The organism is Chlorobiota bacterium, from assembly GCA_016710285.1.
Taxonomy (GTDB): domain Bacteria; phylum Bacteroidota; class Ignavibacteria; order OLB7; family OLB7; genus OLB7.
Genome location: JADJXR010000001.1, coordinates 3,174,558 through 4,097,303, shown reverse-complemented (window position 1 = coordinate 4,097,303; position 922,746 = coordinate 3,174,558). Strand labels below are relative to the sequence as shown.

At 57.0% G+C, this 922,746-nt stretch carries 736 protein-coding genes, 11 tRNA genes, 2 other RNA genes and 11 pseudogenes (2 of these 760 running past the window's edge); 333 read left to right on the top strand and 427 right to left on the bottom strand.

Annotated elements, in window-relative coordinates; all coding sequences use genetic code 11:
• On the top strand, positions 1–1,527 hold the 3' portion of the coding sequence (locus tag IPM61_15385; protein MBK8912693.1) for a tetratricopeptide repeat protein. It extends 84 nt beyond the left edge of the window; the window shows 1,527 of its 1,611 coding nt (coding positions 85–1,611); its start codon lies beyond the left edge, outside the window; its stop codon occupies positions 1,525–1,527.
• 42 nt (positions 1,528–1,569) lie between these two features.
• Here the strand turns inward: IPM61_15385 and IPM61_15380 are convergent, their stop codons facing one another.
• Complete coding sequence (locus tag IPM61_15380) at positions 1,570–2,361, bottom strand: 5-deoxy-glucuronate isomerase (GenBank protein MBK8912692.1); 792 nt, start codon at positions 2,359–2,361, stop codon at positions 1,570–1,572.
• A 171-nt stretch (positions 2,362–2,532) separates the two neighbouring features.
• Between IPM61_15380 and IPM61_15375 the strand changes: the two genes are divergently transcribed.
• On the top strand, positions 2,533–3,096 hold the full coding sequence (locus IPM61_15375; GenBank protein MBK8912691.1) for a dCTP deaminase: 564 nt from the start codon (positions 2,533–2,535) through the stop codon (positions 3,094–3,096).
• 25 nt (positions 3,097–3,121) lie between these two features.
• Positions 3,122–5,110, top strand: coding sequence for a DNA primase (locus IPM61_15370; GenBank protein MBK8912690.1), 1,989 nt, complete (start codon positions 3,122–3,124; stop codon positions 5,108–5,110).
• A gap of 55 nt (positions 5,111–5,165) precedes the next feature.
• Here IPM61_15370 and IPM61_15365 read toward each other — a convergent pair whose 3' ends face one another.
• Positions 5,166–5,672: a LytR C-terminal domain-containing protein gene (locus IPM61_15365; GenBank protein ID MBK8912689.1), complete on the bottom strand. Its 507-nt coding sequence runs from the start codon at positions 5,670–5,672 to the stop codon at positions 5,166–5,168.
• A 65-nt stretch (positions 5,673–5,737) separates the two neighbouring features.
• A complete protein-coding gene (locus IPM61_15360) occupies positions 5,738–6,700 on the bottom strand; it encodes a hypothetical protein (protein MBK8912688.1) in 963 nt (320 codons plus the stop codon).
• A gap of 249 nt (positions 6,701–6,949) precedes the next feature.
• On the opposite strand from IPM61_15360, the gene htpG reads away from it, so the two are divergent.
• Together htpG and IPM61_15350 are read left to right on the top strand one after the other, a co-directional pair.
• A complete protein-coding gene (htpG, locus tag IPM61_15355; protein ID MBK8912687.1) occupies positions 6,950–8,890 on the top strand; it encodes a molecular chaperone HtpG in 1,941 nt (646 codons plus the stop codon).
• 101 nt (positions 8,891–8,991) lie between these two features.
• A complete protein-coding gene (locus tag IPM61_15350; protein ID MBK8912686.1) occupies positions 8,992–9,309 on the top strand; it encodes a cupin domain-containing protein in 318 nt (105 codons plus the stop codon).
• Positions 9,310–9,346: 37 nt separating this feature from the next.
• Here IPM61_15350 and IPM61_15345 read toward each other — a convergent pair whose 3' ends face one another.
• The 5 genes from IPM61_15345 to IPM61_15325 are packed head-to-tail and all read right to left on the bottom strand — an operon-like array spanning position 9,347 to position 14,309.
• Positions 9,347–10,435, bottom strand: a complete 1,089-nt coding sequence (locus IPM61_15345; GenBank protein MBK8912685.1) for an MCE family protein — start codon at positions 10,433–10,435, stop codon at positions 9,347–9,349.
• 39 nt (positions 10,436–10,474) lie between these two features.
• Positions 10,475–11,200, bottom strand: coding sequence for an ATP-binding cassette domain-containing protein (locus tag IPM61_15340; protein MBK8912684.1), 726 nt, complete (start codon positions 11,198–11,200; stop codon positions 10,475–10,477).
• A 20-nt stretch (positions 11,201–11,220) separates the two neighbouring features.
• A complete protein-coding gene (dcm, locus tag IPM61_15335; protein ID MBK8912683.1) occupies positions 11,221–12,492 on the bottom strand; it encodes a DNA (cytosine-5-)-methyltransferase in 1,272 nt (423 codons plus the stop codon).
• A 2-nt stretch (positions 12,493–12,494) separates the two neighbouring features.
• Positions 12,495–13,517 (bottom strand): hypothetical protein, encoded by a 1,023-nt coding sequence (locus IPM61_15330; protein MBK8912682.1) that lies wholly within the window; start codon positions 13,515–13,517, stop codon positions 12,495–12,497.
• A 21-nt stretch (positions 13,518–13,538) separates the two neighbouring features.
• On the bottom strand, positions 13,539–14,309 hold the full coding sequence (locus IPM61_15325) for an ABC transporter permease (protein MBK8912681.1): 771 nt from the start codon (positions 14,307–14,309) through the stop codon (positions 13,539–13,541).
• 259 nt (positions 14,310–14,568) lie between these two features.
• On the opposite strand from IPM61_15325, the gene IPM61_15320 reads away from it, so the two are divergent.
• The 5 genes from IPM61_15320 to IPM61_15300 are packed head-to-tail and all read left to right on the top strand — an operon-like array spanning position 14,569 to position 19,453.
• Entirely contained in the window at positions 14,569–15,912 is a 1,344-nt protein-coding gene (locus IPM61_15320; protein ID MBK8912680.1) for an aminotransferase class V-fold PLP-dependent enzyme, read from the top strand.
• Positions 15,909–16,493 (top strand): 5-formyltetrahydrofolate cyclo-ligase, encoded by a 585-nt coding sequence (locus IPM61_15315; GenBank protein MBK8912679.1) that lies wholly within the window; start codon positions 15,909–15,911, stop codon positions 16,491–16,493. The genes IPM61_15320 and IPM61_15315 overlap by 4 nt, the downstream gene beginning before the upstream one ends.
• Positions 16,463–18,064, top strand: coding sequence for an anthranilate synthase component I family protein (locus IPM61_15310; GenBank protein ID MBK8912678.1), 1,602 nt, complete (start codon positions 16,463–16,465; stop codon positions 18,062–18,064). Before IPM61_15315 ends, IPM61_15310 begins: the two co-directional genes overlap by 31 nt.
• Positions 18,061–18,633 (top strand): aminodeoxychorismate/anthranilate synthase component II, encoded by a 573-nt coding sequence (locus IPM61_15305; protein MBK8912677.1) that lies wholly within the window; start codon positions 18,061–18,063, stop codon positions 18,631–18,633. Before IPM61_15310 ends, IPM61_15305 begins: the two co-directional genes overlap by 4 nt.
• Positions 18,623–19,453 carry an aminotransferase class IV gene (locus tag IPM61_15300; GenBank protein MBK8912676.1) on the top strand — a complete coding sequence of 277 codons (831 nt, stop codon included), beginning with the start codon at positions 18,623–18,625 and terminating at the stop codon, positions 19,451–19,453. The genes IPM61_15305 and IPM61_15300 overlap by 11 nt, the downstream gene beginning before the upstream one ends.
• Before the next feature lie 11 nt (positions 19,454–19,464).
• Here the strand turns inward: IPM61_15300 and IPM61_15295 are convergent, their stop codons facing one another.
• The 3 genes from IPM61_15295 to bshA form a co-directional block, all read right to left on the bottom strand.
• Positions 19,465–21,717, bottom strand: coding sequence for a T9SS type A sorting domain-containing protein (locus IPM61_15295; protein MBK8912675.1), 2,253 nt, complete (start codon positions 21,715–21,717; stop codon positions 19,465–19,467).
• Positions 21,718–21,825: 108 nt separating this feature from the next.
• The gene (locus IPM61_15290) at positions 21,826–22,629 is read right to left on the bottom strand and encodes an inositol monophosphatase (GenBank protein ID MBK8912674.1); all 804 of its coding nucleotides are present in this window, start codon (positions 22,627–22,629) and stop codon (positions 21,826–21,828) included.
• A 2-nt stretch (positions 22,630–22,631) separates the two neighbouring features.
• Complete coding sequence (gene bshA, locus IPM61_15285) at positions 22,632–23,765, bottom strand: N-acetyl-alpha-D-glucosaminyl L-malate synthase BshA (protein MBK8912673.1); 1,134 nt, start codon at positions 23,763–23,765, stop codon at positions 22,632–22,634.
• A gap of 121 nt (positions 23,766–23,886) precedes the next feature.
• Here bshA and IPM61_15280 point away from each other — a divergent pair, with 121 nt between their 5' ends.
• The 5 genes from IPM61_15280 to IPM61_15260 all read left to right on the top strand — a co-directional run bounded on the left by IPM61_15280 (position 23,887) and on the right by IPM61_15260 (position 27,014).
• Positions 23,887–24,540 carry a leucyl/phenylalanyl-tRNA--protein transferase gene (locus IPM61_15280; protein ID MBK8912672.1) on the top strand — a complete coding sequence of 218 codons (654 nt, stop codon included), beginning with the start codon at positions 23,887–23,889 and terminating at the stop codon, positions 24,538–24,540.
• 1 nt (position 24,541) lies between these two features.
• Positions 24,542–25,093, top strand: coding sequence for a hypothetical protein (locus IPM61_15275; protein MBK8912671.1), 552 nt, complete (start codon positions 24,542–24,544; stop codon positions 25,091–25,093).
• 33 nt (positions 25,094–25,126) lie between these two features.
• Positions 25,127–25,906, top strand: a complete 780-nt coding sequence (locus IPM61_15270; protein MBK8912670.1) for an MtnX-like HAD-IB family phosphatase — start codon at positions 25,127–25,129, stop codon at positions 25,904–25,906.
• A 72-nt stretch (positions 25,907–25,978) separates the two neighbouring features.
• Positions 25,979–26,206, top strand: coding sequence for an exodeoxyribonuclease VII small subunit (xseB, locus tag IPM61_15265; protein MBK8912669.1), 228 nt, complete (start codon positions 25,979–25,981; stop codon positions 26,204–26,206).
• 142 nt (positions 26,207–26,348) lie between these two features.
• On the top strand, positions 26,349–27,014 hold the full coding sequence (locus IPM61_15260; GenBank protein ID MBK8912668.1) for a hypothetical protein: 666 nt from the start codon (positions 26,349–26,351) through the stop codon (positions 27,012–27,014).
• A 151-nt stretch (positions 27,015–27,165) separates the two neighbouring features.
• Here the strand turns inward: IPM61_15260 and IPM61_15255 are convergent.
• A tRNA-Thr gene (locus tag IPM61_15255) sits at positions 27,166–27,238 on the bottom strand.
• A 618-nt stretch (positions 27,239–27,856) separates the two neighbouring features.
• Between IPM61_15255 and IPM61_15250 the strand changes: the two genes are divergently transcribed.
• The 4 genes from IPM61_15250 (at position 27,857) to IPM61_15235 (ending at position 29,885) form a co-directional block, all read left to right on the top strand.
• Complete coding sequence (locus tag IPM61_15250; GenBank protein ID MBK8912667.1) at positions 27,857–28,009, top strand: helix-hairpin-helix domain-containing protein; 153 nt, start codon at positions 27,857–27,859, stop codon at positions 28,007–28,009.
• Positions 28,010–28,013: 4 nt separating this feature from the next.
• On the top strand, positions 28,014–28,568 hold the full coding sequence (gene rsmD, locus IPM61_15245; protein ID MBK8912666.1) for a 16S rRNA (guanine(966)-N(2))-methyltransferase RsmD: 555 nt from the start codon (positions 28,014–28,016) through the stop codon (positions 28,566–28,568).
• Between the two features lie 28 nt (positions 28,569–28,596).
• Positions 28,597–29,097, top strand: a complete 501-nt coding sequence (gene coaD, locus IPM61_15240) for a pantetheine-phosphate adenylyltransferase (GenBank protein MBK8912665.1) — start codon at positions 28,597–28,599, stop codon at positions 29,095–29,097.
• Between the two features lie 62 nt (positions 29,098–29,159).
• Positions 29,160–29,885: a ribonuclease H-like domain-containing protein gene (locus IPM61_15235; GenBank protein ID MBK8912664.1), complete on the top strand. Its 726-nt coding sequence runs from the start codon at positions 29,160–29,162 to the stop codon at positions 29,883–29,885.
• Between the two features lie 45 nt (positions 29,886–29,930).
• On the opposite strand, the gene IPM61_15230 is transcribed toward IPM61_15235, so the two are convergent.
• A complete protein-coding gene (locus IPM61_15230; GenBank protein ID MBK8912663.1) occupies positions 29,931–31,598 on the bottom strand; it encodes a phosphodiester glycosidase family protein in 1,668 nt (555 codons plus the stop codon).
• Positions 31,599–31,733: 135 nt separating this feature from the next.
• The gene (locus IPM61_15225) at positions 31,734–32,156 is read right to left on the bottom strand and encodes a hypothetical protein (GenBank protein MBK8912662.1); all 423 of its coding nucleotides are present in this window, start codon (positions 32,154–32,156) and stop codon (positions 31,734–31,736) included.
• A 387-nt stretch (positions 32,157–32,543) separates the two neighbouring features.
• Here IPM61_15225 and IPM61_15220 point away from each other — a divergent pair, with 387 nt between their 5' ends.
• Entirely contained in the window at positions 32,544–33,041 is a 498-nt protein-coding gene (locus tag IPM61_15220; protein MBK8912661.1) for a hypothetical protein, read from the top strand.
• A 349-nt stretch (positions 33,042–33,390) separates the two neighbouring features.
• Here the strand turns inward: IPM61_15220 and IPM61_15215 are convergent, their stop codons facing one another.
• From IPM61_15215 to IPM61_15180, 8 genes are all read right to left on the bottom strand, one after another.
• Positions 33,391–33,684: a polyhydroxyalkanoic acid system family protein gene (locus IPM61_15215; protein MBK8912660.1), complete on the bottom strand. Its 294-nt coding sequence runs from the start codon at positions 33,682–33,684 to the stop codon at positions 33,391–33,393.
• 53 nt (positions 33,685–33,737) lie between these two features.
• Positions 33,738–35,729, bottom strand: coding sequence for an ABC-F family ATP-binding cassette domain-containing protein (locus IPM61_15210; protein MBK8912659.1), 1,992 nt, complete (start codon positions 35,727–35,729; stop codon positions 33,738–33,740).
• 332 nt (positions 35,730–36,061) lie between these two features.
• Positions 36,062–36,817: a glycosyltransferase family 2 protein gene (locus IPM61_15205; GenBank protein ID MBK8912658.1), complete on the bottom strand. Its 756-nt coding sequence runs from the start codon at positions 36,815–36,817 to the stop codon at positions 36,062–36,064.
• Positions 36,818–36,832: 15 nt separating this feature from the next.
• On the bottom strand, positions 36,833–37,540 hold the full coding sequence (locus IPM61_15200; protein ID MBK8912657.1) for an ABC transporter ATP-binding protein: 708 nt from the start codon (positions 37,538–37,540) through the stop codon (positions 36,833–36,835).
• A 63-nt stretch (positions 37,541–37,603) separates the two neighbouring features.
• Complete coding sequence (locus IPM61_15195) at positions 37,604–38,371, bottom strand: ABC transporter ATP-binding protein (protein MBK8912656.1); 768 nt, start codon at positions 38,369–38,371, stop codon at positions 37,604–37,606.
• A gap of 69 nt (positions 38,372–38,440) precedes the next feature.
• Positions 38,441–39,436 carry a branched-chain amino acid ABC transporter permease gene (locus tag IPM61_15190; protein ID MBK8912655.1) on the bottom strand — a complete coding sequence of 332 codons (996 nt, stop codon included), beginning with the start codon at positions 39,434–39,436 and terminating at the stop codon, positions 38,441–38,443.
• Positions 39,433–40,341, bottom strand: a complete 909-nt coding sequence (locus IPM61_15185; GenBank protein MBK8912654.1) for a branched-chain amino acid ABC transporter permease — start codon at positions 40,339–40,341, stop codon at positions 39,433–39,435. Before IPM61_15185 ends, IPM61_15190 begins: the two co-directional genes overlap by 4 nt.
• Positions 40,342–40,451: 110 nt before the next feature.
• Positions 40,452–41,618, bottom strand: a complete 1,167-nt coding sequence (locus tag IPM61_15180) for an ABC transporter substrate-binding protein (GenBank protein ID MBK8912653.1) — start codon at positions 41,616–41,618, stop codon at positions 40,452–40,454.
• A gap of 245 nt (positions 41,619–41,863) precedes the next feature.
• On the opposite strand from IPM61_15180, the gene IPM61_15175 reads away from it, so the two are divergent.
• The 4 genes from IPM61_15175 to IPM61_15160 all read left to right on the top strand — a co-directional run bounded on the left by IPM61_15175 (position 41,864) and on the right by IPM61_15160 (position 46,443).
• On the top strand, positions 41,864–43,816 hold the full coding sequence (locus tag IPM61_15175; protein MBK8912652.1) for a hypothetical protein: 1,953 nt from the start codon (positions 41,864–41,866) through the stop codon (positions 43,814–43,816).
• Positions 43,817–43,833: 17 nt separating this feature from the next.
• Positions 43,834–44,835, top strand: a complete 1,002-nt coding sequence (gene obgE / locus IPM61_15170; GenBank protein MBK8912651.1) for a GTPase ObgE — start codon at positions 43,834–43,836, stop codon at positions 44,833–44,835.
• On the top strand, positions 44,811–45,842 hold the full coding sequence (locus tag IPM61_15165; GenBank protein MBK8912650.1) for an iron ABC transporter permease: 1,032 nt from the start codon (positions 44,811–44,813) through the stop codon (positions 45,840–45,842). Before obgE ends, IPM61_15165 begins: the two co-directional genes overlap by 25 nt.
• A gap of 337 nt (positions 45,843–46,179) precedes the next feature.
• Positions 46,180–46,443, top strand: a complete 264-nt coding sequence (locus IPM61_15160) for a DUF3098 domain-containing protein (GenBank protein MBK8912649.1) — start codon at positions 46,180–46,182, stop codon at positions 46,441–46,443.
• 72 nt (positions 46,444–46,515) lie between these two features.
• Here IPM61_15160 and IPM61_15155 read toward each other — a convergent pair whose 3' ends face one another.
• Together IPM61_15155 and IPM61_15150 are read right to left on the bottom strand one after the other, a co-directional pair.
• A complete protein-coding gene (locus tag IPM61_15155) occupies positions 46,516–47,775 on the bottom strand; it encodes an imidazolonepropionase (protein ID MBK8912648.1) in 1,260 nt (419 codons plus the stop codon).
• A complete protein-coding gene (locus IPM61_15150; protein ID MBK8912647.1) occupies positions 47,762–48,703 on the bottom strand; it encodes a sugar kinase in 942 nt (313 codons plus the stop codon). Before IPM61_15150 ends, IPM61_15155 begins: the two co-directional genes overlap by 14 nt.
• Before the next feature lie 288 nt (positions 48,704–48,991).
• On the opposite strand from IPM61_15150, the gene IPM61_15145 reads away from it, so the two are divergent.
• From IPM61_15145 to IPM61_15090, 12 genes are all read left to right on the top strand, one after another.
• Positions 48,992–49,858, top strand: a complete 867-nt coding sequence (locus IPM61_15145; protein ID MBK8912646.1) for a hypothetical protein — start codon at positions 48,992–48,994, stop codon at positions 49,856–49,858.
• Positions 49,855–50,136 carry a hypothetical protein gene (locus tag IPM61_15140; GenBank protein MBK8912645.1) on the top strand — a complete coding sequence of 94 codons (282 nt, stop codon included), beginning with the start codon at positions 49,855–49,857 and terminating at the stop codon, positions 50,134–50,136. Before IPM61_15145 ends, IPM61_15140 begins: the two co-directional genes overlap by 4 nt.
• A gap of 56 nt (positions 50,137–50,192) precedes the next feature.
• Positions 50,193–50,963 (top strand): hypothetical protein, encoded by a 771-nt coding sequence (locus IPM61_15135; GenBank protein MBK8912644.1) that lies wholly within the window; start codon positions 50,193–50,195, stop codon positions 50,961–50,963.
• Positions 50,963–51,835, top strand: coding sequence for a cytochrome c oxidase subunit II (gene coxB / locus IPM61_15130; protein ID MBK8912643.1), 873 nt, complete (start codon positions 50,963–50,965; stop codon positions 51,833–51,835). The genes IPM61_15135 and coxB overlap by 1 nt, the downstream gene beginning before the upstream one ends.
• Positions 51,832–53,421 (top strand): cbb3-type cytochrome c oxidase subunit I, encoded by a 1,590-nt coding sequence (locus IPM61_15125; GenBank protein ID MBK8912642.1) that lies wholly within the window; start codon positions 51,832–51,834, stop codon positions 53,419–53,421. Before coxB ends, IPM61_15125 begins: the two co-directional genes overlap by 4 nt.
• A gap of 730 nt (positions 53,422–54,151) precedes the next feature.
• On the top strand, positions 54,152–55,198 hold the full coding sequence (locus IPM61_15120; GenBank protein MBK8912641.1) for a heme A synthase: 1,047 nt from the start codon (positions 54,152–54,154) through the stop codon (positions 55,196–55,198).
• Positions 55,195–56,103 carry a protoheme IX farnesyltransferase gene (gene cyoE / locus IPM61_15115; GenBank protein ID MBK8912640.1) on the top strand — a complete coding sequence of 303 codons (909 nt, stop codon included), beginning with the start codon at positions 55,195–55,197 and terminating at the stop codon, positions 56,101–56,103. Before IPM61_15120 ends, cyoE begins: the two co-directional genes overlap by 4 nt.
• A 15-nt stretch (positions 56,104–56,118) precedes the next feature.
• Positions 56,119–56,667 (top strand): cytochrome c oxidase subunit 3, encoded by a 549-nt coding sequence (locus IPM61_15110; protein ID MBK8912639.1) that lies wholly within the window; start codon positions 56,119–56,121, stop codon positions 56,665–56,667.
• A gap of 37 nt (positions 56,668–56,704) precedes the next feature.
• Positions 56,705–57,388 carry an SCO family protein gene (locus IPM61_15105; protein ID MBK8912638.1) on the top strand — a complete coding sequence of 228 codons (684 nt, stop codon included), beginning with the start codon at positions 56,705–56,707 and terminating at the stop codon, positions 57,386–57,388.
• Positions 57,385–57,822, top strand: coding sequence for a DUF420 domain-containing protein (locus IPM61_15100; protein MBK8912637.1), 438 nt, complete (start codon positions 57,385–57,387; stop codon positions 57,820–57,822). Before IPM61_15105 ends, IPM61_15100 begins: the two co-directional genes overlap by 4 nt.
• 138 nt (positions 57,823–57,960) lie before the next feature.
• The gene (locus tag IPM61_15095) at positions 57,961–58,896 is read left to right on the top strand and encodes a PorV/PorQ family protein (GenBank protein MBK8912636.1); all 936 of its coding nucleotides are present in this window, start codon (positions 57,961–57,963) and stop codon (positions 58,894–58,896) included.
• Between the two features lie 9 nt (positions 58,897–58,905).
• Positions 58,906–59,067: a hypothetical protein gene (locus tag IPM61_15090; protein ID MBK8912635.1), complete on the top strand. Its 162-nt coding sequence runs from the start codon at positions 58,906–58,908 to the stop codon at positions 59,065–59,067.
• A 295-nt stretch (positions 59,068–59,362) separates the two neighbouring features.
• Here IPM61_15090 and recA read toward each other — a convergent pair whose 3' ends face one another.
• The 8 genes from recA to IPM61_15050 form a co-directional block, all read right to left on the bottom strand.
• Complete coding sequence (gene recA, locus IPM61_15085; GenBank protein ID MBK8912634.1) at positions 59,363–60,454, bottom strand: recombinase RecA; 1,092 nt, start codon at positions 60,452–60,454, stop codon at positions 59,363–59,365.
• Positions 60,455–60,770: 316 nt separating this feature from the next.
• A complete protein-coding gene (locus IPM61_15080) occupies positions 60,771–62,132 on the bottom strand; it encodes an oligosaccharide flippase family protein (GenBank protein ID MBK8912633.1) in 1,362 nt (453 codons plus the stop codon).
• A 26-nt stretch (positions 62,133–62,158) separates the two neighbouring features.
• Positions 62,159–64,171 (bottom strand): alginate lyase family protein, encoded by a 2,013-nt coding sequence (locus IPM61_15075; protein ID MBK8912632.1) that lies wholly within the window; start codon positions 64,169–64,171, stop codon positions 62,159–62,161.
• A complete protein-coding gene (locus tag IPM61_15070; protein ID MBK8912631.1) occupies positions 64,132–64,647 on the bottom strand; it encodes a hypothetical protein in 516 nt (171 codons plus the stop codon). Before IPM61_15070 ends, IPM61_15075 begins: the two co-directional genes overlap by 40 nt.
• A 24-nt stretch (positions 64,648–64,671) precedes the next feature.
• Positions 64,672–65,286 (bottom strand): hypothetical protein, encoded by a 615-nt coding sequence (locus tag IPM61_15065; GenBank protein MBK8912630.1) that lies wholly within the window; start codon positions 65,284–65,286, stop codon positions 64,672–64,674.
• 19 nt (positions 65,287–65,305) lie between these two features.
• On the bottom strand, positions 65,306–65,923 hold the full coding sequence (locus tag IPM61_15060; protein ID MBK8912629.1) for a sulfite oxidase-like oxidoreductase: 618 nt from the start codon (positions 65,921–65,923) through the stop codon (positions 65,306–65,308).
• Positions 65,924–65,952: 29 nt separating this feature from the next.
• Positions 65,953–66,435, bottom strand: a complete 483-nt coding sequence (locus IPM61_15055; protein MBK8912628.1) for a tetratricopeptide repeat protein — start codon at positions 66,433–66,435, stop codon at positions 65,953–65,955.
• Between the two features lie 97 nt (positions 66,436–66,532).
• A complete protein-coding gene (locus IPM61_15050) occupies positions 66,533–68,818 on the bottom strand; it encodes a hypothetical protein (GenBank protein MBK8912627.1) in 2,286 nt (761 codons plus the stop codon).
• Positions 68,819–68,840: 22 nt separating this feature from the next.
• Between IPM61_15050 and tsaD the strand changes: the two genes are divergently transcribed.
• The 3 genes from tsaD (at position 68,841) to IPM61_15035 (ending at position 72,009) form a co-directional block, all read left to right on the top strand.
• Complete coding sequence (tsaD, locus tag IPM61_15045) at positions 68,841–69,881, top strand: tRNA (adenosine(37)-N6)-threonylcarbamoyltransferase complex transferase subunit TsaD (GenBank protein MBK8912626.1); 1,041 nt, start codon at positions 68,841–68,843, stop codon at positions 69,879–69,881.
• A gap of 70 nt (positions 69,882–69,951) precedes the next feature.
• The gene (locus IPM61_15040; protein MBK8912625.1) at positions 69,952–71,250 is read left to right on the top strand and encodes an RsmB/NOP family class I SAM-dependent RNA methyltransferase; all 1,299 of its coding nucleotides are present in this window, start codon (positions 69,952–69,954) and stop codon (positions 71,248–71,250) included.
• Between the two features lie 138 nt (positions 71,251–71,388).
• Entirely contained in the window at positions 71,389–72,009 is a 621-nt protein-coding gene (locus tag IPM61_15035) for a hypothetical protein (GenBank protein MBK8912624.1), read from the top strand.
• 155 nt (positions 72,010–72,164) lie between these two features.
• Here the strand turns inward: IPM61_15035 and IPM61_15030 are convergent, their stop codons facing one another.
• Entirely contained in the window at positions 72,165–73,124 is a 960-nt protein-coding gene (locus tag IPM61_15030; GenBank protein MBK8912623.1) for an OmpA family protein, read from the bottom strand.
• Positions 73,125–74,540: 1,416 nt separating this feature from the next.
• Positions 74,541–75,317: a hypothetical protein gene (locus IPM61_15025; GenBank protein MBK8912622.1), complete on the bottom strand. Its 777-nt coding sequence runs from the start codon at positions 75,315–75,317 to the stop codon at positions 74,541–74,543.
• 80 nt (positions 75,318–75,397) lie between these two features.
• Here IPM61_15025 and IPM61_15020 point away from each other — a divergent pair, with 80 nt between their 5' ends.
• The 12 genes from IPM61_15020 to IPM61_14965 all read left to right on the top strand — a co-directional run bounded on the left by IPM61_15020 (position 75,398) and on the right by IPM61_14965 (position 93,830).
• The gene (locus tag IPM61_15020; GenBank protein ID MBK8912621.1) at positions 75,398–75,559 is read left to right on the top strand and encodes a hypothetical protein; all 162 of its coding nucleotides are present in this window, start codon (positions 75,398–75,400) and stop codon (positions 75,557–75,559) included.
• A gap of 168 nt (positions 75,560–75,727) precedes the next feature.
• Positions 75,728–76,258: a hypothetical protein gene (locus IPM61_15015; GenBank protein ID MBK8912620.1), complete on the top strand. Its 531-nt coding sequence runs from the start codon at positions 75,728–75,730 to the stop codon at positions 76,256–76,258.
• A gap of 77 nt (positions 76,259–76,335) precedes the next feature.
• Positions 76,336–77,757, top strand: a complete 1,422-nt coding sequence (locus IPM61_15010) for an FAD-dependent thymidylate synthase (protein MBK8912619.1) — start codon at positions 76,336–76,338, stop codon at positions 77,755–77,757.
• Positions 77,694–79,469 (top strand): lamin tail domain-containing protein, encoded by a 1,776-nt coding sequence (locus IPM61_15005; protein MBK8912618.1) that lies wholly within the window; start codon positions 77,694–77,696, stop codon positions 79,467–79,469. The genes IPM61_15010 and IPM61_15005 overlap by 64 nt, the downstream gene beginning before the upstream one ends.
• 103 nt (positions 79,470–79,572) lie before the next feature.
• On the top strand, positions 79,573–81,684 hold the full coding sequence (locus IPM61_15000) for a tetratricopeptide repeat protein (protein MBK8912617.1): 2,112 nt from the start codon (positions 79,573–79,575) through the stop codon (positions 81,682–81,684).
• A gap of 107 nt (positions 81,685–81,791) precedes the next feature.
• Positions 81,792–82,580 (top strand): dihydroorotate dehydrogenase electron transfer subunit, encoded by a 789-nt coding sequence (locus IPM61_14995; GenBank protein ID MBK8912616.1) that lies wholly within the window; start codon positions 81,792–81,794, stop codon positions 82,578–82,580.
• Between the two features lie 8 nt (positions 82,581–82,588).
• The gene (locus IPM61_14990; protein MBK8912615.1) at positions 82,589–83,533 is read left to right on the top strand and encodes a dihydroorotate dehydrogenase; all 945 of its coding nucleotides are present in this window, start codon (positions 82,589–82,591) and stop codon (positions 83,531–83,533) included.
• A 456-nt stretch (positions 83,534–83,989) separates the two neighbouring features.
• Entirely contained in the window at positions 83,990–86,341 is a 2,352-nt protein-coding gene (locus IPM61_14985; protein MBK8912614.1) for a UvrD-helicase domain-containing protein, read from the top strand.
• Between the two features lie 553 nt (positions 86,342–86,894).
• Positions 86,895–88,769: a hypothetical protein gene (locus tag IPM61_14980; GenBank protein ID MBK8912613.1), complete on the top strand. Its 1,875-nt coding sequence runs from the start codon at positions 86,895–86,897 to the stop codon at positions 88,767–88,769.
• Positions 88,770–88,818: 49 nt separating this feature from the next.
• Positions 88,819–90,699 (top strand): hypothetical protein, encoded by a 1,881-nt coding sequence (locus IPM61_14975; protein MBK8912612.1) that lies wholly within the window; start codon positions 88,819–88,821, stop codon positions 90,697–90,699.
• Between the two features lie 216 nt (positions 90,700–90,915).
• Entirely contained in the window at positions 90,916–92,232 is a 1,317-nt protein-coding gene (locus IPM61_14970; GenBank protein MBK8912611.1) for a hypothetical protein, read from the top strand.
• 188 nt (positions 92,233–92,420) lie between these two features.
• Positions 92,421–93,830: an OmpA family protein gene (locus IPM61_14965; protein MBK8912610.1), complete on the top strand. Its 1,410-nt coding sequence runs from the start codon at positions 92,421–92,423 to the stop codon at positions 93,828–93,830.
• A gap of 130 nt (positions 93,831–93,960) precedes the next feature.
• Here the strand turns inward: IPM61_14965 and IPM61_14960 are convergent, their stop codons facing one another.
• Both IPM61_14960 and IPM61_14955 read right to left on the bottom strand, forming a co-directional pair.
• The gene (locus IPM61_14960; protein MBK8912609.1) at positions 93,961–96,402 is read right to left on the bottom strand and encodes a T9SS type A sorting domain-containing protein; all 2,442 of its coding nucleotides are present in this window, start codon (positions 96,400–96,402) and stop codon (positions 93,961–93,963) included.
• Positions 96,403–96,536: 134 nt separating this feature from the next.
• Positions 96,537–97,592, bottom strand: coding sequence for a PorV/PorQ family protein (locus tag IPM61_14955; GenBank protein MBK8912608.1), 1,056 nt, complete (start codon positions 97,590–97,592; stop codon positions 96,537–96,539).
• 161 nt (positions 97,593–97,753) lie between these two features.
• Between IPM61_14955 and IPM61_14950 the strand changes: the two genes are divergently transcribed.
• The 6 genes from IPM61_14950 (at position 97,754) to IPM61_14925 (ending at position 101,923) form a co-directional block, all read left to right on the top strand.
• Positions 97,754–97,826 (top strand) — tRNA-Gly (locus IPM61_14950).
• A gap of 250 nt (positions 97,827–98,076) precedes the next feature.
• The gene (locus tag IPM61_14945; protein ID MBK8912607.1) at positions 98,077–99,087 is read left to right on the top strand and encodes an NAD-dependent isocitrate dehydrogenase; all 1,011 of its coding nucleotides are present in this window, start codon (positions 98,077–98,079) and stop codon (positions 99,085–99,087) included.
• Positions 99,062–99,760: a DUF4149 domain-containing protein gene (locus IPM61_14940; protein ID MBK8912606.1), complete on the top strand. Its 699-nt coding sequence runs from the start codon at positions 99,062–99,064 to the stop codon at positions 99,758–99,760. The genes IPM61_14945 and IPM61_14940 overlap by 26 nt, the downstream gene beginning before the upstream one ends.
• A 91-nt stretch (positions 99,761–99,851) precedes the next feature.
• Positions 99,852–99,940, top strand: a tRNA-Ser gene (locus IPM61_14935).
• Between the two features lie 100 nt (positions 99,941–100,040).
• Positions 100,041–101,243, top strand: a complete 1,203-nt coding sequence (locus IPM61_14930) for a hypothetical protein (GenBank protein ID MBK8912605.1) — start codon at positions 100,041–100,043, stop codon at positions 101,241–101,243.
• 44 nt (positions 101,244–101,287) lie between these two features.
• Complete coding sequence (locus tag IPM61_14925; GenBank protein MBK8912604.1) at positions 101,288–101,923, top strand: hypothetical protein; 636 nt, start codon at positions 101,288–101,290, stop codon at positions 101,921–101,923.
• Between the two features lie 100 nt (positions 101,924–102,023).
• On the opposite strand, the gene hemF is transcribed toward IPM61_14925, so the two are convergent.
• A complete protein-coding gene (hemF, locus tag IPM61_14920) occupies positions 102,024–102,935 on the bottom strand; it encodes an oxygen-dependent coproporphyrinogen oxidase (GenBank protein ID MBK8912603.1) in 912 nt (303 codons plus the stop codon).
• 178 nt (positions 102,936–103,113) lie between these two features.
• Here hemF and ypdA point away from each other — a divergent pair, with 178 nt between their 5' ends.
• The 10 genes from ypdA (at position 103,114) to IPM61_14870 (ending at position 122,924) form a co-directional block, all read left to right on the top strand.
• Positions 103,114–104,115 carry a YpdA family putative bacillithiol disulfide reductase gene (gene ypdA, locus IPM61_14915; protein ID MBK8912602.1) on the top strand — a complete coding sequence of 334 codons (1,002 nt, stop codon included), beginning with the start codon at positions 103,114–103,116 and terminating at the stop codon, positions 104,113–104,115.
• Between the two features lie 172 nt (positions 104,116–104,287).
• Positions 104,288–106,021, top strand: coding sequence for an SLBB domain-containing protein (locus tag IPM61_14910; GenBank protein MBK8912601.1), 1,734 nt, complete (start codon positions 104,288–104,290; stop codon positions 106,019–106,021).
• A gap of 51 nt (positions 106,022–106,072) precedes the next feature.
• The gene (locus tag IPM61_14905) at positions 106,073–107,296 is read left to right on the top strand and encodes a hypothetical protein (protein MBK8912600.1); all 1,224 of its coding nucleotides are present in this window, start codon (positions 106,073–106,075) and stop codon (positions 107,294–107,296) included.
• A 215-nt stretch (positions 107,297–107,511) separates the two neighbouring features.
• Positions 107,512–108,501, top strand: a complete 990-nt coding sequence (locus IPM61_14900; GenBank protein ID MBK8912599.1) for a glycosyltransferase family 4 protein — start codon at positions 107,512–107,514, stop codon at positions 108,499–108,501.
• Between the two features lie 11 nt (positions 108,502–108,512).
• Positions 108,513–109,904 (top strand): O-antigen ligase family protein, encoded by a 1,392-nt coding sequence (locus IPM61_14895; GenBank protein ID MBK8912598.1) that lies wholly within the window; start codon positions 108,513–108,515, stop codon positions 109,902–109,904.
• Between the two features lie 66 nt (positions 109,905–109,970).
• Complete coding sequence (locus tag IPM61_14890; GenBank protein ID MBK8912597.1) at positions 109,971–115,913, top strand: hypothetical protein; 5,943 nt, start codon at positions 109,971–109,973, stop codon at positions 115,911–115,913.
• A gap of 818 nt (positions 115,914–116,731) precedes the next feature.
• On the top strand, positions 116,732–118,357 hold the full coding sequence (locus IPM61_14885; protein MBK8912596.1) for an SAM-dependent DNA methyltransferase: 1,626 nt from the start codon (positions 116,732–116,734) through the stop codon (positions 118,355–118,357).
• Positions 118,354–119,589 carry a restriction endonuclease subunit S gene (locus IPM61_14880; protein MBK8912595.1) on the top strand — a complete coding sequence of 412 codons (1,236 nt, stop codon included), beginning with the start codon at positions 118,354–118,356 and terminating at the stop codon, positions 119,587–119,589. The genes IPM61_14885 and IPM61_14880 overlap by 4 nt, the downstream gene beginning before the upstream one ends.
• A gap of 3 nt (positions 119,590–119,592) precedes the next feature.
• Positions 119,593–119,730: a hypothetical protein gene (locus tag IPM61_14875; GenBank protein MBK8912594.1), complete on the top strand. Its 138-nt coding sequence runs from the start codon at positions 119,593–119,595 to the stop codon at positions 119,728–119,730.
• Positions 119,727–122,924: a type I restriction endonuclease subunit R gene (locus IPM61_14870; protein ID MBK8912593.1), complete on the top strand. Its 3,198-nt coding sequence runs from the start codon at positions 119,727–119,729 to the stop codon at positions 122,922–122,924. Before IPM61_14875 ends, IPM61_14870 begins: the two co-directional genes overlap by 4 nt.
• Before the next feature lie 776 nt (positions 122,925–123,700).
• Here the strand turns inward: IPM61_14870 and IPM61_14865 are convergent.
• The 3 genes from IPM61_14865 to IPM61_14855 form a co-directional block, all read right to left on the bottom strand.
• Positions 123,701–124,048, bottom strand: coding sequence for a hypothetical protein (locus IPM61_14865; protein MBK8912592.1), 348 nt, complete (start codon positions 124,046–124,048; stop codon positions 123,701–123,703).
• 184 nt (positions 124,049–124,232) lie between these two features.
• The gene (locus IPM61_14860; GenBank protein ID MBK8912591.1) at positions 124,233–125,150 is read right to left on the bottom strand and encodes a TonB-dependent receptor; all 918 of its coding nucleotides are present in this window, start codon (positions 125,148–125,150) and stop codon (positions 124,233–124,235) included.
• Positions 125,080–127,032, bottom strand: coding sequence for a TonB-dependent receptor (locus IPM61_14855; GenBank protein ID MBK8912590.1), 1,953 nt, complete (start codon positions 127,030–127,032; stop codon positions 125,080–125,082). Before IPM61_14855 ends, IPM61_14860 begins: the two co-directional genes overlap by 71 nt.
• A 195-nt stretch (positions 127,033–127,227) precedes the next feature.
• Between IPM61_14855 and IPM61_14850 the strand changes: the two genes are divergently transcribed.
• From IPM61_14850 to IPM61_14840, 3 genes are all read left to right on the top strand, one after another.
• Positions 127,228–129,354 (top strand): tetratricopeptide repeat protein, encoded by a 2,127-nt coding sequence (locus tag IPM61_14850; protein ID MBK8912589.1) that lies wholly within the window; start codon positions 127,228–127,230, stop codon positions 129,352–129,354.
• Positions 129,351–131,636: a tetratricopeptide repeat protein gene (locus tag IPM61_14845; protein MBK8912588.1), complete on the top strand. Its 2,286-nt coding sequence runs from the start codon at positions 129,351–129,353 to the stop codon at positions 131,634–131,636. The genes IPM61_14850 and IPM61_14845 overlap by 4 nt, the downstream gene beginning before the upstream one ends.
• 70 nt (positions 131,637–131,706) lie before the next feature.
• Positions 131,707–134,088, top strand: a complete 2,382-nt coding sequence (locus IPM61_14840; protein MBK8912587.1) for a tetratricopeptide repeat protein — start codon at positions 131,707–131,709, stop codon at positions 134,086–134,088.
• 34 nt (positions 134,089–134,122) lie between these two features.
• Here the strand turns inward: IPM61_14840 and IPM61_14835 are convergent, their stop codons facing one another.
• Positions 134,123–134,299 carry a hypothetical protein gene (locus IPM61_14835; GenBank protein MBK8912586.1) on the bottom strand — a complete coding sequence of 59 codons (177 nt, stop codon included), beginning with the start codon at positions 134,297–134,299 and terminating at the stop codon, positions 134,123–134,125.
• A gap of 41 nt (positions 134,300–134,340) precedes the next feature.
• Here IPM61_14835 and IPM61_14830 point away from each other — a divergent pair, with 41 nt between their 5' ends.
• The 3 genes from IPM61_14830 to IPM61_14820 all read left to right on the top strand — a co-directional run bounded on the left by IPM61_14830 (position 134,341) and on the right by IPM61_14820 (position 136,343).
• The gene (locus IPM61_14830; protein MBK8912585.1) at positions 134,341–134,730 is read left to right on the top strand and encodes a PQQ-like beta-propeller repeat protein; all 390 of its coding nucleotides are present in this window, start codon (positions 134,341–134,343) and stop codon (positions 134,728–134,730) included.
• A gap of 253 nt (positions 134,731–134,983) precedes the next feature.
• The gene (locus IPM61_14825; GenBank protein MBK8912584.1) at positions 134,984–136,141 is read left to right on the top strand and encodes an ankyrin repeat domain-containing protein; all 1,158 of its coding nucleotides are present in this window, start codon (positions 134,984–134,986) and stop codon (positions 136,139–136,141) included.
• On the top strand, positions 136,113–136,343 hold the full coding sequence (locus IPM61_14820; GenBank protein ID MBK8912583.1) for an ankyrin repeat domain-containing protein: 231 nt from the start codon (positions 136,113–136,115) through the stop codon (positions 136,341–136,343). The genes IPM61_14825 and IPM61_14820 overlap by 29 nt, the downstream gene beginning before the upstream one ends.
• Positions 136,344–136,704: 361 nt before the next feature.
• Here IPM61_14820 and IPM61_14815 read toward each other — a convergent pair whose 3' ends face one another.
• Positions 136,705–138,291: a VWA domain-containing protein gene (locus IPM61_14815; GenBank protein MBK8912582.1), complete on the bottom strand. Its 1,587-nt coding sequence runs from the start codon at positions 138,289–138,291 to the stop codon at positions 136,705–136,707.
• Between the two features lie 260 nt (positions 138,292–138,551).
• Between IPM61_14815 and IPM61_14810 the strand changes: the two genes are divergently transcribed.
• From IPM61_14810 to IPM61_14785, 6 genes and pseudogenes are all read left to right on the top strand, one after another.
• On the top strand, positions 138,552–139,091 hold the full coding sequence (locus IPM61_14810) for a hypothetical protein (GenBank protein MBK8912581.1): 540 nt from the start codon (positions 138,552–138,554) through the stop codon (positions 139,089–139,091).
• A gap of 308 nt (positions 139,092–139,399) precedes the next feature.
• Positions 139,400–139,741 carry a hypothetical protein gene (locus IPM61_14805; GenBank protein MBK8912580.1) on the top strand — a complete coding sequence of 114 codons (342 nt, stop codon included), beginning with the start codon at positions 139,400–139,402 and terminating at the stop codon, positions 139,739–139,741.
• Entirely contained in the window at positions 139,741–139,965 is a 225-nt protein-coding gene (locus IPM61_14800; protein MBK8912579.1) for a hypothetical protein, read from the top strand. Before IPM61_14805 ends, IPM61_14800 begins: the two co-directional genes overlap by 1 nt.
• A 64-nt stretch (positions 139,966–140,029) precedes the next feature.
• Positions 140,030–140,587 (top strand): hypothetical protein, encoded by a 558-nt coding sequence (locus tag IPM61_14795; protein MBK8912578.1) that lies wholly within the window; start codon positions 140,030–140,032, stop codon positions 140,585–140,587.
• A gap of 387 nt (positions 140,588–140,974) precedes the next feature.
• A pseudogene (locus IPM61_14790) lies at positions 140,975–141,418 on the top strand (restriction endonuclease subunit S).
• Between the two features lie 39 nt (positions 141,419–141,457).
• Positions 141,458–142,064, top strand: a pseudogene (locus IPM61_14785) (restriction endonuclease subunit S).
• A gap of 295 nt (positions 142,065–142,359) precedes the next feature.
• Here IPM61_14785 and IPM61_14780 read toward each other — a convergent pair.
• The 6 genes and pseudogenes from IPM61_14780 to IPM61_14755 form a co-directional block, all read right to left on the bottom strand.
• Positions 142,360–142,980, bottom strand: a pseudogene (locus tag IPM61_14780) (2,3-diphosphoglycerate-dependent phosphoglycerate mutase).
• A 21-nt stretch (positions 142,981–143,001) separates the two neighbouring features.
• The gene (locus IPM61_14775) at positions 143,002–143,856 is read right to left on the bottom strand and encodes a hypothetical protein (GenBank protein ID MBK8912577.1); all 855 of its coding nucleotides are present in this window, start codon (positions 143,854–143,856) and stop codon (positions 143,002–143,004) included.
• A 36-nt stretch (positions 143,857–143,892) separates the two neighbouring features.
• On the bottom strand, positions 143,893–145,143 hold the full coding sequence (locus IPM61_14770; GenBank protein MBK8912576.1) for an acetate kinase: 1,251 nt from the start codon (positions 145,141–145,143) through the stop codon (positions 143,893–143,895).
• Between the two features lie 178 nt (positions 145,144–145,321).
• Positions 145,322–145,824, bottom strand: a pseudogene (locus IPM61_14765) (NADH-quinone oxidoreductase subunit I).
• Between the two features lie 88 nt (positions 145,825–145,912).
• Positions 145,913–146,958 (bottom strand): annotated as a pseudogene (gene nuoH / locus IPM61_14760) (NADH-quinone oxidoreductase subunit NuoH).
• A 75-nt stretch (positions 146,959–147,033) separates the two neighbouring features.
• Positions 147,034–148,750 (bottom strand): annotated as a pseudogene (locus tag IPM61_14755) (molybdopterin-dependent oxidoreductase).
• A 350-nt stretch (positions 148,751–149,100) separates the two neighbouring features.
• On the opposite strand from IPM61_14755, the gene IPM61_14750 reads away from it, so the two are divergent.
• Positions 149,101–150,285, top strand: coding sequence for a hypothetical protein (locus tag IPM61_14750; GenBank protein MBK8912575.1), 1,185 nt, complete (start codon positions 149,101–149,103; stop codon positions 150,283–150,285).
• A gap of 222 nt (positions 150,286–150,507) precedes the next feature.
• The gene (locus tag IPM61_14745; protein ID MBK8912574.1) at positions 150,508–151,845 is read left to right on the top strand and encodes an MFS transporter; all 1,338 of its coding nucleotides are present in this window, start codon (positions 150,508–150,510) and stop codon (positions 151,843–151,845) included.
• Between the two features lie 75 nt (positions 151,846–151,920).
• On the opposite strand, the gene IPM61_14740 is transcribed toward IPM61_14745, so the two are convergent.
• Positions 151,921–153,237 carry a hypothetical protein gene (locus IPM61_14740; protein ID MBK8912573.1) on the bottom strand — a complete coding sequence of 439 codons (1,317 nt, stop codon included), beginning with the start codon at positions 153,235–153,237 and terminating at the stop codon, positions 151,921–151,923.
• 223 nt (positions 153,238–153,460) lie between these two features.
• Here IPM61_14740 and IPM61_14735 point away from each other — a divergent pair, with 223 nt between their 5' ends.
• The 4 genes from IPM61_14735 to IPM61_14720 all read left to right on the top strand — a co-directional run bounded on the left by IPM61_14735 (position 153,461) and on the right by IPM61_14720 (position 159,951).
• Positions 153,461–154,156: a TetR/AcrR family transcriptional regulator gene (locus IPM61_14735; GenBank protein MBK8912572.1), complete on the top strand. Its 696-nt coding sequence runs from the start codon at positions 153,461–153,463 to the stop codon at positions 154,154–154,156.
• A gap of 96 nt (positions 154,157–154,252) precedes the next feature.
• Positions 154,253–155,614: a TolC family protein gene (locus IPM61_14730; GenBank protein MBK8912571.1), complete on the top strand. Its 1,362-nt coding sequence runs from the start codon at positions 154,253–154,255 to the stop codon at positions 155,612–155,614.
• A gap of 84 nt (positions 155,615–155,698) precedes the next feature.
• A complete protein-coding gene (locus IPM61_14725; protein ID MBK8912570.1) occupies positions 155,699–156,760 on the top strand; it encodes an efflux RND transporter periplasmic adaptor subunit in 1,062 nt (353 codons plus the stop codon).
• Positions 156,761–156,801: 41 nt separating this feature from the next.
• On the top strand, positions 156,802–159,951 hold the full coding sequence (locus tag IPM61_14720) for an efflux RND transporter permease subunit (protein MBK8912569.1): 3,150 nt from the start codon (positions 156,802–156,804) through the stop codon (positions 159,949–159,951).
• A gap of 82 nt (positions 159,952–160,033) precedes the next feature.
• On the opposite strand, the gene IPM61_14715 is transcribed toward IPM61_14720, so the two are convergent.
• Complete coding sequence (locus IPM61_14715) at positions 160,034–160,768, bottom strand: hypothetical protein (GenBank protein MBK8912568.1); 735 nt, start codon at positions 160,766–160,768, stop codon at positions 160,034–160,036.
• Positions 160,769–161,252: 484 nt separating this feature from the next.
• The gene (locus IPM61_14710) at positions 161,253–162,500 is read right to left on the bottom strand and encodes an FAD-dependent oxidoreductase (protein MBK8912567.1); all 1,248 of its coding nucleotides are present in this window, start codon (positions 162,498–162,500) and stop codon (positions 161,253–161,255) included.
• A gap of 339 nt (positions 162,501–162,839) precedes the next feature.
• On the opposite strand from IPM61_14710, the gene IPM61_14705 reads away from it, so the two are divergent.
• Both IPM61_14705 and IPM61_14700 read left to right on the top strand, forming a co-directional pair.
• Positions 162,840–165,467 carry a hypothetical protein gene (locus IPM61_14705; GenBank protein ID MBK8912566.1) on the top strand — a complete coding sequence of 876 codons (2,628 nt, stop codon included), beginning with the start codon at positions 162,840–162,842 and terminating at the stop codon, positions 165,465–165,467.
• 288 nt (positions 165,468–165,755) lie between these two features.
• Positions 165,756–165,944: a hypothetical protein gene (locus IPM61_14700; GenBank protein MBK8912565.1), complete on the top strand. Its 189-nt coding sequence runs from the start codon at positions 165,756–165,758 to the stop codon at positions 165,942–165,944.
• A 3-nt stretch (positions 165,945–165,947) separates the two neighbouring features.
• Here the strand turns inward: IPM61_14700 and IPM61_14695 are convergent, their stop codons facing one another.
• The 3 genes from IPM61_14695 to IPM61_14685 form a co-directional block, all read right to left on the bottom strand.
• Positions 165,948–167,210: a hypothetical protein gene (locus IPM61_14695; GenBank protein ID MBK8912564.1), complete on the bottom strand. Its 1,263-nt coding sequence runs from the start codon at positions 167,208–167,210 to the stop codon at positions 165,948–165,950.
• A 172-nt stretch (positions 167,211–167,382) separates the two neighbouring features.
• Complete coding sequence (locus IPM61_14690) at positions 167,383–167,892, bottom strand: ester cyclase (GenBank protein ID MBK8912563.1); 510 nt, start codon at positions 167,890–167,892, stop codon at positions 167,383–167,385.
• 132 nt (positions 167,893–168,024) lie between these two features.
• A complete protein-coding gene (locus IPM61_14685) occupies positions 168,025–170,433 on the bottom strand; it encodes a sodium-translocating pyrophosphatase (protein MBK8912562.1) in 2,409 nt (802 codons plus the stop codon).
• Positions 170,434–170,811: 378 nt separating this feature from the next.
• Here IPM61_14685 and IPM61_14680 point away from each other — a divergent pair, with 378 nt between their 5' ends.
• Positions 170,812–171,276 (top strand): DinB family protein, encoded by a 465-nt coding sequence (locus IPM61_14680; GenBank protein ID MBK8912561.1) that lies wholly within the window; start codon positions 170,812–170,814, stop codon positions 171,274–171,276.
• Position 171,277: 1 nt separating this feature from the next.
• Here the strand turns inward: IPM61_14680 and IPM61_14675 are convergent, their stop codons facing one another.
• A complete protein-coding gene (locus IPM61_14675) occupies positions 171,278–173,338 on the bottom strand; it encodes an NAD(+) synthase (protein MBK8912560.1) in 2,061 nt (686 codons plus the stop codon).
• Between the two features lie 214 nt (positions 173,339–173,552).
• On the opposite strand from IPM61_14675, the gene IPM61_14670 reads away from it, so the two are divergent.
• The 3 genes from IPM61_14670 (at position 173,553) to ahcY (ending at position 177,074) form a co-directional block, all read left to right on the top strand.
• Positions 173,553–174,527, top strand: coding sequence for an NTP transferase domain-containing protein (locus tag IPM61_14670; protein ID MBK8912559.1), 975 nt, complete (start codon positions 173,553–173,555; stop codon positions 174,525–174,527).
• Positions 174,528–174,576: 49 nt separating this feature from the next.
• Positions 174,577–175,734: a methionine adenosyltransferase gene (locus IPM61_14665; GenBank protein MBK8912558.1), complete on the top strand. Its 1,158-nt coding sequence runs from the start codon at positions 174,577–174,579 to the stop codon at positions 175,732–175,734.
• Positions 175,735–175,796: 62 nt separating this feature from the next.
• Complete coding sequence (ahcY, locus tag IPM61_14660) at positions 175,797–177,074, top strand: adenosylhomocysteinase (GenBank protein ID MBK8912557.1); 1,278 nt, start codon at positions 175,797–175,799, stop codon at positions 177,072–177,074.
• A 398-nt stretch (positions 177,075–177,472) separates the two neighbouring features.
• On the opposite strand, the gene IPM61_14655 is transcribed toward ahcY, so the two are convergent.
• Positions 177,473–177,718: a hypothetical protein gene (locus tag IPM61_14655; protein MBK8912556.1), complete on the bottom strand. Its 246-nt coding sequence runs from the start codon at positions 177,716–177,718 to the stop codon at positions 177,473–177,475.
• Between the two features lie 78 nt (positions 177,719–177,796).
• Between IPM61_14655 and IPM61_14650 the strand changes: the two genes are divergently transcribed.
• Positions 177,797–178,837, top strand: a complete 1,041-nt coding sequence (locus tag IPM61_14650) for a cation transporter (protein ID MBK8912555.1) — start codon at positions 177,797–177,799, stop codon at positions 178,835–178,837.
• Between the two features lie 374 nt (positions 178,838–179,211).
• Positions 179,212–180,042, top strand: coding sequence for a hypothetical protein (locus tag IPM61_14645; GenBank protein MBK8912554.1), 831 nt, complete (start codon positions 179,212–179,214; stop codon positions 180,040–180,042).
• A gap of 36 nt (positions 180,043–180,078) precedes the next feature.
• Here the strand turns inward: IPM61_14645 and IPM61_14640 are convergent, their stop codons facing one another.
• The 3 genes from IPM61_14640 to IPM61_14630 form a co-directional block, all read right to left on the bottom strand.
• Complete coding sequence (locus tag IPM61_14640) at positions 180,079–180,795, bottom strand: Crp/Fnr family transcriptional regulator (protein MBK8912553.1); 717 nt, start codon at positions 180,793–180,795, stop codon at positions 180,079–180,081.
• A 181-nt stretch (positions 180,796–180,976) separates the two neighbouring features.
• Positions 180,977–182,311, bottom strand: a complete 1,335-nt coding sequence (gene glnA, locus IPM61_14635) for a type I glutamate--ammonia ligase (protein MBK8912552.1) — start codon at positions 182,309–182,311, stop codon at positions 180,977–180,979.
• A gap of 73 nt (positions 182,312–182,384) precedes the next feature.
• Positions 182,385–182,909, bottom strand: a complete 525-nt coding sequence (locus IPM61_14630; GenBank protein ID MBK8912551.1) for an Lrp/AsnC family transcriptional regulator — start codon at positions 182,907–182,909, stop codon at positions 182,385–182,387.
• A 77-nt stretch (positions 182,910–182,986) separates the two neighbouring features.
• On the opposite strand from IPM61_14630, the gene IPM61_14625 reads away from it, so the two are divergent.
• On the top strand, positions 182,987–184,285 hold the full coding sequence (locus tag IPM61_14625) for an adenylosuccinate lyase (GenBank protein ID MBK8912550.1): 1,299 nt from the start codon (positions 182,987–182,989) through the stop codon (positions 184,283–184,285).
• Between the two features lie 123 nt (positions 184,286–184,408).
• On the opposite strand, the gene IPM61_14620 is transcribed toward IPM61_14625, so the two are convergent.
• A complete protein-coding gene (locus IPM61_14620; protein ID MBK8912549.1) occupies positions 184,409–185,308 on the bottom strand; it encodes a PD40 domain-containing protein in 900 nt (299 codons plus the stop codon).
• 156 nt (positions 185,309–185,464) lie between these two features.
• On the opposite strand from IPM61_14620, the gene IPM61_14615 reads away from it, so the two are divergent.
• Positions 185,465–187,171 carry a right-handed parallel beta-helix repeat-containing protein gene (locus tag IPM61_14615; protein ID MBK8912548.1) on the top strand — a complete coding sequence of 569 codons (1,707 nt, stop codon included), beginning with the start codon at positions 185,465–185,467 and terminating at the stop codon, positions 187,169–187,171.
• A 206-nt stretch (positions 187,172–187,377) separates the two neighbouring features.
• Here the strand turns inward: IPM61_14615 and IPM61_14610 are convergent, their stop codons facing one another.
• The 3 genes from IPM61_14610 to IPM61_14600 all read right to left on the bottom strand — a co-directional run bounded on the left by IPM61_14610 (position 187,378) and on the right by IPM61_14600 (position 189,997).
• Entirely contained in the window at positions 187,378–187,878 is a 501-nt protein-coding gene (locus IPM61_14610; GenBank protein ID MBK8912547.1) for a hypothetical protein, read from the bottom strand.
• Positions 187,879–187,881: 3 nt separating this feature from the next.
• A complete protein-coding gene (locus tag IPM61_14605) occupies positions 187,882–188,904 on the bottom strand; it encodes a dipeptide ABC transporter ATP-binding protein (GenBank protein ID MBK8912546.1) in 1,023 nt (340 codons plus the stop codon).
• A 169-nt stretch (positions 188,905–189,073) separates the two neighbouring features.
• Positions 189,074–189,997, bottom strand: a complete 924-nt coding sequence (locus IPM61_14600; protein MBK8912545.1) for an RsmE family RNA methyltransferase — start codon at positions 189,995–189,997, stop codon at positions 189,074–189,076.
• A gap of 237 nt (positions 189,998–190,234) precedes the next feature.
• Here IPM61_14600 and IPM61_14595 point away from each other — a divergent pair, with 237 nt between their 5' ends.
• The 10 genes from IPM61_14595 to IPM61_14550 all read left to right on the top strand — a co-directional run bounded on the left by IPM61_14595 (position 190,235) and on the right by IPM61_14550 (position 203,120).
• Positions 190,235–190,816 carry an RNA polymerase sigma factor gene (locus tag IPM61_14595; GenBank protein MBK8912544.1) on the top strand — a complete coding sequence of 194 codons (582 nt, stop codon included), beginning with the start codon at positions 190,235–190,237 and terminating at the stop codon, positions 190,814–190,816.
• A 107-nt stretch (positions 190,817–190,923) separates the two neighbouring features.
• Positions 190,924–192,468, top strand: coding sequence for a hypothetical protein (locus tag IPM61_14590; GenBank protein ID MBK8912543.1), 1,545 nt, complete (start codon positions 190,924–190,926; stop codon positions 192,466–192,468).
• Between the two features lie 56 nt (positions 192,469–192,524).
• The gene (locus tag IPM61_14585; protein MBK8912542.1) at positions 192,525–193,235 is read left to right on the top strand and encodes a hypothetical protein; all 711 of its coding nucleotides are present in this window, start codon (positions 192,525–192,527) and stop codon (positions 193,233–193,235) included.
• Between the two features lie 38 nt (positions 193,236–193,273).
• On the top strand, positions 193,274–195,637 hold the full coding sequence (locus IPM61_14580; GenBank protein ID MBK8912541.1) for a T9SS type A sorting domain-containing protein: 2,364 nt from the start codon (positions 193,274–193,276) through the stop codon (positions 195,635–195,637).
• A gap of 201 nt (positions 195,638–195,838) precedes the next feature.
• The gene (locus IPM61_14575) at positions 195,839–196,630 is read left to right on the top strand and encodes a response regulator transcription factor (protein MBK8912540.1); all 792 of its coding nucleotides are present in this window, start codon (positions 195,839–195,841) and stop codon (positions 196,628–196,630) included.
• Positions 196,631–196,657: 27 nt separating this feature from the next.
• Positions 196,658–198,454 (top strand): tetratricopeptide repeat protein, encoded by a 1,797-nt coding sequence (locus IPM61_14570; GenBank protein MBK8912539.1) that lies wholly within the window; start codon positions 196,658–196,660, stop codon positions 198,452–198,454.
• 7 nt (positions 198,455–198,461) lie between these two features.
• Complete coding sequence (locus tag IPM61_14565; protein MBK8912538.1) at positions 198,462–200,264, top strand: tetratricopeptide repeat protein; 1,803 nt, start codon at positions 198,462–198,464, stop codon at positions 200,262–200,264.
• Positions 200,265–200,333: 69 nt separating this feature from the next.
• On the top strand, positions 200,334–201,203 hold the full coding sequence (locus tag IPM61_14560; protein MBK8912537.1) for a UbiA family prenyltransferase: 870 nt from the start codon (positions 200,334–200,336) through the stop codon (positions 201,201–201,203).
• A gap of 58 nt (positions 201,204–201,261) precedes the next feature.
• On the top strand, positions 201,262–202,266 hold the full coding sequence (aroF, locus tag IPM61_14555) for a 3-deoxy-7-phosphoheptulonate synthase (GenBank protein MBK8912536.1): 1,005 nt from the start codon (positions 201,262–201,264) through the stop codon (positions 202,264–202,266).
• Positions 202,263–203,120, top strand: a complete 858-nt coding sequence (locus IPM61_14550) for an ABC transporter substrate-binding protein (protein ID MBK8912535.1) — start codon at positions 202,263–202,265, stop codon at positions 203,118–203,120. The genes aroF and IPM61_14550 overlap by 4 nt, the downstream gene beginning before the upstream one ends.
• 130 nt (positions 203,121–203,250) lie before the next feature.
• Here the strand turns inward: IPM61_14550 and IPM61_14545 are convergent, their stop codons facing one another.
• From IPM61_14545 to IPM61_14475, 15 genes are all read right to left on the bottom strand, one after another.
• Positions 203,251–204,342: a DUF1175 family protein gene (locus IPM61_14545; GenBank protein ID MBK8912534.1), complete on the bottom strand. Its 1,092-nt coding sequence runs from the start codon at positions 204,340–204,342 to the stop codon at positions 203,251–203,253.
• A gap of 42 nt (positions 204,343–204,384) precedes the next feature.
• Entirely contained in the window at positions 204,385–206,433 is a 2,049-nt protein-coding gene (locus IPM61_14540) for a hypothetical protein (GenBank protein MBK8912533.1), read from the bottom strand.
• A 222-nt stretch (positions 206,434–206,655) separates the two neighbouring features.
• Positions 206,656–207,090 (bottom strand): nuclear transport factor 2 family protein, encoded by a 435-nt coding sequence (locus IPM61_14535; protein MBK8912532.1) that lies wholly within the window; start codon positions 207,088–207,090, stop codon positions 206,656–206,658.
• 99 nt (positions 207,091–207,189) lie between these two features.
• Entirely contained in the window at positions 207,190–207,789 is a 600-nt protein-coding gene (locus IPM61_14530) for a C40 family peptidase (protein MBK8912531.1), read from the bottom strand.
• Entirely contained in the window at positions 207,756–208,193 is a 438-nt protein-coding gene (locus IPM61_14525) for a MerC domain-containing protein (protein MBK8912530.1), read from the bottom strand. The genes IPM61_14530 and IPM61_14525 overlap by 34 nt, the downstream gene beginning before the upstream one ends.
• 24 nt (positions 208,194–208,217) lie before the next feature.
• Positions 208,218–208,661 carry a transcriptional repressor gene (locus IPM61_14520; GenBank protein ID MBK8912529.1) on the bottom strand — a complete coding sequence of 148 codons (444 nt, stop codon included), beginning with the start codon at positions 208,659–208,661 and terminating at the stop codon, positions 208,218–208,220.
• A 140-nt stretch (positions 208,662–208,801) separates the two neighbouring features.
• Positions 208,802–210,229, bottom strand: coding sequence for an Asp-tRNA(Asn)/Glu-tRNA(Gln) amidotransferase subunit GatA (gatA, locus tag IPM61_14515; GenBank protein ID MBK8912528.1), 1,428 nt, complete (start codon positions 210,227–210,229; stop codon positions 208,802–208,804).
• A complete protein-coding gene (gene tatA, locus IPM61_14510) occupies positions 210,226–210,654 on the bottom strand; it encodes a twin-arginine translocase TatA/TatE family subunit (GenBank protein MBK8912527.1) in 429 nt (142 codons plus the stop codon). The genes gatA and tatA overlap by 4 nt, the downstream gene beginning before the upstream one ends.
• 67 nt (positions 210,655–210,721) lie before the next feature.
• On the bottom strand, positions 210,722–210,982 hold the full coding sequence (locus tag IPM61_14505; protein ID MBK8912526.1) for a twin-arginine translocase TatA/TatE family subunit: 261 nt from the start codon (positions 210,980–210,982) through the stop codon (positions 210,722–210,724).
• Positions 210,983–211,177: 195 nt separating this feature from the next.
• The gene (pssA, locus tag IPM61_14500) at positions 211,178–211,954 is read right to left on the bottom strand and encodes a CDP-diacylglycerol--serine O-phosphatidyltransferase (GenBank protein ID MBK8912525.1); all 777 of its coding nucleotides are present in this window, start codon (positions 211,952–211,954) and stop codon (positions 211,178–211,180) included.
• Between the two features lie 166 nt (positions 211,955–212,120).
• Positions 212,121–212,777, bottom strand: coding sequence for a phosphatidylserine decarboxylase family protein (locus tag IPM61_14495; GenBank protein MBK8912524.1), 657 nt, complete (start codon positions 212,775–212,777; stop codon positions 212,121–212,123).
• Positions 212,774–214,141: a 30S ribosomal protein S12 methylthiotransferase RimO gene (rimO, locus tag IPM61_14490; GenBank protein ID MBK8912523.1), complete on the bottom strand. Its 1,368-nt coding sequence runs from the start codon at positions 214,139–214,141 to the stop codon at positions 212,774–212,776. The genes IPM61_14495 and rimO overlap by 4 nt, the downstream gene beginning before the upstream one ends.
• A gap of 25 nt (positions 214,142–214,166) precedes the next feature.
• Positions 214,167–214,766 carry an N-6 DNA methylase gene (locus tag IPM61_14485; protein ID MBK8912522.1) on the bottom strand — a complete coding sequence of 200 codons (600 nt, stop codon included), beginning with the start codon at positions 214,764–214,766 and terminating at the stop codon, positions 214,167–214,169.
• Positions 214,763–215,317: a hypothetical protein gene (locus IPM61_14480; protein MBK8912521.1), complete on the bottom strand. Its 555-nt coding sequence runs from the start codon at positions 215,315–215,317 to the stop codon at positions 214,763–214,765. Before IPM61_14480 ends, IPM61_14485 begins: the two co-directional genes overlap by 4 nt.
• An 8-nt stretch (positions 215,318–215,325) precedes the next feature.
• Entirely contained in the window at positions 215,326–215,916 is a 591-nt protein-coding gene (locus IPM61_14475; GenBank protein MBK8912520.1) for a hypothetical protein, read from the bottom strand.
• A 194-nt stretch (positions 215,917–216,110) separates the two neighbouring features.
• Here IPM61_14475 and IPM61_14470 point away from each other — a divergent pair, with 194 nt between their 5' ends.
• The 7 genes from IPM61_14470 to IPM61_14440 all read left to right on the top strand — a co-directional run bounded on the left by IPM61_14470 (position 216,111) and on the right by IPM61_14440 (position 223,064).
• On the top strand, positions 216,111–217,067 hold the full coding sequence (locus tag IPM61_14470; GenBank protein ID MBK8912519.1) for a tyrosine recombinase XerC: 957 nt from the start codon (positions 216,111–216,113) through the stop codon (positions 217,065–217,067).
• Positions 217,067–217,960, top strand: a complete 894-nt coding sequence (locus IPM61_14465; protein MBK8912518.1) for a hypothetical protein — start codon at positions 217,067–217,069, stop codon at positions 217,958–217,960. The genes IPM61_14470 and IPM61_14465 overlap by 1 nt, the downstream gene beginning before the upstream one ends.
• Positions 217,961–218,006: 46 nt before the next feature.
• On the top strand, positions 218,007–218,345 hold the full coding sequence (raiA, locus tag IPM61_14460) for a ribosome-associated translation inhibitor RaiA (GenBank protein MBK8912517.1): 339 nt from the start codon (positions 218,007–218,009) through the stop codon (positions 218,343–218,345).
• Between the two features lie 181 nt (positions 218,346–218,526).
• Positions 218,527–219,552, top strand: coding sequence for an HPr kinase/phosphorylase (locus tag IPM61_14455; GenBank protein MBK8912516.1), 1,026 nt, complete (start codon positions 218,527–218,529; stop codon positions 219,550–219,552).
• Between the two features lie 637 nt (positions 219,553–220,189).
• Positions 220,190–220,843: an RNA polymerase sigma factor gene (locus IPM61_14450; GenBank protein ID MBK8912515.1), complete on the top strand. Its 654-nt coding sequence runs from the start codon at positions 220,190–220,192 to the stop codon at positions 220,841–220,843.
• A 72-nt stretch (positions 220,844–220,915) separates the two neighbouring features.
• On the top strand, positions 220,916–221,374 hold the full coding sequence (locus IPM61_14445) for a hypothetical protein (protein ID MBK8912514.1): 459 nt from the start codon (positions 220,916–220,918) through the stop codon (positions 221,372–221,374).
• 97 nt (positions 221,375–221,471) lie between these two features.
• Positions 221,472–223,064 (top strand): glycosyltransferase family 39 protein, encoded by a 1,593-nt coding sequence (locus tag IPM61_14440; GenBank protein MBK8912513.1) that lies wholly within the window; start codon positions 221,472–221,474, stop codon positions 223,062–223,064.
• A gap of 29 nt (positions 223,065–223,093) precedes the next feature.
• Here the strand turns inward: IPM61_14440 and IPM61_14435 are convergent, their stop codons facing one another.
• The 3 genes from IPM61_14435 to IPM61_14425 all read right to left on the bottom strand — a co-directional run bounded on the left by IPM61_14435 (position 223,094) and on the right by IPM61_14425 (position 225,435).
• The gene (locus IPM61_14435) at positions 223,094–223,603 is read right to left on the bottom strand and encodes a hypothetical protein (GenBank protein MBK8912512.1); all 510 of its coding nucleotides are present in this window, start codon (positions 223,601–223,603) and stop codon (positions 223,094–223,096) included.
• Positions 223,604–223,704: 101 nt separating this feature from the next.
• Positions 223,705–224,820, bottom strand: coding sequence for an alanine dehydrogenase (gene ald / locus IPM61_14430; GenBank protein MBK8912511.1), 1,116 nt, complete (start codon positions 224,818–224,820; stop codon positions 223,705–223,707).
• A 168-nt stretch (positions 224,821–224,988) separates the two neighbouring features.
• Complete coding sequence (locus IPM61_14425; GenBank protein MBK8912510.1) at positions 224,989–225,435, bottom strand: BrxA/BrxB family bacilliredoxin; 447 nt, start codon at positions 225,433–225,435, stop codon at positions 224,989–224,991.
• Positions 225,436–225,764: 329 nt separating this feature from the next.
• Between IPM61_14425 and ppk1 the strand changes: the two are divergent.
• The 18 genes and pseudogenes from ppk1 (at position 225,765) to IPM61_14335 (ending at position 246,819) form a co-directional block, all read left to right on the top strand.
• A pseudogene (gene ppk1, locus IPM61_14420) lies at positions 225,765–228,043 on the top strand (polyphosphate kinase 1).
• Positions 228,044–228,070: 27 nt separating this feature from the next.
• Entirely contained in the window at positions 228,071–228,487 is a 417-nt protein-coding gene (locus IPM61_14415; GenBank protein MBK8912509.1) for a DedA family protein, read from the top strand.
• Between the two features lie 191 nt (positions 228,488–228,678).
• Positions 228,679–229,722 carry a fumarylacetoacetate hydrolase family protein gene (locus IPM61_14410; GenBank protein ID MBK8912508.1) on the top strand — a complete coding sequence of 348 codons (1,044 nt, stop codon included), beginning with the start codon at positions 228,679–228,681 and terminating at the stop codon, positions 229,720–229,722.
• Between the two features lie 163 nt (positions 229,723–229,885).
• Positions 229,886–233,836: a choice-of-anchor D domain-containing protein gene (locus tag IPM61_14405; GenBank protein MBK8912507.1), complete on the top strand. Its 3,951-nt coding sequence runs from the start codon at positions 229,886–229,888 to the stop codon at positions 233,834–233,836.
• Positions 233,796–234,692 carry a carbon-nitrogen hydrolase family protein gene (locus IPM61_14400; GenBank protein ID MBK8912506.1) on the top strand — a complete coding sequence of 299 codons (897 nt, stop codon included), beginning with the start codon at positions 233,796–233,798 and terminating at the stop codon, positions 234,690–234,692. Before IPM61_14405 ends, IPM61_14400 begins: the two co-directional genes overlap by 41 nt.
• A 63-nt stretch (positions 234,693–234,755) precedes the next feature.
• Positions 234,756–235,751: a site-specific DNA-methyltransferase gene (locus IPM61_14395; protein ID MBK8912505.1), complete on the top strand. Its 996-nt coding sequence runs from the start codon at positions 234,756–234,758 to the stop codon at positions 235,749–235,751.
• Position 235,752: 1 nt separating this feature from the next.
• A complete protein-coding gene (locus tag IPM61_14390) occupies positions 235,753–236,415 on the top strand; it encodes a hypothetical protein (protein ID MBK8912504.1) in 663 nt (220 codons plus the stop codon).
• Positions 236,416–236,444: 29 nt separating this feature from the next.
• Positions 236,445–237,719 carry a sugar ABC transporter substrate-binding protein gene (locus tag IPM61_14385; protein MBK8912503.1) on the top strand — a complete coding sequence of 425 codons (1,275 nt, stop codon included), beginning with the start codon at positions 236,445–236,447 and terminating at the stop codon, positions 237,717–237,719.
• A gap of 16 nt (positions 237,720–237,735) precedes the next feature.
• A complete protein-coding gene (locus tag IPM61_14380) occupies positions 237,736–238,629 on the top strand; it encodes a sugar ABC transporter permease (GenBank protein ID MBK8912502.1) in 894 nt (297 codons plus the stop codon).
• Between the two features lie 28 nt (positions 238,630–238,657).
• Positions 238,658–239,491 carry a carbohydrate ABC transporter permease gene (locus IPM61_14375; protein MBK8912501.1) on the top strand — a complete coding sequence of 278 codons (834 nt, stop codon included), beginning with the start codon at positions 238,658–238,660 and terminating at the stop codon, positions 239,489–239,491.
• A 108-nt stretch (positions 239,492–239,599) separates the two neighbouring features.
• Positions 239,600–240,661 carry an NAD(P)-dependent oxidoreductase gene (locus tag IPM61_14370; GenBank protein MBK8912500.1) on the top strand — a complete coding sequence of 354 codons (1,062 nt, stop codon included), beginning with the start codon at positions 239,600–239,602 and terminating at the stop codon, positions 240,659–240,661.
• A 175-nt stretch (positions 240,662–240,836) separates the two neighbouring features.
• Positions 240,837–241,208: a winged helix-turn-helix domain-containing protein gene (locus tag IPM61_14365; protein ID MBK8912499.1), complete on the top strand. Its 372-nt coding sequence runs from the start codon at positions 240,837–240,839 to the stop codon at positions 241,206–241,208.
• Positions 241,209–241,266: 58 nt separating this feature from the next.
• Positions 241,267–241,725 carry an IS630 family transposase gene (locus tag IPM61_14360; protein MBK8912498.1) on the top strand — a complete coding sequence of 153 codons (459 nt, stop codon included), beginning with the start codon at positions 241,267–241,269 and terminating at the stop codon, positions 241,723–241,725.
• Positions 241,726–241,875: 150 nt separating this feature from the next.
• The gene (locus IPM61_14355; protein ID MBK8912497.1) at positions 241,876–242,118 is read left to right on the top strand and encodes a MoaD/ThiS family protein; all 243 of its coding nucleotides are present in this window, start codon (positions 241,876–241,878) and stop codon (positions 242,116–242,118) included.
• Between the two features lie 5 nt (positions 242,119–242,123).
• Positions 242,124–242,549, top strand: a complete 426-nt coding sequence (locus IPM61_14350; GenBank protein ID MBK8912496.1) for a molybdenum cofactor biosynthesis protein MoaE — start codon at positions 242,124–242,126, stop codon at positions 242,547–242,549.
• Positions 242,550–242,552: 3 nt separating this feature from the next.
• Positions 242,553–243,881, top strand: a complete 1,329-nt coding sequence (locus IPM61_14345; protein MBK8912495.1) for a DUF5103 domain-containing protein — start codon at positions 242,553–242,555, stop codon at positions 243,879–243,881.
• Between the two features lie 522 nt (positions 243,882–244,403).
• Positions 244,404–245,390, top strand: a complete 987-nt coding sequence (locus IPM61_14340; GenBank protein MBK8912494.1) for a Gfo/Idh/MocA family oxidoreductase — start codon at positions 244,404–244,406, stop codon at positions 245,388–245,390.
• 7 nt (positions 245,391–245,397) lie between these two features.
• Positions 245,398–246,819, top strand: coding sequence for an HD domain-containing protein (locus IPM61_14335; GenBank protein MBK8912493.1), 1,422 nt, complete (start codon positions 245,398–245,400; stop codon positions 246,817–246,819).
• On the opposite strand, the gene IPM61_14330 is transcribed toward IPM61_14335, so the two are convergent.
• The 4 genes from IPM61_14330 to IPM61_14315 all read right to left on the bottom strand — a co-directional run bounded on the left by IPM61_14330 (position 246,806) and on the right by IPM61_14315 (position 251,060).
• Positions 246,806–247,552 carry a hypothetical protein gene (locus IPM61_14330; protein MBK8912492.1) on the bottom strand — a complete coding sequence of 249 codons (747 nt, stop codon included), beginning with the start codon at positions 247,550–247,552 and terminating at the stop codon, positions 246,806–246,808. The two genes, IPM61_14335 and IPM61_14330, sit on opposite strands and share 14 nt — an antisense overlap.
• A 282-nt stretch (positions 247,553–247,834) precedes the next feature.
• On the bottom strand, positions 247,835–248,860 hold the full coding sequence (locus tag IPM61_14325) for an ABC transporter ATP-binding protein (GenBank protein MBK8912491.1): 1,026 nt from the start codon (positions 248,858–248,860) through the stop codon (positions 247,835–247,837).
• Between the two features lie 82 nt (positions 248,861–248,942).
• Complete coding sequence (locus IPM61_14320) at positions 248,943–250,079, bottom strand: ABC transporter permease (GenBank protein MBK8912490.1); 1,137 nt, start codon at positions 250,077–250,079, stop codon at positions 248,943–248,945.
• 39 nt (positions 250,080–250,118) lie between these two features.
• Positions 250,119–251,060, bottom strand: coding sequence for an ABC transporter permease (locus IPM61_14315; protein MBK8912489.1), 942 nt, complete (start codon positions 251,058–251,060; stop codon positions 250,119–250,121).
• A 185-nt stretch (positions 251,061–251,245) separates the two neighbouring features.
• Here IPM61_14315 and crtI point away from each other — a divergent pair, with 185 nt between their 5' ends.
• Together crtI and IPM61_14305 are read left to right on the top strand one after the other, a co-directional pair.
• On the top strand, positions 251,246–252,718 hold the full coding sequence (gene crtI / locus IPM61_14310) for a phytoene desaturase (GenBank protein MBK8912488.1): 1,473 nt from the start codon (positions 251,246–251,248) through the stop codon (positions 252,716–252,718).
• Positions 252,719–252,819: 101 nt separating this feature from the next.
• Complete coding sequence (locus IPM61_14305; protein ID MBK8912487.1) at positions 252,820–253,461, top strand: LEA type 2 family protein; 642 nt, start codon at positions 252,820–252,822, stop codon at positions 253,459–253,461.
• An 85-nt stretch (positions 253,462–253,546) separates the two neighbouring features.
• On the opposite strand, the gene IPM61_14300 is transcribed toward IPM61_14305, so the two are convergent.
• The 5 genes from IPM61_14300 to IPM61_14280 form a co-directional block, all read right to left on the bottom strand.
• Entirely contained in the window at positions 253,547–254,764 is a 1,218-nt protein-coding gene (locus tag IPM61_14300) for a hypothetical protein (GenBank protein MBK8912486.1), read from the bottom strand.
• A 30-nt stretch (positions 254,765–254,794) separates the two neighbouring features.
• Positions 254,795–255,820, bottom strand: coding sequence for an IS630 family transposase (locus IPM61_14295; protein ID MBK8912485.1), 1,026 nt, complete (start codon positions 255,818–255,820; stop codon positions 254,795–254,797).
• Positions 255,821–256,195: 375 nt separating this feature from the next.
• Positions 256,196–258,355: a peptidyl-prolyl cis-trans isomerase gene (locus IPM61_14290; protein MBK8912484.1), complete on the bottom strand. Its 2,160-nt coding sequence runs from the start codon at positions 258,353–258,355 to the stop codon at positions 256,196–256,198.
• 181 nt (positions 258,356–258,536) lie between these two features.
• Positions 258,537–259,577, bottom strand: coding sequence for an ATP-binding protein (locus IPM61_14285; GenBank protein ID MBK8912483.1), 1,041 nt, complete (start codon positions 259,575–259,577; stop codon positions 258,537–258,539).
• A gap of 47 nt (positions 259,578–259,624) precedes the next feature.
• Positions 259,625–260,320 (bottom strand): response regulator transcription factor, encoded by a 696-nt coding sequence (locus IPM61_14280; GenBank protein ID MBK8912482.1) that lies wholly within the window; start codon positions 260,318–260,320, stop codon positions 259,625–259,627.
• A gap of 374 nt (positions 260,321–260,694) precedes the next feature.
• On the opposite strand from IPM61_14280, the gene IPM61_14275 reads away from it, so the two are divergent.
• From IPM61_14275 to IPM61_14235, 9 genes are all read left to right on the top strand, one after another.
• Complete coding sequence (locus IPM61_14275; protein MBK8912481.1) at positions 260,695–260,889, top strand: AtpZ/AtpI family protein; 195 nt, start codon at positions 260,695–260,697, stop codon at positions 260,887–260,889.
• 42 nt (positions 260,890–260,931) lie between these two features.
• A complete protein-coding gene (locus IPM61_14270) occupies positions 260,932–261,390 on the top strand; it encodes a hypothetical protein (GenBank protein MBK8912480.1) in 459 nt (152 codons plus the stop codon).
• A 242-nt stretch (positions 261,391–261,632) separates the two neighbouring features.
• Positions 261,633–262,514, top strand: a complete 882-nt coding sequence (atpB, locus tag IPM61_14265) for a F0F1 ATP synthase subunit A (protein ID MBK8912479.1) — start codon at positions 261,633–261,635, stop codon at positions 262,512–262,514.
• A 166-nt stretch (positions 262,515–262,680) separates the two neighbouring features.
• Positions 262,681–262,908, top strand: coding sequence for an ATP synthase F0 subunit C (locus IPM61_14260; GenBank protein ID MBK8912478.1), 228 nt, complete (start codon positions 262,681–262,683; stop codon positions 262,906–262,908).
• 84 nt (positions 262,909–262,992) lie between these two features.
• A complete protein-coding gene (atpF, locus tag IPM61_14255; protein MBK8912477.1) occupies positions 262,993–263,490 on the top strand; it encodes a F0F1 ATP synthase subunit B in 498 nt (165 codons plus the stop codon).
• A 29-nt stretch (positions 263,491–263,519) separates the two neighbouring features.
• Positions 263,520–264,068 (top strand): ATP synthase F1 subunit delta, encoded by a 549-nt coding sequence (gene atpH / locus IPM61_14250; protein MBK8912476.1) that lies wholly within the window; start codon positions 263,520–263,522, stop codon positions 264,066–264,068.
• Between the two features lie 117 nt (positions 264,069–264,185).
• Positions 264,186–265,733 carry a F0F1 ATP synthase subunit alpha gene (locus tag IPM61_14245; GenBank protein ID MBK8912475.1) on the top strand — a complete coding sequence of 516 codons (1,548 nt, stop codon included), beginning with the start codon at positions 264,186–264,188 and terminating at the stop codon, positions 265,731–265,733.
• A gap of 57 nt (positions 265,734–265,790) precedes the next feature.
• Positions 265,791–266,669, top strand: coding sequence for an ATP synthase F1 subunit gamma (atpG, locus tag IPM61_14240; GenBank protein MBK8912474.1), 879 nt, complete (start codon positions 265,791–265,793; stop codon positions 266,667–266,669).
• A 102-nt stretch (positions 266,670–266,771) separates the two neighbouring features.
• Positions 266,772–267,953, top strand: a complete 1,182-nt coding sequence (locus tag IPM61_14235; GenBank protein ID MBK8912473.1) for an MFS transporter — start codon at positions 266,772–266,774, stop codon at positions 267,951–267,953.
• A gap of 130 nt (positions 267,954–268,083) precedes the next feature.
• Here IPM61_14235 and IPM61_14230 read toward each other — a convergent pair whose 3' ends face one another.
• The gene (locus IPM61_14230) at positions 268,084–269,028 is read right to left on the bottom strand and encodes an ABC transporter substrate-binding protein (protein MBK8912472.1); all 945 of its coding nucleotides are present in this window, start codon (positions 269,026–269,028) and stop codon (positions 268,084–268,086) included.
• 62 nt (positions 269,029–269,090) lie between these two features.
• On the opposite strand from IPM61_14230, the gene IPM61_14225 reads away from it, so the two are divergent.
• From IPM61_14225 to IPM61_14205, 5 genes are all read left to right on the top strand, one after another.
• Positions 269,091–269,534 carry a GatB/YqeY domain-containing protein gene (locus IPM61_14225; protein ID MBK8912471.1) on the top strand — a complete coding sequence of 148 codons (444 nt, stop codon included), beginning with the start codon at positions 269,091–269,093 and terminating at the stop codon, positions 269,532–269,534.
• Between the two features lie 22 nt (positions 269,535–269,556).
• Complete coding sequence (locus IPM61_14220) at positions 269,557–271,899, top strand: endonuclease MutS2 (GenBank protein MBK8912470.1); 2,343 nt, start codon at positions 269,557–269,559, stop codon at positions 271,897–271,899.
• A gap of 88 nt (positions 271,900–271,987) precedes the next feature.
• Positions 271,988–273,424 (top strand): acetyl-CoA carboxylase biotin carboxylase subunit, encoded by a 1,437-nt coding sequence (locus IPM61_14215; GenBank protein MBK8912469.1) that lies wholly within the window; start codon positions 271,988–271,990, stop codon positions 273,422–273,424.
• Between the two features lie 810 nt (positions 273,425–274,234).
• Entirely contained in the window at positions 274,235–275,629 is a 1,395-nt protein-coding gene (locus tag IPM61_14210; GenBank protein MBK8912468.1) for a HAMP domain-containing protein, read from the top strand.
• 28 nt (positions 275,630–275,657) lie between these two features.
• Positions 275,658–276,986 carry a sigma-54-dependent Fis family transcriptional regulator gene (locus IPM61_14205; GenBank protein MBK8912467.1) on the top strand — a complete coding sequence of 443 codons (1,329 nt, stop codon included), beginning with the start codon at positions 275,658–275,660 and terminating at the stop codon, positions 276,984–276,986.
• A gap of 9 nt (positions 276,987–276,995) precedes the next feature.
• On the opposite strand, the gene IPM61_14200 is transcribed toward IPM61_14205, so the two are convergent.
• Complete coding sequence (locus IPM61_14200; GenBank protein ID MBK8912466.1) at positions 276,996–277,823, bottom strand: glutamate racemase; 828 nt, start codon at positions 277,821–277,823, stop codon at positions 276,996–276,998.
• On the bottom strand, positions 277,823–278,434 hold the full coding sequence (locus tag IPM61_14195) for a hypothetical protein (protein MBK8912465.1): 612 nt from the start codon (positions 278,432–278,434) through the stop codon (positions 277,823–277,825). Before IPM61_14195 ends, IPM61_14200 begins: the two co-directional genes overlap by 1 nt.
• Positions 278,435–278,846: 412 nt before the next feature.
• Between IPM61_14195 and IPM61_14190 the strand changes: the two genes are divergently transcribed.
• The gene (locus IPM61_14190; GenBank protein ID MBK8912464.1) at positions 278,847–280,499 is read left to right on the top strand and encodes a 30S ribosomal protein S1; all 1,653 of its coding nucleotides are present in this window, start codon (positions 278,847–278,849) and stop codon (positions 280,497–280,499) included.
• Positions 280,500–280,519: 20 nt separating this feature from the next.
• A tRNA-Leu gene (locus IPM61_14185) sits at positions 280,520–280,605 on the top strand.
• Positions 280,606–280,699: 94 nt separating this feature from the next.
• On the opposite strand, the gene IPM61_14180 is transcribed toward IPM61_14185, so the two are convergent.
• Both IPM61_14180 and IPM61_14175 read right to left on the bottom strand, forming a co-directional pair.
• Positions 280,700–282,232: a DUF1501 domain-containing protein gene (locus IPM61_14180; protein ID MBK8912463.1), complete on the bottom strand. Its 1,533-nt coding sequence runs from the start codon at positions 282,230–282,232 to the stop codon at positions 280,700–280,702.
• Between the two features lie 35 nt (positions 282,233–282,267).
• Positions 282,268–283,845 carry a DUF1800 domain-containing protein gene (locus IPM61_14175; protein ID MBK8912462.1) on the bottom strand — a complete coding sequence of 526 codons (1,578 nt, stop codon included), beginning with the start codon at positions 283,843–283,845 and terminating at the stop codon, positions 282,268–282,270.
• A gap of 244 nt (positions 283,846–284,089) precedes the next feature.
• Between IPM61_14175 and IPM61_14170 the strand changes: the two genes are divergently transcribed.
• From IPM61_14170 to lpxA, 7 genes are all read left to right on the top strand, one after another.
• Entirely contained in the window at positions 284,090–284,929 is an 840-nt protein-coding gene (locus tag IPM61_14170; protein ID MBK8912461.1) for an isoprenyl transferase, read from the top strand.
• Positions 284,930–284,934: 5 nt separating this feature from the next.
• Positions 284,935–287,313 (top strand): outer membrane protein assembly factor BamA, encoded by a 2,379-nt coding sequence (gene bamA / locus IPM61_14165; GenBank protein ID MBK8912460.1) that lies wholly within the window; start codon positions 284,935–284,937, stop codon positions 287,311–287,313.
• A gap of 68 nt (positions 287,314–287,381) precedes the next feature.
• Positions 287,382–287,924, top strand: a complete 543-nt coding sequence (locus IPM61_14160; protein MBK8912459.1) for an OmpH family outer membrane protein — start codon at positions 287,382–287,384, stop codon at positions 287,922–287,924.
• Positions 287,925–287,937: 13 nt separating this feature from the next.
• Positions 287,938–288,600 carry an OmpH family outer membrane protein gene (locus IPM61_14155; GenBank protein MBK8912458.1) on the top strand — a complete coding sequence of 221 codons (663 nt, stop codon included), beginning with the start codon at positions 287,938–287,940 and terminating at the stop codon, positions 288,598–288,600.
• Between the two features lie 12 nt (positions 288,601–288,612).
• Positions 288,613–289,659, top strand: coding sequence for a UDP-3-O-(3-hydroxymyristoyl)glucosamine N-acyltransferase (gene lpxD, locus IPM61_14150; protein ID MBK8912457.1), 1,047 nt, complete (start codon positions 288,613–288,615; stop codon positions 289,657–289,659).
• A gap of 21 nt (positions 289,660–289,680) precedes the next feature.
• Positions 289,681–291,075, top strand: a complete 1,395-nt coding sequence (locus IPM61_14145; GenBank protein ID MBK8912456.1) for a bifunctional UDP-3-O-[3-hydroxymyristoyl] N-acetylglucosamine deacetylase/3-hydroxyacyl-ACP dehydratase — start codon at positions 289,681–289,683, stop codon at positions 291,073–291,075.
• Between the two features lie 5 nt (positions 291,076–291,080).
• The gene (lpxA, locus tag IPM61_14140; GenBank protein MBK8912455.1) at positions 291,081–291,875 is read left to right on the top strand and encodes an acyl-ACP--UDP-N-acetylglucosamine O-acyltransferase; all 795 of its coding nucleotides are present in this window, start codon (positions 291,081–291,083) and stop codon (positions 291,873–291,875) included.
• Positions 291,876–291,880: 5 nt separating this feature from the next.
• On the opposite strand, the gene IPM61_14135 is transcribed toward lpxA, so the two are convergent.
• Positions 291,881–292,507 carry a bifunctional (p)ppGpp synthetase/guanosine-3',5'-bis(diphosphate) 3'-pyrophosphohydrolase gene (locus IPM61_14135; protein ID MBK8912454.1) on the bottom strand — a complete coding sequence of 209 codons (627 nt, stop codon included), beginning with the start codon at positions 292,505–292,507 and terminating at the stop codon, positions 291,881–291,883.
• Positions 292,504–294,195 carry an acyl--CoA ligase gene (locus IPM61_14130; protein MBK8912453.1) on the bottom strand — a complete coding sequence of 564 codons (1,692 nt, stop codon included), beginning with the start codon at positions 294,193–294,195 and terminating at the stop codon, positions 292,504–292,506. Before IPM61_14130 ends, IPM61_14135 begins: the two co-directional genes overlap by 4 nt.
• A 49-nt stretch (positions 294,196–294,244) precedes the next feature.
• Here IPM61_14130 and meaB point away from each other — a divergent pair, with 49 nt between their 5' ends.
• The 4 genes from meaB (at position 294,245) to IPM61_14110 (ending at position 297,888) form a co-directional block, all read left to right on the top strand.
• On the top strand, positions 294,245–295,210 hold the full coding sequence (meaB, locus tag IPM61_14125; GenBank protein ID MBK8912452.1) for a methylmalonyl Co-A mutase-associated GTPase MeaB: 966 nt from the start codon (positions 294,245–294,247) through the stop codon (positions 295,208–295,210).
• Between the two features lie 80 nt (positions 295,211–295,290).
• Entirely contained in the window at positions 295,291–295,878 is a 588-nt protein-coding gene (locus IPM61_14120) for a VOC family protein (protein MBK8912451.1), read from the top strand.
• Positions 295,879–295,899: 21 nt separating this feature from the next.
• Positions 295,900–297,378, top strand: a complete 1,479-nt coding sequence (locus IPM61_14115; GenBank protein MBK8912450.1) for an FAD-binding oxidoreductase — start codon at positions 295,900–295,902, stop codon at positions 297,376–297,378.
• Between the two features lie 39 nt (positions 297,379–297,417).
• Complete coding sequence (locus IPM61_14110; protein MBK8912449.1) at positions 297,418–297,888, top strand: MOSC domain-containing protein; 471 nt, start codon at positions 297,418–297,420, stop codon at positions 297,886–297,888.
• 117 nt (positions 297,889–298,005) lie between these two features.
• Here the strand turns inward: IPM61_14110 and IPM61_14105 are convergent, their stop codons facing one another.
• The 7 genes from IPM61_14105 to IPM61_14075 all read right to left on the bottom strand — a co-directional run bounded on the left by IPM61_14105 (position 298,006) and on the right by IPM61_14075 (position 306,214).
• Positions 298,006–298,611: a sigma-70 family RNA polymerase sigma factor gene (locus IPM61_14105; protein ID MBK8912448.1), complete on the bottom strand. Its 606-nt coding sequence runs from the start codon at positions 298,609–298,611 to the stop codon at positions 298,006–298,008.
• 55 nt (positions 298,612–298,666) lie between these two features.
• Positions 298,667–299,080: an ester cyclase gene (locus IPM61_14100; GenBank protein MBK8912447.1), complete on the bottom strand. Its 414-nt coding sequence runs from the start codon at positions 299,078–299,080 to the stop codon at positions 298,667–298,669.
• Positions 299,081–299,221: 141 nt separating this feature from the next.
• Positions 299,222–301,321: an ATP-binding protein gene (locus tag IPM61_14095; GenBank protein MBK8912446.1), complete on the bottom strand. Its 2,100-nt coding sequence runs from the start codon at positions 301,319–301,321 to the stop codon at positions 299,222–299,224.
• Between the two features lie 125 nt (positions 301,322–301,446).
• Complete coding sequence (locus IPM61_14090) at positions 301,447–302,010, bottom strand: HupE/UreJ family protein (GenBank protein ID MBK8912445.1); 564 nt, start codon at positions 302,008–302,010, stop codon at positions 301,447–301,449.
• A gap of 21 nt (positions 302,011–302,031) precedes the next feature.
• Positions 302,032–302,520 (bottom strand): hypothetical protein, encoded by a 489-nt coding sequence (locus tag IPM61_14085; protein MBK8912444.1) that lies wholly within the window; start codon positions 302,518–302,520, stop codon positions 302,032–302,034.
• A 36-nt stretch (positions 302,521–302,556) separates the two neighbouring features.
• Positions 302,557–303,912, bottom strand: coding sequence for a tetratricopeptide repeat protein (locus tag IPM61_14080; protein ID MBK8912443.1), 1,356 nt, complete (start codon positions 303,910–303,912; stop codon positions 302,557–302,559).
• A 217-nt stretch (positions 303,913–304,129) separates the two neighbouring features.
• Positions 304,130–306,214: a DUF4331 family protein gene (locus tag IPM61_14075; protein MBK8912442.1), complete on the bottom strand. Its 2,085-nt coding sequence runs from the start codon at positions 306,212–306,214 to the stop codon at positions 304,130–304,132.
• Between the two features lie 455 nt (positions 306,215–306,669).
• Here IPM61_14075 and IPM61_14070 point away from each other — a divergent pair, with 455 nt between their 5' ends.
• Positions 306,670–311,217, top strand: coding sequence for a choice-of-anchor D domain-containing protein (locus tag IPM61_14070; GenBank protein MBK8912441.1), 4,548 nt, complete (start codon positions 306,670–306,672; stop codon positions 311,215–311,217).
• Positions 311,196–313,286, top strand: coding sequence for an OmpA family protein (locus tag IPM61_14065; protein MBK8912440.1), 2,091 nt, complete (start codon positions 311,196–311,198; stop codon positions 313,284–313,286). The genes IPM61_14070 and IPM61_14065 overlap by 22 nt, the downstream gene beginning before the upstream one ends.
• A gap of 306 nt (positions 313,287–313,592) precedes the next feature.
• Here the strand turns inward: IPM61_14065 and IPM61_14060 are convergent, their stop codons facing one another.
• Both IPM61_14060 and IPM61_14055 read right to left on the bottom strand, forming a co-directional pair.
• Positions 313,593–314,597, bottom strand: coding sequence for a hypothetical protein (locus IPM61_14060; protein ID MBK8912439.1), 1,005 nt, complete (start codon positions 314,595–314,597; stop codon positions 313,593–313,595).
• A gap of 438 nt (positions 314,598–315,035) precedes the next feature.
• Positions 315,036–316,115 carry an aminotransferase class I/II-fold pyridoxal phosphate-dependent enzyme gene (locus IPM61_14055; protein ID MBK8912438.1) on the bottom strand — a complete coding sequence of 360 codons (1,080 nt, stop codon included), beginning with the start codon at positions 316,113–316,115 and terminating at the stop codon, positions 315,036–315,038.
• Between the two features lie 292 nt (positions 316,116–316,407).
• On the opposite strand from IPM61_14055, the gene IPM61_14050 reads away from it, so the two are divergent.
• Positions 316,408–317,175 (top strand): 2-phosphosulfolactate phosphatase, encoded by a 768-nt coding sequence (locus tag IPM61_14050; GenBank protein ID MBK8912437.1) that lies wholly within the window; start codon positions 316,408–316,410, stop codon positions 317,173–317,175.
• Positions 317,176–317,861: 686 nt separating this feature from the next.
• Positions 317,862–320,155, top strand: a pseudogene (locus tag IPM61_14045) (DNA translocase FtsK).
• A gap of 63 nt (positions 320,156–320,218) precedes the next feature.
• On the opposite strand, the gene IPM61_14040 reads toward IPM61_14045, so the two are convergent.
• The 9 genes from IPM61_14040 to IPM61_14000 all read right to left on the bottom strand — a co-directional run bounded on the left by IPM61_14040 (position 320,219) and on the right by IPM61_14000 (position 330,358).
• Positions 320,219–320,848, bottom strand: a complete 630-nt coding sequence (locus IPM61_14040) for a hypothetical protein (protein ID MBK8912436.1) — start codon at positions 320,846–320,848, stop codon at positions 320,219–320,221.
• 69 nt (positions 320,849–320,917) lie between these two features.
• Complete coding sequence (locus IPM61_14035) at positions 320,918–321,457, bottom strand: transcriptional repressor (GenBank protein ID MBK8912435.1); 540 nt, start codon at positions 321,455–321,457, stop codon at positions 320,918–320,920.
• 2 nt (positions 321,458–321,459) lie between these two features.
• Positions 321,460–323,895: a cytochrome c biogenesis protein CcsA gene (gene ccsA, locus IPM61_14030; GenBank protein ID MBK8912434.1), complete on the bottom strand. Its 2,436-nt coding sequence runs from the start codon at positions 323,893–323,895 to the stop codon at positions 321,460–321,462.
• Between the two features lie 25 nt (positions 323,896–323,920).
• Complete coding sequence (locus IPM61_14025) at positions 323,921–324,277, bottom strand: hypothetical protein (protein ID MBK8912433.1); 357 nt, start codon at positions 324,275–324,277, stop codon at positions 323,921–323,923.
• Between the two features lie 79 nt (positions 324,278–324,356).
• Positions 324,357–324,740, bottom strand: a complete 384-nt coding sequence (locus tag IPM61_14020) for a cytochrome c maturation protein CcmE (protein MBK8912432.1) — start codon at positions 324,738–324,740, stop codon at positions 324,357–324,359.
• Positions 324,741–324,910: 170 nt separating this feature from the next.
• Positions 324,911–326,014: a cytochrome c biogenesis protein CcsA gene (ccsA, locus tag IPM61_14015; protein MBK8912431.1), complete on the bottom strand. Its 1,104-nt coding sequence runs from the start codon at positions 326,012–326,014 to the stop codon at positions 324,911–324,913.
• Positions 326,015–326,032: 18 nt separating this feature from the next.
• Complete coding sequence (locus tag IPM61_14010) at positions 326,033–326,722, bottom strand: heme exporter protein CcmB (protein MBK8912430.1); 690 nt, start codon at positions 326,720–326,722, stop codon at positions 326,033–326,035.
• Positions 326,723–326,944: 222 nt separating this feature from the next.
• The gene (locus tag IPM61_14005; protein ID MBK8912429.1) at positions 326,945–328,939 is read right to left on the bottom strand and encodes a T9SS type A sorting domain-containing protein; all 1,995 of its coding nucleotides are present in this window, start codon (positions 328,937–328,939) and stop codon (positions 326,945–326,947) included.
• Positions 328,940–329,200: 261 nt separating this feature from the next.
• Positions 329,201–330,358: a glycosyltransferase family 4 protein gene (locus tag IPM61_14000; GenBank protein MBK8912428.1), complete on the bottom strand. Its 1,158-nt coding sequence runs from the start codon at positions 330,356–330,358 to the stop codon at positions 329,201–329,203.
• Positions 330,359–330,424: 66 nt separating this feature from the next.
• On the opposite strand from IPM61_14000, the gene IPM61_13995 reads away from it, so the two are divergent.
• Both IPM61_13995 and IPM61_13990 read left to right on the top strand, forming a co-directional pair.
• A complete protein-coding gene (locus IPM61_13995; GenBank protein MBK8912427.1) occupies positions 330,425–331,957 on the top strand; it encodes an amidophosphoribosyltransferase in 1,533 nt (510 codons plus the stop codon).
• Positions 331,958–332,002: 45 nt separating this feature from the next.
• The gene (locus IPM61_13990) at positions 332,003–332,674 is read left to right on the top strand and encodes a LysE family transporter (GenBank protein ID MBK8912426.1); all 672 of its coding nucleotides are present in this window, start codon (positions 332,003–332,005) and stop codon (positions 332,672–332,674) included.
• Positions 332,675–332,719: 45 nt separating this feature from the next.
• On the opposite strand, the gene nadC is transcribed toward IPM61_13990, so the two are convergent.
• Complete coding sequence (nadC, locus tag IPM61_13985; protein MBK8912425.1) at positions 332,720–333,592, bottom strand: carboxylating nicotinate-nucleotide diphosphorylase; 873 nt, start codon at positions 333,590–333,592, stop codon at positions 332,720–332,722.
• An 82-nt stretch (positions 333,593–333,674) separates the two neighbouring features.
• Here nadC and IPM61_13980 point away from each other — a divergent pair, with 82 nt between their 5' ends.
• Complete coding sequence (locus IPM61_13980; GenBank protein MBK8912424.1) at positions 333,675–335,198, top strand: hypothetical protein; 1,524 nt, start codon at positions 333,675–333,677, stop codon at positions 335,196–335,198.
• A 9-nt stretch (positions 335,199–335,207) separates the two neighbouring features.
• Here IPM61_13980 and ruvB read toward each other — a convergent pair whose 3' ends face one another.
• From ruvB to IPM61_13955, 5 genes are all read right to left on the bottom strand, one after another.
• A complete protein-coding gene (ruvB, locus tag IPM61_13975) occupies positions 335,208–336,248 on the bottom strand; it encodes a Holliday junction branch migration DNA helicase RuvB (protein MBK8912423.1) in 1,041 nt (346 codons plus the stop codon).
• Positions 336,249–336,398: 150 nt separating this feature from the next.
• The gene (locus tag IPM61_13970; GenBank protein MBK8912422.1) at positions 336,399–337,007 is read right to left on the bottom strand and encodes a bifunctional nuclease family protein; all 609 of its coding nucleotides are present in this window, start codon (positions 337,005–337,007) and stop codon (positions 336,399–336,401) included.
• A 70-nt stretch (positions 337,008–337,077) separates the two neighbouring features.
• Positions 337,078–338,052: an electron transfer flavoprotein subunit alpha/FixB family protein gene (locus IPM61_13965; protein MBK8912421.1), complete on the bottom strand. Its 975-nt coding sequence runs from the start codon at positions 338,050–338,052 to the stop codon at positions 337,078–337,080.
• Between the two features lie 42 nt (positions 338,053–338,094).
• Positions 338,095–338,835 carry an electron transfer flavoprotein subunit beta/FixA family protein gene (locus IPM61_13960; protein MBK8912420.1) on the bottom strand — a complete coding sequence of 247 codons (741 nt, stop codon included), beginning with the start codon at positions 338,833–338,835 and terminating at the stop codon, positions 338,095–338,097.
• A gap of 330 nt (positions 338,836–339,165) precedes the next feature.
• Positions 339,166–342,054, bottom strand: coding sequence for a hypothetical protein (locus tag IPM61_13955; GenBank protein MBK8912419.1), 2,889 nt, complete (start codon positions 342,052–342,054; stop codon positions 339,166–339,168).
• A gap of 110 nt (positions 342,055–342,164) precedes the next feature.
• On the opposite strand from IPM61_13955, the gene IPM61_13950 reads away from it, so the two are divergent.
• The 4 genes from IPM61_13950 (at position 342,165) to ssrA (ending at position 348,741) form a co-directional block, all read left to right on the top strand.
• Entirely contained in the window at positions 342,165–342,710 is a 546-nt protein-coding gene (locus IPM61_13950; protein MBK8912418.1) for a flavin reductase, read from the top strand.
• A complete protein-coding gene (gene dacB, locus IPM61_13945; protein ID MBK8912417.1) occupies positions 342,707–344,254 on the top strand; it encodes a D-alanyl-D-alanine carboxypeptidase/D-alanyl-D-alanine-endopeptidase in 1,548 nt (515 codons plus the stop codon). Before IPM61_13950 ends, dacB begins: the two co-directional genes overlap by 4 nt.
• A gap of 266 nt (positions 344,255–344,520) precedes the next feature.
• Positions 344,521–348,069 carry a hypothetical protein gene (locus IPM61_13940; protein MBK8912416.1) on the top strand — a complete coding sequence of 1,183 codons (3,549 nt, stop codon included), beginning with the start codon at positions 344,521–344,523 and terminating at the stop codon, positions 348,067–348,069.
• Between the two features lie 298 nt (positions 348,070–348,367).
• Positions 348,368–348,741, top strand: a transfer-messenger RNA (tmRNA) gene (gene ssrA, locus IPM61_13935).
• 79 nt (positions 348,742–348,820) lie between these two features.
• Here the strand turns inward: ssrA and IPM61_13930 are convergent.
• A complete protein-coding gene (locus IPM61_13930; protein ID MBK8912415.1) occupies positions 348,821–351,574 on the bottom strand; it encodes a T9SS type A sorting domain-containing protein in 2,754 nt (917 codons plus the stop codon).
• Positions 351,575–351,831: 257 nt separating this feature from the next.
• On the opposite strand from IPM61_13930, the gene IPM61_13925 reads away from it, so the two are divergent.
• The 4 genes from IPM61_13925 (at position 351,832) to thrS (ending at position 355,247) form a co-directional block, all read left to right on the top strand.
• A tRNA-Phe gene (locus IPM61_13925) sits at positions 351,832–351,904 on the top strand.
• Between the two features lie 13 nt (positions 351,905–351,917).
• Positions 351,918–351,991: transfer RNA gene (locus tag IPM61_13920), tRNA-Pro, on the top strand.
• Between the two features lie 99 nt (positions 351,992–352,090).
• A complete protein-coding gene (locus tag IPM61_13915) occupies positions 352,091–353,050 on the top strand; it encodes an LD-carboxypeptidase (protein MBK8912414.1) in 960 nt (319 codons plus the stop codon).
• A gap of 181 nt (positions 353,051–353,231) precedes the next feature.
• Positions 353,232–355,247, top strand: coding sequence for a threonine--tRNA ligase (gene thrS / locus IPM61_13910; GenBank protein ID MBK8912413.1), 2,016 nt, complete (start codon positions 353,232–353,234; stop codon positions 355,245–355,247).
• A 340-nt stretch (positions 355,248–355,587) separates the two neighbouring features.
• On the opposite strand, the gene IPM61_13905 is transcribed toward thrS, so the two are convergent.
• Genes IPM61_13905 through IPM61_13890 form a run of 4 tightly spaced genes read right to left on the bottom strand, consistent with a single transcriptional unit; the run spans position 355,588 to position 360,334 of the window.
• Complete coding sequence (locus IPM61_13905; protein MBK8912412.1) at positions 355,588–356,964, bottom strand: dipeptidase; 1,377 nt, start codon at positions 356,962–356,964, stop codon at positions 355,588–355,590.
• 51 nt (positions 356,965–357,015) lie between these two features.
• Positions 357,016–358,365, bottom strand: coding sequence for a ribosome biogenesis GTPase Der (gene der, locus IPM61_13900; GenBank protein MBK8912411.1), 1,350 nt, complete (start codon positions 358,363–358,365; stop codon positions 357,016–357,018).
• Positions 358,362–359,828 carry a hypothetical protein gene (locus IPM61_13895; GenBank protein MBK8912410.1) on the bottom strand — a complete coding sequence of 489 codons (1,467 nt, stop codon included), beginning with the start codon at positions 359,826–359,828 and terminating at the stop codon, positions 358,362–358,364. Before IPM61_13895 ends, der begins: the two co-directional genes overlap by 4 nt.
• Positions 359,825–360,334: an HIT domain-containing protein gene (locus tag IPM61_13890; protein MBK8912409.1), complete on the bottom strand. Its 510-nt coding sequence runs from the start codon at positions 360,332–360,334 to the stop codon at positions 359,825–359,827. The genes IPM61_13895 and IPM61_13890 overlap by 4 nt, the downstream gene beginning before the upstream one ends.
• 274 nt (positions 360,335–360,608) lie before the next feature.
• Here IPM61_13890 and nuoF point away from each other — a divergent pair, with 274 nt between their 5' ends.
• Positions 360,609–361,955 carry an NADH-quinone oxidoreductase subunit NuoF gene (gene nuoF / locus IPM61_13885; protein ID MBK8912408.1) on the top strand — a complete coding sequence of 449 codons (1,347 nt, stop codon included), beginning with the start codon at positions 360,609–360,611 and terminating at the stop codon, positions 361,953–361,955.
• Positions 361,956–362,163: 208 nt separating this feature from the next.
• On the opposite strand, the gene IPM61_13880 is transcribed toward nuoF, so the two are convergent.
• Positions 362,164–362,880, bottom strand: coding sequence for a DUF4199 domain-containing protein (locus IPM61_13880; GenBank protein ID MBK8912407.1), 717 nt, complete (start codon positions 362,878–362,880; stop codon positions 362,164–362,166).
• Between the two features lie 633 nt (positions 362,881–363,513).
• On the opposite strand from IPM61_13880, the gene IPM61_13875 reads away from it, so the two are divergent.
• Positions 363,514–366,291, top strand: coding sequence for a LysM peptidoglycan-binding domain-containing protein (locus IPM61_13875; GenBank protein ID MBK8912406.1), 2,778 nt, complete (start codon positions 363,514–363,516; stop codon positions 366,289–366,291).
• Between the two features lie 165 nt (positions 366,292–366,456).
• Here IPM61_13875 and IPM61_13870 read toward each other — a convergent pair whose 3' ends face one another.
• From IPM61_13870 to IPM61_13835, 8 genes are all read right to left on the bottom strand, one after another.
• Entirely contained in the window at positions 366,457–366,642 is a 186-nt protein-coding gene (locus IPM61_13870; protein ID MBK8912405.1) for a hypothetical protein, read from the bottom strand.
• A gap of 252 nt (positions 366,643–366,894) precedes the next feature.
• Positions 366,895–367,278, bottom strand: coding sequence for a cytidine deaminase (locus IPM61_13865; protein ID MBK8912404.1), 384 nt, complete (start codon positions 367,276–367,278; stop codon positions 366,895–366,897).
• Positions 367,279–367,363: 85 nt separating this feature from the next.
• On the bottom strand, positions 367,364–367,711 hold the full coding sequence (locus IPM61_13860) for a DUF3291 domain-containing protein (GenBank protein ID MBK8912403.1): 348 nt from the start codon (positions 367,709–367,711) through the stop codon (positions 367,364–367,366).
• Positions 367,712–367,793: 82 nt separating this feature from the next.
• Positions 367,794–369,416 carry an L-aspartate oxidase gene (gene nadB / locus IPM61_13855; protein MBK8912402.1) on the bottom strand — a complete coding sequence of 541 codons (1,623 nt, stop codon included), beginning with the start codon at positions 369,414–369,416 and terminating at the stop codon, positions 367,794–367,796.
• A gap of 103 nt (positions 369,417–369,519) precedes the next feature.
• A complete protein-coding gene (locus tag IPM61_13850) occupies positions 369,520–370,800 on the bottom strand; it encodes a replication-associated recombination protein A (protein ID MBK8912401.1) in 1,281 nt (426 codons plus the stop codon).
• A gap of 47 nt (positions 370,801–370,847) precedes the next feature.
• A complete protein-coding gene (locus IPM61_13845; GenBank protein MBK8912400.1) occupies positions 370,848–371,990 on the bottom strand; it encodes an SPOR domain-containing protein in 1,143 nt (380 codons plus the stop codon).
• Between the two features lie 59 nt (positions 371,991–372,049).
• Positions 372,050–373,477, bottom strand: a complete 1,428-nt coding sequence (gene miaB, locus IPM61_13840; GenBank protein MBK8912399.1) for a tRNA (N6-isopentenyl adenosine(37)-C2)-methylthiotransferase MiaB — start codon at positions 373,475–373,477, stop codon at positions 372,050–372,052.
• A 110-nt stretch (positions 373,478–373,587) separates the two neighbouring features.
• Entirely contained in the window at positions 373,588–374,370 is a 783-nt protein-coding gene (locus IPM61_13835) for a dephospho-CoA kinase (protein ID MBK8912398.1), read from the bottom strand.
• A 121-nt stretch (positions 374,371–374,491) separates the two neighbouring features.
• On the opposite strand from IPM61_13835, the gene IPM61_13830 reads away from it, so the two are divergent.
• The 4 genes from IPM61_13830 to IPM61_13815 all read left to right on the top strand — a co-directional run bounded on the left by IPM61_13830 (position 374,492) and on the right by IPM61_13815 (position 380,446).
• Positions 374,492–375,664 carry an aminotransferase class V-fold PLP-dependent enzyme gene (locus IPM61_13830; protein ID MBK8912397.1) on the top strand — a complete coding sequence of 391 codons (1,173 nt, stop codon included), beginning with the start codon at positions 374,492–374,494 and terminating at the stop codon, positions 375,662–375,664.
• Positions 375,665–375,856: 192 nt separating this feature from the next.
• Positions 375,857–377,320 (top strand): DUF1800 domain-containing protein, encoded by a 1,464-nt coding sequence (locus IPM61_13825; GenBank protein ID MBK8912396.1) that lies wholly within the window; start codon positions 375,857–375,859, stop codon positions 377,318–377,320.
• 22 nt (positions 377,321–377,342) lie between these two features.
• Entirely contained in the window at positions 377,343–378,671 is a 1,329-nt protein-coding gene (locus IPM61_13820) for a DUF1501 domain-containing protein (protein MBK8912395.1), read from the top strand.
• Between the two features lie 434 nt (positions 378,672–379,105).
• Positions 379,106–380,446: a homogentisate 1,2-dioxygenase gene (locus IPM61_13815; GenBank protein ID MBK8912394.1), complete on the top strand. Its 1,341-nt coding sequence runs from the start codon at positions 379,106–379,108 to the stop codon at positions 380,444–380,446.
• Positions 380,447–380,549: 103 nt separating this feature from the next.
• On the opposite strand, the gene IPM61_13810 is transcribed toward IPM61_13815, so the two are convergent.
• Positions 380,550–381,470, bottom strand: a complete 921-nt coding sequence (locus IPM61_13810; GenBank protein MBK8912393.1) for a pirin family protein — start codon at positions 381,468–381,470, stop codon at positions 380,550–380,552.
• A 194-nt stretch (positions 381,471–381,664) separates the two neighbouring features.
• Here IPM61_13810 and IPM61_13805 point away from each other — a divergent pair, with 194 nt between their 5' ends.
• Entirely contained in the window at positions 381,665–383,182 is a 1,518-nt protein-coding gene (locus IPM61_13805; protein MBK8912392.1) for an aldehyde dehydrogenase family protein, read from the top strand.
• Between the two features lie 538 nt (positions 383,183–383,720).
• Here the strand turns inward: IPM61_13805 and folE are convergent.
• From folE to larE, 4 genes are all read right to left on the bottom strand, one after another.
• A complete protein-coding gene (gene folE, locus IPM61_13800) occupies positions 383,721–384,407 on the bottom strand; it encodes a GTP cyclohydrolase I FolE (protein MBK8912391.1) in 687 nt (228 codons plus the stop codon).
• Positions 384,404–384,871, bottom strand: a complete 468-nt coding sequence (locus tag IPM61_13795; GenBank protein MBK8912390.1) for a 6-carboxytetrahydropterin synthase — start codon at positions 384,869–384,871, stop codon at positions 384,404–384,406. Before IPM61_13795 ends, folE begins: the two co-directional genes overlap by 4 nt.
• An 80-nt stretch (positions 384,872–384,951) precedes the next feature.
• Positions 384,952–385,752 (bottom strand): nickel pincer cofactor biosynthesis protein LarB, encoded by an 801-nt coding sequence (gene larB / locus IPM61_13790; protein ID MBK8912389.1) that lies wholly within the window; start codon positions 385,750–385,752, stop codon positions 384,952–384,954.
• On the bottom strand, positions 385,749–386,579 hold the full coding sequence (larE, locus tag IPM61_13785; GenBank protein ID MBK8912388.1) for an ATP-dependent sacrificial sulfur transferase LarE: 831 nt from the start codon (positions 386,577–386,579) through the stop codon (positions 385,749–385,751). Before larE ends, larB begins: the two co-directional genes overlap by 4 nt.
• 199 nt (positions 386,580–386,778) lie before the next feature.
• On the opposite strand from larE, the gene IPM61_13780 reads away from it, so the two are divergent.
• The 3 genes from IPM61_13780 to IPM61_13770 are packed head-to-tail and all read left to right on the top strand — an operon-like array spanning position 386,779 to position 388,967.
• On the top strand, positions 386,779–387,651 hold the full coding sequence (locus IPM61_13780) for a prolipoprotein diacylglyceryl transferase (GenBank protein ID MBK8912387.1): 873 nt from the start codon (positions 386,779–386,781) through the stop codon (positions 387,649–387,651).
• Between the two features lie 58 nt (positions 387,652–387,709).
• Entirely contained in the window at positions 387,710–387,958 is a 249-nt protein-coding gene (locus tag IPM61_13775; protein ID MBK8912386.1) for a glutaredoxin family protein, read from the top strand.
• Between the two features lie 16 nt (positions 387,959–387,974).
• A complete protein-coding gene (locus IPM61_13770) occupies positions 387,975–388,967 on the top strand; it encodes an ABC transporter substrate-binding protein (protein MBK8912385.1) in 993 nt (330 codons plus the stop codon).
• 55 nt (positions 388,968–389,022) lie between these two features.
• Here the strand turns inward: IPM61_13770 and IPM61_13765 are convergent, their stop codons facing one another.
• The 4 genes from IPM61_13765 to IPM61_13750 all read right to left on the bottom strand — a co-directional run bounded on the left by IPM61_13765 (position 389,023) and on the right by IPM61_13750 (position 393,673).
• On the bottom strand, positions 389,023–389,967 hold the full coding sequence (locus tag IPM61_13765; GenBank protein ID MBK8912384.1) for a GNAT family N-acetyltransferase: 945 nt from the start codon (positions 389,965–389,967) through the stop codon (positions 389,023–389,025).
• Between the two features lie 161 nt (positions 389,968–390,128).
• Complete coding sequence (locus IPM61_13760; GenBank protein ID MBK8912383.1) at positions 390,129–390,449, bottom strand: hypothetical protein; 321 nt, start codon at positions 390,447–390,449, stop codon at positions 390,129–390,131.
• A gap of 134 nt (positions 390,450–390,583) precedes the next feature.
• Positions 390,584–392,422, bottom strand: coding sequence for a tetratricopeptide repeat protein (locus tag IPM61_13755; protein MBK8912382.1), 1,839 nt, complete (start codon positions 392,420–392,422; stop codon positions 390,584–390,586).
• 54 nt (positions 392,423–392,476) lie between these two features.
• A complete protein-coding gene (locus IPM61_13750; protein ID MBK8912381.1) occupies positions 392,477–393,673 on the bottom strand; it encodes an aminopeptidase P family protein in 1,197 nt (398 codons plus the stop codon).
• A 188-nt stretch (positions 393,674–393,861) separates the two neighbouring features.
• On the opposite strand from IPM61_13750, the gene IPM61_13745 reads away from it, so the two are divergent.
• The 3 genes from IPM61_13745 to pdxA all read left to right on the top strand — a co-directional run bounded on the left by IPM61_13745 (position 393,862) and on the right by pdxA (position 396,449).
• Positions 393,862–394,326: a universal stress protein gene (locus IPM61_13745; GenBank protein MBK8912380.1), complete on the top strand. Its 465-nt coding sequence runs from the start codon at positions 393,862–393,864 to the stop codon at positions 394,324–394,326.
• Between the two features lie 99 nt (positions 394,327–394,425).
• Positions 394,426–395,478 carry a class 1 fructose-bisphosphatase gene (gene fbp / locus IPM61_13740; protein MBK8912379.1) on the top strand — a complete coding sequence of 351 codons (1,053 nt, stop codon included), beginning with the start codon at positions 394,426–394,428 and terminating at the stop codon, positions 395,476–395,478.
• Positions 395,479–395,492: 14 nt separating this feature from the next.
• Positions 395,493–396,449 (top strand): 4-hydroxythreonine-4-phosphate dehydrogenase PdxA, encoded by a 957-nt coding sequence (gene pdxA, locus IPM61_13735; protein MBK8912378.1) that lies wholly within the window; start codon positions 395,493–395,495, stop codon positions 396,447–396,449.
• A 76-nt stretch (positions 396,450–396,525) separates the two neighbouring features.
• On the opposite strand, the gene IPM61_13730 is transcribed toward pdxA, so the two are convergent.
• The gene (locus tag IPM61_13730) at positions 396,526–398,574 is read right to left on the bottom strand and encodes an insulinase family protein (GenBank protein ID MBK8912377.1); all 2,049 of its coding nucleotides are present in this window, start codon (positions 398,572–398,574) and stop codon (positions 396,526–396,528) included.
• Between the two features lie 213 nt (positions 398,575–398,787).
• Positions 398,788–400,152, bottom strand: coding sequence for an insulinase family protein (locus IPM61_13725; protein ID MBK8912376.1), 1,365 nt, complete (start codon positions 400,150–400,152; stop codon positions 398,788–398,790).
• 163 nt (positions 400,153–400,315) lie between these two features.
• Here IPM61_13725 and IPM61_13720 point away from each other — a divergent pair, with 163 nt between their 5' ends.
• The gene (locus IPM61_13720) at positions 400,316–401,008 is read left to right on the top strand and encodes an rRNA pseudouridine synthase (protein MBK8912375.1); all 693 of its coding nucleotides are present in this window, start codon (positions 400,316–400,318) and stop codon (positions 401,006–401,008) included.
• 142 nt (positions 401,009–401,150) lie between these two features.
• Here the strand turns inward: IPM61_13720 and IPM61_13715 are convergent, their stop codons facing one another.
• The 5 genes from IPM61_13715 to IPM61_13695 all read right to left on the bottom strand — a co-directional run bounded on the left by IPM61_13715 (position 401,151) and on the right by IPM61_13695 (position 407,149).
• Complete coding sequence (locus tag IPM61_13715) at positions 401,151–402,443, bottom strand: dihydroorotase (protein ID MBK8912374.1); 1,293 nt, start codon at positions 402,441–402,443, stop codon at positions 401,151–401,153.
• A 63-nt stretch (positions 402,444–402,506) separates the two neighbouring features.
• Positions 402,507–403,577, bottom strand: coding sequence for a glucose-1-phosphate thymidylyltransferase (locus tag IPM61_13710; protein ID MBK8912373.1), 1,071 nt, complete (start codon positions 403,575–403,577; stop codon positions 402,507–402,509).
• A gap of 167 nt (positions 403,578–403,744) precedes the next feature.
• The gene (gene floA / locus IPM61_13705; GenBank protein MBK8912372.1) at positions 403,745–404,749 is read right to left on the bottom strand and encodes a flotillin-like protein FloA; all 1,005 of its coding nucleotides are present in this window, start codon (positions 404,747–404,749) and stop codon (positions 403,745–403,747) included.
• Between the two features lie 103 nt (positions 404,750–404,852).
• Entirely contained in the window at positions 404,853–406,106 is a 1,254-nt protein-coding gene (locus IPM61_13700) for a carboxylate-amine ligase (protein ID MBK8912371.1), read from the bottom strand.
• Positions 406,107–406,135: 29 nt separating this feature from the next.
• Positions 406,136–407,149 carry a hypothetical protein gene (locus IPM61_13695; protein MBK8912370.1) on the bottom strand — a complete coding sequence of 338 codons (1,014 nt, stop codon included), beginning with the start codon at positions 407,147–407,149 and terminating at the stop codon, positions 406,136–406,138.
• A gap of 246 nt (positions 407,150–407,395) precedes the next feature.
• On the opposite strand from IPM61_13695, the gene IPM61_13690 reads away from it, so the two are divergent.
• The 3 genes from IPM61_13690 to IPM61_13680 all read left to right on the top strand — a co-directional run bounded on the left by IPM61_13690 (position 407,396) and on the right by IPM61_13680 (position 410,402).
• The gene (locus IPM61_13690) at positions 407,396–407,893 is read left to right on the top strand and encodes a YajQ family cyclic di-GMP-binding protein (GenBank protein ID MBK8912369.1); all 498 of its coding nucleotides are present in this window, start codon (positions 407,396–407,398) and stop codon (positions 407,891–407,893) included.
• A 27-nt stretch (positions 407,894–407,920) separates the two neighbouring features.
• Positions 407,921–409,144 carry an N-acetylmuramoyl-L-alanine amidase gene (locus IPM61_13685; GenBank protein ID MBK8912368.1) on the top strand — a complete coding sequence of 408 codons (1,224 nt, stop codon included), beginning with the start codon at positions 407,921–407,923 and terminating at the stop codon, positions 409,142–409,144.
• An 88-nt stretch (positions 409,145–409,232) separates the two neighbouring features.
• Positions 409,233–410,402: an ATP-binding protein gene (locus tag IPM61_13680; GenBank protein ID MBK8912367.1), complete on the top strand. Its 1,170-nt coding sequence runs from the start codon at positions 409,233–409,235 to the stop codon at positions 410,400–410,402.
• Between the two features lie 381 nt (positions 410,403–410,783).
• Here IPM61_13680 and blaOXA read toward each other — a convergent pair whose 3' ends face one another.
• The 8 genes from blaOXA to IPM61_13640 form a co-directional block, all read right to left on the bottom strand.
• The gene (gene blaOXA, locus IPM61_13675; GenBank protein ID MBK8912366.1) at positions 410,784–411,668 is read right to left on the bottom strand and encodes a class D beta-lactamase; all 885 of its coding nucleotides are present in this window, start codon (positions 411,666–411,668) and stop codon (positions 410,784–410,786) included.
• Between the two features lie 654 nt (positions 411,669–412,322).
• On the bottom strand, positions 412,323–413,672 hold the full coding sequence (locus IPM61_13670; GenBank protein ID MBK8912365.1) for a T9SS type A sorting domain-containing protein: 1,350 nt from the start codon (positions 413,670–413,672) through the stop codon (positions 412,323–412,325).
• A gap of 413 nt (positions 413,673–414,085) precedes the next feature.
• Entirely contained in the window at positions 414,086–415,585 is a 1,500-nt protein-coding gene (locus IPM61_13665; GenBank protein MBK8912364.1) for a flotillin family protein, read from the bottom strand.
• 61 nt (positions 415,586–415,646) lie between these two features.
• Positions 415,647–416,162, bottom strand: a complete 516-nt coding sequence (locus IPM61_13660) for an NfeD family protein (GenBank protein MBK8912363.1) — start codon at positions 416,160–416,162, stop codon at positions 415,647–415,649.
• Between the two features lie 40 nt (positions 416,163–416,202).
• A complete protein-coding gene (locus IPM61_13655) occupies positions 416,203–416,835 on the bottom strand; it encodes a hypothetical protein (protein MBK8912362.1) in 633 nt (210 codons plus the stop codon).
• Positions 416,836–416,910: 75 nt separating this feature from the next.
• Positions 416,911–417,342 carry a CopD family protein gene (locus IPM61_13650; GenBank protein ID MBK8912361.1) on the bottom strand — a complete coding sequence of 144 codons (432 nt, stop codon included), beginning with the start codon at positions 417,340–417,342 and terminating at the stop codon, positions 416,911–416,913.
• 181 nt (positions 417,343–417,523) lie between these two features.
• A complete protein-coding gene (locus IPM61_13645; protein MBK8912360.1) occupies positions 417,524–418,261 on the bottom strand; it encodes a DUF1573 domain-containing protein in 738 nt (245 codons plus the stop codon).
• A gap of 98 nt (positions 418,262–418,359) precedes the next feature.
• A complete protein-coding gene (locus tag IPM61_13640; protein MBK8912359.1) occupies positions 418,360–418,779 on the bottom strand; it encodes a YjbQ family protein in 420 nt (139 codons plus the stop codon).
• 227 nt (positions 418,780–419,006) lie between these two features.
• On the opposite strand from IPM61_13640, the gene IPM61_13635 reads away from it, so the two are divergent.
• The 3 genes from IPM61_13635 (at position 419,007) to rsgA (ending at position 421,037) form a co-directional block, all read left to right on the top strand.
• Complete coding sequence (locus IPM61_13635; protein MBK8912358.1) at positions 419,007–419,471, top strand: GyrI-like domain-containing protein; 465 nt, start codon at positions 419,007–419,009, stop codon at positions 419,469–419,471.
• Between the two features lie 207 nt (positions 419,472–419,678).
• Positions 419,679–419,846 (top strand): hypothetical protein, encoded by a 168-nt coding sequence (locus IPM61_13630; GenBank protein ID MBK8912357.1) that lies wholly within the window; start codon positions 419,679–419,681, stop codon positions 419,844–419,846.
• 78 nt (positions 419,847–419,924) lie between these two features.
• The gene (gene rsgA / locus IPM61_13625; GenBank protein ID MBK8912356.1) at positions 419,925–421,037 is read left to right on the top strand and encodes a ribosome small subunit-dependent GTPase A; all 1,113 of its coding nucleotides are present in this window, start codon (positions 419,925–419,927) and stop codon (positions 421,035–421,037) included.
• Positions 421,038–421,124: 87 nt separating this feature from the next.
• On the opposite strand, the gene IPM61_13620 is transcribed toward rsgA, so the two are convergent.
• Positions 421,125–422,819, bottom strand: a complete 1,695-nt coding sequence (locus tag IPM61_13620) for a short-chain dehydrogenase (protein MBK8912355.1) — start codon at positions 422,817–422,819, stop codon at positions 421,125–421,127.
• A 268-nt stretch (positions 422,820–423,087) separates the two neighbouring features.
• Between IPM61_13620 and IPM61_13615 the strand changes: the two genes are divergently transcribed.
• Both IPM61_13615 and IPM61_13610 read left to right on the top strand, forming a co-directional pair.
• Positions 423,088–423,951, top strand: coding sequence for a hypothetical protein (locus tag IPM61_13615; protein ID MBK8912354.1), 864 nt, complete (start codon positions 423,088–423,090; stop codon positions 423,949–423,951).
• On the top strand, positions 423,948–424,517 hold the full coding sequence (locus IPM61_13610; GenBank protein ID MBK8912353.1) for a hypothetical protein: 570 nt from the start codon (positions 423,948–423,950) through the stop codon (positions 424,515–424,517). The genes IPM61_13615 and IPM61_13610 overlap by 4 nt, the downstream gene beginning before the upstream one ends.
• Before the next feature lie 157 nt (positions 424,518–424,674).
• Here the strand turns inward: IPM61_13610 and hutH are convergent, their stop codons facing one another.
• From hutH to IPM61_13580, 6 genes are all read right to left on the bottom strand, one after another.
• A complete protein-coding gene (hutH, locus tag IPM61_13605; protein MBK8912352.1) occupies positions 424,675–426,213 on the bottom strand; it encodes a histidine ammonia-lyase in 1,539 nt (512 codons plus the stop codon).
• A 60-nt stretch (positions 426,214–426,273) separates the two neighbouring features.
• Positions 426,274–427,041, bottom strand: coding sequence for a triose-phosphate isomerase (locus IPM61_13600; protein ID MBK8912351.1), 768 nt, complete (start codon positions 427,039–427,041; stop codon positions 426,274–426,276).
• Between the two features lie 61 nt (positions 427,042–427,102).
• On the bottom strand, positions 427,103–427,663 hold the full coding sequence (locus tag IPM61_13595) for a thioredoxin family protein (protein MBK8912350.1): 561 nt from the start codon (positions 427,661–427,663) through the stop codon (positions 427,103–427,105).
• 84 nt (positions 427,664–427,747) lie between these two features.
• On the bottom strand, positions 427,748–430,087 hold the full coding sequence (locus IPM61_13590) for a hypothetical protein (protein MBK8912349.1): 2,340 nt from the start codon (positions 430,085–430,087) through the stop codon (positions 427,748–427,750).
• Positions 430,084–430,239, bottom strand: a complete 156-nt coding sequence (locus tag IPM61_13585; protein MBK8912348.1) for a hypothetical protein — start codon at positions 430,237–430,239, stop codon at positions 430,084–430,086. Before IPM61_13585 ends, IPM61_13590 begins: the two co-directional genes overlap by 4 nt.
• A 105-nt stretch (positions 430,240–430,344) precedes the next feature.
• A complete protein-coding gene (locus IPM61_13580) occupies positions 430,345–430,836 on the bottom strand; it encodes an NUDIX hydrolase (protein ID MBK8912347.1) in 492 nt (163 codons plus the stop codon).
• A 1,062-nt stretch (positions 430,837–431,898) separates the two neighbouring features.
• On the opposite strand from IPM61_13580, the gene IPM61_13575 reads away from it, so the two are divergent.
• Positions 431,899–433,218: a glycosyltransferase gene (locus IPM61_13575; GenBank protein MBK8912346.1), complete on the top strand. Its 1,320-nt coding sequence runs from the start codon at positions 431,899–431,901 to the stop codon at positions 433,216–433,218.
• Between the two features lie 82 nt (positions 433,219–433,300).
• Here the strand turns inward: IPM61_13575 and IPM61_13570 are convergent, their stop codons facing one another.
• The 17 genes from IPM61_13570 to IPM61_13490 form a co-directional block, all read right to left on the bottom strand.
• Positions 433,301–433,918: a T9SS type A sorting domain-containing protein gene (locus IPM61_13570; protein MBK8912345.1), complete on the bottom strand. Its 618-nt coding sequence runs from the start codon at positions 433,916–433,918 to the stop codon at positions 433,301–433,303.
• The gene (locus IPM61_13565) at positions 433,887–434,954 is read right to left on the bottom strand and encodes a hypothetical protein (GenBank protein ID MBK8912344.1); all 1,068 of its coding nucleotides are present in this window, start codon (positions 434,952–434,954) and stop codon (positions 433,887–433,889) included. The genes IPM61_13570 and IPM61_13565 overlap by 32 nt, the downstream gene beginning before the upstream one ends.
• A gap of 49 nt (positions 434,955–435,003) precedes the next feature.
• On the bottom strand, positions 435,004–436,647 hold the full coding sequence (locus IPM61_13560) for a T9SS C-terminal target domain-containing protein (GenBank protein ID MBK8912343.1): 1,644 nt from the start codon (positions 436,645–436,647) through the stop codon (positions 435,004–435,006).
• Between the two features lie 238 nt (positions 436,648–436,885).
• Entirely contained in the window at positions 436,886–438,529 is a 1,644-nt protein-coding gene (locus IPM61_13555; GenBank protein ID MBK8912342.1) for a T9SS C-terminal target domain-containing protein, read from the bottom strand.
• Between the two features lie 43 nt (positions 438,530–438,572).
• Positions 438,573–440,372, bottom strand: a complete 1,800-nt coding sequence (locus IPM61_13550; protein MBK8912341.1) for a T9SS C-terminal target domain-containing protein — start codon at positions 440,370–440,372, stop codon at positions 438,573–438,575.
• A gap of 107 nt (positions 440,373–440,479) precedes the next feature.
• Positions 440,480–442,132, bottom strand: coding sequence for a T9SS C-terminal target domain-containing protein (locus tag IPM61_13545; GenBank protein ID MBK8912340.1), 1,653 nt, complete (start codon positions 442,130–442,132; stop codon positions 440,480–440,482).
• Positions 442,133–442,181: 49 nt separating this feature from the next.
• On the bottom strand, positions 442,182–443,807 hold the full coding sequence (locus IPM61_13540) for a T9SS type A sorting domain-containing protein (GenBank protein MBK8912339.1): 1,626 nt from the start codon (positions 443,805–443,807) through the stop codon (positions 442,182–442,184).
• Between the two features lie 49 nt (positions 443,808–443,856).
• The gene (locus tag IPM61_13535) at positions 443,857–447,060 is read right to left on the bottom strand and encodes a hypothetical protein (protein MBK8912338.1); all 3,204 of its coding nucleotides are present in this window, start codon (positions 447,058–447,060) and stop codon (positions 443,857–443,859) included.
• A 43-nt stretch (positions 447,061–447,103) separates the two neighbouring features.
• Complete coding sequence (locus IPM61_13530) at positions 447,104–448,753, bottom strand: T9SS C-terminal target domain-containing protein (GenBank protein ID MBK8912337.1); 1,650 nt, start codon at positions 448,751–448,753, stop codon at positions 447,104–447,106.
• Positions 448,754–448,796: 43 nt separating this feature from the next.
• Positions 448,797–450,413, bottom strand: a complete 1,617-nt coding sequence (locus tag IPM61_13525; GenBank protein ID MBK8912336.1) for a T9SS type A sorting domain-containing protein — start codon at positions 450,411–450,413, stop codon at positions 448,797–448,799.
• A gap of 49 nt (positions 450,414–450,462) precedes the next feature.
• Positions 450,463–452,139 (bottom strand): T9SS type A sorting domain-containing protein, encoded by a 1,677-nt coding sequence (locus IPM61_13520; GenBank protein ID MBK8912335.1) that lies wholly within the window; start codon positions 452,137–452,139, stop codon positions 450,463–450,465.
• 311 nt (positions 452,140–452,450) lie between these two features.
• Entirely contained in the window at positions 452,451–454,370 is a 1,920-nt protein-coding gene (locus IPM61_13515) for an OmpA family protein (protein MBK8912334.1), read from the bottom strand.
• Positions 454,371–454,938: 568 nt separating this feature from the next.
• Positions 454,939–458,286 carry a hypothetical protein gene (locus tag IPM61_13510; protein ID MBK8912333.1) on the bottom strand — a complete coding sequence of 1,116 codons (3,348 nt, stop codon included), beginning with the start codon at positions 458,284–458,286 and terminating at the stop codon, positions 454,939–454,941.
• Positions 458,287–458,312: 26 nt separating this feature from the next.
• Complete coding sequence (locus IPM61_13505; GenBank protein ID MBK8912332.1) at positions 458,313–459,002, bottom strand: hypothetical protein; 690 nt, start codon at positions 459,000–459,002, stop codon at positions 458,313–458,315.
• A 196-nt stretch (positions 459,003–459,198) separates the two neighbouring features.
• A complete protein-coding gene (locus IPM61_13500) occupies positions 459,199–459,948 on the bottom strand; it encodes a hypothetical protein (GenBank protein ID MBK8912331.1) in 750 nt (249 codons plus the stop codon).
• 426 nt (positions 459,949–460,374) lie between these two features.
• Positions 460,375–460,974, bottom strand: a complete 600-nt coding sequence (locus IPM61_13495; GenBank protein MBK8912330.1) for a hypothetical protein — start codon at positions 460,972–460,974, stop codon at positions 460,375–460,377.
• A gap of 974 nt (positions 460,975–461,948) precedes the next feature.
• Positions 461,949–464,582, bottom strand: a complete 2,634-nt coding sequence (locus IPM61_13490; protein ID MBK8912329.1) for a hypothetical protein — start codon at positions 464,580–464,582, stop codon at positions 461,949–461,951.
• 161 nt (positions 464,583–464,743) lie between these two features.
• Between IPM61_13490 and IPM61_13485 the strand changes: the two genes are divergently transcribed.
• Positions 464,744–465,514, top strand: coding sequence for an SDR family oxidoreductase (locus IPM61_13485; protein ID MBK8912328.1), 771 nt, complete (start codon positions 464,744–464,746; stop codon positions 465,512–465,514).
• An 83-nt stretch (positions 465,515–465,597) separates the two neighbouring features.
• Here IPM61_13485 and IPM61_13480 read toward each other — a convergent pair whose 3' ends face one another.
• Together IPM61_13480 and IPM61_13475 are read right to left on the bottom strand one after the other, a co-directional pair.
• Entirely contained in the window at positions 465,598–466,797 is a 1,200-nt protein-coding gene (locus IPM61_13480) for a hypothetical protein (protein ID MBK8912327.1), read from the bottom strand.
• 360 nt (positions 466,798–467,157) lie between these two features.
• Entirely contained in the window at positions 467,158–469,227 is a 2,070-nt protein-coding gene (locus tag IPM61_13475; protein ID MBK8912326.1) for an excinuclease ABC subunit C, read from the bottom strand.
• 103 nt (positions 469,228–469,330) lie between these two features.
• Here IPM61_13475 and IPM61_13470 point away from each other — a divergent pair, with 103 nt between their 5' ends.
• The 4 genes from IPM61_13470 to IPM61_13455 all read left to right on the top strand — a co-directional run bounded on the left by IPM61_13470 (position 469,331) and on the right by IPM61_13455 (position 471,209).
• Complete coding sequence (locus tag IPM61_13470; GenBank protein ID MBK8912325.1) at positions 469,331–469,516, top strand: addiction module toxin RelE; 186 nt, start codon at positions 469,331–469,333, stop codon at positions 469,514–469,516.
• Positions 469,509–470,009: a helix-turn-helix domain-containing protein gene (locus tag IPM61_13465; GenBank protein ID MBK8912324.1), complete on the top strand. Its 501-nt coding sequence runs from the start codon at positions 469,509–469,511 to the stop codon at positions 470,007–470,009. Before IPM61_13470 ends, IPM61_13465 begins: the two co-directional genes overlap by 8 nt.
• A complete protein-coding gene (locus IPM61_13460; protein MBK8912323.1) occupies positions 469,984–470,475 on the top strand; it encodes a hypothetical protein in 492 nt (163 codons plus the stop codon). Before IPM61_13465 ends, IPM61_13460 begins: the two co-directional genes overlap by 26 nt.
• A 95-nt stretch (positions 470,476–470,570) precedes the next feature.
• Complete coding sequence (locus IPM61_13455; GenBank protein MBK8912322.1) at positions 470,571–471,209, top strand: hypothetical protein; 639 nt, start codon at positions 470,571–470,573, stop codon at positions 471,207–471,209.
• Between the two features lie 1,015 nt (positions 471,210–472,224).
• Here IPM61_13455 and IPM61_13450 read toward each other — a convergent pair.
• Positions 472,225–472,298: transfer RNA gene (locus IPM61_13450), tRNA-Val, on the bottom strand.
• A 215-nt stretch (positions 472,299–472,513) separates the two neighbouring features.
• Here IPM61_13450 and IPM61_13445 point away from each other — a divergent pair.
• Positions 472,514–472,966, top strand: coding sequence for a hypothetical protein (locus tag IPM61_13445; GenBank protein MBK8912321.1), 453 nt, complete (start codon positions 472,514–472,516; stop codon positions 472,964–472,966).
• A 918-nt stretch (positions 472,967–473,884) separates the two neighbouring features.
• Here IPM61_13445 and IPM61_13440 read toward each other — a convergent pair.
• The 16 genes from IPM61_13440 to IPM61_13365 form a co-directional block, all read right to left on the bottom strand.
• Entirely contained in the window at positions 473,885–474,364 is a 480-nt protein-coding gene (locus tag IPM61_13440) for a hypothetical protein (protein MBK8912320.1), read from the bottom strand.
• A complete protein-coding gene (locus IPM61_13435; GenBank protein ID MBK8912319.1) occupies positions 474,364–475,239 on the bottom strand; it encodes a hypothetical protein in 876 nt (291 codons plus the stop codon). The genes IPM61_13440 and IPM61_13435 overlap by 1 nt, the downstream gene beginning before the upstream one ends.
• A gap of 37 nt (positions 475,240–475,276) precedes the next feature.
• The gene (locus tag IPM61_13430; protein MBK8912318.1) at positions 475,277–475,699 is read right to left on the bottom strand and encodes an ATP-binding protein; all 423 of its coding nucleotides are present in this window, start codon (positions 475,697–475,699) and stop codon (positions 475,277–475,279) included.
• A gap of 16 nt (positions 475,700–475,715) precedes the next feature.
• Positions 475,716–477,674, bottom strand: a complete 1,959-nt coding sequence (locus IPM61_13425; protein MBK8912317.1) for a hypothetical protein — start codon at positions 477,672–477,674, stop codon at positions 475,716–475,718.
• Positions 477,655–479,052, bottom strand: a complete 1,398-nt coding sequence (locus tag IPM61_13420) for an aspartate kinase (protein MBK8912316.1) — start codon at positions 479,050–479,052, stop codon at positions 477,655–477,657. Before IPM61_13420 ends, IPM61_13425 begins: the two co-directional genes overlap by 20 nt.
• Before the next feature lie 39 nt (positions 479,053–479,091).
• On the bottom strand, positions 479,092–479,343 hold the full coding sequence (locus tag IPM61_13415) for a hypothetical protein (GenBank protein ID MBK8912315.1): 252 nt from the start codon (positions 479,341–479,343) through the stop codon (positions 479,092–479,094).
• Positions 479,344–479,435: 92 nt separating this feature from the next.
• Positions 479,436–481,625 (bottom strand): methionine--tRNA ligase, encoded by a 2,190-nt coding sequence (gene metG, locus IPM61_13410; GenBank protein ID MBK8912314.1) that lies wholly within the window; start codon positions 481,623–481,625, stop codon positions 479,436–479,438.
• A 44-nt stretch (positions 481,626–481,669) separates the two neighbouring features.
• Positions 481,670–483,031, bottom strand: coding sequence for an HlyC/CorC family transporter (locus tag IPM61_13405; GenBank protein ID MBK8912313.1), 1,362 nt, complete (start codon positions 483,029–483,031; stop codon positions 481,670–481,672).
• A gap of 194 nt (positions 483,032–483,225) precedes the next feature.
• Positions 483,226–483,301: transfer RNA gene (locus IPM61_13400), tRNA-Lys, on the bottom strand.
• A gap of 113 nt (positions 483,302–483,414) precedes the next feature.
• Complete coding sequence (locus tag IPM61_13395; protein ID MBK8912312.1) at positions 483,415–484,764, bottom strand: UDP-glucose/GDP-mannose dehydrogenase family protein; 1,350 nt, start codon at positions 484,762–484,764, stop codon at positions 483,415–483,417.
• A 38-nt stretch (positions 484,765–484,802) separates the two neighbouring features.
• Positions 484,803–485,531 (bottom strand): DUF1361 domain-containing protein, encoded by a 729-nt coding sequence (locus tag IPM61_13390; protein ID MBK8912311.1) that lies wholly within the window; start codon positions 485,529–485,531, stop codon positions 484,803–484,805.
• 15 nt (positions 485,532–485,546) lie between these two features.
• Positions 485,547–487,046 (bottom strand): nickel pincer cofactor biosynthesis protein LarC, encoded by a 1,500-nt coding sequence (larC, locus tag IPM61_13385; GenBank protein ID MBK8912310.1) that lies wholly within the window; start codon positions 487,044–487,046, stop codon positions 485,547–485,549.
• A 48-nt stretch (positions 487,047–487,094) separates the two neighbouring features.
• The gene (locus IPM61_13380) at positions 487,095–488,405 is read right to left on the bottom strand and encodes a glycosyltransferase (protein ID MBK8912309.1); all 1,311 of its coding nucleotides are present in this window, start codon (positions 488,403–488,405) and stop codon (positions 487,095–487,097) included.
• A gap of 147 nt (positions 488,406–488,552) precedes the next feature.
• The gene (locus IPM61_13375; GenBank protein MBK8912308.1) at positions 488,553–490,391 is read right to left on the bottom strand and encodes a homocysteine S-methyltransferase family protein; all 1,839 of its coding nucleotides are present in this window, start codon (positions 490,389–490,391) and stop codon (positions 488,553–488,555) included.
• A gap of 164 nt (positions 490,392–490,555) precedes the next feature.
• Positions 490,556–491,260 carry a hypothetical protein gene (locus IPM61_13370; GenBank protein ID MBK8912307.1) on the bottom strand — a complete coding sequence of 235 codons (705 nt, stop codon included), beginning with the start codon at positions 491,258–491,260 and terminating at the stop codon, positions 490,556–490,558.
• On the bottom strand, positions 491,257–491,868 hold the full coding sequence (locus IPM61_13365) for a sigma-70 family RNA polymerase sigma factor (GenBank protein ID MBK8912306.1): 612 nt from the start codon (positions 491,866–491,868) through the stop codon (positions 491,257–491,259). Before IPM61_13365 ends, IPM61_13370 begins: the two co-directional genes overlap by 4 nt.
• Before the next feature lie 136 nt (positions 491,869–492,004).
• Here IPM61_13365 and IPM61_13360 point away from each other — a divergent pair, with 136 nt between their 5' ends.
• Positions 492,005–495,397, top strand: coding sequence for a choice-of-anchor D domain-containing protein (locus tag IPM61_13360; protein ID MBK8912305.1), 3,393 nt, complete (start codon positions 492,005–492,007; stop codon positions 495,395–495,397).
• Between the two features lie 128 nt (positions 495,398–495,525).
• Here IPM61_13360 and IPM61_13355 read toward each other — a convergent pair whose 3' ends face one another.
• Both IPM61_13355 and IPM61_13350 read right to left on the bottom strand, forming a co-directional pair.
• On the bottom strand, positions 495,526–496,218 hold the full coding sequence (locus IPM61_13355; protein ID MBK8912304.1) for a hypothetical protein: 693 nt from the start codon (positions 496,216–496,218) through the stop codon (positions 495,526–495,528).
• A 272-nt stretch (positions 496,219–496,490) separates the two neighbouring features.
• Complete coding sequence (locus IPM61_13350) at positions 496,491–496,766, bottom strand: hypothetical protein (protein MBK8912303.1); 276 nt, start codon at positions 496,764–496,766, stop codon at positions 496,491–496,493.
• On the opposite strand from IPM61_13350, the gene IPM61_13345 reads away from it, so the two are divergent.
• Genes IPM61_13345 through IPM61_13335 form a run of 3 tightly spaced genes read left to right on the top strand, consistent with a single transcriptional unit; the run spans position 496,665 to position 500,269 of the window.
• Positions 496,665–496,991, top strand: a complete 327-nt coding sequence (locus IPM61_13345; GenBank protein ID MBK8912302.1) for a hypothetical protein — start codon at positions 496,665–496,667, stop codon at positions 496,989–496,991. The genes IPM61_13350 and IPM61_13345 overlap by 102 nt on opposite strands.
• Before the next feature lie 15 nt (positions 496,992–497,006).
• Positions 497,007–498,131, top strand: coding sequence for a bifunctional diaminohydroxyphosphoribosylaminopyrimidine deaminase/5-amino-6-(5-phosphoribosylamino)uracil reductase RibD (gene ribD, locus IPM61_13340; GenBank protein MBK8912301.1), 1,125 nt, complete (start codon positions 497,007–497,009; stop codon positions 498,129–498,131).
• A 53-nt stretch (positions 498,132–498,184) separates the two neighbouring features.
• Positions 498,185–500,269: a CHASE2 domain-containing protein gene (locus IPM61_13335; GenBank protein ID MBK8912300.1), complete on the top strand. Its 2,085-nt coding sequence runs from the start codon at positions 498,185–498,187 to the stop codon at positions 500,267–500,269.
• Here the strand turns inward: IPM61_13335 and IPM61_13330 are convergent.
• Entirely contained in the window at positions 500,254–501,456 is a 1,203-nt protein-coding gene (locus IPM61_13330) for a restriction endonuclease (GenBank protein MBK8912299.1), read from the bottom strand. The genes IPM61_13335 and IPM61_13330 overlap by 16 nt on opposite strands.
• A 58-nt stretch (positions 501,457–501,514) precedes the next feature.
• Between IPM61_13330 and IPM61_13325 the strand changes: the two genes are divergently transcribed.
• Entirely contained in the window at positions 501,515–503,434 is a 1,920-nt protein-coding gene (locus IPM61_13325; protein MBK8912298.1) for a VWA domain-containing protein, read from the top strand.
• A gap of 14 nt (positions 503,435–503,448) precedes the next feature.
• Here IPM61_13325 and IPM61_13320 read toward each other — a convergent pair whose 3' ends face one another.
• Entirely contained in the window at positions 503,449–504,366 is a 918-nt protein-coding gene (locus IPM61_13320; GenBank protein ID MBK8912297.1) for a PIG-L family deacetylase, read from the bottom strand.
• A 21-nt stretch (positions 504,367–504,387) separates the two neighbouring features.
• A complete protein-coding gene (locus IPM61_13315) occupies positions 504,388–505,983 on the bottom strand; it encodes a long-chain-fatty-acid--CoA ligase (protein MBK8912296.1) in 1,596 nt (531 codons plus the stop codon).
• A gap of 97 nt (positions 505,984–506,080) precedes the next feature.
• Between IPM61_13315 and rlmD the strand changes: the two genes are divergently transcribed.
• A complete protein-coding gene (gene rlmD / locus IPM61_13310) occupies positions 506,081–507,520 on the top strand; it encodes a 23S rRNA (uracil(1939)-C(5))-methyltransferase RlmD (GenBank protein ID MBK8912295.1) in 1,440 nt (479 codons plus the stop codon).
• A gap of 278 nt (positions 507,521–507,798) precedes the next feature.
• Here rlmD and IPM61_13305 read toward each other — a convergent pair whose 3' ends face one another.
• From IPM61_13305 to IPM61_13285, 5 genes are all read right to left on the bottom strand, one after another.
• On the bottom strand, positions 507,799–509,010 hold the full coding sequence (locus tag IPM61_13305) for an acetyl-CoA C-acyltransferase (protein MBK8912294.1): 1,212 nt from the start codon (positions 509,008–509,010) through the stop codon (positions 507,799–507,801).
• A 71-nt stretch (positions 509,011–509,081) separates the two neighbouring features.
• Positions 509,082–509,837: a 3-hydroxybutyryl-CoA dehydrogenase gene (locus IPM61_13300; GenBank protein MBK8912293.1), complete on the bottom strand. Its 756-nt coding sequence runs from the start codon at positions 509,835–509,837 to the stop codon at positions 509,082–509,084.
• 153 nt (positions 509,838–509,990) lie between these two features.
• Positions 509,991–510,287, bottom strand: coding sequence for a DUF3276 family protein (locus IPM61_13295; protein MBK8912292.1), 297 nt, complete (start codon positions 510,285–510,287; stop codon positions 509,991–509,993).
• A gap of 63 nt (positions 510,288–510,350) precedes the next feature.
• Positions 510,351–512,648, bottom strand: coding sequence for a hypothetical protein (locus IPM61_13290; protein ID MBK8912291.1), 2,298 nt, complete (start codon positions 512,646–512,648; stop codon positions 510,351–510,353).
• Positions 512,649–512,786: 138 nt separating this feature from the next.
• Positions 512,787–513,251 carry a 6,7-dimethyl-8-ribityllumazine synthase gene (locus IPM61_13285; GenBank protein ID MBK8912290.1) on the bottom strand — a complete coding sequence of 155 codons (465 nt, stop codon included), beginning with the start codon at positions 513,249–513,251 and terminating at the stop codon, positions 512,787–512,789.
• Between the two features lie 88 nt (positions 513,252–513,339).
• Between IPM61_13285 and IPM61_13280 the strand changes: the two genes are divergently transcribed.
• Positions 513,340–514,101 carry a DUF547 domain-containing protein gene (locus tag IPM61_13280; GenBank protein ID MBK8912289.1) on the top strand — a complete coding sequence of 254 codons (762 nt, stop codon included), beginning with the start codon at positions 513,340–513,342 and terminating at the stop codon, positions 514,099–514,101.
• An 83-nt stretch (positions 514,102–514,184) separates the two neighbouring features.
• On the opposite strand, the gene IPM61_13275 is transcribed toward IPM61_13280, so the two are convergent.
• From IPM61_13275 to IPM61_13155, 25 genes and pseudogenes are all read right to left on the bottom strand, one after another.
• Positions 514,185–514,595, bottom strand: a complete 411-nt coding sequence (locus tag IPM61_13275; GenBank protein ID MBK8912288.1) for a hypothetical protein — start codon at positions 514,593–514,595, stop codon at positions 514,185–514,187.
• A complete protein-coding gene (locus tag IPM61_13270) occupies positions 514,592–516,082 on the bottom strand; it encodes an FAD-binding oxidoreductase (GenBank protein ID MBK8912287.1) in 1,491 nt (496 codons plus the stop codon). The genes IPM61_13275 and IPM61_13270 overlap by 4 nt, the downstream gene beginning before the upstream one ends.
• Positions 516,083–516,092: 10 nt before the next feature.
• Complete coding sequence (locus IPM61_13265) at positions 516,093–516,836, bottom strand: SDR family NAD(P)-dependent oxidoreductase (protein ID MBK8912286.1); 744 nt, start codon at positions 516,834–516,836, stop codon at positions 516,093–516,095.
• A 111-nt stretch (positions 516,837–516,947) separates the two neighbouring features.
• The gene (locus tag IPM61_13260) at positions 516,948–518,093 is read right to left on the bottom strand and encodes a cystathionine gamma-synthase (protein MBK8912285.1); all 1,146 of its coding nucleotides are present in this window, start codon (positions 518,091–518,093) and stop codon (positions 516,948–516,950) included.
• 61 nt (positions 518,094–518,154) lie between these two features.
• A complete protein-coding gene (locus tag IPM61_13255; GenBank protein MBK8912284.1) occupies positions 518,155–518,418 on the bottom strand; it encodes a hypothetical protein in 264 nt (87 codons plus the stop codon).
• Positions 518,387–519,460 (bottom strand): extracellular solute-binding protein, encoded by a 1,074-nt coding sequence (locus IPM61_13250; GenBank protein MBK8912283.1) that lies wholly within the window; start codon positions 519,458–519,460, stop codon positions 518,387–518,389. Before IPM61_13250 ends, IPM61_13255 begins: the two co-directional genes overlap by 32 nt.
• Before the next feature lie 4 nt (positions 519,461–519,464).
• Positions 519,465–519,983, bottom strand: coding sequence for an SLBB domain-containing protein (locus tag IPM61_13245; protein MBK8912282.1), 519 nt, complete (start codon positions 519,981–519,983; stop codon positions 519,465–519,467).
• 98 nt (positions 519,984–520,081) lie between these two features.
• A pseudogene (gene secA, locus IPM61_13240) lies at positions 520,082–523,244 on the bottom strand (preprotein translocase subunit SecA).
• A gap of 183 nt (positions 523,245–523,427) precedes the next feature.
• On the bottom strand, positions 523,428–524,156 hold the full coding sequence (locus IPM61_13235; protein MBK8912281.1) for an EI24 domain-containing protein: 729 nt from the start codon (positions 524,154–524,156) through the stop codon (positions 523,428–523,430).
• Between the two features lie 125 nt (positions 524,157–524,281).
• Positions 524,282–525,634 carry a T9SS type A sorting domain-containing protein gene (locus tag IPM61_13230; GenBank protein ID MBK8912280.1) on the bottom strand — a complete coding sequence of 451 codons (1,353 nt, stop codon included), beginning with the start codon at positions 525,632–525,634 and terminating at the stop codon, positions 524,282–524,284.
• 296 nt (positions 525,635–525,930) lie between these two features.
• A complete protein-coding gene (locus IPM61_13225; GenBank protein MBK8912279.1) occupies positions 525,931–527,835 on the bottom strand; it encodes an ABC transporter ATP-binding protein in 1,905 nt (634 codons plus the stop codon).
• Between the two features lie 93 nt (positions 527,836–527,928).
• Complete coding sequence (gene dnaJ, locus IPM61_13220; protein ID MBK8912278.1) at positions 527,929–529,086, bottom strand: molecular chaperone DnaJ; 1,158 nt, start codon at positions 529,084–529,086, stop codon at positions 527,929–527,931.
• 72 nt (positions 529,087–529,158) lie between these two features.
• Positions 529,159–529,689, bottom strand: coding sequence for a nucleotide exchange factor GrpE (locus IPM61_13215; protein ID MBK8912277.1), 531 nt, complete (start codon positions 529,687–529,689; stop codon positions 529,159–529,161).
• Between the two features lie 59 nt (positions 529,690–529,748).
• Positions 529,749–530,822, bottom strand: coding sequence for a heat-inducible transcription repressor HrcA (gene hrcA / locus IPM61_13210; GenBank protein MBK8912276.1), 1,074 nt, complete (start codon positions 530,820–530,822; stop codon positions 529,749–529,751).
• A gap of 370 nt (positions 530,823–531,192) precedes the next feature.
• Positions 531,193–532,623, bottom strand: coding sequence for an NADH-quinone oxidoreductase subunit N (locus IPM61_13205; protein ID MBK8912275.1), 1,431 nt, complete (start codon positions 532,621–532,623; stop codon positions 531,193–531,195).
• Complete coding sequence (locus IPM61_13200) at positions 532,620–533,897, bottom strand: sodium:proton antiporter (GenBank protein MBK8912274.1); 1,278 nt, start codon at positions 533,895–533,897, stop codon at positions 532,620–532,622. The genes IPM61_13205 and IPM61_13200 overlap by 4 nt, the downstream gene beginning before the upstream one ends.
• A gap of 12 nt (positions 533,898–533,909) precedes the next feature.
• On the bottom strand, positions 533,910–535,616 hold the full coding sequence (locus IPM61_13195) for an NADH-quinone oxidoreductase subunit M (GenBank protein MBK8912273.1): 1,707 nt from the start codon (positions 535,614–535,616) through the stop codon (positions 533,910–533,912).
• 21 nt (positions 535,617–535,637) lie between these two features.
• Positions 535,638–537,590 (bottom strand): NADH-quinone oxidoreductase subunit L, encoded by a 1,953-nt coding sequence (gene nuoL / locus IPM61_13190; protein ID MBK8912272.1) that lies wholly within the window; start codon positions 537,588–537,590, stop codon positions 535,638–535,640.
• 78 nt (positions 537,591–537,668) lie between these two features.
• The gene (locus IPM61_13185) at positions 537,669–538,265 is read right to left on the bottom strand and encodes a Uma2 family endonuclease (protein ID MBK8912271.1); all 597 of its coding nucleotides are present in this window, start codon (positions 538,263–538,265) and stop codon (positions 537,669–537,671) included.
• Positions 538,266–538,787 carry a Uma2 family endonuclease gene (locus tag IPM61_13180; GenBank protein MBK8912270.1) on the bottom strand — a complete coding sequence of 174 codons (522 nt, stop codon included), beginning with the start codon at positions 538,785–538,787 and terminating at the stop codon, positions 538,266–538,268.
• Positions 538,788–538,860: 73 nt separating this feature from the next.
• Complete coding sequence (locus IPM61_13175) at positions 538,861–539,457, bottom strand: Uma2 family endonuclease (protein ID MBK8912269.1); 597 nt, start codon at positions 539,455–539,457, stop codon at positions 538,861–538,863.
• A gap of 23 nt (positions 539,458–539,480) precedes the next feature.
• The gene (locus IPM61_13170; protein MBK8912268.1) at positions 539,481–540,383 is read right to left on the bottom strand and encodes a class II glutamine amidotransferase; all 903 of its coding nucleotides are present in this window, start codon (positions 540,381–540,383) and stop codon (positions 539,481–539,483) included.
• Positions 540,384–540,494: 111 nt separating this feature from the next.
• Positions 540,495–541,169 carry a lipoyl(octanoyl) transferase LipB gene (gene lipB / locus IPM61_13165; GenBank protein ID MBK8912267.1) on the bottom strand — a complete coding sequence of 225 codons (675 nt, stop codon included), beginning with the start codon at positions 541,167–541,169 and terminating at the stop codon, positions 540,495–540,497.
• Between the two features lie 69 nt (positions 541,170–541,238).
• Positions 541,239–542,642: a dihydrolipoyl dehydrogenase gene (lpdA, locus tag IPM61_13160; protein MBK8912266.1), complete on the bottom strand. Its 1,404-nt coding sequence runs from the start codon at positions 542,640–542,642 to the stop codon at positions 541,239–541,241.
• A 270-nt stretch (positions 542,643–542,912) separates the two neighbouring features.
• Complete coding sequence (locus tag IPM61_13155; protein ID MBK8912265.1) at positions 542,913–543,572, bottom strand: tetratricopeptide repeat protein; 660 nt, start codon at positions 543,570–543,572, stop codon at positions 542,913–542,915.
• Positions 543,573–543,774: 202 nt separating this feature from the next.
• Here IPM61_13155 and IPM61_13150 point away from each other — a divergent pair, with 202 nt between their 5' ends.
• A complete protein-coding gene (locus IPM61_13150; protein MBK8912264.1) occupies positions 543,775–544,830 on the top strand; it encodes a hypothetical protein in 1,056 nt (351 codons plus the stop codon).
• A gap of 7 nt (positions 544,831–544,837) precedes the next feature.
• Positions 544,838–545,956 (top strand): AI-2E family transporter, encoded by a 1,119-nt coding sequence (locus tag IPM61_13145; GenBank protein ID MBK8912263.1) that lies wholly within the window; start codon positions 544,838–544,840, stop codon positions 545,954–545,956.
• Between the two features lie 17 nt (positions 545,957–545,973).
• Here the strand turns inward: IPM61_13145 and IPM61_13140 are convergent, their stop codons facing one another.
• The 3 genes from IPM61_13140 to IPM61_13130 form a co-directional block, all read right to left on the bottom strand.
• Positions 545,974–546,309, bottom strand: a complete 336-nt coding sequence (locus tag IPM61_13140; GenBank protein MBK8912262.1) for a divalent-cation tolerance protein CutA — start codon at positions 546,307–546,309, stop codon at positions 545,974–545,976.
• 120 nt (positions 546,310–546,429) lie between these two features.
• Entirely contained in the window at positions 546,430–546,609 is a 180-nt protein-coding gene (rpmF, locus tag IPM61_13135) for a 50S ribosomal protein L32 (protein MBK8912261.1), read from the bottom strand.
• Positions 546,610–546,674: 65 nt separating this feature from the next.
• Positions 546,675–547,220 carry a DUF177 domain-containing protein gene (locus tag IPM61_13130; protein MBK8912260.1) on the bottom strand — a complete coding sequence of 182 codons (546 nt, stop codon included), beginning with the start codon at positions 547,218–547,220 and terminating at the stop codon, positions 546,675–546,677.
• Between the two features lie 360 nt (positions 547,221–547,580).
• Here IPM61_13130 and IPM61_13125 point away from each other — a divergent pair, with 360 nt between their 5' ends.
• The gene (locus tag IPM61_13125) at positions 547,581–548,963 is read left to right on the top strand and encodes a hypothetical protein (protein ID MBK8912259.1); all 1,383 of its coding nucleotides are present in this window, start codon (positions 547,581–547,583) and stop codon (positions 548,961–548,963) included.
• Positions 548,964–549,119: 156 nt separating this feature from the next.
• Here IPM61_13125 and IPM61_13120 read toward each other — a convergent pair whose 3' ends face one another.
• From IPM61_13120 to IPM61_13075, 10 genes are all read right to left on the bottom strand, one after another.
• Positions 549,120–553,559, bottom strand: coding sequence for a S8 family serine peptidase (locus tag IPM61_13120; protein MBK8912258.1), 4,440 nt, complete (start codon positions 553,557–553,559; stop codon positions 549,120–549,122).
• A gap of 28 nt (positions 553,560–553,587) precedes the next feature.
• On the bottom strand, positions 553,588–554,367 hold the full coding sequence (locus tag IPM61_13115; GenBank protein MBK8912257.1) for an MBL fold metallo-hydrolase: 780 nt from the start codon (positions 554,365–554,367) through the stop codon (positions 553,588–553,590).
• Positions 554,368–554,444: 77 nt separating this feature from the next.
• Positions 554,445–555,236 carry a 1-(5-phosphoribosyl)-5-((5-phosphoribosylamino)methylideneamino)imidazole-4-carboxamide isomerase gene (locus IPM61_13110; protein MBK8912256.1) on the bottom strand — a complete coding sequence of 264 codons (792 nt, stop codon included), beginning with the start codon at positions 555,234–555,236 and terminating at the stop codon, positions 554,445–554,447.
• 21 nt (positions 555,237–555,257) lie between these two features.
• Positions 555,258–556,235 (bottom strand): DNA cytosine methyltransferase, encoded by a 978-nt coding sequence (locus IPM61_13105; protein MBK8912255.1) that lies wholly within the window; start codon positions 556,233–556,235, stop codon positions 555,258–555,260.
• Positions 556,236–556,614: 379 nt separating this feature from the next.
• On the bottom strand, positions 556,615–557,469 hold the full coding sequence (locus IPM61_13100) for a hypothetical protein (protein ID MBK8912254.1): 855 nt from the start codon (positions 557,467–557,469) through the stop codon (positions 556,615–556,617).
• Positions 557,466–561,065, bottom strand: coding sequence for a chromosome segregation protein SMC (smc, locus tag IPM61_13095; GenBank protein MBK8912253.1), 3,600 nt, complete (start codon positions 561,063–561,065; stop codon positions 557,466–557,468). The genes IPM61_13100 and smc overlap by 4 nt, the downstream gene beginning before the upstream one ends.
• A 1,683-nt stretch (positions 561,066–562,748) precedes the next feature.
• Positions 562,749–562,967: a hypothetical protein gene (locus IPM61_13090; protein ID MBK8912252.1), complete on the bottom strand. Its 219-nt coding sequence runs from the start codon at positions 562,965–562,967 to the stop codon at positions 562,749–562,751.
• Positions 562,968–562,975: 8 nt separating this feature from the next.
• The gene (gene pyk, locus IPM61_13085) at positions 562,976–564,448 is read right to left on the bottom strand and encodes a pyruvate kinase (protein ID MBK8912251.1); all 1,473 of its coding nucleotides are present in this window, start codon (positions 564,446–564,448) and stop codon (positions 562,976–562,978) included.
• 28 nt (positions 564,449–564,476) lie between these two features.
• Positions 564,477–565,727, bottom strand: coding sequence for an amidohydrolase family protein (locus IPM61_13080; protein MBK8912250.1), 1,251 nt, complete (start codon positions 565,725–565,727; stop codon positions 564,477–564,479).
• Positions 565,724–566,518: a class I SAM-dependent methyltransferase gene (locus IPM61_13075; GenBank protein ID MBK8912249.1), complete on the bottom strand. Its 795-nt coding sequence runs from the start codon at positions 566,516–566,518 to the stop codon at positions 565,724–565,726. The genes IPM61_13080 and IPM61_13075 overlap by 4 nt, the downstream gene beginning before the upstream one ends.
• 244 nt (positions 566,519–566,762) lie before the next feature.
• On the opposite strand from IPM61_13075, the gene eno reads away from it, so the two are divergent.
• The 5 genes from eno to IPM61_13050 all read left to right on the top strand — a co-directional run bounded on the left by eno (position 566,763) and on the right by IPM61_13050 (position 573,835).
• The gene (eno, locus tag IPM61_13070; GenBank protein MBK8912248.1) at positions 566,763–568,052 is read left to right on the top strand and encodes a phosphopyruvate hydratase; all 1,290 of its coding nucleotides are present in this window, start codon (positions 566,763–566,765) and stop codon (positions 568,050–568,052) included.
• Between the two features lie 128 nt (positions 568,053–568,180).
• Positions 568,181–569,584: a phosphoglucomutase/phosphomannomutase family protein gene (locus IPM61_13065; protein MBK8912247.1), complete on the top strand. Its 1,404-nt coding sequence runs from the start codon at positions 568,181–568,183 to the stop codon at positions 569,582–569,584.
• Positions 569,584–570,927, top strand: a complete 1,344-nt coding sequence (locus IPM61_13060; GenBank protein ID MBK8912246.1) for a DUF4921 family protein — start codon at positions 569,584–569,586, stop codon at positions 570,925–570,927. The genes IPM61_13065 and IPM61_13060 overlap by 1 nt, the downstream gene beginning before the upstream one ends.
• A gap of 5 nt (positions 570,928–570,932) precedes the next feature.
• Positions 570,933–572,018: a glycosyltransferase family 9 protein gene (locus tag IPM61_13055; protein ID MBK8912245.1), complete on the top strand. Its 1,086-nt coding sequence runs from the start codon at positions 570,933–570,935 to the stop codon at positions 572,016–572,018.
• Positions 572,015–573,835: an ABC transporter ATP-binding protein gene (locus IPM61_13050; GenBank protein ID MBK8912244.1), complete on the top strand. Its 1,821-nt coding sequence runs from the start codon at positions 572,015–572,017 to the stop codon at positions 573,833–573,835. The genes IPM61_13055 and IPM61_13050 overlap by 4 nt, the downstream gene beginning before the upstream one ends.
• A gap of 274 nt (positions 573,836–574,109) precedes the next feature.
• Here IPM61_13050 and IPM61_13045 read toward each other — a convergent pair whose 3' ends face one another.
• Complete coding sequence (locus IPM61_13045) at positions 574,110–575,216, bottom strand: glycosyltransferase (protein ID MBK8912243.1); 1,107 nt, start codon at positions 575,214–575,216, stop codon at positions 574,110–574,112.
• A gap of 70 nt (positions 575,217–575,286) precedes the next feature.
• On the opposite strand from IPM61_13045, the gene IPM61_13040 reads away from it, so the two are divergent.
• Both IPM61_13040 and IPM61_13035 read left to right on the top strand, forming a co-directional pair.
• A complete protein-coding gene (locus IPM61_13040; GenBank protein MBK8912242.1) occupies positions 575,287–576,606 on the top strand; it encodes an ABC transporter permease in 1,320 nt (439 codons plus the stop codon).
• 96 nt (positions 576,607–576,702) lie between these two features.
• Positions 576,703–577,065 carry an STAS domain-containing protein gene (locus IPM61_13035; GenBank protein MBK8912241.1) on the top strand — a complete coding sequence of 121 codons (363 nt, stop codon included), beginning with the start codon at positions 576,703–576,705 and terminating at the stop codon, positions 577,063–577,065.
• A gap of 40 nt (positions 577,066–577,105) precedes the next feature.
• Here IPM61_13035 and IPM61_13030 read toward each other — a convergent pair whose 3' ends face one another.
• Positions 577,106–578,098, bottom strand: coding sequence for an NAD(P)-dependent glycerol-3-phosphate dehydrogenase (locus tag IPM61_13030; protein MBK8912240.1), 993 nt, complete (start codon positions 578,096–578,098; stop codon positions 577,106–577,108).
• A 6-nt stretch (positions 578,099–578,104) separates the two neighbouring features.
• Positions 578,105–578,776 (bottom strand): glycerol-3-phosphate 1-O-acyltransferase PlsY, encoded by a 672-nt coding sequence (gene plsY / locus IPM61_13025; GenBank protein ID MBK8912239.1) that lies wholly within the window; start codon positions 578,774–578,776, stop codon positions 578,105–578,107.
• Positions 578,777–578,879: 103 nt separating this feature from the next.
• On the opposite strand from plsY, the gene IPM61_13020 reads away from it, so the two are divergent.
• Together IPM61_13020 and IPM61_13015 are read left to right on the top strand one after the other, a co-directional pair.
• Positions 578,880–579,065, top strand: coding sequence for a hypothetical protein (locus IPM61_13020; protein MBK8912238.1), 186 nt, complete (start codon positions 578,880–578,882; stop codon positions 579,063–579,065).
• Positions 579,066–579,135: 70 nt separating this feature from the next.
• On the top strand, positions 579,136–580,479 hold the full coding sequence (locus IPM61_13015; GenBank protein ID MBK8912237.1) for an AAA family ATPase: 1,344 nt from the start codon (positions 579,136–579,138) through the stop codon (positions 580,477–580,479).
• A gap of 336 nt (positions 580,480–580,815) precedes the next feature.
• Here IPM61_13015 and IPM61_13010 read toward each other — a convergent pair whose 3' ends face one another.
• From IPM61_13010 to IPM61_13000, 3 genes are all read right to left on the bottom strand, one after another.
• Positions 580,816–582,549, bottom strand: a complete 1,734-nt coding sequence (locus IPM61_13010) for a BamA/TamA family outer membrane protein (GenBank protein MBK8912236.1) — start codon at positions 582,547–582,549, stop codon at positions 580,816–580,818.
• A gap of 125 nt (positions 582,550–582,674) precedes the next feature.
• Positions 582,675–583,286, bottom strand: coding sequence for a YigZ family protein (locus tag IPM61_13005; GenBank protein MBK8912235.1), 612 nt, complete (start codon positions 583,284–583,286; stop codon positions 582,675–582,677).
• 48 nt (positions 583,287–583,334) lie between these two features.
• Positions 583,335–587,030, bottom strand: a complete 3,696-nt coding sequence (locus tag IPM61_13000) for a hypothetical protein (protein ID MBK8912234.1) — start codon at positions 587,028–587,030, stop codon at positions 583,335–583,337.
• Positions 587,031–587,277: 247 nt separating this feature from the next.
• On the opposite strand from IPM61_13000, the gene IPM61_12995 reads away from it, so the two are divergent.
• From IPM61_12995 to IPM61_12985, 3 genes are read left to right on the top strand one after another with little or no spacing between them, the layout of a single operon-like run.
• Positions 587,278–588,780, top strand: a complete 1,503-nt coding sequence (locus tag IPM61_12995; GenBank protein ID MBK8912233.1) for a VWA domain-containing protein — start codon at positions 587,278–587,280, stop codon at positions 588,778–588,780.
• A 6-nt stretch (positions 588,781–588,786) separates the two neighbouring features.
• The gene (locus IPM61_12990) at positions 588,787–589,617 is read left to right on the top strand and encodes a hypothetical protein (GenBank protein MBK8912232.1); all 831 of its coding nucleotides are present in this window, start codon (positions 588,787–588,789) and stop codon (positions 589,615–589,617) included.
• The gene (locus IPM61_12985) at positions 589,614–590,873 is read left to right on the top strand and encodes a hypothetical protein (GenBank protein ID MBK8912231.1); all 1,260 of its coding nucleotides are present in this window, start codon (positions 589,614–589,616) and stop codon (positions 590,871–590,873) included. The genes IPM61_12990 and IPM61_12985 overlap by 4 nt, the downstream gene beginning before the upstream one ends.
• 61 nt (positions 590,874–590,934) lie before the next feature.
• Here IPM61_12985 and lptC read toward each other — a convergent pair whose 3' ends face one another.
• The 10 genes from lptC to IPM61_12935 all read right to left on the bottom strand — a co-directional run bounded on the left by lptC (position 590,935) and on the right by IPM61_12935 (position 599,564).
• Positions 590,935–591,543 carry an LPS export ABC transporter periplasmic protein LptC gene (gene lptC / locus IPM61_12980; GenBank protein MBK8912230.1) on the bottom strand — a complete coding sequence of 203 codons (609 nt, stop codon included), beginning with the start codon at positions 591,541–591,543 and terminating at the stop codon, positions 590,935–590,937.
• Between the two features lie 30 nt (positions 591,544–591,573).
• Positions 591,574–592,536 (bottom strand): KpsF/GutQ family sugar-phosphate isomerase, encoded by a 963-nt coding sequence (locus tag IPM61_12975; protein MBK8912229.1) that lies wholly within the window; start codon positions 592,534–592,536, stop codon positions 591,574–591,576.
• Positions 592,537–592,637: 101 nt separating this feature from the next.
• Positions 592,638–593,444: a 3-deoxy-8-phosphooctulonate synthase gene (kdsA, locus tag IPM61_12970; protein ID MBK8912228.1), complete on the bottom strand. Its 807-nt coding sequence runs from the start codon at positions 593,442–593,444 to the stop codon at positions 592,638–592,640.
• A 145-nt stretch (positions 593,445–593,589) separates the two neighbouring features.
• A complete protein-coding gene (locus tag IPM61_12965) occupies positions 593,590–594,036 on the bottom strand; it encodes a DUF494 family protein (GenBank protein MBK8912227.1) in 447 nt (148 codons plus the stop codon).
• Between the two features lie 66 nt (positions 594,037–594,102).
• A complete protein-coding gene (gene ybeY, locus IPM61_12960) occupies positions 594,103–594,576 on the bottom strand; it encodes an rRNA maturation RNase YbeY (protein ID MBK8912226.1) in 474 nt (157 codons plus the stop codon).
• Positions 594,577–594,588: 12 nt separating this feature from the next.
• On the bottom strand, positions 594,589–595,011 hold the full coding sequence (locus IPM61_12955; protein ID MBK8912225.1) for a hypothetical protein: 423 nt from the start codon (positions 595,009–595,011) through the stop codon (positions 594,589–594,591).
• A 195-nt stretch (positions 595,012–595,206) separates the two neighbouring features.
• Positions 595,207–596,043 (bottom strand): hypothetical protein, encoded by an 837-nt coding sequence (locus IPM61_12950; protein ID MBK8912224.1) that lies wholly within the window; start codon positions 596,041–596,043, stop codon positions 595,207–595,209.
• A gap of 73 nt (positions 596,044–596,116) precedes the next feature.
• Positions 596,117–597,271: a hypothetical protein gene (locus IPM61_12945; protein ID MBK8912223.1), complete on the bottom strand. Its 1,155-nt coding sequence runs from the start codon at positions 597,269–597,271 to the stop codon at positions 596,117–596,119.
• Positions 597,272–598,398: 1,127 nt separating this feature from the next.
• The gene (locus IPM61_12940; GenBank protein ID MBK8912222.1) at positions 598,399–599,121 is read right to left on the bottom strand and encodes a hypothetical protein; all 723 of its coding nucleotides are present in this window, start codon (positions 599,119–599,121) and stop codon (positions 598,399–598,401) included.
• A gap of 278 nt (positions 599,122–599,399) precedes the next feature.
• Entirely contained in the window at positions 599,400–599,564 is a 165-nt protein-coding gene (locus IPM61_12935) for a hypothetical protein (protein MBK8912221.1), read from the bottom strand.
• Between the two features lie 297 nt (positions 599,565–599,861).
• On the opposite strand from IPM61_12935, the gene IPM61_12930 reads away from it, so the two are divergent.
• Positions 599,862–600,680, top strand: coding sequence for a M23 family metallopeptidase (locus IPM61_12930; protein MBK8912220.1), 819 nt, complete (start codon positions 599,862–599,864; stop codon positions 600,678–600,680).
• Between the two features lie 476 nt (positions 600,681–601,156).
• The gene (gene purH, locus IPM61_12925; GenBank protein ID MBK8912219.1) at positions 601,157–602,716 is read left to right on the top strand and encodes a bifunctional phosphoribosylaminoimidazolecarboxamide formyltransferase/IMP cyclohydrolase; all 1,560 of its coding nucleotides are present in this window, start codon (positions 601,157–601,159) and stop codon (positions 602,714–602,716) included.
• A gap of 9 nt (positions 602,717–602,725) precedes the next feature.
• Here purH and IPM61_12920 read toward each other — a convergent pair whose 3' ends face one another.
• The 8 genes from IPM61_12920 to IPM61_12885 all read right to left on the bottom strand — a co-directional run bounded on the left by IPM61_12920 (position 602,726) and on the right by IPM61_12885 (position 616,288).
• Positions 602,726–608,347 (bottom strand): choice-of-anchor D domain-containing protein, encoded by a 5,622-nt coding sequence (locus IPM61_12920; GenBank protein MBK8912218.1) that lies wholly within the window; start codon positions 608,345–608,347, stop codon positions 602,726–602,728.
• Between the two features lie 144 nt (positions 608,348–608,491).
• A complete protein-coding gene (locus IPM61_12915; GenBank protein MBK8912217.1) occupies positions 608,492–610,618 on the bottom strand; it encodes an OmpA family protein in 2,127 nt (708 codons plus the stop codon).
• Complete coding sequence (locus tag IPM61_12910; GenBank protein ID MBK8912216.1) at positions 610,615–611,448, bottom strand: hypothetical protein; 834 nt, start codon at positions 611,446–611,448, stop codon at positions 610,615–610,617. Before IPM61_12910 ends, IPM61_12915 begins: the two co-directional genes overlap by 4 nt.
• A gap of 36 nt (positions 611,449–611,484) precedes the next feature.
• Positions 611,485–612,135 carry an RNA polymerase sigma factor gene (locus IPM61_12905; GenBank protein ID MBK8912215.1) on the bottom strand — a complete coding sequence of 217 codons (651 nt, stop codon included), beginning with the start codon at positions 612,133–612,135 and terminating at the stop codon, positions 611,485–611,487.
• Between the two features lie 1,229 nt (positions 612,136–613,364).
• A complete protein-coding gene (locus IPM61_12900) occupies positions 613,365–613,820 on the bottom strand; it encodes a hypothetical protein (GenBank protein MBK8912214.1) in 456 nt (151 codons plus the stop codon).
• Between the two features lie 324 nt (positions 613,821–614,144).
• The gene (gene rlmB / locus IPM61_12895; GenBank protein MBK8912213.1) at positions 614,145–614,891 is read right to left on the bottom strand and encodes a 23S rRNA (guanosine(2251)-2'-O)-methyltransferase RlmB; all 747 of its coding nucleotides are present in this window, start codon (positions 614,889–614,891) and stop codon (positions 614,145–614,147) included.
• Positions 614,892–615,051: 160 nt separating this feature from the next.
• Entirely contained in the window at positions 615,052–615,699 is a 648-nt protein-coding gene (locus IPM61_12890; protein ID MBK8912212.1) for a ribonuclease HII, read from the bottom strand.
• Positions 615,700–615,745: 46 nt separating this feature from the next.
• The gene (locus tag IPM61_12885) at positions 615,746–616,288 is read right to left on the bottom strand and encodes an exonuclease domain-containing protein (GenBank protein MBK8912211.1); all 543 of its coding nucleotides are present in this window, start codon (positions 616,286–616,288) and stop codon (positions 615,746–615,748) included.
• Between the two features lie 139 nt (positions 616,289–616,427).
• On the opposite strand from IPM61_12885, the gene IPM61_12880 reads away from it, so the two are divergent.
• Entirely contained in the window at positions 616,428–616,967 is a 540-nt protein-coding gene (locus IPM61_12880) for a hypothetical protein (GenBank protein ID MBK8912210.1), read from the top strand.
• A 132-nt stretch (positions 616,968–617,099) separates the two neighbouring features.
• Here the strand turns inward: IPM61_12880 and IPM61_12875 are convergent, their stop codons facing one another.
• The gene (locus tag IPM61_12875; GenBank protein MBK8912209.1) at positions 617,100–617,897 is read right to left on the bottom strand and encodes a hypothetical protein; all 798 of its coding nucleotides are present in this window, start codon (positions 617,895–617,897) and stop codon (positions 617,100–617,102) included.
• A gap of 316 nt (positions 617,898–618,213) precedes the next feature.
• Here IPM61_12875 and IPM61_12870 point away from each other — a divergent pair, with 316 nt between their 5' ends.
• A complete protein-coding gene (locus IPM61_12870; GenBank protein ID MBK8912208.1) occupies positions 618,214–621,513 on the top strand; it encodes an isoleucine--tRNA ligase in 3,300 nt (1,099 codons plus the stop codon).
• Positions 621,514–621,521: 8 nt separating this feature from the next.
• Here IPM61_12870 and IPM61_12865 read toward each other — a convergent pair whose 3' ends face one another.
• Positions 621,522–621,764 carry a hypothetical protein gene (locus IPM61_12865; protein MBK8912207.1) on the bottom strand — a complete coding sequence of 81 codons (243 nt, stop codon included), beginning with the start codon at positions 621,762–621,764 and terminating at the stop codon, positions 621,522–621,524.
• A 20-nt stretch (positions 621,765–621,784) separates the two neighbouring features.
• Here IPM61_12865 and IPM61_12860 point away from each other — a divergent pair, with 20 nt between their 5' ends.
• From IPM61_12860 to IPM61_12850, 3 genes are all read left to right on the top strand, one after another.
• Complete coding sequence (locus tag IPM61_12860) at positions 621,785–622,183, top strand: hypothetical protein (protein ID MBK8912206.1); 399 nt, start codon at positions 621,785–621,787, stop codon at positions 622,181–622,183.
• Entirely contained in the window at positions 622,173–622,706 is a 534-nt protein-coding gene (locus IPM61_12855; GenBank protein ID MBK8912205.1) for a hypothetical protein, read from the top strand. The genes IPM61_12860 and IPM61_12855 overlap by 11 nt, the downstream gene beginning before the upstream one ends.
• Before the next feature lie 147 nt (positions 622,707–622,853).
• Positions 622,854–623,522 carry a signal peptidase II gene (locus IPM61_12850; protein ID MBK8912204.1) on the top strand — a complete coding sequence of 223 codons (669 nt, stop codon included), beginning with the start codon at positions 622,854–622,856 and terminating at the stop codon, positions 623,520–623,522.
• 95 nt (positions 623,523–623,617) lie between these two features.
• On the opposite strand, the gene nuoD is transcribed toward IPM61_12850, so the two are convergent.
• From nuoD to IPM61_12820, 6 genes are all read right to left on the bottom strand, one after another.
• Positions 623,618–624,898: an NADH dehydrogenase (quinone) subunit D gene (gene nuoD / locus IPM61_12845; GenBank protein ID MBK8912203.1), complete on the bottom strand. Its 1,281-nt coding sequence runs from the start codon at positions 624,896–624,898 to the stop codon at positions 623,618–623,620.
• Positions 624,899–624,937: 39 nt separating this feature from the next.
• On the bottom strand, positions 624,938–625,480 hold the full coding sequence (locus tag IPM61_12840) for an NADH-quinone oxidoreductase subunit C (protein MBK8912202.1): 543 nt from the start codon (positions 625,478–625,480) through the stop codon (positions 624,938–624,940).
• 31 nt (positions 625,481–625,511) lie between these two features.
• Positions 625,512–626,393, bottom strand: coding sequence for a hypothetical protein (locus IPM61_12835; GenBank protein MBK8912201.1), 882 nt, complete (start codon positions 626,391–626,393; stop codon positions 625,512–625,514).
• A 109-nt stretch (positions 626,394–626,502) separates the two neighbouring features.
• Positions 626,503–628,050, bottom strand: a complete 1,548-nt coding sequence (locus IPM61_12830) for a glycosyltransferase family 39 protein (GenBank protein ID MBK8912200.1) — start codon at positions 628,048–628,050, stop codon at positions 626,503–626,505.
• 40 nt (positions 628,051–628,090) lie between these two features.
• Complete coding sequence (locus tag IPM61_12825; protein MBK8912199.1) at positions 628,091–628,696, bottom strand: rhomboid family intramembrane serine protease; 606 nt, start codon at positions 628,694–628,696, stop codon at positions 628,091–628,093.
• Positions 628,697–629,366: 670 nt separating this feature from the next.
• Positions 629,367–631,595, bottom strand: coding sequence for an AAA family ATPase (locus tag IPM61_12820; GenBank protein ID MBK8912198.1), 2,229 nt, complete (start codon positions 631,593–631,595; stop codon positions 629,367–629,369).
• Between the two features lie 243 nt (positions 631,596–631,838).
• On the opposite strand from IPM61_12820, the gene IPM61_12815 reads away from it, so the two are divergent.
• Positions 631,839–632,732 carry a hypothetical protein gene (locus IPM61_12815; protein MBK8912197.1) on the top strand — a complete coding sequence of 298 codons (894 nt, stop codon included), beginning with the start codon at positions 631,839–631,841 and terminating at the stop codon, positions 632,730–632,732.
• Between the two features lie 138 nt (positions 632,733–632,870).
• Positions 632,871–633,506 (top strand): TlpA family protein disulfide reductase, encoded by a 636-nt coding sequence (locus tag IPM61_12810; protein MBK8912196.1) that lies wholly within the window; start codon positions 632,871–632,873, stop codon positions 633,504–633,506.
• Positions 633,507–633,674: 168 nt separating this feature from the next.
• Here IPM61_12810 and IPM61_12805 read toward each other — a convergent pair whose 3' ends face one another.
• From IPM61_12805 to IPM61_12755, 11 genes are all read right to left on the bottom strand, one after another.
• Positions 633,675–636,557, bottom strand: coding sequence for a T9SS type A sorting domain-containing protein (locus IPM61_12805; protein MBK8912195.1), 2,883 nt, complete (start codon positions 636,555–636,557; stop codon positions 633,675–633,677).
• A gap of 393 nt (positions 636,558–636,950) precedes the next feature.
• On the bottom strand, positions 636,951–639,854 hold the full coding sequence (locus IPM61_12800) for an IgGFc-binding protein (GenBank protein MBK8912194.1): 2,904 nt from the start codon (positions 639,852–639,854) through the stop codon (positions 636,951–636,953).
• A 256-nt stretch (positions 639,855–640,110) separates the two neighbouring features.
• On the bottom strand, positions 640,111–642,078 hold the full coding sequence (locus IPM61_12795; GenBank protein MBK8912193.1) for a hypothetical protein: 1,968 nt from the start codon (positions 642,076–642,078) through the stop codon (positions 640,111–640,113).
• Positions 642,075–642,272, bottom strand: coding sequence for a hypothetical protein (locus tag IPM61_12790; GenBank protein ID MBK8912192.1), 198 nt, complete (start codon positions 642,270–642,272; stop codon positions 642,075–642,077). The genes IPM61_12795 and IPM61_12790 overlap by 4 nt, the downstream gene beginning before the upstream one ends.
• Positions 642,273–642,346: 74 nt before the next feature.
• On the bottom strand, positions 642,347–642,640 hold the full coding sequence (locus IPM61_12785; protein ID MBK8912191.1) for a DNA-directed RNA polymerase subunit omega: 294 nt from the start codon (positions 642,638–642,640) through the stop codon (positions 642,347–642,349).
• Between the two features lie 114 nt (positions 642,641–642,754).
• A complete protein-coding gene (gene gmk / locus IPM61_12780; GenBank protein ID MBK8912190.1) occupies positions 642,755–643,309 on the bottom strand; it encodes a guanylate kinase in 555 nt (184 codons plus the stop codon).
• Positions 643,306–644,172, bottom strand: coding sequence for a YicC family protein (locus IPM61_12775; GenBank protein MBK8912189.1), 867 nt, complete (start codon positions 644,170–644,172; stop codon positions 643,306–643,308). Before IPM61_12775 ends, gmk begins: the two co-directional genes overlap by 4 nt.
• A 152-nt stretch (positions 644,173–644,324) precedes the next feature.
• Entirely contained in the window at positions 644,325–645,206 is an 882-nt protein-coding gene (locus IPM61_12770; GenBank protein MBK8912188.1) for a hypothetical protein, read from the bottom strand.
• Between the two features lie 192 nt (positions 645,207–645,398).
• The gene (locus IPM61_12765; protein ID MBK8912187.1) at positions 645,399–647,690 is read right to left on the bottom strand and encodes a T9SS type A sorting domain-containing protein; all 2,292 of its coding nucleotides are present in this window, start codon (positions 647,688–647,690) and stop codon (positions 645,399–645,401) included.
• A gap of 114 nt (positions 647,691–647,804) precedes the next feature.
• Positions 647,805–649,904 (bottom strand): hypothetical protein, encoded by a 2,100-nt coding sequence (locus tag IPM61_12760; protein MBK8912186.1) that lies wholly within the window; start codon positions 649,902–649,904, stop codon positions 647,805–647,807.
• Positions 649,905–649,955: 51 nt separating this feature from the next.
• Positions 649,956–651,185 (bottom strand): PQQ-like beta-propeller repeat protein, encoded by a 1,230-nt coding sequence (locus IPM61_12755; protein MBK8912185.1) that lies wholly within the window; start codon positions 651,183–651,185, stop codon positions 649,956–649,958.
• A gap of 230 nt (positions 651,186–651,415) precedes the next feature.
• On the opposite strand from IPM61_12755, the gene lexA reads away from it, so the two are divergent.
• Both lexA and IPM61_12745 read left to right on the top strand, forming a co-directional pair.
• Positions 651,416–652,051 carry a repressor LexA gene (gene lexA / locus IPM61_12750; protein MBK8912184.1) on the top strand — a complete coding sequence of 212 codons (636 nt, stop codon included), beginning with the start codon at positions 651,416–651,418 and terminating at the stop codon, positions 652,049–652,051.
• A gap of 1 nt (position 652,052) precedes the next feature.
• The gene (locus IPM61_12745; protein ID MBK8912183.1) at positions 652,053–652,715 is read left to right on the top strand and encodes an SOS response-associated peptidase; all 663 of its coding nucleotides are present in this window, start codon (positions 652,053–652,055) and stop codon (positions 652,713–652,715) included.
• 57 nt (positions 652,716–652,772) lie between these two features.
• Here IPM61_12745 and IPM61_12740 read toward each other — a convergent pair whose 3' ends face one another.
• Together IPM61_12740 and IPM61_12735 are read right to left on the bottom strand one after the other, a co-directional pair.
• Positions 652,773–655,751 (bottom strand): carbohydrate binding domain-containing protein, encoded by a 2,979-nt coding sequence (locus IPM61_12740; protein MBK8912182.1) that lies wholly within the window; start codon positions 655,749–655,751, stop codon positions 652,773–652,775.
• 141 nt (positions 655,752–655,892) lie between these two features.
• Positions 655,893–656,999 carry a mechanosensitive ion channel family protein gene (locus tag IPM61_12735; protein MBK8912181.1) on the bottom strand — a complete coding sequence of 369 codons (1,107 nt, stop codon included), beginning with the start codon at positions 656,997–656,999 and terminating at the stop codon, positions 655,893–655,895.
• Positions 657,000–657,121: 122 nt separating this feature from the next.
• On the opposite strand from IPM61_12735, the gene IPM61_12730 reads away from it, so the two are divergent.
• Positions 657,122–658,255, top strand: a complete 1,134-nt coding sequence (locus tag IPM61_12730; protein ID MBK8912180.1) for an FAD-binding oxidoreductase — start codon at positions 657,122–657,124, stop codon at positions 658,253–658,255.
• 59 nt (positions 658,256–658,314) lie between these two features.
• Here the strand turns inward: IPM61_12730 and rnr are convergent, their stop codons facing one another.
• A complete protein-coding gene (gene rnr / locus IPM61_12725) occupies positions 658,315–660,570 on the bottom strand; it encodes a ribonuclease R (protein MBK8912179.1) in 2,256 nt (751 codons plus the stop codon).
• Positions 660,571–660,776: 206 nt separating this feature from the next.
• On the opposite strand from rnr, the gene IPM61_12720 reads away from it, so the two are divergent.
• The gene (locus IPM61_12720) at positions 660,777–661,586 is read left to right on the top strand and encodes a hypothetical protein (GenBank protein ID MBK8912178.1); all 810 of its coding nucleotides are present in this window, start codon (positions 660,777–660,779) and stop codon (positions 661,584–661,586) included.
• A gap of 12 nt (positions 661,587–661,598) precedes the next feature.
• Complete coding sequence (bshB1, locus tag IPM61_12715) at positions 661,599–662,360, top strand: bacillithiol biosynthesis deacetylase BshB1 (protein ID MBK8912177.1); 762 nt, start codon at positions 661,599–661,601, stop codon at positions 662,358–662,360.
• 48 nt (positions 662,361–662,408) lie between these two features.
• Here the strand turns inward: bshB1 and IPM61_12710 are convergent, their stop codons facing one another.
• Entirely contained in the window at positions 662,409–663,224 is an 816-nt protein-coding gene (locus IPM61_12710; GenBank protein MBK8912176.1) for a metallophosphoesterase, read from the bottom strand.
• A gap of 111 nt (positions 663,225–663,335) precedes the next feature.
• Positions 663,336–663,848 (bottom strand): Spy/CpxP family protein refolding chaperone, encoded by a 513-nt coding sequence (locus IPM61_12705; protein ID MBK8912175.1) that lies wholly within the window; start codon positions 663,846–663,848, stop codon positions 663,336–663,338.
• Positions 663,849–664,108: 260 nt separating this feature from the next.
• Between IPM61_12705 and IPM61_12700 the strand changes: the two genes are divergently transcribed.
• Positions 664,109–665,662: an NAD(P)/FAD-dependent oxidoreductase gene (locus tag IPM61_12700; GenBank protein MBK8912174.1), complete on the top strand. Its 1,554-nt coding sequence runs from the start codon at positions 664,109–664,111 to the stop codon at positions 665,660–665,662.
• Between the two features lie 60 nt (positions 665,663–665,722).
• On the opposite strand, the gene paaJ is transcribed toward IPM61_12700, so the two are convergent.
• From paaJ to IPM61_12655, 9 genes are all read right to left on the bottom strand, one after another.
• Positions 665,723–666,205, bottom strand: a complete 483-nt coding sequence (gene paaJ / locus IPM61_12695; GenBank protein MBK8912173.1) for a phenylacetate-CoA oxygenase subunit PaaJ — start codon at positions 666,203–666,205, stop codon at positions 665,723–665,725.
• A gap of 3 nt (positions 666,206–666,208) precedes the next feature.
• Positions 666,209–666,976 carry a phenylacetate-CoA oxygenase subunit PaaC gene (paaC, locus tag IPM61_12690; GenBank protein MBK8912172.1) on the bottom strand — a complete coding sequence of 256 codons (768 nt, stop codon included), beginning with the start codon at positions 666,974–666,976 and terminating at the stop codon, positions 666,209–666,211.
• Positions 666,973–667,374, bottom strand: coding sequence for a 1,2-phenylacetyl-CoA epoxidase subunit B (locus tag IPM61_12685; protein MBK8912171.1), 402 nt, complete (start codon positions 667,372–667,374; stop codon positions 666,973–666,975). The genes paaC and IPM61_12685 overlap by 4 nt, the downstream gene beginning before the upstream one ends.
• Before the next feature lie 126 nt (positions 667,375–667,500).
• Entirely contained in the window at positions 667,501–668,487 is a 987-nt protein-coding gene (paaA, locus tag IPM61_12680) for a 1,2-phenylacetyl-CoA epoxidase subunit A (protein ID MBK8912170.1), read from the bottom strand.
• Between the two features lie 226 nt (positions 668,488–668,713).
• Positions 668,714–669,673 (bottom strand): GTP-binding protein, encoded by a 960-nt coding sequence (locus tag IPM61_12675; protein MBK8912169.1) that lies wholly within the window; start codon positions 669,671–669,673, stop codon positions 668,714–668,716.
• A gap of 190 nt (positions 669,674–669,863) precedes the next feature.
• Positions 669,864–671,243 carry a magnesium transporter gene (gene mgtE, locus IPM61_12670; protein MBK8912168.1) on the bottom strand — a complete coding sequence of 460 codons (1,380 nt, stop codon included), beginning with the start codon at positions 671,241–671,243 and terminating at the stop codon, positions 669,864–669,866.
• A 169-nt stretch (positions 671,244–671,412) separates the two neighbouring features.
• Positions 671,413–671,982 (bottom strand): Hsp20/alpha crystallin family protein, encoded by a 570-nt coding sequence (locus IPM61_12665; protein MBK8912167.1) that lies wholly within the window; start codon positions 671,980–671,982, stop codon positions 671,413–671,415.
• Positions 671,983–672,110: 128 nt separating this feature from the next.
• The gene (locus tag IPM61_12660) at positions 672,111–672,905 is read right to left on the bottom strand and encodes a universal stress protein (GenBank protein MBK8912166.1); all 795 of its coding nucleotides are present in this window, start codon (positions 672,903–672,905) and stop codon (positions 672,111–672,113) included.
• Between the two features lie 21 nt (positions 672,906–672,926).
• Complete coding sequence (locus tag IPM61_12655; GenBank protein MBK8912165.1) at positions 672,927–673,838, bottom strand: universal stress protein; 912 nt, start codon at positions 673,836–673,838, stop codon at positions 672,927–672,929.
• A gap of 150 nt (positions 673,839–673,988) precedes the next feature.
• Here IPM61_12655 and IPM61_12650 point away from each other — a divergent pair, with 150 nt between their 5' ends.
• Genes IPM61_12650 through IPM61_12635 form a run of 4 tightly spaced genes read left to right on the top strand, consistent with a single transcriptional unit; the run spans position 673,989 to position 678,335 of the window.
• Positions 673,989–675,428, top strand: coding sequence for an FAD-binding protein (locus tag IPM61_12650; protein ID MBK8912164.1), 1,440 nt, complete (start codon positions 673,989–673,991; stop codon positions 675,426–675,428).
• Complete coding sequence (locus IPM61_12645) at positions 675,425–676,369, top strand: FAD-binding oxidoreductase (protein MBK8912163.1); 945 nt, start codon at positions 675,425–675,427, stop codon at positions 676,367–676,369. Before IPM61_12650 ends, IPM61_12645 begins: the two co-directional genes overlap by 4 nt.
• A 44-nt stretch (positions 676,370–676,413) precedes the next feature.
• On the top strand, positions 676,414–677,082 hold the full coding sequence (locus IPM61_12640) for a thiopurine S-methyltransferase (GenBank protein MBK8912162.1): 669 nt from the start codon (positions 676,414–676,416) through the stop codon (positions 677,080–677,082).
• The gene (locus IPM61_12635) at positions 677,079–678,335 is read left to right on the top strand and encodes a (Fe-S)-binding protein (GenBank protein ID MBK8912161.1); all 1,257 of its coding nucleotides are present in this window, start codon (positions 677,079–677,081) and stop codon (positions 678,333–678,335) included. The genes IPM61_12640 and IPM61_12635 overlap by 4 nt, the downstream gene beginning before the upstream one ends.
• Before the next feature lie 51 nt (positions 678,336–678,386).
• Here the strand turns inward: IPM61_12635 and IPM61_12630 are convergent, their stop codons facing one another.
• The 14 genes from IPM61_12630 to IPM61_12565 form a co-directional block, all read right to left on the bottom strand.
• Positions 678,387–679,571 carry an ATP-grasp domain-containing protein gene (locus tag IPM61_12630; GenBank protein MBK8912160.1) on the bottom strand — a complete coding sequence of 395 codons (1,185 nt, stop codon included), beginning with the start codon at positions 679,569–679,571 and terminating at the stop codon, positions 678,387–678,389.
• Positions 679,572–679,713: 142 nt separating this feature from the next.
• Positions 679,714–680,865, bottom strand: a complete 1,152-nt coding sequence (locus IPM61_12625) for a hypothetical protein (protein MBK8912159.1) — start codon at positions 680,863–680,865, stop codon at positions 679,714–679,716.
• A gap of 123 nt (positions 680,866–680,988) precedes the next feature.
• Positions 680,989–682,437 (bottom strand): glycogen synthase GlgA, encoded by a 1,449-nt coding sequence (glgA, locus tag IPM61_12620; GenBank protein MBK8912158.1) that lies wholly within the window; start codon positions 682,435–682,437, stop codon positions 680,989–680,991.
• A 132-nt stretch (positions 682,438–682,569) separates the two neighbouring features.
• The gene (locus IPM61_12615; protein ID MBK8912157.1) at positions 682,570–682,929 is read right to left on the bottom strand and encodes an MmcQ/YjbR family DNA-binding protein; all 360 of its coding nucleotides are present in this window, start codon (positions 682,927–682,929) and stop codon (positions 682,570–682,572) included.
• A gap of 26 nt (positions 682,930–682,955) precedes the next feature.
• Positions 682,956–683,663, bottom strand: a complete 708-nt coding sequence (locus IPM61_12610; GenBank protein MBK8912156.1) for a (d)CMP kinase — start codon at positions 683,661–683,663, stop codon at positions 682,956–682,958.
• 49 nt (positions 683,664–683,712) lie between these two features.
• Positions 683,713–684,282, bottom strand: coding sequence for a heme-binding domain-containing protein (locus IPM61_12605; protein MBK8912155.1), 570 nt, complete (start codon positions 684,280–684,282; stop codon positions 683,713–683,715).
• 125 nt (positions 684,283–684,407) lie between these two features.
• Positions 684,408–685,325: a metal ABC transporter permease gene (locus tag IPM61_12600; GenBank protein MBK8912154.1), complete on the bottom strand. Its 918-nt coding sequence runs from the start codon at positions 685,323–685,325 to the stop codon at positions 684,408–684,410.
• 186 nt (positions 685,326–685,511) lie between these two features.
• On the bottom strand, positions 685,512–686,324 hold the full coding sequence (locus tag IPM61_12595; protein ID MBK8912153.1) for a transporter: 813 nt from the start codon (positions 686,322–686,324) through the stop codon (positions 685,512–685,514).
• 10 nt (positions 686,325–686,334) lie between these two features.
• Entirely contained in the window at positions 686,335–687,630 is a 1,296-nt protein-coding gene (locus IPM61_12590) for a metal ABC transporter permease (protein ID MBK8912152.1), read from the bottom strand.
• Positions 687,627–688,400 carry an ABC transporter ATP-binding protein gene (locus tag IPM61_12585; GenBank protein ID MBK8912151.1) on the bottom strand — a complete coding sequence of 258 codons (774 nt, stop codon included), beginning with the start codon at positions 688,398–688,400 and terminating at the stop codon, positions 687,627–687,629. The genes IPM61_12590 and IPM61_12585 overlap by 4 nt, the downstream gene beginning before the upstream one ends.
• Positions 688,401–688,488: 88 nt before the next feature.
• Positions 688,489–689,412, bottom strand: coding sequence for a zinc ABC transporter substrate-binding protein (locus IPM61_12580; protein MBK8912150.1), 924 nt, complete (start codon positions 689,410–689,412; stop codon positions 688,489–688,491).
• A 48-nt stretch (positions 689,413–689,460) separates the two neighbouring features.
• Positions 689,461–689,931, bottom strand: a complete 471-nt coding sequence (locus tag IPM61_12575; protein ID MBK8912149.1) for a hypothetical protein — start codon at positions 689,929–689,931, stop codon at positions 689,461–689,463.
• Complete coding sequence (locus IPM61_12570) at positions 689,928–690,632, bottom strand: metal-dependent transcriptional regulator (protein ID MBK8912148.1); 705 nt, start codon at positions 690,630–690,632, stop codon at positions 689,928–689,930. The genes IPM61_12575 and IPM61_12570 overlap by 4 nt, the downstream gene beginning before the upstream one ends.
• A gap of 451 nt (positions 690,633–691,083) precedes the next feature.
• Entirely contained in the window at positions 691,084–691,683 is a 600-nt protein-coding gene (locus IPM61_12565; protein ID MBK8912147.1) for a peptidylprolyl isomerase, read from the bottom strand.
• Between the two features lie 108 nt (positions 691,684–691,791).
• Here IPM61_12565 and IPM61_12560 point away from each other — a divergent pair, with 108 nt between their 5' ends.
• Positions 691,792–692,496, top strand: coding sequence for a pseudouridylate synthase (locus IPM61_12560; GenBank protein ID MBK8912146.1), 705 nt, complete (start codon positions 691,792–691,794; stop codon positions 692,494–692,496).
• On the opposite strand, the gene tsaA is transcribed toward IPM61_12560, so the two are convergent.
• From tsaA to IPM61_12540, 4 genes are all read right to left on the bottom strand, one after another.
• Positions 692,478–693,296, bottom strand: a complete 819-nt coding sequence (tsaA, locus tag IPM61_12555; protein ID MBK8912145.1) for a tRNA (N6-threonylcarbamoyladenosine(37)-N6)-methyltransferase TrmO — start codon at positions 693,294–693,296, stop codon at positions 692,478–692,480. The genes IPM61_12560 and tsaA overlap by 19 nt on opposite strands.
• Positions 693,297–693,299: 3 nt before the next feature.
• Positions 693,300–694,019, bottom strand: a complete 720-nt coding sequence (locus IPM61_12550) for a hypothetical protein (GenBank protein MBK8912144.1) — start codon at positions 694,017–694,019, stop codon at positions 693,300–693,302.
• Between the two features lie 95 nt (positions 694,020–694,114).
• Positions 694,115–695,491: a sigma-54-dependent Fis family transcriptional regulator gene (locus IPM61_12545; GenBank protein ID MBK8912143.1), complete on the bottom strand. Its 1,377-nt coding sequence runs from the start codon at positions 695,489–695,491 to the stop codon at positions 694,115–694,117.
• Positions 695,492–695,526: 35 nt separating this feature from the next.
• On the bottom strand, positions 695,527–697,752 hold the full coding sequence (locus tag IPM61_12540) for an FdhF/YdeP family oxidoreductase (protein MBK8912142.1): 2,226 nt from the start codon (positions 697,750–697,752) through the stop codon (positions 695,527–695,529).
• Positions 697,753–697,877: 125 nt separating this feature from the next.
• On the opposite strand from IPM61_12540, the gene IPM61_12535 reads away from it, so the two are divergent.
• Both IPM61_12535 and IPM61_12530 read left to right on the top strand, forming a co-directional pair.
• Positions 697,878–699,524 carry a hypothetical protein gene (locus IPM61_12535; protein ID MBK8912141.1) on the top strand — a complete coding sequence of 549 codons (1,647 nt, stop codon included), beginning with the start codon at positions 697,878–697,880 and terminating at the stop codon, positions 699,522–699,524.
• Between the two features lie 96 nt (positions 699,525–699,620).
• Positions 699,621–700,157: a GAF domain-containing protein gene (locus IPM61_12530; protein MBK8912140.1), complete on the top strand. Its 537-nt coding sequence runs from the start codon at positions 699,621–699,623 to the stop codon at positions 700,155–700,157.
• A gap of 76 nt (positions 700,158–700,233) precedes the next feature.
• Here IPM61_12530 and IPM61_12525 read toward each other — a convergent pair whose 3' ends face one another.
• Entirely contained in the window at positions 700,234–702,105 is a 1,872-nt protein-coding gene (locus tag IPM61_12525) for a DUF262 domain-containing protein (protein ID MBK8912139.1), read from the bottom strand.
• An 823-nt stretch (positions 702,106–702,928) separates the two neighbouring features.
• Here IPM61_12525 and IPM61_12520 point away from each other — a divergent pair.
• Together IPM61_12520 and IPM61_12515 are read left to right on the top strand one after the other, a co-directional pair.
• Positions 702,929–704,671 carry an ABC transporter ATP-binding protein gene (locus IPM61_12520; protein ID MBK8912138.1) on the top strand — a complete coding sequence of 581 codons (1,743 nt, stop codon included), beginning with the start codon at positions 702,929–702,931 and terminating at the stop codon, positions 704,669–704,671.
• Positions 704,668–706,443: an ABC transporter ATP-binding protein gene (locus IPM61_12515; GenBank protein ID MBK8912137.1), complete on the top strand. Its 1,776-nt coding sequence runs from the start codon at positions 704,668–704,670 to the stop codon at positions 706,441–706,443. Before IPM61_12520 ends, IPM61_12515 begins: the two co-directional genes overlap by 4 nt.
• Positions 706,444–706,546: 103 nt before the next feature.
• Here IPM61_12515 and IPM61_12510 read toward each other — a convergent pair whose 3' ends face one another.
• Complete coding sequence (locus tag IPM61_12510; protein MBK8912136.1) at positions 706,547–707,872, bottom strand: hypothetical protein; 1,326 nt, start codon at positions 707,870–707,872, stop codon at positions 706,547–706,549.
• 948 nt (positions 707,873–708,820) lie between these two features.
• On the opposite strand from IPM61_12510, the gene IPM61_12505 reads away from it, so the two are divergent.
• On the top strand, positions 708,821–709,147 hold the full coding sequence (locus IPM61_12505; GenBank protein ID MBK8912135.1) for a hypothetical protein: 327 nt from the start codon (positions 708,821–708,823) through the stop codon (positions 709,145–709,147).
• A 60-nt stretch (positions 709,148–709,207) separates the two neighbouring features.
• On the opposite strand, the gene IPM61_12500 is transcribed toward IPM61_12505, so the two are convergent.
• From IPM61_12500 to IPM61_12485, 4 genes are all read right to left on the bottom strand, one after another.
• Complete coding sequence (locus IPM61_12500; protein ID MBK8912134.1) at positions 709,208–711,724, bottom strand: hypothetical protein; 2,517 nt, start codon at positions 711,722–711,724, stop codon at positions 709,208–709,210.
• 83 nt (positions 711,725–711,807) lie between these two features.
• Positions 711,808–712,656: a hypothetical protein gene (locus tag IPM61_12495; protein ID MBK8912133.1), complete on the bottom strand. Its 849-nt coding sequence runs from the start codon at positions 712,654–712,656 to the stop codon at positions 711,808–711,810.
• Between the two features lie 257 nt (positions 712,657–712,913).
• The gene (locus IPM61_12490) at positions 712,914–713,276 is read right to left on the bottom strand and encodes a T9SS type A sorting domain-containing protein (protein ID MBK8912132.1); all 363 of its coding nucleotides are present in this window, start codon (positions 713,274–713,276) and stop codon (positions 712,914–712,916) included.
• A 462-nt stretch (positions 713,277–713,738) separates the two neighbouring features.
• The gene (locus tag IPM61_12485; GenBank protein ID MBK8912131.1) at positions 713,739–714,647 is read right to left on the bottom strand and encodes a tetratricopeptide repeat protein; all 909 of its coding nucleotides are present in this window, start codon (positions 714,645–714,647) and stop codon (positions 713,739–713,741) included.
• Positions 714,648–714,685: 38 nt separating this feature from the next.
• Between IPM61_12485 and IPM61_12480 the strand changes: the two genes are divergently transcribed.
• Positions 714,686–714,988 carry a hypothetical protein gene (locus tag IPM61_12480; protein MBK8912130.1) on the top strand — a complete coding sequence of 101 codons (303 nt, stop codon included), beginning with the start codon at positions 714,686–714,688 and terminating at the stop codon, positions 714,986–714,988.
• A 283-nt stretch (positions 714,989–715,271) separates the two neighbouring features.
• On the opposite strand, the gene IPM61_12475 is transcribed toward IPM61_12480, so the two are convergent.
• From IPM61_12475 to IPM61_12460, 4 genes are all read right to left on the bottom strand, one after another.
• Entirely contained in the window at positions 715,272–715,727 is a 456-nt protein-coding gene (locus IPM61_12475) for a T9SS type A sorting domain-containing protein (GenBank protein ID MBK8912129.1), read from the bottom strand.
• A gap of 79 nt (positions 715,728–715,806) precedes the next feature.
• Positions 715,807–716,523: a hypothetical protein gene (locus IPM61_12470; GenBank protein MBK8912128.1), complete on the bottom strand. Its 717-nt coding sequence runs from the start codon at positions 716,521–716,523 to the stop codon at positions 715,807–715,809.
• Between the two features lie 210 nt (positions 716,524–716,733).
• Positions 716,734–718,077: a helix-turn-helix domain-containing protein gene (locus IPM61_12465; GenBank protein ID MBK8912127.1), complete on the bottom strand. Its 1,344-nt coding sequence runs from the start codon at positions 718,075–718,077 to the stop codon at positions 716,734–716,736.
• Between the two features lie 205 nt (positions 718,078–718,282).
• Positions 718,283–719,707, bottom strand: coding sequence for a glycine--tRNA ligase (locus IPM61_12460; protein ID MBK8912126.1), 1,425 nt, complete (start codon positions 719,705–719,707; stop codon positions 718,283–718,285).
• 168 nt (positions 719,708–719,875) lie between these two features.
• Between IPM61_12460 and IPM61_12455 the strand changes: the two genes are divergently transcribed.
• The 3 genes from IPM61_12455 to rpe are packed head-to-tail and all read left to right on the top strand — an operon-like array spanning position 719,876 to position 723,158.
• Positions 719,876–721,987 (top strand): AAA family ATPase, encoded by a 2,112-nt coding sequence (locus IPM61_12455; protein MBK8912125.1) that lies wholly within the window; start codon positions 719,876–719,878, stop codon positions 721,985–721,987.
• A gap of 5 nt (positions 721,988–721,992) precedes the next feature.
• The gene (locus IPM61_12450; GenBank protein MBK8912124.1) at positions 721,993–722,454 is read left to right on the top strand and encodes a hypothetical protein; all 462 of its coding nucleotides are present in this window, start codon (positions 721,993–721,995) and stop codon (positions 722,452–722,454) included.
• A gap of 29 nt (positions 722,455–722,483) precedes the next feature.
• On the top strand, positions 722,484–723,158 hold the full coding sequence (gene rpe / locus IPM61_12445) for a ribulose-phosphate 3-epimerase (protein ID MBK8912123.1): 675 nt from the start codon (positions 722,484–722,486) through the stop codon (positions 723,156–723,158).
• A gap of 79 nt (positions 723,159–723,237) precedes the next feature.
• Here rpe and IPM61_12440 read toward each other — a convergent pair whose 3' ends face one another.
• The 7 genes from IPM61_12440 to IPM61_12410 form a co-directional block, all read right to left on the bottom strand.
• Entirely contained in the window at positions 723,238–723,522 is a 285-nt protein-coding gene (locus IPM61_12440) for a hypothetical protein (protein ID MBK8912122.1), read from the bottom strand.
• 229 nt (positions 723,523–723,751) lie between these two features.
• A complete protein-coding gene (locus IPM61_12435; protein MBK8912121.1) occupies positions 723,752–725,911 on the bottom strand; it encodes a T9SS type A sorting domain-containing protein in 2,160 nt (719 codons plus the stop codon).
• Positions 725,912–725,967: 56 nt separating this feature from the next.
• A complete protein-coding gene (locus IPM61_12430) occupies positions 725,968–726,816 on the bottom strand; it encodes a choice-of-anchor D domain-containing protein (protein MBK8912120.1) in 849 nt (282 codons plus the stop codon).
• Between the two features lie 241 nt (positions 726,817–727,057).
• Positions 727,058–727,840 (bottom strand): hypothetical protein, encoded by a 783-nt coding sequence (locus tag IPM61_12425; GenBank protein ID MBK8912119.1) that lies wholly within the window; start codon positions 727,838–727,840, stop codon positions 727,058–727,060.
• A 135-nt stretch (positions 727,841–727,975) separates the two neighbouring features.
• Positions 727,976–729,388, bottom strand: a complete 1,413-nt coding sequence (locus IPM61_12420; GenBank protein MBK8912118.1) for a Glu/Leu/Phe/Val dehydrogenase — start codon at positions 729,386–729,388, stop codon at positions 727,976–727,978.
• Between the two features lie 186 nt (positions 729,389–729,574).
• Entirely contained in the window at positions 729,575–730,699 is a 1,125-nt protein-coding gene (gene hppD, locus IPM61_12415; protein ID MBK8912117.1) for a 4-hydroxyphenylpyruvate dioxygenase, read from the bottom strand.
• Between the two features lie 93 nt (positions 730,700–730,792).
• A complete protein-coding gene (locus IPM61_12410) occupies positions 730,793–731,893 on the bottom strand; it encodes a histidinol-phosphate transaminase (GenBank protein MBK8912116.1) in 1,101 nt (366 codons plus the stop codon).
• A gap of 278 nt (positions 731,894–732,171) precedes the next feature.
• Here IPM61_12410 and IPM61_12405 point away from each other — a divergent pair, with 278 nt between their 5' ends.
• Positions 732,172–732,540, top strand: a complete 369-nt coding sequence (locus tag IPM61_12405; GenBank protein ID MBK8912115.1) for a KTSC domain-containing protein — start codon at positions 732,172–732,174, stop codon at positions 732,538–732,540.
• Positions 732,541–732,643: 103 nt separating this feature from the next.
• Positions 732,644–733,882: a 4-hydroxy-3-methylbut-2-enyl diphosphate reductase gene (locus tag IPM61_12400; protein ID MBK8912114.1), complete on the top strand. Its 1,239-nt coding sequence runs from the start codon at positions 732,644–732,646 to the stop codon at positions 733,880–733,882.
• A gap of 380 nt (positions 733,883–734,262) precedes the next feature.
• Here IPM61_12400 and IPM61_12395 read toward each other — a convergent pair whose 3' ends face one another.
• From IPM61_12395 to polX, 7 genes are read right to left on the bottom strand one after another with little or no spacing between them, the layout of a single operon-like run.
• Positions 734,263–734,973, bottom strand: a complete 711-nt coding sequence (locus IPM61_12395; protein ID MBK8912113.1) for a type III pantothenate kinase — start codon at positions 734,971–734,973, stop codon at positions 734,263–734,265.
• 31 nt (positions 734,974–735,004) lie between these two features.
• Positions 735,005–735,919, bottom strand: a complete 915-nt coding sequence (locus IPM61_12390; protein MBK8912112.1) for a glutaminyl-peptide cyclotransferase — start codon at positions 735,917–735,919, stop codon at positions 735,005–735,007.
• A 35-nt stretch (positions 735,920–735,954) separates the two neighbouring features.
• Positions 735,955–736,881 carry a TraB/GumN family protein gene (locus tag IPM61_12385; GenBank protein MBK8912111.1) on the bottom strand — a complete coding sequence of 309 codons (927 nt, stop codon included), beginning with the start codon at positions 736,879–736,881 and terminating at the stop codon, positions 735,955–735,957.
• Positions 736,878–737,672 carry a 1-acyl-sn-glycerol-3-phosphate acyltransferase gene (locus IPM61_12380; GenBank protein MBK8912110.1) on the bottom strand — a complete coding sequence of 265 codons (795 nt, stop codon included), beginning with the start codon at positions 737,670–737,672 and terminating at the stop codon, positions 736,878–736,880. Before IPM61_12380 ends, IPM61_12385 begins: the two co-directional genes overlap by 4 nt.
• Before the next feature lie 11 nt (positions 737,673–737,683).
• Complete coding sequence (locus IPM61_12375) at positions 737,684–738,490, bottom strand: RluA family pseudouridine synthase (protein MBK8912109.1); 807 nt, start codon at positions 738,488–738,490, stop codon at positions 737,684–737,686.
• A complete protein-coding gene (gene folD, locus IPM61_12370; GenBank protein ID MBK8912108.1) occupies positions 738,490–739,377 on the bottom strand; it encodes a bifunctional methylenetetrahydrofolate dehydrogenase/methenyltetrahydrofolate cyclohydrolase FolD in 888 nt (295 codons plus the stop codon). Before folD ends, IPM61_12375 begins: the two co-directional genes overlap by 1 nt.
• Positions 739,378–739,432: 55 nt before the next feature.
• Positions 739,433–741,163 carry a DNA polymerase/3'-5' exonuclease PolX gene (polX, locus tag IPM61_12365; GenBank protein ID MBK8912107.1) on the bottom strand — a complete coding sequence of 577 codons (1,731 nt, stop codon included), beginning with the start codon at positions 741,161–741,163 and terminating at the stop codon, positions 739,433–739,435.
• A 266-nt stretch (positions 741,164–741,429) separates the two neighbouring features.
• Here polX and IPM61_12360 point away from each other — a divergent pair, with 266 nt between their 5' ends.
• The 6 genes from IPM61_12360 to IPM61_12335 all read left to right on the top strand — a co-directional run bounded on the left by IPM61_12360 (position 741,430) and on the right by IPM61_12335 (position 748,276).
• Entirely contained in the window at positions 741,430–742,596 is a 1,167-nt protein-coding gene (locus IPM61_12360) for an acyl-CoA dehydrogenase family protein (protein MBK8912106.1), read from the top strand.
• Position 742,597: 1 nt separating this feature from the next.
• Entirely contained in the window at positions 742,598–743,050 is a 453-nt protein-coding gene (gene dut / locus IPM61_12355) for a dUTP diphosphatase (GenBank protein MBK8912105.1), read from the top strand.
• 66 nt (positions 743,051–743,116) lie between these two features.
• The gene (locus IPM61_12350; protein MBK8912104.1) at positions 743,117–744,451 is read left to right on the top strand and encodes an AI-2E family transporter; all 1,335 of its coding nucleotides are present in this window, start codon (positions 743,117–743,119) and stop codon (positions 744,449–744,451) included.
• Positions 744,452–744,519: 68 nt separating this feature from the next.
• Positions 744,520–746,298 (top strand): hypothetical protein, encoded by a 1,779-nt coding sequence (locus tag IPM61_12345; protein ID MBK8912103.1) that lies wholly within the window; start codon positions 744,520–744,522, stop codon positions 746,296–746,298.
• Between the two features lie 21 nt (positions 746,299–746,319).
• Positions 746,320–746,778 carry a thioredoxin-dependent thiol peroxidase gene (gene bcp / locus IPM61_12340; protein MBK8912102.1) on the top strand — a complete coding sequence of 153 codons (459 nt, stop codon included), beginning with the start codon at positions 746,320–746,322 and terminating at the stop codon, positions 746,776–746,778.
• The gene (locus tag IPM61_12335) at positions 746,762–748,276 is read left to right on the top strand and encodes a TatD family hydrolase (GenBank protein MBK8912101.1); all 1,515 of its coding nucleotides are present in this window, start codon (positions 746,762–746,764) and stop codon (positions 748,274–748,276) included. The genes bcp and IPM61_12335 overlap by 17 nt, the downstream gene beginning before the upstream one ends.
• Positions 748,277–748,997: 721 nt before the next feature.
• Here the strand turns inward: IPM61_12335 and IPM61_12330 are convergent.
• The 5 genes from IPM61_12330 to IPM61_12310 form a co-directional block, all read right to left on the bottom strand.
• Entirely contained in the window at positions 748,998–751,019 is a 2,022-nt protein-coding gene (locus tag IPM61_12330; GenBank protein ID MBK8912100.1) for a radical SAM protein, read from the bottom strand.
• 35 nt (positions 751,020–751,054) lie between these two features.
• Positions 751,055–752,131, bottom strand: a complete 1,077-nt coding sequence (locus IPM61_12325; protein MBK8912099.1) for a hypothetical protein — start codon at positions 752,129–752,131, stop codon at positions 751,055–751,057.
• A gap of 82 nt (positions 752,132–752,213) precedes the next feature.
• A complete protein-coding gene (locus IPM61_12320) occupies positions 752,214–752,825 on the bottom strand; it encodes a UbiX family flavin prenyltransferase (protein MBK8912098.1) in 612 nt (203 codons plus the stop codon).
• Positions 752,826–752,904: 79 nt separating this feature from the next.
• On the bottom strand, positions 752,905–753,600 hold the full coding sequence (gene ubiE / locus IPM61_12315) for a bifunctional demethylmenaquinone methyltransferase/2-methoxy-6-polyprenyl-1,4-benzoquinol methylase UbiE (GenBank protein MBK8912097.1): 696 nt from the start codon (positions 753,598–753,600) through the stop codon (positions 752,905–752,907).
• Between the two features lie 119 nt (positions 753,601–753,719).
• The gene (locus IPM61_12310; GenBank protein ID MBK8912096.1) at positions 753,720–755,816 is read right to left on the bottom strand and encodes a VWA domain-containing protein; all 2,097 of its coding nucleotides are present in this window, start codon (positions 755,814–755,816) and stop codon (positions 753,720–753,722) included.
• A gap of 113 nt (positions 755,817–755,929) precedes the next feature.
• Here IPM61_12310 and IPM61_12305 point away from each other — a divergent pair, with 113 nt between their 5' ends.
• The 3 genes from IPM61_12305 to IPM61_12295 all read left to right on the top strand — a co-directional run bounded on the left by IPM61_12305 (position 755,930) and on the right by IPM61_12295 (position 760,397).
• Positions 755,930–756,352, top strand: coding sequence for a YjbQ family protein (locus IPM61_12305; GenBank protein ID MBK8912095.1), 423 nt, complete (start codon positions 755,930–755,932; stop codon positions 756,350–756,352).
• 112 nt (positions 756,353–756,464) lie between these two features.
• Positions 756,465–759,377 (top strand): DNA polymerase I, encoded by a 2,913-nt coding sequence (gene polA, locus IPM61_12300; GenBank protein ID MBK8912094.1) that lies wholly within the window; start codon positions 756,465–756,467, stop codon positions 759,375–759,377.
• A 42-nt stretch (positions 759,378–759,419) separates the two neighbouring features.
• On the top strand, positions 759,420–760,397 hold the full coding sequence (locus IPM61_12295) for a metallophosphoesterase (protein MBK8912093.1): 978 nt from the start codon (positions 759,420–759,422) through the stop codon (positions 760,395–760,397).
• 11 nt (positions 760,398–760,408) lie between these two features.
• Here the strand turns inward: IPM61_12295 and IPM61_12290 are convergent, their stop codons facing one another.
• Together IPM61_12290 and IPM61_12285 are read right to left on the bottom strand one after the other, a co-directional pair.
• Positions 760,409–761,071 carry a fumarylacetoacetate hydrolase family protein gene (locus IPM61_12290; protein MBK8912092.1) on the bottom strand — a complete coding sequence of 221 codons (663 nt, stop codon included), beginning with the start codon at positions 761,069–761,071 and terminating at the stop codon, positions 760,409–760,411.
• Between the two features lie 135 nt (positions 761,072–761,206).
• Entirely contained in the window at positions 761,207–762,094 is an 888-nt protein-coding gene (locus IPM61_12285; protein MBK8912091.1) for a hypothetical protein, read from the bottom strand.
• A gap of 136 nt (positions 762,095–762,230) precedes the next feature.
• Here IPM61_12285 and IPM61_12280 point away from each other — a divergent pair, with 136 nt between their 5' ends.
• The 4 genes from IPM61_12280 (at position 762,231) to IPM61_12265 (ending at position 765,753) form a co-directional block, all read left to right on the top strand.
• The gene (locus IPM61_12280; protein ID MBK8912090.1) at positions 762,231–762,542 is read left to right on the top strand and encodes an integration host factor subunit beta; all 312 of its coding nucleotides are present in this window, start codon (positions 762,231–762,233) and stop codon (positions 762,540–762,542) included.
• Entirely contained in the window at positions 762,532–763,353 is an 822-nt protein-coding gene (locus IPM61_12275; protein MBK8912089.1) for a tetratricopeptide repeat protein, read from the top strand. Before IPM61_12280 ends, IPM61_12275 begins: the two co-directional genes overlap by 11 nt.
• 475 nt (positions 763,354–763,828) lie before the next feature.
• Positions 763,829–765,013, top strand: coding sequence for an acetylornithine transaminase (locus tag IPM61_12270; protein MBK8912088.1), 1,185 nt, complete (start codon positions 763,829–763,831; stop codon positions 765,011–765,013).
• Between the two features lie 155 nt (positions 765,014–765,168).
• Positions 765,169–765,753 carry a hypothetical protein gene (locus IPM61_12265; GenBank protein MBK8912087.1) on the top strand — a complete coding sequence of 195 codons (585 nt, stop codon included), beginning with the start codon at positions 765,169–765,171 and terminating at the stop codon, positions 765,751–765,753.
• A gap of 63 nt (positions 765,754–765,816) precedes the next feature.
• Here the strand turns inward: IPM61_12265 and IPM61_12260 are convergent, their stop codons facing one another.
• Together IPM61_12260 and IPM61_12255 are read right to left on the bottom strand one after the other, a co-directional pair.
• Positions 765,817–766,479: a diphthine--ammonia ligase gene (locus IPM61_12260; protein MBK8912086.1), complete on the bottom strand. Its 663-nt coding sequence runs from the start codon at positions 766,477–766,479 to the stop codon at positions 765,817–765,819.
• Entirely contained in the window at positions 766,476–766,727 is a 252-nt protein-coding gene (locus IPM61_12255) for a hypothetical protein (protein ID MBK8912085.1), read from the bottom strand. Before IPM61_12255 ends, IPM61_12260 begins: the two co-directional genes overlap by 4 nt.
• Before the next feature lie 559 nt (positions 766,728–767,286).
• Between IPM61_12255 and IPM61_12250 the strand changes: the two genes are divergently transcribed.
• The 4 genes from IPM61_12250 to IPM61_12235 are packed head-to-tail and all read left to right on the top strand — an operon-like array spanning position 767,287 to position 771,890.
• On the top strand, positions 767,287–768,210 hold the full coding sequence (locus IPM61_12250; GenBank protein MBK8912084.1) for a lytic murein transglycosylase: 924 nt from the start codon (positions 767,287–767,289) through the stop codon (positions 768,208–768,210).
• Positions 768,211–770,226: a M1 family metallopeptidase gene (locus tag IPM61_12245; protein MBK8912083.1), complete on the top strand. Its 2,016-nt coding sequence runs from the start codon at positions 768,211–768,213 to the stop codon at positions 770,224–770,226.
• A 43-nt stretch (positions 770,227–770,269) separates the two neighbouring features.
• Positions 770,270–770,983 carry a deoxyribose-phosphate aldolase gene (gene deoC / locus IPM61_12240; protein MBK8912082.1) on the top strand — a complete coding sequence of 238 codons (714 nt, stop codon included), beginning with the start codon at positions 770,270–770,272 and terminating at the stop codon, positions 770,981–770,983.
• 10 nt (positions 770,984–770,993) lie between these two features.
• Positions 770,994–771,890, top strand: a complete 897-nt coding sequence (locus IPM61_12235; protein ID MBK8912081.1) for a DUF1460 domain-containing protein — start codon at positions 770,994–770,996, stop codon at positions 771,888–771,890.
• Between the two features lie 112 nt (positions 771,891–772,002).
• On the opposite strand, the gene IPM61_12230 is transcribed toward IPM61_12235, so the two are convergent.
• The 4 genes from IPM61_12230 to IPM61_12215 form a co-directional block, all read right to left on the bottom strand.
• The gene (locus tag IPM61_12230; protein ID MBK8912080.1) at positions 772,003–772,854 is read right to left on the bottom strand and encodes a 3-hydroxybutyryl-CoA dehydrogenase; all 852 of its coding nucleotides are present in this window, start codon (positions 772,852–772,854) and stop codon (positions 772,003–772,005) included.
• A 12-nt stretch (positions 772,855–772,866) separates the two neighbouring features.
• The gene (locus IPM61_12225) at positions 772,867–773,430 is read right to left on the bottom strand and encodes a Uma2 family endonuclease (GenBank protein MBK8912079.1); all 564 of its coding nucleotides are present in this window, start codon (positions 773,428–773,430) and stop codon (positions 772,867–772,869) included.
• Positions 773,431–773,511: 81 nt separating this feature from the next.
• Positions 773,512–774,297, bottom strand: coding sequence for an enoyl-CoA hydratase/isomerase family protein (locus tag IPM61_12220; GenBank protein ID MBK8912078.1), 786 nt, complete (start codon positions 774,295–774,297; stop codon positions 773,512–773,514).
• Between the two features lie 123 nt (positions 774,298–774,420).
• Complete coding sequence (locus IPM61_12215; GenBank protein MBK8912077.1) at positions 774,421–775,194, bottom strand: enoyl-CoA hydratase/isomerase family protein; 774 nt, start codon at positions 775,192–775,194, stop codon at positions 774,421–774,423.
• 304 nt (positions 775,195–775,498) lie between these two features.
• Here IPM61_12215 and IPM61_12210 point away from each other — a divergent pair.
• From IPM61_12210 to gcvH, 5 genes are all read left to right on the top strand, one after another.
• Positions 775,499–775,569 (top strand) — tRNA-Cys (locus IPM61_12210).
• Positions 775,570–775,596: 27 nt separating this feature from the next.
• Positions 775,597–776,160 (top strand): elongation factor P, encoded by a 564-nt coding sequence (gene efp, locus IPM61_12205; GenBank protein ID MBK8912076.1) that lies wholly within the window; start codon positions 775,597–775,599, stop codon positions 776,158–776,160.
• 52 nt (positions 776,161–776,212) lie between these two features.
• On the top strand, positions 776,213–776,728 hold the full coding sequence (gene accB, locus IPM61_12200; GenBank protein ID MBK8912075.1) for an acetyl-CoA carboxylase biotin carboxyl carrier protein: 516 nt from the start codon (positions 776,213–776,215) through the stop codon (positions 776,726–776,728).
• Positions 776,728–778,086 (top strand): acetyl-CoA carboxylase biotin carboxylase subunit, encoded by a 1,359-nt coding sequence (gene accC, locus IPM61_12195; GenBank protein ID MBK8912074.1) that lies wholly within the window; start codon positions 776,728–776,730, stop codon positions 778,084–778,086. Before accB ends, accC begins: the two co-directional genes overlap by 1 nt.
• A gap of 50 nt (positions 778,087–778,136) precedes the next feature.
• Positions 778,137–778,520 (top strand): glycine cleavage system protein GcvH, encoded by a 384-nt coding sequence (gene gcvH, locus IPM61_12190; GenBank protein ID MBK8912073.1) that lies wholly within the window; start codon positions 778,137–778,139, stop codon positions 778,518–778,520.
• A 248-nt stretch (positions 778,521–778,768) separates the two neighbouring features.
• Here the strand turns inward: gcvH and IPM61_12185 are convergent, their stop codons facing one another.
• The 4 genes from IPM61_12185 to IPM61_12170 form a co-directional block, all read right to left on the bottom strand.
• The gene (locus tag IPM61_12185) at positions 778,769–779,251 is read right to left on the bottom strand and encodes a hypothetical protein (GenBank protein ID MBK8912072.1); all 483 of its coding nucleotides are present in this window, start codon (positions 779,249–779,251) and stop codon (positions 778,769–778,771) included.
• Between the two features lie 16 nt (positions 779,252–779,267).
• Positions 779,268–780,596, bottom strand: coding sequence for a hypothetical protein (locus IPM61_12180; GenBank protein ID MBK8912071.1), 1,329 nt, complete (start codon positions 780,594–780,596; stop codon positions 779,268–779,270).
• Between the two features lie 789 nt (positions 780,597–781,385).
• Positions 781,386–783,326 (bottom strand): DNA mismatch repair endonuclease MutL, encoded by a 1,941-nt coding sequence (gene mutL / locus IPM61_12175; protein ID MBK8912070.1) that lies wholly within the window; start codon positions 783,324–783,326, stop codon positions 781,386–781,388.
• Positions 783,327–783,612: 286 nt separating this feature from the next.
• A complete protein-coding gene (locus IPM61_12170) occupies positions 783,613–784,677 on the bottom strand; it encodes a hypothetical protein (protein MBK8912069.1) in 1,065 nt (354 codons plus the stop codon).
• 100 nt (positions 784,678–784,777) lie between these two features.
• Here IPM61_12170 and IPM61_12165 point away from each other — a divergent pair, with 100 nt between their 5' ends.
• On the top strand, positions 784,778–785,908 hold the full coding sequence (locus IPM61_12165; protein MBK8912068.1) for a glycosyltransferase: 1,131 nt from the start codon (positions 784,778–784,780) through the stop codon (positions 785,906–785,908).
• Between the two features lie 401 nt (positions 785,909–786,309).
• Here the strand turns inward: IPM61_12165 and IPM61_12160 are convergent, their stop codons facing one another.
• The 6 genes from IPM61_12160 to rplM all read right to left on the bottom strand — a co-directional run bounded on the left by IPM61_12160 (position 786,310) and on the right by rplM (position 791,602).
• Positions 786,310–787,053: an alpha/beta fold hydrolase gene (locus IPM61_12160; protein MBK8912067.1), complete on the bottom strand. Its 744-nt coding sequence runs from the start codon at positions 787,051–787,053 to the stop codon at positions 786,310–786,312.
• 63 nt (positions 787,054–787,116) lie between these two features.
• A complete protein-coding gene (gene lysA / locus IPM61_12155) occupies positions 787,117–788,409 on the bottom strand; it encodes a diaminopimelate decarboxylase (protein ID MBK8912066.1) in 1,293 nt (430 codons plus the stop codon).
• 191 nt (positions 788,410–788,600) lie between these two features.
• Positions 788,601–789,425 carry an elongation factor Ts gene (locus IPM61_12150; protein ID MBK8912065.1) on the bottom strand — a complete coding sequence of 275 codons (825 nt, stop codon included), beginning with the start codon at positions 789,423–789,425 and terminating at the stop codon, positions 788,601–788,603.
• Between the two features lie 154 nt (positions 789,426–789,579).
• A complete protein-coding gene (rpsB, locus tag IPM61_12145) occupies positions 789,580–790,512 on the bottom strand; it encodes a 30S ribosomal protein S2 (protein MBK8912064.1) in 933 nt (310 codons plus the stop codon).
• Between the two features lie 251 nt (positions 790,513–790,763).
• On the bottom strand, positions 790,764–791,150 hold the full coding sequence (gene rpsI / locus IPM61_12140; GenBank protein MBK8912063.1) for a 30S ribosomal protein S9: 387 nt from the start codon (positions 791,148–791,150) through the stop codon (positions 790,764–790,766).
• A gap of 17 nt (positions 791,151–791,167) precedes the next feature.
• Positions 791,168–791,602, bottom strand: coding sequence for a 50S ribosomal protein L13 (rplM, locus tag IPM61_12135; protein ID MBK8912062.1), 435 nt, complete (start codon positions 791,600–791,602; stop codon positions 791,168–791,170).
• Positions 791,603–791,916: 314 nt separating this feature from the next.
• Between rplM and tilS the strand changes: the two genes are divergently transcribed.
• The 4 genes from tilS (at position 791,917) to IPM61_12115 (ending at position 798,260) form a co-directional block, all read left to right on the top strand.
• Positions 791,917–794,682 carry a tRNA lysidine(34) synthetase TilS gene (tilS, locus tag IPM61_12130; protein ID MBK8912061.1) on the top strand — a complete coding sequence of 922 codons (2,766 nt, stop codon included), beginning with the start codon at positions 791,917–791,919 and terminating at the stop codon, positions 794,680–794,682.
• On the top strand, positions 794,675–795,313 hold the full coding sequence (hpt, locus tag IPM61_12125; protein MBK8912060.1) for a hypoxanthine phosphoribosyltransferase: 639 nt from the start codon (positions 794,675–794,677) through the stop codon (positions 795,311–795,313). The genes tilS and hpt overlap by 8 nt, the downstream gene beginning before the upstream one ends.
• A 132-nt stretch (positions 795,314–795,445) precedes the next feature.
• Complete coding sequence (ftsH, locus tag IPM61_12120) at positions 795,446–797,395, top strand: ATP-dependent zinc metalloprotease FtsH (protein ID MBK8912059.1); 1,950 nt, start codon at positions 795,446–795,448, stop codon at positions 797,393–797,395.
• Positions 797,396–797,579: 184 nt separating this feature from the next.
• Positions 797,580–798,260: a dolichol kinase gene (locus IPM61_12115; protein MBK8912058.1), complete on the top strand. Its 681-nt coding sequence runs from the start codon at positions 797,580–797,582 to the stop codon at positions 798,258–798,260.
• Positions 798,261–798,379: 119 nt separating this feature from the next.
• Here the strand turns inward: IPM61_12115 and IPM61_12110 are convergent, their stop codons facing one another.
• Together IPM61_12110 and IPM61_12105 are read right to left on the bottom strand one after the other, a co-directional pair.
• Positions 798,380–798,886, bottom strand: a complete 507-nt coding sequence (locus IPM61_12110) for an NADH-quinone oxidoreductase subunit B (GenBank protein ID MBK8912057.1) — start codon at positions 798,884–798,886, stop codon at positions 798,380–798,382.
• On the bottom strand, positions 798,877–799,233 hold the full coding sequence (locus IPM61_12105; GenBank protein ID MBK8912056.1) for an NADH-quinone oxidoreductase subunit A: 357 nt from the start codon (positions 799,231–799,233) through the stop codon (positions 798,877–798,879). Before IPM61_12105 ends, IPM61_12110 begins: the two co-directional genes overlap by 10 nt.
• Before the next feature lie 192 nt (positions 799,234–799,425).
• Between IPM61_12105 and thpR the strand changes: the two genes are divergently transcribed.
• Positions 799,426–800,019, top strand: a complete 594-nt coding sequence (thpR, locus tag IPM61_12100) for an RNA 2',3'-cyclic phosphodiesterase (protein MBK8912055.1) — start codon at positions 799,426–799,428, stop codon at positions 800,017–800,019.
• A gap of 30 nt (positions 800,020–800,049) precedes the next feature.
• Here the strand turns inward: thpR and IPM61_12095 are convergent, their stop codons facing one another.
• Positions 800,050–800,685 carry a sigma-70 family RNA polymerase sigma factor gene (locus IPM61_12095; protein ID MBK8912054.1) on the bottom strand — a complete coding sequence of 212 codons (636 nt, stop codon included), beginning with the start codon at positions 800,683–800,685 and terminating at the stop codon, positions 800,050–800,052.
• Between the two features lie 231 nt (positions 800,686–800,916).
• On the opposite strand from IPM61_12095, the gene IPM61_12090 reads away from it, so the two are divergent.
• From IPM61_12090 to IPM61_12045, 10 genes and pseudogenes are all read left to right on the top strand, one after another.
• Entirely contained in the window at positions 800,917–801,492 is a 576-nt protein-coding gene (locus IPM61_12090) for an FKBP-type peptidyl-prolyl cis-trans isomerase (protein MBK8912053.1), read from the top strand.
• A gap of 67 nt (positions 801,493–801,559) precedes the next feature.
• A complete protein-coding gene (locus IPM61_12085; GenBank protein MBK8912052.1) occupies positions 801,560–802,249 on the top strand; it encodes a DUF4230 domain-containing protein in 690 nt (229 codons plus the stop codon).
• A gap of 58 nt (positions 802,250–802,307) precedes the next feature.
• Positions 802,308–803,039: a DUF3891 family protein gene (locus IPM61_12080; GenBank protein ID MBK8912051.1), complete on the top strand. Its 732-nt coding sequence runs from the start codon at positions 802,308–802,310 to the stop codon at positions 803,037–803,039.
• A complete protein-coding gene (locus IPM61_12075; protein MBK8912050.1) occupies positions 803,032–803,685 on the top strand; it encodes a thiamine diphosphokinase in 654 nt (217 codons plus the stop codon). Before IPM61_12080 ends, IPM61_12075 begins: the two co-directional genes overlap by 8 nt.
• A gap of 524 nt (positions 803,686–804,209) precedes the next feature.
• On the top strand, positions 804,210–805,046 hold the full coding sequence (locus IPM61_12070) for a hypothetical protein (GenBank protein ID MBK8912049.1): 837 nt from the start codon (positions 804,210–804,212) through the stop codon (positions 805,044–805,046).
• A gap of 84 nt (positions 805,047–805,130) precedes the next feature.
• Positions 805,131–805,940, top strand: coding sequence for a hypothetical protein (locus tag IPM61_12065; protein ID MBK8912048.1), 810 nt, complete (start codon positions 805,131–805,133; stop codon positions 805,938–805,940).
• A gap of 73 nt (positions 805,941–806,013) precedes the next feature.
• Positions 806,014–806,430 carry a hypothetical protein gene (locus IPM61_12060; GenBank protein ID MBK8912047.1) on the top strand — a complete coding sequence of 139 codons (417 nt, stop codon included), beginning with the start codon at positions 806,014–806,016 and terminating at the stop codon, positions 806,428–806,430.
• A gap of 906 nt (positions 806,431–807,336) precedes the next feature.
• A complete protein-coding gene (locus IPM61_12055) occupies positions 807,337–807,798 on the top strand; it encodes a hypothetical protein (GenBank protein ID MBK8912046.1) in 462 nt (153 codons plus the stop codon).
• Between the two features lie 102 nt (positions 807,799–807,900).
• Positions 807,901–809,064 (top strand): aminotransferase class V-fold PLP-dependent enzyme, encoded by a 1,164-nt coding sequence (locus tag IPM61_12050; protein MBK8912045.1) that lies wholly within the window; start codon positions 807,901–807,903, stop codon positions 809,062–809,064.
• A gap of 13 nt (positions 809,065–809,077) precedes the next feature.
• Positions 809,078–810,366 (top strand): annotated as a pseudogene (locus tag IPM61_12045) (restriction endonuclease subunit S).
• A gap of 302 nt (positions 810,367–810,668) precedes the next feature.
• On the opposite strand, the gene IPM61_12040 reads toward IPM61_12045, so the two are convergent.
• Positions 810,669–811,412, bottom strand: coding sequence for an NAD-dependent deacylase (locus tag IPM61_12040; protein ID MBK8912044.1), 744 nt, complete (start codon positions 811,410–811,412; stop codon positions 810,669–810,671).
• 1,176 nt (positions 811,413–812,588) lie between these two features.
• Here IPM61_12040 and IPM61_12035 point away from each other — a divergent pair.
• From IPM61_12035 to IPM61_11995, 9 genes are all read left to right on the top strand, one after another.
• Positions 812,589–813,416 carry a glycosyltransferase gene (locus IPM61_12035; GenBank protein ID MBK8912043.1) on the top strand — a complete coding sequence of 276 codons (828 nt, stop codon included), beginning with the start codon at positions 812,589–812,591 and terminating at the stop codon, positions 813,414–813,416.
• Positions 813,417–813,770: 354 nt separating this feature from the next.
• Positions 813,771–814,262 carry a hypothetical protein gene (locus IPM61_12030; protein ID MBK8912042.1) on the top strand — a complete coding sequence of 164 codons (492 nt, stop codon included), beginning with the start codon at positions 813,771–813,773 and terminating at the stop codon, positions 814,260–814,262.
• Positions 814,263–814,386: 124 nt separating this feature from the next.
• Positions 814,387–815,199, top strand: coding sequence for a thermonuclease family protein (locus IPM61_12025; GenBank protein MBK8912041.1), 813 nt, complete (start codon positions 814,387–814,389; stop codon positions 815,197–815,199).
• 332 nt (positions 815,200–815,531) lie between these two features.
• The gene (gene sucC, locus IPM61_12020) at positions 815,532–817,064 is read left to right on the top strand and encodes an ADP-forming succinate--CoA ligase subunit beta (GenBank protein MBK8912040.1); all 1,533 of its coding nucleotides are present in this window, start codon (positions 815,532–815,534) and stop codon (positions 817,062–817,064) included.
• A gap of 174 nt (positions 817,065–817,238) precedes the next feature.
• Positions 817,239–818,120, top strand: a complete 882-nt coding sequence (locus IPM61_12015; GenBank protein MBK8912039.1) for a DUF2236 domain-containing protein — start codon at positions 817,239–817,241, stop codon at positions 818,118–818,120.
• A 645-nt stretch (positions 818,121–818,765) separates the two neighbouring features.
• Positions 818,766–820,001, top strand: coding sequence for a hypothetical protein (locus tag IPM61_12010; protein ID MBK8912038.1), 1,236 nt, complete (start codon positions 818,766–818,768; stop codon positions 819,999–820,001).
• Between the two features lie 117 nt (positions 820,002–820,118).
• A complete protein-coding gene (locus IPM61_12005; protein ID MBK8912037.1) occupies positions 820,119–821,612 on the top strand; it encodes an amidohydrolase in 1,494 nt (497 codons plus the stop codon).
• A 173-nt stretch (positions 821,613–821,785) separates the two neighbouring features.
• The gene (locus IPM61_12000) at positions 821,786–822,184 is read left to right on the top strand and encodes a DUF309 domain-containing protein (GenBank protein ID MBK8912036.1); all 399 of its coding nucleotides are present in this window, start codon (positions 821,786–821,788) and stop codon (positions 822,182–822,184) included.
• A 35-nt stretch (positions 822,185–822,219) separates the two neighbouring features.
• The gene (locus IPM61_11995; GenBank protein MBK8912035.1) at positions 822,220–822,567 is read left to right on the top strand and encodes a 4Fe-4S dicluster domain-containing protein; all 348 of its coding nucleotides are present in this window, start codon (positions 822,220–822,222) and stop codon (positions 822,565–822,567) included.
• Between the two features lie 115 nt (positions 822,568–822,682).
• On the opposite strand, the gene IPM61_11990 is transcribed toward IPM61_11995, so the two are convergent.
• The 10 genes from IPM61_11990 to IPM61_11945 all read right to left on the bottom strand — a co-directional run bounded on the left by IPM61_11990 (position 822,683) and on the right by IPM61_11945 (position 833,583).
• Positions 822,683–824,398 (bottom strand): sodium:solute symporter, encoded by a 1,716-nt coding sequence (locus IPM61_11990; GenBank protein MBK8912034.1) that lies wholly within the window; start codon positions 824,396–824,398, stop codon positions 822,683–822,685.
• A 282-nt stretch (positions 824,399–824,680) separates the two neighbouring features.
• Positions 824,681–824,824 (bottom strand): hypothetical protein, encoded by a 144-nt coding sequence (locus tag IPM61_11985; protein ID MBK8912033.1) that lies wholly within the window; start codon positions 824,822–824,824, stop codon positions 824,681–824,683.
• Between the two features lie 212 nt (positions 824,825–825,036).
• Entirely contained in the window at positions 825,037–825,837 is an 801-nt protein-coding gene (locus IPM61_11980; protein ID MBK8912032.1) for a hypothetical protein, read from the bottom strand.
• The gene (locus IPM61_11975) at positions 825,834–826,490 is read right to left on the bottom strand and encodes an RNA polymerase sigma factor (protein ID MBK8912031.1); all 657 of its coding nucleotides are present in this window, start codon (positions 826,488–826,490) and stop codon (positions 825,834–825,836) included. The genes IPM61_11980 and IPM61_11975 overlap by 4 nt, the downstream gene beginning before the upstream one ends.
• Positions 826,491–826,631: 141 nt before the next feature.
• On the bottom strand, positions 826,632–827,606 hold the full coding sequence (locus IPM61_11970) for a formimidoylglutamase (protein MBK8912030.1): 975 nt from the start codon (positions 827,604–827,606) through the stop codon (positions 826,632–826,634).
• A gap of 39 nt (positions 827,607–827,645) precedes the next feature.
• Positions 827,646–827,900 (bottom strand): SemiSWEET transporter, encoded by a 255-nt coding sequence (locus tag IPM61_11965; GenBank protein ID MBK8912029.1) that lies wholly within the window; start codon positions 827,898–827,900, stop codon positions 827,646–827,648.
• Between the two features lie 192 nt (positions 827,901–828,092).
• Complete coding sequence (locus tag IPM61_11960) at positions 828,093–828,785, bottom strand: putative N-acetylmannosamine-6-phosphate 2-epimerase (protein MBK8912028.1); 693 nt, start codon at positions 828,783–828,785, stop codon at positions 828,093–828,095.
• Positions 828,786–828,787: 2 nt separating this feature from the next.
• On the bottom strand, positions 828,788–829,597 hold the full coding sequence (locus IPM61_11955; GenBank protein MBK8912027.1) for an SDR family oxidoreductase: 810 nt from the start codon (positions 829,595–829,597) through the stop codon (positions 828,788–828,790).
• Positions 829,598–830,166: 569 nt separating this feature from the next.
• A complete protein-coding gene (locus tag IPM61_11950) occupies positions 830,167–831,525 on the bottom strand; it encodes an LptF/LptG family permease (GenBank protein ID MBK8912026.1) in 1,359 nt (452 codons plus the stop codon).
• Between the two features lie 63 nt (positions 831,526–831,588).
• On the bottom strand, positions 831,589–833,583 hold the full coding sequence (locus IPM61_11945; protein ID MBK8912025.1) for a hypothetical protein: 1,995 nt from the start codon (positions 833,581–833,583) through the stop codon (positions 831,589–831,591).
• Between the two features lie 124 nt (positions 833,584–833,707).
• Between IPM61_11945 and rsfS the strand changes: the two genes are divergently transcribed.
• From rsfS to IPM61_11925, 4 genes are all read left to right on the top strand, one after another.
• A complete protein-coding gene (gene rsfS / locus IPM61_11940) occupies positions 833,708–834,127 on the top strand; it encodes a ribosome silencing factor (GenBank protein ID MBK8912024.1) in 420 nt (139 codons plus the stop codon).
• Between the two features lie 78 nt (positions 834,128–834,205).
• Positions 834,206–834,982: a hypothetical protein gene (locus IPM61_11935; protein MBK8912023.1), complete on the top strand. Its 777-nt coding sequence runs from the start codon at positions 834,206–834,208 to the stop codon at positions 834,980–834,982.
• Positions 834,983–835,080: 98 nt separating this feature from the next.
• Positions 835,081–835,154, top strand: a tRNA-Arg gene (locus IPM61_11930).
• A gap of 178 nt (positions 835,155–835,332) precedes the next feature.
• Positions 835,333–836,139 carry a biotin--[acetyl-CoA-carboxylase] ligase gene (locus IPM61_11925; GenBank protein ID MBK8912022.1) on the top strand — a complete coding sequence of 269 codons (807 nt, stop codon included), beginning with the start codon at positions 835,333–835,335 and terminating at the stop codon, positions 836,137–836,139.
• Positions 836,140–836,169: 30 nt separating this feature from the next.
• Here IPM61_11925 and IPM61_11920 read toward each other — a convergent pair whose 3' ends face one another.
• From IPM61_11920 to IPM61_11890, 7 genes are all read right to left on the bottom strand, one after another.
• On the bottom strand, positions 836,170–836,880 hold the full coding sequence (locus IPM61_11920) for an FtsW/RodA/SpoVE family cell cycle protein (GenBank protein ID MBK8912021.1): 711 nt from the start codon (positions 836,878–836,880) through the stop codon (positions 836,170–836,172).
• Positions 836,804–837,928 (bottom strand): hypothetical protein, encoded by a 1,125-nt coding sequence (locus IPM61_11915; protein MBK8912020.1) that lies wholly within the window; start codon positions 837,926–837,928, stop codon positions 836,804–836,806. The genes IPM61_11920 and IPM61_11915 overlap by 77 nt, the downstream gene beginning before the upstream one ends.
• Positions 837,929–837,984: 56 nt before the next feature.
• Entirely contained in the window at positions 837,985–839,514 is a 1,530-nt protein-coding gene (locus IPM61_11910; GenBank protein MBK8912019.1) for a hypothetical protein, read from the bottom strand.
• 31 nt (positions 839,515–839,545) lie between these two features.
• The gene (locus tag IPM61_11905) at positions 839,546–840,178 is read right to left on the bottom strand and encodes a hypothetical protein (protein ID MBK8912018.1); all 633 of its coding nucleotides are present in this window, start codon (positions 840,176–840,178) and stop codon (positions 839,546–839,548) included.
• On the bottom strand, positions 840,175–840,999 hold the full coding sequence (locus IPM61_11900) for a hypothetical protein (GenBank protein MBK8912017.1): 825 nt from the start codon (positions 840,997–840,999) through the stop codon (positions 840,175–840,177). Before IPM61_11900 ends, IPM61_11905 begins: the two co-directional genes overlap by 4 nt.
• 111 nt (positions 841,000–841,110) lie before the next feature.
• On the bottom strand, positions 841,111–843,729 hold the full coding sequence (locus IPM61_11895) for an LPS-assembly protein LptD (protein MBK8912016.1): 2,619 nt from the start codon (positions 843,727–843,729) through the stop codon (positions 841,111–841,113).
• 86 nt (positions 843,730–843,815) lie between these two features.
• The gene (locus tag IPM61_11890; GenBank protein ID MBK8912015.1) at positions 843,816–844,622 is read right to left on the bottom strand and encodes a DUF4292 domain-containing protein; all 807 of its coding nucleotides are present in this window, start codon (positions 844,620–844,622) and stop codon (positions 843,816–843,818) included.
• A gap of 245 nt (positions 844,623–844,867) precedes the next feature.
• Here IPM61_11890 and IPM61_11885 point away from each other — a divergent pair, with 245 nt between their 5' ends.
• Entirely contained in the window at positions 844,868–845,527 is a 660-nt protein-coding gene (locus IPM61_11885; protein ID MBK8912014.1) for an RraA family protein, read from the top strand.
• Positions 845,514–846,518 (top strand): tRNA glutamyl-Q(34) synthetase GluQRS, encoded by a 1,005-nt coding sequence (gene gluQRS / locus IPM61_11880; protein MBK8912013.1) that lies wholly within the window; start codon positions 845,514–845,516, stop codon positions 846,516–846,518. Before IPM61_11885 ends, gluQRS begins: the two co-directional genes overlap by 14 nt.
• Before the next feature lie 12 nt (positions 846,519–846,530).
• On the opposite strand, the gene IPM61_11875 is transcribed toward gluQRS, so the two are convergent.
• A complete protein-coding gene (locus tag IPM61_11875; GenBank protein ID MBK8912012.1) occupies positions 846,531–847,499 on the bottom strand; it encodes a PASTA domain-containing protein in 969 nt (322 codons plus the stop codon).
• A 317-nt stretch (positions 847,500–847,816) separates the two neighbouring features.
• Here IPM61_11875 and IPM61_11870 point away from each other — a divergent pair, with 317 nt between their 5' ends.
• Positions 847,817–848,479, top strand: coding sequence for an ATP-binding protein (locus tag IPM61_11870; GenBank protein MBK8912011.1), 663 nt, complete (start codon positions 847,817–847,819; stop codon positions 848,477–848,479).
• On the opposite strand, the gene IPM61_11865 is transcribed toward IPM61_11870, so the two are convergent.
• Entirely contained in the window at positions 848,442–849,308 is an 867-nt protein-coding gene (locus IPM61_11865) for a sulfite exporter TauE/SafE family protein (protein MBK8912010.1), read from the bottom strand. The genes IPM61_11870 and IPM61_11865 overlap by 38 nt on opposite strands.
• A 202-nt stretch (positions 849,309–849,510) precedes the next feature.
• The gene (locus IPM61_11860) at positions 849,511–850,332 is read right to left on the bottom strand and encodes a hypothetical protein (GenBank protein MBK8912009.1); all 822 of its coding nucleotides are present in this window, start codon (positions 850,330–850,332) and stop codon (positions 849,511–849,513) included.
• 252 nt (positions 850,333–850,584) lie between these two features.
• Between IPM61_11860 and IPM61_11855 the strand changes: the two genes are divergently transcribed.
• From IPM61_11855 to IPM61_11845, 3 genes are all read left to right on the top strand, one after another.
• Positions 850,585–851,172: a DUF3109 family protein gene (locus tag IPM61_11855; protein MBK8912008.1), complete on the top strand. Its 588-nt coding sequence runs from the start codon at positions 850,585–850,587 to the stop codon at positions 851,170–851,172.
• 213 nt (positions 851,173–851,385) lie between these two features.
• A complete protein-coding gene (gene rpoN, locus IPM61_11850) occupies positions 851,386–853,296 on the top strand; it encodes an RNA polymerase factor sigma-54 (GenBank protein MBK8912007.1) in 1,911 nt (636 codons plus the stop codon).
• 236 nt (positions 853,297–853,532) lie between these two features.
• Positions 853,533–854,597: an NYN domain-containing protein gene (locus IPM61_11845; GenBank protein MBK8912006.1), complete on the top strand. Its 1,065-nt coding sequence runs from the start codon at positions 853,533–853,535 to the stop codon at positions 854,595–854,597.
• A gap of 102 nt (positions 854,598–854,699) precedes the next feature.
• On the opposite strand, the gene IPM61_11840 is transcribed toward IPM61_11845, so the two are convergent.
• The 6 genes from IPM61_11840 to IPM61_11815 all read right to left on the bottom strand — a co-directional run bounded on the left by IPM61_11840 (position 854,700) and on the right by IPM61_11815 (position 865,067).
• Positions 854,700–855,314, bottom strand: coding sequence for a pirin family protein (locus IPM61_11840; GenBank protein MBK8912005.1), 615 nt, complete (start codon positions 855,312–855,314; stop codon positions 854,700–854,702).
• Positions 855,315–857,885 carry a type I DNA topoisomerase gene (gene topA / locus IPM61_11835; protein ID MBK8912004.1) on the bottom strand — a complete coding sequence of 857 codons (2,571 nt, stop codon included), beginning with the start codon at positions 857,883–857,885 and terminating at the stop codon, positions 855,315–855,317.
• Positions 857,886–857,903: 18 nt separating this feature from the next.
• A complete protein-coding gene (locus IPM61_11830) occupies positions 857,904–859,292 on the bottom strand; it encodes a DUF1446 domain-containing protein (protein ID MBK8912003.1) in 1,389 nt (462 codons plus the stop codon).
• A gap of 389 nt (positions 859,293–859,681) precedes the next feature.
• Complete coding sequence (locus IPM61_11825) at positions 859,682–861,535, bottom strand: exo-alpha-sialidase (GenBank protein MBK8912002.1); 1,854 nt, start codon at positions 861,533–861,535, stop codon at positions 859,682–859,684.
• A gap of 152 nt (positions 861,536–861,687) precedes the next feature.
• Positions 861,688–863,316, bottom strand: a complete 1,629-nt coding sequence (pruA, locus tag IPM61_11820) for an L-glutamate gamma-semialdehyde dehydrogenase (GenBank protein ID MBK8912001.1) — start codon at positions 863,314–863,316, stop codon at positions 861,688–861,690.
• Between the two features lie 242 nt (positions 863,317–863,558).
• A complete protein-coding gene (locus tag IPM61_11815) occupies positions 863,559–865,067 on the bottom strand; it encodes a hypothetical protein (GenBank protein MBK8912000.1) in 1,509 nt (502 codons plus the stop codon).
• A 223-nt stretch (positions 865,068–865,290) separates the two neighbouring features.
• Between IPM61_11815 and glgA (IPM61_11810) the strand changes: the two genes are divergently transcribed.
• The 8 genes from glgA (IPM61_11810) to IPM61_11775 all read left to right on the top strand — a co-directional run bounded on the left by glgA (IPM61_11810) (position 865,291) and on the right by IPM61_11775 (position 877,503).
• The gene (gene glgA, locus IPM61_11810) at positions 865,291–866,760 is read left to right on the top strand and encodes a glycogen synthase GlgA (GenBank protein MBK8911999.1); all 1,470 of its coding nucleotides are present in this window, start codon (positions 865,291–865,293) and stop codon (positions 866,758–866,760) included.
• A gap of 112 nt (positions 866,761–866,872) precedes the next feature.
• Positions 866,873–868,171 carry a hypothetical protein gene (locus tag IPM61_11805; protein ID MBK8911998.1) on the top strand — a complete coding sequence of 433 codons (1,299 nt, stop codon included), beginning with the start codon at positions 866,873–866,875 and terminating at the stop codon, positions 868,169–868,171.
• A complete protein-coding gene (locus IPM61_11800) occupies positions 868,168–869,427 on the top strand; it encodes a hypothetical protein (GenBank protein ID MBK8911997.1) in 1,260 nt (419 codons plus the stop codon). Before IPM61_11805 ends, IPM61_11800 begins: the two co-directional genes overlap by 4 nt.
• A 33-nt stretch (positions 869,428–869,460) precedes the next feature.
• Entirely contained in the window at positions 869,461–869,964 is a 504-nt protein-coding gene (locus IPM61_11795; protein MBK8911996.1) for a 2-C-methyl-D-erythritol 2,4-cyclodiphosphate synthase, read from the top strand.
• Between the two features lie 93 nt (positions 869,965–870,057).
• Positions 870,058–872,325 carry a PAS domain-containing protein gene (locus IPM61_11790; GenBank protein ID MBK8911995.1) on the top strand — a complete coding sequence of 756 codons (2,268 nt, stop codon included), beginning with the start codon at positions 870,058–870,060 and terminating at the stop codon, positions 872,323–872,325.
• Positions 872,322–873,638, top strand: coding sequence for an AAA family ATPase (locus IPM61_11785; protein MBK8911994.1), 1,317 nt, complete (start codon positions 872,322–872,324; stop codon positions 873,636–873,638). Before IPM61_11790 ends, IPM61_11785 begins: the two co-directional genes overlap by 4 nt.
• Positions 873,639–873,819: 181 nt before the next feature.
• Positions 873,820–874,926, top strand: coding sequence for a tetratricopeptide repeat protein (locus tag IPM61_11780; protein ID MBK8911993.1), 1,107 nt, complete (start codon positions 873,820–873,822; stop codon positions 874,924–874,926).
• Between the two features lie 165 nt (positions 874,927–875,091).
• Positions 875,092–877,503 (top strand): hypothetical protein, encoded by a 2,412-nt coding sequence (locus IPM61_11775; protein MBK8911992.1) that lies wholly within the window; start codon positions 875,092–875,094, stop codon positions 877,501–877,503.
• Positions 877,504–877,536: 33 nt separating this feature from the next.
• On the opposite strand, the gene IPM61_11770 is transcribed toward IPM61_11775, so the two are convergent.
• Both IPM61_11770 and recJ read right to left on the bottom strand, forming a co-directional pair.
• Positions 877,537–878,286, bottom strand: coding sequence for a YebC/PmpR family DNA-binding transcriptional regulator (locus IPM61_11770; GenBank protein ID MBK8911991.1), 750 nt, complete (start codon positions 878,284–878,286; stop codon positions 877,537–877,539).
• 122 nt (positions 878,287–878,408) lie between these two features.
• Positions 878,409–880,175, bottom strand: a complete 1,767-nt coding sequence (gene recJ / locus IPM61_11765) for a single-stranded-DNA-specific exonuclease RecJ (GenBank protein MBK8911990.1) — start codon at positions 880,173–880,175, stop codon at positions 878,409–878,411.
• 153 nt (positions 880,176–880,328) lie between these two features.
• Here recJ and IPM61_11760 point away from each other — a divergent pair, with 153 nt between their 5' ends.
• From IPM61_11760 to IPM61_11750, 3 genes are all read left to right on the top strand, one after another.
• Complete coding sequence (locus IPM61_11760; protein ID MBK8911989.1) at positions 880,329–880,586, top strand: DUF1232 domain-containing protein; 258 nt, start codon at positions 880,329–880,331, stop codon at positions 880,584–880,586.
• A 70-nt stretch (positions 880,587–880,656) separates the two neighbouring features.
• On the top strand, positions 880,657–880,947 hold the full coding sequence (locus IPM61_11755; protein MBK8911988.1) for a hypothetical protein: 291 nt from the start codon (positions 880,657–880,659) through the stop codon (positions 880,945–880,947).
• Positions 880,916–881,779, top strand: coding sequence for an MBL fold metallo-hydrolase (locus tag IPM61_11750; GenBank protein MBK8911987.1), 864 nt, complete (start codon positions 880,916–880,918; stop codon positions 881,777–881,779). The genes IPM61_11755 and IPM61_11750 overlap by 32 nt, the downstream gene beginning before the upstream one ends.
• Positions 881,780–881,839: 60 nt before the next feature.
• On the opposite strand, the gene IPM61_11745 is transcribed toward IPM61_11750, so the two are convergent.
• The 3 genes from IPM61_11745 to IPM61_11735 form a co-directional block, all read right to left on the bottom strand.
• Positions 881,840–883,243 carry a cytochrome b N-terminal domain-containing protein gene (locus IPM61_11745; protein ID MBK8911986.1) on the bottom strand — a complete coding sequence of 468 codons (1,404 nt, stop codon included), beginning with the start codon at positions 883,241–883,243 and terminating at the stop codon, positions 881,840–881,842.
• A 39-nt stretch (positions 883,244–883,282) separates the two neighbouring features.
• Entirely contained in the window at positions 883,283–883,714 is a 432-nt protein-coding gene (locus tag IPM61_11740; GenBank protein MBK8911985.1) for a Rieske (2Fe-2S) protein, read from the bottom strand.
• 61 nt (positions 883,715–883,775) lie between these two features.
• Complete coding sequence (locus tag IPM61_11735) at positions 883,776–885,893, bottom strand: hypothetical protein (protein ID MBK8911984.1); 2,118 nt, start codon at positions 885,891–885,893, stop codon at positions 883,776–883,778.
• Positions 885,894–886,176: 283 nt separating this feature from the next.
• Here IPM61_11735 and IPM61_11730 point away from each other — a divergent pair, with 283 nt between their 5' ends.
• From IPM61_11730 to IPM61_11710, 5 genes are all read left to right on the top strand, one after another.
• Complete coding sequence (locus tag IPM61_11730; GenBank protein ID MBK8911983.1) at positions 886,177–888,267, top strand: OmpA family protein; 2,091 nt, start codon at positions 886,177–886,179, stop codon at positions 888,265–888,267.
• 136 nt (positions 888,268–888,403) lie between these two features.
• Positions 888,404–888,769, top strand: coding sequence for a hypothetical protein (locus IPM61_11725; GenBank protein ID MBK8911982.1), 366 nt, complete (start codon positions 888,404–888,406; stop codon positions 888,767–888,769).
• Between the two features lie 217 nt (positions 888,770–888,986).
• Entirely contained in the window at positions 888,987–889,763 is a 777-nt protein-coding gene (locus IPM61_11720; protein MBK8911981.1) for a hypothetical protein, read from the top strand.
• Between the two features lie 7 nt (positions 889,764–889,770).
• On the top strand, positions 889,771–890,802 hold the full coding sequence (locus IPM61_11715) for a c-type cytochrome (GenBank protein ID MBK8911980.1): 1,032 nt from the start codon (positions 889,771–889,773) through the stop codon (positions 890,800–890,802).
• 126 nt (positions 890,803–890,928) lie between these two features.
• A complete protein-coding gene (locus IPM61_11710) occupies positions 890,929–891,825 on the top strand; it encodes a hypothetical protein (protein MBK8911979.1) in 897 nt (298 codons plus the stop codon).
• A gap of 6 nt (positions 891,826–891,831) precedes the next feature.
• On the opposite strand, the pseudogene IPM61_11705 reads toward IPM61_11710, so the two are convergent.
• A pseudogene (locus IPM61_11705) lies at positions 891,832–893,029 on the bottom strand (aminotransferase class I/II-fold pyridoxal phosphate-dependent enzyme).
• The gene (locus tag IPM61_11700; protein ID MBK8911978.1) at positions 893,022–893,450 is read right to left on the bottom strand and encodes an OsmC family protein; all 429 of its coding nucleotides are present in this window, start codon (positions 893,448–893,450) and stop codon (positions 893,022–893,024) included. The pseudogene IPM61_11705 and the gene IPM61_11700 overlap by 8 nt, the downstream one beginning before the upstream one ends.
• A gap of 193 nt (positions 893,451–893,643) precedes the next feature.
• On the opposite strand from IPM61_11700, the gene mrdA reads away from it, so the two are divergent.
• Positions 893,644–895,533: a penicillin-binding protein 2 gene (mrdA, locus tag IPM61_11695; GenBank protein ID MBK8911977.1), complete on the top strand. Its 1,890-nt coding sequence runs from the start codon at positions 893,644–893,646 to the stop codon at positions 895,531–895,533.
• Between the two features lie 340 nt (positions 895,534–895,873).
• Here mrdA and IPM61_11690 read toward each other — a convergent pair whose 3' ends face one another.
• From IPM61_11690 to IPM61_11660, 7 genes are all read right to left on the bottom strand, one after another.
• Entirely contained in the window at positions 895,874–896,674 is an 801-nt protein-coding gene (locus IPM61_11690) for a site-specific DNA-methyltransferase (GenBank protein MBK8911976.1), read from the bottom strand.
• Positions 896,675–896,772: 98 nt separating this feature from the next.
• Complete coding sequence (gene surE, locus IPM61_11685; GenBank protein ID MBK8911975.1) at positions 896,773–897,549, bottom strand: 5'/3'-nucleotidase SurE; 777 nt, start codon at positions 897,547–897,549, stop codon at positions 896,773–896,775.
• 101 nt (positions 897,550–897,650) lie between these two features.
• Positions 897,651–899,042: an RIP metalloprotease RseP gene (rseP, locus tag IPM61_11680; protein MBK8911974.1), complete on the bottom strand. Its 1,392-nt coding sequence runs from the start codon at positions 899,040–899,042 to the stop codon at positions 897,651–897,653.
• 24 nt (positions 899,043–899,066) lie between these two features.
• Positions 899,067–900,227 (bottom strand): 1-deoxy-D-xylulose-5-phosphate reductoisomerase, encoded by a 1,161-nt coding sequence (locus IPM61_11675; GenBank protein MBK8911973.1) that lies wholly within the window; start codon positions 900,225–900,227, stop codon positions 899,067–899,069.
• A gap of 23 nt (positions 900,228–900,250) precedes the next feature.
• Entirely contained in the window at positions 900,251–903,457 is a 3,207-nt protein-coding gene (locus IPM61_11670; GenBank protein ID MBK8911972.1) for an Rne/Rng family ribonuclease, read from the bottom strand.
• A gap of 434 nt (positions 903,458–903,891) precedes the next feature.
• Positions 903,892–903,991: signal recognition particle sRNA small type (gene ffs, locus IPM61_11665), an RNA gene on the bottom strand.
• 165 nt (positions 903,992–904,156) lie between these two features.
• Positions 904,157–904,456, bottom strand: coding sequence for a hypothetical protein (locus IPM61_11660; protein MBK8911971.1), 300 nt, complete (start codon positions 904,454–904,456; stop codon positions 904,157–904,159).
• Between the two features lie 552 nt (positions 904,457–905,008).
• Between IPM61_11660 and IPM61_11655 the strand changes: the two genes are divergently transcribed.
• On the top strand, positions 905,009–905,815 hold the full coding sequence (locus tag IPM61_11655) for a hypothetical protein (GenBank protein MBK8911970.1): 807 nt from the start codon (positions 905,009–905,011) through the stop codon (positions 905,813–905,815).
• Positions 905,816–905,881: 66 nt separating this feature from the next.
• Positions 905,882–906,706, top strand: coding sequence for a hypothetical protein (locus IPM61_11650; GenBank protein ID MBK8911969.1), 825 nt, complete (start codon positions 905,882–905,884; stop codon positions 906,704–906,706).
• A 315-nt stretch (positions 906,707–907,021) separates the two neighbouring features.
• Here IPM61_11650 and IPM61_11645 read toward each other — a convergent pair.
• Together IPM61_11645 and IPM61_11640 are read right to left on the bottom strand one after the other, a co-directional pair.
• Positions 907,022–907,093 (bottom strand) — tRNA-Lys (locus tag IPM61_11645).
• A gap of 65 nt (positions 907,094–907,158) precedes the next feature.
• Positions 907,159–909,132, bottom strand: coding sequence for a 1-deoxy-D-xylulose-5-phosphate synthase (locus tag IPM61_11640; protein MBK8911968.1), 1,974 nt, complete (start codon positions 909,130–909,132; stop codon positions 907,159–907,161).
• Positions 909,133–909,546: 414 nt separating this feature from the next.
• On the opposite strand from IPM61_11640, the gene IPM61_11635 reads away from it, so the two are divergent.
• Complete coding sequence (locus IPM61_11635; protein MBK8911967.1) at positions 909,547–910,578, top strand: T9SS type A sorting domain-containing protein; 1,032 nt, start codon at positions 909,547–909,549, stop codon at positions 910,576–910,578.
• A 189-nt stretch (positions 910,579–910,767) separates the two neighbouring features.
• Here IPM61_11635 and IPM61_11630 read toward each other — a convergent pair whose 3' ends face one another.
• From IPM61_11630 to IPM61_11590, 9 genes are all read right to left on the bottom strand, one after another.
• Positions 910,768–911,571 carry a hypothetical protein gene (locus tag IPM61_11630; GenBank protein ID MBK8911966.1) on the bottom strand — a complete coding sequence of 268 codons (804 nt, stop codon included), beginning with the start codon at positions 911,569–911,571 and terminating at the stop codon, positions 910,768–910,770.
• A 26-nt stretch (positions 911,572–911,597) separates the two neighbouring features.
• On the bottom strand, positions 911,598–912,383 hold the full coding sequence (locus tag IPM61_11625; GenBank protein ID MBK8911965.1) for a hypothetical protein: 786 nt from the start codon (positions 912,381–912,383) through the stop codon (positions 911,598–911,600).
• Positions 912,384–912,497: 114 nt separating this feature from the next.
• Positions 912,498–913,325 carry a hypothetical protein gene (locus IPM61_11620; protein ID MBK8911964.1) on the bottom strand — a complete coding sequence of 276 codons (828 nt, stop codon included), beginning with the start codon at positions 913,323–913,325 and terminating at the stop codon, positions 912,498–912,500.
• Positions 913,326–913,523: 198 nt separating this feature from the next.
• The gene (locus tag IPM61_11615) at positions 913,524–914,333 is read right to left on the bottom strand and encodes a PorT family protein (GenBank protein ID MBK8911963.1); all 810 of its coding nucleotides are present in this window, start codon (positions 914,331–914,333) and stop codon (positions 913,524–913,526) included.
• 152 nt (positions 914,334–914,485) lie between these two features.
• Positions 914,486–918,532 (bottom strand): choice-of-anchor D domain-containing protein, encoded by a 4,047-nt coding sequence (locus IPM61_11610; protein MBK8911962.1) that lies wholly within the window; start codon positions 918,530–918,532, stop codon positions 914,486–914,488.
• A 315-nt stretch (positions 918,533–918,847) separates the two neighbouring features.
• Positions 918,848–920,362, bottom strand: a complete 1,515-nt coding sequence (locus IPM61_11605) for a B12-binding domain-containing radical SAM protein (GenBank protein MBK8911961.1) — start codon at positions 920,360–920,362, stop codon at positions 918,848–918,850.
• A gap of 49 nt (positions 920,363–920,411) precedes the next feature.
• The gene (locus IPM61_11600) at positions 920,412–921,335 is read right to left on the bottom strand and encodes a hypothetical protein (GenBank protein ID MBK8911960.1); all 924 of its coding nucleotides are present in this window, start codon (positions 921,333–921,335) and stop codon (positions 920,412–920,414) included.
• A gap of 42 nt (positions 921,336–921,377) precedes the next feature.
• Positions 921,378–921,857: a radical SAM protein gene (locus tag IPM61_11595; protein ID MBK8911959.1), complete on the bottom strand. Its 480-nt coding sequence runs from the start codon at positions 921,855–921,857 to the stop codon at positions 921,378–921,380.
• Positions 921,858–922,122: 265 nt separating this feature from the next.
• On the bottom strand, positions 922,123–922,746 hold the end of the coding sequence (locus IPM61_11590) for a hypothetical protein (protein ID MBK8911958.1). It continues 2,946 nt past the right edge of the window; only the last 624 of its 3,570 coding nucleotides appear in the window; its start codon lies off the right edge, out of view; the stop codon is at positions 922,123–922,125.

Sequence of the window (922,746 nt, the reverse complement as noted above, 5' to 3'; positions counted from 1 at the left end):
CGGAAGATTCTGCCACGGGAGCCGGCGCGTGGGGCGTTGCCGCCGGAGCGTGGGCGAATTGAATATCACTTTTTGCGCGGCTCGGTTTTCCAGATGCAGGGGGAGTTTCAGCGGGCGATTGGCGAGTTCCAACGGGTGCTTCGGGTGGACACGGCCAACGGCCCGGCCAATGCGGCAATCGCCCGATGCTGGCAGCGGCTTCGCCGTGCCGACAGCGCGTTGCCTTACGCCGCCGCAGCGGTGCGGGCAACCCCCGAACACCTTCCTTCGCGCCAGCAGTATGCCGAGTTGTTGGCAACGGCTGGGCTGTTCGATTCCGCCGTGGCGCAGTGCCGGTTTATCATCCTTCGGAAGCCATACGATGCCAACGCCCATTACATGATTGCCATGATTCTGCAGGGGCGGGACCCGGCAGAGGCCATCAGCCATTTTGAGTTCCTTCGCCGAACCACCGAGGATGATTACGACCTGCTGCTGAACCTTGCCGAACTCTACATCAACACCGCCCAATTTGCCAATGCCGCATCCACCTTGCGGGACGCGGTGGAGCTTTCGCCAAACGACCCCGATGTCTATTCCTTGTTGGTTGATGCCTACGGGCGAGATTCCGCATGGAGCAAGATTCCAGAGGTTATCGAGCTAGCCGCAAACCGCATTGGCGACAGTGCTTCGGTGGAGGAATTTTTTCTGGATCACCTGACTGACTTTCTTGATGATGCCCAGCTTCCGATAAGCCCCCAACAACGCCAGTACGGCGCGCAGCTTGCCACCATTGCCGCCAATCGCTCGGTCTCCTGGCGAATGAGTCTGTACGCCGGTATCGCCCTTCATGCCGCCGACCCCGCCGCGTTGCGTGCCGATACGCTGGCCAAGCAGGGGTTGTCAAACCGCGAATGCACTCAGCAGGAGTGGGAGTCGGTTGCCGAGGAGTGGAGCAGCCAGCAGGCCGAACCGTTGCGCGCCTTGCAAGTGCTGCTTCCATCGGGATGGAGATTGCGGAGCATTCCGGCTATCCCGCTAACGCTGGGCAAGTTGTACGGCGAACTCCACCGGCCCGACAGTGCCGAATGGTACACCCGTTTGGCGATTGCGGCCTTCCCGGGCGATGCCGAAGGGTGGGCGCAGCTTGGCGAACTTCTTGAACAGCAAGGGCGGCATACCGAGGCCTGTGCGGCATGGGATCAAGTGCTGCGCCGTGAGCATGACGACCTTGTGACGCTTTGCCGCTACGCCGTTTCGCTTGCCGACCGCTCCGCCCGGCTTGACGACGCGCTTCGTATGGCCCAGCTTGCGCTGCGGCTGAACGATTCCCTTTCCATCTGCCACGATGCCGTTGGCTGGACCCTTCTGAAGATGGGGGAGCCACAGCAGGCCTTGCCCTACCTTGAACGTGCGGCAGAGAACGGGCCGCCGTCGCCGGAGATATTCCGGCATCTTGCCGAAGCCTACGAATCGCTTGGCAATCCCGACAAAGCCCGCGCAGCATGGGAACAAGCCGGGGGAAGGAAAACAATGGGGAAACGGTGAAAGCGGCTTCCGTTACTCACTCGGATTACTCACTCTGCTGGCTCACTTCAGCCCCGTCTCCATCAAAAATTCTGGTTGGACGTTTACGCCGCCAACTTTCCGCCACGTGTGGTCCTGCAGCGAGCAGAGAAGCCAGGCAAAGTTGATCGGGAAGCCCGGAGCCGCCACATTTGGGTGATAGCCTTTCACAATCACCACCGCGTCATCTTCATACACCGGCGTGATAACCTCCGGCTCGGCAAGGCTGGTGTAGATGTACTGCGTGCCAAAACCCGGGCGCGGCATGTCGAAGAAAAGGTAGAGTTCCTCCTGCGTGGCAGCGTGTTCGTGCGGGGGCCAGCTTGTCCAGTTTCCGGGGTTGGACATGGTGACGCCGGTCAGGAGCTTCGCCCCCTGGACGTTCTCGGCAATCACCTTGTGGATTTCGCGGTAAAACGGCTCGGCACCAACTTTCAGATACATCCCTTCCTGCTGCCGTGCTTCCTGGTGCTTCACGAATTGAGCCGGGTACTCAAGCTCGGTTGGTGCGCTTCCTTCCATAATGTCAATCGCGCTATCGGTGGCCACGGTGAAGGCGGCTCCACGCGGAACGTACACGCCATCGAACCGTGCGACGGCGAATGTTTGGTCCCCCACGGTCACGGTTCCTTCGCCATGCAGCACCAGCAGTGTGGTCTCGCGCCCGGGGTTCTGGGCCGTGATTGTTGGGACCTCATGGTCAAGGATGATGCGCCCGGCGGAGATGAATTTGAAATCGGTGGTCTCGGGTGAGATGACGATGTTCCGCCCTTTCATGGCGGCGGTGTTGCGAACAACCCAGGGATGCTGTGGCATGGCTATCGGCATGGTTAGCGATGGTTGATGATTGATTGCTGAATCGTTTCCGGCAAAGATACGCACGCGCTTCACCCGCGCCGCGATGATGCCCAGCCGCGGTGGGTGGATAGATGCCTTGAATCTGCTATCTTGCCCCCCAATTCCAACAAACAACCAAGCCAAACAACCGTGATCCTGACCGACACCGAAATTTTGCACGCCATTGATACTGGCGACATCGTTATCCAGCCCTATCGCCGTGAGTATTTGGGAACCAACAGCTACGATGTCCATTTGGGCGAGTGGCTTGCCACCTACGACGACGAGGAGCTGGATGCACGCCGCCACAACCAGATCACCACCTTCCGAATTCCAGAGGAAGGGTTTGTGCTGCGTCCGGAGCGGTTCTATCTGGGGGTGACGGTGGAGTACACCGAATCGCACAAGCACGTCCCGTTTCTGGAGGGGAAAAGCTCCATTGGGCGGCTTGGGATTGACATCCACGCCACAGCGGGGAAGGGGGATGTGGGGTTCTGCAACCACTGGACCTTGGAGATTTCCGTGAAGCAGCCGATCCGCGTCTATGCCGGAATGCCGATTGGCCAGCTGATCTACTTTGAAGTGAAAGGGGAAGTGGAGGTCCCCTACAACGTGAAAGGGACCGCCAAATACAACGCCCGCACCGACAAACCGGTGGAGAGCATGATGTGGAAGAATTTTGAGGAGAAGTTGATGATGGAGTTGGAACGGTAGCAGATTCTGATCCCGACAGTTCATCATGTCCAGCATCCCCAACGAAATCGTTGAACGGGTCCGTTCGGAGGCGAACATCGTTGATGTTATCAGCGATTATGTTCGCCTTCGTCGCACCGGGAAAAACTGGACCGGGCTGTGCCCGTTCCACGACGACAAACGCCCGTCGTTTGCGGTGGAGCCAGTCCGCGGAATCTACAAGTGCTTCTCCTGCGGGAAAGGGGGGAACGTCTTCACGTTCCTGACCGAGAAAAACGGGTGGACCTTCCCCGAAGCGGTTCGCCACCTGGCGGCGCAACTGAACATCGAAATCCCCGAGGACCGCGCCGACCGCGAACAATACACCGAGAACGAACGCCTTGCCGCCGCAATCCGCGAGGCCGCACGGTTCTACTTCCGCACCCTCCGTTCCGATGCTGGCCTTCCTGCCCAAGCCTACTTCAAAGGGCGCGGCTTTACCGATGAAACCATCCTCCGTTTCGGCTTGGGCTACGCCCCCGATGAGTGGGAAGCATTGCTGAAACGCCTTACCGAGCAAGGATTCACCAATCAGGAGTTGGAGAAGGCGGGGCTGATACTGAAACGCGAGGGCCGCGCCGGCTGGTACGATCGCTTCCGTGGTCGCACCATGTTTCCAATTTTTGGGGCAACCGGGCGGGTGGTCGGTTTTGGGGCGCGGCGAATGAAGGAGGACCCCGACCAACCCAAATACATCAACACCCCCGAGACCTCCATCTACCAAAAAAGCCGCGTGCTGTACGGGCTGTTCCAGGCCAAGGACGCTATCCGGCGCCGGGGGCTGGCGTTGTTTGTTGAGGGATATGCCGATGTGATCTCGCTTCACCAAGCCGGGGTGGATACCGCAATCGCCACCTGCGGAACGGCGATGACGCCGGACCACGCCGAGCTTATCGCCCGATACACCAACCGCGTGGTGCTGATTTTCGACAGCGACCGCGCCGGCGAGGCCGCAACCGAGCGGGGCATTGACGTGCTGCTGCGCCAGGGGCTGGATGTTTCGGTGATGCGCCTGCCAAACGGCGAGGACCCCGACACGTTCGTGCAGAAATTTGGCGCGAAGGAGTTCGAGGGGCGCGTGGCTTCCAGTGTCTCCTTCTTGGAGTTCCGCGCACGTGCCATGAAGAACGCCGGGGACTTCGACGCGCCCGAACGGAAGGCCGATGCGATTCGGCATATCGTTGGCGCAATCGCCCTGATTCCCGACACCCTGAAGCGGGAACTCTACGTCCAGAAATTAGCGGCCGATTACCACCTGCCGGAAACGCTTCTTTCCCAAGAATTAGCGCGGGCGGTTGGAACCCAAACGGCGCGCCGCCCCCGTCCGATTCCCGCAGCCAACCCAACGCCGCCGCTGCCCGAATCCACCCCAGACGCAGCGGCAGCGGACGGCCCACCGGAACCCGCGACTTCAGCTTCTTCCCAGCAAGGTGCGGCATCGGCTGCGCCCGCCCCGGCTTCCCCCGCGTTGCGCCAGGCGATCACCCAATCGGAGTTGCCGCCGGAGGAGTTCGGGCTGCTGAAGGTGCTGGTGCGTGGCGATCAGCAATTATTGGAGCACGTCTTTGCCCACATTGATCCCGATGACTTCACCCACCACGTCACCCGCGAGCTTGTTGGGGTGATCCTGGCCCACTACGTCAACCAGCGGTCCTTTGTGCTGGATGACTTGCTGATGGAGGAAATGAACCCCGAGCTGCGCGACCTTGTGACGCTGCTGGCCATTGAGCGCGAAACAATCAGCACCCACTGGAGCCGATGGGACCCGGAACTGCGCGAACCGAACTACTGGAAGATCGCCCGCGACTGCTTGGTCCGAATCGCAAAAGCCAGCGAGCGACGGCAGTTCCAAACTATTCAGGAGGAGTTGTTGAAGCTGGAGAACGACCCAACATTGCAGGAAGAAGAACGGGAGGAGAAGAAGATGATGTACTTCCAGCGGATTCGCGAGCTGAACGATTGGCACCGGAATTTATCGGCGTTGCAGGAAGGGTAGCAGGGGATAGCAGAGTGAGGGGGGGGAGGCCGCCGTGCGGTTCGGGTGGTGGGGATTATTTCATTGGGCGCAAACTCAGGTAATCCTCCCCGATGATGACCGTGGCCCGCAGGTACAGGCTGCTGTCAATCTCCGTCTCGATCCGTTCCGGGGGGATGCCAAGCGCGTAGGCAATTTTCCGTGCCGACACAGGGTCGCCGATTCGGTCAATCACTTTTGAGTATCGCTCCAGCGTTTTTTCGGTTCCATACTCCGGAACATCGAACTTCCGGGCGCGCAAGAACTCGGTGAATTTCACGGCAACTCCATTCACCCCGCAAGCGTTCACCACGTTGACTTGGATATGCTCCCCGGCCTTCACGTACATATCGGTGCGTTCCACCTGCGAATCCACTTTGGGGCGGATGACGTTCCGTTCCAGCAAGGCATATCCCAGCACCAGCACCAGCAGTGTTGCCGGAACAATCGCCAGCAGATACCGCCCCTTGCGGCGGCCCGGTGTGGAGCTTGCTGCGGGGGGGGCGGTGCGGTCGCGTAAACGTCGTGGGGCTTGTTGATTCATCTCCAATCGTTCTGTCGAATCTCTGTTTTGATCTCTATTCAGTGGCGCGTTCTGTGGGGATGGCCTTACCGCAATCGCTCCACCCCTGCGGCGTAGATCGAATCCAACTCTTGGAATTGAACCCCGGGCAACCGCTGGCGCAAAAACTCCGACTCGGAATCCCAGAAACTCCGCATTGCGCGGGCACCGTTGGCACGCTCCAACGCCAGCAACGCCAACGCCGCCGGGGCAAACAACCGCACATCCTCCTCCACGGTGATGGTGTCCCCCTGCAAGTCTTTGCGGGCAGTTCGGTATTCCTCCAACTGCTGCTGCGCCGCCTCCAGATAGAACCCCGCCTGCCGGTTGTTCATGCTTCGGAACGCGCCGTCCGCAAACGCCAAAACGTCGCTGACGTAGCTTCGCGCAGCTGCGTGCGAGGTGAAGACCGGCCACAGAAGATCGTGCATCAGCACCCCTTTCCCCTGAACGTGCGGAAGCGGTGGCGCGAACTTCGGCGCGCCACGGTCGGCACGGAGGATCAGGCGCACGGGGCCTGAATCGCCCGAGCAGATCAGCATCCCGCGCGCGGCAACGTCGTCGTTCCCGCCGGAGTAGAGTTCGGCAACGATGTCGGGGTGGCGGTCGCCGGTGGCATCAAGGGTGGAAAGGGTCATCATCCAGAACGCGCTGTCGGACATGGCTTGCGCCCAATGCCGGGTCTTCGGGTCCTGCCGGAAAACCTGGATCAGGTCCGCCCGCGCCCCGTTCGGAATCATCGCACGGTCGGCAAGGCTGGTGACGATCTGCTCCGGCTGGTGGTCGCCATCAAGGTCCAGCGCAAACGTGGTGTCAAGCTGCCGCCCGGCCGGGAAATTTGGCAGATGGAAGATGGTGTCGGGGGGCGTTGCTATGGGCATGGGCGCGGGGTCGCGAGCGGGGGGATCATCGCCCCCGCAACCGCCCAGCATCAGCGCGCCGGCAACAACCGTGGCGGCAAACAAACAGCCCAGATAGTTCAGATAGCCAAACAAGAACATTCGATTCAACAACGGTTGCACGGCAACAGTGGCAGGAGTTCAAAGGAACCCAAAGGTAGGGAGGAAACCGCTTGCGCCAAGCCAGTTGCCGTTGCCGGTATCGTAAATGGTTTTTTCGGGGGAGGCCTTCCGCCGTTGCTCCGTGCTATTTTTGCGCGTTGCCGCCGTGGGTTGCACGCCCGTGGGCAATGCACCGCCGCGCAACGCACACGCACAGACTTTTAGCTTGCTACTATCCACTCAATCAATCAAAGAATTATGCAGGAACGAATGGAATTTCAGACCGAGGCCAGACAGCTTCTGGACCTGATGATCCACTCAGTCTATTCAAACAAGGACATCGTCCTTCGCGAATTGATCAGCAACAGCTCCGATGCCCTGGACAAACTCCGCATCGAATCGCTCCAGAACGAGGAGCTTCGGGGGGAATGGAGCGACCCCGCCATCCGTATCGAGTTCGACAACGAAGCCCGCACCGTTAGCATCACCGACAACGGCATTGGGATGAACCGCCAGGAAATCGTGACGAACATCGGCACGATTGCCCGCAGCGGAACCCGCGAATTTTTGACGATGCTGAAATCAAAATCGGAAGGGGGGGAAGCGGTCAGCGCGGACCTGATCGGCCAGTTCGGCGTTGGCTTCTACTCCACCTTTATGATTGCCGACCGCGTCACGCTGCTGACGCGCCGCGCCGGCGAATCATCGGCATGGCAATGGGAATCCACCGGCGACGGAACCTACACGATTCAGGAAGCCGAACGCACCGGCCACGGAACCACCGTCACGCTTCACCTGAAGCCGGTGGACCACGAAGATGCCATGAACGATTATGCCGACGAATGGACTATTCGGAGCATCATCAAGAAGTACAGCGATTTCGTCAGCTACCCCATCCAGCTCCGCACCGAAAAGCCCGCCACCGACGATGATAAAAACAACAACGCGGCACTGGTAACCGAGCGTGGGACGGTCATTCGCCAGGAGACGATCAACTCCATGAAGGCCCTCTGGACCCGCCCGGCAAGCGAAATTCAGCAAACCGAGTACAACGAATTCTACAAGCATATCGGCCACGATTGGAGCGACCCACTTCGCGCAATCCATTTCCGCGCCGAAGGGACGTTTGAGTATTTCGCGCTTCTGTTTATCCCGTCGCGTGCGCCGATGGACCTGTTCACACGCGAGGGGGTTCACGGGCTGAATCTGTACGTGAAGCGGGTGTTCATTATGGAAGATGCCAAGGACCTGTTGCCCACCTACCTGCGGTTCGTGAAAGGCGTGGTGGATTCCGAGGACCTTCCGCTGAACATCAGCCGCGAAATCCTTCAGCAAAACCGCCAAATCCAGCTGATGCGGAAGCGGATCACCAAAAAAGTGCTGGACACTTTGGGCGAGCTTCGCGACAGCGACGGCGAGAAATACAAGGCTTTTTGGAGTGAGTTCGGCAGCGTATTGAAGGAGGGGGTCTATCAGGATGAGGAGAACCGCGAGCAGTTGCTGGGATTGGGGATGTTCAACACCACCAACGGGGAAGGGGTGGCCACGCTGAGTGAGTATATCGAAAGGATGAAGGAGGGGCAGGAAGCAATCTGGTATATCACCGGCGAAAATCTTAGCGTGCTGCGGAACTCGCCCCACCTTGAGGCCTTCCGCGACCGTGGGCACGAGGTGATCCTTCTTAGCGATGCCATTGATGCAATCTGGACCGGAATGGTGGAGGAGTTCAAAGGGAAGAAATTCCAATCCATCACCCGTGGCGACGTTGATTTGGGAAGTGGCGAGGAGAAAAAGGAGCAGGAAAAAGAGCGGAAGGAGAAAACCGAGGAATTTGGGGCGTTGCTTGGGGCAATCAAGGAGCGGCTGCACGATGATGTGAAGGAGGTTCGCATCAGCAACCGGCTCCGTTCATCGGCCGCCTGCCTTGTTGCCGACGAACATGACATGACCCCGCAAATGGAAAAAATCATGCGGGCAATGGGCCAGGAGCCGCCACGCAGCAAGCGAATTATGGAGGTGAACCCGGACCACCCGGTGCTTGGGAAGCTGTTGGCAATGCAATCGGACAACGTAAGCGACCCACAACTGGGGGATTACATTGACCTGCTGTATGGCCAGGCAATTCTTGCTGAGGGGGGCGAGCTGCCGGATCCCGCACGATTCAGCCGCCTTGTTGCCAATTTGATGGTGAAATCCTAACAGAAAAAAATGCCGTCCCGAATTTTTTTCGGGGCGGCATTTTTTTAGCGGCGTTTTTTTTAGCGGCGTTTTTTTATCAGGCACAACAACCCTTTCCAGCAATGTTCCTACCGAATTACCGCAAGCTCATCCGTTTCAGCGATGAGAAAATGGTGAAAATAAACTTGTTCGAATCGCACCGGATGTTCGCCGATCTTTATTGCCTGCGCCGCGGGCAGTCGCAAAAAGTTCACAGCCATGCCGACAACGATAAGGTCTATTTCGTGCTGGAAGGGGAGTGCGTTTGCACCCTGGGCCAGGAGGAACGCCTGTTGGTTGCGGGCGAATCGTGCGCTGCCCCGGCTGGGGTTCCGCACGGTGTCCGCAACGATTCCGAAACCGAAGCGGTGCTGCTGGTGATGATGGCTCCGCATCCGTAAATCGCTGGCACAACAGAAACCGCGTCCCAGCCCAGCATCACCGCCGCGACTGTTGCTGCTGCCGTAGCAATTCTGCTTCACGCTCCTTCAGCAGTTGCTCCTGCCGTTGCAATTCTTGCAGCCGAATTTCTATCAATTTATTCTGCAATTCGGTTGTTTTTATCTCATCTTCCCCGCCAGAGAAAAGCCCACCCACCAACCAACTGCTCCGCAGACCGCGCATATTTATTCCAAATTCCTTGGCGGCAAAGCTGGCGGAATTTGCAGTAACGCTCAAATTCCCAACCAATGTTTCCAGCGAGTCATATAAGGAGCGGTCGTAGAGCAATGCCCCAAAGGTTCCTTTCCCTTGTCCAATGTCTGTCACCAGCTTCTGCGTTTCCAGCGTGATATTATCAACATTTTTTGTGGCTTTATTGAGCGTGGTGCTCATCTCGTTGAATTGCCTTCCTGTCTCCGCAAACAATTTTTCTGCTTCGGCTGAAATACCCACCAGGTTATTATACGCGGCTTCATCGGTCAGCAATTTCCCCAAGGTCCCTTCCCCTTTGCGGAATCGGAGGAGCAGGGTATCAATGGAGCCGGTGATATTTTGGGCATTCTTAACAATGCTGCGGGCTTCGTCAACAATGGCAAGATAGTTGGTGGGGGGGATGGATGGGATGTAGTCGCCATCGCGGACCAGCGGGGCGGAATTATCGGCCATGGTTAAGGTGATAAGTTTATCACCAATCAGCCCTTGTTGGTCAATCGTGGCGTAGGTTGAGGTTCGAATGTAATCGTGGTAATCTCCATCAAGCACCATGTCAATTCGCACGAACGTTGCCGTATCCATTTTTAGCTGCACCCTATTCACCACCCCAATTTTAATTCCGTTCAGCATCACCAATGCTCCAGATTTCAGGCCTTCCACCGATTTAAATCGGGTATAGACCGCGAACGTATCGGAGAACATTTTCTGTTTATCGCCGATGACAAACACCCCAAGAACAAGGATAGCCAACCCAATCATTGAGAAAATGCCTGCACGAACAAGGCGTTTTGTTTTGTCCTTCCCTGTCACCATCACTGGGGCTTGCCCGGTGTGGCTCTGTTGCTGCGTGGATTGAGCGTTATGGCTGTTCATGGTTATGATTGGCTTAGTGATGGTTCGTCGGTAGCGTGGTTAGTCAAGTGAGAAAAATGTTTGCAGAAACTCGTGATTGGAATGCTTTGCTTCTTCCAAAGCCCCCTCGAACGCAATTACTCCACCTTCAATGTAGGCAACATTATCGGAAACGATTTTCAAGCAATAGGGATCATGGGTGACAACTATTCCGGTAATTTTTAGGTTGTCGCGAAGGTGCAAAATAAGCTCGGAAATTTCGCGAGTGGTTTGGGGGTCAAGCCCGGTTGTTGGCTCGTCGTACAGCAGGCATTCCGGCTCGGTGATAATTGTTCGTGCCACCCCAATGCGCTTGCGTTGCCCGCCGCTAAGCTCGCTTGGCATGGTGTTGAGTTTTTCCGGCAAACCAACTTGCTCCAAATAATGGGCAACACGATCCTTGATTTCACTCCAGGAGAGTTCTTTTTTTGTGCGTTGCAGCGGGAATGCAAGGTTTTCGCCCACGGTCATCGAATCATACAACGCACCGCTCTGGAAAACGTAGCCAACTTTTTTGCGAATTTCTTCCAGCACCTTCGGCTTCGCGCCAACAACCTCGATAGTATCCACAAGAATGCTCCCGCGGTCGGGTTCAATTAATCCGACGATGCTTTTCAGCAACACGCTTTTTCCGGTGCCGGAGCGACCAACCACCGTGGTGGTGGTGCTACGCTTCACCGTCAGGTTAATCCCGCACGCCGGAGCAACAGCCCCAAAACTTTTATGTAGATCGGTAATCCGGATCATTATGATGATTGATAAAGCATTTAATCGCTGAAAAGGGAAATCGTATTGTTTTGAAAATAATTAGAAAAAAGCTGCTCAATCACAGGGACGCTAACAGCATTACCTATTTGCCGATAGGCGTACGTGTCGTTTGGATGCAATGTGAAAGAATCGGGGAAGCCTTGTAATCGTGCACATTCTCTTGGAGTTAGCCTTCGCAGGCGATGATTATGATAAACGCCGAGTTTGTGAGAGTCGGAGGCGGTCAGCGTGATTGATATGCTATCGGGATCAAGAAATTTAAACACCTCGAATGACATATTCCCGCAAACAGGGTTATATCTACCATTCTCTTCTCTCAAGTACCCTTTATCTAACAATCCATCAATTACGTCGTGAATATCAGGTTTGGTGTAAAAATGCTGGATTTGCTCAAGTGTCAAGGCTTTACCATCCTGGTGCGTACCAAAAATATGCCGCCTGCGGTTAGAGATCAATAGGTTCATAAAATTGATTTCTTGGATATTACAAGCACCTTTAATCCCTATGTCCCATGAATGGATAGAGTTCCCGTGCCGAGTATCAATTAACCGAACGCCGTTTAGTTTTTTTAGATTTCCTCCAACAATTTGGCTCAACTTAGCAGTGAACCATGGCGAGCAGTCGTACTTGCTGTCTGGATTATCCTCCAGTATGTCTCTCACAACCGAAACGGCTTTGTTGTTGAACAGATCTAACGATTGCGAGTATGCAATAAAGCTGTGCGAATCACTTGATCCTACGTCGCTTGGTAAAGTGATTTTAGGCTTTGCATCTAAGGATGCTACAATGTAAATCCGCACTCTGTTTTGAGGGATTCCGTAATTGCTTGAATTCAAAAGACGAAACTCTATTCTATACCCGATATCCTCAAGAGAACGAATGATTGTGCGGAACGTTCTACCATTATCATGGGTTGTAAGCCCACGCACATTCTCAAGAAAGCAGAGTTTAGGTCGGTATTTTTTTAGTAGCCTTTCAATTTCAAAGAATAACGTTCCTCTGGTATCTGCAAATCCTAACTGCTTGCCGGCATAAGAAAATGATTGGCAAGGGAAGCCGGCAAGCAGAACATCGAATGCTTCTACTTCTTCAATGTCTTTGACATCAGTGTAAGAGTTCTCTTGAAAATTTGATGAGTATGTTTCACAGGCATATTTGTCAACCTCAGAGGATTTAACACACACTGATGAGATGCCCCGCTTTTGCAACGCTTGCTGAAAGCCCAACCGTATTCCACCGATACCTGAGAAAAGATCAACGAATTTTATCATCGCTATTTGGAAGATAGGTTTGTAGAGATGAAGTCACGTAAATCACGCAAGCCCGATTCCGAAAAATTTACAACGATGTCACTGTACCGAATAATGGTGTTGATGGCATTCCTACGTTGAAAATTCCCAGACCCATCAACAACGTATCCAACCTTGTGCCCCTTCCTATGAAGTAACTCTATCCTCGATTTTGCCAGAGCAGCTTTCCTTTCGATGACAGAATTGGTCGTCACCTGAAAACTGATTTCAATGGCAATGCAGGAACGGGTATCCAAATTCATAAACACGATGTCGAAGGAAGTCAAATTGCTGCTGTTGTGTGAGATGCCTTCAATGGTATGGCCTTTGTAGATGATATTATCGGGCAACCCTTGCTGAAGAACGCTTTTTGCATATTGCTCGCAGCTATGGCCAAGATCATTCGACGTAGAGCCGCCCGTGATACGGCTTACGTATAAATACCGCTGTTTGACAAATTCATCAATCACGCTTGGCTTCCCGAGCATCTGCCCAACTGAGCATTTTTCGATAAGCTCAGCGGGGAGTTCCGCATTCTTAATGGTTGATGATCCCCATAGCAATAGCATTGAGACATCCACCATCTCCTTATTGAATTCGTGAGGCCGATGCAACACCGATTTATCAACCTTTAGCGCGGCATTACTCCAATTCTTTTTTCCGCTGCCGAATGTGTGAATGTAGGTTTTGCCATCCCAAGCATATTCCATGCTTCCCGTGGGGAACAGAGTGTCAAAATCTTTGGCAAACCTTTGAAGCCGCTCCCCTCCAATATCTGTAAGCACCATCAAATGTTTAAGGAAAACATTTGGCGATAATGAGCTGAAATCCGTAACCACCTTTTGCCAAGCTGTTGGCGATTTATCCGAGCATTTCAGCACACTAATAAATTTATCCTGGGTTTGCAATAGCAATGGAAGCATGCTGATGTCCGATGCCGTTGAAGTCAGATGCTCCGGCCAGTACAAGCAAGCGGTTCTTTCGATTTCTTCAACTGTGGTCTTCATTCTTGGCATTTTCTCCCTCCGCTAAAACGGATCCGGGAAGTAGGTGATAATCAGCTTCACCATAATCATATCAATCACCAGTATCCAGAAGGAGGAGAGCACCACTGCGCCGGTGGTGGCTTTGCCAACGCCTTCGGTGCCGCCCCCAACATGGAAGCCTTTGTAGCAACCGATCATCGCAATGGCAAACCCGAAAAATGCGGTCTTGAACACCCCTGGCATTACATCGGTGAAATAGAGGGAGTCAATCACCTGGCTGTAGTAGTATTCCGTTGTTGCCCCGGTGGCAATATACTCGGCAATGTAGCTGCCAAAAATGCCGATGAAATCGGCGCACAGCGTCAGCAGCGGCATCAGGATCACAAGGGCGATAACCCGGGGGATCACTAAATAACGGTACGGGTTGATCCCCGAACACTCCATCGCTTCAATCTGCTCGGTTACTTTCATCGAGCCAAGCTCGGCTGCAATGCCCGAGGCAACGCGCCCGGCAACCACCAACGCGGTGATAACCGGCGCCAACTCAATCGTTAGCGAGCGGGTCACCAGCGCGGGGATAAACGCCGTTGCGCCAAACCGCACCATTGTTGGCCGGGCTTGCATGGCAAGAATCAGCCCCATGATGAAGTTGATAACCAACGTTAGCGGAAGCGATAACGCCCCTAATTCATCAATATGCCGAACGATCTGGCGGAATTCGTAGGGGGGAACGAAGATGCCGCGAAAAAATTTCCCGATAAATAAGGCGTGGCTTCCTATTTCGGCAAGCGCGTGGCGGGTTCGTGTTAGCACTGTTCGTACCCCGTGTTCTCGGTTGCTGCAAGCATTGATGATGCCCTGGTTCTTGGTAACAAAGGCAAGCTACGAAGAGAGCCGGAGCGAATCCAAACTTCAACCACGGCCCGAAGCGTGAACATCCGTACAGCTGTGCTGCGGGTTTGGGCGTTGGGTGTAAATTCGCTTGGCCAGTTCGCCCCAGCCCTTCCGGTTGGGCAATCGGCGAACCCCGTTGGCCTTTCCTTTCCTACGCAACTATTTTGGTGGAGGCTCCATGAGCAAGTTCGATGACATCCGATGTCAGTTCCCAATCACCAGCCAGTGCTTTACCTCGCCCGAGGGAATCGAGCGGGCCATTATCTATCTGGATCACGGCGCAAGCACCCACCCACCAACCCGGGTGCTGGATACCTACCGCGAATTTCTGGAGAAATACTACGCCAATATCCACCGCGGCAACCACTACCTTTCGCAGAAGGCCTCGGCCTTGTTTGATGCTGTTAGCGAGACGATCCTTCAATTCCTGGGGGCGGACCCTTCCACCAACGAAGTGGTGTTCACCACCAACACAACCACCGCGCTGGATCTTGCCGGATACCTGATGAGCCAAACCGAAGGGGCCACGCTGGTTTCCTCGATGGAGCATCACTCCAACGACCTTCCCCACCGCCGGCATGGCCCGGTCCACCGCGTTGAGGTGCTTCCCGATGGGTCACTGGATTACAACGATCTGGAGTCGAAACTGAAAAATAACCGGATCAAGTTGGTGGCAATCACCGGCGCAAGCAACGTGACCGGGTTCATGCCCGACATCTACGGGATTGCACGATTGGCCCACCAGCACGGCGCGAAAATCTTGGTGGATGCGGCCCAGCTGCTGGCGCATCACGCAATCGCCATGCGCCCCGATGACCACCCCGAACATATTGACTTCCTTGCCGCCGCCGGCCACAAGGCCTATGCCCCGTTTGGCGCGGCGTTTCTTGTTGCCAATCGCTCGGCGTTCAACGCTGCAACCCCATATATCCCTGGCGGCGGAACGGTGAAGTTCGTTACCGATACCGACGTCGTCTGGGCCGACGGAATGGAACGCCACCTGAGCGGAACCCCAAACATTGCCGGGGTGATTGCCCTGGGCGAGGCGATTCGGTGGCTGGGGGAGATTGGGATGGATTGGGTTCGCCAGCATGAGCTTGAAATCCTGAAGCCGATTGAGCAGAAGCTCCGCGCAATCCCCGGCGTGACGGTGTTGGGCGATATTCCCGCCGAGAAAAAACTTGGGGTGCTGCCGTTCAACATCCCGGGAATCCATCACGACGTGGTCTCGACGGTGCTGAACAACAACTACGGGATCGCCACCCGCAATGGATGTTTTTGCGCCCACCCATACCTGACCCGCTTGCTTGGCTGCACCGATGCCGAAGGCGTTCGCCAGAAAGTTGCTGCGGGGGAACCGGCCCAGCTTCCGGGCGCGGTCCGCGCAACCATCGGCATCTTCAATTCAATGGATGATCTTGAGAAATTGGTGGATGCTGTTGCCCAGATCGTTGCGGAAAAGGACCGCTACGCCGCAAGCATCAACCCAGAATCGGCCGCGTGCCTTGAGGCAATGATATGAACCGCAAGCCCGCCACCAGCAAGGATGAACTCCGGCAGATTGCCCACCAACGGCGCGGCTTGCTAAGCCTTGAGGATCGCACCGCCGCAAGCCTTGAAATCTGCCGCAGCATGATTGATCTGGACCAGTTTCTGGACGCTCGCGGGCTGCATGTGTATCTGCCCATTGGAAACGAGGTGGATATCCGGCCGATTATCAATCTGGCGTGGGAAATGGGGAAGCAGGTTGGGCTGATGCGCGTGATGGACGACGGAGGAAGCGAGCAGTGGCAGATACTCCCTTCCACCCATTATCGCACCACAAAGCTGGGAATTCTGGAGCCAACCGATGCCGCGCCGTTCGATATGGAACAGTGTGACTTGGTGATTGCCCCGCTGCTTGCTGCCGACCTGAACTGCAACCGATTGGGCTACGGCAAAGGCTACTACGACCAGTTCCTTACTCAATTTCCCCGCCCCGCAATTGGGGTGGCGTTCGACATCCAAATCTTCGACCAGCTCCCCACCGATGACCGCGACATCCGCCTGGACAGCGTGCTGACGGAAAAGCGGTGGATACAACGGGCAGAGAATGGGAAGTAGCGGGGAAGAAGGTGGGGAAAGAGTGCGCAAAATTCACCTACCGCGCCGCAGGCAACGATGACATTCAGACGAGACCTTCAACCGACCCGCAATCAATCCCTGTGATCGCTCCTTCCTGTTCTGATTTTCTGCGCGTTGCGCGCCCTGGCTTGCGGGTTCCGTTGGCCATGCAAATTCCCGCTGGTGGGGCATCACCTTTTGCGGTCTATCAGGCGTTTCGGAAGAAGGGAAGGGGGGCGTTGTTGGAGACTGGCCGGGGGATGGGGCGTTCGGTGGTTGCGGTGGATATTGCAGGGGAGTGGACCTTTGCCGCAACCGATTCCGGCGACCCGTTCGGCCAGCTTCGCCAGCTTTGTTCGGACAATCCAATCGCCCCGAACCCGCTGCTTCGGCGGTTCGGCGGCGGGCTGATTGGGTGGTTCAGCTACGACCTGTGCCGCGTCATCGAGCGCATCCCCACCCTTGCTGCCGACGATCTTCAGCTCCCCCTGTGCTACTTCCAGTTAGTGGATTCTTTCATCGAGTTCGACCACCAGCGCGGGGTGCTGACCCTTGCCACGCTTCCGGTTCTTCACGATGGCGACATGGCCGCGCAGTACCGCCAGATGGAAGCGCGATTGCAGGAGATGATGGAGGTCCTTTCCACGCTTCCCCCGCCCGAAGCCGATACCCCACCCGACACCACCCACGCCGACCCGCTTGCCTTTGCGCCAACGGTAACGCCAGATCAATTTGCCGCGACCGTCCGCCGCACGCGGGAGTACATTTTCGCCGGGGATATTTTCCAGGCTAATCTGAGCGTCCGGTTCCAGCGGGCGTTTGGGACCGATCCGCTGCTGCTGTATCGGCAGTTGCGGAAGATCAATCCATCTCCATTTATGGCCTTTATCGAAGGGGGCGATTGCGCCGTGGTGAGTGCTTCCCCCGAGCTGCTGCTGCGCGCCAGCGGACCAACGATTGAGACACGACCGATTGCCGGAACCCGACGGCGCGGGGCCACGGAAGCCGAGGACCAGGAAAAGATTGCCGAGCTGCTTGCCAACGAAAAAGAACGCGCCGAACACCTGATGCTGGTGGACCTTGAGCGGAACGACATTGGCCGCGTTGCCCGCTACGGCACGGTCCAGGTGAACGAGCTGATGACCGTTGAAAAGTACTCCCACGTTATCCATATCGTCTCGAACGTATGCGGGGAATTGCGCGAAGGGATGGACACGCTGGATGCGCTCCGTGCCTGCTTCCCCGGGGGGACGATTACCGGCGCGCCGAAGGTCCGATCCATGGAGATTATCGAGGAGCTTGAGCCAACGCGGCGCGGAATCTACACCGGCTCAATCGGCTGGCTGGGGTGGAATGGGGATGCCGAATTCAACATCGCCATCCGGACGCTGCTGGTGAAGAATGGCGTTGCCTACTTGCAGGCCGGTGCGGGGATCGTGGCCGACTCCGTCCCCGAACATGAGTACCGCGAATCGCTCCGCAAGGCCCAAGCCGCAATGAACGCGGTGGAGTCCGCGCTGGCCCAGGAGGAAAAGGAGAAGGGGAGAGAGAAGGAGGTGGCGGCGGGATGATTTTTGTGTTGGATAACTACGATTCGTTCACCTTCAACTTGGTGCAGTATCTGGGCGAGCTTGGTGCCGATCCGGTGGTTGCCCGCAACGACCAGATCAGCGTTCGGCAGGTGCTGGAAATGGAGCCCAGCCACATCGTGCTATCCCCGGGCCCCTGCACCCCGAACGATGCCGGAATTTTGCTGGAGCTGATTGCCGCCGCTGCCGGAGCGGTCCCAATCCTGGGCGTTTGTTTGGGGCACCAGGCGATTGGGCAGGCCTTTGGGGGGAAGGTGGTTCGGGCGGCAAAGGTGATGCACGGGAAAACCGCCATGATCCACCACGACGGGACCGGCGTGCATTCGGGGCTGCCCTCGCCATTTCGGGCCATGCGGTATCACTCGCTGATCCTTGCCGATGGCACCATTCCCGATGAGCTTCGCGTGACGGCATGGACCCCGGAAGGGGAGGTGATGGGGGTGGAGCATCGGCAGCTTCCGGTGGTTGGGGTGCAGTATCACCCGGAATCCATTATGACCGATCACGGTCGCGACATCCTCCGCAATTTCTTAGGCCACGATGCTGGTTAATCTGAACGGTCAACTTCTTCCGCAGCAGCAGGCGGTGGTTTCACTGCTGGATCGCGGCTTCCAGTTTGGCGATGGGTTGTTCGAGACGATGCGGAGCTATCGGGGAAGGGTGCATCTGCTGGGGCGGCATCTGAAGCGGTTGCGGGCTGGGGCCGGGGTGTTGGGGATACCGCTGCCGGAAGATGCGGAGTTGGCGTTGCGGATTGCCGCCACCATCGCCGCAAACAATCTTCCCGATTGCGCACTCCGGCTGACGGTGACGCGGGGTGTTTCGGAGAACTTGTTCGACATCCGCGACGACGCAGTGCCCACCATCGCCATCCAACTCAGGCCGTTATTGCATTCTGACGGTCATCCAGAAACGATCATCACCGTAGCCGCCGACCCGAATGTTGGGGGTGGGGGAACGATGAAATCGCTGAACTACCTGCGGTCGGTCCAGGCCGTGCGGAAGATTCGCGAGGCGGGGGCGCGTGAAGGGGTGCTGGTGCGGGAGGATGGAGCCGTGTTGGAGGGGAGCGTCAGCAACATTTTCATGGTGACAGGGGGCAAGGTGGTAACGCCGCCGATCTGGCTGGGAATCCTCCCGGGGATCACCCGCCAGCGGGTGATGGAGCTTGCCGAAGAACTGCGCATCCCCGCCGAAGAACGCGCCTTTACCATCGCCGAACTGCGCCGTGCCGACGAAGTGTTTTTCACCAACTCCGTGCGGGGAATTGTGGCGGTTGGGGAGCTTGACGGAGTTCAGATACCAAGCACCGCCATCACCCTGCGCCTGTCGGCAAGCTACAGCAACGATGTCGGGATGCAGGGGGCGTAGAAGGGGGGGGATCAGCGGGTGATAACTATCCGCTCTGTTCGTGAATTCCCACCTGCTTGGAATTGCACCAAATAGACTCCGCTGGCAAACTTGGAAGCGTCTATCGTGGCTTCAGCAATTGTTCGCGACCCGGTTAATTCTAACATTGTGGATAAATCTGCCACCTGCCTTCCGTATAAATCGAAAACACGTAGTGATAGGTGATCGGTCGGAACGCTGTACAGCCCATAAATTGTGATTGTAGCAGCACCTAACCTTAAAGGGTTAGGGATGATATTGATAAATAAATAAGGGTTCTCATTTGATCCGCGAGTGTATTGCTTGGGATGAAATGAACGTTGCAAACAGGCGTTTGAACCAACCAAGAGCAATGTTGTGTCCCCAGGGAGAAGTTTTAAATCATAAAAAACAATATTGGAGTCTTCAGTCCTTGGGGGGTATGGATATTCCCTTACCCAACTTTTCCCTCCATCGTTAGTCACCATCAATAGCGAGGGAAGCCCGTAGGCAAATCCAAGAGAATCGCTAAAAAAACGTACCCCCATAAATCCGCCTTGTGAAACGGAGTTTGAATCCCACGTAATCCCTCCATCTGTTGTTTTATAGATAGACCCAAATGTTGATGCAATAAATCCGCGAGCCGAATCTTGGAAATACATCTTTTGGAAGGAGCCAAAACCTTGTTTTTTATACTCGAGGAGAGTAACCCAAGAATTCCCTCCATCAGTAGATTTAAACACCCGTTCTTTTGTTGATGCGTATGCTATTAATGGAGTTGTTAAGACGATATCGGCTGCATACTGAACATCTGGTAAAACCGAGCTTTGCCAAGTTCCACCACCATCGGTCGTTCTCCACGTAGTATTGTAGTTGATAATCAATCCTGTATCTGGATTGATAAAGCTGACTGCGGAAATGGAACGATCAGTTTTGATAGGAATATTTTTCACTAAGGACCAAGAAATCCCATGGTTCGTTGATTTAAACAACCCTTCACCGGTTGCCATGAAGCCATGCTGAGGGGTGACAAATTCAATTTCGTTAATGGAATGTGTGTTGTCTGCAGAATATTTCATTCTCCACATAGTATTGTCAGTTGTATAAGCTGCCACGCCGCTTATGCTAGATGTTCCTATAATCGTTCCATTATCCGCAGGGGATATGCCAATTGTGGTGCAATCATAAATTCCTACAAACTCGCGTATCGTGCGCCCATATTTGGGGTGAATTCTGACATTGAGGTATGAAAGGGTATCCCATACCATCCCTCCGTCACGTGTTTTCATGATGATGGAGTTGTCGCCAACAATAACTCCGTGCGCACTATCATAAAAATCCAAATCATATATGGCGCAGAACTGCGTTATCGGCACCCCATTATAACCGTCTCGGGACCATGAGGAGGCTGTGTCGTTGGTTACGGCCAATTTTTTGCCGTTGAAATATAGCCCGCCAAACCATGCTTTGTTTTGGGTAATCAACTGAACCTTTTCAACAAAGTCTATGTACTTCGGCACGCTATTTTTACGTGCCCAAGTTTTTCCTCCATCCATTGTGTAAAATGCTTGGGCTTTGGAGGTGATCAACAACCCATGCAATGAATCAAGAAAGGAAATACCCGCAAATGCTTCTAATTCTGAAAATGGTAAAGGCTTCCAAGAAGTCCCATTGTTTTCTGAGAGTAGAGCAGTGCCTTTATTACCAACAACGAACCAACGATTAGGGGAAGCAAACGCAACGTCAGTGAAGGAAATAGCAAAAGAATTAGAAATATTTGGGTCGCCACTATTCCATGTAAGACCTCCATCTGTGGTGAGCAGGATGGTTTTTTGATCCCCAACAGCAAGGCCCACTAACGATTCTTTTAAAAAAGATATGCGCCGTAGTAATACACTGGTGGGGGAGGGTATAATCTTCCAAGAATATCCCCCATCGGTGGTTCTGGCAATTGTTCCGCTATCGCCAACAGCCACCCCAATTTGTGATGTGGCAAAATCAACGCTGTGTAAACTCTTTTTTGTTGGGATGACGTTTCGTATCCACGTGCTGCCATCATCAAATGAACAAAATATTCTTCCAAATTCTCCAACCGAGACTATCGTTCCGTTCGGTAGATAATCTACACCATGCAAGGACTCTCCGACTTGTTCCCATTGAGCATTGAGTGTGATAGGAGAAAGGACAGCGAATAGCAGATAGATATACCATGCTTTTTTGATAAAAAAAGTATGAGCGAATGGCGAATTGTGGTAGGTGCTATTCATGGCTTGAGGCTTGTGTGAGGTTCTTCGGCTATCCAATCATTATAAACGTAATGAAAATGAGCGTTCCGCAATGCCCGATGCTGCTTTCGTAATCCTTCCGTACGCCAATTACTGCTGCAGCACCTCCAACATCTCCCTTTCAATCACTCCGTTGGTTGCCAATAGGCGGTCGGTGGTTAGAAGGCCCTGGGCGTTGTTGGGGCCGTAGGAGCGGACCGCGCCGCCGGCTTCGTGGACCATTAATGCTCCGGCGGCAATATCCCACTCGTTCAGTTTCACTTCCCAAAAACCATCGAAGCGTCCGGCGGCAACGTAGGCCAAATCGAGCGCGGCGGACCCAAGCCGCCGCACCGGAATTCCACGCCGAACAAATGCCGCAAAGCTATCAATGCAGCCAAAAGGATTCTCGGCAACGTTGTACGGGAACCCCGTTACCAGCACGGACCCCACCAGCCCGGGCGTTTCCGTAACCCGCAGCCGCTTGCCGTTCAGGAACGCGCCGGCCCCGCTTGTTGCGGTGAACAATTCCCCAACGCTCGGGTTGGCGATTACCCCAACCAGCGGGCAGTGGTTGGCAACCGCCGCAATGGAAACACACCAGATTGGAATCCCGTGCGCGTAGTTGACGGTTCCATCAATCGGGTCCACCACCCACGTAAGCTCTGTTAAATCGCGATCGCCCCCGGTCTCCTCCCCAAGAAATTTTGCATCGGGCAGGTGGCCCCGAATCACATGCTGGATCAGCTTCTCGCTGGCGATATCCATCTCGGTGACAAGGTCGTGCGCCCCGCCAGGTTTCAGCCGCACGTCCATGTCGGTGCCGAAACGGGAGGCAAGAAGCTGCGCGGCACTGTTGGCCGCTTCGGTGGCAACCTCCAACAGTTTTGGAAGATCAATCTGGCTGGGTTCCATGGCTATTTCCCTCCCCGAAGCACGCGTTCGTAGTAGGCCTCATACTTAGCCACGATGTCCATCGCGTCGAAGTTGTTCACGGCGCGTTCGCGTGCGGCGGTGCTGAACTGGGCATATTTTTTGGGATGGGAAAGCAGGTCAATGGCGTAGCGTGCCATCCGGTCGGTGTCGCCGATTTCGCAGATGTAGCCTGTGGTCCCGTGAAGGTTCAGTTCCGGCAATCCACCAACCGAGCTTGTCAGGGCCGGCAGCCCGCAGGCCATTGCCTCCAACGCCGAAAGCCCAAAACTTTCCGATTGGCTGGGCATCAGGAACAGGTCGCTGGCGGAAAAGATTTCCACAAGGGCAAGCTGTTTTCCTAAAAACAGGACATCGTCGCAGATGCCAAGCTCGCGGCACATCCGTTCGGCTTCGGCGCGTTCGGGGCCGTCGCCAACCATAATCAGTTTGCTGGGAACCGTTTTGCGGATTTGATCGAACGTCCGGATCACATCCATCACCCGTTTCACCGGGCGGAAGGTGCTTACGTGGACCAGGACCTTCTCGCCGTTTGGTGCCCATTGCTGGCGCAGCCGGCTTCCGTCCTGGCGTTGCCACTCGTTGATATTCACGAAGTTCGGGATCACCTCAATCGGAACATCCAGATTGAAATTGGTGAGCGTCTTCTCGCGCAGGAATCGGCTAACGGTGGTGATGCCATCCGATTTATCAATCGAGAAACGGACCAGCGGAAGCATGGTGGGGTCAAGGCCAATCAACGTGATGTCGGTCCCATGCAGGGTGGTGATGATTTTGATGTCGCGGCCTTGCTCGTTCAAAATCAGCTTTGCCATGTAGGCACTGCTGGCATGGGGGATTGCGTAGTGGACGTGCAGGATGTCAAGGTCGTCGTACAGCACCACATCCACCATCTTGCTGGTCAGCGAAAGTGAGTAAAGGTCAACCTCGAACAACGGGTAATCGGGCAACTCAACTTCATGGAAGTAGATATTCTGCATGAAGCCATTTAACCGGAAGGGGAGTGCGTAGCTGATGAAGTGGACGTTATGGCCGCGTGCGGCCAACTCTTTTCCAAGCTCGGTGGCCACCACGCCGCTTCCGCCGTAGGTAGGGTAACAGGTAATGCCTATGTTCATGGCGATGAAGTTACAACAATGGGCCGAAGAACCTCCTTCACTATCCATTAACGGAATGTTGTCGGGGGGAAGGTTTCCGATTTCCCTCTATCTTGCGGCCAATCAACAACCAAGTACCTGCATGGCGACCATTGATTTCATTGATCCCTACCTTGCTGGCGATGACGGGCTTGTGGCGATCGGTGGCGAGTTCACCACCGAGAATTTGCTGAAGGCGTACCGCATGGGGGTGTTCCCCTGGCCCACCGATGAGGACTCAATTTATTGGGTCTCGCCGATTGAGCGGGGGGTGATGTTCCTGAACGAACTCCATATCCCACGAAGCCTTCGCAAGGACCGCGAACGGACGGCGTTCACCTTCACGATTGACCGCGATTTCCCGAGCGTTATTGCTGCGTGCGCGGCGGTGCCCCGCCAGGGCCAATCGGGAACGTGGATTATTGACTCGATGGTTCACGCCTACTGCCAGCTCCATGAATTGGGATACGCCCACAGCGTCGAGGTTTGGGATGGCGATGAGTTGGTTGGTGGGTTGTACGGCGTGGAGATTGATGGGGTCTATGCCGGCGAAAGTATGTTCCACCGGCGCACCAACGCCAGCAAGTTCGCCCTGCTTCACATGATGGACCACCTGCGCGAACGCGGGGCCCAGTGGATTGATATCCAGATGGTGACACCACACATGGCAATTCTTGGAGGAAAGGCAATCCCCCGCAAGGAGTTTTTGGATATGCTTTCCGCTGCCCAATCGCCCGAACGGAAGCTGTTTGGGTAAGATGCGATTCATCCCCCTGTTGGTGGCCTTCCTTTTCGGTTCATGGTTCTTGGCTCCATTGCTTCCGGCGCAGACGGTTGCAGCAACGGATGCTGCAGAGGCAATGCCCATGTGGTTTCGGCTTGGGCTGGCTTCCATGAAGGCCGTCGAGCCGCTGTACGGCTTTGACCTTGGGTTCACCGTCAACTACATGCACGGCCATTTGCTTTCGGCGCGGGTGATGCAAGGGACCGCGCTTGCTTCCAGCAACCTTCGGCTTCCCGACCGCCCGGGCGATAACCTTCTGGATGCCAGCCTGTTGTATGGCATCATCACCCGCGATGAGATTGGCTACGCGGCAATGCTTGCTGGCGTTGGCGTGGCGCAAGGCCAGGTCCTGCAAACCGCACGCAGCGTGCAAACCTTCAGCACCGTTACCTTCCCGATTGAAGGGCAGATTGGAATCACCCCGCTGCCGCACGTGGGGCTTGGCATCAGCTTCCTGTACTCCATCAACTCCCAAAAAAGTTTTTACGGCTTCTCGCTGGCGTTGCAAGTGGGAAGGGTGCAATAACTGCGTGGCATCGCTCCAACTTCTTGATAACGCTTGAACACCAACGTCCCCACCTTCCCCGAACTGAATGCTCCGCCGGACGGTTCGGCGGCCGAGCGGTTATTCCGCGCCCACATCTTCTGCGATTTCGACGGAACCATCAGCCACGCGGACATCGGTTGGGAGCTGTTCCAACGGTTCGGAACGCAGGAGCCACACCACACGATGCTGGTGGAAGGGGCGTTGCCAATCGGCGAGTACTGGAAGCGGGTGGCCGCCAGCCTGCACGCCCCTTTCACGATGGAGATGCTGGATTCCTTTTTGGCAACGGTTGCTATTGATCCCGATATCCATCCGCTTCTTTTGATTGCCAAGCAGCAGGAAATCCCTTTCACGATTGTCAGCGATGGCTTCGATCTCTATATCCAGCGTTTTCTGGAGCGGCATGGAATCGGCGGGGTGGAACTTTTTTGCAACCGTGCGGAGTTGACCCCCGAGGGAAGGATGAGCGTAAGGTTCCCGCACGCCACCGAGGGGTGCAACTGCCCGTCGGCGGTTTGCAAGCGGAACGTTCTGCTTGGCTTGGCCCATCCCGATGCCCGGATCATCTACATCGGCGACGGCATCAGCGATTGCTGCCCCGCCGAACACGCCGACATCATTTTTGCGAAAGGGAAGTTGGCGGCGTTTTGCAACGCCAACCGGCTTCCCCACTACCCGTTTCGGAGCCTTGCGGAGGTGGTTGTGCAGATCACCAAACTGCTGGCACGCCGCCGCCTTCGCCCCCGGCACCAGGCCGCGTTGAAGCGGAAAAGTGCTTGGGAAGGTGAGTAGGTCCAGCGGGAACAACGCGGCGTGGTAACGCCAAATTTTTCGGTGCGTATAAGCCTTCGCGCAACTTCTACCATGGCAAAAAAACAACGTTCGTTCGAAGAATCTTTGGAGCGATTAGCCCAGATTGTGGATGCTTTGGAAAGCGAAACCACCCCATTGTCGGAGGCCATGAAGCTCTATGAGGAAGGGATCACCGTGGCGCAGTACTGCCGCCAGGAATTGCAGTCGGCAGAGTTGAAAGTGGAGGAGCTTAAGGAGCGGATGGAGGGGGGAATCACCATTCAGCCGTTCGATGAGTGATCCCAACGGCGAATGGTTCCCGAAAAAATCTCTCACATTCTTTGCTTGGATACAGCCCCTATCTTTGCAACCCTTGCTTGAAGTGACAGCCCATTATAGCAGATACATCTAACCGTTCACGAAACCAAAAGGAGTGACAACCATGATTCGCAACACCTACAAGGCCATGCTGACGCTGGCCATCGCTGCACTGACGATCGTTGGCTGCGGCAAAGAGAACGTTACCGACCTGAGCGACGCTTGGACAAAAGCAGCAACCGACTTCACCACGAAGTTGAACGAGTTCAAGACCCAGCATGCAGCGCTGGCCACAGCGTTCGAGACGATGAAGGCTTCGGCCAACCCGGCCGACACCGCAATGGCCGAGACCCGCGCCAAGATGGACCAGATGATGAAGGATCACGAAGCAGCAGTGAAAGAGATCGAGACCAAGCTGGCCGAGTCGCAAACCAAGATGGCCGAAGTGGTGAAAGCCGGCAAGCGCGCCGACGTTGAGACCGCCTGGAAAGCCGCCGAAGCCGACTACGCCGCCTGGAACACCAAGCTGGACGAGCTGATGAAGCAACACAGCGAGCTGGAAGCCACCATGAAAGCCGCCCCAGCCGCAGCCACCACCGCCCCAGCAACTGGCGACACCGCCGCTGCCAAGAAAGAAGGGGGAATGATGGAGGAAGCAGGGAAGAAAGTTGACGCTGCCGCTGCCAAAGTCGAAGGCGCAGTGAACGACGCTGCCAAGAAGGTTGAAGGCGCGATGAAGGACGCCAAGAAAGAAGTTGAGGGTGCCCTGAAGCCAAACACCAATAAGTAATTGTTGGCCTGGCAACAGCCAGCAAAAAGAACGAACGCCCGGACTCTGCAAGATGAGGTCGGGCGTTTCTTTTTCACCAGGCCGCAAGGCCGTTTGCGAAAAAAACAAAGGGGATACCACAAGTGTGATATCCCCTTTTCTGTTTCTGCCGAGCCCGCGACGGGAATCGAACCTGCAACCTTCTGATTACAAATCAGATGCTCTGCCAGTTGAGCTACACGGGCGTTGAAGGGGTGCAAATATAGCGCATCGGAAACCCCAACCAACGGCGTTTTGCGTGCGGTTACATTTTTCAAAACTGCGCCCGCACCACGCACACCCGCTGGCACTTCTTTCGCTTGAAATCTTGCGATTCCTATTGTTCCCAACACTGCAAGTTCTATTTTGCCGCCGTTCTGTGCACGTATCATCATTCATTCGGAACCCCGTGATATTGCCGGGGGAAGGAGGTTGTTCCTGTGGGCTTCCGTTCTCGTATCGCCTCATGGTTATCATTAACCCAAACGGATGTTACTGTTGCTTTGGTGGTTGCTGGTGGTGCGTTGGCCGGGTGGGTCTATTCCACATTCTTCGACGGGCGGGACCCCGTGCGTACGCGGCACGACATTGCCGCGCTGATCCAGCGGCACGACTCCATCCAAGCAACCTACCGCGCCGGCCAGCTTCGCCAAGCCCTTGCCCACGACAGCGCAACCGGCGACAGCCTTGCCCAATGGGAGCCGCTAAGCGATGATGACCTTGCCGCCGATTCCGCTGCCAAAGCCGCTTCCAAACGCTCCAACGGAAAGAAGCAGCCTCCGTCCGGCCCGATCAATATCAACACCGCCTCCAAGCCCGAACTGATGCGGCTTCCGGGGGTGGGGGAAAAAACTGCCGAGGCAATTATCGCCTACCGGGGTGCGCGGAAGTTCACTTCCCCAGCCGACATCATGAACGTGAAAGGCATTGGCCCAAAGAAATACGAGAAGATGCGCCCGTTCCTAAAAGCACAATAAGCCGATGAGGATTATCGCCGGAACACTTCGTGGCCGCCAGCTGCGAAGCATTGATAGCCCAGGCCTGCGCCCAACTACCGACCGCGTGCGGGAGTCAATCTTCAACATCCTGAACTCACGCATCACCTTCGGCGGGATGATGGTGCTGGACCTGTTTGCCGGAACCGGCGCGCTGGGAATCGAGGCGTTAAGCCGTGGCGCGGCCCATTGCCATTTTGTGGAGATGAACGGGCGGGCCGCCAACACAATCCAGCAAAACCTTATCGAGCTTGGATTGCGCGAGTGCGGAACGGTTCTGCAACGCGACGCGCTTCGCCATATCGTGGGGACCGAGCAGGAGTACGACCTGGTGTTTGCGGACCCTCCGTACGCAGCCACCATCTTCGACCGCCTTGTCCACGACCTGTTCGCGCTTGGGCGGATTCGGGATGGCGGGCTGCTGGTGCTGGAGCATTCCGGGTTCATGCAAGGCCGCAGCACCGACGTTGCCTTGCTGGAAACCACGCGCCATTTTGGCGACACCGGAATCTCCATCTATCGGAAAAAAGAAGATCATTGAAAGAAGTCTTGAAGGAAACAAACCACGCATGGAACGAACCGCGGTCTATCCCGGAACCTTTGACCCCATTACCAACGGGCATATTGACATCATCGAGCGTGCGGCGCAGATGTTCGACGTAGTGGTGGTTGCCCTGGCGGTGAACAGTGCCAAAAAAACGTTGTTCACCGAGCAGGAGCGGTTTGCCCTTGCCGAGCAATCGCTATCACGGTTCCCGAACGTGCGGGTGATGCGGTGCAGCGGGCTGATTGTGGAGTTCGCCCAGCAGCAAGGGGCGATTGCCATTGTCCGCGGGCTGCGTGCCGTCAGTGATTTTGAGTACGAGCTGCAAATGGCCCTGATGAACCGAAAAATGACCCCGGAAATCAACACCATCTTCCTGATGCCACACGAGCGGTACACCTACTTGAACTCCTCGATTATCCGCGAGCTTGCCCGCTACGGATCTCCAACCGTTCGCGAATTTGTCCCCGCCGTCGTGGCCGATGCCTTGGTGGAGAAGGTGGGGGGGGCGGGGATTGGTGGGTAGCAAAGTTTCCCTCTCTTTCTTTCTCAATCAATCAGCCAACAACCAACAATCAACAACGCCCAATGCCATATTTAGTGTTTGATATCGAGACGGCGGCCCTGCCGTTCGATTCGCTGGCGGATTCCCAGCAGGAGCTGATCTTGCGCGGCACCGATGGAAACCAGGAGCAGGAAGCCGAGCGGAAACGCCAGATGAGTTTGAACCCGTTCACGGCGCAAGTGGCGGCAATCGGGATGCTCTATGCCGAGGACCTTTCGGCCACCGAGCCGAAAACCATGATCTTCTCCAACAGTGCCACCCCTCCCGAAAACGATCATCTTCCCGATGGTTCCATCTGGCGTTGTATGCCGGAGGCAGAGTTGCTGGAAGCGTGGTGGCATCGTTTCGAGCGGGCTTCCGAACGGGTGGTGCTTGTCACCTTCAACGGGCGCAGTTTCGATTGCCCGTTCCTGATGCTTCGTTCGGCGGTGCTGCGCGTCCGGCCCAGCCGAAATTTAATGGCCGGAACGCGCTGGAACTTTGAGGGGCATATTGATCTGCAAGCAGAGTTAGCGTTCAAGGAGTTCGAGAGGGCAGGGCCAACCAAGCGGTGGAACTTCGATTTTTACTGCAAGGCGTTCGGCATCACTTCCCCAAAAGAAGAAGGGATTACCGGAAACGACGTTGCCCGCTTATTCACCGAAGGGAAGCATCAAACAATCGCGGAATATTGCATGAGGGATGTCCGCGCAACGTGGGAGGTGTTCAAGGTCTGGAAGGAATTTATTGACGGCATCCCATCGCGCTGATGGGGTGCGATTAGTGGAAGGGTGGGGATTGCTATCCGGGTGAGCTTACTCACCCGTTGGCTGCAATGCCCGCCCTTTTTTCTTGGTGGCTTGTGGCGATTTTGTTTTTACGATCACCAGTGCGTTGCTGACCCTTCGCGACGAGGGCTTGCTCCCCTGGCGGCTGACGGTCTCGCCATCAATCACCATCGAGGTGGACCCACCGCCGTCGAAGTTCATGGCTTGGTAGGCCCCTTGCTCCACCATGAATCGCGCAAGCTCCGAGAGGTTCATCCCCACGGTTCCGGCCTCCTTGCTTCCGCTGTTAATGGCCACAAGGATCAGCGTATCTCCACCGCGGGTTGCCCCCACGGCGGTGCGTGCAAGCGACCCCTGGACAAACCGCACAGCCTTCGATCCCTCCGTTTCATATTCCGGGTCCGCCACGCCATCGCGAACAAGCCGAGGGGTTCCGGTAAGAAGGTCCCGCACGTTTTTTTGCGGCGTTGGCGAAATCTGAAAGATCAATTTCACCGTGTCCCCTTCTTGGATTGCCGTAAAATACTCCGCCGCCAGCCCCAGCGACACCACAAATCCGTTCTCGGGAATTTCCACCGACCCGGTGTCCACCGCCACAACGTGCAACCGCATGGTGTCGCCAACGGAGGGGGAGGGGAGCGGGTCCCGCTTGCGTCGCGGTTTCAGCGGCTCTAGGGCGATTTTCAGCATTGGATGCTCGCGGTCCTCGCGCAATTTTGCTGCGCGCCACGCGGCAACGATTCCGGCGGTGTCAATCAGCGGAATCTCGGTCTCATCGCCACTTTCGGGGGCCACTTGGTTGGCCAGCACTTCGGCAATAATCGCGCTGTCGGTTCGGCGGCTTCCTCGCGGGATGGAGTCGCCGTAGTAGCGGTTGTACAGGATCAGCCCATCTTCCCCGCCGCGTGCGTTCACCGCAGCAATGGGGGATTGGCGATACTTCCACAGAAGCTGGCCGGTTAGCCGAACGCGGTCAAATCCAATCGTCCCATCCTCGTAGATCAGCAACGAGGACCACGCCTTGTAGCCCAGCGTCTCGATCACTTCACCATTGGTGATGGTGGGGCCGATGGGGGAGTTGTAGGTGGCTTTCCAGAAGCTGGCGTTGGTGGCGGCAATCACGGTATCCTCCAGCAAGCTGTCGGCCATTTCAAAAATGTCCGCCGCTTTTTGCAGGCCGTCGAACCGCTCGTGGGCTTTGATTGTTCGCAGCCGTGCGTTTGCGCTCAGCGCGGCTTTCACAACGTGGGCAATGTGGCCGCCGGAGGTCCGCATCCATTGGTAGGTGACCCCATCGGCAAGCTGCTCAACCACGATGGAGTCGGCAGCCACGGAGCGGAGTTTCGGCGCGGCTGGGGTTGCTGCTGCGGCGGAGCGGCGTTTCCGTTTTGGCCCGTAGTTTTTCCGTTTCCCCGTTCCTCCTTTTCCCTTCACGGATTTCTTCCGTGTCTGTGCTTTCCCAGTCGCCCCTTTTTTCCGTTTTGTTGGTTTCTGGGCCGTGGTGGTCCCGCCCGAGCGTCGTTCTTGAACCGGTGGCGCGGGCGCGATTCCCCCAAGCCCGGCCAGCATGGAAGCGTTGGCAGCGTCCGGTTCGTTGCTGTTGGAAATGATGCGATGGGGGAGTATCCCGTGGTGGGCTTCGGCAAACGCGCTATTGGCCCCGTGCATTCCAATCGCCAGCATCCAGAGTGCCAAAAGTAGAAAGGAAATTGGGCAAGCGCGAACCATCATCGGCAAGGGAAGGGAGTAGGAGGGTTGAATGGTAACGGGTGACAATACAAGAATCGGCACGCCAGCAACTTGGCGGAAATGCCGGGCCGTCAGGAAGGATTACTCTTCCTCGAACGACTTCGGTTCCCAGCCTTCCCCCTCGCAGGGGAGGTAGCGTTCGTTGACGTGTTCGTCAAGTTTGGTGCAATGCAAGCCGTCGGGATTGAAGAATCGGCAGCTGGAGCAGAGCGTTTCTTCGATGATCTGGCGGCTGGACTGGCGGAAGTGGTTGTATTGGACCTGGGCCGGGAAGATCACGAAGCCATAAATGGAGGCGATGGTGATCCACCACCATTCGCTGTAATCCACGTGGTCGTACAGCAGCACCGCCGCGCCGATGGTGATAACCAGCCGGAGCATGGAATACCAGATGATCGAGCCGAAGGTCGGGCGGTCGCTGGCTCCCCGTTTGCCGGGAAGCTCGGGCCGATCCTCGGTTGGATCAATGTGAAATGGGCGGTATGAAGCTCCTTTACGAATCACTGCGTCGGCCTGCGTTAAGGGAAATCCACCGCGATTGAACCGCCATGCAAGCTGCGAACGTGGTCATGGCTGCTGGTTCAATTGCTTCAACGTTGGGCGATATTACGGCATCCGTCCCTTTCGGGCAAGGGTGGAAGCGGGGGGAATGACGATTTTCTTTCGGTAACTCGTGTTCATGCCCCAGAAATTTTACCATTACCCCCCCTGCACGCCGTTGCGACGCTTCCGCCGGGCGGTTGTTCCGCGGGCGCGACGCTTGCCAATTCTGCGACACCGATGCATTTTTGCGCAGCGTTAAACGTTCCTATCTGCGCAGGTTCCCAGCCAACCGATGCCTGCGCAAACGCTTCTCAGCCTCTCCAAAACTAAGCAACAACGAATAAGACCATGAAGACACTGCTTCTTGCACTGGCCGCGCTGCTTCTGACCAGCACGGCAACGCTTGCACAAACAACCGAGCCAACGGTAATCGCAATTTTCCCCTTCAAAAATTTATCGGGCGAGGTGATCTACGACGACCTCTCCTGGCCATTTTCTGACTCGCTCCACCACTACCTTTCAACCAAGCCCGAGTCGGGAACCAAGTTCACGCTGGTCTCGATGGATGATGTCCGTGACCAAATGCTTGCCAACAACGTGGACGTAAAAAGCCCCAGCTATGAGACCGACGTCTGGGCGGTGGCCCAGGCACTTGGCGCAAGAAAAGTGGTGTGGGGAACCTACTTCGTGAAGTATGAAACCGCCAACCTTGAAGCCAAAGTGGTTGACTGCAAAACCTTGATGCACGACCAGGTGAACATGGCCAAGAAGATCCGCCCGAAGTATCCCGAAGCCTTAACCCAAGTCACCACCGTCGGCGATAAAATCTTGCCGGCAATGAACTAACGGAAGCGGAACGCCAATCCGCGACCGCCACATCGCAGAAATAACCGCGGGCACTCCTTCGGCCAGATGCTGGAGAGGGAGTGCCCGATTTTTTTTCTGATTCGTTTTGGATATTTCTTCCCCTCGCTCCGTCAGCTGCGGAGGTTGAGTGGGGACTTGCTCTGATCCTGACGCGCCCCCCTGCTTCGCCCTGACGGGCTACGCGTCCCTCCAATGCTGGGGGGAAATGGTTTCTAGAAAGATTCGTTGTTTTCCGTTGTTCGGGTCATCCTCTGCCAGCTCCTCCCCCAGCATTGAGGGAGGCGGGGAGGGGGCGACTGCGGTGGCGGCATAGTAGGTTCTTGCCAGGCTACATCCCTCCCTTTCCGGTTCCCACTCTTGTGTCCAGCTGCCGGCTGATCTCCCGCTCGATGGTGCTTTTCATCGGGGAAAGGAGCAGGCCCAGGTTGACTTCGATCACAATCAGGTTCTCCGAAACTTTGATGCGGCCATCTGCGCCGGAGCTTCGGATCACCATCTCATCGCCGTACCAGTCGCAGTTGGCGTTCAGGCGTGCTTTCATCTGGCGCGCAATGCCATCCACCGAGCGTTTGGCGGACTCCTTGCCAAGCGTGTGGTGGCGTTCTATTCTGATGTCGGGCATGGTGTTGGTTCGGTTCTGCGGTTGCTAATCTCGTCATCCCCCGGGGGCAAACTCTACCCAAGCTCACTTTCCACTTTTTCAAGTTCGCTGGCGGTGCGTTCCCACGTGGCGTACAGGTCGCTAAGTTTCCGGTTTGCTTCGGCAAGCCGGGCCTGCAGGTCCCGCAGCTTGGTGGGGTCGCCGTAGATTTCGGGCGATACCAACTGGTCCTCGCAACGGGTTTTTTCCTGCTCGGTGCTGGCAATGTCCAGCTCCGTTTTCTCGATCTTCTTTTTCAAATCTTTGGTGGCCGCGTACCGGCGGTTCCGTGCCTCGGCTTCCAGCCGTTTTTGCTCCTTGCGGTCGCCAACTGGGGCCGGTGTTGCTGCTGCCGTTCCCTTTGTTGGCTCCGGTTGCTTTGCGGTGCTTTTGCGGAACACATCGTCAATGCTTCCGGTTTGCCGCCGCCGCAAGTAGTCCTCGATTCCCCCCAGCATCTCCTTTGTTTTTCGCTGGCGGAACTCCACGCATTTCCCCACAATCCCGTTCAGGAAGTCGCGATCGTGCGAGACCAGGATGATGGAGCCATCGAAGTTTATCAAGGCTTCCTTCAGCACTTTTTTGCTGGCCATATCCAAGTGGTTCGTTGGCTCGTCGAACACCAGCAGGTTCACCGGTTCCAGCAACAGCTTCGCCAACGCCAGCCGTGACTTCTCGCCGCCGGAAAGCACGCCAACGTACTTGAAGACATCATCGCCGTGGAACAGGAACGCCCCAAGCAGTGTCCGCAGCTTCAGGCGGATGTCGCCGGTGGCAACCTCGTCCAGGGTTTGCAGCACGGTTTTGCGCGGGTCCAGGTCCTCGGCCTGGTGCTGGGCAAAGTAGCCAATGCTGACGTTGTGCCCCAGCAGGCGTTCCCCTTGTTGGTACGATTCAATCCCGGCAACAATCCGGCTCATGGTGGATTTCCCTTCGCCGTTGCGCCCCAGGAATGCAATTTTTTCCCCCCGCTCAATCGCGAAATCCACGTTGTCCAGAACGTGGTTATCGCCGTACCATTTCCCCAATCCTTGAAGCTCAACCACCACACGCCCGCTGCGTGGGGCGGGGGGGAATCGGAAGTGAACCGACTCTTCGTCGCTTTCGGGGGGCTCAATCCTCTCCAATTTCTCCAATGCCTTCACCCGCGACTGGACTTGCGCCGCTTTGGAGGCCTTGTACCGGAACCGCTCGATGAACTCCTCCGTCTCCTCAATCATCTTCTTCTGATTCTCGTAGGCGGCTTGCTGCTGTTCGCGGCGGGCATCCCGTTCGGTACGGTAGCGGCTGTAGTTGCCGGCGTACACCGTAAGCCGCCGCATCGAAAGCTCGAACGTTCGGTTGGTGATGGCATCCAGGAATGCGCGGTCGTGGGAGATAAGAAGGATTGCGCCCTGGTAATTCTGCAAGAAATTTTCCAGCCACGTCAGCGACTCGATATCCAAGTGGTTGGTTGGTTCGTCCAGCATCAGCAAATCGGGCTGGCGCAGCAGAAGTTTTGCAAGCTCAATCCGCATCTGCCACCCGCCGCTGAACGTGGTGCAGGGGCGGTCGAAATCTTTCACCTCGAACCCCAGCCCCATCAAAATTTTCTCCACCTCACCCTCCAGCGCAAAGCCGTTCATCGCCTCGAACCGGTGCTGAAGTTCGCCCAGGTCGTCAAGCAAGGATTGATATTCCGGGGTGCCGGCTTCGTCGGCGCGGCGGGCAACTTCTTCGGTGGTCTCCATGATCTCCTGCTCCAGCTCCTTCGCCTCGCTGAACGCCTTCATCACCTCATCGCGGACGCTGGAATCGCTTAGGACCACACCTTCTTGCGGCAGGTGGGCAACAACGGCATGGCGGCTGGTTTGCACCTGGCCCGATTCCGGCGCTTGCAGCCGCATTAAAATTTTCATCAGGGTAGATTTCCCCGCTCCGTTGGCCCCAACCAATCCAACCCGGTCGCCCGGGCGAATCATGAAGGTGACATCGCGGAAAAGATACTCCCCGCCAAACTGGACGCTAACGACGTTGGTTGCAATCATGCCGCGAAAATACAAACGGGAGAAGAGCGGGGAAGGGAAGGGGATGTTTGGAGATGCAAAAGAACTGGGCAGGCTGAGTGAGTCGGGATTGATAAGGGGAGTTTAGCCTGCCAAGCCGCCGAAGGCTAAAGACCTTCGGCTACCGCTGTTGGCGGTTACACAGCCCGGGTAGCGGCAGGTCTTTAGCCTGCCAAGCTGGGCGGGCTGGATGAGTCGGGATTGATAACAGGTCTTTAGCCTGCCAAGTGAGGGATGACGCCGAAGGCTAAAGACCTTCGGCTACCGGCAAGCCGCAGGAATTTGGGGTGCTCTGAACCCCGCCCGTGCCACCGCTATTTTTTACGAAGGCTGTACCGCGCTATCGTGTAAAGGATTTTCCACCCGGCTTTGATTGTCCCGCTTAGCGTCCCGGTAATTTTCGAGACACCGATGCGGCGGCGGTAGCGGACCGGAATTTCGGTGGAGCGGATCCCAAGCCGCGTGGCTTTTATCTGCATTTCGATGGTCCAGCCGTAGTTCGTGTCGCGCATGGCAATGCGGCGGAGCGCGTCGGCGCGGATTGCCCGGAAGGGGCCAAGGTCGCTGAACCGCGCCCCCCACAGCAGCCGCATCAGCCGCGTCGCCAGCCAGTTCCCGAACAACGCTTGCGGCAGCATCGCCCCTTTTTCCCGCTGGCCCAACGCCCGCGAACCGATCACCATTTCGTATCCCCCCTGCGTCAGTTGCTCCACCAGTTGGGTTATCTCTTCGGGGTGGTCGCTGTAATCGGCATCAATAAACACGATGATGTCGTAGTTCCGTGCCAGCACATAGGCCACGCCAGTTAAGCAGGCGCTGCCGTAGCCACGGCGCGGCTCGTTCAACACCGTTGCCCCGGCGGCGGCGGCAATGGATGCGGTGTTGTCGGTGGAGTTGTTGTTCACCACCACGATTTCATCAACCAAGGCTTCGGGGATATCTTCAAGCACTCGCAGGATCGAGCGGTCCTCGTTAAATGCGGGAATCACCACCGCAATGCGGTGCTCCCCTTTTACTGCGCGGATATGCGAAAGATTATAATGCTGGGTGGATGTTGATGATTGCAGCATGATGCGGGTGATTATTTACATGCCCAAGTAGGCTTTCTGCACTTCTTCGTTTTGTGCCAGGTCGCGGGCATTTCCTTCAAGAATAATTTCTCCAGTTTCCAGAACGTAGGCGTAGTTCGCAACGTTCAACGCCATGGTGGCGTTCTGCTCCACCAGCAGCATCGTTGTTCCCAGGTCGCGATTGATCTCAACAATTTTCTCGAAAATTAATTTCACCAGCAGCGGGGCAATTCCCAGCGACGGCTCGTCCAGTAGCAGAAGGGAGGGTTTGGACATCAGCGCGCGCGCAATCGCAAGCATCTGCTGTTCGCCACCGCTCAGCGTTCCGCCTGCCTGTTTTAATCGCTCTTTTAATCGGGGGAAAACGTTGAAGCAGTAATCCATATCCTCCAGAATCGCCTTGCTGTCGTTGCGGAGATATGCGCCCATTTTTAGATTTTCCAGAACGGTTAATTCCGGGAAAATCATCCGCCCTTCCGGCGATTGGCTGATTCCCAACGAGACGATGTGGTGCGGCGGGGTGGAGGTGATCTCCTTCCCCTTAAAGGTGATTTTCCCCGACGAAGATTTCACCAAGCCGGAAATTGTCCGCAACGTGGTTGTTTTTCCGGCTCCGTTCGCGCCGATAAGCGTCACGATGGACCGCTCGGGAACCGTGAACGTTATCCCTTTAATGGCCGAAATTGCGCCGTAGTTTACCTGAAGCTGTTCAACCTGAAGCACGATGGGTACTGGATAAATGGATACTGGGTAACGTGTGAGAAATTAGATGTGAAAAAAATAGAGTTAATGGGCAGCTTCGCCCAAATAAGCCTCGATGACTTTGGGATTTGACTTCACTTCTTCTGGAGTTCCAACCGCAATTTTTTGGCCATAATCCAGCACGGTGATTTTTTCGCAAATTCCCATCACCACTTTCATGTCATGCTCAATCAGAATAATTGCGATGTTGAAGGTGTCGCGGATGTAGCGAATTAATTTCATCAGCTCCTGTTTTTCGGTGGGGTTCATTCCCGCCGCAGGCTCATCCAACAGCAGCAATTTCGGTTTGCTGGCAAGTGCGCGGATAATTTCCAGGCGGCGTTGGTCCCCGTAATTGAGGTTTTTCGCCATTTCATTCCGCGTATCCAACATTCCGAACATATCCAGCAGGTGGTCAATCTGCTTGTGGTACTCCGCTTCTTCGCGCTGGTACGCCCCGAACTGCATCACCGAGGCAAACAATCCGGCTTTTGCGTTGTTGTTAAACGCCACGCGGATATTATCGCTAACGGTCATCCCGCCGAACAACCGGATATTTTGGAATGTTCGGGCAATTCCTACGTTCGCAATCTGGTAGGGCTTTAGCGGAACGATGTCGCGCCCGTTAAAACTGATTCCCCCTTCGGTGGGGTCATACACTCCGGTGATTAAATTAAACACCGTTGTTTTCCCCGCGCCGTTCGGGCCGATAATTCCCGAAAGGGAACCTTGCTCGAACGTCTCGGTTAAGTTCCCAACCGCTGTTAATCCGCCAAACCGGATTGTGACGTTATTGAGTGAAAGAAGCGACATTGCAAAAGCGTTGAAAAGTAGTTGGTTGCCAGCGTGCGGTATCCATTTTCTCCATTAGCCGATTTCCCGTCATGGGCTTCCAAGTTTCACTTCTTTTTTTATCAGCTTTTTAAGGCTTATCCCTCCGAACAATCCTTGCGGTCGGGTAAGCATCAGGATAATGAGGACAAGGGAGTAGATGGACATTCGGAAGCTGTCGAATTTTACGTCGAACAGCTCGAAGCCGCGCAAAAATTCCGGGACGTAGGTAAGCAGCGCGGCGGCAAACAGCACGCCGTAGGTGGACCCCATTCCACCAAGAATCACCATCACGATAATTTCTACCGATTTCAAAAAGTCAAAATCGGCTGGGCGGATAAGCTCGTTGTAATGGCCGTACAATCCGCCGGCAACGCCAGCAAAAAACGCGCCGATCACAAACGCCTCCACTTTATACCGTGTGGTGTTTACCCCCATTGCTTCGGCAGCAATTTCGTCATCGCGGACCGCAAGGAATCCTTGCCCGTAGGTTGATCTTGTTAATTGCTGAATAAAAAACACCACGATTGCCACAATGAAAAACACCCAGAAAAACGTGGTGTAGCGTGGGATGTTCGCAATCCCCAGCGAGCCACCAAGCGAGGGGATGTTCTGGATAATGACGCGGATAATTTCCCCGAACCCCAGCGTCACGATTGCCAGATAATCCCCTTTTAGCCGGAGCGAAGGAATTCCAACAAGTATTCCAACCAACGCGGAAATAATTCCACCGAACAGCAAGCCCATAAACAATGTGGCATCTTGCATCCCGGTTCCGGCAACTTCGCCGAACATTCCCGGGGCGATCATGGTGGTGAAAATCGCCGCGCCATACGCCCCGATTGACATAAACCCGGCGTGGCCCAGTGAGAATTGTCCGGTGAATCCGTTAATCAGGTTCAGCGATGCGGCAAGGATCATGTTGATCCCGATGTTCATCACAATTCGCTGGTCGTACGGGTTGATGGTCTCGGCCCATGCCGAAAGCCCGAACGCAACAACGATGCTGCAGAAAAGGAAGAAATAAGGGCGGGCAATCTTGCTCATACTTTCTCAACGCCTCCTTTCCCCAACAGGCCGGATGGTTTGAAGATCAGGATCAGGATCAGGATGCCGAAGACGATGGCATCGCGGAAGGTGGGGCTGATGTAGCCTGCGGTCATCGTCTCGGCAGTGCCGATAAAGAAGGACCCGAACACCGCGCCAGGGACGTTTCCAATCCCCCCAAGCACCGCCGCAACAAAGGCTTTCAGCCCCGGAAGCACCCCCATCAGCGGGTTGATTTTGGGGTAGCTCATGGCATAGAGCGTTGCCCCCGCGCCGGCCAATGCCGAACCAAGAAAGAAGGTGAAGGAGATCACACGGTTGGTGTTGATTCCCATCAGCGAGGCCGCGCCCAGGTTCATGGAGACGGCGCGCATTGCGGTTCCGATTTTTGTGTTCATCACAATCACCCGCAGCAGCAGCATCAGCCCGATTGCCACAACGAAGACAATCACTTGGTCGCTTCCCAACGATAATCCGCTGCCGGAGAAGACCGCGGAACGCTCCACCAAGGTCGGGTAGGTTTTGTAATCGGCACCGAAGACGAAATCAATCTGGCCGGTGTATTCCAGAAAAAGGGAGACACCGATGGCGGTGATAAGCACCGTCAGTTTGGGGCGGTTCCGCAAGGGGCGATAGGCAAGGAACTCAATCACCACCCCAAGCAGGCCGCAGCCCAGCATTGCGGCCACCAGCACGGCAATCGCCGTCAGGTATCCGGTGCCAAGTGCTTCCGAAAGGAAGGGATAGACAAAGAAGCCGATGTAGGCCCCCACCATGAAGACATCGCCATGGGCGAAGTTGATGAAACGGAGCACCCCGTAGATCATGGTGTAGCCCAGGGCGATCAACGCATAAATTGCGCCCAACGACAGACCATTGATGACCTGTTGTAGAAATTCTTCCATTGAAAAAGCGTTGTGAAGGGAGAGGCAGGAAGGAAAAAAAAGCGGGCCGTGCCGTGAGCGTGCTGGTGTGAGCTTTGCTTCTGGTGCGACCCGCTTCTTATCAAAATTGTTTAGGGATTGATGGTTGAGTAGTAGCTGTACTTCCCATCTTTAATCTGCAACACCACTGCTGGTTTGTTGGCGTTGTGTTGCGGGTCAATGGTGATTTTTCCGGTAACGCCTGGGTAGTCCTTCAAGGTGGCCAACCCTTTGGCAATGGTTTCGGCATCGGCCTTCCCGGAATCCTTAATGATCTTGGCGATGATGTTCATGGCATCGTACCCCAGTGCCGACATCGCGCCGGGAACCTCGTTATACTTTGCCTTGAACCGCTTGATGAACTCCAACACCACCGCGCTGGTGTCTTGCTCGGAGTAGTGGTTGCTGAAGAACGAGCCTTCCAACGCTTCTTTTGCCGCGCCTTGCGTCAGCACGGGGCTGTCCCAGCCGTCGCCGCCAAGCAGTGGGGCCTTGATCCCAAGCTCGCGGGCTTGCTGGGCAATCAGGCTTACTTCGGTGTAGTATCCCGGAACAAAAATTGCTTCTGGATTCTTTGCTTTAATCGCCGTCAGCTGCGCCTTGAAGTCGGTTTGGCCCCCTTCGTAGGCTTGTTCTTCAACGATTGTCCCGCCGTTTTTGGTGAAGGTCTCGGTGAAGTTTTTGGCAAGGCCAACGGAGTAATCGTTGGCGTTGTCTTTTAGGATGGCGATGTTCTTTGCCTTCAGGTTTTCGCTGGCGAACTTGGCCATTACCGTCCCCTGGAACGGATCAATGAAGCAAATCCGATAGACGTAGTTCAGGGTCTTTCCATCCTTATCCAGGGTGACGTTGGTGTTGGTGCTTGCTGGGGAGATCAGCGTGACTTTGGCGCGTTCGGCAATTGGGGCGGCGGCCATGGATCGGCTGCTGGCAACCTCGCCAATCACCGCAACCACTTGATCCTTGCTGACAAGTTTTTCCATGGCGGTCTTGGTGGGGGGCGTTTGCGATTGGGTGTCCTCGGTAATCAGTTCCAGCTTCTTCCCAAGCAGCCCGCCGGCGTTGTTGATCTCCTCAATCGCCAGCTTGATGCCGTCATCAACTTGCTGGCCGAATGTTGCCTCCTTGCCGGTCATCGAAGCGATTTGGCCAATCTTGATGGTTGCGGATTCTTCCGGTTTGTCGCCACCGGTTTTGGTGCATCCGGCAAGCGTAAACAAAGCGATTGCCGCTGCCGTTGTAAGCAGGCGAAGGTTCATAAGAGCAGCTGTTGGTAAGGTTCAGATGTTGTTAAACTGGGGAGGCCAAGAACTGGATTCCCGCCAAAGGCGCGGCAATAGTACCACAACTTCAGGGTATGTTCCAAACATCCATGGTGGTTGGTTCAAGATCAAAGAAGTGGCCAAGGGGAACACTGCTGGATCGCTGTGTGGCAACGAAAATTCTCCGCGAATAGATTCTTCGCTATGGATCACCCACCCCAAATTCGTACTTTCGTGCCGCCATGTTCGAGCGCGAAATCAATCAGACAATCCAAACCCTTGCTGCGGAGGTCCTCCGCGAGCAGACCTTCGTTCCGCTGCTATCCATCGTCGAGGACGAACGTATCCCCTGGCGTTTCAAGCCATTTTTTACCACCGAGGTGCAATGGTGGCTTCATAACGAAGCCCTTTCCCGCGCCACCAATAAACGCTTTGATTACAGCCATCCAGAGCTGACCTCGCTGCTAAGCTACCTTGAGCAAGTGCAGTTCCGCCATGCGCGGTTCGAGCGCGATGACTTCCTGGTGGTGCTGGACAGCGCGGTGAAGCTGACCTACAACTACATCTGCCGCCCGCAAACCACCCTGAAATGGTACATCTTCCGGGGCGAACCAGTGAAGCCCCTGCGCGAGGTGATGCTCCGCTTTGGGGCCTTTGGCGATTATGAGTATTTCAGCACCGTCTTTGCCGAATGGGTGGAACGGAAACAGAGCGAGCGGACAACGTTCGATGCCATTAGCTCCACCGAATTCGAGCGGGTGATTCGCCGAATTGACGACCAGATATTGCTTAGCTGCACGGTGGAGGACCTGCTGGAGCTGATGTCGCCGTTCTTCGAGTTTATCAGCACCGACCCCGATCTTGGGGTCCCGATTGACGCGCTGGTGATCTTCTTCGACGACAAGAATATCAAGAAACTGGTGGACCATTTGGAGGCCTACCGAAGCCGAGGCCGCACCCACATCCTGCGCGATGAATTCGTTGCCGTTCTGGACGAACTGCTGACCGCCAGCGAAGGGGAGCCGGAGGCCGATTTCTCCACCGTCTATCAGAACGATGAGCTGGACGCGGTGGTCCGCCAGCACCTTACCGGCGATCAGGCCGCTGCGGATTTGGCTGCCGCGCCGGCCCAAGCCCCTTCGCCAGCAACCCCAGCCGATTTGGGGACTCCTTCCGCCGCCCCCGAGCTTCCTTCGGAGCCTCCGGCCAGCGTTCCGCCGCAATCAATCCAACCCGCAGTGGCGATTGAAGAGGCGCAAGAGGAGATGCTTGGCCAAGAAGAAATAGAAGGGGAGGAGGAGTTGGAGGAGGCCGATTTTGAGGGGGGATTGCCCACCGATCTGAACCTTGCCGATCTGCGCCACCACTTGGGCGCGTTCCAAGAAACAAGCATGGCAGCATCAACCGGAAACCTGCCAGCCGCAGAGGCTCCAGCTGAAGAGATACGCAAGCCCGCAGCTTCAGCGGAAGGCTCAGTTATCCAAGAAGATGAGGATGACGATCCCTGGCCCTGGGAATCGCCCGAATCGCCAGCGGAGGACACCGCCGCCAATATCGCTGCAATCGAAGAAGAGGAGGAAGTGGACGAAGTGATTGATGATGTGGAGATTGATGAAATTGACGAAGTGGAAATCGGCGAAATAGACATTGATGCGGCAGAAGATGATGGGGCAGAAGATGATGGAGCAGATGGCGAACTGGCCAACCAAACCCAGCCCGCCGCTCCGGACGACGAGGACGATGACGACGACGATGAGTGGCTGATGGAAATCCACCAGCATATTTCTGCATCGGCTTCGCAGGCGGCAACTTCGCAGGCGGCGGCACCAGTTGCGGCGCAGGCAACGGCTGCTGCTCCCGAGCCAACGGTGAGCTTGGCTGCCGAGCCAGCTCCGGCATCTTCCGTTGCACCCCCGCAGCCAGTTCAACCGGCGGCGGCACCGGGGATGAGCGACGTCCGGACCTTCATTGATGCGATGCTGGAGCGGAAGGTTATCAAGAAAGTGTTCCAGCGGAACCGGAGTGAGTACGAATCGGTGCTGGACAAACTCAACAGCGCGCAGAACTGGAAGATTGCCAGCCAGATTCTTGACGAACTGTTTGTTCGCAACAGCGTTGACCCGTACTCGCGCACGGCCATTCGCTTCACCGATAGCGTCTATGGACGGTATCTTTCCACCAACAATCGCTCCTAAGCAACAACAACGCAACCGTGTTTATAGATTCCGCAGAAATTCTTGTTCGCGCCGGTGCCGGGGGGAATGGAGCCGTCAGCTTCCGCCGCGAAAAATTTGTTCCGAAAGGGGGACCCGATGGTGGCGATGGTGGCGATGGCGGCGACGTCCTTCTGATTGCCACCGCCCAACTTTCCACGCTGATGGACTTCCGCTACCGCCATGAGTACGCCGCCGAGCGTGGCCAGCATGGCGGCGGCGCGCTGAAAACCGGAAAGCGTGGCAAGCCAATCGAGCTTCGCATCCCCGTTGGAACGCTGGTGTACGATGCCGACACCGATGAGCAGATCGCCGACATGAAAACCGACGGCGAACGATTGGTGGTGGCCCGCCACGGGCGGGGGGGGAAGGGAAATCACAACTACGCCACCAGCACCAACCAGACCCCGCGCTTTGCCGAGAAAGGGCGCGCCGGGGAGGAGCGGAACATCCGCCTTGAGCTGAAGTTGCTGGCCGATGTTGGCTTGGTTGGCTTCCCGAACGCCGGCAAATCCACGTTGATCTCCACCATCAGCGCGGCCCGCCCAAAAATTGCCGACTACCCGTTCACCACGCTGATCCCGAACATCGGCATTGTTCGGGTGGATGTTGGCGCGTCGTTCGCCGTTGCCGACATCCCAGGATTGATCGAGGGGGCCAGCGAGGGGAAGGGATTGGGGCACCAATTCCTTCGCCATGTTGAGCGTTCCGGGGTGCTTTGCTTCTTGCTGGATGGGCTAAGCCCCGACCCCGCCGAAGACTACCGGACCTTGCAGCAGGAGCTTGCCAAGTTCAACCCTGAGATGCTGGAGAAACGGCGGATCATCTGCATCACCAAAATTGACGCCATGCCGCTGGAGCGCATTGATGAGCTTGCAAAACTCAGCATCGGCGGAATGCGCCCGCGGCTGATTTCGGCAGTTGCCGGAATCGGGGTCCCAGAACTGATCCGTGCCATGCACACGGAGTTGATGCAGTGGCGCCAGCACCAGGACCAGTAACGCGCCTTCGGTATCGGCGCACCACGCGGTGGCGTGTGGCACGGCTGCTGGCCGCAATGGGGGGAATCCTGATTCTGCTTGCCGGGGTCGCCCTTTGCATTGGCCCGGGGACGTTCGCAATCGGCAGCGTGTTGGGGGAGGAAAGCACCACCATCATTTTTTCACTTCGGCTTCCAAGAATCGTTTTGGCGGTTGCCGTTGGCGGGGCGTTGTCGGCCACCGGCGTGCTGTTCCAAGCAATGCTGCGGAACCCCCTGGCCGAGCCGTACATGCTTGGAGTCTCGAACGGATGCGCTGTTGGCGCGATGCTTGGCTACGCCATTGGCTCCAGCATGATCACCGTCCCGCTCCTCTCGTTCGCGGGGGGCGCGTTGGTGGTGGTGGCGGTTTTGTGGATCAGCAAGGGAGGGGGGTATGGGGACCGTTCGGAGGGGCTGCTGCTTGGCGGGGTGATGGTTGCGGCAATCGGCGCGGCGCTGATCTTCCTGCTGCTTGGCTTCCTGGGCGATTCGATGCGAACCGCAATCCAGTGGATGATGGGAAACCTTGCCAGCGCGTCGGCCCAGATCGGCTACGGGTCGGGATTGCTGTGGGTGCTGGTGCTGGGGGCATCGCTTGTTGGCGGGAACATCCTGAATGCCATCTCGCTGGGGGATGATGAGGCCGCAGCATTGGGCGTTCCGGTGGACCGCGCCCGCACAGTCCTCTATCTGCTCGGTTCGCTCACGGTGGGGCTAACGGTCTCCTTCTGCGGAGCAATTGGGTTTGTGGGATTGGTTGCCCCCCACATCATGCGGCGCATCGTTGGCCCCGACCACCGGATGCTGCTTCCGGCCTCGGTGGTGGGGGGGGGAATCTTCCTGCTTCTGTGCGACACGGCGGCCCGCTCGCTGATGGGCTTTGCCGGCAACGTTGGCTCCGAACTTCCGGTTGGTGCCGTCACCGCGCTGGTTGGCGCGCCGATTTTTATCACCATGCTTCGCAACGCACACCGCCGGCTGGGGTGAGTATGCGATGAGAGGAGGAAGGGATTTTGCAGCGATTTCTAGAAACTTCTTGCGCTCCCCCCGCCGGATGTTGTATGTTGCAGCCCAAGAGCTGAACATTCGCCATCCCCTGGTGGGTGTGCCAAGACGCTCTTAGTCGGTCTGTCTCCATGACCGGCTTTTTTTTTTGTGGGTAGGGCTGTATGTTTGCGCCCAATCAAAGAACAACAACAGGCATCGCTCTCTCACTCTGGAAGTCAGAACAAGAATTATGGCAAAGCAAGAAGCACCAGTCCGTAGAACAGCAACACAGCGCGTGCGCCCCGGGGTCCGAACCGCAGAACCCAAAGGCCCCAGCATGGTTTGGGGATTCTCCTTTGGCCGAACAAACCTGATCCTTCTGCTTGCTGGGGTTGCGGTGATTGTGGTGGGATACCTTCTGATGGGAACCGCCATTACCGATGGCGACCCGGCAATGAACGATGGCATCTGGAATAACGCCAACGCCGTGACGATTGCCCCGATTTTGCTGACGATCGGCTACGGCATCATCATCCCGTTTGCAATCCTCTACCGTGGAAAGAAGCAGGAAGAAGCCACGCCGCAAGAGCAGGCAGCATAAACGGAAATCCCAAAAATGTCAACAAGCCGGAAGCAGATGCGCTGCTTCCGGCTTGTTCGTTGTTTGCTTGATTTACGCGGCGTGAATCTGCCCCGCTTTCACCACCATCCCCACCTGGTTCACCCCGTAATGATAGACGATGTCGGGGTAATCCGGGACGTTGAAGATTGCCAAATCCGCCATCTTCCCAACCTCAACCGAGCCGATCTGATCGGACCGCCGGACCGCTGCCGCGCCGTTCAGCGTGGCGGCGGTGATCGCTTCCTCCACCGTCATCTTCATCCCCATGCAGGCAAGCGCAAGCGTCATCTGCATATTCTCGCTCATGTTCGACCCCGGGTTGCAGTCGGTGGCCAGCGCGACGGCCATTCCGGCGGCAATCATCTTCCGCGCCGGAGCAAAAGGGAGGCCAAGATAGAAGGCTGTTCCCGGCAGCAACGTGGCCACAACCCCGGCCTGGCGCATCTGCACGATCCCTTCCTCCGAGATCATCAGCAAGTGGTCCGCCGATGCCGCGCCAACCCGCGCCGCCATTTCCGCGCCGCCAAAACTGGAAAGCTCGTCGGCATGGACTTTCAGCTTCATCCCCTGCTTGGTTGCGGCGCGGTAGATCTGCTCCGATTCCTCCACCGTGAAATATCCCGTGTCGCTGAACACGTCGCAGAACTCCGCCAGCCCTGCGCCCACCACTTCGGGGATCATCTCCTCGGCAACAATTCGGACGTATTCTTCGCGGCTTGCTTTGTGCTCCGGCGGGATTGCGTGCGCCCCCAAAAATGTTGGGATCAGCGTTGCCGGAACTTCGTTCGCGGCTTGGCGAATGGCTTGCAGCAGTTTCAGTTCGTTCTCGGTGTCCAGCCCGTAGCCGCTTTTGGCCTCGATGGTGGTGGTTCCGTGACGGAAGGCGTTCCAGATACGCGGAAGGCTTTCGGCCACCAGGCTTTCCACCGTGGCGTGGCGGACCGACCGCATCGAGCTAAGAATCCCGCCGCCGGCTTCGGCAATCTCCTGGTAGGTTGCCCCACGCAGCCGCATGGCGAACTCGTTGGCGCGGTTCCCCGCAAACACGATATGGGTGTGGGAATCCACAAACCCGGGAAGGATGGTTTTGCCGGTGCAATCAATCCGTTCGGTATCGGGGAAGTTTGCGGCTTCGGTTGGGCCAACCCATACAATCCGCTCCCCATCAACGGCAATGGCTCCGTTGCGGATCACTCCAATCTGGCCCATCGCCTTACCCGCACGGTGTGGGACCGGGATCGCCGCGCCTTCTTCCCAGCCGTCCGGGGCCGCAACCGTCACCAGCGTTGTGATCTTCTCAAACAGCAGCATCGTCAAGCTCCACTTCGTCTAAATCGAACTCAGCAATGGCGCGGAATGCCGCCGCCCGCTGCTGAATTTCCTCGTTGGAAAGGTCCTTGATGGCATCCAGCGAAAATTGCTGGACGCAGAAGCTGGCCATTGCGCTGCCGTAAATCACGGCGCGGCGCAGCGTTGCTTCGGTGATTGCCCCGGCTCGTGCCAAGTAGCCGATAAACCCTCCGGCAAAGGTGTCCCCGGCCCCGGTTGGGTCGTACAATTCTTCCAGCGGATAGGCCGGCGCGCTGAACATCTCGTTCTCGATAAACAGCAACGCGCCATGCTCCCCTTTTTTGATAATCAGCACCCGCGGCCCCATCTCCATGATGATTCGTGCGGAGCGGATCAGGTTGGGGTGGTGGCTAAGCAGGCGGGCTTCGCTGTCGTTGATGATAAGGCAATCCACCCGCGCCAGCACTTTTTTCACTTCCTCCAACGCCCCTTCAATCCAGAAATTCATGGTGTCGCAGACGATGAACTTTGGGGCGCGCATCTGGTCCAGGACCTTCCCTTGCAGCGTAGGGTCGAAGTTTCCCAAACAGACAAACTCCGCATCGCGCAAGGCTTCGGGGATCACGGGGTCGAAGTCCAGCAGCACGTTCAGTTGCGTCTCAAGGGTGTCGCGCTGGTTCAGGTCGTAGTGGTAGCGTCCGCTCCACCGGAAGGTTTTCCCCCCTTCTTTCACCACCACTCCGGAGGTGTCAACCCCGCGTGATTGAAGGAACGCAAGGGCTTCTGGCGAGAAGTCATCGCCAACGATCCCGACGACCCCAATCGGCTGGGTGAAGTAGCTGGCGGAAGTGGCGATATACGTTGCCGACCCCCCAAGCGCGTCATCAGCGCGTCCGAATGGAGTTTCGATGGAGTCGTAGGCAAGCGTTCCGATAACGCAAAGATTCATGGTTGCTCTGCTGTGTGAAGGATAAAGAAGTTGTGCGTTCTGCGCGCCATGCGTGCGGGTGTCGCGGGCGGCGGCAGCTTCGGGTGGGGGGGGAAGCAAGGCATAGTGTGGGCGGCATTGTTCCCCGGCACCCCGCCAAAGCGCGGCGCAAAAGTACACCGTGGAAACATCCCCTTCCAAACCGTTTGGCCCGTTTCGGCGGCGGCGTAACGGATCGGTGCAACGTTCGCTGGCGGTTTTCCCTAATTTCTTGCCGCGTTCCCAGCCAAAGGATCATTCTACCTGCCGATGAGCTTCCCACAATCTGCCCAATGCCTTTTTGCCCTTCTTCTCCCATTGCTGTTGCTTGCCTGCAACGGCCAGAACGATGCGCCGCAGCCAGCAAACCAAAGCAATGGATCCGCAGGGGGGAGCAATCCTGCAACGGCCTATCGTGAGGTTCGGGTGGAGAATGGGGGGAGCGTTGCCGGGCGGGTGCTGTATCGCGGAAGCCCCCCGAATCTTCCCGAGTTTGAACCCACGGCAGACCAGGAATCGTGCGGCGGGGCCAAGCTGAACCAGCGGCTGAAGATTGGCCCCGGCGGCGGCGTTGCCGAAGCAATCGTCTATCTGGAAAACGTCCCGCAGGGGAAACCGATGGGGGAGCTGCGGGGTGGGGGAACCAGCATCACTCAAGTTGGCTGCACGTATCAGCCGCACGTTCTGGTGGTCCCGGTTGGTGCGGCGGTGGCGGTGCGGAACGATGATGAGCTTCCCCACAACGTTCGCGCCGAACGCGATGCCAACGGCGCGATGGTCCTGAATCGCACGCAGCCGCGAAGCGGAGTTACCGACACTTTGCGCGCCCAAGCCCCGGGGCTTATCGCCGTCACCTGCGATTATCACCCCTGGATGAGCGCGTACATTCTTGGCGTGCAACACCCTTACTACGCCATCACCGACAGCAACGGAGCGTTCTCCATTGCCGACGTTCCGCCAGGAACCTACACGCTCCGCCTGTGGCACAACGGGGTGATGCAACGCCCAAAACGGGACACGGAAGGAAGGCTGGTTGGCTACCGATACGACAAACCCACCGAGCTTCAGCAGCGGGTGGCCGTGGAACCCGGGAAAAACGCAGAAGCAACCTTTACGTTGCCGGAGGTGAAGCCGTGAGCGGGCATCGCTGGATTGTGGCTTTGTTCGTTGTGCTGCTCGTTTCGCTGGCGGTGGTTCCGGCAACGCTCCATGCCTGCCCGGGCTGCGGTGCCGATGCTGCCGCTTCCAGCCCGGGGTTGGCCAACGGGTTCGCCTACGCCACGTTGGCGTTGATTGCGGTTCCGGCGATTGCTGCGGTTGCCGTCTGGGGCGCGATTCGCCGCGTGCTCCGTTCGGCGCAGCGGGCCACGGGCGAACGCACCGTTACATCATTCCATGACCCAAGTCAGCATTGATTTCCCCTCAATCCAGCTAATTAGGTTCCGCAAACCCGAACACGCAAACCGATCCAATGCTCAACCGATCTGCAACACTTACCTCGGTGCTTCTGCTTGCGGCAATCGCTGCCGGATGCGGCGGCGAATCCACCGAGAAGAAAACGCCCGACGCACCACTGCTGAAGTTCGACCCCGCCACCGCCGGGACCATCTCCGGCACGGTGATCTTCCAAGGAACCCCGCCGCCGCCAACCCCTGCCGACATGGGGGCCGACGAAGCCTGCCACACAAGCCAGCCCCAGGACCCACGGCTAACCGATGATGTTGTGGTGAACGGCGGGAAGCTGGCCAACGCCTTCATCTACATCAGCGAAGGGGTGAGCGGAAGGTATCAGCCCGCGGCAGATTCGGTGGTGCTGAACCAGCACGGCTGCCGCTACGACCCGCACGTGTTTGGGATTATGGTGGGGCAGAAACTTGTCATCAAAAACAGCGACCCCACGCTCCACAACGTCCATTCCATGGGGTCCAAAAACAAGCAGTTCAACCTTGCGCAGTATGGCACCGACCGCGGCAAGGTCCAGACGGATATCAAGGAGTTCGACCACGAGGAGATCATGGTCCCGGTCTCCTGCGATGTCCACGGCTGGATGCGCTCCTACGCTGGCGTGCTGAACCACCCCTTCTACGCCGTTAGCGGCAGCGATGGGAGCTTCAGTTTTAAGGCCCCGCCAGGAACCTACACCCTTACCGCGTGGCACGAACGCTTGGGGAAACAGACGGCCCAAGTAACCATCGCCAGCGGCGAATCCAAACCGGTATCGTTCACCTTTACGATGCACTGATGCACCGCAGGAATCCCGCGCAGTTACGCTTGCTTCTGGCCACCGTGGTGCTGTTGGTTGCGGCCCGGGCCACGCTTCTGGCCCAAAGCGGCGCCGCCGGGTTCAACTGGTGGTTCCCCCCGCAATCGTCAACGTCGGCGGGGGAGATTGATGCGGAGTTCATGCTGATTTTTTGGATCACCGCGGCTGCCTTCGTGGCGGTGATGATTGCGCTGGCGGTGGTTCTTTGGCGGTTCCGTTACCGCGAAGGGCGGGTTCCATCATCCGTTGCAAGCAATGTTCGGTTGGAGCTTATTTGGGGGGGAATTCTGCTGGTGATCCTGCTTCTGCTTGCGGCCAACAGCCAGTCGGTTTGGGGGGGATTGAAAGCAAAGCCGCAGAATCCCGACTTGGTGGTTCAGGTTCGCCCGCGCCAGTTCCAATGGGATGTCCGGTATGCCGGGCGCGATAAGTTGTTCGGCACGCCAGATGATATCACGGCCATTAACCAAATCTCCGTCCCGGTAGGGAAGCAAGTGTTGGTCCGATTGCAGGCCCAGGATGTGATCCACAGCTTCTTCGTTCCCGAATTCCGCATCAAGCAAGACGCTGTTCCCGGGATAGAAACCAACTTCTGGTTCCGCGCCACGCGGCTTGGGAAGATGGAGATTGCTTGCGCCGAACTGTGCGGATTGGGGCATGGGGTGATGCGCGGAATCCTGACGGTGATGCCTGCCGACAGCTTCGATATTTGGTACTCCAAAAAAATGGAGGAGAAGCAGAAACAGCAGCGGGGGAAGGTTGCGGCGATCGCCCCGCCGGGAATCGTTCTGCCGGGAATTGCCCCGACGGAAGCTCCCCGCGCCAAACGCCAGAGCGGGAGGCCGGCATGAGCCAACTGTTCTCCACTGATTCCGTGGCGATTGCCAAGCGGTATCTCCTTTTCTCGTTCACGTTTTTGTTTATCGGCGGGTGGCTGGCGTTGCTGATGCGGTGGCAGCTTGGATACCCGGGGGAATCGGTGCCGGCGGTGTTCGGCGCGGGGCTGCTTCCGCAGGGGATGGTCCCCGATGGCGTGATCCTTCCCGACACCTACAACGGGCTGATGACCATGCACGCCACGTTCATGGTCTATTTTGCGGTGCTGCCGGTGCTGGTTGGTTTTTTCGGGAACCTTGTGGTCCCGTTGCAGATCGGTGCCCAGCGTTCGGCGTTCCCCCGGCTGAACTCCGTCGCCTTCTGGCTGATGATCCCCGCCGGGGCGATGATGATTGCTGGTTTTTTTGTGGAAGGTGGGCCGGCATCGGCGGGGTGGACGGCGTATCCGCCGCTGTCGGTGCTTGCTGCGTTCACCGGGTCGGGGTTCGGGATGAACCTTTGGATAACGGCCCTGCTGCTGCTGGGGGTCTCGCTCATTCTTGGGGCCATTAACCTTGCCGCCACGGTGATTCTGCACCGCAGGCCGGGGATGGAGTTCTTCCAGATGCCCCTTTCCACGTGGGCGTTGTTCACCACTGCGCTGCTGGTGCTGGTGGCCATTCCGGTTCTGGCGGTTGCCCTCGGGATGTTGCTGAGCGACCGCGTTGCCGGCACAACGTTTTTCATCCCTGAGGGCCTCTATCTTTCCGGCAAACCGATGAACAATCCCGGGGGGGGCCAGCCGTTGTTGTGGCAGCATCTGTTCTGGTTCTTTGGCCACCCAGTGGTCTATATTTTGGTGCTGCCGGCAATGGGAATTGTCTCCGATTTGCTGGCGGTGTTTTCCGGCAAGCGGGTGTTCAATTACCGTGGGATGGTCTATTCAACATGGGCGTTGGCGGGGCTTGGCTGCTTGGTGTGGGGCCACCATATGTTCCAATCGGGAATGAACCCGATGCTTGGCACCACCTTCATGGTGGCCACCATGGTGATTGCGGTCCCATCGGGCCTGAAGACGCTGAATTGGATTGGGACGCTGTGGGGTGGGAACATCCGTTTCACCGTGCCGATGATGTGCGCGTTGGCGTTTGTTTCCCTGTTCATCATTGGTGGGCTTTCCGGCATTTTCATGGCCTCAAGCTCGGTGGATGCGTACATCCACGACACCTACTTTATCGTGGCCCATTTCCATTACGTGCTGATTGGTGGGACGCTGTTCGCAACGTTTGGCGGGATTGCCTACTGGTTCCCAAAACTTTACGGGCGGACCATGAACACAACGCTTGGATATGCCCATTTTTGGCTGACGTTCATCTTCTTCAACTGCACGTTTTTCCCGATGCATATCCTGGGGATTGGCGGCCATCCCCGCAGGATTTTCGACCCAACGGCGTATGATTTTTTGCGAGGCCTGCAGCCGATCAACGTCTTTATTACGTGGAGCGCGGTGATGCTGGGATTGTCGCAACTGCTGTTCGTTGCCAACTGGGTCTGGAGCCGGAAACGGGGCGGGCTGGTAGAATATCGTGATAGCACCCCCGAGGTAGCGGCAGGTCTTTAGCCTGCCCAGTATCTACCGGCGCGGTAGCGATCTCGGGGTAGCGGCTCCGATCTTTATCGGGGCCCAGATAGCCAGCGCGATTAAGTTGGAGCCGAGTTCAGATATCGCCGAAGGCTAAAGACCTTCGGCTACCGGTGCGGTAGCGATCTCGGGGTAGCGGCTCCGACCTCCGTCGGGATTGATAACAGGTCTTTAGCCAGCCGCCGAAGGCTAAAGACCTTCGGCTACCGATGCGGTAGCGATCTCGGGGTAGCGGCTCCGACCTCCGTCGGGATTGATAACAGGTCTTTAGCCTGCCAGCCGCCGAAGGCTAAAGACCTTCGGCTACCGATGCGGTAGCGATCTCGGGGTAGCGGCAGGTCTTTAGCCTGCCCAGTATCTACCGGTGCGGTAGCGATCTCATAGCCAGCGCGATTAAGTTGGAGCCGAGTTCAGATATCGCCGAAGGCTAAAGACCTTCGGCTACCGGTGCGGTAGCGATCTCGGGGTAGCGGCAGGTCTTTAGCCTGCCCAGTATCTACCGGTGCGGTAGCGATCTCATAGCCAGCGCGATTAAGTTGGAGCCGAGTTCAGATATCGCCGAAGGCTAAAGACCTTCGGCTACCGGTGCGGTAGCGATCTCGGGGTAGCGGCTCCGACCTCCGTCGGGATTGATAACAGGTCTTTAGCCTGCCAGCCGCCGAAGGCTAAAGACCTTCGGCTACCTTATTCCTGATTACTGACAACCAACATGAAACGCCTTACGCTTGCTGGGTTTGCCCGCTTCTTAGTGGTTTGGATTGTGCTGCTGATACTCTTCGGCGGCCAAGTGAAAAGCACGAACTCTGGGCTGTCGGTTCCCGATTGGCCGAACACCTACGGCCATTTTATGTTCAGCTTCCCGTGGGACCAGATGGTGGGCGGGATTTTCTGGGAACACTCCCACCGGATGATCGCTTCGCTTGCCGGGATTTTTACGTTTGTGCTAACGTGGTGGGTGCTTCGGGTGGAGAAGCGGAAATGGGTGCGGAGCGTTGCAATCTGGAGTTCGGTGGCGGTGCTGGTGCAGGGGGTGCTGGGGGGGATGACCGTCTGGTTCAACCTTCCCGCGTGGATCTCAAGCTCGCACGGAACCCTGGCCCAGATCTATCTGTGCCTTGTCCTGACGATTGCCGTTGCCGCCGGACGGCAATGGAACAACGGGGAAAACCGCGCCAGCGATGGCCCCGGCATTGGGCTGCGTGGCGTGGTGCTGGCAACCACCATCACCATCTTCTGCCAGCTTATTCTTGGCGCGGTGATGCGCCACTCCGAAGCCGGGCTTGTGATCCCCGACATCCCCACGATGTTCGGCAGCTGGATTCCACCATTAACCGAGGAGCGTTTGGCCTTTGCCAACCAAGAGTTATGGAAGATGAATCTGATGTATAAGATTGGCTTGCAGGAGGTGACGATGGGCCAGATAGTGATCCACCTGCTCCATCGGCTTGGCGCGGTGGCGGTGACGGCAATGGCAATCTGGACCTTTATGAAGGTGCGTCGCCAGCAGCCCGATAACCGTATGTTTACCCGCCCAGCGGCGGCACTGCTGTGGCTTGTGGGAATCCAAGCAACGCTGGGAATTTTAACGATCCTTACCGAGAAGCAGCCGGAGATCACCACGCTTCATGTGGTGACCGGGGCCGTAACGTTGGCCGCCAGTTACTGGCTGACGCTGCGTGTGCGCCACGGGCTGGCCGCCCCAAGCAATCAACCAACAACGATGACCCTGCACGCCAAAGAAGGAGTAGCGGCATGACCGAATCAGGAAGCCGCGCCATTGCCGCAGAGCGCAGCCAATGGCGGGCGCGCATCGGCGATTTGTTCGAGCTAACCAAGCCGCGGCTGACACTGCTGAATGTGATGGCAACGCTGGCCGGTTTTTACGTTGCCGCCACCTCACCCCTTGATGGATGGCTGCTGTTCCACACCCTTGCCGGGACGTTCCTTGTTGGCGGCGGGTGCGGGGCCTTGAATATGTACGCCGAACGCCAGCACGACCACCGGATGAAACGCACCGCCATGCGCCCGCTTCCGTCGGGGCGGGTTACTCCGTTGGAGTCGTTGGTGGTTGGGGTGGTGATGTCTGTTGCCGGGGTGCTGTACCTTGCTCTTGCCGTCAATCTGCTGACGGGGGTGCTGGGGCTGGCCACGCTGATCTCCTACCTGTTTTTCTACACCCCGCTGAAACGTCTTTCCACGCTGAACACGATTGTGGGGGCAATCCCCGGCGGAATCCCGCCAATGATGGGGTGGACCGCCGTCACCAACAGCCTGGACCCCGGGGCCTGGGTGCTGTTCGCCATTCTCTTCTTCTGGCAGATGCCCCACTTCCTTGCGCTGGCATGGATGTACCGCAAGGATTACGAGCAGGCCGGCTACAAAATGCTGACCGTGCTGGACCCCGACGGCATCAGCACCACGCGGCAAATCTTGATGTACTCCGCCGCGCTCCTTCCGGTAAGCCTTATCCCAACAATGTTTGGGATTGCCGGAAAGATCTATTTCTGGGGGGCGTTGTTTCTTGGGCTGGCCTTCATCATCCTAAGCCTTCGCCTTCTGTTCGACCGCCAAAACATCAACGCCCGCTGGGTGTTCCATTACTCCCTGATCTATCTGCCACTGCTTCTGCTGACGATGGCGTTGGACAGGGGAAGCGTGTAGCCCGCACACAAACCCATGCCAACCATCCTTCATGCTCGCGTTGGTGTTGCCCTGATGATCGGGGCTTCCGCAGCTCTGTTCGCGGGGGGGCTGGCGGCGTTTTTTGTGCTGTGGGGCAGCCGCCAAGTGGATGCCACGTTGCCACCCCTTCCGGTTGGGATGTCGCTGATTTCCACGGTGGCGATTGGACTTGCGGCCTTCTGCTGCTGGTTCGCAAGCCGACTGCTTGCATCGGGGCAGCGGGGGAATGCTGCCAACGGGGTGTACGTCGCGCTGCTCTGCACCGGGGCGTTTGTTGGCGTGCAGCTTGCCGAGCGTTTCGGCGAATCTTCCGGCATGCTGCCCCCAAGCGCGAACGTGCTGCACGCGCTGTTCGGGTTCCTTACGTTGCTCCATCTGCTCCATGCAATTCTTGCGCTGGTGATGCTGGGCCGGCTGGGGCTGCAAAGCTGGAACGGAAGGTTGGAAACGGAGGGAAGGGGGATGCTGGATGGAACCACCAATTGGATGCTCTATCTGCTTGCCGTCTGGCTGGTGCTGATGCTGCTGATGTTCGTCGTCTAACCTCCATCATCTACTGGATCATCAAACCGTTGTTCGTATGTCAACTTCAACTGCTTCACCTTCTCCCTTGCGTCGTGGCGGCATCAACCCGCGGACGCTGATACTGTTTGCGCTGGCCGGCGTGGTCCTGTGCGGCGGCGCATGGCTGGCCCTGGGGCTTGCCAACCGGGGCGGCTCCGAATCGCCCAACACCAACGGCCAGGCCCCGCGATTGAGTGACTACGGCGTTGTCCCCAACCTTTCGCTGACCGAACGAAGCGGACAGCAGCTAAGCCTTGATGAATTGAAAGGGGAGGTCTGGGTTGCCAACTTCATCTTCACCCGTTGCGAAGGGAGCTGCCTGGCAATGTCAACCAAGATGCAGGAGCTTCAGAATGCGTTGCAGCAGGTGGAGGGGGTTCGCTTAGTCTCGTTCACGGTGGACCCGGAGAACGACACGCCGGAGAAGCTCACATCGTTTGCGGAAAAGTACCAAGCCGATGGCCGCAAGTGGCTGTTCCTGCGTGGCTCGGAATCGGCAATTCAGCAGATGGCGAAGGAGACGTTCAAGCTGCCGTTTATGGACGGGACCGACCCGAAGGAGCCAATCATCCATTCATCGCGGTTTGTGTTGATGGACCAACAGATGCACATCCGTGGATACTACGGCAACAACGATCCCGACGTTCTGAAGAAGCTGATTGCCGACATCATGGTCCTAAAAGACACAGGTGCCGAATGACCTTCGACGTTATGATGCTCCCTGCCGTGAACGCCACGTTGAACGGGATTGCCACCATGCTGCTGGTGGCGGGGTTCATCCTGATTAAGCAGGGGAATCGCAAGGCCCACCGTGCGGCGATGCTCAGCGCGTTCGCCACGTCGGTGCTCTTCTTGGTCAGCTACGTGGCGTATCACTCGCTTCGTGGCGGAATGAACACGCCGTTTGGCGGTCAGGGGGGGATTCGCACCCTTTACTTCATCATTCTGTTTTCGCATATCGCGTTGGCGGCGGTGGTTCCGGTGTTGGCAATCATCACGCTTCGGCGCGGGCTTGCCGCCAAGTACGACCGCCACCGGCGGATTGCCCGCATCACCCTCCCAATCTGGTTGTACGTCTCGGTGACGGGGGTGCTGGTGTATCTGATGCTCTACCAGTGGTATCCGGCGCGGTAGCCGCCGCATCCGGGCGTGTCCCGCAATCGCTGGCTTGACAAGGCCCCATTGGTTCAGCTACTTTGCGTCCGTGGCAGAAGTCCGCTGTATATTCGCCACAGTTCAAGCCCACATATTCCGTAGATCAAACCGATCATCATGCGCGTTCTTTCGCTTCTCTTCCTTCTGGTTTTCACTTCAGCCGCGTTTGGCCAGCGTGCGTACGTCTATGACTTCCTCCGGAACGAGTCCTCGGCACGGGCTGCGGCGATGGGGGGGGCGTTTATCACCATCGGGGGGGATGTCTCCGGGATGTTCTACAACCCCGCACTGCTGAACACCATTGACTCATCGCAGGTCTCGCTCACCTTCCACAAACACTTGTTGGACATGAACAGCGGCTACGCAACGTTCGCCACCGGGGTGGAAAACGTTGGGCAGATTGGCGTTGGGATCAACTACAACAGCTACGGCTCCTTCAACCGGACCGACCGCAACGGGCAATCCGACGGCACAACATTTGGCGCAAGCGACATCGCTTTCACGGTCGCTTGGGGAAGCACGCTGGGTGAAGGATTCTCGGCAGGAATTGCCGGCAATTTCATCAGCACCACGATTGACTACGCAGGCTCCAGCGCGCTGGCGATTGATGGCGGAGTGCTGTATCAGGACACCGCATCGCGGTTCCAGGCCGGGGTGTCGCTGCTTCATGTTGGCGGGCAAGTCTCGTCGTTCGGGGAAACAAGCGAGGATCTGCCAACCGATCTTCGGCTGGGGATTTCGCACCGCTTGCGTGGGCTTCCGCTCCTGATCGCCCTGAACTTCACCCGCTTGCTCGATCCGCAGGAGAATTTTTTCGACCGTTTCGCTTCCTTCTCCGTTGGTGGTGAGTTCCGCCTCTCGAATCCCTTGCGGCTGCGTTTGGGCTACAACAACCAGGTCCGCTCCGACGTTGCGTTTGGGTCGTCAAAAGGGCTGGGGGGCTTGTCGGCAGGGGTTGGAATTTTGGTGAAAGAATATCGGTTCGATTACGCCTTCAACAGCCTTTCGCGGCTTGGGGCGCAGCACCGCATCACCCTAAACGCCGCATTCTAAGCCCTGCCCATGCGCTGGTTCCTTTCGCTTCCCCTGCATTTCCAGATTGCTGCTGCCGGCGTGGCGGTGCTGTTTGTGGCATTGGCCATAAAGAAGATGCTGAAGCTCCTGTTCCTGCTGATTATTCTGGTGGTGGTAATCGCGCTGGTCTATCCGCTGTTTAATTATTGAGGGTGGGGGGGGAACCCGTCGTTGAACGGGTTCAATTCAATCGTGGCGGCCAGCCTTTCTGGGGGGGGATTATTCTGGTGGTGCCGTATCTCTTCACCACGCCACACCAAAACCATGATGAAAAAACAGATGCAAAAATAATCGCCGCCACGACGGCTGTGAACGTCGTGGCGGCGGTTTCCTTTGTTGGCCTGTGTGTGTTGCCTTGCTTGTGGTGCGCGCAGGGCGTTGCTTCGGCCTTTGTGTTGTGGTGTGGGGTGAACTATTTCATGGGAGTTGGGCCTGTGTTCCGCGGTTAGTTCACCGATTGCTTCCGGCTTGCTTTTACCGGCGCGCCTTCGGCTTCCCCAGCGGGATTGCTGCTGTTGCCGTTGCGGGTGGCAACCGGAACCGGAATCCCCATCTTCTCACGCACCTGGCGGTCCAATGCCGAGGCCAACGCAGGGTCATCATTCAGAAGTTTTTTCAAGCCGTCGCGACCTTGGACCCGTTCCTCGCCAAGCGTGAACCACGATCCGCTTTTCTGAATCAGCCCTTCATTGATTGCCATATCCAGCATGTCGCCAATCTTGGAGATACCTTCGTTGAACATGATGTCGAACTCCACTTCCTTGAACGGAGGGGCCACCTTGTTTTTGATGACTTTCACCCGAACGCGGCTGCCGATGATGTCGGTCCCATCTTTCAAAATCTCCTTGCGGCGGATGTCCATCCGGACCGAGGCGTAGAACTTCAGGGCGTTGCCGCCAGTGGTGGTTTCTGGGTTGCCATACACCACGCCGATTTTGTTGCGAAGCTGGTTGGTGAACATCACCACCGAGTTCGAGCGGCCAATCGCTGCGTTCAGTTTCCGCATCGCTTGCGACATCAATCGGGCTTGCGATCCCATCTGCGCATCCCCCATCTCTCCCTCAATTTCTACGCGTGGGGTCAATGCCGCAACGGAGTCAACCACGATAACATCCAGCGCGCCGGAGCGCACCAGCGTTTCCACAATCTCCAGGGCCTGCTCCCCATACTCTGGCTGCGCCAGCAGAAGGTTGTTGACGTCCACGCCAAGCCGTGCGGCGTAGTTTACGTCCAGCGCGTGCTCGGTATCCACAAATGCGGCCATTCCGCCGCGCTTTTGCGCTTCGGCGATCACGTGCAAGCAGATGGTGGTTTTCCCCGACGATTCCGGGCCGAAAATCTCGATGATACGCCCACGCGGAACGCCCCCAATCCCAATGGCCGTATCCAGCGAAAGGGAGCCGGTGGAGATTGCTTCAACAGGAACGACCGCATGGTCGCTCAGCTTCATGATGGAGCCTTTGCCATATTGCTTCTCGATGGCATCCATTGCCGTTTCAAGAGCTTTCTTCCGTGCGTCGAGTGATGCGTCAGCCATGATCGTTTCCCAGGTTAGTTGTGTATGAAATGAAGGTTTCTGTATCGCAGTTTTCCCGTCAGTTATCGGTCAAGTAGGCGAGGTGTTCAAATGATGACTGGCACGAAAATAGGGTGTTGGATTGAAAGAACAAAGCAGTTTTTGTGCCGAGCAAAATTTTTTTTTCAGCGTGGGGGAAGCCACCACCGCAACGCCGCCGAACCCCAAGTTTTTTGCCGAATCTGCCGGCCATTGAAGAACGGCCAACAATCTACGCCCAGCGGTCCCAGAAACGTGCTCAGTGGGGAAGGGATGGAGTGCTCGCGCTCGCACGCTCTCAGGCTTTTCGCATCGCAGCAAGGCGGCGGCGCACGGCGGGGCCAAAACTGCGGGACCGGCGAATCACCGAGCCGAAGGTGAACGGGATGTAGCGGTTCATCCGTTGGACCAGGAAGAGCGCGGTGACGGCGGTTCCCAGCAGCACCGCAATCCCCATCCCGGTTTCGTAGAAAAAGTAGGTCAGCAGAACGCCCGCCACCACCATCACGAACGTCCCGATCAGGGTGCCGCGGAACAGGTCGCGGGTGTGGCCCATCCCCAGCAGCACCACCGAGGGGACAATCACAAACGGCGCAAAAAATCCGGACCCCATCAACCACTGAAACACCGGGATGGAGTTCTCCTTGTTCGGCAGGATAATCGGGACCACAACGTTTGCGAAAGCAATCAGCAGAAGCGACATTGGGACGATCAGGACAACAAGGGCGGCGGTGGCAAGCTCGGCAATCTCCCTGACAGATTCCACCCGTTCCTGGGCATACGCGCGCGAGGTTGCCGGAACCAGCAGCAACTGCGCCGCGTCGCGGATGGACTCAAAGAACCGGTAGAAAATTTTTGCGGCGTTATAGACCCCTGCGGCAATGTGCCCGCGCACCGATGTGACAATCACCGCATCCCCTTGCTGCTGGATAATCGTCAGGATTCCGGTTCCCCCCTGGTGGATTCCCAACGCCAGCACGCGGCGCATCGAGTCGGCAAGGCGGGTTGTGGTGGGGATCATCCATTTCCACGTGAAGGCAAGCCCGGCAAGGGAGCTGGCGATGAAGGCGTACAGGTTGTAGTCAATCAACACCATCGAGTCGGTCAGGTGGCCGTTGATTCCGCCAAGCACCATCAAGGCGATTACCCCGCCGAAGTAGGCCAAGTCAACAAGAAAAATCTGGATGATCCGGTACTCCACCTGCAGCACCCGAATGGTGATGTTCCGCAGTGCCGTGCTAATCACCAGCAGCCCAATGGTCCCGAACGCTTCAACCGCCGCATTGCTTTTCAGCACGCTGGCAATCGGCCCGGCACCGAACGTGATGCCGTAGCCCAGGGCAACCATGAAGCCAAGATAGAGAAGGGAAGAAGCGGTGACGATGGGGCGGGAGATGGTGTGTTCTTCGGCGCAGAGCTTTACCATTGGCTGAAGGATGAAGAAATCCCCCAAAAGGCTTAGGCCCAGAAACAGAGCTTGGAACACCGTCCACACCCCCCATTGATCGGCGGTGAAGATTTTCAGCGGAACAAGAATCAGCACCACGCCATAGACCATTTGCAGGCTTTTGTCGGCAGCCGCCCAGAGTGCCAAACGCTGCGGCGAGCGTGCGGAGCGTTCCAGTGGTTCATCGGGCAGCTGCGGGCTGTTCTCGGCCATGAAGAAAATCGGCAGGAATAGGAGAATTAGGAGACGTGAGGTTGTTTCCGAACGCGCCAAAGATAGCGCAATCGCGTTGGCGCGGATGTGTCGAAACTCATCACCAACCACCACGCCGGTTCCGCCACTCCGTAGCTTGGCGAGTACCAGCCGGGGACGATGGTAAACGGGTGGCTGCACTCCAACTCCACGGCTTCCCCCTTGTCGGTTTCGGCTCCGTTCATCGTTGCCCGCGTTGGCCCTGCCTGCGTGACCGATAGGCTCCCCGGCAGCGTGAACCGAACCTGAACGTGATGCCCGCCGCCGCCAAGAATCTCATCCTCCACCGATAACACTTCCCCCCGAAGTTCCCACCGCCGCCGCACGGTGATGCTTCCCGAGGGAAGCGTCCGGTAGGCGTGGTGTTCCGCCACAAGGGTTGCCCCGTTGCTGCTGGTTTCCCAGTCAACAATCTTCACGTTGGTGTTGTCCTGTTTCACCCGCCAAAGCCCGTCGAACGGGGCGATTTCTGTTTGGTCAATCATCGGGGCGTTGTGGGCGCGGGTGCTGCGAAGCTGGTTGCGGCGTTCGGGGTCCCGGGTGTAGCAGAAGGTCCCGGGGTCAATCACTATCCCGCCGCCAGCGGTGTGAAGCGTGAACGATAGAGTGTCGTTGTTTCCGTGCAAGCCAATCGGGCCAACGTCGGCAACAACGTGAAGCCATTGGTTCCGCAGCACCGCAAACCCGCCGTCGGGGTACAGGCGCGATTCTTCGCGGGGGCGCGATTCCAACGCATCGTAGATGTCTTTCCCCGCATCCCCCGTCAGCATTGCGGCTTCCAAACTGAAATGGCCCGCGCGCTGTTTGTACTCACCCCGCTGGAAGATCACCGCCGCCAACGCCAGCAACCCACGATGGTCGTACAGCGGCTGTGGCTCCGTTAGCCGAAGGATCACTCCATCATCCGAATCTCCAAACTGCGGGACCGTTCCGGTGGGGGGAAGGTAATCGCACATAAACTCCACCATGCGCTCAATCTTCCGCCGCGCTGGTTCCGGGAATGGGTCGCCCGCACGCTGGCACAGAAGCAAGGCAATCAGGTACATCTCCAACACTAACCGGTGGTAGCCAATCGAGCGTTCATAATGAACTCCATCATCCATCACCTGCGCCGATAATTGCTCAATCATCCATTTCCGCCCGTCGGCAAACCAGCGTTTCCCGTCGGGGTGGGTGTGGAGCAACGCGCCAATGGCCAGCAGCCCAAAACAGTTGGAGAGGTAGTGGTTGGTAAGATTGAAGAAGTATTCAAGATTATGGGAAAGGTGGTCCCCATGTTCCCACACCATCAGCAGATAATTCTTCCACCAGTCGCTGCCAATGGACGGCGCGCCGGCAAACAGTGAGTAGCCGCACGCCAGCCAAAACCCGCGAATGGCCACCTCCATCGGCATGGCCCAATTCACCCCTTGGTCCCGCGGGTTCTGCCGCTGCCAGTCGGAAACGATCCGTTGGAATTCGTTGGCCCAGCGTTCATCGCCGCTTGTGCGGTGGGCGTTCCCCAGCCACGCAATCCAGTACATCCGGCTAAGCTCCCACGGGTATTTCACATCCGCGCCGTCGCCATCCATGAAGCGGATGCGGGCGAAGTAAGCGAGCGGCCAGCGCGCTTGGCTTCCGTAATCGCGGTGCCAATCGTAGCCACCGCCGGGCGCGGCAATCTGGCAACCCAGCAGAAGGATATTCCCCGCAGCGAATCGCTCCGCATCGCCAAGAAAATTGGCGGAAGCGGGAATGCCCGCCAGCGTTGCGCCGGTGGCCGCCACAAACGGAAGCCGTGGCACCGCCGCCAAATGGAAATCGGCAACGAAGGTTTCGGGCGTGCGGAAAAAAGTGAATTGGCGTTGGAACGATTCAAGGCTGGGGGAAGGGTGCTGCTGGCGTGCGTACCGCCGCCGCCGCACGGCTTGGCGGAACACCTGGACGATATGCCCCACGCCATGCCGCCGCGCCGAAGCAATCAAGAATTTGATTCGTCGAACCAGGTTCTGATAAGCCATACATCGGTTGGTGCGTTGCGGGTTAGGCGGAACTGGGCGCGGCCATCAATCCGGAAGGTTTCGCTGGCTTGCAGGATGATCTTCATGGTGTAGGCACGCGTGACGGTAAGCCGGACCGAGTCGCCATCCTGCGAGATGAAGTCGTTCCACTGGATGTCAATCTGGTCGGCACTGTGGAACAGATTCCACGCAATCCGCATCTCCTCATCGCGGTTGAAAGCCACCTCGGCAGCGCGGTCGGGGTTGTAGTAGCGGAATTGGAAATCGGGGTGAAGCAGGCTTCCATAAATCAACGTGTCGCCGTAGGTGAACGCGTACTGGACGTTCTGGAATACGCCGGCCACCGTCCGCTGGTCCCCAAGCGTGGAGGAAAGGTTGGAAAGCCCCGGCTCCAGCTTCGGCGCAAACGGGTTGGTGCAGCTTGCCAACAAGGCAAACAACAGCAGCGCGGGGAAGATGATTGCTGGAACTCTCAATCGGATTTGTCGGTTGCTGGACCCTTAGTTGCTGAACCGTGCTTTTATCACCGACCAACTTGTTTTCCCGGGAAGGGCAATGTCGCGCCAGCTGGTGATTGCCCATTCGTTCAGGCGCGACAATCGCAAGGTAAGTTGCAATTCCCCTTCGGCAAGTTGCTCAACGGAACCGCGGGTGTGGGGGAATCGCGCAAGGTAGCTTGCGGTGAACTGGATGGAGTCGCCAATCGGAAGTTCCGTGATCTCCGATGGAGTAAAAATCACCGAGCAAGAAACGTCCGGCTGAAGCTCGCCCACAATCGTGCGGAAATATTTTTCTTCCTGGTCAATGGACCAATCGGAAAACAGGGTGGGTGCGGTTGCCGCCCCCTGGGCCGATGGAAGAAAGCGGAAGGAGGGAAGCCCGCCGCCGCGTGCGGAGTCGCTGAAGCAACGCCGGTAATCGCTGGGGTTGGAGAATCGCAGGGCGTTCTCAAGGTTCCGCAAAACCAGCGTTGGCGCGGTTGGTGGCTCGAAGTTGGACCCTGCGCTGGTTGGCGGTTCGGGGTCGCGGGTGGAGAACAGCCCACAGCCGCAGAAAAAAATGCCGAACGCCAAAAGGGGTAAGCGATAGGACCGGAATGTGGCAATGCGTAGCATAGGTGTTGGGGGGCGGTGACTACTCCCAGTAGCGTTCTTCGTTCCAGGGGTTTGCGCTGTTGCTGTAGCCGTTCTGCTCCCAAAAGCCAGGCTGATCGTTCTCAAGGAAATCCAGTGCGTGGATCCATTTTGCCCCTTTCCACGCGTACCGTTTTGGGGTGAATATCCGCACCGGTCCGCCATGCTCCGGCGGAAGCGGTTGGCCGTTGAACGTGTGGGCAATCATCACATCTTCATCAAGCATCCACCGAAGCGGCAGGTTGGTGGTGTAGCCGCCGTAGGCACGTTGCAGAACGAACGCCGCGCTTGGCTGGACAAGGTGGCGGATGGAGTCGTACAGGTCGCGGAACATCACCCCCGTCCATTCATCATCGAACCGTGACCAGTGGGTGACGCAGTGGAAATCCGCAACAAGGGTGGTTTGCGGAAGCGCCATGAACTCATCCCAACTCCAAGATTTGCTTTGGCTTACCGCCCCGCCAATCCGCAACTGCCACGCATCGGTCCCGATGATTGGCGTTGGGCCGTAGGTCATCACCGGGAACTTTGCGGTAAGCAGCTGCCCCGGGGGAAGTTTCGCCAAGCCGTAGCCATTGGCGGCAGCGGCTTCGTCCGGTTTGGAACTGAACAGTGGCATGGTGCGGAATGGTTAGCAGAGTTACGGGATTAGTTCATCCAAGCAATCAACCGCTCGGAGGCTTGCAATGCTGGCTTGTAGTCGGGCTGGTGCGCCAGCGATTTCTGATACTCGCGCAAGGCCTCCTGGAACTCCCCGGTTCGCTCATACACCCTTCCCAAATTGTTGTGCGGGTAGTGGCGCGATTCGTACCGTTCGGCTGTTGTGGCCAGCTTCAGCCACGGGATTGCTTCCTCGTAGCGGCGCAGGGTGATAAGGTAGGAACCGATGTCGTTGTAAGGATTGCCGAAATCTGGGTCCAGCCCGATTGCCGTCTTGCATTCCTCAATCGCCTCCTCCAACTGGCCGCGATAACTCAGCGACCAGCCCAGATACGTATGCCCCTCGGCAGTGGGGTAAATCTCCACCGAACGGCGGCAGAACTCCACCGCCTCGTCAATGCGGCCCCCCATCAGTGCGTTGTATCCTAACTTCCAGTAGCGTTCAGCTTCTTGAAGGAGTGAAGATGTCATGGTTGTTCAGTGCTTATGTGATTCAGGAACGGAGCCAAGTTTACGGAACGCTTCTGCGACGAACAAGAGGGCGGAGCAACTTTTTCATCACCCCCGATTACATCATCCCGCTTCGTTTCCGCAGCAGCCACTCCAGCGAAAACGCCGCAAGCGCAGCAATCAGGAAATAGAGATGATTCCAGAGTTGGTGGTCCACACGGTGCTCGATGGAGCGGGGCGCAAACCCTTTGTGGGAAAGAATATCGGCAACCAATTCCCCGGCCTGGCGCGAGGTGTAGAAACGCCCTCCGGTCCGCTTGGCAAGGGTCCGGAGAAGCTCGGCATTCATGGAGGTTTGCAGAAGCTCCAACCCAACTTCGCCAACGGTGAATCTTCCGGCATCGGTCCCAATTTCCTTGCTTCCAACGGTGGCCCGCCCGGTGAATGAGTAATCCCCGGCGGGAAGGTTGCTCAGGGTTCCTTCGTACCGCCCGCTTCCGGTTCCGGCAAGGGTTAGCGGGAAGGACCGCCCGCCGCCACCAACAACGTTCACCGTCACCTCGGCCTCGTTGATTGGCGCGTAGCTGTCGTCATATACCTGCCCCAGCAGCCGAACCGGTTCGCCAAGATTGTACAGCGGCTTGCTGGCCACAATCTTCACCTGCTTCTGCTCCTGGTGGGTGGCAAGCCAGCGGAGCGAGCCGTTGATGAAATCCCCCAACACGTTTGCCCCTTGCTGGCCGCGAACCTCGCGCTGGCCGTCGGCAAGAAGTTGCCAGCGGTACAGGCCGTAGCCGGAAACAAACATCGAGCGGGATTTGCCCAGCCGGCGCGTCACCACCAGCGGCTCGCCAAGTTGCGCGTTTCCCAGCCGCGTGGTGGCCAGCACCTCCGCCTCCGGCTTAGGTTGCACGGCGGTTTCGGTGGTGAAAATTGGCGGAAGCGCTTCCCACGCCTGCAGGTTTGTGCCGCGCAGAATCGCGCTGTTTCTCCCTTGCTCGGTCAGCGTGGGAAGGATTTGCAGCTCGGTGGAACGGCCAACCCCCAGCGTCACCGGAAGGAACGATTCCAGCGACTTCAATCCATTGATCTCCACCCGCGAGCCCATCACCACCAACAGCGGAAGTTCGCCGCTGGCAAGCGCGGCGCGGATGGTTGCCACGTCCGCCGGCGCGGTTTCGCGGGTGGGGAAGTCCACCAGCAGCAACGCCTCGGCCTGGCGGAACGCCCCGGGGTCCAGCTTCCCCTCCAGAAATTCCCCCCGCTCTTTCTGGACGTAGCTCCGCACCTCGATGTTCTTGTCTTCGGCCAGCAGGCGTTTCAGGAAGGCCACGTCGGGGTTGGGGCCGCCGGCAATCAGCACGTAGTTCCGCTTGTTGGATTTCACTTTCACAAACGTGCTGCGGCTGTTGTTGCGGGCGGTTAGCTCGGCGTTGGCAGCGGCGGCATCAACGGTGGCGGTCAGCTTGGCGGTGCCTGGGGTGCGTGGGCGGTAGGTGAAGGTTGTGGTGTAATCGTTGGTTCCGTTGGTGGCCGCTATCTGCTGGGTTCCCACCACTCCGGCATCGTCGCGCAGCGTCACGCTAATCGCCCCCTCCGGCATTCCCGACGAGCGGACCCGAACCTCCACCGGAAGCTCGGCATCCACGTACGCGATTTCGTTGGTGAACACCTGCTGGACCGAAACATCACGCGGCTCAACCGAATCCCCCACCCCCACGGCAAACACCGGAACGCCCAGGCTTTGCGCTTCCTGGATTGGGTTTGGGCCGGCGTTGTAGCGGCCATCGGTCAGCAGAAGAATGGCGCGAAGGTTGGTTTGGCGAAGCGTGTCGGAGGCTGCCGAAAACACCGCCGCCAACCGCGACTCGGGGCCAACCGCACGAACCCGCGAAAGGGAATCAAAAAGGAGCGGGTGGATGGAGTCGGAAATGGAAACCACCGATGCCCGCCCGGCAAGCTCGGAAGAACGGACCACCGTTTCGGCAATGCTTCGCGCCTCGTTGATCCGTGCGGAGTCCAGCCCGGCAAGGGCCATGCTTTCGGAGTTGTCAATGGCCACCATCAACGTTGGCTGCTGGGCCGTGACCGTCAGCATGGAAAGCACCGGCTGGAACAGCGCAAACAGCAGCAGCCCCACACCGATGGTCCGCAGGGCAATAAGGGTCCAGCGGCGGAGCGGCGTAACCGGGGGAAGCGTGCTGCGGTAGGTGTACACCGCCACCCCCGCCGCCGCAAGAATAATGGCCAGAACAACCCAGGGGCTGGCGGCCAATCCGATGTTGAAGTCGTTCATAAACGGGGCAAAGGTATCGGTTCGGGGGAAGCTGTTCAACAACCAAACGCCGGCACGGTTCGGAAGATTGCACACCGTAGCAAGTTGGCGGATTGCTTGGCCTTCCAAGTTCCGTTTATTGCCGCCACTTATGGTCCGGACCTTGCTTGCCCTCGAATCCTCCTGCGACGAGACCTCCGCCGCCGTTGTCCGCAACGGCGTTGTGGAGTCGTTGGTGATTGCTTCCCAAAAAGAACACTCGGCATGGGGCGGGGTGATGCCGGAGCTTGCCTCCCGTTCGCACGTGCGGGCAATCGCCCCAACCATTGCCGAAGCACTCCGCAAGGCCGGGGCAACCGCCGCCGAACTGAGTGCCGTTGCCGTCACCACCGAACCCGGGCTGATTGGTTCGCTGCTGGTTGGGGTGAACGTTGCCAAAGGAATGGCGGTGGCGTTGGGGATTCCCCTGATTAGCGTTCATCACATCGAGGCGCACCTGCTTTCGGTGCTGCTTGATAACCCCGATGCCGAATTCCCGTGGCTTTCGCTGGTGGTGTCTGGCGGGCACACACTGCTGTACGTGGTGCACGCGCCAGGCAACTACCAGCTGATTGGCTCCACCCGCGACGACGCTGCTGGCGAGGCATTCGACAAAGGGGCGAAGATGCTTGGGCTTGGCTATCCAGGCGGTCCGCTTGTGGACCAGCACGCCCGGCAGGGGGATCGCAACGCCCACAAATTCCCGCGCGGGCTTCTTTCACCCGACACTCACGACTTCAGTTTCAGCGGGCTGAAAACTTCGCTCCGCTACTTCCTTCGCGACCATTTCCCGGGCGCGCCGCCAACCGGCCAACCTCTTGCCGATCTGTGCGCATCCTACCAAGAAGCGATTGTTGAAACGCTGGTGGAAAAAACGATGCGTGCGGCAAAGGTCCATGGCACCAAGCGGATATCGGTGGTTGGGGGCGTTTCGGCAAACAGCCGATTGAAGGAGAGGATGGAGCAGGAGTGCGGCAGCCGCGGCTTCACCAACTACACCATCAAGCCGATTCATGGGACCGACAACGCGGCCATGATTGGCGTTGCCGGGTGGCAGAAATTTCTTGCCGAAGATTTCAGCCCACTTTCCATCACCGCGCGTGCCTCCACCATCCGTGCCGACCGCCACGGAGCCTTGCGGGTCAAGGGGTAGCCGCCCGCGCCGGAAGCATTGCTTCTAACCAGTCCCATCGTTCCGATTCCCATTCTGAATCCTTCTTGCCATGTCCCCAGTTTCCCTGATTGGCCATTGCCGCGAGTTGTTGGAGTCCGTTCTTTCCACCCCGCGCCGCCCTGCCGATAAAACCATCAGCCAATTCTTCCGCGACCGCCGCTACTTGGGTGCGCGGGACCGCGGATTCATCTCCGACGTAGTCTATTCCACGCTCCGTGGGGTGCTGCGGGTGCGGGCGTTGTGCGCCGGGGTGCTGGAGCGGAAATCGCCGGACCGCGAGGCGCGAATCCAACTTGCGGCGGCGTTGCTCGGGAACCCAAGCCACCAACTTTCCATTGCCGACATCCGCGACGGCGCACGGCTGACGAACGAGCAGGTGGCGGAAATTCAGCAGAGCATGGAAACGGCCACCGCGAAGATTGGCGCGATGGAGGAGCCAGAACGTTCGGCAGTGGAGTTTGGTTTGCCGGAGTGGTTCGCATTCAGGATGCTGCAACAGTTCGGCCAGGAAGGGGGGCGCAAGGTGATGGAATCGCTGAACCAACAGGCACCGATTACGCTGCGGTGCAACCGCTTGAAAGGGGAGCGCGATGCGTTGCGCCAGCTGCTTGCCAAGCAGGGGATCCCTTCCACCCCGGGCATGTATTCCCCCGACGCGTTGCTGCTGGAACGGCGGATGAACGCGAACGCGATACCGGAATTCAAAGAGGGATGGTTCGAGCTGCAAGACGAGGGGAGCCAGATGCTTTCGGTGCTGCTGGATCCGCGCCCGAACTGGCAGGTGTTCGATGCCTGCGCCGGGGCGGGGGGGAAGACGCTTCACCTTGCAGCAATTATGAAAGGCCGCGGCACGGTGGTTGCCCACGACGTAAACAACCGACGATTGGAGGAGATACGCCCGCGGCTTCGCCGAAACAACGCGCAGAACGTGCGGGTGATGGAACACCGTGCATTCCTGTTCCGGCGCGAGGAGCTTCGCGGCACCTTCAACGCCGTGGTGATTGACGCGCCATGCAGCGGAACCGGAACGCTGCGCCGCAACCCGGGGGCGCGGTTGATGTTGGAGGAAAGCATGGTGGAACGGGTGGCGCAACTGCAAGCCGAAATCCTTGATGAGTACAGCGAGCTTGTTGCCCCGAACGGCCTGCTGATGTACGCCACCTGCTCGCTGCTTCGCGAAGAAAACCAGGCACAGGTGGAGGAGTTTCTGCGGCGGCGGAATGGCTGGGAGCTTCAAGCCATCAACGCGCCGCAGGGGATGCTGGATTCCGATGGATATTTCTGCGTGATTCCCGACCGCCACGGAACCGATGGATTCTTTGCGGCGGTGCTGAAACGGGTGCGGTAAATTTTTTTTCGATCCCTGAATTTTTTTTGGGAACCAAGCCAATGCTGCCGTCACTAAGCCGCCAGTTGGCCAACATTTGCACACAGTTCCCGAAACCAGAAAACATCAACAACAGAAAATACAGGGAGAGAGACCACAATGAAGACCAGAATCCTCGCACTCGCCGCACTGTGCCTGACCTTAACCGCCGGAATCGTGGGCTGTTCGGATCCCGCCGAACCAAGCGATGCCACTGATGATCTCTACATGGTGTACAGTGCTGATGAAGCAGACCTGACCGATTTCTCCGAAGTTCCCACCCCCGATGCCGTGCTTGCCGGAACAGCATTTTCAAAACCAGAAGCCGGTGGCCCACGTGAGTTCGGGCGGCTGATCCCACGCGCTTGGCATCACATCGTCAAGAAATTGGACCTGACCGATGAGCAAAAAGAAGCGATTAAGCACTGCTTCCAAGCCTACCGCGAATGCGCCCAAGCCGACCGCGAAACCTACCGCGCCGCACGCACCGCACGCTTCATGGCCTTGAAGGAAGCTATCGCGCCAATCAAAGCCGCGTACGACTCGGGAAGCATCACCAAAGAAGAAGCCAAAGCACACATTGAGCCGCTCCTTGCCGACTACCGCGAAGATGTGAAGGCCTTGAACGAAATTCTCCGGAACCAACTGATTGAATGCCTTGCCGCGCTTCGCGAATGCGTTGGCAGCAATCTTACGCCGGAGCAATTAGCGATTTGGATGGAGTTGACCAGCGAAGGGTAATCAACGAATAGAGAGAGAAAAAACGAGAGAGAGAGAACAGAGAGAGCCGAAGGAGCGATCAAACAAAACGGTGTCCATCATGCAAGTGGTGGACACCGTTTGTTGTTTCTGCGCGGGTGAGTGGGTGAGTGATGTGAGTCGGCGCGGGGGCGTATCTATCCACCCCTTTTTTCCCTTCGCGTCTGCTCCACCACGACGGTCACTCCTCGGGATAAAATTCGCCCTTCGGGAAGTTGGTTGGGGAATCGTGAGGTTTCGGCACCGGCACCGATTGTGGTGATGGTCGCGCTGCCGATGCCGCGCTGGCTCAGGAATTGGCGAAGCAGCCCGGCAACATAGTCGGCCCGCTCGCGGGAGAGCTGCTGGTTTGCACGGTCGTCGCCGATGCGGTCCGTGTAGCCGGTGATGGTGATTGCCGCGCCGGGGCGGATGCGGTCGGAAAGCTCGCGCAGCAATCGCTCATGTTCGCTGTTCCCCTGGGCCAAGCGGTAGTCGAACCCAACAAGCGTTTGGGTGATCCGTTCCGCTTTACCACTGCGAACGTTGTCGGTTTCTATCACCGTGGTGTCGCGCCGCATCTTCAGCGCGATGGTGTCGCTTGCGGTGGCGGTTTGCCCCGCCGAATCCACCACTGTAAGCAGCGCGGTGATGTCCCCCAGGGTGCTGTCAATCCGCTGATCCTGGATCTGCCACGCAAAATCTTTGCTGATGCCCGCCGTGCTGTCGTCGCTGCTGAAGCTGGCAATGGTGGCCCCGGCTTGCATCACTTCCACCCGCCAGCCAAGCACTCCCGCCTCCGCCTTCCACGTTGGCGAAAGGCTGATGCGTGGCGGGTTGAAATCCCGCACCAACTGTTCGGTGGTCAGCGATGCCGTCAGCATGGGGCTGGCCGAAGCCGCCGTCACTTTCCGGAGTTCGGCCTGCTGGTCGCTTGCCGCGTTGGCGGACGATGCGGGCGCGGCGGCTGTCTTCACCTCAATCCTGCGCAAGGGGATGCCCCAAACTGAGGTCAGATATTCTCGAATTTTTTTCCCCCGTTCCTGGCCAATGTCTGCGGTTCCGCCGGGGGGAATCATGCCAACCAACGCAAGCTGAGATGTTGGGTCGTTTCTCATCCGAAGCCCTATCAGGTTCAGCCCTTGCTGGTGCAGCTCCAGCGCGCCCTTGCTGGTCAGCGAGTAAATCGTGAAGGTGTCGGCTTCGGACTTTGATAGCTGCTGGTATCGGCTTGGGAGCGCGGTTTCTGCCGAGTCAAAAAAAAGGGCAGCAAGGAAGGGCGTTGTGGTTCGCTGGATCACCTCGCGCACGTTAATCCAAGCCTGCGGCGATGGCCTTCCAGCTTCGTCCATTCCCGAAATGGTGATGGCCGCTTGCAATGCCGGCGGTGGGGTGGGCGTTGGCGGCAGGGTGTCGGGCGGTTGCGGCGCGGGGACGCTGGGGGTGTCGGCGGCTGGAGCGGGGCTAAGATCAAACAGCAGTGCCAACCCTGCCGATCCGCTGATGCCGTACCACCCCATCTCCTGGACCCCTGATAGCAACTCGGCACGGGCGGCAAGTTCGGGCTGAAGCCGCATCCGCCGGGCAAAGGGGATATCGGCAGCCACACGAACCACCGGCCCGAACCCGAACGCGTTGGGGGTAAGCTGCTGGCCTTGTGCCATGCTCCGTTGCCGCTCGCCATTGCTGAAACTCCGGTCGGCTGGGGCAATGATGTTGTCGGTCTGCCGGAAAGTTCCGCCCAAGCGGTAGCTGAACGCAGGACCAGCCGAAAGAAGCAATCCACGCATTGGCTGATAATCGGCAAGAAGATCAATCGCCAGCCGTGTGGCGGTTGCCGTCACGCGGTACTCACGCTCAAGCTCAATAACCTGCTGCGCCACCGTGTCGAACAGGCGTTGGTCCTCCAACGGCGGGGTGGAGTAGATCGCTTCGGTGCGGGACCAGCTTCCGCGTGCGGTGATGGAGAAGGGGGCGGCAGTGTCGCGGCGGTAGGATGCTGCAATGCCGAACATCACCGAACTCAGCGTTGCACCGTTGAACACCCCGCACCCGGGCGACCCTGCAAACACCTGGAACTCCCCGGTCTGCGCGCCAATCGAATAGGAACCGAAGGGGCCAAGCAGGAAGGTGGGATGGTGGTTAGCCGTGTCGGGCCGGTTCTGCGCCAGCAGCAACGGGGATGCCACACCTCCCAACGCCACAACTGCAAGTGCCACAATGGCAGCCACCAGCCGCCGTGGGCCGTGGAGTTTTGGGGAACGGGAGCGCGCAGGAGAAGCGGAAGCGATCACGGTTGCTGAAGGCACGGGAAGAACGAAGATTTCGCGAAGATACAGTTTCCCCCTGCTTGCCACAGCAGAAACATTGCCACAATGGCAGGACAACAAACAAAAGGGGTGGCAAAATCTTGCCACCCCTTTCAACAGGTGCGTGTGTGATTCCTTTTATCCAATCATCGGCATCGTTGCTGTGGGTTGTTCATCGGTTCTGTTCCACACGCTTGTTCTTCTTCCGGCTCTCTTCCTGTTGGATTAGCCGTTGCTTCCGGTGCTGCCGTCGCCATTCCCTCCCACAAGTCTGTGCCACTCTTCCAACTGCTCCTCTGTCAGGTGCGACTTGATGCACTCCTCCAACGCTTGGCGGCATTCGCGAACGGCGGCGGTGTAGGCCTCGTTCAATCCGTTCATGTCGGCGCGGAATTGTTCGCGGAGGGCTTTCAATTGCTGGCGTGCTTCTTCTGGTGTCAGTGTGCCATCGGCCACTTGTTGCTTCAGTTCGGCAACGGCTGCGCGGGCTTCGGCAATAAGGTCGGCGCGGGCTTGGCGGTAGCGTGTGGTTGCTGCGTCGAAGCATTCTTTGAATGCCGTGAAGCAATCGCGAATCAACTGGGCTTGGTCATCGGTCAGATCAAGCTGCGAAAGGATCCGTTGGTAGTAGTGGACGATGTGGCCATACCGGCGTTCCCCTGGGTTTGGCCGATCGTGGCGGACGCTGTCGCGGTGATGTTTGCCGGTGTCGTGCCGGTCTTTTAGCGTGTCGCGCCCGCCGTGGCCGCGCCCGTCGTGGCCGCGTCCGCCGCCGGCGGGATCGTCCGGACCAACAAGGTTGATGGGGGTGTCGTCGCTGGTGATGTCAATCGCCTCAACTTCTTGCATTGCTGCAAGGAAGTCACTGCTTTCCGAATGGAGTTTCAGAACCGACTCACTGGTTGAATCGGTTGGTTCGGTAGTGGCCGAGTCGTTGCAACTGACCAAGCCGATGGTGAGAGCAACCGCCCCCACAAACGAGAGGATATGTGTACGAGCCATTGGCAATCCTGTGAAATGGTGGCCGGTGTTCTGGTTGCTTGCGGGCCTTCCCGTGCGCAGCAGTACCGACCGGTTTTGTTATGCTGGTTGAAGATAGCTGGCGGGCAATGGCGGCGCGAAGCTCCTGTCAGGAAGGTGGTACCCGCTTGCGCCGTGCGGTGCCGCATCTGCTACTCACAATTCTTGATCCAGCAATCAGCGCGGTGGTAACGGGGGGGCAGGGGATGGGGGTGGCAGGGTGATGGAGTAACGATAGGGCGATGCCAACCGAGCAGCCACGAAGCCGCCGCACGAGGTGGTTACAGAAAAATTTGCTGTATCAACCCTTTGGCCAGTTGTTTGCTTCCCCGCGAACTTCCTACTTTGGCGGTGGAAATCAACAACTCATCAACGAACAAATGCTCAAAACCATGACCATTGTACGCGCAGCGGTGCTTGCAGCGTTGTTTCTGTTCACTTGCCACTCCGGTTTGTTGGCGCAGTCGGACACTGCCATGCCGGTAAGCCAGACCGTGGGAGCCTCTGGCAGCACTGCCAAGTATGGAATCGGTGGAAACATCGGGTTGCTTTCCGGAGCGGGGCTTTCGGGGCAGATCTACCTGATGCCGAAGCTCTCAATCCAACCCACCTTTTTTGTGATCACCCTGGGTGATTATTTCCATTTCAACATGGGGGCCGAGGCGCAGTATCATTTCAGCCGCAGCGACGGCGGCGGCGTGTACGGGCTTGTTGGCGCGGGATACTATCACTCCACCACTACCGACACCACAAAGCCCGGAAATCGCGTGGCCAATCCGTTCCGTTTTGGGCTTGGGCTTGGGTATGAATGGTTCGTTTCGCGGAGCTTTGCTTTCTCCATTGCTGGGGCCATTCATTACTTCCCATACACCTCCCAATTCTTGCCGTTGCCGGAGTTCGGGATGTACTATTACTTCAACTAATTCGGCCACGATGGCCTTGCCAGCAAGGCAGGGAAGAAGCATCAACCAACGTACCCACAACCATCAATCGTTTTTAGATGACCGTAACCCAAGTTGCAATTCGCCCAACCGAAGCATCGAACGCCGCTGGCCGCCCGGCACTAACGCCCGAGCTGCTTGCGGCAAGCGGGGCGCGCTACTCCCGCAGCAACGATGGCCTGCAGGCGATCCTTGCAAAAATTGACCCAAACAACCTGGATAAGTCGGTTGATAGCATCTTCAAGATGATAGATTACGGCCACCAATCCATTGCCGATATGGCCCCGGTGGCGATGTTCATTGACGGCGTTTCGATGCACCTGGCCTACTACGTCTGGACCCTTGTCCCGACGGCGGGGGGGCAGGAATCAAGCACGCGCTACATCCGGCTGGCGGCCGACGCGCTTCCGCCGGCGGCGAAGTTCGGCATTGCCGATGCCCACGCGGCGGAGTGGCAAGGCCTGATGGAACGGAGCTTCCAGGCCTACACCGAGGCGTTGGAAATCTGGGAATCGGTTGCTTCGGCCAATCCCTCCGTCACCCGAATCCCACGCGCCCTTCTTGATGACCCCTCCCCAAAAGCGCAGAAAACTGTGGCGCGAATGCGGCGGAACTACGCCTTCGACCGCGCCAGATATTTCCTTCCGGTGGCGGCGGAAACCAACATGATGCTGATACTTTCGGCGCGTGGCTGGGTGACGCTTTGCCAATCGCTTCTGTCGCACCCGTTGCCGGAGGCGGTTGAGCTGGGGGAGATGATCCGGGCCGAGCTTGAGATTGCCGCGCCGCGGATGCTTCGCCATGCAACCCCAAAGCCATCGTTTGCGCAGGGGATTCGGCGGGAGTTCCAGCAACTGCAGCACGCAGCCGCAGCGAACCCACCCCGTTGTTTGGCGGACGATGCCCAGCAGGTGGACCACCCCGCCACCGCGCATCTTTCGCTGATGGTTCCCCCGGGCGTGGAGGAAGCGATGTTGGCCCAGGACCTTGAGGGGCATGATAACCGCTACTCCTACATCGGCGAGCGATTGCGGCGGATTGCCGTGCGGTTCGCTTGGGATGCGGTGGCAATGGCGGAAATTCGTGATCTTAATCGCCACCGCACCGGCACAAAGTTCATCCCGCTTCGCCCCGTTGGGTTTTACGCCGCGCTGGACCAGTGGCCCGCTGAGGTTGGGGAGGTGGAGGCGTTCCGGCGATTGCAGCAGCTATCAGTGGTTGGAAAGCAGGCCGCGTGGAAAGCGCACCAACTGATTCTGGCAGGGGAGCAGAGCCATCCATACTGGACGCTGTTGGGGACGCAATATCCGTTCGAGCACACCACCACTGCCGACAAGTTTATCTACGAAGCCGAGCTTCGGACCGGAACCGGGGCGCATTACCGATATGCACGCCATCTTCACGAGGCATTAGAACTATGGTATCAACACTATCCCGCAACAAAGGACCTGATCTTGGAAGGGAGTGCCGAACCCGAGTAAGTTCCAGGGGATTGCGCTGGTCGGCGGCCTGCCGTTGCGCCACCCTTGTTCTGCTTGGCGCGGTGGTTCTTTCCCCGAAGGCGTTTGCCCAGGTGGCGATTACCGAAGTGATGTACGCCCCGAACGCGCCCGAGCCAGAATGGATAGAGCTGTACAACCCGGGGTCAGCCGCAGTGGACCTGACCGACTGGACCCTGCACGACGCGACCGCTGCACGCCCCCGGTTCCCATCGTTCTTGCTTGCGGGTGGCGGCTTCGTGGTGGTGACAAAGGATAGTTCGGCACTGCGAACTGCGCGCCCGGGGAGTTATCCGATCCTTCAAATCTCCCTTCCGGCTTTCAACAACGATGGCGATGAGGTGATCCTGCGGGACACAAGCGGGGCGGCGATAGATTCCCTCCATTACCTCAGCACATGGGGCGGCGGACAGGGGCGTTCGTTGGAACGGAAGGATGCCAGCAGCCCAGCCACCAGCGCGGCTTCGTGGGAAAGCGCGACCGAGGTGGCGGGGGCAACCCCTGGCCGGAAAAACTCCATCTCCCTGCCGGACCTTAATCTCTCCGTCGTCTCCGCACGATTCGATCCGGCGACGGCAGCGGTGGTTGCCCAGATTGCCAACAGCGGAAGGGGAACGGTATCGGCGGGGGAGGCCCGGCTGCTCTACTTGGGGCAAGGCACGCCACCCGAGGAACTTGCCAGGCAATCGTTGGGAACGATGAATGCCGGAGCCAGCCAGACGCTGACCTTGCAATGGACCCGAACCCTAACCGAGCAAGGGGAGACGGGAGCGGTGGAGGTGGCGCTTCCCGGCGATGAGCGAAGCAGCGACAACGTGCAGCTGTTCATTGCCCGCCTTGCTCCGTTGGATACCGGGCTACAGATCACCGAGGTGATGAACGACCCGCTGACCATTGACGGAACCACAACGGCGGAATATGTTGAGCTGTTCAACCCGCTGGACCGGCCCGTTTCCGTGGCCAACTGGAAGCTGTTCGATGCCACCGCAAAAGCGGTCGCGACCCTTCCCAGCACGGCTCCCGACGTTGCGCCGCACCGCTATTTGGTGATTGCTTCCGACACAACCATCTACCACGCATTCCCATTCTTGAGGGACTCCAGCAACGTGGTGGTAATCGGCAAACAGAGTTTCGGCCTGAACCTTGATGCCGACCAAGTGGTGGTTCGGAACGCTGGCGGCGCAACCGTGGACAGCATTTTTTACTGGAGCGATTGGTGGGGTCCGGATGTGCAAGGGACCCGCGGAATTTCGCTGGAGCGGATATCCGTCACCGGACCATCAACGGCAAAAAGCAATTGGGGGGGATCGGTGAATCGGGATGGGGGGACCCCGGGGCGTGAGAATTCGCGCGCAATTCCGGTGGAGGTTTCCACGGCCACCTTGACGGCGTTCCCGGCGACAATCTCCCCCGACGGCGATGGCCGGGATGATTTCACGCGGATATCGTTCCGGCTTCCGGTGGCAACTGCGCGCATCGTTCTGCAGGTATATGACCGTGCAGGGCGGCCAATGGTGCGGATTGCCAACAACGAGACTTCCCCACCCAATGGTGAGATCACGTGGGACGGCTACGGCCAGGACCGGCTGCCGCTTCCCTTTGGGGTGTATGTGGTTCGCCTTGATGCGTACAACGCTTCCGGCGGAACCACGGCCACGGCGCAAACCACAGTGGTTGTTGCGAAAAAATTGTGATCCCGTCACTTCCGCAGCCAGCCGCGCCGTGCTGGAACCGCGCCGGCACCATGCCAGCAAAACTCACTTGACGGCGGCATTCTGGTTCGATAACTTGGCATCTATGAAATCAATTCGCGCTTTGACGCTTTGGGCAGTGGCCGTGGGGCTTGGTGGCGTTCTTGCTGCTTGCCAGCCATTCCGCAACTTCACCACCTACTATAACCTGTTCTACAACATGGAACGGATTATGGGAGAGGTGGAGGATGAGCTGCTGTATATCCGCGAGCAGAAGACCCCCGAGCCTTCCTACGTTATTCCATACGACGACCAATCCCTTACTGGGCTGCGGGTGTTCAACCACCTGGACCGCCGGACGATGACCCCCGAGGAGACCCGCGCCAATAAAATCAAGCTGGACTCCATCCTGCTGAAGGGGAGCAAGCTGCTGGTGCGGAGTGCCAAAAGCGATTACGTCCCCGATGCCATTTACTACATCGGCAAGGCGTATTTCTACGAGCGGGATTGGTACCTGTCGCAGAAAAAATGCGAGGAGCTTATCAACAACTATCCCCAAAGCGATTGGTACCCCGACGCACATTTGCTGCTGGCAATGAACCAGATGCAGCAGGGGAATTTGGAGGCTGCCGAGCCAACCATCAGCAAGTGCATTGACGTTGCCTGGGGGCGGAAACGCGCCGATGTTTTGTCCGAAGCCTTCCGGCTGAACGCGGATCTGTACGTCGGGACCGGGGATTTCCAGAAGGCCCTGAAGCCGTACCAACGGGCAATGCTCCTTTCCACCGATGGCGAAGAACTTGCGCGGTGGCAGTACGAGATGGGCTTACTGCATTTCCGCAATGCCAACTTTGAGCAGGCGTTGATTGAGTTCGGCAAGGTGGATGACTATTCCCCCGATCTTCTCACCGAGTTCCAAACCGGGCTGCAACGCGCCGTCACGCTTCGGACGCTTGGCCGCTACGAGGAAGCCAAACAGCAGCTTGATGAATTGAACGATGATGACAACTACGAACCGTGGCTTGCCCTTGTGCAGCTGGAACGGCTGAACCTTGCCGCCGACCAACCTGGCGGGGAAGAACTGAGCGACAGCACTATCAAGGTGATTGACTCGCTGGCAAAAGGGAAAAACTTTGCCACCTACGGGATTTACGAACGGGGAATGCGGGCATTCCGCGCCGGGGATTACAAGGAAGCGCACACAAACTTTGTGCGGGTGCAATCGGTGAAGGCTCCGTTCCAACGGCGTGCGCAGCGGTACGCGCAGATACTGGGCGATTACGTGGAAAGCAACAATAAGCTGATGAAGTTTATGATGCGCCCGCCCGACAATTTCAGCGAGCGGGATCGCGCCATTGCTGCCGATGCTTACTACACCGTTGCCCGCGTTTTCTCCGCGCTGAACAAGCCCGACTCCATCGAATATTTCTACAATAAATCAAGCGAGTGGGCGCCCGATGGAAGCATCGAGGCCGCGCGCGCCATGTACGCCCGCTCGATGGTTGGCCGCAGCAAGGGGCGCACCGCCTTCAGCGATTCCTTGCTGCAGGTGCTGGCAAGCAATTACGCCACCACCGAGTACGGAACCGATGCCCGCACGCGGCTTGGCTACACCGACTACTCCCGCCAGGACACCGCCCGCGACATCTACGCTTCCGGCGTTAGCAACATGAAAGTGGGGGATAACGGGAAGGCACTGATGCAGTTCGAGCGGGTGATCCACCAGTTCCCAACCTCGGAGTACGCGCCGCGGGCCTACTACGGCATTGGGTTGATCTACGAAACAAAGCTCTTCAATCTGGACAGCGCGTTGGCGTACTATGCCAAGATCATGGAGCTTTATCCCGGGACCGAGCAAGCAATCGCGGTGAAGCCGATGGTGGAGGCCGCATTGATGCAACGGAGCCGCCCCGCAGGCACGCCACAGGAGGAAGGGAGCGCCCCCCCCGATGGCGGGCTGATTCCGCTAAATCAAGAATCCGCCGCACCGGCTTCCGTCCCTGAATCCACAACCAACGAAGTGGCCGCCCCGGTGGATCCCAACAACCCGGCGTTGGTGGACCCCAATAATCCGCGCAGCTTGCAGCTTCCCCCAAACGGCATGATTCCTCCGTCCGATATGCGGGCAAGATTCCCAACGAAGGTGCGCGAAATTCGTAACCCAATGGACATTGCGCCCCCGCAAGATTCCACACAAAAGCCAGAGAAGAAACCGTAAACAAAACAACCAGAAGGGCGCGCCGCCGCCACGCTGGCGGCTTCGACAATTTGTCGCTAAGGCTTCGGTGTGGTGGGAGGGGTGCCTTTTGTAGTTTTGCCCACGCCATGTACCAACAGCACGTCCCAATCACACGCTCGCAGCAGGTTGCCCAGAACGTTTATGTTCTTGAGTTCCAATCGGAAGCGATCGCTGCCCAGGCGATTCCCGGGCAGTTCCTCAACATCCGTCCAAGCCGTTTTAATGATCCTTTCCTCCGCCGTGCCTACAGCATCCATCGGGTGATGGGCGACCGGTTGGAGATTATCTACAACGTTGTGGGGAAAGGCTCGGCACTGTTTGCCGAAGCGAAGGTGGGGGAGATGATGGATATTCTGGGACCCCTTGGAACCCCGTTCCATCTGGAAGGTGAGTATTCCCGTGCGGTGCTGGTTTCCGGCGGCGTTGGCATTGCGCCGATGCCCTTCTTAAGCGATTGGCTGCTGAAGCAAGGGAAGCACGTGGTGAATATCTACGGCGCACGCACCGCCGCAATGATTGCCGCCGATGGCCGCCTTCATAACCCCCGCTACGCCACCGACGACGGCACGCTGGGCCACCACGGAAACGTTGTGGGGCTGCTGGAACGCTACCTTGCCGAGGAAGGAACCGAAGGGCTTCGCGCCTTTGCTTGCGGGCCGAACAAGATGCTGATGGCCCTGGGAGATTTCTGCCAGCTTCGCGGGCTTCCGCTGGAGGTGTCGTTGGAGTGCCAGATGGCGTGCGGGATCGGAATCTGCCAGGGGTGCCCGGTGGAGATGGCAACCGGGGACCGGAAGTACACGCTGGTTTGCACGCATGGCCCCAACTACAACTACAACGACATCCGGCTGGAGTCAATCCCAGCGGTTCATTGATCCAAGCGATGACAGAACTACAGATACGCAACGTTCGATTCAAGAACCCTGTGCTGACGGCCTCGGGAACGTTTGGATATGGGCTTGAGTGCCCCGATCTGTTCGACGTCGCGCAGCTTGGCGGGGTGGTCACCAAAAGCATCAGCCGCAAACCGCGCGACGGCAACCCCCCGCAGCGAATCGCCGAAACCTCCAGCGGTGGAATGCTGAACTCCATCGGCCTGGCAAACGTTGGGGTGGATGTTTTCCTGGACCAAAAACTCCCCGCACTGCTTCAGCGTGGCGCAACCGTGATCGTCAACATCGCCGCAAGCTCGGTGGAAGAATATTGCTACGTGCTGGAGCGTTGCGAATCGCACGAAGGGATTGCTGGCTACGAGATCAACGTCAGCTGCCCGAACGTGAAAGATGGCGGGCTAAGTTTTGGAACGAACTGCCCTGCGGTGGCGCAAATCACCCGCGAGCTTCGCCGCCGCACCGACCGATTTCTTGCCATGAAGCTGACCCCGAACGTCACCTCGATTGGTGAGTTTGCACGCGCCTGCGAGGCCGAAGGGGCCGATGCCGTCAGCTGCGTCAACACCTTCCTCGGGATGGATATTGACATCCGCACCCGCCGCCCAAAAATTGCGACGATTACCGGCGGCTACAGCGGCCCCGCAATCTTGCCGATGGCCCTGGCAAAGGTTCACGAAGTCCGCAAGGCAGTGAAAATTCCCATCATCGGAATCGGCGGAATTATGACCGCCGAGGATGCCCTCAAATTCTTGGTGGTGGGGGCATCGCTGGTCCAGCTTGGCACCGTCCTGTTTGTGGATCCAATGGCCGCAACCACTGTGGTGAAAGGGATTGAAGACTACATGACGGAGAACGGATTCAAGGCTATCAACGACCTTATCGGCTCGCTTGATGTCACCATGCAGCCAAGCCTTGTGGCTGCGGGGTGGAGCTGAGAGTAAGTCACCGAAGAGGAGCTAAGTCACCGAAGGCTAAAGACCTTCGGCTACCTTTGGCTTGCAGCCAAGCCTTGTGGCTGCGGGGTGGAGCTGAGAGTAAGTCACCGAAGAGGAGCTAAGTCACCGAAGGCTAAAGACCTTCGGCTACCTTTGGCTTGCAGCCAAGCCTTGTGGCTGCGGGGTGGAGCTGAGAGTAAGTCACCGAAGGCTAAAGACCTTCGGCTACCTTTGGCTTGCAGCCAAGCCTTGTGGCTGCGGGGTGGAGCTGAGAGTAAGTCACCGAAGAGGAGCTAAGTCACCGAAGGCTAAAGACCTTCGGCTACCTTTTATCAATCCCGACGGAGGTCGGGACGGCTACCTTTCCATTGTGACGCGTGTGTGGGGGGAAATCCTTGCGTGCCGAATGCCTTCCAGCAACCTACATCTTCCGTAACCCAATAACCGATTCCCAGCTTGGTCATTCGCCGCGTTGATCCGAACGAAACCCGCATTATCACCGTGGAGGAACGGAAGCCCGCCGTTCCCTTTGGCGATTTTTTGAAGCAGCTGAACACGGTTCAGCGCGAAGCCGTCACCAGCGTTGAGGGGCCCAGCTTGATTGTTGCCGGTGCCGGTTCGGGGAAGACCCGCGTGCTGACGTTCCGCGTGGCCTACTTGCTGTCGCAGGGGGTGAACGCGCGGAATATCCTGGCACTGACGTTCACCAACAAAGCGGCTGCCGAGATGAAGGAGCGGATTGGCACGTTGGTGGAGGAATCGCAAGCCCGCCCGCTTTGGATGGGGACCTTCCACTCCATTTTTAGCCGCATCCTTCGCCGCGAAGCCGAGCGGCTGAACTACACCAGCAGCTTCACCATCTACGACACCGACGACTCCGTCTCGGTGGTGCGCGCCGCAATGGCCGAGCACGGAATCTCCACCCAAGATTTCTCCCCGAAGATGTTCCTGTCGCGCATCTCCTCCGCCAAAAATTCCCTTGTCCGTCCGCAAGCATATCTGCGCAACGCGTTTGATTACATCGAGCAGAAAGTCGGGCCGGTGTATGAGTCGTACGAGGCCAAGTTGCGCGGAAGCAACGCCATGGACTTCGATGACCTGCTGGTGAAAACCATTGAGCTGTTCGAGCGTTACCCCGAGGTGTTGGCGCGGTATCAGGAGCAGTTCCAGTACATCCTGATTGATGAGTATCAGGACACCAACCGTGCGCAGTACGTGGTGGTGAAACTGCTGGCTGCGCGCCACGGCAACATCTGCGTGGTGGGGGACGATGCCCAGTCCATCTACCGCTTCCGGGGGGCCGACATCCGCAACATTTTGGATTTCGAGCGGGACTACCCGAACCACCGCATCTTCCGGCTGGAGCAGAACTACCGCTCCACCAAAAACATCCTGACCGCCGCCGACGATGTTATCAAGAACAACCGGAATCAAATCCGCAAAACCTTGTGGACCGAGAACGACATCGGCGAAAAACTGCGGGTGGTGACGCTGCGCGATGAGCGGGAAGAAGGGGAGGAGATTATGAAGCTGGTCCAGCGCGAAGCACGGCGCGGGCGGACCCTGAACGACATTGCGGTGCTGTACCGAACCAACTCCCAATCCCTTTCGATTGAGGACGCGTTGCGCCGCGCAAACATCCCGTACGGGCTTGTTGGCGGGGTGGCTTTTTACCGGCGGAAGGAGGTGAAGGACGCGCTTTCCTACATGCGCCTTCTGGTGAACGACCGCGACGACGAGGCGTTCCTTCGCGCAGTGAACACGCCGGCGCGTGGGGTTGGCGAGGTGACGATCAAGCGGCTGCGGAGCTTTGCGGCGGCCAAAGAACGCTCGATGATGGAGGTTGCCCGCAATCCCAAAGCGGTTCCCGATCTTACCCCACGGGTGGGGAACATCCTTTCCAAATTTGTTGAGCTGATTGATGCCCGCCGCAAGACCCTATCGGACATCCCGTTGGCCGAATCGGTGCGGATGCTGCTAAGCGAAAGCGGCTTGCTGCAAAGCTACCGCGACGAAGGCACGCCGGAAGCAATTGCCCGCTGGGACAACGTGCAGCGGATCCTGTCGCACATTGCCGAGTACATCGCCGACAATCCCGAAGCCACGCTCGATCAATACTTGCAAGACATCTCCCTGATGTCCGAAGCCGACAGCTACGACGCGCTTGCCGAGCGGGTGACGCTGATGACGATCCACTCGGCAAAGGGGCTGGAGTTCGGTGTGGTGGTGGTGGTGGGAATGGAAGAGGGGTTGTTCCCAATCGGCAACGCTGCGCAAAACCAGGATGAGTTGGAGGAGGAGCGGCGGCTATTCTATGTGGCCGTCACCCGAGCAAAGGAGCATTTGATTCTTACCAACTGCGAGCGGCGGTATCGGTTCGGCGAGTTAAGCTACCCAACCCCTTCGCGATTTCTGAACGAGATTCGGGCGGAGGTGTTGGAATTCAACGCCACCGCGCCATCGCGCCCAACCGTGTTGGGGGCATCATCGGGGAGCAGTGGGGGAAGCTATCCCCGGCAATCGCAGCAATCCCGCCCGCCGGTGGCCAAACCCGCCGAACGCCCGGCGCATCGGGAGTACGACCAAACTTTCCCCGAACAGAGTGGCGATGACCTGGATAGTGGCGATGATTTCTCGCAAATGCCGAAGGAGATTCGCGTGGGGAGCGTGGTGGTGCATCCGCAGTTTGGGCGGGGGAAAGTGATGCTGGTGGTGGGGAGCGGGGACCGCACAAAGCTGACGGTGCGGTTCGATTCGGTGGGGCAAAAACAGCTGATGTTGAAATTTTCTCACCTGCGGGTGCTGTAGCCTGTGACGCGGCGGCGTGGTGATTCGTTATGGATATGAAAGGCAGTAGGCACTGGCCTCTATTGGTTGAAATGGCTGATCAATCCCGGCCCGAAAGGGTCGGGATTGTTCGGTAAAAATCCCGCCAAGTCGTGGGAACATTCACACGGGGTTAAATTTTTCTTGTTTTGTGGGGTATGGTCAGCGTATTATCGCCCCATTCAACGGAAGAAAGGTGCTGAAAGTGTGAGTGATCGCCGCTGCAAGGGGCGGTGGATTACCAGCCTTTTTTATCTTTGCCATCCGTTGCTGCGCGTTCAGAGGTCGTTCTTTCCTACATCAACGCTTATGTCCTAACCGAACCGGCTGCACCCATTCCCGTTGAACATAACCAAAGCAATGCCGCGCAGCCGGCAACAGAGAGAAGGCATACAGCCGCGCCCACAAGAGAATGATCTTGGGTCACAGCGCACTCTGCATCTACATCTTCCCTAAGCAAAACCGTTACTCGTTGCACAACGCACGTACGCGCTGATCGTTCACTTTTCTTCCTCTCACAAAGGAATCATACGCTATGTCCAAAGGTGGTGCTGGTAAGGTCTATTTCGTACTCTACCTTGCCGTCATTCTTGAGCTTCTTATCATCTTCATCGAACGCGATGAGGCTGAAGAGAATCTTCGCAAGCAACAGCAAGAAGCTATCCAGATCGTCCAAACAATCCTTTCGCAGTTGCAAACTGGCAGCGGAGCCAGCGGCATCACTGTCAACCCAAAGGATCAGATTGTTCTGGATCCCGACAACGCCAAAAATGTTCGCAATTACGAAGCGAAAGTCTCGGTCGGTGATCCGAAGGCGGTGTTTGAGTATAACGGCAAAAAGGTCAAAGGGGATGATATTCCAAAGCTGGAGTACATCGTCTCGCACATCGCCGATGAAACAAAGCCGGAAGAAGAATTAGGGGCCGACACTGCTGACCTGCTTGGGGATCCAGGAACCGTCTTCTTCAAAGCCGAATTAGGCATGGATGTGGAGGGCTACACCACCCCACGGCAAACCTTCGGGGGAAGCATCCCAGCCCCGGGCGATGTCCCATACTTCACGCTGAACGAAACCCGAACCCAAGAAGAAATTGCCAAAGGGAACCGGGTGAAGGTGTTCAATATCAGCTTCCAACCCAACCAGGGGAAGGGGTGGTATCGCCTGCGGCTCTTCTCAAAAACCAACAAAATTGTCGGCATCACAAACCCGAATCCGGGTGACTACGACACCGTCCGAATCGGCACAGTGAAGCTGACGGTGAAGCAGCTGAAAAACGTCCGCAAGGCATTGACAAAGCAGAAAAGTGGAGCAGGCGAGGCTGTGAACCTGGACGATGTGTTGAGCCTTATTGATGACCTTCTCACCCCAGGAAAAACCGACAAGATGGGGGGGAATATCTCCTACAATTCGTTCAACGTTCTTGTAAAACAACCCCCGGCAGTAAAACCTTCGGATCCCGTTGCAAGCTGGGAGGTTGGCCGCGACACGGTGTACTGGTACGCTGGCGCGCCACTGCGATTGCGGGTGAAGTTAGGTCCAAAGGAGGGGTCACGCGATGTCCCATTGGCAACCCTAACCACCATTGATGAAACGAACAATCGTTTCGAGGCCGAGTTCACCGGGCTGCAAGAAGGGATGAACATCATTACGGCCCAAGCCAGAAACTCCGCCGGCCAAACGGCGGTTGACGAGCGGAAAGTAATTGTCCAACGCCCAGAGCTTAAAACGCCGCGCTATCGTGGATCGAAAGCGGTGGTGGGGAACAAATACAACCCCACCAGCGAGTGGAAAAGCACCGATATCCCACCAAGCGATTACCAAACGGTGGTGACCATGGATGGCCGCCAAGTCTTCGACCAGTCGGGGACGAACTTCAAACCGGCAGAGCTGCCGAACGAACTGATTGTTGGCGATGCTGTTCGGGACATCAAGACCATCGTCTATTGGAAGCCGGGTGGAACTGCCGACCGCAGCAAGTGGGTCCCATTGCTCAGCACCGATCCTGCGGTTGATGCACCGGTTAAGCCAGGAGCGGTCACCAAGGAGTACCCAGCTCCGGAGCAAGAGGGAATCGGCGACTTCACCTTTGTGCTGACACCAACCCGTTTTAACGAGACCTTCTCTCCGTTGATCTTCAAGCAGAAAACCGGGGCCGGTGCTGCCGATTTTAGCGACATTGATGATGCCGAACTCTCTTGCGAAGAGTGCGAAGCCTTTGGGGTTAGCGGGCGGCTTTCCAAGGTTGATGGCGTGAACTGGAGCCTGATTATTGACGTTGACAAGAAAAAAGTGAAGCCAACAATCAACGGCCATAAGTTCGAGTTTGCTGTGATCCTAAAAGGACGGAAAAAACCAAGTGCTGACGGCGCAGGGGTTGCCTTCGTGACCTTTACCATCGGGAAACGCTAACCTACCGTCATCGCGAAAAACATAACACAAGCATTAATAGATGAAGATTATGTCAATCCAAGTCGCTTGGTGGAAGAACATTGCTGCGATTGCCACAATCGCCCTAACTGCCCAAGCAGTGACGCAGCCGGTACACGCGCAGGATGAGAAGGAGCGGACACGCCTTGATCGTAAAATCGCGAACCTGATCCCTTCGCTTGATGATATCGTCTGGGCAAACGTTCGTATTTGGCAGGTACGGGACGAACTGCTAACCCGCATTAAAAAAGGCTTGGAATCCGAAGATGCTGCCGACCGAAAACGATTGGAGGATATCGGCGCAAACATTGCCCCCGAGCCTTTGGCCGATTTCCCCGCCACCGCGCTCTCCATTGCGCGGCGGCCAACGGTTCGGACCATTGACCAGTTCAGAAATGAGATAGCAAAACGCTACTCCATTGATAAGGAGGACGTGGACGAAACCGAAGCCGGAAACGCCTTCGGCATTGCCAACGGAATCATCGCTGCCGAAAAATCCCGGCCGGACGAATACTACATCGTCACTTCGCGGATTGAAGAAGGGGTGCAGCCCCGCATCATCGCCTTGCTTGGCATGAAGCGCGACATCGCCACCGCTTCGATCAACATCAAAATGGTGAAAGGTGGAAGCGAGGTCTATAACTGGCTAACGGCCAACCGCACCGACACCACCATCTATGCCGAGATGAAGCAGGCAGTGACGGAGCCAGGCTCGGCGTTGGTAAAGAACATGACCAACGAGATGCGCGATCTCTCCAAGCTAAATTTTACCAGCCGAACCAAAGCCCGCGCCAGCTACCTTGATGAAGGGAAATACCCATATATCTTAACCAGCATCACCGAAGGCCGCCCGCTCCGTGCCGAACCGAAAGAAACCGCGCCGGATGACTCCACCGGTGGTGAAGAAGATGGCGGCGGACTGTTTGGGGCCGGGGGTGATGATGGCGGATTGTTTGGTGAACCCACCGCCAATGAAAACAAAGTTGACGGCGCAAAAGTTGCCATTGCTGGGGAGTACCCGTACGAAGTAGGAGTGGGGAACGACGTGGTGGTGAGCTTCCGCAAGTTCAAGCTGGACGACGCGAAAAAAGTGATCCCCGAAACAGATTGGGGGGTGGAGCTTCGCAACAACCTTGATGAGCTGAACTACCCTTCGATTTGGGGCGGGCGCATGACCCTTAACGCCATGCTGGAGAATGTCAAGTTGGGGGTTGTGCTTCCCACGCTTCGCTTCGGCGAAACCGGCGACACCTCCTACGCCACCAGCGGCTTTGGCAACAACAACCAGAAAATACTTGGCGGGATTGGCGCGGCCTTCAGCGGCGATTTTGCCTTCCCGATCATGGACAACTCCGGGTTGTTCAACGTCTTTGCCACCTACACCTTCAGCGAGCAAGACCTTGATGACATCCGCCCACGAAAACTGATCCGCCAGGGGGGGATTTTTGTTGAAGACCCGAACAACCGTGGCGAGCGTGCGTGGCTTGTTCGCTATGCCGCCCAAACCTACTACAGCTTCGGGTTCTTCCTGGATGATAACGCGCAGTTCTTGTTCCGGCTGAAGTTGGGGGCAACCCTCTACGGCATGGATGAGTTCGCACGGCAGAACGACACCACCTCCATCATTAGCGAAAAAGAGGAGATGGTGTTTGCCAAAACCGAGGACGAGACAAAAGCCGGTGTCTCCGGGAAATTAGAGTTTATGCGGAGCGGAACCCGTATTCCGTTTGGGGCTAGTATCCAGTACTTCGACCAATCAATCTTGGGGAACATCTGGATTCAGTTCTTCCCATCGCAACGTTGGGACCTTAAGGTGGAAGGGAAACTTGCCGCAGCCGTTCTGCGCGATCCTTATCCCTGGGAGAACAAAACGATTTTTGCGCCATCGGTGACGGTGAAATATCACTTCTAACCAACGGCCATCCGAACCTTCTACAACGCACACGTTCCATTTATCAGCCATAGAATGCGAAAGCTGTTGAGACTTGCGGTCCCCGTGGGGGCTGCTCTGATCGCCGCAGGACTGTTGCTTCCAACCGCACGTTTGGTTGCACAGCCGCCCACAACCTCGGATCTTCGGGAAAGTGTTGAGGATATGACGCGATTGGATCCGGACCTTGAAAAGTACATGCCACGCTGGAAAATTTTGGAGGCGAATCTGAAGATTACGCTGGCAGCAATTTTCCGTGGCAACGGTTATTCCGTTACTGAAGGGGATTCCATGATCGTCGTGGCCAGCTTTGTGCAGCCGGGCCGCCCGCAAGAATTGCTGATGATTCGTGTTGGCGACTCCTCGAAAAATGCCGTAATCAGCGGAACCCGTAAGCTCCAAAGCGATTTAGGCGATGGGCTGTATCGCGAACTGCTGCTGCGCAACTATGCCCATGCAGTTATCGAGCCAGCACGCCCGATTACTTCCAAAGACCCTGAGCGCGTTCCCGACGTGATGAATCCGGTGAACTCACGCCAGTTCATCGCCGTCTCGGCATTCCGGCAAACCGTTCAGCTTGGAACCACCGGTGCCCGCATTGAGCATATGCTGGGGAATGATGAAATCGGCTATCACTTCTGGTCATCCGGCCAGGGGAAAGCCACGCTGAAATATCCGATCATCGAGCTGGACAACGGCGAGCTTCGCTCGAAAGGTGTCCCCGACATTCTGACGGTGATGCTGGGCGCTGGCTACCGGCTAAAATTTGGCGGACCTGATGATTCCTTCCTAAGCGGCACCATCCCCGCACGATTGCTCAACGGATCGTTAGGGGGCAAGGCCATCGCTCGCGTTGATTACCGTCCGCCGGCCTTCTGGTTGTCGGAAAACTCCATCTTTGGAATGTCGCTCAACACCGAAGTCCCCTTTGGGAAGCTGGAGCAGCGCGGGTTCGATCCTGATAAGTCGGTGGTGTGGTTCGCCGAGCCAATCACCAAACGCGGCTCGCTTCCCGACACCGGCAAGGCTGCATACTTCTTGCGGAATGTTGTGCAGGGATCGGTATTCTGGGAGACGTGGTTAAATAACTACGAGCACTTCTTCCGGTTCAGCATTGGCATGAGCTACCAAGATTATGCTCGTGGATATTTAGGGTTTATTGATGGTGCAGGGAAGTTCGTGGCACACACCAAGAAGAATCCTTCGCAGTTTACATCGGAGGCGACGGTGGTGAACTATGAGAATGGGACCATTATCCACCCAACGACCTTCGAAGATTGGGCGTTGTTCAAAATTGATTACTTGAATCAATCCGGTTTTCCGTTTGGCCTAAGCGCGCAGCTTGCCAACCAAAACCTGATGATTGCCGGGTTTATCCCGCTGGTTCCAAATTGGCTTTTTATCGAAGCTAAATACAGCACCCCCATACTGCGCGAAGAACCAGCCCCCTGGGAACAACGGCACTTCTTTATGATCTCGCCGATCCTACGCTTCAAGATTGACATGGGGAACTAACCCCAACGGTTCCTAACCGTTGTTCCCCCTGTTGTTCCCTGTGGCGTTACCCACAGCGGGCCTATGGTGTCTCTGCCAGTAAGCCATCCGCCACCGTGCGGCTGGTTAATGGCAGAGACACGTTGGTTTTGGATGGAATCGCACCGGCCTTAGTCAGGGGCGATGATGAATAGCCGAAGCAGCGCACGATGACCACTCCCCCACGACTTGTTGAATCAATCCACGACAGCATGAACAGTGCCCCCATTCTTTTGCCTTTGCGGCAACCCTTGCTGCGGCGTACGCTCTGCTTCCTGGCGGTGGCATTTGCTGTGATGCTTTTGGCGGTAGGGGAAGGGATCGCCCAGGGGAAGAAGAGCGATGGCGGCGGCAGCCCGGAAATCCTTGAATCCACCACCGTGATGACCCTTGACAGCAGCTTGCGGGTGGCGATTCGGAATATTGATATCACCAAGTTTCCCTTTGTCAGCATCGTGTTCGATGTCTTCGACCGCCAGTACCGGTTTGTGGATAGTTTGCGGAAATCGGACATCGTTATCACGGAAAATGGTGCCCAGCAGGAGGTCACTTCGCTTTCGCTTATCACCAACCAAAACCGTGTTCCCGTTGACTTCGTCTTCCTGATTGACCACACCGGAAGCATGGGGGATAAAATTGACGCGGTCAAACAGAACATTGATGAGTTCACCACACGCCTTGCCGCAAAAGGGATTGATTACCGCCTGGGCCTGGTGGTGTTCGACGACAACGTCAACGACCGCTACTGGCTGACCGACAACATCAACGAGTTCAAGGGGTGGGTCAGCAAGCTGAAAGCCGAAGGGGGAGGGGACGAGCCGGAAAATGCCCTGGAGGCATTGCGTGCCGCCACAGGGATGAACTTCCGCTCCAGCGCAAACCGCTGTGCAATCTTGATTACGGATGCTTCCTATCATGCTTATGGAAGCGGCAGAACCATGTACAACGCACGCACCATCAGCACAATCCTCAATCGGTTTGAGATTCGGGCGTTCTGCATCACCTCGCCAGCGGTGGAGGGATACTCCGAAATTGCCGAGCGCACCGGGGGGCAATTGTTCGACATCCGCCAGCCGTTCAGCCAGGTGCTCAACCAGTTTGCCAACACCATGACCTCGCTCTACACGGCCACCTATCGCTCCCGCGCAGATTATATCCCTGATTCCATCCGTGTGGAGATTCGCCTGCCGAACCAGAAGGTCACGGTCAAGAAAAGTTTTGCGGTGCTGGAAGTTGGGCGGAAGTTGGTGCTGGACAACATCCGGTTTGCCACCAACAAGTACTCCATCGAGGCGGCTTCGATGCCGGAGCTGGATTACTTGGTAAGCCTGATGAAAGCCCGCCCAACAATGCGGCTGAAAATTGAGGGCCACACCGATGATGCCGGCGACCATTTCTTCAACATGAAGCTGAGCAACCTCAGGGCCGAATCGGTGCGCAACTACATGGTCCGCAAGGGGATCGAGCCGAAGCGGCTGTTCACCGTGGGCTACGGCGAAACCCGCCCAACCGCCACCAACGAAACCGAGGAAGGTCGCCACCTTAATCGCCGGACAGAGTTCATCATCTTGCAGAAATAAGACTTGGCAAAGGCGGTGGGCTGATACCAAAAATTTGAACGGATAAAAAAGAAGGGAACCGGAGTAATCACGGTTCCCTTCTTTTGTTGATATCACCCCTGCGGCGTGCAGGGGTGGCGTTGCTGTGTGTTTATCGCAGCACCATCAGCGGCAATGTTTGCACCCCAGTGCTTCCCGAAATCCGCAGAAGATATTGCCCGCTGGGGAGCGATTCCAGGTTGATGGAAAGCGTGAAGTTGCCGGCATCCCTCACTGCAAGGCCCTGCGCCAGCTGCGTGCTGCCAAGCAGGTCCACCACTTCAACGGTCAACTCCTCCGGGCGATCAAGAGCAAGGAACAACTGGGCCTGCCCGGTGATAACCGGGTTGGCTCCAAGCCGTGCATAATTCCGCCCGATGCCTGTGGAAGGAACCGCCGTCGGGACCGGCGTGGGATGCACTTCCCACCGCGCAGCTCTGTTTCCGGTTCCGGCGATGTACAGATTCTTTCCATCGCCATCCATCACCACCCATCCGCCAATTTCGTTGAAGGCTGCGGTCGAGTCGCGCAGCAGGGTGAAGCTGTTTCCGCCCGTTGCGGAGAACTGCACGGTTGCCCCTTTGCCGACGGCGAACGCCGTATCGGAACCAAACCAGTAAACGCTGCGATCCAGAGGACGTGGTGCGCCGGTCATTGCCCCAACGCTCCATGCTCCGGTTCCGGTTTTTGTGGCAATGTCCCATTGCTGATAGTCTTGCGTGGGATCGGGAAGAATGGCTTTGTAGGTGACATCGCCGGTGGCAATTCCTGGCAGTGCCACCAAGCCCAGCGGTTGGTCGCGGTTGGGATTGTACGAGCGTTCTTTTGTCCAATCGGCCCCGCCGTTGCTGGTGCTGTACAGCCCATCGCCGGAAGCCGCCACGCCAACTGCCGAATCATACATGGCGATGTCGTGGAAGGGGAGCCCAGAGTTGCGAGACGTGAAATTCCGCCCGCCATCGTTCGAGGCCACCAGGCCAAAGATGCTGCCGATAAACCCCCACGCCCCTTCGGCGGAGGTCTCCGGGTCGGTATCGGAGACGAACTGCATCACTGCCGAAGCCTCGGTCCCCTCAAGCTCGGGGATGCGTTGGCCACGGAACCAGGTTTTGCCGCGGTCAACGGTTTCCAGCATCCCCAAATAGTTCTCGGCATCATATGTGGTGAACGTTGCCAGCGCGAAGGCGTGGGCGTTGGAAGTGTCCACAAATGCGATGTCCCAAATCGCGCTGACATCGCCAGGTATCCCGCCCGTTAATCCGGCATCGGTCCAGGTCCGCCCGGTGTCGGTGCTGAACAGCAGGCTACGGTAGTCGCGGCCAATCAGCACGGTCCCGCGGTTTGCCGCCACTGCGCGGGGGAATGCCCCGGCTCCGTTCCGTTTCCACGTGTGGCCCGCATCGGTGGAGGAAGCGAACAGCGAGAAACTGCTGGCGATGTAGTAGTGGGTGGAGTCCAACGCGTAGAACTGCGTTTGCCCGTACGGGTGCGCCCATTGCTTCCACGTCATCCCGCCGTCGGTGGTGATGCCGTTTGCGGCCACGCCAAGCGTCGGCGTGATGAAACGGAAAGTCCCATAATCCAGCCAATCGGGCGAGGGGATGGAGTCCCAATTCGCGCCACCATTGGTTGAGCGGAGTTGATAGTAGTTCGTGGTGGTGTTCGGCTGGCGCGAGGCAAAGCTGTACAACACCTCAGGGCTAAGAAAACGGATGTCGGTTGGCAAGCTGGAGAGTGGGGGGACTTGATCGGTAAGGGGAAGGAGTCTTGCCGAGAGGGTCTTCCCGTTTTTCAGGTCCAGCTTCAGCAAGTAGTAGAAGTTGGTGAGCTGGTTATTGAAGCGTCCGTAGGCGTTGGTGATCACCAGCGCGGTGGTGGAATCGCCCATTGCCCCAAGCCCCCACCATTCGTTCGCAAAGATTGGCGAAAGCCCATTAGGGGTTGGCAGCTCCCCAAAGAATGTGGAATCCTCCAACCGGTCGGAGATGGTGATGACGGAGTCGGCAAATTTCCAGACGTTTCCTCCGTTCAGCGTGAAGGCAAGGCGGGTGGGGCCAACGGGGTAGATCTCGCCGGTTCCGCCGTCAATTTCGTGGGCGCGGTACAGCACCACCATGGATTGTTGATTGAAGACCTGCGCAGCAACCACCCGGTAATTTTTGGAAGCGTCCTTGAACGTTGGGCGAATCGGGACCCAGTTTGTACCGCCGTCGGTGGTGGTGAATCCGCTGGGGCTGAAGCCGAAGGTCGCATCCAGCATTTTGTGCGGGACCGGAACGGGGTTGGCAAGCCGTGTCCAGGTTTGGCCGCCGTTGGTGGTTCCATATTTCTGGTCGTAGTATCCCACTTGTGGGGAGCTGAAGAAGATGGACTGGGGCTCCTCAAGGTCGTTATCGAACCCGCTGGATTGATTCAGGTTCATCATCGCCCAACGCCCGCTGGTGTCGGTTTGTGGGCGTGGTGCTTGCGCTTGCAGCTGGGTTGCCCAGCCAAGCATCAACAGAGGGATCAGCCGGACGGTGAACGCCCGAAGGTAGGTTGAAGTATGGTGCATATCGGAAGCGGGTTAATTGACGTTTATGGAGTTATCGCAGCAATCGCCTGTAAGATAACGATGCGCCAGCATCAAAGGTGAGTAATGGTTGATGCTGGCGTGGGAAGATATGCCGCACAGGCAGTGTGCCGATTTCAATGTTCTTCGGAAAGGGGGTCCGTGGGGCGGAGGTAGCGTTCTTCCTCAAGGGTCAGCATCAGCGAGATACGGTGGGTTGCTCCAAACCCGCTAAGCTCCGTTCCGGCGTTGGTGAAGGCGTAGTCAATGTTCAGCTTCGGCAATCGGATCCCCGCGCCGATGCTCAGCTGCTCAACATGATTGAATCCCCCCCGCAGGTAGAAGCTGTTGTTGAACGAGTACTCCAACCCAACATTCGCGTCAAGGCTGGCGATTCCCAGATCGGCTTGCGCGGTTTCGTGGCGGCCCTCAAAGCGGAAGGTTCCGTCCACCACTGGCATCACCGTGTGGTTGTCGTGGAGCTTCAGCAGGTACGCCCCGCCGATCCGCAGGGCCGGAACGATAAACTCTTGATTCCCCGTGTCCCATGTCAGGATTGATTTTGTGGCATCGGCAAGGACCGCCCCAACGGTTAGCCCGTCGGTTGGTTTGTAGCTGGCACTAAGGTCAAACCCCAATCCCCAGGCGGTGTTGTCCAGCACGGCGCGGTGCAAGACTTTCAGGCTTCCCCCCACGGAAAGTTTTTCATCAATCTTGCGCGAGTAGGAGCCAAAGAACGCCCAATCGGACGCGCTGCCGTACTTGATTTTGGTTTCATCAAGCCGATCCTCTTCATCAATCACTCCGTTGCCGTTTTGGTCAATCAGCGCGCCGCGTGTGTCCTTGATGTCATCGCCGTAGCCAATGCGGAACGCGCTGAGGGCCACGGTCTGGTTGAAGGCGATGGGAAGGGTTGCGGCGGCGTAATCGTAGTTGGAAAGCCCGCCAAACCGTGATTCGTGGAAGATGGCGATCTGCGGATACTTCACCAGCGACAAGGCTGCGGGGTTGAAGTATCCAGCGGTGACGTCGTCGGAAAATCCTGTGCCCGCCCCACCCAGTGCTGCCGAGCGTGCGCCAACGCCAAGCGATAGAAATTCGCTGGCATACTTGGCATTGGCAAACCCTTGCCCAAACGCCGATTGCTGCATTGCCGCCGCCAACAGAAGAGCCGTCCAAAGATAGTTTCGCATGAATCTGACTATGTGTGAGGTTTCGATGAATGTGCCGGAATCGGGAGCCGTTGCCCCAGCAATATGCATCTGTTTGACGGAAGGAATATGTGGAGTTGTAAACCACACTTGCAATCCCCTTTTCCATGCCTTATTTTCGCACTCCCTTTAAGAACGGCAGCGCGGGAATAGCTCAGTTGGTAGAGCACAACCTTGCCAAGGTTGGGGTCGCGAGTTCGAGTCTCGTTTCCCGCTCAGGTATCAAACTCCCTTCACGTTTTGCGTGATGGGAGTTTCTCTTTTCGGAAAGATTTGGGAACGAACGCTGCACGCCGGAACCGGATTCGGTAATATATGGCAAGAACTGCGGCAGGTCATCGTTTGCTGTGCGGAACTGTTGGTAAGTTCGCCTGCGGATTCCTCCCATGTACGGAATTCCCCCGATCGGAAGCTCGCTCCGTCGGTGCTCTCTCTCTCCACGTTCACATAATGCCTGCATAACCTTATGACCCGTGTTGTTGTTATCCCCGGTGACGGTATTGGCCCCAGCATCACCGAAGCTACCATCCAGATCATTGAGGCCACCGGTGTTCCCATTCAATGGGTTGAAGCATCGGCAGGGCTTGGGGCGTTTCAATCTTTTGGCGACCCGCTTCCGGCAGCCACTGTGGAGCTAATTCGCGACGTGAAAGTGGGGCTGAAGGGACCGCTGACAACTCCGGTCGGCAGCGGCTTCCGCAGCGTGAACGTGGCGTTGCGGAAGGAGTTCGACCTGTATATCAACCTCCGTCCAGCCAAAAGTTTCAAGGGCGTTAGCAGCCGCTACAGCGATATTGACCTTGTGCTGTTTCGGGAAAACACCGAAGGGATGTACTCCGGCGTTGAGCATTACATTGATGCCAAGCGGAGCGCCGCCGAATCTATCTCCATCGTCACTCGCGAAGGCTGCCGCCGGATTATTCGGGCGGCGTTCAACTACGCCGTGGAGCATGGGCGGAAGAAGGTGACGATTGTTCATAAAGCCAACATCCTGAAGTTTACATCGGGAACGTTTTTGGAAGTGGGGAAGGAAGTTGCTGCGGAGTTCCCGCAGATTGCCTGCGATGACAAAATCGTGGACAACATGGCGATGCAGCTGGTGATAAACCCCAACCAGTTCGATGTGATGGTGGCCACCAACTTGTTCGGCGACATCCTTTCGGACCTGATTAGCGGGCTGGTTGGTGGATTGGGGCTGGCACCAGGCGCGAACATCGGCCACGAGGTTGCGGTCTTCGAAGCGGTGCACGGCTCGGCACCGGATATTGCCGGCAAAAACCTTGCAAACCCCGGCGCGTTGCTTCTTGCCGGCGCGATGCTGCTGCGGCATATCGGCCACGGGGAAGCCGCCGCACGGATTGAGCAAGCCCTTGCCGATGTTATTGCCGAAGGGCGTTTCGTTACTTCCGATCTGAACAAAGAATCGGGCGTTGGCACAACCGAAATGACCCGTGCAATCATCGAACGGCTACGGTAACTTCCCCGCAATCCACGTTGATGAAGCGATGAAATATCTGCTGAATATCTTGATGATCCTTGCCCTGGGCATTTGGCTGGGAAGCATCCTGTTTTTTGGAATTGGTGTGGCAAGCGTCCTGTTCGCCCCGGGAATGCTGGACGGACGCACCCAAGCCGGCGCGGTCAACAGCGCGATCTTGGCACGGCTTGGCGTGATAGAGGTTGTGTGCGGCGTGATTGTGCTGTCGGGCGCGTTGTATATGGCCATCCGAGGGAGGAAGGTGCTGAACTGGATTGTCCTGTTTTGCTCGGTGGTGATGCTGGCCACGGCCAGCTACAACACCTTCCATTTCTTCCCAACCATTGACGCGCTGCGGGTAAGCATTGGCGATTTCGATGTGGTGGCAAGCGAGAAGGAACCCCTTCGCCAGGAGTTCAACGCACAGCACCAGCAGTTCTCGTTGCTGGTAAGAGGGGAGTTCGCCGTTGGGGTGCTTGTCTTGATGTTGCACGTTACCACGTTGGTCTCGATGGCTGCCTCCTCGTCCGGCCATATGCAGCGGAAGGCGCAACCAAAAAAGGAAGGCACGGTTCAGGCGAAAGCAGGGGAGCCGCAACCGCAGCCCGCTTCTTTGCCAAAGCAACCCCAAGCCGAGCCGCAATCCAGTAAACAACTTGAATCCATAGAATAACCCCAACGAATGTTGCGTTGCCGAATCGTTCGGCAGTATATTTGCGCCCCATTCTTGCTGGCTGGGCCAGCAGCAACCAGCGGACGTTACCGGAAAGGTGCAGGAGTGGTTGAACTGGAACGCCTGGAAAGCGTTTGTACGGCGCAAACCGTACCGAGGGTTCGAATCCCTCCCTTTCCGCTGAACACACAAGCGCGGTGATGTCCGAACGTCGCCGCGCTTCTTTTTTTTCGATGCTTCCTTGATAGAGCATCCGCCCACAGCCATCTTCTGCCGGCCTATGATACTCTGCCTCTTTGAAGATCAGCACGTCAAGAACCTCTATCCCCTTGCCCTGACCCACCATCCAGCAATGCTGCTGGTTGGCGCGGGGACGTTGCACCAGCGCGCCCAATCCCTGCTTGCCGTTTCTGCGGTGACGTGGGCGGGAAGGCCGCTGATAGAGAAGGTGCTGCAAAGCCGCGGCCACACCATTCAACAACCCACCGCTGCCACCGATACCCTTTATCTAAACGGAAGGCTTCGCTGGCGAAACGATCTGCCAACCTTGTTGCCAGCCGCTGGCGAATCGGAGTGGGTGATGACCAACGGCACGGCCATTCTTGCCGCCCGTACTTCCCAGATTGCTTCGGAAACTTTGCTCAGCTCAACGCCGGAGCAATGGCAAGGGCTTGGGCTTTCGGTCCTCCAAACCGATGAACTGAAACTTTACAACTACCTGTGGGAGCTGATTGAAGACAACGAGCGGATGCTGGCCGAGGATGCCGCACGGCTATCCCCAACCGAGCTTCCGGCTGCAATCGGCGCGCACGTGGTGAACCCGGGGAACATCATCGCTGGGACCGGGTGCAGCATCAAGCCCGGGGTGGTGTTGGATGCCAGCCGCGGGCCAATCATCCTGGGGAACAACGTGGAGGTTATGGCGAACGCCGTGGTTGTTGGACCCTGCTTCATTGGGGACCACAGCACAATCAAAATCGGCGCGAAGATTTATGAGAAGACCTCGATTGGAGCTTGGTGCAAAGTTGGGGGGGAGGTGGAAGGCTCGATCATCCTGGGCTTCAGCAATAAGCAGCACGATGGCTTTTTGGGGCACAGCTACTTGGGCCAATGGGTAAACTTGGGGGCCGACACCAACACCTCGGACCTGAAAAACAACTACGGCCAAGTCCGCGTCACCTTTCCGTGGGGCCAAGCCAACAGCGGGACAATGTTTTTGGGATCGTTGATTGGCGACCACAGTAAAGCCGGGATCAACACCATGCTGAACACGGGGACCGTGATTGGCGTTGGGGCAAACGTGTTTGGCGGAGGGTTCCCGCCGAAGTCCATCCCATCGTTTGCTTGGGGGGGAAGCGATGGGTTCGTGGAGTACGACCGGGACAAGGCAATCCAAACAGCCCGCACGGTGATGCTGCGCCGCAAAATAACCATGACCGATGCCGAGGAAAAACTGCTGCGGTCCATTGGATATCACGGCTGATCGTGGGCAAGTAATCCTTCATGTACCATATCATCATAATCACAATGAACACCAATCTTCGCATACTCACTGTTGGGCTGCTTGCTGCGCTGCTTGCCGCTTGTGGCAGCAATCGCACAGCCGTCAAAGGCTACGACGATGCGATGCTGAACGGCCACCGCATCTTTGTGGTGACACCGCTGCCGGAGCAGGTCACCATGAACAACCCCGATCAGTTTGCCGCCGCACGTGGCGTTGCTGGCGCAACCGCGCGCGAAATGCTGGGGAATGAGTTCCGCACAATGCTGGTCCCAGCAATGAACCAACGGCTGGACTCCAACACCACCTTCAGCTACTCCGAGGAACCGATTGGAAGCATGGTGGCCATCAACGCCGCCAGCGATTTCACCAATGCCGGCCCAACAAGCTGGGAGAACATCACCCGCGCCGCACGCGAAGGGAATATTGATTACATGGTGGTGCTTCGTGCCATCACGATCAACAACACCGTTGGCGGCGAAAGCGGAAGGGGGGATGAGGCGGTGTCGGGGCAGTTCCTTCTGCTTGACCCCAAAAACAAAAGGGTGATGACCGCCGGCGAATTCGATATCGAAGTGAAGGACCCGCGCAAGATTGAAACAACATGGCAGATGGTTGCCGCCGACCTCGCCAAACAGATGCCGTTTTGGGTGAGGGAGTAAGCTGAAAGTCGAATAGATAGAAACCGCAGCGGGCATAGGATTGAGACAATGAAAAAACTCAATCACTGCGCCCGCTGCGGCCATGGTTGTTGTTCAGCGATTACTCCCAGCTGCGCGGGTTCCGCAGCCACTCCATCAGCGTGCGTTCGTTGTCGGTGGTTTCCATCGGGGCGTTGTAGTCGAAGTTGACCACGGGGGGAAGGCTCATTAGGATGCTCTCGATCCTCCCGTTGGTTTCCAAGCCGAACAGCGTCCCGCGGTCGTACACCAAATTGAACTCCACATACCGCCCGCGCCGCAGCAGTTGGAATTTCTTCTCACGCTCGGTGAACGGTGTCTCCTTCCGGCGTTGAACAATCGGCAAGTAGGCATCCAAGAAGGCATCCCCCATCGCTTGCTGGAATTTGAAAAGCTCCGCCAACTCCTCCGGCGTGCCGCGCAGGTAATCGTAGAACATCCCGCCAATCCCACGCGCTTCCCCGCGGTGGCGGATGTAGAAATACTCATCGCACCACTGCTTGAATTTGTGGTAGCGGTCCTTGCCGAACGGATCCGCCGCTTGCCGCAGCACCGCATGGAAATGCCGCGCATCTTCCTCGTTGGCAACGTAGGGGGTAAGGTCAATTCCCCCCCCAAACCACGCATCGCTATCGCCGGAAACGAAGTAGCGGAAGTTGGCGTGGATTGTTGGAACGTGAGGGTTCACCGGATGAATCACCAGCGAAATCCCCGTGGCAAAAAATGTTGGTTCGGAAACCTTCATCTTTTCGGCAAGCGCTTCCGGCAGCTTCCCAAACACGGTGGAGACATTCACCCCACCTTTTTCAAACACTGCTCCGTTGGCAATCGCCCGCGACCGCCCGCCGCCGCCGCCGGGGCGTTCCCAATGGTCCTCAACAAAGCTGGCCGTTCCATCTTCGCGTTCCAGTGCTTGGCAAATGCGGTCCTGCAGCGCGGCAACGTAGGCTGCCATTGGTTCCTTCAGCTGCAAGCAAAATGCTGGTTGGGTCATGGTTCAGAACTGATTCAGAAATGGTCAATGGATAATCGGTTGCCACCGGCATGGGGCGGGCACGGCCAATATACTTTTGCCGCAACATCGCCGCGCCAACAACTCCCCGCCAAAAAACATTCTGGGACAACTCCAACGTTCATCCCGCCTGGTTCCACACGTAATTTTGCCCCTGCGGATGAAGTCTGAGCTGCATGATATCATCATCATCGGTGCCGGTCCCACGGGTCTGGCGTGCGCGTTGCATGCCGAATCGCTGGGGCTGCGCTATCTGGTGATGGAAAAAGGGACGGTGGCGAACACCATCGTTGGCTATCCAACCTTCATGACCTTTTTCTCCACCCCTGACTTGTTGGAGTTAGGGGATATGCCCTTTACTTCCCCCAACTTCCGCCCCTCGCGGATTGAAGCAATCCAGTACTACCGTGGCGTGGTTCGCAATCGGGGGCTGAAAATTTTGCAGGGGGCAAGCGTTGCCGGGGTGCAACGCCGGATGGGTGGCGGGTTTGTTGTGCAGACTTCGGCGGGCCTGTTCGAGTCGCGGTTTGTGGTGCTGGCCACCGGGTATTTCGACACAACGAACCGGCTGAACATCCCCGGCGAGGAATTGCCGCACGTGCACCATTATTACAAGGAACCGTTTGAATTTTTTGGCAAGCAGGTTGTGGTGGTGGGGGGAAGAAACTCGGCAGTGGAAACGGCGCTCGACCTTTATCGCCATGGCGCATCGGTGACGATGGTGTACCGGCAGGGGGAGATAGGGCGCGGGGTGAAATACTGGATCCGGCCCGACATTGAACACCGCTTGGCCAATGGGCAGATCACGATGCTCTGGAACAGCCACCTTACCCAGATCACTCCAACCGAGGTCACCGCCCAGAACAACATCAGCGGCGAAACCCAAACGCTACCGTGCGACGCACTGTTTGCCATGATTGGCCACCGGCCCGATGAAGGGCTGTTCCGGGCCTGCGGCATTGCCTACGATCTTGAGACACTGGTTCCGTTGTTTAACCCAGCAACGTTCGAGAGTAACGTGCCGGGCCTCTATTTGGCAGGGTCGGTGGTGTGCGGCTGCCGAACATGGGAGGTCTTTATCGAGAACGGAAGGAACCACGCCCAGGTGGCGATTGCCCACATTGCAGAGTGCTTGCGGGAATCTGCAACGCATGGGCAATGATTTTGGCACTTGTGTGGAAGCTGCTTCGGCGTATGTTGCGCCCGCTCTTCTTCCAAAAACACGGAAACAATCCCTCGGCCATATCGCTTCTGTTGCTACTTCTGCTCCGCACGCTTCTTTCCCATTCCTGGGTGTTTCTGCGCAACTATGGAGCCCTGCCCGTGGGGGATATTTGAACATTCGCGTTTTCCCTTTTGCTCATATCAGAGGAGGAACAGTCCTGAAAAAATTATCGTTGCTATCGAATCGGCCACAGCTGCCCACATGGTTTGTGGTGGGGTGTGTTGTGGCCCTGTGGTTTGGCGTGGCCGCGTACGTCCATGCTCAACCTTCAACCGGCGAAGAGCCGCGGGGGATTGGAACAACCGGCCAATCAACCCCTTACGACACCAGCCTTACCCGCGAGCTAAGCCAGCGGAGCCTTGAATCAAGCGTGCTGCTGGAACGCCCCATTGATCCGGCGTTGTACCAGCTTGGTCCGAACGATCAACTCACCATCATGCTCACCGTCTCCAAGCCGATTCAATATGAGGTGGTGGTTGCCCCCGACGGCAAGCTGATTATTCCTGGGGTGGGTGCAATTGATGTCCGCAACCGCTCGCTTGCCGAATCGGAAACGCTGATCCAACAAGCGGTTGCGCGGGTTTATCGCGACCCCTTGGTGGCGGTGTCGCTTCGGCGGATGCGGCAATTCAAAGTGTCGGTGATTGGGGCCGTGCGGCGCACCGGAATGGTGGTTGCCACCCCAGCAACGCGCGTGTCGGAAATTATTGATTTAGCCGGGGGGGCAAGCACTCGTGCCTCCAAGCGGAATGTGGAAATCATTCGCAACGGCAACATTATTCCTGTTGATCTTATGCCCTTCTACGCCTACGGCGATTTGCCATCAAATCCCACCGTAAGAGGGGGGGATGTGGTAAAAGTTGGGGTTCAGGATCAGCATAATATTATCATCATCAGTGGCGGTGTGCAGCGGCCCGGGGAGTTTACGTGGAATAAAGGGGATTCAGTCTCAACGCTGATCCGTTACGCCTTCGGCTTCACGGTGGATGCCCGGCAAGACTCCATTGAAGTTGTGAAGGTGGATGAAGTTGGGAATATCCGGGAACGTCTGTTCCTGAATGCCACGCCCGATGGCCAAATCGTGGGCGACCTTCCGTTAGAAATTGGGGATCAAGTGTTCGTTCGCCAGAAAAAAAACTATTTCGTTCCCAGCCGAGTGGTGGTGTGGGGCGAGGTGAAATATCCGGGATATTATTCCATCGAACCCCATTCAACGCGATTGCGCGAGGTGATTCAGCGGGCCGGTGGCTTTACGCGAGAGGCCTCCCTGGCCGATGCCGTCCTGATTCGCCGTCGCCTGATTGAGCAGGACCCAGAATATGGCCGCATCGCCCAGATTGACCCCGACCAACGCACTCCCCAAGAAACCGAGTATTTCCGCGTGAAGAACCGGGAGCTTCAACGCCCAGGGATTTTAACGGTGGATTTTAATAAGCTGATGAACAACGATGAATCGGAAAATTTGGCTCTTCAGCATGATGATTCGATTTTCGTTCCGCTAGTTCGTGGATTTGTGAAGGTCAGCGGAAAAGTCAAAAACCCGGGGAATATCTCCTACACTCCTAACTATAAATTTCGTGATTACATCCAACTTGCCGGCGGCTACGGCTGGAACGCCGATGAAGGGGAGGAGAAAGTGATTAAAGGGAGAACAGGGGAAACCTTCCTTGCCGATAATGAAGAAGATTACACCATCGAGTCGGGGGATGCAATTTTTATTCCTGAAAAAACGGAAGGGGAATTCTGGAAAGGATTCGCGACAGCCGTCACCATTGTTGCTCAGGTTGCCACCATTATTGCCGTGGTCGTAGGGTTGTTGAATAGCAATAACAATAGCAATTAATAAGGCTATTAAAAAAGTAACGTGAACCATAACCGCCAATCCTCAATAGGGATGAATCCAATTGACTCTCTCCCTCCGGTAGTAAATCTGCGCGATTATTTCGGGGTGATACTCCGCCACCGTACCTTGCTGCTGTCAATTATCATCACCGGTATTGTTCTTGCAATTATCTATTCTTTGATTATGCCCAGAACGTTTACCTCCAGTGCCGTTCTGTTACCCCCGGAAAAATCAGAAGGGATGTCCTTAAGTAGCTTGGTTCTTGGTGGCAGCTCGGGATTTGACTTCCCATCACTTGGCCAGAATTCATCGGCTGAAGTGTTTGTGAAAATGTTGACCAGCCGGTCAGTGGCCGATAGCTTAATCACCCGTTTTAATCTGCTGCAACGCTACGAGCTTGATTCCTCGGAACGCCCTTTGGCGATTGAACAAGTTTTAGGTGGGCTTGAGGCCGAAGCCGATAAGCAAGGGGTGATAACAGTCTCATACAGCGAAAAAACTTCATTTTTATCAAGCGAAGAAGAACGGCGGGAAACAGCAACTTTTGTTGCTACGATCGTCAACAGTGCTGTTGATATTCTGGACAAACTAAATCAGCAAAAAAGCGTTACCCGTGCCCGAAGTTCAAGAATGTTTTTGGAAAAGATGAAAGAGGTAAAGCGGAAAGAAATGGATTCCGCGCAGCGTGCTATGCAGGCGTTTCAAGAGCAGAATAAGGCGATTGCTTTGGATAAGCAATTAGATGCCGCGCTTACCTCGGTAATCGAAACCCAAACCATGATTCAAAAAGCAAAAATGGAGCTTATCCGCGCCGAGTCCGATTTGAATTCGGACCAACGGACAGTGCAGGGGTTGCGGGCCCAATTGGCGCAATTGCAACGCCAACAACAAAGCGTGGAAGCGGGCAACAGCGGCATTGATGCGCTTGGAATACCATTCAAAAATGTGCCGGAGCTTGCCCGGCAATACGCCACTTTGAAATTAAATCTTGAAGTTTCATCCCAGGTGTATATGCTGTTGGAGTCGCAGTATAACCAAGAACAAATTCAAGAAGCGCGGGAGTTGCCTACCGTTGCGGTTCTGGACCAAGCTGCCGTCCCGCTGCGCCCTTCGGCTCCGCGCAAAACAATATTTGTTAGCATTACGGGGATTCTATTGATTGTTTTTTCTGTAATTGGAGTGTACATCTATGATGGATTGCAGCGTGGCATTTATTCGGCGCAGCCGGTACGCGTTGCCGAACACCCGCAGCCATCCGTGGAAGATCATAAATAATTATGCCGATAACCCCTTCCAGCAAACCATACGCGGATCCGCCGCTACAAGTCCTAGTAATTGATAAAGTGTCAGTGCTTCATTCGGTGCGGTGGCGGCATTACCTTTCTGCACAGCAAGCCAATATTGCGCTGACCCTTCTTGCGCCAAAGTCTTGGATTGAAAATAGTTGCCTTGTTCATTATCAATCTCCTGAATCTGATCCGTTCCCCGTTGTGCTAGGAAGCGTTGTGGGGAAAGGGCAGGCGCAACGCGGGATGTATGTGGCGGGCTTGATTCGTGCGTTCCGCCGCTCGCGTCCAGAAGTTATTGTGATGATGGAGGAAGGGTTCTCCTTCTTTGCTGTGCAAGTTCTTCTGGTGCGTTGGGCGCTTGCTCCTGGCGTGCCAATCGTCTTTTACAATAACCATATCGCTTCTTTTTCCAATTTCTCCTACCGGCTTGGGCCGCTGTATAGCCTGCTATCACGATTGCTGATCCCGCGGATGACCGCTGCGTTCTGCATCAACAGCAAAGCCGTTGCAGCACTGAAGGAACTTGGATTCCGCGGCCCGATTGTCGAGCAATTTTACGGGGTGAACGAAACCCTGTTTGTGGGGATCAGCAAACATGATGCCCGAAAAAAACTCCATCTACATAATGATGACATCATTTTTCTGTTTGCCGGAAGATTGGTGGAGTTAAAAGGCGTTCAGGATCTTATCGAAGCGTTTGCGCAATTATGCCACCAACGTCCCGGGCAGCGGCTACGGCTGTTAATTGTGGGAAGGGGGGATTATGAATCGGCTTTACGCCAGCAAGTGCAGTCGCTCCATCTTTCTGGCGTGGAATTTCGTGATGTGGTTCCGCAGGAAGAAATGCCTTCCTACATCGCCGCTTCCGACGCAATGGTGCTTCCCAGCCGGACCGAAATTGATGAACAGTTCGGACGCGTAAACGTTGAGGCCATGCTGATGGAAACGCCAATCATCGCCAGCAATAGCGGGGGAATTCCGGAGGTGATTGGGGATGCAGGGTATATTTTTCAGGCAGGTGATGTGGGCGATCTGCTGGCCACGATGAACCGATTTCTGGATAATCCAACAACAGCCCAACAACAGGGAAAACGCGGAAAAGAACGCGCCATGCGCCGATTTAGCATGGCGGCCTTTGCCACTGCTGTGGTCCAGATGCTGGAGCAGGTAACAAGCCGCCGCTTACGATAACGCTATCTACCTTGCCATTAAAACAGACGATACTGCGCCAACCGATTGCGCCACTGTGGCCGCCGCTTCAGCGGTGGCTGTTCCATGCTGGTGACCCTTGCGGCCTTGCGGTTATATTTTTATCGGTATTTATCCTTCACTACGAAACCCGCCCCGATAACTTCTCACCTCTTTTGCTCCCCATTTTTAATCCGATTATCGGGGGAAGGTTTGGCTTGTTAGATATTCTGATGCTTGCCATCCCATTTTTTGCCATTATTCGGCGGCTAATGCGTGGGCATCTGACTGTTTACCGCAGCCCGCTCTCAAGGCCGGTGCTGACGTTCGGAATCTTTTGCGGAATCATTCCCATGGTGCGGATGTTTGTTGTTGAACAAGCATTCCGTTTTTCGTGGGAGGTGTTTGCGGTGCCTTTAACGGTGTTCTGCTTTTTTATGTGGTTGATAGTATTCGAGCCGGATGACCTTTACCTTATGGCCTGGATATTGATGATTGGCGGGTTCTATAAATCTTTTGAAGCAGGCGTGATTTATCTGAACGTTGGCGTTCTTTGGGGCTTGCTTACCGGATGGGGGGATGCCATGATCCTTGCGCTGATGGTTGTGGGGACCATTGCTGCTTATGCCGTTAAGCCGGCGGACGATTCTTTTTACCGGCGGATCCGTAGCACCCTGCTTGTCACCCTTCCGTTCACCGGAATTATGTTCATGATGTGCCTTCGCCGCAGCTATCTTATCGGAGTGTTCATTGCCATTGGTGTGGTGATGATTGCCATGAACCGCCGCGAACGGCAGGCAGCCAAAAAGGTTGTGGTTGCCACCCTGGTGCTGTTTATGGTTGGGGTGGTGGGAATTGGAGTGGATAGCTTTGTGGCAAGAATTTCCGGCATTGCTGAACCCGGGAAAGAAGGGTCGTCGGCCTACCGCGCCATTGAGGTCTATAACCTTTCCGCGATGCTGATGGAAAACCCGTGGTACGGCTATCGGTATGGCGAGAAAATTAAGAACCACACGATCCTGGAATATGAAAACATCAGCCAGCTTGTCCCCCATAACGCCTACCTCTACGTCTGGCTGCGGGGCGGAATTGTTGGGTTGATCGCTTGGATTTGGATCCTTTCGGCAATGGTTGCCATGCACCGCCGGACCGTGAAGGCTGCCACCCAACCGTTCCACCGGTTCGTTGCCTTGTGGCTTTATTCCAGCACGGTTATCCTGATATTCTCTGGGCTGTTTACCCCGGTGTTTGCCGAACGGCTGCAACAACTTTACCCCTTCATCATGGTGATGACCTCCTACTTGCCCGGCGCCTGGAAGCCCCGCCGATTCCTTTCCGGCAATCATGGCAATCACACTGTTCGGCTTGGCTTGCCCGTCAGCAATGCTACCGCCGCAGGGTCTTGACTTCCCTGTTGCCAATATCCGATCTTCGGGCCGACCTGGTTCCCAAAATGCTTGAATGCTTCAATCATGGCTCAACTATCCTTGCGTCCCCTTTGCTTCCTTCTCCTGCTCTTGATTGGAGGGCTTGGCAACCGTGGCATTGCCCAGCAGCAACCAGCCCCGGCTTCCGTCCGGTTGCTCCGCGCTGATGATGGAGGTGTCACCCTGCAAATGGCGAACCTTACGGCCACCGTTCTGGCGAATGGAACCAACGTGGGGATTGCCCACAACGCCCTTGCAAACGCTTTCCCGGGCGATAGCAGCCGGCTGCCGGCCGTGCGTGCCACCATCGCAATCCCGTTCGATGCCGTGGACCTGCAGGTTCTTCCCGATCCCCCCAGCCGCCGCGATACCCTTCTTCTTCCAGCCCCGTTGCCCTTCCTGAAACCGCAATCCCAGCGTGCACGGCTTGGCCAGCCATACGTGCGGCGTGGGGTGCGAATGGTGGAGGTGATCCTGCACCCGCTCAGCACCGAGGGGAACCGCCTGATTGTTGAGCCAAGCCTTACCGTTGCCGTCCGCTGGCGCAGGGCCGGGGGCTACGGAAAAGAAGGAGCGGGGGAATACCGCGAGAACCCCGACTACGAACAGACCTTGCAGCAAACCTTGCTCAACTACCAGCAAGCCAAACGCTGGCGCGGTGCCGAACCGAAGCAAGGCGCGGCGCTGCAAGCCGCCGTAACGATTACCGGCGGAATGGGGGAGGCAATGGTCCTGCAAACCCCAACCGATGGGTGGTACTCCATCACCGGAGCCGAAATTTCTGCAGCTGGTGGCGGGGCGATTATCGGCAAAAACATTGCGGATCTTCGGCTGGCCAACCGCACCACAAGCATCCCGATGTTCGTGGACGACGCGGGAAACGATGGTCGTTTCGACCCCAACGACCGGATTGAATTCACCGCACGCCGCAACCAATCCCCAGAAGGTTTCTACTTCGACGAAACCACCGACACCAACGCCTACGTGCTTCGGTGGAATGGTGGCGGGGCCGCCCAGCCGCGCATCCAAACCATCAGCCCCTCCGCCACCGATGATCAGCTTCAGTTCGTTGACTCCACACTCCATTTTGAGGAGGATAACGAATACTTTGGGGGGATGAAGGTCAACGGGATTGATGTACTGACCCTTCACGTCAACGAGCGTGTGCAGAACGAGCGGTGGTACTGGACCGATGTCACCTACACCAACAACGGAGGGGCGGTGGAGCTTCCGTTCACCTGCTATCCATACTACGAGCACAACGGGCGTTTCACCTTCAGCATCCGCCTTGCCGGAATCAACTTCACCGACCACCCCTTGAAGTTTGTGCTGAATGGATACGCCACCGTTGGCGACACCGTCCTGACCAACGACACCGGCGATGTCACCTTCCGATTCTCCATCCCTTCCAGCTACCTGTTCAACGGGCGAAACACGTTGCGGATCGAGCCGGGGGCTCCTTCGGGAAGCGTTCCCAACTCGGTGAAGATTGACTATTTCGAGATCAGCGGAAAGTGGTTGCCAACGTCATCCGGGGGGAGCGCGCGCGTGGTGATTCCCGAGTCGGGGAAGCCGCTGCGCGTGGTGGTGGGTGGGTTCAAGAACCGGCCAACCGTGGCCGCTTCGGCAAAGGGAAGGGCCGCAATCACCAACGCACAGCGTGGGGTCCTGTTCCGCTTTACCTCCCGCCATTTCCCGGTTCCAGAGCGCGTAAACCCGCAGTGGCACGCCGAGTATGGCGACACTGTTTTGGGCGCGGGCGCGTGGGAGTCCGGCATCCACATTGCCGAGATTGATGCCAACAGCGGCGCAGTCCTTCGCCGGTCGTGGTTCCAGACGTTCGACTTGGGGAAGTCCAAAGCGGAGTATCAGCGCGCCATTGAGTTTTTGGGGAGTGCCAGCAATGGGAACTTCATTGTTGCCGGTTTTTCCAACGGTGGCGGCTACAGCTACGAGTTCCCCAACGACCTCCGCGCTGCGTTCAAAGCCTTAGGAAGCCGCAGCATTGATAACTACGACATGACCAACACCGGTTGGTCCTTTGTTGCCATTAAGGGAAATCCCGCATCGGCCCAGGAGCTGATGAAAACGGATTTCGACAACAACAGGGGCATTACTTTCAACGCCTTCTTCCCAATGCCGGAAAACAGCACCTTCCCGGGGCTGACGTGGCAAGCAACCGCCACGCTTGTTGGGGAAGCGGGGGAGGAATTCATCTTCGACAGCCCCGCAACGCCGCTGCTCCGTTGGCACCCGAAGGATGAACTGGTTGCCGAAACCAACCAGGCCGATATGCTGATTATCACCCACAAAGCCTTCCGCCAGGCCAGCGAGGAGCTTGCCAACTACCGCCGCCAACGGAACGGGCTGAATGTGCGCGTGGTGGATGTGGAGACGGTGTATGATGAGTTCAACGACGGCATAAAATCGGGCTATGCGCTCCGCCGGTTCCTCCATTACGCCAGCCAATCGTGGGCGCAGCCGAAGCCACTCTACGTCCTGCTGGTGGGGGATGCCTCCTGGGACCCGATGTTCAAGGCCGCCAACTCCACCATGATTGACTACGTGCCAAGCCTGGGCGTTCCCGTTAGCGATTACCTGCTGACGGTGAAAATCGGCGACACCTCACAAGCCTCCGATTATTACATCGGGCGTTTCCCCGTGCGAACTGCTGCCGAGGCCAGCAACATGGTGCGGAAGATTGTCGAGTACGAAAATCTTCCCCCCGATGCCTGGAACAAACGCTTTGTTTTCTTGGCCGGCGGCGGCGATGCCTTGCAACGCAGCACCTTCAAGGATCTTCACGAGGAGATTGCCACCACGTTTGTTCTTGCCCCAGAATTCTGCGGCGATACCGGAATGGTGGTGCGGACCTCACCCGATGATCGCCTGGTCTATCCCGACGATCTTGATGCCGATTGGGCACGCTCGGAAATCAACGAAGGGACCTTGTGGGTGACCTTCAGCGGCCACGGCGCGGTGGATATCTTCGACCTCAATTTTGGATACCCCGAGGACCTTAACATTGGCAATCGCTACTTTGTTCTAACCACCTACTCCTGCCAAACCGGGGCCTATGCCGAGCCTGGCTTGGTCAACCGGAACGAGCGGTTCGTCACCTCGCACACGGGCGCGGTGGCGGCAATCGGCGGGACCAGCTACAGCTACACCGACGTTGACAGAATCCTGAAACAAGGCTTTGTTGCCCATATCGCCGCGCAGCACCAGCGGACCATTGGCCAAATCCTGACCGATACCAAGTGGGGAATGTTCACCAGCCTTGTTGGCGACGTGACCGACTTCTGGTACTTCGCCAACGTCCCCGCGCGCAACCACTTGCTGATGTACTGCCTTCTTGGCGACCCCGCCATGCAGGTTGCCGCACGCAACACCCCCGAGCTGGCGGTGCGCGAGCGGAGCAACATCGCCACCATCACCAACCTAAGCGACCGCACGCCAACCATTGGCGACACGGCGGTGCAGGTGCGGGTGCGGTTGTGGGATTTTGGGCTGCCGGTTCAGCCAACCGGCAACCCTGATTCGGCAGTGACGGTGGTGGCCACCATTGTGGATCGCGTGGGGAACGAGCAACGGGCAACGCTCCCGTTGGATGGCATTTGCTACTTCACCGATGCCATGCTCACCTTGCCAATCAGCGGCAAGCCCGGGGAGTACACCATCCGGATTGAGATTGACCCCGAACGGAAGTTCGCCGATTCCTACCGCGACGACAACGTGCTGACGCTTCGGCTGCGGATTCGCGGAAGCCAACCGCTGCCGATCGAGCCGCTTCCCTACGGGCGCGTTGCCAATGCCGACACGGTGGTGATCCGGCTGCTGAATCCCCCAAGCGGACCCGGCGCAATCATTGCTGTGGACACCACGCCGCTGTTCCAAACTCCATTCACCAACAGCGATGTTGGAACGATGCAGCTTGAGGAACTAACCACAACGTGGACCTTCAGCATCCCGCAAAGCCACCGCGGCGCGACCACGTACTGGTGGCGGGCGTACTCATCGGTGGGGGACACGGCGGCGGCGGCACTCTTCCCGTTGGTTGAGTCGTTCACGCTGCAAGCCGATGGCGGCCCCGATGGAAAAGAGGAGTTCGTGCTTCGCGGAAAACATCAACTTCAGGAAGCACAGATTGCCAGCGTGGCGGTGGACGAACGGGGAATCGGGCCGGCGCTTCTTCCCGTCCCCATCAAGCTCTATTCCATGGGGCAGCTGTTCATCGAGGGAAGCACCCGCATCCCCGACACCAAAATTGTGGAGATGAGGATTGGGGAAAACCCGGGCATTGACTACGCGCCGCTGCCGCTGGATGGCGTCCATGTTCTGGTGCTTCCCCCGAACGACATCACCCCAAAAGCCAAGCGGGTGTACGATTTCAACACCGACCGCCAGGCGTTCCGCAACTTCCGCGACTTCGTCCGCGACACGGTTCAGGCGGGGGAGTTGGTGCTGGTTGTTTTTGGCCACCAGCTGTACGACAAGGCGGTGGAGCAGGGGGAGAGCGACTTCCTTCGCGAGGCGTTGCTGATGCTGGGAAGCCGCGTGGCCGGGCGGTTTTTGAACGAAGAATCGTACGCCATGATTGGCGGAAAAGGGATACCCGCCGAACGTTTCCGCGAGGTGTGGAGCAACGCCGACTCGCTTCGGAAAGCCGGGGTGAAACCGCCCTACCGCCTGACCCTGCTCGACACGTTGGTGCTGATCCCTCGCGGAAGCGTGACCTTCCCAACCGTTGGCCCCGCCACCGCGTGGAAATCGGCAAGGGTGGATGTTGCCGGTCCCCCGGTGCAGACGGTGATCTACGGCCTGCGCCGCGATGGCCGCCGCGACACGCTTCTCCGTTCCAGCCAATCCCTGATTGATCTTTCCGGGGTGGACGTTGCGACCTATCCTCGGCTGGAGGCTTCGTCCAGTTTCGGCCAGGATAGCGCGCAGCGGCTTCGCTCCATCGCCATTGCGTTCGATCCCTCGCCGGAGTTGGCAATCACTCCATCCACGTTCCGGATTGCTCCCGACTCGGTCCTGCAAGGGTTCCCTGCGGTTGCCAACGCAAGCGTTGTGAACTTGTCGCGGGTCTATCCGGCGCGGGACGTTCCGGTGCTGCTGTGGCGGCAGTTGGAAAGCGGGACGGCAATGGAAGATTCCCTTTGGATTGGCGCGCTGGCTCCGTTGGATTCGGCAGCGATGGGGCTGCGGATTGGCACCGAAAAATTGAAGAAGGAGCAGCAGTTCACCGCCATTGTGAACCCCAGCGATCTCCCCGCCGAGCCATACTCGCAGAACAACGTGCAGGGGGGAAGCCTGCGCATCGGCATTGACTCCACGCGGCCCGATCTGGTAATCTATGCCGACCGCAACCGCTTGATGGATGGCGACATCGTCCGCCCGATTCCGGAGTTCGAGGTGCGGATGCTGGATAACTCCATCTTGAAGCTGGACAGCGTGGTTTCGGTGGTGATCTATCTGGACATTGATAAGATTGACGCACGCCAAGCTGGCGCACGCTGGGAGACGTTTGCCAAAACCGGCGACAACCATCGGGCAAGCCTTTTCTACACTCCGCCAGCCAAACTTGCCCCGGGCGAGCACTCCATGAAAGTGGTGCTGACCGACGCAACCGGAAACAAGCAGGAGGGGGACATCATCATTTTCTACGTGGAGCAGAACTTGACCGTGCGCCACGTTGCCAACCTTCCGAACCCGTTTGCCGGCAAGACGACGTTCACCTTTATGGTGGGTGGAGAGAATCCGCCGACCGAAGGGGAGATTGGGGTGTTCACCGTTGGGGGGCGGAAGATCAAGACGATCCAGATTGACCCGGCCACGCTGAAAACCGGCTTCAACAAAGTGGAGTGGGACGGCTTAGATGCCGACGGCGACCGCCTTGCCAACGGGGTCTATTACTACCGCGTCCGCATCGGCGACGGAACCGCCACCCAAGAGGTTATCGAGAAGTTGGTGGTGATGCGGTAGCCACCCCGTTTTTCGCGCTGGCTCCATGCGTTGCTCCCCCTCTTGGGAGGGGGCTGGGGGGTGGGTTGGGGACACCGGCGAAACCGCTGCTACTCTCCAAATCTCAGGATCAGCAGATATCAGAATCATCGGATTCTGGGAGCAACAGCAATCACCGCTGTTTGCGTCTTTGCCCCGAACCCACTCCGCCCTATCGGGCACCCCTCCGAGGAGGGGGACTACTTGCGAGGGTTCGGAGGAAACTCGGGTGGACTTGCGCCTTGTTTTGCGTGTTGGCCCCATGCGCGGCTCCCCCTCTTGGGAGGGGGCTGGGGGGTAGCCGAAGGTCTTTAGCCTTCGGCGCCTGCTCAGGATCAGCAGATATCAGAATCATCGGATTCTGGGAACAACAGCAATCACCGCTGTTTGCGTCTTCGCCCCGAACCCACCCCGCCCTATCGGGCACCCCTCCGAGGAGGGGGACTACTTGCGAGGGTTCGGAGGAAACTCGGGTGGACTTGCGCCTTGTTTTGCGTGCTGGCCCCATGCGTTGCTCCCCCTCTTGGGAGGGGGCTGGGGGGTAGCCGAAGGTCTTTAGCCTTCGGCGTCTGCTCAGGATCAGCAGATATCAGAATCATCGGATTCTGGGAGCAACAGCAATCACCGCTGTTTGTGTCTTCGCCCCGAACCCACCCCGCCCTGTCGGGCACCCCTCCGTGGGAGGGGGACTACTTGTGAGGGGTCGGAGGAACCACTCACCTCGCTATATTTACGCCAACTGTGACGGAAGCCCAGATCATAACCCGCCACAACCTCCTAACGCTACTCCCGATTCTTCTATGCACTGGATTGCCTCTTCCGAAAAAGACACCAACACTGCCACCCTGGAAAAACGCTTGTGGGACGCTGCCGACCAGTTCCGCGCGAACTCCGGACTGAAATCCCAAGAATACTCCGGCCCCATCCTTGGCCTAATCTTCCTCCGCTTTGCCGAAGCACGCTTTGCGCCAAAACACCAAGAACTGCAAGCCGCCCCCAAAAGCCCACGGCGCGGCGACCAATCGCAAAACCCCCAAGCCTACCATTCCGCTGGCATACTCTATCTAAGCCCACAGGCACGCTACCAGCACTTGCTGGAACTTCCCGAAGGAGCCGACATTGGCACAGCGGTCAACGCCGCCATGCGCCAGATTGAACAACACAACCCACAACTTGCCGGGGTCCTCCCAAAAACCTACAACCTCTTCACCAGCAGGTTGCTGAAAGAACTCCTGAAAAAAATCTCCGAAATCCCCGCCACCGTTGATTACGATGCCTTCGGGCGCATCTACGAATATTTCCTGGGCGAATTCGCACGCACCGAAGGGCAAAAAGGGGGCGAGTTCTACACCCCAAGCACCATCGTCCGGTTGCTGACCGAGGTGATCGAGCCGTTCCACGGAAAAATCCTTGATCCCGCTTGCGGTGCCGGTGGGATGTTCGTCCAATCCGCACGCTTCGTTGCCGAACACCAGAAAAACCCAGGCCGCGAACTTGCCATTTTCGGCGTTGAAAAAACCGACGAAACCGGGCGCCTTTGCCGCATGAACCTTGCCATCCATGGCCTGGAAGGGGACATCCGCCACGGCGGCAACATCAACAGCTACTACGACGACCCCCACATCGCCACCAACCAGTTCGATTTCATCCTGGCCAACCCACCCTTCAACGTCAACGCCGTGGACAAGGAGCGGCTGAAGGATGTGGTTGGCGCGGGCCGGCGATACCCCTTCGGGTTGCCCCGCACCGATAACGCCAACTACCTCTGGATCCAACTCTTCTACTCCGCGCTGAACCCCAACGGGCGCGCCGGATTCGTGATGGCAAACTCCGCATCCGATGCCCGCGCCTCCGAGCAAGACCTTCGCCAGCAGTTGGTCCAATCGTGCGGGGTGGATGTGATGGTTGCCGTTGGCCCCAATATGTTCTACACCGTCACCCTTCCCTGCACCCTTTGGTTCCTTGATAAAAGGAAAGCCCAAACCTTGCGAGCCGATACCGTCCTGTTCATTGATGCCCGCCATATCTACCGCCAAGTGGACCGCGCTCACCGCGATTGGACCCCGGGGCAAATCGGGTTTATTGCCAACATCGTCCGGCTGTACCGTGGCGAAGCCCTGGACCTGACGCTTGGCGGGGCCGAAGCCGAAGCCAAGCTGAAGGAGGTGTTCGGCAAACGCCCAGCCTATGCCGACGTTCCCGGCCTTTGCAAAGCCGCAACCATTGCCCAGATAGAAGCCCAAGGCTGGTCCCTGAACCCCGGCCGCTACGTGGGCGTTGCCCCAGGCGAAGAACTAACCGATGAAGACTTTACCGAACAACTGGAAACCCTGAACGAAGAACTGGAAACCCTGAACGCACAAGCCCGAACGTTGGAAGAAACCATTGCCGCCAACGTCGCAATGCTCCTGCAACCCAAAGCATGAACCAACCACACACTTCCACCATGACAAAAAAACGCAATACCCCAACTGCTGATAGTGCTAAAAATGGGAAGGGGGGAGGAGAGAATGGAATAACAATGGCTTGGCAAACAATATTGCTTGGTAATGTGTTGACTTTTCAGCGCGGTTTTGATATCACAAAAAATGAGCAATCAGATGGCCCATTTCCTGTTATTTCATCATCTGGAGCAAAATCTTCACACACAAATTTTAAGGTTCGTGGTCCAGGTGTCATTATTGGCCGTAAAGGATCGCTTGGTACAGTTTTCTTCTCAGATGGGGATTATTGGCCACACAGCACAACTCTTTATGTCAAGGATTTCCATGGGAATGATCCAAAATTTGCGTATTACTTCCTTCAAACGATGGACTTTAAACGCCTTGATGTGGGAGCATCAAATCCGTCGCTTAACCGCAACCATATACACCCGATTCCTGTTCTATGGCCCCCTCTCCCCACACAAAAGCGGATTGCCGGAATCCTTTCAGCCTACGACGACTTGATTGAGAACTGCCAGCGGCGGATCAGCATCTTGGAGAACATGGCGCGTGGGCTTTATCGGGAGTGGTTCGTGCATTTTCGCTTCCCAGGCCACGAGGGCCACCCCCGCGTCAACTCCCCACTGGGGGAGATTCCGGAGGGGTGGGAGGTAAGGGCTTTTTCTGCAATTGCCCATTATATCAATGGGTATGCTTTCAAGCCTCGTGATTGGAGTGCTGATGGATTACCTATTATCAAGATCAAAGAGTTAAAGGCGGGGATAACTGCTGATACGCCACGTAATTCTGGAGAGGGAATCCCAGAGAAGTATCGAATTAGCGATGGCTGTGTACTTTTTTCATGGTCGGCTGATCTTGATACCTATTTATGGGCGGGCGGGCAAGGATTGCTTAACCAGCACTTGTTTAATGTTGTGCCGTTTGATGCTATTTCTCTCTCATATTGCTTCCATGCCTTGAAAGAATCCATGCCTCAGTTTCGCGCATTAAGCATTGGTGCCACTATGCACCACATTAAGCGTTCTGCATTGGATCAAGTTTTTCTTGCGCTACCGCCTAAACAAATGCGCAAATCTTTTGAAGCTCTTGTAGAGCCAGTGCACTTGCAAATCATTAATCTGACAAAACATATCCAAACCCTTCGTCGCACGCGGAACGTATTGTTGCCGCGGTTGTTGTCGGGGCAAATAGAGGTGGGGGAGGGGGAGGAGTAGCCAATGGCGAAGAGTATTCCATTGCCTTCCCAAACAACCCAGAACAGCCGCTTGCAACGGCTTGGCCCAATGCCGCAATTGTTCAGCACGCTGCTGGGCAACGTCTTTGCTACCAACATCCAACCAAGCAACGCCATATGAGATCACGCCCCTACACCGAGGACCAACTGGTTGAGCAGCCGGCGATTGCAATGTTTGGCGCGCTGGGGTGGCGCACCATTTCGGCACGGCAGGAAACGCTGGGCCCGGGCGGCACGTTGGGGCGCGAAACAAAAGGGGAGGTGGTGCTGGCCGGGCGGCTTCGCGCCGCGCTGGAGCGGTTCAACCCAACCATTCCCCCAGAAGGAATTGCCGCCGCCATCGAGCAGCTAACCCGCGACCGCTCGGCAATGAGCCTTGAGGCCGCCAACCGCGAAATCTACGAGATGCTGAAGCACGGGGTGGAGGTCTCGGTCCCGAACCACGAAGAAGGGGGCCAGCGGAACGAGCGGCTTCGCGTGGTGGATTGGGAGGACCCGGCCCAGAACGACTTCCTGCTGGTAAGCCAGCTGACGATTGTTGGAAGCCTTTATCCCTGCCGCCCCGACCTTGTTGGCTTTGTCAACGGCCTTCCGTTTGTGGTGGCCGAACTGAAGAACGTCGGCGTTCCGGCCCGCACCGCCTTCGACGACAACCTTACCCACTACAAGGCGCAGATCCCCGCGCTGTTTTGGTACAACGCCTTCCTGATTGCCAGCAACGGAACCGACAGCCGCATCGGCTCGCTTACGGCCAAGTGGGAACATTGGCGGGAGTGGAAACGGGCCGAGCGGGAGGACGAACCGCGGCGTGTGTCGCTGGAGGTGTTGCTGCGCGGCGTTTGCGCGCCCAAGCGGCTGCTTGATTTGGTGGAGAACTTCACCCTGTTCAGCCAGCACAAGGCGGGGCTGGCAAAGATCATCGCCCAGAACCACCAATACCTTGGGGTGAACAACGCCATTGCCTCGATGCTGGCGGCGCGCCAGCTTGGCCACGAGCGCGGGGGGGTGTTTTGGCAAACGCCGGGGAGCGGCAAAAGTTTTTCGATGGTCTTCTTTGCCCAGAAAGTGCTTCGGAAGCAGGCCGGCAATTGGACCTTTGTGATCGTCACGGACCGCAAGGAGCTGGACGAGCAGATTGCCACAACCTTCAAAGCGGTTGGGGCGGTAAGCCAAAGCGAGGGGGAGCAGTGCCACGCCGCAAGCGGGGCGCATTTGCGGGAGCTTCTGCGGGGGAACCACCGGTACATTTTCACGTTGGTCCAGAAGTTCCAAACGCCCGAGCTGCTGTGCGACCGCGCCGACGTGATGGTGCTTACCGACGAAGCCCACCGCAGCCAGTACGCCACGCTTGCGCTGAACATGCGCGCCGCGCTCCCCAGGGCAATGTTCTTTGCCTTCACCGGAACCCCGTTGATTGCTGGCGAGGAGCAAACGCGCGAGGTGTTCGGCGACTACGTTTCCATCTACGATTTCCAGCAATCGGTCCAGGACGGCGCGACGGTTCCGCTGTACTACCAGAACCGCACGCCGGAGCTTCAGCTTACCAATCCCAACCTGAACGAGGATGTGTACCGCGTGATTGAGGAAGCCGGGCTGGATGCCGAGCAGGAGGCGAAGCTGGAGCGGGTGCTGGGGAAGCAGTATCACCTTATCACCCGCGACGACCGCCTGCAGGCGATTGCCAGCGACATCGTCCGGCACTTTTTGGGGCGCGGCTTCATCGGCAAGGCAATGGTGATCTCCATTGACAAAGCCACCACGCTCCGGATGTTCAACAAAGTGAGGGAATGCTGGAACCAGGAGAAGGAGCGAACGGAAAGGGAGTTGGGGCGGCTAATCTACCAGCCGCAGAACGCCGGAACCCGGCAGCCACCGGAACAGGATGAGCGGGTGAAAGAATTGAAGCAGCGGCTGGACCTGCTGGCCACAACCGACATGGCGGTGGTGGTTTCGCCCGGGCAGAATGAAATCGCGCAGATGCAGGCGTTGGGGCTGGATATTGAACCGCACCGCAGGCGGATGAACGAATCGCAGCCGGGCTTGGATGAACGGTTCAAGGACACCGCCGACCCCTTGCGGCTTGTGTTCGTTTGCGCCATGTGGCTAACCGGGTTTGATGTTCCCAGCTGCTCGACCCTGTACCTGGACAAGCCGATGCGGAACCACACGCTAATCCAAACAATGGCGCGCGCCAACCGGGTGTTCCCGGACAAGCACAGCGGAACCATTGTTGACTACGCCAACGTGTTTGCTTCGTTGGAACAGGCAATGGCCATTTACGGCCCCGGCGGTGGGACCGGAAGCGAGCCACCCGCCCGCGACAAGCAGGAGCTGGTGATGGAGCTTCGTGCGGCGATTGCTGGGGCCGCCAGGTTCTGCGCGCACCATGGCGTGCAGCTTGATGAGATTGTGGCGTTGGGGAACGGAAGCCCTGAGCGGTTATCGAGCGTTGGCGATGGGGTGAACGCGCTGATTGCCCCGGACGACGTCCGGAGCGATTTTTTTGCGCACGAGCAGAACGTCCGCAAGCTCTACGATGCGGTGAAGCCGGACCCGATTGTGGTGGAGTTTGCGGGCCATGTGGCGTTGTTGCGCACGTTGGCCGATGCCATCCGCGCCCATCTGAACCCAAACCCGCCCGATATTTCGGCAGTGATGGAGCGGCTGAACATTGTGCTTGATAACTCCATCATCGGCCATGAAATCCGCGAACAGGGGCCGGCCCCGCTGAATATTTCGAACATCAATTTCGAGGCGTTGGCGAAGCGATTTGGGGAGTCCAAGCAGAAGAACATTGATCTTGAAAGGCTGAAGGCGGCCATTCGTGCGAAGCTAGAGCGGATGATGGAGGTAAACCCCACCCGCACTGACTTTACCGAGAAGTTCAAGGAACTGATTGAAAGCTACAACAACGGCAGCCGCAGCATTGAGGGATTGTTCGAGGAGTTGCTGAAGTTCAGCAACAGCCTAAACACCGAGCAAGAACGCCACGTGCGCGAAGCGATGACCGAGGAGGAGTTGGCGATGTTTGACATCCTAACCCGCCCGGCCCCCGCGCTAACCGCGAAGGAGCGAACCGCAGTGAAGCAAGTGGCCCGCGAGCTGCTTGCGCGGCTGAAGGACCTGCTGGTGCTGAATTGGCGGCAGAAGCAGCAAGCGCGGGCAGAGATGGCCAACACCATCCAAAAGATGCTGGATGACGGGCTGCCGCCAGCCTACACGCCGGAGCTGTACAACACAAAATGCACTGCGGTGTTCGAGCATATCTACGAACGCTACCCAGAGCGGGGCGCAGGAATATATGCAGCAATGTGACCAAGCATAGGCCCTTGCCTTGCGCCTTGTTTTGCGCGCTGGCTCCCTGCGCCGCTCCCCCTTTTGGGGGTGGGGGGGGGGGTTGGGGATCAAGCGGTGTTCCCTCCGCCGGGTAGCCGAAGGTCTTTAGCCTTCGGCGCCTGCTCCGTCGGGATTGATAAAAGGTCTTTAGCCTTCGGCGTGTGCTTCCCCGCATTTCAGGATCAGAAGTTTCCCGGGTCATCACACCCCCTCGCCGGTCGCTGCTTGCCCCGAACCCACCCCGCCCTATCGGGCACCCCTCCGAGGGAGGGGGACTGTTGCGTGAGGGTCCGGAGGAAAACCGAGCGGTGCTTCCCCCGCCGGGTAGCCGTCCCGACCTCCGTCGGGATTGATAAAAGGTCTTTAGCCTTCGGCGTGTGCTTCCCCGCATTTCAGGATCAGAAGTTTCCCGGATCATCACACCCCCTCGCTGGTCGCTGCTTGCCCCGAACCCACCCCGCCCTATCGGGCACCCCTCCGAGGGAGGGGGACTGTTGCGTGATGGTTCGGAGGAAAACCGAGCGGTGCTTTTCTGCCGGGTAGCCGAAGGTCTTTAGCCTTCGGCGTGTGCTTCCCCGCATTTCAGGATCAGAAGTTTCCCGGATCATCACACCCCCTCGCTGGTCGCTGCTTGCCCCCGACCCCGCCCCTATCAGGACCCCCTCCGTGGGAGGGGGACTGTTGCGTGAGGGTTCGGAAAAAAACAAAAAGAGCCGCCCCGATTTGCCGGGGCGGCTCTTTTCATGGGACTGGCCTTACGCGCTTAGTGGTTTTCCGATCAGGAGTTCGCTGTGTTGCAGGAACACCCGCAGCATTCGCGGGGTGGTGTGCGCTGGGTTGTAGAACACCCGCACGGTGGCTGTGCGCTCAAGCGCGCTGTAGTTCTGGTAGCTGACCCCCGTCACCCCTTCCAGCGAGTGGAGCTGGTAGCAGAATTCCACCAATCGCTCCTCACTTTGGACCTGTTGAAGCTGCATCGTCAGCTGGTGGCTGGTGCCGATGTACCGGTCGGCAAACGGGAGCAACGCCTGGTTCGTGAAATATCCAACGGCCGCTGCCAGCAGCAAGCAAGCAATGCGAACGGCAAAACGATTCTTGTTCATGGTCATCATCTCCATCATCTCTCTCTTGTTCCCCTTTCCGTATCCGCTTCCGTTTGGAGCGGTCTCGCAAAAGGTGCGGGTTCGTCACCGTTGCGCGGCGGCGGGTTGAATTGCCGCCACGGGTATTCTGTGGACCCCGCCATGATGGAGTTGGTTACGCCCCCGCTGTTGGGCTATCGGCTTGCTAAAATTTCACCTCCATTCCAACGCGCACATTCCTGCGGTTCGAGTATCGAGCAGGGTTGTTGGGGTAGGGGTCAAGCGGGGCTTGCAGGTCCGGGTAGATTGGGTCGTTCCACCCAAGCGGAGTTGGGTCGCCATGCTCCCAAGCGCGCCCGGTTGCGGGGTTGATGATCTCGCTGTTCAAAACGTCCAGAAGATTCTCCACCTCAACCGATACCGTCAGCCGCGCCGTTCCAATCTGGAAGAACTTCCGCGCCTTCAGGTTAATCCACCATTTCAGCTGGGCAATCGCGCTGTAGTAGGTGATGCCGTCGCTGCTGTACACCGGACGCCCGTTGGCCAGCGTGTCGCCGGTGAAGAGTGCCGGGGTGTACCGCTTCCCCGATCCGATGTTGAGATCGGCCGACAGCTGGCTGTTCCCAAGCCACGCAATCCCAAACGGAGCGTCGGCAGGCGCGGCGTTGAAGATTGCGAACGCCCGCCCCTGCAGCGGCTTGTCCCACGGCATGTAATCCTCCCGAAGCGTCTCCTCGCTTCCCCCCAACGCCGCGTTGAACGGATTCTCGCTGCGGCTTTTTCCGGTGGTGAGCGAGTAGGTAAGGTTCGCCCCCCCGGTGAACCATCTTCCAATCCGTTTCTCATACTCCAACTCCAGCCCCCGATTCCGCGCGTAGTCGCCGTTGGCGTAGGTGGTGAAGGAACGCCCGGCGTAGCGGGGATCGCTGTAGGCGACGCTGCGCCGCTGGATGTAGTCGAACTTGTCGTTGTAGAACACCTTCACCGTCAGCGCGTCGTCCTCCGTCAGCTGGTTCTTGATCCCAAGCTCGTAGCTGATGGTGGTCTCCGGCTCAAGGTCTGGGTTGCCGTAGGTTTGGTAGCTGCTGCTGGCCTGCTGCGGGTCCAGCTTGGCATACACCAACTGCGGGCGGCCACTTGGTGAAATGGCCGTAGCTGAAAAAAAGCATCTGGGCGTTGGTGATTGGGTGGGAAACCCCAAGCCGTGGCGAGATTCGGCTTTTCATCCGGCGGCCAAACAACCCAACCGTGTGGTCCAGATAATCGGCGGCGGTTTGGCTGGTGATGGTTGGCAGGAGTTGTTGTTCGATTGCGTCGTCGGCAAGCGCGCCCGGGAACCAGAAATCGTACCGCAGGCCAACGTTCAACACCAGCCCCTTGAACTGCACGGCATCTTGCACGTACATCGCCCCCACCGCCGGGTTCACGTGGTAGATGTCGTTGTTCAGCCCCAACGGACCAAGCCACGGTTTGTAGATGTCGGCAAGCTGCATCTCCTGAAGGTGAAGTTCCGCCCCGGCCTTCAGGGTGTTCGTCTCGCTTGGCACGTGCGTCAGCTCCGCCTTGATTCCCCAATCGTCAATGAAATGGTCGTGCCAGATTTCGCCGTTGCCGGTGTCGTAAAATCCATCGCCGGGGATCATGCCCAGCCGGTTGGTGTCGCCGGTTTCGTAGTATTCCGCCGGCACGCCGGGGATGTCCTGCGGCTCGGTGTAATCGGGGTAATCCAGCCCGTTTCCGTCGGCCAGCAGCCGCGCAAAGTAGCGGCTAAGCGTCACTTCGTAGAGCGTTGATGCCGAAACCGTGTGCTGGAATCCAAACGTGTGGATCAGGTTAAGGTTGTTGTAGCTGATTGCCCCGTTCGGGTTGTTCTGGAATCGGTATTGGTAGCCTGGCTCGGGGTCCACATACTCCAAATTGGTCTGCAACGTCCGGCTGTTTTGGCTGACGCTTCCCGAGCCGTTGAAGGAGTAGGTCAGCTTGATTTCTGGCGAGGCATTCCAAGCAAATTTCGCCAAGCCGTTCAGGGTGTTGTTGGGCCGCAGCGTGAACAGGGGGGAAGGGAAAAGCGATGAACGCAGATCCGTTGGGCGCGCCGCTTCCGGGGCGATGCCATCGGTCCACGCGCCGTAGGCATTCAGGAAAAAGGTGATGGGGGAAGCGTTCTGGGTCAGCGCGGCGGTTCCCGGGATTGGGCCCCCCAGCGAAAACTCGGCAACATCGGTGGCGAAGGTTTGGCCAACATCGCCGTTTTGGGGGCTGCGCGTGTGCAGCAGGTAGCCGCGCCGGAAGCTCCCGCTTCCGCTGTAGGTTCTTCCCCCTTCTTTTGTCCGCACCTTCACGATTCCGCTGGTTGCCTGGCCATACTCGGCATTGAACCCTCCGGTGATGATCTCCACCTCCTCAATCGCCGCCGCCGAAAGCTGCAACCCGAAGCCTGTTCCGGCAAGGGGGTCCTGGGCCGTAACGCCGTCAATCAGGTATCCGGCCTCGTAGCTTCGCCCGCCCCGGATATGGATTTCGTCGTTGGCCACCACCACGCCGGGCTGCTGCGTCACCACATCGGTGATATCCTTCACCACCGAAGCCTCCACCTGCTCCCGCCCAATCCTTCGGACGCTTTGTGTTTGCTCAACATCAATCAGCGGGCGTTCCCCAATCACGGTGATCTCTTTGCCCAGGGTGAGTGAGGTTTCGGTGAGTTTGAAATCAAGGGTGAGTTCCTGGTTGGGGTCCACCCGAACTCCATTCCGTTGGATTTTCACATATCCAATCAGCGACACCTCAAGGGTGTACGTTCCCGGGGCAACGTTCTTGATCTGGTAGTTTCCGTCCCGCTTTGCGATTGCGCCGTAGTAGGTCCCCACCACGCGCACCGTCACCGAGCCAAGCGGGCGCCCGTTGGCCGCGTCGGTAATCCGCCCGGCAATGGATCCGGTTTGGGACCAGAGAGCCGTTGGGAGAAGGGTTCCAAGCAGAACGAGAAGAAGGCGAGAAGGGAGCATAGATGGTTGGAAAAGGAAGAATCGTGCCGACGTTCCCCAGCAAGATAACGCAGAACCGCGCCAAGCTCAAGCATCAGCGGGAAACATCACGAAAGTGCAAAACGGTGGCCGGCATCCGTTCCCCACCTCGCCGCCATTTGCGAACTTGCAGGTGCCGAACGTGCGCTTCCTGCATACTCTCTCCAACTCAACGAAATGAACGAAGAAACAACCCTCACAACCCTCCGCGCCACCGTTGCCGCAGCGGCCACCGAAACCGAGCGCGCCGGTGCGTTGAACCAACTTGCCGAAGCATTAGATCGGCATGGAGAATATGCCGAAAGCCTTGCCGCTGCCAAGGAAGCTCAAAGCCTTGCCAAAGAATCAGGGGATGGAGCTGCCGAGGCGGAGGCATTGCGGCTGCAAGGGGGCGTTCATTATCGCAAGGGTGATTACCGCACGGCGTTGTTGGTGTTGGAACAATCGCTGGAACTGTATGAAGGGCTTGGTAATCGTGCCGACATTGCCCGTGCCACCAGCAACATCGGGAGTGTGTGCTGGAACCTCTCGGATTATCCGAGAGCGTTGGAGTATTTCACTCGTGCTTGTGCTGCGTTTGAAGAACTTGGCGATCGTGCTGGTGTTGCCAGTGTCACCAACAGCATCGGGAGTGTACACTGGAATCTTTCGGAGTACCCGAAGGCGTTGGAGTATTACAGCCGCGCACTTGTTCTGCATGAAGAACTTGGCAATCGTGCCGGTATTGCCTTTGCCACTGGGAACATCGGAAGTGTGTACTCAAGGCTCGCGGAGTATCCCGAAGCATTGGAGCACCACAGTCGTGCGCTTGCTCTGTTTGAAGAGCTTGGCGATCACCCGGGTACGGCTCGCGCTGCTAACAACATCGGACTTCTGTACAACTCCCTTTCGGAGTACCCGAAGGCCTTGGAGTATTTCAGCCGAGCACTTGCCTTGCATGAAGAGCTTGGTGATCGTTCCGGTGTTGCTAGTGCCACCGTGAACATTGGGAACGTGTATTCCTCCCTCTCGGATTACGCGAAAGCATTGGAGTATTACCGCCGTGCGCTTGCCTTGCGTGAAGAACTTGGTCAGCGTTCCGGTGTTGCCAGTGTCACCGTGAACATTGGGAACGTGTATTCCTCCCTCTTGGACTATGCGAAGGCATTGGAGTACTACTTCGATGGGCTTGCCTTGCATGAAGAGGTTGGGAATCGCGTCGGCATTGCTAATGCTGCCGGGAACATTGGCAATGCGTACCAGAACCTTTCGGAGTACCCGAAGGCATTGGAGTGTTTCACCCGTGCGCTTTCCATGTACGAAGAGCTTGGCGAACGCTTTGGTGTTGCTGGCATCACCGGAAATCTTGGCTCACTGTACTCCCAAACAACATTCGCTGGCTACAACCCCGCCAAAGCTGAGGAATTACTCCAGCAAGCAATCACCCTTGGCGAAGAGCTGGGAACAAGAGAGCAGCTTTATGAAGCCCACAAAGATTTAGCCACCCTCTACGAACAAGAAGGCCGTTTCGAGGAAGCCCTCACCCACTTCAAAAAATTCCACGAACTCTACCAGGAAGTCCAGAGTGAGGAAGCCAAGAAGAAGGCAATCCAGGTAGAGCAACAACGGCAGATTGCGGAGATGGAAAAACGCACGGCTGCCGAGCGTGCCGATGCCGAGGCCACCAAGCGAGTCCTCCACAACATCCTTCCACCAACCATCGCCGAACGTGTTGTTCGGGGCGAGGAACATATCGCCGAATCGTTCGAGTCGGTGACGGTGTTGTTTGCCGACATCGTTGGATTTACGGTGCTCTCGCAAGGGGTCACGCCACGGGAGTTGGTGACGGGGTTGGACGTGCTGTTCAGCCAGTTCGACGAGTTGGCGGAGAAGTATGGGTTGGAGAAGATCAAGACGATTGGGGATGCGTACATGGCGGTGTCAGGATTGCCAGAGAGCCGCGAGGACCACGCAGAATCAGCGGCGCGAATGGCAATGGAGTTGGTGGAGGTTGTAGCAGGCTTCAGCGGACTTGGCGATGGAGTTCGGCTGCAAGTACGGATCGGCTTGCACAGCGGGGAGGTGGTGGCAGGGATCATCGGAAAGAAGAAATTCGCATACGACCTGTGGGGCGACGCAGTAAACACCGCGAGCCGAATGGAAAGCCACGGGGAGGCAGGGAAGATTCACGTGAGTGAGGAATTTGCCGAGGAGCTTCGGCGGCGCGGGGGCGAACTCCCCATCACCTTGGAAGAACGTGGCGAACTAACCATCAAAGGGAAGGGAACGCTTCGGACCTATTTTCTCAATCAAGTAATTCCATGAATCCAGAGACAACCCTGACAGACCTCCGTGCTGCCGTAGCCGCAGCCGCCACACCCGCCGAGCGCGCCGGTGCGTTGAACCAGCTTGCGCAGGAGTTAGCGCAGCAAAGCCATTACGCCGAGAGCCTTGCTGTTGCCGAGGAAGCTCAGGCAGCAGCCAAACAAGCGGGGGAATTGGCCGCCGAGGCCGCAGCACTACGCCAGCAAGGGGTGGTGCATTGGCGGAGGGGTGAGTACCGCACGGCGTTGCCATTGCTGGAGGAATCGCTGAAGCTGTATGAAGAGCTTGGCCAGCATTCCGGCGTTGCCGCTGCTACCACAAGCATCGGGAATACGCACTTGCGGCTTTCGGAGTACCCGAAGGCATTGGAGTATTACCACCGTGCGATTGCTTTGTACGAAGAACTTGGCGAGCAATCAGGCATTGCCAGCGTCACCGTCAACATTGGGAATGTCTATATGGACCTTTCGAAATACCCGAAGGCGTTGGAGTATTACCGCCGTGGGCTTGCCTTGCATGAAGAACTTGGCGACCGTTTCAATGCAGCAATTGCCACCCGGAACATCGGGAATGCTTACTCTGATCTTTCGGAATACCCGAAGGCGTTGGAGTATTACCACCGCGCACTTGCTATGTATGAAGAGATTGGATATCGTGCTGGTGTGGCTGGTGTTATCGGAAACATCGGAAATGTGTGCCTGCGCACAGCGGAGTACCCGAAAGCGTTGGAGTATTACCACCGTGGCCTTGCTGTGCATGAAGAGATTGATGACCGTGCCGGTGTTGCACGCGCAACAGGAAGCATCGGAACCGTGTACCGAAACCTCTCGGAATACCCGAAGGCCCTAGAGTATTACACCCGTGCGCTTGCCTTGCTTGAAGCGATTGGCGAGCGTTTGGAAATTGCCAACATCACCGTCAACATCGGGAATGTTTATGCTTCCATCTCCGACTACCCGAAAGCGTTGGAGTATTACAGCCATGGGCTTGCCTTGCATGAAGAGCTGGGGAACTGTGTTGGCATTGCTAATGCCACCGGAAACATTGGGCTTGTGTACTACTCCCTGTTGGACTACCCAAAGGCGTTGGAGTATTCCATCCGCGCGCTTGCCTTGCATGAAGAAATTGGGAATCGTGCCGGTGTTGCTAACATCACCGGGAACATTGGGAGCTTGTATCTCTCCCTGTTGGATTACCCAAAGGCGTTGGAGCATTACGCCCGTGCGATTGCCTTGCATGAAGAGCTTGGCATCCGCTCCGGCGTTGCCAGTGCCATCAGCGGTCTTGGGAACGTGCACCGGAAACTTTTGGAGTATCCGAAAGCCCTGGAGCATTACACCCGTGCGCTTGCCTTGCAGGAAGAAATTGGCGATCGTTTGAGTGCTGCTGGGATCATTGGAAATCTTGGCTCGCTCTATTCCCAACAAGCATTCACCGAGTACAACCCTGCTAAAGCCGAAGAACTCCTCTGCCAAGCAATTGCCCTGGGCGAGGAGCTAGGAACAAAAGGCTATGATGCCCACAAATCCTTATCCGAACTCTACGAGCAAGAAGGCCGCTTCGAAGAAGCCGTCACCCACTTCAAGAAATTCCAAGAACTCTACCAGGAAGTCCAGAGTGAGGAAGCGAAGAAGAAGGCAATCCAAGTAGAGCAGCAACGGCAGATTGCGGAGATGGAGAAACGTACCGCTGCTGAACGCGCCGATGCCGAAGCCACCAAGCGGGTTCTTCACAACATTCTCCCTCCAACCATCGCCCAACGTGTTGTTCGGGGCGAGGAACATATCGCCGAATCGTTCGAGTCGGTGACGGTGCTGTTTGCGGATATTGTTGGCTTCACGGTGCTCTCGCAACGGATCACGCCACAGGAGTTGGTGACGGGGTTGGATCTGTTGTTCAGCCAGTTCGACGAGTTGGCGGAGAAGTATGGGTTGGAGAAGATCAAGACGATTGGCGATGCGTATATGGCGGTGGCGGGCTTGCCAGAAAGCCGTGAGGATCACGCAGAATCAGCGGCGCGAATGGCAATGGAGTTGGTGGAGGTTGTAGCAGGCTTCAGCGGACTTGGCGATGGAGTTCGGCTGCAAGTACGGATCGGCTTGCACAGCGGGGAGGTGGTGGCAGGAATCATCGGAAAGAAGAAGTTCGCATACGACCTGTGGGGCGACGCAGTAAACACCGCCAGCCGAATGGAAAGCCACGGGGAGGCGGGAAAGATTCACGTGAGTGAGGAGTTTGCGGAAGAGCTTCGGCGGCGCGGGGCGAACTCCCCATCACATTAGAAGAACGTGGCGAGCTGAACATCAAAGGGAAAGGAACCCTTCGGACCTATTTTCTCAATCAAGTAATTCCATGAATCCAGAGACAACCCTTACCGACTTGCGCGCCGCCGTGACCGCAGCAACCACACCCGCCGAGCGTGCCAATGCGCTGAACCAACTTGCCAAAGAATTAGCGCAGCAAAGCCAATATGCCGAGAGCCTTGCCGCTGCCCAGGAAGCCGAGGCAGCAGCCAAGCAAGTGGGTGATGGGGCTGCCAAGGCAGATGCGTTGCGACTGCAAGGGGTCGCTCATTATCGAAAGGGTGATTACCCCACGGCATTGCCATTGCTGGAGGAATCGCTGAAGCTGTATGAAGAGCTTGGGGATCGTTCCGGTGTTGCCGCTGCCACCAACAACATCGGGAATGTGTACCTCGTACTCTCGCAGAACCTGAAGGCGTTGGAGTATTACAGCCATGCGCTTTCCCTGCATGAAGAGCTTGGTGAGCGTTCCGGTGTTGCCCGTGTTACTGGGAACATCGGACTTGTGTACCAGAACCTTTCGGAGTACCCAAAAGCGTTGGAGTATTACAGCCATGCGCTTTCCCTGCATGAAGAGCTTGGCGAGCGTTCCGATGTTGCCCGTGTCGCTGGGAACATCGGGGATGTGTGCCGGAACCTTTCGGAGTACTCAAAAGCGTTGGAGTATTACAGCCGTGCGCTCGTCTTGCATGAAGAGCTTGGTGAACGCTCTGGTATTGCCCGTGCCAGCGTGAACATCGGGGCTGTGTACGCGAACCTTTCGGAGTACTCGAAAGCGTTGGAGCATTTCGTTCGTGTTCTTTCCCTGCATGAAGAGCTTGGCGATCGTTCCGGTGTTGCCACTGTCACCGGGAACATCGGGAATGTGTACTTGAGCCTTTCGGAGTACGCAAAAGCGTTAGAGTATTACAGCCATGCTCTGGCCGTACACGAAGAGCTTGGGGATCGTTCCGGTGTTGCCCGTGTCACCAGCAACATCGGGAGTGTGTATGCGAACCTTTCGGAGTACCCAAAGGCCTTGGAGTATGACAGCCGTGCGCTTGCCTTGCATGAAGAGCTTGGCGATCGTTCCGGTGTTGCCCGTATTACCAGCAACATCGGGAGTGTGTACGCGAACCTTTCGGAATACCCAAAGGCGTTGGAGTATGACAGCCGTGCGCTTGCCTTGCATGAAGAGCTTGGGGAACGTTCCGGTGTGGCCACTGTCACCGGGAACATCGGGAATGTGTACGAGTCCCTCTCGGAGTACTCGAAAGCGTTGGAGTATTACACCCGTGCGCTTGCCCTGCATGAAGAGCTTGGGGATCGTTCCGGTGTTGCCCGTGTCACCAACAACATCGGGAGTGTGTACGTGCATCTCTCGGAGTACCCGAAAGCGTTGGAGTGTCTCAGCCGTGCGCTTACCTTGCAGGAAGAGCTTGGTGAGCGTTCCGGTACTGCTATTGTCACTGGAAGCATCGGCTCGCTCTACTCCCAAAAAGACTTCGCCGAGTACAACCCTACCAAGGCCGAAGAACTTCTGCAGCAGGCAATCGCCCTCAACGAAGAGCTTGGAATCAAGCAGAATCTGTATAAATGCCAACAATCCTTAGCCGAACTCTACGAGCAAGAAGACCGTTTCGAGGAAGCACTCACCCACTTCAAAAAATTCCACGAGGTGAAAGAGGAAGTCCACAGTGAAGAAGCGAAGAAGAAAGCCATCCAAGTAGAGCAACAACGGCAGATTGCGGAGATGGAGAAACGCACTGCCGCCGAGCGTGCTCGCGCCAAAGCCACCGAGGAGCTTCTCCACAAAACACTCCCGCCAAGCATCGCTGATCGGATGATCTCCGGCGAACGCCAAATCGCCGACCGCTTCGACTCCGCCAGCATCCTCTTCGCCGATGTCGTCGGCTTCACTCCAATGACTGCTCGGATGCCAGCAAGTGCAGTCTTGGAGTTCATGAACTTCGTCTTCGCGCACTTCGATGCCATTGCTGCGAAGCACGGTTGCGAGCGAATCAAAACGATTGGCGATGGCTACATGGCGGCGTGCGGCGCGCCGATTGAGTGCGCGGACCACGCAGAGCGAATTGCCAGAATGGCGATAGAGATGCTGGAAGATGTGGCACTGCCGGAAAGCATCACCGAGCATCTGCCACCAAACACAGAGTTTGAAATCAGGATCGGCCTGCACACAGGGAGCATCACCGGCGGAGTAATCGGCACGGGGAAGTTGGCGTACGACATCTACGGCGACACAGTAAACACCGCGAGCCGGATGGAGAGCCACGGGGAGGCGGGGAAGATTCACGTGAGTGAGGAATTTGCGGAAGAGCTTCGGCGCGGGGGAGTCGTTGCTTCCTCAATGACCTTGCTGGAACGCGGGATGATGGAGGTGAAAGGGAAGGGGGCGATGCGCACCTATTTCCTTTCAACAGAAAAATCCTAACTACTTTTGCGCCTGCAATCCAATCAAACTCCCTTCAATGAAACTGACCTTCCTTCTTCTTGCTGCGCTGCTGCTGGCTCCATGCTGTGTTGCGGTTTCGCAGCCGTTCAACATGGCGCAGCAGCAGATTGCCGTTGAACGCCGTGCCAATCTGTTCCAGTATGGTGCGGATTACCGATGGCTCCTCGATGTACATGAAGCTGAAATCCATGCATTTCTCCCGCGCCCACCATTGACAGCAGTGCCTTGTACGTGGCAACCGACAATGGAGTGATCGTGGCGTTTGCAGATATGGCCGCGAGCGTTGTTGGCAAGGCCGACGGCGCGGTGAACGGCGCGCCCGCCATTCATTCCGGAACCTTGTACGCCGGCAGCAGCGACGGCACGCTCTACGCCTTTACTCTGGATTCCCACCAGCTTGCATGGAAGTTCAAGGGGGGCGCGGCGTTCACCACAACGCCGCTTGCGGTGGAGGGGCTGGTTGTTGCCGGTTGCGATGATGGATTCATCTACGCCATTGATCCCAACGGAAACTCCGGAACCCTGAAATGGAAATATCAGCTTGCCGGAAAACCAACCTCACCAGCCTGGAAAGATGGTGTGGTCTATGTGAGAATGAGCAGCCGCCACCTACGCCATTGATGCCACCACCGGCACGCTGATATGGAAAACCGATGGCTGGGGAGGGCAAATCGTGCTGGGGAAATGGCAGGTGTTTGCCGCCGGAACCACCGGCCTGGCAATGCTGAACAACCTGAGCGGCGGGCGCGTCTGGCAGTTCCGGAAACTGGGCCAGGAGCGTCCACATCTCCGCAAGCGATGGCCTTGTGGTGGCCAGCACCAGCACCGGAACGGTGTTCGGGCCTGAATCGGAGGAAGGACAAAGCGTTGGCAAATGGATGGCCTTCAAAGGCTTCTTTCCCCCGCCGCGCTTTGCCAGGATGTTGGCTATCTGGTGGATTTCAACTGGAACGTCGTGGCCTTCAGCTTGGCCGATGGAACAAAATTGTGGGAACAGGAAGCGGGATTCGGATATGGTGGAATGGGAACGCCCGCATTGCTGAAAGGGACCTTGTACGTTGCCACCCCCGAAAAAGTGGTGATGATCTCTTCGGCAGAGCTTGGGGATGCGATGGCCGCCGACACCACCAACAGTGCCCCCATTCCCGACCTGCAAGCCAACGACCCCAATGCCCCCCTGTTCGATGCCGCCAAGCAGGGGAACCTTGAACGGGTCCGCCAGCTGTTGGATAGCGGAACGCCCGTTGACACCACCAACGAGTTCGGCGAAACCGCGCTGATGGCTGCGGGCTGGACCGGAAATGTGGAGGTTGTTGGGCTGCTGCTGGAACGGGGTGCCCAGGTCAACAAACGGGATGTCCACGGTGTCACCCCGCTGATGCACGCGGCGTGGGAGGGGCAAACGTCGGTGGTGAAACTTCTGCTGGACCGGGGCGGGCGGGTGAACGATGCCGATACCTCGGGGCGAACGGCCATTGCCCATGCGGCATGGGAAGGGGAGGATGAAACCATGCAGCTTCTGCTGGAAAACGGAGCCAACCCCGACATCCCCGATAACAACAACGTCACCCCGCTGATGCACGCGGCAATCGAGGGGCACAGCGGCGCGGTGCAACTGCTGTTGCAGGCAAAAGCGGGAACGGCGGCGGTCTCCGCTGGGGGGAAAAGCGCGATGGGGTACGCGATTGATTACGGCCAGTTGGAGATCGTCCGGCTGCTGCACGCGGCTGGCGCAACGCTCCCCGCCCCCGACTCGCTTGGCATCACCCCGGTGATGATGCAAGCCGCCCAGGGGAACACCACGATGCTGGGGCTGCTGATTGAATTTGGCGCAAACCCAAACGCACGCGCCAACGACGGCGAAACGGCCTTGCACAAAGCCGTGCTGCAGGAGCAGTTTGAAGTTGTTCCGATGCTTCTGGCACAACGGGCCGATGTCAACGCTGCATCAACTGCCGGGGAAACGCCGCTCCTCTATGCCTGCTACCGCGCCAACCCCGACCTTGTGGCAACGCTCCTTGCTGCCGGGTAATGCCAACCATAGCGATAACGACGGGTTCACGCCCCTGATGTTCGCGGCGCAAACACCATGCTTGGAATGCGTGAAGCTGCTGCTGGCAAAGAAACCCAATCTGAAAAAGAAGAACGTGTTTGACGACACCGCCCTTTCCATCGCCACAAAAAATGGCGCAACGGAGATTGTGGCTCTGCTGAAAAAAGCGGGCGCGAAATAGAAACGGCACAAAACCAAACCGGCTGCCGCCAATGGAACAATTGGCAGCAGCCGGATGGCTTGATAAGCAGAGTAGGCCTCTACGCTAAACAAGACTCCACAAGCCGGTGGAATGTCGCACGCCGAAAAAATATTTTTTGGAAGGGGTGATTCATCCACGCTGGGTGCTGGGCCGGGCCAACGCTCATCTGCGGAACGCGGGGGCCTTCCGCGCCCCGCAGTGAACGTTATCCAACAGGCTTACCGTTGGCGCGGGGCCTGTTTTTCGTTGCTTCGGTTCTGGTGAACTTCCGCATCCTTCTTGGCGATGTTGTCCGCCAGCTTCTCCAGCATCTTGATCTCCGTTGTTAGCCCTGCATCCATCAGCTGCACGTTCTGCGAGCGAGGCCAGCGTTTTGGCGCGGTTGACCGCTTGGGCGCCTGATCCCGCTTCCTTCGGCGAACAACGTGCAGCCGTCGCGCAGGCCAAAGTAGATGTTCGTCAGTGCCGTTGCCAGCTTGATTCCGTCGTGGGTGAAGTACTGCGCCCCAGGCTCCAATTTCGCCTGGCCGTTGTGGCGAACTTCCTGCTCCTCGCGGTGCTTCTCCCCGCCAACGTCGGTAAAGCTCAATGCCCCCGTGGCAAGCAGGTCGCCATTGTTAAAGCTGAGGGTTCCGTTGTCTTCCCGCTCGTACCGGAGCACAATCGCGCCACGGTTGGAGGAAAGGAACACCGTCGGGACATGAAGCATTGCGTCGCGGTCGCCAGGCTTCCAGGTTGGCAGGCCGTAGACGGCTTTCAGTTTCAGCCCGGCTGGCGTTTTGATGGTGACGTTCAGGTCGTAGACCAGCGGCGTTACCAAGTAATCGAACTCCGTATCGAACACCTTCGCAATCTTTTCCGGGGTTTCCAGATAGAAGAAATTTCCGCCGCGAAGCTGTGAGATGTGATAGATCAGCGTGTGGCCAAAATCAACGCCAACGCCAAAGGCTGTTAGGCCAATCCCTTCGGTGGCATACCGCTGGGTAAGCGTGCGGAAGCTGGCGGAATCGGTTCGGCCCGCGTTCGGCATCGCGTCGGTAAACAGGAACAGCCGCTTCGATGCGCCGTCGCGTGCGGGAAGCCGCGAAAGCTCCGCGAACCCAAGCTGCAATCCTGTCTCGATATTCGTTCCGCCGTCGGGGGTGATTCCATCAATCAGCTTCTGCACGGCGGCTTTGTCCCCAACCCGGGTTGCCGGAAGGATCACCTGGGCCGCATCGTCGAATTGGATGATGGCAAGCTCGTCGTTGGCGGTCAACTGTTCCACCAGCTTGTGCAATGCCTTCTTCACCGATTCCATGCTTTCCCCCTCCATCGAGCCGCTTCGGTCAATCACCACCGCCAGCTGCAAGTTCTGGCGGCGGAACTCCTCGGCCTTGATGTTGGAGTTCATTCCCAAATGGAGGAACAGCGCGTTGGTGCGGTCGTCGGCGGCGGGGGCAAAGCCGTAGCCAAGCGATAAGCAGAGCTTAGCGTTGCACTCCCCTGATGGAGTTGGGATGTCGTGTTCGCTGTACAGCCCTTCGGGGGAGAAGTCAATGAAGTTGGGGACGTGCCCTTGCTCAATCAGCCGCCGAGCGTAGCCGATGTCCTTTGCGCCGCCAATGGTTGCCCCCAACGCGCCGGACATCATCCGTGGCGAGGCGAACCCCGGGGCCATGCTTCCCCCCAAGCCGCTTCCGCTCACGGTCTTCAGCGAAGGTGGCGCGGGGGCGGCAACCTCGAACGAACTGTTCGTCCGAACCCGAACATCCATATCTAACGGATTGGAGGCCGCGCGCCCACTATCCACCGATGTGCTGCCGGATTCATCTTGGGCGAACGCTGGAAGGGTGGCAAAAAGAAAAAGCAGAGGGGCAAGCCCGTGGGCCAGTATGCGAGCCAACGTGGCGGCGGCCCGGCTGTGCGTGGTGTGGATAAAGGTCATGGCGATTTTTTATGAAAGCGTTGTTGAACTGCGTGATTGCGCTTGGCTGCGGCAAGCCAGTTAAACTCACCCGTTGGTTTGGCAACTGATCGGGCCGCTGCCGTGTTGAATCTTTTTTCTTGGGAAACGATTGCCGGAGTGGCAACCAGCGTGAGGACGGAGGATATGTAGCTCTGTAACACCCCCGCCCGATTGGCTTGCCGAACGCCCCGCACCGACGTAGTTTGCCACGGTCGGTTGCATGAATCCACTTTAACCGTATGGCTCGACTTCTCTGCTTCATCGTCTGCTTCATCGCACTCTTTTTTGCCAGCGTGGCGTTGCTGCCGGCGCAAACCGGCGGCATCACCGTCACCCCCCCGGAACTCTATCCTGGATGGAATGAGCTGACCATCACCGCCCCGGGCGGGGTCCAGGAAATCACCTCGGTCATCACGCCGAACGTGGAGTTGGAAGGGGGGGGGATGTACTCCTGCCAGAACGAAGTCCGGCTGAAGGTGCTGGTCAACACGGCCAGCGAAACGGTGACCGTGAACCTGAACGTCCGGGATTGCCGTGGGAATGTGGCGGCCTTCCCGATGCGGCTGAACACCACGTGGAATCTGGATACCATCCGGTTCGGAAGAATTGAGATGGGGAAGACCGGCTGCCAGCTGTTCCGGAATCTCCTTGAATGGAATCGTTGGAATTGGCGGATCGGTGACGCTCGATTCGGTGACGACCCCCCTCCGCAACGTCCGCATCAAGCTCCCAACGCGGCTTCCGCTGAACATCCCGCGCGGGTCGGAATTCAAGTATGAAGTCTGCTTCGAGTCGGACGAACCGGGGCTGTATCAGTTTCCGGTGATCACGTGGATTCGCCGCCCGTTCCCCAGCGGCGGTTGGGGAACATATCCCGTTGCCGACACCGGAGTGGTGCGTGTGATGGAGCCGAATCGCATCCCCGACGAAGTGAAAGATTGGCTTCCCGACCCGCCGTTGCAGGAATACCCACCACCTTCCGTTCGGTTGCGGTGCCGAACGCCATCATCCCCAAAAAGGGAAATTCTTTCTTGGCAGCTACGACCTTCTTGGCTTGGTCGGCGGCTATTCTTTTAGCGATAACTTCATGCTGCTTGCCGGCGGCGCGCTGCCGCTGCCAGATGATTGGGGCGGGGTCCGCGGCGATGCCTTTGGGGCCTACTCCATTGGGGCAAAAGGAAGCTGGGAAGTTGCCGACAAACTGAACGTTGCGGCCGGCTACCAGGTTGGGCGCAGCGTGCTGGATAAGGAGGCCACGCCGGAGTTGGAGTCCAGCATATTTTTCCACGCCCCCTACGCTGCAATCAGCTACGGGGACGACAGCAGCCGGGTCTCGGCAACGTTGGGGTATGTCTTCAAACGGCATCACACCTTTATTCAGCTTCCCAGCGGCGATTTTTTGAGGAGTACGATCGCGACGCGCCGGTAGTGGCCGTTGGCGGGGATTACCAGTTTGCCCGTGGGTGGAAAGTTGCCGGGGAAGCGGCCTACATGAAAACGCTTGGTGTGGTTCCGATTATCGGGACGGTGCGGTATTTCGGCCAGACCTACGCCATTGATGCCGGGGTGGGATATGTGGGGATCACCACCGAAGGAACCGAGGCCCCGGCGATTCCCCTTGCCCCAATTCTTTCGGCGGTCTTTGTGTTTTGAAACGGAACTCTCTAACCTTCACCGTGTCCTTGATGCACACAAATAGATGAGTACACAACACCAGATGAAACATCAACTTCTGATTCTGCTTGGCGGCATTGGGTTGCTGCTTGGCCTTCCGCTTTGTGCGGTTGCTGGGTTATCCGAGCCTGTAAGCAGCCTTGACGAAAGCCCGATTGTTGAAGATTTTGGGTTCGTCCGGGCCGAGTTCTCCGCCGATGCTATCGAGCGGATGGGGGGATCCGAGGCAACGTCGCGGGTGGTTGGATACCGCCCTGCCGACACCAACTACCACAATAAAGCAGTGCTGATTGTCAGGATGAGCAGCTCTGGCAACATCGTTTTGATGAACCTGCTGCTTGATCTATCCTTAACCCAGGACACGGCCCAGTATTGGTACGCAGCGCGGCTGACGAAAGCCTTCTTCAACAGCACGTTGGATGAGGATGCGGTGGAGCCTTTCCATCCGTTGCTTGCGCAAATTGCGTATCCCCGCTTGCTGCGGATGCGGTTGCCACAGGAGAAGCCGGAGCACTCCCCGATTTCCCGACCTCGGATTACACGACGTTCATCGGACGGCAACGGATTTTTGCGCGAACCTACGGCGCGGTCTCCATGGTGATGGAGATGACCACCGTGGAGGAACTCCCAATGACCTCCATCCTCCTGCAACGCGCCTCGTGATGGGGGCAACGTGATCTCCATTCGTTGGCCCCGTGCGCGGCTCCCCCTCTTGGGAGGGGGCTGGGGGGTGGGTTGGGGACACCCGCGAACCAAACGTCCATTCCCGAATCTCAGGATCAGCAAGCCTCGGTGACGAGCGGAAAACCGCCACCCGTTCGGTGGTGCCCCCGAACCCACCCCGCCCTGTCGGGCACCCCTCCGTTGGAGGGGACGCTTCGGGGATTCGGAGAAAACCTGTCAACCCATACCCAGAAACCGATGAACTACATCGAACAAATGGTCGCCGAGCTTTGCCCGCGGGGGTGGAGTTTCGGGAGTTGGGGAGATATGCCAAATTCAGACAGGAAAGCTGAATGCGAATAAGGCTGTACCGAATGGAGCATACCCATTTTTTACTTGCTCCAAGGATGTCTCAAGAATTGATAGCTACAGGTGGGATACAGAAGCACTTTTACTTGCTGGGAATGGTTATCTGGGAGATGTCAAACATTACTGTGGGAAATTTGATGCCTATCAACGAACGTATGTATTGACAGGTTTTAGTTCGGAAATTTCTCCAAGGTTCTTGTATTTCATACTCTCAAATGGTTTTACTGAGTGGGCAGAAAAACATCAAAAGAAGGCTCAGTGCCATACATTGTTTTGTCTGTGGTTCAATCATTTCCGCATCCCCCTCCCCCCGCTCCCCATCCAACAGGAAATCGTGCGGGTGTTGGATACGTTCAGCCAGCTTGTGCGTGAGCTTCAGGCGAACCTGCAGGCGGAGCTTGTGGCGCGGCGGAAGCAGTATCAGTATTACCGTGACCAGTTGCTCAGTTTTGAGGGGCGTAAGGATGTGAGGTGGGGGACGTTGGGGGAGATTGGCAACTTCATCCGCGGTTCTGGTATCCAAAAGTCGGACTTTACTGATTCCGGTTCAGGGTGTATTCACTACGGCCAAATTCACACGCACTATGGTACGTGGGCGAAGGAAGTGATATCGTTTATCAACCCAGAATTTGCCGCACGATTGCGAAAGGCTCAGGCTGGTGATCTCGTGATTGCGACGACAAGCGAGGACGACAAAGCTGTGGCCAAAGCGGTTGCTTGGCTGGGTGATGAGGCTGTGGCCGTGAGCACAGATGCGTACATTTTCCGGCACACAATCAACCCTAAGTATGTATCCTATTTTTTTCAAACAGAGCTTTTCCAGTCGCAAAAGAAGCCACACATCACTGGAATAAAGTGCGTCGGATTTCTGGGGAGAGTTTGTCAAGATCCGCATCCCGATTCCTTCTTTAGAAGTTCAAGAAGAGATCGTCACCATCCCTGGACAAATTCGACGCGTTGGTGAATGACCTTGCATCGGCTTGCCAGCAGAGATCGCCGCCCGCCAGAAGCAATACGAATACTACCGCGACCGGCTGTTGACATTTCCGGGGGCAGGGTGAGTGCGTTGGCCCCGTGCGCGGCTCCCCCTCTTGGGAGGGGGCGGGGGGGTGGGTTGGGGACACACGCGAACCAAACGTCCATTCCCGAATCTCAGGATCAGCAAGCCTCGGTGACGAGCGGAAAACCGCCACCCGTTCGGTGGTCTTTGAACCCACCCCGCCCTGTCGGGCACCCCTCCGTTGGAGGGGAACGTTTCGGGAATTTTTGGATGGGGCCGCCCCAACCTCCGTCGGGATTGATAAAAGGGTAGCCGCCCCAACCTCCGTCGGGATTGGCAGGCTACAACTCCCGTTTTCCCACTACCGCAAGGGTTCCGTCTCCCTCAATTTCCATCTGGTAGGCAATCGGCACTCCGGTTGGGATGTTCAGCTCCAGGATAGATTCGTTCGTGTGGTTGTCCAGCGTGTAGATCAGCGAACGGAGGAGTTCCCGTGGGCAACAACAAGAACGTTCAGGCCATTCAGCAGGTCGGGAACGATGTGGGCTTGGTAGTAGGGCATCACCCGTTTCATGCAAAGCCCAAGCTCTCGGCTTCCGCGCCTGGGGGGGGATGTTGAAGCTGCGCCGCCAGATGTGCACTTGCTCATCGCCATATTTGGCGGCGGTTTCCGCTTTGTTCAGCCCTTGTAAATCGCCGTAGTGGCGTTCGTTCAAGGCTTGGTCTCCGGGTGAGCTGAAGGCTCTGCATTCCGGCGGCTTCCAGCGCGATGGTGGCCGTGTTGATTGCCCGCATCAGCCGCGAGGTATATACCCGGTCAATCGTCATCCCGCGAAGTTTCTCCCGGCTTGGCGTGCTTCCTCGCGCCCGGCATCGCTAAGGTCAATATCCACCCATCCGGTGAAACGATTCTCCAAGTTCCATTGCGATTGGCCGTGGCGCAGTAAAATCAGAGTGGGCATATCTGTGAATCTGGTTGAGTGTTAGTTGGTTGGTTGATCGGTTCCGTTGGTTGGTTCGGCTGGCGGCGGGGTTGGGGGCGGGCCGGCTGGCTGGCCATCGGGGAGATATTTCAGCGCGGGCATATCCTGGACCATGCCGTGGTAGAACAGGTAGCGGTAGAGTGTGTTCAGGGCGGGAAGGTCCTCCTGGCGCAAGCCGTACCGAACGTCCCCACGCAGATACCGCTCGTGGAAACGCCCGGCCAATGTTGGGTTCGCGCTTTGTGCTGCGGCATCGGGAATGGCCAGCCCCGCTTGCTCCGCCGCCGCAGCAAACTCCTGAAGCTGGGCATCGCTCAGTTTCCCAACTCGTCCCCAGGCAACAAGGTAGGGGAGGAATGCCTCGGCCATATCCTCCCACTCGTCGGAAAGGTCAAACATTGCGCGGATGCCGCTTCCATCAAACACTGCGTCGTCGCCGGCAAGCAGTGCGGCATCGGCGGCGGCAAGCATTTGCGGAACGCTGGCATCGGCAGGAAGGGTGATAAGCCGTGGGGCGATGTCATGCTTTTCCAGCAGAACAATCCGCGCCACCAATGCCGCAAACCCGTGCGGCTGTTTCACCGCAATGGTGTTGATGCTGGTCAATCCTTGGTTGAATATCAGCTTCAGCATCCCCGCAAACCCTCCGGTCATTATCCCGAACTGCGGAACCAGCGCGTAATCCACAAGGCCCAGCGAGCTTGCATATTCCAACGGTGAGGTTATCACAACGTCGGCGGTGTCGGCAAGCAGCATCTCCTCGGGTTCGGTGGTTGGCCGCAGCGTCCAGCCTTGCTGCTGCAAGGCGGCAACAACCGGCTGCAGCGCGAACTGCGGGGAATAAGCAACGATCATGGATGTTCGATAAATCAGTGAGTGTGACGTTGTTGGCTACCAGCTTGGGACTTCAATCCCCCGCACAAGCCGGACCGTGTCGCGGGCAATCAGCAATTCTTCGTCGGTCGGGATAACGTAGGCGTGAATCCGTGAGTTCGCGGCGCTGATGCGTGCCTCGGTTCCGCTTCCCAGGCTGTTGTTCCGTTCCTGGTCCAGATGCAGCCCGAACCATTCCATCTGCTGGCAAACCCGCTGGCGGATGGTTGCGGAGTTCTCACCAATCCCGCCGGTAAAAACGATTGCATCCGCGCCATTCATCTCCGCCAAATATGCGCCAATATACTTCCGGATTCGGTGGACGAAGATCTGCACGGCAAGGTGGGCGCGGCGGTCGTTGTTCTCCTGCTCCTCGGCCAAAAGGTCGCGCATGTCGTTCGTCAAGCCGCTGATTCCCAGCAGCCCCGATTGCTTGTTGAGCAGCGTGTCCATTTGGGCGATGGTGAAGCCTTCTTTCTCCATCAAATATTCAATCACCGCCGGGTCCACGTCGCCGCTGCGGGTTCCCATCACCAAGCCTTCCAGCGGGGTTAATCCCATCGAAGTATCAACCGAGCGTCCGCCGTGGATTGCCGCTGCCGAACATCCATTTCCCAAATGGAGCGTGATGATGTTGATCTGCTCCTTTGGCAGTTGCAGCAGCTTCCGGTAGCGATAGGCAACGTAGCGGTGCGAGGTCCCATGGAACCCGTACCGGCGCACGCGGTGGCGGCGGTAGAACTGGTAGGGAATGGCATACAGGAACGATTCCTCCGGCATGGAGTGATGGAACGCTGTGTCGAACACCGCCGATTGCGGAATCCCAGCCCCAAAAATCTCCGTGACGGCCGCAATCCCCCGAAGGTTGTCGGGGTTGTGAAGCGGGGCAAGGTCAATGCATTCCTCAATGCCGTCAATCACCTCCGGCGAGATCAGCGTGGATGCGGTGAAGTTTTCGCCGCCATGCACCACCCGGTGGCCCACGGCGTGGATGTCGGCAAGGGAGTTGACCTGTGGGATGTCGGCATCGTCGCTTACCAGCCACCGCACGGCGATATCAATGGCGGCGCGGTGGTCCCGCACCGGTTGCGCGCTGCGGGTCACGCGGCCCGCTCCGTTCTCGAACCGAAGCAACCCCTGCGAGCCGATCCGCTCGATGGTCCCTTTGGCGATGCGGTGGTCGCTGTCGGTCGCCATTTTTTCTGGGTCGGTATCAATCACCTGGAACTTCAGCGATGACGAACCGGCGTTCAGCACCAAAACGTTCATTGTTCAGAAATGGGGAAGCTGATGGAAATTGAGTGACGAAAGAACAGGGTGGGGGGGGAAGCCCTGGGCAATCCAAACAAAGAACCCCGACGCATCGGGGTTCTTTGTTGTGTTCTTTTTCTTGCCGGGGGTGTTGCTTCTGCTGGAATGCCGGAACACACACGCCCCGCCACCGGCGTTAGCGATACTGCCGCAGGAACTCTAGCCGCTCCTGAAGTTGCGACACCGGCATCAGCAACCGGTCCTTCCCGAAGATGGCATCCTCAACGTTGGTGAATACCAGCTCGTAATCTTTGGACATCACGATGGCTTCCTCTGGGCAGACTTCCTCGCAGTAGCCGCAGTAGATGCAGCGGAGCATGTTGATCTCGAACTTGGTGGGATACCGCTCCTTCTCGCGGGTGGTCTCGCCGGCTTGGACCTCGATGGCAATTGCCGGGCAAACCCGCGAGCATAGCCCGCAAGCAACGCACCGTTCGCCATTTTCTTCTTCCACCAGCACCGGGCGGCCGCGGTAGCTTCCGGCGGGGGTGAAGCGTTCTTCGGGATACTCCGGGTGAACTTCGGCGTGAACACTTGCTTGAAGGTCAGCGTCAAGCCGCGAGCGATTTCCGGGAGGTAAAGTTTCTCCCAAAAGCTCAAATCCTTGACCTTTTTTGCCTGGACGCTTTTCGTTGGCATGGTATCTGTTCTGTGAGTTAGTTCGATTCTTGGATCCGCGTGCAACCCTTGCCGGCATTGGCGGCGTGGGCGGCGGGTGTTGGGTTGATTACGACTTCATTGCTTGGAGGACCACTGCGGTGGCAACAACGTTCAGCAGTGCTATCGGGAACATCACTTTCCAGCCAAGATTCATCAGCTGGTCGTAGCGGAAGCGGGGGATGGACCAACGAACCCAGATGAAGACCGTTACCAGCATGAAGGTCTTAAAGGAGAACGCGCCGAACTGGAGCAACGCCCGCAGCCCTTCGTTTTGCTGGAAGAAGGCAACGGCGCGTTGTAGCCGCCAAAGAAGATCGTGGTCATCAATGCCGACATCAGGATGACGTTGCCGTACTCCCCCAGGAAGAACAATCCGAACCGCAGCCCAGAGTATTCCGTGTGGAAGCCGCCAACCAGTTCTGGCTCGGCCTCGGCCAAGTCAAACGGTGCGCGGTTGGTTTCGGCGAAGGCGGCAACCAGGAAGATCAGGAATCCAATCGGCTGCACGAAGATGTTCCATTTGGGAAGGAATCCGAACCAATAGCCAGACTGCTGGACCACGATGTCGCTGATATTTAGCGACCCCATCACCAGCATCATTCCAATCAGCGAAAGCCCCATAGAAAGTTCGTAGCTGATCATCTGAGCCGAGGACCGCAAGCCCCCCAGCAGCGAGTACTTGTTGTTCGACGACCACCCCGCAATGGTGATTCCATAGACCCCAAGCGAGGACAAGGCCAGCAGCAGAAGAATGCCAACATTCAGGCCGGGAGCGATGGTGGGATCAATCACTTTGCCGGCAATGGTAAACGGCCCCGCAAAGGGGATCACGCACCAGAGCGCGATGGCAACGGTGATGGTGATGATCGGGGCCAAAAAATGGAACCCCTGGTGCGCTTGCTTCGGGACGATGTTCTCCTTCTTCACCAACTTCAGCACGTCGGCGAACGATTGCAGGGACCCGCGCCACCCCACACGGTTGGGGCCAACGCGTTTCTGGACCCACGCCGATAGCTTCCGTTCGTACAGCACCACGTAGGCCGCGCCGATCAGAAAGACGTGGAGAACAACAAGGATTTTAGCGACAAGGATGCCGATGTCAAGCAATTCCATGAGAGGGAAGGTTGGTCGAAAAAGAACGGTTTGTGGATCGTCGGTTGATCGTTCGTTGGCCGCCGAAGGGCGTTGTTACTCCATCACCTGTGGGCGATAGTCGTGCGGTTTATACTGAACGCCGGGAGCCGTTGGGCGGTCGCCACGTCCAAGTTCAATTCCCATGTAGGTGTCCAATGCTTCGTAGTTCATCTGGCGGAAGCTGGGGAGCTTTGCGCTCATCTCCTCAAAAATATCTTCGGCCCAGCGGTAGTCCCATTGCGCCCCCATTTGCCGGGCGATTGATTGGATGCTTTGCCACGCAGGGCGTGCATCGCGGCGTGCGCCTTGGGTCCAGCGGTCGTTGTCGGCGCCGAACTTGTCCAGCCGTGACATCTTCATCCCCATGATCCGCTCGTTCTCCTTTGTCACCACGGCTGGGGTGAAGTGCTGCACCAATCCGGTGGCGTTGATAAAGGTTCCTTCCTTTTCGGCGTAGGTGGACGTTGGCAGAACAACATCGGCCAGCTTCGCGATTTGGGTGTGGTTCCATGCGTGAACCACCAGCAGTTCCAAATGCGCCAGGGCCTCAACCACGTTATCTTTCAGGATCAGCGATTGGTCCAGCACGTACAACGCTTTGATGGACCCGCGGCGGATTTCCTCCACTAACCGATCCACCCCAATCGCCCCTTTTCCAGGAACAATCCCAACCTCCACCGCGCCGCGAGTGTTCGGGGTGCGGTCGGCAGTGCGGAGCATGGTGTCGGCAAAATCGGGATCGCTGTGGCGCACAAAATCAACGTTCTGGGTCCCGATCACTTCCCGAGCGAATCGGTTCAGCACGTAATTTTCTTCGTTGGTGGCGTAGGGGGAGCCAATCACCGCAACGTGGTCCGGTTTGATCTTCCGCAGGCGTTCGGCCACCGCCGCAAACGCATCGGCCCAGGAGGCCGGGGCTTGCGTTCCATCCCGTTTCACCATTGGTTGCTCCACCCGTGCGGTGTTCACGTAGCGGTATTCGCCAACGCGCCCGGCATCGCACATCCAGTAGGTGTTGACCTTCATGTTGGTGCGTGGCTCAAGCCGTAAAATCTCATTGTTCCGAACGCCAACGTCAATGTTGCACCCGCGCGAGCATCCAGGGCAGATTGAGGGATTGAACGACATATCCCACACCCGCGCCTTGAACCGGAAATCGCGCGAGGTCAGCGCGCCAACCGGGCAGATGTCAATCACGTTCATGGAGTACGGGTTGTCCAGCTGGGTGCCGGGGAAAGTCTCGATGGAGACGTGATCCCCCCGTTGCACAAAGGTCAGCACCGGCTGCTGGGCAACCTCATCGCTAAAGCGGATGCAGCGGGAGCAGCTGATGCAGCGTTCGCCGTCGAACATCACCTCTGGTAAAGCTCCACCCGTTTATCTTTATGGACTTTCAGCTCACAAACCGGCTTTCGCCGCGCCCGTGGGTGAATGCGTAATCTTGCAGCTTGCACTGCCCGGCTTCGTCGCAGATTGGGCAATCCAGCGGGTGGTTAATCAGCAAGAACTCCATAATCGCCTCGCGTGCTTTTATCACGCGGGCGTTGTTGGTGTGGACAACCTGGCCGTCGGCAACGGCGGTGGCGCAGGCAATGGCCAGCTTGGGGTTTTTCTCCACTTCAACAAGGCACATCCGGCAGTTGCCGCTAACCGATAATGCCGGATGCCAGCAGAAGTGGGGGATATCAATGCCGTTGTCGGTTGCGGCTTCGATGATCGTTTTCCCGGGAGCGCACTCAATGGCCTTGCCGTCTATGGTAATTGTTGGCATGGGGAAGTAGTTGCGTGTGAGAGAGAGAAGCGGACAAGAGATGTCGGTTGATTGATGCAGCGGATGCCCTTGCGGCAAGGAAAAGAACGGTTGAGTTCACCATGTTGGAAAGAGGTTCCTGCTGCCGAAGAAGATGCCGCTGCTTGGTAATCGCGGGGCAAAGGTACAACGAACCGGAAAAAAACCGAAACGGTGGAGAAGAGTGGGCGATGTGTCAGTTCGTACTGGTGAAACGGGGTGAGGAAAGGGCCAACAACCAAGCCACTTCCTCAGCGTTGGGGAAGGCCACGGTATCCAAATTTCGGCAGGGTGAGGTTCCGCGATGGGAACTGTTGTAAATTGCGAGCCAGATGACCCGTTGCAGTACTCGATACCGGCTGTTTGGCCAGCTCCGTTCGCACACAAGAAGCCACGCATCAAGCCACCACGCTGCTGGCTTGATGCTGTTGGTTCTGCTGCTATTTGCCGCACCTTCCGCGCACGCTGCCATTACCGAATGGACGTTGGTCAACCCAATGCTTGCCCAACGGACCACCACTTCGCTAACCCGCTACTACACCGAGGTGAAGCCCCACAAGACGTGGGTTCGCTACATCACCCGCAACAGCAGCCGTGCCGAGTTCCGTTTGCGGAGCGCGACCACCCAGAACGACACCTTGGGCCAGTTGATCTCGCTATCGCTGGGGCAGTTCCGCATCAGCTCCACCAACGAACTCCGCATCGCGCTTGGGGATGACCTCTACGCCTCGCTTCTCCAATCCCGCAACGACCCCATGGCGGTGAAGGAAGCCCTGTTCATCGGCGACCAGTTCACCCATGATGACTGGATCAGCAGCTCCACCGGCATACTCTCGCTGGACCGCCTTGACTACCGCGTTGCCCCGTCGCTTGGGGCATTTGTTGAGATAGGATCGCCGGAATCGAACCAATCATGGTGGAACGATGGCAGCTTGCGTGTGGGGATCGCTTCGCCGGAATGGGAGTTTGCCCTTCTTACTCCATTTGCATCGGGGGGAAGCGCGGTGGGACCGCTGCGCGAACGCCGTGTGGCACCGGGGTGGGGGGCCGCGGGAATGGTTCGGCTGCAAAACTTCACCGGACGGGCGCGGTTTACCGGCCTTAGCGATGTGGCCTTGCGATCCACCCAAACAATTGCTTCGGCCTACGTCCACAGCCTTTCGTTGCAGGGGGCGTTCGGCTTCCCGTTCCAGACGGCAGCGGGGGAGATGCGCCTGAGCGTTGGGGTCGGCTATGAAGAATATGCCCAAGCCTGCAGCGACCAGCACGCCCAAGTGGTGCAAGGTGAGCGGGTGCGGCGGCTTTCACCCGTTGCGGATCTTGATTGGGTGCTGCCAAGCGAGAATCTGCGGCTGAGCGTTGGGGTGGCCGATCTTTCGCTGCGTGGCAGTTTTACCGCACGGCTTACCAACTCCTTCTATTTCCAGGTTCGCGCCGTCAGCAACAACACCTTCCGCCAGCCCCAGCCGTTCGAGCATCCCTTCACGCTCTTCCTAAGCCCAATGATTAAGTGGTGAGTGTGGGGACCGGGGCAGTTGGGGTTACTCGCCAACGGCGGTAGCCGCCCCGACCTCCGTCGGGGTTAGTAAAAGGTCTTTAGCCTTCGGTGTCATCTTCGGCCTTCGGCCTCTGGGCAGGCTAAAGACCTGTTATCAATCCCGACGGAGGTCGGGGCCGCTACCTCTTCCCTGAACCCTTCGTTACCTGACGGGAATTTTTGCTTCCGCTAAGTTTGCTGCATGACCGCGCCACAGCATCCCCCCGCCGCAATTCCGCCAACTCAGCCCCCCGCCACCCCCGACGAATCTTCCGCCGAACCGTATCCCGATTATCCCCATTTCGCAACCAACTATCGGTTGGGGATTGCCAATGGGGTGCTGTTCAACACGGGGCTGTCGTTCTTTCACTCCCGCACCATCATTCCCGATTTCCTGAACCGGCTTGGCGCGCCAAGCATCGTGATTGCCGCCACGTCGTTGTTCGAAACCATTGGGTGGCATTTGCCGCAGTTCCTTGCTTCGCGGTATGTGGTCCACCGCCCGCTGAAGCTACCGCTGTACCGGATGGCCGCCATTGTTCGGATGATCTGTGTTGGCGTGGCAATCGCTGCTCCGTTGCTGTATGACTTCCTTCCCTCACCATGGGTGCTCACCATTTTTGTTTTGGGATTTGGCGCGTTTGCGTTGGCCGGGGGATTTGCCGGGTTGGTGTTCATGGAGCTTGTGGCCAAAACCTGCCCGCCGCAGAAACGGGGAAGCTATTTCAGCTGGCGAGCAATTTTGGGGAATATCACCGCTGCAATTCTTGGCGTGGCGGTGGTTGGGCCAATCATTGGCGCAATCGCGTTCCCTTACCAGTACATGACGCTGTTTGTGATTGGGGCGGTGGTGATTGGCGTAAGTTTCTACGTGTTTGCGTTGCAGAAGGAACCCCCCACCCGCGACCTTCCGCCAAAGCGTTCCATGCGCCAGCATATCGGCCACGCTCGCGGCATTTTCAGCAAGGACCACACGTTCCGGAATCTGGTGATCCTGCGCGGGGTGCTGATGGTGTGGCTTGCCGGAACCCCGTTCTACTTCCTGTTCGCGCGCGAACGCTTCGGATTCCATGATGCCGAAATTGGCTGGTGCATCGCTGCCGAGCTTGGCGGCTCCATTCTGGCGAATATGCTTTGGGGGTATATCTCCAACCGGATCGGCAACCGGATTCTGCTGGTGATTGCCGCCACGCTTGCCACGCTGCTTTCCATCACCTTGCTTCTGTTCGATGCTGGATTTCTGCCGTGGTGGCTCTTCTTTGGGGTGTTTGCCGCAAGCGCGTCGGCGGAGTCGAGCGCGGGAACCGGGGGGATTAACTACGCGCTGGAGATTGTGCCGGAAGGGGAGCGGCCAACGTTCGTTGGGGCGATGAACACCTTGCTGGCGTTTGCCTGCGGCGTGGCAGTGGTGGTTGGCGGCTTGCGCGACGTTATCGGCTACAGCGGGTTGTTCGGGTTCACCACGGCAATCGGCGTTATCGCGTTGGCGCTTGCGGTCCAACTGAAAGAACCACGCAAAACAGCGTTGGCCACGCGGTAGGATTCGAAGGTAGGATTGCTGCCCCCACCACACGGCCAGCAAAAAAGGTGAGATAAGAACCCGCCGCCGCGCGTGCTACATCGGCTGCGACAGCCGCACCACAAATTCAGGAGCCTCAAAAACATCCGTCCGCCACGATGCGCCAATCCGGAAGCTGCCGGTTGGCGAGCCTAGATAGATGCCCGGGGAAAACTTGAATGCCGCCACCTCGCCGGGGAAATCGGAGAGCAATCCCGATTCCGCTGGGGCCGTGCTAACCGCCGCAACGTTGTTCTCAACAATCAGCCGCAGCCAGGGGGCAATCCCCACCAGCAGATCGGTTTGCAGCAGGATCATCCGGTTCCCGGCGTAGTGGTTTTGCGGGTATCCCGGGACCGTGCCGATTCCGCCGATGGTGAAGGTCCGCTGCGGCGGGGCGTTCCCGCTTGCGCTTCCGATTCGGACCCGCCCGGCGGCAAACAGATAGTTCTCCACCAGCGTTCCTTTCACCCGCGCATCCACCACCAGAAGTTGGAAATCGCTTTCCCCAACGCCTATCTCGAACTCACTTTCCACGCCAATCTGGGGATCGCCCCAGGTGCGCCATGTTGTGTAATCGGCAAGCAGCCGGAACGCCAGCGTTGCCATCACCCCGTTGCGAACGGGGGGATTCTCGGCAAACGGCTGCTCCGGACCGATAAGGGACCACCCTGCTTCCCGTTGCAGGCTTCGGTAATTGTCCCACCGATACTCCGCTTGCAGCCCAAGCCGGGGGGAAAGGAACTGCTGCAGGCTTGCCGAAAAACCGTTGCGGTTGAAGTAGTCGCGGGTGTCAATTCCGGCAAGCAGGCTGTGCAGGCTGTTTTCGCTGGCGGGCATTTTCCACGCGTCGCGGGTGTCGGTGATGACGTGGCCTTCCAGGCGTAGGCGCGTTGGTGCTTCGCGCAGCCCCCAATCTTTTGCGACCCCGCCATACACCTGCCAGTAGTGGGACCCGAACCCGTAGCCAAACCCGAAATATCCCTGCGTCCGCTCCTTCCGGAACTGCTTTGCCGGCAAATCTCCACCAAGCCCCAGATAGACCCCATCGGCACGGTCGTAGCTGATGAACTGGAAGGCATCCTGCTGTGCAAGAAAATTGGGAGCGGGGAAGGGGCTGAAAAACTGGGGGATGCGTTGGATGGAAAATCGCCCTTTCGCCCCCGTTCCTTCGTTGGCGTTTCTTCTGAGCGGGTCGTTTTTCATGGCATCCCACAGGTCATCATCCATCCAGACTAACGAGTCGGCAGCGGCTTGGGCGGTGGAGTCTTGGGCGGTAGAATCCTGAGCTGCCGCTGCCATTGTGCAAAGGGTGAAAGCCGCAAGAAGGGACCAAAACAGCATGGCGGAACAAGGGAGAAGTGGTTTGGGCACGAAGTTGAGAGGGAGGAAAATAGAGCCTTCAATCGAATCTGGGGCTGAAATTCATCACATACCGCATTTTACCACCATGACCCACGACACCTGTTTACAACTTTTGAGTTGCGCAGGCAGACTCATCGGGATTATGTTCGCACCCGTCGTTCTGATAAGTGACTGGCCAGTCACTTATCGAATCTCAAGTTTCGATAGCTATTGAATCACACTGACGGTAACGATGGACCATGATGAACAACGGCGGATTCCCCGCCGAGAACGTGAGCGGATGATGAGGCGGCAGGACATCCTGCAAGCTGCCCGCGCGGTGTTTGCCCGCAAAGGTTTTGGCGCGGCCAAACTGGAGGATGTTGCCGAGCGTGCCGAGTTCGGAAAAGGGACGCTCTACAACTACTTCACCAACAAGGAAGCCTTGTTCCACAGCGTGTTGGATGACGCTTTCCAACAGATCGTCCGCATTGCCGACGAATCGTTTCGGGCTGGCGGTTCGTTCAACCAGCAAATCGAGCGGTTTGTGCGGGGGCAGTTGGAATACTTTTTCCGCAATCCGGAAAGCCTGTACCTGATGATGCGGGAATCGCACCACTTGCAGGAGCGAAACCCACTGATGCAGTTGATGCCGCAACTTCTCACCATCCTCTCCGAAGCGGTCGCCGCCGAACAGAAAAGGGGGAAGGTGATTGAGTTTGCAAAGCCGATGGAGCTTGCGGCAATCTTGGTTAGCCTTCTGCTTGGGCAGTTCAACAGCCGGGTGTACAGCAGAATCTGTGGGCATTCAGCCGTAAACCCAACCACCGACCAGCTGGACCTGAACGCCTTGTTCGACACCCTGTTCACCAAGGATGTTGATGCCGAGATTGAGGCCGCCTCGAAGCTGATCCTCACCATCTATTTCCGTGGCATCAACACCCAGTAGCCCGCAACCTCACGATCATCACATTTGCCAGATAGGCCACAAAGCCAGAAAGAGAGAGAGAGAGCAATGAAGAGAGCGCACCAAACCACAACCGCAATGCAACGCACCGTTGCCACACTGCTTCTGCTGCTTGGCGTTGCAGCCGAAGCCGCTGCCCAAACGCCGAAGGTTCTGACCATGGAGCAAGCGATTGCCACCGCCATGCAGAACAACCGCGATCTGAAAATTTCGCGGCTGGAGATCGAGAACGCCGATGCCCGCGTGGATGAGGCTTACAGCAACGCCTATCCATCGGTGGGGCTGAACGGGCGATACACCTACAACATCGCCAAGCCAGTCTTCTACATCCCGGGCCAGGATGGCATTGTTCGCCCGATTGAGATCGGGTCCGACAACAGCTTGCAGGCCGACATCACCGTAAACCAAGTGGTCTATAACCAAGCCGCGTTCGATGCACCGAGCACCGCGAAAGTCTATTCGCAGATTTCGCGCCAGCAGCTTCGCGCAAAGGCCAGCGACGTTATCCTGAGCGTGAAGCGTGCCTACTACGCGGCAATGCTTGCCAAAGAATATCTGGCCGTTAGCGAACAGTTGTTGGCGAACTCGGAGGAGACGTTCAAGAACGCGCAGACACTCTACAAAGCCGGGCTCCGTGCGGAGTTCGATGCCATCCGTGCCGAGGTGCAAGTGGCCAACCAGAAGCCCGCCGTTGTTCAGGCTCGCGACAATTTCAACCAAGCGTTGGACGGGCTGAAGCTCGCAATGGGAATCCCAGAGACCGAGCAGATTGACGTTGCCGAACGGGTTGCCCGGCCCGCATCGCTTAGCCGGATTGAGCCGCAAGTGGAGGAAGCCAAGAAGCTGTTGGAGGAGTACAACCCCCAGCTGAAGGCATTGACACTGAACGATGAAGTCAACAGCCAGCTGATTGACATCCATCGGAGCGATTACCTTCCAACCGTTGCTTTCTTTGGAACCTACCAGTACAGTGCGCAAGCCGATAAGCTGGGCGATTTGGACTTCCAGCCAACGGCTTACGTGGGCTTGAACCTGAGCCTGAACCTGTACAACGGTGGCAAAACAAAAGCCCAGGAAGAGCAGGCACGGGTGGAGAAGGAGAAATCGAAACTTCAGCTTGAGAACGCCCGCAACGGGCTTCGGACCCAGATTGAAACCGTCCTGCGCCGCATTGATTTTGCGCGCCAACGGATTGCCGCAACCGAGCGGGTGATTGAGCAAGCCGACAAAGGCTACAAAATTGCCCAAGCCAGCTACAAAGCCGGAACCGGAACTCAGCTTCAGATTAACGATGCCGACATCGCAATGGCCCAATCCAAGTGGAACCAGATGACGGCCATCAACGACTACAACGTGGCGATTGCCGAACTGGAAGCACTCCTTGGGCAACGCTACCAACTCAGCGACGACGGAACCGACGTCAAGTACAGCCAAAACTGACGCACAACCAACAACGCCAAACGGCGCACCATAGCATAACCCATCAACTGTTTTTACAGCAACCGAGAGAGAGAGAAGAACACCATGAAACGAGTCATCACTATCGTCGTGACATCGCTAATTATTAGCCTGTTGGGCTATGGCGGCTACTCGCTGCTGATGAGCAACAAGGCCCAAAGCGAAGCCAAAGCAAAAAGCGTCACCGTAAAGCCGTTTGCCGTTGCGGTGGCAACCGTCGGTTCCCAAGAACTATCAAGCGACCTGTCGCTAGTCGGGACCATGATCGCCAGCCGCGAAGTCAATATCGCCAGCGAGATTATGGGGCGGGTCCGTTCGGTGAACATGGAACTTGGGCAGGCCAAAGGCGCCGGTAGCCTTCTTATCACCATTGATGACGAGCTGAAGCGGACCGCGCTGGAGCAAGCCAAAATCAGCTTGGAGAAAGCAAAGAAGGAGTACGAGCGTGTGCAGATGGTCCAAGTAGAAAACGCCCTACCGGACCAAACGCTGGACAACGCCAAGTGGGCCGTGCAGCTTGCCGAAACCCAAGTGGCCGCTGCCGAACGCCAGGTTCGCGATGCCCGCATCAGCGCGCCGATTTCCGGCACTGTCACCGCCAAAATGGTGGAGGTCGGCTCGATGGTGCAACCTGGCCAAGTGCTTGGGACCATTGTTGACCTTGCCAACTTAAAATTGCGGATCAACGTGCCGGAGAAAGATGTCTTCAGCCTGAAGGTTGGGGACCCCGTGGAGATCACTACCGAAGTCTATCCCGGAGTAACGTTGGAAGGGCGAATCAAAGCGATTATCGGCAAGGCGGATGAGGCCCACACCTATCCGGTGGAAATCACCATCCCGAACAACCGCACCCACCCGCTGAAAGCCGGGATGTTTGGCCGCGCCAGCTTCACCTCGCTTCCAAAACGGACCAGCATGGTAATCCCACGTGCAGCGGTGATTGGCAGTGTGAAGAACGCCCAAGTCTATGTGGTCAATGGCACCACCGTCCGCCTACGCAATGTTGTCCTGGGTGAAGAAATCGGAACCAATGTTGAGGTGCTGTCGGGATTGAAAGAAGGGGAGCAAGTGGTCAGCACCGGGCAAAACAACCTGCGCGATTCGATGCAGGTGGAAGTGATGAAATAATCTCCCCACCAATCCCCACAACGAAAGGAGAGAGAGAGAACATGACACTAACAGAACTTGCAATAAAACGGCCCACCTTCGTGGTGGTGATCTTTACAGTGCTTGGGGTGCTGGGCTTGCTCAGTTTCGCCCAGCTGAAGTACGAGCTACTTCCCAAAATGTCCAACCCGTTTGTGACCATCACCACGGTCTATCCGGGGGCGGCACCAAGCGAGGTGGAGACCGCAGTAAGCAAACCGGTCGAGGATGCCATCAGCGGGCTTGATAAAATCAAATCGGTCCGGACCACCTCGCTTGAGGGGGTTTCGATCATCACGATTGAGTTCGACCAAACCGCCGATGTCAACTTTGCTTTGCAGGATGCACAGCGGAAGGTCAACGAGATTGTTGCGCGATTCCCTGACGACGTAAAAGCTCCGGTGCTAAGCAAATTCGCCTTGGATGAAATCCCGATACTTCGCATGAGCGCAACCAGCACCATGCCGGAGCGGGAGTTCTACCAAGAGATGAAGGAGCGGATTAAGCCGCGGTTGTCGAAAGTTGCTGGCGTTGGCCAGATCACTCTGGTTGGTGGCGAGGAACGTGAAATCCAAATAAATGTTGATGCCGATAAACTGCAGACCTACGGCCTTTCCATCATGCAGGTCACGCAAGCGATTAAGGCCGGAAACCTTGATTTCCCAACCGGAAAAATTGAGGACACCGACGGCCAGTATGTTGTTCGGGTGGCGGGGAAGTTTGGCTCGATTGAAGAAATTCGCGAGCTGATTGTTGGCCGTTCGCGCTCCGGTGGCGACATCAAACTTGGTGACATTGCCGAGGTTGCCGACGGCACCAAGGAAGCCACCACCATCAGCCGATTGAACGGAAAAACCAGCATCGGCGTGCTGATCCAAAAGCAGATTGATGCCAATGCCGTGGAGGTCAGTAAGCACGTGCGCAAGGAGCTTGCGGCAATCCAGCACGACTACAAAGCCATGGGGGTGAACTTCCTGATTGCCCAGGACGGTTCCACCTTCACGATTGATGCCGCCAATGCCGTCGAGTTCGACCTGATGTTGGCCATCCTTCTTGTTGCGGTGGTGATGCTTGTCTTCTTGCACAGCATTCGCAACTCCTTCATCGTGTTGGTGGCGATTCCGGCATCGTTTGTTGCCACCTTCATTGTGATGTGGGCGTTTGGGTTCAGCTTGAATCTGATGACCCTGCTTGGCTTGTCGTTGGTGGTGGGTATCCTGGTGGACGATTCGATTGTGGTGTTGGAGAATATCTATCGCCACCTTGAAATGGGGCAGGATAGCCGAACCGCAGCCTTGAACGGGCGAAACGAGATCGGCTTCACCGCGCTTTCCATCACCCTTGTTGACGTTGTGGTGTTCCTTCCGCTGTCGCTCCTGTCGGGGCTTATCGGGAACATCATGCGCGAGTTTGCAATCGTGGTGGTGGCCGCAACGTTGATGAGCTTGTTCGTCTCGTTCACCGTCACCCCGGTGCTGGCAAGCCGTATCAGCAAGGTGCAGCATCTGACGAAAGGGACGCTGATGGGGCGGTTCGGGCTGTTGTTCGAGGCCCTGTACGAGCGGTTCCGCGATTGGTACTCGCGGGTTCTTGCGTGGTCCATCGCCAAAGTCTGGCATGGGTTGGCGGTGTTAGGAATCGTTGTGCTCCTGTTGTTTTCGGTGATGGGGCTTGGTGCTGGTGGGTTCCTTGGGTTCGAGTTCATCACGCAATCCGACCGCGGTGAGTTCACGGTAACGGTGGAGACTCCGCCGGGCAATTCGCTGGATGCAACCAACCAAACCACCATGCAGGTGGAACGATTCATCATGGCAATGCCCGAGGTGAAAACTGCGTACAGCAACGTTGGCGTTTCCAGCGAAGGATTGCTGGGGCAGTCGTCGAATAATTCATCGGAGATCAACGTTGCCTTGGTTCCAAAAATGGAACGAACCAGAAGCACCGATGAGGTTGGCGAGGCGATTAAGGCCTACGCACTTTCCATCCCGGGGGTGAAAGTCCGCGTGAACCCGATTGGTATCTTCGGTACTGCCAACCAGACACCAATCCAGATCATTATCTCCGGCCAAAACCTTGATAGCGTCACCGCCACAGCCCACCATATGGCCAACGTGCTGCGGAAGATTTCTGGAACCGCCGACGTTCGTTTGTCGGTGGAGGAAGGGAAGCCGGAAACGCAGGTGAAGATTGATCGCGAGAAAATGGCCGCGCTTGGCCTGACGATTGCCGAAGTTGGCGGGGCGTTGCGGGTTGCGCTCAATGGCGATAACGATGCACGCTTCCGTGTGGGAACCGATGAGTTCGACATCAACATCCGCCTTGATGAGTTCGACCGCGCACGCACCAGCGATGTGGAGAACATCACTTTTGTGAACCGCCGTGGCGAGCAAGTGATGCTGAAGCAATTTGCCGAAGTTGAGCAATCAACCGGCCCAACGAAGCTGCAACGGAAGGACCGCAACAGCGCGGTGACGATCTTCGCGCAGGTGGCAGGGCGGCCATCGGGAACCATCGGAGCGGAGTTCCAGAAGGCCATTGCCAACTACCCCTTCCCAACCGGCGTCACCCTTAGCTACGATGGCGACTTGCGTAACCAGCAAGACTCCTTCGGGAACATGGGGATCGCCTTCATGGTTGGCATCTTGTTCATGTACCTGATTATGGTCGCGCTCTACAACTCCTACCTCTATCCGTTCGTGGTGCTCTTCTCGATTCCGTTGGCACTGATCGGAGCGTTCTGGGCACTGGCGTTGTCGGGGCGAAGCATGAGCATCTTCTCGATGCTTGGAATCATCATGTTGATTGGCCTTGTTGGGAAGAACGCAATCCTGCTTGTTGACTTCACCAACAAAGCCCGCGAGGAAGGGAAGAGCATCAAGGAAGCATTGATGGAAGCAGGGAAGGAGCGGCTTCGCCCAATCCTGATGACCACGCTGACGATGATCTTCGGTATGCTCCCGATCGCACTCTCCACCGCTGCCGGTGCCGAGTGGAAATCGGGGTTGGCGTGGGCACTGGTTGGCGGCCTTACCAGCTCGATGTTCCTGACGCTGATTGTGGTTCCGGTGATCTACTGGGGGTTTGCGGGAATCCAAAGCCGGCTGCGCGCCCGCAAAGCACGCCGCCAGCAACGGAAGCAAGCCAAGCTGAAACCAGGGCTGGAAGCAGCGTAGCAAGGGGAAGCCTTTCGCAAAAACAGAAACGCAAGAAGTGGATGCTTCTTGCGTTTCTGGTTTTTGGCGGCTAAGAGTCGAGTTATTCAACTCTTGGTGCTATAGTGCTGTTTTTTTCGGATGATGGCTGAGCGGTAGAAGAATTCCCAACAATGCCTATTGCTTTTGTTGAAGAATTAAAAAAGTAATGGAGAATTGACCCGTCATTATTTTGCGAGTCAATCATGGATGGTGTCTCGCACGTGCTGCTTATTACGCCAGAGCAATCGCTTGAAATACTACAACTGCTTTCTCCAGTAATGGTGTTTATAAAGGATAATTCCCATGAATAGCGTTCATTGCTGCACTGCGAAGATGTTACCTCAGCGCGAAATGGACCACTTCCTGGAATCCCCCATTCCCGATCAGGCGGAGCCGATACTGACCCATCCCAAACAGCCCCGCGTACACGGCCATCACACGTACCATTCACCACATAGTCATAGTTGCCGTCTCCATTTGAATCAATAAACAGCATAAAGCCATTTTTTAGCTTACTGCTTGGCGGGCACTCAGGGCCTAGTACCATTAATGGAGCTAATGGCTTCAAGGCAGCAAATACTGTGTTCGGAATACCTACTGCTAGAGCAATAATTGCTGCCACAACGAACGATTTTGCCTTTAACATGACTGTTCCTCCAAAATGAGTTGGTAAGATGCACTCCTTTATGCAAAGGAGTACTTTTTTCAGGCAGCAAAATATCTTTTGCTTTTGAAATAACGATTCTTCATAATTGCTTTTTTTATAAGCACGCCGCCAGCAACGGAAGCAAGCCAAGCTGAAACCAGGGCTGGAAGCAGCGTAGCAAGGGGAAGCCTTTCTCAAAAACAGAAACGCAAGAAGTGGATGCTTCTTGCGTTTCTGGTTTTTGATTGAACCTGCTACTTGGACTCCCACATTCCCCGCGAACACTCCCGAAGCGTTCCCCTCCAACGGAGGGGTGCCCGATAGGGCGGGGTGGGTTCGGGGAAACGATCGAACACGCGCCGTTTCCCGTTGGTCACCGAAGCCTGCTGATCCTGTTGATTTGGAAATGGTGGTTTGGTGCGGAGGTCTCCCCAACCCACCCCCCGCCCCCTCCCAAGAGGGGGAGCCGCCCGCAAGGCCGCGCACAGAGGCCGAGGCAGGGAAGAGGGACGCCGAAGGCTAAAGACCTTTTATCAATCCCGACGGAGGTCGGGACGGCTACCCGTACCTTCGGCTACCCGTATCACTCGGCTCCGAGAAAAGTCGGGACCGAGTGATACGGGTAGCGGCCCTTCTAAAACCGGCTCAAATCCCTTCCGAACACCCAGGCTTTGAACCAATCGAACAGCACCAGCACTTTGTTTTTTAGGCTGACCAAGCGCGTGATGTAGGCCGAACGCCAGAAGATGTACGTTGCAATCCCGCGCCACCGCAGTTTGGCTTTGGGGATGTCGGCAAGGGCACGGTTGTCGCCAATGTAGGCCAGCATTCCCAGGTTGTTGAAGGCAAATTCCCGCACCGTTTTCCCACGCGCCGAACGGTTCAGCGCAGTGGCAAGATATTTCCCTTGCTGCATCGCCACTTGGGCGGTTTGCGGAAGCGACGCGGCCGCTGGCGTGGCGCAATCGCCGATTGCATACACCCCCGCGCGGCTTGGGATGCGCAGAAATTCATCGGTAAGAATCCGCCCCGTGCGCTCCTTTGCGAACGGCAGATTCTGCACGAACCCAGCCGGCGCAAACCCCGTGGACCAGACAATCACCTCGGCCTCAATCGTTGTGCCGTCTTCAAGGATCAATCGCCCGGCTTCCACCTGCTTCACTTTTGCCTGGAATCGGACTTCAATCCCTTCGTTTTGGAAGCGTCGTGCGGTGTAATCGCGCAGGCCTTGGTCAAAGGAGTTCAGCAGCGATTTCCCTCCCTCAACCAACGTGATCGTCACCTGGCCTTTAAGATGCGGGTACAATCGGCCAAGCTCTTCATCAAAAAGGTCGCCCAACTCTGCGGCGAATTCCACCCCCGTGGGTCCGCCGCCAACCACCACAAAGTGGAGCAGCCGGCGGCGTTCTTCCGGGGTGATGCCTGGAACGTCGGCACGTTCCAGGCACCAGGTCACCCGCTCGCGGATGTTGCGGGCATCGGTAAGCTCCTTCAGGAACATGGCGTGTTCTTTCACCCCGGGGATTCCGTAGGTGTTGTTCCATGCCCCCACGGAGATCACCAGTTGGTCGTAAGTGATGGAGAATTCGGCGGTTTTATCCACGGTGCGGCAGCGCAGGGTGCGCAGTTCGGTGTCAAGCCCGATTGCTTCGGCCTGCACAAACTCAATCCCTTTTCGGGTGCGGCGCACTGGCTCGATGATGCTTCGGAACTCAATCTTTCCGGCGGTGGTGCTGGGGAGAAGGGGGGTGAACAGGAAGTGGTTGCGCGGGCTGATGATGGTGATGCGGTGGTGGCGCAGGTCAATCCGTTTCACAATGCTGATTGCGCCGAACCCTGCTCCAAGAATCACAAGGTGTTGTTTCGGTTGCTGTGCGTTCATGGCTTTACTTCATGTGGGCGTTTGGTTGCCCGGTGGTCCCCTGGTGCGTGTGTGCGTTTGCTTGCTGCTTCGGCCTAACTTACCGCATGGTTTCGCGCCAAGATGCTTCGGAGTGTGCGGGCTTTTCTGCCAAGTGCCCGCCCTCCGTTGCCCCGTTTGCTGCCAGTGAACTTGCCCGCTTTTGAGTCCATTTTTTCTCCACCCCTTTACACTTCTTCCCCCTTTATCTTTCCCCTTTTTGACTTTACCCTGTATCTTTGCGCCCTTGCCGGAAGCGCGCTGCGTTTCCGCCCCAACACGACTAACGATCGGCCTATCTACCTAACTCGATTACGCTTCGTGAGAACGATTCTTCTTGCAATTCTTGGCCTGTGCATGGCTGCGGGCATCGCTTCGGCGCAACTGCCGGAGGGGTTCCTTGCTGCCCCGGCAAATCCCGACAACTCGCTTCTTCAGGCATTGCTTGGCTCCCCAACCCGCACGCTGGTCCCGCTGAACGGGGCTTGGCAGTTCAGCGAGGACGGGGGGGATGAGTGGGGGAACGTCACCATCCCCAGCAGCTATCTCTATCCCGGGGAGGTCTCCTTCAAACGCACCTTCCAGATTCCGGCGCAGATGCTGAAAAACTACCGCTGGAAGTTGGTCTGTTTGGGGGTCCAGTACCAGGCGACCATCACCATCAACGGCCAGTTTGTGGCGCAGCATGAGACCGGGATGCCCTTCTCGATCATGGTTCCCGATGAGGTGAAGCTGGCTGCGAACAACACCATCCAGATAGATGTCAGCAACGAGCTTGGCTACACCAGCACGGTTCCCGGGCGGAAGCTCTTTTTGGGAAGCCGCACCTACGGCGGGATTTTCCGCGATGTGGTGCTGGTGGGGGTCCCGCGTGTGTGGGTTGACGATGCCCGTTTCCACACCACGCTTAGCGGCGGCAATGGCGTGGCCAAGTTCCGCGTGCGGGTGGTTAGCGGAACAATCCGTGGGATGAACCTTACCAGCACCTCCGACAGCCTTCCCACCACCATCACCCTTCCCGATGACAAAGCGGAGTTTGAGTTAGGGGTGGTGCTTCGCAGCCCTTCCGGCAACGACACGATTCCGCCAACCGAAGTGGGCCGCGGCGCGCAGGCGTTCACGCTGGAAACAAAGCGGACCGCAGTGGTTGATCTTCCCATCACCGTCAACAACCCCGCGCTTTGGGCCCCGGGCGCGCCAAACCTGTACGATGCCGTGGTGCAGATCCGCTACAAAGGGGTGGTGGTGGATGAGCAAAACCTAAAGGTTGGGTTCAGAACAATTGAAAGCCGGGGAGCGCAGCTGCTTCTGAACGGCCAGCCGATTCCAGTAAAAGGAATCGGCTACTTGGAAGATGTGAAGGGGAATGGAGCCTCGCTGAGCTACGAGCAGATGCGGCGCGACATGCAGTCCATCAAGGATATGGGGGTGAACTTGGTTCGGTTCCCCGATGGAGTTCCCCACCCGTACTTGCTGGCGTTGTGTGATGAGTTCGGCATTATGGCGATGATTGACGCCCCAAGCGGAACGCCGCCGTCGTCGCTGTTCAGCAACGAAAGCTACCGCAAGCGCGTGGTGGATCGGATGCGGTTTGCCATTGAGCAAGGGGGGAAGTACAACTGCGTGGTGGCTTGGGGATTGAACGCCACAATCCCCGACGGAGACGAAGGGGCCATTGGCTTGGTTCGCGACCTCCGCAAAGTGGTGGATTCGCTGGACCATCGGTTGCTCAGTTTTTCGGCATCGGGGTGGGCAACCGCAGAGCTTCGGAAGCTGTGCGATCTTCCAGGGATCAACGCGTTCGATGTTGAGATTTCGCAGCTGACCCAGAAAGTGAAATTGGTGCTGGGGGAGCTGAATAAGGAACGCCCGCTTCTGCTGCTGGCCTACGGGAAGTTCGTCCAGCTTGGAAACCACGGCGGCTACAGCGACCCGATCTCCATTGAAGCGCAGGCAAAATATATCAGCGACATCTACGGGTTGATTGGGCAATCGGGGCTGGGGGGGGGCATCTACTGGGCCTACAACGATTACCGCACCGACCGCCCACTGCTGACCCCAAACAACGATGAGCAATATCTGGCAACCTGCGGCCTGTACGGGCTGGACCGCGATCTGCGGCAAGGGGCGCTGATGCTGACGGCGTTGTACACGGACCAAAAAACGCCCGACGTTCCGATTGGGGAGTATGTGGCTCCGTCAACAATCCCTTTCATTGTGGCGGGGTTCATTTGCGCAATTCTGTTTTTGCTGCTTATCAACAGCTCGCGCCGGTTCCGGGAGAACGTCTTCCGCGCATTGCTTCGCCCGTACAACTTCTTTGCCGACATCCGCGACCAGCGGATTCTTAGCAGCTTCCAAACAACGGTGTTGGGCCTGGTGATCGCCGTCACCTTTGCGGTGATTGCAAGCTCGCTTTGCTACTACTACCGGATGGATGAAGGCTTCGACGTTGTGCTGACGGCAATCATCACCAGCGATTCGCTGAAGGAATTCCTGAATTGGATTATCTGGCGCCCGGTGGTTGCCATCGTCTCCTTCACCCTCTTTTTCTTCCTGCTTCTGCTGCTGGTTGCGGTGCTGATTCGGGTGTGCGCGGCGTTTGTCCGGAACCGCATCTTCTTCAGCGATGCCTACATCATCGCCATTTGGGGCGCGCTTCCGGTGCTGCTGCTGATTCCGGTGGCAATGGTGCTCTATCGGTTGTTGGAGGCTCCCGGCGCGGGGATCATCGCTTTCACCGTGATGGTTGGCGTGCTGGTGTGGATGCTGTACCGCGTGCTGCGCGGCGCGGCGGTGGTTTACGACGTTCGCCCGCTGAAGGTGTATGGATACGCGATTGGGGGAATCGCGCTGCTGCTGCTGGTGCTGGTGGTAAGCAGTGGCGAAGCTGGGGCAACGCTGAGCTATTTGCAAGAAGGGATAAGCGGGTTGTACAGCGGGGGATAAAAGCGGCGCTGGCATCTACCTACAATGTTGGCGTTGAAGCCAGGCAGTAGATAAGCCAAGCAATGGGAAAACGCCACCGTTGAACAATCAGTTTAGTGGTGGCGTTTTTGTTTGACGGTTCGCCCTAAAATGTGGCTCCAATTCCACAGCGGAGCGTGCCGACTCGCAACGCGGCTGTTGAACCTTCGCCCACCGCAAACCGTTCGGTTCCGTTATTTGGTCGGTGCGGCCATTAATGATGGTGGCGCAATGCAATGATAGCAGTGCGCAAACAAGGTAGCAACAGTGATGAAGGAAATGAAGCTGCATTGGAAAATTTCTCCAGTTTTCAACTGTGGAGTTTCCTCAATAATTATGCCAGAAAGAAATTCACGCAAGGGCACACCGGGCGAACGCAAAGGGCGCGAGGAAGCCCGATTCAATCGGGGAGGTTACGGGGTTGGGCAGGCTGTGGTGATTGTCGGCATTTTGAAATGAGCACTAGTTACACTGACCTTGTTTTAGTAATTCTTTTTCAGCAATCCAGAGTTGTAGTTGTTTCTCAGTAAGGCTTACGAGACCCAACGCACTCAGCTTTACCCCTACGATGCCAGCAAAAACGGCTTTTGCCCGTTGGCATGAAGCACCATTCAAGCCACTAATGGAGTAATCACCACGGATAAGGAATGTGGGGCGGGCATAAGAGACAAAAGATTTCGAAAGGATATCAACTTCGATTTGTGGAAAACCAGCAGAGAATTCGGCTGATAATGCGCCTACTGCTCCTGAACTCACAGTATCAGTAGTGGCGGACCATTGCCCTGCTATTCCTTCCGCATGAAGTTGGGATCCATCATAACTGAATCCGGTTTCACTATCAAAAGTAAATGTTGAAGAAACATTTGCATGGCCACCTAATGGGATTTGTGAAGTTACAGCCCACTCTAATCGCACATTTAACGAAGCTGGAATTGGGCCGATTAAAAAAGGAAATTTTAGGAGGGTAACAGGAACTTTAACTCCTAAATCTGAACTTTTTTTGACTTCCATACCAACAGTTAATTTTCCTGCCACATTCTTGTTCTTGTAATCTATATTGTTAATGGTTCCATTTGCGAATGTCATTTCACTTTGCGATGTCAGCTGCTCAATCGTGCCTTTTATATTAAAAGTGGTTCCAACGCCTATCCCCGATTTCTCATGTATTTTACAAGAAACATCAGCTTTGTCTTCTATAAAGCTCATGGTTATTTCATAACTGTAGCTTCCTAATTCAAACTTGTGCGTAAACCCACCGTTTGGATATGTAGACTTGGCCATCGGATGCTCGATACCATCCACAATTAATAATGGCGTGATTGCGCTATCAAATACTGGGGTATAAGACCAACCTATTTTCCCACTTTTAATCGCATCCGTTAAATAAGCCTCTTCTGTCTCAACGATAACTTCGTTTCCAGAAGTAGTAACCTTCACAACTCGCCGAATAGTTTGTCCGTGAACTACAATAATGTCGCCCTGCTGAAGCGAAGCAGCCAGGGGGGATGTCTTTTGAAAGTGGTACAGATACTGGGCTGTGTCAAGAGATAGGATATTCCCAAGCATTGTGCTATCGAAATACACAACATTATCCTGCCAAACAACATCAAAGGTTCGCGAGGAAGCTGGTGGTTTGTCACTTGGCGATGCGGGGTCGCTTCCACAACCTGTGAGAAGGAAGAGGTAGAGTAATGCGATGCCGATATAGCTGAAATGGTGTGCCATAACGATTAACTAGGATTGAAGGAGCATAGGCTATGTAGCGGAGCTGCCTCTATAGTGATGGAACGTGGTCTGCAGCAGAGGAGGTCTTCAAGAAACGGTGACAAGTTAGTTCTGTTCAAGAATAGAACAAAGTACTATTTCCCTGCGCTGCCAAAATGCTTTCTACCCAAGCTCACTCTGCCAATAATTGCTCTTTCACTCCAAGCAGGTCAATCTCGTTCCATGATTCGGCAAACTTTCCATGTTCAATGCGGTGAATTACGATCCCTGAAATTTTTACGCGCTTGTTCGTTGCGGGTATTCCCATCAACTCTCCTTTGTGAGTTGCTTCGGCAAGGAAACGGAAGCAGACGTAGTCTTCTTGGGCGATAATATGGGTGATGGTGAATTGAATATCGGGGAATACATGTCGGTAGGCGTTGACGTAATACATGGCTCCCTCAATCCCCGTGGGCTGATCGGCAAATGTCGGGTTCCCATCGGTCCAGTCGCTTGCAAAAATGTCGGCAACAATCTCCTTGTTCCGATTTTTGTTCCATCCTTCCAGAATCCACCTGCGGGCAAGTTCTTTGTTGTGGTCAATGTTCTGTTGTGTGCTGGTTTGAGCGTTGTTCATGGTGTCCACCATCGGTTGTTGGTTGCATGAGAGTAACAGGAACATTGTCCCCACAATACTACGCATGGTTGGTAATTGCTGGCTGAACATTGTTTTTCCCTCCTGTCGGTGTTACATATGCCACACTACGAAAAAGCCGCCTCAACCAGATTGGCTGAGGCGGCTTTGCGAAGTTGCAGTGGCGCGTATGTGCGCCGGTTAGGTGTTTTGCGTTTGGATCCGCATTCCGTAGAAGCTCTTCCAAACGAAGAACGCGCTGATGACGAAGAAGACCGCCGCCAGATATTTCACCGTGTTTGCGCTGTTGGCCGACATGCTTACGGCAAGCTCCACCGCCAACAATCCGAACAGCGTCGCGAACTTGATAACCGGGTTCAACGCCACCGACGAAGTATCCTTGAACGGATCGCCAACGGTGTCGCCAACAACGGTTGCGTCGTGCAGTGGCGTTCCTTTGGCTTTCAGCTCGGTTTCCACCACCTTCTTGGCGTTGTCCCATGCGCCGCCGGCGTTCGCCATGAAAATGGCTTGGAACAGGCCGAACAACGCCGTGGAAACCAAGTAGCCGATAAAGAAGTATGGCTCGAAGAACGCAAACGCCAACGTGCCGAAGAACACGCCCAGGAAGATGTTGAACATCCCTTTCTGTGCGTACTGCGTGCAGATTTCCACCACTTTCTTGGAATCCTCAACCGATGCCTTCTCCACCCCTTCAAGGCGGATGTTCTGCTTGATGAACTCCACCGCACGATACGCGCCGGTGGTAACTGCTTGCATCGAGGCTCCGGTGAACCAGTAGATCATTGCGCCGCCGGCAATCAAGCCCAGGAAGAAGGGAGGATGGAGGAGGGAGAGGTTTTCCAGCCCAGTGGTCAAGCCACCGGTCAGGGCCACGATAATCGAGAAGATCATGGTGGTTGCCCCCACAACAGCGGTTCCAATCAGCACCGGCTTGGCCGTTGCTTTGAAGGTGTTCCCCGCGCCGTCGTTTTCTTCCAAGTACTCCTTTGCTTTCTCGAAGTTCGGATCGAACCCGAAGTCGCGCTTGATTTCGGCATTGATATTCGGCATCGTTTCAATCACCGAAAGCTCAAACACCGATTGGGCGTTGTCGGTAACGGGTCCGTAGCTGTCCACGGCAATCGTCACCGGGCCCATGCCCAAGAATCCGAACGCCACCAAACCGAAGGCGAACACCGCCGGGGCCAACATCATTCCGCCAGCGGCGGGATTGGCCGGGCTTACTGCCGGGATGCTCATGCTTACCCAGTAGGCAATGCCCATCAGGAAGATCACGGCGATTCCCAACCAGTAGCTGCTGAAGTTGCCAGCAACCAAGCCGGAAAGGATGTTCAACGATGCCCCACCTTCCTTGCTGGAGGTGACGACCTCATGGACGTGGCGCGACTCCGTGCTGGTGAAGACTTTCACCAACTCCGGGATAATCGCGCCAGCAAGCGTTCCGCAGGTGATAACCGTGGAAAGCTGCCACCAGAGCGAAGTGTTGCCCCCCAGGTCGGGGATCACGAAGTAGGAAACGATGTAGGTAAGCACCACCGAGACGATGGAGGTAAGCCACACCAGGTTGGTGAGCGGCTTCTCGAAATTCATCTTATCGGCGTTGCGGTATTTGGCTTTTGCGGCGGCTTCGTTCAGGAAGTAGCTCAGTGCCGAAGCAATCACCATCACGATACGCATCACGAAGATCCAGACAAGCAATTGGACCTGGATTGTGGGGTCCTTCACCGCAAGCAGGATGAAGGAGATCAAGGCAACGCCGGTCACGCCGTACGTCTCAAATCCGTCGGCCGACGGGCCGACCGAGTCGCCAGCGTTGTCGCCGGTGCAGTCGGCAATCACGCCTGGGTTACGGGCATCGTCCTCTTTGATTTTGAAGACGATCTTCATCAAGTCCGAACCGATGTCGGCAATTTTGGTGAAGATACCGCCGGCAATACGCAACGCCGCCGCGCCAAGCGACTCGCCAATGGCGAAGCCGATGAAGCAGGACCCAGCATACTCACCCGGGACAAACAGCAAGATTCCCAACATCAGCAGAAGCTCCACCGAGATCAGAAGCATGCCGATGCTCATTCCGGCTTTCAGCGGGATCGCGTAGGTTGGGAACGGTTTCCCACCCAAGCTGGCGAAGGCCGTGCGGGAGTTGGCGAACGTGTTCATGCGGATGCCGAACCACGCCACCGAGTAGCTTCCGCCAATGCCGATAAGGCTAAACAGCAGGATGATAAACACCCGCTCGATGGGGAAGTGGAGCAGCGCGCCGAAATACACGGCAATGATTGCCCCGATAAACACCCACAAGATCATGATGAACTTCCCCTGCGTTACCAGGTAGGTTTTGCAGGTTTCGTAGATCAGCTCGGAGACCTCTAGCATCGCCTTGTGGACCGGAAGATTCCGAACCTGCGAGAAGATGGAAAGGCCAAACAGCAAGCCGAGCACGCTGACCAGCAATCCCCCCATCAGAAGGGTGTGGCCATCAACGCCCATGAACGTCACGGCATCCAGGGCGGGGAGTTGAAGGTTAGCTTCGCCACCTGGCTTGTGTTCTTGCGCCAGCAGTGGCATTGCCGAAAATGCCGTCATCGCCAGCGCGATCAAGGGGATCATGCGGGCCAACAACGGTCGCCCTGCCGAAGCCTGGCGTTGGTTGGATTGTTCGTTTGCAGCAACGAATCGCATCGTCATTTCTGCGGTTAATGATAAGGAAAGGTCTATACGGGTGCGCCCCGTATTCCGTTAATTGTGTGCTACGTTCTGGAAATTTGCCAGGCCCGAATGCCACCCATTGCGGAACGGGCTGGCCTGACAAGCGGCGAAGATACACCCGCCAGACCAATTGAGGAACAGTTTTAACAAGGAAAGACCGCATTTTTATTGATTGGAATAGCAGGCGGCTGCGTTGGAATGGCAGAAAAAAGCCAAACACGGCACCCATCTATCAACATCACATACTCAACTTCCATGATTGAACAACTGATCGAAACGTGGCAGATCAACAACCGGATCAACCGCTATCTGCTGGAAGCAATCCCCGCCGAAGCCCTGCCGGACAAAGCCGGTGGGAAGGGAAGAAGCGTGGGTGAGCAGTTCGCGCATCTCCATAAAACCCGCCTGATGTGGCTGAAGGTGGCCGCGCCGGAACTGCTGGCCAGCCAGCCAACCCTTGAAGAGGAGGCATCCGGGAACCCGGCGGCACTTGCCGAAGCCCTTGAAGCCTCGGCCCACGCAATCTCCGAAATGGTCCGCACGGCGTTGGAGTTGGGGAAGAATGTGAAGGGGTTCAAGCCGCATCCAACCGCATTTATCGGCTATCTGATTGCCCACGAATCGCACCATCGCGGGCAAATCGCCCTTACCCTGAAAACCAACGGCCACCCGCTGGATAAAAAAACTTCCTACGGGATGTGGGAGTGGGGCGTGCGGTAAATCATCCGGCGGGCGGCAGGGCATCGCGCAATTCTTGCAGCCAGACCTCGGCCTGGCTGTCGCTGGGTGCGCGCCAGTCGCCGCGCGGGGAAAGCGATCCGCCGCTGCCAACTTTGGGGCCATTCGGCACGCAGGAGCGTTTGAACTGGCTGATCTTGAAGAAGCGGAACAGAAAGACCTCAAGCCATTTCTGAATTGCGGGAAGGTCGTACTGGTTTCGCTTCTCCACCGGCAGATCGTCCGGCCAGGAACCGCGTTCGGCATTGCCCCAAGCATGGCTGCTTAAAAACGCCACCTTGCTTGGCCGGAAGCCGTAGCGGGTGATGAAATAGAGGTTGAAATCTTGAAGCTCGTATGGGCCAACCACCTGCTGGGTGCTTTGGGTTGGACGCCCGGCATCGGCTGCGGAAGCGGGGATAAGTTCCGGCGAAATCTCCGTGTCGAGAATGGAGCGAAGCACCCCGCTGGTCTCCGCACCGAACTGGTTGGTGTTGGCAACCCAGCGGATCAGATATTGGATAAGCGTCTTCGGCAGCGAAGCGTTGACGTTGTAGTGGGACATGTGATCCCCCACGCCGTAGGTGCACCACCCCAATGCCAGCTCCGACAAATCGCCGGTCCCCAGCACCAGCGCGTTGTGGAAGTTCGCAAGCCGGAACAGGTGCGAGGTCCGCTCCCCGGCCTGCACATTCTCGAACGTGACATCATACACCGGCTGGCCATCAACAAACGGGTGGCCGATGTCGCGGAGCATTTGCAGGGAGGAGGGGCGGATGTCAAGCTCCGATGCCGTCACCCCCAGCGAGCGCATCAAGGCCCAGGCGTTGTTGTAGGTGTGGTCGCTGGTGGCAAAGCCGGGCATGGTAAACGCCAGGATGTTTGTTCGCGGAAGGCCCAAGCGGTCCATTGTTCGGGCCGCCACAATCAGGGCGTGGGTGGAGTCCAATCCCCCCGAAACCCCAATCACCAGCTTGTTGATTCCCGAGGAAGCCAACCGCTGCTGCAGCCCGTGGACTTGGATGTTGTACGTCTCGAAGCAGCGTTCGTCCCGTTCGGCAGCGTTGTTCGGGACGTAGGGGAAACGCTCCACTCCGCGCCGAAGCGGGACCTCATGGTCTGGCATGGCAAGCTCAAAATCAACCCGCCGGAACTTCCGCAACCGCTCTTGGTTATCGTGAACGGCATCGCCAAAGCTGGTAAGCCGCATTCGGTCCTGGGCCAATCGCTCAAGATCAATGTCGGCAAGGATCACCTGCGGGGTGCTGGCAAACCGTTCCGATTCCGCCAGCAGCTCGCCGTTCTCATACACCATCGCATGGCCATCCCAAGCAAGGTCCGTGGTGGATTCCCCAAGCCCCGCAGCGGTGTACAAATATGCCGCCACACACTTCCCCGATTGCGCCGCGCACAACCCGTGCCGGTATGCCCCTTTCCCAATCGTGATATTGCTGGCCGAAAGATTGCAGAGGACCGTCCCCCCGGCCAGCGCGGCAAGGGTGCTGGGCGGGGTGGGGGACCAGACGTCTTCGCACAGTTCGGCATGGAGCAGAAGGTTGGGGACGTTGGTCGCGTTCAGCAGAATATCCGTCCCGAACGGAACGCGCTGGCCAAGCGGTGTGGCTTCCGTAAACAGCGAATCCCGCGCGGCAGAAAACTGGCGCTTCTCGTAAAACTCCCGGTAGTTCGGCAGGTACGATTTTGGATAAACGGCAAGGATTGCACCGTTGTGAATGGCCACCGCGCAGTTGAACAACCGCCCTTCCATCCGCAGCGGCGCGCCAACCATCAGGACCGGGGCAAGGGTTTGGCTGGCGGCAACAATCGTCCCCAACTGTGCCAGCACCGCATCAAGCAGCGCGTCTTGCTGGAACAGGTCGTCGTTGCTGTAGGCACTGATTCCAAGCTCGGGGAACAGCACCAGCCTGGCACCGCTGTCGGCTGCTTGTTGCGCAAGCGGCAGCATCTGCTGCACGTTAAAAACGGGATCGGCAACGCGCAACCGGGGCACGCAGACCGCGGCCCGAACAAAGCCGTGGCGATAGATGGAGTTGAAAGGAAGCATAAAAAATCTTGAGCGTCGAGTGTGGGAATGCCGGGGCCATCCGTTTGGCAGCGCGGCGTGGCATCCCTCTCCAGTTTCTTCCGCCCCGGCGCGTGGTTTCCGCTGGATTCCGGGGCGTTGCTAACACCAACTTACGTTTTCCGCCCCGTAACCCCGCCCCCCAAACGTGCCGCATTTGGTAAGTTGCGCGGTCATCAGCCATGAACCTGCCCTCATGCGTGCGATTATTCCCGTAGCTGGCGTTGGTAGCCGCCTTCGTCCACACACCTATACGCTCCCGAAAGTCCTGCTGAACGTTGCCGGGAAGCCAATCCTTGGCCATATCCTTGACCGGCTTATTGCCGAAGGGATCAGCGCCGCCTCCATTGTTGTTGGATACTTGGGGGAGATGGTGGAGGAGTATGTTCGGAAGAACTATCAGCTTGATGTTGAATTCATTGAGCAGCCGGAGCTGTTGGGGCTTGGGCACTCCATCTATTTAACGCGCCATACCTTCACCAGCGAACCGCTGCTGATTATCCTGGGCGACACAATCTTCCAGGTTGCGCTTGGTCCCGTGATTGCGGGGCAGGAATCGTCGCTTGGGGTGAAATGGGTGGAGGATCCGCGCCGGTTCGGCGTGGTGGAAACCGCCGACGGGCGGATAACACGGCTGGTGGAGAAACCCCAGAACCCGGCAACCAACCTTGCCCTTGTTGGGCTTTACTACATCGCCAACCCTGCGCTCCTTTCCGAATGCTTGGGCCAGCTTGTGGAGGGGAACCCCGGCAAGCAAGGGGAGTATCAGCTGACCGACGCTTTGCAGATGATGATTGACCGTGGCGAACCGTTCACCACATTCCCGGTGGAGGGTTGGTACGACTGCGGCAAGCCGGAGACTTTGCTGGCAACCAACCGGCACTTGCTGCAACAGCAATCAAGCGTGGTGGCGTTGGAGGGGTGCATCATCAACCCACCGGTGCATATCGCCCCGGGGGCGCAGGTGCGCAACTCCATCATCGGGCCGTTTGCCACCGTTGCCGAAGGGGCAATGGTGAGCAACGCAATGATTGAAAATTCCATTATTGGGGAGAACGCAACAGTGGAGGGGGTGGCGCTGGCCGATTCCATTATCGGGCCGGAAGCAGAGGTGAAAGGGGAGCCGCGCCGGGTGAACATCGGCGCAAGCTCCGAACTGAATCTTGGCTAAGATTCAGTTCCAGCAACCGCAATCGAACACACATCTATAACCGTTCAACATGTCCTATCTCTTCACATCCGAGTCGGTCAGCGAGGGGCATCCCGACAAAGTCTCCGACCAAATTTCCGACGGCATCCTTGATGCAATCCTGAAAGAAGACCCGGCCGCCCGCGTGGCGTGCGAAACGTTCGTCACCACCGGCTTGGTGGTGATCGGGGGGGAGATCACCACCACCACCTACGTGGATTTTGCCGAGGTGGCGCGGAAGGTCATCCGCGAGATTGGCTACACCCGCCCCGAACTGCGGTTCGATGCCGATTCCTGCGGGGTGCTGAACGCGGTGCACGCCCAATCGCCCGACATTGCCAGCGGGGTGAATCCCGGCGGGGCCGGCGACCAGGGGATGATGTTCGGCTACGCCACCGACGAAACCCCGGAGCTTATGCCAATGCCGCTGATGTTCGCCCACCGAATTGTTCAGCAGCTTGCAAAGGTCCGCAAGATGAAGAACAGCCCCATGCCCTACCTTCGCCCCGACAGCAAAAGCCAAGTCACCATCGAGTACGACGAGCAAAACCGTCCGGTCCGCGTTGACACGATTGTTGTCTCCACCCAGCACGACAAGTTCAAAAGCAAGAAGGAGATGCAGGCGCGGATCAAGGCCGACCTGATCGAGCACGTTCTTCCAAAAGCGATTCCTGCGGGGATGCTGAATGCTGCGGTGAAGTATCACATCAACCCAACCGGGGTGTTCGAGATTGGCGGCCCACACGGCGACACCGGCCTTACCGGGCGGAAGATCATCGTTGACACCTACGGCGGAAAAGCCCCGCACGGCGGCGGCGCGTTCAGCGGAAAGGACCCCACAAAGGTGGACCGCTCGGCAGCCTACGCCGCACGTCACATCGCCAAGAACATTGTGGCGGCTGGGTTAGCAAAGGAGTGCACCATCCAGGTGGCGTATGCGATTGGCGTTGCCAAGCCCGTTTCGCTTCGGGTTGACACGCATGGCACCGGGCAGATCGGCGATGCTGCGCTGGCGGCAATCGTGCAGAAGAACGTTGATATGACCCCGCAAGGAATTATCGAGCGGTTGCAGCTGCGCCGCCCAATCTACCGCGACACCGCCGCCTACGGCCACTTCGGACGCAAGGGCGATGGATTCACGTGGGAGAAATTAGACCTTGTCGAGACGCTGAAAAACGGCGTGAAATAAGGGCCAACAACAGCAAACAATCTCCAGCAAGCAATCTCAATCAAACATCATAAACTCAGACAATGGATCACAAGGAAGGAATGTACAAGGTTCGCGACCTGGCACTTGCCGACGAAGGGCGCAAACTGATTGAATGGGCCGAAAGCCGGATGCCGGTGATGATGGCCTTGCGCGCAAAGTACGCCGAAACGCAACCGCTGAAGGGATACCGCATTGCCGGCTGCCTGCACGTCACCAAGGAGACGGCGGTGCTGGTCCGGACGCTGGCCGCTGCCGGTGCCGAGGTCTCATGGTCCGGCTGCAACCCCCTTTCCACCCACGATGCGGTGGCCGCCGCGCTTGCCGATGAAGGGATCAAAATCTACGCTTGGCACGGCCTTAGCGTCGAGGATTTCTACTGGTGCATTGACCAGACGCTTCTCATCAACCCGAACCTGACACTGGACGACGGGGCGGACCTGATCTTCACGGTCCACAACAAATATCCCGACATGGTTCCGACGATTATTGGGGGAACCGAGGAGACCACCACCGGCGTTCACCGCCTGCGTGCAATGGCCGACGACGGCGCGTTGAAGTACCCGGTGATTGCCGTCAACGATGCCGAAACCAAGTGGGATTTCGACAATGTTTACGGGACCGGACAATCAACTCTGGATGGCATCATCCGCGCAACATCGGTGATGCTGGCCGGGAAGAACTTTGTGGTGGCGGGCTACGGCCACTGCGGAAAAGGGGTGGCGCTTCGTGCAAAGGGGATGGGGGCAAACGTCATCGTCACCGAGGTGAAGCCGACCGCCGCCTTGAAGGCAACATTGGAAGGAATGCGGGTGATGGAAATGGACGAGGCCGCCAAAATTGGCGACGTGTTCGTCACCGCAACGGGGATCAAGGACGTGATCGTCAAACGCCATTTCGAGTCCATGAAAGATGGCGCGATCGTCTGCAACACCGGCCACTACGATTGCGAGATCAACATCACCGACCTTGAATCCATTGCCAACGGCAAACGGGAAATCCGCAACAGCAACGAGGAGTACGTCACCAACGATGGCCGCCGTATCTACCTGCTGGCGCAAGGCCGTTTGGTGAACCTTGCCGCCGCCGAAGGGCATCCGTCCGAGGTGATGGATATGTCATTCGCCAACCAGTTCATGTCGCAAATCCGCCTTGCCGAGATGCACAAAAACGGCGAGCAGTGGGAGAACAAAGTTTACGACATCCCCGCCGAGCAGGATCAAGAGATTGCACGGTTGAAGCTGGGAACCATGAGCATCGGCCTGGACGAGCTTACGCCGGAGCAGATCGAGTACATGGACAACTACGCCGCCGGAACCTAATCCGCCGGGCTATCAGCTTCGATGAACAGGTAGCGGCAGGTCTTTAGCCTGCCCAGTCTTTAGCCTGCCCAGTCTTTAGCCTGCCCAGTCGTTCATCAGGACTAGACACCGAAGGCTAAAGACCTTCGGCTACCGGGTGATGGGGTAGCGGCCCCGACCTCCGTCGGGATTGATAACAGGTCTTTAGCCTGCCCAGTCGTTCATCAGGACTAGACACCGAAGGCTAAAGACCTTCGGCTACCGGGTGATGGGGTAGCGGCCCCGACCTCCGTCGGGATTGATAACAGGTCTTTAGCCTGCCGAGTCTTTAGCCTGCCATCGAAGCCTTGAGGTGAAAAAAAAAACGGCGCGGCAAAACTGCCGCGCCGTTTTTTCATTGTTCGTGCATCATCGTTGGATTAGGTCAGCCGCTTGCCGCTGCTTAGCATCTTGTTGAAGATGAACTTGTAGAGAAGGTAGATTGCCCCGCCAACAAGCACAGCATAAATGGCCCACGAAAGGAGCGTCCAAGCAAGGCCTAACACCATAAACAAGAGTTTGATAGCGACGTAGCCAACAACAATGGCTAAGACGATGGCCAGAATCTGTTTACCCGACATGATGAACTCCGGTGTATGTTTGGTTAAAGAGTTGGTTTCGTTCACGCAGAATGCTTCGTTGATGCTTCGAGGCCTCTGGTAAGTGGGCATCGGCTACGCCCAAGATAAGCACAAGTTTCGCACATGGTCAACCATCAACACGATCAAGAAAAAAATGACGACCAGCCACAACTGCAACGGATTCGGTTGCGGGCTGCGTGGCTATCGTTCGGGATTGGCATCCTGATGCTGCTGATGAAGATGGGGGGCTATCTGGTGACAAACTCCGCCGCTGTGCTCTCCGATGCGTTGGAGTCGGTGGTGCACGTGATTGCCACGGGGATCGCGCTCTACAGCACGGTTCTGATCGCCCGCCCCGCGGACCATCGCCACCCGTATGGATATGGCAAAATGGAGTACTTCTCGGCCGGGGCAGAAGGGGCGTTGATTGTTGCTGCGGCAATCGCCATTTGCTACGAAGCCACGCTGGACCTTATCCGTGGCAGCCACCTGAAAGATATTGACGTTGGCGTTTGGATTGTGGCCGCTGCGGGTGCAATCAACCTGCTGCTGGGGTATTACCTGATCCGCACCGGGAAACGCACCCGCTCGCTGGTTCTTGAAGCCGACGGCAAGCACGTCCTGACCGATAGCTTCACCTCAATCGGCGTGCTGGTTGGATTGCTGCTGGTGAAGTTGACTGGGGTGGTAATTCTGGACCCATTGTTCGCCATTGCCGTGGCGTTGAACATCCTGTACACCGGCTACCAGTTGGTTCGCCAGGCATTGGATGGATTGATGAACACGGTGGATACTGAGACGCTGGAGCGGACCGTGGCCGCCGTCAACAAAGCCCGCCGCCCAGAGATGATTGATATGCACCGGCTGCGGTCGTGGCGCGCGGGGGAGCGGCGGTTCATTGATTTCCATCTGACGCTCCCATACTACCTGCCGCTCCGCGCAACGCACGACCTGCAAGATGTCCTTATCAAAACCGTTGCTGCCGAGTTCCATAACCAAGCGGAGTTGCTGCTGCATCTGGACCCCTGCAATAACGCGTTGTGCCGTTTCTGCACCGTCGCCAACTGCGAAGTCCGCCACAACCCTTTTGCCGAAAACAACCCCTTCACCATCGCCGGAGCAGTGGATATTCCGGTGTATCAAAGGAAGGGGGGAAGCCAGTGAGTATTGAGGGGTGAAGGGTGTAGCTTGGGGGCATGATCGAACCCCCATGCCACTACCCCCTCCAGACAAAACTCACCCCAATCCGTACCAAATTCCTCGCCCCGCCCCTTTGAATTCATCAATCTCTGCAACCATCACCAGCAACTCTGGCGTTATCTTGATGGAGTCGGTGTGGATCATGCCGGAAAAGATACCGGATTATACCGGATTAACCGGTGGAACGTGGTTGCCGATTCATTGGCTGATTGAGGAAAGGGGCGCGGCTTCGCTTCTGGCCTGGGGAGGGGGAGGACCCAAAACAATATCGGGCAGGTTTTTACGCCGTTGCCGGGCGATTGCCCCAACACAACTGCATCAATAACTCAAACAATTCAATGGATTTTTTCTCGCTCCATATCGTGGTGATGATGATGCTGGCAGGGCTGGGGGAAATGCCCCTGGAGAGCCTAACGTTCAATGATTTCACCGCCGTGGATGGCATTGCGTTGCGCCCCACTTCCATTGCCGAGCTGAAAATCCAAGCGCATTATCACCGCTTGGTGGCTCAGCTTCCAAAGAATCCGCAAGCCACGTTGGACCAGATTGAAGGACCGCACCGCAAGCTGCTGGCCTTGCGCTACTATCTGAACCGGCAAGGGAGTTTGAAAAGTGAGTGGACCTGGACCCGTTCCCAGTTTGAGCGGTTCAAACGGAGCGGTTCGTACCGCAAAGCGATTGCAGAAGTGGAGCGGGTGAAAGCAATGTTTGCCCAGCTGAACCCCGGCTATACGTTGGGAACAACGCTGGAGGCGCGCCCGCTGGAGGACCAGGTGAGCAGCTGGAACACGGTGCCTTCGGTGGAACGTGCGGCAAGCGCGCTGTACCGCCAACTGATGCGTGCCGCGTTGGATAGCAATCTTAACATCCCGCCCGACTCCGCCGATCTGCAAGCCTTCCGCCAGCAACTCCAGGATGCTGCGCTGGAAGGCGTTCCAACGGTTGCTGTGCCGGGGATGTCGCAGCACGGGCAGTTGCGGGCGTTCGACTTTGTGGTGAAGCAGGGGGGGGCGATTGTTGCGGGGACCAATGCCGGCGCGGTGCGTTCGCGGTGGGATGCGCCGGGTTGGACAAAAAAACTTCAGGAAGCGATTCGGGCAGCAAGCAGCAGTTTTTCCGGCCCGCTGCGCTCGCCGTATGAACCCTGGCATTACACCTACAACCGGTAAGCCCGCAGGGTTTGATTGCAGCGTGTTGGCAGCGGGCTAATCGTACAGGTTTGCCGCCCGCAGCAATGCTTGTTGGTCAATAATCCGAATCTTCCGCCCCACAAAATCAATGCTCCCTTCCTGGCGGAATTCGCTTAAAATTCGGATGGTGGATTCCGTTGCCGAGCCGATGATGTTGGCAAGCTCTTCGCGCGTTACCACCACGTTCAGCGTTTGATTATCGGACTTTAGGCCGTAGGTGTCTTTCAGCAGAAGCAACGCTTCGGCAAGCCGTTCTTTTGCCGGCTTCTGCGCCATGTCAACAATCCGTTCTTCGGCGTGGCGAAGCTCCTCCGAAAGAAGTTTCAGCACGCGCATCGAAAATTCCTGGTTTGTTGTCAGCAGCGAAAGGAATGCCGATTTGGGGATGTAGCAAAGGGTCGAATCCTCCATCGGCACCGCGAAGGCGGAGTAGGGTTCGCTGCTAAGAAGAGAACGGTAGCCAATCAAATCCCCAGCTTTCGCCAAGCGGACAATCTGCTCCTTATCATCCTTCCCATGCTTGTACAGCTTCACTTTTCCCCGGTGCAAGCAATACAGCCCGCTTGGATTATCCCCCGCGAAGAAAATAATCTGGCCCTTGCGGTAATGCTTGCAGACTTTGACCTCGGCAATGGACTCCACCTGGTTTGGTGTCAGGTCGGAGAAGATCGAAAGACCTTTGGCAATGCATTGGTCACATTCGGGAATGGGAGTTCTGGCAGGTTTCAGCATGGCGCATCACTGAGTTTGTGTTCAACCGAAGACAGCGCTTTCCGGTGGGATTGCCACCCTGATGCTTTGTGTAGGCAGTGTGAAAATAACAAACAAAGGCCGGCAATCGCTGCCAGCCTTTGTTTGTGTTTGTGCAATCTTGAGGAATCGTTGGAAATCCTGCTTTCCCTCGGGTCTTTTCTTAGTGGACCTCAAGGTAGCGGTCCAGCTCCCACTGCGAAACCGCAATCCGGTACTGATCCCATTCCTGCATCTTCGCTGCGTAGAATTTGTTGAAGGTGAACTCACCCAACGCACCACGGACCACGTCGTTGGCGGCCAATTCGTCCAGAGCCTCCTTCAGCGTGGCGGCCACCGAGCCGATTCCCCGCTCGTGTGCTTCCTCGGCGGTCATCTCAAAGATGTCATCTTCCACGGGGGCTGGCGGGGTCATCTTCTTTTCAACGCCATCAAGCCCGGCGGCAAGCAGCACGGCGAAGGCTAAGTATGGGTTTGCTGCTGGGTCTGGGCAGCGGATTTCCACGCGAACGGCTTTCTCGCGGCCCGGGGTGTAGCGCGGCACACGGATCAGAACCGAGCGGTTTTTTTGGCCCCAAGCCACGTTCACCGGTGCTTCGTAGCCAACCACCAATCGCTTGTAGCTGTTGATGGTGGGGTTGATAATGGCGTTCAATGCCTTGATGTGGTGCAGCTGCCCCGCAATGAAGTTCTGCGCGAAATCGCTCAGTGAGTAAATGCCATCGGCATCGAACATCATGTTTTTCCCTTCGGCGGTGAAAAGCGATTGATGGACGTGCATCCCCGACCCGTTGATCCCGGTAATCGGTTTTGGCATGAAGGTGGCGTGCAGCCCGTGGCGTTGGGCAATGGACTTGAAGGCATACCGCAACGTCACCGAAGCGTCGGCACCGGCAAGCGCGTCGCAGTAGCGGAAGTCAATCTCATGCTGGCCAATCGCAACCTCGTGGTGCAGTGCCTCAACGTCAATGCCGAACTCCTGCAGCGACATCGTCATCTCCTGGCGAATCTCGGCGGCGGCATCGGTGGTTTGGTCGAAATACCCCCCTTCGTCGTGGGGAAGTGCCGTCAATTTCCCGTTCTCCTTCTTGAACAGGAAGAACTCCAACTCCGGCCCAACGTTGAACACATATCCCATCTGCTTTGCCCGCTCAAGCTGGCGTTTCAGGATATAGCGCGGGTCCCCCTCGAACGGCGAACCATCCGGCATGAACACGTCGCAGATGATGCGGGCAAGGGTTCCGCTGGGGGAGTTCTTGGTCCATGGAATCACGGCGAACGTGTCCAGGTCCAGCTTCAGGAACATGTCGCTTTCATGGATTCGGGTGAATCCCTCAATCGAGCTTCCGTCGAACCAGACGTTGTTGTCAATGGCTTCTTCCAACTTCCAAACGGGGATTGTCACCGCTTTCAGCACGCCAACAATATCGGTGAACTGAAGGTTCACAAACTGCACGTTGCGCTCGTGTGCTAATTCCAACACTTGCTGTTTGGTCATTCCCATTGTGTGTAATGCTCCGTTGATTGGGTTTGAATTTGTATTGTCACAGGAACCGTCTTCCATCCTTTCTCTATGTTTGTGCCGGCTTCGTGCCCCGCTCGCGCCGCCCTTCGCTTACCACCTCGTCGGCGTGGATAAGCGGCATGGCAAGCCCCTCCTTGTGGGTGGAAAGCACCAAACTGGTGCGGGTTTTCACCACCCCCGACCACCGCTGAATCTCGGCCAACAACGCCTCGAGCGTTGCGGTGTTCTTGGTGCGAATCTTGATAAGGTGGCTTCCGTCGCCGGTGATTGCGTGGCACTCCATAATCTCCTCGTGCGCCACTGCCTTTGCCAAAAATTTGGGGTAGTGGGTGCTGGAATCCACCCGAACCTCGATGAACGCGGTGATGTCAAGCGCCAGATACTGCGGGTCCAACTGGGCATGGAAACCACGAATCACCCCGCGGTCTTCCAGCTTCCGCAGCCGCTCGGCAACTGCAGGGGAGGATAACCCAACTTGCTCGGCCAACGCCCCTTGGCTAATCCGCCCGTTCGTTTGAAGGATGCGAAGCAGCTCAAGGTCTATGCCGTCAAGATCAGTGGAAAGGCGCATTGGCTTTGATTAGTTAAGCAGGTGCGCAAACATACAAAAGAAATTAAGGCAGCAACGGTAGTCAACAAGAAAAAAATATGATTGAACGTTACACGCGCCCGCAGATGGGCGCAATCTGGCAGGACCAAAACAAGTACACCATCTGGTTGGAGATTGAAACCCTTGCGGTGGAAGCCCAAGCCGAAATGGGAATCATCCCCACCGAAGCCGCCCAAGCCATTCGCGAACGGGGTGCGTTCGACGTTGCGCGGGTGCTGGAAATCGAAGAGACCACCAAGCACGACGTGATCGCCTTCCTGACGAACGTGGCTGAGTATGTTGGCGAGCCATCCCGCTACGTCCACCTGGGGATGACCAGCAGCGACGTGCTGGACACCTGCCTTGCTGTGCAACTGAAGCAAGCGGGGGAGATCATCCTTGCCGACCTTGAGGCCCTGCGCGATGTGCTGGCCCGCCGCGCAAAGGAATTCAAATACACCATGACGATCGGTCGCTCGCACGGGATCCATGCCGAGCCGACCACCTTCGGGCTGAAGCTGGCATTGTGGCACCAGGAAACCGTGCGGAATATCGAGCGGATGAAGCGGGCGATTGAGGTGATTGCCTACGGCCAAATCTCCGGCGCGGTGGGAACCTTCGAGCATCTTAGCCCGCAGGTGGAGGAATACGTCTGCCAACGGCTGGGGCTGAAAGCGGACCCCGTAACAACCCAGGTAATCCAACGCGACCGCCATGCCGAATACATGGCCACCCTGGGGGTGATTGCCGCAACGCTGGAGCAGTTCGCAACCGAAATCCGCCACTTGCAACGGACCGAGGTGCTGGAGGCCGAGGAGTACTTCTCCGCAGGGCAGAAAGGGAGCTCCGCAATGCCGCACAAACGGAACCCGATTATCAGCGAGCGGATTTGCGGAATGGCGCGGATTATCCGCGCAAACGCCCTTGCCGCAATGGAAAATGTTGCGCTGTGGCACGAGCGCGACATCAGCCACTCCTCGGTGGAGCGGGTGATCTGCCCCGACAGCACCATCGCCCTTGATTACATCCTGGACAAAATGACCTCCATGATGGACCGCCTGCTGGTCTATCCCGAAACCATGATGAAAAATTTGGAGATCACCAGCGGGCTTCACTTCTCGCAAACGATCTTGTTGGAGTTGGCCAAGCGGGGCATCAGCCGCGAAGATGCCTACCGGATGGTCCAACGGAACGCCATGGAGGTGTGGCAAACCCGCGAGCCGTTCGCCCAGGTCCTGAAACGGGATGCCGAGCTGACCGCGCTCCTTCCCCCCGAGGAGATTGACAGCCTGTGCGATCTCCAAAAATCTATCCGAAACGTTGACCACATCTTCCAGCGGTGCGGGCTGGGGGAGTAGAAACTTGCGGCGATGGAGCAGATGTGAGTGAGGTGGCGTGGGAGGGGGGGGCCTGAGGCAAGGGTGAGTAGGGAGTGAGGAAGTTGGAGCAGCGATACGGGGCGGGCCAGAATCGGGGCGCGCTTACTTCTCCAACGGGAAGGCGTACAGGTCGTAGCCATCGCAGCCCCCGCCGCGGTTGCTGGCAAGGTAGAGTTTCCCCAAGATCACGTACGGGGTGAAATCATCAGCTTCGGAATTATAAGGGGCATCCAGGGCTTCGCGCTTGGTTGCCCCTTTTTTTTGTTGGAACAGGTCAAGCCCGTGGTCGGCGGTTCTGGAGGCGAAGTACAAGGTTCCGGTGCTGGGGTCCACGAACGGAGAAAGCTCGTCGTTCGGCGAATTCACCACCGGGCCGGCATTGCGCGGTTCCCCCCACGTTCCGCCGGGTTGGCGTTCGGCCACGTACAGGTCATATCCCCCAATCCCTCCGGGGCGGTTGGAAGCAAACCAAAGTTGCTGGCCGTCGGCGGTGACGAAGGGCTGGCTTTCCCACATCGTGGAGTTGATGATGGGGCCAAGATTGATCACCGCCGCCGCGTCCCCTTCGGTGACGGCGTACAGGTCGCAGCCGCCGATTCCTGCCGGGCGGTCGCACCCGCAGAAGTAAGCGATAATTCCAAACGGGTCCCCTTGTGGTGCCCATGCGATGGTGGCTTCCTCGCGCCCTTCCGCGCCGGGGGCAAGCTGGTACAGAAAGGCTTCGTCCCACCGCTCGGACAACCGCATCGAGGAAAAAAGATGCGCCGGGCGGGAATCGGCAAACTGCTGGCGCAGCCCTCCGGTGCCGGGGATGTCGCGGTTGCTGGTGAAGATGATCGTTCCACTATCCTGCAGCACCGGCGCGTAGTCGTCGAATGGTGAGTTGATCTCCGGCCCAAGATTGCCAAACGCCGAAACGCTTGTGCAACGGCTGGAGCCGCAACCGGAAAGGGGAACAAGGAGCGGGATGCTCAGGAGAAAGAGCGCGAACAGGAGCTTCATCGGCGGCAAAGATGAAGTTTTTTTTTGACTGGCGCGAAATCAATCGGTGAATCATGCCCGATTCGTCAGAGCTTAACATTACTTTGAAGCCAATCTCAACCCGCAGAAGGGGAAGGGGGGAAACCAATCTCAACGCTTGAAACAAACCACATGAACATGATGAGGAGACTATCCATTCCACTGCTACTGCTGGCGCTGTTTCCATCCATGCTTTTTGCGCGAACAATCCATGTTAGCCCAAACGGAAGCGATGGTGGCGACGGCAGTTCGGGGCAACCGTTCCAAACGATCATGAAAGCCTTGGAGGAAGCTGCCGACGACGACGTGATTGAGCTACGCACCGGAACGTATCAAAGCAACGAACTTCGCATCACCCAGAACAACCTCACCATCCGCTCGGCCAGTGGCCAATGGGCCAAAATTGTTGCCCCCGTGGATGTTGAAGATATTGGCTCCTGCATCTGGTACCGCGAACCAGAGGTGACGGGGGGAAGGCTGGAGCGGTTGGAGATTGTTGGGGGATACTACTACGGCGTGAAATTTGAAACCAACTGGGACTTCACCGACGACAACGGCGTGCAGCTTCAGCTGTCACAACGGCGCGGGGTGAAAGGGGTGACGATCATCGGTTGCAAAATCCACGACACCGGGCGCGATTGCATCAAACTCACCCCGGGCTGCGCGGACATCTCCATCCTTTCCTGCGAGATTTACCGCAGCGGAGTTGGTCCGGCCAACGACCCCACCAACCCCGACCCGTACTCGCACAACGCCGAAGGGATTGATAACGTGAACGCCGCGCGGATGGTGGTCCGCAACTGCTACTTCCACGACATCTCAACCACTGGGATTTATGCCAAAGGGGGAGCAACCGATTGCTTGATTGAGCAAAACCTGATTGTCAACACCGGCGACGGTGGGATTTTTTTGGGGTTCGATACCGATCTGGAGTTCTTCGACACCATCCAAAACCCCAACCACTACGATTGCATCAGGGGGATGGCACGGAACAACATCATTGTGAACACCGGCGGCGCGGGAATCGGTTTTTGGGGAGCAAAGGATTGCCAAGCAATCAACAACACCGTCATCACCGCAAGCACGAATTTCCACGCGCCGCTGTTCATCAACCATAACTCCATGTACTACGGCGAGGAACCCGAACCAAGCGTGGAGATGCCGTGCGAAGGAATCGTGGTGAAGAACAACATCTTTGTTGACAACACCGGAACCGGAGACGAAGATTACACGGCGATTATCCGCCCAATGGGGTTGGTGGGGACCAACGACTTCAGCAACAACTGCTATTTCAAAGCTGGGAAGGCTGCGCAATTCGATATCGCCGGCGATGCTGCCGTGAATTTCAGCGAGTGGAGGGCATTCGTGAAAGGGGAGGCGATGAGCATGGAAGCGGATCCGCAGCTGAACAACCAGCACCATCTGAACGCCGGAAGCCCTTGCATTGACAAAGGAGCAAGCACCACCGGGACAACCAACGATTATGATGGAAACCCACGCAGCAGCGCGGTGGATATCGGTGCCGACGAGCATGGCGGGCCGGCACTGGCAACCCCACCAGAAGGGAACACCGTTGGAACCGGGCTGAATGGAGCAACCAGCGGCGTTGCCCAGGAGCCTCGACCCGCAGCAGTTCGCGTTGTTCGCGGGGAAGGGGGGATGTTCCTGATTGAGCTACCCCGGGTGTCCCGAAATCAACCAGCCGCACTGTTTGCGATCGGCGGCCAGCGGGTGGCTTCGTTTATGCCAGAATCGGAGGTCCTAACCGTGGACCTTGCGTCCCAACCAGACGGCATCTACCTGCTGCAACTTGCCAGCGAAACGGTGGCGTTGGTGAAGCTGTGAGGCTTGTTGTGGTAGCGGCCCCGACTGAGTCGGGGCCGAGTTTTTTTGAGGAGAGAGACACCGAAGGCTAAAGACCTTTTATCAATCCCGACGGAGGTCAGGGCGGCTACCAGTGCGGTGGCGGCTCTGATTCTGTCGGGGCTGTCTCTTTTTGGGGAAGGAGTGAGGGCGAAAACGGAAGGCTGGAAACTCCCTGCATCCCCTTGTCACCGCATCAACACCATGCGCCCCCAGTCGGGTTCGGCAAGGGAGCTTGTGGACAGGGAGTAGAAGAAGAAACCGGAGGAAAGCCCGTTGGCATTGAACACGACGCTGTGCAGGCCGGCGGCTTGCTCCTCATCCACCAACACGCTGATCTGGTTGTAGAACGCATCATACACCTTCAGCGTGACACGCTCGGTGCGGGCAATGGAGTAGCTGATGGTGGTCGTCTCCCGAAATGGATTGGGGGCGTTCGGTGCAAGAAAATGCCGCATCCCAGCAACGGCTCCTCCCAGAGTGTCGGCAGCCTGTTTTGCAGCCACTGGGCCTGCTGGTGCCTCGGCAGGGAGGAGCGTTGATTCGCCAATCGCTGCCTCAACGATTTTCATCGGGATTCGGCACTCGGCGGCGTGGCTCCCAACCGATCCGGGCATCACCTGCGCGGATACTCCACCAAACAGAGCAAAGAATACTCCAGCCGTAAGTATCAGGTTCCGCTTTCTCATTGGTTAGCCCTCCGCTGTTGCCCCGGCCGGGGCGTTGGTTGTTGGCACGCTTTCTGGATAGAGCAGGCAGCGGACGTGATGCCCCTTCCCGTCATCCCCTAATTTGGGGTGAGCTACTTTGCATTCCGGCATTGCTTTTGGGCAGCGCGGGTGGAAGTGGCAGCCGCTGGGAAGGTTCGCCGGGCTTGGCACGTCGCCGGTTAGGATAATCCGGTTTGGCTTGCGGCGCGGGTCCGGCATCGGAACTGCCGACATCAAGGCTTGGGTGTACGGGTGCTTCGGGTTGGTGTACAACTCCTGCGAGGTGGCAAGCTCCACAATCTCCCCCAAATACATCACCGCAACACGGTCGCTGATATGCTCCACCACCGAAAGGTTGTGGGCAACGAACAGGTAGGTCAGCCCAAAATCGCGCTGCAAATCTTCCAGAAGGTTGATGACCTGCGACTGGATGGAAACATCAAGTGCCGAAACCGGCTCGTCGCAGACGATAAATTTTGGCTGGACCGACAAAGCGCGTGCAATCCCAATCCGCTGCCGCTGCCCGCCGCTGAACTCATGCGGGTAACGCCGCGCATATTCCGGACGAAGCCCAACAACGTTCAGCAATTCCTCCACCCGCTCTTGTATTTCGGCTTGGCTGCTGCGCAGGCCGTGGAACTTGATGATCTCTGCCAGCATCCCCCCAACGGTGATGCGCGGGTTCAGCGATGAATACGGGTCCTGGAAGATGATCTGCATCTGGCGGCGCAGCGTCCGCATCTCGCTGGTCTCCATCTTCGTCACCTCGCGCCCTTCAAACTTGACCGACCCGGACGTCGGCTCAATCAGCCGCAGGATGGAACGGCCAACGGTTGTTTTTCCGCAACCAGATTCCCCCACAAGCCCCAGCGTCTCCCCTCGCTGGATTGTCAGCGAGATGTCGTTGACGGCCTTAACAAAGCCAACGGTCTTGCTGAGCAACCCCCGTTTGATTGGGAAGTATTTCTTCAAGTTCTGGATTTCAAGAAGCGTGTTGTTTTCCATTGGAGACTATCAGTTGGAGAGTATCAGTGGAGAGTGTTCGGTTGGAATATGTCTGCCGGGAGAAGGAGATTTGGCCAGTAATCGTTTTGTTGGTTGGTCGCCACTGTTGCTTGAACAATCCCGCCCGCGCCCGGCGCTGAAGCAGCGCGTTGCCGCCTGCTAAATGGGTTCAACTACGGTGCTCCAGCAGTTGATGCCCGGCAATGGCTGCGGCGGCAATGGCTGCGGTTTCGGCACGCAATCGCGCCGGACCAAGCGTGGCCACCAGTGCGCCCGCGGCTTCGGCTTCGGCAACTTCTGCTTCGGTGAATCCTCCTTCGGGACCAATCAGGAGCATTGTTCGGTTTCCGCCGTGCTGTTGCAGGGCTTGGTTCAAAGTCTGCTGCCCGACCCTTTGCTCGTGGCAAAGAATCAATGGATCCGTGCTGTGCCGAAGCGCTTGCACCAGCGTTGTTGGCTGATGGAGCAGCGGAAGGTAGCTCCGTTGCGATTGCTTCAGCGCGGCCACCGCCACCCGCAGCAATCGTTCGCGGTGCAGATGCCCTTCCGAGCGTTGGGTCCTGATTGGCAGAAGCTCCCGCACCCCAAGCTCAACCGATTTTTCCACCAGCCATTCCACGCGGCTGCGGTCATCTATCATCCCGAAGCCAAGGGCAATATACGGCCAGCCCGCGTCGCTCTCCAACAAGTTGTTGAGGCATCGCAGCAGTGGTCCCGATTTCTCCCACGCCACAACCTCCGCCTCAATCTTTCTCCCCTTGCCATCCAGCAGTATTGCCCGGTCCCCAACCGCCAGCCGCAATGCTCGGGCGTGGCGTGCCTCATCGGCTTCCAAGCGGATAGCTCCATCGGCGTGGGGGATTGGCCCGGCGTACCAAAGTGCCGGTATCGAGGAAGAAAAATGATGCTCCATGAAGGCTATGATGTTTGCAGATTGCGGGCGCGCCCAGCTCCGCTGCATGATACGATTCTGTTCCGATTGGCCCGCTTCACGCCTTCTCCAATTTTGGGGGATGCGAAGCCGCTTGCGGCGGAGCAGGGAGCGCGGCGGAAGCAGTGCGATGCCCGATGGGGCGATGGAGACGGCACTCATTGCGCCGATCCCTTTCTTTATTTTTTTTGCGAGTTACTAACAAATCGGCCAATTCCTGTGTTAGAAGTATGTAGGCATTGTGGTACTTCGGCAAGCCGCAGGGAAAGGGGGGATGGATTCTGGAGGGTGTGCGGGTTGTGCCGGATGTAAATGGCGATTTTTTGCTGAATCAACCGTTTTCCAACATCACGTGATGTCTGCGGTCCTTCTTCTTCTCCCTTCTGCGCAATCAAACCAGTGACCCTTACCGATGTGTTCATAGGGCGATCATCTCAGCCGCGTCAACTTGATGACGACGAGCTGATGCTGCGCGTGCGCAACGGAGATGAACTTGCGTTCAGAACCTTGTACGACCGCTACAAGAATCAAATCTTTTGGTTCTGCTACCGGACGTTGAAGGACCGCGACACGGCCAAAGATGCCGTGCAAGAGGTCTTTATCCGCATCTACCGGATGCGCGATAAATATGTGCCGGGGACAAATTTTACGGGTTGGATCCATTCAATGGCGCGAAATCAATGCTTAAACATCCACCGCACCCAGAAGGATACCGAGCCGTTCGACGAGCTTCAGGACTACGCCATCCAGATGGCCAACGAACGCTCCGACACCGCTTTGCAGGATCACCTTGCCTACGAAGTTGCCCAGCTTCCCGAAATCTACCGCGAAGCATTGGTGCTGCGGGAATATGAGGGGCGGTCCTACCAAGAAATTGTCGAGATAACAGGGCTGTCGCTTTCGGCGGTGAAGTTTAGAATTTTCAAGGCCCGCGACCTGCTGCGGGAACGCCTGGCCAAACGGCTGGATGAGTTCGATTAAAAATCCAGACCTGTAAAAAACGCCCTGCTGAGTTGTTGCTACGAACAGTAGGGGAATCAACAAGCAACCGACAACGCTAACGATAAAGACGACGGACACTTTTCACAATGAATACCAACGACATTCAGGAGCTGTTTGAAGGGACGCTGAGCGATGAGCAGATGGCCGAGGCGCTCCACGTCCTTTCCGTCAGTCCCGAACGGCGCACCGCGTTCCGCCAGCACATGGCCTTGCGTGATGCAATCGAGAAAGACCGCCTGACCAATGGCCTGCGCCCCGAGGAGGACGCTGCCATTTGGGGGGCTATCGCGGGGGGAAGCGGGATTGTTGCCAACCCGGTTGCCCGCCCCTTCCTGGGCGGTTGGATGCGCCGCGGCATCGCCCTGGCCACCGCCGGAGTGGTTGGGTACATTTTGGGGTCCACCCAGTTCGGCAACCTGTTCGGCGGCGGTGATGCTGCCGGAAGCCAGCAGGGGGGAAGCGTTGAAGCCGTTTCCACCATCGCCCCGGCAACGTCATTGGATTTGCAAACAACCACCCTGCAAGCGGCGGTTCTGCAAGCAGTGGTTGACAAGGCAGGCTCCGCTCCGAATCTTTCAGCGTCCGCTGTCTCCGCTTCGGCATCTGAGCCGAGGGTGATCTACCGCGACCGCATCATCCGCGTTCCGGTTCCGGTTGCCAGCGGTGGAACCTCCAATTCGCCGCGCCTTGCCGCTGCCGATGGGCTGCGGAACAGCGCAACGGCAAGCGAGCAAAACAATACCAGTGCCAATAGCATCAGTACCAACAACAACGCGGAGAAGAGCGTAGCCGAAAATGGCCAATCGCTTACCGCTCCGCCGTTCAATCTTTCCACCAGCCTTCTGGCGACCCAGAACGGAACCAGCAATGGCCAGACGTTGGGGAGCAATCTTGGAAATACTCTTGCCAGCAATCGTGGAAGCGACCGGAACGGAACCAACGCCTCCACACTGCTGAGCAATGGAGCCGCGCCAAACAGCACCGCTCCTTCCTCCAAGCCCGACAACGTGAACAACAACTCCGGGAAAGGTGCGGCTCCGGTCGCCACCTCGCCAACTGCCGACCCCACACGGGCGAACGGCTTGGAGTTGATTTACAGCGAGCGGCTTGGGCTGCTGGCTCCAACACCGCAAGGGATCACCAACCCTGACCGTGAGTTCAGCAACCGGAGCATCGGCGCGATATACCGCTTTGGCGAAGGGGAGTTCGGTTTGGGGGCGCGGATGGTGTATGGGACCCTGGCCTCGGTCAGCTTGCAGAAAGTGGGGGAGAATATCACCGGCGGAAACGACTACGGGCCGGTGCTGAATGCCAGCAAGAAATTGTGGGTGGAGGCTGTTGGGAATTATCGGATTCCACTTTCGGAAAAAATGGCCTTGAATTTTGAAGGCTCGTTCGGGACCAACTCCACCAGCACGTTGTACGGGGCCGATGCCTTTGTGGTGTGGTACTTCACCAACACCATTGGCGCACAGCTTGGAGCCGGCGTGGCCAGCTACAGCTACGACCTCCGCGAGGAACGCCGCAAGCTGATTGAGGGAAGCCTGAACGATGGTGTGGTCTCCACCGCCAGCGATACCTACCGGGGCACGCTGATCCAGGGTCGCTACGGGCTGTTCTTCCGGTTCTGAAATCGGATGGAAACGGACGTTACTTCAGCAAACAACACAACTACGGAATAGATACCATGAGGACGAAAAGAAGCATAGGGGTGATATGGTTTGCGGCGCTTCTGCTGGCAACAGCCATCAGCGCGTGCAGCATCACCGAGCCAGAAGGCCCAACAACCGTTGCGGAGTTTTCGTGGCCCACAACCCCGAACCTGTCAATGACCTACAAGAAGGAATCCAAAAACCCACAGTTGGGGAGCGTGGATACTTCCGAGGAACACTTGACCGTGCAACGTTCGCAGGCCCAGTTCAAGGGGAACACCATGTTCGAGCTGTACGACACCGTTTCCGCCGCAGCGGCCCGCACGCGGTTCCTTGCTTTGAACGACACGCTGATCGTGTATGATAATCTTGGATGCCAGTACGCGCTGGTTGGCGCGATGGAAAAAGGGAGGGAGTGGTACTCCCCACGCCGTGGTTTTGCGGACGACAAGCCGTCGTGGCACGCAAAAATTATTGAACGCTACGACTTCAAACGGGTGGAAGGAAAAACCTACAACAACGTGATTGCCGTTCGATATACCGAAGTTGACAGCAACAAAGTCGAGACAGGAAAAGGGGTGTGGGTGCGGCTGTTTGCCGAAGGGGTGGGGGTGGTCCAGGAGGTGAGTTATTCCTATCCCATTTCATCGGGCGGTCCGGCGCAGCCCGGGGAAGAAACCAACTTCGACTTGCTTCGCCAGGAAGCCCGCCGCGTGCTGATCCAAACCGACGCAGTCCAGAACTAACGCCGACGATACTCCTCCTTTTACACGGACAAGAACCGATGAACGCACGAACCATACCAGCATTTCTCCTCCTTCTTGGCATTGCCCTTCTGCTGCCGCTGCTTCCCGCTTCGGCACAGATTGGCACGGCTGATGGAATGGTGAGTAGCCAGCAAGGAACGGAGTACTTCGTCTCGTTCCCGCAAAACGGCGATGAGCAGCGGAAGCCATCCCCACGGTTTTTGGGGCTGTGGATCACCTCCCAGGTCCCAACCACCGGAACCATCGAAATTCCAAATGGCCAAACCGACTGGACGGTGAAATCCTTCACCACCAAGCCCGGCGAGCTTACCATGATCGAGCTTCCGGCTTCGCTGGAGCAGATCATCAGCGAAGAAATTGTTCGCGGCGGGGTGCGCATCCTTTCGCGGGATCCGATCTCCGTCTATGCCTACCACTCCCGTTATCTTTCGGCTGCGGCCTATCCGGCGGTTCCGGTTAATCTGTGGGGGCGGCGGTACCTTCCTCTCTCGCTTCCGGCTGCCGATGGGGCCTATAACTCCGCCCGCACCAGCCAAATCCAGATTGTTGCCGCCTTCGATGGAACCCTTGTCACCATCCGCCCAAGCGTCCGGTTATACACCAAAGCTGCTGGCGAGGAAGTCCAAGTTGTGCTGAAAAAAGGGGAGACGTATCTGTTCCAAGCCTTCAAAGATCAAAGCGTTGAAGGGAATGGCGATTTAAGCGGGACGGAGATCACCTCCAATTTCCCAATCGGCGTGGTGACTGGCCACGTGCGTGCGCCAATCACTGTTTCCGGCAGCTTTAACTCGGTGCAAGATTACGCCAGCCACCAAGCGGCAATGATCCTGCCCGATTCCCTGTGGGGTCAGGAATACTACTCTGCGCCGATGAATGGAGTTGGCCGCTTCCGTGCGATTGCTTCCTCCTACAACACCCAAATCACCGTCACGTGGTGCAAGCCGGATGGATCGGTTGATCGCCAGGAAACGGTGACGCTGAACCGTGGCGAGCTGTTCGACACTCGCGGCACAGCGATCAATGGAGCCAGCTACTGGAGCGCGACCCGGCCAATTCTGGTGATGCAACATCAAACGGGTGGGGGCTACTCCAACCCGTTGGCCAACGCCCCGGCAATGGTTCCGCTAACCGCAGCCGACCAGTTCACCACCCAGGCAACGATTGCTGCGCCGGCCGAGCTTCGTGGCGAGCGATTCCAGCAAGCGCAGCTAACGGTGCTGGCCAAAGGAAATGGGGGGAACCCGTTCGGCGATCTTCAGCTTGATGGTGTGGCGATTGGCAGCATGGCGGGCATCACCCCCCGCCGAATTGGCCAAACGCCATGCTGGTACGCCACGATTCCGGTGGCTTCCGGGGGGCATCTGCTATCAGCCGTTAATGGAGTCACCTTCACCGGAACGCTCCGCTCCGGCTCCGCCAGCGATGGCCTAACCTACACGATCCCCACGTGGGTTCCGCAAGTTGGCCCCGACACCGACGCGCCATTTGTGAAGGATCAAGCATCCGGCACAAAAGGTGAATTCCAGCTTGACATCAGCGACCGCACGCAAGGATATTTCAGCGGAGTGAACGATGTCCGGCTGCTGAATAGTCCGGGTTGGAAGCGCGTTCAATACTCCGCGCCGCTAACCATGGACGACGACGCAACCGCATTCTTCAAATCCACCAGCGACCCCAGCGGGCCGTTGAGCATCCAGATGTGCGATAACGTCGGGAACTGCAAGGTGATAGAGCTTCCAGGCGTTTGCTTCAAGACCGCAAGCCTTGACCGCAACGCCGTGGCAATTGAAACTTCGCAGGGGAAATCGGCCACCGAAAGGCTGAATGTTTCCTCCAATATCTGCGGCGATGAAGCTCACGTTGAATTCCTTGGCTTTGTTGGCGGCGATGCCGGCCAGTACCTTGCCGCGTCGCTGAATGGCGGTGGCGCAACCACGGCAACAATTGCGGCAAACAGGGCAATCCCGCTGGCAATCACCGTTGTGGGAAATCCCAGCAAAGGGAACTACTCCACCACGCTGCGGCTGAAAGCCGACGACTCAACGTTGGCGATTCCCATTACGCTGGAGGTTTCCGGTCCATCGGGCGTTGATTTTGCGGAGGCTTCGGAACAGCAGCGCGTGGTGTTGGCCCCGAATCCGTTTACCACCAGCACCTTCTTGCTTGCCGACCGCCCGCTTGGGAGCAACGCCACGTTGATGGTGAGCGATCATCTTGGCCGCCTGATTCGCAGCTTCCAACCGGACCAGCTTGCTGGAAAAACCAGAGTTGAGTGGGACGGAACCAGCAACGATGGCTCCCCAAGCGCAAGCGGAATGTACCTTCTGACCATCAACGACGGACGTTCCCGAACGGTCCGAAGCGTTCTGCTGCTTCGCTAACAATCCCCACTATGTGACTTCCCGCACCAGCGGAAGTTGGCACGGTAGATCAACGAGCAAGGCCCTGATATTCAGGGCCTTGTTCGTTGATAGAACCTACGTGGAAATTTAAGAGTGAACAGCCCCGCTGAGTTATCCCTTGTTGGCTTGTTGTATCTTCCGCCGTTTTTCAACTGACCATCAACACAAAGAATGTTGCTTATGGAACCGCTTCGCGCATTGATTGTGGACGATGAAACCCTGGGCCGCGAGACCCTGAAGCAATTCCTGGGCCGGTATTGCCCAGAAGAAATCCAAGTGGTTGCGATGGCTGCCTCGGCCGAGGAGGCCCGTTGGGGGGTAAGCCAGCACGAGCCAGACGTGGTGTTTCTCGATGTGGAAATGCCCCGCGAAAATGGCTTCGATTTCCTCCGTTCCATTCCCGAGCGTGAGTTTGCCGTGGTGTTCGTCACCGCCTACGACCACTACGCGCTTCGTGCAATCCGCGCCAGCGCAACCGATTATTTGCTGAAGCCGATTGACATTGACGAGCTGCAAGAGGCCGTGCGGAAATTGGTGGAGCAGCAGAACGCCCGCGCCGCCCGCCAGGCCGGATACAACGCCCGGCTTCGCGCCGTGCTGGAGAACACCAGCGATAATCGCCAAAAACTTGCCCGCCTGATTGTCCCCTCGCTCCACGGATTTAGCGTGATTGCAGTGGACGACATCCTCCACTGCAAAGCCGAAAACAACTACACCAGCATCCACCTGCGCACCGGCGAAAACGTGCTGGCCTGCAAGCCATTGAAGGAATATGATGAGCTTCTGGATGGTTCGGAATTCTTCCGGGTTCATAAATCATTCTTGGTGAACCTTCAGCACGTGCGGGGCTTTGTGCGAAGCGACTTGGGAGGGGGAACGGTGATGCTGACCGGAGGAATCTCCGTGGAGGTTTCCCGCCGCAGGAAGGATCAGCTTATTCAGAAGCTGCAAGAGTTTGGATTGTCGGCGTAGAAATTCAATAGAGAAACCCCATCATCCGTGCCAACCAAAAACACCATGCCCGGCACACGACGGTATCACTTTGATGATGCGGAGGAAGCCGAACACCGCCGCCAGATTGAGGAGTTACTGGAGCGTGCCCACGCCGCCGACACACTCCCCGAGGCGATCCCACTCCTTACCGAAGCCGCCGCAATTGCAACCGCCCATGCCGATCTTCTGGCCCGCGCACTTTGCCACGCTGCTGCGGCTCGGGTCCTCCATTCCCACGGGCGCACCGGCGATGCCTTGCAGGAAGCGGAGGCCGAAATTGCCCTGCGCCGCCAGCTTCCGAACCCAATCTTGCTGGCGCGTGCTATCCATTTTTTGGGGGAGTGCCATGCCGACACAGGGGATTTCGAAGCCGCGCTTCGCCAGCACCTTACCGCGCTCCGCATTTTCACCGAGGCGAACGACCAACCAGAGCTTGCGAAACTCTACAACGACATCGGCGTGGTGTATCACAAGCTGGTTGAGTACCCGCAAGCCTTGAAATATTACTGGCTATCGCACGGGATTGCCCAGCAGATTGGCGATGCCGAAGCCACCGGCCGCGCGTTGGGGAACATCGGAATTGTGCAGGCGCGATTGCAGCAGTTCGACCAAGCGTTGGAAACCTACCAGCAGGCCCTGCAGCTGCGCGCCAGCGTGAACGATGACCGCGGGGTTGCCGTTGTGCTGGGAAGCATCGGCAATGTTTATGCGATGCAAGGGGAGGCCAATACCGCGCTAGAGTTCTACGGGCGTTCGCTTGCCAAGCGTGACCCTGAAAAGGATCAGCGCGGCGTTGCAATCTTGCAGCGGAACATTGCCGCAATGCTGCGGCACTTGGGGCGGCTTCAGGAAGCGGTGGAGCATTGCGCCATTGCAATCCAGCTTGCCGAATCGCTCAACTCCCGCGATCTCCTCTCCCAATTCCACGAAGAGTTTGCCCTGATCTACGAAGCCATGGGGGATTTCCAGCAGGCACTGAACCACCACAAACATTACGCCGAGCATTATTCCGCCATGCTGAACATCGGCACGCAACGCTCGGTGGCGGAGCTACAAGCGAAGTACGACGTGGAACGCGCCACTGCCGAGCGCGAGCAGTTCCGGCGGCGGATGTTGGAGTGGGAACACACGGCGTTCCGCGCACAGGTGAACCCGCACTTTCTGTTCAACGCGTTGAACTCGATCCAGTACTTTCTGGTAAGCCACGACAGCGAGAGCGCGAACCGGTACTTAAGCCGTTTTGCCCGGTTGATGCGATTGGCGTTGGAGAACAGCCGGAGCGCGTTGATTTCGTTGAAGAGTGAGTTGGAGTGTGTTGGGTTATACATGGCGTTGGAGCAATTGCGATTTGGGGAGCGGTTGGGATACTCGGTGGAGGTATCGGAGGAGATAGATGAGGAGGAGGTGCAGGTTCCTCCGATGATCGTGCAGCCATATTTGGAGAACGCGATCTGGCACGGATTGCTCCCGCGTGACTCCGGCGGAAGCATCCTGCTTCGCGTGGCAATGGGGGGGGAGGAAGGGGATAGCGTGCTGTTTGTGATTGACGATAACGGCGTTGGGCGCGCAGCTTCCGGCAAGGGGGCAAAGGAACGGAACGCGCCGGAAGCAAAGGCGCACCGCTCCAGCGGGATGAAGATGATTGAGGAGCGATTAGAGCTGATCCAACAAGCAACCAACAGGCCCTGCCGGGTCAGCATTGCCGATAAATACGACCAGGAGGGAAACCCGCTGGGAACCCGTGTGGAAATCCAAATCCCCTCCACGCTCACGTTAGACCGCATAACCAACTACTCACCGTAGCAACCCGATGGAAGGATCATCAACCAAAGGATCATCAACCGCCAGGGGCGACCAGAGCAAGCCGCAGGGGAAGCCGCAGGCATCGCACCCGCTTCCGGTGTTTTACAGCAAGCAGGCCGGGGCATTGGCGCGGCTATTCCGGCAGCAGGGCGGTTTGGATGAAGCCAGCTTGGCAACGGTCGCCACCATTCGCGAACGCTCGCGGATGCGCGGGGACCAGCTTGCCGTTGCCGAAACGCACCGCTGCGCGGGGCTGATCCATTCGCGCAATGGCAAGCTGACCACCGCCGTTGCCGAGTTCCAAAAAGCGGTGGAGTTGATGGAGCCGCTGGAAAACCAAACCCCACGTACCCATGCCGTGCGGGAGCTTGGGGTTGCGCTGATGAACTTGGGGAACTACGCTTCGGCATTGCAGCAACTGCTGCGGGCGTTGGAGCTTCGGCAGCAGCATGGCGGCGAGGAGCTTCTAAGAATCTACAACGACCTGGGGGTAATCCACCACAAAATGCATGAGTACGAGCGGGCCTTGCAGTTCTACCGCCTTGCCCATGCCGAGGCCGAGCGGGGAAGCGACTTGCAGCGTGTTGCCGGGGTGCTGGGAAATATCGCCGCGATTTACAGCCGCCTGGAGCGGTACGACGAAGCCCTTTCCACCCACCAACAAGCCCTAACGATTCGGCAGGAGCTGCGGGACCAGTTGGGGATTGCCCAATCGTTTGGCAACATGGGGGTCCTGTATGCCTTGCAAGGGGATGGCGAAACCGCATTGGATTTCTACATGAGGTCGCTGGAGCTTCGCGAGAAATTGGGGGAGAAGCTCGGCACCGCAACGATCCTTCGGAACATCGGCTCGGTCCACCGTGGAAATGGGGATTACCCGTTGGCGTTGGAGTATTGCAACCGCGCAATTCACATTGCCCAGCAGGCCGAGGCCGGCGATTTACTCTATCAATTCCACCAAGAAATCTCCCTGATCTACGAAGCCATGGAGGATTTCCAGCAGGCACTGGAGCATCACAAAAAATTTGTGGAATACTACTCCGCAACGCTCAACAGCGAGAAACGAAGGGCCGTGGCGGAGCTACAAGCGAAGTACGACGTGGAACGCGCCACCGCCGAGCGCGAGCAGTTCCGGCGGCGGATGTTGGAATGGGAACACACAGCGTTCCGCGCACAGGTGAACCCGCACTTTCTGTTCAACGCGTTGAACTCGATCCAGTACTTTCTGGTAAGTCACGACAGCGAGAGCGCGAACCGGTACTTAAGCCGCTTTGCCCGGTTGATGCGATTGGCGTTGGAGAACAGCCGGAGCGCGTTGATTTCGTTGAAGAGTGAGTTGGAGTGCGTAGGGTTATACATGGCGTTGGAGCAGTTGCGATTTGGGGAGCGGTTGGGATATTCGGTGGAGGTATCGGAGGAGATAGATGAGGAGGAGGTGCAGGTTCCTCCGATGATCGTGCAGCCATATTTGGAGAATGCGATCTGGCACGGATTGCTCCCGCGTGACTCCGGTGGGGACGTGGCAATCAAGGTGGAGCGGCGCGGCGGCGACGCAATCGCACTGACGATTACCGACAACGGCATTGGAAGGGAGCAGGCCAAGCAGCAGAAACAGCGGGGCGACGGAAACAACGAACGCCACCGCTCCAGCGGGATGAAGATGATCGAGGAACGGCTGGAGCTTCTGCAGCAAACCACCGGCCAGCAATGCAGCGTGCGGATTATTGACCGCTACGCCCCCGATGCTTCCCCCGCCGGAACCCAAGTGGAGATCATCATCCCAACAACGCTGACGCTGCAGGAAGAGTAGAAAAAATCTCCCCTCCATTCTTACACACTGTCTCCCACTCTGGTCCCCGTGCTACCATAATTTCGCGGCATGGAAGTTGTCCAGCGTATCGTCACATTTGGGCGGATGATCAAGTTCAGCCACAGCGTTTTCGCGCTGCCGTTTGCGCTTGTCAGCGGGCTGATTGCATGGGCCACGCAGCCCGTCACCATCACCCCGGTGGACATCCTGCTGCTGCTTGTCTGCATGGTAAGCGCGCGCACCGCCGCCATGGGCTTCAATCGCCTTGCCGACCGCGACATTGACGCGGTGAACCCACGCACCCACAACCGCGAAATCCCCGCCGGCAAAATCTCCGTGAAGGAAGCACGGCTGTTCACGGCAGTTGCGGTTGCGGTGTTCGTTGCCGCATCGTTCGGGGTGAACACGTTGTGCGGCTTCCTTTCAATCCCCCTTCTTGGATTGCTTCTTGGATACTCCCTCACCAAGCGTTTCACCCTTGCCGTTCATTTCATTCTTGGGCTTTGCTTGGGGGCTGCCCCGGTGGGCGTCTGGTTCTCCCTGACCGGCGCGTTTGCCTGGCCGCCAATCCTTCTGTGCATCGGGGTCGCGCTTTGGACCGCCGGTTTCGACATCTACTATTCCTGCCAGGACGAAGCGTTCGACCGCGCAAACAATCTTCAATCTATCCCGGCCCGGCTTGGCGCAATGCCTGCTATCCGCTTGGTTCGCGTTGTTCATGCGGCGGCGGTGGCGTGCTTTGTGATGTTCGGCGTTACGGCTGGGGTGGGGGCGTTGTTTTACGTTGGCATTGCCGGGGTTGCGGCGATTCTGGCGTGGGAAGCGTGGCTTCTTCGCAACGGAGACCTCACAAAAATTGACCTTGCGTTCTTCAATTTGAACGGTTACGTCAGCGTCCTGTTCGCCGTTGCTGTGCTGGTGGATGTGCTGCTGAGGTAGATGCGGAAATCGGCGGCGGCGCAACGCAGCCACCCACAACTCTTGGAAACGACCATTTATGAAATCCATTCTTTTCTCCGCAACAGCCACCCCGCTGCAGATTGCTGCGGTCCGGCGCGCGTTGGTTTCGGCCGGGGCCGCCGGGGTGACGGTGCTTGAGGGGGACCGCACCATGTTCATCGTCAGCGACCCCTCGGACGATGTCCACCTTGACGACTACCGCGCCTTTCCGGGGGTGGATGGTGTGCAGCAGGCCAGCGACAAAAACGAGCGCGTGGCCCATGCCGCCCCCGCCATGAACCTTGAGTCCGGCGTGGAAGGGCTTACAGTGATTGCCGGCCCCTGCGGAATCGAGACGGAGGAGCAGATTGCCACGGTCTATGAGTATCTGGCCAACGAAGGGCTGCGGTTTGTGCGGGGCGGAGCCTACAAGCCGCGCACCTCGCCCCACGATTTCCAGGGGAAAGGGAAGAACGGATTGGCCATTGCCAGCGACGTTGCCCGCGATTACGGGCTGCAGTTGGTCAGCGAAGTTGTGGACCCGCGTGATGTTGAGTTCGCCGCCCAGCACGTTGCCATGATCCAGATTGGAACCCGCTCGATGCAAAATTTTCCACTGCTGAAGGAAGCTGGCGCAAGCCGCCTTCCGGTCCTGCTGAAGCGGGGAATGTCGGCCACGGTGGAGGAATGGATTGGCGCTGGCGAACATCTTCTGGTTGCCGGCGCGCCGGTGGTGGTGTTTTGCGAACGTGGGATCCGCACCTTCGAGTCAATCACCCGCAACACGTTGGATGTGCTTGGCGCGGCGGCCCTGAAGGAGCGGACGAAGATGCCGGTAATCGTTGACCCAAGCCATGCCGCTGGCCGCCGCAGCCTTGTGGTCCAGGGCGCGCTTGCCGGAATTGCTGCGGGGCTGGATGGAATGATTGTGGAGGTCCACAACGACCCCGCTTCGGCACGCAGCGACGCTTCGCAGGCCCTCCTTCTTTCCGATTTTTCCCGCCTGCTTCGCCTAACCCGCAACATCCGCGAAGCCCTTATCATTGATTCCTACAGCCTGTGACCACAACCACCGAGCTACGCCTTGCCTACAGCCCCGATGCCGACGATGCGTTCATGTTCCGCGCAGCAATCGAAGGGCTGATTGATACCGAAGGGCTGCGATTCCTTCCCGTCACCAGCGACACCCAGCAGCTGAACGATATGGCCGACCGTGGCCAGGTTGATATCTCGGCAGTGTCCGTTGCGGCCTATCCTTACTTTGCCGACCGCTTTGTGATGTTCGGCCATGGCGGCTCGGTTGGGGTTGGATATGGCCCGGTGATTGTTGCCCAGCAGCCGTTCCCGCTGGACGCGCTCGATTCCAAACTGATTGCCACCCCGGGGGCGCGAACCACCGCCCACCTTATCACCCGCCTGATTGCCCCAAACGCCCGCATGACCACGGTCCCAATCACCCCGTACGAGGCGATCTTCGAGGCAGTAACCGCTTGCGGGGTTGGCGCGGGAATCATCATCCACGAGGGGCGGCTGACCTACCAGCAGCACGGCCTTCATAAAATTGTTGACCTGGGAGAATGGTGGATGGGCCAGACCGGGCTGCCGTTGCCGTTGGGGGCAAACGTGATTCGCCGCGCAGTGGGGGCTGGGGTGATTGAGCGGGCAAGCCGCGTGCTGCAACGCTCCATCCGTTGGGCGCTGGACCACCGCAGCCAGATGATCGAATTCCTTATCACCCACATCCACCGCCCCGATGAGGTTGCCACGCCGGAGCTGCTGGATCGCTATCTGGCCATGTACGCCAACGAAGAAACCCACCAGTACTCCCCCGAATCGCGCCGCGCCGTTCAAGAAATTTTTGACCGAGGATTCCAAGCCGGATTGCTCCCGATGCAAGCCGTGGCGGAGTTCGTGTGATGAAAAGAGGTAGCGGCCCCGACCTCCGTCGGGATTGATAACAGGTCTTTAGCCTGCCGAGTGGGGGATGACGCCGAAGGCTAAAGACCTTCGGCTACCGGTGTGAGTGATGGAGCCGAAGGCTGAACCATCACATCAGAATCCGCCAGCGGTAAAACCCGAGGAAGTAGGGGTTCCCCTCAATCGGATGCCAGCGGGGATTGGGATGCTGGCGAAGCTGCCCCAGCGAAAGTTTCTTGACGATGCCGGGGTTGGTTCCATCCGGCCCGGTGTGGTAGATGGTCATCCCGTTTCCCAGCCATACCATCGTGTGGTAGGGCCAATCGCTTTCGGTGTCGTTCAGGTAGAAAAGCACATCGCCTGGAAGCGCGTCGGAAGCAGCACGCCCAACGAACGCCAGCGAATTATCCTTCAATCGCGCAGCTTCGGCGAACTCCGAAAACTCCGCCAGCACCCCGCGTTGCTGATGCTGCGTTGGCGCGGCGGATGCCTGCCGAACAATCCCTTCCTCACGCCGCCCGGCGCGGAACACCTTGGTCCCCACAAACGGCACGTTCGGGTAGTTGTATTTCCGCACATCGGGAATGGAGGGGTCGCGAAGGTAGCGGCGGCTGGCAAGCCAGGCGTTGTCGTGGCGTTTCAGTGCCTCGCGGTAGCAGTAGCGAAGCAGCCCGGCGCAGTCGCGGTCGTGCCAGCGGTCGTCAAGGTGGGTTAGCTGCCCGGCGGCAATCATGGTGAACCAGCGGCGGAACGACTCGCGGTCGCTTTGGCTGGAAAGGTCCATCACGTCGGGGTAGCCGTTGCGGTTCGCGTCGGCAAGGGAGGGGGTAAGATGGAGTTTGGCTTCGATTGGTGCCGGCACGCCGTAGATGTTTACCCGCACCACAACATCCCCCGTTTGGAACTGCGCCACCAGCCGGTACCGCAGCGAATCCCCCATCGGTATCACTTTCACCAACTCCTTCCCCTCAACAATCTTCACCGTTGGCGCGTGCGGAAGCACCCCAACATTCAGCGAATTCCCGAATCGCGAGATCAGCCGGATTTCCAACATTGCCGACGAAGCTCCATCGGCATTCAGGACCGGCGGGGTGATGGTGACGTCGTAATCGTGGACGCTGGCATCCAGTTTTTGGTAGCCCCAGATTCCCGCCACCACCGCTATCGCGCCGGCAATTAATCCAATCAGTGCCCGTTTTGTGGCTGCCGTTGTTGAACTCATCGTTGCTCCATGGGGGAAGGTGTCAGCTGCAAAAAAATGGAGTTACCGTTTGGCCACTAACCGTGCTTGGCCAACGCGCAACCCATCCTCCGTTTTGAACTTCCATTCCAGCCGTTGGTACAGCGAAAGCGCGTTGCTTAGCGGGTTCAGCCGTTCGGCAATCTCCTCCGGGGCGTAGCGGTCGGTGCGGAGCAAGTGCCCGCGCAGATAGGCCGCAGCATTCACCGCGAACGAGTCAACGGCGATCTGCCCAACGATGTACTCACCCTGGGCAGCCGCGCCGGACCAGGTGCGCGCAAACACCGGAGCCGCACGTTGCAGAAGGTCCGGAGTGGTGGAAACCAACAGGATGCGGCCATCAATCACCGCAAAACTTGGCTGAAATTTCCGGGCAAGAAGAAGGCTGTCGTCCGTCACCGTGTCGCGGGCAAGGAACAGGCGGTTCTTGCCCGCGCCCAGCGGCTCCTGGCGATAGCTCAGCGAGGTGATTCGGCCAAAGAAGATGCCAAGCGTGGAGTCGAACCGGGCCGGGGCGTTGCGCAGCGGCACGGCAATCAGGGTGTTGAATCCGGTGTTGGAGTAGTTGAATTGCTCGCGCAGATAATCCAACCCAAAATATCCCACGGCTGCGGTCCCGCTTAGGTAGGGGATAATCTGCTTGCCAACGTTGATGTTGCTAAGGCGTGCCAGCGAGTCGAGCGGATTTTTCCCGACCGAGCGAACATCCACAATGTATTTCCAGAGTTTCTCGCTTGTTTCCCCGCTGACCATCGCGCTTCCAATTGCCCCGGGGACTTGGCCCATTGCCGCAAACGTTCCCGATTCCGACGCTGGTTCGTTGATCGGTTTCCCAAGCGCCCGGGCCACGATTGCAAGCCGCCGCGCCGATTGCCGGTCCGTGCCGATCATGTCGAAATAGCGGGTTGGATTGAACCACGCAAACATCACATCCCGTTCCCCAGACTGGTCCACCGCAAGGTAGTGCTGGTTGAACAGGGGGTCGTTTCCCAACGAGGCGGTGCGGTCGTTGCCGAAGGTGCGTAACGCCCGCGAGATCAGCGCGGAGTCGGTGGCCACAACGAAGTATCCTTCCGGAGTGGCGTATGCCAGCGACTTCCCGGTTTTGCGGTTCATCACCGAACTCACCGTCACCCCCGCAACGTCCCACCGCTTCACTCCAAAATCTCCACCAAGTGCCTCGAATATCTTCATCATCGTCTCGGCCACGGTGACGTTCTTATCCTTGAAGGCTGCGATCAGGTAATCGTTGCCGTAGCGGCCAAGCAGAAGGTTGTCGCGGAACATCATCTCCGGCGAGAAATATTGGCCCATGAATCCGAACTCATCGGTAAGCCGATTGCGGAGCGCGGAGATGGTCCGAAGAATCGGCAACGCCCAGACATCGCCAGGGACGGGGGAGCCATCCAGCGTTTTCACGAATTTCGATTCGCCGAAATGCTCAATCACATCGTCGGCATTGGGGAGGGCAACAAAGTAATCGGGATCGCGAGGGAAGAAGCAGGTGATTTCGGAAGATTTGCTCAGCGAGTAATCGGCGGCGTTGCGGCTTTGCTCGTTGAAGCTGGCCACCAGATCGGCATCGGCAACCGAAAGCAGAAGGCTGGTCATCCGGTATCCGCCCAGCGGGATGTGGGCGGCGGGGTCGGCATCAAGGGCTTTGTAGAGTGAGTCGAGCCAGGCCTTCGATTTTGGCGTTCCAAGTTTGGTTGCCGTGGCGATTGCCACCTCGAACTGGTCCGGAGTAAGCCGCGATTGGTTGCGGCGCAGCACCGCCAACACCCCTTCTTTGTCGGGGAGTTCCCGAAGTTTATACAGGGCAACTTCGCGCACGGCATCGGACTCGCCGGAGCCAATCAGATCGCCAAGCGTTTTCAGTTTGCGGGGATCGTTCAGCGTGGCGTAGTCGGCACCGGCGCGTGCGCGTGCAGCGGCCTCGAACCGCGACATCCAGCTTGCCCCCTCAACGACGGGGCTGGTGTCATCGGGGTCGAAATCCACCACAATATAGAGGGCCAGCAGCGAGGCACTGCCAAGCAGCACACCGAAGAAAATCAGAAGAAAGCGACGCATGGAGGTTCGTTCAGACGTTATTCATGGGACCGGCTCAAAAATGGGAAAAAAAGGTTGAACGATGGGCGGGGAATTCGGCAATCAGAAGAATTTATACCATGGCGACTGCCGCCGGCTGCCAGTGGGTGAGCCAAGTTCACAAAAAAACCACTGGGCATTCCTGCATCGGAATGCCCAGTGGTGCATCAGAAACGAATGAAAAAACGGGGGCGCGGCTGCGTGCTATTCCCCCATGGAGATATGACCCAACTGCCCCAACAGCCCTAAGCCATCGGAGTAGTTATGGCCTTCGATTGCCTGGCCTTCTTCATTGAATGTCCAAACTTCGCAAACATCCAGAGTGAACGGTTTTCCGGTGGGAGGGAAGGGACCCAATGCTCCATCTTGGTTGCCAACGGCGCGGAATTGGGCCACCACGGTATTCCCCATTTCCACGTACTGGGCATCTTCAATTCGCACATTTGAGGCCATTGCAAAGTGCTGCCCCAACCAGCCCTGGAATTCCTCTCGTGAATCTGTCTTTTGGTTTCTGCCGTGGTCGGTAAAAGTCGCATTTGCTGCCAGCAGCGAAGCCGAGTCGGCAAGCCGCATTTCCGAAAAAGCTTGATGAGCCTTCTTTAAGTTTTCAACTGCGTTTCCCATGGTGCGTGTCTCCATTCGGTTTTGTGATTTAAGGTTGCACTTGCCACTACGGGAAGCCGAAGGATCTAGATGTTGAGGCCGAGATGGAGATTGAACATCAAGATCAAAAAAACGCTACGGCAACACCCGCCGGACCGAGACGAACCGCTTCCGGTAGTACTCTTCGGCAAGGCTGTTGATCGTCACGCCGATGGAGGTGCTGGCGTGAATAAACATGTTGTCGGCAATGTAGATTCCAACGTGGGAGACGCCACTTCCCGACGTGTTGAAAAAGACCAAATCGCCCGCCTCCGCATCCCGAAGGCTGATTGCTTCGCCAACCGTGGCCTGGCTTGCGGAGTTCCGAGGAAGTTGCTGCGGAAGTTTCTGGGAAAGTTTCTGGGGAAGGGTGGAGAACAGAGTGCAAACAAAGCCGGAGCAATCAACCCCGCTGCGGGTGGTTCCGGCGTAGCGGTAGGGGGTGCCAATCCACGATTCAGCTTCTTGCAACAGCAATCGGCGTTCCTCTGGAAGGTCTGGTTGGGCGTAGGTTCGGCGCAATGTTTCCCGCTCGGTTGCGGTTGTGCCCGCGCCACTTTTGGCCACCACGGTTCGCTCCACACGGGTTGCTGGGCAGCCGCCAAACAGGAACGAGCAGCAAAGAAGCGCAGGGAGCAGAAGGCGGGTTGCGCGTTCTGTGGTTAGTGGGCGTGATCGTGTTCGCAGCGTTCGCACGCTTTGCAAAGCCGGTTGTTGATGTAGTAGCTGGTGGCAATCATCATCGCCCCAAAGCCAGCAATGTATGGGTGGAGCGTTTCGGCAAGCTCACTGTGGGATTCGTGCCCAAAAAAGTTGAACAGCAGAACCACCACCCCCGACGTAAGCAGTACAATCGGGTTGATCTTTTGATGCAGGCGGTAGGAGGTCCCAAGCGTGATTGCCCCCAGCACCACCGAGATTCCAATCATTGCAAGCTCGAACCATCCGCTTGCCAAAAATCCCAGTCCCAACGTTGGCAACACGCCAAGCAAGAACGGCATTGCCATGCAATGAATGGCGCAGATGGTGCTGGCCGACAACCCAAGCCGGCCAAGAAGTTGCGAAGTGCGCGATGCGGTATGTGCGTGCGTATGGGCCATTGGTGAAGCAGGTGGGGGCGTTGATTATGGAGTTTCGGTGTTCGGTTCTTGGCAATCGGGGCAGGTCCCGAAAAATTGCAGCGAGTGGCGAATGTTGCTGAAGCCGGTGGACTGCTCAAGCGTGCGCTCCAGCCGCGAAAGCTGGCATTGCTCCAGCGGGCTTGCGCTGCCACACACCGAACAGACAATGCTGTGGTGGTGGTGCTTCGAGCGGATGGCATACCGCCACCCTTCTTTCATCCTCTCAACCCGCATGATAAGGTGGCAACGCTCCAGCGTCTCCAACGTTCGATAGACCGTCACCAGGTCAATCGCTACTCCGGTGGTGCTTAACGCTTCATCAATCTGCGCAGCGGAAAGGGGAGTGGTGGAAGATTGCAACGCCAGATAGACGCTTCGCCGCGCACCGGTGCTTCGCAAGCCTTGCGAGCGGAGAAGGTCGTCCAGATCATCACAGCGGGATTTCATCAGCGGCAAAAGTAATGCAGGTGCAAGCCATTTGCAAGAGTTCTTGTTGTGATTGCTTGTGTCGGGGGGGGATTAGCCTTCAACATCATCCCCATGTACCACGCGGCCCCGATTCATCGGGGCCGCTACACCTTTAACTCTTACCCGATCGCCCGCTCGACCCACGCAGCGCCGGCGAACATTTTGGCTTCTTGGAAATGCGGAGCCATGAACTGCGCGCCGATTGGCAAACCGGAATCGTCCGTTCCAATGGGGAAGGAGATTGCGGGAACCCCGGTCAAGTTTGCGGCGGCGGTGAAGATGTCGCTCAGATACATTGAAATCGGGTCGCTGGTCTTCTCGCCAAGCCGGAACGCTGGCGTTGGAGTGGTGGGGGCAAGGATCAGGTCAACCTGCGCAAATGCTTGGGCCATGTCGCGGTGGAGCAATCGGCGGACCTGCTGGGCTTTGCGGTAGTAGGCATCGTAGAAACCGCTGGAAAGGACGAACGTGCCAAGCATAATCCGCCGCTTCACTTCGGTCCCGAAACCTTCGGTGCGGCTTAGCTCATACATCTCCTCCAACGTCTCGGCATTGGGCGAGCGGTATCCGTAGCGTGCGCCGTCGAACCGGGCAAGGTTGGAGCTTGCCTCGGCAGTGGCGATGACGTAGTAGCAAGGGATGGTGTACTTCGTGTGGGGAAGGCTGATCTCCACAATCTCCGCTCCGCCCTCTTCCAGCCGTGCGCGTAGCTCGCTCATTCGGCGCACCACGGCTTCGTCCATTCCATCAATAAAATATTCGCTTGGCAGGCCAATCTTCATTCCGCGAACGTCGGCATAGTCCAGCCCTTCGGTGTAGCTGCCAACGGCTTCTTGGCTTGAGGTGGTGTCGTTCGGATCGTGGCCGGCAATCACTTCGGTGATGAGCGCGGCATCGTGAACATTCCGCGCAAAAGGGCTTATCTGGTCCAGCGACGACGCAAACGCCACCAGCCCGTAGCGGCTGACGCGGCCGTAGGTGGGCTTCACCCCAACAACCCCCAAAAACGCTGCCGGCTGGCGGACCGATCCACCCGTTTCTGAACCAAGCGAGCAATGGGCCATTCCTGCGGCCACGGCAATCCCCGATCCGCCGGAAGAACCGCCCGGGACGCGGCTGGAATCCAGCGGGTGGAATGCCGGGCCAAAAAAGGATGTCTCGTTCGATGAGCCCATCGCGAACTCATCCATGTTCGTTTTGCCGACGATGATCGCATCCTGGGCCAACAGCCGCTCGACCGCTGTGGCGGAGTAGAGCGAGGTGAAGCCGGTAAGAATTTTGGATCCGCAGGTAAGCTGCGCATCCTTCAGGGCGATGTTATCCTTTAGGGCTACGGTCATTCCGGCAAGGCGGCCGGCGGTTCCGGAGCGAAGCCGTGCATCAACGTCGGCGGCGCGTTGGGCGGCTTCGGTTGGAAGCGGGGCAAGGAAGGCGTTCAGCGCGCTTCGGTGCTGGATGGCATCAAACGAATCGGCGACGATCTGGGCGCAGGTGGTTTCCCCTGCATCAAGTCGCCGCCGGAGTTCACGGTACGATTCTGCGGTCATTCTATCGGGAATTTCGGAGTTACTGTTGTGCCGTTTGTGGCTGTGGTCGCCGGGTCCTGCGGGTGCAGCCCGGATGGCGCGAACGGAGCCGACTCGCTGATTGCCGGGGGCGCGGGTTCGGCAGGATGTTCTGCGGGTTGTTGTTCCCCTTCGGCCAGTGCTGCTGCGGGTTCTTCGCGCTTGTACGGGTTGCTTCCCGGGCGTGCGATTGTGGCCGGTGGAGGGGATGATTGTGCGGAACGCTGGCGCTGCTCTTCTTCGCGGAACGCCGTGTTGATGTGATCGTTGAACTGCTGCTGGGCGCGCCGAAATTCGCGAACCCCTTTGCCAAAGCTCTGCATCAGCTCCGGCAATTTCTTCGGTCCAAACAGCATCAGGACGACGATCAGAATAAGGAGCAGTTCCTGTCCACCGATATCGAACATCGTAAGTCTCCTGTGACAACGGCGGAAGGCCGTTATCATCAAGCAAGGTAGTCGGTTACTGTGGGGGTTACGGGCGGCGCTCTTCGTACTGGCGATCGGCAGCGGGTTGGCGCTGGTCGTCGTATCGGCGGTCCTCCAATCGGCGTTGGTCGTCGTATCGGCGGTCCTCTATTCTGCGGTCGCTTTCATCGTCGCCGTTGGTTGCTTTCTTGAACTCCTTCACCCCGCTTCCAAGCCCGCGCATCAGTTCCGGGATTTTTTTGCCGCCGAACAGGATCAGGATGATCAAGACGATCACAATGATTTCTGTTGATCCAAGTCCCATCATGGTATCACCTTTCTATGAAGTTTCCACCGGTTGTTCCGGCTGTTGTTGTTTGCTGGGTTGCTTTCCGTTTCCGGCTGACGTTCTTTGTGGGAACGTAATTGCCCGCGGGTTTGTGCCGCGCCGTTCGGTTCGGTTCCGCTGCGGCAAGTTGAAGGCGATTGCTGCGCCGTGTGCTCCCAAATTCCGGCAGCGTGCTTAGATATCAAACGGCGTGGGTTCCGATCCTTCCAGCGTGTCGTCTTCGTCGTCGTTGCGGGTGCGGATCAGGATGATGATGTGGCGGATGATGCCGTACAGAAGGTACAACGCCATCAGCGGAAAAATCGCCTCCCCTTTTGTGACGGCTGCCACCACCAGCCCCGTCATAAACGCCGTGGTCTTGATCGGGTGCTTCTGGAATGTTCGCTTCGATGGCTTGGGGATGGTGTCGTAGCGGATGGTGCTGACCATCAACAACGAAATCCCAACGGTCAGAACCGCCATTGCCTCATCTTTAATTGCCCCCGGGGGGAAGTAGCTATCGGCAGGGAGGTGGAAGAAGACAAGGTAGCTGATAAGCGTCACCGCTGCCGAGGGGATTGGAAGCCCCATGAAGTAATCTTTATCGAACCCGGTAAGCTGCACGTTAAATCGCGCCAACCGAATGGCCCCGCAGATTGCCGGAAGCGCCGCCAACAGCACCCCGGTGGTTTCCCACTTGTGGAAAAACGCCATGTACAGCATGAACGCCGGCGCCGCCCCAAAGCTGACGACATCGGCCAGCGAGTCAAGCTCCACGCCAAACTCTGAGCTTGATTTTGTCAGGCGTGCCATTGCGCCATCAAGGGCATCGAATACCCCGGCAAGAACAATCAGCCATGCCGCCGCCATAAACTCCCCTTCGGTTGACTTCACCATGGCGAAGAAGCCGCTGAAGAGGTTCATGGAAGTAAAGAGGCTCGGGATCACCGAGCGGGTAACGCGGATCGGCACGGAATGGACGTTCCTGTTGGTGTACGAATGGGAGGGTGATCGCTTCCGGTCACCTTCACCGACTTGCAAAATCTTCGGCGGCAAATATAGGGAAGTGCGGGGCTTGTCAGTTGCTGGGTCCCAGCTATCAGTTTTCAGCAGAAAAAACAACCCCCTGCGCCCTCGGTTACGGCATTGTGAAGATGACCGTTTCCCCGGCAACCACAATGTCCCCCAGTTTCACATGGACTACGGCTTCCGGCGGAACCACCAGGTCCACGCGGCTGCCGAACTTTATCATTCCGAACCGTTCCCCAATCTTCACGCTGTCGCCAACCTTCAGGTTGCAGACGATTCGCCGCGCAACCGCGCCAGCAATCTGCTTGTGCAGCACCCGAATGCGCCCGTTCCGCACGCCGATGTGGGTCCGCTCGTTCAGCTCCGACGCTTTGTCGTGGAAGGCCACAAGGTATTCCCCTTTCACGTAGCGGTAGTGGTCAATCTCCCCGCTAATCGGGTGGCGGTTGACGTGAACGTTCAACGGCGAAAGGAAGATGGAGACCTGCTTTGCCGGGCCGTTGTGATACTCGTTATCAATAATGTCTTGGACCACCACAACTTTGCCATCGGCGGTGGAGAGGACGGTTCCGTCGTCAATCCCAGCCGGAACCGTGCGGTCGGGGTCGCGGAAAAACCAGATGGTGAACAGCAGCAGGAACACCCCAAGGGCCATCATCACGATGCTGAGCAGGGGGATCGGCACAAAGTATCCGCCGATAATCAAGGCATCGGCAATCAAGAACGATCCGATGATGACATCGGTTCCGTAGCGGGTTAGTTTCATTGAATAACTGGTAAGGAAAGGTTCAGTTTTTGAGTTGGAATGGGTCCTTGGCTATCGGCAATTGGACCGTCGCCAACGGCTTCGGCAAACAGGTCGTAGTCCATCGCCCCGGTGTATTCAACCTCAACAAAATCGCCAGGCTGCAAGGGGAAGTGGGAGGTGACATAGACCTCTCCATCAACTTCCGGGGCATCCCGTTCGCTGCGGCAGATATACTCACCCTCGGTCGCGCTTTCCACAAACACCCGCTCGCGCTTCCCCACAAGCAACTCGTTTTTCTTGGCCGAGATTTCGCGTTGCAGCTGCATCACGCGGTCAATCCGTTCCTGCTTCACCTCGGCTGGGATTGGGTCGCCAAGCGGGTGCGCGGTGGTGTTTTCTTCCTGCGAGTAGGCAAACACGCCAAGCCGGTCGAACTCCGTTTCGGCAACAAAATCCAGCAGCTCCTGGAACTCCGTTTCCCCTTCGTTGGGGTATCCAATAATGAGGGTTGTGCGGAGTGTGATGCCTGGAACAGCTTGGCGAATCTTCCCGATAAGCTCCCGCAATGCCCTGCGGGTGTGGCCACGGCGCATAGATTTCAGCACGGGGTCCGCAACGTGCTGGACCGGCATATCAATGTACTTGCAGATTGTTGGCTGGCTTGCAATCACCGGAAGGATATCCAACGGGAAGCGGGAGGGATAGGCGTACATCAGCCGGATCCATTCAATGCCGCGAACTTGGGCAAGTTTTTCCAGCAGCGTGGCAAGCCGGCGTTCGCCGTACAGGTCAAGGCCGTAGTAGGTGGAGTCCTGCGCAACCACCACCAGCTCCCGCACGCCGTTCATTGCCAGGTGGTTGGCTTCAATCAAAATTTCTTCCATTGGGCGCGATCCATGCCCGCCGCGCATCAGGGGGATAGCACAAAACGAGCATGGGTTATTGCAGCCTTCGGAGATTTTTAGATATGCCGAGCGTGTGCCCGGGGGGACGTAGCGGTCGCTGATAAGATCATATTTCAGATTGGGGCTGATGGTCCGAAGGATGTTCGTGAAATCGGTGACACCGAAGTACGCATCAACCTCCGGGATTTCCTCCTCCAAATCATCCATGTACCGCTGCGACAAGCAGCCGGCAACGTACAGCTTGCCGATCCGCCCTTCGCGTTTCATTGCTGCGGCCTGCAGAATGGTGTTGACCGATTCTTCCTTGGCCACATCAATAAACCCGCAGGTGTTGATGATGACGGCATCGGCGCCATCGGCTTCGTCGGCAAGTGTGATGTTGTTCTTCCGCAGAAGCCCCATCAAGGTTTCGGAATCAACGGTGTTCTTGGAGCACCCAAGCGTCAGCACGTTGACGGTTTTTGTTGGTGTGGTCATAAGGAATCTGCGGCCAGTGTATGGGTTACGATAATTGTTCAAGCAACGAAGGTTGCGGAATTTCTTTTAATATGCCAATAGGTTGTTCTTTCAGGTTGCGAATATCCACAACAGCACCGTAGGGAATAAATAATTCATGGAATTTATGATACTTATTTCCCCAATACACAATGGCGCACGACATTGGTGCACCTTTGCCTTCATCTTTGCCATTGACAAGAAATCGCAAGCGGGTGTCGTACAGGAACGCAATAGCCGTAGCATGACCCCAGACATACTGTTTCCAGTGCCGAGTATTGGTGGCAACGGGAACCAGCGCAATCACCTCCGATGAATATCGCCGATGAGCATCGGCACAACGATAAAGCCAGTGCTTGATGGTTGTACCACGCCCGCGATCGGCACCATACGGAGGGTTTACAAAAATCCTTGGATAATTCCACGACTCACGCAATCCATCGTGAATGGGAAGGTGATATTCCACAGTTGCTTTAATTATGGAGTATTGATTAGAGCATGGGTCAAGATCAATAACCCCCTCAAAAAAACGCCGGATTACATCAACGTATTTTTGAGGAGTTCCCCAATGTTGGCTTAATGAATTAACGGTACGTCCAGCACTCATAGGTTCAAGATCGTCTTCCAGTTTTTTTGTGAGAGTGCATCAAGCTCGGCACGTAGTTCACTGATGGTGGAGTTGTGCGGGGCTATCAAGCTAAACCATCTGTCAATATCGGAACGGTTAGCATGGAAATATGCACGCAATTTTCTGTCGGCTTCAAGATCAATTTGCACTTTCGTGAAGGAATTCTTCCGGCGTTGCCCGCTATAGCTACGAAGAAAAACCTCTTGAACGTGTTTCATATCCGCATTTGGTTCAAGCAAAGCATCACTGATGAATTGAGCAAGCGCGCTATCCGTTAGAAATAAAAGCCAATCGTATGATTGGGATAACACTTTCATTTCTTTGTTCTGATTTTGTGCCGTGAACCAATTCCCATGATTGCTAACAACGCCAATTGTCAGAATAAATCCCTCAAGCAATGAACGCAGATTCGATGCAAGAACCTGCTGTAATAAAACGCCATAGGGTTGGCAGGTAATGGAATTATCTTCATGGTGAAGAATACCGCCTATCTCACCATTGCGAAGCCGAATTTTCTGTAGCGACGACACGCTTCGGGCTACATATGCTCCTTGCTTTGCTTTTTCAATAGACTGCGGGCCTTTCGCGCCCCTTCTTCCACACCCACCCTTTTGCATTCTACAATCGCAAAGGGGTGGCGATATAGATCAGTCAGTTCCACCTGTGCAACGGTTGGCGTTGCAGCATCATGGTAAGAACGTAGGCTTGCAACTTGAAAGCCAGTAGCTGTTTCGCCAACAATGCAAGCATTCCTCAAAAGGCTATCTCTTGATAGTAGCTGCGATGAAAGATTCCGAACGACCGATGTATTGCTGCTATTGGGCCGCGTGCCTGTAATTTTAGCGGCAGTAATTGGCAGTTGAATATCCTGTAACTCAACAGTTGTGCTGTTCAGTATTGGATGCAATGAAAATTCAACTTTGTGGGTCAGCAATGGGTTCGCATACTCAGGAATAGATCGTTCAAGAGCAATGGAGTTTTTATAACCCCAAGAATCAAGGGCGTACAATGTGATGATTTCAACAAATGTCCCTAAAGCCCTGCCTGCTGCCTTCTTCCTGTCGGCAGCATAGCCGAACACCTCCTGTGCCAAAATTTTCTGAAGCGCATCAATGGATGGGTATGCCATGGTAAGCCCTTGAGCAAGACAAGAAGAATGACGTTATCCCAATGAACCGGCAAATCTACTGCCCAACAGCCCTGACCCCAAAGCATGGTAACACTAACAAGCAAATTCCCTTCATGGGATGATCGGGCGTGGGGGGGCTTGTAGTAGATTGCCCATCCGAACATACTTAACGCAACCGATCCCATTCGCAGCCCATGCCGCAGCCCATACCATTCCACCAGGCCGTGCGCCAGTTCTTGGAGTATCTAGAGCTTCAGCAGCGGTACTCGCCCAAAACGATCGAGGCATATCAGAGCGACCTTGAGCGGTTTGCCGAGCATCTTCGGAACGTGCTGGGCGTTGACATCCCAATGCTGGGGGATGTAACCCAGCGTGAGGTTCGCGGTTTCATTGCAGCACTGCACAAAGCCGGCCAGTCTCGCCGGACAATTGGCAGAAGGCTTGCCGCGCTGAAATCGTTCACAAAATTCTGCCGCCAGATGGAGTTGATCGAAGCAAATCCCACCGCACTGGTGGTTGCTCCGCGCCCCGAAAAACGACTCCCTACCGTCCTTAGCTCCAACGAGGCGGAGCACCTGATGGAATCCCCCGACACCACAACCCCCAGCGGGAAACGGGATGCCGCTATTCTTGAGATGTTCTACTCTACTGGGCTTCGCCGTGCCGAGCTTTGCGGCATCCGCCTGCGCGACGTTGACCACGCAAACAACACCGTGAAAGTTTTGGGGAAGGGGGGGAAGGAACGGATCGTCCCCTTTGGCGGTCGCGCTACCCAGGTGCTGCGGGAATACTTGGGCGTGCGGTCCGAACTGGCAACCGCCGAATCCCCCGACGCGCTGTTCCTGACCAATCGCGGCAACCCATTCGATGGAGGGGGAATCTACCGTGTGGTGCGCCGCTACATGAAGGGAGTTACCGAGCAGAAGAAAAAAAGCCCGCACGTGCTGCGCCACACCTTCGCCACGCATCTGCTGGATGCTGGCGCGGGAATCCGCGAGGTGGGGGAATTGCTGGGGCATTCCTCGTTAAGCAGCACCCAAATCTATACCCACGTCACCATCGAGCGGCTGAAGAACGCCTACAACCTTGCCCACCCACGCGCCACCGACGACGGAAACGATGGCCCGCCGCCGAACCAACAGGAACCGTAATGCCACGCCGCTCCCCGTTTAGAAGCAATAAAAATTTTGTTCTGTGCGTCCAATGCGTTGCCTTTTGTATTGCCGGACTGTATTTTTCGGCAGCACCAACAGCACTGGCTCAGGAGCAAGATGGGACTCGCGTCACAATACTCACTGATAACGACAGCCTCCACCACGCGCCACGCGCTCAACTTCTGGATGTTTTCACCGCTGGACTGGAAATTTTCACAGCTCCAGGGGGGGGTACGTTGTTCGATGAGTACCGAAAACTTGGCGGCTCCATTACCGGTTTTTCGGCAATCCCTGCGCCAACGCTATCGTTGCGGGTGGGCCTGACCGAAGACCTTCGCGTGGTTGGCTACGGAACTTATTTTGGAGCAAGCACAGTTGATTTGTACGACGTGACGCAAAGCCCCAAAGGGACCGACTCGGCAATGCAAGGAAGTGTGGTGGCCTCGGTGGTGGAAGATTTTTCTGTGAAAACATTGCCGTTGTTTGTGGGGGTGGAGTATGCGCCGATTCGTTCGCAGTTTACCAGCTACGTTGGCGCAGTTGCTGGCCCGGTGGTCTCCTCAGTGATGTGGAACACCACTGCCCGCCAGCAGACGCAAGCTGCTGAATATTATCGGCCAAGTATCAACGCCGATAGTTGGGGGGTGGCGGTGGGGGGGAAACTGTATGCGGGGCTGGACTTGCGGTTCGACCGCTCGGTCCAACGTCCAATCCGTGGGGTTTGTATCGAGGCGGCGTTCAGCATGATGCCCGTGCGCCACGATGTCTTTCAAGCGATTCTTACCAGCTCGCGCGGGGTCGCAACGCTGCCCGAACGAAGCACAACGCTTCAGATGGGGGGCTTCTCGATCACCATAGGGCTTAACTTCCAGTTCCTGCGGAAACGATAGCGGGGGCTGGGTTCGATCACCATAAATAGAGATAGGAGCAGACGTTATGAACATCAAGCTCACAGCGCGCCACTTCAAAGCGCGCCCCGATCTGCAGCAGTTTGCCGCCGACGCTGTCCACAGCCTTCGGCACGTCTATGATGGAATTTTGGGGGCTGACATCGTTCTGGAAGATGAGACCAAGATGGGGGTGGACAAAACCGCTGAGATCAGCCTGTTTGTGAATAAAGACCGTCTTGTCGCCAAAGAACGCACCGACGAGTTCAAAAAATCCATTGTGGGCTGCGTGGATAAACTTGAGCGGATGCTGGTCAAATACAAGCAAAAACGCCACGAAAACCGCCACCATCAAAAAACGGAGCCGCAGACCGGAACCATCTATTAACCATTGGCTGGCGAAAAAAAAGAAGAGCATCAACGAACGGAGGGTTGCAACGCGCAACCCTCCGTGTATTTATATATCCCGCAAAAGAGTCGCCATCTATGTCATCTTCCTATCCCTGTTCCTGCCGGCTTCGATAACTTGCGCCGGAATCGGTTCCGCCCACTTCACAAACCAGCAGCCTATGTCAGTTTTTGAGAGCATCCAGGAGATCCGAAAGGGGAGCATCAGCGTGGGATTCCTTGCCGACGAATGCCGCGAGCGGTTCGCGCTTGTTCCGTTGAACGAGGGGGTCGGTCGGGAAAAACTTATCACCGACAAGAACCTCCACCGCCCGCAGTTGGCACTGACCGGCTACACCCGGCTGTTCAGCTACCACCGGGTCCAGGTGATTGGCAACACCGAGTTCTACTACCTGAAAAGCCTGCCGCTGGAACGGAGGATCGAAGCCTTCCGAACCGTTTTGGAGTTCGATGTCCCCTGCTTGATTCTCACCTCGGGGAACAGCCTGGAACCAGAACTGGTGCAGATCGCCACCCAGCGTGGGATCGCGCTGTTCAGCACCCGCCACGACACCACCAAAGCGGTCTATTTCCTGGGCGATTTCCTTGATGACCAGTTCAGCGCGTACGCCCCAATCCACGGCGCGTTTGTTGATGTGTATGGCGTTGGCATCCTGTTCGTTGGCCGCTCAGGAATCGGGAAAAGCGAGATAGCCCTGGACCTTGTGGAACGGGGCCACCGCCTTGTTGCCGACGATGTTGTGATGGTGACGCGAAAAGGGGAGGGAATTCTGATGGGGGCTGGAACCGCGCTGACCCAGCATTTCATGGAGGTTCGCGGGCTGGGGCTGATTGATATTCGCCAGATGTTCGGGATCCGCGCCATCCGCTTCCAAAAACGGGTGGAGCTGATTGTGAAGTTGGAGGAATGGGATCCCGCAACCGAATACACCCGCACCGGCCTTGATGACGACACCACCACGTTGTTGGAGATCGAACTTCCGTTGGTTCGCTTGCCAATTTTTTCCGGCAAGAACATCACCGTCATTGCCGAAGTCATTGCGCTGAACTACCTGTTGAAGCATTATGGCTACAATCCGGCGAAGGTGTTTGCCGAAAAATTGCAGGAAACAATCGCGCAGAAGTCATCGGGAAAAGGGAAGCCTGGCGACCGTTCCATACCATATTTCGAGCATGATTTCGAGTGATGCTTGAGGTGCGAACTTTAAATGAACTCATCGAAAGATTACAGTTTCGTGATTTTTCACCAGCGGTGGTGGATTGCACAGGAATCGCTGTATATTTGCCAACCTTTTCAAACAAGCAGCGGCTGTGCTTCGGTTTTCGGGGGGGGTGGCCAATGCTTTCCAACTCACGTTTCCCTTGCAATCGTTGGCGTTCCTCCTGTTGGCCAACGAACCTTCGGAGTCCCGAATGTACTCTCTCCAATTTGCACGTCGTTTCTCCTACGCCCTGATGTGGGGCACGATCGTTGCTGCGGTGCTGCTGGCTGTCACCAGCTAAGCCGCCGTCGCGCGTCCTAAGCATTGCAACCATTCCGCCGGTGGCTTCCTTCCGTTGGAAGCTGCCTTGTTGCCGTTGGCGATTTTGCCATTTCCCCACCAATCCGCACAACCACCGCAACCCTTGCTGAACTGCGTAACGCCAGATTGGCTTGCGAGTGTCTTCGGCTGAATTCACTGGCCGTTCGATCTTGTTCAAGAACCCTGTAACGCCATGACCGCTGCGCTTGGCCTGTTTGGTGACCAATCAATCCCAGCCGCTGAAGCCGAGGGGCAAGGCTTGCGTGTGGGCAGGGGGCAACATCGGCAGCAACGGCAAAAGATGGATCGCTCTGTCGTATCTTCACCGGCCATGATGCCGGAGACGAACACAGCAACCGAAGAAACAACCGATGTGGGGAACGCCCTGATGCTGCGCGTGCAGCAGGGGGACACCAAAGCGGTGGCCAAACTTGTGGAACTGTACAACAACCGCCTGTTCAATTTTTTGTACAGGATTTTGGGGGATGTTGAAGGAACCCAGGATGTTGTCCAGGAAACATGGATGTCGCTGTACGAACGCCGGCAAAGCTACCAGCCAACGTTCCGTTTCTCCACATGGCTGTTTACCATTGGCCGCCGCAAGGCCTTAAGCGAACTTCGCCGCCGCAACGTTCGCTCCATTGTCCGCTCCATAACCCGATGGGATGGCGACCGCGATTTGGACGACTTTGCTGCCCCGCAGCGAACCTTCACCGATCCCGAAGCCGCCACCGACGGAACGATCTTGCGGGCGATGGTGGATAAAGCCCTGGCGCGCATCACCCCAAACCAACGGGAAATCGTGGTGCTGCGTGATGTTGAAGGGCTGGAGAACGAAGAAATTGCCGAAGTCCTTGGGTGGAACCTGAAGCCCGGAGCAATCCGCAAGCGGGTGTTCGACGCGCGCGAGGCATTCCGCAAAGCGATGATTGAGCTTGGCTACCAAGAAGACTAACCCTGCTTGCCCCACAGCCGCACCAACGCGTCGCGGGGCAACAGCAGACATCGAACTATTGAATACTTTATCATGAATACTCTACCAGATGCACCAAACGGCTGGGGCCAATACAACCGCCTGCTGAAAGACCTATCCCCGGTGATGCCGCCATCAGGCTTGGAAGGGCGCATTGCCCATGCGGTGGAGAGCGGCAGGAGCAAGCCGAAGGGAATCGGCGTTTCTTGGAAAGCCGCTTCAGGAATGGTGGCTGTGCTGGCGGCCATTCTCCTCTGCTTCTTTTACTTCAGCCCAAGCGATAATGATGCCGTCGCGCCGGTGAAGGGGAAGGCAACGGTTGAGCGGGCCGCAAAAAAAACAGCACGCAGCAGCAGGTCCACGCTTCCAACCGACACCCATTCCCCAATGGAGGTCCCCGCCCTGCAAATCCCGAATCCTCCCGATAATCTTGGCTATCCAACCGACACCTTCACCGTTCCGCCGCCCGCGCCACGGCACCAGCCAACCACTGGGCCGGGAAGAGTGCGGTAGCAAAAAGGGAAGACCGTTGCTCCATTCTCCCATGATGGAGCAACGCCCTCACCTTGTGGGAATCTTGAGTTGGAATCTTGATTAGTGGGATCAACCCATGCCGAACACTTCCATGGCGGCCTCTGCCTCCTTATCACCCCCTGCCCGCTCCTATTTCCTGCCGCTGCTGTTAGTCGCCACCGCTGTTTCCCGATGGCTCTGCTGGGAATCGTTCATCAGCGGGCTTGATTCGGGCAATTATTGGCTTGGCATCGGCGATTTCTCCATCGCCAACGAACGCCCCCACGCTCCTGGCTATCCGGTATTTATCCTGCTTTGCCGCGCTGCCGGATGGCTGCTTGGCAATCAACACCACAGTCTTCTTCTTGTTGTGACGCTGCTGTCGGTGGCGGCCGTTTGGGCCAGCTATCGGTTGGCAATGGAGTTGTTCAACCAGCCCGTTGCCCGCGCCACCGCGTTGCTTCTTGCCTGCAATCCTCTCTTTTTTCTCTACGGCATCACCGCCGAAAACTACGCCTTCGACGCGCTCTGCTCATCCTTGCTGATCCTGCTGGGGCTTCGTGCCGGAAGGGGGCGCGCGGCATGGCTTTGGTTTGGGATTGCCGTGGGGGTATCCATCGGATTCAGGGGAACGTCGGTGATTCTGCTTGCCCCGGCGCTTGCCTGCGTGTTGTTCCATCAGTGGCGCGCTGGTGGTTTTCGCCGCCAAGCCCTTGCCAGTTTGCTGGCGGGGATATTGGCGGGCGTTGCCTGCTGGCTGCCGTGGGTCGTTGCGGAGGAAGGGGGAGTGTGGAGTTACCTCCATGCGGCCACAAATCTTTCACCCACCAGTGCCGGGACCTTTCTTGGAAATTTGGCGGGGTTCACAATCGCTGGGTTTTGGGGGGTGAATATCGCTTGGATGTACCTGGCGTTCCGTTGGAAATCTTTTGCTCACTTCCGGTTCCGCCATTTCACCTTCCGGCGGGCGTTGCTGTGGTGTTGGGTTCTTCCAATCGTGCTCTTTTTTGCGTTGGTGATTTATGCAAAAGGCTACGGCTTGTTGATTCTTCCCGCTTGCTCCATGGCGGTTGCATGGCTGGCCGTAAACGAGCAAAGCCGCTGGCGCAGAATCGGCGTGGTTGGGGGGATGGTGGCCGCAAACCTTGCCATATTTTTCCTGCTTCCGTATCGGCTCCCCCCGTATTTCACTGCGATTGCGCCGCAGAATCGCACAGCCGAGCAGCGGGCCGAATCGGTTGTTGGCCGGGGATTCTCGGTGCTGCTGCCAACGCTTTCGCGGGTGCGTGCCAACGACAAGTTTGTTGGGGATGGATTGGAGTTGATTGATCGGGCCACGTGGGGAAGGGAAGATTCCGCACTGGTGGTGATTGATCCTGCGGCCCAGATGCTTCTTGTTGGGCGGGTTGTGCAGGTCTATCGGCCACGCTTGCGGGTTGCGGTTCCCAGCACGTTCCGCCGCAATGCCGTTGTGTTTCTGCACGGCGTGGATTGGGAAGAACGGCAGGGCAGCGATGCAGACTTCAACAGCCAGCAGATCATCCTGCTGACGCGAAATGAACTGGCCAAGCAGTATCTGGAAATCGGCGGCACGATGCTGAAAGAACAAGCCCCGTTCGCATTGCTGAAGTTCAGCCGCGAACAGGGCTATCGGTTGCGCCAACAGATTGACCAGTTGTTTACGCGATAAAAGGGGGCTGCGCCGACCGGAGCAACAAGCTATGCCGCCGCCGCTTCCTTCAGCCGAAAAACTCGACCGTGCCAGGAATCGCTTGCGGCAATCTCCCAGCTTGTTTCAAGTTCCCCCAGCCGTTGGATTGTGTTGTTGAACACAATGGTTCCGGCATCAACTTCCCCCTGGGTTGCCAGCGTTGCAAACTGGGCGCGGGTTGCCCCTTGGACCCCAGCGGAATCGCGGTACAGAACCTCAGGTCCATCAAGCCACTCCATTCCAAGGCTGCTTCCCAGCTCCTTCATAAACCGGGTAAGCGCGTCAATGGAGCAACCGCTGGGGGGGATTGTGGATTCATCAACGCCCACCAGCAGGAACCGCTCATGGCGGATCTGGTAGCCCACAATCGGGTCCTGTTGGTGAACTTTCCACTGGCCCAGGAAGGCTTCAATCATTGGGGTTGCCTTCGCAATCGCATCGCTGCGAAGCTGGCCAGCTGCGGGAAAGATAAACAGGCGGCTTTCCGGCGGAAGTGCCTTGAAAGGAACAAGCGACATTCTATCCTCGGTGTATGGTCTCTGTTAGATTCGGCCAAGTTGAGCTCGGCCAAGTTAGATCTGGCCAAGCTCAACGCAAGGTTGAGCTTGGCCAACGTTGATTACGCCAAGATGCTATCCAGCGGCGTGTATTCCAGCCCGAACGCATCGGCAACGCCTTTGTACGTCACCTTTCCATCAATCACATTCAGGCCCAGCTTCAGCCCCGGGTTTACGCGGAATGCTTCTTGGTAGCCCAGGTCGGCAAGTTGCAGCATGTAGGGGAGCGTGGCGTTCGTCAGGCCGATGGTGGAGGTGAAGGGAACGGCCCCGGGCATATTTGCCACGCAGTAGTGGATCACCCCATCAACAACGTAGGTTGGGTCGGCGTGGGTGGTGGCGCGTGTGGTTTCCACGCAGCCCCCTTGGTCCACCGCAACGTCAACAATCACCGAGCCTTCGCGCATGGTGTGAAGCATATCACGGGTGACAAGGTATGGGGCTTTTGCGCCGGGGATCAGCACCGCGCCAATCACCAAGTCGGCATTCTTCACGGCTTCGCGGATAGCTTCCGGGGTTGACATCCGGGTTTCCACATTCTTCGGCATCACGTCATCAAGGTAGCGCAAGCGGTTCAGGTCCTTGTCGAAGATGATGACGCGGGCACCAAAACCGGCGGCAATTTTTGCCGCGTTGGTTCCCACCACACCGCCGCCAAGCACCAGCACATCGGCGGGGCGGGTTCCTGGGATTCCGCCAAGCAGCACGCCGCGGCCACCCATCGTTTTCTCAAGATACTTTGCCCCTTCTTGCGGGGCCATGCGCCCGGCAACTTCGGACATCGGGACAAGCAGCGGAAGGGAGCCATCGCGGCCCTCGACCGTCTCGTAGGCAATGGCGATGGACTTGCTGCGGATCACCGCCTCGGTCAGTTCACGGCTGGCGGCAAAGTGGAAGTAGGTGAACAGCACCTGCCCCTCGCGGATCAGGTCGTACTCCGGCGCGATCGGTTCTTTCACTTTTACGATCATGTCCGCCTGGCCGTACACGTCCTCGATGGTTGGGACGATTGTTGCACCGGCACGGATGTAGGCTTCGTCTTGGAAGCCGGAGTTAATGCCGGCGTGCGTCTCGACCAACACGGTGTGGCCGTTGTTGACCAACAACTCAACGCCGGAAGGGACTGCCCCAACCCGGTTTTCGTTCGATTTAATCTCGCGTGGAACGCCGATAATCATGCTAGGTCTTCGGTTTGTGTGGATGTGGTTTGTATGGAGATTCAAAAGAGGAGGAATGCCATTGTGGAATAGCGCTGTGAAATAGCCTTATGGAATGCCATTGCGGCCCTGAAGCAGAATTCCCCCGTGGCGTAACGTCCACGGGGGAGAAAGGATCACAAGCTGGCGTTAGTTGGCGGCTGTGTCAACCGCGCAATGCGTGTTGAAGGCATCGGCAAGGTTTTCGGCAATCATCTCTGCCGAGCGGCCTTCGATATGGTGGCGTTGGATCATGTGGATCACGTTGCCATCGCGCAGCAAAGCAATCTGCGGGGAGGAGGGCGGATAGCCTAGGAAGTAGCTGCGTGCGCGGTCCACCGCCTCGCGCTCCATTCCCGCAAACACGGAAACAACGCGGTCCGGCTGCACCGAGTGTTGCAACGCAAGCCGCAGCCCCGGGCGTGCGCTTCCGGCGGCGCAACCGCAAACGGAATTCACAAAAACAAGCGTGGTTCCTGGCTGTGCCAATGCCGCGTCAACATCGGCCGGGGTTGTTAGTTCTTGAACCCCAACTGCCGTCAGTTCGTCGCGCATTGGCTGGACAAATGCGGGGTCATAGATCGGTGGAAGTGCCATTGGTCTGCTCCTGTAAGGAAGGTTGAATCAGTTGTTGAAGTGGCGCAAATCTACTGATTACTGCGCCGTGGCATGGGTAACAGCTTCATACAGGCGGCAGGTTTCACCAAAAGATAATTTGGCCGATGCTGTGCCGACGGGTAGATTCCCCACACTGTAACCATGCGGCCTGTTTCCGTCGCTGCCGCAGCCGTTGCTGCGCTGGTTGCTTGGTTCCCGAAGACGTTCGGCAATCGGCCTTTGTTGTCGGATCGGGGCGTTCAGAACTTTACGTCACAATCTTCACGTCACAATCTTCGCGTCGCAACCTTCTCCCTATCTTGCTTCCCATGAGCGAACAGTTAGAACCAACCGCATTGCCGAAGGCATCTCCTTCCGCAACAGCATCCGATAGCGGAAAACCCGATGCTGGAAAGCCCGACGGCAGCAAACCCGCGCCGCGCAAGCCAAGCGGCCCAGCGGCCGTGAAATCCGATTTCCGCAACCCGCAATATTACATTAACCGCGAACTGAGTTGGATTGACTTCAACGAGCGGGTGCTGGAGGAAGCCGAGGACCCCGCCAATCCGTTGCTGGAGCGGTTAAAGTTCTTGGTGATCTTCAGCACCAACCTTGATGAGTTTTTTATGATTCGCGTCTCGGGGCTGATGGAACAACTTTCCGGGGGGGTGGTGGAGCTTGCGCCCGACGGCCTTACCCCGCAAGAGCAGCTTCGGGAAATCAACGAACGGTTGCGCCCGCTGATGGAACGCCACGGCCGCCACTTGGTGGACCAGATCATCCCAAAGCTGGCCCGCAAGGGGATTGTGATTCACCCGTTCCGCTCCCTTTCCGAAGAAGAGCGGGCGCGGCTTCACACCTACTTCTTGCAAGAAGCCTTGCCGGTGTTGACCCCACTGGCCATTGACCCGGGCCACCCATTCCCCCACGTTCTGAACCGCACGCTGAACCTTGCCTTTGTTGTCCGCGACCCCCGCAAGCACGTCCATGAGAAAGAATTTCATTTTGCGGTTGTGCAAGTTCCTGGGGTGTTGGGGCGGTTCATCAAGGTCTATTCCGAAAAAGCGGGGGACCACTTTGTGCTGCTGGAAGAAGTGATTGCGGCGTATGCCTCGGCCCTTTCCCTGGCCTTGATGTGAAATCCAGCTACACCTTCCGCGTGCTGCGCGATGCCGACATTGAGGTGACCGAGGATGAAGCCGAGGACCTTCTGACGATGATGGAGGAGCAAGTCCGCCGCCGCAAGTGGGGCGAGGCCGTCCGGCTTGACGTGTCGTCGAATATGCCGCAGTACGTCCGCGACATCTTGATGGAGTCCCTGGAACTTGAGCCGACCGATGTGTACGAGACCCCGGGCCCGCGCAATCTGACCGACTTCATGGCACTCTACCGCCTGGACTACCGCGACCTGAAGGACAAGCCGTTCAACAGCTACATGCTGGAGAGCTTCCGCGACGAGGAGCGGAGCGTCTTCTCGGTGATCCGAAGCAAGGACATTTTGCTGCATCATCCCTACGATTCCTTCACCAATGTTGCCGACTTCGTCCGCGCCGCCGCACGCGACCCGAAGGTGCTGGCAATCAAACAGACGCTGTACCGCGCCGGCGGCGATTCGCCGATTGTGCAATCGCTGATTGAAGCGGCCGAAAACGGGAAGCAAGTAACCGCCCTTGTGGAGCTTAAAGCCCGCTTCGACGAAGAGAACAACATCGTCTGGGCAAAGCGGCTGGAGCAAGCGGGGGTCCACGTGGTGTATGGGCTGATTGGGCTGAAAACCCATTGCAAAATCGCCATGATCGTCCGCCGCGACGACACCGGGCTTCCCCGAATTTACATGCACCTGGGGACCGGCAACTACAACACCGTCACCTCGCGCATCTATACCGACGTTAGCCTTATCACCGCCAACCCCGACTTCGGGGCCGATGCCATCAACCTGTTCAATTACCTGACCGGATATGGCTCCTCGATCGAGTGGCGGAAGCTGATTATGGCCCCGCTAACGTTGCGCTCACGCGTGCTGGAGCTTATCAACCGCGAGGCCGAACGCCACACCCCCCAGCAGCCCGGCCACATCATCGCAAAGCTGAACGCCATTGTTGATGAGGAGGTGATTCGGGCCCTTTATTCAGCAAGCCAAAAGGGGGTGAAGATTGATCTTCTGGTGCGCGGCATTTGCTGCTTGCGCCCGGGGTTGGAGGGGGTAAGCGATAACATTCGGGTGGTCTCGGTGGTTGGGCGGTTCCTTGAACACAGCCGCATTCTCTACTTCCACAACCGTGGTGAGGAGGAGATATACCTTTCCAGTGCCGATTGGATGCCGCGCAACTTGAACCGCCGTGTTGAGCTGATGTTCCCCGTGGAAGATGGCGACAACCGTGCGCGACTAAAAGGGATTCTTGAAACCTACTTGAACGATACCGTGAAAGCGCGCCAGCTTGGCTCGGACGGGGTCTATCGCCGGAAGGAGAAACTTGGGGGAGGGGCAATCAGCGCGCAGGAGGAGTTCATCGCGCAGATTCGGCAATCGGACCCCGCCACCGAGGGCGCACCCCGCCCAAAACGCTCGAACAAACAGCACGCCAATCTGGTGGGGAAAAAGAATTGATGGCAAACGCTTCCGGGGGAAGCCGGCGTGATTGATACCGGCGGTGTGTGGCTGATGCTGGTAAGTGCGCTTGCTGCAACGCTGGTCCCGTTAAGTTCGGAGGCCGCGCTTGTTGCCGCCGTCAGCGCGGGGATGAACCCCACCGAAGCTCTGATCTGGGCCTCGCTGGGGAACTGCGCCGGGGTGACGGTGAACTACGGCTTGGGGCGGTGGGGAAGGGCGCAGATTGTGGAGCGAAGGCTGCAAGGAAAATGGGCGCAACGCACCCTGCAATGGATGGAGCGCCACGGCTGGCCCACGCTTCTTCTTTCATGGCTCCCGTTCGTTGGCGACCCGCTGACGCTGGTGGCTGGGCTTTCCAAAATCCCCTTCCCACTCTTCGCGCTCCTTGCCTACGGAACACGGATTGTGCGCTACTGGGCGTTGCTGTTTTTGGTGGGGTGAAGAAACCGAAGGGTAGGGGCCCCGACCTTTGTCGGGGCCCAGTCATTTCTAGCCAGTCATTTCAGAAAGAAGACACCGAAGGCTAAAGACCTTTTATCAATCCCGACGAATGTCGGGACGGCTACCAGTTTCGGTGATAAATCCTGCCGCTCGCCTATATTTGCCCCAACTCAACCAAACCAATTCCTTGCATGAAACTTGTTAGCTACCGTCCCAATAACGCCAACCGCCACGAGGCTGCCGAACAGCTTGGGGCCTACTCCGATGGCGCCATTCTTGATTTTGCCGCCGCCGCCCGCGCCTATGCCGATTCGCACGCCGAACTCTCCGTCGGCACCTTCGACTCCATCCTGACGCTTCTTCGCGCTGGCGAGGAAGGGATGGCCAACGCCAAAACCGTGTTGGAGTGGGCATCGGCAAGCCGCGATGTCCTGAGTTGTTGGCGACCCGCAAGCGAGGTGGAGCTTCTTTCGCCGGTGCCCCATCCAACATCCATGCGTGATGGCTACGCCTTCCGCCAGCATGTCGAGGCCGCGCGCCGCAACCGTGGCGTGGCGATGATTCCAGAGTTCGACAGCTTCCCAATCTTCTACTTCACCAACCACAACGCCGTCACCGGGCCGGGCGAGGTCCAGGTGCAGGAGCACCACTTGCAGCGGTTGGATTTTGAGCTTGAGGCCGCCATTGTGATCGGGAAAGCGGGGCAAAATATCCGCGCCGAGGAGGCCGATGAGTATATCGCCGGATACATGGTGATGAACGATTGGTCCGCACGCTGGCTTCAGATGGAGGAGATGAAACTGAACCTTGGCCCCGCCAAAGGGAAAGACTTCGCCACCTCGCTTGGCCCCTGGCTTGTCACCAAAGATGAGCTTGCCGAACGCCGCATCCCAAGCGAAGAAGGGGAACGCTACGGCCTGACGATGGTGACCCGCGTGAACGGAACCGAAGTCTCCCGTGGAAACTTGAGCGATATGACCTGGACGTTCGCCCAGATTGTTGAGCGCGCAAGCTACGGCGCAACGCTCCTCCCTGGTGATGTGATCGGCTCCGGCACGGTTGGGACCGGCTGTTTCTTGGAGTTGAACGGGTCGAAGGTGTTCGACAACTGGTGGCTTCAGGATGGCGACGTTGTGGAGTGTGAAATTGATCTTCTTGGAACGCTCACCAACACCATCCGCAAAGTTGACGACCGCGGAATCCAACTGGTGAAGACAAAATTAGGGGTAGCATAAAACCCCTTCTCTTCGTATTCTTTCCATCGCCAGCAACCACCCATTTTATCCATCGGTTGCTGGCGATGGAGCGTTTATGAGCCGAACCCTACTCTGCTGCCTCTGCTCTCTTCTCTGCGCTATTCTTCTGGCCCCCCAATCTTCCCTTGCACAAGCGGGGAATATGGGGCGGTCCTTTGTGCTTTCGCTTCCGTATTCCTACCCGGCGGGGAAGTATTTCGTGCCGAACCCACAGCTGGTGCTTCGCGCTGGCGATAGCGCCGCAACCGTGACGCTAACCGGCCACGGCAACGGCCAGCAACGCCAGCTGACAATCCCCCCAAACACCGCAACCGTGGTTGGATTAGACTCAACATGGTTGATGCTTCCGAAGTTGGAAGGGAAGTTCACCGCCACAACCGGAATCACCGCAAGCCACCCGGTTAGCGCAACGCTGATCTTCGACCGGGTGTTCACCACCGAGGCGTACCAGGCAATTCCCGACACGCTGTTGGGGTTGGAGTACGTGGTTTGCATCCCCCCGGAAGTGGCGTTCGGAACGGCGGCGGCAATCGCTGCGGTCCACGACCGGACGGAGCTGACAATCACCCCAACCGTCATCACCTACAACGGCCACAAGCCGCAAGAATCGTTCAAGGTGGAGCTGAACCGTGGCGAGGTCTATCAACTGATGAGCGACGGCGATTTTTCCGGGACGACTATCGTTGCAAGCAAGCCCGTTGGGGTGATTGCCGGCGCGCCCGCCGCCGATTTCACCATGGGAGCTATCCACAGCGGAAACCCCGCGTTCGAGCAACTTCCAGCAACCGATACTTGGGGGACCGAGCACGTTGCCGCCCCGCTGGCACGGCAGTACCAATCGCTTTACCGAATCGTCGCAGCGTTCGATGGAACCCGCATTGACATCTCCCCTTCGCTGGGTGGGGTGCAGCTGACCGCCACCTTGAACCGGGGGGGATTCTACGACTTGCGCTACCCGGGATTGCTCCAGTTCAGCAGCAACAACCCCGTGCTGGTTTCCCAGATGGTGACAAGCACCGCCTGGACCGCAAAAAGCCGCGACAGTGCCTACGGCGATCCAGGAATGGTGATTGTTCCGCCAACATCAATGTGGGGGAACAGCGCGGCGGCCTACGCCCCAACGCTTGCCCCACGGGTTGACATCGGCCCCGTGGTCGCCTGGAAACATCACTTGCTGGTTGCCACGCGCGCGCCAACCATCACCGGGGTGCGGATTAACGGGCTGGCTCCGTCGTGGTCCTCGCTGATCTCCTTTGGTGGAATGGCCGTTGGCGTTGCAGAAGTTGAGGAAGGGGACAACCGCGTCACCGCCACCGACTCCTTCTCGATCATCGCCCACGGCTACTCCGCTGCCGATGCTTACGGCTACACCCCGGGGGCAGTGGTGCGGGCTTCGCCGTTGGAGTTGTTCAGCATCGAGCGGGCAATCTGCGGCGACCAGTACGACACCACCATCACCCTGCGCAATCTTTCCGGCCAGCCGGTTCGGATTGATAGGGTGGAGTTCGCGGGCAATCTTAGCGGGCAAGTTCTTTCGCCTCCGTTGGCGATAACGCTTGAGCCTGGGGAGTCGTTTCCGATGCGGCTTCGGTTCACCGGGATCTATCAGCTTGGGCGGAACAACGGCAGCCTTGTCCTGTGGCACGATGCCCCGTACGCCCGGCGGGTTGCGGTTTTTCCGGTGCAATTCTGGCCCGACGTGCTGACCCTTGCGCCGGGGGATGGAAGCCGTTATCAGTTTGGGGCAATCCCCCCAACCATTCCGTTTATTGATACCGTGGTGACGATCTTCAACGGAGGCCAACGGACCATACGGGTGGATGCCCAAGCCACGGGTGGGGTTACGATCCTCTCGCCGCCGTTCCCGCTTGATCTTCCCCCGCTGAATGCCCGCACCGTTCGGCTGCGTTACGCCCCGCCGCCGGAGGGGAAAGGGGAGGTCCGGTTCTTCACTGCCAATTGCTTAACCCCGCAAACCATCACTCTAGAAGGGGTTCGCGGAAGCATCGGGTTTCTTCAGGCAACGGTGGATCGTGCAATCCAACTTCTTTGCCCGCCAAAACTTTCCGATACTCTTCGGGTGGAGCTTGCCAACAAGGGGGATAAAGCCCTGGACATCCGTGAGGCCACGGTTGTTGGGGCCAACGGGGGCGAGTTCTTCTTGATTGATGATCCAACCGGAACCACACTGCAGCCAAACGATAGCCGCACCATCCGGGTGGAGTATCGCCCCAACGGAACTGGCGCGCGGGACGCTCAGCTTCGGCTTGTCAACAGCGGGGGAAATGATACCCTGATCCTCCCGTTCGATGTCCGCAACGACACTCTTCTGCTGAAGCCGCAGCTTGACACCCTTCGCTTTGGCCGGACCTCCGCCTGCGACCCCTTCCTAACCCGCACCGTTGTTTGGCGGAACGAAGGGGCCCGAACGATTGACACGGTCCGGTTTTTCGCCGATGGAACGCTCTTCCAGCTAACGCCGCAAATCGCTACCGGAATCCGCCCGGGCGACTCCGTTGCGATCATCGTGGACCTGCTGGCCAGGGCCTCGGGAAACCTGAGCGGGGCGCTGACCGCCGAGGTTACTCCATGCCGCGCCCTGTTCGCCCTGCCGATTACCGGATGGCGCGACCCCATCGGCCTGAGCATCAACCACGACACGCTGGATTTTGGGGAGATCGGCTGGTGCAATTTCCAGCGGGTTGACTCCATCGTGATAACCAACACCGGCTCCCGCGCCGAAGTGATTGAGCTTGCGGCCCTTCCAACCAATGGCGGGGTTTCACTAAGCTACACCACGCTTCCGCCGTTCACCATCCAGCCTGGTGGCGCGGCGAAATTCTACACCACCTTCCGCCCAACGGCAATCGGAGAGTACCGGGACCAGATAGCGATAAAAATTCGTGGTTGCTCGTTCCAGTTTGTGGTTCCCATTCGTGGGGTGTATGATAACCGAAGGCCACAGTTGGTGGATAGCCTTGTTGATTTTGGCGGAGTGATGGAAGGGGGAAGCGACGAACGGATTGTTCGGATTGCCAACAACTCCTTCCTGACCTATCGCTACAACCCTGCCGCTCTGCAAACCGCATTTCCCGATCTTACCGTGGTTGATCCTTTGGGACCGATAGAGGTGAAGCCCGGGGACACCCTAAAAGTGCGCCTGCGCTACGCCCCAACCGATTCCCTGCAAACGCTGAACGAGCAGCTATCTCTGGCGATGTTCGCCCCCTGCCGCGACACCGCTCGGGCGCGGATTATCGGCTTCTCGGTTGAACGCCCGTCGGGGATACGGCTGCGGTGGGGGAACGTGCGTGGCGATGTTGGGGGGCGGGTGGTGATTCCGCTACTGAGCACAAGCGCGAAGCCGATCAACGAACCGATCACGCTGCAGGCTTCGGTGAGCTTCGATGGCCGTTTGTTTTTCCCAACCGGGGTTGCCGCCCCGAACCCGGCAATCGCCGTGCGGTTGGTCGGCAACGTGCTGGCAAGCGGGCGAAGAACGGTGGCGATCGAGGCTGCCGGAATTTTCCCCGATAGCGGAGAAGTTGCCGGAGTTGAAGGGGTGATCCTGCTGGGACCAGCCGACACCACCACACTGAACTTTGGTCCACCCGGGCCAGTCGCATCCCTTTCAACCCGCCCTGCGCAGGTGATGGATACGCTTGCCGGAGGGCTGAAGGTGGATGGCTTCTGCCGCGAAGGGGATGCCCGATTGGTGGGAACCGGCGCGTTGCTGAAAATGGAGCTTGCGCCGCAGCCCGCCACGGACCGCCTGCAGGTTCGGTTCAACCTGCTGGAAGATGGCCACACCACGTTGCGGCTGCTGGGCAAACGGGGGAGGAGCTGCGGTTGCTCAGCCAGGGGGTGCTTCAGCATGGCGCGTACCGTGCGGAGTTCCCGTTGGATGATCTTCCCAGCGGCATCCATTATCTTGAGCTGCGAACCCCCACCGAACGGCTGGTTGTGCGGTGCGTTCTGGTGCGGTAAAAAAAACGGCGGTGAAATCGGCAGATTGCCGGCGGGGGCGTTCCCACATCAATCTTTCCCAAACCATGCGTCCTGTCCGAATCGGAACGGTCTCGTTCCTTCTTGAGGATTCGCCTCATACCATCCAGTTCAATCTGCAACGCGCCGAATCGTACATCCGGCAGGGGGCCAAGCGGGGGTGTGATATCCTTTGCTTGCCAGAGATGTTCCGCACGTTGAACGTGAGCGGTCGGGAATCCGAGCCGGAGCCGATGGATGGCGAAACGGCCCAGCTGTTATCGCGGCTGGCCGGGGAGTTGCGGGTGAACATCATCGGGACGTGGTATGTGAGCGATGGAGGAAAAACCTACAACCAAGCAACGATTTTCGACCGCAGCGGCGCGGTTGCGGGGCGATACCGGAAGGTCCAGCCCACCGGAGGGGAGATGCTTGCCGGCATCACTGCCGGAAGTCAGTTCCCGGTGGTTGAGCTTGATGTTGGCAAGGTGGCGGTGATGATCTGCATGGACATCTACTTTCCGGAAATCCCCCGAATCTACGCCCACAAAGGGGCGGAAATTCTTTTTTGGCCAACGGTCAGTTTGGGGCCAACGCAGGAAGGGTTGCTGGCCCAGATGGCCTCGCGTGCGATTGACAACGCTTTGTGGATTGTGGAATCCAACCTTGCCAACCACCCGCCTTACGCCCCGTACTCCGGTCGAATCCGCCCTGGCACGGCGCGCATCATGGATTTCAACGGCGACGTGATTGCCTGGACCGGGCGGCGCGGCGGCCTTGCCATTGCCGACGTTGACCTTGACGAGGAACGCAGCACCTCGTGGACCGTGCTGCTTCGCGAGCCGGATTGTTTCCGCGAGGATCTTCAATCCATCACGCGGCTTGGGCTGTTCGCCAAAGAATATGTCGCCATTGCCGAACGGCAAAGCAAGCAGTCGCAGTATTTTGGGCAAGTGGATGAGTGAGTGGGATTGGCGTAGTCAAAGCGGGAGGCAAACATCAACCTTGAACAACTGTACATTGAGCATATGAGTGCACCAAGACAACGAGCCGACAGAAATCGCACAATCGTGCTTGAGGAAGCAGAAATCCCCTTGCTCGAATCCCGACTCTGCCGCATTGAAAAATCTGTTAAGGTAGATCAGATACTTCAAAAAACAATTCACGCCAACCTGTTTGAAATTCTTGATTTTCTACCAAAGGGTTTTGTTGATTTGTTGATCGTTGACCCTCCGTACAATCTCAACAAAAAATTCAACGCCAATTCATTCAAAGTGATGGACGATGAGGATTATACCGAATGGATGGATTCCTGGTTCGCAAAACTTATGCCCACACTGAAGCCAACAGCAAGTGTGTACGTTTGCGGTGATTGGAAATGCTCGGCGGCAATGTATAGCGTTTTATCCAAGTACTTGAAAATCCGAAACCGCATCACGTGGGAACGTGAAAAAGGGCGAGGCGCGCTTTCAAACTGGAAAAATGCGTCAGAGGACATCTGGTTTGCAACAGTATCCAATGACTATTATTTCAACACTGAATCCGTAAAACTTAAAAGGAAGGTTATTGCGCCTTATCGTGACACCAACGGCAAGCCAAAAGATTGGGATGAAGAAGAGAACGGGAATTTTCGCCTCACATTCCCCTCGAATCTCTGGACCGATATCACCATTCCTTTCTGGTCAATGCCAGAAAATACCGACCATCCAACACAGAAGCCTGAAAAACTTTTTGCAAAAATCGTGTTGGCAAGTTCGCAAGAAGGTGATGTGGTTTTCGATCCATTTCTCGGTTCTGGCACAACATCGGTGGTTGCTGCAAAGCTGAACAGAAAATATGTTGGTATTGAAATTGATAAAACCTTTGCCTGTTTGGCCGAGAAACGCCTGAAAATGACAAAGCAAAATAAAAGTATCCAAGGTTACTTCGACGGCGTATTCTGGGAACGAAATAGTTTCAATGAACAAGGCAAGGAAAAGAAAATAGAGATGAAAGTAAAAAATGGACAAAGTCAATTATTCTGATATGCAAAGAAGCCCAGTTTTCTCAAAAGAAATCTATCCTGTTCTTGAAGAGCGGATAAAAGAGTATGTCAATCACGAGAAGAATTTTTTGTCCGCACGCACCGTAAATAGCCCACGCGCTGTGGGCGATGCTTTGCAGGATTTACTGGAAGAGAATTTTGGCGTTCTTGTCTCCGAATACGTACAGGATTACTCTGCAAACTTTGCCCGACGTGCGATGGCTGATTTGGCTTTCACCGACAAGGCCGGCTTTTACAATGTTGTTGACATCAAAACGCACCGCCTTGATACCAAGTTCAATATGCCAAACCTGACATCTGTTGAACGCCTTGCCCGTTTTTATGAAGATGATAAAAACACCTTTTCGGTTCTGGCAATCGCGTACAACGTTGAAGATGATGCTGTCAAGGTTGCGAAGGTGCATTTTGTTCCCATTGAATATTTATCCTGGGAATGCTTAACACTTGGTGCGCTTGGCTGGGGGCAAATACAGATAGAAAATTCAAATAACATCATTGTTAAGCCAGAGTATAGCCGAAAAAAATGGATGATAGAGCTTTGCGATGAGCTGCTAAATTTTTACCCCCTTGAAATGGAAAAAATCGCTAAACGTATGGAGTACTTCAAGAAGGTACAGGAAAAATGGCAAGGCAAATCGGAATGATTGACCTCTCATAACCCAACACACAAACCATGAATTTCAGCAAACTTCTTCTTCTCCTTCTTCTTTCACTTCTTGCGGGTGCGTGTGGGGGGGATTCGGGGCAATCGGATGGTGGGGGTACGACGATCCGCGTTGCCCATTTCTGGGGGGATCAACAGGAATTGTGGAAGGAGGTGATTGCCGAATTTGAGAAGGCAAACCCGACAATCAAGGTGGAGCAGCAGGTGGTGAGCTTCACCGTCCACAAGGATAAGGTGCTGGCCGCCGCCGCTGCCGATGTTGACGCTGGCGACCTGATCTTGCTGGAAGATTGGTTCGCCCAAGAGCTTCTGGACCGCGAGTACCTTACCGATCTTCAACCCTTTGTGGACCGCGATTTGAAGCCACAGGATCTGTTCCCGATTTCGCTGGAATCGTTCCGGCGGGGGAAGTCGCTTCGGGCGTTTCCGGTGGCGATGGGGAGCTACCCGCTTTATTACAACAAGAACCTGTTCGATGCCGCCAACATCCGCTACCCAGATTCCACCTGGACTTACGACACGCTCCTCTCTGCCGCACAAAAGCTGACGGTGGATAAGGATGGCGACGGCAAGCCCGACCAATGGGGATTCCTGCTGGACAACAGCGGCGGATTCGACGGCCTGCTGTACTCACTTGGCGGCGCGGTCCTGACCGATGACCTTCAGCAAAGCGCGTTCAACCAGCCGCGCACCCTCAAGGCGTTGCAGTTCTGGGTTGATCTGGTGCAGAAGTACAAGGTCAGCCCGTCGTATGCTTCCATCCGTGGCGGGGCAAGCTCGGGAGGATCCTTGCGTCCGTTCGAGACCGGGCGGTTCGCCATGGCGATGCTTGGCTCGATGCTGACCACGTACAAGAATAACCAGTTCCAATGGGACATCGCTCTTCCGCCAAGCGGTCCTGCCGGAAGGAAGGCGTTGCGGTTTGCGGCGGCGTTCGGAATCCCCAAAAACTGCAAGCATGTGGATGCCGCATGGACCTTCCTGCGGTGGATTGTCAAGGATATGCCGGCAAAATATTCGGACCGCCTGTTCTACGGCCTTGTTCCGAACAGCCGCCGGTTGGCACTATCGCCCGAATATCTGAACGGCCAGCCAACGGTGAACCGCCGCGTGGTGATTGATATGATCGAGAACTACAGCATCAGCACGTGGCGCGCGCGGTGGTTGGAGTTCCGCGACAACGGCTTCATGCCGGAGCTTGACCTGATGGTCAACGGCGAGAAATCGGTCCCGCAAGCCGCCGCCGATGCCGACCGTAAAATCAACGAAGTGCTGCGCCGCTAAGCTCGTGAAATCCAACATGGATATACCCCCATATCAACGTTCCGGCTTCCGCCGTGCCGAGCCGTACCTGTATCTGTTTCCCGTGCTGGTTGGCGTGGTGCTGGTTACTGGCGGGGCGATTGTGGCTTCATTCCTGTTGGGCTTCACCGATTGGGATTTGGTGCGCCCGCCGGTCTGGGTTGGGCTGGCCAATTTCCGTGCGATGATTGGTTCGGAGCAGTTCTATCAGGTGCTGGGGAACACCTTCTACTTTGTGGCGATTACCGCGCCGCTGATGGTTGCTTGCTCGCTTGGCTTGGCGCTTCTGGTCAACCGGAAGCTGCGGGGCGCCACCTTCTTCCGCACCATCTATTTTTTCCCGGTCGTCACCTCGATGATTGCCGTTGCGGTGGTGTGGGGGTGGCTGTATAATCCTGAATTTGGGCTTATCAATTACGTGCTGAAGGAGTGGTTCGGGGTCCAGGGGCCGGGCTGGCTGCTAAGCACCTCGTGGGCGTTGCCGGCAATCGCGCTGATGACCGTCTGGAAAGGGGTGGGCTACAATATGCTGATCTTCCTTGCCGGGCTGCAGTCCATCCCGGACCATCTGCACGAGTCGGCACTGATTGATGGCGCGGGGGGGATGCGGCGGCTGTTCAGCATCACCCTGCCGATGCTTTCGCCAACAACCTTTTTTGTGGTGGTGATAACGCTGATCGGCTCGTTCCAACTATTCGAGCAAACCTACACGCTGACGCAAGGTGGGCCGGCCAACAGCACCCTGACGCTCAGTTATTACATCTACCAAAACGCTTTCCAATATTTCCGCATGGGCTACGCAACGGCGATGGCCTACGTGCTGTTTGCCGTCACGTTGGTTGTCACCATCATCCAATTCCGAATGCAGCGGCGGTGGGTCTATTATGGATAAAAGCATCACCGATCTCCGCACAGGACCGATGGCCAGCCGCCTTCTTTCCCCGCTTCTCTATCTGCTGCTGATTGGCATTGGAGTGGTGATGATTGGCCCGTTCCTTTGGATGATCGTCACCTCGCTCTCCTCGCCAGCGGACCTGTATCATTACCCGCCGCAGCTTCCGGAATCGTGGCATCCTGAGAATTATTCGGAGGTCTTCAGCCGGTTTCCGTTCGGGACGTTTTCCTTCAACAGCCTGAAGATTGCCTTGCTGGCATCGTTGGGGACGGTGGCCAGTGCGTCGCTGGCCGGGTACGCTTTTGCGCGGATGAATTTCCGTGGGAAAAATCTTCTTTATTGGATTATCCTTGCAACCATGATGGTCCCGTTCCAGGTGACGATGATCCCCGTTTTTTTCGTCATCAAAACGCTGGGGTTGATTAACACCCACGCCGCGCTGATCCTTCCGGCGTGGTTCGGGTTTGGGATGGGGGCGTTTGGCGTGTTCCTGCTTCGCCAGTTTTTTGCGACCGTTCCCAGGGAGATTGAGGAGGCGGCGATTATTGATGGAGCCGGGCGTTTCCGCATCTTCTGGCAAGTGATGCTCCCCCTTGCGCGTCCGGCATTGGCAACCCTTGCGGTGCTTGCGTTCATGGCCAACTGGAACGACCTTCTGGGGCCGGTGATCTACCTTTCCAGCACCGAAAAAATGACCCTGACGGTTGGCCTTGCCGCGCTGCAAGGGGGCGAGCTTACCGCACGGATTGACCTTGTGATGGCCGGTGTCGTGGTCAGCATCATCCCGATCCTGCTGCTGTTCGTGGCCGCGCAAAAATTCTTCGTGAAAGGGATTGGAGCAGGGGGGGTGAAGGGGTGAGGGAGGGCAGTTTTGTCGGACGGCGAATTGCTCGAAACCGAGGGCTAACGACTTGGTATCAACCACGCCTGAATCAAGGCGGCGACCTTTTTTGTAATCAAACAACCAATGCTCACCGAACCCGAACTTGACCTTGCGATGACCCAACCAACCGAGGCGTTGGTTCGGGAGATTTCTTCCGTTCGCTCGCCGTTGTTGGTGCTGGGGGGAAGCGGGAAGATGGGGCCATCGTTGGCCGCCATGGCGAAGCGTGCGGCGGAGTTGGCAGGGGTGGACCTTCGGGTGATTGCTGTGGCGCGGTTTTCCGACCAAGCTGCGCGGGGCTGGCTGCGGAACCATGGCGTGGAAACTGTTGCGTGCGACCTGCTGGACCCCACGCAAGTTGCCACGCTCCCCAACGCTGGCGACATCATCTACATGGCGGGCCGCAAGTTCGGAACCACCGATAACCCCGCGTTGACGTGGGCCATGAACGTCCTTCCGCCGGAGTACGTCTGCCGCCGGTTCCCCGATGCCCGGGTGGTTGCGCTCTCCACCGGGTGTGTGTATCCGCTGGTTCCGGTTGGGCAGGGGGGATCGCGTGAGGGGGATGAGCTAACGCCGATTGGCGAGTACAGCAATGCCTGCGTGGCACGCGAGCGGGTGTTTGAGTATCTGTCGGCCACGGTCGGGACCCGCGTCTGCTTGATTCGCCTGAACTACGCGCTGGACCTTCGCTACGGTGTGCTGGTGGACATTGCCACAAAGGTCCTTAACGGAGTCCCCATTGATCTCTCCATCGGCTACCTGAACGCGATCTGGCAGCGCGACGCGAACGCAATGATCCTTCGAGCATTGTCCCTTGCCCAGTCGCCCGCAGTCCCGCTGAACTTGACCGGCCCGGAGACCCTTTCGGTTCGGCAGCTTGCCGAGCGATTCGGGGAATTGCTTGGGCGCGCACCGGTTTTTGCGGGAAGCGAATCTCCAGTTGCCTTGTTGAACGATTCCAGCAACGCCCACCAGCTGCTTGGTCCCCCCGAAACCCCGATTGAGCAGGTGATAGAATGGACCGCACGCTGGCTTCAGCACAACGGACGAACGTTGGGGAAGCCAACCCATTACGAAGTGGCCGATGGAAGGTATACTCGAAATAAAGTAGTTTGCGAAAAAGGGATGATGGGGTTACGTTAGGGAAAAGATAGTAGTCATTGAATAGATAGAGGGAAGAGATGATAGAACTTACGGAGGAATTACGGACACAACTGCGGAAATTGCAGCGAATGGAGAAAGAGAAGCGTCGGTATGTGAAGATCACGACGCTGCTGATGCTTGACGGGGATTTAGCGTTGGCGAGACGGCCTTTGCGTTGGGTGTTGATAATTCGACGATATATCGGTATGCCGAAGGGTATCGAGCATCAAAGAGCTTTGAGGATTACATAGAAGACAAGTATGTGTGCTATGGTGGGAAGCTGAGCGGTGAACAGGCATCAGCTGTATCGAAGGAACTGGAGGGACATCTGCATCATACATCGAAGGAGGTAGTGGAGTTGGTGTGCGAGCGTTATGGTGTGCGATATACGGAGAGCGGGATGGTAGCATTGCTGAAGCGTCTGGGCTTTGTGTACAAGAAGACGAGTCTAGTGTATCGAAGGGGAATCGAGCGGAGCAGGAGGAATTTCTTGAACGTCTGGCGGGATTGCTTGCTGATAGGGGTGAAGGCGAGGAAGGTGGGGTAGTGTATTTCAGTGATGCGGTGCATCCTCAGCACAACACACACGGAGCAGGTACGGGTGGATCAAGTCGGGGAGTCGGTATGAAGTGCGATCGAACACGGGTCGGGAACGTGTGAACATCAACGCGGCATTGAACGCGCATGATGTGGGAGATGTGGAGGTGGTGGAAAGCGAGCGGGTGGATAGTGAATCAACGATTGAGTTGTATGCAGCCTTAGAGCGGAAGCATCCGAGTGGAAGGATCAGAGTGATTTGCGACAACGCGAGATACTATCGGAGTCGTCGTTTGCGGGAGTGGTTATCATCATCGCGAATAGAGCAGGTATTTTTGCCGAGTTACTCACCGAATTTGAATTTAATTGAGCGATTATGGAAATATATGAGGAAGAAGGTAATAGACAGGAGGTATTATGAAACGAAGGATGAATTTCGTGGAGCTATCCGAAGATTTTTCAACGATATTGAGGAGTACCGCCCAGAGTTAGAGAGACTTCTAACCCTGAATTTCCACGTGCTCTGATTTTCGCAAACCTCTTTGCAGTGAGTATATTAGCGGAGAGGGGTGGGGGGCATTCGATGCGGTTTCCACAACACGTTGTTTCTTCACCATCACCAACTCACGGTTATCCACTATCTTTCCGCCGCAATTCTTCGCGCACAGTTTTCTGCGATGGCAACAATCCTCTACTTTGGCTGGGCACGTGAGTGCGCCGGCACCGACACCGATGAACTTTGGTTCGATGAACCATTATCTCAGCAAGATTTCTGGGCCGAACTTCTCCGTTTGCGCCCCGGGTTGTTGCCGTGCCAGCAAGCATCGCGCATTGCCGTGAACCAACGCTACCTTGCCAAATCCGAAGCGATTGAACCTCACTCCGAAATCGCCATTATTCCCCCCGTGGCCGGAGGCTGACCCCGATGTTGCGATGCCATGTTACCCCGCAGCCAATTGATGCCCAGGCGGTGATTGCCGGAATGGAAGAACCCGCCGCCGGGGCCGTTGCAGCCTTTGTTGGGCTGGTTCGTTGCTCCAGCGGATCGGGGAGGGAGGGGAGCGTGGAGCGGTTGGAGTACGAGGCCTACGTCCCAATGGCCGAGCGGGTGATCCAGGAAATCCTTCTGGAGGCTGAATCCAAGTTTGGCATTCTTCATGGAGTTGTGGAGCACCGGATTGGGGTGCTTTCTGTGGGGGATGTTGCGGTTGCCGTTGCTGTGGCAACCCCGCATCGCGCCGCCGCGTTCGATGCCTGCCGCTACGTGATCGAGGAACTAAAACAACGCGCCCCAATCTGGAAACGTGAGGTTTTTCAGGATGGTGCCGAATGGGTAAACGCCCACCCCTGAGCCATGAAATATCTGCAAGCCGTTCTTCTGTTTCTGTTGCTGATCCCCCATTGGGGCTGCGTTCCGCCGCGCCAGGAAGGGGCGGCAAATGGCGGCGGGGCGAACGAGGGGGAAACGATGCGGCGGGTGTTGTGGTATCGGCTGCACGGGGCTGGCGATGTGACAACGCCGCCAATCCTTCGGATACCGGTCAACGGAAAGCGTGCCGGAATCGGAAGCGACGCGCTGACGCTGACGCTTGATCTGCAAGCACAAGCCATTCCCAACCTTAGCCTTCAGCTGGTCCACTGCGACCGGAATTGGAAGCCGACCCAGAACATTTTTGTGCAGGATGCCACCCGCCTGCAATCAAGCGATTTCACCATCTCCATTGCGCCATTTGGGGCAACCCATTACGACTACACCGCAACCATCACCTTCCCAACCGGCGGAAGCCTTTTGCGGATTGAGCATTCCGGCAACTACCTTGCCCGCGTGGTGGATTACTTCAACCCCGATAACATCCTGCTGGAAACCCGCTTCTTTGTTGTTGAGCCATCGGCGGCGATTCGGCTTTCCACCTACAGCGATTTCTACGAAACCCGCCAGGCCACCGCGCTGCAAACCGGGTTGCGAGTGAATGTGGAAACGGAGTTGGATTTCTCCCTGTTCAGCACCCAGCTTCGGGCGGTGCATCTGTACAACAGTGGCGCGTGGTTCAGCCCCATGGTGGCCAACGTTGGGGATCAGTTCGATTCGCTGGAACGGGGGACGTACTGGGCGCGCTGGAACTCCGCATTTGGGACCAAAGCGGTGATTGAGTTCGGAAATATCCCCGCCGGAAACGAGCATCGGTTGTTGGATTTAACGGACCTTTCTTACTATCCATCCACCGGCGGGCTGATCTCGACCCCGCTAAGCGACCAGCCCCGCCAGTGGCCAAACACCGTGGACCACAACGGAACGGCCCCGGAACGGTACGTGGGGGATATTGATAACGATTACCTCTATTTCCAATTCCGGTTGGACCTGTTTGGGCAGAAGGCGAAGGAGGATATTTGCGTTGTTGGGACCTTCAACAACTGGCTTCCAACCCGCAACTGGCGGATGTTTTACGATGAAAAAACCGGCTACTATCTTGCGCGTGGCCTGATAAAACGCGCCTTCCACGAATACCAGTACGTTGCCGGAACCTGGGATGAAGATGCCGGAATCCTCCGCTATCCCGACGCAACGTTGCTGGAGGGGAACTCGCGCCAGGCCTCGCAGCTTTTCTACGCCTTCGTCTATTACTCCGAAACCACCAGCGGCGGCTACGACCGAATTGTCGGCGTGGGGGCGGTGGTGAGTTGATGAAAATATCCGCCCGGGTAGCGGCCCCGACCTCCGTCGGGATTGATAACAGGTCTTTAGCCTGCCATGGATGCCCGGTAGCGGCCCCGACCTCCGTCGGGATTGATAACAGGTCTTTAGCCTGCCCAGAGGCCGAAGGCTGAAGATGACGCCGAAGGCTAAAGACCTTCGGCTACCTTGTTTCGAGGATAACGCCGGGGTAGCGGCCCCGACCTCCGTCGGGATTGATAACAGGTCTTTAGCCTGCCCAGAGGCCGAAGGCTGAAGATGACGCCGAAGGCTAAAGACCTTCGGCTACCTTGTTTCGAGGATAACGCCGGGGTAGCGGCAGGTCTTTAGCCTGCCGAGTGATGACACCGAAGGATGACGCCGAAGGCTAAAGACCTTCGGCTACCTTGTTTCGAGGATAACGCCCGGGTAGCGGCCCCGACCTCCGTCGGGACCCAGTGATGACGCCGAAGGCTAAAGACCTTCGGCTACCTCGTTTCGAGGATAACGCTCACATTTCACATTCAATCATCCATGACAACTCTGCGCACTGGCGTTATTGGTGTTGGGCATCTTGGGGCAATCCATGCTCGGCTTTGGAAAGGGGTCCAGAACGGACACCTTGTTGGCGTGTTCGATCCCGACACCGAACGGGCGCGGGCCATTGCCGCCGAGCATCAAGTGGAGTGCTTCGCCTCCATTGAGGAACTTCTTGGCCACGTTGATGCCGTCAGCATCGTTGCGCCAACATCGGACCATGCGCGCATTGCCCATGCGGCCATTGATGCCGGCGTGCATTGCTTCATCGAGAAGCCGATCACCGCAGAATTTGCCGAGGCCGTTGCGGTGATTGACCACGCCAACCAAGCCGGCATCACCCTGCAAGTTGGCCATGTGGAACGCTTCAACCCGGCGTTCCTGGCCCTTGCTGGATACCCGCTGGAGCCAATGTTTATCGAGTCGCACAGGCTGGCGCAGTTCAAGCCGCGGGCCACCGATGTTGCTGTGGTTCTTGACCTGATGATCCACGACATTGACCTGATTCTCCACATCGTGAAAAGCCCCGTCACCGAGGTTCGCGCAAGCGGCGTGGCGGTTGTCACCTCCACGATTGACATTGCCAACGCGCGGTTGGAGTTCGCCAACGGCTGCGTTGCCAACATCACCGCCAGCCGGATTTCGCAACGCCCGATGCGGAAGCTGCGGATGTTCCAACGCGATTCCTACATCTCGCTGGACTTCGCCAAACCTTCCGTGGAAATCTTCCGCATTGCCGACGGCTCCGCTGCCGACATCGCCACCGGCGGGGCGTTGCCGTTGGGCCAGCTTGAGTTAGGCGAAAGCAGCAAAACGATCCTGTTCGACCAACCCACCATGCCGCAAGTGAACGCCATCCAGATGGAGCTTCAGACCTTCACCGATGCTATCCTTCACGGCGGCGCGCCAGCCGTAACCGCTGCCGATGGGGCCGAGGCCTTGCGCATCGCCGAACTGATTATCAACACCATCGAAGGGAAGTAACCACGCAGTGAAGAAGGCCACCATTTCCAACCCGGTTATCCAACAACTTTCCCGCATTGCCGAACGCCACGGCAAGGATATCTACCTTGTTGGCGGATACGTTCGCGACCTGCTGCTGGGAAACCCCGGGCACGACATTGACATCACCATTGAAGGAAGCGGGGTGGAGTTTGCCGAGCTTGTTGCGCGTGAGCTTCGGGTGAAGCCGATCATCTTCGAAAGGTTCGGGACGGCGATGGTGATGATTGGGGAGACGCAGATTGAGTTTGTTGGAACCCGGAAGGAGGAGTATCTGCCCGACTCCCGCAAGCCGATCGTCACCGAAGGGACACTGCTGGATGACCTTCGCCGCCGCGACTTCACGGTGAACGCCATGGCGATTCGGGTGAACGGCGGCGCGACCGGCGAAATCATTGACCATTTTGACGGGCTTGGGGACCTTGAACGGAAACTTCTGCGAACCCCGTTGGACCCCGTAATCACCTACAGCGACGACCCGTTGCGGATGATGCGTGCGGCGCGATTTGCCGCGCAACTTCAGTTCCAACTGGACCCCGAATCGTACGACGCAATCGGCCAGATGCGGGACCGGATCGGAATCGTCTCGCAAGAACGAATCACCACCGAGTTCCTGAAACTGCTGCAAGCCAGCCAGCCCAGCGTTGGCCTGGCGATTCTTCTGAAGACAGGGCTGCTGGAGCTTGTGTTCCCCGAGGTTCACCGGCTGGAGGGGGTGGACCTGATGAACGTTGGCGGAATTCGCTACGCCCACAAAAATGTTTTTTGGCACACGCTGAAAGTGGTGGATAACACCGCCGCCGTTAGCGATAACCTCTACCTCCGCTTTGCCGCGCTGATGCACGACGTTGCCAAGCCAAAAACCAAAAAATTCCGGGAAGGGATTGGATGGAGTTTCCACGGCCACGAAGAAGTTGGGGCGCGTTGGCAGGAGCGGATCTTCCGCCGGATGCGGCTGCCGATGAAGCAGAAGGAGTATGTGGAGAAACTGGTGCGGCTGCATCACCGCCCAATGGCACTGGTGGATGAAGGCGTTACCGACTCCGCCATTCGCCGGCTGATTGTTGACGCGGGGGAGGACCTGGACGATCTGTTCATCCTTTGCCGTGCCGACATCACCAGCAAGGACCCGCAGCGGGTGAAGAAGTACCTGCGGAATTACGACGTGGTGATTGAGCGAATCCAAGACGTGCGCGAAAAGGATCGCCTGCGGGCGTTTCAGTCGCCGGTGCGGGGCCAGGAGATCATGGAGATTTGCGGCATTGGGCCATCGAAGATGGTGGGCATTCTAAAAACGGCGATCGAGGAGGCAATCCTTGAGGGCCGCATCCCGAACGAGTACGACGCTGCGTTGGCGTACCTGCTGGCAATCAAGGATCAGGCAATGAGCGGCAGTGCTACGGGAAGCTGATATTCAGCGTTAAAAACAGCCCGCCGAAATCGGTGATCGGCTCATTCTTCAGGCTTTCAATTCCGGGGCTGATCGGGATGATGTAGTAGCGGAGGTTTGCACCAATCACCGGGTCCCCCTCGCCAAAATCGGCACCGACCCCCACAAAGCCTCCTGCGGTTAGGTGCGCCGTCGCGTGGCCGAAGCTGCTGAAAAAGGAGTACTCGTACGGCAATGCCAGCACCAAACTTGGGCCGACCCCGGCGTTCAGGAATGGGCGGAACTCATCCGACAACCGCTCGGCAAACAGCCGTTGCCGAACGCCGATCATCAGCGGGAAGGTATAAAGGCGGTTGACCTTGTTCGGCACGCGGTACTCGTATCCATTCCACTCATCCAACTCATCTTTTGTCCGCGACCCCGTCACCCCAAGGTTGGCAAACAGGGAAAGGGTTGCCCCCAGCTTCCGTTGGTAAAACGCACCGCCACCAAAGCCGCTGTTGCTGAACAGCACATCAATGCCGAACAGGTCCTCAACCTCGGTGGATTTCCGCATGGTATCAATCAGCGGAGCAACCGGGGTGAAGATGAAAAGGGTATCGGGCGGGGCCGGCTGGGTGGGGAATTGCGGGAAAGGGGGAGCGGTGGGGGGCGATGCAGGGGGAACCTCGCCAGTAACTTGGGCAACAGCCGAAGCAGCGACCATCAGCATGGCCGCGATTGCAAGGATAGATATGGCGCACGTACGCTTCATGCTTCAACAATGATGGTTGCAGCATACCGCAGAAGCAACCTGTTCCGCAAGCCAAAAAACCGAGCCAAAGGAAATGTTACGCCACCCACGTCACACTGGGCCCCGACGGAGGTCGGGGCCGCTACCGTGACTGGGCAGGCTAAAGACCTGCCGCTACCCGGGCGGAATCGTCGGAACGGGGTAGCCGTCCCGACATTCGTCGGGATTGATAAAAGGTCTTTAGCCTTCGGCGTTATCTGGGCCCCGACGGAGGTCGGAGCCGCTACCGTGACTGGGGCCCGACTACATCGGGGCCGCTACCGTTCGCGATGCGGCCACGCGGTCAAGGTGCCAGCAGGCGACGTAGTGGTGCCCGGTGGTTTCCGCGCCAACAGCAACTCCAACATCAATCAGCGGCGGTTCTTCGGCCCAGCATTTCTGGTCGGCAAAGCTGCAACGGGTGCAGAAGTGGCATCCCTTCGGATAGCTTGTGGCTGCTGGAACGGTCCCTTCAATCGTGTTCAACCGGGTGTGATGTTCGCCCATTCGGGGGATCGAGTCAAGCAGCCCAATGGTGTACGGGTGCTTCGGGTTGTGGAAGATTTCATCCACCAAGGAGTATTCAACGATTTTCCCGCCATACATCACCGCCACGCGGTCGCTTACTTCGGCAATCACCCCAAGGTCGTGCGTAATCATCACCACCCCCATTCCTAACTCCTTTTGGAGCTTGTTGATAAGCTCCAAAATTTGGGCTTGCACCGTCACATCCAGCGCGGTTGTTGGCTCGTCGGCAATCAGCAGTTGGGGGTTGCAGCTTAGGGCCATTGCAATCATCACCCGCTGGCGCATCCCGCCGGAAAGTTGGTGGGGGTACTCGCCGTAGCGTTGCTCCGGTGCCGGAATTCCCACCAGCCGCAGCATCTCAATCGAGCGGTTTTTCGCTTCGGCCTTCGAGACTTTTTGGTGAAGGATCACCGCCTCATCAATCTGGTGGCCGATGGTGAAGACCGGGTTCAGCGAGGTCATCGGCTCCTGGAAGATCATCGAGATTTCATTTCCACGGATTTCCCGCATCTCTTCTTCGGTCAGCTTCAGAAGGTCGCGCCCGTTGAAGAGAATCTCTCCACCTTCAATTTTTCCTGGGGGCATCGGTATCAGCCGCATCACGCTAAGCGCGGTGACGGATTTGCCGCACCCCGATTCCCCAACCACCCCTAAGGTTTCGCCACGGTCAACTTCGTAGCTAACTCCATCCACCGATTTTGCAATCCCGTCGTCGGTATGGAAGAAGGTCTGAAGGCCCTTGATTTCAAGAAGTTTGGACATGATGATTTGGAATTCCGAGTGAGTATGTGTGCTGCTGCTGAATGAACTTGGCTGCGGAAACCGGGCGCGCCGGCCGTTTTTTTTAGACTTTCATTTTCGCGTCCAACGCGTCGCGCAGCCCGTCGCCGAAGACGTTGATGGCAAACACCGCCAGGGCAATGGCAATCGAGGGGTACAGCGTCAGCCCCGGAAGCTGGCCGGCTTGCAGAAACCCAATGCCGTCGTAGATCATCTGCCCCCAGGTGGCTGTTGGAAGCTCGATTCCGTGGCCCACAAAACTAAGGCTTGCTTCGGCGATAATCGCGCTGGCAAACCCAGCGGTGGCAACAACGATAATCGGGCCAAGCGCGTTCGGAAGAATATGGCGGAAGATCGTCCGCGTGGGTCCAAAACCAACGGCGCGGGTCGCCTCCACATACTCCGTCTCCCGAAGCGAAAAGAACTGGCCGCGGACAATCCGGCAGGTATCCACCCAGCTTGTTAGGCCGATTGCAAGGAACGTTTGCCACGCCCCCCGCCCAATCCAATCGGAAAGGGGGATGATGCTATCGAACACATCAATGAACTCCTTCAGCGTTAGCGAGAAGACCAGCACCAGCAGGATAAACGGGAAGCTCCAGATCACGTTGGTGAACCACATGATAACCGCATCCACCGTCCCGCGGAAATACCCCGCCAACGCCCCCAACAACACCCCGATCAGGATTGCAATAATCTCCGCAAACAACGCCACCGCCAGCGAGACCCGCGCCCCGTAGAGTAACCGGCTAAGAACGTCGCGGCCAAAGCGGTCGGTCCCGAGCAGGAACGTTGGCGTTTGGTGCCATTCCGATTCGTCGGCAGCAATCAGCTGCTTGCGGCTGACGGAGTCGCGGGACCCGCCGGCGCGAACAAAGCTGATAAACTCCGGCCCCGGCGTGTACGATTCAATCGGGATATACTCATCGGGGTAGGTTCCCCCTTCGGTTTTTACGATCAGGATATTCCCAACAAAGCCGCTTGGTTTGCGGGCATACTCCAGTATCTGCCGGTTCGGGTTCATTGGGGCAATCAGCCACGCAAACCCGGCGCACAGGAACAGCAGGATCATAATCCCCAAGCCAAGCATCGCCAGCTTGTTCCGTTTCAATCGCCGCCAGCTGTACCACCAAAGGGAGTGGACTTGCGTTTCGGGCATTGCTTGCTGGTTCCCCGAAGGTTCCGTCTGGTTGGGCTTCATGGAAGTTGTTGGGTTCATCATTCAGGTTGCGCGCGCGGGTTACGACAAGCGGACTTTGGGGTCAAGGATGGAGTAAAGGATGTCAACAAGGAAGTTGACCACCACGAAGACCACCGCGGTGAACAGGACCACCCCTTGAATCACCGGGTAATCCAACTGAAGCACCGCATCGAACCCCAGCATCCCAATCCCGGGCCACGCAAAAACTTTTTCGATGAAGAAGGTTCCGGCAATCGTGCTGGCAAGCCAAGCCGAGACGGTGGTGATAACAGGGTTCAGCGCGTTCCGCAGCGCGTGCTTGATAACCGTTGCCCCAACCGGCAGCCCTTTTGCGCGTGCGGTGCGGATGTAATCTTGGCTTAGAACATCCAACATGGAGCTACGGGTGATGCGGGCAATGATGGAAAGGGGGCGTGCGGCCAGCGCGGCCATGGGAAGCAGCAGATATTTCAGGTTTGTGCCCCCATCCTTGGTGATGTAGCCGCTGGCCGGAAGTATATTCAGCCAGTTGCTAAACACCAGAATCAGCACGGCCCCCAGCACAAACACCGGAACGGAAATCCCAAGAATTGCCGTCACCCGGCTGGCTCCATCGAAGAAGGTGTACGGCCTCCAGGCGGAATAGACCCCAATGGCCACCCCAAACAGCGTGGCCAACAGAAGCGAGGGAACCGCCAGCACCAAACTTTTCGGGAACCGCTCCAGGATTGACTCGATCACCGGGCGGTTGAACGCAAAGCTCCGCCCCAAATCGCCGGTGGCGGCGCGCCCCAAAAAGTCAATGTACTGGGTTGGGAAGATCGGTTCATCAAGTTTTAATTGCTTCCGAAGCGCGGCGATGGATTGCGCATCGGCACGTTGGCCAAGCATCAATCGGGCGGGGTCGCCGGGAAGCACGCGGATGATGACAAACGTCACCGTCATCACGCCCCAGATAATCAGGAGCGAGTAGAAGAACTGCCGAATTGTGAACGTCAGCATGAAGTGTTGGCTGGAATGCCGCTTGGAAGAACGGGGAGTTCAGAGATCGGGGCAATCGTTTTGATGATTCCCCTTTTTTCAAATTTCTGAACCGCCGAAGATAGGGAACAGAGGCCGCACGCCGCAAGCATCCAGCCCAAAGAAGTTCAGATTCTTTTCGGGACCAACCCAAGCGCCAGAACCCAGTGAAGCGAATAGCAATTATCGGATCGGGAATCGGGGGATTAACAGCCGGCATCTTGCTTGCCCAGCAAGGCCACTCCGTCACCATCCTTGAGAAAAATCCTGTGCCCGGGGGAAAGGTCGCCAGCTTCCGCCACGACGGCTTCACGTTCGATCTTGGCCCAACGCTTATCACACTGCTGGATGAGATGGAGCGGATTGTTCCGGCGTTGACCCAGATGGTGAGGTTCCTTCCGGTGGATCCGTCGTGCAAGTATTTCTGGAGCGACGGAACGGCCTACTCCACCTTCGCCGATCCCCAAAAAAGTGCGGCGGAAACCGAACGGGTTTTCCCGGAAGATTCCGGCGCGGTGGAGCAGTTCCTTCGCGACACCGGGGAAATCTACCGGAAGACGAAAGCCCTTTTTCTGCTGAAGCCGTTCGGCCCTGCCCAGCTGGCGAACATCGGCAACGCGCCGATGCTGCCGGCAATGCTTCGCATCCATCCGCTTGGCACCATGGCTGCGGAGCTTCGCCGCCGGTTCCGCTCGCCAAAACTGCGGCAACTCTTCGGGCGGTTTGCCACCTACAACGGTTCCTCCCCTTACCGCGCCCCTTCCATGCTGAACGTGATTGCCAGCGTGGAGCTTCGGATGGGAGCGTGGTATCCGGCCGGGGGGGTGGGGGCGATTGGGACCGCGCTGGCGAAGATTGCCGCAAGCCACGGGGTGGCAATCCACACCGATACCGAGGCGACCGGGCTGCTCCGCAGCGGCCAAGCGATTGTTGGAGTTCAAGCCTGCGGGGTTCGGACCGGCAACCTCACTTTGGAAGCCGATGCCGTGGTCAGCAACGGCGATGCACGCTGGACCCACCAGCGGCTGCTTGCTCCGGTTGGGGTTCCCACGCCGCGGGGGTTGCTGAAAGCGGAACGTTCCTGCTCGGGATATTTGCTGCTGGCGGCGGTGCGTGCCGGCCGGTTGGGGCTGGCCCACCACAACGTCTTTTTCAGCGATGACTACCCGGCGGAGTTCGCCGATATTTTTGAGCGGCGGCAGCTGCCACGGGGGATGACCATCTACCTTTCCATCTCCGCCTTCACCGACCCCCAACTTGCGCCGGAAGGGTGGGAGAATTGGTATATCCTGATAAACGCCCCGGCCAGCGGAATTGACCACGACAACCCTGAGGTCCAAGCCCGGTATGCCCAGGCCGTGTGGGAGCGGCTGGAGCGCGGGTTCGGCATCAAACCGGAAATTGCGTGGCAGGTCATCATGCCGGCACGAAGCATCGAGCAGCGGTATCACAGTTTGGACGGGGCCATTTATGGAACGTCGTCAAATTCTCTTCAATCGGCATTTCTTCGCCCGGACCACAAGGTGCGTGGCCTGAAGAATTTCTATCTTGCCGGAGGAAGCACTCACCCGGGCGGAGGGGTTCCGCTGGCGATGCTGAGCGGGAACATGGTGGCGGAGTATTTGAGGAATGGGGTGTGAAAAACCAACGCTCGCTTTCCCCGCTTGATGCAGCGGGAAGAAGAATGGGAAGGATCGAAAACGCCGAATAGAATCAACCAACTTCAACAGGAATAACACGCATGAGATTGAACAAAAAATTTGCCGGAGTGGCTGCCACGGCATTGATGATGGCAGCAATGCTTGGCGGATGCAAGGCATTGAAGGACGTAACCAGCGCGCTGACAGATCTGAAAAAACTGCAATTCAAGCTGGAGAACGTCAACAGTTTCAGATTAGCCGGGGTTGACGTTAGCAAGGCCTCGAATCCAAGCAGCATCAGCACAATGGAGATGATCAGTTTGGGATCGGCATTCGCGCAGAAGAAAATGCCAGTTGAGTTCACGTTGAACGTTGCCGCACGCAATCCCAACGATGGGTCGGCATCTGGGGGGCGGAGCACGCCGCTCTATTTACGGAAATTAGGGTGGACCTTGTTGATTGACGACCGCACCACCATCAGCGGCGTTGTTGACAAGCGGTTGGAGATTCCGGCAACCGGGCAAAGCACGATGATCCCAATCACCGTGGGGTTGGACCTCTATCAATTCTTCGGCGATAAAGGCTTGAATGATATGATCAATTTGGCGCTGGCCATTGGCGGCGCGCAAGGCTCAAGCTCGCGCCTGAAGCTGACGGCAAAAGTCAGCGTGGAAACGCCGATCGGCTTGGTGGATTACCCCGGCGACATCACCATCGTGGACCAGCAGTTTACGAATCCGTAGAAGAGAGGTGGGGGGGGGAGATGTAAAAATGGCCTGAACGCTGTATCAGCATTCAGGCCATTTTTTTTACGTGCCGTACGGGCAGTTATTTCATCACCATCAATCGTTCATTTCCTATGATTGTGCCGTCCAAAATCGCTCGAACAAAAAACACGCCTGAAGGCAATTGTTGTTGAAGCGAATACCGAACCTCCTTCTCCGCGACAACGCCAAAATCCTTTACCCATACCGCTGCACCCGTAGCATCAACAACCTCAAGGTGAAGGTGCCCAGATTTCGGTAGAAGCGTGGTAATGGTTGGCTTCTCGTTTCCGATAATGGAAGGGGTAATAGAAATGGCGCACGCCGCTTCTGTAGAAATAGTTGGGGTGCTGGAAGCGGTAGGTATCCAGCGCAAAACTTGGAAATTGGTGATTGTGGCATACGCAGTGCGTGGTGATGGAAATTCCATTGCTATAATATGGCAGATGCTATGGGTGTCCAACGGGACAGGTTGTTGTTCCCAAGTTTTTCCACCATCATACGTACGCAGAATTTTTCCTTGTCCACCAACAGCAATTCCATTTAGGCGATCAAGAAATCGTATGTCGCGTAACCCGCCAGCAGGATCACGCCATTTACTTTCCACAGGAGCCCATGTGCGCCCGCCATCGGTTGTATAGGTATATAAATCAAGAGCACGATCACCTTCCCCCGTTCTTTTATATCCGACAGAATAACCGTGTTGAAAATCTATAAAAAACAGATTGGGAACCCAGTATAGGACTGGAGCATCATTATAATCCCATGTTACTCCGCCATCAGTAGAGCGAAGAATTACACCTTTGTTAGTCCACACCATTGATAAAATAATAGTGTCAGGATGAACAACAGATAATCTCTCTACATAGACACCTTTGACTGAATCAGGAAGCAATACTTGATTCCATGACTCACCACCATTAGTTGTCTTGAACAGCCATCGCGGAGGTCCCGAAATATACCCATATGTTTCATCAAACATTTTTATTTCAAATCCTAATCCACGATCAACAGGAAGTCTAAACTCTTTCCATGTATAACCTCCGTCGGTGGAACGATAACCAACACCAGTATCTGCAATGCCAATAATCAGGTCCCGAGTGGGGTGAGCAATAGACTTTATTCGTCGAAAATCATGGTAATCAGGATAGGGGGTCATTTTATCAATAAGAGTATTCCTCCAAGTTTTTCCACCATCGGTAGTAACCCGAACAAATCCTGCCCACCAGCCTGAATCGCACGTGGTAACGCAATGCTCGTCGTCGGCGCAGGAAATGGCCATATATACTCACTGCAAAGAGGTTTGCGAAAATCAGAGCACGTGGAAATTCAGGGTTAGAAGTCTCTCTAACTCTGGGCGGTACTCCTCAATATCGTTGAAAAATCTTCGGATAGCTCCACGAAATTCATCCTTCGTTTCATAATACCTCCTGTCTATTACCTTCTTCCTCATGTATTTCCATAATCGCTCAATTAAATTCAAATTCGGTGAGTAACTCGGCAAAAATACCTGCTCTATTCGCGATGATGATAACCACTCCCGCAAACGACGACTCCGATAGTATCTCGCGTTGTCGCAAATCACTCTGATCCTTCCACTCGGATGCTTCCGCTCTAAGGCTGCATACAACTCAATCGTTGATTCACTATCCACCCGCTCGCTTTCCACCACCTCCACATCTCCCACATCATGCGCGTTCAATGCCGCGTTGATGTTCACACGTTCCCGACCCGTGTTCGATCGCACTTCATACCGACTCCCCGACTTGATCCACCCGTAACTGCTCCGTGTGTTGTGCTGAGGATGCACCGCATCACTGAAATACACTACCCCACCTTCCTCGCCTTCACCCCTATCAGCAAGCAATCCCGCCAGACGTTCAAGAAATTCCTCCTGCTCCGCTCGATTCCCCTTCGATACCACCAGACTCGTCTTCTTGTACACAAAGCCCAGACGCTTCAGCAATGCTACCATCCCGCTCTCCGTATATCGCACACCATAACGCTCGCACACCAACTCCACTACCTCCTTCGATGTATGATGCAGATGTCCCTCCAGTTCCTTCGATACAGCTGATGCCTGTTCACCGCTCAGCTTCCCACCATAGCACACATACTTGTCTTCTATGTAATCCTCAAAGCTCTTTGATGCTCGATACCCTTCGGCATACCGATATATCGTCGAATTATCAACACCCAACGCAAAGGCCGTCTCGCCAACGCTAAATCCCCCGTCAAGCATCAGCAGCGTCGTGATCTTCACATACCGACGCTTCTCTTTCTCCATTCGCTGCAATTTCCGCAGTTGTGTCCGTAATTCCTCCGTAAGTTCTATCATCTCTTCCCTCTATCTATTCAATGACTACTATCTTTTCCCTAACGTAACCCCATCATCCCTTTTTCGCAAACTACTTTATTTCGAGTATATTTTACTGTTGGTAGAGTATCCACTTGCACCCATTTCCCTTGTTGCTGGGAGTATAAAGGGATAATTGTCACCATAACTATCCCAAGTATTCGAAAAAATGCTTTCATTGCTTCCTCCGGTAGTAGTGTTGATCTTGGTTATGAAAGTCTAATAGGGCTATAATATGGCCAAAGTGTGCTTTGCAAGCAATCTGAAGAATGAGGATTTGAAGATTTTCTTGGAAAAAAAAGAAGAAGCCGCCCACAATGGGCGGCTTCTTCTTTTTGATGATACTTCTGCGGGGTGTTAGCTCTGGTGCCGAAGGTCTTCGATGTCGGCTTGCTCGCGGGCTTTCTGGATCCATTCCTGGAACAAGCTGCTGCGCCGTGTTGACATGAATTCCTTGATAAACTCCGCACGGTCCTTCTGGAATTCCTGATCGGTGGGAACCGTCTTCGATTGCAGCTGGACGATGTAATATCCACGTTCGCCACGGACGGCATCGGAGAACTGGCCCGGGTTCAGCGCGAATGTTGCGGCGGTCAGCGGGACGTCGAACCCTGCGCCCGGGAATGGGCTGGTGCTGTTCACGTCGTTGAACGCCATCACTTGGACCCCGGGGTCAATGGTTTTCAGTTTTTCAAGGCTATCGCCAGCGGCAAGCGCGCCGCGTAGTTTGGTGGCGCGGTCTTTCAGCATATCCAGCTTCTTCTGGGTGCGGAGCTTCTTAATGATCTCCGCTTTCACATCGGCGAACTCGGCTGTTCCGGCGTTCCGAATTTTAGCAACCTGCGCAATGATGATGTTCCCGTTCTGCATCTCGATTGGCTTGCTGACTTCGCCCACATTGTTGGCGTAGGCAAAGTAGGTTAGCTCCATCATCCCCGCCACCGGCATGGATTTTTGAATTGGCCCGCTGCTTACCGACTGCAAGCCACGTTTTGCGGCAAATGCCGAATCCAATGCCTGCCCGCTGGCGATGGTGTCGCGCAGCATCTGGGCGCGGCGCATCAGGGCGTTTTTGGTTCCGCGGGTGGTCTTGATGTTGAACCGCATATCGCGCAGCTTGTAGCTGCGTGCGGTTTTGTCGGTGATCTTGATAACGTGATATCCAAACTGCGTTTTTACCGGGCCAACGATGTCGCCCACGTTTGCGCCCAACGCTGCGTCCTTGAACTCCTGCACAAACGGACTGGTTTTGCTGAAGTATCCAACATCGCCGCCGTTCATTGCCGAGCCTTGATCTTGGCTGAAGGTTGTCACCAATGCTTCAAACTTCTCCCCACTTTTGGCTTTTTTCAAGATTGATTCGGCCAAAGCCTTCAGGCTGTCGGTGTTGCTGACCCCTTCGGTTTTCAGAAGGATGTGCTGGGCTTTGACGAAGACCTCGCCGCTATCCTTCATATCCTGGACGTTCAGCAGAATGGTCCCTTCTGGGGAAGCAAACGGTCCGATCACCGCGCCCGGGGTTGCGCCCTGCAACGCGGCCTGAAGCTCGGCAGGAATTTCCTGGAACGGAGTGAAGGCGGTTCCGGCGTAGTTCCCCGGTCCGAACTGGGCGATCAGCTCGCTGAACACCGAGTCTTTCTCGGCAGTGGTGGCTGCGCGGTTCAGGGCTTCGGTGGCTTTGCCAAGCCGGTTCAGCACCGTGCTGGAATCTTGCTTGCTTGGGGAAAGGGGAAGGATGACGTAGCGAAGCTCGCGCGAGGCTTTCTGCACGAAGTCGGCTTTGTGTTCATCGTAGTATTTCTTTGCGTCGTCGTCGCTTACCTTCACCTGGTCGTCGGGGATGGAGTTCACATCCAGCATGGCAAAGCTGCCGCTGGCCTTCAGCTTTTTGTTGTCGTAGGCCAGCCGGATTTCCGATGGGGAAGGAATTGCCGAAGCGGTGATCGCGCTGCTGACGGCTTCTTGCAGCATCTGCATCCGAAGGTCGTGGCGAATCTCGGCAAACTGATTCTTGATCGAGGCGATCTCCTCGGCAGGGAACTGGCGTTGCGCAAGGAAGGCATCGGTGTTCCGCATGAAATCGTAGTAAACATTCTGCTGGAACGCGCCGGTGCTGTCGCTGAACATCTGGGTGAGGTAGGAGGGGGGATCGTACAGGAGTTTTTCATCCACCTGTTTATCGGTGACGCTTACGCCAAGCCGTTCGGCGGCTTGGTTCAGCAAAATCTCATTCACCATCTGGTTCCAGACCGACTCACGGATTTGCATCTCGTCAATCTCCCCGTCGGGATTTGCGGCGCGTTGGCGATTGATAAGGGTATCAACTCGCGTCTGGTATTCACGGTAATTGATTGGGTCGCCGTTGACATGGCCAATGGCTTGGCCGCCAGCATTGGCAACCCCAGATGCCCCTTTCTTTGCATTCCCCCAGTCGAAAACGATGGTGAGAACAAAGAATAGGATCATAATGATGATGAACGCCGGCATTCCTTGCCGGAGCTTCTGCATGACTCCCATAGACTGCGATTGATGAGGAAAGAGTTTTGGATGTTCGATTTTGGAAACGAATCGCAAATATACAGGATGCCCCGCACCAATCGCACCAATTCGCGTGGGGAATCCGTGACAATCCGTTGATACCGTTTCCTGCCGAAGGAATGAAAGGAAGGGGGAATGATGGAAGGAAGGGGCCGCAGGGCTATCCCCGCTTTAGCCAAAAGCTGAAGGTTGATCCTTCCCCGTGAACCGAGCGCACGGTGATGGTGGCGTTGTGCGCCTCGATGATATGCTTGACGATTGCCAGCCCCAAACCGCTTCCCCCCACCGCACGCGAGCGGTCCTTGTTGACGCGGTAGAACCGTTCGAAAATTCGCCTGATGTCCCCTTCCGGAATCCCGATTCCGGTGTCGGCCACGCGGAAAACACCTTGTTCGCCAACAAGTTCCAAGCTCACCGTTACCAATCCGTTGGGCTTGTTGTACTTGATGGCGTTTTCAATCAGGTTCACCATTGCTTGCTTGATCCGCTCGCGGTCGCCAAACACCGTGGCGTTACCGTTTGGGGTAAGGGGTGGGGCATAGTGAAGCTCAATCCCCGCAATCTGGGCGGTGGGCCGAAGCTCCTCCACAATCGAACGGAGAAACTCATCGGCATTGAAGTAGCGGAAGCTCATCTTCATCTCTCCCGACTCAATGCGGGAAATCTCGATCAAGTCGGTAAGCAGTGTGTGGAGCCGAAGGACGTTGTGGTGGGCTTTGTTCAAAAAATCTTCGCGGACGTTGGGGTCGTCCATCGCTCCATCAATCAGCGTTTCCAGATAGCCTTGCACCGAGAAGATCGGGGTTCGGAGTTCGTGGCTGACGTTCCCCAAGAACTCGCTTCGGACCCGCTCCAGGCGTTTCAGTTCGGCGATGTCGCCGGTGGCGCGTTCGGCCATTGCATTGATTGCATGGGCAAGCGACCGCAGCTCGGCAAGGGGAATCGCGCCAACATCAATCTGTTTGTCGGTTCCGCGGCGCGCCATTTCCAACGCTGTTTCGGCCATTCCCCCTATCTGTGCCTCCAGTTGCTCCGATAGCCGCCGATGCCGGAACAACACCCACACCACCGCCGCGCCGGCAATGGAAAACGCGGCGCACGCAATGGCAAAATGGAAGCTGGCCGGAAGCAGGATCACCAGCAGCAGCGCGAACAAGAGCAACGCAAACAGCCCGGCAATGGCGTACTCCCGTTGCTTCATTTGTGAATGTAGTGAGTTGTTCACGGTAGCAACGATCAGCAGTAACCTTAATCCCGGAAGCGGTAGCCGACCCCTTTCACGGTTTCGATCAGCTCGCCGCTGTTCCCAAGTTTCTCGCGGATTTTTGAGATGTGAACGTCCACCGTGCGGTCCACCACGTACACGTTCTCCCCCCAGATCCGATTCAGCAGAAGCTCACGCGAGAAGACCTTCCCGCGATTGCCAGCAAGAAACGCCAGCAGCTCGAACTCCTTTTTGGGGAAGAATGTCTCGCGCCCTTGAATCTTCACGGTGTAGTTTTGGCGGTTGATCTGCAAGTCGCCCACGGCCAGCACCTCCGGCATGATAAGCGTTTCGGTTCGGACCGCCTCGGTGCTTCGCCGCAGAATGGATTTAACGCGGGCAAGCAGTACCCGTGGCGAGATCGGCTTTTGGATATAATCGTCGGCCCCAAGCTCAAGCCCCAATATCTCATCGAACTCCCCAACGCGAGCGGTTAGGAAGATGATGGGAGTTGTGGCATGGGCAGGGGTGGAGCGAAGCCGGCGGCAGACCTCGAATCCGTCAAGTTCCGGCATCATCACATCAAGGATCACAAGGTCAAGGCTGGTTCCATCGGCGGCTTGCAGAGCTTGCACGCCGTTCAGTGCGGTGGTCACGCTGTAGCCTTCTTTGGCAAGGTTGTATTTCAGCAGTTGAACAATGTCTTCTTCGTCGTCAACAACAAGAATGGATTTTGGCATGGTATCGTTGGATCAGGTACGGCGCGGCTGAAAAGGGATGGGGGGGGATGGAGTTCCAGCCTGCTCTTGTAATGCTTCTGCAAATGTACGGGGGAGAGTGGGTGATATGATTATCAAGTTTTGGTAATACGCCAAGCGGGCGTGCCGCAATTGCGCAACGGCGAGCGTGGGCAAAGGGTACAATTGGGGGAGTACTACAACAAAATGTTCCCACCGTGGGCAAATGTTTGGCGGCACTCCGTTCGGTCGCTAACTTTGCGCCCGCTTTTGTCTAGGGTGCTGGCGATTTGTGCTGCGGGCGTGGGTTGGGGGGAAGTCCAGAAACAGTCCCGAAGAGGTTCATGCCTAAGCAACATCAATCCGGCCGCTCCACAATGCAGCAACTTTCCCCATACCTCGGTATGGGGTTTCAGCTTGCGGCGGCAATGGCGGTGTTTGGTGGGGTTGGGTGGTGGGCCGATTCAAAGTATGGGACGGCCCCTTGGTTGTTGGTGGTCGGTGTGGTTTTGGGGGCGACCGGTGGATTGATTAGCATGATTCGCACGTCGCTACGTTCACAAAAGCCATAGCAACGCAGCATGACAACACGGCCGAACTTAACGTTCAACCGAATGAAATTTCTGTTCCTTCGTACTATTCTTCTCATCACTTTGCTGTTCGGCATTGTGCTGGTGTATCCAATCTACGGCTGGGCAACGCCCGAGGTGTTTGAGGGGATTATCGCCGCCGGAATTGTTGCGTTGGCAAACGTCCTGATCGGCTACCTGATGATGGAGTACGCACTGGACAAACCGAACCAGCAGTTCCTTTCGCTGGTGTTTGGGGGAATGGCAATCCGGTTGCTGGCCACGATGGTTGTCCTGTTCATTCTCTTCACTGCCAAGTACCACCAGCTGGCGCTCTCCCTTTCGTTAATGGTTTTCTACGTGGTGTATATGATTGCGGAGATCATCTACATCGCACGGGTGATGAGCCGCCGGAAAGTCCCTGCTCACAATCGCCGCAAGCAGCGTTCGAACAACCCATCTTCGTTCTCCCGTTCCATTGCCATTGAATCGGCCAAGAAGTAATGCCTGATACCAACAATCCACACAACCAAGAAGCTCCGCACCAGGGGCAACATAGCGGAACCGCTGGCGGAACTGCCGACCACGGCCATGGCAATGACCATGCCGGAGCCGAAAACCCGTTTGCTGCGGTTCTCTCCCATCTTGGCGATCACCGCGAGATCACCTTCGGGCATATCCATCTGTTCGATCTTCCAATCATTCTGGTTGATAACGGGCTCCATATCTACCCAAGCGTCCAGAAAATGGAGTCGGAGGGGGCCTATAAGATGGAGCACCACCATGTTGTGAATGTTGCGACCACGAAGCCTCCGATGTTGGACCTATCGGTCACCAGCATGGTGTTTTACCAATGGGTGGCAATGGCCGTGGTGCTTGCGGTGTTTATTCCGATGGCACGCAAGTACAAGAAAGTTGGGGTGAAACCGCTGGGGGGGATTTTTGCAGCAATGGAGATGCTGATTGAATACGTGCGGGATGAGATCGTCACCCCGAACGTCGGAAAGGATGGGGCGAAGATGATGCCGATCTTCCTCACCTTCTTCTTCTTCATCCTGTTCATGAACTATATCGGCTTGATTCCGGGGGCGCACACCGCTACCGGAAATATTAACGTGACAGCCGGTTTAGCGATCATCGCCTTCTTCCTTGTTCAAATAGCATCCATCAAAAAGATTGGGATTGGTGGCTACCTGAAGCATTTAACGGGGGGGACCCCGGTGTTCCTTTGGCCAATCATGATCCCTGTGGAAATCCTTGGGTTGTTCACCAAACCGTTCGCGTTGGCTATCCGCCTTTACGCCAACATGGTGGCTGGCCACGTGATCTTGCTCTCGTTCATTGCTCTGATCTTCATGAGCGCAGTGTTCATCCCCGTTTCGGTTGGGTTCTCGCTCTTTATCTACTTGCTGGAGTTGTTGGTGGCGTTCTTGCAGGCGTACATCTTCACAACGCTCACGGCGGTATTTACCGGAATGGCAATGGCCGGGCACGATCACCACGATGATCACCACCATGTTGAGGATGGCCACCGAACCATGGGCGAGGTAATCAGCGAAATGGCCACGGGTGATTACGACAATCTGGATGAAGAACTGCGTAAACACCAACCGGCTGGGGCACACTGATAGCGGCTGCCGATAGCGACCGCAGATGTTTAACTCTTGGAAACCTTTTTCGCACGAAAAGGACGCTGGCAGGGGGCTGGCATTTGCGTAGTTTCGCAGGTCCTTTTGAACAGCAGAACATTCCTGAACTCATAAACTCTCATCAAAACCAAACGGAGCTTTTCTCATGGAACCACAGGTAATGGCGTATCTCGGTGCAGGTCTTGGCGCCGGAATGGTTGTCTTTGGTGTCGGAACGGGCATTGGCCGCCTTGCAGCAGCCGCGCTTGACGCACAGGGTCGCCAGCCAGAAGCTATCGGCGATGTCCGCACAACGATGATCATCGCCGCCGCACTTATCGAAGGTGTGGCACTGTTCGCAATGGTTATCTGTATTCTGCTTGCAACCAAGTAATGCAGCACCAATCGGGCGGCCAAGCTGGCCGCCCGATAATTTCTTCGGCATCGTCAGTCTGGCTTACCATCCTAACGCTGAGCAATGAATCCACTTGCAGATATCAATGTGGGTCCTATCCTTTGGACCATCATCAACTTCTTTCTGCTGCTTATCCTTCTTCGCATGATCGCGTGGAAGCCGATCCTGAACGCGCTGAAAACGCGCCAGGACACCATCAACGACGCGCTAAACCGCGCCGAATCCGCCAAGCAGGAGGCCGACCGCGTGCTTGCTGAAAACCAAAAAGCATTGCGCCAGGCCGAAGCCGATTCGCAGAAAGTCCTGAAGGAAACCCGCGAGTATGCCCAGCGCATCCAGTCGGACGCGATGGCCAAAGCCCAGGAGGACACCAAGAAGCTGATGGAACAAGCCCATCAGGAGATCAACCTTAGCAAGCAACAAGCCTTGAACGAACTTCGCACCGAAGTCGCTTCGCTGGCCATTGGTGCTGCCGAGAAAATTCTGGATGAATCCTTGGATGCCGACCGCCACAAGCGGCTTGTGGATGATTACCTGAAGCAGACTGCCAACCAGAACTAAGCCTTTTTTCCCCTTACCAACGCATCACGATGACGCAAACACGAGCAGCGCAGCGATACGCCAAAGCGATTCTTGATATCGCCAGGGATGAGAATGCGCAGGAGGTCGTCACCGAAGATTTCAAGACGATTCAGGGGGCATTGAAAAACTCCCCAGAGCTTCGCCGATTGCTGGAAACCCCAGTGGTGGATCAGCGGGTGAAAGAAAGCATTCTGCTTGAAGTCTTTCAGGGTAAAATTGGTGAGGTGGTGGCGCGGTTTATCGGCCTGCTTACCCGCAAGGGTCGCTCGGCGGACCTTGCTTCCATCACCGAAGCCTACTTCCAGCTGCTTGATGCCGAACGGAATGTGATTGGCGCGGTGGTGACGACCGCGGCCCCGTTAAGCCCGCCACAACAGCAAGAGATTGAGCAACGATTGTCATCAATCAGCGGCAAAAGCATCCGCGCCGAGTACCAGATTGATGCCAGCTTGATCGGCGGCTTCCGGGCAATTTTTGGCGACACGATGATTGATGCCTCCCTACGGCATCAGCTTGACCGAATGCACGAGACCCTGCTACAAGGCTCGTTGAACTAACCGCCCGATACAAGGGAACGCAACCCCTGGTTGCCATTCCTTTTGCGCGTGGTATTCCAACAGCATTGTTCGGCAACAGAATCCAGCAACAACTTTCATTTAGTACAGATAACCAGCATGGTTGAAGTTCGTCCCGATGAAGTAACTGCCATCCTGCGCAAGCAGTTGACCGGCTTCTCGAGCGAGGTGGATGTTTATGACATCGGCACCGTTTTGGAGGTGGGCGACGGTGTGGCGCGTGTGTATGGCCTAACCAGCGTTCTTGCTTCGGAGCTTGTCGAGTTCCCGAACGGTGTCACCGGAATGGCGTTGAACCTTGAAGAGGACAACGTTGGTGTGGTGTTGTTCGGCGATGACAAGCTGATTAAAGAAGGGGACACGGTGAAGCGTACCGGAAAGGTGGCTTCGGTTCCGGTGGGGGAGGCGTTGTTAGGGCGTGTGGTCAATCCGTTGGGGATGCCTCTTGACGGGCGTGGTCCAATCAACACCACCACAACGCTCCCTATCGAGCAGAAAGCACCCGGCGTTATCGCCCGCTATCCTGTTCACGAGCCGCTGCAAACCGGCATCAAAGCCATTGACGCAATGGTCCCGATTGGGCGCGGCCAGCGCGAGCTTATCATCGGCGACCGCCAAACCGGAAAGACGGCGGTGGCGATTGATACGATCATCAACCAGAAATATACCCACACCCCAGAAGCAAAAGCCCAGGGGATTGACCCTGTGTTCTGCGTTTACGTCTGCATCGGCCAGAAAGCCTCCACCGTTGCAAACGTTGTGCAGATTCTGAAAGACAACGGCGCGATGGAGTACACCACGGTGGTGGTGGCCAGCGCTGCGGACCCCGCACCGCTTCAGTTTATCGCCCCGTACTCCGGCGCGGCAATGGGTGAGTTCTTCCGTGACAGCGGCCGCCACGCGCTGGCAGTCTATGATGACTTGTCGAAGCAAGCCGCAGCCTATCGCCAGCTTTCGCTGCTGCTGCGCCGTCCGCCAGGGCGCGAGGCCTATCCGGGCGACGTGTTCTATCTCCACTCCCGCTTGTTGGAACGCGCCGCCAAGCTGGACAAGGAAAACGGCGGTGGCTCGCTGACGGCGTTCCCAGTGATTGAAACGCAGGAGAGCGACCCTTCGGCCTACATCCCAACCAACGTGATCTCAATCACCGACGGCCAGATATACCTGATGCCGAACCTGTTCAACGCAGGCGTGCGTCCCGCAATTAACGTCGGTATTTCGGTGTCGCGGGTGGGGGGAAGTGCCCAGATTAAAGCGATGCGGAAAGTGTCCGGCACGCTGAAGTTGGACCTTGCGCAGTATCGCGAGCTTGAGGCGTTTGCGAAGTTCGGTTCCGACCTTGATAAATCAACCCAGCAGTTGCTGACCCGCGGTTCCCGTTTGGTGGAGCTGCTGAAGCAAGGGCAGTTCCAGCCGATTCCGGTCGAGGAACAGGTTGCGGCGATCTTCATCGGAACCAGTGGATTTTTGGACAGCCTTTCGCTTGGGGATGTTCGGCGGTTCGAGCAGGAGTTTATCGGCTACCTGAAGCTGAAAAACCCGGAGCTGCTTCCAAGCATTGCACAGAAGAAGGAGTTGTCGGCAGAGATCAGCGACGCGCTGAAGAGTGCCGCCACCGAGTTCTCCAAGACGTTCGCACGAAGCTAAATCCACACGTAACCTGAGTTTCGTGCTTCTATCAATCGAAGCACGCCTGAACAGCCCATGCCAAAGTTTCGCGAGATACGCGGCCGTATCCAAGGCGTTGAGAACACCGCAAAAATCACTTCAGCAATGAAGATGGTTGCTGCGGCCAAGTTGCGCCGTGCGCAGGATGCAATTATCGCCGCACGTCCCTACGGAAAAAAACTCCGTGAACTGCTGCAATTCCTTGCTTCCCAAACCGAATCATCGGTAAGCCCGCTGCTGGAAGAACGCGAGGTGGCGCGTGTGTGCCTAATCGTGGTTGCTGCCGACCGCGGGCTGTGTGGCGCGTTCAACAGCAACGTGTTCCGCACCACGGTGAACCACATCAACACCAACTATGCGGAGATTGCCGCCCGTGGCGATCTTGACCTGATTGTGGTTGGGAAACGTGCGGTGGATTTCTTTACCAAGCGGGGCTACAACGTGATTGCCCCGTATCCGGGCATCTTCCACAGCTTGGATTTTATCTACGCTCGCCAAATCGTGAACGACGCGGTGGACGGGTTTGTTGGGAAAGACTTTGACCGGGTTGAGGTGATCTACAACGAGTTCCGCTCGATTGTTAAGCAAACGGTGATCGTCCAGCAGATGCTTCCAATCCCAAAAATGGAAGCCAACAAGGACTACGCGGTGATGGCCGATTATATCTTTGAGCCAAACCAGGCAAGCCTGCTGGATGCGCTGCTTCCCAAGCACCTTAACACCCAGATGTGGAACGTGCTGCTGGATTCCAATGCCGCCGAACAGGGAGCCCGGATGACCGCAATGGAGAACGCCACACGCAACGCCAAGGACCTTGTGCGGACGCTTCGCATCAGCTACAACAAGGCACGCCAGGCGGCAATTACAACGGAGATTCTGGAGATTGTATCTGGCGCGGAAGCCTTGAAGGGATAACGCAACGCCAAGAGCATCAATGCTTCAGCGGGGAATCTCCAACAATGTGAGGTTCCCCGCATTTTTTTCACCCATAACAATGCAGCCATCATTTAGCCAACAATGACATCGAACAAAGCGCTCGTCTCGATTTTTTTAGTGGTTGCGGTGGATGTGCTTGGGCTGACCATCGTCATCCCGCTGTTGCCGTTTTATGCCGAGGAGTTCGGCGCAAGCCCGATTGTTGTGGGGCTGCTGTTTGCCAGCTTCGCAGTCTGCCAGTTTCTGGCCGGGCCAATCTTGGGCCGCATCAGCGACCGCATCGGGCGGCGGCCAACGCTGATCTTCAGCCAGATTGGGACCTTCATTGGCTTCCTGGTCCTCGGCTTTGCCAACTCCTTGTTCCTTCTGTTCATTGCCCGAATTATTGATGGAGTCACCGCCGGAAACTTAAGCATTGCCCAAGCCTACATCAGCGATGTCACCAAGCCGGAGGAGCGGACCAAGGCGTTTGGGTTCATCGGGATTGCGTTTGGGCTGGGGTTCTTGATTGGCCCGGCCATGAGCGGCTTCCTTTCCGATTTTGGGCATTCGGTTCCGGCATTTGCGGCGGCGGGGTTGTCGCTCACCTCCATCATCTGCACCATCGTGTTGCTTCCAAGCACACCGGTCGCGCCATCGCCATCGCCACGAAAGGGAAGGCTTAGCGGTTTTTCGGAGTATCTGCGCCGCCCGGCAACGCGGCGTAGCTTGTTGGAGTTCTTTGCGTTCGCGCTTGCGTTCGCGCTGCTGATTGGCGGGTTGGCAATGTTCCTGGAACGCCAGTTCGGATTCAAGGCAAGGGAGACGGGGTATCTGTTCGCCTTCTCGGGATTGATGGGCGCGATAGTGCAAGGGGGGCTTGTTGGGCGGCTGGCAACGGCTTGGGGGGAAGTGAAGCTCTCCACGGTTGGATTTTTTGCAATGGCGATCAGCTACATTCCGATGGGGTTCATCCATGATTGGCGGTTGTTCCTGATTGGGGTGGTGGTGGGGGGATTCGGTTCGTCGGTAACGCGGCCGGCGTTGACGACGCTTCTGACCAAATCGGTGGGACCGCACGAGCAGGGCGAGGCGTTGGGGGTAAGCCAATCGCTGAACAGCATCGCGCAGATTATCGGGCCAATCCTTGCAGGCGTGTTGATTGAGCAAGGCCAGCTTGTGTGGTACGGAATCGTCGCGGCCGTTATTGCATTTTGGGGAATGTCTCTCACGCTCCAATCAAAGCCACCAGAGCTATCGCACGCAGCACAGCACGCCGAATGACGAGAGCCGATAGCCGTCCCGACCTTCGTCAGGATTGATAAAAGGTAGCCGAAGGTCTTTAGCCTTCGGCGGATTTCCTCTCGGCCCCGACAAAGGTCGGAGCCGCTACCCGGGCATCTATCCGGCTCACTTAAATGCTGGCGGCATTGGCGGCGTTTGAAATCGCCGTGCTTAACAGGAAGGAATACGGAACCGGGATAGATGCCCCGGACAATTCTGGCGGCAAGCCTTGCAGCGCGGCGTTCAGCATTTGCGCACTTTCCACAAGGCGCGGACCGGGGCGGCTGAAGTAATGATTGCCATCCATAACGATTACCCGAAGCGAAGGACGCTCGGCGCGCAATGCTTGGAACTCAGCCGACGCTTCAATATCCAGCAGCGTGCGCTTCACGGAAAAGCCGCAGCAGGAGATCACGAACGCCTCGAACTCCGTTGCGCGAATCGCCTCCCAGCTGACTTGCGTGGAATGGCTTCCTTCGTTGCAAAGCACCGGAGTTCCCCCAGCCCAGCGAACAAGCTCCGGCATCCAATGCCCGGCTCGGAAAGGGGGGATCAGCCACTCCAGAAACAGCGTCCGTGGCGGCGTGGGGAGCCGCGGGATTTCTGCCAAGCCCTGTTGAAGGCCCGCAACAACCCGTTCGGCAGCCTCCTTCCGGCCAAGCAATTCCCCAACAGCAATCATCGTCCCGAACACTTCTTCCAGCGTTCGCGGCTCAAGGTTGATAACCTCTGGTGGATCGGGCAGGGACCGCATTGCTGCGTGAACCGTGGCATAGCCAACCGCGCACACCGTGCACAGTTGCTGCGTCAGCACGTGGGTGGGCCGAAGCTGGCGGACAAGCTCAAGATCAAGCGCGTACAACGTCCCGGAATCTTCCAGCTGAGCGCGGACTAATTGGTCAATCTCCTCGCTCGGCATTTCCGGATTGATCCGTGCCGAGGTCACCGTTGGTTTGGTTGCGGTGATTGCGGGCGGGTAATCGCACTCGTGGGTAATCCCCACAAGGCTTTCCTCCGCACCAATTGCGGCAACAATCTCCGTCGCGCTGGGGAGCAGCGATAGTACTCTGTTCATTGCAGATGCAGTAAGTTTGGACCCTTCATCAATACCATAAGAACAACAGACCATTGAACGCCATGACACTGACCGAGAAAATAGCAAACGACATGAAAGAAGCGATGAAATCGGGCGAGAAGGTTCGCTTGGGAACCCTTCGCATGGTGCGCGCCGCGCTTCTTGAATTGCAGAAAAGTGGCAACGAAGTCACCCCGGATCTGGAGCTGCGCGCCGTCCAGAAGCAAGCGAATGCGCGGAAGGATGCCATGGAGCAGTTCATCGCCGCCGGGCGGAACGACCTTGCGGAGAACGAGCGGGTGGAGCTTGAGATCATTGAAGCCTACCTGCCGCAGCAACTTTCCGACGACGACATCCGCGCAAAGGTTCGCGAGATTATCGCCCAGACCGGAGCCTCGGGCCCTAACGATTTTAAGCTGGTAATGCCCAAAGCAATGGCCGCCATGCGTGGCGTTGCCGATGGCAATCGCGTGCAAGCCGTTGTGCGCGATGCCCTTCAATCCTGAATCCCTTTTTACAGCAATAGAGATGACACGTGATGAATTAATCGCCTCAAGCCTTGAGCAGTTGGAGTTCCACCGGGTGCTTGAGCACGTGGCCGGGTTTGCAGCTTCCTCGATGGGGGTCGAGCATCTGCTTGGCCTGGCTCCCTTATCCGATGAGGATGCCATCCGCCGCGAAAATCGAATGGTGGGGGAAGCGCGGGTTTGCATCCAGCATGAGGAAGTGATTCCGCTGGATGGGATTTACGACATCCGCAACGCCCTTAGCTATGCAAAAATCCAGGGGAACTACCTTAGCGGCGAAAACTTCCTCCATATCGGCACAACCATTCTTGCTTTGCGCCGCGTGCGCGAGTTTTTCATGGGGAAATCGGCCCACGCTCCGTTGTTATCGGAGCTTTGCGCAGGGATCCATATCAACCGATTGCTGGAGCGCCACATCCAGGATGCGATTGATGATCTTGGAAACGTCCGCGACAGCGCAAGCCCCGAGCTTCGCCGAATCCGCCGCGACATCATTGACCGCTCGGCCGCGCTGCGCCAACGGCTGCAACGGATCTTGCGGAAAGTTTCCGAAGATGAGCTTGTCACCGAGGAGTACGTCACCCTTCGCGAAGGGCGGTTGGTGCTTCCGGTGAAAACGGAGTTCAAGCGGAAGATCCCTGGCATCATTCATGGGGAATCGCACAGTGGCGGGACCGTCTTCTTGGAGCCAGCGGAAATCTTCGACATGAACAACGAGATTGCCGAACTCACCTTTGCCGAGCGGCGCGAAGTTGAGCGGATACTCCGCGTGCTGACCGAAGAGCTTGGCCAGGAGGCCGACCTGTTCCAGGGGTCACTCCTCCGCCTGCAGTTGCTTGATTCCGTTGTGGCCCGCGCACGGTATGCCGAGAAATACAACTGTGCCGAGCCAACCGTCACCGACGACGACGTGATTACCCTGCACAACGCCTGCCACCCGTTGCTGCAATTGCGCTTGCCGAGCGTTGTTCCGCTGACCATCGAGATGAACCGCGAGGCCAGGGCCGTTGTGATCTCCGGCCCGAACGCCGGGGGCAAAACCGTGGCGATGAAAACCCTGGGGCTTATCACCATGATGGCCTTGTCCGGAATCCATCCGCCGGCAACGGAGTGTGTTGTTCACCCCTGCAACGTCTTCACCGACATCGGCGACCAGCAGTCCATCGAGAACGACCTTTCCACCTTCAGCGCGCACATGTCGCGGATCAGCCAGATCCTGGAACATGTGATGATGGGGGATATTGTGCTGCTTGATGAGATTGGAACCGGAACCGATCCCGACGAAGGTGGGGGGATTGCGGCGGCCATTTTGGAGTTCCTGCTGCAACGGCGCACCTTTATTCTGGCCACCACCCACCACAGCTACTTGAAGGTGTTTGCCTACGAGACCGAAGGAGTGGTGAATGCCGGGATGGAGTTCGACACCCGCACCATCACCCCAACCTACCGTTGCGTGATTGGAATGCCAGGAAACAGCTACGCGTTCGAGTTATTGGAGCGGCTGGGATTGAACCCGAAGGTCTTGCAAAACGCACGTGGGAAATTGGGGGAGGAGCGGAATCGAATGACGGAGATCATCCACCAATTGGAGGAGGACCTTGCCCAAAGCCGCCGTCACCGCGAGGAATACCGGAAGCAGACCGCAGAAGCCGAGGCACTTCGCGCACGATTGCAGGAGGAGATGAAAGAGTTCAACAGCCGGAAGCAGAGCATCATTGCCGATGCCCGCGAGGAAGCGCGCGGCGTGCTGAACAATGCCAACACGTTGATCGAAAACACGCTCCGCGAAATCCGTTCCGGCGCAAGCAACGACCAAGTGAAGCAGATGCGGCAAGCCATCGAGGAAACGCGCCGAGGGGTTTCCGCAACGCCAGCCGCCGTGCCGCAGGAAGAAAAACGGTTCAAGGTTGGCGACACAGTGAAGCTGCGCGGCGGGGCCCAGATTGGGGAGCTTGCGATTGAGCCAGACGAGAAAGGGAACGCGGTTGTGCAGTTCGGTGCCTTGCGGATGCGGGCGCACGCCGATGATCTGATCGCCGTTTCCAAAAAGGAGCTTCGGCGCGAGGGGGCCGGGCGTCAATCCGTCACCAATGCCGATCTTGCCGAAACCCGAATTGATCTTCGCGGAATGTTCGCCGATGAAGCCGTTGTGAAAGTCGAGCAGGCAATCACCGCGCTTCTGAACTCCCATATCAACCGTCTGGAGATCATCCACGGGAAGGGGACCGGTGCGTTGCGCCGCCGCATCCACGACCACCTGAGCCACCATCCCAACGTTGCCGAGTACCGGCTTGGCGCGTTGACAGAAGGGGGCGCAGGGGTGACGATCGTTGAACTGAAATAATCGGCCCGGTATCCGTCCCAACCTGCTTGGGGCGGATACCACGTGGCATTGTGCCCATCTACTCTCTCTTGAACTTTCCAACCAAGCAATGAAACGACTGCTGATAGCCAACCGTGGCGAGATCGCCCGCCGGATTATCCGAACGGCGCGGAAGATGGGGATTGAAACCATCGCCATCTACTCCGATGCCGATGCCTCCTCGCTTCATGTTCAGGAGGCCGACACCGCAATCCGGCTTCCTGGAGTCACCCCACGCGAGACCTATCTGGATATTTCGCGGGTGCTGTCGGCAGCGCGTCACGCCGGGGCGGATGCGGTGCATCCGGGATATGGCTTCCTCAGCGAAAATGCCTCCTTTGCCGTGGCGTGTGCCCAGTCAGGAATGAAGTTCATTGGCCCCTCGCCCGATGCTATTGACCATCTTGGCAGCAAGACCAACGCACGCCGCCTGGCCGCCGAAACGAACGTCCCGATTATGCCAGGGACAAAGGAGGGGCTCCGCTCGGTGGAAGAGGCTCGCGAAGTGGCGGACCGAATCGGCTACCCGGTGCTGCTAAAAGCTGCGGCCGGCGGCGGGGGGAAGGGGATGCGGGTGGTGTGGGAACCGTCGCAGCTGGAGGAAGGATTGCGCGCCGCCCGTGGCGAAGCCATGACCGCCTTCAACAGCGATGAGGTGTTTGTTGAAAAGTACGTGCTGGGACCGCGCCATATCGAGCTACAGATTGTGGCCGATGAGCATGGCAACGTTGCGGTGCTGGGCGAGCGCGAATGCTCCATCCAACGCCGCCACCAAAAAGTTGTGGAGGAATCCCCCTCGGTGGCCGTTGACGACGCGCTGCGCAACCGGATGTTCATGGCTGCCGAGCGGTTGGTTCGCGGGGCCAACTACACCAACGCCGGCACGTTGGAGTTCCTTCTGGATGAAAACGGAGATTTCTACTTCCTTGAGGTGAACACCCGGCTTCAGGTGGAGCATCCCGTTACCGAGATGGTGACCGGCATTGATCTGGTGGAAATGCAGTTATTGGCGGCTTCGGGCCAACGCCTGCCAATTTCCACCGACTCCATCCAGCGCAAAGGGCACGCAATCGAATGCCGCGTTTGTGCCGAGGATGTGTTCAACAATTTCCTTCCAAGCATCGGAACCATCCGCGAGGTGGTGGAGCCAATCGGCGATGGAGTCCGCGTTGACTCGGCACTCTACGCCGGAATGCCTGTGACCCTTTACTACGACCCGATGGTGGCAAAAATCATTGCATGGGGGGAGACGCGGGCCGAAGCAATTGCAAGAATGCTGCAAGCCCTGGACGCAACCCATATTGCTGGCATTGCCACCACAATCCCTTTTTGCCGGTTTGTTCTGGAGCATCCCGCGTTTATTTCCGGGAATTTCAGCACGAATTTTGTGAAGGAGCATTGGCAGCCGGAGTTGCTTCCTCTGGATCAGCAACTTATTGAAGTTGCTGCGGCATCGGCAAGCGCAGTTCGGCGGGCAATGGAAGAACGATTCTTGCACGCTTTATAGAGGGGGGAACCGCCATGTCACGAATTCTTCATCGCTGCCCAAATTGCAAAACTGTCGGACGCGTTCACCGCTCAAAATTGAGAAATTTGAAGGAGCGAGTAATTAGCACGTTTGTTCCGGTGTATGGTGTTTATCGTTGCCACCACTGCAACTGGCGCGGGTGGCTAACACGAAGTTCTGCATCGCCAGTAATTGCCAAAACAATTGTTATTGGCTACATGATTATCGCCGCTGGAATTCTTATCGGCGCGGTTTATTTTATTATCCGGCACTGGCCGAATGCAAAATTCCGGTATTGATAGTTAGCCGTTATGGAAACCCTTCTGTGAACCGCGTATGTTCACAACGCTTCGCTCGAAAATAAACGCTGGATTTTTCGCAATCATTGCGTTGAACGTAGTGTTTGGGGTGTGGTCCGTGTTCCGTTTTGCGCACATTGGCGAATACACGGATCGCATGCTCACCCCAAACTACGAAGCCGCCGCCACGGCTATCGAGCTTATGCAACTTGTTGACGACCAGCAGCGATTGCTTCAATCGGTTCCCACCACTTGGCCGCAAACCAAAGCACAAAAAAACTGGCAGGACGAATTTCGTAATCGCAACGCCCAGTTAATTGCCATAGTCTATGAATCCCGGATAGATACGCTGCTTGGATATGCCGAAGCGTTACTCCGGATTCGATCGGCAACGCAAGAATATAATCGCGCCACCCAGCGGCTTCTTTCCGGGCAGGATAGCATATTCTCCATCGCATCCATGGATGTGGTGTTCCGCGCAGTTGGCCAGCTGCGAAGGGAATCGCGATCAATGCTTACTATCGCCCGCAAACAGGTTGCGGAGTCGCGTGGGAAGGTTCAAGAGGAGACGCAAAAAACGCTCTATGCCATTATCGTTTCGGTGATGATTTCGGTTGTGGCCGCGATCCTTGCCGGAATTTTTTATTCCCGGTGGGCAACGCGCCCAATCCAAAGATTAAATCAAGCAGTGAAGAATTTATCGGGTGGGAAATTAGGGGAAAGGGTGCTTATCACAACGGACGATGAGTTTGGCGACCTGACGTTTGAATTTAATCGAATGATTGAACGGCTGCGGAAATATGAAGAGCTCAACTACGATCAGCTTCTTATTGAAAAGCAAAAGGTTGAGGCGGTGGTAAGCAGTATCGGGGTTCCTGTGGTTGTTGTGAATGCTGATGCTGAAATCCTACTGCTCAACAATGCCGCGATTGATTTGTTCCGCGTTGAGAACCCAGCGCAGAAAGTGGGCGCATCGTTAGAGCAGATTATTCCAGATCAGCAGCTTCAGCAATATATTCGGGGAAAGCTGCTGAATCCAGAGCTATCGAACCCAGTAATGGAAACCGCTGGGGAACTTCCCGTGTATATTCGCCAAGTTGAAGGGGTCGAACATTATTATGCTGTGCAGGTGCTTCCGCTGGTGGCAACGTTGTCGGTCCAAGGGGTGGTTGCTCTGTTCAGCGACATCACACATTTCAAGGAGCTTGATAGAATTAAATCGGATTTCCTGGCAAGGGTTAGCCATGAATTGCGAACCCCGCTCTCCTCAATATTAATGACTGCTGATATTCTCCAAGAAAAAATTACGGGAGACCTAAATGAGCAACAGCTCGACTTGGTGAAAGGGGTAAAGGAAGATTGTGTGCGGCTAACCAAATTGGTAAGTGATCTGTTAGAAATATCTCGTTTGGAAAAACGAAACGAACCCAAGCAATGCACGTGGGTGAATCTGTCGAATATTTTGGCAACGGTACAGCAGCAGCATCGCGTGCAGCTTCAGGAGAAAGGGGTTGTTCTGAAAACCTCCACCGAGCAAGCCAACTCCAAAGTGTGGATTAACCAGGATGATTTGTTGCTGATGTTGAATAATCTGGTGAGTAATGCAATCCGCCACACGCCCAGCGGTGGTGAGGTTTCAATCAATGCTTATTCAAGGAATTCAGATGTTATTATTGAAGTAAGCGATACAGGGAGCGGAATCCCACGCGACAGCATGGATAAAATTTTCTTGAAATTCTATCAGGTGGAGTCTTCTGGGCAAAATAACCCTGGGAGTGTTGGGCTTGGCCTTGCAATCGTTCGTGAGATTGTCAGCATTTATCATGGGTCAGTTTTGGCGGTAAGCGATCTTGGCAAAGGGAGTACGTTCACTTTGCGTATTCCGCAGCAGCTTGAGGCTGCATAGCAACATCACAATAACATTGGACCAAGCAATGAACGTGCTTCTGGTTGACGACGAGCCGAATATCGTAAAAACGATTGCTATTAGCCTTTCGGCAATGGATTTGCAAGTGGAGTCGTTTGTTCATCCACGGCAAGCATTGGAGTATGCAAGAAGCTCTCCGAAATTCGACATCGCATTCCTTGATCTGAAGATGTATCCAATGGATGGCATCGAATTAATGGAGGAGTTGCTGAGGATAATGCCGAAGCTAACAGTAGTGATTATCACCGCTCACGGAACGGTGGATACTGCTGTGAAGGCGATTAAGCGGGGCGCGTTCGATTACTTGCAGAAGCCGTTCGATCTTGAGCAGCTACGGCTGTTTATCAACGCTGTGGTTCATTATCACCGATTAAAAACGGCGGCAAATCATTCTGAGCAGCCGGCGGTGTATTCCAAAGATATTATCACTCAAGATGCAAGAATAGTGGAGTTGTTGACGCTTGCTACCCGCGTTGCGGCAACACCATTAACTGTGCTAATCGAAGGGGAAAGCGGAACCGGAAAAGAGTTGTTTGCAAAGCTCATCCACGAGCGCAGTTTGCGAGCTTCGGAGCCGTACGTGAAGGTGAACTGCGCTGCAATCCCCGAAAATCTGCTGGAGTCAGAATTATTTGGCCATATCCAAGGCGCATTTACTGGGGCTTTAAAGGATAGAGTTGGAAGGTTTGAGGCAGCCAGCGGCGGCACGATTTTTTTAGATGAGGTTGGCGAACTACCATTGCCGCTGCAATCGAAATTGTTGCGCGTGCTGCAAAGCCGTGAGTATGAGCGGCTTGGAGAAAGCAACACCCGGACGGTTGACGTGCGGGTTGTTGCCGCGACAAATCGCGACTTGGCTCAGGAAATACAGTTGGGGAATTTTCGTGAGGATCTTTTTTACCGTTTAAACAGCGTCCGCTTGAAAATCCCACCGTTGCGCGAGCGTAAAAAAGACATCCCCATACTGGTAGCGCATTTTCTACAAAAATACGGTTCCCAAAAGTCTGCTACGCTAACGGTCAGCAGCGATGCAATGGATGCCTTGATGAAGCATGAGTGGAAAGGGAATATCCGTGAGCTTGAAAATGCAATTAGCCGTGCGGTGTTTTTGGCTGTGGGATCGGAAATCAGAGTTGATGATTTACCGGATGAACTGCGGCTGCTTGCCAAGCATAACCACGCCAACGAACAAGAGCATGGGCAAACATTGGAGGATATTGAGAGGGAGCATATTGCCCGTGTGCTTGCCGAGGCAAAAAATTATGAGGAAGCCGCTAAAATCTTAGATATAGACACCGCCACTTTATGGAGAAAACGCAAAAAGTACAATCTGTAGAGATGTGAGTTATCGGTGAGCCGCTGGTAAATCATCAAGTTGGATGCGGTGGACATGATGAAGCGTTCGTCCCAAGAACCGCTCGCCAACTTCAATGAACTTGAGTGGGATGTCTGTAAGGTAGTATTCATACCGTGGGAGGGATGTTGAGGAGTTCAGCATCCCAGATGATTGCAGCAGTCCCAATGCTTCTTGGGCGGTTGCAATTCCAGGATCAATCAACGTCACGGCGGGGCCGCAGACCTCGCTAATGCTGGGTTGCAATAGGGGGTAGTGGGTGCATCCAAGAATGAGGGTGTCAATGGACTGGCGGAGCAAGGGGTGCAAGTATTCGCGTGCAAAGATCAAAGTTCCGGGGTGGTAGGTATGGCCTTCTTCGGCAAGGGTGACGAAGAGCGGGCACGGTTGGGCAAGGACGGATGCGGTAAATGATAAATCCGTTATTGCATTCTGATAAGCTAACGACCTCACAGTACCCTGAGTACCAATGACCCCCACCACACCGTTCTTCGTTGCTGCCACGGCTGCTGCCGCGCCTGGCCGAATCACACCAAGCACTGGAACATCGGATGCCAATTGCACCGCTTGAAGGGCAACTGCCGATGCCGTATTGCAAGCAATGATAATCAGCTTCACCCCTTGCGAGCGCAAAAAGGCAGCGGCCTCAAGCGAGTATCCAATCACTGTTTCGGGCGATTTGGTCCCGTATGGAACGCGGGCGGTATCGCCGAAGTACACGATGTTCTCATTCGGCAGGATTCGCATCACTTGCCGGGCTACCGATAGCCCTCCGATGCCAGAATCAAACAACCCGATGGGGGAGAAAGGAGTGTGCATCAGTTGCGGTTGGTGGTGGTTGAATTTGCCGACCGAGTAGTATCAGCTTGGCCATGGCGGATTTGCTTCCATAATGCTTCGGCATTCGTCGTGGCTGCGCTGGCAGGTGAGCAGTTTGGGCACTGCGATGGTGCCGTATGGCAATGTCCACAATCCGACAACGACCCCTTAACGCCGCCATTTGCCAGAAAACGCGATTCATCGGTCATGTTGCCGTAGCTGCTGTACTCGCTTCCCGGCCCGTGACAACGCTCGCACCCAACTCCTTCGGTAATCATCATCCGCTCAGCAGAATTGACGGGTGGTCGCGACGCAGTGGTGTGGCAGCGGTAGCATTCGGCGGAATCGCCTATGCCGGGATTCCTGGACAATTCTTTGCTCATGACCTGATATGCCAACGCATGCTTGCTGTGAACCCAAACATCAAAAACATCCCCAGACCGCGATGACGAATGGCAACTTTGGCAGGATGCAACTCCCACATAGGAGGGGGATGCGATTGGGGCATCGCGCAGCAGTTTGTAGGCAACAAATGCGCCAATCGCCAGCGAACCAAACCAAAAAATGTAGCTTACGCGCAGCAGCATGAAACGAAGATACGAAATCGCCATTCCGAACCGATTCTACCAATCCAATCCATGCTTGCTTTTTCTTGAGACAGTGCTATATTGCGCCCCCTTTTGCAGGATCGGCGTGTTTTAGCAGCCAAATAGCAATAGAGCAAAGCAGTAGCATTTCGGACCACTTACTTCTTCAGAAGCCATGACGGACAACGGAACAACCACAGCAACTGAGGCACAAAACATGCCAGATGTTGCCGAAAACGATGCGGTCGCAGTACCAGAATCTACCCAAGCAACGGAAACAACCGCAGAAGCAACATCTGCACCTTCGGAACAACCGCAGCCAGCCGCCGCAGAAGCGGTAGCTCCTGTAGTGGCTGCGGCGCAAGCCGAAACAGCCCCCGAAGCTGCTCCCCAACCTCCTGTAATTTCTGATACTCCCGAAGGTTCTTCCACTACGGTGGCTCAGGAAGCTGCACCGGCAGAAGGTAACGCCCAATCAACAGAGGAATCCACTCCTGCCGCCGCGCCAGCAGAAGAGCCGGAACAGCGTGGTGGTCGGCGTGGCAGCAAACTTCCTGAGGAAGAGCAACGTGCCCTCTGGGCCGAACTTACCGAGAAGAAAAACAAGCATGAGGAGATTGAGCTTACGGTCATCTCGCACAACCGTGGTGGGGTGGTTGCTGGCTATAAAGGGCTTGAGATTTTCCTTCCAATGTCGCATTGGAGCTTGGATCGTGCCGTTCCGAACCCAACGATTGACGCAATCCCGGGCGAACCATTCAAGGCAAATATTCTGGAGATAACCGAGTTTGAAACGGACGCACGCCGCATAACCGCGACCCGCCGTTCCATCCTTCGTCGCTCGTTGATGGATTCCTTGGAAGTTGGCCACCGCAGCACCGGGGTCGTAACATCCGTCCTGCATTTCGGAATCTTCGTGGATATCGGCGGGGTTGATGGAATGGTGCATGCTTCGGAAATCAGCTACGACCGAACCAAACAACCATCCGAACTTGTCCGCAAAGGGCAACGGGTGGAGGTCATCATCAAGGAAATTGACCGCCAGAAAAAACGGATATACTTAGGGATGAAGGAGTTGCTCCCTTCACCCTGGGGCGGTGCCGACGAACGCTTTCAAGCTGGTTCGGTCTATCCCGGAAGGGTCGTTGGCCTTAGCCAAGTTGGAGCATTTGTGGAGATTGCCCCAGGTATCGAAGGCTTTGTTCGCCTGCGTGAGTTCTCATGGACCAAACGAATTCAGCACCCCAGTGAGATGCTGAGGAAAGGTGCTGAAGTCAACGTGAAAATCCTAGAGATCAACGCAAAGCGGGAACGGTTAGCACTCAGCTTGCGCCAAGCTGGCGAGAATCCCTGGGAGACCCTGTCCCAAAAATTTGCGCTGGGAACCAACTGGGAAGCACAGGTGAAAGAAATCTCCAGCAAAGGCGTGGTGGTGACGGTTGAAGATGTTGAAGGGTTCCTGCCACGCGGGCGAATGGGGCGTGCTGCACACCGCTTGTCCGAAATGAAAGCTGGCGAACAGCTCCCCGTTCACGTTGTAGATATTGACCCAGCAAACCAATCGCTCATCTTTGGGCTTGTTATTGAACATGATGACAGCGCACCGGAAGAAGAACCTGTGCGGCGTGAAGGCGGATTCCGCGGGCGCGAAGGTGGGGGAAATCGTGGCGAGCGTGGTGAAGGACATCGGCGCGGAGAGGGTGGGGGCGGGCGGCGTGAAGGTGGGCGCGATGGAGGCGGACGGCGTGACCACCGCGGCGACCGTGGTGAGCGCGGCGACCGTGACCGCCCAGTTGCCCCGCCACAGCCACCGCAGAACGAGCTGAAAAACTCCAAGCTGATCGGCAACTTCTCCATTGGTGACCTTTTGGGCGAAGCTGTCAAAAAGCAATTGAACTACGATGAGCCAGCACCGCAACCGGAAGTAGCTCCTGTTGCAGCAGCTCCAGAAGCTCCGGCAGCCGTACCAGCTCCGCCGCCGCCAGCAGCTCCTGCTGAAACTCAGCCCGAGGCCGTAGCCGCCGCCGCACCTGCGCCAGCGGATGCGCCGGAAGCACCAGCAGCAAGCGAAGAGTCTGGGCAGTCGTAATTGGCCGCACATGCGTGCCTGCCCAGATGGCGAAATCGGCAGACGCATCAGACTTAAAATCTGATGGTGCGTAAGCACCGTGCGGGTTCAAGTCCCGCTCTGGGCACAAGAAGCACAACAAGTCATGTACAAAGAAGCGAGGTATCAGCAATTTGCCGATACCTCGCTTCTTTTTTATCGCGTAACTATGCGGCGCGTGTTTACCTCACCACCGTCATCCACTTCTCCATCTGGAATCGCCCGATTTGCAGCCGATACAGATACCGCCCGGAGGGGATATTGCTCACGTTCACCGGTATCCGATGCTGCCCGGCTTGCACCGTCTGGCTTAGATACTCACCCGCAAACCTGCCATCGGCGGAGTAAAGCCGGAGCGTTGCGTACCCCTGGATTGGGGTGGTGAAGGTGACGGTTGTTCCACTGATGGCTGGGTTCGGTGCGTTTTGCTCCAACACCATTCCGGCCATTACCGCATCGTCGGCGTAGTAGGAGGAGGAAGTTTTGAACAGAGGGAGCTTTGTGAAATCCCCAAGCAACGCATTCTTCGCGTCGGCATTGGTTAGCCCCATCCAATCCTCCAGCACCGCAGCATAGACCTGCCGGAAATCCACGGTGTATTGAATATCACCCCGGCTATCAAGGTCGGTAAGGTTTGGATTCCCGCCATAGATTTCCCCACCATTCACAGAGTTCCCGAACACAAACAGCGGAGCCGCCGCGCCGTGATCGGTTCCGGCTGAGCCATTTTCGTTGACCCGCCGCCCGAACTCGGAGTAGGTGACGCACGTCACCCGGTTGGCATTCCCGCTTGCGGTGATGTCATCAAAGAAACTCTTGATCCCACGCGACAACCGGCCCAGCAATGCTGCCTGCTGCGCCAACTGTGCCGAGTGGGTGTCGAACCCGCCCAGCGTCACCACAAAGACAGTGGTTCCAAGCCCGCCATTGATCAGCCGTGCCACAACTTTCAACTGCGAGGAGAAGTTGTCGGCGTCGTACTGTGCGTTGGTTGTGCTTCCCAGCATCGCTTGGTTGATCGCAGTCGAGAAGGTGTTCGATTGCTCAAGGATTTCCCGAACATATTTCAGTTCCGGCCCAGCAAGCGTTGCGGGGACTGGGGAATCACTGCTTCCAAGCCCTTTGGCCAGATTGTAGAAACGGTCGGGATTATCAATCGCGATGCCGGTGTTCCCTGCTTCCCCTTGCAACAGCAGGGAAGTGCTGGACGACACCTGAATTGCAAACGGAGCGGTTGGAAGCTGGGCCGGATATTCTGGATGTGCGTTCTCGATATATCGGCCAATCCATCCGGTGAAGAGAACTTTCTCAGCATCGGAAGCGGAGTTCCAGATGTCCGTCGAGCGGAAGTGGGAGCGATCTTGGTACGGATAGCCCACATTGGAGACCACCGCAGCGGTTCCCGCTTTGAACATATCATGCACCGCACCCATGGAAGGGTGCAATGCCAAATCGTTGTTCAGTTTCAGCACCTGGTCCGTGGGGAGCTTGATGTTTGGGCGAGCCTTGAAATAGAGCGGATCGGCATAGGGGACAACGGTGTTCAACCCGTCGTTTCCACCATTCAGGTTTATCAGAACCAGGATTCTATCCGATGCAGCCGAAGGGCGGGCAAAGAAATGGCGAGCCAGCGGACGTGCAAACAACCCGGTGGAAGCCAGCGGTATCAGCGTTCCGGCTTGAAGAGCGCGTACAAGGAATTGTCGGCGTTTCATAGTTGGTCAGTGTTGGCTTTGTGGTTTGTGTGCGGTTACATCAACTGGAATTCGGCCAAACTTGTCAGCCGGACTAAGCAGGAACGGATCTTCTGGGCCGATTGCGCAGGCTTCCATTCGTAGTCGAACCCGCCGCCAAGAAGCTCGGCAAGCAGAACCTTCTTGGTTTCCTCATCCAGCGGGACAGGGAGGAGGAGCGTGATAAGGTTATCGAGCACTTTATGGACATCATCGGCATCGGGCAGGGAAGTGATAAATGCAACCGGATCGAATTGGTACGGCAAGGAATTCGGGATCGGTTCCACCCACATCTTGGCGTAGCGGACGCGTAACGGAGCCGTGACGCTGCTGATCCATGTTCGCCCGCCTGGCCACCCTTTCACGTTTGGCGGATAGAACAGCCATTGCGACAGATACCACATCACGGTGATGGGATCGTGGGTTTCGGGGCGGTCAACCGCACGATTGCTTGAAGCCATGGTTGGCTGCAGGTTAAAACCACGCACCGAAGCAAGCATAAAATCAGCAGGGCTTTTGATTAATGCCCCCATCACATTCTCATCGAAGAAATGCTCGCTGCTGAGAAGTGCCTTCAACACTGCTTTTACCGACCAGTTATTCTCCACCAACGTCTGCGCCATTGCGGCCACAATCTCCATGTTCGGCTCGTGGTGAACGAAGGTTTGGTAGAGTTTCGAGCAAAGGAAGACCGCCGAGCGTGGCTGCTGGACATCTTTATCAACTTGCTCGAAGATCAGGTCAATAACATCTGCCTCGGCTTTTCCTTGGATCCCGTAGCCAGCAGATTTCCCGAAGATGGTTTTCATCGAGCTATCAAAACTTGCGGGATTGAACCGCACCGATAAACGGTCGGGGGTCCAACCGGTTAAGGCGCGTGCAAGCTCGATGATGTCATGTTCGGTGTAATGTGGCGTTCCATCGGCGTAGAACCCTGTCCCGATTGCGAACAATTCCAGCAGCTCGCGTGCGTAGTTCTCGTTGGGATTTCCCGCCTTGCTGACGTATCCATCCAAGTAGATCAGCATCGCAGGGTCAATGGTCACACGCTTTGTCAGCTCCTTGAAGTCCCCAAACGCGAACTCCCGGAACAGCTGGTTCTGGATATACAGGTACTGGGTGTAATACACCACTTGGTACTCGCTCACAAAATGGTTGTGCCAGAACAGCACCATCTTTTCGCGGAGCATATTTTTGGGGTCGGCCATCAACCCAAACCACCACTCCTGAAGCTCCCGTAACCATGTGGCATACTGGGCACTTGCGGCGTTGCTGTTCTGGAAATAATCTTGGCTAACCCAGTTTCCTGGGGGAGAAGGAAGCGGTTCTGAGGAGAGCAATCCATCAACGATTGCCCCCGGGGAAAGGGCAAGGGCGTTTTGGATATCCCCCCAATTGCAGCCAAAGCCCGCACGGCGGAACAAGTGCGCCGCACGTTGGGCATTCCACGGCTTTTCGGCACGTGGCACGTAAGGTTCCAATCCGCCGGCAGCAAGAAGCGAGGCTCCTTGCTTGGAAGCAGGCGTGTTATTGGTGAGCGTTGTTGGTAAGGGGAGCGGCGGGCGTTGTGCAGAAAGGAATTTGCGGCGATCCATAGCTGTTTTGCGTTGAGTTCAAGACAAGGACGCGGGAACTTACGCCATATCATGGTTGTAAACAACCGGTTTTCCTTCCAACCCTTTCAAAAAAAGGGGTGCAAAGAATTGCCTTGCTTGGTTAGCAGAATGTTCGGCATTGTTGCGGCAGCCCAACAGGTTTGGATATACCGAGGCGATCAAGTAGTTTCGCCCGCTTGAAAAGCCTTGAGCGGGTATCGTTAGTATCCAATAGCATACGATTGTGAGCAGCTGGTCAACACCACAAACCGAGAGCGACCTGCAGATTCAGCAGGAGTTCAAAGCATCAGGAATGTTGCCGAAGCACGTTGCCATCATTATGGACGGCAATGGCCGATGGGCAAAAGAGCAACGGCTTCCGCGCGTATCGGGGCATCGTGCCGGGGTGGATTCCGTCCGTGATATTGTCCAAGCCTGTGGGCAGCTTGATATCCCGTACCTGACGCTGTACGCTTTCTCCACCGAAAACTGGAAACGCCCCAAAAGTGAAGTTTCCGTTCTCATGGATCTGCTGATGGTCTATCTGCGCAACGAGCTTGAAGACCTTCACCGGAACAACGTCCGGCTTAGCGCGATTGGCCAGCTAAACGCACTTCCCAAACCGGTGCAGAAGCAACTCCATTCCAGCATGGAACAGCTTGCGGGAAACACAGGGCTGAATCTAACGCTGGCTCTTAGCTACAGCGGGCGGTGGGACATCGTTCGTGGGGTGCAAACGTTAGCCTTGGATGTCCGCCGGGGAAAACTTTCGCCGGAAGATATCACCGAGGACTTATTCCGAACCTACTTAACAACCGCAAGCCTTCCCGACCCCGACTTGCTGATCCGCACCAGCGGCGAAATGCGGCTAAGCAACTTCCTGCTGTGGGAAATGGCCTACGCAGAGCTTCATATTGCCAGCGTCTTCTGGCCGGAGTTCCGCCGCGACCATCTCTATCAAGCCCTCAGCGATTTCTTGCAACGGGAACGCCGCTTCGGGAAAACCAGCGAACAGCTTACCGACAAAGAAGTCCCTGCACGCTCGTACGTTCAAAAGATCATTGATCTGATAAAACGGCCATAACACCCATGATTCTTACCAGATCGTTGATTGCAACCAGCTTGGCAATGTTGCTGACCCATCAGCTTGCCAACGCACAAACACCGGAAGCCACGCCACAATCGCTTCGTATCCGCGACATCCGCGTGGAGGGGAACGAGACCGCAAGCGCCTCGGCAATCATCGCCTACTCCAACCTCCATATCGGCGATGTTATCGCCGCAGGAAGCGAAGCATTCCCCAAAGCCATTAAAAATTTGATGGATCGGCGGCTGTTCAGTGACGTTAAAATCTACGTGGAGGATATGCGGGGCGATGAAGGGGCAATCGTTATCAGCGTGAAAGAGTACGGGCGCGTTGGCGCAATCACCTTTCAGGGGAACGATGAGTTCAGCCAGAAAGACTTGGAAGCCGTCACCACCATTCGCACGGGCGACATCGCGTCACCGTATGAGATTGACCGATCACGCGCCAAAATCCGCGCAAAGTATGGCGAAGAGGGCTACCTTTTCACCAAAGTAAAAGTGGAAACGACCCCATCCGAAGAGGATGGCCGCAATAACCTCACCTTCCAAATTGAAGAAGGGCCGGAGGTAAGCATCGGGATCATTACGATCAACGGGAACTCCGCAATCCCTGATGATGACCTGAAAGGTGCGATGAGCGAAGTGAAGGAGAAATCGTGGTGGCAATTCTGGCGTTCTTCCGGTTTCGACCGGAAGAAGCTGAAAAAAGATGAGGAGTTGCTTGTGGATTATTACCGCACGCGTGGCTTTATCAATGCTTCGGTTCTCTCCGACTCTATTTCCATTGACCCAACCACCGGAAAAGCCGACGTTGACATCACTGTCTCGGAAGGTCGGCAAGTCTTTTTGCGGAACGTGGCTCTTGCTGGGAACACCGTCTATCCTTCGGCAACGCTTCTCCGCCGCCTGGATGTTGACACAAACGCCCCCTACAATCAGGTGCGGCTGGAAAAAAATCTGAATGGGAACGAGGATCAGACCGACGTCCGTTCGCTCTATCTTGATAACGGTTATTTAACGTTCAACGCACAGTTAAGCGAGCAACCGGTCAGTGGTGACACGGTGGATGTTCTGATCAAAATGGTGGAGGGGAACCCTGCCAATATCCGGTACGTCACAATCAGCGGAAACACCCGCACGAAGGATAAAGTGATCCGCCGGGAATTGTTCACCCACCCTGGCGATGTCTTCAGCAAAGCATCGGTGATCCGCTCGCTTCGCAATCTTGCCAACCTGAACTACTTCAACCCCGAACGCCTTGAACCAGCCGTTCAGCCAGTTGATGCCACAACCGTTGACATCACCTACAAAGTAGAGGAACGCCCCAGCGACACCTTCAACGCATCAATCGGCCTTAGCTCGCAAGGGCTAACGGGAATGCTTGGTGTCTCCTTCAATAATTTCTCCCTCACTGAACCGTTGCAGGGTGGTGGTGGGCAAATCCTGAATTTTAATTGGGAGTTTGGCTCCTACGTCACAACATTTTCTCTGGGATTAACCGAGCCATATCTGTTCGATTGGCCGGTCACGCTGGGGTCAAGCGTTTTTTATCAGACCCAAGATCTAACGACCGTCAGCACCAGCGAGAACAAACTGCGCCGCGCCGGGCTTTCGGTGACAGCTGGATGGAAACCGGGGTGGCCCGATGATTTCTTCCGCACCGACATGGTGGTCCGCTTCCTTCGCAACGACATCAGCGGAACCAGCACCTACTACCGGAACGGAACGGAATTTAGCTCAACGCTCAGCGTCTCCCGCTCCAGCATTGATAATCCGGTATTTCCCAAATATGGCTCCCGCTTCACGCTTAGCTCAACCGTTGCCGGGCTTGGCAATGCCGAGTACGTCAAGCCGGAACTGAAGCTGGATTTCTACTCACCCATTGTTGACGTGACAGAATCCAACAGCCTTGTCTTCTACTTAAGCAGCGAATTCGGCTACTTATATAATTATGGAGATTTTGCCAACATCCCACCGCTTTCGTTATATGCGATGGGGGGGACAGGGCTTACGGCACTGAATTCCGTTCCATTACGCGGCTACGAAGACCGCTCAATTGGCCCAATCGGTGGCGATGGAATTCCAGTTGGCCAGGTCTATAATAAAATCGCAACCGAGCTTCGCTTCTCGATAGCACTCAACCCCATTCCCATTTTCGTGCTGGCATTTGCCGAGGCCGGAAACGTCTGGTCAAACCTTAGCGAGGTTGACCCGTTCAACCTGAAGCGTTCGGCTGGCTTTGGGATTCGAGTGATGGTTCCTCCGGTAGGAATTTTAGGATTTGATTATGGCTACGGATTCGACCCCAGCGGCTCAATCCAACGCCCGGGCGTAGTTCCCGAGCGTTCGGGCTGGCAATTCCACTTCCAGTTTGGCAAGTAGAACGTAGAGATAGAACGAACGCAACCGATACAACCGTTTTAACTGACCTTTCACAGCAACAAAACCGTATGACGAACATCGCTTTGCGCACACTTGGTTGTGTGCTTTTCTCACTACTGGTCCTGCATCCTTCGGCAGCCAACGCGCAACTGCGCATCGGTTATGTCGAGACTGAGACGATCATCAGCACCCACAAGGAATTTAAGGCTGTTGAAGCACAGCTCCAGGTTTATCGGAAACAATTCGAGGATACGCTGGGGATGCTGAAAGCAAAGTATGACCAAGAGTTGGAGGACTACCAGAAAAAGCAGGCCACAATGGCCCCCGATGCCAAGCAACAGCGTGAAGGGGAAATCCTGCAATTGCGCGATTATATCTTGCAGTACCAGCAGGCAAAATTCGGACAACAGGGTGACATCCTTGCAAAACAGAACGAACTGCTGATGCCACTCCGCGAAAAAATCAAGAAGATTATCGCCAAAGTTGCGAAAGAAGAAAAAGTGGCAGTAGTGTTCGAAAACAGCAACTTGGTCTATATTGACCAAGATCCAAAAACTACCGTCAACATCACGTTTAAAGTTCTAGACTATTTAAGCCGTGAATCCCAATAACCTTTTTCGCGCAATGCTTGCAATTGTGGCCATCACTTCCGTGATGGCCACCAACGCATACGCCCAAAAAGTTGGCTATGTAGCAAGCGATCTTATCCTGCTTAATTTACCGGAAGCCAGCGCGGCCCAAACCCGGCTGGGCGAAATCCAAGCCGGATGGCTTCGCGAAATTGAGCGGATGGAAGGGGAACAGAAAAAATTGCGAAATGAGATCGAGACCAACAGGCTGATCTGGAGCCAGCAAGAACGGAAAGATGCCGAAGCCAAGCTGGCGAACGTCCAAGCCCAGCTTACCGAATTCCGCAGAACGAAGTACGCTCCCGGCGGAGAATATGAGAAGCTGCAGGCCGAAATTATGAAGCCGGTGTTCGACAATATCACCCGCGCTATCGAAGAAGAAGCAAAATCGCAGAAGATGGACATCGTCTTCGATAAAAGCTCCACTTCCGCCGCAATTTTTTATGCGAACCCCCAGGTTGATTTGTCAATCGCTGTGCTAAAGCGATTGGGGGTCAGTGCCGATGCAATTAAGCTGCCAGAAGGTGTTGAAGTAAGCAGCAGCACCGATAAAAGCCCATCGTTGGATCCCAACGAACTGCTGAAAGATTTGCAGAAAGGGGTCAATATTGACCCAAATAAAATCTTAAATGGTGAAGGGGAGCGCACCAGTCCGTAGAATCATCTAAATATGATGACAATCCAAGAGCTTGCCGAACTCCTTCACGGAGAAATCATTGGAGACCCACAAACGGAAATCCGTGGGATCGAAAAGATTGAATATGCCGAAGCTGGGCACATTTCATTTATTGCAAACCAGAAATACCTACGCTACGAAACACAAACGCTTGCTTCGGCCCTCATTGTCTCCGCAGCGCACACTCCGCAGCGCACAGATATAACCTATATCCGCACTGGCGACCCTTACGCTGGATTTGTACAGCTTCTAAGAGTTTTCTACCCAAACCAAGCAACATACCCTGCTGGCATTCATCCTTCAGCAGTTGTTGAAGGCTCCACTATTGATCTCGAGGCGTACATCGGTCCAACAGCTGTGGTTGGCGAAGGCTCCGCCGTTGGGAGCAAAAGCCAGATTCATGCTGGTGTCGTAATTGGCCGAAATGTTAGTGTCGGCAAAAATTCCACCATTTATCCTAACGTTGTCATTTATGATGGCTGCTTTATTGGCGATAATGTTGTTATCCATTCAGGCACGATTATCGGCTCCGATGGCTTTGGATATTTGCAGCGGCAAACGCATTGGGAAAAAATCCCTCAGCTTGGAATTGTGACTATCGAAAATGATGTGGAAATCGGCGCAAACTGCACGATTGACCGCGCCACAATGGGGGAGACGCGCATCTGCACAGGAACGAAAGTGGATAATTTAGTCCATATTGCTCATAATGTTATTGTGGGTGAGCATACGGTGATAGCCGCGCAAAGTGGAATTTCCGGCAGCACTCGATTAGGCAAATTCAATATGCTGGGGGGACAAGTAGGATTGGTTGGGCATATCACAACCACCGATAATGTGATTGTGGAAGCTCAATCAGGTGTCAGCAAGAACATCTCGAAATCTGGCAGGTATTTTGGCCACCCGGCAAAAGAGCATGGACTGGCCTTGCGCCAAGAAGCAGCAATTCGGCAATTACCCGATGCATTAAAAGAAATACAAGAACTGAAAAACAAGCTGCGTGAGCTTGAAGAAAAATTAGTGTTGAAGCAGACCGATTAACGTAGCTTTAGACTGAAAATCATGAAAACAACACAACACACCATTGCTTCCCCGGTCAGCTTCAGCGGCGTTGGATTGCATACTGGTAATCCTTCCACCATTACCTTCCGCCCGGCACCGGAAAATCATGGATTCCGATTTCTGCGCACCGACCTTCCCGACGCACCGGAAGTCCCAGCCGATGTTGATTTAGTCACCGATGTCTCGCGCGGGACAACTCTTTCGCGTGATGGAGTTAGCATCCACACCGTCGAGCACGTTTTGGCTGCACTGACCGGCTTGGAAATAGACAATTGCTCCATTGAACTTTCCAATAACGAGCCTCCAGTTGGCGACGGCAGCGCGATGCCGTTCACCGAAGTTTTAATGCAAGCAGGAATTGTTGACCAGCAAACCCCTCGGAATTTTATTGTTGTAGATTCGATTGTTAAATATGCGAATGAGGCAAAAGGGGTGGAGATTACCGCGCTTCCTAACCAGAATTTCCAAATGACGGTAATGATAGATTACCGCAATCCGGCACTGGGTCGCCAGCATTCCGGGCTTCTGAATTTGGAGTCGGAGTTCGTAAAAGAGGTTGCCCCCGCACGCACGTTCTGTTTTTTAACCGAAGTGGAATGGCTGCGGAGCGAAGGGCTGATTAAAGGTGGGCGGCTTGACAATGCAATCGTTATTGTTGATAAAGATGTTGATCAAAGTGAGATCAACGAGATGTCGCACCGTCTGGGAATTGATGGGTCGGTGGTGCTGGGATCCACAGGGGTGCTGAATAATGGCTCCATGCGTTTTGTGAACGAACCAGCCCGCCACAAACTTCTTGATTTATTGGGCGATCTTGCGCTTGCTGGTGCCCCGGTAAAAGCCCATATCCTTGCCGCACGGCCTGGACACGCCAGCAATATTGAGTTCGCTCGGAAAATCAAACGCGCCGCAGAAAAAAGCAGGGCTGCGCAAAAAAAATCCCCTCCGATGGATATTCGCTCAATCATGAATATCCTCCCGCATCGCTACCCATTCCTGTTAGTTGATAGAATTTTAGATGTTGACCTTGAGGCGAAAAAGGTAATCGGGCTAAAAAACGTTACCATCAACGAACCATTTTTTATCGGACACTTCCCTGAACAGCCCATTATGCCCGGAGTGCTGATTGTGGAAGCTATGGCGCAGACGGGGGGAATATTGCTGATGCAGGATATGGGAGGAAATGCGAAGCAAAAGTTGGCATTATTTATGGGAATCAATAACTGCAAGTTCCGCAAGCCAGTATTGCCGGGGGACCAGCTCCAGTTTGAGGTTTCCTTGAAATCGAAGAAATTCAACACGTATCTTTTCTCTGGACGAGCAACCGTAAACGGTACGCTGGTTGCAGAAGCAGAACTAACCGTAGCCGTCGGCGACAGAACCAATCCAAGTTGATGCAAATGCAAAATCCAACCATCAACCACCTTGCTGTTGTTCATCCCGATGCGTCTATCGGCGATAACGTTATTGTTGAACCGTTCGTGGTGATCGAGGAAAATGTTGTTGTGGGGAATGGAACTCATATCCAAGCCCACGCCCACATTAAATCAGGCACACGGATTGGGGAGGACTGCAAAATATTTACTGGCGCGGCACTGGGCGCAACCCCGCAGGATCTGAAATTCGCTGGCGAAGAGTCGGTGGTGATTATTGGCGACAGAACGGTGATTCGTGAATACGTCACTGTTCATCGCGGCACCTCGGCAACGGGAAAAACAGTTGTTGGAAATGACTGTTTAATTATGGCCTACTGCCACGTGGCTCACGACTGCATTGTGGGGAACAACGTTATTCTTGCGAACGCCGTGCAGCTTGGCGGCCATGCCGAAGTTGGCGATTGGGCTATTGTTGGCGGATTAACTGGCGTTCACCAGTTCGAAAAAATTGGCAAACACGCGATGGTGGGGGCGGGGTTCCGTGTGATGAAGGATGTGCCGCCATTTGTTCGTGCCGGGCATCATCCGCTATCATTTTCCGGCGTTAATACTATTGGGCTGCGGCGGCGCGGGTTCACCGAAGAATCCATTGATGTTATCACCGAATCATACCGTATCCTGTATCACGCTGGCCTTAATATCACCGATGCAATCGAGCAGCTTGAACGCGATTTGGGAGCGCATCAAGAAGTTCAAGACATTGTCGAGTTTATTAAACGAAGCACTCGCGGCATTATTCCTGCCCGGCGTGCGGGTTAGTGGAATCACCCCAAATAGCGATTCATTTCAACAACGATTTTCTCTGCTAACCTGCACAATTCTGGCCTTGCCGAGCCATCGGTCATTGGCAAATAATGTTCGCGGGTTTCTTGAATATAGGAGAATGGGTTGCGCTTCAGATTGAATTGAATGCAGCGCGTGTTGTCCAAACGATCCGCCAGTTTGATAATTTGACATTCAATCGGCCCTTCCTGAATTCTTTGGCGATACTCCGTGTTAATTGCCAGCTTTTCCGCTTCATCCTTTACCCGCACCTGCTTGGTCAATATCTCCACCCAAGAACTCACATCGGATCCAAAATTATACTCCAAAATCTCGTGGTTTAGAATGTCTGAATCTTCCAAAGAGTCGTGCAAGATTGCGGCGATGATAAGATTCGGATAGGTGACATCTAGCTCGTGGGTAAGTATTTTCACCACCCGCGTACAATGCCAGAAATAGGGCGTTCCATCATTCCGTTTTTGATAGAGATGGATGTTTTCTGCCATTTCGTAAGCAGAACTAACCCGCAGCCAGTCAGCCGGAGAAATATGGGCTGCAATCTTGGTTGCTAATTCTTGCAACGGCAGCCATGTTCGATTGTAGCTGGTGTCGAATTTTGGCTGAGTCATCCGTTCGTCGCCGATTTTCGTTCGTTAAATTGGTGATCCTTGTAATCAACAAACAGATGCTTCACCCTGTTGCGCTGGTACTTTCCGGTTGATGTTACGGGGATGTCTTCTCCAAAAATCACCACTTTCGGAGCCTTAAACGCCGGCAAGCGAAGGCGGCAGTATTCAAGTAATTCCGCTTCGGTCAAGGTGTCGTCGCACGGCTTGACGTACGCCCCAACTTCTTCCCCGTACATATTATTTTCGAACCCGACGGCGATCCCAGCCGCAACTTTTGGGTGCGAGTTTATTACTTCATCTATTTCTAACGGGGAGATATTCACACCACCGCGAATAATGAGTTCTTTTAGCCTACCAGTGATGAAAAAATATGGACGTTGGTCGCTATCTATGGTGCTATCCATCACCATAAATCCTTCGTCGCCGCTGCGGAACCAGCCGAACGTGAACGCTTTTTGGTTGGCATCATCATTTTGGAAATACCCCAGCATAACGTTGTGCCCACGAATTACGATCTCACCACGCTGGCCCGGCGGAACCGGTTGGCCATGCTCGTCATGAATCGCCATTTCATTCTGCGGAATTGCAACGCCGATGCTTGGATAACCATACTTCTGCATCCATTGCTGGTGCTGGTTGGCAGGTAAATCAGTTGGGAGGAAGCAGGAATAGCAGGTGGTTTCCGACAATCCGTAGCCGTGAATAATCGGGAAACCGAACCGTGCCTCGAACCGCCCCGCAAGCTCGCAGGTTAATGGGCCCGCACCGCAGATAATATGCCGGAAATGCTGAAGATCATATTCAGCATGGTTGATTCCCGCCTCCAATAAAAACGCCAATAATGTTGGCACCACCGAAACAATCGCGACTTTTTCTTGGGCGATAATTGGGAAGAAATGCTGCGATTGGAATTTCCGGCAAAGCACAACGGATGCACCCGCGTACATCGGTGTCACCAGCGTTACGATTGTGCCGTTCACATGGTGGATGGGAAGCACGCACATCATCACCGTTGCGGGGTTAATTCCATGCCATTGGGAAATCCCTTCGGCATCGGCAAACAGGTTCCCCTGGCAAAGCTGGACCCCTTTCGGGACTCCCGTTGTGCCGCTGGTATAAACAATTAAGCAAGGGGATTCAAGGCAATCGGCGGCGTGTGGAACGTGAGGGGAGTCCGACTCCAACAATGCTTGGAATTGGTCGCGGCTCCCTCCGCAATGGATCATCTCCGCCGAATATTCTCCATTTTTCAGAATTGCCTCAAGCCGCTCGGCATATTCCTCCCGAACGAATATCAGTTGGCTTTGGGAGTTTTTCAGGATAAACTCAATCCGCGCATCATCCTCGCCGGGGTTAATCGGGACAACAACCGCGCCAATCCACCAGGCCGCAAAATATTGGATGACGGTCTGGGGGTGATTATGCCCAAATGTGGCAATCGCATCTCCACGCCGTATCCCTTTTTCCACCAGTGCAGCGGCAATGCTGGCAACGGCATCCTTGAACTGGAGGTAGGTGTATCGCTGCTGAATAACGCCATCTTCGGCAAAGGAGAGATAGAGGTGATCCGCTTGTGCGATTGCCTGCTGCACCAGCATTTCGCCAACGGAAGTGAAACGGATGTGGCTTGGGGATAGAGCTTCCCCCTGCACCGTGCGTGCTTCTTGGATTAGGGTATTGATTTCCATGTGTGCTGTGTCGTTGCGCAGTTGCCGCTTCTTCATAACTTTGGCGGCCATGACTGAAACCAATATACAAGAAAAGATAGATGCCATTCTTGCCGGCAATAAGCGGCAAATCACCCGCGCCCTTTCGGTGGTGGAAAACGAAGGGAGGGGGTGGGTGGAGCTTCTTTCGGCACTCTATCCGCGCTCGGGGAACAGCTACCGGATCGGCATCACTGGACCACCTGGGGCTGGGAAATCAACCATTACCCAGCAGATGATCCGCCACTACCGCGCAGCCGGAAAACGGGTGGCGGTGATTGCCATTGACCCAACATCTCCATTCACCGGTGGGGCAATTCTTGGCGATCGGATCCGAATGCAATCGGAGACGCTGGACCCCGACGTCTTCATCCGCTCGATGGCTTCCCGGGGAAGTTTGGGGGGGCTAAGCGGGAAAGCGCAAGAACTGGCCGATGTGCTGGCCGCAAGCGGATACGACATCATCATTTTTGAAACCGTGGGCGTTGGCCAGTCGGAACTGGACATTGCGAAGGCCGCCGACACCACAATCGTTGTGCTGGTGCCGGAATCGGGGGACTCGATCCAAGCAATGAAATCTGGGCTGATGGAGATTGCCGATATCTTCGTGATGAACAAATCGGACAGGGATGGCGCGGACCAAGCGGTGGCCGCGCTGAAAACCATCCTTACTTTCAAAATCACCCACGACCCCGCGCAGTGGAATCCCCCAGTCATAAAAACAATTGGAATGACCGGCGAAGGAATTTCCAAAATTGGTGAGGCAATCCAAGCGCACCGCGCACATGCCCAGGAGCACGGAACGTTCCAGGAACGGCGGAAAAATCGGGAGGAAGAGCGGATTGTTGAAGAAGTTGAGAACCGCCTGCGCCAGCGTTTTTGGACCGCTGAACGAAGAAATGATCTTCGCGCCCAGATTGAGCTTGTCACGGCCTACTCACAATCGCCAACCGGTGCGGCAATGGCGATTATCGAGGGGGTTGGAATCGCCCAGTAGCTTCCCCGGGGACGCAAACTGGCGAAGCATCATCCAGAAAACCGTTTCCTCACATCTCTTCCAACTTTCCTACTAACGCCATGGAAATCGCTAATCGGCATATCGAGCAGGTTATCCAGCAATACATCCGCCAGTTTATCGAATCGAACAAGGCGGGGCAAATCGTGCATTCGTTGCTGACCCAAGCAGGGGTTGGTTTGCGCCCTTCGATAGATCATCTATCAATCCGCACGTTGGATGTGCAGGAGCGGGCGCTGGAGTTTGAGGCATTGGGATTCAGGTTCGATACGAACTTGGGAGTAATCGAGCGGGATTCATGGTGGGCAAAAGTTTACCGGAAGCCCGGGTTCCCACCGATCTACCTTGACCAAGCATTCAACGATACGCGTGGGGTTGGCTCCCCAATCCCTGATTGGGTTCGGCGGTTTACCGACGCAGGACTTCATCACCTTGCCGTTGTGGTGGAGGATATCGAAATGGCAGTCCAACGGTTTACCGAGCATGGAATCTCCTTCGAGCATGAGGTTTCAGGAATGCCCAATGTCCCTTTCCGCCAAATCTATTCTGTCCCAGAGCTTGTGGATGGAGTCCCACATACGGTGCTTGAAATTGTGGAACGGCGTTGGGGATACACCGGCTTTATTTCCCCGCTTGCTGGTGTGTTGTAGAAACATTCAGGGTGCATCGCCATGCTCGTTCGCCGTGATCCCGACTCTATCTATCCTTTCCTGCGGGATGCATCCAATCTTGCTGGGGGGATGGCCGAAGCGGTCTGGTTCCCACAACATGAGGAGGAGGTGGTTGAGGTTCTCAAGGCCGCCAATCAGCAGGGGAAGCGCGTAACCGTTTCTGGCGGAAGAACCGGGCTTGTGGGGGGGGCCGTTCCCCAGGGCGGTGCTGCCGATGGATGGATACTCTCCACCGAGCGGATATGCCCCGATCCAATAATTGAGAGGGCTGACCCCACCAAACCAACGATCACTGCCGGGGCCGGAACACGGTTGTTCCAGCTGCGCGAGGCTGCGGCAATCCACGGGCTGTTTCTTCCACCAGACCCCACCGAACCAACCTGCACCATCGGCGGAATGGTGGCCACCAATGCTTCGGGGGCACACACCTTTCGGTACGGCGCAACCCGGCAATGGGTGGAGCAACTCCATGTTGTGCTGGCATCGGGGGAACGGCTGCGGCTGGGCAGGGGGGAGGCGATTGCCAACGGCACAACCGCCCGATTACAGACGCTGGAAGGCTCCACGCTGAACCTCACGATTCCCGATCTCCCCATTCCATCCATCAAAAACGCGAGCGGGTATTTCCTGAAATCTGGGATGGACCTTGTTGACCTGTTCATCGGGATGGAAGGGACGCTGGGGGTTGTCACCGCCGTCACGTTTCGGGTGATACCGATTCCCAGCGCACGGCTTGGCGGGGTGATCTTTTTCCGAGCATTGGAGCCGCTGCTCCGTTGCGCCGCCGAAATCCGCACACGCTCGCGCAATCCGAACGACCCGCTGACCTCCAACATCCTTGAGTTTGCCGACCAGAACGCGCTGGAGCTTGTTCGCCAGAAGTTCGCAAGAATTCCCGATGGCGCGATTGGCGGGGCAATCTGGATTGAGCAGGATTTGCAGGGGGATTCCGACGAGCAGGCCATGGCCGAATGGCTCAGCCTGTTCCAACGGCATAAAGCGATGATGGAGGAAAGCTGGTTTGGACAGCAGGAGCAGGAGTTGGAGCGAATGCGGGCGTTGCGCCACGCGATTCCGTCGGCAGTGTACGAGTATCTAACCGCCCACGGCCAAACGAAGATCGGGACAGATATGGCGGTGCCGGAAGATAGGTTCCAGGAGTTGTACAGCCACTACCGCCAGCAGTTCGCCAGCAGCGGGCTGGCAACCGTCACGTACGGGCATTTGGGGAATTGCCACCTTCACGCAAATATGCTGCTGCGTGGCGGCCACGAGTTTCAGCAGGCCAAGCTGGTGTATGATTCTTTGGTGAGCAAAGCAATTGCCCTGGGGGGAACTGTTTCGGCAGAACATGGAATTGGGAAACTGAAACGGAGCTACCTGCGGCAGATGCTTGGCAAACAAGCGATGGAAGCAATGTGGCAAGCCAAGCAAACGCTGGACCCCAACAACGTGCTTGGAGTTGGAACTCTGTTTTGAAGCATGGCAATCAGCAACGGGTAAAAGACAAACGAACAGATGAGCAACGGAATCATTCACCAGATCAATATCTCCAACGGCGGCGTGCCAAAACTGCCCGTTCCTGAAGGAGAAGTAACCGAGCTTGGCATCCGTGGCGATGCTCATCTTGACATGGTGCATCATGGTGGGCCAACCCGCGCGCTTTGCTTGTACTCGCTGGAGCAGATTACGGCGTTGCAAGCCGAGGGCAATCCGATAACCCCCGGGGACATCGGCGAGAACATCACGACGGCGGGGATTGACCTGTCGCAGCTGTCGGCTGGCGACCGGTTGCAGCTTGGCGAAGGTGTGATGCTTGAGATTACCGGTTTTGCTGTGCCGTGCAGTTCCATCAAGTTTGCGTTTGCGGGCGGGGCAATTCAGCGGGTGTCGCAGAAGACGAATCCGGGTTGGAGCCGGCTGTACGCCAGCGTTCTTCAGGAAGGAACAATTCGGGTTGGGGATGCGATTACGAGGATCGAGAAGTAGCCAGTTCGGCACGAAAGGCCATCAATCAACGCTGAGTAGTTATCAAAAGAGGCAAGAATCGCGGGATAGGGAGGGATAATACTTGGGTTGAATAAAACTTAGATGACATAATATCCATTATAGAGCATAATCCTCTTGCAGAAACGCAAGCTCTTTCCGCAATGCCATCATCCCTGTTCTGATCCTGGTTTTGATGGTTCCTAACGGAATCGCCATCGCATCGGATAATTCTTGGTGGGTATATCCTTCCAAAAACGCTTTCTCAATCAAGTGCCGCTGCTCGATCGGCAGCTTCCTTAACGCCTCAAACAAGTATGTGCGTTGCTCTTGGTGCATCACCGCTCCCCAAGTGCTGTTCTCGCTATGGCCAACGGCTGCGCCTAATTCATCTTGGTCGTCCAGCGAAAACGCTTCCTGTTTCTTCTGCTGGTACCGCTTCGAGCGGATCAGGTCAATGGCTTTGTTTTGGGTCATCCGTAACAGCCACGTTTTGGGCGAGCCAAGTTCGCGGTTGTACGTTGGGGCTTTCTTCCAAATCTGCATGAAGACTTCCTGCAGAATATCTTCCGCCTCGGCATCGTCCTTCACGATGTTCAGCACCAGCGCGTACAGCTGCCGGTTGTAGCGGTCGTACAGCTCCGAAATCGCCTTCATGTTCTTCTCGACGATCTGCTGCAGAAGCTCTGCGTCGCTTAATAGTTTGCAAGTGTCAGCAATATTCATGGCGGGACGTTGGTTAGTGAAGTTGGTTGGAAGCATCATTTCCGTGCATTTCGGATTACGCCTGTAAATCGGGCAGCAACCCGATCTCCCGAAGCAATCCTGCTACATCCCAAACCCTTGTTCCTTTCAAGATTTTGCCGTTTTTCAGCGTCAGCAGCGAAACGCCGTGAACGCTGATCGTTTTGTTGGAAGCCGGTATCCGCATAAAACTGCCGCGATGCGTCCCCACCGCCACCCAGTGAATCACCACCCGCTCGTCGGACTCCACTTGGTCCGCTACCGTGATGACGATGTCCGGGAAGGCCCGAAAAAAGCGGAGATAGGCGGTCCGAATCCCTTGATGCCCCAGAACCTTCTCCGCAAGCCCAACATCACCCCCTTCATACTGGCAATCGTGAAGCTCCATGATCCGCTCGATATCATGGCTGTTCCAAGCGTCAATGATCCGTTGAACTATTCCTGTTGCCATCGGTATTGGTGATTTCGATAAAAAAAACGCGGTTGCCAGATGTGATATTCTGACAACCGCAACTTACCCCCGGCGATTGCTCACCGTCCAGACCATTCACTGCTCATTTTCTGCTCATTCTTCTGTTTTGCTCAATTTTTTTTATCTGCCTCCGGCAAGCTCACGCTGCCATAAAATATCCTGAATCCGCTCCAGCCCTGATTTCAGGTGGCGGCGGTAGGTGCTGAAAGGGATATCCAACAACTCAGCCGCACGTTCTTGGGAGATTGCCGGATGGAGATAGGTCCGATAGACCGCCCGGTAAAATTTCTCCTCCTTTGGATTTGCTTGAAGTTGTTCAGCCGCAGCTTGGATGACCTCCTGAAGCACTTCAATTGCCGTGGCTGTGGTTGTTGAACGTTCGTCTTCCTGCACCAACCTCGAGCGAAGCAACGGATTCCCTTGCAAACGATCTGGCGCGGTGAACTGCTTGATTGCGGCTTGCACAGCCTCGTCAAACGCATCCTTGCTGAGCACAATGATTTGGGGCATTGCTGGCAGCTTTTCCCCCTTGCCAGCCACGTTTGCCCCGGCGGTTTCCCGCTCGGCCAGCACTGCCAGCCACTGCATCGGCGGAACAACGCGCCAATCATGGCCATACACCCCGAACCGATGCCCAGCAACCGAATAATCGGCTTCCGGCAAGCGATGAAGATCAATGTACGTGAAGCCTTGCGCCCAAAAATCTGGGTTGGCGCAGGGGAAAAAGGTGAAGGCAAGGTTCGGGGTCGTCAGGTAATACCGCCCAACATTGATAAACGCCGAGCTTTGTACCGGGGAAATATCCTGGTAGCTATCGGCGGCCATCCAGTAGCGGAACAGCGTGGCACGCTCGCCAGCGCGCAGCGGCGCGTGCTGCTGCAAATACGCCCAACAAGCGGACGTTGCCGGGTCCCGTTCGCGGTCTTCCGGAGCCATCTGTTCCAGCGATAGCGTCATCAGAAATCCAACCGGAGTTCCCTGCGGCGTTCGCAGCACCAGCACCCCTTCCGGCTGGCGTTGGAACCAGAAGGCCGCAAGCTCCGCCGATTGATCCCCTTCATGGCGTTGCACCATTTGGAGTAATTGCGGGAAATCCGATTCCCGCGAGAAGTCGGCCAAAGCATTCCCCACCCCCTGCCACAGGAACATCTGCCGCATGACCGGATTATCACGATGGAGGTAGGTGTAATCGAACAGCAATCGTTGCTGGTCGTGGCTTTGAGCCTGTTGCAGTCGGGTTGCGTAGTAGCTGCGGGCGCGGCGGTGAAGCTCGATATACCAATCGGGATTGCGCCAACGGAGGTCGGCAACTAATGCTTCGCGGGTAAGGTCGTGCGGGAACAGCCCATCGGCAGCCGATTCCACAAACGAAAGGGAGCGAAGCCAGTGGAACAGTTCGTGGGTTCCGGGCAATCCAACCATTTCGGCCAGCAGCGTTTCGGTGGTGACGCGAACCAGCGCGCACGCCTCCAACGCCACCCGGTGCGCCGGTCCAGGAACCCGCTGCAGAAATCTTTCCAGCAGCATCTTCACAATGTCCGGCTGCAGCTCCGGGGTGAAATGGATGTTTCCATGATAGGCAAAGACATCCGCCACCAGCGACAATGCCAGCGGGTGGCCGTAGGTGAAATCCAGCACCGCCTGCTGCTGGTCGCTGGGGATGCTCCGCCCGGTCAGATACTCACGGCTTTCCTCGGTCTGCAAATTCCGCAGCGGCTGAATCCGAACAAGCTCCTGCCACCCGGGGTCGGTTCTCCATTCATTTGGTGGGTGATTTCTTCCGGCAAGCACAACCAGCACGTTGGCGGGAAGCTGCGGGATGAACTCCTCGCGAATCCACTCCTCCAACGTTTCCAGCGATTCGTAGGTGTCAATGCAAAGAATAAAGCGGGAAGGAAGCTGCCCCAGATGCTCCACCGGGGAAGCCTCCAACGGAAGCTGAAACAATGCCCGCAAGGCGTTGCCGAACGCCACAGGGGTTGGCTCAACGTTCCGTGCGTCAATAATGCCCGATGGGAACCCGAACTCCTCGGTTGCGATGCTGATGTAGCGGTGAAGCAGCGTCGTCTTCCCCACCCCCCCGGGCCCCGTAACGTACAGGACATGGAAAGGGAGTTGGCCGGCAGCGATTGCCGACCGGAACAACGAAACCTCGCCCTGGCGGCCAACAAAATGTTTGCGCCGTCCGGCAGCAAGGCGGTCTGCGATTCGGGAAGTCATGGGTGCTGTGCAAGGAAAACGATGACAGCACCAAAGATAGGTGGTGAATCGGAAACTTGGTGTCGGTTGCTGAAAGATTACCCGAAGGATTTCGCTGGACGATTACGGGATTCCAAAGGACTGATTCACTCAATCCCCCATATTCTGGCAACCACCAGCACGCCACCAACGGCGGCAATCATCCGCGAAACTTCGGGGACAATCTTTTCCCGAAGCCCTTGTTTTTCAGCCAGCCAAAGCAATGGCAGTGCCGCAAGCACAACAATCACCTGCCCAACCTCGATCCCCACATTGAAGCCGATCAATGCTGGCCACGTGCTTCCTTGCTCCATCACCCCTTTCAGCAAGCCAACAAGATGGCCGGAAAACCCTGCGCCGTGGATCAATCCAAACAAGCCAGCAACAATCCACCGCTGCGAGCCTTCCCCCCCGCGCACGTTGTTCTCGATGCCGACGTACACAATCGAGGCGGCAATCAGCGTTTCGGTGATGATTGAAGGGATTGCCAACAGGTCCAGCGCGCTGAGTGCTAACGTGGTGGAGTGGGCAATGGTGAACGCGCTGACAACCGCCAGCAACGTGCGCCATGAACGCGCCACAAGGATCAACCCAAGCAAGAACAGGAGATGATCGTAGCCTTCAAGGATATGGCGCAACCCAATGTTGAAAAACGTCCCGAACTCGTTCATCTCAGCCTTTGTCCCGTTTGTTTAGAGGTTCAGTTGCAGCAAAGGGCTTGTTGCCGATAACGTTCCGCTTGCTTCGGCCAACCCGGTAATGTTCGTGATGTTTAGCTGGTCGCGGTGCAGATCGGTAATGGAGGAATGAAGCAGCTGCAACGTCTTGCTGGCACGGGTGAAATAGAACTTGAAGGTGAACCAAATGGTGGATTCATCTTCGCCATATTGATCCACGATTAAGGGGATTGCCCGCTCCCCTTCATGCAGCTGCAAGTGTTGGTTCAGGTAGGAATAGAAATCGGGTGACTTCAACTCCGCTTGCAGTTGATGCTGGCGCAGTGCCGCAAAAAAATCGTCCTTGTAGTAGGTGACTTTCCCGCTGACCACCGTTGGGAACACCACTGCACGGCAGTAGCCGATATGGATATCGTGACGCGCTTGCAACCGCCCCGCCATTGCTGGCACAACCAGCAGAAGCGCGATCAACACCGAACGGGGAGCGAAGAAACGTGATCCCATGAAATGGAAAAACAGAGTAAAAGGAACGAAGAACGGTTAGCGGAGACGTAGCCGCAAGCTATCGGCTGCCGCACGGTTGATAATGTCAATTCCCGGGTTGATTGCTGTGGCTTTCTTCAGCAGAATTGCTGCGCTATCGCGAAGGTTGTTGGCGGCGTAGATCGCGGCGGCGTGGTAGAAAAGCGTTGCGTGCTGCGTGTTCATCCGAATCGCGGTGCGGATTAGCGGAAGCGCGTCGGCAGCGGTGTTGTTTTGGAAAAGTGCCCAAGCGTAGGTGTCGCAAGCATCAATGTTTGCCGGGCGGGATTGGTGATCCCGTTTGGCACGCGCCACCGCGTCGTCCAGATTGATCCGGTGGTTCGCCGAAAACAGCGCAAGCTCACGATCAACATTCCACCCCGATTCCTCATGTTGCTTGAACGCCTCGATCACCTTCTGCTCCAGCCCCTTTGCTTCCTGCGGTTTGTTCATGGCCAAATAGAGATCGGCAAGCTGTTCAAGGAAAATATGCTCGGTGGAAACCTCCATCACCCCTGTTAGAAGCTCCATTGCCGCAGGGTATTCCCCCCGCATTCCTTTCGCCATTGCTTGCCCGGCCGTGGCGTATGGATAGGAAGGGCGTTCCTCCAATGTTTTCTGGAAAATATACTGGGCGGTGTCCAGCTTCCCTGCGTTAAGGTAGAGCATCCCCAGCGTGTAGGCCGCCCAAGCCTTCGATTCCTCCCCCGATCCGCCGGAGTTGACGGCTTGAACCATTAACTCCATCGCCCCTTTTGCATCGCCGAACAGTTCGCGCAAGTAGGAGGCGCGGGAGTAGGCACGGATGTCGGGGCGAATCGCCATCATCGAATCGCAGGCCACCACCGCGCTGTCGTACTGGCCAAGCTCAACAAAGGCATCGCACAGCACCCCCCAAGCAAAAGCGTTCTTGCTGTTGGTGGCAATCGCTTTCTGGATTTGCTGCTTGGCGTTGGCAAACTGATGCTGCGTCATGGAGATGAATGCCCGCAGCATCAGCCCCTGGAAGTTGTTCGGCTGGCGGACAAGCACGGTGTCCAGAATTGCGCTGGCAACCGGGATGTAGAAATGATGATCGCCCGAAACCCGCGATTCCTGCAAGTAGATTTCCGCAGCTTTCAAGTAGTTGGCCAGCTGGTCGGGATGTTTCGCAACCTCGGCTTGATATTCCGCAATCTGCTTTTGCCACTTTGCGAACTCCGGCGAAGGCTGGGATTCAAACGTCCGCTTCTTCAAATCAGGGAGCAAAGAACCCGATGCCGCTGTTGTCGTCTGGCCGTTGCTTGCTGCGGCTTGCTGCTGCTGATCTCCGCAGCCGGTAAGCAAGGCAATTAGCAGCAGGATGGTTGCGGAAGATCGGAGGATAAAAGCCATGGTGGTTTGCAGGTTTTGCAGCCTTTTTGCTTCGGCCAATGTGCGTGAGTGTGTGTGTTTGGAGTTTGCTTCGTTTCCGAGCTGGTTGGATTCATGCTCCCGGCAGTTGCCAGATGGATAGAGAGAGAGACTCTCTCCCTCATATCACTCCTTGTTCTGGCAACTGCCAGTGGAGCATGATCGCAATCCCCCCCCTCCTCTTCTTATCCTCCCAAGTTTACCGTTCCAGCGTGATCTTCATGGAAGAGACGGTGGAGCCGTTGACCACAAGCTGGGCCAAGTATGTTCCCGACGGCACATCTTGGGTTGGCTCCCATTTGGTGACGTAGGTTCCTGGCTCCACACGCTGGTTCACCAACGTGGTGACTTGGTTTCCGTGGACATCATAGACCACCACGCGAGTGTTCCCCACGGCGTTGACGTGGAAACGGAGTTGCGTTTCGGTAGCGGCTGGGTTCGGGAAATTCTGGCCCACGAACTGCCCAACCGGAGCGGAGATACCAAGCGCGCTTGCGGGCGTTGGGTCGTCGTCGCGGCGGATTCCGGTTGTCAGCTTTTTCACGTAATCGTAGCCGCGATGTGGCGGGGCCATGTATGGCCATTCGGCGCGGAATGGAAGGTCGTTGGCTTCCGGCCCTGCGGAGTAGGTCAGCACGCCCAGCAGCCCCGGCGTAACTGGCGAGCTTGTTTGGCCCGGGATATAGTCATCGTACCACAGCCCAACCGCAGCAAGCACAACGCCCGCCACCGCTTGAAGCTCGATTCGGGTAACGTCATCCTCCAAGCGGCGGCCGTTCGGGAATCCATCCATGTTCGGGATGAACTGAAGGCTGGCATCTTGGTTGTAGGCCGGATCGGTCAGGCCAAGCACGGCGGCTTGCACCAGCCCCAGCGAGCTGAATTTTGGATCGTTGCGCGGCGTTACCGGAACGGCCATGTTCAGCCGAAGCATATCACCCAATGACGGAAGGAAATTGTTAGCGAATGGCTTCCCAACGGCAAGCGGGTTCCCATTTTTTCCGGTGGCAAGCTGGTACGGCGGAACGTTCGGAACGCCGGTGTAGAATGCCGGAAGAACGTCAACGCGGCGTGGCTCGCCTTTCCCCAGCAGGATGCCGCCGAACAGTTGGTCGCTCAGTGCCGTCCCTGCGCGTGCCGATTCCGGAAGCCCGAACAGCCCATCTTTCCCGTTGCGGAAATCGAACGAGCCTAACGACTTGGATTGGATGCGCAGCTTCGCAAACGCCGGAACCGCGCCGCCGAACTGGCTGTCGTCCATGTACAACGCAAGCTCTGGGTTCATGAAGTACTTCGCGAACACCGCCACCTCGGCATCATCGTACGGGGTGATTGCATTCCAGTAATCTTTCATGCCGATTGGGACCACGGCCTCGTTCGTCAGCGGCATTCCAAGCCGCGAGACCTGCACCCATTCGCCGGAAACGTCGGGGGGATTCCCGTCGGTGCGGAGCGTGGTGACTTTTGGGCGGCTGGCACTGGTCCACACGCCAATCGTGTAGTCGCCATCAAGGATGTTTTTGGCTTCGCTAACCGGCTTCCCATCTTTTTGGACAAGCTGGATCGGAATCTTCAGCGCGATTGCGTGGCAGTTGAACCCGGCCACCGCATCGCGGGCACGCTCAAATCCCTGGGCATCTTTCAGGCGTGTTTGGCCAAGATCGAAAATGCCGCCCAGGTCAACGAAGAACGGATCATCAACCGGGCCGCAGAAAACCGTCTCGCCGGTGGATGCGGTGGTGATGGCGGCGGCCATCAGTTGCTCGTACGATTTGTTCAGCCCAGCCGCCCCCTCAATTGAGCGTGGGCCAATATTGGGCGGCGGAACAATGCCGTTGTTGACGATTATCTGGAAGGTTTTCCCCCCGTCGGTGCTCTTCTCGGCGGTGTACGTGGTCTTCAGATTCTCCTTCCCAAGCCGGATGTTGAAGAACGTTGTTGGGTCCTGGTTGGTTTGGGAGAAGGTGAAGCGATACACGATCTCATCCCCTTTCTTTCCTGCATCGTTATCAATGTGGACAAGGTACTGGATGTTCTGGCCGAAGCTGGCGTAGTTCGGCCCCCCTTCCGGCAGCTCCAAGGGGATGTAGTTTGCGATGATGGTGATGGTGTTGGGGTCGTCGGGACTCCTGAACACGTACAGGTCCGTGTTGTCAGCTAACGGGTCGTTGCTGATAAGTGGTGCTTCTCGGTGGCTGGAGCCGAATGCCGGTTGCATCGGCAAGCTAAGCGACAAAGCTGCTATGGCTCCGGATAGCGTTTTCAGCCAGTGGCGTTTCTTCATTGTTGCCCCCTACTTGAGGAATTGGTACGGTTATTGGGATACCGACAGGCGTTGATTGTGGGGAGATACGGAAAAAGCCAGCAACCGGATTGAGGAAGGGAGAAAAAAAAATCTTTGATGAGATTTCGGAGGCTTCCACTCTCTCCCCTTGCAACCAATGCAGTCGGGCTTCTGTTCCTCACCTCCGCCAGTGGTTTGGTAAAGGGAACGAAGGCTGAGATGAGCAAGTGCCAGCAACCGGAATCAACAATCAGCGGGGTTGCTTTGTTGTTGTTTGTTTGATTTTTGAGAGTGTTTTCTCTAATGCAATAACGGATTTATTTTTATTCTCAAATTCCTTGATCCCGGGCCATTTGAGTTCGCTAACTCCTTCGTATCATGCAGCCCGTTGTTGGAGGCTTTCTTTTCAAGCCAGCCAATTCACTCACGCTACTCACGTTTTTGGGGAGCTTCCTATGTCTCCGTCGTTTCAGCGTGCCATTCTTCCCTGCCTTCTGGTTCTTGCCACGGTGTCCTTCCCGAACACCGCTCTATCACAATGGCGGAAACTCACCAGCTACTCCTCCGGCTTTTACAACGAGGTCTTCTTCTTCGATAACCAGCACGGGTGGATAACCTCTTTCAACGGCACGATCCTCCGCACAGCCAACGGCGGAACAACGTGGCAAACCGCTTCCCTCCCCAACGCCAAAAGCTCGCCCAACCGCGACATCTGCTTCGTTAGCTCCTCCACCGGGTTCATCTCCGGGGATGATGGCATTTGGAAAACCACCGATGGCGGTGCAACGTGGTCCAATATCTCCCCAACATCCCCAACCATTGCCGGAAGCACCAGCTGCTGGTTTATTGATGCCAACAACGGCGTGCTTGGCTTTGGCGGTTGTGCCGATTCCACCGTGACCTTCTGCGCAACCACCAACGGCGGCGCAACGTGGTCATCGGTGACGTACACCCACAGCAGCCCCGACGTTGCCGTTGGCGGAATGGGCTACACCAACGGCGCATATCACGCCGCCGGCGGAAGCGGGAAGCATTGGAAATCAACCGATGGCGGCGCATCATGGAGCTACCTTCCAACGGGGTCCGGAGGCTGGCAGGAAGATTTGGTCACGGCGGCGGGGAACGTCTTTACTGCTTCGGCAAATGGGACAAGTTGCGGCGCGCTTGGTGGCGGCAAAATCTTAAAGTCCACCAATGGCGGGTCGGCTTGGGCTTCGGCAAATTTCCCTTCGGTGGTGATGTGGGGCATCACCATGTACAGCGGAACCGACGGCTGGGCCTGCGGCGATAATGGCAACGCGTTCAAAACCACCGACGGCGGCGCAACGTGGACGAACACCTCCTGCGGAATGGCCACCGCCGACCGCATTGACGACATCCATTTCACCGATGCCACCCACGGCTGGGCCGTTGGCGATGGCATCTACCAGTTCATCCCCCATTACTACCTCCCCATTCGCGACACCATTAATTTTGGAGATGTTTTGGTGGGAACCAAACGGGGCGATTCCCTTGTTGCGGTGAAGTCCATCGGGACCGCTGGCTCAATCCAAACGTGGCGAACAACCGGAGCCGATTCCGCGCACTTCAACCTGCAATCCACGGTGGTTCCGATTGCAGTCCCGTCGTGCGGATCGGCCGGGGTGCTTAGCTCCTTCCAACCAAAAAGTGAAGGGGTGAAAATTGCCAACGTCGAGCTGACGCTGCTTGATGGCGGCCCACCAATTTCCGTTGTGGTGAAAGGCCGCGGCGTGCGCCCAAGAATCGCCGCGCCAGCCACCCACAAAGCCGACACGATGGTCTGCAACTACCGCCGCTACGACACCATCCCGATTCGCAACATGGGGTCGTATCCGCTTCGGGTGGATAGCGCGTGGTTCAGCGATATGCGCTCTGGGACCTTCAGCATCGTTCGCCCCCTTCCTCCATTCTCGGTCCCCATCGGCGCGGTTGTTGGCTTGGTTGTGCAAACCGATATGAACGGAACCGGCCAATGCGGCGCAACGCTGCAACTGCGGAACAACGACCCCGACGCAGGCGCATCGCCCCACCAGGTGACGATTTCTGGCTACCGCAGGAAGATCGTTTATGAGATTGATCCCGATACCGTGGTGACGATTCCGCCGGCCCCACTCCGGACCCCCTCGGCCATTTGCATCCGCGTTGCGAACCTTGGCGATGGCCCGCAAATTATCGAGTCGGTGAAGCCGCTGAACGGAAGCTCAGCCATCACGTTGAAAAACACCGTGGTAAATCTTCAGCTGCAACGAAGCGAGTACATGATGCTCTGCTTCGAAGCCCGCGCCACCGATACGCTCCCCCACGAACGCCGGTTCTGGGTCCGGACGCAGCCATGCGGAAAGGACACCTTCATTGTAGTGAAATTCAAAGCAACCAATCCCTACATTGTTGCCCCGCCGGAGCGGACGCTTCAGCTTGCCACCTGCGGAGCCGTGGCAACGGATTCGATTGTGGTGAGGAACGCCGGGAACAGCGATTTGCTTCTCCGCTCGGCGCGTTTCAGTTCGCCCCTCTCCTCGTTCGTTCTGGTAAACCCAACGGCTTGGCCCGTGACGGTTTCCGCTCGTGATTCCGTTGTTGTTCGGTACCAAATCACCCCAACCAGCACCCAGCAGCGCGACACGCTCACCATCCAAAGCAACGACAGCACGCTGGCGAACGGCTTGCTGAAAATCCCTTGTTCGGCAACGTTCAGCACCCCGCAAACGGCGGCCAGCTTGGTGCCAACAGCGCAATCCGAAGTCTGCCGATCGGCAGATACGGTCTGGCGTGCAATCGCCGTCAGGAATCGCGGGAACGTGCCGGTGAATATCGTGGAGGTGATCCAGCAACCCGGAAACCAACTCCCGTTCGCGGTGCAAATTTCCAGCCGTGCAATTCCCCCGGGAACCACCGATACCGTGCGGATTGGGTTGGCCAGCACGCAAGCCGGGAGCTTCAACGAAAACTTCACCATCCAGTACGCAGAATGTGGCCTTGCCGACTCCATCACCCTTCACCTTGATGTGGTGGAGACTTCGGTGGCGTGGCTTCAGCAAAGCATCAACCTGGGGGCAACGCCGGTTGGGGTGCCAGCGTCCGGCGTTATCGAGCTGGTGAACAACGGAAGCACCGAGGTCACGATTGACAGCATCTATCTATCCGGCGCAAAATTTCAGATTCAGGGAATACTGCTGCCATTGCGGTTGCGGGCTGGCGAAAAGCGGGCCATCACCATCCAGTTTGTTGGCGATTCCACCGCGGGCCAGGTGGCGGCAAGCATCGTTGCAATCACCACTTCCCCTTGCCAGCAAAGGGTGGTTGGCAAAGTTTCCGTGGAGGTGACGTTGCAGGAATTGGTCCTTAGCACCAACCAGCTATCGTTCGGGTCGGTTCTTCCCTGCAACATCGCAGCCGCCGTTGATTCCATCACGGTGCGGAACCACGGAACCACCGTTGTTCGGATCACTCAAGCCACCTTTGCCGATCCATCCTCGTCCTTCCAGATGCTCAACTCCCCCTTCCCGCTGGACCTTCCTCCCGGGGGCGCGGCCACGGTGATTGTTGGAATGAAGCCAGGGCCGCAAGGGGCAATTACCGACCGCTTGCTGCTGCTGACCGAGCCAGCATTGGAAACCCAACTGAGTGCCCAACTAACAGCCCAGCGGGAAATGGTGGGAAGCAGCCTGCGCGACCAATCGGGGAATGTGGCAACGGAGGTCCGCTTTGTTGGCGTTGCCCCGTGCAACACCAACATCAGCCAGCAGCTGCGGCTTCGCAACGAAGGAAGCGTGGCCGACACATTCTCCATCACCTCCACTTCCGCGAACTTTTTGGTTGCCCCAAGCAACCAGGTGGTGTTGCGGCCAGGGGAGGAACAGGCCGTGACGATTGATGCCACCCTGCCGCCAAACGCCATCACCGAATCGCTGGTGATCCGCTCCGCGCTGTGCGCTGGCGAACGCCGCATCCCGATGACGGCAACCCTCCGTTTGGTGGCGGTGGATTACCCCGACTCCATGCGCCACCAAGCCGTTGTTGGAACGTCGGCAGAGGGGAATCTGACGCTGGCAAATCCCTCCTCCGATTCGGTGTTGATTGCCGAGGCCTTCATCGAAAACGGGCCGGCGTTTTCCGTTGCGTTTGCATCGCCGCAGGTGGTTGCCCCGAACGGGAGCTTCCCCCTTCCGGTGCGTTTCTTGCCCGACTCCGTTGGGGTGTTCACCGGAACGCTGCGGCTGATTCTTTCCAAGCCTTGCCCCGACACGCTTCGCATCTACCTTTGGGGCGATGGAGGAAGCGACCGGCTTGACACCGTCACGATTGGCATTGGCCACGTGATAGGGCGTTGGGGCGGCGAAGTCCAAACCCCGGTAATCGCCACCAACCGAAGCAGCCGCCAGATCCGCGCCGACGTTGGAATCCAAGCGGGAAACCACCGGTTGCTTCAGCCACGCAGCGTGAGATTCCAGCACCAGAACGGGAATTGGCCGACGGTCCAGATTGACACAAACAGCGGCGGGGTGATCCTTCGCGGGCTTTCCATCAAGCCTTCCGGCGGCCTAATTGGCGACACGGTTGCCACGATTGTTTGGGAAGTGCTTCGGGGCGACACGGTGGCAACGCCAATTTCCATTTGGGGAATTCCTGCCGACGAACGGGCGGTGGTGGCCACCACAAACGGAGCGTTCTTCCTGGAGAATTACTGCGATGCCCACGGGCGGCTGCTTCGGGCGGCGGGGCTGATTGACTTGAAGCAAAACGTCCCCAACCCCTTCAGCTCAACCACGGTGATTGAGTTCGAGGTCCCATTCAACGGCCAGGCGGAGTTGACCGTGACCGACCTGCTGGGGAACACCCTGCTTCAGCCGATGCAGGGCACGCAGGTTGCCGGGCGGCAGCAGATCACGATTGAGGCGGGCGACCTTCCCCCTGGCGTCTATCGCTACACCCTTCGCGTTGGTTTGCAAACCCTTTCACGGTGGATGATTCTGGCACGGTGATGAACAACTTCCGCACGCGCCCGCTTCCGGCGCGGGTTCTGGAATGGATTGGAATCTGGACTGGAATCTGGATTGCCGCATGGGTGCTTCTTGCCCCAACAGCAACCGCGCAGCAGGAACCTCACGCCCCCGCCCCGCTCCCTCCTGACTCCCTAAAAACTTCCCGCCTCTCCGGCTTTGTGGGATACGTGTGGGATTTTTTTTCATCGAATTATGCCATCGCTTCTGGCGGGGCTGTGGTGGATGCAACGGCGTGCGGAGCCTACCAGCGCGGGGAAGGAACATCCATCGAAGTTGGGGTTGGATATGCCAAAGATTTTGGAGCAAAGTTCGGACTGCGGGGGGTGCTTGGCTTCCGGAAAGGGAGTTTCCAGCAGTCGTTCAACTGCACCGACCCGGCCCAGATACTCACCCCCAACGGAACCAGCACCGCCATCACCAGGTTTGTCAACACGATTGATCTTTCCACCATCTGGCTCACCGCGCTTGCCGATGTTCAGCCGTTTCCATTTCCGCTGCGGGTTGGCGTTGGCCCCGGGGTTGCGGTGGCGATTGGCCAGGAATATTCGGCGCGGGAGGAGGTCGTCACCCCGGCAAATGCGGAGTTTCTGGAAGGGGGGCAATCACGCAGCATCGGCGCGGGAAGCGGGGATGGGAACCGGATAGCCATTGCTGCCGATGCCGAGATTTCCCTGCCGATCATCGCTGGCACATCGTTGCGGCTACTCCCGTCGGTTGCCGTTCGCCGCTATCTCACTTCTCCAATCTCATGGACCCCCTTCAGCTGGACCAGCATCAGCCTGCGGATTGGAGCGGAGTATCAGTTTTGGAACGATGATTGGAACAAGCCAGCGGTCCCAGCCGTTGCCGAGCTTCCCTTCGGGCAGCCCATTCCCGAGCAACCGATTGCCCCCGCACCGCCACCACCCAGCATCCCGCTGCGGTTCTCCGCCACGTGGAAAGAACCCGGGGGCGACACCGCAACGGTTCAGCAGCTGCGAATTGTCCGCCAGCAGATTCTTCCCCTTCTCCCTTTCATCTTTTTTGATTCCGGTTCGGTGGCGATTCCGGAGCGGTATCGGCTGCGGAACCAAGCGGGCCGGCAGCCGGGGGAAATTGGGGGTGAAATTGCGGCAGCAATCCGGCTTCACCGGGAAGTGTTGGACACGATTGGCGCACGGCTTCGCGCCACACCCCAAGCCAACATCAGGATTGCCGGAACCGCGCCGGACGCGCCCGCAGCGGAAGCAATCGGGGTGGCCACTGCGCGCGCGGCTGCGGTGGCGGAGTACCTTTCGGCGGCGTGGGGAATCGAACGCGGGCGCATCGCGATTTCCGGAAAGGTGATGCCGGACGCGCCCACACTCTCGACTTCGGCGGAAGGGGCTGCCGAGAATATCCGTGCGGAAATTAGCTCGGGCGATCCGGCGATTCTTGCCCCCATCGTCTTCCGCGACACAACAATGCCCGCAGCAACGGCGATAATTGCTGGAACGGTTTTCCCGGGAAGCGATTCGCTTCTTGCCGTCGAGCTTCGGCGCGAATCGGGGGCGGCCAAGCGGCTGGCAACGCGCAGCAGCAGCGGGGAAACCATTGCGGTGGAAGGCGTTGTGGAGCCACCGAGCGGCCAAGCGGAGACGGCTGCTGAAACCATCGAGCGTGTGGAGTTGGCCGCAATCACCCGCGACCGGGGCGCAGGGGTTGCCCCAAGCTCCGGCCCGCTCTACCTGCGAACGCAGCTACGCCAGAAGGTGGTGCTGGAGGCGTTGGCGTTGTTTCCGTTTGGGAGCGCACGGCTTGCCGCGAAGGATGCCGAGGCAATCCGCCAGCTTCGCCGTTTGGTTGGTGACTCCACCGCAACCGCAACGCTGATAGGAAGCACCGATGATTTAGGGGAGGCATCGGGGAACTTGCAACTTTCGCGCAGCCGCGCAGCCGCAGTGGCGGACGTTCTCAATCTTCCCAAAACAAGAACCGAAGGGTTGGGGGAAGCTGCCAGCGCAGCGGTGCTTCGCTATCCCGAAGAACGGATGTACGCCCGCAGCGTCCGCGCAAGAATTGCGGAGTAACAAGAAATCGGCATGAGTGATGATAACCGCCCCGATTCAATCGGCACGGCTACCCGCCGCGCCCCCCTGCTTCGCCGCAAGCGGCTACGCGTCCCCCCAATGCTGGGGGGAAATGGTTCTGGCTATTGATCGTTTTCTCACTCAATCCCAAGCATTTGTTGCCGACCCCTCCCCCAGAATTGGGGGAGGCGGGGAGGGGGCTTGCTGCGGTGGCGGGCTGGTAGGCTTCACCATTTTCGGCATCACCCCCACCCAACCCTCCCCCGCTGGGCGGTGGAGGGCTTTCACTGCAACCTCTTGTTCGCCTCACTCTGCCTCTTCGGCTCCCCGAAACCCACGGTTCAGCGCGGCTTGGAATTCTTGGTAGTTGCGGAACCGGCAGCCGCTGGCGTGGTTGTGGCCGCCGCCGCCGAATCGTTCGGCAAGTTGGCGGGCGTTCAGCTTCCCCCCTTCAATCGAGCGAATGGAGCAGCGCACCGCCCAGTCCTCCTGGATTGAGTAAATCAACCCGATAGCGTTGGGCTTATCGTGGCTGTGGTTGCAAAGGAAGTTGCCAAGCTCGGAGCTGAACGCGCTGGAGTTCACCACGCGAATCGTCACGCCATCCACATGGAGGTCCACGGTGTGGTGCATCACTTTGGCGACCTGTGCATCCACCATTTTCACAATCCCCCTCCCTTCCGATAACAACCGCGCCAGCACTCCATCGGGGTTGGCAAGGAACTCGTTCAGAAGGTGCTGCATGGAGTCAACGTAGCCGTCCATCGTGTTCAGCGCGGCATTGATTTCGGCGGAGTTGGGCAACGCCCATTCCCAAATATCTTGGTCGGCAATGTACCGCAGCAGTGCGGGCGTTTCGGTGGCCACCCCCCAGGCGTTGTTGAAGTAGTTCCACACCAGCGTTGCGCCGCTTAGCCCGGGTCCCATTTCAATCACCGCTTCGTCGCAGAATTGAAGCAACTCCTCGCGCTGCTGGCGTGCCGATTCGTGGTGGTCAATGCAAACGGTGCGTGGTTTTTCAGTGGCCAGCTTCTCGGTTGCCCGAAGGTGCTGGATCAGCTGGTCATATTTCACTTTGGAGAAGCTGACATCCAACAGATAGATCTCCTTGACAGGGTGCTTCGGCACGATTTCATGGTGAAGATAGTTGGCGTGGAATGGCTCGTTCCACTCGGTGTTGTAGGTCATCGGGCAGAAGCGGATGTCGGTTCCTTCCAACATCCCATGCTCCGCAAGGCGATGATGCAACGCCGCCGCCGCGCCCGACCCATCGTTGCACGGTGCGTGGTAAAAACAAAGGATTGTGGTCATGGTGATTGAAGTCTGTGGGTTGTGTGTGTGTTCTGAAGTCGTTGTTTGAAAAATATCCCGATTGAATCGGGATTGATAAAAGGTAGCCGTCCCGACCTCCGTCGGGATTGGTAAAAGGTAGCCGAAGGTCTTTAGCCTTCGGCGTCTCATGTTCCCCGAGGCAGGCTAAAGACCTGCCGCTACCCTGACATCCGACCGCTACCCCACTGGTAGCCGTCCCGACCTCCGTCGGGATTGGTAAAAGGTAGCCGAAGGTCTTTAGCCTTCGGTGCTTTAGCCTTCGGTGCCTCATTTCTCCTGAAAGACTGGGCAGGCTAAAGACCTGCCGCTACCCTGACATCCGACCACTACCCCACTGGTAGCCGTCCCGACCTCCGTCGGGATTGGTAAAAGGTCTTTAGCCTTCGGTGCCTCATTTCTCCTGAAAGACTGGGCAGGCTAAAGACCTGCCGCTACCTTGTTCTCCCGTTCCAGCGCGGCAACGATTGCTTGGGCAGCGTGCGCCGATTGCTCCAGGGTGACATCAAGATGGAAGACCGCACGGAGCAGCCCCTTGAACGCGGTCGAAAGCCACACCCCCTCCCCTTTCATCACGTCGGCAAGCCGAAGCAAATCGAAGCCAACCGTTTTGAACACCACGATATTCGTTTCCGGGAAGCGTGGGATTTCAATCATGGGGCTGCGGGAAAGAATCTCTGCAAAGCACGCGGCTTTCTGGTGATCCTCGCGCAGGCGGTCCATCTGGTGGCGCAGCCCGAACAGCCCGCACGCCGCAAGGATTCCGGCTTGCCGCCACCCACCGCCCCAGGCTTTGCGGAACTTCCGCGCCAGCGTCACACGCTTGGCTGTTGAAGCCATCACCGAGCCAATCGGCGCGCCCAATCCCTTCGATAAGCAGACCGAGACGGTGTCGAACTGGGAGGCGTACTGGCGCGGGGAAATTCCGGTGGCCACGCAGGCATTCCAAAGCCGCGCTCCATCCAGATGAAGGCCAATCCCTTTGCCCCGCCCCAGCTCCACAATCTGCCGCAGATGCTCCATCGGGATCACGCTTCCGCCGGCGCGGTTGTGGGTTTGCTCAACGGCAATCACGGTTGTTTGGGGAAGATAGTAGGCATCTTCCCTGATTGCGGCTTCAATGGCGGGAAGCTCCATCCATCCATCATCATCGGGAAGGATGTGAACCTGAACCCCGGAAAGAAGCGCGGGCGCGCCGGTCTCGTAGTTGAAAATGTGGCTTCGCTCGCCAAGCAGGACCTCGTTGCCGGGGTTGGTCAGGACCTTCAAGCAAAGCTGGTTGCCCATCACCCCGGTTGGGACAAACAGCGCGGCTTCGTGCCCCAGCAGGTCGGCAACGTACTCTTCCAACTGGTTCACCGTTGGGTCCTCGGAATAGACATCATCGCCAAGCTGGGCCGACATCATCGCCTCGATCATCCCCGGCGTTGGCTTGGTGACGGTATCGCTGCGGAGGTCTATTGGCCGTTGGGTTGGCTGTTGGGCTGGTGGTTGGGTCATTCGTGGAATGGTTGTGTGTTGGGAACGCATCCCTTTGCTACCGGCCTATCTTCATGGCTTGGGAGCTGGGCTTGCGTTGTTTTCGCAAAAATTTCTTTTCTCACCCTCTTCCATCGGCACTTTCGGTCAGCACGGTTTCCCGCTTCACCGTTCGCAAATTTCAGTTCAAGTGAATCATTACTTGAGCTGTTTTGCCTGACAACTTCAAGATTATTCTTGTTGTTCTGGCCATTATGGGGCAGCATATTGCCTTTGTTGGAAATCCTGTAAGGCCCTGAACTGCTTCAACTCCATGATCCTTGACGTCCGATTCACACCTTCGGCGTTTGCATCCGGCCCCACATTGCGCGATGCCACGGCGGTGGTTATTGACGTGCTGCGTGCCAGCAGCACCATCATCGCGGCACTGATGGCCGGCGCGCGCGAAGTGATCCCCACCGACTCCGTGGAAAACGCCGTGGCAATCGCCCACCGGCTTGGAACCGACCGAACTGTGCTTGCCGGCGAACGGAACTCGCTTCCAATCCCCGGCTTTCAACTTGGCAATTCTCCCGCTTCCTGCAATGCCGCAACCGTTGCGGGGCGGACCGTGGTGATGACCACAACCAACGGAACCCGCGCATTCCAGCAAACCCACGGCGCGCACACCGTGCTTTGCGGCGCATTGCTGAACGCACGCGCCGTTGCCCAACGGATTGCCGCCACCGGAGCGGGCCAACGGGTGGTGATGCTGTGCGCCGGAAGCCACGGAAATTTCTCGATGGATGACGCTCTCGGCGCAGGGGCAATCGTGAACGAGTTGCTGGCGATTGAGGGGTTGAACCCCAAGCCGCTGGACAGCGCGAACGCCGCATTGCAGCTGTTCAAACAGGCCGAACACAACCTGGCCGAAGCATTGCAGCAAGGCGATCACGGAACCCACTTGTTGGCCATTGGATGCCAGGATGACATCCGGTTTTGTGCCCAGCTAAACTTGGATGGCGCGCCGGTTCCCCTTTTCGATGGGTCGCAGCTTCGCATTGCTGCCGATGCCGCCCCGCAATCCCAACTCCGTTTTTGATGTTGCCTTTCCCGACGTAACGATCAAGAAGCCGTATGACAGAGAACACGTTCCCAGAAATCACGCTGACCCGCGTCCGCAACGGGGCCGAACCGCGCAGCGACGCTGGCCAAAACGATGCGGCGGCATCGCCGGCAGCAACCCAACGCCGCAAGCCACGCAGCAAGGCTGCCGCCCCCCCCGCGCCCAAACCTTCGGTTGACCCCGATGAGCGGATGCGGCAAATCACCGCCATTCTGCTGCTGCTTGGGGGGACGCTGCTGATGTTGGCCTTGATTAGCTACACACCGCTGGACCAAGCCAACACCGACATCAGCCCGCGCGAGCTTACCGGGTTATTCACCAACGACCCGAACATCGCCGCCAGGGCCGACACCACGCAAAACTGGCTGGGGTTAATCGGGGCCTATCTTTCCAACGCGCTGATCAACGGGACCATTGGCTACGGGACGCTGGTGCTTCCGCTGTTGATGGGCTTTTGGGGGCTGATGGTCTATCGGGCGCAAGGCTACAACCGCGCCGCCCGCCTGACGGGAACAATCGTGCTGCTTGCAACCATCGCTTCCGGGATTTTTGGAACCATGCAACTGATTGCCTGGATGCCGAACCCCGCGCACGAGTGGAGCGGCGCAATCGGCGCGTTTTTGGGGACGATCCTTTCGGGGCTGATTGGAACCGCTGGCGCAATGCTCTTCTTGCTTGCGGCCCTTTCCGTCACGCTGATTATTTCGTTCAATCTGGACGTTCGCAAAGGGGTTGCGGCGGCAAGAACCTACAGCAACGCCTTGCGGGCAAAGGCCGCCGAAGCACGGCAATCGGTCAGCGCGAAGCTGGGGGAATTATCACGCGAGGAATCTTCGGCAGCCGAACAAACGCCAGCGGCATCGCAAAAGGCCAGCGGCACGAACCACCAGCCCGCCAATGCCGACCGCATTGATGGCGAGCCAGCGCGGATGGTGCGGCGGATGTCCGTCACGCCCGATCCTTCGGAATCGGTCGAGGCTCCGGCGCGGGGGCTGCGAACCTCCACCATCCCCTTCCCCGAACCACGAATTGCGCGCCCGGCTGCGCCACTACCCTCGGCTTCTTCCGCCGCCGCAAAGGGTGAAAGAAATGGCTCAATCCAGAGTGATCCAATCCAACACGAACCCAAAAATTCCACACCCGAAAAAGCAAACGGAGCGCAAACCGCAGCAACGAATCGGGCTGCCAGCGGAAGCGCGATGGACCCCGGCGTTCAGCTTGAGCGAACCCACGTGGTGAAAGGCCCTGAGGAACCAACCGGATATCCAGCAACGATCCCGCCAAGCATGGCGGAGATTGAGGTTGCTCATATCCCAACATCTGCGCCCGCAGCCCCTCCCTCCCCTTCCCCACTGCCAGCATCTTCCCGGGAAACTGCGGCGCAATCGCCCCGGTTGTTGGTCAACGTGCAGGAGCTTGAAATCCCCGACGACCAGGAGGCCGACGACGATGGTGAGTTGCTGGGGGACCTTTCCGACGAACAGATTGACTACCAGCCACCTCCGGTTGAGTTGCTTACCCCACAGCTGGACCAGGCCGACGTGAACGATGAGGAGCTAAAGGAGAACGCCCGCATTCTTCAGGAGAAGTTGGGGACGTTCAACATCCAGATTGAAAACCTGACGGTGACGCCGGGTCCGGTGGTCACCTTGTATGAGTTCGTCCCGGCGGCGGGGATCAAGATTGCCCAGATTGAGTCGCTGGCCGACGACATCGCGCTGGCATTGAAGGCGCGGGGGATTCGGATTATTGCGCCGATTCCTGGGAAGGGGACCGTTGGCGTGGAAATCCCCAACCACAAACCAGCAATGGTGCGGATTCGCGCCGTGCTGAACACCGCTAAATTCCGCGAAGCCGATTTCCGGCTGCCGCTGGCGTTGGGGAAAACCACCATTGGCGAAGTCTTCTGCGACGACCTTGCGAAAATGCCCCACTTGCTGATTGCTGGCGCGACCGGTTCCGGCAAATCGGTTGGCATCAACGCAATCCTTGCATCGCTTCTGTACAAGATGCACCCCGCCGATCTGAAGTTCGCGATCATTGACCCGAAGAAAATCGAGCTTACCCAGTATCGCGCTTTGAAAGATCACTTCCTTGCCACCTCGCCCGACATTGATGAGGACATCGTCACCAACCCGCAAAACGCGGTGATCTTGCTGAAGGCGTTGGAGATGGAGATGGACCGGCGGTACGACATCCTGGCCAAAGGGCGGCAGCGGAACATCCTGGATTACAACCGGAAAGTTGAGGAAGGGCATTACAAGAACGACACCAGTTTCAATCACGCAAAGCTCCCTACATCGTGGTGATTGTGGATGAGCTTGCCGACCTTATGATTACCGCCGCCGGCGAGGTTGAGGAACCGATTGCACGGCTTGCGCAGCTTGCCCGCGCAATCGGCATCCACATGATTGTGGCAACGCAACGCCCGTCGGTGAACGTGATTACCGGAACAATCAAGGCGAATTTCCCGGCGCGCATCGCCTACCAAGTGGCCACCAAAATTGACAGCCGCACCATCCTTGATATGAACGGGGCCGAGCAACTGCTGGGGAACGGCGATATGCTCTACCTCCCCGGCGGAATGCCGAAGCCGGTTCGCCTGCAGAACGCATTTATCTCCACCGAAGAAGTGGAGGCCCTGTGCGACCATATCGGAAACCAGAAAGGGTACTCGAAGCCATATTTGCTGCCGTCGGTGGTGGAGAAGAAAAGCAAGGGCGGGGGCGGAAGCGACAACGAGCGGGATGAGCTATTCGAGGAAGCGGCACGCCTGATTGTGCGCCACCAGCAGGGGTCCGTGTCGCTTATTCAGCGGCGGCTAAAAGTGGGCTACAGCCGCGCTGCACGGCTTGTGGATGAGCTTGAAATGGCGGGAATCGTTGGGCCGTTCGATGGCTCGAAGGCCCGCGCCGTGCTGCTGGAAAGTGAGTCGGAGTTGGAAGCGTATTTGTAGGCTTCGTGCCGAGTTTTCATCAGGTGGGGTTCCCCCCCTCCCCTTCTTTCCGCCTGAACTCTGTCATCGCGCAATCTGCAGCACGCGCTGTTCAACGGGCTGGAATGACTTCATGATGTTGGCGGCGCGAATAACAACATGGGGCTGCTGAACCAGCGGCAGTTCTTGGGGATTGAACGGGCCAACGTGCGTTTCATCGTAGAAATGGATGCGGCGTTCGCGGGTTTCCACCACAAGGCATGGGTTGTTGCCAGAGTCGTCCGGCTGGTAGCGAACCAGCCCATTGCCAAACACAAACGATTCCTGCTGCGGCAATGGAACCACCTTTACCTCAAAGCTGCCATCGGGAACAAGCTGGGCGCAGCAGGAGGTGATGAACTCTGGAGAAACTGCGGTGTCGTCGCGGCTAATAATGGTTAGCGGAGCCTTGCGCCGCAACGCGCGGGAATAACTTACCAGCGAGCAAACGCCGCGAGTGTATTCCATTGCGGTGTCGGTCAGCACCACCCCGTGCAGCGAAAGTATCCGTTTAATTTTCCCTTCTTGATAGAGCGCGGTTAGAATTTCCGGGCGCGGGTTCACCACGAACACCGCCCCTTTGTAGGCAATAATCGCGCCGCTGATCTGGCCATCATCCGAAATAAATACTTCTGCCTGGTGCTTGCGGTCGTACCAAACGTGTTTGCTGAACATAGGTCGCGCGGTAATTGGGATACGTGCTGATGTTGGAAGGAGCGGCATCAACGCCCCGGGAATTATTGTTTATTGGTTATGCGGGCATTTTCCAGGTTCGGGGCATTCGGCAAAAACTTGGAAGGAGTGGTCAACAACCTTCAGCCCTGCCATGTCGGCCACCTGCTTGCGGATGCTAAGAAGCTGCGGGTTCACAAATTCCGAAATATGCCCACACTTCACGCAGATCAAGTGGTCGTGGTGCGGCTCATCGAACCCAATTTCATAGTAGCTTCTATCAGTCCTGAAATTATGTTTGATGATAATTCCAGCCTTCTCCAACAACTCCAGCGTTGAATAGACCGTTGCCCGGCTGATGCGAATTTTATTCATCACCATGTTGGCGTATAATTCATCGGCATTAAAATGCCCGTGGCCAACGCGGTTCAGCACCATCTCCAGCACCTTAAACCGCTCCTCTGTTGAGCGATAATGCTCCTGGGCCAGGAATTTCGTGAAGGTTGCGACGGCCTGTTCTTTTTGCTCATCGGAAAGGATGCGGTCCTCTTCGTGCAATTCCTTCGATTGCACTGCCTCGGGAATCGGCGGCTGTTGTTTTGTTTTCGGCATCTCTATAATTCTCCCACATTGATTTCTTTCGGACGCGCATTGCTATCGGTGCCGCTGCTGCTAAGAACTGCCTGCGGCGGCTGCGGTGCTGCAATTGCCACCGCAGTTGCAGCAGGCCTCATCTCCCTGAACACTTCCTTCCAGCGGCGTAAAATCGAGAAGAAAAATCCGCCAACCATGATAATTACCCCTGCCCAAACAAAGGAGATAAATGGCTTCACAGAAACATCAACCGTTATCACCCGCTTTGTTGGTGGCGGCGGATGCGATGGCGAGCTAAAGACGAACACCGCTTCTGAATTTGAAAGATTTTCCTGGTCGGCTTTTAAGTCGCCAAAGCCAATGGAAATATCGGTGGTTGGGATCAGTGCCGGCAAGTAACGCCCGCCTTCTAAATACCGGGTAGCGGTCAGGAAAAAGCTGCTATCCTTTGTGGTGATCTCAACAATTGCCGACTGCGTCCCTTCCGTTGCGGCTTGGCTCATCTCAAATTTCTCAAAGCGAACCGTGACGCTGGAGTCGAACGGAACCGGGATTTTCTCCCCTTTATGCAACGCTACTGTTGGGTTTCCGCCATCGTTTTCGATTGCCTTTGGGGAGACATAAATATCCTTTGTTGGATAGTATAAAATCCCCGGCTCAAGAAATGCCGATTGGCGTTTGTTGAAATCGCTCCAGAAAATAATTGGTTTTACTTCGTAGGTGCTTCCTTCTTTCACCATCTCTATTTTGTGGGCGTATTTCTCACGGTCGGTTTTATCCAACTCAATCTGCTCCTGGCCCTTGTAGGTCATCTTGTAGCCGAACGCCTCCTTTGTCTCCCCTTCCGGCAATCGGACGTGCTGCGTAACGGAGTAGCGTGCGGTAAAAACAATTCCCAGCATCATTAACGAAACACCTGCGTGGGAAACATAGGCTCCGATAAAACTTTTATTTCCCCGAAGGATTTTCCACCCCATTTCAAGGTTGATGACCAACGCCAGCGTTGCACCAAAACCGAGGGCGATATACACCGGGTCGTGAACCCCCAACAGAATTAATCCGAACGTACCGGCCGAGGCAATAATTGTTGAGAGCGACAAGGCCTTGATGAAGGCTTCTTTGGAAGTATTCTTCCATTTCAGCCCCATTGAGATCGCGTTCAAGAAGACGATGACGAACCCAAACGGAAGCATCAGCATATTGAAGTCGCCGGTTTCGAACGGCTTTTTTGCCAAGCCGAATATCGGGCGAATAATCGGCCAGCTTGTGCCGATTAGGGTGACGATGGAGCAGGCAACCAACACCGCAGAACCCAACGCCAAACCGTTCTCGCGCGACATCAACCTCATCTCGCTAGCAACGCTGGTCAGGTCCCGCCAACGCACTGCCAGCGCAACCACACCGATTCCAAGAAACAGGAAAATGATCCCCAACAGCACGGTATAAACGAACATTCCCGGGGCCACAAAGCTGTGAACCGAGGTGTCGCCAAGCACTCCGGAGCGGGTAAGGAAGGTGGAGTACAGGATAAGCGCGTAGGCAAAAATTGCCAGCACAAAATTTGTGCGAGCCAGCCCGCCAATTGCTGGCTGGCCATTTGGTCCGTTCATTGTTCCGGTGCGTTTTTGCACCAGCATGGTATGGACCAACGCCACGCACACCAGCCACGGAATCAGCGATGAATTCTCCACCGGGTCCCACGCCCAGAAACCGCCCCAGCCCAATGTTTCGTAGGCCCACCAGCCGCCAAGCATAATCCCGAAGCCAAGCACCATCGAGGCAAACAGGGTCCAGGGGAGCGAGACGGTGATCCACCGCTGGAAATCCTTGCGGAACAGCCCGGCAACGGCAAACACAAACGGAACGGACATTGCCGCAAACCCCATGAAGAGAATCGGCGGATGGATGGTGATCCACAGGTTTTCCAGCTGCGGGTTCATCCCTTTTCCGTTGGGCGGAATGTAGCCGGCGGGAACCTCACCCGGGAACGATGCCTGCAACGTCTCGAACGGCGATTGCACCACCAGAATCATCAGCAAACAGACCAGCACCAGGGTGTAGATGGTCATCACCGGGGCTTCGTAGTTCACCCGCTGCGCGTACCCCATCACGAACACCGCAACGATGCAGGTCAGCAGGGTCCAGAGCATGAAGCTCCCTTCCTGGCCAGCATAAAAGGAGGCCATCAGGAGCGGACGGGAAAGGAAGGTTGAGGAATGCTCCCAAACGTAGGTGTAGTGGAACTGGTGGGTGAAGATCAGGAACATCAGCGTGGCCGATGCAAACATGAAGCTGAGCACAGAGGCATGGAAGCCTGCGCGGCCAATCTTCCCAAATCGTTCCTCTCCGTTTTTCCACATCAGCCCGTACGCCACCGTCGAGATTGCAGCGGAGGCAAGCGCAAAGCAGATCGAGAGAGTGCCGATGGTTCCGTTAAAAACTGCGGTATCGTTCATTGGTGGGTTACGCTAAAAGGGGTGTTCACTTAAAGAAAATCTCTTTGCCGTGGAAGTGGTCCGAATGGGCGTGGCCGGCAACGCGGACCTCCTCTTGGCTTCGCAAAGCGTAGTCCAGGCGTTCGCGGTCGAACGGTTCGCCATCGTAGCTAATCTTGACGGCGGTTCCGGTTTTATCGGTCAGGTAAAAGACCACCGCGCCATCGTCGGTTACGGGGCGGTTCATTCCCTTCCCCACCAGCACCACTTTCTTGGATTCATCGTTGATCTTCACCGCTTCGGCAAAGGTCATTTCCGGCACGGTTACCTTCATCACTCCGTAGATAACAACGCCGGTTGCTATCAACAGGAAAAAGGCGATAAAGAAGATTCTGCGTTGCATGAAGATCGGTTATCGGTTCGGGAGAAGAGGAAGGGAATGGCAAGAATTTGCGGCACAGGCCGGCAATTGGCACAAGCGGCTACAGCTGCAGGTCCTTGGAGGTTGCTTCGTACTTGCTTGGGCATTTGGTTAGGATGTTCGTGGCAACGAACTGGCCGTTCTCCACCCTTCCGGTGCAGACGACTTCGGTGGCAATCTCGAAGTTGTTCGGTTTCGCGCCTTCAAACTTCACCGGCATGATGTTTCCGTCCCGGTCCTTCATGGTGAAGGTGAACAGGTTGGTGTTGGCATCATACTCCTGCCCTTTTTCTTTGACCCACACGCCGGCAACTTGCACTTTGCTTCCCGACTCGCTTGCGCGTGGGAAGTTCATGTACTCCACGCCACGGCTTTCAACAACGATAAACGCGGTGACAAGCACGGCAAGGGCGATCACTGCCCCAATGATATACTTTGGTTTCATGGTTGTGGTTCCTCCTGTTCAAGTTTTCGCAGACGGGAATCAATCCGGTTTAGGTAGATCAGCAGCCCGCTTAGGATCAGCAGCGCGATCACCAGGACGACGTAGATAGAGTGTTCGGATAGGAATTGCATGGCTCCCGATGAAGTATGGTGTAAGCTGTTCAATCGGCCTTAGTCCAGACGTACCACCGCCGGTCCCATTGCCGATGGTGATTGTTTCTCTCGGTTATTCACCGCCACCGCGCGCCGCTGGCGGCGAAGCTCCAGCAGCCGCGTGCGGACAGCAACGTTCAGCATCCAGAAGTAGAGGAGAATAAACGAAAAGATGGCTAAGCCGTAGATGACCTGCATCACAATGTTCATGGCATCGGCTTCCCCCGAGAGCACCGGGCCGGAGTTCACATCCCCTTTTGAGCCAGGGTGCAACCCGCCAGCAATGCGAGGATAGACGAACATGAAGAAGGTGACGGGGAGCACCAGAATACTCATATAAACTGCGGAAATCCTTGCCCGCTGATCTTGGTGTTCGATGGCGGACCGAAGCGCGAAGTACGCCCCGAAGACAATCAGGACGATGGTGATGGAGATCAGCCGGGGATCGTCCCAGGTCCAGAATGTGCCCCAGTTAAAACGCGCCCAGACCGACCCGGTGATGGTTGCCAGAAGGCAAAACACCCCGCCCAACGCGGCGGCAGAGCTTGCGATGACGTCGTGCTCAATCTTCCGTTTCCGCAGGTAGGCGATTGCGAAGCCGAACGCCACAAACCACGCAATCTGCGCCACCCATGCCGAGGGGACGTGGAAATAGAGGTTGCGGGCGCGTTCTTCAAGCCCGGGGATCAGCGGCGCGGTGACGATTGGGTTCACGGAGGCAATCCGCTCGGCCTCGAACAACTTCTCCGACCGAACAAACCGCGCATCAAGGATCACCTGGTCCCCCAGCCGGATATCAGAAGGATTCATTGCCGGGCCGGCCAGCCGGAACGTATCCAAGTCGCCATCGGCATCGCGCAGCACGGCGATTCCGTTAGTTGGGGCTTGCATCACCTCCCCCATCACCGGAAGCAGCGGGGGAACATCTTTGGTCATGGTGATCATTTTTGCCGAGCCGAACCGCCCGCCGGTTGGGACCCCGAAGCCAACGATCACCAGCACCACAATGGCAACCATCGCAATGGCCCGCCACCAAGCGGGGCGCGGTTTTGCAACGCCGCCAGGATAAAACCCGAGGAACATCGCCAGGGCGAACCCGCCAAAGATGAGAAGCGCTTTCATGGATTATTTTCGCGTGAGTTATTCTTTCCAGAGGAAGTCGAACAGGATGTAGCTGGCGACGACCACCAGCACCGCGTACAGGAACAGCAGCAACAACGGCGCAGCCATCACCCCCAACGCTGCGCCGGCGAACGCGCGGCCAAGAAGGTCAATCCCCAGCACCATCAACGGCAGAAGGATTGGGAAGCAGAGCACCGGGAAAAGCGCGCTTTTGGAGGAAGAGCGTGCAATGATTGCCGAAACGATCGTCAGCGAAGCGGCAAACCCAATGCTGCACAGAAGCAGCACCACCAACAGCGCAAACGGCGACCCCAAGCTCACATTTGTTGAAAGGAACAGGTAGAGAAGGCCTACCATCAGATTGGTACCGATTGCCAGCAGCAGATTCACCAGCAGCTTCCCGAAATAGACCGGAATTGCCGACGTTGTAAGCCGCAGAAGAAGCACGGTGCCCCGTTCTTCCTCGCTAACAAACGTGCGGCCAAGCCCGGTCACGGAGGTGAAAAACATGCTGACCCAGAGCATCCCGGAAGCAACTCCAACGGGGACGCGAACCTCCTCGCGCACGGCATAGACCAGAACCCCAACCGTCACCACCACCACCATTGCCAACGAGTTCAAGGCGAAGCGGGTGCGAAGCTCGCTCCGGAGGTCCTTTGCCGCAACAGCAGCCATTTGTTGGAATGCTTTGGGGAGCGTTAATGGCACGGTGCTCGTTCGCAGTTTGGTTAGCCTTGATTTGCTGGTTTGGCAACGGGGGCAAGCTACGGAATTCAAGTTGCGGATTGCTGTCGCAGCATTTTTCAAACTGTGGTTTCAGGCTGGCCAACCAGTGGTCCCGATACAGTGGAGGCACGAAGTCACGAGGGTTATCCCCCCAGAATCCGTGCCTCCATCGGTTGTATGCTTTAGCGTGTCTGTGCGGTTGCCTTACGGCAGCACAATGACTTTTTCGCTAATGGTTCCCGCAGGCGTTGTGATCCGAACCATGTAGGCTCCGCTGGAAACGCGTTTGCCGTAGTTATCGTTGGCATCCCACACTGCCGTGTAGTTTCCGGGTTCGGCCATGCCGTTGGAAACGTAGCGAATGTTTCTGCCCAGCATATCCAGAATCTGCACACGCACGCTTGAGCGGGATTGCACGTTGTACTGGATGCTCAGCGTGCTGCCGGAAGCCATTGGATTTGGCGACACACCGGTAACAGCAATGTTTGTGCCTTCAACACCCGAGCCAGGATGTTGCACCGACCATCCCCACTGCTTCCAACGCTTAAACAAGGTATCGGCCAACAGGCTGTCCGATTTTTCTTTATAGAAGACCGGGTTCAGGTCAACGATGCCGAAATCTGGCGCCAGCGGATCGCCTGGCTTGCGGTTCCGTTCGCCACGCCCGTTGCGGTGGCAGCTAGCTGCGCAGGAATTGATCTGGCCGATCGTGGCTCCGCGGCGGTAATACCAGATTGTCTGCTCCGGTGAAAGCACCCTGAAGCTATGATCGGTGAAGTTGTATTTGCCATCGAAGGAGATGGTTGCCGTGGCCGTAAAGTGGCAGTTCACACACTGGCTTACCCCTTGCGAGTGGAAGGTATGTGCGTTCACCGTCTTCCCTTCCAATACCGTATCACGCCCCAGGTTATCGGCTGGGAACTCACTCTTCCCACCTTGTGCTTTTGGAATGCCGTGGCACTTCATGCAGCCAACACCATCCTCCAAGGAGTAGTAATCCTCCTTCAACTGGAACGGAAGCCCAGGCTTGTTGTAATGGGACAAATGGCAATCGGAGCAGCCATCAACAAACAAGTGGCTTGCGTACTGTTTTGAATGCGAATAATCGTCGCCATGCTGATGGTGGGCGTAGGAGGTTTTGCCGTCGTCCCAAACGGTGGGACGTGGGAACAAGAAATCACTGAGCGGGCGATCGCCGCCGGGGACAAACGGCTCATTATTGGCTTCATCGAACGGATAGCGGTGGACGCGCCCCGGCTTGCTGGGACCACGGGTGTGGCAGTAGTTGCAGAGGTCCAATTTGCGATCGGTTCCTTCCTTTGTTTTTGGCAGCACCGAGAAGGTGAAGATGTTGTTCTTGCTTGGGCTTGCGACGTGCTCCGACCCCGGGCCGTGGCAGCTTTCGCAACCAACAACAACGTTTTGATCAATCAAAGCGGAGTCACCTTCGGCAATGCCTACCCACGAGGCATAGTTTGCGGTATCGGTTGTTCCTGGTTTGGCATCAACCGTTAGGCCGAATCCGTTCACGTGGCAGGCAGCGCACTCATGATCCCACGAAAGCTTCAAGAACTCATTCTTTTCCCAACGAAGGAATCGTGCTTTGCCAGTGCTGGGATCGCTTGAGACGTACCATTTCTGCATATCCAACCCAACCCAGTAGCCAGTATCGGACTGGTTGCGGTATTCCGGAAGCACATATTGGAATGGAGGCACATAGTAGGAGCCGTTGATCTCAACCAAGAACCGTTGCAGCCACCCTTCGCCGCCATAGGTGTAGGCAACTTTCATCTTTGGCAAAGAATCGCCACCACCAGAAAAGCGGAGTTGGATGTAGTACTCATCCTCGCGGTCCCCCTTGCTTAGCTCAATAAGCAACGTATCCTGCCCAGGAGTTGGGATTTGCTTGTCTTGGATTTTCAGCACCCGTTTTTCGCGGAACCAGCGGTCAATAATCACCGTTTCGGGATTGGGCCGAAGGTGGATTTTTGTGTGCATCGTCTCCCTGAACGCCGCCGCGCCCTTGTAGCTTTCTCCATCGCCATACTGGCCAGCATGGCAATTGGAGGTTAAGCAGGATTGGGCACCAGTGTAGGTGCGGGCAGCAGGTTTCGGAGAGGATTTGGTGTTGATTGCCACCAAGACACCCGCAACAACAAGCAGGGCTGCGGCAAGGTAGTAGCGTAGGGCTTTGATCATGGCTTCAGGCAGTTGTCAGTTATGGAAGGCCTGTTGAAATGGAGGTATCCTAGCAGCACAGAGGTTAAGACTCCGCGTATCCAGAATGTGTTACATCGCCATTAAAAAATGCTGGTTTGCTGGTAGCAAACGTGTAATCTTCAATGGGCTTGCAATGCAGCATGAACAACGTCATGCTGTTGTGTTGGGAATGGTGTAGTAACTGACAGCAGGAGCAAACGTATATTTTTTTTTAACAACAGCAAGGTTTTTCCTAAAATTTCACCGTTGTTGCACCGATACAGTATGCTCGACCATCCCCTCCACAAAAGCATCCCAGCTATATTTTTTCCGCTCTTGAAGGATGTTTTGGGAGAACTGTTGGATGGTCTGGCCGTGGTACATCTTATCCACAGCGTTGGCAATGCCGCTGGGGGAAGGGTCATCAATCACCAGCCCTGTTGTGCCGTCCACCACAACCTCGCCCAAGCTGCCAACGTTCGTCACAATCAGCGGGGTGGCAAAGTTGTAGGCAATCTGGACAATGCCGCTGTTGGTTGCCGAATGATAAGGCTGAACAAGCAGATCGGCTGCCGAAAACCAGAGCGCGACTTCATCGTTGGGAACATACCGATCCACAATCGTGATCTGCTCCTTCACCCCACCCTGCTCAATCTGTTGCAGGTACGGTTGCTTTTTCTTTTCGCCGCCAAAAAACTCACCAACCACGTACAACTGGGCATCGGGGTGGCGGCGGGCAATTTCGGGCATGGCCGATAGCAGCCGATCCAGCCCTTTGTACTGCCGCACGAATCCAAAGAACAGCAGCACTTTTTGCGCGGTGATTCCCAGCCGCTGGCGTGCCTCGGCAGCGTTGATTTTCGCCCCAAAATTCTCATACATCGGGTGGGGCGTTAGCCGTTGCGGGATTGCGGGATAGGCTTTCGCCAGCTGGTTGTACACCGTGCTTGATTGCGTCAACGCCAAACTGCAATAACGGAAAAATTTATCGGTGAGGAACCGGTCTATTGGCCGCCGTTCATGCGGGAACAGGTTGTCCACAATCACCATCACCTCCTTCTTCCCCTGATGCCGCGCCCACTTGGCTATTTGGGAAAATGCCGGAGCCAGCATCGGCGTCCAGTACTTGAAAGCAATCAAGTCGTAGTTCCGCTGGTGAAGCATCTGCCCAACCTTCTTCCAGTTGCCGAAGCTCATGCTGTCAATCAATCGCTCCGATTGCACCTGCTGGGCAAACCCTCCTCCATCCCCTATTTCTTCCTGAAACCTTCCAGGATACAGGATTTTGGGATATTGCCGGCGGAAGGTGATAACATCAACCGCATGGCCATGCTTCCGCAGATAGATGGCAAGCATATTCGTGTGGTGGGCAATTCCGCCACGAAGCGGAAACGCGGGGCCGATCAACGCGATCTTCATTGCTGTGATACTACCTTCCTGTCGTAGATTTGAACGGTTTTCCTGAACACTCACTGAACTTCCCGTATGGAACTTCCACAATCCTCCGAAGCGGCAACGCAACACCAGCGCGAGATTGACAAACCCCTGTGCAACTGCGGTGTTGTTGGCATCTTCAACAACCCACGAGCTTCGGTAATGACCTACTACGCCCTTCATGCCCTTCAGCATCGCGGCCAGGAAGCTGCGGGAATTGTGGCTTCCAGACCAAGCCAGTCGCGCCCCGGGAAACGGACATTCACTATCCATAAGGACCACGGCCTTGTGTTGGATGTTTTCAACGAAGACATCTTGGTCAAGGACCTTCGCGGCGATTGCTCCATTGGCCACAACCGCTACTCCACCACCGGCAACAATATCAAACGGGCCAACATCCAACCCTTTTTCGTCAATTACCACCACGGGAACCTTGCGCTTGCCCATAATGGAAATTTGACCAATACCCTTACGCTTCGCCGGAACCTGAGCAACGATGGCGTGCTGTTCCAAACCACCACCGATTCGGAGATCATGCTCCATCTGATTGCGCGAAGCCGTGAAGATAGCACCATCGGCAGAATTCGGGATGCCTTGCGCCAGGTGCGCGGCGCGTACTCCGTCACCATCCTGACCGACGATGCCCTTGTGGCCGCCCGCGACCCCCACGGATTCCGCCCCCTTTGCATCGGGAAGTTGGGCGACACCTACATCGTCGCCAGCGAAACTTGCGCGCTGGATATCCTTTCGGCAGAGTATGTGCGCGATGTCCGCCCGAACGAGATTGTGGTGATTGATGCCGAAACCGTCAAAACCGGCCATATCCATTCCTACCAGATTGACGACGTTACCCCCCGCCCTGCCCACTGCATCTTCGAGTATATCTACTTCTCCCGCCCCGATAGCCACATCTTCGGCCACTCGGTGGATAAAGTCCGCCGCAAGCTGGGGAAACGGCTTGCCGAAGAATCCGGAATGATTAGCGACCGACCAGGAGGAAAAGTGGTTGTGATTAACGTCCCCGATTCCTCCAACACCGCAACGCTGGGATTCCGGCAGGTGAACGAAGACCTGTACGACCAGGATACCCGCTATGAAATTGGGCTGATCCGTAATCACTACGTTGGCCGGACGTTTATTGCCCCCGGGCAGTCCAACCGCGAGCTGAAAGTGAAGATGAAGTTCAACGTTGTTCGCGGGGTGTTGGAAGGCCAGCAAGTGGTTGTGGTGGATGACTCCATCGTCCGCGGAACCACCAGCAAAGCATTGGTCAACTTGGTGAAGGAAGCCGCCCCACGAAGCGTCCACCTTCGCATCAGCTCACCCCCGATTACCCACCCCTGCAAGTATGGCATGGACTTCCCCAGCAAGGAGGAACTGATCGCCAATAACTTCAACCTGAACGTCAGCGCCATTCGCGACTCGCTTGGGGTGGAGTCGCTCCACTACCTCTCGATTGAAGGCCTGCTCGATTCCGTCCCGCACGAAAACGGGGAAGGCTACTGCACCGCCTGCTTCACCGGAAACTACCCGGTGGAGATTGACTCCGAAGCCAGCAAACTTGCGCTCGAGGAGATCGGCTAAGTGTATCTTGGCGATCTCCTTCTTGGAATTCTTACAGGGTTCGCATTGGCCATTCCGCCGGGGCCAATCTCTATCGCAGTTATCAAGCAAGCATTGGATGGGCACAGAAGCGTCGGCTACCAAATCGGTGCCGGCGCGGCACTTGCCGATGTCCTGTTCGCCACGCTGGCCGCCTTTGCGTCGTCGGCGTTTGTTGACTCGCTGCTGCGCTCCATTACTTCCTTTGGCTGGCTGGTGGTGTTGGTGCAGTTAGGATGCATTGTGGTGCTGCTGGTGCTTGCCCGGAATTACTTCAAAGCCACGTCCCAGAAAGTGGTGGCCTCGGCCACAAAGGAGCAGAAGCAGGAGGAGCGCGCCAAACTTCTTGGGCTGCGCTCCCCTTTTGCCTTGGGCGCGTTGCTTGGCTTGATGAACCTTGCTTCCCCCACCTTCCTTCCCACCTTGACGCTGGTGATTGGCGCGCTTCGGACCAACACCCACCTGCAAGGGGTTGTTGGCGCAACCCCCACCGACAACATCATCCTTGCTGTTGGGTTCGGCGGCGGGGTTTTCCTTTGGTTCTTTGCGCTCCTTCAATTGCTGATGAAATTCCGCTTGCGGATCCCCTCCAACTTTATCGGAAGGGTCTATCAGTTTGCTGGATGGGCGTTTGTTCTGTTCGCCATTATCCTTGCCTTCAAGGTCGCGACATCCACCGATTGGAAGAATATTTGGTGAACCGTACCCGCCGGCATTGCCCCGCAGCAATCTGCGCCGCACGCATCACTGCCGCATAATTTCCAGCGAGATGTTCAAGGCTTTTGCCGAGTGGGTTAGCGCACCGGAACTGATAAACTGCACTCCGGTCTCGGCCACCTGCCGGACGTTCTCCAACGTCACATCCCCCGACGCTTCGGTCTCCTTTGCTCCATCCACCAACGCTGCCCCCTGGCGCATCATCTCCAGCGTAAAATTGTCGAACATGATGCGGGCAACGGCGGGGAGCTTCAACGCCTCGCGGACTTCATCAAGGTTTCGCGTCTCCACCTCAATCGGTATCCGCTCCTGAAGACCCCGCTCCCCCAGCCATGCCGAAGCGGCCTGGACCGCGCCGGTAATCGAGCCGTAGGCTTCGATGTGGTTGTCTTTAATCATCACCATGTCGTACAGCCCCATTCGGTGGTTTTTGCCACCGCCGGCGGCAACGGCATATTTATCCAACAGCCGCCAGCCGGGGATTGTTTTGCGGGTGTCCAAAATCGTGGCGCCGGTTCCCGCAATGGCATCCACAAAACGGCGCGTTAGGGTGGCCACGCCCGACATCCGCTGCATAAAATTCAGCGCGGTCCGCTCGCCGATGATGATGCTTCGCACCGGTCCCCTGATATGGCCGATAACGCTGCCGGGCGCAACCCTTGCCCCGTCTTCCATCATCCAATCGCAGGTGACATCGCCGTCAACTTCGCGGAAGGCTAAATCGGCAATGGCGGTCCCGGCCACCACCCCTTCGGCCTTTGCCAGCATCACCGCTTGGCCGTAGGTTTCCGGCGGCAGCAGCGATTCGCTTGTCACGTCGCCATCGCCGATATCTTCATTCAAAGCGATTTGAACAAGCCGAAGGATGGAAAGATCATTCAACAACGCAGGGTATGGCATGGTAAATGGTTGGTTTTGTGAGAATGGTTATTCGGGGATTTTCCACGTATCTTGCCCAAAACGGTACAGGATGACAATCGCTATGAACTCAATGAAACCGGCATTGGTCCGCGTAATACTTGCATCTGCCATTGCGTTGGCAATCCCCATGGTTGCTTCGGCACAGATCGGCAGAATTGCCGCACTTTTCCCGGCGCAATTTCTGAGCGGAGAGCACACCGGCGACCAGGACATTATCGCCGCCCGCTTCTTCACCGATGGACGGATTGAGACCCCAGTGGCCGCCCCAGCCTCAATCTGTTCGCAAAACTACAAGGAATTTTCGCCGATCATCCTTCCCGATACCGATGGTGGCTGTTTTCTTGTTTACACCGTGGAGCATAACTCCAGCGCACACGCCGGCGACCGCGACATCCTGATGCGCCGCTTGGACCGCGAAGGGCACGACCGTTGGGGCGATTCAACAAACCACATCACCCCGATTGCACGCTCGAACTTCCGCGAACAAAACGCACGGGCGGTGAAGCTGTACGACGGCTCGATCATGGTCCTGTACGAAGTCCATTACTCCGCCAGCATCTATGGCGATGTTGACATTGCCGCCGTAAAAATCGGAGCCGATGGGAAGCCGGTGTGGGGGTCGGGATCGTGGGTGGCAAAAACCAAACGGCGCGAGCTTCTTTCCGGGGCCGTTGCCGACAGCCGTGGCGGGGTGATTGCCGTGTACGAAAGTGCCTCCATTGCCAAGGACTCCGTTGTGGCCAGCGACCTTTTAGCGATGCGGATTGATGGCTACGGGAAGGCAGCATGGGGCGCGTCGGCAAACCCGGTGCACGTTGCTTCCAGCCGCCATTTGGAACGGAATGCAGCGGTGGTAAGCGATGGAGCCTGCGGGGCCTACGTGGCCTACGAAATCGCCTACACCGCTGGGGACCGCACGGGCGACATTGATATCCTTGCCCAACGCATCGCCCCCGACGGAACGCGCCGATGGATTGATGAAACAGCCGTGCCGCTGGTAAGCTCCGACGCAAAAGCCCGCGAGACCGACCCCGTGGTGGTGGCCGAACCCGCAGGGCTTGCCGTGGCGTTCAAAATCCAGATTGGGCACCAAACATTTATTGGAATGCAGCGGTTGGATATGCTTGGGAAGCCACTGTGGAACGAAGGGAAAAAAGCGGTGCTGACAGGAATCCCAAAGGGGCAGGTTGAGCATCAGGAATTGATTGCCGATGGGCTTGGAAATTTCTACCTCTCGATGGAAGTAACGGGGGCAACCGACACCGTGGCCAACGACCGCGACATTTTTGTGCAGCGAATCGCCGCCGATGGCGCGCAGGCCTGGGGCGATGGCGAATATGCCGTGGCAGCGTTCAACACCCCAATGCCCGAGCGGGACGCAACCCTAACCGTGGACCCGCTTGGGCAGCTTATCATCCTTGCCGTTCGCGACACCCCCACAGCAATCCCCGGGGAATACACCAGCCAAGTAATCGCCCAAAAATTTGCGGTTGATGGAGCTTCGTCGTGGGCCAGCTTGCAGCCGCCGATTATCCTGTCGGAAGATGGGCGGCGATATGGAAAGATGGTGCTGCTGCGGGAGTAGCAAGGCCCGCTATAAATTCAATCCCTGCTGGTCCCCCACTTTCCGTTCTATCCCGAAATGGCGGTAGGCAAGGGGGGTGGTTTCGCGGCCACGCGGGGTGCGCTGCATGAAGCCTTCTTGGATCAGATATGGTTCATAGACCTCCTCAATCGTCCCGGGTTCTTCCCCCACGGCAATCGCCAGAGTGTTCAATCCAACCGGGCCGCCGTTGAATTTCTCCATGATCGCCACCAAAATTCTTTTATCCATTTCATCAAGCCCGTGCTCATCCACCTCAAGCTGGGCCAGGGCGTAATCGGCAATGCTTTTGGTGATGATGCCGTTCCCTTTCACATCGGCAAAGTCGCGGGTGCGGCGAAGCAAGCGGTTGGCAATCCGCGGGGTCCCGCGCGAGCGGCGCGCAAGCTCGTAGGCCCCCTCCGGCTCAATCGGAATGGTGAGGATGGCCGCCGAGCGGTTGATAACCCGGAAGAGGTCCTCCACCGAGTAGTAATCCAGCCGGTTGATAATCCCAAAACGGCTGCGAAGCGGGGCAGTCAGCAGCCCCTGGCGCGTGGTTGCCCCCACCAACGTGAACTGCGGAATGGTGAGCTGCACCGACCGTGCGTTGGGGCCGGAATCAATCATGATGTCAATCCGGTAATCCTCCATTGCCGAGTAGAGATATTCCTCCACCACGGGGCTAAGCCGGTGGATTTCATCAATGAACAGGATGTCGCCGTGGTTCAGCCCGGTGAGCAATCCGGCAAGGTCGCCAGGTTTCTCCAGCACCGGCCCGCTGGTGGTTTTTATCTCGGCATTCATCTCGTTGGCGATGATGTAGCTGAGCGTTGTTTTCCCCAGCCCCGGGGGGCCGGTGAACAACACGTGATCCAACGCCTCCTCCCGCATTTTGGCGGCTTTGATAAACACCATCAGGTTATCAACCACTTTGCTTTGCCCGGTGAATTCATGGAATCCACTGGGCCGCAATGCGGCTTCAATCTCCGACTCAATAGTGCTTTGGACCTGCTGGCTGACCGATGTGCGATTTCCTTTTGGTTGTCCCATTGTTGCTGTGGTGTTTGGGTTGTTCGATGGCCGAAGCAAGATAGTTGATGGCTGCAAAAAGACAACGCGAGCCTGAAAACTTTCCAAGCTCGCGCTGCTTTTTTCTTGGCCGATGCGCCCCAATGGCTGGTTGCCCACGGGGCGCGTTGTTCAGCTGTTCCGGTCCAGGCGGTCAATCTCATCGCGGATCTGGGCCGCCCGCTCGTAGTCCTCCTGCTTCACGGCAACGTCCAGTTTTCCTTGCAGGACCTCGCGCAAGGTTTTTGGGCGTTCTGGCTTCGCTTCCTCAATTTCTTTCTCCCCTTCGAAACTCTCCTCTTCGTCGTCATCATCATCGTCGTCAAAATCATCTCCATCTTGCGGCAGCACTCCCGCTTCGGCAAGAACCGATTCGGCAACGTAGATGCTGGCACCGCAACGGATCGCCAGGGCGATAGCATCGGAGGGGCGCGCGTCAATCGGCTCGCTTGCTCCTTCGATATTCAGCACAGCGTAGAAGGTGCTTTCGCGAAGCTCGGTGATGCAGACATCCAGCAGCTGTGTGCCCAACGCATCAATCATCGTTTTCATAAGATCGTGCGTGATTGGGCGCGGCGGCTTCAGGCTTTCCAGCTCCAGCGCGATGGCCTGGGCAAGGTCCCCACCAATCAGGATGGATAGCCGCCGCATCCCGCCGGTTTCTTGCAAAATCAGCGCGTACGAGCCGCTTGTTTGGGGGCTACTGGTCAGCCCGATAATCTCCATTTGAACTCTATCCATGCCGTTCGCGAATTGCGTTCCATTCAGGGTTTTGTGTTCCCTTCCCACCATCCTTCCGCAGCGATTGCTGTTACTTGCCGTGCAGCGCGTTTACTTCCTGGGTAAGAACCGGAAGCACCTCGAACACATCGCCGATAATGCCATAATCAGCAGCGCCGAAGATTGGTGCGTCCTTGTCCTTGTTGATGGCAACAATGTACTTCGAGCTTGACATTCCTGCAAGATGCTGGACCGCTCCGCTGATGGCGCACGCCACATAGAGCGATGGGGAAACGGTTTTCCCGGTTTGGCCCACTTGCTCCGAGTGTGGCCGCCAGCCAGCATCCACCACCGCGCGCGATGCCCCAACGGCCCCGCCAAGCGCATCGGCAAGATTTTCAACAAGGTAGAAGTTCTCCGGCCCCTTGAAGCCGCGTCCGCCCGAGACGATTACGTCGGCCTCGGCCACGTCTTTCTTTCCGGTGTTGAGCTTCGTCTCCACCACCCGCGTTGCGAAATCCTTCTCCTCAAAACTGACCGCTGCCGAACGGACCGTTGCCGCCACCCCATCAACCGCGCTGGCGGTGAAGACGTTTGGGCGCAGCGAAAAGACTTTGCTTGGAGTAGTGACGGAAACGTCAACCCGAGCTTTTCCGGCGAAGACTGGGCGGGTGGCCACCACGTTGCCACTGCTGGCGGTTAATCCCACGCAATCGGGGACAAGGCCCGCGCCAAGTTTCACGGCAACCCGTGGCGCAAGGTCCTTCCCGTGCGAGGTGTTGCTCATCAGGATCACGTTGGCACCTTCGGCGGTGGCCACCGATGCGATTGCCCTGCTAACCGCCCCCGATGCAAACTGCGCAAGCCGTGCATCCTCAACGGTGATAACATCTGCCGCGCCGTAGGCTGCAAGCTGGCTGGCCAGTGGGGCAACGTTCTCCCCCACGATCAGTGCCGAAAATTTCCCGCCAGTTTCGGCAGCAAGGTTCCGCGCAGCGGTGACGGTCTCGAAGGCGTTTTTCTTCAGCTGCCCGCCGCGTTGTTCGATATATGCAAGAATGTTCATGGTGTGCGTTCTTGGAAGTGTCGTGGATATGTGAATTGTGGATTAGATAACCTTCGCTTCCTCATGCAGCAGCCGAACGATCTCGCGGACGTTCTCCGGCGAAAACTCCAGGACCTTCCCCCCCTGCTTCTTCTCTGGCAGGCGCATCCCGATCGTCTCGGTCCGGTCCGCCACGCCGGCGGCGGCGCGTTCCTCAATCGGCTTTGATTTTGCCTTCATGATGTCGGGAAGTTTGGGGTAGCGTGGCTCGTTCAAGCCCTTTTGCGCGGTGATGATGCAGGGGAGCGTTGTTTCCACCACTTCCTTCCCCCCCTCCACGTCGCGCTCGGCACGGATGGTGGTTCCGTTGACTTCAAAGCTGGTGACGAAGCTGACCACAGGAAGGTCCAGCAATTCGGCAAGCATCGGGCCGATTTGGGCCGAATCGTAATCAACGGATTGGCGACCAACCAAAACCAGATCGGGGTTGATTCCTTTGATTGCTTCGGCAAGCGAGCTGGCAACGCCGAAGGAATCGTTCCGCTGTTCATCCTTAATCAGCACCGCCTTATCGGCACCAACGGCCAGCCCCCAGCGAAGGGTCTCCTTGGCGGAATCGCCACCAACGCACAGAAGCGTTAGCGTGCCACCGTCGCGGCGGCGCAGGCCCTCCTCCACGGCAAATTCATCGTAGGGATTGGGGATGAACTTCACCCCTTTTGGGTCAATCGTTTTGCCATCGGCCCCAACAACAATTTTGGTTGCGGTGTCGGGCGTGTGGCTAACGCAGACAACAATGTTCATGGTGATATGCTTGAGTTGTGTTTGTGTAAGTCGGTTGTTGCTGAAAACAGCGGGCAAATATACATGGGGGGATAGGAAGAACTGGCGAAATTCCCCCTGTGGTCATACTTTCTAACTGTGAAGCCCCCCTGCGAAAAAGCTGAAGCCTATTGGGGTGGCTACCCCGACCCAACGATAGCATCAAGAACGGTAGCGACCCCGATCTTTATCGGGGCCCAGAAGACGCCGAAGGCTAAAGACCTTTTCTCAATCCCGACGAATGTCGGGACGGCTACCCCTGCCCCAAGAATAGCACCAAGAACGGTAGAGACCCTGACTCAGTCGGGACGGTTACCGGTGCACCATCATCCTTCCGCGCGTGACGGCATCACCAATGTGGAGTTCGTAGAAATAGCTGCCGTTGCTTAGCTGGCTGCAATCAATCGCAAGGCTGTGCGCGCCGGCGGGGAGCGTCCCCAACTCTTGCCGCATCACCACTTGGCCAACAGGATCCAGCAGCCGGACCTGGACCTCGCGTTGCTGTTCTACTTGAAATTCAAGAAGCCCATGAGCTGCAATGATATTTGGCCTGATGGTTGCAGCTTGCAGGCGGCGTTCGGCATCCGTCCCAACGGTTCCTTCGGTGAAGGTCACGTTATCAACAAACCAGCCTTCGGCTTGGCCCAGTGTGCCGGTTGAGATTCTGAACCGGAGGAACACCAGCCGCCCTTCCCCTGCCGTGGCAAGGTTCCCGAACCGCTCGGAGTGCCATTTCCCATGCGCCCCGGCGGTGTCCTTCCAGTCGTCGTAGGATTGCGAGTTCCACCACCCCAGCATCTGCCACGTTTGCGCGGTGTCGTGGCTGATCTCCACATAGCCCGTGTCGCTTTTGTCAATGATTGCAAGATGGTCGAACTGGAACACCGTGTTCGATTTCACCAGCACGGGCCAGACCTGGGTGAAGCTGTTGGTCCGGGCCTTGTAGCGTCCGATTGGGGAATCGGTGAGGGAGTTCGGCGGCGTTTGCGATTCGGTGGAAGTCAGCCCCCACGTTCCGGTTGAAAGCATCTTCGGCGCGTCCGCATCGAACCCTTCGGCGTAGTTGCCAACCGGCCCGCCAAAGGCAATCACCGAATCGCTGTTCGCGCTTTCGTTCCCCGGGTTGGAAGCGTCCACAACGCTGGCACGATAGACGTAATACCCCCGCTTTGCCGGCGCATCGTTCACGGTGATTACCGAACCAGTATCCCCAATCCCTTCCGCCACTTTTTCGCCGTCGCGGTAAAGTTTCCACCCCTTCAGATTGTTCAGCAGCGTTACCGAGTCGGCACGGAGCGATGGGAGCTTCAGCCGCAAGCCCACCTGCGGACCGATCTCCGTCACCGAAACGATTGTTGGTGCCAACGGCAGCTTTGCATCCCCGGGCTTGAACGTCACATCACGGAGGATGCTGGTGTCGGGGCCGGCAGCAACGCGAACCTCGTAGCGGTACTCCTGCCCAATCGTCAACCCGTTTTCGGTGAAGCTGGTGGTTCCCGACGGCAGCGTGCGGTGGGGAACTCCATCGCGTGAAAGCTCCAGCGTGTAGCTGCTGAACGGCTTGCCAAAGATGCTTTCCATCGCCGGGTTCTTCCACGACAACGTCACCTCCGTCAAATCCTCGAACCTCCCTTTCGCCACAAGATTCTCCACCGGGTACGGCTGGCGAACTTTGATAATGGCGGTGTACACGTCGTTGTTGTCGTTGTCGCGGGTGTCAAGGTGGGAAGGATAGATGCGGCCATCGTGGAAGGCGCAGCCGCTGTAATCCCCCGCAAAAATTTGGTCAATGAACGGGTTCTTCCGGAAGTCGCTGGTGGCATCGGTGGCACGGCGGTCAATCCAAGTTTCGCCGCCGTCGGCGCTGTAGCTGATGTAGGTGTCAATGGCGATGTTCGCCGGGTCGTTGCGGCTGTCGCTGTACATGATGGCAATGTCTCCCGTGGTCTCATCCACGCTCATCCAGGGCCACCACTGGTCGTTGGTCGTGACGCTGGTGATCGTCTTCGGCTGGGTCCAAGTTTGCCCGCCATCGGTGGAGCGAAGGAAATAGAGGTCCGGAGTCAGCCCGGCGCAGTAGGCCAGATAGAGCCAGCCTTTGCGCGGGGAGTTGGAGTTGTCGGCCATGATCGTCGGGTAGGTTTCCGCACGGAAGGTCCCTTTCAGAACGTGGTAGGTGCTTTGGTTGGCCCCGGTGCCAACGGTGCGGGCCGTTCCGTGGGTGGGATAATTCTGCACCGGATAGGTCGGTTGGCTGAAGGTCAATCCCCCGTCGGTGGAGCGGACAAAGCCGATGGAGCGGCTTGGGCCATCGTTCCAAGCAACGTACAGTTCGCCATTCGGGCCGGTTGTGGTGATCGGGAAGCTCTGGCCAAAAGTGGTGTCCAGGCTGTTCCCCGATTTCCGTGGGCTTACCCGCACCGGAACGCCCCACGTTGCCCCGCCATCGGTGGAGCGGGCAACCACGATTTGGGTGGAGCTGTCGCGGTCAATCACCCGTTTCCACGGGGTGTAAAGGTTGCCACGGAAAGGGGAGCTTGGGGAGTTGTCCGCCTCGATGTAATACTTATCCTCGAAGGCGGAGTCGTCGGTCATCGTCCCTTTGTGCTCAATCACCACGTACGGGACCGACCACGACGCGCCGCCATCCGTTGTTTTGCAAAGATAGACCCCTGACTCGCCGGTGTTGTTGCCGCGTGGGAACGCCCCGAACATCACGTAGCCGTTCCCCAAATGGTCGAACCCAACCGAAGGGTCGTTCCCCGTCTGCCAGTTGGTGTTGACCTTCCCCAAATCGGTGTTCTTCCAACTGTTCCCGCCGTCGGTGGAGACGTACACGATTGCTCCACGGGTATCCACTGCCGAGGAGATCAGCAGGTTGGGGTTCAGCGGGCTGATGGCAATGGAGCTTTCGTTTTGGGCCGGAGGGTTCACCGCAGGCTCGCCAACGATGGTGCTTCGGTTCAGGAAAAACCCGGATTGGCGATTGATCGGCGAGCGGAGCAGATAGGGGCGATCATTCTTTTCCGATTCGCCCCCCCCTCTCCCTTCTTCATGGCCTCCCCGCTCGTAGGATTCCTCAAGCGCGGGGCGTGCACGGCGGCCGTGGTCGGGGCGGTCCCCACCGGAGGATTCCGGTTGCGATTGCGCAACAACGGAGCAGCAGATCAACAAAAATGGCAGAAGGAAGAAGCGTTTCATATTCACGTTGAAGGGTTTACGTGGGACGGTTAGCAGCTTGGTTAGCAACAAAGTAAAGCATCAGCAACGGAACCGCAACAGCGTGCCGGTTCAATGATTATTTTCGGTTCATGTTCCGATCCGATTACGACCGCTGGAAGGACCTACCGCCCGTTTCGCCCGATGAGCTGCGCCAGGCGTTGCGGCAGTTTGCCAGCGGTGTCACGATTGTGACGACCCAGCATGACGGAATCCGGTACGGCATCACCGTTTCGGCGTTTGCTTCGGTGACGTTGCAGCCGCCAACGGTGATGGTCTCGATCAACAGCGAAAGCCAGTTGGCCGATATGATCCAGGAGTCGCAGGCGTTTGCGGTCCATATCCTTGCCGAGGATCAAGCCGAGCTTTCGCAGCGGTTCAGCGCGGCCATTGATGGGGATGAGAAATTCGGGAACCTTCCGGTGGCCGAAGGGGTTAATGGTGTTCCAATCTTGGACCACGCAATGGCGCGGTTCGAGTGCGTGTTGGATAGAACAATCCGCGTTGGAACCCATGTGGTGATGTTCGGCAAAGTTGTCGGCACCGACTCGGACCCCGATCCCGCTTGGCCATTGCTTTATTATCACCGTGAGTATCACCGGCTGAACCGTCCGGAACAATCCACGCAGCAACCATGACACCCGCCGCCGGAAACAGCATCGCCAACGCCGCCCTGCTCCGCAGTTTTGCGCTGCTGGCGGCAATGGTGATTGCAGGCCCGGCAACCGCAAACGCACAGCATCCCCCTTCCACCGGAACAGGCCGCACCGAGCATCGGGTGGCGCTGGCACGGTTGGCGCGGGACCTTGACGGAATCCTTGCCGACCGCAATTTTGCCGATGCAACATGGGGCGTTTCCGTTGTTAGCTGCCAGGATGGGGACCAGGTCTATCGCTTCCAGGACCGCCGCAACCGGCAAATGGCCAGCAATATCAAGCTGCTTACCACCATCACCGCGCTGAACAAACTGGGCAGCTCCTTCCGCTTTTCCACCGAAGTGATTGCCACCGGGGAAGTGGTTAATGGCGACTTGCAAGGGGACCTGGTGATCCGCTGCAGTGGCGACCCCTCGATCTCGCCAAGTTTTGGGATCAACCCGCAGGAGGTTCTGCAAGGGTGGGCGCGCACGCTCGATTCGCTTGGGATCCGCTCGGTCCGCCACATTGTGGTGGATGCTTCCCTGTTCGACACCATCCCCTACGCCCCGGGCTGGGCGTGGGACGACGAAACGTTTGGGTTCAACGCCCCCATTAGCGGCGCGGCGATGTACGATAACAGCATCGCCGTCACCGTCGCGCCAGGGAAGGCTGCGGGGAAGCCGGTCCAGATTGATGTCTCCCCCTCCACCGCCTACGTCACCCTTCGCGTCACCGCGCAAACCACCCGCTCCGATTCGGTGGCAACGCTGGACATCCATCGCGACCGTGGAAGCGCGGTGATTGTGGTTGCGGGAAATATTGCTGCCGGGGCCGAGCCGTACACCGAGCATATCAGCATCGAGCAGCCCTCTGTTTTTTTTGCAACGCTGGTCCGCGAGGAGTTAGGGCGAAGCGGGATTGAGGTTCGCGGCGGGGCGTATGATGCCAACCACGCCCCGTTGCACGATGCCCCCCGAACCTCGCGCCGGATTGCCCTGTACCTTTCCCCCGAACTGCGCCAGATTGCCGCGGCAACCAACAAGCAAAGCCTGAACCTTTCCGCCGAGATGCTCCTGAAGGCCATGGGGGAACGGACCTTCGGCGTTGGCTCCACAGCTTCCGGAATTGAGGTGGTGAAGCGGCAACTGAGCACCGTAGGCATTGACGTTGAGCGGCTTCGGCTGGCCGATGGGTCGGGGCTTTCGCGCCAGGCAATGATTTCGGCTGCGGACATGACCACACTGCTCCGTTGGGCGTATCGCAAACCAGCGTTGTTCCGCGACGTTCTTAGCACGCTTTCGGTGGCCGGCACCGATGGGACGCTTGCCACACGCATGGCCGGAACCGCTGCCGAAGGGAACGTGTTCGGGAAGACGGGCTACATGGGTGGGGTTCGCGCGCTTAGCGGCTACGTCCGCACCCGCGACGGCGAATGGCTGGCGTTCAGCATCGCCGTCAACAACTACACCGTCCCGACGGCATTGGTGAACAAGGCTCACGACCAAATTTTAACACGGCTTGCCAACTTCAGCCGTAAAAGTTGAAACGCTTCTGTTCCCCGCGGTGGCTTGCTCCGCGCCATGAACCTTCCGTATTCTTGCCGCAGACCGTTCGCAGCAGTCCTTTTCCCTCCCTTCCGCGCATTGCCAGCACGCTTCCGGCGTGGCAATCCACCAATTGCACAACAACTTCAGCCAGCGGGTGTAACAGCCTTGCTTGATTGGAGGTTATTACTGCAATCGAATTGACGGTATCCGTTTTCACAGTATCCCTTTTCACACAGTCCCTTTTTCACGTTTCCTGCATAACCATGAGCAAGTATCGCTTAAAAGGTCCAACACTGCGCCCGTTGCGCCTTCCATTTCTGCTGGTTGGATTGTTATGGCTGGTTGGCTCCTCACTTCTCCGCTCCCAGCAATTGGAGATGGAGAAGGAGGAAGAGAATCCGATGAAGCGGATGGAGTTTTACTTCAATCTTCGCGCCTATCCGTTTGGAACGATTCCGAAGGGAGCACGCCAAGATGCCATTATTCAGATGACCGAAAAGATGCGGCAGCACCGCGCGCCGTTCCAGGCACTGAAGCAATGGCGGCAGCTTGGTCCATACGATCTTGGGGGGCGTATCCACACGGTTGCCGTCCACCCGACCGATGGAAAAACGTTGTGGGCTGGCGCGGCCAACGGGGGTGTCTGGAAATCCACCAACCGCGGCGACACGTGGCGGCCAGTGATGGATTCGGAAAACTCACTCTCGATGGGGGCAATCGCTGTTGACCCCAAGAATCCAGACATCCTGTATGCCGGAACCGGCGAGCCAGTAAGCGCCAACGGCGACACCTACAACGGCGCGGGAATCCTGAAAAGCACCGACGGCGGGGAAACATGGAAGCCGCTGGGGCTAACGAACGTCGGGTCCATTACCGACATCGTTATTAACCCGAATAACACCAACAACATCATCGCCAGCGGAGTTCGGAACAACGCGGGGCTGTACTGGACCGAGGATGGTGGGATTACTTGGACCCGTTCATCGAACATCGCCATTGCGGACCTTTCGATGCACCCCACCAACCCCAACACCTTGCTGATTGGCACCTTCAGCAACGGCCTGTACCGGACCACCGACGGCGGGAAGTCAATCGGGACAAAGGTTCCCGGGATTGGAACTTCCAGCGTTACCGTCAGCCGTATCTCGGTGGAGTTTGCCCACAGCGACGGCAACATTGCCTACGCGCTGGCCTACGAGTACCCGGGCACCACCATCCATTATTCCCGCATCTACAAATCCACCAACGGCGGGCAAAGCTGGACCAACTCATTCGACAGCGACCGGAACGGGATTGACTTCCTGGCGAACGTGGCTCAAAGCCAGGGCTACTACAACAACGTGATCTCCGTCCACCCAACCAACCCGAATATCGTGCTGGCCGGCGGGGTCTATATGGTCCGGACTGGAAACGGCGGGAACACGTGGAACCAAACTGGCAACGAGGTCCATGTGGACCACCACGCAATGGCATTCGACCCATCCAACCCGAACGTTTTTTACAGCGGGAACGACGGCGGAATGTTCCGCAGCGAAGACGCTGGAGTATCGTTCGATAAAAAAACCCGGGGGCTGGCGATTACGCAGTTCTACGCAATGGCGATTGACCAGAAAAAGGACAGCCTGAACTACGGCGGAACCCAGGACAACGGAACCGTCACCAGCAGCTCGGCAGTGTACGGAAACATCATGGGGGGTGATGGATTTTTTGTGGTGGTGGACCACAACAACTCCAACATCTACTACGCCGAAAATCCCGAAGGGGAGAACATCTCGGCATTCATCAACGGACGGCGATACACGGTGATGAGCGGCATTGACACCGACGAAGACGCGGGCTGGGCCGCACCGCTGGTGATGGATCCTTCACGTTCGGAAGTGATGTACACCGGGCGGCGATCGGTGTACCGCTCCATCACCGCCGGAGCCCCCTCGATGACGTGGGAGCGGGTTAGCCCCTACTTCGCGGGGACCGTCTCGGCCATTGCCGTCAGCCCCGCCAGCAGCGACGTGGTTTATGCCGGAAGCACGCAAGGGACGGTGATGGTCTCCACCGATGGAGGGGAGCAATGGAGCGATGTTTCCAACGGCCACGGGCTTCCGAACCGGGCGGTAACTGATTTTGCGCCGGCACTGAAGCAGGCGGGAACAGCGTACATCAGCTTCAGCGGATTTTATTCCTCGCACGTGTACCGCACCACCGACTTCGGCCAGACCTGGAGCGACGCAAGCAACGGGCTGCCGGACATCCCCATCAACGCGCTGGCGGTCCATTCCGACGATGACAACATCATCTACGCCGGAAGCGACATCGGGATGTTCATCAGCACCGACGGCGGAAGCAGCTGGGCCAACTACAACAACGGATTCCCCCGCACCGAAATTCGGGACATCGAGGTCCACAAAACCAAGCGAACCGTGCGCGCAGCCACCCACGGGCGAAGCATGTGGGAGGTGGATCTAGAGGTCCCGACCATCCCCCCTTCCATCAACTCCCCGGTTGGTGGCGAAGTCTGGCGGGCAAGCACGTCGCAGTTGATTTCGTGGCGTGGGTTCACCGGCCCCGTCCATTTGGATTACTCGCTGGATGATGGCCGCACGTGGAAACGGCTGAAAAACAATCTTGCCGGAGAAGTGATGCGCTGGGTGGTGTTCGACACTGCTACCATTGAAGCACGCATCAGGGTGACATCCATCCAGGAGCCTTCCCAAAGCGTGGTCAGCAACAGCTTCACCATTGAACGGTATTCCGTTGGAACCGTGCTGAACGCCACCGGCGCGCCGGGCGTTCCGTACGGCATCTGCTACGATGGCGAGTTCTTGTGGGCAACGAACTTCAGCAGCAATAAGCTGTTGAAGATTGACCCAAAGACGCTGATCTCGGTGGCGGAAGTCACCATCCAGATACCTGGCGCCGATAGCTTGTTCACCGACATCACGTACATCCCGGAGCGGGGGACTTTTTTCCTCCACCGGCTTCGCTCAACTGGTGCGGAAGACCCAGGAGGATTCTTGTACGAGATCACCAAGAATGGGGAGCGGGTGAACCAATGGACATCGCCATTCAAATATCCGATTGGCTTGGCTTGGCTTGGCGCACGTAATCCCGAGCAGCCGTACCTGTACATGAGCGACCGCAACGGCGCGCAGGAGGTGCGGATCGTCTCACCCGATGCTCCATTAGTTCCATTGCTGAAATACAACCGCACGAACCAGGTTCGCTACGGTCCACGCGGAGCCTGTGCCGGTGCCGATGGATTGTCGGTCTGGCAAGTTATCACCGACTTCACCGGCGATGTGCTGAACAGGGCATCGGCAACCCGCTTCAATTTTGACGACGACACCCAGGCGTTTTGCCCGATTGACCTGACCGCAGGCGCGGCTTCCGGCTACATCAACGCGCGCGGGATCGAGCTGGACCCGGCCGACTCGAACATCTGGGTTTCGGATTATCAGGGAAGCATCTACAAGCTGACGACCTGCGATTACAAGCCCTCGATTCCATCGCCAGATATCCCAACCGCTGCGCCGATCGAGGCCGCGGTTACGGGGCTGCGGCTTTCGGAGAATCACCCCAATCCGTTCACCTCCGCCACCGATGTCCGCTTCACCATTGAGGCTCCGGCATCGGTTCGGCTGGGGCTGGTGGATGTGCAAGGGCGCAGGGTGATGGAAACCGCTGCGGTGGAGTATGAACCGGGCGAGCATCTGGTTCGATTGCAGCCGGTTGGGATTGCCGCAGGGACGTATCGGCTGGTGCTGTACGCCAACGGCAAGCCCGCCGAATCGCGCACCGTGGTGTATCTGAAGTAACGCACGCTGGGCGGCGGCAAACTGCCGCCGCTGCTGTTGCATCCTGACACCTTGAACGGGGCGGCAACCGTACACGAAACGCTTCCGATGGTGCGTCATAGGGAATGAGTGGTGAAAACCAAGCCGATGACACCACAGCCCGAAAGGGTTATCAAAGGTTTGGTTCATAACTCCTCCTTTTTGTTGTGATGGGTGTGAATGCTGCTCTCGGTTTCGGGGGCAGCATTTTTTTTTACGGTCTTCTTCGGCCCATCGTCATCATCATGGCAGTATATTGTGCCAGCAAATGCACAGCACTGGGGATGCACTGGTTTCGACGGGGGGAAGATTGCTTGCGGTTGCGCTGTCGCGCTCTGCTAATGTGGCGCGTTATCCCAACATCAGCAAACGTAACTGCGGACTCCTACGAGTACCGTCTTGCAGCCTAAGTAGGAACTTAGTGCAGCAAGCATCCGGCCAAGGCCTGCCTGTGGCGTTGGATTTCGGGTGTCGCAATACAGGATAGCGGTTGATGCTCGGCAAGCGGCATCGGTCGCGAGAACTTTGCCTGCTGGCCGCCGGATAACCCTGTCAATCGGGATGCCGGCGGTAAGATTCAAAGATTGACTATGCAGCGTAGTGGCTTCAGGGGTCTCCTTTCGGACGCGGGTTCGATTCCCGCCATCTCCACAAAAACAGCAGCGGCGATTTCCTTTGCGTGAAATCGCCGCTGTTGTTTTGATGACGTTGCTCTATCTGCTCCCCCCCCTTCCTACTCCATCACCATCACCTTTCTCACCATCTTCCTTTTCCCAATCTTCACCGCGCACAAGTAATTCCCCGATGGAAGGCCGCTAAGGTCCACCTCATGCGTGGCGATTCCGATTGGCGGGCGCATCGGCGCGGTGGCGGCCCGGCCGGTGTGGTCGTACAGGGTGATCTCCGCCTGCTCGGTTACTTGGTCCGAAGGAAGCATCACCACAAGGTGGTCGCGGGCTGGGTTGGGGTACAGGCTGAAGGCCGCCGTGGCTTCGGTGGGATCATCAACGCCAAGCGCTTGCACCACAGTGCTGAACATCCCGTTGCCGTGGGTTGCAACGGCAACGTAGCCATCGCTTTGGCGAACGTCAATCATCGTCACCACAACATTCCCAATCACATCGGCACCTTCCTGATACCACACGGTGTTCATGCCCTCCAATTTTTTGGTGGAGTACAACCCAGTGCTTGTGGCCACAAGGTACAAGGTCCCTTGCGGGCGGTGAAGGAACGCAAACCAACGGCACGATGGCCCCGCCCCCTTCCCGTCGGGTTGTTCTTCCAGATTCCCGCCAATCGGGGTCCAGGTTTCGCCAGCGTCGGTGGTTTCAAACAGGCTCATCACGTTGTAGTTGCTGAACACCACAACCGCACGGTTTCCATCCATCGGGTCCACATTCACGGCGGTGATGTAGCCGCCGGATGGGAACTCCGTTCCCGTGACATTTACCGACTGCGGGTCGCCAACGAACGCATCATCCATGCGGTACAGCTTCCCCCTGCTTGTTCCATACCACACACGGTTTGCCGGGGCAGCCGTTGAAACCCCGATGGCCGAGACCACCGAAGCCGAATCGGTCCGGCTGTTTTCCAGCTTCGCCCAGTTGATGGTGGTCCGTTGGGTGGACGAAAGCGGGATTGCCGTCAGATCGGTGTTCCGCCACAAGTAGCGCCCGGCGGCCATCACCATCATCTTTTGGTCCGAAGGATTCAGCACAAACGGATTGATGAACATGTAATCGGTGGCCGAATCAGGCTCAACACGGGTGGACCCCGTCACCGCCCCGCTCTGGTCCAACAGCACCCGATAGACCCGCCCCAATTGCTTGCTCAGGTAGAGTTCGCGCCCGCCATCTACCACAGCACAGTAGGCTCCGTCGCTGGTTCCGCGCTCAACCCAGGGTGCTGCGGAATTCAGGCTGGAGGTTCCCCATGATCCGTTATCCTGCAATCCACCAATCACCAAGTTGCTTCCCGGGGTTGCGTGGTCAATCGCTACAGTGTAGAACTGCGTGGTGAAATATCCATTGTTCAGCGAATCCCACTCCACCGAGTCGGCCAAGTAGTTATCGCTACGGTGAACGCCACCATCGCTTGCCGAGAAGAGCACCCCCGGGCGCGTTGCCGAGAAGACAACGGCGTGTTGGTCGGGGTGATGGTTGGGATATTGGTAATCCTCCAAGATGGTACTGTCCCGTTTCCAGAGTTTGTACCCGCCAATCCATTTGCTGTTGGCCGTGCTGGCAAATCCATCGGTGGAGCGGTAGAGGTTTGTGCCGCCAATCACCACGTTGTTCGGGTTGTGGGGGTCCACAGTGACGTGCAGGTCGTAGCCCCCTTGCGAGAAGAAGTCCCCGGTGGAGGTCCCATAAATCGGGATGTTGGCCGACAGATTCTCCCACTTCCCCCCCGTGCCGGTTCCGTCGCCACTTAGGTAGGTGTATCGCCACAAACTTTGCCACGATGAATCCCCCCGGAAGTTCTTCCCCAATGCCCCGCTGCCAGGCGTTTCCCCCAAAAAATAGACGACGTTTTGGTCCGACGGGACAAGGCCGATGCGGATGCGGTTGTAGGTTCGGGGCCACTCCGGCGGGGTGATGTTCACCCATGTTTGCCCCCCTGTGCGGAAGATTCCCCGCTGCGAGCCATCGCTGCTAAGCGTGGCATACACCACACCGCTATCGGTGACGGCAACATCGGTGGCATAGGAAGGGTTCAATCCCCCCCGCACACGCTGCCACGTTTCGCCGCCGTTGGTGGTGCGGCGAACCTCACCATACACGGCAATGTAGATTTCATCTTGATCGCGGTTGCTTGGGTCCACCGCAAGGTTCCACACCAGATCGGAGACGTTATCGAAGGAGCTGGGGGTTCCCGATCCGGTTCCTTTCACACGTTCCCACGTAACTCCATTGTCGGTGGATTTGAATACGCCATCGCCCAAGTAATAGGCCCCGCCATCGGTAGCGCTGTTGCCGTACAGTTCGCCGGTTCCGTAGTACCACGTCCGCTCCTTTCCGGGGCGGGGGTCCTGTTGGATGCACGTGACGCTGGGGTGCATATCCAACCGCGTCACCCGGGTCCAGCTTCCGCCAGCGTTGGTGGACCGCCACATCCCCCCAGAAACGCCGCCAGCAAGGATGGTATCCTCCCCGGTTCGGTCCAGTGCCAGAGCGCGGGTGCGCCCGCCAACGTTGAACGGACCGCGCTGCTGCCAGCCATATTCCTGCACTCCCAGCGATTTCAGAAATGCTCCACCGGGCCGGTGTGGCAAGGACTTGGCAAAGGCAAGTTCACGCGCAGAAATTCCATCGGGGATACGCCCGGTTGCGGGGTCGCGCAGCCGCATCAGCTCCCAAGCAGCGCGGTCGCGGGGATTTTCGGGACCGCCCGCAGCAGCCGGCGGTTGATCGGTGCGGGCGCACGCCGCAATCAGGATGCAGCAAAGAAGCGTGAAGGAAGCGGTAATCGGTTGCAGGTTTTTCATCTGATGTTGGAATCGGTACACACACACAGACTGCGCCGCGTAAGTTTGGCGGCTTGGACCAACGGTTAGGGGGGCAAGATAGGGAGACGAAGGGTTGTGGTGATAGGAACAATCAAGGTTTTCCGATGGAAGATTGCGGGATTCCAGAAAAAGGCTTGACACTCTTACACAATCCCCACCTAAAAAAGTGCTTGGAGAACGCTACCGCAGAATTGTATGTTTGCCTTCCCCCGAGGCTAACAGGGGGCGCAAAGAATGGTCAGGTAGCTCAGTTGGTAGAGCAATGGACTGAAAATCCATGTGTCGGGGGTTCAACTCCCTCCCTGACCACAAACGATGGAAACGGCGTGTAGCGCAGCCCGGTAGCGCACTACGTTCGGGACGTAGGGGTCGCAGGTTCAAATCCTGCCACGCCGACTTGGAAAGCTCAACGGCTCTGAAGCACACGCTTCGGGGCCGTTGCTGTTTCTGTTCGGCTTCCCTTCTGCTCACACACACCAGCCCGCAATCTCCGCGATGATCTCTTCAACATCAATCCTCCTTCCTGCAGCCCTGAAACGTGGCGACACCATCGGCGTGGTTGCGCCAAGCTCGCCGCAGCGCGATGATGAACGGCTGAAAGCTGGTATCCGCTACTTCGAATCGCTGGGATACCGCGTGGTTGTTGGGGAGAACCTTTGGAAACGCTACGGCTACTTGGCCGGAACCGACCAGGAGCGCATTGCCGACCTTAACGCCATGATCCGCAACCCGCAGGTGAAGATGATTATTGCCGGGCGCGGCGGGTATGGCATGACCCGAATCCTCCACCACGTTGATTACCGCGCGCTTCGGCGTTCGCCAAAAATTATCGTTGGCTTCAGCGACCTTACCGCGCTGAACCTTGCGGTCCTGCGGAAGTGCGCAATGGCAAGTTTTTCCGGCGCAATGCCCGGCGTGGATTTCTGGAACCCCACGCAGGTTGATCCCTTTGCCGAAGAATACTTCTGGCGGGCAGTTACTTCGCGCCGCCCGTTGGGAACTATCCGCCAGCCGGAAAACTCCCCCATCGAAGGGTTGCATGGCGGAATCGCCGAAGGCCCCCTAATCGCCGGTAATCTGACGTTGGTGGCCGCGTTGGTTGGCACTCCATTTTTCCCAAAACTCCGCAGCGGAATCTTGCTTGTTGAGGAAATCGGCGAGGAGGCTTACCGTGTGGACCGGCTTTTCTCGCAGCTGCACAACGCAGGGCAATTGGCGGCGATTGGCGGGCTGGCGTTTGGGCAGTTCACCAACGCAAAACCAACACGGGTTTCGGTGGAGCCGCTGCCGATGGAGGAGGTGTTTGCCGAGTATGTTCGGCGCGCCGGGAAGCCAGCAATCGGCGGGGTGCTGTATGGCCACATCCCCACCAAACTCACGCTGCCGCTTGGCGTGCGCTGCCGAATTGACGGGAAGCGCGGGACCTTCCGGGTGATGGAGCCTGGGGTGGCGTAAGCATTTTTTCACCGGCCCAGCGGTTGCATTCGCAATGGGCGTTGGCGTATCTTCGCGGCAACGAAAATCTGCACGCCTGTTGTACTGGCTACTCCAATTCCATTGAACTGACGAAGGGCAATGAGCGAACAACACAGGCGTGCGCTCATTGCCTTTTGCATTTTCTTCAGGAGCGATCACAATGATCCACATCACACTGCTGGACGGCTCGGTCCGCGAATTCCAAAGCGGGGTGACGGGGATGGAGATCGCCGAAGCGATTAGCTCCGGCCTGGCCCGGAACGTCCTTGGCATCTTCGTCAACGATCAACCCTACGACCTTAGCCGCCCCATCACCGAAGATGCCTTCATCCGCTTCGTCAAGTTCGACGATGAAGAAGGGAAAGCAATCTTCTGGCACAGCAGCGCGCACTTGATGGCCGAGGCTATCGAGGCGCTGTTCCCCGGGACCAAATTCGGTATTGGCCCACCGGTGGAGAACGGTTTTTACTACGACATGGACATCGCCAACGGCCACACACTTACGCCTGATGACCTTGCCAACGTGGAAGCAAAAATGGCCGAGCTGGCAAAGGCCGACTCCAAGTTCAAACGGATACCCGTTACGTGGCAGGAAGCCGTTGAGTACTTCCAACAAAAAGGGGATGAGTACAAACTGGAGTTGCTGGAGGACTTCAAGGACCGGGAAATCACCCTGTACCAGCAGGGGAATTTCACGGACCTTTGCCGAGGCACGCACGTCCCATCCACGGGGGTGATTAAGGCGGTGAAGCTGACATCGGTCAGCAGCGCGTACTGGCGTGGGGACATCAAGCGGAAGCAATTGCAGCGGGTGTACGGGGTCAGCTTCCCCAAAAAAGCGATGCTGGATGAGCACATGGCGATGCTGGAGGAAGCCAAAAAACGGGACCACCGCAAACTTGGCCGCGAGCTTGAGCTGTTCCTTATCACGCCAGAAATCGGGCTTGGATTGCCACTGTGGCTTCCCAAAGGAACGGCCCTGCGCGAAACGTTGGAGAACTTCCTGCGAGGCGAACAAAAGAAGCGCGGATACACGCCGGTGGTGACGCCCCACATCGGCAATCTGAACCTGTACCGCACCAGCGGCCACTACCCTTACTACGCCGAAAGCCAGTTCACGCCGATCAAGTTGGAAGAGGATGAGGAGTATCTGCTGAAGCCGATGAACTGCCCGCACCACTGCCACATCTTTGCCAGCAAGCCGCGCAGCTACCGCGATTTGCCGATCCGGTTGGCGGAGTTTGGGACGGTGTATCGCTACGAGAAATCGGGGCAGCTGAATGGGCTGACGCGGGTTCGCGGATTCACCGTGGACGACTCCCACCTGTTCGTCCGCCCGGACCAGGTGGAGGAAGAGCTGATGAGCGTGCTGAGCCTTATCAAGTTCGTCATGGCGGTGCTTGGCTTCAAGGATTTCACCATCCGCCTTAGCCTGCGCGACCCCAACAACAAAACGAAGTACGTGGGGGGCGACGAACTGTGGGAAAACGCCGAAGCAGCCTTGCTGAAGGTTGCCGAAGCTGTTGGCCTAGAGTTCAACATCGGGATTGGCGAAGCGGCCTTCTACGGTCCCAAAATTGACTTCATGGTCCGCGATGCCATTGGCCGCCAGTGGCAGCTTGGGACGCTTCAGCTTGACTACAACCTTCCGGAGCGTTTCAACTTGGAGTACACCGGGTCCGACGGCCAAAAGCACCGCCCGGTGATGATCCACCGCGCACCGTTCGGTTCGTTGGAGCGATTCATTGGGGTTTTGATTGAGCATTACGCCGGCAACTTCCCCTTCTGGCTGGCTCCGGTTCAAGCCATTGTGCTGCCGCTATCGGAGCATTACATGGACTACGCCAAGCACGTTCAGAAACGGCTGGACAGCTTGGGCTTCCGCGTGGAGCTGGACGACCGCTCGGAGAAGTTGGGGTACAAAATCCGCGAGGCGGAGATGCAGAAGATTCCGTACATGCTGATTGTTGGGGCAAAGGAGCAGGAGGCCGAATCGGCATCGGTGCGGGTCCATGGCGAGGGGGACAAGGGGATGAAGCCGCTGGACCAGATCATTGCCGAGTTCTACGACTTGAACAACGTGGAGAAGCTGGCCGCAACCGCACACGCGGAATCGGCCATCGAGATTAAGCACCACGAGGCCATCGAGCACGCCGTCCCCGACGCACGCGAGTAAGCCTTCGGCACGCGCCCCAGCATCGCAAAAAAGAAAATCCCGCCGAGGTTATTTCGGCGGGATTTTTTTGTGATTCCCCGGAGCCCCCCCCCGACTTCGTCGGGAATGGCCATCATGCCGGTAGCCGAAGGTCTTTAGCCTTCGGCGTCTTCTTCCCTCGGCAGACTGGGCAGGCTAAAGACCTGTTATCAATCCCGACGCAGGTCGGAGCCCCTACCTGTTCTGAATCGGGGCTACTACCGCAACGGTAGCCGAAGGTCTTTAGCCTTCGGTGTCTTCTTTCCTCGGCAGACTGGGCAGGCTAAAGACCTGCCGCTACCTGTGTGGTTGCCCAAGGCACTTACCGGTTGCTGGTGGCAAATTCTTCCAAGAAGAACGCTGCGCTTTTGATTCCCCGGTGATAATTCTTCAGGTTCATTTTTTCGTCGGGGGCGTGGGCGTTTTGGTCCGGCAGCCCAAAGCCCATCATCACCACCGGGGCCGCCAGCTCCCGCTCGAAATCGGCCACAATCGGAATCGAGCCGCCGCTGCGGATCAGGAACGGCTTCACCCCAAAGGCTTTTTCCAACGCCACCAACGCCGCTTGAACCGGCGCGGAGTCCGTTGGGGTCAGCGCGGGGGGGCCGCCATGCAGGTCCACCACTTCGGCGCGAACACCTTCCGGCAAATTCTCCTGGACGAACTGCCGCAACTGCTGGGCCACTTTTTCGGGCGATTGATTGGCCACCAGCCGCATCGAGATTTTTGCGCCCGCTTTTGCCGGAAGCACCGTCTTTGCGCCATCCCCCTGATACCCGCCCCAGATGCCACACACGTCCAGCGTTGGGCGCGCCCACAGCCGCTCAAGATCGGTGTAGCCCGCCTCCCCCGTGGTGGTGGTGATCCCCAACATCTTCGGGTAGGTTTCGGGGTCGTAGGGAAGCCGTGCAAGCTCGGCGCGTTCTTCTGGGCTAACGTCAATCGCGTCGTCGTAGAAGCCGGGAAGGGTGATGCGCCCGTTCGAATCTTTCATCTTGGCAATCAGCGTTGCAAGCGCGTTGATCGGGTTGGCGATTGCCCCGCCAAACATCCCGCTGTGCAAGTCCCGGTCCGATCCGGTGACATGAAGCTCCAGATATGCCAACCCGCGCAAGCCGTAGGTGATCGAGGGCATATCATAATCGTACATCGTCGTGTCGCTAATCATCACCGCGTCGCAGCCAAGCAGCTGGCGGTTGGCCACCACAAACGGAACAAGATTGGGGGAGCCAACCTCCTCCTCCCCCTCAATAATCAACTTCACGTTCACCGGAAGCGTGCCACGGGTTTGCAGCATCGCCTCAATCGCTTTCAGGTGAAGGTGCACCTGGCCTTTGTCATCAATGGATCCGCGGGCGTAGATATCCTCGCCACGGATTTCCGGCTGGAACGCTGGCGAGGTCCAAAGCTCCAGCGGCTCGGCCGGCTGCACGTCGTAATGGCCATAAATCAGGACCGTTGGTTTCCCTTCGGCATGAAGCCAATCGGCATAGACCACGGGGTAGCCGTCGGTTTCCATCACCGCAGCATTCTCCAGGCCGATGCGGCGCGCTTCGTTGGCCACGTATTCGGCTGCGCGGCGGGTGTCGGGGGTGTGTTCCGGCTGTGCCGAGATTGAGGGGATGCGAAGAAACTCCTTCAGTTCTTCGATGAAACGTTCAAGGTGTTGGTCAATGTAGGCCAGTGTGTCCTGTGTCATCATGGTGCGCGGTATGGATGGAAGTTGTTCGTTGCTGCTACTTCGTTGCGGCTACATCGTCCGTGTGGAGTAGCCCGATGTCCGCAGCCGGTTTTTCTGTTTATAGACGATCGTGATCGGTGCCCCAACAAAGCCGTAATGCTTGCGGATCACTCCTTCCAAAAATCGGGTGTAGTTCTCCGGCACAAGCTCGGGGTAGTTCGTGTAGCAAAGGAACACGGGCGGGGCGGCTTGCGGCTGTTGGATAAAATTGATCCGCAGGTCGTGCCCCTTCACTGCTGGTGGCGGATGGTTCTTGATTGCCTCCAAGATCACATCATTCAGCTGGCTGGTGTTAATCCGTTTGTGGCGTTCGGCATGGACCTGCTGGGCAAGCTCAATCAGCTTCACCAACCGCTGGCGCGTTACTGCCGAGACGAACGCGATGGGGATATAATCGAACGTCGGCAATGCTTCGTAGATCGCGTCCTGGAATCGCTTCGAGGTCATGGTGTCCTTCTCCACCAGATCCCATTTGTTGACGGCAATCATCAACCCTTTCCGTTTTTCGGCGGCCTCAACAATCACCTTTGCGTCCTGCCGCTCAAGGCCCTCCACCGCGTCAATCACCACAATGGCAACGTCGCAACGCTCGATTGCGCGGGTGGTTCGGATGATGGAAAAAAGCTCCACCGATTCTTTCACCCGCTTCCGTTTCCGCAATCCGGCGGTATCAATCAGGGTGATCTCCTGGCCGTGGTAGCGAAGCGTGCTGTCAATGGAGTCGCGGGTGGTTCCGGCAATCGGGGTGACGATTGCGCGTTCCTGCCCCAACATGGCGTTGGTGATGGAGCTTTTCCCAACGTTCGGCCTTCCAATCAAAGCGATTTTCAGCGGCCCTCCCTCCTCCTCCTCGCTCATATCACTTTGCGGAAAATCTTGGGTGACAACGTCAAGAACGTCGCCAATGTGCCGCCCGTTCATCGCCGAAATCGGGTATGGCTCCCCAAGCCCCATGTTGTAGAAATCCACCGCTTCTTGGTCGTACTTCTCGTTGTCGGCTTTGTTGACAACCAGCACCACCTTCTTGCCAGAACGGCGAAGCATGATGGCGATTTCCTGGTCAATGGAGGTTAGCCCGTCGCGGGCATCCACCACAAAGATGAGGGAGTCGGATTCCTCGATGGCGATCTCCGCTTGCTCGCGGATGGCAAGCTCGAACACGTCGGAGCTTTCCGGGACGAAGCCCCCGGTATCCACCAGCGAGAATTTCTTCCCCGCCCACTCGGCCTCGCCGTAATGGCGGTCGCGGGTGACCCCTGGCTCGTTTTCCACAATGGCATCACGGCGTTGCAGGATGCGGTTGAACAGTGTGGATTTCCCGACGTTCGGACGGCCCACAATTGCGACTACTCGCTTCATTGGCGTTGATTGTTGTTGTTGATCGCTTCAAGGATTTTCAATTCCTGGGCCGATGGCTTCCGCCCAGCTTTTGCGTACTCGGTCCCGATTGATGCCAACGCCAACGCACGCTCGCGAGGTTGGGCCAGCTGTTGGTAGGCGGCAATCGCCCCCGTGAAATTTCCGGCGCGTGCTTGGTCGTAGCTGATCTGCGCAAGCAGCGATTCCCGCTCGGCCCCGGCAGGGCTGGACCCGGCAACCGTGGCCGCATGGTCCAGCAGGCGGATTCCCGAGGCAGTCATTCCGGAGTCAATGTAGGCTTCGGCGGCGGCGGTGATGGTGGCGGCAACCACGCCCAGGACGTTGGGGTCGCTCATCCCCTGTGAGAAACGGATCACCTGCGCCGACGCGCTGTCGGCCTGGCTGGAAAGGCGAAGTGCCACCAAGCATTCAGCGATTCCAACGGCAGCATCAAACTGCGCCGCAGGGGCAAGCGTGTTCGATCCTTCCTGAAGTTTTTTCAGGACCTCCATCGCCGGTTTCCACTCCTTGATTCCGGCAAGCTGCTTGGCCACGGCCACCCAGCCCGGGGCGCGGGAGTGCCATTCCGATTCGCTGGCGGCCACTTCGGCAGCCTTGTTCAGCAATGCCACTGCCGAGTCGGTGCTGCCAAGTTTGGCGTAGCTGGCGGCAGCGTTCAGCAGTCCATCAAATTGCACGCGGCGTTCGGGGCTTGCGGCGGCGGTTGCAAGCGCGGTTGCCGGGCGCCCGATTTCGCCAAACGCACGGCTGATATACCCAAGCGCAAGGCTGCCGGGCATCTTCTTTCCATCAATCCCTTTTGCCGCCTGTTCCAGCATCGCCGAAGCGTCGTTGCGGAACCCGGCTTCGGCGTAGATGATTGCAAGCTCGGCAACGGCGCGGGTGCGGAAGAACGGGTCGGCAATGGAGATTGCCGAGACGCGACCATCATCCAAAAACCGCTTTGCGGCGGCGGTGTCGCCAAGCCGGAGCGCGGCGCGGGCAAGCTCGCCGGTGCGGACCACGCGGGTGCTTGGGGTCAGCGCGGAAAGGTCCAGCGATGCGGCGGCGGCAAGCATGGTGCGGGCAATGGAGTCGTGCCCTTTGCGGCTTTGCTCGGTGGCAATTTTTGCAATCAGGTAGGATTGAATTTCGGGAAGGCGCAGCCCCTGCATCATCCGGTTGGCATCGGCAAACAGCCCTGCTTCGGCATAGCTTGTGGCGATTGTGGACTGCGCGGTTTGGCGCGCAACCGTGTCGGGGATTTGCAACGCCACCGTTTCGGCAGCGCGCAGAAATGGATTCTCCCCTTCCTCACCCTGCGTGGTCCCCGGGGGCGTGTCGGGGTTGGAGCAGCCGGCGGCGATCAGGCCCAGCAGGAGAAGGCCGCAAACAACGCCCCGCCAACTTGCCAACGCTGGCATCCAGAACCTCCCTGGCCCGGGCTTGGTAAAATTTTTCATCCTTCCTTGTTCAGTAGTTGCTCTTTTGCTTCCCAAAGTGCGGCAAAGGCGGTCTCCATCTGCTCGCTAATCACGCGTGTTTCGTCCAGCACCGGCATAAAATTCGTGTCGCCGTTCCAACGGGGGACAATGTGGATATGGACGTGGTTCAGGATTCCCGCGCCGGCTGGGCGGCCCAGGTTCATCCCAACGTTGAAGCCGTGGGGGTTCATCGCACGCTGCAAAATCCGCACGCCGAATTGCGTTAGCTGGAACAGCTCGGCCCCTTCTTCCGGGGTAAGCTCCGTCAGGTCCGCAACCTGGCGCACGGGAAGGACCAGCAGGTGCCCGGCGTTGTACGGATACCGGTTCAGGATGATAAAGCCAAGCGTCCCACGGTGCAGAAGGTATGTTTCCCGGTCCCGTTCCGGCTGGTTGAACGCCAGGGTGAACGGGCTATCGGAAGCCGTTTCATCCTTTGGGGCGTTGATAAACTGGGATCGCCACGGGGACCACATCCGTTCCATACGTTTCGGCGGTTGTTTGGGTTGGTTGATGTTGGCTTGGCTGGCGCATCGTTCCGTGGCGGGTTGGCGCGCAACCCACCGGCGGAATTCTTGGCCGCACTAACTTGCGCAAGGGTTCCCAAAATACAAGCGGGAGGCGGGAACCAAATGCCGCAAAGTGATACACTGCCGGATCGTTTCTCATTCGGGTGAAATTGGCTAAGTTCGGCGCAATCCAACAGTGGTTTGGATTCGACAGCAAACCTTCCTGAACGACCCGATCATTCAAACGATCATGCCGAACCTCTCCGAACAAAATTTCCCGAAGCTGATCCTTCCCAACATCCCCAACCTTCACAAGTTGGACGTGTACCGCGCCAACGGTGGATACCAGATGTACAGCAAGGCATTAACGATGCAGCCGAACGATATCATCGAGGAGGTGAAGCGTTCCGGTTTGCGTGGGCGTGGGGGCGCGTGCTTCCCCACCGGGCTGAAATGGAGCTTCATGCCAAAGGGGAACGAGAAGCCGAAATACTTGGCGATCAACGGCGACGAATCGGAGCCGGGGTCCTTCAAGGATCGCGCAATCTTTGAGTTCAACCCCCACTTGCTGATTGAAGGAATCTTGATTGCTGGCTATGCCATGGGGATCAAAACCGCCTTCATCTACATTCGGGGCGAGTACCACAAATGGGTGCGGCTGACCGAGGAAGCGGTGCAATCGGCCTACGATGCCGGGCTTGTTGGTTCACGCATGAAGGAGACGTTTGGGGGCGAGTTCACGATGGACATCGTGGTCCACAAAGGGGCCGGGGCCTACATCTGCGGCGAAGAATCATCGCTGATGAACTCCTTGGAAGGCGACCGCCCCTACCCCCGGGTGAAGCCCCCCTTCCCCGCCCAAGTTGGACTGTGGGGAATGCCCACCACCATCAACAATGTTGAGACCATCGCCAACGTGCCGGTGATTTTGCGAATGGGGGGCGAGGCCTACTCCAAGATCGGGGCCGAGAAGCACCCAGGGACGTTGCTGCTGGGGATTTCCGGCCACGTCAACAAGCCTGGGGTTTATGAGGTTCCATCGGGGTTGCCACTGCTGGACATTATCAACGACCTTGCCGGCGGCGTTCCGAACGGGAAAGCGATTAAGGCGGTGATCCCTGGTGGAAGCTCGATGCCGATTTTGCGCGGCGACCAACTGGAAGGGGTGATGATGGATGCCGAAAGCCTGAAGGCTGCCGGATCGGCAATCGGAACCGGTGGGATCATGGTGATGGACGAAGACACCGACATCCCCCACATGCTTCGCCGATTGATCCATTTCTACCACCATGAATCGTGCGGCCAATGCACCCCCTGCCGCGAAGGCTGCGGCTGGCTGGAGAAAGTCCTTACCCGCGTTGACGAAGGGGAAGCCGCCAGCAGCGACCTTGACTTGCTGGTTGACATCGCCAACAACATCGAGGGGAACACCATCTGCGCGCTGGGGGAAGCCGCCGCTTGGCCAACCCGTTTCACCATTACCCGCCTGCGCGAGGAGTTCGAGGCAAAGGTGAAGCCCGCGCCTGCGCTTCCGGTGACCAACGTTGTGCACGCCTTGCGTGAATCAAGCTACCGCCCGGCAGTGGTGGAGCGGTAATCGCACGCCGCACCACGCCACCACGTGAGTTTTAGCAAATAACAGAAAGAGGGCAACCGGTTGGTTGCCCTCTTTCTGTTTTCGGTTCTGTTGTTGTTTTCAGGAAGCCCCGCGCCTTACCCCGCGCCCATTCCGGTGAAGATGTTGGAGATCATCCCCATCAGCACCGTTCCCATCAGCATCACCACTGCCCAAATCACGCCGGCCTTCACCCGCGAGGCCTGAGCCAGCGATCCGATACCGACAGCGGAGACCAGCAGCCACCAGATATTGAACGGGAAATCACCGTCAGCACGCTGTTCAGAATTGGGTTGCTGGGCTTTATCAGTTCGGCAAGGCTGAAGGTTTGCAGGGTCCCAGTGAACTGAAGCACGACAATGCCAATAATGGTGCCGATATTCAGGATCATCACCGACACAAGCACCGTGGCCCAGGAGGCTTGGAAGGTCAGCCCTTCCTGGGCATTCGGCTCCAAGTATTTGGCAATCACCAGCCAGATCAAGGCGCACATAATGCTCAGCACAAACACCATCACCAGCGACCCAGCCATGCCTATGATTAAGAATGCTGTTGGTGTCATCCCCATTTCCATCTGTTCGGCGGTTTTATCGCGCTGGTCTTGGGTCATCTTGCCATCGGCAACGGCTTTGTCCAACTGCTCCAGCTGCTGTTTTTTGATCTGGGCAATGGCCTCGGGGCGTGCGCTTATCATCACCACCGAGGCGATAGAAACCACCAGCGTTATCACAATCCCCCACCACACAGTTTTCATGTTCCCCTTCCCCCCAACCAGCCCGCTAAACGCCAGCGTGGGATTGGTGACGACCTTCACGAAACGATCAAATGGCGTAAGCTCTTCCGCCTCATCATAGCCCTCGGACGGGTCTTCGAACTCCGTTTGCACGTGGTCATTTTGTTCTTGCATTCTTGTGCTCTCCTGTGTGTTGATTTGGTGAGGTTAAAGTGATCTGCGAACCTAAAAATGTAACTGCCCCTGAAGTAGCGATTGAATTTCTTTGCGAGAAGGTTCGGCAAGGGTTTCGGTTAGGTTGCGGGACCCTACGCCAGTTCTTACTTCAGGTTGCTTTCAAGCAGAGTTCAAGCAATCCATGATGAAAAAAAATTAAGAAAATATCCTTGCGAAAATAGGCAGATACGGCTTTGTTCTGGCCAATTGAGAGCCTATTTTACAAGCCCCTTCCCTCCATTTCGCGCCGTAATCAGCCGTTAGGAATTACAGTTTTGTCAGAATCACCTTTTTGGTGGCTATGGCATCATCGTTGAACGTATTTTTGGCCGCGTCACATACTAAAGGGGGGCAAGAAACGATTGCAATCTTCCACATGAAAGCAATGCAATTCTTGCAGGAGCGCAGGCCATGGTGTGCTGCTCCATTCTCAAGAACCGGATGCACGATTGCGGTGCATCTGGCACAATCCACCCGATCGGTCCAGAGATATGCGGCCAGCCCGCTTCTTCCATTCTTGGCCGGTTGGCTCCAATACCAAACAGAATACAACGCCGGATGCCATATAGAACCAACGTAAGGGGAACGCAGATGCGAGCTTTTCTACTGCTGCTGACTTCCGCAATGGTCGTTGCTGGTTGCCAAACTGCCCAGACGGTGAAAACAACCAAGCAAGGCCCTACCACCGTTGACGAATACGCTGTGCTGGACGACACCAAGCCCAGCAAGCCAATCACCGATCAAGTGCTGAACAAGCAACTGGAGGAGGCACGCCGCCAGTATGTAATGGCCTTGCGCGCCTCGCAGCAAAACCGTGAATCGGTTGCGGCCCAGCATTTCGAGGCCGCCCTTGCAACGCTGAACGACCTCTCCACCTATCCCAACATTGACAGCTACCCAGAAGTAGATAAACTTGCCCAAAGCATCATCCGCGACTACGAGGAACAGGTCTCGTCGCTGGATAGCCTTGACCCCAACAGCAACTTCCTTGTCCTGCGCGACAAGATGTTCCAGGAGATCGAGTCTATCCCCGTTGAACGGAAGCAGTACCCAAAAGCGGATCCCAAAACAGGGTTGGTTGAAAACACTGACGAGGCACCCGAGCTGCAAGTCGCGCTCTCCGAAAATGAAAAAGTGGAGCAGTGCATCGCCTTTTTCACCGCCACCGAAAAAGGGCGGAAGATTTTTGGAACGTGGCTGGAACGCACCGGGCGGTACTTCCCGATGTACGAACGGGTGATGGAGGAAGAAGGGGTTCCCGATGAGATCAAGCACCTTTCGATGATCGAATCGGGGCTGAAGCCGACGGCGGTCTCGTGGGCGAAAGCTGCGGGGCTGTGGCAGTTTATTCCAAGCACGGGCCAGATGTACGGAATGGCCATCAACTGGTACGTTGATGAACGCCGCGACCCTGAAAAAGCCACTCGCGCCGCTGCACGTTATCTGCGCGACCTCTATCAAGATTTAGGCGATTGGCATCTTGCGCTGGCCAGCTACAACTGCGGGCCGGGCCGGGTGAAATCGGCCATTGCCAAGGCCAACAGCCGTGATTACTGGGTTGTTCGCCAGTACCTTCCCCGCGAAACGCAGCAGTATGTGCCGCTGTTCATCGCTGCCACAAAAATCACGATGTCCCCGGAGACGTACGGGTTCACCAACATCCGCTACATGACCCCGGACGAGTACGACACCCTTTCGGTAAAGACCAGCTTCAGCCTTGCTGACTTGGCCAAAGCATCCGGCGTAACCACTGCCGATCTGAAAGACCTCAATCCAGAGTTGCTTCGCGAAGAACTCCCAGCTTCCACCCCCTCCTATTGTTTGAAGGTTCCAGTCGCCGCTCGGCAAATGATGATCTCCGCGTTGGAGTCGCTGCCGGAACCGGAGAAGCCACGGGTGACGTTTGTTCGCCACAAAGTGGGGCGGGGGGAATCCATCACGAAGATCAGCAAGCGGTACGGCGTTAGCACCAACGACATCTACGCCGCCAACCAGATGACCTCCAAATCGAAGCTCCGCCGCGGTGCGGTGCTGAAAATTCCAATCACCTCCAAACCTGAAGAAAATGCCGGCGACGCTCCGTTGCTTGCAAAGAACGATGCCGCCGCCAGCACAACAACGGCGGCCAACACTCCCCCAGCCGCAACGGCACCAGCAACGGCATCTTCAAAGTCTTCGGCAAGCATTGCTGCCAAGCAGCAGCCATCCGAGCCGTTGGCCGTTGCCTCGGCCCCACGCCGCACCCGTTCGGAAGCGGTAGCGAAGCAAGAAACCGTGGCATCGGGAACGAACGCGCCGGCAACAACAGCACCGGCAACAACAACCAACAGCACACGTGAGAAAGCCCCGGCCAAGCAGCCCGCTTCCTCCCCCGCCCTTGCATCGGCAGCACCGAAGCCGGCAACAACCGAAGCAGTGCCACCAGCCAAGAAACTGGTCACGAAATCGGTGACAAAGACCACCCATCACAAGGTTGCCCGCAACGAGAGTGTTGCCAGCATCGCCAAACGGTACGGCGTGAAATCCAGCGACCTGATTGAATGGAACCGGCTTGGGAAAAAGGGGAGCTTGAAAGCCGGGCAATCGTTGGCAATTAAGAAAACGGTGAAGGTCCAGGAATGGGTTGCGGTGAAAACGGAGGAGCCAAAGAAGAACAATGGTGGCGGATCGGCCAGCATTGCAGCCGGCACGCAGCAACAGAAATCGCAGTCGAACCCGGTCGCGCTGAAAACGAAAGGCACCGTTCCGGCAGCCACCGCCACCGAACCCGAGGAAGCCGCCGAACTTGCCGAAGCAGCAACGGACAAAGCAGCAACCATTGCACCGCCCCCCCAGGCAGCAGCCGCAAAACCAGAGCAATCAAAAAACCGTGGCATAGCTGCCGCCGCACCCACCGCTGCCAAAAAGCCGGAACCGCCAGCAAAAGTTGAAAAGGCTGAGATAGCAAAAGCGGAACCCCCAAAGGTATCCAGCAAGAAGAAGCCGGTGACAACAACCAGCACAAAGTACGAGACGCACAAGGTGAAACCTGGGGAGTCGTTGTCGGCGGTGGCGGACCAGTATGGCGTTTCGGTAAACGACCTGAAGGCCTGGAACGAAAACACGATTAAAGGAAGCACCCTGTTATCGGGAACAAAGCTGAGAATTTACAGCGAGTCCCCATCGAAAGGGGATGCCAAAAAGAACAGCCGGGTTTCCCGCAGCAGCCGTGGCAAAAGCAAGCCCGCAAGCCACGCCATCAAGCAGGGGGAAACGTTGGAGGCAATCGCCAAACGCCACGGGGTTAGCGTTTCCGATCTTAAAAAACTCAATCCAAAATTGAAGGAAACCCAACTACAGATTGGGCAGAAAGTGAAAGTGCGGAAGTGAGGCAATCGCTTCTTTAAATGACGATTGCGCCGTACAACAATGCCCGGCATCCAGTATCGGATGTCGGGCATTGTTTTGCGCAGCCTAATCGAAAAAAAAAAAGAGCGACCACACACTACCGTGGTCGCTCCCTCCTGTACCTCGCACGGATATCCATTCCCAAAATTAGGAAGGGTCACCAAGCAAGTTTTCCCAGAAAAAAAAACTGTCGTTCGGCACCGCTGCAAGTTTGTTGGTGTTCCGCTGTTGGGAAAGTATCACCGCCTCCCAAAAATATACGGCGATGCTGCGTTCTGTTGTGCGGTGGATATGCTTTTTGGCCTCAACGTCGCGCCGGTCGCCTTGACACATGGTGCTACCACCATTGGGGACTTTGTTCGAGGGGAAGGTCAGACGGACAGAAGGTGCTCCACCCGTGCAAGCAACCGAAAATAAATGCTGCCTGACTTCCAAGCCCCTTGCCACCCCATACGCGATCTTCTACGTTTCTTCCAAACCGCATATCCAAGCCATTACTGCGCAAGATGCCGAACGACGTAGATTGTCGGCGGGCAATAATACATTCATGGGAAAGTAGATGCAAGCAGTTTTTTTGCAGCCACGCTACAGCGTAAAAGCGTGCGGCAGCAGTTCGCGAAGCGTGGTGATGGCGGTGGCGTTGCTTCCTGCGGCAATCACGGTTGCCCCCGGCGCGTAGTCGTGAAGGAGTTGGCGGCAGATTCCGCACGGCATGGTTGGCCCCTCCGTTTCGGTGGCAATGGCAATCGCCCTGAAGCCGCTTTTCCCCTGCGACAACGCCCCTACCAGTGCCGAACGCTCGGCGCAAATTGTTCCGCCGTAGCTGCTGCACTCCACGTTAATCCCCGTGACAATGGTGCCATCGCCACACAGAAGCGCGGCGGCAACGCGGAAGCCGGAGTATCGGGCTTGGGCAAGGGGAAGCGCCGCGCGGGCCGCATCCACCAACGGTTGATATTCTGGGTTCATCAAAAAAATCTGGTTGGCCGGGAGAATTGGTACTATCCTTCTTGATCCGTCGCCACACCTTCCCCGTTCGGGGTCGCGCCAATGCTCACCGCTCCCCAAACATCATCACCTTCCCCTCGTTATTCAACGCCTCTATTGCTTGGTTCCAACGTGGGAATTGGTCGCTTTCATAGGTGTGTGTTCTGATCTCGGTTGCAAGAAGTTTGCTTTGCTTCATTGCGTCTTTATGCGCTCCCGAATGGGCAAACTCCTTCAGTGCCTCCTTGCTCTCCCATGCCGTAAGCGTGTAATGGAGATAGCCAAAGCCTCTGTTCCTCAGCTTCACAAAGCCAGGCTGTTTCATTGCTTGGCGCGAGATTTTCATCCCGAATAGGGTGAGCTTGAAGAAGCCGGTGAGCTTCCGAAGACGCAGCGACGTAACGGTGATGTACATGAGAGAATGGATAGACAGACGTTGAGTAAGGATTCTCCGCAGCTACGGAGAAGTCGGTGCGGAACGGCCCAGAAGCCATTCATCACAACACCGCTTTTTCGATAATGGTGTCGCGCAGCCAAAGCGCGTCGTCGGTTTCGGGGTAGTCGGTGGTGAAATGTAGGCCGCGGCTCTCCTTCCGCATCAGCGCGGCTTCAACAATCAGCAGCGCGGTTTCGGCAATGTTCCGAAGCTCAATCAGTTCAACCGTGATCTTTGTTCGGCGGAAATACTCCTCGATCTCATCCCGAATCAGCCGCACACGCCGCGCAGCGCGGACCAATCGGGCGTTCGAGCGGACAATCCCCACAAGGTCCCACATGATCTGCTGGATTTCGCGGCGGTCGTGCTCCACCACAATCCATTCCTCGGTGTTGAACATCCCGCGGTCGTTCCACAAAGCGATCTCTGGATATGCCATCTCCCCGCCGCACCACTCCTCCTTGATTTTATTGAACGCCCGATGGGAGAACACCAACGCTTCCAACAGCGAGTTGCTTGCCAATCGGTTCGCGCCGTGAACGCCGGTGCAGGAGACCTCGCCACAAGCATACAGCCGGTTGATTGAGGTCCTTCCCCAAAGGTCCGTTTTCACCCCACCGCACTGGTAGTGGGCCGCTGGCACAACGGGGATCGGCATTGTCCGAACGTCAATGCCAAGCGCGGCGCACTCGGCTTCGATGTTGGGGAAGTGTTGTTGGAAGTCGTCGTAGGGGATGTGGGTGACGTCAAGCAACACGCTGGGTTCGCCGCTCCGTTTCAGCTCGGCATCAATGGCGCGGGCAACGATGTCGCGCGGGGCAAGCTCGGCACGGTGGTCGTAGCGCGGCATGAACCGCTCGCCAGAACGTGTGCGAAGAATTCCGCCATGCCCCCGAACCGCCTCGGTAATCAGGAACGTCCCCCCCTTCCGCTCCGGCGCGTACAGGCTTGTTGGGTGGAATTGAACGAACTCCATATCGGCCAACACTGCCCCGGCGCGGTAAGCCATTGCGTAGCCGTCGGCGGTGGCAATGGCGGGGTTGGTGGTGTGAAGATAGACCTGGCCACACCCGCCGGTGGCCAGCAGAACCCGCCGCGCAAGGAACATCTCAATCTTTCCCGAGCGGTTGTTCAAGGCATAGACCCCGTAGCAGTTCCGGTGGCGCACGCCCATTGTTCGCGCCCCCGGGATGTGATGCTCGGTGATAAGCTCGACGGCGGTGAAATACTCCAGCATGGTGATCCGCGGGTTATCGGCCACGGCCTGCAGCAGTGCGCGCTCCACCTCGCGCCCGGTCAAATCGGCGGCGTGGACGATGCGATTCCGGGAGTGGCCCCCTTCGCGGCCAAGATCAAGCGAACCATCGGCCTTGCGGGTGAACTCCGCCCCCATGGCAATCAACTCGTTAATCCGCTCTGGGCCTTCGTTCACCAGCACTTCCACCGCCTGGCGATTGCATAATCCTGCACCAGCAACCAAGGTATCTTGAAGATGCCCTTCGGCGGTGTCGGTCTCCTCCATCACTGCGGCAATTCCCCCCTGGGCGTAGTTCGTGTTCGATTCGGCCCGCTCCTTCTTGGTGATGATGGTGACGCTCCCCAGCGCAGCCGCCTTCAGCGCGAACGTCAGCCCGGCAATGCCGGACCCAAGAACAAGGAAATCGGAGGTGTGACGTGTGCTCATCAAGTTGTTTGGAAAGGGTTGCAAGCTATCATGCGCCGCAGCTGCGCTCCCCAACTTCACACTCCAACTCCATTTTCCAACTGCACGTTCCGGCGTTCAATCTTCACGGTTTGCGGTATCTGTTTGGCCGCAATGCCAGCAGCCGATCGTAGATTTTCTTCTCCCCCCCGTTTTCGGTTGGGCGGTAATAGACCTTCCCGCGAAGCTCCTCGGGAAAATACTCCTGCTCAACAAAGCCGCCAGCGAACTCATGCGGGTAGCGATACCCTTTCCCGTATCCCAACGATTTCATCAGCCCTGTTGGAGCGTTGCGGATATGGAGCGGCGGGGCCAAGTGGGGATAATCGCGGGCATCCTTCAACGCGGCCTCAATCCCCACGTAGCTGGCGTTGCTTTTCTGGGCTGCGGCCAGCCACGTCACCCCTTGTGCAAGAATGATCCGCCCTTCCGGCATTCCCACACGCTCCACCGCCAGCATCACGTTGGTTGCAAGAGTGATGCCGTACGGGTCCGCATTGCCGATATCCTCGCTGGCAAGAATAATCAGCCGCCGCGCAATGAACAGCGGGTCCTCGCCCGACTCAATCATCCGCGCCAAATAAAAAAGTGCGGCATCGGGGTCGCTTCCGCGAATGCTTTTGATAAACGCGCTGATGGTGTCGTAATGCATCTCGCCAGCCTTGTCGTAGAACTGGCGGCTGCTGAATGCCGCGCGGATAACATCGCCGGTGATGGTGGTGGCGTTTGCCGGAAGAAGGTCGCGGGAAAGCTCAAGCCCGGTAAGAAGTTTGCGGCCATCGCCGCCGGAAAGGAGCTTCAGAAGGTCGCGGTCCTCAAGGGTGATGCCGTGCAGGCGGTCGTCCTCGGCAAAAGCGCGGACAATCAGTTGGTCCAGAGCCTGGGAAGAAAGGGGGTGAAGTTTGAAGACCGCGCTGCGGGAAAGAAGCGGGGCAATTACCTCGAACGACGGGTTCTCGGTTGTGGCCCCAACCAACGTCACCCATGCTTCCTCCACCCCTTGCAGAAGTGCGTCCTGCTGGGCTTTGTTGAAGCGGTGGATTTCATCAAGAAACAGCACCAACTGCTGGCCTTCGCGCTGCATCGCCTTCCCCTGTTCCAGCACTGCCCGAACATCTTTCACCCCTGCGGAAATTGCCGACAGCTGCACAAACTGGGCCCCAACGGACGCGGCCAGCAGCTGGGCAATGGTGGTTTTACCAACGCCCGGCGGTCCCCAAAAAATCATTGAACGGAGCGCGCGGCGTTCCACCATTCGCCGCAGCGGGCAGCCCTGGGCCAACAGGTGATCTTGCCCAACAACCTGGTCCAGCGTGGCAGGGCGCATCCGCACAGCAAGCGGTTGCAGATGATGGTGTTCTGGCATAAACGGAGATGAAAAACTGGCAAGGCCTGATAACCAAGCCCGCTGGCTTACTCAACCTTCACGATAAACGATTGGCAACCGCAGGCAGCGGCGATTTCTGCTTTGTGGTTGTCGGCCTCCTCCAGCGTTGAATAGGGGCCAACAATCACCGCGTACTGCTTCTTCCCCTCGATGAATTTCGGCAAGGCATAGACTTGCAGCTTTTTTTGCTGAAGCTCGGCAACGCGTGGTTGGGCAGCCTCCTTGGAAGGGAACACGCCAACCTGCAACGCATACCCATGCAGCTTGCTTACGTCCGAATCTGATGCCGGCGGCGTTGGGGCCGCTGGCTTGCTCACCGTCTTGGACGTGCTGGCTGGCTTGGATGTGCTGGCTGGCTTGGATGTGCTGGCTGGCTTGGTGGCAGTGGATGTTGACTTGGACGTTGCTGGCTTGGAAGAAGCCGGCTTGGAGGTTGTTGATTTGGAGGTTGTTGATTTCGCCGCCGTGGAAGTTTTTGAGGTTGCGGGCTTTGTTGTTGTTGCGGGCTTCGTTGTTGAAGCCGGCTTCGTTGTTGATGTTGTTGTGCTGCTTGGCGTTGCCGTTTTCGTGCTGCTTTTTGGCGATGCTTTGGTTGCAGTGTCGCGGCGGACGGTGGATTGCGCGCCGCCGCCAGATGACGTTGCTGGCCTGCGAACCTGCGAGCGGGCAGTGTCGCTCTTTGAAGTCGCTCCGGTTTTTGGGGAAGCTGCCGGGGTTTCCGGCACTCGCCAATCTTTCACCGCCGCAATGGAGTCCTGCGTGGATAGCGCAAGAGGTGAGCGGGGGTAGTTGGATTTCAGCATTCCAAGCCACGTGTGCGCCCCTGCCGAATCGTGGTTAGCGGCGTAGCGGCAGGCCAGCGCGGCGGCGGCATCATCGGCCCAAGCGCCCCCGGGGTCCAGCGCGATAACTTCGCGGTACAGGTTCAGCGAGCGGTCGTCGGGGGTCATCTCCCCGCGAACAAACAGCACCACGGGGGAAAACCTTGCTTGGCGGTCGGCTTTTAAGCGATCAATCAGGGTGTAGGCGGTGTCGCGTTTTGCTTTGTTGCCACTTTCGTACAGCTTCAGAATGGCAAGGGATTGTTCCTCGTAGGTCCCCTGCGCCACTGCACCATTGGCGGCAACGATGCACGCCAGCAATGCAAGAATCACGGTAACTCTATTCATGCGTTTCGGTGGGTTGTGTGTGTTCTTGGTATCCATCAACAATGTTCATCGGCAGGCACTTACAAGGCAACCGACAACTCTATCGGGAACTCCCTGGGAAGCCCGTTGGCATCCACCACGGAGCCAAAAAGCGTGGCCGCCGTTGCGCGGTGGATTTTCACGTTCACGTACTCCCCAATCTGCTCATCGCCATGCCGGAAGATCACCACTTTGTTGGTGTCGGTGCGCCCTTTCCATTCGGCGGCATCCTTCTTGCTTTCGCCATCCACCAGCACCTCCTCAATCGTCCCAACGTGGCGTTGGTTGTTCTCCTCGGCAATCTTCCGCTGAAGATCAATGATCTCCTCCAACCGTGCGGCTTTCACTTCTTCTGGAACGCTATCCCCCATTGCCCACGCTTTGGTGTTTTCGCGGGGGGAGTATTTGAACATGTATGCGCCGTCGTACCGGACACGCTTCATCAGCTCGATGGTTTGCCGGTGGTCGTCGTCGGTCTCGGTGGGGAATCCGGCGATGATGTCGGTTGACAGGGAGGCGTTGGGGATCCGCTCGTGAATCTTGGCAATCCGCTCAAGGTAGTGTTCGATGGTGTAGGTCCGGTTCATCAACTGCAGCATGCGGTTGCTGCCGGATTGCACAGGGAGATGGATGTAGTTGCAGATGTTCGCCCGGCTGGCCATCGTCTCAATCAGTTTGTCGGACATATCCTGCGGGTGCGAAGTGGTGTAGCGGATGCGGATCAGCGGGTCAACATCGGCAACGGCGGCAAGAAGATCGGCGAAGTCGCGCCCTTCCCAGCGGTAGCTGTTCACGTTCTGGCCCAGCAACGTCACCTCGCGGAATCCATGCTCGGCCAATCCCTCCACCTCCTTCACGATTGACTCCAGCGAACGGCTCCGCTCGCGCCCACGGGTGAAGGGAACCACGCAGAAGGTGCAGAACTTATCGCACCCCCGCATCACCGAAAGCCATGCGGAGATCCCCTCGGTCCGGAGCGGGGTGATGTCGTCGTAGGTTTCCACGCGGCTCAGTTTTACGGCCAAGCCTTTGGTTCCGAACTGGGCCTCGCTTACCAGCTCCGGCAACGCGCGGTACTCATCGGGACCAACAACCACGTCCACAATGGAGCCTTCGTGAATCAGCTTGCGGCGCAGGCGTTCGGCCATGCAGCCAAGCACCCCAACCACCATTTCCGGCTTTTTCTTTTTGTGGAAAGCGATGTGGCTCAATCGTTCGTGGATCCGCTGCTCGGCGTTGTCGCGAACGGAGCAGGTGTTCAGGAACACGACATCGGCGTGCTCGATGCGGTCGGTGGGCTGGTAGCCCTCGCGGTTCATCAGCGACAGCACAATCTCGGTGTCGGCTTCGTTCATCTGGCAGCCGTAGGTTTCAACATACACCTTCCGGCCAGCGGCTGGGCTTCCGGTTTCCGGTTGCAGTGGCGATTGCACCGTCAGCGGTGTTGTTTCGGGGAATGATTCGTTCATCACGTCGGTCATAATGGTCGGTTGATGCGGCTATCTTCTTACAAATACTGCGCGAAGTTATTGGGATTGCCATGCGCTGGGCAAGGTGGAATTTGGCTATTGAATAACGGTTACGATTCAGGGGGAAGCCCGTTACCCTGGGGCCTTCTCTGTTTGGCCAAGGGGTCATTCTGCGGCGCGATGCCGTCGTTCTCCGAATCGTCCGGGTCTTCATCAAGGTCGTCCGGCAACTCCATCTCTCTCCGTGGCGGAAGCCCTTGCAGCAGCATGATGATGAACATGGCATTGCGGCGAAGCTCTGCCTCGGTGCCATCGTTGCGGATCACGAAGTCGGCCATCTCCACTTTTTTTGCGGCTGGGATTTGCGCTGCGTCGCGCCGCTGAATTTCCTGGACCGATGCCGCGTCGCGGAGCGCGGCGCGTTGGTAGCGGATTTCCGGTTTGGCATCCACCACCACAATGTAATCGAATCGCTCGACCCCCCCGCTTTCGTACATCAGCGCGGCTTCGCACACCACCACCCGCTTCCCTGCGTTGGCCAGCGCAACCGCACGGCGGCCTTGCTCGGCAATGGTTCGCGGGTGAACAAGGTTGTTCATTGCCGCACGCTGCGCGGGGTTGCTGAAAATCTGCTCGGCAATCCAAGATTTATTCAACTCCCCATCGCGGTAGGCCATTGGGCCGAACTGCTGGATGATTGCTTGGCGCAACTCGGGGTCGTTGTTCATCAGCTCCTTGGCAATGGCATCGGCCTGCAGGACCGGAATTCCGTGCTCCTCCAGTATCTTCCCCACTGCCGACTTCCCCGAGCCGATGGAGCCGGTAAGCCCAACCAACACATACGGGACACCAGCATCGGGCTTGGTGTAATTTTGCGGAACGTCTTGCTTCATGGACCTGTGGAAAATGCTACGTTAGACCGCCGCAAACATAGCCAGATATGGCCTTTCACCGGCTGGCAATCGCGTAATGAACAACAACGATCCACGCACACACGCACGCCATCGTTCTTCCATGCCTTCGCCCATCTCCATCTACCTTGATAACCACGCCACCACCCCGGTGGACCCGCGCGTGCTGGCGGCAATGCTCCCGTGGTTTACCGAACAGTTTGGAAACGCTGCAAGCACCACCCACCCTTATGGCTGGAGGGCCGAGATTGCGGTGAAGCAATCGCGGGAGCTGATTGCCGAAGCAATCGGTGCGCAGCCGATGGAAGTGGTGTTCACTTCCGGGGCAACGGAGTCCGACAACCTGGCAATCAAAGGGGTGGCCGAAGCGTATGCCAGCATCGGGGACCATATCATCACCGCCGCCACCGAACACAACGCCGTGCTGGACACGTGCCGCTATCTGGAGCAACGGGGCGTGGCGGTGACCTATCTGCCGGTGGATGCCGAAGGGCGTATCAACCTTGATGAGCTTCAAGCGGCCTTCACCCAGCGGACGGTGCTGGTAAGCATCATGCACGGGAACAACGAGACCGGGGTGATTCAGCCGATTCAGGAGATTGGCGCGGCCTGCCGCCAACGGCGCGTCCTGTTCCACACCGACGCAACCCAAACGCTGGGAAAAATCCCGTTCGATGTGAACGAGCTGAACGTTGACCTTGCCTCCTTCAGTGCCCACAAAATGTATGGCCCCAAAGGGTGCGGGGCATTGTTTGTGCGCCGCAAGGGTCCGCGGGTCCAGATTGCGCCGCAGCTGCATGGCGGCGGCCACGAACAAGGGTCCCGTTCCGGCACGCTAAACGTTCCGGGGATTGTTGGCTTTGGCGAAGCGGTCCGGATTGCGGCGGCGGGGCTGGCAACCGAGCAAGCCGAAACGCAAGCCCTGCGCGACCTTCTGCTGGAGCTTCTCTCCAACCAAATCGGCGGGCTTCGGGTGAACGGTCCGGACCCGCGCACCAGCCCCGGGCTGCGCCTTCCCGGGAACCTCAATCTCTGCTTCCCCGCAACCGAAGCCGCTGCGTTGATTGGCGCGGCGCGGGGTGTGGCGTTCTCCACCGGATCGGCTTGCAGTTCGGCCAATCCCCAACCAAGCCACGTCCTGCGGGCAATGGGGCTAACGCCGGGCCAGCTGCGGTCATCGGTGCGGTTTGGGGTTGGGCGGTTCAACACCAAGCAGCAGATTCTTCAGGCCGCGCAGATTTTGATGCAAGCCGCTGGGGTTTCGCCCATTGCCTAACGCACTCCTTTCGCCTATCTTGCCAACGTTATGGATCGAAGAACGTTCCTCACCGGGTTGCATCGGCCTTCCCAACAATCAGCGGGAAGTAGCGGTCTTGCCTCTTCCCCTCCCAGCCTTGCTCCCTACTCTGGCCCTTGGAACCGCACCACCGCAGCGCATTTGCTTCGGCGGACGGTTCTTGCGCCAACCGTGCCGGAGCTGCAATCGGCCACGGAATCCACCATGAACGGGGTGGTGGACCAGTTGCTGACCCCTGCGGAAAATCTTCCCGGCCCCCCTCGGTTCGTGAACGAATGGCTGAAGGCGAACATCGTTCCGTGGAATTTTGCGGGGATCAACCCTGGCGTTTTTTACAACGAGATGCGCCGCTGGTGGTGCGGGCTGATGCTGCACAGCGGCATCAGCCTAACCGAGCGGATGACGCTTTTTTGGCACAACCACTTTGCCACCAACGAAGCTGCGGTGCAGGATGGGCGGTTCGTCTATCAGCACAACCAACTGCTGCGCCGCCATGCGTTGGGGAACTTCAAGGAGTTGGTCCGGCTTGTCACGATTGACAAGGCCATGCTGGATTTCCTTGATGGACGCTTCAACAAAAAGGACTACCGGCTGCAAGAAAACTACGCCCGCGAACTTCAGGAGCTGTTCACAATCGGCATTGCCGACAACAACGGGAACCCAAACTACACCCAGCAGGACGTTGTGGAAGCCGCACGGACGCTAACCGGCTGGGATTGGCTTGGCGACCACAACGCGGGGGTGGTCTGCAACATCCTTTCCGGCCACGACATCACCAACAAAACGGTGTATGGAAAGACCATCACCGGGAACATCAACGGCGGGCCGGAGCTTGCGGCACTGCTGGACATCATTTTTGAGAAAGAGGAAACCGCGCGGTATGTGATCCGCAAGCTCTATCGCTTCTTTGTTTACACCGATTCGCCGCTAACCCCGGTTGCGCCCATCAGCAGCGAAGTTGAAGAAGGGATTATTGCACCGTTGGCGGCAGCGTTTCGGCAAAGCGGGTGGGAGATTTCCACGGTGCTGCGGACGCTTCTCACAAGCCAGCATTTTTACGATCCGGAGATCATCGCTGCGCAGATTAAAAGCCCGGTGGACCACCTTGTCGGGACCGCGCGCGCATTGCGGACGGCGGTAATCGGCGGCGACCAATTCGACTACTTGATGCAGGCCATTCAGCTTCGGGCAACGCGACTGGGGATGGAGCTGCTTGCCCCACCCGGGGTGCAGGGGTGGCAGTTCTACCGCCCGTGGATCAGCACCAGCACGCTTCCGCAACGCCGCGCCGACACCGACGCGCTGATTGACGGAACCGACGTGACGATTGTGGATATGCTGAACCCGATCTTCACCGGCCCAATCTACCGCAACGGCACAACCAAGCTGAACGTGCTGGCCTACGCCAAGCAGTTCGCCAGCTTTGCCGACGACCCCGAGCAGCTTACCGCCGACATCGCCGAGCACCTGCTGGCCTACCCGGCATCGCCAAAAACGTTGGGGAAACTTCGCGACGCACTGCTGCAAGGGCAACCCGCCTACGAGTGGGCATCGGCTTCCGAGCAGGTGAAGGAAACGCGACTCCGTTCGCTTCTGAAAACCGTCATGCGGACCCCGAACTATCAACTGATCTAATTTTCAGCAGAGACATCCACCGATGAAACGCCGTTCTTTCTTGAAGTCAGCGGGCACCGCCGTAACGTTGCCATTGGCGTTGAACGGGTTGCGGTTCACCCTGCTTGCCCAAACCCCACAAACCGAACAGCTGCTACGCGCCAGCATCGGAAGCGACAAGGCGTTGGTGATTATCCAGCTTGAAGGGGGCAACGACGGGCTGAACACCGTGATCCCGGTGGAGGACAGCAACTACTACACCTTCCGCCCAACCATCGGCATCGCGAAAGATGCGGGGCTTCCGCTGGAGGGAAACCCACTGCTGCGGCTGCACCCGGCAATGTCCGGAATGCAGCGGATGTTCAACGATGGAGAGATGGCAATCCTGGGGAACGTTGGCTACGAACGGAACTCCTTCAGCCACTTTGAGGGGACCGAAAACTGGAACACCGCCTCGATTGCAGACTTCAGCCAGCGGCTGCAAACCGGTTGGGTTGGAAGGTTTTTGGTGGAGGAATTTCCTGGCTACCCGCAGGTCCTTCCCCAGGACCCGCCGGCGGTGCAGATCAGCGCGGCGGTTAGCTCCATTTTCTCCAGCAGCAACGGCTCCATGGCGATTTCGCTGACCGACCCGGCGGAGTTCTACGCCCTTGTGAACGGCGGCCCGGCATCGGACGATGAGCAAGGGCCCGATACGAAATCGGGGCGGGAGTTCAACTACGTTGCGTTGATTGGAAGCCAAGCGTTGGATTATTCGGAATCCATCCGGCGCGCAGCGGAGAAGGCAACGAACAAGGCAACGTATCCCGCCGAAAGCGCGTTGGCGGCATCGCTGGCAATCATTGCACGGCTGATTGCTGGGGGGTTGCAAACCCGTGTCTATCTGGTGAAACTTGGCGGGTTCGACACCCACGCCAACCAGCTGGCGCGCCAAGCCGCATTGCTGCAAGAACTTAGCGAAGCGATTGCAGCATTTATACAGGACGCGCAGCAGCTTGGAATTGCCGACCGCGTGGTGGGGATGACCTACAGCGAGTTTGGCCGCCGCGTCCGCGAGAACGGCGGCGGGACCGACCACGGCACGGCATCGGCGCACTTTGTTTTTGGGAAATTGGTTGCCGGCGGAGCAATCCACGGAGGTCCGCCCAACCTGGACGATTTGGCCGGCGGCACAAACCTGAAACACGCCATTAATTTCCCCTGCTACTACGCCTCGGTGATTGGGCCGTTGTTCAACATCCCACCAAGTAGCCTGGGAACGATTTTCCCGCTTGGCCTGTGCGACACGCTTCTTCCACTCTACAACCAACAACCGACAGGGGTCCAGGACCTTCCGGACCAAGAAACTCCTGAGCGAATGGACTTGCAGTAACAACGGTAGCCGTCCCGATTGAATCGGGGTCGTGGCCGAAGCGGTAGCCGCCCCGACATTCGTCGGGATTGATAAAAGGTCTTTAGCCTTCGGCGTCATCTGACTCGGCAGGCTAAAGACCTGCCGCTACCTGTTCTGGATCGGAGCCGAAACAGGGTAGCCGCCCCGACATTCGTCGGGATTGATAAAAGGTCTTTAGCCTTCGGCGTCATCTCGGCAGGCTAAAGACCTGCCGCTACCTGTTTTGAATCGGGGTCGAAACCTGACTTCGTCGGGAATGATTATGGCGCAGATCATAGGCGTTGCCGTGCCCATCTACGTATCATGCAACAGGCGAGGTAGCGCGCACTTCAAGGTGAGGCTACTCAGGCCAGATCAACAACGTGAGATCAACCAATCACAATCAACATACAACCATCATGAACTCAACAGAAATGCTTGACACCGCGCTGGCCAACGGCCACGCAACGGGGACGGACGCAGGGCTAACGTACATGTCCGGCTTCGGCAACGAGTTTGCCACCGAGGCATTGGCCGGCGCGCTCCCAATCGGCCAGAACTCGCCGCAACGCCCCCCCTTCGGGCTGTATGCCGAGCAGATCAGCGGCACGCCATTCACCGCGCCACGGGGGCAAAACAAGCGGGATTGGTTTTACCGCATCCGCCCATCGGTGGTGCATAAGCCCTACCGCCAAATTGACCAGCGGTTGATCCGCAGCACACCGTTCAGCGAGGTCCCGATCACGCCAAGCCAGCTGCGCTGGGACCCGCTCCCCATTCCAACGGAGCCGACCGACTTTGTTGACGGCATCGTCACAATGGCGGGGAACGGCGATGCGGCGATGCACTCCGGCGTGGGAATCCACCTGTACGCCTGCAACCGCCCGATGGAAGGCCGCTACTTCTACAACGCCGATGGCGAAATGCTGATTGTTCCGCAATCGGGGCGGCTGCGGCTGCGGACCGAGTGCGGCGTGATTGAGGTGGAACCGTGCCAGATTGCCGCAATCCCACGCGGCATCAAGTTCTGCGTGGAGCTGCCCGACGGCCAAGCGCGCGGGTATATCTGCGAGAATTACGGAACCATGTTCCGCCTTCCCGATCTTGGCCCGATTGGCGCAAACGGGCTTGCAAACCCCCGCGATTTTCTTACCCCGGTTGCGGCCTACGAAGAACGCGAAGGGGAATTTGAGATGGTGGCAAAATTCCAGGGTGGGATGTGGGCGGCAGAAATCGGCCACTCCCCTCTTGACGTGGTTGCGTGGCATGGGAACTACGCGCCGTACAAGTATGATCTTCGCCGTTTCAACACCGTCAACACCGTAAGTTTCGACCATCCCGATCCTTCAATTTTCACGGTGCTGACGGCTCCATCGGAAATTCACGGAACCGCAAACTGCGACTTTGCGATTTTCCCGCCGCGCTGGATGGTGGCCGAACACACGTTCCGTCCGCCGTGGTTCCACCGCAATTTCATGAACGAATTCATGGGGCTGATTTATGGCGAGTACGACGCAAAAGCCGAGGGATTTCTCCCTGGCGGATGCAGCCTGCACAACTGTATGTCGGGCCATGGACCCGACGCAGCAACCTATGAGAAAATGACGACGGTTGACCTGAAGCCCACCAAAATTGATGGCACCATGGCCTTCATGTTCGAGACCCGGTTTGCCTGCCGTCCAACAAAATTCGCGATGGAAACCGACCTGTGGCAGGGAAATTACTTCGAGGTATGGCAAGGCCTAGGCAAAACCTTCGACCCGAGCAAACGGTAAGAGAGCACGCAAAAAAAAGACAGGCCGCAGCGGTTGCTGTGGCCTGTTTTTTTTAGGGGGAGTTGATAGTCTATCAACCGACCTCGATCGTTAAAACCCCTCATCACTCCGGCAGCGGCACAAAGTCTGTTTCGCCGGGGACGGGGGTGAATTTGCCTTCGCGCCAGTCCGATTTGGCTTGCTCGATCCGTTGGCGCGAGCTGGAGACGAAGTTCCACCAGATGTGGCGTGGTCCATCCATTGCCGCCCCGCCAAGCATCAGCACCCGCGCTGGGCCGGCGGCTTTTATTGCCACGGCAATCCCTGGCTTAAACACCAGCATTTCGCCCGATTGATATTCATGCCCGTCGGCATCAATACGAACCTTCCCTTCCAGCACGTACAGCCCACGCTCTTCCTGCTCAATCGGCATTGGAAGGATTGCTCCGGCGGCCAAATGAACATCGGCGTAGAAGGTTTCGGAGAGCGTTGCCACCGGCGAGCGTTCGCCGAACAGCGTGCCGATAATCAACCGCGCGTGCTTCCCTTCCCCTTCAAGCACCGGCAACGATTCCGCGCCATGATGGACGAACGCCGGGGCCGATTCTTCGTCCCGCTCCGGCAACGCAACCCACGACTGAATCCCGAAATATTTCCCGCCAAACTGCCGCATCCCCTGGGACAACCGCTCGGAGTGGACAATCCCCTGCGCGGCGGTCATCCAATTCACATCCCCGGGGCGGATCATCTGCATGGTTCCCAAGCTGTCGCGATGCATGACCTCGCCATCAAACAGATAGGTCACCGTTGCCAAGCCGATGTGCGGGTGGGGCGCAACGTCCAGCCCTTCCCCGGGGCGAAGCATCTCCGGACCCATTTGGTCGAAAAAGATGAACGGGCCAACCATCCGCCTTTTTCGGAACGGAAGCAACCGCTGGACCTTGAAGCCCAGGGCAATTTCGCTGGTTCGTGGAAGGATCACGATGTCGAGCGCGGGATTCGCGGACGAATCGGGAAGCGGCGGTTCAGTGGGAACGTGCGGCATGGTTTGGGAACAAGCATTGGTTGACGATGCGGGGAATATACAGCCATCCCCCTTCCTGCAAACCTACCCGATGATTCCCCTTCCTTTGGCCCCCTTCCCCTTTACATAATTCGTAATCCCCCCCTCTGTTCGGCTTCTTGTATTTTGGCGGCACTTCTTTTCCAGATAGCTGTTCACATCATTCAACAACCAGCATGACCGAGCCAGCAACCAACGAACAACTTGCGGTGGCAACTCCGCAGAAAAACCAGCTTGACGAACGTGGCCTTCTTCGCTACGGCGCGATGCTTATTGATGGGGCATGGGTGAACGCCCTTTCCGGCGAAACCTTCGACGCAATCTACCCAGCCACCGGGAAAACCATTGCCCACGTTGCCAGCGCATCCGCCGCCGATGTTGACGCGGCGGTGAAGGCCGCACGCCGTGCGTTCGAGTCGGGCGCGTGGCCAGCAATGAACGGCAGCCAGCGGGCAAAACTCCTTTGGAAGATTGCCGACTTGATGGAGCAAAACATCGAGGAACTTGCCGAGCTTGAGACGCTGAACAACGGCAAGCCGTTGCTGGAATCGTTGCGGGTGGACCTTCCGCAATCCATTGCCTGCTTCCGCTACTTTGCCGGATGGTCAGGGAAGGTGATGGGCCAGACGATTGAACCCGAAGCCCGCGCCAACGCTATCTGCTACACCCTTCGCGAGCCGGTTGGCGTGTGCGGGCAGATCATCCCCTGGAACTTCCCAATCCAAATGGCCGCTTGGAAAATTGCACCTGCGCTGGCCTGCGGAAACACCGTGGTCATCAAGCCTGCCGAGCAGACCTCGCTCTCCATTTTGCGGCTTGGCGAGTTGATGATGGAGGCCGGATTGCCGAACGGCGTGATTAACATCATTACCGGTTTTGGCGCGACCGCTGGGGCAGCGTTGGTGGAGCATCCCGAGGTGGATAAGATTGCGTTCACGGGATCGGTAGAGGTTGGGAAAACCATCATGCGGAGCGCGGCGAACACCTTGAAGAAAGTGACGTTGGAGCTTGGCGGGAAATCCCCGAACATCGTTTTTGCCGACTCCAATCTGGAGCTTGCCGCCAAGTACGCGCTGAGCGGAATTTTCTTCAATCAGGGGCAGATGTGCACCGCCGGAAGCCGGATTATGATTGAGCGTTCGGCACGCGACCAGTTCATGGAGGTCCTGACTTCACGCGCAAAGAAGATGGCTGTTGGCGACCCACTGAACATGAAGACCCGCATGGGTTCGCTGATTAGCCAGGAGCAGATGGACCGCGTGCTGGGCTATATCGAGAAAGGGAAACAGGCAGGGGCGGCGCTTGTTGCCGGCGGCGAGCGTGTGGGAACCGAAGGGTACTTCGTGCAGCCAACGGTGTTCGATGAAGTTCAGCACGAAATGGAGATTGCCCAAGAGGAGATTTTTGGCCCGGTGGCATCGGTCATCACCTTCGAGGATGTGAACGATGCGTTGCGGATTGCCAACGGGACCCGGTTCGGGCTGGCGGCTGGTGTCTGGACCAACGACATCAAGAAGGCACTCACCTTTGCCAAGAACGTCCACGCGGGAACCGTCTGGGTGAACACCTACAACATGACCGACAACGCGCTGCCATTTGGTGGATACAAGGAATCTGGCATCGGTCGCGAGCTTGGCCCTGCGGCGTTGGAGATGTACACCCACACCAAAACCGTTTGGGTTGAGTTAGGGTAGCCTTCCAAGTCAATACGGAATCACTGGATCACCGGTAGCCGCCCCGACCTCCGTCGGGGTTGATAAAAGGTCTTTAGCCTTCGGCGTCTCGATACTCGGCTCCGACACTCGGCAGGCTAAAGACCTGCCGCTACCCTTTGGGTGCTTGGTCCCGGTGCTTCACCGGATCACTGGTAGCCGAAGGTCTTTAGCCTTCGGCGTCTCAACACTCGGCCCCGACAAAGGTCGGGGCCGCTACCCTTCGGGTGCTTGATCCCGATACTCGGCAGGCTAAAGACCTCTGCCGCTACCCTTCAGTCACTGGGCCCCGACAAAGGTCCGGGCCGATACCCTTTGGGTGCTTGGTTCCGATGCTTCACCGGATCACCGGTAGCCGAAGGTCTTTAGCCTTCGGCGTCTCAACACTCGGCCCCGACAAAGGTCGGGGCCGCTACCCTTCGGGTGCTTGATCCCGATACTCGGCAGGCTAAAGACCTGCCGCTACCCTTCAGTCACTGGGCCCCGACAAAGGTCGGGGCCGATACCCTTCGGGTGTTTTTCAATGGAGCCGCGAGGCGATCAAGTTCATAAACTCGGTTCGGGTTTCCACTTGATTTTTGAAGACCCCAAGCATGGCGCTGGCGGTGGTTGCGCTGTTCTGCTTTTGGACCCCACGCATCATCATGCACATGTGCGATGCCTCGGTGACAACCGCCACGCCCAGCGGCTGAAGGTGCTTCTGGATGGTCTCGGCAATCTGCTGCGTCATCCGTTCCTGGACCTGCAGCCGCCGCGAGAAGACATCAACAATGCGGGGGAGCTTGGAAAGGCCAACGATCTTCCCGTTGGGGATGTAGGCGATGTGCGCTTTCCCGAAAAACGGGAGCATATGATGTTCGCACATGCTGAAGAAATCAATATCCTTCACCACCACCATCTCATCGTAGCGTTCCTCGAACACGGCGTTGTTCAGCACCTGCTCGATATCCATCTGGTAGCCGTTCGTCAGGAATTCCCAGGCTTTGGCCACGCGGTGCGGCGTGCGGATCAGCCCCTCGCGGTTCGGGTCCTCGCCAATTAAATGCAGCGTCTCATGGACGATCTCCTCCAGCCGTTCCCGCACTCCGGAATCGGCACTGGAGCCGTCCGGCAGGGCGTGGCCATTATTGTGGTCGTCATCATCGTGAAGAAAGGCCGGCGACTGGTTGGCCGTGCTTTTGCGGTACGGGATACCATGATGCGTCATGCCTGCTCCTCCTGAAATTTGGCCTGAAATTCCGCGCTGAAACGGGGGATGGAAACCGGCTCGCCGAAGTACTCCACGAAGTTATTGTCCGACTCGAACACCTTAATGGAGTGAAGCGTCCCGGCATCAATTTTTGGCGCAAGGATGTCCCAAAAAACGATTGCAAGATTTTCGGCGGTGGGGATTATTCCTTGCAAGAACTCCACATCCACGTTCAGATGCTTGTGGTCCACCTTGTCAAGGATTTCCCGTTCCATCAGTTTTGCCAGGCGTTTCAGGTCAATCACGTATCCGGTTTCTGGGTCGGGAATTCCCTTCACCGTCACCTCGATAACGTAGTTGTGGCCGTGGCCGCTTGGGTTGTTGCACTTGTCGAAAATCGCCTCGTTCTGCTGGTGGCTAAACGTGGGATTGTACAGCCGGTGTGCGGCGGAAAAGTGCGCTTTACGTGTGACGTATACCATGTGCAGCGTTGATTAGTATTACGTGTATTCTTCCCCGGGTGCTTGGTCGTTCCGTTCGTTCCCGTGTGCGTGGGAATCGCTCAAGATGGCGTTTCTTTTTCGGTTGTTCCCCCCTCGGTTACTCCCCGCTCAATCGCCTGTAAAATAGTCAGCGCGGCCAGCCCCGCGCCGAACCCGTTATCAATGTTCACCACGGTGATTCCGCCGGCGCAGCTTGTCAGCATTGCCATCAGCGCGGTGAAGCCGCCAAGCGCGGCCCCGTAGCCAACGCTTACCGGGACGGCAATCAGCGGCTGCGGGAACATCCCCCCCACCACACTTGGCAACGCCCCTTCCATCCCGGCGGCAACCACCAGCACGGCGGCCTCGGCAATCCGTTGTTGCTGTTGCAGCAAGCGGTGCAATCCGGCAACGCCAACATCGTAGATGCGGTCCACCGCCGCGCCAAAGGTTTCCAGCGTGGCGCAGGCTTCTTCGGCAACGCGGCGGTCGCTGGTTCCGGCAGCAATCACCGCCACCCGCCCCGGGAAACGGACCGGAATCGGCGGGCCAATCCGAAGCGTTTGGGCAATCGGGTGATACTCCCCGGGAAGCTCGGCAAGCACAATCGCCGCCGCCTGCGGGGAACAGCGCGTGCCAAACGCAAGCCCGTGGTGCTGGAACAACGCACGGGCAATCGCCAACACCTCCTCCGGAGTTTTCGACTGGCAGAAAATTGCTTCCGGGAAGCCACGCCGCCGCACGCGGTCAATATCCACCCGCCCGAACTCCCCCACCTGAACCGCCCGCTCTTCTTCCTGCAACTGCTTGGCCGCATCGCTGGCCGAAACCGTGCCGATGCGGACCGATTCCAACAACTGAAGCAACTGGATTGGGGTCATCGGGAAGGGAGTTGGATTTGGGTGAGAGTTTCGTTCAGCGCGCCGGACCGGAATCCGCGCAAGTCCAGCGAAACATAGGCATACCCCGCCGCACGCACGGCATCATCAATCTGGGCAGAAAGCTGCAACGCACGCTGGAAATCGCTTGGAGGAAGCTCAATCCGCGCCACGTGGTCGTGGTGCCGAACGCGCAGCTCGCCAAACCCAAGCCGGCGCAGTGCCGACTCCGCGCGGGCAATCTTTTCAAGGATTTCACGGGTGATCGGCGTGCCGTAGGGAACCCGCGAGGAGAGGCACGGGGCCGACGGCTTATCGTGGTTCGGCAAGCCGTACTGCTCGGCCAATTGGCGCACCTCAGCTTTGGTGATCCCAAGCTCCAACAGCGGCGAGCGCACCCCTTGCTCGGCAGCGGCTTGGCGGCCCGGGCGGTAGTCGCCAGCGTCGTCGGCGTTGCTTCCGTCCAGCACGGCGTTGTATCCGTTTTCATTGGCCACGTGGCGCAGCCGGGCGTACAGGGCATCCTTGCAGAAGTAGCAGCGGTTGGTTGGATTGCTGGCGTAATTGGGGATGTCAAGCTCGTTGTAATACAACCACTGATGGGCGATTTCCAACTGCTCGGCAACCTGCGAAGCCAGCAGAAGATCATCGGTGGTGATGGTCTCGGTCACGGCCGTCACCGCCAGTGCGTTGCTTCCCAGTGCAGACTTTGCCGCCGCCGCCACCACGCTGGAATCAACCCCGGCGGAATAGCCAACCACTGCCGTGCCGTAGCTGGCAATCAACGATTCAAGGCTGGAGCGAAGCTCGGTAAGGGAACGGTTCATCATGGATTGTTAATGGGCAGCAAGCTACACAACCCCCTATGCCGGAAACGCAACATTCCGTAGGTGGGCGGCGGCGGGCGAATGGAGCGGAACAAGCCTGCTGTTATTCGGATTCTTTACACTTCCCCTTTCTCTATCATTCTTCAAACTTCCCCGTTTCCCCGTATGTTTGGCGGCAAATCCAAAGAACAGAACATTCGGAATGTACCCAGAACTTTTCTCCATTGGCCCCATCACCGTCCACAGCTTCGGGCTGATGATGGGGATTGCCTTCATTGTTGCCAACTACTTCTTTGCCAAAGAGATCGTGCGGCGCGGGCTTCCCGAAGAAGTGGCAGGGAACGTCACGTTGCTTGCATTGGTTGCCGGAATTGTCGGGGCAAAGCTCTTCAGCGTCTTCGAAAATTTCGGAGCATTTCTTGCCGACCCGTTCGGGGAGCTTTTCTCCGCCGCAGGGTTGACGTTTTATGGCGGGTTGTTGTTGGCAATCGTCAGCATTTGGGTTTATCTGCGCCGCAAAAAAATCCCGTTCATCCGCGTTGCCGATGCCGCCGCGCCAACGTTGATCTTGGCGTACGGAATCGGGCGCATCGGCTGCCAGCTTGCCGGCGATGGTGACTACGGCATTCCCACCAACATCCCCTGGGCCATGACCTATCCCAACGGAACCGTCAGCACCCTAAGCGCGAAGAACGCGCAGCTTGCCGAGCTTTACCAAACCATTTTCCCGGGTCAGCCGGTTCCGGTGGATATTCCGGTCCATCCTGCTCCGGTGTACGAAACGCTGGCGGCGTCCGCAATTTTTGCATTTCTTTGGGGCATCCGCAAGCGGCCAATGGCGGTTGGGCAGATGTTCGCCATCTACCTGATACTGGCCGGCATCGAACGGTTGCTTGTTGAGTTTATCCGGCTGAACGACCTGTACGCAGGGTTGTCGCAAGCGCAATGGATTTCCGTGGGAATGATTGCCGTTGGTTCAATAATGATCTACCGCAACCGCACGGCTCCAAAAGAAGAATACACGCAAAAGCCCGCAGCAAAACCAGCAGCAGCAAAACGGGCGCACGCACGATAACCGGAGCAGTGAAGTGTTCGCCCGCTTTTTCCGCCGCCGTGCAAAACCGGCAATCACCATGATTTTCCTTTCCAAGGAAGATTGCCATTTGTGCGACGTAGCGTTGGAAGCCGTGGAGCAAGCACGCCGGAAATATCCGTTCAATCTGGAAGTCATAAAAATCCAACAAGGGGACGAGTGGTGGGAGCGATACTGGGATAAAATTCCAGTTGGGCTGATAGATGGCGCGATGATATTCAAATACCGGATTGAAGCGGAGGAATTGGTGAGGAAGGTGAAGAATAGGTCCCAAAATCTTACATCATAACCAACACACAACAGGGATGAAATTTCTATCGTTACTTTTGGCACTGGCATTATTTCCACTACTGGCTGGATGCTCGAACGGATCAAAAAATCCTGAGGAAGGGAGCAAAAAAATTCCCACCATCGGCTATATCCAAGTGTTTGAGGATCCAACGCTGGACGCTGCGCGGAAAGGGTTTGTTGATGCGCTGAAAGAAAAGGGATTCAATGAAGATTCTGGCACCGTACGCATCGTGTTCCGGAGCGCGCAGAACGACCAAGCCAACGTCCCGCAAATCCTTGATTATTTTATCAGCGAAAAAGTTGACGCGATTGCCACAAACCCAACGGTGGCAATGATTGCTGCGGTGGGGAAAACAAAAACCATCCCAATTTTTATGATGGTTGGCCCAAGCCCAGAAATTGCAGGAATTGCCAAGCCAGATTCATCAGGAAAAATGGAGGCTCCGGCCAATTTATCTGGGGTCTATGAGACGCTGGAGTATATTGACACCAGCGTTGCGTTGATCCGCCAAACGCTGCCGAATGCAAAAAAAGTTGGGACTATTTTTAATAGCTCCGAACCCAATTCCGTCAACGCCATGAACCGCCTTCGCACGATGTGCAAAAATCTTGGGCTGGAGCTGGTGGAAGCCTCGGTGACAAGCTCCAACGAAACCCAGCAAGTAATGGCTTCGCTGGTTGATAAAAATATTGATGTCTTTTTTGCCCTTCCCGACAACATCATTTTTGCCAGCTTCGAAACCATCAACAAATTGGCAACCGAAAAGAAAATTCCGGTGGTGACATCGGAGGCGGGATTGGTGGCGCGCGGCGCGTTTATTGCCTACGGAGCGGATTTCTACCAGTGGGGGCATCAGGCTGGTTTGCTTGCGGCAAAATTCCTGCAATCGGGGAATCTGCAATCGGCACCGCTGGAGCTTGTGAAGGTCCGCGGGCGGGTGTTTAACCCCAAAGCCGCAACCGACTTGGGAATTACCCCGCCATCAGGATTTGTTGAGTTGAAATAATTTCAACACCACACCCAGCAGCTGCCGCGATTAAATCGGAATTGATAGAAATTTTTTAGCCTTCGCCTCCCCCCTCCTGACTTGGCCCCGGCGTTGCCGGGGCCGCTATCCACTGGTATCCATTCTCCAATTTTTTCAACGGTATTTTCTCCACCACGGCTTCAATGGGAATTGTTCCGTAAATGTGGGGGAAACGGTCATTATCGGCTGGCTCATACACCAAGCGATGAGCCAGCTTTGAAGGATCAATCCGCAGCACCAGCACTTCCGGGATTTCTCCATAAAATTTATTGAGCGAGCGTTCCATCTGGCGCGAAAGTGAGCAATGGATAAACCCTTCGGTCTGAAGCGAGGGCGCGGTGTATTCCCCCGTAGCCACGGCAGCCTCCCACGCCACAGCGGTGGTGATATGATAGATCCGCGCTGCGAACTCCTCTTCCGCGCTTGTTGCCGATGCCATCCCAAGGTCTTCCGGTGTTAGCGAGAAGATGGAGACATCGTGCGAACGCCCGTGCAGCCAAAGCCGATTCCGCAACGTCCCTTCCAGCCTTGCGCCGGTTTTTTGGGCAACACGATAGCTTGCATGATTCCCAGAAGCCATCACAATCTCCACCCGATTCAGCCCTTCATCGAACGCCATCCGCGCCAGAAGCAACGCCCCTGCGGTGGCAACGCCATGCCCTGCCGCCGAGGTCCGCACCCAATACCCCAAATTGGCATAGCGATTCACGTAATCAATCTGATTGATCCCCACCCCACCCAGATACTCATCGGTGGCAGCGTCCTCAATCAAAAAATTGAACTCCGTTCCGAATTCCCACGCCTTGTAGCAATGGGCAATCCAGGATAAGCTATCGGAGAACACATACTGGGGGTGGCACCACGCCATCCAGGGCCAAACTTCGGCGATGGACTCCGATGCAGCTTCGAACAACGACTCAGCATCGGTGGAGTGGTAGGGGCGGATAATGTACTTGCCGTCGGTGACTTCTTTTTTCATGGTTGATACGGAAATAGGCGTTTGTATATTGCTACCATCTTTACCCGGCGTACAACGCATTTGGAGCGTTGTGCCATTACAATATCACCGAATTCACTAAAAATAATGTGTTCGGAATAATTTTATCATTTGAGCGAAAATTATAGCCAAATCATGTCCAACTATATATCTACAAAATCCCAATCCTCTTCCCCTTCCTCGCCGATGACGTGTGCATTTAATTTATTGGCAATCTCTCGCATTTTGGTGATTACTTCTTCACTCTCAACATTTTTAGTATTAATATTTTTTTGGATATTGCTATACCAAAAGAATCGTTGATATCCATCAACATTATGTTCTGGATCTGCAATCCAGATTGCGCCCGTAGGAACTTCTGGGTTATCACCTATCCCATAATCAGGTTGTAATTCTGGATCGGATTCAACGATGCTTAGCCATTCTTCTAAGAGAATAGGTAGAGGGTAGTTTATGAAGTCCACCTTTGTGTTGTCGAATCTTTCGATCCTGATGATATAACTCATTTGCCTTTTATTAAGTAGGTTGATTGTTGCTTGACAAAGTCTTTACTCCGTTCTTTTTTCGTCCTTGAGCAGATGAAGGGATGCTCCTGTTTTCAGCTTCCCCCCCGCAGCGCACGAATTTTTGCGCGGGCTTGAACTATCCAGCGGGAACGGGGATAATCGTTGAGCAAGCGGGTGTATAACTCGGTGGCTTTTGTGGGATCGTGAAGCACTTGTTCAGTGATTTCGGCGGCATGGAATAAAGCCCGATCGGCAAAGGCTCCATCGGGATAGCGGGCCACCAGTTGCAGCAAGGTTTCCAGCGCCCCGGTGCTGTCGCCAAGCGATTCCTGAGCCTGCGAGCGAATCAGCAGAGCGTCGTCGGCAATGGTGCTTTGGGGGGATGTTTTCACAACTCCATCCATCGCCGTCATCGCTTGCTGGTGCTGCTTTTGCCGCATCGCATACTTCCCTTCGGCGAACAGCTTCAAAGCATCGTCGTTCTTCTCAAAATTTTCCTGGAGGATCAGCAGGTAATCCAACGCGTCGTTGGCCGCATCGCTTCGGGTGTTTTGGGTCAGCGCGGTGAACGCATCCACCGCAGGCTTGAACTGGCCGGAATAAAACAGGGTTTCGGCATACCGCAAGGCGTGAAGGTCCCGCAGGCGTTCGGCATCGCGGCCAACGCCGGGCGCGTCGCGGCCTTGCACAAAAACTTCTTGGGCATCCTGCAGTTTTCCGGTCCGGAGCAGCAGCTCCCCTTGCAGCAGCAATCCTTCGGCTTTGTCGGAGTTGTTCCGCGTGGCCATCAGCTCTTGCAGCGTGGCAAGCGCGGATTCTGGCTGATCTAAATCGTTGGATTGCAGCCGTGCAATCTGCAGCAGCGCATCCCCCACCAGCGGCCCGTTCGGCGTTTCTTTCACAATGGTCCGATACCGTTCCACCAACCCAGCCGCCTGCTTCGGGTCGCCGGAACCGACCTCATGGTATCGCGCATCAAGGGCGCGGGCGTAGGTGTACAGGGCACTGAGGTAGAGCGGGTTGTTGCGGTCGAAGTTCGCAAGGAAGTAATCCAACGCCTCAATCGCTACTTGATAGCGCGAGGTCCGGAAGGCACGGTCGGCAAAGGAGTAGATGTTTGAGCCATTTGCCCGGCGCGCTTGGTCCAATTGCTTGGCAACCTCAAAAGCTCCTGCGTCATCCCCAGCCTCGGTATAAAGCCAGGAAAGAAGCTCCATGAATGCGACGTTTTCTGGTTGGGAATCGGCGTAGCGTTTGGCAACGGCAATCGCGCCGCGCACCCCTTCCGGAGTGGAGGTAATCGTGGAAAGCCCCCCCATCACCATCCCAAGCCGCGAAGGGTTTTCGGCAAGCAGCCCCAGATACTCCTCGGCAGCATCTTGGAACCGCCCGGTGATCCCGAACAACTCGGCCAGCTGGTCGGCAAAAGTGCTTCTTCCGCCAATCGCTTCGCGGCCCTGTTTGTAGGTGGCAATCGCCAGCGAGAACTCGCGCACGTCGGTTTGGCTTTGGCCAACAATCACGTACGTCATGGGGTCTTGGGGGCGAAGGTCAATCGTTTTTGCCCACTCGGTGCGCGCTTGGTCGCGTTGGCCGGTGCGGTGAAGAAGCTCGGCGTGAAGGGTCAGAAGATCAAGGTCGTTGGGGTGCGATTCCTTCCGCTCGGCCACAATCGGAAGAAGCTCTTTGAATTGCAGCATCGCCATCAGCGTCCGCCGGACCCCTTCAAAGTAGATGTTCGATTGCGGGTCGGCTTCGTGCAGTTCCAGATAGACCCGCGCAGCGTTTTTCAGATCGCCACTCTCCTCGTAGCCTTGCGCCAGCTTGTAGCGGCGGTCTTCTTCGCGGGGCTGGGCAACAATCAACACGCCATTGGCCGCAAAAAGAACGGCGACCACAAGCAGAGAATAAGCGGCTTTTCGGTTCATCATACGTTGAGGTTTGCAATCACATGGCGTGGGGATTCTGCACATCGTGCGGACCATTCACCCTTCCAGAATCTTCACCACCTCCATCTGCCGTGGCTCGCTGGTGGCGATTGCTTGGCCGCCGTGGGTGATGATAACATCAAGTTCGCTGCGGATTCCAAAACGGCCCGGAAGATAGATCCCTGGTTCTATTGAGAAGGACGTTCCCGGAAGAATCGTTCGTGTGTCGTTCGTCTCGTAATTATCCAAGTTTGCGCCGGCTCCGTGAAGCTCGGTGGTGATGCTGTGCCCGGTGCGGTGGATGAAGTACTCGCCATATCCCGCCGCCTCAATCACCTTTCTGGCGGCATCGTCCAGGGTGGCCCCGTCAATCTTCTGCCCGGCAGCAATCGCCGTGGCTGCCGCATCGAAGGCCGCATCGCGGGCGGCGCGCACCACGCCGAACACCTCGGCAACATCTTCCGGCACTTCCTCCCCAACATATCCCACCCACGTGATGTCGCCATACACTCCATCGCCGGTGCGTTCGCGCGCCCACAGGTCAATCAGCACAAAATCGCCACGGGTGATTGCCGCGGTTGATTCGGCGGTTGGCTGGTAATGGGGGTTGGCGCTGTTCGGGCCAACGCTGCAATTCGGGGGGTGGTCCGTGACAAGGCCACGCAGCGCGAACTGGCGGAGTATCCACTCCTGCACGTCGAATTCGGTGATCGGTTGGCCGCTCCTGACCGATTCGCCGATCAGCCGAAAAGCCCCCATCATCACCTCGCGGCAGCTTGCCCCGGCGCGGGCAGCGGAATCCAACTGCTCCTGCGAAAGGACCGCCTCCAAACTGGCAATCAGGTCCCCTGAGGGAACCACCTCAACGCCCAACGAGCGGACAAGCTCCACCGTTCCGGCATCCACTTTTGCGATGACGGGGATTGCGTTGTTCGGCGAATACTCCATTGCCACGGATGCGCATCCGGCAAGAATTTTCCGCAGCCCTTCAACGAATTCGGTTTGGCTGGAGTACTCCACCACGTGGCCCGGCATCAGCTTCCCGATGTGAGGTTCAATCCGGTGAGCCAATCCAACCGGCTGGCCAACGGCGGGAACCATCACGGCCCAACGCCGCGACTGGTGGACCTCCGGCGTTAGCCCAAGAATGCGTGCGGCAATCGGGTTGGAATCGCGAAAGGAGTACAGGAGCCAAGCCGGAATTCCAAGTGATTGCAGGTTGGCTTGAATGCGTTCGAGTTGTAGTTGATCCATGCGGGAAGATAGGCGATGTGGTTGGTTAGGGCAACGGGGTTTTTCAGAAAAGCCGGCGCTTCGGTTCACTTTCTGCGGATGCCAACGGTGTTTGGCTTTGCAATCTGCTCCCTCCAATTGCCACATTCCGCTCCATTCGCTATGTTGGCGACCCGTTTCCAGAACTCATTCACCGAATACTTCCAACCATGGAACTTGTCAACGTCCATAAAATTCTTGCCCCAACCGATTTCTCGCAGCATTGCCACAAAGCGATTGGCTACGCCCGCACCCTTGCCGAGCAATGGGATGCCGAACTTCACTTGCTGAACGTGATTGAACCAACAGTCTTCCCCACCGAAGGAGGGCTTGCCCCAATGGGTCTGATGAACCTTGACACCGAGCTTACCGACGCAGCACAACACTCGATGGAGGAACTGCGCACCCACCCAGAGCTTGCCGGCGTGAAGCTGGTAACGGCAACGGTGCATGGCCGCGCAAGCAGCGCGATTATTGACTACGCCGCCGAACATGACATTGACCTTGTGGTGATTGCCACCCACGGACGCACCGGGCTGGAGCACCTGATTTTTGGCTCCACTGCCGAACGGGTGATCCGCGAATGCCCCTGCCCGGTCCTGACAATCCGCGACCCCGACAAAAAGAAGAAATAGAAAGAAGACTCCGTCACGAAGGTCCGCAAACCAACCCGAGAACAAGGGTTGGTGCTTTCCCGAAAAAACTTCCTGATTCCCGTCAACCATTTCCCGCCTATGCCATCCTCAAAACTGATCACGATTGAACGGCACATTGCCGACCAACAGCATCTTCACCCCGAAGCCAGCGGTGAGTTCAGCCGATTGCTGCGCGATTTAACGCTGGCGGTTCGGGTGATTCAACGCGAGGTGCGGCGGGCGGGGCTGGCGGATATTCTGGGGCTGGCCGGCGAGGAAAACGTCCATGGCGAAGCGGTGAAAAAATTGGATGCCCTGAGCAACGAGACGATCATCCGCGCCATGCGCTACGGCGGCCACCTGTGCGCAATGGCCTCGGAGGAATCGGAAGGGCTGGTTCCGATTCCAGATCGTGCGGAAAAAGGAGGCTACGTTCTTCTGTTCGACCCGCTGGATGGGTCGTCGAACATTGATGTGAACGTCACGATTGGCACCATTTTCTCGGTGCTTCACCGCGTCACCCCAAACGACGGAACCGTCGGGACGATGGAGGATCTTCTGCAAGCCGGATACCGCCAGGTGGCTGCCGGGTACGCACTCTATGGCTCCAGCACGATGCTGGTCTATACCACCGGCGACGGCGTTGATGCCTTCACTTACGACCACACGTTGGGGGATTTTTTCCTAAGCTCCAGCGGCTTGCGGATGCCCGACCGAGGGAAATATTACTCCATCAACGAAGGGAACTCCATCAACTGGTTCAGCGGAACGCGGCGATTTATTGAGCACTTGAAGCAGGAAGACCGCGCCACCGGGCGGCCATACAGCCTTCGGTACATCGGCACCGCCGTGGCCGATATCCACCGGACCCTTCTGTACGGCGGGCTGTTCCTTTATCCTGCCGACCGGAAATCGCCGAACGGAAAGCTGCGATTGATGTACGAGGTAAACCCGCTGGCAATGCTGATTGAGCAAGCCGGAGGAATGGCCGTGGACGGATGGAACCGAGTGATGGAAACCCAACCAACCAGCCTTCACCAACGCGTTCCGCTGGTGTGCGGAAGCCGCTTGGATGTTGAAGATGCCTTGCGTTTCATGGCCAGCGACCGCGCCGAAATTGATGAGCTTCTGGCCAACCAGAACGCTTCATAAAGGAGGGGGACCGCTTGGCAAAACCACGAATCGGAATCACGCTGGGGGATGTGAACGGAATCGGGCCGGAGGTGATGCTGAAGGCGTTGCAACGGGCCGAGGTTTGGGATGCCTGCCAGCCGTGGATTATCGGGCCGGAGAAATTGGCCGAACAGCTGCGCGATTTCTACACCCCGGGGCTTCGGCTTCCCCCCGTTCTTGCTGGGAACTTCACCCCGGTGGAACTCTCGATAGGCAGGGCAAACGCTGCCGATGCGGGGAAGCTGTCGGGGGAGATGATTGAGCACGGGGTGGGCTGCATCCAACAAGGGGTGATTGATGCCATTGTCACCATGCCGATCAGCAAAGCAGGACTGAATGCCGGGGGATATCCATTCCCCGGCCACACCGAGATGCTGGCCGCGCTGACCAGCGGAACACCGCTGATGATTCTTGCAACCGAAGGGCTGCGGGTTGCGCTTGCCACCATCCACACGCCGATTGCCAACGTGCCACGCCTGCTGACGAGGGAGCGAATCATCCGCCACGCAACCCTTTTTTCCGAAAGTCTGAGGAACGATTTTTCGATTGCATCGCCCCGCATCGCCCTGCTTGGATTGAACCCACACGCCGGCGAGATGGGAACGATTGGGAGCGAAGAGATGGGAACGATCATCCCCGCATTGGTCCAGCTTCAAGCGGCGGGAATGGATGCCAGCGGCCCCTTCCCCGCCGATGGTTTTTTTGCCCGCTACCGCCCGAACGACTACGACGGAGTGCTGGCGATGTACCACGACCAGGGATTGATCCCGTTGAAAATGATGGCGCGTGGCGGCGGGGTCAACATCACCGCAGGGCTTCCCATCGTCCGGACCTCACCCGACCATGGAACGGCCTACCCGCTTGCCGGAAAGAACCGCGCCAACGAGCAAAGCAGCACCGAAGCCCTGCTGCTTGCCGCAGCAATCGTTCGTGCACGGGGAATGGGATAACGAACAAACGAAACAGCCCATCCGAAGGTATCGAATGGGCTGCGAAATGCCTGCGGTTCCGCTTGGTGTGGCGGCCTTACTGAACTTTTGTAAAAACCGCTGGCGAGATGGGGTCGTTGAGTTTGTACTGAATATCCTTCAGGTGTATCTCTTGCCCTGGTATCGGGATTATTGTGATGGCGAAGGGGAACATCACCCCGTCCACACTTTTCCAATCGCTAAGGATAGAAGGCATTCCCATGGAAGGATCAATCCGAACAGGAAGGTAGGTGCTGGCGTTGATGGAGTAGAGAGCCTCACCAGACTTTGGATAGACCACCGCAATCTGAACACACTCCACACCGTTGACCACCTTCTTCCCTTTCACCTTCAGCGTTGCCCCCAGGTCCTTCACGTAGGCCTCCGGCATGATATGGGTGGATTCATAGTATTTCTCGGCGGCCTCCCCCTCAACCTTCTGGGCCTGCGGCGGTGTGCCGCCCCGGCTAACCAGCATTGTTACGGAGGTTCCGGTGCTGTACTGCTCGGTTTTGGCAATCCCCATATCCATCATCTGATAGACTTTGTTGGGGGCTTCCTCAATCATCTCAAACTTCCCTTTCAGCACCGAGCTGCCGGCGTTGGCGGCAAGCTCGGCCTGCATCTTGCGCGAGGTAACGCTCCGCATGGTGGCCTCCCCTCCCATTGCCGCCAACATCTTATCCCAGACTTGCTGCGCGGTCATTCCAATGTCGGCACTGGCATCGGTGCCGCCAACGGGGTTCAGGTCTGCGTCCCACACCTCTACCGTTCCGAACTGCTTCAGCTTGTCGGCGATTTCGCTGGCTTTGCCAACAATCACAATCGCCAGATTATCCTCCACAAAGTACTTTTTGGCAAGGCGTTGCACGTCGGCAGCGGTGGTGGCGTTGTAGATGGTTGGCAGCTTCGCGAAGTAGTCCTTCGGCAGCTTGAAAAAGTCAATGGATTGCACACGCGATGCGGTGACGGCAGGGTCCGAGACCGACATCAAGAAGCCACCAATGGCCGATTGGATATTGCGGTTGAGTTCATCGCCCGGAACCGCTTCATTGCGCATCCGCGCCATCTCATGCAACATCTCCTTCACCGCCGAATCAGTAACAGCGTTGCGAACGTCCGCCGTGGCGATAAACATCGAGCGGAACGGATTGGGGTCGAAGTAGCTGTAGGGGGAGTAGGTGTAGGCGTGGGTCTCGCGCAGGTTCATCGTCAGGCGATTGCCAAGCCCAGTCCCTCCGCCAAACACGTTGTTCAAGATGGAGGATTTCGGGCGTTCGGGGTCGTTCATTGCGGGGCCGGAACCAATCACCCGAATGGTGCTTTGCACCGCTGCTGGGCGATCCACCACAATCAACCGGCGGCCTTTCCGTTCGGGAATGTCTAGCTTGGCCACTGTTGGTTGTTTGCCAGATTTCCAGTTGGCAAACGCGCTTTCCAAGCGCACCACCAAGTCCTCCTTCGTAATGTTCCCCACCACTGCCAGCGTTGCATTGCTTGGAACAAACCACGTGTTGTGGAACGCCAGAACTTTCTCGCGGGTGATATTCCTCATGTCATCCTCGGTTGGCATTCGGCCAATCGGCGTGGTTCCAAACATCAGCTTGCGCGTTGCATAATCGGCAAGAAACTCGGACCGCGCCTTTGCCGAAGCAAGGCCGGTAATCTGATCTTGGATATACTTATCCAATTCCTCCTGCGCGTATGCAGGGTTAATGATGGCATCGGAATAGAGGTTCAGGATCACCTCCAGATGCTTCTTTAAGCCGCGGGCCGAGACGCTGATAAGCTCGTCCGAGCTGCTGGCGCTGATCGAGCCGCCAACGAAATCAATCCGCTCGGCAAACTCTTTTGCGCTAACGGTGGTGGTCCCTTTGTCCATCAGGTCGGCGGCAACGTCGGAAATGTAGGTTTGGCCCCCCTCGGCACTTTTGCCGCCGCGGACCAACATTCGGAAGGTGACAATCGGCTTATCGTTCTTCACCAAAAACACCTTCAGGCCGTTCTTCAGTTTGAAGGTTTCGTATGGGGGGAAGGCCGCTTTTGGTGGCGGTTCTGGGTCAGGTTGTTTGGCACGGTTTACCTGAGCCAATAATGGTTGGGTCATGCTTGCAAGTATCAGAAGGCAGGCTCCAAAAGCAGCTGCCACGGTTTTGGCTATTGACATTGGACTTCTTTCGTATCGGAGTTCGGTTTTCGGTTGTTCGGGAATCGGATGCCGGACGATTGAACGCAGATTGGTTCGGCGCAAAGGGTTTCCCCACGGCTTGATGCTGGAACTTTGCTGCTGGCAACTGTCCGGCGGAGTATTATCGGCAGACTATCCGCCCTGGCTTCCTGGGTAGTAGTTGATAATTGTCCGATTGTCTTTTGCAAGGTACTTGCGGGCCACGCGCTGAAGGTCCTCCCGAGTGACGGCCATGTACTTGTCAATTTCGGTGTTCACCAGCTCGGGGTTGTTGAAGTACGTCTCGTAGCTGGCAAGCGCCATTGCTTTGTCCAATGGCTCGTTGAATCGCCCGGCGAACTGGGTTTCAATCTGGTTCCGTGCTTTTTGGAACTCCTTTTCGGTTACTCCTTGCTCCTTCACAAGTTCAATCTGGCGGTCGAACTCTTGCCCCAACACACTCATTGTTGAGGTTGGATGGGCAACGGCAAAGAACCCAATCACCCCCGCGCTCTCCATGTCGAACGTGAGCGATTGCACCCCAACGGCAAGGCGTTTTTCGTCCACCATGTCCTTGTACAACCGCGAGCTTTGCCCGGAAGCAAGCACCGTGGAAAGAATCTCCAACGCATACGCGTCGGGGTCTCCTTTCTTTGCACCTGGATAGGCATAGACCAACGCCGGCAACGGCGTGTGTGGCTCGCGAACCTCCACTGTGTGTTCCCCTTTCCCCGTCTGCATGGTGACTTGCGGGCGTTCTATCTCGGCCCCACGGGGAATGTCGCTGAAGTATTCCATCACCCATTGCTTGGCTTTGGCAAGGTCAATGTCGCCAACCACAGCAAGCACGGCGTTGTTCGGGACGTAGTACTTCTTGTAGAAATCGCGGAACTCCTCAATCGCCGCTTGGTCAATGTACTGCGCTTCGCCGATTGGGGTCCACTCGTATGGGGTTCCCTTGGCAACGTTCGCAAAGATGTTCGCCAGCAGCGAGCCGTAGGGGGTGTTGTCGTAGCGGTTCTTCCGTTCTTCCTTCACCACGCCGCGCTGCGTTTCCACGCCGATCTCCTCCACCCGTGCGTGCAGCATCCGCTCCGATTCAATCCAAAGTGCCAGCTTCAGCTGGTTCGATGGCAGGTTGATCTGGTAGCCGGTTTCATCGTTGCTGGTGAAGGCGTTCAGATTGCCCCCGGCCGACTGCACGATTTTATCAAGGGTGTGGCGCGGGATATTGCTGGTCCCCTCGAACATCAAGTGTTCAAAGAAGTGCGCAAAGCCTGTGCGGTCTGGGCGTTCATTCTTGGAACCAACGTGGTAGTGGACGAAGGTGGAGACCACCGGCGCGCTTTTATCCACCGAGAGGATCACCCGCAAGCCGTTGGGCAGGGTGAATTTTTCGTAGGTCAGCTTGGGGAGATCGCCCCCTGCCACGCCGGTGTTGACCGCCAAGGCCGTGGCCGCAAGCGATACGCCAGCAATCGCCGCGCACCGTTGTTTGATGTGAAGAAGCATAGACATGTGTGTATGATTGATTGTTGTTGCGAAGTTGCTGCTGCCAAGTTGTAGGATAGAACCAACCCGAATGAATGGCGGGGCGTTTGGGAAGGGGCGCAACTTACACGGAACCCTCGACTTATGGTTACACCGCAATTCGCCCCATAGCCCCTACTTTTGCTGCAAGATGAAACGGCACGCCGGACGATATCGCTCACCTTTCCACCTTCCCAAAAAACCAAAAGCGGAGAAGGTTTCCACCTTATTTCTCCCCAACTCTGGCAGGACGTACATTGCCTTCAACAAGCCGTACAACGTGGTAAGCCAGTTTACCCCGCCGCACGATGGCGCGCAGACCTTAGCCGAATTTGGTTTCCCGCCCGATGTTTATCCCGTGGGACGGCTAGACCAAGACAGCGAAGGATTGCTGTTGCTGACCAATGACGCAACGCTGAACCAAGCATTGCTCCACCCCTCCCGCCACCACACAAAGTCATATTTGGTGCAGGTGGAAGGAATCCCCGATGATGAGGCCCTGCGGCAGTTAGCCGAAGGCGTGGTGGTGCAAGGGAAACGAACGCTTCCGGCAACAGCCTGCCGGATTGAGCCGCCAGCGATTGAGCACCGCGCGGTCCGCTACCGCGCCACAATCCCCACAAGCTGGATGCGCCTGACGATTACCGAGGGGCGCAACCGCCAAGTCCGCCGGATGACCGCCGCCGTTGGCCACCCCACGCTACGGCTGTTCCGCGAGTCCATCGGCAAACTAAGCCTTCAGCATCTTCAGCTGCCCGCGGGGCAATGGCGGAACCTCACAACAGAAGAACTTGAGAAACTGATAGCCGCCCCGATTGAATCAGGATTGATAAAAGGTCTTTAGCCTTCGATGTCTTGAGGAACTGGTAGCCGCCCCGACCTCCGTCGGGGTTGATAAAAGGTCTTTAGCCTTCGGTGTGTCTCGGCTCCGGAGTACACTGGGCCCCGATAAAGATCGGGGCCGCTACCCAACTCAATCGGAACCGCTACCGCAGGTTGCTCCAAACCACTTTCCCCCGGTTGATGACCCCGACCGGGCGGCAACGGAGGTCCCAGCCGTTGAACGGCGTGTTCAGCGAGCGGGTCCGGAACTGCGCCGTGTTCACCTGCCACGCCTCCTCCGGTGCCATAATCGTGAGGTTCGCTTGCTCCCCTTCGGCGATCACGGGAATGGGGAGCGAAAGGATGCGGCGCGGGTTGATTGCCATCAACTCAATCAGCCGCGGAAGCGTGATGATCCCTGGCTCGACAAGGTAGGTGTAGCTTATCCCCAGCGATGTCTCCAGCCCGATAATCCCGTTTGGCGCGGCGGGGAACTCCACCTGTTTTTCCGAGAGCGCGTGGGGCGCGTGGTCGGTGGCAATCACGTCAATCGTGCCGTCGCGGAAGCCCTCAAGAATGGCATCAATATGCTGTTGCGTGCGGAGCGGCGGGTTCATTTTTGCGTTCGTCCCATGCTCAATCACGGCTTCGTCGGTCAGCACAAAATGGTGGGGGGTAACTTCGCACGTGATATTTGCCTGGCCGCGCCCCTTCGCTTGCCGAACAAGCTCAACCCCGCCTCGCGTGCTCATGTGGCTGACGTGATAGGGGCGATTCCCACAAAACTGCGCCAGCATGATGTCGCGAGCGATGATCAGTTCCTCGGCAATATCGGGATAGCCTGGGTGCCCCAACTTCATGGATGTCACCCCTTCGTTCATCGCGAAGCCTTTTGTCATGCTGTGTTCTTCGCAATGCTGGCTTAGGACCGCGCCGTCGAACATGGAGGCGTACTCGAACGCACGGCGCATCACCTCGGGGCTGCGGACGCAGTCGCCATCATCGGTGAACAGCCGCACCCCGGCCTCGTACAATTCCCCCATTGCCGCAAGCTCCTCCCCCTTCCTTCCTTTTGTGGTTGCGGCGCTGCACACCACCTCCACCAGAAGCTCGCGCGATTTCCAGAGGATGGAGTGAACAACCTCGGCATGGTCAATTGCCGGGGTGGTGTTCGGCATGCAGCATACGCCGGTAAACCCTCCGTTTGCCGCCGCCGCGCAGCCGGTTTCGATCGTCTCCTTGTGGGTTCCCCCAGGCTCGCGAAGGTGGACGTGCATATCGAACAACCCAGGGGTTGCAACCCAGGCGGAAGCCTCGTGAATTTCGGTCCCGTCGGGGGGCTGGATATTGGTGCCGATCTGTTCAATGCGCCCGTTCGCCACCAGCATATCGGAACGTTGGTCCAGCTGCTGCGCCGGGTTCAAAAGTCGGATATTTCGGAAAAGATGTATGCTCATGATTTGGCTGTTAGCAAGATTGATGGAGCAAGACTGCTATGGGAATTCGGATTTTTTTCGCTGTCACACCAGCTCGATTCGGCTTTGCTCCCCCAGCATAAACCGCTGCACGCGTGGTTTGCCGGCGGCGCGAACAATTTCCACATCGTTGGCTAAAATGCTTCCTTCCACGCGCACCCCAACGTTGTTCAAGCGGACGCGATCCATTAAAATTGAATATTCGACTTCGCAGCCCTCAAGCTCGCAAGAATTTCCGATGGCACTGTACGGGCCAACGTAGCTATCCATAATTTTTGTGCCGCGCCCAATAATTGCCGGTCCGCGAACGCGGCTGTTTATAATTTCGGCACCTTCTTCAATAATTACTGCTCCGGCAATATCACTGGACGGATCAATTTTGCCTTCAATGCTCTCCTCAATTTTACTCAGCACAAGGCGGTTTGCTTCCAACAGATCGCTTGGCATTCCGGTATCTTTCCACCATCCGGTGATTTCGCTGTGGCCAACGCGGTATCCATGTTTCAGCAAATAATCGTGCGCGTCGCTGATCTCCAATTCACCACGGCTGCTTGGCTGGATTGCGTTCACTGCCGCAAAAATGGAGGAGTTGTAGAAATAGATTCCGCTGACAGCAAACGGGCTTTTTGGAGCGGCTGGTTTTTCCGCCACGCCGATAATTTCCCCCTGATTATCGAACTCTGGCACGCCAAACCGTTCGGGGTCGCGGACGCGTGCAAGGGTTAGCAAGCAATCCGTTTCCCCTTGCTGGAATTGCTCCACAAAGCGTTCTATTCCGCCAACAACAATGTTATCGCCCAAATAAAACACAAACGAATCATCGCCAATAAATTCCTGCGAGATTTTCACAACGTGCGCTAACCCCAATGGAGCTTCCTGCCAAATGTAGGTAATCGCCACCCCCTGTTGGCTTCCATCGCCAAATGCGCGTTCCACTTCGTGGCCATTATCTACGCCAACAACAATTCCAATTTCGGTTATTCCCGCTTGCTTCACGGCATCAAGCGCATATTGCAATATTGGCTTATTAGCAATTGGAATAAGGTGCTTGTTCTGCGTGTGGGTGATTGGGCGCAACCGGGTTCCGCGCCCTCCGGCAGTGATTAAAGCTTTCATTGTTATTGGCATTGATGGAAATCATACGGGATTTTCGAGCCTGTACAATTTCGCTGATACTACATTTATTGGGAGGCGGTTATGTGTTTCAGAAAAAGCACAGAAGAAAAACTACGGGGACGGGATTTTTCCCGCCCCCGATTGAATTATCTTCAACATTATCCTATTTACGCCAGCGAGTCCTTACTCCCCTGCTCCGATTTGCTGCTGGTTCCGGCGATTGTCTCCCGCATGGCGGTGTCGGCTTGGACGTTTTTTAGGTTGTAATAATCGAGCGCGCCAATGTTCCCTTCGCGCAGGGCTTCGGCCATTGCCAGCGGCACTTGCGCTTCGGCTTCCACCACTTTTGCGCGCATTTCGTGAACACGTGCTTTCATCTCCTGCTCCACCGCAACGGCGGCGGCACGACGTTCCTCGGCTTTTGCGCGAGCCACGTTCAGGTCGGCCTGGGCTTGGTCCGAGGCAAGTTTTGCGCCAACGTTTTCGCCAACATCAACGTCGGCAATGTCAATCGAAAGGATTTCGAAGGCGGTTCCGGCATCCAAGCCTTTTTCCAGCACTGTTCTGGATATCCGGTCGGGGTTTTCCAGCACCAAGCTGTGGGTATCGCTAGAGCCGATGGTGGTGACGATCCCTTCGCCAACGCGAGCAATCACGGTGTTTTCGCCCGCGCCGCCAACAAAGCGGTCCAGGTTTGCGCGAACCGTCACTTTTGCCACCGCACGGACCTGAATTCCGTTGCGTGCCATTGCCGACACCGGCGGCGTTTCAATCACTTTTGGGTTGACGGAGATTTTCACCGCTTCCAGCACGTCGCGCCCGGCAAGGTCAATCGCGGTGGCTTTTTCCCAGCTTAGGTGAATCCCCGCTTTGTCGGCACTGATAAGGGCGGCAACCACTTTCTGCACATTCCCGCCGGCAAGGAAGTGCGATTCCAACTTGTCCGTTGTTGTTGGGATACCTGCCTTGTGGGCAGTAATCATCGAGTTCACGATCACCGCTGGCGGAACCTTGCGGATGCGCATTCCAAACAGCTGGAACAATCCAACGCGAACCCCAGCAAACAGGGCGGTCATGAACAACCCCACTGGAATGAAATAGAGGAACATCATGATCAAGATGATTCCCCCAACCACGATGATGATCGGAATTAGTGCTGCCATGCCGTCCATACTTGTTTGCCTTGTTTGTTGTGATTGTGTGATTGCAACCGCTGCTATCCTGCGCACAAACCGCCCCGGCGTATCGGGGCGGTTTCTCTTTTATCAAACTCCATCAAGGAATTGCATCCTCTGCTTTGAAATGGCTGCTTTCCCGCTCGGCAATGGTGCTTGCGCTGGGAGGGTTAGGAACCGGAAGCGAGGGGTCATCCACCGGAAGCAGGTCAAGCTCCGTTTGCTGGATGATGTAATCCACCACTGCGCGGTGGTCCTGGCCATTCTCGTTCCAGACCTTCAGCTGGCGGGCGGCTCCGGTTCCGTTGTCAAGGATGTCGTAGATATACTCAATCTGCTCGCGCGAGCCAAGATCGTCAACAACATCATCCACAAAGTTCAGCAGCTCGCGAATCAAGTCCCGGGTCTGCTTCTCCTTCTGCCTGCCGAAGTCAATCAGCTTGCCATCAAGGCCGTAGCGGACCGCACGCCATTTGTTTTCCATGATCAGCGCACGGCTATACACACGGAAGGAAAGATTTTTCCGGTAGAGCGCGAACAGCTTGGCCGCAATGGCTTGGATTAAGGCGGCGATTGCCGTGGTCTCCCGAATGGTCATCGGAAGGTCGCAGATGCGAACCTCGAGCGTTGGGAAATTCGGATGTGGGCGGATATCCCACCATATCCGTTTTGGGTTATCAATGCACCCGGTTTTCACCAGCAGCTTGCAGAAGTTCTCATACTCCCCCCAGCTCTGGAACGGGTCGGGGATTCCGGTGCGTGGGAACCGCTCGAAGACTTTCGAGCGGTAACTCTTCAAGCCAGTCTCGATTCCGGTCCAGAACGGGGAGTTGGTGGTCAGGGCAAGGATATGCGGCAGGAAATACCGCATCTCGTTCATTACCTTGATCTGCGTCTCGCGGTTCTCGATTCCGATATGGATGTGCATCCCAAAAATCAGCAGCGAGCGCGCCAGCACCTGCATATCTTCCACCAACAACCGGTAGCGGTCGTCGGGGTAGATCTCCTGTTGCGCCCAGTGTGAGGTTGGGTGGGTGCTTGCCGCGCCAATCTTCAGCCCGTTTGCGGCGGTCAGGTTGCGAACGATTGAGCGGATGCTTCGCAGCTGGGTGAACAACTCCTGCGAATTCTTGCAGATGTTGGTCCCAATCTCCAGCATTGACCCATGCATCTCCGGTTTCACTTGCTCCTCCAGCACGGCCTTCCCTTTGGAAAGAAGCTCGAACTGAAGGTGCGATTGCAGCTCCCGTGTTTCGGGATGGATCACCATGTACTCCTCTTCCACACCAAGCGTGAAGCTCGGTTTTTGGTAGGGATCGGTATCCGTGTAGGTGTCTTGGACGTAGCCTTCCATGCGTTGTCGTCCGTATGTTCAAAAGTGGGTTACTTCTTCGTGCTTTTCTTTGCTGGGCGGGCTGGCTTTTTTGCTGCGGAAGCGGGCGCAGCCGCGGGCGCGGCCACCGTCTCGGTTTGCCCAAACAGGAAACGGCTCCAGCGATATTCATCGGGCGTTGCGCGCCCTTTCAGTGCCTGGTTAATGGCGTAGGTTGCCACGGTCTCCACAAACCATTGGAAGTTTTCATCCCCCACCGACGTTGCCTCGGCATCGGGCGCGGGGTTCATAAAATCAATGGCGTAGGGGATTCCGTCGCGGACGGCAAACTCCACGGTGTTGATGTCGTAGCCAAGCGCGTCGCACAGCTTGATGCAGTCCCCGGTCAAGCGGGCGTGCATCTCGGGCGATGGCGCGAACGGCGCAACATAGCGAAGATGATGCGGGTTGCGCGGCTCGTACGGCATGATGTGAACATACTGCCGCCCAACACAGTAGCAGCGGTAGTATTCCTCGAACTCAATCCCTTCCTGCAAGGTCATGCACAACTGCCCGGTTTGGTTGTAGGCGTTGAAGAACTCATCAATGGAGTTGACCTTATAGACGTGCCGCCACCCGCCGCCATCGAACGGCTTCAGCCATGAAGGGAACCCAACGTAGTTGAAAATCTCCTCCCAATTCAGCGGGTAGATCAGGTTCCGCATGGATTGGCCGGTGGTGTTTGGCGGATGCTGCTTGTGGGGAAGCAACACCGTTTTGGGGACGGCAACCCCCAACTTCTTTGCCAGGGCGTAGTTGAAAAACTTGTCGTCGGCGGTCCACCAGAATGGGTTGTTGATAACGCGGGTTCCATTCAGCACGGCGTTCTTCAGCATCGAGCGGTAGAACGGTATATCCTGCGAGATTCGGTCAATAATCACTGTGTATTGGCTGATCTCCTCCAGCGTCACCCCACCAACCTGCACAAACTCTGCGCGGACATCGCCCCCGCGACGGTTGATGGCTTCCACTAATGCCGGCGGGAACGTCTGCTCCATGCCAAAAAGTACGGCGACTGTTTCCATGATGATTGCTTCCTGATATGTTGAACGGTATTGGTTGGACGACGGTTGAGATTGAGGTAGCGCCCCATGATTGCCCCAAATGTGGCCACTATGCCGGGGCCTACGGGCGGTACATCGGTAGGCGGAAAGAACGTGGGCGCAATCTGAAGAAACTCTTGGACGTGAGCAACGGGTCATAGGCAATGATTGGTTATTTTCGTGCGGAAATTTTCAACATCACTGGCTTCAACAACCAAATTCCTGCCCATGGCTTCTACCTTCTCGTTCGATATCGTCTCGGAAGTTGATCTTCAGGAGGCCGATAACGCTATCAATCAAACCCAAAAAGAAGTTGCCCAACGCTACGACTTCAAAGGGGCCAACGCCACCGTCGAGCTTGACCGCAAGGAGAAAACAATCCAGCTTGAGGCCGGCGCCGAGTTCCAACTGAAGCAGCTGGTGGACATCGTCGAGTCCAAGCTGGTGAAGCGCGGCATTGCCCTGAAAGCCTTGAAGTATGGCGAAATCGAGCAAGGCTCGCGCGGGTCCGCACGCCAGAAAATCTCCCTGGTCTCCGGCATTGATAAAGAAAACGCAAAACAGGTGACCAAGCTGATAAAGGAGAGCGGCGCAAAGGCCCAAGCGCAGATTCAGGATGAGCAAGTGCGGGTCACCAGCAAATCGAAGGATGACCTGCAAACGGTGATCCAAGCCTTGCGCAACGCCGATCTGCCAATCCCCCTTCAGTTTGTGAACTACCGGTAACCCAGCCCCCACCCCACCCTGCGGCGCATGATGCCAACTCTTTGGATCGCTCTTCTTCTGCTTGTTGTTTCCCCCGTTGCTGCGGCGGCGCAATCGGCCACGCCGCAGCTTCGGGACATCACCGTCCACCCTTCCGATTCCAAAGCGATGATCACCTTCCTGTTTACCGGGAAGGTGAAAACGGTGGTGGTGGAGCCAAAGGGGAACGGCGTGGCGCAGATTCGGATGCAATCCGTTCGGGCCGAGCAGAAGGCGTTGAACTCGGGGGTTGTTCGGCCCGGCGTTCGCTCAATCCACGCCCACATCGAGCGAACCGACGTGCTGGTGGCGAACATCACCTTTGCCCGCCCCGTTGCCAGCATGAACGTGGCCAAACGGGACTCAACTACGGTGGTGATCGTGGTGCTTCACCCCCCTTCTTCGGCAACCGGTGGGATAGCCTTGGCAACACCGAAGAAATCAGAAACCCAAAGCACAAAAAGCAGCGAGGAGCCTTCTGCCCAATCCGCCACAACGGGCAACGCCAGCACCCGCAAACGCTGGGCATTGAACACCATCATCATTGACCCCGGCCACGGCGGAAAGGACCCGGGCGCGTTGGGAATTGGCGGAGTAAAGGAGAAGGACGTAACCCTGGCCACCAGCAAAAAAATTCGGGACGAACTGAAGAAACTGATGCCAGGAGTGAAGGTGGTCCTGACCCGCGACGATGACACCTTTGTGGAGCTGCACCGGCGCGGGCAGATTGCCAACAGTGCTGGCGGGAAGCTGTTCGTTTCCATCCACTGCAATTCCATGCCGGAGAAACCACACCCGGCAAGCGGATTCGAGTGCTACATCCTTCGCCCGGGAAGAAGCGGCGACGCAGCCAACGTTGCCCAGCGGGAAAACAGCGTGATAAAACTGGAGTATGGCCAAGAAAAATATGCGGGCATGGCCACCGAGACCACGATCATGGCCGCAATGGCGCAAAGTGCGTTTGCACGATTCAGCGAGACGCTTGCCCAGCGGATTCGCGAATCGGTCCGCACCGCCGACTTGCTTCCCGATCGTGGCGTTCATCAAGCGGGGTTCCTTGTGTTGGTGGGCGCGTCCATGCCTTCGGTTCTGGTTGAGCTTGGCTACTTAAGCAACGAACACGATGCCGAACTGCTGGGGAGCAAAACCGGCCAGCAGGCACTTGCGCGGTCGGTTGCCAAAGGGATCAAGGCGTACGCGATGGAGTACGAATCGGTGATTGAGGATCGGTGAGCTTCCCTTGCTTGGCCGGAGGAGCTTGGCAAGAAGATTTTTTTGGACAGATTTGCAATCGAACTGCAAATCTGTCCAGTTTTTTTTCATGCTCATACCACGCCAAAGTGCCGGGTACGCCCGGCAGCTTGCCGAATGGTTTCCGGTGCTGGTTGTCACCGGGCCGCGGCAATCGGGGAAAACGACACTTGTTCGCCAGCTGTTCCCCAACCTCCCGTACCGTTCGTTGGAGGACCCCGACGTTCGCGCCTATGCCGAGGAAGACCCGCGCAGTTTTCTGGGAGTGGGCGGGATGATTGTTGACGAGATTCAACGGGTCCCGGGGTTGCTCTCCTACATCCAAACCATTGTTGACACCTCCCCGAGCGCATCATTTATCGTTACTGGTTCCCAAAATTTTGCACTGCTGGAAACCATCACCCAATCGCTTGCCGGGCGGGTTGGTTTGCTGACGCTGCTTCCCTTAAGCATTGCCGAGCTGCAGGCCGGTGGGCATCCCACAAAGAGCTTTGAGGAAGCCGCCACGCTTGGCGGGTATCCACGAATTTTTGAGCGGGGAATGCCCGCCAGCGTCTTCCACGCCAACTACGTTGGGACCTACCTTGAGCGGGATGTTCGGATGCTGAAGAACATTGGGGATTTATCAACATTCCAGCGGTTTGTGCGGCTGTGCGCCGGGCGGGTTGGGCAATTGCTGAACCTGTCATCGCTGGCCACCGATGCAGGGATTTCGGTGAATACTGCCAAATCGTGGATGTCGGTTCTGCAAGCGGGGTACATCGTTCAGCTGCTTCAGCCGTATCATAAAAACTTCAACAAACGGCTGACAAAATCTCCGAAACTCTATTTCCTGGATACCGGCTTGGCGTGCTGGTTGTTGGGCATTGAGCACCCCGATCAATTGGAACGCCACCACGCACGCGGGGCGATATTCGAGAACCTTGTGATGACCGAGATATGGAAAGAGATGCTGAACAGAGGGCGGCGAGTAGAAACGTATTTCTGGCGCGACCATCACGGCCTTGAAGTTGATTGCTTGATTGAAGATGGCCAGAAGCTGCGGGCTGTTGAGATGAAATCCACCGCGACGATCACCCCCGACCTGCTGCGCGGGCTGAAACGCTGGCAAGAACTTGCCGCAAACGAAAGCACCGAGGCAACGGTGATCTACGCCGGCCCCAACACGGAGCGGCGCGGGGAAATTCGGATACTTCCCTACCACAACGCAGCCGAGCTTCTTCAGCCGGAACCGGGGTAACGGCTCCGATTATCAATCCCGACGAAGGTCGGGACGGCTGCCCGCAAAAACTCTCGAAGCGTCCCCCTCCAACGGAGGGGTGCCCAACAGGGCGGGGTGGGTTCGGGGCGAGCACCGAATGGGCGGCGGTTTCCGTTGGCCGCGGAAGGCTCTGATCCTGAGATTCGGCAATGGATGCGGTTTCGTGGGTGTCCCCAACCCACCCCCCAGCCCCCTCCCGAGAGGGGGAGCCGCGCATCCATCAATCCCGACGTAGTCGGGGTAGCGGCCCCGACCTCCGTCGGGATTGATAACAGGTCTTTAGCCTGCCCAGGATCGAAGATGACGCCGAAGGCTAAAGACCTTCGGCTACCCGTGTGGTGGTGACCTTTGAATCCCACCTCACTCCTGTTTTGGAATAATTTCCAGATCCTTCAGTATTCCCTGCAGGGCCTCCATTCGGGATTTCATCATTGGGTAGTTTGGGTCGCGGCTTTCAAGATTCAACGCAAAGATTGCCGCCCCCTGCGACCGCTCCACCCACCCGACAATCCACCCAATCTGCACCTTCCCAACGCTCCCCCAACCGGTTTTTGCACGCAGGCGATAGTGCGGCGTGTCGCGCTGCAGCATGATCTGCTTCACCAACTCGGTGGTCCGTTTGGAGAAGCCAACCTTCCCCTCGTACAGCCGCCGCAAAAACTCCACTTGCTGGTCGGGAGAGATTTGCAGCTGACCATTTAACCAAAACGTGTTAATCCCCCCGTGGATATTCTGGTTTCCATAGCCCTCACGCGACACCCACATCTGCATCCGCTCCTGGCCAATCCGCCGTGCAAGCTCTTGGTAGAACCAGACGGTGGAGTTGCGGAACGCCTCGGCGATTGTTTGGTCGTGGTTCCAGTTTTGGATTGGGCGAACGACGCTATCCCAGGGGAGCGCGAAATTGGTGTCGGGGGCAACGCCGGTTTCCAACGCCACCAGCGCGTTGAAAATCTTGAAGGTGGATGCTGGCAAAAAACCTTTGGCGCAACGGGCTGGGTTGTAGCGGATTACCCGGTTCGCCGAAAGGTCGTGGAGCACGAACGCGCCGGAATCGGCCCCGACTTGTTGGAAATATCGCCCAAGCTCGGGCCGCTCGATGCTTGAAGCGTCAGCGGTTGGCCGCCCGGCAGCAGGCGTGCTTGCCGATGCCGGCGATGGTGGATTTGGTGAAAGCTGTTCCTTCCGTGAGCAAGCAAGCAAAACGGAGATGCTTGCCAGCAGCACCATTGCACGAATGGTCATGTGGAGTTTTTTTTGATGATGCGAAAGGGCTTCAGCCTGTTTTGTTTTTTTGATTGTTGATCGGGATGCCTCCCGAACTCTCCCGAAGCGTTCTCCTTCTTCGCCCTGAAGGGGCATTCTATCACAGCCCAGGGCAACGCCCTGGGAATCGTCCCCCGAACATCCCACCGCCCTGAAGGGGCAGATCCATTCACCAATCATTCACCGACCGCACCCATTGGAAATCCACACCCTCAACAACATCTCCAACCAGATGGAGGTCGCCCCTTCAGTTCCCAGGGCGACGCCCTGGGCTGGCATCGGTCGCCCCTTCAGGGCTGGTGTTGCACGGGGTCTCGCTCTGATACCGCCGAAGGCTACAGACCTTTTAGCAATCCCGACGAATGTCGGGACGGCTACCTCTTCCGGTGATCATCCTGACGAAGTCGGGGTAGCGGCAGGTCTTTAGCCTGCCCAGTCAGATGCCGCCCAGAGGCCGAAGGCCGAAGATGACACCGAAGGCTAAAGACCTTTTATCAATCCCGACGGAGGTCGGGACGGCTACCCTTGCGGTGGCAACTCCGACGGAGGTCGGGACGGCTACTCATTCCGACGAGGCAGAGCCGCTACCCGACCTCTACTCCCCACTCTTCCAATCTTGCCGGGAGCAAGCCATTATTGGGCTATCAGTAGCGGTTCGGTCCGAACCCGTTCTCCGTCTCGCATCACTACAAGGTAGTGGCCATTGCTTAGCTCTCCAATATCTACTTTGCGCTCTCCTACTGCTTCATTCCCCTCATATACCGCCAAAACTTCCCGACCCATCATATCTACTATGCTTACTTGCAGAACACTCTTGCTGACCGTTTTCCATGATACCGTTACCGCACTTCCCGCCGGATTGGGATAGCACACTATCCCCCCTTCTTGAATATCCTTCTCCCCTGTTATCCCACTATTGCTCATTTCTGGCATTGGCCAAAGATATAAGCTGTCAGTGCCTCCATCAACGGCTGCGATATACCGCTGGTCAGGGCTTACGCTAAACGCTGCAACCAGCTTTCGGGATTGCCAGACCCTGAGCAATTCTCCTGTATAAACATCCCAAATATTGAACTTTGCTTGTACACCGGGAGTGACAACATATTTTCCATCTGAAGTAACAATACCCCCCAACATACCTCCTTTCATTCCTGCGAATGTGACCTTTTTCTCCCCTGTATTGATATCAATTAAATAAAATCGAGGCTGGACAGTATAGCCGCCCAAAGAATATGTGACAATAATAAGGTCTGTGTTAGGTACAAATGACACAGATCTTATTGTGGTATCATTGCTAACAGCAATTTTGTTTATTGATTTCATGTCTTCTACGTTAAATACTTCTACTTCACCTCGTTTCAAACCAAAAGTTGCTACTCGCTTAGAAAGTTCATCAAACGCAACTTTTATGTGCATCCGGATTTCGGGAAACTCTTTCACCAGTTCTCCAGTATTTGGATCCACAATTATGGGTGGAAGTGACTCATATGTGCTTGACATTACTAATACAAATAGGTATTTCCCATCCTCAACAAACCGTATTGATGCTGTATTATAAAACGCTAATATAGGTGGTAATTCTACTGTTTTTTCTATTTTTCCAGTAGATGCATTAATGTGATCTAACAGAATGATATAGTACTTTCTCCATTTCGTCGAATCATATTTTTTGATGATTCTTCCTGCACTTACGATCATCTTTCCATCTGGACTCCATGTAAAAGCAGGTTCTATCTCCCCGGATGAGTCGCTGACCCAAAGGTGTTCGCCGCTCTCCACATCAAACAGATGGAGCAAGCCATCTCTGCCACCAATCACCACTTTTTTCCCATCAGAAGAAAATTCAGGAGTCGTGAAACTTCCCCCTCCAAATCCATTTGGAGCGGTCAGATACCTTACGTTATTGGTTCCAAGGTCTATTTGGGCTGGGCAAAAGCCAACGATGCTTAACAGCATCACTGCAAGAAGAGAGAGTTGTTTCATGGGTATGATCCCTTTGGTTAATAGCTGTGTTTAGTTTGCTTGTCCGTTCTTTTTTGTATGTACTCAAAACAGGATGGTTTGCGAGAATCAGAATTTCGCACCAGAACCGCCGCGCCCTCCCCCTGCTTCGCTGCGTCCCCCCAATGCTGGGAGGAAACGGGTTTAGCTGTTGCTCCCTGTCTCTCGGAAACTCACGCCACCTCTGCCGGCCCCTCCCCCAGCATTGGAGGAGGCGGGGAGGGGGCTGCTGCGTTGGCGGGTTGGTAGATTCCACCGTCCCTCGTATCACCCCCACCCAACCCTCCCCCGCTGGGCAGGGGAGGGCTAAAGACGCCGAAGGCTAAAGACCTTCGGCTACCTTTTATCCATCCCGACGGAGGTCGGGGCGGCTACCCCATTCCCCCCTCAATCCATCACGAAGGCGTTTCTTCTGTTTCCGTTTTGGTTCCGCCTTCCACGGCGCGGGCGGTGAATCGGCGGATGAGTTCTTGCACGTCAATTCCGGCAACGCTTCTCAGCATCTCCGGCGCGGTGGACATCAACGATGTCACGTAATTGCTGACGCGGGCGGCCCCTTCGCCGTGGCCAGTGTCCACCACTGTTATCTTGTCAATGCTCCGCAACGGCTCGGCAATTCGCCCGGCAAGCTCCGGCATCATCTTCACCAGAATATCCAACACCGCCGCCTGCCCAAACTTCTCGAACGCTTCGGCCAATTTCTGCTTGGCTTCGGCTTCGGCAAGGCCTTTTAGGCGAATCACATCGGCTTCGGCAGTGCCGCGTGCGCGCTCGGCATCGGCCTGGGCCAAGCCTTCCAGCCGTTGCTGCTCGGCTTTGGCGCGTGCCTCGGCCTCGATTCGATATTGCAAGGCTTCGGCTTCGCGCATTTGGCGGAGCTTCGTGGCCTCGGCACTTTGCTCAATGGCGTAGCGTTCGGCATCGGCCTTCTTTTTCACTTCGGCGTCGTACTGGTTTGCGCGGCGGCGGATCTCCTTTTCTTCCAGCTCAATCTCACGCTCCTTCCGTGTTAGCTCCACCTGCATCTGGTTTTCGGTGACGGCTTGTTTGGAGCGTGCTTCTTGGATAAAGTAGGCCTGGTCGGCTTCGGCCTTTGCCGTGTCCTGCTCCCGTTTGAAGGTGGCAATCTGGAGTTCTTTTTCCTTGTTGGCTTCGGCAACGCGGGTGTCGCGCAGCAGTTCGGCTTTCATTGCCTCTTCATCGGCGACGGCTTTTTGCACTCGGGCATCGCGGTAGGCTTGGGCTTCGGCGATTTCGGCTTCGCGTTTTACCGCCGCAATGCGGGGCTTGCCCAATGCCTCAAGGTATCCGTGCGGGTCGCGGACATCTTTGATGGTGAAGGCCACAATCTGCAAGCCCATTTTCTTCAGGTCCAACGCGGCAACGCCTTGAATTTCCTGGGCGAACTTGTCGCGGTGGCGATAGACTTCCTCGACGGTCATCGCCCCCATAATCGCGCGCAGGTGGCCCTCCAAAACCTCGCGAGCTTCGGCCTCCAATGCATCTGGCGGCTTGGTTAGGAATTGCTCGGCAGCGGTGGCAACGTCCTCCACCGAGCTTCCCACTTTCACGATCGCCACGCCATCGGCAAGGATGGGAACACCTTGCGAGGTATAGACCACCTCCGGCGTTCGGACCTCAAGTTTGTGAGTAAGCAAGGAGAGTTTTTCGTAGCGTTGGAACACCGGCAGAATGAACGCGCCGCCACCGCGGACGATCTTGATCCTTCGCCCGCTTGCGTCCTCCACCACGTTGCTTCCGGTTAGCGCGGCACCGGTGACGATCAGGGCTTCATCGGGGCTGACGGTTTTGTAGCGTGAGGAAAATGCCATCAGCAAAAACAGCACCGCCGCCACCACGATTGCCGGAACAACCAAGTACACTGGAATTTCCATCTCTGTCTTCTCCGTGAAATGTGAATGTGAGCGTGAATGTGAGTTGGGTTATCAAGTTGGGTTATGAATCAGCGAACGGGACCACCGAAACCGAGTCGGGCGAGGATTCCACCACAACGACTTCGGTCCCTGTGGGAATCTGGGTTCCATCGTTGCTGCGTGCAATTTGGCAGACGTTGCCGCCGCCAACGCCCAGCATCACTTCGCCGTAGCCATCGGCGGGGATTGGGATTGTGACACGGGCGGTGCGGCCAACAAGCTCCTTCATCGAAAACGCCACCGAACGCTCGGCCCGCTGCATCGGGCGGACGTACAGGAATTGAATGGCTGCCGAGACCAAGAACGCAGCGCACAGGCTAACGGCCAATCCCGCCAACACCGCCAGCGATGAATAGGCCACAACCAAAACGCCAGCCCCCCCAAACGAAGCCACAAACGCCGCAATGGTGGTGGTGTTTAGGAAGTCGGCCCCGCCAGTTTCCAGCAGGCCATCAAGGTCCGGCGCGTCGCCAGCGAAGAAGGTGACAAGCGAAAAAAGAAGGCCGATACCGAGGCATATCCAGTAGAGTTCGATCATGGCTTCTTCGGGATTTGTTTGCGCGTGCTGTTGGAACTGTTCAGCGTGGGTCCGCCGCCGATTCTTCGGAAAATTTGGCAACGTACAGAATGCCCTCGCGGACCTCCACCACCACCGCCTCGGCAGATTTTGGCAGATAGAGATGATCGGCACTGGCGGCGATTTGGACGGTGTTTCCGCCCCCCATGTTCAGCATAATCTGCCCATGCCCATGCTCCGGAACGGGAACGGTGATGATGCCGATACGCCCCACACAATCGTGAATGCTGAAGGCAACGGAGGCTTCGGCGCGGTCCATCGGGCGGACGAACAGGAAATGCACCAGCACCGACATCAAGATTGCCAAGCAAACCGCTAATGTTACCTGCGGGCCAGCGGTTAGCGTGGTGTAGGTGGCCAGCAGCACCCCGCCGCCGCCAAAGGCTGCAATCCCGGGAACAATCGTCGTGGGGTTCAAAAACGATGTGTGGTGGTGGCCATGCACACCCCCCACGTGATGCCCGCCACCATGATGAACATGGCCATGATGAGCATGGCCAACAGCATGGCCCGCCCCATGATGCCCCATGTGCGAAAGCAGATGGTGCGCCCCTTTCATGGCGTGCACACCTTTTAGCGCGTGCCCCCCATGCCCGCCCCGGATACCCAGCAGCGAGACCGCCGAGAAAAGCATTCCTCCAACCAAACACCCCCAATAAACCTCAAGCATACGCAACCCCGTTAATGGGTGGATATTTTCAGCATCGGCTTAGCCCATTCCCAAACGGAACGAAAGGCCAAGATAGAGCATCGCCACGGCAATTATTGTCACCAGAATAATATGCGAAGCAAGGAGCGGTAATTTTTTTGGAGTTAATGATGGAATAATAAATACCCGTGCATGAATCGCCAACAGAACAGTGCAGAGGAGCAAGATAATTTTCGTGTTAATTATTGCGTAGTGAACGGTTTCAAAGGAGAACCATTCAACTTGATAAATATGCGCCATCCATACTCCCGTGATTACTTGCAAGGCCAATGCCGGCAGCCCCAACGCCTCATAATGATGCTCGAAACCAACAATCGGCGCGGTGCTTTTTTCTTGCAATGCTTTGGGGAGATACCGGATTGCAAGAATTAAATGGCCACCCACCCAAATGGTGGCACCAAGCACGTGAATAATAACCAGCCAGCGGAGCATAATTCTTTTTTGTGTTGGTTGATTTTTTCACAGTTGATTTTTTCGCAAAGGAGGAAAACCTTGAATATCTTTTTTGATAATCTGGCTGCCTCGATAGCTTGGAGCAACTCCCCCGCAGAGCTGAACACCACGTAGCTGCCCCAACGGAATCGGGGCGGCTACGTGGTGGATTATTTTTTCCTCAGCTTGCGTTGCAGGTAATCCGCACTTTCACTTCGGGATTAATTTTGCTGTCGGTTTTGAAAATCACTTCGCCGCTGCTCATGCCGGCCTTCAACGGCTTTGCGTGGGCAACAACTTTCACCTTTTCCCCTGGCAGAACAACCACGGGTGCGGCCATGTCGAACCGAACAAGCATTTCGGGAGCGTCGGTAAATGTTGGCGGCTGGATGGTGACGGGCGATTCGGCAGTGTTCAGCAACTCAATTTCTGTTGTCCCCTCCTGCCCAGGCTTCACGTCGCTAATTGCGGGGAAGAAATCGGGCGATGCCACAATCTCGCGAACGATAAACGCCTTCAACCGCAGCATCACCGATGGCCGAAGCGAGTCGTTCGACATGATGGTGATGGTCTTGCTGGTCTCGCCGGCGTGCGTCGGGGTGTTTAGGCTGATATCCAAGGTTGCCGTATCGCCCGGGCGAAGATTTTCCTTGCTTAGCGGGGCGGTGGTGCAGCCGCAGCTTGGCTGAACCTTGCTGATCTTCAGCGTGTCGCCGCCATTGTTGACAATCTGGACCGTTCGTTTTAGCGTACCTGGGGCGGTCTTTCCCCAATCCACCAGCTCCCCCCCAACAATCTCAATTTTGGGTGGCCCGGCAGCTTTAAGGGGTTTTTCCTGGCAACCGCCCAGCAGCGGGAATGCAATGGCGGCAGCAAGAAGAAGAGAAGGAAGGCGCAGTTGCGCAAGCGTTGTTCGCATATCGGTTAGGTTGAAGGTTATGTTGGCAGATAGAGATGCCACGAACTTACGGAATGTCGCGGAAGATGAACGGAGATGACGGAGAAAGGATCGGCGTTCTACTCCCCAATAATTTTCACAAGCACCCGCTTCCGGCGCTGGCCGTCGAACTCGCCGTAGAACACCTCCTCCCACGGTCCCAAATCAAGGTCCCCGTTCGTAATGGCCAGCGTCACCTCGCGCCCCATCACCGTTCGCTTCAGGTGGGCGTGGGCATTATCCTCCCCGGTGTCGTTGTGACGATACTGTTCCAGCGGACCATGCGGAGCCAGCCGTTCCAGCCACGTTTGGAAATCATGCCACAGCCCGCGCTCGTTGTCGTTGACGAAGACGCTGGCGGTGATATGCATGGCGTTCACCAAGCAAAGCCCTTCGCGAATTCCCGATTTCTTCACCGCTTCGCGAACCATGCCGGTAATGCGGACGAACTCAACAGGCTTTGCGGTGTTGAACCACAGTTCTTCTCGGTAGGATTTCATGAGTTGTGAGATGATCGCGATTGAATGCTGAGGCAAGCGGCCAGATCTGGCCCCCACGCCTTGCTGTAAATATACCATCGCATCTTCTCCAAAAAATTTTTCTCAACAATCCACAAAAGTGTTCATCTGAACACTTCGATGTTGTATCTTTGCACCGCATCGAAAGCAACAGCTAACGACTGCATGGACATCATCAATCACAGACCACGCAGGAGAGAGAAACAGCAATGATTGAAACACCACAAATCACCAAAACCACAACCCAACTAACGGCAGTTATCCCGGTGGTGGTCCCACGCAACCAGATTGGTGAAGTTATGGGGCCGGGAATCCACGAACTGCTGGCAACCGTGGCCGAACAAGGGATTGCCCCGGCAGGGGCCGTGTTCACCCACCACCGCAGGCTGGACCCCGAAGTATTTGATTTTGAGATCAGCGTCCCCGTGGCCACGCCCGTTGCCGCAGCAGGGCGTGTGCAGCCCAGCCAGTGGCCGTCCGCAACGGTGGCAAAAACCGTCTATCACGGCCCCTACGAAGGATTGGGCGCAGCATGGGAGGAGTTCGATACTTGGATTGTTGAGCAAGGCCATATCCCCGGGCCAGTGCTGTACGAATCCTACCTTGCCGGACCGCAAGCCAATCCGGACCCAAGCACGTGGCAAACGGAACTGATCCGCCCGTTGGCAACATAAGCTGGCGGCCATGTAGCGAATAGCCCCGGGCGGGCTATTTCCCCCCCCACCTCACAAAAAATCCACACACACAAAGGGGCGAGAAGTGAGATAGGCCAACCACGTTGCAACAACGTGGTTGGCCTACTCTATTTTTGGCGATGGGTGAAGGGCAATTAGTTCGCTTCGCCGCCGTACCTTTGCCGAGATTTCTTACTACCGCTTCCCATGTTTTGCACCACGCGCAGCCAAAACGGGAAGCCGAACAACAATGCGCGTGAAGGAGACCGAAGAATTATGATTGAGCCAACCAACAAACCCACGGTTCATGCCTGCGCTGCTGCAGGAAGCAACGCCGCCGGAGTGGTGACGCGCTCAATCCGCAGTGCCGGATAGCGCGCGGCGATCCCTCTCCGGCGGGTAGATGCGATGCGTTCAAAAACACCATCACAGAAACCCGACACAAGAATCCGAATGAAGGGATCAACAACAGTGAATATCAACAACCAAACAACAAACAACAGCTTAGAAACGCTTGGTTGGAACGACTTCTTCCGAGCAGGATTTCAAGAATTTGACGACGCGGGATTGCAGCCCGCACGGGTGGTGGCCGAACACCGAAACGGATATGCCTTGCTAACCACGCAGGGTGAGTTCCGCGCCGAACTTTCGGGAAGGTTGCGGCACTCCGCTGCGGACCGCTCCCAACTTCCCGCCGTTGGCGATTGGGTTGCGGTGGCAATAGAGCAAGGGGGCGATATGGCGATCATCCACGGGGTGCTGCCGCGCCGCTCGGCCTTCAGCCGGAACGCGGTTGGCGGAAGAACGGAGCAGCAGATTATCGCCGCCAACATTGACGCGCTGGTGATTGTGACGGGGCTGGATAACAACTTCAACGTCCGAAGAATCGAGCGATACCTAACCGCCGCGTGGGATAGCGGGGCAACGCCAATCGTGGTGCTGAACAAAGCCGACCAATGCCCCAACCTTGACGAACGGATCGCCGAGGTTGAAGGGGTGGCGATTGGGACCACCGTCATCGCCATCAGCGCGCTGGAAGGTGTGGGAATCGGGACGTTGCGGGAGCATCTGCGGCCCGGGGTCACAGCGGCGCTGGTTGGCTCGTCGGGGGTTGGGAAATCAACCATCATCAACCAACTGATTGGCCAAGACCGCCAGGCAACCGGAAGCACCAGCCAAAGCGTCGGGAAAGGGAAGCACACAACCACACACCGTGAGCTGATCCCCCTTCCGAACGGCGCAATCCTGATGGATACGCCTGGCATGCGCGAGCTGCAACTGTGGGGCGGAAACGACGATGGAGTAAGCGAGATTTTTGGGGATATCGAGGAGTTGGCGGCCAGCTGCCGATTCAGCGATTGCCGGCACGAAGGGGAACCCGGATGCGCCGTTGGAAATGCCTTGCGCAACGGCCAGCTGAACCCAAGCCGGTTCGAGAACTACCGCAAACTTCAACGTGAGCTTGCCTACCAGAACCGCCGCCAGGACGAAGGGGCGATGCGTGCCGAAAAAGAGCGGTGGAAAAAGCTCTCGAAGCAGTACCGAAACGGGCCACATCGGCCATAACTACAAGCCTCTGCGGCGTAACCGCAGAGGCTTTTTTTTGAGCAGAGGTTGGGGCAAAATCTTTCACCCTACCACGCTGCTGATCTTTTAGGCTTTCATCCGTGCCCCGTTATCTTCCACCGTGAAAATCCAGGCGGCAATTTTTCCGATTGGCATGGTTTGGAACGATTCCCAGTGGTCCATCGGGAAGTTGTTGCGGCTGCTGGTGTCGTCTTCGCGGTGCGCTTCGGTTTCGGCTTGGATTCGCGAAAGGCGATCCTTCCAAGCCGCCATGTTTTCTGTGCGAAGGTCAATCCAGCCGGCGTTCGCCCAATGGTTGGTCTCCTCGGGCGTGACCGGCAGCTCCCACTGGCCACGGAATGGCGGGATTTTTATGCTCTCCCCCCGAAGCAACGTCACTCCATCCCGCATCAAAATTGGAATGCCGATGGAGATGGCGCGGCTGCGGATGTCGGCATTGGCGCGGAGCAAGGCATCGGCCGCCACCGAAAGGGTTTCGGCATCGGTGCCAAGCACGTTGGCAAGCGACCCAGCAACGTGGCCCAGGATATGCGCCTCGAACAACAGCTTCGACAACCGTGGCGGTCCCAACATCTCGAACGCCACCGATGGAACGCCGGTTTCTTCCTCCAACTTTGCCAACCGCTGGACCGCACGGCTTCGCAAATATCCGCCACGATACGTGGGGCCATAGACGGTGGAGTCAAGCGCGGCAATCACGTCGTGGCCGGAGTTCCCCCCTTTCAGCTCGAAGACGGTGGCCTCGGCAATTTCTTCTGGGGTAATCATCTCCATCTGCTGCAGCGATGAAATCGCCTCGAACTCCCCGCGCGAGAAGATTCCGTTTTCGCCGGTGTCAATAAACGGGGCGGACAGGTTGCTTCCGGTTGGCGTGGCCACTCCTTCGGCTTTCAGTTGTAGGCTTCCCTCCAACTTCACCCCCCGCTCCGGCGGGCAATCCACCAGCGGAATTGGCTGCCCTTTGCGAAGCACCTCGCCATGCTGAATCCGTTTCCAAGCAATGGTGGCGGTTGGCTTAATCTCCTTAATCACTGGCCCGTTTGGCGTGCGTGCCATCAGGAACAGCAGCAAGGTTTGCGCGCCGGCAACCGAGCTTTTGCTGAGCAGCACCCGCGACGGGCGTTCTTCCGAGTGGGTGTAGGGGATATTCAGCCCCATCCCCCCCGAGCCGGCCGTGCCGATCTTCACATACATTGCCGTTCCGGCATCCAGCATCGAGCGATAGAGGATTTGGATGTGGCGAATCAGCTGCGGGGTGTACTGTGATGCAATCAGCCGTTCCACCGTTTCTCCATCGTAGCGGCCGTCGGAATCGGCGGCGTTCAGCGTGCCGCGGACGGATCCGTAAATGTCCTGGTAGGCGATTGCCGTTGCGGTGTTGATGCAATCCACCACGGCATCCACGTTGTGGTCGGTAATCAGGCGGTAGAGCGCGGAGTTATGGAGGATGTCGTCGGTAAGCTCATCGAAGATGTCGTGGATCAGGGTCATGCGTGCGGGGCGGTCGGACAGGAGCGATTCGCGGGGGGCGGTGCGCTGCTCAAATCGCCCGAAGATGTTCCCCCACCACGGGACGAACTCCACGCTGGCCCCTTCGGGAACGTCGCGCTGAAGGGCTTGGGCGGCCTCGGTGGCTTCGGCCTCGTGAAGCGAAGTTACCACAAGGCGGGCAGGGCGTTCGGCAAGCAAGCGGCGGCAAACACTTGCCCCAACAAGGCCCCATCCGCCAAGAACAAGAACGGTTTTTCCGGCAATATCCATGCTGATTTTCTGTGACTGCTGTGAATTGGATGAAGGACTGGCGTATGCGCAGCGGGCAAACATAGCGAAGCCGGAACGCACGGCCAATCGGGAAGTCTTGAAGGTTTGTAGGCCGTTTTGAAAATGGCTGGCCAAAGGGCTTGCTCAACATTGGGTTCCGGAGTGATATTGCGGCAGTTACGGCAACAACCGAAGCCATAAACCAAACAGAACCGTTTCAGTCCCAGCCGGGCAACACACTTTTCCTGACCAGATACCCTTATTTCTGATGAACCGAACACGACTTTCCGCGCTTTCCCTTCTCTGCTTTGCAACGCTTGCCACCGCAGCGTTTGCCCAGCTTCCCGTCACCATGGAGTATCAGGGGATCATTGAATTCCCGATCGAGGATGCAAAAACAAACCCGACACCGACGGTGAACTTTGTCTTCAGCATCTGGGACGCACAAACGGGGGGGAAAAAATTATGGGAAGAAGCCCAGCCAAACGCCCAGCTTGCCCCCACCGAAGGGGGGAAATTTATGTTCAGCGTGACGCTGGGAAGCATCGTCCCGATTCCACTGAAGGAGAAACGCCAGTACTGGCTTCAGACGATCATTGATAACGATACCGTTAGCCGGACCGAGATCAAAGCGATTGAGTCCGCAAAAGCAACCGACACCTCCGTTGCTCAGAAATTCGAGAGCCAGTTCGGCTACAGCTTCCTGCTGCCGAACAAAGCCAAATACAACAAACTTGGAAGCGAGGTGCTTCCCGCCGGGGAGACCGAGAAGCAGAACTACATTCTTCCCGGGGGCGCGGGGGCAATCACCATCCGGCATATCAAGGAGTGGCGCATGGTCCCGCGCGATTTCAAGATGATGGATGGGGTCCACTACCACGACCCCGACTCCGTTGGGCGCAATGGGAAGATTTTCAAACGGGTCTATATCCTGAAAGAAAACACGGTGGAGATTGAGATTCTTCTGACAGCAAAAGGGGAAGCGGAATACGGAGCGAAGGTGCAAGCAATCAAAGACAGCTTTGTGCCGATGCCAAACGCCGTGAAGGAACTGGACGCCTGGCGATATGGCCGCAACCCGAAGGACTACGAAAAAGGCCGCTACTTCGACAACAAGGGACCAAGCAGATGAGGGTTCAAAGGGGAAATAGCACCCGCGCAGAAGCTGCCGGCGCGTTGCTGTTGCTGCTGATTGCCGCTGGCTCCGCTTCGGCGCAACCAGCGATTCCCGCGCCGGACCCGATCACCGCCCAACGTTTCGAAAGCCGCAAAGGCTACGTGGCAAGCGTTCCCGCCGAAGCCGTGCTAGACTCCGCCGCAAGCGGATGGAACCCGGCAGAACGATTTGAGCGGAGGGTCTATCGGATTTCGGGCGTGGGGGAGTTCCGGTTCACCGTCACGGTGCGGCCACCAGCAATCCCCGACAGCGCACAAAACAACGGCGGCTACACCTACGTTGACAGCGACTCGGCCACGAAAGGGGGAACGGCGTTTGTGCGGACCTACTACCTTTCGCAACGGAGCGTTCGGATTGAGGTGATCCCGTACGGGATGAAGATGAAGCCCTACCTTGATGCCCGGCTGAAGACCTTCAACTCCTTCCGCTGGCAGCCCGGTGCCGACAGCCCTCGGATAGAAATTGACCCCAGCTTCTACGTGCCGCGCCAGTTCCAAGAACGGAACAACGGAGAGGAATAAGCAACCCAGATAGAAAAGAGCAACGGGGGAGAGATCGCGTGATCTCTCCCCCGTTTGTGATATGCTCAGAACAAAGTGATTTGCAAAAAAAGGAAGGCAATTATGATAGGCAATCGGTATCACCTAATCATTTGTCATCCTCCCGTACCTCCTCCACTTACCCCACCCCCTCCCCCAACCCTTCCTCTGCTGCGCGCAGCACTGCTCCTGATTCAATTAATTCCCGCGCAATCTGAAGGTCGTTGTAGATTATTCGGTCCTCGCTAAGGTGGGGAAGTTGGGACCGGAGAAGCTCATACACCGGCTGCAACCCACGCCCGGTTTTTAGGGGCGCGTGGAAGTCCAGCCCTTGCGCGGCACACAGGTATTCCACGGCCAAGACGCTGGCAAGGTTCCGCACAACTTTCAGCGATTTCTGCGCGGCAATGGAACCCATGGAGTTATGATCTTCCTGGTTTGCCGAGGTCGGGATTGAATCCACCGATGCCGGATGCGCCAGCACCTTGTTCTCGCTTACGATGGAGGCTGCGGTGTATTGCGCAATCATGTAGCCGCTGTTCAGCCCGCCGTTTTCCGTTAGGAAGCGTGGCAGCCGGCTAAGCGCGCCGTTCACCAACCGCTCGGTGCGGCGTTCGGAGACGTTGGCAAGCTCGGCAGCAGCAATCGTCAGGAAGTCCAACGCCAACGCCAGCGGCTGGCCGTGGAAATTCCCCCCTTCGATTGGCTCGCCGTCGTCGGCAAAAATTAGGGGGTTGTCGGTGGCGCTGTTGATCTCTATCTCCATCACCCGATCAACATGGGCGATTGCGTCGCGGCTGGCCCCGTGGATTTGCGGGATGCAGCGGAGTGAGTAGGCATCCTGCACCCGGTCGTCGTCGTAACGGTGCGACTCCCGAACCTCGGATTCAGCCATCAGGTTCCGCAGATTCTGCGCCACAAGAATCTGCCCGGGGTGTGGCCGCGCCCGGTGCAAACGTTCGTCGAAGGCGCGGTCGGTCCCCTTCAAGGCCTCTACCGAAAGGGCCGCAAGAACATCGGCAGTGCGGGCGTAGCGGATTGCTGCGTCCAGGGCAATCGCGCCAAACGCTCCCATCATCTGTGTTCCGTTAATCAACGCCAACCCCTCCTTTGCCCCCAGCCGCAGCGGCTCGATTCCGGCTTGCTCCAGCTCCGGCCCGGCGGGAACAATCGTCCCTTCTTTCCAAACTCTTCCTTCCCCCATTGCCGCCAGCACAAGGTGGGAAAGCTGCACAAGATCGCCCGATGACCCCACCGAACCTTGCGATGGAGCCACCGGAATGATGTTCTTGTTCAGCATATCCACCAGCGTCATCACCGTTGCGCGGCGCACGCCACTGAAGCCTTTTGCCAGCGCGTTAATCCGCAGGGCCATCATTGCCCGCATCACCGGAAGCTCAATCGGGTCGCCGGCCCCCACGGCGTGGCTGCGGATCAGATTCTCCTGCAGCCGCTCCAAATTTTCCCGACTGATCACCACGTTCGCAAACTCGCCAAACCCGGTCGTCACGCCGTAGATCACCCTTCCCCGCTCCACCCAATCTTCAATCACTTGGCGCGAATCATCCATCCGCTTGATCGCTTCCGGCGCAAGCTGAATCTGGATGGATGGATCGAAGGCAAGCTGCGCAACCTGATGAACAGTAAGCGATTGGCCGTCAAGATGGAGAGTAGGCATACGGGAAAAAGCGGAAGTTGATGGATGGATAGATGTTGTTTGTTCGGTTCCAGCGTTTGATTACGGACGGGCAGCGTTAATAATGGCCAAGAAAGAATCGGCCCGAAGCGAGGCCCCGCCAACTAACGCCCCATCAATATCGGGCTGTGCGAACAGCTCGCGCGCGTTTTGCGGGGTGACGCTTCCGCCATAGATGATGGAGACTTCCTGGGCAACCTCTGGGTTGTAGATCGAGGCCAGCAGGTCCCGAATCAGGCGGTGCGCTTCTTGGGCTTGCTCCGGCGTGGCGGTGTTGCCGGTCCCGATTGCCCAAACCGGCTCGTAAGCAATCACGCAGTTGGTGATCCCAAAATCGAAAATCCCTTCCAGCGCTTTGCGGACTTGGCGGCTTAGCACTTCTTTCACCCTTCCCTCTTCGCGCTCGGTGATGGTTTCGCCAACGCAGATAATGGGGGAAAGCCGGGCATCAAGCGCGGCGTTGGCTTTCAGGCAGACCTCGATGTCCGATTCGGCGAACATGGTGCGGCGTTCGGAGTGGCCAACAATCACATACTGGCAACCGACCGAGCGGAGCATCGCGCCGGAAAGCTCGCCCGTGAAGGCACCGCTTGGTTTGTTGTGAAGGTTTTGGCCGCCAATCGCGATGGTGCAATCGGAAAGGCGGTTGCTGAGGTCGTGGAGCAGCACCGCAGGGGGGCACAGCACCACGCGGAAGGTGTCGGTAAGGTCCATCCCCAGCGTCCCCATTTTCACCCCGTCGGCAAGGGCGCGCCCGCCTTCAAGGTCCATGTTCATTTTCCAATTCCCGGCAATAATTGTTTTTCGCATAGCTGTGTTAGGATTGGTTGTTGTTGCAGTTGCTCAGCAGAAGTGTGCAGTTCAGGTTGGATCACTCCGCAATTTTCCATTTTATTCCGCACCCGATTCCAGGTTTTTGGATTTCCGAAACCGGGCGGCCCTCGATAATCGCATCCAGTGCGTCGCGAAGGTCCCGGCCAGTGACGGGGATGTCGTTTCGCGGGCGGGCATCATCCATTTGGCCATGATAGGCCAGCATCAGGTTGGCATCAAAAACATAGAATTCAGGAGTGCAAGCTGCCCCGTAGGCGCGTGCGGTTTCCTGGGTTTCATCGAATAGATATGGGAAGGGATAGCCGACTTCGGCAGCAACCCGCTTCATGGCCTCGGGGGAATCTTCTGGATATTGCTGAACATCGTTGGAGTTAATGCCAAAGAACGCAACCCCGCGTTCCCGATATTCGGTTGCCACCGCAGCAATCTGGTCCTGCACGTGGATGACGTAGGGGCAATGATTGCAGATAAACATCACCACCGTGGCGATTGCAGGTGCGCCCGCACGCAGCGAAATTTCTTCCCCGGAGAGGACATCGGGCAAGCGAAAATCGGGAGCAGAAGTGCCAAGCGGCATCATGGTTGATTGAATCGGCATGATTGAGTTTTTATGTTTTTAGTGTGAGGAATTTTCTGAGAACATCAGGAAGCCACCACGAATTGCACGCCTTCTTGATATTCGCTACCGCCGGAACAGGATGCTTTTGTTTTGGACCTGCCCGTTATCGGTGGTCATCAGGATAACGCCCAGGCTGGGGCTGACCCCAGATTCTTCCCCAATCGCAAATTCATGCACCCCACTCCCCAATTCCCCTGAGTGAAGCGTTGCCACCCGTTCGCCAACAACGTTGAATAATCCCAGATCAACCCGGCTCCCTTTTTCCAGCGTCACCCGGATTGTGGTTTGGCCGGTGGGGGAGGTTATCACGGATATGTGGTTTGTGGATTCGGCTGCTGCGGGAACGCCCAGCGGCAACGGCGGTGCTGGTGGCGGGATAAACCCTTGCGCACGAATCGCGCCGCGGCCGTAGGTCCCAACAAGGAGCGTGCGGGTTTTCCGGTCGAACGAGAAATCCCAGACTTCCACGTTCGGGAAGCCAGGCATTGCCGACCAGTGCTGGCCATTATCGCGGGTGAAAAACAGGCCGAACGAGGTCCCCGCGTACAGCGTCCCCGCGCTGTCGGGATCGGCAAGCAAGCGATTGACCCCGCCGGTTGGGAGCCCTTCCGAGCGGACGGTCCATGTTGCCCCGCTGTTGGTGCTGGCCATCACCCCTTTGTTTTGCCAGCCGCCATCGCCACCAACCCAGATGGTTGCTGGGTTCTGGGGCAAGGCTTCGGGCAATGATAGGATGCTGCGTATCCGCCCGATTGCCCCGAACGACGGGGTGATGTCGAACGATTCCGCGCTATCGCCCCCTTCAACCACGCGGTAAAGTTTCCCCGCGTTTGTTCCCAGATAGACCTGCGGAGCCGCCCCCTCCGTCACCTCAATAGCGGTGAGAACGTCGTACTGGTTTGCCGCAAATTCTCGCGTGGCCACCGGGCGCCAATTCTCGGCGCGGTCGTCGGTGCGGTACAGTTTGTTCGAGCCGATGTACAGGGTTTTGGGATCGTTTGGCGAAATGGCGATTGCCTGCCCGTACCAGTCGGCGCGGTCAGGGTCGGTGAAGCCGCTGTAGAAACCATCCTTGCTGGTGTCGGTTGGCAATCCCTTCATCTTTTTTGCGGACCACCAGTTGAACCCGTCATCGGCGCGGTGCAGGTTGTGGTAAATGTATTCGTGATAAAAGTATCCGGGATTCTCGTAATCGTAGATCGTGCAGAAGCCATCGCCACCAACCACTTTCCACTTGTATTCATCCCCGCTGAACTTATCGTAGCCGTTGTCCTGGCAGCCAACAATCACGGTGTCGGTTCGGGTGGGGTGGATTGCGCAGTTGTAGATCTGCAACGTCACCAAGTCGTTGTCCAGCATCGTCCAGCGGAGGTTATCGTCGCTGTATTCGGAGGTCCGGTAGATGCCCCCGTCGTTTCCGGCAATGAAGGTCCCTTCAAGGTGTGGCGGGAACAGAAAGGCGTGCTGGTCCACATGAAGGTTTTTGTTGACAGTGTCGCCCCCCTGCCACGTCAGCCCGCCATCGGTGGTGCGGTACAGCGAGGTCCCGCCGGCAATCAGAATATCTGGGCTAAGGGGTGAAATCTCGAACACGTCGTACCCACGATGATACCCGTCCCGGTACGGCTGCCCAGCCAGTGTGTCCCAAGTTGCCCCGCTATCCAGCGATTTATAGAACGTCCCTTTCCCGCCGTTGTAGCTGCAATAGGCCACGGATGGATCCGACGGCGCAACCCGCACGTTGATCCGCTCCCAATATCCCACCGTCCGTTCCAGCACCATCTTCCATTGCTCGCCGCCATCGGTGGTGCGGTAGATTCTTCCTTTGCCATTTGTGCTGTTCTGGCCGTACAGAATGTTCTTCGGGTTTGTTTGGTCAATGCTCAGGCTGGTTGCGCGCCCCCCTTTCCGCACAACCGTCCAGGTTTCCCCGGCATCGCCGGAGCGTGCAACCCCACCGTCGGCAGCAAGCCACACGGTGGTTGGGGTGATGGGGTCGAACTTCAGGTCGTAGATGAACCCGATGCCGGAAACCTCGATAACGCTCCAACGTGCGCCGCCATCGCTGGTGCGGTAGATCATCCCTTCGTGGGTTCCGGCAAGCAGAAGCTCGTCATCGTGCGGCGACATGGAGAGGGTGGACATCCTGAGGGATGGAAGGGTGTCGGTCAGCGGGGTCCATGTTCCGCCGGAGTTGGTGGAACGCCACACCCCGCCGCCATCGGCCGCGCTGTACCACAAGGCGGTATCTTTTTTGGCAACGGCCAGCCCTTTCATTCGGCCCGCTTGGTTGCGCGGGCCGATAAACTCCCAGGCCGGAGCCGCAGCAAGAGTTGCGCCATGCTTCCGCTCCATCCGTGCGCGTGCCGATTGCCACGCGGCGCGGATTGTGGCTCCGTTCATTCCGGCTTCGCGCAGGCGTTCTTGATATTCGCGTGCGGCCTTTTGCCCCCTTCGTATTCCTCCAAATCGTAGGTTGGTCCCGCGATTTCTTGGGCACGCAACGGCAGCGCAACGGCGGCAAAAAGCAGCAAGGTGTAGAAGGTACGTTTCATGGAAAACCGAGAGAGCAATGGTTGTTTGATAGGCGACTTGTTGGGAAGCGAAGTTACGGAATAGCCTGCATCGCGGGCGGGGCCGCGCAACCGTTTTTTTGGAGATCACCCCCGCGTTGCGCTGGCATCATCACGGTGCACAATGTGTTGGAAGCCAAGCCCAACTGCGGGAAGCCTTTCGGCAATGCACGTGGGGGCAATCGCTATCTGCGCCAATGCCTCTATCGGCTGCCAGCGGAAGATAAGGCGCACCCCAATCTCATCTTGGAACTCCCCTTCCTCAAGCTCCAACAAGGGAGAATCAGGGGGGAAGGTCATGGAGAAGTACAGCCCAAGTTCGTGGAAGGATCGGTTGTTGTATTCAAAGAAATTTTCAACAAACCAAAGGGGTTCGCCAACCTCCACCGTGGTGTTCAGTTCCTCGATCATTTCGCGCTGCAACGTCTCGGCTGCGGTCTCCCCCATCTCGGCCCGCCCTCCTGGAAGTGTCCAAAAATCATCCCCCGGCCCACGGTGCACCAGCACTTTTCCGTTGTGAATCGCCACCCCAGCAATGCGGTAGTTAAAGAATCGTTGCCCGTCGTCAATGGTAAGCATGGGGCAAGATAACGCCAGAGCAACTGACGGAGAGGAGGAGCAAGAAAAGAGGTAGCCGAAGGTCTTTAGCCTTCGGCGTCATCTTCGGTCTTCGGCAGGCTAAAGACCTGTTATCAATCCCGACGGAGGTCGGCCGCTACCCAACCTCACCCCCAACCCCCTCTCCGTGACTTCCTTCCCGAGCAACGCCAAAGCAACTGACGGAGAGGAGGAGCAAGAAAAGAGGTAGCCGAAGGTCTTTAGCCTTCGGCGTCATCTTCGGTCTTCGGCAGGCTAAAGACCTGTTATCAATCCCGACGGAGGTCGGGGCCGCTACCCAACCTCACCCCCAACCCCCTCTCCGTGACTTCCTTCCCGAGCAACGCCAATGCAACTGACGGAGAGGGGAAGCAAGAAAAGAGGTAGCCGAAGGTCTTTAGCCTTCGGCGTCATCTTCGGTCTTCGGCAGGCTAAAGACCTGTTATCAATCCCGACGGAGGTCGGGGCCGCTACCCAACCTCACCCCCAACCCCCTCTCCGTGACTTCCTTCCCGAGCAACACTAAAGCAACTGACGGAGAGGAGGAGCAAGAAAAGAGGTAGCCGAAGGTCTTTAGCCTTCGGCGTCATCTTCGGTCTTCGGCAGGCCAAAGACCTGTTATCAATCCCGACGGAGGTCGGGGCCGCTACCCAACCTCACCCCCAACCCCCTCTCCGTGACTTTCTTCCCGAGCAACGCCAAAGCAACTGACGGAGAGGGGAAGCAAGAAAAGAGGTAGCCGAAGGTCTTTAGCCTTCGGCGTCATCTTCGGTCTTCGGCAGGCTAAAGACCTGTTATCAATCCCGACGGAGGTCGGGGCCGCTACCCAACCTCACCCCCCAACCCCCTCTCCGTGACTTCCTTCCCGAGCAACGCCAAAGCAACTGACGGAGAGGGGTTCCCCCCAGCATTGGGGGGACGCTTCGTCGCTTGCAGCGAAGCAGGGGGGCGCGGCGGTATCAGCCCGCAACCACCGGTTCCGACAAAACCTCCAATCCAACTTTCAATTCTCCATCCCCGCTCCCTTTCTATCTTTGCGCCCCTATGAACAAAGTTCTGATTGTTGCCTACTACTTCCCCCCTTCTGGCGGGCCGGGGGTTCAGCGGGTGCTGAAGTTCGTGCAGTATCTGCGCCGGTTCAACTGGGAGCCGGTGGTGCTGACGGTCCGCGACGGAAACTTCCCGGCACGGGACGAATCCTTGCTGAACGAAATCCCCGAAGGGGTGAAGGTGATCCGCACCGACATCTTCGAGCCGTACGACCTGTACCGCAAGCTCACGGGGAAAAAGCAAGGCACCGCCATTGACGTAAACACCATCCGAAAAGAAGGGGCGAAGCTCCCGTTTTCCGAGCGGTTGTCGGAGTTTATCCGCGCCACCCTGTTTATCCCCGATGCCAGAATCGGCTGGCTGCGCCACGCGGTTCGGGCGGGGATGGAGGAGATTGAGAAAGGGGAGATCAAGGCCATCTACAGCTCATCGCCGCCGTACACCTGTTCGCTGATTGCGCGGGCGTTGAAGCGAAAAAGCAAGCTCCCCTGGGTGGCGGGATTTCGCGACCCGTGGACGGGGTTTATCACCACGCCGGACCGCTGGGCAATCCCCGCTGCGATTGACCGCCGGTTGGAACGCTCGGTCTTCACCGAGGCCGACGCGGTGGAGGTTGCGTGGCTTGGGATTATGAACGACGTGCTTGGCAAATATCCCGAGCTTCCCCCGGGGAAGTTCCACCACCTTCCCAACGGCTACGACAGTGCCGACATCCCCGAAGTGAGCCCTGCCGAACGGAGCGACCGAAGGTTCACCATCACCTACACCGGCTCGATGTATGGCCGCCGCAATCCCGATGCTTTTTTGAAGGGGGTGGAATCGCTAACCGCCCGCGGAACGATTGACCCCGCAACGTTGCGGCTGCAGTTTATCGGGCGGTTTGGCGAGGAGGTGATGGAGATGTTTCGGGGAAGCAGTTTGGGGGAAGCGATTGAGGTTGTTGGATATATGCCCCACAAGGAGAGCATCCGCCGGCTGCTTCTTTCCGATGCCGTGCTGTTGGTGGTGGATGAGTATGAAGGGAGCGATGAGGTGGTGCCAGGGAAGGTGTATGAGTACATCGGCTCGGGCCGGCCGGTGCTGGCGGTTGCGCCGGAGCGGAGCGCGATTGCGGAGCTTATCGCCGAGACCCGCAGCGGTTTTGTGGCGCATCAATCGAACGTTGCGGGGATTGCTGCGGCCTTCCAGCAGCTTTATCAAGCGTGGTCCTTGGGCCAGGAAGCCACCACCCCAAACCAGCACGCCATTGCCCGCTACGAGCGGAAGAACGTGACAGGCGAATTAGCCGCATTGCTGGAGAAAGTGACACAGTAACCCACCCCTAAAAACGTCCATGGGGCTGGCAGTGTCTGCTGCCAGCCCCATGGTGTTTTGATTCATCGCCACGCCGCGCCCGCTACCGCACAATTGTCATCTTCCCCACCAAACTGGTGCTGCCGGAGCTTAGGCGGTACAGGTATGTTCCGCTGGCGAGGCCATCCCCCGAGAATGGAACGCGGTACTCTCCCGCCTCAAGTTGTTCCTCAATTAGGCGAGCCACTTCAACCCCTTGCTCGTTATCCACCGACAGCCGCACGAAGCTCCGTTCCGGCACGGTGAAGGTGATGGTGGTGGTGGTGGAGAATGGGTTTGGATAGTTGGCGTTCATTGCCCACGGGTTTGGGGTGGTAGGGGCGGTGGGTTTTACCCCGGTGGAGTTGGGTGGGGCGAGTTTTACGATCCAGGCATCGGAAGAACCAGCTGATCCATGGTTGTCGGTGACATCGCCATCATGGGACTGGCTATACCCTGCAACTATATATCCATTGTCGGTGGTCTGCTTGATAGAAATAGCATAATCATCGTGCCTTCCACCAAACAACTGCTGCCACTCGATCATCCCTGTGCTTGTCAGCTTCACGATCAAGTAATCCATACCTTCATGCCATCCAGTGGCATTGCCATCGGTGGACTCGCTAAATCCGGCAACTATGTACCCGCCGTCAGCCGTCTGCTTGATCGAATAAGTCGCCATCAGCGTCACTCCCGCCAAGCGAGCGTTGCCAATCTATCGCTCCCGCACTCGTGAGCTTTATGATCCAAGAATCACCTCCCCCACGATTCCCGCTAACATCGCCATCATTGGACCGACTTGACCCTGCAACGATGTACCCACCGTCGGTGGTCTGTTCAATGGCATTGCCATAATCATGGTTGCTCCCACCAAGTGACTGTTGCCACTCGATCCCCCCCGCGCCCGTTAGCTTCACGATCCATGCATCAGAGTACTCCGCTAATCCATGATGACCAGTACCATCACCATTAGTGGATTGACTTGATCCTGCAATTATATACCCGCCATCGCTGGTCTGTTCGATAGAAGCAGCTCCATCCGTGCCACTTCCACCCAACGACTTCTGCCACTCCATTCCCCCTGTATTTGTCAGCTTCACAATCCATGCATCGGAGGAATCCGTTGCCCCATGATGCCCAATAACATCGCCATCATCGGAACGACTTCTTCCTGCAACTACATACCCGCCGTCCGTGGTTTGCAAGATTGAAGCAGCTTCATCATCGCCGCTCCCACCAAGCGACTTCTCCCACTCGATCGCTCCCCCGCTCGTCAGCTTCACGATCCAGAAATCACGTTCTCCATGGTTTCCGGTAACGTTGCCATCTGCGGACTTACTCCACCCTGCGACGATGTACCCGCCGTCGGTGGTCTGGGAGATGGAAGTAGGATAATCATTATCGCTTCCACCAAGCGACCGTTGCCACTCCATTGCTCCGGCGTTCGTGAGTTTCACGACCCAGTAATCAATGAAGCCACCGAATCCATGATGATCGCTAACATCGCCATCAATGGAGTAACTCAACCCGGCAATGATGTACCCGCCGTCGCTGGTCTGGGAGATGGAAGTAGCTTCATCACCCTTTGTTCCGCCGAGTGAGCGTTGCCACTCGATTGTTGGGGCAATGCTTTGAGCATTGGAAGATTGCCAGAGCAGACAAACGCCGAAGAAAACGGCAATGCTGCTTTTGAAGAAAAGACTGAAAAACTGGTTCATCGCTGTTCTGAAGGTTAGTGAATGGATGTTTATGGTGTATAAGACCCCGCTACCGCACAATTGTCATCTTCCCCACCAAACTGGTGCTGCCGGAGCTTAGGCGGTACAGGTATGTTCCGCTGGCGAGGCCATCCCCCGAGAATGGAACGCGGTACTCTCCAGCCTCAAGCTGTTCCTCAATTAGGCGAGCCACTTCAACCCCTTGCTCGGTATCCACCGACAGCCGCACGAAGCTCCGCTCCGGCACGGTGAACGTGATGGTGGTAGTAGTGGAGAATGGGTTTGGGTAGTTGGCGTTCATTGCCCAGGGGCTTGGGGTGGGGAGGCCGGTGGGTTTTACTCCGGTTGGATTGGGAGGGGTGAGTTTTACGATCCAGAAATCACCTCCTCCATGATTCCCGATAACATCACCATCAGTGGAAGTACTCTGTCCTGCAACTATGTACCCGCCGTCACTGGTCTGGGTGATGGAGGATGCCAAATCCAAGCCACTCCCACCCAGCGACTTCTCCCACTCGATCCCCCCGCCGCTCGTCAGCTTCACGATCCAGGAATCAGTAGAGTCAATTGATCCATGATGCCCAGTGACATCACCATCGGTGGACCGACTCGATCCTGCAACTATGTACCCGCCGTCACGGGTCTGGGTGATGGAGGATGCCAAATCATCGCGATTCCCACCAAGCGACTTCTGCCATTCGATCCCTCCCCCGCTCGTCAGCTTCACGATCCAGTAATCAAATAATCCATAATTCCCGCTAACATCACCATCATTCGAAGTACTCACTCCTGCAACTATGTACCCGCCGTCACTGGTCTGGGTGATGGAGCGTGCATCATCATAGTTACTCCCACCCAGCGACTTCTCCCACTCAATCTCCCCCCCGCTCGTCAGCTTCACGATCCAGGAATCACCGCCTCCATGATTCCCGCTAACATCACCATCGGTGGACCCACTCGATCCTGCAACTATGTACCCGCCGTCACTGGTCTGTGTGATGGAGCGTGCATCATCATAGTTACTCCCACCCAGCGACTTCTGCCACTCAATCTCCCCCCCGCTCGTCAGCTTCACGATCCAGAAATCGGGATGATTAGCTGCTCCATGATGCCCGCTAACATCACCATCGGTGGAATTACTCCGTCCTGCAACTATGTACCCGCCGTCACTGGTCTGTGTGATGGAGGATGCCCAATCATCGCCACTCCCACCAAGCGACTTCTGCCACTCAATCTCCCCCCCGCTCGTCAGCTTCACGATCCAGTAATCAAGTCCTCCATGATTCCCGCTAACATCACCATTAGTGGAATTACTATATCCGGCAACTATGTACCCGCCGTCACGGGTCTGGGTGATGGAGTTTGCCCAATCACCGTCACTCCCACCCAGCGACTTCTGCCACTCAATCTCCCCCCCGCTCGTCAGCTTCACAATCCAGAAATCGGGGTGATTAGCTGCTCCATGATGCCCGCTAACATCACCATCAGTAGAATAACTATACCCCGCAACTATGTACCCACCGTCACTGGTCTGGGTGATGGAGTATGCCACATCATTGCCACTCCCACCCAGCGCCTTCTGCCACTCGATTGCTGGAGAAGGTTGCTGGGCATGCAAAGGTTGCCAAAGCAGAACAGCACCAAGCAATACTGCAATGCTGCTTCTGAGCACAAAGCTGAAGAACTGGGTCATTGTTGTCCTGAATGTTAGTGAATGGATAACCGCACCTTGGATGGCCCAAAATTATCACAAAACTTCAACCATAAAGAAGCAAGCCCACTACCAGAGGAAAAATTGTGATGGAGAGGTTGGTAGAGCTATGGCAGAGGAGAAGAGCCGACAGCATCGGCCCCCCTAAAAACATCCATGGGGCTGGCAGTGTCTGCTGCCAGCCCCATGGATGTTTTGTCTCATAGACCCGCCGCACCCGCTACCGCACAATCGTCATCTTCCCCACCAAACTTGTGCTGCCGGAGCTTAGGCGGTACAGGTATGTTCCGCTGGCAAGGCCATCCCCCGAGAATGGGACACGGTACTCTCCGGCTTCAAGCTGTTCCTCAATTAAGCGAGCCACTTCAACCCCTTGCTCGGTATCCACCGACAGCCGCACGAAGCTCCGTTCCGGCACGGTGAACGTGATGGTGGTGGTGCTGGAGAATGGGTTGGGATAGTTGGCGTTTATTGCCCAAGGGCTTGGGGTGGGAGGCTCGGCGGATTTCACCCCGGTTGAGTTGGATGGGGCGAGTTTTACGATCCAGTAATCCATTCCTCCATGATTCCCAGTAACATCACCATCAGTGGACCTACTCGATCCTGCAATTATGTATCCGCCGTCACGGGTTTGCTTGATGGAGGAAGCATTATCCGCATGATTTCCACCGAGCGATTTTTGCCACTCGATCACCCCTGCACTTGTGAGTTTCACAATCCAGTAAGCATCGAAAGGAGCTGCTCCATTATCGCCGATCACATCCCCATCGGTGGATTGGCTTGATCCTGCAACTATGTACCCGCCGTCACGGGTTTGTTCGACAGAAGTAGCTACATCATTGTTAGCACCACCAAGCGACTGTAGCCATTCGATCACCCCCAATCTTGTTAGCTTCACTACCCAAGCATCACTTTCTTTATGTTTCCCAATAACATCACCATCCTTGGATTCGCTAGAGCCAGCAACGATGTATCCACCGTCGCTGGTCTGCTTAATAGAATAAGCTACATCTCTTCTAGTCCCGCCGAGCGACTTCTCCCACTCAATCACCCCCAAGCTCGTTAGCTTCACAATCCAGTAATCAGCAATCTCATCAAGCCCATGATTCCAACTAACATCGCCATCAGCGGAACGGCTCTCCCCAGCAACTATGTACCCACCGTCGCTGGTCTGTTGGATAGAAGTAGCCATATCATCCTCACCCCCGCCAAGTGCCTTCTGCCACTCGATCGCCCCTGTGCTTGTTAGTTTCACGATCCAATAATTATAGAATTTCAATAATCCACTATGCCTAGTGACATCGCCATCAGTAGAAGAACTTGCCCCTGCGACTATGTAGCCGCCATCGCTGGTCTGTATAATGGAGTTAGCATTATCACGGTCACTCCCACCAAGTGATTTTTGCCACTGGATCCCCCCCTGACTCGTTAGCTTCACGATCCAGTAATCACTTTCTCCATGATTCCTAATAACATCGCCATTATTGGAAGTACTTGACCCCGCAACTATGTAGCCGCCATCGCTGGTCTGCACGATGGAAGCAGCCTCATCCCTACCATTTCCACCGAGTGCCTTCTGCCACGCAAGCTCTCCCCCGCTCGTCAGCTTCACGATCCAATAGTCATAGCCTCCATAATGATCGCTAACATCGCCATCAATGGAAAAACTCACTCCGGCAATGATGTACCCACCGTCAGATGTCTGGGCGATGGAGTTCGCTACATCCCAGTCATCTCCACCCAGCGACTTCTGCCACTCAATTGCTGGAGGGGTCTGTTGGGCATTCAAAGTTTGTGCGAGCAAGGCAACCGCAAACAATACTCCAATGATGCTTTTGAGGAAAAGGCTGAGTAGCTGATTCATCGCTGTTCTGAAGGTTAGTGAATGGATACTTATGATTTAGAGTTCACCGCACAACCGTCATCTTCCCCACCAAACTTGTGCTGCCGGAGCTTAGGCGGTACAGGTATGTTCCGCTGGCAAGGCCATCCCCCGAGAATGGGACACGGTACTCTCCGGCTTCAAGCTGTTCCTCGATTAAGCGAGCCACTTCAACCCCTTGCTCGGTATCCACCGACAGCCGAACGAAGCTCCGCTCCGGCACGGTGAACGTGATGGTGGTGGTGCTGGAGAATGGGTTTGGATAGTTGGCGTTCATTGCCCACGGGCTTGGGGTGGGAGGGTCGGTGGGTTTTACTCCGGTTGAGTTGGGTGGGGCGAGTTTTACGATCCAGGCATCAGTTGATGCTTGATGCCCAGTGACATCGCCGTCAGTTGAGGAACTATATCCTGCAACTATGCATCCAGCGTCGCTGGTCTGTTCGATAGAAGTGGCTATATCATCAAGACTTCTACCGAGCGATTTTTGCCATTCTATCGTTCCTGCGTTCGTCAGTTTGACGATCCAGCAATCAGTGTAATCCGACACCCCATGATGCCCACGAACATCACCATCATTGGATTCACTCTCTCCTGCAACTATGTACCAACCGTCACCAGTCTGAATGATGGAGCGTGACACATCCACGCCACTCCCACCCAGCGACTTCTCCCATTCGATCCCTCCCCCGCTCGTCAGCTTCACGATCCAGGAATCATAGTCTCCATGATTCCCGCTAACATCGCCAGCAGTGGACTCACTCGATCCTGCAACTATGTACCCTCCGTCACGGGTCTGTGTGATGGAGTATGCCGCATCAAAGTCACTCCCACCAAGCAACTTCTGCCACTCAATCTCCCCTCCGCTCGTCAGCTTCACGATCCAGTAATCCTCGCCTCCATGATCCCCGCTAACATCACCATCATTGGAAGTACTCTCTCCTGCAACTATGTACCCACCGTCACTGGTTTGTGCGATGGAGGGTGCTACATCATCGCCACTCCCGCCAAGCGACTTCTGCCACTCGATCCCCCCACTACTCGTCAGCTTCACGATCCAGAAATCTGCTCCCCCATGATTCCCGGTGACATCGCCATCAGTGGAATAACTCCACCCTGCAACTATGTACCCGCCGTCACGGGTCTGTGTGATGGAGCGTGCCTCATCATTACGACTCCCACCCAGCGACTTCTGCCACTCAATAACTCCTCCGCTCGTCAGCTTCACGATCCAAGAATCATCGAGTCCATGATTCCCGCTAACATCACCATCATTGGAGTCACTCAATCCTGCAACTATGTACCCACCGTCACGGGTCTGTGTGATGGAGTGTGCCCAATCCCAGTCACTCCCACCCAACGACTTCTGCCACTCGATCGCCCCACCGCTCGTCAGCTTCACGATCCAATAGTCATAGCCTCCATGATTCCCGCTAACATCGCCATCAGTGGAATTACTCCGTCCTGCAACTATGTACCCGCCGTCACTGGTCTGTGTGATGGAGTATGCATCATCCCCGCCACTCCCGCCAAGCGACTTCTCCCATTCGATCCCTCCCCCGCTCGTCAGCTTCACGATCCAAGCATCAACGTATCCACGATGCCCGCTAACATCGCCATTGGTGGACCGACTCCATCCTGCAGCTATGTACCCTCCGTCCCTGGTCTGAGAGATGGAAGTAGCTACATCACCCTTCGTTCCGCCGAGTGAGCGTTGCCACTCGATTGTTGGGGCAATGCTTTGAGCATTGGAAGATTGCCAGAGCAGACAAACACCGAGCAATCCCGCAATGCTGTTTCTGAGAAAAAGGCTGAGCAGCTGGCGCATTTTTCTTTTGGAGGTTAGTTAATAGGTGCTCATCAATTTATAAAAAACATTCAGGGGACTGGCAGCACTGCCAGCCCCCTTGTTTACGCTATCCTTTTAGCCCCACCCTACCGCACAATCGTCATCTTCCCCACCAAACTTGTGCTGCCGGAGCTTAGGCGGTACAGGTATGTTCCGCTGGCAAGGCCATCCGCCGAGAATGGGACGCGGTACTCTCCGGCTTCAAGCTGTTCCTCGATTAGGCGAGCCACCTCAACCCCCTGCTCGGTATCCACCGACAGCCGCACGAAGCTCCGTTCCGGCACGGTGAACGTGATGGTGGTGGTGCTGGAGAATGGGTTGGGATAGTTGGCGTTCATTGCCCAGGGGTTTGGAATGGGAGGGGCGGTGGGTTTTACTCCGGTTGAGTTGGGTGGGGCGAGTTTTACGATCCAGGCATCGGAAGAACCAGCTGATCCATGGTTGTTGGTGACATCGCCATCATGGGACTGGCTATACCCTGCAACTATATATCCATTGTCGGTGGTCTGCTTGATAGAGATAGCATAATCATCGTGCCTTCCACCAAACAACTGCTGCCACTCGATCACCCCTGTGTTTGTCAGCTTCACGATCAAGTAATCCATACCTTCATGCCATCCAGTGGCATTGCCATCGGTGGACTCGCTAAATCCGGCAACTATGTACCCGCCGTCAGCCGTCTGCTTGATCGAGGTACCGCCATCAGCGTCACTCCCGCCAAGCGAGCGTTGCCAATCTATCGCTCCCGCACTCGTGAGCTTTATGATCCAAGAATCACCTCCCCCACGATTCCCGCTAACATCGCCATCATTGGACCGACTTGACCCTGCAACGATGTACCCACCGTCGGTGGTCTGTTCAATGGCATTGCCATAATCATGGTTGCTCCCACCAAGTGACTGTTGCCACTCGATCCCCCCCGCGCCCGTTAGCTTCACGATCCATGCATCAGAGTACTCCGCTAATCCATGATGACCAGTACCATCACCATTAGTGGATTGACTTGATCCTGCAATTATATACCCGCCATCGCTGGTCTGTTCGATAGAAGCAGCTCCATCCGTGCCACTTCCACCCAACGACTTCTGCCACTCCATTCCCCCTGCGCTCGTCAGCTTCACAATCCATGCATCGGAGGAATCCGTTGCCCCATGATGCCCAATAACATCGCCATCATCGGAACGACTTCTTCCTGCAACTAAATACCCCCCGTCCGTGGTCTGCAAGATTGAAGCAGCTACATCATCGCCGCTCCCACCCAGCGATTTCTCCCACTCGATCGCTCCTACGTTCGTCAGCTTCACAATCCAAAAATCACGTTTTCCATGATTCACGGTAACGTTGCCATCTGCGGACTCGCTCCACCCTGCGACGATGTACCCGCCGTCGGTGGTCTGCACAATAGAGGTTCCAAAGTCATCGCCACTTCCACCAAACGATTTCTCCCACTCCATTGCTCCGGCGTTCGTGAGTTTCACGATCCAGTAATCAATGACGCCACCGAATCCATGATGATCGCTAACATCGCCATCAATGGAGTAACTCAACCCGGCAACTATGTACCCGCCGTCGCTGGTCTGGGAGATGGAAGTAGCTTCATCACTATTCGTTCCGCCGAGTGAGCGTTGCCACTCGATTGTTGGGGCAATGCTTTGAGCATTGGAAGGTTGCCAGAGCAGACAAACACCGAAGAAGACGGCAATGCTGCTTTTGAGGAGGAAACTGAAAAACTGATTCATCGCTGTTCTGAAGGTTAGTGAATGGATGTTTATGGTGTATAAGACCCCGCTACCGCACAACCGTCATCTTCCCCACCAAACTGGTGCTGCCGGAGGTTAGACGGTACAGGTACGTTCCGCTGGCAAGGCCCTCCCCCGAGAATGGGACGCGGTACTCTCCGGCTTCAAGATGTTCCTCGATTAAGCGGGCCACCTCAACCCCTTGCTCGTTATCCACCGACAGCCGCACGAAGCTCCGTTCCGGCACGGTGAACGTGATGGTGGTGGTGCTGGAGAATGGGTTTGGATAGTTGGCGTTCATCGCCCAGGGGCTTGGGGTGGGAGGCTCGGTGGGTTTTATCCCGGTGGAGTTGGGAGGGGCAAGTTTTACGATCCAGAAATCCCTTTCTCCATGATTCCCGCGAGCATCGCCATCAGTGGAAGAACTCCCTCCGGCAACTATGTACCCACCGTCACTGGTTTGCGCGATGGAGGATGCTCCATCCTCGCCACTCCCACCCAGCGACTTCTTCCACTCGATTTCCCCTCCACTCCTCAGCTTCACGATCCAAGAATCATACGCTCCACGATTCCCACTAACATCCCCATCATTCGATAAACTCCATCCTGCAACTATGTACCCGCTGTCACTGGTTTGTGCGATGGAGGATGCTACTTCATCGCCACTCCCGCCAAGCGACTTCTCCCACTCGATCACCCCCTCACTCGTTAGCTTTACGATCCAAGAATCATATCCTCCATGATTCCCGCTAACATCGCCATCTGTGGACCGGCTTGCCCCTGCAACGATGTACCCACCGTCGGTGGTCTGTTCAATGGCATTGCCATAATCATGGTTGCCCCCACCAAGTGGTTGTTGCCACTCGATCCCCCCCGCGCCCGTCAGCTTCACGATCCACGCATCAGAGTAACCCGCATTCCCAGTAACATCACCATCAGTGGATTGACCCCATCCTACAACTATGTACCCACCGTCACGGGTCTGAGTGATGGAGTATGCATCATCCACACCACTTCCACCCAACGACTTCTGCCACTCGATCGCCCCTCCGCTCGTCAGCTTCACAATCCAATAGTCATTGTCTCCATGATTTCCGGTGACATCACCATCAGTGGACCCGCTCCATCCTGCAACTATGTACCCACCGTCACCTGTCTGAGTGATGGAAGTAGCGATCTCGCTACCGCTCCCACCCAGCGATTTCTCCCACTCGATAGCCCCTGCGCTCGTCAGCTTCACGATCCAATAGTCATCGCCTCCATGATTCCCGGTGACGTTGCCATCAGTGGAAGCACTCCACCCTGCAACAATGTACCCGCCATCACTAGTCTGGGAGATGGAAGCAGCATAATCCGTCATCTTTCCACCCAGCGACTTCTGCCACGCAAGCTCTCCCCCGCTCGTCAGCTTTACAATCCAGGAATCAATGAAGCCGCCGGATCCATGATGATCGCTAACATCGCCATCAATGGAAGCACTCACTCCGGCAATGATGTACCCACCATCGCTGGTCTGGGAGATGGAAGTAGCTTCATCACCCTTCGTGCCACCGAGTGAGCGTTGCCACTCGATTTTTGGAGGGGTCTGTTGAGCATTGGAAGGTTGTGAGAGCAGACAAACGCTAAGCAATCCCGCAATGCTGCTTTTGAGGAAAAGATTGAAAAACTGGTTCATCGCTGTCCTGAAGGTTAGTGAATGGATGTTTATGATGGATAAGACCCCGCTACCGCACAATTGTCATCTTCCCCACCAAACTTGTGCTGCCGGAGGTTAGACGGTAGAGGTATGTTCCGCTGGCAAGGCCTTCTGCTGAGAATGGGACGCGGTACTCTCCGGCTTCAAGATGTTCCTCGATTAGGCGAGCTACTTCAACCCCTTGCTCGGTATCCACCGACAGCCGCACGAAGCTCCGTTCCGGCACGGTGAACGTAATGGTGGTGGTGGTGGAGAATGGGTTGGGATAGTTGGCGTTCATTGCCCAGGGGCTGGGGGTGGGAGGCTCGGTGGGTTTTACTCCGGTTGGGTTGGATGGGGCGAGTTTTACGATCCAGCAATCATACCTCCCATGATTCCCAGTGACATCGCCATCGTTGGACCAAATTACCCCTGCAACAACATAGCTGCTGTCGCTGACCTCCTTGATAGCGGTGGCATAATCATCGCTACTCCCACCAAGCGATTTTTGCCACTCGATCCCCCCCCTACTCGTGAGCTTCACAACCCAGTAATCAGCATATTTATCTAAGCCATGATGCCCGATAACATCACCATTATTCGAATAACTCACTCCTGCAACTATGTACCCACTGTCGCTGGTCTGCTGGATCGAGTTCGCATAATCAATGCCCGTGCCGCCAAGCGGCTTTTGCCACTCGATCTCCCCCGCATTCGTGAGCTTCACAATCCAGTAATCAGAGGAATCAGCCGATACATGATGCCCGATAACATCACCATCGGTGGAAGTACACAGCCCTGCAACGATGTACCCACCATCGCTGGTTTGCTCAATAGATTTAGCGATCTCTGCATGGCTTCCACCCAGCGACTTTTGCCACTCAATTCCCCCCGCATTCGTGAGCTTCACAATCCAATAATCACCGGAAGGGATTACTCCATGATGCCCGGTAACATCACCATCATTGGAAGCACTATACCCAGCAATGATGTACCCACCATCGCTGGTCTGTGCGATGGAATACGCCGCATCATAGCCACTTCCACCAAGTGACTGCTGCCACTCAATCTCTCCCACACTGGTGAGCTTCAGGATCCAACAATCAGGGAAATTTGCTGCTCCATGATGCCCGGTAACATCACCATCGGTGGACTGGTTATACCCTGCAACTATGTAGCCACCGTCGCTGGTCTGCCGGATAGCATTCGCTCTATCATCGCCAGTTCCACCCAGTGACTTCTGCCACTCGACCAAGCCCATGCTGGTGAGCTTCACAACCCAGTAATCAAAGGAGTCATGATGTCCGGTGACCTCACCATTAGAGGAGTGACTATACCCTGTAGCTATGTACCCACCGTCAGCGGTCTGCCGGATGGAAGTCGCATAATCTCTATCAGTTCCACCCAGTGATCGTTGCCACTGGATCGCCCCCTCACCGGTGAGCTTTACAATCCAGTATTCGCCCCCTCTATGGAACCCGTTAGGCTCTTGCCCTCCCCCGGAAAAGCTATATCCAGCAACTATATACCCTCCGTCGCTGGTCGGTTCGATGTCATAGGCTCCATCATGCTCCCATCCACCAAACGTTTTCTGCCATTGGATGTTCACCGATGGAGGCTGACCAATCTGAATCGGCGTTGCCATCGTGTAGAGGTCCCTTTTATCTGATGCAGAATAAATACGGAACAAGGCTTGCTGGATGGAATGTCGAGGCGTGGTGTATTGCACGGTTGTAACGTCACCGCTGGCCGTTGCCGCTGGCACTGGCGACCATGTTCTACCGTTATCCTCGGATATTTCTATCGTCTTGGTGCCCAGAATGTTTTTGTTGGTGGACCACGTAAATGCCGTAGGATACTTTGCACTGATCTTCCCAGAAGGATCAACTCCCTGAAGCAGTAGGCTGGTAAACTTCCCATCGGGTGGATCGGCAGAGAGAAGTTTCACGATCCAGTAATCATAGTTTTTAGATACCCCATAATGCCGGGTAACATCACCATCATTGGAGGCACTATATCCAGCAATTACGTACCCGCCGTCGCTGGTCTGCTTGATGGAAGTCGCATAATCATTGCTATTTCCACCGAACGATTTTTGCCACTCCATCGCTCCCACACTTGTGAGCTTCACGACCCAGTAATCAGCTTCTTTATAATGCCCGCTGACATCGCCATCACTGGACCAGCTCGCTCCTGCAACTATATACCCACCATCACTAGTCTGCGTGATAGAACGAGCTTCCTCCCCACCACTTCCACCAAGTGCCTGCTGCCACTGGATCACCCCTGTATTTGTCAGCTTCACGATCCAGTAATCTGATGATCCATGGTTTCCGGTGACATCGCCATCGGTGGAAGAACTCCACCCGGCAACGATGTACCCACCATCACTGGCTTGCGCGATGGAAGCAGCATTCTCTTGGCCACTTCCACCAAGTGACTTTTGCCATTGGATAGCCCCCCCATTGGTGAGCTTCACGATCCAGTAATCCGTTGATCCATGGTTTCCGGTGACATCGCCATCGGTGGAAGAACTCCACCCGGCAACGATGTACCCACCGTCACTAGTCTGCGTGATAGAATGAGCTTCCTCCCCACCACTTCCACCCAGTGACTTTTGCCATTGAATCGCCCCCACACTGGTGAGCTTCACAATCCAATAATCTGTTGATCCATGGTTTCCGGTGACATTACCATCGGTGGAAGAACTATATCCTGCAATTATGTACCCACCATCGCTGGTCTGGGCGATAGACGTAGCATAGTTTCCCCTACTTCCACCCAGCGATTTCTGCCACTGGATCACTCCTGCACTGGTGAGCTTCACAATCCAATAGTCAACCCCTCCATGATTCCCGGTAACATCGCCATCATTGGACTGGCTATATCCAGCAACTATGTACCCGCCGTCGTTGGTCTGCTGGATAGATTTAGCGTAATCAAGGCTACTTCCACCCAGCGACTTTTGCCACTCGATCGCTCCCGCACTTGTGAACTTTGCAACCCAGCAATCAACCCCTCCATGATTCCCGGTAACATCGCCATCGGTGGAATAGCTATATCCAGCAGCTATGTACCCGCCGTCACTGGTCTGTTCGATAGAATACGCCACATCCTCACCCAGTCCACCCAGTGATTGTTGCCACTGAATCGCCGGCGCAGGTTCTTGGGCAGGCGAAGATTGCCAGAGCAGACAAACGCCGAGCAATCCCGCAATGCTGCCTCTGAGGAAAAGATTGAAGAACCGGTTCATGGCTGTTCTGAAGGTTAGTGAATGGATACTTATGGTTTAGAGTTCACCGCACAATCGTCATCTTCCCCACCAAACTGGTGCTGCCGGAGCTTAGGCGGTACAGGTATGTTCCGCTGGCAAGGCCCTCCCCCGAGAATGGGACGCGGTACTCTCCGGCTTCAAGCTGTTCCTCAATTAAGCGAGCCACCTCAACTCCTTGCTCGGTATCCACCGACAACCGCACGAAGCTCCGCTCCGGCACGGTGAACGTGATGGTGGTAGCGCTGGAGAATGGGTTTGGATAGTTGGCGTTCATTGCCCACGGGCTTGGGCTGGTAGGCTCGGTGGGTTTTACTCCGGTGGGGTTGGGTGCGGCGAGTTTTACGATCCAAACATCGGTTGATGCTTGATGTCCAGTGACATCGCCGTCAGTTGAGGAACTATATCCTGCAACTATGCACCCAGCGTCGCTGGTCTGTTCGATAGAAGTGGCTATATCATTGAGACTTCCACCGAGCGATTTTTGCCATTCTATCGTTCCTGCGTTCGTCAGTTTGACGATCCAGCAATCAGTGTAATCCGACACCCCATGATGCCCACGAACATCACCATCATTGGATTCACTCTCTCCTGCAACTATGTACCCGCCATCGCTGGTTTGCTGGATGGAGTACGCATAATCGTGGTCACCTCCACCCAGCGACTGCTGCCACTCAATCACCCCCACACTCGTGAGCTTCACAACCCAAGCATCAGCGTAACCATCCGGCCCATGATGTCCACGAATATCACCATCGGAGGAGTAACTCCACCCAGCAACTATGCACCCACCGTCACTGGTCTGTGCAATGGAGCTAGCATAGTCGCCATTACTTCCACCAAACCATTTCTGCCACTGGATCACCCCCGCGCTCGTTAGCTTTACGATCCAATAATTATCTATCCCTCCATGGCTTCCAGCACCATCATTAGATCCACTCTCTCCTGCAACTATATATCCCCCATCGCTGGTCTGTTCGATAGATGTAGCTCCATCACTGCCACTGCCACCCAAGGACTTCTCCCACGCAAGCTCCCCTGCACTGGTGAGTTGCACGATCCAGCAATCAGGAAAATCTGTTAATCCGTGATGCCCGGTGACATCGCCGTCGCTGGACTGGCTCCGCCCTGCAATTATGTACCCACCGTCAGCGGTCTGTTGAATCGAGTTGGCTTCATCACTACCGCTTCCGCCAAGCGATTTCTGCCACTCAATTCGTCCTGCACTTGATAGCTTCACAACCCAAGCATCAGTTCCCCCATGATTCCCGCTAACATCGCCATCGGTGGACTCGCTCCATCCGGCAACTATATACCCACCATCACTGGTCTGCTGGATAGAAGTAGCTTCCTCGCTACTACTTCCACCAAGTGATTTTTGCCACTGGATCACACCCGCACTCGTGAGCTTCACGATCCAGTAATCAGAGAAATCAACAGTGCCATGATGCCCGGTAACATCACCATCATCGGAATAACTATATCCCGCCACTACGTACCCACCATCACTGGTCTGCTGGATGGATGTAGCATAATCAAGGATACTTCCACCCAGCGACTTCTCCCACTCGATTGCTGGAGAAGGTTGCTGGGCATTCAAAGGTTGCCAAAGCAAGACAACCGCAAGCAATCCGGCAATGCTGCTTCTGAGAAGGAAACTGAAAAACTGATTCATCGCTGTTCTGAAGGTTAGTGAATGGATACTTATGGTTTAGAGTTCACCGCACAACCGTCATCTTCCCCACCAAACTGGTGCTGCCGGAGCTTAGGCGGTAGAGGTATGTTCCGCTGGCGAGGCCATCCCCCGAGAATGGGACCCGGTACTCTCCGGCTTCAAGCTGTTCCTCGATTAAGCGAGCCACTTCAACCCCTTGCTCGTTATCCACCGACAGCCGAACAAAGCTCCGCTCCGGCACGGTGAACGTGATGGTGGTGGTGCTGGAGAATGGGTTGGGATAGTTGGCGTTCATTGCCCACGGGCTTGGGGTGGGAGGCTCGGCGGATTTCACCCCGGTTGGGTTGGATGGGGCGAGTTTTACGATCCAGAAATCACCTCCTCCACGATTCCCACTAACATCGCCATCATTGGAATAACTCCGTCCTGCAACTATGGACCCGCCGTCACTGGTCTGTGTGATAGAGCGTGCCTCATCCACGCCACTCCCACCCAGCGACTTCTTCCACTCGATCGCCCCACCGCTCGTCAGCTTCACAATCCAGTAATCATACCCTCCACGATTCCCACTAACATCGCCATCATTCGATAAACTCGATCCTGCAACTATGTACCCTCCATCGCTGGTCTGAGTGATGGAGAATACAATTTCATCGCCACTCCCGCCAAGCGACTTCTCCCACTCGATCACCCCCTCACTCGTTAGCTTTACGATCCAGGAATCATATCCTCCACGATTCCCGCTAACATCGCCATCATTGGACCGACTTGCCCCTGCAACGATGTACCCACCGTCACTGGTCTGTTCAATGGCATTGCCATAATCATGGTTGCTCCCACCAAGTGACTGTTGCCACTCGATCCCCCCCGCGCCCGTTAGCTTCACGATCCATGCATCAGAGTAACCTGCATGCCCCGTAACATCACCATCAGTGGATTGACTCCATCCCACAACTATGTACCCGCCGTCACGGGTCTGAGTGATGGAGTATGCATCATCCACACCACTTCCACCCAACGACTTCTGCCACTCGATTCCCCCTGTGCTCGTCAGCTTCACAATCCAATAGTCATTGCCTCCATGATTTCCACTAACATCGCCATTAGTGGAAGTACTCGATCCTGCAACTATGTACCCTCCGTCACCTGTCTGAGTGATGGAAGTAGCGGTCTCTCTACCGCTCCCACCCAGCGACTTTTCCCACTCGATCACCCCTGCGCTTGTCAACTTCACAATCCAGTAGTCATCGTCTCCATGATTCCCGGTAACGTTGCCATCAGTGGAAGCACTCCACCCTGCAACAATGTACCCGCCGTCACTAGTCTGAGAGATGGAAGCAGCATAGTCCGTCATCTTTCCACCCAGCGACTTCTGCCACGCAAGTTCTCCCCCGCTCGTCAGTTTCACGATCCAATAGTCATAACCTCCATGATGATCGCTAACATCGCCATCAATGGAAGAACTCACTCCAGCAATGATGTACCCGCCGTCGCTGGTCTGGGAGATAGAGGTAGCTGCATCATCCTTCGTTCCGCCGAATGAGCGTTGCCACTCGATTGTTGGGGCAATGCTTTGAGCATTGGAAGGTTGCCAAAGCAGACAAACGCCAAGCAATCCCGCAATGCTGCCTCTGAGGAAAAGATTGAAGAACCGGTTCATGGCTGTTCTGAAGGTTAGTGAATGGATGTTTATGGTGTATAAGACCCCGCTACCGCACAACTGTCATTTTCCCCACCAAACTTGTGCTGCCGGAGGTTAGGCGGTAGAGGTATGTTCCGCTGGCGAGGCCATCCCCCGAGAATGGGACCCGGTACTCTCCGGCTTCAAGCTGTTCCTCGATTAAGCGAGCCACTTCAACCCCCTGCTCGGTATCCACCGACAGCCGCACGAAGCTCCGCTCCGGCACAGTGAACGTGATGGTGGTGGTGGTGGAGAATGGGTTCGGGTAGTTGGCGTTCATCGCCCAGGGGCTTGGGGTGGGGAGGCCGGTGGGTTTTACTCCGGTTGGATTGGGAGGGGTGAGTTTTACGATCCAGCAATCGGGGGATTCAGATAGCCCATGATGCCCGGTAACATCGCCAGCACTAGAGAAGCTCTCGCCAGCAACGATGTATCCACCGTCGGTGGTCTGCTGGATCGAGTTCGCATAATCTTCGCGCCCGCCACCCAGCGACTTCTGCCACTCGATCTCCCCTCCGCTTGTCAGTTGTACGATCCAGTAGTCAGGGGTGGCTACTGACCCATGACGGCCGGTGACATCGCCATCAATCGAAGAACTCCATCCCGCAACTATGTAGCCGCCATCCGTGGTTTGCTCAACGGAGTTCGCATAATCATCGCTGGCTCCACCAAGCGATCTCTGCCACTGGATCACCCCTGCATCCGTTAGCTTCACAATCCAAGCATCGGTGGAGTCCGCTGATCCATGATGCCCGGTGACATCGCCGTCGCTGGATTGGCTCCATCCAGCAACTATGTACCCGCCATCGCTGGTTTGCACGACCGAGCTAGCATAATCAGGGTAGCTGCCCCCCAGCGATTTCTGCCACTCCATCGCCCCTGCGCTCGTCAGCTTCACAAGCCAGAAATCAGAGAAATCAGCCGAGCCATGATGACTGGTAACATCGCCATCGTTCGATAAACTCCACCCTGCAACCACGTACCCGCCGTCGCTGGTTTGGGCAATAGAGCTGGCTCGATCATAGTTGCTTCCGCCAAGCGACTTCTGCCATTCCACCTCCCCCCCGCTTGTCAGCTTCACGATCCAGTAATCATCGGAGGAATCAGCCGATCCGTGATTCCCGGTAACATCGCCATCGGTGGACTGGCTCCATCCCGCAACTATGTACCCACCATCGCTGGCCTGCTGGATAGAAGTAGCTTCCTCGCTACCACTTCCACCAAGCGTTTTTTGCCACTCGATTCCCCCCGCACTCGTCAGCTGCACGATCCAACAATCAGAGAGTCCGTGGTTCCCGCTAACATCGCCATCATTGGAATAACTCATCCCGGCAATGATGTACCCGCCATTGCTGGTTTGCTGGATGGAGTACGCATAATCGTGGTCGCTTCCCCCCAGTGACTTCTGCCACTGGATTGCTCCGGCACTTGTTAGCTTCACAATCCAGGAATCAACCAAGCCGCGATGCCTGGTGACATCGCCGTCACTGGAAGTACTTGATCCAGCAACTATGTAGCCGCCGTCGTTGGTCTGTGTGATGGCATAAGCATTATCAATGCTACTTCCACCCAGCGATTGTTGCCACTCGATTGCTGGAGGGGTTTGCTGGGAATGCAAGGATTTGGGCAGAAGGAAAGCGGCAAGAAGTGCGGCGATACCGATTTTAAGGGAAATCTTGAGGAAAAGACCGAATAGCTGGCGCATATCTAATCCTGGAGGTTGATGAATAGGTGCCCGCCAATATATAAAAATGATGCAGGGAGCTTAGGGGCTGCCAGCCCCCTACGACGCTAATTTTTTAGCCCCAGCGCTACCGCCAGCAAACTTCAACGGCTGATGCGAGGCGCAATTTTCACGATCCAATAATCACTGTTTCCATGACGAAGCGTGTGTGTATGATGAGATCACATCCCTGAAAGAATAGCCTACATGCACCAAGCCCCGCGCATTGCTGCGCGGGGCTTGGATGTAGCCTTACTGTTTTGGCTTCGCTGGGCCAGATGTTGCCCCTGCGGTTACTTCGAGTCGCACCCTTTCTGGACCACCACGGTGATGCGGCGGTTCTTCTTCCGTGCGGCTTCCAGCTCCTCCTTCGGAATTCCTTTCCCCTTTGGCTCGGCAACGGCTGGGCGCGATGATCCGTAGCCCACGGCCCCCATCAGTTTTGTTGGATTTACCCCCTGCTCAATCAGCCACTGCACAACTTTCTTGGCACGCAAATCCGAAAGCTCCTGGTTCCGTTTTGGATTGCCTTCGCTGGATGCGTGCCCCTCGATCATCACCCCAAGGTTATCGCACTGGTTGACGTAGGCCAGCAACTTTGCAAGGTTGCCGGCGGTCTCCGGAGTTTCAAAATTGAATTGATCGCTGTTGACAATGAACAGGATTTCCGGGAAGTCAACTTTGGTGCCGATCTTCGGCGCTGGTGGGCAGCCGTTTCTTCCTTTTTCGGAGCTTTTCACCCCCTTGATTAATGGGCAATCGTCTTCGCCATCAATCACTCCGTCGCCGTCGGTGTCGGGCTTCAACGGGTCGGTCTTCACGCGGTTGACTTCGTCGGCATCGGTCAGCTTATCGCTGTCGGTGTCCATCTTGGTTGGGTCGGTCTTGTAGGTGCGGACCTCAACGCCATCGTTTAGGCCGTCGCCGTCGGTATCCATTTTTGTTGGATCGGTGCGGTGCTGGTTCACTTCCGCGCCGTCGTTCAGGCCGTCGCCATCGCTGTCGGGCTTGTTCGGGTCGGTCTTGTGGGTGTCAACTTCTGCACCGTCGCTCAGGCCATCGCCGTCGGTGTCGGGCTTGGTTGGGTCGGTCTTGTGGAAATCAATCTCCTTGCCGTCCAGCAATGAATCGCCGTCGGTGTCCACGTTGTTCGGATTGGTCTTGTAGCGGCGGACTTCGTCGCCGTCGGTCAGGCCGTCCTCATCGCTATCAATCTTCAGCGGGTTGGTTTTTGTGGTCATCACCTCTTCGCCGTCGTTCAGGCTGTCGCCATCGGTGTCGGCTTTCAGGGGATCGGTCTTGTGGGTGTCAACCTCTGCGCCGTCGGTCAGGCCGTCGCCGTCGGTGTCGGGTTTCAGCGGGTCGGTTTTGTGGTCGCGAACTTCCGCGCCGTCACGCAGCCCATCGCCGTCGGTATCGGGATTGTTCGGGTCGGTTCCAATCTCCCGTTCTTCGGAATTTTTCAGCCCGTCGCCATCGCTGTCGCTGGAGCCGAAGACGTACATCACCCCAAGCCCAACCGAAAGGAAGGCATCGTTCGGGGTGACAAGCTCGGGGGTGTTTGCCGTGGCAGCACGGTCCTGGCTGAAGTCATCCAACGAATCGGTGAAGGTAATGTGCATCCGCCCGTACAGGTGGAACTGCAGGTTATCGGAGAAGCGGAACATAAACCCGGCACCAGCGGGGATTGCAATTCCAGAGTTATCGTAGCGTTTGGCCGCGAAGTTCGGAAGGTCCTCCCCTTCGCTGGACTGCGGGGTCCAGGTGATATACTCTACCCCGCCGAACACATACGGGCTAACAGGTCCCTCGGGCACCAAGTTTATCACCGCATCAAGGCCGAAGTTGAGCGTTGTGGAGTGGTTGTCTTCGCGGGCAAGCTGGCCGCTTGGCGAGGTCAACGAATCGAACGGCCGGTTAAGCCCGCCCCGTGTTGGCGGAAGCCCAAAGTAACGGTCGTAGGCCGCAAAGTTATCGGGGTTGAACGACCAGTTGAGCTTGTTGTAGCCAAACGCCCCTTGCAGCCCAAAATTTGGGATGATGTTGTAGCGAAGCAATAGCTCGGCCCCGTAGCCAAAGCGTGGTTCTTTGAATTCGCCAAAGTACTTATTTCCCATCCCTGCGATCCCCGCGCTAAAGGTTCCCCCTTCCCCAACTTGTGCTTGTGCTGGCACCAATGCCAGCATGAACGCCGCAGCAATGGCTAGCAGCATAGGTTGTCGCAATGAACGCATGGAACTCCTGTGGTTAGGTTAATAGTGTGAAGAACATGGACAACGAATTTCGTCTCCTGAACGTGAGCAGATTTTGAAGAAGGGGGCTTTGCAGTAAGAAGCCGGAGCAGATGTGCTCCGTTGCCGGCTAATGTAGGCCAACGCTATCACTTCCGCAACAAGAACGGAAAAGAAAGTATTGGGTTAGCGAAATGAAAAAAATGGGCAAAAAAAAAGGCGACCACGCACCACCGTGGCCGCCCCTCCTGTACCTCGCACGGCTCCATGAAGAACCGAGCAAGATTGTCAAACGAAGTGAACCTACCCGTTCACTTCATGGCATAGAACCCCATTGGATTCATACGCCGGACAAAAGCTGGAGGCGAGGCTTAGTTCGAGGATGCCTCACCTCCAAAAGGCGCACCTATAAGACGCGTCCTGAATAGTGTTGGGTGCACGAATGCGCAATATCAATCAAGTTTTATCATGCCAGCAGGGGCTTGCTTGTTTCCTACTATTAACATCAGCAACCAGGATAACGTTCCCTTGGTAGGGAGATTGCGTTGCCTTACTGGCCAAGCCCTGGGGTTGCTGGGGGCTTCTCGTAGTAAAGGCTGGAACGAAGTTTTTTCACCTCTTCCTTCAGCGCATCCAGCTCCTTTTTCAGGTTGCTCACATCCTGGCGGCTGACCCCATTATTCACTTTTGCAAAGCTCTCAAAGAAGACAGAGATTTTGACACGCCTTGCTCCATCATAGGATGGGTCGCCCTGAATTGTGGACCAATCAACTTTTTCGGCGGCACGTGCCACCACGTAGCTGGTGTCGTAGATTCCGTTGTCGCGCATGGCATGGCCGGGGATGGTTGAGGTTATCAGGTAATCGCCCGGCTTGATATCCCCCCCTTTGTCCGTCACCCAGATATCGCCGTTGCCGACGGCCATAATCAACTGCGGGTTGGTGCTGCTTTGCGGTTGGTCTGGCTCGGATAATGCCAGATATCCACCAAGTACCGCCGGGTCGTTCGGGCGCTCGGTTGGGCGCACGCCGTACATAATTTCTGATTCTTGCCGATCATTCAGGTGGCGATTATCGCCCGTCATGGAGACCAGCATCCCACGCTCAACCGGTTGATCGGTCCAAGCGTAGTGGGCACCGGTAAAACCAGAGTACGAGACAGTGCCGCCAGAGACAGAGATTTTGCCTTCCTCGTAACTATCCTGTTGAAAGCTCACCAGGGTTCCATCATTGCCAGTGCGATTAAAGACCGCGACTGTCCCTCGGTTCTGCTTAACATCTAAGCGTGCATCTGGCGATGATTCGTTCACCCCTAAACGTCCGCTTGATTTGATATAGACCGTGCCGTCTGGCATTTGGAATTCAAACCGTGTGGGCACATCCCCCGATGAGACATCACCATCTACCAGTACATCAAATTGGGCACCGGATGAGAAGTTGGAACCATCGTAGCCGAAGAACTTCATTCCACCAAGGTCATCATCCTCGTCCACAGCCGAGCGGGAGCTGGTGGTTCCGCGAGCACGCCGGGTGATGAACTCGCCACCATCACTTGCATCGTTGGAGTTCACCGCTTCGATAATCACATCGTTCGATTCATCGCTTCCACCGTTGACAAAGTGGAGTTGTGAGGCTGGCGAGGTTGTTCCCCAACCCATCAACCCTGTGCCGGTAATCCGAAGCCGCTCGCTGTTGCCGGTCATAAACTGGATTGGCTGGGCGGTTGCGGTGTTGGTTGTGGCAATCACCAACGGCTGCGTGTTGGTGGTCCCAAGGAAACTGCCACTGCTTCCGTTGTAGGCTGCCGTTGGCGCGTTTCCGTTCAGGGTCCAGGCATTGCTGCCGAACAGGGAGGCCACCGGGGTCCAGCTTAATGCGCCCGAGCCGGCGGCATCGGTAAGGATGTAGTTGGATCCACCGCTTCCCAATGCGGTTGGCAGGGTATACGTAATGTTTGCGGATTGTGTGCCAGCTTTGAACGCCGAATAGTTTGTGCCGGAGTAGGTGAAGCTGGTGTTTGGCTCGTAAAACCGGAGTTCGCGAGCGGTTCCGTTGACGTTCCCCAACCACATATTCACATCGCCGAAGTAGGCCACCTGATCCGAGCCACTGATATTTGTGGTCATCGAGGTGTTGGTTTGGCCGTTGTAGCCAACGCTGCGGGCACCAAGCCGCAATCGCGAACCGCCAAGCACCGAGGCATAATCGCCGGCAGCAGTGTTGTACTCGCCATTCGCCACAAAGGAGTAATCGCCCGCTGCACTATCGGTGTAGCCACCAACAACGGTTCCGTACTCCCCATTGGCGCGATTGTTTGCGCCCCCCACAACAACGGAAGCTGCGCCGCTTGCAGTATTGCCCGGTGCGCCACTGAAATCGGCAGTGTTGTTGCCACCACCACCAACAAAGGACCCAACCCCGGTTGCTTCGTTGTTTGCGCCGCCACTTACTGTTGAGAATTTAGAATCGAAATCGGTTCCGGCGGTGTTACGATATCCACCACCGATAACGCTGTATTCGCCGTTCGTCACGTGCCCTTCACCACCAGAAATGGTGGAGTGGCCAGCCAGTGCTTGATTGTAGTATCCACCGCTAATGGTGGCGTAATGGTCGGTGGCATAATCGCCATTATTACGCCCAACTTTATTACCGATACCACCACTGATCACACCGCCAATATCGTTGATTTCGTTGATGTTCGTGATGGATGAATATCCTTCGGAGCTTCCATTTCCAGACGCTCCACCGCCAGCAATGATGGCAGCCGTCACCGATGTACTTTTGACTTTGTTACCGCTGTATCCACCAATGATATTTGCGCTGAAGCTGTTGGGTTCGTAACGCATCACCCGGCGATGTCCACCGGTTGCGGATCCGGCTTCATTCACATGGATTTCAAAGGCTTTGTTATCGGTGGTTCCAACAAAATTGGTTCCTGGAGTGGTGCCGCTGTTGCCCGATAATTTCCAAGCCAATGTTCCCAGGTCGGGAAGATCGGCAGCCACCATTTCGCGGAATGTTGGCGCGGCAGCACCGCCGCTGGTTGGGCCAGCAAAAATCGTGTTGGCGTTCTGGTTTACAAACGCCCCGGTTAGTGTGCCGGAACCAGTTACTGGCGAGTTCGATACGGAGAAGACCGAAGCCGGCAACGCAAGCCCAACGCTGGTTACGGTTCCGGTTGCTGGCGATGCCCAGCTCATGACCCCAGCAGCGGTTGAGCTAAGCACCATGCCGTTCGATGGAGGCGGTGTGCTTGGCAGCGTGTAGGTGATATCCACACCTTGTGCCTGTGCTTTGAAGGCCGTGTAATTTGAACCACTAAGGGAAGGTTCAGCAAACCGCATTTCCGCTGCGGTGCCAGCGTTGGAAAGGAGTAGATTACCCCCTTTCACCTCCAACAACTGCCCGGGGCTGCTGGTTCCGATACCGATGTTGCCATCGGCAGCAACCCGCATTCGTTCAATGCTGGTGGTTTTAATGACCAATGGTTGGGCATCGGTGGTTCCCAAGAAATTGAGCAAAGGGCTTGTGCCAGCATTTCCTGTGGTCAGCCAGCCCAAGCTGCCAAAAATTAGGGTTCTTGACTGCCACTTCGGCAACCCCGTTACCGGATCAACCGTTAGCACGTCGTTGACACCACCAGGCGACATCCAATCCATCAGCCCCGTACCGCTGCTATCCACAAATAAAAACGCGCCACGCGCTGGCGGAGCAGTCTTGGGGAATTGCAGCGTGTAGTTCGTAACCGGGTTGTACGGTGCCGAAAGGGTGATCTTATTAAAATTGGTCCCGCACTGCAGTACAATTTTCGACGCTGATGTCACCTGGGCCACTGCCGTACCAGCCGTGGCGAACAGCGCGACAAGGCCAAGAATTGTGGATCGAGATATGGCGTTCATAACGGTCATCTGGTTACAGGTTCTGGCTATTTCACAAGGCTGACTAATCGCGAACGGCGAACACCGGGCGCATCAAGGACGACATGGTAATTGCCGGATGAGAGGTCCGACAGATCAACGTTCAGCGTGTAGCGGCCCGATGGGATGTTCGGATACTCGGCAACGGTGCGGACCTCTAATCCACGCTCGTTGAACAAGCTAATACGAACCCATTGGTACGTTTTATCGGGGTCAATCGTGAAGCTCACAAGGGTGGTCGCGCCATTTTTCGCGATCACCGGATTGGGATATGCCCCACCCAAACGCAGCCCCGACTCGGTCTCCCGCTCGGCAATCACCGAGGGGTCGTTCCGGAGATAGGAAGAGTCAATGTAATCGCTTGATAGATCAGCGATCAGTTCTCCATCTACCTGCAAATTTTCAGCAGTGGTGGCAACCACTACTTGCGAGACTTGATAGACGTAGCCGTAGGGGAGAACCACGGGGTGTTCAATAACAACGCGAACCTGCTTCAACGATGGGCATCCGGGGAATTGGCCAGGAAGCAATGGGGTCCATACGGCTCCATTCCAGCGTTCCCAGATTTCTGGATTGTCCCAGCGTCCAGGTTTGATTGTTCGCACTTCCCGCATCGTCTCACCCTGCGCAACAGCACTGTTGCTCAGCACAATGGCCGACAACAGAAGAAGCAGAGAGATGGGAAGAAAGTTCTTCATCGTAGCAAATGGATATGGCACTGCCAACCGAAGCGGCAAGCACCGTCATCAAGGGAAGAGGAGGAATCGTTGGTTGTGAAACGTCGCGTGGTGTGCCGCATGATGGACGTTTGGGAGGGGATAGTGCAATCCCCTCCCATTTGTACGCCTTCACGGTTTCTCTCTCCGCACAAAAGCGGAAGGAAGAGTTACTGGATTACGGGTTTTGCCAGAGCACGATGATGCGGCCACCGGCAACATCACCAGCTTGTGGGATACCGCTCAGGTGGATTGTTGCATCCGTAGCAGTAACAGTGTTCACCGTGGCAATGAATCCATTATCATTAGCATCGCGCACAGTTACCAGCAAGCGCGAGTTGGACGATGGAGTAAATCCGGTTGGTGGGGTAACGGTATAATTCTGTTGGCCAGCAACAAAATCCGTGGTAGTTGTGACACCAAGCTGAGTGGCGTTGATGTTGCTGGCAATGGTGATTGTTCCGGCACCATTGGTGATGGTAATGCCTGAACCGGCGGTCAATGTTGCGGCGGTTGGGATACCGTCGCCGTCACCAATCAGAAGCTGACCGTTGGTAAGGTTCCCTAAACCAGTGATTGCTGTACCGCCAGCATTGCCGATAAGGATTTGATTGGATGGAAGGCTGTTTGTACCAGTACCACCGTTGGTTGTTGCCAGTGTGTTGCTAACGTTGGTGGTGCTGCTAAGATCAACCGTTCCGTTGCTGATAGCGTTTGGCGAGCCTGGCGCAACTTTAACAATGCCACCGGTGCCGCTAAATTGCTCCCAACGCATGGTCTGGTTGGCCGTTGCGTTGCTGGTGTGCGACGTACGGAAAGTGCTGTTGGTGATGCGGACTTCGCTGGTGGTTACCTGTGCGTTGGCTGTGCTGAAACCGATTACGGCAATTGCGGCCGCAGCGCTTACAAGCGTTGTAAGCTTCTTCATGGACTGTACCTCCTAAGGTGTTTGGAATGTGCCTGAACCCTCCTCAAGGCCCGAAGCACACTGTTGATATGTGTTGACTGACTGAGTTTCCTCTTAACTCGCCGGTGATCTTCTTTCGCGACGGATCACCGGTTCCGTCGTGCACACTTTGTTTGGCTCCTCAACCAAATCGCGGTGTGCGTTGGGGCTTCCTCAAAACCCCTTTGCATTCTTGGTGTTTTCTGTGCGACGCGTACCAAGATTCGTCGGGCATTGGCGGTGGTAATGCTCCTCAACATTACCACCGCTCATGCACTTGTTGGTAGGGCTTCCTCAAACCCTGTGCCATTTTTTGGCGAACGGTTAGGCTTCCGTTGCTGTGTTGAATTGACTGCTCCTCAACGGCCAATTCAGGTGCCTGTACCTCACAGAATTTTCAAAGGATGATTACGGGTTAATCACCACGTAATCAAGGGTTCCGGTTGTTCCCGGGTATGGGCTTGCAAAGTGAACCGTAAATCCAATTCCAGGATTTTTTTCGGTGGTTGTTGTCACCACCCCTGGAAACGTTGGGTCGCTGATGGAGACCACAACCACTGCATTTGCTTGAAGCCCCGTGTATGCGATGTCAAGATCCGTGGTTCCGTCGGGGATCGGTATTGCGCCAGCAAACTTGTTCGCCCCTGCCCCATTGATTTGGTTAGCAATTACAATCCCCGTGCCAGTTGGCTGAAGCACCGATCCATTCCCCACATTCAAGGTTTGCCCTTGATTTGTTCCGGTTCCAATCATGTTGAACCCGATAATGGAATGCCCGTTTAGAAACGGAACCCAATGTGGGTTTACCGGCGTGCTGTCGTTGTACTCAAACTGGAACGACGTCTGATTAAAGATCAGCAGGGTTGTTGCAGGGAGATAGATAGAGTCCCGTTGCGCTTGCGTCAATCGCGGGATCAGCAGCCCTGCATGAGCCGATGAAATGTCAATTGCTGCGGAAATATCCGGTTGCAGCGTTCCAACCCCCATGTGCCCATAAATATCAACCATCGGTGCAGTGCTTACCCCTGGTGATGGTGGCGTAACCCCCATCAATTGGATGCCCGAACGTTGGGTTGATAACGTTGGATTCTCTGCCTGTGCTTCCGTTCCCGACCCCAAACGAGCAGTTTGAGCAGTCTGGGCAAACGCCACTGTTCCGACCATTAGTGATAGCAGAACCAATACAGGAGTTGGCCAGCTATGCAGTTTGAAAACGTTCACTTAATCGCTCTCCCGTCTGTTTCTTACGATGGGTGCCATACGCTGCCGAGACAGAGGGCCGCTTCTTCTACTGGCATTGCCCATTGATGTTGTGCGTCTTGAACAAGCCCAGTAAAGACTTGCACGTAGATCACATCAATTACCGTGCCATGCTTGTAATCTGGATTTCGACCACCCAAGTATAGACCTTGTCGGCTTTTGAAAAGAAGTGTCTCAGACTTTCTGTTCTACTACTTTTCGCTCCCCATTGTGCCATCCATTGTGGCTGATTATCGCCCATATCTACGCCGTAGCCCCCCATTCTTCACAAGAGTACGCTGTGATTTAGCAGCGCAATCCTGCCTCTGTCATTTTGATAAAGTCGAAGAAACAACGAAGGGATGGGATGGCGGTGTTGCAATTTTCGCGAAAAATTGGGGATTCTTCCAGTATCCCCAAGCCTTCAGCCACACATTCGATATCCAGTTGCCCCAATTCCCAGCCTCATCATCCACTAACGTGGTTTCTTGCTCGTGCGTTTAGCATACAAAACTACTATGGCCGAAATCCTGTTGTCAACGATTTTTTAACCCCTGGTGAAGTTTTTGACAATCCAGAATCCTTCTTTTTAAGCAAATTTCGGCGTTTTCTGTTGATTTTTTTTCATCTGATGGCTGTTTGATTTTACAACAACATCCGAGAATCGTACACATAAACTCTTCACAATACAACGGGGCTACGGTTGCTGACCGTAGCCCCGTTGAACTGCCAATGCACGACGATTACCGAACCACAACCACCCGCTGGGTTATTGCCGGGGCGCGCCCGTCGTCAAGGCTGAGATAGTAGATGCCGGAAGGAAGTTCGGTTGTGGAAAGCTGCAACCGCGATGACGACCCAGGAGCCAACACCACCGCCGATTCCTGCAAAACCGTTGCCCCTGTGGCATCGCGAAGACGGAGGGCCAGCCTTCCAGCCGCTGGCCAGCGGTATTCCACCGCCATTGTGTGGGCAACGGGGTTCGGGGTGACGCTTAGCCATTTCCCTGCGGGTTCTTCGCCGGCCAACGGAGCATCCGTTGTTGGCGGCTGGCAGGAAACCGTCAGCTGGGTTGCGCAACGTGGGGTGCCGTCAGTCAAGGCAACGGCCTCGATGCGAACCGGGTTGCCGTCGCTGGAATCTATCACCACGGTGAAGCTGCTTCGTTCCTCACCAGCAGGAATCACTCCTCCGCTAAACTGAACTTCGCTACGCCCCACCGTTGCTGTCCATCCCCCCCCTGCCGCATCGGCAGCGGCAAAGCCTCCCTTCCCCCCCGTAACCTTCACGCGGAATCCATTGATTGGACCGGTTGGATTGTTGTGCCGATTCTTGATGGTAATCGCATACGTGCATTTCCCCTGCTCAGGGTCCGTTGCGGTGTTGGCAATGGTGATCGTGTCACACACCGGGTCCACCTGATTCCCCTGATAGGCGATTCGCAAGGTGTCCTGGCAGATCAGCGTTGTTCCGCTGTAGGTTGTCCAGACCACCGGGATTGCCAGCGGCGGCTTGCCAAGCTGCGAGACGTTAAAGCAGACATCGGTGGCCACGGTTCCGCCGATTGGCAAATTCCCGTCGGCAAAATCAAGATCGAACAATGGGAACGCATCGTCCACCAACTTCCACCCGCTTGGCGTTGTGGCATTGGTGAAGATGGTCTTCGTGCCCGGGATGGCAATCGTAAACCGCGTCACCGGTTTGTTGAACTGGTTGGCTGCGTTCAGCGAAACCTTGAAGCAAGCAATCTGCGGCTCGGTTGCCGGAAGCTCGGTCGCGCTGATGTTATCGCACCCACGGGTGATAATGGCATTCACCTTGATCGTGTCCCGGCAGATGCTCCGCGTGGTGTTGGAGGTCTCCCAGTAGATGCCAAGCGGGTCCTTCGTTGTGCTGTCTCCCAACGTCAAGCACGCGCTGAACCCAGGGAGGCGTTCCCCCGGGTAAACAATGTTGCCGAAGAAGACCGCCGAATCCCCCCCGAACGCCACCTGCCACCCAGCCGGTCCCGATGCCGCCACCACCCGGCGCGGCGTGCCAGCATTGCGGAACCGCATCACCACTCTCTCAATCTCATCACTTCGGGAATTGGTGTTGTTCACCGCAAACCGGATGCAGCGAACCGCCGATGGATAGGTGGAATCCACCGTCGCGCTGATGCTGTCGCAGAAAACCAGCTTCCGCTGGCAGTAGAGCGATCCCGTCCCTTTCGTGACGCTGATCCCGCTGCTGAATGTCTCCACCTGGAACCGCACGGTGTCGGTGCTGGAGAGGTTGTTATCGAAGCAGACCCCCCTGAACAAGGCTGCAAGATTGGGAGCCAGCCCGTTCGCCGTGGAAAAATAGATGGAGTCCCCGGCGGCATTGGCCCCGGCGGTTGACCACCCGGCTGGGGGAATTGGGCTTCCGCTAAAGCGTGCTTTGGGAGTGGTGATCTTCACAGCAAAGCCATTCAACTTCGACTTTGGTTTGTGGGTGTTCCGCATCTGCAGGTCCAAGCAACAGCTATCTCCATTGACCGGAACGCGGCTGAACTGGATGCTGTCGGGCGCCTGCAGCCCGCAGACTAAGGTGTCGAACCCACGGCAAAGAACTTCGCCGAAGTTCGTTGTCCACCATTCAATGATGATTGCGGAATCGGGCTGTACATCCAAGAAGAATCGGAACCCTTCGGCGAACTGCGGCTGCGTCAAGCCGTTGTTGATGGTTCGCCAGCTAAGCGTGTCCGCTTTGGTTTTGAAGCGCGTCCACCCGGCAGGCTGCCGCCCCTGCGAAGCAATCGCCGCGGTGTTGAATGCCACCCCGCCGCTTGCAACCCGAACATGGAAATCGTTGACGACACGCTGCTCTGGGTTGCCAGCAATAAGGTCAACATCAAACGCGCAAATGGATCCGCTGGGGATTGGGCGGAAGAACGGTTCGTCGCAACCGGTGCGCCCCGTGCAAACAACGCGGATGGTGTCGCGGCTGCGGACCTCCTCCAGATAGCGCGTCTCCCACACCATCACCAACACGCCAACGTTGCGGGCGCAGACGTTGAAGCCTTGCGCAATCTGGCCGCTGTCAAGCTCGGCCGAAGCGGTGCTGGTCAGCCAGCGCACGCTGTCGTAATCCTGGAACACCAGCCACCGAAACGGGGAACTGGACTGGCCGGTAAGGAACTTGCCATCCCCTTCAATAATCCGCACGCGGAACTCATCAATCTTGGTCCCTTTGGGCTGGCGGCTTTGCAGGATGAACCCGTAGCAGCACTCGTAAGGATTCAGCCCCAACTGCTCAATTACATAGACGGAATCCTTCACCTGCGCCTTCCCAGAAGACGAAGGCCAAACGATCATGGCGATCAGGATGGCAAGGAAGTAGAGAGAACGTTTCATGGTTCGATTTGGGAGTTATCAACTTGAGTGGGTTTGCGCAACGCGCCGGAAAAGATAGCCCGATCATCAGGATGTGACAAGGTTTTCCCCGCATCCGGCTCCGGCAAAATTGGCGTAGTTTCCACACCCACAACACAGTATCGAAGAAAAAGGATAACGGAATGACCTCATTATCAGGAAGCATTGCCTTCATCACCGGGGCAACCTCGGGGATTGGATTGGCCTGCGCCCAGCAGTTGGCCAAGCACGGCGCGCGGCTGATTGTTGCCGCACGCCGCGAAGAACGCCTTCAGGAACTTGCCGCCCAGCTTCGCGATGCCGGAACCGATGTGCTTCCGCTGCGGCTGGATGTTCGCAACCAACCCGCCGTCCAACAAGCGGTGGATACGCTCCCAGAAGAATGGCAAGCAATTGATCTGCTGGTAAACAACGCTGGCCTAAGCCGCGGGCTGGACACCATCCAGGAAGGGAGTTTGCACGATTGGGAGGAGATGATTGACACCAACGTGAAAGGCCTGCTCTACGTCAGCCGAGCGGTGCTGCCCGGGATGATCCTGCGGGGGAAGGGCCACGTCATCAATATTGGGTCGGTGGCCGGGCACGAGGTCTATCCAAAAGGGAATGTCTATTGCGCCACCAAGCACGCGGTGGCGGCCATCACCGCCGGGATGCGGCTGGATTTGCTCGGGACCGGAGTCCGCGTCACGACGGTGGACCCGGGGCTGGTGGAAACGGAATTCTCCGTTGTCCGATTCCATGGGGATCAGGAGCGTGCCGCAGCCGTCTATCATGGCCTAACGCCCCTCACCCCCGATGATGTCGCCGATGCCGTCGTGTACTGCGCCACTCGTCCGGCCCACGTTGCCGTTGCCGAGATGCTTCTGTTCCCCACCGCGCAGGCCTCGGCAACACAGGTCTCGCGGCGGGGATAGCACGCGAGAGGCAAATCCAAAAAAATGGAGGGAGCAGAGACAATCTCTACTCCCTCCATTTTTTCATGCTTCCGCCGCCAAGCTCACCCATCCACCGCCCCTTCCACCGCTTTGTTGGTTACTGACTCCAGGGCGATTCGGATATCGCTGCGGAGTTCCGGGTGGGTGATGGTTTTCAGCTGGGGAAGGTATGGCTGCAACGGTGCGGAATCGCCGCCGGTGTTCACCACGGCGTTGCAGTACCCGCGCCACGCTTGGGCGTAGTATCGGCCCGATTCGTCCATGCCATGCTCTGCTACAAACGCCGCAATCAGGTCGTAGCCGCGGTCCACCCCGATGTCGCCCAGAATCTGTAGTACATCCCCCATCACCTCCGGCTCCAGCGGTTCTTTCAGTTTCAATGCCAGCACCTGGGCGGCGGTGTCGCCGAACTCAATCAGTTCGTGCCCCGCGCCGAAATCCCCTTCAACAAGTGCGTCGGCAAGCTGGCGAACGCGGCCAACGTTGCGGTGGTCGTAGTGGGCAATGATGTAGGCCCCAATCCGTGTGCTGGCAAGCTCCGGCATCATGAAATTTTTGTACATCCCGAACAACGCCTCCCCCACGCTTACCTCAAAAACATGCAGATGCCACAACCGGATCCGAACCTCGCGAAGAACCTCGCCGGTGGGTGAAAGAATCGGGACCATCGTCAACGGTTTTTTCGGCTCGGCCGGGGCCGGGATGGTTGCCGCAGCGGCGGTTTGGCGCTGGTCCTCCACAATGTTTGCATTGCTCGATTCAGGCTCTGGCCCAGCATCTTCTTCCCCTTCGGTTCCTTCCATTTCCGGTTGCTCCATCTCTGCTTGCTCCATCTCCTCCCCTTCCTCCTCGGTTGTTTCTTCCTCGGCTGCGGCCTCCTCTTCTTCTTTAATCAAGCCTTTCTGCAGGGCCTCATATTTTTTGACGTAGAGCCAGGTCAGGTATCCGTCGCGGTCGCTTTCGTGGATGTCGGCATGGGCAACCACGTGGACCTCGGTGGCGCGGATGCCGATTGCGGTCAGCATCACGGTGTTGACCAATGCTTCTTCTTGCTCAATGCCGTTCAGCTCGTGGCTGATGTCGGGCAAGGGGGCATACAGGTCGTTCAGAACTGCCGGGTCCAGCTCGATCACCCGGTCATAGACGGCAATCATGTAGCTGTGCTGCAACGCAAGGTTATGCTCCATCACGAATTTCCCAACGCCGTACATCCGGTCGCGAAGGGGGAACAGGAAGATGTCGCCAATCTGAAAACTGCTCATGTGGAAATGGTTCGGTCTGTTGTTGAGTTTTTGATGTGTTGATTCGCTATCATGTTGCTGATCTGTGCCGCGCCATCCTACCTCCGCCCCCCCCCGAAGCATTCCCCTCCCACGGAGGGGTGCCCGACAGGGCGGGGTGGGTTCGGGGGAACCACCGAACGGGCGGCGGTTCGCGCTGACCGCGGAAGGCTCTGGTCCTGAGATTCGGAAAGGGACGCTGTTTCGCGTGTGTCCCCAACCCACCCCCCAACCCCCTCCCAAGAGGGGGAGCAACGCACGGGGCCAACGCACGAAGAACGAAGATCACACCGCCCCGATTCAATTGGGACGGCTACCTTCACTTGCTCCCTTCTCCGTCAGCTACTCCAATTCCCCTTCCCCGGCGAACTCTTCCGGCTCTTCCTCCGCATCTCCGTTGCGTTCTTCATCGCGCTCCATTTCTTCATCCCCCTCCAATTGGCCGTCGTCGCTCATCAGTTGGATGTCGTCTTCTTGCTCGTCGGTTGCGGGGCCTTCTTCGGCGGCGGCGGCGGAGAGCGCGGCGGCTTTGGCCTGGAAGTACTCGTGCAAGGCTTGCCCCGTTTTGGGGCCCAGCACCTGCTGCAATTCCTGCAACGAGGCCGCAATGACCCCGCGAACGGAGCCGAACGTCTCAAAAATTTTTTGCGCCGTTTTCGTGCCGATTCCTGGGACGTTCGTTAGCTCGGTCTGCAAGGTGCGCCGGTTCCGAAGCGTCCGGTGGAAGGTGATGGCAAAGCGGTGAGCCTCGTCGCGGATTTGCTGCAGAAGCCGAAGGCTGCTGGAGGAACGGGGCAACAGCAACGTGTCGCGCTGGCCCGGGACCACCACTTCCTCCAATCGTTTGGCCAATCCAATCAGGGGGATATGCTCAAGGTTCAGCTGCTGAAGCACCTCCATTGCCGCCCCCACCTGCCCTTTCCCGCCGTCAATCACAATCAGGTCCGGAAGCGCAAGGCCTTCGTTCAGCACGCGGCGGTAGCGGCGGCCAACAACCTCGCGCATCGTCTCGAAATCGTTCGGGCCAACAACGGTTTTCACGTTGAACTTCCGGTACTCGCTTCGGCGCGGCTGGCCGTCCACAAAGCAGACCATGGAGGAAACCGGGTCGGTCCCCTGGATATTGGAGTTGTCGAAGCACTCAATCCGGCGCGGCGGTTTCTTCAGGCCCAAGTCGCGCTGCAGGCTTTGCACGGGGCGCGGGACCATGTCGCTCCGTTTCATTCGCTGCAACTTCAGCTCATCCAGCAGGAACTTTGCGTTCGTCTGGGCCATTGCCACCAGCTTCTGCTTGTCGCCAATTTTCGGCACCGCCAGCCGGACCTTCCCTTCGGCGCGGCGGTCGGTTAGGAATCGCTCAATCAGCTCGCCATCGTCCTCCAACTCAATCGGCAGAAGCAATTCTTCGGGGATAGACTCGGCGGTGGAGTAATGGCGTTCGATAACGTTCCGGAGGATTTCCGGCTGCGGCATCTGCAGCACGCCGCTCAGGTAATGGTGCTGCCGCCCCACCATCCGCCCGTCGCGCACGCGGAAGATCACCGCGCAAGCGTCGTCGTCCTCGGCAACGCAGGCAATGATGTCGCGGTCGGTAAGGTCCTCGCTGACGACTTTTTGCTTGCCGCTGTACTCGCGCAGTTTCTGCAAACGGTTCCGCATGGCGGCGGCTTCCTCGAACCGCATCGCTTCGGCAAGGTGGCCCATGTCAAGCTCAAGGGTGCGTTCAAGTTCGCGGGTTTTTCCGTTCAGGACCTGCATCACTTGGCGGATCATTTCGCGGTAGTCGGCTTGGCTTACCAATCCTTCGCATGGCCCTTGGCATTTCCCGATGTGGAAATCCAAACAGACCTTGAACTTGCCGGCGGCAATCGTTTCATCGTTCAACGTAAGGTCGCAGGAGCGGATTGGGAAGATTGAGCGAAGGGTTTTCAGCAAGTAGCGGACATACTTCACATCGGTGAAGGGACCGAAGTAGCGGCTGCCGTCGCGGACCCGGGTTCGGGTGCTGAACACGCGGGGGAACGGCTCGTTGGTGACGCGGATGTACGGGTACGTTTTATCATCCTTCAGCAGGATGTTGTAGCGTGGCCGCAGTTTTTTAATCAGGGTGTCTTCAAGGATTAGGGCCTCGACGGCGGAGTCGGTGACGATGGTCTGCAGGTCGGCAATTTTCGCCACCAGTGCGCGGGTTTTTGCGTCGTGCGGGCGGCCCTGCTGGAAGTAGCTGCGGACGCGGTTGCGCAGGTTTTTGGCCTTGCCAACGTAGATCACCTTCCCGTCGCGGTCGAAATACTGGTACACCCCCGGGTCCGGCGGAAGGTTGTTCAGCTTATCCTGCAAGGAAAGGGGAAGCTCCAGCGGCTCCGGTTCTGGAGCGTTGCTGGCGGGTTGAGAGTTTGGTAGATCGTTCATCGGCGGGCCAAACATAGGGATGAAGTTGGTGCGGAGCAACTTGGTGGGATCACGGAATCAACGGAAGGAATCATTTCCTCTCTGACTAGTGAAACACCATGCTATCTTTGAGGCATTAACGGAGCAACATAAAGGGGGCAAACGTGGCGGTGCAAGGGTGATCTACTACTATCGGAGCAGACAAGGGGATATCTACCTGATTGCGGCATACAGCAAGCGGCAGAAAAGCGACCTCACAAGAGAAGAAATAACCATCCTTCAAACCATTATTAAAAATCTTCATGGATAGCTTATTGACATCGTTGGAACATGCACTTTCCGACTTGCAGGAGATACGCGCAGGCAAAAAGCAGCCATCGCGCATTACCTACTACCAAATTCCTGATGCGAAGGAGATTCGGAACAAAATGGGGATGTCCCAAGCAAAATTTGCGCTGATGCTGGGCATTAGCCAGCGCACCCTTGAAGGCTGGGAACAAGGCCGCCGCCGCCCAAAAGGACCGGCGCGGCGGTTGCTGGAAGTAGCTCAAAATTTCCCCGAAGCCGTGGCCTCAACAGCGTTTACCAGGCAGATTGAAAAACTAAAAAATAGTGATGGCTCCATAACCACCATTATCACCTACGGGAAGACAAACACCCCGCTCTCTTCTTCTGAATCATTCCATCTAAGCTCACAAAGCGTCAATGAGTTCGGAACCCTTGTCGTTAATAATTCTAACGAAATGATCTCTTCAAAAACTCAAAAATCGCAGAGCTATGGCCAAGAAAAACTCTCGCTCTAAAAATGGAGATGCTCCCCCCGCCGCGCCCCCAATCGGCCTTGTTTTTGCTGACTGCTCCGTTGAGACATTCGAGATTTCCAATCCGGATCCAGCTGAGATCAGTGGAATTCATTATGCCATCACTGTGCGGCGTAGTATTAATGCTGCTACTGGTGCGACATCCACGCTCATCATCTCTGTAGAAATTTCATGGGAAGGACACAAAAAATCAAAATCAGGGATGCTGGCATCAATCACAACCAATTCCAAGTATCAGATCCATGGCCTAAAGGAATCAGGGGGAAATATTGAAATTCCCGGATGGATTGCTGCGACGATGACCAGCGCATCTGTAGGAACCACACGAGGTTTGCTACTTAGCAAACTTGCCAATACTCCTTTCGCCAATCTTATCCTCCCGTTGTTTGACTTGCACAGCTTGCTCCCCAGCGAAATCACAAACAATGTTGCTAACCATGGGGTCTGATTTTACAACCGAAGACTAAAGACCTTCTCTCACTTGCTGTTCTTGAAAATAAAAAACGCATTTGCGTTGAGAATAAAGCACCATCGTCCTGATAAATGCTAAAAGAAAACCAAATTAGACTGACAGAAGAAATTATTGAGACAGCATACAAGCTCCTGACTCATAAACTTGCTTTTGGCGGGCTGACAGCAAGAAATGAAAATGCTTTTCAACTTGAATTTGGACACATCCTAAAAACTTTGGGGCGGTTGTATGAATTTAGACTTGCTGACAAATTTCACCTTGAATTCGAGACATACGTTTCACTCAACGAAGCAAGCATAAAAAGCAAATCCGACAGAGCAAGAGTGGATATACTGATAAGCTACCAAGACAATAGCACTGTAACGAAAGCAGCTTTTGAACTAAAGTTTTTCAAGAAAGAGAATCACCGAGAACCTAATAATCGTTATGATGTATTCAAGGACATTTCAAACCTTGAATTATACAAAGATCATGGCATTGACCTTTGCTATTTTATTCTTGCAACAGATCATTCACATTATTACAACCAGGGCAACTATTCGCCAGACACATCAGATTTTGATTTTCGACACGGCAAAGAATATAAATCAGGAACTATCCTACGGTATAAAACAGAAAGACCATACGGACCAGACCTTTCACTTAAACAAGACCATGTTTTTTTGTGGGATAACATCAACGACCTTTATTTTTTGAAACTGAAAGTCTGACAAAGCCCGCCCGCGAGTTTTCTCCGAACCCTCACAAGTAGTCCCCCTCCAACGGAGGGGTGCCCGATAGGGCGGGGTGGGTTCGGGGGAAGCAATGCAGGGCGCGGGGGTTGCAGTGGCACGGGAAGTTTCTGATCCTGAGATTCGGGAAGCAATGCCCGGTTCGCGGGTGTCCCCGCGCAGGCTAAAGACCTGCGACTACCCCGCCCTGCCTGATCCTGAGATTCGGAAAGCAACGCTCGGTTCGCGGGTGTCCCCAAACCCACCCCCTAGCCCCCTCCCAAGAGGGGGAGCCGCCCACAAGCCCGTCCGCGAGTTTTCTCCGAACCCTCACAAGTAGTCCCCCTCCAACGGAGGGGTGCCCGATAGGGCGGGGTGGGTTCGGGGGAAGCAATGCAGGGCGCGGGGGTTGCAGTGGCACGGGAAGTTTCTGATCCTGAGATTCGGGAAGCAATGCCCGGTTCGCGGGTGTCCCCGCGCAGGCTAAAGACCTGCGACTACCCCGCCCTGCCTGATCCTGAGATTCGGAAAGCAACGCTCGGTTCGCGGGTGTCCCCAAACCCACCCCCTAGCCCCCTCCCAAGAGGGGGAGCCGCCCACAAGCCCGTCCGCGAGTTTTCTCCGAACCCTCACAAGTAGTCCCCCTCCAACGGAGGGGTGCCCGATAGGGCGGGGTGGGTTCGGGGGAAGCAATGCAGGGCGCGGGGGTTGCGGTGGCACGGGAAGTTTCTGATCCTGAGATTCGGGAAAGCAACACCCGGTTCGCGGGTGTCCCCAAACCCACCCCCCAGCCCCTCCCAAGAGGGGGAGCAACGCACGGAGCCAACGCGGCCTGAACACCGAAGGCTAAAGACCTTTTATCAATCCCGACGGAGGTCGGGGCGGCTACCTTCTTGATGATATCGGCTTGGATACCGGAAAGATTACGCATTCCTTCCCCCTTCCACAGCGGAAAGAATGATTCCACCATCAAAAAAAACAACGGCGACTCCATTTGCGGAATCGCCGTTGTTTGTGGGGTTAACAGGACTCGAACCTGTGACCTCTTCCATGTCAAGGAAGCGCGCTAACCAACTGTGCCATAACCCCGTTTGCGGGCTGCAAATATAGCCCGCGACGCACGCCGTTACGCAGGGGGAATATGTAGCAGAACGTTAGGCGAGAAGGGGTTCAGGGTGGGGTTGATCCCACGGTTAATCTTCGGGCGCGAAAATTCCTCACAGCACTTCGCTTTGCATCTGCTATCTTTGCGGCGGCTTATGCAAGAAGCATCCAACCATTCAAGTTTATCCGAACAACCAACCATGAAAACACGCTCGATTATCCTAACCCTGGCCCTTACCACACTGACGTTTGTGGCCTGCGGCAAAAAGTCGGAAGAGCCACCGGCAACCGACACCACAAAGAAAGACACGATGACCATGCCAGCCCCCGCACCAATGCCAACGCCAACCCCGATGGACACCGCGAAGGCCGACTCCGCAATGAAGCCTGACTCGGCAGCGATGAAGCATGATGACCACGATGGCCACGATCACGGCGACAAAGACAAGGGCGCGGCAGCAAAATCCACCGCGAAGCCTTCGGAGAATAAGCCAGCCGAATCGGAAACACGCCGCCCGGGGCAGAACACCGCAAAAGAATCGGAAGTTCGCCGCGGTGGAAGCACCAACAGCTCGCAAGAATCAAGCGTCCGCCGCACGCCAAGCAGCAGCAACAGCAGCTCGCAGGAATCAAGCGTCCGCCGCAACCCGTAATTGCGCAGCCAACAGCATCGCAAAGTTTTTTTTAGAACAAAGGCCCGGCCATTATTGGCTGGGCCTTGTTGTTTGCAGGTGCGCCGATCTACTCTAACCCAGTCGGGGTAGCGACAGGTCTTTAGCCTGCCCTGTCTTTCTTGCGAGGATGACGCCGAAGGCTAAAGACCTTTTATCAATCCCGACGTATGTCGGGACGGCTACCTGTTCCACCGCCAGCCCAACTCTATCGGGGTAGCGACAGGTCTTTAGCCTGCCCAGTGACGACACGCCGAAGGCTAAAGACCTTTTATCAATCCCGACGTATGTCGGGACGGTTACCTGTTCCATCGCCAGCCCAACTCTGTCGGGGTAGCGGCAGGTCTTTAGCCTGCCCTGTGACGACACGCCGAAGGCTAAAGACCTTCGGCTACCTGTTCCATCGCCAGCCTGACATCAATCCCGACGCAGGTCGGGACGGCTACCTGTCTCACCACCAGCCCGACTCTGTCGGGGTAGCGGCAGGTCTTTAGCCTGCCCTGTCTTTCTCAAGAGTGAGTCGCCGAAGGCTAAAGACCTTTTATCAATCCCGACGTATGTCGGGACGGCTACCTGTTCCACCGCCAGCCCCGACTCTGTCGGGGTAGCGGCAGGTCTTTAGCCTGCCCTGTGACGACACGCCGAAGGCTAAAGACCTTTTATCAATCCCGACGTATGTCGGGACGGCTACCTGTTCCACCGCCAGCCCCGACTCTGTCGGGGTAGCGGCAGGTCTTTAGCCTGCCCTGTGACGACACACCGAAGGCTAAAGACCTTTTATCAATCCCGACGCAGGTCGGGACGGCTACCACTGCGCTAGCAGCCCTGACTCTGTCGGGGTAGCGGCCTCGATCTTTATCGGGGCCCAGTGACGACACACCGAAGGCTAAAGACCTTTTATCAATCCCGACGCAGGTCGGGACGGCTACCGGCGCTTCGGCGCATTTGTTCGGCCAGCACCAGCAGCGCGAAGCCGCCCCACTCAACGGCCAGCAGCCACGTTGGCTCGCGAACCGCCAAGCCAGAGTAGGCGAAGTAGGTCAGCGGGGCAACGGCGCAAAGCCACCACCACCCCCAACGCAGCCCGCGCCCCCACGTTATCGGGAGCAGGAACAGCGGGGCAACGAAATACCACACATGGACCTTTGCCGGAAGCACGATCTGGAAACTGAGCAGCAGCAACATCCGCCACGCAAGCGAACGCACCGACCGCTCGGCAACCGGAAGCAACCAAAGAAGGCCAAACGCAGCAAGCTGCACCCCTAACAATATCCCCCCCGCTATCCTGTTCGATGGCTGAAGATGGAGTTCATCGAACACCCATTTCACCGCTTGATATGCCCCCCCGTTGAACTCGTAGTAATTGGTGAACCGGAGCATCACCCGAACATAATTCTCCACCGACACGGGGTCAGAAACGGCGCAAACAGAAGCGCGCCGCACGCCGCGCAAGCAACCGCAACAAGAAGCTGACGGCGCGGCAAAAAACGGAACCAAAGCGGAGCAACAACAAGCGGAAACACCCGCGCCGCGCCCCCAACCACCACCGCCGGCAACCCCTTCCCCGCCCCCCCGGAAGCGAACCCCCACAGCCCAAGCGCGATTGCCAACACCCACAACGCGTCGGTATGGCCCTGGCCCGCAAGCTCCACCACCACCAACGGATGCCAAGCATACATCACCCCCCGCACCAGCGGAACCCCTTGCGCGCGAAGCAGCCGCAGCAGCAAGTACACCGCCAACAGATCGGCAGCGATCACCATCAACTTCCAAGCAAGGAAACTCCATTGCCAAGCCCCTCCAAAAAATTCACCAACGGCAGCGGCGGCGGCAAACAGAAGCTGTGCGGCGGGGGGATAAATCGTGTGAGTGGTGGGGTAGCCTTGAAGCTGGAACAGCTCATCCCTCCAGGCTGTTTCCGTGGGGGTGACGTGGTACGGGTTTTCTCCGTGAAGAAGCAGCCGCCCATCCCACACGTAGCGGTAGGCATCGTCGGAAAGGGAAGGCATCATGGGAAGCATGGCCAGGCGAAGCAGCCCGGCAACCAGCAGAATGTGGCGAATCGGAAGGTCCCCGCCCCTTCCCCTGAAGCCCAGCCAGCAGCCAACCCCAAGCAGCACCGTTGATAGAAGCATCAAGGCCAGATAGCTCCAGAACTCTGCGCGCAAATCCCCCAACCATGGAAGCGGCGCAAGTGCAAGCAAGACCGCGCCGCCAACCCACAAAAAAGGAGGTGAAGAGGGTGAGTTCATCATCGTTGATGCGCCACGGGGAGCGGTGGGATATGGAAGCTCACCCTGCGGCACACAGGAACTCCACCCGCATCCCGCGCTCGGTTTTCACCGCCTTCAGGTCCCGCATCAGCGCGCCGATAATGAACATCCCGCGCCCGCTTTCCATCAACAGATTTTCGGGGCTGATGGGGTTGGCAAGGTCTTCCAGCGTGAAGCCTTCCCCCTCATCTTCAATCGTGCAAAAAACTCCATCCTCGGTTGCGGAGATTTGGTAGAAGACCGATTTGGAGGGGTCCAACTGGTTGCCGTGAACAATCGCGTTGTTGACCGCTTCGGTCATGGCAATCACCAAGTTGTGGAACTGGTCGTTGCTAAGCGGCATCTGCGGGCGCAGCCGCTCAAGCTCGCGCAGAAGCAACGATAGTTCCCCCTTGTCGGTGAAAAATCGCTTTTGAAGAAGGATGGTTCCGCTGTTGTTCACCTGTGTGATTCCCCTGCTAAAGTTGAAGTCCGGCAACCAGAAACAACGAAGGCGTGCGTCCGGTTAGTTTGCTGTCGCTGAATTGATGTTCCCACCACCCCTGAAGCTCGATTCGGCTTCCGGCGGGAAGCCCAGCCACCACACGCACCGTTGGCCCCAAGGAGACCCGATCGGAGTACGGTTCCAGCACGTTTTGCGGATTGCTTCGGAATGATTTCACCCGGAAGAACTTCCCCCCAATTCCAATCTGGAGTCCGGAAAAACGCTCGGTTGCAAGGCCCGCTTCCCCCCCCTCAATCCGCGTCCGCTCCAGCGGGCTTTCGGCAAACTGCGCCCAACTGAAACTGCTCCGTTCGGAGATCCGAAGCTCCCCCGAAACCCACAGCGACAAGGTGCTGGTGATCTGCGCGGTTAAGGAGTCGCGCAGCCGAAGCTCGCGGAAGGAACGCCCGCGTACGGCCTGGAACAGCTCCTCGAAATCATACTCGGTGTAGTTTGCGCTGACCTCGGCCACCACATCGTTCCGCACCCCCTTGCTGGGCCGGAAACGGACGGAGGGGGCAAACCGGAAGATTCGATTCCAAGAATTATCGCTGCTGAACCGCCCCGAAAGATAGACCAGATGGGTCAGAAACGCCTGAACCGTTACCCCTCCTTGAAGAAATGGGCTGAAAGTATGCCGGTAGTACGCCTCGGCATGAAGCGATTGCTCGTCGTAATCCAGCAGGTTTCCCAGCGGGGTGTTGTAGCGATAAATGCCAACCGACCCCACCACCCCCACCGTGTCCCCGCCGCCAAACTGATGCTCGGCAATTGCCGAAGCCAATATCTGCTCGGAAACAAAATCGTTCAGCGCGTTGGTCTCCCGCTTCTCCTTCAGCAGCACATCGCTGACCGGCGCGACCGCCTCCACGATGTTATCCTGCTCGGCGGTGTTGTAGTCCAGCTTCAACTCCACCCTTCCGTTTTCCGGCAGCCAGATCAGCCGCGACGAGATGCCGATCAAGAAATCGCGGCGATCCACCAAAAAAGGGTTCCGCTCGCGCTGGATTGGAAGCGGAAGATTGCCCCGCTCGAACACCCCGTAACCCTGGCGGGCAATGGTTCCGCTGATGGCCAGATCAACCTGGTCCACCACCGGAAGCTCCACGTGGGCAACCACCCCCAGCCGGTGATCCTGCCGCCGCTCCAATCCCAGATAATTGGCTCCGCCATTGGCCAGAATATCCTCCTCGGCGCGGGGAAGATAGAGGTCCGAGCGGGCAAGGTCGTACTGAAGCTCAAGCTCCCCAACGGCCCGTTCCTCGAACTGGCGTGCGGCGCGGAACAGGAGCGCGGCGTTCAGGTTTTCCAGGGGTTGAAGGTTGTACCAGCGTCCATCGCCGGTAAGGGTGATGGCGTATCCGGCAAGGTCCATTGCCGCCGCCGCGTTGGCCACCGCAGCAAGCCCGTTGTGGTGGACGTTCAGCTGGCGGTTGTAGCCGCCACCAACGGCAACCCCAAGATGGTTCAGCGCGGCACTATCGCTAAGCTGAAACCCGGCCCCAAGGAACCCGGCACTGGTGTTGTTCAATCCCGGGATATGGCTTGTTGTGCTGCCGGCATCGTTCAGCATCACTCCATCGGCAAGAACGTACGGCCTGAACGCGGAACCCAACGGAAGGGAAAGCTGAAGCTGTGCGTCCAGACGGTCGCGGGTGGGGCGGCTGGCCGTTAGCGTGGTTGTTGAACCAAACAGCCCCTGCAAGTGGCCCAAAAGGGACGGGTCACGAATGGCATAATCAAGGGAGAGCGACGTGGCATGGGTTGCAACGTAGCGTTCGGTTCGGGCAATCAGCCATTGCGGGCGCAACAGCGTGTCGGCAAGCATCGGAATCTGCCCAATGGCCGCCCCGCTGCATCCCAACAACGCCGCGAAGGCAAGGAAGATGGATGGAGCAAGGCGCATGGAAGCATCACCGAACAAAAACTTCATGGTGCAGCGGTTGCTGCGGAATTCCCGTAATCAGCGCGTGAAGCCGCCCCACAATCGCCGATGCCCGTTCGCGCGGAATCGCCACGCTGAACGCCCGGGAATCCACCCCACCTTGCAACGCCAACACCGGCAGGGCCGCCATGATGCCGAACAACGACTCCATCTGGGATGGAGCAATGGAATGCTGGCCAACCAGCGAAACAACGGCCGCTTCCTGGACTTCCACACGGGTAGATTCCGGAAGCAACTCCAACGGCAACCGCATGGTTGGTTCGATTGGCCGGGCCGTCACCAGCGTATGCTTCCGGCGGAAGTGATGCCGCCACAGCAACGGAACCTCCGCAGAAAGCGCGTGGCAGAAAGGGTCAAGCTGGGCGTTGGCAAGCTCGGTCTCGATGGTGATTACTGTGGCTTCGGGGAGCAATGCCACCGAGTAGGTTTCTGCTGATTGAGTTTCTACCGGATGAGTTCCCGCCGTGGTCGGGTTCTGCTGTTGGGAAGCGATCACGGTTTCCCCTTGCTGGAAGCTGGTAATCACCAGCGGAATTCTTGCGCGCTCAACCGGCGCAACCGTGCGTGGGTGAAGAACCTTCGCCCCAAGCTCGGCAAGGGTGTTGGCCATTTCGTAACTCATGCTGGGGATGGTCATCGCGCCGGGAACGATTGCCGGGTCGGCAGTCATCACGCCAGGAACGTCGGTGTAGATTCGGACCTCATCGGCCCCAAGCAATTCCCCCAGAAGCGTGGCGGTGTAGGAGGAGCTTTCGCGCCCCATGGTCGTCACCTGTCCGCTGGTGGCGCGGGCGATATAGCCTTCGGTCAGCAGTATCACCTGCTTCCCCCGGTACTCCTTCAGCAGGGCCTCCACCCGTTCCCGCGTCAGGTCAATGTGGGGGCGGGCGTAGCGGTGGGCCTCATCGGTGATGATAAGCTCCAGCGCGGAAATCGGGATCACCGGAACGTCCGCCTGCAGCTGCAACGCGGCGGCCACGATGGAGGAAGAATAGCGTTCGCCATAATGGACCACCATGTCCAACGTGCGCGGGGAAAGCTCGCGAACAATGGAAAGCCCCTGGATGATTTCATCCAAACGGGAAGCCCACGGGATAACGTGATTCAGCCAAGCGGAGTAGGCAGGCTCGGGAAGAAGCTGGGCGGCGATTCCTTCGTAATGCTTCAGCAGCGATTGCAGCAGCCGGAAGGCTTCGGCGGAGTCCTCGGTGGCGCGGTGGGCAATCTGCTCCAGCCAGTTGGTGACCTTGGCAAACGCACTAACCACCACCAGTTGCGGCGAAGGAAGGGAGCAGATAGTGGAGCACGCCCGCAGCACGCCGGGCGCGCCGTCAAGCACCGCCCCGCCAAATTTTGCGACGATCATGGCACGCAGGATGGCATGGATGGATGATGGAGATTTCGGTCAGCGAGCATGGAAGGAACGGAGCGTGGGGAAGTACGGCGAGGCACCACCGCCGCCGTTTTTCCGGGAAGCCGGCGGCACTGCGCTGCCGAACTCATCAAGGTTGCTGATTAAGTCGCGGGAGTGCCGCCAGTTACCGTAGTACCGAACAAGTTGCCCAATCACCCTGGCCGAAAGCCCGCGTAACGGGGCGTTTTCCGTCAGGAGCGAGCGGAGCGTAAGGCTTGCGATGCGGCGTTGTTGCTGTGCCATGCGTGGGTTCCGTGCTGTGTTCAACTGCTTCTTTCCAAGATTTTCAGCGGCCGAATCTACGCAACAAACCGATGGATTCCACCACCCGCAACTTACCGGACGATGAACCCATCATCTACGTCATCGGGATTTAGCACCGTGACGATGGTGGGAACGTCGTCGGGGGAGTTTGCCGCGAACAGCATCCCTTGCGACTCCTGGCCCATCAGCTTGGCCGGCTTCAGGTTTGCCACCACCACAATCTTCTTCCCCACCAATTCCTCCGGCTGATAGACCTTCCCAATCCCCGCCAAAATTTGCCGCTGAAGGTCGCCAATCCTGATCTGCAACTTCAGCAGCTTCTCCGATTTCTTCACCCGCTCGGCCGCCAGCACCGTTGCCACCCGAAGGTCCAGCTTCATCACATCCTCAATCGTGACCTCTGGCTTCAGCTCAACATGGATCGGCTGCTTCTCCCCCGATGACTCGGCGGCGGCGCCCAGCTTGGCCACTTGCGCTTCCACCACCGCATCCTCCACTTTGCTGAACAGGATCACCGGCTCGGCAAGGGGGGCAGTGGTGGGGATTGCCAGCGTCCCCGCCGAATACCAGTCGTTTTCGGTTGGCGGCACATTCAGCAGCCCAAAAATTTGGTCGGAAGTAAACGGGATGATTGGCCGGAACAACACCGCCAGCGAGCGCACCACTTGCAAGCAGATATTCAGCGAGGTTGCGCAGCGTTCGGGGTTATCCTTGCGGGTTTTCCACGGCTCCGAGTCGTTGAAATATTTGTTGGCGGCGCGGGCAACGTTCATCGTCTCCAGGGCCGCATCGCGGAAACGGAATGCGGAATAGAGATCGGCAATTCGGTGCGGTGCACGGGCCAGCGCCACCAGCATCACGGCATCGTTGCGGGTAAGGTAGTTCAGATATTTCGTGGAAAGCTCTTCGATTGCTTCCTCATCGGTGCGGCCATCGGCAGCAATCCGGCGAAGGTCCTCGTTCAGAAGCGATAGAAGGCTTTCCTCTTTTGCCGAGTCGGGCGAAAGTGGCGGGACCGCGCCGTCGAAATAGCGCGCCGAAAACTGCAACGTCCGGTTGACGAAGTTGCCAAGGATGTCGGCAAGCTCGTTGTTGGTGCGGGCTTGGTACTCGCGCCACGTGAAGTCAGCATCCTTGTTTTCCGGCAGGTTGGCCGCCAGTGTGTACCGAAGCGGATCGGCGGGGAATTGGGCCAGATAATCTTGCAAGTCAATCCCCCATTTCCGCGACTTGCTGAACTTGTTCCCCTCAAGGTTCAGGAAATTGCAGGCCGGGACGTTGTTCGGCAGGATATACTGCTCCCGTTGTTGGTCGTTCCAGCCCATCAGCATTGCCGGGAACATCAGGGTGTGGAACCAGATGTTGTCCTTGCCGATGAAGGCAACGTAGCGGGTGTCGGGGGATTGCCACCACCGCCGCCATCCATTGGCATCGCCACGCGATTCCATCAGCACTTTGGTGTTGGTGATATAGCCGAACGGGGCATCGAACCAGACGTAGAGTTTCTTGCCGTCGTAGCCCGCCAGCGGGACGTCAATGCCCCAGGAGAGGTCGCGGGTAATGGCGCGGTCCCCCAGCCCCTGCTTCAGCCAGCTTCGCGACTGCTGCAGGACGTGATCCCGCCAGTCGTGGCTGTGGCCCTCCACGTATTCCTCAAGCCGCTGCTGGAACTTGCCAAGCGAAAAGTAGAAATGGCGGGTGGTCCGCAGCTCCGGCGTTTTTCCGGTGAGCTTGCTGATGGGGTTCTTCAGTTCGGTTTGGTTGTAGGTGCTGGAGCAGTTGTCGCACTGGTCGCCACGTGCGCCCAACGCGCCACACACCGGGCAGGTCCCCTCCACATAGCGGTCCGGAAGGAACATGGCGGCTTCGGGGTCATAGAACTGCTCCTCCTCCTTCTCAACAAGGTAGCCTTGCTGGTGCAAGGCAAGGAAGAATTCCTGGGCGGATTGGTGGTGTTCGGGCCATGTTGTGCGCCCGTACATATCGAAGGCAATTCCAAGCCCGGCAAACGCAGCGGCGTTGGCGGTGTGGTATTTATCAACAATCGCCTGCGGGGTGGATTTCTCTTCCTCGGCGGAGATCATAATGGCCACGCCGTGCTCATCCGATCCTGAAATATGGATCACTTCCTGGCCCGTTGCGCGAAGGAATCGGGTGTAGATGTCGGCAGGGAGATACGCGCCGGCAACGTGGCCAAGATGGATATACCCATTGGCATACGGAAGCGCGCTGGTGACAAGGGTTCGTTGGAATAAGGACATGGGATTTATTGAAAGCTGATACCAAGCGGGCGCACGCGGATGCTCTATTCTTCTTCCGGTGTTGGTAGCGGGAATGCGTTAAGGCCGTTGACGCGGCTGTCGCGGTTAAGGTCCTGGATTTTCACTTGGACCACGCGGCGGTTGTGGGTTTTCACGATCGTCATCCGAACCGCGTCCCGCTCGAACGATTCGTTCTCCTGCGGGATATGGCCGAACCACTTGTTCACCAACCCGCCAATGGTGGTGTAGTCCTCCCCTTCCGGCAGCAAAAATCCGTCAATGTGTTCGTTCACATCGCTGATGGTCATGCCGGCCATCACCATATACTCGCCGTCGCCAATCGGTTCCACGCCGGTGGCTTCTTCATCATACTCATCTTGGATTTCGCCAACAAGCTCCTCCAAAATATCCTCCATCGTCACCAGCCCCGCGGTTCCGGCAAACTCATCCATCACCACTGCAAGCTGGATTTTTTTCCGCTGGAACTCGCGCAGCAGTTCGTAAATCGGCTTGGTGTCGGGAACGAAGTATGGGGGGCGGAGCAAGTCTTGCAGGATAATCAAGTTGCTGTGCTCCATCAGGGTAATCAGGTCCTTGGAGTAGATGATGCCGATGATGTTATCAATGGAGCCTTCATAGACCGGCATTCGGGTGTAGCCTTCCTCCAGCACAAACTTGATGATCTCATCCTGCGGAGCCTCGATGTTAATGGCGGCGATGTTCACGCGGGGGACCATCACCTCGCGGATGATTTTCTCGCGGAATTCAAAGACGTTTTCAATCAGCTCGTGCTCGCTTTCCTCCAATGCTCCCCCTTCCTTCCCTTGCTCCAGCAGCAGCCGAAGCTCCTCGCCACTGTGGTAATGGCCCGACTCGTTCGCGGGTTGGATACCGATCAGCCGAAGGAGCAAGTTGGCCGTTCCGTTCAAGGCTTTGATGGCCGGCTTCAGAAGGATGTAGAAGACGCGGAGTGGGTAGGCAATGGCCAGCGTGGTCTGCTCTGGGCGTTGGATCGCCAGCGATTTTGGCGCAAGCTCGCCAAAGACAATATGGAGGAACGTGATGGCAAGGAACGCAACCGGAAGGGCGATTTTATGAGCAAGCTCTGGGTTTGGCTCGAAACCAACAAGTGCCGAGAAACCAATAATCAGCTTGCTGACAACGGGTTCGCCAACCCAACCAAGCCCAAGCGAGGTAAGGGTGATTCCAAGCTGGGTGGCCGAAAGGTATTCGTCCAGATGCGCCAGCAGGCGTTGCGCCATTTTGGCAACTTTGCTGCCGGACTGCACTTTCAACTCTATCTGCGAAGCCCGCACTTTCACGATAGCGAACTCGGCAGCCACAAAGAATGCGTTGGCAAGAACCAACAGCAACGTAATGAGTAGTCCTATAAACGGATCATCCATGAAGGATAGGGAAACCTCCCCCTGTTAGTGAAACAAACAACGCACCAGCATTGCCAAACCGACAGCAACGGTCATGCTTGGCCGGAAGCGAACAGGCCGAAGATAGTACCCTTTCCCCACGCCGTACAAACGGGGAAGGGAATTTCATCAAACAAAAAAAGCGACGGGCAATGGACACGTCGCTTTTTTATTCTTGGTGCTCCCTGCCGGACTCGAACCGGCGACCCACTGATTAAGAGTCAGTTGCTCTACCAACTGAGCTAAGGAAGCGCGGCAAATATGCGCCCACGCCCCCCACTGCGCAAAAGGATTTTTCGCCAGACAAATGTTCGTTACAACGTGGCCGCCTTACAAACGCCCGGGCGGCCACGGGAAACTCCCTTCTATTCCTTCTCCACCCCCGCCTGCAATGGCCGGCCCACGGAGTAGTAGCGGAAGCCACGCTTGACAACATCCTCGCCGGAGAACAGGTTGCGGCCATCAAAGATCACCTTGCCACGCATTCCATCGCTCAGCCGCTGGAAGTCCGGGTTGCGGAACTCGTTCCATTCGGTCAGGACCACCAGCGCGTCGGCATCGCGAACCGCCTCGTACATCCCGGCTCCGTAGCGGATTCGGTCGCCGTAGCGTTGGCGCGCCCCCTCCATCCCTTCGGGATCGTAGGCCGTGACTTCGGCCCCGGCATCAATCAGCAGATCAATCACGCGGAACGCGGGCGACTCGCGCACGTCGTCGGTGTTGGCCTTGAAGGCAAGCCCCCAAGCGGCCATGCGAACCCCTTTCAGATCCCCATCGAAATGGCCAACGATCTTCTCGAAAAAGATGCGCCCTTGCTTCTGGTTCACCCGCTCCACTGCGTTGATCAACTCCAGCTGGGCACCATGATCGGCAGCGGTTTTCAGGATTGCGCGGACATCTTTCGGGAAGCAACTGCCGCCGTAGCCAATCCCCGGGAACAGATATTTCTTGCCAATCCGCGAGTCTGCGCCAATCACCACACGAACCTCGTCAATGTCGGCCCCGACCTGCTCGCAGAAATTGGCCATCTCGTTCATAAAACTGATCCGCATGGCGATGAAGGAGTTGGCGGCGTACTTCGCAACCTCGGCACTCCGTTCGGAGACCATGTACACCGGGTTGCCGCTGCGGACGAACGGCTCGTACAGTTCCATCATCATCGTGCGTGCGCGTGGGCTGTTGGTCCCCACCACCACGCGCTCGGGCCTCATGCAATCCTCCACGGCGTGCCCTTCGCGCAGGAATTCGGGATTGCTGGCAACGTCGAAATCGGCATTCGGAGCCTGCTGGCGGATGGTGTCGCGAACAATATCGGCGGTCCCCGCCGGGACCGTGCTTTTGTCAACAATCACCTTGTAGCCGACTTCAGGGTTGCGGTGAAGTATCTGGCCGATGTCGTGCGCCACCTGCAGCACATATTTCAGGTCCGCCGAGCCATCCTCGTCGGGCGGAGTTGGAAGGCAGAGGAAGATGATTTCGGATTTCAGAACGGAGGCCTCCAGGTCCAGGGTGAAACGGATGCGGCGTTCGCGGATGTTCCGCTCCAGCAGAAGGTCCAGCCCTGGCTCGTAGATCGGAATTCCGCCGGCTTCCAGCATCTCCACTTTCTTTGGGTCAATGTCCACACAAAGGACCTGGTTCCCCGATTCAGCAAAACAGGTTCCGGAGACAAGCCCCACGTATCCGGTCCCAACAACAGCAATGGTATATGGCATGGCGTTTCGTGTTCAGTGTTCGTTGAAGTATTCTGGATTCAGCCCTTCCCCGGGTTGGCAATGCCAGCTTCCCCCCCAAATTTTTTCTCACGCAGCGTGATGACAGAGAAATAGGACAGCAGCAAGAATACACCCATTCCAACCGTCAGCGCAAGCCCTTGGACCGTGGTGGATGGGTGGGCGATGCTGGAAAAGATGTCGGCAAACAGGGCTGCGGGTTGGGTGAAAAGGTCCCAACTGTTCCACCGCTGAAAACGCCCCAGATAGATCCCGTAGCTGGAGACCACCAGCACCGCAGCCGCAAAGCCCCATCCAATCCCGTGGCCATATTTTTTCCCGACGATCCCCTGCAGCAGCGCAAGCGATTCAAAGCCCAGCATCATCCCGGTCCAGGCGAAGCTGCCAATCACCACGGCATCAAGCCAGAGGGGGGATTCGCCCCACGAGCCAAGATGGACGAAGTCGGTGATGATGTACGGCGCGTTGGGGAAGAACAGAAGCCACAATGCCCCCCACGCAATCACCCTTCCCCGCCGGTTTCCTTTTCCCGCATTGCGCGCAGCAAGAAAAGCGAACAGCAACGGAAACGCCGCCAACAACAGATTCCACAAAAGGAACAGGAACGAGGGATGCCCAACATACACCGAACGAACCACCACGCCGCAGACGCTTGCAACCGAAGCCACCGCCAACCAACGCAGGCCACGACGGGCCGGAAGAAGCCCCCCACCGTTGCCGAAGCCGCCGCCCCGTTTCTCTCCGTTCATTGGAATTGTTGGCGGCTACAGCTCGGGTGAGGTTTCCGCCAGCTTGCTGGCGGCCTGGCGCGCAACGTCGCCAAGTTTGCGAAGCACGGTCTGCAGCGGCAACCCACGCTCGCGGGCGATTCGCTTTGCTTCGTCGTACTCCGGTATCACCCGAAGCTCCCCCGCGCTGTTGATTTTCTTCATCCGAACCACGCCAAATTCCGACGGGGTTAGAATCTCCTCGCGGATCAGTTTGCGCCGGGTAAGGGTTTGGTAACGGACCCCGATGGTGGTGGTCTCGCGGTAGATCACTTTGGTAAGCTCATCCACCGCACCGTGCGGAGCCAGCACCGACAGCACCATCCCGGGCCGCCCTTTTTTCATGATGACCGGGGTCAGGTACGCCTCCATTGCCCCCGACTCCAGCAACCGCTCCAGCAAGAAGGGATAGACTTGGGGGTTCATGTCATCAATGTTCGTTTCAATCAGCGTGACGGTGTCGAACTCTTCCTCGCCGATTATCTCGCCAATCACCACCCGCAGCAGGTTTGGGCGATCCGGAAGCTCGCGAGTGCCGGCCCCGAACCCCACGCGCTCCACCTGCAAACGCTCAAGCTCAATCGTCCCGCGCGAAAGGGCTTTCAAGATTCCCGCGCCGGTTGGGGTGGTTAGCTCCATCGGGATGTTCGTCAGGGTGACGGGGTAGCCTTTCAAGATTTCCAGCGTGGCCGGGGCGGGAAGCGGCATCACCCCATGCTGCGTCCGGATCATCCCCCCCGAACCCAACGGAACCACCGAGGAATAGACCTGCTCCACCCGCAAATGCTCCAAACAGAGCGCCACCGCAACGATGTCGGCAATGGAGTCTAACGCGCCGACTTCGTGGAAATGGACCTCGCTCAGGTCCATGTTGTGGATGCGCCCTTCGGCAATGGCAATCGTCCGGAAAATTTTGCGGACGCGCTCCTTCACCCCCTCCTCCAAACTGCTCCCATCAATCAACGCAATGATCTCGGCATAACTGCCGTGATGATGGTGATGGTGGTGGTGATGGTGGTGATGAGCATCCCCCTGGGCCTTCTCGCCATCCATCACTTCAGCTACGGCATGGCTGTGCGAGTGGCCGTGATCGTGGGAATGGCCGTGTGAGTGATCGTGGCTGTGCGAGTGGCTGTGATCGTGTGAATGGCCGTGCGAGTGGTCGTGATCGTGCGAGTGACCGTGGCTGTGCGAGTGACCGTGACCGTGCGAATGGCCGTGGTCGTGTGAGTGATCGTGGTCGCCATGATGATGGTGGTGATGCTCCGCCGGTTCCGCGTCGAAGATGGCACCATCGGGCCGAAGGACATCGAACTTTGTGGCGTGGATTTGGCTGCGGCTGATTGAGCGGGTGCGCACCGTCAGCTGGCTTGGGGAAAGCCCAATCCGCGCAAGCCCCTCCTGGACCACGCCAAGCGGCACCCCAGCATCAAGCAATGCCCCAACGGCCATATCGCCGCTGATTCCTGAGAAACAATCGAAATAAGCAATCTTCATCCGTGAACTCCGAAATTGGGGGGCAAAGATAGAGATTTCGTGGAAGGTTTACGCCAGCAAACCCTTCTCCAAAAGTGTGGAAATGATTCGTTCGGTGGCGTTGGCCCGTTCCTCCACAAACTGGCGCGCAGCGGTCCCCAGCCGATTCCGCTCTTCGGGGTTATCCAGCAGCCGCAGCAACGTTTGGCGCAGCGATGCGGCATCGGCAACCACTATCAGTGCCCCGGCTTTCTCCATCGCCACGGCATCGCGCGAGCGGTGGATTCCGGGGCCGCAAATAACCGGAATTCCGTAGGCCGCCGGCTCCAACACACTGTGAACCCCCGCCCCAAACCCGCCGCCAACATAGGCGATCTCCCCCTGGCGATACAACCCCGATAACATTCCGGTGCGGTCCACAATCACCCCCCGCTCCTTCCCGGTTGCCGCCCCTTCAGGCTCACTCTTTCCAGACTCACTCTCCTCAAACTCACTCCCTCCAATCTCAATTTTTTCAAGCTCGGAAAGGAGAACGGCGTTCGGGAATTGCTTGCGGAGCGGGTCCAGATGCTGGGGGGTCGGCTCGTGCGGAACAAGGATTGGTTGAAGGCGGCTGGCTTCGGCGGCGGTGGCTTCGGCAAGAAGGCGTTCGTCATCGGGCCAGGTGCTTCCGGCAATCAGGGTAACGCTCCCCGGCAGATGCGCGGCCAGCACCGGGGTCGCCGATGGCTGCTGGGTGCGGGCAACAACGCGGTCGTAGCGGGTGTCGCCAGCAACGCGAACCGCAAGGGTTGGGGCAAGCTGCCGGAATGCCCGTTCATCCTCCGGCCCCACCACGCAGGCAAGGGTTAGCTGGCCATACAGCCAACGGAAAAAGCGCCGAACCACCGGAAACAACCGCGCCGAACCGCCATGCAGCACGCCGCACGCAAGCACCACCGGAATCTTCCGGCGATTGGCCTGGGCCAGCAGCTGGGGCCAAAGGTCATACCGGATGATGATGATAAGCTGGGGGCGAAGGTGGTCCAGAAACTCGTTGATTTCTTTGGGGCGGTCGGGGGGAAGGTGGCAGGCGGCATCAACCCCATCGTAGTTCCCCTGCTGCCACATTCCGCTTGAGGAGAAGAAGCTGGCGGTGATAACGCTGCCCGGGAACGTGGCCCGAATCGCCTCAATAATCGGCTTCGCCTGCTCGAACTCCCCCACCGAAGCCGCGTGGAAATGAACCCGATGGCTGGCCGTTTGGGGAACGTGGCGCAGCTGCGTTCTCCACTCCTTCCTCCCCCGCCACGTCAGCCGCGCTTTGCGGGAACGCACGGCCATTGCTCGCAGCAAAAAGTCAAGCAATGGGCGGACAAGATAGCGGTAGAACAAAAGCACGGTGCGCGGCGCGGTTGGAACAAGCTACCGCCGCGCCAGGCAAAGGCCCGGCGCAGCGGAACAGAAACTACGAATCAGGTTTGGGTGAATGTTGATTTCGGGCAATGGCGTATGCGGGCGTCGTGCGCCACGCGGCCACAGGAAGGATCACTCAAGCTCGGCAGCGATTTCCTCATACTTCCGATTGTCGAACGTGAGGTCCGTGGCAAGCTCAACGCCCCGCTGGTCCAAGCGATACAGCGGCATGATCTTGCTGGCGTGGACAATCGCCATGTCCAGCCCAGCCTCCACGGCGTGATGCAAGAACACGGAGTTCAGAACTTGCCGAGTGAGGGGCGACAATCCAAAGGAGCAGTTGCTAAGGCCAAGCACGGTTTTGGCTCCCGGCATTCTCCGCTTTATCTCGCGGATGGCGTTGATGGTGTCCACCCCGCTGCGCCGAAGCTCCTCCTGCCCGGTTCCCAGCGTGAAGGTGAGTGCGTCGAAAATCAGGTCCTCCTCGCGCAGGCCGTGCTGCTGGACGGCGTAATCGCGGATGCGCTGGGCAATGGCAATTTTGCGGTCGAAATCAACGGCTTGGCCTTCTTCATCAATCACAAGGGCAATCACCGCCGCGCCGAATTTCCGGGCAAGCTCCAGCACCACATCGGCTCTTGCGGTTCCGTCCTCGAAGTTGATGGAGTTGATAATGGCGCGCCCCCCATACAGCTTCAACGCTGCCTCGATCACGGGAACTTCGGTGCTGTCAATGCAAAGCGGGAGCGAGACTTGGGTGGCCATTCGCTTGACGGCTTCCACCATGTCGCGGCGTTCGTCGCGGCCAACGTAGGCCACGCAAAGGTCCAGAACGTGCGCCCCTTCGCGGACTTGTTCTTTTGCCATTGCCACCATCGCGTCGTAGTCTTCGCGGGCAAGCAGTTCACGGAATTTTTTGGAGCCGTTGGCGTTGCAACGCTCGCCAATCAGCAACGGCGCGGGATCCACCCGCATCGGGACAGCGGAATAGAGCGAGGCCACTGAGGGGGTGTATTCCCACTTCCGTTCGGCGCGTGGGGCGGTGTCAATCAGTTCGCGCAGGGCCTTGATATGGGCCGGGGTTGTTCCGCAGCAGCCGCCAATCACCGCAACGCCGAACTCCCCAACGAACTTCTTCATCCACATGGTCATCTCCTCGGGCGTAAGGTGGTAGTGCGCCTTTCCGCCAATGTTTTCGGGGATGCCGGCGTTCGGCATCACAAAAATTGGTTTGGGGGAGTTTTGGCACAGGTAACGAAGGTTCTCCTCCATTTCCTTCGGGCCGGTGGCGCAGTTCATCCCGATGACGGTGATGATTGAGTACGGTTCCAAGATTGCCAATGCGGCAGCGATCTCGGTCCCCATCAGCATCGTTCCGGTGGATTCAATCGTCACCGAGGCGATGATGGGAACCGTCCGCCCTGCCTGTTCGAAGTAGGCCATGGCTCCGTACAGAGCGCATTTGGTCTGGAGCGGATCCTGGCAGGTTTCGATGCACAGAAGGTCCGCGCCGCCATCAATCAGCCCAGCAATTTGTTCCTGGAACGCGGCCGCCATGGTGTCGAAATCAATCTGGCCAAGCGACGGGAGTTTCGTGGTGGGTCCAACCGATCCGGCAACCAGCCGGGGGCGTTCGGGGGTGGAATATTCGTCGGCGCAGGCGCGGGCAAGTTCGGCCGAGCGGCGGCTAAGTTCGTAGGCCTTCTCGGCAATGCCATACTCGGCAAGCACAATGGAAGCCGAGCCGAAGGAGTTTGTTTCGATGATGTCGGCACCGGCCTCCAAAAAGCCATAATGCACGTTGCGAACGGCTTGGGGGTTGGAAATGCAAAGGTACTCGTTGCAGCCGTCAAGATCCCGCCCGCCGAAGTCCTCGGGGGTAAGATATTGGGTTTGGAGCGAGGTTCCGGTCGCGCCGTCGAACAGCAGAACGCGCTCGTTCAGAAGTTGGAGAAATCGCTCGGTGGTCATGGTTTCCTTCCCTGTTTCTTTTCCGTTGCTGTGCCACTTCCAAAGCACGTTGCTGAATCACGTTGCCGAAGCACAGTCCCCACAAACTAACGCGCCGAACGGGACACGTCAACCCGTTCGGCGCGTAACGATGTATCGCTGAGGTGATACACCGGAGAACAATGCTATTTATTCAGGGTCGCACTCCCTTGCTTGGTGGTTGTTGCCGGTCCGACCGTCACAACCTGGTCACCACTCACCGTTTCTTCAGAATTCCCCGCTTGTTTTGCCTGGCTGGCAGGGGGCGCGGTCCGCTTTGTTGGCTTGGATGCTGCTTGCGGCTGGGCCGGCGGCGTTGGCTGTTCCAACGCTGATGGCTGCAACGTTGGCGGCTGCAACTGCGGCGGAATCGTTTCAAGGTGATGTTGAACTGGGGCGGCGTTCGGGGTTTCAGCTTGGTTGCTGTTGCCGAACTGCCCGGTCACGTACAGGGTTCCACCGGCAAGGGATAGCCCAACGGCGGTTCCAAGAATCACTTTTGTCAGCAGGGACCCGGTTGCAACCGTGCCAACCGTGGCGGCAGCCCCTGCGCCAGCCGCGCCGGAACCGGAAGCCGCGCCCGATGCCCCCGCGCCGGCACCGATCCCTGCCCCGCCAATCACCTGTGTGGAGGCAAGCAGTGCCATGATGTTGGACCGGTAGGAAGCCTGCTGCGGGACGGCAGCACGAATATCGGAAGCAAAAGCCCGGTGCAGCATCTGCTGCGCCCGAAGGTCCTGCCGTAAGTTGGTATCAAGTGCCACGTTGATGAAGAAATCGCTCTCCTCGGCAGCATTCATGCCGCCGGATAGATACTTCTCAACAAGCAACTCGCGTTCATTCTGTGTCATCGTTCATTCTCTCCAAGTATATCGCCAGAGGCGGGTCGCTCCTCCTCCTTGCTGATGTCAATCATTGCTGAAATCATGCGGCCCAACCGGACGCGCGCCCGCATTGCCCGCATTTTCACCGAACCAAGCGTCTCCCCTCGCATCGTGGCAATCTCCTCGTAAGGGTATCCCATGTAATGGTGCAGCACCAGGACCTCCCGTTGGTCAATCGGCAGCTTGGGGACGTACATCGCCACAAGCTCCTCAAGGTGCGACTGCTCGTGATGCTCGGCGGCTGGATGCTCCGATTCCAGAAGGTCATCCAGCGAAGTGTGCCGGCGGGTGCGTTGCACATATTTCAGGCAAAGGTTGCGGGCCATTGTCATGAAATACTTCCCCGGCTCGTTAATCTGGACCGGTTCGCGCCGCATTTTTATCACCCGCTCCCACAACTCCTGAACTAAATCCTCGCTTACCTGTTGGTCCCCCACGATTTTTACGCAGTACAGCCGCAGCCGGCGGTCATAGCGTTCAAACAGTTGGACGAACGCTTGGTCGTCACCATCCAGGAACTGCTGGAAGATTTCGTTTTCCGAAACATTGGCTGGTATCGCGGTTGTGCGGGTCATCACTGGGGTTGATCCGATGCTTCCAAGAAAGGTAACACGGGTAAAAAAATTTCTGCCACACAATTTTTGCCGTTACTTTATGTGGTGAAGAATGCTCTTCTATTGCAACGTGATCGGTACGCAGCATATGCCAACCATGACCATGCCAAACATCATCGGGCGGAACTTCCTTCTGCGGAGCTTGATGGCTCTGCCGATCTTTCTCCTTTTGGCCCTGATGGGGCCGGCAACCGGCGTTGCCCAGCTTACCATCTTCCCCGAACGCTTGGACTTCACCGATTGCATCGAAGCAGGGAAAGACACCATCACCAAAACCGTGCTTCTCTCCAACCGGTCACTGACCGACTCAATCCGCATTGATGGAATCTTCACCGAGAAGCAAGGGAACTTCCGCGCCTTCCAAAGCGTCCGCAGCTTTGGCCCGGGAACATCAACCGAGATTGAGGTGAAATTCACCCCACGATTCCCCGGGAAGTATGTTGATAAACTCACTATCCAATGGTCGGTTCGCGGGGTGGAGCAACGGAGGTTCGAGGTTCAGCTGGTGGGCCAAGCGCAATTTGGTCCTTGGATGGAGCCGTACCCCAGGGTGCAGGGCAGCCCCGGACCGCCCAGGGCAACGCTGGATACGGTGGCACTGGCGGACACCAGCTTCCGGCAACTGGTGCTGCGGAACACCTCCAACTGCTTTCCCTTTACGATCAACCAAATGGAGATTGAGGGGGACAACGCCAGCGAATTTTTCCTTGCCCGCGCCGGCGTAATCCCCCGCACGATTCCCCCCAATGGCTTCGACACTATCCTGATTGGCGTTGTCCCCAAAAGTATTAATGGCGACCCTCCAAGCAGGATTCTTCGGACCCATCTCACGTTCAACAAAGGGGACAAGTGGCGAAGGGGTGAGGTCCTGATTGATGTTGTGGTTGTGCGAACCAAATACGTGATCCGCCCCGAGGCCGTTGACTTCCGTGATGTTTCGGTTGGAGCAATCAGCCCCGAGCAGGAAGTTGCCATTGCGGTGCTTGGTTCCAGCGATAAAGACTTCACCAGCATCGAAATGATTGGGAACAACGCTGCAGATTTCCGGTTCGTTGCTCCCCCGCTCCCCTTTCGTTTGAACCGGGGAATGGACCAAGCCCGCGTGATTCGGGTGGAGTGCGCGCCAACCGCTACGGGGGCACGGTACGCGCTGCTTCGGCTAACAACCGCCGATGGCGACCGGATCACCATCCCGCTTCAAGCCAATGGCAAGGATGATGGTTTTGCGATCCGCCCACTTCTGGTTGATGCCGGATTGGTGACCGTTGGCGACTCGATTACCCTTGCCGACACGATCCTTATCAGCAAGCTGCAACCACCGCCGGCAAGCATTGTGCGGGTCCGGATTGATGGCCCCGATTCGGCAATGTTTGCGGTGATTGGCAATCTTCCCGCCGACTTCACACTGCTGAACCCAACCCACCGCTTCGGCGTGAAATTTGCGCCAACCCGCCCGGGCGATTGCTTTGCGCGGGCGCACTTCCTCCTTCCCAACAACAACCGCATCCGTGTGGAGCTTCGGGGGAAAGGGGCGGCGGCAAACCACTCGATTGTTTGGGTCCCAACCACCACCGATTACGGCAACGTTCGCGTGGATTCCTCGCTGACAATCCGCGTTGGGTTGGTGAACCGCGGGAACACACAGGAGAAGATCACAACAGTGGAAATGGAGGGAGCCGCACCCAGCGATTTCACCATCCTTCCGCTGAACCTTCCAGCAACGTTGCACCCCGTGGCCGACACCCTTTGGGCTGATGTCCGGTTCACTCCATCGGCTGGGGGATTGCGCACGGCAAGCATCAGGGCAACGGCAGAGTCGGGGGCAACGGCTGTGCAGCCAATTCAGGGAACCGGTGAGGTCCGTGACCTAACCGTCAGCCCCTCCATCATTGACTTTGGGGAGATCACCAACGGAAGCTCCATCACTGCCGCCAACACCATCATCCTGACCAACACCGGAAGCGCGACGATTGCCGTCACCGAAGCAACGATTGAAGGGGACACTGCCGGCGTGTTCACCCTGCAAGGCGCGACCGATGTGAAACTGACGCAAGGGAGCCAAACCACCTACAGCCTGACGTTCGCGCCGAACAGCGTTGGGAGTTTTTCCGCTGGTGTTGTGATCACCCTTTCCGAGGGGGATCCGATTCGGATTCCGATTGCCGGGCGTTCGGTTCCCCGCCCGGCGCAGCTTCAGCTTATTAACGCCCCGGCGGAGTTCGGCGCGGTGCAGATTGCCACCAACAGCCAGCCGGTTCGGATTGGAATCACGAACGTGGGGGAAGCAACGGAAACGATCAACTCCGTTGCGTTCGCCCAAAATCCCGACAACGTTTTTGCGGCCCAGCTTCCGGCGGCAGCCCAGCAACTGCGCGGAATGGCCGCCGACACACTCTGGATTTCCACAACGTTCGCCCCCGTGGCGGCCCAAGCGTATCAGGGTGAGTTGCTGGTGGATGGAGTTGCCGGAACAACCCGCATCCAGCTGCGTGGCGAAGGAACCACAAGCGGCATCGGTGCGGACCCCATCCGGCTTGAGCTTGGCACGGTGATGCAAGGGACACCGCTGGCGGCCAACAACGCGCTGGCGGTCAAGAACCGAACCACCAACGCCACGGAAGTGCTCCGCTTCCGTTGGATTGGGGGGGATAGCACGGCGTTCACAGTGGCGGGGAATTTTCCGGCAACGGTCGCACCGTCGGGAACGGAATTCTACTCCGTCACCTTCCTCCCGGAAGCAATCCGGGGCTACCAGGCCGAAGGGTTGTTCTTGCTGAAGAATGGCGGAAGCATTCCGGTGACGATCACCGGAAGCGGTGGCGTGCCCCCCGTGATCTATCTGGACAGCGCGTACCGGAAGGTGAACGAACGGTTCGATCTCCGGCTGTACACCTCCGCCTTCCCCGGCACGGCGGCCGCTTCCGGGGGATTCGCTGCGCGCATCCGATTCAATCCCACGGCATTGCTTCTGCACGAGGTCACCGGGCGGGGCATTTCATGGAAACGGCTTTCGGCAGGGGTGGTGGAAATCACCTCCACCGATCCTTCCGCACTTGCCAATGTTGAGCTTGCGCGGCTGACGATGGAGGGCTTGGTGACAGGGAAACCGGAGAATGAAATTGCGGTTGAAGAATGCACCCTGCTGGCATCGGGCGCGACGCTGACCACCATGCCCGGGAAAGTTTTTCTTGATGGATGCCAGATTGACCAAGCCGGGCTGTTCGGAAGGCCCGCGGCAATCAAAGAATTGTTCCCCTCCCCCCTTTCCAGCGAAGCAACCTTGCGTTTTACCGCGCCGAAAGGAACCCAGCCCGTGGCCGTGATCCTTGACCCCACCGGGCGCGAGGTGGGAACCTTGCCGCTGCCGGAAGGAACCGGAGAAGAAATGGAAACCACACTCACATTCAGCACCGTTGGTTCCGGTTTCTACTTCCTTGAGCTTCGGCTGGGAACGCAGCGGAGCGTGGTTCCGGTGATGATTTCCAGATAACCTGATTTCCAAATCCCCCACAAATAGCCAATGGCATCGTTGGCACAATGGAATGCGGTTGCGCAAGCCTTGTGTTCAACAATGCCATTGTTCATTTCTGCTCACTTCCGGCGGGGGCCGATAGGCGATCACTCCTCGTGCATATCGGAAATGTCATCCCGAAGCGTCTCGCCAATCTCCCGCCCGGCAACCACCGCGCCACTATTCACCACGGTGCGGATTTCCTCCTCGCTTAAACTCAGCAACTGCACCGCGTTGAAGATGCTGGCTCCGGAGCGGACGACCTGCGGACCAAGCCCTGCAACCCAAGTTTCCGAAAGGGGGATGGTGTGCGATTCGGAGTCCTCCCAAACGATGATTCCGGTTCGCCGCTCAATCACCCGCGACTTCCCGCGGACGTAGATCGCCACGCCGTACGACCCCGAAACGATGTTGAACTGGGTCAGCTCCGTCTCCACAATCACCTCTGGATTATCGGCGATGCTGGCAACCGGTTGCAGCCGTAAATAATCCACCGTTGCTTCGCTGATACCGCGCCCAACGGCCTGGGCGATGCTGTCGCCATTCACCGCTTTTTGCAGCTTCTTCCTCCCCTGGTCGCTGGCGATTCCGGAGCCGATGGCGGTCAGGATATCTACCACGGTGTTGTTTTTGGTGGGGCTTTCAACGTAGGCGTAACTTCCGGCCGATGCGGTTGTGTAGGTTCGGTAGATGGCCGTCTTCCCGTTGATGTTGTGTTTGGTCAGCTTGTTGGTGTGGCCGCAACCGGCAATGGCCGCCGCACCAATGATTGACAGCGCAAGGAATGCTTGAATCCTCATGGTTGTTCTCCTGTTTTCTGGTTGGATACTCTCTCCGCAAAGAAGCAACGGGTGCAGCGGTTGCGCGGTTGCGATAAGTACGTGATAGATAATAGTTTGGAACGCCACAGAACAGTTAAGCCGTTGCGGCGGTTTAACAAGGAGATTCCCTATCACACCCGGGATAGACTCCACTTCCTCCTATATCTCTCCTTACATCCCTCCCCTTTCTCCGTTCCTTTGTTCCACCGTATTTTTCCGGCGATGAACACCGTAGCCAGCATACTCACTATCTATCGGGCAGCTTCCTGCGCTGCGGCAGTAGCGCTCGCGCTGATCTGCGGCGCGGGATGCAGCAAGCCGCAGCAAACCACAACTCCGCCCGACACCACGCTGCAAGCCAACCGCACCACATCTTCTCCCCTTGCCATCACCCTTGACGTGCGCACCCGCACGGTTGGGCTGGAATTTTTGGTGCGGGTGGAGCGGACCGCAACGCGCCCGAAGGGGAGTATCTCCCCAGCGGTGAAAAAGTCCGGATTGAGATTGAGAACGAGGTTGGCGAGCAATTCTGGTCATCGTCGGCGGGAAAGATGTTCACGCAGGCGATTGGCGCAGTTGAGCCGCTCCAGATTGGAGAGGTTGCCGATTACCGCGAGTACTGGGATGGCCAGAACACCCTTACCGGCGGAAGGCTTCCGCAAGGGCGATACCGCGCCATTGTCACCATTCCTGCAAAACCAAAACCATACATCCTCCGCGAAGAATTTATCTGGAGCGGACGGCAAGATTGACCAACAACAACCGTGATGCAACACACCATGATTGACATAGAAGAACGCGACGACACCATGATGCGGCGGGCATTGACCATCGCCACCCGGGGGCAAGGCCTTGTTAGCCCAAACCCAATGGTGGGCGCGGTGATTGCCGACGCAAACGGAAGAATCGTTGCCGAAGGCGCGCACGAACAGTACGGCGGCCCGCACGCCGAGGTAGTGGTTCTGCGCAACGTCCCGGAAGGGACCGACCTTAGCAGCGCCACCCTGTACGTAACGCTGGAACCATGCAACCACCACGGCAAAACCCCACCTTGCACCGAAGCGATTATCGCCTCGGGAATCCGCAGGGTTGTGGTGGCCATGCGCGACCCGAACCCGATTGTCAGCGGGCAAGGGAACAAGCGACTGCGCGAAGCAGGGATTGAGGTTGTGGTGGGCGTTCACGAGGCCGACGCAAAGCGGCTGAACGAAGCCTACATCCATTTCATAAAAACGGGAAGCCCGTTCATCACCCTGAAAGTTGCGCAGACGTTGGATGGATTTATCGCGCTCCCCAACGGCGAATCGCAGTGGATCACCGGGCTGCTGGCACGCGAACACACCCACCGGCTTCGCGCCATGAACGATGCGGTGATGATTGGCGCAGGAACCGCACTGCACGACAACCCCTCGCTGACCGTTCGCTTCGACATCGCCGGGCGCAACCCCAAACGCGTGGTGTTGGATGAGAACCTTCACCTTCCCGACACCTTGCAGATGTTCACCGACGAGTTCCGCACGAACACCATCGTCTTCACCGACCTTGACCATCTGGAAACCGACAAAGCACGGCTGCTGCAAGCCACCGGCGTGACGGTGTATGGGGCGAACCGAACCACAAAGGGATTGCATCTGAACGAGGTCTTTGCCACGCTTGGCGACCACGGAATCGCCTCGGTGATGGTGGAAGGGGGCGCACAGCTTGCCGAATCCTTGATGCGAGAAGGGTTGGTCCATAAGCTGAACTTGTTTATCGCGCCAAAAATGTTTGGGCATGGGATCAGCCCGTTCCGTGGGCTTGCGGTGGAGCACGTGGACCAAGCCTATCACTTCACCATCTACAAAACGGAGATGATTGGCGAGGATATGATGCTGACGGCATATCTGAAGTAAAGAGCCTTGCGGGAATCACTGCACACATCAATCACAAGCAACCTCCATTAACCGTGTCACTGCGCCAAACATTTCGGATGGATGCTCGCCGCTGGGGGCTGATTCTGGCGGCGGCGGTGGGGGTTGCCATCTTCTCCCAATACTCCCAGGACCTGCCACAATTCGACGTGGTCGAGGTGGCGATGAACGACCAGAATTTCACCGATCTGGTGCTGCAAACCCGTGGCGAGCTTCCGATTGACACCAACATCCGGGTCCTGACCTACGACCGCACGCTGTTCGACAGCACCGACCGTGTGGACCGCGCACTTCTTGCAACCCGGCTTGCCGCAGTGCTGGATTTAAAGCCCGCAATCGTTGCCGTTGATTTTTTGCTGGAAGATGAACGCCCCGAATCCCCCGACGGCGACGCAATGTTGGCCGCATTGATCGAGGCGCACCCCAACCTGATGTTCGGCATCTTCTACGAGGACAGCCTGAAGCGATTCCGAATCCCCCCTCCCCTTTTCAAGCTGAACGGAGCGCAGCTTGGCTGCATCAACCTTCAGCCCGACGACGACAAAACAATCCGCACCTACACCGTGCTGTGGGGCCAGGCAGATTCCGTCAAGTTTGAATCGTTCGACGTAAAAATTGCCCGCGCCATTGATAGCAACGCGGCTGCGGTGGCCACCTCCTTCTCCCAAAAAACGTTTGTGATTGATTACGCCGGCGGCATCGGCGAGGAATCCGAAGGGGACAACGGTGGCGGGAAGCAGATATTCCCGACGATTCCGTTGGAGGCGGTGTTTGCCGCGGCAATGCAGGGGGAGAGCAGCGCGGTGGAAGCATTCCGGCAGCAGCTGGCCGGGAAGGCTGTGCTGGTGGGCTATGCCGACATCCGCAATTCCCAAATCACCTCCATCGTGGATCGTTTTTTTACGCCGCTGAAAAACGGAAAGAACGCGCTTCCCGATATGCACGGCGTGGGGATCCATGCCAACATCGTCAACACCATGTTGCAGGGGCGGGTTGTTGAGGTGGTTGCCCCCTACGTGAACATCATGGTGGGGATTGCAATCGCCACGGTCTTCCTGCTGCTGCGATCCCGCGTAAGCAACGTGCGCCGCCCAACGCTACGGACCATCAGCCAATACTCACTCTTCTTCCTCTTCCTGTTTTTGGCAGTCCTGCTTCCGGTGCTGGCGTTCCGCTACACCACGTACAAGTTCTCCATCTACACCCCATTCACGGCGGTGCTGCTGGCGATACCAACATTCGAGCTGCTGCAAAAAGGGATCGAGTTGTCCCGCGACATCAGCCGGCGCCGCCGCGCAAAAAAAATCCGGCTGGGATGGCTGCGCGAGCAGTTGTTCGACATCCTGCAGGCCGGCCCGGTGGAGCAACAGTACATGCAGGCGTTGCATTTCCTTCGGCTGCAATTTCATCTTGCCTGCGCCGCGCTGTTCCACGAAGCGGTTGAGCAAGGGACCATCACCTTCCCAAGCCTGACGATTGCTTCCCCCACACCGCAACGGATGTTCGCCGGAATTCGCGGGCAGCAGGCCCAGTTGCAATCGGCCGGGGCCGATGCCCGGCATGGCGCGGCGATTATTGAGATGATGGCGCATTATCCCCGCATCGTCCAGGAGCTTCGGCTTTCGCGATCGTTCTACATTGCCTTGAACGAGGTCCGCCGGCAAACCGCCGCCGGTGCTGCCACCGCCGCCGATCCAAGCGATGGATCGGTTGCCAACGCCCCCCCAACCGGAGAAGAAACCTCAGCCGCCGACTACATTGACCTTGCCTTGACGGCACTGACCGGAGAAGGAGGAAGCCGCAAAAATTTTGAGACACTCTATGCCGAGATCGAGCAGTTTGCGGCCAAAGCCGAGGTGACGTTGATGGAGGAAGCTCGCGATTATCAATCGCTGCTGGAGCATGGGCCGATTTTCTATCCCTACACCATCAGCTGCCGCTGCCGTTTGCATGGGACCGATGAACTGTTCATCTACTTCAACGAGCAGGAGGACACCAACGAGCGCGATGATTATTTCGACCTGGTGTATGGTGGGCGCACCATCCGCTGCCAACCGGCGCAACACCCCGGGCTGACGGAGGTTCGGAACTACCGCCTGCGGATTCAATCGGATGGGTGAGTTGAAACGCCCCGCAGCAACTCAACCAGCATCTCCCTTCCCCCCTGCTCAACGTCCCCTTCGATGGTGAAGGCCACGGTTCGGATAGCAACTGGGCTTCGGCCATATCGCCCGTTGAACGGGTGGCGCAGTTTGGTTGGATAGATCAGCACAGCATTGGCGCAGCCCCGCGCAACGGAGTAGGCCACAATCTGCTGAAGGTCCTCGGGGGAAGGGCGGTCGCCAATTTTATACTTGGTGTCAACCACCAGCACGGGCGTGTCGCTTCCGGCTTGGTAGATCACCATATCCAGGGTGATGGGGAATGCCCCGGCAACGTCCGCCGCAACGCGCTCCTGCGTCACCAGCCGGAACCCTTCCGGAAGATGGCAGCGCAGCCACTCGGCCACAAACAGCTCAAACAGCCGGCCCATATTCACCAGAAATGGAAGCATGGCGCGGTCGCCAAACTCATGGGTTGGGCCGGAGTGCTCCAAGAAAAAACGGCAAAGCGCGTGCAGGATTCGGTAATCGCTGTTCAGCCGGGAGTAGTGGCGGTTGGTGCAGTCGGTTGGGTGAAAGAATGCCCGGGTGATCCCCCCCGCAAACAGGCGCAACGCCGTGCGGACGCTGCTTGCCACACGCTCGGCCAAGCGATGCCGCGCCAATGTTTGCAACGTGAAGGCGATAATCTGGTTATCCTCGCAGTTGGCGGTCCGCTCCTGGAACCGCGAGCTTGGCGGGTGGCGGTGCGGCCCACGCCAGTTTTCCGGAAGGTCAACCCTGCCACGGACGTAGGGCGATTGCTCGGTGCGTTCAACATATTGCTGGTGCAGCCCAATCCGCGCCCGGTCCAGCACACGCTTGGCAAAAATGGTGGCAAGCTGCTGGAACATCTCCTCCACCGTGCGGAGCGAAGCCACCCCCTCCAGCACCGTAAAACTTTTCAGCCGGTAGGCATATTCAAGCATTGCGAAGATGTTGGCAACGGGCAACTTCGGCTGCAACATCACGCACAGTTCGGCATCAACCACAATGCTCCCCACCCACCCCTGTGGCCGCAGCACCCACCGGTTGTTGGTGGTCAGCGAGGGAGCCATGACCGTTAGATAGGTTCCGTAGTTTTCCCACAGAACGGCCCCCTGCCGGCTGCTAATCTGCTGGCAGGTGAATTGGCTTTCTTGATACTCGTGGACGGTAAGGTTCATTTCGGTGCGTGCTAACTAAAAACATTTTTCAGCAACCAACAACTAACCGCGGCCAACATTGCTCCACTCCTTGTATTCCCTTCCATTCAGCGCGTTTCTTGGGTACGGAATGGCGCGGCGGGCATTGCTGTGCACGCTGGTGGATCCAACGCTCTGCGGGGTGGTGATCTCTGGGCCGGTGGGCGTTGGCAAATCGCAACTCCTTTCCAGTTTCAGCCAGTTTGTTCTGGCCCAGATTGATCCCCAAATGCCCGTTGCCCGCCTGCCGTTGGGCATCACCCACGACCGCCTGATTGGCGGGATTGACTTTGATGCAACAATCGCCCACGGCACGCCCGTGCTGCAACCCGGGATACTTCCGGCGGCCAATGGCGGCATACTCATCGTTGATAATCTTCCGCTTCTGGACCCCGCAACCGCCGCCACGATTGGCCAAGCGTTGGATTCCGGAATGGTGAATTGCCAGCGCGAAGGATTTGGCCAGTTCTTCCCCGCACGCTTCTCCCTGCTGGCAACCGCGGTCCCTTCCGAACGCCCAATCCAACAAGCCCTTGCCGACAAAATCCCCTTTCTTATCGCTCAAGAGCGGAGGCTTCCAGCCGAGCACGTAGGGCGATTGCTGCGGCTGCGCCAGGAGTTCGCGGCATCGCCACAGCAGACCACCCAGCGATATTCCGGGCATGAGCAACGCATTGCCGAGCAGGTGCTGAACGCCCGCCTTAGCTGGCCCCGGGTTCGAGTCGGCGATCTTGCAATCGAGCAATTGATAGAAGCGGCGGCGGCGTTGCAGGTGGCCGGCCAGCGGGGGCTGATCTTTGCGGCAAAAGCTGCGCGGGCGCACGCGGCACTTCGCCAATCCATGGTGGTTGAGGAAGCCGATGTGAGCTTTGCAATCGCCACGGTGCTTGCTCCGCGCACCCAAAACATCCCGGACCCAACCCAGCCCGGCCCCCAGCAACCGGAAGCGGAGGAGCCACCAATCCAGCAAAGCGGAACCGCGCCAACCAGCGAAGCTGCGGCCAGCGAAACCGAGGCCGAAGGGGAAGGCGAGCAAGCCGAAGGGAGGCAAGATGAGCAACCAACCGAGGAGGCAAGCACGATCGGCGAATCGCAAACCGGGGCCGAGCAGCTGTTCGACCCGATTGATTTCACCGCGCCGATACCGCCACTGCTGGCGTTTTTCCAGCAGGCCCTGGGGCTGGAATCGGGGAAGCGGGGGACGCGCAAACAGGTGCTGCGTGGGCGGCACGTCCGCACAACCGAGGGGGAGCTTGCCGGAAGGCGGATTGACCTTCTATCAACCCTTCGCGCAGCGGCCCCGCACCAGCAATCCAGAAGGAGCGGGGATGGAGATTGGATACGAATCCGAAAGGGCGACCTGCGAATCAAGGAGTTCTCCGAGCGTGCCGGAACGCTGTTCATTTTCTGCGTTGACAGCAGCGGATCCATGGCAACCAACCGAATCCGCGAGGCAAAAGGGGTGGCAGGAAGAATTTTGCAAACCGCCTACATCAGCCGCGACCGCGTGGCGATGATTGGATTCCGGGGAAGCCAGGCCGAGCTTCTGCTCCCCCCAACAAGCTCCGTCGAGCGGGCAAAGCGTTCGCTGGACCGGATGCCAACCGGCGGCGGAACTCCGTTGGGTTCATCGCTGGTGATGGCCCTTTCGATTGCCGAGCGGGAGCGGATTCGGGGGAACGAGCAAGCATTGGTGGTGATCCTAACCGACGGGCGCGCCAACGTCCCGCTGGAGCCAGGATCCGCAGCAATGATCCGCGAAGTGCGCCGCAAAACGGTGCAGGAGGAGATGCAAAAAATTGGGGAAGCGTATCGCCGCGCGGGGGTGCGTTCGGTGGTGATTGACACCCGCGAACGATTCAGCCAGAACTCCGACGCGGTTCGATTGGCCGAGCAGCTTGGCGGGGAATACTTTTTTCTTCCGGCATTGCCCCCGCCAGCTCAACTTCCGCCACGTTGAAATGCGCAGTTTGGTTACTTGTATTCTTTTTTCGGGAAAGGGATTGGCTTCAATCGCTCAAACATCTGCTTTGTTTCCTCCATTTTTGCTGGATCGTTGATGTCGAAAAACCAGAATTGCTCAATGTCTCCCCTGCTCATTCCGGTTTGCATGGTTCCTTGTGATTTATGTTCGGCAATCAGCCAATTCACAACGATTTTATAATCCAGCGCGTTTTTAAATCCGAACTTCACGGTTCTATCAAAAAAGAAACTTGGCTTGCCACTGCTGATTTTTGTTTCGGGGTATTTTGCCAGCATGGAAAATCGGGTTGCAGCGGTGTCCCCTTTTGTCGAGTCGGAAACGCCAAGCACCACCGGGCGTTGTTCCGCTGGCAATTCTTGGACTGTCTGCAATGCCAAAATTGTTGCTGATTTATGGTGGCCATGTGTTCCATCGGTTGGAAGCAAGCAAAAAATATAATCGTACCGTTCGCGAAGAATGATTTCCGTTAATCGCTGTTTTACTTGCGCAAGGTTCCACACTCCAGTATTCATTACCTCCGACGGGTCGGTTGAATAGCGGGTGTCCTTCTGCTCCATAAAATAATAATTACGGATGCCGACCCACTTGCCGCCGTTCATCAGTTCGCGTTTCCGAATTGTCGGCAAAAATTCCCGACCAACGGCCTCCTCCGTCAACTCCATCCCATAAATTGATTCGGCAAGGGTTGAGTATTTGTAGCCTGCTTCGCCGTTGGTTATCACGGCAAGGTCCACAACTCCTTTCAGGTCGTGAGTGATTTTATACACGGTGGCGGCGCATCCAGATTCATCGTCGGGATGGGCGTTCACAAGCAGCACTTTTACGGCGGTGTCGGTCTGTGCCGGAATCCCGATGGGAAAAAGGAGTGCAAGCAGCAGAAATAGCAAGGCGAGTTTATACCGGTTCATTTGTTGTTTGATTGTTGGTGATTAGGAATGGTTGGTTGGTGCTTGCTGGCTGGCAGCAAGCGATTCTCGGATCATTTTTTTAGAGATTTTCCCCGTCCCGGTGCGGGGCAATGTTTCCAGAAAAAATATCTGGCGAGGAATTTTGAATCCCGACAGATATTCTCGGCAAAAAGAAATCACCTGCTCGCTGGAAATTTCTTGCAATTCGCGCAGGACGATTGCCGCAGCCACCGTTTCCCCAAAAACGTCGTCGGGAATGCCAAATGCTGCGGCTTCCAAAATTGCTGGATGCTGGTATAAAACGTTCTCCACTTCGGTGGAATAAACATTTTCCCCGCCGGTGATAATCATATCTTTTTTCCTGTCCACGATTGTCACGTACCCTTCTTCATCAATTACGGCAAGGTCGCCGGTTTTTAACCATCCATCCTGGAATGCGGCCTCGGTTTCCGCCGGGCGGTTCCAATATCCTGGGGTAATTGTTCCGCCGCGCACAAGAATTTCGCCAACCTCTTGCTCGTTATTTTTCACCTCGGTTCCATCATCGCGCACAACTTTTAATTCAACGGTGATAAATGCCCGTCCCGTTTTTGATTTATACCGAAGCTGTTCTTCCTGCGGCAATGTTGTTAGATGATTTTTCAGCAGGCTGAGCGTTAAATATGGGCTGGTTTCCGTCATGCCGTAGGTTTGGACGTAATCGCAGCCAAAAGTGGAGATGATTTGGCGGACGACTTCCGGTGCTATCGGCGCGCCACCGCTCAGGATATACCGAAGCGAGGCGTAGGACCGCCGCCCCACGTCTGGATGTTTCACCATCAAATTGAGCATGGTGGGGATAAGGTTGGTGATGGTGATGCGGTGTTCCTCGATTGCGGCCAACGCCCCCTCCGCCTGGAATTTCGGGACGATGACGTGGCATCCACCAACCATGGTTATCGCAAACGTTGCCCAGGCATCGGCAAGGTGGAACATCGGCGCGATATGGCCCCAGCGGTCCGACTGGCACAGGCCAAGCTCGGCCACCGCGCCAATGGCGTGCAGATAGACGTTCCCGTGGGTAAGCATCACCCCTTTTGGGCGGCCGGTGGTTCCGCTGGTGTAATACAGTTGGGCAACGGTGGTGTGGGGAATGCTGCTGGGGAATTCCACCACGCCGCACGGCTCCATTGCTTGCTGGTAGCTTGCCTCGCTTCTGCAAGAATTGTCCGCCGCTGCTGGCGGCAATCCACCAATCCAAAGAAGGTGGGAAACCGTGTTTGCCCCGTGCAGCGCGGCGGCAACGGCGGGGGCGAACTCCACATTGGCAATCAGCAGCTGCGCTTCGCAATCGGCAAGAATTGCCGCAAGTTCTGGCGGGCTTAGCCGGAAATTGAGCGGACAAAGGATTACCCCCAACGCCGCCGCCGCGAAGTAACTTTCCAGATATTCAATGGAGTTCACATCAAGCACGGCCACGCGCCCGCCCGGGGCAACCCCGCAGGAAGAAAGGTGGAAGGCAAGCTGCCGCACACGCGATTCAAGCTCACGATAGGTGAAGCTGCGCTGCCCGTCAACGGCAGCGATGGAGTTGGGGAAAAGCACCGCAGCGCGGCGGAGCATCTGGTAAAGATTCATGGCCAAGAAATTACCACGAGATGGGGAACTTTTACGACATTGCACGCCGCTATGCCATGCAACATGGCGTAGTTTGAACAGAACAGTTTGCCAAACAATGACCAACCAAGAATCGGAAATTTCAGAAGAACCGTTGCGGCCCCGGCTTCGCAAGGGGAATCAATACACACTGGTGGCCGAAACGGCAGCCTTTGAAGGGGGGTGCGTTGCACGCCACGACGGAATGGCGGTGTTCCTGTCCGGCTGCGTCCCTGGCGATACGGTGCTGGCGCAGATCACCCGCACAAAACAACGCTACGCCGAAGGGCGCACCGTGCAAGTGATTACGCCCAGCCCCCACCGGATTTCCCCACCGTGCGAATACTTCGGGACGTGTGGCGGGTGCAAATGGCAGAACCTTGAGTATGCCGAGCAACTTCGCTGGAAACGCCAGCACGTTCTGGACGCATTCCAACGGATTGGAGGGTTGCAGGAAGTGGAGATTCGCCCAACCATCGGCTGCGACGAACCCTTCTTCTACCGGAACAAAATGGAGTTCTCCTTTGCCGACCAGCGTTGGCTAACCGATGCGGAAATCGCCAGCGGGAAGGAGTTTGTGCGGGATTTCGCGCTGGGCCTGCACGTCCCCGGGCGGTACGACAAGGTGCTGGATATTGGCGGATGCTTCCTGCAGTCGGAGCTTAGCAACGGGGTGCTGAACGCCACGCGCTCCTTTGCGTTGGAGCATGGTTTGGCCCCGTACAACTTCCGCACGCACACCGGGCTGCTTCGCAATCTGGTGATCCGAACGTCGCGGGGGACGGGCGAGGCAATGGTGATTTTGGTGACAAGCGAGGAGGCGGACCAAGCGATGGAGCAATACGCACGATTCCTTCGGGTCCATTTTCCTGGGGTGACGACCATCGTGCAAGGGATCAACCGGAAGAAGGCGCAGATTGCCTTCAGCGAAGAGGTGCGGGTTCTTCATGGAAGCGGCACAATCACCGAGATGGTGGCGGGGAACCGTTTCAGCATCTCCCCCTTCTCCTTCTTCCAAACCAACAGCATCCAGGCGAACCGCTTGTACGAGGAAGCCTTGAACGCCGCACGGCTAACCGAAGATGATTCCGTTTGGGACTTGTATTGCGGCGCGGGGACCATCACACTTGCGGCGGCGCGGCGCAGCGGAAGCGCGATCGGGATTGAGCTGAACGAAGGCGCGGTTGCCGACGCACGCGCAAACGCCGTGCTGAACGGCGTGGCGAATGCAGAGTTTATCGCCGGGGATTTGAAAGATGTGGTGGGGCGCGTCGGCGGCGTTCCCGATGTTGTGATCACCGACCCACCGCGGGCGGGAATGCACGAGGATGTTGTCCGGCGGCTGATGGAGCTTGCCCCCTCCAGAATCAGCTACGTTAGCTGCAACCCCACCACCCAAGCACGCGACTGCGCGATGCTGGCCGAGCGATACTCCGTTGATTTTGTGCAGCCCGTGGATATGTTCCCGCAGACCTACCACATCGAAACGGTGGCAAGGCTGACGCTGCGGGGGGAGTAAATAGCGGTGCAACGTTGACACCGGTGGTAGCGACCCCGATCTGTCGAAACGGTAGCGGCCCCGATCTTTATCGGGGCCCAGTCAGATGACGCCGAAGGCTAAGACACCGAAGGCTAAAGACCTTCGGCTACCTGTGCGGCAGCAGTTTCGGAACGGTAGCGGCCACGATCTTTATCGGGGCCCAGTCAGATGACACCGAAGGCTAAAGACCTTTTATCAACCCCGACGGAGGTCGGGGCGGCTACCTGTGTAGTCGCAACCCTGATGTTTCGGGGCTTTCACCCCTGCACTTTCTCAAAAATCGCGCTAATCCCCTGGCCTACTCCAATGCACATGGTGGCAAGGCCGTAGCGGCTGTTGGGGCGGCGCGCCATTTCGCTTCCAAGCGTGGCAATCAGCCGCACGCCCGACATCCCCAGCGGGTGGCCCAGGGCAATCGCCCCGCCATTCACGTTCACCTTGCTGAGGTCCAACCCCAGTTCCCGAATCACCGCGATGGACTGCGAGGCAAAGGCTTCGTTCAGCTCGATAAGATCAATCTGGTCAAGCGTTAGCCCGGCGGTGGCAAGAGCCTTGTGGGTTGCCGGAACCGGCCCGATTCCCATGAACCGAGGATCAACCCCCGCCACCCCACCCGAAACATATTTCAGGATTGGCTTCAGGCCGTATTCTTCCACGGCGCGTTGGCTGGCCACAATCAGCGCGCCCGCACCGTCGTTCAGGCTGCTAGAGTTCCCCGGGGTAACGCTTCCCCCTTTGCGGAAGGCTGGTTTCAGCGTGGCAAGTTTTTCCACCGAGGTATCTTTTCGCGGCGTTTCGTCGCGGCGGACAACAATGGGGTCACCTTTTTTCTGCGGGATTTCCACGGGGATCACCGTGTCGTCGTAACGCCCGGCTTCCCAGGCATCCACCGCTGCGTGGTGCGAACGGAGCGCGAACTCATCCTGCTCCTGGCGGCTGATGGCCCATTTCTCGGCAACGTTTTCGGCGGTCTCCCCCATCTGCTCCAGCGGGAACATCGCCTCCATTTTTGCATTCGGGAAACGCCACCCCAGGGCGGTATCGTAGGCGGTAAGATTGCCGAACATTGCCCCGCCGGAAACGTTTTTCGGCAGGACATACGGCGCGCGCGACATCACCTCCACCCCGCCAGCAATCACCAGATCAGCTTCGCCGGAACGGACCGCACGGGCGGCAGCAATCACCGCATCCAATGCCGAGCCGCACAAGCGGTTGATGGTGGTTGCCGGAACGCTTTGCGGAAGCCCGGCCAGCAGCACCGCCATGCGTGCCACGTTGCGGTTGTCCTCGCCGGCTTGGTTTGCGCAGCCCAGAATCACATCGTTGATGGCTTCGGGGGGAACCCCGGCGCGTTCAACAACGGTGCGAACCACAAGGGCGGCAAGGTCATCGGCACGGACGGCGGAGAGCGCGCCGCCATATTTTCCTACTGGAGTTCGGAGCGGGGAAACGATGTATGCTTCGGACATGGTCACGGTTGGTTTTCTGTGGTTAAAGTTGATGGAACGGCGCAAGCGAACCGACTTCAGGAGCAAGCGTTTCAGGCATGGAAGGGTTTGTTGGCGCGGGCAAGCTGGCGCAGCAGCACGCAGGGGCGGTAGCGTTCTTCGCGGTACTCCTGCCAAAGGGCTTCCAGCAACGCCAGCACCACATCGGGCCCGATGCGGTCGGCCCAGGCAAGGGGACCTTGGGGATAGTTGGTTCCCAGCTTCATCGCGGTGTCAATGTCGGCGGGGGAAGCAACCCCTTCCATCAGCGCGAACGCGGCCTCGTTAATCACCATTGCCAGCACCCGTGCCGAGACCAAGCCAAGCCGATCTTCCACCACTTCTGCATCGCGTGCAAACAGCTGGCGGGCATTCTGCACCACGCCCTCCCTGTTTGATTGCGCAATCTGAAGGGAAGGCGCAAGCTCCACCAGCGATGCCGCGCCGAACACCGACGGCAAGAAGCTGAACCCAACCACCGGAAATCCCCCTCCCATCAGCGAGGCGGCGGCGGTTGCGGTCATCGTCAGGGTGTTGCTCAGGATAAGGGTTTGCGGCTGGGCAATCTGGCCGATGAACCCAAGATTGCTGTGCTTCTGGCCATCGTCAACGCAGGAAAGTTCAACAATGGCGGAAAGGTCCGCGGGAAGCTGCGACGTTGATTCAATCCGAACGATGCGCTCGGGGATTGCAGCGGCGGCAGCGGGGTCCAGGCCGTCGTCCCAAAGGAGCAGTTGATGCTCGGGGGCAATCGCCAATGCCAGCTCGGCAGCATGAATTGGGGAAGCAAAAAGAAGGATACTGGACATCTCTCGATTATGGATGATGGATGTTCACGGCACGGCAGCAAGCCAAATGTTTCGGCGTGGAATCCCCCACCGGAAACAAGAACTCCACACACCAACCGAATGATGCGTGGAGTTGTTGGATATACATCATACGCGTAGTGGGGAAATACCGTGCTACGCTTCGTTTTCTTCGACGTAGTTCTCGCGCTGGCGTGGAAGCGCGTTGATTTTGGCAAGTTCCTGATAAACGAAATCCAGGGCTTCGTTCAGTGCTGCACGGAACTTCTCAAAGTCCTCCTTATAGAGGAAGATTTTGAATTTCTCTTTTTCTTCACCTTCTGCGCTGCGTTTGCTTTCGGTAATGGTCAGGTAGTAATCATGGCCGGAGCGAGTCGAACGAACGTCCACAAAGTAGGTTCGTTTGCCAGCACGCACGCGCCGGGAAAAAACTTCATCACGATTGTTTTCCACTTGCAGTCCCCTTGTTTTTTTGATCGAAACGTTTCTGTTCAGGCAATGCTGCTGGGTGCAACGCTATTGCTGGATTACCGCAATTTTACCAACCACGGTTTGTTCTCCTTGCTCGGTTCCGGCAGCCACCAGATAGATGCCGCTGGGAACCATTTTGCCGTTATCATCAAAACCATCCCAGAAGGCAACAGCCCCGCCGGGGGATTGAAATTGCCGAACAAGCACGCCACTCACCGTCAAGATTTTCACCGAAGCATCGGCAGGAAGCCCAGACAGGCGAAGCGGCTGGTTGGCTGGCACAATAAACGGCTGAGGTGAGGCAACAATTGAGGTGGCCGTCTCCGGCGACTCCACTGCTGGCGTTGACACCCTGTTCATGCCATTTGCGGTGCCAATATAAACATCACCCGTGGCGTAATCCGTAAGAATTGATCTAACAGAATTATCCACCAATGGGGAGTTATCAACGGTGTATCGTTCCAGCAATTCGGTGCCGTCAAGGCTCATCAGATAGACCCCTTGATCGGTCCCGACCCATTTGCGGTTCAAGGCATCAACGGCAATGGCGCGGATACCAACATCGCGCAGCGCACGCACGGTGCGGAACGTTGGCCGCCCACGATTCAGCATGAACGAAGGGTTCACCAGCACCACCAGCCCAGAGGGCGTTCCAATCCAGACTTCGCCGTCGGGGTCCACCAGCAACGCCGATTGCTGGTTTGATGGAAGCCCGTCGTTTGTGGTGATAATCCCCCAGATGCCACGGTTGGTTGCCGGGGCCGAACCGGTGTCGCGGAACCATTGCAATCCTTGAAGGCTTAAGCTCCCATCGGCCCCCAGCCACTTCGTCCCGTTGCGGTCAATGGCAATGTAACGGTAGGTGCGTGGGAATGGGCTTCGGTAGCTAACAAACCCGCTGCCATCGGGCGACTGCTCGCCCGGGCGAAGCTGCGCCACCAGCACCGGTCCAATCGCCGAGGTGTTGTCCCAGTTTACCAGCCATGTTCTTCCGTTATGCTCGGCGGCACCCGCGCCAATGACGTACGTTTTTTCGCTCCCATTAATTCCAATCAGCGGGGAGTTCTGGGCGTTGTAGAGCTTCCATCCTTCTTCGCCAATCCGCAGGAATCCGCCCGGGAACAGCCCCACCCACACCGTGCTGTCGGCTCCATTGCCAATGTTCCAGCTGTTGTTCGAGGGGAGGTCCGGCGTGGTTGGGAAGGCGAATGTTTCCCAGACTTCGTTGCTTAGTTTGCTTAGGCCGCGACCATCGCCCCCACTGGTTGCGGTGCCCACCCAAATGCTTCCCCCCTTCCCTTTCACCAAGCTGGCAAAAGCGTTCGACACCGGAGAATTTGGGAACAGGTAGCGCAAGGTATCGGCAACCGGAATGGCAAGGCCATCGCGGTTTGTGGTAAGGGCAAACGTGCCGTTGGGCGCGGCGGCAGCGTGTTGAATCTCGGTTTCCGCACTTTGAATTTGCCGGAACGATGCAGTGGTGTCGTTGAACCGGAACAGGTTGGCTCCGGACCAGGCGATCGCCACGTTTGCGGACTGCGTAAGGTGGAAAGGAACTGGAGGAAGATCGCCACGGCGTTGGAACGTGCCATCAATCCGTTGGAACACGCCGCGTCCGGTGGCTATCTGAAGATTTCCGCCAGCAACGGCAAGGCCGTACGTGGTGTCCGAAAGCCCTTCTTGCAAGCCAGCAACCGCCCATGATTTCGGGTCGGTCAGAACCTTGCCACGCTCCGGCGCCCATGCCAGCCCGAACTCGCTAGCAACCCAGATAGTGTCGTTGAAAAAAAGGATGTCGTGGGCGGGAAGGAACGGAGGAAGGTTCCCGAAGCGGGTGTAGCTATCGCCGAAAGTGCTGTCGGCTGGATTATAGACTGCGACCCCGAAAGCCGTCAGCACGTAGGTTTTTCCGTTGTGGAAGCGGAAGCCGGTGATCTTTTTATCGGGGCGGCTGATCGTGCTGATCTCGGTGGAGTAGCTCCAACGCTGCTCCGCTGTGTGATAGATGCTGATGGCTCCGTTGTCGGAGCCAACATAGAGTGTTTTGGAATCGTCATCGTAGCCCACGGCAAGGGCCGTCAACCGCAGAAGCCCTTCGGTGGTGCGGAAGGTGGCGAAGGAATCGGCAGCCGGGTCGTAGCGGAAGACACCGCCAGTGGTGGCGGCCCAGACCCCTCCATCGGCATCGAACGTTGCGCCCAAGACGGTTCGCATGGAGCTGTAGGCCTTCCAGACCGGCGCGGTTTGGGCAAACGAAACGGCAGCGGAGCCAATCAGGAACAAGCAGATCCCGGCCAAGAACGCACCCCGGCGGCGGGATACATCAAGGGAAGTGTGAAGCATCATAGATCCAAAAAGTGAGAGCAGCCGTACTGGCATTGAGTGGATGGGGCGAACCAACTGAAATCCCACCGGCAATGCAAGGCAAAAGTTTGGGGTGAACGGGGAACAAACCGTGTGGGTTGGTGTTTAGGGGCGGTGTTAAAGTTGTTTCAGCAACCCAACCATTTCAATCGCGGTTTGCGCTGCTTCCCAGCCTTTGTTTCCGGCTTTGGTTCCTGCGCGTTCAATGGCTTGCTCGATGGTGTCCACCGTCAGCACGCCAAAGGTGCAGGGGATGTTGGTGGCCATCATGGCGTTGCTGATCCCTTTCACCGCTTCCCCGGCAACATAGTTGAAATGGGGGGTTCCGCCGCGAATCACGGCACCAAGCACAATCACCGCGTCGTAGTTGCCCGATTCGGCCAATCGCTTGGCGGCCAACGGAAGCTCAAACGCCCCCGGGACATACGCCACTGTCACCGCGTCAACGTCTCCACCGTGCATTCGGATGCACTCCAACGCGCCCTCCAGCAACCGGCGGGTGATAAAATCATTCCAGCGGCTGACAGCCACCGCAAAACGGTAGCCGCTGGCGTTCAACGAACCTTCCAAAATTTTTGGCATAGCGTAAGGATCTTCTGGCTAAACTTGAACCACGATTTGGACGACGCAGCAACCGCGCATCATCAACAGCCAATATAACGATAAGGCCATGACCAGTTTACGAACCAAGCCGACACGCCTACAACAGGTTGTTCTTCTGCTCCACCTGTTCACCGTTGCTACCGTCGGCGTAGCGATTGCGGGGGGGGGAACATTCGACCATTCAGCATTCAACACCCTGCTAAGCCAAGCGGTATCGGGGGGGAAAGTTGATTACGGGAAGTTCAAAGGGAACGCGGCGTTCGCCGCCTATTTATCCGCATTGCAAACGGCCGAACCGATGGGCCTTACCAGCAACGAACAGCTTGCATTCTGGATTAACGCCTACAACGCCTCAACAATCAAGAACGTGCTGGACAATCCAGGGATGCGGAAGCCGACCGATGTGAAAGGCTTCTTCGATGCCAAAAAATTCAAGATCGCCGGGCGCTCGCTAACGCTGAACCAGATTGAGAACGACATCATTCGGAAGAATTTCAAGGAGCCGCTGATCCACTTTGGATTGGTCTGCGCCGCCCGAAGCTGCCCGCCGATTATCAACAAAGCCTACACCGGGAAGAATGTGAAATCGCTTCTTGCCAGCAACGCAAAAGCCTACTTGGCCGGAAAGCAGAACAGCTACAACGCAGCAACGAGCACGCTAAGCCTATCCAAAATTTTTGAGTGGTACCGCGGGGATTTTGGTGGGGAAGCAGGATTGAAGGAGTTCGTGAAGAAATACGGCACCGCCGAAATGAAAGCCGGGCTGACGGCAAACCCCCAAACAAAGATCGTGTCGCTGGAATACGATTGGACGTTGAACTCGAAGTAACGCGCTGGTTCACCATCCAGAACACAACGCCGATGCAGGATGCTGCATCGGCGTTGGTGTTTCTTCCAGAAAAGATTTTCGTCTCACCCACACGAATCCACCAGCACCACCGTAACCCTTCCCACAATCGGATAGCCGCAGCACCCTTCCACCATTCTCAGCTGAAGCCCGCTTTGCTTTCCGCAACGCTGGCCACGCATGGCGCGAACCAATAATGGAGCATTCGGCACCCCGGAAGCATCGTTCAGCACGTAGCTGGAATCGCTGAGCAGCAAGGTGTCCAATGCCACGGTGTCGGCTCCGCTCACGCGCCACAACGTCACCTCCGCATCGGTGACGAAACGGGTGGAGGTGGCCGAGTCCTTCACCAGAACGGTTAATGGTGGCGGCGTGGGGGCGCACTCCACGTCAACGCAGTTATCGGTATCGCAGCCGCTGGTTGCCAGCAGCAGAAGCAGCAACGCTGTGCCAAGCAATGTGGGGATCACCTTCATGGCTGGGCGGTTCCGGCTTGGGTCTGTGCCTCTGGTTTCGCCGTCGCTTCCGATTCGGGGAACAGGCGGCGGTAAAGGTTGGTTTCCAGCAGCCCGTTCGGGTCGCAGCGGCGTTTCAGTGCCATGAACTGCTCAACCGCCTCGCGGCCAAGATATTGCTCGGCACTGGCGGCATGAAGCGTGCTATCCTTCGCGAAGTAAAACCGCCCGCCGGCTTTCAGGACAACCTCATCAAGCTGGGAGGCCAGTTTCCAAATTGCGGCGCGGTTCCTTTTGGTGATTTTGAAATCCAACGCCAGGGAGTATCCATCAACGCTGTGGGTCATCAGGAAATTATCGCGGCGGTGGCGTTTGAACACTGCCAAATATGGCGGATACCCTGCCTTCTGCGCCAGCCGCAGCTGGGCTTTAAAAGCCTCGGCAGCAGTGGCTTCCGGAATGAAACTTTGGTATTGAATCAGCCCGCCCCGCCCGTAGGATCGCTTCCAGTTTGGAACATAGTCCAGCAGAAAAGCGAACGCAGCATGGGACTGCTGGAAGATTTTTCCGCGATCCAACAACCGGCTTGCATAAAACTTTGCCATGTTGATGAACCGAACCCCAACGTTGTTCACAAACGGCCGCATGAACCGCCAAAGCGTTGATTTTGGGAGCAATCCAAAAATGGTGTCGGGGAGCTGTTGGTTTTCGATCCGCAAGGTCTGGGCGGGGTTGGGGTCCTGGCCAGGCTTCAGATAGTTGGCTTCGTGGATCACCCCTCGCCCAATTCCCTTCCCCCCTGCCAATCCATCAATCCACCCAACTAAGTAATCGGCAGCGTCCATCCGTTGCTCAAGCTCCCGAATCATGGCATCAAGGTTTGGGACGTTGATGGCCTTCACGTTCAAGTAGCCGGAATAGACGTTCTTCAGTTTCAGGGTGATGCTGGTGAAGCAGCCCAACATCCCGAACCCGCCAATGGCGGCGTAGAAAAGGTCGCGGTTTTCTTGGCGCGAACAAGTTAGATGCTGGCCGGTTGGAAGCAGCAGTTCGAACTCAAGAATATGGTCGCCGATTGGGCCAACCGCAAAGTTGTTTTTGCCGTGGATGTTCATGCTGGCGCACCCGCCCAGCGTTGGGAACATTGTCCCGGGAACGATTGGGGGCCACCATCCATCGGGAAGCGCGTACTCCCACAGTTGCCGGATCGTCACCCCCGACTCCATTTTTATCACCCCTGTGTGCGGGTCCCATTCAAGGATTCGGCAGAACCGGGTAAGGTCCAGCACCACGTTCTCGGCATTCAAGGCCGCATCGCCGTAGCTGCGCCCTGCCCCCCGGAACGCAATCGTCCGCCCGGTGCGCTGCGCCAGCTCAAAAACCTCCCGAATCCCCTCCACCGTGGAAGGGCGGAAGACGTAGCCCACGGCATCGGTGCTTAAGCCCCAGCCATGAACAAGTTCAAGGTTCTGGAACGGGAGCGTTGGTTCATCACGTAACGTCATCATGGGACCTTGCTCAGATATTCAACCGCCGGAAGATGAACGATGGGAAGAAGCGAATCACCGTCCCAACAAATCGCCACCGCGCCGGGATGTAGGCGGTTTTCTTCCCACGCTTGGCGGCCTTCAGGATAAGCTCCGCTGCCCGCTCGGCCGAGATCAACCAGAACAGCCCTGGCATCCCTTTCGTCATGTCGGTATCCACAAACCCTGGCTTGGCCACCACCACCTTCACCCCAAACCGCGCCACCCGATTGCGAAGCGATTCCAAGTACGTGTTCAACGCGGCTTTGCTGGTGCAGTAGGCGGGATTGCCGCGCCGCCCGCGGTCCCCAGCAATCGAGGAGATGCCAACAATGGTCCCCCGCCCCACCCGCTGGAACCGCCGCGCAGCTTCGTTCAGCCACGCAAACGCGCCGCGAACGTTCACATCCAAAATCAGCGCGTCCTTCTCGATGTTGTACTCATCCGGCGCGACCGCCGGCATTGCCCCTGCGGCAAAGATGATAAGGTCCAATCCGCCGATGTCGCGGGTGATCTCCTGGAACAATCCCTCGGCCTGGCCAACATCCAACACGTCGTGTTGATAGGCCCGGGCAAGGGGTTGCTTTGCTTCTGCGTTGATCTGGGCGGCAATCGCCTTAACCGCATCGCCGCGCCGCGCCACCAGGGCAACGGCGCACCCTTCGCGCCCAAGCTGGCGCGCAATCGCGGCCCCAATTCCCGCCGATGCGCCAACAATTATTGCGTGTTTGAACATTGAGTAGATACAGGTCCGTTGCAACGGTACGGCCGCCAAGCGTGCCCCTCCGTTTTTTTTCATTCATCATGTAGCCTGCCCCCCCAAACGCTGTTCCCCCCTTTCTCCCCTTTATGCTTCCATTGCTTGTTGGATGTCGGCGATAAGGTCCTCGGCATCTTCAATCCCAACGGAGAAGCGGACAAGGCCATCGGTGATGCCCAGGCGTTGGCGGGTTTCCGGGGGGACGGAGCCGTGGGTCATCGAGACCGGGTGGCACAGAAGCGATTCGACCCCGCCCAGCGATTCCGCGAAGGTGAAGACGCGAACCGCAGCGCAGAAGGAACGGGCTTTTTCCAACGAGCCAAGATCGGCGGAGATCATTCCGCCAAACCCGCGCATCTGCCGCTGGGCAAGGTCGTGCTGCGGAAAATCGGGAAGGCCGGGGTAGTGAACCGCCGCAAACTCGGGGTGGCTTGCAAGATATTCGGCCACCTTCTGGGCGTTGGCGCAATGGCGGTCCATCCTGACGGCAAGGGTTTTCAGCGAGCGCAACGTGAGGTAGCAATCCATTGGCCCCGGGACCGCGCCGCACGCGTTTTGCAGGAACTTCAGCCGTTGGGCAATGGCGGGATCGGACGTTACCGCCGCGCCGCCAATCAGATCGCTATGGCCGCCAAGATATTTCGTGGTGGAGTGAAGCACCACGCTTGCACCAAGCAGCAGCGGGGTTTGCAGGTACGGGGTCATAAAGGTGTTATCCACCACCATCATGGCGTTGGCGGCGCGTGCAATTTCCCCAATCGCTTGAAGGTCGCACAGGCGCATCATCGGGTTGGTGGGGGTCTCGGCGTAGATCATCCGCGTTGCCGGGGTGATTGCGCCGCGCACGGCCTGAACGTCGCGAAAATCAACGAAGGTGAACTGGTAGCCCAACGGCTTCAGCACGGTATCGAACAAGCGGAAGGTTCCGCCATACATATCATCCCCGGCAACCACGTGATCGCCCGGGGCCAGCAGCCGCATCACCGCGTCAATCGCCGCCAGTCCGCTGCTGAACGCAAAGCCGTGGATTCCCCCTTCAAGCTCGGCAAGGCATTGCTCCAGCGCGAACCGGGTTGGGTGGTGGGTGCGTGCGTACTCGAACCCCTTGTGGTCGCCAATCCCCTGCTGGGCGTAGGTGGAGGTTTGGAAGATGGGGACGTTCACCGCCCCGGTAACTTCCTCCGGCGGCTGCCCGGCATGGATAGCGCGTGTTGAAAAGCCGTGATGTTTCATTAAAAAGTATGGGTTGCGTGCGTAAGGTTTTGCAGTTCTGGGCCCGACCCGCTGCGTTGCGTTAATGCCCGGCAGTTTCCGCTGCGTTCGTGGCTTCGCCGGTGGCAAGCTGGGTTAGGCGATACTGTGCATCGTTCAGGGCTTGGGCGGCTTCCTTGTTTCCAAGAATTGCTTGGGAGACTTCCTCCTCGATGATTGCCTCCATATCCAACCATTTTGGATGGACCGGGGTGAACCGCGCATTCTTCATCTGGGCAGTGAAATGTTTGCGAATCTCACTTTGCAAAAACGGATCACCAGCCACCGACAGATCTGCCGGGGTCATCCCACCGGGAAGCGCCTTGCAGAACTCCAACGCCTGCTTGGCCGATGTCAGGAACGTCACCAGTTTTTTTGCGGCATCCTTCTGCTTCGATGCGTTGTTGATTGCCAGATATTCCCCCCCGCCAAACGACACCGCACGCTGGCCCGCAAACCCGGGCATCACCTGCAACCCGAACTGCAACCCCGGGTTGTCCTTGCGGATGCGATCGGCAAGCCAAGGGCCGGAAATCCAGAAGCCCACCTTCCCCTACAAACTGCTGATCCAGCGCCTTCTGGGTTTCAATCAAGCCGGTGCGGGCAAGCTCCAGATACGCCTCCAACGCTTGGATATTTTGCGGTGAGTTCATGGCTGGCGTGCCGTTGGCCCCCACCACTTGGCCGCCGTTGGACCAGAAGAACGGGACGATTTTTTTATACAGCCGGTGGCGATCGGGACCGTTCGCGCCGAAGCCATACGCATCGGGATGCTTGGCTTTGATCTGCTCGGCCTTTGCCAGAACATCACTCCAAAGCGTGTCCGGCTTGGTGGTGTCGGCACCAACCGAGGCAAGAAGTGCTTTGTTGAAATAGAGCACCCGCGAATCCACCACCCAGGGCCAGGCATACGCGCCGCCGTTCCACTGCCCGGGCGCAAGAACTTCTGCCGAGAAGCGGGACTCGTTATCCCCCGCCATTCCTTTCTGGTTGGCCAGCACGCCGGCACTGCTGAACTGCGCCACCCAATCGCTTCCAAGCTCCAACACATCGGGCGCGGTGCCGGAGTTGAAGGCCAGTTGCAGCTTTGTTTGGCCGTCGTTCCAGCTAAGCTCCGAAAGCTCGACGTACAGGTCAGGGTTTTCGGCCTCGAACGCTTTCACCCGTTCCATCAAGGCGGCTTTCTGGGTTGGTTCGGACCAGAAGTGCCAGAACTTCAGGACGGTTTTCCCTTCTTTCGAGCGGCCATCCTGGGGGGAGTCGCCGCCGCCACAACCGGCAAGAAGAAGCACGAAGCTGAGGGAAAGGGAAATTGCAGCGAAGCCAAATCGGCTGAAGAAGATTTTCATGGAGTTATTTGACCCCGTTGTAGATGGTAAGAATGGAGACCAACACCAGCCCAACATCCCGAATAACCGCCAACACCTCATTGAAGGTGTCGTCTTGTTCGGGAATGATGACGGTGTCGTTTGGATAGAGCTTCGGGTTCAGCGTGGTGTCGGCGGTTTGCTGGTATTTCACCAGATCATACACCTCAATCGGCTTGCTGACGGTGCTGTCCACCGTCAGGTCGTGAACAACGCGAACTTCATCAAGTTTGGGCTTGGGGCCAGCTTGTCCGGCAGCCGGACCGCCGGCGTAGGAGATCAGTTGCAGAAGCGTGGTGGATGAAGGAACCTTGTACCGCCCGGGACGCGCAACCGCACCCCAGATGTTCACCTCCATCGAGAAACCAGCTCCGGCGGTGAAATCATAAACGCTGCCAAACGCGCCACCAGGCTGCCCCCCGCCACCTTGCGCAGCGGCCCGGTGCTGGACCGAAAGAAGGAGCAATGGAAAAACAAGCAGAAGAAGGCGGAGCGGTTGGAACATTGATCTGTTGGAAGGAGAGAGAGAGAGAGTCGTGACAAGCAAGAGATGTGCACCGGCCCCGCAGCGAACGGCGTGCGGGGCCGATGTGATTGCAGCAATCAGGAGCGCCCGTGGCAATGCTTGTATTTCTTCCCACTGCCGCAGAAGCAAGGGTCGTTGCGGCCAATCTTGGGCTGCTCCCGCATCATCGTCTGGATTGCTGGCTGCTGCGATTCGCCGCCGCCGCGTGGTGCTGGTTCTTCGCCGCCGGCTTCCACCGCCGCCGCTGCGGCCTCCATCTCTTCGGCAGTGGTTGCGGCCATTCCCATTCCGGTGGCATTGCGGTGGGTGTAGTTAAGGGGACGGCTGGCCGAGACGTTGCTCCCCCGCTGGCGTGGCATTCCATCGCTTGTGGTGGCCACCGGGCGGCGGCGTTGCGGCTCGGGCTGGCGCATCCGAAGCTCCGGCTCGTAGCGGAACACCAGGTTGATAACCTCCAGATTGATGTCGGAAATCAACTGCGTGAACAGGCCGTACGCTTCCTTCTTGTACTCCACCAACGGATCCCGCTGGCTGAAGGAGCGAAGGTGGATACCCTCTTTCAGTTCGTCCATTGCCCGAAGGTGTTCGCGCCATTTGTCGTCAATCACGTGCAGCATCGCGAACCGCTCAAGCTGCGCCATGAATTCGCTGCTTAGGCGTTGCTCTTTGCGGCTGTAGGTGTCCATTGCCGCCTCCATAATTTTTTCCTGCAAGGAGGCTTTCCCCAGCTCCTGGGCACGTTCGGGCGAGACCTCGATATCTATCAGCATCCGCACGCGGATTTCGTTTCGCAGAAGGTCCATTCCATCGGGGAAGTGGGCCTCAATCAACGTCCCGACCCATTCTTCCACGTAGTCGAACACCTCACTTTTCAGGCGTTCGCCGTGCAGTGCGTGGCGGCGGCGGTCGTAGATCACCTCGCGCTGCTGGTTCATCACGTCGTCGTATTCCAGCAGGCGTTTGCGGATTGCGAAGTTGTTCTCCTCCACTTTTTTCTGGGCCCGTTCCACCGCTTTGGTCAGCATTGGGGCCTCCAACACGTCATCGGCACTGCTGACTTTCTCCATCCAGCGGGTGATGCGGTCGCCACCGAACAGGCGCATCAGATTGTCTTCCAGGGAGATGTAGAACTGCGAGGACCCCGGGTCCCTGGCGTCCGGCGCGCCCGCGAAGCTGGCGGTCAATGCGGCGCGACTCGTGGCGTTCGGTGCCCAGGATATGCAGCCCGCCAAGCTCTTTCACCCCGGGTCCAAGTTTGATGTCGGTTCCGCGTCCGGCCATGTTCGTGGCAATGGTGACGGCACCTTTCAGGCCGGCATTGGCCACCACTTCGGCTTCGCGCTGGTGCTGCTTGGCGTTCAGGACGTTGTGGGGGATTTTGGCCCGCTGCAACATCCGGCTAATCGTCTCGCTGACCTCCACGCTGGTTGTTCCCACCAGAACCGGGCGGCCAATCTGGCGCATCTTCTCAATCTCCTGCATCACGGCGTTGTATTTGGCACGCTTGGTCCGGTAGATCAAGTCGTTCATGTCGTTGCGGGCAATCGGGCGGTTGGTGGGGATCACCACCACGTCCAGCTTGTAGATCTGCGAGAACTCCCCTTCCTCCGTCTCGGCGGTTCCGGTCATGCCGGCCAGTTTTTTGTACAGGCGGAAGTAGTTCTGGATGGTGACGGTGGCAAAGGTCTGGGTGTCCTCCTCCACCTTCACCGATTCTTTGGCCTCGATCGCTTGGTGCAACCCTTCGCTGTACCGCCGGCCCTCCAGAATGCGTCCGGTGAACGTGTCAACAATCTTGATCTTTCCTTCATCCACCACATACTCCACGTCCCGTTCATAGAGCGAGTAGGCACGCAGCAACTGCGTGACGGTGTGGATACGGTCGCTCCGTTCGGCAAAGCGGCGCATGGCCTCTTCGCGGCGGGTCAGTTTCACCTCGGCAGCGTCGTCGCCGCCATCAATGCTGCTCAGTTCGGAAGCAAGGTCGGGGATCAGGAAGATATCTGGGTCCTCCCCCGCGCTGGCAATGGAGTGGCGACCTTTTTCGGAAAGGTCAATCGTGTGGTTTTTCTCGTCAATGGAGTAGAACAGCTCGTCGTCAATCTCGTGCATCCGCGTCCCTTTGTCGCGCAGATACTCAAGCTCGGTTTCCTCCAACAACCGCTTGTTGCTCCCTTCCTGCAGCAGCTTCATCAGCTTGTTGTTTTTGGGCATTCCGCGGTGGGCGCGCAGAAGGTGGATTCCGGCTTGCGCACGGGTTTTCTGGTCGCCAGATTCCAAGATTGCATCGGCTTCGGCCAGCATCTTGTTCACCTCGCGAAGCTGCAATTGCACCAACCGCTCAACCCGTGGCTTCATTAAGTCAAACGACTGGTCGTCGCTGTCGGGGACCGGGCCGCTGATGATAAGCGGGGTTCGGGCTTCGTCAATCAGGACGGAGTCAACCTCGTCAACAATGGCAAAGTTGTGGGGGCGTTGGACCACCTCCTCCGAACGTTGCGCCATGTTGTCGCGCAGGTAATCGAAGCCGAACTCGTTGTTGGTGCCAAAGGTGATGTCGCACTCATACTGCGGCTTGCGCGTGTGCGGCGGCTGGTTCGATTGAATGCAGCCAACAGTAAGCCCAAGCGATTTATAGATTGGCCCCATCCACTCGCTGTCGCGGCGGGCAAGGTAATCGTTGACGGTGATGATGTGAACCCCGCGCCCAGGAAGCGCGTTCAGGTAGGTGGGGAGCGTGCCAACAAGGGTCTTCCCTTCGCCGGTGGCCATTTCGGAAATTTTCCCCTGGTGGAGCACGATGCCGCCAATCAGCTGCACGTCGTAGTGCACCATCTCCCACGTAACCATTGCCCCACCGGCTTCCCACTGCTTGCCAACATGGCGGCGGCAGGCTTCCTTCACCACGGCGAACGCCTCTGGGAGGATTTCGTTCAGGGTGTCCTGGGTGGTGGCGTAGATATTGGCTTCAAGGTCGGCAATCTCCTCGTACAAGCGGTCCCGTTCGTTGGCGGAGATGTCTTCTTTCAATCGCGCTTGTTTTTCAGCAAGCGACTCCTCGTCGGCCTGAATCCGCTCACGGATCAAGGCGCGGAACTCGTCGGTTTTGCCGCGAAGCTCTTCATCGCTAAGCGATTGCAGCTCCTCGAAGATTTCATTGATCTCGTCAACAATCGGGTACAGTGCTTGGACATCCTTGTCGCGCTTGGCACCGAAGATTTTTTCTAACAGCTTTAGCATGGTTCAATACCCGGCATCTCTGCCTGTTGAAATGGGCAGCTGTGCGCTGCCATGAACGTGATAGACGGCGAATATACCGAAGGGCGGTTGCTCCAACAACGCACAGACTGTAAGAGGGAGAACCGATGGTGGGAACAACCGGCAACCACACGGTGGGTTGCTTGCTTCGGGTTCGGGTTGGGCTTATGACGTTTCTTCGGCGTGGAGCATTGTTGCGCCAACCACCCCAAGGGGTAACAGCACAAAGCCCGCAAAAGGGACCAGCATCAGCAACGCCAGCCCGCCACCAAACCCCAGGTACAGCGACTTGCGCGCCCACACGTGCCGAAGTTTTTGGCGGAAGGTGGCGTAGTGGCGTTCAAACACATAATCGCTGAAATCAAGCGAAAGGACAACCGCCCCGTACAGCAGCGACAACACCGGGAAGAGAATGAACCCCAAGCCAGGAATAAACTGAGTAAGGAAGATTGGCGGGTAGCAAAGGACAAACATCAGCAGCCGCCCAAACGCAAACGCCACGCTGCGGGCAACATCTTGCACGATGGAGGTATCGCCAGCAGAAACCTGCGTGCCACGGATTTTTTGCTCCACAGCAAGGGAGAGTTTGGAGTTCAGCGGCCCGGCAATCGCGCTGCCAAGCAGAAGCAGAAGGAAGAAGGAGAGGAACACGCCGACGGCAGCGGCCAGAATTTGCAGGAAGGTTCGGAGCAGCGTTGCCACCACGCCATCGCCGCCGACCAACATTCCCGAAAGCTGGATAGCCCCCCAGATTCCCAGCGGAAGGCCAGCAACCATCAGCAGGATATTAACCAGCAATGGCCGCGAAGCCAAGCGGCGCACCTCCGAATCGCGCACAATCAGCCGCGCAGCACGGAAGTGGACGGTGAACCCCCTAACGAGACTTGATGGCATACTCCCCCACCTGTTGAGTGTTAAGAAAGCGACAAGCAGAAAAACCGCTTGCAAAGTAAAGAAGGGATGCGTTAATCAACGCATCCCTTCTTTAGGGTTGTATTCCAGACTCACCGCTCAAATTCTCACCGCACCACCACAAATGCCCGCGACTCCTTCCCCAATCGGCAGAAATAGGTTCCGGTGGGAAGTTCGGTGAAGTTGAGCGTGGTTTCCGTTGTTCCAGCAGGAAAGGTTGTTTCCAAAACCATGTTCCCCAACAGATCGCTAACGACCAACTGCTGGTCTTGGCTTGATAATTCGTAGGTCAGTTTTAGAGTTGAGGTTGTTGGGTTGGGAAATACTGCAAAACTCTTCCTGCCTTCTGCAAACTCTATCACACCTGTTGGGGTAATGATCATCGCAGGGCCGCCTCCGTCTATTGTCTTGTAGATTCTACCATATAATCCGGCACAGTATGCGACCGTGGGTGATGCTACACTAATTGCTGCCAGTTGAATGTAGCGGATACCAGAGTCGGCGAATTCCCATGTTTTGCCACTATCATACGTGCGTTGTATTCTATTATATCCTTGAAAATAAACATATGAGCCAGGAACACTTATGCCAAATTCGTTGTTGTAAAACGACATGGCTGCCGAGTTACCATTAGGTACGCCTGTTAATGTCCATGTAATCCCTCTATTTGTTGTCCTGTAAATTTGATTTCTTCCACCAATTAGCCATACTGAGTCATTCATACGATAGAAACAGCGTCCACTTTGCTTAACGTCCTTAAATTTTTCTACTTTCCACAATTTACCCCCATTTTTCGTAGTGAAATAAATTGAATAATTATTCATTGATAAAATAGCATACCCAGTTATCGAATCCATAAATGAAATTTCAAAAACATAATCTTTTATGTATTGATAAGTGGAGTCATCATCATACCAAAGCTCATCCACTTTTTCCCAAGTTTCCCCATAGTCTATAGTCTTTAATATTAGTGGTTTTGTTATATGTGGATGTGAAGTGCTAGCATATCCACAGGCATATCCAATACTATCATTGGGAAATGAAATCTTGTAGATTAATCCCGGAATATTGTTTATTTGTGATTTTTTCCAAGTTTTACCATTATTTGTGGTTTTATAGATAGCGCATATAACATTTGTATCTGCGTCATAGTATGCACCAGCAACAAAGCCGGTATCATAAGAACGAAATAAAATTGATCGTAAATACGCTAAAGAATCTGGGAATGGTACTGATTGCCAATTCGTCCCACCATCTGTAGTCACTCTGAACAAATAATTATTAAATGAATTATCAATAAATTCATTACCAATAATATATCCATATTGTTCGTTAAAAAAGTGAATATCTCGCCACAAAATAGATGGCAATGAATCCGTTAAAGGAAACCATCCAGTTTGAGATTCTCCTTTATTCGATAATAAAAGAGTTAAAGCTATTAGGATGTAGATCGTTTTCATAGTGTCACCTTCGATGTTATTCGATAAAGACAATGATTGATTTGGAAACAGATCCAGTGTTACTGCTTAAGAATACCATGTATGGGCCGGGAGGGTTGCAAGGGGGGTGGCACTGGCAAGTTCGCGCCAGTTGTTGGCGGCATCGGGAGAGAGACAGTTGCACGACATGGCGTTTTTCCTCCAAAAAAAGAGATTGGTTTGAGGAATTTGGATGCAACTCTACTTACCGAAAATCTCCGCTTTGGGCAAGCGAAATGTTGAGGGGGTGATAAAAAAATTATGGGTGCTTCTAATGCCTACAACGACTCCAGCGCTTGCTCCAATAATTGCCGTTCGTAGATGCGGTAGTACTCGCCACGGACCGCAAGAAGCTCCTCGTGGGTTCCTTGCTCGGTGATCTCCCCTTCGTCCATCACCAAGATTTGATCGGCCTCCTTTACGGTGCTGATTCGGTGGGCAATCAGGATGGAGGTGCGGGCGCGCATCACTTGGCGAAGCTCGCGCAGGATCTGCTCCTCGGTCTCGGTGTCAACTGCCGAAAGGGCATCGTCTAGCATCAAGATTTGCGGCTGGCGAAGCACGGCGCGGGCAATGCTGGTGCGCTGCTTCTGCCCCCCCGATAACGTGATCCCCCGCTCCCCAACAACCGTCTGGAACCCTTCCGGGAAACGGTGGATATTCTCCGTTAGTTGGGCGATGTCGGCGGCCCGCACCATCTCCGGCTCGGTTGCGTCGCGGCGGCCAAAACGGATATTTCCGGCTATCGTGTCGCTGAACAGGAACGTCTCCTGGGCAACCACGCCAATCTGCGTCCGCAACTGGTCGGCACTGAATTGGCTGATTGGGCGGTCGTCAATCAGGATTTCCCCTTTGGTGACTTCGTACAGCCGCGCAATCAAGTTCACAATGGTTGTTTTCCCCGCGCCGGTGGACCCGATAATCGCTAACGTCTCGCCAGGTTGCACGGTGAAACTGAGGTTCTTCAGCACAAACGGCAGCCCCGCACGATACTGGAACCAGACGTTGCGGAACTCAATTTTCCCAGCAATCGGCTTACTTGAAAGGTTGCCATTGCCCTGGCTTCCTGGCGATGCTGAATATCCGTTCTTCGCTCCATTCGTGCTGAGCGGGCTTGGCGATACCGATGCCGATGGAGCTTGCGATGGAATCTGTGATTGCGTTTGCGCAACTCCATTATTTCCATTGCTGCTTGCCAACTCGGCAGCAAGGTTCTGGGCTTGGGAAACCTCCGGCTGAAGCTCGAAGATGCGATTCAACCGGCCCATCGAGGCGGCGGCGCGTTGCACCAGGTTGGTGATCCACCCCACGGCAATCACCGGCCAGATAAGCTGGGAGATGTAGGAAAAGAACTGAACAATCTCCCCAATGGTGGCATTCTTGTTGATGACCTCCCAGCCGCCAACGCCCAGCACAATCAGTTGGGAAAGGCCAATCAGGACCATCATTGCCGGCATCATCAATTGCTCCACGCGGACCCGCTCAAGGTTTTTGCGGCGGTACTCCTCGCTCATCGCGCTGAACACCCCAATGGCGTACTTCTCGCGGACGTAGGCCCGCACCACCCGAACCCCGGAAAGATTCTCCTGGGCGTTGGAAGTAAGGTCCGCATACTGCGCTTGCACGGCGATGGAAAGCCCGTGGGTCCGTTTCCCGAGGCGATAGACGGTGTAGCTTACCAACGGAAGCGGAAGCAATGCCAGCAGGGTGATCGTTGGCGAAAGGATGAACATCATCGTCAGGGCGAACAGGAGCGTGGTGATGGTGTTGCTGGCGTACATCAGCGCAGGGCCAACGAACTCCCGCACGGCGGAGATGTCGTTGGTGGCAAGGGCCATTGTGTCGCCGGTTGGGGTGTTGTTGAAATGGTCCATCGGAAGCGTTTGGATATGCTTCAGGAAATCGTTCCGAAGATCATATTCCACCAACCGCGACAGCACGATGATCGTCTGGCGGGTAAGGTACAGGAAGATTCCGCTGCCGATGGAAAGCCCCACAATAATCAAGGCTTGCTGGCCAAGCTGCCCGGAGTCCATCCCGTTGCCCAGCTTGTCAATGGTTTCGCCAATGAAGCGGGGAATGGCAACCGAGAAGACGTTGGAGATGGTGATGCAGATAAGCCCCGCAATCAACCGCCCACGGTAGTTGCGGATGTATGGGATCAGGCGTTGTAGGTGGTGCATGGTGGCCCCAGAAAATGAACCGAGGGCGCAGATGCTCAATACTCTATTTCTATTGAAATTTCTATTGAACCTGCGCCCTCGGTTAGCATGGTTTTAGGTAAAAACTTCCTTCACTTTCTCGAAGAATCCCCCCTTCTCTTTCTTCCCTTTCTTGTCGGCTGGCGGCATCACGTTTGGTTCGTTGGCCAGCTTTTTCAGCAGCGTCCGTTCTTCCTCCGAAAGGCGTGTTGGGACGTGGATAGTTACCCGAACAATTTGGTCCCCGGGGCGGCTGTTCTCAAGGTCGGGGATTCCTTTCTCCCGCATCCGCAGCATGGTCCCGGGCTGCGTTCCTGGGTCAATCGTCACGTAGGCGGCCCCGGTCAGGGTTGGGACCTCCACTTCGGCACCCAGCGCTGCTTGCGGGTAGCTGACGGTAAGGTCAAACAGCACGTCGTTGCCGTGGCGCGTGAACTTTTTGTGGGGTTTTTCCTCGATCAGCACAATCAGGTCCCCGGCGGGGCCGCCACGCCGCCCTGCGTTTCCGCTTCCACGAAGCGGGATGTAGTTGCCATCGCTAACGCCAGCGGGGATGTCCAGCACCTCCGTTGTTTCCCCTTGGACGCGGCCATCCCCTTTGCAAGCCTTGCATGGGTCCCGCACTACCTTCCCCTCCCCTTCGCAATTGGCGCACACCTGGACGTTGATAAACTGCCCGAACATCGAGCGGCTGACCTGGCGGATTTCGCCGGTCCCGCCGCACTGGGTGCAATCAATAAAGCCGGAGCTTGAGGTGGTCCCTTTGCCGGAACAATCGCTGCAGGTCACCATTTTTTTTACGGCGATCTTTTTCTCAACCCCGGTGGCCACTTCCTCCAGCGTCAGCGGCAGGCGGATTTTCAGGTCGCTTCCTGGTTGGCCCGCGCCCGGGCGGCGTTGCTGGCGTTGGCGGCCCATCATGTCGCCAAACAGGTCGCCGAAGATTGAGCTTCCGAACGCCGAAAAAATGTCGTTGGCATTGCTGAAGCCGTGGAAGTCCTGCCCGGCCTTCATTCCCTGGTGCCCAAAGCGGTCGTAGCGGGCGCGCTTGTCAGTGTTGGAAAGCACCTCGTAGGCTTCGGCGGCTTCCTTAAATCGTTCCTCCGCTTCCTGGTTATCGGGGTTGCGGTCGGGGTGATATTGCATGGCCAGCTTCCGGTATGCCGACTTGATGTCGGATTCCGAAGCGGATTTGCTCACCCCAAGGATTTCGTAATAATCTCGTTTACTCATGCTGTTGAATTGTTGCCAAACTCTCGGTCGTGTGAAGTACGTGGCGGCCTGGATTGCTGGATTAGCTCTGGATTAGCTTCCGGCGGAGACAATGACTTTGGCGTGGCGAAGGACGCGGTCGCCGTAGGTGTAGCCGGTCTCGATCTCGCCAACGATGGTGTCCTCGGGGGCTTCGCTTGGTTGGCGAAGCAAGGCTTCGTGCTGGGAAAGATCGAAGGGGATGCCCACAACGTTCATCGGCTTCACCCCTTGCGATTCCAGCACCCGCATCACCTTATCGCGCACCATCATCACCCCCTGGTAGAAGGAGTCGAAATCTTTGTTTTGCGCGCCAGCTTCCACCGACCGGTTGATGTCGTCCACCACCGGAAGCAGCTCGCGCAGCAAGCGTTCGTTGGCGTATTGGATGATATTCTGCGACTCCTGCTGGCTGCGGCGGCGGACGTTGTCAACCTCGGCAACCGAGCGGAGGACCTTCTCGCGCAGGGCTTGGTTTTCCTGCTGCAACTGGGCAATCTGCTCGAACACTTCTACGGCGGCTTCCCCCCCCTCAAAGGTTTCTTCGCGTTCTTGTTCGTTCATCGGTGATTCTTCGTTCTGCATGGTTGTTGTTCGTCGTCGAAATGGGTTTTTCACTGGGCAATGCTCCGGGCAGTGATCTGTCAGCGGTCGTATGTTGGGCCGGAGATAATCCGGGCAACGTATTCCACCACGGTAATCATGCGTGAGTAGTTCATCCGGCGCGGGCCAATCAATCCGATTGTCCCTGACGAATTTCCGTTCTGGTATCGTGTGGTTATCAGGCTGTATTCTTTCAGCCGCTCGTCGCTGTGTTCCGATCCTATCGTCACCTCAACGCGGTTTTCCTCGCCGGGATGTTCTTCTAACAGGTGGATAATCATCTCCTCATTTTCAATCAGCTCCACAACGCCGCGAAGCTGTTCGGGTGAGGAAAATTCGGGGTGGCGAAGGATGTTCTGCGCCGGAGAAATTGCCACGCGCCCAACGTCGCTTCCTGGCGAAAAGATTCGTTCGTTACTGGCAATCACCGCTTGGACGATTCGGGTGGCGTCGCCAACGGCAACATCGCGAAGGCGGTCGTGGCAGCTTGCGCGGATTTCCACAAGGGTAAGGCCGGTAAGCCGCTGGTTCAGGACCTCCACCACCGGAAGCAATCGCTCGCGTCCAATCTCCTGATGAATTTCCAGAGTGATGGTCCGGACCAACCCGGAATCAAGCGAAAGCACCACCAGCAGGCGCGCTGTGGAAAGCTGCACAAGCTCGATCCGCTCCAGACGGCTCCCCAAAATTTCCGGTGCGGTGACGATTCCAAGCTGCTGGGTGATGTCGCCGATGATGCGGCTGATGTCGCGCATCATCACCGAGGTTGGGGCGGTTACGTCAAGCTGGCGGCGGATGCTGGTGCGTTCGGATTGGGTTAATGGTTCGGCCTTCACGAATCCATCAACGTACAGCCGATACCCCAAGTCGGTTGGGACCCTTCCGGCCGAGGTGTGCGGGTGGGTGATATACCCTTTCTCCTCCAAGTCCGCCATCACATTGCGGATGGTGGCCGCGCTGATGGATTCCTCCTCCAATCGCTTGGAAAGATAGCGCGAACCGACCGGGGTTGCCGTCAGGATGTAATGCTGCACAATGTAGCGAAGCACCAACGCTTCCCGCTCCGATAGCGTGTCGGCACGAAGATGCTCACTATGTGTGGTTACTGCTCCCATGCGGCGTAAAGACGAAGTGGTTGTGCGGCTGATTGCCGGAAATATCTCCGAATACCTTCTCCATGAAAACGGTGCATTGCTGGTAGCCGAAGGTCTTTAGCCTTCGGCGAATCTCTACTGGGCAGGCTAAAGACCTGCCGCTACCCTTCGGTTACTCTCTCTCCTCGGCGGCTGATTGCCGGAAATATCCCCGAATACTTTCTCCATGAAAAAGGAACCAGAAGACAGCACGGCCTTTGGCAGGCAGTGCTGGGTTCTGGCTCCATTAGCTGCTCCAGAAAGGGTTCTGGAGATTGAGGTCATAGCCCCTGCTGCTCCAGAAAGGATCCCTGTTAGCTGCTCCAGAAACGATTCTGGAGATTGGATTCATTTACCGCGCCACCATGTTGATAATCACCTGTGGGATCAATCCCACCACCAGCGTGCCGATGATGGAAAGGGCCAGCGCGGTGCGGGTGGAAAGATTGGTATCGCCCCCCTCGATCTCCCCCAACGGCTCGCGGAAGTACATGGTGACAACCAAGCCCAAGTAAAACCAAACGGAGATCACCGACGAGACAACGCCCACAATGGCCAGCCACGTCATGTCGGCCTGAATTGCGGCGCTGAACAGGTAGTACTTGCCAAAGAACCCGGCAAACGGAGGAATGCCCGTTAGCGAGAACATGAACAACGACATCACCAACGCAAGTTTTGGGCAGCGGCGGCCCAGGCCTCGGTAATCGTCAAGGGTTAGGTTGCCGCCGTTTTCGCGTTCCAGAACGCCAACCACGGCAAACGCGCCAATCTGCATGAACAGGTAGGCCACAAGGTAGTAGGTGATGCCGGTCCATCCGGCAGGGTTCCCCGCAGCAAGGCCAATCATCAGGTATCCGGCATGGGCAACCGATGAGTAGGCCAGCATCCGTTTCACATTGGTTTGCGCCAGCGCGGTGATGTTTCCAACAAGCATGGATCCAACGGCAAGGAACGCCAAAATCACTTTTGCTTTCTCCAGCCCCGGGGCCATGCTTGCCATTGTTGGGGCGATAAACCCAACAAACCCGCTAAAGGCCGCGGCCTTCCCTGCGGTGCTCATAAACCCTGTCACCACCGTCGGCGCGCCGTGGTAAACGTCGGGCGCCCACTGGTGGAACGGGAAGGCGGCAACCTTGAAGCCAAGCCCAATAATCATCATCCCGATTCCAATCCAGAAAAGGGTTGGGAACTGGGTGGATATGGCTTTTGCGGCAATCGCCGAGTAGGCGGTGCTGCCAACCGAGCCATACACCAGGGCAATGCCGTACAGAAGGAACCCGCTGGCAAACGCGCCAAGCAGGAAGTACTTCAGTGCGGCCTCGTTGCTGGAAAGTTTGTTCCGCACCAATCCGGCCATCACGTAGAAGCAGATGGACATCACCTCAAGCCCAACAAACATCGGCATGGAGTCGGCGGAGTGGCCCATCAGCATCATCCCGGCAATGGACATCATCAGCAGGGTGTAGAACTCGTCGTACATCCCGCCAATCCGCGTCAGGTATTCCCGTGCAAGCAGCACGGTCATAATCCCCGCCCCGCAGAAGATGATGTCGTACAACGTGGACATCCCGCCAGCCACGATCATCCCGCTGAAAGCGGTCTGGCCCGGCATGGTGATATGGGCATACACGCTGGCGGCAAGCCCGCCAAGCAATCCCACAATGGAAAGCGTTTGGCACAGCCGTGTGCTCCGTTCAACAAGGGCATCGGCAAGCATGATCACCAGCGCGAAAAGGCTGATGATCTCAATCGGTAGTGCGGCAAGAAAGTCTGTTTGCGTCATAGGAAAAAGAGTATCCAGACGATTAGGAGTATCGGAAGCAGTATCGGCAAGCTAAACTTGACGATGTACCCAAAGAACCCGGGCATGGTAACGCCGGAATGCTGGGCAATGGATTTCACCATGAAGTTCGGCCCGTTGCCGATGTAGGTCATGGCCCCAAAGAAGACCGCCGCCACGGAGATCGCGACGACTTGCAATTCGTGGGTCCCCAAGAATGCCAGAACATCGGCACGGCTGCCAATCTGCATCCCGGCGGATCCCATCGAAGCTGCCAAAAATGTCAAGTACGTTGGCGCGTTGTCCAGCACCGCGCTCAGCATCCCGGTTGCCCAATAGAGCGTTGAGGGGGAATCGGCACCGATTGCGCGGGCGTTGGCCGAAAGCCAATCCAACGCTGGCATCATCGTTAGGAAAATGCCGATGAACAGATACCCAACCTCCTGCACCGGCTCGAACGTAAACTTGTTGCTGGCGTAAATCTCCCGCTTTGTTGTGAAGTAGCAGACCGCCGCCGCCGCAAGCATCACCCCCTCGCGAAGGAACGGGGGATTTTGGATAAACACCGCCCCAATCACCACCCCAAGCCACAGCAAGTTATGCCCCCCGGTGATGATCGTTTTCTCCCCCTCGGCAACCACCTGATGCTGCAACCGTTCCGGCATCCGGTGGAAGTTGCGCCAATCAATCCAGTAAAAGATTCCCAGCAGAAGAACAACCGCCACCAGCCACGGAAGCACCGAATGCTCGGTAATCCAGAAGAACGGAATGCCCCGCAAGTAGCCCAAAAAAAGCGGAGGGTCCCCGATCGGGGTCAGCGCGCCACCAGCGTTCGAGACGATCAGGATGAAAAAGACTACGTGATAGGCCGAGACCCGATACCGGTTGTTCCGCAAGTACGGGCGGATCAGAAGCATCGAGGCACCGGTTGTTCCCACCAAGTTGGCAATCACCGCGCCGGCAACAAGGAACGCCAAATTTTCGTTCGGGGTGGAACGCCCTTTAATCGTGATATGGATTCCCCCAGCAACCGTAAACAGGCCCACCATAATCGCGAAGAAGCCCAGATACTCATGCAAGGTTTCCCACACACGGTGTTCGGCGTGCAGCCCAAACAGATACCACCCCGCAACGCCGGACCCCAGCCCAATCGCCACCCATTTGTAGTTTTTGTGCCACCAATCCCCCGCGATAAACGGCATGGTGGCAATCGCCGCCAGCAGCAGCGCAAACGGCAGAATCAGCCACGGGCTAACAGCAATGATCGAATGCTCCAATGCGTGCTGCCGTTACTTCTTTGGTGGGGGAAGCTGGACCGGACCACCATCGGCGGGAACCTTCACCCGGATTGGCTCGTTGGTGGAGTTCGGAACCGGCATCGGAACAGGCGCGCCGGCAGGGGGTGTCGGTGCAAGTTTCACATTCTCCATCCCTTTCACCGGAACCGGTTTTGGCGGCGCGTTTGGATTCAGCCGGGCGGCGGCAACATCGGCGTAGCGGCTCTCCCCTTTCAATCCTTCAATCACCCCAACCACTGCGCGGCTGCTGGTTTCGGTAACGCTCAGGAATGTATTTGGCTGGAAGCCGATCCACAGACAAAGGATAACGATGGGAACGAACATCCCAACCTCGCGCCCCGTCAGGTCCTTCAGCGAAGCGTTCTCCGATTTTGTCAGCGGGCCGAAGAACATTTTCTGGAACAAGATCAGCAGATAGACCGCCGCAAGGATCACCCCAGAAGCCGCAACCACAGCGTAGAGTTTGGAGCCGAGGTGGTCCGACAGGTACGCGCCGATCAGCGTCAGATATTCCCCAACGAACCCGTTCAGCCCTGGCAACCCAACCGAGGCCAGCACGGCGATAAAGAAGAACGTGGCATAGACCGGCATGGACTTCGACAGGCCACCGAACTCCGACATTTCGCGGGTGTGGCGGCGTTCGTAAATCACGCCGATCAGCAAGAAGAGCATCCCGGTGGAAAGCCCGTGGTTGACCATTTGCAGCACCGCGCCTTGCACCCCTTCGGCGGTCATCGAGAAGATGCCCAGCGTCACGAAGCCCATGTGGGCAACCGATGAGTAGGCCACCAGCTTCTTGATGTCCGTCTGGACCATTGCCACCAACGCGCCGTAGATGATGCCAATCACCGAAAGAATGGCGATCAGGTCCGCATAGTGGAGCGAGGCTTGCGGGAAGAGTTGCAGGTTAAAACGGATCAACCCGTAGGTCCCCATTTTCAGCATCACCCCGGCAAGGATCACCGAGCCAGCGGTGGGCGCTTGGGTGTGTGCGTCGGGAAGCCATGTATGAAGCGGGAAAAGGGGAACTTTAATGCAGAAGCTGAGGGCAAACGCCAGGAAGAGCCATTGCTGCGCATCGAGCGGGATGGACGGGGCAATCGTCATCAGCTTTTGCATGTCGCCGGTGAAGCCACCGTTTTGGCCATACTGCCCCAGGTAGATAATCGCCACCAGCATCAGCAGCGAGCCAGCCATGGTGTAGATGAAGAACTTCATCGCCGCGTAGATCCGGTCCTTCCCCCCCCAGATGCCGATCAAGAAGTACATCGGGATAAGGACCACTTCCCAGAAAATGTAGAAGAGGAACGTATCCAACGAGACGAACACCCCAAGCAGCCCGAACTCTAGCAACAGCAGCATGATGTAGTACATCTTCTCGCGGTCGCGGATGCTGTCGTAGCTGGCAACAATGGAGATGGGGAAGATGAACGTGGTCAGCACCACCATCAGCAGCGACATCCCATCAACACCAAGCCGGAAGCCGATGTCCAGCGATGGAATCCACATCCAGTTGGTGGTGAATTGGAAGCCGGGATTGCTTTTATCGAAGCTGAACCAGAGCGCAAGCGAAGCAGCAAACGCAACAACAGAACCAACGGTTGTGATGGTTTTATGAAGCGACTTATTGCCGGAAGGAACCGCGCACAGCAGCAGCGCAAAGACCAACGGAACCAGAAGCGTCAGAAGAAGAATCATGGTGTGTGTGTGTACGGTTGATTAGCCCAGGATCAGATAGCCAACGATGATAAGAATGCCAAGCACAAACAGCGTCACGTAGTTGGTGACAACCCCGGTTTGAATTTGGCGAAGCCCGCGCCCGGCGGCCCCGGCTCCGTTGGCAAGGGTGTGCAAGATTCCATCAATGATCTTTTTATCGAAGATGCGATGCAGGAACGACTGGCTTGTCACCCAGATAAATTTCACGATGCCGACTTCGTAGATCTCGTCCACATACCACTTATTCCACAGCAGTTTGTGGACCGCAGGGAAGCGCGCGGCCACCTTGTCGGCAGTGCCAGGCTTCTGGATATAAACCCGCCGCGCCGTTAAGATTCCGGCAATGCCAATGCAGAGCGAAACCACCATCAGAACAAGCTCGGTGGTATGCGAGGCGTGATGTTGCGAGAAGAACTTGTAGGCCGGGGCGAACACCGGTTCAAGCCAGCTATGAAGCAGGTGGACGTGCTCCCCAAAGATTGCGGGAAGCCCCAAGAATCCGCCAACAACCGAGAGCACAGCCAGTATCCAAAGCGGAACCGTCATGCTGGCGGGCGACTCGTGCGGGTGGACGTGGTGATGGTCGAACCGCTCCTCCCCATCAAACGTGAGATGGACCGAGCGGAACATGTAGAAGGCGGTGCAGAAGGCCGCAACCGCGCCAACAACCCACAGCACAGGGCTGCCATCGTTGAAGGCGTGGTACAAGATTTCATCTTTGGAGAAGAAACCGCTGAGCGGGAAGATACCGGCAATGGCAATCGCGCCAATCAGGTACGTTTTGTAGGTGTGCGGCATATATTTTTTCAAGCCGCCCATCTTCTGCATGTCCTGTTCCTCGTGCATTCCGTGGATCACGGAGCCGGAGCCCAAGAAGAGAAGGGCTTTGAAAAACGCGTGGGTGACAACGTGGAAAACCGCCGCAGTGAAGGCCCCAACCCCCAACGCCACAAACATGAACCCAAGCTGGCTAACGGTGGAGTAGGCCAGCACTTTCTTGATGTCGTTTTGGGCAATGCCGACGGTGGCGGCAATCAGCGCGGTGGTGGCGGCAACGCCGGTGACAACCGCCATTGCCGTTGGCGAAAGGGTGAACAGCGTGGCGTTCCGGCTAATCAGGAAGATGCCAGCGGTCACCATTGTTGCCGCGTGGATCAATGCCGAAACCGGGGTTGGGCCGGCCATTGCATCAGGCAACCAAACTCCCAACGGAATCTGAGCCGACTTCCCGCACGCGCCAACGAACAAGCAAAGCGCGGCCACCGTCAGAAGGTCGCTTCCCCCCGGGAAAAACGCGCCGGAGGAGAGGACTTCGGTGAGCTGATGATAGTTCAGCGTGCCGAACTGGCTAAACAGGATGAACATCCCAATCAGCATTCCCAAGTCGCCGATGCGGTTCACCACAAAGGCTTTTTTTGCGGCATCGCCGGTCCAGGTGATTCCAACACCTTCGAACTTGCGGTCGTACCAGAAGCCGATCAGGAGGAAGGAGCAAAGCCCCACCCCTTCCCAGCCGAGGAAGGTCAGCAGAAGGTTATCGGCCAGCACCAGATTCAACATCATAAAGATGAAGAGATTCAGGTAGGCGAAGAACCGGCTGAACCCGGGGTCGCCATGCATGTACCCCATCGAATAGATGTGGATAAGCGTCCCAACCCCGGTAATAACCAGAAGGAAGATGACCGAAAGGGGATCAACCAAGTAGCTGAAGCCAACCGAGAACTGCCCGGCGGTGATCCAATCGGCAAGGTTGACCCCGACGCTGCGGGCATCGGGCGCCATGCCTAACAATTCCAAGAAAATGGCCACCGAAAGGATGAAGCCAATGCCGACGGTGCTGGCCCCAATCAACCCGCTAAGGCGTTCGGAGTTGATTTTCTTGCCGAAGATGCCGTTGATGGCAAACCCCGCAAGTGGAAGCAGCAAGATGAACGGTAGAAATGTTGAAACCATGCTGATTGAGAATGGCCGTTTGATGGAAGAACGTTAGCGAACGCCCCCCTGAAAGAACAAATTCCCTGATCCCCCCCGCTACCCGGCAAGGGGAAGGGACTCCACGTTGGGAACATCCCGGTAGATTTCTGCAAGCGGAACCGTGGCGTTGCAGCTGGCAATCGTTAATACGTCCTGAAGTTGCCAGTATGAACGCATCGTCCACGTTTCGGCATCGTCGTTGCGCACGTAGCTTATGACGGAGACACGATCTTGAGCAACCAAGATGTACTCCTTCAACGAACGAAGCTGTTGGTAAAGATCAAATTTCTTCCCCCGGCCGTAGGCCTCGGTTGAGGGTGAGAGTATCTCGATAATGACAACCGGGTTCAGCAAGTTATCCTTCTGCTCCTCAGCAAATTGCGGCTGGCCAGACACGATGGAGAGATCGGGATAGGTATAAAGCCCCACGCTATCCACCTGAACCCGAAGGTCGCTGTTATACACCCGGCAAGGCTTCGATCGTAAGGCCTCTCGTATCTCCCCCCCAAGGTTCATTGCAATAAGCGAATGAGCCTCTGATCCCCCGGCCATAGCGAACATCTCCCCCTGGTAATACTCACTCTTCCATTGGGCTGCTCGCTCAATCGCCAAGTACTCCTCTTCGGTTAGATATTTCCGTGGAAGAGCGTCCATCTATCCCCCCTCCTGCTCGTTTGGATTGGCAAACTCCACATTCTGGTACAACGCGCTCATCGGAATGGATACCCCGCAACTCTGCAACGTCAGCACCGACTCCAACCCTTGCGTCATCAGCACAAACCAGCGGTCCTCGTCATCGCGGATGAACTGGTCCACAAACGGACGGTCCTGGGCAATCAGGATGTACTCCTGCAGGCTTGGCAGCTGGCGATACATCTGGAATTTCTTCCCACGGTCGTAGGATTCCGTGGAGGGGGAAAGAATTTCAAAGATCACCACCGGGTTCAGCAGCGTGTCGAACGCTCCATCTTGGAACTCCGGATTCCCGCAGACGATGGCGATGTCGGGATAGGTATATAATCCCGAACGCTCCACGTGGACCCGCATATCGCTCACATATCCTTCGCAGCCTTTTCCCTTTAATCCGCCATGAAGCTCGCCAGCAGCATTGAACGCAATGCGGGCATGATTGCGGCTTGTCCCAGCCATGGCGAACATCTCCCCGGTAATACTCACTCTTCCATTGGGCTGCTCGCTCTATCGCCAAGTACTCCTCTTCGGTTAGATATTTCCGTGGAAGAGCGTCCATCTATCCCCCCTCCTGCTCGTTTGAATTGGCAAACTCCACATTCTCGTACAACGCGCTCATCGGAATGGAGACCCCACAACTCTGCAACGTCAGCACCGACTCCAACCCTTGCGTCATCAGCACAAACCAGCGGTCCTCGTCATCGCGGATGAACTGGTCCACAAACGGACGGTCCTGGGCAATCAGAATGTACTCCCGCAGGCTTGGCAGCTGGCGATACATTCGGAACTTCTCCCCACGGTCGTAGGATTCCGTGGAGGGTGATAACACCTCAACAATCACCACGGGATTGGTCAAAGTATCTTTCACTCCGTCGGCGAACTCTTGCTGGCCACACACAATCGAGAGGTCAGGATAGGTGTAGAGACCAGCTTCACTTACTTGAATCCGCAGGTCGCTGGAGTTCAGCAAACAATTGGTTCCCTTCAGGCGATTGAACAACTCACCAGTAAGGTTCACAATCAGCCGGTTGTGCGCATTCGATCCCCCAGCCATGGCGAACATTTCCCCCTGGTAATACTCACTCTTCCATTGGGCTGCTCGCTCAATCGCCAAGTACTCCTGTTGGGTTAGATATTTCCGTGGGAGCGCGTCCATGCTGTGGGTCCGCTGCGCTGATGTTACTCGTTATAAACAAACGCGGCTTTTTCGAACGGCAGTTCGATGTCCTCAAAACGGATGGAGAGGTCCTCATCCACGATAATCATGCTGTTGCGGCCAACCTTCACGAAGTCCGATTTATGCGTTGTGAACGGCTCGCTGGCAAGGATGATCGTCTCGCTACGCCCTTCGTCAGGGATCATGTAGCAGCGGTCGTTGGTGGCCACGTACTCCTTCCCAAACATATAATAGAGCGATGCCGGCTGCACCCGTGGATTGGTGGTGTAGCGTGTGGCAATAATCGCCTTGCCGTTGGAGACACACAGGTTCAGGTAGGAATGCTCACGGATGTCGTGTTCGTAGAGCAACGTGTTGAAGTCATCGAACATCCCAAACATTGCGTCCACCATCTGCTGGGTTGTGACATCCCCCAGCGGGTTTTCCAAGCGATTCAAGAACATACCGAACAGATGCTCGGAATCGGTGGAGCCGTGGACGGCATCGTAGGCTTCGGTTTTCAGTTCGCGGAGCAGTGCGCGGCGGATTTTGCCGAAGCCTTGCACCATTCCGTTGTGCATCCAGGTCAGCTTCCCGTGAACAAACGGGTGGCAGTTCACTTCTTCCACCAGCGACCCCGGGGTCGCGGCGCGGACGTGCGCAAACAGCATGGTGGTTTTCACCTTCTTGCTCAGATACCGCAAGTTGATATCGCTCCAGGCCGGACGCACCGAGCGGAATTGGCACGGCTCGTCGTCAAGGCTGAAATCATACCAGCTGATCCCAACCCCATCGCCATTGATTGGGATTGACATCTCCTGCGCGCCAATTGATTGCCGCTCAATCAGCGAGTGCTGCGGCTTGTAGAGTAGGTCGTGGGCAAGAACTGGTTTGCCGATGTAGGCCACGAAACGGCACATATTCATTCGTTTGAGGGTTCCTTGTGCGGTCGTTATTCTCGGAGAGAGGTGCGCGAATATAAGCAGCCCGGAAGATTGGCCAAGCCTTTGCCAGAACTTGGCCAAGCTGCATCAGTTTCAGGCAGCCATCACTCCATCCCAGTGTGCAGAAAAACGGTTGGCAACTTCAAGCAGCGTGTGGGCTTGCCCGGTTTCGGCAAGCATGGAGGTTACGGGGTGGTCGGCAATGCCGCAGGGGACAATCGCCCCAAAACGCTCAAGGTTGGTGGAAACGTTCAGCGCGAACCCGTGCATCGTAGTCCAGCGGCTTGCGCGCACGCCGATTGCACAGATTTTCCGGTCCCCACACCACACCCCGGTAAGTTTTTCAATCCTTCCCCCAGCGATTCCAAAATCCCCAATGGCTTTGATGATGACCTCCTCCAACCCCCTCATGTACCACCCCAAATCCTCCCGGAAATCCCCCAACCGAACAATCGGATAGCCCACCAGCTGCCCGGGCCCGTGGTAGGTGACATCCCCGCCGCGATCAACATCGAACACCTCGTATCCGCGCTGGCGAAGCTCGTGGCGCGGGGCAAGCAGATTGCGGTCGTCGCGGGCGTTTTTGCCGATGGTGAGCACGTCGGGGTGTTCGCAGAACAGGATTGTGTTCGGGCGTTCCCCTTTCAGCACCGCATCGAATACTTCACGCTGAAGCTGCCATGCCTCCTGGTACCGAATGGTCCCCAACCAGTGCGCCACCGCGGTGCGGGGCTGGGTTAAAGGAGTGGTTTCAGTTGCTGCTGGCATCACATGGTTGGAAAGAAGAACGCTGCCAACAAGGTTGATGTGCCCGGTTGGCAGCGCACGTTTGGCATCTTACATATTCAGGGCCTCGCCGTAGGCATCGGCGGCGGCTTCCATCACGGCTTCGGAGAGCGTTGGGTGGGCATGGATGGTGCGGAACACCGATTCGCCGGTGGCCTCCAGCGACCGCGCAAGCCCAAGCTCGGCAATCATTTCGGTGGCTTCGCTTCCAACGATATGCGCCCCCAGAATCTCCCCATATTTGGCATCAATCACCAGCTTCACGAAGCCATCGGTTTCCCCAATGGCGCGGGCTTTTCCGCTGGCTTTGAAGGGGAACTTGCCAATCTTCAACTCATATCCCGCAGCGCGTGCGGCTTTTTCGGTCATCCCAACCGAGGCCACTTGCGGCTGGCAGTAGGTGCAGCCCGGGATGTTGGAGTAATCCATCCCCGGGGTGTGGTGGCCGGCGATATGCTCGGCAGCAACCACTCCTTCGGCACTGGCAACGTGAGCCAGCCACGGCGCGCCAACCACGTCGCCAATGGCATACACCCCTGGCACGTTGGTCTGCATAAATTTATCAACCTTGATATGGCCCCGCTCCACCGCGATTCCAAGCCCTTCCAGCCCAATTCCTTCAATGTTTCCGGTTACGCCAACGGCGTTCAGGGCAAGGTCGGCATTCAGCGTTTTTTGCTTGCCGTTCTTGTCCTCCACCACCACCTCAACCCCGTCGCCAACGGTTTTGGCGGAGATAACGCGGTGTTCGGTAAGCAGCTCCACCTTCCGTTTTTTGAATGCGCGCGCCACTTCTTTCGATGCATCCTCATCCTCAATCGGCATGATATTCGGCTGCATCTCCACAATCGTGACCTTTGTTCCGAACGCGTTGTAGAAGTAGGCGAACTCCACCCCAATGGCCCCGGCCCCCATGATGACCATGGATGCTGGAAGTTTTTCTTGAATCATCGCCTCGGTGGAGGTGATCACCCGTTTGAAATCAACCTCAATCCCCGGGAAGACGCGCGGGCGTGCGCCGGTGGCAAGGATGATTGCGCGGCAGGAAAGTTGCTGGGTTGGATTGCCATCGGTATCGCGGACCTCCACCTGGCCCTGCGCTTTCACCACCCCCCAGCCGCTGATTACCGTGATGTTGTTTTTCTTCATCAGGAAGCTAACGCCGTTGCTGTTGGCATCGGCAACTTCGCGGCTGCGTTGGATCACCCGTTGGAAATCCACCGAAAGGTTATCGAAGCTGAAACCGAAGTCGGAAGCATGGTTCAGGAAGTGCATGTACTCGGCATTTTTCAGCAACGCTTTGGTGGGGATACACCCCCAGTTCAAGCAGATGCCGCCAAGCCGGTCGCGTTCAACAATGGCGGTTTTCAGACCAAGCTGGGAAGCGCGAATTGCGGCGACGTATCCGCCCGGTCCGCTGCCGATGACGATAACATCAAACTGAGTTTCGGCCATGTGAGTGTGGAAAAATCGTTGTCAGGATTTGGCTGGATTTGCAGCGTGGCAAGCAATCAAACTGGCGCGATTGGAAGATGCGGAGCATCCCCAAAACCAGTATGCTTTCGCTGCCGTGCGTAAGGGGCGCAAAGTTAGCACCGACCTTGTGGCGGTGAAACAATCCTCGTGAAGTGTTACAGAATTGAGAGATGGAGAAAGGAGGGATTGAAAAAATTGAAAGAATGGAGAGAAACTTGGCTTTTTTGGAAAGAGGACGCACCACCGGCCTCATCCTTCCTTCTCCCCTTCCTCAATCAGCTTGGTGATCACGTCATCGAACGATTCGGCAAGGTCCGTGGTGTTCAGGAACAGCAGCCGCTGCGAGGCCAAGCGGATCTGCTGGGCAACGGTGCTTAGCTCCACCACTTCGCGGTAGCAGGCCGCGGCATCGCCCAACCGGCCATCCAACTCCAGCAATGTCCCGCAGATCAGCCGCAGCTCAACCGAAAGTGGCGAAGATTTGGCGCACTCAATCAGCAGCCCATACGAACGCCGCCGTTGCCCGGAGCGATGAAGGGTGAAGGCAAGATTCCGGAGGGCTTCGTTGTTCGTTGGCTCCAGCTTCAACGCTTCCTCGAACTGCTCGCGGCTCTCCTCCTCTTTCCCAATCGAGGCAAGCATCAGCCCAAGTGCGTTGAAGAGGGAGGCCTCACCCCCCAATTCTGAAATTGCCGAGCGCATGGTGGCCAATGCTTGCTCCGACTTCCCCACCCGCAAATAAAGGGAAGCCAGGGCCGGAAGCATACGCGGTTCCGGCTGCTTGCGTTCGATGAACTGCGCAAGGAACCGGCGTGCGTCCCGTATTCTTCCGGCATCAATCAATTCCTCGACGTGTGCAAGAAGCGACAGGAAGCTATCGGTAGAATGCCCGATGCTTGAGTTGGTCACGGAGATGTGTGCGTTGAACTTGGTTAGATACTGAACGAGGAAGCGTCTGAAGGGGAACTGAACCGGGGCGAAGTTCACGAATTTCTGGCAATGCGCAAAGCACAGAGTTCAACGCAGGAAGAATTTTGGTATAATGCGAAGCCTCCTGCAGGTTCAACCAACACACGAAAGGGATCATTTACCATTTAACCAAGAACGCGCTATGGTCAAGGAATTGCGACGTACGCTTGGCGCAACACTGCTTCTGCTTCTTGCGGCAGCCCTTCCGGCAATTGCCGACGACGCTGTTCGCATTCTGTTCTTCACCGGTGATGTCACGGTGAAGTCCAGCAAAGGCACTGCCGCGCCAAAGATTGGGCAGGCTGTTGGGAAGAAAGATGTGATTATCCTGAAAGGGAACGCTACCCTGCAGCTATCGGTCAACGGGAAGGTTCTGAAGTACAACAAACCAATCCAACTGAAGGTTGCCGACGCTATCAAACGCGCAGGGAAAGGGGAAAACGAAGCCGTTGCAAACTCACTTCGGACCCTTGCCGCCGCCAGCGGTGCCGGGCGCGAAAGCCGTACCAGCGAGGCCGGCGCAACCCGCGCCATTGATTCCTCGCAGCTGATTGCCGCCGCCGAACGCCAGGGGCTGGAAACCGCACGCAACGAAGCCAACAGCGAAGTTGGAAAACGCATCGGCATTGACGACCCCTTCGGCAAGGCCGCAGGGCTGATGGACTACCTGCGTGGCGACAAACTGATTGTGCTGGAGCCACGCTCCACCGCAATCAGCAGCGGACCAATCACCTTCCGCTGGCTTCGCACGCCGGGCGTTAGCCGGTACTCCGTCACCGTAAGAAATTACTTGGGGGATGAGCTGTTCAAAACCACCGTGAGCGATACCCAAGCCGTTTGGCCGGCCCCCATGCTTCAGCCCGAAGCGGTGTATACTTGGACCCTTCAGAACGAGGATAACATCCTTAATCGCTCCACCTCCTCCTTCTTCCAGCTAAGCCAGCAAAAACAATCCGAGCTTACCAGCAGCGAGCAAGCATTGCTGAAGGAGCTTGGAGAAAGCGACGACCCCGCCACCATGATGATGCTTGGAGCTTTGTACGCCGACGTTGGATGCTACGGCCAGGCCGCACGCTACTTCACCCTTTCGGCAATCAAAACCCCCGAGCACCGCCAGGAGCTGCTGGGAATGGCGCGCGAGCAATACCTGTACAACATTGTCATGCCAGAGGAAGATGTCGCCATTATCTGCCGATAGCGGATCAATGATTCAACAATCAACGCCGAACCAGCCGGCGGCGCATGAATCGGGGAGCCGATTGATTCCCATTTTTTTGGGGATCATCGTGGTGTTTCTGGTTGGCGTGCTTCTCTACCAGTTGGGAAGCATCCTGCTTCCTGTGGTGATTGCCGTGTTTGTCAGCTACGTCTTCAAACCGCTAGTGATCTATCTGGACAAGCTGAAGGTTCCGCGCGCGGTTTCCATCATTGTGGTGCTGGGAATTGTGGCGGGCGGCATTTACGGACTCTACTCCGTTATCAAGGCCAGCGGGGCATCGTTCGTGAGTGCCGCGCCGAAGTACGAGCAACGCTTCAACACCCTGCTTGCGGACCTGAAAGTTACCGCCACCGAGTACGGGGTTGACCTTGACAGCGCGCTGCAAAACGGCTTCGACTTCTCCACGCTCAACACGGTGCTCACCAACGGGCTGAACTCCCTTCTCTCCTTGATGAGCGATTTCTTTCTGATCCTTCTGTTCACCCTGTTCATCCTTGCCGGGACCGGATCGTTTGCGGTAAAAACCAAGCGGGCGTTCAGCCCCGAGCGGGCCGAGCAGATTGCCGAAGTGATCCACCGCGTTGACGAGAAAGTGCGGCGATACCTTCTCACCAAAACCTTAATCAATGTCCTGATGGGGCTGGTGACGGCGGGGACGCTCTATCTGTTCGGCGTTGACTTCGCGCTGCTGTGGGGGTTCTTCGCCTTCCTGCTCAATTTCATTCCGAACATTGGGTCGGTGGTGGCCAACATCTTGCCGGCACTGATCACGCTGCTGCAATTCGGCGCGCCCGGGACCGCGGCGTTGGTGCTGGTGATCTTGATCGTGGAGCAGAACCTGATTGGGAACGTGTTGGAGCCGCGCATTATGGCCTCGGGGTTGAACCTTAGCCCGTTGGTGGTGCTGATGTCGTTGGTGTTTTGGGGGTGGTTATGGGGGATTCCTGGGATGATCCTTGCCGCGCCGCTGACGGCAATCATCCGCATCATCTGCGAGCAGATTCCGCAACTTCACTCGATTGCGGTCCTTATGGGAGGGGTGGATTCCGACAACCCCAAACAGAAACGCCCGCGCCTTCTGGCAAACCCAAACAAGGCTCTGTAGCCCGGGCAATTCAAGCATCACCGGCGCACCGAGTCCAGCACCCAGTCCACATATCCCGCAAGGCCGGCAACCACCGGAACCGCAATCACTTCCGGCAACTGATACGGGTGCAACTCCAACACCCGTTGCTGAAGCTGCGGGAAGAATTCTTGGGCGGTTTTCACCAACACCAGCACTTCTTCGGCATCCTCCACCCTCCCCTCCCAGCGATACACCGAGCGGACAGCGGGAAGGATGGTGCAGCACGCAGCAAGGCGTTCTTCCACAAGGGTCGCAGCAATCTGCTGGGCAACGTCAACGGAGGGCGCGGTAATCAGCACCACGATGATGGCGTTTGTTCCGGAGTTGGTCATAAGCGATGAGTCGGTAAAAAAAGAAGGCACGTAGTTTCCCAATCAAGGGCGAACTACGTGCCTTCCGGTAATGGCTTGCACCGGCGGGCAAAGGCTTGCGCGCTGGGTTACGGTGCTGGGTTACAACGATGAGTTCAGTATCACCCGCCCGTTGTAGTAGCCGCAAGCAGCGCAGGCGGTGTGGTGCAACTTCGTCTCGCCACAGTTCGGGCATTTGCCGAATGCTGGCGCGGTTGCTTTGTAATGGGTGCGGCGCTTGTCGCGGCGCGACTTCGAGTGTTTCCGTTTTGGATTTGGCATGGCGAATCTCCTGGTCTATAATTGTTGATGTTTTGTTTACCCTGTTGGCTCCTGTTTGCGGAGCATTACTTCTCCCCTTCCTCTTGCGGGAACAGCCCCGCCAATCCTTGCCACCGTGGATCAATTTCCGTGCTGGTGCAGCGGCACTGTTCGTTGTTCAGGTCCGCCCCGCAGCCGGAGCAAAGGCCTTTGCAGTCATCGCGGCAAAGGGTTTTCAGCGGGATCGCCAGCAGCAAGGCTTGCCGGACTTCTTCATCAAGGATGATGCTATCGTGATTCCCCGACAGCTCACGGATTTCTTGGTCGTCCGCCTGCGTGGTCCGCTCCCCAGGAACGGTGATGTGATAGTACAGGCTTAGCTCGGCATCCACGGGGAGTTCCGTTTCAGCAAGGCATCGGTCGCACTCGCGGACGATGATTCCGGTAAGCCGGGCATTGACGATAATCTCATGGGCAAGCCGGCGCACCATGCCGGTGGCCGTAACCTGATCCTGGAACTCATCCAGCCCGATAGCAGAGGCCGAAGCCGCGAACGCAAACGGATGATCCCCATCGCTTAAGGCCGCGATGAAAAGCTCCATCTGCGCCTCCTCCCTCTTGTGATGCTTCATAACTTCTCTCTCTCGGCGTTTTCAATGAGCGGAAAAACTCGGCAAAAATAGGGGCGCAACCCCCGTTAGCAACGCCCCGTTGCGAATGGATACGAAACAACAGGAATCGGGGTTCTGAGGATGGGTGATGGCCTGGATACGCATAGGCCATTTTCTCATCCTGCCCGCAGTGCTTCAGATGCGACCCAATGCAAATGCTGCTCCATGTAAAAAAGTCTTGTGTTGAAGTTAGTCACCCCATAGCTTTACAGTTGACACAAACGAAAGATTCCCCTTCCTAATCAACTCATGACATACGAATTGCCATCCATTATCTCTACGAAGCACCTTCGGAACTCCAAACACAGACCTTCGACAAACATGACAAAATCCAAATTTCAGCTGCCCAATATTTTCTCCTCCTTCTTATTGTTGATCCTTTGGTTATGCCTTGCAAGCATTCCAACAACAGCACAACAAGGGAAGTGGGTGAAAATAGATAGCTCTTACGGAACAGCATTTAGAAGTATCACTTGCTTAGATGATGAGCATTGCATCGTCTGTGGGGATTCAGCTATTCAGGGATTGAGCTTTGCACGGCGCACAACAGATGGCGGTAAATCATGGACAACTCTGCTTTATGATACTTTGAGTTTGATCCCTTTACCACAAGGTGATGAGGTTTTTCAATTTCATCAAGCAGCATATCCAACACTCTCTACAATTTTTATTATTGGAGATTCAGGATTGGTATTTCGCACAAAGAATTCCGGGCAATCTTGGGATTCTGTTCGCCTTCCAATTGAAAACTCGCCCGGCAAAAATGGCACTATTGTGATGCATGATTCAATCCATGGATATGTTGTCGCTGGCAGTAAAATCTTTCGAACCGTTGATGGAGGCAATAATTGGCAGCCAGTAGTTGTACCCGATAGCGTTAAAGGTTTTTCAATTGGTGCAGTAATCCCAATCTCAAGTGACACAATATTCTTTTTAATGAATAAAGGATTGCCAGTAGTTGCAAAAATGTTTTTACGAACATATGATGGAGGAAAAACTTGGGATGCTCATTCCTCCCCAGAATTAAAGCAGATAACCACAGGTGCAATAGATTTCCCCGATGCCCAGTACGGCTTTGCGGCCGGGTATGAACGAACTGGGAAAGCCGACAATGCACTTGATTTGCATACTAAAACTACCGATGGAGGAAAAACTTGGACTCCACTTCAGAAATTATGGCGCGATCCAGCTTTAGGATTGTTTGACATTAGTTTTCTTGATCGCCGTAATGGGATAGCAACGGGGGGGCAAGGAAAAATTGTACGAACCACCGATGGTGGGGAAACCTGGGTCCAACAACAAACCCCGTTAGATACTCACAGCATTGTCAACATTAATTCATTGGCGTTTCCTTCGCTGAATACTGCATACGTGAGTGGGTGGCAATTCCTTCTTCGCTGGTATCCTGAACAATCAGATGTTTCCACAGAAATAGATGCTTCAACCTTAGCAGCAGAACCTCTATCGGTTGGAATAGTAAATAATCAGCCAGTTATTAGCGCAACAATGAAATCGCCAGGTGCTGTGCGATTCGAGGTGGTAACGGTCATGGGTGAAAAAATTCTGGAAGAACAGATAGGGTTTGTGGATGCTGGCGTTCTTCACCACCCATTAAGCAGTAGGTTGCCAGCGGGCAAATACTTTGTACAGCTATTTGTTGACCAGAACTTGCTTGGCAGCACAGGATTTACTGTCGTTCGTTAATTCAACTGTTAATTCAACCAATACGGGGTGTCAGGGCAAGCTGATACCCCGCTTTATTTTATCGGTTCCTCACCTCCCGAGATCATTTTTCAAAAATATTTCCGAGTACTGCGCTCATGTTGAATTTGCCAGAAGGTAACGTCCCGTTCAATGCAATCACGGCAGCACCACGATTTTCTTCAACTCACTCTCCACCGATTCTCCGGCTTGGTTTGTTCCTTGCACCCGATAGAGATAGACCCCTGCGGGAACAACATCGCCGTTGCTGGCGCGGCCATCCCAGCTTACTTGCTGGTCCCCGGCAAGGCTGGCAATGGTGGCGATTGCACTTCCCCCCTGCGTGAAAATCGTCACCGTTGCTGCGCGGGTTAGGCCGCCAAAAAACACGCGCTCATCCCCCTGAACCGAGAAAGGTTGCGGGAACGCAAACACCCCCGAAAGATCGCTCCCCTCCAGCGTGAACCCAACCACGCTCCCCACCCCGTCGTTGATCCATCTCCCCTTGCTGTCGCTGACCCCCGTCACCGTCACCAGATAGGGGCGGCCCAGCGGGGCAAGCTGGTAAGAATCTGGAAGCCGCAGCAGCACCCGCTGCGGGTCAATCGGGTCAATCGCCGCGCCCAGGATTGCGCCGGGCGGATCCAGTTGGTAGTTGGCGGGATTGGTCGCCGTGGCGGCATCGGGCGGGCGGTTGAACTCAACGGAAATCTCATGTTCCCCACTTTTGCTGGCACGCGCAGCAATGAACGGCGCGCGGCTGTCGGGCATTGGCAATTCCACCACCACGCTGCTGGCGGTGTCGGCTGGCGCGCCGTCGCGGTCGCGAAGGAGCAACGTTGGCCGGACCCGAACCACACGCCCAGGCTGCGGCGCGGCAAACCGCACCAGCAGGGCCGAATCGCTTGCAGCAATCACCGACGAAATGGAAACCCACTGGCCACTTTGTTGATCGCTGATCTCCACCGCGCCAGCACGCTCCACCGTGGGGCGCATCGGGTGGCTGAAATGGAGCAAAAGCCCTTCCGCCGCAGTGGCTTCGGCGCGGACCAAGCGCGCCGGCTGATGCGCCGTTGTCACCAGCAGATTGCTGGAAACCGCCCCTTCCCCCGTGCCATTCTTGATCGCCCGAATCAAATACGCGTAGCTTCCGCCAGCCTTCAGCCTTCCATCCGGCATTCCAAGCCCGGTGTCAATGGTTGATAGATTGTTCGTCCGCTGGATTTCTTGCAACCTGATCCCTGCGCTGCCAGGAACCACCTCACCCCGAAGCACCGCAAACGAGTATCCGCTTGGATCGGGGCTTAGCCACGAAAGGGTAATGGCCGAGTCGCTCAGTGCCCAGCCGGAAAGGGCAACGGCTGGTTCGGTCCCGCGAATGGCGCTGGAGTCCATCCGATACAGGCGGATGGAGTCGCCATCGCCAATCCCCAACCCTTGCTCCGTTCCGCTCCCCAGCGGGACCGTGAACAGGCGGTAGTTGATTGGCCCATACGTCCACCAGACCGGCTTGATTTCCCCCCCCAACGCGTCGCCGGCGAACAGATAGACGTTCGGGAACAGCGACAGGGCGATATGCTGCGCCTTGCCGGATGACAGGTTCCCCCAAAGGTTCACCCCGCCAATCACGTTGCGGAACCCGCTGCTGGTTTGGCGGTACGCAAACCGCTGGCTCCAGACCAACGAATCCCGCCCATCATCGAAGCGCAGATAGGCGTTGACCTGCCAGTATGGAGCCTCATACTCACGATCGCTGTTCATAAATGGGAAGGATGCAACGGCGGTGAGTATCAGCGAACGCCCAGTTCCCGCAAGGTCCACCGCGCCAATCAGCGGGGCGTTTCCGCTCCCTTCGTTCAGCTTTGTCCAGACCAATCGGAACATTCCATCGCTTCCCCGCTCGTAGGCCATGAAGTCGTTGTCATCATCGGCCAAAAGGACCTCCATCAGTCCGTCGCCGTCAAAATCGGCCACCACCGACTCGCTGTTGCTGAAGCTGTTGGTTCCGCCTGGTGTGGCGGGTGGCGTTGGGTTCTGCAGCCGCGCAATCTGCTGGTACTTGCTCCCGTCCCACTGCAAGATGTAGAAGTAGCTTCCGGCAGTGTCCGGCTCGGCACTGCGGGCAATCAGCTCCATCTTTCCATCATCTTCAAAATCAAAAACTCCGCTTGGATAGAAGCCGCCGCTGGTGGTGTCGGCATATTTGATGGTGGCAAACGGGGACCCGCCCGGGGTGGCTTGCTCGAACAACACCCCTTTCCCCCCCGATTGCCCCAGAACCTCCATCAACCCGTTCCCGTCGGAATCGCACACGCCACGCGGAGCCCAGTTTCCGGTGGAATCGCGAGGGGTGAAACTGGTTCCATCGAAGGAATAGGCGATAAGTTTATCGAACCCACCCTCGGCAAAACGGTTGAGCAAGTAGCAGGGCTGGCGGTCCGAATACAACCGCGCCGACTGGTCCAATGGATAGCCGTACGGAAGCACCACGGGCGTTTCAACAAGGGTTCCGGTTGGCATTGCGATTGGCTCGACCATCACCTTCAGCGGCGCGGATGCCGAGCCATGCTGGACCGTGTCGCCGGCGCTGTTCACCGCCACCACGTAGGCATCGTACCTCACCCCCCGCTCCAATTCTTGATCGGTCAGATACAGGTGATGCGTCCGGGTGAAAAGCGATTTTTCCGGCTCCAGATCAAGCAGCCGCCAAGCCTCATTCGGGGCTGATGTTGGCCGGACGAAAACCCCTGCGCGGGTCTGGTCATCGGTGCGGAACAGAATGGCAACGGCGCGGCGGTCGAACCTCCAGATATTCATCACCTCAACCGGGGTGGCAAACGTTGGCGCGGTCCGGTCCACAAACAGCCGAACGCGCCGCTCGGTTCGGCGGCCATCGGTCAGCACCAACGCAAGCCGAAGCGTGATGGTTGTGTCGGGAATTCCGGCGGTGCTAAAGCTCCCCAGCGTGTCGTGAACCGCCCCCTTCCTTCCTCGCTTTCCAATCGGCACCCACTCCTTCGGGGTTTCGCCAAGCCCGTAGGAAAGCTCCCACCAATCCAGCAGCGGAGCCATTACGGACCCCACCACTTGCAGCGTGGTGTCGCGGCGGAAGCCGGTTTCGGCGGCGGGGGTTTCCAGCGCGACCTGGGCTGGGCCGGGGAAGTTCACGGCACGGCGTGCGTTCACCCGCCCGGCCCCGTAATCAATGTCCCATCCATCGTTGCGGCGGTCGTCGGCGGTAAGCTCCATCACGGTTCGGACCGCGTCCGGTTCCCATGCTGGATGGAGCGAACGGAGCAAACCCGCCACCCCCGACACAAAGGGCGCAGCCGCACTGGTTCCGCCAAAGCTGGTGGAGTATCGGCCAAAGGTGTTCGTGGTGGCGATTGCGGCACCGGGTCCCGCCAGCGACACGTGCGACCCCGAAGTGCTGAAGCTGGTCCGGATATCGTTCGAGTCGGTGGCGGAAACGGAGATGACTTCGGGATAGTTGGAAGGATAGTGATTGAACACGCCGCCATCGTTCCCGCTGGAGCCAACCAGCACGCACCCGCGCTGGTAGGCGTAGCGAATGGCATCGTGCATCAGCGGTGAGTAGTAGCTGTCGCCAAAGCTCATGTTGATGACGCTTGCGCCACGGTCGGCGGCGTAGATAATGGCGGCGGAGATATCGTCATCCTCGCCATTCCCTCGCGAGTCGAACGCCCGCAACGCAAGCAAGCGGGTCCCCGGGGCAACGCCGGCAACGCCAATCCGGTTATCTGCCGCAGCGGCGATAATTCCCGCAACGTTGGTCCCGTGGGCGTTGAACTCACCCCGCAGCGGATCGAACGGAATGGGATCGCGCCCGGTCCAATCGCCCAAGTTCAAGATTGTTTGGTCAACAAAATCGTAGCCGATAACATCATCGGGCAGGCCGTTTCCATCTTGGTCAATTCCGTCCAAATCCCCTTTCACCCCTTGCCGTTCTTCATCGGCGGGCCAGGGGTCGAACCGCCCGTTGCCGTTGCGGTCCTCGGCCCGGTTCACCCAGATTGAGGGAAGGAGGTCGGGATGTTCAAAATCAATTCCGGTATCAATCACTCCAACCACCACGCTGCTATCCCCTTTTGTCCGCTCCCACGCGGCTTCAACCTCCAATTTCCGCAACCCCCACTGCGCACCGTACAGGGAGTCGTTGCGGAAGCCGTCCACGCGGTAGGTTCGGTTCGGGAAGGCAAGCTCCACCTCGGGGCGTGCCGCCAACTGGGCCAGGAAAGGGGTAGTGGCGGTGGCATCAATATCCACCACGGCGTAGCGGTTCAGGCGGGTTGCCGAAAGGAGCGGCATTGCGGTTCTTCCCCCCAAAAAACTTCGCATCTGTGCCTTGGCCCCAACGTGCGCGGCGCATTCGGCAAGCATTTCCTGGGCCTGCTTCGGCGCAACCCCTTCGCGCAAACGGATAATCAACGATCCGCCGTTCGGCAAAGCCTCCTTCCGCTGGCCAACAAGAACAGCGGGAAGCAGCAGAAGCAAGCAAGCAAGGAGTACACACCGTTGGCGGTGCGTGCGGATAGCGGCGGTTGGAGCAGCGATTGAACCAGCGTTTGGATACTTCACGCCGCAAGGATAACGAGCAAGGATAGGGTTACGCAAGTGCATTTTCCGGAAGGGTGAGGCCTTCTTCCACCTCAATAGCAAGGCCATCGGTTGCCACGGTGACCTCCAACTGCGGTGTGGAGGAAGGGAAATCAATGCCGCGCGGGGGAATGTGAGTAAAAACAACGCGGCGCACCCCCGCCGCAGCGGCCATTGCAACAACGTTTTCAAGGCTGACGTGTGCCGATTCGCAAACCAGCAGCCCGCACCCTTCCAAGCTGCCGCGCAGGTCCCCCTCGCTCCCCAAATCTTGCGAAAGGCACACGCCCGGCGTGCCACGCTTCCGCAGCAAAAAGCTGAACGCCGCCGCGCAAACCTGATGCTGGCTTGCAAGGTCCTGCACCGACCGAGCGTGAGTGTTGGGGATTGGGGAACAGGTCCATCCATCGGGAAGGGGGAATGGGGACAATGGTTCCCAATGGATTGCGAAGCTGAGACGTTCGGGAAACAGGTGGGAATGGAGCGCGGCTTGCTGAAGAAACCGGAGCGCGACCGGATGAGCGCGGATTACCAACGGGCGCGTACGTTTGGCCACCGCAAGCGCGGTCAGCAACCCAGGAAGCCCGCACCAATGGTCGGCATGGGTGTGGCTAATGGCCACCGTGGAGAGTTGCAGCAGGTCCACATGGTCGCGCAGCATCCCCCGCGATGCCCCTTCGCCAGCATCGAACAGGGCAACGCTGCCATTGCTGAAGGTGGCGGTCAGCGCGCTGGCCCCCCGGTCTGCCGCAGGATCGCCCGCGCCGGTTCCATGAAATTTCAGAAGCATCATCGTTCGTTCCAAAGTGGGGGAAAAGGCCGCTGTTCAAAGCATCACCTGAGTGATCAAGAGAGTCCGCCATTCACTCACGTATCGCGAAGCCGGCTGGTTGATATTTCTTCCACCCAGCTCCCCCCTGTTTTTCGGCGTTCAATTTCAATGTCGCGCCACAGTTCTTGGCAGGGGAAACGATTTTCGTAGAAGGCGCGGCCAATCACCACCGAATCAATGCCAAGCGGGCGCATTTCCTGCAGCCGCCACAAATCTTGCACGGAAGCAACCCCGCCCGCAGCCGTGATTTGCAGCGACGTTGCTTCGGCCAACCTGCGGAGCGCGGCAAAATTTGGACCCAGCAGCCGCCCGTCGTACTCACGGTCCGAAAAAAGCAACCGGCGAATTCCAAGCGACTCCGCCAGCGCGGCAAATTCCAGCGTTGGAACCGGTTTCCCCTGGTGCTGAATCATAAAAAGATTTCCACCTTGCGAGATAGCACTGGCGCAAATTCGCGAGGGACCATACTCCCTCAATAATTCGGAAACCCCGTCCGGGTCGCGAAGGATTTGCTCGTGCAACGTCAGCCGATAAATGCCCGATTGCAGCAATTCCCGGCATTGCTCAATTGATTGAAATCGGGTGATAAGCTGGATTGGAATTTCGACCGCCGCCGCAATTTGCTGGACGGTTGGAAGATTGCTGAAAGGATTTCCAAGGATAGCATCATAATCGGTGATGTGGAGCGACCGTGCATTTTCCTTCCGCCACAGCAAAGCCATCTGCACAGGATCGGCAGAATAGACTTGCACCGAGAATGGATCATCGGAAGCAACCATCCGAAGGCAGCGTCCATCTTGCAATTCAATGGCGGGGATAACAAGCATGGGAATCTCCAATAATCTCCGTTACATCACCTTGATTTTTTGATTTTCAAAAAAGGGTTGTGTTCCAATTTTCACGGCATTTCTTTTATGCTGCAATGCCGCGACCATCTCCCCTGCAATAGCACTCACCACCGGAATTGTCACCGAATTTCCCGCAACCTTTCTTAGCTGGGAGTAGGGGATATTTATCACGAAAGAATCGGGGAATCCTTGAAGCCGCAGCATCTCCCTTCCGGTCAGCCTTCTTACTCCATTCACCACAAGGTAGTTGTAGCTGCCGCCCGCCCGCAGCGCGCAGGAGTAGGGAAGTGCGGAGATATTCCCACCGATATTTTCATGCCAAATAGATGGCACAGGAGGAGGATATTTCACCGCCGCCAATCGTTTGATTCTTAATTTTTCAGAAAGGAAATAGCTTTGGTCAACATCTTCATCCTTTTCTAAAATTTCGGACAATGGCTTGTAATAGCCGGGCGGTTTTGGAAATTGGAAATGGATAGGGTCCTTAAATCCAACGATGTAAATCCTTTCCCGTTTCTGTGGAAGGCCGAAATCAAGAGAATTAAAGACTTTATGATAGAGCGTGTATCCAAGATTTTTCAATTTTTCGACGATCACCGCAAACGTGTTTCCATTGTCGTGGGTTGTCAGGCGTTTTACGTTTTCCAGCAAAAATGCTTGCGGCCTTTTTGCCGCAATAATCGCCTCGATATTGAAAAACAATGTCCCCCGTGTGTCGGCAAATCCAAGCCCTTTTCCGGCAATGCTAAATGGTTGGCAGGGAAATCCGGCAAGTAAAATATCATGGTCTGGTATCTGCTCCGGGGGGATTTCGTTAATGTCGCCAAAGGGCCGCTCTCCGAAATTCGCTTCGTACATCTGCTGCGCGTAGTTGTCCCACTCGGAAGCAAACACCGATGTGCATCCGTGCGCCTGAAATCCAAGCCGAATGCCCCCGATGCCAGCAAAAAGATCTATGATTTTGAGCCTGGTTGCCATGAAGGTTTTGTCTTATTTCGCGTGCATTCCAACGAACTCTGCCAGAAGCACCTAAATTTCCAATTTGAGAGACGCAAGATGATTCCCCTGCGGACTTCCTCATCTTCAAAGCTGCTGCATTTCCGACTTCATTGCACTTGCGCGTCTTCGGAATCAACAATGTGAAGCCGCATAGTATCCCGGCAATCTGTTGGGCACGATAGCTGGCCGTAAATATATCCCCTTTCCGTAACTGCTCAAGTAATAGATATCGCAGGCTACAATCCTGATTCCATAGGGATCAAGGTGCTACCGATGCCCCCCCGCAAACAACAACGGCATCTTGCAATCAAGCAAGATGCCGTTGTTCTATTTACTCTTTGCCAGTCTATCTCTGGACCTAACTCCCTTTGGCAAGCACCTTCGTCATTGCTGTCACCGAGCCGTAGGCCGGTATCACCGGAAGGGTTATGCCGGTGTAGCTTCCCAGATTGATTGCCTTTGCTTCGCGCTCCTCGCGGATGATTGCCCCAAGCTCGGCACTGGTCCACGTTGTTCTGGTGATGGAGTTCGTGTTCAGCGCGACAACCTGATCCCCACCAAAACCCAAGTTGACGATCACGCTGAATTTCAGATCAAGCCGGTGCGTCGTCTTCGTGGTTTTGTAGCTGACCCCGTCAATCGTCAGGGTTTCCGAGGCCGAGGCGATTGCCGAATCGCTGACCGAGACCTTCACCCCTTTCACCTGCGGCGGAAGCCCGTCAATCTGGAACGTGTCGGCAACCTCCCCCAGGAACCATTTTGCGGTGGTCGCGCCAAGCGTTGCCTCGTGCCGCCAGTCGCTGCCGATGTCCAACGAAAGCCCGGCAATCCCGCTGAAATCAAGCTCCGGCGCAAGCGAGGAGTAGCGGTAAATCTCGTTCGTCCCCGATGCCTGTTGCAGCAACACCGAGTCTGTCACGCTCAGGAATCCGCCAGCGGTGGCGAACAAGCTGTCAATGGAAACCGCAACCCCAGTTTTTCCTTTCACGCTGGCATTGGCGGCCACCAACGTGCGGGTTTTGGTGCGGCGCGTGCTCTCGATTGGGGCCTGGGTGGTTGTGTCGGTTGAGTAGGTCGTGTATTCGTAGCGGGCACCGGACTTGAATTGCATCGTCTCCGCCATTGGCTGCGGGGTTGGTTCGGTGGTGGAGTCATTGCACGCAGCAATGCCAAGCGTTAGCAACGCTGCGGTGATGATCAGTTGTGGTTTCATGCTATCTCCGTTTGTGGAATGTTGTTGATTGCTTCCTGTTTCTTGGTCTCGGTGAACCGCACCGAGACGATTTTCGACACGCCATCCTCCTCCTGCGTAACGCCGTACATCGTGTCGGCTGCGCCCATTGTGCGCTTGTTGTGGGTAACGATGATAAACTGCGTTTCGTTATCAAAGCGTTTGATAAGCTGCACAAAACGGTCAATGTTCGCATCGTCAAGCGGGGCGTCCACTTCGTCGAGGATGCAGAACGGAGAAGGCTTGACCAGATAGATGGAGAAGAGCAACGCAATCGCCGTCAGCGTTTTCTCACCCCCGGAAAGCAGGTCAATGGAGTGCGGGCGTTTTCCGCGAGGCTTCGCGATGATCTCAATCTGGGCCTCCAACGGGTCCCCGTCGGCAATTTTCAGATCGGCCTCATCCCCTTCCAGAAACAGCGTTCGGAAGATGTTCTGGAAGTTGCTCCGTATCTGCTCGAACGTCTCGATGAACTTCCGTTGCGCGGTCTCGTTGATCTCGGCAATAGTCTTCATCAGGGAGTCTTCGGCCTGCTTCAAATCATCAAGCTGCCCTTGCAGGAACTGATACCGCTCGTTCTCCTCGCGCCATTCATCGTAGGCTAGCAGGTTCACCGATCCCATCATCTTCAACCGCCCTTTGATCTGCCGAAGCAGCTCGCGAAGATCCCCCATCGTTGCGCCCTCTTCCCCGAACTCTTTCAGCACCAACTCAATCTCCAACTCCTCGCGGCCACGTTGCAGAAGGCTTTCGGCTTTCAGTTTCAGCTCGCCAAGTTTCAATTCTATTTCGTGCATTTGCTCAACCGAGCGTTCGTAGTCGCGGCGTTCCTCGCGAAGCGTCTCGCCGTGGCGTGCAATCTCCTCGCGCTTTGCGGCCTGGCGTTGGACCACCTCCTCCCGCTTCGCCTGCGCCTCGGCAAGCTCGGCGCGGAAGCTCTCCAGCTGGGCAACAAACTCCTCCAACTGCCCTTCCAACTGCACCAACTCTTCCTGGGCGCGCTCCTCTTCTTGGCGGCGGCGTTGGATTGTTCGCTCGGCGTTTTCGCGGTCGCGGGCCATTCGCTCAAGCTCGGCGCGTGCGCTTCGTTGGTCGCCGCGCAACCCGGCAAGCAGCACTTGCTTCTCGTTCATCTGGCGCGACTGTTCGGCAAACCCCAACTCCATCCGCTCAAGCTCGGCATTCAGTTCGCGGGCCCTTTTCTCGGCGGTGGCGTGTTCCTCGGTCAGCTCTTTGCGGCGTGGTTCGGTCCCTTGCAGCACTCCTTCCAGCCGTTGGATTTCCTCGTGGGCGCGTGTGCGGTCCTGGTCGTGTTGCTCCAGAAGATCGTTGGCCGATTCCTGCTCGTACTCCGCCTGGCCGCGCTGTTTCTCCAAGTTCCCCACCCGCTGCTGCGCCTCGCGAATGGCGTTGCTTAGCGTGCCAAGATTAATGGCGTTGTGCTGCTCGGTTTTTTCGGCAATCGTTTTGGTTAATGCCTCAAGCTGCTTCGTCAGTTTCGCGACCTCTTTTTCCAATCGTTCAATCTGCTCGCGTTTGCCGATTGTCACCCCTTCGTCGGCGGTGCGCCCGCCGCCACGGATCAGCCCGCCGTTGCGGATCAACACCCCCTCCAGCGTCACCACTTGCTCCACCATGCTGTGGGCCGATGCCGCAAACGCTTGCTCCAACGTCTGAACGACCAACGTTCCCCCAAGCAGATGGTGGCGAAGGTGGCCAAACGCTGGATCCGAAACACACAGATCCGCCGCCCAGCCGATTGCTTGCACGCCGGCGGGCAGCGGGCGCGGCGCGGTTGGGGGGATTCTATCCAAGCAGACAAAGGTGGCTTTCCCTTTCCGGTTCGATTGCAGCGACTGCACACCGCGCAACGCGTCGTCGGCACTGGGGACGATCAGGAACCGCCCGGCGTTGCCAAGCGCGGCGGCAATCGCGGTCCGGAATTGCTCATCGGTGCTGATAGATTCGGCAACGGTGATCCGCTCCACCGGGGTCCAATCGGGTTGTTGAACAAGGAATCGGACCGATTCATCCTGGTCCACCAAGCCATTCAAAAACTCAACTTTCGATTTCCGGCTGTTGATCCCGTTGTGAAGCTCAATCGTCTGGGTCCGGAGGTCATCAATCTCCGTCCGCAAACGCCCTTTCTCCGCTTGCCCTTCCTCGAACTGGCGTTGGGCCTCATCCAGCGCGGCGGTGGCGTGGTTCAGTTGGTCCGATAATCCGGCAAGGATTTCCTCAACCTGCTCAAGCTCCAATCGGGCTTCCTCATCCTGCTCGTCAAATTCATCAAGACGTTGGCGGATCACTTCGATTCGGGCGCGTGTGCGCTCCTCCTCGCCACGGAGCGCGGCCAAGCGGTTGATCGCCTCAATCACCCGATCCTGCGAACGTTTGGCTTCGGTGCGGCGGCCAGAAAGGGCGGCTTCGTTCAGCATCACCTCGGACCGGATCGCCTCGTACTCCGCCTCGGCAATGCGGTTTTGTTCGGCCAGACGCTCCAGCAATTCTTCCACCTCGGTCCTCTCCTTCATCAAAGCCTCAATCCCCCCCTCGGCTTCCTTGATGTCGCGTGCGGAGTTCTCGATGATGGTGTTCAGCGAGCGGCGGCGTTCGGCGGAAACGGCCTGGCGTTGCTCCACGGTCGCAATCCGCTCGGTGACGGCGTTCAGGTCCTTTTGGGCTTCAATCAACGCGGCCTCAATCTCCCCCTGTTCTCGTTCCAGTTCCTGCAAGATTGTTTCTTCCTGGGCCAGGACCGTGTCCAGCTCCGTCCGTTTGGATTTGGCCTCGGCAAGGCGTTCCTCCAGCGGGGCAATGCGCGATTTGGTGGCGGCATACTCACGTTCCAGCACCTCGATTTCCACCCGTTTGCGTTCGGCATCAAGGGTGGTGTATTCCTCGGCTTTTTTTGCTTGGCGTTCCAGCGCGGCCACCTTTTTGGCGACCTCCTTCACGATGTCGTTCACGCGAAGCAGGTCGGCCTGGGTGGAGTCTAGTTTGCGGAGTGCTTCGCGGCGGCGGGCTTTGTATTTGGTGACCCCTGCGGCTTCCTCGAACAACCGGCGGCGTTCGTCGGCGCGGTCGCTTAGGATCGTCTCGATCATTTTTAGCTCGATCACCGAGTAGGCGTTGGCCCCCATTCCGGTGTCCATGAACAGGTCCACAATATCGCGCAGGCGGCATTGGGTTTTGTTCAATAAATACTCGCTATCGCCATTGCGGAATAGCCGGCGTGTGATAACAACTTCGCTGTACTCCGTCGGGAGAATTCCTTTGGTGTTTTCGATTGTTAGGGAGACTTCGGCCATGCCAAGCGGGCGGCGTTTTCCGGCCCCGTTAAAGATCACTTCCTCCATTTTATCGGAGCGAAGGACGGAGGCTTTTTGTTCCCCAATCGCCCAGCGGATCGCGTCAATCACATTGCTATTATGGACGACAACATTATCGGCAATGAAGTTGTGAGTTTCATCCACGCAAAGGTCATACACCCACGGGTCTTCTGGCTGAATTTCTTCAACGGAGGTTATTTCATCCCAGTAAACATCTGAAGTAGCAAGGGTTTGAAGTTCATGCAATCGTGTTTGAACATCAGTGGAGATAGTGCCAAGTTGAAGAATATCACCAACAACTTCCATGATACCTTCACGGCTTGGTTGGCAACGTAATTCATGGTACGCAGCCATTTTTGCACGCCCTTTGCGATGAGCCTTAATGGAAATGCCAGCTTGAGTAATTGTTGATCGGATTAAATGTGCAGCTTCCGGTACAACATCATGGTTAGGATTGCTGGTTTCTGGTAATTTTTGAAGAGTTTTCAGCTTCTCATTTTTTGCCCCAACAAATTGTAGATGGTAAGCAGCATGGCGCAGTTGATTTGATCCATAAATCAATACAGAGTAATAGGTGTTCTTTTTCTTCTTTTCAGTGTTAGTGGCATATTTTGTTCTTTTTCGAATAATGGCAAAAACACCACATTGCAACAGCAAACTAACCACGCCAGCCGCAAGTTTTTTACTTGCTGTTGAATATTCAATATATGCCTGTGAAGGAGGTTCGCTCGATGATGGGACTTTGATATAAGCATCCCCTTCAAAAAGTCCAGATAGGAAAGCCCAGCGTACCGAATTATCAGAAGAGAATAACTGTGTAGGAACCGTCTTTTGGAATGAATTAGAATCAACAGTGAAACCGAAGACCTTATCCAACAGCACGCAGAGTGCCCTTGAATAGATTAGAGTATCCGTTGCACCAGCCTTATAACTTGCGGTGACTGGTGTCACCCCAAATACTTTTTGTGCAAGCTCAGCGTACTCCCGATTGACCTGTGGATCCGAATTAACAAACCACACTTGGTTCGCCGATGTGTTTCTTCCTTCAGCAATTAGCAATCCAAGAAACCTTGCTAATTCTGGTGAGAAGGTTGTAGGGATCGAAATTCTATGTGCCTTCCGTGATTGAAGAATAGGCTCAATCGGTGCAAACGTTTGGGTGGCAGCTTCTAATCTCAGTAACGATGCAGAGTTTACGGCTTGGCCATCCAGCAATCCACGCATGGCTCCACCCCTCACTTCAGCACTGCTTGATCTCAGCGGAACTCCATTCAATTCATCCTTGCGCTGCTTTCCCCATTGAATGAGTTCTTGCGAAGAAGGGATGTACATCCTGTCCTCCTCGCTAAACGCACTCAGAACAGCGCGGAGATCAATTTCAGAATGTGGCGCAGTGGTTTGGGGGAGCGTTCTGGGAACAGCAATTCTCAGGTTTGGCCGAAGCTCATCGGCCTGCACTGCGTGAAGTTTCCCTTCTTTCAGCGTGAACAATGGGTGATACGGCGTTGCCGTTATCTCGCGCCCGCTTCTGGTTCGGATCCAGAGCAATGTTGCTGGCGCTGTTCGGCGTACAAAAGCGGTGACAGGGCGGACCTCTAACCGCAACGTGGTTGGATTCAATGACAACACATTGGTGGTCCCTGCAGCGTCAAGAACAGCCACGCCATCGTCATACTGAATACGGTCGTTGGTTGAACGGAGAGCCTGTTGCACCAGATCTTGAATGGGAACCGAACGCCCATCGGCAAGGGGAACAATGGCCGAGCCGACAACACACTTCCCACACCCATTTGGTCCCACCACGGCGGTGATGCCGTCGTTGAAACGGAGGATGGTTTTGTGGGCGAACGACTTAAAGCCGACGATCTCAAGTTTGGAAAGGTACATACTGGTCAGAATGGCTGGCCACGTGCCGCGCCGTGGGTGAAGTCAGCCGTGGAATTTGGAACTGGTTGTTGTAAGAATGGTTGCTACGGGCCGCCCCACCACCTTTGGTGTTTCCGATCCCGCCGCATCGGCAGCCACGCCGGAAGCAACCAGGTGGAACGGCGCGAAGCTACGGAAATTTGCCCGGCAGCCCGGGGCGGCGCTGCGCTGCGCACGCCACGCAGCTTGCCGCCGGATAGCGTTGGCGCAGATGGAGTTCACCAAGCGGCTTACACCCTGTCAACCACAATCATGTTGGTGCTGGCTTTTTCATCCAGCGGGTAGCCGGTGGTGATAATCACGGTGTCCCCTTCCTCAACCACCCCTGCCTCAATCGCCGCACGTTTCATTATCGAGACCGCGTCCTCGGTGTCGTCCGGTTGCTCGATCGTGACGGTATAGATGCCGCGGTAGATGCAAAGCCGCCGGCACACATCAAGGTCCTGGGTCATCACAATGATGGGGGCATCGGGCCGCTGGCGCGACATGGTCCGGGCGGTGTTGCCGGTGTACGATAGGCAGAGAATCGCGCTGGCATTCACCTGGGAGGAGAGGACGCACGCCGCCACCGCTACCGCGTTTTCGGCCATTTCCGTTTCCGTTTCCCCGGTGGTTGTCCGCTTCCAGTTCGGGTCGAACCGCACGACGCTTTCGGTGGAGCGAAGGATGTCGTTCATGGTCATCACCGACTCGACCGGGAAGGCACCAACAGAGGTTTCTGCCGAGAGCATCACCACGTCGGTTCCGTCGTAAACGGCGTTGGCAACGTCCGAGCTTTCGGCGCGGGTTGGGCGCGGGTTCTGGACCATGGACTCCAGCATCTGCGTTGCGGTGATGACCGGCTTGCCAAGCTCGCGGCACTTTCTGATGATCCGTTTTTGGAGCAACGGGACCTCGTAGCTGGGAAGCTCCACCCCCAAATCGCCACGGGCAATCATCACCGCATCGGTGGCCATGATAATCGCGTCAAGCTCCCGAATCGCCTCAATCTTTTCAATCTTCGCAATCACCGGCGTGGTTTTGCCATGCTTGGCAATCAGCCGCTTCAGGTCGAAGATGTCTTTTGCCGAACGGACAAACGAAAGCGCGACGTAATCCACCCCCAGCGATAACCCGAACTCAAGGTCCCGCCGATCTTTTGCCGTAAGGCTTGGCTCGCTAACGTTCACCCCAGGAAGGTTCACCCCTTTGTGTTCCTTCAGCAGCCCGCCGTTGATGACGTCGCAAGCAATATTCCGCCCGCTTTTGGCCACCACCCGAAGCCGCAGCAATCCATCATCCAAAAAGATGCTGTCGCCGGTGCGAACGTCGTCGGCAAGCTGTTTGTATTGGACAGGAATCCGTTTGTCGCCGCTGGCAACGGCATCGGTGGTAAGGATCACCCGCTCGGCAGGGCGCAGAAGCACCGGCCCATCGGGAAGCGTTCCCACGCGGATCTTTGGTCCCTGCAAATCTTGGATGATGGCAATATGCCGCTCAAGCTCGGCGGAAACCTCCCGCGTCATCTCGGTCAACTTCCGGTGGACCTCATACTTGGAGTGGGAGAAATTGAGCCGGATGGCATCGGCCCCGGCCAAAATCAGTTGGCGAATCCGCTCCTTTGTTGCCGTTGCTGGGCCAAGCGTGCAAAGAATCTTGGTGTGCTGAAGCGAGGGGGGGAAGAAGAGCTGTTCTTCGATTGTAGCTTTCTTGGTTTTCGACATAGGGCGCAAAAATAAGAACGGAGCCGAATCAGCAATCGGTTGTGGCGGCTTCCACGCAACGCCGCCCAACAGCCTCCATCACGATTGCCCGCTCAAGCCCCCGAAGGTCGCTGGGGGATTCGCGGACCAGCACCGACAGCAGCGGCAAGGCCTGGCCCGGGGTGATCTTCCCCAGATTGTTGAACTGCAAAAGCTCCGCGCCGTGAATCGTCAAGGCTTCCAGAAACGTCCCCGCAGGGAGGTTCGGGAAATGCTCCAGCAAGATTTTTGCTTCGTCGAAAACATCAATGCTCGGGTTCGAGCCGCGCCCGTCGGTTCCCAATCCGAACTTCACGCCATGCCCCACCAACGCCGGCACGTTCGGCAGCTTTCCGGTGATGTGGAGGTTCGAGGCCGGCGAAAGGATTGCCCCCGCCCCACGGCTTGCCAGCAGGGCGATCTCCGGTTCGGTGGCATCCGTCAGGTGGACCCCAACGTAGTTTCCATCCATCACCCCGATGCGGCTGTAGAACTCAATCGGCGAAATCCCCGGCGGTCCCCACGTTGGCTCCCACCCGCCAATCCTTTCCAGGAACTCACGCCACGGGCCGGCGGCTTCTTCGTACAACCGCCGCTCGTCGGGGTCCTCGGCAAGATGCTGGTAGGTCAGCGTCCCATGCGCCATGTTCCGCTGGTGGATCAACTCCATCAGCAATGGGGAAACGGAGTAGGGGGCATGGGCGGCAAGGGTGTAGGAAATGGTTGGCGGAAGCTCCGGAAGCTGCCAATCGGCCAGCGCAGAAAGGATTGACTGCTGGGCGCGCGATTCTGGAAACCCCAGAAGCTCATGCATGAAACGGCAGCGGATTCCGGTTTCCGCAATTGCCGGAATGGTTCGCAGGTTGTTTGCTACCTCGCCAATAGCCACGGTTCCGCTGGCCATCATCTGGCGGATCACCCCGCTCACCTGCTTCCCAAACGCTTCCTCCGGCTCCCCTTCCCCCTCGGTTTTCCCACGGGAAGCAAGCAGGTCTTGCACCCATTGGACCAATCCCTGGCCCCCACCAACCGGCGTTTGGATTCCTGCATCGGTAAGGTGGGCATGGCAGTTCAGGACCCCAGGCATCAGGATTTGGTGGTGGGTTGTGGCATCCGCACGGGGGCGAAGCTGGCCGGCGGGACCAATCGCCAGAATCGTTCCATCGGCATCACACAACACGCCGCAATCGGTGCTCAGGGGGTTGGGTTGCCCGGGCTGAAGCAGGAACTCAGCGTGGTGAAGGATGCTGCCGTTGCTCATGCTTCCCCCCCCCACCAGCCAACGTGGACCTCGGTGTCGTACTCCACCCGAACCACGCCCTGGTGCTGGTGCCGGTTGAATAATTCTTGCAAAGCCTTGATCGCTTCGTCCAGACGCGGGTCCCCTGCGGTTGGCATGTAGGAAGCGGAGCGTGCGCGGCCAATCAACCCTTCGGAATCGAAGTGCTGGAAGTTGTCGGGGATGATCTGTTTGCGGTAGCAGCCGGGGGCAAAAAATCCCTCCAGATCGCGCACGCCATCATCGGTGATTGTCCGGTGGATCACGTGGGTATATTCGGCCCCGAACTCGGCCAACAACGCCTCATAATCCCGAAGGAACGGCGTGCCGGTTGTGCGGCGGACGTTCCAGACAAGCGCCACAACTCCATTTGGTTTCAGGATGCGCCGGAACTCCGCACGCGTTGGTTCGGGATCGAACCAGTGGAAGGCCTGGCCGGCGGCAATCAGATCAACGCTGTTGCCAGAAAGGGTGGTGGCTTCGGCAGCCGCCGCAACGCTGCGGAAGTTCGGGAACCCAGCAAGCGATTCCTCGCCAGCCAGCCGCATTTCTTGGTTTGGCTCAACGCCATACACGGTGTTGCCGTTCTCCAAAAAAAGCTGAGTAAGCAGCCCAGTCCCGCTTCCAACATCGGCAACCGTGGATTCCGGAACCAGCCCAAACTGGCGCAGAAGATGGAGGACCTGGGGGGGGTATCCCGGGCGGTATCGGACGTAATCGGCAACGCGGTTGGAGAAGCGCGTTCGGGCATCGGGAACGTTGGGAGCGTGCATTGGCCAAATGGATCGTGAGGTTTCAGCAACGGGAGTGCCCGCGAACATATCGCCCCCCCGCAAACCATGCAACGCTTCGCTGCTGCGCCCGGTTGTTTGGGGGCTTCCCCGCTGTGCATCCATCGTTGCAACTCACCGTTTGCGTAGCATCTTCCCTTTCGGTTTATTTGCCCGCCGCTTCTGCAAACAGCGGAGCAAGTTGCACGTTCATCAGCAGTTCATCAGTAACGAGAGCAGAACTTTCATGGCTATCATTCAAGACCTGTACGCACGCCAGATTCTTGATTCCCGTGGGAATCCTACCATTGAAGTTGAGGTTATCCTGGAAGAAGGGCACATTGGCCGCGCGGCCGTTCCAAGCGGGGCATCCACCGGGGAACACGAAGCGGTGGAGCTTCGCGATGGCGACCCAGCCAACTACATGGGGCTTTCGGTCCAGAACGCCGTGGTCCATGTGAACGAATTGATTGCCGATGAGCTGATCGGCCTTCCGGCCAACGACCAAGCATTGATTGACACGATGCTGATTGAGCTTGACGGAACCGAGAACAAGGGGCGGCTTGGCGCAAACGCAATTCTTGGGGTTTCGATGGCCTGCGCAAAAGCCGCTGCCGACTACCACGAAATGCCGCTGTACCGCTACCTGGGGGGCGTTGGCGCGCGCACGCTTCCGGTCCCGCTGATGAACATCATCAACGGCGGAAAACACGCCGACAACAACGTTGATTTCCAAGAATTCATGATCGTCCCGGTTGGTGCCGACTCGTTCGCCGACGCGCTCCGCAAGGGGACCGAAGTCTTCCATAACCTGAAGAAAGTGCTGAAGGAGAAAGGCCTGAACACCGCCGTTGGCGACGAAGGTGGCTTTGCTCCGTCGCTGAAATCGAACGAAGAAGCGTTGGAGGTGATTATGGCCGCAATCGAACGCGCCGGGTTCAAGCCAGGCGACGACATCTGGCTGGCCCTGGACGTTGCCAGCAGCGAGATGTGGAGCGATGGCAACTACAAACTCTTCAAGTCCGACGGCTCGCTGAAATCTGCCGATGAGATGATCGAGTGGTACAAAACCCTTACCCGTAATTACCCGATTATCTCCATCGAAGATGGCATGGCCGAGAACGATTGGGCCGGATGGAAAAAGCTGACCGAAGCAATTGGCAAGCAAGTTCAGCTTGTTGGCGATGACCTGTTTGTCACCAACACCGCCTACTTGCAGCGCGGCATCTCGTCCGGCGTGGGGAACTCCATCTTGGTGAAGCTGAACCAGATTGGCACGGTTTCCGAAACGATTGCGGTGGTGGACCTTGCCCACCGCAACCGCTACACCTCCATCATCAGCCACCGCAGTGGCGAGACCGAGGACACCACGATTGCGGACCTTGCCGTGGCGCTCAACTCCGGCCAGATCAAAGCCGGATCGGCCAGCCGCACCGACCGCGTGGCCAAGTACAACCAGCTTCTCCGCATCGAAGATGAGCTTGGCGCAACCGCCGAGTTCGCAGGGGAATCGGCCTTCGCCAAAGGGGTGCTGTAATCCCGCCCCCCTTCATTTCCCGATCATTCGATGCAGGCATCAACTCCTCCCTCTCTTTCTCTCTCTCCCCCCTGCTCCAACGCGCGCTGGGGGGAGAGTTCTATCCTCAACCATAATCAACTACGTTCATGTCCATCATCTTCGGAACCGACGGTTGGCGCGGCGTGATTGCCGATGATTTCACCTTCAGCAATGTGGGGCTGGTGGCGCGCGCCGCAGCACAGTTTTTCAAGAAAGAAGCGAACGCCGAGCGGGGCGTGGTGGTTGGCTACGATGCCCGATTCCTTTCCAACAAGTTTGCCGAAACCGTTGCCCAAATCCTTGCCTCGGAAGGGCTGACGGTGTGGCTGACCGACGGAATTTCCTCCACCCCGCAAGTCTCCCTAACGGCCAAGCAGAAAAGGCTTGCCGGTGGGATCATCATCACCGCCAGCCACAACCCGGCGGAGTACAACGGCTTCAAGCTGAAGGCTGGATACGGCGGTCCTTCAACGCCGGAGGACGTGGCGAAGGTCCAGAAGAACGTCACCAAAATGGAGTCCGCACCACCAAAGCCGAAGAAGCTGAAAAGCCTGGCGGAGTTGATTGCCGCAAAGCAGGTGAAGATGTTCGATGCCAAGCTGGCCTACGTGGAGTATGTGAAAAAGAAAATTGACCTTCAGGCGATTCGGGAAGCAGGGTTCAAGGTGCTGTACGACCCGATGTACGGTAGCGGAATCAACACCATGCACCTTCTGTTGCCGGAGGCCGAGCAGCTTCACAACGAGTTCAACCCAGCCTTTGCCGACATTGACCACCCCGAGCCGATGGGTGAGTATCTGGGGACGTTGATCGAGCGGATTAAAACCGGCGGGTTCACCGTTGGGCTTGCCACCGATGGCGATGCCGACCGGCTTGGGGCCGTTGACGAACACGGAAACTTTGTTGACAGCCACCGCATTTTTGTGCTGCTGATGAAGTACCTGTACGAGGACCGCAAGCAGCGTGGCGCGGTGGCAAAAACCATCTCGCTTACCACCATGGTCAACGATTACTGCACCCGTAAGAAGATCACGTTGCACGAAACCGCCGTTGGCTTCAAGCATATCGCCAAGCTGATGACCACCCAGAAAATTGTGATCGGCGGCGAGGAATCGGGGGGGCTGGGGACCACCCTCCACATCCCCGAACGCGATGGCATTTTTAACGGGCTTCTGCTGTTGGAGATGATGGCAAAACGGGGGAAGACGCTTGGGCAACTTTCCGCCGAGTTAGATGAGGAGTTCGGGCCCCACCGCTACCGCCGCGTGGACCAGAAGATGACCCAGCAGAAAAAAGATGCGATCCTTGCACGCGCAAAAGCGGGGGTGAAGGAGCTTGCCGGAATGCCCGTCACCGAAACCAGCACCGTGGATGGCTTCAAGTTCTTTGTGGATGGCGGATGGCTGCTGATCCGCGCCAGCGGAACCGAGCCGCTTCTGCGATTCTACGCCGAGGCCGACAGCACCGATAAGGTGGATGCAATCCTTTCAGCCGCGCTTGCGCTAGGGTGATGAAATACTCCGCCTTCTACAACATCATGCCCGACGGCACCGTGAAGCAGATCAACCCGTTCACCGGGAACGAGGTGTGGGCCGTGCCGGAGCGCGCTTCCAAGCCAGCCCAGAACAAGGTTCAGCCCCCCGAGCCAGCCTCCCTGGAAGGGGTTGACCGGGGTCATATCTGCGCCTTCTGCTCGGGAAGATATTTGGAGACGGCACCGGAGAAATTCCGCTACGTGCGGGAAGATGGCGCGTGGCACCGCCACGACCATCTTCCCGCCGATAGCTACTTCGCCACCACGGCGGAGTTCCGCTGCTTTGCCAACTTGTTCGAGATCGTCACCCTTGATTATTGGAAGCAGAACTACGGCTACATCCCCCCTCCCGAAACTTTGGAGCAGCTTCGCCGCCACGCCGCAACCGAAGCCGGATTGCAGCATCTGCGCTCAGTTGTTGAGTACAAGCAGGCGCACCGCAACCGAAGCAACGGAAACGGGAAAAAGAACGGAGCGACGGAGGAGAAACCAACCTTTTCCGACGACGAAATCCTGACCCTAAGCGAGCCGATGTACGCCGGTTGCCACGAGCTGATTGTTGCCCGCAACCACTACCACCCCGACGGAACCACCGAGGCCGACCTTCTGAGCAGCGGACGGCTGACCCCAACCGAGCATTACCAATATTTCAAAGCCACCATCGAATCGCTTCGGCGGATTGTGGAGCGGAACCGGTACGTCCGCTACGTCTCCGTTTTCCAGAACTGGCTGAAAGGTGCCGGCGCAAGTTTCGACCACTTGCACAAACAGCTTGTGGGGCTTGATGAGTGGGGGGCCTCCATCACCCGCCAGGTGAAGATGTTGAAGAAGGACCCAAACGCTTTCAACGAGTACGCCGTCAACTTTGCGGCGATGTTCAATTTGGTGTTTGCCGAGAACGAACACGCCATTGCCTTTGTGGGGATTGGCCACCGGTTCCCAACAATTGAAATTTTCTCCAAGTCGCGCAATGCCCGCCCGTGGGAGCACACGCCCGAGGAACTGCAAGGCGTTAGCGATTTGATCCACGCCTGCCACGCCGCAACCGGGGCGGAGATCAGTTGCAACGAGGAGTGGTATTACAGCCCGATTGATGCCGTGGTGAAAATGCCGTGGCACGTGCTGATTAAATGGCGCATCCACGTGCAAGCGGGGTTCGAAGGGGGAACCAGCATCTTCCTGAACCCGATGACCCCGGTGGAGCTTCGCGACCGAATCGTCCCACGCCTGTACGCGCTTCGCGACGAAGGCACCGTCCGCAATGTGTTGATTGCCGAGGAGTGCCACATCGCCCCGAACCCGCTGAATTATTACCGGTAGGGCCGGTGGGAACGCTTGCCAAACGTGCCGAAGGATGGTTGCGCCGCTGCGTGCTGTGGCTGCTGTCGCGGCGGGCGGGCCGCCCTGGCGGGGGTTCCATCTCCACCCTTCCTTCCACCCCTTCCATCCTGCTTGTTCGCCCCGATCGAATCGGGGACGCGATTATCACAACGGCCAGCATCCAACTGGTTCGCCAGCGTTTCCCGAACGCCACCATTGGGTTGCTGCTTGGCGCAAAAAACGCCGCCGTTGCCGAACTGATCCCCGACATCAACCGGACCCACGTGGTCCCCGTTTCGGCGGTTGGAACCTGGAAGGTGATGCGGGCGATTCGGCGCACGCGGTACGACTTTGCCATCAACCTTGTGGCGAACGATTCCGCAAGCGCGGCGGCCTTGACGGCACTAAGCGGTGCGGTGTGGAAGATCGGGTTCGCCGGGAAATCCTCCACCCTGTACGATGCCGCAATTCCGCGAGCGGCGGGGCCAATCCACATCGTTCGGGAGACCTCGCTGCTGCTGGCTCCGCTTGGTATTTCGCCAATCGGCCCGCAGCCGTTGCACAACGGCCAGCGGCTGCGGATCCGGCTGAATCAAGAAGCGGAAGCCAGCGGCACGGTTGTGCTAAACATCAGCGGGAGCGAGCCGGCGAAATATTGGGGGACCAAGAACTTCACAGCCCTTTGCGGGCTGCTGCGCCAGCGGGGCGTGGCGGTTGCCGTTGCCTGCAAGCCGGGGGATGAAGCCTTTGCCGAACAGATCGTTGCCGGAAGCGGCGCGCAGCTGATTGCCCCGACCCGTAGCTTTGCCCAGTTTGCAGAACGCCTTTCTGGAGCCGCGGTGATTGCCACCCCCGACACCTCCATCGTGCATCTTTCGGCAGCGTTGGGGAAGCCGACCGTGGTGATTGCCGCACACGCCCGAAGCATTGAAGCATGGCAGCCGTGGGGGGTTCCGTTTCGGGTGGTTGATGGAGATGGAGAGCTAACGATGATTGCAGCAGAACGTGTGCTGGCGGCGATTCTGGAACTGTTGCCACCGCCGGCGCAATCCACCGAACCAATCGCCAAGCAAGAATCCCCAACGCCATGAAGCCCTTCCGCCACCTTTTTCCGATGCTTCGCCCCTACGTGGGATGGATGGGATTGCTGGTGCTGCTTAGCATGGCCCATTCCTTCTTCAGCACGCTTACCATCAGCATCATCATGCCGATTATGAAGCTGATTTTCCCCGACGGTTCCGCAGGGGATTCCGCCGGCGCGCTTGGCTCCACCGGAACAACCCTTACCTCCGGCATCCTAAACCCGCTGACCCAGTTGGTGATTGTCCCCAGCGACCGGCTTGCCTCGCTTTGGAAACTCTGCTTGCTGATTATGGTGATCTTCCTGCTGAAAAACGTGGCGAAGTACGCCAGCTACTTGCTGAACACTGCGGTGGAGGAGCGGTTCATCCGCGACGTTCGCAACCGGATGTTCGACCACGCCGTGCGGCTTCCGCTGGGATACTTCCACAACCGCCGGCTTGGGGACCTGATGTCGGTGATGACCAACGACGTTGGAGCCATGAACGCCGCGCTGACCCCCACGTTGCGGATGCTGATCCAGGAACCGTTCCAGGTGATCTTCATGCTGTTTCTTCTGCTGGGCATCTCCCCCACCCTTACGCTGATTGCCTTCAGCACCAGCATCCTTTCGGTGGTGATGATCCAGGTGCTGCGCAAGTACGTGCGGCGATACTCCGAACGGATGCAAGCAACGCTGGGAAGCATCAACAGCCGGTTGCAGGAGGCGTTCCAGAATATCCGAATCGTCAAAGGCTACAATGCCGAGGCGGCGGAGTCGGGAAGGTTCGGCCAGCAGACCAACTACTACGTGAAATCTGCCGTGAAGCATGGCCGCGTCACCCACTCCACCGGACCCGCCAGCGAGCTGTTCGCCATTGTTGCGCTGATTGTGGTGCTGTTCTACGGCGGAAGCAACGTGATTGAAGGGACGCTTTCGGGACCGGAGTTGTTCACCTTCCTTTTCCTGTTGTTCGCCATCATGGGGCCGATCACCGCCATCATCTCCCTTCCCACCAACATCCAACGCGGAATGGTGGCTGCCGAGCGGGTGATAGAGTTGCTGAACGAACCACAGGAGCCAACCGGCGGAACGATTCCGGCGCAGGGGCTGCGCGAGGCCATCACCCTGCGCGGCGTGAGCTTCCGCTACCGTCCCGAGACCCCGGTCCTGCAAGGGATTGACCTCACGATCAAGCGTGGGCAGACCGTGGCGTTGGTGGGGCCTTCCGGCGGGGGGAAATCAACATTGGCCGATTTGGTGGCGCGGTTTTACGATCCCGAATCGGGGAGCATCCTGCTTGACGGAACCGACATTCGCCAGCTTGAGACCGGAAGCTACCGGCGGCTGTTTGGAATGGTGACGCAGGAATCGCTGCTGTTCAACGATACCATCTTCAACAACATCGCCTACGGGTTGGGGGATGTGGACCTGGCAACGGTGGAATCCGCCGCGCGTGCGGCCAACGCCCACCAGTTTATTGCCGCCATGCCGGATGGATACCAGACCTACATTGGCGACCGCGGGGTGCTGCTTTCCGGCGGGCAACGGCAGCGGCTGGCGATTGCCCGCGCACTGGTCCGCGACCCGCAAATCTTGCTGTTCGACGAGGCGACCTCGGCGTTGGATAACGAGTCGGAAAAGCTGGTGCAGGAGGCGATCAACCGGTTGCTGGTGAACCGAACCGCAATCGTGATTGCCCACCGACTTTCCACCATCCGCGCCGCCCACAACATTGCGGTGATTGACGAAGGCCGCGTGGTGGAGGAAGGAACCCACGAAGAATTAATGGCAAACAACGGGACGTATCGGAAACTGGTGGAGCTTGGGGAGCAGATACCCGGGTAGCCGTCCCGACCTTCGTCGGGATTGATAAAAGGTCTTTAGCCTTCGGTGCCATCCTCCCTTCTGACACGGGGCAGGCTAAAGACCTGTTAGCAACCCCGACGGAGGTCGGGGCCGCTACCCCGACTTCGTCGGGACAACTTCTGCCCGGGTAGCCGAAGGTCTTTAGCCTTCGGCGCCATCCTCCTCCCTGACGCGGGGCAGGCTAAAGACCTGTTAGCAACCCCGACGGAGGTCGGGGCCGCTACCCCGACCTTCGTCGGGACAACCGCTACCGCTAACTCTGGTACTCCCTTCCCTTCCAAACCACGGTGCGGCGGAACAGGAGGAGCGGGGTGACAAGGGCTTGGGCGATGAAATAGAACTCGAACAGCAAAAAATGGCGGAGCAACGGAAGCATCCGCAGCCGTGCCATGGTGGGAACCATCAACGCCAGATCGCAAACGAATTTGCACCCCCAGACGATTCCCCAAAGGGCCAGCGAGTGGAACGGCGCAATGGTGATGGAGGCCATCATCAGCACGGCAATCACCAACACCATCTTTCCTTTCGCGCTCATGGCAATCCCCCCGCGCGCCCACCTCTGCTTTTGCCGAAGCACGTCGGGGAGCGTTGGGCATGGCTCGGTTTGCATTGCGGCATCGGGGTGGCAGTGAAAGATTCCGCGCCCGCCGGTCCGGAGCACCGCGGCAAACAGCGCGAAGTCCTCCGTCACCGAGAACTCCATGCCACGGTATCCCCCCACACGCTGGTACGCGCTTCGCCGGATCGCAAAATTGTTGCCGATGCAGCCCATCAGCACCCCAAGCTGCAACGCTGCCGAGGCAATCGCATGAAGGTGCAGCCAATCCAGTGCCTGCAACGCGCCGAAGGTGGTGGTGTGGCCAACAATCGTGAAGCCGGTGGCAACATCAACATCGCTGGAAAGATGCTGCACAACGCTTCGCGCCCAAGTTGGCGGGGGTGTGCAATCGGCATCGGTGAACAGAAGAATCTCCCCGGTGGCGTGGTCAATTCCTTGCGCCAGCGCACGCGCCTTGCCACGCACCGCCGCCGACGCTTCCGCAACCGTGCTAACCACCCGCAACCGTTCCGGGAACGCGGCGGCAACCTGCTGCATGATCGCCAGGGTCTCATCCTCCGACTCATCGTTCATGGCAATCAGCTGCAAACGGTCGGCGGGATAATCCTGGGCAAGCAGCGATTGCAGGCAAGCGCGGATGTTCCGCTGCTCGTTCCGGGCAGCAACAAGGATGGAGATTGAAGGCCATTCGGCGGGGAAACGCCGGGGGAGCGCAACCACCCGCCGCCGCCCGGCCAGCAGCACCACATAGTTCAGGGCATACAGGGCGCAGGAAGCAACAAGGAAGATTTCAAGAATCATAGGGGGGCAAAAGTACAATCACGCGCCCAAAAATGGCGCGCCCGTGAAGGGAATCTCGTAGCTTTGGCGCATGACATGGGAACAGTTCGTGGCTGGGCGGTACCTTCGCGGGAAGCTCCAGTTTGGCATCATCGCTGCAATTTTGGCAATCGTCGTGTTCGATGTCTTCGCAGCAATCTTCTTTTTTGGCTGGCTGATCTACAAGCGGAAGCGGGTTAGCCTTATCACCATCATCTCCGCAATCTCGGTGTGCGGCATCAACATTGGCGTGTGGGCGCTGATCTGCGTGCTTGGGGTGTTCAACGGGTTCAACGGGATTGTGAAATCGCTGCTGGTGGGATTCGACCCCCACATCCGCATCACCGCGGTTGAGGGCCCGATTCAGAACGCCGATTCGCTGATCCGCATCGTTCAAGCAATCCCTGAAGTGAAGGCCGCCGGCCCGTTCATCAACGGCCGCTCGGCACTGATGATCGGGAACGAACTGAAGGTGATTGAGATTCGGGGAATGAACGCAGCCGATGCCGGATCGGCAATCGGGCTGGCCAAAGCCATGGTCTCCGGTTCCCTTCCCGATGGCACGCCCCAGCTTCCCCACCCGATTGTGTTGGGCCGCGCGCTCAGCTTCGATCTCCGCATCCGCAAGGGGGACACCCTGTCGCTCCTTAGCCAAAGCGGGCTGGAGGAATCGCTGACGCAGTACGCCTCCCCCACCATCATCCGCTCGGTGGTGACGGGGGTGTTTGAATCAAGCAACAAGGAGTACGACACCTACCGCGCCTACACCGACCTTGCCACCGCGCGCCAACTGTTCGCGCTCCCCAGCGGAGTGATGGGCATTGAGGTTCGGGTGAACGATATTGAACAAGCCGAGGCGGTTGGGAAGCAACTGCAAACAACACTGGGAACCGGGTACCGGGTGGACACGTGGCAGGACTTGCACCGCGACCTTCTGGCGGTGATGGAGCTTGAGCGGTGGGCCGCGTTCGTGATCCTTTCGCTGATTATCATCGTGGCGGTGTTCAATGTGCTGGGGTCGCTCACGATGCTGGTGAAGGAGAAAGGGCGCGACATCGGCATCCTGAAATCAATGGGGGCAACCGATGCAGCGGTGCGCTCCATCTTCCTTCGCCAGGGGCTGCTGATTGGCCTGGTTGGGACCATTGCCGGGGTGATAAAAGGGGTGATTATCTGCTTGCTGCAACAGGAGTACGGGCTGATTCCGCTGAACAACAGCGTGTACATCATCTCGGCGCTTCCGGTCCAGATGCGGGTAAGCGACATTGCCATTATCAGCGCCACGGCGTTGGCCCTTTCCGGCATTGCCGCCATCTACCCCGCCCGCCGCGCTGCCAAGCTCCTTCCTGCCGATGCAGTCCGGTATGAGTAAAATTCCGAACAGGGGGAATGCAATCCACTTGGTATCCACCGGCAAGCCGACTTCTTCGCGTATCTTTGCGGCCACATCAACAACTACTCATCCGTTATGCGTTATTCCGTTGACCACATTGACAACACGGCCACCCTCACCATCCAGGAGGATCGGCTTGATTCAACAACTTCATCTGACTTCAAAGGGGAGTTAGTGGTGCTGTGCCGTGCCGGCATCGAGGTGCTGTTCATTGATATGAGCCAGATTATCTACTGCGACAGCGCGGGGCTTGGGGCGATGCTTCTGGCACACCGTGAGATGAAAGCGTCGGGGGGATATTCCATCATCGTTGGGCTAACACCCACCGTGAAATCCTTGATCGAACTTGCCCACCTGGACCAAGTCCTGTACATCTACGACACCCGCGAAGAAGCACTGGCGGATTTGGCCGGGGCCGAAGAGGGAGAGGAAGAATAAGTAGCGCGTTACTCACACACAGGGGGGGGAAGGCGCACGGTTAGGCCTCCCCTTTTGTCTCCCGCGTCATCAATCGGCGGGTGGCCACGCGAGGGTCCTTCCCTTCGAACAGGATGTGATAGACCTCGTTGATAATCGGCAGCTCCACCCCGTGCCGTTGGGCTAATTCGTAGGCCGATGCCGTGGTTGTCACCCCCTCGGCCACCATCTGCATCTCGGCGATAATCTCCTGCAAGTTTCTCCCCTTCCCAATCTGCTCCCCAACGTATCGGTTGCGGCTGTGGCGGCTGAAGCAGGTGACCACAAGGTCCCCCAGCCCGGAAAGCCCGCTGAACGTTTGCGGATCGGCACCAAGCATCACCCCAATGCGGGTCATCTCGGCCAATGCGCGGGTGATAAGCGCGGCTTTGGTGTTGTCGCCAAACCCCAGCCCGTCAATAATTCCGGCGCAAAGGGCAATCGGGTTTTTCAATGCCCCGCCAAGCTCAACCCCCACCACATCGGTGCTGCTGTACACCCGCAACGAATCGGTGGTGAACAGGTCACGAATCGCCTCGGCCGTCTCCTTGCTCCGGCTTCCTGAAACGATCAGCGTGGGGATTTTTCTGGAGACCTCCTCGGCATGGCTGGGACCGGAAAGGGCAACGAACTGTTCGGCGGGAACTCCATGGGTTTCGGCAAGCAGTTCGCTGATGCGAAGCAGCGAACCTTGCTCAATCCCTTTGGAGGCACTAACAACCACCCGTCCGGCAAGCGCGGAAGGATCAATCGCGGAGAGTGTGGCGCGGATAAATTGGGTTGGGGTAGCAATCAGCACCACCGAAGCGGAAACCGCCTGGGCAAGGGTTTCAACAACGTGAAGGGTTGGGGGAAATGGAATCCCGGGAAGGTAAGTGCTGTTCTGGCGTTCGGCCGCAAGCCGGCGGCGTTGCTCGGCATCCCACGCCCACAACTGCACGTTGTGCCCAAGTTCAGCAAGATGGATTGCAAGGGTGGTCCCCCAGCTTCCGGCTCCGATGCAGCCAACGTTCATTGTGGATTAACGATGTTTCCCGAACAGCCAGAGCTTGGTAAAACGATTTTCGCGCCCCTCCACCAACCGTTTGATGTTGGAGCGGTGCGCAAACACCAGCAGCGCGGCAAGGCCAATGCAGAAAAAGATCAGCGTGTGGTATCCCTGGATATCCACCCCAAGGACGTTGTAGCGGAATGCCATGGTGGTTGGCAAGGAAATCGCGCCAACAATGGAGCCAAGCGAAATGTAGCCCGATGCCGCCACAACAATCGCGAACAATCCGGCGGCAACGGCAAGCTCAATCGGGGCAATGGCCACCAGCATTCCCAAGGCAGTGTTCACCCCTTTCCCCCCCTTAAATCCGGCAAACGCCGTCCAGATATGCCCAAGCACCGCCGAGACCCCAGCGATTGTTTTCACGATGGTGATGTCCTGGAACCCGGTGGCGTTCGGGAACGGCAACCGCCCCTCGAACAAATACACCGCCAGCAGCACCGCCAAAACTCCTTTGCAGATGTCCATCAGCTGGACAAGCGTCCCGGCCTTCCAGCCCAACACCCGAAATGTGTTGGTGCTCCCCATATTGCCGCTCCCCTTCTCGCGGATGTCGAAGCCGTAAAACAGCTTGCTGACAATCACTGCCGAAGGGATAGAGCCTAACAGATAGGAGATAATGACGATGAGAGCTATGTCCATTGGAAAAGCGGGTCTAACGATCGGGAAGCTGAAAGGGTCAGAAGACTGCGGAGGAGGTCGGTATTCATCTGATTTGGCAGCGAAACTACCGAACCAGACGCACATGCGCCACCCCCTTCTTGTGAATCTGTGCGAAGAAGACGCAGAACAAGGGACCGGAAGTGCAACGGCGCGGAACAACGGCTGCCACACCATGCCGCCGGTTACGATGCGTAGCGGCAACACCCCGGCACGCAATCAATTCCGCAACTTGTTCGTTTCTTGCCACGGCGACACGGCAACGGGATGATTGCTAACCAATCCACCTTGCACTAACGGCCAGCATCCATCATACATCACCAAACTTTAAATTTCCAGATATGGCACTTTCAGAAAACGATGCACTGGCAGCCACACGAGTACGGCTTGCAGAAATCGAACAAGAGCTTGCGCAACTGAACGAACAACGGGACCACCTAAAAGCGCAATGGCAGCTGGAGAAGGACCTTATCAGCACCATCCGCAGCATGAAAAGCCAGATCGAAGAGCTGAAGACCGAGGCCGCCAACTACGAACGGCAAGGCGACCTGGGGAAAGTGGCCGAGATCCGCTACGGAAAAATTGCCGAGCTGGAAAAACAGGTGGCCGAAACCAACAAGAAGTTAGAAGCTGCCCAACAAACCACACGGATGCTGAAAGAGGAAGTGGAGGGGGATGACATTGCCGAGATCGTGGCAAAATGGACCGGCATCCCCGTGCAACGGATGCTGGAAAGCGAGCGGACAAAACTGCTACGAATGGAGGACCGCCTGCACCAGCGGGTGATTGGCCAAGACGATGCTGTCACCGCTGTTTCCAACGCCATCCGCCGCTCGCGTGCGGGGTTGCAGGACCAGCACCGCCCCATCGGGTCGTTCATTTTTATGGGAACCACCGGCGTTGGCAAAACCGAACTTGCGCGCGCCTTGGCCGAATTCCTGTTCGACGACGAGCGGGCAGTGGTCCGGATTGACATGTCCGAGTACATGGAGAAATTCTCCGTAAGCCGCTTGATTGGCGCGCCCCCTGGCTACGTTGGCTACGAGGAAGGGGGCCAACTTACCGAAGCCGTTCGCCGCCACCCGTACTCGGTGGTGCTGCTGGATGAGATCGAGAAGGCGCACCCGGAAGTCTTCAACATCCTTCTGCAAGTGCTGGACGACGGCCGCCTGACCGACAGCAAAGGGCACGAGGTGAACTTCCGAAACACGATCATCATTATGACCTCCAACCTGGGGTCCAACTTGATTCAGGAGCGGCTGGCCACCATCACGGAGTCCAATCGGGAATCGGTGATGGGGGAGCTTCGGGTGAAACTGATGGAGCTGCTGCGCCAGCAGATGCGCCCCGAGTTCCTGAACCGCATTGACGACATCATCGTTTTCAAGCCACTAACCGAGGCAGAGATTCGGCAGATTGTTGACATCCAGATAGATAGCGTTTCGCGGTTGCTGCGGGGGAACGGCATCGGGTTCGCCATCACCAACGACGCAAAAGATTGGCTGGCAAAATTGGGATACGACATCACCTTTGGCGCGCGCCCGCTGAAACGGGTGATCCAATCCAAGCTGATCAACCCAATCTCCGCAATGGTTCTTGAAGGAAAATTTGCCAACGGCGACACCATCTCCGTGACCGTTGATGACCGCGGGCAGATACTGTTCGACGGGGAAGAAGAGGTGTGAGGGATTCCCGACCTCCGTTGGGGTAGCGGCCCCGACATCCGTCGGGATTGATAACAGGTCTTTAGCCTGCCCAGTGTCAGATCGGGAGAGAGCGACGCCGAAGGCTAAAGACCTTCGGCTACCCCGGCTGAGATCAAATCGGGGATGGAACCAAAGCGGTAGCGGCCCCGACATCCGTCGGGATTGATAACAGGTCTTTAGCCTGCCCAGTGTCAGATCGGGAGAGAGCGACGCCGAAGGCTAAAGACCTTCGGCTACCCCGGCTGAGATCAAATCGGAGATGACACCGAAGGCTAAAGACCTTCGGCTACCCCGGCTGAGGTCAAATCGGGGTGATTAGAATTGGTTCACCAATCCCACAAACACCTTCCCCGTTTCCGGGGTGTCGTCGCGGCTAAGGGCGAAGCCGATGCGGGCAAGCCCAAGCGGGGTTTCAATCTGGCCCGCCACGCCGTAGCCCGCCAGCCAATCGCTTGCGGCAACGCCACCGGTGCGGGTTGCGGGGCGTTGATACCAGCCGCCATCCACAAACGCGCCAACGTAGGAAAACTCCGACAGCAACAGCCGCAGCTCCACCCCACCCCAAGCGCGCTGTGCCGCCCGGAACTGGCGTTCGTAATATCCCCGCACGGTTGATTGCCCCCCCATGAAGTAAAGGTCGCTTTCGTCCACCATGCCGCCGGTTACTTGCCCGCCATGCAGCCCCGCCGCCGCCACAATCGTTCTGGTTATTGGCCAGTAGGCCTCAAGGTCTATCTCTATTTTTTGGCGGGATGCGTCGGTCCCAAGCGTGGAGTCGGCACAGGCAACGGAGCTGGCGATGCTTCTGCCGGCGAACTGGTAGCTGCTGCTGTAGCGAACCCCTGAGCGTGGGCTGTACGGGTTCGAGCGGTTGTCGAACTCAATCCCGACGGTGGAGCCAAGCAGCGTGCTGTTCAGCAGTTGCCGGAAGCAATCCCCGGTGGAGTCGGGGGTTGGAATGGTGGCCTCGTAATCCCCGCCAACCCGAAACCGCCACGCATCGGCGAACTCGTAGGAAAGGTCCGCAGTGAAAAACCGCTGGACGTAGCTGGTAAGGCTTGCGGTGGCCGCCTCCTGGGTTTGGCGATACTCAAATTGGAAGTTGAGTGGCAGCCGGAAGATGTAGAGTTCGGAGTATCCAACCGCCAATTCTTGCGCCCCTTTCCCCGGGAACTGCGCCCGCGCCGTCAGCCGCCTCCCCGCCCCAAACAGGTCCCGCAACGTGACGCTCAGATACCCCGTGAACGCGCCGCTCTCCCCTGGCACGCTCCCTGGCTGGTAACCGATGATCCCATCAAAGCTGTTGGCGTTCCCCGGGGCAACCCGCACCAGCAGCCCGTAGCGATTCCCCGCGCCACCGCTGTCGTAGCGGAACAGTTGCGGTTCGGCCACTTCGCTAAACAGGCGCAGCCGCGTAAGCCGCTCGCGGACCGATTGCGCCGCAGCAGGGGTGAACGGCTGGTCCGGCTGGACCCGCGCCGCCGCCCGCACCAGCGCAGCCGCATCGGCGGAACATCCAACAACATCAATCTTGCTGATCCTTACTTGATCGCCGGTGCGAACCTGAAGCTGAAGGTTAATGGTGGCGGTTCCGGACTGCACGGTGGGATGGAGTTCCGCAACGGCAAGCGGATACCCCTGCTCGGCAAACTCTGCAAGCCGCCTGCGCAGAAATTCTTCCAGCAGAACGCTGCGGTAACGCTGCCCCCGAAGCACCAACGAATCAAGCGGGGGGATTGCCGCAAGCGCACGGACCACGCTGTCGGGAAAGGCCAGCTCCGTCACCGTTCCAAACCGGTACGCCCCCCCTTCCTGGACCACCAGCGTTGTTCCCTCGCGCCGGACATCGGCATCAAGAAATCCTTCCTGGAAATAGAATTGGCGCAGCTCCGTTGCTGCCGAATCGGGATTGGTGGTGGTGGTGAGCTTGCCGCGTAGTTGCTCCGCCGGATAGGACGTTGCGCCCACAATTACAAGGCTATCGCCCCCTTGCCCCCGTGCGTCCGCAACCGGCAGCAGAAGCAGAAGCAGAAGACCCAACAGGCGCATGGATTGATTGCTCAGGTTGTGAGAGTTACGGAAGGGTTGCTGGTTATCCGAAGGTGCAACATCGCAGGCGAGGGAAATCGGTGATGGATACCGGGAGAGAGAGAGAGAAGTTGGGGCGATTCGCCTCACTCAATCTTCACCGTTCCGGCCCTTCCTTGCGACGACTCGGTGACCAAGGCTTGGAACTCCTCGGCCTGGTCGCTACGGACGCTGATGGTGTAATTGACCACATCCAGAAACTCTTCCTCGAACTTCAGGGCGTAGCGTTCCACCAGCGGGCGTATTGCCTTCATGTCCTCGTAAGGGGTGAACACGCGGAAGCGATCGCTTGGGTAGGTGGTGATGATTTCGGTGGCGTTCAGGGCTTCGGCAGTGGCATCGCCGTAGGCGCGAACAAGCCCGCCAACCCCCAACTTCACCCCGCCGAAGTAGCGTGTGACAACCACAAGGGTGTTCACCAACTCGCGCTGCTGCATCACGAACAGGATCGGTTTTCCGGCGGAACCGGCCGGCTCGCCATCGTCGGAAAAACGGTATTGAAGGCCGTCGGGAGCCAGCCGCCAAGCGTAGCAGTTGTGGGTCGCGTCCCAAAACTCCTTGCGGATTGCCGCAAGCTCGCGGTCAATGTCGTCGCGGCCAGCAACGGGAATGGCGGTCCCGATAAATCGGGAACCGCGCACCTTCGTCTCGCTACGCACCCTTGCTACAATGGACTTGAACGGCTTCATCAATGCCATGCGTGATACTCTCCTCACCACCATAATCGCAATTCTTGGGGAAAGAATCTATGCCGAATCTATGGTTGGATACATCTCCACATCCTTCAGCACGCAGGAACGGATTACCACCCCGTCACCATCCAAAAATCGCGGGGGTACAGGCGGGCCAGGGTGGTGGCTTTTCCTTCCACGTTTTTCAGGTAGTCCTCGTACAGTTTCAGCTGCTTCTCCGGACCAATCGCGAAATAGATTCCCCCCGGGACATCGGCCCCGCGGACGTTGTAGCCTGGAAGCCACCTGGCCATAGACCTTCGGCAGTTGATCGAAAACCTCGCTGGCCAAGTTGGGATTGGAACGGAGGTCCAGAATGGCCTGGCGGAACGCACGGACGGTGCTGGGAGGAAGCCCGTCGGCAAGGTCGTTGGCGATTGCTTCCCCGCGCGACTCGTAGCTGCTGGCCGAACGGAACTCCATGAAGGCTTGCGCGATTGCGTAATCAACGTAGGCGGGATTGCGGGGGCCGCGGCGCAGCTCATCAATCACAAACTGCAAGGTTTGCGGAAGCTCGGGGCAGCGTTCGGCGTAGTATCCCACAAGCCCATCGTTGGCGGAAATCCGCAGCCCGTTGCTGTAGGCCAATCCCGCCCCCCACGTTTTCATAAAGATGCTGTGGGAACCATGCCCGCTGTACGTTTTGCTGGCAAGGAATTTCACCAACGACTCATGGTCGGTTTGGGCGTAGGTGGACCCCGGCGCAAAGTTGATAAATACCCCCCCTTGCGTGTTCGGATTCACCAAGCCAACAAACACCGGGCGCGCCCCTTCCGTGCGGCTGGCAACGCGGTCAGCAATCATCCCCGATGCCGCTTGCCCCGCTGGCTTCCCTGCCTGGCTTCCCCCGCCGCCAGCGGATAGCGCTTCGGCAAGCTGGCGCAGTTGCGGGCGCAATCCGTTGCGCGTTTCGGTGGAGCTGGTAAGGAACATCCGCGCGTTGGCGCGGCTGGCAATGGAGGCCCGAACGTTGTTCAGCTGCTTCAGTGCCTCGCCCGGCGGAACCAGAAGGTCATCGCGCATCCGCTCGCACAGGTATCGCCAATCCACCGCAAGCGTTGCGTCGGGGACTTCGTTCAGCATCTGCTTCAGGTCCTTCACGGCTTCGGCAACAATCTTCCTTCCCCCTTCGCTCAAGGCATCGCGCTCCTTCAGGAAATCGGCAACGTCATCGCTCCGTTTGCTGATGCTGTTCAGCGCGGCGGTGTCCCCTTCCAACGCCGCCAGAAGCTGATAGACGCTCCCCCGCCCCATTCCGCCAGCCACCCCCAAGAAGGTGAGATACTCCGCCACCGTTCTCCCGTCGGGTCCCGGGTCCATCAGCATCCACCGCAGCCGCAGCACGTTGTGGGCTTGGGTCAGGAAGGTGTTGGTGGCCATGTAGAGGTGGTCCTTCTGCTTCATCCAAGCAATGGCGGGATCATAGACCCACCCTTCTTCGGCCCCCTGCATGGTGGCACGCAAGTTGGACAATGTTTGGTCCACCACTTCGCGGATGCGGGGAAGATTTTCCGCACGCCAATCGGGGGAGCCAAGCGCAAGCCGCATCCAGTTGGCGGCCTGGCGCGATTCCTGCACGTCGCCCCCCGACCCGCGCACCACAAGCTCGCAACGGCCCGTTCGGTAGTTGCTGCTGATATACGCCTGCAGCCCGCTGATCTCGGCCCGTAGCCGTTCGCTCATCTCCTGGTGGGTGATTGGCTTCCCTCCATCAATCACTCCAACGCTGGTCAGCAGGGTTGGAAGCATGGAGAGGTACAGAAGGTCCTGCTGGCCAACGCCGCGCAGGTTCAGCGCAAGCCCCATGGTTGCCCCGGTTAAATTCTCGAACGTTGAGGCCACCAGCGGGATGGTGTCGGCGGCACTCACGGTGATTTTCTCGGTGGAGAAATTGATCTGGTCATCCAGCGTCATCGGCGGGGCGGAGACCAATTTGGCGGAAGGGGCAAGGCTTGCAACGGAATCAAGCTGGGCGGTTGTTGCGTCGTACTCCGCACCGTAGCGGCGTATTGCTTCCTGTTTGTCGGCAACGCCGTAGCGGGCCATCAGGCTGGCAACTTCGGCATCAATCCGGCTGCGGCGTTCGGCTTCTTCTTGGGCCACTAACTCTGGGCTTGGCTTGGCTGCGCCGATGTACGGATTCGCTTTTGTTAGCCGCCACAGGCCCATCATCTTCCGCCAAAGGTTCGTCCCTTCGCTCAGCATTTTTTCGACGAACGCAAGCTCCTCCTTTCGGGTCAGCGATTTCTGGAAACCATCTTCGCACGCAAGGTCCAGAAGGTGATAGAACCAGCCGGAGCCGCTTCCGCGATAGCCGAACCCCGGGGGCTGGTTCACAAACTGGCGAAGCGAGCGGCGGATTCCGGCAATCCGGTTTTTCACACGGTCGTTGAAGGCAAGCAGCTCGGGGCTGGAATCGGGAAGGGTGCAGATCCGCTCCATCTCCTTCACGATCAGCGTGCGGACCTGGGCCAAGATTTTCGGGTTCATCTGGCGTGGCGCAACCGCGCTTAGCCCAATCGTCACCGGGTTTCCCAAATCGCTGCTGACCCAACCGAACACCCCTTTCGCGCCGATGTCAACCTTCCGGGTTTGCGGGTCAACAATCAGTTTGTAGAGGTTGGTGGTGGCATCGCCGGCGATGTTCTCCAGGAAAAGCTCCAGAAGAAATCGGGAGCGGAGATCAAGGTTCCGTGTTGGTCCCCAGCTGAAAATCACTGGACCGGGTTCGTCGGGATTGTTTGATGGATAGTTGGCGATATGCACCGAACCTTCGTTGGAAGATTGCGGCGGCGGAAGCACCGGATAAAGCGGCGCGGCAGGCTTGGTCGGGGCCGAACCTTGCAGGCGATTCAGCGCAGAATCGAACTGTGCAAGGGTTGCTTCAAGCTGGAACGGTGTGGGAATCGAGGCAATCATCCCCATGTTCCACAACTGGTAGTTGGCGGCATGAAACCGGCGGATATCCTCCGGCTTCATCTCCCGAATCGCCGCCGGAAGCCCGCCGCTGACAAACGCCAGCGGGTGGCTTGGGCCATACATGGCAATGTCAACCGCACGCCCCATCCGGCTCCAGCCACGCTCGAACGAGCTGACCATCTCGTTGTACACGGTCCCCTTCTCCTCCAACCTGAGCTTCCCGTCGGCGGGGTTGACGGCAACGCCGAAGTTGCGGACCTCGCGGCGGATTTCTTCATCGCTGTAGTTGGGGTGAAGCAGCGCGTCCATCTGGCTTTCAAAAAGCTGATGGAACACCCCAACCCCTGCCGCTGTGTGGAAATGGTAGCAGGTCCGAAGCTGCTCGGTAAATGCCGACGCGCTTGCTGCCGAAACCCCTTCCAAGTTGGCGTGGCGGCGGCCGTTGTTCCCTTTTCCAAGCAGAAGATGCTCCTGCGTGTGCGGCTCGCCCATGTCGCTTGTTGGGACGCTGTTGACCCAGATAAAGGCTTGCGGGGCCGATTGAATCGCCAGCAGGTCCAGCGTAAAACCGGTGCGTTGGTGAACAAATCGCCCCCCCATCGGGCGGTCCACGTCGTCCAGATAGACGGCGCGCGCCACGAACCCGCTGAGAGTTTTCCCGGCGGAGAGTTGTTGGAAGGAGAGTTCCTGCGCGCCAGCCACCGAAGGGAGCATCAGAAGCGTGAGCAGAAAGGGGACCGGCCAGCCAGCGCGGCAATGCCGAAGAAGGGGACGCAAGCGTGAAGGATTCATGCTACCATGATGGGAAAAGATTGAAGGGTGCAGCAAAAGAAAGAGAGCCGTTGCGGCGCGAAGATAGGGAGCAACGGGGTGCTGGCGAAAGGCCATCGCCCTTTTCTGGATTGTTAAACCGCCCTTGTCGTTGCAACTCTCAGCCGCAACTTTCGTCAGGCCGCCGCCGCCACTTGCGGCGGAAGCCACTTCCAACCGCTATCTTCACGGAAAGAACACCAGCAACCGCACCAGATATTTTTTTGGCATGAGAGAACTTGCACAACGTACACTGCTGCTTGCCCTGATCCCCCTAACGCTTCTGTTTGGCGGATGCCCCCACCACATTGAAAGCATGGTGGAGGAGACGCTGCCGCCGGCTGACTACAAGCCAATCTACATGACCTCCACCATGCCGTTTGGTCAGGTGATCGAGGCATGGAAGGGGAAGATCACCGTGGGGACCGGGGGAATCTCCACCGGGACGGTTCTTGGCTCCGAAGCCGACTCCGCAACGATGCTGCCGCTGCAGATGGACATCCGCACGGTGGATGACCACCGCTACCCGAACGAGATTGAGCTTCGCGCTTTCGTCTTCGACACCAACGGGCGGTTTGTGATGGGGCTTGCCCCCCCCTACTTCGCCGGGCAAGGAAACTACCGCAACTACTGGAAGAAACTGGTGGACTCCTGCAACGGAACCACCACCACGATTGACAGCTTCAACGTCACCGAGGTGCGCCAGGACCGCCGCGAGCCGTACGCCATCGCGCTGGTGCTGGACCACTCCCCTTCAATGGGGGAAAGCCGCGCACGCAAACTGCAGGAGGCTATCGCACTGCTGCTGAAAGTCATCAAGAAAGGGGATATGGTGGCGGTGGTGAAATTCACCTCTACCATGAAAGTGGAGGTCCCGCTCACCGCCGACAGCAGCCTGTACAAACGCCTGTTCCAGATTGACGGGCTGCGGGGATACGAAGGGGGAACGGCGATGTACGACGGCACCTTGCGCGGCATTGACGAGCTGAAGAAAGCTCCGGCGGGATACAAACGGGTGGCGATCTTGTTCAGCGACGGCGGCGACAACAGTTCCGACAGCACGTTGGAATCGGTCCACCGCGTTGCGCGGGAAACCAACACGGCAATCTACACCGTGGCCTACGGCATGGCCGAGGAAGAGCCGATGCGGAACCTTGCTGGCTACACCGGCGGGCGGTTCTACCGGCTGTTCAGCACCAAGGAATTCCCGTACGTGTTTGCCGACATCTACCGGAGCATGAACAACTACTACCGGATCACCTACCGCCCGCCGCAGTGCGATGCGCGGCACACGGCGCGGGCGTGGCTCAGCTTCCCGGAACTGCAATCCCTGACCGTCAGCGATTACGGGACCTACGACCGTTCCCTCTTCACCCCGTTCGACCCTGTTGGAACCATCGCTTTTGTGAACATCGAGTTCGACTACGACAAGGCAACCATCCGGCCAGAGTCGCTTCCGCTGCTGCGGCAGGTGGCCGAGGCAATGCGGAGCAACCCGAAGCTGGTGATGGAAATTCGCGGCCACACCGACGACCGCGGCGGCGATGACTACAACCAACGCCTCTCGGAAAAACGGGCCGAATCGGTGCTGGAAGAATTGGTGGAGATGGGGATTGGGCGGAACCGCTTGGTGGCAAAAGGCTTCGGCGAATCCAAACCGTTGGTGGAGAACGACACCGACGAACACCGCCGCAGCAATCGCCGCACGGAATTTGTCATTATTGGGAGGTGAGGCATCGTGAGAATTTTTACAGCAACCATTCCAAAGCAGACTTCCCGCCACCGCAAACAGCGGTGGGAAACGCCGAGCGCGGGAAGCATCATCCCGATCTCCATTTGCGTGCTGCTTCTTCTTTTTGCCGCCACCCCAACCACGGCCCAGATTGTGGCGGGGGATGCTCACGGGTTTGTTGGCCAGGAGGTCCAGCTTCCGCTGCGGCTGCAAAGCGGCGTTGACACAGGGGCAACGCTGACGATTGAAGGGGCGTTCCAACTCAGCAATCCCACGGTGTTTTTCCCCGAGCGGTTTGCGGTCCCCGCCGGCGACACAACGCTTGCCACCCGGCTGACGAAGCTCACCGACAGCACCTTCACCTTCGCGCTGACGATCCGCACCGGCACGGCAACGCCACGCATCGCCGGGGACACCATTTTCCGGCTGGCCGGGGAGGCGTTGGCGGGGAACGACTCGGTCTGCGTTGTCACCTTCAGCACCCTGCGGCTGAATGGTGGCGAGCTTGGCGCGGCAACGGGGACGCTGACCACAACCTCAATCGGCACCCCACGCCCGTACGTCCGGTTTGCCATGCTGGAGCAGAACTACCCGAACCCGGTGCTTCGTTTCACCCCAACAACATGGGCCTACCGGATTGACAAAGATTCCCCGGTGAAACTGATTTTGTACACCGACACTGGCGAGGAGTATATCACCCTTGACCAGGGGTTCGTGAAGGCGGGGATCCATCTTATCACTTTCACCCCAGGCTACGATGTCTCGGTTGGCGTGTATTGGGCGCGGCTGGTGACGAACAGCGGAGAAGCCTACAAACCGATGCACGTCCTACGATGAAGACTTCACGACCTACTTCCTTCTTTCCGGCAATGATTTCTCCGGCAATACTTGGCACCACAACGGCACGCCAGCGATTGTTCGCCAGCCCGGCGGCGCGATTGTTTTGGGCGGCTGCGGTTCTGCTTTTCCTGTTCACCGCAACCGAGGCCGACGCGCAACGGCGCGGGCGGCGCAACCCAAGGCCCGCACCAACCCAGCAGCAAGCCGACACCTCGGCACAACGCCGGGTGCCGCCGCCGATTCCGCCGCAAGACACCGTCCGGCAGGTTCTTCCAGATACGGTGATGCAGCCGCCGCCACCGCTTGACTCGGCCCAGCAAGCGCGGCAAGATTCGCTGTACCAAGTTGAGCAGGACTCACTCTGGAAATCCATCGGGCTGGACCCCGAGGGGCCGGATATGGGGGACCTTGTGGATGATTTTATCAAGCATTATTCCCACGGCTGGTTTCCGCAGGCGTTCGCGGCGCGGTCGCTATCGTTCACCACGCTCTTCCCCTATGCCGACGTGTTCGACCGCGCCCACGGCATCCGCTCAAGCGGGTTTGTGCCAACAACCGCGCCGTTCACCCACTCCAACCCGTACCGATCGGGCGAGCGGGAAATCCAGCAGCCGAATTTGAACAAGGAGATTGAGGATGCCGTCTATCCCGTCACCAATTTTTCGGAGTATGGATTGAGCTTCACGCTGAACTTGCCAATGCCCGCAATCCTGCGCGCCGATGCCACGTTGCAGATTGCCGACGGCCTTCTGTTCTCCAACGACACCACCCGCAGCTATCTAACATTAGCTGGCAATAAAGGCTCCCTGAAAGAAGTGAACACCCTGTTCCTGAACCAGTACGCGCTGGCCGGAAAAATTGGGGTCAGCATTCCGTTCTACGGTGTGTTTTTGGTTTCGGAGGCGGTGACGATTGGTTCCTACTACTACTTGAACGTTGGCGTTTCGGGGGCATATACCGTCAGCAGCAAGGCCACGCAGTACGTGCAGCTTGCCAACGTGAAGGAGGACCTGCGCTACGGCAACGGGATGGATACGCTGACGTTAATTGACAACAGAACCCTGAACCAACTTGACCGTGTGCGGACCGCAGCGGAAGTGGCGTTGGGGTGGAACGTGTCGGCGGAGTTTGGGACCTTTTTCTTTGAAGCATTCTTCAGCCGCCAACTCAACTCCGTTCTGAAGGATGCCGATTGGAAGCAATCATACGTTGGCCTCCGTTTGGGGATTGGATATCAGTGGCTGCCGGAGTGAGTGCGGGAGTGAGATTGCAGAGAATACAGAGGGAGTTTTTTGCTACAATGCCCCCCTCTTTCTATTCCTCCCCCTGATTCACTTTTCCGGTGATTTTTGTGATGCTGTAATTGGTCATCGCTTCATCACTTTGGAAACCGACACCTTCAATCACCCAATGGCGGACGCTATCCACCACGCGGACCGGAGCGTTGGAGTAAAACCGGCGTCCGGCGTTATCGAAATGGAGCGTGTCGGTGGTGACAACAATTCGCCGCTTGATGCTGACGGCGTGGACCCGCCCGTAGGCGGCCATGTTTTTTGTGCGGTCGTCAATGCGGGCACTGTCGGAAACAAGCGTGGCGTTCAGCCCGCCATCTTGGGCATAGAAACGGGCGATCACCCCGCTATCCAGCAGCGTCTCCAGCCGCCCTTGATATTGCCGCGCGCGCCCAATTTGGATGCGGGCACGGGTCCAAGTGGAGTCGCTAAGAAGGATCGTCGTGTTCCAGCTTTCGCGGTCCGGAGCGTTCGCGGGGATATTCGCCTTGTTCGGCGGACGGTCGCCAGTGCCGGAGCCACAAGCGGAAAGAAACGTCAGCAACAGCAGCAAGGGAACGATCAACTTCACGATCATGGCGGGTAGCAGAAGAATAGCGTTGGAATGGAGTTTGGCATCAATCAATGCCATCCCGACTGAGGTCGCGCAGTGGCGGCCTTTTTATTTCAGGCCGGCCTCGATTAAATCGTGCAGGTGGACGATTCCCAGAACAATCCCGCGCTGGTTGACAATCGGCAGCTGGGTTCGGCGCTGATTGCCAGACTCTAGCAGCATCAGCCCTGCGGTCCCAAGCATTTGGGGAGGGGCGGTTACGGGCTGGGTTGTCATCAAATCGGCGGCGCGGAGGGAGTAGAGGTCCACCTTCTGTTCCAACGCCCGGCGAAGATCACCATCGGTGATAATTCCCACAAGTTTTCTCCGCTCCACAACCAACGTGGCTCCCATTCTTTTCCGGCTGATCTCCAGCAAGATTGCATCCACCTTTGCTTGCTTGCTCACCATCGGGATTGCGTCGCCGCGCTTCATCAAATCCTCCAATTTCAGCAGCAGCCGTTTGCCGATTAATCCGCCCGGGTGGGTAAGGGCAAAGTCATCGCGGGTGAAACCTTTTTGTTCGTACAGCACCACTGCAAGCGCGTCGCCCAGGGCAAGCATGGCGGTGGTGGAAGCGGTTGGGGCGATGTCGTACGAGCAGGCTTCGCGCTCCACCGCGCAATCCAGCACCACGTTGGCCATGCGGGCCAGGGTGCTGTTCGGGTTGCCGGTCATGGCGATGATGCTCAGCTTCTGGCCATTCAGCACCGAGAGGAGTTGATGGAGTTCTGGGGACTCGCCACTTTTTGAGAGGATAATCACCGCGTCGCCACGCTGGATCATTCCCAGGTCCCCATGCAACGCATCGTTGGGATGGAGGTAAAAGGCTGGCGTTCCGGTGCTGTTCAGCGTGGCAGTGATTTTTTGGGCAATAATTCCCGATTTACCAACGCCAGTAAGGATCACTTTTCCACGGCATTGCAGCAGCACTTTCACCGCATGGTCAAATTCCACCCCCAACGATTGCTCCACCTTTTGCAAGGCTTCCTGCTCAATCGAAATAATTTCTTTGCCACGGTGGAAAAGCATAATTCGGAAGTAGTGATCGGTAAAAAAAAATAGCTGGAAATGGTGCGCGAAATAGAGGTGATGCTATCCGTGATGGAGGCCGTTTTTGTGTTGCTATTTACTTATCCCAAACTCCGCACAAATTCATTAACGCGCAGGCAGTCGCGGATGAAATCTTCGGCTTGATGGAGCGGCATCTGGGTGGTGGCATCGCTTAAGGCTGCCGGCGGGTTCGGGTGGGTTTCAAAAAAAACACCGTTGATCCCAACGGCCACCGCGGCCCGGGCCAATGGAACGGTGTATTCGGGTTGGCCGCCGCTGGTTCCCGACGCGCTTGGAAGCTGCAAGGAATGGGTGGCATCATAGACGATGGGAACGCCGGCTTGCCGCATAATCAGCAGCGAACGCATATCCACCACAAGGTTGTGATAGCCGAACGAGGTCCCGCGTTCGCACAGCATGATGTTGCCGTTCCCAGCATTCTTCCCCTTCTCAACCGCATGGATCATATCCTCCGGCGCGGCGAACTGCCCTTTTTTGATATTCACCACTTTTCCGGTTGCTGCTGCGGCTTCAATCAGTTCGGTTTGGCGGCAAAGGAAGGCCGGGATCTGCAGAACATCCACAAACTCTGCGGCCATTGCCGCTTCGTCGGGGATATGGATGTCGGTAAGGGTGGGCAACTGGTGGACGCGGCCCGCTTCGGCGATCATCGCCAACGCTTCCTCATCCCCCAATCCGGTGAACGAGCCTCCGCTGGTCCGGTTTGCCTTGCGATAACTGGCCTTCAGGATGATGTTCGCGCCAAGCTGCTCGCGAATCTCGGCAAGGCGTTGGGCAACCTGCATCATCATCTCGCGCCCTTCAACAACGCAGGGGCCAGCAATAAAAAAGAACGACGTTGATGGATCGAACGAACCGATAGTCATGGGGGAAGTAGTGGTTTGTGACGTGGTAGGCAAACAGCCCGCAGCCAGCGATCCCTTGCCCGTGGGACATCGCTGAAATTTTTCTCGCCAAGTACCTTCCATTCATCGCCTCCATTTCTCTCTCCCCCTCCCTTCTCTCTTCTGGCTAATGGATGGTGTCGTGGGCGTTCAGCATTATTCGCGTGCCGGCGAATCGCTCTTCGTCCCGCTCGGCAAGCACCATTGGAAGCAGGTCTTTGATGTCGCGGACGCTTAACGGCAGCGACCCACTGATGTGCATTCGATTGATCAGGTTCTCCAGATCAATATCATTCAGAATGCCGATTTCCAGCAGTTGCAGCAGGTAGCCGTAGGTATCCGGCGGAAAGATTGCGCGCTCGGCCTCGTGCAGCACCCGGAACCCCGGGCGACGCATCATTTGCTCCAGCGGGCGGAAGGACTCCTGGTCAGCAATCCAACTGAACGCTGCACCGATCTCGGCATCGGTGTAGCCATCGGCGGAAAGCACTTTCACGTCAATTGAGTCAATCGGCGTGTTTTTTCGGATTTGGCTGACAAGGTAGAGAATAAGGTCTATAATTCTCTCGTTCATTGATGAGCAGTTATGAAGGATTTCGGTATCAAGCAACGGCGAAAATATGTTCTGCGAACGCCGTAGTCAACGCCCTTTTGTGTGGGTGATGTTTTTCTTTGGTAATGCCTTGTTTTTTTGGCTGCTGCCAAGCCTTGCCAACGCGGCCAAGTACCGATCTTCCAACGCGCCCATTGCTGCGCGCTCCTGCGGGGTTGCATCGTCGTGGCCAGCAAGGTGGAGCGTTCCATGAATGGCCAATCGGCAAACTTCGTCATGCACCCCAACGCCGTAGTCCATCGCTTGCTCGCGTGCGCGGTCAATGCTGATGTAAATCTCCCCCTCCAACGGGTTCTCCTCAATCGGGAAGGTGATAACGTCGGTCAGGTAATCGTGCTGAAGGAACTGCCGATTCATCTGCAAAAGTTCCTGATCGCTAACCAGCACCACCGTGACTTCTGCGCGGCGGATGCGCTCACCACGCAAGGCTTGCTGCACCGCTTCGGCGATTGGCGCACGCCGAAGCCGCGTGCGTGGATGGGCATTGATGATGGAAACCATACCCCGGGCCACCTACCCTTCTGTGCCGAAACTGAGTTGCTCGGTTAGCCCCAACTGCATCGAGGAAAGGAGCAACGCAGGGTCCAGCTGCGTTAAATCTGCCGAGAGAATGGCGTGGTCCACATTGGCAAATAAGGAGCAGGTCCCCTCATGGCCAACAACCAATCCCGAAATGCGCCCACCAGATTCGGCAACAAAGATCACCTCGTCGGGATCAACCGGAACGAAGCGTTGAACGGCGTGAAGCTCAAAGTAGCCATGAACCGTTTGTGCCGAGACCAATACCGTCCCGTCGCTTAAGGCCGAAAGCGTCAGCACAATGGCCGGCGTAGCGCGCCCCGCGCCGATGTACAGAATGGTTTCGGAGCCGTTCCCCTGGACGCGTGCGCCCAAGATGCCGGCAATGGTGTTGATTGTGTCGCTGGTTACGTTCACCGGAATGTCATTGCTGGAAAAGTCCTTGCGTCTTCACCGTTCGGTCCGCAAGAAGTGTTGAAGGCATTGAGAATTTGCACGAGGAGTTCCCGACGGCGCGAAATATAGCCCCTTCCCACCACACACCACAAGCAGCACGGATGACCACCTGTTTTTTCCGGGCTTGAACCTTTGCTTGTTTCCGCCCGCTTCTGCTCACTTCGTTGGCCCAACCTCTGGATACATCTCCGCCCGGCGGTCGGCAAACAGGTCGTTAAAGCTGTTGATCTCCTTCTTTCGGGTTGCCAGCGGGTCCGCCTCGGCAACGATGACCGTGGCTGCGTTGGGGCTGCACTCGGCAAGCAGCGCGCCGTTCATCCCAACAATCTGGCTTTCGCCGGTGAAGGTCAGCGGTTCCCCCTCCAACATCTCGGTTCCGGCGCGGTTTGCCGTCACCGTGATCACTTTGTTCTCCAATGAGCGAGTACGCATTGTTGGCCCCCACAGTTTTTTTGCGGCCACCAGGTTGGAGGGATGCGCGATGACATCGGCTCCGCACAGCGCAAGCGCCCGTGCGGATTCGGGGAAACGCCAATCGTAGCAGATCATCGTCCCAATCCGGACTCCATCCCACTCCGTCACCAAGAAGCCGCTATCGCCGGGTTGGAAGATCAGCTTCTCCTTGTAGAACAGATGCGTCTTCCGATAAACGCTCCACTCCCCGTTCGGAAGCGCGATGAATGCCGAGTTGAACAACCGCTCCTGCTGGTCGCGCTCGGCAAACCCGCCCACCACCACGGCATTCTGCTGGCTGGCAAGCTGAAGCATCCATTGGGTGAACGCCCCCTGGGCAGGGAGCTCGGCAAGGGGAAGAAGTTCCGCTCGGTTGGTGTAGGAATATCCTGTGGAGGCAAGCTCTGGGATCACTATCAGATCGAACGAATGGCCAGCAACCAACGCCTGCATGGTGGCGATGTTGGAAGGAGTATCCCCCAAAACTGGACTAAACTGAAGCGCGGCAAGCAGCATAAACTCTTCGGTGTTTGCCCGCAAATCTACGGAACAAGGTGCTGGGGGGAATGTGTGGTTCTGTTTGCAAGCCCCGCCCCCTTCCCCAAACAACCGCCTAACGAACCACCATCAGCCTTCCCACGCTTCGGCCTGGGCGGCCTGCCACTTCAATGACGTAGTATCCCGCCGATAGCTCCCCCGTCTCCAACTCCACCACCACACCCGCCTCCAACGATGACCCCACCGCTATCCCCACCTTGTAGCTCCTTCCCATCATATCCATCACCCTCACCTTCGGGTTCGGTTCCCCAAGCCACTCCATCCCTAACTTCAACGCGCAACGCTCCGATGCAGGGTTCGGGCGCAACTCCATCGGAAGCACCACCGGCTGCTCATCCTTGCGTTCCACCCCCAGTGAGCTTGACGCGCTGAACAGATACACCCCGCTTACGCCCCCCACCCCGATGTACCGATTATCCCGCGATATCGCCACGTTGTAATAATACTCCGACATCTCACGGTTCACCGCAATCGCCTCCCCCGTTTCTGCATCCCAGACCCGCACCGTTTGATCGCTGCTGACCGAGACAAGCCGGTTGACTCCGTTGGCAAAGGCAATATCGTTGACGCGCCCGGTGTGGCCGCGAAGGATGCGCCGCAAACGCCAATCGGCAACGTTGAAGATGCGGATGGTGCTATCGTTGCCGACCGCAGCAAGGAGCTTGCCATCGCTGGAGAATCGGGCAATGCGAACCGAATCATCGAAGGCACGGAGTGGGGGAAGGGGTTCTTGGGTGGCGGGGTTCCAGAGGCTGACGAACCCACCGCTGTTGTTGGCCGCAGCCAGCATGGAGTTATCGGGAGCAAAGCTGACGGAGGTAAAGCGGAGGGAATCGCTGGGGAGTGGGGCAATAATGGTTCGTGCGCGCCCATCGCACAGCACCACCCTCCCTTCGGAAGCAACCGCAAGGTATGCTCCATCGCCAGAAAACGTGAGGTCGTAGATAAACTGATCCCAGAAGATTTTATCATTTGCGTAAACGCCACCAGAAGGCTGCTCTATTTTTAAGCTATCAAGGTCATAAAACAGTAGATACCCATAATTTTTCAGGTAATTACTACCATAAGCAATGCTGCTATCATAGGGGTTGACGGCTGAGGAACTACCACTAGGAACACCAGTATGGATAGATTGCTTGAATGTGGGGTTTGTGCTGTAGATGGTTGTTCCTTCTACACCATTAATAGCAATTAGAGAAGTGTCATTCATTAAAAAGGCTATATCTCCATTAGCATATTCGTTATAATCACGAACAAACGTATCTGCCGTAATATCCCATTCATATAAATCACCATGGAGATCTCCTCCAAGAGTCAACCTTGATGAATTTGGCGAAAATGATACTGTTGAAGTCCTGCCTCGACGAGAATTATATATTCCAATATATCTTCCTGCTTGTACAGTATAGACTATTAATCCATAATAATTGTTATTGTGCTCAGATTGCTGTGATGCGCCACTAATAACATACTTGTTATCCCTTGAAAATCGAGGTCTTCCTATACCTAAGCCTACCTCCGAGCGTTTCCATATAATTCTTCCATCATCAACTTTATACATTAAACTGTTATGATCAAAATTAACCATTAGACTTTGATTGTCAGGGCTGAATTGCAAAAATGGGTGTTCCCCAGCAAAATGAAATTCACGAAGATCTGCTTGCCATTTAACAGTATCAGCAACCATATCCATAATAATCACCGTCAGAGGCTTTTCAACTGCTAAATATTGCCCATTAGATGTTATTGAAAAATCAGCATATGCGGACGTTTTCAACTTATAGGTATAGTACTCCTTCCCTGTTTTAGTATCCCAAACTTTTATTGTCGAATCAGAATTTAATGTCGCAAGGTATTGTCCATTTTGAGAGCAACGCACATTTATTCCAATGAATTTCTGAGGATCAGAAAATCGGTACAGCAACCGTCCTGAAGGCATTTCTCTCCAAACTACCTCTCCTCGTATTGTTGTATAGGCTACATATCTTCCATCTCCAGAGAAATCCACTAAACCAGGATCAAATCCTATCACCATCTCATCATCATGGAGTATTCCTTTCAACAACCCACTCTGAGCATCATGACGAAATATGGCACGGCTAACACTACTCACGCAATACAGTTCTGAGCCATCTGAGCTATAGGATACTCCAGTAATAGAAAAAGCATGAGCCCCTCGCCCCCACAATAATGTTGGCTGTTGGGCAGTAATCGCAGTACAACAACAGAAATAGCAGAAGAGTGCCAGTGTTAATTGTCCTCTATTCATTGCTCATTTCTCCCTGAAAAAAAAAGCATCAGGCCAGCCTTGAACAAGGCTGGCCTGATGTTGTGTAATTAATGAACGACCTGCATCGTGCGTGATAGCTCGCGCCCTGCCGCGCTAAGGCGGTAGATGTAGGTTCCTGACCGGGCATCTACTTTGCGAGAATAATTCTTCCAAAAATCATTCTCATTACTTGCTGGTGGATTTTCTATACGAAGGCTGAGATCAGGCTCTAATGGTAATAGACCTCGATCGTTTGGTACATCTAACGTAGCATCAACAAGCTCATAACGAACCTCAGCAAAAACGTTGGCATTCAGAACAGTATTAAGGACAGAATCTATTTTGACATAATTGGAAAATCGAACTAAATACACATTAGCTAACACAACGCTAGTATCTGAAGGATATTTTCTTCTCATATAAAAACTGCCAAATTTATTTTCTATATCTGATAACATTGAACGTATTGCCGAATATTCTGTACTAATATCATTCCAGGTAATCTCTATGGTAGAATCATTTGGAATTAGTGGGGTTGAATTCACTCGAGTAGCAACACGGAATACAAATTCAAAGTCTTGTTTAGCATACAGTGAAAAGATCCATTGCGTACCTTGATTTACTAAACAAGTATCAACATATACTGGATAGGGTTGTACAAGTTCTAGGTGTTTAACTTCCTCCCAGCAGGGATTGATTGCCTGCAGTTGCACCGTAGTGGCAGATCCGATGAGCATCAGTAATACTATGATTCTTGATGCTGCACGTAGTGTAGGAATTTGTGGTCTCAACATTGCGATTCTCCTCACACAGTTATTGGTTATGCTGTTATCTTATTTGGAAATTCAGAAGGGGTAGCACGGGAGAAGCACGAAATGCTACCGATGCTGAGGTTATTACCGAAGCAGATACGGGGGTAACAACGGGGGCTAAGTTATTGCGCGTTACAAGGGATGGCAAGGGAATAATTGGGGGCTGCGCAGTTTTTCTTGGCCGTTTGGCGGCGTGCCGCAGAGGTTGCTAAAAAACTGCCGGATTGCTGGGGAGATTGCAGGGCTTGCTACCCCCTCTATAAAGCTGGTGCACCCCCTTTCCCTTGCGGCGGTGCACCTTGCGGAATCCCTTCGCGCAGCCACCGCTTGGAAAGAACCTCTCTCCCGCTTCCCCCCTTCCCCGAAGCGTGCGGGCAGAAGATTCGGCTGGTTTTCCCCTTCGTTACGTTTTCATAAACCATGGCTTACCCTCTTCATTTGCACACCGGTGCAAGGCCCTGAATCCTTGATTTTGCAAGGTTTTTGGGATGCCGGACTTGCTTCCCACCGCTCCGTTTCGATTACAGTCCTGTCATACTAGAAAAATGACGGAAAATTAATTGGCCAAGCCCGCCGGATGCCCTTTCTTCGCACCGCATTCAACGCAGGGCGGCTATCTCCGCCACCGCTTTTTTTTCTACCGCAAGGTCCAGCATTTCGGGCAAGGGCAGAATGCCACAAGCCGGAGTGCAACACGGACCAACAATCACACAGACCGCATGAGATTACGTAGGGATACGTTACTGCTATCATTTGCTTTGTTCGTTTGCAGCTTGGTGTTGCTGGTGTCGCACTTCTCCACTGCATTTGCTTCGGCAGGATTTTGGGGGAAGGCTTCGTTCGGCAATTCGGCAGTGCTGGCAACCGAGCAATTTTCGGCAAGCATTCGCACAATCGCGCAATCCATTCCCGAGCCGGTTGGGGTGCGTGCAAGCCAGCGGATGATGGAGCTTGAGGAAGAAATCCAAGGGATCATCCGCCTTACCCAATCCCCCGCCCCCGCGCCAACCTCCGATTCGGTGACGCTGCTGCGGAAGGTTATCACCTACCAACAGGCACTGTATGAGATGCTGGTTCTGGTGGGCGAGCATCGCCGGATGAACAACCAACTTCCGCTGATGATCCCCTGCGATGGCCGCTACACCTCCCCCTACGGAATGCGCGTTCACCCGATTAAAGGGGTCGAAAAAATGCACACCGGAATTGACATCGCCGCGCCTCACGGGACCGAGATTCTTGCGGCCAACGGCGGGATTGTCACCTTTGCCGGGTGGCGGAACGGCTACGGCAACACCATTGAAATTGACCACGGGTTCGGCTACGTCACCCGCTACGCCCACGCCTCCAAACTGATTGTGGCGGTCGGGGATACGGTGATGCGGGGCAAGGTAATCGCACGGGTGGGCGCAACCGGCGCGGCAACCGGAGCGCACCTCCATTATGAAATTCTTGTTGACGGCGAACAGGTGGATCCGTCGGGATTTTTGCGCTACCGCGAACCGGAAGTTGAGCAAACTCCATTGGTTGCATTGCGGTAACGATGACCCAGCACCGCCTTGCGGGGAGCGGTAGCCGAAGGTCTTTAGCCTTCGGTGTCATCTTCAGTCTTCGGCAGACTAAAGACCTGTTATCAATCCCGACGGAGGTCGGGGCCGCTACCCAATGCTGGGAGAGGGACCGGCAGCAATGCCCCGGGCAACAGCGAACAATCAATCTTTCTAAAACCCTCTTCCCCCCAGCATTGGGGGGACGCTTCGCCCGCCAGGGTGAAGCAGGGGGGCGCGAAGGCAGCGGCCATTACTCAGCCTCACCCCCTTAACCACAAAAACCAGCGAACCCCAAACCGCACGACCGCAGAGACACCCTTCGCTCTGCGGTCGTTCTGTTTTCTGGCGCGGGGTTCCGTTGCCGGAACGTTGCACGCCTTTACGTCTGGCCGGAACGCCGCTTCGCCCGTTGCCAAGTATATTTGCCCGCTTCTCAATGCCAACATTTTCAGCAACAGAACCACTTCATGCAGACCATCGCTCGCGCACTTCTTAGCGTCTCGGACAAAACCGGAATTGTTGAACTTGCCGCCCAGTTATCACAGCTTGGGGTGGAGCTTCTCAGCACCGGAGGAACGGCGCGAACAATTCGCGAGGCAGGGATTGCTGTGAAGGATGTCAGCGAGATCACAGGGTTTCCCGAAATCATGGATGGCCGCGTGAAGACGCTTCACCCGATGGTCCATGGCGGGCTGCTTGCACGGCTGGACGACCCCACCCACCGCGCCGCAATGGAGCAGCACGGAATCCAATCCATTGACCTTGTGGTGATTAACCTTTACCCGTTCGAGCGGACGGCCAGCACCCCTGGGGCAACCCACGATGAGATTATCGAGCAGATTGATATCGGTGGGCCGGCAATGGTGCGGGCTTCGGCAAAAAATTATCGCTTCACCGGAATCATCGTCAACCCGGAGCGGTACGGCCCGATTATCGAAGAACTCACCAACAGCGGAATGGCCTTAAGCGACGCAACCCGGCTGGAGCTTGCCCACGAAGCGTTCCAACACACCGCCCGCTACGATGCCATGATCGCCGGATATTTCAGCCAAACCGCCTCCCCCGCCGCCGCCACAAACCAGCAAACGCCGCAAACGCTTGGGCTTCCCCTTGCGCAAACGCTTCGCTACGGCGAGAACCCCCACCAAACCGCGGCCCTGTACGGAGGCTTCCACACCATCTTCCAGCAGCTGCACGGAAAAGAACTGAGCTACAACAACATCCTGGACATTGACGCAGCGGCGAAATTGGTGATGGAGTTCGAGGAGCCAACCGTGGTGATTGTGAAGCACAACAACCCGTGCGGCGTGGGAAGCGGGGCAACCATTCTGGAAGCATGGCAGAACGCTTACTCCACCGACACAACATCAGCCTTTGGCGGGATTGTTGCGGTGAATCGCCCGCTGGATATGGATGCCGCGCTGGCAATCAATGAGATTTTCACGGAGGTAGTGATTGCGCCGGAGTATCCAGAAGAGGTGCTGGAACGGCTTCGCAAAAAGAAGGACCGCCGGCTGATAGCCGCCGATTACCAAGCCTTGTCCGCCGAACTTAACAGCGCAGCGCCCGAGCTTCGCACCGTTGCCGGAGGGCTGCTTGCGCAAAGCCGCGACAACGCGTTGGTCCAGGACGACGCGCTCCGCACCGTTACCGAACGCCAGCCCACCGAAGCGGAAACGCAAGCGATGATGTACGCCTGGCGCGTTGCCAAGCACGTGAAATCGAACGCGATTGTTTACGCCGCCCCGAACCGAACGCTGGGGATTGGTGCAGGGCAGATGTCGCGGGTGGACAGCGCGATTACGGCGGCGCGGAAAGCCCAAAACGCAGGGCTGGACCTGCGCGGCTGCGCCGTTGCCAGCGATGCCTTCTTCCCCTTTGCCGATGGATTGCTGGAGGCGGTCCAGGCCGGGGCAACCGCAGTGATCCAGCCTGGAGGATCGGTGCGGGATCAGGAGGTGATTGATGCCGCCAACAACAACAACATCGCCATGATGCTGACCGGGATGCGGCATTTCCGGCATTGATCCCCCGGGCTATTCCATCACCACCATCCGCCGCGTTTTCCGGAAGGGACCGCTTTGCAGCTGGTAGGTGTAAACGCCGCTGGGAAGGCCTTTGGCATTCAGGTGATACTCGTAGGTCCCTTTCTGCTGGACTTCATCCAATAGGGTGGCCACTTGGTTCCCCATCGGGCCGTACAGCGTAAGCCGCACGCGATCCTGGCGGGCGATTTCATAGCGGATTGTTGTGGTTGGATTGAAAGGGTTCGGGGTGTTCTGGCTAAGCGCGTAGTTCCCCTGGAAGATGATGCCGCCAGTGGTGTCGCAATCCAACACCAGCAGTCGGGCGTTGGTGGTGTGCAGGCCAATCCCGGCGGCTTTCACCGCAACGTTGGTAAGCCGCAGCGGGCTGAACCACGTGGCCCCCAACAGCACCCGCACCGGCATTTTCAGCAGCGTTCCGGTGGCCGTCATTGCCGGTATCTCTCCGCTGATCTTCATCACCCCTTCCCCTCCGCTGCTGACCGCCACGCCAGGAATCGTCCCTTGCTGAATTGGCCCGCTATCCCACAACGGCGTGATGATGTCGTCGCTGTAGGCAAGCGTCATGCTGACCGGAAGGCTGCGGTCAAGCGGCTGGCTAAGCTCCACGCTGATGGTGATGTTTGCCGTCTCCCCAATCGCCCCCGAAGTTTCCGCAACGGCGATGGAAAGCTGCCGAGTATCGGCGCAGAGGTCGCCAAGCAACTGCACTTCCACCACTTCCGCTGCCGAGCTGAACAGCCGCACTTTGCCGGAAGCCTGTCCGGTGTGTGGGCTGTATCGAAGGGCGAACGCAGCCGTTCCCTGGGGGGGTATCGTTGCCGCGCTTCCCCCCACGATCTGGAACCACTCCCCCCCTTCCACCACAGCAAGGCTATCCACCGTTAGGGGATACGTTCCGGTGTTGCGGATCACGATGGCGTTCGCGGAATCCACCGGCGATCCGGCAAACTGGCATCCAAAATCCACCGTGTCGCGGTCCGCAGCGGCGTGTTCCAGCACCCCACGCCCCCGCAGCCGAAGCGACGTTCGCGCAGCAAACACCACCGTGTCGAACGCCTCGTACTCACGTTCGGCAACGGGAGCAAACCGGTAGCTCAGCTTCAGGGAATTCCCCTGGGCCGGCAGCAACTCCACCGGAGGAACCGGTGCAATCGCCGCGCGGACGATTGCGCTGGTGTCGCCAGAACGCACCACCCGTTTCACTTCTTCAACGGCATCCCCCATGTTCGTCACCTCCGCCATGTTTTCATCAGAGACGGAGCCAACGCGCACGTCGCCAAAATCGAGCAGCGCGGGGGTTAGCCGGATGCTGGAGGCAATTCCCCGCCCAACCACCACCACGGTATCGCTCCAGCCGTTGGAATCTTGCAGCAGAAGGAACGCCTTCTTTTCCCCTGCGGCGGTGGGCGCAAAGTTCAGCCGGATTGCGACGCTCTGGTTTGGCTCAAGGTCGTACGGGAAGATTGGCTGGGTGACGTTGTCTATCTCCAGTTCCGCCACTCCGGTTCCGGCATCCCGGATTAGCGCCGGCGGGCGGATGCGTGCGGTGGCGTTTCCGGTGTTCAGGATAATCACCGAATCCACGTAGCGATCAATGCCGATGATGGAAGCCGGGAACCGAAGCGTGTCGCCAATCAGCGGGCGAATCACGTTCGGCTGCGGGCGGACGAAGGAAGCCGTCCCAATCCACTCCACCGCCGTATCAAGCGTGCAGCCGCCGGAGCTGAAGGAGAACCGCAGCGTGTCGCGGAAGGTCCCGACTTGGTTGGAGCAGAATTTCCCGATAAGCTCAACGCTCCCTTCCGGCGGGATTGTGGTGTCGCGGGTGGCGGGGGAAATCAGGGTGAACGCTGGCGAACTCACCTGCCCGATCACCACCCGTAATGGAGAAATCGCGCTTTGATTTTTCACCGTGAAGGAGCGGGTGATGCAAGGGTCCGTTGCCGGAAGCGTGACGTTGCCGAAGTCAACAACATCGGGCACAATCGGGGCCGGGCCGGCGTTGATGGCGTAAACAATCAGTTCGGAGTAGATCGGCTCGATGGCATTGCTGAGTGCGTAAATGCGCGAGCCGTTCACGTCAATCCGGCGCAGGCACAGGCGCAACCGAACGGTGACGGAATCCCCCGGCTCCAGCCGTTTTGGGAAGCTGATGCCGGACAAGACTTCCACGGTCATGCGGATGCTATCGCCAACGATTTGCTCCATTTCCAGCGCGGCGTTTCCAACGTTCCGGAAAGTGATGGTGGTGTCCACGCACACGCCGGGGCAGCGTTGACCCAGCTGCATTGTGGCTTCGGTAGAAGTCAGGATTCCCGACAATCCGCAACCCCGCAGCACAATCGTCCGGAGCGTGTCGGGGGTGGCGTTGGTGAGAATCGTGAGTGTGGCGGAAAAGGCCTTGCTGCTATCGGGGCAGAAGCGGACCCGGATGCTTCCGGTTGCCCCGGCAAGGATCACTCCATCGCGCCCAGCCACGGTAAACACTGTGTCGCCAGTAATCCAGGCGTCGCGGATCAGAAGGTCGCTGTAATCGCCGATGTTTTTGATGGGGATGCTGTACGTACCGCAGCTGTCGAAACGGATGCAGCCAACATCAACCGTGTCGGGAAGCGGCGCAACCGCTGCGCGCCCGGCAATGCCCCCCGCCGCCGGCGACATCACCCACTCCGGCTCCATCCGGAATTCCTCACGGCTTGCGTTGGCAACGCGCTGCATCGCCACAAGAAACAGCGGGCCGGGGTTGAGATCATTCCCAAGAGTGACGCTCCACAAACTGTCGCTCCCGACGGTGGCCACCAGCGGTCCTGAGTAATTCCACGGGGTTGATTCCGAGCGGGAAAACAGATGGATGGTGGCCCCGGGCATTCCGCTCCCCGTCACCTTTTGGCCCGGCAGCGATTGCACCCCACCGCTTCCAATCAATGCCGGGCCACGGTAGGCTGGGGTTGGGGTGATGCCGGGGTTTTGCGCTGTTCGTCCATCAATTCTGATGCGGCCCTCGCCACCGTTGCCGCCGTTGTTCCCCCCGGTTGCTCCAATCCCCCCTTGCCCGCCACGCGCCGATAACGGAGCCAGCCCGGGCAAACTGATATCCCTTTTTGCGGCCAACAGAATCGCGCCGCCAGCACCGCCGCCGCCACCGCTGGCACCAAGCAATCCTTGATTCCCAACGCCATCCGCACCGTTGGCAGCAATGCGCCCAGCAAGATTGAGCGACCCGAACGAGACCAGCAACAACGCGCCGCCGCCGCCGCCACCGTTGGCGGTGTTGGTTGGGGGCGCAAACGCCGCGCCGCCGCCGCTTCCCCCCGCGATTGGAACCAACGGTGAGGACCCAACAACGTAGCCGCCGCTGCTATCTTTCCCGAAGTTATCGCCATCCCCGCCAGGCGTTCCGAACGCGCCGCCGCCGCCACCCCACGAAAGGTCACCGGTGGAAAGGGGGAGCGCGCCGCCAGCACCGCCGCCATATCCACCAATATTTTTTTCGACTGTCTCCTTCCGGCTGATACGCCCGTACCATGCCGACGCGCCAAACGGGTGGCCCGTTCCCCCGCCCGAGGTGGCGTTCGGATACGTTGCGCCGCCTGGAGTGCCGTTCAACGAGCTTCCGCCGCTCCAGAATCCGGAGCGGTTTCCGCCGCTTCCAGGCGATTCACCATCCCCATTTGTCAGCAAGTATGCGCCAGCACCGCCGCCGCCGGTGTAGCCCGATCCCCCACCGATCTGCCCTCCCGATCCACCACCACCGCCGCCGGGTCCGGCAACGCCAGAAGGAACACCCGAGACGGGATTGGGAGCCGAAACCGAGAGCGTTGCCGACGCAGCAATGCTTACCCTTCCACGCGACAGAATCGTCACCGGAAGGAAGCCTTGATTGCCCGGGGTTGCCGGGTCCGTGTCGCTGGTGTCAACAGTGAACGCGCCGCCAAGCAGGATCAGCGAGTCCACAACCAGCACCCCACGCCGCGAACGCGCCGCGCCAAACATCCCCCCCGAGCCAAGAACTCCCCCGCCGGAAAGTTGTCCGGAAGGTCCGCCAAGCTGCTGCGGTTTCACCACAAAAAAAGTATCCACATTGCTGAACGCTGCGCCAACCCGCATCCGCACCGGGACCGCACCAACCGCTGCGCCAGCTTTCAGAAACAGCATGGTTGAGGCAAGCCGCCCGTTCCAACTAATCACCGTTGGGCCAACAATCACGCGGCTGCTATCCTGCGGGTTCAGCAACTGAAGCTCCGCCGTGCCGGGCTGGAATCCATCCTGGCCAAAGCTCCCTTGTTGGCGGTAGGGGGCGTAGGTTTCCACCACCACGTTCATCCCCGGGGCCGCGGCATCGGGGAGCAGATAGCTGATGGTTGGGGCAATGGAGGCCCGGTCGTAGAATGCTGGATTCCAGCGGATGCTGTCGGAACCATGAAGCCCGCCAACCACCATCCGCCCATCCCGCAAAAAGATTGATGAGGTTGAGAAACGGAACGGATAGGAGCCGACCGAAACAGCATTCAGATTCGTTGGCGTGCCAACCGCGGACCAAGCCGAAGGAGAGGTTCGCGCAAGCATCTGCACGGCAGTGCTGCCGCCAGCGGTCAGGGAAGGATGCTGCGTCCAGACCGCGCCAAGCTGCTCGCGCTGATGATCGGATGCAAGCGCAAACGTGCGGGCCGAGGTGTCGGATTTTCTGGTGAGAAAGAAGGAGTTGAAACTGCCGGAGGCGTTATCAAGATAGAGCAAGCGGTGGCCCGCGGTCGCGTCGAAGTGAGGTTGCAGGATATGGAGCGTGCCCGATGCGTCCACCGCCGAAGCCACACGAAGGTCACCCGTGCCGCTGGCGAAGCGTGTGCGGTCGTACTGTGGCGTTGGGAGAAGCGTGATCGCCCCGAACGACCCTGTTGGCGGCTTGCGCAGATAGTAGAGCGATCCGCTGTCGGCGCGGAACACCACTTCCACCCCGTTGCTCCCAACGCTGACCGAAGGGTCCCCCACGCGGCAAGCGCAAGGGACGCTGGCAATCAGCGTGTTGACCGCGGGGGGATCCAGCGAGGAATGGTAGCGGATGTCGTAGCGTGCCGGGAACTCCTCAACCCAGACGATATGGGCCACGCCGGCGGAGTCAACGGCCAAGCCGTAGCGGGTAACTTCGGCCAAAGAATCGGCAGCGGGGAACCGCCCGGGCTTTCCGGTTGAAGGGTTGCGATTGGTGGTATAAAACAGGTAGAGGTGGTTCAGCCGGTTGGCGATAAAAGCGGCATGGACCGCGCCATTGTTATCCAGCCGGAACTGGAACGGAGAAGTGGAAATCGCTGCCGAGTCGAACACCACGCCGTTGGACGCATCGGTGAACTGGAGCGGTTGGCTGAAGGTTCCGGTGGCATCGCTGGAGTAAAAAAGCTGGACGCCGGACCGGTCCTGGTCGTTCGATCCCCACACCGCGTGGGTGTTCCCCCAAGCATCCAACGCCACCTGGGTGTTGCTGCTGGTAAGCCCCCGCTCGGCAATTGCGCGATGGAGCCAAAAATCCGTTTGCCCATGGGCAATCGCCGGCAAGGCAATGCCAGCAAGGACCAGTAGCAGCAGCCGGAACAGATGCGGCAGCGTGAGGATCAATCGTTGGGTTGCGGTATGTTCTTGATGTGTTCGCACAGAGGGAGACCGCCCGAATATGCGAAATGAAGAACACACAGCCATTGCTGCTGTTTCGGCCCGCGAACATTTGGGAATTTATCGAACGACTATCGGGAGCAATGCCCTTTATTCCCCCCCACTCATCTGCCAGCTTATGGTTAATCGGACCATGCGGCTTAGCATTCTTCCTTCGGGGAGGGAGTCGTCGTAGGGGTGCTCGGCGGGGAGGTGGCCAACCGAGGCAATGGCGGAAGGGCGGGGCGCGTTGCCGCGCACAATCATCCCGTTCAACGCGTCGCGAACGTTATCGGCGCGTTGGGTTGCCAAGCGGCTGTTGCGGTCGGGGTCGCCAATAAGGTCGGTGTAGCCATCAACCTGGATTTGCGCGCCCGGGCCAATTTGGCGCGCAATCTCCTGCAACTGCGAGTAGTGCCGGGGAAGCAGTTCGGCCTGGTTAAAATTGAACCCAACGATATTGAATTCCTTCACCTCCGTCTGCCCTTCTTCCCGACTTCTGCGCCGCTCGGCAACCTGGAACTTCCCTTCGGCTTCGGCCACCTGCCCGGTTACGTCACGGGCGGAAAGGTGGTAGGTGATTGGGGTGAAATCGCGGGTAAGCCGAAGATCCGACAAGGACCAGAGCTTCCGCTGCTGCATCATCCCAGTTGCCGTGTCGCCATCGAACCGCAGCAGCACTTTGCTCCCTTGCCTGACGGTGATGGTCCACTGGGCAATGGAGCTGTCGCTGATGAATTCAGGATAGAAGAAGACCGCCGGAGGGGTGGCAACCCGCGCCATCCGGCGAATCACCACGGGGGCGTTTAAGGCTTCATCACTGAACACAAGTTCGGCGCGGCGGTTTTCCTGCCGCCCTTCCGCCGTTTCCTCGCTGGAAGGGGAAGCCGGGCGCGGCGCAGCGGTGTAGGCAATCCGCGCCGAATCAATCCCCCAAACGGTTGTTAGATACCGCCGCACGGCAAGTGCACGTTGGCGGCTTAGCTGGTCGGTGGGGTTGGCGGATTCATCACCCGAGCGTGTGCCCACCACCGAAAGGTTCACCCCAGGGTTTTGCTGCAACCGCTGCCCAACAACGTTCAGCACCTGCTGATGCAGGCTTAACGCCGTGACACCAATCAACGAGTCGGCCGAAAATGCCGCCGCAGCCTCACGTCCATTCAGCATCCGGTACCGCCCGGGAATCGCTGCCGAACCGCTATCGAAAAAGACGTATGGCAAGATCGGAATGCTTTCCGACCAAAGGGCTTCCTCCACCTCGATGATCGGATTTTCGTACTCCTTCCCCTCGGCATCAATCCCGCGGGCGGCGATGGTGGCTTGCAAATAGGGCTGCGCGCCGGTGGCAACTGGTTGACGCGGTGGCTGTGGCGGATCAGGATCGGCAATGGGGGGAAGCGGTGGCGGAAGCTCCCGTTTCACCAGCAGTTCGTAGGTGATGCCAATCCCGGCGGTTAGGGCAATGCTCTTCCATTGAACATCACGGCTGTAGGAAACCAGCGGGAACGTCACCCCAAGCTCTGGCTGCAACGCCAAGTGGGACCCTATCGGGAATCGGGCACTTCCCCACAGGGAGAAATCGAACTGAAACGGGTTCACCCCCACCCTGTTCCCCGCAACCGGGCGGGTTTCGCCATTGGTTTCGGAGAAGACATAGCCAAGCGGTTCGATGATATGCTCGGTTTGCGTTTGCCCGCTGCTGCTTAGCCATGCGATGGTTGGCGCGCCCCCCACGCGCCAGTTTGGAGCAACCTCCCACAGCAGGCCGATTTGCGCGCCAACGCTCAGCAAGTTCATCTCCATTCGGTCCTGTTTCACCACCTCTGTCTCCCCTCCCCCAGGCTTGCGAACGGGGTAGGCAACGGGGGTGGCGTTCATGCGGGCCGAAAGGTCGCGGACGACCAGCGCGGAGGTAAGCCAGAATTGTTCAAGGGAATCGGTCGGGGTTTCCAGATAGAGGCGGCCGGCGGTGCGGACCACATCGCCAACGAAGGTTCCGCAGCCTTCTCCGGTTCGATACACGTCCAACGGATCGTACAGCAAAACTTGCGGACCGGCAGCCACACCAAAACGAAATCGCCGGAGGGAGGAATCCCCCACCGACGATTGATAGTCTTTTGGTTCGGCGGGCTGCGCCGCAGCATCCAACGCCACACACAGCAACACACCCACGACGATGAACAGCCTGTCCCAGCGGCGGCCTTGCTGACCAAGCCGGAACGCCTGCCATTCGGTCATGGTGTTGTGGTTTGCTCTTGCTGTTTTGGGTTGCTGGAATCGCGGTTCGGCTTCCGTTGGTTCACCCGAACATTCGCCGATGGGATCGGGTTTTGCAAGCCGTCGTAGCTGGTCACCGACGTTTGGTTATTCAGCGTGTCGGTTGTGGCCGGCAGCAGTTGCCCCCCTTCTTTCAGTGCCGGGACTTCCGGCAGCTGAGGTGAGGTCGGCTCGGATAGCTGCTGCTTGGCTGGCAGAATGGAGTTGACCCGCTGGCTCCGTTTCCCAACAACGGGGCGGCGGAGCGTTGGCTTGGCTGCGTCGGCGCGTTCCGATTCGGCAGGCGCAGCAATGGAGGATGTTGAAGGTGACACAGAAGATACCGGCGCAGCAGACGATTGATCCCGCAGAGTGGTGGGGACTGAAAGCGTTGACTGCACCGGCGAAGTGGCTTCCGACGGGTCGGCAAGCTGGGAATGGGTGGCGTAGCCAAGCCCAAACCCGGCAAGGGCCACGGCCATTCCGCCAGCAGCAAGTTTTGCGGAGAAGACCCCGCGCATCGCTTGGAACCAGGATGCTCCCCCGGTTTTTCCTGCAATCGCGCTCCCCCCGCCGCTGCTTGCTCCGTTGCTGGCAAGCACCGCTTCGGCTTCGGCGAAGATGGTGTTGCGGACCGAGTCGGAGATATGAAGCTCGCTGGCGTTATCGGCCAGGATTTTATCGAGCATGACATGAGACTTTAGCCCAAGCCGCATGGAATCGCTTGCGGCCACCGAAAGAAGGAACTGGCGTTCCTGGTCGGCGTTAAGCTCATTGTTGAAGAACGATGTGATAAGATCAGCCGTGTTCATCGTAGCCGTTGATTGATAAATCGGGGTTTCGAGTCTTTATCGGGTTATGGTTTCTTCCAATTCCGAATCGCTGGGGATGGAATCATCTTCCGACAACGCCAACCAGCTGGAAAGGAGTTTGCGAAGATGCGCACGGGCACGGAACGCACGGGTTTTGGCTCCGGTCATCGTGCAGTTTTGCATCTCGGCAATTTCATGGAATGTGTATCCCAGCATCGCATGCAGCACAAAGGCCTCACGCTGGGCAACCGGAAGTTTACTCAACGCCTTGGTGACAAGCTCATCAAGCTCGTTGTAGCCTTCGGGACTGCCGGATAGACGCTCCCCTTCGGGATCAAAAATGCTGAGGGGGATATGCTGGTTTTGGTTTTTCCGCCGCCCCAGATGCTTCAGCGCCGTGTTGCGGGCAATCTTCAGCAGCAAGGCGCGGAAATGCTCCACATCTTCCCCTTTTCTTGAAACGTTCAGCACACGCAGCCATGTCTCTTGGAAGACTTCTTGCGCGTCGTCCGCGTCCCCTAACAGGTATTGGCAGTAGAGCAACAGCTGGCGTTCGTATCGGGAATAGAGTTCCCGAAACGCACCTTGATCTCCACCGCAAAAACGGGCGAACAACGCTTGGTCGTGAATGTCACGCCGCGACTGCGTCCCCTCTCCGTGGTTTGGTTCCATCGGAGGTCTGGCCATTGGTTGAATGGATAGGCAGCGTGGCAGGTGGTTGCGCAATCCACATCATGCCACAAGTTGGTTGGGGGGGCTGGTTGATAACGGCAAAGCAGCCAACGGGAAAGGGGAACCATGCCTTTCCGAACAGTGCCGAGCAATCATCAACCGGCAATACTCTGTTGCCCAAGCATAGCGCGGTGCAAAAGGGCAACGTAATGAGTAGAGTATTGCAGGCCGAAGATAAAGACTCCAGGGCGTTGGAAGTGTTACAATGCCCCGACCAACGGAGCCGGGCAGGCTCCTGTGCAACCTTGGCAGAGGTGGCAAAAAAACAACCGCCCAGAAACCGGAGATAATGCACTCCGTTCCCTGGGCGGTTCGATAGTAAAAAAGTAATTGTGGTGCTTAGGTCACTGGCGGCTGCTCTGCTTCCCATTGTTTGGTTTGCAACCCGGGCGTTGGGTGGGTGGCTGCAAACCGCTTCATGCCGAACACAACGTCAGCCGTGGATTGCGTGCTGCGCGGAACACCGCCAGCGGATAGAGGCCTCTATCCATCACGCTCCACAGAACTAGAGACGCCATTCGGGGCGGCAATGGCCATCGCGTACACAATGGGCAATGGTGGCCGTCGCGTCCTGCATTGTTGTTGGCCTCGTGATTCTCTTGCTCTCTCTCTCATGGCATCCAACAACAACGCCGATTGCCTCTGGAACTCCGGTTAGGGACGATGATTACTGCGGGGCCTTTCCCCATAAGGCTACTGTATGTTGCCATACACCGCTCTCGGGCAGCCCGAAGGCCGCCATGCCGTCAGTTATGAGAATGGAAGGAATGCCTATTGGAAGCTGCCGTGGGCCGCAATCGGCGGCGCAACAGCATGGGCGGTTCTGTGCGGGGACGGTGGAGCAACGCAAACGCGGTGGTAAAGCAGTGCAAATCTGTTGACAAGGGGAAGGATACCATTGCTTGCCCAACGTGAGCTAAAAACAACAATAACCGATTGAAGAATGCGGAGTTGCCAACCCTGTAGCGGTTGTGGCTTGCCCTCTCTGGCTCTCTCTCTCCATAAAATAGAAGCGAGCCACAAGAACCGGCCAACGGATTGGCAATCCTTCATCAATCTTGGGCAGAGAATGGATCCCGCCCCCGTGTTGTCAACGTGTCATGAACAACCAACAAATCAACAAAAGCATCAGGTCAAGGCATCAGGCATCGTCATCATCGTAGCGTTCGCTAATGGGTTGCCAATCAGAGCAGCCGTGTGCGGCGAACAGCGTCGCAGCACAGAAGCGCGGTGTTGGCAATCGCCGGAACCGAAAGGAAGCGGGGGTTCAGATTATGCGACATCGTGATTGCCCCCGAACCGTTATCAAGGCTCCATGTTCCAACGCGAGAACTGAAATTCAACAGCGACATCCGGGCCAGCGTTTGCGTTGCCGAAGCAGCGTCGTGGATATTCCCCACTTCCCCCTCCACCTTCACGCATTGCGGCGAAACCTGTTGCAGCCAAACAACTTCACTGCCATTGTCCCGATCGCGAAGCACCACTTGGTTCCCCCGCATCTCCACCGCGTAGGCCGTCTGCTTCCGCAGCTGGTCGTACACGCTGTTGATGGTTGGAACCCCGGTTACTTGCGCGCTGGCGGTTGTTGCAATCGCAACAAAGAACAGTGCCACGGCGGCGGTTACTGCGATCTTCTTCATTGGTCTTCTCTCTCCGATTGATTTGTTGAACGATGACCAAGTAGCTTGGCCTTGCAGGAAGTAGAAGAACTTGAAGACGATACGTGGCTCCCAGGTTTTCAATGAAGGTTTCGTGTCGCTTCCGTAAAAAGGCTCCAAGACCGTGCCAGAGCGGTTGCAGCGGAAATCGTGGTGGAAATAAGGGGAGTGTGTGAAACCGATTCACAGAACGTGAAGGAAAGGCCGTGACGGGGGGGCGAGAAACGGGGAGCGAGGGGGAGAATGGGAAGCAAGGGAAATGGGAAGCAAGGGGAACGGCCCGGCCATTCCCCCCTCCCTCTTTTTTTACTTCTTGGCTTGCCGCTGGCGTTGGGCCTCGAAGAAGACCACGCCGGCAGCAACCGAGGCGTTCAGCGAGGTGACTTGCCCGCGCATTGGAATAGAGATCAGGGCATCGCACAGATTTTTTGTGCGGGTGCCAATCCCCTCCCCTTCGCTTCCAACAACAATCACCGTTGGGGCCGTGAAGTCGTGTTCGGTGTAGGATGCGGTCGCGCTGCCATCCAAGCCCACAATGGCAAGGCCGGATTTTTTTAGCCGCAGCAGCATATCGCCCAAGTTGGCCACCCGATCCAACGGAAGGTGGTTGGCCGCGCCGGCGCTGGTTTTCATCACCACATCGTTGACAATGGCGGAGTTGCGCCTGCCGAAGAAAAGGCCATCAATCCCGGCGCATTCTGCCGAGCGGATAATGGCCCCCATGTTGCGCGGGTCGGTGATGCCGTCAAGGGCGGCCACCAGCGGCGCGCGGCCATCAATCCAAGCGTTCTCCACCACGGCCTCGATATCCTCATACTCCACCTCGCGCAGTTGGGCGATGATCCCTTGCGAGCGTGTCCCCAATCCGATATCCTTCTCCATCTGAAGGAACTTCTTGCGGTCGGCCACGATGCAGGGGACCCCAAGCCGTTTTGCCTCGGCCCGAATCTCGTTCACAGGCTCCCCTTCCGAGCCAAACATGATGAAAATCTTCTCCAACCCTTTCCCCGACCGAAGGGCTTCCAAGACTGCGTTGCGTCCGTTGATAAACAAGGCGGTATCTCTGGTTAGTTGCCGAACATTTCTCAGTTGCTGTGCGGACCAACGGGCGCGGCGGATGCGTTCCGTGCTGCGCCGGTTGTTCAATCTCTACTTGCTCAATCTCTCTTTACTCACCCTCCATTTTCGATGCGCTTCCCCTCATCTTTCCATCTTACTCCCCGGCGAACTCCAACTTCCCCTGCAGGAAGTTTTTCAGGAAAGTGGCGCGATGGATGCTGGAAGGGCCATACTGTTGGATTGCTTGGCGATGCCGCAGCGTGCCATATCCTTTGTGCTGGTCGAAGCCGAATTGCGGGTGGTGCTGGTGCGCCTCACGCATGATCCGGTCGCGGGTGACTTTGGCAAGGATGCTTGCAGCAGCAATGGAAACCGAAAGCCGATCGCCGCCGATAATGGCTTGCGAGGGGATTCCGAACTCCAGATTGTCGCGCCCATCAATCAGCACCGCATCGGGGGGGATCGCCAGGCTTTGAACCGCTTGGCGCATTGCCGCAAACGTGGCACGCAGGATGTTGATTTGGTCAATCGTCGCCGGGTCCACAATGCCAACTCCCCACGCCACTGCTTGCTGGATCACACGGTCGTACAGCCGCTCCCGCTCCTGCTCCGGAATCAGTTTGGAATCGCGAACCCCTTCCGGCAGGCATCCAACGGGAAGGATCACCGCCGCGGCAACCACCGGGCCGGCCAGTGCCCCCCGGCCTGCTTCATCCACCCCGGCAATGGCGGCGCAACGGTGCTGGCTGCGCAGCTGTTGCTCCAGAGTATCGGTGGGAAGGGTTGCAAGATTTTTGGGCATGGAGTTTCTGTTGGAAATGTTCAACGATCTTCTATCCTTCCAATTTTTACCCTGCCAGAAGCTCGCGCCAGATGCGGGCGGCGTTGCGGGCATCGTTAATGGCGGAGTGTTTGGGGCCGTGGTCCTCCAGCCCCAGCATTTTCATTGCTTGCGGCATTGGCACTATCCGCCCCGCAAGTCGGTCGCGGAACTCCAAGCGGAGATCAACAAACTCCGTGCTAAATGGATATGGCAAGCGGTAGAACCGGCAGGATTGCTGCATCAAGAACCGGTCGTACGATCCCCACGCGCAGAACGTGACGGCAGCGGGCGGGCCCAGCCACTCCAAAAATTTGGGCATCACCGCGCTGAAGTATCCGGCAGCGTCAACATCCTGCTGGCGGATTCCGGTAAGGCGGGTGCAGTAGTCGCTAAGCCTGGGGTGGCGTTCGGGGCGAACAAAACTCTGGAAATCGCCATCTTCTTGCAGCCCATTCCGAAGCAATTTCACGCAGCCGAACTCGATAATTTCTGCCTCGCTCCGCTGCTCGCCCCCGGCCCAGCAAGTGGCTTCAAAGTCAACAACCAGATAATGTGTTAGGGCTGGCATTGGTCTCGGCAATTTGGAAAATTTATCAGCTTGGCAAACAATCTTTTGGAAAAGGATAGACCGCTGTTGTAGATTCTTTCCCCACAGTAATCAATCAGACTGTCATTGTACGGCTATGGCGACCACTTGTCTTGGAACCATGCGCGAAGAACTACAGGGGACATCGGTGGATGCCCTGTTCACACGCGGCGAAGCGGAGCGGCTGTTGAAACGGCCAAAAGCACTGGAAGATCTTGAGAAGATCACAAAATCGGAGCGGGGAGATCACCGCCTTCGGGTGCTTGCCCACGAGCTGTTGCTGATGCTTGGCAAAGCCCCGGACCAGCGGATGATCAAAATCTACTGCGAAGCAATTGATGGCGCGTTCATGCACCATTGGTGGGCACTTCCCGGGGGACATCTCTCCAGACTTGGCGAAACGATTGTCAAGTTCGGCGAAGCGGCAATCCCGCACCTTATTAAGGACCTGGACAACCCAACGCCGCTGACGGCATTGGGACCGGAAGCACCAATCTTCCGCCAGTACCATTATGCCGTGCGGGATTTGGCGGCCTACTTTATCTGCCAAATTCAGGGGCGCGAGTTTAACACCAGCGAGTCTCCCGAATCGCGCAATGCCACGTGGGATGCCATGTTTAAGGAGATCAACACCGCGCTGGCAAACGAGCGGCGGAAGTAGCTGGCAAACGGGGCAGCGGGTAATCACGGCTGCGGAACGTTCCGCTTCCCCCCTTGGCCTCTCAACTGCCCATATATGGCATTGGCCCTATCCCCTTTTGCGGGATAGAGCCAATTTTTTTGCGCAAGAGGGCTACTCGGCGTTTGGGTCATTTGGATCAATCACCACCACATCGCCAAAATCTGCCGCACCAATCACCCGCTCGGCCAATGCTTCATCCAGGATCACTTGGGCAAGGTCGGTATCGTGGAATTCGGCGAAGGGCATATCCTCGGCATAGTGGGTCAGCACAAAATTTGCGGCGGACATCAAGGCGTTGACCAGATCTTCGTTCGCCAAGTCTTCCGGCTCCCATACCAACCGTGCGTAGTAGAATCGTTCCGCCTCGATGCGGTTATCGGGATAATCGTAGGCGTAGCAATCAATGTTGTCCTCGCGGTCGAAGATGGTTTCGTGCGGGATGATGGTGCTGTCCAGCAGGAAGGTTCCCACTTGGTAGAAGGTTGCCTCCACTACCTCAAGCTCGTCGTCATCATCGTCGTCGTCGTCCTGGTCATCATCTCCTTCAGCTTTCGCTTCTTCGTGCTCTGCTTTTTGGTGTTCCAGAATTGCTGGAAGGTCTGGCGGGGCGATCTCTTCCTCGTCGTCCCCTTCTTCCAGATGCTCGGCATCGGCAATGTGGAAGTTCACAAACCACCATTGCGCAATCGTGGCAATGATGTTCGTGTATTGGTCCGGCGCGGTCACCACTGTGGAGAGGCCGAATCGTGCATCGTGGCCAAGCTGGCGCAGCGCACGCCGAAGCAAGCCAAGCCCTGCGCGCGCGTACTCCGGCGCGACGAAGGCATCGGAAACACGAACCAGCACTTCTGCTGGATTTTTTAACTCTGGAAATCGGTGCGACAAGTCGGTGTGATTGCTATTGTCCATGGCAAATTCCGTTGTGAATGCAGTAGTTGGGAATTGCCGCGAATATACTACGGCTTCCTGTTGTGGCGGCTGCAAACTTCCCCGAAGCAGGGCCTGAACCCCGTGCCAAGCCATGCCAATTAGTAACACCTGCGGTTCCGGTCATTTTTCCCGTAAAATTCCATCGCCAAATGGTTGCGGAAGTCACGGTCATTCAGTAGAATTGCCCCCTTTCAAACTCAACAGCTCTGCGTTGGCTGCTTACGGCTGCATCCGTTCCGGTTTGCCGTGCCGTGCTGCCAACCGGCTGCTTTTACGTTAACCGACCCTCAGTTCAATGTTTCCTCAACTTCCCGAACGTGTTGATTATCCAGCGTTGGAACGCGACGTGCTCTCCTTCTGGAAGGAGCATGGCACGTTCAAGCGTTCTATTGAATCGCGCCCCGCCAGCAACCGGTGGGTGTTTAACGAAGGACCACCAACCGTCAACGGCAATCCCGGCATTCACCATGTTTTTGGGCGTACCCTGAAGGATATGTTCTGCCGCTACAAGACGATGCGCGGCTATCGGGTGGAACGCAAAGGGGGCTGGGACACCCACGGCCTTCCGGTGGAGATTGCCATCGAGAAGCAGCTGGGCCTAAAAGAAAAAAGTGAGATTGAAACGAAGGTCGGCGTGGCCGAGTTCAACCGCCTTGCGCGGGAGATGGTGTACGAGCATATCAACAAGCCAGACGGCTGGAACAGCCTGACCGAGCAGATGGGATACTGGGTGGACCTTGAAAACCCGTACATCACCTGCACGAACGACTACGTTGAATCGGTCTGGTGGGCGCTTCACCAGTTCCACGAAAAAGGGCTGATCTACCGTGGCTTCAAGATTGTTCCCCAATGCCCGCATTGCGAAACTCCGCTTAGCTCCCACGAGCTTGCCCAGGGCTACAAGGATGTCCGCGACCCTTCGCTGTATGTTAAAGCACGGATTGTTGAGGAATCACTTCCAGAATCGCTTCAAGGAAATGGCGGAAACACCTTCTTCCTGGTCTGGACCACAACCCCCTGGACGCTGATCTCGAACGTTGCGCTGGCGGTTGGGGCCGATATCAACTACGTGCTGGTGCGGAACCCCGCCACCGATGAACAGTTCATCCTTGCCGAGGCACGCCGCGCCACGCTGGACCCCGATGGATTGTGGGAAGTGCTGGCAACCGTTCGCGGGGCAGACCTTGAGCGCGTCCGGTACGAGCGGTTGTTCAGCTACGTGGCCGCCAACAAAGATGCCTGGTATGTGGTGACGGGGAATTTCGTCAGCACCGAAGATGGCACCGGAATCGTCCATATCGCGCCAGCGTTTGGACAGGATGACTACGAAGTCTCGCTGAAACATGATCTTCCCGTTCTGCAACCAGTAACCGGAAACGGACGGTTTACTGCCGAGGTCACCGACTTTGCCGGACGCTCAGTAAAAACGATCACGTTCGAGGACCGGACCGAGGAAGGGGTGGATAAGGAGATCATCATCGCCTTGAAGCATCGCGGGCTTGTGCTGAAATCCAGCAACGATTACCTGCACAGCTACCCCCACTGCTGGCGGTGCGACAACCCCCTGATCTACTATGCCCGCGACTCCTGGTTCATCCGCACCACGCAGTACGCCGGGCAGATGATCGAGCAGAACAACACCATCGGCTGGCACCCGCCAGAGATTGGCGCGGGGCGGTTTGGGAACTGGCTGGAGGAGAACAAAGATTGGTCCCTATCGCGCGACCGCTATTGGGGAACTCCGCTCCCGATCTGGGTGAACGAATCGGACCCGAACGACATCTTCGCCGTTGGTTCGGTTGCCGAACTGATGACCGGTGAGTTCCAGCACCCCGACGGCAGCATCGTCCCGATGAGCGACGTTGCTGGCCAATTGGACCTTCACAAACCGTTTGTTGATGGGGTGATCTTCCGGCGCGACGGCAAAACCTACCGCCGCACTCCAGAACTGATTGACGTCTGGTTCGATAGCGGCTCGATGCCCTTTGCCCAGTGGCATTATCCGTTCGAGAATCGTGAGATGATTGATGGCGGCGAGCGATTCCCCGCCGATTTCATTGCCGAGGGGATTGACCAAACACGCGGTTGGTTCTACACCCTGCACGCCATCAGCACCGCGCTGTTCGGCAGGACTTCCCAGAAGAACATCCTGGTCAACGATCTGATCCTGGATAAAGATGGGCGGAAGATGTCGAAGCGGCTGGGGAACGTGGTGGATCCATTCCAGATGATGAACCGCTACGGGGCCGACGCGGTCCGCTGGTACTTAACCACCAGCGCGCCCCCGTGGAAACCGCGCCCCTTCAATCCCGACGACATCGCCCGGACGGTGCTTAGCGACTTCTTCCGCGCATTGGCCGAGACGTACAAGTTCTTTGTGCTGTATGCCAACATTGATGGCTTCACCCACACGGAGGAAGCGATCCCGCTGGCCGAACGCGCCGAGCTTGACCGTTGGATACTCTCGGTGCTGGCCTCCACCACCGAAGCCTACGTCAGCCTGATGGACGACTACGAACCAACCAAAGCAATGCGGCTGGTTAGCGAGTTCACCATCGTGCATCTTTCCAACTGGTACGTCCGCCGCAACCGCCGCCGTTTCTGGAAAGGTGAGATGTCGCCGGATAAACGCGCGGCATACCAGACGTTGTACGAATGCTTGGTCCAAGTTTGCAAGCTGATGGCCCCGGCGGCCCCCTTCTTCTCGGACCATCTGTTCCGCTCGTTAAACGGCACAACGAACCGCGAGGAAGCCAGCTCGGTGCATCTTGCACTGATTTCAACAGCCGACGCAGCCACCATTGACCGCGACCTTGAACGCCGCATGGCACGCGCCCAGGGTGCGGTGGCGCTGGCGCGGATGCTTCGCGAGAAATCGGGGATCAAGGTCCGCCAGCCGCTGCGGCGATTGCTGATTGCCGTTGCCGACGAAACCGAGCGCGACGACTACCGCCGCGTGGAAGGAATCATCATGGATGAGCTGAACGTGAAGGGAATTGAGTACGTTCGCGCCGGCCAGTCGGACGTGGTGAAGATTCGGGCAAAAGGGAACTTCAAGGCACTGGGGCCAAAGTTTGGGAAGCGGGTGAAAGAAGTGGTGGGGCTGATTAACGGGCTAACGCAATCGCAAATTATCCAGCTTCAAAGCGAAGGGAAATTGCTGCTGGGTTCCAATGACCCCGTGGAAATCGCCCCCGAAGATATCGAGATCATTCACGAAGATATTGAGGGGTGGCTGGTGGCAAGCGAAGGCCCGATTACCGTGGCGTTGGATACCGAGCTGGATGCCGCGCTCCGCCAGGAAGGGCTTGCCCGCGAGTTCGTAAACCGCGTGCAAAACCTGCGGAAGGATAGCGGCCTTGAGGTCTCGGACCGCATCCGGTTATCGTTCGCAACCGGCCACGACGAGCTTCGCCAGGCGTTGGAGTTGCAACGGGAATACATCATGGCCGAGACGCTGGCCGTGGAGCTTCAGCAAGTTGAGTTTCGCCAATCCGACGTTAGCCAAGCCGCCGATGAAGGAAGCCAAACCGAGATCAACGGCCAATCATGCCTGATATCACTGGAGCGAAGCGAAAGCGTGCAAGCAGCCTAACAGAACTTTCACATCACATTTTCATTTCGGGAACAAGCTATGGCAGCCAGTAAACCAAAAGCAGCCGCGACACCGGCAACGAAGGCGAGCAAACCAGCTTCAACCAAGAAAGCAACGGCCAAGCCAGCCAAAGCCGCAGCAACACCGGCCCCCAAAAAAGGAGCCGCTGCCGGAAAACAACCTGCGCCCAAGCCAACCAACACTGAAGTGAAAACCGCAACCAAAAAGGCCCCACCTGCAAAGGCTGCCACCAAAGGAGGTTCCGCAGCGGTTGCCAAACCGAAACCACAGCCGGCAAAACCGGCAGCGAAATCTGCCGCAAAGCCAGCAGCCAAAGGGGAGCACCAGCGGCAAAACAGCCGGCCAAACCATCCGCCGCCGCCGCAAAAAGCAAAGCCACACCCCCCTCAGGAGCTGCGGTAAAAAAAGCGGCGGCAAGCCCAAAGGAATCGGCGGCCAAAACCGCAAAAGCTCCTGTGGCCAAAACGCCACCGTCAGTGAAAGCCGCAACCAAAGGGGCGGCGGCATCAACTCCATCCAAGAAAGCGGGTGCTGCTACGCCAGCAGCACCATCGAAACCGAAGCCAGCTGCGGCGGCGCAAGCCACCGTGCCAGCGGCTGCCCCGGCTCAACAATCATCATCCGTACCAGTAGCAGAAGTGACCAATAAATCAACAAAGAAACGATCGGCAGGATCCAAAGAGAAAGCGGCAAAGGCAGTGCTGAGCAAGCTCCCAACCGAGATGTTTTCGGCACGAACCGGAAGCAATAGTGCCGAGCTGTTTTCGCAAAAAGACCTAGAGAAATTCCGCAAGAACATCGAGTACAAGCGGGATGAACAGATAAAAGACCTTGACATCGCCAAAGACCTGCTGGAGGAAGTCACCTCACGCGATAGCGCCGACGACAACAGTGCCTACTCCCTTCACATGGAGCAAGGGACCGACGCAATGGAGCGCGAGAAACGATACCTGGAAGTTCAGCGTGGCTCCGATTACTTGAAGCGATTGGAGGAAGCAATGGTTCGCATTCACAACGGAACCTACGGGATGTGCCGCAAATGTGGCCTTCGGCTGGACAGCCGCCGGTTGCTAGAGGTCCCAATCGCGCAGGTTTGCCCAACGTACAAGAACACCAACAAGCTGTGCGAACCCGGAAAGATTTACAAAGAAGCACTGGACCAAGAAGAATAACGAACAAACCGAACCAAACCGCCGAAAGGACACAGGGATAATTCCTTGTGTCCTTTGCGGTTTCTTCGGCAAAGGCCGTGGCCAAGGCTTGCGGCAGCAGGGGAAAAAAATCAAAGCGTAGTATTCCACCATTAACCAGAACCGTTTGTGCGGAAAAAAATTTTTCTGATCCCCATTGGGATCGTCCTGTTCGATCAAATCACCAAGCTATCGGTAAAAGGGTTCGACCTTTTCGGCTGGAATTATCCGGGGATGATGCTTGGCGAAAGCCGCCCGGTGCTTGGCGACTTCCTCCGTTGGACCTTCGTGGAGAATCCCGGGATGGCGTTCGGGTTGGATTTTGGAATGCCGGTGATTCTTAGCCTGTTCAGCGTTGCCGCCTCCATCTTCCTTGTCCACCTTCTTCGCAAAACCTCCGCCGATGGCTGGAGCGGCCTGCGGATTGCGTTGGCACTGATTCTTGGCGGCGCGGCGGGGAACTTAATTGACCGCGTGTTTTACGGGGTTTTCTACAATTACGCCTCGCTGTTTTACGGTCGCGTGGTTGATTTTGTGGATGTTGACATCCCCGATTTCTCGCTGTTCGGTCGCGAGCTTGAGCGGTTCTACATTTTCAACATCGCCGATGCTGCGGTTTCGATCGGGGTGGTGTTGCTGCTGTTTTTTTACCCGGCAGGCGGGAAGCAAACGGTTAGCATCCCTCCTTCAACTTCGGACTCATCATCGGAGCCTGCTCCGGACCAACCAAGCCAAGAGCCAAGCAATAACGAAGAGGCCAAAGCCTTGCCAACAGAAGAGAAGCCGCATGAGGGATAACACCCACCAACGGAGCGCAGTCATAAAAAAAACGCCCGAAGCAATTGAACTGCTTCGGGCGTTTTGATGTTGGCACGTTGCTGTTGCGCCGCTTTTTACTTATCCGCTTCCCCCATCACCGGGTCAATGGAGCCGATGATTGCTACCACGTCGCTGACCATCGCCCCTTCGCACATCGGCTGCAAGGCCTGAAGATTGCAGAATGATGGAGAGCGGATTTTCATCCGCCATGCCTGGCCGCTGCCGTCGCTGGTGATGTAGAATCCAAGCTCACCTTTTGGCGATTCGATGCAGGAGTAGATTTCCCCTAGCTCGGTCTGTTGGCCAAAATTGACCAGCATGAAATCTTGGATCAGCTCCTCCATCTTCGTGTAAATCTCCACTTTTCCGGGAAGCACTTGCTTGGCTTCGTTGGCAATCACGGGGCCGGCGGGGATGTTGTCCAGCAACTGGCGCACAATTTTCACCGACTCCTTCATCTCATCGCCGCGCACCATGTAGCGGGCGTAGCAATCGCCGTCGGCGTAGGTGATAACGTCGAAGTCAAGCTGGTCGTACAGCAGGTATGGCTCGTCGCGGCGAAGGTCGTGGGCAACGCCGCTTCCGCGCAGGCAGGGGCCGGTAAGCCCAAGCTGGATGGCCTCCTCGGCAGACATATATCCAATGCCCGACACCCGCTCAACAAAGATTCGGTTGCGGTTCACCAATCCCTCAAAGTCGCGAAGCTGCGCCGGGAACTGGTCAATAAACTTGCGGATCATCGGGATCACGTCTGGCGTAAAATCGTTGGCAACGCCCCCAATGCGGGTGTAGCTGGTGGTGAATCGCGCACCGCAGATCTGCTCGAAGATGTCGTACAGCCGTTCGCGCTCGCGGAAGGTCCAAAGCAGCATGGTGATTGCGCCGCAATCCATGGACATTGCCCCCATTGCCAGCAGGTGCGAGCTGATGCGGGCAAGCTCGCAGATCATCGTCCGAATCCACGCCGCACGCGGGGGAATTTCCAACCCCAGCACCTTCTCCACCGCCATTGCATAGGCCACGTTGTTCGACATTGGCGACAAGTAGTCCAGGCGGTCCGTGTGGGGAAGGAACTCATGGTAGGTCATGTTCTCCCCCAGCTTTTCGTAGCCGCGATGGAGGTATCCCAGCTCGGGGATGCATTTTTCCACGGTCTCACCATCCAGCCGAAGCAGGACGCGAAGCACCCCGTGCGTTGCCGGATGCTGCGGTCCCATGTTCAGGATCATCGTGTTCTCCAGTGGGTCGCGCCCTTCAAGGGAGATCGTGGTATCCTTGTCAATTACCTTGCTCAGGATTTTCCGCTGGCGAAGGTCGGTGACGCGCTCCAGCGTTGCTGTTGATCCGATATTCATGGTTGTCAGGGAATTGGTTGGTCAAGGGCCGTTGTTTTTTTACACCACTGGGTTTCTGTCGGGAAGCGGCAATGCGCCCGGGACACCCATCACCGGGTAATCTTTGCGAAGCGGATAGATCGGTTCGCCGGTTTCGGGGTCCACGTAGTCTTCGGGCATATACATCCGGCGAAGGTCCGGATGGCCGTCGAAGATAATGCCGTGCATGTCGTAGGTTTCCCGCTCGTACCAGTTTGCGGCGGTGTACAGGCCGCAGATGGAATCAACGTGGGGGCGTTTTTCGTCGGTGAAGCATTTCACCCGCAGCCGCCAACTGTTGGGAAGTGAGTACAGGTTGTAGATCAGTTCGAAGCGGTCCTTGCGGCGATTCCAATCCACGGCGTTGATGTCGCGCAGTTGGTTGAACCGAAGCGATTCGGTGTCGCGCAGGAATCCCATCAGCTCCGTCAGCTGCTCGCGTGGGATGGCGATGGAAAGCTCGTTGCGGTGCTCCGCGGTCTGGAAACTCTCCTCGCCAAAATGTTCGGCAAGAAGCGGTAGCAACGCCTGCTTCAGTTGCTCAAGTCGTTCTGCTGCTGTCATGGAAGATGTTCGGATGTATGATCGGGAAAGATTACAAGCGTTGTGAGTATTCCCGAAGGAATCGCTGCTCGTCGGGACTTAGGGAATCGTAGCCTGTTTCGCTGATCTGGTCAAGGATTTGGTTCAGCCGTTCCTCATCGCTTAGCTCCTGGCGGCGGACCGGATGCTGCGGTTGCAAGCGTCCGGCAAAAGCCCGCGAAGCCACGTGGCGCATCGGCATTGGCTGCATTGCCCCCCCAGCGGCGCGCACGTTGCCACCGCTATGCTGCGGGCGGAATGCCACCCGCTCGAAGGTCCGAATCGCCCCCAACAGGAAGCGGTATTTCTGGAATCGCGCATGGAAGAATCCGGCACTTGCCACCAACGTCACCACCCCTTCGGTAAACAATGCCCCGGCCCCGTGCCCCCCTTCCACCACCGCATCCACCGTTTGGATTAGCACCAACCCGCAAGCAAACGTCAGCACAAACCAGCTTGGGATGTTGATGAAAAATATCCGAACGCTGCTTTGCGGGAACAGATAGACAAACCCCACAATGGTGAACAACGCCAGATGCTCCAAACCAGAAAGGGCATAGGCACTTTCCCCCCAATTCCCCAAAACATGAAGCACGCCAATTGCCAACGTTAGCCAAAGCAACGCAACCCCAAAGCTCCGTTTCCCCAGGATGCTCTCCACCTCCTCCCCCGGCGCACCGAAGGCGATTCCGGCAAGAAGCAAGCCAATGAACGACGGCCCTAACGGATAGCTTAGAAGCCGCCAAAGCTGATACTGGTCGCTGATATCAACCGGAGCCAGAACAATATTGGCAACAACCGGGGCGCTGAACGGAAGCCCACCGATCAGCAAGTAGAACAGGAAAAGAACGATTGTTCCAATCCACAGTATTCGTGAAAGCGATTCCGTTGCCATATCACCACCGAAACACCATGAAGAACCGCAAGCCGGTTGCCAGCCAAAGAATGCCGCCAAACTATGCAACGGGGAACGGCCATGCAATTATTCGCCCCCGTTGGCCCGTTTAATTGTGGTATTGAATGGTAAACAGTGCACGCCAGCCGGCAAAGCCTTTCGGCATCGGGCGGGCGCGCCGTTCCACCAGCGAAAACGTCATTCCATCGGAAGTGAATTGCCGCAAAGTGGTGTCGGCCTGGAACGCCGTCACCACGCGGTTCAGCAATCCTTTGCGAAGATAGGGACGATACTCCACTGCATCGTTCGCCAAGTAGTAGCCTGGGCGGTACTTTTTCAGGAACGCCACCATGTCGCCGCTGGCTAAATATGGGGCCACCTTCCCATCGGTGATTCCATCAAGGCTAAGCAGCCGAAGGTCCGGGCGAAGGTAGTAGCGATCCTGGACCTCGTACGCCAGCACCGTTCCCCCGGGCGGCGCAATCGCGTTGATCTTCTGGGCCGCCTCCTTCTCCACAATTTCATCGAAGCTGTAGCCCCGCGTGCGCTGCTCCAACGCCTCCCCCACGATTCCCCCAATCGGTTTCAGCAGGAAGATTAGGCCGATTGCCAGCAACGCAATGCTCCACCCCCTTCCCTCCCCCTCTTCCTTCGCTTTCTGTTCCCAGATGCTGAAGGTTTTTGCCACGCCAACCACCAGCAGTGGGGCAGTCGGCAGAAAATATCGAGCAAGATCGTTGGTGACAGGGGAGACGAACACCAGCAAGAATGCGTAGGCGATCACGCTGGCGGCGGCGCACCACCCCAACCACCGCGCCCCGTTGCGGCGCAGCAGATCGAAGCCGAACGCAGCCGGAAGGATCATGTACAGAATCCCCCCCAAGTATCCCAGCGCCGGTTTCGAGTAGGCGATTGGGCCAAGCCGTTGCGCCGATTCTTGCAGCGCGAACGCACGGCACACACTGCTAACCGAGAACGCCCCAACGGTCAGATAGGAATAGCCGAAGTAGCAGGCGGCAGGAATTGCAGCAATCACCCCAACCGAAGCCAGCCGCACCAACACGTGGCGCGAACGCCCCCCGGCAAACCACCACAACGCGCCGGCCTGCAGCACCACCAACGCGGTGGAATCGGGGCGGGTTAGGGGGATCGCACCCCAAACCGCCGCAAGCACCAACCACCCGCGCAGCCCCGGGTCCCCGCCGCGCCGCAAGGTTTCGGCAATCCGCAAGGAGCAGAGGAGCGACAGGGAGACCAGCAGAACAATCAGCCCTGACTCGTACATCATCACCCCAAAAAACGTCAGCATCTCGACGGCATACAGCGCGGCGATTGCGGCGGCGGAAACGCCCCCCACCACTGCGCGAACAAGCCGCACCAACACGGCAAACGCAGCAAGGCAACAAAGCAAGGAGAGAAGTTTCGCACCCCAGACATCGGCACCAAGCAGGTATGGGATTGATAGCAAGGCGGCCCAGAGCGGAGAGGTGCTGCCGGAGGAAAATTCGCCCGGGTTGTAGCTGAAGAAATCGCCGTGGGCAATGCTTCGGGCGTAGGGGAGATAGATAGTGGAATCGCCCCAGAACGTCCCGAACAGAAGCAGCCCGGCGGCAACAATCACCCCAGCCCCAACCCACCACACAAGCTGTGGAATCACGGAAACGATGCGGCGTGAAAGGGACATCAAAGAATAGCTATCAGAAGTGGTTTGCGATAACCTCAATCACCTGCGGAACAAGGACCAGCGTGGCAACAATGCCCGCGCCCGCGCCGGCAAGGTGCGCTTCGTGGCCCACGTTGTCGTTCCGATTTCGCATGGCGTAGATGGAGTAACCAACGAACAGCAGGGCATACAGCACCGCCGGCATCGGAATGTACATGAACACGTAGATGGTTGACAGCGGATAGAACAGGATATACGAGAACAACACCCCCGAAACCGCTCCCGAGGCCCCAATCGCAACGTAGTCAATCTGTTGGCGGTACTTGAAGTACGGGTACAAGTTCCCGACGATCAAGCTGATGAAATAGACTAATAGTAAGTTCTGCGAGCCAATCGTCACCTCTAGCGGCATGCCAAAAAAGAACATCGTCAGCATATTGAACAGCAGGTGCATTCCATCGCCATGAAGGAACCCGCTGGTGACGACCGGGTGATATTGATGATTGGTCCACATGTGGTGCGGTTCCAACGCCATGTATCGCCACCACGAAGGGCGGCTCCATCCCAACAGGCTGATGGCCACAGTCACGCCAATCAGCACCAGCGTCGCCGGGGCTTGCGAGAAATATTCGGAGTTCATGTCGGCAAATATAGTTAGAGGAATTACCCGCCAGAATGCCTTCGGCGGCTATTCTCAAGGTAGCCGAAGGTCTTTAGCCTTCGGCGACTTGGCCCCGACAGAGGTCGGGGCCGCTACCCACTTCTTAAAGGTAGCCGAAGGTCTTTAGCCTTCGACGTTATCTTCTCTATCTGGGCAGGCTAAAGAAGACTCGGCAGGCTAAAGACCTGCCGCTACCCCGTCTGTTATCAACCCCGACGGAGGTCGGGGCCGCTACCCACTTCTTAAAGGTAGCCGAAGGTCTTTAGCCTTCGGTGCCATCTAACTCGGCAGGCTAAAGACCTGTTATCAACCCCGACGGAGGTCGGGGCCGCTACCCCCCTCTTAAAGGTAGCCGAAGGTCTTTAGCCTTCGGCGCCATCTGACTGGGCCCCGACGGAGGTCGGGGCCGCTACCCCGTCTGTTATCAACCCCGACGGAGGTCGGGGCCGCTACCCACTTCTTAAAGGTAGCCGAAGGTCTTTAGCCTTCGGCGTCATCTAACTCGGCAGGCTAAAGACCTGTTATCAACCCCGACGGAGGTCGGGGCCGCTACCCCCCTCTTAAAGGTAGCCGAAGGTCTTTAGCCTTCGGCGCCATCTGACTGGGCCCCGACGGAGGTCGGGGCCGCTACCTCCGATAACCAAAGGCATCACACGTAGGGGAGTTGCAGCAATCGCTGCCGCTCTTCGATCTCCTTCCGCAGCTGTGCGCGCTTTTCTTCTAGCGCGGCAATAGCACGCTCGGCAATCTCCGCTTCGGCCCCAAGCGTGTGAAGCTCATACCGCTTGCTGGATAGGCGATCCTCGGTGCTTACCTCATCTTCGCGCAAGTCGCGCAGCTCCTTTTTGCGGCTGCGCAAGTACAGAATCCGCCCCAGCATCAGCGTGAAAACGAAGGTGAACAGAAGCGTCAGCGCCAACGCTGCGGAGCGGACAAGTTCCTGCGTTGCCGGGTCAATCGGGGTTGAGCGGACGCTCAGGAAGGCAAGGAAGCAAAGCACCATAAAGAAGAAACTGGTCCGCGCAATCACTGCTTCGCGGTCGGTCAGGCCCTGGCGGCGGCGTTTCCGTGCGGTTTGCAGATCGGATTCCAGCACCCCCATCGTCCCCCGTGTTGATTGGTGGAGTTCCGCTTTCATCCTCCGCTCCGCGCTTTTCATCCGAAGCTCCTCCTCCACCTTCGCCAATCGCTGCTGAAGTTCTTGGGCCTGCTGCTCCAACTCACTTTTCCGTTCCTGCCATATTGCTTCCACTTCTTGCAGCCGTTGCTGGTAGGTTCCAATCTCCACGCGGCGGTTGTAGCGTTCCAGCACCTGGGCCGCGTCGGCGGAAAGCCGGTGCCCGGTTCCGTTGGTTGGCAGGAACAGATCGGGGGCGGTGTCCAGCATGGCCCTCACCCGGTGCGCCTGCCCGCCGCAGTATCGGCGGATTGCTTCGCTATCGAACCAAGCAAAGAACGCAAGGCGGCGAAGCAGATCGCGCTCCACAAAGTCAAACCGCGAAAGCACTCCCCAAGCGTTCGCAAACGCGGTTGCCGATTCCACAAACGCCTGGCCCCGCTCGCTGCTTTGCTGGAACGTGGCCTGGCGAAGCGCGTCGCGGATGATCCCATGCAGCTCGTACTTCCCGGGCATGGAAACGCTTGGGCGCGAAACCTCGCTGGAGTTACGCAGATACTCAAAAGCCCGCTCGGCATCGTGGCCAACCGCTGGGAAGCAGCGGAGCGCGTCGGCATCGAACCAATCAAGGAAGGCAGCGGCGCGGATCCATTCCCGTTGCTCGTCGGTTTTGTACCAAAAAATCCGCTGCTCGGCCAGGGCGTTCACAAACGATTGCTCGGCCCCTTCGCTGCTGGCGCGTGCGGCATCGGCCCACAAGGTGACAAGGTAGGGAAGCCCCTGCGTAAGCTCAATCACCCGCTCGGCAACGTCTTCCGGTTTGAATCCATTCAGCCGCAGAAACTCCGCAAGTTCGTCGCGGGTAAATGGGCCAATCGGGATTTCCACCAACGCCTCGCGATAGCGGTCCCAGCGGCGTTCCAGATCGGTCAGCGACAAGCGTTCGCGCCCGGCAATCACAAACCGGACGTCGAAGAACTCCCGCACGAAGGTTCCTGCTGGCAGGTACGGGGTTCGGTAGGAATGGAAATCGCCGAATCGTTTTTCGTAGAGATATGGGAGCAGGGATTCCAGCAGCCACGGGTTCAGCAGCGGCGTGATTTTCTCGAACGTATCAATCACAATCACAATCCGCTTTGGTGTTTGCCCGGTTTGCAGGTATGCACCAAGCGATTCGATGTCGTCGGATAGGGGGAACATCGTGTTCATCAGGTCCACGATGAACGACTCGGCCAGGACGTTCCCGGTGTTCAGCGTTAGCCGCTGGTCGTCGGGGTTGTTGAACTGGTTTTTCACGGCGTGCTCCAGCATCAGCAGTTCCGACTCGATCGCCGTTCCCTCGGCAGTTGGGTGGCTGGATTGATGGTGAAGTTCGGCGCGGAGCTTGGTCAGCAGCGGCATGGTGTCGGCCCCCAATCGCCCCATTATTTGCAAGTAGCGGCGGCGGCGGGCATCGGTCTCGTCAATGTAAAAGCGGGGGATCGCTGCGTCAAGGGAGATAAATCCGGTGGCAAGGTGATAGACGAATTCCGGAAGCGAGGTGGTGTTGACGTCTTCGTTGACGACGAACATGGCATCGGCCAGCCGCTCCTTTTCAATCATCCGCCGGATCCGCCGCAGCAGTGTGGTTTTCCCCGCGCCAAACAGCCCGTACATTGCGATGATGGATGCTGGTTCCGCGCCCACCGCATCGGTGGGATGGACCGGGGTGGCAAAGCATTGATGGATTCGATGGATTTCGTCTTCGCGTCCGACAAACATTCAGGTATGGGCCGGTGATCGGTTTGGCTGGCTTTTCGCGGCGCAATATACAGGCAGGTGGCGGATTTGCTCCATTGCATTCCCCGCGCCCCCTTCAATCCAAACGGACTGTTGCTTCTGCCGGGGAGCACCGCCCCGCAAGGCTTTCCCAGCAGTTCTGTACTTTTGCCGGAAATTTGCATATCCAGCCGCGTGCGCCAAGCACACATCCTTCAGCAACAAAAGCCAGCAACAGAACCAACCGTGACCGCCAAAGAATTTCACGACCAGATTGCAACATGGGTGGAAGCGCACCCCGATGGCGCCCAGCCCAGCCCAACCGAAGCCCCCTGCGACGACTGCCGAACGACGTTCGAGCGCGAGCTTTCCGCACGGATGAAAGTAGCCGAGCACACGGCCACCGAACCGCCCCCAGAAACGCCGCGGCAGATAGGAACCTTTTCCGCAACGCCAGGGCTTGCGGCAACAGCCACCAGTGGCAAGGTCCAGCCCGCTGTTGTGGCCGATTCGGCAGCATCTATCCCCGAGCCTAAAACTTCATCACCTGTGGCAATGGCGGGGATGTTGGCGGCGGTGGGGTTGGTCCTGGCTGGGGTGGTGATGCTGATAAGCCGTGGCCAGCAGCCCTCCACAACGCTTCCAATTCAGTCCCCCACCAGCGCGTCAACCCCGAACGCGAAGCCGCTCCCCTCGCTGAATTTCTTCAATGCCGCCGCCACAAACTTCGGGGCCATTATCAACGGGAAGGTGAAGCCCGCAATGGAAACCGAGAGCAAGGAGGAGTTGGCGGAGTTCTTCACGGAGGAGGGGGTGGCCTATCCGGTGAAATTTCCAACAACGCCGCTGGCATTGGCGGGGGGATTCGTCAGCAAGCATGGCGACCTTGCGGTGGCACACCTTGTGTACCGCTCCGGCGAACGGACGATGTACATTTTCCAGATACCGTGGAGCGTGCTTCAGCAAGGGAGGCCCTTCTACGTGACGCAGGATGCCAGCCAGAAGATGGAGGCTGGGGAGAAGATCATGGAGGCTTCCCGCACCGATCAATCCATTACCGTTGGGAAGCACGGCGACCTTGCGATTGCAATCGCCGCGAACGTCCCCAGCGACCAGCTTCAGCAACTGGCGAAGTGGTGAAAACGGTGGGAGATGGAGTACGCGACTGACTTCATCCCCCCCCTTCTGCTGGTGCTTGGATCCGCATCCAAGCACCATTTCTTCAAACTCAGATTTTCAATCAACTCAGCGTTTCAAACTCAACAACAATCCAGAACAATGACATCACGCATCTTTCTTGCAGCGGCCGTTGCCACGCTGGCGGTGGCCGGCTGCAAGTCAAGCAAAACCGATGGCGCGCTAACCCGCAACGAAGCCACGCCCCCCGCCGCAACCACGCAGCCCCCGCCACCCGCACCCGCACCAACGTCTGGAGCGGTGGCCAACGTCTCGCCATTGAAGAGCGTTCAAAAGAAGGAAGGGAAGGCCGCAGCAAACTTCACATGGATGGGAAGCGACGGGAAGGAGCATTCGCTGGAAGAATACAAAGGGAAGGTGGTGCTGGTGAATTTTTGGGGAACATGGTGCCCCCCCTGCCGACGCGAGCTTCCGGACCTTGTAAAACTGCGGACGGAGCTTGGCCCCAAAGGGTTCGAGATTATTGGGGTGAATGTGAACGAGCAAGCCCCCGGGGGCGGGTCCGTGGTGGAACACGTCAACAGCTTTGCCCAGAAGAACGGGATTGCCTACCCGCTGGTGATTGCCGACGACGAGCAGACGTTGGAGCAGGCGTATGGCGGGATTCGTGGGGTCCCCACAACGTTTGTGGTGAACCGCAATGGGGAGATCGTCAACACCATGGTTGGTGGGCGCGACGAAGCCACCTTCCGCAAAGCGATTGAAGCAGCATGGTGACATGGCGTTGATTGGCCAAGTGGCCAGCGCATCAATCCTTCCCTAAACAACCAGCGGCGGCCTTCATTGGAATGAAGGCCGCCGCTTTGATAATTGGTCATCTCCATCTGGCCATTTCTACTTGCTCATTTCTTCGCAGTGGAAATGCCACCCCACTCCTCCCCTTTTTTACCGTTGCAGCAGCATCGTGCGGCTGTCGCTCCAGCGTCCGCTGGTGACGCGGAAGTAGTAGGTTCCGGCGGGAAGCGATGCGGCATCCCAGGTGAGTTGGTAGGAGCCTTCGGAAAGCTCGGCATCCATCAGCGTGGCCACCAGCGCGCCGCGTGTGTTGAAGATTTCCACCGTTGTGTGCCCGCTCTTCCCTACAGTGAATTGGATTCGTGTTTGCGCGGCAAAGGGGTTCGGGTCGTTCTGCCGAAGCAGATATCCGGCAACGTTGCTGCTTAGGCCAACACTGCTGGTGGTGTCCACATCCTTGAAGACGGCCTTGCCGGTCCAGTGGGAGGTGTCACGGTAGCGTGTGGTGTTCACCAAAAACTTGGCCGTGGTGCGGAAGGTTCCGCTATCCTTCGGGTTGAAGACCACATTGATGGTCACGCATTGGTTCGGGCCAAGTTTTGCGGAGCGCAGCTTGTTCATATCCCCTTGAGGAATATCAAACCCTTGCTCGATGCTGACAACCGGGAACCCACCCCCCGACGTAAACTTCACGGTATCGGCCCCAACGTTGCACAGCTCAAGTGGCAGCACTTTGGAGGCATCCACATAGACCTCGCCAAAATCCAAATCCCCCATGCGTAGCAATGGGTCGGCAGTGACGGAGGAGACTGGCAAGCGGAACTCGGAGCACTCGGTCAGCAGCTGGAGCGTGTCGCGGTAGGCTTTGCCGTTGGCCGGAGCCATGTGCGCAACGGTGATGGTTGCGGTTTGGTTAGGCTTCAAGGTTAGCGTTGCTGGCTCGGTCCCGACCACCGTAAACCCTTGATTGCCACGGCTAAATTTCAGCTGGCTGATCTTCAAATCGCGCCCCAGCGGGTTGGTGATCGCCACCTGCTGGGTGTGCTGGGCGGAGTCGAACGGGATTTTTCCGAAATCAAGCATTGCCGGCATGGTGAGGCGCTCGGCGTAGTAGGAGTAAGGAATTTCCGTTGCTGCGCCGGTGCGGTCCTTAATCACCAACGTTCCCGAGGCATCCTTGCTGGGGTCAATCGGCACCACGCTCACTTTTGCGTCGCGGATACCAACGATTTGGAAAGCAGTGGTTGGCTCCTTGAAAACCACTTTGGCGTTGACCGCGCTGTCGTTCATCACGATTGAGCGGAGGCCGGCGGCCTCCAGCGTGAGGGTATGGATGTTGACCGATAGCTCGCTGCACGTGGTCTGGGATGTGATCTCCAGTGTGTCGGCAACCTTCAGCACTTTGCGCATTGGAGCAAGGGGGTAGCCATAGGCGATTGAGGTCCGTTCAAAGTACTTCCCTTTGGATCCACCACTGCCGGACTTGAACGATTCCAGCCCCTTTACCAGCCCATACACCTGTCCCGTAAAGGTTGCCCCCGGCTCGGCCCGAACGTAGTAGCTGATACCTGGGTCAACGGTCATTGTTCCCCAGACCAGAGTGGTGTTGGGGATGGTGCCCCGATTGAAGACAAACGGGCGTTCGGAGGTTGTGGTGCTGCCGTAGTAGATCATGCCGTCGAAGCTGGCATCGGCAACGACGTTGACGTAATGGAGCATATCCCCGGGGTGGGCTTCCACATAGAATGGCGCGAAGCTGGCCCATTGCTCACGGGGGATAAGATCGGCCATGTAGGTGCTGACCGACTCGAAACTTGCGCCGGTGATGGTGGTTCCCCCGCCCCATCCGCCGCCGCCGGTTGATGGTTTGTTGGTAAGCTTCACCGCAGCTGTTGAGTTCATCACGGCTTGCGCTGGCTTATCGGTTTTGATATACACCGCCTGGGCCGTGCCGGTGACGCGGAACTCGTTGAAGTAGCTGTTCAGCGTGAAGAAGTTGTTTTTCTGCGCGCCAAGCGTTTGCTGGTAGATTCCCCGCGTGGTGTCCTTGGAGCTTCCGTACACCCGGATGAATTCCGAGGCGCGTTTGCCGTCGGTGTTTTCGTTCGTCTGCCCAGTGATGCGGTAGATGTCCCACGTTGGGGTATAGACAAACTCGGTGCCATGCTGGTCCGCCGGGGCCAGCCATTCCACCATCATGTTTTTGAAGGTGTTTTGGGAGATTCCCCCCTCAAAATTTGTCACCGAAGTGCGGGTGTTTCCGCTGATGACGGCAATTGGTTTGGTGGCACTAATCCGCGACCCGCCGAAGTCCGGCTGGGCGGTGCCGATATTGGCGGTTAGCGTGTCAACATAGCTTTCCAGAATGTAGGCTTGGTTGGCCATCAGGGTCAGGAAGGTCATTTGGTTGCTAGGGATCTGCCCGTTTGGGTAGATCGTCACAACGGTGTTGTCGTTTGCAGCAATCACCATAATCTGCGCCGGGGCGGCCTTGTTTTTCTTGTTGATCTTGGTGCTGCCAACGGTAGCATCGGCCACAATGTCCCCCTGGAGCGTGGCGGCATAATACTCCGTTCCCCAGGCTTCCACAGGCAAGGGGGTCCAGGCTTCTGCGCCGAACTTGGTAATCACGTGGCAGTACATCAAAAATGGGTACTTCCCTTGCACCCGGTAGGTGTTGTTGGATGGGATGCCAGGGGTAGTCACAACCGGCTGGGCGACGGTGGTTAAATCCACCGAGGACATCACCCCTCCTTTCACCGCAAACGCCTTCGAGAAACCGGTCCCTGAAGTAAAGCGGATGCTATCATCAACGGTGGAATAGAGGTACACCAGGAATTTATCCTGCATTTGGTACGCGTTCGCCGCGTCGTTGACGTTCGCCACGGTATCGGGGAAGGCGATGATATAGGTGCTTCCCCCCTGGAATTCGTCGAACGCTAACGATGGGGTCTGGCTGTGCAGCCCCGTTGCAATCAACAGCATCGCGGCAATTGCCAGCAGTGGATAACGCATGTTGGAAACCTTGCGCATGTTGGTTTGGAATCTGATGTATGTGTTTGGAATAGCCTTTGCCGTGATACGGTCCCGGGGCAACAAAAGTGATTCGATGGACCGCTTGGAAGGAAGATGAACCGACAACTTTGGAGAACCCCAATGATGGGAGGCCAGTTGCAGAAAAAAAGTAACGCAGCCCACAGCAAAAATAGCACCGGAAGCAATGCCGGTCAGCATTGCTTGTAGCGTGCTCTCACATCGTCACGATCGCACGCCGCGCTGCATGATGCGCCAGCGTAGCCGCAAGTGGAACGGCGTAGCCGCAGGGAACATCACGGCAAGCGGGCCACATAAAGCATAACGGGCTGCGTCGTCCAAACAACGCAGCCCGCGGCACGGATCAAGAATTCAAGATTATGGGAGGCTTCCTTACCGGCTAACGGTTAGGCTGATCCCCCCGCTCCATTCAGCAGAGATCATCCGGCAGTAATACCTTCCAACAGGAACCGCCGAAGCGTCCCACTCAAGATGATGAACTCCAGCTTCCAACACGCTATCTATCAACTCAGCAACCTCCATCCCCGCTTCGTTATAGATCACAACCCTTGTGTTCCCCCGTTCCCCAACCGAGAACTCCAACCGCGTTCGGTTGCCAAATGGGTTTGGCCTGTTTTGCATTATCCACCACTTCCCATCCGCACTTTTATTTCCATTCACCGTGGTTGCAAGGTCTTTTACGGTGGCGGTCCATTTGGAGGTGTCGCGGCAGGAGCGTGCGTTGGCAAAAACGCGGGCAGTGGTGCTGGCCGGGCCAAGCTCCTTTGGTGTGAAGGTCACCGGAACCTTGAAACACTCACCCTGCTTCAGTTTGGCCAACCGTAATTGCGCCACCACAGTTGGCGGAACGCTAAACGATTGATCGCTCCAATTCAAGACATCTACACCGTTCGAGTCGGCAAAAGTGAGCGTTCCGGTTCCTTCGTTGCAAATGCTTAGCTCCATTGTTCGTGGCGGGCTGGTAAGGCCAAGAACTCCAAAATCCAGATCGCCCAGATAGACGCAGTAGGTGACGGTCTTGGCATGGAGCGCGATGGCTTTGGTGCGGCAACCGCTGCTAAAAGTAATCATGAGGGAATCGGTGTGGGTTCGATTTTTTGTGGCTGGGGTTATCCGGGCGGTAACGGACAAGCAACCGCCCGCCGGCAGCTCCACAGGGAATTGCGTTGATAGCATATCAAGCGTAAACTGGCTGTTAGGATTGCTCAGCCGTACCGAATACACCGCTACTGGGTGGTCCGTTGGATTGCAGATGGAGATTGTGGTGTCGTGCGGTTGCCCCCCCACCACAAGCTCACCAAAATCAACAGCCGAATCAGAGGGGGTGATCTTCACATTCATTCCAACATAATTGTACGGGAATCGGTGCTGATGCCCCGTGCGATCCACCAACACCAACGTCGCTTCGGCATTTCTGATGGGATCAATCGGGGCAACTTCAAGGTCCAGCTGCGTCTTGTTTGGGATCAGATGCACATCCGCTGGATTCCGCGCCACAATCCGCGCATTTGCTGTGGGAGGCTCAAGATATGCCTCGGCAAATCCCACCGGAGACTCACCTTTTGACCGAACCTTCAACCTCATATTCCCACACTGGTTGCTTTGCTCAATCTCTAAGGAATCTGGCGGGGCAAGTGCCCTGCGGCGTGGCGCAAGCGGGTATCCATAGGCAAGCCCGACTTCTTCCGTGTAGCCCTTGTCATTGGTTGGTATAAATTCTTCAAACCCGCTCCGTTGGCCATACACATAGCCATAAAACCGCACCGCAGTGTCGGCCCCGTACAGAAGATAGGTGGCGGTTGGCGAAAGCTCCATCGAGGTCCACTCAAGGTCGGTTCCCGGGATGCTCATCCAAGCATTGCGCTTGAAGCTCACGCTGGTAGCGGTGGGAAGGCCAACGGGTATTCCGTTCATCTTCATTCGCAGCTTGCTCCGGTCCGCAGCGGCCACCGCAATGTTCACGTAATGTGCCATGCCGCCGATGGAGCTTGGCGCAACAAACGGAGCAACGTTCGGCCATTGTTCGCGCGGGATTAGCTCCACCATGTAGGGAACGGTGACCGCAGTGTACCGCGCGCCGATGCCGCTCTCCTGCACCAAGATTGTGCCGTTAAATCGCACAGCTGCGCTTGAGCTCATCATCACCATCGCCGAGGTGTCAGCAAGGAAGTACGCAGGGTTGGGAATGCCCAGGGTAAAACTGGTTCCTTTCCAGCCAGATACTGTGCTGGTGTCGAACTTCCCTGTTTGGTTCGTCATGCTGGCCAGCACCGTAACCGTTGCCGAATCACCAGTAATCAACCTGACAATTTCATGCGGGCGGCGTTCTTCAATCTTCTCGCCTGGCTCCCCGGTCGGCATACCGATATCAGCTGTTGGCAAATAGAGGAACGACCTTCCCCACTGGTCCTGTGGTGGCATCGCTTCAATAAGCGGATTTTTCATGCTGTTCTGCCCCAAACTGGACCCAAGATCGCGGTTTGCGGTTCGGGTGGTTGCTGCAATCACGCCGATTGGATTGTTCGAGATCACCACCGTGCCAGTGATATCCGGTTGCTGGACTCCAAGGTCATCGGTGGTGGTGTCAACAAAGCTTTGGATCTGGTATGCTTGCCCGGCTTGCAAGGCTACATCCACAATGTTTGGGGTTCCCGAAATCTTCCCTTTTGGATAGATGGTTATCCGGGTGTTGTCGAACGCAGAAAGAATCAATAACTCAGCCGGTGCAACACGGGGGGCGTGAGTATAGCTGGTAATGGTGGGGTTGATGTCGTTGACGATATCCCCTGGCATCGTATTCACGGAGTATTGCACCCCCCATGTTTCGATTGGAAGCGGTGCCCATGCTTCTGCCCCGAACGGAGTGGCGGCGTAGCAATACACGATGATTGGATCGGCAGCCTCAATCTTCCACGTGTTGCTTGATACGCTCCCGGACATATCCACCACATCTCCCGAAAGGGTGGTTATTTGGAATGCCCCGGCCGCAACGCTGTACAGCTGCACCTGCTTGGTGGCATTGTTGGTGATGGCCACGCGGTTGCTCTCCGTTGCGGAGTAGATCATCACCTGTTTTATGCTGGGAATGCTGGGGGGGTGGCGGATATCGTACAGATTTCCCGAGGTGTCGGGGAAGGCGATGATGTAGGTTCGCCCCGTTGTCAATCGGTCCAACGATTGGGCAGAAAGTTGGGTGGCAAGCCCAGCAATGGCAAGCAACAGCATTGCTGCACAACTGAGCAGAGCGCGCTTGGCAGAAGCAAGGAAGGATTCCATGGCGTATCCCGGGTGTTGTGTAGATTATCGGGGAGTTTCTGGGAATACCCTTCCTCCCCTCTGTACTTCTAACACAGGAATTACCGGAATTGTTAGTAGGGGTGCATTCAGATTTCGTTATTGGTTCACCGATATTGAAAACTGCTACTGCACCCCTTGCCAACAATCGCTTCCCCGTTGTACCGAACGGGGCAAAGATGCCGCATGATTGAAAAGGAGCACGTAAAAAAATATCATTGAATTGCTCCCTGGTCTATCACCACTTGCCAATCACCTTCAATGGAAGCACCACCTCCTTGCGTCCAACAACTGCACGGCAGAAGTAAAGGCCTGGGCTGGCATCGGTAGCATCCCAACGAAGCTGGTGGCCCCCAGCGGCGGCCTCCCCCTGAAGCATCAACGCCACGCTCCTCCCTATCACATCGGTGATTTCCACCTTTGCTGCGGCGGCTGTTGGCAGCTCCAGCAACACCTCCGCCACCCCCGTAAATGGATTCGCCGAAAGGCTCCGAAGCGAAAACTGTAGCCGGTGTGCATCCGTTTCAACACCAGTTGTCGGGGGGTTAATTGCGCTGCGGCGCGGGGCCAGTGGCAAGCCGTAGGATAATGCGGCAAATTCTTGATATTCGCCAATGCCACCACGTTGCGGCGCGTACGCCTCGCTCCCCTCATATCCCCCCGACAGCGTGGCCCAAAAACGAACCAAAGAATCGGCACCAACAAGGCAATAATGCACGCCAGGGTTTGGCTGCAATGTGGTCCAGACTAAATCGGTTCCGGGAATAACGCCCCGATTAAATACTACCGGAGTGGATACCTCCGACACGATGTTGTCCGATTTACCAAACTCCCGCCGAACCAACGAAATACGTTTCGCAGAAATAGAGTCGGCAACAACGTTCAAATAATGGGTGATGGTGGGAAGCCCCAACGCAAAAAATGGCGCAACAGAAGTCCACTGCTCACGCGGCGTTAATTCCAGCATATATGGTGCGGCTGTTGAGCGCGATGAGTATTGAATAACGGTGCTGCTATCGAATGCTCCCGTTGCCGTGTCCCGCTGGTAACGAAGGCTGTACGATCCGGCCCCCGTTGAATATTTCATCCCCTGCGAAGGCTGTGTTGTGTGGAAGGCCACCGGCTGCGGCAACTCTATTTTCACTTCCCCGCCACCGCGATTGTTGAATTTCCGCGATTCTTCATCTCCATTTTTTTGGTACGTCAGGGTCAATGAATCTTGGCGCGTCCCCTGAATAACAGCTACTTCAAATTCCCGCTTTTTCTGAAGGTCTTCGCCTGGCGTTCCCATCACCCGAGCAAGGTCCCATGTTGGCAAAAACACAAATTCTTTGCCATGCTGCTCCACCGGTGTAAGCACCTCATATCCGGGATTTTTTCCCGAATTTCCCGTCACTTGTTTGGAACGTATGTCGCCATCGCTTCGCGGGTTTCCGCTGATAACAGAAATTGGATTATCGGCAACGATTCGCACGCCGGATAATAATGGCTGAACCTGGGTTGGATATTTCGTGACATCAACATAGCCGGTGGCTTGGTAGGCTTCCCCTGCATTTAAATGCACCGTGAAAGGCTCGGCAGAAAATATCGGCGAAATTGGTCCGCCAATGGATGGATCAATGGTGATGCTGGTGTTGTCCCGATCGGCAATAATTAATAATTGCGGCGGCGCGGCCAGCAACGTTGTTTGCAGCGAATCGGAGCTTGGATAGTGGAAATCCAACACCGCAGTTCCCGGGCGCGATGCTGCGTGATATTCCTTCCCCCAACGCTCAACGGGAATCGGGGTCCAAGCCTCGCCGCCGAACTGGCCAAAATATGAGCAATAGACAATCACGGGATACTCAGCTTCCAACAACCATGTGGCGTTTGTTGGCGCGTCGGTGGTGGCAACGGTTGGGTTCACGCCGAAATTCACCATGTTCCCTTTCCATTTCCGAAGGACGTACGTGGTGTCGGTTCCGGTCTGCAGATTTTTCACCCGCAAGGTGTTGCTGTCGCGGTCGGAAAAAACATGGGCGAAATAACCACCAGCCTTGTTGGCGAACCGCTCATCCAGAAGATTTGCCACCACTTTGGGGAAGGCGATAAAGAATTTCCGCCCCGTTGTTTCTGGATCGAACTGCTGGGCCAACGCTTGCCCGCCGCAAGCAAGGAGAACGAGAGCGAGGAAAAAACCGTGCAGGAAGTTCAAAGATTTTTTCATGGTGTTCCCTGTTGAATTTTTTGGCTTGTTGAGTTTCTTGAATATTGCTTTTTGGATCTTTGTTGTAGCAGAATTTTCACACCGCGTGATGATTGAGCAACGGTGTTTTCCATCAAGGGAAGAACGCTGTTCAGTTGCTGGCAACCAGGATCTTCGATTGCGCCAGTGTTGCGAAATAAACCAACAAGAACCATGCCGCGAAAATTAGAAAGGGATGCCGCAGTACTGCGGCATCCCTTTGTTTGGCTACTCTACTTTTTCTTCCCGCTTAGTATTGCGGCTCGCGGTAGCGATACTCAAGGTCGCCATCCAACATCTCATCCAACGCCAAGAACGTTGGCTTGGGGATGTAATCGAACTCCCGCGCAACCTCAAGTTGATCGGGGTTGGCGGTTTCGGTGTCGTCGTCGTTGGGGTTGGCAACTTCGGCGATACGCGCCTGCAAGTTATCCCGCAGCTCGTCGTTGATTTGGCGAGCACGGCGCGACATGATGACTATCGCCTCATAGATGCTTCCGGCTTCCCCGGTTGCCTGCTTCAAATCTACTGGTCGGATCGGCATTGGCTTCCCTTTGTGATGATCGTATGGACTATGATTGATTGTTCTGTTTGCAACGTCAAAAATTTCTTGTCCCGCAATTTCTTGCCCCACCCCCCGACGCAACGGGCAAAGTGATTATTGCAGCATCGCCTCAATCTCCTGCACGGCCCGCTCCACACTATCGTTCACCACAACGGCATCGAACTGGCCCTGCATCTCCATCTCCATTCGCGCGCGGTTGATGCGGGTTTGCTGGACCTCCACGCTTTCGGTCTGCCGGCCACGCAGCCGGCGTTCAAGCTCCTGCAACGAAGGCGGGGCGATAAACACCAGGAATGCCTGTTCGGGAAACGCTGCGCGGATTGAGAGCGCGCCTTTCACATCAACGTCAAAGATCATGCGCGAATCTTCTTCGGAGGTGTGAAGCTGCTGGGCAATTTGGCTTCGCAAGGTTCCGTACAAGTTGCCGAACACCTCCTCCCACTCAATCAAATCTCCGTCGGCAATCCGCTGCTGGAACTCTGCTGTATCAAGGAAGAAATAATCTTTCCCCTCAACCTCGTTCGGCCTGCGCTGGCGTGTGGTTGCCGATACCGCAAAGCGCCATTGCGGGTGGCGTTCCAGCAGCCGCCGCGCAATCGTTGTCTTCCCCGCCCCGCTGGGTGCCGACAAAACAAGCAGGCGCCTCATTCGATATTCTGCACCTGTTCGCGGATTTTCTCCAGCTCCTCCTTGGCCCTGACCACAAGGTGTGCGATTTCGGAATCGTTCGATTTGGAACCGATGGTCGTCACCTCGCGGTTCATCTCCTGCAGCAGGAACCCAAGTTTGCGGCCCGCCGGCTCGGGGCCATTGACGGCCTCCATGAAGAATTTTGCGTGGCTACGGAAGCGGACGCACTCCTCAGTAACGTCAAGTTTTTCGGCAAGGATCACGATCTCGAACTCTAGCCGTTGCTCGTCAATCTCATCGTTCTCAAACAGTTGGGCGATGCGTTCGCGCAGGCGTTGGCGTTCTTGTGGGATTTTCTCGCGGCTGATCTTCTCCACGCTATCCACCATTTTGCCGATGCTTGCCACACGGTCGGTGATGTCGCGGGAAAGCTCGCTTCCTTCGTTGCGGCGCATCGTATCCAGGGCGCGTGCGGCTTCCTCCACCGCCTGGGCAACAAGCTCCCACTGCACATCTTCGCTGACTTCGCTTGCGGGCTGGATTAGCAGATCGCGGAACTGAAGCAGGTGATCCAAGCTGACGGTATCCTTCAGCTTTGCGGCTTTTTTGATTTGCTCAAGCGCATCCTTGTAGGCAACCACCGTATCGGGGTCCACCTTCAATCCGGTGGTGGCTTTTTGCTCGCGCTCAACATTCACCGAGACGTTGATCTTCCCACGGTTGACGATTTTTCGGACGATCTCCCGGATGTCATTCTCGCGCGGGTTCAAATCGCGCGGGGTGCGGGTTATCACTTCAAGGAAGCGGCTGTTTAAGCTGCGAAGCTCCACCGAAACCGAAACGCCGTCGCGTGAACGCTCGCTTCGGCCGTAGCCGGTCATACTGGTTATCATGCGCTAATTTGCTGGCTAAAAGACTGGTTGATTAGAAAGCAGCGTCAAACTTACAAAAAAGACTCCCCGAACAGCCGTTACAGAACGAAGCCAAGCGGGGAGCCATGATTGTTCAGCGGAAGCGGGGCCGGCCACCGCGCCTACATATCGCTATCACTGTCGTCGTCATCTTCATCGGGATTGATGGATTTGATGACGATCGCGACGTTCTCCGGAAGCGCGGTTGCGTTCCAGCTAAGCGTTATCGGGTCGGCAAGGGTCCACTCCAATCGGGTCACGCTGATCCCCGCGGCTTTCATGTATTCTTTGATTGCGGTTATGCGTTGGCGGCCAAGCTCCTTCTTCTGCTCATCGGTCAGCTCCGGCTGCACGGGGGCTGGCGGCGGGGGCGGTGGTGCTTCGGCAACAGCGGCTCCCTTCTTCCCTTTTTTTGCTGGCTTCTTAGCTTTTTTTGCCGGGGCCGGCGGCGGGGGTGGCGGCGCAGATTTCACGTCGGGGGTGATGGTGATGCCAACAACCACCGCGCCGTTGATCTTCAACATTTTTTCGATTTCGTAGAGCTTCGGCGTTGGCTTCAACACCGCCGACCCGGGGTCGAACAACCGCCCGGCAAACAGCTGTGCCCCAACGGGGATCGGCTCAAGGTAGATGTTGGTATCCACCTCCTGGTAGTTCAGGTCGTCGGGGGTGCAGTAGTAGATGTCGGTGATGAAATAGCCCGGGGTTTTCAGCCGGAACCGGTACATCGTCTGCGGGTCCAGAATCATCTGATACTCACCCGTGTTGCTGTTGACCTTGGAGTTGTTCACCCAGCGGGTTGAGCCTTTCCCCTCGGCCTCGTAGGCCCAGACCTTCCCCGTCCCCACTGGTTTTTTTGTTTTGGCATCCAGCACAAGGCCGCGAATCAGTTTTATCGGATTTTTCACTTGCGCCAGTGCTGGCTGCATACCGGCCATTGCCAGCAACGCCACAATTGCCGCCAGCAGATGCGGCACGCGAACGGCAGTGTTGATGATGCTCATGGATTGCCCCACGGTTATCTCTGTGATTGGAATGATTGAAACCTGATTGATGCTTCTTCCTTTGAAAAGAAGATACGCACACGGAACCCTTTTGCAAGGGATAGTTTGATTGCGATTCCCGACCTCCATGCGGAACCCCCATTGCCGCTTCTTGCAAGAGGCGGCAATGGGGATTGGATATCGAACTGCCCCTTACGGAAGCACAACAACCGGCAGCGTGGCAACGCCGTCGGGGGTTGTAACCCGCACGAACAGCGTTCCGGACGGAAGCCCGTCGGTGGGAAGCTGCAAGCGGTGGGTCCCTTCTTCCAAACGGGATTCGGTGGTGACGGCCTGCAGCGGCTGGCCCAAAGCGTTGGTGACTTCCACACGCACCGGCGTGGCAGAAGGCAACGTCAGCTGCAACACCGATGCCCCAGTTGTTGGGTTCGGGACCACTGCCATGGTAGCGTTCGCAATGGAAGTTTGGCGCACTGCCGATCCGCTTGTCAGGTAATCACCCGGCTTGCGGGGGATCAGTTTGAAGTTGTTGAACGTGTACACCATCACCCCGGCGATTGCCAAAAATTCGTCCCCCGTAGCAATCTTCCTCTTCCCTGTTTCTGGGTCTGGGGTTCGTGTGGTGTATCTGGTAAAGCTGTTGTCGGTCTCCACACGGGTCCAGGCCGCGTAGTTTTCTTTCTCGCTGGTGTTGGCAATCATGTACTCGCCAAAGTTCGATGCGTCGGCGATGTCGTCGGTGACGATCACATCTTGGAATTGCACCACCATGCTTTCCCACTTCTCGGCCTCACGGTTTTGGCCGTCTGGCTTCGTTCCGATTTGCGCGGTGGTTAGGTTCACCGGGGCGGGGGTTTGCGTGCCGGCTTGTTTGTCAACAATGGTGGCGTTTTCCAGCAGGGTCATCCCAAAATCTTCTATCACGGTTCCGCGCACCAAAACGCGCTCCCCACGTTTCAGCGCGGCAAGCTCTGGGATAATCTCCCCGTTGGTGTTTTTCACCCGCAAGCTGATGCCGCTCCACGCCCCCCCTGATTCCTGAATAACCACCATCGGGTCCGGCCCGGAAGATGCGCCACTGTCGCCAGGTATATCACTGATGTCGGCAACAACGGTTCCGCCAACCTCAACCTCGAACCCAACAACGCCGCTGGTTCCGCTCAGGTTCGGGGTGTATTGAACGTCGTAAATCGCCACGCGGTTATCAATCACCACGTAGAAATACTTGTAGGTGCCGGTGTCGCGGGGGCTTATCTGCTTGTTCCCTTTGTCATCGGCAATGGTTGCCCAGTAGGTGACGATGGACTCCGCCGCTTGCGCCGGAATGGTGGCGGTGAACGTGGTGTCGTTGGTGGCGGTTGCGTCCACACACTCTGCGGTTTTTCCATCCACGCTGAAGCAGATTTTGGCGGAAGATTTATCCAGCGGATTGGTGCGCGGGCTTCCAACAAACGTCACCGTTACCGCTTCCGATGATTTCGGGAACGCCATTGGGCGGCGGACCGAGAAAATGGCCGGAAGCTCGTCGGCAATCGCGCCAACTTCCATATCGCCCGGGTAGATTGGCGTTATCATAAACTGGATGGTGGAGCCGCTGGATTGGTTGGCCGAAATAACCCCAACCAGCCGAGTGATGGTTGAGCCAACGGTTGGCGGGGCAAAGGTCCCGAAGTTGTTCAGATAGAACTCGCTGGTGTCAACGGTTTTCAGGTTTGCCAGCGCAACGTCCCCTTCGTACTCAATCCGCTGGGCCGCCGCGCGTGCAAGGTAGTATCCCGATTGGTCGCGCATTCTGATCTCGTTTCCGGCCTCATCAACAAACACCAGCGTCACCCGCCCGCCGTTGTTTCCGGTGCTGACCCGGCTCTCCTTCACGGTGATATTTTTCAGCTCCACCAGCATCCCCTGGTACTGCGCTCCGGTTGCAAACTGCGGCGTTTGTGCCGCGCCGTCCAGCTTGTAGAAATCGGCAATCGTTACCGGCTGCGGAGCGGGGCGTGAGCGTTGGTAGAGTATCTCCACCTCGGCATCGTTGGCAAGGGTGATCTGGTTGGCCCCGTCGGGAGTGGTGGGGAATTGGGAAACGGTTCCGGTGATGCGGACCACCGCGCCGCTGTCGATCCGGTCGAACAGGGTGTTTTTTACGGCTTGGGAATCGGCGGCGTTCCGGCGGTCAACCGTCAGCACGTTGATCCCCGCAAAGGAGGTTGCGCTGGTGTCCTGGATGAAGTTGACGTAGCGGCGGCCAGCGGTCATCAGCGGGCGGAAATCGTTCGTGGTGCGGTTGGCAACGGTGGAAGCCAATGCCACCCCCACAAACCGCACTTTCTTCCCCACCAGCGATGAGGTCAGCTTCCCGGCAGCAAGATCCGCCTCGGCAACCTGTTGGATTTGTGGGATGGTGACATCCATGATGTCCTGGGCATGGATTGCTCCGCTGGTTAGCACCAAGCCAAGCAGTAGTCTGGTAAGCGATGTTCTCATGGTTGTTATGGGTTGGTTGTTAGAGGTCGGTTGCCGGAAGGAACCGATTTCTTCTGGATTCTTTCTAGAAAATCTATCTGGCGTTCTGCTGGATGTTTGCATCCATCTGCGGCTTTATTTCATCACCACGAACCGTCCCATCTTCACCCCGCCGGCGGCCAAGTCTTCCACGGCGAACAAGTAGATGCCGGTGGCCAGCGCTTGGTCCCCGCTGGTGATAAGGTCCCAAGCGTGTTCCCCGCCGGCAAGCAGTTGCGTTCCGTCGGCAAAGCTGTTGAACCAGCCCAGGTCGCTTCCGTTGTAGGTGGCTGCGTCGTGGTCCAGCGTTGCCACCACATCCCCCGCCGGTGAGTAGATCGTCACACGCGAACGCGCCGGAAGGTTGTAGAACCAAATTTTCCGCTGCCGCTCTCCGGCTCCATCCCACACCGCGTTCACGTAGTAGGGGTTGGGATACACGCCAATGTTGTGGGCCGAATCACCACCGCCACTGGCTGTGGTTCCAGGAATCGCCCGCTTCAGCGATGTCAACTGCGATGACTCGAACGCCGGTATCCCGGCCGCTTCCTCGGCTGCGGAGAACGCCGTCACCGCCACCCCATATTGCCAGCCATTCAGCACGCTGTCGAACGTCAGGCGATAGTGATATTCCGTTGTGTCGTCGGGAAGCCGAATCGGCGCGGGCTGGCCATTTTCATCAAGGATTTTTGCCCCGTTCAGCCCCGTGTTTAAGCCCACGCGGTTGCGAAGATCGAACTGCGCAACCAGCACCAACGAATCAATCGTTGCGTCAAGGTCGTCGCCAGGGTTGGACCGGTACACCCGATACCCCTCGAACGTTTTCCGGTTGGTGAGGATGTCGGTTGCCGATTCCGGGGCGTTGTTCCAGTAAAGGGTGATGCGCCGGTCCGAAGGAACCACCCGCACCCGTGGGGAGCGTGGCGGCGCGGGAAGAAGGTAGCGTGCAATCTCCCCGTTTCCGTTCACATCTGGTTCGCCGGGGTCAAGGGTTCCGTTTCCGTTTTGGTCGCTGCCATCGTAGGCGCGTTGCGCCCAGGTTGTGGCAATCTGCAAGGCACGCCGCTGCTGTTCTTCGTCGCCGCGTGAGGGTCCCGATTTTTTTGCAGCAATCACAGCGAACACTGCCTCGATGGAATCGCCAGGATTCAGCGGGGGGAAGGGTCCGGCGGAGATCATCGCCGAACGGTTCGAGGGGGATTTCAGCTGCCCGGCAATCAGGGTTTTATCTCCGCCCAAAAAGCTGCTGGAAAGCCTTCTGAATTTGGCTTCGTCGTCGGCTGGGGAAGTTGTCCAGGGCGCGCCGGTCGCGTTGCGGAACTGCCAGAAATTGAAGTAAGCGGAATCGGTTGGCGGCGTGGTTCCCAGCAGTTTCAGCGCGGCATAGCCATTAACGGATTCTTGGCCATTGCTGGCATCGTACTCATACACCATCCGCAGCGAGTCCACAAACCCGTTGCCGCCGCTGGAGTAGAATGCGGACCCGCCCGGGGCAGTGAACTGGGTGTTCCGGACCACAAGATCGCTCCACAACCCCACGTGGAAACTATCAATCACCGCCGAAGAAACGTTCCGAATCCGATAGCGCAGGATCACAAAATTATCGGCGAAGGGATAGCTCCAAGCATAACTCTCCATCTGGATGGAAAGCCCCAGCGGGTGAAGGTGTTCAAGGATTTCGCGGGGGCGGGTGGCATCGGGGATATAGCGGTTGGTGTCAACAAACTTCGCCACAAAATCTTGCTCGCTAATGGCCGCCGGGGTGTAGAACGGCGACTCGATGTTGCTGGAGCGTTCAATCATCCGGTCGCGGAGTTCGGTGGTGAGCTCGAATCCGGCAAGCCCTTCGCGCACGGCGGAGACATCCACCGCTCCGGTGCTTACCAGCGGCATCCGGTTTCCATTAACCTCTCGAATCCCCCCCAACCAAATCCCTCCAATAAACAGATGCTCAACTTTGGAGCCACGCGGGTACTCGCACGAAGGAACCGCAGGCCACCCGGCCCACCCGCTTCCGATTGTTCCGAAGTTGGAGATCATCAGGCGGATATTGCCAACATCGGTAAAGCGGGAGGTATCGCTGGATTGCCCCACCAGCCAGGCAGGGCACAGAAGAAGGAAAAGCACCCCCAACCGGACGCAGCAACGACGGCGCGGGGATAGGAGAGCAGAAAGCAGGTTCGTACAAAGGTTCATGGGACGCGGCATAGCGGGGTGGCAAATATAGGATTCATTGCCTTTCCACCTCTAATTAACTCCCCGCAACACCACGCAAGTATCCACCGCCACCAGCAACGGCTCGGCAATGGGGGAAATGGAGATTCTTGAGGAGACACCAAGAAGGTTGGCCACCGGGACAAAGGCGGCGAACTCCCCCGTGTGGGTGTAGGTGAACAGCCCCATCCGCCCCTCACGGCGGGAGACCACATAGAGATAGCCACCGCTGACCGCCGCCGCCGCCCCCAGCTCCGATTCAAAAAACTTCTCCCAACGCTGGGTTCCCTTCGCGTCGAACGATGCCAGCACCCCTCCGGTGAACTCCGCCGTGGTCCCCGTTCCGGTGATATAGCTGTTTCCAAACTCATCTCCGCTGATTCCTCGCGGCAGCAACGCAAGGGGCCGCCGCCATACTTCTTTGCCGTCGGCAACAGCAAGCAGGAACGGCTGGCGGGTTCCGTCATCGGCGCGGCGGGCAGCGCCAACCAGCGTTGCGGTCCCCACCACCGCCGGCCCCGACAGCACCCGCACCCCCGCCAGCGCAACCACCGAACGCCGCGCTCCGGTCCCCGCATCAAGCGTGGCCAGGCTGTCGGAAATGGAGTAATCGTTGTGGCTAAGGGCAACCACGATCGCGCCGTTGACGTGGCAGATCTGCGGGGAAATCCCGGCCCCAAACTGCACGCTCCAACGCGGATTTCCATCGCTGCCGAACCGGGTAAGGGTGCCGGCTGAGGTCCCGATAATTACTCCATCGGTCATCCCCAGCGGCTGGCTGTAGCCAAGGATGGCGTTCGTGTCGGATTGGCGAAGATTTTTGCTCCATCGCTCAGCTCCATCGGGGCCAACCGCGTGCAGCGTGCCGTGTGTGGTGACGGCGTACAGCGTCCCGGCAGAGTCCGCAGCAATCGCCGGATATGGGTGTTCTCCGTTGGGGAAGGTGAATCGGTGAAGCGTGGTGTCCCCTTCGGCAATCGCCAATTCCCCGCGGTCGGTCAGCAGGGCGTAGCGGAAGCGGTCCAGATAGAGGGGCGGAACCAGCAGCCCGCCATGCACGCCGCGGACGAAGGTCCACCGCAGTTTTTCCGCAGGCGTGCCGTTGCCAAACCGGGCGTAGTTGTTATCGCGCCGGGCATCGGCAACCGCGCCGCCGGACATATTCGCCGGAAGCGATTGATCGTTGATTGCCCCGCCACCGCATGCGGCAAAAGCAACCAAACACCACGTGAAAAATTGGAGACGGAGTTGTGAGTATTCCATGGGAAACGTGCTGTGAGGGGCGGCCAATATACCTCGGCACTGGCGAACTGAAGTTCATCAATTCATCGCTGGCCTTGCTGGTTTGCGGGGAAATTTTTTGCGGGAAAATCTTTTCCGCTTCCCCCCTATTGCCTCAACCGAAGAAAGGGTGTAGATTGCCGGTGTTCAAGCGATGACCCGCCAATGCGCTGGGTTATCCGTCACCAATAACCATCAATCAACAGACTGGCATGGAAGGATTGACTCCACGGCAAGCATCGGTTCTGAAATTCATCGAGAATTTTATGCAGAAGCAGATGCAGCCCCCAACCGAGCGGGAGATTGCTCACCATTTCCGCATTCATCAAAGTGCCGTGCGCAAACACCTTGCAGCCCTTGAAAATAAAGGGAAGTTGATGCTTCGCCGCGACGGGCGCAGCCGTGGCATCCGCCTTAGCGACGTTGCCCCCACCATCCCGATTCCTATCGTGGGAACCGTGGCCGCCGGCCAGCCATTGCTTGCCACCGAGAACATTGACGGCACGATGATGCTGGACACCAGCTTCGTTGGTTCGGAAGAAGCATTCCTGCTTCGGGTGCAGGGGGATTCGATGATTGAGGCGGGGATTATGGAAGGGGATCTGCTGCTGGTGCGCCGTGCCGACTCGGTCCGCAACGGTGAGATTGTGGTTGCCCGCATCGGCGAGGAAGCAACCGTAAAGCGGTTCTACGACATCGCCGGAAAAATTGTGCTGGAGCCGGCCAACAAAAACTACCGCCCGATTCCGGTGGAGGACAAGGAGAATTTCCATCTTGAAGGGCGTGTGGTGGCGTTGATTCGGAACATGGACACCTTCCGGATGATGCACCGGGGAGTTGGATACTGAGATGTGCGGACGCTTCAGCTTAACCCAGGACATTGCCGAGTTCCTTCGTGAACTTGGCTTAAGCGTCCCGCCGGAGCTTGCGCATCCGCGCCAGTACAACATTGCGCCCAGCCAGCCGGTGCTTGGCGTGGTGGCCGATCCGGTCCCACGATTGATGGTGATGGAGTGGGGTTTCCTTCCCGCCTGGGCCAAACCGGAAAGCGACACGAAGCCGGTGATAAACGCACGCGGGGAGACGGTGGCCGAAAAACCGTTTTTCCGTGGCGCGTTCCGAAGCGCCCGCTGCGCACTGCTGGCCGATGGCTTCTACGAATGGAAGCGAACGGGAACCCAGAAGCAGCCCTACCGCATCACCCTGCAAGGGGGGAACATTTTTGCAATGGCCGGGCTGTGGAGTGCCCGCATGGTTTCCGATGGAAGCGAGCAGATAACGTGCGCGGTGGTCACCACCGGTCCCAACGAACTGATGCGCCCCATCCACGACCGAATGCCGGTGATTCTGAACCCCACCGATTTGGCCGTATGGCTGGACCCCAAAGCACGCCAGCAAGAGCTTCAGCAAGCCATTGCCCCCTACCCCGCCGAAGCGATGACCGCTTACCCGGTAAGCACCGCAATCAACAATCCAAGAAACGATTTTGCAGGAGTGATGGAGGGGGTGTGAGTGCCCGAAGGAACTCTATCCCCCCCCTCCTTTCAATACTCCATTCTTTCCATTCCATCACCGCACCACCACGCGCCTGGCAGCGTGTTGGCCGCCGATCGTCACCACAAGGGTGTAGCTTCCTGCGGGAATTCCCGACAGGTCAATCGGCAGCTGAGCGTTCCCTTCGGCGGCCTCCAGATTGGCGACCTGGCGGACGGCACGCCCCACCGCATCGAACAACGTTGCGCGCAATGGTGCACCGCCGGCGGGGATCGCAATCGGCAGCAATGCTTCGTTGGTGGCGGGGTTTGGCATCACTTCCCCAATCGCTCCGCTGGCGTTGCTTCCCGATTCATTCACCCCCGTTGCGGGGTCGCTTGAAAAACGCTGCTCCACGCCAAACCACGGCGTTTTTTCCTGCGCCAAATCCACGATAACGCGCCACACACCTTGCGGCGTTTTCGCTGCTGGCAAGGCCTTCCCGGTTGGCTGGCCAAGCGAATCCAGCGGGTACAGGATGATCGTGTCGGCGGCGGTGTAGAAGTTCACCCCAATCTTTGCGCCTTCCATCATCGTTGGAGTTGTCCCCCAATTTTTTGCGAAGCTGGAGTCGCCGTAGGTCCAGAGTGCGTTGGTGTTTGCGGCGCGTGTTGTCACCGTTAGAAGCGAGCGTTGCGCCGCGCCAAGCGTGTCGTTGGTAAGCGAGCTCCACAAGTAGGTAACGTGCTTCCCTCCTTCCAAGAAATTGATTCCCAACTGATCGGTCCGCAATGCCGAAACGTTCGCAAGCTGACCGCTTCCCCCTTGAATCATCGGCGTGTTGATGGAGATCACCCCTTTGGTCATATCAAGGGTGATCTGGCGCGTGTCGCTTTGGATGTTGTCGTCGTTCGGGACGGTGAAGTAGTAATCACCAGCCGTGTAATGGCGGCTTGCGTTGAAGGAATCCACCCGGACGCTACTCACCAAGTTCGAGACGTTATTGAAGGTTCCATCAATCTGGTACGCCCCGCGCGCGCTGTAGGTTAATGGCCACGTTCGCAGGTCCGCCACGTCGTGCTGGATCCGAAGCGTGCGGAGCGATGGCACCACCCACCCGCTGCGGAACATCTGCATTGCTTGCGGCATCAAGGCCATTACCGAGGGGTCGGCAATCATGCTGCTGAAGTCATCTTTGATAAACCGGCGGCGGTCGGTTGCTTCGCTGCTGCGGTCGTTGTACAGGTAATAATTGATGCCGTCCCACCCGTGCAGCGCGGCGTAGGCCGGAAGAAAAATCATCATTTCGGGGCGATGCCTGTTGGGGAAGATGTGGCCGTATCCTTCCACAATAAACGGCTTCCCAACAATCGCGTTCCGGCTGAACTCATTCACCCGCTGGTCCCGATAATTCAGGATGGAGTAGTTCCGGATCACCCACGTGGAATCGCTGTAATTGAAGCCCGGGCGCGACCCGTTATAATCCCACTGTGCCGACTCGCTGGTGAAATCCATTCCGGTTTGGGTCCACGTGTCGGCGCTTCCTGCCGTGTTGTTGGTTCCGGTAATCGGGACCTTCACCCCCAGGGACCTCACATAATCACGCATGGAGCTGAAGTAGGTTCGCGCAAGGGAATCGTAGAACGCCGTGACGTCCATTGCCCGCAGCAATGCCGCGCTGCCCACGGCTGCGTAGCGGGTGCGCGCAACGGTGAACGTGGAAAGGTCCTCGCCGGCGGCAAGCCCTTCTCTTCCGGTTTCAACCAAGCTGATCGCATCCAAAAAAACATCGCCACGGAAGCCGCCGGCGTAGAAACGGATGTACGAGCTAACCGTGTCGGTCCCGTTAGCCCGGAAGGTGTAGGTGTACGTTGCCCACTGGTTGGTGATGTCAACGTTTTGGTTCAGCGCGGTTCCGGCGGCTTGGATACTCACCCGAATTCTTCGCCCAGCCGCAGTGTCCGTTTTTGCCTTGAAGCTGAGCCGGAAGATTTTTCCACGGTGGATTGGCAGCCCCACTTGCTCCAGATATAACCGCCCATCGTTGCCGTTGATCTGCCGCACCACAATCCGCATCGAAGAGGTCCCCTCACCCGGCGCAACGTCGTTCCCTTGAACAATCACCGCGCTCCCTTGCGCACCTTCGCCAACGGTCAGAACCCAGTTGTCGGTAAAGGATTCAAAACCGCCATTGCTCATCGTGTTCTTCCCATCCGTTTTGCTTCCTTCAAACCATGCGTTTTTTATGGCGTTTGTTGAGCCGTACTTCGCCAGCAGATAGCGATTGAACAGCGTGTCCAGCTGGCGCGAATGGTGGTAGCTCATGGTGTTGCTCCGCTGGTTCAAGCGGTCGTTCAGCCATTGGTCAAAAATTGACGTGAGGTCGCTGACGGTAATCAGCGCGATGCTGGGGTCGGTGGCATAACTCAGCGTGGTGTGTGGGTTGACATGCCCCAAAAACTTGGCGATATACTCCCGCTGCAATCGCTGGAATGCGGGGTCGAAAAAGGTGAGATAGGCCCCGCTGGCATACACCGAATCGGCACCATACACGCCATCGTTCGTGCGTGGTGCTTGCCGCGATTTCAGCACAAAGTGGGCGTAGATTCCGTTCAGCTTCAGTTGATACAGGAACCAATCCAGCCGCGCCATTTGCGTGGGGGAAAGGCTGTCGAACTTGCGGGTCTGGTTGTTCTGCGCGGCAATGGTGGAGGCCCCGGTGTTGTTGTGGTAATCGAAATAATTGAAGCGAACAAGGTTCACCCCAAACTTCCGAAGCCGGCGTGCCGTGGCGATTGCGCCGATGCTATCAGGAAAACAGCCGCTGCCGATGATGTTCACCCCGTTGAAACGGGCGGCGGTCCCGTCGGAAAACTCCAGCCGCCCGTTTGCGGAAACGCGCACAAACCCGTGGGACCCGGCCACCTCCCCGCTTGGCTGCGGAAGCCAATCGGACACGGTGGAATCCCACGTTGGAAGCACCAACGGAAAAGGATCAACAAGGGCTTGGGCAAATGCGGAGGTTGCGACGCAAAGAAGCACCAACGGTAGCAGCAGGTAGCCGTGTCGTTTCATAGCTGTGAAATGGTTGTTGAGCAGAGAGAGAGAGAGAATGAGCGAACGGACAGAACGCACAAGCGCGCAGGAACAGGCACCACAAAAAACGGCAGAGCAGGCTTCCGAAACAAGCGGTTTGTGGAATATACGTTGCCTTATTTATGAAGCCTCGGGCTCCGCTTCCCACCGCACCCCGGGCGCAAACCGGACCACCCGTTGCGGGAACGGAATTTGGATACCAAGCTCGCGGAATCGCAAAATCGTTTTCTTGATGACCTCGTTCCGCACGGGGGTTCGGAATCGGTAATCGCGAACCCAAAACATGAAGGTGATGGTCAGGTAGGAATCCCCAAAGGAATGGAAATTGGCCTCGGGCCGGGGCACGCAAAGAAGGCCACGAATCTTCCCCGCTGGCTGGCTGGTGGCCTCGGCAGCGTCGGGGTTTTCGTGCCCCGATTCCTCAATCAGCCGGATCAGCGTTTGTTCCACCAAGTGTGGGTCGCTGGAATAATCCACCGTGACGGTGACCGCCATGCGGAAATGCCGCTCCGGCAAACTAAGGTTGGTGACGGTTGCTTGCGAGAGCTTGCTGTTCGGGATAATCACCAGCGTGGAATCAAGCGTGCGGATGGTGGTTGTCCGCCAGTTGATGTCGGTGACAACCCCTTCCAGCTCCTTGGCAATCTCCACATAATCCCCCACCCGAATTTGGTTGGCAAGGGTGATGTAGATTCCGCCGAACAGGTTCGAGAGGGTGTCCTGCAACGCCAATGCCAGCGCCAACCCACCCACCCCAAGCGCGGTCAGGATTGCCGTGATGTTCACCCCAAACGCGCTCAAGATCAGCGCAAACCCAAAGGCGTACAAGCAGATCTGCACGATCGTCTGGATAACCCCCGTGGCCGCGCGCGAGTTATGCTGCATATCGGCGCGGGCGCGGATAATCCGCTGCGACAACACCCCCAGGCTGACGGTCAGCAGCAGAAGCAGCAGCACCTCCAACACGATTGCCGCCACCCTCATCACCTCCGCCGAAAACTGCGAGTGCTCCATCGCCATCCAGATGCCAAGCAGGATGGTGGCAATCACCAACGGGGTCCGCAGCGTGCTGACGATAACGTCATCGTACACAAACGCCGTCCGCTTGGCCCACTGGTGAACAAACGTCCCCATCACAAAATGGATGAGAAAACCCGCCGCCGCCGCGCCAACAACGTAGGCCAGCGGGACAAGAATCGGTTGTAGATTGCCGAAAGAAAATTCCATGAAGCAAGATAATGAATGAAGGGGTTGCCCGCAGCCGGATGCCACGGAAACAGCGGCCTTCAGCCCTAATTTCCAACCTCTCCGCACCTTCTTCAATCGCTATCCATCAACCTGCAATCACCATGTTCAGCATTTGGGAACAAGAAGCCTTGCTCCGCTTTGATGTAATCATTATCGGGGCCGGGATTATTGGGCTTTCGGCGGCAATCGAGCTTGCTGGACGGAAGCCGCAACTGGAAATCGCGGTGCTGGAGCGGGGACCGTTCAGCAGCGGCGCAAGCACCCGCAACGCTGGGTTTGCCTGCTTCGGCAGCCTGACGGAGATCGTCGCAGACATTGAACGGATTGGCGCGGAAGGGGCGTTGGCGGTGATTGATGCACGCCGCGCAGGGTTGGAACTTCTGCGCCAGCGCGTGGGGGATGCGAACCTTCGGTATGAACCATTGGGCGGCTACGAACTGCTGTTCCCCGAGCAGCTTCCGGTGCTGGATCGCCTTGATGAAATCAACACCCTGCTAGAGCCAATGTTCGGGGATCGCGTTTTCCGCCGCGACGACGCAGCGATTGCGCGGTTTGGGTTCAATCAGCGGAAGGTGGCGGCGTTGTTGTTTAATCCGTTCGAGGGGCAGATCCATTCCGGGGCAATGGTTGCGCAGCTGATGCGGCTGGCCGCCGAACGCGGCGTGCGGATTATCACCGGGGCCACGGTTCTTTCCGTTGACGACGGGCCGGAAACGGCAGCGGCCCATTGCCAGTTCGGCACCGACCACACGGCAACGCTTACCGCCAACGAACTTATCGTTTGCACGAACGCCTTCACCCCAACGCTTCTTCCCGATGTGCCGATAGTTCCCGGGCGCGGCCAGGTGCTGGTGACCTCGCCAATTCCGGAGCTTACCCTGCGCGGGGCGTTCCATTTCGATGAAGGATTTTACTACTTCCGCAACCTCGGGAATCGGGTGCTGTTTGGGGGGGGAAGGAATCTTGCGTTCCAGGAGGAGGAGACCCACGCATCGGCACTGAACCACACCATCCAGACCCGGTTGGAAGAGTTGCTCCGGACGGTGATTCTTCCCAATCAGGAATTCCAAATTGAACACCGCTGGGCCGGAATCATGGGATTCAGCAGCACGAAATTGCCGATCGTCCAACGGGTGGGGCAGCGGATCACCGTGGGGTTTGGATGCAACGGAATGGGGGTGGCGCTGGGAAGCAGCATCGCCCAGCAAGTGGCGGAGCTTGTGATGCAGGGGTGAGGTGGATACTCACATCTCTCTCATCCTGTCTGCCGGGGCGATTCCCTCCATCTCCATCGCTACTTCCTTCCTTTTCTGTTCTTTTTAGCCTTCGGTTTTTCCTTCCGGGGCGTATCCTTCCGGGGTTGTTGGTGGGGGGCGTTTGCGGGCGTGGTTTCTTCGGGGACAAGCTCCATATCTATCTCTGCGCGCAACTCATCAACGCGGACCACGCGGACGGTGATTGGGTCGCCAATCCGGTAGGTGCGGCGCGTGTTCCGCCCGCGGAAACTTAGCGTGGCTTCGTCGAAGATGTAGAAATCGTCATCCATCATCTTCACCCGCACCAATCCCTCGATCCCCAACTCGGTAATCTGGGCGAACATCCCAAACGGCAGCACCCCCGATATCCGCGCCGCGAAGGTGTCGCCAACGTGCCGCTTCACGAACTGCACCTGTGCAATCTTGATGGAGTCGCGCTCGGCCTCGACCGCTGCGCGTTCGCGTTCGGAGCATTGGTCGGCAATGGGCCCAAGCGTGGCGGCGTACTCATTCCTTTGCCGGACCGGCATTCCCGCTTCATACTCGGCCAACATCCGGTGGACGATAAGGTCGGGATAGCGGCGGATTGGCGAGGTAAAATGGGTGTAATGCTGGAACGCCAGCCCGAAGTGCCCGATGTTGTGTTCGGAATAGACAGCCTTTGCCATCGAGCGGAGCGTCAGTTCGGTGATGGTTTCCTCGTGCTCGCTGCCACGCACGGAGTCTATCAGTTTCTGGATGTCCTTCGGCTGCACGTTGTCGGTCGGGAGGTTGTATCCAAGCCGCTTCACGAACGCCGCAAGCTCCTGCAGTTTATCCTTTGGCGGGGTGTCGTGGATGCGGTAGATGAACGGGTTCAGGTTGGCCCCGCGCTCCTTCCCCGTGGGGAATTTCCGCGTGGCGATATGCTGGGCAACCACGCGGTTTGCCAGCAGCATGCAATCCTCAATCAGCCGTGTGGATTCGGTGGCGTGTTTCTGCACGACCTCCGTCGGTTGGTTGTTGTCGTCCAGCTTGAACCGCAGCTCGGCGCGGTCGAAATCCACGCTCCCTTTTCGGTGGCGGTTCTGGCGAAGCACGTGGGCGATTCGGTTCAGGGCCAGCAGCTCGTGCGCAAAATCTCCTTCGCCGGTCTGCAGCACCTGCAACGCTTCCTCGTAGGTGAATCGGCGTTTGGACCGCATCACCGTTTTCAGAATCTCATACCCCCGAATTGCCCCGCGCGCCGACAACCGAACGAACACGCTGTAGGCCAAGCGGTCCTCATCGGGGCGAAGCGAGCAAAGGTTGTTGGAAAGCCGTTCGGGAAGCATCGGGATCACCCCTGTCACCAGATAGACGGAGGTCCCGCGCTTCAGTGCTTCCTGGTCCAGCGGGCTTCCCTGCGGGACGTAGTAGCTTACGTCGGCGATGTGCACGCCCACGGTCACCTCCCCTTCCTCATGTTCTTCAATCGAGACCGCGTCGTCGAAGTCGCGGGCATCGTGGGGGTCAATGGTGAACAGATTCATCGCACGGATGTCGCGCCGTGCGGCAAGCTCTTCGGGGGGAATCGTTTCTGGGAACGCCTGGGCTTGTGCAACCACCTCGTCGGGGAAGTGATGGGGCAGGCGGTGCTTCAGCGCGATGGCGGCGATCTCAGCACCCATCTCCCCTGCCGGTCCCAGCGTTCGGATAATCGTTCCTTCCGGATCGTCGTAGGGGTCGTTCCATTCGCGCAGTTTCACCAGCACCTTCTCCCCAACTTTCGCCACGCCAATCTGGTTTTTGAAGATGCCGATTACCCGGTGGATTTTCTTGTCGTCCGGCTCCAGATAGTAGGTGCGTTTCCCATGCTTCAACGTGCCAACAACGGTGTCGGCAGCGCGGTGGAGCACGCGAACAACCTCACCTTCTGGGCGTTCGCCAAACCGGGCCGGGATGGTGATCTTCACGCGGACGGTATCGCCATGCAGTGCGGTCCAGGTGTTGCGGGGGTCAATCTCGATTGGGGTGTCCATCCCCTTGCTTGGCATCACTATCCAACGGTTGCGCCCGGCCATTTGCAGCTCCCCTTCAATGGCAACGTCGGGGATTGCAAGGTGGTAGCGGCGGCGCGCGCCACGGGTGATGGTTCCTTCATCGGTCAACTGGTCCAACGCTTCGCGCACCAGCTCGTAATCGGGAGCGGTTGCGGGGATTCCCAGTTTTTTGGAAAGCTCGTTGGTCTTCAGGTGGTCCGGGGCAGCTTCAGTCAGCAGCCGAACGATCTCTTCGCGGACGGCTTCAAGGGTGTGGTGTGAATGTTTTGGCATTGTAGATAACTCAACAATGAGTGGTGATAGATACTCTGATAGATCTTCCATTGTGGATTCAATGAACGGGCAAAGGTCGTGAAGAAACGGTACGTGTGCAACGGGCCGGCGGCTTTTCCCACAGAATGAAACGGCACGTTCGGGGGCTTCGCTCCCCTTGTTGGTTTTCGCATATTGTGGGACCAATGCATCGCAATTTCCAACCCATGAACCAACGTTTCCAACTTTCTGCTCTGCTGATTTTGCTTCCCTTGCTTTGCTCCTGTGGCGGCGGCGCGCCGGCGGTGGTCTCCTACGCCGTGGCAACCGATAACGGGAACGTCTGCTGCCGAACGCTTCGGTATCAAGTAACCGATTTCCCCGGGACCGAGCCGGCAACCGTGCCCGGGAATGGGCTGACCGTGCGGTTCCTTCAGGACACAGTTTCGGCAGAGTGTGGCGGCCAGCTGCGGGTCCCGCTGGTGATTGCCAACAACAGCGACAGCAGCCAGTATATCCCCATTTCCCACGAGCTGGACTCGGGAACCATCCGGCTGTTCCCCTGGATTGTGATGAATGAAGAAAACCCGGTGCGGATTGCCCGGCAAATCCAATACGGGGACCTGCTGGAACGGACCGATTCGCGGCTGCTGTTCCATCGGCTTCCGGCGGGGAAGCAGGTGCGGCTTACCGGAGTCGTGCCCAAAGAATGGCTGTGCCGAACCCCGAAATGGGCAAGCCAATCACTCCTGACCGAGACCCTGAACCCGAAATATTACGCCGATTACTCGCGGGCACTCCGCACGCCAAAGTTCTGGCCCCAGGAATCGCTGCACGCGGTTGTTGGGATTCGGTATGACGTTGTTCACACCACGCTGGGATGGCTGCAAACCGCGCCGCAGCGTTCGGTCCACACCACCAGCGCGAAGGACTCCGTCAGCATCGAGCTTGCGGTGATGGATGAGCCAGGAATGATGCTGAACGCTTCCCAGCAGGTGGCGCACAGCAACGTCATCACCCTGAAACTGCAGCAATAAAGGAGCAACCCAATGGCGCAACTGGAAGGCCATCAAGCTGATATTCTTGCAATCACCGCCCACCCCGACGACGTGGAACTTCACATTGCCGGGACCGTGATGAAAGCAATCGGGCAGGGGCATCGCGTGGCGATTTGCGACCTTACCGCCGGCGAGCGTGGGTCGCGCGGGTCGCGTGAATTGCGCGCGAAGGAGACGGCGGCGGCGAACTCCATTTTGGGGATCGAAGAGGGCTTCCGGTGGAATCTTGGAATCCCCGATGGGAACATCGCGCTTTCGCAGGAGAACATCCTGAGCGTGGTGCGGACCATCCGGCATTTCCGCCCGCAGGTGATCCTGTTCCCGTGGGAGAAGGACCGCCACCCCGACCATGAAGCGGCGCACCGGATTGTTCACCACGCCTACTTCGACGCTGGGTTGGTGGCCGTTGCAAGCCAGCATGAAGGAATCCCGCAAACGCCCCACCGCCCTGCGCGGATGTTCATGTTTGACCATTCGTGGGAAGGAACCCCAGACATTGTGGTGGATGTTAGCCCGTTTATCGAACGGAAACTTGATGCGCTGGCGGCTTACGGGTCCCAATTTTCAATCCCCGGACGCACCACCGAGGACCCATCCTACGGCCCGCAAACGTTCATTTCGGGGAACGATTTCATGGAGTATTATCTGGCACGGATGCGCCGCTTGGGGTTCCAAATTGGCGTGCAGTATGGCGAAGGCTTCGTTTCCTGGGGCGGCCCGGTGAAGGTGGATGATCTTTTGGCAACCGTCTAACTTGACTTGATAGTTTCCGCAGCGTGCAGCCCGCGATTACCACCGAACCTACCGCTTGTAGCGGACCCGCTTGCTTGGAACACTGATGGCCTCCATCGCGGGATACCGCAGCCCCGTCAGCGCGCCGCCAAACACGCAGCCGGTGTCAATGCCAATGGCGTGCTGCTGGCGGTACGGCTCGGGATAGACCTGGTGGCCAAAAACCACAAACTCGGGTCCGGAATATTTCGAAGCCCAATCAATCCTGTCGGGCAATCCATCCGGGCGTTTTTTTCCGGTGACTGGCCCATGCAGCGCGTAGCGGCGGAAATGCTCTTCGCTGACGTGATCGTGCAGAAGCTCGGCGTGCCACGCTGCGTGGACCACCACCCCCCTTCCGCCATCGAACCGAATGGCCCACGGGAGCGATTCAAAGAACTCAATCAGCTTGGACCTCCATTGCTGGAACTGGTCGTGGGGCAGCCGACGGAATTGCTCGATGCTCATCTCCAACCCATGCTGCGGCTCCACATCGCGACCATGCAGCCAGCGGAGGAAGCGGTAATCGTGGTTCCCCATCACCATCAGGGCGTGGCCACCACGGCAAAGCCGCTCCACCAACCGGACCGTCTCCACAATCTGATCGCCGCGGTCCACGATGTCGCCAACAAACATCAGCCGTGGCTTCGCGCCGGCCAGTGCTGGCGGAAGATCGCTGCGAAGAAGTTCGGCATGGCCAAGTTGGGTGATAAGCTCAGCCAGTTCATCGAAGCATCCATGGACATCGCCGATAACGTCGGCACTGCGAAGCGATAAATGGCGGTGGACCCTGCGGTCGTGAAAACCGCGTGCTACGCCATCCGGCAATTGAGGAACATCGGTCATGCCGAAAGATAGGGAGCAAGGCCGCAACCTCAAGCAAAAGCCCTGCTGAAATGGCTTCAGCAGGGCTGTGTGAAAGGCAGGGTAATGGCACTTACCCGCTCTAAGTTTTTTTTACTCTAGTTTCTTTCCTTCGCCGGTTACGCCGTTGTGCTTGCGACCCATACGCCCTTCTTTCATCTCCTTGCGGTGCTCCTTGCGCTCGGCCTTCAATTGCTCAAGCTGTTGCTGCTGCTCTGGGGTTAGGATCGCGACAATCTGCTGTTTGAGTTTCTCGCGTGCCTCTTTCAGCGTTGCCATTTGGGTTTTGATCTGGCTGCGGAGTTCCGTTGCTTTTGCCTTATCCCCGCTTCCTTTCAGGTCTTTCATTTGGCCACGGAGCGATTTAATCTGGGTCAGCTCCGCCTCATGTTCCTTCTTGAAATTCTCACGGAGGGTTTTGATCTGGGCTTTTTGCTGTTCGGTAAGGTTCAGCTTGCCCATGATCTTCTCCATTTGTTTTCCATGCCCTTTCCCGCCGCCATGCCCTGGCTGTGCATTCAGTGGCTGGCTCCATGGGGCGGCGATTGCAACGGCGATTGCTACCAGCGATGCGGCTGCGGTGCGAAAAATCATCTGCTTGTTCATGGTGTTTGTTCCTGTCGGGACGTGTTGTTGTTGCGTTGCGTCAAGCCGGTGAATGATACGTTGGCCGGACGGACAGCGTTTGCTGTAACTGGTTGCAGTGGGGTCATTGACTTCTCAATCTATTGTCCGTTGCTCACTGTCGCTGCGGCAACTGGCGGCTTAGAGCTATCTTCCTTTTGCTGGTTCCCAAGTTTTTTCGCTTGCTGTGCGGATTCAACACTTGGTTGCAAACTCACTATTTCCAACGCTTCGTGAAGCAGATTTTTGAACTGGTTCTTCCATTCGAGCAGGCCGACGACCCCGCCGCGCTCCACCGTGCTGCGGCCACGCAGCTTGGCATTCCCGAACAGCGCATCACTGCGGTTCGCGTCCGCCGGCGGTCGCTGGATGCACGCCAACGGAGCATTCGCGTGCAGTTGGTGGTGGAGGTCACCACCGATGAACCAGCAACGGAGGAGCCGCTCCCCACACCAAACTACCGTGAGGTGACGGGGAAGCATCGGGCGATTATCGTGGGGTCGGGTCCGGCGGGATTGTTCGCGGCGTTGCGGTTGATTGAGTTGAACATTCGCCCAATCCTTCTGGAACGTGGCTTTGACGTTCGCGCACGCCGCCGCGACCTTGCGGGAATTCAACGCTTCGGAATCGTCAATCCCGACAGCAACTACTGCTTTGGCGAAGGCGGAGCCGGAACCTACTCCGACGGCAAACTCTACACCCGCGCCACCAAGCGGGGAAGCGTTGAATCGGTTCTGCAAACGCTGGTGGCCCACGGCGCGCCGCCGGAGATTATGATCGAGGCGCATCCCCACATCGGATCGAACAAACTGCCGAAGGTTGTGGCGGCAATGCGGCAAAGCATCATCAATGCCGGAGGGGAGGTCCATTTTGGGAAGCGTGTGGTGGATATTGTTCTGGCCGAACAAAGGATTCGCGGGGTTATCACTGCCGATGGAGATGAACACTTGGGTGATGCCGTGATCCTGGCCACCGGGCACTCCGCCCGCGACATCTTCACGCTGCTGCAATCCCGCGGGGTGCGGATTGAAGCAAAGCCGTTCGCCATGGGGGTGCGGATTGAGCATCCCCAGCCGCTGATTGACTCGATTCAGTACCGCCGCCCGCTCCGCGATGACCGGCTGCCAGCGGCCAGTTATCGGCTGGCCACCACCATTTCCGAGCGCGGGGTTTTCTCCTTCTGTATGTGCCCCGGAGGGTTCATTGTGCCTTCGGCAACCGAGGGTGATGAAGTCGTGGTAAATGGGATGAGCCTTTCCCGCCGCGACTCCCCTTTTGCAAACTCCGGGATGGTTGTCTCGGTGGAGAAAGAAGACCTTCAGCCATATGGCCAGCATCACGAATTAGCAGGAATGGCGTACCAGAAAGCGGTGGAGGTAATGGCGGCGCAGTCTGGCGGGGGAAAACAGCGCGCCCCCGGGCAGCGGCTCACCGACTTCCTTGCTGGCCGCCTTTCGGCGAACCTTCCCGATTGCAGCTACAAGCCGGGGCTATCCTCCGCGCCGCTTCACACGCTGCTTCCGCCAACGCTTGCCAAGCGGTTGCAGCAAGGATTGCAGGCCTTCGGGAAAACAATGCCTGGATACGTGACCGAGGAAGCGGTGTTGGTGGGGGTCGAGTCGCGAACAAGCTCCCCGGTGCGGATCCCCCGCAACGTCGAAACGCTGCAACACCCCGACATCAGCCATTTTTTCCCCTGCGGCGAAGGCGCAGGCTACGCCGGCGGAATCGTATCAGCCGCAATGGACGGCACGCGGGTGGCGGAAGGGGTTTATCGGGCGATGGGTGGGGGGTAAAGGCTGATAGCGTAAGCTCCGCGCGCACGCGGATACTGAGACGACCTCCCCCCTCCACCCCTACACCGGCTTGAACCCCTCGAAGGCTTGGCGGCAGTTGTTGCAGTAGTGAAGCGAACGGCAGAGCGTTGGGCCGAAGGGTGAGTGCAGCGTGGTGTTGTGGCTTCCGCAGTAGGGGCAAGGGGTGTTGTTCAGGACCTCCAACTCCAGGACCCCTTCGTAGCGTGGCGGGGCTGCAAGCCCGTGTTGGTTCAATGCCCGCAGCCCTTCTTCGGTGATCTTGTTGGTGTTCCATTCCTGCTCGAACGTCATCCGCACATCGCTGGTTGGGAAGCCAAGCTCCAGCAATCGTTCCCGAACTTGCTGCTGCATATACTCCATTGCCGGGCATCCCACAAACGTTGGGGTCATCCGTACGTGGGGGACTCCGGCATCATCCAAGCGAACATCGGTGATTACCCCAAGATCAACCAGCGAGATGGTCGGAATCTCCGGGTCCTTCACCGATTTCAACGCTTCCCAGATTTCATCAACGCTTGGCATTGTTTACCACTCGGCTGTGTGGTCAATCCGGTACACCTCCGTCATCTCGTTCAGCATCGGCTGAAGATGCTCGGTGTGGTATCCTTTCCTTCCACCGTGGCCGGTTGCGTGGTCAAGTTCTTCCAGCGATGGAAGCTGCAACGTGGCTTGTTGCAGCACCGGGGAGATCAACTCCAACCAGCGTTGCCGTATCTCTGCCTCGCCCGGATACACCCCGCCGGAAGCAAGCTCGGAATCGAACTCCGACGGCTCGAACATCCCCAACGCCAGCGCAAACGTTTCGTTCAATGCCGACTGCATTCGGGCGTGGCTTTCCTCGTTCCCTTGCGCACCAAGCTGCACCACCCATGTTTTTGCATGGAACAGGTGATACTTGATCTCCCCTTTGATCTTCCGCGCAAGCTGCGCCAACGGGAGGAACGTGGATGACTCCAACGCCTCGTACCGAACCCACTCGGCAGCATCGTACAGGAAATGGCGCACAAGGCTGAAGGCGTAATCGCCGATGGGAAGCTCCACAAGGTGGCAGCAGCGGAACTGCGCCTCATCCCGGGTGAAAGCGATGGTGTCGGGATCGGGGTGGCCGAAGTTGGTGTGAAGGATGTTGTAGAGTGCCTGGGCATGGCCCAGCTTATCTTGGGCGATGGAGGAGAAGGCGATGTCTTCCTCCAAGATTGGCCCAAGCCCGGTCCACTCGGAATTGCGATGGGCGATGATGACGGCATCGTCGGCCAATCGGAAAAGAAGGTCGGTGATTGCGGCTTCGTTCATGCTGCGCCCTCGGTGTTGGCTTGTGCTTGTTGTTGCTTAAACGCGCTTACCCGATTGCCAACGCGATACCCACCAGCATCGCGGTATTTCTTTTCGGCGTTGGTGACGAAGATGTCCTCGTCCTCGGTGCTTAACGTAAGGATGTCGGCGGTGCGGACCACCCAGATTCCAACGCACTTGAACCGGCGGGCATATTGCTCCTTCGCCATCACCAACGCAAGCTCCGCATTGGGCGCGTGAAGCGAACCGACGTGCTCAGGATGCGCCCCCCGCTTCTGCTGGTGGAACACCTCCCAGGTCTCGAACTGGTCAAGATTTTCTTTTGGCTCCAATGGCCTGGAATCTTCTGCTGGAATGCCTGCTCGCGTGATGCGAGGGTCAAGTGATTGAATCGTCATGCTGGATGGTTGTTCGTTGGCTTCTTCCAAAGGGAAGCAACGGCACAGAAAGGGCTGGTTCCCCCAACCCCCCTGGCGCAGATGCGCCCTGTGCCGCGTGCACGTTGTACGGAGTAGATGTTGGAGTTACGCCAACGGCGCAACGTAGGCATGGTTGGGTTTGCGAAGCGCTTGGCGAACCCAGCGGCCTTGCTCTTCGGCCATTCGGCGAACCGCAAGCCGCTCGGCATTGCAGGGGCCATTGCCGTTGATTACCCGCTTGAACTCATCCCAATCGGGGTCGCTGAATTCCCACTGGCCGGTCTCCTCGTTCTTCCGAAGGTTCGGGTCCGGAACCGTCAGCCCCAGTTCCCAGATTTTTGGGACGTAGGTCTCCAAAAACTCTTGGCGCATCTCATCGTTGGTGGCCATTTTCACCTTCCACCGCACCAGCTTTTCGGTGTGCTGCGAGACCTTATCGGGGGGGCCATGGAAGTGCATGATTGGCCGCCACCAGCGGTTGAGCGCTTCCTGTAGCATGGCCCGCTGGGTTGGCGTTCCGGTGGCAAGCGTGACGACGTTATCGTAGCCATACTTCAGGTGGAACGACTCCTCGATGCAGATGCGATCAAGCGCGCGGCAGTAGGGGCCGTAGCTCCCTTTGGCGTTGGTGTGCTGGTTGATGATTGCCCCAGCATCAATCAGCCAAGCAATCACGGCGGTGTCGGCCCAGGTGACGGCCGGGTAGTTGAAGACGTTGGAATATTTGGACTTGCCGTTCAGCAGGTCGTCAATCATTGCTTCGCGTGGCTTGCCTAGTGTTTCGGCTGCGCTGTAGAGAAGCTGGGCGTGGCCAACTTCATCTTGCACTTTTGCCATCAGTGCCATTTTCCGTTTGAACCCCGGGGCGCGGGTAATCCACGTCCCTTCCGGCAATGCGCCGATGATTTCGGAATGGGCGTGCTGCTCGATCATTCGGATAAGCTGGCGGCGATACTCGGCCGGCATCCAATCGTGCGGCTCAATCTTTTCCCCACGATCAATGCGTGCCTCGAAGGCAGCAAGAAGTTCGGGATCGTCGGCGGCGGTCTGCTGGCCGACAGGTGTGTCAACAATGGAAAGGTTTCCGTACATCGCTGATGCTCCGGGTAGGATTGCTGGTTGGATGCTGGATTACGCCCAGATAGTTCGGGCCGGTTTCCGGCGGCGAGCAAGTTACGCAAAGAAGGAACCAGAGACGGGTTCCCCAAGAGTTACAATAAACATACGCCCCACGCCGCGCCGGCAACACTGACGCAGATCAGCCTTTTTTCGTGCTTTCTGTGGCATCTCTCACCCCCCCCCTCCCCCTCTGCTTCTTTCACTCCGCCACCAAACACCCCTCCACCCCTTCTTTCAATTGCTCGCCGTCAAGATTTTTCCCGATGAACACCAGGCGGTTGATGCGCTCGGATTCCCCCCACTGGTTCCCATACTCACCGCTCCATAAACGGTGCACCCCTTGCAGAACGTACCGCCGCAACGCCCCGGGAAGATTCAGCACCCCCTTCATTCGGAAGATGTTTTCATGGTTCAAGGCAAGCGTCAGGTCCAGCCACGCCTCGAACGCCACAAGGTTCATCTGCCCGGGAATCGCCAGCCCCACCGCGCCAATCGGCGATTGATGCGTGTGGCCCTGGTCATGGCTGTGGTCGTGGTCCCCCTCCTGCTGGATCAACTCTGCGGCCCCGAACCCGCCCACGGCAATCACTGCATCGCTCTCCACAGCGGCCCACTCCGTTTCCCGAATCTGCGCCAACGGGTTGATGGCACGGATTGCCCCCCGAACCGCCGCAAGCTCCGGCTGGGTGACAAGATCAATTTTATTGAGAAGGATCAGGTCCGCATAGGCCAACTGCTGGGCGGCTTCCTGGGTTGTGGAAATCTGCCCCAGAAGGTGGCGCGCATCGGCCAGGGCAACCACTCCATCCAGCCGGAAAGTTTCCCCATACTCTGGATGGTTGAAGAGTGAGATAATGGTGGATGTGGGCAGGGCAACGCCGGTGGTTTCAATCAGCAGGTGGTCTAGGCGGTGGCGGCGTTCCAACAGGTCATCTATCACCCGCAGAAGGTCATCCTGCAAGGTGCAGCAAAGGCAACCGTTGTTCAGCTCGTAGATGTCGGCATCCACCTGCACCATCAGTTCCGCATCAATCCCAACATCGCTGAACTCATTCTGGATCACGCCAAACCGAACCCCGTGATCGGTGCGAAGCAGGTTGTTCAGCAGTGTTGTTTTGCCGGATCCAAGAAATCCGGTGATGATGGTAATCGGAAGCATCGGGGAGTTTGGTAATTGCCAATGGGCAGCCGCCCCGATTTTGTCGGAGCCAAGTCTTTTTTGAGGAGTGAGGCGCCGAAGGCTAAAGACCTTTTATAAATCCCGACGAAGGTCGGGACGGCTACCGTTCGGTCGGCCAAAGGATAACGACCTTTTATCAATCCCAATTCAATCACGGCGGCCGTTTTTTTCAGAGCATTGTTCCGTGCAAGATCATCAGGGCGATGGAGAAGTAGACCACCAGCCCGGTGACGTCCACCAACGTCGCCACGAACGGAGCCGACGAGGTGGCGGGGTCAAGCCCTAGGCGTTTCAGGATGAACGGAAGCATGGAGCCGGTCAGCGTCCCAAACAGCACGATGCAGATCAGCGACAGGGCAACCGTCAGCCCAAGCAGGAACCAATGCTCCGGGTAAAAATCGAACACCGTGTGCCAGACAGCAATCCGGCAAAAACCGATGATGCCAAGAATCAGCCCCAGCATCGCGCCGCTGAACAGCTCGCGCCGCATCACCATCCACCAATCGCGCAGCCGGACCTCGCCCAACGCCAGCGCACGGATAATCAAGGTTGCGGCCTGCGAGCCGGAGTTTCCGCCGCTAGAGATAATCAGCGGAACGAACGAGGCAAGGACGATTGCGCGGGCCAGCTCATCCTCAAAATATTGCATGGCCGTGGCGGTCATCATCTCCCCCACGAACAGGACCACCAGCCATGTTGCCCGCTTTTGCACAAGCCGGAGCATGGGGGTGTCAATGTACGGCTCGTCCAACGCTTCCTGTCCGCCGAACTTTTGGATGTCCTCGGTGGCTTCTTCCTCCACCACGTCCAGCACGTCGTCAACGGTGACGATGCCGACCATCACCCCTTGCTGGTCCACAACGGGAAGCACGGTGCGGTCGTACTTGCGGAAGCTCTCGATGGCCGATTCTTGGTCATCCATCACCGACAGCTGGACGTACTGGTTATCCATGATGGAGCGGACGGTGGCATAGAGCGGCGCGACCAGGAATTCGTGGATGCGGATGTCATCAATCAAGCGGTTGTCGTCGTCAACCACGTAGATCCAATCCAGCGTCTCGATATCCTTTGCTTGGCGGCGGATGTAATCCAGCACTTGCCGAACGGCCCAGTCCGGCTTCATGGCAAGGAAGTCCGGGGTCATCAGGCGGCCAACGCTGTTCTCGGGGTAGGAAAGGAGCGTTTCGGCAACGGTGCGTTCCTCGCGGGTCAGCATCCGCATCAGCTTCTCGGCAGTCTCGTCGGGAAGCCCTTCCAGCAAGGCGGTGCGGTCGTCCGGCGACATCGCGTTCAGGATGTTGCGGACGTTATCGTAGGGGAGTTCGGTAACCAGCTGGTACTGCTGCGGCAGATCAAGGTGGGCAAACATTGCCGCCGCCACCTCGTTATCAATGTTGCGGAAAACGGCCAGCTGCTCCCCTTCGGAAAGATCATCAACAAGGGCGGCAAAGTCCGCCGGCTCCCAATCTTCGATGATGTCGCGGAAGGTCTCGAAATCCCCAACGGCGATTAAATCTTGCAGTTCCGGTCGAAGGAGTTTTTCAATCATCAGGCTGCGCTGAGTAAGCGATGGGCATGGACAGTAATGAAGGGAGTAACGGGGCGCAAGATAACGGGGAAACAACGATTACCGTGAAAACACTTGTGGGGACATGGCGTGCCATGCCCCCACAGGTTATCGTTCTCTTTTCCGCTCCCCTCCCATCCCCCTTGCTCCGCTACTGAACGTCAATAATCCGGCGATTTTTCTGGACCTGAACCCGCCCAAAACGAATCTCCAACACCCCTTCCTTGAACGTTGCCGAAACCTCCTCGCGGTTGGCATCCTCCGGCAGCGGAAGCGTGCGGGCGAACGCCCCGTAGCCCCGTTCGGTCATCAAAATTCGCTTCCCTTCTTCCGTTGGTTCCATCTTCCGCTCCCCTTTCAGGATCAGCGCGTCGTCGCTGATTTCAACTTCCACATCGCCACGCTGCATCCCCGGGGCATCAAGGTAGATAACGTAGGCGTTTGGTTCTTCACGGATTTCAATCTGCGGGCTCCAGCTTCCGGTTTCGTTCTCCGCCAATCCTTTCCAAAGCTCGTTGATTCGCGTGCGGACGCTTGGCCAGCTTCCGGTTTTCCATTGTGTGGTGACGCGTTCCACTTCCTCGGCAGCTTTTTTCAGCTGGTCCGCAATGTTTTTGCGGAAGGCATCGAACGTTGGCTCGTCCTGGTTCGATTGGCGGTTGTTCTGGTTGTTCCCTTGCGGGGTATCGTCGTCGTTGATGGTGATGTTGAAGTTATCCATGGTTGTTCCGTTGGTGGGTCTTGATGTTATTTGGAAAACTGATTGCACCACCGAACGTCGCGGTGGCGCGGGGAACAACGGAAGCTACAGGCGAATGTTACACGCTGCGTTTCCCCGTACGTGCGTGCTCATAAACGGCTCACTTCAACCGTGCATCGTGAACGCGCGGCCACCGCTGCCGAGACACTTCCCAGTAACGTCCGTTGGTAAGGGGTCATGCTACGGGCACCGATAACGATGCAATCAACTTCCCATGCTTCTGCTTCGGAAAGGATCACGCTACGCGGATCCCCCATGCCAATGATAGATGTATAGGATAGCCCAGCCTGCTGCAATTTCTTCCCAATACGCTCATGCAATTCCATTGCAGCCTGGCGTTCGCTTTCTATTTCTTCCATTGAGTATCCACCAGAAACAGCGGTTACAATCCAGACTTTTGTGGATTCTGGCCATGTTCGTTCCAGCAAGGATTGCACCCCATGCTCACTATCAGGCGAGCCATCAACCGCAAGCAACAACCGCACGGGATAATCACTATCGCGAACCTCGCCTTTAACAACCCGAACCGATGTTGCCGCTGCTGTCAGGATTTGCTGCGAGACGCTTCCAATCGCCAAATCGGGCCGCCGCGAAAGCCCCTGTGAACCAAGAACAATCAGATCGGGCTTCCATTCTTGGGCGAATAAAAGGACCTCACGGGAAGGCGTGCCACGACGAAGTTCAGCGTGTGCTTCCCATTTTGGGAAGGCTTGTTGAAGCATTGGAAGTGCTTGCAGTGTGCAATCAAATTCTGGAGCGTTGTGCCATGGCTCAATAACAGAAATGATGATTGCTTCGGCTTCGGTAGGAAGCCCTGCTCGTTGTAATCCGGCAATAGCACGTTCGGCATCTGCCGAACCATCATAGGCGATTAAGATTTTCATTCTGTTGATCCTGTTGTAGTGTTACACAAGCAAGGCCGCCGTTGCCCGTTTCCGCACCACCTCCACGCTGCAATGTGCACGGGGAACAACCGCACGCGAGACGCTCCCCAGCAGCAATCGGTCTATCGGGTTCAGCCCTCGCGCACCCATAAAGATGCAATCAGCCCCCCACCCCTCCGCTTCTTGAAGGATCATCTGTTTTGGATCCTCATATCCAACCACTGCCGAGGCCACCAGCCCGGCTTGCTGCAATCGCTGTTGGAGCACCTCCACGGTGCGTTGCAGATGGGCTTCGGTGGATAATCCTTCCGTAGCGTCCCACACCGAAATTTCGGGAACAACCGGGGGAGCCATGGCTTCAAAGATCGGTTCGACAGCAGCAATAACCCGTGCTTCGGTCCCAACCCTCCATTTCCGTGAAGTAACCGCAGCGGCAACATCTAATGAATGAGAAGAACCATCAACAGCAAGAAGCAATCGAGTTTCCTTGCTAAACGATGCGCGCCCACGGGCAACCCGCACCGAGCAATCCGCTTCCGACATCACCGATTGCGAAACGCTCCCCATAAACATTCTGCCAAGCAACGAACGCCCGTGTGAACCGATGATGATAAGATCAGCATTCCACCGGCGCGAGCAGTGAATAATGGCCCCAGTCGGCGACCCTCCCGACTCCTCGGTTTCCACGGTCCATGCCGGAAAGCGTTGCCGCAAGTATTCCGCCGCTTCCTTGGCTGTGGAGTGTGCAAGCTCCATTGCCTGCTGCATCCGTCCGGCGGAAACGCCAGCCCCCAATTTTCCCGCCGAGAACCCCATCTCGGCAACGGTTACAACCATCGCTTCCACCCCCTCCGATGGAAGCCCTGCACGGTCTAACTCAGCCAACGTATCGCGTGAACATTGCGAGCCGTCGTAGGCAATGATAATCTTCATGGCACACTCCTTTCTGGATTAGTTGATGCCTGTAATTTAGCAAGGCCTACGCTGGGCGTTCCTGAGCCATGTCAGCTTTCTGGCCAACTTTGTAGGATTCGGCAGGTTCGCCCCTTTCCATCAGCTGATTTCCCCTAACTTCATCCCACCATGAAACCGGTCCCCACTGAAGCTATTCGGCAACTTGCGGCGGCTGTCGGTCCTGAGCACGTGATCGTTCAGCCCGACGAGCTGATCGTTTATGAGTGCGATGCCTACACGCTGGAGCGGAACGCCCCGCAAGCAGTGGTGCTTCCGGCAACAACGGAAGAAGTTGCGGCGGTGGTTCGCATCTGCGCAAACCACGGGCTTCCAATCATTCCTCGCGGTGCCGGAACCTCGCTCAGCGGAACGGTGCTGGCCGTTGATGGCGGGGTGGTGATGGCCACCACCCGAATGAACCGTGTCCTTTCGGTGGACCCACGCAACCGCCGCGCAGTTGTTGAGCCAGGGTGTGTGAACATCTGGGTGACAAGGGCCGCGCAAGAATTTGGGTTGTATTACGCCCCCGACCCCAGCAGCCAAATGGCCTGCACCATCGGCGGGAACATCGCCACCAACTCCGGCGGCCCACACACCCTGAAGTATGGTGTCACCACCAACCATATCCTTGGATTCGAGATGGTCCTGCCCGATGGAGAAATCGTTTGGCTGGGAACCGAGATAGATGGCGGCGAAGATGTTGATGGCCCCGATCTGCGCGGCGCAGCAATCGGAAGCGAAGGGATGTTTGGGATTGTCACGCGGGCATTGCTGCGGCTGACGCGATTGCCCCAAGAGTACCGCACCATGCTTGCCATTTTTGAAACCGTCGAGGATGCAAGCCGCGCCGTCAGCCAAATTATTGCCAGCGGAATCGTGCCGGCAGCGTTGGAGATGATGGAGGGCATTATCATCCAAGCCGTGGAGGAACGCTACCGATTCGGGTTCCCGCTGGATGCCGGGGCGGTGCTGATTATCGAGCTGGATGGCCTGCACCCAGGGCTTCGCCGCCAAGCCGAGCAAGCAATCGCCTTCTGCACGGGGAACGGCGCGCGCAAAGTCCGCCAAGCCAACACCCCGCACGAACGCGCCGAACTGTGGAAATGCCGCAAACGCGCATTCGGCGCGGTTGGCAAACTCAGCCCCAATTTTATGACCCACGATGGCGTTGTCCCCCGGTCCAAATTGCCGGAGATGATGCGGTTTATCAGCACCGTTGCCGAACGCTACGGGATGCAGATTCCGAACGTCTTCCATGCCGGCGATGGCAACCTCCATCCGCTGATTTTGTACGACGAACGCAACCCTGAGCAAATCCGGCAGGCAATCGCTGCCAGCCATGAAATCTTGCGGAAATGCATCCAGCTTGGCGGAACCGTCACCGGCGAGCATGGAATCGGCGTGGAGAAAATTGATTTTATGGCCGAGCAATTCACCCCCGATGACCTGGATGCCATGCGAATGCTCCGCACGGTGTTCGACCCCGAAGGGAGATGCAACCCCCATAAAATGTTCCCCGGCGCAATGCGTTGCGCCGATTTTTTCCAACGGAAGCAAATTCCCGCATGATACCGCAGCCAATTTCCATCGAACAGCTTGCCAGCAGCTTGCGAAACGCGGCAGCAACCGGCGCGCAGATCGTTGGTTGGGATTTGTCGCTGCTCCCCCGCTCCATCCTGCACCGTGCCGACGACCTAACGGTGACGGTTTCATCGAACGTCACGTTGGCCGAACTACAGTTGGCACTGGCCCCGCACCGGCAATGGCTTCCGATTGACCCACCGGCAACAACATCGCCAACAATCGAGCAAATAATTTCCAGCAATCTAAGCGGTTCGCGCCGCTACGGCTACGGAACCATTCGGGAACAGAGTATCGGCATCACCGTGATGCTGCCGGATGGGCGGGTGATACGCTCGGGAGGCCAGGTCGTGAAAAATGTGGCGGGGTTTGACCTTTGCAAGCTGTTTGTTGGAAGCCAGGGAATAATCGGGATAATTCTTGAAGCCACCTTCAAGCTGCGCCCGTTGCCGGAATCCGAAAAATTGTTCGTGCGGGAATTTCGCACCCTTTCCGAAGCGGATGCCTTCATCGCTCAAATACTCCAATCCCCCGTCACCCCAATATTGCTCGATCTGCACAACTGCAACGATGCCGGAAGCTGGAATATTGTTATCGGTTTTGCGGGGGCAAGCGAGGATGTGGCGTGGCAAGCGGATATTCTGGATTCCATCGGCCGATTTCGGGAATGCGACGGCGGATATATTGATTCGGCAATTCAGAGAATTCCGGAAATACATAGGGCGAACTCCGTTCTTCCCTCGCAATTATGCGCGGCGATTGCATCCCTGCCAAACATCCCGATCCTTGCCCATGCCGGGAATGGAGTTTTTCGCAACGGAACAGCGGGGCAAAAAAGCTCCAACGCCAACGCGAATCTTCTCCGACGATTAGTCCAGAAATTTGACCCAGCTGGGGTGTTTCGCATTGGAAATTCAGACACAGAGTAGAAACGGAAATACGATCAGCAAATATCACGTAAACAATCACGCTCATGGAACCATCATTTTGGGAAGCTCGGTGGCGGAAAAATCAAATTGGATTTCACCTGTCCGAAGCAAATCCGTTGTTGAAGGAATATCTGCCCGCCTTGCGCCTGGAATTGGGTAATTCGGTGTTTATGCCGATGTGCGGCAAATCGTTGGACATACTCTATCTGCGCGATCAAGGCTTCTGCGTGGTTGGGGTCGAGCTAAGCGAACTTGCTGTTCGAGCATTTTTTTCCGAGAACGAACTCGCGTTCACCGAATCGCAAAATGGCCGTTTTTTGCGGTTTGAATCGGACGGAATCACCATTCTTTGCGGCGATATTTTTCACTTGCGCAAGGATCACCTTGCCGGCACTTCGGCCAGTTTCGACCGTGCAGCGTTGTTCGCCTTCCCGCCAGAAATGCGCCGCCGATACGTTGAGCATTTCAACAACATCTATCCGCCATTGTTCAAGACGCTGCTGGTAACGGTGGAGTATCCGCAGCACGAAATGTCGGGACCACCTTTTTCGCTTGAAGAGGCCGAGGTGCGGGAATTATTCAGCAATTGGAAGGACGTTGAATTGCTCCACACTGCCGATGTTTTGTCGGGAAATGCACACCTGCGCGAGCGGGGAATAACCGCCTTGCAGGAAAAAGTTTTTCTGCTTCGGAAAGGAGATTCCCTGCCATGAATCCGGCCCCGATTCCGCCATTTCTTGATCGGGAAAAATCGGATGCTTGCATCCATTGCGGGCTATGTTTGCAAGCGTGTCCAACATTTTTAGAAACGGGAAACGAGAACGATTCCCCGCGCGGGCGCATCCATTTAATGCGCGGATTGGACGATGGCAGATTTCCGCTCACCAATGGCATTGCCAACCACATTGACCGCTGTTTGGGTTGCCGTGCCTGCGAAGCGGTTTGCCCAAGCGGAGTGGAATATGGAGCGATGATAGAAAGAACTCGCGAAATTATTCGCCAGCACCGCACCATGCCGCTGCCAAAACGATTGCTGCAACGCGTCGTGGTGGAACGGCTGCTTATTTCGCCAACGGCGTTGCGGTTATCCACCGTTTCAGCACGGTGGATGCAGCGGATTGGGGGAATGGCATTGCTTCCGCAACGACTACGCGCAATGGCTGCATTGCTCCCACCAAAATCCAGCAATAACACGGCAGAAAAAATTACCAGGCAAGGGGTACGTGAAAAGAAAATTGCGACAGGAATAATGGGTGGATGCGTTGCCAGCGTGCTATTTCCTGAGACAAATCGCGCCACAATTTCGGCGGCGCAAGCGTGTGGCTATCAGATAACTGCTGATTCGGGGAGTGCCTGCTGCGGGGCAATTCATGCACACTCTGGAAATATGGAGCAGGCAAGAGCCCGCGCACAAGCAATGATCGCTTTTTTTGAGCGCGCTGAGGTTGATGTTGTTCTTGTACATGCCGCCGGGTGTGGCTCAACGATGAAGGAATATCCTCAATTATTCAACGGCAACCCGCAGTGGCACGCACGCGCCGAACAATTCAGCAGCAAGGTGCGGGATGTAACGGAGATATTGCACGAACTGCCGGATGATTTCAACAAAAAGGCAACGAACCACCCGCGCACGACCTACCACGATGCCTGCCATTTATGTCACGCGCAGAATATCGCCGAACAGCCGCGCACATTGCTGCGGAGCATTCTTGGCGAAAACTTTGTTGAGCTTCCCGAAGCAGATATTTGTTGCGGCAGCGCGGGAAGCTACAACATCACCCAGCCAGAGCTTGCGCAGCGGCTTGGCGCACGGAAAGCAAAAAATATTCTTGCAACCGAAGCAACGGTGGTGGTGGCGGCAAATATTGGGTGCATCATGCAGATTCGTGCAAGCCTTTCGGCTGCCGGGGCCAACGGTGTTAGGGTGGTTCACATTGCCGATTGGGTGATGGAGTTCGGCCAATAAAAAAAACGCTGGGCCGGAAAGTATTTTTTCCGACCCAGCTGCGATGCGCCGTTACGCCATTGGCACGTGCGCCAAGAAATCTTGCGCAAACCGGGGATAATACATTGCAAGGATTTCCTCCAACCGCTTGGGATCGGGCGATTTCAGGATCATTCCAGCGTAATGTTTTTTCTTCTGGATCCACGCCACTTCGGGATCGGTGTAGGCGGCCATGTTCGGTTCTTCTTGGCGTGCCAGCGTGAAGATTCCGGCTCCGTATTCTTTGTTGGGCGTTGGCAGTTTATACTTCTCTCCTTTTGGCAGCAATTCAATTTTTGCCCATTCGTGCCACAAGCAAATTCCGGTGGAGTGCCAGATAATATCGGGGATTCTTGCACCGCCAACGCGCGCACCCGCTTCAAGGAAGTAGAATTTTCCATCATCCTTCCCCTTGATGTACTCAATATGAGTGCATCCCCATTTCAGCCCCAACCCTTTTATCACTTTTTTGTTGACTGCCTGCAACGCTTTTTCGTCTTCGCTCCCTTTTTCCAACATTCGAGAAGTGAAAATGCCGCCGGAGGTGTTCAGGTCCAGCATTGGCATGCCATATTTTGAGCAGCTTGCAAACACCACTTTATCATCCGATACCAGCGAATCAACGTGGTACAGGTCGCCGGGGATAAAACGCTCCAGCAAATAATGGGATTGCTTATCGCCAAGCTCGTTCAGCTTTGGCCAAATTTCATCTGGGTTGAAGATTTTTGTGATCTTCATCGCCGAAGCGCCCATTCGTGGCTTCAGCATCCATGGCCCGGTGGTGTTCTGGAAATACTCACGAATTTCGTCGTGGTTCAAAATTCGGGTGAATTCTGGAACAGGGATTCCTTCCTCCTCCGCTTTTTTCCGCATGGCCAATTTATCGCGGAAATACCGCGCCGTGGTCTCCCCCATTCCTGGGATACGGGTGTGTTCGCGCAAAGCAGCGGCCACCTCGATGTCGAACTCGCCAAGCCCAACAATTTTGTCGAATTTCTGCGTCCGCATCAGATAGCAGACCACGTTGCGAACAACTTTCTCGTCGAATAAATCGGGGACGGCGTAGATATCATCAATGGATTCTCGCGGCCAGGCTTCCTTCAAATATTTCTCCTCGGTTAGCAAAAAAACTCGCCAGCCAAGCCGTTTTGCTTCAATCAGGAACGGGCGCCCGAACAGCGCGCCCACGACACAGAGTACTGCAGGACGGTTATCCATAAGATTCCTCGGTTAATGGAGGTTGATGTGTGAAGTTGGAAGGAAGCACGAACAACGTGCTGAATTTTTTGCGGGAAATGGAGGCAGCCCCGGCTACGTCGGGGCCGCTACCGTTCTCAAATATCTCTTCTGTTTTTGGCCGTTACCCGTGTTCCAGAACCACATTTTTCAGGCGTTGCCATGCCAGCAATCCATCGGCAAGGTTGGTGCGCCAGTTCCCCCACGTGTGGCCCTGGACGTACTCCAAGCACGTGGTTTCTGCGCCAACGTTTCGCAATCGTGCGTACATGATGCGGGTTAGCTCACGGGCATCGCAAACGGTTCCGGTTTGCAGAACGAACAAGATGTCGGGCGCGTTTTTCAAGGCCGACGGGCGGAAGATTGCGCCACGGGTCACCCAGTAGGCAGGGCTTTGGGCGATTACCGCACCAAGCTGTTTGGGGAAGTCAAGCGCGGTTTGCGTGGCAAGCAGCCCGCCAAGCGAAGCCCCCGTAACGCAGCGGTCCTGCGGGTCCTGGCTGATGGTTACGCCACGTTCTTTCCAGATTTCCACCGCTTTCGACATCACTTCTTCCGCGCAGAACCGCTCGTAGTTTTTGTTGAGCGCGTACTCCGTGTGGCGATTGTGAGGGGGGATAAAAATTGCGCAGGTTGAAGGGAGCTTCCCGGCCGCCATCAGATGGTCCAGGATATAATGGAATCGCCCGATACTGATCGCTTCCCCACCATCGTGAACCATCAGCAACTGGTGCTCCACCAGCGGATCGGCAGGGGCGTTGTGGGGGGTGAACAGGAAGAACTCGCGATCCTCATGCAACGCCTCGCTATGCAGGCTGTGGCGGGTGATGGTTCCCCGCTGCAATGTTTTGCTGCCTGGGGGGGGCGTTAGGAAGGAGCGGTCTTCGTACTCATCCATCCAGAATTCGGAGTTCACGCCGAACCCTTCGGCAGAAGTGTGGGTGTTTCCGGGATCAAGAATCCAGTTTCCATCCACCACCAATTTGTACTGAAGCCGCGCCGTGCGGGGGAACTCTATCACCGCCTGGAACAGCTTGGTTTCGGCAACACGCTCGAACGGAACCGCCATTTGCCAGTAGGTCCAATCCCCTGCCAGCATGACATGGCTGGCATCGCCATAGAAAAAGAAATGCGCCCGGCCTTCCAATGCCATTGGGGTTCCGCACTCCCGCTTTATGGTAGCATACAACGCCGCTGCTTTCTTTTCCCGCTCGGCTTTGTCCTCAATGTCATGCAGATCTACCAGTTGCTGCTCGTATGTTTTCAGTTTGTTCATTCTGTCGGTTGATCGTCCAGAGAAATGCCGCCAGCGCAATAGTTCCCTTACTTCGTGTGCAAGTTCGCGAACCCTTGCGCCAAGCTGCGACAATGGGTTGGGCATTCGTTAGGATGTCGGTAACTATGATGTCAATCGCAGATATAGCCGCAGGTACTGCTGCACCTGTGCCTCCCACGAATAGTTCTTCTTCATGCCATTCCGCATGATTTGCCGCCACACCGGGCGGTTGTGCCACGTGTGGATTGCGAACTCAATGGCCCAGTAAAGCTCCTTCGGTGAGAACCGCCGGAAGACGAACCCCGTGCCGTTTCCGGTGGTTGGGTCGAACTGCTGGACGGTATCGGCAAGGCCGCCGGTTTTCCGAACCACCGGAACCGTGCCGTAGCGAAGGCTGTAAATCTGGTTGAGTCCGCACGGCTCGAACCGTGAAGGCATCAGGAAAATATCCGCTCCGGCCTCAATCAAATGCGCCAGTTCGTTACTGTATCCCTTGTAGTAGCAGACCTTCCCCCGGTGGCGAGCTTGGACCCCGCTGAAAAATTTCTCATATCGCTCATCCCCGCTTCCCAACACCACCAGCCGGATGTTCCGCCGCGAAAGCACTTGGTCAATCGTGTCGAACATCAGATCGAACCCTTTTTGGTCGGTCAGCCGCGAGACGATCCCGAGGACCGGAGCCTGGGGGTCGTACGTAAGGTTCACCCGGTGCAGAAGGTCCTGCTTGCTGGCTTCTTTCCCGCTCAGGTCGTTGATGGAGTAGTTGTATTTGATGAACGTGTCTTTCTCGGGGCTCCATTCGTTGTAATCCACCCCGTTGACGATCCCGACCACCGCCCCGCCACGCTGCCGCAGGAAGTGATCCAGCCCCGCCCCCCCTTCTGCTGTTCTGATCTCCTTGGCGTAGGTTTTGCTGACCGTGGTGATGGCATCGGCGTAGAAAATCCCCGTTTTCATCCAATTGACGATGCCGTAGCGAAGGTCGTCGTTGTCGAACCGGAGGCGGTACTCCCCCATCCCCACAACATCAATCGTGCTTGCGGAAAACACCCCTTGGTAGGCCACGTTGTGCAACGTCAGCACCGTGCGGGTGCGGCTGAACAGGCGATCCCAGGAGTACAAGGTTTTCAGCATCAGCGGGATAAGCCCGGTTTGCCAGTCGTTGCAGTGCATGATGTCGGGGGCGAACCCCATCCGCTGGCAGCACTCGATGGCAGCTTTGGAAAGAAGCGCGAAACGGAGGTATTCGTCGGCGGAGTCGGTATAGACCGAGCCACGGTGGTACAGTTCGGGGCAATCAATCAGGAAGACCCTGGCGTTGCTGTCGGGAAGCATCCCCCCCCACACCGAGAAATGGATCCAACGCCCGCCAAATTGCAGCCCGATCCGCTGCATCGAATCCACGGGACGCAGGTTGTATTTCTGCGTCTCCACCATGTTGTACAGCGGAAGGAAGACGCGGACATCGCAGCCGTAGCGCGCCAGATATTTTGGAAGGGCACCGGAGACATCGGCAAGGCCGCCGGTTTTTGCGTAGGGGACGACTTCGGAAGCAACGAAGCAGACGTTCATAGGTTGGCAGGGATTCGGAAGAATGGGACAGTTGAAGCACCGGGGCCGAAGATACAACGGCGCGGAAAGAATCCAACAGATTTTTCCGAACCAAGTGCGAACTGCCCATCGGGCGGAAGCGGGCAGGACCGGTTACTGCGGGGGGAAAAGCTCCTTGCGGACCTTTTGCGGCAATCCGGAAACCACTAAATCGTAGGAGTGGTCAATCATTTGGCGGATTTCACGGGTGGGAATTTCGCCATTCATCACCACTGTGTTCCAATGCTTTTTGTTCATGTGATAACCCGGGCGGACAGATTCGTACCGCTCGCGCAGGTCCAACGCCAGCTCTGGCTTGCATTTTAGGTTCACGCTCAACGGCAAGCTATCGGTGCTGGCAAGGGCGAACATCTTCCCGGCAACCTTGAACACCAGCGTTTGGTTATCGAACGGCATACTTTCGTCCGTGTGCGGCTTGGCCAAGCAGTAGCTGCGGAAGGTGTCGAAGGTCATGGCTTCACAAGAAGGTGGCGGTGGTTTTACTGATGTTCGTTCTGCTGGTGCTGGGCTTGCCGGCTTGCAACCAACGCCAGCACTTTCTCCACCTGCTCCTCAATCGTCAGCCCCGAAGTATCAATCTCCACCGCGTCATCGGCTTTGCGGAGTGGGCTGTGGTGGCGGGTGCTGTCTTGGCGGTCCCGTTCGGCAAGTTCGTTGGCAAGATTATCCAGCCCAATCGCGGTCCCCTGGTGTTGCAGTTCAACATGGCGGCGCGCGGCGCGTGCGTCCAAATTGGCCACCATAAAAATTTTCAGATCGGCGTTTGGGAAGACCACGGTCCCGATGTCGCGGCCATCCATCACCACCCCACCTTGCTCCCCCATCCGTTGCTGCAACGCCACAACCGGCCCACGCACGCCGGCATAGCTGCTTACCAGCGAGACGTTCCGCGTCACCTGGGGGGTGCGAATTTCCTGCGAGACATCTTCGCCATCAAGCAGCGTCTGCAGGTTTCCGGTGCCGGGGTTGCGCACAAAGGCAATCTGGAGTGCGTTGGCAAGGGCACTAACGGCGGCTTCATCGGATGGGTCCAGGCCCCGGCGGAGCGCCGCCAACGTCACGGCGCGGTACATTGCGCCGGTGTCAATGTAGGTGTAGCCAAGCCGTTCGGCAACCAGCCGCGCAGTGGTGCTTTTCCCACTGGCGGCTGGCCCGTCAATCGCGATAACAAGGGTTTGTGTAGGCATTGAATATTTGGAGAACAACCGCGTAACATCAAGGAAACATCCACCCGCTTTAGCGGTGATGCTCGGGGATAAACTCCCGCTTCTCTTCCATTTTCTTCAGCTCGGCACTTTTTTCTGGGATTGCCCCCGAGTCGGCTGTTGTTGGGCTTGGCGCGGGTGGAGCGGTTAGTTGGCGGCGGGCATAATCGCTCCATTCTTTCAGGGCCGCTACGTCTTCGTTGCTCAGTGCTGCGTCGCCGTGGGTGATAAGATAGATCGGCAGCGGCATCTCCCGTTTCTGAACTTCTTCGGCAATCTCCTCCAACTTATGCTCCCGTTTTTCGGCGGGGCGGGTAAGCCACGTGGAGAAGTTGAGATGCTTCCGCCCTTCTTCCACATCATGCGCCACAAGCCAGGAGACAGGGGCGATGTTGCTGTACCAGGGCCAGACGGTTTCGTTGGAGTGGCAATCGTTGCAGGAGCGGCGCAGTATCTGCTCCACTTTTGGGGTCATTGTGGGATCGGCCCAGATGCTTTGGCCGGCAATGCTGGCCGGGTTTTCGCGTTCGGGACGGAAGAATTGAATGATGACGAAGGCAGCAAGCAGGCCAATGCCGATCCACTTCAAGGCTTTTTTCATGGGAGTAGCGCGTTGATATTGATTGTGCAAGGAACCGTCTTGATGATGGCTTGCTTGGCAAATGGGTAACGATGCAGACGGGTCCCACCACACTTGCTTTCACATCCAACATTCCCCGCCAATCCTTATCCGCCAGCCGCTGGCAGCTGTTCTCCGATTTCGGGCAAATGGCTTCGCGCCGCGGATTTCTGCTCCTTTATCGCCCACCATCGGCTTGCAATCGCCGCCAGCGCAAACTGCACCCCGGCAACCACTGCCATTGCTCCGGCAACCGATCCATCAAGAAGTGCTGCAAGATAGTATCCACCAACCGCCGAAAGAACCCCCGAAGCCACCGAAAGAACAAGCATTCGTTTCAATCGCTCGGTAAGAAGGTAGGCGGTGGCCGCCGGGGCAATCAACATTGCCACCACCAAAATTGCCCCCACCGACTCGAACGAAGCAACGGTGGTAAGCGAGACCATCCCCATCAACGCGTAGTGCCACAGCGCGGTGGAAATCCCAAGCGAGGCGGCCAGCGCGGGGTCGAACGAGACGATGGTCAGCCGCCGGAAGAACGCCACCACAAACACAAGGTTCAGCAGGAAGATTCCACCCACCACCCACACCGCACGCGGCCCAAGGCTTGCGCCGCTTCCGGTGGTGATCAGGTCCAGCGGGACGTAGGCAATCTCACCATACAGCACGCAATCCTGGTCCAGGTCCACCGCGCCGGCAAAGAGTGAGATCAGGATCACCCCAACAGCAAACAGCCACGTGAAGGTGATGCCAATCGAGGCATCCTGCTGCAATTTTCCGCTGCGGTGAAGCGCCTCGATCATCACCGAGGCGGCAACCCCCAGCACCCCCGCGCCAATCAGCATCGGCAACGGCGCGCGGCTTCCGGTCAGGAAAAAGGCAATGGCAATCCCGGGAAGCACGGCGTGGCTAATCGCATCCCCCAGCATCGCCATTTTCCGCAGCACCAAAAACGATCCCACCAACGCGCAAGCCCCCGCCGCCAGCGCGCCAGTAAGAATAATCCAGAATGCGTTGAGGTCCATGATGGAAACCAAAATAGAGTTAGAAGGGAAGCAGTTTCGACCCCCGACGGGGTTGATAACAGACGGGGTAGCGGCCCCGACCTCCGTCGGGGCCCAGTCATTTCTAGAAAGAAGACACCGAAGGCTAAAGACCTTCGGCTACCCCGACGAAGGTCGGGGCGGTCATTCCGACGAAGGTCGGGGCGGCTACCAGGCACTCAGCCGGAAGGAGACCCCTGCACTGGCGAAAAAATCCTCGACCGATTCGGTCAGGCCGATTCCTGCCGAGGCATCCAGCTGCACGTCATCGCTTGCGGCCCAGGTCAGCCCTCCATCCAGCGTATGCTGCGGCGGTCCCCCAGGCGAAAGCGTCCCGAACAGCTCAACAAACCCGCCAATGGTTTCGGCAAGATCGCTCCCAACCACCAGCGTGTAAATGCCGTCGGGAGGGTTTCCGGCATCGCCCCACTCGGCACCGATGTTGTACCCCAAGCTGAGTGACTTCCCCAGCGAGTGGCTAAGGGTGAAACGGAAATCGGGGAGAACGTAGCTGGGGCCGAACGGAGAATCGCCAACGGGGAGCGTGGTGTGAAGGATCAGCGATGTTTCTGGAAGCGGGCCATCTTCCTCGGCGATTCCGACTTTCACCCCAACGGCAACTGCGTCCATTCCTTCCAGCGATTCCACAACTGATTCTTCAATCGGCCCCACGCTTTGCGTTGCTTCCGACCGCTCCACCCGATACCCCCCTTCCAACCGAAGCTCCAGCCGCTCCAGCACGCCAACGCGAACAAGCGTGGAAGCAAGATTCAGGTTCTGCAGCGTCAGGGCAGCTTGGCCGGAAATCTGGGGGGGCGTGTGGCGGCCAATGCTTAGGCCCGTTTCAATCTGAAGAAATCCCTTCGGTATCACCCACGACGATTCCGTCTGGTCGGGGCGGTCGGTTGCCATCTCTTGGGAAAAAGTGGTTGCCGATGCCACCATCAGCAAGCCGAGAATGGAGAGTGGTTTCTGGGCCATCGGTATTTGGTTATTGATATGGAATTGCGCGTTGGTGGGGGTCGTTGGCGGGGCGGTTCAGCACGGCCTCTAACTCAGCTTCCAGCTCGGGGGTAAGCACATGCTCGATTGACTCGGCATCGTCGTGAACATGGTCCGGGGCAATGCTGACGTGCTCGGTCAGATACACCTCCCACAGGCGATGAAGCCGCGTCACTCTGCGCCCTTGCTTCTCCCCTTCTTGGGTCAGTTTCCATCCGTTTTCGGTCCGCTGGATAAACCCGCTACGGCGCAGCACCCCCAGCCCACGAAGTGCCTGGGATTCCGGGATTCGGCGGCGGCGCGCAACGTCGGCGGCGGTGTGAAGGCGGAACATCCCCCCAGGCTCCTCGCCAAGCTGATACAAGGTTTTCAGGATATTCTCCTCCAACGTTTTGCGGCTATTGCGGCGGTTACGCAGGACCCGGGCAATCACCCCACGGCGCGGGGCAGCAAGCAGCGACAGAAGGAAGATGAGCGTTCCAGCGGTGACGATCCAGGGGCCGGTGGGCATTCGCGGCGCAACGTAGCTGACAAAGGCCCCGCCGTAGCCGGCCGCCGCGCCGAAGATTCCGGCCAAAAGCAGCATCACCGTCAGGCGGTCGGTCCAGTAGCGTGCGGCGGCGGCGGGGGTAATCAGCATGGCGGCCATCAGCACCACCCCAACGGCTTGGATTCCAACAACCACGGCAAGGACCAGCATCGTGGTCATGGCAAGCTCCAGCCCGCGCACCGGAAGGCCGATCGAGCGGGCAAAGTCAGCATCGAACGAGATGGATTTGAACTCCTTGTGGAGCAACACAATCCCCACCACCAGCCCCAAACTGACCGCGCCGAACACCACCACATCCCCCGTCACCAGCGATGCGGCCTGGCCGAATAGGAATTTATCCAGCCCGGCTTGATCCGCCGATCCGCTTTTTTGAATCCGCGTCAGCAGCAAGATTCCCAGGCCGAAAAAGACGCTAAGGACGATCCCGATTGCGGCATCCTCGCGGATTTTGGAGCGGCGGACAATCAGGTCCATTGCCACCATGCTAAGCCACCCGGCAATGGCCGCGCCAACCAGAATCACCGCCGGGTTTTTCACCCCGGTCAGCATGAACGCAACCGCAACCCCGGGGAGCGCGGCATGGGCAACGGCATCGCCCACCAGCGAGCGTTTGCGAAGAAAGGCGTAGCAGCCAATGGCCGCTGAGCCAATCCCCAGCAGCATCGTCCCCAACACCACCACGCGGATGTTGTGTTGGCGAAGCAGGAAGAAATCCAGAAGGTCGGATTCGCTCATAGCGGGTCCCGCTCCTTCCGTTGTTCGTGGCGTATCAGGTCCGCAACTTCTGTCAGAAGGTTCAGCCGCCCGCCGTAGGTTTTTTGCAGAAGCTGGTTGGTGAAGGCTTGCTCCATTGGGCCAAAGGCAATCAGCCGCATATTCAGCAGCAGTGCCCAATCGAAGTAATCTTGGACGGTTTGCAGGTCGTGGTGAACAACGATGACGGTTTTCCCCAGGGCGCGCATCTGGCGAAGAAGCTCAACAATGGCGGCCTCGGTGGCGGCATCCACCCCGGCGAACGGCTCATCCATCAGGTACAGGTCCGCATCCTGGGCAAGCGCGCGGGCAAGGAACACCCGCTGCTGCTGCCCACCGGAAAGCTGCGAAATCTGCCGGTTGGCGAACTGCTGCATCCCCACTTTGTTCAACGCTTCGTGGGCGGCTTCAACGTCGGCACGGCGGGGGCGTTGGAACAACCGCAACCGCCCGTAGCGGCCCATCAGCACAACGTCCAGCGCGTCGGTGGGGAAATCCCAATCCACCGAGGTCCGCTGCGGGACGTAGGCCACACGCTGGCGGGCTTCGGCAAGGCCCTGCCCAAAAAACCGGACGTAACCACTGGCCGATGGGATCAGCCCCATTGCGGCTTTAATCAGCGTTGATTTCCCCGCTCCGTTCGGCCCCACCACCGCAATCAGCTTCCCCTCCGGCACGGTGAAATCAATGTCCCACAGCACGGGCCGGCGGTTGTAGCTGACGGTGAGGTCGTGAACTTCCAGCGGGGAAATTCCTGGCGATTCCACTCCTTCCGGCCTATGTTCTTTTCCGTTCTTCATGCCATTCTCCATTCCATCCATCTCCATTAATCCATCTCCATTATTTCAGCGCGTTGACGATGGTGTTGACGTTGGCGGAAACCATGCCGATGTACGTCCCTTCTGGGGTCCCTTTGGCCCCCATGGCATCGGAGAAAAGCTGGCCGCCAATCGTCACGTTCTTCCCTTTGGCCTTCACCCCCTCAACTACAGCTTCAATTGAACGGCGCGGAACGCTTGATTCCACGAACACGGCCTTGATGTTCCGGCTTGCAATCATCTCAACCAACGCCTGAACATCGGCCAGCCCGTACTCACTCACGGTGCTGATTCCTTGCAGGCCGCGCACCTCGATGCCGTAGGCTTGGCCGAAGTATCCAAAGGCATCGTGGGCGGTTATCAGCACCCGGCCTTCGTTGGGGATGGTGGCGATATGGTCCCGCACCCACCGGTCCAGCGAGTCCAGCTGCCGCACGTAGCGTTCGGCGTGCTGGCGGTAGCGCGCTGCGTTGGCCGTATCCTGGGCCTGCAGCGTCTGGGCAATCTTCCGGACCCCTCCCTCCCACAACTTCACGTCGAACCAGATGTGGGGGTCGTGGTTGCCGTTGAACTCGGGCGGGGTGCGAAGTTTTGCGGGGTCCACGCCGTCGGCCACGGCCACCACTGGTTTTGTGCGGGCAAGTTTCTGCAGCACTTCCACCATTTTTCCTTCAAGGTGCAGCCCGTTATAGAAGATGATATCAGCCTCGGTCAGGAGCGAGAGGTCTTGCTGGGAAGCCTTGTAGAGGTGGGGATCCACGCCGGGTCCCATCAAGGCGGTGATGGTGGCGGCAGCGGAGTCGTCGCCAACGATGTTCCGAACCGCATCTTCAATCATGCCGGTGGTGGTGACGATCCGAAGTTTTTTTGGCTGCGGGCTATCGCTTCCGCCGCCACATCCGGCAAACAGAAGAACGGCAAGGAGAAGGAGAATCTTGAGTTTCATTGTTGATATTGGATTATGATTTCTGCTGACCCAAAGCCCAGCCCGTTCCTACTTAAAGCGAATGGAGCGGAAATACTCCCTTAGCCGAACCAGCAGCGATTTCCGTTGCTTGGTGCGGCGGGCGCGGACTTCAAGCAGCTCCTCAAGTGCCCCGTAAAATCGGCTTGAACCAAATGGAGCCTGCTCCACGCGATGCCCCCATTGCTGAAGCTGGAAGTACATGGTTGTGGCGGCCACGGGGTTCATCGTGTGGACGATGAAGGCTCCGGCGGGCAATCCCTTTGCCCCAATCCACCGCACCACCTCCATTCCCGTATCCTCGCGGCTGCTGTCAACAAAGGTCTCCCCCCCCAAATCGTGGTCCAGCAGAACGAGGTCGAATTGCCGGTTGGCCAAGGCCTCGATACACTCGTGGGCGGTTTCCACCACGGTGAGTTCGAACTCATTCCGCATCACTTGCTCGCGGAAGGTCGCGATCCGGCGGTGGTCATCGTCCAAAAACAGCACCCGTTTTTTCACTTCTTCCCCCCTGATTTCTTCTTGGCTTGGCGTACCGAGCTTCCTGGAACCAGCTCCACAAAAACGCTTTCGGCCAGTTTGGCGGAGATAACGGATTCGCGCCCATCGGCCACCAGCCGCACCGAGCCGTCGAACTGAATCCGCTCAATCGCCTTGATGTGGGAACCAAGCGAAAGCCCCACCATCACCGCGTAGCGAAGCAGTTCTGGGAACTCGTCGCTTACCCGCTGCACCGTCCCCTCCTCCCCGGGCTGAAGCTGGCCAATCGGGGTCAGGATGCGGACGGGGACCACTCCATCGCGGGTGGGAATGGGGTCGCCGTGGGGATCGTGCTGGGGGTGGCCCAGGAACTCATCTAAACGCTCGGTAAGCTCATCGGAGCGGATATGCTCCAGCTGGTCGGCAAGGTCGTGGACTTCATCCCAGGCAAAGTGCAAGTGCTGGATCAGGAACACCTCCCACAACCGATGCCGGCGGGTGATGCGCGTGGCAATCGCCAGCCCAGATTTCGTCAGCGCCACCCCTTTGTACTTCTGGTAGCTGACCAGCCCAAGCTCGTCCAGCTTCCGCAGCATATCGGTGACCGCTGCCGAGGTGACGTTCAGCTCCTTTGCCAATGCGGCGTTCGTGGCTTTCAGATCCCGGCTTTCCAGCTTGTACAGCGAGCGGAGATAATCTTCTGTGGTCAGGTTAAGATTCATTGTTAAGCGTACTTAAAAGCAAAGATAGGCAATGTGATGTTCGGTTGTCAAGTGGTGGAGAAAATTGGTGAGGAGAATTGGTGAGCCACGCCGCAGCATCCGCACGGAAGCAAGGGGGGCAAAACGAAACAAGGGGAACCAGCGTTGGTTCCCCTTGTTGGATTTCGGTTGGGCAGAAACGGAGCCGCTTTCCGATAATGGGTGGCAATTGATGATTTTCCCTGCTCTCCCACTGTCACCATTACCATCTTGGCAGCTTCGCCCCGGCCGCAAACCGTGTTCGGCGCTCAATCCTACCATCATAAAGACAACGATAGGGGCGAAAGTTCTCACCCCCCCCAAAAAAAAATCTGCCGTGGCGTTGTGCGTGCCACGGCAGATTGAGAAAGCATGAGCAAGCTCACCATCGTGGAAGCCGAAGGAACTGGCCAGCGGCTGCCGGGCGGTTTGCTCAGTTAGTTTTTTTCGGGGCGTTCTTCCCGCGCACCGTTTTTTGGACCAGCTTCTCGACCTTCATATCAATCCGCTGGAGCGGGTTATCGGTGTTATCCCTTTGGGCGTTGACGATTTTATCAACCACCTCCAACCCTGTCACCACCTGCCCATAGACGGTATATTGGCCGTCAAGGTGGGGGGCATTGGCCACGCAGATGAAGAACTGCGATGCCGCGCTGTTGGGGTCGGCGGTGCGGGCGGCGGAAAGGATGCCACGGACGTGCGAGATTTTGTTGAACTCGGCCGGGATCTTCCGCTGCGAAGGATCGCTAATCCCCCACGTGTTGCGCGGCGCGTTCGGGTTCTTGGAGTTCATCCCTCCCCCCTGAATCATAAAGCCAGGGATCACACGGTGGAACGCTGTCCCATCGTAGAATTTTGCGGCAACAAGGCTGTCGAAATTTGCGCAATGCTTTGGCGCAACGTCGGGAAACAGCTCAATCACAATGTCGCCAAGCTGCACCCCCGCCTGGGTGACGTGGAAAACGTACCTGGGTCGCGTAACGCCTGCCGGTGGCGCAGGAACGGTTTGGGCGGCAGCGGTGGCAATCATCATCAAGGCTGCGGCAATCAAGCCAAATGGTTGTTTCATCGTTAGTTCTCTTCTCCGTCGTTTATTGGTTGTTGGTTTGTTTGGAACAGGGATCATATTTCCGAGGCAATGATGGAAGAACATCAACAGCATCATCTAGAAATTCTTGCTGAAAACGGGGCCTATGTGGCCGTCAACAAGCCGTGTGGCTTGCTCACCGTCCCCTCGGCACTGGCCACCGACAAACGGACGTGCATGTCGGTGCTGCGGGACCGATTGGGGGAATGGGTCTATCCCGTTCACCGGCTGGACCGCGCCACCAGCGGTGTGCTGCTGTTTGCCCGGGGGCGCGAGTCGGCAAAAATCCTTGCGGAGGCTTTTGCCAGCCGCAACGTACTAAAAACCTACACCGCAGTGGCGCGCGGGCATCTGCACGAAGAAGGGACGATTGACCACCCGATTGCCGAGGAGAAGCATGGCACGCCGGCCCAGGCCATCACCCATTTCACTCCCCTTGCCCGCATCGAGCTTCCGATTCCCGTTGGCCGGTACGCCACGGCACGCTACACGCTGCTGTCACTTACTCCATTAACCGGGCGGAACCACCAGATTCGCCGGCACCTTGCGCACCTGCGCCATCCGATTATCGGCGACACAATCTACGGCGACGGGCGGCACACCGCGATGTTCCGGCAACAACTTGGAATCCATCGGCTGATGCTCCATGCTTCCTCAATCACCCTTCCCACGATTGATGGCTACCCGCCGGCCACCATCTCCGCGCCAATTCCCGAAGAGTTCGCCACGCTGTTTCCCGACTACTTCCCCCAACGCTGATGGAAGGCACGGTGCGCCGATTCCTGATGGAGCGTCCCGGCCCGGGCCGGATCGGAAATCGCCGCCGGCGAATAACCGCTGGCGATTTCCTCGATCACAATTTCCATTCCCTGCCAGGTAAATTTCAGCCGCCAGGAGCGCACGGCCAACTCATATCCATGCTCAGAAATCTGCTTAATCCGGCGGTAAGGATGCGGGTGGGGTGCGCGCCGAAGCAAGGCAACAGCGGCGGAGAAATCAACTTCGCATTCCTGCTCTAAAAATTCCCGTTGTTGGGCGGATAGCAGGCTCCATTCAACGGTGAACAGTGGATCGGCACGCAGGTCATCATCCAGAGTTTCCAGCCACCCTTCGGCGGCAGCCGGGTGCGCCTCGATGGAAGGTAGATACGGCTTAATATCAAGAATTGGCGTTCCGTCCAGAAGGTCGGGGGAAGCAACGCGAAGGGTGCGGCCACGAATTTCCAACAATCGGAGAAGCGATAATCCGATTGGATTTGGGCGATGCGGGGAACGGGTGGAAAAAACCCCGCGCCGCGTTAATCCGCCACGTGGCGGAAGCACCGTGGGCCGCCAACCGCTGGACTGATCGAACCAAAAAATCACCCAAATAAATTCAAACCCCTGAAGGTCGCGCAAGGCTTGCTCGAAATTTGCACCTTCATGGAGGGTGATAATTCCTTCATCGGGTGTTTCTGCAAGAGTAGGTTGGCGCGGTGCCTCCGATTTACGACGATAGCGCGTTGCAATCACCCCAATTTCAGTGGCATGGAACGTGCGGTGTGGCGATTTTCCGTTCATCTATTACTCCCCCACCGAACGGAACGGAACAGTAAGGGCCGGGGTTGTTTGATTATTGAAGAAAAATACTACGTGATAATTTCCGGCGGTCAATCCATTTTCCAATGTTAGGGCAAACACCACCGATTCCTCGCCGCGCCGAAGAACGATTGGCACGCGGTCAATTTCGCCATTGCCATCCTGGACCCAGCTTGCGGTTAATGTTGTTTTTGGGGGAACGTCAGCCAGCCGAAGGTGGGCGTAAATTGCTGAAGTATTGAGCGAAAAACTATCACTCCGCTCCTTCCCCTGCGGATCTGTCGAAAGGAACGCGTTGGAAATTTGCGCCCCTTTGGAAATCACTTTGAACGTCAGGGTTTGGTTGGGTTGCGGAGTTTTTTTCTTATCAGGGTCAATGAAAATTTCCAGCTGATAATTCCCCGCCGGCAGTGGCGACGTTGGTCGCAGGGATAAATCAACATATTTGCTGTTGGGCGCAGCCGATACCGTTACTTCGCCAATCACCTTTCCGCTTTGTATTCCTGGGACGCGGGCCACACTCCATTTCCCCTGAATTTTTGCAGCACTTTCGCTTTGCTGAAAAACCAGCACGCACCGAATGGCGGAGTCGGTTGATGAAAATTCTTTGGTGGGATTGCCTGGGGTTCCATCTGCGCCAACGGCGCGGCACAGCACCGCATCAAGAAGCTGCGGTGGGCCGGAGGGCTTCCCGCATCCAGCCATTGCGAAGGCAATAAGTATGAAGAGAAATAACCGGATGGAGTACACTGGGGATTGCGATTGTGGTACGGTTCTACTTGCTGAAAGAATGATCGCTTTTACACCCGCACGTCATATTTTTTTATCATCTCATACATCGTCGAGCGGCTTATGCGAAGTTTTTTTGCGGCTTCAAGGATATTCCCTTCGGTGACTTTTAAGGCATGCTTCACCGCCTGCTCCTTTAATGTTTCCAGAGGGATAATCATGCTTTGATTTTCGAAGACTGAGTCCATCGGAACGGCAACGCTTGCTCCTTCGCTAAATGCACGCACGGCAAGGGGCAAATCTCCTTCGGTAATCATATCATCTTCGCAGAGCAGTATCGCCCGCTCTATCGCGCTTTCAAGTTCGCGGACGTTGCCGGGCCAGGGGTAATCATACAGCATTTTAATTGCTTTCCGGGAGATTGTTCGGATTGCTTTCCCTTCACGCTTGCTGTATGTTTTCAGAAAATGCTCGGCCAATAGCATCACGTCGGCCCTGCGTTCGCGAAGCGGAGGGAGCATAATGGGGAACGAGGCCAGGCGGTAGTATAAGTCTTCCCGGAATTCTTTGTTTTGGCTGGCCTTAACCAAATCGCGGTTGGTTGCCGAGACGATGCGCGTATCGCTGGTTAGCACCTCGATCCCGCCAACACGCTCGAACTGTTTTTGCTGGATTGCCCGCAGCAATTTGGCTTGCAGGTTCATATCCAACTCCCCAATCTCATCAAGAAAAATAGTGCCACCATTGGCTTGCTCGAATTTCCCAATCTTCCGCGCCACCGCTCCCGTAAATGCCCCTTTTTCATGGCCGAACATTTCGCTCTCAATCAGGTCTCGCGGAATTGCGGCACAATTGACAGCAATAAAAGGGCCGTTTTTCCGCTTTCCATTAAAATGGATTGCCCGCGCAATCAACTCTTTTCCCGTTCCACTTTCCCCCTGGATTAGCACTGATATATCACTGTTTTTTGCTTTATGCACCAGCTTCAGCACATTTTCCATTGGCCCTGCCGAGGCAATGATATTCTCAAAACTACCGGTCTCGGCAACGCTGTCGCGAAGTTGATGAAGCTCACGTTTTAGCGAGTGCATCTCCAAAGCGTTGCGAACCGCCAGCTCTAGTTTATTCAGGTCAATGGTTTTGGGGAAATAATCCATTGCTCCCAGCTTGATGGTCTCCACCACAACATCAATTTGCCCCTGTGCCGAAAGCATGACCACCGGAAGATCAGCGTCGCGTTTGCGAATTTCCCGCAATGTCTCCACCCCGCTCATTCCGGGAAGCATCACATCCAGGATAACAAGGTCGGGGCCTGCGTCCAACGCGTCAAGGCATTGCTCCCCGCTGGTGAACAGCTGGATGGTGTATTCCCATTTGGTCTTCAACCAATGCTCCATCAGGCGGCGAACGCTGTGGTCGTCGTCAACAACGTAAATCAAGGGTTTCATAGTTGGCCGGAATTGTTGCGCAGCGTTTTGGCCGCTTACCAGGTTTGCGGTTTGTGCTCGGTTCCGCTTTGGCTTGGCACCAGCGTCACCAGCACGTTTTTGAATGCCGGAGTACCGCTGGCGGAATCTACAGAAGTTGGGACCAGGACGTTTGCCTCGGGATAGTACATGGCCGCGCATCCTTCGGCGATGGAGAACGCCACGGCCATGATGTTTGGCATTGCTCCGGTGGCCGAAACCACGGTGATGCGCTCCCCTTCGGCTATCCCCAACCGCCCCATATCGTGGGGATGGAGCAAGATAACATCCCGCGCCGGTTGATTGCGGTAACGATCATGTTCTTCATACACCACCGTGTTGAATTGCCCCTCCGAACGGATGGTCATCAAGCGGAGCTGGCCGGGGCTGCGGTCGTCGGGGGGTGTGGGGACCGCAACGAACCGCGCACGCCCGTCGGGAAACGGAAACTCTGGATGGTGGCGCACGCGATCTTTCACATGGAACTCATGTTTGGTGCGGCCAATCTCCGCAACCTTGTCGTATCCCGGAACCACTTGGGCCATCACCCGCCGCACGGCATCGTGGTTCCGCAGCGCGCGGAAATCAATCGGCCCATCGGGAAGCAAATGGCCGCCAATGGTGGTGATAATCTCCACTTCCGAACGGAGGTCCCCCAACGGCCTGCGCATCCCGCCATCGGACAGGCGAACAAAACTGAACATGCTCTCCTGCGTGGTGGCCTGCATCTCTTCATCGCGCACAACGGTTGGCAGCACGATTGCCCACCCCCCTTCCCGCTGCGGCGCAACGCAAACATGGCCTTGATTCAGCTTTGTGCTGATGGTGACGCAGTGGCGAATGCGGCCCAGCGCACGCCCGGCGTAGGCAAGGTCGGGGCTTGCGGCGTAGAAGTTGCCGCCAAGAAGAATCGCCACATCAATTTCATCGCGCCCGGCGGCGTGAAGCGAGCGGATGGAGTCCATCCCTTTTCCGCGTGGCAAGGGAAGCCCGTACAATTCCTCCATCGCTTTCAAGAATCCTTCTTTCAGGTCGGGGGCGAACCCGACTGAGCCGATTCCTTGCACGTTCGAGTGGCCACGGATTGGCATCAAGCCTGCGTTCCGGCGGCCCACCATGCCGCGTGCAAGCGCAAGGTTGGCAATGGCCAGCACGTTGTCGGCCCCATGCTCGTGGTGGGTGATCCCCATGGCCCACATAAAAACGGCGTTGTTGGCGCTGGCGTACATTTTCGCGACGCTCTGGATCAACCCCACACTCACCCCGGCATTGGCAGCCAAATCTTCCAGCGATTCTTCCCGCAGCGACGCGGCCAGTTCTTCCCAGCCGCTGGTGTAGCGTTCGATGAACTCAGTGTTGGTTTCCGAAAATGCAATAACAGCCTTGAGGACTCCTTTCAGAAAAGGGATGTCGCCGCCGATTCGTGGCTGGATGTAGAGGTCGTTCACCTGCGAGCCAAACAGCAGCGAACCAACCCGCGATGGAACGTTGAAACGCTCCAACCCGGTCTCCCGCAGCGGGTTCACCACCACCACTTTCCCTCCGCGTGCCCGAATTCCCACCAGCGTTGTGATAAGCCGGGGGTGGTTGCTTGCCGGGTTTGCGCCAATCAGCAGCACAAAATCGGAATGCTCAACATCCTCCAACGTGACGGTTGCCGTCCCCGACCCGATACTCCGCGCCAACCCAACGCCGCTGGCTTGGTGGCAGTAGAACGAGCAGTTGTTGACGTTGTTGGTCCCATACACCCGCGCCAACCATTGCAGCAGGAACGCGGCCTCGTTGCTGCTTCTTCCCGATGAATAAAAAAAGGAGCGGGAAGGATCGGTCCCTTTCATCGCCCCGGCAATCAGCCCAAACGCTTCCTCCCACTCCAACCGGCAGTAGCGGTCCTCACCCGCACGATGGATGATCGGATAGGAAAGGCGGCCCAGATTCTCCAGCTGGCGCGGGCTTAGCTTGGCAAGTTCGGAAACGGAGTATTGGTTGAAGAAATCGGGGGCGATTGGGGGCTGCATATCGGCGGCCATTGCCTGGACGCTTTTTTTGCAGAACTCCGGGAACTGGCCCGCCTCGTTGGTCATCCCGCCACGCTGCCCTCCCATTCCGTAGGCACAGGTCTTGCAGGCGTTACGCGATTTCATTCGCCGCCAAAACTCTATCGGCCCGCCGTCGGCCGCAAACGCTTTTTGAATTGTGTATCCAATGGAGGCAAAACCGCCTCCGGTTCTTACTTTGCTCATGGGTAGAAGCTACGTCCTCTCGATCAGTTCTTTCAATCCTACAACGGGGATGAATTTACGCCCCGGAACCGATTGCTTGCTACTGGATTTTTAAGCCAACGCACATTTTCCCGCTGATTTTCCGCATGGCCATCCGCTCGATCGCTCCCCCTTTCCTGCAACATCGCTCCGTGCAGCTTGCGGTCGTGATTGGGGCCACGGCGTTGCTGCTTCTGCCGATGCTCTGGATTGGGTTTATCAACGACGACGCGGCCTATATCAGCCTCTTCTTCCGCGACAACGCCCCCGACCCGCTGCGGCTGCTGACAAGCGCGGGGATCACCGAGGATTACTACCGCCCGCTAAGCGAGCTTTCCAGCGCGGTGGATTTTTGGCTGTGGGGCTGGAACCCCGTCGGCTTCCGGCTGACGAATCTGCTGCTTCATCTTCTGGCCACGGGGTTGGTGTTTCGGTTGGCGGAGCGGTGGTTCGGCGCCCCCTTTGTTCCGTTTGCTGCCGCGCTTTTTTTTGGGCTGCTTCCGGTCCACGAAACCTCCATCCTTTGGATTCCGGGCCGCACCGATTTGCTTTGCGCTGTCTTCTATCTTGGCTCGGTCTGCAGCCTGACCACATATGCCAGAAGCAACAAATGGAGGGATCAATGCTTGGCGTTGCTGCTGATGTTGCTGGCACTTCTTTCCAAGGAGATGGCCTTTTCCCTTCCGCTCATTCTTGTCCCGGTGGCGTGGTGGGTTGACCGTAAGCAAGGGGTTCGGTGGCAGCCGAATCGGACTTTTCGGATCGTCGCTCCATTCTTCCTTCTTGCCGCTGGCGTTGTGGCGGCGCGCTGGCTGCTGCTGGAGAACAATATGCTGTTCGGCGGAAACGGCCCCCACACCGATACCAACATCCTGCACCTTGCCCGCAACTTGGGGATGTTCCTTGCTGCGCTGGTTATTCCAACGGGGCTTTATCAGTTGCAAGGATTGCTGGCCGCGCATCCAACAGCGGTCGCCGGGGGCGGGGCCATTGTGGCCGCTGCCGCTGCGTGGGCCGCGTGGCGGAATCGGGGGCGGCTTCTTCCGTTGCTGCTTCCGGCTGCGTGGGTGCTTCTTTCCCTCCTTCCCGTTTCGCGGTTGATGATGCGGTGGTATCTCTACATCCCCTCGGTGGGGTTCAGCATTGGGCTTGCGTGGGCGATTGGCCAGCTTGCCCCGCACCGCTGGCGATTGCGCGCCGCGCTGGCCGGGGGCGTTGCCCTGCTGTACGCCGTGGTGCTTCTGCTTGCCACCGCCCAGTGGATTTTTGCAAGCCGCATTGCCGATTCGCTGGTGGTCCAGCTTCGCCGTGACCTTCGCGGCAGCAGCGGGGCCGACACGATCTACGTTGCATCCTTGCTTGCCCGTATCCAAACGGTTCCGGTGTTTCATCTTGGGTTCCAGAAAACACTGCAACGGGCATTGGGGAACGATAGCCTTGTGGTGGGAACATGGGGAAGATTTGTGGCCGACCGCTACCCGTCGCGCATCAGTTACCGCTACGACTCTGCCCGGGGAAACATCCATCTTTCTGCCGATGATGGCGGATATTTTTTGCTGGGGGGAAACGCCCTCCAGGCGGACAACGGACGAATGGCCGCGCAGGTGGAGACCGATGCAGGAAGCGGGACCGTTACCATTAACCGCGTTTCGGAAAGTGGCCAGCCAAGCGCGATCACCGCTCCGCTTCCAAGCCGGAAGCGGCATCGCTCCATCATCTTTGATGGATCCCGGTTTGTGGTGATTCAGCCATGATGCGTGGCCGGGAGCGGAGACGCTGAGCCATTGCTCAACCTCACTGGCAGAGTTTGCCAGAAATCAGCAACGATCAACCAATCAACCGTTACCGACATGGACACCAAACAACTACGCTGCGCCGAGCTTCTGGAATCGGTTCACGCAGCCTTCACAGCGGACCTTCCCGCCGATCGCCAACTCCGCAACGTGCTGGAGCTTGTGCTTCAGGAATATGGGGGCGTGGTTGGCTCCATCCATCGCCTTGACCAGCTGGCGAACCTTTTGCGATTGGAGGCGGAGATTGGGATTCCCCCGATGTTGCTGCAGAAAGTGTCAGCCATCCCCATCGGAAAAGGGATGGCCGGGCTTGCTGCCGAGCGGCGCGCTCCGGTGCAGGTCTGCAACCTGCAGACCGATGCCTCGGGCGTTGCAAAACCATCGGCGCGGGAGACCGGGGTGGAAGGCTCCATCACCGTTCCGATCATGCTGGACGGAGAACTGCTTGGCACGCTTGGAATAGCCAAACCAGCCGAGCATGAGTTCACCGAAGAAGAAACCCGTTGCTTAATGAGCGTTGGCGAGGAAATCGGGAAGCGGTTTCGGATGAGGGAGCGGTTTCGCCCTTACTGCAACAGGGTTCAGCATGAGTAACGAGCATTCTTGATGGAACGCCATGGATGCCCAATTTCCCAGATACCGCTTGGTCTTGCGTAAGGTGAGGTAGTAATTATAATAACACAGTAGAGTTTATATTTTTTTTGATTTGCAGAAAGGATTTCAGACTATTGCCTTTATAGTATTGCATCAACAGGTCTATTGTTCGTTCTTGGTTTGCTTTAATTGCATCAATGTCCCAATTCAGATTAGCAATAAAAATGAAATTCGTATTGGCTCTTGTTTCAATTGCTCCATGATATTTTGTTTTTTTCTCATTGAACAGCTTATTACTTAATGATGAATTTTTGTTTTTATCAATAAGTACAAGGTTGCCCAATCTATGAACCCACTCTTTATGTTTTGCTGGATGAACAGTCCATTGTGTCCCCTCAATTTTCTGTGGCATCAAATGCTCAATAGAAGATGAATCTTTGTTGTATTGCAGAATAGTTGATGGATTACCCATAATCAAATCCATTTTTAACAGTAAGTATCTTGTCTTGTTGATTCTTGTACCGGAAAAGCTCCCCCATTTTTCGGTGTTAAGTAGAATAGCAAAATCATCAATATCAATTGGTTTATCTGAGGAAATTTCATCATCATAAAAATCATATTGTAAGCATGGATCATTGAGCAAATCTTCGACCGCTTCGTCTATCGTTAATTCTTTCTTTTTCACCAAATCAGAATATGATTCAATTTTACGAAGGATAATAAAAGTTCTTGTTGACGACTGCCTGCGACCCAACAACCAGCCAATCGAAAACAGATTGTCAATTTTGATTAAGAATTCGACAATTCTTGTATCACCAAAGCATTCACGATAATGCATGAGAGGAGTGATATATTGACTACCATAAACACTTGAAAGAATAAAATTTAGATTACTAAAAAGGTTTAGACTTTCTCTGTTCGTTATACTACCGTTAGTGATGGCTTCATAGTGCTTCAAATACTTACCGACATAGTCAAGAGTGTCCGTCCCCTTTGTGAGCATGTTGCGTTTGAACATAAACTCAAATGCTTTAGTCAAACTTTTGTTGTCATCGCTACGATATTTCATCTTAATAAACACCAGTGACCAAAGAAAATCATCGAATCCTTTGTAAGGAGCCGCAATTGAATTTTCGAAATCAGACCATTTTGAAGCGTATAGCTTTCTCAATTCATCATTCTCGATTACTCTCAGATTTTGTGCTCTTAAAATATCACTTACCTGCAGTTGGAGCCCTCTGCTGTTTAACACAGTAAATAAATTATAAGCATCATCTAGATTGTTTGGTGTAGCTAAGTAAAGTGCAAGTACTTTAGTTGAAAGATATTTATAGAAATCGGCCAAATATTTTTCCTCACTTCCTTGATTTTCACTAAATTTATAAATCCACCATTTTTTCATTATTAAAATCCCTGATGCCATATTTTTTATTGAAGCACCAGATTTTGGACTATTGATAACGTCTTCAATTTCGTTAACCTTGAGAGTGCCTCCTAAATTAATAACATAATTATCTAAAAAGTCTTTATCGTCTCGTATTTCAAATTCAATTCTATTTCGTGCAGGAATATTATTATAATCATCTGCCTCTTGAATAAGCCGTTTTTGAACATTCTCTTGAAGCTTAACTTCGATCGAAATGTCCCTAATAACTCCATGTAATAAAAATAAAGTAATGAATCGTTGCTGCCCGTCTAAAATATCTTGATATACATACTCAATATTTCTACTCGCTCTTTCTTGTCGAGTGTTCCAAATCATGCAGCCAAGGAAATACTCTTTATTGCTGTCAGTTTCCATTGCCTTGCTTACATCTTCAAGGAATGCACTAATTTGTTCATCCCCCCAGACATAAGGTCGTTGATATTCTGGAATATTAAAAAACTGTTCAGCACTAAAAATATCCTTGATGTATTTCTTCCCAGTGGTTAGTGTTGTGTTGTTCATCATTTGATTTGAATTTATCTACCGTACCCTATACATTCAGACTCCCCACGAACATATCCCAGTCTTTTGCGTGATTGCCTGTGCGCTACGTTCGATAGGTGTCGGGCTTGGTCAGCGTGATGTGTGATGTTCTTGCGGGCACCCTGAGATGCCGACTCTGACAATGGTTCGATGAAGAACCACCCCAATGTACAAAGAGGCCGCAAATGTACAACCAGCTGCACAGGCTTATAGCTTGCCGAACAATCAGTAAAAACCTCCCCCGGAAACTTTGGCCTGATTTTTGTGTTTGGGGCAACATCACGCTGCCGGGGCGGGTGCAAGGTGCGCCATGAGCCGGGGCGAGTCATACGTTCAAACCATAAGGAGGCTGTTGCCATGTTATTTACCATCATTACCACCGCATTCGCATCGCGACCACGCAATTCGGTTATGGCGCTCAGGGCGTAAGTTCATCGGAAGACCCGTTTTCCCATTTGGCTACAACGCGCTGGGGGCTGTTCTACGCAGGCCACAGAAGCGTTGTATTCGCTGCAATCCGCAGCACCACCCCGCTTCTTCCCACGCTACACCTGCCGCAGAACACCAGCCCTTCGCTGCGGACGTTGCCTTCTGGCATACCTGCTTCTGCTTGAGCATTCGCCGCCCAACATACGCCGCTCTTTTTTTAACCGACTGACGGAACCAGAGTACCATCGCAACCGGCATCACACGTTGCCCAGGTTGACCATCGCGTGACACTACGGCACGGGCTGTGCCATTGCTTCGCACGCGACTCCGCTGTTTTTCATCACACCAACATCTGGAGAAAGAGAGACGTTCCATGAAGATTTCACTACGGCGATATGCTGACATTTTCCTGAAGTACTTGCGGCCGCAATGGAAAAAAGCCGCCGCGCTGTTCCTGCTGCTACTTGCCGGAATCGGACTTCAGCTGCTGAATCCGCAAATCCTGCGGCACTTTATCAATACCGTTCAAACCGGAGGGGATGGGACCGAACTGGTTATCACCGCCCTCCTATTCCTTGCCGCCGCGATTGGCACGCAAGGGCTTTCCATGCTGGCCACCTACGTGGGGGCCGATGTGGGCTGGCGCGCCACCAACATGCTGCGCCAAGACATGGCCGAGCACGCCCTGCGGCTTGACATGGGATACCACAACGAACGCACCCCGGGCGAAATGATCGAGCGGATTGATGGCGACATCACCGCCCTTTCCAACTTCTTCTCCCAATTCGTGGTAAAGGTTCTGGGAAGCGCGCTGCTGCTGGTGGGCGCGCTGGTGATGCTCTTCCGCGAGGACCCGATTGTTGGCGCGGCTCTGACCGCCTTCACCATTTGCGCCGCGCTGGTGCTGAACAGCCTTCGCGATTACGCGGTGGCGGCCTCGGCCCAGGAACGCCAAGCCAGCGCGGATCTGTACGGATTCCTTGAAGAACGCCTTGCCGGCATTGACGACATCCGCGCAAACGGTGGCGGATCCTACACCATGCGCCGCTTCCACCAAGTGATGGGGGGCGTTGCCCGAACCGGAAAAAACGCCTGGCTGAAACGCTCGGTGATGTGGGTGGCGGTGATGGGCCTGTTCGCCATTGGCGACGTGCTTGCGCTGGGGCTTGGAATCTGGCTGTTCCAGGGGGGAACCATTATGATCGGCACGGTCTATCTGATCTTCCAATACACCGATCTGCTCCGCACGCCAATCGAGCAGATCACCCACCAGATGCAGGACCTGCAGAAGGCCGGCGCAGCGGTGGGCCGCGTGGAGGAGATGATGAGGGAACGCGCCAGCATGAAGGATGGCCATTTGCCACTTCCCCACAACGGAGCGATGGAGGTCCGCTTCCATAACCTCACCTTTGCCTACGGCCAACGCCCGGTCCTGAAAGGGATCAACTTCACGCTGAAGCCGGGGACGGTGGTGGGGCTGCTGGGGCGAACCGGAAGCGGGAAATCCACGCTGACCCGATTGCTCTTCCGGCTGTACGACCCAACCTCGGGCGCGGTGCTGATTGACGGGAACGACCTTCGCGACGTTCGCCAGCGCGACCTTCGCAGCGGCATCGGAATGGTGACGCAGGATGTGCAGTTGTTCCATGCCACGCTTCGCCAAAACCTTACGTGGTTCGACGACTCCATCCCCGACAGCAGAATCTGGGAGGTGGCGGACCTGCTTGGGCTGCGTAACTGGTTTGGCCGTTTCAGCGATGGGCTGGATACGGTGCTGGCAACCGGTGGCGGCGGGTTTTCGGCGGGGGAAGCGCAGTTGCTCAGCTTTGCGCGGCTGTTCCTTCGCGACCCCGGATTGGTGATTCTTGACGAGCCATCATCAAAGATGGACCGCGCAACCGAGCAGCTTCTGGAAGGGGCAATGGCGCGGCTGACGCAGAACCGCACGGCAATCATCATCGCCCACCGCCTCTCGACCGTGGCCCGCGCCGATGAGATCATGATTCTTGAAGATGGACACGTGCGCGAGCATGGCAAGCGCGAGCTGCTGGAGATGGACACGACATCACGATACTACCAACTGCTTCAAACCGGATTAGAACAGGAGTTAGCATGACAACCGGAACATACATCATTGGGTTTATCCGCTACCGGCCCTGGCTGTTCGCGCTGAACTGCCTTTGCTGGGGGCTATTTCACAGTGCCCCAATCTTCTTGGGGCTTATCACCAAAGCGATTTTCGACACGCTAAGCGGGAAGGCTTCCGCCGAGTTTGGATTGTGGACGCTGCTTGCCTTGCTGGTGGTGACAACCGGAGCGCGGCTTGGGGTGATGCGGGTTGGAATCCACGCTTGGTCAACCTTCCTTTATACCATCGAGGCGTTGATGCGCCGGAATATGCTGGAGTGGCTGGTCCAGGGGCCGGGGTCACGCCGGCTGAAGGACTCACCCAGCGAGGCCGTCAACCGTTTCCGCGACGACGTTGAGGACGTGATGCACCTGGTGGAATCGGGGACGGATGCCAGCGGGTTTCTTGTCTCGCTGGTCATCAGCGTTATCATCATGGCGAACATCGCCCCGGAAATGACGCTGGTGGCGTTGGCTCCGCTGGCGGTTATCAGCTACTTCAGCTACCGCATGGGGGGCCGCATGAGGAAGTACCGCCGCGCACACCGCGAAGCAACCGGGCGGGTGACTTCGTTTATTGGCGAGACGTTCAATGCCGTCGGGACCGTGAAGGTTTCGGCGGCGGAGGAGCGGATGATGAGCCATTTCAGCAAGCTGAACGAGCAGCGGCGCGGCGCGGCGCTGAAGGATACGTTGGGGCGTGAGTTAATCAACAGCGTGAACGAAAATATGGCGAACATCGGGATTGGCATTGTGCTGCTGCTGGCCAGCGAAGCGATGCGAACCGGGTCCTTCACCGTGGGCGATTTTGCGCTGTTCGTGATCTACATGGGGCGCATCAGCGGAAGCATGAGGTTTGTGGGGAACATGATCTCCGAGTATCGCCGCGCTGGGGTTTCGGTGGAGCGGATGAACGACCTTCTGCAAAACGCGCCGCAGCAAAAACTGATGGAGCACGCGCCGGTGTATCTGCACGATACGCTGCCGGAGGTCCCGCGGATCACCCGTGGCACGCGGCACAAACTCTACACGCTGGAAGGGGTTGGGCTGGGCTATCACCACCCGGGCACCGAGCGTGGGATTGCAGATGTTTCGCTACGGGTGCGGCGGGGATCGTTCACGGTTATCACGGGGCGGATTGGCGCGGGGAAAACCACCTTGCTGAAAGTCCTGCTGGGATTGCTCCCTCGCGACACGGGGGAAATCTACTGGAACGGGAAGTTGGTGATGGACCCCGCCACCTTCATGTCGCCGCCGCGAACGGCCTACACGCCGCAGACCCCACGGCTGTTCAGCGATACCCTGCTGGACAATATCACCCTGGGCCAACCAATGCCCGCCGACCAAGTGGCCGAAGCGTTGCACCTTGCGGTGATGGAGCATGATATCCGGCTGCTGGAGCATGGCCTGCAAAGCACCATCGGGCCACGCGGCGTGAAGCTCTCCGGCGGCCAGATGCAGCGGACAGCCGCAGCGCGGATGTTTGCGCTGCAACCGGAACTGTACGTCTTCGACGACCTTTCCAGCGCGCTGGATGTGGAGACCGAACGCACCTTGTGGGAGCAGATTTTCCAGCAACGGGAAGCAACCTGCCTTGTGGCCTCGCACCGCCGCGCCGCACTGCAACGTGCTGACCACATCATCCTGTTGAAGGAGGGGAAGATAGAATCGCAGGGGACGTTGGATGAACTGCTGGCAAGCAGCGATGAGATGCAAGGATTGTGGTATGGTGAGCTGGCCGAGGAAGAAGGAGCCTCGTAGAAAAACCTCCGGAAAAGTGCGCGATAACCAAGCGTCCCACAACACAAGCAAAAGTGTTGTGGGACGCTGTTGTTTTTTTAGGAAGGATCAGCCAACCACCTCGCTACCTCTGCACCACAATCGTCGCGCTGCGGGTTCCGATGCGAACCAGATAGACTCCATTGCTTAGGCCGCCAAGGTCCAACACACACTCGCCGCCTTCGCCAAATCCCTGCTGCATCACCCGCTCTCCGTACTGGTTCACCACTTCCAACTCCTTCCCTTCACATCCTCCTTCACACTCCACTCGAACACGACCACTCGATGGGTTCGGGTAGGCACGCAACTCCCCCGAACCCTCCATTGCAACCCGCCCAACAACAACCCCGCTCGACTGCTCGTTCGTTAGCAATGCTAAATACGGTATCCGTATCCCCTGCTGCTCGTCTGGAGACTCTTCCCAGATCAGCAACGTATCTGACCATTCAATAAAATTCGATCCCCCAATCAATGGCCACTCACCCTTTACCTCCCCGCTTCTTGCGTCCAATCGCATCATCCCGTTGTTCGAGGAATCCCACTGCCCAGGCAAGGATTGATATGGCTTCCGACTAAACAACCCCGAGACCATCAACCCACGCGGCGATAGCTCCAAACGGGCGGCTCCGGTGTTCGTTGGCACTGGATACTTCGGCAACCACCGTAGCTCCCCGCTTGTCCGGTCGTATCCCCCAAAACCATTCCCATCTCCAATAATCGGACGGATCATCGGCGTCACCTCCTTCCCTAACCGAATCCCCGATACATAGACCAGCGTGTCGCCCACCGCCAGCGATTGCACCGTGGCACGCGGCGGGAACATCGGTCCCTCCTCCAATGCCTCGCCACTGACCCCATCCAGCACCGCAAAACCGTTCCGAGGCTTCCCACCAATGGTGCTGAAAAGCCCGCCAACATACAGCCGGCCATCGCTGTAGGCCATTGCCGCTACCGGGCGGTTCGGGTTTGCTTGAAACGGCAGCAGCGCTCCGCTCTGCGGGTCCACTGCGGCGATATACCTCTGCGCCACCCCGCCGATGCTGTCGAAGGTTCCCATGATGTAGATCGCTTGGGGGTGGCAACAATATCCCTGGATCACGCTGTCGGGATACTCACCATTGACGACCGATGGGTTCCAGGGGAGGAGTTCGTGGGTGGTGGCATCGAAGGCGCAGAGCCGCGAGCGGGGAACGCCACCAACGGAATCGAAGACACCCCCAACATAGAGGGTTGAGCCTTGAAGTGCCAACGCATGGATGTGCGTATAGGTCAGATAGAAACTATCCGGATCCATCCGGCTGCGGAAGCCCGGGTCCCACGGCGAGAGTGCTCCTGTGCGGAGGTCAACCTCAGCAATTCCGGATCGTGCCGTCAGCGGTTGGCCGATTGTACCGATTCCGCTGATCGCCATTAACACTCCGTCCTCCGATGCACCAAGAAAACCAGGTGATACAAGGTCTATGATGCTATTTCTATTAATCCTTGTATAGTTGGAGACGCTTGGATTCCAGGGGAGCAATTGGCCCGTGGTGGTTGCAACTGCCCCAATCCCCCGAACCGGGATGCCCCCGATATTATTGATACTGCCTGCGCAATACGCAATCGTATCCACAACCTGGATAAAATATAATGTTGGGACAACTCTGTCCGCTGTTGGCTGCCACCCCTTGTTGGGGTTCCAGGGCAACACCTTGCCGCTCTCTGCGGAAAATGCTGCCATGCCGTTACGCGGCTCATCGTTCATTGATGAAAAAAAACCAACCGTATAAATCACCCCACCCACTATCGTCATGTCAGCAATAAAAAACGGATGGCCTGGCTTCTCCAATAATAGTGGAGATGGTTTCCATATCCCTTCCTCTGCCGTCTCTATGTTCATGCTTCCATTGACAGTGAATAATTGGTCTTTCCATAAGAGTATTTTTTTGTTGATATAAAATGAAAAGTGATTTGTCAACCGATCTGGTATCGGTTTCGGCCACGGCTGCAACTCACCCTGGCCTTTCGAGACCCGTGCTATCCGCTTCTGATAGCTGCCAGAGACTGTGTCGAAAAGCCCGCTCATAAAGACTGCGGTATTCGACACCACTATGGAGTGTATAGAATTATTGACCCGTGGTTTCCACTGCAGGATTTCTCCGGTAGATATCCGGAGTGCTGCGGCATATTCACGTTCTAGGTCATTCATAGAAAAAAATCCACCAGCAACATAAAGAGTATCTCCATCGGCAGCCATTGTGTTGATCCCACTGGCTCCATGTCCTGAGTCTTTAAATTTCAGGGGTATTTTCTGTTTTACGTTCCCATCTGCACCAAGCCACTGGAGTGTTCCATAATTTCTACCGAGGAGCGCGCTATCTTGGATATAGACCAACCAACCACCGTTGTACGGGATGGCAGCTTCGACATTTCGTGGGAAGAAGAAGCGAGGATTGGGTTGTGCGGTGTGGAGATCGAACAGTGCGGTTCCTCCGTTCCATCGGGCAAGCTCGGTGAATTTCCCTGCAAAAATCAGGCGATCATGAATTTTCGCGACATCCAAGACTCCATTATCGGGAGCTGGGAGCAGTGGCTGGACTTCCCATTGCTGCGCCATTGCGGGGGAAAAGAACGCGAGGAGCAGAAGGAGCAAAAGTGGGCGAGACATGGAAGTTGTAGCGTTCATTGTAGTTGTGGTTTTTCGTGAATGGGTTAGAGCATCCGGCAGGTAAATGCTTACCTGCCGGATGGTTGTTGTGTTATTCCCTTATCTACATATTGTGAACTTCGTGCTGTACACACCAACTTGAGCTATATATTGTCCTATTGGTAGATGTCCAACATCTACCAATTTCGTTTTTGCAAGGTCGTATTCCTCAAGAACATCTCCATGAGTATTTATGATTCTCAATGTGGCTGACTTCATACCAGCATTATTTACCTCAATGAAGCTATTTGCTGGGTTTGGCCATATGTGTAGAGAATGGTTCTTATAATTTTCTACAATATTAGTTTCAAGATTTTGACGAGGGTCATATCTAGCAAAAAACTCCATTCCTGACCATCCATTTTCTCCATCAAAATGTCCAGCTGCAAAAATCGTATCATTAACTATTGATAATATAATTGGAGTATTAGAGCTTAGTGTTCTTCCTATCTCTGCTCCTGTTACTGGATCATATTGGAATATCCCTGTAGTAGTTATATATGATTTACCGCTATTATCACTATTGCGCATCAACGCGCCAGCATATAATAGACCATGATGCAGCACTAGAGATGATGCCTTGACGTTCGTTGGGATAGGATAATTTGGCTGCCATCGCACTGCACCTGTGATACGGTTATACCCTGCTAATGCCATTCTTCCACCAATGGGGTTTGTTATTGGTGTCACTTCAGCCCCCAATCGAGTACCAGATAAATACACAATAGAATCTGATATTAGCATTGCAGTAACTGAAGCTAATGCTGGTAGCATTGGCCCTTCTTGCAGAAGAGTACCATTTTGAATATCTATTACCGCGAAACCATTTCGTTCTTTATCATTAACCACTTTAAATTCTCCGGCGATATACAACCGTTCATCATGAATGGATATTAAATTAACTATAGTATCTACTTTTATATTTATCCGCTTTATTGCCCCTGTTACAGCATCAATAGCTCCTACAAAACGTTGCTCTGTTCCATTTATAGAATCGAATTTTCCAGCGATATACAATGTACTGTTATCATAGGCCATAGCATTTATTATTTGTCCTTGCACTACAGGGTTCCATGGGAGTAAGCTGCGGGTTGTGCGTTCAAATGCGCACAGATTTTTTCTTGCGACACCATTAACTGAATCGAAATTACCCCCTATATAAATAATATTACCGATTATCAGAATTGATGAAATTTGCACAACCGTATCGCTATAATGTTGTCGCACATATTTCCTGAAGTTAGGATTCCATTCTAGAATTCTATCACCTGAATTCGACAATTCTACAAAGCCATTACGCGAAACGATTTGGTGACCAATCGAACCAAGGGAACCGAGGACAAAAACACGCTTCTGATCAGCATATATTACTTTACTAGGGTACTGCGCACCTGGTTTTTGTCGAAGGCATGCGACTTCCCATTCTTGTATTTCTCCAGTTAGGATGTCACACGCGGCTAGTCCATCTATAGATTTTCTTCCAATAAAATTATCCATCCCCCCAATATAGGCAATTGAGCCAACACATTGCACACTAGAATAATTTGCCGATAGGAATGAATAATGGTCTAACCAGTTTTTATTGGGATCCGTCTCTGTTAATTCACCTGTTTTTTCATCGAAAACAGCAATACCATTGCGCTTTCTTCCATTGATTCCAGTAAATTCACCAACAACGATTATACGACCTGCGCTTACATCAACATCTACAATCTGTGGAATAGGATATGGTGCTAACGGAATATTTTCTGGCACTGGCTTCCATGAGGTTGATATTCCTGTAGATAGATCAATAGCCCCTCGGATTGTATATAGTATACCTTTGCTAATGACTAAACGATTATAACCATGAATTAGATCATTAAACTTTGTTCGCATTAATGCCGTTGGCATTATTGGCCAATCATGCAACACTCCTTGATAGCGATTAATTCTTGCCAGAGCAGTTCTCGGCTGACCCAACACGGTATCAAACAATCCGCCAATAACAATATCATTTCCATATATCACCATGCTTTGTACATTGCTATCTACAGTTGGGTTAAAGTCCAGTATTGTACCGGAACTCGCTTCAATTGCTGCAATGGAATTTCTTGGAATGCCATTGATTGTTGAGAACCTACCACCTAAATAGACAGTATCTCCTTTTGCGGCCATACATTCAATCGTTCCAGAAAAACGATCAATTCCATTAACAAACAGGGGGACGCTATACAGGACCTTTCCATCGGATTGTATCCTCTTCAGGATTGAAGTACCGTACTTCACTGGTGGGGTAGCCCCTACTAATAGATAATACCCACCTCCGCTATCGGATACGACAAGACTCCCTCCATTATCAAACCTGATATCATTTAACATCTTCCCAGATACCGGATCAACAGTGGCAATTCCAGTGTTATATGGTGCACATTTTAAAAATCGTCCTCCTACTAGCAATGATCCATCTATTGGAATTGCGGTTAATGGAGCATCATTAAATGCAATAATATTAGATGATGGAATTGGTGTAAGATGTTGTGCTATTGCTGTGCTTACTGATGCTATCAATAATAGCATTAAGAGTTTCGTACTCATGTCTTTACTCCTTGAATTTGCTGTGATATTTTTTTAGAGTAAGGCGGATAATCGTATTATCCGCCTTATTCTGTTTTTCATTCTTATGGAGTAATTGGGGTCCACAAGCAATTCGACCAGCATTGCGATTCCTCAGTCCACGGAATAAATCCTGTCATCGATAGGTTATATGATTGCCCTGCAACAATCCCTGTTCCTGCAACAATCCCATTAGCAGGGAAAGCAGGAGGTTGAGATTCAGGGCAAAGCGGATCTTCCCACGGAAGGGGATTTGGTAAAGGATTCACACTAACCAAATCTTTTTTGATTGAACCATCTGGCTGTGTGCAGAATCGCCAATTTCGCCTACAGCTATAAGTGCCACTACAGAAATGATAGTATAGTGCACCTTCTCCCTGACCACTTCCACCTCCAACCAAGTGATTATCAACGGTACCGAACCAATATCCAACATTATAGCATGGTGAAGTCACAATTTCGAAAAGCATATCCGTTGGATTTTCAGAGCATGGTTTGGGTGGGCCATCGCTAAGTACTACCCCTTGCTCTACCATTTTTTGCAGGATTGTTCCAAGCATCTCATTCATTTGCCGCTCATCACTAAATGTTCCCTCTGGAAGAATGGCATCAAGGTAGCAACCAACTCCAGTTCCTGTTCCACCGACATCGTCGAAGAATCTTAATGTGCTTATGGAAATCCGGCTCCGTGATAATCCTGCGATTCCACGACACACCCACTGCTCGCAGTAATCAATCTCCACAAAACAGTGTTCCGAGAGTTTCAGAATTGCCCGCTTGGCAACCCATGCCGGAGCCGGCTGGCATTGCGGTTCAACACCAAGATTTGGATCTGGACATTGCGCGTTGGCGGTTGTTGTTAGGGCGGTTATCAGGCTGATGGCACAGAGTGCCGCTGTCAAAAGATTTTTCATCTGTTTGTTTGTTTTAGGTTTATGATACCTTTGCGTCGTGCTTCTGTTTCGGTGGCCCCGATCAGAGGCCACTGCTGTTCGATTCGGAGTTGCTAAGTATGTGGTAGTACTTCCAGCAATCCTATTGCTGGTTTGCAATGAAGCGTCGTGCTTACGGTGGTCTCATCAAGCCTCCTGTTGTTCTATGGTTTGTGGTTGTCTCATCCTGCGGTTCGGCCTTCCTAATTGTTTCTTTCTGGCTCTTTTCCCATTTTTCGCTATTTCACCTCAAGCACCCCTCTCGACGAAACCCCTGCGCTGTTGCTCAGGACGATGAAATACACCCCACTCCTCAGGTTATCCAGATTTAGCACGAACCGCCCTTTGCCGTTGATTGGCTCGGCCTCGGTAACGTACCGTCCGTTGTTTGATAGAAGGTTGCCGCGCACATCGCTAACCCGCAAGGCGACCGGGCCGGCCACAGCGGATCCAAACTCCAACTCCGTTTGTGAAACCCGGAGAATCTGCGGCTTCCCTGCATCGCTGGGGGGTGCAGGTCTCGGTTTTTCGCCAACATGGTAGGCTTCAACAAGCGGTGGCAGCAGGAACAACAGTGCGGTAAAAACCAGAAGAGTGCGCATGGGTTATACAGTTGTTGTGAACGAAACGTGCGAACGAACAGCAGCCTGGCGTGTGCCCGTTGGTTGCTTTAGAATCACCATCCGCATTCCCCCTTTGCGAGCAAGGGAACGAGAGCGTGGAACGGTTTGCGCAAATGCGCAACGGTTTCTTGCGAAAAGAAAAGAACGGCGAGATGGCGGACGAACTTGGGCCGAATGATCGGCTGATATGGGTAAACAACCGATACTGCTCACGAGGGTTTTCAGGTATTACCCTTTTTTCTACCTCGATCTTTAGAAAAAAGAGACCTCAAAGAATTTCAACGTTGCCGAGCAGGGAAGGAACGTTGATTCGGTACGGGAATTCATCAGGGTTGAGCAATGCGAACAAGCTGACGAAGGATTATCATACCTTGCACGAAGATACGCGAGCTGCCGAGGCGAGCGCAAGGGAAAAATCGCGATTATGCTTCTTCGTTTTTGCTATTTTTTCCTCACATATTTTCCATCAAAAACTGAACTCCACGTTGCCCCTTTGTCGGAAGATTGCTCCCATAACTGGCGTACGGTGTTTGGGTCAATCGAGGTAAATGTCAGACGGTGGTAGGTTTCTTTTCCGGCAGTGTCGCGGGTGGTTCCCTCAAAACTCAGCACTGCTCCCTTCAAATTTCCGGCAAGCTCAAGCACGGTTCCTTGATCGTCAACCCATGTTTGTTGCCATTTTCCCGTTGAGCGATTAAAGGTGTTAAAGCTCTTCCCCTGCGAGCCGGATGCACTGCTCCAATTTTCCAGCAGCACACAACTCCCCAATATTTGTTGAACACTATTGGTTCCCACTTTCTGCCCAGCGGTGTTGAACACATCCCATTCGCCAATCCAAAAATCAAATTCCCGATACCGTGGATCGTGCTGGCATGGCAGCGCGGCAAGCAGCATTTTCTGGTCTAATTCTTTCAATCGCGGATTACTCACCAGCGATGCAAAGTCTGGATCGCTTGCCAGAGAAGTTTGCTGGGTGTAGCCATTGTTGAGTGCTTTCTCCAGCGTGGCTAATGCCAATTCCTGTTCGCCTTGCCGGGAGTAGGAACACGCAAGATTATAGTGGGCAATTGGCGGCGCGCCAAGCTCGATTGCTTTTTGGTAGGCGGTGGCGGCGGCAGCAAAATTCCCCAGGCTATGCTGTGCATAACCTAACCGAAACCATCCTTGCCGGAATTGTGGATCAACGGTGAGAAGTGCCTGATACTCCGTGGCCGCCTGTTCCCAGGCACCTTGTTGGAAATATTCGTTGGCGCGGTCTTTCGATGCTTCTTTGCTTTGCGGCAATACTGCTGCGGCAGGAAGGAGCAATAGGAGTGCAGCAATAGCAGAGTGCCATTTGGTGTTGCTCATGTTCTGTTGTCCCCAATAAATGAACGGGTGCAGACTACATGAGCAATGTAACCCCAAAGTGCTTCTTCATTATTGCTGAAATACGGAACCCGATCAAGATGAGAGTCGCGGAGGTAGCAAAGCTATGGCGGTGTGGAATTATGGCGGTGAGAAAAAACATCTGGGGTGACGGCCTTGCCCTAAAAACTGCTGAAGGTACAGAGCAGGTTTTTTTGAGGAACTTCAGGTTCGGCCGTCACCCCATTGATGGTTGTTCAGCGTCGTATTTCCGATGGTATCTTGCGGAGGTACAGGCAAGCTTTCCACTGGGAATCTCGGCTGAAAGGCTTACAGGCATTTAAGAAAAAGAGCCATATAAGCCGGTTTGCGTTCCGTTGCTTTGTCATCGGTTTGCCAGGCTTTTTGAACCCCGTTGTTGTGTAGAGGAAGGATTCAAAGTCCAGTGCAGAGCCAAGGTACAGTCATCTCGCCAGAGGAAGGCGATATGCTCTGCAGCGAAGCATTAACTAACGGCCGTGGTGAACACTGTTAGCTAACCTATGCCGTTCGGGCGCTCCGATTATTAGCACGTAAACGCAATGTGCTGGTATGTCAAAGAAAAATCTGGCTATTAAGAAATCTACGTTATCGCGAAATCACAATTTTTCCGCCGCCAATCATCACGTTGCTGCTGTTGATTCTTAGGACGTACGTTCCTGTTTTTAGCTGGGCAACATCCAGGGCGGTGAGTTGCTCACCCCCTTCTGCTATCTCCATCTCCTGGCGAAGAACCTCCACCCCTTGAATATCATGCAGCGTTAACGTTACGATGCCGGCGGAGGGGGCTTGGAACGTTACTGTGGCAATCGCCGAACTTCTATCTAACCGAACTTTTGTTCGGCCAATCATCGCGCCGGTTGTTAGCCCTTGAAGCTGCCGCCCCAAGTCGTCGCGTAATTGCTCGGCCATTGCGTTGTCAACCACCCTCCACGTGTTTCCTCCGTCGTCGGAAACCATACTATAACCACCATTTGTCGAGATCGAAACCTGCTTTCCTTTGCCTGTGTTGTTCGGCTGCGCCATCCCTGCAAGAGTAATCATGCAGAGGGCAAGCAGCGAACAAGCGGATATTCGGATGGAATTCATGGGAGCTACTCATTCGTTGATAAAAAACTCTCTATTAGCGAACTGCAGCGCGGCGTGCGCGAATTCTCTCACGGATCCGATCCAGCTTGGCACTTTTTGCTAACGCTGCACGGCCGCTAATAATGCTGCTGCCGCTGCTAATCGTGCTTCCACCGGTGCTGATGTTGCTTTGCACTGGCTCCGTAAAGGTGCTTTGGCAGTTTCCATTTACGAACTCAGTCTGGAACTCCGTGTCGTCAAGGTTTACCACCACTGTTCCGGCAACCGGGAACAACACGTTGTAGTTAGCAACGCCCCAGCTTCCATCGCCGCACATCGCAAATTGGGTGCTGTTTCCGCTTCCGGTGCGTGCTGCGTAGTTCGGGCGGTAAACCGGAACGTTCTGCCCTTCGGTGGAAGGCTGGATATACCCAAGCGCTACCGCCTTGCTTACCGCTGCCTGCGAAAGCATCCCGTACAGTGCCGAGGTTGGAAGAAGATCAATGACCGATGAACCGCTGTCGCCAGTAACCTGAATCGCTGGGTTCATCTGAAGCTCCTTCTGTCCATTGCCAGTCGCCCAGACTAAGATATTAGTAACAACATCCGTTCCTTTTTTAGTCTCAACCTTTGGCAAGTTGAGCGATACAGGATACGTGCCAACAAGCTGTGCACCTTGTTCGGTTGGATGTTCCAATCCCTGCTGTGCGGAAGCTGATACGGTGAGCATCAGGGCGATCAAGGCTGTTGAGAACAAGGTTGCAAACTTCATGGCTTCTCTCTAAGACGGTTTTTGGTTGCTGGATGCAGAATAGTGATTCCTGTGTTGTTGGCCGAGCTTGTTGAACTCGTGTCGGAATCACGGCTGCAAATATGGCCGTCTTGAAGCCCCCTTACCAATACTACTTTTGTAGTAAGGGCTTGCGCAGAATTTCGATTGTCAAAGAGCTGTTATCACCGCGGTTCTGTCACCGCCATCCTATCACAGAGTTTCGTTCAGCATCGTCAGAACCGGAGTAAGCCGCGGCGTGAAGTACTTCGCGAAAAGCTCCCCCTGGCTGCGGGTCCCGGTTTTTGTATGGATGCTCGTGATATGCTTTTTCAGGGTAGCAACCGAGATATCCAGCAGATCCGCTATCTCCTTATAGGATCCCCCCAGCAACTGATGGATCACCACCTTCCGCTCCTGTAGCGTCAGCTTGCTCTCCACCGATAGCTGTTTTAATGCTGCCGAGAAGGCAACGTCCACCGGTTTAGTGGCCCTATGATGCGCCACTAAATCGAAAAGCATGAACTGGAAGAACGAATCCAAAGAAGCAAAAACGCTGAGAGTTTCGGAAGAAATCGCTGGTTTTTCTATTACCCGGAAAAGGAAAATCGTCCCGATATACCCGTCGTTGCCAAAACTAAAGTTGATATAGCTGGGAGCATGGAAATCATCCAGGGGATACCCCTGCCCTCGCATTGCTTGAATCAGCTGCTCCACGTTGTCGTCGGAAGAAAAGCTTGTAACGACAACGCCTGTTCTCTGCTCCTCAACATTGATTGCTTGGGTAATAGACACTCCACCAGAATAAGTTTCCGGGTTTTGGAGATCAAACGAAGTATTCACATTGATAACCACCCGATCAATCTCTGGGAAAAGTTCTTGGAGCGCGCTTCTAAAAATGAGGATGCGATCCCGTGTTTCCCCCAGCAGCGGCAAAGAATTCAAAAAACGGACTATTTTTGCCGGAACCAGTCCATCGGCACCGCCACCTTGCCAGCCGTGTGCGTCCGTGCGAGGAGCCCAAGAGCGCTCAACTTTGAAGGTGCGGCGTACAAGATGCCAGACGCCAGGGATACTATAATCGAGATTACATTCCGACTTCAGCCACCCCTGCACTTCGGCCAAACTGGTCAGTTCCCGGCGTGCCAGTTTCTGGCCAAGCTCGGCAACTTTCTCATCCCCCAACTTCGCGACCACCGCCGTGGATTTCACTTTTTCCTGGACTACAGCCTCCAATCCCCCTTTTTGGTAGAGTGCCCACCAGCGGCGGATCGTCCGTTCGGAGCAGTCCATCTCCACAGCAAGCTGTTGCACCGATAGGTTGGGGTCTTCTTTCAACATCCGCAAGGCACGAACCCGCTCCTCGGCTGGCTGGCCACGATGGCGTTCTTCCATCTGGCGCAGTAGGTAAACACTCTCGCTGATTTTGCCGGTTCGATGACGTGCCATGATACGTAGATTGGTCAGCTGTGAATCGGGGAGCAATAATAAGGGATTTCCAAGACAAAGCAAGAAAATTTTTTTCATTTCCCCTGTCTCTTCAAAAAAAATCTTCATCCTTGACGCTCTGTTGTTCCGTTCAAGGCATTTATTCTGCCTCACATAGGACAGGAGTCCCCCATAATCTATCCGCCTTCTCCTCCATTTTTTTACCCCGTCGGCTCCATCTTGCAATAAATCAGATAGCAGAAGGCCAAACCTCACGCTTGTGAAATTTGGCCTATCTGTTGCGGAATCTGCTTTTTTTAAGATTTCCCCGCCGTTACGCTATCCGCTGCCCCACGTAGCTGCCAACCCCTTCCGCCGGGATCCGCTCCTGCTGCATGGTGTCGCGGTGGCGGATGGTGACGGTTCCGTCTTCCAGCGTTTGGCCGTCAATGGTGACGCAGAAAGGGGTTCCGGCTTCATCTTGGCGGCGGTAGCGGCGGCCCACCGCGCCGGAGTCGTCGTAGAACGCCTTGAACGACCGCTGCAAATCTCCATACAGTTTCTGGGCGAATTCCTGCATTCCATCCCTATTAACTAGAGGGAAGACCGCCACTTTGTACGGAGCCAGCTTTGGATGGAACCGCAAAACATTCCGTTTTTCGCCGTTTACTTCCTCCTCGGCATAGGCATCGCAAAGGAAGGCCATGGTGGACCGTGAGGCACCAACAGCGGTTTCAATCACGAACGGGGTGTAGCGTTCGTTGGCGACTTGGTCGAAATACTCCAGCTTTTTGCCAGAATACTCGGTATGCCGCCCCAAGTCGAAGTCGCTGCGGTTGTGGATTCCTTCCAACTCCCCCCATCCAAACGGGAACTGATACTCGATATCAACGGCAGCGCGGGCGTAGTGGGCAAGTTTTTCGTGCGGTTTCATCCGCAGCCGCTCCATCTGCATTCCCAGATCGCGGAACCAGTTCCAGCGTTGTTCGCGCCAGTAGTCGTACCACTTGGCATCCTCGCCAGGCTTCACGAAGAACTGCATCTCCATCTGCTCGAACTCGCGGGTGCGGAACAGGAAGTTTTTGGTGTTGATCTCATTCCGGAACGATTTCCCAATCTGGGCAATCCCGAAGGGAACTTTCTGGCGGGAAGATTGCAGCACGTTCGTGAAATTCACAAAAATCCCCTGGGCCGTTTCCGGGCGCAAGTACACCGCCGACGAGCTTTCCTCCAACGGGCCGATGTGCGTTTTGAACATCAGGTTGAACTGGCGCACTTCGGTCCACTCCGCCTGGCCGGTTTCCGGGTCCTGGATTTGGTGCTCGGTGATGATCTTGTAGAAATCCCCCGGGTCCATGGCCGCGTTGAGCTTTGCTTCCAGCACATCGGCCTGCTCGGTGCGCCCTTTCTTCCGCAGCTTCTCAATCTCCCCCTCGATCAAGTGATCGGCGCGGTAGCGTTTTTTGGAGATTTTGTTGTCAATCATCGGGTCGCTGAAACTTTGGACGTGGCCGCTGGCCTCCCAAACACGGGGGTGCATCAGGATTGCCGCGTCAATCCCCTCGATGTCGTCGCGGTAGGTCATTGCCCGCCACCATGACTCTTTGATATTGCGAAGGAGTTCCACCCCAAGCGGCCCGTAATCCCAGCAGCCGTTCAGCCCGCCGTAGATTTCCGATGATTGAAAAATGAACCCGCGGCGTTTTGCCAGCGAGACGATGGTCTCCAGGGAAACAGTGGTTTGTGAAGTAGTTGCCATGTGGATAATTCGCTCAGATCATACCAATGTGCCTTCGGCACAACGAACTTCCGCAAAGGTAGGGGAAACCACCAACGCGAACCAATCAGAGAGTGTTGAGAGAGTGTTCAGATACTGTATCCCACGGATTCCCTATCTTGGCGGCCCACATCATTCAAGCAGCCCAGCATGAACAAAACTCCGGCTTCCACCGATTCCGCTTCTTCCAAATCTGCGCGGCTTCTTCCGGCCCCAACGCACCCGTCCCTTCCGGTGAAATCGCTTCGGTGGTATGCCGATTCCACCGCATTCCCCTTCCCCAGCACCGCCCATGTTGACCCGCTGAACGGGATCATTGGCCAGCAACGGGCATTGGACGCGCTGACAATGGGGGCAGAAATCGCCAGCCCCGGCTACAACATTTTTGTGAGTGGCCTTAGCGGAACCGGACGGCTGACAACCATCAAAAGCATTCTGGAACGCATCACCCCAAACGGCCAGATTCCCCACGATTACGCCTACGTCAACAACTTCCACGACCCCGACCAACCCACGCTGCTGAAGTTCCCAAAAGGGAAAGCCGCGCCGTTCCAACGCGCCATGCACGACGCCATCAGCTTCCTGCAAGGGCGGATACCGAAGATGTTTGAAGAAGAGACGTTCCGCACCGGACGCACGAAGATCATCGAAGAATTCCAGCAGCGCGAACAACAACTGCTGCGGGCATTCGAGGAGGAACTCCGCCCCGATGGATTCACCCTGGGCCAGGTGAAGGCCGGCAATGGAGCCGTCCAGCCGGAAATTCTTCCGGTTATCAACGGGAAAGCGTATCCGATTGCCGCGCTGGACCAGCTGGTGAAGGAGAACGCAATCACCGCCGAGCAAGCGCGCGCAATCGGCGAAAACTACACCCGCCGCCACCGCGACCTGTACCAGCTTGCCCGCAACGGCATGAAGCTCTCGCAAGAATTTCAGCAAGAGTTGGGCGACTTCGAGGCCGCCTCGGCAAAGCTGTTGATCGAGGCCACGCTCGACGACTTAGCCATGCGGTTTCCGTTCGAGGCGGTCATCGCTTACCTTGAAGAGGTGGGCAACGACATCCTGAACAACCTTGATCTGTTCAAGCAACCCCAGCCCGAAGCCGCCGCCCAGGGCACCGACGACGAAGCACAACCGCCAGCAAGCGACGACGGCGCGCTCCGCACCTATCAAGTAAACGTGGTGCTGGACAACGCCGGAACCACCGGCGCGCCGGTTATCATCGAGACCACCCCCACCTATCTCAACTTGTTTGGAACCATCGAGCGGGTGCCAACCCAGCAGGGGTTTTGGGTCAGCGATTTCCTGATGATTAAAGCCGGGGCAATCCTCCGCGCCGATGGTGGATATTTAATCATCAACGCCGCCGACGCGCTTAGCGAACCTGGTGTTTGGAAAGCACTGAAACGGGTGCTGCTTCACCGAAAGCTGGAGATTCAGCCGTTCGAGAGCTTCGTGCAATCCAGCACGCAAGGGGTGGCCATGAAACCGCAGGCGATTGACCTGAATGTGAAAGTGATCATGATCGGCGACCCCAGGCTGTACCAAGCACTTTTTTCGATGGAGGAAGACTTCCGGAAAATCTTCAAGATCAGTGCCGAATTCGACTACGAGATTGCCCGCACCGACACGGTCCTGATTGAGTACGCCCGGTTCATCCGCAAACTCTCGGACGAAGAACATCTGCTCCATTTCGATCCCGATGGCGTTGCCGCAGTGGTGGAGTACGCGGTGGAGAAAGCCGGGGATATGCGGAAAATCTCCCTTCGATTCAGCGACATTGCCGACTTGCTTCGCGAAGCAAGTTTCTGGGCCGAGCGCGACACCGCCGAAATCGTTGGCCGCTACCATGTTGAGAAAGCAATCCGGCAAATGGTGGAGCGGCAATCCATGTGGAAAGAAAAAATCATGGAGCGGATGATTGATGGATCGCTCCTGATTGACACCGAAGGAAGAATGGTGGGCCAGATCAACGGGCTTGCGGTCTATTCCGTTGGGCAGATCAGTTTCGGGAAGCCCAGCCGGATCACCGCAACCGTGGCCGTTGGGGGGCATGGGATTATCAACATCGAGCGCGAGGCGCGGATGAGCGGAAGCCTGCACAACAAAGGGATGCTGATTATCGCCGGTTTTTTGCGGCATCGCTTCGCGCAGCAACGCCCCCTTTCGATGACGGCCCACATCGTCTTCGAGCAATCCTACGGCGGCGTTGATGGCGACAGCGCATCCTCCACGAAATCTACGCCCTGCTTTCGGCCCTGAGCGGCGTGCCGATTCGGCAGGACCTGGCGGTGACGGGGTCGGTGAATCAATGGGGACAAATCCAACCGATTGGCGGGGTGAAGGAGAAGGTGGAGGGATTCTACGAAGTCTGCAAAGCGCGTGGGCTAACCGGAACGCAAGGGGCGATGATCCCCGTGCAGAACATCCCCGAACTGATGCTGCGCGACGAAGTGGTGGAAGCCGTTGCCGCCGGGAAGTTCCACATCTACCCCGTCACCACCATTGACCAGGGGATTGAAATTCTTACCGGCGTTGCCGCAGGGGAACCGAACTCGCGTGGTAACTATCCCGCCGGAACCATCAACCACCTTGTGCAACGCCGCCTTGCCAAGCTGGCCGATAGCCTTCGGAGCTACGGCGGCCACGAATCGGCTCAGCCCTCCTTCCTTGCCGAACTTCCCGATGGCAGCGGCGCGATTGACACTCCGGCAGAGGAAGAAGAATGATCCCAGAACCAACAGAATCAACATCAGCCATGTCCATAGCCCGTAAACTTTACCTTGCCCCCTCCCTTCTTTCTGCCAACTTCACTCGATTGGGCGAAGACGTGCAGATGCTGGAAGAAGCCGGTGCCGATTTCCTTCATGTTGATGTGATGGATGGCCACTTTGTGCCGAACATCACCATTGGTCCGCCAGTGATTGCGGCATTGCGGAAGGTGACGGAGCTTCCGCTGGATTGCCACCTGATGATAAGCGACCCCGACCGCTATCTGGAAGATTTTGCGCACGCCGGCGCAACGTACATCACCGTTCACGTCGAGGCCGCGCTTCACCTTCACCGGACGATTGACCGCATCCGCCAGCTTGGCTGCCGCCCGGGGGTGACGCTCAATCCGGCGACATCGCTCAGCACGCTGGAGGACATCCTCCCCTACGTTGATCTTGTGTTGTTGATGTCGGTGGAGCCGGGGTTTGGCGGGCAAGCGTTTATCCCAACGCTTTTCCGCCGTGCCGAACGGCTGCGCCAGATGCTTGCCAGCTGCGGGCGCAGCGATTGCTTGGTGGAAGCCGACGGCGGGATCAAACTGGACAACATCCGCGCCGTGTACGATTCCGGCGTTGACGTTGTGGTCAGCGGCTCAGGAATTTTTGGAACCCCCAACCCCACTCTGACCATGAAGCAAATGCGGGAAGCCTGCGCAGCATAGCCACTCCAATGATAGTCTTCGGTAGCAGCCGCCCTAGCTGAGCTGGGGCGGCTTTTCCCCTCTCACAAATTCAACAGGCTTACAGCTCCGCTTCTTCAGCAATATTCAGGATTGTTGTTTTTGCTCCAAAGATCAGCTTCCCCTCAATATTCCCGAATATTTTATGCAAGGCAGTTTCTACGGCTTGTGCCTGCTCAAGAATTTCAAACTCAAGGTCAATGATGACATAGGATTCATCATTGACCGGGCGGTAAATTTTAAAACGCCGGACGCCGGACCGTTTTCTGTTGATAGGGTCGCTATCAAACGCTTGCTTCCATCCCTCATAATTTGAGATGCGATGTTCAATCCGAAGAGTCACCATGGTTGTGTTTGTTTATCAGTGATAAAATTCCTGTAGGCCGGTACGCCATGTATTGCTTGGCTCAAAAATATATCTTGCAAGCCAGGGGGCAAGCATCAATAACACCCACACTCTTTTCCGTTCAACCTCATTCACCTCACCCTGCATAACCTATCGGCCACTACCAGCGCAGAGATGCTCTGATAGTGGCCGATTCATTTCCAACGCCTTCTATTCCAGCTTCACCCCCCTACCTCACCCGCAGCAATTGCGATTGGCGGCTGCCGTTGGCTTCCACCGTCACCACATAGGTTCCAATCGGAAGCCCCGCAGTGGGAATGGTGAGTTGATGCTCCCCAGGCTCCATCTCCTGTTGGTGCATCACCGTGTTCACGGTTTTGCCTTGCACATCGCTGATCGTCACGGTGACGGTGCTGTGCCCGGCCAGCCGGAATTCCAGCTCCGTTGATTCCCGCGATGGGTTTGGCGCAAGCGCCATGCCCGGGGCAATCGCCAGCGATTCGATGCCCACCCCGCTTTGCGCAACCGGAACAGCCGTCAGCAGGACGTAGATCGTGTCCGGTTTTCCGTTCGTTAGTACGTGCGCTTCCATCACCCCCTGCACAATTCCGCTGGTTTGCGCGCTTCCGGCGTACTCAACTTCCACCATTGCCCTCCCCTTTGCCGGGACCTGAATCGGGAGCGAAGAACGGAGTGTGAAATCGCCCTGAGCAAGGAACGATCCCCCCTCTTTCCCATAAGCGCGGCCCGGCTCAGAAATCTGGATATTGGTGATGGTGCTCGCTTGTGTGCCATCGCCAACAACCCCAACGTTCTGCTTCCCTTTCTGGTTGAACTCTGCCCCGCGCCCAACATCGTCGAACGCAGCGGCATCGGCCATTGGCAGGTTTACGATGTACTCAAGTTCTTCCCCATTGGCCCCTTCCAACCGCAATGTTCCCAAACTGCTTTCTGTCCGCCGACCGAAGGGGATTGTAAGCATCAGCCCACCGCTCTTTTCCAGCAAAAATGGAAGCGGCTCGCTGGTGGAAACTGGTTGTTCTTCCGATTCGCCATCCCATTGGAAGTATGCGCCCACGCATTCCAACGGCGCATTCCCTTTCTCGACGCTAACAAGAACCGCGCCGCCGGCACCGCTTGGCAGCAGCCCCGTGGTTAGCACGTTGCCAACCACGCGCCCAACGTCGTTCACCTGGCCATCATCGGTGGTGTAGCGTGGCGGTTGCACAATCAGCCGAGCATTATTTCTTGATGAGGTTACAGATTTCCCAAACAACGACATGGGGACCATCGTGGAGTCAGGAGCATCCGGCTGATCTTTGATGACCAACACCCCCGAGCCAACAAACCCGTTGGCGGCATCGGTTTTGTTTGGCTTGGTTACCACTTTCATCTCGTTCTTTTTCCCACCAGCGGTGGCGGTCCAGAGTTTCCCCCCTTTCTTTTTATACGCCGCTGCCGAAGCCACAGTAACGTCAGATTCGGAATCCTCCAAATCAAGCCGGACGAATTTTGTGTTGCTGGAGCGATTCTGAATGGTCATCAATCCGGTTCCAAGTTCCCCCTCGGGAACCGCATCCACCGAAACGCCTGGTTCGGCAGGGGTTTCAATGCTGTCGGCAGTGAAAAATGCGGTGATTAATGTTGGCGGAGTTTTACCAGTTTCCACCGATTTTCCTGCGCTATCCAGCAGCATATATTCTGCGGTGAGCGTGAAGGTTTGTGGTCCCGGAGCCAGCCCCTCAATCGGGATGTCGAACTCACTTTCTTGCTTCGGTCCAAGAATTTCCTGTGTCTGGTATTCGCCAAGCGAAAGTTGTTCCACATTGATGACGCTAGAAACCACCCGGAATGTAACGGCTGCTGTACGTTGCGCATTATTTCGCACCCGATTTTTTGATCGCCCTGGCGCAAGCAGCGTTGCCCCTTTTTTCCGTTCGATGCGATCAGCAGGAATATTTCCAAGATGGATTCGATTGCCGCTGTATTTTCCAAGAGGAATAATTCCAAGATCAATCACTGGCGGAAGATTAAATTCCACCGGCGGGATAGCCCCCGGAGAACCGGTTGGCATATCCATTGAAATAAGCACACGGCTGCGGTTCCCTTGCCCCCCAAAACTTACCACCAACGAATCGCGGACGGCGGCTCCGGTTAATGGCTGGCGCACCACAAACCGCACCGGACTGCATTGGCCAGCAGGAACCGTAATTATGCTGCCAACCTTTAATTGCTTGGCATCGGGGCCAAAAAATGTTGTTCCGGCTCCGCCAGCATACTCCACTTGGTAATCGCGTGTCTGGTTCCCAAAATTGCAGATCGGTATCAACCCGCTTGTGGGCGTACCATCGCCGGGGAACACGCCGCTAACGTCATTTTGGAACGCCATCCGTTTTAATTGATCGGCACTAATTTGCGGGCCAAGGCATTTCATCGGCACATGAATCACGAAATTCCCCCTTCAGCCAACAGCGATGGATTCCCGCCCGATTGTATCCGATTTGTTTTGCTGAAATGGAGGGTAAGAATGGCATTATACTCACCCGCTTTTTCTGGCCCGGTGGTGAAAATTGGGATCGTCATAAAATCATTGATCCGCAATAAATCAAAATCGGGATCCGAAGTCGTTTCCTTTGCTGAGTCTTGGGAAAATGAGAATATCGCCGAGGTTCCCTCTTCCGAGGAAACGGTGATTGAATCCAAATTCAGGTCCCTTCCGGCATGGTTGATAACTCTTACTTCCGTTGCTGCGCGGTCGTTGGTGTAGATGGAGCCAAACCCTGGCGTAATTGCCTGAAGGCTATCAAGAAATGTGCGCGAGGGTGAAGTTTTTTTTCCAGTCCCATGAATTTTCCGGGGCATTATTTCGAAGATATCCTCTCCCTGCTGATTTTTCCGCATGTGAAATAATGCGGTAAACGAGAACACACCATGCAACGAAGGCCTAAAATTTAGGGTGATCGTTGCGGGGGTGCCTGAAGCTACGGCGAGCGGAAATTGTTTCGGCGGGTTCATCCACATCACATCGCTGCTGCCGTTGGCATCGTTCATAATCACCAACGAATCCAAAAAGATGGGTGCGCCGGTTGCGCTGGTGTTCGTGATCGTGAAATTCATGGAGGAGTCTTCCCCAACCGCAATTTCCCCAAACTCAAGGCTGTCTGGAGTAATCCGGACATCGTTCGATACCTGGGCACGGGCAGTGGCAAACAGCGCCAACAAGAAGAGCAACGAAAGCAGCAGCAGCTTGCGCAGCTCGCGTTGATTAGGCAGTCGGTACGGTGCAGTGTTCATCGGCTCCCTCAAGAAAATGTTAGTAGGATTTGCGGCAATGCACGGTTGGCAGCATTGCCAATGGGGGCAAATTATTTCCTACTTCCCAGACCAGCGTCATCCTTTAGGATGATTTTGGGCCTAAAGATTTGGGAAACCACGGTGAATTGGGGGGGTGGGGCGGCGTTTCCAGCAGACTGTTTGTGGTGGTGGTGGTAAGGAGCGAATGTGCCACAATCGTATGGCGCTCCCCCACACCTATCTACGTATTGTCGCGGCGGTGCAGCGATTTTGCGGAGGAGAAAAAATTGCGAAAAAGATCGAACCGATTTTTGCATCCTGTTTTCTGCAGGATGTGCTTAAGGTGTGTGCGGACCGTGGCAATACTCACCGATTGGTGTTGAGCAATTTCTTCATTAGTACACCCCTCAACAACAAGCACCAGCACCTGATATTCGGCAGTGGTTAGCCGGAATTGCCCCGCGATTTCGTTGCAGGTGGCATGAAAAAAATTGAACGATGCATCGCGTGCTTTTTGCACGGTATCGAACGCCCGAAGGATGTTCGAGAAATGGAGCTTCATTTTTTCCAACACCTCACGCTCATCCGCCGTGAAACTGCAATCGGGATGGTTGGGGAGTTGAATCCGGAAGAAACCGAGAATCAGCCGTGGATATTCTTCCATGCGCAGCTGAAACTGGTGCAGGGCCACGTAGTTGGGGAATTTTTCCGCCACCTGCTGCTTAAACACAGTCAGCGATGCCTGGAACGCTTGCTCGATAGGATGCGCCGAACGGTCCTGTTCCATCACCTTGTAATCGGTGACGCTTGTGACGGTTTTCCCATCGGGAGTTCGATCGTTTAGCCGAACGGCGTAACCGCTTGCAGGCTGAACCGGTTGCGATGGCGGATCGGAAAATAACGGATCGGCCACGTATGCGAACGTAGAAATCGGGACAAACTGCTGCACGCCCCAATGGAATGCCTGGTGGAATTTCCCAACTGGGAACGTTATCGCCTCGAATAATCGGCTGTAAAATTCCACGATCTTTTCAGCTGGTATTTCTGATGCAGACATAGGAGAGAGAGAGAGCCGTTAGAAGATTGAGTAATTACGAAACGGCCCAAGCATGACACTCATACTTGGGCCGTGTTTTCATTATCCGTTCGCTGCTCCGAATTATGGGAAGATTCCAAGTTCCATGTAGGAGCGGGCGATTTTGTCAATGGCAACAACGAAGCTGGCGGTTCGGAGGTCCTTCACACGCTTGTTCGTGTCGTAAACGTTTTTGATCTGCTGGAAGGAGCTGATCATTGTTTCCTCCAACCCGCTATCCACGTAGTCGGCTTCGTCGGCACCTTGCGTGATTTGGGTGCGGACGTCCGTGCTAAGGGCGGTTCCGGTCATCTGCTCAACGGCCGAGACAATGCGGGTGAAGCTGGCTTCATCCGATTTTTTGCCAAGCCGGCCAAACCGCACGTGCGAAAGGTTCTTCAGCCACTCGAAGTAGCTGACCGTCACGCCGCCGGCGTTGCAGTAGGCATCGGGGATGATATGGATTCCACGCTTTAGCAGGATATCCTCGGCCTCGGCAGTGGTTGGTCCGTTTGCCCCTTCGGCAATCATCTTCGCCTTGATATGTGGCGCGTTGGCTGCGGTCAGCTGGTTCTCTAGGGCCGCCGGGACAAGGATGTCGCAGTCCATGGTCATCACGTCGTTCCCGCGCTTCACGTTTTTGGCGTTCTTGAAGTTCAGGATCGAGCCGGTTTCCTTCCGGTGCTTGAAGACTTCGTCAACGTCCAGCCCGTTCTTGTCGTAAATCCCCCCTTCCATTTCGCAGATGCCAACGATTGTTGCCCCGCCTTCTTGCAAAAACTTTGCCGACCAGTAGCCCACATTCCCAAGCCCCTGGACCACGACGCGCTTGTCGTTTAACCCCGGGGTCATTCCAAACAGTTTTGCGTTTTCGGCTCCATTCAAGGATTCGCGAATGGAGAAGAAGACACCGCGTCCGGTTGCCGATGCGCGGCCAGCAATTCCCCCTTGCGACAGCGGTTTTCCGGTGATGCAGGCGATAGCATCAATCTGCCCGGGCATCACCGTTTGGTAGGTGTCGGCAATCCATGCCATTTCGCGGGCGCTGGTCCCGTAGTCGGGCGCGGGAACGTCAATGCCGGGGCCGATGCAGTTCCGCTTAATCAGCTCCATGGTGTAGCGGCGCGTCACGCGTTCGATCACTTCCTCGCTGTACTTCCTGGGGTCAATCTGGATGCCCCCTTTTGCGCCGCCGAACGGAACGTCCACAATGGCGCATTTGTAGGTCATCAGCGCGGCAAGTGCCATCACCTCATCTTCGGTGACGTGGGTTGCGTAGCGGATTCCCCCCTTGGTTGGAAGCCGGTGGTGCGAGTGCTGCACACGCCACCCGGTAAACACCTCGATATCGTTGCCGATGCGCACCGGGAACCGGACCATATAGACCGCGTTGCAAACGCGAATCTGGTCCAGCAAGCCCTTGGGGTAATCGGTTGCGGCGGCGGCCTTCGAGAAGTTCTTCTCGACGGTTTGGTAGAATGAAGGCTCTTCGGACATCAGGTTCGATAACGCGCTGATATTCTTGTCCTTCCCGTTCTTTGATGATGGTTTTGTTGCCGCTTTGGGGGCGGCTGGTTTCTTTGTGGATGCCATGATGTTCTCTCTGCTTAAATGACCAGTGAGCAATGACCTACTTTTTTTTTCTTGAGGATTGAACCGTGCTGAGCAACGGGCTTGTGGTTTTTACAAGTTCCCGCGTTCGGCTTGGTCCCGTTCAATCGCCTCGAACAACGCTTTGAAGTTCCCCTTGCCAAACGATTCGCCGCCGCGCCGTTGAATAAATTCAAAGAACAAGGTTGGGCGGTCCTCCAACGGGCGGGTGAAGATTTGGAGCATGTACCCCTTGTCGTCGCTGTCAACAAGGATGTTCAGCTTCCGAAGGTCTTCGATGGATTCTTGAATATCCCCCACGCGTGCCTGAAGGTCGTCGTAGTAGCTTCCAGGAACCACCATGAAGTCAACGCCGTTCTCGCGCATGGTCGCAATTGCCTGAAGGATGTCCTGGCACTCGATAGCGATATGCTGCACCCCTGCGCCCTGGTAGAACTTCACGTACTCCTCAATCTGCGATTTCTTCAACCCTTCCGCCGGCTCGTTGATTGGGAATTTGATCCACTTGTTCTCGTTGGCAACCACGGTGGAACGGAGCGCGGAGTATTCGGTGGAGATGTCCTTGTCGTCGAAGCTGACGAAACGGCTGAACCCGAAGACGTTTTTGTAGAAATTGACGGTCTCCTCCATCTTGTTCCAATCCACGTTTCCAACAACGTGGTCCACGTGCTTCAGCCCAATGGGAACGGCAAGCGAATCTTGGCGCGGGGCAAAGTTTGGAAGGAACGGGCCGTTGTAATTGCGGCGTTCCACAAAGCTGTGGACCGTGTCGCCGTAGGTGGCAACCGTGGCGATTTTCACCGTGCCGTTTGCGTCGCTGGTCTCCGTCGGTTCCATCACCCCACGGGCACCCCGTTCGGTGGCAATCCGGTAGGCTTCCTCGGCATCCTCAACGTGGATGGCGATGTCGCGCACGCCGTCGCCATGCTTGTAGATGTGGTCCGCCATGGGGTTCTCTGGATTGATCGGCGTGGTCAGCACAAGGCGGACCTTCCCTTGCTCCAACAAGTAGCTTGCACGGTCGCGGACACCGGTTTCCGGGCCGCAGTAGCCGGTAAGCGCAAAGCCCATTGCGCGGCGGTAGAAATACGCGGCCTGCTTTGCATTGCCAACGTAAAACTCAATGTGATGCGTGCCGTGAATCTTGAACAGGTCTTGCCCCTGATCGGCTTCACGGAGTTGTTCTGCTGTTTCCATGTTCGGGAAAAATTATGTGTTGATTCGGTTGGTAGCTTTTTGCTTGCGGAATGTTGGGCCGATGCTGCCCACGTGGCCAATAACGAAGCTGGGTTAGTGGACTAACTCTTCGTTCAGAACTTCCTCCAATGCCGCCACGCAGCGGGCGTTTTGCTCCATTGTGCCGGTGGAAATCCGCAGGCAGTTCGGAAGCCCAAACGCGGTCAGCGGGCGGGTGATAATCCCCCGTTGCATCAGGCCGTTAAAGATCCGCATCATGCGGTCGTGGTCGCGGAAGGTGATCATCACGAAGTTGGCAAGGGTTGGAACAAAATCCAGCCCCATCCGCTCGAACTCGCGGTGGTAATACAGAACCGATTCACGGTTAAGCTCAACGGTTTGGCGCAGAAATTCTTCATCCTTCAAGGCGGCCAATCCGGCTTCTTCGGCGGGGGTGTTTGGCTCGAACGGCAGCTTCACTTTCATCATCTTGCCGATGATGTCCGAATGCGCCATCCCGTAGCCAATACGGATTCCAGCAAGCCCGTACGCCTTGCTGAACGTGCGGACCGTCAGGACGTTGTCCCAGCGGTAGTGCATCGAATCTGGGTAATCGGGCCAGCCGTCGGCGTACTCGAAGTAGGCTTCATCAAGGATCACCAGAACGTGCTCCGGAACCTTCTCCATGAACCGCTCCAGCGCGTTGGTGGTCACCGCCGTCCCGGTGGGATTGTTCGGGTTGGCAATGTAGATGATCTTCGTGTGGTCGTTGATCTTCCGAAGGATTCCGTCAAGGTCGTACCCGTTGTTCCGCTGCGGGACGTAGTGGGTCTTCTTCCCGGAAGCATGCGCAAGCACCAAAAACCCCACGAACGTCCCTTCGCTGCTAATCATCTCATCCTCGCCGTCCAAAAATGTGTGCAACGCGTTGCTGATGATGGACTCCCCGCCGCTGCCACAGATCACGTTCTCCGGGCGAATCACGAACCGCTCGGCCAACGCTTGCCGAAGCCGCAACCCGGCATCGGGGTAGTGGGTAAGGTGCTGCAACGACTCCGCCGCTGCCTGCAGCGCAAGGGGCGACGATCCAAGCGGATTCTCGTTCGAGGCAAGTTTCACCGCGCCGGTGATCCCTAATTCTTGTTCAACTTCGGCGACGGATTTGCCAGGCTGGTAGGCCCGTAACGAGGCGATGTGGGAAGAGACTGATATCATGGAGGACCCGGGAAATCGGGCTTTGGTAGCCACAGGTTTGGATTGAAGGACGGGGCAAAAATAGCAAAGCATTGTTGGAAAGCAACTGAACTTCTTTGAAGTTCGCAGACGGAGGCACAAACTGTAAAGTGGGGCAAAAAAAGTCCCTTGCTTCCACATCATTCCCCCACCTAATTCGTCAAAGGAATGTGGCCAAAACTGACGCAACAGTTGGCTGTTCCTTTGCCACCGGAAGACCGCACAGACAACGCCCAGCAACCATTTGAACAGGCACCGCCATGATGCTAACCACCGTCAACTCAAACGCCATTCACGCAATTGGGTACGACCCCAAAAACCGCCAATTGGAGGTGATTTTCACCGGCGGCGGAATCTACCTTTTTGAGAATGTGCCGCACGATGTCTTCGTGCAATTCCTTCGTTCCCCCTCCAAAGGGAGCTTCTTCCGCCGGCGGATCCAGGGGCGATTTCGCCAGGAGCGATTGGGGCGGCTGACCAAACGCCAGCAGGAACGCCGCCAAGCCAAACATCCGCCAATTCCGGAAACGGATGGGGCGATTGGGCTGCCCGCCGCGTCGCCGAACCCGACCACTGCGGCTTCCCCGCTCCCCCGCCTTGCCGCCCGCACGGTCCCAATGGCCGCGTAAACCTTGTGACGCGCTTCCCCTTTTACCACAGGGTGCGAAGCCGCTATTTTTGAACCGGAGCAGCGGCCTGCTGCTCCGGTTCCTTTTTCTTCCTAAACGAACAATGGCACGCTCTTTCGATATCCCGCTCTTCTACCGCTCCCCGATCATCTCGGTGGTGAAAAATGCGCGAAAGCTGCAAGACCCACGCCGCCGGGATTACGCCCCTTCGGTGCTGGACCTTGGGCCGGTGCGGTTCCGATTGGCGCGGCATTTTGGGTTTTGCTTCGGGGTGGAGAACGCCATCGAGATTGCCTACCGCGCCGTTGAGCTCCACCCCGACAAACGGATATTTTTGCTGTCGGAGATGATCCACAACCCGCACGTCAACGATGACCTTCGCCAGCGCGGCGTGCAGTTTATGATGACCACTTCCGGCCAGCAGATTGTTGGTTGGGATAGCCTTACCCCAGACGACATCGTCATCGTTCCGGCATTCGGGACCACTCTGGAAATCCAGCAACAGCTTAGCCAGCGCGGGATTGACCCCTACCGCTACGACACCACTTGCCCCTTTGTCGAGAAGGTCTGGAACCGAACCGCAACCCTGGGGGAACGGGATTGCACGGTGGTGGTCCATGGCAAATGGAACCACGAAGAAACCCGCGCAACCTTCAGCCACAGCCGCAGCAGCGCGCCAACCGTTGTGGTGGAGAACATGGAAGAAACCGAGCGGTTAGCCGCAATTATTGAAGGGCGCGAAGGCTTGGAGAAGTTCGAGGAGTGGTTCAGAAGCAGAAGCTCGGAAGGGTTCAATCCTGCAAACGATTTGAACCGAATCGGCGTGGTGAACCAGACAACGATGCTGGCCCAAGAGACCCAAGCCATTGCCGACCGCCTGCGCCAAGCAATGGTGGCCCGCCACGGCGAATCAACCATCGCCGAGCATTTTGCCGACACCCGCGACACCCTTTGCTACGCCACCAACGAGAATCAAGGAGCCACCACCGCGCTGATTGATGCCGGCGGAGATTTGGCCGTTGTGGTTGGCGGCTACAACAGCTCGAACACCTCCCACTTGGTTGAGCTGTGCCAGCAGAAGATGCCCACCTACTTCATCCGCGATGCCGATGAGATTCTGGATCAATCCTCCATCCGCCATTTCGATCTCCATTCCGGCACCGTGGTGCAGGCCCAGGGGTGGCTGCCAGCCGTTGACCGCCCGCTGGAGCTTGTGCTCACCAGCGGCGCGTCCTGCCCCGATGCGCTGGTGGATGCCGTGATCCAAAAAATCGCATCCTTCTTCCCCGATGCCATAACCATTGAGGAAGCATTGCTGCCGTTTCGGGTAGGGCAGGGGTGATGGAGTAATTTCAGATTAAGCCTGATCCAGCAGAGGAGAAGGATCACACCGTTTCCATCGCGCCCCCCTGCTTCGCCGCAAGCGGCTGCGCGTCCCTCCAATGCTGGGGGGAAATGGTTTCTAGAAAGATTGCTTGTTCGCTGCTGCCCAGGTCATGCTCTGCCAGCCCCTCCCCCAGAATTGGGGGAGGCGGGAAGGGGGCTTGCTGCGGTGGCGGGATCCATCACCCAGATGGAGTTGCCAAGCCTCTGCACAGGGAGGAAATACAATGGAGTGAAGAGGTCGCTGAACTCTTCACTCCATTTTGTTTTTCACTCCGCTTTTCTCATCCCTCGGAACACAGACTGGGCAGGCTAAAGACCTGCCGCTACCCTGCGGTATCACCCCGTTTTTCTCATCCCTCGGAACAGCAGGACTTCATCCACTTCGACGTGCGCCCAGGATTCCCACAGACGGCGCATCAGCAGTGCGTCGCCGCCGGTTAGGACCACTTTGCCGGAGCCGCCAAACAGGCGGTGGTTCAGGGTTCCAACAATCCCCGCCGCGCCGTAGGCTGTTCCCGCAACAATCCCGTTTGTCACCGATCCGATGCTGGTGCGGGCGGGGTATTCTGGCGGCTGGTCGGGGTCAATCACGGGCAGAAGCGGGACGCGTTGGTGCAGCCCTTCGGTGCTGGTTCGGAACCCCGGCATGATTGCCCCCCAGTATGGCCGCCCGCCATGGATCGCGTCAATCGTGATGGCCGTTCCGCAGGAGATCACAATCCCATCCTTCCTCATCCCGAACAGGTTCAGCACACGGTCCAGGCCAAGCGTTTCCGGGGTGTCGTAGCTGCTTCCAACAAAGTCGGCAAGGTCCTGGCGGGCAACCACTCGAAGCTGCGGGAACGCCTGCAAATGGGGCATGGCCTGCTTGCTCAGCTCCTCCCCAATCGGAGCGCAAACCACGGGGCGGTCCGGGGTGGGCTGGAAGCGTTCAAGAAACTCGGCAACCTCCCGAAACCGCAGCACCTCAGGGATGCGGGCGTTCAAATCCTCCACGCACTTGATGGTGCTGTTGCCGATCTCAACAAACAATGGTTTGGCTTGCATGAAAAAAAATGGTGTGAGAGGTGGGCGTTGTTCAGGAATGGTTGGCGGCCACCGGCTGTGAAGGATTCCCCCGCTTCACCAGCTTGATTTCGAAGACGAACGGCCACTGTTTTCCGGTGACGAACAGCCGGTCCGATTTGGCATCGTAGGCAATGCCGTTCAGGACTCCGGTGTCGCGCCCGCGCTCTTCCGGTTTCAGCAGGCCGCTTAGGTTAATCCAGCCGGTGACTTTGCCGGAGTAGGGGTCAATCTGCGCGATGCGGTTGGTTTGGTAGATGTTTGCCAGCACCTTCCCGTTGACGAATTCCAACTCGTTCAACTGGTCCACGCCGCTGCCTCCGTCGAACACATTCACCCTTCCAACTTCACGCAGGTTGCTGGGGTCCAGATACCGCAGGACGTTCGAGCCATCGCTCAGAATCAGGTATTGGTCATTCTGCGCCAGCCCCCAGCCTTCGCCGGGATATTGGAACGTGGCAATCTGGCTGAAGGTGTTCAGGTCGTAGATGAACCCCGTTTGGTTCTTCCACGTGACCTGGTAGATTTTTCCATCACGAATCACCATTCCTTCCCCAAAAAATTCGGAGTCCAGTGCCACCTTCTTCAGAATCTTTCCGGTGGTTGGCTCCACCTTCCGCAGCGTTGACTGGCCGAACAACCCGGTGGTCTCGTAGAAATATCCATCAAGCCACACCAGCCCTTGCGTGTAGGCCTTCGGGTCGTGCGGGAATTTGTTGACCACTTGAAACGTGAACTCCTCCGGCCCGGCAGTAGCCGGCGGCGGAAGCGATGGAGTGTTTGGGGTTGTTGGCGTTGTTGGCGGCGAAGCCGTTGTTCCCGTATCGCCCCCGTTGCGCTCGGTTGGTTTGTCGCCGCCGCAGCTTGCAAGAAGCAGCCCAGCGATCAGCGTTCCAACAATGCCGGAAAAGAAGTTTCGTGCGGTCATGCCTGAGTGTGCAATTTTGAGTGTGCGATCAATATCTAAAGTTGTTGAACCGAGTACCCTTTTGCGCGAAGCAGCTCCACCACCCCTTCCTTCCCAACCAAATGAAGCGCGCCAACCGTGACCAAGTGGGGTTGCGTCCCGGCCAGGAACTCCTCGATTTTCGGCATCCAATTGTGGTTGCGGTCGGTGACGGCGCGCTTGTAGAATTCGGGGTCGGACTTGTAGGTTTTTTGCAGCAGCTTCTCCAGCGATTTCAGGTCCCCTTTTTGCCACGCTTTCACAATGGTGTTCACATCTTTTGCCGCCTTCCCGTGGCTGGCCCCATCCAGCGATTGCTTCAGGAACGACTCCTGCGCGGCATCATTCAGCGATGAAAACAGGTTGATCTGGTCGGTGACGGCCTCAAGCGCGGCGGTTGGTTTCCCCCGCTCTTCGGCCTTGCCGTGGACGTATTTGTCAATGCCATGCTCGGCTTTCATCTCTGCTTCTTTCAGCTGCAACCCCATGATGGTTAAGGCAACCACCCAGGGTTTGAATTTGTTGAACAGCGTGATCGCCAGCCCCTGTTTTTCCAACGCTTTTGCGACCTTTTGGTAGGTGGATTTGGCGATGGAGTTTTTCAGGGTTTTCTCCCCGGTGTACATCCCTTTGCTGAGCATCAGCCCGGCAATCGCGTCCTGGTCAAAACTGTCCAGATCGGCCTCGAAGGCATAGACTTCGGCCTGGTTGATTGCCGATTCAATCACCGTATCCAGCGGGTAGATATCCTCCTTCAACAAATGGATGGAACCCAGCAGGTAGATGGTGTTGGTGGGGGAACTCACCTTCCACAAGCAGTGCCGTGGCGATTGCTTCCGGGGCGTGTCCTGGGCGCGGAGCGCGACCCCGGCCGCCAGCAGAAACGCCGCAGCAAGGATTGCTGTTCTGCCAAAAAAAATCTTCGTGTGGGATTGCTGGCTCATGGTTGTTCAGATTCGTTTGTTGTTGCTGGTTGGTTCTGCAAAAGGGCATCAACGTCGCCGGCAGGAACGCCGCGCCATGCGGCTATCTGGCCAATAATCTGCTGGCGAACTTGCTGGCGGATTGCCCCAACATCCTTTGTGGTTAATCCCTCGGTCCGGACCGGCGGAAGCACCGATAAGCGGACCGTTCGCGGCTGGCCAAACAGCCACGTGTTTTTGGGAAGGCAATCGCCCGAACCATCAATGGCAATGGGGAGAATGGGAAGCCCCTGGCGAACGGCCAACAAAAACGCGCCGTCGGTGAAGCCCCCTACACGCCCGTCGCGGCTGCGCGTTCCTTCCGGGAAGAAGAACACGGAGCAATGATTTTGCAGATACCGTGCCGCATGAACCAGCGATTGCGCGGCGCGGCGGCGGTCCTGGCGATCCACCATGATATCCCCCACAAGCCGCATCAACCACCCCAGCACCGGAACCTTGAACAACTCCGCTTTCGCAAGCCATTTCATCTCCCACGGAAGCGTGGAGATGAACGGGATGTCGGCAAACGACTGGTGGTTGCTAACTGCCACGTATGGCCGGCGCGGGTCCCCCACCAACACCCCTTCGGTTCGCAGCCGCCACATCGGGTTGATGGCCACTAAAATTGGGGCCAACCTTCGAAGGGTCCTTCCGGTGCGGTATCGCGCCGGGTCGCGATCCAGCAGCCGGACCACGCCAACGGGGATCAGCCACAACGTCAGCAACGTCACGGAGCTAAGCCATATCCAGATGGATTTCACGATGCGCATTGCGGTCCCCGTTACTCCTCTTCCTTCTTTCTCACTTTTCTCAGCTGCGTCAGCAATGCCCGAAGGTCGCGGGGAAGGTCCGCGTGGAAGGTGATCGGCTGTCCGGTTGCTGGGTGCTGGACCGTTAGCTCCTCGGCATGAAGCGTCAGGCGGTCAATCAGCGGGTGCTCCTCGCGTCCGTAATCTTTGAACTTCCGTTTCAGGGTGGATAGAAGGATTTTATCCTGGTTGCCGTACATCGGGTCCACCGCCAGCGGGTGGCCCACGGCGCGGCAATGGACGCGGATTTGGTGCTGCCGTCCGGTGTGGGGGCGTGCCTCGGCAAAGGTGAAACCACGGAACCGCTCGCGCACGGCAAGCACGGTCAGCGAAGGCTTTCCGGTGGCCGAAGGTTTCATCCGCCCGGGGTGCGCCGGGTCGGTGATGATCGGGATGTCAATCGTCATCTCCGGCTCCATCATCTCCCCCTCCACGATTGCCGCATATCGCTTGATGGTTGTGCGCTGCTCGAACTGATCGTTCAAGGCTTTGTGCGTGTCGGCATCGCGGGCGAACAGAACCACGCCGCTGGTGTCCTTGTCAATCCGGTGCACGGTCCAAAGCTGGCCATACCGCTGCTCGGCAATCTCCTTCAGCGAGGTCCCAACCTCGAACCGTTCCCGAATGGTTGACACCCCCGAGGCTTTGTCGAAGGCGATAAGATGGTCGTCCTGGAACAGCACCGTGAACTTCTTCCGCTCCTTGTGTGGGCGCGGGTTGGCTTCGGGGTCTGGGACTCCATCAATCTCAAAATCAAATTCCCAATCGTCGTTCTGCATCAGTTGAAGGCTCCTTGCGCCGAGCGGAGCGTGTTGTTCATCAGCATGGCAATGGTCATCAACCCAACGCCGCCCGGCACCGGGGTGATTGCCGATGCCACCGGGGCAACCGCGTCGAAGTCAACATCGCCAACGATTCGGTAGCCTTTTTCGGCGGCGGGGTCCTCCACTCGATTGATCCCAACATCAATCACCACCGCGCCGGGTTTCACCATGTCGGGGGTGATGTAGCCTGGCCGTCCGATTGCCGCCACAAGGATATCCGCCTGGCGGGTGATGCTCCCCAAATCGCCCGCGGCCGAGTGGGCAACGGTGACGATTGCATCCCCCCCTTCCCCTTTCCGCAGCAGCAGGTTTGCCAGCGGCTTCCCCACCAGCATGCTGCGCCCAACCACCACGGCCCGTTTCCCACGCGTGGCGATTCCGTAATGCTTCAGCATGGCAATCACCCCCGACGGCGTGCACGGTTCCGGCGAAGGAAGCCCAATCACCAGCCGCCCAACGTTTGTTGGGTGGAAGCCATCAACATCCTTGCGCGGGTCAATCGCCAGCACAACGCGGTCCGGGTTGATATGCTTCGGCATGGGGGATTGAACAAGGATTCCGTGGACCCGCTCGTCGGCGTTTAGCTCGGCAATCAGTGCAAGCAGTTCCGCTTCGGTGGTCTCCTCCGGCAGCGTGTGGGTGGCGGAGTAGAATCCAAGCCGCGCGCAGGCCTTCCCTTTGGACCGGACGTAGGTTGCCGAAGCGGGATCGTTGCCCACCAGCACCACGGCAAGCCCCGGGGTGATTCCCCGTTGCGCAGCAAGGAGTTCCGCATCGGCTTTGATGCCTGCTTCAATCGCTGCGGCAACGGTTTTTCCGTCAATGATGGTCGTATCGTGCATGGGATTTTTTTTGTTCAGATTGATCTCGGTGATCTCTGGTTCTCTTGCTCTTCTCTCAGGCTCCTTCCCCCCGCATCCGTGCCGATGCTGCCAGGAATTCATCGGCGCTCAGGGCGTTCAACACGTCTTCTTTTCGGAGCCAAGCCTTGCGGCCAATGGTGATGCCGTAGCGAAGGACGTTGAAGCCCTCCAGCGAGTGGGCATCGGGGTTAATGGCAATCTTCACCCCTTTGCGAACGGCAAACCGAATCATCCGCCAGCTAAGATCAAGGCGGTGCGGGTTGGCGTTCAGCTCGATAGACTTGCCATGCCGCGCTGCCGTCAGGATCACTTGCCGCAAGTCGGGGTTGTAGCCGGTTCGCGAAAGGATCAGCCGCCCCGTGGGGTGGCCCAGCATCGTCACGTAGCGGTGCTCCAGTGCGCGGCACAGCCGTTCGGTTTGCGCTTCCGGCGGAAGATTGAAACTGCTGTGGATGGAAGCCACCACCCCGTCCAACGAAGCCAGCGCGTCGTCGCTCAGGTCCATGCTCCCGTCGGCAAGGATGTCGCACTCGATCCCCTTCAGCACCCGGAACTCCGCCGGGTCGAACCGCTTGTTGATTTCGTCAATCTCCTTCCCTTGCGCCATCAGCCGTTTCTCATCAAGGCCGTTGGCGTAGAAGGCGGCTTTGGAGTGGTCGCACAGCAGAAGGTAGCGGTAGCCCAGCGCGCGGGAATGGTCGGCAAGTTGTTGGATGGAGTTTTGGCCGTCGCTCCATGTGGAATGGACGTGCATCACCCCTTGCAAATCTTCCATCTGGACCAAGCGGGGAATCGTCCCATCCACGGCGCGGCGAACTTCGTCAATCCCTTCGCGCAGCTCCACCGGAATCGGCTGCACCCCCGCAAGCCGGAACAGCTCATCCTCGCTGGCCAGCGGAACGGAAACGCCATCGCGAAGCAGGTCGTTCTCGGTCAACTCATACCCCTTCTGTTCCAAGGGGATGGAGATCATCATGTTGTAATCGCTTGCGCCGGAGCGGTGGTGGAAGGTGGCAATGAAGTGGTCGGCATCGGCAACCTCAATGCGAATCTTGATTTCGCCATCGAACTTGGCAACAATAACGTTCCCCCGCCGCGCCACCTCGCTGATTTCCCCCAACCCGGCCACCTTGTGCTCCACCGTTTCGGGGAAACCAGATTGCACGACGAAGGAAAGAACCTCAATTTCTTCATACCCCCGCCGCAGCCGCCCGGCGATTTCGGCACGCTCCACCGTGGGGATTGCGCGAAGCTGCGGCAGCAGTGCCTCGGCAAGGGTCGTTGCGCCGTCAAGCCGGAGCTTCCCGCGCCGCTTCTTCACGTCTTGGATTCCGGCAAGAATCTTCTCCTGCGATTTCTGCCCGAACCCCGCAAGCCCCGCCACGCGGTTTTCGGTGCAAGCGTACTCAAGCTCCCCCAGCGTGGTAAGTCCAAGCTGCTGCCACAATGCCCGCACTTTTTTTGCCCCCAGGCCGCGCACCTGCAAGATGTCCATCAGCCCCTGCGGGGTCTGGGCTTTCAGCCCCTCCAGCGTTGCGGATTTCCCGGTCTGCAGAATCTCCATCACCTCCGGCGCAAGGCCTTTTCCGATTCCTGGGATTCCCAGAACCGCGCCCTGTTGCGCGGCTTGCTCAAGGTCAACCTGGGTGGTTTCCAGCGCGCGCGCCGCCCGCCCAAAAGCGCGGCTGCGGAACTCATCTTCGCCATGAAGGGTCAGAAGCGTCTCTATTTCGGAAAGGATGTCGGCAACGTGTCGGGCTGTCATCGGCGTGTGTGTGTGCTGGGATTGAACTGGGGCAAAGTTACCGATTTGGAAGCCCCGCGCCTGCTTCGGGCGGCGGCGCGAGCGGGGGAACTAACAAGTTCTTGCAAAGGGTGGGGGCGGGTTCGGGGGGTGGTTCGTTTGGGGTTGGTTATTTTGCCGCGCCGAAATTGCACGCCCGGCCCCGGCACGGCGTGCAAAACGGCAGCGATAGTCATCAAGAAGCGCGAAACGTACGTAGGCGATAACCAACACATATTCCCGATTTCATGCCGATCATAACTCCCGATTATTACGACATCAACGGCCTGCTGACCGAAGAAGAGCGGTTGCTGCGCGACACGGTCCGCTCCTTTGTTGATGAGGAAATTCTGCCGATTATCGAGCATCACTACCGCGCAGGAACCGCGCCGATGAACCTTATCAAACGGTTCGGCGATCTTGGCATTTTTGGCGCGACAATCCCCGAAGAATATGGCGGCGGCGGGATGAACTCCATGTGCTACGGGCTGATTAACATGGAGATGGAGCGGGGCGATTCCGCCGTCCGCAGCACCGTCTCGGTCCAAAGCTCGCTGGTGATGTACCCAATCTGGCAGTATGCCAGCGAGGAACTGAAACGCCACTGGCTTCCGCGCCTTGCTTCCGGCGAGGCGATTGGCTGCTTTGGGCTTACCGAGCCGGACTTCGGGTCCAACCCCAGCGGAATGATCACCACCGCCCGCGAAACCGACAGCGGCTACGTGCTGAACGGGGCCAAAATGTGGATCACCAACGGAACCCTTGCCGACATTGCGGTGGTTTGGGCAAAGCTGGATGGTGTGGTTCGCGGGTTCATGGTGGAGAAAGGAACCCCAGGCTTCACCGCGCCGGAAATGAAAGGGAAGCACTCGCTTCGGGCATCGGTCACCAGCGAGCTGGTGTTCCAGGATTGCGAGATTCCCAAAACGCACATCATGCCCGGGGTCCAGGGGCTGCGCGGCCCGCTCTCCTGCTTAAATCAAGCACGGTATGGGATCAGCTGGGGGGCAATCGGCGCGGCGATTGCGTGCTTCGAGTCGTCGGTGAAATACGCCACAACGCGCATCCAGTTCGACAAGCCAATCGGCGGGTTTCAGCTGGTCCAGGATAAACTGGTTTGGATGTTGAACGAGATCACCAAAGCCCAGTTGCTTTGCTGGCGGCTTGCACAGCTGAAGGATGCCGGAACCGTCCGCCCGCAGCAAATTTCCATGGCCAAGCGGAACAACGTCTGGATGGCGTTGGAGTGCGCACGGTTAGCGCGTGAGATTCACGGCGCAAACGGCATTCTGGATGAGTATCCCGTGATGCGCCACGCCGCCAACTTGGAGTCGGTAAAAACCTACGAAGGGACGCACGACATCCACACGTTGATTCTGGGTCAGGACATCACCGACATTGCAGCATTCAACTAACATGGGAATTTCCGTCCCGATTATTCGCGTGCGGGAGGGGTTCGATGACCTTCCCCTCCCCAGTTACGCAACCGCTGGCGCGGCTGGCATGGACCTTCGTGCTGCGGTTGCCGCGCCGGTGACAATCCAGCCGTTTGGGCGGGCAGCGGTCCCCACCGGGATTGCCATTGCGCTCCCACCCGGGCTTGAGTGCCAGGTGCGCCCCCGCAGCGGGCTTGCAATCCGCCACGGCATCACCATGATTAACTCCCCAGGAACCGTTGATGAAGATTTCCGTGGCGAAATCCACGTGCTGATGGTGAACCTGGGGAGCGAGCCGTTCACCATCGAACGTGGCGACCGAATCGCCCAAGCGGTGATTGCACGCTACGAACGGATTGACTGGGAAGAACAGACGGAGCTTGCGCCAAGCGAGCGCGGCGCGGGCGGGTTCGGGAGCACCGGCGCGCGCTAACCATGCGCCCGGGGCCTCGGCCAGCCACGTGATGCAGGAATCAACAACACAACCGCCGTAGAAGAGATGGAACACACGCAGGAAGCAGCGCCACAACCCACTTCCCCAACGCACGGACCCGACGGCGGCCAACCCGCGCCAACAGCGGGGCATGGCCCGCGGAACACGCGCCGCCCGCACATCGCTTTGCGGCGCAGCATCCGCCCGCAGGAGATGTTTGCGTTGGTGGGTGGGTTTGCGTTGTACGGGCTGCTGCTGTTCACCGTCAGCAGCAACTACGGGCTTGTGGTTGATTTTTTCATCACCGCTGCCCTTGTGTTTTTGCTCTATCCATTCCGCCGCGAGATCGTTTCGCGCAGGGTGATGCAGTTGGGGGTTGGGACCTTCCTGCTGTGGCTTTGCACCACGCTGGCGGGGGTGTTGTTTCCGTTTATCGCAGCGTTCATCATCGCCTACATCCTTTCGCCGTTGGTGCTTCGGTTCCAACGGCGGGGAATTCCCCGTTGGGCAACATCGGTGACCATCGTGCTGATGATTCTTGGCACCTACGTGCTGATTGGCTTCTACGTGATCCCGCCGGTGATTGATGAGATCAACAACCTTTGGACCTCGGCCCAAGCAATGCTGCGGGATGCGAACAGGTTCCTGGATAAGGACAAACTGACCGAGCAACTCACCCGATTGGGAATCCCCAAAAAACAGGCCCAAGAAATTGTGGTAAGCCAAATCCTTCCGCAGCTGAAAGGGGTTGGCTTGTGGTTGGCAAGCACGTTGTTCGAGGTGGTGAAGAACCTCACCACAGTGTTGGAAGGGGTGTTCAATCTTATCGCCATTCCGGTGCTGGCGTTGTACATGATGCTGGATTTCGAGCGACTGCGGGGGTTCGTGCGGCGCGTGCTTCTGCGCGACAACAAGCGGTACGTCCATCTTGTTCGCCGCACCGATCACATCATCAGCAGTTACCTTCGGGGCATCCTCACCACCAGCTCGATTGTGGCGGTGCTGGCAACCACAACGCTGGTGCTGTTCGATGTCCCCTACGCCGTGGTGATTGGGATTCTTACCGGGGTCTGCAACTTCATCCCAACCATTGGGATGTTCATGAATTTGGGAATCGCCATGGTGTTCTATCTGTTTGCCCCGGGCGATTTCTGGATTCACACGTTAATCACCACCGGGATGATTGGCGGCTTGCACGCGCTGAATGCCTACTTGATTGAACCAAACATTATCGGCGAAAGCGTCGGCCTTCACCCCGTGGTGATGATCGCCTCGCTGTTCGTCTTCGCCCACTTCTTTGGCTTTTTGGGCCTGGTGGTTGCCGTCCCCATCACCGCCGTGGTGGTGATGCTGCTGCGCGAATGGTACCAACGCTCGATGATCCCGCAGCAACAAGGATAGCCAGCTGCGGAACCCACGCCACGGCGGAGAAATTGTAGATACTCGAATCCTTTTTATCAACGCAATACATGACCAACGAAACCGGTAACGCCGAAGAAACCACGTTGCCAACCGAACCAACCGAACAACAGCCTCTGGAAGCCGAAACAACCGCTCCGGAAACTGCCGGCACGCCCGCCGGAACAACCGAGCCAGCGGCAATCGAAACCGAAACTGAGCCAGCGGCAACGGCCAACCAGCAACCACCCCAGCCCGAAGAATCGGGAGAGGAAGCAGAGGTAGAAGGTGCTGAGGGGGATGAAGCCGACGCGCCCCGGCTGCGGCGTTCGGGGAATATCTTTTTTGTGGGGGTCCCCATCGGCAACGATGGCGACATCACCCTGCGCGCAATCCGCACCCTTGCCAACGCCGACGTTGTGGTGTGCGAGGAAGCGAAAGTTGGGGCGCGAATCATGCGGACCCACAACATCAGCGCGAAGCTGATGGAGATGAACGAACACAACGAGGAAGAAGCCGCCGAAGAAGTGATTGCCCTGCTGGACGCTGGCAAAACCGTTGCCGTTATCAGCGATGCTGGGCTTCCGCTGGTGGCGGACCCGGGCGCGGCACTGGTCCAGAAATTGCGCGAACGTGAGCTTCGGCCAACGGTCATCCCTGGCGTAAGCTCCATCACCACCGCCTTGATGGTAAGCGGTTTTGGGATTGATGAGTTCGACATGGTGGGATTCCTTCCCCGCAAAATTGGCGAGCGGGAATCCGCCGCACGCGCGCTGCGCCACCGCTTGCGCACCGTGGTGATTCTGGAAACCCCATACCGCCTGCGCTCCCTTCTCTCCATCCTTTCCGATGCCATGCCCACACGCCCGGCTGCGCTGGCAATGAACCTGACCATGCCGAACGAATCCGTCCTGCACGACACCCTTGCCGGACTGAATGAAAAATTCGTGGAGAAAAAATTTCGCGGCGAATTTGTTCTGGTTCTTGGGCCATACTCCGGAAGCGAAGAAGATGAGATGGAAAGAGAAATGGAAGAAATAGAGATGGAGGATGAAACGCTTGCAATGGAGCCTGCAAGCAAAGCGGAGCCTGCAAGCAGAACGCCGTGGAGCAAGGACGAAGCCGACGGAGGAAACCGCCCAATCCGGAAACGGAGTGCCGAACGATTCATGCTAGACGATGAGGGCAACGACGAAGCCGGCAGCGAAGAAGAATCCGACGAAGAACACCAGCCACGGCGCAGCTTCAACGACCGCGACGACCGCCCGCGACGCAGTTCCGAGGCAAGAAACAACGACCGCGACGACCGCCCACGACGCAACTTCAGTGATCGCGACGACCGCCCGCGCCGCAACTTCGGTGACCGCAACGACGACCGCCCGCGCCGCAACTTCGGTGACCGCAACGACGACCGCCCACGTCGCAACTTCGGCGACCGCGATAACGACCGCCCGCGCCGCAACTTCGGTGATCGCAACGAGGATCGCCCACGTCGCAGCTTCGGTGATCGCAACGAGGACCGTCCACGACGCAACTTCGGCGACCGCGACAATGACCGCCCGCGTCGCAACTTCGGCGATCGCAACGATGACCGCCCGCGTCGCAACTTCGGCGATCGCAACGATGACCGCCCACGTCGCAACTTCGGTGATCGCAACGAGGACCGCCCGCGTCGCAACTTTGGCGATCGCAACGATGACCGCCCACGTCGCAACTTCGGCGACCGCAACGACGACCGTCCACGGCGCAACTTCGGTGATCGCGACAACGACCGTCCGCAGCGCAACTTCAACAAAGGGTTTGGCGGAGGGCGGCCAGGGGGCGGGAAGAAATTTGGCGGCAAACGATAACCAGATCAATCAAACCAGACCATGCTGAATGTTGGCGACCTTGCCCCCGACTTCACGGCCCAGGATCAAGACGGGATCACGCACCGTTTGAAGCAGTATCGCGGCCGCACGGTGGTGCTTTATTTCTATCCAAAGGACTTGACCAGCGGCTGCACGACGCAAGCCTGCGACTTCCGCGACAACCTGAACCGACTGGCGGCGCAGGATGTGGTCCTGCTTGGGGCCAGCCCCGACACCGTAAAAAGCCACCGGAAGTTTGCCGACAAGGAATCGCTCAACTTCCCGTTGCTGGCCGACCCTGAGAAGGAGATCGTGAACCGGTATCAGGTTTGGGTGGAGAAAAGCATGTATGGCCGGAAGTACATGGGGGTGGAGCGGACGACGTTTATCATTGACAAGCGGGGGAAGATCAAGCATATCTTCCCCAAAGTGAAAGTGAACGGCCACGTCCAGGAGGTTTTGGATGCACTCGCTAATTGACACCCACGCCCACTTGTACGTGGGCCGCTTTGCCGACGACATCGAGCAAGTGCTGGAGCGCGCAACCGAAGCCGGGGTGGAAGCCGTGGTGATACCCGCCACGAAGCCACAAGAATTTGCGCCAGCGTTAGCGCTGGCCGAACGGTTCCCGCAGATCCACGTTGCCGTTGGGGTGCATCCGCATCATGCGGCGGAGATTCAGGACAGCGACCTTGACGAGGTTCAGCGGTTGCTTCGGCAAGGGAGCGGAATTGCCGTTGGGGAAATCGGTTTGGATTACTACTATGACTTCGCCCCAAAGCCGCGGCAGCATGAGGTGTTCCGCAAGCAACTTCAGATTGCCAAAAGCGTTGGGCTTCCGGCAGTGATCCACAATCGCGAATCCGATGAGGACGTGTTGCGGATTTTGGAGGAAGAGCAAGATGGCAGCCTGCAATTCCAACTCCATTGCTTCAGCAGTGGGGTTGGGGTGTTGCAGCGGGCGCTGGCGCTGGGGGGAATGATCTCCTTCACCGGCAACATCACTTTCAGCAAAGGGGCATTGGACGAAGCCGTCCGCGCCGTCCCCGACGACCGAATCATGATTGAAACCGATGCCCCGTACATGACCCCAGTCCCACACCGTGGCAAACGGAACGAACCCGCATTTGTGGGGCTGGTTGCACAGAAGATGGCCGAATTGAGAGGCACGACCCTACAAGAAATTATGACGACTACAACAGCCAACGCCAAGCGTTTTTTCCAACTGATGACACTGCTGATTGTGGCCTCTGCGGCGGCCATTGCCCAGCAGACAACAGCAGTCAAGCATGGAGCCAAGCAGCACGCAGCGGCTTCCGCCCGCATCACGCCCCCGGCCTTCCCTGCCGACTCGCTTCCCACGCCAGAAAAGCCTTCCGAGCCGTACGAGAAATGGTTCGGTTTTGGCGGGCATTTTGCTTCCACCACCATCATCAGCGGGTCGCTGACCGATGCCAACGCTGTGCCGGGATATGGCGTATGGCTAAGCGGCACGCCGCTCCGCAGCCTTGATGTTCATTGGTTGCAGCTGGACCTTACCTACACCCAAAGCCGCAACACCCTGCTGTACGACACCATCTACACCAACACCACTGGCGAGGAGTTCGCGCCGCCGAACGACCACCAGCAGATTGGTTTCAACTTCCGGTTTACCGGCAACCCGGCATCGGTGGTGAACCTTCATGCCTCGTTGGGGATGACCTATTTCCGCAATTCCTACGGGTTAGAGAAATGGCTGGTTGAGGAAGTCCGCGACACGAACTACAAAGCGTTTGTGGAGACGGGATGGGGGCTTAGCGGGTCGTTCGGGGTGGCCATTAACATCAAAACACCCTACGGCATTGTTGCCCCAACAGCGGAATGGTATATCTCGCAGATCATGTCCGACCGGGTGCTGCCACGCCGAACCTCGGAGTTCTTCCTAAGCCAGCCACGGCTTGGGTTGCTTATCTATCCAGCATGGAGCAAGCTGTTTTAGCAGCATCACCGCCGTTGAATATCGGCTGAAGAATGAAGAAGGGGATCAACAGCAAACTGTTGATCCCCTTCTTGTTTTTGCTTGCGGGGTAGCGACCCCGATCTTTATCAGGGTAGCGGCAGGTCTTTAGCCTGCCGAGGGGATAGACGCCGAAGGCTAAAGACCTTCGGCTACCCGTGTAATGGCAGCTCCGATTCTGTCAGGGTAGCGGCAGGTCTTTAGCCTGCCGAGGGGATAGACGCCGAAGGCTAAAGACCTTTTATCAATCCCGACGGAGGTCGGGGCGGCTACCCGTGTAATGGCGGCCCCGATCTTGTTGGGGTAGCGGCAGGTCTTTAGCCTGCCGAGACACCGAAGGCTAAAGACCTTTTATCAATCCCGACGGAGGTCGGGGCGGCTACCCGTGTAATGGCGGCCCCGATCTTGTTGGGGTAGCGGCAGGTCTTTAGCCTGCCGAGGGGATAGACGCCGAAGGCTAAAGACCTTTTATCAATCCCGACGGAGGTCGGGGCGGCTACCCGTGTAATGGCAGCTCCGATTCTGTCAGGGTAGCGGCAGGTCTTTAGCCTGCCGAGGGGATAGACACCGAAGGCTAAAGACCTTTTATCAATCCCGACGGAGGTCGGGGCGGCTACCCGTGTAATGGCAGCTCCGATTCTGTTGGGGTAGCGGCAGGTCTTTAGCCTGCCGAGACACCGACGGCTACTGGTTCATCGCTTGTTCAAATCATCCCCGGGGTAAGCTCGGCGATGATGCTTTGGCTTTTCAGTGCCTGATGTTCCGCCGGGTCCCACGGGCTGAAATCCCCTTTGCGGCGGAACGGGATGAACCCCGCTTCGCCAATGCAATGCTCCATCGAGCTTGCGTCCATCTTGAAGGTGGTTCCGCTTGCCGAAACCACGTTCTCCTCGAACATCACCGACCCGAAATCATCGGCACCGTAGTACAACGCCGTCTGGCCGATGTCGGGACCTTGCGTCACCCAGCTGCACATGATGTGCTGGATGTTGTCGAAGAATATCCGGGCAATTCCCTGGACCCGCAGGTAGGTTGATCCGGCTTGGTCGAACGACTTGATCTTCTGATCGGGGCCTTTCTGATAAGGCCACGTGACAAACACCATGAACGGCGCCACCTCATCCTGCAGCTGGCGGATTTTGGCCATGTGCGCAAACTTGTCGCGGGTGGTCTCCCCCATTCCATACAGCATCGTCACCGAAGCCTTCATCCCCATGATCCCCACCTGACGCATCACTTCCAGCCAGACCGCCGAACGGCTCTTCTTGTAGCTTACCCGCTTGCGGACACGGTCCACCAAAATCTCCGCCCCGGCACCGGCGAACGTATCCAACCCGGCATCGCGCAGGGCATGGAGCACTGCGGAAATTTCCTGCGGAGTTTTGTTTGGGCACAGCCCCAACACCTCGTCGGCACTGAAGCTGTTCTGCTGGATTTGCGGCCATTCGCTCTTCATCCATCGGAGCAAGTTCGTGTAATATTCCAGCGGAAGATTCGGGTTGACCCCGCCCTGGACCAACGCTTGCACGCCATCGCCGTCGGCAAGCTCGTTCATTTTTTCGCGGAGCTGTTCGCGGGTTAGAACGTAGCCTTCGTTGTGCCCTTTTCGCTTTGGGTCGTCGCTTCGGTAGAAACCGCAGAAGCCGCAATCAACGTTGCAGACGTTGGTGTAGTTGATGTTCCGAGCAATGATGTAGCTGACGCGCCCCCCGGGGTTCATCCGGCTTCGGATGTTGTTGGCCACCTCGCCAATGTCGGTCAGATCGGCCTCCAGATAAAGCCGCTCGGCATCGTGGACACTGATGCGGCGGCCCGAATCGGCGCGGGCAAGGATGCGGTCCACGCCGTAGCTGCGGCTGTAGGGAACAACCTCCGGCACAAATTTCCCGAACGTGTTAATGCCGTTCTGCGGCGATTGCGGCGTGGCAAACTCCACACGCGCATCGGGCAGCAATTTCATGTTGCTTGCCAGCCGGAAAAACTCCTGCATCCCGTACCAAGCCGACTTGTTCAGATTGAACTGAATCCGCTCGTCCAAATAATCGGCAACCTCAGCTTTTGGCATTTGGTGGCGTGCTGCCCACTCCTCGATAATCTGATGCTTCCGCGCAATCCCGTCCCAGAACCGGCGGTTGATCCGCTCCACCAACTCAGGGGTAAGCACCCCCGGCTGCGCGGCCCAGACGGCAAAGACGAACGGTTCGCCCGTAAGCCGTTTCCACGCGTCGGCAAGGTCGTGGCGGTACTTGAATTGCTTCGATTCACGGAAGGCGATGTCGGCAATCAGCAGCCCGGCGTCGGTCCCTTTCACGCTTGCGGGAATCTCCTGGCCCGGCATCCGAATAAACGGGATGCTCCCCTTCCCCACCGAATCCATAAACACTTTTGCCAGCACCACCGAGGTTCGGCTGGCGTTGTCAATGAACAGTCGCTCAACGCTGTCCAGCGGGACCTGGCTAACAATCACCACCGACTCCACCCTTCCGTTTGCGCCGATGCAGGGGCCCGGCACAACCTCAAGCCCGCCAATCTCGGCCACCGCCGCCACCGGAAGCAGCGCGATGTCGGATTCCTGCTCCATCATCTGGCGCGCCCCTTCGCTGGGGACAACGTATTCGAAGTTGAACAGCTCATCCTCGGCCATTTCCACGGTTAGCGGAAGTGAGTTCAGGAAGTCCGCTGCGACCACGCGCAGTTTTTTTCGGGAAGGTGCAAGCGTTGGCATTGGGATAGTCGTGGAATGTTCTCCGTTCTGGCTCATTACGGCTCGGCAAGAATCGTTAGGGAGGAGAGTTCGTTGAACGTGGCATCCATCGGGACCGGAACCCAACGGGATTCAACGATTCGGCTGTGGACCATTCGGGGAAGGATTCCTGCACGCTGCCGCGCTGTGGAGGGGGCAAACACCGGAAGCGATGGCTGCGCCGCCGCGCCTTCCCCCAAGCCTTCATCGGAATGGACATCGTCAACGGCAATGGTGGGGTCTATCATGTTGGCCCCGTAGCTTAACGCAACAAAAGCGCCCTCGCTGGTCATCAGCGAAGGGGCAACAGCGATGTGGGGAATGTTGTCCAGAAATATCCGCGCAACCGCCGCCGCACGAAGCGACTGCGCCGCCGTTGGCGCGGCCAGATACCACTGGGCCACGTTTCTGTTTTGGATCCCCATCGGAACAAACTGAACGAACCCGTTGGTCTGGTCCTGCAGCGTGCGAATCGCCAAAAGATGGGCGGCATACTCAGCCGGGCGATCCTTGACGGTGCAGAGCATGGAAGCACCGGTGTTCAACCCGGCGGCGTGGGCGGCGCGGTGGACGGCAATCCAATCCTGGAACGGAATGGCAGCGGTGGAATGCGCCGCGCGAAACTCTGGGCTGGAAAGCTCGGCCTCATCGCCGGTGATGAACAGTTCGCCACCGCGCTGAAGCATTTGCAACGCATTTTCAATGGAGATTCCGCTCCGTTCCGCAGCCCGCGCCACAACCCCTGCCGAAAGGAAAAGTGTGGAAGGTGCGGGGAAGGCGCGCATCGCCGTTTGCAAATCCGCCAACCCTGCAAGCGTTGCCGCAAGCGCCCCCACCGGACGCACCGCAACGCCAACGGCCCCGGCCTGGTGCTGGTTGGCAGCATGGGCAAGGTCATCAAGTGTGGAAACGTTGAGCGGGATCAGGGCGCGGTAGTGGGCATTGCGCCCGTGGCGGCGTTCGCGGGGGATTCGGGCAAGCGCGGCAATCGCCGCAAGGTCCTTCACCCCGAACAGTTCGCGGCAATCATCCACGCCAACGCGCTCCTCACGCTCCAGCAAAGAACGAACACGGGATATGAGTTTGGAAGACATAGAAAATTCGTCGGTTGTCAGTTGCGGAAGAAGCCAGATGAAGGATGAACCCAAGCGGTTTCTTGCTGGTTTCCATCGTTCATCACTCCCCCCATTTCCTGCTCAGTTTCAGATCAATGGCCAGATGGTTCAGCACCTTTTGCAGGACGAAGTTGATAAGATCATCGAAGGTTGATTGGCCACTGTAGAAGCCAGGCATTGCCGGAATCAGCGTCACGCCAAGCTCGGCAAGGGTCAGCATATTTCGCAGGTGAATGGCCGAGAGCGGAGTCTCGCGCGGGACAAGAATCAGCCCCTTTTTTTCTTTCAGCATCACCCCTGCGGCGTGGTGCATCAGGTTTTGGTCCACGCCGTGGGCAATGCTTGCAACGGTGCTCATCGAGCAAGGGATAATTACCATCTGCTGGGGACAGTTGCTTCCGCTGGCAAACGGGGCGTTGTAGTTCTGGTTGTTCCAGACGACCACGCGCTCGGCCTCCTGCTGGGTGGCGTTCGGAAGCTGCCATGGGCCGGTTGCTGGCGGTTGCAGGCCCACCTCCTGGGCCATCACCTGGTGCGCGGCGCTCGACATGACGATATTCACCCGCTGGTAGTACCGGGGAAGTATTTCAAGAAGTCGCACAGCGTAGATAGCCCCGCTTCCGCCGGAGATGCCAACGGTGATAGAATCGCGAAGATTGGGGGCCATGGTCATTGGTTGCTGTTGCTTCGATTGTTGCTCAATATGGCGATGCTTGGTTGCCGTCGGCCAACATCGCTCCCCGCCACCGATTTCATTCTCGGCTCGTTTTGGTTCCCATGTAGATGAAGGCGATTCCGCCAAACAGCGATTCCTTTGTTGGATTCTGGAATCCGGCTTGCCGCATCAGCTCCAAGAAAGCATCGCCCGCAGGGAAGGCGGCGGCGGTGCGGTCCAGATACTCGTACGCATCCCGTTTGCCGCTGATAAGCCCGCCAAGCAGCGGACCAATGTTGCTGGTGTAGAAACGGTACAACACCCCGAACGCACCCCGCGGCTGCCCGAACTCCATCACCACAACCCGCCCGTTCGGCTTCACCACACGGCGCATTTCGCGGAGCGCGACCACCGGCTCATCAACATTGCGAATGCCGAAGGAGATGGAAGCAACGTCGAACGTGTTGTCGGCAAAACGGAGGCGCATGGCATCGCCGACTTCAAAGCTGAGGTTGGTTTTTTGGTTGTTCGGGCGCTGCTTGGCTTGCTCGATCATCTTGGCCGAAAAATCGGCCCCGATCACCCTCCCTTCTGGACCAACAACATCGGCAAAGCGGAGGGCGATGTCGCCGGTTCCGGTGGCGATGTCCAGCACCTGCGCGCCCGGGCGCACAGCGGCGCGGCGCACCAACCGGCGTTTCCACAAGCGATGGGTGCCGAAGGAGAGCAGGTCGTTGCCGGCATCGTACCGCTCGGCAAGCTCGGTAAACATCAAGCGGACTTGTTCGGACATGAAAGCGTTCTAATTGCCCTGTTGGAATCGTGAACCCGTGGCGTGGCAAAATGCCGCCGCGCACCGCTGGCAAACTTGCGGAATCCCAGCTGGGTGAAGGTTTCCAAATTGCATCCCCATCACGCGCTTGCTTCGGCGGTTTTCGACACCCGCCCAACGAACATCTCGGCAAAGGCGCAGAGCAGCGCAAGGGCAAGCATATATTTCCACAGCTCCAATCCAAAACGGGATTGGGTGATCGCTTCCCCGAAGTCGCTTCCGCTTGGCGAAAGCTGCCGCAGATTTTCCGGGTTGCTCATCCGTGCGCCAATCGCTTGCTGAAGGGCTTCCTCGGTCATTGGCGTTAAGTCGCTTTCGCCGCTTCCCATGTTGGCGGCAAACAGGGCAACCTCCTTCCCCGCAGCTTCCACGCGGTACATCCCCGGCTCGGTTGCCGTTTCCACTTGGATTGATGCCCCCGATGGATACTTCCGCACCGGCACAAATTGCTCGATCTTGTTCGGCCCAATCACTTTCACCTGCTCCGGCAGTTGCGCCGCCGCCAGCGGAACGGTGATCGGCTGGCCAACGATCCCTTGCGGGAAGGGATCGGACGTTGCCCCAACGTACAGCACGCTCCGCAGGGCAATCGGCACAAAAATTCCCCGCGTTGCAAGGTCCCCCCACGCCCCGCTTGGCGGCGCGCCAACATACACCACGCGCCCCCGCCCCTTGCGGAACTCGCTCATAAACGCGCTGCCGTTCGTTAGCCGTATCACCGACTCCCCCCCCGATGCCGGAAGCATGGTGGAAAGCTGGGGGGATTCCACCATGTTCCCCGGGTTTGCGGGGTCGAACACTCCGCTGAAGATTGGATGCTCCTTTTCCACCCCACCGAACGTTAGCGGAGCCGATGGATCGGCAGCGGTGACGGGCGCACCCAGCCCAATCCCCAAACTGACCCCCAGCGTTGTGTTGAACTGGTCGCGGTTGGTTGCCGGACCGGCGTAGATCACCAGCCCGCCGCCACCTTCCACAAACTCCGCCAGCCGCCGCGCGTCGCCCGCAGCCACCGGAACATCGGCAAGGATGATGGTGGAGTATGCCCCCATATCCAACCCACCAATTCCCGACGGGGCCACGCGGTCGGCCACCATCGTGCTGCCGGATAGCCCAAGCAGCAACCCAAGCGGGGTGGTGTTTTCGGGGCTTCCGGCAATCGCAACGCGCATCCGCTCCACCACCGGGAACCCGAACCACCGCTTGTTGTCGGCATCGAAATCGTCCCCCTCCACTTGGATGTATCCGCTTACCAACCCGCTCCGTTTTGGGGGCGCGGAAAGCTCAACAACGGCGTTCCCCCCTGCTTTCAACTCCACCCCCGATTGCGCCACGCGGTTCCCTTCGATGTACATGCTCACGGTCGCGTTTTCAACATCGCGCTGGCCGTAGTTGCGAACCCAAGCGCGAAGCTCCACCGGGCGGTCGCGCTCAAAAAGTGAGGTAAGAATCTGGATGGAATCAAGGGCAAGATTGCTTCCGTTCAGGCCGCGGTTGGTGCCAATGGGAAGAAGGTAGATGCGGGTGTCGCCGGTGAAGAGCTTCAGCGAATCGGCTTCCCCGCGTGCGTTGGATTGCTGGGCATCGGTGATGATGTAGAGTTCGCGATTGATGTTTTCGGAGCGGTCCAAGATGGTGGCCGCAGCGCGCAAAGCATCGCCCACATCGGCGCGGCGGAAGTTCAGCCCAAGCCCGTTGATGGTTTGGCGCAGCACCTCGCGGTTGTGGGTTGGCTGCGCGCCGATTGCCGCTTTGGGGTCGGTCATCGGGACGATGTAGGCTTCGTCGTTCTCCTCCAACATCTCCACAATGTCCAACGCGGCCTGCTTGGCTTGGGTGAAGCGGGTCCCCTGGTCGTCGCGAAGGGTCATCGAGAAGGAGTTGTCAATCAGGATGACCGCAGTGGCCGCAGCGTGCGCCCCCGGCAACGACGACGAGCTTCGGAGCGCGGGGCGGGCAAACGCCAGCACAGCAAAAATCACCAACCCGATGCGGAGCAGCAGCAACAGCAACTGCTTCAGTTTCAGGCGGCGGATGCGGCTTTTCTGAAGCTCCTGTAAGAAGCGAAGCGAAGAAAAGTCAACAGTGCGGAGCTTCCGCAGGTTGAGCAAATGGAGCAGCAGCGGGATTGCCGCCGCAGCAAGGGCTATCAGAATCAGAGGGTTCAGGAACGTCATACGTGGGGCAATTATACAATCTTTGGGGGAGTCTTTGGGGGCTTTATTGTTGCCCCCCGGAGCCAGCCACCACCGGCTGCCAGATTGCGCCGCCACTTCCCTATTTTCATGGCATGGAATGGACACAGCGACGGATTGCATTGCGCCCGCGTTCACGTGGGTTCCACATCATCACCGATGAGGTGTTGGCGGCGTTGCCGGAGCTTCGCGAGTGCCGCGTTGGGCTGCTGCATCTTTTTATCCAGCATACCTCGGCATCGTTAAGCATCAACGAGAACGCCAGCCCCGACGTTCGGGGCGATCTTGAACGGCATTTCAACATTCTGGCCCCGGAACACGCGCACCACTACCGCCACACCGACGAAGGCCCCGACGATATGCCCGCGCACATCAAGGCAGCACTGATTGGGAACGCGCTAACGATACCAATCGCCAACGGGCGGTTGCTGCTGGGGACGTGGCAAGGAATCTACCTTTGCGAGCACCGGAACCACGGCGGCGGGCGCAACGTGGTGGCGACGATTATGGGGGGATAGAAGCAACCACCTGGCAAATCCCCACAGAACTGGCCGCATGATTCTGTTGCACGGCTCTTCGTGCTTCATGTATCTTGCGCCCCATTCCCACAATCATTTGCACACACGTCCGATGTCCCAACCCAAACGCCTGTTCCTGCTTGATGGCATGGCCATCCTGTTCCGTGGATACTTTGCGCTGATTAACGCTCACCTTACCGCACGCAATGGCGAACCAACCGGCGGCACGTTCGCCTTTGTCACCGCGCTAATTAGCTTGCTGGAGCAGGAGAAACCGGACCTTATCGCCGTTGCGTGGGACACCGCCGAACCGACCTTCCGCCATATCCAATTCACCGACTACAAAGCCCACCGCCCCGAGTTCCCGCCGGAGATGGTTCCGCAGCTTGCCCGCGTGAAGGAAATCGTCAAGCTGTTCCACATCCCCTCCCTTGAAATGCCTGGCTACGAAGCCGACGACATCATTGGAACCCTTGCCCGCCGTGCCGAATCCGACGGCTACGAAGTCTTCTGCGTCACCCCCGATAAGGACTACCTTCAGCTTGTCAGCGACCGCGTGTTCGTCTACAAGCCAACACGCCCCGGCGGCGAGCAGGAGGTGGTGGGGATTGATGGAGTCATCGCCAAATTTGGGGTCCCCCCCGAACGGGTGATTGACGTGCTGGCACTGATGGGCGACAGCAGCGACAACGTCCCGGGGGTGAAAGGAATTGGGGAGAAAACGGCAATCCCGCTGATCCAACAATACGGCACCATCGAGGCATTGTACGAAGCCATTGAGACGGTGGAGAAAGCCGGAACAAAAAAGAAGCTGCTGGAAAATCGGGACAACGCATTTCTCTCGAAGGAGCTTGTCACCATCCACACCTCCGTTCCGGTCCAGGTCAGCTACCAGGACCTCCATCTTGATCCCCCCGACGTTCCGGCACTGATCGCGCTCTTCAACGATTTACGGTTCAAATCGCTGGCAAAACGATACCAGGAATTGCAAGGGGGTTCGGGGACCGCAACGCCAACTTCGCCCGCCGCCGCAGCAACCCCGGCAGCGGCAACAACAGGAACGGAGCCAGAGAATAGCGAGCGCGAAGAAACCGGGGCCGCAGCCGGAGCCGCAAGCCCAGCCACGGATTCCCCCGCGAACCAGCAACCGCAGACCATCGCCACGGTTCCCCACAGCTACCAGATTGTGCGAACCTTGCCGGAGCTTCGGGCAATGGTGGAGACTCTTTCCGCCGGGGCAATGGTTGCCTTCGATCTGGAGACCGACAGCCTTGATTGGGGGACGGCCAACATCCTTGGGCTCTCGTTCGCGGTCAATCCTCGCGAAGCCTTCTACGTGCCGATTGCGCAAGGGGCAATCACCCACCCAGCCGAAGGGAAAAATCTTTTTGATCTTGATGAGAAACGGGGATCGGCAACCGAGGGGATTCCGTTGGAGGAGGCGTTGGGAGTGATTGGGGCGTTGCTGGGAAATCCATCAATCCCGAAGTGTGGCCAAAACGCCAAGTTCGACATGGCGATGCTGCAACGCCACGGGGTAACGGTGGCCAACCTTGCAGTGGATTCGATGATTGCCAGCTACGTTCTGGACAGCACCCAACCGAACGGAATGGACGCGCTTTCGGAACGGTTTCTGAACTATCGCCCGGTCCCAATCAGCGACCTTATCGGGGTTGGGCGCGAGCAAACCACGCTGCGGGAAGTCCCGTTGGAAAAAGTGGCCCAGTATGCCGCCGAAGATGCCGACATCACCCTGCAACTCTGCACCCGATTAACCACCGAGCTACGCCAGCAGAACCTTCTGGAAGTGGCCACAACGTTCGACTACCCGCTGGTGGAGGTGCTGACCGCAATGGAGACGCGCGGCGTATTCATTGACGTTCCCGCGCTGAAAGAAATCTCCGCCAGCCTTGACCAAATCATGGTCCGGCTGCAAGGGGAAATTTTCGAAATGGCCGGACGCCCGTTCACCATCAACTCGCCGAAACAGCTTGCCGATATTCTGTTTGTGGAGCTGAAGCTCCCCACCAAAAAGAAGACCAAAACCGGATACAGCACCGACCAGTTTGTGATGGAGGAACTTGCCGCGCTCCATCCGTTGCCGGAGAAAGTGTTGGAGTATCGCCAGGCCGCAAAACTGAAAAGCACCTACGTTGACGCGCTCCCCAGCCTTATCGTCCAGCGGACCGGAAGGATCCACACCAGCTACCACCAAGCCGTCACCAGTACGGGGCGGTTAAGCTCGAACAACCCCAACGTCCAGAACATCCCGATTCGGTCCGAGATGGGCCAGGAGATCAGGAAGGCGTTCACCACCAACGTCCCGGACGGGGTGATAATCTCCGCCGACTACTCACAGATTGAGCTGCGGATCATGGCGCATATCTGCGGCGACGAAGCGTTGGTGCGGGCGTTCCAGGAGAATTTCGACATCCACACCGCCACCGCCAGCAACGTCTTCAACGTTACGCCGGACCAGGTGACGCCAAACATGAGGCGGCGGGCAAAGGAGGTGAATTTTGGGATCATGTACGGCATTGGTCCGTTCGGGTTGGCGCGGCGGCTGAAGATCAGCAAAACCGAAGCGGCGGAACTGATCCGAACCTACTTTGAGAAATATCCCGGGGTCCAGAACTACATCGGGAGCACGTTGGAGAAAGCCCGGACGTTTGGATATGTGGAGACGCTAAGCGGGCGGCGGCGGCATTATCCGAACATCAACAGCAGCAACCCAACAACACGCGGGGCGGAAGAACGCGCGGCCATCAACATGCCGATTCAAGGGTGCGCCAGCGACATCATCAAGCTGGCGATGATTGCTATCCACCGCACGCTTCCAGCGGCTTTCCCCGAAGCCGCAATGCTCCTGCAAGTTCACGACGAGTTGGTGTTTGAAGCCCCCGCCAGCCAAGCCGAAGCGGTTGCCGCCTTCGTCAAAGAAAAAATGGAAACCTGCTTCCCCCTTGACCCCGTGCCGATGGTGGTGGAAACAGGAATCGGGAAAAATTGGTACCAAGCCCATTAACGTGGTGGGACATCTCCATTATTCAACAATCACAAGCAGCCCATGCAACGCCGTTCCTTCCTGAAACAGACCGCCCTGGCCACCGCTGGGATATTTGCAGCAACCTCCGTTGCATTCCACGAAAAATTATTTGCGTTGTGGTCGGCATTGGGGGGGAATTCGGAGGTAAAAGGTGCAAAGCCCATCCCTAATTTTACTCCGTTCGATATTCCGAACCAGATAGGGATGCGTTTTTTGATTATTGGAGATTGGGGAACCGGAGCCAGCGGCCAGGCACGGGTGGCAAATTCAATGCTCCGAACCGCAAAAGAATATGGCTGCGATTACGTGATCTCAACCGGGGATAATATTTACCCGAAAGGGGTGCAATCGGCGGAGGATCCGCAGTGGGAGCGGAAATTCGTGAAGATGTACCACGACCGCGGGCTTACGCAGCCATTTTTCCCAACATTGGGGAACCATGATTACGGCTTTGTTCCAGAAGCACAAGTGGAGTATTCAAAAAAAAATCCGCAATGGCGGATGCCGTCCCGCTACTACACCCAAAAACTCACCGCCCCCGACGGAACCACGGTGCAATTATTCTCGCTGGACACCCAGCTGGTGCAAACCGCCGTTGCCGGGGCCGCCGCCGAACAAAGCGCGTGGCTTGATCGGGAATTAGAAAAATCGGATGCGCAGTGGAAAATTGTGTTTGGCCACCACATGCTCTATTCCAATGGAATTTATGGGAACCTAAAACGGATGCGCGATGCGTTCGAGAAAGTGCTGGTGAAGCACAACGTGCGGCTGTATTTATGTGGCCACGATCACGACATTCAGCTGCTGAAACCTGTTGATGGGGTAAGCTACGTCGTCTCTGGCGGGGGTGGCGGGCATCGTGATACTTCATGGAAGGAGAACACCATCTACGCAGCAACCAACATGGGCTACGTTTGGATGGCAATCACCAGCAACGGAATCCACCTCCATTTTCACGATGCGGATGGCGTGGTGAAATATGCTCACCGGTTGGGGTGAGATAGCTGTTTTCACCGCCTCCCAACCCCCACACTCAGGGTTGCAACGCCTTCAATTTCGGCAACAAGCGTGTCGCCGGGGTGAACTTGGCTGACCCCTTCTGGGGTTCCGGTGAAGATGCAGTCCCCTGGCTCAAGCGTGTAAATCGCGGAAAGGTAGCTGATAATTTGGGGTATTTGTAGGATCATATCAGCCGTGCTCCCGTGCTGGTGAACTTGACCGTTGACGGTTAATTTCAGCGTAAGGTTATGCGGATCCGGAATTAATTCTTTTGGCACGATTTCCCCAATCGGTGCCGATGTGTCGAACCCTTTTGCCACGGCCCACGGCTCCCCCCGTTTTTTTGCCACCGACTGCACGTCACGCAAGGTCATATCCAACCCCACGGCGTAACCAAGCACGTGGTTCATAGCATTTTCCGGCGCAACGTCACGCGCTGTTGTGCCAATCACTACCACCAGCTCAACTTCGTGGTGAAGGTCGTTGGAAATTGCGGGGATTAGCACTGTTCCGCCATCGCCAACCCACGCGGTGGAAGGCTTCAGAAAAACCACTGGGCTGGGCGGAACTTCCCCCCCCATTTCCCTTGCGTGTTTCTCATAATTTTTCCCGAGGCAAAGCATTTTGCCAACGGAGATCATTTCCGTTGATGATTGGATTTTTAGTTGAGGCATAGTTTTTTTCAGAATCAGTTGTGGAGCGGGGATTCACCGAACCGGAATTTCACGGCGGTTTGAAATTTCCATTTCTGGAAACGCTCACCGCCGCTGAATATATTTCAACGGCGGTGTTTTTTTTTGCTGAGAGCGTTATTTCACTGCTGGGCTTTTTCCCGAATCATGCTTCATCCCGCTATCATGTTGGTGTGTTGCGGCGGGCGCGGCTGCGGCTGCTGGGTTGATGCGAATTTTCCCTTCCGGCGAATTAAATGCGCCCGGAACCGGCTGGCCAGCGGGATCAATCAGTTGCAGCTTTACGGTGTGTTCGCCGTCGCTTAATCCCTCAATGAAATATGGGACCCACTCGGTCAGCGTGTCCTTCGCTTGGCCGTCAATCGCAGCAATCACTTTGAATTTATCCTTCCCTAATTCGCAATTGCTGATGTAGAAATCGAGCAACACCCGCTGCGCGTCCTTCTCCTTGTAATCCCCTTTTGGGCGGCTGTAGGTTAGTAATGGTGCACCATCGTGCAATGCTGGCTCCCCTCCTTTTTTGCCAACGTAAAACGTGTGGGCAACAAACGCGCCCGGGAGCTTCAGGCTCTCGTGCCAGGAACGGCTTGGGAATGCGCGCAAGGTGTGCGGGCCTTCCGGCAGCGGCGGGGTCATAAATCCTTCGGGGTCGTACATCGCCATGTACGGCTTGTCGTCAATGATAACGTGGATATGCTGCCCATCCTTGGAGTAGTTGATCCCCTGCGACTGCTCCCCTTCGGTTGGCAGCCCCAGCATGTAGCCTTGCAGGTCCACAATAACCTTCACGCTATCCTTGCCAATCACCTCATCTTTTGCTGGGGTTTTCACCGTCAACGCCACGCTTTCTGGTGCGCGCCCATGCTCCCCTTTCACGATTGCGACAACTTTCGGCTTGGTGGAGTCTGTGTTGGCGGCGTTTTCATCTTCGGGGACGGTATCTTTGCAAGCGGAAAGCAGGCAGAGCGCGGTTCCAAGAAGCAGAAATGGTTTGAAGCGAAGCATGGTAGTTGTGAGAATTGGTTTGGTTAGATGATTCAGCGAAGGCCGAAACTATAACTTTCCCGAAGAAATCAAACCCGCCGAGTGCAATTGCTGGCGCACGCAACGCAGGCCAGCGCAATTTCCTTTATCCTTCAAGATGACAAAAGCAGACATCGTTGATGCCATTGCCCAGGGGACTGGGCTAACCAAAATGGAAACCGAAGCCGTGGTTGATGGCTTCCTAAAAACCGTTGCCGACGGGCTATGCCGTGGCGAAACAATCGAGCTACGGAACTTCGGTGTGTTCCGCGTGAAGGAGCGCGCACCACGCACCGGGCGGAACCCACGCACCGGCGACGTGGTGGAGCTGGACACCCAGTACGTCCCACACTTCAAGGTCTCGCGCGAGTTGCGCCAGTTCGTTGACCGCGAGATTAAGCGGGGAAAGGAGGAAGGCAATGGAGAATAGCAAACGCGCCTGTTCGGTTTGCGGGGCCGTCAATCTGGCATCGGCGGTGGCGTGCTCAACCTGTGGCGAGCCATTGCCAGCCCACACCGGAGCCGCAGCAGCCCCGGAAGCAGCAACGCCGCAGCAGGTTTCGCAGCTAGCAATCCCCGATTCCCCACGCCAGCGTTCGATGAGCTTGGGCTACATGATGGCCGCAATCGCTGCCATTGGAATGACCTTCGTCCTCTATGTGGTTTCGGCTCCGGTTGAGAAACCCGCACCCGGGGCACCAGCAACGCAAGGGGGAAACGGTGCGGGGAATCAAGAAGAGCTTCCGGCGGGGCATCCGCCAACCGCGCAAGCGGCATCGCCAGAGTTGTTGAAGCTGATTGACTCCTTGATAACCGTCACCAAGCAAAGCCCGAACAATACCAAAGCATGGCTGATGCTTGCCAACGCCCAGTACGATGCCAAGCTCTTCAGCGATGCGGTTCCGAACTACCGCACCTATCTGAAAACCGATCCCAAAAACCCCGATGTCCGCACCGACATGGCAACGGCGATGTTCGAGCTGGGCTTGGTGGACGACGCAATTGCCGAGCTTCAGCGGGTGACGAAGGAGTTCCGCGATCACGTCAACGCTTCGTACAACCTTGCCATGTTTTACATCAGCAAGCGGGACCGCGACAGCACGCGGTTGTGGTTGCAGGAGGTTATCACCACCGCGCCAAGCTCCCCACAAGCCGAGCGTGCCAAGCAGATTTTGGAGATGCTGAAAACCGCCCACCCCGGCCCCGGGCAGCCCGCGCAGCCACAGGATGCCAGCAGGTAGCAGTTTGTTGCGGCAAAAAGAAATCTGCCAAAAGTGGCGGCATTTTGAACCGAGCGGACTATATTTGCAGTCCCTTTTTTGGAACCAGTCAGAACAAACAACTCATACATTCAACGTTTTTCGGAGAGACAACCATGCCCTGCGGAAAGAAGCGGAAACGCCATAAAATGGCCACGCACAAGCGGAAAAAGAGACTGCGCAAGAATCGCCACAAGAAGAAGAACCGTTAGTGGCGGCCACCGGCAGTAGCCCCTTGCCCACAGCAAGGCACGCCGCCGGTATCAAAAAAAGCGCACGACCTTCGCACACAATCTTGCAGCCTCTGTTCCAACCAACATGGTGAAACAGGGGCTGCTTCCGTTTTCCGCTCCCGCCGTGGGCACGCCCTGGCGCGGAAAGAATTTATCTTGCGAACCCACGAACCGGCCCCATCTGCGCCGCAACCAACAATCCTGAACAAACAAGAATCCACGCCATGACCGCAACACTTACCGAACGCGAACACGCACACTTCCTGCAGACCTACAAGCGGTTGGCATTGGAGGTGGACCACGCCGAAGGGATGTACGTCCAGACCCTGAACGGCGACCGCTACCTTGATTTCCTGGGTGGGATTGCCGTGAACGCCCTGGGGCACTCGCACCCGCGAGTGATTGCAGCAATCGAGCAGCAGCTGCGCCGCTACATGCACCTTTCCAACTACTTCTACCAGGGCGCGCAAATCACCTTTGTGGAAAAGCTTTGCCAGCTAAGCGGGTACGATCGCGCCTTCCTTAGCAACAGCGGAACCGAAGCTGCCGATGGGGCGATAAAGTTTGCGCGGGCTTGGGGCCATCCGCAGGGGAAATCAACGGTGATTGGGTTCACCGGCGGATTTCATGGAAGGACCTACGGCGCGCTCTCGATCATGGAGAAACCACGCTACAAGGATGGCATGGGGCCGTTCCTCCCCGACTGCTTGGTCCTTCCGTTCAACGATCTTGAAGCGTTGCGCGGGGCAATGGATGGGACCGTTTGCGGCGTGTTCATCGAGCATCTGCAAGGGGAAGGGGGAATTGAGTGGGCAACGGAGGAATTTGTCCGCGAGCTGTTCGCATTGCGCCAGCAGCATGGCTTCCTGGTGATTGCCGACGAAGTGCAAGCCGGGGCCGGACGCACGGGAACATTGTTCGGCTTCAACCGTTTCAACGTTCGTCCCGATGTTGTGACGGTGGCAAAAGGAATCGGCGGCGGGCTTCCGCTTGGGGCGATATTGACGACGGAGGAACTGGCCGCAACGTGGGGAGCCGGGCAACACGGAACAACATTTGGGGGAAATGCCGTGGCGTGTGCGGCGGGCCTGGTTGTGTTGGAAGAACTTGAAAATGGATTGATGGAAAACGTCCGCACCACGGGGGAATATCTGCGGAAGCGGTTGCAGGAATTGCAAGAAGAATTTCCTGCAATCATCCGCGACGTGCGCGGCGCGGGGGCAATGATGGGATTGGGGCTGCACCTTCCTGCGGATCCGTTTGTTCAAGAACTGCTCAACCGGAAAATCATCGCTAACTCCACCAGCGAAACCGTCATCCGCCTGCTTCCCCCCTATATTTTCCAGCCGGAACACGTTGATGAATTGGTGCTGAATCTGAGGTCCATTTTCCAGACGACGCAGGCATAAAACTCCTCACTAAAAAAACGCGAGTGATGTTCTTCAAGAAATTCTTCAAGAAAATGGAGATCAGAAATCAGCGATGACATTCTGATCTCTGTTGTTCACCAAATAAACTCTGCACAAACTTATTGGAGGTTTGGATGAAACAGAAGCTCTGGTTATTGGCGATGATCCTTGTGGCAGGCATGATGCTTGCAAATCCCACCAACGCAGTATCGGCGTTGAATCCCGTTTACATCCAGAAGGATTGCCCAACAGGAACCCCAAATGGGAAATGGTGGGCGGTGACGGATTATGATGAAAATGGCAACGTCACCTGCGTTGTTGGGCGTAATTGTTTTGGGGAAATTTATTGCAGGTACGGCATTGCTTCAAGCCGTGGCAATCGCGCCAATTATATCATCAGCCAAGTCCCGAAGGGGACATATCCGGTATATTCTGCTGGAACAGGCAATGTTTTATGGACGGTGATTGAGTATGATGCCAACAAAATAGAGGCTTGCAGGGTGACGAAATACACCGACGGAACCATCACCACAACGTGCTCTGCATCGGGATCCAGCATCCAAACTCCTTCTCATCCGAACGATCAATCAGGCCAATCTCAAGAAAAAGGCTATGATTTTTCGGATAATTCCCAACAGTACAACAACGTTATTGGCGTGGTCAATCCGATTACCCCAAATAATATTGTGGGAATTATTCAATCATCCGCGCCTAACCTTGTGGGGAAGGTTCAAGAGTAGTGAGGGGCTGATATACTGGTGGGATATTTCAACGCCAAGAGTTTTGAACAACTCTTGGCGTTTTTATTTCTTCTCTATTTTTTTCCAATAATCAATCTCTAACCCAATAAACTGTGGCGTTGCATGGCGTTCGGCGTGGGTTAGGATTATTTCGCCTTGCATCAGCGGGCTTGCGCAAACGAAGGTGTGATATTCCCCAGCTTCGCCGCAGGGGTCGTAGCCCATTTCCAGCATATACTCAATAAACTCACGGTTCACCTCCTTCCCCAAGTACGACTCGCTGATTTTTCGTTCAATCTGAATAATCACCGAACGCATTGCGCGGCGTTGTTCTTCAATCAACAATTGCGTGGGAATTCCCCATAAGGGGAACAGGGCGCGGATGTCGAAATCGCTGACCACGTTCTGGAACCAGTCGCGGTGTTCGCGTAAATAAATATCCCCAAAAATGCCTCGGGTAAGGCCATCGCTCCGCAGGTCGAACAGAAGATTCCGAAGCTCGCGCTCGTACGTGGCGTAGGTGGCGCGAATTTTCAGCAGCGGAATCCCCACCAGCTCCGCCTGCTCCTCGATCAACTCCGGCGGCAGCCGATGCGACATCACCAAGTCGGTTTCGGCATCAATGAACGTCACCAGCAGCGCGCAACGCGCCCCCGCTTGCTGGGCACGGTGCAGCGCGTAATGGGAATCCTTCCCCCCTGACCACATCGCAAATGCCACGCTCATGCTTTCCCCCGGGAAACCGTAACGCCAGCAGCAGCGCGAAGCTCTTGTTGGGTTGCGTCATCAAGCACCGGAAGGTCGTTCTGGCCGGTCAGCAGGGCAAACTGCATGTAGGGGATGCACCGCCCGCAGTTCGTTCCCAACGCGCTGAACGCTTGAAGCTGGGCAACGGTTGTGCAGCCCCGTTGCCGCGCCAACAAAAGGGCCTCGGCAAAGGGAACGTTGTTGCAGATGCAGCGGTCAACAGCCATTGGGCAAGGAAACAATGATGGAAGGATACGAAGCAAAATAGAGGTCCAGCAGGGTTCGCCTGGCAAAGGGAAAAGCACTGTTACCCAGAACCCCACACAGCATTGCCAAAGCGTTTCGACACTCCGCCGCGCCCCCCTGCTTCGTCGCAAGCGGCGAAGCGTCCCCCCAATTCTGGAGGGGAAATGGGTTCTAGAAAGATTTCTTGTTCGCTGTTACCCGGTTGGTTGGCGGCGGGATATTGGTGATTTTTTGCTGTTGATTCCGCTCGCCTTGCTGATTCCTTCCCCCGTCGCTTGCCCTTCCCAAATCAAACCATTATCATGCAGCCCACGACAACAAGCTGCACCGTTTTTTGAACAGCGTTGCCAAGCAGGACCCGAGATGACCGGTGAGCGCACCGGACCGCAATCCTTACTGCGCTGACCGCTCCTCTCCCACCATGTTCCAACCGTTCAAAAGGCTGTGCGAATCAACAATCAACAACTTTTTTGGGAGCGCGCACCAATGGAGACCTTCCTCCGATTTGTGGTATTCGGCATAATGCTCTACGCGATTGCGATGCCACTTCCAGCACAAACCACCAACGACTCGTTAGCCGTACGGGTGGAGACGATCACGACCAAAGCAGGGTCGTCGTTTACGGTTGAGCATGTGAACGGCGTGGACCCACGCTACGAACGCCTTATCAAACGGCTTGTGGCTGATGGATGGGACGAGGCCACCGTCCGCAGCTGCTTCAGCGACCCGCGCACGGTTTTTATCCCAAAGCTGACGGTGATTGGCCCAAAGAAAAAGGTCAACAGCAAAGGATGGTACACGTGGGTGAACACCGCCGAATCGGCCCAAGCCTGCCGCGAGTTTATGGAGAAGTATGGCGACATCCTGAAAGCCGCCGAGACCACCTACGGCGTTGATGCCCAGGTGATTGCGGCCCTGCTTCGCTGCGAGACCCAACACGGAACCGTCACGGGCAATTACCACGTGTTTAGCGTTTATGCCTCCACCGCGTTGGTGGGCGATTCCGATTATCTCAGCCGGAATATCAGCAAAGCGACCAACGATTACGGGAACACAAAATCAGGGCGGCAGCAAGCGGCAGCGCAGGAGGAGTATATCCGCGCACGCTCGGCAAAGAAATCAAGCTGGGCCTACCGCGAACTGGGCAACCTTCTGAAAATGCAGAAGGCCGGCCATGTGGATATGCTTTCGATTTATGGCTCGTGGGCCGGCGCGTTCGGTTGGGGCCAGTTCCTCCCTTCCTCCTACCTTAGCCGCGCCGTTGATGGAAACGGCGACACACGGATTGACCTGTACACCCCTCACGATGCCATCTTCTCAGTTGCCAATTACTTGGATAAAGCCGGCTTCAAAAGCGGCAACGAAGCAAGCATCAAAAAAGCATTGCGGAACTACAACAACTCAACCGACTACGTCAACGCCATCTACGGGCTTTCGCGGCGGTTGCAATCCAACGAAGGATAGATGCACACGATGAAGATTGCCCTGCTGATACTTCCCCTTCTTTGCTCGGTGGCCGGGGCCCAGGTCGCGCCCCATATCCACGCGCCAACTCCGATCTCCGGCCCCACCCAGTTCGTTGCCCAAGCGTTCGACGTGCTTCATTACGATGCCGAGCTTGACCTTACCGCGGCCCCCTTGCCAACAATGGCGGGGGTCTGCCGGATCCGCTTTCGGTGGACCGGGGACCCAGCAAGCAATCAGTTCTACTTCCACCTGCGCGACCTTGTTGTTGATAGCGTCACCTACTTCTCGGCAACGATGTTCGACACGATCCCCGTCCAAGCGGCAGCCTCCGGCGACCCAAGCTCCCCGATATTCCATTATGCCGTTGCCGCGCCAGCCGGGGCAAGGATTGGGGACACCGTAACGCTTGCAATCAGGTATCACGGAAGCATGGCCGATGAGTACGGCGCGGGGACGTGGGGAGGCGTTTCGTCGGGGAGGACTGCCGCTGGCGATACGGTGCTGTACGCCCTGGGCGTGGGGTTCCGGAACAGCTACGTTTCGGCAACGCAGCACTGGCTTCCCTGCTACGACCACCCCTCGGACAAAGCCACCTTCACCGGGCGGTTTCGCGTGCGGAACGGAATGACCGTTGCCGGAAATGGGCTGATGAAAACCTATCCCGAAGGGGATAGCATCACCATTGTTGAATGGGACCAACGCCATCCGGCCTCCACCTACTTGCTGACGTTTGCGGTTGGGAAGTATCACCCCCTTTTCTTCGGGAATGGTTCGCTTCCGATGATGGTCTATTCCCTTGCAAAGGATACCGCCGCAACCCGCGTATCGTTCAGCGGACTGCCAGGAATGGTGGAGGCGTTGCAAGCCAGGTTTGGCCAATATCCATTCGAGAAAGTTGGATACGTCAACACACCGCAAGGCTCGATGGAGCACCAGACGATGATCTCCATTGCCGAGCAAATCTCCCGCAGCCGCGACACCGCTAACCACACCGGATACCACGAGCTTGCGCACCAATGGTTCGGCGATCTTGTTAGCCCGATTGATTTCCGCCACGCTTGGTTGAACGAGTCGTTCGCCACCTTCTGCGAGGCCCTCCGGTCGGAAGACCTTAGCGGCTACAGTGGCTATCTCAATTATCTGAGCACCCTCTGGACCAGCTACACGCGCACCGTGGCCCCCAGCGAAGGGGTGCTGCCGTTGTATGATTTCCCCCGCGCTTCCCCTTCCTCCAATTACCCCACCACCATCTACTACAAAGGGGCACTGGTGGTGGCGTTGCTTCGGTATCAGATGGGGGACAGCAAGTTCTACGAAGCGATTCGGGAGTACCTGCAAACCTACCGTTTCGGCACCGCGGGGACCGACTCGTTGCGGGCAATCTTGGAAAAGCATTACGGCGCATCGCTGCAACCATTTTTCGACCAGTGGGTGATTGGCAAAGGCTGGCCGGTGATTGATGTTGCCGCCCAGCAGCAGCAAGGCCCAACCCACGCCCGCGCCGTGGTGACGCTGACGCAGGTGCAGAAACCGGAGTATGGTGTTTTCACGAACCTTCCCGTCGAGCTTGGTTTCCGCCAAAGCGACGGCAGCCACACCTACCGCATCGTGACGATGAACAGCATCAGCGAGACGTTCACGATTGACTCCATCCCCCCGTTCACCTCGGTAACGGTCAACCGCGGTCCGTCGCTCCGTGCGCCGCTTGCCACCGGAAAAATTTCCGGCACGGAGTTTCCCGTTGGTGATGAAATCGCCAACCCGTTAGGATGGGTGGCAACGCCAAACCCGGCATTTGGAGCAACCACGCTTCGGGTGGCGCGGAACCACGCCGGCCAGTGCAGCGAAACCCGCTACGAGATGTTCGACACCACCGGCAAACGGCTGATCTCCGGAACCAGCACCGGCTGCCAGTTTGTTGTTGACCTGCGCGATATGCCAAACGGCCCGGCACTACTGCGGCTGCACAACCCGGGGGCCGTAACGGACCTTCCGGTGATGATTGCACGGTGATGTTGTGCCAACTCACCTCCATGCTCTATCCATTGCTACATCCATGATTTCCATTTCGCCAACGGAGCTTGCCGGGCTGATAGACCACACCGCGCTGAAGCCGGAGACCACCGCCGCGCAGATTGTGCAGCTTTGCCAAGAAGCGGCGCGCCACGGCTTTGCCTCGGTTTGTGTGATGCCCTTCTGGGTTCCCCTTGCGGTGCAGACGCTGCGGGATCTGCGGACGGCGATTCCCGTCTGCACGGTGATCGGCTTCCCAAACGGAGCGCACGCCACCGCCGCCAAAGTTGCCGAAGCAGTTGCGGCATTGAACGATGGAGCTTCCGAGCTTGACATGGTGATGAATGTTGGCGCGCTGAAATCGGGCCTGGAGGATGCGGTCAGGACCGACATTGCCAGCGTGGTGGAACAAGCGGCCCGGCAAGGGGCCATCGTAAAAGTGATCTTGGAAACCTCCCTTCTTACCGATGCAGAGAAACGCCGCGCCTGCGAACTTGCCGTTGCCGCCGGGGCCAATTTCGTAAAGACCTCAACAGGCTTCAGCAGTGGCGGGGCAACCGTGGAGGATATTCGGCTGATGCGGGAATGCGTGCCGGGAACCGTGGGGGTGAAAGCCTCGGGCGGAATCCGCGATTACGCGACGGCCAACGCCATGGTCCAGGCCGGTGCAACCCGAATCGGCGCAAGCGCGTCGGTGGCGATTGCTTGCGCCGTGGCGCAGGACCAATCCAACGAAAAACCATTAACTGGCTACTGAACACCATCCAATGAAACGTCGTCAATTTCTTGCCTTTGGCCTTGCTTCCAGCGCGCTGCTTCTTCCCCTGCGCCGCAGCCTACGCTCCGCCCCCCTTCTCCCCGACGAAGGCCCGAACGCATTCACCGGGAAGGAGAAATTTTTCAAGCTATCGGAGCTTGCCCGGCGCGAGCGTTGGCAGCAGCAGAGCATCCCTGAAATCATGGGGCGCGTTGGAATGGAGCTTCGCGGAACCCCCTACGTTGGCAGCACTCTGGAGCTGTACGACGACCGCGAAGTTTGCTCCATTAACCTGATGGGGCTTGACTGCGTGACGTTGTTCGAGAACGCCCTGGCATTTGCGCGGCTGTTGAAATCGGGGAAGGAATTGCTGCCGGAAAAGATGATGGAGGTTGTGACGTTCACCCGATACCGTGGCGGGAACATCACCGACTACACCTCGCGGCTCCATTACACCACCGATTGGTTCCACGATAATCAGGTGAAAAAAGTGGTGATAGATATCACGAAAGGGCTGCCCGGCGCGGAACGATTTACACAAGTGGTGAATTTTATGAGCACCCACCCGAACAGCTACCGCCAATTAAAAGCAAACCCCGCGCTGGTTCCAGTAATTGCTGGAATTGAGGCGCAGATTAACGCGCGCGAGATGTACTACGTGCCAAAAGAAAAAGTGGCCGCCGCCGAACCGGAATTAAAAACTGGAGATATCGTTGGCATCACCACCACGATTAAAGGGATTGACTGCTCCCACACCGGATTATGCTACCGTGACGAATTCGGGAAATTGCGGCTGCTGCACGCCTCGCTCACAAAAAAAGAGGTGACGTTGGATGATGAACTTCACACCTACCTTGCTTCGGTCAGCAAGCATACCGGAATAATGGTGGTGCGGCCGTTGGGGTAGCTTGGTTGGTGGCTCTGTTCAGCTCCCCGAATTGGAATGCGTACTTGCCTAAAACAACAGCGTCGGCTCCATTACTGGACCGACGCTGTTGTGTTTATTTTGCTGCTGAGTATCAATAAAACCCTTTTCCCGATTTCTTCCCCAGCAATCCCGATTCCACCATTTTTCTTTGAATTAAATGCGGGCGGAATCGAGCCTCGTTGAAATAGAGATCATAGACCGATTGCGTCACCGCGAAATTCACATCAATGCCGATAAGGTCCATCAATTCAAACGGCCCCATTTTGAACCCGATCGCTTTCATGCAGCGGTCAATCTGGTCGTGGGTGGAGGCCCCTTCCCCAGCGATGCGGAACGATTCGCCGTAAAAATTGCGGGCCACACGGTTCACGATAAACCCCGGCGTATCCTTTGCCCGAACAGGCGTTTTCCCCAACTCACGCGAAAGCGCGACCGTGGTTTCCACCACCTCCTGCGAAGTCCGGAACCCTTCGATTACCTCCACCAACTTCATAATGTGGGCGGGGTTGAAAAAGTGCATTCCCACAACCCGCTCTGGGTTTGGAATGCCGTTGGCAAGCTCAGTAATTGGAAGCGAACTGGTGTTGCTTGCAAGAATGCACCCCTGGTGAACAACCGCCGCAAGCTGGGTGAATAAATTCTTTTTCACCTCCATGTTTTCAACGATTGCTTCCACCACCACCCCGCAATCGGCAAACGATTCCAGCGACGTTGTTCCCTGCACGCGCTGCATTGTTGTGCTGGCGATTTCCTCCGTTATTTTTCCCCGCTCGACTCCCCCAGCAAGGAATTTTTTAATCGTGGAAATTCCGCGTGCCACGGCTTCATCGGTGATGTCATACAGGTGCACCGAATATCCGGCCATTGCCGCCGCGTAGGCAATCCCGCTCCCCATTGTTCCGCCCCCACAAACGCCAAACGTTCCAGAAAGAATATTGCTCATGTTGGTTGTAGCCTAGTCTATCAGTTGTTGGAAAATTGGTTCAATATCTAGCGTAAATCCCGCAAGAACGATTGACTCCACAATCCCGGACTCTTCCGCGATTGAATGAAGCTCATACCCTCGTTCGGTTAGTGCAAAAATTTCTATGCTTTTATTCCTCGGATCAATAATCCAGTACTCGCGAACTCCATGCTCCTGATAAATATCTTTTTTCCGATAACGATCCGCCTGAACCGACCCCGGGGAGACAATTTCGATAACGATATCGGGCGCGCCGAACACGCCTCGCTTCTGAACAATTTCCCGGCGTTCCTTCGACACAAACAGAATATCCGGCTGAAGCACGACCTGTTTGCTTAGGATTACATCAATCGGAGCATGCAACACAATCCCTAATTTCTGGGTACGAACGAACGTTTCCATCGGGAACTCAACCTCCATTGAGGTGATCTGATGATTGGAATCTGGTGCTGGTGCCATTGCTAAATCTCCTTCAAGAATTTCATACCGTATTTCGTCGGAAAGCTGAAGATAGTCATCGTAGGTCCAGTGCTTCGGTGCAATTGCGGTATTCATGGTTGGTCGCGGTTACTGAGTAGTCATTGGTTAGTAGCAACGGAGCATCATCATCTTTATTCCCTACCGATCCTGAATTAATTACTCCCCCTTAAATTCTGCTTTGCGTTTTTCCACGAAGGAGCGAACGCCTTCTTGGTAATCGCTGGTGCGCCCGGCAGCTTCTTGCAGGAAGACCTCATAGTTGAGCATCTCATCAAGGGAGTGGGTTTCGGCACGGCGGAGCATTTTTTTGATGTAGCCATACGCTTTGGTTGGGCCTTCGGCATACCGCCCGGCGATTGCTTGCGCTTGCGGCATAATTTCTTCTGGTGGAACCACTCGATTTACCAATCCCCACTCCTTTGCTTGGCTGGCAGAGATTTTTTCGCCCAGGGTTGCGATTTCAAATGCGCGGGAATATCCAACGGCAGCCACCAGAAATTGCGAGGAACCGGAATCGGGAACAAGGCCGATGTTGACGAACGCCTGAAGCAATGACGCAGATTCCGCCATTATCTTGAAATCGCACGCCAATGCCAGCGAGCACCCAGCCCCAGCCGCCACGCCATTTATTGCCGCAACAATCGGCTTCGGCATGGTGGTGAGTTTGCGGATAATCGGGTTGTACCGCCGCTGCAACGAATCGGCAAGGGAACGGCGGGTTCCGGGGGCGGGCGCGTCTTTCAGGTCCTGGCCAGAACAGAATGCTTTTCCCGCTCCAGTAAGAATAATCGAGCGGACGGCGCGGTCCCGCTCGGCCTCCTTCAATGCGGCTTGCAGGTCGGTTGTTAGTTGCTCGTTGCAAGCGTTGTAGCTGTCGGGGCGGTTCAGCGTTATGGTGAGAACGCCACCATCAAGGGAGTAGAGAAGTGTTTGAAATTCCATGATGCGATTGTTAGAACGGTGAGATGTTGGCGGCTGGTTATCCAGTGGTTGGTTATCCGAACGAATTGGCGCAACGATGCTTCAAGCATTCATCCTTGCTTTCATCCACGATTTTCCCTTCCACTATTTTCCTTTCCACTCCGGTTTCCGTTTTTCCACGAAGGCCTTCATTCCTTCGGATTTATCTTCGGTGGCGAACAGCAGGTAGAAATTTTTCCGCTCGAACTCTAGGCCATCTTGCAGGAAAGCATCGAACGATTTCAGCACCGCTTCCTTTGCAAGCCGGACAGAGATTGGCGGGCGCGAGGCAACCTCACGCGCTAATTTCATGGCCGACTCCAGGTAGAACTCAATCGGGACCACCATGTTGACCAATCCCGCAGCGTGAGCTTCTTCGGCGGTGATCATTTTTCCGGTCAGAACCATCTCCATTGCGCGGGCTTTGCCGATTGCGCGGGTCAGGCGTTGGGTTCCCCCTGCGCCTGGCATCGCGCCGATGTTGATCTCTGGCTGGCCAAACCGTGCGGTTTCGCTGGCAACGATCATGTCGCAGATCATCGTCAGTTCGCAGCCGCCGCCAAGGGCAAAGCCGCTGACCGCAGCAATGATCGGCGTTTTCACGCGGCGGATCCGGTCCCAGCGGGTGAACTGGTCCCGTTCAATCATATCCACCACGGTTGCTTCGGCCATTTCGGTGATGTCGGCCCCGGCGGCAAATGCGCGCTCGTCGCCATGAATCACGATGCAGCGGACCTCGGGGTCGTGGTCCAGCGATTCCAAGGCATCAACCAATTCAACCATCAGCCCAAGATTCAGGGCGTTCAGGACCTTTGGGCGGTTCAGTTGAACGGTGGCGATATAGCCATCATGTTTGGCAACAATAAGATGTTCGGGCATAGCTTCCGTGCGCTGTTAATGTTGGTAGAAGTTGGGCGAAAATAGCGAATAGAGGCGGGCAAGTTGAAGCCGCAAATCGCTGGCGATTGGTAATTGGTTGTTTGGGAGGAATAGCAGCAAATGCTGGAGCAGCAAAGCGGAGAAGAGCGCAGCATGGTGGTTTGCGGCTCCCTTTCTTCCCGTTACATCCCCCCGTTTGCATAAGTGAGGGGGCAAACAATATCTTTGGCGGCTTTTTCGCTGCAATCGTTCGTGCAAGGCTTCAGCACAAGGATTCAGCAAGGCACCAGCAATCTTCCATAATGGCGCCGTGGCCGAGCGGCTAGGCAAGGGTCTGCAAAACCCTGTACAACGGTTCGAATCCGTTCGGCGCCTCGAACATTCAGAATCAACAAGACCACAATGGCAACGACCTCAGACCTGCGGCCAGGCATTGTTATCCGCTACAACGGGGAACTCTGCACTGTCCTGGAAAGCGTCCACCGCACCCCGGGCAACCTTCGCGCCTTCTACCAAGTGAAGATGCGCAACCTTAACAGCGGGAAGCTGCTGGAAAACCGCTTCCGCTCCGGCGAAGAAATTGACATCGTCCGCATTGACCGCAAGCCAATGCAGTTCCTGTACCGCGATGGCGACAAAATGGTGTTTATGGATACCGAGACCTACGACCAGGTCTATATTGAGGAGGATATCGTTGGAAGCGCGGCCGGTTTCTTGAAGGAATCGGGCGAGGCCAATGTCTCCTTCAATGGGAACCAGGTTGTTGGAATCGAGCTTCCGCCGCACGTTGTTCTTGCCATCACCTACACCGAGCCAGGGGTGAAAGGGGACACCGCCACCGGCGCAACCAAGCCAGCACAAGTGGAATCGGGCGCGACCGTTCAGGTTCCGCTGTTTGTCAACGAAGGGGACGTGATCCGCGTTGACACCCGCACAGGCGAATATCTTGACCGCGTCAAGAACTAAAAACCAACCATCTGTCATTTAGGCAAGCAGAGGGAAGAGCATGGGCGCACACATGATTGATATTGACTATATCCGTCAGCTGCTGGGGCTGTTCGACGAAAGCTCCGTCAACGAACTACGGATTGAACAGGATGGAACCACCATCCGGCTTTCCAAAACCGGGAAACATGAGTTCGGCGGGATTTCAATGCCGAACGCCTTCCCCCCCATGCCACCAATCTCCACAGCCCCGATGATTATGCCGGAGGCCGCAGCAATCCAAGCTGCTGCCCCGGCTCCTTCTGCGCCAACGCCCCCTGCGGCAGCGGCTCCGGCTCCGTCGCAAGACTACCACGAAATCCATTCCCCCATTGTCGGGACCTTCTACCGTGCTCCATCGCCCGACTCGCCAACGTACGTCGAGGTTGGTGCATCGGTCTCCCCGGGAACAGTGCTGTGCATTGTTGAGGCGATGAAGCTGATGAACGAGATTGAATGCGACGTGTACGGGAAAGTGGCGAAGATTCTGGTGGAGAACGGAAAGCCAGTGGAATACAACCAGCCCCTTTTCCTGATTGAACCGGAATAATGTTCAAAAAAATTCTGATTGCGAATCGGGGTGAGATTGCCCTGCGGATCATCCGCGCTTGCCGCGAGATGGGCATCCGCACGGTCTGCGTCTATTCCACCGCCGACGCTGACTCCCTTCACGTCAAGTTTGCCGATGAGGTCCTTTGCATCGGCCCCCCCGCCGGTTCCGAAAGCTATCTGAACATCCCCCGGATCATCTCCGCCGCGCAAGTCACCAACGCCGACGCAATCCATCCAGGCTACGGGTTTCTTGCTGAGAACGCACGATTTGCGGAGATCTGCAAGGAGTGCGGGTTCACGTTTATCGGGCCTTCGCCGGAGTCCATCACCTTGATGGGAAATAAGTCCATCGCCAAGGAGACGATGGTGGCCGCTGGCGTTCCGGTTGTTCCTGGAAGCCCAGGCCTGATTGAAGACCTTGCCGCAGCCCAACGCGTCGGTGCGGAAGTTGGCTTCCCGATCGTGATAAAAGCCAGCGCCGGCGGCGGCGGAAAAGGGATGCGCGTGGTGAACGAGCCTTCCGAGCTAGAGCGTGCCTACACCACCGCCCGCACCGAAGCCGAAGCCGCTTTTGGCGACGGAAGCGTCTATATCGAAAAATTTGTGGAGGAGCCGCGCCACGTTGAGATTCAGGTGATGTGCGACCGCTACGGCAACCGCGCGTATCTGAACGAACGGGAATGCTCAATCCAACGCCGCCACCAAAAACTGATCGAGGAAGCTCCATCGCCGGTGCTTTCGGCTGAGCTTCGCGAGGCCATGGGCCAGGCCGCCCTGAAAGGCTGCGCCCACGTAAACTACGAGGGGGCGGGGACGATTGAGTTTTTGGTTGACAAGCACCGCAGCTTCTACTTCATGGAGATGAACACCCGTATCCAGGTGGAGCATCCGGTCACCGAAGAATCGTTGGGGATTGACCTTATCAAGGAGCAGATTGCCGTTGCCGCTGGCGAGACGCTAACGCTGAAGCAATCGCCGCCGCGCAAGCACTCCATCGAGGTTCGCATCAACGCCGAAGACCCGTACAATGGCTTCCGCCCAAGCCCGGGGCGCATCACCAACTTGCATTTCCCCGGCGGCCACGGCGTGCGGATTGATTCCCACATCTACCAGGGCTACAGCATCCCCCCTTACTACGATTCCCTGCTGGCAAAGCTCATCACGTTTGGCGAAACGCGAAGCAGCGCAATCGCCAAAATGCGGCGCGCGCTGGATGAGTTTGTTGTTGAAGGGGTGAAGACAACCATCCCCTTCCACCAGATGATGATGGAACATGAAGCATTCCTAAGCGGCCAATTCGACACACGGTTTGTTGACACCACCGAGTGGAAAAGCCGGTTGCCACAGAATCCATAACTGCATCCATAACCGAATCGCTACACCAACATCCATCAAGGCATTTTCCCATGAATTTCCCATCCGACCTGAAGTACGACAAAAGCCACGAGTGGGTCCGTATTGACGGAACAACCGGAACCATTGGCATCACCGAATATGCTCAATCAGAGTTAGGCGATGTGGTGTTTGTTGACATCACCGCCAGCATTGGCGACGACGTTGCGCCCGGGCAAGTTTTTGGCACGATTGAGGCGGTGAAAACCGTTGCCGATCTCTACATGCCGATTGCTGGGCGGATCATCGAGATCAACGAAGCCATCAACGACGCGCCGGAGACCGTCAACAACGCCCCGTATGGCGATGGCTGGATGGTGAAAATCGAAATTGCTGCCGACGCAGACGTTGCAGGGCTGATGAACGCCGAAGCCTACGCAGCCTCGGTGGGGCAGTAAAACGAAGTAGCGGAATTTTACAGTGCCAATTTAATTATCGGCTTGGAACGCGACCTCGATTTCGATAATTCGGAGTCGAGGTCGCAAGTAGGATAGCAATGAAAGGTTAAAGACTTTTTATTAATCACGACTTAGTCGGAGCGACTAATTTTTCGGTTTTTTGAAATTCGTCTCCCTAAAAAATTATTTTAGCTCTATATTTTTGATTTCGCTTAAATCATTTTTATTGCATTATCTTTTTTTATTTTTTAATTACTTATTTTTTCTAGAAATGATCTCATCACTAATTCGATTTTCTTATAGAAATCTTCGTTACTAACGCTTAGCAATTTTCCACCTTTATCATTAAGAATAATCACTTTTGCATCCTTAGATGCATTAAAAAGAGTGCGAATATATTTACTATCCATTTGATAATAATCATAATTAGGGTTTCCCTTTTTAAATAAATTCAATTCTACAATTCTATCACATTCAACAAAAACCGCTGTTCTAATTTTATTTTTATATTTTCTGCTTAATAAAAACTGGATATGTTCAAACATGATATTACATTTAAGGCATTCTGAAGGTGAAACGAAGAAGACAACTAGAACATAAGAATTCGTTGTCTTGCTATCCCTTAGTATATCACTCAGGTTAGGTTGAGCAGTTTGTCCATGCAATTGTAATGAGGCTATTATACTTAGGTAATATAGCCAAATGATAGATATGCATTTTTTCAATTTCATCTTATTTTTCATGTTACTATTTATTTTTTTCATATTCGGCTATAGCCCATCCATTTTGTGAATCGAATAATAAAGTATACATATGCCTTTTGCTTGGTATGATATAGCGCACCTCTCTGTTATTAATGTAATATGGTATTTTTACACTTAATTCCAATTCTTGATTTTTTTGATTGTATTCTTGAAAAAACCATTGAATTTGATTTTTCATAGAGCTATTATTTCTACTTTCAAATACTCCAACTAGAAAAATATAATTATTTATACAATCTATTCGTGAAATAGATATTGGGAATTTTTCAATTAATTCAGATGAAGGTATCACAGTATTTTTATCAAGATGATCAAAACTAAGATTATTTTCATTTCCAATTTTCAATGGAAAAGTATTATTGGTAGAAATATTGAACAATCGATCAATGAATGCAAATGACACCCATATATTTTGCTGTTCATCAATAGCTGAGAAGCCACCGATGAAATTATACCCTAAACTATTATTCCTATGTTCAACTGGCAAAGGTAGTATATCATATTTTATTCTTTGACCATCCATTGAATACCTTGCGATAGTCCATGCAGAATCCCAAATCTTATTTTTTTCAGCATTACCGTTATAACAACCAATAAGTATCTGATGATTTATAGAATCATAGACAAAATGCTTAGATATACTAGGAGACGGGGGGTTATCGTAATGAAAAAATGCTAAGCTCATCTTATGAGAATTTAAATTCAATTCTACAATACCACCGACATTAACTACAGTATAACCACTCTGATGGCTCACAGTATCTACACCAACACCAGTAAATGAACCAAGAAACAACAGAATTGAATCAGAGACAAACAAAGCATTTCGAATTTGATTTCGAAATACTGGCAATTCATAAACATTACTGGGAATGAACGATGGCTTATGATTAGAGTGGATATCATTTCCATTGTAATATTTAAATACTGTATTTGCTCTACGGCTCATTTCTTCACACAACCTATCACTCATCCATTGTTGACTTTGAAAATGCCAAACTATTTTACCTGTAGATACATTAGTAATATAACAGCGTCCATCGTTAGATACAATAACAAGGTTTTTTTTATTAGGGCTGAGCATTACCTTGAAGATGCTCCCTGTAATTACTATCGAATCAGATTCTTGAATTTTAACTTCTTTCGTTTGATGGTACTGGCTGAGCAAATCCAGAGAATTTTCAACGGTAAAATCATCTAGGTATGGTTGTGCCGTACATGACATGAAATGAAATAGAACCAGCATAAGAATGCTCTTCCCTATGTTTTCTTTCAGCATTGGATGTGTGATGGTGGCGTGCAGGTAAGCCATACGGTGTTTGAGGTAGTATATTTTTGAATCTTATTTGGGCATGGGAACGTTTACATTCCCATGCCCAAAACGAATTTCATGGATTTTCGTAAACCATATATATATCCCCCCCTCCTCCCGTTGGCATCGTAGTGTACCATACCTCAACCCAATTGCCAGATATTCTATAGCAAGGTACAGACGGGTCAGGCTCGCACCGAAAGGCAATTACTCTAACGCCGTCAATAACCGTTTCGTCCTGCCCTTGGTACTTTCCTGTTGCTCCTGGGTTTCCTCCCCACCCTGTTGCGCTAAAATACTTGAAATGCCATTCGGCATCTAACCGTACGCTGGTAACGAGCATAGTACTTATAGCAAGGAACGCTACAAGTACAATGCTCTTTTTTTGAGCTTTTTTCATAATTTTTTCTCCCAGATATGTTTGTGAATTGCGGACGTTATTAGCCCCGTTCTTACCACCCGCCGCCAACGCAATCATAATGCAGGTAAGAAGTGCCTTTCGATTTCATTGGGTCTGGGTACTAGGGCTGCTCATTCTGAGATTGCGTTACGTATCGCAATCTCATGTTGCAAGATGAGCTTTTGTAAAAAAAAAAAAAAAACGTCAATTTGTAATTTGATGTTACTGGACTTATTGTGCTACTCTACTTGCTGCAATACACCATGCCAAAACCATTGTGTGAGATTTGCCATTACAAGCGAGCACACTCTACGGCCTAAAGGCTTGTTTTCAAACCCGATTTATCAGGCAACTAACCCGTACATCAAGCACACACCTTTGGCCACGAACTACGATGTCCGCCCAAACCTTCGGTCAAGTTCGCCTAACTCTATCCGAATGACGATTGGGCGGCCGTGCGGGCAGACGTAGGGCATTGTGGTGGAGAAGAGTTGCTCGATTAAATCCAACATCTCCGGCTCCGACAACGGATCGCCCGCTTTAATTGCGGCGCGGCAGGCAAACGATGCCGCCACCATGTCGCGCTGGTTTGTCTTCCCCATCTGCTGGTACTCTTCGTACTGGTCCAATAGCTCCCGCAAAATTGCAGCTTCCTGGCCTGGGCGAACGTCGTTTGGCACGCCGGTAATCATCACTTTCTCCCCACGCTCCAGCGCGATATCGAACCCCAAGCCAGTAAGGTCGTTCCGAAGCTCGCGAATCAGCGCGAACTCCGCCGGATTGGTGGAAAGCTCCAACGGAAAAAGAAGCTGCTGCGACATCGGCATGGCCGCCTCCATGCTTTTCAGGGCGCGTTCGTACAGGATTCGCTCGTGCGCAACGTGCTGGTCAACAATCATCAGGCCGGAGCGGATCTGGGACAGGATATACTTGTTGTGGATCTGCCACAGCCCCAGCCGTTGCTCATGCTCGGCATCCTCCACCGAACGAACCTGCTGCTGGAACGTCACCCCTTCGCCAGGAACCTGCGCCGCTGTGCTGGCTTCCGTGCCGGCTTCCGCCCCGGTTGCCGTGGCAGGGTAGTTCGGGCGACCGAACAACTGCTCCAGCACGTCCTTCCCTACTCCGCCGGTTGTTTCGCGCTTGCTGTTTGGCATTGGCGGCTGCGCGTCGCGCCAGTTTCCCGAAGGTGAGCTTCCTGCCGGTGCCGCGCCCGGATGGGGGCTTGGCGCAGTGGGGGTGCGGAACGGCTCGGCACGGTCGTGGGTTGGCAAGGCAAACCGCAGCGCGGCCAGAACTCCTTCGCCGGTTTCTTGGCGCGGCATGGTCATTGCCGGAACCAGGTTGTGGCTGCTGAGCGCGCGCCGCGTCCCCTGCTGCAGCATCTGGTACACCATGTTTTCGTCGTCGAACTTCACCTCCGATTTTGTGGGGTGAACGTTCACATCCACCCGCTCGGGATCAATTTCCAGATAGAGGACGTAGGGGGGGTAGCTCTGCGCATCCATCAGGTGCTCGTAGCCGGTGAAAATCGCGTGCGACAGCAGCCGGCTGCTGATGTAGCGGCCGTTCAGAAACATGTACTGATCGCTTTTTGACTTCCGCGCAAAGTTCGGCCTGCCGATGTATCCCGTGATCGTAATCCCATCCCCATCGGCCTGGAACGGGAGCAGCGCGTTCAACATCTCCTCGTTGTAAATGGCGCGGATCCGATCCTCCAACCCGCTGGGCTTGACGTTTAGGGAGATGGAGTCGTCGTCGCTGAGGGTGAAGGAGACGTGGGGGTAGCAAAGCGCGAACCGCTGCATCGTCTCCACGATATGCTTGAACTCCGTGGCGTTCGACTTCATGAATTTGCGCCGCGCAGGGACCGAGAAGAAGAGGTTTTTAATGGCGATGCTGGTCCCCCGCTCGCACGCGGTTTTCGACAACTCTATCACCTTTCCATTTTCCACCCGAACCAGCGTGCCAAGCTCGTCGTCGGCTTGCCGGGTTTTCAGCTCCACTTGCGCCACCGCAGCGATTGCGGCCAACGCCTCGCCACGGAATCCCAGGGTCATGATTCGGTCAAGGTCATCTTGGGTGGAGATTTTGCTGGTGGCGTGCCGCTCGAAGGCGATGATTGCGTCCTCCTCGGCCATTCCCTTGCCATTGTCGGAGACGTAGATCAGCGACTTTCCGGCGCTGCGGGTGATGACGGCAATCTCCGTCCCGCCAGCGTCAAGGCTGTTCTCCACAAGCTCCTTCACCACCGACTCAGGGCGTTGCACCACCTCGCCGGCGGCAATTTTGTTGGCTAACGATTCGGGCAGTCTGTGGATGATTGGCATATTCAGGAATCGGTTGTTGGCGATCGGTTGATGTGAAGCGAAGGACAATCGGGGCAGTTATTCGTCGGAACGACGCAAGGTAGCGGCCCCGATCTTTATCGGGGCCCAGTTAAATGACACCGAAGGCTAAAGACCTTTTATCAACCCCGACGGAGGTCGGGGCGGCTACCCTCCCCAATGCGTCGGAACGACGCAAGGTAGCGGCAGGTCTTTAGCCTGCCCAGTGCCGAAAACTTGAGGCACCGAAGGCTAAAGACCTTCGGCTACCCCGACTCGGTCGGGGCGGCTACTGGCTTTTCTTGGCTCTAAACTTAATGAATGGGCGAATCCAGCCAACGCCTAATCTGCTGGGGCGCAGAACTTCGCCGATTCCAAGCCCCTGCAGCGATTGCGCCCCCAGTTGACGAACGGAAATTGATTGGATTGAGCGGTGATAAAACGGCCCGGCATCCACCCGCCAGCGGGGGGCAATCGCAAACTCCAATCCATCACCTCCCCCTTCCAGAACACCTGCGTGATCAATCCCCCACGCCTTTTTTGTGGGGGCGATTTGGGCCGTCTCCACATTGCTGCTTGCTGCCGTAATCTTCCCTTGCTCCAACATCAGCGCACGCTGGAACCGATGCTTCGGGAAGCCCCGCGCAACGTCGAAATACACGAACGTCCGGTTCCCAGAATGCACACGCCCCCACAACCAATTTCCAGGAAGGTGATGGAGCGGCGCGGTGCCGAAATTGCGATCGTGGTAAGCCCGCCCACTAAAGGAGATTCGCCGCGTCCCACGGGCAATCCGCCAAAAACCAAGGTTGGCCGTGAAGCTGCCGGCCAACGCAGCCGGTATCCAGAAATGCTCCTCGCCATCGGGGGGCGGAGCCGGCTGATGTTGGAGCAGTGGCGATAGGTCCTGGCGTTCCGAGCGAATGGCAATCTCGCCAACAACCCGGCTGGCTTGGCGCGGGAACTCGGTGTCAACCGACAGCGCGTAGAAGGTCCCCCCTGCCGGAATCGCATTGGCGTAGAGTGTGTTCCCGCCGAAACTCACATCGGCGGTGCGGTAATCGGTCCGGAACGTTTCGCCGCCCCGTTCATGAAGCGCGAAGTAGATTCGCCGGCCCCGGTGGTACAAGCTGAAGTTGAAGGCGCAGTGCCGCAGCGGGTCCAACGCTTCCCCCCGGCGCAATGCACGGTCGGCAGCGGCGGAGTACCACGGGGACATCGGCACGCCACGGAACCAGATCGCCACAAAGCCCCATTCGCCATCATCGCTAAGGCCATCGAAATAACTCCATTCGTAGGCTCCGGTTTGGGAAAGCTGATGGAAATGGTCCTCGGATTCGGGGAGAATGGTCATGGTTGTTGGCGATCGTTTCGTCTTGTTCCTGGCGGGCGCAAAGTATTTAATTCGTTGTAGCTTTTCGGCGGCTGCAAACGTTCGCTACGAAATTCCCCGCATGATCTGGTATCAACTGGCCCTTACCGCTCTGCTTGTTCTGCTGCTGGCGATTGCGCTGGCCAACTACGCCACGTTTGCGCGGATACGCCGCAACTCAATCCCGCTGCACCCTTTGCCAGCAAGCATCTTGGTGCCGGCGCGGAACGAGGAACGGAACATCGAGCGGTGCGTTGGTTCGTTGCTGAAGCAGGAGTATCCAGAGTTCGAAGTGGTGGTGCTGAACGACAACTCCACCGATGCCACAGGGGAAATCCTGCAACGCCTTGCCGCAGCCAACCCGCGCCTTACGATCCTTGAAGGGGGGCCGCTGCCCAGCGGTTGGGTTGGGAAAAACTGGGCCTGCCACCAGCTTGCCCGCGCCGCCACCGGAACGCTCCTTCTTTTCACCGATGCCGACACCGACCACTCCCCCGAAAGCCTGCGCGCCGCCGTGGCATTGATGCAGCAGCAACGGCTGGACCTTCTTTCCGGCGTTCCCCGGCAAACCATGCTGACGTTTTGGGAGAAAGTGATTGTTCCGATGACCCAGTTTCTTTACTTCGTTTACTTGCCGAACGTGTTTATCACCCGCCTGCGCAATCCACAGTTTGCGGCGTTCAACGGCCAGTTCATGCTGTTCCGCCGCGAGGCATATTGGAAGATTGGGGGGCATGAATCGGTGCGGGGGGCGTTGATCGAGGATTTGGTGATTGGCCGCCGCGCAAAGGCCCACGGCCTGCGAACCGCGCTGGCCACCGCCGTGGAAACCGTCCGCTGCCGGATGTACACCTCGCTCCCGGAAATCCTTGAAGGATTTGCCAAGAATCTTGTCCCCGGTTTTGGATACAGCCTTCCGGCAGTGGTTGGGTTCATGGCCGCCACGCTTCTGTTGTACGTTGTTCCGGCGGTGATGGTGGTGGTTGGGTTGGCCGTTGGGGATTGCTCGGTTGCGATGGTGACGTTGCCAGCACTTCAGCTTGCCATTGCGGCCACGATGCGGGGGATCATGGCGATTCGGTTCGGCATGGGATGGGAGCAGTTGCTGCTCCATCCCCTTTCCGCAGCAATGGCAGCAGTGGTTGCCGCCAACTCCATCCGCTGGCATTTTGGGAAGCGGGGAGCTTCCTGGAAAGGGAGGCGGTACGTTTGATGCAAAGTAGCGGCCATCCCGACGAAGTCGGGGTAGTGGCAGGTCTTTAGCCTGCCCTGCTGAAGGCCGAAGATGACGCCGAAGGCTAAAGACCTTCGGCTACCCTTGCTGCGGCTGCCCCAACGAAGGTCGGGACGGCTACCCTTGCTGCGGTTGTCCCGACGAAGTCGCGGTAGCGGCAGGTCTTTAGCCTGCCCAGCTGAAGGCCGAAGATGGCGCCGAAGGCTAAAGACCTTTTATCAATCCCGACAGAGGTCGGGGCGGCTACCCTTGCTGCGGCTGCCCCGACGAAGTCGCGGTAGCGGCAGGTCTTTAGCCTGCCCAGTCAGATGACGCCGAAGGCTAAAGACCTTCGGCTACCTTTTATCAATCCCGACGAAGGTCGGGGCGGCTACCCTGCCCTACTCCCCCACCCGTTCAAGAAAATGGAGAAGCGCGGCGTTGAATTCGATTCGCATTTCAAGGTTGGCAAGATGCCCTGCGGTGGGGATGATCGTCAGCTGGGCGTTGGGGATCATGGCGGCCATCAGCCGGGCATCGTCAACGGTGGTGATGGTGTCGTGTTCGCCAACAATCACTGCCGTTGGGACGGTGATGGTTGGAAGCAACGGGCGGGAATCGTTGCGGTGGGCCAGCCCCCCAAGCGCGGCAATCACCGATTGCGGCGCGGCTTCTTCGTACATCCTCACCACCGCTTTCACAACCTCTGGCCGCTGCTCCTTCGTGGTTTCGCTGATCATTTTGGGGATCATTCCGGCGGCAAATTTTTGGTAGCCTCCGTTGCGCAGCTGCCCGATTGCCACAAAGCGTCCGCGGCGGGTTACAGGGGTGTCGGAAGGGGCCATGGTGTCGGCAAGAATCAGCCCAGCAATCCGTTCGGGGAACAGCCGCCAGCACTCGAACGCCACATATCCCCCCATGGAAAGCCCACCGATCACCGCACGCTTCACCCCCTTTCGGTCCAACTCCCGTTTCACCCATTGAGCCATTGCGGGGATGGTCCATTCCATCCCTTCCACCAATGGCTCGGCACCAAACCCCGGGAAATCGGGGGTGATAACGCTGCAGCGCGAAGCCAGCTCCTGCTGCTGCGCCCGCCACATACCGGAGTTCAGCGGGAATGCGTGAAGAAGACAGAGCGTCATGGGAAAGCCCTCCAATCATGGATGGATGAATGCCGCCGGCAGCACGTTCCGGCAGCAGCCAAGTTACTGTTCTTCCTGAAGTTCCGGCTCCATTTGCAGCCGCAACATATCCTCCAACGTCTCGCGGCGGCGGATGCAATGCGGGCGGCCATTAAGGATAAGAACCTCGGCCGGGCGGGCGCGAAGGTTGTAGTTGCTAGACATGGCGTAGCCGTAGGCCCCGGCATTTTTCAACGCCAGGATTGTCCCTTCCTGTGCCTGGACCAGCCGGCGATCCACGCCAAAGGTGTCGGTCTCGCAGATGCACCCCACCACCGTGTAAATCCGCTCGGTCCCTTGAAGCTGGTCCGCGTTGATGATGCCGTGGTACGCGTCGTACAGCATCGGGCGAATCAAGTGGTTCAGCCCGGAATCGGTCCCGATGAAAACGCAGCTTGGGGTTTGCTTCAGCACCGTTGCCGTCACCAGCAGATAGCCGGACGCGCTAACAAGGAACTTCCCCGGCTCGAACCACAACTCCAACTGCCGCCCGTACTCGTTGCAAAACTCGCGGAACCGTGCGGTCATCGTTTCCCCCAACGACTCCACATCGGTAGCGATGTCGTCGGTTTTGTAGGGAACCTTGAACCCGCTGCCAAAATCAAGGAACTGGAGATTGGGGAATTGGAAGGCGGCATCGAACAGGATTTCCGCGCCGGTGACGAACGTCTGCGGGTCCAAAATTTCGGACCCCGTGTGCATGTGCAATCCCACAACGTTCATCCCGTAGGCGTTGATCACCCGCAGGATATGGCGCATCTGGTGGATGGAGATTCCGAACTTGCTGTCAATGTGCCCGGTCTGGATGTGGGCGTTTCCGCCGGCAAGAATGTGCGGGTTGATTCGAATCGCGCACGGCTTGCTTCCCCCATAATTCTGGCCGAACCGCTCTAGCACGGAGATGTTGTCAATGTTCACCAGAACGCCACGCTCGGCGGCATACTCAATCTCGCTGAAGGCAACGCAGTTGGGGGTGAACAGAATCTGGTTGGCCGGAACGCCGCAACGGAATGCAAGCTCCACCTCGCTTGCCGAAACAGCATCCACGCCCGCGCCAAGCTGGTGGATGAATTTGATAATTGCCATGTTGTTGTTGGCCTTGCAGGCGTACAGCAACCGGTGGGGCACTCCGGAAAACGCGCTTGTTAAGCGTTGGAAATGCTGGCGGATCACCTCGGCATCATAGACGTACAGCGGGCTGCCGAACTTCTCCACCAACGAACGTGCGGTGTGGCCGCCAATGGTCAATGCGTTATCGGGCAGGGCCGCCGCCGCGATAGAAGCTGCGGCGGACGATTCAAGCGTTTGTGGTTCCATGGGAAGCAAAGATAGAAGTTGCGAAGGATGTTTGGCGCAGATGTTTGGCCACAGATACTGGCCACAGATAGTTCCCGCAATGGCGAATACCAAACAAGCCGCAAGCGGTGTGGCCTGCGGCTTGTTTTTTTTTGCGGTGCGCGGATTGGGACGTTACCGTTGGCGGGAATCACGCCCGGCCACCGGCATGATTACTGTCCCAAGTTGAAGCGGATAAACCGGACGATGCTGGCATTGCCGATGATCTCGTTCACCGCCTTCGCCGAATCTTTCACGAAGGACTGCTCCAGCAGGACGTTATCGGCGTAGTATTTCTCCAGCCGCCCCGTCACGATTTTCTCGATAATCGCTTCCGGTTTCCCCTCGTTCCGCATCTGCTCGGCGTAGATTTCGCGCTCCTTTGTCAGCACATCGGCCGGCACTTCTTCGCGGCGAACGTAGCCTGGGTTCATTGCGGCAACCTGCATGGCAACGTCGCGGCCCACTGTTCCCAGCCCCTCGCTTGCGCCGCCAAATTCCACCAACACTCCCAGCTTATCGCCGTTGTGGACGTAGTCGGCAACGTAGCCGCCGCTGGTCTCAACAATTTCAAAGCGGCGGATTTCGATCCGCTCGTTGAACTTGGCAAGAAGGTCGTTCAGCTGGTTCTGGACCGCCACACCGTTCACCTCGCTGGCCAGCAATGCCTCGATGCTTGCTGGCTTGGTGGCCAACACGTGGCCGGCAAGGCTGCGAACAAAGGAGCTGAACTCCTCGTTTCGGGCAACGAAGTCGGTCTCGCAGTTCACTTCAACGATTGCTGCGCTGGAGTTATCGGCGGAGGTAGCGGTGGCAACCACACCTTCGTTTGCTTCTTTATCGGCACGCTTGCTGGCGGTTGCGGCCCCTTTTTTGCGAAGGATTTCGATGGCTGCATCCATATCGCCGCCGGTTTCTTCAAGGGCTTTTTTGCAATCGCCCATTCCCGCTCCGGTACGGTCGCGGAGCGTCTTTACATCCTGTGCTGAAATAGCCATGGTAGATTCTATTGTTTGATAAAATGATTGTTTGATCTCTATCCCCCTTTCTCGCCTCTCTCAATCTTTTTTTTAGCGATGGAGACCCGCACGCTGCTATCACGTGCGGGCAGTGCCATCAAAAAAACTGCGCAAGGCTTGCGGGGAATGCTGCTTAGGCTTCGTCGCCTGCTGGCGCGCCTGCTGGCGCGGCTGCTGGTGCGGCAGCAGCGGCTGGTGCAGCTGCGGATTCTTCACCACCACCGGCGGCGCGTTGCTCTTGGTCACGGCGGCCACCGCCGCCGCTGCCACCACGGCGCGAGCGGGTGCGGCGGCGTGCCTGAGCGTCGTCGCCTGCGCCTTCCTTCCCTTGTTCTTTCATCTCGCGATCATCGGCTGCGCCTTCCTCGGCCATCAAGGCTTTGCTGGCTTCGCGGCCCATGGAAACGCCGTCGGCAATCACTTTGGTGATAAGGGCAACGGTTTTCAGCGAGTCGTCGTTGGCGGGGATTGGGAAATCAATGTCGCGCGGGTCGGTGTTCGTGTCAACGATAGCAATCACCGGAATGCCAAGCGTCTTGGCTTCTTTCACGGCAAGGTGCTCTTTCTTGATGTCAACGATGTAAAGCGCGCCCGGAAGGCGGTTCATGTCGGCAATGCCGCCAAGCACCCGCACCAGCCGTTCTTTTTCGCGGCTAATCATCAGGCGTTCTTTCTTCGTGTAGTTTTCAATCGTGCCATCGGCCTCCATCTTCTCAATATCCTTCAACCGTTTGATGGATTTGCGGATGGTGGCAAAGTTGGTAAGCATTCCGCCAAGCCAGCGTTCGCTTACGAAATTTGCGCCGATGCGTGCTGCCTCGTTGCGGACAACGTCGCGGGCTTGCTTTTTGGTGCCCACGAACAGGATGCGCTTCCCTTCGGCGGCGATTCGTTCGGCGGCGTTGCGGGCTTCATCAACCAGAACTTGCGTTTTCTTCAGGTCAATGATATGGATGCCGTTGCGCTCCATAAAAATATACTGGCGCATCTGGGGGTTCCAGCGGCGGGTCAAGTGCCCAAAGTGGGCACCAGCATTCAGAAGATCTTCGATCTCGAGCGAGGCCATAGTGGTTGTTCGGTTTGTGTTATTGATTGGATCCTCTACCCTTGTCATCTCGCTTCGCTTATCCCGCACTGGGGGGGGGACACACACGAAGGATCGAAGGGTATGTGTGATAAAAGTCAATTTCGGTTCGGTTGCCCGCAGCTGGCCGCATTTGCTGGCGGCCAATTCCCACGGTTACAACAACGAACCAGGCAGCGGCACGCCGGGTACCTTCTGCCTGGTTCAAGCTGCCGGGAAACCGTTGGCGTGGATTAACGCTTGCTGAACTGGAAGCGTTTGCGGGCCTTCTTCTGGCCGTACTTTTTCCGTTCCACCATGCGCGGGTCGCGGGTCATGTGGCCACCTTTGCGAAGCGGGGATTTCAGCGTCTCGTCAATCTCCACAAGGGCGCGGGCAATGCCCAGGCGGATTGCACCCGCTTGGCCGGCGCGTCCGCCGCCGTTGACATTGGCATGGACATCGAAACGGTCCACCATCTCCACCGTCACCAATGGCGACATGATGGTCTGGCGATCGAAGGGATCGGAGAAGTAGTTGATCAGCTCACGGTTGTTGACGGTGACGTTGCCGCTTCCGGGGGTCAGATACACCCGTGCAACAGCATTTTTGCGACGACCGACGTTGATAGAATTCGGCATTGGTATCTATTGCGGGATTACTTGTATTTCAGTTCAAGGACTTCTGGTTTCTGTGCGGCGTGTGGGTGCTCCCCACCGGTGTACACGCGCAGCTTGGTCATAATCCGTTTTCCAAGTCGGTTGCGGGGAATCATCCGGCGGACGGCGATCTCGATGATCTCCTCCGGGTTGTTCTGCAACATCTGCTTGTAGGGGCGGATGCGCTGCCCACCCGGGAAACCGGTGTGGTGGATGTACACTTTCTGTTCGGCGCGGCGCGGCGCAATCTGCACCTTCTCGGCATTGACCACCACGACGAAGTCGCCACAATCAACGTGTGGCGTGAACAACGGCTTATGTTTGCCGCGAAGGATGTGGGCAATCTGCGAAGCAAGGCGACCCAGGGTCTGCCCTTCGGCATCAACCACCCACCACTGTTTCTCAACATCGGCTTCGCGAACCGAGGCTGTCATTTTTTCCGGCTGTAGCACTGCTGATTCTCCCTGCCAAATGGCAGTATGATTGGTTCCAACTTTTCAATAAGGACGGCAAAGATAGGGCGCAACGCACCGTTTCCACAACCGAAGCGGCGTGCTGTCAGTATTTTTTTACAAGATCGCTTGTCCGCTCCTCCTTCCCCGTATTGTCTTGAGGTCTGTGGGTGGGTGGTGCTTACCGCAGGGGGGCATTGCTCATCATCATTTCACCTCCATCATTTTTATGGATGTTGATATTCACCATTTCCCTGTGCCACTCTTCGGCGGCCTATGGTTAAATTGTGCGGCTTATGATTCTACCATCTACGTTTGTTGAGAAATGCCAGCAGAAAATGCGCGCCTACGCACGCAAGCACGATATGCTGCTGGGGAAGGAGTCGGTGTTGATTGCCGTCAGCGGCGGTGCTGATTCCATGGCATTGCTGGAAATGGTGGCGCGGCTTGCCCCGCTGCTGAAATTGCAAATCGGCATTGCCCACCTTGACCATGAATTGCGCGGCGAGGAATCGCGCAAGGACGCGACCTTCGTCAATGAACAAGCTCGCGAGCGGGGATTGAAAATTTTTATTGGCCGTGCCGAGGTCCAACGCCTTGCTGCCGAGCAGAAACTTTCGCTGGAAGATGCCGCACGCAAAGCCCGCTACCAGTTCCTTGAACGGGTGGCGCGCCGCCACGGATACTCCACCATCCTAACCGGCCACACCGCCGACGACAACGCCGAAACATTGCTGATGAACTTGCTTCGCGGAAGCGGCGTTACGGGGCTTGCCGGTATCCCTCCGGTTCGTTCGTTGGGGCGTGGGCTGATCCTTGCCCGCCCGTTGCTTTGGGCCGGACGCACCGAGATCCGGGAGTTCGTGCAGCAAGCCGGAATCCAATGGCGCGAGGATGAATCCAACCAGAACACCCGCTTCCTTCGCAACCGCGTTCGCCAGGAACTTCTGCCGGCGTTGCAGCAGTTCAACCCAAGCATCGTCAACACGCTGAACTCCACCGCCGAAATCATGCGAGGGGTGGAACAGCACTTGGGCCACTCGGTCCGCACGGCCATTGAGCAAGTCACCGTCACACGCAACAACGAACCGCGCAGCAACGACTCCCTTGAACTGAACCTTAACCACCTGAAGCATCTGCTTCCGGCGATTCAGTCCGAGCTGGTGCAGCGTGTGGTGTGCCAGCGGTTCGAGCTTCCCCCAATCCCCCACTTGGCCGTTGAACGCACCATTGGATTACTCTGGAAGGAGACCGGAAGCAAGGCGGAAATCATGGATGGAATCAGCGCACTTCGCGACCGCGAAACGTTGATAATCCGGCGCGACCCGCCGCCGTTTATTCCGTTCGAACGGAGTTTCGACCTGGGCACAACTGTGGAGACCGGAAAGGCACGGCTGATAACCCGACGCATGGGGAACACCAACATCCAGTTTGGCAACAACCGTTCCGTTGAGTTCATCAATGCCGACCGATTGCCCAAACGGCTGACCCTGCGTTCCTGGCGCGAAGGGGACCGGTTCCAGCCGCTGGGGATGGATGGTGAGAAAAAAGTCAGCGATTTTTTGATTGATGAGAAAACCCCTTTGGATGCCAAGCGCGACATCCTGGTCCTAACCGACGGTCAGGAGATCATCTGGGTGTGCGGGATGCGCCTTGACGAACGCTACCGCATCACCCCCGAAACCAAAAACGTGCTGCGTCTGGAGTTTATCCAGCCCCGCCGCCAACAGGAGCAAGCCAAGCAAGCCCCTTCCCAGCAGCAACCCAACGGGCAGCAGAATTCCAACGGACAGAAACCGCAACAGCAACCGGGGCAGCAAGCAAAAAGTTCCCAACAGCAACAGCAACAACGGGCAAAGCAAGGTTCCCAACAACCAAGCGCGGCCCAGCAACAGCCGAAACAACAGCCCGGCCAGCAACCAAAACAGCAAGCCCAACCCGCCAAGCCACAACAGCAGTCGGGCGGACAGCAGCAATCAGCACAGCAGCCGAAACCGCAACAAGGGACAGGGAAAGGAACTTCCCAACCGAACCAGAAGCAACAACCCCAACAAACGAAGCAGCAACAAACGGAAGGGAAAGGAACGCAGCAACCCAACCAACAGCAACGGCAGCAACAACAGTCCAAGCAACAACCGGTTGGCAAGCAGCAACAGCCCATACAGCCTTCCCGCCCCCAGCCGCAAGGGCAACGTCCGCAGCAACAACAACAGCAACGGCAAGCAACTTCGGGAGGAGAGCCACGACCGCAGCAAGGGGCACAACCCGCACGCACGCAACAGCCGCAGCCCAAGCAACAGCCGCAACGGCAAGTGACTTCGGGAGGAGAGGCACGCCCGCAGCAAGGGCAGCAACAGCAGCCCAAGCCGCAGACAGCGCAGCCGAAACCGCAACAGCAGCCAAGCGGCCAGCAATCGCAGCAACGGCCCCCACAACCAAGCCAGCAACGAAGCGGCCAGCAATCGCAGCAACAGCAACCCAAGCCGCAACAGCAGCCATCAAATAGGCCGCGGCCAATGCAGCAACCGCCGCCGCAGCCGAGACCGCACGATTCAGCGAAGCCGCAGCAGCCGGCACCTGCCCCAACAAAAACCCCCGAACACCGGCCTGCCAACCGGCCAGCAATGCAGGCGCAACCGCACGCCAAACCAGTCCGCCCGGTGCCCGGCACGCCGGTTCAGCCGGCTGCCAACCGGCCAGCGCAAGATTCCACGCCCACGGCGGCGCCTTCGGCGGCAAAGGTTGCAGCAGTGGCCAAACCGCCAGCAGCAACGGCATCCAAAAAGAAGGCTGCGGTGGCAAAGGCCCCGGCCAGCACGCCGGCAGCAGCGGCCAAAACGGATAGCGTTGGTGGCGGGGCGCAACAGGGCAAAGCAATGGCAGCCAAGCGGCCAGCCACCGCTGCAAAACAGCAGGCTCCTGCAACGCCAACCAGCCAGCCCAGCGGCACGGCAGCCGCGCCAGCAAAACCGAAGCGTGCACCTGCGCGGAAAACCGCAGCACCAAAACCGCCAGCAAACCCTGGCAGCGCAAGCGAAGGCGATAGAGGTTCCGATGGGTGATAGAATCAGCGTTGGCGGGCGATTCTTCAAGCTGATGATTCCCGAACAGGAGCTTCACCAGCAGATCAACCGGGTTGCTGGCCAGCTTGCCGAGCGATACCGCCAAAGCAACCCGCTGATGCTCTGCATCCTGAACGGAGCGGCAATCTTCCACGCCGATCTTATCCGGCAAATGCCAATCCCCCTTTCGGTGGATTACCTTCGGGTAAGCAGCTATGGGGACGGGATGCAATCCCTGGGGGCATTAACTTTTACAGCCCGGCCCGGCACTGAAATCGCAGGAAGAAACGTCATAGTGGTCGAAGACATCGTGGACACAGGGCGCACCTCGGCCCGGCTTCGCGAATATCTTCTTCAGCAAGGGGCAGCGTCGGTGGCGGTGGCGGCGCTTCTGTTCAAGCCGGAAGCGTTCGGTGGCCAGGATCCGCCGGAGTTCATCGGCATTGAAATCCCCGACCGTTTTGTGGTTGGGTTCGGGCTGGATTTTGCGCAGCAGGGAAGGAATCTTCCCGCCATTTACGTCCTTGATGAACAGGATGATGCCCAGGGCACCGACGCACCGCAACCCGCGCCGGAACGCTCCGATTCCGAACCCCATCAATCAGCAGAAAATTTTTCCCAACGATACTGAGCAATCTTTCAACCAATGAGCAACGATAGCAACCAGCGGAAGCCAGCAAACCGAACACCACGTCCCTCGCGGAAGCCAAACGGCGACGACGAAGGGAACGTTGGCAGCGTCGTCCGCACCGTGACGATGTGGATGGGGATCATCGTCGGATTCCTTGTCCTGTATATGATCCTGAAAAATGGCCCCGGCCAGCCCGTTGCCGTCAACTTCAACGAGTACCAACGCCTTCTTACCGAAAGCAAGATTGACCGCGCCGAGGTTGTTGGCTCCGAACTTAGCGGCTACGAGTTCCGTGGCGATTTGAAGGAAACCACCGAGGTGGAACGGAAGGATGGCGTACGGCTGAAAACCAAAGCCTTCACCACCCGGCTGATTGTGGTGGATAGCGGGATTGAGCAAAGCTGGGTCCAGCACGGAATCAAATACAACGTGGAGTCCGACAGCGGAACCCTGTGGACCATCCTCTTCTCCTTCCTCCCCTGGCTTGCCCTGATCTTCATCTTCATTTGGGCAATGCGGCGGATGCAGGGGGGGGCCGGAACCAAAGGGATATTCTCCTTCGGTAAATCGCGGGCGCGGCTGATGAGCGAGAACTCACCCCGCGTCACCTTTGCCGACGTTGCCGGTGCCGACGAAGCAAAAGAAGAACTTCAGGAGATTGTGGAGTTCCTTCGCGAGCCGGCAAAGTTCCAGCGGCTTGGCGGGAAAATTCCGCGCGGCGTTCTTCTGCTTGGCCCCCCGGGAACCGGAAAAACCTTGATGGCCCGCGCCGTTGCTGGCGAAGCAGGGGTCCAGTTCCTTTCCATCTCCGGCGCTGACTTTGTGGAGATGTTCGTGGGCGTGGGCGCAAGCCGCGTGCGCGACCTGTTCGAGCAAGCAAAGAAAGTGGCCCCGGCCATTGTTTTTATTGATGAGATTGATGCCGTTGGCCGCCAACGTGGCGCAGGGCTTGGCGGCGGCCACGACGAGCGCGAGCAAACCCTGAACGCCTTGCTGGTGGAGATGGACGGGTTCGAGCAAAACACCGGGGTGATTATCATTGCCGCAACCAACCGCCCCGACGTTCTGGACCCCGCGCTGCTTCGCCCGGGCCGGTTCGACCGCCAAATCATGGTGGACCGCCCCGACCGCCGCGGGCGCGAGGCAATCCTGAAAGTTCACTCGCGGAATATCCCGCTTGCCGAAAATGTTGACCTTCTGGCCCTTGCCAAATCAACCCCTGGCTTCAGCGGGGCCGACATCGCCAACCTGTGCAACGAAGCCGCCATCTACGCCGCACGCCGCAACGGCGACCGCGTGACGATGTACGATTTCGAAATGGCCAAGGACAAGCTGATGATGGGCCTGGAACGCCGCACCATGGTGATGAGTGAGGAAGAAAAAAAGATGACCGCCTACCACGAAGCCGGCCACGTGATTGTTGGCAAGTTCATGCCCCACGGCGACCCGCTCCACAAAGTGACGATCATCCCGCGCGGCAGGGCACTGGGCGTAACCGCCTTCCTGCCAAACGACGACCAACACTCCCGCTCGCGCGAGTGGTTCGAGGCACGCATCGCAATGGCCCTGGGGGGGCGCGCTGCCGAGCTTTTAATCTTTGGCAACTACACCTCCGGTGCGCAAAACGACATCAAGGTCATCACCCAAATGGCGCGGCAGATGGTGTGCGAGCTTGGAATGTCCGAGAAACTTGGCCCGGTGAACTACTCCTCCAGCGAGGGTGAGGTCTTCCTCGGTCGCGACTTCGCCGTCCACAAGGATATCAGCGAGGCCACTGCCGAGATTATTGACCGTGAGGTCCGCCGCATCATTGACGACGGGATGCAGAAAGCAACCGACCTCCTGAAAGATCACATGGATATCCTCCACCGGATGTCGCAATTGCTGATTGAGCGCGAGACGCTGGACGCCGACGAAATTGACCAAGTGATGCGTGGCGAGGAGCTGACCCCGGTTGAGGTGAAGCGGATGATGCAAGCCCGAATGGCCGGCGGAAGCCCAATCGGCAATCCGCGAAGCAAGGCCAGCGAACCCGCGTTGCACGCCACCGCTACCGCGCCTGCCCCAGGTTCGGGTAGCTGAGTGGTAGAGGCGCAAAACTCAATCCAATAAAACTCCACTACCGCCCGCTTGGCAAAATTGCCGAAGCGGGCGGTTTGGTTTGGGGATGGTTTGGCTATCTTGGGTTGCCGTGTCATTGCGCCAGCAGAGCTGGCCACAGCCTACCAGTTTCCATCAACATTCTGCCGAGCGATTTCTTCAACCGATGCCACACGATTCAGCAACAGCGCAACCGATTCAAATCACGATGCGGGGGGAACTTGTGCGGAAAGGGATTCACCTTTGCTCCATGGGCGTTCCGCTGATCTACCACCATCTTACCCGTGCAGAGATGCTGATGCTGATGGTGCCGGCAGCGTTGGTTGCGTTGGCAACGGATCTGCTGCGGTTCCGGTTCGCCGCGTTCGACGCGTGGTTCCGCCGGGTGTTCGGGGCAATCCTTCGCCCGCACGAGCAATCCAGCACCACGCGGAAGATGAACGGGGCAACGTTTGTGTTGGTGTCGGCAGCGTTGTGCGTGGCCATTTTTCCGAAGCTCATCGCCATCACCGCCTTCACCGTGCTGATTATCAGCGACACCGCCGGGGCATTAATCGGCAGGCCATTCGGGCGGCATAAGTTTTTGGAGAAAAGTTTGGAGGGATCGCTGGCGTTTGTGGTGACAGCGATTGGCGTTGTGCTGGTTGCCGCCCACATCTACAATGCCCCAGCGGCATTTATCTGGGTTGGGATTGTTTGCTCCGCCGCCGCCGCCGTTGCCGAAGCCATGAGCTACGGCATCAACATTGACGACAACTTCACGATCCCCTTCACGTTCGGGCTGCTGATGTGGGGCCTGCTGGCAGCGTTTGGCGGTGCCGAGGTCGCCGGCCTGATTGCGTACTGACCCCCGCCGATTCCCGGGAAATGCGAACGGGGCTTGATAGCTTCAAGGATTGGATTCCTTGCGGCTATCAAGCCCCGTTTGGTTAATGCGTTTGGTTAGTGTCCGGCGGTTGGGCTGCGTTACCCGTTGATGATGATCGGCTCCCGCTCGATCAGTCGGGATTTCATGGTCCCGATTTGCTCCTGGATAGCCATCAACCCTTTAATCAGGTTTTCGGGGCGGGGCGGGCAGCCGCTGACGAAGACATCCACCGGGATGAACTGGTCAATCCCTTGCACCACCGAGTAGGAGCGGAACATCCCGCCCGAGCTTGCGCAAGCGCCCATGGAAAGAACCCATTTCGGCTCCGGCATCTGGTCGTAGATTTTGCGGACCACCCACGCCATTTTGTAGGTGACGGTTCCGGCAACAATCAACAAATCGGCCTGGCGTGGCGAGAAGCTGAAGCGTTCGGAGCCGAAGCGGGCAGCGTCGAATCGTGGGCCGGCAAAGGCCATCATCTCAATGCCGCAGCAGCTGATTCCCAGGGGCATTGGCCAAACGGAGTTTTTGCGTGCCCAGTTCAGCGCGGCCTCGATCGTGGTGGTGATAAAACCATCACGTTGCAGTTGATCGTTTAGTCCCATTTCAGTGCCTTTTTCTTAACGATGTAGATGTACCCCACGAACAGCGTCACCACAAACAGGAGCATTGCCCACAACGCGAACCCGCCAAGCTCCCGGAAGCTGGCCGCCCACGGGTACATGAAGACGATTTCGATATCGAACAGGATAAAGAGCATGGCCACCAAGTAGAATTTCACCGAGAACCGTTCGTGGGCCGAGGCCACCGGCTCCATCCCCGATTCGTACGGGGATTCCTTGGATTTATTGGGGCGGCGGGGGCCAAGAATGTCGTGCGCCACGACCGAGACCACCCCGAAGATGACCCCCATCACAATCAGGCCGATAACCGGTATGTACTGTTCAATCATCCTGTTGATGTACGATTAGCAGATGCTTGGTTTTGGTAACGGGCAAACATACGAAGAGCATGCTTGCTGCAAGGGTAAAAAATTTCGGCGAGACTGCGGTTGCGGGATTGCCGTTGGCACGAAGCCGCTGGAGCCGCCAGCCAGCCACATCACTTTTGCGGAAATAACGGGCCATTCCCCTATCATTGCCCCATGAACAACCAACATCACCTATCCGGCCCGCTGCACCGCTGCTTCTTCGCCTTAAAATTTTCGCCGGAAGCGACGGCGTATCTGGCCAACATCATCAACCAGTTGCGGCAGCACAATGCCGACGTGGCATGGACCCCGCAACGGAACATCCATCTTACCCTCCGCTTCCTGGGGGAGATCACCGACCAGCAGCTTCGGCGGGTGCGAGCATTGCCAGGGATCGCGCCGCTTGGTTTGGGGTTCGCGCTGCGTGCTTCGGGGCTGGGGGCGTTCCCAACGCTCCGTTCGGCGCGGGTGCTGTGGGCGGGGGTGGAAGGGGAAACGCCGGACCACCGCCAGCAACTTGGCGCGCTGCAACAACGGGCAGAAGAATGGGCGCAGGAAATCGGATTGCGGCCCGAAGGAAAACGGTATATCCCCCACCTCACTCTTGGCCGCGTCCGGAACCCATCGCCAGGGCTGCGGAGCGTTGTGGACGCGATGACCACCGGGGAATGTTACTCGCCATTATCCACCATCGGCCAGCTGCTGCTGGTCCGCAGCGTCCTATCGGAACGGGGGGCGGAGTATCAGGTGTTGGAGGAATGGGAGTAGGCTGCAAGGCCGCCCGCTCCTTCCCCGCCGTTACTCCTCCTTGAAATGCTCAATCTTCCCTTTCAGCCGTTTCAGCAGAAGGGCGCGGGCGCGGAACAGGTGGGCTTTTACGGTGCCAAGCGGCAAGCCTAACTTCGCGGCGATGTCCGCATACTCAAGCTCGTAGGTGTGGCGCATCTCGATGACGATGCGGTACTTCTCGGGCAAATTTCTGATTGCTTCCTGCAAGATTGCGGTGCGTTCGGAAGCGGTGATTGGCGCGTCGGGAATCACGGCATTCGGGTCGGCATACTCCATCTGCATCTCCCCCTCGTTGGTTTGCATTGGGGCATCAATGGAGATGGTTTTCAGCCGCCGCTTCCGCAAATAATCAATGCAGTTGTTGCTGGCGATTTTGTACAGCCACGTGCTGAACGCATACTCAGGATTGAAACTTGCCAACGAGTTGAACGCCTTGATAAACGCTTCCTGTGTCAGGTCATCGGCGTCGTCCTGGTTGCGGATCATGCGGCTAAGCATGGCATGAAGCGACCGCCAATATTTATTGCGCAGTCGGGTGTAGGCGGCTTGGTCGCCGGCCAGCGCACGGTCCACCAGGGCGTAATCCTCCTGGCGGCTGCGAAGCCGACGTTCATCGGCAGTGAGTGATTGCGGTTGCGAAGGCATCGGGCCGAAGTTAGCGTTTTCCGGCAATTTGGCGAACAACCCAAACACGTATCAACCGGAAGCAAGCCGAAGCAACGGAAGGAGCACCTGATTGGGTTTTGCAGATTTGCCGACAATGCTTTTTTTGCCCCTCGATAATTCACGATTCCCAATCAACACCTTCGTACGCCTAACCATAATCCATCCATGCTCATCGCTGATCGTTCAATGCTCCGCGCCACCATTGCCGCAATGCTGCTGCTGCCGGCGTTGCTTGCCTGCAAATCGGCAAGCGGCGCGGCGCAATCGGAGAATAAAACCGCGCCGGCAGCGGGCCAGCCAACCGGCAACGGGGCAACCGTTCCGCCGCAAGTGGCGCAAGGGACCTTGCCATCCAAGCCAGACCAATCCCCCCCCTACTTCCCCCACGTTCCGCCGGATGCCGACACGGTGGTCACCATCAGCGGGCTGAAGTATATCGAGCACCAGCCGGGCACCGGCGCAGAAGTCAAAAAAGGGATGAAGGTGAAGGTGGATTACGCCGGATACTTGCTCACCGGAATGCTGTTCGACACCTCCATCCGCTCCATCGGCCAGGAGAACAGCTTCGACCGCGGCGGCTATCCGTTCCAGCCGTTAGAGCTAACCGTCGGGACCGGGCAAGTGATTCGGGGATGGGACGAAGGGCTAACCACCAACATCCGCGTTGGCGGGTCCCGCCGGCTGATTATCCCACCAAGCCTGGGCTACGGTCCGCAAGGCGCGCGCCCCAGCATCCCACCAAACGCAACGCTGGTGTTCGATGTGAAAGTGCTGGAAGCGAAATAATCACGCAGCCGCATCCGGCATTTCCCGCGCAGCCAACTCCCGATCTCACAACTCCGATTTCCAGATTATGAGCGATTCCCCTTCCCGGTCCCCGTTGCCCCACTTGCGCCGGGCGATGGTGCGCAAAACGCAGGGCGCACGTTGGGCAGTGGGCGCAACGGCAATCGCCCTGATTGTGGCCGCGTTGCTTGCCTGGCAAACATTCTTTCCCCCAAGCCGCACAACCTCGCGGGTGATTGATTTCAGCCAATCGGTGGAGAAGATTCAGGAGCTTGCCACGGTGAAAACCCACCTCCGTTTTGCGGTGGTGATCCGCGAGGAATCGGGGAACATCATCGTGCGGCGGTTTGCCGACCAAGCCGAATACATCGGCATGGACAACGTGGGGTCGGTGCTGTTCCAGGACCCCACGATGTTCCTTGAACTTCATGGCGTGGCAACCTTCGGGGTCCGCCTGAACGACCTGCAACGCCGCATCACCCAGGACGATTCCACCGTGACGATTGACCTTCCCAAGCCGGAATTGCTGGACGTTAAACTGATTGCTGCCGACACCCGAATCGTGGCCCAAATGAAAGGCCTGTTCCGCAGCAGCAACAACACGCTGCTCCTTTCGGCCAATCAACGGGGGGAAGAATTTGTTCGCGATTACGCCGCGCACGACACCGCAATGATTGAGCTTGCCGCCCAACGCGCACGCGACGTGCTGGGGCTGATTGTGCAGCAATCGGGGAAACGCGCCGAATGGAAACCGTGACCCCAAGCACGCCGAACCGAAGCATCATATCCACCAATAACCAACCGATTGAACCTCCATGATCCTTCAAAAACATAAGCGGCAGACCACTGCAATCCGCCAGGAAGACCACGCGGCGTTTGCCGGTTTTTTGCTGGAGCATTGGCTGGACCATGGATTCCCCCACCACCCCAATCGCCAAGAAATCATCCGCGCAACGCACCAGCACGACAACGGCTGGAGCCTGTTCGATGCCAAGCCGCGCCTGGATGCCAAAACAAAACTCCCCGTGGATTTCCAACGCATCACCCCAGAAGAAACGGTGGAGATATGGAACCGCGGCACCGAGAAGTTTGTTGAAACCGAGCCGCTGGTGGCGCTGCTGATTACGCACCACGCCTACACCCTGCACGAGCATATCCACCGCCGCACCGGGGTTTGGAAAGATTTTTTTATTGGCCTTGCCAAACGGCGTGGCGCGCTGCGCGATTTGCTGGGGTTGCAGCACCACGACATTGAGCGGCTGTACTCCTACCTCCGCATGGCGGACCTTTTCTCGCTGCAATTCTGCATGAACGCAACGCTTGGGGCCGCCCACCCGGAACGCTACGCCGGCTACGTTTACCGCCGCGATGGGAACCAATTTCAGTTCCGCCCCTTCCCGTTTACTTCGCGGCAGCTATCCTACCAGTTGCCCACCTACCCGCTGGACCGCGCCGGCTACGACGACGTAAAAAAACTGCAAGCCGCCATGAAGAAGCCGGTGATGCAAGAAATCACCATCACCCCGCTGGAGCGGTGGGATGAGTAGCAAGCGCGGGCTGCCAAAACTCCCGAAGCACGGGGCGTTGCTGCTGATAGGAGGCAGGCTCCCCAACCGCACTTCCCTTTTGGAGTTGGCCAGCGGCTTCCGCCCGATTGTTGCGGCGGATGGCGCAGGGCTGGTGGCGGTTGGTCGCGGCCTAATCCCCAATGTGGTGATCGGCGATTTGGATTCCGTTGGTCCCCGCCGCGCAACGCTGCAACGGCATGGCGTGCAGATTATTGAACGCCCCAGCCAAGAAGAAAACGATTTCGAGAAAGGATTGCACTGGCTTATCGAGCAGGGGGAAACCGTGGTGACGGTGATGGGAATAAGCGGCGGGCTGGTGGACCACACCCTCAACAACTTCTCCATCGTGGCAAAGTTTGCCCACCGCCTGCAACTGCAGTTTGTGGATGAGCGAAGCCTGGGCATTGTGGTTGTGGGAAATTTGGAATGGGCAACCACCCCGGGCCAGCGGATTTCCATCATCCCTCTCCCTTCGGCACTGCTTACCACAACGGGATTGCGGTGGGAGCTTGCCAACGAGCAATTAGCAATCGGCCAGCGCGAAGGGGGAAGCAACAAGGCCATTGGCGATTGGATCCGCGTGGAGGTCCACCAAGGGGTGGCGGCGGTGGTGGTTGGGGGGTAAGGGTGTGTAGCTCCTCCCGACGGAGGGCGGGGTCGAGGTCGCCCTGAAGGGGCATACTATCATAGCCCAGGGCAACGCCCTGGGAATTCACCACAAAAAAATCCCACCGCCCTGAAGGGGCAATCTAAAGGGGCAACCCCATTCATCCATCAATCGCTCACCGACCGCACCCATTGCAAATCCACACCCTCAACAAAACATCTAACCGGATAGAGGTCGCCCCTTCAGGGCTGGTGTTGCGTGCGGCTTGGCTCCTTTCCCAGGGCGATGCCCTGGGCTGGCATCGGTCGCCCCTTCAGGGCTGGTGTTGCACGGGGCTTTGCCCTGATCACACCGCCCCGATTCAGTCGGGGCGGCTACCTCATTTTCCTGCTCCCCCTGGACCGACCTGCGACCGCTTCCCCCCATCTTTACACTTTATCCTTCGCCCTTTTCCCCGTAGGCTCTAAATTCGCGGCTTGCTGAGTTGGCCGGCGAACTCCGCGGCCTTTACATCTTCCAAAAAATTCTTCCTGATCGCCATTATGCAGAATCCGATCTGTGCGGAACGCTCCGCAGTCCCTTCCCGCTCCATCAACATCCTTGGGCTGTTGCTCCTGCTTGTTGGCCTTGCCGCCAGCGGGTGCAGCAACCATGGCAAACGTTTGGAGTTCGGCAGCGGAACGCTCTACTACACCGAAAACGTTACCGAGGACCAAGCCAAGAAGCTGGGGGAAACGCTCCAGAAATCAAGCCACTTTGCCAACAAAGAATGGAAAGCACAGCTTGACAAAGCCGGCGCACTCTGGAAGCTCAACCTTGTGGAAGATGCCGCAAAAGTGAACGACCCAACCTTCAAAGTCTGGATCACCAACTACAACCTGCAGCTCTCCAAACAAGTCTTCAGCGATGGGAAGGTCCAGATTGACCTGTGCGACGATGACTTCAACCCACTGAAAACCTTCCCCCCAACCTACTACGGGCGGCGCGTGGGCTTTGGTCCAAGCGACCTCTACATCGGCAACAACATCACCCCCCAGGAAGCAAAAACCATTGGCAGCCACTTGGTGAAAATCGGATACTTCGGCAAAAGCCCCGAGACCGCACAGCTGCAAAAAGGGAGCGATGGACGCTACGCCTTCCGCATCATGGTGAAATCCGGAACCGAGAACAACCCAGAGTTTTTACAGCGAACCCAAAAGTTCGCCCAGGAGCTGACCTCCGTCATGGGGAACAAACCGGTGGAGGTCCACCTGTGCAACCTCCTGTTCAAAACCATCCGCGTCGTGAAGGCCGATTCGACGGCGGCAACGGCGGCACCAGCACCGGGCAAGCCGGCCCCGACCGCACAACAAGCGCCCGCGAAAAAGCCGAACACCTAACAAACAGAACTCCCACGACCATCCATCCACTCTGCCGGGGGAACCGTTCCCCGGCAGATGGATGCTTCCACCGAATTCCCTTTTATGCAACGCTCCATTCTTCCGCTTTTTCTTCCGCTGGTCCTTGCTTGCGTGGTTGGTTGCGCCAACCATGGCAACCAGCTGGATATCCCCTTGAACGATGGCGAGTTCTTCTACACCGACAGCATCCGCCCCGACGAAGCGCAGCGGGTGGCGAACTACTTGGCCAAGCAGAACTACTTCGACGGCACGCGCCACAAGGTGGTCCAGCTGGATAAACAGAACGGCACGTATCTGTTCCGCAGCAACTTCCCCGACTCGGTCCTGGAAAGCCCCGATAACCAAACCATCGCCAGCATGCGCCGCGCTGTGGCAATGGAGCTTTCCAAGTTGCTGAACGACCACCGCGTGGAAATCCAGATGTGCGACGACGGATTGAACACCGTGAAAACAATCCCCCAACCAAACCACGGCACACGGCTGGATATGGGCAAGGGGGACCTGTTCTTCACCAACACCATCCAGCGCGTGGTGGCCGAACGATTGCGCACCTTCCTGCTGGCGCAAGGCTTCACCGGGGCAAACTCCATCACCGCACAGCTGAACCTGGCGGACTCCACGTGGCAATTCCGGCTGATGGTCCTTCCCCAAAAAGCAAAGGACCCAGACTACATCGCCACCTGCCAAGCGTTCGGGGCGCAGCTGTCGCGCCAGGTGTTTGGCGGCGCACCGGTGGAGGTCCATTTGTGCGATCTTGACTTCCGCACCCTGCACGCCATTACGTGGGAAACAATCCAAACCGCCGCCGCCGCAACCAGCGCGGATGCGAAACAACCCCACGCGAACAACGCCGACACAACCGCCAAGAAATAAGCAAGCCACACCAAGCCCTTGCCAACCATTGGCCAAACACAACTCAACAAACTGATTACGGGGGCACACACCAATGAAGCAATCACAACGCGCAACACAACTGCTGATGGCGATGCTGGCAATGCTGACGATTGCCGGATGCACCAACTACGGAACCAAACTGGAGTTCAAAAAAGGGGAACTCTACTACACCGAAAACACCACCGAAGCCGATGCCAAAAAGCTGGGCGATTACTTGCTGGCCCAGGGCTACTTCGACGACACCGAAACCCGCACCGTCCAGCTGGACAAAAAGGATGGCACGCACCACGTCCGCTTTGTGGTGAAGGAAGAATATCAGACCAGCCCCAAAGCCCTTGAGCTGTTCACGCCAATCGGTGCCGAGCTTTCCAAAGCCGTGTTCGGCGGCGCGAAAATCGTGGTTGACATCTGCGATGAAACCCTGGAAACCAAACAAACCCTCTCCGCATCCGGCGACCAACCGGCGTAACAGGAACAGCAGAAACAAGGCCGCCGTCCCGACCTCCGTCGGGACGGCCACCGAAAAGGTAGCCGAAGGTCTTTAGCCTTCGGCGCCATCTTCGGTCCTCGGTCACTCGGCAGGCTAAAGACCTGTTATCAATCCCGACCTCTGTCGGGGCCGCTACCCCGATAAAGATCGGAGCCGCTACCCCGACTTCGTCGGGACGGCCACCGAAAAGGTAGCCGAAGGTCTTTAGCCTTCGGCGTCATCTTCGGTCCTCGGTGACTCGGCAGGCTAAAGACCTGTTATCAATCCCGACCTCTGTCGGGGCCGCTACCCCGATAAAGATCGGGGCCGCCACCCCGACTTCGTCGGGACGGCCACCGAAAAGGTAGCCGAAGGTCTTTAGCCTTCGGCGCCATCTTCGGTCCTCGGTCACTCGGCAGGCTAAAGACCTGTTATCAATCCCGACCTCTGTCGGGGTCGCTACCCCGATAAAGATCGGAGCCGCTACCCCGACTTCGTCGGGACGGCCACCGAAAAGGTAGCCGAAGGTCTTTAGCCTTCGGCGCCATCTTCGGTCCTCGGTCACTCGGCAGGCTAAAGACCTGTTATCAATCCCGACGGAGGTCGGGGCCGCTACCCCGACGGAGGTCGGGAACGCCACCGAAAGGGTAGCCGAAGGTCTTTAGCCTTCGGCGCCATCTTCGGTCCTCGGTCACTCGGCAGGCTAAAGACCTGCCGCTACCCCGACGGAGGTCGGGAACGCTACCGAAAGGGTAGCCGAAGGTCTTTAGCCTTCGGCGCCATCTTCGGTCCTCGGTCACTCGGCAGGCTAAAGACCTGTTATCAATCCCGACGGAGATCGGAGCCGCTACCCCGCTCCCCCTTCCCAAAACAACGCATCGCAAATCCAACAACATCCAACCCACAATGCTCCCTTCCTTTCTTCGATGGAAACCAGAATGGAAACCAGAATGGAAACCGAAATCCAAACCGAAATGGAACCCTCAATCGGCGCTCCTCCTTCCGCTGCTGTTTGTGGCTTGCGTCCAGCAGGGGGCTGATGTTGGGAAGAAGCTGGAAATCAATGGCGGCGATTTTTACTACACCCCGAACGTCACCGAGGCCGATGCATGGAAAGTGGTGGATGCCCTGACCGCCTCCGGATTCTACCGCGAAGGGGGGCAGACCTCGGCCCAGCTGGACCGCCTTCGCAGCATCCCCCACGTTCGGCTGATTGCCCAGGAGGAGATGCTGGAAGGAACCGCAATCCTTGACAGCGTCCGCCCGCTGGCCGAACGCGTTTCCAAAAAAGCCTTTGGCGGCGGGAAGATTGTGGTGGATATCTGCAACGACCAATTCATCACCGTCCAATCGCTAACCTACCCGTAACGCCGCGCCGCAGCAACGCGCCGCAGCGGGTGCGCGGGGCCTTCCCCGCTTCTTCATCAATCGAACTCAACCTTCACTCACTCACACGCAAGCACGCACGCCATGAACAACCTTCGCTCGCACTTTCTTCTTCGCCCCGATGTTGCGTTCCTGAACCACGGATCGTTTGGCGCAACACCGCGCCCGGTGTTCCAGCGTTACCAAGAATGGCAACGCCAGCTTGAGCTTGAACCGGTGGAGTTCCTGGGCCGCCGCGCGCCGGAGCTTCTGCGGGAATCGCGCGCCGCGCTTGGCCAGATGCTGAATGCCGATCCCGACGACCTGGTGTATATCACCAACGCCACCACCGGGGTGAATATCGTTGCGCGGTCGTTGCAGCTTGGTCCGGGCGATGAGGTCCTGACCACCAACCACGAGTATGGCGCGTGCGACAACATCTGGCGGTTCCTTTCCGGCAAGCAGGGGTTCCGATACCGCGCCGTGGAGATTCCCGTGCCGGTGACAACCCATGCCGATTTTCTGGAGCGGTTCGTTGCCGAAATCACCCCGCAGACGCGGGCCATTTTCATCAGCCACATCACCTCCCCAACCGCACTCACCTTCCCCATTGCCGAGCTTTGCCACGTTGCACGCCAGCGCGGGATTCTCACCATTGTTGACGGCGCGCATATCCCCGGCCAACTGCCGCTGGACCTTCGGGCGTTGGATGCCGATTTCTACACCGGGAACCTCCACAAATGGTTGTGCGCGCCAAAAGGGGCCGCGTTTTTATACGCCCGCCGCAGCCTGCAAGAACTGCTGGAGCCGCTGGTGATAAGCTGGGGCTGGAACGCCCCCTTCAGCAAAGGGTCCCAGTTCTTGGATTACTTGGAGTATGGCGGCACCAGCGACATCTCCGCCCCGCTCTCCGTTCCGGCAGCGATTGAATTTTTCCAGCAGAACGATTGGTGGAACGTGGTGGAGAACTGCCACCAGCTTGTGCTCCGGTCCCGCCCCGCGATTGCCGCGGCGTTGGATGCCCAGCCAATCGCCCCCAACGGAAACGGCGGCAGCGAGTGGTTCCGGCAGATGAGCGCGTTCCTGCTGCCGGAAGGGATGCCCGGGGATATCCTTCACTCGCGGTTGTTCAACGAGCACCACGTGGAAATCCCAACGTTCCCGTGGCAAGGCCGCTGGGCAATTCGGATTGCCGTGCAAGGCTACAACACCTGGACCGACGTGGAGCGGCTCCTATCCGGCGTGCAAGAAATCCGCAAAACACTCTAACCCCCACCACCCCATGAACTACATCGAACAAATGGTGGCCGAGCTTTGCCCGCAGGGGGTGGAGTTCAAAATGCTTGGGGAGGTTGGCACGACCTATGCCGGCCTCACGGGGAAAAGCAAGGCTGATTTCAGCAACGGCAATGCGCGATTTGCTTCCTACAAAAACATCTTCAACAACCTTGCCCTTGATCTTGAAGCCAGTGACTTCGTTCGTGTTGAAGCCGGGGAGAAGCAGAACGCTGTGATGATGGGGGATGTGCTGTTCACTGGGTCGTCGGAAACACCAGGTGAGGTTGGGATGTCGTCGGTGATTGTTGAGCGCCCATCGGAAGCAATCTATCTGAACAGTTTTTGTTTTGGGTATCGGTTCAACGATGATGGATTGCTGTTGCCGGGTTTTTCGAAATACCTTTTCCGCAGCGAAGCGGTTCGGCAGCAGATAGTGCTGAGCGCAAGCGGGGTGACGCGATTCAATATTTCCAAGAAGCGTTTTTTGAACACCCGCATCCCCCTCCCCCCGCTCCCCATCCAACAGGAAATCGTGCGGGTGTTGGATACGTTCAGCCAGCTTGTGCGTGAGCTTCAGGCGAATCTGCAGGCGGAGCTTGTGGCACGGCGGAAGCAGTATCAGTATTACCGTGACCAGTTGCTCAGCTTTGAGGGGCGTAAGGATGTGAGGTGGGGGACGTTGGGGGAGATTGGCAACTTCGTCCGCGGTTCTGGTATCCAAAAGTCGGACTTTACTGATTCCGGTTCAGGGTGTATTCACTACGGCCAAATTCACACGCACTACGGTACGTGGGCGAAGGAAGTGATATCGTTTATCAATCCAGAATTTGCCGCACGATTGCGAAAGGCTCAGGCTGGTGATCTTGTTATTGCGACGACAAGCGAGGACGACAAAGCTGTGGCCAAAGCGGTTGCTTGGCTGGGTGATGAGGCTGTGGCCGTAAGCACAGATGCGTATATTTTCCGGCACACAATCAACCCTAAGTATGTATCCTATTTTTTCAAACAGAGCTTTTCCAATCGCAAAAGAAGCCACACATCACTGGGACCAAAGTGCGTCGAATTTCTGGGGAGAGTCTGTCAAAGATCCGCATCCCGATTCCTTCTTTGGAAGTCCAACAAGAGATCGTCTCCATCCTGGACAAATTCGACGCGTTGGTGAATGACCTTTCGATTGGCTTGCCGGCAGAGATCGCCGCCCGCCAGAAGCAATACGAATACTACCGCGACCGGTTGTTGACATTTCCGGAGGCCGCACGAACAGAGGTAGCCGTCCCGATGAATCGGGATTGATAAAAGGTCTTTAGCCTTCGGCGCCATCTTCGATCACTGGGCCCCGATAAAGATCGGGGCCGCTACCCCGACTTCGTCGGGATGAGCACCGCAAAGGGTAGCCGAAGGTCTTTAGCCTTCGGCGCCATCTTCGGTCACTGGGCCCCGATAAAGATCGGGGCCGCTACCCCGACTTCGTCGGGACAACCACCGCACGGGTAACGATTCCCAGGGCGTTGCCCTGGGCTGTGATAGAATGCCCCTTCAGGGCGAAGGAGGGGGAACGCTTCGGGAATTTTTGCGGGTAGCCACCCCTCACCTACTCAACCTCCCCCCCCCTCCTTCATCATCTCCACAATGTTCGGCATCACGGTTCCGCTGGGGAACGGGAGGTGTTCGTGGGCTTTGGGGGTCAGCGGGGTTTCCTCGGTGTTGATCTCCACCACATATCCCCCATGCTCCAACGCCACAAACGGAAGCTCCGCCGCCGGCCACACCAGCGACGACGTCCCAATCGAGAACAGGACGTTGGCTTGCGTGGCAAGGTCCCAGGCGCGTTCCACCGCTTGGACCGGAAGCATCTCGCCAAACCAAACAACATCGGGGCGGATGAACCCGCCGCACTGGCATTGCGGGACTTCTTCCCGGGTGAGGAATTCGGGGCCATCGTAGCGGCGGCGGCATTGGATGCAGAAATTGCGGAGCGCGCTTCCGTGCAGCTCGATCACATCGGTGGACCCGGCGCGGGCGTGAAGCCCATCAATGTTTTGGGTAATCACCACCACCTTCGGGACCAGCGTTTCCAGCATGGCAATGGCATGGTGCCCGGCGTTGGGTTGGGCCTCCATCATCGCCTGCCGGCGCGCTTGGTACCAGGCCCAGACAAGCTGCGGGTTGCGCAAAAACGCATCCACGTTGGCAAGCTCCTGCGGGCTAAATTTGGCCCACAATCCATCCGGCGAGCGGAAGGTGGAGATACCACTTTCGGCGCTGACCCCAGCGCCAGTAAACACCACCACCAACCGAGCGTTGGCCAGGCGTTGCAACAGGGTGTTTGATAGTTTCATGGTGTGTTGAGAGTTTGATAAGAGGTAGCCGCCCCGACTTCGTCGGGACAACCACCGCAAAGGGTAGCCGAAGGTCTTTAGCCTTCGGCGGCATCTTCGGTTCTCAGCCTTCGGCGGCATCTGACTGGGCAGGCTAAAGACCTGTTATCAATCCCGACGGAGGTCGGGGCCGCTACCCCGACTTCGTCGGGACAACCACCGCAAAGGGTAGCCGAAGGTCTTTAGCCTTCGGCGGCATCTTCGGTTCTCAGCCTTCGGCGGCATCTGACTGGGCAGGCTAAAGACCTGTTATCAATCCCGACGGAGGTCGGGGCCGCTACCCCGACTTCGTCGGGACAACCACCGAAAAGGGTAGCCGAAGGTCTTTAGCCTTCGGCGGCATCTGACTGGGCAGGCTAAAGACCTGTTATCAATCCCGACGGAGGTCGGGGCCGCTACCCCGACTTCGTCGGGACAACCACCGAAAAGGGTAGCCGAAGGTCTTTAGCCTTCGGCGCCATCTTCGGTTCTCAGCTTTCGGCGGCATCTGACTGGGCAGGCTAAAGACCTGTTATCAATCCCGACGGAGGTCGGGGCCGCTACCCCGACTTCGTCGGGACAACCACCGCAAAGGGTAGCCGAAGGTCTTTAGCCTTCGGCGGCATCTTCGGTTCTCAGCCTTCGGCGGCATCTGACTGGGCAGGCTAAAGACCTGTTATCAATCCCGACGGAGGTCGGGGCCGCTACCCCGACTTCGTCGGGACAACCACCGCAAAGGGTAGCCGAAGGTCTTTAGCCTTCGGCGCCATCTTCGGTTCTCAGCCTTCGGCGGCATCTGACTGGGCAGGCTAAAGACCTGTTATCAATCCCGACGGAGGTCGGAAGCCCTACCCGACTTCGTCGGGACAACCACCGAAAAGGGTAGCCGAAGGTCTTTAGCCTTCGGCGGCATCTTCGGTTCTCAGCCTTCGGCGGCATCTGACTGGGCAGGCTAAAGACCTGTTATCAATCCCGACGGAGGTCGGGGCCGCTACCCCGACTTCGTCGGGACAACCACCGCACAACGTGGCGCAAGTTACGGCTTGCTTGGCTGATGCCGGGAAGGTATGTTGCTTGCCGCCGGAGAAGTTGCCCTCCCCTTCCGATTCGTCCGGGGAGCGATTCCCCCCTTCCTGTTCTTTTCCCAACGCCGAACCGATGCCGACCAACGACGCAGTTCACGAAGCACTCCAAACCGAAACGCCAGCGCGCGCCGCAACCCGGGGCGCGGATTCTGCCGTTGCTGGGCCGTTCATCAGCATCATCATCCCGGCGTTGAACGAGGAGAAGTTGATTGAACGGACGCTTGCCTGCTTCCCCCCCGAACTGCGCCAACGCTACGGGATGGAGCTGATCGTCAGCGACGGCGGCAGCAGCGACGCAACCCCGCAGATTGCCGAACAGCACGCCGACGCTATTGCCCGCCACACCGAGCCACGCCGCCAAACCATTGCCGAAGGGCGCAACCGCGGCGCGGCGTGCGCGCGGGGGAACCTGCTGGTGTTTATCAACGCCGACACGGTCCCCAAAAACCCGCAGGAATTTTTGCGAACGCTGCGGCAGCTTGCTGGGGATGCATCGGCCAGCAACCGCTGCGTGGCCTACGCCTGCCCGGTGGAGATTGCCCCGGAGGAACGCCGGCTAAGCGACCGGCTGTTCCATGGATTCTTCAACCGCTACGTTCATTTCTTGAACCTGATCGGCCTGGGAATGGGGCGCGGGGAGTGCCAGGTGATCTACCGCGAAGCGTTCCTAACCGCCGGCGGCTACGACAACGCCATGGTTGCGGGCGAGGACTTCGACCTGTACAAACGGCTGAGGCGGCTGGGAACCATTGGCCACCGCGCGGAGTTGATGGTGCATGAATCCCCTCGCCGTTTCCGCCGCTACGGCTATCTTCGCGTGTTGTGGGAATGGACCCTGAACGCGTTATCGGTGATCTTCTCCGGCAAAGCCGTTGCAAAGGAGTGGGAGCAAATCCGGTGATGGAGTCGGGGCCGCCGCCCCGACCTTCGGCGGGATTGATAAAAGGTAGCCGCCCCGACCTCCGTCGGGGTTAATAAAAGGTCTTTAGCCTTCGGTGTCATCTTCGGCCTTCGGCAGGGCCCCGATAAAGATCGGGGCCGCTACCCCGACTTCGTCGGGATGAGCACCGCAGAGGTAGCCGCCCCGACCTCCGTCGGGGTTAATAAAAGGTCTTTAGCCTTCGGCGCCATCTGACTCGGCCCCGATAAAAATCGGGGCCGCTACCCCGACTTCGCAATACTCACAGGATAATCCATTGCGTTGGCGCGTTGCGCTGCGCCCGTATCCAAATCATCGTCAAGTATCCAACCATCCATGATCCGTTCTGCACTTTTCAGCCTTTTGGGGCTTGCGTTTCTTCTTTCGGCGTGCGCCGATAACTCCACCGGTCCCGACGTTGGTTCGGGGAATGAATTGACCGCGAAGATTAACGGGACCGAAGTCACCTTCACGATGCAGCCGGCAATTGCCAGCTACGACCCCGGAACAAAGCTGGGGCGGTTCGGCGGCACAACCACCGGCAACCCCACACGCACCATGACCCTTTCCTTCACCCACGACATTGACAACGGGTCCTTCCCGGTAACGTTCAAGGATCCTGAGATCAGCATCACCTACATCCAAATCAGCGGGACCGACACCACCACCACCATCTGCGAGCCGCTGAAAGGCCACTGCACCGTGACGCTGACCGCCAGCAACGGCAGCATCGTGGATGGAACCTTTGCCGCAACCTTGACCGACACGAAGAACGCCGCCAACACCTTCGAAATCAAAGGTGGAACGTTCTCGGCACGGCTGCGGTAACGGGTGGCGTGCGGGGCTTGTTCACCGGCTTGGGCAGGCCCCCGATGTGGCTTGAATCATTCGCTGCAACTTCCTTTGCCGGACGGCACCGTTCGGCTTCACCATACTTGCAAGAGGTTTCGCCATGCCACTGAACATCACTGTTGAATCACTTGACCGCGAGCACCTGGGGGCCGCACGCTGGGGCGGCACACCAACCGACGGCGACACACCAACCGTGGCGCTGAACATCCGAATGGTAAACGTGGACGCGCCCGAGGTCCACTACCCCGGCAACCGGAAGCCATCGCGCCAGGATGCCGCGCTGGCGGGGCTGCTGGCCAATCGGCCCGAGGTTTTTACGCCTCAACTTCGGGACTATCTATCCCCCAAACTGGAAGGCAACGCGGGGACGCGGCAGATGGAGTGGGGCAAGAAATCGCGCGATGCTTACGACGCGTTAGCGAAGGAGCTTTTGCAGTTCGACCCGGAGAAGGAGCGGTACCGCGCCAAAGTTCACATCACCATCGGAAGCGAGCCGTTCGACCGGTTCCAGCGGCTGCTGGCCTACGTGGCACCAATGGAGAACATCGCGGCCAAGCGGAAGACGTTCAACTTGATGCTGGCCGAGCAGGGTTGGGTGGTGAACTACTTGATCTACCCGAACCTTCCGAAGCGGGACGACATCATCAAGCTGCAAAAAGCGGTGGCCAAAGCGCGGAAGAAGGAATTGGGAATGTGGGCGGATCCGTTGCTGCTGGCGGGGTATGAGTTCCGGAATCTTGTTGACACGGCATCGAAGAAATCCAACGGCCCCAAACGCCACTGCGCCGACATCTCCACCGGGCGGCTGCATTTGCCGGAGGACTACTTCACGATCCTTCCAGAAAACCGCCTGTTCATTGACAAACGGGACCTGAAGAAAGCGCAAACAACGCTTGGGCTGAAGTGGGCGTGATGCATGGCATGGGCGGGCAATGGGGTATGTGATTCCCTTTTATTGCTTTGGTACCATGAAGGGCCATCCCCTTGCTTTGGCAAGGTTTTCCTACTGTTTAGCTGGGGTTCTGGCTCTGTAACGTTTCAGTTTCTCACCTTGCCACCCTGCACCCCAGATTCATGGTGGGGATGAACTTTTGCTATTTTTGCCACGCAGAAAATGCCAGCCAATTGGCAACGGCGGCGGCCCTTCCCTGCAAAGCCTTGCAACGTGGGAACGGGGTGGGCAGGGGTTCTGCAACGGACACAGCAATCAACAAGCAAACTCAAATACACTCAGCTTTTTAACCAATGAATCTTCACGAGCATCAGGCCAAGGAACTGCTTGGCAAGTATGGCGTTCCGGTGCAAACCGGGCGCGTTTCCTACTCGCCCGAGCAGGCGGTGGAGAATGCCTACTACGCGCTTCAGGACGGAGCGGAATTGCTGATCCTGAAAGCACAGATCCACGCTGGCGGGCGTGGCAAAGGGGTGATCCACAACCCAGAGACCAACGAGCCGGTGATGTACAACCTGAAGGAGCTGCGCGGCGTAAAAGTTCTGCCGGCAACCGAAGGGAACCCGCTCCATGAGGTCTATGAAATCTCCCGCCGGATGCTTGGCCAGAAGTTGGTCACGCTGCAAACCGGCCCGCAGGGGAAGATCATCAACCGGATGCTGGTGGCCAACGGTGTGGACATCGCCAAGGAGTTCTACTGCTCGATCCTGATGGACCGCGGGACCGGAAAGAACATCATCATGGTCTCCACCGAAGGGGGTGTTGAGATTGAGAAGGTGGCCGAAGAAACGCCGGAGAAAATTATCAAAGAATACATCGAGCCAGGGCAAGGGGTGCAAGGGTTCCAGGCCCGCCGGTTGGCGTTTGGGTTGGGGCTTAACGGCGCGGCGCAGAAGCAGTTCATCAGCTTCATCACCGCGTTGTACAACGCCTACCTGAGCATTGATGCCTCGATGGTGGAGGTGAACCCGATGGTGCTGACCCCCGACGACAAGATCATTGCCGTGGACGCAAAAGTGAGCATTGACGACAATGCCTTGTATCGCCACAAGGATATCGCCGCCATGCGTGATGAGTCGGAGGAGGACCCGCTGGAGGTTGAGGCCGGGAAGTACGACCTGAACTACATCAAGCTGGACGGGAACGTTGGCTGCATGGTCAACGGCGCGGGGTTGGCAATGGCCACCATGGACATCATCAAACTTGCCGGCGGCGAACCGGCGAACTTCCTGGACGTTGGCGGCGGCGCAAGCGTGGACCGCGTTGCCAACGCCTTCCGGGTGATGATGAGCGACCCGAACGTAAAGGCCGTGTTGATTAACATCTTCGGCGGAATTGTCCGCTGCGACCGCGTTGCCAACGGCATCATCCAAGCAATGGAAACGGTGGCGGTGAACGTCCCGGTGATCGTCCGGCTGGACGGGACCAACGCCGAAGAAGCGCGCCAAATCTTACTGAACTCACCACTCAACTTCTCGGTTGCCGGAACGCTCCTTGAAGCCGCCCAAAAAGTGACCGAGGCGTTAGAGGCCGCAGCAGCAACAACAACCGTTGGGATCAAGGAGGGATCAACCGTTATGAGCGCAGCAATGGCATCGGCATCGGTCATCCGCCGCTTGGATGACGACGATGATATGGATTTCAGCGACGACGACAACAACGAAGAGGAGGAAGAGGACAGCTACACACGCTCGATGGAAGAAGTGGACGTTGAAGAGATCGAGGACCCAGACGCAATGAACTTTGCCGATTTCGACGAAGAAGAATTGGACGACGACGTTGACAACATTGACTCGCTGTTCGGCGACGACGACGACGACATCTAAATCATCTTGATCGCTTTTTGCGGCAACCAAGAAAAACCTTACTGGCAGGCGAAACGGCAGCACGCTGTTTCGCCTGCTTTATTTTTGGGGGCACACAATCCAAGCCCGCAGCAACTGCGTACCCACAGGCAGGAAACCAGCAGCATTCACAATCCAAGAAAGAAGGCATTTCCCATGGGACGGTTCGACATTCTGCGCCGGATTGAGGCAATGGACCCGGTGCGCGACCACCAAGCGATCTACCATTTAACCACCGGGTACGAATTCTCCTGGGACACCACGCGCGCGCTGGAGGTGGCCCTGTACCGAACGTACTGCGTCCCCACGATTTCTGGGCTGCTGGCAAGGACCGGGAACTTCCTTCGCGCCCCCCAGAAACGCTACGACGACACCGCCATCATCGTGGCCGAAATAAGCGAGCATGGATACGAAAGCGGGCGTGGGCTGGAGGCCTTGAAACGGATGAACCGCATCCACGGCCATTTCAACATTGGCAACGATGATTACCTGTACGTCCTTTCCACCTTCATCTACGAGCCGATCCGCTGGATGCGCCGTTTTGGTTGGCGAGCCATGAGCCGAACCGAGGAGCTTGCCAGTTTTTATTTCTGGCGCGAGGTTGGGAAGCGGATGGGGATTAAGGAGATACCGGAAACGTTCGAGGCGTTCGAGCAGTTCAGCCGCCAGTATGAGCAGAAGCATTTCCGGTTTGCTGAAACCAACCGGAAGATTGGCGAGGCCACCCGCGACCTGTTCGCGGCGTGGTTCCCACGGTTTGCCAAGCCGTTGGTCCACCGGGGGGTGTATGCCATGCTGGACGACGCGATGTTGGAAGCCTTCGGGTTCCCGAAACCAGCGCCGTTGATGCGCCGGATTGCCGTCTTCAGTTTGTGGCTGCGTGGGCGCATCGTCCGGTATCTTCTTCCTGCCCGGAAGAAGCCGCTTTTCTTCCACCACCGCCGCAACCGCACCTATCCCCAACGCTACACGCTGCAAGAGCTTGGCCCCGACAACTTGGAGCAATTCCGAAAAAAAGATGCAGAGAGTGTGGGGTGAGTAAGCGCGGAGGTCGCCCTGAAGGGGCATTCTATTACCCGCAAACGCTCCCGAAGCGTTCCCCTCCAACGGAGGGGTGCCCGACAGGGCGGGGTGGGTTCGGGGGAGCCACCGAACACGCGGGGTTTTCTGTTGGACACCGAGGCTTGCTGATCCTGAGATTCGGGAATGGATGCTTGGTTCGCGGGTGTTCCACCCCCCAACCCCCTCCCAAGAGGGGGAGCAACGCGCAAAGCCAGCACACAGAAGCGGAAGATCACGCCACAGGCTAAAGACCTGTGGCTACCTCCTTCTTCCTCCCCCTCTCCGTCAGTTACTCTGGCGGTGCTCGCGAACAACCTCACGGAGAGGGGGTTGGGGGGTGAGGTCCTGTAGAAACCGGCGGCTTCGGCCTGCCGCTGCCTTGCGCCCCCCTGCTTCGCCCTGACGGGCGAAGCGTCCCCCCAATGCTGGGGGGAAATGGGTTTGGCTGTTGATCCACTTCTCTCTAAATCTCACGCCATTTCCGCCAGCCCCTCCCCCAGAATTGGGGGAGGCGGGGAGGGGGCTGCCGCGGTGGCGGACTTCGATGCAGAATCTTGTTTGGCTCCAACGGGCTTTGTCATTTCGCCACCAATTACCAACCCGCAGTTGTACATTTGCGGCATGATGAAGCGTTCTTTCCCCGCCAGCATTCTGGCATTGCTGCTGCTGACCTTCTCCCCCATTGCCGCGCAACCCGGCACGCAACCCGAAGCAGACCCGTGTGGCGGCGCGCACGACCCGCACGGCCTAACCGAACAGCACTCGCTGGAACTGCTATCCACGCTTGGCAAAAGCTGGGGCTACGGCTATGCCGATCTTCTGAACGACCTTGTGGCCTGGCGCAGCAGCCCTTACGTGCGGGTGGATTCAATCGGGCGGAGCGTGCAGGGGCGGGCGTTGTGGCAGCTTTCCATCACCTCGGCAACCGTGCCAACGGCCCCGCGCCAAACGGTGATGATCCACGCACGCACGCACCCGGGGGAAGTGCAAAGTTGGTGGGTGGCAAACGCGATGATCCGCTACCTGATTTCCGACGACCCACGCGCCGCCCAGCTGCGCGAACGGCTGATCTTCCACATCCTCCCGATGTACAACCCCGACGGCGTGGAGCTTGAGCACCCCCGCGAGAACGCCAACAACATTGACCTTGAACGGGAATGGGACAAACCAAACCCGCAGCCCGAACCCGCCGCGCTGAAAGCCCGATTCACCGAACTGATGAACAGCGCCGCGCCAATCAAGCTGGCGTTGAACCTTCACAGCGCGTACCTGTGCGAACGCTACTTTGTTTACCACGACCAGAAAGGAACCTCGCGGGAGTTTGCCCGAAGCCAGCAGCTATTTATCGGGAAGGTGCGGGAGTTTTGGCCCGAAGGAATCCGCCCCTGGGATTACTACCAAAGCTGGGACACCGGAACGCCGCGCGTCTTCCCCGAAAGCTGGTACTGGCTGAACTACGGCCCGGCAGTAATGGCCATGACCTACGAAGACATGAACTGCGCCCAAGCCGGGAACTACGACTCCACCGCGCGCGCAATCCTGCATGGCGTTGGCCAGTATCTTGGCGTTCCGCTGGCAAGCGGCGTGGCGGATGACGGAAGCGGGAACAGCAATGGATTGCGGCTAACCGTGCAGCCATCATCGGGAACCCTTCAGTTTTACCTCCCCAAGCAACAGCACGCGCAATTGCTGCTGTTCGATCTTTTGGGGAACCAAGCCGCGCAGATTGTGGATGCCGAGCTTCCCCCAGGAGACCACACCGCCCAGCTTCCGCCTGGCCTTCCGTCGGGCCGCTATCGGTGCCAGCTTCGCAGCGGGAACTCCGTCGTTTCCGATTGGGTGGTGGTGGTGCGGTGATGTGCCATTGTTGGCGATCCATCGCTTGCTCCACAACTCACTCCATCACTCACTCCATCACTCACGCTCCATTGCGGATTCGTGCCTTCATTGTTTATCCCGTTATCCCGAACCACCATGCGGATTTCCTGTTCCTCTTCTTCCGGTTTGATCGAGTCTGTTCAGCCAAGCAGCCGCACGCAGCTGCTGCTTGATGGGGTCGAGTATCCGCTGCCGTTGGGGGCGGTGGTCCTTCCTGGCTTCACCGACGCGCACGCGCATCTGATTGGGCTTGGCGAAATGGCCTCCAAAGTCAACTTGGTGGATGCAACATCCCCCGAAGAATGCGCCCGCCGGGTTGCCGACCATGCCAAAAATCTTCCCGCCGGAACGTGGGTGCAAGGGTTTGGGTGGAACCAAGAAAAATGGGGCGTGCCGCAGCTTCCCACGCGGGCGTTGTTGGACGCGCTTCTTCCCCACCATCCGGTCCTGCTGCTTCGGGTGGATACCCACGCCGCGTGGGTGAACAGCGCGGCAATTCGCGCAGCCGAAATCACCCCGGGCTGGATTGATGGGGGTGAGGTTTTGTTGGATGAGTTCGGCCAGCCAAACGGCATTCTGGTGGATACCGCGATGGAGTTGGCGTTGCGCCACGTTCCACCAATCACCACCCAGCAACGTGCCGCGTGGATTGAGCACGGGATCCAGGAGTGCCTTCGCTACGGCATCACCTGCGTCCACGACATGAACGTCGAGCCGGAGCGGCTGCAGGCAATGGCCAGCATTGCCGAGCGTGGCGGAATGAAGATTCGGTGCGAGGTGTTCCTGAAGGCGCAGGGGGAAGAATGGCGCGCCGTTCTGCAGCCCGGCCCCCTGGCCAACAACGTGAACATTGCCGGGGTGAAATACTTTGCCGATGGCGCGCTTGGATCGCGCGGGGCGTTGCTGCTGGAGCCGTACAGCGACGCGCCAGACACACGCGGAATCCAGCTTCTTTCTGCGGACCAGCTGGCGGGGTTGGCTGCCGAGCCGGCGCGGCGCGGGTTTGCGATTGCCACCCACGCAATCGGCGATGGCGCGAACCGGTTGGTGTTGGATGCCTACGCGCAACTGCGCCGCAGCCACCCCGACGCACTGCTGCGGGTTGAGCACGCGCAGATTGTTCACCCCGACGACGTGCCACGGTTTGCGGCGCTTGGCGCGCTCCCTTCGATGCAGCCAACCCACTGCACCAGCGATGCAGCAATGGCCCAGCAACGGCTTGGGTCCCAGCGGTGCGGCTACGCTTACGGCTGGCGGAACCTGCGGCGCGCGGGGCTTCCGATCCTTGCCGGAAGCGACTTCCCGATTGAAAGCCCCGACCCGATAGCGGGCATCCGCGCATTTGCCGAACGGATAGATTCTTCCACCAACAAACCGTGGCATATCCAGCAGGCGATCTCCCCCCAGGAAGCGATTGCGGCATTCACCGAGTGGCCCCGGCTTGGAATCCCCGGCAAGCCGCGGCGGGGCCGCCTTGCCGAAGGGTACGCGGCGGACGTAGTAGTCCTTTCCGGCGACCCCTGCGCGGCGGGAACGTCGCAAGCAATTGCGACGATTGTGGCGGGTAACGTGGCTTGGGCGTGGACGTAATCAGAAGCGAACGAACAGCGGCGGCCAGAAAACAATGGCAAGGGAAAAGGGCGGTGTTACAAGCTGAGGAAAACAAAAGATTGCCCAAAGTGTGATATTCGCAGCGACACGGCATCGCACAACAAGCCGATGCGCTCCTCTTCCTCCTCTTTCTCTCTCGCCGAGAAACAACAGTGCAAGAACGTTCACTTCTGGAGCTTGCCGTTGCTGAATTCAACAGCGGACGCTTTTTTGAAAGTCACGACTCCTTTGAAATGATGTGGGAATCGCTGCAGGGCGACGACCGCCGATTCATGCAAGGGATGATCCACGCGGCAATCGGCTCCTTCCACGCGGTGCGGAACAACCACGCCGGGGCCACAACGCAGCTTGACAGGGCAATCGAACGGTTATCGGAACATCGCCCCGAAAAATTTGGCATTGACATCAACGGACTGCTGCCGCAGCTGGTGGCCTTACGCGAGGCAATCCGAACCAGCGGCACGATTCCTTCCCTGCAAATCACCCTTGCAGAGCTTCCGGCAAATCCCGCCGGGGAAGCAACGGGGCAGGGAAGTGTACGGAACTTATAGACCAACAATCAATCAACATCTGGAGCAAGAGATATATGGCAATCCACATCACGGAAGATTGTATTAACTGCGGCGCGTGCGAGCCGGAATGCCCAAACACCGCCATTTACGAAGGGGGTGCGAATTGGACCTTGGCCGGCGTTACCTACGGCGATGGCGAGGCGGCACCAAGCGGCACAAACGGTTTCTGGTCCGCCGATTACTTCTACATCGTCCCCGATAAATGCACCGAGTGCGTTGGGTTCTTCGACGAACCGCAGTGCGCCGCCGTCTGCCCGGTGGACGTATGCTTGCCGGACCCGAACCGCGTGGAATCGAACGAGGAGCTTCTGCAAAAAGTGGACGCGCTCAACGCCATTGATACCGACCGGCTGCGCAACTAAAAACAATCCTGCCGGAGAGATCAGCTCATCAAAACGAGCAAGGCCGCCCAAACAGCGGCCTTGCTCGTTTTCATTTTCTGGCATCGCCCGGCGGGCGGGCCGCGGCTGTTCGGTTTTACGCGCTTTCCGTTGCGTGTGGCTTTGTTGGGCTGGCAAGGCTCCACCCCATTCCCACGGCCACCACCGCCACGCACCCCACCACGTTGTACCACAGGAAGCTCATCATCTGGCCGTCGGCATTGAAGCCGTAGTGGACCAGCGCAATGGTCCCCATCCCCGCAATCAGCCCAACGAACGCGCCGTTTGCGGTGGCGCGTTTCACCCCAATTGCCAGCACAAACACCCCAAGAAGCGAACCGTAAAAGAACGAGCCGAAGCGGTTCACAACCTCAATCAGCGACCCCAGCTGCACGGCGTAGAAGGCCACCACGCACGCAAAAATCCCCCACAAGAGTGTGGTAAGTTTGGAGACAAGCAGGTAGTGCGCATCGCTGGCGTTGCTGCGGTAGAACCGGCGGTAGAAATCAATCACCGTTGCGGTGGAAAGGGAGTTCAGTTCGGCAGCGATGGAGGACATGGCTGCGGCAAAGATTGCGGCGATAATCAGCCCCACCACCCCGGGCGGCATATACGTGGTAACGAACGTCGGGAAGACGTGGTTGACATCGGTGAACTTCGTGCTGTGGGTTGCGGCTTTCACCAATCCAATCGCCTGGCTGCGGGTTGCGGCCATTGCGCTGTCGGCACGCAGATAGGCATCGCGCTGTGGCGTGATATCTCCCCCACCGCTTACTGCCTTTGCCAACGCGGTTGCTTGCGCGCTTCGCTGGGCAGCCTCGGCTTGGTATCGTTCCCCCAACTGGCGGAACTCCCCCTTGAACGCGCTGCTATCCACGGCGGCAACATCTTGGCGATTGAAGATCATGGGCGGGGCTTGGAACTGATAGAAGACAAACACCAGCACGCCAATCAGCAGGATCACGAACTGCATCGGGATTTTCACAAACGCGCTCATCAGCAACGAGGTCCGCCCCTCGCTAACGGAACGGGCGGTTAGATACCGCTGGACCTGGCTTTGGTCGCAGCCGAAATAGCTGAGCATCAGAAACAGCCCGCCAATCAGCCCCGACCAAAAGGTGTAGGTCTCCTTTGGGCTGGTGTTGAAGTCAACGGTCTGCAATTTTCCGGCGGCCCCGGCAATGGAAAGTGCCTCGGAAAAACCAACGCCGCTGGGAAGCTGGGAGAAGATGACAACCAGCACCACCGCCAACCCGGCAAAGATGATCACCATCTGCTTCACATCGGTCCAGGTTACGGCTTGCACGCCGCCGAACATGGTGTAGAGTGTGGTGGAAAGCCCCATGGCAAGGATGGTGATGGTTTCGTTCCAGCCAAGCACAATCGAAAGGATTACCGAGGGGGCGGCAATGATTACGCCGCACGATAAGCCGCGGGACATCAGGAAAAGGAAGCTGGTAAGCGATCGGGTTTTGGCATCGAACCGCCGTTCCAGATACTCATATGCCGTGAAGACGTTGGCGCGGTAAAAGAACGGAACCACCGTCACGCAAAGGATAATCATTGCCAGCGGCAAGCCGAAGTAGAACTGGATGAATCCCATCCCTTTGTCGTAGGCCTGCCCGGTGGTTCCAACAAGGGTGATGGCACTTAGCTGCGTTGCCATCACCGAAAGCCCAACGGCCCACCACGGAAGGCTTTTGTTGGCAAGGAAGTAGCCTTCAATCCCGTGGCTACGCCGCGTCAGGCGGATTCCGTCGTACACGATGTAGATCAGATAGGCAGCGATAATCAGCCAGTCGAGCCAGTGCATCAGGGTTGTGTTGAGTGTCGTGGGAAAAGGAGCATCGCCGTTGTATGGGCTTGCGGTCGCGGCAAAGGTAATGGATACGGGCGCATTGTGCACGCCACGGGTGGCGAACCGCACAGGTGGCGGGGACCTCCATCATGCTTCTGGGTGCACGCGTTCCGCCAGCAAAGAACGCCAGCACCAAGTCCCTTTTGTTGGAACTTCGTGCTGGCGTTGTATTTGTGCTGACCGGGAAAGGGGAATGCGTTGCCGGATTCTTCCCTTGCAGCCATGCTTGTTGGACCGTTACCGTAAATCGAATTTCCGCGAAAAAAGCCAGAGCGCGCCGATCACCACTGCGGTGACAATCACCACAGCAATGTACACGCGATTCCAGTGCGGGAACTCAGTTTCTGGTTCCGGTACGTCGAACGATACCTGGGGGGCCATGACGTTACCTTATGAACGATGTGAATGAACTGTACGAGGACACTCTTCCCCCCCGCCTCACACAAGGAGAGGGAGAGTGCGGAAAGCGAAGGGGTTCTGAAAGGGCGAAGAGAGTATCCGGGAGAACGAATCCCAACGAACCAACATGGCACGCCACGGAAGCAACCAAGCGGGCGTATCTATCCTGAATGATTCCAAGGTGAAGGCACAGCTTACGGGCGCAGAACCTTCACCTTTGCCCGCATATTGATCGTGTCTTTGTGCGGGCGTTCCACCGTGCTGGAATTGGTTGGGGCTGCGGTCTGGTCGGTTGTTGCTTGGGTCGCTGCTGCATCGGTTTGGCTTGCGGTGCGGATTGCGCGGCGTTGCGAAAGTGCGTTGATGTTGCTTGCCTTCTGCTGCGTCCCGACCGTGCGCGCTGGCAGCGTTTCTGTTGTTGTTATTTGGTTATCAGAGCGTAGCGTTGGTTGTTCATTTGCTGCTGTATCGGTTGCTGTTGGGATTTCGCTGATCTTCTGCGTTGCTGGCGCGCTGCTGGTTCCGTTCGGTTTCGCAGCGCGCTGAACCGCAGCGGGAGGTTTAGCTCCTTCGTCCGAGCTGGTAAGGATTGGGGCAACCACCACTGCCCCCGTTATCAGCGCGAAGGCACTGAATCCAGCAATCATCCAAATGAACGTGGTTGCGCTGGCAAAGGCCGTGCGGCGGTTGAACCAGCTTCCCACGATTGCAACGATTCCGGTGCGGCGGTATTGGGCCGCCTGCTGCTGTTGCGGTGGGTTCATCGCAGCTGCCTGGCGCAGCATCGTCACCATCCGCTCGCGCGAGGCTGGATGCTGAACCGGGATTGTCTCGCGGTGCTTATGGAGCGCGCTATCCACAACGTTGTACGCCTTCAAGGTTTGGCGCAGGTCGTTGTCAACAGCAACCTGAATGAAGAACTCCTGCTCCTCGGCACCGGTTAGCTCGCCGCCAAGATAGCGGCCTACCAAGCGTTCCTGTTCCCTACGTGTCATTGTCCTTGCTCCTGTCTATTATTCGGTCTGGTCGTCTGTTTGTCTTCTTCGATGCCGATCATGGCGGAGATCATCCGGGCCAAGTGGGTCCGTGCTCGCCAGGCGCGTGTGCGTATTGCCCCGACCGGTTCGCCAAGCATCTCGGCAATTTCATCGAACCGGTAACCGCTGTACGCGTTCAGCACCAACACTTCACGCTGCGAAGCGGGAAGGTGGGGAAGCGCCAGCACCACTAATTCCTCCATGTGCGAAAGCTCCGGAATGAAATCCACCGGGTGGCTTGTTTCCGGCAGGTCCTCAATCGCCGTGTGGTGGCGATCCTTCCGAAGCTCATCAAGGCAAAGGTTGCGGGCGATTGTCAGCAAAAATCCCATGGGATTCTGCGAGGTAACTTTCCGCTCGCGCCGCAACCGAAGCACCCGTTCCCACAGTTCCTGCGTGATATCCTCGGCCCGCTGGTGGTCCCGCACAAACTGCCGGCAGTACATGAAAATCCGGTGGTTGTGGCGGTCGTACAACTCCACCAATGCTGAGTCATCCCCAGCAAGGAATCGCTCAAAAAGCAACGTTTCGGGGTTGGTTGGCTTCGGCAATGCCGATTCCTGAACCCCTTCGCCCGGTGCTGTCTGAAATATCTGGCGGTACCATGCCATTGGTTAATTCCGTGACTAACGTGAAGCAGGAAATGTGAGAGTTGTAGGAAGATAACGGAATGCCGGAAGGAAACATCACAGCAGGAAAAACTTGAGGCAGAAACAGCGATTTTTCTGGCCATCCTCCCCCCCGCTCCAGCTTCACCGCTCCCCGATTCCCCCGATAAACCTCATCATCGCGTGGGCAGCAAGTTTTGCGGTCTGGTTGTCGCGGTCGAATCGGGGATTGACTTCCACGATGTCCATCGCCACGGTCGCGCTGCTGCGGCCAAGAAGCCGCGCCGTTGCCAGAAGCTCCGCCGCGGCAAAACCATCCGGCATCGTGGCCGATACCCCAGGCGCGTCGGCAGCGCGAACTCCATCCATGTCCAGCGTCCCGTAAACGTTCTTCCGCCCCTCCGAAGAAGCGATTCGATAGGCCGCCAACAAGGCATCGGGAAACCCTTGCTGGCGAACGGCCTCCAGCGGAATAATCGTCCCCCCGCTTCCCCGCACCCATTCAACGTGCGATTCCGCGTTCGCAAAGCTCTGGATTCCGAATTCCACAAACTGCTCTGGGGCCAGCTTCCCCTCCTCAATCAACATCCGAAACGATGTCCCGCTGTTCCGCAGCGGGTTCGGCGGGCGCACGTCAAGGTGGGCATCAAAATTCAGCACCCCCAACCGGCCATGGACGGCGTGAACACCGCTGGCAGCGGCATAGGTGACATCGTGGCCGCCGCCAAGCACCAGCGGAATCAGCCCACGCCGGCAAACCGCAGCAACCACCGCGGCCAATCGGCGGTGGATTTCCTCCAGCCCATCATCCAACTGGTCATCGCAACGGATGTTCCCCAAGTCAACAACCGCGCCATGCGGAACGCTGCGCCCGGTTGCAAGGTCGAATGGGGTCAGCCGGTAGAACATCGCGCGGATTGCGTCGGGGGCCTGGGCCGCGCCAACGCGCCCTCCATTCCGCGCCACGCCAAGCTCCTGCGGAACGCCGATAATGGCAACGCGGGTGTGCTGGGCAATGGCATCATCCCCCCTTCCCACCAGGTCCCCCATGCGTGGGTCGGCGGGGTCGTTTTTGGTGAAGAAGAGCGCGGGATCGGCAGGGATCAAGTGATCGAGCATGGCAACGATGAAGTCTGGAAGAGGCTCGTGGAAACGGGATCAGTGAAAGCGAAATTTCGCCCAAAGAATCGTCAGCTGCAGCACCAGGATGATGACGTTCGGGAGAATAATCGGGAGGTCATCTTGCAGGAATCCATAGGCGGCCCAGAGGGTGCTGCCGGCCGCCATCAACAAGTACGACGGGAGCGAGAGGTCGTGGGTGGAGCGGGTTCGCAAGACCTTCGCGGCCTGCGGCACAAACGCGATGACACCAACAGCTCCGGCAGCAAAACCAAGCAAGCGGATGTAGTCCATGGGGTAGGTTCGGAACAGATGTTGTTATGCTTGATACCGCTCAAGTGCTGGAGCGTTTATGGGACACTTATGGGACATTTATGGGACACTTATGAACCTTTATGGGACATTTATGAACCTTTATGGGTGTTTATGGAGCTTTTATGAAGATTTATGAACCGTTTATGAATCATTTATGACACCTTTATGAACTCACCCCCCCACTGCTTCGGCAAACAGTTGGGTGATGACGCGCGGGCGGGTGATTGCCCCGCCAACAATCACGCCGTAGGCCCCGGCCTCCATTGCGGCAGTGGCTTCGGCGGTGCTCCAGATGAACCCTTCGGCAAGCACCGGAATCCGAACGGATTCGCGTAGGCGATGCACGAATTCCAAATGCGCCTCGATGGAAATCGCTTGCTCCACCGTCTCCTTCGTCCGCCCAAACAGCACGGTGCTGATTGCCCCGGCACCGGCCTCGGCGGCACGCATCGCCTCGTCGTAGGTGGAGATGTCGGCAAGGATCGGCACATCGGGGTGGCGGCTTAGGGCTTCGCGGATGAACGCCGGGCCATCGCTGCCGTCGGGGCGTGGGCGAAGCGTGGCATCCACGGCAATCACGTCCATCCCCATCCGCGCAAGCCGCGTGTGGCTTATTTGATCCGGCGTCACCAGCACCCAGCCATCCTTGAACTTGCCGCGAATGCAGCCGATCAACGGGATGCGGGTGGTGGCGCGAATTTCCTGCAAGTTCGGTATCCCCTCCCCACGAACTCCAACCGCCCCCCCAAGCTCCGCCGCCTGCGCAAACAACGAGCAGTGCTGCGGGGTGTAGAGCGGCTCCCCCTCGTCAAGCTGGCAGCTGACAATCAGGCCTGGGCGAATCAAATCGGAAAAACCTTTCATTGTTAGCCTTCACGCTCCTGCCAATTCATATCCACCGAATCCTCCCCCCCATCCACCTGGATTGTTGTTCCGTTGACCCATCCGGCAGCATCGGTGGCAAGCAGCGCGATAAGCCGGGCAACGTCCTCCGGCGTGGTCAGCCGGTGGAACGGGTTGCGCTGGCGGGCGTTGGCAATGATGTTTTCGGCCCCGGGGATTTTCCGCAACGCGGCGGTGTCCGTAACCCCAGCTTGGATTGCGTTGACGCAGATCCCCTGCGGTCCAAGCTCGAACGCCAGCTGGCGGCAGTAGCTTTCCAACGCAGCTTTTGCGGCGGAGACCGCACCGTACATCGGCAGCACACGGCGCGCGCCCGAGCTTGACATGGCAAGGATGCGGCCACCGGCGGGCATAAGCCCGCGAGCAATAACGTCTTGGGTCCAGTAGATCAGGCTGTTGGCCATCACGTTCATCGTCATCTCAACTTGGGCTTGCGTTAGTGCCTCCCTGGGATTGGCCGCCACCAACGGTTTCAACGCGCCAAACGCCAGCGAATGGAGCATCAGCCGCAGGTGCGCGCCGGGCGTTTCTTGGAACATTTCTGCAACCCGTCCCAGCACCGAAGCACGTGCTTCGGCATCGGCGGCGTTGACGTTGAAAAAGTGGGCTTCGCGGCCATGCTGCCGGATTGCTTCCTGCACAGCAAGCGCAGCGGGCATGGTGCCGGCGCGGTCCAGGTGAACACCGATGATGTTCATGCCGGAGCGTGCAAGCTCCACCGCAGCCGCGCCACCAAAACCGCTGGAAGCGCCAAGGATAAGAGCATACGTCATATTCAGGAATCAGGAATTGGTTGCCAGTACGCGCCCCGATCAAGCCAGGGCGATTTGATTTGATTTATCAATCCCGACAAAGGTCGGAGCCGCTACCCTGCATCGGTAGCCGCGACCGATGCCAAACCGGTAGCCGAAGGTCTTTAGCCTTCGGCGTCTTCCTCACTGGGCAGGCTAAAGACCTGCCGCTACCCCGACAAAGGTCGGGGCCGCTACCCTTCGGTATCCATTTCACTGGGCAGGCTAAAGACCTGCCGCTACCCCGACAAAGATCGGGGCTGCTACCCGGCATCGGTAGCCGAAGGTCTTTAGCCTTCGGCGTCTTCTTCACTGGGTCCCGACAAAGGTCGGGGCCGCTACCCTTCGGTATCCATTTCACTGGGCAGGCTAAAGACCTGCCGCTACCCCGACAAAGATCGGGGCTGCTACCCGGCATCGGTAGCCGAAGGTCTTTAGCCTTCGGCGTCTTCTTCACTGGGTCCCGACAAAGGTCGGGGCCGCTACCCTTCGGTATCCATTTCACTGGGCAGGCTAAAGACCTGCCGCTACCCCGACAAAGGTCGGGGCCGCTACCCGGCATCATAACCGATTGGTTTTCTTCGGAAGAGCCTGCGTAGGCGATTGAATTCGAAGGTGAACGTCACCGTTTCGCGGGAGACAAGGACGGTAAGATACAGGCCGATTGCGCCGATAATCACATCGGCCATCCACATTGCAACGGCAGGGGGCAAGGCACCCCGGTCGGCAAGTTTCTCGCCGGTGACAAGGCACGCCCAATAGACCACAAAGAAGCCCAGAGTGATTGCCGCCGAGACTCCAAAATTTCCACGGCGGACCACAATCCCCAACGGTGCGCCCACCAGCATAAACACCAAGCACGCCGCCGGGATGGAGTACTTTTTATGAATCTCCACCCAGTATTGGTCCGATTCTTTCAGGTGCTGCGTAATCACCGCTTGCTCCGATTCGATCTGCCCTTTCAGCGTGGCCATTTCCATCACTCGCTGGTTTGTTTCTGGGCTGCGGGTAATCGGGTTCAGTCCTTCGATTCCCAGCTGGACAGCTCGCAGCCCAAACTCCCCCAGCAAGGAATCACGCCGTGCGGCCACCCGGTCGGCACGCGATTCGGCACTGTCGGCGCGGGCGCGCATCTGCTGGATGTTCATCGTCCGGTCGGTTCGGCCAATGGAGTTGGGGTCCGTGGATGCCAGGTTGAAACCGGCGGCGGCAACCACCACTTGGTGCTCGGCAAACGTCAGCCGGGTGAACCGTGCGGCGTTGCGGCGGTCCAGCTGGTGGATTTCGCCATCGCGAAGGGTCATCAGCAGGCGGCTGTAATCTTGATTGAACGCCAGCTCCGCCGTCCGTGCGGTGATTGTGTTCATCCGCTCGGGGTCCTGGGTGTAGATGGTGACGTCGTACAGGATGTTCCGCAGGCGGTCCACCTTCCGCGCCAGGATGCTGTAATCTTGCAACGAAATAAGCTGCCCAGGCTCGATTGCCAACGTTGGCTGCACCTGCTTGATGTCCAACAGCATCACCATTGCGGTGTGGTTGGTTTCCGGCAAGATGCGGTCGTTAAACAGAAACAGCCCGATAAACAGAAACAGCCCGCCAAGCATCCCCGGCATCATTGCCCGCAAGGCACTTCCCCCCGCGCTTTTAATGATCGTCAGCTCGTTGCTGCCGCTAAGTTTTCCGTAGGCCATCAGCGAAGCCACCAGCACCCCCAACGGAACCGCCAGCACCAGCATCCACGCCAGGTTGTAGGCAATCAGCTTGGTGATAATCCACGGGTCCAACCCCTTCCCAAAAATCTCTGAACCAGACTTGAACAGAAATTGCAGCAGGAAGAAAAACACCACGCAGACCGTCCCGAACAGGAACGGCCCGATGTGCATTCGTAGGATGTACCAAGCGATTCTCATGCTGCTGTGGCCGCTGCGGAACCGCGGCCGTTGTTACGTTAGTGCAGTGGACCTGTTTGGGCGTTAGTGCAATGGTGGCTGCTCGCTTAGCCGCCGTTTCATTTCGGCAATGCGGGCTTCGTAGTAATCAAGGCGTTCCGGCTTTGTTCGCGCAAGGGTCTGGAAGGCTTTTAACGCCTCGGCATATGCCCCCTGGGCAACCAAGATATTGGCCAGCGTATCGCTGACGATGGATGGCTCGAACGGAACCGGGCGGTGATGTTCCTCATCTTCCACCACCGGAATCCTGGCACTTTCCAGGCGTTTTGCCAACTCCTCCAACGGGGTCATCTGGCCAGCCGCTACCTCTGTTGAATCTGGCAGTGTTGAATGTGGCAACCGCGCGGACTCCCTTCCCCCAACAGCCGATTGCCCACGACCCCGCCCGCTCTCCTTCTTTACCGCGTCGCCCTGCGCTTGCTGCACGTGATGTCCCGGTGGCGTGGCTGGTTGGGATACCGGCTGCGGTTCTTTCTGCGCCGGGGCGGCGGGGGGGTGCAACGGCGGAAGCGGCGGCATGTTGGCCGCAGCGGGCAGGGTGAACGCTGCGCCGGTTTGCGAAGGAGTTGTTGAGGTTATCGAGGCCGGCGTTGCTGGCTTGGCGGTGGCTCGCCCGGGAAGCTCGGGGCCCGGCATTGGCTGGTTAATCAGCGGGGCAATCGCCTGCTTGCGTGCCGACTCCTCGTGGCGAAGCGGCGCAAACTCCAACCCCGGAATCAGCCGAAGATTCGCGCTCCGCAGCCGCGAAACATTGCTCCCCTTGTGAATCGCCAGCACCGAGATGGGGCGGATGGAGCTTGGCGGCAACTCACGTTCTTCCGCCCCCCCAGCGGCCAACAACCGGAACGTCCGGTCATCGGTGTGGGGCGCGGTTGTGCCGTTCGGCGGGGCTGGCAAGGGTTTGGCTGGAAGTGGCTTGGCTGGCAGGGCAATCGGCTCCGCTTCCGCTGCGGCGGGGGGCGCGTCAACAACGATTTCTGCCGCCGCAACCCCTTCGTCAGGAATCGTGAAATCGGGGAACGGAGGCGGAACTACGGCGGGGATTGGAGCATCCACAACAACAGCATCAACAACGCTATCGGCCACCAGCCCGGCAGATTCGTTGGCAGAAACTTCAGCATCCTGGGAAGGAGCATCAACAACAGCTATCGGGGCAACAGCCGGGGCATCAACAGCAATCTCCACCGGCGGCGCAATCGGTTCTGAAAGCTCCTGATGAGCTTCAGCTTCAGCTTCGGCTACGACTTCAGCAACAGTGGAATCTGCAGCAGCGGAATCAGCAATGCTCGCGACATCAATCGCGCCATCGGAAGCGGCTTCGCTTTCCCTGATAGTCTCCTCCGCAGGTTCCAGAATCGGCGATAGCTCCACCGTCGCCACAGGTTCGGCAGCTTCCTCCGGCAACGGAGTTGGAGTTGCTGGCGGCATGGCAGAAGCTGTTTCGCCGGCAACTTCACCGGCAATTTCACCAGCAATCACCTCGGGAGGGAGAGCAACGGGGGCCGGCGCAGGTTCGGGAAGTTGCGCGGCATCGGGCAAGGTGAAGGGAGCATCGGGTTGCGGCGTTGGGGGCAGCTCAGGTTGCGGGGTCGGCAACGGAACGGAGACCAGCGATTGGGCGTGGGCGGTATCGTTCGGGGAATCGGCAACACGGGTGAAAGGGGATGCGAGCCGTTTCGTGGCGGGAATCCCCCCCACTCCGGGCTGGCGGAATTCTTGCGATTGCTGGAACGATTGCTGAAGCAGTTGCCGATGGAGGTCCTCCAGCTGCGGCGCGCCGGTCCGGAGGAAGCCATCGTGAAGGACGTTGACGGCACGGTCCCGCTTCCCCATCGCAAGGAAGACTTGCGAAAGGATCATGTAACCCGCAATCTGATCGGGGAAATGGACCAACCCTTGCCGGCAGACCTCCATTGCCTGCTGGAAGGAGCCATCGGCAAGAAGCCGTTGCGCTTCGTGCGGGAACATCGGCGAAGGACGGGCCGATCCGGGTCGGCGGCGTGATTCGGAAACCAACATGGCGGCAAGATTACGAAAAGCGGGGGAACCATCGTTCACGAGGTGTGTTCAATTCTGCATTTGCCCCCCATCTCACCGATTTTGACTTCGCCGGAACCGCAGTTTGCCGTATTCTTGGGGCCTTATGGAACAGACACACGACACAGAACGCATCCGCGACCACCAACGCCATCCAAAAACCATTGCCCGTTGGTGTGCCGAAGGGATGATTGAAAAGAAGGCGAAAGACATCGTCATCATGGACATCCGTGGGCTGACCGACATTGCCGACTTTTTTGTGGTCTGCTCTGCCGACAGCGACACCCAGCTCCGCGCCATTGCCGACAGCGTGATGGACACCATGCGTGAGTACGACATCAAGCCCTACCGCACCGAAGGTTGGCAAGGGGAGCAATGGATCATCCTTGATTTTGTTGAAGTGGTGGTTCACGTCTTCTACAAGGAAGCGCGCGACTTTTACAAGATTGAGCGAATCTGGTCCGATGCCAAGATTGAGACGGTGGTGGATACCGCCGGAAGCCACGCCACAAGCAGCGAAGAATAGCCCCCCCCCCTCAGGTTCCGCCCCCGCGCTGCTGGTTGCCAGCATGATCCCTGCCAACACAACCAAAAGAACAACCCAATGGTTCAGCAATTCCTTGCGCGGGCGATTCGGCAGGAAGTGGAGCGATGCTTCCCAGCGTTTTCATCCGCCCCGGTGAACGTCAGCATTGGCAAGGCCGGGGGGCCGTTCCAGGCAACCAGCAACGTCCCGCTGAAATTATCGGCGGCGGCGGCTGGGGCGCAAGGGGTTGCCCAAACGTTGCAGCAATCGCTGGCGGACCATTGGGGCGATTGGTTCACCACGGCCATCAGCCACCGCGGGGCGTTGCGGTTCCGGCTGGCCGAGCAGGCGGTTCTCACGTGGGCTGGGCCAAGCATCGCCGAATCGCTTCCGCAGGCAATCGCACGGGCAAAAATTTTGGCCAGCAGTGGCTCCATCCATCACGTTGACGAAGCCGATTCTGAGTTGATCTGCCCCTTGTGGCTGGCCATCACCCACCTTGATGGAGTTCTGGAATTTCTTGGCCGATTGAACCCAGCAGCGGAGCCGGAACCGGCTGGAAACGCCTCAGCAATCGCACTGCCCCCGGCAATTCCTTCATCCCTTTCCATCCTGCTTTGTTCGTTGGCATTGCTGCCGGACCGCATCGGCGCGGCGAAATCGCGGCAGCAGCGGTTGGAAGCGATTGCCGAGCCGATCCAGCAGTTCAACACCCACCGGGCAAGCCATCCGTTGCTCCCTGCCGGCGAATCATCCGGCGGCGCGGCAGCGTTGCAGCGGTTCACGGCCTGGGCCTATCAGCTTCTGCGGAACGCCCTGCTACAGTGCCGCGAACTGGCACCAGAATCGGGGTGACAACGCCCGAGAAATTGCGGCAATACCTTGTCACGGCAGGAACCGGCGGAACGGTTGTGGAAGAAGCAAAGGCGGTTGTATGTTTGTGCCGTCCGAATGCGCCCGTAGCTCAGTTGGATAGAGCAACAGCCTTCTAAGCTGTGGGTCACTGGTTCGAATCCAGTCGGGCGTGCATGGTGGGCAAGGGGGCTTTTCTTGGTGAAACAGGAAAAGGAAGTGTTTCCCCGCCCAACACCCAACATCAGCATCGCACTCCGCAGACAACAGAAGAAGGCCGCACGGCCTTTTTTTGTGCCGATCGCAAGGCTTTTACTCTACTTCTTCTTTTCATCTATCAGCATCTACCAGCAATGGCCGATCATCTTTGGCGTATTGGGAACGACTCCGCCGAAAGCGAGCGATTAACGCAAGCCTGGCGGCTTTCCGGATTCCGGTTTTACAACGAAGCCGACTCCACCCAGAACATCGTCCGCCGCCTTGCCGAGGCCGACGCGCCGGCCTGGACCCTTGTTGTTGCCGATTACCAAACCGAAGGGCGCGGCCAGTACGGGCGGCGTTGGTCCGCCGAGCCAGGGTCCTCGGTGATGTTCTCCTTGCTGATGCGCCCGCTTACCCCCGGGGCAATGGGGCTGCTTCCGATTCGTATTGGAATGGCGGTGGCAAGCGCGCTGGACCGATACCTTCCGATTGCGCCCAACAGCAAGGCCTACACGTGGGTGAAATGGCCAAACGACATCATCCTGAACAACGCAAAAGTTGGCGGTGTGCTTTGCGAAGGAAGCATCCGTGGCGAACATTCCTACGCGATTATTGGGGTGGGCGTGAACGTCCATCGCTTCCCGCAAACGTGGCTGGACCCGGTGGGAATCCCCCCAACCTATCTGGACCAACACGTTCGGGGGCCGATCTCACGGCTGGAGGTCCTTGGCTCCATTATTGACTCCATCCGCAACTGCCGCGACCTTGATTCGGAGGACCTGAGCATTGCCGAGTTGGAAGAATTTGCGTTGCGGGATTGGCTGCGCGGCAAGATGATTGACTCCCCCATCCAGGGTCGCGTTGTGGGGATCACCCAACAAGGCTACTTAGTTGTGGAACGCCCCGACGGCAACAACGACCTTGTGCTCAGCGGAAGAATCAGCGTGAAGCCCGGGTAGGTTCGGTTCCCCCCGTGCATTCCCCCTTTTTCACGTTCCCGTTTGTGGCCGTTGCAAGTCCCTTCGGATCACCACGGTGGTGGCATCGGTGGACCGCGACCCAATCCCCACGATAAGCCCCACCACCCCCCAGCTTACCACCGCAGAGCTCATCCCGCTGGAAACAAGGGGAAGGGTGATTCCGGTCATCGGCAGAAGGTTCATTGTTCCGGCAATGTGAACCACTGCTTGCACCCCAATCAGCAACGTTCCGCCGGCAACCAGAAGCCCACCGAACGTTGCCTCGCCTTGCTCGCGGGCAAACCGCAGCCCAATGGCCACAAGCCCCACAAAGGAAAGAAGGATCAGCAGCCCGCCAACAATCCCAAGCTCCTCGGCCACGGCAGCAAAGATGAAATCGCTGGCAGCCTTTGGGATCAGGAATGGAGTTCCTTCCCCAAGCCCGCGCCCGGCAACCCCGCCGGCATCGAAGGCATACAACGCCTCGATCACTTGCCGCGAGCGGTCCCACCAGGCCGGGTCCCCGTGGCGACTGTAGAGATCGGCCCAGAGAAGGAAACGCTGGCGTGGCGTGGCAATCATCCGGCTGACGAATGGAAGCTGCACGGCAAGTGCCGCAATGGCCGCGTACGCCACCAGCACCAACGATGCCGAGGTCCACAAGCTATCGCGGCGGCGGTAGCGTTCCGCCGCGCCAATGGCCAGCACCCCACCCAGCACCACCCCCAACAACATCAGCAACGACGACCCCGAAAACGCCCGCCCCGCCAGCAACGTGATGCCGGTGGCAAGGAACCCGCCGGCAAACAGCACCAGGTACAACGCGCTTCGGGTGAACCACGCCAGCAGCAGAACCTGCGCCAATCCAATCACCAAGAATTGGCCAAAGTCCCGCACCACCAAGAACACCCCCAACGGCAGCGTGAGCAACCCGAGGATGTAGCCCCACAACACCAGCGGAGACTTCGTGAACTCCCCCCGATGCTCCGGGCCGCAACGCATTGCGGAAATGGAGCAAGAACCCAGCCCACGCCACCGGAATCGTCAGCTTCAGCAACTCCTGCGGGGCAACCGTCGCGCCGCGGATCCCGCCGCTTGTGGTAAGGTAGATCAGCGTGGCGATGCAGACCGCAAGGCTTCCGTAAAACCCGACCACTTTCCAGCGGGAACTGAGGAGTATCGGAAGCGTGGAGCGCGCAGCAAGCAGGATTGCCAGCAGCCCAGCCAGTACCGGAAGCAGCCGCAGCAACAGGCTGTCGGCAGGGCCAACGGCGCGTCCGCCAAGCACTTGCTGGGTAAGGGGCGTTGGTCCGTAGGCCCGCTCCAGCGAACGGGCCAGCCGCAGGTCAATCCGTGAATCATTGAAGCTGCGGCGAAGCTCCGCATTCCGCTGGGCAACCACACGGCGCGTCACGCTGCGGACGGAGTCCTGGGTTGCGCCGCGCAGTTTCCGTTGCAGGGAGTCGGCAATGGCAGTAACCTCACCGCGCGAAAGCTGGCGCGGATAATCGTGCCCAAGCCGGAACTGCACTGCCAAGCCAATGCTGAACAGCGATGCCGCCAACGCAAGCAACGTTGCGGCCTTGCTGGTTCGGGAAGCACGCGGAAGCAGCAGCCACCCGCCAACCAGCAGAGCCATCACCATTGCCAGATTGCGGATCACAATCTCCAGCGGTGGGCGTTGCACAAACCATTCGTTCCCCACCTGCCACACCTGCACACAAGCCGCCGCCGCCAGCAGAAACACCAGCAGAGCAAGAATTGGGAACGAGAGAGAGCGGGAGAACATTGGTGCCAAGCCTTGTGAGTGTTGCAGAAAAAGAGCACCGAAGCAGCGCGGACGCACTACCGGTTAAAGTACCCCAACCGATCCAGCGTTTGGTACAGTGTTCGGGCGATTGGGGCATTCAGCTGGCCGGCAAACTGGCCATGCCGATTTTGGATTGCCACCACAACGGCGTACCTCTTTCCATTTTTCTCCCCGAACGAAATCCACCACGATGGCTCGCGCCCGTCGGGTTCGCGGTCGGCGGTTCCGGTTTTGCCGTAGATGGTGATGCCGCTCCCCTCCATTCCGCCAAATGCCGCCGCAGCGGTTCCCCCTGGGAGCAATGGTTCGCGCAGAAGTTTCCGCAGCCATTGGGCGCTGTTCGGGTCAATCTTCCAGCGAAGCGTGTCGGGCTGGCGGCCAAGCTCAATCGTGGGCCGGATGAACCTTCCGCCGTTGGCAATTCCCGAAACCAACACCGCCATGTGGAGCGGGTTCACTTTTACCGATGCCTGGCCGATACCAATCCGCGTGCGGGCGATTTCATCGCGGGCGCGCACCCAGCTTGTGGCCGGAAGCAGCGTGGAATATTCATTGAGGAACGCCCCGGTGTTCCAACGGAGCCGCCGGTTAAATCCCAGCGAATCCAAGTACCCCGCAACCGCCCCAAACCCCACCAACCGATACGCCAAATGTGCGAAGTACGTGTTGCAGGAGTAGCGCATGGCCGCCGGCATTGCAATCCGCCCGTGCGCCGCGCCATGCTCGCTAATCGGCGTTATTCCCCGCCCGGGGGTGTAGTGGCCAACGCAGCTGAACCCGCTTTCTTCCGGCAACGGAGCGGAAAGGTCGTGGGCGGCCAGCGCAATCAACGGCTTGATGGAGGAGCCAGGGGAGAAATTATCCTTCACCGCGCGCGAGGTAAGCGGGCGGTTCTGAAGATCGCGAACGTACCGCCGCCACGCCGTGTCGTTCCAGACGCGGTTGGGGTCGTAGGTGGGGTAGTTTGCTGCGGCAAGGACTTCGCCGTTGGCGGCGTTCATCACCACCACCGCGCCGATGTTTCCATCAAGCGATTTCAGCGCGGCGCGTTGCAACCGCACATCAAGCGTCAGGCGAAGGTCGTGCGGAAGGTCATCGCGAAGGGAATCGTTCAGCAGCGTCAGCCCTTTCTCGATGCCGACACCGTCGCGCAGCGGTCCGGTCCAATATCCAACAAGGTGGGCGGTGGCTTCGGCGGCGGGATAGGTGCGGCGCAGATGCCCACCGCGCAACGCATATCCGGCCAGCATTTCCCCATTCCTGTCGGTGATTCTTCCCAGCGGTTGGGCCAACCCACGGAACCTGGCTTTGGTGTTGAATCCCGCCGAAACCGAATCGCCCGCCGCCTCGCCGCGAACAATCAGCTGCTGGGTGTGGGGGGTGATGGTGAAGTAAGCCCGCCAGAACACCCCCGCCGCCAACACCCCGGCAACCGATAGCAGAACAATCCGCGCACCGCGCCGCTCAATCTTCCGAAGGCTTTCCCACACTCCCCCCCGCTGCAACAACGCAGCCCCCACCAGCAAGGCCCAAAGGCTAAGAATGATGATGTGAAGTGGGTTCATGGCGGTGGAGTTGATGAATCAACTTGGTGAATCAATGAAGAAGGTTTGTGATTTGGATTCGGCAGCCACCGCAGGCAAGCTCATCCCCCTCGGCCAGCACAACCCACCCCGCGCCCATTGCGGTTCCGTTCACCGTTGTTGGGTTGCTTCCAATCCACTGCGCGGTTAGCTGAAGGTCGCGATAGTGGAAACGGAGGTGCTGCCGCGAAAGCTGGCGGGTGTGGTCCCGCAGCCCCACAAAAAATTCTGGGGCGTTCGGGTGCTCCCTTCCCGCCACAACCTCCTGGTGCCGGATTGATACCGTCCGTTGGCCGCCGTCGTCGTGAATCAGGCATTGGTACAGGTGGCGGCGGGCAATGGCATCCACCCCGCAATCGGGGTCAACATCGGTCAGCAGAAGGTTGATGACCAAACGGCCAAACCCGCCAACCCGCCACTGGTTCGATTCCACAAACTCCATCGCCGCACGCAGCAACGCCAATCGGAATCGTTCCAGCCCCCCGCTTTGCTGGGTCCCCCACTCCTCCGCAAACCGGTGGCGGTTCAGCGTGACGGTCAGGAAGTTCGGGACAATCATCCGCCCCTCGTGCAGCGTTGCCGCCGAACGGAGTGCTTCCTGCGTGGCAAGCTGCGCGGTCCCCAGAAGTGTGGTAAGCCCAATCATCGGACAAAACGGATAGTGTATTCCTCCACGTGAATCAGGCTTCCAGGAAGAAGCGTTCGGGGGAAGCCCGGGCGGAAATGGTCGTTCTCCGCAAGCCACATCCTCCCCTTCCCAATCTGCTCCACCACAATTGAATCCTCAAGAACCTCAACGCGAAGCTGCTGGCGCGAGACGGTTGGGCGAACGTCCAGATCTATTTTGCGGCAGTGTTCCGGAAGTGGAGTTCCGCTGTTTCCGTAGCGTCCGATAATCCACGTCCCTTGCGTCAGCTCCACGTTGGCAATCGCCCCGCCATCCCCTTCAACAATCGCCCGCCACACCGCCGGCAAGGCTTGCGGGAACGGGGCCGGAGGGATTGCGGAATCGGGCACGCCAAGCACCCGGGTGGAGTCATCGTGCGCGGGGTGCGCGGCTGGCGAGGCAAGTGGGGAAGCGGCTGGCGGTCGGGTTTCGGGGGGAAGGGTTGCGGTGTAGAGTTCGCCGCTGGTTAAGGTGTCGTCGCAGGCAATGGCGACGCGCAGCAGGTGGTCCCCAAACGTCCGCATCCCCCCCGATGCCGAATCTTTCATCAGCTGGTCGGCAAGGAACATTTCCAAGTCGCGAAGGGCGTGCATCGCCTGCAATTGGTCGAACTGTTCGGGGCTAAGGCGGAGTTCGTAGCGTGAGGGTATCCGTTTTGTGGAGCCCATCACCAGCGTTTGCTGGTCGCGCACCATCCGCAGCGACCGCAGCGACTGCTGCACCAGCTGGCTCCGCTCGATGGTCCCATCGCTGCTGGGGAAGAGCGTCTCGAAAACGGCTCGGATGCGTGAACTTGGCATGGACTTCGCAAAATATCTGAAAGGATAGGCCGCTGCGGCGCAACGTGCGTTTGGCGGAATTCCCCGCCCCAAACCCGTTGCCCGCCACGGCGTGAAATTACGCCTCCATCGCTAAAAAAAGGTCCGGTTTTGTTCCAGCTTCAGGTCCTGAAGTTGCGGAGCTTTCAGGCCGATGCGGAAGTAGTAGCCGCGCCCGTAGCCGGAAATCTGCCAGTCGAACGCCATCTCCCAGCAATGAAGGTCTTTCTGGATGGAGATCGTCGGGATCACAATTTGGCGGTCGCGGATGTTGTACGATAAACTGCTCCGCAACGTGGTTGTTGGCGTTGGCGAAAACTGGAAGGAGGTATTGATGCTGAAATCTTGCACCGCTGGCTTCCCGGGCTGGACCGATGGGGTGATGTTGTAGCTTCCCCCAAAACTCGCGCTCCAGGGGATTCGGAACTCGCCATTGCCACGCACGCGCTGGCCGTAGAACTCCGCTTCGTCGAACGCCACTGGCTCGAAATCAAAACGGTTGCTTCGGCCCTGGGCGGTGTCGCTGCTGCGGGAAGTGGTGGTCCCCCCGAACCCAAATCCTTGATCGCTGATGTTGGTGCTGAATTGAACCCCGGCCCGCACCACACGGGGGAACCACCGGCCATCGCCAAACACCATCTGCGCCGTGTTCCGGCCCAGCGTGTCGGGCGCGTACAGGCTAAGCGTTGCGTTGGCCGAAAGGGACCCGATTGCGCCCAGCGACGTCCCCGCGTTCATGTTGATGTCGGACCAGCCAACGCTGTCGGCAGTAAGGTTGAAAGCGGTGTTCAAGTTCAGCGTCAGCAGGGTGATTTTTGCGTCGGGCAGGGTGTCCCCTTGTGCGATTTTGGCATCGAACTGGTTCTGTAACGCAAACGTGATGTTGTTCTGTTTGGTCGAGGCCGATGGGATGCTGGCAACGCCACCATCCCGCTCAAAAATGTTGTAGCTCTCCACCTGATTGGTGATCGGATTGTAGAACTGGTCGCGGAACAACCCCAACCGGCTCCGGTCCGGCGTGTAGCTGTAGCCGATGCTTGGCAGCAAGGTGTGGCGGATTGCGTTCAGCCCGAACAACTTTGGCTGCACGATGCCGAACAGCTTGGTGGAGATATTCACCCCGGCGTTGTAGGTGAAGGTTGGATACAGCCCATCAACAAACCGGGTGCGGATTGTGTCGCCATCGGCCTCGCGGACCATGCGGCGGAAGAACAGGCTGCTGGCCGGGTTGAAGAATGGAGTGATCGTGAAGTAGCTGAACTTTGGCGACACCGAAACCGAAGGGCTGAAGGTGACCCCATAGCGGTCCTCGCGGACACGGAAACGCCCGGGGAATGTGGAATCGAACCCGCCCCGCTCGGCCTGGTACGTCCCCCGCAAACCGAAGCCGAGGCTAAGGTTATCGAACACACCCCCTTCCCCACTGTTGGAAGCAAACGGGGTCCATGTTGGAAGGCTAAGCGATAGCGGAACCGTGGTCAGCAGTTCGTCGGTGACGATGTTTTGGCGGCGGCTAAGCGTGGCGCTGAAGCTCCCCCCCCAATCCCAACTGGTGGCGTAGGAGAAGTCGCTGGTTAGGTCCTGGGTGGTGTAATCTTGGAACCGGCCAGACTCCCCCAGCCGCGTCTGGGTGTTGCGGATGGAGTTCTGCGTGGCATAAACGAAACTTCCCCCCAACGTTGTTCGGCGTCCAATTTTTTGGGAGTGGTAGTAGCGCGCTTGGATGTTGGTGTTGAACGGGAGATCGGGATCGTCGCGGGTTTGGCCGTACATCAGCGTCAGGTCCGACCGCTCAACCACCCCGCGCAGCCGGAAGCGCGTGGTGTTGTACAGGGTGTAGCCCCCTTTGGTGTACAGATCCGTGGTGAGCGTGTTATCCAGATAGTCGCTGATGTCCCAGAAATACCCCATCCCTTGCAGCATGAAACCGCGCGTTCCGGTCACCTGCGGCTGCGGAAGAATCAGCCCGGAACTGCGCCCACTCCGGTTCGGGAAAAAAAGGCCGACGGGAAGGTAGAGGATCGGGACATCGGCAATGTTCAGCGTCACCTGGTCCAGGAAAACGCGGTCCCCCGTCACCACTTTCATCCGTGGGGTGGTGAAGAAATAGTGAGGGTGCGGAGCGTCGCAGGTGGTGTACACTCCGTTCTGGCCATACAGCACATTCTCCGTCACCTTCTTGAACCGGTCGAAATGGACGTAGCCCCCTTCGATCGAGGTCTCGGCGGCGGCCACAACCCCTTGCCGCGTTTTGAAATTATAGCTGAGCTTATCGGCCGTTAGTGGCGTGGTACCGTCGTTCAGCTGGACAGGCTGGCCAACGTAGCGGCCACGGGCGGAATCGAATTCCGACTCGGCGTACATCTCACTCTTGTTGAAATCAACCTCGATGTAATGGGCCTTCAGGATGATGGAGCCTTTCACCAACGTTGCATCGCCATACAGCCGCGCTTTTTTGGCTTTCAGGTCCAGCACCGAACGCCGCGCGCTGGCCCGCACCGTGGTGTCCAGCGTGCTGCGCTGCAACGGGCGGACGGTGATGGAATCGGGGGGTGGCGCAACTGCCGAACTATCCGGCGCTCCATCTTGCGGTTGCGCGTTCGCCGCCGCCACGCCGGCAAGCAGCGGCAGAACGGCAGCGAACAACATTGCGATAACTTTCTTTCCCAAAACAGGCAACGGATTGCGAACGGCTTCTGGTGAGTGATTCATGGCAGCGGCAGGGAACATCAGCCTTGTGGATATTTTCCTTGCCTTTCTTTTGTGGCGTGCTTGGCGGTGAATGATTCCCCCGTTCCTCACACCTTTTTCCGCGTCACCCCCGCCGGAATTTGCAGGGCGCAGAACCGATCGCTGGGGATGCTGTCGCGGATTTCTTCGATGTTCACCTGCATTGTTTGCTCACCCCCGCTTAGGCTAACCTGCGCCCGCTTTGCCACGCGCCGCGAAGCTACCGAAACAAAGTTCTTGTAGGTGATGGAAATCTCCTCGGTGGCGGTTGCGCCGCTGGTGCGGTGGCGCGCGTAGTCCAGCACTTCCAGCGATTGCTGGTTCACGGTGAACGTCTCGCGGTAGCCATCACCACTAACGGTGAACGTGACGTTATCGCCATCGGTGCTGGCCGTGTAGGTTCCTTCGGTGGGGATTGCGGGAAGCTCACCCCGCATCAGCGAAACGATCTCATCGTAGCTTAGGCCAACTTGCAGCATCTTGCGGAAGGTTTCGCGGTCGCCCCGGCCTTCCAGTGCCTCGCCCGATTGGGCATTGAAGAACAGGAATCCATCGGGCGTGGCTCCCAGCGCGCCAACGGGAATTCCGAAGGGTCCGTTCATCGTAATTTTTAGCGAGTCGCGCCGCTTCACAACCGCATCGTACCAGACGGTTGCCGGAATGCCGGAGATTTTCATGGTCCCCTTCATCGTAAGGTTCGGGGTGGATTGGTAGCTTTCGCGCAGCTTCGCCAGCAGCGCGCCGTGTGGCGATGCCGCCGCCGATTCGGCGGTGCCCTCCGTTGCGGGCGTTGTTGATGTGGTGCTTTTCCCCCCCGTGCAAGCAGCAACCAGCAGCGGGAGCAGAATGGCAAGAATCAAGGAGCGGTTGTTCATGGGTTCAAACATAAGAAAGTATGGGAGTTGTTTGCGGCCATTGGCCGGTGCGCAGCGCAACCATTGGCACACGCCGGCGGCCCTTTGTCAGCAGAGTGGTGGATGGGATTACCCCACGTATTTGTGGCTGTGGAATTCCTTGCCGGATGGGAAGCGATCCCCCCCCCCCTCATGGATGGATGCTTCCCCGCTCCCCAATCGAAAAACCTCAATCAACTTCTAACCGTTTTTCCCCAAACCGAACCATGCCGAACAACAGAGCCGAGCAGCTTGCGCTGATGTCCCGTTTCTATTCCCCGCTGATCTCCGACACGATGGAGCGGCTTGGAATCCCCAGCACCGCGCTTCATCATGGCATTCAGCAGATCTTCCCCGACCCCGAGTTGAAGGTCTGCGGCGTGGCGTTCCCCTGCCGCGTGGTTCCCACCAGCGAGTATGTGGAGATCACCACGTTGCTGCAGATGGTGGATGCAATCCCCGAGCAAGCCTTCGTGGTGGTTGCTGCCGATGCCGATGTTGATGCCGCCTTGTGGGGGGGGATGATGAGCGCACGCGCACAAGCCCGGGGCGCGGTTGCCGCAGCGGTGAATGGCGGCGTGCGGGACCTTCAGCAGATTGCCTCGTTGGGGTTTCCGGTGTTCGGGACCGGGCGGTGCATCAAGGATATCCGCCGCCGGGGGTACATGGCCCAGTTCAACACCGCCGTGACGATGGATGGAGTTGCCATCCGCCCGGGCGACATCATGTTTGGGGATGCCAACGGGGTGATTGTGATCCCGCAGGAACGGTTCGATGAAATCTACGCCGAGCTTGACCGCGCTTTTGCCGAAGAAGCCGCAACGCATCGCGGGCTAACGTCGGGGGAAGGGGCGCAGAAATTGTTCCAAGAATATGGCCGTTTCTGAACCTCACGCTGAGCCTCACGCTGGTCCCCGGCAGCCACGCGGGCGGCTTGCGCCAAGCCCCACCGGGTATCTGCATATCGGCAACGCACGCAGCTTCCTGCTGGCGTGGCTACAGATGCGGAACGTGGGCGGCCAGATCATTTTGCGGATCGAGGACCTTGACGCGCAACGCGCCACCCCGAACGCCGCCACGCAGATTGTGCGCGACCTTCGGTGGCTTGGGCTGGATTGGGATAACCCGCTTGCCGATGATTATTTCCAATCGAACCGCTTCCCGATCTACCAAGAAGCGTTGGCGGAATTGCAGGCCCGGGGGCTGGTCTATCCCTGCTTCTGCTCGCGGAAGGAGTTGCGTTCCATTGCCAGCGCGCCGCATGGGAGCGATGGGCCAATCTACCCTGGAACGTGCCGCCAGCTTTCGCCCCAGCAACAGCAGCAGCGCAGCCGCCAGAAATCCCCCGCGCTCCGCTTTGCGGTGCAACCCGGAACCGTGGTTACGCACCACGACGGCGTTGCCGGATTGCAGCGCGAAGAAGTCAGCCAATCCACCGGGGATTTTATTGTGGCCCGTGCCGATGGTGTGGTTAGCTACCAGCTTGCGGTGGTGGTGGACGACCTGCGAATGGGGATTACCCACGTGCTTCGGGGGGATGACCTGCTTGGCTCCACGCCGCGGCAGATTCTGCTTCACAACACGTTTGGGGGAACGCCTCCAACCTTTGCTCACGTCCCTCTGATTCTTGGTCCCGACGGGGTTCGGCTGGCCAAGCGGCATGGGTCGGTGTCGGTGGAAGAGCTTCGGGAGCGGGGCGTTGCGGCCCAGCAACTTGTTGGCTGGCTTGCATGGAGCTGCGGCGTGATTGACCGCCCGGAACCGGTTTCCGCAGCTGAGTTGATTGCGGAGTTCTCCATCAAAAAAATCACCAACAAGCCAACGCAGTTGGACGATTCCCGGGCGTTGTTCGGTCGGTTTCCGCTCCCTGCACGGTAATCGCGCCGTGGCTTATTTCTTCTTCTCCGCCGCTCCCCCTTTTTCTTCCGGTTGGTCTATGTTCCTGACGGTGACATCCTCCGTTTCGGCAGCGGATTCATCCCCTTGCGGAGTTGGTCCCATGCTCCCCGGCGCGGCGGCAACCACGATGTCAACGGCGGCACGTTCGGCAACTTTGGCATAGGGGGCGACGGCTTGTTCCAGCACAATGTTCGGGGCCCAGCTTCCATCCTCCTTGTAGCGGACCACCCCCAGCACCAACCCGGCATTTTCCAAACGGGTGCGGGCCTGCTCCACATCCAGCGAGACAAGGCTGGGCATCAGGGTGTAGCGGGTGGTGGGGCCGCGGCTAACCATGACGTTGATAAGCGAACCGGGGCGCGCGCCAACTTGCGGGGGAATGCTTTGCGAGAAGATCAGGTCCCGCATGATGGTGTCGTTGTATTCGTAGGTGATCTCGCCGATATCCAACCCGGCCCGCATCAGGTTTATCCGGGCTTCGCGCACTTGCATCCCAATCATGTTTGGCATTGGAATCATCTCCGTTCCCAAGCTGATGGTTAGGTAAACGCGGCGGCCATGTTTCGTTTCCGCGCCGCCGTAGGGAAGCTGCTGCGCCACGGTTCCGGCGGGGTAGGTGTCGTCGTTGCGCGACTCCCCTTTGCGGACCTCGAAGCCCCGTTCTTCCAGTTTCACTTTTGCCGAATCGAACGACAATCCCACCACGTTCGGGACGGTTTCCACATCCCCCAATTTCACATACCACGGCATGATGAGTTTATCGAACAGCATCAGAAGGAGGAACATCCCCACAATTCCAATCAGCAGATACTTCAGCAGCTTGGCCCAGGGGATGCGGTCGTTCTCCTCGGTTGCTGTCGGGACCGATGCCGGGCCTTGTGGCGCGGCTGGCTCCGGCTGTGGTGGGTTTCGCCACGGGTAGGTTTTGGGTTCTGTATCGTTCTGGTTCGTGGTCATCATTCAAGGATATTCGATAGTCGGCTTCGCCGCGTTGGCTGGGATTACAAACGGCTGGTTCGGGGGCGTTACCCGCAAGGTTAGCAACAAGGTGTTTGGTTGGAATCGTTTGTTTGAAGCGTTGCCAACGTGGCGGAAGCGTGGCGCGGCTGGCGGTGCACCGTTGCCGCAACTTCTGCTGCCAGCGGCAACGGGAAGTTCGTATTTTCACCCCGTCCGGCAATTTCCAATTGGCAATTTCCAATTGATGGAGCGGCCGGAACCCCAAACCATTATCAGCGCACCAGCCGAACCGTTTCGGCACTCCGTTGACAACACACATGAGTCCCAAGAAACTTCGTTCGATCATCGAGCTTGGCGAGTCGGATACCGTCGAGTTCAAGCGGAAGTTCTCAGGCTTTGAGAAGATCGCTCGCGAGATGATCGCGCTTGCCAATACACGTGGGGGGTATCTGCTTGTTGGGGTGGATGACGACGGCGCAATCGTCGGGGTGGAGAGCGAGAAATCCGAGATTGACCTTATCGCCACCGCTGCCGAATTCTACAGCGACCCACCGATTGAGCACGAGGTGGAGATTGTGCAGGTGGAGTCGTTGGACGTTATCGTTATCCGCATCCCCGAAAGCCCGCTGAAGCCACATCGTCTGCTGGAGAATATGCAGAAGAAGGACCCCCAGCAGAATGGATTCGAGGCCGGCGTGTACATCCGGCAAGGGGAGCGAAGCGTTGCCGCAAGCCGCGAAGTGGCGCGGGTGCTTGCCGCCAGCAGCCCCGACACCCCGCCGCTTCGGCTGCAAATTGGGGACATTGAGCAGGCGCTGTTCCAATATCTTGGCCGGCACGGGCGGATAACGCTTCAGCAGTATCGGAAGCTGGTGAACATCTCTGAACGCCGCGCCTCGCGAAGCCTTGTTCGGCTGGTGCGTGCCGGGTTGATCCGTTTGTTCACCAACCAGAGCGAAGATTACTACACGCTAAGCTAATCCCCCACCCTGCGGCGGCGGAATCTTGAAGCTGGTGGGAAACGGCTGCCACCGGTGCCGGCGGCGCGGGCGTTGGGTGCGCCGCCCCGCCAAAGCTGAAGAACATCCGAATCCCCGCCAGCACAATGGCCAATCCCACCACCAGCTCCAACGTTGAATCCTTCGTGCGGCGGGCATACCGCACCCCCAGCAACGCGCCGGCAACCGCGCCGGCCGTTCCAACCACAGCGGTGGGGATCAGCCCGGAATGGAGTTCGCCAGCGATGCCGTAGGCAATGCAGCGTGCAACGGCAGTGATTCCCCCCAGCGCGCCGTTGGTGGCGGCGGCCTGGTGGGCGTTCAGGCCGGAAGCGTCCAATGCCCACGTTTGCAGCGGGCCGTTCCCGGCACCAACCCACGCGCTGACCGCTCCGGTCAGCAGCCCAACAACTGGCAGGGGCCACAATCCTGGCAGGCGTTCTTTTGGCAGATCAACATACAGCCGAAGGATGTAGTAGCCCCCAAACAGCACCATCACGCAGCCGATCCCGACCCGCACCGTTGCGGCATCCAGATGCCCAAGCAGTTGCCCACCAAACAACGCGCCCGGCAAGATTCCCAGGGTGAACCACATGGTTTTGTTCCAATCAATCCAGTTGCGCAGCAGCAGGATGCGGGGAATGTTCCACCCCAACGGTATCAGTGCCGTCAGCAGCACTGCGTCAAGGGTTCCAACCATCAGCACAAGAATCGGCAGCAGCAGCAATCCCCCGCCAAATCCAACAACGGTGTCTATCGTTCCGGCAATGAAAGCTGCAAGTGCTATTTCGGCGTAGTGGAGGATGTCCATGCGGCTGCGTCCCAATGGTTGTTCGTGTGGCCGCAAAGATATGGCGAATCCATGCTGGCGATTGCTGTTCCACACCACTGCTATTTCAGGCGGCGATGCCACACAGCCGTGCCCAAAACAGCTCCGGCGCGGAGCCTGCGTAAGCATTCCGCGCCGGAGCATTGTGCTTGCAGCACCTTTTCAAGTGCTTAGGTTCAACGGCTTAGGCAGCTGCCGTGGCCTTGCGGCACTTCTTCCCCATTCGCTGAACCGCGATGCGGGTCATGTGTTCGGCAATGGGGTGCTTAAACAGCGGCATGGTGATGCAGCGTTTATACATGGCGCAGGCCTGCCCCATATCCCCCATCCGCTCGTAGGTGTAGGCCATCTCGGCGTAGATGAAGTTGTTGGCGGGGTATTGCTTCAGCACCTGTTGGAAATGCTCGATAGATTTTGCGTAGCTGGCGCGGGGGAGTTTCTGCACAAACAGCCGTGCGATTGCCCGCAACCCCGGGTTAATTCCGGCCAGTTCCCGATGCCAGATGCCAAGCACAAAATGACCCACCCAGCTGTTATCAATCAGAACGGCTTGTTCGGCATGGTGGCGGATTTCCGAGGCTTCGGCAAGGATTCGCCGCTGCGAGTTGGTGACTAATGCCTCCTGCCCAATGGAAAACGAGAGCATGGCATGGCCGATGGAGGAATTAGGGTTCAGCGTTAGCGCACGTTCGGCCCAATGGCGCATCTGGCGGATATGCGGGGAGCGGTCGGCGGGGTTATGGTAGTGATCCTGGAAGAACATCCGGTAGCAGTGCGCGCGGGAGATATAGCCGCAAATTTCTGCCGATGGGTAGCGGTGATAGACTTCCTCCCACAACGCAATGGCGGTGTCGGCATCGCCGGCCATCAGCAAGCGATAGCCGGGGCGAAGGTATTCCGGAACTGCTTCGGCGAACTCGCGCTCTTCGGGCATTGCGAAGATCGGTTCGGCAACGTCGTGGCCGTCAAGTAGTTCGGTAGTTGTTTGCGCGATATTGTCAAGCATACGGTTTATTGGCTGGGGTCTTGCAACGATGCCGGTGGGTTATTGGCGTTCGCCATTGGATGTTGGAGTATCCAACACCAGCGAACCCACCCCCTTGCCGACCGTTGTGGGGCTTGTATATTGCTTCAAGCCGGAAGCCAATCTGCCCAATTATCCCCCCCCGTTGCAAGTAACAGTATGTCCCTCTACAACTTCCAAACGGCTCTGTTATCTTGTTGATCGCCCCTTCAATCATGGAGATTTTTACTGCCGATGTTCACTATTGTCAACGCCATTGCCGATAACGCCATTGGAAGCGTTCAGTTCAGTTGCGACCTTGCCGCTTGCCGCGGTGCCTGCTGCACCATGCCCGGCGGGCGGGGCGCGCCCGTGCTGGACAGCGAGGTGGAGCAGATTCAGCAAGCCATCCCCGCCGCGCTTCCCTACCTTCCCCCCGAACACTCCCGCGCGATTGAAGCCCTGGGCGCGGTGGAAGGGGAACCCGGCGATTACGCCACCACCTGCCTTGATGAACGGGACTGCGTGTTCGTCTATCGCCAGGAAGGGGTTGCCAAATGCGCCATTGAACGCGCCTACTTCAACGGCGAAACCAGCTTCCGCAAACCGATCAGCTGCCACCTGTTCCCGATTCGGGTGGAGGAACTGTTTGGCGCAACCTACTTACGCTACGAGAAGATCAGCGAGTGCCGCCCCGCACTGCTGAACGGACGCAAGCACGGGGTTCCACTCTATCAGTTCCTTGAAGAAGCCCTTACCCGCGCCTTCGGTCCCGAATTCTACGCGCAGCTTGCCGAACACCTATCCAGCAAAGAGAAGAACCCAAAAGGGAAAAAAGGGTGATTTCTGCAAAGGCCTTCTCCCCCCCATCCTCCGCCACCAGCTTGGCGTTTGGTTGCGGTTGGCGTGTACCTTCCCCAATGCTTCCAATTCGCCTCCCCTTCTGTGTATATTTGGCCACGTTCAGCCCTGGATGCCGCCCAGCCGCCGCACCAACAGGCGAACAACCGAACCGATGGAAACCTGATCCGAACATTTTTTGATGACCTTTGAGTGATGATTACACTCTCCCCAATCCTAACGCAACAACAACGGGTAACGCCGCAGCAGGTCCAGTATCTGAAGATGCTTCAGCTGCCCACTGCGGTGCTGGAGCAAGCGATCAAACAGGAGTTGGAAGCCAACCCACTGTTGGAAGAATCCGGCATCTTCGACCAAGAGTTGGACTTTGCCCCGGACCAAGACCTTGCCCCAAGCGAACGCTCCGGCAGCGACGACGATAGCGATGATGATTTCGACTTTGAAGGGGACGCACGTTCGTCCGATAACGAGCTTGACTACAACGCCCCCGACGACTACGATGGCTACAAAGCACCCACCTTTGCCGGGCAGGAAGGGGACGACTACGAAGAACAACCACAACGCGACTACGAGACCTTTGCCCAACAACTGCTGGCGCAGCTGCGGATGCAGACCATCAGCGATAACGAGCTGGTGTTGGCCGAGGAGATTATCGGGAACATTGACGACGACGGCTACTTGCGGCGCGACCTGCACGAGGTGGTGGACGACCTGAACAAGTTCATCGCCATGACCAGCCAGACGGTGTACGTGCAGGAAACCGCAATCGGCGATGGGCGGTTCGACAGCTACCAAGCCCCCGCAACCGACCAACCCTTTGGCCGCGAACGCATTGCCGCGCAAATCCGCCAAGCACGCTTGCAGGAACAGGCCGAACACGACGACGACACCGACGACCAGCTACCCACCCACCACGACAGCGTTGCTGAGGAAGAAGGCGAGGACGACGAACAGGAAGCACCCGCCGTCCGCGGGGTTGACTCCATTTCGCTGGAGGAGATGTCGCGGATGTCTATCGAGGAGCTTGCGAAGATTTTGGAGATGGGGACCGCAGCACAGCCGTTGGGAGCGCAGCGTGCGCCCATTGCTTCGCAACCGGCTGCAAAGCAGGAGGAATTGGCGGCGGGGGGAATGCTTCTGGAGCCGCTTCCCAATGTGCCGGCCTTCACCTACGAAGAAGCCGAGGGGGTGCTGCATCGGATACAACGGCTGGACCCGCTTGGGGTGGGCGCGCGGGACCTTCGGGAGTGCTTGATGGTGCAGCTGGAGCCGCAGCTTCACAGCTCCCCGACCGCACCCCTTGCCTACGCAATCCTTCGCGACACCTTTAACGACTTCACCCACAAGCATTTCGAAAGAATCTGCGCCCGGCATGGATGCACCGAGGAGGAGCTGAAGCGGGCGTTGGAGGCGATCCGCTCGCTAAATCCGAAGCCTGGGGAAGGCTCGTTCACCATCACCGAGACCAACTACATCACCCCAGATTTCCTTGTGGAGCGCGACGGGGAGGATATCATCATCACCCCGAACGACCGGAACATCCCTTCGCTGCGGATCAACCGAAGCTACCAGGAGATGATGCGGCGTGGGAAAAAACGGAGCAGTGCCGAACGCACCGCCCAGAAATTCCTGCGCGAGAAGATGGAGGCCGCCAAGTGGTTCATTGCCTCAATCCACCAGCGACGGCAAACCATGATGCGGGTGATGCGGGCCATTGTGGATTTGCAGGAATCGTTCTTCCTGTACGGCCCCGACCAACTGAAGCCGATGATCTACCGCGACGTTGCCGAACGGATCGGCATGGACATCTCCACCGTCTGCCGCGTGGTCAATGGAAAGTACGTCCAGACCGATTACGGGACCTTCGAATTGAAGTACTTTTTCTCCGAAAAACTCCACACCGCCACCGGCGAGGAAGTGGCCAACAAGATTGTGAAGGCCAAGATTAAGGAGATGATTGACGAGGAGAACAAGAAAACTCCGTTATCCGACGACGAGATCAGCCAGCGGATGCACGAGGCCGGCTACAACATCGCCCGGCGCACCGTTGCCAAGTACCGCGAACAGCTGAATATTCCGGTGGCGCGGTTACGGCGGATGCTGTAAGTTGGGGGAACGCTGTTGTTTGCTTGTAAAATTTCATACATGATGATCCCGCCCGCTGCACAAGGATAGCCGGGGAACTATTTTGCGCCCGCATATGGTTCACGGTTCACCAGTTTCTGGCAATCCCCCTACCTCCTGTAACTGGGAAGTTCCAACAACTGTCACTATGACAACACACTGCCGCACGCTTTAGTTGTGCGTGCGGCATTCTTCATCAATCTATTCTTTCACCTGTGATGAACAACAACACAGCCGCACGCGCAGCCGCCGCTGCTGCATCGCGTGCAACCGCAGCGGTATTCGTTGATTATGGAAACCTGTTTTCCTACTTGAAAAACAGCCAGAACGAGTCTTCCCTTGTTCCCGATTCCATCAGCGACATCATCCGCGGGGTCGAGCGTCAGCTGGACCGCAAACTCAACCAGAATGCCATCGCGCTAAAAGCGTATGCCGATTTCGAGGAGCTACGGAACGGCATCCAAAGCACCCTGTACGAAATGGGGGTGGAGACGCGCAACGTGGCCGCAACAGGGCTGAACGACTCTGCCGATCTTCAGCTTAGCATTGATGCCTTGGACCTTCTGTACACCCGCCCAGACATCACCACCTTCGTGATCGTCTGTGCCGACCGCGACTACATCCCGCTGGTCCAGCATATCAAACGCCAAGGGCGAACCGTGATCCTGGCCACGCTTCGCACCTGCATCTCGCCCGATATGCTGCAATTCATCGGTCCTTCCCATTACATTGACGTTGCGGTTGCTGCCGACCCCAACGCCCAACGCCAGCTGGAGCAATCCGCACGCGGCAACGGAGCACGTGGGAAACAACGCCATGCCGAGGTTCCAGGCACCGAACGGGAATGGTGGGATAACGGCATGGAAGCAAGCGACGGAATGACCGGCAGCTTTGCCGAAGCAACAGAACTCACCAACCATGAAGAACAAGTGTGCGTGGATGTTCTGCTGAAAAACTACGGCCACCATGCCGAGGTCTGGATTAGCCCCTTCCTTCGCAAACTTTCCGACGCGCTTCCCCACCTTCACGACTTCGAACGGAAGGCGATGCTGAACACGCTGGAAGATGCCGGAGCAATCCGTATCGAAAAACGGCACGGCGAACCACACGACTACTCCATTATCCTTATCAACCGCCACCATCCTAATATCCGTGGCTTCTACGAGGAGAGCACTGGGGAGATGGAGCAGCAAGATGAGATGTTCGAGATTGAAGAGATTGACCACTACGAGGTCGAAGAAGAATCCGACGTTGAGGCAGAAACCGAAGCCACCGAAGAATAATTCGGCAGCATCGGAGAGTTCTAAACAAAACAGCAGCGGGTTGCACCAGTTCGGCGCAACCCGCTGCTGTTTTCACGGGCCACAATGCCTATCAGGGGCGGGCTATAGCTGCACGATCACCACCGTTCCGCCGGTTGGCGATTCAATCAGTGCTTCTCTTCCTTCGGCAATGGCAATTGCGGTGGTGGCTTCCGTTCCGTCAATGCTCACGGTTCCCTCCACCAGGATAACGAACCGTTGGACCGGCACCGCACACAGCCGGTGAGAATGGGCGGGGGAAATACGAAGGGCATAGAGTTGAACCGCCGCGCACGCGTTCGCCACGTTGCCCTGCTGGTCCCCGTGCGGGGCAAGCGCGGCAACCAGCAGCGGCGCAGAATCCATCTCCTCCGGGAAAAAATTGCGAACCTCGTAGCCCGGGATCATCGCTTCCCGCACTGGCCGCATCCGCAGCTGGACGATGCGCGCCCCCTCGGTTGCCGAAGGATTGCCCTCCACCATCGTCATCCCCGTGCCAGCCGCAACCCGAAGCACGTCGCCCGGGAAGACCGTTGCCCCGTTGTTGAACGTGTCGCGCACGGCCCAGCTTCCTTCGGCCACCCACGTTAGCAGCACGGCATCGCGCTCGGTGCGTTCGGGCATTGCTTCGGCTGGGTCCGCACGCAGCAGGGTGATGCTTTGCAGAACTCCTGCGCCTTCTATCACGGTGGTTTCCATCTATCCCTTCGGCTTCCGCGCTTTGCATTTTGGGCATTCAATCATTGCCCCGTCGTACTGGTCCCAGCCTTCGGTTGTCCAGGCGTTGCCGCAGTTGCTGCATGGCTGGTTGAGCGGTTTCCCGCTGCTGGTAAATCGGCATTCGGGGTAGCGGGTGCAGGCGTAGAAAGTGCTGTTGTACCGCCCCCCCACCCTCTGGGCAAGGTCCCCCGTGCCGCACTGCGGGCACTTGATCCCAAGCGGAACGGGCTTGGTGTTGCGGCAGGTTGGATAGTTGCTGCATCCGTAAAACTCACCATTCTTTCCGCTGCGTTTCAGCATCGGCGCGCCGCACTGCTCGCAGGTGATTCCGGTGGGCGGCGGGGCGGCTTTGGCGGATTGCGGCTCGGCAGCCCCACGCTGGCGAGGTTTGCCGTCGGGGGTGGCGTTGATGATGTTCCGGCATTGCGGGAATCCGGTGCAAGCAAGGTATGGACCGTAGTTCCCTTCGCGTAGCTCCATCGGCGCGCCGCATTTCTGGCAGCGGGTGTCGGTTGGGGTGCCCTTCGGTTTTCCGGGCCGCTTCCGTTCGGGCTGTTCCCCTTCCCCGCTGGGTAGCTCCTTTGCTTTTTTGCGCGTTGCTTTTCCGCTGGCCAGTCGGCCTTCCGCCGAACCGCCCGATGCTCCCCCGGGGGCTAGACTTCCTGCCGCGCCAAGCGCAACAGTCAGCGGGCGGTAGAACTTCCGCATCACCTCAAGGTAGCTGGTTTTTCCGCCGGCGATGGTGTCCAGCTCCTCCTCCATCTTCGCGGTAAATTTCAGATCGAACAACGCGGGGAAGCCCACCACAAGGGCATCGCAGACCTTCATGCCAAGCTCGGTCGCGTACAGCTTCCGCTCCCGCTGCTCCACGTATCCCCGGTCCTGGATAGTCTGGATGATGTTGGCGTAGGTGCTGGGCCGCCCAATCCCTTTGGCCTCCATCTCCTTTACCAGCAGACTTTCGGTGTAGCGGGCCGGCGGCTTGGTGAAGCTCTGGCGAATATCCACCGACTCTATCGTCAGTGGCTCCCCTTCTTTCACATCGGGAAGGATGCGGTCGCGGTCGGCTGCGTCGTCGTCGGGGTCGGCGGTATCGGGCTGGGGAGTGGCGGACTTTGCCGATTTCCCCCGCTTCTGCTTGGCATCCTTTACTTCGGCGGTGCCGCTGGCCTCTTTCTTCTCCTTCTCCTTCTCCTTCTCTTCCTCCTCATCGCCATACACCTGCATCCACCCTCGGAACTTTGTGATGCGCCCGGTGGCGCGGAACACAAACGGCCCCCCTTCAATATCCAGCGTTGTTTGGTCGAACAGCGCGTCGGCCATTTGGCTGGCAACAAACCGGTTCCAGACCAATTCGTACAGCGCGGCAAGGTCGCGATCCAGGTGCTTGCGTGCTTCTTTTGGGGTGATCTTCAGATTGGTTGGCCGGATTGCTTCGTGGGCATCCTGGACCGTTGAATCCCCCTTTTTTTTGATCGCCGTCTTCTTCCCCTTTCCCCCTTGTGGCAGGTATTCCTTCCCAAAATTTTCGTAGATGAACTCCTCGGCCATTCCCACCGCTTCCTCGCTAACCCGGGTGCTGTCGGTCCTCATGTAGGTGATAAGGCCGGTTAGCCCCTGTGCACCAAGCTCCACCCCTTCGTAAAGTTTTTGCGCCAGATCCATCACCTTTTTTGTGCTGAACCGAAGCCGCCGCCCGGCATCTTGCTGAATCGTGCTGGTGGTGAAGGGTGGCGGTGCGCTGCGGCGGACCTCCTTTTTGGAAACGTGGGAGATCGCGTACGATTCCTTCACGGCACGCGATTGCAGGCGTTCGGCGTTTTCGCGGGTGGCGATGAAGCTCCGTTTTGCCTCCTCCTTCAGCTCCGTGGCCGATCCGCTGGGGTTGCGGATTTCCTCCCCGGCGTAGCGGATCAGCTTTGCGGTGATCTCCTCCCCTTTCCCCGTGCGGAAGTGGCCAATCAGCGACCAATACTCAATCGGGATGAAGGAGTTGATGGCTCGTTCGCGCTCCACCACCAGCCGCAATGCCACCGACTGCACCCGCCCCGCCGACAACCCCCGCGACTCCCCACGGAAACGATTCCAGAGGAAGGGGGAGACTTTGTAGCCGATCAGGCGGTCCATCACGCGGCGCGCTTCTTGGGCCGCCACAAGGTCGCGGTCAATGTCGCGGGGTTGGCGCATGGCGGCGGTGATGCCGCTTTTGGTGATCTCGTTAAACAGCACTCGCCGGATTTTTTTCCCCTTCGCCTTGATCTCCTGGGCGATATGCCAGGCAATCGCCTCCCCCTCGCGGTCGGGGTCGGTGGCAAGGAAGATCGTCTCGGCACGGGAAGCAAGGTTTTTCAGCCGCTCGATCACGTCGCGCTTCCCTTTGATGACCTCGTAGGTGGGAACAAACCCGGCATCAACATCAATGGAAAGTCCACCCTTTGGCAAATCCTTGACATGGCCAACCGAGGCCTCGACGATATACTCACTGCCGAGGTACTTGTTGATAGTCTTCGCCTTTGCCGGCGACTCGACGATGACAAGGGATTTGGCCATACCGGGTTTCCGGGATTTCTATTGGGCTGGCGTGGCAGCGTGCGACTCCACCACTTCCACTTTCACGCGGGGATTTATCAGGGTTTTATCAATCAGTGCGGGCCAGTAGGCCACAACTTCGCTTGGGCGCGGGCGTCCGCCGGCAAACCCGGTGACGTTTGGCGGGCCGGTTAAAATCAGCGGCGCAATCTCCTTCCCGAACCGTTCCACCGCTTTGAAGTCTGGGCCGCGCACGCCAATCCGCATCATCACTTCCTCGGGGTCGGGGTTGGCGGCTTCCGACAGGGGTCCGTGGCAGGCGTTGTAGCCCACGAACTCCGTCAGGACTTCATCGAACTCCAGCCCAAGTTTCTGCAACCGTGCCCGCAGGATTGCATCGCCAGCTTTGGCTTTGCGGATGGCATCGGGCCAAGCGTACGTCAGCGTTGCGAAGGCGGAATATCCGTCGGAGTAGCTCATGGAGACTTTGAAGAATGGAGTATTTGGCCGCCCCTTGATCCCGTGGACCCGAACGCGGTCGTTCCCCAAATCTTCAAGGTTGATGGTGGTGAAATCGGCCACAACGTCGGGGGTGATATACTCCGTTGGGTTGCCAATTTCGTACAGGCATTGCTCGGCCACGGTCCCGCGCGAAACGCGCCCGCCGGTGCCCGGGTGCTTCGTCACCACGAACTCACCGCTGGGATACGCCTCGATGATCGGGAACCCGATGTTCGCCATGTCGGGGACGTTTTCCCAATCCTCCATGTAGTTTCCGCCGCTGGACTGCGCGCCGCACTCGATGATATGCCCGGCGATTGTCCCCGCAGCAATCCGGTCCCAGTCGTCCATGCTCCAGCCGAATTCATGGATCATTGGGGCAAGGCATAAGCCGGTGTCGGTGGTGCGCCCGGTGATAACAATCTGCGCGCCGCCACGCAAGGCCTCCACAATCGGCGCGGCCCCCAAATAGACGTTCGCGGAAAGCAGCCGGTGGCGCACTTCTTCGGCGGATTCACCACTCTCCATGTTTTTAAGCTGGGCCCCTTGCTCCATCAATTCATCAATGCTCTCCAGGATGTCATCCCCGGTCACCACGCCAACGTTGACGCTTAGGCCATGCTTGCGTGCAACCTCCAGAATGGCATCGCGGCAGGCCTGAAGGTTTACGCCGCCGCCGTTGGTAATCAGCTTGATATTCTTCTGAACAAGCTGCGGAAGGATTGCGTCAATCGTGGAAATCAGGTCCTTGGCGTAGCCCAGCTTCGGGTCCTTCAGCTTTTGTTTTTGGACGATGGACATGGTCACTTCGGCCAAGTAATCCATCATCAGGTAATCAATCGGGCCGTTGTTGACTTGGTCAATCGGCGCGGTAAGCAGGTCGCCCCAGAACCCCTGGCCGGAAGCGATGCGGATCATATCCTTCATGTGTGTGCCCTTGGATTGCTATCGTGGAAGAACCGGTGGCAAAGCTACTATTTCTGCGGCGGGATCAGGCGTGTTGAAATGCAAAATCAGGGCAAAAAAAATGCCCCGGCTGGGGGTTGCCAGCCGGGGCAGATGGGAAGATCGTGACGCGGTTGTGTGGGAAAACCGCTTGCTCATCGGAACGGTACTGGTGAAGAAGTACCGGTTGTTCGCTATCGGAAGCCCATCCGTTGGATTCGTTCGCAGTACCCTCCAAAACCGGATTCGCCAATCTCAGCCGAGATAGTTTTCTTACGGACCCCCTCAAGTAGCGACGCAGTGTCACTGATAAAGACAACGAAAGGGGCGAAAGTTCTCACCCCCCTCCAAAAAAAATTTCGCCAGCGGGTTTACCGCACCAGCACGAACGCGGCGGAAACCGCGCCATGCTCCGACTCCAATTGGATGAAATACCTCCCCGAAGGCAACCCTGCCATGCTGGCGCGAAGCCAATGTTCTCCCGATTCCACAACGCCAGCATCCACCGATGCGGCCTCCTGGCCAAGCATGGTGACGATGCGGAGGCGCAGATGCCGGGGGTGGTCCACCAAGCAGCGAACCATCAGCTGGTCGGTTTGAAGTTCGATGCTGGCAATCTGCATCCCTGCGGTGACGGCGGCGGCGCGTTCCACCCCGGTGATCCCCCCTTCTGGCGAAAGGGGAACCAGTGCCGCAAGGATATTCAAGTCCCCATTTCCGGTGCGTCCATCGGCCCAGACGGGGATTGCGAAGCCGCTGGTGGTTAGCACCTGGGTGTATTCACCAATCCCGAACCCTCCATTGCGACGGCCAACCGTTGTGAAGTCCGACGGAGCTTCCGACACTGGAAAATCGTTGATGAAGGTCTTCCCTCCGTCAAAGGAGTAGGTCATGTAATACTCCGTGTTCCGTTCGCGGGTATCGCTGCGGCGGTCGTACCACGTGACGGCCACAAACCCTTGCGGGCTGACGCTGATGCTGGGGTAGAACTGGCTTGTGGGGGTTTCGTCGCTGTTGTTGTTCAGGACCACCGCTGGGGTCCAGGTTGCGCCGTTATCGGTTGAGCGGGAGTAGTAGATATCTAAGCCGCGAACCAGCTTGCTGGTGATGCCGTTGGCGGTCCACACGGCGTAGAGATTCCCGGCGTTGGGGCCGGTTCCGTTATCAATGGCGATGTGGGGGCAAGGGTACATCCGCTGGGCCAAGATTCCGGTGATGGAGTCCATCTGCCTGCCGGGGTTGTCATCAAGTTCAGGGTCGAACTGCCCGGGGAAGACAACATCGCTGATCTTGTTGGGGACCGCGAAACTCCCCCCGCCGTTGGTGGAAACCGCGTGCCACATCGCCCAGTTCCTGTTATCCTTTGTCCCAAAGAAGGAGACGTGCACCCCGCCGCTGCGGTCCACCTGAATGCTGCTGAACTGCACTTGCGTAAAATCTGTGCCGGAGACGGGAACTGAGGTTGTGGAAAAAGGGGCATCCCCCGGGGGCTTTACCCGCAAGCTGATTTTCGTCTCTGTTCCCACTGCTTCAAGGAATGCGGCGTACAGGGTGTTGCGGCCGGGGCCGTTGGTCATGTCGCAGGTCATCCACTGCTTGTCGTAAATGGCCGCGTTGCTGCCACCTAATGTTATCCCTGAACTGAAGGCAATCTGCATCCCCTGGTCGTGGACCCAGGTTTCGCCACCATCGTTGGAGTATGCCCAGGAGAGTGCCCACCGGAGATTGCTGAAATCAAAACCGACAACGTAGAGGTTAATCCATGAGTAGTACAGCTTCCCATCGGCATCGAAGGCGAAGATGGGGTCGCCGCCGCCAATCACTGTTGTTCCGGTTTCGGCTGGGGCGGGGTTGTAGCTGCTTTTCTTCCACGTCTTGCCGAAGTCCTTGGTGTAGTAGATCGGCGTGGTAAAACTCTGGGCCGCGTACCGAATGGGTGAGACCACAATGTTGTTGCTGTCGGTTGGGTTAATCGCCGCGTGAACCTCCGACTCCGGCGCGCTATCCTTGCTGACCGTTAGCTCGGCCTCTGATGATAGAAACTTCCGAAGAATCTCCTCCAGGCCATTTGGCTGTTCCGCCTGGGGCGACTCTTTCACCTGTTCCGGCAGCACTTTCAGCTTTTCGCGGATGATGCCGCGGGTGGTAATGGCCTGCGACATCACCACCGCCGGAGCAACCAGCATGGCAACAGCAACGGGGACCCAGTGGCAAATTCGTTTCATGGAAAAAACTCCGTTTGAATGATTGAGGACCGAAGGAAGAACAATATGCAGCCGTGGGAGGTTACAAGCCGCCGCAAGCCATAAAAAAAGGCTCCGCACAGAATGTGCAGGGCCTTTCTGAATGCTTGATTGCTCCGGCAATCGTGGCTCGGTTATTTCTTGGCAGCGGCGGGCTTCTTCGCTGCGGATTTTTTTGCAGCTGCCTTCTTTGCCTGCCCCGTGGCTTTCACCTTTGTGGCGATTGACTTGGCTTGCAGGAACAGCAGCAAGTAATCGCGCCCGCCGGCCTTGCTGTCGGTTCCGCTAAGGTTGAAGCCGCCAAACGGATGCACACCCACCAACGCCCCGGTGCATTTGCGGTTCAGATAGAGGTTGCCCACAAAGAACTCATCGGCGGCACGCGCCAGCTTCTCCTTGTTTTCGGTATAGACCGCACCGGTCAGGCCGTACTTGGTCCCGTTGGCAATCTTCAATGCGTCGTTGAAGTCGCGGGATTTGATGATGGCCAGCACCGGGCCAAAAATTTCTTCTTGCTCAATCGTTGCGCCGGCCTTCACCCCCGCAATCACCGTTGGTTGGATATACCACCCCGCCGCACCTTCCACAATGCCCCCTCCGGTCACCAGTTTCCCTTCTCCCTTCCCAATCTCGATATACTTCTGGATGGTGTTGAATGCGCGCTGGCTTACCACCGGTCCCATCGCTTTGTTCTCCTTCGGGTCGCCAACCTCAATCTTCTCCACCCGTTCTTTCACCATCTGGACAAATTGGTCGTACACCTTCCGGTCCACAATGGCACGCGAGCAGGCGGAGCATTTCTGCCCCTGGAACCCGAACGCGGCGGCAACAACGCCGTTGGCGGCATCTTCAAGGTCCGCTTCGCTATCCACGATAATCGCATCCTTCCCCCCCATCTCGGCCACCACACGTTTCAGCCACAGTTGGTTGTCGGGGGTGCGGCTTGCACGTTCGTAGATTCGTTTGCCAACGCCAGCCGATCCGGTAAAGCTGATGAAACGGATCTGTGAGTGGTCCACGATGTAATCGCCAATCTCACCACCATCGCCAGGGATAAAGTTTACGACCCCTTTCGGCAAGCCCAGCGAGTTCAAGATTTCCACGAACAGCCAACCCATCATCGGGGAGTCGCTGCTGGGTTTCAGCACCACGGTGTTGCCGGTGACGATCGCTGCCGAGGTCATCCCCACAAGAATGGCGAAGGGGAAATTCCACGGGGGAATAACCGCGCCCACGCCCAGCGGAAGATAGACCAAGTGGTTCTGCTCCCCAGGGTTTGGCGTAACCGGTTGCGGTCCGCCGTAGCGAAGCATCTCGCGCCCGTAGAACTCCAAGAAATCAATGGCTTCGGCGGTGTCGGCATCGGCTTCAAGGTAGTTTTTCCCCACCTCGCTAATCATCCACGCGTTGATTTCGTTGCGGCGCTGGCGGATCACTTCGGCGGCCTTGAACAGGTAGGCGGCGCGTTCCTCGGCGGGCACGTTCTTCCATTTCTCGAACGCTTTTGCTGCGGCTTGGATTGCGGCTTCGGCGTGGTCCTTGGTGGCCATCGAGAAGTTGCCCAAAACCTCGGTGATTGCTGCCGGATTGACCGAAGGATGCGTGTTCGCGGTCATCACTTTTTTGCCGTCAATAATCAGCGGGTATTGCTTGCCGAACTTCTTCCGAACATCGGCGATTGCCTGCTGCTGCTTTTTTGCGACGGCGGGTTTGCTGAAATCTTGATAGGTGGTTGGGGCGTACTCTTTGAGCTTCTTTGCCATGCGATTGATGATGCTTGTGGTTGTTGGTTAGGAAGTTGATAACTGCCACAAAAGTAGCTCACAACCAACCAACGACCTGTTATCTGATGTTACCGCCATTCCCTGCCAGCTAAAGACCTGAGTCACGGTAGGCGCAGGTCTTTAGCCTGCGCAGACCTGAATCGGGGTAGGCGCAGGTCTTTAGCCTGCGCAGTCGCCACAGGCTGAAGACCTGTTATCAATCCCGACGAAGGTCGGGGTGGCTACCGGTGCGGGCGAAGGTCGCTGTAGGCGCGGGAGAGGTATTCGATGGAAGCAGCAAGGCTGGGGGAGGATGCCGAAAAAGCATCCATCCGAAGCGTGGTGTCTAGATCGGTCAGCAGGTAGGGATTGCCAAAGTTGATTAACGCCGTGGGCCGCAGCGGAAGGTCCCGAAGCAACTCCATCTGGTCATCGCTTAACCCAACGGTTCCGGCGTAGCCGCGTGGCTTCACGAACAACGCCAGCAGCAGCCCGCCGGAAACCTCCATCTTCTTCCTGATCTCTGCCCGGTCCGCCGCGCTAACCTCCCGCGTCACCACTGCAACGTCGGCATCCTCGGGATACCAGCTTGAGAAATAGAGGAACCATTCTTCCGGCTTCGGATTCTCCAGCGCGTCGGTGAACCCAAGCACGAACAGCGGCGCGCCCGGGTGGGAAAACTCACCCCGAACCCGAAGCGAACGCCGCGCAGCCTCCAACGCAAACAGCCCCCGCGACTGCGGCGTTGAGCGGGGCGCGCTGGCTTTGCTTTGGATCCATTCCCGCAAGCTGGCAAGGCGTTCGGTGGTTTGCGCAATCCGTTTTGGGGTGATGCGGCCCGATTCGGCGGCGCGGCACAAGGCTTCAAGGGTTGCGCGGGGGTTCGGCATTGTCTCCAGCACATCGTTCCCAGCAAGGTACGCCAGCACCGAGGCCTCGCCGTCGCCCCACCCTTTCGTGACCGCGTGCATATCCAGCGCGTCGGTGACGATGATGCCGTCGTAACCAAGCTCGCCCCGCAGCAATCGCTCCGTCAGGATTGGCGAAAGCGATGCCGGCACGCCCGATGGATCCAGTGCCGGAACCGCCACGTGCGACGACATGACCGAGCGCACCCCGCAGCGGACCGCCTCGGCAAAGGGCCGAAGCTCCACTTCCCACAATCGTTTTGCATCGAACGGGAGCGAGGGGAGTTCGCGGTGGGAGTCCAGCGAGGTGTCGCCGTGGCCCGGGAAGTGCTTCACGCAGGCGGCAACCCCGCGGTCCTGGGTCCCGCGCAGATAGGCCACCACGTGTTCCTCCACCAGTTTCGGCGTTCCGCCAAAAGCGCGGATGTTGATGATCGGGTTGTCGGGATTGGTGTTGATGTCGGCCACGGGGGCAAAATTCCAGAAGACCCCTAACTCCCGCATCTCGTCGGCGATGCTTTGGGCAACGGTGTAGGTTACCGAAACATCGTTGGCCGCGCCCAGGGCCATCATGCTGGGGAACTCCGTTCCGCCCGGGAACCGCATGGTGATGCCGTCCTCGCAATCGGCGGCAAGCAGCAGTGTCCCGCCGGCAAGCTCTTGGACCTGCTGTGCGGTTTCGCGGGCATCGCTTGCGCTGCCGTCGAACAGCACAAATCCCCCCACCACTCCATCGCGAACCAGCCCCCGAATCGTGGCGGAATACTCAGCATCCTGCAGAAAAGGGCGGCAATTCAGCCGGGGAAAAATGGAGCTGGCAAGGTGTTCGCGAACGTTGCTCATGGTACGTCAGATTGGAAAAAATTATGGGTATTCGATCAAGGAAGGAACCGCTCCCGGGGAATTTCCCTGCGGCTGTGATCCGCGCCGCACGCACCACGCCGCCACCGATTGGATAGCAAAAACTAACGTTTCCGCGCCACCAAACCGCCATGCCCACCCACGGGCATTCCGTATATTTGCCCGTTTCGCAAAAGAACTTCCCTTTTCCTTCCCGCATTCACACATGGCAAAAAGCCTTAGTATCCTATTTATTACCAGCGAGGTTCTGCCGTTCGCAAAGACCGGCGGGCTGGCCGATGTCAGCGCGGCACTTCCGTTGGCATTGACCGAGCTTGGCCACGACGTCCGGCTGATTATCCCCAAATATGGCTCCGTTTCCGAACGTAGGAACCGAATCCATGAGATTAAGCGGCTGAAAGAGATTCCGATGGAGGTTGCCGGGGAGGAGACCATCGCGGTTGTAAAAAGCTCGCAGGTTGTTAATGCCCGTGCAAAAGTACAGGTCTATCTTGTCACCAACGACAAGTATTTGGAGCCGCTGAAAGGAATCTACACCGACCCGAAGACCGGGAAGGATTTTGCCAACAACGACGAACGCTTCATCTTCTTTGCAAAAGCTGCGTTGGAAACCTGCTTGCGGCTGGGCTGGCGACCCGATGTCATCCACTGCAACGACTGGCAAACGGCGCTGATCCCAATGTTCTTGAAGGAGATGTACGGCAAGGACCCGATGTTCGCCCACACCCGCACCTTGCTGACCATCCACAACATGGCATATCAGGGGGTGTTCCCCGCCGGCGTGTTCGCCAAAACCGGATTGCCGGCGCACCTTGCCCCAGCAATGGAGCACGCCGGAAAAACCAACTTCCTGAAAGCCGGAATTACGTACGCCGATGCCGTCAACACCGTTTCGCCACGGTATGCAAAGGAAATTATGACTTCGGAGTATGGTTGCGGGCTGGAAAGCGTGGTGAAGAAGCATCGGGAGAAACTGTGGGGGATCGTCAACGGCGTTGACACCGAGGTCTGGAACCCCGCCACCGATAAACTGATCTCCGAGAAATACACCGCCGCCAACTTGGAAGCGAAGTTCGAGAATAAGACCTCGCTCGGAAACCGCTTCGCAATGGATGCCGACTTGGACACCCCAATCTTTGGGATGATCGCCCGGTTGGTTGAGCAAAAAGGCTACGACCTGATCTGCGAATCCATTGACAAATTGGCCGCGCTTCCCGCGCAATTTGTTTTTATGGGGGAAGGGGAGAAGAAGTACGAAACGGTGCTGACCCGGGCCTCCAAGAAATACAAGAACATCGGCTTTTTCCACGGGTACGACGAAGAGTTGGCCCACTTGGTCCAGGCCGGAAGCGACGGAATCTTGATGCCGTCGCGGTTCGAGCCGTGCGGGCTGAACCAGCTGTACGCCCAAGCCTACGGGGCCGTTCCCGTGGTGGCCAAAACCGGCGGATTGCTGGACACGATCGAGGAGTACAACCCAAAGAAGGAATCGGGCAACGGCTTTTTTATCGAGGACCTAACCACCGAAGGGTTGGTGGCAACCCTCCAGAAAGTGATTGAGCTGTTCCGCATGGAAGAGCAATGGGAAAACCTGGTGAAAGCGATCATGGCCATTGACAACTCCTGGAAAGCCTCGGCCGAAGAGTACGTCAACAACCTGTACCGGAAGGGATAACAGGGCCAATGGCTCCGCCGCAACGGAGCGGGAGCGTTGGGGACGATTGCTCCCCCGGGCGATTCCCGTTTTCCCCCTTGCCACAGCACGATGGCGATTTTAGATTGACCGCATGAACCTACGAACCATTCACACGATCCTTCCGCCGCTGGCGGGGATGCTGCTGGCACTGCTTGTTGGTGCCTGCAACGACAACCCCACAACCATTGGCGATGACTATATCCCGAACAACGTCCAGTTCACCACCTACACCCTGCATCCGGAGGAGATTGAGGTGACCAGCGACCTTGCTGCGGTCTCCAACAGCTCATCCAACGGAAACGCTGCGGTGCTGGTTGGCCGGGATGACGATGGGACCGTGGCTCATGGCCTTCTGTCGGTGACGGAGACCTCGCCGCTGTTCAAAGATGCTGCGCGGCAGATCACCAAAGTGGAGCTTCAGATGCGCCCGCTAAACTACCGCTCCACCCGCGACTCGGGGCGGGAGATCAGTTTTGATGTTGTGGCGTTGGACAGCACCTTCGGACCCAACGAGCAGTGGAGCGATCTGCTGGCCGCGCGCATTGCATCGGCCCCGGTTATCGGCAGCTTCAGCGGGAACTATCCAGACTCGACGGTGATCAACTTTGAGCTGAACCTTGCCGCCGCAACCGACTTTCTGCGAAGCTATTACCAGATTCGCCCGAACAGCACCACCCCCACCGATACCATCTTCATCGTGAAAACGCTGGCACTGCGGGCACGCGGCGATGGCCACCGGATCGTCTCCTTCCTGGGTGCAACCAGCACCGCATCGCTGGACACGCTCCGCCCAACGCTGAAGATCACCTTTGCCGACACCAGCCACACGGTGCGCGCAGGGGTTTCCAACTGGGTGGCAAAATATCCGGCATCGCTTCCGATTGGCGCGAGCAAAATCACCCTTGCCGGCGGCGCTCCGGTCCGCACGCTTCTGAAATTGCGGCTGGACTCCATCCCTGCCACCGCCACCATCCACCAAACCAAACTGGAATTGCGGATTGACACCGCTAACTCCCGCTACGGCAGCGTTGGCGCAACCACTCGGATGGTTGGTTACTTGGGGGATGTGGCCACGCTGAGCCAAAGCACCTACCTTGCCAACACAAAATTGCGGCTGACAGGATACCGCATCGCGCAAGATTCCGTCAACTTCACCGACCAATTCCGCTACGTTGGAATGGCCCCGTTACTCACCGAGTGGCTGCAGGCCATTCGCGGGACCGGAGGGTCGCCAAATTATGGTTTGGTTCTGGGGCTGGACCGGGGCGTGCTCTCCTCCAATACCGAGGCCAGCAGCGTGGATCGCTTGGTCTTTTTTGGGAACGATGCTGCGGACCCGTCGCTTCGCCCAACGGTCACCATCACCTACTCAACCCAGGCATCACGATGAACCTACGAATCATGCAATTGCTGGCCGTTGTGGTTGTGTTGGGCGGGGTGGGATTGGCTCCAGCACTGGCACAAACCAGCGGCGGAAGCACCTACAGCAGCCTGAACATTGGCGACCTTCAGCCCAGCACCTCCGTTGCGGGGCAAGGGCTTGCCGGCGTGGAATCGGCAATGCCAATGCCCGGGAACCTGAACTCCCTAAACCCCGCCGGCTGGGCCGATCTCCGTTCGGTGACGCTGGCAGCGGGGATGAACTTTGAGCAGTACCAGGTCTCCACCGCCACGCAATCGCTCTATCAAAACAGCACCAGGTTGCAAGGATTCTCCATTGGCTTCCCTTTTTCGGAAGCGTACGGGGTGACGGCGGCGATGCTCTTCCGGCCATACTCCACGGTGAACTATCGCTCGCAACTTACCCAACGGGTCCCGCTTGCCGGAACCGACACCGCCATTGCAACCACCACCAAACAAGGCTCGGGGGGAGTGTCGCAGGCGGTGATTGGAAGCTCCTTCAAACCGATTGAACAACTGACCATTGGAGCCGGGGTGGATTGGTACTTTGGGGCGATTGAAAGCCGCAGCAACGTGGCGTTCGACAACACCGGGCTGAACCCCGCCACCTACCTCACCAGCGACCAATATCGCGGGGTTGGCGGACGGTTTGGCGTGCAGGTTCGCCCGGCGGAAGGGTTGCAGCTTGGCGCAACCCTGCAATCTGGCGTGACGCTAAGCCGCACCCGACTTCTGATCAACAACTACCTTGATGCCGCCGGGCAAGTGATTGACACCACCGCCACCGACACCGCGGACCTTACCGTCCCGCAACGGCTAACCGTTGGCGCGTCGTACCGGATGGGCCGCAGCACCCTGGGCACCGAGGTCAGCCTGCAAGATTGGAGCAGCGCCGCGATGCCAACCGCAACATCGGCAACACGCTACGGGGTGGCCTACCAATACGCTGCCAGCGAATCCATCAACGCCGAAGGGTTGGACCGCTGGACCTTTCGGGTGGGGGCGTTGTACGAGGACACCTACTACCTGACCTCCAACGGAGCTATCACGCAGCTTGGGTTTACGCTTGGCGTTGGGTTCCCGCTTGCGGCCTACAACCGGTTGAACGCCAACCCAGCAATGGACATCGCGCTTCAGTTCGGCACACGCGGGACCACCGACAACGGCCTAACCCGCGAAGCCTTCGGGAAACTCTCGGTCGAGCTGTCGCTCAGCGAACTGTGGTTCGTGAAAGTCCGCCGGTAGCCGCGCCAACATTCCACGCGATTCTTCTTCCCCATGCTTTCTGGTTTTGGATACGACGTTCACCGGTTGGAAGCGGGCCGCCCGTTGCGGCTGGGCGGGGTGGATATCCCCGATGCCCCCGCCGGTCCAATTGCCCACTCCGACGGCGATGTGATCCTGCACGCGCTGTGCGATGCCTTGCTTGGCGCGGCAGCCCTGGGGGACATTGGCCGCCACTTCCCCGATACCGATCCACGCTGGAGCGGGGCCAACTCGGTGGAACTTCTTGCAGCCGTTGTGGCGTTGTTACGGGGGCAGCAGCTGCGCCCCAACAATGTTGATTGCATGGTGCTGCTGGAACGCCCAAAAATCGCCCCGTTCCGTGAGCAGATGCGGGAAACAATCGCGGCCACGCTTGGCATCAGCATCCAACGCGTCTCCGTGAAAGCCACTACCCACGAAGGCTTGGGGCCGATTGGAGCCGGCGAAGGGGTTGCGGCGTATGCGGTGGCAACGGTTGTTGCCGCAACGGCGGACCAGCCCAATGCCCAGCCATAAAGGTTGCTCCGTTCCCTTGCGCGGTCCATCACACACACACCCCTTTCTCTGCTCTCTCTCTCTCTCCTTCCCTCACGTTCGCGAACGCTTAGCATGAACCAACCAAACGCATGGCTTCCGTTGCTTACTCCCCGCTTGGCGATGCGGGCGTTGCGGGTGTGGTTGCTGTGGTTGGGCGTTGCGGCCGTTCTGTTTCCGTTGCCGGCAATCGGCCAGCACACCCCGGCGGCGGTGCTTTCCCCCGCCAATTCTGCCGAGCGGCTTTGGAAGATTCCAAGCGGATATTTGGGGATTGCCCAAACGTTCGGGCGCACCCAGCTTACCAGCTACAACGACTCCCTCCGCCCGCTTGAAACCACCTACTCCCTGTTGGCAATCCACGACCTGCACCTTCCCCCTTCCTCCGCTGCCGATACCGTGCTGCTGCTGGCCGAGGAGTCGGGCCGCACGATGCTTGCTTCCTTGAAGGTGAAAGGGAAGTTGGAGATACGATTGCTGCAACGGACCTCCATCCCACGCTGCACACGATTTCTACCCGGGGGAGAGTTTGCGGTTGGGGATTCCGCGTTGGTGTCGGTGGCCGGGGGGCGGGTGGAGCCGCTTCGCCACGGAGAGGTTTTGGACGCGATTGAGATTTCCCGGGCCACCGTGGGCGACACTTCGCGGCTGGTTGTGGCCCAGCGCGATGGCGATGAACTTCTCCTTTCCACCATTGTTCCCGGGGACACCGCCGCACCAATTTCCACAAGGCTTCCATTTGCTGGCGGAAGCGTCCGGCTGGTGCGGGCTGGGGCTGGGGAAGTGGTGCTGATCCAAAGCGGAACGTCAAGCCGCGCCATTCTTTTTGATGCTGAACTGCTGGTGGTAAATGGGACCATCACGCTTCCAACAATCCCGGCCGGCGTGGCCCAGATTGATGTTGGCGGGGTGGCAATTCCGGCGGCAATCATCGCGGCCTATCCGCGCCCGCTGGCCTTCCCCCTTTCCCCCGCCGCAACGCCGTCGGAAATCGAATGGCCGCTCTCCCAACCATTCCGCAGCGTTGCCCAAGCTGGGGGCATTATCGCCCTTGTTGGGACCGACAGCGCAGCCTTTTACGACAGCACCATGCGGCTTGTGGCCGTTGGACCATCGGGCGGGGCCAACGCAGCTTCGCTGGCAATCCTTCCTTCTGGCCAACTCCTTCTCTCCTCCGCCGAAGGCTCGCGTTTGCTGGCGGTGGACCTTACGCTTCCGGGTTGGTTTGCGCGGCATTGGCAATGGCTGATACCGGCAGCGATAAGCCTTGCGGTGTTGGCCGGGCTGGTGCTGGTTGTGCGGCGGTATCTGTTCGCCAGAAACCTGTACCGCAACCTTGTCAGGATTCCGAACTCTGGCGGCGTGATCGTCCTTTCCCGCTCGCAGCGGGTTAGCCACCTGAACGACTCGGCGCGGGGGATGCTGGAGGTGGACCGCTACATCCCGCTGGGCCGGCACGTCAGCGAGTACGTTCGCGGCGCGGAATGGAACGGGCTGATGCCGTTGCTGCGGCGGCTGTTCCAGGAAGGGGAATCGTTCGAGCTGAAAATGGACCTGCGGCGCGAAGGTGATATCCGCGCCGTTAGCCTGCGGGGGCGCCCGCTGTACGGGCGGTTTGGCGCGCCGGCTGGCTATCTGCTGCTGATGGAAGACGTTACCCGCACCCTTGAGCAAGAGCGGCTGGTGAACTGGGCCTCGGTGGCGCACCACATTGCCCACGAGATGAAAACCCCGCTCGGCTCGGTGACGCTGACCGCCGAATCGCTCCACCAAAAATTGGCCTCGAACGGGCATGATTATGAGATGATGAGGTCCACGCAGCGGATCGTCCGGCAATCGCGGCGGCTGCGTGAGATTGTGGACGACCTTCTGACGGTGGCCCGCACCGAATCGCTGAACCGCAACTGGGCCGACCTTGCACTGCTTATCACCTCCCTGCTGCAGGACCTTGCCGACACGGTTCCCCAAAACGTCAGGATTGAGTGCACAACCACCGGGGAAAACTTCCGGGCGATGATAGATGTTCCGCAGTTGACGGTGGCCGTGCGGAATGTGATTGACAACGCCTGGCAGGCAATCGGAAGCCGCGCCGATGGGCTGATCCAAGTGCGGGTCCGCGAAGCTGCCGACAGCCTTGCCATCGAGATCAGCGACAACGGTATCGGAATGAGTCAGGGGACAATGGAGCAGCTGTTCCAACCGTTTTATACCGAGCGCCCGGGCGGATCGGGGATTGGAACCGTGATTCTGAAGCGAGTGGTGGAAGGGCATGGCGGAAGCGTCCAGGTGGAAAGCCGCCAGGGCCACGGGTCGCGATTCATCTTGCAACTACCACGAACATGAATTTCCAGAAGCTCACACTAAAATCGCAAGAAGCGTTGCAGACAGCGCAGGAGATTGCCAGCAGCTACAGCAACCAGCAGATCGAGCCGATTCACATCCTTGCGGCGATGCTGCAAGACTCCTCCGGCATCGTCCCGCCGATGCTGATGAAGATTGGCGCAAACGTCAACTATCTAAAAATCAAAGTCAACGAATCCATCGAGGCACTGCCGAAAGTTTCCGGTGCGGGGCTGGGCAATCAATACATCAGCCAATACACCGGGCGGACCCTTGAATCGGCACTGAAAGAAGCCACCGCAATGGGGGATGAATACGTCTCCACCGAGCATCTGCTGATTGCCATCAGCGAGGACAAAACCAGCCCAGCCGGAACGCTGCTTCGGGACCAAGGGGTGACAAAAAAGGCAATCGCTGCGGCCTTGAAGGAGATTCGGGGATCGCAGAAAGTGACGGACCAAAACCCAGAAGACAAGTACCAAGCCCTAACCCGCTACGGGCGCAACCTGAACGACCTTGCGCGGAAAGGGAAAATGGACCCGGTGATTGGCCGCGAGGACGAAATCCGGCGGGTGATGCAGGTCCTGATGCGCCGCACCAAAAACAACCCCGTGCTGATTGGCGAGCCAGGCGTGGGGAAAACCGCAATCGCCGAAGGGATCGCCATCCGCATTGTTCAGGGCGACGTTCCCGAAGGGCTGAAAACCAAGCAGATTGTGGCGTTGGATATGGGCGCGCTGGTTGCCGGAACCGGATTCCGAGGGCAGTTCGAGGAACGGCTGAAGGCAATCGTCAACGAAGTTGCGGAATCGAACGGCGAGATTATCCTGTTCATTGACGAGCTGCACACGCTGGTTGGCGCGGGAGCCGCGCAAGGGTCGGTGGATGCCGCCAACATCCTGAAGCCTGCGCTGGCACGTGGCGAGCTGCGAACCGTTGGGGCAACCACCCTGGAAGAATACCGCAAGTACATCGAGAAGGACCCCGCGTTGGAACGCCGATTCCAACCGGTCCTTGTCCCCGAGCCAAGCGTGGAGGACACCATCAGCATTTTGCGGGGGCTGAAAGAACGGTACGAAGTCCACCACGGCGTTCGGATCACCGACGGCGCGATTGTTGCCGCCGCGCAACTTTCCGACCGCTACATCACCGACCGATTCCTTCCCGACAAAGCGATTGACCTGATTGATGAATCGGCCTCGCGGCTTCGGATGGAGATTGACTCCATGCCGGAAGAAGTTGATTCCATCGAACGGAAAATCCGCCAGCTAGAGATTGAGCGGGAAGCACTGCGGCGCGAACTGAACGCCGCGTAGCCCAACAGGAACCATGCGAACAATCGGCACAACGCCCCGGCACTTTCTGCCGAGGCGTTTTTTTTATTGGGCTACCGGGGTAGAGGTCCAGCTGCGAGCTGCGCTGCAATCCTTTGCTGGCTTTGCCCAACCGGTAGGCTGTTGTAGATTGCGGCAAGGTCGCGGTAACTCAATCTTGCTTATGCGAAACGCTCCGTTCTTACTCCTGCTTCTTCTTGCTGCTGGCTGCAACAACAACCGTGCGATGATCCCGCCGGAAGGGATCCCGCACGCAGCCGTTGCCGACACCACACACGCCGCAGATGAAGCCCCCGCCACCGATTCCGCACGGCTGGCCAAACGGCTGGAAGAACTTGACCGCCGCATTGCCGCCGCCCCCCCCGATAGCATCCAGGCATTGGATGCGGAATATCGCCGCGTTGTTGACTCGGCACTGGCCGCGGAAGGGAAGCAGGTGACGGTTAGCACCGGGCCAGAAACCACGCAGCCGGAACCAGCCAACCAGCCAACAGAATCCACCGTCCGCCGCCAGCCAAACGACACGGCAGCAACAGTGGCAACAGCCGTACCCGAAGCAACGCCAACCACATCCGAGGTTCGCCGCCAACCAGCTGGTAGTGGAGCCAGCACCGCAACCGAGGGATCGGCGATAGATGACCCCGGCGCAGTCTTCAAAGGCCTGCGCCCCGACGAACTACGGACCGCACCGGCCTACCAGAACCGCAGCACCAACCAGAAGCCAAACGCACCAACCAGAAGCCAAACGCGCCGCTCGAATTCAAGAAAGGCGCAACCGCCGGCGGCAACAGCCAAGCGGAGCAAACGGCAGCGCACCGCTCCGGTTATTCAGGAAAGGGAATCCGACGAGCAGCGGGAGGCAATCACTTCCCCCTCCCCCGCCGTCACCCGCGACGAATCGGAACGCCAGCTTCAACGGAAATACATTGACGGAGTGGCCTCGGCACGTGCCGGAAACTACGCCGATGCCGCCGCCAAGCTGGAGCCGGTGGTGAACTCCGCAACCTTGAAGGCGCACCGCGAGGAAGCCCGCTACTACTACGCCCGCTCGCTGGAGGGGCTGGGCCGGACCAGCGAAGCGTTGCGCAACTACAACACCATCAGCAACGGAAGCGGAGGGTTGAAACATCGGGCATATCTGGATTACTGCCGGCTGCTTGCGGCCAATGGCCAGAAGGAGCGCGCCCGCACCATGCTGCGCCAGTTTATTCGCCGCAACCCGAACAGCCGCCAAACGCCCGACGCGCAAGCATTGCTGCAAACGCTCTAATTGGGTGTTGCATTGGCCGCCGCTTGTTCCCCCCATGCGACCATTGGACGGCTTGCGGGGTCTTCAAACTCACCAAAAGTCTGAAGGCTTAAGCAAGCCGCACGCTCCTTCGCGGGCGATTCCTGTTCCGTTCCTGTTCCTTTCAAACTGCTTCCCTTCCCTACCATGCAACTTCGTTCCGTACCGTTTCTACTTTTTCTGGCCGGTATCCTTGCCGGCATTCTTGCGCCACAGCTATCGGCCCAACAGGGGAACAACCGGTGGGATCCGCGGTTCACTTCGCTGAGTGTGGAGGGGAGCGTTCGGGCGGTGTTAATCACCGAGCATGAGATCATTGTTGGGGGCGATTTCGCGCAGGTTGCTGGCATCCCCATGCGGAACATTGCACGCTGGAGCCGGGCCGACGAACGCTGGTATCCAATGGGGGAAGGCGTTGACGGGTCGGTTCGGGCACTGGCGCAAACCGAGTCCGGAACCGTGATTGCCGCAGGATTGTTTGGCGCGGCGGGAACCATTAGCTCGAACGGGATTGCTGCGTGGGACGGCACGGCATGGCGCAGCATCGGCGGCGGGGTTGGCGGCGGGAACGCAGCGGTGTACGCGCTGGCAGTGGAGGGAAACACGATTTATGCCGGCGGCAACTTTGCAAACGCGGGACCAACCCAAGCCAGCAACATTGCCCGCTGGGACGGGTCGGCTTGGCACCCGTTGGGGGAAGGGATTGCGGGGAATGGCGCGATTGTTCTATCGCTGGCAATCCACAACAACCGGCTGTTTGCTGGGGGCAGATTCACCCAAGCCGGAACCGCCACCGCAACCGGGTTGGCGGTTTGGGAAAATGGTGGTTGGCAGGCGGCGGGGACGCTTGCGGGGGTTGGCGGCCAACCGTTCGTTTCGGCACTGGCCATTGCGGGGGGGCGGCTGTATGTTGGCGGATTGTTCAACAACGTTGGCGTAACGGCGAACTCCATCGCCCAGCTGGACCTTTCCACCGGCGTTTGGGAGGGCGTGGGCGCGGGGCTGGATGGGACCGTCAACACCCTTCTGCCGTTGGGGGATTCGTTGATTATCGGCGGTGAGTTCAGCCACCGGGGGAAGCGTGACTCCATCAACCTTGCGTTTTTTTCCGCCGGGACGCTGGCCACGTTTGGCGGCGGCACACGGGGAATCACCTACTCCCTTGCTGCCGATTCCACCACGTTGTGCGTTGGCGGCTTGCTTACCCGCGTTGGCGGCATCAGCGTTGCGAACGTTGGGGAGTGGTCGCGGCAAACAAAGCAGTGGTTTGTCCCAGGACGCGGGGTTGCTGGGGGGATCAATTTTGTTGCGGTCCGCCCCCCAAACCAGGTGTTCGTTACCGGCGAACTCCAGATGTCGAAAGGGCTAAGCCTCCCCTATTTGGGAATGTGGGATGGGGAGGAATGGCAGGATATCGGCGGGCTTTCCGGAACCGGCGATGCAATCTTGATTGAAGGGGATGATGTGATTGTTGGGGGGGCCTTCAACATTGCCGGCGGCAACGGGAATTGCACGGGGATTGGCCGCTACAATCTTACCACCAAACAGTGGACCCCCTACGCCACCGGAACGCCGGGGCGCGGGCGGGTCTCGGCAATCATTCGATTCCATGACACGCTGATTATGGCCGGGCGGTTCGCCTTCGGGGACTCCATCCTCAACATTGCCAAATGGGACGGGATCCGCTGGCGTCCGGTGGGGTCCGGCGTAACCGGGACGGTGTCCACAATGGCAGTTTTGGGGGACCGGTTGTATGTGGCCGGAAGCCTGACAGCCGCCGGCGGCGCACCAGCCAGCAACATTGCGTGGTGGGATGGCAACAGCTGGAACCGCTTAGGAACCGAGCAAGCCAACGGCACAAGCGGCCCGATTTACTCCATGGTGGCAATGCCGGATGGAAGCCTTGTTGTGGCGGGTGAGTTCACTTCTGCTGGCCAGATTTTTTCCGACAACATCGCCCGCTGGAGCAATGGCGACTGGACCAGCATCGCCGGAACCAACGGGCCGATTTATCGGCTTCATCTCAATAATGGGAAACTCTATGTTGGCGGCGCGTTCACCCGTGCCGATGCCGCCAGCGTGAACAATTTGGCAACGTACGAGGTGGCTTCTGGAGCATGGAGCAGCTTCAACGATGGAGTGACGGGAAGCCCAGGCGCGACCGTGCGCGGCATTGCAACGTTGGGGAACGACCTGTTCGTTGGTGGAAATTTCCCCTACGCGGGGAATGTGCAGTCGTGGAATTTTGCGCGGTTCGGGTTTGTGGTGACCGATGCCGATGCCCCAACAACGGGGCAGATGCTGAACGCCCAGATAGCCCCCAATCCATCCACCGGCAACGTGACGCTCCGGTTCACGTTGCCAGCGGCATCGGAAGTGACGGTGCGCCTGTTCACCGCCGATGGGAAGGAACTCCCCGACCGCATCCGCCGCCATTGCGAAGCTGGCGAACAGGCACTCAGTTTCCGGCCCTCCGCCGCAACCTCGCAGCTACTGTTCTACCGAATCGAGGCCGGCAGCCTCCGCAGCGAAGGGGCGATGATGGTTGTTCGGGAGTAGCCATTTCGGCTGAGCCCATCATTGTTTTTTCTGCTATCCCTCAATCTTCGCCATTTCTTCTTCGGAGACCTCAAGGTTGGAATAGAGGTCCTGAACGTCGTCGTAATCGTCAAGAAGATCAAGGAGTTTTAGCGCAGCAGCGGCTTGCTCACCGGTTAGCTCAAGGGTTTGATTGGGAACGTACTGAAGATTGGCTTCGGCGATGGTGCATCCGGCAGCATCCAACGCGGCGCGGATGGTTTCAAAATTCTCCACAGGTGCCTGGACGTCGAACGTCTCCTCCCCCGTTCGCACATCTTCGGCTCCGGCATCCAACACCGCCAGCAGCACTTCCTCCTCGGTGGTTCCTTCCTGGCGGACGGAGATAAGGGTGCGGCGGGAGAAGTTCCAGGCCACCGCGCCGGCATCGGCCATGGAGCCACCGTTGCGGCTAAGGATTTTGCGAACGTCGGCAACGGTGCGGTTGCGGTTGTCGGTGACGCACTCCATCAAGATTCCGATTCCGCCGGGTCCATATCCTTCCAGTATCAGCTCCTCCATCTGCTGCCCTTCCAGCTCGCCGGTTCCTTTCTGGATTGCCCTGTTGATGTTATCGTTCGGCATATTCACGGCACGCGCTTTCTGCACGGCAAGGCGCAGCCGTGGGTTTGCATTTTGATCCCCCCCGCCCAACCGTGCGGCAATGATGATTTCGCGTGCGATGCGGGTGAACACTTTTCCCCGCTTGGCATCAATCGCCCCTTTGCGGTGCTTGATGTTTGCCCATTTACTATGACCAGCCATAGGATATGATAAATCGGAAATGTTGTGTTGTTGCTGTGCCTGCATTCGCAGCAATGCCGCAGACCGAACGATACGGGCTGCGGCATTGTTAAAAAGAAGCCCGATGAAGGGGACCGCGGAGCTTACCCCTCCCCTTCCAGAACGACCGCAGCAGGCTTTCCTTGGCTATTGGTCGCCGGGTAGATGTCGGGATTGTGAACCCGGAAATCGTGGATGCGGAACTGTTGTTTCACCTCGCCGCGGTACTCGTTCTCCTCGATATTAAACACCAGGTCGTATTGGGTTCGCCCGTTCAGTTCTGGCAAGCGGTTCCCCATTCCAAAGCCGATAGCTTCGATAAAATCGTTGCCGCTGCGGATGCGGAATTTCAGGTGATCCTTCCCCACCACGCGAGGGTATCCAACAACATCCACCCCACGGATCAGGAATTGCGGGCGCGAGTTTCCGGGGCCAAACGGCGCGAACTGTTTAATCACCGAAAAGAATCGGGGGGTGACTTCGGCCAAGGAGACCTCGGTATCAATCCGCAGTTCGGGGGTCAGCATTTCGTCGCTGATGGTGCTGAGCGCGAACTGGTTCAGCTGCTCACGAAGCGCGGTGATATTCTCCTCGCGAATGGAAAGCCCTGCAGCATATTTATGGCCGCCGAACTGTTCGATATGCCCTTCGCATTGCTTCAGCGCGTTGTGGATATCGAAGCCGGCGATGGAGCGTGCGGAGCCTTTGGCCACGCCATCCATGGTGGTAAGCAGCACCGTTGGCAGGTAGTATTTCTCCACCAACCGCGAGGCCACGATTCCAATCACCCCCGGATGCCACGTTGGGTTATGAATCACCAAGATGCGGTAGTTGCCGGAGTTCAGAAGCTGCTGGGCGATTGCTTGCGCCTCGGCAAAGGTTCCTTCATCAATTGTGCGGCGGCTGCGGTTGTCGTTCTCCAGCTCTTGTGCTTTCTTGAACGCGCCAACCTCGTCCTCCTCGATCAGCATCTCCACAGCGCGGCGTGCATCTTTCATGCGCCCGGCAGCATTAATGCGTGGTGCGATTCCGAAGACGATCTGGGAAGTGCCAAGATTTCCGCGTTTGATCCCCGCGCACTCCAGCAGGCCACGCAGACCCGGGCGTGGCGAGTCGTTCAAGCGGCGCAGCCCGTGGGCAACCAGCGAGCGGTTTTCGCCAACCAGCGGGACGATGTCGGCAGCCGCAGCAATGGCCACGAAGTCGAGGTACTGATAGACCGTCTCGACCTCCCCACGGCGGATAGCGATTGCTTGGATCAGCTTAAAGCCAACACCGCAACCGGAAAGGAATTTGAACGGATAGGAGCAGCCTGGCTTGATAGGGTCCAGGAGTGCGTATGCGGGTGGCAACTCATCGCCTGGCTCATGGTGGTCGCAGACGATGACATCAATGCTGCGCGAAGCAGCATAACGAACCTGTTCAACCGCAGTGATACCGCAGTCAACAGTAATAACCAGAGTGACCCCCTGCTCGGCAAGCCGATCAATACCAAGGGTGGATACGCCATACCCCTCGCTAAAGCGGTCGGGGATGTAGAAATCAACGTCGGCACCGATGCTACGGAAGTAGAGATAAAGCATCGCCGCCGAACTTGTGCCGTCAACATCATAATCGCCGTAGATCGCCACCTTCTCGCCGTTTGCAACGGCACGCATGGCACGCTCGACAGCGCGATCCATGTGATCCATCAAGAAAGGGTCGTGCAGATCGGTCAGACTTGGACGGAAGAACTGCCGCGCCCCTTCGAAGGTAGTGATGCCACGAGCGACCAAGATTCGGGCAATGGTCGGCGTAACGTTGATTGCGCGTACTAAGTTTTGAACGGAGTTGTCATCTGGTATGGACGATAGGATCCAACGATACTTCAAGTTGTTTTACCTTGTTAACCTTGTAACTGCCCCCAAGATACAGCCTTCCCCTAAAAAAACAACCCCCCGCTCACAATTCAGCGTGCGAATGATCGTTTCCTGCGCGGATCATCACCCTTCGCAGCCACCGATAATCAACATCAACCTTCAGTTATGAACTCTCCGCAACGCGTTCATCGCTCGCTCTTCTGGCGGCTTCGCAAACTTCCGGCATACTTCGGCGACCGCTCAGTCCCCTTCTGGAAAAAGGTCGGCGTGGCGGTGGGTCTCCTCTATGTGATCTCCCCATTCGATGCCGTCAGCGACTTCCTGCCGGTCATCGGGTGGCTTGATGATCTGGGGGTGTTGGGGGTGATGTACCTTTTCTTGACGCGGGAGTTGGAAGGATATGCACGGCGTGGCAAGGACTAATCGGCCACGCTCCCCTATCCCCACAACAAGTGGGGAAACATGAAACCGGAAGCTCATTCGTTATCATGCCATGCAGAACCCGCAACCTCCACAGCAGATCAATCCAACCAACCCAGCAAACCAAGAAACTCCACCAAAACGGCGCGGCTGGACACGCCGCGCATTTCTGTGGGGAAGCGGAATCTTGGGAGCCAGCGCGATGACCGGAACAGCCTTCGGCCTTAAAATTTCCTCCCCCGGCTACGCAGGACCAATCAGCGATCATTTCGACGGAAAGCGATTCTACAACCCAAAAGAAGGGGCGCGGATTTTTCGATGTACTGAAATGGATGACCGAACGGAAGCCGGGGCCCTGGAGTGAGTTCCGCCAGATTCAGCCCGCCGCACCGCCGCCGCAGCGTGTTGGGAAAGGGGAACTGCGGCTCACCTTCGTCAACCACACCACGGTGCTGATTCAGATGGACGGCGTGAATATCCTTACCGATCCGGTCTGGAGCGAGCGCGTTAGCCCGATTACGTGGGCCGGACCAAAACGCCACGCCGGGGTTGGGCTGCGGATGCAGGACCTTCCGCCGATAGACCTTATCCTGCTTAGCCACAACCACTACGACCATTGCGACGTTGCCACCCTTTCCACACTCTGCCGCGTCCATCGCCCGCAAATCTTGACCCCGCTTGGCAACACCGCACTGCTGAACGCCTACGGGATTGCTGGAAGCCAAGATTTGGATTGGTGGGATGCCGTAACAACACGAACCGGGCTTCGGGTGACCTGCACCCCGGCTTGGCATTTCTCCAATCGCGGGCTGTTCGACCGCGACACCTCACTCTGGGGCGGCTTCATGATCGGCTCCGAAGCGGGCGACCTCTATTTTGCTGGCGACACCGGGTTTGGGGATTTCTTTGAGGAGATAGCACGCCGTTTCCCAACCATTCGGATGTCGCTGCTGCCGATTGGAGCCTATCGCCCCCGGTGGTTCATGTCCTCCGTTCACATGGGACCGGACGAAGCGGTGCTGGCTCATCGAATTCTGAAAACGGAGTGGAGCATGGGCGTTCACTTCGGAACCTTTGCCCAAGCCGACGACGGCGAGAAAGAGCCGGTGGAGTTATTGAACGCAACGCTGGATAAATTTTCCATCCCCCGCGAACGCTTCCGCGCCCTGGAAAATGGCGAGGTGTGGGTGGTGTGATGGATGGGCGATGGATGGTGAACAGAACTCCAATCACATCATCATCCTTCCACTTCCCCCTCATCCCTGAATACTTCCCCACAGGGTCAGGAGAAAGAACAGAAGGCACAAGCCGTACACCGTCCAGCGGATCGCCCCCTTCCCCACCGAAGCAGGGCGGTCCCATTGCGGAAGCAGAAAGAAGAAGAGCAGCACGGCAGAAATAACCGCCATAACCACCGGAACCGCGAACCACTCCAACAACTGATAGAACCCCAAGAAATACCACTCCGGGCGGAACTCACCCGCGGCCACCTGCGCCTGCGACAGATCCACCGGGAAGCCACCTTCGCCACGGGTCCAAGAAGCAGCAACGGCAAGCGACACCAACGCGCCAGCAGCCAACAACCAGCAAACAAGCTGGCGATAGAGCCGATCGGCAACGTTGGCGGGGCTTGCCGCGCCCCCCGCAATCCGGTTCAGCAATTGCGCGCAACTGGCCGGAAGAACCAGCAACGGAAGCAGAAAGAAGGGTGAGGTTGGGCTGAATGTGGCGGCCACCAATGGATAGATCACCAACAGCAAAACCGAACCGCCAGCCAGCACCGAGGCCGAGCCAAAAGGCTTGGAAGAAGGATGTTCGGGTTTCTGAAAGATGGCGGCCCGCCGCAGCCATCCCGCATGAAGCAGCAGAGTAACCAGCAACGCCAATGGCAGCACGGTTGTGTGGGCCGCAGCGGTTCGGGTTAGTGCCGCGCCGCCAACGTCTTTTCCGCCACGCATCAGCTCCGTTACCGATTCCCCAACCAACGGAACCCCTTGCTCCGGCAGCGAGGACCCCACCCAAGCGGCCGCGTATCCAAGCCGGTCCCACGGCAACACCGATCCGGTCCATGCCGCGCCGAACACCGCAGCCACCAGCAGCAAACCGCTGATCCAAACGGCGCGGAGCGGACGCTGCCACGCCCCCCGCCACACAAGCCCGCCAAACCAGATCAGCACCGAAGTAACCAGCATCTGCGCCCCCCACGCATGAACCGAACGGACCAACGCGCCGAACTCCGTTTGCCGCATAATCTGATGCTCCAAGCTAACCCACGCCGCCGACGGATGCACCGGGCTTCCGGTGGCCGAATCGCGAAGAAGGCTGGCCGAGCCACGCAACGGGGTTGGGAAATCGGCATTGCGCAAGGTGCTATCGGCCCGGACGGGAATTAGCTGACCCGGGACATACTCCACGCCAAGCCATGTTGTGGTGTCGGTGATGCGGGCAAGCAGCAGCGGCGTGCCATCGGAAGCGGTTGCCGGCGCGGCGTTGGGCTGATAGTGGAACGCAAGCAAAATCCCACTAAGCACCATCACTCCAAAAAAGAAGAACACCAGTCCGCCGAAATACCACATCAAGGCATCGGTTCCCGAGGCCAAACCCTGAAAGAACTGGCGAATGGGTTGCAACGTCACTGGCGATTGGGAAAAGTCAGGCATAAAAAAAGGGACAGGCTTGGTGTGGGAAGAAGGGTCATGTTACGCTGCTGGGGGTTCATCAATCACCACAAGGTTGCCGCCGATTTCTTCCACCCGCAAGCGTTCCAGCGGGCGGGGCGGCGGTCCGGCAATCACCTTCCCATCGGCATCGAAGCGGCCACCGTGGCAGGAGCAATGGAACTCCCTGGAGGCATCCACCCAACGGACAGGGCAACCGGTATGGGTGCAACGCAAGCTAATGGCACGCAGCGAGCCATCGGGCATTGGCTGCACCACCGCATCGTTCAGCCCCACACGAATCAGCGTGGCTTGCTGGGACCGAAGTTTTTCGATTGAGCCAGCAACGCAGCGCGCAGGCTCGGTGGTTGGGGGGCGCAAAAACCGCGCAGCAACATAGGCCACCGGGACCGCCACCGCAGCGGCGGATCCCCATAACAATCGGGCGAGAGCAGTTCGGCGAGAAGGGTTCATACGTTGATAAGCAGAACGATCATGTGATACTTGCGGAAGAATAAGGGCCAGCCTCGGCCCCCTAATACCAGAGCAGCACCCATAGAACGCAAAGCGGATACACCACCGTCAGAGCGTAGCTGATTGGGCGGATGCTTACCCCTTGCAGTTGCTCAAGCCGGAATCGTGAGTTCACCACAATGACGGTGATAAAACTGACCAACACCACCATGAACGTCACCCAGAATAATAAATCAGCTTTTGTCAGATAATCACTGCTGGGGGTGATGTTCGAGAGTGCGATGGAGAACGTGATAATGCCCAAAAACGTACCGACACTAACTTCCCCAAGATTTTCAAACGAAATGTCGGTAACGTACAGCAAGGCAATTGCCACAAAGCCAATAAGGATCAATGGTAAAACAATCTGGAGAAACGGGCCAAGGAGTTTCCGTTCCACCAACAGTCGGAAGGAGAAATTTTTAAACACCGTCGGCTTCCCTTCCTGGTTATCGGGGTCGCCACGCATGGTGGTGGCGATTCGATTATCCACCGTCACGTAATACTTCAGTTTATTCCAAGCCTGCACCTTAAATCGTTCAAAAATTTTCGCGTCCTCATCAAGGCTGCTTTGGTCGAAGGATATTTTTAATTCGTTGGAAGGAGCAAGTATTTCCACTTTGATTGCCAGCTCTTGCTGATCCAACGGATAATTGGCCAAGGCGAAATCGTGGTGGAATGTTCCGGAGACTTTGTACAGCTTATACTCAATATCTTCTTCTATTTTCTGCATCACTAATTCTTTGCTGCTTTCGTTCTGCAGCAAGTTCTGGAAAATCAAATTCCGCTCGGCATCACGATGCCCGGTATCAACTTTCACCCAGTAGAAAAAATCCGATTTGAACGTGTTGCTGTTGGCATCAATGTCATAAATATCCAGCACATCTACGCCAAAAAACAGGTTTGGGATAACCGAGCGGTCGGCATTGAGTTGGATTGGGTAGGAATAATACTGGCGGCCACGATACCGCGTAAAATAGATATCCTTCACCAGGCGATTCCCGTTAAATTCATACAGGTCGTGCTCGCCAACCAGCAGTGAATCGCGAAGGGAAGCCAAATAACGCCCAACTGCAGCACGTGACGGAGGAACCGAATCCACGCCTGGCATTCCAGCAAGGATGGAAACAGCATCCTGGCAACGCTTCAAGAAAAATGGAGCCGACGATGATGCGAACAACTCTGGCGCAGCAATGCGAAGTTCATCTAGGTCGTTACTGAGTTTTCGGCTAACGGCATCGTTCGGGCGGCTAACCACCAATAGTTGGTTATTATTCCCGCCTATTTTGCTTGCCACCGCAACATCCAATGCCATAATTGGGGCAACAATTGTTGCATCGTTCAGGTTCTTATCAAGAAATTCAATGATTTTATTTCCCCATTTTTGGTGGGCGTTAATTACTATCGGAGCGGTAGCGGCTTCCGGCGAGCGTGCAAAAAGTTCGCGGAGCCGACGGAAGAGCAAATTCATCTCTTGATCCTCCACCGATTTTTTCCCAACGATATCAAACTGCTGGATTATTCCAACACTATCGTGGGCAAAAATTTGCTGATAGGCTTCATGGAGGGGGTAATCAACTTCGGTGATAAAAACAATTTGCTGGCAACGGAGTGCGCGCCGAAGAAACGTTGCGACATCCTGTGGGGTGTCGTCATCGCTGCCGATGAAGAGTGCGGCATCGCCATAATCCGCATTTCCCCTGTCGGCATTCATGCTGATAATGGGGATGCGCTGCTGGCGGATGGAAGCGGCGGCAGGCTGAAGGTGTTCCCCCCACGTGTTGTCCAACACCATCACAATAGTGGTGTCGGGGGCGATGGCGTAGCGGTACAGGGAATCGGAAACGCGAGGGTCCCGCCGGTTATCGAACGTTTTCAGGGTGAAAGTGGTGGTGGTTAGCCGGGCGTTCAGCTCGTTCAGATATTGGCGCAGCACTGCTTCGTGCATCTTATCAAACGGGTTCGGCTTCTGGCGGCTGAGCGGAACGGTGTCGCGGAAGTTGCTGAAGCGGCCAACGTAGGCAATAACCCGTTCGGCTTTTGGTGGCGGCACGCTATGCCGCAACAACAAAACCACCGCAGCCACCACAAGCATGGCCACACCCAGCAAGGTTACAACATACCGGCTTCCCGATTTCATGCTGCAAGGTTACGGAAACAGAATCGTTTGGCCAGCCGCCAAAGAATCGGTTGGGTAGCAGGAACATGATTGAAGCCTACCAACCATGATTTCCGTTGCCAGAATAGTTCTTGTGACTTTCGGTCACTGCCGTATATTTGGGCGCAACCTGTGTAACGATCCTTCTGGCCAGCGACTCTTTATCCTGTGCTTTTCGGAAAACGGCCCCGAACCTGCTGCCGAATTGGTTCGCCCGTTTTCTTCTGGCGGTGGCCACACTCAACAGTTTTAACGCAGCCCATAGATGCCTATTGCCCAGCGGTTCAGTTCGTTAGGGGTATGTGCTGGCACATACCAGGGCCGCGCATTGCTCTGTTGGTTTGCTTCGCTTTTGCTGGCTCCCTCCACCTTCTCGCAAATCCCTTCAATTCCCGCATCCACACGCATTTTTGCCGGACCAAACGTTAGCGCGGCAAGCGGAACGGAGACGGCAGATATTCCCGTGTTCGGAAATTCAACGGCTTGCGGCAGCTACACCAACGGGCGCTTCAATGCCACCGTTGGCGGGTTTGCTATGCTGCCGGAGCTGCTAAGCAGCACGCTTGGTGTTGGCGGTGGGTTTAGCATCACCCGCACATCGGCCAATTTTGCGACCCCACCGCTGGAACCAACCCTTATCTTGAATCGCGGAACCGACCGCGTTGTTCGGATTGATGAAGAGTTCCGGCTGAAAGCCTCCTACATGACCATTGGACTGGAAGCGATGACCCTGTGGCATCCCTTCAAACGGTTGCAGCTTGGGGTGGGGGCCTCCATCGGGCTGAACATCGCCTCCAGCTTTGAGCACACGCAACACATCCTTGGGCCGCAAGGATACCGGTTTGCTGACGGGAGTTCGGAGCAACCGCTGAAAGGGGCTTCCTCGCTGCAGGCAGCAATGATTAGCGTGGGGCCAAAACTGAATGTGGGATATGAGTTCACGGTGGGAAGCACCGTTATCATGCCCCATCTCACCTTCAGCAGCAACGCGCTTTCGCCGCTGAAGGATTGGGCCTGGCAGCATTACACCATTGGCGGCGGCATCAGCTACTACATTGACGCCACCCCGCAAGTGGTGCTCCCCTCGCCGCTGGACCCGGGATCGGCAACGGTGGTGGAGCTTCCGGCCAAACCAGCCGCCCCGCCAATGCTGCGCGCAAACATTGACCTGTTCAGCGTTGACGAGCAGGACCAACGGCTTCCCGAAGTTGTCATCTCCTCCAAGGAAACCACGCAGCGGCATTTTGTGCCGTTGTTCCCGGCGGTGTTCTTTGAGCGGAACGCCACCGTTTTCCCCGACCGATACAAGACGGTGACCCGCACAATGGCCGAGCGGTTCACGGTGAGCAATCTTGCCGGGAACAACCCCATCGTTGTGCAGCATCAGGTGATGAACGTGATTGGCTCGCGGATGAAGAAGGACACAGCGGCACGCATCACCTTGGTCGGCCAGATTTCACGCGGGGAGGCTCCGGAGCTTGCACGCGTCCGTGCGCTTGAGGTTCGGGCTTACCTGATTCGCGCTTGGGAGATTGATTCTTCGCGGATTGCAATCGCCCCAAACAGCAAAGGGCTGCTGCAACGCTCGAACGAATCCACCGAAGACGGGCGCGCCGACAACCGCCGCGTGGAAATCCTTTCCGATTCGCCAGAGATTTTATCGCCGGTGATTACCGAGAAAAAGGAGCTGAGCCTGGTTCCGCCAATGCTGAAAATCAACCCTACGTTCGATGCAGAAGCGGGGGTGAAACAGTGGGAACTTTCCATCCTTCACCAGGGGAAGGAGATTGGGCGATTCACCAGCGACGGCAACGATGATGAATCGGAATTGATGTGGGACATCGTGCGCGAAACCCCTGAATCCACGATTCCCCCACTGTTCGCACAGCTTCGGGTTGAAGATTCAACGGGGCGGGTGGTTCGGGCCGTGACGGCTGTTCCGCTGGTTGTTGCCCGCCGCGCAGCCGCCGGAAATGTGGTTGCCCGCGCTGGGGACGAAGAACTGATAAACTTCACCCTTGCTGGTTACGATGTCCGTTCGGCGGAGTTCACACGCGGGAATAAGATGCTGGTGGAAGAGATTGGGAAAGTGCTTCGCAACGGGGCGCGCGTTACCGTCACCGGCCATGCCGACCGTTTGGGGAACCAACAGAACAACCGCGAGCTTGCCACCGAACGCGCCGACCGCGTGGCCGAAACCATCCGCCAAATGGCCACGCAGCGTGGGCTGAAAGGGGTGGCGGTGATCTCTGCCGGCGGCAACATCGAGACCGACCGCTTTACCAACGACCTGCCGGAAGGCCGAACCCTTACACGCGGCGTGACGGTGATGATTGAGCAGAAGGTCGCCCAGTAAGCACGCCCCAAACCAACGCCGCCATCGTCGTCCCGTTTTTTTATACGGCCTTCTTTTTATACTGACCTACATCATCATTCTGGAGGCTGCGTTCCTCTATTTTTGTTGCTACTAACCAGACCGCCTCGTTCATCTGATGCTACGCAAGGTTCCCCACATCATCATGCTTCTGGCCTTCGTGATCCAAACCGAAGGGTCATTGCTGACGTGGATAACCTATGCAGTCAACAGCGACATCATCGCAGCACTCTACTGCCAGAATCCAACAGATCCATGTTGCCACGGTAAATGCCATACCACTAAAGTGGCGATGCAGGAAGAAGAAGGCAAGGAACCCGGAGTACGGATTATCCTGCCCGAACAACTTCCTTGCTTGGCAATGAAATCTGTGTTGATCCCCACACCCAGTATTATCACTCTCCTTCCTTTTCCTGAATCCTCCGCAAGCCCGCTTTGTCAAGGCCTCCCGCAGGCTATTGACCATCCACCGCCAATCTGCTAATTCTATTCTTTCCGTTTGATTGCACTTAGGTTGGCCGCGCTGGCGGGAATCCAATCTGGGGTATTCCTTCATTTCCATCAGCATTTTGGGAATGCCATCATATGCCGTTCACAAGCCTGAAACAGGCCTTGATTTGGTTATGGTGGGATAACGCAAGATGCTTGGTGGATCGAATCATCATATTCACGCAACAACAACAAGCACAACTACAACCATCATGTCTAACAATCGCATTCTGTCCGCGCTGTACCTTCTTCTCTCATGTTGCCTTGTGGCTTCTTGTAGCGATAATGCCACGGATCCACCAGTAACGGGGCCGCAGCATTTCACCCTGCAATTCGTGCCGATGTTCGGCGCGACACCGTTGGTGTTCGACACGCCTTACCAGACCATTGCCAACGAAACTGTACGATTTACTGGCATAAAATTCTACGTCACCGGGATTGAACTGATTCCCGAAACTGGGGCACCAGTAGAGCTTGACACCCTGATCCTTGTTGATTTTACCATGCCGAATAATTCGGCCACTGGCTTGGTAGAACTATCAACGATGGCCAATGCCGGGAGCTACAAAGCTGTGCATTTTCATATCGGTGTTCCGCAAGCCAGCAACCACCTTGATGCAGCCACGCAGGAACCACCACTGGGACCGAACTCTGGCATGTACTGGTCCTGGGTTCCGGGATACATTTTCCACAGGATTGAAGGAAGAGTTGATGTTGACGGGGTAAACACGACGTTCGCCTACCATATTGGCGAGGACAGCCGTTACCAACACATCATCCTTGATGCTCCGTTCACTATTGGGAAGGATACCACCACTGTTGTGGTCCATGCTGATTACTCCAAGCTCTTCACTCAAGGATTAACACCTGGGGAACCATTGCAACCCGGGAAAAACGACAACGAGCGGGTGCATCATGTTGGCCCCAAAGCACTGGCCGACCGAACTGCAGCCAATACAGCTACCCTGTTCAGTATCACCGTCAAGTAATACCCCTATGAACAGATTGCAGGTACATTTTCTTGTGTTTGCACTGCTGGGCATCGCCACAACGATTGGTTGTGGCGATGCCACCGGCACGATAGAACTACCATTGCTGGAAACTCCAAAAGATTTTCCAGCGATTATTACCCCAAAGGACAACCCATACTCACCAGAAAAAGCAGAGTTAGGCCGTTATCTGTTTTACGATACACGTTTCAGTGCTGATTACTCCGTTTCATGTGCTTCTTGCCATCAACAGCAGCACGCATTTTCCGATGGATTTAATCGGGTTAGCAAAGGGTTTGCCGGACGCACAGGAACTCGTAATGCCATGGCCTTAACCAACATCGCCTACAACACCTCGTTTTTCTGGGACGGCGGCGTTCCTACGTTGGAGCAACAAGCCATTGCCCCAATCATCCACCCCGACGAGATGAATATGAACACCGATACGCTGGTTGCGCGGCTGCAAACCGAACCGCGCTACCGGGAGTTGTTCCGCAATGCTTGGAATAACGAAGAAATAACCCTGGAACGGATAACGAAATCGCTGGCAACATTTCAGCGGACGCTTATCAGCTCAAACGCCCCTTATGACCGCTGGCGACGCGGCCAAACCAGCGCGATGACCGCCTCGGCAGTGCGTGGGAACAACCTGTTCTTTGGCGAAGAAGGCGATTGCTTCCATTGCCATGTCAGCTTCAATTTTACCGATAACACATTCCACAATAATGGCATTGATTCCGTTTCGGTGGATGAAGGCAGGGCACGTGTCACGAATCTTGGGCGCGATAATGGCAGTTTCCGCACCCCAACATTGCGGAACATCGCTGTAACGCCCCCCTACATGCACGACGGACGATTCCAAACATTGGAAGAAGTGGTGCGGCATTACAACTCTGGCGGGAAACTTCATCCCAACCGCGATCCCCTGATGCGCCCGCTTGGGCTTAGCGATCAAGACATCACCGACATCGTTGCATTCCTGAATGCACTGACAGACTCTGTGTTCATCAGCAATCCCGCATTTCGCAATCCATGGTAGCCCCCAGCATACCTAAACCAAAAACCGATCACCATGAACATTCTTGCCAAAACTCTTGCAGCCACAATAGTGCTGATAACAGCAACAACGCATTCCTCTATCGCGTGTGATTTTTGCAGTTGTTTAATGGGCATCAACCCATTCTACACCGCTGCCGATCTGATAACGGTACGGGCATTATTCCAGCATTCAGAACATATTCCTGAGGGGATAAGCAACGGCAACAATCTGGATAAAACAACCGCAGGAGGAAAGGGCCAGCAAGGTGGATTGCAACTCTTTCACCAAGGCCACAGCACAACCACAGCGACCCCCTACTATGAGTCCCGAACAACAGTTGAGGCAGCATATCAGCACCATTTTTCGGAGCAGCTTATGGCAACAGTAACGTTGCCAGCAGTGGCAATTACTGCACGGTCAGCAACCACACTCCGCTCTAGAGGGATTGGAGATATCACGCTGTTTGGTCACTACATCAGTGCCAGCAATGCTCCGGGTTCGGTGCCATACGTTTTGATGGTTGGCGCAGGAGTGCAATTGCCAACCGGGGCAACTGATCTTACCGATGATCATGGTGTCCGGTTGCCACAAGAATATCAAATTGGAAGCGGGTCGGTGGATGTTCTGGCAAACCTTCGTGGAACAATTCAACTACGCGATTGGACCCTGGCCGCCGATGCCATGGGAACCCTCAATACCTCTAACGCTCGGCGCGATCAGCAAGGGAACAGCATCGCGATTACCGCAACAGTGAATCGCGATCTCTATCGCAATAATCAATTGCAGCTTGCAGTTGTTGGATTGGCTGGAGGACGGTTGGAGAGCATCGGCACCGGAAAAATTGCCGGCACCGACGATGCGGCAATGGCAGCAACCAGTGGCTACCTTCAACTTGGCACCGAAGTACGATATGGAAGTATTGGAGCCGAATGCCTGCTGCTTGCTCCGGTTCTGCAACACCGCACCCCCACGGCCCCAAACGAAGGAATTCGATGGAGCGCTGGATTACGGTATGAGCTATGATCTGCTTCAGACAGCCGACTGATGCAACGCCCCTTCAATATCGGTGATGATATCATCGGGGTGTTCCAGCCCCACCGAAATTCTTACCAACCCCGGCAGGATTCCCACCTCGCGGCGTTCTTCTTCGGTTAGCTTGCTGTGGGTGGTGCTGGCGGGGTGTGTGGCAATGGTGCGGGCATCCCCCAAGTTGGCCGTTAGCGAGCAGAGCCGAAGCGCGTCAAGGAACCGCCGCCCGGCATCAATCCCGCCGCGCAGCACAAACGTGACAATCCCCCCGCCAGCCTTCATCTGCCGCCGTGCAAGCTGGTGCTGCGGGTGCGATTCTAGCCACGGATATTTCACGAACTCTACTTCCGCACGCCCTTCCAGAAATTGCGCCAGCGCCATGGCGTTGGCGCAATGCCGCTCCATCCGAATCGCCAGTGTGTCCAGGCTTTTGCTGAACATCCAAGCGTTGAAGGGTGAGATTGAAGGGCCGGTGTGGCGCGCAAAAAATCTGATCTTTTCCACCAGCTCCCCCCTTCCTAATCGCCCCGCCAAGCCCGCGCCCTTGCCCATCAATGTACTTCGTGGCCGAGTGGACAACAAGGTCCGCGCCAAAGCGAATCGGCTGCTGAAGGATTGGCGTGGCGAAGATGTTATCCACCACAAGGAGAATCCCCCGCTGGCGGCAGAACTGGCCAAGCCACTCCAAATCAATCAAATCCAACGCGGGGTTGGAAGGGGTCTCTACGTAGCAAAGCCGGGTGCTTTCGGTGGCAAGGTCAGCCCAGGTTTCCGGCGCGTCAATCGGGCCGTAGCTGTGGGTGATGCCCCAGCGCGGAAGGATCTGCGTCAGCATCTGGTGGGTGCTGCCAAACACCGATTTGGAGGAAAGGATATGGTCCCCCGCACGGAGCAGCCCGGCAATCGTGGTAAACACTGCCGACATCCCCGAGGCCGTGGCAACTCCATCTTCGGCCCCTTCCAGCAACTTCATTTTTTCAACAAACTCATCGCTGTTGGGATTGCTGTACCGGCTGTAGATGCTGCCGGGGACCTCGTTGGCAAACAATGCCCGGGCGTGCTCGGCATCGTTGAACGTGAAGCTGCTGGTCATGTAAATGGAGCTTGAGTGCTCCCGATGCCCCGACGGCTCCGGCTGGGTGCGGATCACCTCCGTTTCCACGTGGTGCTTGTTGGGTTGGTTTGTTGGTTCACTCATACCGTTCTCCGTTCAGTTCAAAGGACCATGTGAGGGTTGCTGTGGCTTCCAGCGTTTTCGCTACCGAGCAATATTTCTCCATGCTGAGTTGAATTGCGCGCCGCACCCGTTCGGCATCCAACTCCCCCGCCAGCCGGTAATGGATATGGATGGTTTGGTACAGCGATGGCTCGGCCCCCGGCTCCCGCTGGCCATGAACTTCCATGCTGAACTCCGCAACCTCCTGCCGTCCTTTCCGGAGGATGGAAACAACGTCAATGCCGCTGCATCCGCCCAGGGCCATCAGCAGCATTTCCATGGGGCGTGCGCCCAGGTTGTGGCCGCCAATGTTTGGCGAGCCATCCATTGCCACTTCATTGCCGGTATCGTTGCGGGCAACGAAATGGTAGTCGTTATCAATCCGTTCAATGGTTATGGGCATGGGTTTCTCAAGTGTGTGTGAAAGGGATGGGAATATCGGGGAAGTGGAAGGTTTTGGAAGATGTCAGAATGTGAGAGGGGGCAAAAAGATAGGAAGCGATCATCGTGCGGGGTTTTGACATTCTGCATTCCACGTTGCCTGCGGCCATGCTGGCGTTGTAAGTTTGCAGCAAGACTTGACGACGACAACAACAATGAACGACGAACAACAATTTGGGTCCCGCACGCGGAAGAACATCTTCATGGGGATTGTGGGATTGGTGGCGTTGGCGTTTGTGGGGCGGTTGGTGCAGCTGCAACTGATTGAAGGAAACGAGTACCGCCAAAAATCGGAGGCCCAGGGGATAAAACGGAGCGTACGCGAGCCGAACCGCGGCGCGATCTACGACCGCTACGGGCGGTTGCTGGTGGGGAACGTCCCGGCCTACAGCATCTCCGTCGTCCCAAACAAACTGGATCCCGAAGTCAAACGGAAATTGGCGACGATCATGCGGGTGGACACTGCCGAGATCAACCGCCTTGTGAAGCAATTCAAAACCAACGACTACTCCCCGGTAAAAATCTTCCGCGATGTCACCTATGCCGACTTTGCGCGGTTAAGCGAGCTTCACACCGAGCTTCCGGGCGTTGATATTGAAGAAGACAGCAAGCGGGAGTACACCTCCGAAGTTCGCGCAAGCCATATTCTTGGGTATATCGGACCAATCAGCGAAGGTGAGCTAAAAACCGCCGGCGACTACTACCTGCGGAATGACTTAATCGGCAAAAACGGGACGGAGCGGGCATGGGAAACGGAGCTTCGGGGGGAGAAAGGGTATGAGTTCCTGTTGGTCAACAACCGTGGGAAACGTGTTGGAAGATTTAACAATGGGAACAACGACCTAAAGCCGTTCAACGGGTTCGACCTTTACTTAGGGGTAGATGCGCAGCTTCAGCAATATGCCGAGCAGTTACTGCGCCCGTACCACGGCGCGGTGGTTGCGCTGGACCCCAGCACCGGCGAAATTCTTGCAATGGCCAGCGCGCCCGATTACGACCTTCGCATCTTCAGCGGCTCGCGCGATCGTGAAGCAATCCGCGCACTGAAGCAGGATACGATTGGCGTGCCGGAGATGAACCGCGCAACGCAAGCGGTCTATCCCAGCGGCTCCACCTGGAAAATGCTGATGTCCATTGCAGGGTTGATGGAGGGGATTATCACCCCAAAAACCACCATCTCCTGCCCCGGCTCGTTCACGCTTGGCGGGAACACCTGGAAATGCCACGGCGCGCATGGCGCGGTGAACGTCCAGAAGGCAATTCACGTTTCCTGCAACGTGTTTTACTACAAATTGGCCCTGCAGTTGGGAATAGATAATTACTACAAGTACGCCCATCTTTTTCACTTTGGCGAGAAGATCAGTGCCGACGTTGTTGAAGGGGGAACGCTGATGCCATCGCGGGCATACATGGACAAGAAGTATGGGAAAGACCGGTGGAAAGGCCCGCTGGTGAACCTGGGGATTGGGCAAGGCGATATGCTGGTAAACCCGTTGCAGCTTGCCGCCTACTGTGCGGCTATTGCTAACAACGGCGTGTGGAACAAGCCGCATCTGGTCCGTGCAGTCCGCAACCGCCGATTGAACAACGAGATTGACCGCGTCCGCTACGAGCCGGAAAATCTGGGAATTCCGATGGAGCTTCTGCAGGTGATCCAGCAAGGGATGTACGACGTGGTAAACACCCCGGGCGGAACCGCACGGGCGGCACGGCTGGACAGCATCATCGTTGCCGGAAAAACCGGAACCGCGCAGGCGGGGAAAGGGAAAAAGGATCACGCATGGTTTGTTTGCTACGCACCGTTCGACAAACCAAAAATTGCGATGTGCGTGCTGGTGGAGAACAGCGGATTTGGCGGAACCTACTCCGCCCCGATTGCCCGCAAGCTGATCAACTTCTACCTTACCCGCCACCGCGAGCCTGGGGACGATGTGGTTGGCCACAACGTGCAATCCCCGTACTCCCTCCCCTCCATCATGCCCGACAGCGGAGACGGAGATTCGCAAGAAAGCGATTTACTTCCCGGAGAACTGCTGCCGGAGTAATCGCGCCGAAAATCAAACGCCAGCATAAACAACAAAGCCGTGAACGCAGAATCAAGCATTCACGGCTTTGTTGGATACGTACCTAAGGTTATAGGTGCTTGCGCAAATCGTTAATAATCTGCGAAATAGGCCTCACATAATTTTTTAGTCCTACATGCTCATTGGCATATTTCAACCGCCTGCTATTGTCCGGCAAATAAAAAATCTGCCGTTGCTCACCAAGCAGAGTGATTTTTTCATCCGACAAATCTTCATCGAACGTGACAACATGGAAGATATATTTCACCTTAATTATGCCACCTGTTCTGAATTTCCGACACGATTGTTGCCGAGGCCATTGCTACGATGGTGAGTATGTTGAAAATTCCAGCTGAAGCTCTTGACGAAAATCTTTAATGCGAGCTTCCGCCATTGAGCAGTAGTCGGGGGAAATTTCAATTCCTGTGTACGTTCTGTTGTTCATTAACGCCGCAATTGCTGTGGTTCCGCTTCCCATAAATGGGTCAAGAACGTTTTTTGCAAATGTGGAGTTAATAATGCGATCAATCAGCGCAATAGGGAATGGGGCAGGATGATCATTTTTCATCTCCTGCTTAAACTCCCAAACATCGCCGAAAGCATTGGCTTTTGGTGCAAGCCTAAAATCTGGCTTTGCAATCAGATAAATCACTTCATAGGTTGGCAGGAAGTACCCTGCGTTGAAATTAATTCCCCCTTTCCGTTTCCAAATAATGATTTGCCGGACAGGAAGATCACGAATAATATCCGCTCTGTCTTGCAGTAATCCATCCTGCACTCTCCATTTGTGGTTATAAAAAATCGCTCCGTTATCGCTTGTTAATCGTAGCATCTCTTTTAAGCAATCGTGCTGCCATTCCGCATATTCTGCATGTGGCATACAGTCGCTATGGTGAGAATAACCATTGGTAAGAAGAGCATTTTGCCATTTACTCCCCCTGCTATCTTTCATCCCATTCCCCGTAGAATTTTTAAGATTATATGGCGGCGAGGTGACAACAAGGTCAAAGGCCTTCTCCGGCAATTGCTTCATAATTTCTAAGCAGTCGCCTTGTATGATCGTGTTATCGTAATTGGTTATCAATGCTGTTGCTCGCAGAATGGTAGGTAATCGGTAAAACATACCGATCGGCTGATTACTACACAAACGTAAAAACTGCTTCCGCTGGACCCATTTTGCCCACTACAGAAACACCACTTGGCACGTTGCACTGCGCCGGTTTATTCTTGCGGAGGCGCGGCACTTTCCACCCCCCATGTTCGCAGTTCTTCCAGCATGGTGTGGTCCGTTAGGCGGTAGTGGATTGGGGTGATGGTGACGTAGCCGTCGGTCAGAAGCAGGTCATCGCTTCCGCTGTGGCCGTCGGGGATGTAGGCTCCGGTAAGCCAGTAGTAGGGCCGGCCCATCGGGTCGTGCCGGACCTCGTAGCGGTCGTTCCAGAAGGAGCTTCCTTGCTCGGCAATCCGCACCCCTTTGATTTGGCTTTGGGGGATTGCCGGCACGTTCACGTTCAACAAAACGCCACGGGGAAGGCGGCGCGCATGAAGAATCGGCACAAGCCACGCAGCAATGGCCGCAGCGTGGGAAAAATCCGCACTCAAGGAAAAACTATCTAGCGAGATGGCGATCGAGGGGATGCCAAGCAGTGTCCCTTCGGTGGCCGCGCTGACGGTTCCGGAGTAGATCAGCGACACAGCGGTGTTCCGCCCGTGGTTGATCCCGCTGACCACAATGTCGGGGCGTTCGGGAAGAAGGGTATCAACCGCCAGCTTCACGCAATCGGCTGGGGTTCCGGTGACGGCGTGGCCAAACGGTTTCCCGTTCCGTTCGTACGGGTGAACCCGCAACGGCACGGCAACCGTCAGCGCGTGCCCAACCGCCGATTGCTGCTGGTTTGGTGCAACAACGGTGACCTCCCCCACCCCGCGCAATGCTTCGGCAAGCGCGTAGATTCCCGGGGAGTCAATGCCGTCGTCGTTGGTGACAAGGATGCGCATGGTTTCTATGAATTAGCAGGATCGGTGAACAATCGCCAGCGCGTGCTGTACCCGCCCCCCATCATTCCATCTCACACTCCATCCATCTCACACCCACCCCATCATATTCTTCTGGCGATGTCGTTGAAAATCACGTAGGCCATGAAGATCAGCAGCAGCACGAAGCCCGCTTGCTGGAACACCATGCGGACTTTTACCGGAACTTCGCGGCGGATGATTGCCTCGACGATGATGAACACCAAATGCCCCCCGTCAAGCGCCGGAACCGGAAGGATATTCATCACCGCTAAGGAGATGGAGAGAAGCGCAAGCAGGTACAAGAATTTATCCAACCCCAAGCTGAATGCTTCTTTGGCGAAGTCGGCAATCGCCACCGGGCCGCCAACGGAATCTTTCAGCCGCGCTTGCCCAGAGAAGAGTTTGCCGATCATCCCGAAGATGTTCCCCACAACATTCTGGACCTGGCTGATAGATTCCCCAAAGGATTCCCCAAGCCCCATTTCGCGGCTTTGTTTTGGGCCGTTGTACTCCGTTGCCAGCATCACCCCAATCTTCCCCCCTGTGTCGCATTTCACCCGTTTCTCCATCACCTGGCCAGCGCGCCCAATCGTTATCGCCACCTCCTGGTTTTTCCGCAGCGATAGGTAGCTGGAAAGTTGGAAGGCAGCGTGGATTGGCTGGCCATCAACGGCAATCACGGAGTCGTTCGGCTGGAAACCGGCGGCAATGGCCGGCATCCCTTCGGCCAATCCATTGATCTTCACCGACACGTACGCCGGGAATGGAATGATGGAGGTCCGGTTGCTGTTGCTGAATGGTGGGATCTCTATCCGGCGAATGGCGATCTGCTTCGGCGCGCCGTTGCGAACCACTTCCAGGGTGATGTCGCTGTCGGCGGAGTCGTTGTAGATGATCCGGTCAACCTGGTCGAAGGTGGCAATCGCCCGCCCGTTGATGCTGACGATGCTATCCCCCTGGCGCAGGCCGGCCTCGAATGCCGCGCCGGTGGTCTCCAACGGGCCAACGGTGGAGGTGGCTTGCAGCTGCTTTGGGGCCAACCAATTCAGCCCGGCAAACACCAGAATCGCCAGCAGGATATTCATGATGACCCCGGCGGAGATCACAAAGGCCTTTTGCCAAGCGTTTTTGGAGCGGAACTCGTACGGCTGCGGCTCGGTCTTGGTGTAGTCGGTGTCCATGCTTTCGTCCACCATGCCGGAGATTTTCACGTAGCCGCCGATTGGGAATGCGGCGATTCGGTAATCGGTGTCGTCGCCCAGCTCAACATCTTCCGGCAGCTTGCCGAAGGTGAAGCCGTTCCGCTTGTTCCATCCAAGCAAGCGGGGTCCCATTCCGATTGCAAAGATATTTGCGCGCATCCCGGTCCAGCGGGCCGCCAGGAAATGGCCAAGCTCGTGAACAAACACCAAAATGCCGATCAGCAGGATAAACGCCACGGCATAGAGTAGAACTTCACCGATTACCTCGAGCATGCTTGCGATCTGGGAATTGAATGATTAGTTGGTACTGGCACCTTCCCGACGTACATCCTTGCGCGTTCGTGCATCGGCGGCAAGGATATCATCCAGCGACGGAGAATCTACGATTTCTGCACGCTCCAACGCACGCTCGATGCAGCGCGGGATGTCGGTAAACCGCAGCTCTCCATCCAAAAAACTGGCAACTGCGACCTCGTTGGCAGCGTTCAAAATTGCCGGAGCCGTCCCCCCCCGGCGCAACGCCTCGAAGGCAAGGCCCAGGCAGGGGAACCGCTGGAAATCGGGTTCGGAAAACGTCAGCGATTGCAGCTGCGGAAGGCTTAGCCGCTGGTAATCGTTGGCGATCCGCTCCGGCCAGCCAAGCGCGTACTGAATCGGAAGCCGCATATCGGGCAACCCAAGCTGGGCCTTCACCGATCCATCAACAAATTGCACCATGGAGTGGATGATGGATTGCGGATGCACCACCACCCCAATGTTCTGCGGGGGCACGTCGAACAGCCACCGCGCTTCAATCACCTCCAACCCTTTGTTCATCAGCGTGGCGGAGTCAATGGTGATTTTTGGGCCCATGCTCCAGTTCGGGTGGCGCAGCGCTTGCGCCGGGGTGATCTGGCGGAATTGGTCGGCGGGAAAATCGCGGAAGGGCCCGCCGCTTGCGGTCAGGATCAGCTGCTCAATCTCGGCTGCGGACTCCCCAACCAAGCATTGGTAAATCGCGCTGTGCTCGCTGTCAACGGGGATCAGTTCGGCGTTGTGCTGCTTCAATAATTTGGCGATTGGCTCGCCAGCAGCAACCAGCGTCTCCTTGTTTGCCAGCGCAATCCGCTTCCCCTGTTTGATTGCCGCAATGGTGGGCCGCACCCCCGCAAACCCCACCAACGCGCTGACCACAACATCAACCTCTGGGCGGGAAGCAACCTCGCAGGCCCCTTCCTCCCCCTCCATCACCTCCACCTGCGCACCGAACTGCTGGCGGATCTGCTGGGCAACCGCGGGGTCGAACACCACCACGCCGGTTGGGCGGAACTCCTTGATCTGCTGGGCCAACAAGTCCCCACGCCGGTTGGTTGTCAGATACCCAACGCGGTACCGCGCTGGGTTGCTCCGAACAACGTCCAACGTCTGGGTCCCAATCGAGCCGGTCGAGCCAAGGATGGTAAGTGTGCGCTGCAGCATAGAGTTGGAAAAGTGGTCCGGCGTTAATGCGCCATGGCCTCCTTCGGCAGGTACTTCTCGGTGATGTCGGTTTGTTGGCGCACGGAGAAGAATTGGAATTGGTCCACCGGAAGCGAGTCGTTCGGGATAACCTTGATGCGAACGAAGTACTTCAGCATGAACTGCGTCAGGCGGCTGACGGAACCTTCGGTAAGGTAGCTGATGATGGATGGATGCGCCGCAAGGGTCAGCCGGAACTCACGCGAGGTTTCCTTGAAGCAAAGCAGCCACCGCTCAATTTTCCGGGCAACGGTGCTTTTGCTTGGGACCAGGCCGCTTCCGGCACAAGTGGGGCATCCTTCCGAGAGGGTCTGCAGCACCTGCTGGCGGACCCGCTGGCGCGTCATCTGGATAAGCCCAAACTGGGTCATCGGCAGCACCACCGATTTTGCGCGGTCGCGGCGCAGATGGTTCTTCAATTCATCATAGACCTTCTTCCGATTTTTTTCTTCGTACAGGTCAATGAAATCCACCACCAGCAACCCGCCGATGTCGCGCAGGCGAATCTGCCGAGCAATCTCGCGGGCGGCCTCGATGTTGGTTTTTAGCGAGTTCAGTTCCTGCTCCTTGTTCCCTGCGTAGCGCCCGCTGTTTACGTCAATCACCATCATCGCCTCGGTTTGCTCAAGGATGATATAGCCCCCGGAGGGGAGATAGACCTTGCGGTCAAACATCATCTTTTCAAGCTCCCGCTCGATGCCGAAGGATTCAAAAATCGGGGCATCGCCGGTGTACAATTCAATTTTTTCGGCCAGTGCTGGGGCGGCCCATTCCACGTACTCGCGGATTGCTTTGTGGAGCGATTTGCTGTCAATCACCACGCGGGTGATGTCGGGGGTGAACAGGTCCCGCATGACGGTGGCGGCAATGGATTGCTCCTTGTAGATCAGCCCCGGTTTTTGGCCGGCCTTCACCCGTTGCTCAATCGTCTGCCACGTTTCAATCAGCTTTTGCAGATCGCTTCGGATCAGCTCTTCGTCCTTCTCCTGGGCCACGGTTCGGATGATGCAGCCATGCCCTTCGGGAAGGATGCTGCGGGCAATGCGGCGCAGCCGCCGGCGCTCCTTCACGCTCATAATTTTCCGCGAAACGCCAATCGCTGGCTCCAACGGAAGCAACACAAGGAACCGCCCGGCCAACGTCACTTTTGTGGTGACGCGCACCCCTTTGCTGGCGTACGATTCGCGGGTGACTTGCACAAGGATGTCCTGGCCACGCTCCAACGCAATCGTCACTTCCCCGCTCCGCTTGGTTTGGAATGTTGGGAGCTTGGCATCCATCACCGCCGCGCCCGATTCCCCTTCTTCCCCCCCTTTCTTCTTGGCAGCGGTTGCCCGTTTTGCTGGGGCACGCTTTGTGGTTGCGGGCTTTGCCGTTGCGCGTTTTGTTGCGGCGGCCTTTTTCGGCGGCGCGGTGGCTTCCCCTTCCTCCGTGGCGGATACGGCTGGCGAACTCTCCGCAGGCAACTCACCTTTCACCTCTGGATCAGCCTTCGCCACCGCAGCTTTCTTCCGGCTGGACGCAGCCTTTTTCGGCTTGGATGGAGTGACAGCGGCAGCATCCGACGGAACCGAAGCTGAGGCCAATGCCGGCTCCGTTGTGATTGATGGAGTTGTAGCTGATGGAGTTGTGGCTGATGGAGTTGTGGCTGATGGAGCTGTGGCCGATGAAGGTTCGGCGGCAACGGCTGGCTTCCGCGTTGCGCGCCGTTTTTGCGGCGCGGCGGCTTCCACAGCTGGGGTTTCCGTCGCGGATGCTTCGGGAACGGTGGCCGGTGCTTTGGCCTGCGGGACCTCTATTTCCAATTGAGCTTCGCCCGAGGTTGGAGTCACGTTCGCTGCACGTTTGGCTGGCCGTCCGGCACGACCTTTTGCTTTGGCAGGGGCCACAGCGGGAGCCTTCTCAGCCGTGGGAGCCGCAGGCGGAGTTGCTGGCTGAGCATCTATCTGAGCTTCTGACGGAGCTACCGAAATAGTAGCGGAAGCGTTCTCCTGGGCATCCCCCTCCGTTGCTGAAGCTGGTGGCTGTTCATGGTGGCTTTTCCCACGGCCACGGCGGCCACGGCGGCGTTTCTTCTTTTTCCCTTCCGGCGCAGCATCGGCTGCGTGGCTTGGGGCAAATTCTTGGGATGTTGATTCCTCAGGTTGTGCAAGGTCTGCCAGCAAGCGTTCTTCCGGCTCAACAGGCTCCGCTGCCGCAACGGATGGAGTTTGCGGGCGTTGCTGCGCATTTGGCTGCGGGCGTTGCTGCCCCTGGTTCCGTTGCTGCTGCGAACCCTGCGGTTGCTGTTGGCGTGGTTGCTGGCTTGGCTGCTGTTGCGGGCGTTGCGAATGCTGCCCGGCGGATGGCTGCCCCCCCCCTCCCTGCTGCTGCGCTCCTCCCCTTGATTGCTGCTGCGATTGTTGAGCCTGCCCTCCCTGCTGCTGAGGCCGGCCTTGCTGTTGCGGGCGGGATTGCTGTTGTCCCTGCTGTGGCTTCCCTTGTCCCTGCTGACCTTGTTGCTGCTGGCCACCACGCTGCTGTTGGCCGGATTGTTGCTGGCCCGGCTGTTGTTGTCCCTGCTGCTGTGGACGTTGTTGCTGGGCTTGGCCGCCTTTTTGTTGTTGCGGCTGTGTTCCCTGCTGCTGCCGTCCCTGTGGTTGCTGGGCTGTTGGCTGGGTTGGCTTTGTGGGTTGTGGGGCTGCTCCCTTTCCTGGTTGCGCACCCCCTTGTTTTTGGGGCTGCTGGCCAGATGGAGTTTGCGGAGCAGTGGCTGATGGGGAAGGTGGTTGCTGCTGCTGCTTGCCGCGTGGCTGCGGTTGCTGGCCACGGCGTTCGGAGGTTTGTGGAGCAGGCTGGCTGGTTTTTTGGGAAGCGGCGGCAGCGGCTTCGTTGGCGGCTTCGGCGGCCTCAAGGGCATCCTCACCTTCCTCATCAATCAGGTCGTCGTCGTCGTCATCCATTGCGTCCTTGTACTCGTCCATGGCGTTGGCGGCATCGGAGAAATGGAGGAAGGCATCTTGCTCCTCGCCGATGTCAATAAACGCGGCGTTCATCCCCTGGACGATCCGCTGGACGCGGCCTAAGAAAACGGAGCCAACGTGGCGTTGTTTATCGGGGACATCAAGGAAAATTTCGGCAAGGCGGTCGTCTTCGTTGATAGCAACGCGCAATTCAGTGGCGGTTGCGTTGATGATGATCTCTTTTTTCATGGATCGGCGTTAAAGGGGGTGACATGCCGATGGGGAGCCGTTGTGCAGGAAATTTGGGAAGAGGAAACGTGCGCGGAAACGAGCGTATCTATTTTCGGGCAAGTGGGAATCCAACAAGAGACCCCACTGAAAACAACGATGTTCTGTTGCATCCGTGCGCGTGTCGGCAGGCGTTGCAGCCGCGACAGTGTGGATGCGGGTTTTCGCACGTACGTATCATTCCAAAATGGAGCATCAGCACCCATCCGGCAGCGCGGCTTGCGGCTTCGGCAAGGGGATCGTTCATCTTGCAGCGTGTGGCTCAGCCCAAAACAAGAGGGAGCCGCAGTTGCCAGTGGGAAACGACCGTCCGTGGAAGTTGCGCCGCTGCGGGCCGCGGCATATCACCGTGAATATTGCAGCAGTGTTGCTTCTGTTGCGTGTAAAAAGAAAAATGAGGCCAAGCTGATCCGTATCACACTGCACCTATACTGACCGCTGCTTCCTTCCGGACCTGACGGGATTGGGTATGATACAGTCGCACGGGACTTGGCCTCAAATGATTCGGAAACGTTTTCGCGGGAGGAACCGATGAATACTCTTCTAAAAACTCCCCGCGGATGTTCTATTTTTTTTCTGTGCGAAATCGCGCTGAAGGTGATTTCGCCAACGTTGGTGATTCCGTTGGGAGCTTGGTCCTTTGCGAACAGCAGCTCCACATCACCACAGTTTCATCTTGCGCTGATTCTGCGCCGCGCCCGCTTTTGGATAGGAAGGGAGGCTTGGCTCCGGCGCGTCCAGCAGAATAGGCCGCGAATATAGCTGCTTCGGGATAATATCCTTCCGCTCGCAACATCTCGCAGCAAATTTGGCAGAACTCCAGGGTTGGATTGCTGGCTGTGAGTGCCGCAGATATTCTTCCCTCTCCCCTCTCTCCTCCCCCACGCCCCGCCGGCGTAGAAGCGGGGCGCAGGCAATCGCACGGAGCAAGGAATGGAGCAGCCGCAAGAATTGTTGCACATGAAAACCAGATTGCCTACTATGCACGCAGTGCGTTCATACAACATCAGCAATAGAAGGAGATCATACGATGAAAAAACTACCAGACCTTGGGCCACCAGATGAGAACCCAGGCGACATTGGATTTGATGACCCCGAGGTGGAAGCCGCTTATCTAGATGCCATAGGAAAGATACTTCGGGAAGCCAAAGCCCAAATGGAACTCCAGCCCAAGCCCACCTCACGACAAGCAGGCTCACAGGGTGCGAAACCACGGAAGAGTAGTGGCAGCAAGTGATGCTGTGGTGGCTATGATTGCACAGCGGCTCACTCAGGCATTAACCACATAGGCCGCCCGGTTGGCCACTTCCCTCGCCAATACAGACTATAGACTCATTTTCCAGTTGGTTTTGTTGTTGGCGTTGGCATATTTTCGCCGTGTTGCTACCACAGTGAGTGCATACACGCTTACGAGCATCTCACTATCCACCTAACTTATCAAGGATCAACGAAGATTCAGCGAAAAACTTTGAGATTATCCGGTCAAACCTCCATTTTCTACTCCTACCAATTATGCTAACACAAGAAGCACTTGAACAACTTAACAGAAAGAAAGCTCGACGCTGGCTGCTGTATGCAGTAGGATGGTTTCCTGCAATCATCATCGCCGCACTTGTTCCGGTAATTAAAATTCCATTGACGATTCTTGTCATCATAGGTGGTCCTATTCTCGTATGGATAATTTTCATTAAGGATAAGAACGCCAATCGTCTAACTTTATCATACGATCCATCACTGGCTGAAGACGCTAATTACCTCAAATTAATGGAAGCATTTGCAGGAGTTGCAAAAAGCCAAAAGATTCACGAGCAAACTTCTTCAAAAAACATTACTCAGCAGGAAAGCAAACGGAATGCTGGTGCAGGCAGCTTAGTAAGTCGTAAATCTGCCGGTGCTGTTGTAGGTAACGTTATTGGCTTTCTTTCTAAAATTCATTTAAATATTAAAGTCTTTGGTTTCCAAACCAGTCCACCATTATACTTTCTACCAGATTGTATGATTACTCGTATTTCCGGCCAATGGTTACGCTTAGAATACTCTGATGTTCAAATAAAAGCAAGAACTCAAGATTTCATTGAAGATGGATTTTTTATTCCAAAGGATGCACCCGTAGTTGGTCAAACTTGGAAATATGTAAATAAGAGTGGTGGACCTGACAAACGTATGAAGGATAATAAGCAGATTCCTGTTCTACGGTATGATTTTCTCGAAATCAGCGTGGGGAATAAATACCAGGAATCTATTTACTGTTCTGCTCCGGGATGCGCAGAACCATTTGCTCAAGCACTGTTAGCATACAAACAAGCAACTCAACTATGAAAACAATTTTCTCACTACTCATTGGAGTTCTCCTGATTGCAGGCTGCAATCAATCCACATCTGCGGATGACCCAGCAAACTCGGCAGACCCACACGCTGGCCAGACGGAATGGACGTGCGGAACCTATAATGGCCACACGCTCTACACCGGCCCTAAAGGAGGATGCTATTACTACGCATCCAGCGGAAATAAAACCTACGTTGATCGAAGCTATTGCAACTGTTCGGCAAACCTTAACCAACCGAAGGAGGATTAGCGTGAAAGCAACTCTAATATGTTTTATTTTGATTATAGCGATTTGCCCAGTAAATGCGCAGAAAAAATCCCCTCCGTTATTTCTCGGCATTCCATGGAATGCAGGTGTAGATGAAGTACGGAAAGTTTTAGATTCTGTTGAAAAAATTCAATTTAAAGAAAACCGGCATGGAAAGGATGAAAATGGAAATAACGATACTAATATTTCCGTTCTAGAATATTCAGGCGGCCAATATGCTGGCTTTTCTGCCGAACGATGGATTGTTGGTTTTTTTAAAAACAGAATCTACTATATAAATGTTAAATATGACTTAGAAGGTGCTCAAGCAATTGATCGTTGGGAAAATTTAAGAGAACTGCTTAAGACAAAATACGGCAATCCTAAACCAGATTCATTTAAATGGCTTACTATTCTGAGAGAAATTCGTGATAACGATCAAGAAATTTGGGATGAAGACTTGTCTTCAGATGCTTATCTATATTCTTATTGGGATTATAAATCAAAAAATATATCTATTACTATCAATTGCAAAACAGGAAACAACATTCGTGGAGTGGAAATATCTTTTATGAATTTAACCGTAATGAATGCAAAAGATAAATTTAAAAAAGAAGAAAGATTAAAAGACATGTGAAGTGAGAGGTGTTTAAATTATTGGAGACAATCATAACAATCAATTCACCTTATGCAAAGTCAAAGGGTGGAACCATTAAAGGGTAGAGTGCATTTCTCTATGAAGAATTTCATAAACCATTTTGCATTGAGTATAAAAAGCTCTGGATCTATCAGGAATAGTAGCGCACAGCTAAAAAAGCGTGGGGCTGTAGTAGTTACTACAGCCCTACAGCGTTTTCAATGCGAATGCTGATTGGCGTTGTTTGGGATTGGAGAGCTCCCCCTATCCAAGGAGCAAAAACAAAGGGAATCGGCGATTGCCGATTCCCTTGAGTGATTCCGTTGGGACTCGAACCCAAGACCCTCTGATTAAAAGTCAGATGCTCTACCGCTGAGCTACGGAATCAACGCCCTTTTCTTAAAAGGGAGCGCAAAAATAGTCTCTTCCCCCCCCTCTTTACAACATTGTTCTCAGACTGACACAAGATGGCCAACTCCGTGCGGCAACCCGATGAACTCCCGCACCACGTCGGCGATTCCCTCCGGCATCAGATTCAGCTCGGCTAACAGGTCCTCGCTGTTGCCATGCTCCACGAACGTGTTGGCGGGCAAGCCGTGAACTTTGATGTTGACCTTCTCATGGTAGGGCTGCGTTGCCACGTACTCCAACACCGCGCTTCCAAAGCCGCCGGCCACCACGTTGTTTTCCAGCGTCACCACTTTGTCGAATCGGGTGCAGATGTCGTCAATCATGGCGGTGTCCAGCGGTTTGGCAAATCGGGCATTCACCACCTCGCAGCTGATGCCGTCGGTGGATTGCAGAAGCTCGGCGACCTGGTGCGCGCGCCACGCCATGTCGCCAATGGCAAGGATTGCAACGTCGCGCCCGGCCCGCATCGTCTCCGCTTTTCCGATTGGGATCTGCTGGAACTCCTTCCGCACCGGCACGCCGTAGCCCTCGCCACGCGGGTAGCGGAAGGCAATCGGTCCCCCCTTGTGGTTGACGGCGGTGAAAAGCATGTCGCGAAGCTCCTGCTCATCTTTTGGTGCCATCACCACGATGTCCTGGATAATCCGAAGGTAGCTGATGTCCAACGCGCCGTGGTGGGTTGGGCCGTCGTTCCCGGCGATTCCGGCGCGGTCCATTGCGAAGATCACCGGAAGATGCTGCAACGCGCAATCGTGGACGATTTGGTCGAACCCACGCTGCAGGAAGGTGCTGTAAATCGCCACCACTGGGATTGCCCCCTCCACCGCCATTCCCGCCGCAAACGTCACGGCGTGTTCCTCGGCAATGCCAACGTCGAAGAACTGGTTCGGCAAGGCTTTTTGCAGAAGGTCCAGACTGGTTCCGTCGGGCATGGCGGCGGTGATGCCAACAATCCTGGGGTTCTGGCGGGCAAGTTCCACCAACGCCTGGCCGAACACCACTTGCCACTTTGGTGGCTTTGGCGCGCCGCTGTTTGGCTGGGCAATGGCCTTGCCGGTGATTTTATCGGTGGGGCCGCCAAGCGCGTGCAACCGCTGCGCCGTGTCGGCCTCGGCAGGGGCAAATCCTTTCCCTTTTTCGGTGGTGACGTGGAGCAGCACCGGGCCGTCAATCCCCTTTGCGAAGTTGAACAGATCCACCAGCTTGGTGACGTTGTGGCCATTCTCGGGACCGAAGTAATGGAAGCCAAGTGCCTCGAACAAAATGCCTGGAGTAATCACCGCACGCACCCCGTTTTCAATCCGCGAAGCAAGGCGGCGGAAGCGGTCGCCCCAGTTTCCCATTTCGCCGGTAAGGTCCCACACACGGCCACGGATTTTTTGGGCGATGGTGGTTTGCGCAATCTGCGTGAAGTAATTGCTAATGGCCCAGACGTTCGGCGCGATGGACATCCGGTTATCGTTCAGCACCACGATGATCCGGCGCTTCTGCAGGCCGCAGTTGTTCATGGCCTCGTAGGCCATTCCGCCGGTCATTGCCCCGTCGCCAATGATGGCAACCACGTGGTTATCCTCCCCTTTCAGGTCGCGAGCGGCGGCAAGGCCAAGCGCGGCGGAGATAGAGGTGGTTGCGTGGCCCGCGCCGAAGATGTCGTACTCACTCTCCTCCTGTTTCAGGAAAGGGCTTAGCCCCCCTTTTTGGCGAATGGTATGCAGGCGTTCCTTCCGCCCGGTCAAGATTTTGTGGGGGTAGCCCTGGTGCCCGGTGTCGAACACCAGCTTATCCTTTGGGGTGTTGAAGGCGTAGTGGGCGGCCACCGTCAGCTCCACCACGCCAAGCCCGGCCCCAAAATGCCCGCCAACTTGCGTGATGACATCAATCATGTAGTTGCGCACATCGGCGCAGACCTGGCGCAATTGCGTTGGGTCAAGCCGCCGCAGATCGTGCGGGGAATCAATCAGCTTCAGCAACGGATAGTTGTTGATGTTGACAAGCGGCTGAACGGAGGAAGCCATAGTTCTCTCATTGGAAAGCGTTCGCGGAAATCCCCCCTTCACTTGCGCGATTGCCAATCGCCATTCCCCATATCATCCATTGCCATGATGAACCACCGCGTTGACGATTCACCACAGTATGGTGATAGTATATGGTGATAGTATAGTGACAGACCGGCAGCGTCCATCAATCACTAAGAATGAAAATAACGATCCCCACGGTTTGCGTCAGGTAGTGAGAAGTAACAGCGGCGGGAAAAATCTTCTTCGAAGAATCAAGGCAGATTGCCCTGGTGGACCTATACCTGCGGCATTTATTACATATTTTTCCGTGACCGAACTGCAGGCAGCCCCCTCATTTCGATTACGCGGTTGCTGCACACATCCGAACCAACGCAGCACGCCGGGAACTCACAGTTAATCCAACCAACAACCATGAAACGAAGCGAATTTCTGAAAGCCGTTGGGGTGGCAAGCGCCAGCGTGGTATTGCCGTTGCCGGTAGCCTGCGCCGACACGCCACAAACGAACACCGCACCAACGGGCAAGGCCGCACTTCCGTCCGGAGCCGACTGTGTGTTGATCCCCCAAGAAACCCGAGGCCCCTACCCGTTGGACCTGAGCAAAGACTCCACCAAATTCCGCCAAGACATCACCGAAGGGCTGCCCGGAATGCCACTAACAATTCGCCTAACGATTGTGAACATCAACGATGACTGCCGACCAATCGCGAACGCACGGGTGGATATTTGGCAGACCAATAAAGATGGGGTCTATTCCGGTTTCCAGCAGCCAGGGGTCAACACCGTGGGGCAGACCTTCATGCGGGGGATTCAGCTGACCGACAGCAATGGCCAAGTGGAGTTCCACACGGTCTATCCAGGCTGGTACAACGGGCGCGCAACGCATATCCATTTTGAGGTCTTCCTAAACTCGGTGCTGAGTGCCACCAGCCAAATGGCCTTCCCCGAAGCCATCACCGAAGCGGTGTACAAAACTCCGCTGTATGTTGAGAAAGGACAGAACAGCACAACCAACGCCGCCGACGGCATCTTTAGCGACATGAGCAACACGCAGTATGAGATGCTGACCATCACCGAAAACGCCGCCACCGGTGGCTACATTGGAACCCTGACCGTTGGCATGAACGCGCCGAAATCGGGGGTTATCAACCTTGAGCCGGAGACCGGAGGGCAATTCAAACTTCAGCAGAACTCCCCGAATCCGTTCCATGGAGCAACCGCATTCCACTTCAATCTGGCGCAAGCCTCGCAGGTGAACCTTGAGGTGTTCGATCTATCCGGGAAAAAAGTGGCAAGCGTGTATGGTGGTGGATTGGAGGCGGGCGACCATGCCATCTCTTGGCAAAAAAGCGAGCAGCTTCCGGCAGGGAACTACCTGTTCCAACTTACCGTCAGCAACGGCAGCGGGGAGTTCAAACAGAGTAAGGTGATGACGGGGTTGTGAGAACGCAAACAGCAAGGGAGGGCATACCTGATGATATGCCCTCCCCCCTAAAGCAAAAGCAGAACGAAAAGGGGACGGTATCGCCTCGCTCAACTCCTCAGCTCGTAACGGTTGGCCGATGCGATGCCCCGCTCCCCTTTCAATCCTACTTTTCAATCCCGTCTTTCAATCTGGCCTTTTAATCCGGCCTTACAACTCCATCCGAACATCCACCCGAAACGCCAGCGAGTGCACGCGCCAGCCATCTTCTTCCGCGCTGCTGGTGACGTTGGTTAGGGAGTGGTCGTAGCTGATGTTGGGGGTGATGGAGGTCCCGCCACATTCAAGCCGAACCCCAACCGTGCCAACAACGCCGAAGCGGAAATCTTGAAGCATCGGGAGCGGCTCCTCATTGCTTAGCATTGCATGATTTCCCCCCTCCTGCTGCGCTGCGGCGGCTTCCTCCAACGGCGTGCTTTGTGGGTAGCTGACGTGGCCACGGTAGCGGGTTCGTTTCCCATTCAGGGGTGTGGCGATTGAAGCTCCGGCCCCGCACAGCAGCGTCACTCCGCTGGCCAGCTGCAGCGGGCGGGCAACCGCCGTAAGCTCCGCACTCAGATTCTGATACTCCAGAATGGAGGTGGTAACGGTGTCAATCACCATTACGCCAGATTCGGGAAGAAGCACTTCAACGCCAGGGGGAGCTTGGTAGATGGCACCGGGCATGGACCGGTATTCCAAGCGTCCGCCCAAGCTCAACCATTGGCCGAACGATTGCTCCGCAACCAACCCCACGCTGAACCCCACCTTCCCCACGGCAACGGTTCGGATGGTGTCGGCACCGCCGGTGATTCCCCCACCGGTGTGGCTGCTGCGGAGCAACCCGCCAGTGATCCCCAGAACGAATGCTGGCTTTGGGGGATCGGTGAGTTCCTTCCCCACATCACTCTGCGCCACCATCATGGAGGTGCTTCCGAAGCAGAGAAGCAAGGCTGAAAGAAGTAACTGTTTCATAGATTTTTTTGTTGATGATGCTTGGTTTACAACTCCATCCGAACATCCACCCGAAACGCCAGCGAGTGCACGCGCCAGCCATCTTCTTCCGCGCTGCTGGTGACGTTCGTTAGGGAGTGGTCGTACCAAATTGCCGGAATGATTCGGGTGCTGCCGTAGCGATACTGAACCCCGATTCCCCCAGTAACTCCACCCCCCACCTTGTTCAAATCCGAAATTTCTTGGTATGGCTTCAGGATCAATCGCTGCCCGTTGTGCTCGGTTGGAAATCCTGCGGGATTGATCGGCTTGCCTCCATCAGGGAAATCAATAAACTGGGAGTGCGTTCCTTCCAGCGCACTGCGGAGGAACGCCCCCACAGCCACCATCCCCGACAACCGCCTCAACAAACGAGGCTTGAACGCAGCCGATAGCGCAAGATCAACTGCACGAAATTGAGGGATGTCGGTTGTGGTTGTCACCACCAAGAGGTGCGGTTCAACACTGCTTGGTAGAATAATGAATGATTCCACGGGATACACCACCCGCCCGGGCATCGAGCGGTACTCCAATCGCCCGCTGATTTCGAATTCGCTGGTAAGGTCATACCCCGCCCCGATTCCCAGGGCGAACCCCATCCGTTGTTCCGGCTCCCCGGGGTTTCCCGCTCCGTTGGCCCCGGGGTGTGAGTTCAGCAGCAGCGCGCTCGTTGGCCCAACGTGCCACCGTGGCATCGGCGGATCGCAAAGGGGAATATCACCCGAGGGTGCTTGGGCAATGGCGGCTGCCGTGGCAGCAATCCAAACAGAAAGCAAGCGAAGAAACGTGTTCATTGTAGAAATGGAGAGATGATTGATGATTGTTTCCGGCGCACGGTGGCGGCTTGCCAAATAGGGCACGCCACCCACTCCCCCATGTTCACCACCCTGACACCGCGCCACGGCGGATCAGAACGCGTGGCGGAAATCCACTTGGAACATGGCGGTGTTCAGGTTCCAATTCTCGTTGTTCGTGACGCGGCTTAGGCCGTAGTCGAAGTAGATGCCCGGGTACATAATCCAATCGTTCCCGAACAGGCCCACCTCCAACTGCACCCCACCTTTCATCGAGAATCGGGTCGAATTCCGCCCCGGGATTTGGCCATCGAACAGGATCAGCCGGCGGCCGTTGTTCTCCTCGGGCAACCGATCCGGGTTCACGAACCGTGCGTTTTGCGGCTCGATCAAATCTTGCACCTGCCGATTGCTTCCCCCCAGAACAACGCTAAACGCTGGCCCCGCCTCCACGTTGAGGAACACCCCTTTTGCAAGGCGTGCAACGCGGTGGTTGTAGGCAAGCTCGGCAGCCACAAGGTTGTAGGTGATGGTGGCATCGGTCCGCACAGTTTGGGTGGTTGAGGTTTGGCTGCTTGGCAGTATTACCTCGGCATCGGGAAGATATTGGCGGAAGGAACCCGGGCGGGTTTGGTAGCTTACGCGCCCCACCACGGTCCAATTCCACGGGGTTTGATACTCCGCAGTCAGCCCCGCCAGCACGCCCCACCCCGCGCCTTGTTCAAAGGTTGGGCAGTTTGGTTCATCAATAGTGCGGAAGCCGCCGGTGTGCCAGTTTCGGGTTACGCCAACGGTGGGGCCAACAACAATTTGCGAGCGGGGAACGTTGGGATCAAGCGGGTTGGGAGCGGTAGAGTACGAGCGTTGCGCCAGCAGGCCGCTGGCTCCTTCCAACAAGAACACTCCACCCAACAGCAGCAGAGAAGCAAGGGGACGGTTCATGGCAAGGACCTTTTTTGATGATTGGTTGAACGGGCCAAGCCGTTGCGCCAAATGGCAGCACGCTTGGCGGCCTGCCGAATAAGATTCCGCAATGGGGTGAGTGTCGCAGCGGAGAATGCAGAATGGATAAAAAAAAATCGCTGGGACATCGGGAAGCGATGCCCCAGCGATTGCAATGCCAATCGCGACGGAGTGGGTTTAGAATGCGCGACGGAAATCCACTTGGAACAGGATGCTGTTCAGGTTCCAGTTCTCGGCTTTGGTGACCTGGGTTAGGCCGTAGTCGTAGAAAACGCCCGGGCACATAATCCAGGCATTCCCGAACAACCCGACCTCCACCGCCGCGCCAGCCTTCAGCGAGAAGCGGATGGACTCACGCTCAGGGATATCACCATCGAACAGGATCAGCCGGCGGCCGTTGTTCTCTTCTGGCAACTGGTCTGGGTTCACGAACCGTGCGTTTTGCGGCTCGATCAAATCTTGCACCTGGCGGTTCTTCCCCCCAAGCACGTAGCCGAACACCGGTCCGGCCTGCACGCTTAGGCGCAGCCCTTTGGTGATTTTGGCGATTTCGTACTTGTACAACACCTCGGCCGTCAGCAGGCTGTAGGTGATGTCGGAGGAGGTTTCCACCGTTTGATTCACCGGCTGGGTGGCGTTTGGCAGCAGCACTTGTGCATCGGGAAGGTTCTGGGTGAACTGGCCCGGGCGGGTGTCGTAGCAAATCCGTGGGATAATGCTCCAGTTCGGCGACGGTTGGAACTCGGCAGTCATTCCCACCAAGAAACCCCAGCCGGAACCTTGCTCGAAGATTGGGCAGTTGGGGTCATCAATCGTACGGAAGCCACCGGTGTGGTAATTGCGGGTAATGCCAACGGTTGGCCCCACCAGCACTTGCGAGCGCGGAACCGTCGGATCCAGCGGGTTGGACCCTTGCGCAAGTGTGGCTTCGCTACCGATGGTCACACCAATGGCCAACGCGCAGAGCGTAGCGGAAAGAAATTTCATAGGGAAGGTTCTCCAGCAGTTGATATGGATTGTTTGGTTAGAACGCGAACGTAAGAACTACCAATGTTGCAACCCACAGACAGGGGCCGCAAGGTTGGACGAATGGCACTGGCAGTTATCAAGACCTCCGTGAAGGAACCGAAGTTACAACATCAGCGGCGGATTACCATCTGCCGAACCGAAGAAAATTCTCCGGAGGTCAGGCGATAGTAGTACGTGCCACTGCTTAACCCGCTTGCATCCACCGTTAAACGGTAGTCTCCGGCCCGCAAATATCCATCAATCGGGACAATCGCAGGGCGGCCATCGGCGGCAAAAATCTCCAGTTTTGTTTCCGAGTCCATCGCAAGGGTGAACTCAATCTGGGCAGTATGCGTTGCCGGGTTCGGGATGCTTTGCTTCAGCGCGTAGGGGTTGCCGGTAAAATAGAACAGCCGATGCGACAACCCGCAGATGCTATCCACCCGGTAGGGGATTGTCGTGACCGCCGGGCTTGCACAGGCCGAAGGTCCCGCAGTCATCGTCACCGTAAACGTGTCGGCCATATCCTCGGCAATAAAAATATGGAACGGGATGGGAAGAAGCACCGCGCCGTCAAGATATGCCGTTGCGCCGTTGCGTGGCTTCAGCCGAAGGGTCAGCAGTCCCGAAGTGTCAACCGTTGGCGCGCCGGCGGGAACCCAATCGGCATCAAGGGGCTTGGACGCATCGGCCACCAACGCATCCCAGCTTGCGCGGTTGAACATCGCCATTCGTGGGTTGTAGGAAACCGTCACGGTGGCCTGGCTGATGGGAAGTTTCTCCCAGTAAAGGCTGTCCACCGCCACAATGATACTGAAGTTGCCGCCATTTGGAACCACCGCCGGAGGAATTGTCCGGATTGCCATCCGCTGCGGACGCGACCGCACGCCAAATTGCCGCGCAAACGTTCCCGGGATTTCCTGATAACTCCATGTTAGCTGGCCCGTCACCGTGTCGGCAAAGCCATCGAACGGAACGGAGAACGCCACCGTGATATCCCCCCCCACCGGAATGATCGTCCCCGCCGCAGGAAGCATCGCCGTGGCAATGGAAGGATTACTGGCAAGCTGGATGTCGGCAATGGTCAGCGGCGTGTTGCCGTCGTTGTGGATCGTCAGCCAGCCGGTGCGTGTGTCGCAGGAGTAGCTTTCGCTGCTGTCCCACTCCAACTGATCGCTGGCCAACGCAATCAATCCAAAGCCTTGCAAGGTGTTGGTGATGATCGGGGTCTGGCGCGAATCGGTTTGGGCAGCAATCACGGCCTCGCGGTGGCCAGCCATCAGCGGGCTGAATCGCACGGAAACCGGAGCGGTTTCGCCGGAGTCGAGCGTGAGGGGAACAAGAAGTGGTTCGGCCTCGAAGTCACCCGTATCGCCAGCGTCAATCCAGACGCGGCTGATCGTGACCGGCTCGCGCGCGGTGTTTCGCAGAAGCACCAGCGTGTCGTGCACCGAACCGACCCAGCGTTCCTTCCAGTCGTAGCCGTCAATCGTGGCCGCCAAGATATACCCGCTTCCAAGCAAGGTGTTCGTGGCCTCCAGCCCGTCATCGTTGTTTAGGAACACCGCCGAACGGTACTCCGCCTGGGCCTGCGGAACGAAGGCAACATCAACCCACGTTGTGTCGCCAACCAGCAAGGTGTCGCGGAATCTGGCCGCCGGGGCGGGGAATATTGCGGCCTCGGCAATGGTGATGCCGGTGACAAACGCCGTATCCGTTCCGCTGTTCACGATTGGGAGCCGCGCCATTCCGGTATCCCCCACTTGAATCTTTCCAAAATCCCACCCGCCAATCTCCAACTTTGGATACAGCCCCACCCCGTGCAGCCGTGCAATCGCAATCCCTGCGGTGCTGTGGAAGGTGACGGATCCGGTGAAATCGCCGGTGGATGGTGGGATAAAACGAATCTGGAACGATGAGTCCTTTCCGGCATCCAGCAAAAACGGTGTGTTCTTCCCGGTCATGTTGCTGAACACGCCGGGCGACATCACCACGCTATCAATTTTCAGCGTGCTAACGCCCGGGTTCCAAACCCGCAGCCGCATGGTTTTGGCGCGCCCGGCACGAACGCCGTAGTACTCCAAATCTTCGGTGGAGATTTGCGGCAACGGCATCTGCGCCGCAACCGGAAGGCGGAAGACCCGGCAGTTGGCACCGACCAGCACCGTGTCGGCAAAATCTTGCACTTCGTCGGACTTGAAGGTGACGGTGATGGGAAGCGATTGGTCCGCCTGCAACACCGCCCCTTGGTATCCCGACGCAAGGATGAACTCACGATTCACCACCAACCCCACGCTGTCAATCTGCATTGGGTTGCCGGTGGAGTTCGTCAGCGTGAAGCTCCGCGTGTGAAGGATTCCTGGAGGGACATCGGCAAAGAGGAGGGAGTCGCTGGAGAACGTTGGGGCAAGCACCGGAAGGACCAAATTGAACGTGTCAAGATTTCCTTGCAGGTCCATGGCAACCACCTGTGCTTTTCCGGGAAGTGCCGGGTCAATCGTGGTGACGGTGGAGTTGTTGAAGTCATCCCCATGGATCAGCAGGCTCCCCTGGAATCGGACGTTGCTGGAGGCGGAATCCACCAGCCAGACTTTCTGCAATCCGCTTTCCGTGATCCCGCTATCGGCCACACGAACCGTGAATTGGTCGCACTTCTGCTGCGTGGCGAACGACGGCGATTTGGTATCTATCTGCCCCAACCGCCGCATTCCGGAACCGATCGGCCAAGCGTAGGAATCGAACTCACCCAGGCCATAAATAAAGCCGCTAAACAATCCATCGCTGGTCAGCACGTGGGTTTGCCCGTCGCTGATGCGGACGGTTGCCCACAAGTAGGGCCGCGCCGCGCCGATCACGTTTCCGGTAACAAAGCCAGGATGGTCGGCAAGGCGGCCATTGTCCAGCTGGATGGTGCCGAAGCTCTCCTGCTCGGCAACAATGGTGAGGTAGTGATAATCGAACTGGTTGGCAACGCGGATATCGCTTGAGCTTCTGTTCGGCAGCGTCTGGAAGACCGCGGCGTTCACGTATTGGTCCGTTGGGGTGATGACCATCATGTCGGGGTCGAACGGATGAGGGAGCGGAGTGTTCGGCGGGCGATTGACGTTCTCGGGATCGGCTCCGCTCGACTTGGAGTATTGCGTCACCAGTATCGGCTTATCGCTGGTGATAACCGTGGCCCGCTCCAGCTCATATTCCCCCCACTCCCCCATTCCCGCAAGCGCGAACGTTTTCACCTCAACACCCTCCACCGTAACCGAAACATTGGTGGTTCCTGGCTCGGAGGCAATCACGCGAACAACATCGCCGCCGTTACGCCCGCCGAATGGAATAAGGATATGTTCGGTGCTCAGCATCTCGCGCGGGGGGAGCATCTCAATCAAGTGGTCCTTGGTGTCGAACTGGGTTGGGATGCCGGCGCGGATGTGGCCGCTTAGCACCCCAACGGGCTTATCGGCAATGATGATCGAGCCGGTAAGGTCGGTCCCGCCCCGAACGGTTCCGCCATCCTGCACCTGCAAGATGTCCCCTTTCTGCAGCACCCGCTGGAACATCACCCCGGCAGCCTGCGCGGTCACTGTTTTGGTTTTTGGATAGACGCTGACCACCGTCTCCTCGGCAGCAATCACTGCGAACTCACCGCCGCGTGGAGCTTTGTCGCAAAGGTATTGGTCGTAATCGTCGGTGGGATCGGAAGGGGTGTAATGGTCAAGGTAGTAGTTGGCACTAACATACTGGGTTCCCCAGGAGCTTATCGGGAGCGCCATGTAGCCATCGGAAGTGAGGTAGCGGCTGTTGTAGCAATAGACGGAGATAGGCTCGGTGCTAGTGATCTCGATCCCCAAATCAAAAACGCCTTCGCCGATGCACTCAAAGTACTCCGGCACCGTTTGCTCGAACACCTGAAAAGCAGGGACCGTTCTTTTGATGACGGTGCGATCGGGGAAGCGGATCGTGACCTCTGTTTGGAATCGCGAGGCAATGGAGATAACGCGGTAGATGGAGCGTTTCATGCAGACATCAGTCTCATTCTGCATAAACCCAACCATGAAATGGGTTCCCTCAGCATTCGACCCCAGCAGCGATGGCCCCCCTTTCTCACGCAATTGCGCACGCAAAGAAGCGGGCATTCCAATCAACAGCAGGAACGCAGCAACAAGCAGTAGCCTTGTCATCATCGGCACGTTGTTTTGGTGAGTAGTATCAATCGCTACATGCAGAAACGCTAATCGTGAGGTCGGGGACCCGCCTGCTGATATGCTGCCTGGAAAAGCCGCATGGCAAGACGAAGCCAGAAGAAGCACCAAAGAGGGGTATCCCACAGAAGGTGTACCGCGCCGAATATACGCAACTGACATTTGGATACAAGCCCTTGATTCAGGGTATTTTCATGGTGGTTGGTGATGGTGTGGTTGCGCCGGGGCTTTTGTTCAAGCCGATTGGCCGTGGTGAAGAAGCAATCTATCAAGCCCGCTTGCTGGCGTACACAGCAGCTATCGAAGCTCAGCCGCAGGGCGCGGCGGCTGGAGCTTCGGCAGGCGGTTGGCTTGCTGGTGGAAACGAAGCTGAGGGAGCAGCAGCAACGCTCCAATCGCGTAGTACGGGGCAAGCAACGCACGCCGGAACGGGATTCGGTGGGTTGCATCCCCCCGTTTCTGCGCCAATGCCCGCAGCAACCGCAGGCCCAGCCACAAGCGGTGTTTTTTATGAACGTATGCCGCCAGCCTGCGGTAAAACTGAGTGCTGAACGCCCCCTGGAACATCATTGCAAGGTCCGCGCTTTCCCTCCAATTCTGCTGCCCCTTCATCTGCGCTTTCACCCGCTGGTAGAACGGCGTTCCTGGAAGCGGGTAGGAGACGGAGATGCCGATTTCATCCGGCAAATTCTTTTGGACCATCGCCAGCGTGTCGGCAATTTCTTGCTTCCCCTCCCCCGGATAACCGAACTGCAAGAAATATCCAACGTGAATTCCTGCCCCCCGCAATTTCCTTGTGGCTTCCTCAATCTGCTGGATGGTCGTCCCTTTCTCCATTGCGTCCAGCACCTTCTGCGAACCAGATTCGGCCCCCATCCAGACGGTACGGCATCCGGCGCGTTGCAGCAAGCCAATGGTGTTCCCGCGCAGCAGCAAATCCGCACGGCTTAGGCACTTGAATGGGATTGCGGCGTTGCGGCGTTGCACCTGGTTGGCGAACGTTTCCATCCAGCCTGGTTTCAGCCCAAAAATGTCATCGCAAATCCAGAGGTGGTCGGGGTTCCAAGTTTTTTTCAGCAGCTCCATTTCCGCTGCCACACGCTCCGGCGAGTGTGACGAATAGCTTTGGCCGTACAGCGGTTTTGCGCACCAGTTGCAATGGAACGGGCAGCCGCGAGTGGTGGCGATATTCAGCGAAAAATAGCCGTGACGTTCGGTCCAAATTGCCCGGTAGCGATCAATATCCACAAGGTCGCGTGCCGGAAATGGGAGCTGATCCAAATCGCGCAACGCCCCCCGCCGCGGTCCCTGAACGATTTCCCCATTTGCATTGCGAACAACCACTCCGGCAATTTCAGTCATCGGGCGTTCCGTTGTTTCGGCCAGATATTCCAAGACTTCTTTCAGCGTTATTTCGGACTCGCCCAGCAAAATTGCATCGGCCCCGGCATCAAAGTAGGTGTGGAAATGATCGGTGGGGTCCGAACCATGAACAATCACCGCACAACCATGCTGTTTAGCAATCGCCGCCATCCTGCACGCGGCCTCCCGCATTCGGGTCAGGCACATTTTGGTGAGGTAATTAAAATCGTCGTCGTAAATAACAACCACCTCGGGGCGGGTTGCCAGAATATGCGCCTCAATTTCTTCTTCGGAGTCAGCCAGCATCGCATCAAACAGCGCAACATCATGCCCGGCATCCCGCGCAACAGCCGCCGCGTATAACGTCCCCAGCGGAGGGTAGGGCATCATCGCCTTGTACTCCTTTGGGTCGAAACGCAGGAAATAGCTGTGTGTGAACAGTGTCGTCATTTCGGGATTTTTTTATGTTGTTCTGGCAAAAAAAATGAAACCGCACGCGCTATCCTTTTAGCACTCCATACCGGCGCAAGCCTTCGTAGTATTTCTGCAAAATCGTTGCCGAGACATCGTTCGGGTGGGCGCGGGATTCGTTGCGGCGGGTACGCAGCGAAATTTCGTGGGCGCGTTGGGAATGTGTTGGAAATTTCCATTGCCAGAATGAGCGGGTGAACTTCATCAAGCGAACATCCACCCAAGAAGCAACGGCATTTGGGATAAACGATTCCAAGATTTTTTGGAAGCGGCTTTGGGGCAATTCTTCATCGCGGCAATCAATTCTGCTCATGGAAAAATTCGGAAAATAATCGCTAATCCACGTGTTCTCCTGCATGAATTGGTTGAACATCTCGCGGTTATACAACGGCTTTACGGAAGCTACTTCGCAAGCCACATACGGATTCCGTTCGCGAATTTTCAGGTTATCGCTGGTGACGTAATAATTCACGCAGAAATATTTGCGATTATTCAACAGCACCACTCGCCGGAACAGCACGAATATGCACCGAACAATCCAAAGCCGATTTGGCTGGGTGACGATGAAGTAATCAATATCGCTGTTTTTGTCGGCGATATACCGGCACAGCTGGCCGCTGACAAACACCCCTCTGACAAATGGAACGTGGCGCATATATTTCGCCACTGTTTTCGCGATTTTCCACATCCGCTCCCCTCCCTTTTCCATAGCTTTTCGCCGATCAACGGACGCTGCCGAGCGGTGCGGCAGGAACCAGTATCCGTTGTGTTCGCTAATTCGGCCATCCATCTTCATCGTAGATAGCACGCCAGCAAGCTCCCCTTCCTGGATATTTCCAAGTGGAAGAAATGTATAAATCTCCGAGGTTGTCAGCGGGTAGTCGAACAGGTCATAATACGCCAACGTGCGAAGCACTGGCTCGTGGAGAAGTATGTCGGTAGAAAGGATCATTATCGGGGAATTATCAGTTGGCGGTTTATTGCTTTGTTGAGATCAGGAAATTTTGGGCAAAGGTTTTAATCGCTCGATAATTGCTTTTTCCAGAGGGATGCTTGCATCGGTTTCCCCCGGGAAGCCAACGATATGGGGAAACACGCATTGAATTCCATGCTTGGCGCACCGCTCAGCAATCGCAAGAATTTGCTCGATCTTCACATCCTTCTTCAAATACTCCAGCATCTCTTGCGATCCCGATTCAACACCAACCATCAGCCAACGCAACCCGGCACGCACGCAGTTCTGCAACGCCTGATCCGATAATCGGCTTCCCTGATCTGCCCTCATGGTTGCCGTCCACGTAAACCACAGACCGCGGCGCAGAAATTCCTCCGCCATTTCCACCACGCGTCGGCCATCAATAATCTGGACATCATAACGGCTGCGGTCAAGCGCAGAAGCAACCGCCATTAAGCCAAGCGGCATCGTAAAGAAAACGGACTTCGGGTTGTACAGGATAATTTTTTGCCGTGGCATCAATGACACGTTGGTTGGCCGTGATAGATTTCCAAGATTGGAATCCCAAGAACACAACGGAGGCTGGAAAGTTAATGGCCAACGAATTTTATGCTATGCTGGCTTCAATCCTGAATTCCCGACATGGACACATGGATGGTGGTGCGGCAAAAAAAATAGCGGCAAGCAACCTTCCAATGGAAGATTCAGCTTGCCGCTGTGGGAATCGCTGCGTGGATGATCCCGCAGGTGGTTCGACTGTGATTTGACCGTGGTTTGACTCTGCTTACCGCAGCACAACAATCGGCTGGATTTCCCGATCGCCGTTGGCGTTCGAGAGGGCAACGTAGTAGAGGCCGCCAGCAAGCCCCTGTGTGTTCACCGTTAGCTCCCGCTCGCCTGCCTCGATTTTTCCTTCAAACACTTTGGCCACCTGCTCACCATTTGCGTTCCAGATGCCGACCGAGATTTCCCCGGCGTTCGCCACCCAGAAACGGAGTTGCGCATTGCCACGCACCGGATTGGGGAGGATTTGCCGGATGGAGAGCGCCGCGCTTGTCGCAAAGTTTTCTTCCGCGATCGGTGCGCCGGTGACAATCGCTTGGGGGAGGCTGATGCGGTAGATTGCCCCGGCGGTGTCGGTGGCGTAAAAAAGTCGCTTTGCCGCGTCGCTGTTGGCGGAATCGAAGGTTAGCCCAACCAGCTGCAGAACCGTCACGTTGTTGATAATCACCGGCGTGGCGTTCGTTACTGCGAACGGCGCAACGCTCCGCAGCTGCTGGATCTGCGTGGGGAAATCGGTTCCAGGGGCGGCCTCCGGTATCCCTTGCGTCAGCCCTTGCCCGTCCCATGCCAGCGAGCGGCGATCGCCCCCAACGGCCCCTTGCAACGGGCCGCGCTGCGCAAGCAC

Coding starts and splice junctions, on each gene's coding strand:
- IPM61_14400 (MBK8912506.1), top strand. CDS start 233,796: ATGCGTCCTGTCCGAATCGGAACGGTCTCGTTCCTTCTTGAGGATTCG.
- IPM61_13870 (MBK8912405.1), bottom strand. CDS start 366,642: ATGTGTCAAGGCGACCGGCGCGACGTTGAGGCCAAAAAGCATATCCAC.
- IPM61_12635 (MBK8912161.1), top strand. CDS start 677,079: ATGAATCCGGCCCCGATTCCGCCATTTCTTGATCGGGAAAAATCGGAT.
- IPM61_12720 (MBK8912178.1), top strand. CDS start 660,777: ATGAACCAACGTTTCCAACTTTCTGCTCTGCTGATTTTGCTTCCCTTG.
- IPM61_12010 (MBK8912038.1), top strand. CDS start 818,766: ATGATGAAGCGTTCTTTCCCCGCCAGCATTCTGGCATTGCTGCTGCTG.
- IPM61_12025 (MBK8912041.1), top strand. CDS start 814,387: ATGCCACTGAACATCACTGTTGAATCACTTGACCGCGAGCACCTGGGG.
- IPM61_12510 (MBK8912136.1), bottom strand. CDS start 707,872: ATGGCGATCAGCGGAATCGGTACAATCGGCCAACCGCTGACGGCACGA.
- IPM61_13540 (MBK8912339.1), bottom strand. CDS start 443,807: ATGAACCAGTTTTTCAATCTTTTCCTCAAAAGCAGCATTGCGGGATTG.
- IPM61_14130 (MBK8912453.1), bottom strand. CDS start 294,195: ATGGAAATCAATACCCTAATCCAAGAAGCACGCACGGTGCAGGGGGAA.
- bshB1 (MBK8912177.1), top strand. CDS start 661,599: ATGGCGCAACTGGAAGGCCATCAAGCTGATATTCTTGCAATCACCGCC.
- blaOXA (MBK8912366.1), bottom strand. CDS start 411,668: ATGACCATTCGTGCAATGGTGCTGCTGGCAAGCATCTCCGTTTTGCTT.
- IPM61_14620 (MBK8912549.1), bottom strand. CDS start 185,308: ATGAAGCTCCTGTTCGCGCTCTTTCTCCTGAGCATCCCGCTCCTTGTT.
- tilS (MBK8912061.1), top strand. CDS start 791,917: ATGATTCTACCATCTACGTTTGTTGAGAAATGCCAGCAGAAAATGCGC.
- IPM61_11985 (MBK8912033.1), bottom strand. CDS start 824,824: ATGGCCCCCCAGGTATCGTTCGACGTACCGGAACCAGAAACTGAGTTC.
- IPM61_11935 (MBK8912023.1), top strand. CDS start 834,206: ATGGTTCAGCAATTCCTTGCGCGGGCGATTCGGCAGGAAGTGGAGCGA.
- accB (MBK8912075.1), top strand. CDS start 776,213: ATGATTGATATTGACTATATCCGTCAGCTGCTGGGGCTGTTCGACGAA.
- IPM61_11640 (MBK8911968.1), bottom strand. CDS start 909,132: ATGGCTTCCTCCGTTCAGCCGCTTGTCAACATCAACAACTATCCGTTG.
- IPM61_14455 (MBK8912516.1), top strand. CDS start 218,527: ATGTCAGTTTTTGAGAGCATCCAGGAGATCCGAAAGGGGAGCATCAGC.
- IPM61_12805 (MBK8912195.1), bottom strand. CDS start 636,557: ATGCGCAAGGTTTCCAACATGCGTTATCCACTGCTGGCAATTGCCGCG.
- IPM61_11655 (MBK8911970.1), top strand. CDS start 905,009: ATGCTAACACAAGAAGCACTTGAACAACTTAACAGAAAGAAAGCTCGA.
- IPM61_11770 (MBK8911991.1), bottom strand. CDS start 878,286: ATGGCTGGTCATAGTAAATGGGCAAACATCAAGCACCGCAAAGGGGCG.
- IPM61_12285 (MBK8912091.1), bottom strand. CDS start 762,094: ATGCTTCGCTTCAAACCATTTCTGCTTCTTGGAACCGCGCTCTGCCTG.
- IPM61_12655 (MBK8912165.1), bottom strand. CDS start 673,838: ATGAAGATTATCATTGCCTACGACGGCTCGCAATGTTCACGCGATACG.
- IPM61_12395 (MBK8912113.1), bottom strand. CDS start 734,973: ATGCAAGCCAAACCATTGTTTGTTGAGATCGGCAACAGCACCATCAAG.
- bcp (MBK8912102.1), top strand. CDS start 746,320: ATGCTGAATGTTGGCGACCTTGCCCCCGACTTCACGGCCCAGGATCAA.
- tatA (MBK8912527.1), bottom strand. CDS start 210,654: ATGTTCGATATCGGTGGACAGGAACTGCTCCTTATTCTGATCGTCGTC.
- IPM61_13965 (MBK8912421.1), bottom strand. CDS start 338,052: ATGAACATTCTTGCATATATCGAACAACGCGGCGGGCAGCTGAAGAAA.
- IPM61_14825 (MBK8912584.1), top strand. CDS start 134,984: ATGGATGGCCTTCAAAGGCTTCTTTCCCCCGCCGCGCTTTGCCAGGAT.
- IPM61_15275 (MBK8912671.1), top strand. CDS start 24,542: ATGCGATTCATCCCCCTGTTGGTGGCCTTCCTTTTCGGTTCATGGTTC.
- rlmD (MBK8912295.1), top strand. CDS start 506,081: ATGACCAACCAAGAATCGGAAATTTCAGAAGAACCGTTGCGGCCCCGG.
- IPM61_13065 (MBK8912247.1), top strand. CDS start 568,181: ATGTCCATCATCTTCGGAACCGACGGTTGGCGCGGCGTGATTGCCGAT.
- IPM61_13445 (MBK8912321.1), top strand. CDS start 472,514: ATGAAAACACGCTCGATTATCCTAACCCTGGCCCTTACCACACTGACG.
- IPM61_13100 (MBK8912254.1), bottom strand. CDS start 557,469: ATGAAACCACAACTGATCATCACCGCAGCGTTGCTAACGCTTGGCATT.
- IPM61_12080 (MBK8912051.1), top strand. CDS start 802,308: ATGATCCTTCAAAAACATAAGCGGCAGACCACTGCAATCCGCCAGGAA.
- IPM61_14145 (MBK8912456.1), top strand. CDS start 289,681: ATGAAAACAACACAACACACCATTGCTTCCCCGGTCAGCTTCAGCGGC.
- accC (MBK8912074.1), top strand. CDS start 776,728: ATGTTCAAAAAAATTCTGATTGCGAATCGGGGTGAGATTGCCCTGCGG.
- larC (MBK8912310.1), bottom strand. CDS start 487,046: ATGAAGATTGCTTATTTCGATTGTTTCTCAGGAATCAGCGGCGATATG.
- IPM61_12580 (MBK8912150.1), bottom strand. CDS start 689,412: ATGAAACTCAAGATTCTCCTTCTCCTTGCCGTTCTTCTGTTTGCCGGA.
- IPM61_14885 (MBK8912596.1), top strand. CDS start 116,732: ATGCACTGGATTGCCTCTTCCGAAAAAGACACCAACACTGCCACCCTG.
- IPM61_13615 (MBK8912354.1), top strand. CDS start 423,088: ATGAACCGAACACGACTTTCCGCGCTTTCCCTTCTCTGCTTTGCAACG.
- IPM61_14685 (MBK8912562.1), bottom strand. CDS start 170,433: ATGACGGCATTTTCGGCAATGCCACTGCTGGCGCAAGAACACAAGCCA.
- sucC (MBK8912040.1), top strand. CDS start 815,532: ATGAATCTTCACGAGCATCAGGCCAAGGAACTGCTTGGCAAGTATGGC.
- IPM61_15100 (MBK8912637.1), top strand. CDS start 57,385: ATGACCTTCGACGTTATGATGCTCCCTGCCGTGAACGCCACGTTGAAC.
- IPM61_14745 (MBK8912574.1), top strand. CDS start 150,508: ATGACCGCGCCACAGCATCCCCCCGCCGCAATTCCGCCAACTCAGCCC.
- IPM61_12905 (MBK8912215.1), bottom strand. CDS start 612,135: ATGGCCAGACCTCCGATGGAACCAAACCACGGAGAGGGGACGCAGTCG.
- IPM61_15185 (MBK8912654.1), bottom strand. CDS start 40,341: ATGGAAGAATTTCTACAACAGGTCATCAATGGTCTGTCGTTGGGCGCA.
- IPM61_13260 (MBK8912285.1), bottom strand. CDS start 518,093: ATGAAACATCACGGCTTTTCAACACGCGCTATCCATGCCGGGCAGCCG.
- IPM61_11905 (MBK8912018.1), bottom strand. CDS start 840,178: ATGATTGGGCTTACCACACTTCTGGGGACCGCGCAGCTTGCCACGCAG.
- IPM61_13510 (MBK8912333.1), bottom strand. CDS start 458,286: ATGAACGCCATATCTCGATCCACAATTCTTGGCCTTGTCGCGCTGTTC.
- IPM61_15260 (MBK8912668.1), top strand. CDS start 26,349: ATGATTCGCAACACCTACAAGGCCATGCTGACGCTGGCCATCGCTGCA.
- cyoE (MBK8912640.1), top strand. CDS start 55,195: ATGACCGAATCAGGAAGCCGCGCCATTGCCGCAGAGCGCAGCCAATGG.
- IPM61_15150 (MBK8912647.1), bottom strand. CDS start 48,703: ATGAATCTTTGCGTTATCGGAACGCTTGCCTACGACTCCATCGAAACT.
- IPM61_12475 (MBK8912129.1), bottom strand. CDS start 715,727: ATGATTACTCTTGCAGGGATGGCGCAGCCGAACAACACAGGCAAAGGA.
- IPM61_12150 (MBK8912065.1), bottom strand. CDS start 789,425: ATGGCTATTTCAGCACAGGATGTAAAGACGCTCCGCGACCGTACCGGA.
- IPM61_13000 (MBK8912234.1), bottom strand. CDS start 587,030: ATGAATCCTTCACGCTTGCGTCCCCTTCTTCGGCATTGCCGCGCTGGC.
- IPM61_13535 (MBK8912338.1), bottom strand. CDS start 447,060: ATGAACCGGTTCTTCAATCTTTTCCTCAGAGGCAGCATTGCGGGATTG.
- IPM61_15380 (MBK8912692.1), bottom strand. CDS start 2,361: ATGCCACAGCATCCCTGGGTTGTTCGCAACACCGCCGCCATGAAAGGG.
- IPM61_12440 (MBK8912122.1), bottom strand. CDS start 723,522: ATGGTGACTCTTCGGATTGAACATCGCATCTCAAATTATGAGGGATGG.
- IPM61_12430 (MBK8912120.1), bottom strand. CDS start 726,816: ATGAACACTGCACCGTACCGACTGCCTAATCAACGCGAGCTGCGCAAG.
- IPM61_13890 (MBK8912409.1), bottom strand. CDS start 360,334: ATGGAACGGATGTGGTCCCCGTGGCGATCCCAGTTTATCAACGCCCCA.
- IPM61_15060 (MBK8912629.1), bottom strand. CDS start 65,923: ATGCCACTGTTCAGTTCCAAACCGGACGAAGCCGCTGCCGCCAATGGC.
- thpR (MBK8912055.1), top strand. CDS start 799,426: ATGAACAACCAACATCACCTATCCGGCCCGCTGCACCGCTGCTTCTTC.
- IPM61_11785 (MBK8911994.1), top strand. CDS start 872,322: ATGAATTTCCAGAAGCTCACACTAAAATCGCAAGAAGCGTTGCAGACA.
- IPM61_13005 (MBK8912235.1), bottom strand. CDS start 583,286: ATGGCATTGATGAAGCCGTTCAAGTCCATTGTAGCAAGGGTGCGTAGC.
- hpt (MBK8912060.1), top strand. CDS start 794,675: ATGGGTGATAGAATCAGCGTTGGCGGGCGATTCTTCAAGCTGATGATT.
- IPM61_13040 (MBK8912242.1), top strand. CDS start 575,287: ATGACATGGGAACAGTTCGTGGCTGGGCGGTACCTTCGCGGGAAGCTC.
- IPM61_13140 (MBK8912262.1), bottom strand. CDS start 546,309: ATGACCAACTCCGGAACAAACGCCATCATCGTGGTGCTGATTACCGCG.
- IPM61_15075 (MBK8912632.1), bottom strand. CDS start 64,171: ATGGCTTATCAGAACCTGGTTCGACGAATCAAATTCTTGATTGCTTCG.
- IPM61_13060 (MBK8912246.1), top strand. CDS start 569,584: ATGAAATACTCCGCCTTCTACAACATCATGCCCGACGGCACCGTGAAG.
- IPM61_11870 (MBK8912011.1), top strand. CDS start 847,817: ATGAGTCCCAAGAAACTTCGTTCGATCATCGAGCTTGGCGAGTCGGAT.
- IPM61_14750 (MBK8912575.1), top strand. CDS start 149,101: ATGACCCGTTGCAGTACTCGATACCGGCTGTTTGGCCAGCTCCGTTCG.
- recA (MBK8912634.1), bottom strand. CDS start 60,454: ATGGCTGACGCATCACTCGACGCACGGAAGAAAGCTCTTGAAACGGCA.
- IPM61_14380 (MBK8912502.1), top strand. CDS start 237,736: ATGGATATACCCCCATATCAACGTTCCGGCTTCCGCCGTGCCGAGCCG.
- IPM61_15370 (MBK8912690.1), top strand. CDS start 3,122: ATGTCCAGCATCCCCAACGAAATCGTTGAACGGGTCCGTTCGGAGGCG.
- IPM61_12945 (MBK8912223.1), bottom strand. CDS start 597,271: ATGAATGACACTTCTCTAATTGCTATTAATGGTGTAGAAGGAACAACC.
- IPM61_15160 (MBK8912649.1), top strand. CDS start 46,180: ATGGTTTGGGGATTCTCCTTTGGCCGAACAAACCTGATCCTTCTGCTT.
- IPM61_11840 (MBK8912005.1), bottom strand. CDS start 855,314: ATGGAAACCACCGTGATAGAAGGCGCAGGAGTTCTGCAAAGCATCACC.
- IPM61_12800 (MBK8912194.1), bottom strand. CDS start 639,854: ATGGAATCCTTCCTTGCTTCTGCCAAGCGCGCTCTGCTCAGTTGTGCA.
- IPM61_13330 (MBK8912299.1), bottom strand. CDS start 501,456: ATGAACCTTACCGTCCACGAGTATCAAGAAAGCCAATTCACCTGCCAG.
- IPM61_13520 (MBK8912335.1), bottom strand. CDS start 452,139: ATGCGCCAGCTATTCGGTCTTTTCCTCAAGATTTCCCTTAAAATCGGT.
- IPM61_13270 (MBK8912287.1), bottom strand. CDS start 516,082: ATGATGACGTTACGTGATGAACCAACGCTCCCGTTCCAGAACCTTGAA.
- glgA (MBK8912158.1), bottom strand. CDS start 682,437: ATGAACGTCTGCTTCGTTGCTTCCGAAGTCGTCCCCTACGCAAAAACC.
- IPM61_13425 (MBK8912317.1), bottom strand. CDS start 477,674: ATGAAGTTTTTGTTCGGTGATGCTTCCATGCGCCTTGCTCCATCCATC.
- IPM61_13455 (MBK8912322.1), top strand. CDS start 470,571: ATGCTAAAAGAAAACCAAATTAGACTGACAGAAGAAATTATTGAGACA.
- IPM61_12075 (MBK8912050.1), top strand. CDS start 803,032: ATGAGTAGCAAGCGCGGGCTGCCAAAACTCCCGAAGCACGGGGCGTTG.
- IPM61_14805 (MBK8912580.1), top strand. CDS start 139,400: ATGCTGCTTGCCGGCGGCGCGCTGCCGCTGCCAGATGATTGGGGCGGG.
- pyk (MBK8912251.1), bottom strand. CDS start 564,448: ATGTCGAAAACCAAGAAAGCTACAATCGAAGAACAGCTCTTCTTCCCC.
- IPM61_11965 (MBK8912029.1), bottom strand. CDS start 827,900: ATGGACTACATCCGCTTGCTTGGTTTTGCTGCCGGAGCTGTTGGTGTC.
- IPM61_13150 (MBK8912264.1), top strand. CDS start 543,775: ATGGTCAAGGAATTGCGACGTACGCTTGGCGCAACACTGCTTCTGCTT.
- IPM61_15145 (MBK8912646.1), top strand. CDS start 48,992: ATGAGCTTCCCACAATCTGCCCAATGCCTTTTTGCCCTTCTTCTCCCA.
- coaD (MBK8912665.1), top strand. CDS start 28,597: ATGGAACGAACCGCGGTCTATCCCGGAACCTTTGACCCCATTACCAAC.
- IPM61_14155 (MBK8912458.1), top strand. CDS start 287,938: ATGCTTGCAATTGTGGCCATCACTTCCGTGATGGCCACCAACGCATAC.
- IPM61_13665 (MBK8912364.1), bottom strand. CDS start 415,585: ATGGAAATTCCAGTGTACTTGGTTGTTCCGGCAATCGTGGTGGCGGCG.
- IPM61_11615 (MBK8911963.1), bottom strand. CDS start 914,333: ATGAAATTTCTTTCCGCTACGCTCTGCGCGTTGGCCATTGGTGTGACC.
- IPM61_13315 (MBK8912296.1), bottom strand. CDS start 505,983: ATGAATCTTTACCAGATGCTCCGCCGCGCTGCGGTGCTTTTCCCCAAC.
- IPM61_11715 (MBK8911980.1), top strand. CDS start 889,771: ATGAACAGATTGCAGGTACATTTTCTTGTGTTTGCACTGCTGGGCATC.
- IPM61_14485 (MBK8912522.1), bottom strand. CDS start 214,766: ATGAGTGCTGGACGTACCGTTAATTCATTAAGCCAACATTGGGGAACT.
- IPM61_14375 (MBK8912501.1), top strand. CDS start 238,658: ATGGCCAGCCGCCTTCTTTCCCCGCTTCTCTATCTGCTGCTGATTGGC.
- IPM61_11955 (MBK8912027.1), bottom strand. CDS start 829,597: ATGACGTATGCTCTTATCCTTGGCGCTTCCAGCGGTTTTGGTGGCGCG.
- IPM61_14105 (MBK8912448.1), bottom strand. CDS start 298,611: ATGAATATTGCTGACACTTGCAAACTATTAAGCGACGCAGAGCTTCTG.
- IPM61_15350 (MBK8912686.1), top strand. CDS start 8,992: ATGTTCCTACCGAATTACCGCAAGCTCATCCGTTTCAGCGATGAGAAA.
- IPM61_12180 (MBK8912071.1), bottom strand. CDS start 780,596: ATGGCTTACCTGCACGCCACCATCACACATCCAATGCTGAAAGAAAAC.
- ftsH (MBK8912059.1), top strand. CDS start 795,446: ATGGGGATCATCGTCGGATTCCTTGTCCTGTATATGATCCTGAAAAAT.
- IPM61_12050 (MBK8912045.1), top strand. CDS start 807,901: ATGAACAACCTTCGCTCGCACTTTCTTCTTCGCCCCGATGTTGCGTTC.
- IPM61_12095 (MBK8912054.1), bottom strand. CDS start 800,685: ATGCCTTCGCAACCGCAATCACTCACTGCCGATGAACGTCGGCTTCGC.
- IPM61_14675 (MBK8912560.1), bottom strand. CDS start 173,338: ATGCTTCCTTTCAACTCCATCTATCGCCACGGCTTTGTTCGGGCCGCG.
- IPM61_11890 (MBK8912015.1), bottom strand. CDS start 844,622: ATGAACAACCGCTCCTTGATTCTTGCCATTCTGCTCCCGCTGCTGGTT.
- ccsA (MBK8912434.1), bottom strand. CDS start 323,895: ATGAACGATACCGCAGTTTTTAACGGAACCATCGGCACTCTCTCGATC.
- IPM61_12630 (MBK8912160.1), bottom strand. CDS start 679,571: ATGGATAACCGTCCTGCAGTACTCTGTGTCGTGGGCGCGCTGTTCGGG.
- hemF (MBK8912603.1), bottom strand. CDS start 102,935: ATGACCCAACCAGCATTTTGCTTGCAGCTGAAGGAACCAATGGCAGCC.
- IPM61_15035 (MBK8912624.1), top strand. CDS start 71,389: ATGAAGACCAGAATCCTCGCACTCGCCGCACTGTGCCTGACCTTAACC.
- IPM61_14285 (MBK8912483.1), bottom strand. CDS start 259,577: ATGAAGCAACGGGAGTACGCCATTGCCGGGCTGTTTGCGTTGCTCTTG.
- IPM61_12495 (MBK8912133.1), bottom strand. CDS start 712,656: ATGAAAAATCTTTTGACAGCGGCACTCTGTGCCATCAGCCTGATAACC.
- rpsB (MBK8912064.1), bottom strand. CDS start 790,512: ATGGCCTCGCTCGAGATCGAAGATCTTCTGAATGCTGGTGCCCACTTT.
- IPM61_13105 (MBK8912255.1), bottom strand. CDS start 556,235: ATGGCAACCAGGCTCAAAATCATAGATCTTTTTGCTGGCATCGGGGGC.
- IPM61_12545 (MBK8912143.1), bottom strand. CDS start 695,491: ATGAAACCCTTGATTTACGTTGTTGACGACGACCACAGCGTTCGCCGC.
- IPM61_15000 (MBK8912617.1), top strand. CDS start 79,573: ATGAAATCAATTCGCGCTTTGACGCTTTGGGCAGTGGCCGTGGGGCTT.
- IPM61_12735 (MBK8912181.1), bottom strand. CDS start 656,999: ATGGAATTTTCTTTCGGCAATCTACAACCGATTCTTGTCCCGCTGGCC.
- IPM61_13580 (MBK8912347.1), bottom strand. CDS start 430,836: ATGCTTACCATTGACGACGGGCAACGATTCTTTAACTACCGCATTGCT.
- IPM61_11650 (MBK8911969.1), top strand. CDS start 905,882: ATGACCCAGCAAACTCGGCAGACCCACACGCTGGCCAGACGGAATGGA.
- glnA (MBK8912552.1), bottom strand. CDS start 182,311: ATGACCAAACAGCAAGTGTTGGAATTAGCACACGAGCGCAACGTGCAG.
- IPM61_12765 (MBK8912187.1), bottom strand. CDS start 647,690: ATGAGAACATCGCTTACCAGACTACTGCTTGGCTTGGTGCTAACCAGC.
- nadC (MBK8912425.1), bottom strand. CDS start 333,592: ATGCCATACCCTGCGTTGTTGAATGATCTTTCCATCCTTCGGCTTGTT.
- hutH (MBK8912352.1), bottom strand. CDS start 426,213: ATGCCTACTCTCCATCTTGACGGCCAATCGCTTACTGTTCATCAGGTT.
- IPM61_12675 (MBK8912169.1), bottom strand. CDS start 669,673: ATGCTTCCGATTACCATCATCACCGGATTTCTTGGATCCGGCAAAACA.
- IPM61_14965 (MBK8912610.1), top strand. CDS start 92,421: ATGACCACTCCCCCACGACTTGTTGAATCAATCCACGACAGCATGAAC.
- IPM61_12170 (MBK8912069.1), bottom strand. CDS start 784,677: ATGACCATTCTCCCCGAATCCGAGGACCATTTCCATCAGCTTTCCCAA.
- IPM61_12820 (MBK8912198.1), bottom strand. CDS start 631,595: ATGTTTGTCGGACGCGAAGACGAAATCCATCGAATCCATCAATGCTTT.
- IPM61_13805 (MBK8912392.1), top strand. CDS start 381,665: ATGACCGAGCCAGCAACCAACGAACAACTTGCGGTGGCAACTCCGCAG.
- IPM61_12775 (MBK8912189.1), bottom strand. CDS start 644,172: ATGACCGGCTACGGCCGAAGCGAGCGTTCACGCGACGGCGTTTCGGTT.
- IPM61_12160 (MBK8912067.1), bottom strand. CDS start 787,053: ATGACGCTCTGTCTTCTTCACGCATTCCCGCTGAACTCCGGTATGTGG.
- coxB (MBK8912643.1), top strand. CDS start 50,963: ATGCACCGCAGGAATCCCGCGCAGTTACGCTTGCTTCTGGCCACCGTG.
- IPM61_15345 (MBK8912685.1), bottom strand. CDS start 10,435: ATGAACAGCCATAACGCTCAATCCACGCAGCAACAGAGCCACACCGGG.
- IPM61_13320 (MBK8912297.1), bottom strand. CDS start 504,366: ATGAACCGGTATAAACTCGCCTTGCTATTTCTGCTGCTTGCACTCCTT.
- IPM61_12455 (MBK8912125.1), top strand. CDS start 719,876: ATGAACAAAACTCCGGCTTCCACCGATTCCGCTTCTTCCAAATCTGCG.
- IPM61_11900 (MBK8912017.1), bottom strand. CDS start 840,999: ATGCCAAGTTCACGCATCCGAGCCGTTTTCGAGACGCTCTTCCCCAGC.
- IPM61_13685 (MBK8912368.1), top strand. CDS start 407,921: ATGATGCCAACTCTTTGGATCGCTCTTCTTCTGCTTGTTGTTTCCCCC.
- IPM61_13215 (MBK8912277.1), bottom strand. CDS start 529,689: ATGCAGAACGAAGAATCACCGATGAACGAACAAGAACGCGAAGAAACC.
- IPM61_13640 (MBK8912359.1), bottom strand. CDS start 418,779: ATGAAATCCTACCGAGAAGAACTGTGGTTCAACACCGCAAAGCCTGTT.
- IPM61_13690 (MBK8912369.1), top strand. CDS start 407,396: ATGGCTTCTACCTTCTCGTTCGATATCGTCTCGGAAGTTGATCTTCAG.
- miaB (MBK8912399.1), bottom strand. CDS start 373,477: ATGAACGAATCATTCCCCGAAACAACACCGCTGACGGTGCAATCGCCA.
- IPM61_13565 (MBK8912344.1), bottom strand. CDS start 434,954: ATGAACCAGTTTTTCAGTCTTTTCTTCAAAAGCAGCATTGCCGTTTTC.
- IPM61_11875 (MBK8912012.1), bottom strand. CDS start 847,499: ATGATGACCACGAACCAGAACGATACAGAACCCAAAACCTACCCGTGG.
- IPM61_14070 (MBK8912441.1), top strand. CDS start 306,670: ATGTCTCCGTCGTTTCAGCGTGCCATTCTTCCCTGCCTTCTGGTTCTT.
- IPM61_11910 (MBK8912019.1), bottom strand. CDS start 839,514: ATGAACCCACTTCACATCATCATTCTTAGCCTTTGGGCCTTGCTGGTG.
- IPM61_13930 (MBK8912415.1), bottom strand. CDS start 351,574: ATGAAAAACCTGCAACCGATTACCGCTTCCTTCACGCTTCTTTGCTGC.
- IPM61_15195 (MBK8912656.1), bottom strand. CDS start 38,371: ATGTCGCTTCTTTCACTCAATAACGTCACAATCCGGTTTGGCGGATTA.
- IPM61_12490 (MBK8912132.1), bottom strand. CDS start 713,276: ATGCGCACTCTTCTGGTTTTTACCGCACTGTTGTTCCTGCTGCCACCG.
- IPM61_12330 (MBK8912100.1), bottom strand. CDS start 751,019: ATGCCAACGCTTGCACCTTCCCGAAAAAAACTGCGCGTGGTCGCAGCG.
- ribD (MBK8912301.1), top strand. CDS start 497,007: ATGCAACACACCATGATTGACATAGAAGAACGCGACGACACCATGATG.
- larB (MBK8912389.1), bottom strand. CDS start 385,752: ATGACCCCAATCCAGTTGCTTCAGTTGTTGGAATCGGTCCGCATCGGC.
- IPM61_13815 (MBK8912394.1), top strand. CDS start 379,106: ATGCTTGACACCGCGCTGGCCAACGGCCACGCAACGGGGACGGACGCA.
- IPM61_13205 (MBK8912275.1), bottom strand. CDS start 532,623: ATGACGCAAACAGACTTTCTTGCCGCACTACCGATTGAGATCATCAGC.
- IPM61_14320 (MBK8912490.1), bottom strand. CDS start 250,079: ATGAAGCCCAACCAGACGGAACCTTCGGGGAACCAGCAAGCAATGCCC.
- IPM61_13175 (MBK8912269.1), bottom strand. CDS start 539,457: ATGGACGCGCTCCCACGGAAATATCTAACCCAACAGGAGTACTTGGCG.
- IPM61_15125 (MBK8912642.1), top strand. CDS start 51,832: ATGAGCCAACTGTTCTCCACTGATTCCGTGGCGATTGCCAAGCGGTAT.
- IPM61_13720 (MBK8912375.1), top strand. CDS start 400,316: ATGAAACGGCACGCCGGACGATATCGCTCACCTTTCCACCTTCCCAAA.
- hppD (MBK8912117.1), bottom strand. CDS start 730,699: ATGGAAACAGCAGAACAACTCCGTGAAGCCGATCAGGGGCAAGACCTG.
- IPM61_14690 (MBK8912563.1), bottom strand. CDS start 167,892: ATGCGTAGTATTGTGGGGACAATGTTCCTGTTACTCTCATGCAACCAA.
- IPM61_11625 (MBK8911965.1), bottom strand. CDS start 912,383: ATGAACACGTTTCTTCGCTTGCTTTCTGTTTGGATTGCTGCCACGGCA.
- ypdA (MBK8912602.1), top strand. CDS start 103,114: ATGAAGTCTGAGCTGCATGATATCATCATCATCGGTGCCGGTCCCACG.
- IPM61_13835 (MBK8912398.1), bottom strand. CDS start 374,370: ATGAAGCAAGACGTTCCGCAAAATTACACCAAGCCCGATGCTGGTGTC.
- larE (MBK8912388.1), bottom strand. CDS start 386,579: ATGATGAACCGTTCCCTTACCGAGCTTCGCTCCAGCCTTGAATCGTTG.
- IPM61_12890 (MBK8912212.1), bottom strand. CDS start 615,699: ATGCCCAAAAATCTTGCAACCCTTCCCACCGATACTCTGGAGCAACAG.
- IPM61_12460 (MBK8912126.1), bottom strand. CDS start 719,707: ATGGCAACTACTTCACAAACCACTGTTTCCCTGGAGACCATCGTCTCG.
- IPM61_14035 (MBK8912435.1), bottom strand. CDS start 321,457: ATGCCGAAAACAAAACAACAGCCGCCGATTCCCGAGGCAGTGCAATCG.
- IPM61_14315 (MBK8912489.1), bottom strand. CDS start 251,060: ATGCTGACGTTCACAATTCGGCAGTTCTTCTACTCGCTCCTGATTATC.
- IPM61_12110 (MBK8912057.1), bottom strand. CDS start 798,886: ATGGGACTAAACGATCAACTGCAACGTGATGGTTTTATCACCACCACG.
- IPM61_12935 (MBK8912221.1), bottom strand. CDS start 599,564: ATGGTTTATGAAAACGTAACGAAGGGGAAAACCAGCCGAATCTTCTGC.
- IPM61_14470 (MBK8912519.1), top strand. CDS start 216,111: ATGCCGCAGCCCATACCATTCCACCAGGCCGTGCGCCAGTTCTTGGAG.
- ccsA (MBK8912431.1), bottom strand. CDS start 326,014: ATGAAAGCGCTTCTCATCTTTGGCGGGTTCGCCCTGGCGATGTTCCTC.
- IPM61_12930 (MBK8912220.1), top strand. CDS start 599,862: ATGAGATTACGTAGGGATACGTTACTGCTATCATTTGCTTTGTTCGTT.
- IPM61_13725 (MBK8912376.1), bottom strand. CDS start 400,152: ATGTCTATGCTTCTTCACATCAAACAACGGTGCGCGGCGATTGCTGGC.
- IPM61_12310 (MBK8912096.1), bottom strand. CDS start 755,816: ATGACGTTCCTGAACCCTCTGATTCTGATAGCCCTTGCTGCGGCGGCA.
- IPM61_13655 (MBK8912362.1), bottom strand. CDS start 416,835: ATGCTTTTCTCGGCGGTCTCGCTGCTGGGTATCCGGGGCGGGCATGGG.
- IPM61_12060 (MBK8912047.1), top strand. CDS start 806,014: ATGAAGCAATCACAACGCGCAACACAACTGCTGATGGCGATGCTGGCA.
- IPM61_14700 (MBK8912565.1), top strand. CDS start 165,756: ATGAAGGAAATGAAGCTGCATTGGAAAATTTCTCCAGTTTTCAACTGT.
- IPM61_13460 (MBK8912323.1), top strand. CDS start 469,984: ATGGCCAAGAAAAACTCTCGCTCTAAAAATGGAGATGCTCCCCCCGCC.
- IPM61_12035 (MBK8912043.1), top strand. CDS start 812,589: ATGCCGACCAACGACGCAGTTCACGAAGCACTCCAAACCGAAACGCCA.
- IPM61_14280 (MBK8912482.1), bottom strand. CDS start 260,320: ATGCCAAAATCCATTCTTGTTGTTGACGACGAAGAAGACATTGTTCAA.
- gluQRS (MBK8912013.1), top strand. CDS start 845,514: ATGGCCGTTTCTGAACCTCACGCTGAGCCTCACGCTGGTCCCCGGCAG.
- IPM61_13670 (MBK8912365.1), bottom strand. CDS start 413,672: ATGAAACAACTCTCTCTTCTTGCAGTGATGCTGTTAAGCATCGTTGGC.
- IPM61_14325 (MBK8912491.1), bottom strand. CDS start 248,860: ATGTCCAAACTTCTTGAAATCAAGGGCCTTCAGACCTTCTTCCATACC.
- IPM61_14040 (MBK8912436.1), bottom strand. CDS start 320,848: ATGTTCAGCAAACACGTTTGGTACGACCGCAAGCACCAGGCAGAAGTA.
- IPM61_14945 (MBK8912607.1), top strand. CDS start 98,077: ATGACCCGTGTTGTTGTTATCCCCGGTGACGGTATTGGCCCCAGCATC.
- IPM61_14175 (MBK8912462.1), bottom strand. CDS start 283,845: ATGGATCGCCGCAAATTCCTTTCTGCACAACGCCCGCCGCTCCCCTTA.
- IPM61_14670 (MBK8912559.1), top strand. CDS start 173,553: ATGCGTGCGATTATTCCCGTAGCTGGCGTTGGTAGCCGCCTTCGTCCA.
- IPM61_12410 (MBK8912116.1), bottom strand. CDS start 731,893: ATGATATCAGTCTCTTCCCACATCGCCTCGTTACGGGCCTACCAGCCT.
- IPM61_11780 (MBK8911993.1), top strand. CDS start 873,820: ATGCGAAACGCTCCGTTCTTACTCCTGCTTCTTCTTGCTGCTGGCTGC.
- ruvB (MBK8912423.1), bottom strand. CDS start 336,248: ATGGGACAACCAAAAGGAAATCGCACATCGGTCAGCCAGCAGGTCCAA.
- rimO (MBK8912523.1), bottom strand. CDS start 214,141: ATGACCACACCAACAAAAACCGTCAACGTGCTGACGCTTGGGTGCTCC.
- IPM61_13810 (MBK8912393.1), bottom strand. CDS start 381,470: ATGCCGCACGTTCCCACTGAACCGCCGCTTCCCGATTCGTCCGCGAAT.
- IPM61_12745 (MBK8912183.1), top strand. CDS start 652,053: ATGTGCGGACGCTTCAGCTTAACCCAGGACATTGCCGAGTTCCTTCGT.
- IPM61_13680 (MBK8912367.1), top strand. CDS start 409,233: ATGCTCATACCACGCCAAAGTGCCGGGTACGCCCGGCAGCTTGCCGAA.
- IPM61_13505 (MBK8912332.1), bottom strand. CDS start 459,002: ATGAAGAACTTTCTTCCCATCTCTCTGCTTCTTCTGTTGTCGGCCATT.
- IPM61_13570 (MBK8912345.1), bottom strand. CDS start 433,918: ATGGCGACTTATTCGATCAAGCAGACGGCTGACGGCGGGTACATAGTT.
- IPM61_12835 (MBK8912201.1), bottom strand. CDS start 626,393: ATGGCAACGGAATCGCTTTCACGAATACTGTGGATTGGAACAATCGTT.
- tsaD (MBK8912626.1), top strand. CDS start 68,841: ATGGTCCGGACCTTGCTTGCCCTCGAATCCTCCTGCGACGAGACCTCC.
- IPM61_12875 (MBK8912209.1), bottom strand. CDS start 617,897: ATGGACAATAGCAATCACACCGACTTGTCGCACCGATTTCCAGAGTTA.
- IPM61_15305 (MBK8912677.1), top strand. CDS start 18,061: ATGATTTTTGTGTTGGATAACTACGATTCGTTCACCTTCAACTTGGTG.
- lexA (MBK8912184.1), top strand. CDS start 651,416: ATGGAAGGATTGACTCCACGGCAAGCATCGGTTCTGAAATTCATCGAG.
- IPM61_14435 (MBK8912512.1), bottom strand. CDS start 223,603: ATGTCGCTTGTTCCTTTCAAGGCACTTCCGCCGGAAAGCCGCCTGTTT.
- IPM61_12880 (MBK8912210.1), top strand. CDS start 616,428: ATGCGCGAAGAACTACAGGGGACATCGGTGGATGCCCTGTTCACACGC.
- IPM61_13145 (MBK8912263.1), top strand. CDS start 544,838: ATGATTCAACAATCAACGCCGAACCAGCCGGCGGCGCATGAATCGGGG.
- IPM61_12230 (MBK8912080.1), bottom strand. CDS start 772,854: ATGAGCAATATTCTTTCTGGAACGTTTGGCGTTTGTGGGGGCGGAACA.
- IPM61_13125 (MBK8912259.1), top strand. CDS start 547,581: ATGACAAAATCCAAATTTCAGCTGCCCAATATTTTCTCCTCCTTCTTA.
- IPM61_13010 (MBK8912236.1), bottom strand. CDS start 582,549: ATGCGCCTGTTGGGTCTTCTGCTTCTGCTTCTGCTGCCGGTTGCGGAC.
- IPM61_12910 (MBK8912216.1), bottom strand. CDS start 611,448: ATGAACACGGCTGATCTTATCACATCGTTCTTCAACAATGAGCTTAAC.
- paaC (MBK8912172.1), bottom strand. CDS start 666,976: ATGAACGAAGCCGCAATCACCGACCTTCTTTTCCGATTGGCCGACGAT.
- IPM61_14505 (MBK8912526.1), bottom strand. CDS start 210,982: ATGATGGGACTTGGATCAACAGAAATCATTGTGATCGTCTTGATCATC.
- IPM61_12760 (MBK8912186.1), bottom strand. CDS start 649,904: ATGAACCTTTGTACGAACCTGCTTTCTGCTCTCCTATCCCCGCGCCGT.
- IPM61_14135 (MBK8912454.1), bottom strand. CDS start 292,507: ATGACTCAGCCAAAATTCGACACCAGCTACAATCGAACATGGCTGCCG.
- IPM61_11970 (MBK8912030.1), bottom strand. CDS start 827,606: ATGCTCGATCACTTGATCCCTGCCGATCCCGCGCTCTTCTTCACCAAA.
- lpxA (MBK8912455.1), top strand. CDS start 291,081: ATGCAAAATCCAACCATCAACCACCTTGCTGTTGTTCATCCCGATGCG.
- IPM61_11710 (MBK8911979.1), top strand. CDS start 890,929: ATGGGCATCAACCCATTCTACACCGCTGCCGATCTGATAACGGTACGG.
- IPM61_14970 (MBK8912611.1), top strand. CDS start 90,916: ATGCCACGCTGGAAAATTTTGGAGGCGAATCTGAAGATTACGCTGGCA.
- IPM61_11795 (MBK8911996.1), top strand. CDS start 869,461: ATGCTTTCTGGTTTTGGATACGACGTTCACCGGTTGGAAGCGGGCCGC.
- IPM61_14980 (MBK8912613.1), top strand. CDS start 86,895: ATGTCCAAAGGTGGTGCTGGTAAGGTCTATTTCGTACTCTACCTTGCC.
- IPM61_14640 (MBK8912553.1), bottom strand. CDS start 180,795: ATGCTGAAACCTGCCAGAACTCCCATTCCCGAATGTGACCAATGCATT.
- IPM61_14465 (MBK8912518.1), top strand. CDS start 217,067: ATGCCACGCCGCTCCCCGTTTAGAAGCAATAAAAATTTTGTTCTGTGC.
- kdsA (MBK8912228.1), bottom strand. CDS start 593,444: ATGACTATCGGTTCGTTCGATCCATCAACGTCGTTCTTTTTTATTGCT.
- IPM61_12085 (MBK8912052.1), top strand. CDS start 801,560: ATGAGCGATTCCCCTTCCCGGTCCCCGTTGCCCCACTTGCGCCGGGCG.
- IPM61_15295 (MBK8912675.1), bottom strand. CDS start 21,717: ATGAATAGCACCTACCACAATTCGCCATTCGCTCATACTTTTTTTATC.
- IPM61_13020 (MBK8912238.1), top strand. CDS start 578,880: ATGCGCCACCCCCTTCTTGTGAATCTGTGCGAAGAAGACGCAGAACAA.
- IPM61_14340 (MBK8912494.1), top strand. CDS start 244,404: ATGACAACTCTGCGCACTGGCGTTATTGGTGTTGGGCATCTTGGGGCA.
- IPM61_13500 (MBK8912331.1), bottom strand. CDS start 459,948: ATGAAGAAGCTTACAACGCTTGTAAGCGCTGCGGCCGCAATTGCCGTA.
- nadB (MBK8912402.1), bottom strand. CDS start 369,416: ATGAGCACACGTCACACCTCCGATTTCCTTGTTCTTGGGTCCGGCATT.
- IPM61_12065 (MBK8912048.1), top strand. CDS start 805,131: ATGCAACGCTCCATTCTTCCGCTTTTTCTTCCGCTGGTCCTTGCTTGC.
- IPM61_15175 (MBK8912652.1), top strand. CDS start 41,864: ATGTTCGAGCGCGAAATCAATCAGACAATCCAAACCCTTGCTGCGGAG.
- IPM61_13280 (MBK8912289.1), top strand. CDS start 513,340: ATGACCAGTTTACGAACCAAGCCGACACGCCTACAACAGGTTGTTCTT.
- IPM61_11895 (MBK8912016.1), bottom strand. CDS start 843,729: ATGAATCACTCACCAGAAGCCGTTCGCAATCCGTTGCCTGTTTTGGGA.
- IPM61_15235 (MBK8912664.1), top strand. CDS start 29,160: ATGCCATATTTAGTGTTTGATATCGAGACGGCGGCCCTGCCGTTCGAT.
- IPM61_15005 (MBK8912618.1), top strand. CDS start 77,694: ATGGTATCAACACTATCCCGCAACAAAGGACCTGATCTTGGAAGGGAG.
- IPM61_13915 (MBK8912414.1), top strand. CDS start 352,091: ATGATCTCTTCAACATCAATCCTCCTTCCTGCAGCCCTGAAACGTGGC.
- IPM61_12540 (MBK8912142.1), bottom strand. CDS start 697,752: ATGAGCAAAGTAAGAACCGGAGGCGGTTTTGCCTCCATTGGATACACA.
- IPM61_12730 (MBK8912180.1), top strand. CDS start 657,122: ATGTTCAGCATTTGGGAACAAGAAGCCTTGCTCCGCTTTGATGTAATC.
- IPM61_11750 (MBK8911987.1), top strand. CDS start 880,916: ATGACCGAACGGAAGCCGGGGCCCTGGAGTGAGTTCCGCCAGATTCAG.
- IPM61_12335 (MBK8912101.1), top strand. CDS start 746,762: ATGCACTCGCTAATTGACACCCACGCCCACTTGTACGTGGGCCGCTTT.
- IPM61_14930 (MBK8912605.1), top strand. CDS start 100,041: ATGATACTCTGCCTCTTTGAAGATCAGCACGTCAAGAACCTCTATCCC.
- IPM61_12660 (MBK8912166.1), bottom strand. CDS start 672,905: ATGAAAATCTTAATCGCCTATGATGGTTCGGCAGATGCCGAACGTGCT.
- IPM61_13225 (MBK8912279.1), bottom strand. CDS start 527,835: ATGCACCACCTACAACGCCTGATCCCATACATCCGCAACTACCGTGGG.
- IPM61_14200 (MBK8912466.1), bottom strand. CDS start 277,823: ATGCACACTCCTTTCTCCCCCATCGGGTTGTTTGATTCTGGCATCGGA.
- IPM61_14215 (MBK8912469.1), top strand. CDS start 271,988: ATGAAACGACTGCTGATAGCCAACCGTGGCGAGATCGCCCGCCGGATT.
- IPM61_14615 (MBK8912548.1), top strand. CDS start 185,465: ATGATGAGGAGACTATCCATTCCACTGCTACTGCTGGCGCTGTTTCCA.
- polA (MBK8912094.1), top strand. CDS start 756,465: ATGTCCCAACCCAAACGCCTGTTCCTGCTTGATGGCATGGCCATCCTG.
- IPM61_13660 (MBK8912363.1), bottom strand. CDS start 416,162: ATGATCGAACTCTACTGGATATGCCTCGGTATCGGCCTTCTTTTTTCG.
- IPM61_13600 (MBK8912351.1), bottom strand. CDS start 427,041: ATGCGAAAAACAATTATTGCCGGGAATTGGAAAATGAACATGGACCTT.
- IPM61_14810 (MBK8912581.1), top strand. CDS start 138,552: ATGGCTCGACTTCTCTGCTTCATCGTCTGCTTCATCGCACTCTTTTTT.
- IPM61_12615 (MBK8912157.1), bottom strand. CDS start 682,929: ATGACCTTCGACACCTTCCGCAGCTACTGCTTGGCCAAGCCGCACACG.
- rseP (MBK8911974.1), bottom strand. CDS start 899,042: ATGCTCGAGGTAATCGGTGAAGTTCTACTCTATGCCGTGGCGTTTATC.
- ubiE (MBK8912097.1), bottom strand. CDS start 753,600: ATGTCCGAACAAGTCCGCTTGATGTTTACCGAGCTTGCCGAGCGGTAC.
- IPM61_14025 (MBK8912433.1), bottom strand. CDS start 324,277: ATGCAACGCAGAATCTTCTTTATCGCCTTTTTCCTGTTGATAGCAACC.
- IPM61_13390 (MBK8912311.1), bottom strand. CDS start 485,531: ATGAACGGAGAGAAACGGGGCGGCGGCTTCGGCAACGGTGGGGGGCTT.
- dacB (MBK8912417.1), top strand. CDS start 342,707: ATGACACCCGCCGCCGGAAACAGCATCGCCAACGCCGCCCTGCTCCGC.
- aroF (MBK8912536.1), top strand. CDS start 201,262: ATGAAATCCATTCTTTTCTCCGCAACAGCCACCCCGCTGCAGATTGCT.
- IPM61_14390 (MBK8912504.1), top strand. CDS start 235,753: ATGCAAAGAAGCCCAGTTTTCTCAAAAGAAATCTATCCTGTTCTTGAA.
- IPM61_12255 (MBK8912085.1), bottom strand. CDS start 766,727: ATGGCTGTTGACCGCTGCATCTGCAACAACGTTCCCTTTGCCGAGGCC.
- IPM61_11960 (MBK8912028.1), bottom strand. CDS start 828,785: ATGAAAGGTTTTTCCGATTTGATTCGCCCAGGCCTGATTGTCAGCTGC.
- IPM61_12250 (MBK8912084.1), top strand. CDS start 767,287: ATGCCACTTCCAGCACAAACCACCAACGACTCGTTAGCCGTACGGGTG.
- IPM61_12380 (MBK8912110.1), bottom strand. CDS start 737,672: ATGCGCATCGTGAAATCCATCTGGATATGGCTTAGCTCCGTGACGTTG.
- IPM61_11815 (MBK8912000.1), bottom strand. CDS start 865,067: ATGAGCAACGTTCGCGAACACCTTGCCAGCTCCATTTTTCCCCGGCTG.
- IPM61_13030 (MBK8912240.1), bottom strand. CDS start 578,098: ATGAACGTTGGCTGCATCGGAGCCGGAAGCTGGGGGACCACCCTTGCA.
- IPM61_11620 (MBK8911964.1), bottom strand. CDS start 913,325: ATGAACCGTCCCCTTGCTTCTCTGCTGCTGTTGGGTGGAGTGTTCTTG.
- IPM61_11925 (MBK8912022.1), top strand. CDS start 835,333: ATGGCCGATCATCTTTGGCGTATTGGGAACGACTCCGCCGAAAGCGAG.
- IPM61_13585 (MBK8912348.1), bottom strand. CDS start 430,239: ATGAAACGTACCTTCTACACCTTGCTGCTTTTTGCCGCCGTTGCGCTG.
- IPM61_12465 (MBK8912127.1), bottom strand. CDS start 718,077: ATGAAGATTTTTTTTGAAGAGACAGGGGAAATGAAAAAAATTTTCTTG.
- mgtE (MBK8912168.1), bottom strand. CDS start 671,243: ATGATTGAAAAACTCCTTCGACCGGAACTGCAAGATTTAATCGCCGTT.
- IPM61_14600 (MBK8912545.1), bottom strand. CDS start 189,997: ATGAGTGCCGTCTCCATCGCCCCATCGGGCATCGCACTGCTTCCGCCG.
- IPM61_14080 (MBK8912443.1), bottom strand. CDS start 303,912: ATGGCTTTTATCCTCCGATCTTCCGCAACCATCCTGCTGCTAATTGCC.
- purH (MBK8912219.1), top strand. CDS start 601,157: ATGCAGACCATCGCTCGCGCACTTCTTAGCGTCTCGGACAAAACCGGA.
- IPM61_12515 (MBK8912137.1), top strand. CDS start 704,668: ATGACAACCGGAACATACATCATTGGGTTTATCCGCTACCGGCCCTGG.
- IPM61_14665 (MBK8912558.1), top strand. CDS start 174,577: ATGTCCTATCTCTTCACATCCGAGTCGGTCAGCGAGGGGCATCCCGAC.
- IPM61_12640 (MBK8912162.1), top strand. CDS start 676,414: ATGGAACCATCATTTTGGGAAGCTCGGTGGCGGAAAAATCAAATTGGA.
- atpB (MBK8912479.1), top strand. CDS start 261,633: ATGGAGTCGGAGGGGGCCTATAAGATGGAGCACCACCATGTTGTGAAT.
- IPM61_14085 (MBK8912444.1), bottom strand. CDS start 302,520: ATGGGATCACGTTTCTTCGCTCCCCGTTCGGTGTTGATCGCGCTTCTG.
- IPM61_14100 (MBK8912447.1), bottom strand. CDS start 299,080: ATGGCAACAGGAATAGTTCAACGGATCATTGACGCTTGGAACAGCCAT.
- IPM61_12810 (MBK8912196.1), top strand. CDS start 632,871: ATGACATCACGCATCTTTCTTGCAGCGGCCGTTGCCACGCTGGCGGTG.
- IPM61_14345 (MBK8912495.1), top strand. CDS start 242,553: ATGAAATATCTGCAAGCCGTTCTTCTGTTTCTGTTGCTGATCCCCCAT.
- IPM61_15010 (MBK8912619.1), top strand. CDS start 76,336: ATGACCGTAACCCAAGTTGCAATTCGCCCAACCGAAGCATCGAACGCC.
- IPM61_12480 (MBK8912130.1), top strand. CDS start 714,686: ATGAGCAATGTAACCCCAAAGTGCTTCTTCATTATTGCTGAAATACGG.
- IPM61_12385 (MBK8912111.1), bottom strand. CDS start 736,881: ATGAGCCAGCAATCCCACACGAAGATTTTTTTTGGCAGAACAGCAATC.
- IPM61_13560 (MBK8912343.1), bottom strand. CDS start 436,647: ATGACCCAGTTCTTCAGCTTTGTGCTCAGAAGCAGCATTGCAGTATTG.
- IPM61_14545 (MBK8912534.1), bottom strand. CDS start 204,342: ATGAGTTCAACAACGGCAGCCACAAAACGGGCACTGATTGGATTAATT.
- IPM61_11885 (MBK8912014.1), top strand. CDS start 844,868: ATGCCGAACAACAGAGCCGAGCAGCTTGCGCTGATGTCCCGTTTCTAT.
- IPM61_12350 (MBK8912104.1), top strand. CDS start 743,117: ATGGAACACACGCAGGAAGCAGCGCCACAACCCACTTCCCCAACGCAC.
- IPM61_13115 (MBK8912257.1), bottom strand. CDS start 554,367: ATGCTTCTGAAATTTCATGGAACCGGCGCGGGCGATCCTGCGGCAGAC.
- IPM61_13795 (MBK8912390.1), bottom strand. CDS start 384,871: ATGGTATACGTCACACGTAAAGCGCACTTTTCCGCCGCACACCGGCTG.
- IPM61_12975 (MBK8912229.1), bottom strand. CDS start 592,536: ATGCTTTTCCACCGTGGCAAAGAAATTATTTCGATTGAGCAGGAAGCC.
- surE (MBK8911975.1), bottom strand. CDS start 897,549: ATGCGCATCCTTGTCACCAACGACGACGGCATTGACTCCCCGGGAATC.
- IPM61_13045 (MBK8912243.1), bottom strand. CDS start 575,216: ATGATTCTTGAAATCTTCCTTGTTGCTTCCTGCGCCCTGTATGCCCTG.
- IPM61_14160 (MBK8912459.1), top strand. CDS start 287,382: ATGACGAACATCGCTTTGCGCACACTTGGTTGTGTGCTTTTCTCACTA.
- der (MBK8912411.1), bottom strand. CDS start 358,365: ATGAAGCGAGTAGTCGCAATTGTGGGCCGTCCGAACGTCGGGAAATCC.
- IPM61_12740 (MBK8912182.1), bottom strand. CDS start 655,751: ATGAAACGACACGGCTACCTGCTGCTACCGTTGGTGCTTCTTTGCGTC.
- IPM61_14565 (MBK8912538.1), top strand. CDS start 198,462: ATGGAAGGATCATCAACCAAAGGATCATCAACCGCCAGGGGCGACCAG.
- IPM61_11915 (MBK8912020.1), bottom strand. CDS start 837,928: ATGTTCTCCCGCTCTCTCTCGTTCCCAATTCTTGCTCTGCTGGTGTTT.
- IPM61_12400 (MBK8912114.1), top strand. CDS start 732,644: ATGGCACGCTCTTTCGATATCCCGCTCTTCTACCGCTCCCCGATCATC.
- IPM61_13170 (MBK8912268.1), bottom strand. CDS start 540,383: ATGAATATGTGCCGTTTCGTGGCCTACATCGGCAAACCAGTTCTTGCC.
- IPM61_15210 (MBK8912659.1), bottom strand. CDS start 35,729: ATGATTGCAACCAACGTCGTTAGCGTCCAGTTTGGCGGGGAGTATCTT.
- IPM61_14855 (MBK8912590.1), bottom strand. CDS start 127,032: ATGCTCCCTTCTCGCCTTCTTCTCGTTCTGCTTGGAACCCTTCTCCCA.
- IPM61_12420 (MBK8912118.1), bottom strand. CDS start 729,388: ATGTCCGAAGAGCCTTCATTCTACCAAACCGTCGAGAAGAACTTCTCG.
- topA (MBK8912004.1), bottom strand. CDS start 857,885: ATGGCCAAATCCCTTGTCATCGTCGAGTCGCCGGCAAAGGCGAAGACT.
- IPM61_12645 (MBK8912163.1), top strand. CDS start 675,425: ATGATACCGCAGCCAATTTCCATCGAACAGCTTGCCAGCAGCTTGCGA.
- IPM61_11825 (MBK8912002.1), bottom strand. CDS start 861,535: ATGAAACGAATTTGCCACTGGGTCCCCGTTGCTGTTGCCATGCTGGTT.
- IPM61_12605 (MBK8912155.1), bottom strand. CDS start 684,282: ATGAAAAAAGCCTTGAAGTGGATCGGCATTGGCCTGCTTGCTGCCTTC.
- IPM61_12215 (MBK8912077.1), bottom strand. CDS start 775,194: ATGCCCGAACATCTTATTGTTGCCAAACATGATGGCTATATCGCCACC.
- IPM61_13230 (MBK8912280.1), bottom strand. CDS start 525,634: ATGAAAACGATCTACATCCTAATAGCTTTAACTCTTTTATTATCGAAT.
- lysA (MBK8912066.1), bottom strand. CDS start 788,409: ATGGAACCACAAACGCTTGAATCGTCCGCCGCAGCTTCTATCGCGGCG.
- IPM61_15065 (MBK8912630.1), bottom strand. CDS start 65,286: ATGCTACGCATTGCCACATTCCGGTCCTATCGCTTACCCCTTTTGGCG.
- IPM61_13980 (MBK8912424.1), top strand. CDS start 333,675: ATGAACTCAATGAAACCGGCATTGGTCCGCGTAATACTTGCATCTGCC.
- IPM61_12840 (MBK8912202.1), bottom strand. CDS start 625,480: ATGACAGCAGCAGAACGACTTGAGCAACTGAAGCAGGCGTTGCTACCG.
- IPM61_12345 (MBK8912103.1), top strand. CDS start 744,520: ATGACCAACGAAACCGGTAACGCCGAAGAAACCACGTTGCCAACCGAA.
- gcvH (MBK8912073.1), top strand. CDS start 778,137: ATGAATTTCCCATCCGACCTGAAGTACGACAAAAGCCACGAGTGGGTC.
- IPM61_13940 (MBK8912416.1), top strand. CDS start 344,521: ATGAGCAAGTATCGCTTAAAAGGTCCAACACTGCGCCCGTTGCGCCTT.
- IPM61_14880 (MBK8912595.1), top strand. CDS start 118,354: ATGAACCAACCACACACTTCCACCATGACAAAAAAACGCAATACCCCA.
- lptC (MBK8912230.1), bottom strand. CDS start 591,543: ATGGCATTGATTGATGCCAAACTCCATTCCAACGCTATTCTTCTGCTA.
- IPM61_13525 (MBK8912336.1), bottom strand. CDS start 450,413: ATGAACCGGTTCTTCAATCTTTTCCTCAGAGGCAGCATTGCGGGATTG.
- IPM61_14815 (MBK8912582.1), bottom strand. CDS start 138,291: ATGACCTTTATCCACACCACGCACAGCCGGGCCGCCGCCACGTTGGCT.
- nuoF (MBK8912408.1), top strand. CDS start 360,609: ATGCCGAACCTCTCCGAACAAAATTTCCCGAAGCTGATCCTTCCCAAC.
- IPM61_15205 (MBK8912658.1), bottom strand. CDS start 36,817: ATGCTGCAATCATCAACATCCACCCAGCATTATAATCTTTCGCATATC.
- IPM61_13895 (MBK8912410.1), bottom strand. CDS start 359,828: ATGAAAAATTTTACCAAGCCCGGGCCAGGGAGGTTCTGGATGCCAGCG.
- folE (MBK8912391.1), bottom strand. CDS start 384,407: ATGACGCATCATGGTATCCCGTACCGCAAAAGCACGGCCAACCAGTCG.
- IPM61_11725 (MBK8911982.1), top strand. CDS start 888,404: ATGCTACGCAAGGTTCCCCACATCATCATGCTTCTGGCCTTCGTGATC.
- IPM61_13880 (MBK8912407.1), bottom strand. CDS start 362,880: ATGCAAGAACAAAATGACCACGTGCAAACGGAGTTCGAAGACCCGTCC.
- metG (MBK8912314.1), bottom strand. CDS start 481,625: ATGTCCTTATTCCAACGAACCCTTGTCACCAGCGCGCTTCCGTATGCC.
- IPM61_14370 (MBK8912500.1), top strand. CDS start 239,600: ATGCTCACCGAACCCGAACTTGACCTTGCGATGACCCAACCAACCGAG.
- IPM61_13555 (MBK8912342.1), bottom strand. CDS start 438,529: ATGAATCAGCTACTCAGCCTTTTCCTCAAAAGCATCATTGGAGTATTG.
- rplM (MBK8912062.1), bottom strand. CDS start 791,602: ATGACAGCCTCGGTTCGCGAAGCCGATGTTGAGAAACAGTGGTGGGTG.
- IPM61_11760 (MBK8911989.1), top strand. CDS start 880,329: ATGAACTCTCCGCAACGCGTTCATCGCTCGCTCTTCTGGCGGCTTCGC.
- IPM61_14295 (MBK8912485.1), bottom strand. CDS start 255,820: ATGATAGAACTTACGGAGGAATTACGGACACAACTGCGGAAATTGCAG.
- IPM61_15365 (MBK8912689.1), bottom strand. CDS start 5,672: ATGAATCAACAAGCCCCACGACGTTTACGCGACCGCACCGCCCCCCCC.
- IPM61_12915 (MBK8912217.1), bottom strand. CDS start 610,618: ATGACCGAATGGCAGGCGTTCCGGCTTGGTCAGCAAGGCCGCCGCTGG.
- IPM61_13480 (MBK8912327.1), bottom strand. CDS start 466,797: ATGAGCAGTTTTCAGATTGGCGACATCTTCCTGTTCCCCCTTCGCGAC.
- IPM61_13955 (MBK8912419.1), bottom strand. CDS start 342,054: ATGAAACGCTTCTTCCTTCTGCCATTTTTGTTGATCTGCTGCTCCGTT.
- polX (MBK8912107.1), bottom strand. CDS start 741,163: ATGACAGCCCGACACGTTGCCGACATCCTTTCCGAAATAGAGACGCTT.
- IPM61_14905 (MBK8912600.1), top strand. CDS start 106,073: ATGAATCCAATTGACTCTCTCCCTCCGGTAGTAAATCTGCGCGATTAT.
- IPM61_12325 (MBK8912099.1), bottom strand. CDS start 752,131: ATGTCTTCCAAACTCATATCCCGTGTTCGTTCTTTGCTGGAGCGTGAG.
- lpxD (MBK8912457.1), top strand. CDS start 288,613: ATGATGACAATCCAAGAGCTTGCCGAACTCCTTCACGGAGAAATCATT.
- IPM61_12005 (MBK8912037.1), top strand. CDS start 820,119: ATGCGGATTTCCTGTTCCTCTTCTTCCGGTTTGATCGAGTCTGTTCAG.
- IPM61_11700 (MBK8911978.1), bottom strand. CDS start 893,450: ATGCCCATAACCATTGAACGGATTGATAACGACTACCATTTCGTTGCC.
- IPM61_11950 (MBK8912026.1), bottom strand. CDS start 831,525: ATGAGAATCGCTTGGTACATCCTACGAATGCACATCGGGCCGTTCCTG.
- IPM61_12560 (MBK8912146.1), top strand. CDS start 691,792: ATGGAAGAACATCAACAGCATCATCTAGAAATTCTTGCTGAAAACGGG.
- gatA (MBK8912528.1), bottom strand. CDS start 210,229: ATGACCGCAGAATCGTACCGTGAACTCCGGCGGCGACTTGATGCAGGG.
- IPM61_12965 (MBK8912227.1), bottom strand. CDS start 594,036: ATGAACGAGAGAATTATAGACCTTATTCTCTACCTTGTCAGCCAAATC.
- IPM61_13875 (MBK8912406.1), top strand. CDS start 363,514: ATGCGAGCTTTTCTACTGCTGCTGACTTCCGCAATGGTCGTTGCTGGT.
- IPM61_13515 (MBK8912334.1), bottom strand. CDS start 454,370: ATGCTGCTAGCCATTGCTGCGGCGTTCATGCTGGCATTGGTGCCAGCA.
- IPM61_15080 (MBK8912633.1), bottom strand. CDS start 62,132: ATGGCCGAGAACAGCCCGCAGCTGCCCGATGAACCACTGGAACGCTCC.
- IPM61_12705 (MBK8912175.1), bottom strand. CDS start 663,848: ATGAACAAGCAGATGATTTTTCGCACCGCAGCCGCATCGCTGGTAGCA.
- IPM61_14960 (MBK8912609.1), bottom strand. CDS start 96,402: ATGCACCATACTTCAACCTACCTTCGGGCGTTCACCGTCCGGCTGATC.
- IPM61_14865 (MBK8912592.1), bottom strand. CDS start 124,048: ATGAACAAGAATCGTTTTGCCGTTCGCATTGCTTGCTTGCTGCTGGCA.
- IPM61_14580 (MBK8912541.1), top strand. CDS start 193,274: ATGAACGCACGAACCATACCAGCATTTCTCCTCCTTCTTGGCATTGCC.
- IPM61_13770 (MBK8912385.1), top strand. CDS start 387,975: ATGAAATTTCTATCGTTACTTTTGGCACTGGCATTATTTCCACTACTG.
- IPM61_12755 (MBK8912185.1), bottom strand. CDS start 651,185: ATGGAATACTCACAACTCCGTCTCCAATTTTTCACGTGGTGTTTGGTT.
- IPM61_13905 (MBK8912412.1), bottom strand. CDS start 356,964: ATGACACAGGACACACTGGCCTACATTGACCAACACCTTGAACGTTTC.
- IPM61_11990 (MBK8912034.1), bottom strand. CDS start 824,398: ATGCACTGGCTCGACTGGCTGATTATCGCTGCCTATCTGATCTACATC.
- IPM61_14695 (MBK8912564.1), bottom strand. CDS start 167,210: ATGGCACACCATTTCAGCTATATCGGCATCGCATTACTCTACCTCTTC.
- IPM61_13575 (MBK8912346.1), top strand. CDS start 431,899: ATGAACAAAGTTCTGATTGTTGCCTACTACTTCCCCCCTTCTGGCGGG.
- IPM61_13080 (MBK8912250.1), bottom strand. CDS start 565,727: ATGAGCAACGGCAGCATCCTTCACCACGCTGAGTTCCTGCTTCAGCCC.
- rpsI (MBK8912063.1), bottom strand. CDS start 791,150: ATGCCGAATTCTATCAACGTCGGTCGTCGCAAAAATGCTGTTGCACGG.
- IPM61_11830 (MBK8912003.1), bottom strand. CDS start 859,292: ATGAAGGATATGATCCGCATCGCTTCCGGCCAGGGGTTCTGGGGCGAC.
- IPM61_12295 (MBK8912093.1), top strand. CDS start 759,420: ATGCAACGCCGTTCCTTCCTGAAACAGACCGCCCTGGCCACCGCTGGG.
- IPM61_13490 (MBK8912329.1), bottom strand. CDS start 464,582: ATGAAACGTTCTCTCTACTTCCTTGCCATCCTGATCGCCATGATCGTT.
- IPM61_14050 (MBK8912437.1), top strand. CDS start 316,408: ATGATCCTTGACGTCCGATTCACACCTTCGGCGTTTGCATCCGGCCCC.
- IPM61_12220 (MBK8912078.1), bottom strand. CDS start 774,297: ATGGAATTTCAAACACTTCTCTACTCCCTTGATGGTGGCGTTCTCACC.
- IPM61_13970 (MBK8912422.1), bottom strand. CDS start 337,007: ATGGATAGAGTTCAAATGGAGATTATCGGGCTGACCAGTAGCCCCCAA.
- IPM61_14605 (MBK8912546.1), bottom strand. CDS start 188,904: ATGGAAAACAACACGCTTCTTGAAATCCAGAACTTGAAGAAATACTTC.
- IPM61_14525 (MBK8912530.1), bottom strand. CDS start 208,193: ATGGCCCATACGCACGCACATACCGCATCGCGCACTTCGCAACTTCTT.
- rsgA (MBK8912356.1), top strand. CDS start 419,925: ATGAAGGGATCAACAACAGTGAATATCAACAACCAAACAACAAACAAC.
- IPM61_12105 (MBK8912056.1), bottom strand. CDS start 799,233: ATGATTGAACAGTACATACCGGTTATCGGCCTGATTGTGATGGGGGTC.
- IPM61_15030 (MBK8912623.1), bottom strand. CDS start 73,124: ATGAGAAACGACCCAACATCTCAGCTTGCGTTGGTTGGCATGATTCCC.
- IPM61_14230 (MBK8912472.1), bottom strand. CDS start 269,028: ATGAACAGAGTACTATCGCTGCTCCCCAGCGCGACGGAGATTGTTGCC.
- pruA (MBK8912001.1), bottom strand. CDS start 863,316: ATGGCAAAGAAGCTCAAAGAGTACGCCCCAACCACCTATCAAGATTTC.
- IPM61_13305 (MBK8912294.1), bottom strand. CDS start 509,010: ATGTCCGAAGCATACATCGTTTCCCCGCTCCGAACTCCAGTAGGAAAA.
- IPM61_13545 (MBK8912340.1), bottom strand. CDS start 442,132: ATGAATCAGTTTTTCAGTTTCCTCCTCAAAAGCAGCATTGCCGTCTTC.
- IPM61_14270 (MBK8912480.1), top strand. CDS start 260,932: ATGAAATTTCTGTTCCTTCGTACTATTCTTCTCATCACTTTGCTGTTC.
- IPM61_12090 (MBK8912053.1), top strand. CDS start 800,917: ATGCTGCTGCTGCCGGCGTTGCTTGCCTGCAAATCGGCAAGCGGCGCG.
- IPM61_12290 (MBK8912092.1), bottom strand. CDS start 761,071: ATGCCTCAACTAAAAATCCAATCATCAACGGAAATGATCTCCGTTGGC.
- IPM61_11595 (MBK8911959.1), bottom strand. CDS start 921,857: ATGCCACGGCAAAAAATTATCCTGTACAACCCGAAGTCCGTTTTCTTT.
- atpG (MBK8912474.1), top strand. CDS start 265,791: ATGCCAAAGTTTCGCGAGATACGCGGCCGTATCCAAGGCGTTGAGAAC.
- IPM61_14645 (MBK8912554.1), top strand. CDS start 179,212: ATGGATTTTTTCTCGCTCCATATCGTGGTGATGATGATGCTGGCAGGG.
- IPM61_11775 (MBK8911992.1), top strand. CDS start 875,092: ATGCAACTTCGTTCCGTACCGTTTCTACTTTTTCTGGCCGGTATCCTT.
- IPM61_11740 (MBK8911985.1), bottom strand. CDS start 883,714: ATGAACCCTTCTCGCCGAACTGCTCTCGCCCGATTGTTATGGGGATCC.
- IPM61_15040 (MBK8912625.1), top strand. CDS start 69,952: ATGTCCCCAGTTTCCCTGATTGGCCATTGCCGCGAGTTGTTGGAGTCC.
- IPM61_14725 (MBK8912570.1), top strand. CDS start 155,699: ATGAAACGAGTCATCACTATCGTCGTGACATCGCTAATTATTAGCCTG.
- IPM61_11855 (MBK8912008.1), top strand. CDS start 850,585: ATGTTCACTATTGTCAACGCCATTGCCGATAACGCCATTGGAAGCGTT.
- IPM61_13355 (MBK8912304.1), bottom strand. CDS start 496,218: ATGAGGATTCAAGCATTCCTTGCGCTGTCAATCATTGGTGCGGCGGCC.
- IPM61_13495 (MBK8912330.1), bottom strand. CDS start 460,974: ATGGTTGATATTTATGGGCACATGGGGGTTGGAACGCTGCAACCGGAT.
- IPM61_13650 (MBK8912361.1), bottom strand. CDS start 417,342: ATGCTCCGCTGGCTGGTTATTATTCACGTGCTTGGTGCCACCATTTGG.
- IPM61_14075 (MBK8912442.1), bottom strand. CDS start 306,214: ATGAAGAAACGCCACTGGCTGAAAACGCTATCCGGAGCCATAGCAGCT.
- IPM61_15340 (MBK8912684.1), bottom strand. CDS start 11,200: ATGATCCGGATTACCGATCTACATAAAAGTTTTGGGGCTGTTGCTCCG.
- IPM61_12405 (MBK8912115.1), top strand. CDS start 732,172: ATGATGCTAACCACCGTCAACTCAAACGCCATTCACGCAATTGGGTAC.
- IPM61_14610 (MBK8912547.1), bottom strand. CDS start 187,878: ATGAGAAAGCGGAACCTGATACTTACGGCTGGAGTATTCTTTGCTCTG.
- IPM61_12055 (MBK8912046.1), top strand. CDS start 807,337: ATGCTCCCTTCCTTTCTTCGATGGAAACCAGAATGGAAACCAGAATGG.
- IPM61_12985 (MBK8912231.1), top strand. CDS start 589,614: ATGAAGACTTCACGACCTACTTCCTTCTTTCCGGCAATGATTTCTCCG.
- IPM61_12770 (MBK8912188.1), bottom strand. CDS start 645,206: ATGAGCATCATCAACACTGCCGTTCGCGTGCCGCATCTGCTGGCGGCA.
- IPM61_15155 (MBK8912648.1), bottom strand. CDS start 47,775: ATGCTGCTGTTTGAGAAGATCACAACGCTGGTGACGGTTGCGGCCCCG.
- IPM61_12115 (MBK8912058.1), top strand. CDS start 797,580: ATGCCACACGATTCAGCAACAGCGCAACCGATTCAAATCACGATGCGG.
- IPM61_11845 (MBK8912006.1), top strand. CDS start 853,533: ATGAACAACAACACAGCCGCACGCGCAGCCGCCGCTGCTGCATCGCGT.
- IPM61_12995 (MBK8912233.1), top strand. CDS start 587,278: ATGAGAGAACTTGCACAACGTACACTGCTGCTTGCCCTGATCCCCCTA.
- IPM61_14775 (MBK8912577.1), bottom strand. CDS start 143,856: ATGATCGTTGCTTATTCCCCGCAGTTCGCGCTGCAGCCGGTTGTTGCC.
- IPM61_13590 (MBK8912349.1), bottom strand. CDS start 430,087: ATGAACGGAGCCACAATCCGCGCCGCGTGGCAATCGGCACGCGCACGG.
- IPM61_14225 (MBK8912471.1), top strand. CDS start 269,091: ATGACACTGACCGAGAAAATAGCAAACGACATGAAAGAAGCGATGAAA.
- IPM61_13860 (MBK8912403.1), bottom strand. CDS start 367,711: ATGTACATCACCGTTACGTCGCTGCGTCTTCGGAAGCTCACCGGCTTC.
- IPM61_12030 (MBK8912042.1), top strand. CDS start 813,771: ATGATCCGTTCTGCACTTTTCAGCCTTTTGGGGCTTGCGTTTCTTCTT.
- IPM61_12665 (MBK8912167.1), bottom strand. CDS start 671,982: ATGGATAACTTCAACATCACCATCAACGACGACGATACCCCGCAAGGG.
- IPM61_12885 (MBK8912211.1), bottom strand. CDS start 616,288: ATGCCAGCCCTAACACATTATCTGGTTGTTGACTTTGAAGCCACTTGC.
- rpoN (MBK8912007.1), top strand. CDS start 851,386: ATGATTACACTCTCCCCAATCCTAACGCAACAACAACGGGTAACGCCG.
- IPM61_15290 (MBK8912674.1), bottom strand. CDS start 22,629: ATGGAACCCAGCCAGATTGATCTTCCAAAACTGTTGGAGGTTGCCACC.
- IPM61_13610 (MBK8912353.1), top strand. CDS start 423,948: ATGAGGGTTCAAAGGGGAAATAGCACCCGCGCAGAAGCTGCCGGCGCG.
- IPM61_13845 (MBK8912400.1), bottom strand. CDS start 371,990: ATGAATAGAGTTACCGTGATTCTTGCATTGCTGGCGTGCATCGTTGCC.
- IPM61_12595 (MBK8912153.1), bottom strand. CDS start 686,324: ATGGCCCAGAAACCACTCTCCATTCTCGGCTTGCTGATGGTGGCATCG.
- IPM61_11735 (MBK8911984.1), bottom strand. CDS start 885,893: ATGAAATCGGGAAGCCGGTATGTTGTAACCTTGCTGGGTGTGGCCATG.
- IPM61_14245 (MBK8912475.1), top strand. CDS start 264,186: ATGGTTGAAGTTCGTCCCGATGAAGTAACTGCCATCCTGCGCAAGCAG.
- htpG (MBK8912687.1), top strand. CDS start 6,950: ATGCAGGAACGAATGGAATTTCAGACCGAGGCCAGACAGCTTCTGGAC.
- IPM61_12610 (MBK8912156.1), bottom strand. CDS start 683,663: ATGCCTACACAAACCCTTGTTATCGCGATTGACGGGCCAGCCGCCAGT.
- IPM61_11610 (MBK8911962.1), bottom strand. CDS start 918,532: ATGATGACAAGGCTACTGCTTGTTGCTGCGTTCCTGCTGTTGATTGGA.
- dcm (MBK8912683.1), bottom strand. CDS start 12,492: ATGATAAAATTCGTTGATCTTTTCTCAGGTATCGGTGGAATACGGTTG.
- IPM61_12485 (MBK8912131.1), bottom strand. CDS start 714,647: ATGAGCAACACCAAATGGCACTCTGCTATTGCTGCACTCCTATTGCTC.
- IPM61_14770 (MBK8912576.1), bottom strand. CDS start 145,143: ATGAACGTTTTGGTGCTGAACGCCGGTTCGTCATCGCTGAAGTTCCAG.
- IPM61_13235 (MBK8912281.1), bottom strand. CDS start 524,156: ATGCCATCAAGTCTCGTTAGGGGGTTCACCGTCCACTTCCGTGCTGCG.
- IPM61_14395 (MBK8912505.1), top strand. CDS start 234,756: ATGAGTGCACCAAGACAACGAGCCGACAGAAATCGCACAATCGTGCTT.
- IPM61_12245 (MBK8912083.1), top strand. CDS start 768,211: ATGCACACGATGAAGATTGCCCTGCTGATACTTCCCCTTCTTTGCTCG.
- IPM61_15190 (MBK8912655.1), bottom strand. CDS start 39,436: ATGAGCAAGATTGCCCGCCCTTATTTCTTCCTTTTCTGCAGCATCGTT.
- IPM61_15105 (MBK8912638.1), top strand. CDS start 56,705: ATGTCAACTTCAACTGCTTCACCTTCTCCCTTGCGTCGTGGCGGCATC.
- IPM61_11730 (MBK8911983.1), top strand. CDS start 886,177: ATGCCTATTGCCCAGCGGTTCAGTTCGTTAGGGGTATGTGCTGGCACA.
- IPM61_14110 (MBK8912449.1), top strand. CDS start 297,418: ATGAGCAACGGAATCATTCACCAGATCAATATCTCCAACGGCGGCGTG.
- IPM61_13850 (MBK8912401.1), bottom strand. CDS start 370,800: ATGCCAGAACACCATCATCTGCAACCGCTTGCTGTGCGGATGCGCCCT.
- bamA (MBK8912460.1), top strand. CDS start 284,935: ATGATTCTTACCAGATCGTTGATTGCAACCAGCTTGGCAATGTTGCTG.
- IPM61_13360 (MBK8912305.1), top strand. CDS start 492,005: ATGACCATGCCAAACATCATCGGGCGGAACTTCCTTCTGCGGAGCTTG.
- IPM61_13275 (MBK8912288.1), bottom strand. CDS start 514,595: ATGAAGGTGATCCCCACATTGCTTGGCACAGCGTTGCTGCTTCTGCTG.
- IPM61_12590 (MBK8912152.1), bottom strand. CDS start 687,630: ATGAGCGAATCCGACCTTCTGGATTTCTTCCTGCTTCGCCAACACAAC.
- eno (MBK8912248.1), top strand. CDS start 566,763: ATGGCTATCATTCAAGACCTGTACGCACGCCAGATTCTTGATTCCCGT.
- IPM61_14445 (MBK8912514.1), top strand. CDS start 220,916: ATGAATACTCTACCAGATGCACCAAACGGCTGGGGCCAATACAACCGC.
- IPM61_12015 (MBK8912039.1), top strand. CDS start 817,239: ATGGGACGGTTCGACATTCTGCGCCGGATTGAGGCAATGGACCCGGTG.
- IPM61_13635 (MBK8912358.1), top strand. CDS start 419,007: ATGATTGAAACACCACAAATCACCAAAACCACAACCCAACTAACGGCA.
- mutL (MBK8912070.1), bottom strand. CDS start 783,326: ATGCCAATCATCCACAGACTGCCCGAATCGTTAGCCAACAAAATTGCC.
- rpmF (MBK8912261.1), bottom strand. CDS start 546,609: ATGCCAAATCCAAAACGGAAACACTCGAAGTCGCGCCGCGACAAGCGC.
- paaJ (MBK8912173.1), bottom strand. CDS start 666,205: ATGCCAAGCGTTGATGAAATCTGGGAAGCGTTGAAATCGGTGAAGGAC.
- IPM61_13415 (MBK8912315.1), bottom strand. CDS start 479,343: ATGGCACAGCAACAACGCCGCATCGCAAGCCTTACGCTCCGCTCGCTC.
- IPM61_13440 (MBK8912320.1), bottom strand. CDS start 474,364: ATGCTCCGGTTCACCAATTACTACGAGTTCAACGGGGGGGCATATCAA.
- IPM61_14005 (MBK8912429.1), bottom strand. CDS start 328,939: ATGATCAAAGCCCTACGCTACTACCTTGCCGCAGCCCTGCTTGTTGTT.
- IPM61_12390 (MBK8912112.1), bottom strand. CDS start 735,919: ATGACCGCACGAAACTTCTTTTCCGGCATTGTTGGAACGCTGATCGCT.
- IPM61_12785 (MBK8912191.1), bottom strand. CDS start 642,640: ATGCCGATCCGACCAGTAGATTTGAAGCAGGCAACCGGGGAAGCCGGA.
- IPM61_14120 (MBK8912451.1), top strand. CDS start 295,291: ATGGAAATCGCTAATCGGCATATCGAGCAGGTTATCCAGCAATACATC.
- xseB (MBK8912669.1), top strand. CDS start 25,979: ATGGCAAAAAAACAACGTTCGTTCGAAGAATCTTTGGAGCGATTAGCC.
- IPM61_14625 (MBK8912550.1), top strand. CDS start 182,987: ATGATTGAACGTTACACGCGCCCGCAGATGGGCGCAATCTGGCAGGAC.
- IPM61_13195 (MBK8912273.1), bottom strand. CDS start 535,616: ATGATTCTTCTTCTGACGCTTCTGGTTCCGTTGGTCTTTGCGCTGCTG.
- IPM61_14095 (MBK8912446.1), bottom strand. CDS start 301,321: ATGACTTCCCGAATCGCAGACCGCCTTGCTGCCGGACGGCGCAAACAT.
- IPM61_13435 (MBK8912319.1), bottom strand. CDS start 475,239: ATGATGAACTCACCCTCTTCACCTCCTTTTTTGTGGGTTGGCGGCGCG.
- IPM61_14195 (MBK8912465.1), bottom strand. CDS start 278,434: ATGGCGATTTCGTATCTTCGTTTCATGCTGCTGCGCGTAAGCTACATT.
- IPM61_12525 (MBK8912139.1), bottom strand. CDS start 702,105: ATGAACAACACAACACTAACCACTGGGAAGAAATACATCAAGGATATT.
- rsmD (MBK8912666.1), top strand. CDS start 28,014: ATGAGGATTATCGCCGGAACACTTCGTGGCCGCCAGCTGCGAAGCATT.
- lpdA (MBK8912266.1), bottom strand. CDS start 542,642: ATGGCCGAAACTCAGTTTGATGTTATCGTCATCGGCAGCGGACCGGGC.
- folD (MBK8912108.1), bottom strand. CDS start 739,377: ATGCACGATACGACCATCATTGACGGAAAAACCGTTGCCGCAGCGATT.
- IPM61_13645 (MBK8912360.1), bottom strand. CDS start 418,261: ATGCGAACAACGCTTGCGCAACTGCGCCTTCCTTCTCTTCTTCTTGCT.
- IPM61_15215 (MBK8912660.1), bottom strand. CDS start 33,684: ATGCCCGACATCAGAATAGAACGCCACCACACGCTTGGCAAGGAGTCC.
- IPM61_14410 (MBK8912508.1), top strand. CDS start 228,679: ATGAAACTTGTTAGCTACCGTCCCAATAACGCCAACCGCCACGAGGCT.
- ybeY (MBK8912226.1), bottom strand. CDS start 594,576: ATGGTTTCCATCATCAATGCCCATCCACGCACGCGGCTTCGGCGTGCG.
- ald (MBK8912511.1), bottom strand. CDS start 224,820: ATGATTATCGGCGTTCCACGCGAGATTAAATCGAACGAAAACCGGGTT.
- IPM61_12375 (MBK8912109.1), bottom strand. CDS start 738,490: ATGCAGAACGACGATTGGGAATTTGATTTTGAGATTGATGGAGTCCCA.
- IPM61_15015 (MBK8912620.1), top strand. CDS start 75,728: ATGACCATTGTACGCGCAGCGGTGCTTGCAGCGTTGTTTCTGTTCACT.
- atpF (MBK8912477.1), top strand. CDS start 262,993: ATGAATCCACTTGCAGATATCAATGTGGGTCCTATCCTTTGGACCATC.
- IPM61_14955 (MBK8912608.1), bottom strand. CDS start 97,592: ATGCGAAACTATCTTTGGACGGCTCTTCTGTTGGCGGCGGCAATGCAG.
- IPM61_14355 (MBK8912497.1), top strand. CDS start 241,876: ATGGCAACAATCCTCTACTTTGGCTGGGCACGTGAGTGCGCCGGCACC.
- IPM61_15330 (MBK8912682.1), bottom strand. CDS start 13,517: ATGAAGACCACAGTTGAAGAAATCGAAAGAACCGCTTGCTTGTACTGG.
- nuoL (MBK8912272.1), bottom strand. CDS start 537,590: ATGGTTTCAACATTTCTACCGTTCATCTTGCTGCTTCCACTTGCGGGG.
- IPM61_13245 (MBK8912282.1), bottom strand. CDS start 519,983: ATGTTCCAACCGCTCCGCCTTCTTCTGCTTGTTTTTCCATTGCTCCTT.
- IPM61_14850 (MBK8912589.1), top strand. CDS start 127,228: ATGAACGAAGAAACAACCCTCACAACCCTCCGCGCCACCGTTGCCGCA.
- IPM61_13865 (MBK8912404.1), bottom strand. CDS start 367,278: ATGAACCCAGAATATCAACCGTTGGTGGATGCGGCCCGCGCGGCGCTT.
- IPM61_14975 (MBK8912612.1), top strand. CDS start 88,819: ATGTCAATCCAAGTCGCTTGGTGGAAGAACATTGCTGCGATTGCCACA.
- raiA (MBK8912517.1), top strand. CDS start 218,007: ATGAACATCAAGCTCACAGCGCGCCACTTCAAAGCGCGCCCCGATCTG.
- IPM61_12550 (MBK8912144.1), bottom strand. CDS start 694,019: ATGGCTGGATGCGGGAAGCCCTCCGGCCCACCGCAGCTTCTTGATGCG.
- IPM61_14300 (MBK8912486.1), bottom strand. CDS start 254,764: ATGGCCATTTCCTGCGCCGACGACGAGCATTGCGTTACCACGTGCGAT.
- IPM61_14475 (MBK8912520.1), bottom strand. CDS start 215,916: ATGGCATACCCATCCATTGATGCGCTTCAGAAAATTTTGGCACAGGAG.
- IPM61_13750 (MBK8912381.1), bottom strand. CDS start 393,673: ATGGATCAACTACAACTCGAACGCATTCAAGCCAACCTGCAATCACTT.
- IPM61_12225 (MBK8912079.1), bottom strand. CDS start 773,430: ATGAATACCGCAATTGCACCGAAGCACTGGACCTACGATGACTATCTT.
- IPM61_14305 (MBK8912487.1), top strand. CDS start 252,820: ATGAGATTGAACAAAAAATTTGCCGGAGTGGCTGCCACGGCATTGATG.
- IPM61_12470 (MBK8912128.1), bottom strand. CDS start 716,523: ATGAAGTTTGCAACCTTGTTCTCAACAGCCTTGATCGCCCTGATGCTC.
- atpH (MBK8912476.1), top strand. CDS start 263,520: ATGACGCAAACACGAGCAGCGCAGCGATACGCCAAAGCGATTCTTGAT.
- IPM61_12870 (MBK8912208.1), top strand. CDS start 618,214: ATGTTTCCTCAACTTCCCGAACGTGTTGATTATCCAGCGTTGGAACGC.
- IPM61_11675 (MBK8911973.1), bottom strand. CDS start 900,227: ATGCTGCAGCGCACACTTACCATCCTTGGCTCGACCGGCTCGATTGGG.
- IPM61_14535 (MBK8912532.1), bottom strand. CDS start 207,090: ATGGAGACACGCACCATGGGAAACGCAGTTGAAAACTTAAAGAAGGCT.
- IPM61_12825 (MBK8912199.1), bottom strand. CDS start 628,696: ATGAACTCCGAATATTTCTCGCAAGCCCCGGCGACGCTGGTGCTGATT.
- IPM61_14260 (MBK8912478.1), top strand. CDS start 262,681: ATGGAACCACAGGTAATGGCGTATCTCGGTGCAGGTCTTGGCGCCGGA.
- IPM61_14060 (MBK8912439.1), bottom strand. CDS start 314,597: ATGACCACAATCCTTTGTTTTTACCACGCACCGTGCAACGATGGGTCG.
- IPM61_14115 (MBK8912450.1), top strand. CDS start 295,900: ATGCTCGTTCGCCGTGATCCCGACTCTATCTATCCTTTCCTGCGGGAT.
- dut (MBK8912105.1), top strand. CDS start 742,598: ATGGGAATTTCCGTCCCGATTATTCGCGTGCGGGAGGGGTTCGATGAC.
- IPM61_13035 (MBK8912241.1), top strand. CDS start 576,703: ATGCGTTATTCCGTTGACCACATTGACAACACGGCCACCCTCACCATC.
- plsY (MBK8912239.1), bottom strand. CDS start 578,776: ATGGACATAGCTCTCATCGTCATTATCTCCTATCTGTTAGGCTCTATC.
- IPM61_12275 (MBK8912089.1), top strand. CDS start 762,532: ATGGAGAATAGCAAACGCGCCTGTTCGGTTTGCGGGGCCGTCAATCTG.
- IPM61_15110 (MBK8912639.1), top strand. CDS start 56,119: ATGCCAACCATCCTTCATGCTCGCGTTGGTGTTGCCCTGATGATCGGG.
- IPM61_13745 (MBK8912380.1), top strand. CDS start 393,862: ATGGAACTTGTCAACGTCCATAAAATTCTTGCCCCAACCGATTTCTCG.
- dnaJ (MBK8912278.1), bottom strand. CDS start 529,086: ATGAGTAAACGAGATTATTACGAAATCCTTGGGGTGAGCAAATCCGCT.
- rnr (MBK8912179.1), bottom strand. CDS start 660,570: ATGCCAAAACATTCACACCACACCCTTGAAGCCGTCCGCGAAGAGATC.
- IPM61_13075 (MBK8912249.1), bottom strand. CDS start 566,518: ATGCACGCTCCCAACGTTCCCGATGCCCGAACGCGCTTCTCCAACCGC.
- efp (MBK8912076.1), top strand. CDS start 775,597: ATGGCAACGACCTCAGACCTGCGGCCAGGCATTGTTATCCGCTACAAC.
- IPM61_11980 (MBK8912032.1), bottom strand. CDS start 825,837: ATGACACGTAGGGAACAGGAACGCTTGGTAGGCCGCTATCTTGGCGGC.
- IPM61_13530 (MBK8912337.1), bottom strand. CDS start 448,753: ATGAATCAGTTTTTCAGTTTCCTTCTCAGAAGCAGCATTGCCGGATTG.
- IPM61_11720 (MBK8911981.1), top strand. CDS start 888,987: ATGTCTAACAATCGCATTCTGTCCGCGCTGTACCTTCTTCTCTCATGT.
- IPM61_15180 (MBK8912653.1), bottom strand. CDS start 41,618: ATGAACCTTCGCCTGCTTACAACGGCAGCGGCAATCGCTTTGTTTACG.
- IPM61_13265 (MBK8912286.1), bottom strand. CDS start 516,836: ATGTTCAAACACGCAATAATTGTTGGCGCATCGGCGGGAATTGGGGCC.
- IPM61_13960 (MBK8912420.1), bottom strand. CDS start 338,835: ATGAACATTGTTGTCTGCGTTAGCCACACGCCCGACACCGCAACCAAA.
- IPM61_12650 (MBK8912164.1), top strand. CDS start 673,989: ATGAAACCGGTCCCCACTGAAGCTATTCGGCAACTTGCGGCGGCTGTC.
- rsfS (MBK8912024.1), top strand. CDS start 833,708: ATGGAACAGACACACGACACAGAACGCATCCGCGACCACCAACGCCAT.
- IPM61_12360 (MBK8912106.1), top strand. CDS start 741,430: ATGCCGATCATAACTCCCGATTATTACGACATCAACGGCCTGCTGACC.
- IPM61_13710 (MBK8912373.1), bottom strand. CDS start 403,577: ATGAAAGCTTTAATCACTGCCGGAGGGCGCGGAACCCGGTTGCGCCCA.
- IPM61_14840 (MBK8912587.1), top strand. CDS start 131,707: ATGAATCCAGAGACAACCCTTACCGACTTGCGCGCCGCCGTGACCGCA.
- IPM61_12790 (MBK8912192.1), bottom strand. CDS start 642,272: ATGGTTCTTGTTGGTTTATTTCGCAACACTGGCGCAATCGAAGATCCT.
- IPM61_13300 (MBK8912293.1), bottom strand. CDS start 509,837: ATGTCCAGTATCCTTCTTTTTGCTTCCCCAATTCATGCTGCCGAGCTG.
- IPM61_12570 (MBK8912148.1), bottom strand. CDS start 690,632: ATGAATCTTAACCTGACCACAGAAGATTATCTCCGCTCGCTGTACAAG.
- IPM61_11635 (MBK8911967.1), top strand. CDS start 909,547: ATGAAACGAAGCGAATTTCTGAAAGCCGTTGGGGTGGCAAGCGCCAGC.
- IPM61_14845 (MBK8912588.1), top strand. CDS start 129,351: ATGAATCCAGAGACAACCCTGACAGACCTCCGTGCTGCCGTAGCCGCA.
- IPM61_13550 (MBK8912341.1), bottom strand. CDS start 440,372: ATGCGCCAGCTGCTCAGCCTTTTTCTCAGAAACAGCATTGCGGGATTG.
- IPM61_14730 (MBK8912571.1), top strand. CDS start 154,253: ATGCAACGCACCGTTGCCACACTGCTTCTGCTGCTTGGCGTTGCAGCC.
- IPM61_13365 (MBK8912306.1), bottom strand. CDS start 491,868: ATGACCCGCACAACCGCGATACCAGCCAATGTTTCGGAAAACGAAATC.
- IPM61_14350 (MBK8912496.1), top strand. CDS start 242,124: ATGTTGCGATGCCATGTTACCCCGCAGCCAATTGATGCCCAGGCGGTG.
- IPM61_14575 (MBK8912540.1), top strand. CDS start 195,839: ATGGAACCGCTTCGCGCATTGATTGTGGACGATGAAACCCTGGGCCGC.
- IPM61_14795 (MBK8912578.1), top strand. CDS start 140,030: ATGAAACATCAACTTCTGATTCTGCTTGGCGGCATTGGGTTGCTGCTT.
- IPM61_14540 (MBK8912533.1), bottom strand. CDS start 206,433: ATGCGTCGCTTTCTTCTGATTTTCTTCGGTGTGCTGCTTGGCAGTGCC.
- IPM61_14385 (MBK8912503.1), top strand. CDS start 236,445: ATGAATTTCAGCAAACTTCTTCTTCTCCTTCTTCTTTCACTTCTTGCG.
- IPM61_14440 (MBK8912513.1), top strand. CDS start 221,472: ATGCCGAACACTTCCATGGCGGCCTCTGCCTCCTTATCACCCCCTGCC.
- IPM61_14710 (MBK8912567.1), bottom strand. CDS start 162,500: ATGAACGCACAGCAACCGAAACAACACCTTGTGATTCTTGGAGCAGGG.
- IPM61_15315 (MBK8912679.1), top strand. CDS start 15,909: ATGAACCGCAAGCCCGCCACCAGCAAGGATGAACTCCGGCAGATTGCC.
- IPM61_14680 (MBK8912561.1), top strand. CDS start 170,812: ATGATTGAACAACTGATCGAAACGTGGCAGATCAACAACCGGATCAAC.
- IPM61_11755 (MBK8911988.1), top strand. CDS start 880,657: ATGCAGAACCCGCAACCTCCACAGCAGATCAATCCAACCAACCCAGCA.
- IPM61_14520 (MBK8912529.1), bottom strand. CDS start 208,661: ATGAAATCCCGCTGTGATGATCTGGACGACCTTCTCCGCTCGCAAGGC.
- IPM61_14495 (MBK8912524.1), bottom strand. CDS start 212,777: ATGAAACTAACCCGCTACGGAACCGATGTCATCATCGGATCGTTCTTG.
- IPM61_14650 (MBK8912555.1), top strand. CDS start 177,797: ATGGTCAACCATCAACACGATCAAGAAAAAAATGACGACCAGCCACAA.
- IPM61_14870 (MBK8912593.1), top strand. CDS start 119,727: ATGAGATCACGCCCCTACACCGAGGACCAACTGGTTGAGCAGCCGGCG.
- IPM61_13695 (MBK8912370.1), bottom strand. CDS start 407,149: ATGGAAACAGTCGCCGTACTTTTTGGCATGGAGCAGACGTTCCCGCCG.
- IPM61_11800 (MBK8911997.1), top strand. CDS start 868,168: ATGAACCTACGAATCATGCAATTGCTGGCCGTTGTGGTTGTGTTGGGC.
- IPM61_15300 (MBK8912676.1), top strand. CDS start 18,623: ATGCTGGTTAATCTGAACGGTCAACTTCTTCCGCAGCAGCAGGCGGTG.
- IPM61_14990 (MBK8912615.1), top strand. CDS start 82,589: ATGACAGAACTACAGATACGCAACGTTCGATTCAAGAACCCTGTGCTG.
- IPM61_14590 (MBK8912543.1), top strand. CDS start 190,924: ATGAATACCAACGACATTCAGGAGCTGTTTGAAGGGACGCTGAGCGAT.
- IPM61_12040 (MBK8912044.1), bottom strand. CDS start 811,412: ATGAAACTATCAAACACCCTGTTGCAACGCCTGGCCAACGCTCGGTTG.
- IPM61_11805 (MBK8911998.1), top strand. CDS start 866,873: ATGAACCTACGAACCATTCACACGATCCTTCCGCCGCTGGCGGGGATG.
- IPM61_14205 (MBK8912467.1), top strand. CDS start 275,658: ATGAACGTGCTTCTGGTTGACGACGAGCCGAATATCGTAAAAACGATT.
- IPM61_13820 (MBK8912395.1), top strand. CDS start 377,343: ATGAAACGCCGTTCTTTCTTGAAGTCAGCGGGCACCGCCGTAACGTTG.
- IPM61_14220 (MBK8912470.1), top strand. CDS start 269,557: ATGACACGTGATGAATTAATCGCCTCAAGCCTTGAGCAGTTGGAGTTC.
- IPM61_14720 (MBK8912569.1), top strand. CDS start 156,802: ATGACACTAACAGAACTTGCAATAAAACGGCCCACCTTCGTGGTGGTG.
- IPM61_14890 (MBK8912597.1), top strand. CDS start 109,971: ATGGCTCAACTATCCTTGCGTCCCCTTTGCTTCCTTCTCCTGCTCTTG.
- thrS (MBK8912413.1), top strand. CDS start 353,232: ATGATCCACATCACACTGCTGGACGGCTCGGTCCGCGAATTCCAAAGC.
- IPM61_12435 (MBK8912121.1), bottom strand. CDS start 725,911: ATGGCGTTCCAAAATGACGTTAGCGGCGTGTTCCCCGGCGATGGTACG.
- IPM61_14450 (MBK8912515.1), top strand. CDS start 220,190: ATGGATCGCTCTGTCGTATCTTCACCGGCCATGATGCCGGAGACGAAC.
- IPM61_12500 (MBK8912134.1), bottom strand. CDS start 711,724: ATGAGTACGAAACTCTTAATGCTATTATTGATAGCATCAGTAAGCACA.
- IPM61_13290 (MBK8912291.1), bottom strand. CDS start 512,648: ATGCTTCACACTTCCCTTGATGTATCCCGCCGCCGGGGTGCGTTCTTG.
- IPM61_12270 (MBK8912088.1), top strand. CDS start 763,829: ATGACCGCAACACTTACCGAACGCGAACACGCACACTTCCTGCAGACC.
- IPM61_12165 (MBK8912068.1), top strand. CDS start 784,778: ATGATCTGGTATCAACTGGCCCTTACCGCTCTGCTTGTTCTGCTGCTG.
- IPM61_11860 (MBK8912009.1), bottom strand. CDS start 850,332: ATGCTTGACAATATCGCGCAAACAACTACCGAACTACTTGACGGCCAC.
- IPM61_12685 (MBK8912171.1), bottom strand. CDS start 667,374: ATGACGATTCAATCACTTGACCCTCGCATCACGCGAGCAGGCATTCCA.
- IPM61_11790 (MBK8911995.1), top strand. CDS start 870,058: ATGAACCAACCAAACGCATGGCTTCCGTTGCTTACTCCCCGCTTGGCG.
- nuoD (MBK8912203.1), bottom strand. CDS start 624,898: ATGAATATCGGATCAACAGCAACGCTGGAGCGCGTCACCGACCTTCGC.
- IPM61_13630 (MBK8912357.1), top strand. CDS start 419,679: ATGTTTTGCACCACGCGCAGCCAAAACGGGAAGCCGAACAACAATGCG.
- IPM61_13015 (MBK8912237.1), top strand. CDS start 579,136: ATGGCACTTTCAGAAAACGATGCACTGGCAGCCACACGAGTACGGCTT.
- deoC (MBK8912082.1), top strand. CDS start 770,270: ATGATTTCCATTTCGCCAACGGAGCTTGCCGGGCTGATAGACCACACC.
- IPM61_13780 (MBK8912387.1), top strand. CDS start 386,779: ATGTACCCAGAACTTTTCTCCATTGGCCCCATCACCGTCCACAGCTTC.
- IPM61_13595 (MBK8912350.1), bottom strand. CDS start 427,663: ATGCCGATTCAATCAACCATGATGCCGCTTGGCACTTCTGCTCCCGAT.
- IPM61_12260 (MBK8912086.1), bottom strand. CDS start 766,479: ATGAGCGTGGCATTTGCGATGTGGTCAGGGGGGAAGGATTCCCATTAC.
- IPM61_15120 (MBK8912641.1), top strand. CDS start 54,152: ATGAAACGCCTTACGCTTGCTGGGTTTGCCCGCTTCTTAGTGGTTTGG.
- glgA (MBK8911999.1), top strand. CDS start 865,291: ATGGCAAAAAGCCTTAGTATCCTATTTATTACCAGCGAGGTTCTGCCG.
- IPM61_11945 (MBK8912025.1), bottom strand. CDS start 833,583: ATGTTGGTTTCCGAATCACGCCGCCGACCCGGATCGGCCCGTCCTTCG.
- IPM61_12535 (MBK8912141.1), top strand. CDS start 697,878: ATGGCCATCCGCTCGATCGCTCCCCCTTTCCTGCAACATCGCTCCGTG.
- IPM61_12625 (MBK8912159.1), bottom strand. CDS start 680,865: ATGAACAAACTGAAAACATACGAGCAGCAACTGGTAGATCTGCATGAC.
- IPM61_11630 (MBK8911966.1), bottom strand. CDS start 911,571: ATGAAACAGTTACTTCTTTCAGCCTTGCTTCTCTGCTTCGGAAGCACC.
- IPM61_13420 (MBK8912316.1), bottom strand. CDS start 479,052: ATGATCGTCGCAAAATTTGGCGGGGCGGTGCTTGACGGCGCGCCCGGC.
- IPM61_13485 (MBK8912328.1), top strand. CDS start 464,744: ATGACCTCATTATCAGGAAGCATTGCCTTCATCACCGGGGCAACCTCG.
- IPM61_13285 (MBK8912290.1), bottom strand. CDS start 513,251: ATGCCAAAAATTTTGGAAGGTTCGTTGAACGCCAGCGGCTACCGTTTT.
- IPM61_13255 (MBK8912284.1), bottom strand. CDS start 518,418: ATGACCCCGGCAGATCTGTCGGTGGCTGGTGATCCGTTTTTGCAAAGT.
- IPM61_12235 (MBK8912081.1), top strand. CDS start 770,994: ATGAAACGTCGTCAATTTCTTGCCTTTGGCCTTGCTTCCAGCGCGCTG.
- IPM61_11745 (MBK8911986.1), bottom strand. CDS start 883,243: ATGCCTGACTTTTCCCAATCGCCAGTGACGTTGCAACCCATTCGCCAG.
- IPM61_14210 (MBK8912468.1), top strand. CDS start 274,235: ATGCTTACTATCGCCCGCAAACAGGTTGCGGAGTCGCGTGGGAAGGTT.
- IPM61_14275 (MBK8912481.1), top strand. CDS start 260,695: ATGCAGCAACTTTCCCCATACCTCGGTATGGGGTTTCAGCTTGCGGCG.
- IPM61_13765 (MBK8912384.1), bottom strand. CDS start 389,967: ATGAAAAAAGAAGTCACCGACGGCAAGTACATTATCCGCCCCTACCAC.
- gmk (MBK8912190.1), bottom strand. CDS start 643,309: ATGAGGCGCCTGCTTGTTTTGTCGGCACCCAGCGGGGCGGGGAAGACA.
- IPM61_12185 (MBK8912072.1), bottom strand. CDS start 779,251: ATGAAATTGAAAAAATGCATATCTATCATTTGGCTATATTACCTAAGT.
- IPM61_14925 (MBK8912604.1), top strand. CDS start 101,288: ATGAACACCAATCTTCGCATACTCACTGTTGGGCTGCTTGCTGCGCTG.
- IPM61_13185 (MBK8912271.1), bottom strand. CDS start 538,265: ATGGACGCTCTTCCACGGAAATATCTAACCGAAGAGGAGTACTTGGCG.
- IPM61_13370 (MBK8912307.1), bottom strand. CDS start 491,260: ATGACACAGAATGAACGCGAGTTGCTTGTTGAGAAGTATCTATCCGGC.
- hrcA (MBK8912276.1), bottom strand. CDS start 530,822: ATGGGAGCAGTAACCACACATAGTGAGCATCTTCGTGCCGACACGCTA.
- IPM61_15025 (MBK8912622.1), bottom strand. CDS start 75,317: ATGGCTCGTACACATATCCTCTCGTTTGTGGGGGCGGTTGCTCTCACC.
- IPM61_14835 (MBK8912586.1), bottom strand. CDS start 134,299: ATGGATTTCAGCTTCATGTACATCGAGGAGCCATCGGTAATCCGCACC.
- IPM61_11605 (MBK8911961.1), bottom strand. CDS start 920,362: ATGACGACACTGTTCACACACAGCTATTTCCTGCGTTTCGACCCAAAG.
- IPM61_13620 (MBK8912355.1), bottom strand. CDS start 422,819: ATGGATATTGCCGGAAAAACCGTTCTTGTTCTTGGCGGATGGGGCCTT.
- IPM61_13465 (MBK8912324.1), top strand. CDS start 469,509: ATGGATAGCTTATTGACATCGTTGGAACATGCACTTTCCGACTTGCAG.
- IPM61_14000 (MBK8912428.1), bottom strand. CDS start 330,358: ATGAAGATCGCGTTGATCGGCCCCGCGTTTCCGCTTCGTGGCGGAATT.
- IPM61_15280 (MBK8912672.1), top strand. CDS start 23,887: ATGGCGACCATTGATTTCATTGATCCCTACCTTGCTGGCGATGACGGG.
- IPM61_12565 (MBK8912147.1), bottom strand. CDS start 691,683: ATGATGATTGCCACCGCTGCCGCCCAAACCGTTCCTGCGCCACCGGCA.
- IPM61_14425 (MBK8912510.1), bottom strand. CDS start 225,435: ATGGCACTTCCACCGATCTATGACCCCGCATTTGTCCAGCCAATGCGC.
- IPM61_12520 (MBK8912138.1), top strand. CDS start 702,929: ATGAAGATTTCACTACGGCGATATGCTGACATTTTCCTGAAGTACTTG.
- IPM61_11600 (MBK8911960.1), bottom strand. CDS start 921,335: ATGATCCTTTCTACCGACATACTTCTCCACGAGCCAGTGCTTCGCACG.
- IPM61_14180 (MBK8912463.1), bottom strand. CDS start 282,232: ATGAAACGCCGACAATTCCTTGTACGCGCTCTTCAAGCCGGAACGCTG.
- IPM61_14405 (MBK8912507.1), top strand. CDS start 229,886: ATGGGGCGGTCCTTTGTGCTTTCGCTTCCGTATTCCTACCCGGCGGGG.
- IPM61_15320 (MBK8912680.1), top strand. CDS start 14,569: ATGAGCAAGTTCGATGACATCCGATGTCAGTTCCCAATCACCAGCCAG.
- IPM61_13250 (MBK8912283.1), bottom strand. CDS start 519,460: ATGAAAATCTTCTTCAGCCGATTTGGCTTCGCTGCAATTTCCCTTTCC.
- IPM61_15220 (MBK8912661.1), top strand. CDS start 32,544: ATGAAGACACTGCTTCTTGCACTGGCCGCGCTGCTTCTGACCAGCACG.
- IPM61_14235 (MBK8912473.1), top strand. CDS start 266,772: ATGACATCGAACAAAGCGCTCGTCTCGATTTTTTTAGTGGTTGCGGTG.
- IPM61_13050 (MBK8912244.1), top strand. CDS start 572,015: ATGAAGCCCTTCCGCCACCTTTTTCCGATGCTTCGCCCCTACGTGGGA.
- IPM61_13110 (MBK8912256.1), bottom strand. CDS start 555,236: ATGCTTGTTATCCCCGCCATTGAATTGCAAGATGGACGCTGCCTTCGG.
- IPM61_13475 (MBK8912326.1), bottom strand. CDS start 469,227: ATGAACGATCTACCAAACTCTCAACCCGCCAGCAACGCTCCAGAACCG.
- lipB (MBK8912267.1), bottom strand. CDS start 541,169: ATGCCAGCAGCAACTGAAACCACTCCTTTAACCCAGCCCCGCACCGCG.
- IPM61_11975 (MBK8912031.1), bottom strand. CDS start 826,490: ATGGCATGGTACCGCCAGATATTTCAGACAGCACCGGGCGAAGGGGTT.
- IPM61_15020 (MBK8912621.1), top strand. CDS start 75,398: ATGCTGGTTGAAGATAGCTGGCGGGCAATGGCGGCGCGAAGCTCCTGT.
- IPM61_14875 (MBK8912594.1), top strand. CDS start 119,593: ATGGCGAAGAGTATTCCATTGCCTTCCCAAACAACCCAGAACAGCCGC.
- IPM61_11670 (MBK8911972.1), bottom strand. CDS start 903,457: ATGAAAAAAGAGATCATCATCAACGCAACCGCCACTGAATTGCGCGTT.
- IPM61_13950 (MBK8912418.1), top strand. CDS start 342,165: ATGTTCCGATCCGATTACGACCGCTGGAAGGACCTACCGCCCGTTTCG.
- IPM61_12320 (MBK8912098.1), bottom strand. CDS start 752,825: ATGACCATGGCCCCCAATCTTCGCGATTCTATCACCGTTGGCATCTCC.
- IPM61_11865 (MBK8912010.1), bottom strand. CDS start 849,308: ATGGACATCCTCCACTACGCCGAAATAGCACTTGCAGCTTTCATTGCC.
- IPM61_15135 (MBK8912644.1), top strand. CDS start 50,193: ATGCTCAACCGATCTGCAACACTTACCTCGGTGCTTCTGCTTGCGGCA.
- meaB (MBK8912452.1), top strand. CDS start 294,245: ATGACTGAAACCAATATACAAGAAAAGATAGATGCCATTCTTGCCGGC.
- IPM61_13405 (MBK8912313.1), bottom strand. CDS start 483,031: ATGGATGATCCGTTTATAGGACTACTCATTACGTTGCTGTTGGTTCTT.
- IPM61_13775 (MBK8912386.1), top strand. CDS start 387,710: ATGATTTTCCTTTCCAAGGAAGATTGCCATTTGTGCGACGTAGCGTTG.
- bshA (MBK8912673.1), bottom strand. CDS start 23,765: ATGAACATAGGCATTACCTGTTACCCTACCTACGGCGGAAGCGGCGTG.
- IPM61_14560 (MBK8912537.1), top strand. CDS start 200,334: ATGGAAGTTGTCCAGCGTATCGTCACATTTGGGCGGATGATCAAGTTC.
- IPM61_12305 (MBK8912095.1), top strand. CDS start 755,930: ATGGAATGGACACAGCGACGGATTGCATTGCGCCCGCGTTCACGTGGG.
- IPM61_11995 (MBK8912035.1), top strand. CDS start 822,220: ATGGCAATCCACATCACGGAAGATTGTATTAACTGCGGCGCGTGCGAG.
- IPM61_15055 (MBK8912628.1), bottom strand. CDS start 66,435: ATGACATCTTCACTCCTTCAAGAAGCTGAACGCTACTGGAAGTTAGGA.
- IPM61_13700 (MBK8912371.1), bottom strand. CDS start 406,106: ATGGAAGGCTACGTCCAAGACACCTACACGGATACCGATCCCTACCAA.
- tsaA (MBK8912145.1), bottom strand. CDS start 693,296: ATGAACGGAAAATCGCCACACCGCACGTTCCATGCCACTGAAATTGGG.
- IPM61_13130 (MBK8912260.1), bottom strand. CDS start 547,220: ATGAAGCATCACAAGAGGGAGGAGGCGCAGATGGAGCTTTTCATCGCG.
- IPM61_12900 (MBK8912214.1), bottom strand. CDS start 613,820: ATGAAGAAGATCGCAGTAACCGCCGCCGTGGCACTGTTCTTTGTTGCG.
- IPM61_13395 (MBK8912312.1), bottom strand. CDS start 484,764: ATGCCATATACCATTGCTGTTGTTGGGACCGGATACGTGGGGCTTGTC.
- IPM61_12280 (MBK8912090.1), top strand. CDS start 762,231: ATGACAAAAGCAGACATCGTTGATGCCATTGCCCAGGGGACTGGGCTA.
- paaA (MBK8912170.1), bottom strand. CDS start 668,487: ATGTACGGAAACCTTTCCATTGTTGACACACCTGTCGGCCAGCAGACC.
- floA (MBK8912372.1), bottom strand. CDS start 404,749: ATGGACGGCATGGCAGCACTAATTCCGATCATCATCGTGGTTGGGGGA.
- IPM61_12710 (MBK8912176.1), bottom strand. CDS start 663,224: ATGACCGATGTTCCTCAATTGCCGGATGGCGTAGCACGCGGTTTTCAC.
- IPM61_13730 (MBK8912377.1), bottom strand. CDS start 398,574: ATGACCCAACCATTATTGGCTCAGGTAAACCGTGCCAAACAACCTGAC.
- IPM61_14630 (MBK8912551.1), bottom strand. CDS start 182,909: ATGCGCCTTTCCACTGATCTTGACGGCATAGACCTTGAGCTGCTTCGC.
- IPM61_13375 (MBK8912308.1), bottom strand. CDS start 490,391: ATGACCACCGAGCGATTTCTCCAACTTCTGAACGAGCGCGTTCTGCTG.
- IPM61_13715 (MBK8912374.1), bottom strand. CDS start 402,443: ATGAGCATACATCTTTTCCGAAATATCCGACTTTTGAACCCGGCGCAG.
- rpe (MBK8912123.1), top strand. CDS start 722,484: ATGTCCATAGCCCGTAAACTTTACCTTGCCCCCTCCCTTCTTTCTGCC.
- IPM61_12530 (MBK8912140.1), top strand. CDS start 699,621: ATGGACACCAAACAACTACGCTGCGCCGAGCTTCTGGAATCGGTTCAC.
- IPM61_14735 (MBK8912572.1), top strand. CDS start 153,461: ATGGACCATGATGAACAACGGCGGATTCCCCGCCGAGAACGTGAGCGG.
- IPM61_14090 (MBK8912445.1), bottom strand. CDS start 302,010: ATGAACGAGTTCGGGACGTTTTTCAACATTGGGTTGCGCCATATCCTT.
- IPM61_14055 (MBK8912438.1), bottom strand. CDS start 316,115: ATGACCCAACCACCAGCCCAACAGCCAACCCAACGGCCAATAGACCTC.
- IPM61_14995 (MBK8912616.1), top strand. CDS start 81,792: ATGTACCAACAGCACGTCCCAATCACACGCTCGCAGCAGGTTGCCCAG.
- IPM61_13995 (MBK8912427.1), top strand. CDS start 330,425: ATGGAACTTCCACAATCCTCCGAAGCGGCAACGCAACACCAGCGCGAG.
- IPM61_15095 (MBK8912636.1), top strand. CDS start 57,961: ATGCGCGTTCTTTCGCTTCTCTTCCTTCTGGTTTTCACTTCAGCCGCG.
- IPM61_12600 (MBK8912154.1), bottom strand. CDS start 685,325: ATGGACCTCAACGCATTCTGGATTATTCTTACTGGCGCGCTGGCGGCG.
- IPM61_13830 (MBK8912397.1), top strand. CDS start 374,492: ATGCCTTCGCCCATCTCCATCTACCTTGATAACCACGCCACCACCCCG.
- IPM61_11690 (MBK8911976.1), bottom strand. CDS start 896,674: ATGTTTTACCGATTACCTACCATTCTGCGAGCAACAGCATTGATAACC.
- ahcY (MBK8912557.1), top strand. CDS start 175,797: ATGGATCACAAGGAAGGAATGTACAAGGTTCGCGACCTGGCACTTGCC.
- IPM61_12795 (MBK8912193.1), bottom strand. CDS start 642,078: ATGAAAAAATCTTTGAACTTCCTGCACGGTTTTTTCCTCGCTCTCGTT.
- IPM61_13755 (MBK8912382.1), bottom strand. CDS start 392,422: ATGATGAACCGAAAAGCCGCTTATTCTCTGCTTGTGGTCGCCGTTCTT.
- IPM61_14330 (MBK8912492.1), bottom strand. CDS start 247,552: ATGAAGCGTACGTGCGCCATATCTATCCTTGCAATCGCGGCCATGCTG.
- IPM61_14585 (MBK8912542.1), top strand. CDS start 192,525: ATGAGGACGAAAAGAAGCATAGGGGTGATATGGTTTGCGGCGCTTCTG.
- IPM61_15090 (MBK8912635.1), top strand. CDS start 58,906: ATGCGCTGGTTCCTTTCGCTTCCCCTGCATTTCCAGATTGCTGCTGCC.
- mrdA (MBK8911977.1), top strand. CDS start 893,644: ATGAACGACGAACAACAATTTGGGTCCCGCACGCGGAAGAACATCTTC.
- IPM61_12070 (MBK8912049.1), top strand. CDS start 804,210: ATGCAGAATCCGATCTGTGCGGAACGCTCCGCAGTCCCTTCCCGCTCC.
- IPM61_14290 (MBK8912484.1), bottom strand. CDS start 258,355: ATGGGAGTCATGCAGAAGCTCCGGCAAGGAATGCCGGCGTTCATCATC.
- fbp (MBK8912379.1), top strand. CDS start 394,426: ATGCCATCCTCAAAACTGATCACGATTGAACGGCACATTGCCGACCAA.
- IPM61_14020 (MBK8912432.1), bottom strand. CDS start 324,740: ATGAAACCAAAGTATATCATTGGGGCAGTGATCGCCCTTGCCGTGCTT.
- IPM61_15250 (MBK8912667.1), top strand. CDS start 27,857: ATGCGGCTTCCGGGGGTGGGGGAAAAAACTGCCGAGGCAATTATCGCC.